Origin of the sequence: Micromonospora sp. NBC_01638 (assembly GCF_045209745.1) — a bacterium.
Classification (GTDB): Bacteria; Actinomycetota; Actinomycetes; order Mycobacteriales; family Micromonosporaceae; genus Micromonospora.
The window spans coordinates 859,774-1,772,682 of the sequence record NZ_CP109273.1 but is presented as its reverse complement, the minus strand read 5'-3'; the positions used below and the strand labels follow the sequence as shown (position 1 = coordinate 1,772,682).

At 70.7% G+C, this 912,909-nt stretch carries 873 protein-coding genes, 10 tRNA genes, 3 rRNA genes, 12 pseudogenes and 2 riboswitches (2 of these 900 cut by a window edge); of the genes and pseudogenes, 562 read left to right on the top strand and 336 right to left on the bottom strand.

All coding sequences use genetic code 11. From position 1 onward, the window contains the following. Positions 1-2,046: the 3' portion of an alpha/beta fold hydrolase gene (locus OG811_RS08385; RefSeq protein ID WP_406073132.1), read on the top strand. Its footprint begins 819 nt before the window's first position; only the last 2,046 of its 2,865 coding nucleotides appear in the window; its start codon lies beyond the left edge, outside the window; it ends in the stop codon at positions 2,044-2,046. Then, complete coding sequence (locus tag OG811_RS08380; protein WP_406073130.1) at positions 2,046-2,942, top strand: ABC transporter permease; 897 nt, start codon at positions 2,046-2,048, stop codon at positions 2,940-2,942. The genes OG811_RS08385 and OG811_RS08380 overlap by 1 nt, the downstream gene beginning before the upstream one ends. Here the strand turns inward: OG811_RS08380 and OG811_RS08375 are convergent. From OG811_RS08375 to OG811_RS08355, 5 genes and pseudogenes are all read right to left on the bottom strand, one after another. Further along, positions 2,937-3,608: a DUF4232 domain-containing protein gene (locus OG811_RS08375; RefSeq protein WP_406073128.1), complete on the bottom strand. Its 672-nt coding sequence runs from the start codon at positions 3,606-3,608 to the stop codon at positions 2,937-2,939. The genes OG811_RS08380 and OG811_RS08375 overlap by 6 nt on opposite strands. 14 nt (positions 3,609-3,622) lie before the next feature. After that, a complete protein-coding gene (locus OG811_RS08370; protein WP_406073126.1) occupies positions 3,623-3,970 on the bottom strand; it encodes a hypothetical protein in 348 nt (115 codons plus the stop codon). Then, entirely contained in the window at positions 3,967-5,517 is a 1,551-nt protein-coding gene (locus OG811_RS08365; protein ID WP_406073124.1) for a plasmid pRiA4b ORF-3 family protein, read from the bottom strand. Before OG811_RS08365 ends, OG811_RS08370 begins: the two co-directional genes overlap by 4 nt. Then, positions 5,492-5,801 (bottom strand): annotated as a pseudogene (locus OG811_RS08360) (hypothetical protein). Before OG811_RS08360 ends, OG811_RS08365 begins: the two are co-directional and overlap by 26 nt. A 340-nt stretch (positions 5,802-6,141) precedes the next feature. Beyond that, positions 6,142-6,339 carry a hypothetical protein gene (locus OG811_RS08355; RefSeq protein WP_406073122.1) on the bottom strand — a complete coding sequence of 66 codons (198 nt, stop codon included), beginning with the start codon at positions 6,337-6,339 and terminating at the stop codon, positions 6,142-6,144. Positions 6,340-6,609: 270 nt separating this feature from the next. On the opposite strand from OG811_RS08355, the gene OG811_RS08350 reads away from it, so the two are divergent. The 6 genes from OG811_RS08350 to paaN all read left to right on the top strand — a co-directional run bounded on the left by OG811_RS08350 (position 6,610) and on the right by paaN (position 12,576). Further along, complete coding sequence (locus tag OG811_RS08350; RefSeq protein WP_406073120.1) at positions 6,610-6,840, top strand: GntR family transcriptional regulator; 231 nt, start codon at positions 6,610-6,612, stop codon at positions 6,838-6,840. Then, the gene (locus OG811_RS08345) at positions 6,841-7,086 is read left to right on the top strand and encodes a type I restriction-modification enzyme R subunit C-terminal domain-containing protein (protein WP_406075598.1); all 246 of its coding nucleotides are present in this window, start codon (positions 6,841-6,843) and stop codon (positions 7,084-7,086) included. Positions 7,087-7,408: 322 nt separating this feature from the next. Next, positions 7,409-7,867: a DoxX family protein gene (locus tag OG811_RS08340; RefSeq protein ID WP_406073118.1), complete on the top strand. Its 459-nt coding sequence runs from the start codon at positions 7,409-7,411 to the stop codon at positions 7,865-7,867. Between the two features lie 281 nt (positions 7,868-8,148). Then, positions 8,149-8,284: riboswitch (SAM riboswitch) on the top strand. Between the two features lie 11 nt (positions 8,285-8,295). Further along, positions 8,296-9,582 carry a threonine synthase gene (gene thrC, locus OG811_RS08335; RefSeq protein WP_406073116.1) on the top strand — a complete coding sequence of 429 codons (1,287 nt, stop codon included), beginning with the start codon at positions 8,296-8,298 and terminating at the stop codon, positions 9,580-9,582. A gap of 250 nt (positions 9,583-9,832) precedes the next feature. Next, on the top strand, positions 9,833-10,852 hold the full coding sequence (locus tag OG811_RS08330; protein ID WP_406073114.1) for a GNAT family N-acetyltransferase: 1,020 nt from the start codon (positions 9,833-9,835) through the stop codon (positions 10,850-10,852). Positions 10,853-10,902: 50 nt separating this feature from the next. After that, the gene (gene paaN, locus OG811_RS08325) at positions 10,903-12,576 is read left to right on the top strand and encodes a phenylacetic acid degradation protein PaaN (protein WP_406073112.1); all 1,674 of its coding nucleotides are present in this window, start codon (positions 10,903-10,905) and stop codon (positions 12,574-12,576) included. A 170-nt stretch (positions 12,577-12,746) separates the two neighbouring features. Here the strand turns inward: paaN and OG811_RS08320 are convergent, their stop codons facing one another. Beyond that, positions 12,747-13,277, bottom strand: a complete 531-nt coding sequence (locus tag OG811_RS08320; protein ID WP_406073110.1) for a GNAT family N-acetyltransferase — start codon at positions 13,275-13,277, stop codon at positions 12,747-12,749. A 213-nt stretch (positions 13,278-13,490) separates the two neighbouring features. Here OG811_RS08320 and OG811_RS08315 point away from each other — a divergent pair, with 213 nt between their 5' ends. From OG811_RS08315 to groL (OG811_RS08305), 3 genes are all read left to right on the top strand, one after another. Beyond that, on the top strand, positions 13,491-13,694 hold the full coding sequence (locus tag OG811_RS08315) for a cold-shock protein (RefSeq protein WP_406073108.1): 204 nt from the start codon (positions 13,491-13,493) through the stop codon (positions 13,692-13,694). Between the two features lie 96 nt (positions 13,695-13,790). Further along, positions 13,791-14,948 (top strand): hypothetical protein, encoded by a 1,158-nt coding sequence (locus OG811_RS08310; RefSeq protein WP_406073106.1) that lies wholly within the window; start codon positions 13,791-13,793, stop codon positions 14,946-14,948. A 272-nt stretch (positions 14,949-15,220) separates the two neighbouring features. Further along, a complete protein-coding gene (gene groL / locus OG811_RS08305; RefSeq protein ID WP_088950420.1) occupies positions 15,221-16,843 on the top strand; it encodes a chaperonin GroEL in 1,623 nt (540 codons plus the stop codon). Positions 16,844-16,899: 56 nt separating this feature from the next. On the opposite strand, the gene OG811_RS08300 is transcribed toward groL (OG811_RS08305), so the two are convergent. From OG811_RS08300 to OG811_RS08290, 3 genes are all read right to left on the bottom strand, one after another. After that, positions 16,900-17,148 (bottom strand): hypothetical protein, encoded by a 249-nt coding sequence (locus tag OG811_RS08300; protein ID WP_406073103.1) that lies wholly within the window; start codon positions 17,146-17,148, stop codon positions 16,900-16,902. Positions 17,149-17,233: 85 nt separating this feature from the next. Beyond that, complete coding sequence (locus tag OG811_RS08295) at positions 17,234-18,169, bottom strand: GNAT family N-acetyltransferase (RefSeq protein ID WP_406073101.1); 936 nt, start codon at positions 18,167-18,169, stop codon at positions 17,234-17,236. A gap of 68 nt (positions 18,170-18,237) precedes the next feature. Continuing rightward, positions 18,238-20,748 (bottom strand): S8 family serine peptidase, encoded by a 2,511-nt coding sequence (locus OG811_RS08290; protein WP_406073099.1) that lies wholly within the window; start codon positions 20,746-20,748, stop codon positions 18,238-18,240. A gap of 126 nt (positions 20,749-20,874) precedes the next feature. Between OG811_RS08290 and OG811_RS08285 the strand changes: the two genes are divergently transcribed. After that, on the top strand, positions 20,875-22,692 hold the full coding sequence (locus OG811_RS08285) for a glycerol-3-phosphate dehydrogenase/oxidase (RefSeq protein ID WP_406075597.1): 1,818 nt from the start codon (positions 20,875-20,877) through the stop codon (positions 22,690-22,692). 88 nt (positions 22,693-22,780) lie between these two features. Further along, on the top strand, positions 22,781-23,311 hold the full coding sequence (locus OG811_RS08280; protein WP_406073097.1) for a hypothetical protein: 531 nt from the start codon (positions 22,781-22,783) through the stop codon (positions 23,309-23,311). 21 nt (positions 23,312-23,332) lie between these two features. Here the strand turns inward: OG811_RS08280 and OG811_RS08275 are convergent, their stop codons facing one another. After that, positions 23,333-24,733, bottom strand: coding sequence for an FAD-binding oxidoreductase (locus OG811_RS08275; protein WP_406073095.1), 1,401 nt, complete (start codon positions 24,731-24,733; stop codon positions 23,333-23,335). Positions 24,734-24,801: 68 nt separating this feature from the next. Here OG811_RS08275 and OG811_RS08270 point away from each other — a divergent pair, with 68 nt between their 5' ends. Further along, positions 24,802-25,107 carry a DUF4031 domain-containing protein gene (locus OG811_RS08270; RefSeq protein WP_406073093.1) on the top strand — a complete coding sequence of 102 codons (306 nt, stop codon included), beginning with the start codon at positions 24,802-24,804 and terminating at the stop codon, positions 25,105-25,107. Here the strand turns inward: OG811_RS08270 and OG811_RS08265 are convergent. Continuing rightward, positions 25,079-25,735: a metal-dependent phosphohydrolase gene (locus tag OG811_RS08265; RefSeq protein ID WP_406073091.1), complete on the bottom strand. Its 657-nt coding sequence runs from the start codon at positions 25,733-25,735 to the stop codon at positions 25,079-25,081. The two genes, OG811_RS08270 and OG811_RS08265, sit on opposite strands and share 29 nt — an antisense overlap. Positions 25,736-25,871: 136 nt before the next feature. Here OG811_RS08265 and OG811_RS08260 point away from each other — a divergent pair, with 136 nt between their 5' ends. Together OG811_RS08260 and OG811_RS08255 are read left to right on the top strand one after the other, a co-directional pair. Continuing rightward, positions 25,872-27,074 (top strand): FUSC family protein, encoded by a 1,203-nt coding sequence (locus OG811_RS08260; RefSeq protein WP_406075595.1) that lies wholly within the window; start codon positions 25,872-25,874, stop codon positions 27,072-27,074. Between the two features lie 55 nt (positions 27,075-27,129). Further along, positions 27,130-28,608, top strand: a complete 1,479-nt coding sequence (locus tag OG811_RS08255) for a PrsW family intramembrane metalloprotease (protein WP_406073089.1) — start codon at positions 27,130-27,132, stop codon at positions 28,606-28,608. 61 nt (positions 28,609-28,669) lie between these two features. On the opposite strand, the gene OG811_RS08250 is transcribed toward OG811_RS08255, so the two are convergent. Further along, complete coding sequence (locus OG811_RS08250; RefSeq protein WP_406073087.1) at positions 28,670-28,837, bottom strand: hypothetical protein; 168 nt, start codon at positions 28,835-28,837, stop codon at positions 28,670-28,672. 93 nt (positions 28,838-28,930) lie between these two features. Beyond that, complete coding sequence (locus OG811_RS08245; RefSeq protein WP_272613818.1) at positions 28,931-29,269, bottom strand: co-chaperone GroES; 339 nt, start codon at positions 29,267-29,269, stop codon at positions 28,931-28,933. Between the two features lie 159 nt (positions 29,270-29,428). Between OG811_RS08245 and OG811_RS08240 the strand changes: the two genes are divergently transcribed. Beyond that, positions 29,429-30,727, top strand: a complete 1,299-nt coding sequence (locus OG811_RS08240) for an AI-2E family transporter (RefSeq protein WP_406073085.1) — start codon at positions 29,429-29,431, stop codon at positions 30,725-30,727. 12 nt (positions 30,728-30,739) lie between these two features. On the opposite strand, the gene OG811_RS08235 is transcribed toward OG811_RS08240, so the two are convergent. Then, the gene (locus OG811_RS08235; RefSeq protein WP_406073083.1) at positions 30,740-32,944 is read right to left on the bottom strand and encodes an ATP-dependent DNA helicase; all 2,205 of its coding nucleotides are present in this window, start codon (positions 32,942-32,944) and stop codon (positions 30,740-30,742) included. Between the two features lie 102 nt (positions 32,945-33,046). On the opposite strand from OG811_RS08235, the gene OG811_RS08230 reads away from it, so the two are divergent. Then, a complete protein-coding gene (locus tag OG811_RS08230; protein ID WP_406073081.1) occupies positions 33,047-33,553 on the top strand; it encodes a DUF402 domain-containing protein in 507 nt (168 codons plus the stop codon). 15 nt (positions 33,554-33,568) lie between these two features. On the opposite strand, the gene sigJ (OG811_RS08225) is transcribed toward OG811_RS08230, so the two are convergent. After that, positions 33,569-34,519, bottom strand: a complete 951-nt coding sequence (gene sigJ / locus OG811_RS08225; protein WP_406073079.1) for an RNA polymerase sigma factor SigJ — start codon at positions 34,517-34,519, stop codon at positions 33,569-33,571. A 145-nt stretch (positions 34,520-34,664) separates the two neighbouring features. Between sigJ (OG811_RS08225) and OG811_RS08220 the strand changes: the two genes are divergently transcribed. The 3 genes from OG811_RS08220 to OG811_RS08210 all read left to right on the top strand — a co-directional run bounded on the left by OG811_RS08220 (position 34,665) and on the right by OG811_RS08210 (position 37,379). Beyond that, positions 34,665-35,606, top strand: coding sequence for a PPK2 family polyphosphate kinase (locus tag OG811_RS08220; RefSeq protein ID WP_406073077.1), 942 nt, complete (start codon positions 34,665-34,667; stop codon positions 35,604-35,606). 128 nt (positions 35,607-35,734) lie between these two features. Then, positions 35,735-36,361, top strand: a complete 627-nt coding sequence (locus OG811_RS08215; protein ID WP_406073075.1) for a DUF47 domain-containing protein — start codon at positions 35,735-35,737, stop codon at positions 36,359-36,361. Positions 36,362-36,365: 4 nt separating this feature from the next. After that, a complete protein-coding gene (locus OG811_RS08210) occupies positions 36,366-37,379 on the top strand; it encodes an anion permease (RefSeq protein WP_406073073.1) in 1,014 nt (337 codons plus the stop codon). A 60-nt stretch (positions 37,380-37,439) separates the two neighbouring features. Here OG811_RS08210 and OG811_RS08205 read toward each other — a convergent pair whose 3' ends face one another. Then, positions 37,440-38,408 (bottom strand): Gfo/Idh/MocA family protein, encoded by a 969-nt coding sequence (locus OG811_RS08205; protein WP_406073071.1) that lies wholly within the window; start codon positions 38,406-38,408, stop codon positions 37,440-37,442. A gap of 118 nt (positions 38,409-38,526) precedes the next feature. Between OG811_RS08205 and OG811_RS08200 the strand changes: the two genes are divergently transcribed. Beyond that, a complete protein-coding gene (locus OG811_RS08200) occupies positions 38,527-39,360 on the top strand; it encodes an NUDIX hydrolase (protein WP_406073069.1) in 834 nt (277 codons plus the stop codon). Positions 39,361-39,587: 227 nt separating this feature from the next. Here OG811_RS08200 and pstB read toward each other — a convergent pair whose 3' ends face one another. From pstB to OG811_RS08165, 7 genes are all read right to left on the bottom strand, one after another. Continuing rightward, entirely contained in the window at positions 39,588-40,364 is a 777-nt protein-coding gene (pstB, locus tag OG811_RS08195; RefSeq protein ID WP_406073067.1) for a phosphate ABC transporter ATP-binding protein PstB, read from the bottom strand. 17 nt (positions 40,365-40,381) lie between these two features. Then, positions 40,382-41,467 carry a phosphate ABC transporter permease PstA gene (gene pstA / locus OG811_RS08190; RefSeq protein WP_406073064.1) on the bottom strand — a complete coding sequence of 362 codons (1,086 nt, stop codon included), beginning with the start codon at positions 41,465-41,467 and terminating at the stop codon, positions 40,382-40,384. Continuing rightward, positions 41,464-42,555 (bottom strand): phosphate ABC transporter permease subunit PstC, encoded by a 1,092-nt coding sequence (gene pstC / locus OG811_RS08185; protein ID WP_406073062.1) that lies wholly within the window; start codon positions 42,553-42,555, stop codon positions 41,464-41,466. The genes pstA and pstC overlap by 4 nt, the downstream gene beginning before the upstream one ends. Before the next feature lie 39 nt (positions 42,556-42,594). Then, positions 42,595-43,701 carry a phosphate ABC transporter substrate-binding protein PstS gene (pstS, locus tag OG811_RS08180; protein WP_406073060.1) on the bottom strand — a complete coding sequence of 369 codons (1,107 nt, stop codon included), beginning with the start codon at positions 43,699-43,701 and terminating at the stop codon, positions 42,595-42,597. A gap of 291 nt (positions 43,702-43,992) precedes the next feature. Further along, positions 43,993-44,919, bottom strand: coding sequence for a mycothiol synthase (gene mshD / locus OG811_RS08175; RefSeq protein ID WP_406073058.1), 927 nt, complete (start codon positions 44,917-44,919; stop codon positions 43,993-43,995). Between the two features lie 61 nt (positions 44,920-44,980). Next, on the bottom strand, positions 44,981-45,817 hold the full coding sequence (locus tag OG811_RS08170; RefSeq protein ID WP_406073056.1) for a polysaccharide deacetylase family protein: 837 nt from the start codon (positions 45,815-45,817) through the stop codon (positions 44,981-44,983). A 184-nt stretch (positions 45,818-46,001) separates the two neighbouring features. Then, a complete protein-coding gene (locus OG811_RS08165; RefSeq protein ID WP_406075594.1) occupies positions 46,002-46,721 on the bottom strand; it encodes a winged-helix domain-containing protein in 720 nt (239 codons plus the stop codon). A gap of 242 nt (positions 46,722-46,963) precedes the next feature. Between OG811_RS08165 and OG811_RS08160 the strand changes: the two genes are divergently transcribed. From OG811_RS08160 to OG811_RS08135, 6 genes are all read left to right on the top strand, one after another. Continuing rightward, entirely contained in the window at positions 46,964-48,019 is a 1,056-nt protein-coding gene (locus OG811_RS08160) for a hypothetical protein (RefSeq protein WP_406073054.1), read from the top strand. 105 nt (positions 48,020-48,124) lie between these two features. Next, positions 48,125-48,913 (top strand): DUF2993 domain-containing protein, encoded by a 789-nt coding sequence (locus OG811_RS08155; RefSeq protein WP_406073052.1) that lies wholly within the window; start codon positions 48,125-48,127, stop codon positions 48,911-48,913. Between the two features lie 53 nt (positions 48,914-48,966). After that, positions 48,967-49,095: an Ms5788A family Cys-rich leader peptide gene (locus OG811_RS08150; RefSeq protein WP_406073050.1), complete on the top strand. Its 129-nt coding sequence runs from the start codon at positions 48,967-48,969 to the stop codon at positions 49,093-49,095. A 204-nt stretch (positions 49,096-49,299) separates the two neighbouring features. Beyond that, entirely contained in the window at positions 49,300-50,148 is an 849-nt protein-coding gene (locus tag OG811_RS08145) for a sulfurtransferase (RefSeq protein ID WP_406073048.1), read from the top strand. 2 nt (positions 50,149-50,150) lie between these two features. Then, positions 50,151-50,471 (top strand): DUF1416 domain-containing protein, encoded by a 321-nt coding sequence (locus OG811_RS08140; RefSeq protein ID WP_406073046.1) that lies wholly within the window; start codon positions 50,151-50,153, stop codon positions 50,469-50,471. 265 nt (positions 50,472-50,736) lie between these two features. Then, complete coding sequence (locus OG811_RS08135) at positions 50,737-51,597, top strand: hypothetical protein (protein ID WP_406073044.1); 861 nt, start codon at positions 50,737-50,739, stop codon at positions 51,595-51,597. A 19-nt stretch (positions 51,598-51,616) separates the two neighbouring features. On the opposite strand, the gene OG811_RS08130 is transcribed toward OG811_RS08135, so the two are convergent. The 3 genes from OG811_RS08130 to OG811_RS08120 form a co-directional block, all read right to left on the bottom strand. Continuing rightward, a complete protein-coding gene (locus OG811_RS08130; protein WP_406073042.1) occupies positions 51,617-53,671 on the bottom strand; it encodes a glycogen debranching N-terminal domain-containing protein in 2,055 nt (684 codons plus the stop codon). Next, entirely contained in the window at positions 53,668-54,048 is a 381-nt protein-coding gene (locus OG811_RS08125; RefSeq protein ID WP_406073041.1) for a hypothetical protein, read from the bottom strand. Before OG811_RS08125 ends, OG811_RS08130 begins: the two co-directional genes overlap by 4 nt. A 76-nt stretch (positions 54,049-54,124) precedes the next feature. Next, a complete protein-coding gene (locus OG811_RS08120; RefSeq protein ID WP_406073040.1) occupies positions 54,125-54,499 on the bottom strand; it encodes a DsrE family protein in 375 nt (124 codons plus the stop codon). A gap of 12 nt (positions 54,500-54,511) precedes the next feature. Between OG811_RS08120 and mtfM the strand changes: the two genes are divergently transcribed. Then, positions 54,512-54,616, top strand: a complete 105-nt coding sequence (gene mtfM / locus OG811_RS08115; protein ID WP_030327764.1) for a small membrane protein MtfM — start codon at positions 54,512-54,514, stop codon at positions 54,614-54,616. Continuing rightward, positions 54,610-55,200 carry an FABP family protein gene (locus OG811_RS08110; protein WP_406075593.1) on the top strand — a complete coding sequence of 197 codons (591 nt, stop codon included), beginning with the start codon at positions 54,610-54,612 and terminating at the stop codon, positions 55,198-55,200. The genes mtfM and OG811_RS08110 overlap by 7 nt, the downstream gene beginning before the upstream one ends. On the opposite strand, the gene OG811_RS08105 is transcribed toward OG811_RS08110, so the two are convergent. After that, positions 55,197-56,075: an aminotransferase class IV gene (locus OG811_RS08105; protein WP_406073039.1), complete on the bottom strand. Its 879-nt coding sequence runs from the start codon at positions 56,073-56,075 to the stop codon at positions 55,197-55,199. The genes OG811_RS08110 and OG811_RS08105 overlap by 4 nt on opposite strands. A gap of 65 nt (positions 56,076-56,140) precedes the next feature. Between OG811_RS08105 and OG811_RS08100 the strand changes: the two genes are divergently transcribed. From OG811_RS08100 to OG811_RS08085, 4 genes are all read left to right on the top strand, one after another. After that, the gene (locus tag OG811_RS08100; protein WP_406073038.1) at positions 56,141-56,572 is read left to right on the top strand and encodes a Fur family transcriptional regulator; all 432 of its coding nucleotides are present in this window, start codon (positions 56,141-56,143) and stop codon (positions 56,570-56,572) included. Continuing rightward, positions 56,569-57,681 (top strand): YgfZ/GcvT domain-containing protein, encoded by a 1,113-nt coding sequence (locus tag OG811_RS08095; RefSeq protein WP_406073037.1) that lies wholly within the window; start codon positions 56,569-56,571, stop codon positions 57,679-57,681. The genes OG811_RS08100 and OG811_RS08095 overlap by 4 nt, the downstream gene beginning before the upstream one ends. A gap of 23 nt (positions 57,682-57,704) precedes the next feature. Beyond that, positions 57,705-58,532 (top strand): 3-keto-5-aminohexanoate cleavage protein, encoded by an 828-nt coding sequence (locus tag OG811_RS08090; protein ID WP_406073036.1) that lies wholly within the window; start codon positions 57,705-57,707, stop codon positions 58,530-58,532. Between the two features lie 94 nt (positions 58,533-58,626). Further along, complete coding sequence (locus tag OG811_RS08085) at positions 58,627-59,586, top strand: asparaginase (protein WP_406073035.1); 960 nt, start codon at positions 58,627-58,629, stop codon at positions 59,584-59,586. Positions 59,587-59,626: 40 nt separating this feature from the next. Here OG811_RS08085 and OG811_RS08080 read toward each other — a convergent pair whose 3' ends face one another. Then, on the bottom strand, positions 59,627-60,424 hold the full coding sequence (locus tag OG811_RS08080; protein WP_406073034.1) for an alpha/beta fold hydrolase: 798 nt from the start codon (positions 60,422-60,424) through the stop codon (positions 59,627-59,629). A 112-nt stretch (positions 60,425-60,536) separates the two neighbouring features. Here OG811_RS08080 and OG811_RS08075 point away from each other — a divergent pair, with 112 nt between their 5' ends. The 6 genes and pseudogenes from OG811_RS08075 to OG811_RS08050 form a co-directional block, all read left to right on the top strand. Further along, positions 60,537-61,184, top strand: a complete 648-nt coding sequence (locus tag OG811_RS08075; protein WP_406073033.1) for a helix-turn-helix domain-containing protein — start codon at positions 60,537-60,539, stop codon at positions 61,182-61,184. Next, positions 61,181-61,915, top strand: coding sequence for a hypothetical protein (locus OG811_RS08070; protein ID WP_406073032.1), 735 nt, complete (start codon positions 61,181-61,183; stop codon positions 61,913-61,915). Before OG811_RS08075 ends, OG811_RS08070 begins: the two co-directional genes overlap by 4 nt. A gap of 71 nt (positions 61,916-61,986) precedes the next feature. Then, a complete protein-coding gene (locus tag OG811_RS08065) occupies positions 61,987-62,301 on the top strand; it encodes a DUF2516 family protein (protein WP_406073031.1) in 315 nt (104 codons plus the stop codon). After that, positions 62,298-63,185, top strand: a complete 888-nt coding sequence (locus tag OG811_RS08060) for an alpha/beta fold hydrolase (protein WP_406073030.1) — start codon at positions 62,298-62,300, stop codon at positions 63,183-63,185. Before OG811_RS08065 ends, OG811_RS08060 begins: the two co-directional genes overlap by 4 nt. A gap of 11 nt (positions 63,186-63,196) precedes the next feature. Beyond that, positions 63,197-63,934: an alanyl-tRNA editing protein gene (locus OG811_RS08055; protein ID WP_406073029.1), complete on the top strand. Its 738-nt coding sequence runs from the start codon at positions 63,197-63,199 to the stop codon at positions 63,932-63,934. 59 nt (positions 63,935-63,993) lie between these two features. Then, positions 63,994-64,206 (top strand): annotated as a pseudogene (locus OG811_RS08050) (short-chain dehydrogenase); the annotation flags it as partial. Here the strand turns inward: OG811_RS08050 and OG811_RS08045 are convergent. The 5 genes from OG811_RS08045 to OG811_RS08025 are packed head-to-tail and all read right to left on the bottom strand — an operon-like array spanning position 64,197 to position 68,765. Continuing rightward, positions 64,197-65,165, bottom strand: a complete 969-nt coding sequence (locus tag OG811_RS08045) for a helix-turn-helix transcriptional regulator (protein WP_406073028.1) — start codon at positions 65,163-65,165, stop codon at positions 64,197-64,199. The pseudogene OG811_RS08050 and the gene OG811_RS08045 sit on opposite strands and share 10 nt — an antisense overlap. A 24-nt stretch (positions 65,166-65,189) precedes the next feature. Beyond that, complete coding sequence (locus OG811_RS08040; RefSeq protein WP_406073027.1) at positions 65,190-65,831, bottom strand: response regulator; 642 nt, start codon at positions 65,829-65,831, stop codon at positions 65,190-65,192. Further along, positions 65,828-67,099 (bottom strand): sensor histidine kinase, encoded by a 1,272-nt coding sequence (locus OG811_RS08035; RefSeq protein ID WP_406073026.1) that lies wholly within the window; start codon positions 67,097-67,099, stop codon positions 65,828-65,830. The genes OG811_RS08040 and OG811_RS08035 overlap by 4 nt, the downstream gene beginning before the upstream one ends. 10 nt (positions 67,100-67,109) lie before the next feature. After that, complete coding sequence (locus tag OG811_RS08030) at positions 67,110-67,844, bottom strand: ABC transporter permease (RefSeq protein ID WP_406073025.1); 735 nt, start codon at positions 67,842-67,844, stop codon at positions 67,110-67,112. A gap of 12 nt (positions 67,845-67,856) precedes the next feature. Further along, entirely contained in the window at positions 67,857-68,765 is a 909-nt protein-coding gene (locus OG811_RS08025; protein ID WP_406073024.1) for an ABC transporter ATP-binding protein, read from the bottom strand. Between the two features lie 197 nt (positions 68,766-68,962). On the opposite strand from OG811_RS08025, the gene OG811_RS08020 reads away from it, so the two are divergent. Continuing rightward, positions 68,963-69,754, top strand: a complete 792-nt coding sequence (locus OG811_RS08020) for an EI24 domain-containing protein (RefSeq protein WP_406073023.1) — start codon at positions 68,963-68,965, stop codon at positions 69,752-69,754. 1 nt (position 69,755) lies between these two features. After that, positions 69,756-70,277 carry an O-acetyl-ADP-ribose deacetylase gene (locus OG811_RS08015; RefSeq protein ID WP_406073022.1) on the top strand — a complete coding sequence of 174 codons (522 nt, stop codon included), beginning with the start codon at positions 69,756-69,758 and terminating at the stop codon, positions 70,275-70,277. Positions 70,278-70,505: 228 nt separating this feature from the next. Here OG811_RS08015 and OG811_RS08010 read toward each other — a convergent pair whose 3' ends face one another. Continuing rightward, the gene (locus OG811_RS08010; RefSeq protein ID WP_406073021.1) at positions 70,506-71,060 is read right to left on the bottom strand and encodes an XRE family transcriptional regulator; all 555 of its coding nucleotides are present in this window, start codon (positions 71,058-71,060) and stop codon (positions 70,506-70,508) included. A 549-nt stretch (positions 71,061-71,609) separates the two neighbouring features. On the opposite strand from OG811_RS08010, the gene OG811_RS08005 reads away from it, so the two are divergent. Next, positions 71,610-71,882, top strand: a complete 273-nt coding sequence (locus OG811_RS08005) for a hypothetical protein (protein ID WP_406075592.1) — start codon at positions 71,610-71,612, stop codon at positions 71,880-71,882. Beyond that, positions 71,879-72,154, top strand: a complete 276-nt coding sequence (locus tag OG811_RS08000) for a hypothetical protein (RefSeq protein ID WP_406073020.1) — start codon at positions 71,879-71,881, stop codon at positions 72,152-72,154. Before OG811_RS08005 ends, OG811_RS08000 begins: the two co-directional genes overlap by 4 nt. A 49-nt stretch (positions 72,155-72,203) precedes the next feature. Here OG811_RS08000 and OG811_RS07995 read toward each other — a convergent pair whose 3' ends face one another. Next, positions 72,204-73,100, bottom strand: coding sequence for a GNAT family N-acetyltransferase (locus tag OG811_RS07995; RefSeq protein ID WP_406073019.1), 897 nt, complete (start codon positions 73,098-73,100; stop codon positions 72,204-72,206). Positions 73,101-73,380: 280 nt separating this feature from the next. On the opposite strand from OG811_RS07995, the gene OG811_RS07990 reads away from it, so the two are divergent. Further along, positions 73,381-74,070, top strand: coding sequence for an LPXTG cell wall anchor domain-containing protein (locus OG811_RS07990; RefSeq protein ID WP_406073018.1), 690 nt, complete (start codon positions 73,381-73,383; stop codon positions 74,068-74,070). 68 nt (positions 74,071-74,138) lie between these two features. On the opposite strand, the gene OG811_RS07985 is transcribed toward OG811_RS07990, so the two are convergent. The 6 genes from OG811_RS07985 to OG811_RS07960 all read right to left on the bottom strand — a co-directional run bounded on the left by OG811_RS07985 (position 74,139) and on the right by OG811_RS07960 (position 80,737). Next, positions 74,139-75,146 (bottom strand): LacI family DNA-binding transcriptional regulator, encoded by a 1,008-nt coding sequence (locus OG811_RS07985; RefSeq protein WP_406073017.1) that lies wholly within the window; start codon positions 75,144-75,146, stop codon positions 74,139-74,141. 20 nt (positions 75,147-75,166) lie between these two features. Continuing rightward, positions 75,167-76,546 carry a GH1 family beta-glucosidase gene (locus tag OG811_RS07980; protein WP_406073016.1) on the bottom strand — a complete coding sequence of 460 codons (1,380 nt, stop codon included), beginning with the start codon at positions 76,544-76,546 and terminating at the stop codon, positions 75,167-75,169. Further along, complete coding sequence (locus OG811_RS07975) at positions 76,543-77,376, bottom strand: carbohydrate ABC transporter permease (protein WP_406073015.1); 834 nt, start codon at positions 77,374-77,376, stop codon at positions 76,543-76,545. Before OG811_RS07975 ends, OG811_RS07980 begins: the two co-directional genes overlap by 4 nt. Next, a complete protein-coding gene (locus OG811_RS07970) occupies positions 77,373-78,362 on the bottom strand; it encodes a carbohydrate ABC transporter permease (protein ID WP_406073014.1) in 990 nt (329 codons plus the stop codon). The genes OG811_RS07975 and OG811_RS07970 overlap by 4 nt, the downstream gene beginning before the upstream one ends. Positions 78,363-78,487: 125 nt before the next feature. Beyond that, positions 78,488-79,795, bottom strand: a complete 1,308-nt coding sequence (locus OG811_RS07965) for an ABC transporter substrate-binding protein (RefSeq protein WP_406073013.1) — start codon at positions 79,793-79,795, stop codon at positions 78,488-78,490. Between the two features lie 183 nt (positions 79,796-79,978). Then, positions 79,979-80,737 carry a maleylpyruvate isomerase family mycothiol-dependent enzyme gene (locus OG811_RS07960; protein ID WP_406073012.1) on the bottom strand — a complete coding sequence of 253 codons (759 nt, stop codon included), beginning with the start codon at positions 80,735-80,737 and terminating at the stop codon, positions 79,979-79,981. 112 nt (positions 80,738-80,849) lie between these two features. Between OG811_RS07960 and OG811_RS07955 the strand changes: the two genes are divergently transcribed. Then, positions 80,850-81,887 carry a UDP-N-acetylmuramate dehydrogenase gene (locus OG811_RS07955; RefSeq protein ID WP_406075590.1) on the top strand — a complete coding sequence of 346 codons (1,038 nt, stop codon included), beginning with the start codon at positions 80,850-80,852 and terminating at the stop codon, positions 81,885-81,887. 118 nt (positions 81,888-82,005) lie between these two features. On the opposite strand, the gene OG811_RS07950 is transcribed toward OG811_RS07955, so the two are convergent. Together OG811_RS07950 and OG811_RS07945 are read right to left on the bottom strand one after the other, a co-directional pair. After that, positions 82,006-82,794, bottom strand: coding sequence for a class I SAM-dependent methyltransferase (locus tag OG811_RS07950; protein ID WP_406073011.1), 789 nt, complete (start codon positions 82,792-82,794; stop codon positions 82,006-82,008). Between the two features lie 116 nt (positions 82,795-82,910). Next, positions 82,911-83,678, bottom strand: a complete 768-nt coding sequence (locus OG811_RS07945) for an SDR family oxidoreductase (protein ID WP_406073010.1) — start codon at positions 83,676-83,678, stop codon at positions 82,911-82,913. A 205-nt stretch (positions 83,679-83,883) separates the two neighbouring features. On the opposite strand from OG811_RS07945, the gene mshA reads away from it, so the two are divergent. From mshA to OG811_RS07930, 3 genes are all read left to right on the top strand, one after another. Continuing rightward, positions 83,884-85,248, top strand: a complete 1,365-nt coding sequence (gene mshA, locus OG811_RS07940) for a D-inositol-3-phosphate glycosyltransferase (protein ID WP_406073009.1) — start codon at positions 83,884-83,886, stop codon at positions 85,246-85,248. A gap of 56 nt (positions 85,249-85,304) precedes the next feature. Next, positions 85,305-85,820, top strand: a complete 516-nt coding sequence (locus tag OG811_RS07935) for a YbjN domain-containing protein (RefSeq protein WP_406073008.1) — start codon at positions 85,305-85,307, stop codon at positions 85,818-85,820. Between the two features lie 332 nt (positions 85,821-86,152). Next, positions 86,153-86,974 carry a hypothetical protein gene (locus tag OG811_RS07930; protein ID WP_406075588.1) on the top strand — a complete coding sequence of 274 codons (822 nt, stop codon included), beginning with the start codon at positions 86,153-86,155 and terminating at the stop codon, positions 86,972-86,974. Between the two features lie 372 nt (positions 86,975-87,346). Here OG811_RS07930 and OG811_RS07925 read toward each other — a convergent pair whose 3' ends face one another. Both OG811_RS07925 and OG811_RS07920 read right to left on the bottom strand, forming a co-directional pair. Next, positions 87,347-88,642, bottom strand: a complete 1,296-nt coding sequence (locus OG811_RS07925) for an MFS transporter (RefSeq protein ID WP_406073007.1) — start codon at positions 88,640-88,642, stop codon at positions 87,347-87,349. 68 nt (positions 88,643-88,710) lie between these two features. Then, positions 88,711-89,994, bottom strand: a complete 1,284-nt coding sequence (locus tag OG811_RS07920; protein WP_406073006.1) for an MDR family MFS transporter — start codon at positions 89,992-89,994, stop codon at positions 88,711-88,713. 152 nt (positions 89,995-90,146) lie between these two features. On the opposite strand from OG811_RS07920, the gene OG811_RS07915 reads away from it, so the two are divergent. Next, positions 90,147-90,914, top strand: a complete 768-nt coding sequence (locus OG811_RS07915; protein WP_406073005.1) for a phosphoglyceromutase — start codon at positions 90,147-90,149, stop codon at positions 90,912-90,914. A 66-nt stretch (positions 90,915-90,980) separates the two neighbouring features. Here OG811_RS07915 and phoU read toward each other — a convergent pair whose 3' ends face one another. Then, positions 90,981-91,634, bottom strand: a complete 654-nt coding sequence (gene phoU / locus OG811_RS07910; RefSeq protein ID WP_406073004.1) for a phosphate signaling complex protein PhoU — start codon at positions 91,632-91,634, stop codon at positions 90,981-90,983. A gap of 204 nt (positions 91,635-91,838) precedes the next feature. On the opposite strand from phoU, the gene OG811_RS07905 reads away from it, so the two are divergent. Next, positions 91,839-93,122 carry a sensor histidine kinase gene (locus OG811_RS07905; protein ID WP_406073003.1) on the top strand — a complete coding sequence of 428 codons (1,284 nt, stop codon included), beginning with the start codon at positions 91,839-91,841 and terminating at the stop codon, positions 93,120-93,122. Positions 93,123-93,145: 23 nt separating this feature from the next. Further along, positions 93,146-93,829: a response regulator transcription factor gene (locus OG811_RS07900; RefSeq protein WP_151489907.1), complete on the top strand. Its 684-nt coding sequence runs from the start codon at positions 93,146-93,148 to the stop codon at positions 93,827-93,829. A gap of 183 nt (positions 93,830-94,012) precedes the next feature. On the opposite strand, the gene OG811_RS07895 is transcribed toward OG811_RS07900, so the two are convergent. Genes OG811_RS07895 through OG811_RS07885 form a run of 3 tightly spaced genes read right to left on the bottom strand, consistent with a single transcriptional unit; the run spans position 94,013 to position 95,429 of the window. Continuing rightward, complete coding sequence (locus OG811_RS07895) at positions 94,013-94,396, bottom strand: type II toxin-antitoxin system death-on-curing family toxin (RefSeq protein ID WP_406075587.1); 384 nt, start codon at positions 94,394-94,396, stop codon at positions 94,013-94,015. Beyond that, entirely contained in the window at positions 94,396-94,590 is a 195-nt protein-coding gene (locus OG811_RS07890) for a hypothetical protein (RefSeq protein WP_406073002.1), read from the bottom strand. Before OG811_RS07890 ends, OG811_RS07895 begins: the two co-directional genes overlap by 1 nt. A gap of 41 nt (positions 94,591-94,631) precedes the next feature. Further along, positions 94,632-95,429 carry a hypothetical protein gene (locus OG811_RS07885; protein WP_406075585.1) on the bottom strand — a complete coding sequence of 266 codons (798 nt, stop codon included), beginning with the start codon at positions 95,427-95,429 and terminating at the stop codon, positions 94,632-94,634. A gap of 80 nt (positions 95,430-95,509) precedes the next feature. Here OG811_RS07885 and OG811_RS07880 point away from each other — a divergent pair, with 80 nt between their 5' ends. Both OG811_RS07880 and OG811_RS07875 read left to right on the top strand, forming a co-directional pair. Beyond that, complete coding sequence (locus tag OG811_RS07880; protein ID WP_406073001.1) at positions 95,510-96,454, top strand: Ppx/GppA phosphatase family protein; 945 nt, start codon at positions 95,510-95,512, stop codon at positions 96,452-96,454. 75 nt (positions 96,455-96,529) lie between these two features. Further along, positions 96,530-97,336 carry a sugar phosphate isomerase/epimerase family protein gene (locus OG811_RS07875; protein ID WP_406073000.1) on the top strand — a complete coding sequence of 269 codons (807 nt, stop codon included), beginning with the start codon at positions 96,530-96,532 and terminating at the stop codon, positions 97,334-97,336. Between the two features lie 55 nt (positions 97,337-97,391). Here OG811_RS07875 and OG811_RS07870 read toward each other — a convergent pair whose 3' ends face one another. Genes OG811_RS07870 through OG811_RS07860 form a run of 3 tightly spaced genes read right to left on the bottom strand, consistent with a single transcriptional unit; the run spans position 97,392 to position 99,436 of the window. Then, the gene (locus tag OG811_RS07870) at positions 97,392-97,979 is read right to left on the bottom strand and encodes a CGNR zinc finger domain-containing protein (RefSeq protein ID WP_406072999.1); all 588 of its coding nucleotides are present in this window, start codon (positions 97,977-97,979) and stop codon (positions 97,392-97,394) included. Between the two features lie 19 nt (positions 97,980-97,998). Further along, the gene (locus tag OG811_RS07865; RefSeq protein ID WP_406072998.1) at positions 97,999-99,165 is read right to left on the bottom strand and encodes a glutathionylspermidine synthase family protein; all 1,167 of its coding nucleotides are present in this window, start codon (positions 99,163-99,165) and stop codon (positions 97,999-98,001) included. A gap of 1 nt (position 99,166) precedes the next feature. Beyond that, positions 99,167-99,436 (bottom strand): hypothetical protein, encoded by a 270-nt coding sequence (locus OG811_RS07860; protein ID WP_406072997.1) that lies wholly within the window; start codon positions 99,434-99,436, stop codon positions 99,167-99,169. Positions 99,437-99,542: 106 nt separating this feature from the next. On the opposite strand from OG811_RS07860, the gene OG811_RS07855 reads away from it, so the two are divergent. From OG811_RS07855 to OG811_RS07805, 11 genes and pseudogenes are all read left to right on the top strand, one after another. After that, positions 99,543-100,463 (top strand): proline dehydrogenase family protein, encoded by a 921-nt coding sequence (locus OG811_RS07855; RefSeq protein WP_406072996.1) that lies wholly within the window; start codon positions 99,543-99,545, stop codon positions 100,461-100,463. 100 nt (positions 100,464-100,563) lie between these two features. Then, positions 100,564-101,364 (top strand): alpha/beta fold hydrolase, encoded by an 801-nt coding sequence (locus OG811_RS07850; protein ID WP_406072995.1) that lies wholly within the window; start codon positions 100,564-100,566, stop codon positions 101,362-101,364. After that, positions 101,357-101,932: a TetR/AcrR family transcriptional regulator gene (locus OG811_RS07845; RefSeq protein WP_406072994.1), complete on the top strand. Its 576-nt coding sequence runs from the start codon at positions 101,357-101,359 to the stop codon at positions 101,930-101,932. The genes OG811_RS07850 and OG811_RS07845 overlap by 8 nt, the downstream gene beginning before the upstream one ends. Positions 101,933-102,002: 70 nt before the next feature. Continuing rightward, entirely contained in the window at positions 102,003-103,292 is a 1,290-nt protein-coding gene (locus tag OG811_RS07840; RefSeq protein ID WP_406072993.1) for a hypothetical protein, read from the top strand. A gap of 42 nt (positions 103,293-103,334) precedes the next feature. Then, complete coding sequence (locus OG811_RS07835; protein WP_406072992.1) at positions 103,335-104,717, top strand: efflux RND transporter periplasmic adaptor subunit; 1,383 nt, start codon at positions 103,335-103,337, stop codon at positions 104,715-104,717. Further along, positions 104,714-105,583: pseudogene (locus OG811_RS07830) on the top strand (ABC transporter ATP-binding protein); the annotation flags it as partial. The gene OG811_RS07835 and the pseudogene OG811_RS07830, both read left to right, overlap by 4 nt. Before the next feature lie 110 nt (positions 105,584-105,693). Beyond that, the gene (locus OG811_RS07825; RefSeq protein ID WP_406072991.1) at positions 105,694-106,878 is read left to right on the top strand and encodes an ABC transporter permease; all 1,185 of its coding nucleotides are present in this window, start codon (positions 105,694-105,696) and stop codon (positions 106,876-106,878) included. A 212-nt stretch (positions 106,879-107,090) separates the two neighbouring features. Next, positions 107,091-107,300, top strand: a complete 210-nt coding sequence (locus tag OG811_RS07820) for a helix-turn-helix domain-containing protein (protein WP_007465625.1) — start codon at positions 107,091-107,093, stop codon at positions 107,298-107,300. Between the two features lie 214 nt (positions 107,301-107,514). Further along, positions 107,515-107,616 carry a 30S ribosomal protein bS22 gene (locus tag OG811_RS07815; protein WP_007465623.1) on the top strand — a complete coding sequence of 34 codons (102 nt, stop codon included), beginning with the start codon at positions 107,515-107,517 and terminating at the stop codon, positions 107,614-107,616. Positions 107,617-107,738: 122 nt separating this feature from the next. Beyond that, on the top strand, positions 107,739-108,815 hold the full coding sequence (locus OG811_RS07810; protein WP_406072990.1) for an NAD-dependent epimerase/dehydratase family protein: 1,077 nt from the start codon (positions 107,739-107,741) through the stop codon (positions 108,813-108,815). A gap of 211 nt (positions 108,816-109,026) precedes the next feature. Next, complete coding sequence (locus OG811_RS07805) at positions 109,027-109,905, top strand: lysophospholipid acyltransferase family protein (protein WP_406075583.1); 879 nt, start codon at positions 109,027-109,029, stop codon at positions 109,903-109,905. Positions 109,906-109,914: 9 nt separating this feature from the next. On the opposite strand, the gene OG811_RS07800 is transcribed toward OG811_RS07805, so the two are convergent. From OG811_RS07800 to OG811_RS07790, 3 genes are all read right to left on the bottom strand, one after another. Next, a complete protein-coding gene (locus OG811_RS07800; protein ID WP_406075582.1) occupies positions 109,915-110,820 on the bottom strand; it encodes an HAD family hydrolase in 906 nt (301 codons plus the stop codon). A 96-nt stretch (positions 110,821-110,916) separates the two neighbouring features. Continuing rightward, positions 110,917-111,783: a DUF5667 domain-containing protein gene (locus OG811_RS07795; protein ID WP_406072989.1), complete on the bottom strand. Its 867-nt coding sequence runs from the start codon at positions 111,781-111,783 to the stop codon at positions 110,917-110,919. Between the two features lie 288 nt (positions 111,784-112,071). After that, positions 112,072-113,046 (bottom strand): ECF subfamily RNA polymerase sigma factor, BldN family, encoded by a 975-nt coding sequence (locus OG811_RS07790; protein ID WP_406072988.1) that lies wholly within the window; start codon positions 113,044-113,046, stop codon positions 112,072-112,074. 668 nt (positions 113,047-113,714) lie between these two features. Here OG811_RS07790 and OG811_RS07785 point away from each other — a divergent pair. Genes OG811_RS07785 through OG811_RS07775 form a run of 3 tightly spaced genes read left to right on the top strand, consistent with a single transcriptional unit; the run spans position 113,715 to position 114,850 of the window. Further along, positions 113,715-113,909, top strand: coding sequence for an AMP-binding enzyme (locus tag OG811_RS07785; RefSeq protein WP_406072987.1), 195 nt, complete (start codon positions 113,715-113,717; stop codon positions 113,907-113,909). A 3-nt stretch (positions 113,910-113,912) separates the two neighbouring features. Further along, positions 113,913-114,167 carry a glutaredoxin family protein gene (locus tag OG811_RS07780; RefSeq protein ID WP_406072986.1) on the top strand — a complete coding sequence of 85 codons (255 nt, stop codon included), beginning with the start codon at positions 113,913-113,915 and terminating at the stop codon, positions 114,165-114,167. 20 nt (positions 114,168-114,187) lie between these two features. Continuing rightward, on the top strand, positions 114,188-114,850 hold the full coding sequence (locus OG811_RS07775) for an HAD family hydrolase (protein ID WP_406072985.1): 663 nt from the start codon (positions 114,188-114,190) through the stop codon (positions 114,848-114,850). On the opposite strand, the gene OG811_RS07770 is transcribed toward OG811_RS07775, so the two are convergent. After that, positions 114,831-115,484 (bottom strand): response regulator transcription factor, encoded by a 654-nt coding sequence (locus tag OG811_RS07770; RefSeq protein ID WP_406072984.1) that lies wholly within the window; start codon positions 115,482-115,484, stop codon positions 114,831-114,833. The two genes, OG811_RS07775 and OG811_RS07770, sit on opposite strands and share 20 nt — an antisense overlap. A 58-nt stretch (positions 115,485-115,542) precedes the next feature. Next, a complete protein-coding gene (locus OG811_RS07765; RefSeq protein ID WP_406072983.1) occupies positions 115,543-116,847 on the bottom strand; it encodes a sensor histidine kinase in 1,305 nt (434 codons plus the stop codon). 370 nt (positions 116,848-117,217) lie between these two features. Between OG811_RS07765 and OG811_RS07760 the strand changes: the two genes are divergently transcribed. From OG811_RS07760 to OG811_RS07735, 6 genes are all read left to right on the top strand, one after another. Next, on the top strand, positions 117,218-117,988 hold the full coding sequence (locus OG811_RS07760) for a redox-sensing transcriptional repressor Rex (RefSeq protein WP_406072982.1): 771 nt from the start codon (positions 117,218-117,220) through the stop codon (positions 117,986-117,988). Then, positions 117,985-119,382, top strand: coding sequence for a glutamyl-tRNA reductase (locus OG811_RS07755; protein WP_406072981.1), 1,398 nt, complete (start codon positions 117,985-117,987; stop codon positions 119,380-119,382). Before OG811_RS07760 ends, OG811_RS07755 begins: the two co-directional genes overlap by 4 nt. Continuing rightward, entirely contained in the window at positions 119,379-120,347 is a 969-nt protein-coding gene (gene hemC / locus OG811_RS07750) for a hydroxymethylbilane synthase (RefSeq protein WP_406072980.1), read from the top strand. The genes OG811_RS07755 and hemC overlap by 4 nt, the downstream gene beginning before the upstream one ends. Then, entirely contained in the window at positions 120,344-121,924 is a 1,581-nt protein-coding gene (locus OG811_RS07745; RefSeq protein ID WP_406072979.1) for a uroporphyrinogen-III synthase, read from the top strand. The genes hemC and OG811_RS07745 overlap by 4 nt, the downstream gene beginning before the upstream one ends. 21 nt (positions 121,925-121,945) lie before the next feature. Continuing rightward, a complete protein-coding gene (hemB, locus tag OG811_RS07740) occupies positions 121,946-122,929 on the top strand; it encodes a porphobilinogen synthase (protein WP_406072978.1) in 984 nt (327 codons plus the stop codon). A gap of 280 nt (positions 122,930-123,209) precedes the next feature. Beyond that, on the top strand, positions 123,210-123,713 hold the full coding sequence (locus OG811_RS07735; RefSeq protein ID WP_406072977.1) for a multiprotein-bridging factor 1 family protein: 504 nt from the start codon (positions 123,210-123,212) through the stop codon (positions 123,711-123,713). 90 nt (positions 123,714-123,803) lie between these two features. Here OG811_RS07735 and OG811_RS07730 read toward each other — a convergent pair whose 3' ends face one another. The 3 genes from OG811_RS07730 to OG811_RS07720 form a co-directional block, all read right to left on the bottom strand. Then, positions 123,804-124,142, bottom strand: a complete 339-nt coding sequence (locus OG811_RS07730) for a hypothetical protein (RefSeq protein ID WP_406072976.1) — start codon at positions 124,140-124,142, stop codon at positions 123,804-123,806. A gap of 62 nt (positions 124,143-124,204) precedes the next feature. Beyond that, positions 124,205-125,224 (bottom strand): GNAT family N-acetyltransferase, encoded by a 1,020-nt coding sequence (locus OG811_RS07725; RefSeq protein ID WP_406075580.1) that lies wholly within the window; start codon positions 125,222-125,224, stop codon positions 124,205-124,207. Positions 125,225-125,296: 72 nt separating this feature from the next. After that, the gene (locus OG811_RS07720; protein ID WP_406075579.1) at positions 125,297-126,490 is read right to left on the bottom strand and encodes a lytic transglycosylase domain-containing protein; all 1,194 of its coding nucleotides are present in this window, start codon (positions 126,488-126,490) and stop codon (positions 125,297-125,299) included. 55 nt (positions 126,491-126,545) lie between these two features. On the opposite strand from OG811_RS07720, the gene OG811_RS07715 reads away from it, so the two are divergent. Together OG811_RS07715 and OG811_RS07710 are read left to right on the top strand one after the other, a co-directional pair. Continuing rightward, positions 126,546-126,761 (top strand): zinc ribbon domain-containing protein, encoded by a 216-nt coding sequence (locus OG811_RS07715; protein WP_272613711.1) that lies wholly within the window; start codon positions 126,546-126,548, stop codon positions 126,759-126,761. A 150-nt stretch (positions 126,762-126,911) separates the two neighbouring features. Further along, a complete protein-coding gene (locus OG811_RS07710) occupies positions 126,912-129,752 on the top strand; it encodes an ATP-binding protein (protein WP_406072975.1) in 2,841 nt (946 codons plus the stop codon). Positions 129,753-129,889: 137 nt separating this feature from the next. Here the strand turns inward: OG811_RS07710 and OG811_RS07705 are convergent, their stop codons facing one another. The 5 genes from OG811_RS07705 to OG811_RS07685 form a co-directional block, all read right to left on the bottom strand. Continuing rightward, positions 129,890-130,429 (bottom strand): phospholipase, encoded by a 540-nt coding sequence (locus OG811_RS07705; protein ID WP_406072974.1) that lies wholly within the window; start codon positions 130,427-130,429, stop codon positions 129,890-129,892. A 186-nt stretch (positions 130,430-130,615) separates the two neighbouring features. Next, the gene (locus OG811_RS07700; RefSeq protein WP_406072973.1) at positions 130,616-132,274 is read right to left on the bottom strand and encodes a glycoside hydrolase family 10 protein; all 1,659 of its coding nucleotides are present in this window, start codon (positions 132,272-132,274) and stop codon (positions 130,616-130,618) included. Positions 132,275-132,715: 441 nt separating this feature from the next. After that, the gene (locus tag OG811_RS07695; protein ID WP_406072972.1) at positions 132,716-133,441 is read right to left on the bottom strand and encodes a methyltransferase domain-containing protein; all 726 of its coding nucleotides are present in this window, start codon (positions 133,439-133,441) and stop codon (positions 132,716-132,718) included. A 263-nt stretch (positions 133,442-133,704) separates the two neighbouring features. Beyond that, entirely contained in the window at positions 133,705-134,013 is a 309-nt protein-coding gene (locus tag OG811_RS07690; protein ID WP_406072971.1) for a hypothetical protein, read from the bottom strand. Between the two features lie 38 nt (positions 134,014-134,051). Beyond that, the gene (locus tag OG811_RS07685; protein ID WP_406072970.1) at positions 134,052-135,689 is read right to left on the bottom strand and encodes an ABC-F family ATP-binding cassette domain-containing protein; all 1,638 of its coding nucleotides are present in this window, start codon (positions 135,687-135,689) and stop codon (positions 134,052-134,054) included. A gap of 62 nt (positions 135,690-135,751) precedes the next feature. Here OG811_RS07685 and OG811_RS07680 point away from each other — a divergent pair, with 62 nt between their 5' ends. The 3 genes from OG811_RS07680 to OG811_RS07670 all read left to right on the top strand — a co-directional run bounded on the left by OG811_RS07680 (position 135,752) and on the right by OG811_RS07670 (position 137,416). Continuing rightward, positions 135,752-136,522: an ROK family protein gene (locus OG811_RS07680; RefSeq protein ID WP_406072969.1), complete on the top strand. Its 771-nt coding sequence runs from the start codon at positions 135,752-135,754 to the stop codon at positions 136,520-136,522. Positions 136,523-136,672: 150 nt separating this feature from the next. Further along, positions 136,673-137,041: a M48 family metallopeptidase gene (locus OG811_RS07675; RefSeq protein ID WP_112584722.1), complete on the top strand. Its 369-nt coding sequence runs from the start codon at positions 136,673-136,675 to the stop codon at positions 137,039-137,041. A 120-nt stretch (positions 137,042-137,161) separates the two neighbouring features. Further along, positions 137,162-137,416 (top strand): Smr/MutS family protein, encoded by a 255-nt coding sequence (locus OG811_RS07670; RefSeq protein WP_007465523.1) that lies wholly within the window; start codon positions 137,162-137,164, stop codon positions 137,414-137,416. 188 nt (positions 137,417-137,604) lie between these two features. Here OG811_RS07670 and OG811_RS07665 read toward each other — a convergent pair whose 3' ends face one another. Both OG811_RS07665 and OG811_RS07660 read right to left on the bottom strand, forming a co-directional pair. After that, positions 137,605-138,018, bottom strand: coding sequence for a hypothetical protein (locus OG811_RS07665; RefSeq protein ID WP_406072968.1), 414 nt, complete (start codon positions 138,016-138,018; stop codon positions 137,605-137,607). A gap of 1,314 nt (positions 138,019-139,332) precedes the next feature. Next, positions 139,333-140,502 (bottom strand): helix-turn-helix domain-containing protein, encoded by a 1,170-nt coding sequence (locus OG811_RS07660; protein ID WP_406072967.1) that lies wholly within the window; start codon positions 140,500-140,502, stop codon positions 139,333-139,335. 177 nt (positions 140,503-140,679) lie between these two features. Between OG811_RS07660 and OG811_RS07655 the strand changes: the two genes are divergently transcribed. From OG811_RS07655 to OG811_RS07645, 3 genes are all read left to right on the top strand, one after another. After that, positions 140,680-140,979 (top strand): hypothetical protein, encoded by a 300-nt coding sequence (locus tag OG811_RS07655; protein WP_406072966.1) that lies wholly within the window; start codon positions 140,680-140,682, stop codon positions 140,977-140,979. Positions 140,980-141,157: 178 nt separating this feature from the next. Further along, on the top strand, positions 141,158-141,376 hold the full coding sequence (locus OG811_RS07650; protein WP_406072965.1) for a flavin reductase: 219 nt from the start codon (positions 141,158-141,160) through the stop codon (positions 141,374-141,376). Beyond that, a complete protein-coding gene (locus tag OG811_RS07645; protein WP_357196421.1) occupies positions 141,373-141,546 on the top strand; it encodes a hypothetical protein in 174 nt (57 codons plus the stop codon). The genes OG811_RS07650 and OG811_RS07645 overlap by 4 nt, the downstream gene beginning before the upstream one ends. A 118-nt stretch (positions 141,547-141,664) precedes the next feature. On the opposite strand, the gene OG811_RS07640 is transcribed toward OG811_RS07645, so the two are convergent. From OG811_RS07640 to OG811_RS07630, 3 genes are read right to left on the bottom strand one after another with little or no spacing between them, the layout of a single operon-like run. After that, positions 141,665-142,159: a GNAT family N-acetyltransferase gene (locus OG811_RS07640; RefSeq protein WP_406072964.1), complete on the bottom strand. Its 495-nt coding sequence runs from the start codon at positions 142,157-142,159 to the stop codon at positions 141,665-141,667. Then, positions 142,152-142,817, bottom strand: coding sequence for a class I SAM-dependent methyltransferase (locus OG811_RS07635; protein ID WP_406072963.1), 666 nt, complete (start codon positions 142,815-142,817; stop codon positions 142,152-142,154). Before OG811_RS07635 ends, OG811_RS07640 begins: the two co-directional genes overlap by 8 nt. Continuing rightward, entirely contained in the window at positions 142,814-143,416 is a 603-nt protein-coding gene (locus OG811_RS07630; RefSeq protein ID WP_406072962.1) for a DinB family protein, read from the bottom strand. The genes OG811_RS07635 and OG811_RS07630 overlap by 4 nt, the downstream gene beginning before the upstream one ends. Before the next feature lie 98 nt (positions 143,417-143,514). Between OG811_RS07630 and OG811_RS07625 the strand changes: the two genes are divergently transcribed. Continuing rightward, positions 143,515-144,012, top strand: coding sequence for an NUDIX hydrolase (locus OG811_RS07625; protein ID WP_406072961.1), 498 nt, complete (start codon positions 143,515-143,517; stop codon positions 144,010-144,012). 34 nt (positions 144,013-144,046) lie between these two features. Continuing rightward, positions 144,047-144,736 (top strand): fructosamine kinase family protein, encoded by a 690-nt coding sequence (locus OG811_RS07620; protein WP_406072960.1) that lies wholly within the window; start codon positions 144,047-144,049, stop codon positions 144,734-144,736. A gap of 18 nt (positions 144,737-144,754) precedes the next feature. Here OG811_RS07620 and OG811_RS07615 read toward each other — a convergent pair whose 3' ends face one another. Together OG811_RS07615 and OG811_RS07610 are read right to left on the bottom strand one after the other, a co-directional pair. Beyond that, positions 144,755-145,447 (bottom strand): hypothetical protein, encoded by a 693-nt coding sequence (locus OG811_RS07615; RefSeq protein ID WP_406072959.1) that lies wholly within the window; start codon positions 145,445-145,447, stop codon positions 144,755-144,757. A gap of 78 nt (positions 145,448-145,525) precedes the next feature. After that, positions 145,526-145,774, bottom strand: a complete 249-nt coding sequence (locus tag OG811_RS07610; protein ID WP_363884119.1) for a hypothetical protein — start codon at positions 145,772-145,774, stop codon at positions 145,526-145,528. A 192-nt stretch (positions 145,775-145,966) separates the two neighbouring features. On the opposite strand from OG811_RS07610, the gene OG811_RS07605 reads away from it, so the two are divergent. After that, a complete protein-coding gene (locus tag OG811_RS07605) occupies positions 145,967-146,767 on the top strand; it encodes a proline hydroxylase (protein ID WP_406072958.1) in 801 nt (266 codons plus the stop codon). Positions 146,768-146,783: 16 nt separating this feature from the next. Beyond that, positions 146,784-147,725: a threonine/serine dehydratase gene (locus OG811_RS07600; RefSeq protein WP_406072957.1), complete on the top strand. Its 942-nt coding sequence runs from the start codon at positions 146,784-146,786 to the stop codon at positions 147,723-147,725. 4 nt (positions 147,726-147,729) lie between these two features. Here OG811_RS07600 and OG811_RS07595 read toward each other — a convergent pair whose 3' ends face one another. Continuing rightward, positions 147,730-149,880, bottom strand: a complete 2,151-nt coding sequence (locus OG811_RS07595; protein WP_406072956.1) for a tetratricopeptide repeat protein — start codon at positions 149,878-149,880, stop codon at positions 147,730-147,732. Positions 149,881-150,162: 282 nt separating this feature from the next. Between OG811_RS07595 and OG811_RS07590 the strand changes: the two genes are divergently transcribed. Beyond that, entirely contained in the window at positions 150,163-150,645 is a 483-nt protein-coding gene (locus tag OG811_RS07590) for a hypothetical protein (protein WP_406072955.1), read from the top strand. 112 nt (positions 150,646-150,757) lie between these two features. On the opposite strand, the gene OG811_RS07585 is transcribed toward OG811_RS07590, so the two are convergent. Further along, entirely contained in the window at positions 150,758-153,181 is a 2,424-nt protein-coding gene (locus tag OG811_RS07585; RefSeq protein WP_406072954.1) for a M28 family peptidase, read from the bottom strand. Positions 153,182-153,424: 243 nt separating this feature from the next. Between OG811_RS07585 and OG811_RS07580 the strand changes: the two genes are divergently transcribed. The 7 genes from OG811_RS07580 (at position 153,425) to OG811_RS07550 (ending at position 162,135) form a co-directional block, all read left to right on the top strand. Continuing rightward, on the top strand, positions 153,425-154,669 hold the full coding sequence (locus tag OG811_RS07580) for a PP2C family protein-serine/threonine phosphatase (protein ID WP_406072953.1): 1,245 nt from the start codon (positions 153,425-153,427) through the stop codon (positions 154,667-154,669). Then, positions 154,666-156,399 carry an ATP-binding protein gene (locus OG811_RS07575; RefSeq protein WP_406072952.1) on the top strand — a complete coding sequence of 578 codons (1,734 nt, stop codon included), beginning with the start codon at positions 154,666-154,668 and terminating at the stop codon, positions 156,397-156,399. Before OG811_RS07580 ends, OG811_RS07575 begins: the two co-directional genes overlap by 4 nt. Then, on the top strand, positions 156,396-156,848 hold the full coding sequence (locus OG811_RS07570; protein ID WP_406072951.1) for a response regulator: 453 nt from the start codon (positions 156,396-156,398) through the stop codon (positions 156,846-156,848). Before OG811_RS07575 ends, OG811_RS07570 begins: the two co-directional genes overlap by 4 nt. Beyond that, positions 156,841-157,650 carry an inositol monophosphatase family protein gene (locus OG811_RS07565; protein WP_406072950.1) on the top strand — a complete coding sequence of 270 codons (810 nt, stop codon included), beginning with the start codon at positions 156,841-156,843 and terminating at the stop codon, positions 157,648-157,650. Before OG811_RS07570 ends, OG811_RS07565 begins: the two co-directional genes overlap by 8 nt. 193 nt (positions 157,651-157,843) lie before the next feature. Continuing rightward, entirely contained in the window at positions 157,844-158,860 is a 1,017-nt protein-coding gene (locus tag OG811_RS07560) for a coiled-coil domain-containing protein (RefSeq protein ID WP_406072949.1), read from the top strand. Positions 158,861-158,896: 36 nt separating this feature from the next. Continuing rightward, positions 158,897-160,456: a fused MFS/spermidine synthase gene (locus tag OG811_RS07555; protein ID WP_406072948.1), complete on the top strand. Its 1,560-nt coding sequence runs from the start codon at positions 158,897-158,899 to the stop codon at positions 160,454-160,456. A gap of 71 nt (positions 160,457-160,527) precedes the next feature. Then, positions 160,528-162,135, top strand: coding sequence for a serine/threonine-protein kinase (locus OG811_RS07550; RefSeq protein WP_406072947.1), 1,608 nt, complete (start codon positions 160,528-160,530; stop codon positions 162,133-162,135). A gap of 44 nt (positions 162,136-162,179) precedes the next feature. Here OG811_RS07550 and OG811_RS07545 read toward each other — a convergent pair whose 3' ends face one another. Both OG811_RS07545 and OG811_RS07540 read right to left on the bottom strand, forming a co-directional pair. Continuing rightward, positions 162,180-162,848 (bottom strand): potassium channel family protein, encoded by a 669-nt coding sequence (locus OG811_RS07545; RefSeq protein WP_406072946.1) that lies wholly within the window; start codon positions 162,846-162,848, stop codon positions 162,180-162,182. Positions 162,849-162,862: 14 nt separating this feature from the next. Beyond that, positions 162,863-164,197: a TrkH family potassium uptake protein gene (locus OG811_RS07540; protein WP_406072945.1), complete on the bottom strand. Its 1,335-nt coding sequence runs from the start codon at positions 164,195-164,197 to the stop codon at positions 162,863-162,865. Positions 164,198-164,337: 140 nt separating this feature from the next. On the opposite strand from OG811_RS07540, the gene OG811_RS07535 reads away from it, so the two are divergent. Beyond that, positions 164,338-165,459 (top strand): glycerophosphodiester phosphodiesterase, encoded by a 1,122-nt coding sequence (locus OG811_RS07535; protein ID WP_406072944.1) that lies wholly within the window; start codon positions 164,338-164,340, stop codon positions 165,457-165,459. Positions 165,460-165,873: 414 nt separating this feature from the next. Then, positions 165,874-166,629, top strand: a complete 756-nt coding sequence (locus OG811_RS07530; protein WP_406072943.1) for a DUF5131 family protein — start codon at positions 165,874-165,876, stop codon at positions 166,627-166,629. Positions 166,630-166,664: 35 nt separating this feature from the next. Here OG811_RS07530 and tcmP read toward each other — a convergent pair whose 3' ends face one another. Together tcmP and OG811_RS07520 are read right to left on the bottom strand one after the other, a co-directional pair. Further along, positions 166,665-167,825, bottom strand: coding sequence for a three-Cys-motif partner protein TcmP (gene tcmP, locus OG811_RS07525; protein WP_406072942.1), 1,161 nt, complete (start codon positions 167,823-167,825; stop codon positions 166,665-166,667). A 177-nt stretch (positions 167,826-168,002) separates the two neighbouring features. Further along, positions 168,003-168,269 (bottom strand): winged helix-turn-helix domain-containing protein, encoded by a 267-nt coding sequence (locus OG811_RS07520; RefSeq protein ID WP_236646840.1) that lies wholly within the window; start codon positions 168,267-168,269, stop codon positions 168,003-168,005. Between the two features lie 261 nt (positions 168,270-168,530). On the opposite strand from OG811_RS07520, the gene OG811_RS07515 reads away from it, so the two are divergent. The 8 genes from OG811_RS07515 to OG811_RS07480 all read left to right on the top strand — a co-directional run bounded on the left by OG811_RS07515 (position 168,531) and on the right by OG811_RS07480 (position 177,266). Beyond that, on the top strand, positions 168,531-168,770 hold the full coding sequence (locus OG811_RS07515; protein WP_406072941.1) for a hypothetical protein: 240 nt from the start codon (positions 168,531-168,533) through the stop codon (positions 168,768-168,770). A 226-nt stretch (positions 168,771-168,996) separates the two neighbouring features. Next, on the top strand, positions 168,997-170,196 hold the full coding sequence (locus OG811_RS07510) for a substrate-binding domain-containing protein (RefSeq protein ID WP_406072940.1): 1,200 nt from the start codon (positions 168,997-168,999) through the stop codon (positions 170,194-170,196). Between the two features lie 3 nt (positions 170,197-170,199). Further along, positions 170,200-170,943, top strand: a complete 744-nt coding sequence (locus tag OG811_RS07505; protein WP_406072939.1) for an ABC transporter ATP-binding protein — start codon at positions 170,200-170,202, stop codon at positions 170,941-170,943. Continuing rightward, positions 170,943-171,722: an ABC transporter ATP-binding protein gene (locus OG811_RS07500; protein WP_406072938.1), complete on the top strand. Its 780-nt coding sequence runs from the start codon at positions 170,943-170,945 to the stop codon at positions 171,720-171,722. Before OG811_RS07505 ends, OG811_RS07500 begins: the two co-directional genes overlap by 1 nt. Beyond that, the gene (locus OG811_RS07495; RefSeq protein WP_406072937.1) at positions 171,722-172,612 is read left to right on the top strand and encodes a branched-chain amino acid ABC transporter permease; all 891 of its coding nucleotides are present in this window, start codon (positions 171,722-171,724) and stop codon (positions 172,610-172,612) included. The genes OG811_RS07500 and OG811_RS07495 overlap by 1 nt, the downstream gene beginning before the upstream one ends. After that, positions 172,609-173,697 (top strand): branched-chain amino acid ABC transporter permease, encoded by a 1,089-nt coding sequence (locus OG811_RS07490; protein ID WP_406072936.1) that lies wholly within the window; start codon positions 172,609-172,611, stop codon positions 173,695-173,697. The genes OG811_RS07495 and OG811_RS07490 overlap by 4 nt, the downstream gene beginning before the upstream one ends. A gap of 138 nt (positions 173,698-173,835) precedes the next feature. Continuing rightward, positions 173,836-175,959, top strand: coding sequence for a RecQ family ATP-dependent DNA helicase (locus OG811_RS07485; protein ID WP_406072935.1), 2,124 nt, complete (start codon positions 173,836-173,838; stop codon positions 175,957-175,959). Between the two features lie 377 nt (positions 175,960-176,336). Then, entirely contained in the window at positions 176,337-177,266 is a 930-nt protein-coding gene (locus OG811_RS07480; RefSeq protein ID WP_406072934.1) for a hypothetical protein, read from the top strand. A 119-nt stretch (positions 177,267-177,385) separates the two neighbouring features. Here OG811_RS07480 and OG811_RS07475 read toward each other — a convergent pair whose 3' ends face one another. The 3 genes from OG811_RS07475 to OG811_RS07465 all read right to left on the bottom strand — a co-directional run bounded on the left by OG811_RS07475 (position 177,386) and on the right by OG811_RS07465 (position 181,007). Continuing rightward, complete coding sequence (locus OG811_RS07475; RefSeq protein WP_406072933.1) at positions 177,386-177,802, bottom strand: helix-turn-helix domain-containing protein; 417 nt, start codon at positions 177,800-177,802, stop codon at positions 177,386-177,388. 245 nt (positions 177,803-178,047) lie between these two features. Then, entirely contained in the window at positions 178,048-179,208 is a 1,161-nt protein-coding gene (locus OG811_RS07470) for a class I SAM-dependent methyltransferase (RefSeq protein ID WP_406072932.1), read from the bottom strand. Positions 179,209-179,294: 86 nt separating this feature from the next. Next, positions 179,295-181,007, bottom strand: a complete 1,713-nt coding sequence (locus OG811_RS07465; protein ID WP_406072931.1) for a DEAD/DEAH box helicase — start codon at positions 181,005-181,007, stop codon at positions 179,295-179,297. Between the two features lie 262 nt (positions 181,008-181,269). On the opposite strand from OG811_RS07465, the gene OG811_RS07460 reads away from it, so the two are divergent. Further along, complete coding sequence (locus OG811_RS07460) at positions 181,270-181,707, top strand: ferritin-like fold-containing protein (protein ID WP_406072930.1); 438 nt, start codon at positions 181,270-181,272, stop codon at positions 181,705-181,707. Between the two features lie 98 nt (positions 181,708-181,805). On the opposite strand, the gene OG811_RS07455 is transcribed toward OG811_RS07460, so the two are convergent. Together OG811_RS07455 and OG811_RS07450 are read right to left on the bottom strand one after the other, a co-directional pair. Continuing rightward, complete coding sequence (locus OG811_RS07455) at positions 181,806-182,033, bottom strand: DUF3107 domain-containing protein (protein ID WP_179781071.1); 228 nt, start codon at positions 182,031-182,033, stop codon at positions 181,806-181,808. A gap of 64 nt (positions 182,034-182,097) precedes the next feature. Further along, positions 182,098-182,736, bottom strand: coding sequence for a TetR/AcrR family transcriptional regulator (locus OG811_RS07450; protein ID WP_406072929.1), 639 nt, complete (start codon positions 182,734-182,736; stop codon positions 182,098-182,100). 1,735 nt (positions 182,737-184,471) lie between these two features. On the opposite strand from OG811_RS07450, the gene OG811_RS07445 reads away from it, so the two are divergent. The 6 genes from OG811_RS07445 to OG811_RS07420 all read left to right on the top strand — a co-directional run bounded on the left by OG811_RS07445 (position 184,472) and on the right by OG811_RS07420 (position 191,266). Next, a complete protein-coding gene (locus OG811_RS07445; protein WP_406075577.1) occupies positions 184,472-186,178 on the top strand; it encodes a hypothetical protein in 1,707 nt (568 codons plus the stop codon). A gap of 23 nt (positions 186,179-186,201) precedes the next feature. After that, positions 186,202-187,176 carry an alpha/beta fold hydrolase gene (locus OG811_RS07440; protein WP_406072928.1) on the top strand — a complete coding sequence of 325 codons (975 nt, stop codon included), beginning with the start codon at positions 186,202-186,204 and terminating at the stop codon, positions 187,174-187,176. Positions 187,177-187,181: 5 nt separating this feature from the next. Further along, positions 187,182-188,036: a DUF3152 domain-containing protein gene (locus OG811_RS07435; RefSeq protein WP_406072927.1), complete on the top strand. Its 855-nt coding sequence runs from the start codon at positions 187,182-187,184 to the stop codon at positions 188,034-188,036. A 188-nt stretch (positions 188,037-188,224) separates the two neighbouring features. After that, on the top strand, positions 188,225-188,980 hold the full coding sequence (locus OG811_RS07430; protein WP_406072926.1) for a DUF3152 domain-containing protein: 756 nt from the start codon (positions 188,225-188,227) through the stop codon (positions 188,978-188,980). Positions 188,981-189,065: 85 nt separating this feature from the next. Continuing rightward, positions 189,066-190,283, top strand: a complete 1,218-nt coding sequence (moeZ, locus tag OG811_RS07425) for an adenylyltransferase/sulfurtransferase MoeZ (protein ID WP_406072925.1) — start codon at positions 189,066-189,068, stop codon at positions 190,281-190,283. Positions 190,284-190,429: 146 nt separating this feature from the next. Next, positions 190,430-191,266: a prenyltransferase/squalene oxidase repeat-containing protein gene (locus OG811_RS07420; protein ID WP_406072924.1), complete on the top strand. Its 837-nt coding sequence runs from the start codon at positions 190,430-190,432 to the stop codon at positions 191,264-191,266. Positions 191,267-191,281: 15 nt separating this feature from the next. Here the strand turns inward: OG811_RS07420 and OG811_RS07415 are convergent, their stop codons facing one another. Then, positions 191,282-192,523, bottom strand: a complete 1,242-nt coding sequence (locus OG811_RS07415) for a glutamate-5-semialdehyde dehydrogenase (protein ID WP_406072923.1) — start codon at positions 192,521-192,523, stop codon at positions 191,282-191,284. A 77-nt stretch (positions 192,524-192,600) separates the two neighbouring features. Further along, the gene (gene proB, locus OG811_RS07410) at positions 192,601-193,758 is read right to left on the bottom strand and encodes a glutamate 5-kinase (protein WP_406072922.1); all 1,158 of its coding nucleotides are present in this window, start codon (positions 193,756-193,758) and stop codon (positions 192,601-192,603) included. Between the two features lie 13 nt (positions 193,759-193,771). On the opposite strand from proB, the gene OG811_RS07405 reads away from it, so the two are divergent. The 3 genes from OG811_RS07405 to OG811_RS07395 are packed head-to-tail and all read left to right on the top strand — an operon-like array spanning position 193,772 to position 197,085. After that, positions 193,772-194,086, top strand: a complete 315-nt coding sequence (locus OG811_RS07405; RefSeq protein ID WP_406072921.1) for an MGMT family protein — start codon at positions 193,772-193,774, stop codon at positions 194,084-194,086. A 32-nt stretch (positions 194,087-194,118) separates the two neighbouring features. After that, on the top strand, positions 194,119-195,537 hold the full coding sequence (locus OG811_RS07400; protein WP_406072920.1) for an MFS transporter: 1,419 nt from the start codon (positions 194,119-194,121) through the stop codon (positions 195,535-195,537). Between the two features lie 27 nt (positions 195,538-195,564). After that, the gene (locus OG811_RS07395; RefSeq protein ID WP_406072919.1) at positions 195,565-197,085 is read left to right on the top strand and encodes a pyridoxal phosphate-dependent decarboxylase family protein; all 1,521 of its coding nucleotides are present in this window, start codon (positions 195,565-195,567) and stop codon (positions 197,083-197,085) included. A 52-nt stretch (positions 197,086-197,137) separates the two neighbouring features. On the opposite strand, the gene OG811_RS07390 is transcribed toward OG811_RS07395, so the two are convergent. Continuing rightward, on the bottom strand, positions 197,138-198,343 hold the full coding sequence (locus OG811_RS07390) for a hypothetical protein (protein WP_406072918.1): 1,206 nt from the start codon (positions 198,341-198,343) through the stop codon (positions 197,138-197,140). Continuing rightward, entirely contained in the window at positions 198,336-198,902 is a 567-nt protein-coding gene (locus tag OG811_RS07385) for a SigE family RNA polymerase sigma factor (protein ID WP_406072917.1), read from the bottom strand. The genes OG811_RS07390 and OG811_RS07385 overlap by 8 nt, the downstream gene beginning before the upstream one ends. A 127-nt stretch (positions 198,903-199,029) precedes the next feature. Here OG811_RS07385 and OG811_RS07380 point away from each other — a divergent pair, with 127 nt between their 5' ends. Both OG811_RS07380 and OG811_RS07375 read left to right on the top strand, forming a co-directional pair. After that, the gene (locus OG811_RS07380; RefSeq protein ID WP_406072916.1) at positions 199,030-199,611 is read left to right on the top strand and encodes an NADH-quinone oxidoreductase subunit B; all 582 of its coding nucleotides are present in this window, start codon (positions 199,030-199,032) and stop codon (positions 199,609-199,611) included. 46 nt (positions 199,612-199,657) lie between these two features. Next, positions 199,658-200,974 carry a DUF2252 domain-containing protein gene (locus OG811_RS07375; protein WP_406072915.1) on the top strand — a complete coding sequence of 439 codons (1,317 nt, stop codon included), beginning with the start codon at positions 199,658-199,660 and terminating at the stop codon, positions 200,972-200,974. A gap of 16 nt (positions 200,975-200,990) precedes the next feature. On the opposite strand, the gene OG811_RS07370 is transcribed toward OG811_RS07375, so the two are convergent. Beyond that, positions 200,991-202,037 carry a glucose 1-dehydrogenase gene (locus OG811_RS07370; protein WP_406072914.1) on the bottom strand — a complete coding sequence of 349 codons (1,047 nt, stop codon included), beginning with the start codon at positions 202,035-202,037 and terminating at the stop codon, positions 200,991-200,993. Positions 202,038-202,155: 118 nt separating this feature from the next. Here OG811_RS07370 and OG811_RS07365 point away from each other — a divergent pair, with 118 nt between their 5' ends. Then, a complete protein-coding gene (locus OG811_RS07365; protein ID WP_406072913.1) occupies positions 202,156-202,959 on the top strand; it encodes an NADH-quinone oxidoreductase subunit C in 804 nt (267 codons plus the stop codon). Continuing rightward, positions 202,959-203,921 (top strand): NADH-quinone oxidoreductase subunit H, encoded by a 963-nt coding sequence (locus tag OG811_RS07360; RefSeq protein ID WP_406072912.1) that lies wholly within the window; start codon positions 202,959-202,961, stop codon positions 203,919-203,921. The genes OG811_RS07365 and OG811_RS07360 overlap by 1 nt, the downstream gene beginning before the upstream one ends. Positions 203,922-203,929: 8 nt before the next feature. On the opposite strand, the gene OG811_RS07355 is transcribed toward OG811_RS07360, so the two are convergent. Beyond that, complete coding sequence (locus OG811_RS07355; RefSeq protein ID WP_406072911.1) at positions 203,930-204,949, bottom strand: glutathione S-transferase family protein; 1,020 nt, start codon at positions 204,947-204,949, stop codon at positions 203,930-203,932. A gap of 89 nt (positions 204,950-205,038) precedes the next feature. Between OG811_RS07355 and OG811_RS07350 the strand changes: the two genes are divergently transcribed. After that, complete coding sequence (locus OG811_RS07350; RefSeq protein ID WP_406072910.1) at positions 205,039-205,467, top strand: ester cyclase; 429 nt, start codon at positions 205,039-205,041, stop codon at positions 205,465-205,467. Here the strand turns inward: OG811_RS07350 and OG811_RS07345 are convergent. After that, on the bottom strand, positions 205,448-206,023 hold the full coding sequence (locus OG811_RS07345) for a Uma2 family endonuclease (RefSeq protein ID WP_406072909.1): 576 nt from the start codon (positions 206,021-206,023) through the stop codon (positions 205,448-205,450). The genes OG811_RS07350 and OG811_RS07345 overlap by 20 nt on opposite strands. 95 nt (positions 206,024-206,118) lie before the next feature. Between OG811_RS07345 and OG811_RS07340 the strand changes: the two genes are divergently transcribed. The 8 genes from OG811_RS07340 (at position 206,119) to OG811_RS07305 (ending at position 215,193) form a co-directional block, all read left to right on the top strand. Next, positions 206,119-206,742 (top strand): NuoI/complex I 23 kDa subunit family protein, encoded by a 624-nt coding sequence (locus tag OG811_RS07340; RefSeq protein ID WP_406072908.1) that lies wholly within the window; start codon positions 206,119-206,121, stop codon positions 206,740-206,742. A 28-nt stretch (positions 206,743-206,770) separates the two neighbouring features. Next, entirely contained in the window at positions 206,771-207,328 is a 558-nt protein-coding gene (locus OG811_RS07335; RefSeq protein WP_406072907.1) for an NADH-quinone oxidoreductase subunit J, read from the top strand. Further along, positions 207,325-207,687 carry an NADH-quinone oxidoreductase subunit NuoK gene (gene nuoK / locus OG811_RS07330; protein WP_272613638.1) on the top strand — a complete coding sequence of 121 codons (363 nt, stop codon included), beginning with the start codon at positions 207,325-207,327 and terminating at the stop codon, positions 207,685-207,687. Before OG811_RS07335 ends, nuoK begins: the two co-directional genes overlap by 4 nt. Next, complete coding sequence (locus OG811_RS07325) at positions 207,684-209,621, top strand: NADH-quinone oxidoreductase subunit L (RefSeq protein WP_406072906.1); 1,938 nt, start codon at positions 207,684-207,686, stop codon at positions 209,619-209,621. Before nuoK ends, OG811_RS07325 begins: the two co-directional genes overlap by 4 nt. Positions 209,622-209,736: 115 nt before the next feature. Then, positions 209,737-211,245: a NuoM family protein gene (locus OG811_RS07320; RefSeq protein WP_406072905.1), complete on the top strand. Its 1,509-nt coding sequence runs from the start codon at positions 209,737-209,739 to the stop codon at positions 211,243-211,245. Positions 211,246-211,300: 55 nt separating this feature from the next. Further along, positions 211,301-212,791 (top strand): NADH-quinone oxidoreductase subunit N, encoded by a 1,491-nt coding sequence (locus tag OG811_RS07315; RefSeq protein WP_406072904.1) that lies wholly within the window; start codon positions 211,301-211,303, stop codon positions 212,789-212,791. Between the two features lie 121 nt (positions 212,792-212,912). Beyond that, positions 212,913-213,788: a zinc metalloprotease HtpX gene (gene htpX / locus OG811_RS07310; RefSeq protein WP_406072903.1), complete on the top strand. Its 876-nt coding sequence runs from the start codon at positions 212,913-212,915 to the stop codon at positions 213,786-213,788. 145 nt (positions 213,789-213,933) lie between these two features. Then, entirely contained in the window at positions 213,934-215,193 is a 1,260-nt protein-coding gene (locus OG811_RS07305; protein ID WP_406072902.1) for an MFS transporter, read from the top strand. Between the two features lie 312 nt (positions 215,194-215,505). On the opposite strand, the gene OG811_RS07300 is transcribed toward OG811_RS07305, so the two are convergent. Next, the gene (locus tag OG811_RS07300) at positions 215,506-216,396 is read right to left on the bottom strand and encodes a GNAT family N-acetyltransferase (protein ID WP_406072901.1); all 891 of its coding nucleotides are present in this window, start codon (positions 216,394-216,396) and stop codon (positions 215,506-215,508) included. Positions 216,397-216,602: 206 nt separating this feature from the next. Further along, a complete protein-coding gene (locus tag OG811_RS07295; protein ID WP_088950253.1) occupies positions 216,603-217,097 on the bottom strand; it encodes a YajQ family cyclic di-GMP-binding protein in 495 nt (164 codons plus the stop codon). Between the two features lie 147 nt (positions 217,098-217,244). Here OG811_RS07295 and OG811_RS07290 point away from each other — a divergent pair. The 3 genes from OG811_RS07290 (at position 217,245) to OG811_RS07280 (ending at position 220,321) form a co-directional block, all read left to right on the top strand. Beyond that, positions 217,245-217,328: transfer RNA gene (locus OG811_RS07290), tRNA-Tyr, on the top strand. A 1,009-nt stretch (positions 217,329-218,337) separates the two neighbouring features. Next, on the top strand, positions 218,338-218,907 hold the full coding sequence (locus tag OG811_RS07285; RefSeq protein ID WP_406072900.1) for a hypothetical protein: 570 nt from the start codon (positions 218,338-218,340) through the stop codon (positions 218,905-218,907). A 1-nt stretch (position 218,908) separates the two neighbouring features. Continuing rightward, on the top strand, positions 218,909-220,321 hold the full coding sequence (locus OG811_RS07280; RefSeq protein WP_406072899.1) for a hypothetical protein: 1,413 nt from the start codon (positions 218,909-218,911) through the stop codon (positions 220,319-220,321). Between the two features lie 85 nt (positions 220,322-220,406). Here the strand turns inward: OG811_RS07280 and OG811_RS07275 are convergent, their stop codons facing one another. The 3 genes from OG811_RS07275 to OG811_RS07265 form a co-directional block, all read right to left on the bottom strand. Further along, entirely contained in the window at positions 220,407-221,126 is a 720-nt protein-coding gene (locus tag OG811_RS07275; RefSeq protein WP_406072898.1) for a hypothetical protein, read from the bottom strand. Continuing rightward, positions 221,078-222,685, bottom strand: coding sequence for an RNA-directed DNA polymerase (locus tag OG811_RS07270; protein ID WP_406072897.1), 1,608 nt, complete (start codon positions 222,683-222,685; stop codon positions 221,078-221,080). Before OG811_RS07270 ends, OG811_RS07275 begins: the two co-directional genes overlap by 49 nt. A gap of 66 nt (positions 222,686-222,751) precedes the next feature. Beyond that, on the bottom strand, positions 222,752-223,177 hold the full coding sequence (locus OG811_RS07265; RefSeq protein WP_406072896.1) for a GntR family transcriptional regulator: 426 nt from the start codon (positions 223,175-223,177) through the stop codon (positions 222,752-222,754). A gap of 552 nt (positions 223,178-223,729) precedes the next feature. Here OG811_RS07265 and OG811_RS07260 point away from each other — a divergent pair. The 4 genes from OG811_RS07260 (at position 223,730) to OG811_RS07245 (ending at position 226,137) form a co-directional block, all read left to right on the top strand. Further along, on the top strand, positions 223,730-224,065 hold the full coding sequence (locus OG811_RS07260) for a hypothetical protein (RefSeq protein ID WP_406072895.1): 336 nt from the start codon (positions 223,730-223,732) through the stop codon (positions 224,063-224,065). Between the two features lie 91 nt (positions 224,066-224,156). Continuing rightward, the gene (locus OG811_RS07255; protein ID WP_204942131.1) at positions 224,157-224,402 is read left to right on the top strand and encodes a precorrin-4 C11-methyltransferase; all 246 of its coding nucleotides are present in this window, start codon (positions 224,157-224,159) and stop codon (positions 224,400-224,402) included. Positions 224,403-224,551: 149 nt separating this feature from the next. Then, entirely contained in the window at positions 224,552-225,373 is an 822-nt protein-coding gene (locus OG811_RS07250; protein WP_406072894.1) for a GntR family transcriptional regulator, read from the top strand. Beyond that, positions 225,361-226,137 (top strand): glycosyltransferase family 2 protein, encoded by a 777-nt coding sequence (locus OG811_RS07245; protein ID WP_406072893.1) that lies wholly within the window; start codon positions 225,361-225,363, stop codon positions 226,135-226,137. Before OG811_RS07250 ends, OG811_RS07245 begins: the two co-directional genes overlap by 13 nt. On the opposite strand, the gene OG811_RS07240 is transcribed toward OG811_RS07245, so the two are convergent. Together OG811_RS07240 and OG811_RS07235 are read right to left on the bottom strand one after the other, a co-directional pair. Beyond that, positions 226,127-226,570 (bottom strand): hypothetical protein, encoded by a 444-nt coding sequence (locus OG811_RS07240; protein ID WP_406072892.1) that lies wholly within the window; start codon positions 226,568-226,570, stop codon positions 226,127-226,129. The two genes, OG811_RS07245 and OG811_RS07240, sit on opposite strands and share 11 nt — an antisense overlap. Before the next feature lie 73 nt (positions 226,571-226,643). Further along, on the bottom strand, positions 226,644-227,822 hold the full coding sequence (locus OG811_RS07235) for a Fic family protein (RefSeq protein ID WP_406072891.1): 1,179 nt from the start codon (positions 227,820-227,822) through the stop codon (positions 226,644-226,646). A gap of 204 nt (positions 227,823-228,026) precedes the next feature. On the opposite strand from OG811_RS07235, the gene OG811_RS07230 reads away from it, so the two are divergent. From OG811_RS07230 to OG811_RS07210, 5 genes are all read left to right on the top strand, one after another. Continuing rightward, on the top strand, positions 228,027-228,422 hold the full coding sequence (locus OG811_RS07230; RefSeq protein WP_091402451.1) for a transcriptional regulator: 396 nt from the start codon (positions 228,027-228,029) through the stop codon (positions 228,420-228,422). A gap of 148 nt (positions 228,423-228,570) precedes the next feature. Continuing rightward, positions 228,571-230,193: an FtsK/SpoIIIE domain-containing protein gene (locus OG811_RS07225; RefSeq protein ID WP_406072890.1), complete on the top strand. Its 1,623-nt coding sequence runs from the start codon at positions 228,571-228,573 to the stop codon at positions 230,191-230,193. Next, positions 230,190-230,456 (top strand): hypothetical protein, encoded by a 267-nt coding sequence (locus tag OG811_RS07220; RefSeq protein ID WP_355598535.1) that lies wholly within the window; start codon positions 230,190-230,192, stop codon positions 230,454-230,456. The genes OG811_RS07225 and OG811_RS07220 overlap by 4 nt, the downstream gene beginning before the upstream one ends. A 3-nt stretch (positions 230,457-230,459) precedes the next feature. Beyond that, positions 230,460-230,651 (top strand): hypothetical protein, encoded by a 192-nt coding sequence (locus OG811_RS07215; RefSeq protein ID WP_406072889.1) that lies wholly within the window; start codon positions 230,460-230,462, stop codon positions 230,649-230,651. Further along, positions 230,648-231,190 carry a DUF2637 domain-containing protein gene (locus OG811_RS07210; RefSeq protein ID WP_406072888.1) on the top strand — a complete coding sequence of 181 codons (543 nt, stop codon included), beginning with the start codon at positions 230,648-230,650 and terminating at the stop codon, positions 231,188-231,190. Before OG811_RS07215 ends, OG811_RS07210 begins: the two co-directional genes overlap by 4 nt. A 26-nt stretch (positions 231,191-231,216) precedes the next feature. Here the strand turns inward: OG811_RS07210 and OG811_RS07205 are convergent, their stop codons facing one another. Continuing rightward, the gene (locus OG811_RS07205; RefSeq protein WP_406072887.1) at positions 231,217-231,570 is read right to left on the bottom strand and encodes a hypothetical protein; all 354 of its coding nucleotides are present in this window, start codon (positions 231,568-231,570) and stop codon (positions 231,217-231,219) included. Between the two features lie 95 nt (positions 231,571-231,665). Here OG811_RS07205 and OG811_RS07200 point away from each other — a divergent pair, with 95 nt between their 5' ends. From OG811_RS07200 to OG811_RS07190, 3 genes are read left to right on the top strand one after another with little or no spacing between them, the layout of a single operon-like run. Continuing rightward, entirely contained in the window at positions 231,666-233,420 is a 1,755-nt protein-coding gene (locus OG811_RS07200) for a replication initiator (RefSeq protein WP_406072886.1), read from the top strand. Continuing rightward, positions 233,417-233,602, top strand: coding sequence for an AlpA family transcriptional regulator (locus OG811_RS07195; protein WP_030329852.1), 186 nt, complete (start codon positions 233,417-233,419; stop codon positions 233,600-233,602). The genes OG811_RS07200 and OG811_RS07195 overlap by 4 nt, the downstream gene beginning before the upstream one ends. Next, complete coding sequence (locus tag OG811_RS07190) at positions 233,599-235,035, top strand: tyrosine-type recombinase/integrase (protein WP_406072885.1); 1,437 nt, start codon at positions 233,599-233,601, stop codon at positions 235,033-235,035. The genes OG811_RS07195 and OG811_RS07190 overlap by 4 nt, the downstream gene beginning before the upstream one ends. A 1,142-nt stretch (positions 235,036-236,177) precedes the next feature. Here the strand turns inward: OG811_RS07190 and OG811_RS07185 are convergent. Further along, positions 236,178-237,089, bottom strand: coding sequence for a hypothetical protein (locus tag OG811_RS07185; RefSeq protein ID WP_406072884.1), 912 nt, complete (start codon positions 237,087-237,089; stop codon positions 236,178-236,180). After that, positions 237,086-237,442 carry a PadR family transcriptional regulator gene (locus OG811_RS07180; RefSeq protein WP_406072883.1) on the bottom strand — a complete coding sequence of 119 codons (357 nt, stop codon included), beginning with the start codon at positions 237,440-237,442 and terminating at the stop codon, positions 237,086-237,088. The genes OG811_RS07185 and OG811_RS07180 overlap by 4 nt, the downstream gene beginning before the upstream one ends. 458 nt (positions 237,443-237,900) lie before the next feature. Between OG811_RS07180 and OG811_RS07175 the strand changes: the two genes are divergently transcribed. The 57 genes from OG811_RS07175 (at position 237,901) to truA (ending at position 282,307) form a co-directional block, all read left to right on the top strand. Next, positions 237,901-238,230: a hypothetical protein gene (locus tag OG811_RS07175; RefSeq protein WP_406072882.1), complete on the top strand. Its 330-nt coding sequence runs from the start codon at positions 237,901-237,903 to the stop codon at positions 238,228-238,230. Positions 238,231-238,956: 726 nt separating this feature from the next. Continuing rightward, on the top strand, positions 238,957-241,485 hold the full coding sequence (locus tag OG811_RS07170) for a putative bifunctional diguanylate cyclase/phosphodiesterase (protein WP_406072881.1): 2,529 nt from the start codon (positions 238,957-238,959) through the stop codon (positions 241,483-241,485). Between the two features lie 93 nt (positions 241,486-241,578). Beyond that, positions 241,579-241,651: transfer RNA gene (locus OG811_RS07165), tRNA-Thr, on the top strand. Positions 241,652-241,675: 24 nt separating this feature from the next. Next, positions 241,676-241,748, top strand: a tRNA-Met gene (locus OG811_RS07160). 134 nt (positions 241,749-241,882) lie between these two features. Beyond that, positions 241,883-242,050, top strand: coding sequence for a 50S ribosomal protein L33 (gene rpmG, locus OG811_RS07155; protein WP_007073056.1), 168 nt, complete (start codon positions 241,883-241,885; stop codon positions 242,048-242,050). Between the two features lie 124 nt (positions 242,051-242,174). Continuing rightward, a complete protein-coding gene (locus tag OG811_RS07150) occupies positions 242,175-242,621 on the top strand; it encodes a MaoC family dehydratase N-terminal domain-containing protein (protein ID WP_406072880.1) in 447 nt (148 codons plus the stop codon). 1 nt (position 242,622) lies between these two features. Continuing rightward, entirely contained in the window at positions 242,623-243,015 is a 393-nt protein-coding gene (locus OG811_RS07145) for a MaoC family dehydratase (RefSeq protein WP_406072879.1), read from the top strand. A 129-nt stretch (positions 243,016-243,144) separates the two neighbouring features. Further along, a tRNA-Trp gene (locus OG811_RS07140) sits at positions 243,145-243,217 on the top strand. 214 nt (positions 243,218-243,431) lie between these two features. Continuing rightward, entirely contained in the window at positions 243,432-243,824 is a 393-nt protein-coding gene (gene secE, locus OG811_RS07135) for a preprotein translocase subunit SecE (protein WP_406072878.1), read from the top strand. A gap of 39 nt (positions 243,825-243,863) precedes the next feature. Further along, entirely contained in the window at positions 243,864-244,586 is a 723-nt protein-coding gene (gene nusG / locus OG811_RS07130) for a transcription termination/antitermination protein NusG (protein WP_406072877.1), read from the top strand. Positions 244,587-244,774: 188 nt separating this feature from the next. Then, positions 244,775-245,206 carry a 50S ribosomal protein L11 gene (gene rplK, locus OG811_RS07125; protein WP_406072876.1) on the top strand — a complete coding sequence of 144 codons (432 nt, stop codon included), beginning with the start codon at positions 244,775-244,777 and terminating at the stop codon, positions 245,204-245,206. Between the two features lie 78 nt (positions 245,207-245,284). Then, complete coding sequence (gene rplA / locus OG811_RS07120; RefSeq protein ID WP_406072875.1) at positions 245,285-246,001, top strand: 50S ribosomal protein L1; 717 nt, start codon at positions 245,285-245,287, stop codon at positions 245,999-246,001. An 81-nt stretch (positions 246,002-246,082) separates the two neighbouring features. Then, positions 246,083-246,892, top strand: coding sequence for an ATP-binding cassette domain-containing protein (locus tag OG811_RS07115; RefSeq protein ID WP_406072874.1), 810 nt, complete (start codon positions 246,083-246,085; stop codon positions 246,890-246,892). After that, positions 246,889-247,578, top strand: a complete 690-nt coding sequence (locus tag OG811_RS07110) for a hypothetical protein (RefSeq protein ID WP_406072873.1) — start codon at positions 246,889-246,891, stop codon at positions 247,576-247,578. Before OG811_RS07115 ends, OG811_RS07110 begins: the two co-directional genes overlap by 4 nt. A 350-nt stretch (positions 247,579-247,928) precedes the next feature. Continuing rightward, positions 247,929-248,474: a 50S ribosomal protein L10 gene (gene rplJ / locus OG811_RS07105; RefSeq protein ID WP_406072872.1), complete on the top strand. Its 546-nt coding sequence runs from the start codon at positions 247,929-247,931 to the stop codon at positions 248,472-248,474. A gap of 54 nt (positions 248,475-248,528) precedes the next feature. After that, the gene (gene rplL, locus OG811_RS07100; protein ID WP_406072871.1) at positions 248,529-248,915 is read left to right on the top strand and encodes a 50S ribosomal protein L7/L12; all 387 of its coding nucleotides are present in this window, start codon (positions 248,529-248,531) and stop codon (positions 248,913-248,915) included. A 568-nt stretch (positions 248,916-249,483) separates the two neighbouring features. After that, positions 249,484-252,915: a DNA-directed RNA polymerase subunit beta gene (locus OG811_RS07095; protein ID WP_406072870.1), complete on the top strand. Its 3,432-nt coding sequence runs from the start codon at positions 249,484-249,486 to the stop codon at positions 252,913-252,915. An 80-nt stretch (positions 252,916-252,995) separates the two neighbouring features. After that, complete coding sequence (locus tag OG811_RS07090; RefSeq protein ID WP_406072869.1) at positions 252,996-256,886, top strand: DNA-directed RNA polymerase subunit beta'; 3,891 nt, start codon at positions 252,996-252,998, stop codon at positions 256,884-256,886. Between the two features lie 94 nt (positions 256,887-256,980). After that, positions 256,981-257,349, top strand: a complete 369-nt coding sequence (locus OG811_RS07085) for a hypothetical protein (protein WP_406072868.1) — start codon at positions 256,981-256,983, stop codon at positions 257,347-257,349. A 508-nt stretch (positions 257,350-257,857) separates the two neighbouring features. Further along, positions 257,858-258,238: a hypothetical protein gene (locus tag OG811_RS07080; RefSeq protein ID WP_406075575.1), complete on the top strand. Its 381-nt coding sequence runs from the start codon at positions 257,858-257,860 to the stop codon at positions 258,236-258,238. A 512-nt stretch (positions 258,239-258,750) separates the two neighbouring features. Continuing rightward, a complete protein-coding gene (gene rpsL, locus OG811_RS07075) occupies positions 258,751-259,125 on the top strand; it encodes a 30S ribosomal protein S12 (protein ID WP_393521886.1) in 375 nt (124 codons plus the stop codon). Position 259,126: 1 nt separating this feature from the next. After that, positions 259,127-259,597, top strand: a complete 471-nt coding sequence (rpsG, locus tag OG811_RS07070; protein ID WP_406072867.1) for a 30S ribosomal protein S7 — start codon at positions 259,127-259,129, stop codon at positions 259,595-259,597. A gap of 75 nt (positions 259,598-259,672) precedes the next feature. Beyond that, complete coding sequence (gene fusA, locus OG811_RS07065) at positions 259,673-261,769, top strand: elongation factor G (RefSeq protein ID WP_406072866.1); 2,097 nt, start codon at positions 259,673-259,675, stop codon at positions 261,767-261,769. 212 nt (positions 261,770-261,981) lie between these two features. Beyond that, positions 261,982-263,175, top strand: a complete 1,194-nt coding sequence (tuf, locus tag OG811_RS07060; RefSeq protein ID WP_406072865.1) for an elongation factor Tu — start codon at positions 261,982-261,984, stop codon at positions 263,173-263,175. Positions 263,176-263,525: 350 nt separating this feature from the next. Continuing rightward, positions 263,526-263,834: a 30S ribosomal protein S10 gene (gene rpsJ / locus OG811_RS07055; protein ID WP_007073037.1), complete on the top strand. Its 309-nt coding sequence runs from the start codon at positions 263,526-263,528 to the stop codon at positions 263,832-263,834. 11 nt (positions 263,835-263,845) lie between these two features. Then, positions 263,846-264,511 carry a 50S ribosomal protein L3 gene (gene rplC, locus OG811_RS07050; RefSeq protein WP_406072864.1) on the top strand — a complete coding sequence of 222 codons (666 nt, stop codon included), beginning with the start codon at positions 263,846-263,848 and terminating at the stop codon, positions 264,509-264,511. Then, complete coding sequence (gene rplD, locus OG811_RS07045; RefSeq protein ID WP_007465305.1) at positions 264,508-265,158, top strand: 50S ribosomal protein L4; 651 nt, start codon at positions 264,508-264,510, stop codon at positions 265,156-265,158. Before rplC ends, rplD begins: the two co-directional genes overlap by 4 nt. After that, entirely contained in the window at positions 265,155-265,457 is a 303-nt protein-coding gene (rplW, locus tag OG811_RS07040) for a 50S ribosomal protein L23 (RefSeq protein WP_007465304.1), read from the top strand. The genes rplD and rplW overlap by 4 nt, the downstream gene beginning before the upstream one ends. Positions 265,458-265,469: 12 nt before the next feature. Then, the gene (gene rplB / locus OG811_RS07035; protein WP_406072863.1) at positions 265,470-266,309 is read left to right on the top strand and encodes a 50S ribosomal protein L2; all 840 of its coding nucleotides are present in this window, start codon (positions 265,470-265,472) and stop codon (positions 266,307-266,309) included. Positions 266,310-266,321: 12 nt separating this feature from the next. Beyond that, the gene (rpsS, locus tag OG811_RS07030) at positions 266,322-266,603 is read left to right on the top strand and encodes a 30S ribosomal protein S19 (protein ID WP_007465299.1); all 282 of its coding nucleotides are present in this window, start codon (positions 266,322-266,324) and stop codon (positions 266,601-266,603) included. Between the two features lie 41 nt (positions 266,604-266,644). Then, on the top strand, positions 266,645-267,103 hold the full coding sequence (gene rplV, locus OG811_RS07025; RefSeq protein ID WP_007465297.1) for a 50S ribosomal protein L22: 459 nt from the start codon (positions 266,645-266,647) through the stop codon (positions 267,101-267,103). Beyond that, positions 267,103-267,975, top strand: a complete 873-nt coding sequence (rpsC, locus tag OG811_RS07020; protein ID WP_272613589.1) for a 30S ribosomal protein S3 — start codon at positions 267,103-267,105, stop codon at positions 267,973-267,975. The genes rplV and rpsC overlap by 1 nt, the downstream gene beginning before the upstream one ends. 3 nt (positions 267,976-267,978) lie before the next feature. Next, the gene (gene rplP, locus OG811_RS07015) at positions 267,979-268,404 is read left to right on the top strand and encodes a 50S ribosomal protein L16 (RefSeq protein ID WP_053653940.1); all 426 of its coding nucleotides are present in this window, start codon (positions 267,979-267,981) and stop codon (positions 268,402-268,404) included. Beyond that, complete coding sequence (gene rpmC / locus OG811_RS07010) at positions 268,404-268,640, top strand: 50S ribosomal protein L29 (RefSeq protein ID WP_007465283.1); 237 nt, start codon at positions 268,404-268,406, stop codon at positions 268,638-268,640. The genes rplP and rpmC overlap by 1 nt, the downstream gene beginning before the upstream one ends. Further along, positions 268,637-268,915: a 30S ribosomal protein S17 gene (gene rpsQ, locus OG811_RS07005; protein WP_030489590.1), complete on the top strand. Its 279-nt coding sequence runs from the start codon at positions 268,637-268,639 to the stop codon at positions 268,913-268,915. Before rpmC ends, rpsQ begins: the two co-directional genes overlap by 4 nt. A 93-nt stretch (positions 268,916-269,008) precedes the next feature. Beyond that, the gene (gene rplN / locus OG811_RS07000) at positions 269,009-269,377 is read left to right on the top strand and encodes a 50S ribosomal protein L14 (protein ID WP_023358185.1); all 369 of its coding nucleotides are present in this window, start codon (positions 269,009-269,011) and stop codon (positions 269,375-269,377) included. Next, positions 269,374-269,694 carry a 50S ribosomal protein L24 gene (gene rplX / locus OG811_RS06995; RefSeq protein WP_406072862.1) on the top strand — a complete coding sequence of 107 codons (321 nt, stop codon included), beginning with the start codon at positions 269,374-269,376 and terminating at the stop codon, positions 269,692-269,694. The genes rplN and rplX overlap by 4 nt, the downstream gene beginning before the upstream one ends. Beyond that, positions 269,694-270,260, top strand: a complete 567-nt coding sequence (rplE, locus tag OG811_RS06990; protein WP_406072861.1) for a 50S ribosomal protein L5 — start codon at positions 269,694-269,696, stop codon at positions 270,258-270,260. Before rplX ends, rplE begins: the two co-directional genes overlap by 1 nt. A gap of 1 nt (position 270,261) precedes the next feature. Beyond that, positions 270,262-270,447 carry a type Z 30S ribosomal protein S14 gene (locus OG811_RS06985; protein WP_007465272.1) on the top strand — a complete coding sequence of 62 codons (186 nt, stop codon included), beginning with the start codon at positions 270,262-270,264 and terminating at the stop codon, positions 270,445-270,447. Positions 270,448-270,563: 116 nt separating this feature from the next. After that, positions 270,564-270,971 (top strand): 30S ribosomal protein S8, encoded by a 408-nt coding sequence (rpsH, locus tag OG811_RS06980; protein WP_007465270.1) that lies wholly within the window; start codon positions 270,564-270,566, stop codon positions 270,969-270,971. A gap of 16 nt (positions 270,972-270,987) precedes the next feature. Then, the gene (gene rplF / locus OG811_RS06975) at positions 270,988-271,530 is read left to right on the top strand and encodes a 50S ribosomal protein L6 (protein WP_272613585.1); all 543 of its coding nucleotides are present in this window, start codon (positions 270,988-270,990) and stop codon (positions 271,528-271,530) included. Further along, positions 271,527-271,916, top strand: coding sequence for a 50S ribosomal protein L18 (gene rplR, locus OG811_RS06970; protein WP_272613584.1), 390 nt, complete (start codon positions 271,527-271,529; stop codon positions 271,914-271,916). The genes rplF and rplR overlap by 4 nt, the downstream gene beginning before the upstream one ends. A gap of 33 nt (positions 271,917-271,949) precedes the next feature. Beyond that, a complete protein-coding gene (rpsE, locus tag OG811_RS06965; RefSeq protein ID WP_007465263.1) occupies positions 271,950-272,564 on the top strand; it encodes a 30S ribosomal protein S5 in 615 nt (204 codons plus the stop codon). Beyond that, the gene (rpmD, locus tag OG811_RS06960; RefSeq protein WP_110563092.1) at positions 272,564-272,746 is read left to right on the top strand and encodes a 50S ribosomal protein L30; all 183 of its coding nucleotides are present in this window, start codon (positions 272,564-272,566) and stop codon (positions 272,744-272,746) included. The genes rpsE and rpmD overlap by 1 nt, the downstream gene beginning before the upstream one ends. Continuing rightward, positions 272,746-273,189, top strand: coding sequence for a 50S ribosomal protein L15 (rplO, locus tag OG811_RS06955; RefSeq protein WP_030329906.1), 444 nt, complete (start codon positions 272,746-272,748; stop codon positions 273,187-273,189). Before rpmD ends, rplO begins: the two co-directional genes overlap by 1 nt. A gap of 234 nt (positions 273,190-273,423) precedes the next feature. Further along, on the top strand, positions 273,424-274,752 hold the full coding sequence (gene secY / locus OG811_RS06950) for a preprotein translocase subunit SecY (protein WP_406072860.1): 1,329 nt from the start codon (positions 273,424-273,426) through the stop codon (positions 274,750-274,752). Continuing rightward, positions 274,753-275,406, top strand: coding sequence for an adenylate kinase (locus OG811_RS06945; protein ID WP_406072859.1), 654 nt, complete (start codon positions 274,753-274,755; stop codon positions 275,404-275,406). A gap of 88 nt (positions 275,407-275,494) precedes the next feature. Next, on the top strand, positions 275,495-276,346 hold the full coding sequence (map, locus tag OG811_RS06940) for a type I methionyl aminopeptidase (protein WP_406072858.1): 852 nt from the start codon (positions 275,495-275,497) through the stop codon (positions 276,344-276,346). Positions 276,347-276,548: 202 nt separating this feature from the next. Further along, positions 276,549-277,136 (top strand): DUF1707 domain-containing protein, encoded by a 588-nt coding sequence (locus OG811_RS06935; protein WP_406072857.1) that lies wholly within the window; start codon positions 276,549-276,551, stop codon positions 277,134-277,136. A gap of 323 nt (positions 277,137-277,459) precedes the next feature. Beyond that, positions 277,460-277,681: a translation initiation factor IF-1 gene (gene infA / locus OG811_RS06930; RefSeq protein WP_007073013.1), complete on the top strand. Its 222-nt coding sequence runs from the start codon at positions 277,460-277,462 to the stop codon at positions 277,679-277,681. A 90-nt stretch (positions 277,682-277,771) separates the two neighbouring features. Continuing rightward, on the top strand, positions 277,772-277,885 hold the full coding sequence (gene rpmJ / locus OG811_RS06925) for a 50S ribosomal protein L36 (protein WP_406072856.1): 114 nt from the start codon (positions 277,772-277,774) through the stop codon (positions 277,883-277,885). 265 nt (positions 277,886-278,150) lie between these two features. Next, entirely contained in the window at positions 278,151-278,531 is a 381-nt protein-coding gene (rpsM, locus tag OG811_RS06920; RefSeq protein ID WP_030329917.1) for a 30S ribosomal protein S13, read from the top strand. 117 nt (positions 278,532-278,648) lie between these two features. Continuing rightward, positions 278,649-279,056, top strand: coding sequence for a 30S ribosomal protein S11 (gene rpsK, locus OG811_RS06915; protein WP_030329919.1), 408 nt, complete (start codon positions 278,649-278,651; stop codon positions 279,054-279,056). A 13-nt stretch (positions 279,057-279,069) separates the two neighbouring features. Further along, positions 279,070-279,696 (top strand): 30S ribosomal protein S4, encoded by a 627-nt coding sequence (gene rpsD / locus OG811_RS06910; RefSeq protein WP_406072855.1) that lies wholly within the window; start codon positions 279,070-279,072, stop codon positions 279,694-279,696. Positions 279,697-279,794: 98 nt separating this feature from the next. Beyond that, positions 279,795-280,817 (top strand): DNA-directed RNA polymerase subunit alpha, encoded by a 1,023-nt coding sequence (locus tag OG811_RS06905; protein ID WP_007465227.1) that lies wholly within the window; start codon positions 279,795-279,797, stop codon positions 280,815-280,817. A gap of 34 nt (positions 280,818-280,851) precedes the next feature. Then, positions 280,852-281,409: a 50S ribosomal protein L17 gene (rplQ, locus tag OG811_RS06900; protein WP_406072854.1), complete on the top strand. Its 558-nt coding sequence runs from the start codon at positions 280,852-280,854 to the stop codon at positions 281,407-281,409. Between the two features lie 67 nt (positions 281,410-281,476). After that, positions 281,477-282,307: a tRNA pseudouridine(38-40) synthase TruA gene (gene truA, locus OG811_RS06895; RefSeq protein WP_406072853.1), complete on the top strand. Its 831-nt coding sequence runs from the start codon at positions 281,477-281,479 to the stop codon at positions 282,305-282,307. A 53-nt stretch (positions 282,308-282,360) separates the two neighbouring features. Here truA and OG811_RS06890 read toward each other — a convergent pair whose 3' ends face one another. Then, positions 282,361-283,458: a hypothetical protein gene (locus OG811_RS06890; protein ID WP_406072852.1), complete on the bottom strand. Its 1,098-nt coding sequence runs from the start codon at positions 283,456-283,458 to the stop codon at positions 282,361-282,363. Between the two features lie 103 nt (positions 283,459-283,561). Here OG811_RS06890 and OG811_RS06885 point away from each other — a divergent pair, with 103 nt between their 5' ends. The 3 genes from OG811_RS06885 to OG811_RS06875 are packed head-to-tail and all read left to right on the top strand — an operon-like array spanning position 283,562 to position 286,887. Beyond that, entirely contained in the window at positions 283,562-284,167 is a 606-nt protein-coding gene (locus OG811_RS06885) for a class I SAM-dependent methyltransferase (RefSeq protein WP_406075573.1), read from the top strand. A gap of 40 nt (positions 284,168-284,207) precedes the next feature. Further along, positions 284,208-285,887, top strand: a complete 1,680-nt coding sequence (locus OG811_RS06880) for an ABC-F family ATP-binding cassette domain-containing protein (protein ID WP_406072851.1) — start codon at positions 284,208-284,210, stop codon at positions 285,885-285,887. Positions 285,888-285,924: 37 nt separating this feature from the next. Beyond that, entirely contained in the window at positions 285,925-286,887 is a 963-nt protein-coding gene (locus tag OG811_RS06875) for an aldo/keto reductase (RefSeq protein ID WP_406072850.1), read from the top strand. A gap of 74 nt (positions 286,888-286,961) precedes the next feature. Here OG811_RS06875 and OG811_RS06870 read toward each other — a convergent pair whose 3' ends face one another. Further along, positions 286,962-287,492, bottom strand: coding sequence for a hypothetical protein (locus OG811_RS06870; RefSeq protein WP_406072849.1), 531 nt, complete (start codon positions 287,490-287,492; stop codon positions 286,962-286,964). A gap of 72 nt (positions 287,493-287,564) precedes the next feature. After that, positions 287,565-293,399 (bottom strand): ThuA domain-containing protein, encoded by a 5,835-nt coding sequence (locus tag OG811_RS06865; RefSeq protein ID WP_406072848.1) that lies wholly within the window; start codon positions 293,397-293,399, stop codon positions 287,565-287,567. Between the two features lie 321 nt (positions 293,400-293,720). Beyond that, positions 293,721-293,830: riboswitch (TPP riboswitch) on the top strand. Here OG811_RS06865 and thiE point away from each other — a divergent pair. From thiE to thiC, 7 genes are all read left to right on the top strand, one after another. Then, positions 293,825-294,451, top strand: a complete 627-nt coding sequence (thiE, locus tag OG811_RS06860; protein ID WP_406072847.1) for a thiamine phosphate synthase — start codon at positions 293,825-293,827, stop codon at positions 294,449-294,451. Its footprint overlaps the riboswitch before it by 6 nt. Continuing rightward, on the top strand, positions 294,445-295,656 hold the full coding sequence (gene thiO / locus OG811_RS06855; RefSeq protein ID WP_406072846.1) for a glycine oxidase ThiO: 1,212 nt from the start codon (positions 294,445-294,447) through the stop codon (positions 295,654-295,656). Before thiE ends, thiO begins: the two co-directional genes overlap by 7 nt. Beyond that, positions 295,647-295,847 carry a sulfur carrier protein ThiS gene (gene thiS, locus OG811_RS06850; protein ID WP_406072845.1) on the top strand — a complete coding sequence of 67 codons (201 nt, stop codon included), beginning with the start codon at positions 295,647-295,649 and terminating at the stop codon, positions 295,845-295,847. Before thiO ends, thiS begins: the two co-directional genes overlap by 10 nt. Next, entirely contained in the window at positions 295,844-296,623 is a 780-nt protein-coding gene (locus OG811_RS06845) for a thiazole synthase (RefSeq protein ID WP_406072844.1), read from the top strand. Before thiS ends, OG811_RS06845 begins: the two co-directional genes overlap by 4 nt. Continuing rightward, a complete protein-coding gene (locus OG811_RS06840) occupies positions 296,620-297,360 on the top strand; it encodes a thiamine phosphate synthase (protein ID WP_406072843.1) in 741 nt (246 codons plus the stop codon). Before OG811_RS06845 ends, OG811_RS06840 begins: the two co-directional genes overlap by 4 nt. Next, the gene (thiD, locus tag OG811_RS06835; RefSeq protein ID WP_406072842.1) at positions 297,357-298,142 is read left to right on the top strand and encodes a bifunctional hydroxymethylpyrimidine kinase/phosphomethylpyrimidine kinase; all 786 of its coding nucleotides are present in this window, start codon (positions 297,357-297,359) and stop codon (positions 298,140-298,142) included. The genes OG811_RS06840 and thiD overlap by 4 nt, the downstream gene beginning before the upstream one ends. 17 nt (positions 298,143-298,159) lie before the next feature. Then, positions 298,160-299,752: a phosphomethylpyrimidine synthase ThiC gene (gene thiC / locus OG811_RS06830; RefSeq protein WP_406072841.1), complete on the top strand. Its 1,593-nt coding sequence runs from the start codon at positions 298,160-298,162 to the stop codon at positions 299,750-299,752. A gap of 118 nt (positions 299,753-299,870) precedes the next feature. Here thiC and OG811_RS06825 read toward each other — a convergent pair whose 3' ends face one another. From OG811_RS06825 to OG811_RS06810, 4 genes are all read right to left on the bottom strand, one after another. Then, a complete protein-coding gene (locus OG811_RS06825; RefSeq protein ID WP_406072840.1) occupies positions 299,871-302,660 on the bottom strand; it encodes a hypothetical protein in 2,790 nt (929 codons plus the stop codon). Between the two features lie 77 nt (positions 302,661-302,737). Then, complete coding sequence (locus OG811_RS06820; protein WP_406072839.1) at positions 302,738-303,046, bottom strand: cupin; 309 nt, start codon at positions 303,044-303,046, stop codon at positions 302,738-302,740. Next, positions 303,043-303,993 carry an LLM class F420-dependent oxidoreductase gene (locus OG811_RS06815; RefSeq protein ID WP_406072838.1) on the bottom strand — a complete coding sequence of 317 codons (951 nt, stop codon included), beginning with the start codon at positions 303,991-303,993 and terminating at the stop codon, positions 303,043-303,045. The genes OG811_RS06820 and OG811_RS06815 overlap by 4 nt, the downstream gene beginning before the upstream one ends. A 2-nt stretch (positions 303,994-303,995) precedes the next feature. After that, positions 303,996-304,781 (bottom strand): ABC transporter ATP-binding protein, encoded by a 786-nt coding sequence (locus tag OG811_RS06810; protein ID WP_406072837.1) that lies wholly within the window; start codon positions 304,779-304,781, stop codon positions 303,996-303,998. A gap of 271 nt (positions 304,782-305,052) precedes the next feature. Between OG811_RS06810 and OG811_RS06805 the strand changes: the two genes are divergently transcribed. Both OG811_RS06805 and OG811_RS06800 read left to right on the top strand, forming a co-directional pair. Continuing rightward, positions 305,053-306,081: an ABC transporter substrate-binding protein gene (locus tag OG811_RS06805; RefSeq protein ID WP_406072836.1), complete on the top strand. Its 1,029-nt coding sequence runs from the start codon at positions 305,053-305,055 to the stop codon at positions 306,079-306,081. 101 nt (positions 306,082-306,182) lie between these two features. Beyond that, positions 306,183-307,043: an ABC transporter permease gene (locus tag OG811_RS06800; RefSeq protein WP_406072835.1), complete on the top strand. Its 861-nt coding sequence runs from the start codon at positions 306,183-306,185 to the stop codon at positions 307,041-307,043. Between the two features lie 72 nt (positions 307,044-307,115). Here OG811_RS06800 and OG811_RS06795 read toward each other — a convergent pair whose 3' ends face one another. Beyond that, positions 307,116-308,294 carry an ABC transporter substrate-binding protein gene (locus tag OG811_RS06795; RefSeq protein ID WP_406072834.1) on the bottom strand — a complete coding sequence of 393 codons (1,179 nt, stop codon included), beginning with the start codon at positions 308,292-308,294 and terminating at the stop codon, positions 307,116-307,118. Positions 308,295-308,738: 444 nt separating this feature from the next. Here OG811_RS06795 and OG811_RS06790 point away from each other — a divergent pair, with 444 nt between their 5' ends. The 4 genes from OG811_RS06790 to OG811_RS06775 all read left to right on the top strand — a co-directional run bounded on the left by OG811_RS06790 (position 308,739) and on the right by OG811_RS06775 (position 313,332). Continuing rightward, positions 308,739-311,870 (top strand): nitrate- and nitrite sensing domain-containing protein, encoded by a 3,132-nt coding sequence (locus OG811_RS06790; RefSeq protein WP_406072833.1) that lies wholly within the window; start codon positions 308,739-308,741, stop codon positions 311,868-311,870. Continuing rightward, complete coding sequence (locus tag OG811_RS06785; protein WP_007465177.1) at positions 311,867-312,274, top strand: roadblock/LC7 domain-containing protein; 408 nt, start codon at positions 311,867-311,869, stop codon at positions 312,272-312,274. The genes OG811_RS06790 and OG811_RS06785 overlap by 4 nt, the downstream gene beginning before the upstream one ends. 88 nt (positions 312,275-312,362) lie before the next feature. Next, complete coding sequence (locus OG811_RS06780) at positions 312,363-312,728, top strand: DUF742 domain-containing protein (protein ID WP_204942071.1); 366 nt, start codon at positions 312,363-312,365, stop codon at positions 312,726-312,728. Beyond that, positions 312,709-313,332, top strand: coding sequence for an ATP/GTP-binding protein (locus OG811_RS06775; protein WP_355165783.1), 624 nt, complete (start codon positions 312,709-312,711; stop codon positions 313,330-313,332). The genes OG811_RS06780 and OG811_RS06775 overlap by 20 nt, the downstream gene beginning before the upstream one ends. Positions 313,333-313,373: 41 nt before the next feature. On the opposite strand, the pseudogene OG811_RS06770 reads toward OG811_RS06775, so the two are convergent. Both OG811_RS06770 and OG811_RS06765 read right to left on the bottom strand, forming a co-directional pair. Beyond that, positions 313,374-314,461: pseudogene (locus tag OG811_RS06770) on the bottom strand (uroporphyrinogen-III synthase). Next, entirely contained in the window at positions 314,461-314,808 is a 348-nt protein-coding gene (locus tag OG811_RS06765) for a nitrite reductase (NAD(P)H) small subunit (protein WP_406072832.1), read from the bottom strand. Before OG811_RS06765 ends, OG811_RS06770 begins: the two are co-directional and overlap by 1 nt. A gap of 196 nt (positions 314,809-315,004) precedes the next feature. Between OG811_RS06765 and OG811_RS06760 the strand changes: the two genes are divergently transcribed. The 7 genes from OG811_RS06760 to glmM all read left to right on the top strand — a co-directional run bounded on the left by OG811_RS06760 (position 315,005) and on the right by glmM (position 319,231). Continuing rightward, positions 315,005-315,700 carry a class I SAM-dependent methyltransferase gene (locus tag OG811_RS06760; RefSeq protein WP_406072831.1) on the top strand — a complete coding sequence of 232 codons (696 nt, stop codon included), beginning with the start codon at positions 315,005-315,007 and terminating at the stop codon, positions 315,698-315,700. 90 nt (positions 315,701-315,790) lie between these two features. After that, positions 315,791-316,048, top strand: a complete 258-nt coding sequence (locus OG811_RS06755; protein WP_088950199.1) for a DUF6364 family protein — start codon at positions 315,791-315,793, stop codon at positions 316,046-316,048. Further along, positions 316,038-316,331 carry a hypothetical protein gene (locus OG811_RS06750; protein ID WP_110563057.1) on the top strand — a complete coding sequence of 98 codons (294 nt, stop codon included), beginning with the start codon at positions 316,038-316,040 and terminating at the stop codon, positions 316,329-316,331. The genes OG811_RS06755 and OG811_RS06750 overlap by 11 nt, the downstream gene beginning before the upstream one ends. A gap of 55 nt (positions 316,332-316,386) precedes the next feature. Beyond that, positions 316,387-316,659, top strand: a complete 273-nt coding sequence (locus OG811_RS06745) for a hypothetical protein (protein WP_406072830.1) — start codon at positions 316,387-316,389, stop codon at positions 316,657-316,659. Between the two features lie 159 nt (positions 316,660-316,818). After that, positions 316,819-317,262 (top strand): 50S ribosomal protein L13, encoded by a 444-nt coding sequence (rplM, locus tag OG811_RS06740; RefSeq protein WP_354995062.1) that lies wholly within the window; start codon positions 316,819-316,821, stop codon positions 317,260-317,262. Between the two features lie 20 nt (positions 317,263-317,282). Beyond that, positions 317,283-317,756 (top strand): 30S ribosomal protein S9, encoded by a 474-nt coding sequence (rpsI, locus tag OG811_RS06735; protein ID WP_272613550.1) that lies wholly within the window; start codon positions 317,283-317,285, stop codon positions 317,754-317,756. A gap of 116 nt (positions 317,757-317,872) precedes the next feature. After that, positions 317,873-319,231 carry a phosphoglucosamine mutase gene (gene glmM, locus OG811_RS06730; protein ID WP_406072829.1) on the top strand — a complete coding sequence of 453 codons (1,359 nt, stop codon included), beginning with the start codon at positions 317,873-317,875 and terminating at the stop codon, positions 319,229-319,231. 204 nt (positions 319,232-319,435) lie between these two features. Here glmM and OG811_RS06725 read toward each other — a convergent pair whose 3' ends face one another. Together OG811_RS06725 and OG811_RS06720 are read right to left on the bottom strand one after the other, a co-directional pair. After that, the gene (locus tag OG811_RS06725) at positions 319,436-320,629 is read right to left on the bottom strand and encodes a pyridoxal phosphate-dependent aminotransferase (protein WP_406072828.1); all 1,194 of its coding nucleotides are present in this window, start codon (positions 320,627-320,629) and stop codon (positions 319,436-319,438) included. 39 nt (positions 320,630-320,668) lie between these two features. After that, complete coding sequence (locus OG811_RS06720; protein WP_406072827.1) at positions 320,669-321,151, bottom strand: MmpS family transport accessory protein; 483 nt, start codon at positions 321,149-321,151, stop codon at positions 320,669-320,671. Positions 321,152-321,916: 765 nt separating this feature from the next. On the opposite strand from OG811_RS06720, the gene glmS reads away from it, so the two are divergent. Next, positions 321,917-323,830 carry a glutamine--fructose-6-phosphate transaminase (isomerizing) gene (gene glmS / locus OG811_RS06715; RefSeq protein ID WP_406072826.1) on the top strand — a complete coding sequence of 638 codons (1,914 nt, stop codon included), beginning with the start codon at positions 321,917-321,919 and terminating at the stop codon, positions 323,828-323,830. A 4-nt stretch (positions 323,831-323,834) separates the two neighbouring features. On the opposite strand, the gene OG811_RS06710 is transcribed toward glmS, so the two are convergent. Beyond that, a complete protein-coding gene (locus OG811_RS06710) occupies positions 323,835-325,427 on the bottom strand; it encodes an alpha/beta hydrolase (RefSeq protein ID WP_406072825.1) in 1,593 nt (530 codons plus the stop codon). Next, a complete protein-coding gene (locus OG811_RS06705; protein WP_406072824.1) occupies positions 325,424-325,720 on the bottom strand; it encodes a hypothetical protein in 297 nt (98 codons plus the stop codon). Before OG811_RS06705 ends, OG811_RS06710 begins: the two co-directional genes overlap by 4 nt. 367 nt (positions 325,721-326,087) lie before the next feature. Between OG811_RS06705 and OG811_RS06700 the strand changes: the two genes are divergently transcribed. The 5 genes from OG811_RS06700 to OG811_RS06680 all read left to right on the top strand — a co-directional run bounded on the left by OG811_RS06700 (position 326,088) and on the right by OG811_RS06680 (position 331,055). Continuing rightward, complete coding sequence (locus OG811_RS06700; protein ID WP_406072823.1) at positions 326,088-327,557, top strand: NAD(P)H-hydrate dehydratase; 1,470 nt, start codon at positions 326,088-326,090, stop codon at positions 327,555-327,557. Positions 327,558-327,647: 90 nt separating this feature from the next. Beyond that, a complete protein-coding gene (alr, locus tag OG811_RS06695) occupies positions 327,648-328,766 on the top strand; it encodes an alanine racemase (protein WP_406072822.1) in 1,119 nt (372 codons plus the stop codon). Next, positions 328,763-329,863 (top strand): alpha/beta fold hydrolase, encoded by a 1,101-nt coding sequence (locus tag OG811_RS06690; RefSeq protein ID WP_406072821.1) that lies wholly within the window; start codon positions 328,763-328,765, stop codon positions 329,861-329,863. The genes alr and OG811_RS06690 overlap by 4 nt, the downstream gene beginning before the upstream one ends. Further along, entirely contained in the window at positions 329,860-330,354 is a 495-nt protein-coding gene (gene tsaE, locus OG811_RS06685) for a tRNA (adenosine(37)-N6)-threonylcarbamoyltransferase complex ATPase subunit type 1 TsaE (protein ID WP_406072820.1), read from the top strand. Before OG811_RS06690 ends, tsaE begins: the two co-directional genes overlap by 4 nt. After that, positions 330,354-331,055, top strand: coding sequence for a uracil-DNA glycosylase (locus tag OG811_RS06680; protein WP_406072819.1), 702 nt, complete (start codon positions 330,354-330,356; stop codon positions 331,053-331,055). The genes tsaE and OG811_RS06680 overlap by 1 nt, the downstream gene beginning before the upstream one ends. Positions 331,056-331,097: 42 nt before the next feature. Here the strand turns inward: OG811_RS06680 and OG811_RS06675 are convergent, their stop codons facing one another. Next, positions 331,098-331,817 carry a helix-turn-helix domain-containing protein gene (locus OG811_RS06675; protein ID WP_406072818.1) on the bottom strand — a complete coding sequence of 240 codons (720 nt, stop codon included), beginning with the start codon at positions 331,815-331,817 and terminating at the stop codon, positions 331,098-331,100. 303 nt (positions 331,818-332,120) lie between these two features. Here OG811_RS06675 and tsaB point away from each other — a divergent pair, with 303 nt between their 5' ends. From tsaB to OG811_RS06655, 4 genes are read left to right on the top strand one after another with little or no spacing between them, the layout of a single operon-like run. Next, positions 332,121-332,798, top strand: coding sequence for a tRNA (adenosine(37)-N6)-threonylcarbamoyltransferase complex dimerization subunit type 1 TsaB (gene tsaB, locus OG811_RS06670; RefSeq protein ID WP_406072817.1), 678 nt, complete (start codon positions 332,121-332,123; stop codon positions 332,796-332,798). Continuing rightward, entirely contained in the window at positions 332,795-333,277 is a 483-nt protein-coding gene (rimI, locus tag OG811_RS06665) for a ribosomal protein S18-alanine N-acetyltransferase (RefSeq protein WP_406072816.1), read from the top strand. Before tsaB ends, rimI begins: the two co-directional genes overlap by 4 nt. Then, entirely contained in the window at positions 333,270-334,316 is a 1,047-nt protein-coding gene (tsaD, locus tag OG811_RS06660; RefSeq protein ID WP_406072815.1) for a tRNA (adenosine(37)-N6)-threonylcarbamoyltransferase complex transferase subunit TsaD, read from the top strand. Before rimI ends, tsaD begins: the two co-directional genes overlap by 8 nt. Before the next feature lie 14 nt (positions 334,317-334,330). After that, entirely contained in the window at positions 334,331-334,585 is a 255-nt protein-coding gene (locus OG811_RS06655; protein ID WP_088987640.1) for a hypothetical protein, read from the top strand. Between the two features lie 31 nt (positions 334,586-334,616). On the opposite strand, the gene OG811_RS06650 is transcribed toward OG811_RS06655, so the two are convergent. From OG811_RS06650 to OG811_RS06620, 7 genes are all read right to left on the bottom strand, one after another. Next, complete coding sequence (locus OG811_RS06650) at positions 334,617-335,360, bottom strand: DUF4142 domain-containing protein (protein WP_406072814.1); 744 nt, start codon at positions 335,358-335,360, stop codon at positions 334,617-334,619. A 124-nt stretch (positions 335,361-335,484) separates the two neighbouring features. Continuing rightward, positions 335,485-335,784: a DUF1707 domain-containing protein gene (locus tag OG811_RS06645; RefSeq protein ID WP_406072813.1), complete on the bottom strand. Its 300-nt coding sequence runs from the start codon at positions 335,782-335,784 to the stop codon at positions 335,485-335,487. A gap of 19 nt (positions 335,785-335,803) precedes the next feature. Continuing rightward, positions 335,804-336,985, bottom strand: coding sequence for an ROK family protein (locus OG811_RS06640; protein WP_406072812.1), 1,182 nt, complete (start codon positions 336,983-336,985; stop codon positions 335,804-335,806). A gap of 22 nt (positions 336,986-337,007) precedes the next feature. Continuing rightward, a complete protein-coding gene (locus tag OG811_RS06635) occupies positions 337,008-338,270 on the bottom strand; it encodes a sugar ABC transporter permease (protein ID WP_406072811.1) in 1,263 nt (420 codons plus the stop codon). Continuing rightward, positions 338,267-339,085 carry an ATP-binding cassette domain-containing protein gene (locus OG811_RS06630; RefSeq protein WP_396785032.1) on the bottom strand — a complete coding sequence of 273 codons (819 nt, stop codon included), beginning with the start codon at positions 339,083-339,085 and terminating at the stop codon, positions 338,267-338,269. The genes OG811_RS06635 and OG811_RS06630 overlap by 4 nt, the downstream gene beginning before the upstream one ends. A gap of 115 nt (positions 339,086-339,200) precedes the next feature. Continuing rightward, on the bottom strand, positions 339,201-340,295 hold the full coding sequence (locus tag OG811_RS06625) for a sugar ABC transporter substrate-binding protein (RefSeq protein ID WP_406072810.1): 1,095 nt from the start codon (positions 340,293-340,295) through the stop codon (positions 339,201-339,203). A gap of 213 nt (positions 340,296-340,508) precedes the next feature. Further along, a complete protein-coding gene (locus tag OG811_RS06620; protein WP_406072809.1) occupies positions 340,509-341,705 on the bottom strand; it encodes a THUMP-like domain-containing protein in 1,197 nt (398 codons plus the stop codon). A 258-nt stretch (positions 341,706-341,963) separates the two neighbouring features. Here OG811_RS06620 and groES point away from each other — a divergent pair, with 258 nt between their 5' ends. From groES to OG811_RS06605, 3 genes are all read left to right on the top strand, one after another. Continuing rightward, entirely contained in the window at positions 341,964-342,278 is a 315-nt protein-coding gene (gene groES / locus OG811_RS06615) for a co-chaperone GroES (protein WP_130404589.1), read from the top strand. A gap of 70 nt (positions 342,279-342,348) precedes the next feature. After that, positions 342,349-343,983: a chaperonin GroEL gene (gene groL / locus OG811_RS06610; protein ID WP_406072808.1), complete on the top strand. Its 1,635-nt coding sequence runs from the start codon at positions 342,349-342,351 to the stop codon at positions 343,981-343,983. A 125-nt stretch (positions 343,984-344,108) separates the two neighbouring features. Continuing rightward, complete coding sequence (locus tag OG811_RS06605; RefSeq protein ID WP_406072807.1) at positions 344,109-345,767, top strand: molybdopterin-dependent oxidoreductase; 1,659 nt, start codon at positions 344,109-344,111, stop codon at positions 345,765-345,767. A 245-nt stretch (positions 345,768-346,012) separates the two neighbouring features. On the opposite strand, the gene OG811_RS06600 is transcribed toward OG811_RS06605, so the two are convergent. Both OG811_RS06600 and OG811_RS06595 read right to left on the bottom strand, forming a co-directional pair. Next, positions 346,013-346,567, bottom strand: a complete 555-nt coding sequence (locus tag OG811_RS06600) for a hypothetical protein (RefSeq protein WP_406072806.1) — start codon at positions 346,565-346,567, stop codon at positions 346,013-346,015. Between the two features lie 663 nt (positions 346,568-347,230). Then, a complete protein-coding gene (locus OG811_RS06595; RefSeq protein WP_406072805.1) occupies positions 347,231-347,614 on the bottom strand; it encodes a WhiB family transcriptional regulator in 384 nt (127 codons plus the stop codon). A gap of 253 nt (positions 347,615-347,867) precedes the next feature. Here OG811_RS06595 and OG811_RS06590 point away from each other — a divergent pair, with 253 nt between their 5' ends. After that, positions 347,868-348,686 (top strand): response regulator transcription factor, encoded by an 819-nt coding sequence (locus tag OG811_RS06590; protein WP_406072804.1) that lies wholly within the window; start codon positions 347,868-347,870, stop codon positions 348,684-348,686. Between the two features lie 20 nt (positions 348,687-348,706). Here the strand turns inward: OG811_RS06590 and OG811_RS06585 are convergent, their stop codons facing one another. Next, entirely contained in the window at positions 348,707-349,126 is a 420-nt protein-coding gene (locus OG811_RS06585) for a DUF5319 domain-containing protein (protein WP_406072803.1), read from the bottom strand. A gap of 185 nt (positions 349,127-349,311) precedes the next feature. Here OG811_RS06585 and guaB point away from each other — a divergent pair, with 185 nt between their 5' ends. Further along, entirely contained in the window at positions 349,312-350,874 is a 1,563-nt protein-coding gene (gene guaB, locus OG811_RS06580; RefSeq protein WP_406072802.1) for an IMP dehydrogenase, read from the top strand. Positions 350,875-350,903: 29 nt separating this feature from the next. After that, entirely contained in the window at positions 350,904-352,022 is a 1,119-nt protein-coding gene (locus tag OG811_RS06575; RefSeq protein ID WP_272613520.1) for a GuaB3 family IMP dehydrogenase-related protein, read from the top strand. A 68-nt stretch (positions 352,023-352,090) separates the two neighbouring features. Here OG811_RS06575 and OG811_RS06570 read toward each other — a convergent pair whose 3' ends face one another. Further along, positions 352,091-355,408, bottom strand: coding sequence for a ThuA domain-containing protein (locus OG811_RS06570; protein ID WP_406072801.1), 3,318 nt, complete (start codon positions 355,406-355,408; stop codon positions 352,091-352,093). Between the two features lie 212 nt (positions 355,409-355,620). After that, the gene (locus tag OG811_RS06565) at positions 355,621-356,742 is read right to left on the bottom strand and encodes a sugar phosphate isomerase/epimerase family protein (RefSeq protein WP_406072800.1); all 1,122 of its coding nucleotides are present in this window, start codon (positions 356,740-356,742) and stop codon (positions 355,621-355,623) included. Positions 356,743-357,068: 326 nt separating this feature from the next. Here OG811_RS06565 and OG811_RS06560 point away from each other — a divergent pair, with 326 nt between their 5' ends. Beyond that, positions 357,069-358,493 (top strand): M1 family metallopeptidase, encoded by a 1,425-nt coding sequence (locus OG811_RS06560; protein ID WP_406072799.1) that lies wholly within the window; start codon positions 357,069-357,071, stop codon positions 358,491-358,493. 108 nt (positions 358,494-358,601) lie between these two features. Next, entirely contained in the window at positions 358,602-360,059 is a 1,458-nt protein-coding gene (locus OG811_RS06555; RefSeq protein WP_406072798.1) for a M1 family metallopeptidase, read from the top strand. A gap of 6 nt (positions 360,060-360,065) precedes the next feature. On the opposite strand, the gene OG811_RS06550 is transcribed toward OG811_RS06555, so the two are convergent. Then, positions 360,066-361,187 carry an LCP family protein gene (locus tag OG811_RS06550; RefSeq protein WP_406072797.1) on the bottom strand — a complete coding sequence of 374 codons (1,122 nt, stop codon included), beginning with the start codon at positions 361,185-361,187 and terminating at the stop codon, positions 360,066-360,068. Between the two features lie 142 nt (positions 361,188-361,329). Here OG811_RS06550 and OG811_RS06545 point away from each other — a divergent pair, with 142 nt between their 5' ends. Then, a complete protein-coding gene (locus OG811_RS06545) occupies positions 361,330-363,027 on the top strand; it encodes an FAD-dependent oxidoreductase (protein ID WP_406072796.1) in 1,698 nt (565 codons plus the stop codon). Between the two features lie 66 nt (positions 363,028-363,093). Beyond that, the gene (guaA, locus tag OG811_RS06540) at positions 363,094-364,650 is read left to right on the top strand and encodes a glutamine-hydrolyzing GMP synthase (protein ID WP_406072795.1); all 1,557 of its coding nucleotides are present in this window, start codon (positions 363,094-363,096) and stop codon (positions 364,648-364,650) included. A gap of 112 nt (positions 364,651-364,762) precedes the next feature. On the opposite strand, the pseudogene OG811_RS06535 reads toward guaA, so the two are convergent. Beyond that, positions 364,763-365,059 (bottom strand): annotated as a pseudogene (locus OG811_RS06535) (PspC domain-containing protein); the annotation flags it as partial. A 143-nt stretch (positions 365,060-365,202) separates the two neighbouring features. On the opposite strand from OG811_RS06535, the gene OG811_RS06530 reads away from it, so the two are divergent. The 3 genes from OG811_RS06530 to OG811_RS06520 all read left to right on the top strand — a co-directional run bounded on the left by OG811_RS06530 (position 365,203) and on the right by OG811_RS06520 (position 368,550). Then, a complete protein-coding gene (locus OG811_RS06530; protein WP_272613512.1) occupies positions 365,203-366,153 on the top strand; it encodes an NUDIX hydrolase in 951 nt (316 codons plus the stop codon). Positions 366,154-366,332: 179 nt separating this feature from the next. Beyond that, positions 366,333-367,298, top strand: coding sequence for an NUDIX hydrolase (locus OG811_RS06525; protein ID WP_406075571.1), 966 nt, complete (start codon positions 366,333-366,335; stop codon positions 367,296-367,298). A 313-nt stretch (positions 367,299-367,611) separates the two neighbouring features. After that, positions 367,612-368,550 (top strand): CDP-alcohol phosphatidyltransferase family protein, encoded by a 939-nt coding sequence (locus OG811_RS06520; RefSeq protein ID WP_406072794.1) that lies wholly within the window; start codon positions 367,612-367,614, stop codon positions 368,548-368,550. Positions 368,551-368,610: 60 nt separating this feature from the next. On the opposite strand, the gene OG811_RS06515 is transcribed toward OG811_RS06520, so the two are convergent. From OG811_RS06515 to OG811_RS06505, 3 genes and pseudogenes are all read right to left on the bottom strand, one after another. Continuing rightward, the gene (locus OG811_RS06515) at positions 368,611-369,864 is read right to left on the bottom strand and encodes a phosphatidylserine decarboxylase (RefSeq protein ID WP_406072793.1); all 1,254 of its coding nucleotides are present in this window, start codon (positions 369,862-369,864) and stop codon (positions 368,611-368,613) included. A 525-nt stretch (positions 369,865-370,389) separates the two neighbouring features. Next, positions 370,390-370,635 (bottom strand): annotated as a pseudogene (locus OG811_RS06510) (hypothetical protein); the annotation flags it as partial. Next, positions 370,632-372,458: a PspC domain-containing protein gene (locus OG811_RS06505; protein WP_406072792.1), complete on the bottom strand. Its 1,827-nt coding sequence runs from the start codon at positions 372,456-372,458 to the stop codon at positions 370,632-370,634. The pseudogene OG811_RS06510 and the gene OG811_RS06505, both read right to left, overlap by 4 nt. 155 nt (positions 372,459-372,613) lie before the next feature. On the opposite strand from OG811_RS06505, the gene OG811_RS06500 reads away from it, so the two are divergent. The 7 genes from OG811_RS06500 (at position 372,614) to OG811_RS06470 (ending at position 380,881) form a co-directional block, all read left to right on the top strand. After that, positions 372,614-373,879, top strand: a complete 1,266-nt coding sequence (locus tag OG811_RS06500; protein ID WP_406072791.1) for a PspC domain-containing protein — start codon at positions 372,614-372,616, stop codon at positions 373,877-373,879. Positions 373,880-373,881: 2 nt separating this feature from the next. Next, positions 373,882-374,568, top strand: a complete 687-nt coding sequence (locus tag OG811_RS06495) for a response regulator transcription factor (RefSeq protein ID WP_357817405.1) — start codon at positions 373,882-373,884, stop codon at positions 374,566-374,568. A 579-nt stretch (positions 374,569-375,147) separates the two neighbouring features. Next, complete coding sequence (locus tag OG811_RS06490) at positions 375,148-376,785, top strand: ABC transporter substrate-binding protein (RefSeq protein WP_406072790.1); 1,638 nt, start codon at positions 375,148-375,150, stop codon at positions 376,783-376,785. Positions 376,786-376,933: 148 nt separating this feature from the next. Beyond that, on the top strand, positions 376,934-377,860 hold the full coding sequence (locus tag OG811_RS06485) for an ABC transporter permease (RefSeq protein WP_406072789.1): 927 nt from the start codon (positions 376,934-376,936) through the stop codon (positions 377,858-377,860). After that, positions 377,853-378,821, top strand: a complete 969-nt coding sequence (locus OG811_RS06480) for an ABC transporter permease (protein WP_406072788.1) — start codon at positions 377,853-377,855, stop codon at positions 378,819-378,821. The genes OG811_RS06485 and OG811_RS06480 overlap by 8 nt, the downstream gene beginning before the upstream one ends. Positions 378,822-378,846: 25 nt before the next feature. Beyond that, positions 378,847-379,875 carry an ABC transporter ATP-binding protein gene (locus OG811_RS06475; protein ID WP_406075570.1) on the top strand — a complete coding sequence of 343 codons (1,029 nt, stop codon included), beginning with the start codon at positions 378,847-378,849 and terminating at the stop codon, positions 379,873-379,875. Next, the gene (locus tag OG811_RS06470; protein WP_406072787.1) at positions 379,868-380,881 is read left to right on the top strand and encodes an ABC transporter ATP-binding protein; all 1,014 of its coding nucleotides are present in this window, start codon (positions 379,868-379,870) and stop codon (positions 380,879-380,881) included. The genes OG811_RS06475 and OG811_RS06470 overlap by 8 nt, the downstream gene beginning before the upstream one ends. Positions 380,882-381,097: 216 nt before the next feature. Here the strand turns inward: OG811_RS06470 and OG811_RS06465 are convergent, their stop codons facing one another. Then, entirely contained in the window at positions 381,098-381,493 is a 396-nt protein-coding gene (locus tag OG811_RS06465; RefSeq protein WP_406072786.1) for a chorismate mutase, read from the bottom strand. Between the two features lie 326 nt (positions 381,494-381,819). Between OG811_RS06465 and pcrA the strand changes: the two genes are divergently transcribed. Beyond that, positions 381,820-384,225: a DNA helicase PcrA gene (gene pcrA, locus OG811_RS06460; protein ID WP_406072785.1), complete on the top strand. Its 2,406-nt coding sequence runs from the start codon at positions 381,820-381,822 to the stop codon at positions 384,223-384,225. A gap of 150 nt (positions 384,226-384,375) precedes the next feature. On the opposite strand, the gene OG811_RS06455 is transcribed toward pcrA, so the two are convergent. Further along, positions 384,376-385,143 (bottom strand): M23 family metallopeptidase, encoded by a 768-nt coding sequence (locus OG811_RS06455; protein WP_406072784.1) that lies wholly within the window; start codon positions 385,141-385,143, stop codon positions 384,376-384,378. Between the two features lie 273 nt (positions 385,144-385,416). Continuing rightward, positions 385,417-386,124, bottom strand: a complete 708-nt coding sequence (locus OG811_RS06450; RefSeq protein WP_406072783.1) for a M23 family metallopeptidase — start codon at positions 386,122-386,124, stop codon at positions 385,417-385,419. 457 nt (positions 386,125-386,581) lie between these two features. Between OG811_RS06450 and OG811_RS06445 the strand changes: the two genes are divergently transcribed. From OG811_RS06445 to sucD, 3 genes are all read left to right on the top strand, one after another. Beyond that, complete coding sequence (locus OG811_RS06445; protein ID WP_406072782.1) at positions 386,582-386,986, top strand: cobalamin B12-binding domain-containing protein; 405 nt, start codon at positions 386,582-386,584, stop codon at positions 386,984-386,986. 446 nt (positions 386,987-387,432) lie between these two features. Beyond that, positions 387,433-388,611: an ADP-forming succinate--CoA ligase subunit beta gene (gene sucC, locus OG811_RS06440; protein WP_406072781.1), complete on the top strand. Its 1,179-nt coding sequence runs from the start codon at positions 387,433-387,435 to the stop codon at positions 388,609-388,611. Positions 388,612-388,613: 2 nt separating this feature from the next. Continuing rightward, positions 388,614-389,501: a succinate--CoA ligase subunit alpha gene (gene sucD / locus OG811_RS06435; protein ID WP_406072780.1), complete on the top strand. Its 888-nt coding sequence runs from the start codon at positions 388,614-388,616 to the stop codon at positions 389,499-389,501. Positions 389,502-389,591: 90 nt separating this feature from the next. On the opposite strand, the gene OG811_RS06430 is transcribed toward sucD, so the two are convergent. Further along, a complete protein-coding gene (locus OG811_RS06430; RefSeq protein WP_406072779.1) occupies positions 389,592-389,858 on the bottom strand; it encodes a DUF4190 domain-containing protein in 267 nt (88 codons plus the stop codon). Between the two features lie 201 nt (positions 389,859-390,059). Between OG811_RS06430 and OG811_RS06425 the strand changes: the two genes are divergently transcribed. After that, positions 390,060-391,373, top strand: coding sequence for a DUF6350 family protein (locus tag OG811_RS06425; RefSeq protein ID WP_406072778.1), 1,314 nt, complete (start codon positions 390,060-390,062; stop codon positions 391,371-391,373). A gap of 54 nt (positions 391,374-391,427) precedes the next feature. Here OG811_RS06425 and OG811_RS06420 read toward each other — a convergent pair whose 3' ends face one another. Further along, positions 391,428-391,922 carry a DUF4190 domain-containing protein gene (locus tag OG811_RS06420; RefSeq protein WP_406072777.1) on the bottom strand — a complete coding sequence of 165 codons (495 nt, stop codon included), beginning with the start codon at positions 391,920-391,922 and terminating at the stop codon, positions 391,428-391,430. Positions 391,923-392,212: 290 nt separating this feature from the next. Between OG811_RS06420 and purN the strand changes: the two genes are divergently transcribed. Next, entirely contained in the window at positions 392,213-392,833 is a 621-nt protein-coding gene (gene purN / locus OG811_RS06415; protein ID WP_406072776.1) for a phosphoribosylglycinamide formyltransferase, read from the top strand. Beyond that, on the top strand, positions 392,830-394,404 hold the full coding sequence (gene purH, locus OG811_RS06410; protein ID WP_406072775.1) for a bifunctional phosphoribosylaminoimidazolecarboxamide formyltransferase/IMP cyclohydrolase: 1,575 nt from the start codon (positions 392,830-392,832) through the stop codon (positions 394,402-394,404). The genes purN and purH overlap by 4 nt, the downstream gene beginning before the upstream one ends. A gap of 153 nt (positions 394,405-394,557) precedes the next feature. Here purH and OG811_RS06405 read toward each other — a convergent pair whose 3' ends face one another. From OG811_RS06405 to OG811_RS06385, 5 genes are all read right to left on the bottom strand, one after another. Next, positions 394,558-395,595, bottom strand: coding sequence for an ABC transporter ATP-binding protein (locus OG811_RS06405; RefSeq protein WP_406072774.1), 1,038 nt, complete (start codon positions 395,593-395,595; stop codon positions 394,558-394,560). Further along, on the bottom strand, positions 395,576-396,616 hold the full coding sequence (locus OG811_RS06400) for an ABC transporter ATP-binding protein (RefSeq protein WP_406072773.1): 1,041 nt from the start codon (positions 396,614-396,616) through the stop codon (positions 395,576-395,578). Before OG811_RS06400 ends, OG811_RS06405 begins: the two co-directional genes overlap by 20 nt. 7 nt (positions 396,617-396,623) lie before the next feature. After that, positions 396,624-397,580 (bottom strand): ABC transporter permease, encoded by a 957-nt coding sequence (locus OG811_RS06395; protein ID WP_406072772.1) that lies wholly within the window; start codon positions 397,578-397,580, stop codon positions 396,624-396,626. Between the two features lie 72 nt (positions 397,581-397,652). Next, the gene (locus tag OG811_RS06390) at positions 397,653-398,591 is read right to left on the bottom strand and encodes an ABC transporter permease (protein ID WP_406072771.1); all 939 of its coding nucleotides are present in this window, start codon (positions 398,589-398,591) and stop codon (positions 397,653-397,655) included. Between the two features lie 199 nt (positions 398,592-398,790). Further along, positions 398,791-400,395 (bottom strand): ABC transporter substrate-binding protein, encoded by a 1,605-nt coding sequence (locus OG811_RS06385; RefSeq protein ID WP_406072770.1) that lies wholly within the window; start codon positions 400,393-400,395, stop codon positions 398,791-398,793. Between the two features lie 446 nt (positions 400,396-400,841). Here OG811_RS06385 and OG811_RS06380 point away from each other — a divergent pair, with 446 nt between their 5' ends. After that, entirely contained in the window at positions 400,842-401,702 is an 861-nt protein-coding gene (locus tag OG811_RS06380; RefSeq protein WP_406072769.1) for a bifunctional methylenetetrahydrofolate dehydrogenase/methenyltetrahydrofolate cyclohydrolase, read from the top strand. A 95-nt stretch (positions 401,703-401,797) separates the two neighbouring features. After that, positions 401,798-402,748 (top strand): malate dehydrogenase, encoded by a 951-nt coding sequence (locus OG811_RS06375; RefSeq protein WP_406072768.1) that lies wholly within the window; start codon positions 401,798-401,800, stop codon positions 402,746-402,748. A gap of 142 nt (positions 402,749-402,890) precedes the next feature. Here the strand turns inward: OG811_RS06375 and OG811_RS06370 are convergent, their stop codons facing one another. After that, positions 402,891-403,133: a hypothetical protein gene (locus OG811_RS06370; protein WP_406072767.1), complete on the bottom strand. Its 243-nt coding sequence runs from the start codon at positions 403,131-403,133 to the stop codon at positions 402,891-402,893. Between the two features lie 290 nt (positions 403,134-403,423). Between OG811_RS06370 and OG811_RS06365 the strand changes: the two genes are divergently transcribed. After that, complete coding sequence (locus tag OG811_RS06365; protein ID WP_124822264.1) at positions 403,424-404,641, top strand: NADP-dependent isocitrate dehydrogenase; 1,218 nt, start codon at positions 403,424-403,426, stop codon at positions 404,639-404,641. A 294-nt stretch (positions 404,642-404,935) separates the two neighbouring features. On the opposite strand, the gene galT is transcribed toward OG811_RS06365, so the two are convergent. From galT to OG811_RS06345, 4 genes are all read right to left on the bottom strand, one after another. Continuing rightward, positions 404,936-406,012, bottom strand: a complete 1,077-nt coding sequence (gene galT / locus OG811_RS06360; RefSeq protein ID WP_406072766.1) for a galactose-1-phosphate uridylyltransferase — start codon at positions 406,010-406,012, stop codon at positions 404,936-404,938. Beyond that, positions 406,009-406,836 (bottom strand): DeoR/GlpR family DNA-binding transcription regulator, encoded by an 828-nt coding sequence (locus tag OG811_RS06355; protein ID WP_406072765.1) that lies wholly within the window; start codon positions 406,834-406,836, stop codon positions 406,009-406,011. The genes galT and OG811_RS06355 overlap by 4 nt, the downstream gene beginning before the upstream one ends. A 109-nt stretch (positions 406,837-406,945) precedes the next feature. Beyond that, positions 406,946-408,475 (bottom strand): adenylyl-sulfate kinase, encoded by a 1,530-nt coding sequence (gene cysC / locus OG811_RS06350; protein WP_406072764.1) that lies wholly within the window; start codon positions 408,473-408,475, stop codon positions 406,946-406,948. Between the two features lie 88 nt (positions 408,476-408,563). After that, a complete protein-coding gene (locus tag OG811_RS06345) occupies positions 408,564-410,078 on the bottom strand; it encodes a glycosyltransferase family 2 protein (protein ID WP_406072763.1) in 1,515 nt (504 codons plus the stop codon). Positions 410,079-410,317: 239 nt separating this feature from the next. Between OG811_RS06345 and OG811_RS06340 the strand changes: the two genes are divergently transcribed. The 5 genes from OG811_RS06340 (at position 410,318) to OG811_RS06320 (ending at position 414,491) form a co-directional block, all read left to right on the top strand. After that, on the top strand, positions 410,318-411,232 hold the full coding sequence (locus OG811_RS06340; protein ID WP_406072762.1) for an ABC transporter ATP-binding protein: 915 nt from the start codon (positions 410,318-410,320) through the stop codon (positions 411,230-411,232). Further along, positions 411,225-412,130 (top strand): ABC transporter permease, encoded by a 906-nt coding sequence (locus tag OG811_RS06335; protein WP_406072761.1) that lies wholly within the window; start codon positions 411,225-411,227, stop codon positions 412,128-412,130. The genes OG811_RS06340 and OG811_RS06335 overlap by 8 nt, the downstream gene beginning before the upstream one ends. Beyond that, the gene (locus tag OG811_RS06330; RefSeq protein WP_406072760.1) at positions 412,130-413,041 is read left to right on the top strand and encodes an ABC transporter ATP-binding protein; all 912 of its coding nucleotides are present in this window, start codon (positions 412,130-412,132) and stop codon (positions 413,039-413,041) included. Before OG811_RS06335 ends, OG811_RS06330 begins: the two co-directional genes overlap by 1 nt. A gap of 1 nt (position 413,042) precedes the next feature. Then, complete coding sequence (locus OG811_RS06325; protein WP_406072759.1) at positions 413,043-413,753, top strand: ABC transporter permease subunit; 711 nt, start codon at positions 413,043-413,045, stop codon at positions 413,751-413,753. Positions 413,754-413,846: 93 nt separating this feature from the next. Then, entirely contained in the window at positions 413,847-414,491 is a 645-nt protein-coding gene (locus OG811_RS06320) for a hypothetical protein (RefSeq protein ID WP_406072758.1), read from the top strand. A gap of 78 nt (positions 414,492-414,569) precedes the next feature. Here the strand turns inward: OG811_RS06320 and valS are convergent, their stop codons facing one another. From valS to OG811_RS06280, 8 genes are all read right to left on the bottom strand, one after another. Then, a complete protein-coding gene (gene valS / locus OG811_RS06315) occupies positions 414,570-417,134 on the bottom strand; it encodes a valine--tRNA ligase (protein ID WP_406072757.1) in 2,565 nt (854 codons plus the stop codon). Positions 417,135-417,227: 93 nt separating this feature from the next. Further along, positions 417,228-419,108, bottom strand: a complete 1,881-nt coding sequence (locus OG811_RS06310; RefSeq protein WP_406072756.1) for an ABC transporter ATP-binding protein — start codon at positions 419,106-419,108, stop codon at positions 417,228-417,230. Then, the gene (locus tag OG811_RS06305; RefSeq protein WP_406072755.1) at positions 419,105-420,961 is read right to left on the bottom strand and encodes an ABC transporter ATP-binding protein; all 1,857 of its coding nucleotides are present in this window, start codon (positions 420,959-420,961) and stop codon (positions 419,105-419,107) included. The genes OG811_RS06310 and OG811_RS06305 overlap by 4 nt, the downstream gene beginning before the upstream one ends. Before the next feature lie 37 nt (positions 420,962-420,998). Continuing rightward, positions 420,999-421,508 (bottom strand): methylated-DNA--[protein]-cysteine S-methyltransferase, encoded by a 510-nt coding sequence (locus OG811_RS06300; protein ID WP_406072754.1) that lies wholly within the window; start codon positions 421,506-421,508, stop codon positions 420,999-421,001. Then, complete coding sequence (locus OG811_RS06295; RefSeq protein WP_406072753.1) at positions 421,505-423,019, bottom strand: DNA-3-methyladenine glycosylase 2 family protein; 1,515 nt, start codon at positions 423,017-423,019, stop codon at positions 421,505-421,507. Before OG811_RS06295 ends, OG811_RS06300 begins: the two co-directional genes overlap by 4 nt. A gap of 100 nt (positions 423,020-423,119) precedes the next feature. Continuing rightward, positions 423,120-424,562 carry an FAD-binding oxidoreductase gene (locus tag OG811_RS06290; RefSeq protein ID WP_406072752.1) on the bottom strand — a complete coding sequence of 481 codons (1,443 nt, stop codon included), beginning with the start codon at positions 424,560-424,562 and terminating at the stop codon, positions 423,120-423,122. Between the two features lie 241 nt (positions 424,563-424,803). Next, complete coding sequence (locus OG811_RS06285) at positions 424,804-425,292, bottom strand: hypothetical protein (RefSeq protein WP_406072751.1); 489 nt, start codon at positions 425,290-425,292, stop codon at positions 424,804-424,806. Continuing rightward, the gene (locus tag OG811_RS06280; protein ID WP_406075568.1) at positions 425,289-425,798 is read right to left on the bottom strand and encodes a SigE family RNA polymerase sigma factor; all 510 of its coding nucleotides are present in this window, start codon (positions 425,796-425,798) and stop codon (positions 425,289-425,291) included. The genes OG811_RS06285 and OG811_RS06280 overlap by 4 nt, the downstream gene beginning before the upstream one ends. Before the next feature lie 136 nt (positions 425,799-425,934). Between OG811_RS06280 and OG811_RS06275 the strand changes: the two genes are divergently transcribed. Beyond that, complete coding sequence (locus OG811_RS06275) at positions 425,935-426,438, top strand: hypothetical protein (protein WP_406072750.1); 504 nt, start codon at positions 425,935-425,937, stop codon at positions 426,436-426,438. Between the two features lie 146 nt (positions 426,439-426,584). Further along, positions 426,585-427,319, top strand: a complete 735-nt coding sequence (locus OG811_RS06270) for a Type 1 glutamine amidotransferase-like domain-containing protein (protein WP_406072749.1) — start codon at positions 426,585-426,587, stop codon at positions 427,317-427,319. Between the two features lie 3 nt (positions 427,320-427,322). Here OG811_RS06270 and OG811_RS06265 read toward each other — a convergent pair whose 3' ends face one another. Continuing rightward, positions 427,323-427,892: an exonuclease gene (locus tag OG811_RS06265; protein WP_406072748.1), complete on the bottom strand. Its 570-nt coding sequence runs from the start codon at positions 427,890-427,892 to the stop codon at positions 427,323-427,325. A gap of 142 nt (positions 427,893-428,034) precedes the next feature. Here OG811_RS06265 and ychF point away from each other — a divergent pair, with 142 nt between their 5' ends. Beyond that, positions 428,035-429,120, top strand: a complete 1,086-nt coding sequence (gene ychF, locus OG811_RS06260; protein ID WP_406072747.1) for a redox-regulated ATPase YchF — start codon at positions 428,035-428,037, stop codon at positions 429,118-429,120. A 281-nt stretch (positions 429,121-429,401) separates the two neighbouring features. Here ychF and OG811_RS06255 read toward each other — a convergent pair whose 3' ends face one another. Both OG811_RS06255 and OG811_RS06250 read right to left on the bottom strand, forming a co-directional pair. Continuing rightward, positions 429,402-429,803, bottom strand: coding sequence for a hypothetical protein (locus OG811_RS06255; protein ID WP_406072746.1), 402 nt, complete (start codon positions 429,801-429,803; stop codon positions 429,402-429,404). Positions 429,804-430,044: 241 nt separating this feature from the next. Then, positions 430,045-430,617, bottom strand: coding sequence for a DUF3592 domain-containing protein (locus tag OG811_RS06250; protein ID WP_406072745.1), 573 nt, complete (start codon positions 430,615-430,617; stop codon positions 430,045-430,047). 40 nt (positions 430,618-430,657) lie between these two features. On the opposite strand from OG811_RS06250, the gene OG811_RS06245 reads away from it, so the two are divergent. Further along, a complete protein-coding gene (locus tag OG811_RS06245; protein ID WP_406075567.1) occupies positions 430,658-431,428 on the top strand; it encodes a class I SAM-dependent methyltransferase in 771 nt (256 codons plus the stop codon). A gap of 161 nt (positions 431,429-431,589) precedes the next feature. On the opposite strand, the gene OG811_RS06240 is transcribed toward OG811_RS06245, so the two are convergent. Then, a complete protein-coding gene (locus OG811_RS06240; protein WP_406072744.1) occupies positions 431,590-432,348 on the bottom strand; it encodes a helix-turn-helix domain-containing protein in 759 nt (252 codons plus the stop codon). 491 nt (positions 432,349-432,839) lie between these two features. Here OG811_RS06240 and OG811_RS06235 point away from each other — a divergent pair, with 491 nt between their 5' ends. The 4 genes from OG811_RS06235 to OG811_RS06220 all read left to right on the top strand — a co-directional run bounded on the left by OG811_RS06235 (position 432,840) and on the right by OG811_RS06220 (position 436,055). Further along, the gene (locus tag OG811_RS06235) at positions 432,840-434,030 is read left to right on the top strand and encodes a helix-turn-helix domain-containing protein (protein ID WP_406072743.1); all 1,191 of its coding nucleotides are present in this window, start codon (positions 432,840-432,842) and stop codon (positions 434,028-434,030) included. A 773-nt stretch (positions 434,031-434,803) separates the two neighbouring features. Beyond that, complete coding sequence (locus OG811_RS06230; protein WP_406072742.1) at positions 434,804-435,262, top strand: SRPBCC domain-containing protein; 459 nt, start codon at positions 434,804-434,806, stop codon at positions 435,260-435,262. Beyond that, on the top strand, positions 435,259-435,609 hold the full coding sequence (locus OG811_RS06225) for an ArsR/SmtB family transcription factor (RefSeq protein WP_406072741.1): 351 nt from the start codon (positions 435,259-435,261) through the stop codon (positions 435,607-435,609). Before OG811_RS06230 ends, OG811_RS06225 begins: the two co-directional genes overlap by 4 nt. 2 nt (positions 435,610-435,611) lie before the next feature. Next, positions 435,612-436,055, top strand: a complete 444-nt coding sequence (locus OG811_RS06220; RefSeq protein WP_406072740.1) for an SRPBCC domain-containing protein — start codon at positions 435,612-435,614, stop codon at positions 436,053-436,055. 141 nt (positions 436,056-436,196) lie between these two features. Here OG811_RS06220 and OG811_RS06215 read toward each other — a convergent pair whose 3' ends face one another. The 4 genes from OG811_RS06215 to OG811_RS06200 form a co-directional block, all read right to left on the bottom strand. After that, a complete protein-coding gene (locus tag OG811_RS06215; RefSeq protein WP_406072739.1) occupies positions 436,197-436,571 on the bottom strand; it encodes a VOC family protein in 375 nt (124 codons plus the stop codon). Between the two features lie 133 nt (positions 436,572-436,704). Then, positions 436,705-437,436: a class I SAM-dependent methyltransferase gene (locus tag OG811_RS06210; protein WP_406072738.1), complete on the bottom strand. Its 732-nt coding sequence runs from the start codon at positions 437,434-437,436 to the stop codon at positions 436,705-436,707. A 227-nt stretch (positions 437,437-437,663) separates the two neighbouring features. Next, positions 437,664-438,026 (bottom strand): PH domain-containing protein, encoded by a 363-nt coding sequence (locus tag OG811_RS06205; protein WP_030337500.1) that lies wholly within the window; start codon positions 438,024-438,026, stop codon positions 437,664-437,666. A gap of 66 nt (positions 438,027-438,092) precedes the next feature. Beyond that, entirely contained in the window at positions 438,093-438,977 is an 885-nt protein-coding gene (locus tag OG811_RS06200; protein WP_406072737.1) for a LysR family transcriptional regulator, read from the bottom strand. Positions 438,978-439,093: 116 nt separating this feature from the next. On the opposite strand from OG811_RS06200, the gene OG811_RS06195 reads away from it, so the two are divergent. After that, positions 439,094-439,438 carry a DUF1801 domain-containing protein gene (locus OG811_RS06195; RefSeq protein WP_406072736.1) on the top strand — a complete coding sequence of 115 codons (345 nt, stop codon included), beginning with the start codon at positions 439,094-439,096 and terminating at the stop codon, positions 439,436-439,438. A 5-nt stretch (positions 439,439-439,443) separates the two neighbouring features. Further along, complete coding sequence (locus OG811_RS06190) at positions 439,444-439,857, top strand: VOC family protein (protein WP_406072735.1); 414 nt, start codon at positions 439,444-439,446, stop codon at positions 439,855-439,857. On the opposite strand, the gene OG811_RS06185 is transcribed toward OG811_RS06190, so the two are convergent. Further along, positions 439,844-440,152 carry a 4a-hydroxytetrahydrobiopterin dehydratase gene (locus OG811_RS06185; protein ID WP_406072734.1) on the bottom strand — a complete coding sequence of 103 codons (309 nt, stop codon included), beginning with the start codon at positions 440,150-440,152 and terminating at the stop codon, positions 439,844-439,846. The genes OG811_RS06190 and OG811_RS06185 overlap by 14 nt on opposite strands. A gap of 182 nt (positions 440,153-440,334) precedes the next feature. Here OG811_RS06185 and OG811_RS06180 point away from each other — a divergent pair, with 182 nt between their 5' ends. Beyond that, positions 440,335-440,772, top strand: a complete 438-nt coding sequence (locus OG811_RS06180; RefSeq protein ID WP_406072733.1) for a (deoxy)nucleoside triphosphate pyrophosphohydrolase — start codon at positions 440,335-440,337, stop codon at positions 440,770-440,772. A 181-nt stretch (positions 440,773-440,953) separates the two neighbouring features. Here the strand turns inward: OG811_RS06180 and OG811_RS06175 are convergent, their stop codons facing one another. The 6 genes from OG811_RS06175 to OG811_RS06150 form a co-directional block, all read right to left on the bottom strand. Continuing rightward, positions 440,954-442,018 (bottom strand): succinate dehydrogenase/fumarate reductase iron-sulfur subunit, encoded by a 1,065-nt coding sequence (locus tag OG811_RS06175; RefSeq protein WP_406072732.1) that lies wholly within the window; start codon positions 442,016-442,018, stop codon positions 440,954-440,956. Then, positions 442,015-443,943: a fumarate reductase/succinate dehydrogenase flavoprotein subunit gene (locus OG811_RS06170; RefSeq protein WP_406072731.1), complete on the bottom strand. Its 1,929-nt coding sequence runs from the start codon at positions 443,941-443,943 to the stop codon at positions 442,015-442,017. The genes OG811_RS06175 and OG811_RS06170 overlap by 4 nt, the downstream gene beginning before the upstream one ends. A 12-nt stretch (positions 443,944-443,955) precedes the next feature. Further along, positions 443,956-444,762, bottom strand: a complete 807-nt coding sequence (locus OG811_RS06165) for a hypothetical protein (protein ID WP_406072730.1) — start codon at positions 444,760-444,762, stop codon at positions 443,956-443,958. Between the two features lie 253 nt (positions 444,763-445,015). Then, entirely contained in the window at positions 445,016-446,413 is a 1,398-nt protein-coding gene (locus OG811_RS06160; protein ID WP_406072729.1) for a TldD/PmbA family protein, read from the bottom strand. Continuing rightward, on the bottom strand, positions 446,410-447,846 hold the full coding sequence (locus tag OG811_RS06155; protein WP_406072728.1) for a TldD/PmbA family protein: 1,437 nt from the start codon (positions 447,844-447,846) through the stop codon (positions 446,410-446,412). The genes OG811_RS06160 and OG811_RS06155 overlap by 4 nt, the downstream gene beginning before the upstream one ends. A 33-nt stretch (positions 447,847-447,879) precedes the next feature. Beyond that, a complete protein-coding gene (locus tag OG811_RS06150; protein WP_406072727.1) occupies positions 447,880-448,428 on the bottom strand; it encodes a Uma2 family endonuclease in 549 nt (182 codons plus the stop codon). A gap of 278 nt (positions 448,429-448,706) precedes the next feature. Between OG811_RS06150 and OG811_RS06145 the strand changes: the two genes are divergently transcribed. The 7 genes from OG811_RS06145 (at position 448,707) to OG811_RS06115 (ending at position 456,589) form a co-directional block, all read left to right on the top strand. Beyond that, entirely contained in the window at positions 448,707-449,771 is a 1,065-nt protein-coding gene (locus OG811_RS06145; protein WP_406075565.1) for an ABC transporter ATP-binding protein, read from the top strand. After that, on the top strand, positions 449,768-450,805 hold the full coding sequence (locus OG811_RS06140; protein WP_406072726.1) for an ABC transporter ATP-binding protein: 1,038 nt from the start codon (positions 449,768-449,770) through the stop codon (positions 450,803-450,805). Before OG811_RS06145 ends, OG811_RS06140 begins: the two co-directional genes overlap by 4 nt. Next, on the top strand, positions 450,802-451,809 hold the full coding sequence (locus OG811_RS06135; RefSeq protein WP_406072725.1) for an ABC transporter permease: 1,008 nt from the start codon (positions 450,802-450,804) through the stop codon (positions 451,807-451,809). The genes OG811_RS06140 and OG811_RS06135 overlap by 4 nt, the downstream gene beginning before the upstream one ends. Positions 451,810-451,818: 9 nt before the next feature. Beyond that, a complete protein-coding gene (locus tag OG811_RS06130) occupies positions 451,819-452,805 on the top strand; it encodes an ABC transporter permease (RefSeq protein WP_406072724.1) in 987 nt (328 codons plus the stop codon). Between the two features lie 155 nt (positions 452,806-452,960). Continuing rightward, positions 452,961-454,703, top strand: coding sequence for an ABC transporter substrate-binding protein (locus tag OG811_RS06125; RefSeq protein WP_406072723.1), 1,743 nt, complete (start codon positions 452,961-452,963; stop codon positions 454,701-454,703). A gap of 576 nt (positions 454,704-455,279) precedes the next feature. Continuing rightward, a complete protein-coding gene (locus OG811_RS06120) occupies positions 455,280-455,636 on the top strand; it encodes a PadR family transcriptional regulator (protein WP_406072722.1) in 357 nt (118 codons plus the stop codon). Continuing rightward, positions 455,633-456,589 carry a hypothetical protein gene (locus OG811_RS06115; RefSeq protein ID WP_406072721.1) on the top strand — a complete coding sequence of 319 codons (957 nt, stop codon included), beginning with the start codon at positions 455,633-455,635 and terminating at the stop codon, positions 456,587-456,589. The genes OG811_RS06120 and OG811_RS06115 overlap by 4 nt, the downstream gene beginning before the upstream one ends. Positions 456,590-456,814: 225 nt before the next feature. Here the strand turns inward: OG811_RS06115 and OG811_RS06110 are convergent, their stop codons facing one another. After that, entirely contained in the window at positions 456,815-457,198 is a 384-nt protein-coding gene (locus OG811_RS06110) for a PIN domain-containing protein (protein WP_406072720.1), read from the bottom strand. Further along, complete coding sequence (locus OG811_RS06105; protein WP_406072719.1) at positions 457,195-457,443, bottom strand: type II toxin-antitoxin system Phd/YefM family antitoxin; 249 nt, start codon at positions 457,441-457,443, stop codon at positions 457,195-457,197. Before OG811_RS06105 ends, OG811_RS06110 begins: the two co-directional genes overlap by 4 nt. 327 nt (positions 457,444-457,770) lie before the next feature. On the opposite strand from OG811_RS06105, the gene OG811_RS06100 reads away from it, so the two are divergent. Further along, entirely contained in the window at positions 457,771-458,310 is a 540-nt protein-coding gene (locus OG811_RS06100; RefSeq protein ID WP_406072718.1) for a GNAT family N-acetyltransferase, read from the top strand. Between the two features lie 107 nt (positions 458,311-458,417). On the opposite strand, the gene OG811_RS06095 is transcribed toward OG811_RS06100, so the two are convergent. Next, positions 458,418-459,083, bottom strand: coding sequence for a Type 1 glutamine amidotransferase-like domain-containing protein (locus OG811_RS06095; RefSeq protein WP_406072717.1), 666 nt, complete (start codon positions 459,081-459,083; stop codon positions 458,418-458,420). Positions 459,084-459,519: 436 nt separating this feature from the next. Between OG811_RS06095 and OG811_RS06090 the strand changes: the two genes are divergently transcribed. Next, positions 459,520-460,704 carry a helix-turn-helix domain-containing protein gene (locus OG811_RS06090; RefSeq protein ID WP_406075563.1) on the top strand — a complete coding sequence of 395 codons (1,185 nt, stop codon included), beginning with the start codon at positions 459,520-459,522 and terminating at the stop codon, positions 460,702-460,704. 273 nt (positions 460,705-460,977) lie between these two features. On the opposite strand, the gene OG811_RS06085 is transcribed toward OG811_RS06090, so the two are convergent. Beyond that, the gene (locus OG811_RS06085) at positions 460,978-461,208 is read right to left on the bottom strand and encodes a hypothetical protein (protein WP_406076024.1); all 231 of its coding nucleotides are present in this window, start codon (positions 461,206-461,208) and stop codon (positions 460,978-460,980) included. Between OG811_RS06085 and OG811_RS06080 the strand changes: the two genes are divergently transcribed. After that, on the top strand, positions 461,099-461,956 hold the full coding sequence (locus OG811_RS06080; protein WP_406075562.1) for a helix-turn-helix domain-containing protein: 858 nt from the start codon (positions 461,099-461,101) through the stop codon (positions 461,954-461,956). The genes OG811_RS06085 and OG811_RS06080 overlap by 110 nt on opposite strands. Before the next feature lie 13 nt (positions 461,957-461,969). On the opposite strand, the gene OG811_RS06075 is transcribed toward OG811_RS06080, so the two are convergent. Next, positions 461,970-464,114 carry a prolyl oligopeptidase family serine peptidase gene (locus OG811_RS06075; RefSeq protein ID WP_406072716.1) on the bottom strand — a complete coding sequence of 715 codons (2,145 nt, stop codon included), beginning with the start codon at positions 464,112-464,114 and terminating at the stop codon, positions 461,970-461,972. Between the two features lie 86 nt (positions 464,115-464,200). Between OG811_RS06075 and mshB the strand changes: the two genes are divergently transcribed. The 3 genes from mshB to OG811_RS06060 all read left to right on the top strand — a co-directional run bounded on the left by mshB (position 464,201) and on the right by OG811_RS06060 (position 466,126). Beyond that, positions 464,201-465,127 (top strand): N-acetyl-1-D-myo-inositol-2-amino-2-deoxy-alpha-D-glucopyranoside deacetylase, encoded by a 927-nt coding sequence (gene mshB, locus OG811_RS06070; RefSeq protein WP_406072715.1) that lies wholly within the window; start codon positions 464,201-464,203, stop codon positions 465,125-465,127. 17 nt (positions 465,128-465,144) lie between these two features. Next, positions 465,145-465,579 (top strand): hypothetical protein, encoded by a 435-nt coding sequence (locus OG811_RS06065; RefSeq protein WP_406072714.1) that lies wholly within the window; start codon positions 465,145-465,147, stop codon positions 465,577-465,579. 82 nt (positions 465,580-465,661) lie between these two features. Beyond that, the gene (locus OG811_RS06060; protein ID WP_406072713.1) at positions 465,662-466,126 is read left to right on the top strand and encodes a hypothetical protein; all 465 of its coding nucleotides are present in this window, start codon (positions 465,662-465,664) and stop codon (positions 466,124-466,126) included. A 141-nt stretch (positions 466,127-466,267) separates the two neighbouring features. Here OG811_RS06060 and OG811_RS06055 read toward each other — a convergent pair whose 3' ends face one another. Beyond that, positions 466,268-467,266 carry a GNAT family N-acetyltransferase gene (locus OG811_RS06055; protein ID WP_406072712.1) on the bottom strand — a complete coding sequence of 333 codons (999 nt, stop codon included), beginning with the start codon at positions 467,264-467,266 and terminating at the stop codon, positions 466,268-466,270. 79 nt (positions 467,267-467,345) lie between these two features. On the opposite strand from OG811_RS06055, the gene fdxA reads away from it, so the two are divergent. From fdxA to OG811_RS06030, 5 genes are read left to right on the top strand one after another with little or no spacing between them, the layout of a single operon-like run. After that, positions 467,346-467,672, top strand: a complete 327-nt coding sequence (gene fdxA / locus OG811_RS06050; RefSeq protein WP_091422126.1) for a ferredoxin — start codon at positions 467,346-467,348, stop codon at positions 467,670-467,672. Next, the gene (dapC, locus tag OG811_RS06045) at positions 467,669-468,775 is read left to right on the top strand and encodes a succinyldiaminopimelate transaminase (RefSeq protein WP_406075561.1); all 1,107 of its coding nucleotides are present in this window, start codon (positions 467,669-467,671) and stop codon (positions 468,773-468,775) included. Before fdxA ends, dapC begins: the two co-directional genes overlap by 4 nt. Before the next feature lie 17 nt (positions 468,776-468,792). Then, positions 468,793-469,821, top strand: a complete 1,029-nt coding sequence (locus OG811_RS06040; protein WP_406072711.1) for a prephenate dehydrogenase — start codon at positions 468,793-468,795, stop codon at positions 469,819-469,821. A gap of 10 nt (positions 469,822-469,831) precedes the next feature. Beyond that, entirely contained in the window at positions 469,832-470,482 is a 651-nt protein-coding gene (locus tag OG811_RS06035; RefSeq protein ID WP_406072710.1) for an SIMPL domain-containing protein, read from the top strand. Continuing rightward, positions 470,482-471,129 (top strand): nucleoside/nucleotide kinase family protein, encoded by a 648-nt coding sequence (locus tag OG811_RS06030; protein WP_406072709.1) that lies wholly within the window; start codon positions 470,482-470,484, stop codon positions 471,127-471,129. The genes OG811_RS06035 and OG811_RS06030 overlap by 1 nt, the downstream gene beginning before the upstream one ends. A 29-nt stretch (positions 471,130-471,158) precedes the next feature. On the opposite strand, the gene OG811_RS06025 is transcribed toward OG811_RS06030, so the two are convergent. Further along, positions 471,159-471,746 carry a sugar O-acetyltransferase gene (locus tag OG811_RS06025; protein ID WP_406072708.1) on the bottom strand — a complete coding sequence of 196 codons (588 nt, stop codon included), beginning with the start codon at positions 471,744-471,746 and terminating at the stop codon, positions 471,159-471,161. Positions 471,747-471,904: 158 nt separating this feature from the next. On the opposite strand from OG811_RS06025, the gene OG811_RS06020 reads away from it, so the two are divergent. Then, entirely contained in the window at positions 471,905-475,201 is a 3,297-nt protein-coding gene (locus OG811_RS06020; protein ID WP_406075560.1) for a S8 family serine peptidase, read from the top strand. 51 nt (positions 475,202-475,252) lie between these two features. Here the strand turns inward: OG811_RS06020 and dapD are convergent, their stop codons facing one another. Then, positions 475,253-476,212: a 2,3,4,5-tetrahydropyridine-2,6-dicarboxylate N-succinyltransferase gene (dapD, locus tag OG811_RS06015; RefSeq protein WP_406072707.1), complete on the bottom strand. Its 960-nt coding sequence runs from the start codon at positions 476,210-476,212 to the stop codon at positions 475,253-475,255. Positions 476,213-476,291: 79 nt separating this feature from the next. Between dapD and dapE the strand changes: the two genes are divergently transcribed. The 8 genes from dapE (at position 476,292) to OG811_RS05975 (ending at position 488,610) form a co-directional block, all read left to right on the top strand. After that, on the top strand, positions 476,292-477,365 hold the full coding sequence (gene dapE, locus OG811_RS06010; protein WP_406072706.1) for a succinyl-diaminopimelate desuccinylase: 1,074 nt from the start codon (positions 476,292-476,294) through the stop codon (positions 477,363-477,365). Positions 477,366-477,754: 389 nt separating this feature from the next. Then, positions 477,755-478,618 (top strand): TIGR00730 family Rossman fold protein, encoded by an 864-nt coding sequence (locus tag OG811_RS06005; protein WP_406072705.1) that lies wholly within the window; start codon positions 477,755-477,757, stop codon positions 478,616-478,618. Continuing rightward, the gene (locus OG811_RS06000; RefSeq protein ID WP_406072704.1) at positions 478,618-479,163 is read left to right on the top strand and encodes a TIGR00730 family Rossman fold protein; all 546 of its coding nucleotides are present in this window, start codon (positions 478,618-478,620) and stop codon (positions 479,161-479,163) included. The genes OG811_RS06005 and OG811_RS06000 overlap by 1 nt, the downstream gene beginning before the upstream one ends. A 159-nt stretch (positions 479,164-479,322) precedes the next feature. After that, positions 479,323-482,694 carry an ATP-dependent helicase gene (locus tag OG811_RS05995; RefSeq protein WP_406072703.1) on the top strand — a complete coding sequence of 1,124 codons (3,372 nt, stop codon included), beginning with the start codon at positions 479,323-479,325 and terminating at the stop codon, positions 482,692-482,694. Between the two features lie 27 nt (positions 482,695-482,721). After that, entirely contained in the window at positions 482,722-486,126 is a 3,405-nt protein-coding gene (locus OG811_RS05990) for an ATP-dependent helicase (RefSeq protein ID WP_406072702.1), read from the top strand. Between the two features lie 226 nt (positions 486,127-486,352). Then, positions 486,353-486,556: a cold-shock protein gene (locus OG811_RS05985; protein WP_101369720.1), complete on the top strand. Its 204-nt coding sequence runs from the start codon at positions 486,353-486,355 to the stop codon at positions 486,554-486,556. Positions 486,557-486,779: 223 nt separating this feature from the next. Next, positions 486,780-488,093 (top strand): DEAD/DEAH box helicase, encoded by a 1,314-nt coding sequence (locus tag OG811_RS05980; RefSeq protein ID WP_406072701.1) that lies wholly within the window; start codon positions 486,780-486,782, stop codon positions 488,091-488,093. Between the two features lie 316 nt (positions 488,094-488,409). After that, complete coding sequence (locus tag OG811_RS05975; protein ID WP_406072700.1) at positions 488,410-488,610, top strand: hypothetical protein; 201 nt, start codon at positions 488,410-488,412, stop codon at positions 488,608-488,610. Positions 488,611-488,895: 285 nt separating this feature from the next. On the opposite strand, the gene OG811_RS05970 is transcribed toward OG811_RS05975, so the two are convergent. From OG811_RS05970 to OG811_RS05960, 3 genes are read right to left on the bottom strand one after another with little or no spacing between them, the layout of a single operon-like run. Continuing rightward, positions 488,896-489,780, bottom strand: coding sequence for an ABC transporter permease (locus OG811_RS05970; RefSeq protein ID WP_406072699.1), 885 nt, complete (start codon positions 489,778-489,780; stop codon positions 488,896-488,898). Beyond that, complete coding sequence (locus tag OG811_RS05965) at positions 489,770-490,549, bottom strand: ABC transporter ATP-binding protein (RefSeq protein WP_406072698.1); 780 nt, start codon at positions 490,547-490,549, stop codon at positions 489,770-489,772. The genes OG811_RS05970 and OG811_RS05965 overlap by 11 nt, the downstream gene beginning before the upstream one ends. Continuing rightward, positions 490,546-491,610: an ABC transporter substrate-binding protein gene (locus OG811_RS05960; RefSeq protein WP_406072697.1), complete on the bottom strand. Its 1,065-nt coding sequence runs from the start codon at positions 491,608-491,610 to the stop codon at positions 490,546-490,548. The genes OG811_RS05965 and OG811_RS05960 overlap by 4 nt, the downstream gene beginning before the upstream one ends. Before the next feature lie 81 nt (positions 491,611-491,691). Between OG811_RS05960 and OG811_RS05955 the strand changes: the two genes are divergently transcribed. Genes OG811_RS05955 through nudC form a run of 4 tightly spaced genes read left to right on the top strand, consistent with a single transcriptional unit; the run spans position 491,692 to position 495,552 of the window. After that, positions 491,692-491,829 carry a hypothetical protein gene (locus OG811_RS05955; protein ID WP_406072696.1) on the top strand — a complete coding sequence of 46 codons (138 nt, stop codon included), beginning with the start codon at positions 491,692-491,694 and terminating at the stop codon, positions 491,827-491,829. Positions 491,830-491,839: 10 nt separating this feature from the next. Next, positions 491,840-493,150: a M16 family metallopeptidase gene (locus OG811_RS05950; protein WP_406072695.1), complete on the top strand. Its 1,311-nt coding sequence runs from the start codon at positions 491,840-491,842 to the stop codon at positions 493,148-493,150. A gap of 55 nt (positions 493,151-493,205) precedes the next feature. Beyond that, positions 493,206-494,546, top strand: a complete 1,341-nt coding sequence (locus OG811_RS05945) for a M16 family metallopeptidase (protein ID WP_406072694.1) — start codon at positions 493,206-493,208, stop codon at positions 494,544-494,546. Positions 494,547-494,604: 58 nt separating this feature from the next. Then, positions 494,605-495,552, top strand: coding sequence for an NAD(+) diphosphatase (gene nudC / locus OG811_RS05940; protein ID WP_406075558.1), 948 nt, complete (start codon positions 494,605-494,607; stop codon positions 495,550-495,552). 125 nt (positions 495,553-495,677) lie between these two features. Here nudC and OG811_RS05935 read toward each other — a convergent pair whose 3' ends face one another. The 3 genes from OG811_RS05935 to OG811_RS05925 form a co-directional block, all read right to left on the bottom strand. Next, positions 495,678-495,953 carry a hypothetical protein gene (locus OG811_RS05935; protein ID WP_406072693.1) on the bottom strand — a complete coding sequence of 92 codons (276 nt, stop codon included), beginning with the start codon at positions 495,951-495,953 and terminating at the stop codon, positions 495,678-495,680. A 212-nt stretch (positions 495,954-496,165) separates the two neighbouring features. Then, positions 496,166-496,405 (bottom strand): DUF397 domain-containing protein, encoded by a 240-nt coding sequence (locus OG811_RS05930; RefSeq protein WP_406072692.1) that lies wholly within the window; start codon positions 496,403-496,405, stop codon positions 496,166-496,168. Between the two features lie 74 nt (positions 496,406-496,479). Beyond that, the gene (locus tag OG811_RS05925) at positions 496,480-497,460 is read right to left on the bottom strand and encodes a helix-turn-helix domain-containing protein (RefSeq protein WP_406072691.1); all 981 of its coding nucleotides are present in this window, start codon (positions 497,458-497,460) and stop codon (positions 496,480-496,482) included. Between the two features lie 216 nt (positions 497,461-497,676). Between OG811_RS05925 and OG811_RS05920 the strand changes: the two genes are divergently transcribed. Then, entirely contained in the window at positions 497,677-498,972 is a 1,296-nt protein-coding gene (locus OG811_RS05920) for an MFS transporter (protein WP_406072690.1), read from the top strand. Positions 498,973-499,038: 66 nt separating this feature from the next. Here OG811_RS05920 and OG811_RS05915 read toward each other — a convergent pair whose 3' ends face one another. Continuing rightward, positions 499,039-499,281 carry a mycoredoxin gene (locus OG811_RS05915; RefSeq protein ID WP_406075556.1) on the bottom strand — a complete coding sequence of 81 codons (243 nt, stop codon included), beginning with the start codon at positions 499,279-499,281 and terminating at the stop codon, positions 499,039-499,041. Between the two features lie 92 nt (positions 499,282-499,373). Between OG811_RS05915 and OG811_RS05910 the strand changes: the two genes are divergently transcribed. From OG811_RS05910 to OG811_RS05900, 3 genes are all read left to right on the top strand, one after another. Further along, complete coding sequence (locus OG811_RS05910; RefSeq protein ID WP_406072689.1) at positions 499,374-501,542, top strand: ATP-dependent DNA helicase UvrD2; 2,169 nt, start codon at positions 499,374-499,376, stop codon at positions 501,540-501,542. Positions 501,543-501,696: 154 nt separating this feature from the next. Further along, positions 501,697-501,912: a hypothetical protein gene (locus OG811_RS05905; protein WP_406075554.1), complete on the top strand. Its 216-nt coding sequence runs from the start codon at positions 501,697-501,699 to the stop codon at positions 501,910-501,912. A 132-nt stretch (positions 501,913-502,044) separates the two neighbouring features. Beyond that, positions 502,045-502,410 carry a WhiB family transcriptional regulator gene (locus tag OG811_RS05900; protein WP_406072688.1) on the top strand — a complete coding sequence of 122 codons (366 nt, stop codon included), beginning with the start codon at positions 502,045-502,047 and terminating at the stop codon, positions 502,408-502,410. A gap of 293 nt (positions 502,411-502,703) precedes the next feature. Here the strand turns inward: OG811_RS05900 and OG811_RS05895 are convergent, their stop codons facing one another. The 3 genes from OG811_RS05895 to OG811_RS05885 form a co-directional block, all read right to left on the bottom strand. Beyond that, entirely contained in the window at positions 502,704-504,050 is a 1,347-nt protein-coding gene (locus tag OG811_RS05895; protein ID WP_406072687.1) for an ABC1 kinase family protein, read from the bottom strand. Continuing rightward, positions 504,047-505,159 (bottom strand): hypothetical protein, encoded by a 1,113-nt coding sequence (locus OG811_RS05890; RefSeq protein WP_406072686.1) that lies wholly within the window; start codon positions 505,157-505,159, stop codon positions 504,047-504,049. Before OG811_RS05890 ends, OG811_RS05895 begins: the two co-directional genes overlap by 4 nt. A 217-nt stretch (positions 505,160-505,376) precedes the next feature. After that, positions 505,377-505,547, bottom strand: a complete 171-nt coding sequence (locus tag OG811_RS05885; protein ID WP_167457767.1) for a DUF5679 domain-containing protein — start codon at positions 505,545-505,547, stop codon at positions 505,377-505,379. A 511-nt stretch (positions 505,548-506,058) separates the two neighbouring features. On the opposite strand from OG811_RS05885, the gene OG811_RS05880 reads away from it, so the two are divergent. Beyond that, entirely contained in the window at positions 506,059-506,589 is a 531-nt protein-coding gene (locus OG811_RS05880) for a M48 family metallopeptidase (protein WP_406072685.1), read from the top strand. A gap of 98 nt (positions 506,590-506,687) precedes the next feature. After that, on the top strand, positions 506,688-507,293 hold the full coding sequence (locus tag OG811_RS05875) for a hypothetical protein (protein ID WP_406072684.1): 606 nt from the start codon (positions 506,688-506,690) through the stop codon (positions 507,291-507,293). Between the two features lie 103 nt (positions 507,294-507,396). Here OG811_RS05875 and OG811_RS05870 read toward each other — a convergent pair whose 3' ends face one another. Then, positions 507,397-508,617 carry a zinc-dependent metalloprotease gene (locus OG811_RS05870; protein ID WP_406075553.1) on the bottom strand — a complete coding sequence of 407 codons (1,221 nt, stop codon included), beginning with the start codon at positions 508,615-508,617 and terminating at the stop codon, positions 507,397-507,399. A 184-nt stretch (positions 508,618-508,801) separates the two neighbouring features. Here OG811_RS05870 and OG811_RS05865 point away from each other — a divergent pair, with 184 nt between their 5' ends. The 5 genes from OG811_RS05865 (at position 508,802) to OG811_RS05845 (ending at position 513,962) form a co-directional block, all read left to right on the top strand. Then, the gene (locus OG811_RS05865; protein WP_406072683.1) at positions 508,802-509,815 is read left to right on the top strand and encodes a PDZ domain-containing protein; all 1,014 of its coding nucleotides are present in this window, start codon (positions 508,802-508,804) and stop codon (positions 509,813-509,815) included. Between the two features lie 97 nt (positions 509,816-509,912). Next, positions 509,913-512,906 carry a UPF0182 family protein gene (locus OG811_RS05860; protein ID WP_406075551.1) on the top strand — a complete coding sequence of 998 codons (2,994 nt, stop codon included), beginning with the start codon at positions 509,913-509,915 and terminating at the stop codon, positions 512,904-512,906. Positions 512,907-513,169: 263 nt separating this feature from the next. Continuing rightward, positions 513,170-513,243, top strand: a tRNA-Met gene (locus OG811_RS05855). Positions 513,244-513,483: 240 nt separating this feature from the next. Continuing rightward, a tRNA-Met gene (locus OG811_RS05850) sits at positions 513,484-513,557 on the top strand. Positions 513,558-513,713: 156 nt separating this feature from the next. Continuing rightward, the gene (locus OG811_RS05845; RefSeq protein ID WP_406072682.1) at positions 513,714-513,962 is read left to right on the top strand and encodes a hypothetical protein; all 249 of its coding nucleotides are present in this window, start codon (positions 513,714-513,716) and stop codon (positions 513,960-513,962) included. A gap of 63 nt (positions 513,963-514,025) precedes the next feature. Here the strand turns inward: OG811_RS05845 and OG811_RS05840 are convergent, their stop codons facing one another. Continuing rightward, on the bottom strand, positions 514,026-515,357 hold the full coding sequence (locus OG811_RS05840) for an ABC transporter substrate-binding protein (protein WP_406072681.1): 1,332 nt from the start codon (positions 515,355-515,357) through the stop codon (positions 514,026-514,028). A 138-nt stretch (positions 515,358-515,495) separates the two neighbouring features. Here OG811_RS05840 and OG811_RS05835 point away from each other — a divergent pair, with 138 nt between their 5' ends. Then, positions 515,496-516,329 carry a phosphoribosylaminoimidazolesuccinocarboxamide synthase gene (locus tag OG811_RS05835; protein WP_406072680.1) on the top strand — a complete coding sequence of 278 codons (834 nt, stop codon included), beginning with the start codon at positions 515,496-515,498 and terminating at the stop codon, positions 516,327-516,329. A 6-nt stretch (positions 516,330-516,335) separates the two neighbouring features. On the opposite strand, the gene glpK is transcribed toward OG811_RS05835, so the two are convergent. Next, positions 516,336-517,820, bottom strand: coding sequence for a glycerol kinase GlpK (glpK, locus tag OG811_RS05830; RefSeq protein WP_406072679.1), 1,485 nt, complete (start codon positions 517,818-517,820; stop codon positions 516,336-516,338). Positions 517,821-517,923: 103 nt separating this feature from the next. On the opposite strand from glpK, the gene OG811_RS05825 reads away from it, so the two are divergent. Beyond that, the gene (locus OG811_RS05825) at positions 517,924-518,862 is read left to right on the top strand and encodes a ribose-phosphate diphosphokinase (protein ID WP_406072678.1); all 939 of its coding nucleotides are present in this window, start codon (positions 517,924-517,926) and stop codon (positions 518,860-518,862) included. Between the two features lie 31 nt (positions 518,863-518,893). Here the strand turns inward: OG811_RS05825 and OG811_RS05820 are convergent, their stop codons facing one another. Beyond that, a complete protein-coding gene (locus OG811_RS05820) occupies positions 518,894-519,349 on the bottom strand; it encodes an ATP-binding protein (RefSeq protein ID WP_406072677.1) in 456 nt (151 codons plus the stop codon). 120 nt (positions 519,350-519,469) lie between these two features. Here OG811_RS05820 and macS point away from each other — a divergent pair, with 120 nt between their 5' ends. Together macS and OG811_RS05810 are read left to right on the top strand one after the other, a co-directional pair. After that, complete coding sequence (gene macS, locus OG811_RS05815) at positions 519,470-520,609, top strand: MacS family sensor histidine kinase (protein WP_406072676.1); 1,140 nt, start codon at positions 519,470-519,472, stop codon at positions 520,607-520,609. A 14-nt stretch (positions 520,610-520,623) separates the two neighbouring features. Continuing rightward, positions 520,624-521,277 carry a response regulator gene (locus OG811_RS05810; RefSeq protein ID WP_406075550.1) on the top strand — a complete coding sequence of 218 codons (654 nt, stop codon included), beginning with the start codon at positions 520,624-520,626 and terminating at the stop codon, positions 521,275-521,277. A gap of 5 nt (positions 521,278-521,282) precedes the next feature. Here OG811_RS05810 and OG811_RS05805 read toward each other — a convergent pair whose 3' ends face one another. From OG811_RS05805 to OG811_RS05795, 3 genes are all read right to left on the bottom strand, one after another. Next, a complete protein-coding gene (locus tag OG811_RS05805; RefSeq protein ID WP_406072675.1) occupies positions 521,283-521,855 on the bottom strand; it encodes a DUF5709 domain-containing protein in 573 nt (190 codons plus the stop codon). A gap of 89 nt (positions 521,856-521,944) precedes the next feature. Then, positions 521,945-522,676: an ATP-binding protein gene (locus OG811_RS05800; protein WP_406072674.1), complete on the bottom strand. Its 732-nt coding sequence runs from the start codon at positions 522,674-522,676 to the stop codon at positions 521,945-521,947. A 59-nt stretch (positions 522,677-522,735) separates the two neighbouring features. After that, a complete protein-coding gene (locus OG811_RS05795; protein ID WP_406072673.1) occupies positions 522,736-523,734 on the bottom strand; it encodes an SDR family oxidoreductase in 999 nt (332 codons plus the stop codon). A 225-nt stretch (positions 523,735-523,959) separates the two neighbouring features. Between OG811_RS05795 and OG811_RS05790 the strand changes: the two genes are divergently transcribed. After that, complete coding sequence (locus OG811_RS05790; RefSeq protein WP_406072672.1) at positions 523,960-525,159, top strand: glycosyltransferase; 1,200 nt, start codon at positions 523,960-523,962, stop codon at positions 525,157-525,159. A gap of 25 nt (positions 525,160-525,184) precedes the next feature. On the opposite strand, the gene OG811_RS05785 is transcribed toward OG811_RS05790, so the two are convergent. The 4 genes from OG811_RS05785 to aroA form a co-directional block, all read right to left on the bottom strand. After that, positions 525,185-526,039, bottom strand: coding sequence for a hypothetical protein (locus OG811_RS05785; protein ID WP_406075548.1), 855 nt, complete (start codon positions 526,037-526,039; stop codon positions 525,185-525,187). 59 nt (positions 526,040-526,098) lie between these two features. Beyond that, positions 526,099-526,917 (bottom strand): histidinol-phosphatase, encoded by an 819-nt coding sequence (gene hisN, locus OG811_RS05780; protein ID WP_406072671.1) that lies wholly within the window; start codon positions 526,915-526,917, stop codon positions 526,099-526,101. 28 nt (positions 526,918-526,945) lie between these two features. Beyond that, entirely contained in the window at positions 526,946-527,956 is a 1,011-nt protein-coding gene (gene rsgA, locus OG811_RS05775; RefSeq protein WP_406072670.1) for a ribosome small subunit-dependent GTPase A, read from the bottom strand. A gap of 121 nt (positions 527,957-528,077) precedes the next feature. Beyond that, a complete protein-coding gene (aroA, locus tag OG811_RS05770; protein ID WP_406072669.1) occupies positions 528,078-529,379 on the bottom strand; it encodes a 3-phosphoshikimate 1-carboxyvinyltransferase in 1,302 nt (433 codons plus the stop codon). A gap of 102 nt (positions 529,380-529,481) precedes the next feature. Between aroA and OG811_RS05765 the strand changes: the two genes are divergently transcribed. The 5 genes from OG811_RS05765 (at position 529,482) to rsrA (ending at position 532,851) form a co-directional block, all read left to right on the top strand. Further along, positions 529,482-530,192, top strand: coding sequence for an SOS response-associated peptidase (locus OG811_RS05765; RefSeq protein WP_406072668.1), 711 nt, complete (start codon positions 529,482-529,484; stop codon positions 530,190-530,192). Positions 530,193-530,388: 196 nt separating this feature from the next. Beyond that, entirely contained in the window at positions 530,389-530,781 is a 393-nt protein-coding gene (locus OG811_RS05760) for a WhiB family transcriptional regulator (RefSeq protein ID WP_272613383.1), read from the top strand. 51 nt (positions 530,782-530,832) lie between these two features. Then, on the top strand, positions 530,833-531,450 hold the full coding sequence (locus OG811_RS05755) for an alpha/beta family hydrolase (RefSeq protein WP_406072667.1): 618 nt from the start codon (positions 530,833-530,835) through the stop codon (positions 531,448-531,450). Positions 531,451-531,734: 284 nt separating this feature from the next. Continuing rightward, entirely contained in the window at positions 531,735-532,562 is an 828-nt protein-coding gene (locus OG811_RS05750; protein ID WP_406072666.1) for a sigma-70 family RNA polymerase sigma factor, read from the top strand. 1 nt (position 532,563) lies between these two features. Beyond that, entirely contained in the window at positions 532,564-532,851 is a 288-nt protein-coding gene (gene rsrA / locus OG811_RS05745) for a mycothiol system anti-sigma-R factor (protein ID WP_030336658.1), read from the top strand. Between the two features lie 123 nt (positions 532,852-532,974). On the opposite strand, the gene OG811_RS05740 is transcribed toward rsrA, so the two are convergent. Further along, positions 532,975-533,049, bottom strand: a complete 75-nt coding sequence (locus OG811_RS05740) for a 50S ribosomal protein bL37 (protein WP_369814844.1) — start codon at positions 533,047-533,049, stop codon at positions 532,975-532,977. Positions 533,050-533,276: 227 nt separating this feature from the next. Here OG811_RS05740 and OG811_RS05735 point away from each other — a divergent pair, with 227 nt between their 5' ends. Both OG811_RS05735 and OG811_RS05730 read left to right on the top strand, forming a co-directional pair. Next, positions 533,277-533,492 (top strand): biotin/lipoyl-binding carrier protein, encoded by a 216-nt coding sequence (locus OG811_RS05735; protein ID WP_406072665.1) that lies wholly within the window; start codon positions 533,277-533,279, stop codon positions 533,490-533,492. After that, complete coding sequence (locus OG811_RS05730) at positions 533,489-533,998, top strand: GNAT family N-acetyltransferase (protein WP_406072664.1); 510 nt, start codon at positions 533,489-533,491, stop codon at positions 533,996-533,998. The genes OG811_RS05735 and OG811_RS05730 overlap by 4 nt, the downstream gene beginning before the upstream one ends. Before the next feature lie 12 nt (positions 533,999-534,010). Here OG811_RS05730 and OG811_RS05725 read toward each other — a convergent pair whose 3' ends face one another. Then, on the bottom strand, positions 534,011-534,646 hold the full coding sequence (locus tag OG811_RS05725) for a TetR/AcrR family transcriptional regulator (RefSeq protein WP_406072663.1): 636 nt from the start codon (positions 534,644-534,646) through the stop codon (positions 534,011-534,013). Between the two features lie 109 nt (positions 534,647-534,755). Here OG811_RS05725 and OG811_RS05720 point away from each other — a divergent pair, with 109 nt between their 5' ends. Further along, positions 534,756-536,339, top strand: a complete 1,584-nt coding sequence (locus tag OG811_RS05720) for an MDR family MFS transporter (RefSeq protein ID WP_406072662.1) — start codon at positions 534,756-534,758, stop codon at positions 536,337-536,339. 106 nt (positions 536,340-536,445) lie between these two features. Here the strand turns inward: OG811_RS05720 and OG811_RS05715 are convergent, their stop codons facing one another. Next, complete coding sequence (locus OG811_RS05715) at positions 536,446-538,272, bottom strand: tetratricopeptide repeat protein (RefSeq protein WP_406072661.1); 1,827 nt, start codon at positions 538,270-538,272, stop codon at positions 536,446-536,448. 188 nt (positions 538,273-538,460) lie between these two features. Between OG811_RS05715 and OG811_RS05710 the strand changes: the two genes are divergently transcribed. Continuing rightward, positions 538,461-539,492 (top strand): SIS domain-containing protein, encoded by a 1,032-nt coding sequence (locus OG811_RS05710; RefSeq protein WP_406075546.1) that lies wholly within the window; start codon positions 538,461-538,463, stop codon positions 539,490-539,492. A 25-nt stretch (positions 539,493-539,517) separates the two neighbouring features. Further along, positions 539,518-541,113 (top strand): histidine kinase N-terminal domain-containing protein, encoded by a 1,596-nt coding sequence (locus OG811_RS05705; protein WP_406075545.1) that lies wholly within the window; start codon positions 539,518-539,520, stop codon positions 541,111-541,113. 33 nt (positions 541,114-541,146) lie between these two features. Here the strand turns inward: OG811_RS05705 and OG811_RS05700 are convergent, their stop codons facing one another. After that, positions 541,147-542,652, bottom strand: a complete 1,506-nt coding sequence (locus OG811_RS05700; RefSeq protein WP_406072660.1) for a glycosyltransferase family 39 protein — start codon at positions 542,650-542,652, stop codon at positions 541,147-541,149. 378 nt (positions 542,653-543,030) lie between these two features. Here OG811_RS05700 and OG811_RS05695 point away from each other — a divergent pair, with 378 nt between their 5' ends. The 4 genes from OG811_RS05695 to OG811_RS05680 are packed head-to-tail and all read left to right on the top strand — an operon-like array spanning position 543,031 to position 546,453. Next, the gene (locus OG811_RS05695; protein WP_406072659.1) at positions 543,031-544,743 is read left to right on the top strand and encodes a nitrite/sulfite reductase; all 1,713 of its coding nucleotides are present in this window, start codon (positions 543,031-543,033) and stop codon (positions 544,741-544,743) included. Then, positions 544,740-544,901, top strand: coding sequence for a hypothetical protein (locus OG811_RS05690; RefSeq protein ID WP_377532964.1), 162 nt, complete (start codon positions 544,740-544,742; stop codon positions 544,899-544,901). Before OG811_RS05695 ends, OG811_RS05690 begins: the two co-directional genes overlap by 4 nt. Beyond that, on the top strand, positions 544,898-545,659 hold the full coding sequence (locus tag OG811_RS05685; RefSeq protein ID WP_406072658.1) for a phosphoadenylyl-sulfate reductase: 762 nt from the start codon (positions 544,898-544,900) through the stop codon (positions 545,657-545,659). Before OG811_RS05690 ends, OG811_RS05685 begins: the two co-directional genes overlap by 4 nt. Further along, complete coding sequence (locus tag OG811_RS05680; RefSeq protein WP_406072657.1) at positions 545,641-546,453, top strand: sirohydrochlorin chelatase; 813 nt, start codon at positions 545,641-545,643, stop codon at positions 546,451-546,453. Before OG811_RS05685 ends, OG811_RS05680 begins: the two co-directional genes overlap by 19 nt. 73 nt (positions 546,454-546,526) lie before the next feature. Here the strand turns inward: OG811_RS05680 and OG811_RS05675 are convergent, their stop codons facing one another. Beyond that, a complete protein-coding gene (locus OG811_RS05675; protein WP_007072794.1) occupies positions 546,527-546,784 on the bottom strand; it encodes a WhiB family transcriptional regulator in 258 nt (85 codons plus the stop codon). Between the two features lie 448 nt (positions 546,785-547,232). After that, complete coding sequence (locus OG811_RS05670; RefSeq protein ID WP_406072656.1) at positions 547,233-548,183, bottom strand: diacylglycerol/lipid kinase family protein; 951 nt, start codon at positions 548,181-548,183, stop codon at positions 547,233-547,235. Between OG811_RS05670 and OG811_RS05665 the strand changes: the two genes are divergently transcribed. Continuing rightward, complete coding sequence (locus tag OG811_RS05665; protein WP_406072655.1) at positions 548,182-548,616, top strand: hypothetical protein; 435 nt, start codon at positions 548,182-548,184, stop codon at positions 548,614-548,616. The two genes, OG811_RS05670 and OG811_RS05665, sit on opposite strands and share 2 nt — an antisense overlap. Positions 548,617-548,640: 24 nt before the next feature. On the opposite strand, the gene OG811_RS05660 is transcribed toward OG811_RS05665, so the two are convergent. Genes OG811_RS05660 through sodN form a run of 3 tightly spaced genes read right to left on the bottom strand, consistent with a single transcriptional unit; the run spans position 548,641 to position 550,015 of the window. Beyond that, a complete protein-coding gene (locus tag OG811_RS05660; protein WP_406072654.1) occupies positions 548,641-549,048 on the bottom strand; it encodes an anti-sigma regulatory factor in 408 nt (135 codons plus the stop codon). Further along, complete coding sequence (locus OG811_RS05655) at positions 549,045-549,614, bottom strand: GNAT family N-acetyltransferase (RefSeq protein ID WP_406072653.1); 570 nt, start codon at positions 549,612-549,614, stop codon at positions 549,045-549,047. Before OG811_RS05655 ends, OG811_RS05660 begins: the two co-directional genes overlap by 4 nt. Then, positions 549,611-550,015, bottom strand: coding sequence for a superoxide dismutase, Ni (gene sodN, locus OG811_RS05650; protein ID WP_406072652.1), 405 nt, complete (start codon positions 550,013-550,015; stop codon positions 549,611-549,613). Before sodN ends, OG811_RS05655 begins: the two co-directional genes overlap by 4 nt. Before the next feature lie 84 nt (positions 550,016-550,099). Here sodN and OG811_RS05645 point away from each other — a divergent pair, with 84 nt between their 5' ends. From OG811_RS05645 to OG811_RS05635, 3 genes are all read left to right on the top strand, one after another. Next, positions 550,100-550,450 (top strand): S24/S26 family peptidase, encoded by a 351-nt coding sequence (locus OG811_RS05645; RefSeq protein ID WP_406072651.1) that lies wholly within the window; start codon positions 550,100-550,102, stop codon positions 550,448-550,450. Positions 550,451-550,592: 142 nt separating this feature from the next. Next, entirely contained in the window at positions 550,593-551,771 is a 1,179-nt protein-coding gene (locus OG811_RS05640; RefSeq protein WP_406072650.1) for an NADP-dependent malic enzyme, read from the top strand. A gap of 36 nt (positions 551,772-551,807) precedes the next feature. Continuing rightward, a complete protein-coding gene (locus OG811_RS05635) occupies positions 551,808-552,770 on the top strand; it encodes a zinc-binding dehydrogenase (protein WP_406072649.1) in 963 nt (320 codons plus the stop codon). Positions 552,771-552,914: 144 nt separating this feature from the next. Here the strand turns inward: OG811_RS05635 and OG811_RS05630 are convergent, their stop codons facing one another. Continuing rightward, a complete protein-coding gene (locus OG811_RS05630) occupies positions 552,915-553,880 on the bottom strand; it encodes an alpha/beta hydrolase family protein (protein WP_406072648.1) in 966 nt (321 codons plus the stop codon). A gap of 206 nt (positions 553,881-554,086) precedes the next feature. Between OG811_RS05630 and OG811_RS05625 the strand changes: the two genes are divergently transcribed. Next, on the top strand, positions 554,087-554,254 hold the full coding sequence (locus OG811_RS05625; protein WP_406072647.1) for a hypothetical protein: 168 nt from the start codon (positions 554,087-554,089) through the stop codon (positions 554,252-554,254). A 25-nt stretch (positions 554,255-554,279) separates the two neighbouring features. Here OG811_RS05625 and OG811_RS05620 read toward each other — a convergent pair whose 3' ends face one another. From OG811_RS05620 to OG811_RS05585, 8 genes are all read right to left on the bottom strand, one after another. Then, positions 554,280-555,395: an acetate/propionate family kinase gene (locus OG811_RS05620; RefSeq protein ID WP_406072646.1), complete on the bottom strand. Its 1,116-nt coding sequence runs from the start codon at positions 555,393-555,395 to the stop codon at positions 554,280-554,282. Continuing rightward, positions 555,392-557,461 carry a phosphate acetyltransferase gene (gene pta, locus OG811_RS05615; RefSeq protein ID WP_406072645.1) on the bottom strand — a complete coding sequence of 690 codons (2,070 nt, stop codon included), beginning with the start codon at positions 557,459-557,461 and terminating at the stop codon, positions 555,392-555,394. The genes OG811_RS05620 and pta overlap by 4 nt, the downstream gene beginning before the upstream one ends. 68 nt (positions 557,462-557,529) lie before the next feature. Beyond that, positions 557,530-558,240 (bottom strand): DUF998 domain-containing protein, encoded by a 711-nt coding sequence (locus OG811_RS05610; protein WP_406072644.1) that lies wholly within the window; start codon positions 558,238-558,240, stop codon positions 557,530-557,532. A 107-nt stretch (positions 558,241-558,347) separates the two neighbouring features. Continuing rightward, positions 558,348-558,527 carry a DUF6104 family protein gene (locus OG811_RS05605; RefSeq protein WP_406072643.1) on the bottom strand — a complete coding sequence of 60 codons (180 nt, stop codon included), beginning with the start codon at positions 558,525-558,527 and terminating at the stop codon, positions 558,348-558,350. 115 nt (positions 558,528-558,642) lie between these two features. Next, positions 558,643-562,404, bottom strand: a complete 3,762-nt coding sequence (locus OG811_RS05600; RefSeq protein WP_406072642.1) for a multifunctional oxoglutarate decarboxylase/oxoglutarate dehydrogenase thiamine pyrophosphate-binding subunit/dihydrolipoyllysine-residue succinyltransferase subunit — start codon at positions 562,402-562,404, stop codon at positions 558,643-558,645. A gap of 263 nt (positions 562,405-562,667) precedes the next feature. After that, positions 562,668-563,492 (bottom strand): ABC transporter permease, encoded by an 825-nt coding sequence (locus OG811_RS05595; RefSeq protein WP_406072641.1) that lies wholly within the window; start codon positions 563,490-563,492, stop codon positions 562,668-562,670. Continuing rightward, complete coding sequence (locus tag OG811_RS05590; RefSeq protein WP_406072640.1) at positions 563,489-564,424, bottom strand: ATP-binding cassette domain-containing protein; 936 nt, start codon at positions 564,422-564,424, stop codon at positions 563,489-563,491. Before OG811_RS05590 ends, OG811_RS05595 begins: the two co-directional genes overlap by 4 nt. 142 nt (positions 564,425-564,566) lie before the next feature. Further along, positions 564,567-565,214, bottom strand: coding sequence for a hypothetical protein (locus OG811_RS05585; protein WP_406072639.1), 648 nt, complete (start codon positions 565,212-565,214; stop codon positions 564,567-564,569). A gap of 150 nt (positions 565,215-565,364) precedes the next feature. On the opposite strand from OG811_RS05585, the gene OG811_RS05580 reads away from it, so the two are divergent. From OG811_RS05580 to OG811_RS05540, 9 genes are all read left to right on the top strand, one after another. After that, positions 565,365-566,162: a GNAT family N-acetyltransferase gene (locus OG811_RS05580; protein WP_406072638.1), complete on the top strand. Its 798-nt coding sequence runs from the start codon at positions 565,365-565,367 to the stop codon at positions 566,160-566,162. Continuing rightward, the gene (locus OG811_RS05575; RefSeq protein WP_406072637.1) at positions 566,159-567,097 is read left to right on the top strand and encodes a lysophospholipid acyltransferase family protein; all 939 of its coding nucleotides are present in this window, start codon (positions 566,159-566,161) and stop codon (positions 567,095-567,097) included. The genes OG811_RS05580 and OG811_RS05575 overlap by 4 nt, the downstream gene beginning before the upstream one ends. A 150-nt stretch (positions 567,098-567,247) precedes the next feature. Further along, positions 567,248-568,072 (top strand): DUF4097 family beta strand repeat-containing protein, encoded by an 825-nt coding sequence (locus tag OG811_RS05570; RefSeq protein WP_406072636.1) that lies wholly within the window; start codon positions 567,248-567,250, stop codon positions 568,070-568,072. After that, on the top strand, positions 568,069-568,680 hold the full coding sequence (locus tag OG811_RS05565) for a PadR family transcriptional regulator (RefSeq protein ID WP_406072635.1): 612 nt from the start codon (positions 568,069-568,071) through the stop codon (positions 568,678-568,680). Before OG811_RS05570 ends, OG811_RS05565 begins: the two co-directional genes overlap by 4 nt. A 97-nt stretch (positions 568,681-568,777) precedes the next feature. Next, the gene (locus OG811_RS05560; RefSeq protein WP_030336721.1) at positions 568,778-569,479 is read left to right on the top strand and encodes a response regulator transcription factor; all 702 of its coding nucleotides are present in this window, start codon (positions 568,778-568,780) and stop codon (positions 569,477-569,479) included. Continuing rightward, complete coding sequence (locus OG811_RS05555; protein WP_406072634.1) at positions 569,476-571,032, top strand: ATP-binding protein; 1,557 nt, start codon at positions 569,476-569,478, stop codon at positions 571,030-571,032. Before OG811_RS05560 ends, OG811_RS05555 begins: the two co-directional genes overlap by 4 nt. A 62-nt stretch (positions 571,033-571,094) precedes the next feature. Then, positions 571,095-572,672 (top strand): S1C family serine protease, encoded by a 1,578-nt coding sequence (locus OG811_RS05550; RefSeq protein ID WP_406072633.1) that lies wholly within the window; start codon positions 571,095-571,097, stop codon positions 572,670-572,672. Between the two features lie 173 nt (positions 572,673-572,845). Then, positions 572,846-573,508 carry a BON domain-containing protein gene (locus OG811_RS05545; protein ID WP_406072632.1) on the top strand — a complete coding sequence of 221 codons (663 nt, stop codon included), beginning with the start codon at positions 572,846-572,848 and terminating at the stop codon, positions 573,506-573,508. Between the two features lie 160 nt (positions 573,509-573,668). Next, positions 573,669-574,724 carry a glycosyltransferase family 4 protein gene (locus OG811_RS05540; RefSeq protein ID WP_406072631.1) on the top strand — a complete coding sequence of 352 codons (1,056 nt, stop codon included), beginning with the start codon at positions 573,669-573,671 and terminating at the stop codon, positions 574,722-574,724. A 28-nt stretch (positions 574,725-574,752) separates the two neighbouring features. On the opposite strand, the gene OG811_RS05535 is transcribed toward OG811_RS05540, so the two are convergent. Next, entirely contained in the window at positions 574,753-576,195 is a 1,443-nt protein-coding gene (locus OG811_RS05535) for a protein kinase domain-containing protein (RefSeq protein ID WP_406072630.1), read from the bottom strand. A 165-nt stretch (positions 576,196-576,360) separates the two neighbouring features. Between OG811_RS05535 and OG811_RS05530 the strand changes: the two genes are divergently transcribed. From OG811_RS05530 to OG811_RS05500, 7 genes are all read left to right on the top strand, one after another. Further along, on the top strand, positions 576,361-577,194 hold the full coding sequence (locus OG811_RS05530; protein ID WP_406072629.1) for a patatin-like phospholipase family protein: 834 nt from the start codon (positions 576,361-576,363) through the stop codon (positions 577,192-577,194). Continuing rightward, positions 577,194-578,210, top strand: a complete 1,017-nt coding sequence (locus OG811_RS05525; protein ID WP_406072627.1) for a 1-acyl-sn-glycerol-3-phosphate acyltransferase — start codon at positions 577,194-577,196, stop codon at positions 578,208-578,210. The genes OG811_RS05530 and OG811_RS05525 overlap by 1 nt, the downstream gene beginning before the upstream one ends. Before the next feature lie 9 nt (positions 578,211-578,219). Beyond that, positions 578,220-578,540: a divalent-cation tolerance protein CutA gene (gene cutA, locus OG811_RS05520; protein WP_406072625.1), complete on the top strand. Its 321-nt coding sequence runs from the start codon at positions 578,220-578,222 to the stop codon at positions 578,538-578,540. 47 nt (positions 578,541-578,587) lie between these two features. Further along, positions 578,588-582,205: an SCO7613 C-terminal domain-containing membrane protein gene (locus OG811_RS05515; RefSeq protein WP_406072623.1), complete on the top strand. Its 3,618-nt coding sequence runs from the start codon at positions 578,588-578,590 to the stop codon at positions 582,203-582,205. Between the two features lie 135 nt (positions 582,206-582,340). Then, positions 582,341-583,393: a fatty acid desaturase family protein gene (locus tag OG811_RS05510; RefSeq protein WP_406072621.1), complete on the top strand. Its 1,053-nt coding sequence runs from the start codon at positions 582,341-582,343 to the stop codon at positions 583,391-583,393. 137 nt (positions 583,394-583,530) lie between these two features. Continuing rightward, positions 583,531-583,824 carry a 4a-hydroxytetrahydrobiopterin dehydratase gene (locus tag OG811_RS05505; RefSeq protein ID WP_406072619.1) on the top strand — a complete coding sequence of 98 codons (294 nt, stop codon included), beginning with the start codon at positions 583,531-583,533 and terminating at the stop codon, positions 583,822-583,824. Then, on the top strand, positions 583,821-584,975 hold the full coding sequence (locus OG811_RS05500; RefSeq protein WP_406072617.1) for an FHA domain-containing protein: 1,155 nt from the start codon (positions 583,821-583,823) through the stop codon (positions 584,973-584,975). The genes OG811_RS05505 and OG811_RS05500 overlap by 4 nt, the downstream gene beginning before the upstream one ends. 195 nt (positions 584,976-585,170) lie before the next feature. Here OG811_RS05500 and rocD read toward each other — a convergent pair whose 3' ends face one another. The 3 genes from rocD to OG811_RS05485 form a co-directional block, all read right to left on the bottom strand. Next, positions 585,171-586,385, bottom strand: a complete 1,215-nt coding sequence (rocD, locus tag OG811_RS05495) for an ornithine--oxo-acid transaminase (protein WP_406075543.1) — start codon at positions 586,383-586,385, stop codon at positions 585,171-585,173. Next, positions 586,385-587,200: a dimethylargininase gene (gene ddaH, locus OG811_RS05490; RefSeq protein WP_406075542.1), complete on the bottom strand. Its 816-nt coding sequence runs from the start codon at positions 587,198-587,200 to the stop codon at positions 586,385-586,387. Before ddaH ends, rocD begins: the two co-directional genes overlap by 1 nt. A gap of 535 nt (positions 587,201-587,735) precedes the next feature. Continuing rightward, positions 587,736-588,512 carry a thrombospondin gene (locus OG811_RS05485; RefSeq protein WP_406072616.1) on the bottom strand — a complete coding sequence of 259 codons (777 nt, stop codon included), beginning with the start codon at positions 588,510-588,512 and terminating at the stop codon, positions 587,736-587,738. Positions 588,513-588,724: 212 nt separating this feature from the next. On the opposite strand from OG811_RS05485, the gene OG811_RS05480 reads away from it, so the two are divergent. Continuing rightward, positions 588,725-589,534 (top strand): Fpg/Nei family DNA glycosylase, encoded by an 810-nt coding sequence (locus tag OG811_RS05480; RefSeq protein WP_406072614.1) that lies wholly within the window; start codon positions 588,725-588,727, stop codon positions 589,532-589,534. Between the two features lie 9 nt (positions 589,535-589,543). Here the strand turns inward: OG811_RS05480 and OG811_RS05475 are convergent, their stop codons facing one another. Genes OG811_RS05475 through OG811_RS05450 form a run of 6 tightly spaced genes read right to left on the bottom strand, consistent with a single transcriptional unit; the run spans position 589,544 to position 592,839 of the window. Next, positions 589,544-589,696 carry a hypothetical protein gene (locus OG811_RS05475; protein WP_406072612.1) on the bottom strand — a complete coding sequence of 51 codons (153 nt, stop codon included), beginning with the start codon at positions 589,694-589,696 and terminating at the stop codon, positions 589,544-589,546. A gap of 36 nt (positions 589,697-589,732) precedes the next feature. Beyond that, positions 589,733-590,194 (bottom strand): SAM-dependent methyltransferase, encoded by a 462-nt coding sequence (locus tag OG811_RS05470; RefSeq protein ID WP_406072611.1) that lies wholly within the window; start codon positions 590,192-590,194, stop codon positions 589,733-589,735. A 57-nt stretch (positions 590,195-590,251) separates the two neighbouring features. Further along, positions 590,252-590,680, bottom strand: a complete 429-nt coding sequence (locus tag OG811_RS05465) for a hypothetical protein (protein WP_406072609.1) — start codon at positions 590,678-590,680, stop codon at positions 590,252-590,254. 50 nt (positions 590,681-590,730) lie between these two features. Continuing rightward, entirely contained in the window at positions 590,731-591,567 is an 837-nt protein-coding gene (locus OG811_RS05460) for an ABC transporter permease (protein WP_406072608.1), read from the bottom strand. After that, positions 591,564-592,559: an ATP-binding cassette domain-containing protein gene (locus OG811_RS05455; protein ID WP_406072606.1), complete on the bottom strand. Its 996-nt coding sequence runs from the start codon at positions 592,557-592,559 to the stop codon at positions 591,564-591,566. The genes OG811_RS05460 and OG811_RS05455 overlap by 4 nt, the downstream gene beginning before the upstream one ends. Then, a complete protein-coding gene (locus OG811_RS05450; protein WP_406072604.1) occupies positions 592,549-592,839 on the bottom strand; it encodes an antibiotic biosynthesis monooxygenase in 291 nt (96 codons plus the stop codon). Before OG811_RS05450 ends, OG811_RS05455 begins: the two co-directional genes overlap by 11 nt. Before the next feature lie 59 nt (positions 592,840-592,898). Between OG811_RS05450 and OG811_RS05445 the strand changes: the two genes are divergently transcribed. The 3 genes from OG811_RS05445 to OG811_RS05435 all read left to right on the top strand — a co-directional run bounded on the left by OG811_RS05445 (position 592,899) and on the right by OG811_RS05435 (position 596,080). Then, complete coding sequence (locus tag OG811_RS05445; protein ID WP_406072602.1) at positions 592,899-593,531, top strand: TetR/AcrR family transcriptional regulator; 633 nt, start codon at positions 592,899-592,901, stop codon at positions 593,529-593,531. A 333-nt stretch (positions 593,532-593,864) separates the two neighbouring features. After that, a complete protein-coding gene (locus OG811_RS05440) occupies positions 593,865-595,130 on the top strand; it encodes an AGE family epimerase/isomerase (RefSeq protein ID WP_406072600.1) in 1,266 nt (421 codons plus the stop codon). Then, positions 595,127-596,080: a carbohydrate kinase gene (locus OG811_RS05435; protein ID WP_406072598.1), complete on the top strand. Its 954-nt coding sequence runs from the start codon at positions 595,127-595,129 to the stop codon at positions 596,078-596,080. The genes OG811_RS05440 and OG811_RS05435 overlap by 4 nt, the downstream gene beginning before the upstream one ends. Positions 596,081-596,211: 131 nt before the next feature. Here the strand turns inward: OG811_RS05435 and OG811_RS05430 are convergent. The 3 genes and pseudogenes from OG811_RS05430 to OG811_RS05420 all read right to left on the bottom strand — a co-directional run. Then, positions 596,212-597,177 (bottom strand): annotated as a pseudogene (locus OG811_RS05430) (LacI family DNA-binding transcriptional regulator); the annotation flags it as partial. Positions 597,178-597,249: 72 nt separating this feature from the next. Beyond that, positions 597,250-598,620 carry an FAD-dependent oxidoreductase gene (locus OG811_RS05425; RefSeq protein ID WP_406072596.1) on the bottom strand — a complete coding sequence of 457 codons (1,371 nt, stop codon included), beginning with the start codon at positions 598,618-598,620 and terminating at the stop codon, positions 597,250-597,252. A gap of 21 nt (positions 598,621-598,641) precedes the next feature. Further along, positions 598,642-599,778, bottom strand: a complete 1,137-nt coding sequence (locus OG811_RS05420; RefSeq protein WP_406072594.1) for a glutamate--cysteine ligase — start codon at positions 599,776-599,778, stop codon at positions 598,642-598,644. Between the two features lie 257 nt (positions 599,779-600,035). Between OG811_RS05420 and OG811_RS05415 the strand changes: the two genes are divergently transcribed. Further along, a complete protein-coding gene (locus OG811_RS05415) occupies positions 600,036-601,457 on the top strand; it encodes a carbohydrate-binding protein (protein ID WP_406072593.1) in 1,422 nt (473 codons plus the stop codon). A gap of 176 nt (positions 601,458-601,633) precedes the next feature. Here OG811_RS05415 and OG811_RS05410 read toward each other — a convergent pair whose 3' ends face one another. Then, positions 601,634-602,305 (bottom strand): DedA family protein, encoded by a 672-nt coding sequence (locus OG811_RS05410; RefSeq protein ID WP_406072591.1) that lies wholly within the window; start codon positions 602,303-602,305, stop codon positions 601,634-601,636. A gap of 69 nt (positions 602,306-602,374) precedes the next feature. Then, positions 602,375-602,989 carry a DUF1349 domain-containing protein gene (locus OG811_RS05405; RefSeq protein ID WP_406072589.1) on the bottom strand — a complete coding sequence of 205 codons (615 nt, stop codon included), beginning with the start codon at positions 602,987-602,989 and terminating at the stop codon, positions 602,375-602,377. 80 nt (positions 602,990-603,069) lie between these two features. Here OG811_RS05405 and OG811_RS05400 point away from each other — a divergent pair, with 80 nt between their 5' ends. Further along, entirely contained in the window at positions 603,070-604,722 is a 1,653-nt protein-coding gene (locus tag OG811_RS05400; protein WP_406072588.1) for an alpha-amylase family protein, read from the top strand. 63 nt (positions 604,723-604,785) lie between these two features. Next, entirely contained in the window at positions 604,786-605,544 is a 759-nt protein-coding gene (gene fabG / locus OG811_RS05395; protein ID WP_406072586.1) for a 3-oxoacyl-ACP reductase FabG, read from the top strand. A gap of 55 nt (positions 605,545-605,599) precedes the next feature. Here fabG and OG811_RS05390 read toward each other — a convergent pair whose 3' ends face one another. Beyond that, positions 605,600-606,016: a hypothetical protein gene (locus OG811_RS05390; protein WP_406072584.1), complete on the bottom strand. Its 417-nt coding sequence runs from the start codon at positions 606,014-606,016 to the stop codon at positions 605,600-605,602. Continuing rightward, positions 606,009-606,404 carry a hypothetical protein gene (locus OG811_RS05385; protein ID WP_272613313.1) on the bottom strand — a complete coding sequence of 132 codons (396 nt, stop codon included), beginning with the start codon at positions 606,402-606,404 and terminating at the stop codon, positions 606,009-606,011. The genes OG811_RS05390 and OG811_RS05385 overlap by 8 nt, the downstream gene beginning before the upstream one ends. A gap of 293 nt (positions 606,405-606,697) precedes the next feature. Between OG811_RS05385 and OG811_RS05380 the strand changes: the two genes are divergently transcribed. Then, positions 606,698-607,597 (top strand): Gfo/Idh/MocA family protein, encoded by a 900-nt coding sequence (locus OG811_RS05380; RefSeq protein ID WP_406075541.1) that lies wholly within the window; start codon positions 606,698-606,700, stop codon positions 607,595-607,597. Between the two features lie 298 nt (positions 607,598-607,895). Here the strand turns inward: OG811_RS05380 and OG811_RS05375 are convergent, their stop codons facing one another. After that, the gene (locus OG811_RS05375; protein WP_406072583.1) at positions 607,896-608,087 is read right to left on the bottom strand and encodes a DUF2795 domain-containing protein; all 192 of its coding nucleotides are present in this window, start codon (positions 608,085-608,087) and stop codon (positions 607,896-607,898) included. A gap of 118 nt (positions 608,088-608,205) precedes the next feature. Between OG811_RS05375 and OG811_RS05370 the strand changes: the two genes are divergently transcribed. Next, on the top strand, positions 608,206-609,462 hold the full coding sequence (locus OG811_RS05370; RefSeq protein WP_406075539.1) for an erythromycin esterase family protein: 1,257 nt from the start codon (positions 608,206-608,208) through the stop codon (positions 609,460-609,462). Between the two features lie 63 nt (positions 609,463-609,525). Here OG811_RS05370 and OG811_RS05365 read toward each other — a convergent pair whose 3' ends face one another. From OG811_RS05365 to OG811_RS05355, 3 genes are all read right to left on the bottom strand, one after another. Further along, positions 609,526-611,733 carry an MMPL family transporter gene (locus tag OG811_RS05365; RefSeq protein WP_406072581.1) on the bottom strand — a complete coding sequence of 736 codons (2,208 nt, stop codon included), beginning with the start codon at positions 611,731-611,733 and terminating at the stop codon, positions 609,526-609,528. Then, positions 611,733-612,320, bottom strand: a complete 588-nt coding sequence (locus tag OG811_RS05360; RefSeq protein ID WP_406072580.1) for a TetR/AcrR family transcriptional regulator — start codon at positions 612,318-612,320, stop codon at positions 611,733-611,735. Before OG811_RS05360 ends, OG811_RS05365 begins: the two co-directional genes overlap by 1 nt. A 101-nt stretch (positions 612,321-612,421) precedes the next feature. Continuing rightward, entirely contained in the window at positions 612,422-612,856 is a 435-nt protein-coding gene (locus tag OG811_RS05355; RefSeq protein ID WP_406072578.1) for a winged helix-turn-helix transcriptional regulator, read from the bottom strand. A 188-nt stretch (positions 612,857-613,044) separates the two neighbouring features. Between OG811_RS05355 and OG811_RS05350 the strand changes: the two genes are divergently transcribed. Genes OG811_RS05350 through OG811_RS05335 form a run of 4 tightly spaced genes read left to right on the top strand, consistent with a single transcriptional unit; the run spans position 613,045 to position 617,305 of the window. Continuing rightward, the gene (locus tag OG811_RS05350) at positions 613,045-614,004 is read left to right on the top strand and encodes a DNA polymerase domain-containing protein (RefSeq protein WP_406072576.1); all 960 of its coding nucleotides are present in this window, start codon (positions 613,045-613,047) and stop codon (positions 614,002-614,004) included. A 26-nt stretch (positions 614,005-614,030) separates the two neighbouring features. After that, the gene (locus OG811_RS05345) at positions 614,031-614,480 is read left to right on the top strand and encodes a helix-turn-helix transcriptional regulator (protein WP_406072574.1); all 450 of its coding nucleotides are present in this window, start codon (positions 614,031-614,033) and stop codon (positions 614,478-614,480) included. A gap of 5 nt (positions 614,481-614,485) precedes the next feature. Then, positions 614,486-614,896: a VOC family protein gene (locus OG811_RS05340; protein WP_406072573.1), complete on the top strand. Its 411-nt coding sequence runs from the start codon at positions 614,486-614,488 to the stop codon at positions 614,894-614,896. A gap of 27 nt (positions 614,897-614,923) precedes the next feature. Then, positions 614,924-617,305, top strand: a complete 2,382-nt coding sequence (locus OG811_RS05335) for an ATP-binding cassette domain-containing protein (RefSeq protein ID WP_406072571.1) — start codon at positions 614,924-614,926, stop codon at positions 617,303-617,305. Between the two features lie 28 nt (positions 617,306-617,333). Here OG811_RS05335 and OG811_RS05330 read toward each other — a convergent pair whose 3' ends face one another. The 3 genes from OG811_RS05330 to OG811_RS05320 all read right to left on the bottom strand — a co-directional run bounded on the left by OG811_RS05330 (position 617,334) and on the right by OG811_RS05320 (position 620,569). Continuing rightward, positions 617,334-617,603 carry a hypothetical protein gene (locus OG811_RS05330; RefSeq protein ID WP_406072570.1) on the bottom strand — a complete coding sequence of 90 codons (270 nt, stop codon included), beginning with the start codon at positions 617,601-617,603 and terminating at the stop codon, positions 617,334-617,336. A 721-nt stretch (positions 617,604-618,324) separates the two neighbouring features. After that, entirely contained in the window at positions 618,325-619,824 is a 1,500-nt protein-coding gene (locus tag OG811_RS05325) for an FAD-dependent monooxygenase (RefSeq protein ID WP_406072568.1), read from the bottom strand. Between the two features lie 124 nt (positions 619,825-619,948). Next, positions 619,949-620,569, bottom strand: coding sequence for a TetR/AcrR family transcriptional regulator (locus tag OG811_RS05320; RefSeq protein WP_406072567.1), 621 nt, complete (start codon positions 620,567-620,569; stop codon positions 619,949-619,951). A 485-nt stretch (positions 620,570-621,054) separates the two neighbouring features. Here OG811_RS05320 and OG811_RS05315 point away from each other — a divergent pair, with 485 nt between their 5' ends. Next, entirely contained in the window at positions 621,055-621,486 is a 432-nt protein-coding gene (locus OG811_RS05315) for a dihydrofolate reductase family protein (RefSeq protein WP_406075537.1), read from the top strand. A 208-nt stretch (positions 621,487-621,694) separates the two neighbouring features. Here OG811_RS05315 and OG811_RS05310 read toward each other — a convergent pair whose 3' ends face one another. The 5 genes from OG811_RS05310 to OG811_RS05290 form a co-directional block, all read right to left on the bottom strand. Continuing rightward, positions 621,695-622,654 carry an RNA polymerase subunit sigma-70 gene (locus OG811_RS05310; protein ID WP_406072565.1) on the bottom strand — a complete coding sequence of 320 codons (960 nt, stop codon included), beginning with the start codon at positions 622,652-622,654 and terminating at the stop codon, positions 621,695-621,697. A 333-nt stretch (positions 622,655-622,987) separates the two neighbouring features. Then, positions 622,988-623,059, bottom strand: a tRNA-Arg gene (locus OG811_RS05305). A 92-nt stretch (positions 623,060-623,151) separates the two neighbouring features. Then, positions 623,152-623,844, bottom strand: a complete 693-nt coding sequence (locus OG811_RS05300; protein ID WP_406075535.1) for a winged helix-turn-helix domain-containing protein — start codon at positions 623,842-623,844, stop codon at positions 623,152-623,154. 296 nt (positions 623,845-624,140) lie between these two features. Further along, positions 624,141-624,809 (bottom strand): DUF305 domain-containing protein, encoded by a 669-nt coding sequence (locus tag OG811_RS05295; RefSeq protein ID WP_406072564.1) that lies wholly within the window; start codon positions 624,807-624,809, stop codon positions 624,141-624,143. 8 nt (positions 624,810-624,817) lie between these two features. After that, positions 624,818-625,615, bottom strand: coding sequence for a DUF3105 domain-containing protein (locus OG811_RS05290; RefSeq protein ID WP_406072563.1), 798 nt, complete (start codon positions 625,613-625,615; stop codon positions 624,818-624,820). Positions 625,616-625,712: 97 nt separating this feature from the next. On the opposite strand from OG811_RS05290, the gene argS reads away from it, so the two are divergent. The 9 genes from argS (at position 625,713) to rho (ending at position 640,415) form a co-directional block, all read left to right on the top strand. Continuing rightward, complete coding sequence (gene argS / locus OG811_RS05285) at positions 625,713-627,380, top strand: arginine--tRNA ligase (protein ID WP_406072561.1); 1,668 nt, start codon at positions 625,713-625,715, stop codon at positions 627,378-627,380. Between the two features lie 4 nt (positions 627,381-627,384). Next, positions 627,385-628,770 carry a diaminopimelate decarboxylase gene (gene lysA / locus OG811_RS05280; protein WP_406072560.1) on the top strand — a complete coding sequence of 462 codons (1,386 nt, stop codon included), beginning with the start codon at positions 627,385-627,387 and terminating at the stop codon, positions 628,768-628,770. A gap of 8 nt (positions 628,771-628,778) precedes the next feature. Further along, entirely contained in the window at positions 628,779-630,089 is a 1,311-nt protein-coding gene (locus OG811_RS05275; RefSeq protein WP_406075534.1) for a homoserine dehydrogenase, read from the top strand. Between the two features lie 135 nt (positions 630,090-630,224). Then, complete coding sequence (gene thrC, locus OG811_RS05270; protein ID WP_406072558.1) at positions 630,225-631,274, top strand: threonine synthase; 1,050 nt, start codon at positions 630,225-630,227, stop codon at positions 631,272-631,274. A 152-nt stretch (positions 631,275-631,426) separates the two neighbouring features. Beyond that, positions 631,427-634,705 carry an efflux RND transporter permease subunit gene (locus tag OG811_RS05265; protein ID WP_406072556.1) on the top strand — a complete coding sequence of 1,093 codons (3,279 nt, stop codon included), beginning with the start codon at positions 631,427-631,429 and terminating at the stop codon, positions 634,703-634,705. A 118-nt stretch (positions 634,706-634,823) separates the two neighbouring features. Further along, a complete protein-coding gene (locus tag OG811_RS05260; protein ID WP_406072555.1) occupies positions 634,824-635,651 on the top strand; it encodes a polysaccharide deacetylase family protein in 828 nt (275 codons plus the stop codon). A 31-nt stretch (positions 635,652-635,682) separates the two neighbouring features. After that, on the top strand, positions 635,683-636,939 hold the full coding sequence (locus OG811_RS05255; protein WP_406072553.1) for an MFS transporter: 1,257 nt from the start codon (positions 635,683-635,685) through the stop codon (positions 636,937-636,939). 64 nt (positions 636,940-637,003) lie between these two features. Beyond that, complete coding sequence (thrB, locus tag OG811_RS05250; protein ID WP_406072551.1) at positions 637,004-637,948, top strand: homoserine kinase; 945 nt, start codon at positions 637,004-637,006, stop codon at positions 637,946-637,948. 295 nt (positions 637,949-638,243) lie between these two features. Further along, the gene (gene rho / locus OG811_RS05245; RefSeq protein ID WP_406072550.1) at positions 638,244-640,415 is read left to right on the top strand and encodes a transcription termination factor Rho; all 2,172 of its coding nucleotides are present in this window, start codon (positions 638,244-638,246) and stop codon (positions 640,413-640,415) included. Between the two features lie 149 nt (positions 640,416-640,564). Here the strand turns inward: rho and OG811_RS05240 are convergent, their stop codons facing one another. Continuing rightward, on the bottom strand, positions 640,565-641,461 hold the full coding sequence (locus OG811_RS05240) for an AAA family ATPase (protein WP_406072549.1): 897 nt from the start codon (positions 641,459-641,461) through the stop codon (positions 640,565-640,567). A 274-nt stretch (positions 641,462-641,735) separates the two neighbouring features. Here OG811_RS05240 and rpmE point away from each other — a divergent pair, with 274 nt between their 5' ends. Both rpmE and prfA read left to right on the top strand, forming a co-directional pair. Next, positions 641,736-641,960 carry a 50S ribosomal protein L31 gene (gene rpmE / locus OG811_RS05235; protein WP_406072547.1) on the top strand — a complete coding sequence of 75 codons (225 nt, stop codon included), beginning with the start codon at positions 641,736-641,738 and terminating at the stop codon, positions 641,958-641,960. Between the two features lie 157 nt (positions 641,961-642,117). Beyond that, positions 642,118-643,206, top strand: coding sequence for a peptide chain release factor 1 (gene prfA / locus OG811_RS05230; protein ID WP_406072546.1), 1,089 nt, complete (start codon positions 642,118-642,120; stop codon positions 643,204-643,206). A 61-nt stretch (positions 643,207-643,267) separates the two neighbouring features. Here prfA and OG811_RS05225 read toward each other — a convergent pair whose 3' ends face one another. Continuing rightward, on the bottom strand, positions 643,268-644,815 hold the full coding sequence (locus OG811_RS05225) for a diguanylate cyclase domain-containing protein (RefSeq protein ID WP_406072544.1): 1,548 nt from the start codon (positions 644,813-644,815) through the stop codon (positions 643,268-643,270). A 73-nt stretch (positions 644,816-644,888) separates the two neighbouring features. Between OG811_RS05225 and prmC the strand changes: the two genes are divergently transcribed. From prmC to OG811_RS05205, 4 genes are all read left to right on the top strand, one after another. Beyond that, positions 644,889-645,836 carry a peptide chain release factor N(5)-glutamine methyltransferase gene (prmC, locus tag OG811_RS05220; RefSeq protein WP_406072543.1) on the top strand — a complete coding sequence of 316 codons (948 nt, stop codon included), beginning with the start codon at positions 644,889-644,891 and terminating at the stop codon, positions 645,834-645,836. Next, positions 645,836-646,483, top strand: a complete 648-nt coding sequence (locus OG811_RS05215; protein WP_272619657.1) for an L-threonylcarbamoyladenylate synthase — start codon at positions 645,836-645,838, stop codon at positions 646,481-646,483. The genes prmC and OG811_RS05215 overlap by 1 nt, the downstream gene beginning before the upstream one ends. After that, the gene (locus OG811_RS05210) at positions 646,484-647,095 is read left to right on the top strand and encodes a phosphotyrosine protein phosphatase (RefSeq protein ID WP_406072540.1); all 612 of its coding nucleotides are present in this window, start codon (positions 646,484-646,486) and stop codon (positions 647,093-647,095) included. A gap of 107 nt (positions 647,096-647,202) precedes the next feature. Further along, a complete protein-coding gene (locus OG811_RS05205) occupies positions 647,203-649,317 on the top strand; it encodes a transglycosylase domain-containing protein (RefSeq protein WP_406072539.1) in 2,115 nt (704 codons plus the stop codon). Positions 649,318-649,329: 12 nt separating this feature from the next. On the opposite strand, the gene OG811_RS05200 is transcribed toward OG811_RS05205, so the two are convergent. Beyond that, complete coding sequence (locus tag OG811_RS05200) at positions 649,330-650,793, bottom strand: SDR family oxidoreductase (protein ID WP_406072538.1); 1,464 nt, start codon at positions 650,791-650,793, stop codon at positions 649,330-649,332. 35 nt (positions 650,794-650,828) lie between these two features. Here OG811_RS05200 and glyA point away from each other — a divergent pair, with 35 nt between their 5' ends. The 13 genes from glyA (at position 650,829) to OG811_RS05135 (ending at position 661,819) form a co-directional block, all read left to right on the top strand. Next, the gene (gene glyA, locus OG811_RS05195) at positions 650,829-652,118 is read left to right on the top strand and encodes a serine hydroxymethyltransferase (RefSeq protein WP_406072537.1); all 1,290 of its coding nucleotides are present in this window, start codon (positions 650,829-650,831) and stop codon (positions 652,116-652,118) included. Between the two features lie 7 nt (positions 652,119-652,125). Continuing rightward, positions 652,126-652,536, top strand: coding sequence for a hypothetical protein (locus OG811_RS05190; protein WP_406075533.1), 411 nt, complete (start codon positions 652,126-652,128; stop codon positions 652,534-652,536). A gap of 189 nt (positions 652,537-652,725) precedes the next feature. Beyond that, positions 652,726-652,962, top strand: a complete 237-nt coding sequence (locus OG811_RS05185; protein WP_406072536.1) for a hypothetical protein — start codon at positions 652,726-652,728, stop codon at positions 652,960-652,962. 11 nt (positions 652,963-652,973) lie between these two features. After that, entirely contained in the window at positions 652,974-653,771 is a 798-nt protein-coding gene (gene atpB, locus OG811_RS05180) for a F0F1 ATP synthase subunit A (protein ID WP_406072535.1), read from the top strand. A 67-nt stretch (positions 653,772-653,838) separates the two neighbouring features. Continuing rightward, entirely contained in the window at positions 653,839-654,081 is a 243-nt protein-coding gene (locus OG811_RS05175; RefSeq protein ID WP_406072533.1) for a F0F1 ATP synthase subunit C, read from the top strand. Between the two features lie 28 nt (positions 654,082-654,109). Further along, a complete protein-coding gene (locus tag OG811_RS05170) occupies positions 654,110-654,649 on the top strand; it encodes a F0F1 ATP synthase subunit B (protein WP_406072532.1) in 540 nt (179 codons plus the stop codon). Next, positions 654,649-655,470 (top strand): F0F1 ATP synthase subunit delta, encoded by an 822-nt coding sequence (locus OG811_RS05165; RefSeq protein WP_406072531.1) that lies wholly within the window; start codon positions 654,649-654,651, stop codon positions 655,468-655,470. Before OG811_RS05170 ends, OG811_RS05165 begins: the two co-directional genes overlap by 1 nt. A gap of 116 nt (positions 655,471-655,586) precedes the next feature. Next, entirely contained in the window at positions 655,587-657,239 is a 1,653-nt protein-coding gene (atpA, locus tag OG811_RS05160; protein ID WP_406072529.1) for a F0F1 ATP synthase subunit alpha, read from the top strand. Positions 657,240-657,243: 4 nt separating this feature from the next. Further along, a complete protein-coding gene (locus OG811_RS05155; RefSeq protein ID WP_406072528.1) occupies positions 657,244-658,179 on the top strand; it encodes a F0F1 ATP synthase subunit gamma in 936 nt (311 codons plus the stop codon). After that, entirely contained in the window at positions 658,179-659,615 is a 1,437-nt protein-coding gene (atpD, locus tag OG811_RS05150) for a F0F1 ATP synthase subunit beta (protein ID WP_406072527.1), read from the top strand. Before OG811_RS05155 ends, atpD begins: the two co-directional genes overlap by 1 nt. Positions 659,616-659,838: 223 nt before the next feature. Beyond that, positions 659,839-660,981: an LCP family protein gene (locus OG811_RS05145; protein WP_406072525.1), complete on the top strand. Its 1,143-nt coding sequence runs from the start codon at positions 659,839-659,841 to the stop codon at positions 660,979-660,981. An 88-nt stretch (positions 660,982-661,069) separates the two neighbouring features. Beyond that, on the top strand, positions 661,070-661,351 hold the full coding sequence (locus OG811_RS05140; RefSeq protein WP_406072523.1) for a F0F1 ATP synthase subunit epsilon: 282 nt from the start codon (positions 661,070-661,072) through the stop codon (positions 661,349-661,351). 12 nt (positions 661,352-661,363) lie between these two features. Continuing rightward, complete coding sequence (locus OG811_RS05135) at positions 661,364-661,819, top strand: DUF2550 domain-containing protein (protein ID WP_406072522.1); 456 nt, start codon at positions 661,364-661,366, stop codon at positions 661,817-661,819. 366 nt (positions 661,820-662,185) lie between these two features. On the opposite strand, the gene OG811_RS05130 is transcribed toward OG811_RS05135, so the two are convergent. Next, positions 662,186-662,758, bottom strand: a complete 573-nt coding sequence (locus OG811_RS05130) for a cob(I)yrinic acid a,c-diamide adenosyltransferase (protein ID WP_406072520.1) — start codon at positions 662,756-662,758, stop codon at positions 662,186-662,188. Here OG811_RS05130 and murA point away from each other — a divergent pair. Then, positions 662,757-664,196, top strand: a complete 1,440-nt coding sequence (gene murA, locus OG811_RS05125) for a UDP-N-acetylglucosamine 1-carboxyvinyltransferase (RefSeq protein ID WP_406072518.1) — start codon at positions 662,757-662,759, stop codon at positions 664,194-664,196. The genes OG811_RS05130 and murA overlap by 2 nt on opposite strands. An 80-nt stretch (positions 664,197-664,276) precedes the next feature. Continuing rightward, complete coding sequence (locus tag OG811_RS05120) at positions 664,277-665,125, top strand: 3-hydroxyacyl-CoA dehydrogenase family protein (protein ID WP_406072517.1); 849 nt, start codon at positions 664,277-664,279, stop codon at positions 665,123-665,125. 255 nt (positions 665,126-665,380) lie between these two features. Here OG811_RS05120 and OG811_RS05115 read toward each other — a convergent pair whose 3' ends face one another. Together OG811_RS05115 and OG811_RS05110 are read right to left on the bottom strand one after the other, a co-directional pair. Continuing rightward, positions 665,381-666,226: an ABC transporter permease gene (locus OG811_RS05115; protein ID WP_406072515.1), complete on the bottom strand. Its 846-nt coding sequence runs from the start codon at positions 666,224-666,226 to the stop codon at positions 665,381-665,383. Next, the gene (locus tag OG811_RS05110; protein ID WP_406072513.1) at positions 666,223-667,074 is read right to left on the bottom strand and encodes an ABC transporter ATP-binding protein; all 852 of its coding nucleotides are present in this window, start codon (positions 667,072-667,074) and stop codon (positions 666,223-666,225) included. Before OG811_RS05110 ends, OG811_RS05115 begins: the two co-directional genes overlap by 4 nt. A 151-nt stretch (positions 667,075-667,225) precedes the next feature. Here OG811_RS05110 and OG811_RS05105 point away from each other — a divergent pair, with 151 nt between their 5' ends. Then, positions 667,226-669,232 (top strand): protein meaA, encoded by a 2,007-nt coding sequence (locus OG811_RS05105; RefSeq protein ID WP_406072512.1) that lies wholly within the window; start codon positions 667,226-667,228, stop codon positions 669,230-669,232. A gap of 18 nt (positions 669,233-669,250) precedes the next feature. Here OG811_RS05105 and OG811_RS05100 read toward each other — a convergent pair whose 3' ends face one another. Next, the gene (locus tag OG811_RS05100; protein WP_406072511.1) at positions 669,251-669,547 is read right to left on the bottom strand and encodes a DUF1540 domain-containing protein; all 297 of its coding nucleotides are present in this window, start codon (positions 669,545-669,547) and stop codon (positions 669,251-669,253) included. Between the two features lie 129 nt (positions 669,548-669,676). Further along, a complete protein-coding gene (locus tag OG811_RS05095) occupies positions 669,677-670,294 on the bottom strand; it encodes a DUF4126 domain-containing protein (RefSeq protein ID WP_406072510.1) in 618 nt (205 codons plus the stop codon). Positions 670,295-670,365: 71 nt separating this feature from the next. On the opposite strand from OG811_RS05095, the gene nucS reads away from it, so the two are divergent. After that, positions 670,366-671,025 (top strand): endonuclease NucS, encoded by a 660-nt coding sequence (gene nucS / locus OG811_RS05090; RefSeq protein WP_406072508.1) that lies wholly within the window; start codon positions 670,366-670,368, stop codon positions 671,023-671,025. Between the two features lie 5 nt (positions 671,026-671,030). On the opposite strand, the gene OG811_RS05085 is transcribed toward nucS, so the two are convergent. Next, positions 671,031-671,690 (bottom strand): class I SAM-dependent methyltransferase, encoded by a 660-nt coding sequence (locus OG811_RS05085; RefSeq protein WP_406072506.1) that lies wholly within the window; start codon positions 671,688-671,690, stop codon positions 671,031-671,033. An 80-nt stretch (positions 671,691-671,770) separates the two neighbouring features. Next, positions 671,771-673,267 carry an aldehyde dehydrogenase family protein gene (locus OG811_RS05080; RefSeq protein ID WP_406072504.1) on the bottom strand — a complete coding sequence of 499 codons (1,497 nt, stop codon included), beginning with the start codon at positions 673,265-673,267 and terminating at the stop codon, positions 671,771-671,773. A gap of 255 nt (positions 673,268-673,522) precedes the next feature. Between OG811_RS05080 and OG811_RS05075 the strand changes: the two genes are divergently transcribed. The 7 genes from OG811_RS05075 (at position 673,523) to OG811_RS05045 (ending at position 679,856) form a co-directional block, all read left to right on the top strand. Next, positions 673,523-673,939 carry an FHA domain-containing protein gene (locus OG811_RS05075; protein WP_406072502.1) on the top strand — a complete coding sequence of 139 codons (417 nt, stop codon included), beginning with the start codon at positions 673,523-673,525 and terminating at the stop codon, positions 673,937-673,939. Between the two features lie 102 nt (positions 673,940-674,041). Next, positions 674,042-675,112: an alpha/beta fold hydrolase gene (locus OG811_RS05070; protein ID WP_406072500.1), complete on the top strand. Its 1,071-nt coding sequence runs from the start codon at positions 674,042-674,044 to the stop codon at positions 675,110-675,112. 128 nt (positions 675,113-675,240) lie between these two features. Continuing rightward, positions 675,241-677,031, top strand: a complete 1,791-nt coding sequence (locus OG811_RS05065) for a 3-hydroxyacyl-CoA dehydrogenase family protein (protein ID WP_406072499.1) — start codon at positions 675,241-675,243, stop codon at positions 677,029-677,031. A 40-nt stretch (positions 677,032-677,071) separates the two neighbouring features. After that, positions 677,072-677,566 carry a SigE family RNA polymerase sigma factor gene (locus tag OG811_RS05060; protein ID WP_406072497.1) on the top strand — a complete coding sequence of 165 codons (495 nt, stop codon included), beginning with the start codon at positions 677,072-677,074 and terminating at the stop codon, positions 677,564-677,566. Next, positions 677,563-678,612: a hypothetical protein gene (locus tag OG811_RS05055; protein ID WP_406072495.1), complete on the top strand. Its 1,050-nt coding sequence runs from the start codon at positions 677,563-677,565 to the stop codon at positions 678,610-678,612. The genes OG811_RS05060 and OG811_RS05055 overlap by 4 nt, the downstream gene beginning before the upstream one ends. 38 nt (positions 678,613-678,650) lie before the next feature. Beyond that, positions 678,651-678,980, top strand: a complete 330-nt coding sequence (locus tag OG811_RS05050; protein ID WP_406072494.1) for a hypothetical protein — start codon at positions 678,651-678,653, stop codon at positions 678,978-678,980. Between the two features lie 66 nt (positions 678,981-679,046). After that, positions 679,047-679,856 (top strand): alpha/beta hydrolase, encoded by an 810-nt coding sequence (locus OG811_RS05045; RefSeq protein WP_406072492.1) that lies wholly within the window; start codon positions 679,047-679,049, stop codon positions 679,854-679,856. Between the two features lie 15 nt (positions 679,857-679,871). Here OG811_RS05045 and OG811_RS05040 read toward each other — a convergent pair whose 3' ends face one another. From OG811_RS05040 to mce, 6 genes are all read right to left on the bottom strand, one after another. Next, the gene (locus tag OG811_RS05040) at positions 679,872-681,122 is read right to left on the bottom strand and encodes an AI-2E family transporter (protein ID WP_406072491.1); all 1,251 of its coding nucleotides are present in this window, start codon (positions 681,120-681,122) and stop codon (positions 679,872-679,874) included. Between the two features lie 15 nt (positions 681,123-681,137). Next, complete coding sequence (locus OG811_RS05035) at positions 681,138-681,326, bottom strand: DUF397 domain-containing protein (protein WP_406072490.1); 189 nt, start codon at positions 681,324-681,326, stop codon at positions 681,138-681,140. 663 nt (positions 681,327-681,989) lie between these two features. Next, positions 681,990-684,047 (bottom strand): hypothetical protein, encoded by a 2,058-nt coding sequence (locus OG811_RS05030; RefSeq protein WP_406072488.1) that lies wholly within the window; start codon positions 684,045-684,047, stop codon positions 681,990-681,992. A 178-nt stretch (positions 684,048-684,225) separates the two neighbouring features. Continuing rightward, positions 684,226-685,488, bottom strand: coding sequence for a DivIVA domain-containing protein (locus tag OG811_RS05025; protein ID WP_406072487.1), 1,263 nt, complete (start codon positions 685,486-685,488; stop codon positions 684,226-684,228). Positions 685,489-685,775: 287 nt separating this feature from the next. Beyond that, a complete protein-coding gene (gene ccrA, locus OG811_RS05020; protein ID WP_406075531.1) occupies positions 685,776-687,131 on the bottom strand; it encodes a crotonyl-CoA carboxylase/reductase in 1,356 nt (451 codons plus the stop codon). A 378-nt stretch (positions 687,132-687,509) separates the two neighbouring features. Then, complete coding sequence (gene mce / locus OG811_RS05015) at positions 687,510-687,983, bottom strand: methylmalonyl-CoA epimerase (protein ID WP_406072485.1); 474 nt, start codon at positions 687,981-687,983, stop codon at positions 687,510-687,512. A gap of 62 nt (positions 687,984-688,045) precedes the next feature. Between mce and OG811_RS05010 the strand changes: the two genes are divergently transcribed. After that, complete coding sequence (locus tag OG811_RS05010) at positions 688,046-689,245, top strand: acetyl-CoA C-acetyltransferase (RefSeq protein WP_406072483.1); 1,200 nt, start codon at positions 688,046-688,048, stop codon at positions 689,243-689,245. A gap of 55 nt (positions 689,246-689,300) precedes the next feature. Further along, positions 689,301-690,305 carry a methylmalonyl Co-A mutase-associated GTPase MeaB gene (gene meaB / locus OG811_RS05005; protein ID WP_406072482.1) on the top strand — a complete coding sequence of 335 codons (1,005 nt, stop codon included), beginning with the start codon at positions 689,301-689,303 and terminating at the stop codon, positions 690,303-690,305. Between the two features lie 63 nt (positions 690,306-690,368). Here meaB and OG811_RS05000 read toward each other — a convergent pair whose 3' ends face one another. After that, positions 690,369-690,773, bottom strand: coding sequence for a hypothetical protein (locus OG811_RS05000; protein ID WP_406072480.1), 405 nt, complete (start codon positions 690,771-690,773; stop codon positions 690,369-690,371). 177 nt (positions 690,774-690,950) lie between these two features. Between OG811_RS05000 and OG811_RS04995 the strand changes: the two are divergent. The 3 genes and pseudogenes from OG811_RS04995 to OG811_RS04985 form a co-directional block, all read left to right on the top strand. Further along, positions 690,951-691,395 (top strand): annotated as a pseudogene (locus tag OG811_RS04995) (IS5/IS1182 family transposase); the annotation flags it as partial. 300 nt (positions 691,396-691,695) lie between these two features. Continuing rightward, positions 691,696-692,112 carry an Asp23/Gls24 family envelope stress response protein gene (locus OG811_RS04990; RefSeq protein WP_406072479.1) on the top strand — a complete coding sequence of 139 codons (417 nt, stop codon included), beginning with the start codon at positions 691,696-691,698 and terminating at the stop codon, positions 692,110-692,112. Positions 692,113-692,300: 188 nt separating this feature from the next. Continuing rightward, complete coding sequence (locus OG811_RS04985; protein WP_405429897.1) at positions 692,301-692,702, top strand: Asp23/Gls24 family envelope stress response protein; 402 nt, start codon at positions 692,301-692,303, stop codon at positions 692,700-692,702. Positions 692,703-692,749: 47 nt separating this feature from the next. Here the strand turns inward: OG811_RS04985 and OG811_RS04980 are convergent, their stop codons facing one another. Then, entirely contained in the window at positions 692,750-693,166 is a 417-nt protein-coding gene (locus OG811_RS04980) for a GntR family transcriptional regulator (protein WP_405429899.1), read from the bottom strand. A 252-nt stretch (positions 693,167-693,418) separates the two neighbouring features. Between OG811_RS04980 and OG811_RS04975 the strand changes: the two genes are divergently transcribed. The 5 genes from OG811_RS04975 to OG811_RS04955 all read left to right on the top strand — a co-directional run bounded on the left by OG811_RS04975 (position 693,419) and on the right by OG811_RS04955 (position 698,421). Then, positions 693,419-693,736, top strand: a complete 318-nt coding sequence (locus OG811_RS04975) for a DivIVA domain-containing protein (RefSeq protein WP_405429901.1) — start codon at positions 693,419-693,421, stop codon at positions 693,734-693,736. Continuing rightward, positions 693,736-693,993, top strand: a complete 258-nt coding sequence (locus OG811_RS04970) for a hypothetical protein (protein ID WP_406072476.1) — start codon at positions 693,736-693,738, stop codon at positions 693,991-693,993. Before OG811_RS04975 ends, OG811_RS04970 begins: the two co-directional genes overlap by 1 nt. Positions 693,994-694,207: 214 nt before the next feature. Next, on the top strand, positions 694,208-695,896 hold the full coding sequence (locus tag OG811_RS04965) for a methylmalonyl-CoA mutase (RefSeq protein ID WP_406072474.1): 1,689 nt from the start codon (positions 694,208-694,210) through the stop codon (positions 695,894-695,896). Positions 695,897-696,090: 194 nt separating this feature from the next. Next, a complete protein-coding gene (locus OG811_RS04960; protein ID WP_406072472.1) occupies positions 696,091-697,014 on the top strand; it encodes a tetratricopeptide repeat protein in 924 nt (307 codons plus the stop codon). A gap of 66 nt (positions 697,015-697,080) precedes the next feature. Beyond that, positions 697,081-698,421 (top strand): arginase family protein, encoded by a 1,341-nt coding sequence (locus OG811_RS04955; RefSeq protein WP_406072471.1) that lies wholly within the window; start codon positions 697,081-697,083, stop codon positions 698,419-698,421. A 179-nt stretch (positions 698,422-698,600) separates the two neighbouring features. Here OG811_RS04955 and OG811_RS04950 read toward each other — a convergent pair whose 3' ends face one another. Beyond that, positions 698,601-700,565 (bottom strand): penicillin-binding transpeptidase domain-containing protein, encoded by a 1,965-nt coding sequence (locus OG811_RS04950; RefSeq protein WP_406072469.1) that lies wholly within the window; start codon positions 700,563-700,565, stop codon positions 698,601-698,603. Between the two features lie 290 nt (positions 700,566-700,855). On the opposite strand from OG811_RS04950, the gene OG811_RS04945 reads away from it, so the two are divergent. Next, entirely contained in the window at positions 700,856-705,937 is a 5,082-nt protein-coding gene (locus OG811_RS04945; protein ID WP_406072468.1) for an NAD-glutamate dehydrogenase, read from the top strand. A 72-nt stretch (positions 705,938-706,009) separates the two neighbouring features. Here the strand turns inward: OG811_RS04945 and OG811_RS04940 are convergent, their stop codons facing one another. After that, positions 706,010-706,708 carry a class F sortase gene (locus OG811_RS04940; protein ID WP_406072466.1) on the bottom strand — a complete coding sequence of 233 codons (699 nt, stop codon included), beginning with the start codon at positions 706,706-706,708 and terminating at the stop codon, positions 706,010-706,012. Position 706,709: 1 nt separating this feature from the next. After that, positions 706,710-707,945 (bottom strand): hypothetical protein, encoded by a 1,236-nt coding sequence (locus OG811_RS04935; RefSeq protein ID WP_406072464.1) that lies wholly within the window; start codon positions 707,943-707,945, stop codon positions 706,710-706,712. 613 nt (positions 707,946-708,558) lie between these two features. Here OG811_RS04935 and OG811_RS04930 point away from each other — a divergent pair. Next, positions 708,559-710,352, top strand: coding sequence for a glycoside hydrolase family 6 protein (locus OG811_RS04930; RefSeq protein WP_406072462.1), 1,794 nt, complete (start codon positions 708,559-708,561; stop codon positions 710,350-710,352). 118 nt (positions 710,353-710,470) lie between these two features. Here OG811_RS04930 and OG811_RS04925 read toward each other — a convergent pair whose 3' ends face one another. The 3 genes from OG811_RS04925 to OG811_RS04915 form a co-directional block, all read right to left on the bottom strand. Next, positions 710,471-710,857, bottom strand: a complete 387-nt coding sequence (locus tag OG811_RS04925; protein WP_406072460.1) for a hypothetical protein — start codon at positions 710,855-710,857, stop codon at positions 710,471-710,473. Positions 710,858-711,141: 284 nt separating this feature from the next. Continuing rightward, positions 711,142-712,071, bottom strand: coding sequence for a hypothetical protein (locus OG811_RS04920; RefSeq protein WP_406072459.1), 930 nt, complete (start codon positions 712,069-712,071; stop codon positions 711,142-711,144). Between the two features lie 11 nt (positions 712,072-712,082). Beyond that, positions 712,083-712,676 carry a hypothetical protein gene (locus OG811_RS04915; protein WP_406072457.1) on the bottom strand — a complete coding sequence of 198 codons (594 nt, stop codon included), beginning with the start codon at positions 712,674-712,676 and terminating at the stop codon, positions 712,083-712,085. Positions 712,677-712,995: 319 nt separating this feature from the next. Between OG811_RS04915 and OG811_RS04910 the strand changes: the two genes are divergently transcribed. The 7 genes from OG811_RS04910 (at position 712,996) to OG811_RS04880 (ending at position 721,512) form a co-directional block, all read left to right on the top strand. Beyond that, positions 712,996-715,377, top strand: a complete 2,382-nt coding sequence (locus OG811_RS04910) for a nitrate- and nitrite sensing domain-containing protein (RefSeq protein ID WP_406072455.1) — start codon at positions 712,996-712,998, stop codon at positions 715,375-715,377. A 12-nt stretch (positions 715,378-715,389) separates the two neighbouring features. Then, positions 715,390-715,812 carry a roadblock/LC7 domain-containing protein gene (locus tag OG811_RS04905; protein WP_406072454.1) on the top strand — a complete coding sequence of 141 codons (423 nt, stop codon included), beginning with the start codon at positions 715,390-715,392 and terminating at the stop codon, positions 715,810-715,812. Then, positions 715,802-716,191: a DUF742 domain-containing protein gene (locus tag OG811_RS04900; RefSeq protein WP_406072452.1), complete on the top strand. Its 390-nt coding sequence runs from the start codon at positions 715,802-715,804 to the stop codon at positions 716,189-716,191. The genes OG811_RS04905 and OG811_RS04900 overlap by 11 nt, the downstream gene beginning before the upstream one ends. Continuing rightward, entirely contained in the window at positions 716,172-716,774 is a 603-nt protein-coding gene (locus OG811_RS04895) for a GTP-binding protein (RefSeq protein ID WP_406072451.1), read from the top strand. The genes OG811_RS04900 and OG811_RS04895 overlap by 20 nt, the downstream gene beginning before the upstream one ends. An 87-nt stretch (positions 716,775-716,861) precedes the next feature. Further along, a complete protein-coding gene (locus OG811_RS04890; protein WP_406072450.1) occupies positions 716,862-717,899 on the top strand; it encodes a lactonase family protein in 1,038 nt (345 codons plus the stop codon). A gap of 157 nt (positions 717,900-718,056) precedes the next feature. After that, positions 718,057-719,814 carry a substrate-binding domain-containing protein gene (locus OG811_RS04885; protein WP_406072448.1) on the top strand — a complete coding sequence of 586 codons (1,758 nt, stop codon included), beginning with the start codon at positions 718,057-718,059 and terminating at the stop codon, positions 719,812-719,814. A gap of 216 nt (positions 719,815-720,030) precedes the next feature. Further along, the gene (locus OG811_RS04880) at positions 720,031-721,512 is read left to right on the top strand and encodes a sugar transferase (RefSeq protein WP_406072446.1); all 1,482 of its coding nucleotides are present in this window, start codon (positions 720,031-720,033) and stop codon (positions 721,510-721,512) included. Between the two features lie 7 nt (positions 721,513-721,519). On the opposite strand, the gene OG811_RS04875 is transcribed toward OG811_RS04880, so the two are convergent. Further along, positions 721,520-722,650, bottom strand: a complete 1,131-nt coding sequence (locus OG811_RS04875; RefSeq protein WP_406072444.1) for a PP2C family protein-serine/threonine phosphatase — start codon at positions 722,648-722,650, stop codon at positions 721,520-721,522. Positions 722,651-722,717: 67 nt separating this feature from the next. On the opposite strand from OG811_RS04875, the gene OG811_RS04870 reads away from it, so the two are divergent. Continuing rightward, a complete protein-coding gene (locus OG811_RS04870; RefSeq protein WP_406072443.1) occupies positions 722,718-723,377 on the top strand; it encodes a MarR family winged helix-turn-helix transcriptional regulator in 660 nt (219 codons plus the stop codon). 32 nt (positions 723,378-723,409) lie between these two features. Here OG811_RS04870 and OG811_RS04865 read toward each other — a convergent pair whose 3' ends face one another. Beyond that, on the bottom strand, positions 723,410-724,648 hold the full coding sequence (locus OG811_RS04865; protein WP_406072442.1) for an ROK family protein: 1,239 nt from the start codon (positions 724,646-724,648) through the stop codon (positions 723,410-723,412). A 78-nt stretch (positions 724,649-724,726) separates the two neighbouring features. Between OG811_RS04865 and xylA the strand changes: the two genes are divergently transcribed. The 3 genes from xylA to OG811_RS04850 all read left to right on the top strand — a co-directional run bounded on the left by xylA (position 724,727) and on the right by OG811_RS04850 (position 728,900). Further along, entirely contained in the window at positions 724,727-725,914 is a 1,188-nt protein-coding gene (gene xylA / locus OG811_RS04860; RefSeq protein ID WP_406072440.1) for a xylose isomerase, read from the top strand. Between the two features lie 10 nt (positions 725,915-725,924). Continuing rightward, a complete protein-coding gene (gene xylB, locus OG811_RS04855; protein ID WP_406072438.1) occupies positions 725,925-727,352 on the top strand; it encodes a xylulokinase in 1,428 nt (475 codons plus the stop codon). Between the two features lie 93 nt (positions 727,353-727,445). Beyond that, complete coding sequence (locus OG811_RS04850; protein WP_406072437.1) at positions 727,446-728,900, top strand: MFS transporter; 1,455 nt, start codon at positions 727,446-727,448, stop codon at positions 728,898-728,900. Positions 728,901-729,005: 105 nt separating this feature from the next. Here OG811_RS04850 and OG811_RS04845 read toward each other — a convergent pair whose 3' ends face one another. The 5 genes from OG811_RS04845 to OG811_RS04825 all read right to left on the bottom strand — a co-directional run bounded on the left by OG811_RS04845 (position 729,006) and on the right by OG811_RS04825 (position 735,317). Further along, the gene (locus tag OG811_RS04845; protein ID WP_406075530.1) at positions 729,006-730,679 is read right to left on the bottom strand and encodes a glycoside hydrolase family 13 protein; all 1,674 of its coding nucleotides are present in this window, start codon (positions 730,677-730,679) and stop codon (positions 729,006-729,008) included. 89 nt (positions 730,680-730,768) lie between these two features. Next, positions 730,769-731,815 (bottom strand): LacI family DNA-binding transcriptional regulator, encoded by a 1,047-nt coding sequence (locus OG811_RS04840; RefSeq protein ID WP_406072435.1) that lies wholly within the window; start codon positions 731,813-731,815, stop codon positions 730,769-730,771. A 68-nt stretch (positions 731,816-731,883) separates the two neighbouring features. After that, complete coding sequence (locus tag OG811_RS04835; protein WP_406072433.1) at positions 731,884-732,852, bottom strand: carbohydrate ABC transporter permease; 969 nt, start codon at positions 732,850-732,852, stop codon at positions 731,884-731,886. A 1-nt stretch (position 732,853) separates the two neighbouring features. Beyond that, the gene (locus tag OG811_RS04830) at positions 732,854-733,900 is read right to left on the bottom strand and encodes a carbohydrate ABC transporter permease (protein ID WP_406072431.1); all 1,047 of its coding nucleotides are present in this window, start codon (positions 733,898-733,900) and stop codon (positions 732,854-732,856) included. Between the two features lie 70 nt (positions 733,901-733,970). Next, the gene (locus OG811_RS04825) at positions 733,971-735,317 is read right to left on the bottom strand and encodes an ABC transporter substrate-binding protein (protein WP_406072429.1); all 1,347 of its coding nucleotides are present in this window, start codon (positions 735,315-735,317) and stop codon (positions 733,971-733,973) included. 251 nt (positions 735,318-735,568) lie between these two features. Here OG811_RS04825 and OG811_RS04820 point away from each other — a divergent pair, with 251 nt between their 5' ends. After that, positions 735,569-736,342 carry a peptidoglycan DD-metalloendopeptidase family protein gene (locus OG811_RS04820; RefSeq protein WP_406072427.1) on the top strand — a complete coding sequence of 258 codons (774 nt, stop codon included), beginning with the start codon at positions 735,569-735,571 and terminating at the stop codon, positions 736,340-736,342. Between the two features lie 159 nt (positions 736,343-736,501). Here the strand turns inward: OG811_RS04820 and OG811_RS04815 are convergent, their stop codons facing one another. From OG811_RS04815 to OG811_RS04800, 4 genes are read right to left on the bottom strand one after another with little or no spacing between them, the layout of a single operon-like run. Further along, on the bottom strand, positions 736,502-736,645 hold the full coding sequence (locus OG811_RS04815) for a GPGG-motif small membrane protein (RefSeq protein ID WP_007464364.1): 144 nt from the start codon (positions 736,643-736,645) through the stop codon (positions 736,502-736,504). After that, the gene (locus OG811_RS04810; RefSeq protein WP_406072426.1) at positions 736,636-737,412 is read right to left on the bottom strand and encodes a metallophosphoesterase; all 777 of its coding nucleotides are present in this window, start codon (positions 737,410-737,412) and stop codon (positions 736,636-736,638) included. The genes OG811_RS04815 and OG811_RS04810 overlap by 10 nt, the downstream gene beginning before the upstream one ends. Before the next feature lie 10 nt (positions 737,413-737,422). Further along, a complete protein-coding gene (locus tag OG811_RS04805) occupies positions 737,423-737,698 on the bottom strand; it encodes a hypothetical protein (protein ID WP_406072425.1) in 276 nt (91 codons plus the stop codon). After that, a complete protein-coding gene (locus OG811_RS04800; protein WP_406072423.1) occupies positions 737,695-738,279 on the bottom strand; it encodes a nucleotidyltransferase family protein in 585 nt (194 codons plus the stop codon). The genes OG811_RS04805 and OG811_RS04800 overlap by 4 nt, the downstream gene beginning before the upstream one ends. 181 nt (positions 738,280-738,460) lie before the next feature. Here OG811_RS04800 and OG811_RS04795 point away from each other — a divergent pair, with 181 nt between their 5' ends. Beyond that, complete coding sequence (locus tag OG811_RS04795) at positions 738,461-739,132, top strand: dTMP kinase (RefSeq protein WP_406075529.1); 672 nt, start codon at positions 738,461-738,463, stop codon at positions 739,130-739,132. Here OG811_RS04795 and OG811_RS04790 read toward each other — a convergent pair. After that, positions 739,117-739,809 carry an SDR family NAD(P)-dependent oxidoreductase gene (locus tag OG811_RS04790; protein WP_406072421.1) on the bottom strand — a complete coding sequence of 231 codons (693 nt, stop codon included), beginning with the start codon at positions 739,807-739,809 and terminating at the stop codon, positions 739,117-739,119. The genes OG811_RS04795 and OG811_RS04790 overlap by 16 nt on opposite strands. A gap of 111 nt (positions 739,810-739,920) precedes the next feature. Between OG811_RS04790 and OG811_RS04785 the strand changes: the two genes are divergently transcribed. The 4 genes from OG811_RS04785 (at position 739,921) to OG811_RS04770 (ending at position 744,248) form a co-directional block, all read left to right on the top strand. Next, on the top strand, positions 739,921-740,937 hold the full coding sequence (locus OG811_RS04785) for an NAD-dependent epimerase/dehydratase family protein (RefSeq protein WP_406072420.1): 1,017 nt from the start codon (positions 739,921-739,923) through the stop codon (positions 740,935-740,937). Between the two features lie 76 nt (positions 740,938-741,013). Continuing rightward, the gene (locus OG811_RS04780) at positions 741,014-741,928 is read left to right on the top strand and encodes a MurR/RpiR family transcriptional regulator (protein ID WP_406072418.1); all 915 of its coding nucleotides are present in this window, start codon (positions 741,014-741,016) and stop codon (positions 741,926-741,928) included. Beyond that, the gene (gene murQ / locus OG811_RS04775) at positions 741,925-742,881 is read left to right on the top strand and encodes an N-acetylmuramic acid 6-phosphate etherase (protein ID WP_406072416.1); all 957 of its coding nucleotides are present in this window, start codon (positions 741,925-741,927) and stop codon (positions 742,879-742,881) included. The genes OG811_RS04780 and murQ overlap by 4 nt, the downstream gene beginning before the upstream one ends. 377 nt (positions 742,882-743,258) lie before the next feature. Then, on the top strand, positions 743,259-744,248 hold the full coding sequence (locus tag OG811_RS04770; RefSeq protein WP_406072414.1) for an RNA polymerase sigma factor RpoD/SigA: 990 nt from the start codon (positions 743,259-743,261) through the stop codon (positions 744,246-744,248). A gap of 72 nt (positions 744,249-744,320) precedes the next feature. Here the strand turns inward: OG811_RS04770 and OG811_RS04765 are convergent, their stop codons facing one another. Further along, the gene (locus OG811_RS04765) at positions 744,321-745,298 is read right to left on the bottom strand and encodes an NlpC/P60 family protein (protein ID WP_406072412.1); all 978 of its coding nucleotides are present in this window, start codon (positions 745,296-745,298) and stop codon (positions 744,321-744,323) included. Positions 745,299-745,820: 522 nt separating this feature from the next. Here OG811_RS04765 and OG811_RS04760 point away from each other — a divergent pair. Next, the gene (locus OG811_RS04760; protein WP_406072411.1) at positions 745,821-746,321 is read left to right on the top strand and encodes a DUF6232 family protein; all 501 of its coding nucleotides are present in this window, start codon (positions 745,821-745,823) and stop codon (positions 746,319-746,321) included. 47 nt (positions 746,322-746,368) lie between these two features. On the opposite strand, the gene OG811_RS04755 is transcribed toward OG811_RS04760, so the two are convergent. Further along, complete coding sequence (locus OG811_RS04755) at positions 746,369-746,698, bottom strand: DUF3817 domain-containing protein (protein WP_406072409.1); 330 nt, start codon at positions 746,696-746,698, stop codon at positions 746,369-746,371. A 26-nt stretch (positions 746,699-746,724) separates the two neighbouring features. After that, positions 746,725-747,159: a hypothetical protein gene (locus tag OG811_RS04750; RefSeq protein ID WP_406072408.1), complete on the bottom strand. Its 435-nt coding sequence runs from the start codon at positions 747,157-747,159 to the stop codon at positions 746,725-746,727. A 136-nt stretch (positions 747,160-747,295) separates the two neighbouring features. Here OG811_RS04750 and OG811_RS04745 point away from each other — a divergent pair, with 136 nt between their 5' ends. Genes OG811_RS04745 through OG811_RS04735 form a run of 3 tightly spaced genes read left to right on the top strand, consistent with a single transcriptional unit; the run spans position 747,296 to position 748,565 of the window. Beyond that, complete coding sequence (locus tag OG811_RS04745; protein ID WP_406072406.1) at positions 747,296-747,634, top strand: DUF6158 family protein; 339 nt, start codon at positions 747,296-747,298, stop codon at positions 747,632-747,634. Next, a complete protein-coding gene (locus tag OG811_RS04740) occupies positions 747,634-747,972 on the top strand; it encodes a hypothetical protein (RefSeq protein ID WP_406072404.1) in 339 nt (112 codons plus the stop codon). The genes OG811_RS04745 and OG811_RS04740 overlap by 1 nt, the downstream gene beginning before the upstream one ends. A gap of 53 nt (positions 747,973-748,025) precedes the next feature. Next, complete coding sequence (locus tag OG811_RS04735) at positions 748,026-748,565, top strand: DUF1360 domain-containing protein (RefSeq protein ID WP_406072403.1); 540 nt, start codon at positions 748,026-748,028, stop codon at positions 748,563-748,565. Positions 748,566-748,618: 53 nt separating this feature from the next. Here OG811_RS04735 and OG811_RS04730 read toward each other — a convergent pair whose 3' ends face one another. The 3 genes from OG811_RS04730 to OG811_RS04720 all read right to left on the bottom strand — a co-directional run bounded on the left by OG811_RS04730 (position 748,619) and on the right by OG811_RS04720 (position 750,449). Further along, positions 748,619-748,813 (bottom strand): hypothetical protein, encoded by a 195-nt coding sequence (locus OG811_RS04730; RefSeq protein WP_204941719.1) that lies wholly within the window; start codon positions 748,811-748,813, stop codon positions 748,619-748,621. A 23-nt stretch (positions 748,814-748,836) separates the two neighbouring features. Beyond that, complete coding sequence (locus OG811_RS04725; protein ID WP_406075527.1) at positions 748,837-749,070, bottom strand: hypothetical protein; 234 nt, start codon at positions 749,068-749,070, stop codon at positions 748,837-748,839. 284 nt (positions 749,071-749,354) lie between these two features. Further along, positions 749,355-750,449, bottom strand: coding sequence for a 3-deoxy-7-phosphoheptulonate synthase (locus tag OG811_RS04720; protein WP_406072400.1), 1,095 nt, complete (start codon positions 750,447-750,449; stop codon positions 749,355-749,357). Positions 750,450-750,722: 273 nt separating this feature from the next. Between OG811_RS04720 and OG811_RS04715 the strand changes: the two genes are divergently transcribed. From OG811_RS04715 to OG811_RS04655, 13 genes and pseudogenes are all read left to right on the top strand, one after another. Then, the gene (locus OG811_RS04715; RefSeq protein WP_406072398.1) at positions 750,723-750,938 is read left to right on the top strand and encodes a hypothetical protein; all 216 of its coding nucleotides are present in this window, start codon (positions 750,723-750,725) and stop codon (positions 750,936-750,938) included. 118 nt (positions 750,939-751,056) lie between these two features. Beyond that, a complete protein-coding gene (locus OG811_RS04710) occupies positions 751,057-752,346 on the top strand; it encodes a M16 family metallopeptidase (protein ID WP_406072397.1) in 1,290 nt (429 codons plus the stop codon). After that, a complete protein-coding gene (locus OG811_RS04705; RefSeq protein WP_406072395.1) occupies positions 752,343-753,686 on the top strand; it encodes a M16 family metallopeptidase in 1,344 nt (447 codons plus the stop codon). The genes OG811_RS04710 and OG811_RS04705 overlap by 4 nt, the downstream gene beginning before the upstream one ends. A gap of 207 nt (positions 753,687-753,893) precedes the next feature. Beyond that, the gene (locus OG811_RS04700) at positions 753,894-754,919 is read left to right on the top strand and encodes an aspartate-semialdehyde dehydrogenase (protein ID WP_406072393.1); all 1,026 of its coding nucleotides are present in this window, start codon (positions 753,894-753,896) and stop codon (positions 754,917-754,919) included. A 146-nt stretch (positions 754,920-755,065) separates the two neighbouring features. Beyond that, a complete protein-coding gene (locus OG811_RS04695; protein WP_406072391.1) occupies positions 755,066-755,506 on the top strand; it encodes a PPOX class F420-dependent oxidoreductase in 441 nt (146 codons plus the stop codon). Positions 755,507-755,541: 35 nt separating this feature from the next. After that, positions 755,542-755,820: pseudogene (locus OG811_RS04690) on the top strand (TMEM175 family protein); the annotation flags it as partial. Positions 755,821-755,908: 88 nt separating this feature from the next. Next, positions 755,909-756,289 carry a hypothetical protein gene (locus OG811_RS04685; protein ID WP_406076023.1) on the top strand — a complete coding sequence of 127 codons (381 nt, stop codon included), beginning with the start codon at positions 755,909-755,911 and terminating at the stop codon, positions 756,287-756,289. Between the two features lie 75 nt (positions 756,290-756,364). Then, a complete protein-coding gene (locus tag OG811_RS04680; protein WP_406072389.1) occupies positions 756,365-756,781 on the top strand; it encodes a CBS domain-containing protein in 417 nt (138 codons plus the stop codon). A 274-nt stretch (positions 756,782-757,055) separates the two neighbouring features. Next, positions 757,056-757,430, top strand: a complete 375-nt coding sequence (locus tag OG811_RS04675; protein WP_406072387.1) for an SCP2 sterol-binding domain-containing protein — start codon at positions 757,056-757,058, stop codon at positions 757,428-757,430. After that, positions 757,430-759,487, top strand: coding sequence for a glycogen debranching N-terminal domain-containing protein (locus OG811_RS04670; RefSeq protein ID WP_406072386.1), 2,058 nt, complete (start codon positions 757,430-757,432; stop codon positions 759,485-759,487). Before OG811_RS04675 ends, OG811_RS04670 begins: the two co-directional genes overlap by 1 nt. A 95-nt stretch (positions 759,488-759,582) precedes the next feature. Then, a complete protein-coding gene (locus OG811_RS04665) occupies positions 759,583-760,335 on the top strand; it encodes a lysophospholipid acyltransferase family protein (protein ID WP_406072384.1) in 753 nt (250 codons plus the stop codon). An 82-nt stretch (positions 760,336-760,417) separates the two neighbouring features. Beyond that, positions 760,418-761,026 (top strand): cysteine hydrolase family protein, encoded by a 609-nt coding sequence (locus OG811_RS04660; protein ID WP_406072382.1) that lies wholly within the window; start codon positions 760,418-760,420, stop codon positions 761,024-761,026. 4 nt (positions 761,027-761,030) lie between these two features. Further along, positions 761,031-762,011 carry a GlxA family transcriptional regulator gene (locus OG811_RS04655; protein ID WP_406072380.1) on the top strand — a complete coding sequence of 327 codons (981 nt, stop codon included), beginning with the start codon at positions 761,031-761,033 and terminating at the stop codon, positions 762,009-762,011. Here OG811_RS04655 and OG811_RS04650 read toward each other — a convergent pair. The 4 genes from OG811_RS04650 to OG811_RS04635 all read right to left on the bottom strand — a co-directional run bounded on the left by OG811_RS04650 (position 761,893) and on the right by OG811_RS04635 (position 765,746). Continuing rightward, positions 761,893-762,603, bottom strand: coding sequence for a hypothetical protein (locus tag OG811_RS04650; protein WP_406072378.1), 711 nt, complete (start codon positions 762,601-762,603; stop codon positions 761,893-761,895). The two genes, OG811_RS04655 and OG811_RS04650, sit on opposite strands and share 119 nt — an antisense overlap. Before the next feature lie 80 nt (positions 762,604-762,683). Continuing rightward, a complete protein-coding gene (locus OG811_RS04645; protein WP_406072376.1) occupies positions 762,684-763,397 on the bottom strand; it encodes a response regulator in 714 nt (237 codons plus the stop codon). Beyond that, the gene (locus OG811_RS04640) at positions 763,370-764,578 is read right to left on the bottom strand and encodes a hypothetical protein (RefSeq protein WP_406072375.1); all 1,209 of its coding nucleotides are present in this window, start codon (positions 764,576-764,578) and stop codon (positions 763,370-763,372) included. Before OG811_RS04640 ends, OG811_RS04645 begins: the two co-directional genes overlap by 28 nt. Beyond that, positions 764,568-765,746 carry a sensor histidine kinase gene (locus tag OG811_RS04635; protein WP_406075526.1) on the bottom strand — a complete coding sequence of 393 codons (1,179 nt, stop codon included), beginning with the start codon at positions 765,744-765,746 and terminating at the stop codon, positions 764,568-764,570. Before OG811_RS04635 ends, OG811_RS04640 begins: the two co-directional genes overlap by 11 nt. A 543-nt stretch (positions 765,747-766,289) precedes the next feature. On the opposite strand from OG811_RS04635, the gene OG811_RS04630 reads away from it, so the two are divergent. The 3 genes from OG811_RS04630 (at position 766,290) to OG811_RS04620 (ending at position 767,648) form a co-directional block, all read left to right on the top strand. Continuing rightward, on the top strand, positions 766,290-766,535 hold the full coding sequence (locus tag OG811_RS04630; protein WP_406072374.1) for a VOC family protein: 246 nt from the start codon (positions 766,290-766,292) through the stop codon (positions 766,533-766,535). Positions 766,536-766,839: 304 nt separating this feature from the next. Beyond that, positions 766,840-767,091: a hypothetical protein gene (locus OG811_RS04625; protein WP_406072373.1), complete on the top strand. Its 252-nt coding sequence runs from the start codon at positions 766,840-766,842 to the stop codon at positions 767,089-767,091. A gap of 428 nt (positions 767,092-767,519) precedes the next feature. Then, positions 767,520-767,648 (top strand): hypothetical protein, encoded by a 129-nt coding sequence (locus OG811_RS04620; protein WP_406072372.1) that lies wholly within the window; start codon positions 767,520-767,522, stop codon positions 767,646-767,648. A gap of 77 nt (positions 767,649-767,725) precedes the next feature. On the opposite strand, the gene OG811_RS04615 is transcribed toward OG811_RS04620, so the two are convergent. Then, entirely contained in the window at positions 767,726-768,256 is a 531-nt protein-coding gene (locus tag OG811_RS04615; RefSeq protein ID WP_406072370.1) for a hypothetical protein, read from the bottom strand. Positions 768,257-768,393: 137 nt separating this feature from the next. On the opposite strand from OG811_RS04615, the gene OG811_RS04610 reads away from it, so the two are divergent. Next, positions 768,394-768,687 carry a hypothetical protein gene (locus OG811_RS04610; protein WP_406072368.1) on the top strand — a complete coding sequence of 98 codons (294 nt, stop codon included), beginning with the start codon at positions 768,394-768,396 and terminating at the stop codon, positions 768,685-768,687. Positions 768,688-768,694: 7 nt separating this feature from the next. Here OG811_RS04610 and OG811_RS04605 read toward each other — a convergent pair. Then, positions 768,695-768,997, bottom strand: a pseudogene (locus OG811_RS04605) (transposase); the annotation flags it as partial. A 206-nt stretch (positions 768,998-769,203) separates the two neighbouring features. Next, on the bottom strand, positions 769,204-769,749 hold the full coding sequence (locus tag OG811_RS04600) for a GNAT family N-acetyltransferase (protein WP_406072367.1): 546 nt from the start codon (positions 769,747-769,749) through the stop codon (positions 769,204-769,206). A gap of 339 nt (positions 769,750-770,088) precedes the next feature. On the opposite strand from OG811_RS04600, the gene OG811_RS04595 reads away from it, so the two are divergent. Next, the gene (locus OG811_RS04595; RefSeq protein WP_406072365.1) at positions 770,089-770,334 is read left to right on the top strand and encodes a hypothetical protein; all 246 of its coding nucleotides are present in this window, start codon (positions 770,089-770,091) and stop codon (positions 770,332-770,334) included. 80 nt (positions 770,335-770,414) lie between these two features. Here OG811_RS04595 and OG811_RS04590 read toward each other — a convergent pair. Next, positions 770,415-770,490: transfer RNA gene (locus OG811_RS04590), tRNA-Arg, on the bottom strand. Positions 770,491-770,650: 160 nt separating this feature from the next. On the opposite strand from OG811_RS04590, the gene OG811_RS04585 reads away from it, so the two are divergent. Next, positions 770,651-771,358: a hypothetical protein gene (locus OG811_RS04585; RefSeq protein WP_406072364.1), complete on the top strand. Its 708-nt coding sequence runs from the start codon at positions 770,651-770,653 to the stop codon at positions 771,356-771,358. 236 nt (positions 771,359-771,594) lie between these two features. On the opposite strand, the pseudogene OG811_RS04580 reads toward OG811_RS04585, so the two are convergent. Together OG811_RS04580 and OG811_RS04575 are read right to left on the bottom strand one after the other, a co-directional pair. Then, positions 771,595-772,575, bottom strand: a pseudogene (locus tag OG811_RS04580) (alpha/beta hydrolase); the annotation flags it as partial. A gap of 265 nt (positions 772,576-772,840) precedes the next feature. Further along, positions 772,841-773,284, bottom strand: coding sequence for an HPF/RaiA family ribosome-associated protein (locus OG811_RS04575; RefSeq protein WP_406072362.1), 444 nt, complete (start codon positions 773,282-773,284; stop codon positions 772,841-772,843). A gap of 306 nt (positions 773,285-773,590) precedes the next feature. Here OG811_RS04575 and OG811_RS04570 point away from each other — a divergent pair, with 306 nt between their 5' ends. The 3 genes from OG811_RS04570 to OG811_RS04560 all read left to right on the top strand — a co-directional run bounded on the left by OG811_RS04570 (position 773,591) and on the right by OG811_RS04560 (position 777,177). Continuing rightward, a complete protein-coding gene (locus OG811_RS04570; protein ID WP_406072360.1) occupies positions 773,591-774,352 on the top strand; it encodes a single-stranded DNA-binding protein in 762 nt (253 codons plus the stop codon). Positions 774,353-774,646: 294 nt separating this feature from the next. Continuing rightward, positions 774,647-775,639, top strand: a complete 993-nt coding sequence (locus OG811_RS04565; RefSeq protein ID WP_406075525.1) for a cobalamin biosynthesis protein — start codon at positions 774,647-774,649, stop codon at positions 775,637-775,639. Continuing rightward, the gene (locus OG811_RS04560; RefSeq protein WP_406072358.1) at positions 775,636-777,177 is read left to right on the top strand and encodes a cobyric acid synthase; all 1,542 of its coding nucleotides are present in this window, start codon (positions 775,636-775,638) and stop codon (positions 777,175-777,177) included. Before OG811_RS04565 ends, OG811_RS04560 begins: the two co-directional genes overlap by 4 nt. A gap of 12 nt (positions 777,178-777,189) precedes the next feature. Here the strand turns inward: OG811_RS04560 and OG811_RS04555 are convergent, their stop codons facing one another. Next, the gene (locus OG811_RS04555; RefSeq protein WP_406075523.1) at positions 777,190-777,591 is read right to left on the bottom strand and encodes a rhodanese-like domain-containing protein; all 402 of its coding nucleotides are present in this window, start codon (positions 777,589-777,591) and stop codon (positions 777,190-777,192) included. A gap of 367 nt (positions 777,592-777,958) precedes the next feature. On the opposite strand from OG811_RS04555, the pseudogene OG811_RS04550 reads away from it, so the two are divergent. The 4 genes and pseudogenes from OG811_RS04550 to OG811_RS04535 all read left to right on the top strand — a co-directional run. Further along, positions 777,959-778,795: pseudogene (locus OG811_RS04550) on the top strand (uridine kinase); the annotation flags it as partial. Continuing rightward, positions 778,788-780,131 carry a dipeptidase gene (locus OG811_RS04545; protein ID WP_406075521.1) on the top strand — a complete coding sequence of 448 codons (1,344 nt, stop codon included), beginning with the start codon at positions 778,788-778,790 and terminating at the stop codon, positions 780,129-780,131. The pseudogene OG811_RS04550 and the gene OG811_RS04545, both read left to right, overlap by 8 nt. A 77-nt stretch (positions 780,132-780,208) precedes the next feature. After that, complete coding sequence (locus OG811_RS04540; protein WP_030333429.1) at positions 780,209-780,415, top strand: hypothetical protein; 207 nt, start codon at positions 780,209-780,211, stop codon at positions 780,413-780,415. Positions 780,416-780,501: 86 nt separating this feature from the next. Then, on the top strand, positions 780,502-782,094 hold the full coding sequence (locus tag OG811_RS04535) for an ATP-dependent DNA ligase (RefSeq protein WP_406075519.1): 1,593 nt from the start codon (positions 780,502-780,504) through the stop codon (positions 782,092-782,094). 39 nt (positions 782,095-782,133) lie between these two features. On the opposite strand, the gene OG811_RS04530 is transcribed toward OG811_RS04535, so the two are convergent. After that, on the bottom strand, positions 782,134-782,904 hold the full coding sequence (locus OG811_RS04530) for an SURF1 family protein (RefSeq protein ID WP_406075517.1): 771 nt from the start codon (positions 782,902-782,904) through the stop codon (positions 782,134-782,136). A gap of 233 nt (positions 782,905-783,137) precedes the next feature. On the opposite strand from OG811_RS04530, the gene OG811_RS04525 reads away from it, so the two are divergent. Together OG811_RS04525 and OG811_RS04520 are read left to right on the top strand one after the other, a co-directional pair. After that, positions 783,138-784,541 carry a cobyrinate a,c-diamide synthase gene (locus tag OG811_RS04525; RefSeq protein ID WP_406072356.1) on the top strand — a complete coding sequence of 468 codons (1,404 nt, stop codon included), beginning with the start codon at positions 783,138-783,140 and terminating at the stop codon, positions 784,539-784,541. Continuing rightward, entirely contained in the window at positions 784,538-785,107 is a 570-nt protein-coding gene (locus tag OG811_RS04520) for a GNAT family N-acetyltransferase (protein ID WP_406072354.1), read from the top strand. The genes OG811_RS04525 and OG811_RS04520 overlap by 4 nt, the downstream gene beginning before the upstream one ends. Positions 785,108-785,118: 11 nt before the next feature. On the opposite strand, the gene OG811_RS04515 is transcribed toward OG811_RS04520, so the two are convergent. Beyond that, entirely contained in the window at positions 785,119-787,248 is a 2,130-nt protein-coding gene (locus OG811_RS04515; RefSeq protein WP_406072353.1) for a transglycosylase domain-containing protein, read from the bottom strand. Between the two features lie 121 nt (positions 787,249-787,369). Between OG811_RS04515 and cobC the strand changes: the two genes are divergently transcribed. From cobC to OG811_RS04495, 4 genes are all read left to right on the top strand, one after another. Next, positions 787,370-788,473: an Rv2231c family pyridoxal phosphate-dependent protein CobC gene (gene cobC / locus OG811_RS04510; protein WP_406072352.1), complete on the top strand. Its 1,104-nt coding sequence runs from the start codon at positions 787,370-787,372 to the stop codon at positions 788,471-788,473. Further along, positions 788,473-789,546 (top strand): nicotinate-nucleotide--dimethylbenzimidazole phosphoribosyltransferase, encoded by a 1,074-nt coding sequence (gene cobT / locus OG811_RS04505; RefSeq protein WP_406075515.1) that lies wholly within the window; start codon positions 788,473-788,475, stop codon positions 789,544-789,546. Before cobC ends, cobT begins: the two co-directional genes overlap by 1 nt. After that, a complete protein-coding gene (cobA, locus tag OG811_RS04500) occupies positions 789,543-790,748 on the top strand; it encodes a uroporphyrinogen-III C-methyltransferase (protein ID WP_406072351.1) in 1,206 nt (401 codons plus the stop codon). Before cobT ends, cobA begins: the two co-directional genes overlap by 4 nt. Before the next feature lie 481 nt (positions 790,749-791,229). Further along, positions 791,230-791,436, top strand: coding sequence for a hypothetical protein (locus OG811_RS04495; RefSeq protein WP_406072350.1), 207 nt, complete (start codon positions 791,230-791,232; stop codon positions 791,434-791,436). 51 nt (positions 791,437-791,487) lie between these two features. On the opposite strand, the gene OG811_RS04490 is transcribed toward OG811_RS04495, so the two are convergent. Continuing rightward, positions 791,488-791,679, bottom strand: a complete 192-nt coding sequence (locus OG811_RS04490) for a hypothetical protein (RefSeq protein ID WP_406072348.1) — start codon at positions 791,677-791,679, stop codon at positions 791,488-791,490. A gap of 492 nt (positions 791,680-792,171) precedes the next feature. On the opposite strand from OG811_RS04490, the gene OG811_RS04485 reads away from it, so the two are divergent. Further along, the gene (locus OG811_RS04485) at positions 792,172-792,444 is read left to right on the top strand and encodes a hypothetical protein (protein WP_406075513.1); all 273 of its coding nucleotides are present in this window, start codon (positions 792,172-792,174) and stop codon (positions 792,442-792,444) included. A gap of 71 nt (positions 792,445-792,515) precedes the next feature. Here the strand turns inward: OG811_RS04485 and otsB are convergent, their stop codons facing one another. Then, positions 792,516-795,092: a trehalose-phosphatase gene (gene otsB, locus OG811_RS04480; protein ID WP_406072346.1), complete on the bottom strand. Its 2,577-nt coding sequence runs from the start codon at positions 795,090-795,092 to the stop codon at positions 792,516-792,518. Between the two features lie 26 nt (positions 795,093-795,118). Then, on the bottom strand, positions 795,119-796,519 hold the full coding sequence (locus OG811_RS04475) for a trehalose-6-phosphate synthase (RefSeq protein ID WP_406072344.1): 1,401 nt from the start codon (positions 796,517-796,519) through the stop codon (positions 795,119-795,121). 306 nt (positions 796,520-796,825) lie between these two features. Between OG811_RS04475 and ettA the strand changes: the two genes are divergently transcribed. The 4 genes from ettA (at position 796,826) to OG811_RS04455 (ending at position 800,391) form a co-directional block, all read left to right on the top strand. Beyond that, positions 796,826-798,502 (top strand): energy-dependent translational throttle protein EttA, encoded by a 1,677-nt coding sequence (gene ettA, locus OG811_RS04470; RefSeq protein WP_406072342.1) that lies wholly within the window; start codon positions 796,826-796,828, stop codon positions 798,500-798,502. Beyond that, on the top strand, positions 798,495-798,941 hold the full coding sequence (locus OG811_RS04465; RefSeq protein WP_406072340.1) for an acyl-CoA thioesterase: 447 nt from the start codon (positions 798,495-798,497) through the stop codon (positions 798,939-798,941). Before ettA ends, OG811_RS04465 begins: the two co-directional genes overlap by 8 nt. Further along, a complete protein-coding gene (locus OG811_RS04460) occupies positions 798,938-799,675 on the top strand; it encodes a hypothetical protein (protein ID WP_406072338.1) in 738 nt (245 codons plus the stop codon). Before OG811_RS04465 ends, OG811_RS04460 begins: the two co-directional genes overlap by 4 nt. A 131-nt stretch (positions 799,676-799,806) precedes the next feature. Beyond that, positions 799,807-800,391, top strand: coding sequence for a YbjN domain-containing protein (locus OG811_RS04455; RefSeq protein ID WP_406072337.1), 585 nt, complete (start codon positions 799,807-799,809; stop codon positions 800,389-800,391). Between the two features lie 22 nt (positions 800,392-800,413). Here the strand turns inward: OG811_RS04455 and OG811_RS04450 are convergent, their stop codons facing one another. From OG811_RS04450 to OG811_RS04435, 4 genes are all read right to left on the bottom strand, one after another. Then, the gene (locus tag OG811_RS04450; RefSeq protein ID WP_406072336.1) at positions 800,414-800,803 is read right to left on the bottom strand and encodes a globin; all 390 of its coding nucleotides are present in this window, start codon (positions 800,801-800,803) and stop codon (positions 800,414-800,416) included. Between the two features lie 163 nt (positions 800,804-800,966). After that, positions 800,967-802,325 (bottom strand): MFS transporter, encoded by a 1,359-nt coding sequence (locus OG811_RS04445; protein ID WP_406072334.1) that lies wholly within the window; start codon positions 802,323-802,325, stop codon positions 800,967-800,969. Between the two features lie 234 nt (positions 802,326-802,559). Further along, positions 802,560-803,618, bottom strand: coding sequence for a mechanosensitive ion channel family protein (locus OG811_RS04440; protein WP_406072332.1), 1,059 nt, complete (start codon positions 803,616-803,618; stop codon positions 802,560-802,562). A 106-nt stretch (positions 803,619-803,724) separates the two neighbouring features. Beyond that, positions 803,725-804,459, bottom strand: coding sequence for a hypothetical protein (locus tag OG811_RS04435; protein WP_406072330.1), 735 nt, complete (start codon positions 804,457-804,459; stop codon positions 803,725-803,727). A gap of 243 nt (positions 804,460-804,702) precedes the next feature. Between OG811_RS04435 and OG811_RS04430 the strand changes: the two genes are divergently transcribed. From OG811_RS04430 to OG811_RS04420, 3 genes are all read left to right on the top strand, one after another. Further along, positions 804,703-805,239 (top strand): HNH endonuclease, encoded by a 537-nt coding sequence (locus OG811_RS04430; RefSeq protein ID WP_406072328.1) that lies wholly within the window; start codon positions 804,703-804,705, stop codon positions 805,237-805,239. A gap of 130 nt (positions 805,240-805,369) precedes the next feature. Further along, complete coding sequence (locus OG811_RS04425; protein WP_406072327.1) at positions 805,370-805,648, top strand: type II toxin-antitoxin system Phd/YefM family antitoxin; 279 nt, start codon at positions 805,370-805,372, stop codon at positions 805,646-805,648. Then, a complete protein-coding gene (locus OG811_RS04420) occupies positions 805,645-806,055 on the top strand; it encodes a type II toxin-antitoxin system VapC family toxin (protein WP_406072326.1) in 411 nt (136 codons plus the stop codon). Before OG811_RS04425 ends, OG811_RS04420 begins: the two co-directional genes overlap by 4 nt. A gap of 24 nt (positions 806,056-806,079) precedes the next feature. On the opposite strand, the gene OG811_RS04415 is transcribed toward OG811_RS04420, so the two are convergent. From OG811_RS04415 to OG811_RS04405, 3 genes are all read right to left on the bottom strand, one after another. Continuing rightward, positions 806,080-806,856, bottom strand: a complete 777-nt coding sequence (locus OG811_RS04415; protein WP_406075512.1) for a class F sortase — start codon at positions 806,854-806,856, stop codon at positions 806,080-806,082. A 75-nt stretch (positions 806,857-806,931) separates the two neighbouring features. After that, the gene (locus OG811_RS04410) at positions 806,932-807,414 is read right to left on the bottom strand and encodes a hypothetical protein (protein ID WP_406075511.1); all 483 of its coding nucleotides are present in this window, start codon (positions 807,412-807,414) and stop codon (positions 806,932-806,934) included. 148 nt (positions 807,415-807,562) lie between these two features. Continuing rightward, the gene (locus tag OG811_RS04405; protein WP_406072325.1) at positions 807,563-808,027 is read right to left on the bottom strand and encodes an Lrp/AsnC family transcriptional regulator; all 465 of its coding nucleotides are present in this window, start codon (positions 808,025-808,027) and stop codon (positions 807,563-807,565) included. A 145-nt stretch (positions 808,028-808,172) separates the two neighbouring features. On the opposite strand from OG811_RS04405, the gene OG811_RS04400 reads away from it, so the two are divergent. The 14 genes from OG811_RS04400 to OG811_RS04335 all read left to right on the top strand — a co-directional run bounded on the left by OG811_RS04400 (position 808,173) and on the right by OG811_RS04335 (position 821,183). Next, positions 808,173-809,075 (top strand): tryptophan 2,3-dioxygenase, encoded by a 903-nt coding sequence (locus OG811_RS04400; protein ID WP_406075509.1) that lies wholly within the window; start codon positions 808,173-808,175, stop codon positions 809,073-809,075. After that, entirely contained in the window at positions 809,051-810,376 is a 1,326-nt protein-coding gene (kynU, locus tag OG811_RS04395; protein WP_406072324.1) for a kynureninase, read from the top strand. The genes OG811_RS04400 and kynU overlap by 25 nt, the downstream gene beginning before the upstream one ends. Then, positions 810,373-811,710: an FAD-dependent oxidoreductase gene (locus OG811_RS04390; protein ID WP_406072323.1), complete on the top strand. Its 1,338-nt coding sequence runs from the start codon at positions 810,373-810,375 to the stop codon at positions 811,708-811,710. The genes kynU and OG811_RS04390 overlap by 4 nt, the downstream gene beginning before the upstream one ends. Positions 811,711-811,733: 23 nt before the next feature. Beyond that, entirely contained in the window at positions 811,734-813,215 is a 1,482-nt protein-coding gene (locus OG811_RS04385; protein WP_406075508.1) for a 2-hydroxymuconic semialdehyde dehydrogenase, read from the top strand. Between the two features lie 23 nt (positions 813,216-813,238). Further along, a complete protein-coding gene (locus OG811_RS04380; protein WP_406072322.1) occupies positions 813,239-814,036 on the top strand; it encodes a 2-keto-4-pentenoate hydratase in 798 nt (265 codons plus the stop codon). Next, a complete protein-coding gene (locus tag OG811_RS04375; protein ID WP_406072321.1) occupies positions 814,033-814,965 on the top strand; it encodes an acetaldehyde dehydrogenase (acetylating) in 933 nt (310 codons plus the stop codon). Before OG811_RS04380 ends, OG811_RS04375 begins: the two co-directional genes overlap by 4 nt. Continuing rightward, entirely contained in the window at positions 814,962-816,023 is a 1,062-nt protein-coding gene (gene dmpG, locus OG811_RS04370) for a 4-hydroxy-2-oxovalerate aldolase (protein WP_406072319.1), read from the top strand. The genes OG811_RS04375 and dmpG overlap by 4 nt, the downstream gene beginning before the upstream one ends. Then, positions 816,020-816,793: a 2-keto-4-pentenoate hydratase gene (locus OG811_RS04365; RefSeq protein ID WP_406072318.1), complete on the top strand. Its 774-nt coding sequence runs from the start codon at positions 816,020-816,022 to the stop codon at positions 816,791-816,793. Before dmpG ends, OG811_RS04365 begins: the two co-directional genes overlap by 4 nt. Beyond that, on the top strand, positions 816,790-817,212 hold the full coding sequence (locus OG811_RS04360; protein WP_406072317.1) for a RidA family protein: 423 nt from the start codon (positions 816,790-816,792) through the stop codon (positions 817,210-817,212). The genes OG811_RS04365 and OG811_RS04360 overlap by 4 nt, the downstream gene beginning before the upstream one ends. Beyond that, positions 817,209-817,733, top strand: coding sequence for a 3-hydroxyanthranilate 3,4-dioxygenase (locus OG811_RS04355; protein WP_406072316.1), 525 nt, complete (start codon positions 817,209-817,211; stop codon positions 817,731-817,733). Before OG811_RS04360 ends, OG811_RS04355 begins: the two co-directional genes overlap by 4 nt. Further along, entirely contained in the window at positions 817,733-818,734 is a 1,002-nt protein-coding gene (locus OG811_RS04350) for an amidohydrolase family protein (protein ID WP_406072314.1), read from the top strand. The genes OG811_RS04355 and OG811_RS04350 overlap by 1 nt, the downstream gene beginning before the upstream one ends. 219 nt (positions 818,735-818,953) lie before the next feature. Further along, positions 818,954-820,417 carry an amidase gene (locus OG811_RS04345; protein WP_406072312.1) on the top strand — a complete coding sequence of 488 codons (1,464 nt, stop codon included), beginning with the start codon at positions 818,954-818,956 and terminating at the stop codon, positions 820,415-820,417. Between the two features lie 75 nt (positions 820,418-820,492). Next, positions 820,493-820,789: a hypothetical protein gene (locus OG811_RS04340; protein WP_406075506.1), complete on the top strand. Its 297-nt coding sequence runs from the start codon at positions 820,493-820,495 to the stop codon at positions 820,787-820,789. Further along, positions 820,776-821,183, top strand: coding sequence for a DUF5130 family protein (locus OG811_RS04335; protein ID WP_406072311.1), 408 nt, complete (start codon positions 820,776-820,778; stop codon positions 821,181-821,183). Before OG811_RS04340 ends, OG811_RS04335 begins: the two co-directional genes overlap by 14 nt. 69 nt (positions 821,184-821,252) lie before the next feature. Here the strand turns inward: OG811_RS04335 and OG811_RS04330 are convergent, their stop codons facing one another. Further along, a complete protein-coding gene (locus OG811_RS04330; protein ID WP_406072309.1) occupies positions 821,253-821,882 on the bottom strand; it encodes a Uma2 family endonuclease in 630 nt (209 codons plus the stop codon). Between the two features lie 19 nt (positions 821,883-821,901). Beyond that, positions 821,902-824,451: an aminopeptidase N gene (pepN, locus tag OG811_RS04325; protein ID WP_406072307.1), complete on the bottom strand. Its 2,550-nt coding sequence runs from the start codon at positions 824,449-824,451 to the stop codon at positions 821,902-821,904. Between the two features lie 221 nt (positions 824,452-824,672). On the opposite strand from pepN (OG811_RS04325), the gene OG811_RS04320 reads away from it, so the two are divergent. The 4 genes from OG811_RS04320 (at position 824,673) to OG811_RS04305 (ending at position 827,913) form a co-directional block, all read left to right on the top strand. Continuing rightward, on the top strand, positions 824,673-825,299 hold the full coding sequence (locus tag OG811_RS04320) for a disulfide bond formation protein DsbA (protein WP_406072305.1): 627 nt from the start codon (positions 824,673-824,675) through the stop codon (positions 825,297-825,299). A 194-nt stretch (positions 825,300-825,493) separates the two neighbouring features. Beyond that, on the top strand, positions 825,494-826,069 hold the full coding sequence (locus OG811_RS04315; RefSeq protein ID WP_406072303.1) for a hypothetical protein: 576 nt from the start codon (positions 825,494-825,496) through the stop codon (positions 826,067-826,069). An 88-nt stretch (positions 826,070-826,157) separates the two neighbouring features. Next, positions 826,158-827,357 (top strand): DUF1015 family protein, encoded by a 1,200-nt coding sequence (locus OG811_RS04310; RefSeq protein WP_406072302.1) that lies wholly within the window; start codon positions 826,158-826,160, stop codon positions 827,355-827,357. Positions 827,358-827,445: 88 nt separating this feature from the next. Continuing rightward, positions 827,446-827,913, top strand: coding sequence for a ribose-5-phosphate isomerase (locus OG811_RS04305; RefSeq protein ID WP_406072300.1), 468 nt, complete (start codon positions 827,446-827,448; stop codon positions 827,911-827,913). A gap of 12 nt (positions 827,914-827,925) precedes the next feature. Here OG811_RS04305 and OG811_RS04300 read toward each other — a convergent pair whose 3' ends face one another. After that, complete coding sequence (locus tag OG811_RS04300; protein WP_406072299.1) at positions 827,926-828,267, bottom strand: hypothetical protein; 342 nt, start codon at positions 828,265-828,267, stop codon at positions 827,926-827,928. Positions 828,268-828,406: 139 nt separating this feature from the next. Between OG811_RS04300 and OG811_RS04295 the strand changes: the two genes are divergently transcribed. From OG811_RS04295 to OG811_RS04280, 4 genes are all read left to right on the top strand, one after another. Continuing rightward, on the top strand, positions 828,407-828,952 hold the full coding sequence (locus tag OG811_RS04295; protein ID WP_406072297.1) for a hypothetical protein: 546 nt from the start codon (positions 828,407-828,409) through the stop codon (positions 828,950-828,952). Positions 828,953-829,223: 271 nt separating this feature from the next. Beyond that, the gene (locus OG811_RS04290) at positions 829,224-829,733 is read left to right on the top strand and encodes a SigE family RNA polymerase sigma factor (RefSeq protein ID WP_406072295.1); all 510 of its coding nucleotides are present in this window, start codon (positions 829,224-829,226) and stop codon (positions 829,731-829,733) included. After that, positions 829,730-830,569 carry a hypothetical protein gene (locus OG811_RS04285; protein ID WP_406072293.1) on the top strand — a complete coding sequence of 280 codons (840 nt, stop codon included), beginning with the start codon at positions 829,730-829,732 and terminating at the stop codon, positions 830,567-830,569. The genes OG811_RS04290 and OG811_RS04285 overlap by 4 nt, the downstream gene beginning before the upstream one ends. Positions 830,570-830,812: 243 nt before the next feature. Continuing rightward, complete coding sequence (locus tag OG811_RS04280) at positions 830,813-831,310, top strand: GNAT family N-acetyltransferase (RefSeq protein WP_406072291.1); 498 nt, start codon at positions 830,813-830,815, stop codon at positions 831,308-831,310. A gap of 85 nt (positions 831,311-831,395) precedes the next feature. Here the strand turns inward: OG811_RS04280 and OG811_RS04275 are convergent, their stop codons facing one another. Continuing rightward, positions 831,396-831,788: a hypothetical protein gene (locus OG811_RS04275; protein ID WP_406072289.1), complete on the bottom strand. Its 393-nt coding sequence runs from the start codon at positions 831,786-831,788 to the stop codon at positions 831,396-831,398. Positions 831,789-831,794: 6 nt separating this feature from the next. Next, entirely contained in the window at positions 831,795-832,310 is a 516-nt protein-coding gene (locus OG811_RS04270; RefSeq protein ID WP_406072287.1) for a putative immunity protein, read from the bottom strand. 441 nt (positions 832,311-832,751) lie between these two features. On the opposite strand from OG811_RS04270, the gene OG811_RS04265 reads away from it, so the two are divergent. Continuing rightward, positions 832,752-833,276, top strand: coding sequence for a hypothetical protein (locus OG811_RS04265; RefSeq protein ID WP_406072286.1), 525 nt, complete (start codon positions 832,752-832,754; stop codon positions 833,274-833,276). A gap of 114 nt (positions 833,277-833,390) precedes the next feature. Here the strand turns inward: OG811_RS04265 and OG811_RS04260 are convergent. Continuing rightward, positions 833,391-833,464, bottom strand: a tRNA-Gly gene (locus tag OG811_RS04260). Between the two features lie 221 nt (positions 833,465-833,685). On the opposite strand from OG811_RS04260, the gene OG811_RS04255 reads away from it, so the two are divergent. The 6 genes from OG811_RS04255 (at position 833,686) to OG811_RS04230 (ending at position 839,335) form a co-directional block, all read left to right on the top strand. Beyond that, a tRNA-Pro gene (locus OG811_RS04255) sits at positions 833,686-833,759 on the top strand. 138 nt (positions 833,760-833,897) lie between these two features. After that, positions 833,898-835,238: a trigger factor gene (tig, locus tag OG811_RS04250; protein ID WP_406072285.1), complete on the top strand. Its 1,341-nt coding sequence runs from the start codon at positions 833,898-833,900 to the stop codon at positions 835,236-835,238. A gap of 193 nt (positions 835,239-835,431) precedes the next feature. Continuing rightward, a complete protein-coding gene (locus OG811_RS04245; protein ID WP_406072284.1) occupies positions 835,432-836,073 on the top strand; it encodes an ATP-dependent Clp protease proteolytic subunit in 642 nt (213 codons plus the stop codon). Between the two features lie 10 nt (positions 836,074-836,083). Continuing rightward, the gene (locus OG811_RS04240; RefSeq protein WP_272613084.1) at positions 836,084-836,746 is read left to right on the top strand and encodes an ATP-dependent Clp protease proteolytic subunit; all 663 of its coding nucleotides are present in this window, start codon (positions 836,084-836,086) and stop codon (positions 836,744-836,746) included. A 209-nt stretch (positions 836,747-836,955) separates the two neighbouring features. Continuing rightward, positions 836,956-838,251, top strand: coding sequence for an ATP-dependent Clp protease ATP-binding subunit ClpX (clpX, locus tag OG811_RS04235; protein ID WP_406072282.1), 1,296 nt, complete (start codon positions 836,956-836,958; stop codon positions 838,249-838,251). Between the two features lie 286 nt (positions 838,252-838,537). Then, positions 838,538-839,335 (top strand): carbon-nitrogen hydrolase family protein, encoded by a 798-nt coding sequence (locus tag OG811_RS04230; RefSeq protein WP_406072280.1) that lies wholly within the window; start codon positions 838,538-838,540, stop codon positions 839,333-839,335. Between the two features lie 3 nt (positions 839,336-839,338). Here the strand turns inward: OG811_RS04230 and OG811_RS04225 are convergent, their stop codons facing one another. Continuing rightward, positions 839,339-839,563, bottom strand: a complete 225-nt coding sequence (locus tag OG811_RS04225) for a hypothetical protein (RefSeq protein WP_406072278.1) — start codon at positions 839,561-839,563, stop codon at positions 839,339-839,341. Positions 839,564-840,263: 700 nt separating this feature from the next. On the opposite strand from OG811_RS04225, the gene OG811_RS04220 reads away from it, so the two are divergent. From OG811_RS04220 to rrf, 3 genes are all read left to right on the top strand, one after another. Then, positions 840,264-841,778: ribosomal RNA gene (locus tag OG811_RS04220) — 16S ribosomal RNA — on the top strand. A 383-nt stretch (positions 841,779-842,161) separates the two neighbouring features. Further along, positions 842,162-845,273 (top strand): 23S ribosomal RNA (locus OG811_RS04215). Positions 845,274-845,358: 85 nt separating this feature from the next. After that, positions 845,359-845,475, top strand: a 5S ribosomal RNA gene (rrf, locus tag OG811_RS04210). Together the 16S, 23S and 5S rRNA genes form the textbook arrangement of a ribosomal RNA operon. 91 nt (positions 845,476-845,566) lie before the next feature. On the opposite strand, the gene OG811_RS04205 is transcribed toward rrf, so the two are convergent. Beyond that, on the bottom strand, positions 845,567-846,253 hold the full coding sequence (locus tag OG811_RS04205; protein WP_406072277.1) for a hypothetical protein: 687 nt from the start codon (positions 846,251-846,253) through the stop codon (positions 845,567-845,569). A 69-nt stretch (positions 846,254-846,322) separates the two neighbouring features. Between OG811_RS04205 and OG811_RS04200 the strand changes: the two genes are divergently transcribed. From OG811_RS04200 to OG811_RS04190, 3 genes are read left to right on the top strand one after another with little or no spacing between them, the layout of a single operon-like run. After that, the gene (locus OG811_RS04200; protein ID WP_406072276.1) at positions 846,323-848,941 is read left to right on the top strand and encodes a valine--tRNA ligase; all 2,619 of its coding nucleotides are present in this window, start codon (positions 846,323-846,325) and stop codon (positions 848,939-848,941) included. Continuing rightward, positions 848,938-850,272 (top strand): bifunctional folylpolyglutamate synthase/dihydrofolate synthase, encoded by a 1,335-nt coding sequence (locus tag OG811_RS04195; RefSeq protein WP_406072274.1) that lies wholly within the window; start codon positions 848,938-848,940, stop codon positions 850,270-850,272. Before OG811_RS04200 ends, OG811_RS04195 begins: the two co-directional genes overlap by 4 nt. Continuing rightward, positions 850,269-850,703 carry a DUF4233 domain-containing protein gene (locus tag OG811_RS04190; RefSeq protein WP_406072272.1) on the top strand — a complete coding sequence of 145 codons (435 nt, stop codon included), beginning with the start codon at positions 850,269-850,271 and terminating at the stop codon, positions 850,701-850,703. Before OG811_RS04195 ends, OG811_RS04190 begins: the two co-directional genes overlap by 4 nt. An 18-nt stretch (positions 850,704-850,721) precedes the next feature. Here OG811_RS04190 and OG811_RS04185 read toward each other — a convergent pair whose 3' ends face one another. After that, positions 850,722-852,173 (bottom strand): VOC family protein, encoded by a 1,452-nt coding sequence (locus OG811_RS04185; RefSeq protein ID WP_406072270.1) that lies wholly within the window; start codon positions 852,171-852,173, stop codon positions 850,722-850,724. 142 nt (positions 852,174-852,315) lie between these two features. Here OG811_RS04185 and ndk point away from each other — a divergent pair, with 142 nt between their 5' ends. Next, on the top strand, positions 852,316-852,741 hold the full coding sequence (ndk, locus tag OG811_RS04180) for a nucleoside-diphosphate kinase (RefSeq protein WP_088949743.1): 426 nt from the start codon (positions 852,316-852,318) through the stop codon (positions 852,739-852,741). A 16-nt stretch (positions 852,742-852,757) separates the two neighbouring features. Here the strand turns inward: ndk and sigJ (OG811_RS04175) are convergent, their stop codons facing one another. The 3 genes from sigJ (OG811_RS04175) to OG811_RS04165 form a co-directional block, all read right to left on the bottom strand. Continuing rightward, positions 852,758-853,633, bottom strand: coding sequence for an RNA polymerase sigma factor SigJ (gene sigJ, locus OG811_RS04175; RefSeq protein WP_406072268.1), 876 nt, complete (start codon positions 853,631-853,633; stop codon positions 852,758-852,760). Then, a complete protein-coding gene (locus tag OG811_RS04170; RefSeq protein WP_406075504.1) occupies positions 853,630-854,061 on the bottom strand; it encodes a carboxymuconolactone decarboxylase family protein in 432 nt (143 codons plus the stop codon). Before OG811_RS04170 ends, sigJ (OG811_RS04175) begins: the two co-directional genes overlap by 4 nt. A 120-nt stretch (positions 854,062-854,181) precedes the next feature. After that, on the bottom strand, positions 854,182-855,360 hold the full coding sequence (locus tag OG811_RS04165; protein ID WP_406072266.1) for an acyltransferase family protein: 1,179 nt from the start codon (positions 855,358-855,360) through the stop codon (positions 854,182-854,184). Between the two features lie 158 nt (positions 855,361-855,518). Between OG811_RS04165 and OG811_RS04160 the strand changes: the two genes are divergently transcribed. The 3 genes from OG811_RS04160 to OG811_RS04150 all read left to right on the top strand — a co-directional run bounded on the left by OG811_RS04160 (position 855,519) and on the right by OG811_RS04150 (position 861,405). Then, positions 855,519-857,069, top strand: coding sequence for an alkaline phosphatase D family protein (locus OG811_RS04160; protein WP_406072265.1), 1,551 nt, complete (start codon positions 855,519-855,521; stop codon positions 857,067-857,069). Between the two features lie 371 nt (positions 857,070-857,440). Then, the gene (gene ileS / locus OG811_RS04155; protein WP_406072263.1) at positions 857,441-860,611 is read left to right on the top strand and encodes an isoleucine--tRNA ligase; all 3,171 of its coding nucleotides are present in this window, start codon (positions 857,441-857,443) and stop codon (positions 860,609-860,611) included. A gap of 104 nt (positions 860,612-860,715) precedes the next feature. Next, the gene (locus tag OG811_RS04150; protein ID WP_406072261.1) at positions 860,716-861,405 is read left to right on the top strand and encodes a lysophospholipid acyltransferase family protein; all 690 of its coding nucleotides are present in this window, start codon (positions 860,716-860,718) and stop codon (positions 861,403-861,405) included. A gap of 37 nt (positions 861,406-861,442) precedes the next feature. Here OG811_RS04150 and OG811_RS04145 read toward each other — a convergent pair whose 3' ends face one another. Beyond that, on the bottom strand, positions 861,443-862,678 hold the full coding sequence (locus tag OG811_RS04145; RefSeq protein WP_406072259.1) for a hypothetical protein: 1,236 nt from the start codon (positions 862,676-862,678) through the stop codon (positions 861,443-861,445). A 107-nt stretch (positions 862,679-862,785) separates the two neighbouring features. Between OG811_RS04145 and OG811_RS04140 the strand changes: the two genes are divergently transcribed. The 11 genes from OG811_RS04140 (at position 862,786) to OG811_RS04090 (ending at position 876,123) form a co-directional block, all read left to right on the top strand. Next, the gene (locus tag OG811_RS04140) at positions 862,786-864,834 is read left to right on the top strand and encodes a TIGR03960 family B12-binding radical SAM protein (RefSeq protein ID WP_406072257.1); all 2,049 of its coding nucleotides are present in this window, start codon (positions 862,786-862,788) and stop codon (positions 864,832-864,834) included. 259 nt (positions 864,835-865,093) lie between these two features. Then, a complete protein-coding gene (locus OG811_RS04135; RefSeq protein WP_406072256.1) occupies positions 865,094-865,534 on the top strand; it encodes a hypothetical protein in 441 nt (146 codons plus the stop codon). Between the two features lie 10 nt (positions 865,535-865,544). Then, entirely contained in the window at positions 865,545-867,038 is a 1,494-nt protein-coding gene (locus OG811_RS04130; RefSeq protein WP_406072254.1) for a hypothetical protein, read from the top strand. Between the two features lie 10 nt (positions 867,039-867,048). Next, a complete protein-coding gene (gene mycP, locus OG811_RS04125) occupies positions 867,049-868,416 on the top strand; it encodes a type VII secretion-associated serine protease mycosin (RefSeq protein WP_406072252.1) in 1,368 nt (455 codons plus the stop codon). A gap of 159 nt (positions 868,417-868,575) precedes the next feature. Further along, complete coding sequence (locus OG811_RS04120; protein WP_406072251.1) at positions 868,576-869,388, top strand: TIGR03936 family radical SAM-associated protein; 813 nt, start codon at positions 868,576-868,578, stop codon at positions 869,386-869,388. A gap of 131 nt (positions 869,389-869,519) precedes the next feature. After that, positions 869,520-872,645, top strand: a complete 3,126-nt coding sequence (locus OG811_RS04115) for an Rne/Rng family ribonuclease (RefSeq protein WP_406072249.1) — start codon at positions 869,520-869,522, stop codon at positions 872,643-872,645. A gap of 117 nt (positions 872,646-872,762) precedes the next feature. After that, positions 872,763-873,278 carry a hypothetical protein gene (locus tag OG811_RS04110; RefSeq protein ID WP_406072248.1) on the top strand — a complete coding sequence of 172 codons (516 nt, stop codon included), beginning with the start codon at positions 872,763-872,765 and terminating at the stop codon, positions 873,276-873,278. 166 nt (positions 873,279-873,444) lie between these two features. Then, complete coding sequence (gene rplU, locus OG811_RS04105; protein ID WP_007464063.1) at positions 873,445-873,759, top strand: 50S ribosomal protein L21; 315 nt, start codon at positions 873,445-873,447, stop codon at positions 873,757-873,759. An 11-nt stretch (positions 873,760-873,770) separates the two neighbouring features. Continuing rightward, positions 873,771-874,025: a 50S ribosomal protein L27 gene (gene rpmA, locus OG811_RS04100; RefSeq protein WP_007464062.1), complete on the top strand. Its 255-nt coding sequence runs from the start codon at positions 873,771-873,773 to the stop codon at positions 874,023-874,025. Between the two features lie 93 nt (positions 874,026-874,118). Beyond that, positions 874,119-875,603, top strand: a complete 1,485-nt coding sequence (gene obgE / locus OG811_RS04095) for a GTPase ObgE (protein ID WP_406072246.1) — start codon at positions 874,119-874,121, stop codon at positions 875,601-875,603. A 70-nt stretch (positions 875,604-875,673) separates the two neighbouring features. After that, positions 875,674-876,123: a GNAT family N-acetyltransferase gene (locus tag OG811_RS04090; RefSeq protein ID WP_406072244.1), complete on the top strand. Its 450-nt coding sequence runs from the start codon at positions 875,674-875,676 to the stop codon at positions 876,121-876,123. A 30-nt stretch (positions 876,124-876,153) separates the two neighbouring features. Here the strand turns inward: OG811_RS04090 and OG811_RS04085 are convergent, their stop codons facing one another. Beyond that, positions 876,154-876,813, bottom strand: coding sequence for a DUF6766 family protein (locus OG811_RS04085; RefSeq protein ID WP_406072242.1), 660 nt, complete (start codon positions 876,811-876,813; stop codon positions 876,154-876,156). A gap of 69 nt (positions 876,814-876,882) precedes the next feature. Continuing rightward, positions 876,883-877,374, bottom strand: a complete 492-nt coding sequence (locus OG811_RS04080) for a DUF4383 domain-containing protein (RefSeq protein ID WP_406072240.1) — start codon at positions 877,372-877,374, stop codon at positions 876,883-876,885. A gap of 232 nt (positions 877,375-877,606) precedes the next feature. On the opposite strand from OG811_RS04080, the gene OG811_RS04075 reads away from it, so the two are divergent. The 4 genes from OG811_RS04075 (at position 877,607) to OG811_RS04060 (ending at position 880,090) form a co-directional block, all read left to right on the top strand. Then, entirely contained in the window at positions 877,607-878,401 is a 795-nt protein-coding gene (locus tag OG811_RS04075; RefSeq protein ID WP_406072238.1) for a hypothetical protein, read from the top strand. A 31-nt stretch (positions 878,402-878,432) separates the two neighbouring features. Continuing rightward, positions 878,433-878,900, top strand: a complete 468-nt coding sequence (locus OG811_RS04070) for a phage holin family protein (protein ID WP_406072236.1) — start codon at positions 878,433-878,435, stop codon at positions 878,898-878,900. Further along, entirely contained in the window at positions 878,897-879,514 is a 618-nt protein-coding gene (locus OG811_RS04065; protein ID WP_406072235.1) for a DUF3618 domain-containing protein, read from the top strand. Before OG811_RS04070 ends, OG811_RS04065 begins: the two co-directional genes overlap by 4 nt. Positions 879,515-879,688: 174 nt before the next feature. Next, complete coding sequence (locus tag OG811_RS04060; protein ID WP_406072233.1) at positions 879,689-880,090, top strand: hypothetical protein; 402 nt, start codon at positions 879,689-879,691, stop codon at positions 880,088-880,090. A gap of 109 nt (positions 880,091-880,199) precedes the next feature. On the opposite strand, the gene OG811_RS04055 is transcribed toward OG811_RS04060, so the two are convergent. Beyond that, positions 880,200-880,418, bottom strand: a complete 219-nt coding sequence (locus OG811_RS04055; RefSeq protein ID WP_406072232.1) for a DUF397 domain-containing protein — start codon at positions 880,416-880,418, stop codon at positions 880,200-880,202. Between the two features lie 69 nt (positions 880,419-880,487). On the opposite strand from OG811_RS04055, the gene pepN (OG811_RS04050) reads away from it, so the two are divergent. Next, a complete protein-coding gene (pepN, locus tag OG811_RS04050) occupies positions 880,488-883,004 on the top strand; it encodes an aminopeptidase N (RefSeq protein WP_406072230.1) in 2,517 nt (838 codons plus the stop codon). A 70-nt stretch (positions 883,005-883,074) separates the two neighbouring features. Here the strand turns inward: pepN (OG811_RS04050) and OG811_RS04045 are convergent, their stop codons facing one another. Next, positions 883,075-884,280: an FAD-dependent oxidoreductase gene (locus OG811_RS04045; protein ID WP_406072228.1), complete on the bottom strand. Its 1,206-nt coding sequence runs from the start codon at positions 884,278-884,280 to the stop codon at positions 883,075-883,077. 180 nt (positions 884,281-884,460) lie between these two features. Continuing rightward, entirely contained in the window at positions 884,461-885,150 is a 690-nt protein-coding gene (locus OG811_RS04040) for a PadR family transcriptional regulator (RefSeq protein ID WP_406072227.1), read from the bottom strand. Between the two features lie 171 nt (positions 885,151-885,321). Between OG811_RS04040 and nadD the strand changes: the two genes are divergently transcribed. The 8 genes from nadD to OG811_RS04000 all read left to right on the top strand — a co-directional run bounded on the left by nadD (position 885,322) and on the right by OG811_RS04000 (position 893,100). Beyond that, a complete protein-coding gene (gene nadD, locus OG811_RS04035) occupies positions 885,322-885,918 on the top strand; it encodes a nicotinate-nucleotide adenylyltransferase (RefSeq protein WP_124817466.1) in 597 nt (198 codons plus the stop codon). A gap of 110 nt (positions 885,919-886,028) precedes the next feature. Further along, positions 886,029-886,436, top strand: coding sequence for a ribosome silencing factor (gene rsfS / locus OG811_RS04030; RefSeq protein WP_406072225.1), 408 nt, complete (start codon positions 886,029-886,031; stop codon positions 886,434-886,436). Then, positions 886,433-887,092, top strand: coding sequence for a histidine phosphatase family protein (locus tag OG811_RS04025; protein ID WP_406072224.1), 660 nt, complete (start codon positions 886,433-886,435; stop codon positions 887,090-887,092). Before rsfS ends, OG811_RS04025 begins: the two co-directional genes overlap by 4 nt. A 48-nt stretch (positions 887,093-887,140) precedes the next feature. Beyond that, positions 887,141-887,995 (top strand): DegV family protein, encoded by an 855-nt coding sequence (locus OG811_RS04020; RefSeq protein WP_406072222.1) that lies wholly within the window; start codon positions 887,141-887,143, stop codon positions 887,993-887,995. 232 nt (positions 887,996-888,227) lie between these two features. After that, positions 888,228-889,052 carry a helix-hairpin-helix domain-containing protein gene (locus tag OG811_RS04015; RefSeq protein WP_406072220.1) on the top strand — a complete coding sequence of 275 codons (825 nt, stop codon included), beginning with the start codon at positions 888,228-888,230 and terminating at the stop codon, positions 889,050-889,052. After that, the gene (locus OG811_RS04010; protein ID WP_406072218.1) at positions 889,049-891,445 is read left to right on the top strand and encodes a ComEC/Rec2 family competence protein; all 2,397 of its coding nucleotides are present in this window, start codon (positions 889,049-889,051) and stop codon (positions 891,443-891,445) included. The genes OG811_RS04015 and OG811_RS04010 overlap by 4 nt, the downstream gene beginning before the upstream one ends. Positions 891,446-891,700: 255 nt before the next feature. Beyond that, the gene (holA, locus tag OG811_RS04005) at positions 891,701-892,681 is read left to right on the top strand and encodes a DNA polymerase III subunit delta (RefSeq protein ID WP_406075502.1); all 981 of its coding nucleotides are present in this window, start codon (positions 891,701-891,703) and stop codon (positions 892,679-892,681) included. Then, positions 892,678-893,100: a hypothetical protein gene (locus tag OG811_RS04000; protein WP_406072216.1), complete on the top strand. Its 423-nt coding sequence runs from the start codon at positions 892,678-892,680 to the stop codon at positions 893,098-893,100. The genes holA and OG811_RS04000 overlap by 4 nt, the downstream gene beginning before the upstream one ends. A 107-nt stretch (positions 893,101-893,207) precedes the next feature. Here the strand turns inward: OG811_RS04000 and rpsT are convergent, their stop codons facing one another. Together rpsT and OG811_RS03990 are read right to left on the bottom strand one after the other, a co-directional pair. Next, positions 893,208-893,474 carry a 30S ribosomal protein S20 gene (gene rpsT / locus OG811_RS03995; protein ID WP_109818418.1) on the bottom strand — a complete coding sequence of 89 codons (267 nt, stop codon included), beginning with the start codon at positions 893,472-893,474 and terminating at the stop codon, positions 893,208-893,210. Between the two features lie 173 nt (positions 893,475-893,647). Then, entirely contained in the window at positions 893,648-894,634 is a 987-nt protein-coding gene (locus tag OG811_RS03990) for a phosphotransferase family protein (RefSeq protein ID WP_406072215.1), read from the bottom strand. 62 nt (positions 894,635-894,696) lie between these two features. On the opposite strand from OG811_RS03990, the gene OG811_RS03985 reads away from it, so the two are divergent. The 7 genes from OG811_RS03985 to OG811_RS03955 all read left to right on the top strand — a co-directional run bounded on the left by OG811_RS03985 (position 894,697) and on the right by OG811_RS03955 (position 901,941). Next, positions 894,697-895,233 carry a DUF4240 domain-containing protein gene (locus OG811_RS03985; RefSeq protein ID WP_406072213.1) on the top strand — a complete coding sequence of 179 codons (537 nt, stop codon included), beginning with the start codon at positions 894,697-894,699 and terminating at the stop codon, positions 895,231-895,233. 116 nt (positions 895,234-895,349) lie between these two features. Then, a complete protein-coding gene (lepA, locus tag OG811_RS03980) occupies positions 895,350-897,230 on the top strand; it encodes a translation elongation factor 4 (RefSeq protein WP_406072211.1) in 1,881 nt (626 codons plus the stop codon). A gap of 494 nt (positions 897,231-897,724) precedes the next feature. Then, positions 897,725-898,009 (top strand): GlsB/YeaQ/YmgE family stress response membrane protein, encoded by a 285-nt coding sequence (locus tag OG811_RS03975; RefSeq protein ID WP_406075500.1) that lies wholly within the window; start codon positions 897,725-897,727, stop codon positions 898,007-898,009. A 318-nt stretch (positions 898,010-898,327) separates the two neighbouring features. Then, entirely contained in the window at positions 898,328-898,612 is a 285-nt protein-coding gene (locus OG811_RS03970) for a GlsB/YeaQ/YmgE family stress response membrane protein (RefSeq protein ID WP_406072209.1), read from the top strand. Between the two features lie 232 nt (positions 898,613-898,844). Then, a complete protein-coding gene (locus OG811_RS03965) occupies positions 898,845-900,131 on the top strand; it encodes a sugar ABC transporter substrate-binding protein (RefSeq protein ID WP_406072207.1) in 1,287 nt (428 codons plus the stop codon). After that, entirely contained in the window at positions 900,128-901,114 is a 987-nt protein-coding gene (locus OG811_RS03960) for a carbohydrate ABC transporter permease (RefSeq protein ID WP_406072206.1), read from the top strand. Before OG811_RS03965 ends, OG811_RS03960 begins: the two co-directional genes overlap by 4 nt. Further along, positions 901,111-901,941 (top strand): carbohydrate ABC transporter permease, encoded by an 831-nt coding sequence (locus tag OG811_RS03955; RefSeq protein ID WP_406072204.1) that lies wholly within the window; start codon positions 901,111-901,113, stop codon positions 901,939-901,941. The genes OG811_RS03960 and OG811_RS03955 overlap by 4 nt, the downstream gene beginning before the upstream one ends. Positions 901,942-902,030: 89 nt before the next feature. Here OG811_RS03955 and OG811_RS03950 read toward each other — a convergent pair whose 3' ends face one another. From OG811_RS03950 to OG811_RS03940, 3 genes are all read right to left on the bottom strand, one after another. Beyond that, entirely contained in the window at positions 902,031-902,933 is a 903-nt protein-coding gene (locus OG811_RS03950; protein WP_406072202.1) for a phytanoyl-CoA dioxygenase family protein, read from the bottom strand. Between the two features lie 222 nt (positions 902,934-903,155). After that, the gene (locus OG811_RS03945) at positions 903,156-904,016 is read right to left on the bottom strand and encodes a hypothetical protein (protein ID WP_406072200.1); all 861 of its coding nucleotides are present in this window, start codon (positions 904,014-904,016) and stop codon (positions 903,156-903,158) included. 272 nt (positions 904,017-904,288) lie between these two features. Then, positions 904,289-905,077 carry an enoyl-CoA hydratase-related protein gene (locus OG811_RS03940; protein WP_406072198.1) on the bottom strand — a complete coding sequence of 263 codons (789 nt, stop codon included), beginning with the start codon at positions 905,075-905,077 and terminating at the stop codon, positions 904,289-904,291. 19 nt (positions 905,078-905,096) lie between these two features. On the opposite strand from OG811_RS03940, the gene hemW reads away from it, so the two are divergent. Beyond that, entirely contained in the window at positions 905,097-906,320 is a 1,224-nt protein-coding gene (gene hemW, locus OG811_RS03935) for a radical SAM family heme chaperone HemW (RefSeq protein WP_406075499.1), read from the top strand. A 67-nt stretch (positions 906,321-906,387) separates the two neighbouring features. Here the strand turns inward: hemW and OG811_RS03930 are convergent, their stop codons facing one another. Next, positions 906,388-907,026 (bottom strand): DUF4870 domain-containing protein, encoded by a 639-nt coding sequence (locus OG811_RS03930; RefSeq protein ID WP_406072196.1) that lies wholly within the window; start codon positions 907,024-907,026, stop codon positions 906,388-906,390. A 225-nt stretch (positions 907,027-907,251) separates the two neighbouring features. Between OG811_RS03930 and hrcA the strand changes: the two genes are divergently transcribed. The 3 genes from hrcA (at position 907,252) to OG811_RS03915 (ending at position 910,229) form a co-directional block, all read left to right on the top strand. Beyond that, the gene (hrcA, locus tag OG811_RS03925) at positions 907,252-908,274 is read left to right on the top strand and encodes a heat-inducible transcriptional repressor HrcA (RefSeq protein ID WP_406072194.1); all 1,023 of its coding nucleotides are present in this window, start codon (positions 907,252-907,254) and stop codon (positions 908,272-908,274) included. A gap of 73 nt (positions 908,275-908,347) precedes the next feature. Next, positions 908,348-909,493, top strand: coding sequence for a molecular chaperone DnaJ (gene dnaJ, locus OG811_RS03920; protein ID WP_357859150.1), 1,146 nt, complete (start codon positions 908,348-908,350; stop codon positions 909,491-909,493). 1 nt (position 909,494) lies between these two features. Further along, entirely contained in the window at positions 909,495-910,229 is a 735-nt protein-coding gene (locus tag OG811_RS03915; RefSeq protein ID WP_406072193.1) for a 16S rRNA (uracil(1498)-N(3))-methyltransferase, read from the top strand. A 241-nt stretch (positions 910,230-910,470) separates the two neighbouring features. On the opposite strand, the gene OG811_RS03910 is transcribed toward OG811_RS03915, so the two are convergent. Next, positions 910,471-911,232 carry an SDR family NAD(P)-dependent oxidoreductase gene (locus tag OG811_RS03910; protein ID WP_406072191.1) on the bottom strand — a complete coding sequence of 254 codons (762 nt, stop codon included), beginning with the start codon at positions 911,230-911,232 and terminating at the stop codon, positions 910,471-910,473. A gap of 46 nt (positions 911,233-911,278) precedes the next feature. Here OG811_RS03910 and OG811_RS03905 point away from each other — a divergent pair, with 46 nt between their 5' ends. Both OG811_RS03905 and OG811_RS03900 read left to right on the top strand, forming a co-directional pair. Beyond that, the gene (locus tag OG811_RS03905) at positions 911,279-911,638 is read left to right on the top strand and encodes a histidine triad nucleotide-binding protein (RefSeq protein WP_406072189.1); all 360 of its coding nucleotides are present in this window, start codon (positions 911,279-911,281) and stop codon (positions 911,636-911,638) included. Next, on the top strand, positions 911,635-912,909 hold the 5' portion of the coding sequence (locus OG811_RS03900; protein ID WP_406072188.1) for a serine hydrolase domain-containing protein. Its footprint extends 111 nt past the window's final position; 1,275 of the gene's 1,386 nt are visible here — the first part of the coding sequence; the start codon lies at positions 911,635-911,637; its stop codon lies beyond the right edge, outside the window. Before OG811_RS03905 ends, OG811_RS03900 begins: the two co-directional genes overlap by 4 nt.

Genomic DNA, 912,909 nt, shown 5'->3' with positions numbered 1-912,909 from the left:
GCCGACCCGTCCTGCGGTCGGTTCGCCGCCGACGTGTGCGCCGCGTACCTGCGGATCGCCACCACCGGCCAGGCCGACCAGGCGGCCGTGGACCTGCTGCGCCGCTCCAGCCCGGCGGGTGTGCTGGACCGCATCAGGGCGCCCACCCTGCTGGTACAGGGCGAGGCGGACACGCTCTTCCCCCTCGGTGAGGCGGACGCGAACGCGCGCGGCATCGCCGCCGCCGGCACCCCCGTGAAGGTCGCCTGGTTCACCGGCGGGCACGACGGCGGTGCCGGCCCCCGCTCGGACTCGGACCGGGTGAAGTTCCTGACCGTCCAGTGGCTCGACCACTACGTCAAGGGCGGGGGCGACGCGCCCGGCGACGACTTCACCTGGTCGCGGATCGCCGGCTTCGACGCGCTCGGCCGGGGTCTCGTCGCCATCGGCTTCCGCCGCGCCGACTACCCGGGCCTGACCGGCACCGCCCGCCGGGACGTCCCGGTCGCCGGCCCCGCACAGCCGATCGCGAACCCGCCGAACGGCAACCCGGCCGCCATCTCCTCGATCCCGTTCGCCGGCGGGCTCGCCTCGCTGCTGGACGGCGTGGCTGGCGACGTGCCCGGCCAGCACGCCCGGTTCGAGTCGGCGCCGCTGACCGAGGCCGTGGACGTGGCCGGTGCACCCACCGTCACCCTGCGGGCCGCATCGCCGACCGGTGAGGCGGTGCTCTTCGTCAAGCTCTACGACGTCGACAAGGACGGCGCGGCCACCCTGCCGAACGGGCTGGTCGCCCCGATCCGGCTCACCGGCCTGCCGCAGCAGGTGCAGGACGCCCGCCCGGTCACCGTGACGCTGCCGGGGATCGTCCGGCGGGTGGAGGCCGGGCACCGGCTGCGCCTGGTGGTGGCAAGCTCCGACCAGGCGTACACCACGCCTGCCCAGCCGATTGTCTACACCGTGGCGGCGGACGGCGCCCTCACCCTGCCCACGGTCAGCGGTGAGCCGATCCCCACCGCGGCGACGCTCTGGCGCTGGGTGCTCGCCGGCCTGCTCGCCGCCATCGCGATCGGCCTCGTCGTGGTCGTCGCCGTGGTCCGCCGCCGGCACCGCCGCAAGGACCGCTCGGTGCATCCGGAGTACGCGGACACCCCGCTGGCCGTGCGCTCACTGCGCAAGGAGTACGCGGACGGCTTCGTCGCGGTGTCGAACGTGGACTTCGAGGTGCACCCGGGTCAGGTGGTGGGTCTGCTCGGGCCGAACGGTGCCGGTAAGACCACCACGCTGCGGGTGCTGATGGGGCTGACCCAGCCGACCGCCGGGGAGATCTACGTCTTCGGTCGCCGGCTGGTGCCCGGCTCGCCGGTGCTGTCCCGGATCGGCGCGCTGGTCGAGGGGCCTGGTTTCCTGCCGCACCTGTCGGGTCTGGACAATCTGAAGGCGTACTGGCAGGCCACCGGACGGCCAGCCGAGGACGCGCACTTCGACGCGGCCCTGGAGATCGCCGGGCTGGGCGACTCCGTACATCGGAGGATCAAGAACTACAGCCACGGGATGCGCCAGCGCCTCGCCATCGCCCAGGCCATGCTCGGCCTCCCCGAACTGCTGGTGTTGGACGAGCCGACCGACGGGCTCGACCCACCGCAGATCGCCGAGATGCGCCGGGTGCTCCAGCAGTACGCCACAGAGGGCCGGGCGGTGCTGGTCTCCAGCCACCTGTTGGCTGAGGTCGAGCAGACGTGCACGCACGCGGTGGTGGTGAACAAGGGCCGGATCGTGGCGTCCGGGCCGGTGGAGGAGATCGTGGGCGAGTCGCCGAGCGTGCTCTTCGACGTCAGCGACCCGGTTGCGGCGCGGGCGGTGCTGGCCCGGCTGCACGGAGTCCGCGTGTTGCCGGAGAGCGACGGCCAGTTGGTGGTCGACACCAACGGCACGGCCCGCAGCGAGGTGGTGGCTGAGCTGGTGCGTGCCGGCATCGGAGTGGACCGGGTGGTGCCCCGGCGACGCCTGGAGGACGCGTTCCTCGCCCTGGTGGGCGAGAACTCTCGGGGAAGCGGTGACCGATGATGGCTGGCTCTTCCGTCGACACGCCGGTGGGCGTGCCCGACCCGGCCGGTGCGGCCAGCGGCTACCGGCCGTCGGCAACCATGCCGTTCGGGGCGGAGTTCCGCCGACAGGCGTCCCGGCGGCGGACCCAACTGGCGCTCGGGTTCATGGTGCTGCTGCCACTGATCATCCTGGTCGCCTTCCAGTTCAACTCCGGCGGCAACAACGACAACGGCAACAACGAGTTCGCCAGCCTGGTCGACCTCGCCACCTCGGGTGGGCTCAACTTCACCCTGTTCTCGATCTTCGTGTCGGCGTCCTTCCTGCTGGTGGTGGTCGTCGCGCTGTTCTGCGGCGACACGGTTGCCAGTGAGGCGAGCTGGGGCAGCCTGCGCTACCTGCTGGCGATCCCGGTGCCCCGGGCCCGGTTGTTGACGGTGAAGCTCGTGGTCGCGCTCGCGTACTCGGGGCTGGCTCTGGTTCTGTTGGCCGGCACCGCACTGCTGGCCGGCACCCTGCGCTACGGCTGGTCGCCACTGCGCAGCACGGTCGCCGCCGAGTTGGAGCCGACCGAGGGGTTGCTCCGGTTGCTGGCCGTGCTCGGCTACCTGGCGGTCGTACTGCTGGTGGTGGCCGGGCTGGCGTTCCTGCTGTCGGTGACCACGGACGCCGCGTTGGGCGCGGTGGGTGGTGCGGTGTTGCTCTGGATCCTGTCCAGCATTCTGGACCAGATCACCGCCCTCGGCGCGGTGCGTGACTTCCTGCCCACCCACTTCAGCGCCGCCTGGCTGGGGTTGCTCTCGACCCCGGTGCAGACCGACGACGTGGTGCGCGGCTGCATCTCGGCGATCAGCTACGCGACGGTGTTCTGGGGGTTGGCGTTCTGGCGCTTCACCCGCAAGGACATCACCTCATAGTCGGCTGTCGGGCGGGCTCACCGACGACGGCACCGCGCTGGGTGCCGGCGGCGGTGCCGGCCGAGTCGGCAAAGATGTGGACGGGTCGGCCTTCTTCCAGGCGCTGACGCCGATCCGGCCGGTGTTGCCCAGGTCGATCGGCCCGTCCGGGTCGACCTCTTCGGCCGGCTGCCCGGCGGCGGGTGCCACCGTCAGAAACTCGCCGTTGGTGGCCACCACGGTCGAATCGGTGACCAGGTTGCGCCAGAGCACCACGGCGGTGGCCCGCTCGTCGGGGGCGAGCGTGACCTGCCGGGGTGGCTGGTCGAAACCCATGGTGATCTCTTTGGCGCCATTGACCACCTGCAGCATGATCGGCTCGCGCTGCTCGTCGTACACGTGCAGCACCGGGTATCCGTTGAGCTGGTAGGGCTGGTCGCCGCAGTTGGTGAGCTCCAGGCCGAGAGCGCGCAGGCCCATCGCGGCGTCGCCTCCGGTCGACCGGATCTGGACGCCGGACGCCGGGCACGGGTCGATGCTCGCTGACGGGCTGGGCGCGGTCGGCGGCTTGTTCGGGCCGTCCCCGGCCTGGCTCCGATCGTCCGTGGGAGTGCAGGCGCCGAGGACGAGAGCCGCCGCGACCGTCACGCTGATCCGTCGCCATGCTGCGATGTCACGGGAGATCATCCGTTGATCCTCGCCTACGTCGGCGTGCCGGCGTCGCCCGGCCGCGGCTGTCGCGCGCCCTGTCGAGCTGCCCCATAGCCAACGGCCAGGATCATGTTCAGGTTGTAGACCTTGACCTCACGCCGCACCTGCCGGCCGCCCTCGACGCGAACTACTAACTCAGAGTTAATAGTTGCCTCGGTCACCTCCTCGTCGACCAGCACTCGGCGCATGATCTGCACGATGTTGGGGACCGATGTGCCGTACAGCTCCGCCATCTGAGCCTGCGTCAACCAGACGGTCCCCTTGGCTGCTGGCAGCTGGACGACGGAGCCGCCGTCATCGGCGCGGTAGAGGATCAGCTCGCCGGCGGGGTCGATCACCCGTGGCCCCCTTCGGCCAGGGCTCGGGTGATCTCGGTGGCGTCGAACCGGGCGGGCTGGAAGTCGGCGGCCGAGGCCAGTCCGAGCCATTCCAGCCGGTCGCCGTGCTCGGGGTGACCGGGATCGTTCAACACCTCGACAAGTTCGGCGTAGCCCCAGACACCGCCGCAGTCTTCCGGCGGGGCCGCGCGCCGACCGCCCGTGCATCGCGGGTACGCGATGAGCTGGCGAGGCAGCACCTTCTCCACAACGATCTCGTGCACCCAGCTGTCGCCGAAGTCGTACGTGTACCGGAACCGGTCACCGACGCCGGGTGCGACCTGTTCCAGGGTCACCGGGGCTTCGGCGCGGTGACCCAACTCCCGGTCGGCGACCCCGAAGTCGCCGTACGCGGTCTCGAAGACGTGCAGGTGGGAGTCGTCCCAGCCGAAGGCCACCTGGATGATGTCGTGCAGGTCGGCCAGGCTGGTGTCGGCGGGCAGTTCCAGACGCCGCCAGATCGGCGGCTTTGCCTCGCGCAGACCCACCTTGAGCTGGTAGATGGGTGCGGCAGGGCCGGATTTCTTCCGTTTGGCCGGCAGCTTCCGCCCGGCGGTACGCCGTCGTGCCCGGGTTTGGATCTGCTGCGCCTGCTCGGCGATCTGGGTCATCATCTCCAGTAGATCGAGGGTCGGCTGACCGGCGTCGTGCTGGGCTGGTGGGCGCGTCGGCTCGGGCAGCGTACGGATCCGGGCTCGCAGCAGCACCGCCAGCAGGTGATAGCTTGGCCCGTCCTCGTCGTCGAATTCGTCGTCGAACTCCGAGGGGTCACGTTCCCGGTCGTGGTCCGCGCGGGCGTCGAGGGCACGTTCGACCTGCCACCGGAACTCGGCCGGGTCCAACAATTCCTCGGCGATTGCCAGGCCGGCATGACGGCCGTTCTGCTGGATGGTGGTGACAACCTCGTCCAGGGCGTGGGCGGGGAAGAGCACGATGTCGGCCGCGGCGTCACAGTCGAGGTGGTCGACGTGGACGACGAACCCGTACGATCGCCCGGCTCGCTCGAAGGCGCAGACGAGCATGGATGCGCTGCCCTCCGGGTCGGCAAACCGTCGACATGGGCCGACCCGCACGGGCTGGCGCAACTCGCTGGCCCAACTCGGCGCTGCCACGCCCTCGTCCAGCAGACGCTGGGCGGCGGCTGCGGCAACAGGGCCCTCCTGGACGGAGTCGATCGCGAGCAGCACCGCGAGCGCCTCCGACGTACCGATTTCGGCGACGGCCGGCAGCATGCCCTCGTTGAGCGCCTCGGTGAAGCCTTCGCCAGCAAGGTCACCGGCGGACAGGAACGTCGCGGCAAACAACTCGGCCTCGATGGGATCATCCGTCTTGATCAGGTCGGCAGCGCCGGCAACCAGGTCGTCGATGAAGTTCTGCGGGGCAAAGTCAGCATCTGAGCAGGCCGCGCAGTCGCACTGATCCACGCCGGCGGGACGGGCGCGACGCACGACCTGCTGGCCGGACCGACTGGGCTTGGCACGCTTACGGCGGCGGCTCTCGGGACTCATCCGAGCATGTTTTCACGGCTGCCGGACCGGCCCCACACAACCCGCCGGGGTGGTCGAGCGGCAGGGCCGCAGCGGGCGCCGCCGGGGAGGCGGTGGTCGCACCAGACCCGGGTACGCACGAACTGGCGGTCCTCCTCGCTCAGAGTAGTCTCGCCGAAGTCGATAGCGCTGACATGGCCGAGCGAGTCGCGCAGTGCCTCGGCCAGCGCCCGTGCGCCGTCCACGCTGGTCAGCGTCGTCGGCAGGTGCACGATCCAGCGGGGCGGCACCTCGTACTCCGTCATGGTTCTCCCTTCGCTGCGGCGGCGCCGAGGCGGGCGGGGGCGGCCGGCGGGGGTCCGGACCCACGCCGGTCGGAGCCCGGCACCCGCCCCGGGCCGGCTTCAGGTGGTCGCTCCGGACAACCCTTCGGTGTACGACGTGAGCGCCGCGACGGCCGCCGTGAGACGCTCCGACATCAGGTCGAGCTGTTCGGCGGCCCTGGACCACCTGCCCGCTCGCTGCCTCGGTGGCCGCGTCGGCCTGGCCGGCATCAACGAGTTGCTGGCCGGCGGCCTTGATCCGCGGCCGCCCCGTTCTCGCGATCTTGCACTTTCTGCCTCGACTTAGGGGGCATTCCAGGCATCACGGCGACCGGAACTGCAAGACGCGGCGGGGCGCTGCGGCGGGCGCGCGCTCTGGAGTAGCGAACAACGCCAGCGCGTCGTCCCCGCTGCGTCGGGCCTGCCGGATCGCCGGGTGGGCGCAGCCCGCGCTGGTCCGCTCCAGCAGAACGGTCGCGGCGGCCACGGCGAGGTACGTCTCGCGCAGCTCGCCGGCCACCTGCTCGACCCCCCCAGGCGGCGCTTGCTTCGGGCACCGTCACGTTGGCCCTCCTTTTGGATTGGTGGGTGCCGGGGCAGCGCGACAACCAGCCCAGATGGGGGACATCTGAACCGCCCTGCGCGCTGCCCCGGCAGGGGGAACCGCCCAGTGCCTAGCTGGAAGTTCCTCTGCACAGCTTTACTGGTAATGCCGGTGAAGTCAACGATGCGCTTGAGGTGACTCCTGTTGTCGTGATCAGATGGGCATGCCTAGCTGGGAGTACCTCGCATGCCCTCACCACGGAAGTTCGAGCCGCACTACCGGCGGATCATCGCTGACATCAGGAGGCGTATCGCCGACGGCGAGTGGCCACCCGGGCACAAGCTGCCCTCGACCAAGGAGCTGGCGGACCTCTACAACGTGGGCAGTCAGTCGACCGTCCGGCAGGCCATCACGATCCTGATCGAGACCGGCGAGTTGTACGGCCATCAGGGCCTCGGCGTCTTCGTTGCCGAGTAGATCCGCAGGCATCGGGACTGCGAGCTACGGACGCTCAATGGCGCCCAGCTCGACTTCATCAACCTGATCATCAACGACCTGGCGATGAACGGTGTGACGGAGCCGGGACGCCTCTACGAGTCCCCGTTCAACGGCGTCGCTCCGCGCGGACCTGAGGCCCTGTTCTCCAACGACGACGCCGACCGCATGGTCTCGATCCTGCGGACGATCAAGAACAACGCCATCTCGGCGAGCGAGGTGGCGTAGCGCGTCATCTCTCTCGTAGGGCCGGCCGTCTGCCCCGTGTCTGGGGCCGTTCGACTGCTGTACGGGGCGCTCGACAGGCAGTACCGTCAGTTCGGGAGCGCTCCCATGGCGGTCGGCCTGGCATGGCGCTCGGGTCGAGTTCTTGTGTGGGCGCAGCTGAGGGGCATCGGCACCCCCGCATTGCCACCGGGCTGCTCGTCGCCACGGGTGCAGCCCTGGCATGTTTCGGCCGGGGATTTTCCCACCAGCAAGGAATTTATGAACTTCAATGCGTTCATGCTTCACCATGGGTGAGTATCGATTCCTATCCATGGAGGTTTCCATGAACGTCTCTCGGCTCGGCGGGCCGACCCTGTCCCTGTTTCGCATCGTGACCGGCCTGCTGTTCACGTTGCACGGCCTGTCCTCGGTCTTCGGGTTGTTCGGCGGCAACCCGATGACCGGTAAGGCGATACCGTTCGGCACCTGGCCGGGCTGGTGGGCCGCGCTGATCCAACTGGTCTGCGGCGCGTTGGTGCTGATCGGGCTCTTCACCCGGCCCGCCGCGCTCCTCGCCTCCGGCTCGATGGCGTACGCCTATTTCGTGGTGCACCAGCCCGAGGGCCTGCTGCCGCTGCGCAACGGGGGTGAGCTGTCAGCTCTCTTCTGCTGGTCGTTCCTGCTGGTAGCGACCCTCGGCCCAGGTTCCTGGGCGCTCGACACACTGCTCGCCCGGCGTCGCGGCGGCGCTCCGTCTTCGCCGGCGGTGTCGGCGGCCGAGCCGAGTTCGGTGTCCGTCTGACCACACACGTACCGCGCGTCGCCGGAGCCTCGACGAGGCGGCTTCGGCGACGCGTCCGGTCAGGGGTCGCCCGCAACGTGGGATTGGCCCAGTTCCGGAGCCCGCCCTTCGCTGATGTCACAAACGATTCAGCTCCACAGCGTGCGCCGGTGGCAGGTCCACCTGCCCGAGGCGAGGACCGCGGCCGGCAAAGAGGGCGGTGAGCGTCCGCTGACCCACTCACTGGGATCTGCGGTGGAGGCCGCCGTCGACGTTGCCTAGAATCGACGGCACAACTGCATACCTCATCCAGAGGGGCTTAGGGATACGGCCCGACGACGCCCCGGCAACCACCCCGCGCGCTCACCGCTGAGCGACCCGCGGGGCAGGTGCCAATTCCGTCCCCGCCGCACCGTGCGATGCGGGGAAAGATGAGAGGACTCCTCGACATGACGTCGACGCTCCCCGCCTCCGGCATCGACACCTCCGCCAGCCCCGCTCGCGCCCTGGTCTGCCGCGCCTGTTCGGCCCGCTACCCGCTCGCCGCCCAGCACGCCTGTTACGAGTGTTTCGGCCCGCTGGAGGTCGACTACGACACGGCCGCACTGGCCACCGTCACCCGCCAGCAGATCGAGGCCGGCCCGAAGAACATCTGGCGGTACGCCGCGCTGCTCCCGGCCGGTCAGGACCCGGACAGCCGGGTCACCCTCGACCCGGGGCTGACCCCGCTGGTGGCGGCCCCGCACCTCGCCGCCGAGCTGGGCATCACCGCGCCGCTCTGGGTCAAGGACGACAGCGCCAACCCCACCCACTCGTTCAAGGACCGGGTCGTCTCGGTGGCGCTCACCGCCGCGAAGGCGCTCGGCTTCACCCGGTTCGCCTGCGCGTCGACCGGCAACCTGGCCAACTCGGTGGCCGCGCACGCCGCCCGCGCCGGGGTGCCCTCGGTGGTCTTCATCCCCAGCGACCTCGAACAGGGCAAGGTCATCAACACCGCCGTCTACGGCGGCGAGCTGGTCGCCATCGACGGCTCCTACGACGACGTCAACCGGCTCTGCGGCGAGCTGGTGGAGACCGACGAATTCGAGGACACCGCCTTCGTCAACGTCAACGTCCGGCCGTACTACGCGGAGGGCTCCAAGACGCTCGGCTACGAGGTGGCCGAGCAGCTCGGCTGGCGGATCCCCGCGCAGGTGGTCATCCCGATGGCCAGCGGCGAGTTGCTCACCAAGATTGACAAGGCGTTCTCCGAGCTGGTGGAGATCGGCCTGGTCGAGGCCCCGGCCGGTGGCTGGAAGGTCTTCGGTGCCCAGTCGGCAGGCTGCAACCCGATCGCCACCGCCCTGCACGCCGACACCGACACGATCACCCCGGTCAAACCCACCGGCATCGCCAAGTCGCTCAACATCGGCGACCCGGCCGCCGGCCTCTACGCCCTGGAGGCGGTCCGCCGCACCGGCGGTTGGATGGAGTACGCCGACGACGACGAGATCCGCGCCGGCATCCGCGATCTGGCCCGCACCACCGGCGTCTTCGCCGAGACCGCCGGCGGGGTGACCGTGGCGGTGCTGCGCAAGCTGGTCGAGTCCGGTCGGCTCGACCCGACGGCGGAGACTGTCGTGTTCAACACCGGCGAAGGGCTGAAGACCATCGACGCGGTGGCTGGCCAGATCGGCCCGACCCACCACATCAAGCCCTCGCTGCGTGCCGCGCGCGACGCCGGCCTCCTCGGCTGACTCCGGACGGGTCGATCCGCCGGGTAACTGGATTTTCGCTGTGAGTGTGGAAAACCCGCCGCTACGGACTTGACGGCAGGAACCGGACGGCGCAAGATGCTCCGTGCGGGAGGGCATTTCGCCGAAGACTTTTGAAGTTCTTGCGACCCAACGCCGGAGGCGTTGTGCGAGTGTCCCTCCCGACCACGTTCGATCGGGCCAGCGAATAATTCGCTGGCCCGATCGCTTTCCCGAGTGCACGCTCAGCGCCATGAGCATCACGATCGCGTCGTTCGACGGCGCCGACGGGGCGTCGGTCGACGAGGCGTACCGGATCGGGGCGTCGGCCAACGACGTCGATCTGCCGGACTTCCCGCCCTTCTGCCGGCGGCGCTTCGACGCGCTGTTCCACACGCCGATGCCCGGCACCAACTCGCTCTGGGCACTGGCCCGACTGGACGGCGTGCCGGCCGGCTACCTTCAGCTGGACCTGCCGCAGCTCGACAACACCGACAACGCCACCGCCGAGCTGGTGGTGCGTCCCGAGCTGCGTCGGCGCGGCGTCGGCCGGGCGCTGCACGAGTACGGGGTGCGCCTGCTGCGCGAGCACGGGCGCAAGCGGGTGGTCGCGATGACCGTCTCCGCGCTGCCCGACGGGCCGGCCCGATCGGTGGCGGGTGACGCGTTCGCCGCCTCGACCGGCGCCCAGTCCGCGCTGGCCGAGGTCCGTCGCCGGCTCGACGTCGGCGAGATCGACCGGGTCGCGCTGCGGGCGGCGCTGGCCGAGGCCCGACCGCGGGCCGAGGGCTACCAGCCGGTCTGCTGGCAGGGGGCGACCCCGCAGGAGTACGTCGCGGACATCGCCTACCTGGACGGCCGCCTGCTGACGGACGCACCCATGGGTGACGTGCAGTGGGAGCCGGAACAGGTGGACGCCGAGCGCATCCGTGGCACCGAGCGCGCCCTGGACGCCAAGGGCCGGCGGCGTTACCACCTCGGCATGCGCCACGAGGAGACCGGCCGGATCGTCGCCTGGACCCTGCTGGACGTGGGCGCCTCCGCCGACTGGCACGCGTTCCAGCAGATCACCATCGTCGACCCGGCCCACCGTGGGCACCGGCTCGGCCTCATCGCCAAGGCGGAGAACCTGCACCACCTGCTTACCCATGAGCCGGCGGTAGAAGTGATCGACACCTGGAACGCGGCGAGCAACAGCTACATGGTGGCGATCAACGAGCAGCTCGGCTTCCGCCCGGTGGACTCCTGGACCGACTGGCAGCTCACCCTCTGACCGGTATCGGCGTTACTGCTCGCGTCGGGTCCTCAGGCATGATGGCTGGCATGACGGAGACCCCGCAGCCCCTGTACGACAGGCACGCCGACATCCTCAACCGTGCGCTGACCGCGATCACGGAGCGGGGCTACTGGTCCGCCTACCCCGAATCCCCCAGCCCCCGGGTGTACGGCGAGACCGCCGCGGCCGACGGTAAGGCCGCCTTCGAGGCGTACCTCGGTGGCGACTTCCCGCTCGACCAGCCGGGCGCAGGCGTTCGGGTCGCCACCGAGGCGAGCCCGTTCGGGGTGGAGTTGGCGGTGCGGTACCCGCACCCCGGCACCGGCGAGCTGGTCAGCGCCGCCTCCGCCGCGCTGCCGGCGTGGCGCGACGCCGGCCCGCAGGCGCGGGTGGGGGTCTGCCTGGAAATCCTCGACCGGCTGCACAAGCACATCTTCGAGCTGGCCAACGCCGTGCAGTTCACCAGCGGGCAGGCGTTCGTGATGGCCTTCCAGGCCGGCGGCGCGCACGCGCTGGACCGGGCGCTGGAAGCGCTGGCGTACGCGTACGCCGAGATGACCCGGCACCCGGGGACGGCACGCTGGGAGAAGGCCGCCGGCAAGGGTGACCCGCTGCGGATGACCAAGACGTTCCACGTGGTGCCGCGTGGGGTGGCGCTGGTCATCGGCTGCAACACCTTCCCGACCTGGAACTCGTACCCTGGGCTGTTCGCCTCGCTGGTCACCGGCAACCCGGTGATCGTCAAGCCGCACCCGCGTGCGGTGCTGCCGCTGGCCATCACCGTGAAGTACGCCCGGGAGGTGCTCGCCGAGGCCGGCTTCGACCCAAACCTGATCATGCTGGCGGCCGAGGCGCCCGGTGAGAAGCTCGCCAGCGACCTGGCCCTGCACCGCTCCATCCGGATCGTCGACTTCACCGGTTCCACCGAGTACGGCGACTGGCTGGAGACGCACGCCCGGCAGGCGTCGGTCTACACCGAGAAGGCCGGTCTGAACACGGTCGTCATCGACTCCACCGACGACTTCGTCGGCATGTGCCGCAACCTCGGTTTCACGCTGACCCTCTACAGCGGTCAGATGTGCACCACCTCGCAGAACATTCTCATCCCCGCCGGTGGCATCGAGACCGACCAGGGGCACAAGAGCTTCGACGAGGTGGCCGGCGGGATCGCCGCGGTAATCGGCAAGCTCACCGCCGACCCGGCCCGAGGCGTGGAGCTGACCGGCGCCATCGTCAACGACGGGGTGCTGGAACGGCTGGCCGAGGTGACCAAGGTCGGCGAGCCGGTGCTGGAGTCGCGGGCCGTGGCCCACCCGGCGTACGCCGACGCGGTGGTGCGTACCCCGACGATCGTGAAGCTGACCGCGGACGACGCGGAGACGTACGGCCGGGAGTGGTTCGGGCCGATCTCGTTCGCCATCGCGACCGACTCCACCGCACACAGCCTGGAGCTGCTGCGCCGGACGGTCGGCGAGAAGGGTGCGCTCACCGCCGGGGTCTACTCCACCGACGAGGCGGTGCTGGACGCCACCGAGGCGGTGGCGGTCGAGGTCGGGGTGCACCTGTCCTGCAACCTCACCGGCGGGGTCTTCGTGAACCAGTCGGCGGCGTTCTCCGACTTCCACGGCAGTGGGGCCAACGCGGCGGCCAACTCGGCGTTGACGGACGGGGCTTATGTTTCGAACCGCTTCCGGATCGTGCAGTCTCGGCGTCATGTTTGATCTTTAGTTGCGGTTGGGGGTTTTCGGGGGGAGCCCACCCGCTCCAGGCGGTCAGGCTTGATCCTTCCGCGGGCGGGCTCCCCCCGGAAACCCTTCGTGGGGCACGCTGATCGGCACTCAGCCGGCTTTAAAACATCACAGTGGTTCTGCCCTGGGATGGTTCTTGGGTTTTAGGCTTTTCTGCGCATTTGTAGCTCGCTCAGGGCTGGGATTGTGGGGTGCGGGACGCGTACGCCGGTGTCGGTGAAGCCCAGCCGCTGGTAGGCCCGGTAGGCACGGTCGTTGCCGACCACGACCTCCAGCAGCAGCTCCGGCCGACCGCAGGCCCGCGACCAGGCGGCCACGCCGTCGATCAGCTCGCCGAGCAGCCCGTTGCCCCGCCAGGTCGGCGTGACGTACACGGCGTAGATCACGGTCAGCCCGGGTTCGTTCGGGGCGAGGGTGCCACCGGCGTGCCCGACCAGTCGGCCGCCCGGGTCGGCGATGAACTGCGCGTTGCTCGAACCGGCTGAGGTGTACGCGACCCGCGCGGCGAACTCGGTGTGCGGTCTGGCCGCCGCGTCCGCCAGGGTCTCCAGGAAAGCCAGCGGTGCGTCGGCGAGCATCTCCAGGCGCAGCGCCCGCATCCGGGCGGCGTCCTCCGGCCGGACTCGACGGATCTCCGCCTGGCGAACGGCGGTTGAGCCGGTCTCGGTGGTCATGTCTGCATGCCTACCACAGGGGGTGGACGCCGTTTTCCGAGCCCGAAATATGCCTGATTTGTGGTCGTGCGCGGCTGTCGCTGCTCGTGTAACGTGCGATTTCGGTCACCTTCTTCAATGGCCGTCATCGATCGCTGAGGCGGTGACCCGAGGGCACCCGGCCGCGCCGTGCGCCGGGTCAGGCAACGCCGTGCAGAGTGAGGGAAGTGCACCGTGGCACAGGGCACCGTGAAGTGGTTCAACGCCGAAAAAGGCTACGGCTTCATCGCCGTCGACGGCGGTCAGGACGTGTTCGTTCATTTTTCCGCGATCGAAATGGACGGCTACAAGGCGCTGGACGACGGTCAGCGGGTGGAGTGTGAGATCGCCCAGGGGCAGAAGGGCCCGCAGGCCGAACACGTACGCGTCATCGCCTGAGTTTTCTTCCCGGCTCGGCCCCGCGAGTCGGTGCAGCGGCACGGGCGCGCAACCGGGAAGATCGTGAACCGTTCCAGCCGATGCTGAGGAGCGTTCATGACCGACCAGCCACCCCCACCCACCCCTCCCACCGGGCCGGGGGAGCCGGGCCCGTCCGACCCGACCTCGCCCGCCGGCAGTTCCGGCGCGGCACCAGGCACGCCACCCGGGTGGGGGCCGGGCGTGCCGCCGGGCGGCCCGGCTGGCCCGCCGCCCGGCTGGGGTCCCGCGCAGGGTGCCTGGGGTCCGCCGCCCCCGCACTGGGTGTTCCCGCCCACCGGGGGCTACCCGCCCGGGGCGGTTCCCTACGGTGGGCAGCCGTGGTATCCGGGGCCGCAGGCAGGCTGGTATCCGCCGGGTTACGGGTTCGACCCGAACGACGCCCTGGTCACCCCGCCGGGTGCCGGTCTCGCCGGCTGGTTCAACCGGTGTGGGGGAGCGCTGCGCCGGGGTTGGCGGCAGTTGGTGCCCATCATGCTGCTCACCCAGGTGTTGCCGGCGGCGGTGCTCTCGGTGATCTCCCTCGGGGTTGATCCGTCGGCGAACTGGGACGCCCAGATCGAGGCGAATCCGACCGCCGTGTTGCCGGACAACTTCGCCGTCGAACTGGTGAGCCTTCTCGGGGTGCTGGTCGGCGGCAGCCTGTTGATCGGGTTGGTGCAGGCCGTCGGGTGGGCCGCCGGCAGTTGGGTGATCACTCAGCAGGCGGCCGGCCAGCCGGCCAGCCTGGAGTCGGCGCTGCGCTACGGCCTCCGTCGGGCACTCGGGCTGTGGGGCTGGACCCTGCTGATCAGCGTGCTCATCGGCATCGGCGTCTGTTTCTGCGTGCTGCCGGGCATCTACCTGGCGTTCGCGCTGAGCATGGCCGGCCCGGTCTATCTCTTCGAACGCCGCAACCCGATCGGCCGATCGTTCCGGATGTTCCACGACCGGCTCGGCCTGCTGCTCGGTCGGGTGGCACTGGTGGCCCTGGCGGTGATCGTCGGCAGTGTGATCCCTGGCGCCCTGGAAGGGGTGGGCACCTCCGCGTTCGGTACGGATCCCTTCGCGTCGCCGGGTGCCGCGGTCGGGGCGGTGGCGGTGATCGGGGTCACCGCGGTGCTGGCCCTGCCGGCGCATCTCGCCCAGATGGTTGGTCTGCTGGTCACGTACGCCGAGCAGAGGGCTCATGAGGCACCGGTGAACAGCGCCGGACTGGCGGCGGAACTCGGCTGAGCGGCCCCATCGTGCTTGCACTCGGCAGGGGAGAGTGCTAAACAAGTCATTGGCACTCGCATACCGTGAGTGCCAATGGTCGGGACGGTGGGGCCAGGTTGCACCGGCGTGGAGACGCCGGGGCGGCACATGGCCGGTCGTCGCGGGCTATCCGGCCCGGCCGAAGGACGTCGTCGTCGCCAGGTGGCGACGTCCCAAGGTGCGTACACCAGGCGGCCCATCCGGGGCACACATCTCGGATGGCCCGTGAGTGTCCAGGAGGACAACGCCGTATGGCCAAGATGATCGCGTTCGACGAAGAGGCGCGCCGCGGCCTCGAGCGGGGCATGAACCAGCTCGCCGACGCCGTAAAGGTGACCCTCGGCCCCAAGGGCCGCAACGTCGTGCTCGAAAAGAAGTGGGGTGCCCCCACCATCACCAACGATGGTGTGAGCATCGCCAAGGAGATCGAGCTCGAGGACCCGTACGAGAAGATCGGCGCTGAGCTGGTCAAGGAGGTCGCCAAGAAGACCGACGACGTTGCCGGTGACGGCACGACGACGGCGACCGTCCTGGCCCAGGCCCTGGTTCGCGAGGGCCTGCGCAACGTGGCCGCTGGCGCCAACCCGATGGCCCTGAAGCGGGGCATCGAGGCTGCGGTCGCGAGCGTCTCGGAGGAGCTGTCCAAGCTCGCCAAGGACGTCGAGACCAAGGAGCAGATCGCCTCCACCGCCTCCATCTCCGCTGGCGACAGCACCGTCGGCGAGATCATCGCCGAGGCGATGGACAAGGTCGGCAAGGAAGGCGTCATCACCGTCGAGGAGAGCAACACCTTCGGGCTGGAGCTGGAGCTCACCGAGGGTATGCGCTTCGACAAGGGCTACATCTCGGCCTACTTCATGACCGACCCGGAGCGTATGGAGGCCGTCTTCGACGACCCGTACATCCTGATCGCCAACAGCAAGATCTCGTCGGTGAAGGACCTGCTCCCGATCCTGGAGAAGGTCATGCAGTCGGGCAAGCCGCTGCTGATCATCGCCGAGGACCTGGAGGGCGAGGCTCTCGCCACCCTGGTGGTCAACAAGGTCCGTGGCACCTTCAAGTCGGTCGCCGTCAAGGCGCCGGGCTTCGGTGACCGCCGCAAGGCCATGCTGACCGACATCGCCATCCTCGCCGGTGGCCAGGTCATCAGCGAGGAGGTCGGCCTCAAGCTCGACGCCGCCAGCCTCGACATGCTGGGCCGCGCCCGCAAGGTCGTGGTGACCAAGGACGAGACCACCATCGTCGACGGTGCCGGTGACGCCGAGCAGATCCAGGGCCGGGTCAACCAGATCCGGGCCGAGATCGACAAGAGCGACTCCGACTACGACCGGGAGAAGCTGCAGGAGCGGCTGGCCAAGCTGGCCGGCGGCGTTGCGGTCATCAAGGTCGGCGCGGCCACCGAGGTCGAGCTCAAGGAGCGCAAGCACCGCATCGAGGACGCCGTTCGCAACGCGAAGGCAGCCGTCGAGGAGGGCATCGTCCCGGGTGGTGGCGTCGCGCTGGTTCAGGCCGGCAAGACCGCCTTCGACAAGCTCGACCTGGTCGGCGACGAGGCGACCGGTGCGAACATCGTCAAGGTCGCGCTGGACGCCCCGCTGCGGCAGATCGCCGTCAACGCCGGCCTCGAGGGCGGCGTTGTGGTGGAGAAGGTCCGTAACCTCGAAGCGGGTCACGGCCTCAACGCCGCCAACGGCGAGTACGTGGACCTGCTGGCCGCGGGCATCATCGACCCGGCCAAGGTGACGCGCTCGGCGCTGCAGAACGCCGCTTCGATCGCGGCGCTGTTCCTCACCACCGAGGCTGTGGTCGCGGACAAGCCGGAGAAGAACCCGGCTGCCCCGGCTGGCCCGGGTGGCGGGGACATGGACTTCTGAGTCCAGTTCCGACACCGAACGGGGCGGGCCGCTGACGCGGTCCGCCCCGTTCGTCGTCAGGTCGGTAGTGGGCGTTGGTTGCGCCGTTTCTGCGCCCGGTCGTACGGCGGAAGCAGCTGGATCGGCGCGTCCACCATCTCCTGCGGCTCCTCGACCACCGATGACTCGCCGTCGGTGGTCATCTCGGCCAGTTGCTCGGCGTCGCCGTAGTCGAGCCGGTCGAACGGCAGTTGGCCGGGGAGTTCGCCGATCGGTTTCCAGGTGATCGGCGGGCCGTCCTCGGTCTGGTCTTCATCCGTGGTCATGGCTGCCTCCTCTACCGAAACGGTAGGGGGCGTCGATGGCCGATGCGGCCGAATGGCGCTATCTGGGTCTATATCCTATTCGCCCTTATTCTGCGCCGATCGCCCGTCGATACAGGAAGAAGACCCGCTCGATCCGGGCGCCCGCACTGCCGGAATAGAACGCCACCGGCCCCACCCAGCCAATCTGCGCCCGGTCCAGCCCCGCCACCTGCTGGTCCCGGAGGCAGCGCCGCAGCAGCACCCCGCCAATGCCCGACCCCTCGGCAGCCGGCGCGGTGCCCATCGGCCCGAACCAGCTCGGCCGGGACGACCCGTACGCGGCGAAGCCGAGCACCTCGCCGCCCCGCTCCGCCAGGTGGCAACCGGCGCCGTCCCGACCAACTGACCCGGCCAACTCGCCGTCCCACGTGCCGCCGAAGGTGGACCGGGCGAACTCGACCAGCGCCGGCAGGTCCGCCGGCTCCGCCCGGCGTACGGTCACGCCCTGATCGGCCAGCCGCCGCTGGGCCGCCTCGGTGGACCGCAGTGCCGGCGACCCGTCGTACGACAGGTCCGCGGTCATGTTCCAGGCGGTCCGGTCCTGCTCGTAGCCGAGCGCGACGGCGGCGCAGACCGCCGGCGTGTAGCGGACGTCGACGCCCGGCCACGCGTAGTACGGCGGGTTTCCGGCCAGCAGCACCTCGGTCACCCCGCGCTCGGCGAGCACCCGCTCGGCCCTCTGGAGCAGCGCCCGGCCGACACCCTGGCGGCGCTGATCCGGGAGGACCGCGACCAGGTCCACGTGCCCGATGCCCGGTTCGGTCGACGACACCGAGCAGATCAACACCCCGACCAGATCCGCACCCCGGTACGCGCCCAGCCCGACCACCGCCCGGTTGGCGGCGGCCCGGGGCCAGAGCACGTCCACGATGGGGGCCGCCTCGGCGGCGTCCTCGGGTAGGTCGAGAGCCTGCTCGCAGAGCCGTACCACGGTGGGGGCCAGGTCGGGGGTCAACTCGGTGACGGTGATCGCGGCGTCCATGGTCGCCGACCCTAAATCACCGGGTGCCGGTCTGCGCTCCCGCCTCTTGTCTCAAGAAGGGAACCTTCCTATTTCTGGGCGGCACGAACGGCGGCGTAGGCATCGACCTGGCCGGCGCCGGTGACGTTCGACGGAGCACCGCAGGTGTCGGTCGGGCTGCCGGAGCGGTAGGTCGGTGTCGCCGCCGTGGCGGTGTCCCGCAGGATCTGCCGGGTCCGGCTCACATCGCCGACCAACGCTGGGTTCGCCGACCACATCAGCGCGACCACCCCGGCCACCTGCGGCGTCGCCATCGAGGTGCCGTCCAGCGCGGCATACGTGCCGCCCGGCATGGCCGACACCACGCCCACGCCCGGCGCCAGCACGTCCGGCTTACCCGTGCCGCCCGGCACCGGCCCGCGCGAGGAGAACTCGGCGACCCGACGCTGCGCGTCCACCGCACCCACGGTCAGCACGTCCGCGTACGGCGCTGGCGGGTCGTCGATCGACGCGCACCACGGGCCGGTGTTGCCAGCCGCGGCGACCACGAAGATCCCGGCGGCATCCAGCGCGGCGGTGGCCGGTCGCAGTACGCCCCGGTCGCACCCCTCGATGGGCGGGCAGCCCCACGAGTTGGTCAGCACCTGCGGGGCGCGCTCCGGACGGCCGTCGGTGAACGGGTCGCCGCCGGCCGGGAAGGGCGCCAGCATGAACTGGAGACAGTCCAGGTAGTGCCCCGGGCTGCCGAGGTTGCGGTCCAGGTTGACGCAACCCACCCACTGCGCGTCCGGTGCCACCCCGATGCCGTCCCGCCCGACCGCGCTGCCCACCGTGTGGGTGCCGTGCCCGCCCTGGTCGGTCGGGCTCCGGGTGCCGTTCCACGGGTCGTACCAGGAGTCGTTCCCGCCCCGGAACCCTGCTCGCAGCGCCGGATGGGTGCCGTCCACCCCCGAATCCGAGCTGCCGACCACGATGCCCGTGCCGGTCACCCCGAGCTGGGACCACACCCGGTCGGCGGCGATCTGGCGGATGTTCCACTCCGGGCCGGTGGGCGTGGGCGCGGTGCCCCGGCTCTGTCCGGCCGGAGCCGGCAGTGGCCGCAGGCGCTGGCTGACCAGCACCCGCGACACCTCCGGTCGGTGGGCGAGCCAGGCCCGCACCGCCGGGCCACCGTCCACCTCGACCGCGTTCACCAGGTAGTACGACACCGGGTCGAGTCGGAGCCGGGTCAGCCCTCGGAGCAGGTCGGCCTGGCTCTGCTCGGCGGTCGTCACCAGCCGCCGGTAGACCTCCGCCGCGCGGGCGTCCCGCCCCGCCCGACCCGACGCGCCGGCTGGTAGACCGGTCAGGTCGGCCTGCGCGCGCAGCACCACGAGCAGCCGCTCGCCGTACAGGCCCGGCTGGCCGGGGCCGAGGTCGACCACGCCGAACGTCACCAGCAGCACCACGGCTGCCACCGCTGCCACCCGACGGCTCGGGGTGCGTGCCGACGGCCGGGCGAGCAGCACCGCGTACCCGATGGCGACCAGGACGGCGACGGCGAGCCCGGCACCGGCGGCGACCGCGACCCAGAACGGGACGTCCCGGGTGCCGACCAGCAGCAGGGTGATCTCTTCCGGGTCGGTGAAGGCCAGCGGGCCGAGTGCGGCCAGGCCCACGAGCCAGCCGGTCGCCCGTGGACCAGCGCGGGTGGCGTCGGCCGGGTCGGCGGTGGGCCGCCAGGTCGCGGCCCACAGCGCGGCCAGCGCGAAGCCCGACGGCGGCAGGATCAGCAGCGCGGGCAACTGCGCGCCGGACTGGCCGGTGCCGGCCGCGAGCAGCAGCAGCGCCACCCCGGCGACCAGGCCCCCGACCAGCACCAGCCGAGCCGGCCGGGGCGGCCGACCGACCGCGAACCGGGACCAGAACGTCGCGTCGAGCAGCGTCGCGGCCAGCACCCCGAGCGCGGCGGCCGCGAATAGCGCGAGCACGGTCTCCAGGAGCCCACCGAGCGCGCCCAGCCAGGCCCAGGGCAGCAGCAGCGCCAACCCGGCGGCGACCGCGAGCAGCGGCACGGGGCCGGGCCGGCGCGATCCCCGCTGGCGCTCGACCGGTTGCGGGCTTCCGGCGGCCTCGGGCCGCCCGGCGTCGCCGTCCCCGGTGGGTGCCGCGCCGCCGACGGAGCCGGCTGGTCCGGGGTACGCCCACCGGCGTGCCGACCAGCGCACGGCGAGCGCGCTGAGCAACGCCGCGCCGGCCAGCCCGGCGAGGTACGCCTCGTGGTGCACCGGCGGCACGAGCCGCAGCAGTGTGAGCACCCCGAGTGCGAGTGCCCCGATCAGCCAGGCCCTCCCGGTGGCCCGGACCGCGGCCGACCGGGGCAGCACGGCCAGCAGCAGGCTGGGTGCACCCACCAGCACGACGGTGGCCAGGCCGAGCACCGGCCAGAGCCAGCCCACCCGGTTGTGCCCGAAGCCCAGCAGCACCTGATCGGTGACCCAGCCACCCGTCTGGGTGGCCACGGTGACCGCAACCGTCCAGCAGCCGACCAGCACGGCCGCGACCACCGGCCATGGGGAACTGCGGTTGCTGAATCCGGGGTGCGCAGGTTGACCGTGCATCCGAGAACCTTACGACCACGATGAACAGTTTCGACCCGATCAACGCGTCGTGAGTGAAGGCGGGGTGGGCGGCGAATGCCGGCACGCCGGTGCGGCGGTTACGGTGGACGGGTGCGCGACCCCAATATCTCCCGATCCGTCGCCGGTCAGCTCTCGCCGGTCCGCCGTGCGTCCGATCTGCGTCGACTGCGCCATGAGCGCTTCGACGTGCTGGTCATCGGTGGTGGGGTGACCGGTGCCGGTGCCGCCCTGGACGCGGCCTCCCGGGGCTTGAAGGTGGCCCTGGTGGAGGCGCGCGACCTCGCTGCGGGCACCTCCAGCCGGTCCAGCAAACTCATCCACGGTGGCCTGCGCTACCTGGAGCAGTTGGAGTTCCACCTGGTCCACGAGGCGCTCACCGAGCGTGGCCTGCTGGCCACTCGGCTCGCGCCACACCTGGTGCGCCCGGTGCCGTTCCTGGTGCCGCTGCCGGCCGGGCGGGGCCTGCGGGACCTGCCGGCCCGGATCTTCCGCCGCTCGTACTACGGCATGGGCGTGGCCGCCTACGACGCCTTCGCCGGTCTCTTCGGCGGTGGCCGGGGTATGCCGCTGCACCGGCACCTGACCCGGGAGGGCGCGCGGCGGATCTTCCCGAGCCTGCGGGCCGACGCGCTGGCCGGGGCGATCCGCTACTACGACGGGCAGGTCGACGACGCCCGTCTGGTGGTCACCCTGGCGCGTACCGCGGCCAGCCTCGGCGCCACGGTGGTGAGCAGTGCCCGCGCCGTCGGGCTGATCCGGCAGGCGCGCGAGGTGACCGGCGTTCGGGTCCGCGACCTGGAGGCGCCGGAGGGCTCACCGGACGCGGAGTTCGAGGTGCAGGCCCGTACCGTCATCGCCGCCACCGGGGTGTGGAGCGACGACATGTCCCGGATGCTCAACGACGTGGGCCTGCGGCCCGGCGTCCGGGTGCGCGCCTCCAAGGGGGTGCACCTGGTGGTGCCCCGCTCGGCGATCACCGGCGAGACGGGGCTCATCCTGCGTACGGAGAAGTCGGTGCTCTTCGTCATCCCCTGGGGCGGGCACTGGATCATCGGCACGACGGACACCGACTGGCGGCTGGACCGGTCCCGCCCGGCCGCGTCCGCCCGCGACATCGACTACCTGTTGCAGCAGGTCAACACCGTGCTGGACCGGCCGTTGACCACCGCCGACATCGAGGGGGTGTACGCCGGGCTGCGGCCGCTGCTGGCCGGCGAGGCCGACTCGACCTCGAAGCTCTCCCGGGAGCACGCGGTCTTCGAGCCGATGCTCGGGCTGCTGCTGGTCGCCGGCGGCAAGTACACGACGTACCGGGTGATGGCCTCCGACGTGGTCGACCGGGCGGTGCGTCGGTTGGGTGGCGCCCGCTCGTCGCGGACCGCCGACCTGCCGCTGCTCGGCGCCGACGGGTACCCGGCGATGTGGCGGGACCGGGCCGACCTGGCCCGCCGGCACGGCGTGCCGGTGGGCGTGGTGGAGCACCTGCTGGAGCGGTACGGGACCCTCACCCTGGACCTGCTGGCGCTGATCGACGCCGATCCACTGCTCGCTTCTCCGCTGGCCGGTGCTCCGGAGTATCTGGCGGCGGAGGTCGTCTACGCGGCGCGGGCCGAGGGCGCGCTGCATCTGGAGGACGTGCTGACCCGGCGGACCCGGATCTCGTTCGAGACCAGCCACCGAGGGCTGGAGTCGGCGGAGCACACCGCCGAGCTGATGGGCGCGGTGCTCGGTTGGGACGCGGCCATCCGGGCGCGCGAGGTCGAGCACTACCGCGCCCGGGTGGAGGCGGAGCGGCAGTCCCAGTTGATGCCGGACGACGTCGCGGCGGACGCGGCACGGCTCGGCGCTCCGGACGTCCGGGGTTACGCGGCCGACCGGGGTGGCGACGACGATCAGGCTGAGCTGCGTCCGTCCGCTCGGTGACGATTTGGAACGTTACCGAAGGGTAACTAACGTTACCGACCCGGATGGTGGTTTCGGATGCTACCTACGGTGGGGTAGGTTTCCGCGCGTGCTCTCCCGCCCTCGTCTACTCGTACCCCTCCTTGCCGCCGCGCTCGTCGGTGCCCTGACCGGGTGTTCGCTGTTCGACCGGGACGCGGGGGGCATATCGGTGGTGCAACCGACCGCTGGCGCGGCGGGTGGCGGAACGCAGCTGGAGATCCCCACCACCGTTGCCGCAGGCCAGGTCAGCCTGCTTCAGCGGCTCGGCGCCGACGGCCCGCTGCGCACCCTGAGTGTCGAGCGGAACGGCGCGTGGCAGTGCCTCGACTGCGCCGGCGACGGCGTCACCTCCCGGGGCACCCTCGCGCCGGAACTCACCGAACGGCTCCAGGTGCTGCTCGCGGACCCGGCGCTGGCCACCGAGACAGATCAGGCCCGGAGATACCGAACCACCTGCATCGACGCGCTGACGTCCAGCCTGCTCACCTCGACCGGGCTGGTCACCTCGCAGGACTGCCCAGGTGAGGAACGCACGCCGGTCGCCGGGGAGATCCTGCTGCTGCTCACCCAGGCGACCCCGGCCGAGATCATCGGCTGAGCCGCCGCACCGGCGCGCAGGTCAGAGCACCTTGCCGGGGTTGAGCAGGCCAGCCGGGTCCAGAGCCGACTTGATCGCCTGGTGCACCCGGACGCCGACCGGCCCGATCTCCCGGGCCAGCCAGTCCCGCTTGAGCAGCCCGACCCCGTGCTCTCCGGTGCACGTCCCGCCCAGGTCCAGGCCGAGTCGCATGATCTCGTCGAACGCCCGCCGGCCCCGCTCCACGCTCGCCGGGTCGGCCCGGTCGACGACGATGTTCGGGTGCATGTTGCCGTCCCCGGCGTGCCCCACCACGCCGATCGGCACCTCGCACTCCGCCGCGATCCGGGCCACCCCGTCCAGCAGGGCGGCGAGCGAGCCGCGCGGCACCGCCACATCGTCGATCACCAGACCGCCGTTGCCGCCCGGGTAGGCGTCGGCGGCGAACTTCTCCATCGCCGGGTGGGCCAGCCGGCGGGCCTGTAGGAGCGCCGACGCCTCCACCCCGTCGGTGGCCGCGTAGACCTCGTCGGCGCCGGCCGCCTCGCACACCTCGGCCAGGTCGGCCAGGTCGTCCGCCGCCCGGGTGCCGGTGTCCGCAGCGGCCAGCAGCAGGGCCTGGGCGTCGGTCCGCAGCCCCATCGGCTGGTACGCCTCGATCGCCCGCAGGTGGGTCTGGTCGAGCAGCTCCAGCAGGCTGGGAGTGAGCCCACGCGCCGCGATGTCGGCCACCGCCGCGCCGGCCGCCGCAGTGGACGGGAAGACCGCCACCAGGGTCAACGAGTCGGCCGGTGCGGGCCGCAGCGCCACGGTCACTTCGGTGATCACCCCGAGGGTGCCCTCCGAGCCGACGAAGAGCCGGGTCAGGTCGTAGCCAGCCACCCCCTTGGCCGTACGCCGGCCGGTGCGCAGCACCTCACCGGAGGCGAGCACCACCTCCAGGCCGAGCACGTACTCGGTGGTCACGCCGTACTTCACGCAGCACATGCCGCCCGCGTTGGTGGCCACGTTGCCGCCGATCGTGGAGGACTCCCAGGAGCCGGGGTCCGGCGGGTACCAGAGCCCCTGCTTGGCGACCGCACCGGCCAGAGCCGCGTTGACCACCCCCGGCTGAACCACCGCGATCCGGCTCACCGGGTCGATCTCCCGGATCTCGGCCATCGCGACGGTGCTGAGCACCACCGCGCCGTCCACCGCGTTCGCCGCGCCGGCCAGCCCGGTCCGCGCGCCCTGCGGCACCACCGGTACGCCGTGCCGCGCCGCCGCCCGGACCACGGCGACCACCTGCTCGGTGGTGCGTGGGCGGGTCACCACCAGCGGGGTGCCGGCGGCGCAGAGGTCGGCCTCGTCCCGCTGGTGCACGCGCAGCAGGTCCGGGTCGGTGAGCACGGCGTCGTCACCGAGCGCGGCGCGCAGGTCGTCGAGGAGAGTGGTGGGGGCCATGCAGCCGAGGCTAGGTCGCCGGCCGGCGATCATCAACATGATCGACTCCGCGGGATAGCTTGGGCACCATGCTCTACCTGGACCGGCCTGCCTGGCCGTGGCGCGGTCGGCTCTGGTCGCACCTGATCAGCGACGTCTCCCACGCAGAGCTGCACGCCTTCGCGGAGGCGCTGGGCGCTCCCCGGCGCGGCTTCGACCGGGACCACTACGACATTCCGGCCGACCGGTTCGCGGCGGCGGTGTGGCTCGGTGCCCAGGTGTTGCCGAGCCGGGAGCTGGTCCGGTTGCTCCGCGACGCCGGCTTGCGCCGCCCGAAGCACCTGGTCAGCCCGCCTCGGCACCTGGTCAGTCCGCGCCCGCCGACGACCCGGTGAGCGTGGCCAGCTCGCGGCGCACGTTGTCGCGGGCGGGCTCCTCCCAGCGGCTGGCCAGCTGCGGTAGCCGGAACAGCGCGGGCAGCTCCAGCAGCCCGGTGAGCACCGAGGCCCGTCCGGCCCGGAAGACCGGCTCCGGCACATGGGCGTACTCCCGCCGGATGGCCGCCGCATAACGCTCGTAGGTGGCCGGCGGCGTGGCCAGCACGGCGAGGTCCGCGTCGCAGAGCAGGGCGCCGCCCAGGTCGCCCGGCGCCACCGCGTGGCCGGCGGTGAGCAGCACCAACCGGCGCACCTCGGCCACCGCGGGCGCCGGCACCCCGAGCCCGGTGAGCACGCTCTCGGCCAGCGCGGCGCTGTCCCGTTCGTTGGTGTCGCCGGCGGCCCGCGGGTCGTAGACCGCGTCGTGCCACCAGGCCGCCAGCCGGACCTGGTTGGCCTGGTCGGTCAGCTCGGCGTGACGGTCCACCACGTCGAGCACCGCCGTCAGGTGGGCCACCGTGTGGTAGTGCCGGTGCGGCTCCCGCCACCGGGCGAGCAGCAGCTTCCCGGCCCTGGTCCACCTCGCGTCCGGCCTCGCACCGGCACCCCGGGCCGCCACCCGCCACTGGTCCAGCAAATCGGCCACCGCCCGAGTCTGCCGCATCCGGCCGCAGCGCGGGCGGGAGGATTCAGCGAGCCTGCCATGGGTAGTCGCGCCCATGGCCGTGGCCCGGGACAAACGATCTCCGCTGGTGCGGCGTACGGCGCTGCGTGAGGGGCTCGTGGACGTCGACGGCGCCCGGATCGCCGAGGCCACCGAGGAGCTGCGGCAGCGCGGCCGGGCGACCCTGCACGACCGGCTGCACCGGCTGCGGATGGCCGGAGGGCTGGCCGTGCAGGCCGGGCTGGCCGCCGCGTTGGCGTACCTGATCTCGCACAGGTACCTCGGCAACCCGCAGCCCGTCTTCGCGCCGATTTCCGCGGTCGGCACCCTGGCCGCGTCGGTCGGCCAGCGGTTCCGCCGGACCGTGGAACTGATCATCGGGGTGGGGATCGGGGTGGCCGTCGGCGATTTTCTGATCTACCTGCTCGGGACCGGGGCGTGGCAGCTCGGCCTGGTGGTCACCGTGGCGATTCTGTTCTCGATCTTCGCCGGGGCCAGCGTGGCCATCGTCATCCAGGCGGCGGCCACCGCGGTGCTGATCGTCACGCTGAGTCCCGTCACCAAGGATCTGGAGATCCCGCGCTTCATCGACGCGCTCCTCGGCGGTGGGATCGCGCTGCTGGTGACGGCGGTGCTGCTGCCCCTGAACCCGCTCCGGGTGATCAACCGAGCCGCCCGGCCGGCGCTGGACCTGCTCGCCGCCCAGCTCGACGCCACCGCCGACGGACTGCGCAAACGGGACCGCGCCGGCATCCAGTTGGCGCTGGACCGGCTGCGCAACAACAAGGGGGAGCTGGCCACGTTGACCGAGGCCGTCGAGGGCGCGAAGGAGACCGCCATCCTCTCCCCGGCCCGCTGGCACCGGCGCGACGAGCTGGTCCACTACGCGGAGGCGGCCGACCCGATCGACCGGGCGATGCGCAACACCGGCACGCTGATCCGCCGGTCCGTCACGTTGCTCGAGGACGAGGAGCCGGTGCCCGATCCGATGCCGGACGCCATCGGCCACCTCGCCGAGTCGGTCCGGCTGCTCAAGCACGAGTTCGCCGCCGGCGAGGAGCCGGAGAAGTCCCGGGAGCGGTCGCTGCGGGCGGTCAGCGAGGCCGGCCGGGCGTACGGCGCCGGGGTCGGCTTCTCCGGCAATGTGGTGATCGCCCAGATCCGGACCACCGCGAGCGACCTGCTGGTGGCCTCCGGGATCGAGCAGGAGGAGGCGAACCGGTGTATCCGCACCGCCTTCGGCGAGCAGGAACGGCCGGTCGGTGAGCCGGCCGAGCCCGGCGAGGCGTTGAAGCCACCCACCGCCCCGCCGGTCGGCTGAGCGGGGGCCACCAGCGGTCGGGCCCTCAGCACGTCGAGCGTGCGCAGGTCGACCGATGCGACCGGACCGGCCGGCAACGGATGGCTACGCTGACCGCATGGCCGACACCCCGCCCGGTTCACCGCTGCCGTCGTCGCCCCCACCCACGGCCCCGTCCGTCGGCGAGGCACCCCGGATGCCGCTGCGCCGACTGGGCTGGCGACGGTTCCTGGTGCTGGCCGGGGTGGTGCTGTTCATCGCCGCCTGCGCGGTGTTCATGGTCTTCACGCTCGGCCAGTCGCTCGGTGTGCGGGCCCTGCTGATCGGGGTGGTCGCCGCCATCCTGCCGGTGCCGGTGCTGGTCGCCTGCTTCCTCTGGCTGGACCGCTACGAACCGGAGCCGCTGAAGTATCTGATCTTCTGCTTTGCCTGGGGGGCGTTCGTCTCCACCGCCGCCTCGCTCACGGTCAACGACTTCGCGGCCAACCGCTTCGCCGACTGGAGCCTGCCGTCCGCGCTCACCGGGGTGCTGGTGGCGCCGTTCATCGAGGAGCTGACCAAGGCCCTGGGCCCGATCCTGCTGCTGGTGTTCCGCCGCCGTGAGTGGTCCGGGATCACCGACGGCCTGGTCTACTGCGGGCTCTCCGCGGTCGGCTTCGCCATGGTGGAGAACATCCTCTACCTGGGCGGATACGGCTATGCGACCGGCGCCGAACGGTACGGCCCGGCGACCGGCACGCAGCAGGTCATCGCGATCTTCATCGTCCGGATCCTGCTGTTCGGGTTCGCCCACCCGCTTTTCACCTCGATGACCGGTGTGGGACTGGGCATCGCGGCTCGGACGGCCGACCGGCGGGTCCGAGTGCTCGCCCCGATCGGCGGCCTGCTGCTGGCGATGATGCTGCACGGCACGTGGAACCTGCTGCCCACGCTGACCCAGGCCACCGGCGAAGCGGTGATCATGCTGTACGGCTTCCTGGGCCTGATGGTGCCGGTCTTCTTCGGCATGGTGGGGCTGGCGGTGTGGCTGCGCGCCTGGGAGGGGCGGCTCACCGAGCGGACGTTGCCGGCCTACGTACGCGCCGGCTGGCTGAGCCCGCCCGAGGTGGCCGCGCTGAGCAGCCTCGGCCGGCGGCACGCGGCCCGCAGTTGGGCCCGGCGGGTGGCCGGCGACGCCGGGGTACGGGCGATGCGCGGATACCAATTCGCCGCCACCCGGCTGGCCCTGCTGCGCGACGGGTCGCTGCGCGGCCTGGACCGCAAGCCGGCCGAGCAGGAGCGGACCGCCCGTGAGGAGCGGGAGCTGCTGGACGCGATCAGCGCGTACCGGTCGTTCTTCGTCGGTCGGGACCCGCAGGCCCCGGCGGGGGTCTGGGACGGTAGCCGCTACCACCTGCGCTTCCCCGACGGTACGCAGCGTCCGGTGGACGCGCCGGACGAGCCCGTGGTGCCGATCCCGGTGGTGCTGGCCCCTGCTCCGCCCCCGGTGGGGTACGCCCCGTCTGGCTGGCCCGTCCCGCGACCGGCAGCGCCCTGGCCGCCGGGTCGCCCCTGATGAGGTGCGGCCCCGGGCTGGCGGCTCAGGTGATCAGGGCGGTTCGGGTGATCAGGGCGGCTCAGGTCATCAGGGTGGTGAGGAAGTCACCGAGGCCCTGGAACATCGCCATCAGGCCTGTCCCGATCGTCTTGAACATCTGCGCGGCGCCGTTCGGCCGGAAGGCCACGAAGTAGATCAGGAACGCGACACTGCCCCAGGTCAACAACTTCTTAACGAATACCGGCATCGTCCCTCCCCAGGGCCACGGTCGCCGGATGGCTTCCCGTCGTGCGGCCAGGCAAACGGTGCGCGGCGGGGCCTGGTGGCCGGGGGAGGTGCGTCAGAGATAGAGGCCAGTGGGGTCGTTCTCGATCCGCTCGGCGGCCACGGCGTGCACGTCCCGCTCCCGCAGCAGCACGTACCCGCGGCCGTGCAGCTCGACCTCGGAGCGGTCGTCCGGGTCGAAGAGCACCCGGTCGCCGGAGACGATGGCGCGGACGCTCGGCCCCACCCCGACTGCGGTGGCCCAGGCGAGGCGCTTGCCGACCGCCGCGGTCGCCGGGATGACGATGCCGGCGGTGGAGCGTCGTTCGCCCTCGCTGCCCTCCATCCGCACCAGCACGCGGTCGTGCAGCAGTCGGATCGGCAGGCCGGCGTCGAGATCGTTGTCGGCGGTCACGCCGCAGACGCTACCGTGCCGCCGCTGGCGGGCCCGCTGGTGGTTACGCCGAAGTGGTCGGGGCATTGTGTAGCGGAACTGCCCTACGGTGTCGGGAACGAACGTATGCTGTCCGACCTGTCGTTGTGGGCGGACCGGTTTCTCTGCCAGGAGGTGCGCTTGAGCCGCTTCGAGTGGGTACGCGGGCGGCTCCGCCGCGCCTACCAGTTGCGACAGGAGTCGGCGAGCACCGACGGGGGCACGTCGAGTGACGTGTCGGAGGCGGCCCAGGTGGCGTCGCCGGCCGTGCCGGGGCCGGCCGCGCCGCCGAGCGCCTCGGTCGTCGGCTCGGAACCTCCGGTGGACCTGCACAACTCGACCTCCAGCCGGGACGACGCTGATGTCCCGCACGGGCTGCGGATCGCCGCCGCGTGGTGCTGGCGCCTGATCGTGATCGGCGTGGTGGCCTGGGCACTGCTCAGGATCGTCGGCACGATCAAGATCGTGATCATTCCGCTGGCCATCGCGTTGCTGCTCTCTGCGCTGCTCGCGCCGGCGGTGGGCTGGCTGCTGCGGGTCCGACTGCCCCGTTCGATGGCGACGGCGGTGGTGCTGGTCGGTGGCCTGGCCGCGGTGATCGGCACGCTGACGCTGGTGGTCAACGAGTTCATTCGCGGTGTGCCGGAGCTGAGCCAGAAGTCGTCGGAGGGTGTCCGGCAGATCCAGAACTGGCTGAAGACGGGCCCGCTGCACCTCTCGGACACCCAGCTCAACCGCTACATCGACGAGGCGCAGGCCTGGATCAACGACAACACCTCCAACTTCACCAGCGGCGCGCTGAGCACCGCCGCCACGCTGGCCGAGGTGCTGACGGGCACGCTGCTGGTGCTCTTCGCGACGTTCTTCTTCCTACGCGACGGCAATCGCATCTGGCGCTTCCTGGTCCGGCTGCTGCCGGTCGCCGCCCGGTGGAAGGTCGACGACGCCGGCCGCGCCTCCTGGCACACGCTCGGCGCGTACGTCCGCGCGACCGTGCTGGTCGCCTTCATCGACGCGGTCGGCATCGGCATCTTCCTGGTCATCTTCGATGTCCCGTTCGCCTTCCCACTGGCCGCGCTGGTCTTCCTCGGCGCGTTCATCCCGATCGTCGGTGCGGCGCTCTCCGGCGGTGTGGCGGTGCTGGTGGCGCTGGTCGACAGCGGCCCGGTCACCGCGTTGATCATCCTCGGAGCGGTGATCGGTGTGCAGCAGGTGGAGGGCCACATCCTTCAACCGCTGATCATGGGACGGGCGGTCGCTCTCCACCCGCTCGCGGTGATCATCGGCATCGCCGCCGGTGTCGTCCTCGCCGGCATCACCGGCGCGCTCGTCTCGGTGCCGCTCATCGCGGTGCTGAACACCGCGGTCCGCCGGCTTGCCGCCCGACGGGTCCCGGACACCCCGCCCGACGCCGTGGTCGTCGCCTCGCAGGCCCCCTGACCAACCCGCCGGTCAGGACTTGGCGAGGCGCTCCAAGGCACCCCGGGCCACCTCGGGGCGGGTGGTGTACCAGAACGGTGGCAGCGAGCGGCGCAGGAACGGCCCGTAGCCTCGGGCCGTCTCCAATCGTGAGTCGAGCACCGCGACCACGCCCCGGTCGCCGCTCGCCCGGATCAGCCGGCCCACGCCCTGAGCCAGCCGCACCGCCGCGATCGGCACGCTGACCGCAGCGAAGCCGGAGCCGCCGCCCGAGTCCACAGCCGCGGCGCGGGCAGCCGCCAGCGGCTCGTCCGGGCGCGGGAAGGGCAGCCGGTCGATGACCACGAGCTGGCAGGCGTCACCCGGCACATCCACCCCCTGCCAGAGCGACATCACCCCGAACAGGCAGCTGGCGCGCTCCGCACGGAACCGGCGGACCAGCAGCGGCAACGCCTCCTCGCCCTGCAGCAGCACCGGCAGGTCGGTCCGCGCGCGCAGCAGGTCCGCCGCCTGCTGCGCGGCCCGTCGGGAGGAGAAGAGCCCGAGAGTACGACCACCGAGCGCCTCGACCAGCCCGAGCAGCTCCTCCCCGGCAGCGTCGGGCAGCCCGGAGACGCTGGGTCGGGGCAGGTGCGCGGCGACGTACAGAATGCCCTGCCGGGCGTAGTCGAACGGCGAACCCACGTCGAGTGACCGCCAACCGGGGCCTTCGGTCGCCGGTACGACGGCACTCGGGGTGACGTCGCCGGCGAGCCGACGGCCCGGCGTCTCGGCGGCCGGGCGGCCAGGGCCGGTGCGGGCGGCCAGTGCGGCTGCGGCGGGGGTCGGCGGGGCGGGCGGCGGCGCGTCCAGCCCGAGGGCACGGGCCACCGTGTCGAACCGGCCGCCCAGCGCCAAGGTCGCCGAGGTGGCGACGACGGTGCGTTCGTCGTACAGGTGGGTGGCGAGGGTGCCGGCCACTGACAGCGGCGCGACCACCAGTGCCCGGCGGCTGCCGCTGTCGTTCTTCTCCACCCACGCCACGTCGTGGTCGGCCTCCTCCAACAGCCGCTGCGCGGTGGTGGAGAGCTCGTCCAACGCGGCCTTGGCCTGCTGCTTGCGGACCGGGTCGGGGTCGTCGGACTTGATGTCGCCGATCGAGTCCAGGGCGCTGCGGGTGGCGGCGTCGAGCAGCGTGCACGCCTCCCGCAACGGCGTCGGCAGCCCGGCGGTGATACGCCCGGCCGGTGCCTCGGCCAGCCCGACCGCGAGGGCGTCACCGGCGGCGGTGAGCGCCTCGGCGGTCTCCGGCCGCAGCAGGGGGCGGGCCCGCCGGGTGGACCGGTCGATCAGCTCCGGCACCAACTCCGCCTGAGCCGCCGAGGAGACCCGGTCGGCCAGCTCGTGCGCCTCGTCGACGATGAGCAGCTTGTGCGGCGGCACGATGTGCCGGTCGGCGAGCATGTCGACCGCGAGCAGGCTGTGGTTGGTCACCACGATGTCGGCCTCCCGGGCCCGCGCACGGGACGCCTCGGCGAAGCACTCCTGACCGAACGGGCAGCGGGTCGCCCCGACGCACTCCCGGGCCGGCATCGACACCAGCCGCCAGGCCTGATCGTCGACGCCTGGGTCCAGCTCGTCCCGGTCGCCGGTGGCCGTCCGCTCGGCCCAGTCGCGCAGCCGCTCGACCTGCTTACCCAACCGGCCCGCCTCACCGAGCCACTTCGTCCCGCCGCCGGGGCGGGTCGCCGGGGCGTCGAAGAGGGTGTCCTCCGGCTCTTCCTCGGTGGAGTTGTCCAGGCGGGCAAGGCAGAGATAGTGGTGGCGGCCCTTGAGCACCGCAAAGGTGGGCCGACGCCCGAGCATCGGCTCGACCGCGTCGGCCAGCCGGGGCAGATCGTGGTCGACCAGCTGGGACTGCAACGCCAGGGTGGCGGTGGAGACCACCACCGGGCCGTCCACGGTGAGCGCCGGCGCGAGGTAGGCCAGCGACTTGCCGGTGCCGGTGCCCGCCTGCACGAGCAGATGCTCGCCGCCGGCCACGCACTCCTCGATCGCTGTGGTCATCTGCTGCTGGCCGGGGCGTTCCGCACCACCGGGGACCGCGCCGACCGCCGCCGCCAGCAGCTCCGTGCCACTGGGCCGGGCACCCCGCCGCCGGCCCTTGGCACGGGCCGACGGGGTGGCGGAACCGGTGGCGGTGCGGGGCGGAGTCACCGTGCGACGGTACCCGGCGCCGCCGACACCGACCGCGCCCATCCGCCGCGTGGCGCGATGCCGGCGATGCCGGTCGGTGTGGTCGATGCCGTCCCGTTACGGCCGCACTACGACGCGTGGGCAGGATCGGTTAGGGTGCGAATCATGCCGAGCGACGTGGTCCGAGTGATCTACCGCAAGTACGACGGCAGCGCCCACCGCGACTACCCGGCCCGCCGCCTCACCGAGGACGACCTCGGCGTCTGGCTCGGCGTGCCCGAGGGCACCGAATCGGTCTACCACGGCCGGCCGTCGGTGGAGAAGATTCCGTTCGTGCTGCTGGTGCCACACCGTGCCTGGTGGACGGCCATGTTCAACCCGCCACCCCGCACCAGCGAGGTCTACTGCGACATCGCCACCCCGGCCCGCTGGGAATCCGAGGACACCGTCCACCTGATCGACCTGGACCTGGACGTTGTCCGGCGTCGGGTCACCGGCCTGGTGGAGCTGCTCGACGAGGACGAGTTCGCCGAGCACCGGGCCCGGTTCGGCTACCCGGACGACGTGGTGGTCGAGGCCGAAGCCGCGGCCCGCCGGCTGTTCGGGGTGCTCGGGGACGGCACCGAGCCGTTCGCCACCACGTACCGCAAGTGGTTGGCACTGGTGGTCTGACGCCGCGCGCCCGGCTCACCAGCGCGGTGGCCAGCCGGCGCCCGCACCGAGCGGCGGCACGTCGGCCAGCTTCTCCGGATTGAGCTGGTTGTAAATGGCGGTGACCCGGCCCTGGTCCACCGCGAAGGCGGTGACCAGGCGGATCGGCCGCCCGTCGCTGTGCACCGTCTCCATCTGAAGGCCGAGCACGCCGTCGACGAGCACGACCCGGGCCAGCACCCGGTCGGCGTACCGGCCCGCCCGGCCGAACAGGCCGAGCGTGAACCGACCCACGGCGTCCGCGCCGAGCACCGGCCGGCGGGCTGAGGGGAAATGCCCGCCCGAGTCGCCGACGAAGACCACGTCCGGCGCGAGCACCTGGAGCAGTTGGTCCAGCTCGCCGGACTCGGTGGCGGCGACGAACGCTTCGAGCACCCGGCGCTGCTCGGCCGGGTCGGCGGTGTGCCGGGGTACGTCCGGCGCGGTGACCGCCCGGCGTGCCCGGGAGGCGAGCTGCCGGGCGGCCACCGCAGTGGTGCCGAGCACGTCGGCGACGCGGGCGAACGGCACCGCGAACACGTCGTGCAGCACGAGGGCGACCCGCTGCTCCGGTGCGAGCCGCTCCAGCACCACCAGCAGCGCCGTACCGACCTCGTCGGTGCGAACCGCCCGCTCCGCCGGGTCGGGCGCGTAACCGTCGTCCAACGGAGTCACCACCGGTTCTGGCAGCCACTGCCCCGGGTACGCCTCCCGCCGCACCCGGGCCGAGCGCAGCACGTCCAGGCAGATCCGGGCGCAGGTGGTGGTCAGCCACGCGGACAGCTCGCGGACCTCGGCGCGGGCCGTCGGGTCGGCGAGCGCCCCGGCGTAGCGCAGCCAGGTCTCCTGCACCGCGTCCTCCGCCTCGCTGCGGCTGCCCAGCATCCGGTAGGCCCCCGCGAGCAGCCGCCCCCGCTCGGCCTCGAACTCCGTCGCCAGGTCCCGCACGACGCACCACCCTCCCCGGTCGACACCGTCCTGGCGTACATCCTTGCGCCGACTGGACGCGCTGGCAGCCCTGGGCCGGACGGCCTGTCGAGGCTCGGGCGACCCTCGACGGGCGGAAGGCCTGCGGGTGAGCGATGATCCGTGGATGAGCGCACCCCAGCAAGGGCAGATCGTGGCGCCGGACGGCGGCTCCGTGCGGGAGTTGCTGCGGATCACGGCACCGGTGGATCTCGGCGCGATCGACCCACGGTCCACGCCTGGCCTGCCGAGGACAGCCGGGCGCGGAGAGCACCGTAAGGCCTGGGCACGAGAGCAGGTGGAGCTGGTCGGCGGCGAGCTGGGCCGGCGGCAGGAGATGCTGTTCGCGATGGCCAAGACCGGGTCAAAGAGGCCGACGCGCCGGGTGCTGCTGGTGCTCCAGGCGATGGACTGCGGTGGCAAGGACGGCACGATCAAGCGGGTGGCCGGCGCGATGAATCCGCTGGGCCTGCACATCCGTTCGTTCGGGCCGCCGAGTCCCCAGGAGTTGCGGCACGACTTCCTCTGGCGGATCCGTCGGGAGCTGCCGCCGCCGGGGTACGTGGGAATGTTCAACCGCTCGCACTACGAGGACGTGTTGATCGCCCGGGTCGGCGCGCTGGTGCCGGAGGCGACCTGGCGGGCTCGCTATGACGAAATCAACTCGTTCGAGCGGGAGTTGACCGGGGACGCCGTGACCGTGATCAAGGTGATGCTGCACATCTCGTACGCCGAGCAGGGCAAGCGCCTGCTGGAACGGCTCACCGACCCGAACAAGCACTGGAAGTACAACCCCTCCGACGTGGACTCCCGGGCTCACTGGGACGACTACCAGGCCGCGTACGCCGAGGCCCTCAGCCGGTGCAGCACGGACGCCGCGCCCTGGTTCGTGGTGCCGGCGGACCGTAAGTGGTATCGGGACTGGGCGGTGGCCCAGCTGCTGCGTGAGACGTTCGACACCCTCGATCTGGGGTATCCGGCTGCCGATTTCGACGTGGCGCACGAGCGGGAGCGGTTGTGTGCTGAGGGAGCGGTTGCGGGTGGGACGCCCGAGATGAACAGCAGGTGAACGAGTGGTGAATGACGTCTGGCCAGGGGTGGGCCGGCGAATTCACGGTTCTGTCGTTTCCTAGCATTCACCGAGCGGGCGCCCGACGGGTGCCGCCACCCTCCCACCGACGCGACGAGGTCTGTGCTGTGAAGTTTTCCTTCCGCCCCACCGAGGGCGCCTTCTATGAGCTCTTCACCAGGGCCGCGCAGAACCTGGTCCGGGGCACCGCGCTACTCAACGAGCTGGCCCTGCCCGGCGTCGACGTGCAGTCCGTCAGCGAGCGGCTGACCGAGGTCGAGCACGACAGCGACCAGATCACCCACGACTTGTTCAAGAAGATCAACTCGACCTTCATCACCCCGTTCGACCGCGAGGACATCTACCGGCTCGGCTCGCTGCTGGACGACGTGATGGACCACCTGGAAGCGGTCGGCGACCTGCTCTACCTGTACGGGCTGACCGAGCTTCCGGCGCTGCCCCGCGAGCTGCACGAGATGGTGAACGTTCTCGACCAGCAGGCCAAGCTGACCGCCGACGCGATGCCCCGGCTGAAGTCGATGAAGGATCTCGAGGACTACTGGATCGAGTGCAACCGGCTGGAGAACGAGGGCGACCGGATCAACCGGCAGTTGCTCGTCCGCCTCTTCTCCGGCGAGTACGACGCGTTGACGGTGCTGAAGATGAAGGAGGTCGCCGACGAGCTGGAGGCCGCCTGCGACGCCTTCGAGCACGTGGCCAACACCGTCGAGACCATCGCCGTCAAGGAGTCCTGAGCCGGTGTCTCCGTCTCCCGAACTCATCGCCGTACTGGCGGTGATCGCGGTCGCCTTGGCGTTCGACTACACCAACGGCTTTCACGACGCTGCCAACGCGATCGCGACAAGTGTCTCCACCCGGGCGTTGACCCCCCGGATCGCCCTCGGGCTCGCCGCGGTCGGCAACTTCGTCGGCGCACACTTCGGCGCCGGGGTGGCCAAGACCGTCGGCGACAACCTGGTCACGCTCCCCACCGGGGTGAGCAGCCTCGGGGTGGTCTTCGCCGGGGTGCTCGGCGCGATCGCCTGGAACCTCATCACCTGGTATTTCGGTCTGCCGTCGTCGTCCTCACACGCGCTCTTCGGTGGCCTGGTCGGCGCGACCCTGCTGTCCGCCGGTGGCATCGTGCAGTGGGCCAACATCACCGAGAAGGTGCTGTTGCCGATGGTGCTGTCACCGCTCGTCGGCCTCATCCTCGGCTACCTGCTGATGCTGGCCATCCTCTGGCTGTTCCGGAAGGGGCAGCCGGGCAAGCTCAACCGGGGCTTCCGGTGGGCGCAGACCGCCTCGGCGGCGGCCATGTCGGTCGGCCACGGCATGCAGGACGCCGCCAAGACCATGGGCATCGTGGTGCTGGCGCTCTACACCGGTGGTTTCCAGACGAGCAAGACGCACATCCCGGGGTGGGTGTTCTGGACCTCGGCGACCATGCTGGCTCTCGGCACGTACGCCGGTGGCTGGCGGATCATCCGCACCCTCGGTCGGAAGATCATCGACCTGGGGCCGCCGGAGGGCTTCGCCGCCGAGACGGTCGCCAGCGCGGTGCTCTACTTCAACGCCCTGGTGCTGAAGGCGCCAATCTCCACCACCCACACGATCACCTCGGCGATCATGGGCGTGGGCGCGACCAAACGGCTCTCCGCGGTCCGCTGGAACGTCGCCGGCAACATCGTGCTCGCCTGGATCATCACATTCCCGGCCGCCGCGCTGATCGCCTGCGTCACCTACCTGCTGGTCCGGCCGCTCTTCGGCTGACCGCCGTTTTTGTGAAAGGCCCCTTGTCAAGGTCTCGCCTTGACAAGGGGCATTCTCTGTTCAGACGTACCGGACGCCGATCTGCTCGCGGACCGTGTCCAGCAGCGCCATCACCTCGAGGGTTGCCGCGTGCGGCACCATCGGGCTCTCCGTCAGCCCGGCGGCCAGGCAGCGCTGCACCTCGATCGCCTCGTACTGGTAGCCGTTGCCGACCCCGTCGGCGGCGATCGTCTCCGGCTCGGCGCCGGCCCGGTGCAGGGTCAGCGAACCGGGACGGAAGAACGGCTCCGGCAGGTCGATCCGGCCGGTGCTGCCGGTGATCGAGGCGGACAGCTCACTCGACCCGACCATGCCGCAGCTCAGCGTGGCCAGCGCTCCGGTGTCGTAGCCGAACAGGATGCCGGTGTTCTCGTCCGTCCCCTCCGGGCCGAGCTGCGCCCAGGACCGGATGTGCTGCGGCACTCCGAGCAACAGGTGAGCCAGGCCGATCGGGTAGATCCCCAGGTCGAGCAGGGCGCCCCCACCCAGCGCCGCGTTGCGCATCCGGTGCTCCGGCAGGAACGGCCCGGACACCCCGAAGTCTGCCCGGACGTTGCTCACCGTGCCGATCGCCCCATCCGCGATCAACTCTGCCGCCCGCAGGATCAGCGGATTCAATCGCATCCACATGGCCTCCATCAGGAAGACCCCGGCGGCGCGGGCGGTGTCCACCAGATCGGTGCTGGTGACCAGATCGAGGGTGAACGGCTTCTCCAGCAGCACCGCGCGTCCGGCGGTCAGGCAGGTCATCGCCGCCTCGTAGTGCGCGGAATGCGGGGTCGCCACGTAGATCGCGTCGACCTCCGGGTCGGCGGCCAACTCGACCCAGGAGCCGTACGCGCGCTTCGCGCCGTACGTATCGGCGAAGCGCTGCGCGCTCTGAGCGCTACGGGAGCCGACCGCGACCAGCTCGGCGCCCGGCACCAGCCGGAGGTCTTCAGCGAAACGGCTGGCGATGTGGCCGGTGGCCAGGATGCCCCAACGAGTCATGCCGAAACGCTAGCCGAGCCAGGTGAATCGCCGGCTAGCCGGCCGCTTGCCGGGATGGTGCCCCGATCACGGCTGGGCGCGCCCCGATCGCCGCGTCCTCGGCAACTAGGCTCGCGGAATGACGATCGACAGCGATGGCTTCACCGCCCCGGCCGCCCTGGTCGAGCACGCCCGTCGGTTCCGGGCCGAGGGCGGCACCCCGGCGGTGCCGCGGGTCGCGGCGACCGTGTTGCTGCTGCGCCCGACCGACACCGACTTCGAGGTGTACGTCATCCGCCGGGTCGCCGCCATGACCTTCGGCGGGATGTACGCCTTCCCCGGCGGCGGCGTGGACCGCTCCGACTCCGAGGCACACCTGGACTGGGCCGGCCCGGCGCCGAGCGAGTGGGCGGGCCGCCTCGGCGTGGCCTCGGACGCCGCCCAGGCGGTGGTCTGCGCCGCGGCCCGGGAGGTCTTCGAGGAGGCGGGTGTGCTGCTCGCCGGCCCGGACCAGGCGACCGTGGTGGGCGACGTCAGCGGCGACGACTGGGAGGCGGCCCGCCAAGACCTGGAGGGACGCCGGCTGGGCTTCGCGACGCTGCTCGCCGACCGCCAGCTCACGCTGCGGTCGGACCTGCTGCTGCCGTGGAGCCGGTGGATCACCCCGGAGTTCGAGCCGCGCCGCTTCGACACGTACTTCTTCGTGGCTCTGCTGCCGGCGGGGCAGCGGACCCGCGACGTCTCCGGCGAAGCCGACCACACGTTGTGGATCAGGCCGGCGGACGCGCTGGCCCGGGCCGAGGCGGGGGAGCTGACCATGCTGCCGCCGACCCTGGTCACGCTGGCCCAGGTGGCGGCGGCCGGCGACCTGGCCGGAGTCGCGCGGACGGCGGCCGACCGGGATGCCGCCACCCCGGTCGCCCCGCGCCTGGACTTCCCGGCCAACGGCGAGCCCCGCTTCGTGCTCGGCTAACCACCCCGCCCCCCGCGCCCGCCTCCCCCCGCGCCCGCCTCCCCCCGCCCCCCGCCCTCCCCGCCCCCACGCCCCGTCGATCTAGGGCTTGTTGCTGTCAGTCGATCTTTGAACACAGCGATCTTCCCTAGATCGACGGCGTGTGGGGTGGGGAGGGGGCGCGGCGGGGGGAGGGGGGAGAGGGGGGAGGGGGGAGAGGGGAGAGGGGAGAGGGGGGCGGGAGGGGCTTAGCCGAAGCGGCCGGTGATGTAGTCCTCGGTCTTCTTCACGCTCGGGTTGCTGAAGATCTTCTGGGTGTTGTCGTACTCGATCAGCCGGCCCGGGTCGCCGGTCTTCTCGATCGAGAAGAAGGCGGTCCGGTCCGACACCCGCGCGGCCTGCTGCATGTTGTGCGTCACGATGATGATCGTGAACTTGTCCTTGAGCTGGAACATCAGGTCCTCGATCGCCAGCGTGGAGATCGGGTCCAGGGCCGAGCACGGCTCGTCCATCAGCACGACCTGCGGCTCGACCGCGATGGTACGGGCGATGCAGAGCCGCTGCTGCTGACCGCCGGAGAGGCCCGCGCCGGGCTTACCCAGCCGGTCCTTGACCTCGTCCCACAGGTTCGCCGAGCGCAGCGCCTTCTCTGCCGCTTCCTCCAGGATCGACTTCTTGCGGACCCCGTTGAGCTTCAGCCCGGCCACCACGTTCTCGAAAATGCTCATGGTGGGGAACGGGTTCGGCCGCTGGAAGACCATGCCGATCATGCGCCGGACCGCGGTGACGTCCACGTCCCGGTCGTAGATGTCCTGCTCGTCGATGGTCAGGCTGCCCTCGACCCGGGCACCCGGCAGCACCTCGTGCATCCGGTTGATTGACCGCAGGAAGGTCGACTTGCCGCATCCGGACGGTCCGATGAGAGCCGTGACCGTCTTCGGTTCGACGGTCAGGTTGATGTTCTCGATCGCCTTGAACCCGCCGTAGTAGGCGGTGACGTTCGAGGCTGCGACGCGCTTGGCCATGGTGGTACCTCCGGGGTTCATCGGCTGAGCCGGTTGCGACGGGCCAGCAGCTTCGCCGCGATCGTCAGGATGAGCACGAGGGCGACCAGGGTGAGTGCCGCGGTCCACGCCCGTGCCGGCGCGTACTTCGACGCGTCACCGGCCTGCTGGTAGACGAAGAGGGACAGCGACGACTGGTTGTTCTCGAAGGGGTTCATGTTGATCGCGGCGCCGCCGCCGGCGACCAGCAGCACCGGCGCGGTCTCGCCGGCCGCGCGGGCGATGGCGAGCATGACGCCGGTGACGATGCCGGGCAGCGCCGTCGGCAGCACCACCCGCAGGATGGTCTTCCATTTGGGTACGCCGAGCGCGTAGGCGCCCTCGCGCAGCGGCGCCGGGACGAGGCGGAGCATCTCCTCGCTGGACCGGACGATGGTGGGGAGCATGAGCACGCTCAGCGCGAGCGCGGCGGCGAAGCCGGAGAAGCTCGGCCGACCGTCGTTGAACCACGGCGAAACGATCAGCACCCAGAACGCCAGCACGAAGAGGCCGGAGACGATCGACGGGATGCCGGTCATCACGTCCACGAAGAACCGGATCGTGAAGGCGAACTTGCCCCGGCCGTACTCGACGATGTAGATGGCGCAGAGGAGGCCGAGCGGCACGGTGATCAGGGTGGCGATGCCGACCTGCTCCAGCGTGCCGATGATCGCGTGGTAGGCGCCGCCGTTGGCGTCGCGGGCCCCGATGTTGTTCATCGAGGTCTGGAAGAAGTTGACGTCCAGCCGCTCGGCGCCCTTGCTGACCAGCGTCCAGACCACGGACACGAGCGGCAGCACCGCCAGCACGAACGCGGAGTGGATCAGCGCGCTCCAGGTGCGGTTGCGGGCCGACCGGCGCCCCTCGACCGCGTTGGCGGCGGCGAAGAGCCCGACCAGGTAGAGGATCGCGCCGAGGACGACCACGAGGACCAGGCCGCCGATGTCGGTGCCGTAGACGATGACGGCGGAGAGCGCCAGGGCCGCCACGGCGATGGCCGGTGCGGCGTACCAGGGCAGCCGGCGAGCCCGCAGCGAGGGCTGGGCCTGCGGCCGGGTGCGGTGGGAGGTGACGGTTGTGGTCATGCGGCCGACTCCGTGAACTCCCGGCGGCGGTAGATGATCGCCCGCGCCGTGATGTTGACGATCAGCGTGATGGTGAACAGCACCAGGCCGGAGGCGATCAGCGCGCCCCGGCCGGTCTCGTTCGCCTCGCCGAACGCGTTGGCGATGTTGGCGGCAATGGTGTTGCCGCCGTTCTGGATCAGGTTGAACGAGATGCCGAACGTGATGCCGAGGGTGAGCGCCAGGGCGATGGTCTCGCCAAGCGCCCGGCCGAGGCCGAGCATCATCGCGGCGATGATGCCGGGACGGCCGTACGGGAGCACCGCGGTGCGGAGCATCTCCCAGCGGGTCGCGCCCAGGGCGAGGGCGGCCTCCTCGTTCGCGGTCGGCGTCTGGAGGAACACCTCGCGGGAGAGCGAGGTGATGATCGGCAGCACCATGATCGCGAGCACCAGGGCGCCCAGCATGACGGACGCGCCGAACGGGCCGTCTCCGCCGAAGAGCGGGATCCAGCCGAAGTGCTGGTTCAGCCAGACTGAGAAGTCCCGGACCGGGCTGCTGAAGACGTCGCGCCCCCAGAGGCCGAAGACCACGCTCGGCACGGCGGCGAGCAGGTCGACCAGGAAGCCGAGCGCGGTGCCCAGCCGGCGCGGCGCGTAGTGCGAGAGGTAGAGCGCGATGCCGAGTGCCACCGGCACCGCGATCAGCAGCGCGAGCGCCGAGCTGAGCACGGTGCCGAAGGCGAGCGCACCGATGCCGAACTTCGGTTGCGTGTCGTTGGGGGACCAGCCCTCGTAGGACCAGAAGTTCTCGGTGTTGGCGCGCAGGGCCGGCACCGCCTTCGCGACCAGGAAGATCGCGATGGCGGCGATGATGACCAGGACGGCGGTGCCGGCGGCCAGGGTGAGACCGCGGAAGGCCCGCTCGGCGCCGAACTTGCGGCTGCGCGGCAGCGCGCCGCCGCCGCCCAGCCCGATGCCGCCCGGGGAACGGGTGCTGACTGGTGCCTCGGCCACACGCGCCGAGGCACCGGCGGGCCACTCGTGACTCTGGGTCACGCGCGTCCCGCCGGTGCCGGCGTCGGCCGAGCGGTGAGGGGTTTCACCCATCTGCTCGCTCGATTCGGTTGCTGAGGTGGTGGGGTGGGGTCAGGAGAGGTTCTTGACCGCGGTCTCGACCTTGGCGCGAACCGTCTCCGGCAGCGGGGCGTAGCCCAGGTCGGTCAGCGAGTTCTGGCCCTCGGCGCTGGCGGCGTGGCCCAGCAGGCCCTTGACCAGCTTCAGCTTGTCGGCCGGGAGGCCCTTGCTGCAGACGATCTCGTACGTCGCCAGGACGATCGGGTAGGCCCCGGCCTCCTTGGTGTTGTAGTCGATCTTCAGCTTGAGGTCGTCGCCCTGGCCCTCGACTGCGGCACCGGCGATGGTCTTGCCGGCCGTCTCGGCGGTCAGCGCGGCGAACTCGCCGTTGCCGTTACCGATCTTGGACATCTTCAGACCGGCGTTCTCGGCGAACGACCACTCCATGTAGCCGATGGAGCCGTCGGCGCCCTTGACCCGGCTGGCCACGCCGTCCGAGCCCTTGGCGCCGGTGCCGCCCGGGGCCTTCCAGGCCTTGGCGTTGCCCAGCGTCCAGTCCGCCTCGGCGGTCTTCGAGAGGTACTTGGTGAAGTTGTCGGTGGTGCCCGACTCGTCCGAGCGGTGGACGGTCTGGATGGTGGTCGCCGGGAGCTTGGCGTCCGGGTTGTCGGCCTTGATCGCCGCGTCGTCCCACTTGGTGACCTTGCCAGCGAAGATCTTCGCCAGGGTGGCCGGCTTGAGCTGGAGGTTGTCCACGCCACTGATGTTGTAGGCCACGGCCACCGGGCCGATCACCATCGGCAGGTGGATGGCCTTGCCACCGACGCACTTGGCGTCGGCCTGCGGCTGCTCCTCCGGCTTGAGCGCGGAGTCGGAGCCGGCGAAGTCGGCGGTCCCGGCGATGAACGCCTGGATGCCCGCGCCGGAGCCGCTGGCCTCGTAGTTGATCGTGGTGCCCTGGCACTTCTGCTGGTACGCCTTGATCCACTCGGCCATGGCGTTCTTCTGGGCCGACGAGCCCTGGGCGTTCAGCGTTCCGGTGGCGCAGTCGACCGCGGCGGCCGAGCCCGAAGCGCTGGCGCCGGTGGCGGGCTCGTTATTGTCCGAGCCGCATGCACTGAGACCGAGCGTCGCGGTAAGAGCGAGGCAGGCAATAGTGCCGTACCGCTGGAGCTTCACCTGAGGGGTTTCCCTTCGCGTCTGACTTGGCACCCCGATCCCGGGGCCCGAGGACCGGCACTGACCGGCTGACACGAAAGTTAGAAGTGCCAGGTAGCCGGTTCGCCGGTCGCAAGTGAACGCAAGGTGAACACGTACGGCCACCGAGATGACCGCTCGCTGAGGATGAGTTGTCCGTCAAATGAACTTGGGTGCACCTGTCGGAAGTATGGGGATATTTCCGGTTGCCCGTTATCCCGCCGAAGCCCGGCCGTTACCCACCGGTGACCCGGTCACGGCGACGCCCGATGATCAGCCGAGGTGGTAACTGATGTGCGCGGACCAGCGGGCGAAGCCAAGTCGCTCGTAGAGCGCGACCGCCCCGGTGTTCGACTCGTCGACGTAGAGCATCACCCGGTCCAGGCCGCGCCGGTCCCGCAGGTACGCCAGCCCAGCGGTGGTCAGCGCCCGGCCGAGTCCGCCGCCGTGCGCGGTCGGCTCCACGCCCAGCACGTACACCTCGCCGATCCGGGCCGACCCCGGCCGCTCGTGCACCTTGGTCCAGTGGAAGCCGAGCAGTCGACCGGTCGCGGTCTCCTCGGCGAGCAGGAAGCCGGCCGGGTCGAACCACGGCTCGGCGAGACGGGCCCGTAGGTCGTCCGAGGTCCAGCGCCCCTGCTCGGGATGTTCGGCGAAGGCGCGCGAGTTGAGGGTCAGCCAGGCCGAGTCGTCCGCCCCGGGTCGGTACGCCCGCAGCGTCACCCCGTCGGGCAGGCGCGGCTCGCCCAGCGGGGCAGCCAGTGGCCGACGCAGCTGCCAGAGCACCCGCGCCCGGGTGAACCCGAGGTCGACGCCGAGCGCCGCCGCCGAGGGGTGGTCGCCGTGCGCCCACGCCCGCAGCGGCCCGGTGGCCGAGGCGAGCACGCCCCGGGCCAGCGCACGACCGGTGCCCCGCCGTCGGTACGCGGGGTGCACCACCAGCTCGACCCCGATCCCGCCGACCGGGTCGGTGGTGTCCAGGTGCGCGTAGCCGGTGAGGGTGCCGTCGTCGGCCCGGGCGGTCAGGTGCAGGGCCGGGGCGTCCGGGTCACGCAGCCGGAGCAGGACGTGCTCGTCGAGCGGGTCCGCGCCGTCCGTGTCGCCGGCGGAGCTGGCTAGGGCCAGCACGTCGGCGATGTCCGCCGGTGCCAGTCGGTCAGTCCGGGTCACCTGGTCGCTGGTCGCCTCCGCGCTGCTCATTCCGTCACCGTATCCGCTGCGTGTCGTAACGCCCGGACCGTCGGCCGAGTAAAGCCGCGGCTCATATCGGGTCGGTGGGCAGTGCCTCCAACTGGAACCGCGCGATCAGGTCGGGCAAGATCCGGCGTAGTGCGTCCACCGTGCCCTGCCGGTTCCCGCCGGCGTCGTGCAGCAGCACCACCGAGCCCGGTTCGGCCTGGGTCAGCACCGTCGCGGTGATCTTGCCGGCGCCGGGCAGTTCCCAGTCCGACGGGTCCACCGACCAGTGCAGCGGGGTCATGCCGAGTTGCCGCGCCACCGACGCCACCGGGTTCGTCCAGGCGCCGCCCGGCTGCCGGTACCAGACGATCGGCGCGTCCGGCACCGCCGCCTGGATCGCCGCGTTGGTGCGTCTCAGGTCGGCACGGATCTGGTCCGGCGGCCGGTTGCCCAGCGAGACGTCGTGCTGCCAGGAGTGGTTGCAGAGGGTGTGCCCGTCGGCCACGATCGCCTGGATCAGGTCCGGGTGGTCCTGGGCATTCTCGCCCACCACGCAGAACGTGGCTTTGACGTCGTATTCGCGCAGTGTGGCGAGCACCTGCGGGGTGTACCGCGGGTCCGGCCCGTCGTCGAAGGTCAGCGCGAGCCGTGGAGAGCCGGTGGTGGTGTGCGCGCCGAACAGCTTGTCGTCTCCGGCGGCTCGTTCCGACCCGTTCTGACCGGCCTCGGCGGGGCCGGCGCTGGCACTGGCACTGGCACTCGGGACGCCGGTCGGCTCGCCGCCGCTGGGTTGGTCGGCGTAGTGCGGCCCGTCGGCGTTCGTGGTGACACTGCTGGAGTGCCGTTGGCTCTGGTCGGGGATGAGGCTGCGGCCCAGCATGTACGCCGAGCCCAGCAGCGCCGCCACCACCAGCGTCACGATTCCCGTCGCCCTCGCGGGCGAGTTGCCCCGTGTCACGGCTTCCGCCCGGCTGGCCGGTCCGTCGCCCCCGTGGTTGCTGCGCGCACCGTCGCCCCTTTCTCCGACAAACCCGACAGTCAGAATAGAGCTGCCAAGCTGCGCAAAAAGGGCATATGGAAATAGTTCAGGCGGGCTCGGAGATTCAGACCGGCAGGGGCGCGTGCTCCGCCTCGGGCAGCGACCGCGACGGCGGAACGACGAACTTGTAGCCGACCTGGCGAACGGTGCCGATCATCGACTCGTACTCCGAACCGAGCTTGGCGCGTAGTCGCCGGACGTGGACGTCCACCGTGCGGGTGCCGCCGAAATAGTCGTAGCCCCAGACCTCACGCAGGAGCTGGTCCCGGGTGAACACCCGACCCGGGTGCTGGGCCAGGAACTTCAGCAGCTCGAACTCCTTGTAGGTGAGGTCGAGCGGGCGTCCCTTGAGCTTGGCCGCGTACGTGTCCGGGTCGATGGTCAGCTCGCCGGCCCGGATCGAGCCGCCCGCACCGGCGGTCGCGTTGCTCAGCCGGCCCACTGCCAGCCGCAGTCGTGCCTCCACCTCGGCGGGACCGGCCGAGGCGAGGATGACGTCGTCGATGCCCCAGTCGGCGTTCAGTGCGATCAGACCGGCCTCGGTCACCACCGCGACCAGCGGCACGCCGAGCCCGGTGGCGTGCAACATTCGGCAGGTCGCTCGGGCCTCGCTCAACTCCGACCGGGCGTCCACCAGCACCGCGTCCGGGCTGGGCCCTGCGACAAGGGTGCGGACGTCGCGTGGCGCGGTGCGAACCGAGTGCGGCAGCAGGTCAAGTGCCGGCAGCACAGCCGACGGTTCCCCTGCGCGCGCGGTCACCAGCAGCAAGATCTCCACGATCACCTCCGTCCCGGCGGCGCACGGCCGCACGCGACCAGTCACACTCACGATGGAGTGTGCTGAGAAACTGCGTGGTCCCGGCGTCGCTGACGGGCGGGTAAACGGGTTGAGCGTAACCGATCGCCTCGGCCGTACCGTCAGGCCATTTCCCGTTTGTCCACCTTGCCCCTGATCGTGGCGCAGGTTTTAACGTTGCTGAAACCCGTGACCACCGCGTCGGGCGGTCGGTCTGGCACGATCAGGTCGTGTTTCCCTCCACCTCGCCCGAGGCCGGCCGCGAATCGTGGCCCGCCGGGCCCCACCCGGGCCCGGCCGGACCGGCCCGCGGCCAGCCGCCCGCGCCGCGTACCGGCCCGGCCACCACCGACGGCGATCGCCGCGAACGGGGTGGGCCGCGTCGTGCCCGGCCCGCTGGCGAGCCGGCCCGTCGATCCGAAGACGAGATCGACGAGCCGGAAGAGGAGGTCATGCCCCCGGTCGAGGTGCGCCGTCAGCTGGCGCTGACCATCGCCGGCTTCGCCGCTCTGCTCGGTGTCGGCCTGGTGCTCGGCGCCCAGACGTCAGGCCCCGGTCACCGGCTGCCGTTCGCGTTCATCATCTTCGGCGTCCAGTTGCTGTTCGTGCTCGCCTGGACGATGGCCATGCGCCCGCCCGCGCTCCTGGTGGTCGCCGGGATCAGCGCCGCGGTCGCGGCGCTCGTCGACATCGCCGCGGTGCAGAGCGACATCGCTGGCCTGGCGCCGCTGGGTTACCTTGCCGCCGGCGGGTTCCTCGCTGCGGTGCTCGGCCAGTTGGTCCGCCGGGTCGACCGGGTCCGGGTCACCGACTCACTCGGCGCCACGCTGCTCATCGTGGTCGGGGTGGTGGCCTTCGGCACCCTGATCGTGCTCAGTCGAATCCCGGCCGGCACCCAGGCGATCACCGTCTGCCTGACCGCGAGCGGCGTCGCGCTGACAGTCGCCCGGCTCACCGACGCCGTGTTGCCCTGGCCGCGGCTGGCCCCGCAGGTGCCCCGAGGTGCCGCTGGCGTGGTCGCCGGTGCGATGGTCGGCACGCTGACCAGCGCGCTCCTCGGCAGCTACCTGGTGGCTCCCTTCACGCCGACCCGGGCCGCCGTGATCGGTCTGGTCGCGGCGGTCACCGCCGTCCTCTCCGACCTCGCCGTGGGGTATGCGGAGGCGGGCCGGCTGATGGCCGGCGAACCGCCCACGATGTGGGTGGCCCGGCACATGCAGGGCCCCCTCGGAGGCTTCGCCCTGGCGGCGCCAGCCGCGTACGCCATGTGCATGCTCTTCCTCTGAGTCACGGTTGAGCCCGGAGCCGGTCGGGTACCTATGGGTGCGCCGCCCTGCGGCAACCGGTATCGACGGCCCGCTGCGGTGCGGCGGGCAAAGACAGGAGGCGGCGTGGCGCAGGACTATCCGGCGGAGGGGACGCGGCCCCGACGGCGCGGCCGCAAGCTGCTCATCGGCCTGTTCGTCCTGCTTCTACTGGTGGCCGGGTTGCTGGTGGTCGCCGACCGGGTGGCGGTCGGGGTGGCCGAGCGGGCCATCGCCGACCGGGTCCGTCAGGAGGTCGCCAAGCAGGGTGCGCAGTCCGCCAAGCCCGTGGTGAAAGTTGCCGGCACCCCGTTCCTCACCCAGGTGCTGGATGGCCGTTACCAGCGGATCTCCATCAAGCTGCGGGACGTGCAGGCCTCGGTCGAGGGCGACGCCGTACGGCTGCCGGTGCTCGACGTGGACGCCCGGAACGTGCGGGCCTCGCTGGACACCCTGCGCACCGGGCAGGGTGACGTCGTCGCGGACACGGTCAACGGCACGGGCACGATCAGCTACGACAGTCTGGCCGCGCTGCTGAAGCGGCCGGGGCTCACCCTCGGCGAGCAGAACGGCAAGCTCGCCGTCACCGCCCCCGTCGACATCCTCGGTCAGAAGCTCACCGTCAGCGGCACCGCCGACGTCACCGTCGCCGACAACGGTGCGGTCGCCCTCCGTTTCAACGATCTGGACGCGGCTGGCCTGCCCAACCTGCCGTTGGCGCGCGCCTTGCTGAACAACTACGCCAAGAGCATCTCCGTCGATGTGCCTCTGCCTGACCTGCCGTTTCAGCTCGCCGTCCGGGAGGTCCGACCGCTACCGGAGGGGCTGGCGGTCACCGCCGACGCGAAGAACGTGCCGATCAACTCCGCCGGCTGACCCGGGGCCGGCGGTGGGATGCCGAACCCGCCGGTGGCGTTGGCGATTCCCGGATGGTGGTCGGCTCAGTGGCAGCACGGTCACTGGCTGGTAAGCTCCTGGCCATGGGGACCCACCTCACCAAACGGCGCGCGGTCGACCTGTGTCGCGTGACCACCTGCCTGTGTCGCCCCGTCATCTGACGGCGGGGCTGTCTCCGGCCGCCTGACGGCGGCCACCGGCACAGGGTTCTCACACCCTCCGGATCCCACCGAACGCCCGGCAGCGGCGCCGTCGCACGAACCCGTGATCCCGTCCTTCCGCTGGGTCCCGCGCGTGGTGCGACAGCCACACCCATCGATACTCGCGCGTTGGCTCACCATCCATCCTCACCAGGGAGTGAATCGATGAGTCGCGACACCGCACTCGTTTCGGCCGAGTGGGCCGAGAAGAACCTCGACGCCCCGGGCGTCGTCTTCGTCGAGGTCGACGAGGACACCTCGGCCTACGACACCGGCCACATCGCCGGCGCCATCAAGATTGACTGGAAGACCGACCTGCAGGACCAGGTCCGCCGGGACTTCGTCAACAAGACCCAGTTCGAGGCGCTGCTCTCCGAGCGGGGCATCAGCAACGACGACACCGTCATCCTCTACGGCGGCAACAACAACTGGTTCGCCGCCTACGCCTACTGGTACTTCAAGCTCTATGGCCACGGCGACGTGAAGCTGCTCGACGGTGGTCGCAAGAAGTGGGAGCTGGATGCCCGACCGCTGGTCACCGACGCGGTGTCCCGCCCGACGACGCAGTACGTCGCGCAGGAACCGGACACCTCCATCCGGGCCTTCCGCGACGAGGTCATCGCCGCGATCGGCACCAAGAACCTGGTCGACGTGCGCAGCCCCGACGAATTCTCCGGCCGGTTGCTCGCCCCCGCCCACCTGCTGCAGGAGCAGGCGCAGCGGGGCGGGCACATCCCGACCGCGATCAGCGTGCCGTGGTCCAAGGCTGCCAACGAGGACGGCACCTTCCGGTCCGACGACGAGCTGCGCCGGATCTACGGCGACGCGGGGCTCGACGACGGCAAGGAGACCATCGCCTACTGCCGGATCGGTGAGCGCTCCTCGCACAGCTGGTTCGTGCTCCAGGAGCTGCTGGGCCACCCCAACGTCAAGAACTACGACGGTTCCTGGACCGAGTACGGTTCGCTGGTCGGCGTGCCGGTCGCGCTCGGTGACGAACCCGGAGAGGCCTGATCATGACCACTCCCACCGCCACAGGTTGCGCCGCGCCGGACCAGGCCGCGCCGCTGCCGGCCGGGCTGGACCTGGAGAAGGAAACCGTGATCACCGGCATCGTCAGCTCCGCTGAGGACGAGCCGGTGCCGGGCGCGTACGTCCGGCTGCTCGACTCGACCGGTGAGTTCACCGCCGAGGTGGTGACCTCGGCGGCCGGCCAGTTCCGGTTCTTCGCCGCGCCGGGTTCCTGGACGCTGCGGGCGCTGTCCCGGCATGGCAACGGCGACACCGCCGTCACGGCCGGCCGGGGCATCAACGAGGTTGCCGTCACCGTCGCCTGACCCACTGCTCTGATCGACCGGGGTCGGTCACCCACACGGGGTGGCCGACCCCGGTCGTGTTCAGGACGCGCTCCGTCGGCGGGGTGTGCCCAGTGCGTAGCTAGCTGGTGATGTCGTGTCACTCTGATCGAGGGCAGGCGTGCGCGGGGTCGGCTATCGGCTCGGCCCTCCGCCCCGGCCTGCCTGATCGCAGGCCGTCGCCAGTTCCTGGACCGCCGCCGCCTCCGCCGCCGGGCCGGCGGACCACCCGTGACACCATGGTCGGGTGAGCGGTGCTGTCCAAACGGGTTTGGCCTCTTCGACCGGTCCCGCCGCGCCGGCACCCGCCCGGTCGTGGCGGCGTTGGTTGCTGGCCGCGACCGCGGCCTGGGCCGTGGTGCTGGCCCTGCTCACCTGGACGTCGGTGCGTGACGATCCGCCGACCGTGCGCGAACAGCGTTCCCTCGACCAGGCCGGCCCGGTGGTCGACCGGGCGGTCGGCGAGCTGACCCGGGCGGCTGGTGCGGCCATGCTGGAGTTGGGTCCGCCGCGGATCGCGTCAGGCTGCCGAGTCACCCCGCTGGCCGACGGGGCGAGGCTGCGGCGCGAGGTCGTCGTGCTCGCGCCCACCGGCACTGAGCAGGCTGTGCTGGCCGGCATCGCCGAGCGGTTGCCGGCCAACTGGCGGGCCGGGGTCGGGCCCGGGCTGGACGGCTCCGAGCTGCACGCCGACGCCGGAGAGTTCGTGGCCGTCTCGGGGCGGCCGACCGTGGACGGGCGGGTCCGACTGATCGTCGACACCGGTTGCCGGCCGGTCGGCTCCGGCTACACGCCAGCCCCGGCCACCGCTGTCGGCCCGGAGGCCGTCGCCCTGACCGCCGCGCTGCGGGCGCTCGACCGGCCGAGCGACGCCGCGTCGGAGCTGATCACCGCGCCCTGCCCGGGCGGCGGGCTGGCCCGTACCGCGCGGTCGTCGGGAAATCCCGGCCCGGCGGCCTCGGTGGCCGCGCTCGCCCCGCTGGCTGGCGACGCCCCACTGCTGGACAAACCTCCGGTGTACGCGTACCGCACCGGTCCGGTCACGGTGCTGGCCGAGCTCGGCCCGGACGCCACCCGACTGGCCGCCACCGTCGGCTGCCCGGGTTGAGTCGAGCAGTCCTCGCGGGTCAGCCGCCGCTCGGCTGATCCTCCGGGCCACGGCTGCGGCCCAACGCGTCGACCGTGCCCCACCGGCCGGGGATGTCCAGCAGCTCGATCCGGCCCATGCCCGGTGGCACCGCCGGGTCGATGATCAGGTGCTCGTTGTGCGGCTCCAACCCCAGCATCACCCGCAGCAGCAGAAGCGGGGTGCCCGTCGACCAGGCCTGCGGGCTGCACGCGGTCGGGTACTCCACGGGGTAGCCGGTGAGGTCACGGGCGTAGCCGGCGAAGGCCTCCGGCAACTGCCCCTCGAAATACTGGGACGCCGCCAGCATCGAGTCGCAGATGAGCCCGGCCTCGTCCCGGAAGCCGTACCGCCACAACCCCCAGGCGATGATCGAGTTGTCGAACGGCCAGACGGTGCCCACGTGGTACCCGATCGGGTTGTACCGTCCCTCGTTCTCGGCGAGCGTACGCACTCCCCAACCGGAGAACAGGCGTGGCCCGAGCAGGTGCTCGACCACCTTGCCGGCGCGGGACTCGTCCACGATGCCGCTCCACAGCAGGTGCCCGATGTTCGAGGTCAGGGCGTCCACCTGCCGGCCGTCGACGTCCAATGCGAGTGCGTAGTACCCGCGGTCGGCGATCCAGAAGTCACGGTCGAACCGCCGCTTGAGATCGGCGGCCTCCCGCTCCAACCTGTCGGCGTACTCCGGGTCGTTCCAGAAGGTCCGGGCCAGCCGGGCAGCCCGGATCTTCGCGTCGTACGCGTAGCCCTGCAGCTCGCAGGTCGCCCGGGGGAAGCTGGGCAGCTGGCCGTCGGCGTAGGAGATGGCGTCCCAGGAGTCCTTCCAGCACTGGTTCTGCAGTCCGCTGTCCGGGTTGCGGGTCTGGTACCAGAGGTAGCCGGTGCCGAGCAGGTCACCGTAGGTGTCGATCCACTCCAGCGCCGCGCGGACCTGCGGCTCCAGTCGCTGGACCAACGCGGCGTCGCCGGTCCAGCGCTCGTACTCGTCGATCAGGATGATGAACAGTGGCGTCGAGTCGGCCGATCCGTAGTACGGCGAGTGCGGCTGCTCCTCGAAGCCGGCGGTCTCCCCGTACCGCAGCTCGTGCAGGATCTTGCCGGGCTCCTCGTCCCGGAAGTCGTCCACCCGCTGCCCCTGGAGTCCGGCCAGCATCAGGATGGTCGGCGGAACCAGCTCCGGCAGGAACGGCAGCACCTGCAATGAGGTGATGATGCTGTCCCGGCCAAAGAGAGTCATGAACCAGGGCAGTCCTGCCGCGATCAGCCGCACCCCCAGGGCGATCGACTCGTAGCGCAGTGCGGCCAGGTCGTTGAGGCTGCGCCGGTACGCCCCGGCCAGTGGCGCGCAGTCGCAGCCGAGCTTCGGCGCCCGGTCGATCAGTTCCTGCTGCTCGGCGCGGATGGCGGCCGCGCTGCGGCTGCCGCCGTACGGCAGGGTGGTCCGGATGTCCTCGCCACGCGCCCCGTAGATGACGCTGGACACGTGCAGCCGGGTGGTCCACCTGCTGTTGCGGGCTATCCGGATCCGGAAGGTCATCCCGTCGGCGTCGACCTGCGCCGGCGCGGTGGACTTGACCAGCGTCTCCCGGTGGAATGCTTCCCGTCGGTAGGTCAGCCGCAGCTCGTTCTCCGCGACCGAGGTCGTGGTCCGGCCCTGCTTCTGCCGGGAGTGTTTGATCTCGAACAGGTCGGCGAAGTCAGCTCCGATGTCGATTCGGACGGTGAATTCGGCCTCCGTACCAGTGTGATTCAGCACGGTCAGCTCCTCCTCGAAGCTGCCCACGATCGCCCGGCTGCGGATCACCGATGCCTTCGCGTCCAGATAGTGCGTGGGTTCACCGGGGGCAAGGAAGAACTTGTTGCCGTACGACTCGTTGTCGTCGACGGAGAGGGCGTGCAGCCGCTCGCCGTTCAGGGTGAGCACCCAGTTGGACAGGAATCGGGTGTCGAAGGAGAACAAGCCGGTGGGGAAGTCGTAGGACGGTTCGATGTCCCCCCGCCGGTCGCTGACCAGGAAGGTGTTGCCGTCCAGAATGCTGACGAGTTCCTTCACGCCGGCCGCCCGGCTGCTCTGCGGGCCACCTCGCGGGGGTCGCGGGTGCCGGGCGGGTTCGGAAAGAACCGGCGGAAGGCGAGGAAGAGCACCACGTTCCCGCTGAACGTGCTCTCGTTGCGCAGCACCGCGGCGAGGCCCTGGGCCTCGCCGCTGATCAGCCGGTCGAAGAGTGCCGCACTGCTGTACCAGAGGGCGTCGGCCGGCCCGCGCGCGCGGCTGACCTGCACCGACCCGGGCCGCGTCCGGACCAGCCAGTGCTCGGTCCGGTGGTCGCTGCCGAGGTCGATCTGGAGGGTCCCGTCGATCAGGCCGCCCAGGACGTCCGGGGCGCGCGACGGCAGTGATTCAAAGAACCTCTCCGTCGCCTCGGTCACATCCAGATCGTAGGCAACCGTCCGAGATGTCGGGCTGGTATCGGCACTCCACTCGATCGATCCGCCGCGCCGGTGGTCAGTAGACCAGTGCCTGCGCGCCCTCGGCCAACGCCTCCTCGACGAAAGCCGCAGCACCCGCGATCCGGACCCCGGGCAGTACGTCGTCCGGGCCGATCTCCCGTCGGGCCGCGCACTGGGTGCAGGCGGTCACCCGGCCACTGGTGAGGATGACGTGCAGCAACTCGGCCAGCGGTGCGGAGTGTGGCAGCTCGAACTGCTGGGCACGACCGGGCAGGGCGAACCAGGTCGACTCACCGGTCAGCCAGAGCGACACGTCCACCCCGGCCGCGACCGCCGTCGCGGCGACCGTGAATGCCTGCGCGCACCGCTCCGGGGCGTCCGCCCCCGCGGTGGCCTTGACGACGAGATTGCGGGCCATGAGGCCCAGCATAGGATGTTCCGGATGGTTACCGAGATCGGGTTTGTCAGCCTGCTGGTCGCCGGTTTGGGCGGGCTCGCCGGTGGCCTCGTCTACCTGGCCGTACGCATTTCGAGAGGACGCTGGTGAGCGAGAACCCGCTGCAGCCGCCGTGGCTGAACGCGCCGCCGGTCGAGGAGTACCCGTTCGAGGAGAGTCACGACCTGCGGGTCGGGCCGAAGCTGCACCCCGCGCTGGATGGCCTGCTGCCCTACATCGGCTTGTGGCGCGGCCGGGGCAAGGGCGGCTTCCCCACCATCGAGGACTTCGACTACGCGCAGGAGATCCGGATCAGCCACGACGGCCGGCCGTTCCTGCACTACGAGTCCCGTGCCTGGATCCTGGACGAGCAGAGCAAGCCGGTCCGTCCGGCCGGTCGTGAGGTCGGCTGGTGGCGGCCGGTGCTGGTGGATGGTCGGGCAACCGACGAGTTGGAGGCGCTGCTGACCACCCCGACGGGGGTGACGGAGCTGCACCTGGGCAAGCGCACCGGCACCCAGGTCGAGTTCGCCACCGACGCGGTGATCCGGACTCCGACCGCCAAGGAGGTCACCGGCGGGCACCGGCTCTTCGGCATCGTCGACGGCGCGCTGCTGTATGCGCAGGAGATGGCCGCCATGGGGCACGGGCTCAGCCCGCACCTCTCCGCCCGGCTCATCCGGGTCGGCGGCTAGGCGGGGAAACCCAGCAGGGCCTGCAGGGCGGGGGTGCGCGGGCAGTCGGCCCGACGCACCCCGTCCAGCGTGTGGACCTCGACGGCTCCGCGTACCGATGAGGTGAACCACACGCCGTCCGCGGCGTGCAGTTCGGCCGTGGTGACCATCCGCTCGGCGGCGCTCAGGCCCAGCGCGGCCGCCTGGGCGAGCAGCCAGGCCACGGTCGTGCCGGCAAGGATGCCGGTGGTGGCGGCCGGCACGGTGCAGAGCGTGTCGTCGGTGAGCCACACCACGTTGGCCGTGGGGCCCTCCAGCGCGTATCCGTCGGAGGAGATCCAGAGCACGTCGTCCACCCCGGCCCGGCCGGCCCAGCGGCGGGCGGCGCTGTTGACCGCGTATGACGTGGATTTGATCCCGGCCGGCAGCCAGCTCAGCCCGTTGCGAGCGTCGGCGGGCACCCCCAGCGGCAGGGTGGCCACACTGATCCCGTTCCGCCGGGCGACCCGGGACGACGCCGGCACCTCGGTCAGCGTGGCGTAGACCGTCGGGGGGCCGCCGATCTCCGGGCCCCGCGTGCAGACCAGTCGAAGTGCCCCTTCCACCTGCGCTGGCCAGCCTGCGCGCACGTCGTCGAGCAGATCGATCAGCGCGGCGGTGGGAGGCAGGGCCAGGTCGACGGCGGAGGCCGCCACGACCAGGCGGGCCAGGTGTTCGTCGCGCAGCCACGGTCGGCCCTGCCGCAGGTGCATGGTCTCGAAGAGGCCGTCGCCGCGGAGTACGCCGAGGTCGTCGCCGCGGAGCACGGGGTCGCCGACCGCCACCGGGCCGCGCCCGAGAACGACGATCCGCGCGGTCGGGTCGGCCGCGACCTTCCCGACGGACGACATCACCATGACCGTCGAGCCTAGCGTTGGTCGTCGCAGTGCGGGGACTGGCCTGGTGGCCGAACTATGATCGGATGGTGTCCGAATCCTCCCTCGCGGAAATGCTGCGGGCCCGTGGGCTGCGGCTGACGGCCCAGCGGCAGCTCGTCCTCCAGGCGGTGCTCAATCTGGGCCACGCCAGCCCGGAGCAGGTGCACACCGCCGTCCGGGAGGTCGCCGCCGGCGTCAACATCACCACCATCTATCGCACGCTTGAGCTGCTGGAACGGCTCGGCCTGGTCACCCACACACACCTGTCGCACGGCTCGCCGACCTATCACGCGGCCGGTGAGCACCAACACGTCCACCTGGTCTGCCGGGAGTGCGGCGCGATCGATGAGATCGATCCCGAGCTGCTCCGTCCGCTCGCCGACCAGTTGGCCGCGCAGCGGGGGTTCCTGGTGGATATCGGGCACGTGTCACTCTTCGGCGTCTGCGTACGCTGCGAGAACGGGGACGACAAATGATCGACATCGCGGGCGCGGTGGCCGTCGAGAGCATCGACGAGGCCAGCCGCGACCAGCCGGATCCGGCGCACGTCGCGGCCGGGGTACGAGGGGTGGCCGCGCACTACGGCGACCCGCTGCGCGAGCAGCGCACCCTCGACACCGAGGTCGGCCTGGTCGACCGGTCGCACCGAGGGGTCATCGCGGTGCCCGGGGAAGAGCGGGCCGGTTGGCTGCACACGGTCACCTCGCAGCACCTGACCACGCTGGCCGCCGGTGAGGGCACCGAACTGCTGGTGCTGTCCCCCCACGGCCACGTCGAGCAGCACGCTCTGGTCGCGGAGGACGGCGAGACCACCTGGTTGGACACCGAGCCGGGGGCCACCGAAGGTCTACTGGCCTACCTGGAGAAGATGCGGTTCTTCAGCAAGGTCGACCCGCGTGACGCTACCGCCGAGCGGGCGCTGCTGTCGCTGGTCGGGCCGGCGGCGACGGAGGCGCTGGGCACGCTCGGCGTGACCGGGCTGGCCGCGCCGGACCTGATCCCGGTGCCGGGTCCGAAGTTCGCCCACGGCGCCGTGCCACCCCGGGCGAGCGTTCGGTACGACGTCCGGCCGCTGCCGATCGGCGGCTGGGCCCGACGCGGCCCGCTCGGGGTGGACCTGCTGGTGCCCCGGTCAGCGATGGACCAGGTGGTGGCGGAGCTGCGTGGCGCCGGCGTGCCGCTCGCGGGGCTCTGGGCGTACGAGGCGATCCGGGTGGCCGCCCGGCAGCCCCGGGTCGGGGTGGACACCGACCACCGGACCATTCCGGCCGAGGTCGACCTGATCGCCCCGGCGGTGCATCTGGACAAGGGTTGCTACCGGGGCCAGGAGACGGTGGCCCGGGTGCACAACATGGGCCGGCCGCCGCGTCGCCTCGTCCTGCTGCACCTGGACGGGGTGACCACCGACCAGCCGCCGACCGCCGGTACGCCGGTGACCCTCGACGGCCGGGCGGTTGGCTTCGTCGGCACCGCCGTGCTGCACCACGAGCTGGGCCAGGTCGCCCTCGCGGTGCTGAAGCGGAACGTCGCGGACGATGCCGCGCTGATGATCGGCGAGACCGCGGCGGCGATCGACCCGTCCTGAGCGGGCCGTCTAGGATCGCCGGCATGATGACAGGAACGTTGATCACGGTGGCCCCGACCGGCGCGGAGTCGGCCAAGGCGGAGGTGCCGGCGTTGCCGGTGACCCTCGACGAGCTGCTGCTCACCGCCAAGGAGTGCGAGGCACTCGGCGCTGCCGTGATCCACGTCCACATCCGCGACGATGCGGCGCGGCCGACCCTCGACCCGGTGCGCCTGGCCGACACGGTGGCCGCGCTGCGGGCGAGCACCGACCTGATCGTGCAGCTCTCCTCCGGCGGAGCGGTGACCGACCCGGAGGCCGCCCGACTCGCCGTGCTCGACGCCCGGCCGGACATGGCCTCCTGCACCATGGGCACGGTCAACTTCGGCGACGATGTCTTCCTCAACCGCTGGGAGTTCATCGTCGACCTGCACACCCGGATGCAGGAGCGTGGGATCGTGCCGGAGTACGAGATCTTCGACCTCGGCCACCTGTCCGCGTTGCAGCGGTTGCTCGGCAAGTACGGGCTGCCGGCCGGCGGGCACGTGCATGTCGACTTCGTGATGGGTGTGCCGGGCGGGATGCCGGGCACCACCGAGACGCTTGTCGCGGCCCACCGGATGCTGCGGGACCTCCCCGAGGGCACCACCTTCTCGGCCACCGGCGTCGGCCGCAGCACGATCCCGGTGCTGCTGGCCTCGCTGTCGACGGGCGGCCACCTGCGGGTCGGCATGGAAGACACCGTGACGTATGCGAAGGGCCGCCCGGTGGAGTCCAACATGCAGCTGGTCGCCCGCGCGGTCGGCTTCGCGCAGCTCGCTCAGCGCCCGCCGCTCACCACCGCCGAGGCCCGCGAGCTACTCGGGTTGTAAGGCCGGGCCTGTCCGGCGCCCCTGTCACCCGAGCGGTGGACCACCTGGTCACCCCGCCGCCGGGCACCCCTGGACCGTCGGTACCGTCCAGCGCGTGACGAAGACGTACGAGGGCGGCGCGCCGCTTGCCGAGGTGGTCCGGTCCGGGTTCGTGGAGGGTGCGCACCGCGGCTCGGTGGTGGTGCTGGACGCCGCCGGTCTGCCGGTGGCGTCCGCCGGGGACGTGACGTCGCCGGTCTTCCCCCGTTCGGCCAGCAAGCCGATGCAGGCGATCGGGATGCTCCGCGCCGGCCTGACGTTGACCGACCCGGCCGACGTGGCGCTGGTGGCGGCGAGTCACGCGGGTGAGAACTTCCACCTGGCCCGGGTCGGTGCGCTGCTGGAGCGCGCCGGGCTGGACGCATCGGCGCTGCACTGCCCGCCCGACCTGCCGGTGGGCGCTGCGGCCCGGGAGGCGGTGCTGCGCGCCGGTGGCGGCCCCACCAGAGTGCAGATGAACTGCTCTGGCAAGCACAGCGGGATGCTGCTGACCTGCGAGGCCGCTGGCTGGCCGTTGGACGGCTACTGGCGGCCGGAGCACCCGCTGCAGCAGCGGTTACGGGCGGCCATCGAGGAGTTCACCGGCGAGCAGGCGGCGGCGGTGGGCGTGGACGGCTGCGGTGCCCCGGTGCTCGCGGTGTCGCTGACCGGTCTGGCCGGGGCGTACCTCCGGCTGGTTGACGCCGAACCCGGTTCGGTGCCGCGTACGGTGGCCGACGCCATGCGCGCCCACCCGGAGATCGTCGGTGGCACCCAGGCCGACGACACCCGGCTGATGCGTGGTGTCCCGGGCCTGCTGGCCAAGGTCGGTGCCGAGGGCGTGATCGCGGTGGCGCTGCCGGGCGTCGGCGCCGTCGCTCTGAAGATCGACGACGGCGCCGACCGCGCCCGGATGCCGGTGCTCGTCTCGGCGCTGCGCCGGCTCGGCGTGGACGCTCCGGTGCTGACCGAGTACGCCGAGGTGCCGCTCTTCGGCGGTGGTGTTCCCGTCGGGGCGGTCGGCCCGCTCTGGTGAGCGCCGCGCCGCCGGGCGCCGTGGAACCGGTGCCGCGCGTTCAGCTCAGGAAGTCGAGCAGGGCGGCATTGACGGGCTCCGGGCGCTCCAGTGGCAGCAGGTGCGCGGCATTCGGCACGTCGGGCAGTCGTACCGCGCCGGGGACCTCGGTGGCGATCCGGTCGGCGAGCCGGCTGATGTCCGGCACGTCCACGGCCCCGGCGGTGACCAGGACGGGCACCTTCAGCTCGCCGAGACGGTCGATCGCCGGCGGCGTCAGCTCTCCCACCTCGACCGCGCCGAGCGCCAGTTCGGCGGCGAGCGCACGCTGGTCCATCTCCTGCGCGAACGCGAGCAGCTCGGGGTCGACGTCTTCCGGTTGACGCCCCGGGCCGACCACCCAGAACCGCACCTCGCCGGCTGCGCCGGCGACGAAGTCGTCGGGGTCGACCTCTCCGACCAGCTGGTCCCAGAGGTCGTTCGCCTCGTCGGACCACTCGTTGCCGGAGACCGCCGTGTCGAACAGCGCGAGGGCGCTCACCCGGTCGGGGTGGGCCAGCGCGGTGTCGATGGCGACCGACCCACCGAAGGAGCAGCCGACCAGGGCGGCCCGGGGCAGGTCGAGCGCGTCCAGCAGTCCGGCCACGTCGTCATGGTGCGAGAACGGGGTCGGGGGCAGCTCCGAGTCGCCGTAGCCGCGCAGGTCCGGAACGATCACCCGGTGCCGGGCGGCGAGCGCGGACAGCTGCCCCCGCCACATCCGCCGGTCGGCGATGCCGGCGTGCAGAAGAACGACGGGCGAACCGGTGCCGGCCTCGTCGTACGCGATGCTTGCTCCATTGACTGTGATCTTGTGCACGGACGGACCGTACGGATCGGATGAGCGGTGCGCAAACGGCATGCTGAGACCTTGCTAACTATGGCAAGCGTTTTGCTTGCAGGAGCTAGCGCGGGGGATTAACGTCGCTGTCATGGCCACACCCAAGGACCTTCCCGACGTCGGCGGGTTCATCCGCGATCTGCGGCGCAACGCCAAGATCTCGCTGAGGCAGCTCGCCGAGCAGGCGGGGGTCAGCAACCCGTACCTCAGTCAGATCGAGCGCGGCCTGCGCAAGCCCAGCGCCGAGGTGCTCCAGCAACTGGCGAGCGCGCTGCGGGTCTCCACTCCGGCGATGTACCTGCGCGCCGGGCTGCTCGACGACAAGGAAGGCCACGGTGTGCTCGCCGCCATCGCCGTGGACGCCGACCTGACGATGGCCCAGAAGCAGTCGCTCAGCCAGATCTACGAGACGTTCCGCCGGGAGAACACCCGGCTCGCCGAGGCCCGGGCCGCTGCCGACGACAGCGGCGCGACCGAGGCCCAGGCCGCCGAGGGCAGCGGCACGGCCGGGGTCACCACCCCGACCGACGTCGCCGACCAGCCCGCCGACGTGGCCAACCTGGCCGCCACCGGCCCCACCACCGCAGGCGGCACCCCCACCGAAGCCGTGCTCGAGTCGGTCGCCGTCACCGAGGCGGGCACCGCCCCCGCCCCGAACAGCACCAACACCCCTGAGAAGAAGGCCGCCGGTCCGGCGGTCCGGAAGGCCGCCGAGGCGGCCGAAGAGGAGACGTCATGAGCGAGCCGAAGACCAACCGCATCCCCGCCCCGATCTACGCCGCCGCTGGCGCGGGTGAGTTGGCCCTCGAGCAGTTGCGCAAGCTGCCGGCCGTGGTCGGCGTCCTCGGCACCCGGGTCGTCGCCGACCTGGGTGGTCGGGCCGTGCTGACCGGCTTCGAGCTGCGCCAGAAGGCCACCGAGACGCTGCGTACCGTGAATGAGACCGCCGGCACCCTGCGCGACCGGGCCCAGGCCGAACTGGACCTGAACAAGCTGCGCGAATCGGCCGACCTGAACAAGCTGCGCGAATCGGCCGACCTGAACAAGCTGCGCGAGGTTGCCGACCCCGACAAGCTGCGCGCCGCCGCGACCCGCAACGCCGCCCTGGTGGTCGCGGGTGCCCAGGCCGCCCAGGAGCGGGCGTTCGCCGCCTACGGCGCGCTGGTCGCCCGCGGTGAGCGGGTCGTCGGCACCGGCGTGCTGGAGGCCGCCGAGACGGTCAACGCCGACATCGAGGCGACCCAGGTTGTGACGTCGGCCACCGCTCCGGCCGTCGCCACCACCCCGGCCGTGGCCGACGTGCCGACCCCGGCCGACATCCCGACCCCGGCCGACGTGGCCGAGATCGCCGAGGCCAAGCCGGCCGCCGTCAAGAAGGCCGCCCGTGCGCCGAAGGCTGCCAAGCCGGCCGCGAGCCCGTCGGCGAAGCTCCCCCGGGCCACCAAGCGGACCAGCCCGGCGGCCGAGTAGTTCGTCATGTCGACGACCCCGGCGGCGTCCTTGTCGGACGTAGTCGGGGTCCTCGACATAAGCTTGCCGGCATGGCCAACGCCGCGCCGATCTTCGTCTTTGCCGTCCGTGAAGTGATCCAGCTGATCCTGCTCGTCTTCGCGCTGATCGTCCAGGGCGTCGCCCTGGTGCACGCGATCACGCAGCGCTCCGATGCCTTTCCCGCCATCGGGACGCTGCCCAAGGGTGGCTGGATCGCCATCCTGGCGGTCTGCCTCCTACTGACTCTGCTCGGCTTCGGGCCGATCAGCCTCTTCGGACTGGTCGGCATCGCTGCCGGTCTGATCTACCTCCTCGACGTCCGAGTCGGCCTACGCGAACTCGGCGACGGCAAAGGGTTCTGGTGAGAGGTTTCCGCTGGCCACCTCCGCCGGACAGCGGGCCCCGCACCTGGGGGCCCGGCCCGGGTGGGCCGCGTACCGGCCGACCGGCGCTGCCGGAGCCGGAGACCGAGCTGGTCACCACCCCACACGACGTCCGGCTGGAACGGCTGGTCACCGGCACCGGTGATCCGGTGACCGTCTTCGCGCACGGGCTGGGCAACGGCATCGCCACCACCCGTCCGTTCGGCAGTGGGGTGACCGGCCGCAAGGTGTTCTTCCAGTTCCGCGGGCACGGCCGTTCCGAGGCACCGGACGGGTCGTGGACCTACCTGGACCTGGCCCGGGATCTGCGGGCGATCGCAGACCTCGGCCGGGCCAGTCGGGCGTTCGGCGCGAGCCTCGGCGCGGGTGCCCTCTGCCGGCTACTGGCCGAGAGCCCGGGGCGTTTCGAGAAGCTGGTCTTCTTCCTACCGGCGGTGCTCGACGAGCCGCGCGGGCCGGTCGCCTGGGAACGCGTCACGGACCTGCTGGAGGCGGTGCAGAGCGGGGACGCCTCGGCGGTCGCCGACGTCGTCTCACTGGAGCTGCCCGCGGCGATCCGCAACACTCCGGCCGGCTGGGCATACCTGCGGCAGCGACTCGACCAGCTGCTCCGCGACGGTTTGGCCGACGGCCTGGCCACGCTGGCGGGGCAGACGCCGCTGCGTGAGATCAGCGACCTGTCGGCGGTCACCGCGCCGGCGCTGGTGATCGGCTGCGCGGGCGACGACCTGCACCCGGTCGAGGTCGCCGAGCGGCTCGCCGCCGCGCTGCCCCAGGCCACCCTGCACGTGTACGACCGGCCCGGCGTCCTCTGGTCGGAACGCGCCGACCTGCGGGACCGCATCTCCGGCTTCCTCAACGAGTAACGTGCCCTGTCATGGGCGTCACACAGCACGGCCGTACGCAGCGTCTCGATCTTGCCGACCCGACCCTGCGCGAGTGGACCTGCACGGTCCTGCATGCCGATCCGGAGCAGGGCATCGTGCTGGACCGGTCAGCGTTCTACCCGGGTGGCGGGGGTCAACCGCCGGACCACGGCGTGCTCCTCTGGCAGGGCGTGCAGACCCGGATCGTCGGCACCCGCAAGGGCGACGACCCATACCTGATTCCCGCCGAGGGTGACCCGCTGCCGCCGGCCGGCACCGAGGTCGTCGGTGCGGTGGAGGACGAGCGCCGCACCCGGCTGATGCGTACCCATTCCGGGCTGCACGTGCTCTGCGGAGTGGTGTTCCGCGACTTTGGCGCGCTCGTGACCGGCAACTCGATGGAGCCGGGCGAGGCCCGGATGGACTTCAACCTCCCCGAGGTGCCGGCCGACTTCAAGAGTCGGATCGAGGAGCTGGTCAACGCCGAGGTCGCCGCCGACCGTTCGGTCGCCGTGCGGGTGTTGCCGCGCACCGAGGCCCTGGCCTTGCCGGACATCATCCGCACCCAGTCCAACCTCATCCCGCCGGACGAGCAGGAGGTCCGGATCGTCGACATCGTCGGGCTGGACGTGCAGGCCGATGGTGGCACCCACGTCGCCTCCACCGCCCAGATCGGCAAGGTGCAGGTGGTCAAGGTGGAGAGCAAGGGCCGGGCCAACCGCCGGGTCCGCGTCCGTCTCGTGGACTGAGTAAGCCCGGTGGCCTGGTGGTGGAGATGGGCGACGGCACCAAGGCGTACAACGACGACATCTCGGAGACCCCGGCCTTCGTCGGCCGCGCGGTGGCCGCGCTCGCCGCCGACACGGAAAAGGCCCGCTGGAGCGGCAGGTCCGTCGACGCCGGCACGCTGGCCAAGGTGTACGGGTTCACCGACGTCGACGGCAGCCAGCCCGAGGCCTTCCGGTACATCGTCGAGGTGGTCGACGCGGGCAAGCCGGCCGACGTCACCGGCTACCGGTAGAGCGCGCGGAGGCGGTCGGCCGCCTCGACGAACAACCGGCGCAGCTCGGGTGGATCGAGGACTTCCATCTCGGGGCCGAGCCCCAGCAGCTGGTGGTACGCCACCTGGACGGACTCGACGGGCAGCCCGGCCACCACCCAGCCCTGCCCGTCGGGTGCGCCGGCGGCGGCCACCACCTCGTCGTACACGAAGGGGGCGTCCACCAGGTGCCGGAGCTGGCGCAGGCCGGCCGGGCTGAGCCGGACGGTGACCTCGGCCCGCAGCATGGTCCGCAGGAACGCACCGGCCTGCTCGCGCCAGTGCCCGGCCAGGTCGAAACCCTCGTCGCGGTCGAAGTGTTCCTCGCCCACCTCGACGCCGGTGACCCGGTCCACCCGGTAGGTGCGGGCGTCGTCGCCGACCCGGCCAACGAGATACCAGACCCCACTCTTGAGGACCAGCCCGTACGGCTGGACCCGGCGGGTCACCTCCCGTTCGCCGCGTCGGTAGCGCAGCTCCACCACCCGGTCCGCCCAGACCGCCCGGGCCAGTTCGGCGAGTCGGGGTGGCGGCGCGGTCTCCCGGAACCAGCCCGGCACGTCCAGGTGGAACCGCTGCCCAGCGCGGGCCGGGGCGTCGCGCAGGGCTGGCGGCAGCGCGGCGAGCACCTTCAGCTCGGCGGCGGCGACCGCGTCGGTGAGCCCCATGTCGCCGGCCGGTCCGGGTAGCCCAGCGAGGAACAGCGCCTCCGCCTCGTCCCGGGTCAGCCCGGTCAGCCGGGTGCGGTAGCCGCCGAGCAGGCGGTACCCGCCCGCTCGACCCCGGTCGGCGTAGACCGGCACACCGGCGGCGGAGAGCGCCAACACGTCCCGGTAGACGGTCCGCTCGGAGACCTCCAACTCCCGCGCCAGCTCGCCCGCGGTCATCGACCCGCGCGTCTGCAACAGCAACAACAGCGAGATCAATCGGGACGCGCGCACCCGCCCATCCTGCCCCGGCCCCGCTCACCGCCCGCCGGGGGTCAGCAACCCTCGGTCGTACGCGGTGGCCACCGCGGCAGCCCGGTCGTTGACGCCGAGCTTGGCGTACACGTGCAGCAGATGCGTTTTGACGGTGGCTTCGCTGATGAACAGGCGGGCAGCCGCCTCCCGGTTGGAGGCACCGCGGGACACCAGGGTGAGTACCTCCAGCTCTCGCTGGCTGAGCGGCTCCTCGGCAGGGGCGCGCAGCCGGCCCATCAGCCGACCGGCGACGCTCGGCGCGAGCACCGACTCACCCCGGGCGGCGGCCAGGACCGCGCGGACCAGTTCCACCCGGGGCGTGTCCTTGAGCAGGTAGCCGGTCGCACCGGCCTCGATCGCCGGCAGCACGTCCGCGTCCGTGTCGTAGGTGGTGAGCACCAGCACCCGGGCGGCGCTGCCGGCGCGGGCCAGCCTGCGGATGGCGGTCACCCCGTCCATCCCGGGCATCCGCAGGTCCATCAGCACCACGTCCGGGCGCAGCGTCGCGACCAGAGCCAGTGCCTCGGCCCCGTCCGCGGCCTCGCCGACCACCTCGAAGCCGGGGTCGCCGGTGAACATGCCGCGCAGCCCGTCCCGCACCACCGGATGGTCGTCGACGATCAGCAGCCGTACCGGGGCGGTCAACCGGCACCGCCGGGGAGCGCGGGGACGGTTGCCGAGACGGCGGTGCCGCCACCCGGCTCGGACTCGACGGCGAGTTCGCCGCCGACCCGGGTCACCCGCTGCCGCATCGCGGTCAGACCGTACCCGCCGTCGGGTTCCCGGGATGTCGGCTGGTGGGTGACGTCGAATCCCGTTCCGTCGTCGCGGACGTCCAGGGTGACCACGTCCGCCATGTACGACAGGGTCAGCCCGACCCGGGACGCCTTGGCGTGCCGGGCCACGTTGGCCAGTGCCTCCTGTGCGGCCCGCAGCAGGGTCACCTCGATTTCCGGGTGGAGTCGGCGGGGCGTGCCGGTGGTGGCCACCTCGGCCCGTACCCCGTGCAGATCCGTCCACCGCCCGCCCAGTTCGGCGAGGGCGTCCGGCAGCCGGGCGGTCTCCAGCGGTTCCGGGCGGACCGCCCGCACCGAGCGGCGTGCCTCGGTGAGACTCTCCCGGGCCAGGGCCAGCGCGTTGTCGACGTGCCGACGCCAGTCCTCCGAGCGGTCCCTGGTCTGCTCGGCCGCCTCCAGTTGGGTGATGATGCCGGTCAGCCCCTGCGCCAGCGTGTCGTGGATCTCCCGCGCCATCCGCTGGCGCTCGTCCAGCACGCCCGCCTCGCGAGCCTGGGTGAGCAGTTGGGCGTGCAGCCCCGCGTTCTCCCTGGCAGTGTCGGCCAGCTTCTGGTTCGCCTCGGCCAGCTCCTCCACCAGCAGTTTGCGGTTGGCGTTCTGCCGCTCGCTGACCATGCTGAACCAGGCCAGTGCACCGGCTATCCCGGCGTTGAACAGCACCAGCACCGACCAGAGCAGCCAGTGCTCCACCGAGGTGGGCGGGCCCGCGCTCTGCGCCGTCGCGACCAGCACACCGGTGACGGCCACCCCGGCGAACCGCCACCGGCCGGGAAGCACGAGGAACGCGTGCAGGAAGCCGACCCAGGCGAAGAAGCCGTACCACGGGCTGGCGACCACCAACACGGCGCTGGAGGCGAGCAGCCCGACGTAGTAGGCCGCCATCAGGGCCCGCCGGGTGATCCACTGCGGGTGCAGGGTGATGAACCAGGCGACCCAGCAGCCGGCTGCCACGGCGACGGCCAGGGTCGGCGGGAACGGCAGGCTGCCAGGGGCCGGTGCGAAGCGTGCCAGCACGGTCCCGACGAGCAGCCCGACGAAGGGCACAACCCGGTAGACGTCCGCCTCGCGCGCCTCCCACACGGCAAGCCGGTCGACCTGTTCGGCGGTGCTGGTCATCAGTTGTTGCTCACTCCCAGCGGAAAAGTTTTGCGGCGGTCGCGCCAGCGGCCACCGCGACCACCGCCATTATCCCGAGGTGCAGCGGGTGTGGCGACGTCCCCGTCCAGGCATCGAGCAGCGCCTGCACCCCGGGTGGCGTGTAGTCGCCGATCCGGACCAGGAAATCCGGCAGGAGGAACCGGGGAAGGTAGACGCCGCCGAAGAACATGGTCAGCATGAACACCGGCACCGCCATGGCCTGCGCCGCCTTGACCGTGCGGGCCACCGCCGCCACCAGCAGGCCCAGCGCGAGCAGCGCAGCCGTGCCGAGGACGAGGGCCAGCGCGAAGCCGAGCGGACGTTGCGGAAGCGGCACGTCGAAGGCCAGCCGACCGACCACGATGAGCAGCACGGCGCTGACCAGGATGGTGGCGAGTGAGATGACCAGTTGGGCGGCCAACAGCGCGGCCGGGCTGGCCGGAGTGGTGGCCAGCCGGCGCAGCACCCCACGCTCCCGGTAGGTGGCCAGCACCGTGGGCAGGATGTTCACCGCTGACATGGCGAGCGTGATCACCAGCAGCGACGGGACGAAGTACTCGATGAAGGACAGGTTGCCGAACTGCGGATCCGGCTCGCGCAGCGCCGGGATCAACCCGAACACCAGCAGCAGCGCGAGCGGCAACGCGACGGTCAACAGCGGCGAGCCGAAGTCCCGCAGGAAGAGCCGTGTCTCGATCTTGAGGATCTGCCCGAAGGCGTGCATGTCGGTTCTCCCTCAGGCGGCGGGCCGGTGCCCGGTCAGCTCGACGAACGCGTCGTCGAGGGTGGACTGCTCCAGCCGCAGGTCCGCGGCGACGATCTGGTTGCGGGCGAGCACCGAGGTGACCGCGTGCAGCACGTCACCGGTGCCGCTGACCACCAGTTGGGCGCCGGTGCGGTGTACCGCGCTCACCTCGGGCAGGTCAGTGAAGAGCCGGTCGTCGACCGGGCTGGACGGGCGGAACCGGACGCGCTGCTCCGGGACCACCGCCGACACCAGACCCGCCGGGCTGTCCAGTGCGACGACCCGCCCCCGGTCGATCACGGCGATCCGGTCACAGAGCCGCTCGGCCTCCTCCATGAAGTGGGTGACCAGCACGATCGTCACGCCACTGTCCCGGATCTGCTCGATGAGGGCCCAGGTGTCCCGCCGGGACTGCGGGTCCAGTCCGGTGGTCAGCTCGTCCAGGATTGCGATCTGCGGATTGCCGACCAGCGCCAGCGCGATCGACAGCCGCTGCTTCTGACCACCGGAGAGCTTCTTGTACGCGGTGTTCCGCTTGTCGCCCAGACCCAGCCTGTCGATCAGGCCCGCCGGGTCGGCCGGGGTGCGGTAGAACGAGGCGTACAGCTCCAGCGCCTCGGCGACCCGCAACTGGTCCGGCAGTTGGCTCTCCTGGAGCTGCACGCCAACCCGCTGGCGGAGCTGGGCCGCGTCCCGGCGGGGGTCGAGCCCGAGGACCGACACCCCGCCCCCGTCCGGGACGCGAAGCCCGGCGACACACTCCACCGTGGTGGTCTTCCCTGCGCCGTTCGGACCGAGTACGCCGAAGATCTCCCCGGCCTCGACCGCGAACGACACGTCGGCAACGGCGACGACATCGCCGTACCGCTTGTGCAGGTTGGTCACCTCAATGACCGGCATCTCGCCGCCTTCCGCCGCTGGCTTCGTACCCCTCAATGGTTGCCGGGGTGACCCGGCGGTGAATCGACCGGTCGGTGATGATCATCGGCGTCCCCGGTGGATCACTTCCGCCCATCAACCGGTTGATGTGTTCGGCGAGAGTCGCTGCTAGCGCTCGGCCAGGCGGGTTCGAGCACCGCTCGCTAGGCTGCTCGATCGTGGACGTCAGCAGAATCGCCAGCCCGGTGACCGGGGTCGTCGGACGCTTCCTCGCCGGGGCGGGGCTGCTCCTGCGGGGGCTGGGTCTCTACGTCCGCAGCCCGGGGTTGATGCTGCTCGGCGTCGTGCCGGCGTTGATCTCCGGCGCGCTCTTCGTGGCCGCGCTCGCCACCCTCGTGTACTTCGTGGACGACCTCGCCGCGCTGGTCACCCCGTTCGCCGACGACTGGTCGAGCACCACCCGCAGCCTGGTCCGGGTGATCGCCGGGTTGGCCTTCCTGGGGGTTGGCGGCCTGCTCGGAGTGCTCACCTTCACCGCGGTCACCCTGGTCATCGGCGACCCGTTCTACGAGAAGATCTCCGAGCAGGTCGAGCAGCGGTACGGCGGCACGCCCGGCGCGGTGGACGTGGCCTTCTGGTCGTCGTTGCGCCGCAGCCTCGCCGACTCGGTACGGCTGGTGGCGCTCACGGCGCTGGTCGGCATCCCGCTCTTCCTCGCCGGCTTCATCCCGGTGGTCGGCCAGACGGTCGTCCCGGTGATAGGGGCGGCGGTGGGTGGCTGGTTCCTTGCCGTGGAGTTGGTCGGGGCCCCGTTCTACCGGCGCGGAATGCGGTTGCCGCAGCGCCGCACGATCCTGAAGGCCGACCGACCCACCGCGCTCGGCTTCGGGGTGGCGGTCTTCCTCTGCTTCCTCATTCCGTTCGGCGCGGTGCTGGTCATGCCGGCCGCGGTCGCGGGTGCCACCCTGCTGGCCCGACGTTCACTCGGCCAGCCGATCGAGAAGAGCTGACATGGAGATCACCCTGGTCGAGGGGGACATCACCGCCCAGCGCGTGGACGCCATCGTGAACGCCGCGAACTCGTCCCTACTCGGTGGCGGTGGCGTCGACGGCGCCATCCACCGGCGTGGCGGCCCGGCCATCCTGGCCGAGTGCCAAGCGCTGCGGGCGTCCCGCTACCCCGACGGGCTGCCGACTGGGCAGGCGGTGGCGACCACGGCTGGTGAGCTGCCGGCCCGCTGGTTGATCCACACCGTCGGGCCGGTCTGGTCGGCCACCGAGGACCGCTCGGCGCTGCTGCGCGACTGCTATGCCAACAGCCTTCAGGTGGCCGACGAGTTGGGCGCGACCACGGTGGCGCTTCCGCTGGTCTCTGCCGGCATCTACGGCTGGCCGGTCGAGGACGCGGTCCGCCAGGCACTGTCGGTGCTGCGCCCGGCCACACCGGCCACGGTCACCGAGGCGCGCCTGGTGCTCTTCGGCGCCGACACCCACGCCACCGCACGCCAGGTCTTCGACAACTCCGTCGCGTAGGGCAACAGCCCTTCCCTTGATCATTTGATGGTAAGTAGTTCTCAGGAGCGGGCCTCAACTACTCACCATCAAATGATCAGCGCAGACCAGGCGCGGCGAAGCCGGGACGGGCGCTACCGAATGGCCGGGGCCACTCTGCTGGCCGCCGTTCGCTCGGCCAGCCGATCGACGAGAGTTAGATGCAGATCACTCTGGTCGAGGGGGGACATCACCGCCCAGCGGGTGGGGCTACGCCGCCCGTGCGTCATCCCACAGGGACTCGAAGTGCTCCACGTAACGATCGAATGGACCGCCGGCCTCCCGGCGGCGGAGGTGCATCGTCACTGAGTCCTGCCCTAGCCCTGCGCCGATATGCGTAGCCACAATCGCATCGTCGTCGAAGATCCAAACGGACATGGCAACGTGCCGTTCTGACAGTCGGGCGGCAAGGGGTTCCGGAGACTTCGCGATCTCTGCCTGTGTCATGGCTATGCGGGTCGCGAGCGTGAGGGGCGTTGCCTCGATGCGCTCTCGCGCCGTGGTGACCGCGCTGCCGGGGTCACCGAGCAGGAAACGCACATCGGTGCCGCCCTGGGCCTTCGCGCCGAGCGTGGCGGCGGCGTTGGGTACCTCAAGCCATACGAAGTAACTCGTGTACCCGCCGAACCACAACCGTGTGTCCGCTTTATTGATCAACTCGCGGAATAACGAACGCGGAAGGTCGGATCGGCGTGCGTACACGCCAACTAGCTCACGATCTGAACCGACCTTGATAGCGCGGCGGACGACTTCGGGCCAGAGCACTTCTACATCCTGACCCAACACCCCGGCGGCCCGCATCCTGGAGCGAGGGTGAGGAACGCGACCCCTGCTGATCCACCGCTCAACCGTCTTTGGATCCACACCGCATTTCTCGGCGAGGTCAACAACAGTCAGCCCCGCCGATCTGAGGGCTTGTCCGAGGGCGTCGTTTCGCGTCATCGCAAGGGGACCTTTCCTAGACGTCCCCGATGGTCGCACACGGACGGTACAGGCGTCCGGCACCCGCTGAAACCGTACGGATAGGCGGTACCGCTGGTGGAAGCGACGCCCGGCGGCGGTGCTAGCCCGGGGCCGCCCGTGGGCGAGCACTCAGGGGCGGCCCTCCTAGACAATCGGAGGGGGAGACATGCCCGAGGAGCGACCTGCACCGCAACCGCAACCCGTGCCGAAGCCCGCGCCCGCACCCGTCGAACGCCCGCCGGTCCCGTGGCCACCCGGAACCATCGGTCCGGTCCCGCCGCGCCCGGGGTTGCGGGTCAATCGCGTTCTCGACCGCCGTTGGATGGCCCGGTGAGCGGGTCTGCGCGGAAGGTGAAGTCGGGCGATGTCTTGCACCTGACCCGCGCCGCGAGTGTGCAGTTCCTCCGACCGATCTTCGTCCGCGTAATCCGGCTTCCCGACTGGGTGACTTATGACGGCTGGCTTTGGATTGAGGGCTACGAGCTAGGCCCGAAGGGTGTGGCGATCGTTCGGCGGTCACTCTTCGTCCAGATGGCGGGGCTGATATGGCAGGACAGTCCGGCGCCAGCCGCCCGGTCGACGACTCGCCGGCCGGTACGCCGTGGACCGGTGAGGGTCGGATGACCGCCCGCCCCCGGCCGCACTTGCCGATGCGCCCCGCGTGGCTGTGTCGCAACTGCGCCGCGCCTTGGCCCTGCGGTCCGGCTCAACTCGACCTTATTGCCGAGTTTTACGGTCACTCGATTGCTCTGGCGTTCTACCTGGCCTCGTCGATGCAAGAGGCCGTCGACGACATGTACGGCCTGGGCGGTCGCCCGGATCTCGCCGTGATGCATACCCGCTTTCTCGGGTGGCTGTCCCTGGCCCGCCGCTCGCGCCGGGCCGATCGCTATTGAGGAACGGGTTCCTGGTGGAGGTCCACCTCGCCTCGAGGGTGACTGCTGATCAGGTCAGCTCGGCCAGGCAGGACCACTGGGATGCCACCGGCCGGTAGCCCAGCCGGGCGTTGATCGCGAGCATCGCTGCGTTCTCCTCGTCGTTCGAGGTGTACGCGACGCGCACGCCGTCGGCGGCAGCCCGGTGCAGCGCCACCGACTTGGCCAGCCGGGCCAGCCCTCGACCCCGGTGCGCCGGGACGGTGCCGGTGTAGTCCGACCACATCCGGTCCCCGTCCCGCTTCACCAGGCTGAACGCTGCCAGCGCACCATCGATCTCGGCGGCGGTGCTGGCCGCCTTGTCCAGGCCGAGGTTGTCCCACACGTCGTACTGCCAGGTCTCGTAGCTGACCGCGTCGACCGGCACGTCGCCAGGTTCGTCTGCGGCCGAGGCCACGTCCGCCACGTACAGCAGGTGCGGGTCCAGATCGGCGATCGGGCGCAGCCGTACGCCCGGCGGCGGCGCGGGCAGCACAGGTGCCGGACTCAGGTCGAGCGCCGAGTACCGCAGCTCCCGGCTGGGCTCGAAGCCGTGCCGACGGGCGAACGGCAGCGCTTCCGGCTGTGCGAAGGCGCGGAGCCGGCGGATCCCCAGCGGGGCGAGGTGACCTGTCGCGGTCATCAGCAGCGCGGTGCCGATCCCGCGCCGCCGATGCTCCGGGTGCACGTGCAGCAGGCCGATGTCACCAAAGTCAGCCGTCGAGGTCGAACCGTTGCGTTGCGCCGTCACCCAACCGACGACCTGGGCGTCGACCTCGGCCACGAACGCGATCCAGCCCTCCTCGGGCGGCGGTTCGGCGATCATCTTCCGGGTCGACTCGACCCCGCGCACCAGGTACGGGTAGACCGTCGTCCGCAGGGCCACCACGGCCGGGGCGTCATCAGGCTGGGCCACGCGGATCCGCATGTCAGGCCCCCGTTCGCACGGCGGCAACGGCCTTGACCTCGACGGTGGCCGCGTAGTACGCGGCGACGTCGGGCAGGGCGGGGACGTGCAGCAACGCGACAGGATCCGGCATGCCGGCGAGGCTAACGACGATCGGGTCCCCGGGCGACGGATTAACGCCGCACACGAGCCCCTGGCAGCTGCAAAAGCAAGGAACAAAGCCCCTACGCGGTGCAAAGCAGACTAGCATCCCATATCGGAAGAAAAAGGAACAAATCACCGCGAGGATCATGGGGGAAACGTGAGAGCAGTACTCGTCAAACTCGTCGCAACTGGTGCCATGGCCGGTGCGTTCCTGGTGGGGGCGGGAGGCGCGGCGCTCGCCCAGCCGACCGAACCGACCCAGCCGGCGCCTCGAGTCAGCAACATCGACATCAACCCGGGCAACGTCCCCACGACCGCGGCCGCGTTCACCCAGAACTGCGACCCGAACCTCGGCGGTGGGCCGTTCCCGGACCAGGACGTGTGGGTGTTCAACCTGCCAGGCAACCCGGGGACCTCCGGTCAGTTCGTCACGGTCACTGGCACCTGGAGCATCCCGAACGACGGCACGGTGACCCGGACGATCCCCACCGACGGTGGGGCGATCGTCAACGACATGGGCACCAGCAAGGCGTGGATCCGGCTGCCCGCCGGCTGGACGCTTACCGACGCCACCGCGGTGATCACCGGTACGGCGGAGTTCTTCGTGCTGACCCACACCTGTGCCGCCAGCGGTCAGCCGACCACGCCGCCGCCGACCACGCCGCCGCCCACCACCCAGCCGCCCACCAGTGCGCCACCCACGGCCACACCGACGAAGAGCCAGCTGCCGATCACCGGCACGTCGGCGGGCAGCGGCCTGATCCCGATGGCCATCCTCGGCATCGGTGCGGTGGCGCTCGGTGCCACGCTGATCGCCGTGCGTCGCCGCCGGGACGCGGAGAGCTGATCGGCCAGCAGAGCACCCGGAACTGCTAGCGGGTCCCGGGGGCTCTCCTCGTCGAGGAGGGCCCCCGGCTACGCCGAGTCGCGCAGGATCAGCTCGGTGGGGAGCATGATCGCCTGTTCGATGGCTTCGCCGGCGGCCAGCCGGAGCAGCTGCCGGGTCATCCGCCGGCCGAGTTCCACGATCGGCTGTCGGACGGTGGTCAGCGGCGGCTCGGTGTACGCGGCGGTCTCGATGTCGTCGAAGCCGACCACCGCGACATCCCCCGGCACCCGCCGGCCGGCCTCGCGCAGCGTACGCAGGGCGGCGTGCGCCATCAGGTCGGAGGCGGCGAAGACGCCGTCCAGGTCGGGGTGTTCGGTGAGCAGCCGGTGCATCGCGGCCGACCCGGATTCTCGGGTGAAGTCGCCGACGGCGATCAGCTCGGGCAGCCCCGCGTCGGCGACCGCGCTGCGGTAACCGCTGAGCCGTTCGATTCCGGCGACCATGTCCTGTGGTCCGGCGATGGTGGCGATCCGTCGGCGACCGCTGTCGACCAGGTGTCGTACGGCTGCGGTCACTCCGGCCACGTGGTCGACGTCGACGTACGGCACGGGAACGTCGCCGAGCGGCCGGCCGCTGACCACCACCGGGATGCCGAGCCGGGTCAGCGTGCCGGGCAGCGGGTCGGCGCCGTGCAGCGAAGCGAAGAGCACCCCGTCGACGTGCCGGCCGGTGGTGTACCGCTCGACCCGGGCATGCCCGGCCGGCGAACCCGCGAGCATCAGCACCAACTGCTTGTCGGCCGCCTCCAACTCCTGGCTGACGCCACGGATGATGCCGGGAAAGACCTGGTCGTCGGAGAAGACCCGGGTGGCCGCCTCCGGCATGACCAGGGCGATCGAGTCGGTGCGCTGGGTGACCAGGCTGCGGGCGGCGAGGTTGGGCACGTACCCCAGCTCGGCGACCGCCCGGGTGACTGCCTCCCGGATCGGCTCGGCGACGGTGGTGGAGCCGTTGACCACACGGGACACGGTGGCCCGGGACACCCCGGCCCGTGCCGCCACCGCTTCGAGCGTCGGCCGCTGCGCCGTCGTCATCGCGCCTCCCCCCCCGCTCGTCACAGCCCGTTCCGGGAGATCACCTCCTGGTACCACCGGGCGCTGGCCTTCGGTGTGCGCCGCTGGGTCAGGTAGTCGACGTGCACGATCCCGAACCGCTTGCGGTAACCCTCCGCCCACTCGAAGTTGTCCAGGAATGACCATACGAGATAGCCGCGCAGGTCCACGCCCCGGGAGATCGCCTCGTGTGCGGCGCGCAGGTGCCCGTCGAGGTAGGCGATCCGGTCGGTGTCGATCACCTCTCCCGGCCCGTTGACCGAGTCGGCGCCCGGCTTGTCGGGGAATGCCGCCCCGTTCTCGGTGATCAGCAGCGGCACCCCGGGGTAGTCGGTGGCGATCCGCTCCAGCAGCCGGGTCAGCCCGGCCGGCTCGATCATCCAGCCCATGTCGGTGAGTGGCCCGGTCGGCGGCAGGAAGTGCACGGCACCCTCGGTGCCCGGGTACGCGTCGTTGCCTTCGCCGTCGGGTCGGCCGGCGACGTAGGTGGGTGCGTAGTAGTTGATCCCGAGCAGGTCGATCGGGGCGGCGATCAGCTTCTCGTCGCCGTCCCGGATGAACGTCGGCTCGACGATGCGTGCCACCTGCTCGCGGACGTCGTCCGGGTAGCCACCGGCCAGCAGCGGGTCGAGGAAGATCCGGTTGTGCAGGCCGTCGACCAGGCGGACCGCAACGGCGTCGGCCGCGCTCTGCGGGTCGGCCGGGCGCACGTCGGCCGGGTTGATGGTGATGCCCACGCTGTGCGCGCCGGCCGCCCGCAACGCCCGCGCCGCCAGGCCGTGCCCCAGCAGCAGATGGTGTACGGCGGTGAAGGCCGCTGCCGGATCCTGCTCGCCCGGGGCGTGCAACCCGTTTCCGTAACCGAGGTAGGCCGAGCACCACGGCTCGTTGAGCGTGGTCCACACGTCCACCCGGTCGCCGAGGCGGGCGTACACCGCCGTGGCGTAGGTGGCGAAGTGTTCGGCGGTGTCGCGGTTGGTCCAGCCGCCACGGTCGCCCAGGGCCTGGGGCAGGTCCCAGTGGTAGAGGGTGACGATCGGGTCGATGCCCCGAGCCAGCAGTGTGTCGGTGAGCCGGTCGTAGAAGTCCAGCCCCCGTGGGTTGGCCGGGCCGGTGCCGTCCGGTTGGATCCGCGGCCAGGCGACCGAGAACCGGTACGCCCGCAGCCCCAACTCGGCCATCAGCTCCACGTCGTCCGCGTACCGGTGGTAGTGGTCGCAGGCGACGTCGCCGGTGTGGCCCTGGTACACCTTGCCCGGCGTACGGCTGAAGGTGTCCCAGATGGACGGACCGCGACCGTCGTCGCGGGCCGCACCCTCGATCTGGTACGCGGCGGTGGCCGCCCCCCAGAGGAAATGCTCGGGAAAACGGATCTCATTCACGCCTTGACCGCACCTTCCATGATCCCGCCGATGATCTGCCGGCCGAACAACACGAAGACCAGTAGCAGGGGCAGCGTCGCGATGGCTGTCCCGGTGAACACCTGCGACATGTCCTGGTAATACCCGTCCGATAGTGCCCGCAGGGAGAGCTGCACGGTTGGATTCGCCGGATCGTTCAGCACAGCGTACGGCCACAGGAAGTCGTTCCAGGTGGTCATGAACGTGAGCAGACCGAGCACTGCGGCGGCCGGGCGCAACGCGGGCACCACCACGTGCCACCAGATCCGGGCGGTGCCGCAGCCGTCCATCCGGGCGGCCTCGATCAGTTCGTCGCTGATGGCTTGTCCGGCGTACTGCCGCATCATGAACACCCCGAACCCGGTGACCAGCACCGGGACGATCACCGCGGGTAGCCGGTCGTTCCATTGCAGCCGGGTCATGAGCAGGTAGAGCGGGATCACGCCGAGCTGGGTCGGCACCATCATGGTCGCGATGATCACCAGCAGTAGCGCGTTGCGGCCGCGGAACCGCAGCTTCGCGAAGGCGAACCCGGCCAGGCTGGAGAAGAACACCACGGAGACGGTCACCGTGGTGGCCACGATCACCGAGTTGATCAGGCCGTTCAGGAAGTACGCGTCGGCGTTGTCGAACAGCCGGGAGATGTTCGCGCCCAGGTTGCCGCCGGGGGTGATCGGGGGCGGCAGTTGGCCCATCGCGTCGTTGGTGCGGCTGGCGACGACGACCATCCACCAGATCGGGAAGATCGACAGGCCGGCGGCGAACACCAGGGCCAGGTAGGTGAGCGGGCTGGCCCGCCAGAGCCGGCTCATCGGTTGACTCCCTTCCGGGTGCCCGGGCTCCGTCGGCCGCCCAGTCGGCGCAGGAGCAGCACGTTGACCGCTGCGACGACCGCGATGAGTGCGAAGAGCAGCCAGGCCACCGCCGAGCCGTACCCGAAGTTGTAATGCGGCGCGAAGGCGTTCTCGAACATGTACATGGTCAGGGTCTGCGACTCGCGCAGCGGCCCGCCCCGGATCGGGTTGGTGCCGGAGTGGAACATCCGAGGCTCGGTGAAGAGCTGCAACCCGCCGATGGTGGCGATGATGGTGCAGAAGATGATCGTCGGTTTGAGCAGCGGCACGGTGATCGACCAGAACTGCCGCGCCCGGTTGGCGCCGTCGATCGCCGCGGCCTCGTACAGGTCGCGGGGGATGGCCTGCATCGCGGCCAGGAGGATCAGCGCGTTGTAGCCGGTCCACCGCCAGTCGACCATGGCGGAGATGGCCCCCCAGGAGGCGACCCGGTTGGATTTCCACTCGATCGCGTCCATCCCGACCAGGTCGATCAGCCAGTTGATCATGCCGAACTCGCGGCCGAAGAGCACCCCGAAGACGATCGCCACGGCGGCGGTGGAGGTGACGTTCGGGACGAGCACGGCCATCCGCCAGCCGGTACGGCCCCGCAGCCCCCGGTTGAGCAGGTTGGCCAGCCACAGCGCGGCGAGCAGCTGCGGGACGGTCGAGATGACAAAGATCCCCAGTGTGTTGACCAGCGCGTGCCAGAAGTCGACGTCGGCCAGCAGTTGGGTGTAGTTCTCCGCCCCGACGAACGGGTGGTCGGTGCCGAGCAGGTCCCAGTCGTGCAGCGACACCCAGAAGGTGTACGCCAGCGGGTAGGCCCCGAAGACCGTGAAGAGCAGGAAGAACGGGGCGACGTAGAGGTACGGCGAGAGCCGGTTGTCAAGCCGGCTGAACCGACCCGCAAATCGGCGGTACCCACCGCCTACCGGCGGACGCGCGTCAAGCTGAACGGTCATGCCCAGAAACTCCTTTCCCCCTCCCCCTCCCCTCCCACCCCCGCGCCGATCTAGGGCATATCGCGGCCAGTCGATCTCTGATCACGACGATTCGCCCTAGATCGGCGCGGGGGGTGGGGAAGGGGCTACTTGGCGGCGGCCTTTTTCGCGTTGGTTACCGCGTCGGTCCAGCCCTGGGTGGGGTTGCGTTGGCCCAGTTCCACCGTTCTTACGGCGTTCTCCACCTCGGTGCGGACGGCCTGGTTCTTGGGGCCCATGTAGACCGGCTTGAGGCTCTTCGCGCCGGTGCCGAAGATCGTCCCGACCGGCGCCCCCGAGAAGTACGCGTTGGCCGCGCCGGTGATCGCCGGGTCGTCGAGCGCCTGCGGCGAAGAGGGCAGCGGACCCTTGGCCTTGAATGCGCCGATCTGGCCCTTGGCGCTGGTCAAAAACTTGGCCAGCTTGATCGCCTCGGCCTGGTGCTTGCTCTGCTTCGGCACGGCGAGGTGCGAGCCGCCCCAGTTGCCGCCGTTGCCGGGCACCTGGGCGATGTCCCACTTGCCCTGGGCGGCCGGGCCCGCGTTCGCCTCGATGACCCCGGTCATCCAGGCGGGGCAGGCGATGGTGGCGAACTTCGACTGCTTGAAGGCGGACACCCACTCCTCGGACCAGGAGCCGTACTTTCCGGAGAGGCCCGAGTCGACGATGTCCATGGTGGTGTCCCAGGCCTGCCGTACGGCCGGGTTGCTGTCGACGACGAGGTTGCCGTTGGTGTCGTAGTAGCTGTAGCCGGTGGTGTTGCCGGCGGTCTGCAGCAGGATCGTGTTGAACGTGTTGGTGGCCGCGTCGAGGAAGGACGCCCCGGTCTTGGCCGCGACGAACCGCTCCCCGGTGGCGATGTAGTCCTGCCAGGTCGGCCAGAGCTTCGAGACCGCGTCCCGCTCGGTGGGCAGGCCGGCCTTGGCGAAGAGGTCCTTGCGATAGCACATGGCGATGCCGCCGACGTCGGTGCCGAGGCCGATGAGCTGCTTGCCGTCGGCGGTCAGGCCGGCGTTCCACTTCCACTCGAGGAAGTTGCCCTTGAGGTCGGCGGCGCCGTGGTCCAGCAGGTTGACGAAGTTGCCGGGGTTGGCCTTGTACTCGACCAGGAGGCCCTCCTCGATGGCCACGACGTCACCGGCGCCCCGGCCGGCGGCGAGCCACTGGGTCAGCTTCGGCGAGTACTCGTCGAGGTTGGTGCCTGTGCCGCGCTCGACGATCTTCACGTTCGGATTCGCGGTCATGTACTCCTGGTAAACCTGCTCGTAGCCGAACTGGCCGAAGACGTCGACGGTCAGGGTGACCTTCCCGTCACCACCCTGCTCGTCGCCACCGCCGCAGCCAGCGGTGACGAGCAGGGCGGTGACGGCGGTGAGGGCCACCGCGGCGAGGCGGCGGCGCGGGAAGACAGCCATGGGAATCGACCTCTCTCAAGGCGGGCGGGTGGTGGCAGTAGCTCAGAGAGCGCTCTCACGACAGGGTGGTGGGTACTTCGAGCGGTGTCAAGAGAGCGCTCTCTCGAACCTGCCGACGCTGCCAGGACGCGAACGAGGGGCGCCACCCGGGTGGGATGGCGCCCCTCGTCGTGCAGAGCCCGGTCAGCGGGTGCGTAGACCATCCAACAGGGTGCGATCGCCCGCGACGTTCAGCGTCTCGAAGCTCACGCGACCCCAGAGCGCCAACAGCAGGTCGCTCGCGGTGCCGCTGACCTTCGCCCGAGCGTGGTGATCGTCGTGGTCGAAGATGGTCGCGGTGTCGAGCAGCGCCACCCCCTCGCCACGCAGCCGCAGATACCACTCCTGCGCCGCGTCGGTCGCGGAGAGCTGCACCACCCCGTGCCAGTCGCCCGGCACCCGCCGCCGGCCCGCGGGCAGCCAGGTGTCCAGCACCTCGCTCACCCCGTCGGCCGCGAGCTTCGCCTCCACCGGGTCACCGGCCGCAATGGCGAGCTGGGCGTCCCAGCGGTGCACAGCCGTCTCGTGCGCCATCCGACGCGGCCAGAAGCTCGCCTTCTTCGGCTGCGGAGCCCAGTTCCACGCCGGCGCCTCCGGGTCGAGCCCGTCGAAGAGGGTCATCAGCTGGTCGTACCCCTGCTGCCACAGCTGGAGCGGGCTCACGCCCCGGTCCGCCTCGACCCGGTCCGGGCGGGTCGGCTTGGTGGTGAGGCCGGAGCCGGCGAACGACGAAACCCAGTGGTAGACGCCAGCGAGGTGCAGTGTGAGGTCGTTGACCGTCCAGCCCGGACAGGACAGCACCGGTGTCTCCGGCGGCGCCTCAGCCACCGCCGCCGCGAAGGCCGGACCCTCCGCCCGGAGCGCCCCGATCCAAAAATCCTTGCTGCCCTGCAGTCTGCTCATCGCCATCCTCCCGGGTGCCGGGCGACCAGTGGGTGCCACGGCTGTTACTCAGCCTAAGGTGAAGGGCGTGCCAGACGCCTCCGCCCAGCCGACAACCGACGCCGATCGTGCCATCCCTGGTCCACTGGCCAGCTACACCACTCTGCGAATGGGCGGGCCGGCCGAGCGGATCGTGGCCGCCGGCAGCGCCGACGAGATCGTCCGAGCCGTCCGGTCCGCGGACGAGCCGGTCCTGATCCTGGCCGGTGGCAGCAACGTGGTGATCGGCGATTCCGGCTTCCCCGGCACCGTCGTGCTGGTGCGCTCCCGTGGCCTGCGGGTCGTCGCCGAGAACGGCGCGTCGGTCACCGTACGGGTCGACGCGGGCGAGCCGTGGGACGACCTGGTCGCCGCCACGGTCGCGAACGGCTGGGCCGGGCTGGAGTGCCTCTCCGGCATCCCCGGCTCGACCGGCGCCACCCCGATCCAGAACGTCGGCGCGTACGGCCAGGAGGTCGCCGAGACGATCACCGGCGTCGAGGTGTACGACCGGGTCGAGGACACCCGACAGGTGATCCCCGCCGCCGACTGCGGGTTCGCCTACCGGGGCAGCATCTTCAAGTACGCGGACCGCTGGGTGGTGCTCTCCGTCGACTTCCGGCTCACCCGGTCCCCGCTCTCCGGGCCGGTGCGCTACGCGGAGCTGGCCAGGGCGCTCGGTGTCGAGGTTGGCGACCAGGTGCCGCTGGCGGAAGCCCGAGCGGCGGTGTTGCGGCTACGTGCGGGCAAGGGCATGGTGCTCGACGCCACCGACCCGGACACTCGCTCGGTCGGCTCCTTCTTCACCAACCCGGTGCTCGACCGGGCGACGTACGAGCTGTTCCTGGAGCGCGCCGCCGAGCTGGGCGACCCGCCCGCCTGGCCCGGGGCCGACGGCATGGTCAAGGTGAGCGCGGCCTGGCTGATCGACAGGGCCGGCTTCACCAAGGGCCACCCCGGCGAGGGCGGAGTCACCATCTCCGGCAAGCACACCCTGGCCCTCACCAACCACAGCGGCACAGCCCACACCGCCGCCCTGCTGACCCTGGCCCGCGACATCCGTGACACGGTGCACGCCCGCTTCGGCGTGACCCTCCACCCCGAACCCGTCCTCATCAACTGCGCCCTCTAACCCACCGACGCCCGACCCCAATTTCGGCGATCTTGCACTTTCTGCCGGGACATACCCGCCCTGAAGCCGCAGATCGAGGACCGAAAGTGCAAGATCGGCGGGGTTGGGGTTGGGGGGGTCAGGGGAGGGGCCAGGGGAGGGTCAGCTCGCCTTGGCGCCAGCGGGGCGGGCCGTTGAGGATGGGCCAACCGGTCTCGCGCAGACGGGTCACCGCTCTCAGCCAGCGTTGGCGGGGGCCGAAGGTGGCGTAGGGAGCGGCGGCCTGCCAGGCGTCGTCCAGTGCACGGATCAGATCGTGCACCGGCTCGCCGGGGACGTTGCGGTGGATCAGGGCCTTGGGCAGTCGCTCCGCCAACTCGGCAGGGCTGCCCAGCGTGGTGAGCTTCGCGGCCAGGGTCAGCGTCCGGGGGCCGTCGGCGTCGATCAGCAGCCAGGTGGCGAGCCGCCCCAACTCATCGCACGTGCCCTCGACGAGCACCCCACCCGGGGCGAGCGCGGTGATCATCGTCCGCCAGGCGTCGGGCACCTCGCTCTCGTCGTACTGCCGCAGCACATTGAACGCGCGGACCAGCACCGGCCGGAGCCCGGCCAACTCGAACCCGCCACGGGCGAACGTCAGGCCAGGCGGGTCGGCGGCCGGTGCCGCGGCGGCCACACGGGCCGGGTCGATTTCCAACCCGACCAGCCGTACGTCGGGACGAACCCCCGCTGCCAGCCGAGCGCGCAGTTCCACCGCGGTCACCGGGGTGGCGCCGTAGCCGAGGTCGACCACCAACGGGTCGGCCGCCGCCAACAGCCGGTCGGCGCAGGTGGCGACGATCCAGTTGTCCACCCGACGGAGCCGGTTCGGGTTGGTCGTGCCCCGGGTGACCGCGCCGAGCGGCCGATGCCGCGCCGCACCGCTCATGCCGCCCTCCCGTCGACGACCTCAGTGCCGACCTCTGTTCGCGACTGCGGGGCTCGCAAACCCGGCTCACTCCTCGCGAGCCGGCCGGGTCGCAGCACCGTCCAGGCCAGGTCGCTTCACTGCCTGACCCGGTGCACCTTGTGCTGGGCTGCCTGCGCCCTCGGCCGAACCACCAGCCGGTCGACGTTGACGTGTTCGGGGCGGGTGGCGCACCAGGCGATGCAGTCGGCGACGTCCTCGGCGACCAACGGATCCGGCACCCCGGCGTAGACGGCGGCGGCCCGTTCCGCGTCACCCTCGAAGCGGACCAGCCCGAACTCGTCGGTCTTCACCATGCCCGGGTCGATCTCGATCACCCGCAGCGGTCGGCCGCACAGCTCCAAGCGGAGTGTGCCGGCGATGGCGGTCTGTGCGTGCTTCGCCGCGGTATAGCCGCCCCCGCCCTCGTACACGGCCAGGCCGGCGGTGGAGGAGACCACCACGATGGTGCCGGAGCCGGACGCCTCCAGCGCCGGCAGCAGCGCCTGGGTGACCCGCAGCGTGCCGAGCACGTTGACGTCGTACATCCACTGCCAGTCGGCGACCGAGCCGGACTCCACCGGGTCCAGCCCACGCGCTCCGCCAGCGTTGTTGACCAGCAGGGTGACCGGTCCGGGTGCCTGGGCGGCGGCCTCGGCCAGCCCGGCCACCGACTCGTCCGAGGTGATGTCGCAGGTCACCGCGGTGGCCTGCCCGCCAGCGGCGGTGATCTCGGCAACCAGGTCGGCGAGCCGTTCGGCGCGGCGGGCGGCGGCGAGCACGTGGAAGCCCTCGGCGGCGAGTCGGCGGGCGGTGGCCGCGCCGATCCCGCTGGACGCTCCGGTGACGATGGCGACAGAGGTCATCCCGACATTGTCACCCGGGCCGCACGACCCGTCCCGACCCGGGCGCGGGGGGCCATTGACGGGCATGCGGTGATGAGGTCCGTCACCCCGCGGGGCCGCGCCGGGGAATTTCCAGAGCCCGATGGGGAAGATGACATCCGGCGTACGGGTTGACCGAGAAGCGCCGGTCGTGCGAGACGGCATTAACCGTGACAAAGGAGCGGACGTGGCGGAAATGCACACCGGTGTCGGGCGTCAGCGAGGTGCCCAACCGTGGCCCCGGCCTCGCCGCATCGCCACCCTGTCGGTGCACACCTCCCCCCTGCACCAGCCCGGCACGGGCGACGCCGGCGGAATGAATGTCTACATCCTCGAGGTCGCCCGGCGACTCGCAGAGGCCAACGTCGAAGTGGAGATCTTCACCCGGGCCACCTCCGGTGATCTGCCCCCGGTGGTCGAGATGGCACCCGGCGTGCAGGTCCGGCACATCACCTCCGGCCCCTTGGAGGGCCTCACCAAGGAGGAGTTGCCTGGCCAGCTCTGCGCCTTCACCGCCGGGGTGCTGCGGGTCGAGGCGTCCCGCCCGCCCGGGCACTACGACCTGATCCACTCCCACTACTGGCTCTCCGGCCAGGTCGGCTGGCTGGCCAAGGAGCGTTGGGGGGTGCCGCTGGTGCACACCGCGCACACCCTGGCGAAGGTCAAGAACGCCCAGCTCGCGGCCGGCGATCGGCCAGAGCCCAAGGCCCGGGTGATCGGCGAGGAACAGGTGGTCGCCGAGGCGGACCGGCTGGTCGCCAACACCCGGGTCGAGGCCACCGACCTCCTTGATCGGTACGACGCCGACCCGACCCGGGTTTCCGTCGTGCAGCCTGGCGTCGACCTGGACCGGTTCCGGCCCGCGCCGGGCGACCGGTCCGCGGCTGCCCGCGAGGCTCGCCGCAGGCTGGGGCTGCCGACCGACGGGTACGTCGTCGCCTTCGTCGGTCGGATCCAGCCGCTCAAGGCCCCCGACGTGCTGATCCGTGCGGTCGCCGCCTTGCGGGAGCGTGACCCGGCGCTGGCCGATCAGGTGACCGTGGTGATCTGCGGCGGACCCAGTGGCAGTGGGCTGGACCGGCCGACCGCGCTGATCGAGCTGGCCGCCAAGCTCGGGGTCACCGACGGGGTGCGGTTCCTGCCGCCGCTCACCGGTGACGACCTGCCAGCCCTGTACCGGGCGGCCGATCTGGTCGCGGTGCCGTCGCACAACGAATCGTTCGGGTTGGTAGCCCTGGAGGCACAGGCCTGCGGTACGCCGGTGCTGGCCGCCGCCGTCGGAGGTCTGGTCACCGCCGTTCGGGATCAGGTGAGCGGCGTACTGATCGACGGGCACGACCCGGTCGACTGGGCCCGTGCGCTGGGCCGCCTGCTGCCGGACCAGGCCCTCCGGGCGGTGCTGGCCCGTGGCGCCGAGCAGCACGCACGGCACTTTTCCTGGGACCGTACGGTCGCCGGTCTGCTCGGCGTCTACGGCGAGGCGATCGCCGCGCACCGCGCCCGGCTCGCGGCGGACCTGGTGGCCAACCCGGCGCTCTCCTGCTCCTGGTGACCCGGGGCGCCGGTCGTCAACCGTGCGTTGGCCGGGTCGGTCGTAGAGTGGGTCCGGTGAGCCCGAAGAGCGATCTTGCGACCCTGATCGAGTCGGTCTGTGCCGAGCGTGACCTGGTCTGGGAGTCGACCGGCCCCGGCTCGTACGCGGTGACCCTGCCGGGCACCCACAAGCTCAAGACGGTCTGCAACCTGATCGTCGGCGAGCACGCGCTGCGGATCGAGGCGTTCGTGATGCGTCAGCCGGACGAGCGCCGTGAGGAGCTGTGGGCCTGGCTGTTGCAGCGCAACGCCCGGATGTACGGGGTCTCCTTCTCCACCGACGCCGTTGGCGACGTGTACCTGACCGGGCGGGTCAATCCGGCCGGCGTGGACGCCGACGAGTTGGACCGGCTGTTCGGTGCCGTGCTCACGTACGCCGACGAGTCGTTCGACACGATGCTGGAGATCGGCTTCGGCAGCTCGATCCGGCGCGAGTACGAGTGGCGGGTCAAGCGCGGCGAGTCGACCGCCAACCTGGCCGCGTTCGCCCATCTCTTCGAGCCCTCCGGCTCCGGCTCCGACCCGGCCTGACCACTCGCCTCGCGCCTCGCGCAAAATCGCGTTCAGACAGGAATTACCAGGAAGTAGTGGCCTCACCGACGCGCCAATGCCACTCGATCCTGGATCCAACACCCCGCTCATGGCGAACTGACGGTGGTTCGGAGTGCTCCTGGCGGGTATGCCGCACCCGCGCGGTGCGGCAAGGGACCCCCGCGCGCCGAGGACGGAGTGTCAAGGAGCGGAGCGTCCCAATGGCTCAGCGGAACAGCTCAGGTCGCGGCGCGACTGCGACCAAAACCAAGCGACAGTCCGGCAACCAGACGCCGGGCACCTCTGGAATCTCCGAGTCGGAGATCTCCCGGATGCGGGTGGACGACATCCGCGGGCAGCTACGCGAACGCGGGGTCTCCGGGATCTCCGCGCTGCGTAAACCCGACCTGGTGAAACAGTTGGTGCGTTCGATGCGGGCCGGCGCGGGTCGGAGCAGCACCGGCCCGGGGGGTCGTGCCGCTGCCACCAAGAAGTCGGCGGCCAAGGCGGCGCCGAGCCGCGCGAAGGCCGCGCCGGCGAACAAGAGCGCACCCGCGAAGCGGGCCGCCGCGAAGAAGACGACCGCCGTGCGTAAGACAACGGCGGCGAAGAAGACAACGGCGGCGAAGAAGACAACGGCGGCGAAGAAGACAACGGCGCGGCCGGCGGCGAAGCGCGCGATACCTGCCAAGCGCGCTGCGGCGAAGCGGGCGGCACCTGCCGAGCGCACCACGGCGAAGCGCACGGCGCCGCAGTCGGCCGGAGGGAGCACGGCGGCCGGTGGGATCCGGACCGGACCGGGTAGCGGTCGGTCGGTCAGGAGCTCCCAGGTGATCTCGTCGATCATGGACCGGCCGGAGCGACCGGGACGGAGCCTGATCACCACGAATCATGAGGTGATCCAGCGCTGGGCCCGGGAGCGCGGGGCGAAGCCGGCGACCATCGCTGGCACCGAGCGGGACGGCCGGGCGGGTGTGTTGACCTTCAACATCCCCGGATACCGGGAAAGTAGCCGGATCCGTGAGATCACCTGGGATGAGTGGTTCTACACCTTTGACCTGCGCCGGCTGAACCTGATTTATCAGGAGCAGATGCGCGACGGCCGGCAGAGCAACTTCTTCCGCACCGAGTCACCCGATCGAAATGACGGTTGAGAGGTGTTTGCGGGAATGGCTGACGGGTACGCCGTTGTTGTCAAAGATCAAGGCCCGAGCAGCGGATCCTCGCCAGTTGTGACCGGCGAGACAGCGTTCCAGGTTGAATCCAGAATCCGGGCGAACTAACTTTATTGCACCGCGCCACGCTTGGGAACGTTCGGGGGAGCGGCGGATCGATCAGATCCGCGCACCAGGCGAGACGCGAGGAAACGGGTGGATAACCGTTGGGGGACGGTGCCCACCTGTTTGGACCGGCGGCGTGAGCGGGCGATGCTTACGGGGGTGAGTGTTGCCCGCCGCCGCCGGCCCCACCGGCGGGCGCCCACCACGACCTCAGGGACGTGGTGGGCGCTTTGCGTCACCTGCCGTTTACGCGGTCGGCACGCGATCTGTGGCTGTCGTCGGCTCCCGGCTGGCGACCCGGCGCAGCGCGGCGACGTGCCGCTCGCGGGGTGGCCCGGCGAGCAGATGCCCGAGCGCGGCCAGCAGGCCAAGCCCAGCCACGATCAACCAGTGCCGGTCGCCGAGGTGCTGCAGGCTCACCCCGCCGAGGGTGGGAGCGACGAACGCGGCGGCCGGGAACGTCAGGTAGAAGACCGACTGGTACCGCGCCCGTAGTTGCGGCGGTGCCAGGTCGGCGTTGATCTGCGCGTTCGGCGGGGCGGCGAGCATCGAGCCGACCGTCCAGATCACCGCGGCACCCAGGTAGATGGCCAGCTCGTCGGCGACGGCGAGCACCCCGAAGCCGAGCGCCAGCAGCGCGGTGGAGGTGGCCAGCACGACGTCCTTGCGGTGCCGATCGATCAGCCGGGGCACGAACAGTTGCCCGACCACGATCAGCGCGCCGCCGAGCGCCACCACCACCCCGTACGCCGATGGACCCAGGCCGTCCGCGCGCATGGCCAGCGGCATGATCGTCGACGTCTGCATGGTGAGCACGGCCAGCAGGAAGGTGAGCCCGACGAAGACCAGGAAGGTACGGTCGGTGAGCGCGGTGTGCAGTCCTGGTCGGCGGGGCCGGACGGACCGCGGCGCCGGGCGGGTGGCCTGCGGAGGTTCGGCCGTTGTCGTGGCCAGCCGCAGGGTCTCCGGCACCTTCCAACCGATCACGGCGGCGGCGGTCAGGGTTGCCCCGGCGTCCACCAGGAAAAGCGCGGTGAAGCTCGCCTCGGCCAGCACCCCGGCGAGCAGTGAGGCGACCGCCATTCCCAGGTTGAACGCCCAGAACTGGAGGTTGAACGCGCGCGAGCGGCGTTGCGCGGGCACCACGTCGACGATTGCCGCGACGAACGCTGGACCCGGCATCGAGTGGACCACGCCGACCAGCGCGGAGAGCACCGCGATCAGGAGCAGTGGCCGGCTGAAGGCGAGTGCCACCATCAGGACGGCCGTGGCGAGGTGCGCGGCGAGCAGGGTTGCCCGGCGGCCCCACCGGTCGGCAAGCACCCCGCCGAGCAGCGTTCCGGCCGCCCCGCCGGCCCCGTACGCGCCGACGACCGTGCCGGCCAGCCCAACGCTTGCTTCCCGCTCGTCGGTGAGGTAGAGCGAGAGGAACAGCATGGCGAACGCGCCGGCCCGGTTGATCAGCAGGCCGGCCCAGAGGTACCAGAAGGTGGCGGGGAGCCCGCCCGCGGTGTCGTGCCACCAGCGCCGCAGGGCGTACACCCGACCTCCCGACAGTTCAGTTTATTAACTGTTGCACAGTAGAAACTCGGGCCGCGCCGCGCCAGTCGTCAGACGACTGCCTCGGCGGGCTGTGACCCTCGGTTGGCGGTGACCGGTGCAAGCGCTTCGCCGGAGCGGCGCAAGGCGGTGGCGCGGCGCTCCCGGGCCGGCCCGGACACCAGATGGGCCACCGCGGTCAGGGCGCCGAGTGCGGCGCACCCATACCAGAGCGTGTCGTTGCCGGCGTGCTCGCGCACCAGGCCGCCGAGGATCGGCGCGCTGGCCCCGGCGATCTGCCACGAGAGGGAGAACACGCCCTGGTAGCGACCGCGTAGCTCGGCTGGGGAGAGCTCCGCGATAAGCGTGGCGTTGGAGGGCGAGTTCAGCATCTCGCCGATCGTCCAGATCAGCACGGTCAGCCCGTAGAACCAGGCGGTGCCGGCGAACGCGGTCAGCCCGAACCCGACGCCCATCACCACGGACGCCAGCGCGAGCACGTGTGAGCGGCTCCGGCCCCGGATCAGTCGGGGCACGAAGAGTTGGCCGACCACGATGAGGACGCCGTTGAGCGCGATCACCGTGCCGTAGGTGGCCGGGCTCAGGCCGTCGTCGCCCATGGCGATCGGCAGCATCGAGATGTGCTGGAGGAAGACCAGCGCGGCGAACAGGTTGAGTGCCACGAAGCCGAGGTAGACGCGGTCGGTGAGGATCGTGCGCAGGGCGCCGCGCGGGGCCTTCGCCGCGGCAGCGGTGGCAGGGTCGGTCTGCCGGGTCTCCGGCACGCGGCTGAAGATGATCAGCGCGGTGATCAGCATGGTGGCGGCATCGACCACGAACAGCAGCAGGTAGTCGGCCTGCGCGGCGAGGCCGGCGAGGACGGCGGCGCAGGCGAAGCCCAGGTTGATCGCCCAGTAGTTGAGCGAGAAGGCACGCAGTCGGTCCTTCGCCGGCACCACGTCGATCATCATTGCCCCGAACGCGGGCCGGGCCGCCTCGGCGAACATGCCGAGCAGCAGGGCGCCCAGCGCCACCGCCCAGAGGTCCCGGGCCAGCCCGAGCGCGAGCATCATGGCGGCCGCGCCGATGTGCGCGGTGAGCAACGTCGGTCGTCGGCCCCACCGGTCCGCGAGGGTGCCGCCGGCGGTGGTGCCGAACGCGCCACCGACGCCCCAGAGGCCGATCACCAGGCCGGCCTGAGAGGCCGAGAAGCCACGTTCCTGGGTCAGGTAGATGGCGAGGAAGATGAGGACGAACGAGCCGAGCCGGTTGATCAGGGTGCCGCACCACAGATACCAGAAGGTGGTCGGAAGGCCGCCGGTGGTGTCCCGGAACCAATTCCGCATCGACCGCATATGGCGCCCCGCTTGTAAGTAATGACCGATGTGACTGTCGCGCCTTACGACCCTAGTGGCGGGCGGATCCGTCGGTCACCCGCATTTTCACGTGGTGGTCGTCACGACGGCTGCCCGCGTGTCCACCGGGCGATTGAGGCAGGATGATCCGCATGACTGCGAGCGAAGGGCCCACCGTCGGGACGCTGGTCCTGCTGCGGCACGGTGAGAGCGACTGGAATGCCAAGAACCTCTTCACCGGCTGGGTGGACGTCGACCTGACCGAGAAGGGCGAGGACGAGGCGCGGCGCGGCGGCGAGCTGCTGCGCGAGCACAGCCTGCTGCCGGACGTCGTGCACACCAGCGTGATGCGCCGTGCGATCCGCACCGCCGAGCTGGCGCTCAACGCCGCCGACCGGCACTGGATCGCGGTGCGCCGGTCGTGGCGGCTCAACGAGCGGCACTACGGCGCCCTGCAGGGCAAGGACAAGAAGCAGACCCTGGATGAGTACGGCGAGGAGCAGTTCATGCTCTGGCGCCGGTCGTACGACACGCCACCGCCGCCGATCGACGACAACGACGAGTGGTCGCAGGTCGGTGACCCGCGCTACGCGCTGCTGCCGGCCGAGCTGATGCCGCGTACCGAATGCCTCAAGGACGTCGTCGACCGGATGCTGCCCTACTGGTACGACTCGATCGTGCCGGACATCCTGGCCGGCCGGACGGTGCTGGTGGCCGCGCACGGCAACTCCCTGCGCGCCCTGGTCAAGCACCTCGACCAGATCTCCGACGAGGCGATCGCCAAGCTGAACATCCCGACGGGCATCCCGCTGCGCTACGATCTCGACCCGCAGTTGCGTCCGCTCACTCTGGGCGGCACCTACCTCGACCCGACCGCCGCGAAGGCAGCCGCCGCGGCGGTGGCCAACCAGGGTCGCTGATCAGCACGGAAGGGGCGCCTCGTCATCGCGGCAAAGCGATGACGAGGCGCCCCTTCTCAATCGGGGTCAGTTGCTGGTGGGCGTGCTGTGGCCGGTGATCAGGTAGACCACGTGCTCGCCGACGTTGACCGCGTGGTCGGCGAAGCGCTCGTAGAAGCGACCCAGCAGGGTGGCGTCGATCGCGGTCTCCACCCCGTACGGCCAGTCGTCGCCGAGCAGCACCGCGAACAGGTTCTTGTGCAGCTCGTCCATGGCATCGTCGTCGTGGTCCAGCTCGCTGGCGAGGTCGGCGTCGGGCTTCGCCAGCACCGAACCGATCTTCACGGCCATCCGGTCGGCGATCTCGGACATCTCGGTGAAGACCTTCCGCAGCTCGGCCGGAACGGCTGGGGAGGGGTGCCGGCGCAACGCGGTCTTCGCCACGTGCTCGGCGAGGTCGCCCATCCGCTCCAGATCAGCGGCCACGTGCAGCGCGGTGATCATCGCCCGGAGGTCGGAGGCAACCGGTGCCTGTCGGGCGAGCAGGTCACAGACCCGCTCCTCGACGTGCCGGTAGAGGTCGTCGATCTCGGCGTCCCGCTCGATGACCGTCTCGGCGGACTGCCGGTCGGCGGTGAGCAGGGCCCGGGTGGCCTGGCGCAAGGCGGCGCGGACGCCCTCCGCCATGTCCACCAGCAGTTGGCTGACGATCTGGAGGTCGGCCCGGAACTCGTCGCGCATCATCACGTCCTGTGGTCGGTCGCCGCCGACGGGTGCCGGCGCAGGGGGTTGAGCAGGTGCGACGCCAAGGGTAGGGGGCAATGACGGACCTCGGATGAACCACGGTGAACGACGCCAGACGCAGGGGTGAACAATTTCGGAAGTGAGGGGGTTTCGTCCCGGTCTGGATGGTAGCCAGGTTAACAATGACCCTACGATCGCCGGGTGGAGTGGGCAGTGGCGGCCGTCGTGGCCGTGGTGTTGGTGGCCGGGGTCGCCGCCGGTTTCCTGCTGCCCCGGTTCCTGCCGGCGCGGGAGGATCGCTCCACGTCGACGGGGAGCGCGAGCTCCCGCTGGAGCAGGGGGAGGCCCGCGATAGCCGACGAGCAGCAGGCCGGGCTCGGCCGCCGGACGATCGACTCGCTCCGGGCCGGTGTCGTGGTCCTGAACGACGACGACGTGCCCGTTCTGATCAATCCGGCCGCCCGCGCGATGGGGCTTCTGCGCACCGGCAGCACCCCCGGCTCGATCGCCGCGCACCCCTTGATCCGTACCCTTGCCGGCCAGGTGCGACGCACCGGGGTGCGGCGCGAAATCGAGCTGGACCTGCCCCGAGGCCGCGACAGCGCCGGGGAGAACCCGCTCGGCGTGCACCTGCGGGCGATGGGCCTCGGCAACGGTGTCGTCGCGGTCGAGGCGGTCGACGTGACCGAGGCGCACCGGCTGACCCGCGTGCGACGCGACTTCGTGGCCAACGTGAGCCACGAACTCAAAACGCCGATCGGGGCGCTGCAACTGCTCGCCGAGGCGTTGCTGGACGCGACCGAGCCGGCCGACGCCGCAGCGCCTGACCTCTCCGAGGACCTGGTGGCCGCCCGCCGGTTCGCCGAACGGATCCAGCACGAGTCGACCCGGCTGGGCCGGCTGGTGCAGGAGTTGCTGGAGCTGACCCGGTTGCAGGGTGCCGAACCGCAGCCGCCACCGGAGCCGGTCTCGCTGGACTGGGTGATCGCCGAGGTGGTCGACCGGACCCGCACCACGGCCTCCGCCCGGAGTGTCGAGGTGATCGTGGACGGGGAGCGTGGTCTCACCGCGTACGGCAGCGACTCGCAGCTCGCCACAGCGGTGGCGAACCTGGTGGAGAACGCCATCAACTACTCGGGCGAGGACACCGCGGTGCGGGTCACCCTCCGCGGCGACGACGAGCACGTCGAGATCGCCGTCGCGGACCAGGGCATCGGCATCGCCCCCACCGACGTGAACCGGATCTTCGAACGGTTCTACCGGGCCGACCAGGCCCGCTCGCGTGCCACCGGCGGCACCGGGCTCGGCCTGGCGATCGTGAAACACATCGCGAGCAACCATGGCGGACGGGTCGAGGTATCGAGCACTCTTGGTGGCGGATCGACGTTCACCCTCCGGCTGCCCGCCAGCCCACCGGAAGACCTGCTGGCGACACTACCGCCGGTTGGGATCGAGTCCGGTCCGACTGGGCTACGGCAGGTCTGACAGCAATGGAAAGGAAATCCCCGTTGAGCCGCGTTCTGGTGGTCGAGGACGAGGAGTCGTTCTCCGACGCCTTGTCGTACATGCTCCGCAAGGAGGGCTTCGAGGTTTCGGTCGCCGCGACCGGCACCGACGCCCTCACCGAGTTCGACCGAACCGGCGCCGACATCGTGCTGCTCGACCTGATGTTGCCCGAGATGTCGGGGACCGAGGTCTGCCGGCAGCTGCGGCAGCGCTCCGCCGTGCCGATCATCATGGTCACCGCCCGGGACAGCGAGATCGACAAGGTGGTCGGGCTGGAGATCGGCGCCGACGACTACGTCACCAAGCCGTACTCGCCTCGGGAGCTGGTCGCCCGGATCCGCGCGGTGCTGCGCCGGCAGAGCCCGGAGGTGGCTGACGCGGGCGCTCCGACGCTGGCCGCCGGGCCGGTGCGGATGGACATCGAGCGGCACGTGGTGACCGTCGACGGCGGGGCCGTGCAGCTGCCGCTGAAGGAATTCGAGCTGCTGGAACTGCTGCTGCGCAACGCGGGCCGGGTGCTCACCCGTGGCCAGCTCATCGACCGGGTCTGGGGCGCCGACTACGTCGGTGACACCAAGACGTTGGACGTGCACGTCAAGCGGCTGCGCTCCAAGATCGAACCAGAGCCGTCCGCGCCGCGCTTCATCGTCACCGTCCGGGGCCTGGGCTACAAGTTCGAGCCGTGATCGGCGTACCCGAAGGGGGCCCTGCGCTCGACGCAGGCCCCTTCGGGCCGTCCGCGCTCGCTCAGCGGACAACCTTGATGTTTGAAGTTGGCGGTGTCGAGCCGGCAGCTCGGGACGCCGGCAACGAGCCGCGCGACCAGTTGGTCGGGATGTTTGACGCGCTGGCCGGCTGTGGCGCTCAGCTCAGAACAGCTTGCGTAACGCTGCGGCGATTTCGGCAACTTCCGTTAGCCGGCTCTCTGCCACGCCGATGACCAGGTCGTACGCGTTGTCCTGATCGGTCTTGTCGAGCTGCGTGATGGTGATGGCGCGGTTCTGCAACAGGAAGGTGATGGCCACGATCCAGCCGATCCGCTTGTTGCCGTCCAGGAACGGGTGGTTGTTGACCAGTGAATGCAGCAGCGCGGCCGCCTTGGTCCACAGGTCAGGGTAGGCGTCCTCCCCGAACACGCTCGTCTGCGGCCGAGCCACGGCCGACTCCGCGAGGCCGGCGTCCCTGATTCCGACGCCGAGCTTGCGGGCGATGCCCGCGACGTCAGCGAGCGTGGGATAACGGATCTCCGTCATCACTCCGCCAGGCGAGCGAGCAGCGTGGCGTGGCGTTCGATGATCTCGTCCGCGAGGTCGCCGAACTCCTTCGCGTTTCGCCGTGCCAGGTAGTCGTCGATCGCGGTGACGACGACGGCGTGCATCGACCGCGCTTCCTCGTCCGCGACGAGACGGAGTTGCCGTTCCCGGTCATCGTCAAGTCGGAGCGTCATGGCCATACCGCAAATGGTAGCAAGCTTGCTACCAAGATCAGCTAAAGTTTGTCGGCGGGGTGGGGGGCGACCATGCCCTGCTTCGTCCTGGCCGCGCACAGCTCGGCCAGCCGTTCGTACGCGGCAGCGCCGATCAGCGCGGTCAGCTCCGGGGAGTACGACAGGTACATCGGCTCGGCGCCCACGTGCGCGTCCGTCGAGGAGGTGCACCACCAGTCCAGGTCGTGCCCGCCGGCTCCCCAACCCCGCCGGTCGAACTCGGACAGGGTGGAGACCAGCACCTTGGAGTTGTCCGGTCGATTGACCCAGTCCTGATCTCGGCGGATCGGCAGCTGCCAACAGACGTCCGGCTTGTATTCCAACGGGTGCACCCCGTCGCGCAACGCCTGGGCGTGCAGAGCGCAGCCGCCCCCGCCGACGAAGTCGGCGTCGTTGAGGAACACGCACGGACCCTCGCTGCCCTGGGTGGCGGTGCGGCGGGCCGGGTTCTTGCCGTCGATGGTGTCCTCGTCGGTCCAGTTCTTGAACCCGCGCCGGAAATGCTGCCAGGTCGACGGGGTGAGCCGCTTGACGGCCTTGCGGACCCGCTTCTCGTCGTCCGAGTCGGTGAAGAACGCCCCGTGCGAGCAGCAACCGTCGGCGGCCCGGCCGGCGATGATGCCGTGGCAGCCCTTGCCGAAGATGCAGGTCCAGCGGGAGAGCAGCCAGGTCAGGTCGGCCCGGATAAGGTGCGTCTCGTCGGCCGGGTCGGTGAACTCGATCCACTCCCGGGGGAAGTCCAGTGGCACCTCGCGGCTGCGCGGGTCGCCCGGGTCGTCCACCAGCACACGGAGCTCCATCGTCACTCGGCCCAGCGTACGCGCGGTGCCGTCCGTGGGCCGCCGAGCCGCGCAAACGTGTTGCACCTAAGGTCTTCACCATGCGAATGGGTGTCCTCGATGTTGGGTCCAACACGGTGCACCTCCTCGTGGTGGACGCGCACCACGGCGCGCACCCGTGGCCGGCGCACTCCGAGAAGGTGGTGCTCCGGCTGGCCGAGCAGATCGGCCCGGATGGCGCGTTGACCGAGGCGGGCGCGGACGGCCTGGTCAAGGCCGTGGGCATGGCCAAGGCGGCGGCCACCGGGCTGAAGGTCGACGACCTGATCGCGTTCGCCACCTCCGCGGTTCGCGAAGCCACCAACGCGGCCGAGGTGCTGGCCCGGGTCCGTGACGAGACCGGCGTACGCCTGGCGGTGCTCTCCGGGGCGGACGAGGCGCGGATGACGTTCCTGGCGGTACGGCGTTGGTCCGGTTGGTCGGCGGGGCGGCTGCTGGTGCTGGACATCGGCGGCGGCTCGCTGGAGATCGCCGCCGGCATCGACGAGGACCCGGACGTCGCGGTCTCACTGCCGCTCGGGGCCGGCCGGCTGACCCGGGAGTGGCTGCGGGTCGAGTCGGGCAGCGCGGTCCCGCCGTCGGCGGAGACCATCGACAAGCTCCGGGAGTATGTGGACGGCCGGCTGGACAAGGTCGTCGATCAGGTGACCGAGGTGGGTTGGGACCGGGCGGTGGCCACCTCGAAGACGTTCCGCACCCTGGCCCGACTGGCCGGGGCGGCACCGTCCGGTGCCGGGCTCTGGGTGCGGCGCAGGCTGACCCGCGCCGGGTTGCGGCAGGTCATCGGCTTCATCCGGCACATCCCACCGGCCCAGTTGATGGAGTTGGAGGGGGTCAACGCCGGTCGGGCCCACCAGTTGTTGGCCGGTGCCGTGGTCGCCGAGGCGGTGATGCGCCGCCTGGATCTGGACTCGCTGGACATCTGCCCGTGGGCGCTGCGGGAGGGGGTCATTCTCCGCCGGCTGGATCACCTCGAACCGATCTGACCGGGCGGCCGGTTTCGGCCGCTTTGCCGGCTCTCGTCACGGTGCCTCCGGCGCTGCCGGGCTACGCTGGCTGATGTGACTTCCCGCGTTCCCGTGCTTTTGTCCAGCTCGTCGGTCTTCCCCGAGCCGACCGCGGCGGCGTTCCAACTGGCCGCGGCACTCGGCTATGACGGCGTCGAGGTGATGGTCTGGACCGACGTGGTCAGCCAGGACGCGGGCGCGCTGCGCGGCCTCTCCACGCACTACGACGTGCCGGTGCTCTCGGTGCACGCGCCCTGCCTGCTGGTCACCCAGCGGGTGTGGAGCCCGGACCCGTGGGAGCGGCTGCGCAGGGCCGGCGAGCTGGCCGAGACGCTGGGGGCGCCGACCGTCGTGGTGCACCCACCGTTCACCTGGCAGCGCGACTACGCGCGCAACTTCGCCGAGGGGTTGGCTACGGTCGCGGACCAGTTCAACGGCCTGCGCTTCGCGGTGGAGAACATGTACCCGGTGCGGATGGCGGGTCGGCAGTTCGTTCCGTACGTGCCGGGTTGGGATCCCACCGACACCGGCTACCCGTCGTACACCCTGGATCTGTCGCACTGCGCGGCCTCGCACAGCGACCCCCTGGAGATGGCCGACCGGATGGGCGCCGGGCTGGCGCACGTGCACCTCGGTGACGGCACCGGCGAGGGCCGCGACGAGCACCTGGTGCCCGGGCGCGGCACCCAACCCTGCGGGGAGCTGCTGTCCTCGCTGGCCGGCCGGGGCTTCACCGGGTCGGTGGCGGTGGAGGTCGCCACCCGGGGCGCGAAGAGCCGCGCGGTGCGCGAGGCGGACCTGCGCGCCGCGCTGGAATTCGCCCGCCAGCACCTGACCGCGCCGTCCCCGATCGACGCCTGACCCGTCCGCCCCGCCCCGCCCCGGGACGGTGGCGGTGGCGGTGGCGGTGGCGGTGTCAGCTGACCGGCGTGAGCGAGTCGGCGCCCGCGGTCGGCTGCGCGGCGACCGTCACCTGCTCGCCGACCGCCGCCCGCTTGCGGGCCCGGTGCGCCGCCACGTGCGAGCGGGTGGCGCAGCGCTCCGAGCAGAACCGCCGGCAGCAGTTGGACGACGTGTCCAGGTAGACGTTGCCGCACCGCTCGTCGGCGCAGACCCCGAACCGGGCGCTGCCGTACTCGCAGAGCCAGACCGACAGCCCCCAGACCGCGCCGGCCAGGTATTCCGCGCTGACCGAGGCGCCCCGGCTGGTCACATGCATGTGCCAGTCGCTGGAGTCGTGCCCGGAGATCCGCGGCTGCACCGGGAACGCCTCGAGCAGCGTGTTCAGCTCGGTGACCGCCTGGGCGTCCCGCCCCGAGGTGCCGTACTCGAAGACGTTGCGCAACCGCTTCTGGGCCCGCCGGAAGATCGCGACGTCCCGGTCCGCGACCTCGTCGCGCATCCAGGCGTTGTCGTCGGGGAAGAGGGCCCGCAGGTCGTCGAGGTCGTCCAGGCGGGCGTTGACCAGGTCAACGCCGGTCCGGGCGTACGCGTCGAAGTTCACGCCCCCAACGGTAGACGACTCATGGGGTGCGCGGCGCGTCGATGTAGTGCGGCAGGAAACGGGCGTAACCGTCGGTGATCAGGCTGGCGCTCTCCCGCACTCCCACCCCGGCTGACTCGCCGTCGACGATCCAGCTGCCCAGCACCATCCGATGACCGTCGAACTGTGGCAACGCCCGGAATTCCTGGTAGCACCAGCCCTCGTCGCCGTAGATCCCCGGGTTGGTGATCTCCTCCTCGGCGGTGACGATGCGTACCGAGCCGCCCTCTCGGCCGAGCAGCGGCTTGGCCACGTACTCCGGCATGCCGCGCGGCGAGTCGAGGTAGGCCGGAAGGAGGAACTCGTGGTCGGGGTAGAGCTCCCAGAGGACCGCGAGCAGCGCCTTGTTGGACAGCAGCAGCTTCCACGCCGGCTCGATCCAGGTGGTCGGGGTGCCCGGCGCCAGCGCCACCGGCCCGTACGGCTCGGCCAGCATCCACTCCCACGGGTAGAGCTTGAAGCAGGTGGTCACCGGGCGGTCGGCGTCGTCGACGAAGCGCCGGCCGTCCCAGCCGATCTCCTGGATCGGGAGCAGTGCGACGTCCAGGCCGGCTTGTCGGGCGGTCTCGGCGAGGTAGCCGGCGGTCATGTGGTCCTCGCCCGACTCCTCCTCGTTCGACCAGAGCACGTGCACCCGAGGATCGTGCAGCCCGGCCCCGATCTTGGCCCAGGCGCCGACCAGCCGCTCGTGCAGGCTGTTCCACTGGTCCAGGTCCGGCCAGGTCTGCTCCAGCCAGTACCACTGGATGATGCTCGCCTCGACAAGCGCGGTCGGGGTGTCCGCGTTGTATTCCAGCATCTTTGGCGGCCAGGTGCCGTCGTAGGCGAGGTCGAAGCGCCCGTAGAGGGTGGGTGGGGCCTCGCGCAGCGACCGGGCCACGGCGTCGGCCGCCCACGCCGGGATGCCGAACTCGGCGTACCGGCGCTGGGCCACCACGTGCTCGGCGGCGGCCACCGACATCCGGTGCAGCTCCTCGGTGGCCTCTTCCAGCCGCAGCACCTCGTCCAGCTCGAAGGCGTACGCGGCGGTCTCGTCCCAGTACGACATGACCCCGCCGTCGGGCAGCTCGGTGTCGACGTAGACCAGCCCCTGGGCCCGGATGGTGGCGTCCCAGTCGGGTCGCGGCGTGACCGTCTCGCGGCGCACCTCAGCCGCCGCAGGAGGCGAGGTGGGTGCCGAACCCGCCGCGCTCGGGCATGGCCGCCGTGGTCGGCTCCGGTGCGGCGCGACCGGCGGCCGTGTCGGGGACCCGCATCGCCAGTGCGACCGTGTCGCCGCCACCGACCGGCCCGAGGGCGCAGTCGTCATCGTCGTCGTCCGAGGTCATGTTGCAGCCGGAGAGGGCGAGCGCGAGAGCGGTGAGCGCGCCGAGCTGCACGGAGGCCGACCGGAGCCGGCGGCGGGGGCGTTGGTCCACGGCATCGTTGTAGCCGATCGTCGCCACCGCCGCCGCCCCGCCCCTGAGCGGGGGCGGCCCGGCCGCCCCTCAGCGGGGCCCCTGGCAGGGGCGATACGCTCGGTTCATGCTCCGTTCCGTCATCCTCGCCGCCTCCCGGTCATCCCAGGTCGAGCGGCTCGTCGCGACCGCCCCGTACACCCGGGACGTCGTTCGCCGGTTCGTCGCCGGCGCTGCCACCGACGACGCGTTGCGCGCGACCCGCGGGCTCGTCGACGATGGTCTCGCGGTCACCCTCGACCACCTCGGTGAGGACACCGTCACCCCCGAGCAGGCCATCGCCACCCGCGATGAATACCTGAAACTGCTGAGGATGCTCGCCGCAGCGGGGCTCACCCCGGCCGCCGAGGTGAGCGTGAAGCTCTCCGCACTCGGCCAGATGTTCGACGAGAAGCTGGCGTACGACAACGCGCGGGCGATCTGCGCGGCGGCCGACGCGGCGGGCACCACGGTCACCCTGGACATGGAGGACCACACCACCACGGACTCGACGCTGGAGGTGCTGGCCAAGCTGCGCAAGGACTTCCCGTCGACCGGCGCTGTGCTCCAGGCGTACCTGCGCCGGACCGAGTCGGACTGCCGGGAGTTGTCCTCGGCCGGGTCGCGGGTGCGGCTGTGCAAGGGCGCGTACAAGGAGCCGGAGTCGGTGGCTTACCAGTCGGCCCGTGAGGTGGACAAGTCCTACGTCCGCTGCATGAACATCCTGATGTCCGGCGACGGCTTCCCGATGCTGGCCACCCACGACCCTCGGCTGATCGCGATCGGCGAGGACCGGGCCCGCTGGTTCGACCGGGGGCCGGAGCGCTTCGAGTTCCAGATGCTCTATGGCATCCGCCCCGAGGAGCAGGCCCGGCTGGTCGGCGAGGGCTACACCGTGCGCACCTACGTCCCGTACGGCGACGAGTGGTACGGCTACCTGATGCGTCGGCTCGCCGAGCGCCCGGCGAACCTGGTCTTCTTCGGCCGTGCCCTGATCTCCAAGAAGTAACCCGAACCCGGTCGGCGGGCCGGCGGTGACCCTGTGGTCCCGCCGGCCCGTTCGCGTATGCGCTTGACGAGCGCTGGCTAATCAGGTTAGCTTTATGGCTATGACAACTAGCCAGGTGCGGCGGAACGGCGGACACATCGCGTACGAGGTGCACGGGGAGGGCCCGCTGGTCGTCCTCTCGCACGGCATGGGTGAGAATCGGGCGAGCTACCGACACCTGGTGCCGTTGCTGGTCGCAGCCGGTCACCGGGTCGCCTCGGTCGACGTTCGGGGCCACGGTGAATCCAGCGTCGGCTGGTCCACGTACGCCCCGGCGGAGGTCGGCGCGGACCTGCTGGCCGTGGTCCGCGACCTCGACGCCGGGCCGGCCGTGCTGGTCGGCAGCTCATCCAGCGCGGCGGCGGTGGTCTTCGCCGCGACCGACGCGCCCGAGCTGGTCGCGGGCATCGTGCAGATCGGCGCGTTCGTCGGTGCGGCGAAGCTCAACCCGCTGATGCGGATGGCGCTGGCGGCCGTGCTCCGCAGCCCCCGCCTGTTCGGGATGTTCCACAAGACGCTGTTCCCGGTGCACCGGCCCGCCGACGACGCCGCGTACCGCCGGTCGATGGTGGCAAAGCTGCGCGAGCCCGGCCGGATGGCCGCGATGCGCGGTGTGGTCCTGCCGGTCGAACCGCACTGGACCGCCCGCGCCCCGCAGGTCCGGCAGCCGGTGCTGATCCTGATGGGCACCAAGGACCCGGACTTCCCCGACCCGGGCGCCGAGGCGCGGGCCGCCCGCCGGCTCTTCCGCACCGCCGAGGCCCGGATGATCGAGGAGTCCGGCCACTACCCCCACGCCGACCGGCCGCAGCGCACCGCCGACGAGCTGCTCGGCTTCCTGGCGGTGTGCACCGGTGCCTAGGGTCGGCCTCAACCAGCAGACCGTCGTGCGGGAGGCGGCCCGGCTGGCCGACGAGGTCGGCTACCGGCAGCTCACCCTCGCCGCGCTCGCCAGCCGGCTCGGCGTCGCGCTGCCCAGCCTCTACAAGCACGTGCGGGGGGCGGACGCGCTGGCGCAGAAGCTCTCCGCCCTGGCCACCGCCGAGCTGGCCACCGAGCTGACCACCGCCGCCGCAGGCCGGGCCGGCGGCGACGCGCTCCGGGCGATGGCCGGCGCCTACCGTGACTACGCCCACCGGCACCCCGGCCGCTACCCCGCGACTCAGCAGGTGCCCGACCCGGCCGACCCGGAGCACATCGAGGCGGGTGAGCGCGCGGTCGGCGCCATCTTCGCGGTGCTGCGCGGCTACGGGCTCACCGGCGACGACGCGGTGGACGCGACCCGGGTGCTGCGCAGTGCCCTGCACGGCTTCATCACCCTGGAGGCCGCAGGCGGCTTCGGCCTGCCCCGCGAGGTCGACCGCTCGTACCACCAACTGGTCGCCAGCATGGACATCTCGTTCCGCTCCTGGCCAAACTCCGACGCGTGAGCCGGCTGGCCGGGCCGATCGGCGCGGGGCGGCTTCGCCCCATCCACCGATTGGTCGTACCCTTCGGCGGGTGACTGACGGGGTGCAGCAGCCAGCACCACGGCGGCTCTGGCCGCTGTGGACGGTGCTCGTGGTGGTCGTCCTGCTGCTGGGCTGCGGCCTGCCGGCGGTGCTCGTCGCGGGAGTGATCCGGGAGAGCGGTGCCCGGTCCACGCTCAGCCGCGCTGGCACCTCGGCGGCCGACGACCCTGCGACGGCGGTGGCCAGAGAGCTGGCCGACCGGATCACTGCCCAGCTCCACCGGCAGTCCGCAGCACTCCTCAGCGGCGACCGCGCCGGTTTCCTCGCCATCGCCGATCCAGCCGCCCACACCGACCTGCGCCGACGCTACGCCGCACTACGCGAGCTCAAGGTGACCGGCTGGCGAGCCGAGCCGAGCGGCCTGCCCGTGCCGATCATCGGCAAGCCCGGCGAGTGGCGCCTCCTGGTGCGCTTCCAGTACTGCTTCGTCACACCGAACTGCCGGCCCAGCCCGGTGCTGATCGGCACCCGCTGGCGGGAGAACGGCGACCAGCCCCGGTTGGTCGCCATGGAGGAATCCAAGTCGGTGGAGACTGGCACCCGACCGTGGGAGATCAGCGACCTGGCCGTCGCGATCGGCGAGCGGACCATCGTCGCCACCACCCCGGCGTTGCGCGGCAAACTGCCCGGCCTGCTCGTCCAGGCCGAAGCGGCGGCCAGGGTCGCCGACGGGTACGCGGTAGCCGGATCGCGGCCGGACCGCTACCGGATCTTCTACGCCGGCCGCACCGAGTGGCAGCGCTGGTACGGCGGCGAGCGACCTGAATGGACCGGCGGTTACGCGGTGACCGTGGGCGGCGGGCACCACGAGGTGGTGCTCAACGCCGACGGGCTCTCCAGCAACGGCACCGACGACCTGCTCCGGCACGAGTTGACCCACGCGGCCTCCCTGCCGGAGCGCGGCTACCCGGGCAAGGACACCTGGTGGCTGGTGGAAGGGCTGGCCGAGTTCGCCGGCGCCGGCGACCAGGCGGTCGACCGGTACGAGGGGATCGCCGAGGTGCGGAAACTGGTCCGGGGCGGTTGGGACGGCAAGTTGGAGGGCATCAACCCCGCCGACGACGCCTCCGCCGAGCGGGTCGGCGGCAGCTACGGCATCGGCTACCTGGCCGTCCGGCACCTCGTCGACAGGTACGGGCCGCTGCGACTGCTCACCTTCTTCAAGACCGTGGTGCACGATCGCAGAACCCTCGACGTGGCTGCGGAGAAGGCGTTCGGCGAGCAGTGGTCGACGCTGCACGACGAGTGCGTCGCGTACGTCCGGGCCGCCGCCGGCTGACGGGCTCGTGGGCGGCACGACGGGGAGCCGTACCATCGGTGGGTGCGCCGCCCCCAGTCGTCGCGGCCCGCGAGCGCCACGCGGCCCCGCCTGCTCATCGCCCTGACCGCCGTCGCCGTCCTCACCGGCACCACCGCCGCGTCGTGCGGGGACGACCAGCCGCCTGTCGCGCTCGCCTCGGCCGCCCGCAACCCGGTCAGCGAGGTCATCGACGCACCCGCGACGGTGACCGCTCGGGCCGCCGCCACCCTGACGGCTCCGGCCGACGGCACCCTGGCCAGCCTGCGCGTCCAACCCGGACAGTTGGTGCAGCGGGGGCAGGTGCTCGCCGTGGTCGATTCGCCCTCCGCCCAGCAGCGCCTCCGTCAGGCCAAGGAGGCGTTGACCGCCGCGAAGCGCGCCGGACGGGGTGTCTCCACCGGCAGCCTGACCAGCAGCCGGCGCGGCACCGACAAGGCAGCCGACGAGGCGTTCGACGCCGCCCGGAAGGCGGCCGAAAAGATCGCCGACCCGCAGCTGCGGGACGCGCTGCTGACCCAGGTGACCTCCGCGCAGCGGCAGTACGCTGCCGCCGCGCGCAGCGCCGACCAGGCCGTCCGCGCCGTGCAGCGGGGGATCAACGGGCTGAGCTCCGCCGTCGGCGCGCTCTCCGCGGCACAACGGCTACAGGCCCAGCAGGCGTACGACCTGGCGAGGGCGACCGTTGACGCGCTGACCCTGCGCGCCCCGATCGGCGGGGTGGTGCAGCCGGGCGGCACCCGGGCCGGCGGCGGCTCGTCCGGTGGCCTCGCGGGGCTGCTGGAGCAGGCCGGTGGGGCCGGCCTCGACCCGTCCGTGCTGACCCCCGGCCAGAACGGACCGCCCGCCGGGGTGGATGACGCGGTCGCGGTCGGCGGTCAGGTCACGGCAGGCACGCCGGTGCTGACCGTGGTGGACACCGGGCAGTTGGGGCTGCTCGCCGAGGTGGACGAGACCGATGTGCTGCTGGTGAAGGCCGGCGTCACCGCCACGGTCGAGTTGGACGCTGTCACCGGTGCCAGCTACGACGCCACGGTCCGTTCGGTGGACGTGCTGCCCACCAGCTCTGCTCAGGGCGGGGTCACCTACCGGGTACGCCTCGCACTGGGCGCCGGGAAGCTGGCTGAGGACGAGCTGGCCCCGAGCCCCCGACCGGGCATGAACGCGATCGTGCACCTGCGGGTACGCGAGGCCGCCGACGCGGTGACCGTCCCCGCCTCGGCGGTGTTCTCCGCCGACGGCCGGGACGTGGTCTGGGTGGTCCGTGACGGCAAGGCCGGCCGGGCAGCCGTCACCGTGGGCGTTCAGGGGTCGGATCTGGTGCAGATCCTCAACGGTGTCCAACCCGGCGACCGGATCGTGGTGCGCGGCACCGACCAGGTGCGCGACGGCCAGGAAGTCCGGTGACCGGCGCCCCGCCGGCGATCGAGGCGGTGGATGTGTCCCGGACTTACCAACTGGACGGGGTGTCCGTCGAGGCGTTGCGCGGGGTGTCGCTGATCGTGCAGCCGGGGGACTACGTGGCGCTGGTCGGCCCGTCCGGCTCGGGCAAGTCCACCCTCATGCATCTCCTCGGCGGGCTGGACCGGCCCACCGGTGGCCGGTTGGTGATCGGCGGGCGGGACGTCAACGCCCTCGCCCCGCCGGAGATGGCGACCCTGCGCAACGAGACGATCGGCTTCGTCTTCCAGGCGTTCCACCTGCTGCCGCGTACCTCGGCGGTGGACAACGTGGCCCTGCCCCTGGTCTACCGGGGTGTGCCGGCCCGGCAGCGTCGGACGCGGGCGGCGGCGATGCTCGGTCGGGTCGGCCTCGGGCATCGCCTGGACCACCGGCCCAACCAGATGTCCGGCGGTGAGCAGCAGCGGGTGGCGATCGCCCGCGCGCTGGTCACCGAGCCGACGGTGCTGCTGGCCGACGAACCCACCGGCAACCTGGACAGCGTCACCGGCGCGGCGGTGCTGGAGCTGTTGGAGCAGTTGAACGCGGAGTCCGGGGTGGCACTGGTGATGGTCACCCACGACCAGGAGGTCGCGGCCCGGGCCCAGCGCCGAATCACTATGCGCGACGGCGTCGTCGTGGCGGACAGCGCCGACCAGTCCTCCTCTCATGATCGACCGCCGTCCGTTGATCACGGTCGACCTGCGACACTGGTCTCCGCTCCCAGCGCGGAGCCCCGGTCCGCGTCCGGAAGCGGCCCGGGGCACCCGTCCGGTGGCTCCGGCGGCGCCGCCGGAGCCACCGGACGCCTTCCGCAGGAGGCCGGGCGGCCCGATACCAACCCGCGCGACGTCGCCCCGGGCGAGGCCGCGCCGGCCAAGGCGGACCCGGGCGAGGCCGCCCCGGGCGAGGCCGCTGCGGCCGAACGGCCCGGAGGCGCGACGTGAGGGTCGCCGAGGCGTGGCGGGTGGCGCTGGACGCCCTACGGGCCAACCGGCTGCGCAGCGGGCTGACCATGCTCGGGGTGATCATCGGGGTGGCCTCGGTGGTCCTGCTGGTGGCCATCGGCACCGGCACCAAACAGAAGGTCGAGCAACAGGTCGAGGGCCTCGGCTCCAACCTGCTGCTGGTCGTGCCCGGCAGGATCGAGGTGGGCAACGCGCCGGTGCTCTCGCCGCTGACCCTGAAGGACGTGGACGCCGTCACCCGCGTGGTCGGCGACCCCGATCGGGTGGCGGTCACCGTCGCCTCCGGGGCGACCGCGCGAGCCGGTGCGCGCTCCGACTTCACCACCGTGCAGGGCGTGCTGGAGACCACCCCGGCGGTGTTCACCCGGTCGCTGGCCCGGGGCCGCTACCTCACCCGCACCGACGTGGACACCAGCCGACGGGTGGCGGTGCTCGGCGACTCGGTGGCCCGTGCGCTCTTCCCCGACCGGGACCCGCTCGGCCAGCAGGTGGCGCTGGCCGGGGTGCGGTTCCGGGTGATCGGTGTCTTCGCGCCGCTCGGGCAGAGCCTCGGCGTCGACCGGGACGACGAGGTGCACGTGCCGGTGACCGCCGCGCAGCGGCTCTGGGGCACCCAGCGGGTGGACGGCATCGCGGTGAAGGCTCCGGATCGGGAACGGATCGAGGAGTTGGGCGAGCGGATCGTGGCCGAGCTGAACCGCCGTCATCCGGACACCGAGTTCAGCGCGGTCACCCAGCAGCAGATCCTCGGCGTACTCGGCGACATCCTCGGCGTCCTGACCGGCGTACTGGCCGCCATCGCCGGCATTTCGTTGCTCGTCGGCGGCGTCGGTGTCTCCAACATCATGCTGGTCAGTGTCCGAGAGCGGACCCGGGAGATCGGGCTGCGCAAGGCCGTCGGCGCGCGTCCCCGCGACATCGGGGTGCAGTTCCTGCTCGAAGCGGTGCTGCTCACCACCATCGGTGGGCTGACCGGGATGGCGCTGGGGGTGGGGACCGCCCTGCTGGTCGACGCGCTGTCGCCGATCCCGGCCGCGATCACCTGGTGGTCGTTGGCGCTCGCCTTCGGCGTGTCGGCGGTGGTGGGCATCGTCTTCGGGGTCGTCCCCGCGCAGCGCGCCGGGCGGCTCGACCCGGTGGTCGCGCTGCGCGCCGAGTGAGCAGCGGCGGAGCAACCGGACGGCGGACGCAGGCGGGCGAAAATGGGGGAACGGATCGGGTGAACCGGCGAGGAGAAACATGATCAGTTGCACGAAGGGATCGCGCCGGTAACAGCCGCCCCGCTACCGTACTGGTAACACGCGCGTCGCTGGCCCGGCCCGGAGCATCCGCCGGGTTGGCACGCGCCGGGCATGGGATGGGTCGGTGAGCCATGGCCGGGTCGCAGTCCGACGGACGGCTGTCGGAGGTCAAGTTCTTGACCGTCGCGGAGGTGGCGACGGTCATGCGGGTGTCGAAGATGACGGTCTATCGCCTGGTGCACAGCGGTGAGCTCACTGCCGTGCGGGTTGGCCGGTCATTCCGGGTGCCCGAGCACGCGGTGCACGAATATCTCCGGGGTGCTTTTCAGGAGACCGCCTGAGCCACCGGACCGCCCTCCGAGTGCCACGTAACCGGCATCGACGGGGGCGCGTTGGTCCGGCTGACGCTCTCCGGCTACCCTGAACCCCGACCGAGACCCCACCGGTGCGTCCCGCCGCCCAGACTGGTCCGGTCCGTTGTCCGTAAGCGGTCGCCGTCGCCACCTGCGTGGTGTCATCCGGTCCGCCCCGCACGTTGTATCGAAAGGCTGTCGTATGGGCTCGGTGGTCAAGAAGCGCCGTAAGCGCATGGCTAAGAAGAAGCACCGCAAGCTGCTGCGCAAGACCCGCGTCCAGCGTCGCCGTCTCGGCAAGTGATCGCCGCCGGGCTCACGGCCCGGCGTTCGGCGTCACTTGCCAAACTGTCGACTCCCGGAGGCTCAGGTGATCAGGCCGTGGTCGTCCCGGCTCGATCCTTCCTGCCTGGGTAGGTGCGTCAGATGACCCCCGGTGGCACCTCAGGTGCTCCGGGGGTCGTCCTCGTCACCGGGGTGGGCCGTTATCTGGGTGCCCACGTGGCGGCCCGACTGGCCGCCGACCCGCGGATCGAACGGGTCATCGGGGTGGACGCGCCGGACTCCGGCACCGAGTTCACCAACCTGCTGGACCGGGTCGAACGGATCCGCGTCGACACCGGTGCGCTCGGTGGCCTCCTCGTCGACCTGGACGTCGACGCGGTGGTGCACCTCGCGCTGGTCAGCTCCCCCGATCCGCAGCACGGTGGCCGGTCGGCCATGAAGGAGCAGAACGTCATCGGCAGCATGCAGATGCTCGCCGCCTGTCAACGTGCGCCCCGGCTGCGCAAGCTCGTGGTCCGCTCGTCGACCGCCGCGTACGGGGTGTCGTTCCGGGACCCGGCGGTCTTCACCGAGGAGACCGAGCCCCGCGAGGTGCCGCGCGGCGGTTTCGGCCGCGACATCCTCGACCTTGAGGGGTACGTCCGCGGCTTCCGGCGCCGCCGGTCCGACGTCACCGCGACGGTGCTGCGCTTCGCCCCGTTCATCGGTTCGACCGCCGACACCACGTTGACCCGCTACTTCGCGCAGCCGTTCGTGCCAACCGTCTTCGGCCGCGACCCTCGTCTGCAGTTCCTGCACTTCGACGACGCGTTGGAGGTGCTGCACCGGTCGATCGTGGAGGACCACCCCGGCACGTACAACGTCGCCGGTCCGGGGGTGTTGTCGCTGTCTCAGGCGATCCGGCGGGCCGGTCGGGTGGCCGTGCCGGTGCTGGAGCCGGGTCTCTCCAATGCCGCCGCGCTGGCCCGCAGCATGGGCTTCGGCCGTTACGGCCTGGACCAGGTCGACCTTTTCGTGCACGGCCGGGTTGTCGACACCACCCGGCTTGAGCAGGAGTACGGCTTCACGCCCCGCTCCACCGCCGAAGCGTTCGAGGACTTCATCCGCGCCCATCACGGCGGGGTGGTGGTCACGCGGGGTCAGCTGGCCGCCGCCGAGCAGCTCGTCCTCGACGGCATCCGGCAGGTCCGCTCGGCAGTGCGGGAGCGGTCGTCGTGAGCGCGAGGAGTGAGCCGGTTTTGCGAGCGCCGCAGTCGCGAACTGAGGTGGCGTCGTGACCGGGCCGGGGGAGGGGCGCGACTCGCAGGGGGTCGGGCGTTTCGACGTACCGCAGAAGCTGCCCGCACCGGACGCGGCGCTGGCGCGGCGCAACGGACATCGACCGGACGCTCAGGCCGCGCCGACCCCGCCTCCGACGCCGACGCGGCCCCTGACGCCGGTCGAGCCGGCGGTGCCGGACCGGCCGGGGGACCCCTGGGACCATAAGGTCGCGAACGGCCTGGCGTTCCTGCGCCGACGGCTCTCCGGCGACTACGAGGTCGACGAGTTCGGCTTCGACCCGGATCTGACCGACGCCGTCTTCCACCCACTGCTGCGGCTGCTCTACCGGGACTGGTTCCGCACCGAGGTCAGTGGGGTGGAGCACGTGCCCGTCGATGGGCCCGCCCTGGTGGTCGGCAACCATTCCGGGACGGTGGCTCTGGACGCGTTGATCCTCTCGGCGGCGCTGCACGACAAGCACCCCGCTCACCGCTACCTACGGCTGCTCGGCGCTGACCTGGTCTTCCGGATGCCGGTGGTCTCCGAGCTCGCCCGCAAGACCGGCGGCACGGTGGCCTGCAACCCGGACGCCGAGCGGCTGCTCGGTGGCGGCGATCTGGTCGGTGTGTTCCCCGAGGGCTTCAAGGGCATCGGCAAGCTCTACGCCAACCGGTACAAGCTGCAACGATTCGGGCGGGGCGGCTTCGTCTCGGCGGCGCTGCGCACCGGCACCCCGATCGTGCCGGTCGCCATCGTCGGCGGCGAGGAGATCTACCCGATGCTCGCCGACATCAAGCCCTTGGCGCGGCTGCTCAAGCTGCCATACTTCCCGGTCACGCCGACCTTCCCGTGGCTCGGCCCGCTGGGCATGGTGCCGCTGCCCAGTAAGTGGCTGATCGAGTTCTGCCCGCCGATCCCCACCGCTCACCTGACCGACTCGGCGGACGACCCGTTGGTGGTCTTCAACCTCGCCGACCAGGTGCGGGAGACCATCCAGCAGACCCTGCACACGCTGTTGGAGCGACGGCCCGACCCCTTCGGCCCCTGAGCGCCTGAGTCAGCCGGCGCGGCGGCGGCGTTGCAGGGCCCGGCCGACGGTGACCGCGCCGGCGACCAGCCCGGCCGCCGCAGTCGACGGTACGGCGATCTTGACCGCCCGACGGCCGGTGCGGAAGTCGCGTACCTCCCAGCCGTGCTGGCGGGCCTGCCGCAGCAGGGAGCCGTCCGGGTTGACGGCCACCGCCCTGCCCACGGCCGAGAGCAGCGGCAGGTCGTTCGTCGAGTCGCTGTAGGCCGCGCAGCGGATCAGGTCGAGCCCTTCCACCGCGGCGAGCTGCGTGACCGCCTCGGCCTTCGCCGGCCCGTGCATCAGGTCACCCACCAACCGCCCGGTGTACGCCCCGTCCACCACCTCGGCCACCGTGCCAATGGCACCGGTCAGGCCGAGCCGGGCGGCGATCACCCGGCCGATCTCCACCGGGGCGGCGCTGACCAGCCAGACCCGCTGACCGGCGTCGAGGTGACGTTGAGCGAGCTGATGGGTGCCGGCCCAGATCCGCGGAGCCATCATCTCGTCGAAGATCTCCTCCGCGAGGCGCTCCACCTCGTCGACCCGCCAGCCCTCGACGAAGGCCAACGCGGCTTCCCTGGCCAGGGACATGTCACCGGCGTGCTCCCGGGCCAGCAGCCGGAACCGGAGCTGCTGCCAGGCGAATCGGGTCAGGTCGGCGGTGGTGAGGTAGTTCCGGGAGGCGAGCCCACGGGCGAACCAGTAGATCGAGGCGCCCTGCATCATCGTGTTGTCCACGTCGAAGAACGCCGCCGCGGTCGGGTCCGGTGCGGGGGCGGCCACCGGGGCCAGGTCGGTCTCCGCCCAGCCGGCGGTGTGCCCGGCGGCGTCAGTGCTGACCGTCACCTTACGGCTGCGCGCCACACGATTCCCTTCCTCACCGGTACGACGGATGCCTCCAGCGAGGGTAGCCGCCGCGTACGGTCGACCGGCCGGGCACAGAACGAACTGTGGCGCGGCCGGTCAAACGTGCGGTATAAGGGCGCGGGGTCAGCGAGCCCCCGGGCAGGTGCTCGGGTCGGGGCCGAGGGCGTCGCTGGTGGTCGGCACCGGCAGGCCGCAGGCGATCGCCGCGCGCAGTGTGTCCGAGCGCTCCCGGATGCTGTCCAGTAGCAGCAGCGACCGCTGGGTCCGCCCCCGGTCGACGTGGGTGCTCCCGTCGAGCAGGGCACTCACCGCCCGGCGTTGGCCGGAGACGAAGATGTTGAGCGTGTCCAGGCTGCCCGACTCGGCCCGCTGCACCGAGGCGGCGGTCAGCAGCCGAACACCCTGCCGGGTGTCGGCGTCCATGTCGTCGAGGACCGCGCTGTATCCGATGCGGTCGCCGCGCAGCTTGGCGGCTTCGCCGACTCGGGTCCGGGCGAAGTCCAGGAAGAGCTGGCCGCGGCTGATGTCCGAGCTGGCCAGAGCGAGTTGAGCCCGTTCGGTCGACCGCTTCATGCCGTACAGCGCGTCGCCGGGCACCGCGTTCTCGCTGGCGGCGGAGATGCCGGAGACGGCGATGGCGCCGGCGGCGATGCCGACCAGGATCGCGCCCCGGGCTCGGGCCCGCCGGGCGGTGGCCGCCGGCAGCAGTCGCCCACGGGCGGTCGTGGTGGCCGGTTCGCTTGCCGCCGGTGCGGTGCCCAGCCCTTCCCGTTCGGCGGTTGCGAGCAGCATCGCCCGCAGGCCGGTACGGAAGTCCGGGTTCACCTCGACAGCCGGTGGGTCGACGCTGAGTTGCTGGCCCACTGCGACGAGCGGCGCGAGTTGACCGTCCACTCGGGAACGCACGTGGTGTCGCCGAGCGCCGTTGGCCTCGTCGAGAAGCTGCGCGAAGCGCTCGGCACGCCGGCGGGAGAAGAGGATGTCGTCCACCGCAGGCACCTCCTCTCGCTGGTCACGGCCGGTCGGCCGCCGTCGTTGCCAGCGACCGGGCGGCAGTGTGACACCACGGAGGTGAGGTGCCGCCGGCGTGCCGGTCGGACCTCGGTGACCCGGGCCTGCCGGGACAACTACCGGTCGCACCCGGAGAAACGCGGCGGACCGGGCACGGGTTACGGGCCTGGCGGGGCGGAAATTACAGAAAGTGATGGTCGTCACCGGGCGGGACCGACTCTGAGCTGCACGAACGTTGATCGGCCCCATCGGTCCCGCCGTAACAAACTACGGCTGGAAGCCGTCGGGCAGGAGCCGGGCCAGGGCGCGAACGGCCCGGTACTGGAGGGCCTTGATGGCACCCTCGTTCTTGCCCATCGCCCGGGCCGTCTCGGCGACCGAGAAGCCCTGGAGGAAGCGGAGCACGATGCACTCCTGCTGCTCCGGGTTGAGCTGCTTGACGGCGGTGAGCAGCGCGACGTTGGTGATGTGCTCCACCACCGCCGCCTCCGGGCTGCCCTCCGGGCCCCGGTCCTCCCGGTCGGCGTCGAGCACGTCGCCGGTGGTGACCTCCAGCCGGTACCGGCCCGACTTGAAATGGTCCGCGACCAGGTTGCGGGCGATCGTCACCAGCCAGGCGCCGAGGTCGCGGCCCTGCCAGGTGAAGCTGCCGATCCGCTTGAGCGCGCGCAGGAAGGTGTCCGAGGTGAGGTCCTCGGCGAGTTGCCGGTTGCCGACCCGGAAGTAGACGAACCGGAACACGGTGTCCACGTATCGGTCGTAGATCAGACCGAACGCCTCGGACTCGCCGGCCTGAGCCCGCTCGATCAGCATCCAGACCTCGGTGGCCGGGTCGGACGGATCCGGGCGGCTCGGGAAGCCGGTCGGGGTGGTGGCGGTGGTGGCCGGCACTGCCGGAATGGCCGGCACTGCCGGAATGACCGCTGTTTCACCCGCAGCCGGGTCGGTGGTCACCGCTGGCGTGTCGCTGACCCGTCGACCCTGCGAAGGCATGATCGGTCGGGCCGGTACGGCGACCCGGCCGCCGGCCGGCTTCGCGTTCGCGCCGGGCACCGCGGGCCGCGGCGGCGGCTCGTTGTGGTGTGGGCGGCTGCGGATCCGATGCGCCGCGCCGTCGCCCCGCACGGCGGCGCCGTGCGAATCGTCCAGCGGGGCGCGGGCCGCTGGCCGCTCGTTGACGTGGGAGCGGGTGGGCTGACCGGTCAGGCCGGCTGGGCGTTCCGCGTAACCGAAGGTGGTCACCGAGTTGCCCCCGTCCCGTCGGTCGCCGGACGGGCCGGTCTGTGTTTCGTCGGGGCGGACCGACCGGGCAACCGGTCGGGCAGGACTGTCGCGGGAATTGCCGACGGGCGGCAATTCCCCTGGAGGTGCTGGTCCAATGCGCTCACAGGCACGGGGGCCTCCTCGGGCTGAGGGGTGTCGACTCACGGCAAATGGGGTGACCCGACCCGAGTGATGATAGGGCCAACGTCACCCGCGCGTGGCAAGTCCGTTACACAAGGCGGAAGTATTTCCCGCTCCGTCGCACCAGCGGCGGACCGGTTGTCCGTCGTGTGCGATTGACTTTCCGTCGGCCCGGTGTTCCAGGATGGATTCCCAGGTCGGAAGCGCATTGCCTGATCGGCTGGTCCGCTGCGCCGGGTGGCCGCGCGGGCGCGCCGAACCGACTGTGGACGGCGTCACCCGTCCCATCGACAGGACCTGATCGGATCGCCCGTGACACACCGGGCAGTCCCGTGAGTGGGACTGGCGCGACGCCGGCGTCCGGGCTCCGGCCCAACCGTCGGGCGTGGCCTGTCACGGCCCGCTGTGCCAGACTCGATCACCGTGCGGGACGCAGCGGCAGACCACCCCGCGTCGAACCTCGCCGACCGGGTCCGCCGGGCGGCGATCCGCACGAGGCCGAGCTGGTGCTCACCGGGGTGGCCGAGTCGGCGGTACCTGGTGTGCCGCACCCGCGGACCGGCGAGACTGTGCGGGCGTACGTGGTGCCGGCGCAGGGCCGACCGGTGACCAGCGAGGAGTTGCTCGCCCACTGCGCGCGCAACCTGGCCCGGTTCAAGTGCCCGACCCGCCGGCGATCGCCGACACCCGCACGGAGGTAACCGATGCCCAGTGACGCCCGACTTGCCCTGATCACCCGACCCGGCTGCCACCTGTGCGACGACGCCAAGGCGGCGCTCGACCGGGTGGTGGCGGTCACCGGCGACAAGTGGGTCGAGTGGGACGTCACCGGCGACGAGGGGCTGGAGCGGGAGTACGGGGACCGGCTGCCGGTGGTGATGCTCGACGGCAAGGAGCACGGCTACTGGCGGGTCGAGGAGGACCGGCTGCTGCGGGACCTGACCACGCCGCAGCTCTGAGCGCTGCCTATGGTGCTCTGATGACCCCTGCGCACCCGCACCTCGTGTGGGACTGGAACGGCACCCTGCTCAACGACCTCAGCCTGGTGGTTTCCGCCACCAACGTCGTCTTCGAGAGCCTGGGCGGGCCGACGGTGACCCCCGACGAGCACCGGGTGCGGTTCCGTAGGCCGATCGCCGAGTACTACGCCGAGGTGCTCGGGCAGGCCGTGGACGACGACGAGTTCGGCCGACTGGACCGGATCTTCCACGACGCGTACCGCAGCGGGTTGACCACCTGTGAGCTGGCTGCCGACGCGCGCACCGCGATGGCCGCCTGGCCGGGCAGTCAGAGTCTGCTCTCCATGTGGTTCCACGAGGAGCTGGTGCCGACCGTGCACACGTACGGTTTGACCAGCCACTTCACCCGGGTCGACGGCCTGCGGGCCACGGTCGGCGGCGGCCGTAAGGCCGAGTCACTTCAGCTGCACCTGGCCGAGCTGGGCGTGGACGGCACCTCGGTGGTGCTGATCGGCGACTCCATCGACGACGCGGATGCGGCGCTCGCGGTGGGCGGCGGTGCGGTGCTCTACACCGGCGGGTTCACCGATCCGGCCCGGCTGCGCGCCTCCGGTCACCCGGTGGCCGACACCCTCACCGAGGCGGTCGCCCTGGCCCGGGAGGTCAGTTCCGCAGATAGGTGAGGACGGCCAGCACCCGCCGGTGCTGCTCGGTGTCGGGCGGCAGGGTGAGCTTGGTGAAGATGTTGCGCACGTGCTTCTCCACCGCGCCGTCGCTGACCACGAGGGCGCGGGCGATGGCGGTGTTCGAGCGCCCCTCGGCCATCAGGGCGAGCACCTCACGCTCGCGGGGGGTCAGCTCGCTCAGCGGGTCGTCCCGGCGACGTCGGGCGAAGAGCTGGCCGACCACCTCCGGGTCGAGCACGGTGCCGCCGGCGGCCACCCTGCGCAGCGCGTCCAGGAACTCGTCGATCGCGGCCACCCGGTCCTTGAGCAGGTAGCCGATTCCGCCGCCGGCACCGCCGGTGGTGGCGAGCAGATCATCGGCGTACGAGACCTCGACGTACTGGGAGAGCACCAGGATCGGGGTACGCGGCACCAGCCGTCGTGCCTCCACCGCCGCCCGCAGCCCCTCGTCAGTGTGTGACGGCGGCATCCGGACGTCGACGATCGACACGTCCGGCCGGTGCTTCACCACCGCCTCGACCAGCGCGTCGCCGTCCCCGACGGCGGCCACCACCTGGTGCCCGCTTTCGGTCAGCAGCCGGACCAGCCCCTCCCGGAGCAGGACGGCGTCGTCGGCGATCACGATGCGCATGGTCGTGTTGTCTACCACGTTCGGCCCGTCGCGAGGGCGCGGCGCGGCGCCCGACTGCTCACAGCGGAAGCTCCGCGCGGATCTCGGTGGGGCCGCCGGCCGGGCTGACCACCAGCAGCTCACCGCCGGCGGCCCGGACCCGGTCGGCGATGCCGGCCAGCCCGTGCCCCTTGGCGAGGTGCGCGCCACCCTGCCCGTCGTCGCCCACCCGCACCTGGAGCTCGGCGCCCTGCCGGGCCACGGCCACCACGGCCTCGGTGGCCCTGCTGTGCTTGGCGACGTTGGTCAGCGCTTCGGACACCACGAAGTACGCGGTGTTCTCCACCGCCGGGTCGAGCCGCCCGGCCGGGGTGCCGAGCTGCGGGTCGACCTGAAGTTCGATCGGGATCAGCCCGCGGCCGGCGATCGCGGCCAGGGCGCTGGGCAGACCCCGGTCGACCAGGATCGGCGGGGCGATACCCCGGGACAGTGCCCGCAGCTCGGCGAGCGTGTCCCGGGTCTGGGTGACCGCCTCGTCGATGGTCCGGCCGGCTGCCTCCGGGTCGGAGGCGAGCTGCATCCGGGCCCGGCTGAGGTCCATCGCCAGACGGACCAGGCGCTGCTGGGGGCCGTCATGGATGTCGCGTTCCAGCCGGCGCAGCGCGGACGCCTCGGCGGACACGGCGGCCCGTTTCTGCTCCTCCAGCACGGTGATCCGGTCGCGCATCTCGGCGACCCCGGTCAGCATGGCCTTGGCGAAGCTGGCCTGGAGCAGCGCGCAGCCCCGAACCACGATCGGCAGAGTGATCAGGAAGAACACCCCGACCGCGGTGTACAAACCGATTCGGGCGGTGGTCGAGTCGCCCAGGCCGAGCAACTGCGCCAGGTCGCTGTCACCCTTGCCGTCGGCTCGGGGCAGGGCCCAGTCGTAGGCCCAGTAGAGCGAGCCGGTGATCGCGGCGGCCCACCAGACCACGGTCACCGCGAAGGTGCCCACCGCCGCGATCAGCCGCAGGATGCCGTGCGCCAGATCGAGCCAGGACTGGGCGTCCCGTATCGGCACGAAAATCCGCCGCCAGGCGTTCGCTCCCGCCTCGGGCAGCCGGTAGTGCGGCCGGATCCGGGGTTGCCGGAGCACCGCGGGCAGCCGCAGCCGCTCGATGTCGGCCAGCCCACGGGCCGCGTACAGGGTGCCGCTGAGGATTGGCAGACCGATCACCGTGACGACCAGGCCGATGCCGACCAGGAGGCCGACGACGAGGACGACGAAGCTGGCCACCGCCAGGGGCAGGCCGAGCAGCACGTACCCGGAGTCGACGAAGAGCTGGCGGGGGATGCTCGGTGCCAGGATCGGTTGGTCGCTGGTGGCGGCAACGGCGGTCATGTCTCAAAGGCTAGGCATCCGTGCTGCCCGTCCCCATCCCGAAGCCGTGCCTCTCCCCCGTAGTGCTGTCCCTACCCCTTCCGGGCCGGCCCTGTGAGGCTCGGCGCGGGATTGGTCAGAGAAGTCGGGATTGAGTAATAATCGCCCGGACGGTGGGGGTTGAGACCCGCTGGATCGATCTTGTGGAATGGAGGTGCTGGTGAGGTCGCGTGACGCAGCGGCAAGATCGCGATTTGTGCACGTCTTCACAAGCGCCTACGCTGTGACTCCGACGCGCCCTGCTAGCACAGCCGGCAACCTCGGTCGCCAGCGGGAGTCCATAAGCGGCCCACCAGCGGAGTTGGCCGAGGATCGCACCGCACGGAGTCTCATGAGTCAGCACCGTCACCCAGGCGCGCCCGGCAGCGCCGGTGCCGTACCGGCGCTCCCGGATCTGCCCGAGGCGACCGTCGCTCGGCTCCCGGAATACCTGCGCGCGCTGCACAACCTCGCCGACGCCGGGCACGAGACGGTGTCCAGCGAAGGTCTCTCCGCCTCTGCTGGCGTCAACTCCGCCAAGCTCCGCAAGGACCTCTCCCACCTCGGCTCGTACGGCACCCGGGGCGTCGGCTACGACGTCGCGCTGCTGATCGAGCAGATCGAGTTTGTGCTCGGGCTCACCCAACGCCGGGCGGTCGCCCTGGTCGGTGTGGGTAATCTCGGTCACGCTCTGGCCGGCTACGCCGGCTTCGCCGGCCGGGGCTTCCGGATCGCCGCACTGCTCGACGCCGATCCCTCCCGGGTCGGCGAGGAGATCAACGGCCTGGTAGTCCGGCATGTCAACGAGCTTCCAGCGGTCGCCGAGGCCGAATCCCTCGCGATCGGCGTGATCGCCACCCCGGCCGCCGCCGCCCAGCAGGTCGCCGACCAACTGGTCGCCGTCGGTGTGACGAGCATCCTCAACTTCGCGCCGTGCGTACTCTCGGTTCCAGAGGGGGTCGACGTGCGCAAGGTCGACCTCGCCATTGAGCTGCAGATTCTGTCCTTCCACGAGCACCGCAAGGCGTCGCTGACCGCGCTGCCCGCCACCGGCGGGTCCGCACTCACCGCTCTGCCGGGCGGGTTCGCGGCCACCGACACCCAGGAGGCGATCGGCACGTGAAACTGCTCGTTGTCGGCGCGTCCTACCGGACCGCCCCGGTCGCCATGCTGGAACAACTGGCCGTGCCGCCCGCCGACCTGACCCGCACCCTGGACCGCCTGGTCGCCCAGCCGTACGTGGCCGAGGCGGTGATCGTCTCCACCTGCAACCGGGTGGAGGTCTACGCCGCCGTGTCCGGTTTCCACGGCGGGCTCGGCGACGTCTGCGCCGTCCTGGCCGAGCAGGCCGGCAGCCCGCCGGCGGCGCTCGCCAGCCACCTGTACGTGCACTACGACACCGCCGCCGTGGACCACGTCTTCCGGGTCGCCACCGGTCTGGACTCGATGGTGGTCGGCGAGGCGCAGATCCTCGGCCAGTTGCGTGACGCGTACCACTGGGCCACCGGCACCGACTCAGCCGGCCGGCTGCTGCACGAGCTGATGCAGCAGGCGTTGCGGGTCGGCAAACGGGCCCACGCCGAGACCGGCATCGACCGGGCCGGCCAGAGCGTCGTCACCGCCGCACTGGAGCTGGCCGCCGGGCACCTCGACGGCGACCTCGCCGGCCGCCCGGCCCTGGTGGTCGGTGCCGGCGCGATGGGCTCGCTCGGGGTGGCCACGCTGTCCCGGCTGGGCGCCGGGCCGCTCACCGTCAGCAACCGGGGTGCCGAACGCGCCGTCCGGCTCGCCGAGTCGTACGGGGCGAGCGCCGCGCCGATGACCCAGCTGGCCGACACCCTCTCCACAGTGGACATCGTAGTGGCCGCCACCGCGTCCACTGAACCGGTCCTCACCCGCCCGGTGGTCAGCGCGGCGCTGACCGGACGGGACCCGGCCCGGGGCCCGCTGGTCCTGCTCGACCTGGCCGTCCCGCGCGACGTCGAGGAGGGCGTCGCAGAGCTGCCCGGCGTCGAGGTGATCGACATCGACCGGATGGCGGCGGTGCTCGCCGACGGTCCGGCGGCTGCGGACGCCGCCACCGTCGAACGGATCGTGCTGGGCGAGGTGGAGAGCTTCCTCACCTGGTTGCGGGGCGCCGACGTGGCACCCACCGTGGCCGCGCTGCGCGTCCGGGCCGACGACGTGGTCACCGCCGAGCTGCGCCGGCTGGCCCAGCGTCGCCCCGACCTCGGCGATGACCTGCGGGCCGAGGTGGCCCGCACGGTGCACCGGGTCGTGCAGCGGCTGCTGCACCAGCCCACCGTCAAGGTCCGCCAGTTGGCCGCGGAGCCCGGCGGCGACCAGTACGCAGCCCTGCTGCGCGAGCTGTTCGACCTCCAGGTGCCGCAGACCTCGCCGGTGGACACCGTCCCGGACGTGCTGACCCCCGACCTCGGCATGGCGTTTCCCGGCACCGACCCGGTGTCCGGAGCCGACGCCACCGACCCGACCCCGCCCACCGGAGGTGCGCGATGACCGCCCCCCTACGCCTCGGCACCCGGGGCAGCGCCCTGGCGATGGCCCAGTCCGGCCACGTCGCCGAGGCGCTGACCGCCGCCACCGGCCGCCCGGTCGAGCTGGTCGAGGTGATCACCGCAGGCGACCGCTCCAGCGCGCCGGTGCATCGGCTCGGCGTCGGGGTGTTCGTCTCCGCGCTGCGTGACGCGCTGACCGCCGGGGCGATCGACTTCGCGGTGCACTCCTACAAGGATCTGCCCACGGGTGCCGCCGGCGGGCTGCACATCGTGGCGGTACCGGCCCGGCAGGACCCGCGCGACGCGCTGGTCGCCCGCGGCGGCCGGACGCTCGCCGAGCTGCCGCCCGGGGCCACCATCGGCACCGGCGCGCTGCGCCGGATCGCCCAGCTGCACGCGCTCGGCCTGCAGCTGGAGGTCACCCCGATCCGCGGCAACGTGGACACCCGCCTGGCGCGGGTGCTCGGCCCCGAGGCCGACCTCGACGCCATCGTGCTCGCCCGGGCCGGGCTGGCCCGACTCGGCCGGGCCGACGTGATCACCGAGACGCTGGACCCGATGCTGATGCTGCCCGCCCCCGCCCAGGGTGCGCTGGCCGTGGAGTGCCGGGTCGACGACCAGGGCTTGGTCGAGCTGCTCGCGGTGCTCGACCACGCACCGTCGCGTTTTGCGGTCACCGCGGAACGCGCGTTTCTGGCAACCCTGGAGGCCGGGTGCAGCGCACCCGTCGCCGCCTACGCCGAACTCGCCGAAGGCGACGACGGCGATGAGATCTACCTGCGCGGGGCGGTGATCAGTCCGGACGGCACTCGTGATCTCCGGCTGTCCCGCACCGGAACGCCCGCCGATGCGGCGGAGATCGGTAAGGCACTCGCCGCCGAACTCCTCGACCTCGGCGCCGACTCGATCCTCGGCCACGAAGGACACACCGGCCCGGGGACCCAGCAATTTGGGAGCACAGAATGACCCGCACCCGTAAGCCCGTCGGCCGTATCGCGTTCGTCGGGGCCGGCCCCGGTGACCCAGGTCTGCTGACCCGTCGGGCGCATGACGCCCTGGTCGACGCCGACCAGGTGATCTACGACCGGGGAGTCCCCGAGTCGTTGCTCGCCGTCGTACGCGCCGACGCCAGGGACGATGCCGAGTTCACCCCGGCCGAAGGCGCGCCGGGGGACGTGGCGAAGGTGCTGATCTCCGCGGCCCGGTCCGGGTTGAACGCGGTGCACCTGGTCGCCGGCGACCCGTTCGGCCACGACTCGGTGGTCAAGGAGGTGCAGGCCGTGGCCCGCACCGCCGCCCACTTCGAGGTGGTGCCCGGCGTTGGCCAGGCCGAGGGCGTGGCCACCTACGCGGGCGTCCCGCTGCCGGGTGTGCGTACCGCCGCTGACGTCGAGGACGTCAGCGCGTTGGACTTCGAGGCGCTGGCCGCAGCCGTCGGGCGGGGTTCGCTCGCGCTCGCCGTGGACGCCGGTGACCTTGCCGCCGTCCGGGACGGGCTGCTCGCCGCCGGGGTCGACGGCACCACCGGCGTCGGTGTGACCGGCGACGGCACCGGCGAGACCCAGTACACGACCACGTCGACCGTGGACAGCTTCGTGGCCGCCGCGCTCGGCTTCACCGGCCGGGTGGTCCTCACCGTCGGTGTCGGGGTGGGGCAGCGCGACAAACTGAGCTGGTGGGAAAACCGCCCGCTGTACGGATGGAAGGTGCTCGTACCCCGCACGAAGGAGCAGGCCGGCGTGATGAGCGCTCGGCTGCGCGCGTACGGGGCGATCCCGTGCGAGGTGCCGACCATAGCGGTCGAGCCGCCGCGCACCCCGGCGCAGATGGAGCGGGCCGTCAAGGGCCTGGTCGACGGCCGGTACGCCTGGGTGATCTTCACGTCGGTGAATGCGGTCCGCGCGGTCTGGGAAAAGTTCGCCGAGCACGGCCTGGACGCCCGGCACTTCGGCGGCGTCAAGATCGCCTGCATCGGCGAGGCGACGGCGGACGCGGTCCGCGCGTTCGGCATCCAGCCGGAGCTGATCCCCGCCGGGGAGCAGTCCTCCGATGGGCTGCTGGCCGAGTTCTCCCCGCACGACGAGATCCTCGACCCGGTGGGCCGGGTGCTGCTTCCGCGCGCCGACATCGCCACCGAGACGCTCGCCGCCGGGCTCACCGAGCGCGGCTGGGAGGTCGACGACGTGACCGCCTACCGGACGGTGCGGGCCGCCCCGCCGCCCGCCGAGATCCGGGACGCGATCAAGTCCGGCGGGTTCGACGCGGTGCTCTTCACCTCGTCCTCCACCGTGCGCAACCTGGTCGGCATCGCCGGGAAGCCACACGCCCGGACCGTTGTTGCCGTCATCGGGCCCAAGACGGCGGAGACCGCGACGGAGTTCGGCCTGCGGGTCGACGTCCAGCCGCCGCACGCCGCGGTGCCCGACCTGGTGGAGGCGCTCGCCGCCTACGCCGTCGAGCTGCGCGAGAAGTTGGCCGCCATGCCGGCCAAGCAGCGCCGCGGCTCGAAGGTGCAGGGGCCGACCGCCCTGCGCTTCCGGTAGTCGTCTTCAGGAGGGCCTCCCATGTCGTACCCCGAGATCCGGCCCCGCCGGCTGCGCCGCACCCCGGCGATCCGCCGGCTGGTGTCCGAGACCCGGGTCGACCCGGCCGAGCTGGTCGTGCCGATGTTCGTCAAGGAGGGGCTGACCGAGCCCCGGGCCATCGCGTCGCTCCCGGGGGTGCTCCAGCACTCCCGGGACTCGCTCCGCAAGGCGGCGATCGAAGCGGTCCAGGCCGGTGTCGGCGGGATCATGCTCTTCGGCGTGCCGGAACGGCGGGACCCGACCGGCTCCGGCGGCATCGACCCGAACGGCATCCTGAACGTCGCCATCCGTGACGTGGTGGCCGAGGTGGGTGACGCCACGGTGGTGATGAGCGACCTGTGCCTGGACGAGTTCACCTCGCACGGGCACTGCGGGCTGCTCACCGGAGACGGCGAGGTCGACAACGACGCCACTCTGGCCGCGTACGCCGAGATGGCGGTGGCCCAGGCCGCCGCCGGGGTCGGCATGGTCGGGCCGTCCGGGATGATGGACGGCCAGGTCGGCGTGGTACGCCGGGCGCTCGACGCCGCCGGGCACCAGGACGTGGCCGTGCTGGCGTACGCCGCGAAGTACGCCTCCGCCTTCTACGGCCCGTTCCGCGACGCCGTGGAGTCGGCGCTGGAGGGCGACCGGCGCACCTACCAGCAGGACCCGGCCAACCTGCGCGAGTCGCTGCGCGAGGTGGCGCTCGACGTCGCCGAGGGCGCCGACCTGGTGATGGTCAAGCCGGCGCTGCCCTACCTCGACGTGGTGTCGGCGGTGCGGGCCGCGGTGGACGTTCCGGTCGCCGCCTACCAGGTCTCCGGCGAGTACGCGATGGTCGAGGCGGCCGCCGCGAACGGCTGGATCGACCGGGAGCGGGTCATGCTGGAGACGCTCACCTCGATCAAGCGGGCCGGCGCGCAGGTCATCCTCACCTACTGGGCGGTCGAGGCCGCCGGTCTGCTCCGCCAGCGCTACTGACGATCAGCGCCTGGCGGCCGCCAGGCGCTGCGGCTTCGCCCGTGCGCCTTGGGCTGCGCCCCTCCTTCCTTGGGCTGCGCCCCTGGGCTGTGCGCTGGTGTACCTCTTCTCGCCCTTTGCTCTGCTTCAACGGAGGCAACACTCAGAGCCCCGAACTGTTGCCTCCGTTGAAGCAGAGCAAAGGTGACGTGGGATGCCCTCGGTCCCCGGCTCCCACTAGTTGTCCACAGGTTTCTCCACAGGGATTGAGCCGAGCGTTCGGGTTGCGGATCGTGGTCGCATGGCTTCGGCACTCGATCCTCCTCCCTCCCTCGGCCCCACCGTCGGTCGCTTTCCCATCGCCGGCCTGGTGCGTCGGGCCCGCCGCATCAAAGGGCTGGGCCAGCGCCAGATGGCGCGATTCGCCAAGGTTTCACCCTCGACCGTGGGGAAGGTCGAGGCCGGCAACATGACACCGAGTTTGGCCGTGCTGGAGCGCCTGCTCGCTACGGCCGGGCTCTATCTGACCGTGGTGGACCAGGAGGGCCGGGTCATTCAACCAATGGCCGACCGCGATGACGTTCACGACGGCGCGGGTCGCCGTTATCCCTCGCACCTGGACACCATCCTCGACCCGGAGCAGGGGGAGTGGTGGGGGGACATTTATGGGCTGGCCCGGCCTCCGGAGACCTACCACCGCAGTTCGGCAGACCGCGAGGCGCGACGCCGACGCAGCCAGTGGGAGGTGCGGGTGGCGCAGCACCGCAACGTGCCACCCCCGCCGATCGTCCACGACTACTACTGAGCCCTCACGTTGACTGGGCCGGGCGAACGACGAGCGGCCCGCCGTCCGGGGACATCCGGACGACGGGCCGCTGACACGGCGCCTGGCGGATCAGTCGTCGTTGGTAAAGATGCCGACCGCCAGCGGATCGGCCAGCCGCAGACCGGGCACGCCGGCCACCAGCAGCGTCAGCTTCTCGTCCGACTCCCGCTTCCGGTCACCGCGCACCGTCACCGGGAAGGCCACCGACGTCTGCCCGGCGGCCAACACGCCTGGGCGAGGATCGACGTACTCCGAAATGAACAGGTCGGTGGGCGCGGCGCTGGCCGCGGTGGGTGCGACGCCGAGCGCCGTGACGGTGACGGCGGCGGCGGCGATCGCGAGCGCGGCGATTGAGCGGCGCGGGCGCAGAGGGCCTCCACGATGGGTGGATGGGTGGATGGGAGTCAACGCACGTTAAGGTGCGCGACTGTCCACCGTCCATCCCCTAATGGACAGTCTCGTGAATTTCCTCAGCGCGGCGGCGAATCGGGGCGGTGCACCAGCTCAGCGACGTCGACGCTGTATTCGCACCAGTCCCGGTCCGGCCGGTAGCCCAGCTCCGCATTGACCTTCAGCATCGCCTCGTTGGCCTGCGCGTTCCAGGTCTGCACCTCGATCAGCTCCGGCTCGGCGGAGCGCAGCTCCAACAGCATCCGGGCCTTGATCGCCCGGTCGATGCCGTAGCCCCGGTGGCCCTGCGCGACGATAGTGTCGTACTGGTCGGCGCGGGTCGGGTGCTGCGCCGGGACCACCACCTCGGTCAGACCGGCCACCTCACCGCTCTGCTCGTGCCGGGCGAGCACGATGTACGGTTTCATGCCCCGCCGGTGCAGGGTGTCGAGGCTGTCGCGCAGCCGCTCCGGGTCGTAGGAGCTGGGGCGCAGCTCACCGTCGTCGACGTCGCGCACCTCGGCCTTCGCCCGCGCGTACGCCTCGATCAGGTCGTCCGGTGGCCCACCGGGGAAGAACTCCAGGTGATAGCCCGCCCCGATGCCGGTGGCCATCTGGGCCAGCTCGGTCCAGTCGACCGCGGTCAGGTCGAGCACGCTGCGCGTCTCCACGTACTCCCGGGTGAAGCCGAGTGACTCGTAGAACCCGACGGCGGGCGTGTCGCCGACCACCTCGACCCCGATCGACTGGAAGCCCTCCTGGTAGACCCGGCGGGCGGCACGCAGGACCAGGTCACGACCGAGGCCGCTGCGCCGCGCGGACGGGTGCACCAGCACCTCGAGCACGCCGATGTCACCGAGGAGCAGCACGTGAACCTGGCCGAGCACCGCCCCCGGGTCGCCGGGGCCGGTTGGCTCGGCCTGGGCGATCCAGGAGATCCGCCGCTCGCCGGGCATCACCTCGGCGAGGTATTCGCGTAGCGAGGTCTCCCGCCAGGGCGGGTCCTGCGGCAGATCAGCCGCCAGGACCGCGTTCAGCGTGACCAACAGCGACGCGATCTCGGCGGACGACGCGGTCCTGGGGTCCCACTCGCGCACCATCACCCGTCTAGCTTGCCGCTAACAGCTGCCCGGGGGAAGTGTCCAGTTCTCCAACGTATCGAGACGATCACTTCACAGGCGACTGGCCCGTCCGTACCGGTTCGCGGTGTCGTAGACGTCCTGGGCGTACCGCCGCACATCGTTGTAGGACAGGATCGCGTTCCACCAGTCGCCCGCGATGCTCAGGTTGCGGCCGCCCTTGCAGAGGTAGTTTCCTGCTGCCAGGGCGGCGTCGTCCAGGTCGTGCGGGTCCTTGACCCCGTCGTTGTCCGCGTCCGCCCCGATTTCCTGCCAGGTGGTCGGGATGAACTGCATCGGCCCGATCGCGCGGTCGAGGGTCGTGTCCCCGTCGAGCAGCCCACGGTCGGTGTCGATGATCCGCATCCGGCCGTCCTTTCCGTCCAACGGCAACCCGATGATCTTCGGCAGCGCCTTGCCGTCCTGCCCCAGCCGCGCGCCGTTGGCCGAGCCGTGCCCCGACTCAACCTGGCCGATCGCGGCCAGCGTGGTCCAGCTCAGCGCGCAGCTGCGATTGGTCTGGGCGAGCACCAGCTCGGCATAGCCGTACGCCTGCATGGCGGCTGGGGGGACGCTGACCTTGGCGCCGACCTGCTGAGCCCAGCCGGCCAGGGCGTCCGACGGCCGGACCCCGGTCCCCGCCCCGATGGGAGGCCCGGTCGGCAGCCCGTTGGTGGGCAGCCCGCCGCCGGGCACCGGGCCGGTCGGAACTGGCCAGGTGGGCAACGGGCCGGTGGGTAGGCCGGACGGCACCGTTGGTGGTGCGGCTGCGGTCGGCGCGGCCGAGGAGTCGGCCGCGACCGGGCGTGGTGCGCGGATCGTGGCTGGCACGAGCAGCGCGCCCGCCGCGGCGGTCGCGGCCACCAGCGCCAGCAGGAAGACGCCGGGCAGGGTGAGCCGACCGCTCGGCCGACGAGCCCAGGCGCGGGTCGCGCGGGCGGCGGTCGCCGCTGCCTGACGCGGCGGCAGCCGTAGCGCGTGCGCGAACTGCACCCGCCGTCGCCGGGTGGGTTCGGACGCCGGCACGACCGGCATTTCGTCCACGGTGGTCTTCGCCGGATCCACGGCGCCGGACATGGTGACGGTCTTCGCCTCGTCGGCCGGCGCGTCGGCGCTCAACCAGGGGCGGCGGGGGCGGGGCACCGCGCGCACCGGATCGGGCGCGGACCCCGAGCCTTCGAGTGGCCCGTCCAGCGGCGCGGCCGGTCGTAACGGTTTCACACGCGTGTCGTCCTCGCCGTCCACCACCCGTCGAGTATCACCCATGCTCCGCCGAACGTCAGATCCACGTACCCTGGGTTCCATGCCCCGGTACGAGTTCCGCTGCCGCGCTTGCGGCGACACCTTTGAGGTCAACCGTTCGATGGCGGCGGCCGGCGAGCCCGCCACCTGCCCGCAGGGACACGCCGACACGGTCAAGCTGCTCTCCGCGGTTGCGGTGACCGGGCGTGGTGGTGCCGCCGGTGGTGCCCCGGCACCCGCCGGTGGTGGCTGTTGCGGCGGCGCCTGCGGCTGCTGATCGGGCCAAGTCACGGCCGCCTGGTGGGCTGTCCTTGCCGGGAGCGGGTCCGAGTGGCACCTTGAGGCGGCACCTGCCCGGCCGTTCTCACGATGCGTGATCGCTCGGACTCAGGCAGCATGAATCCGACGTCACGGGCGGAGGTCACGCATGTCGCCACGGATCCAGCTCCCGAGCGGTTGGGTGACCTTCGTGTTCACCGACATCGAGGGCTCGACCCGGCTGGCCCAGCTACTCGGCCCGGACTACCGGCCGGTGCTCGCCGAGCACCGGCGGTTGCTGCGCCGGACGCTGGCCAGCACGGGTGGCGCGGAGCTGCTGACCGAGGGCGACTCGTTCTTCCTGGCCTTCGAGGACGCGGCGGCGGCGCTGACCGCGTGCCTGACAGCCCAGCGGGCGCTGTCCAGCCACGAATGGCCCACCAGCGAAGCCGCACCCCGGGTGCGGATGGGCCTGCACACCGGCTACGCCGAGCCGCGCGACGGCGAGTACGTCAGCCCCGAGGTGCACCGGGCCGCCCGGGTGGCCGCCGCCGCGCACGGCGGGCAGGTGCTCTGTTCCGCGTCCACCGCACGTCGGGCCGAGCCGCTGCCTCCCGGTGCGGCACTGCTCGACCTGGGCCTGCACCGCCTGCGTGGCTTCGACGACCGGGAACGACTGTTCCAACTTGTCGCGCCGGGCCTGGAGCGGCAGTTCCCCCGGCCCCGCACCGCCGACGCGGTGGCGCACAACCTGCCGACCCAGGTGACCTCGTTCGTTGGTCGCCGGGCCGAGCGCGTCGAGTTGAGTCTGCTGGTGGAACAGCACCGCCTGGTCACAGTGCTGGGCGCGGGTGGCGCGGGCAAGACACGGCTCGCGGTGGAGTTGGCGAGCGGGGTGGTCGAGGCGTACCCGGATGGGGTCTGGTTCGTCGACATCGCTGCGGTGACCGACCCGGGGCTGGTGGCCTTCGCGATCGCCGCGGTGCTCGGCCTGCGACCCGAGCCGGGACGGCCGATGCTGGACACCCTTGTCGAGTACGCTGCCGGCCGCCGCATGCTGGTCGTGCTGGACACCTGCGACACCCAACCGGCCGCCTGTGCGGAGGTGATCGCGCGGTTGCTGTCCGGCGGGAGCGGCGTGCGGGTCATCGCGACCAGTCGTGAATCGTTCAGCCTGCCCGGTGAGGTGGTGTGGCGGATCCCGCCGCTCTCGGTCGACCCGCGGGCGGACGGCGCGGAGAGCGACGCCGTGGCGCTGCTGCTGGACCGAACGGCGGCGGCGCGCGGCGGCCGGAAACCGGACCCCGCCGAGTCGGCCGATCTGCGCCGAGTGGTGCAGAGGCTGGACGGGTTGCCGCTCGCCATCGAGTTGGCCGCCGCCCGGCTGCGGGTGCTCTCTGTCGGCCAGCTCGCCGAGCGACTGGACGACGTGCTCGGCACATTGGACGCCGGCCGGGAGGACCCGGAGCCGCCACCGGTGGAGCGGGGTTGGTCCGGCAACCAGCAGGACACCGTGGACCTGGTCGCCGCGGCGGCCGGGGCGACGCCGCCCACCCCGGCGAGCAGGGCGGTGCAGCGTTCGGCCACCGAGCGGCACCTGACCATGCAGGCCACCGTCACCTGGTCGTACCGGACGCTGGGGCCTCGGGCCGCCCGACTGCTGCGGTGGCTGGCGATCTTTGCCGGGCCGGTGGACCTGGAAACGGTGGAGTGGCTGCTGGGCGACGACCCACTAGATCCACTCTCGGTGCTGGTGGACAAGTCGATGGTGTTGGCGGAGCCGCGTGCTGCCGGCAGCACCTACCGGATGCTCGACCCCATCCGGGCGTACGCGGCGCGGCGGTTGGTCGAGGTGGGTGAGGAGCAGGCCGCCCGGGACCGGCACGTGGCCTGGTCGGCGCATGCACTGAACCGGGCACACCTGGGTCAGGACGGCCGGCCGGTGACGCTGTCGCTGTATGCCCTCGACCCACTGGCCGGGGAGCTGCGCGCGGCGCTGCGGTGGTGCGCCACCGGCGGCAGCGCCCGTGCCGGTCTCGGCCTGGCTGGTGGCCTGGACCAGTGGTGGCTTGAGCGGGGCCTGGCCCGGGAGGGGCGGCTGTGGCTGTTCCGGTTGTACGGGCGTCTCGCTGAAACGGGTGAGCGGATCCCGGAAGCGGAGCTGGCGGCGGTCTACCACATGCACTCGCTGCATGCCGGCGCGGACGGCGAGTTCGCCGAGGAGTTGCGCTACTCCCAGCGGGCGGAGGCGGCCGCCCGGCAGGCCGGTGATGCCGGGCTGCTGGCCCGGGTGCTCGCGGGCAGAGCCGCGCCGTTGGTCGACATGGGGCAGTTCGTCGAGGCCGAGCGGGTGTGCCGGGAGGTCATCGACTGGGCGCACGGGCAGGACGTGGTCGGTGAAGTGCTGTTCGCGGTGTTCAGCCTGGCCGAGCTGCTCTGGCGGCGGGGCGCCTCGGAGGAGGCGGCGGACCTGCTGGGGGCGGTCCGGCCGGTGGAGGCGGCCCGGCCGGTCGAGCGCGGCCGGCGCTCGGTGGACATGCTGCTCGGGATGGTCGCGTTGGCCCGGGGCGACGTGGTCGCCGCACATGAGCACCTGCTGGTGGCGCTGCGCTCCCGGATGGGCCACGGCTACCACGGCCGGGCGTGCGACACGTTGAACGCGATCGCGGTGCGCTGCGCGATCGGCGGGGATCGGTTGACCGCCGCCCGCCTGTTCGGGGCGGCGCAGGCCACCCGGGCGAGCATGCGGGCGACCCCGGGCATCTACGGCGGCTACTGGGCCGAGCAGCAGGCCGAGTTGCGTGCGGTGCTGGGTGACGCGGCCTTCGACGACGCGTACGGCGAGGGTGCCGAGTTGGGCTTGGACGAGGCCGCCGCGCTGGCGCTCGACGTGGAACATCCGGACCTGGCGGCTGATTCGACCCGCTTCAGCACGGGCCTGTCCCAGCCAACCCCCCGCCGTCCCGCCGATCCGGACCGCCACCCAGCCACCCGCACCGAACGCGCCTAACCCAACCCCAATCCCCACCCACCCCCCCTCGTTGTTGATCATGAAGTTATTGCCCGTCGGCGCGGCGTGTCGCAGCAATAACTTCATGATCAACGGGCGGGGTGGGGGCGGGGTGGGGGTGGGGGTGGGGGTGGGGTTTAGGCGCGGGTGGCGGCTGCGCGTTCGGCGTCGGCCTTCATTCGGGCGGCACGGTCGATGTCGGCCTGCTGTACGGCCGCCACTGAACCGAAGATGCTGACCGCCTGGTAGTAGGTCCAGGCCAGGCTGTAGCAGGCCGGTCGGACGACCGCGTTGTACGTGGTGCAGACGCGCTTCAGGTCCTCGTAGAAGGCGCTGTCCAGTCGGGACTTGTTGGCCGAGAACTGGCCGACGGCCTTGTAGTTGCGGTAGCCGAAGTCGTGTCGGTAACAGCCCAGGTTGAAGGTGAACCCGAGCGGGTTGTCCGGGCTCGACGAGCAGTAGTCGGTGGACCAGTCGAAGTTGTATTCGGCCCAGGGGGCCCGGTTGACCCGGGCGCTGTTCCAGGAGTTGTAGCTGGACGCGCTGGTCTGGGTCCAGCTGGACAGCACCGACAGCCGCTGGGCGGGGGTGACGGCGGCGGCGGGGGAGGCGATGGCGAGGGTGGCGAGCAGCGCGAGCGCGCCCGAGGCGAGCAGGGTGGCGAGACGTCGGGGCACGGGTGACCTCCGCGGGAGTGGGCGGGTGGGACGGAAGTTACCGGCGGGTTACCGGATGTCGATGAGTCTCGATCAACTGATCAACTGGACGGTATGCGTCGCGCCAACTATTGGTGACATACGTCGAAACAGACGAATGCCCCGGGTGCGCGGGGCACCCGGGGCATCCGGCGAGAAAGGGACGGGTCAGCGCAGGACGAAGGCCGGCGGGCTGGCCGGGCTCTCGTTGGCCGACCGGTCCAGGGCGGTCAGCTGGTAGGTGTAGCGCCGTCCGGGCTCGGCCGTGTTGTCCACCCAGGACTGCACTCCACCGGGCACGGCCCGGACGGTGTCGACCAGATGCGCGGCGTCCGCCGTACCACACCGACCAGGCAGCGTGGTGCCGTCGAACCGGTAGATCGCGTACGAGGTGGCGGTGCCGAGTGGCCCGACGCCGTCAGCCGGTTGGTGCCAGGTGAGCCGTACCCCGTCGGCCTGCCGTACCGCCTTGGTGACAACCGGGAAAAGCAGCGGCTTCGCCGGGAGGTGCGGCATGCTCGGCACGAGCGCTGGGCGGGAGTAGTGCTCGGCGGCGTAGATGTCGGTGGCGCCGAGCCGGTTGGCCCGCACCTGGACGGCGGAGAAGTGCACGTTGCCCTGCACCTCCGGGTACGCCCGGTTGAGCGTCAGGTGGTCGGACAGCTCACTCGGGTTCTGCCAGAACGGCCCGTACGTCGGATCGCCGCTCTTGTAGTCGGCCTGCCCGATGTAGAGCTGCACGCGGGTGCCGCGCACCGTCTCGGCCCACCACGGCACGAGCCGCGCGTAGTCGGCCGCCGGGTACTGGCCGATGTACCAGTAGAGCTGCGGCACCACGTAGTCGATCCACTCCTGCTTGACCCAGGTGCGGGTGTCCGCGGAGATGATGTCGTACGACTGGCTGCCGGTGGTGTCCGAGCCGAGCGGGTCGGCGGTCTTGTTGCGCCAGATGCCGAACGGGCTGACCCCGAACTTCACCCACGGCTTCGCGGCCTTGATCTTGCCGTTCATCCCCTGGATCAGCAGGTTGATGTTGTCCCGCCGCCAGTCCGCCCGATCGGTGAAGCCCCGGTTGTAAGCCGCGAAGGTGGCGTCGTCCGGCACCTGGTAACTGCCGCTCGGGTAGGGGTAGAAGTAGTCGTCGAAGTGCACCCCGTCGATGTCGTACCGGCTGACCGCGTCCATCATTGCGGTCTGCACGAACTCGCGGACCTCGGGGATGCCGGGGTTGTAGTAGAGCCGGCTGCCGGCCACGCCGGCCGGCGGGTACGCGAAGGTCCAGTCGGGGTGCTGCTGGGCCGGGTGGCCGGGGGCAAGCTGGGTGAGGTCCGCGCCAGCACCGCCGGGTGCCGGCATGGAGACACGGTACGGGTTGAACCAGGCGTGGAATTCCAGGTTCCGCTTGTGCGACTCGTCGACCAGGAAGGCCAGCGGATCCCAGCCCGGGTCCTGTCCATGGACGCCGGTCAGGTACTCCGACCAGGGCTCGTACGGCGAGGGCCAGAGCGCGTCGGCGGTAGGTCGGACCTGCACTACGACGGCGTTGTGGTGCAGTCGCTCGGCGAGGTCGAGCAGCTCCCGATACTCGGCCTGCTGAGCGGCGACCTGGTTCGGGCTGGTCTGGGACGCCTTGCTGGGCCAGTCGATGTTGACCACCGACGAGATCCACATGGCCCGGAACTGCCGCTTGGGCGTGGCCGGGTCGGTGGTGCAGGTGGCGGTGGTGGTGCCGCCCGCGCTGGGGGCGGCGCTCGCGGGGGTGACGGTGACGAGCGTGCCGAGCAGGGCTGCGACCAGCCCGGCGGCTCCGAGGCGAGTTGCCTTCATGCGGTGTGTCCCTTCGGTGGGGCTCCCGGTTGATCGGCGCGGCACCCTCGGCAAGATTCGCCGGTGGCTATCTGCCGCAGGTAGAAAATTTTCACACTCGGATCGTTACCGCAAGGGGGCGCGTCCGATCAACCCGCGAGTCGACCGCCGGCAGTTGAGCCGCGCAAGGGCCGCACCGGCGTGATCGCGCTGGCCGTTCCGGAACTCGACATTCCGTACTTCGCCGAGCTGGCTCGCTACGTGGTCACCGCCGCCGCCGAGTGCGGCTGGACGGTGCTGATCGACTAGGCCGGCGGTCGGCGCGAGCAGGAACGGGTGATCGCCTCCGGCATCACCGACCATCTGCCGGCGTTGACCATGAAGTTATTGCCACCGAAGACGGCGTTTCGTGGCAATAGCTTCATGATCAACAGGGGCGACGTGGGTGGGGGTGGGTGGGGGTTAGTCGAAGAAGCGGGCTAGGTGGGACTGCGGAGCGGGGTCGGCGTTGGGTGGGAGTGGGGTCAGGTCGGCGAAGATCGAGGCACCGTCGCAGCCAGCGTGCAATGGGTACCACCGCGGGGTGCCCGCTGGCCGGCCCTGGCAGATCCCCTTGAACGTCTGCACGTCCAACAGTCGGACGTGGGTCGGGTCGGCAACAGCGTTCACGTGCCCCCACCAGGGGCTCATCACATGCAGTACGCCACCCGGACGAAGAACCCGGTGGCACTCGTCCACCAGCGGCAGGAAGTCGATCAGGTGCTCCAGGATGTGCACCGCGAAGAGGACGTCCACCGAGTTGTCGGCGAGCGGTAGCGAGCCCGACAGGTCAGCGACCGCGTTCACCCCCGGCGCCGGGTAGATGTCCAGCCCCAGGTTGCTCGACCACTGCTTGGTCGGCCCGCAACCGAGGTCCACGACCACCGGCGCCCGCCCACCGATGCCAACCCGGCACCAGACGCCGTAGACGCCGGCCAGCCGCCCCACCACATCACTGACCAGCCGCAACTCGGCGGGTTCGGCGACGTCCCCGCTCAGATGGGCCACCCCCCGGTCGAACCGCACCTCGACCGCCAGGCCCCGCAGCCGGTCATCGTGCCGGACCTGGTCCGCCCACGCGTGAGCGAGGAATTCGTCGATCGCCCGCAGCCGGTCGGCCGAGGGCTGAGTCTGCGCCAAAGCGACCATTCGGGCCACCTCCCGCCGCGCGTTACCCGCATTCGCGCCTGATATGCGGACCGGTCGGCCTCGTCGCCTGGGCGGGCGTGGCCGGTGGGTGGGCGTGTCGCAGGATCCGGGGCTTGGCCGCAATGAGCGTGATGCCGGTGAGGCATCAAAATGACTCACAGGCATCAGGCTCAACAGAAACACCGGGCCCGCGCAAGCGCCGCAAAGGGCCCGCGCCGGAGCGGCAAGGGCCGCGTCGGCAGAGGGCACCCGGAGCGGTCGAGTCAGCCCGAGAAGGTGCGGCGACCCCCGCGCACCCGCTGGCGGGGTGGCGGGTCAGAGGGTTTCGGCCGCTTCAGGTGGTAACGGTGCAACTCGTGATGGCCGGGCAGGGACGGGTCCTCGCTCATCGCGACCAACTCCCAGCCCTGGTCGCCGGCCCGGTTCAGGTGGGCCAGTGAGGTGTCGCCGTACGGCGTCACGTCGACCATCGAGCCGTCCGGGCCGTACCAGACGAAGACGACCTCCCAGCCGAGGTCGTTGGTCGCCGCCTGGCGGCGGCGGACCAGCAGGGCGTACTCCCACTTGAGCATGACGTCATTCTCACCCCGGGCTGGCCCGCCGGCACGGATCAATCCTCGGCGATCCGCCCGGCGTCGACCCGGAGCTGACGGTTCGTCTCGATGGCTGCCAGCATCCGTCGGTCGTGAGTGACCAGCAGCAGCGTTCCGGGGTAGCTGGCCAGTGCCGATTCGAGTTGCTCGATGGCGGGCAGGTCCAGGTGGTTGGTGGGCTCGTCGAGCACCAGCAGGTTGACCCCGCGGCCCTGGAGCAGGGCCAACGCCGCCCGGGTCCGCTCACCGGGGGAGAGGGTGGCCGCCGGCCGGGGCACGTGCGCCGCACGTAGCCCGAACTTGGCCAGCAGGGTCCGCGCGTCCGCCGGCGACATCTCCGGTACGGCCGCCTGGAACGCGTCGATCAGCGGCGCGTCGCCGAGGAACAGCCCTCGTGCCTGGTCCACCTCGCCGACCACCACCCCGGACCCCAGATGGGCGGTGCCGGCGTCCAACGGCAGCCGCCCGAGCAGCGCGGCCAGCAGGGTGGACTTGCCCGATCCGTTCGCGCCGGTCACCGCGACCCGGTCCGCCCAGTCGATCTGCAGGTCGACCGGGCCGAGAGTGAACCCGCCCCGGCGTACCACCGCACCTCGCAGCGTGGCCACGACGGCGCCGGCGCGGGGGGCGGCGGCGATCTCCATCCGCAGCTCCCACTCCTTGCGGGGCTCCTCGACCACGTCGAGCCGTTCGATCAGCCGCTCGGTCTGCTTGGCCTTGGCGGCCTGCTTCTCGGTTGCCTCGCTCCGGAACTTGCGACCGATCTTGTCGTTGTCGGTGGCTTTGCGCCGGGCGTTCTTCACGCCCTTCTCCATCCAGCCCCGCTGGGTGCGGGCCCGCGCCTCCAGGCCGGCCCGGGTGTCGGCGTACTCCTCGAAGTCCGCGCGGGCGTGCCGGCGGGCGACCTCGCGCTCCTCCAGGTAGGCCGCGTAGCCGCCGCCGTAGTGGTGCACCTGCTGCTGTGGCAGGTCCAGCTCCAGCACCCGGGTCACCGTGCGGGTGAGGAACTCCCGGTCGTGGCTGACCAGGACTGTGCCGGCCCGCAGCCCGGTGACGAACTCCTCCAGCCGCTCCAGCCCAGCCAGGTCCAGGTCGTTGGTCGGCTCGTCGAGCAGGAACACGTCGTACCGGCTGAGCAGCAGTGACGCCAGCCCGGCCCGGGCCCCCTGGCCGCCGGACAACCCGGTCGTCGGGTGGTCCAGGTCGACCGCGAGCCCCAGGTCGGCGCTCACCTGCTCGGCGCGTTCGTCCAGGTCCGCGCCGCCGAGGGTGAGCCAGCGCTCCAAAGCGTCGCCGTACGCGTCGTCGGCGCCGGCCGCCCCGGCGGTCAGCGCCTCGGTCGCCGCGTCCAACGCCGCCTGCGCGGCGGTCACCCCGGTCCGCCGGGCCAGAAAGTCGCGCACCGTCTCGCCAGGCCGCCGTTCCGGCTCCTGCGGCAGGTGTCCGACGCTCGCGGTGGGCGGGCTGAGCCGCACGGTGCCGGCCTCGACCGGCAACAACCCGGCGAGGGTACGCAGCAGCGTCGACTTGCCGGCTCCGTTCGGCCCGACCAGGCCGACCACGTCGCCGGGGGCGACCACCAGGTCCAACCCGGCGAAGAGTGGGCGGTCGCCGTGCCCGGCGGCCAGGTCCTTGACGATCATCGTGGCGCTCATCAGGACGGCAGCCTATCCGGCCGCCCGCATACGACCGGCCGGCAGCGGGCAGACTCAACGACGTGGTGACCACACTGGCGATCGACTGTGGCGGCGGAGGCATCAAGGCGTCCGTGCTCGACGAGGCGGGGACAATGCGGGCCCGGCCGTTGCGGGTGCCGACGCCGTACCCGTTGCCGCCCGCGCTGTTCGTCCGGACCCTGCTGGATCTTGGCAGGCGGCTGCCAACGGCGGACCGGTTGACCGTCGGCGTACCCGGGATGATCCGGCACGGAGTGGTCGTGACCACACCGCACTACGTGACCCGCAACGGCCCACGGACCCGCGTCGACCCGGACCTGCTCGCCGACTGGTCCGGCTGGGACGCGCGGGGCGCGCTGGTCGACGCGTTCGGGGTGCCGGCGCTGGTGCTCAACGACGCCGAGGTGCACGGCGCCGGGGTGGTCGCCGGCACCGGCTGCGAGCTGGTGCTGACCCTCGGGACGGGGCTGGGCAGCGCGCTCTTCGACGGCGGGGTGCTCGCACCGCACCTGGAGCTGTCGCACGCGCCGGTGCGCTGGGGCACCACCTACGACACGTACGTGGGGGAGCCGGAACGTCGGCGGCTCGGCGACGCCTTCTGGTCCCGCCGGATCCGGCAGGTGGTGGACGGGCTCCGCCCGGTGTTCCGCTGGGACCGGCTCTATCTGGGCGGGGGCAACTCCCGACTGATCCGGCCCGAGCAACTGACCCGGATGGGCGACGACGTGGTGGTGGTGCCCAACACCGCCGGCATCGTCGGCGGCGTCCGCGCCTGGGAGCTCTCCACCGGACGCCGGGACGCCCGCACCTGACCCTTCGGCGGCCGTCGGCGCCCGTGGGCGGCGTTCGGTGGGGTTCGGCGGCCGGAAGTGACCCGGATCTCGACCCCGGGAACAGTCGCCAAACGTCAGGTGTTGTGCCAGCGTCGGAACAGGTGACGGTGCGACCCGAGGAGGTGGCAGATGGATCTTCTGGCGGACTACCGGCGGGCGACCATGTTCTTCGAAACCGGTGACCCCAGCGGGGCAGCCCGACTGCTGGAGCCGATCATCGACGCCGAACCAGGCAACGCGGCGGTCCGGCAGCTGCTGGCCCGGGCGTACTTCCAGTCGGCCCAGCTCAACCGGGCCGAGGAGCATCTGCGCGAGCTGGTCGAGCGGGACCCGAGCGACCACTACGCGCACCACGTGCTCGGTCGGACGCTGGAGCGGCTGAACCGACACACCGACGCGCTGCGGCACCTGCGGATCGCCGCCGCTATGTACGCGGCCAACGACGACTACCGGACCGCGCTGGAACGGGTGGAGACCCGACTGGGCGGCAGGCGCTGAGCCTGACCCGGTGACGCTGCGGGGCGGCCCCTCGGGGCCGCCCCTTCGTCGCCTGGCGGGCGACCTGCCGGACGTGCCTAGGATGGCGGACATGGGACCTGACCGGCCGGGGGCTGCGGCATGAAGCTCAAGCTGGACCTGCACGAGATCTTCAACAAGGGCCAGGACATCGACAGGGCGTTGCGCGGGATCATGGACGAGGCGGTGGCGAAGAAGGCCACCCTCGTCGAGATCATCCCCGGCAAGGGGTCCGGCCAGCTCAAGAAGCGGGTGCTGCGGTTCCTCGACCAGAAGGACGTCAAGCAGCTCTACCACCGCGTGGAGAAGGACTCGAAGAACTTCGGCCGACTCTTCGTCCACTTCCGCTGGAAATGACTGGCCCGACTTGGAGGCCTCCCACGTCAGCCCTGGACGTGCCCAAACGCCGCCGGTCTCGGCACCTTTCGCCGCTATTCGCGCTCGGTACTGCTGGATCTCTACCACGCGATCATGGCAGCACTCTCATCACTCCGTTGCTCACACGAATGCAGGTGGCCCCGGGTCGACGAGACCCGGGGCCCTGCTCAGGCGCCCGGTCGATCAGATTCAGCTACCCGCTTATGCGCGTGGGTTGTGCGCACGAAGAGGATTCCCGCCGCCATCGTGATGGCGCCGGCGACGAGGCTGAGCACCGTGCTGTGGCTCATGGCCCAGACGATGAAGAGCATGATCATGGCCAGTGCCGTGATGACCGCGAAGTGCACCACGGAGGCGCTTCGGGCGTTCGTCTCGGACTCTTCCAGACCGAGCTCGAGGCCTAGCACCCTGTTGACCCAGAACTTGATGTTGACCGTGTTCCTTCGGATCGCGGGATCAGCCCGTTCTCCTGGGACGCCTTCTCCGGGTTCTGCCGTCAGGTCCATGTTCACCTGTTCCGGCTGCCGCGGCGGTTTCGCCATGTTCAACCCCTTCTTGAGGCCACTTCTCAGCTTGCCCACCGTGGCCGCCCCCGATGAGGGGCTGCCCTGCGTGCACCAACGAACCTGACCGAGAGTACACCGCTACGCGCATCAGAGAGCCACTCGGGTACGTGCCTCACGCGTACAAACGTACGGTGATCATGCAGCACTCATACGTCCAGGGGATGCAAGGCCGCTCGTTGCGCCTGTACGGTGGAGGCGGAAACGGGTCAGAATACCGCACCTTCGGATCCCGGGTGGCAGGTTCAGGCTAGGCAAGACATACTGCAAACATGCATACTACCGGCGCGTAAGTGCCGTACAAGCCGAACCCGGGAGGTGACTGTGTCGTTACTACGTGTAGGTGGCCTTGGTTTGCCCCCGTAGGAGCCGACTCTCCAACCGGAGAGGGTGAATCCACCTGTCCTAGCGACATTCCGAGCAAGGAAAGGGTATGAAAGGGGATGAACTTACAATGCCAGTAAGGACGAGCGTGCTCGACCGGCAAGGCACTGAAGAACACATCCGTACCCACCCCGACGAGGATGGCCCGCCAGTGTCCTCCCCCTCGGCGCCGCGGCGCGACACCCCTAAGGCCGACGACCTCCCTCCAGGGAGTGCGGGCACAGGAGGTCAGCTAGTGCGCCTTACAGTTAACTTGACGCCTCGTTCAAGCGAAGCCCTGGAAAAGGCGAGCAAGGAATCGGGGGACTCGAAAACCGATACGGTTAACCGTGCCCTGCAGGTCTACGCCGTGATCCAGGAAATGTGCAAGCGAGGCGGGGGAAGCATACGGGTCATTCACCCGGACGGGGAAGTTGAGAGGGTGCACATCATTTGAGCACCGCCTTGTGCTTCGACGTTACTTTGAAGCTGATTGCCAGATTTCAGCTGTTGCTAGCCGATGTCTTGCCGCGTTGGCTTCACATGCATTGGGAAAAGGGCAAGGGCGCCCGACCTTTGACGACTGTCCTCAGAGTCGAATAGCCAAATCACGCGGGGGTCCAGTACTCCCCTCCTGTTCTGGACTCCCGCCCTGGCACTCCGGCCGAGGCGTGCCCACCGCGTCACACGTCGGCGTCTGTCCCGCCATCACCAGCGAGCAACTGCGCGATTCCGACCGCTGGCGTCATCCCCGTCCTCGAACTACTCAACTGCGCAAGCGGAGCGCCATCGTAACGCCCGCGCTCCTCGGGGCAGTGGCGACCGACTTCGGCGCGGGTTCCTCGTAGGCCAGCGACGGCACAACCATAGCGACCTTTGGGTTTAGGTAGATCGCTCCAAAGCTAGATTGAATCTAGCTTTTCGAAGGGTCATGTTCACCGGCCGGCGCACCGAACTCAACCCGCTCAGCTAACGAACCGCGTTCAGCGCGTCACGGAAGTCGGCGGTGGCATGTTCGTGCGGGTAGCGACGGTGCAATTCGACGTCAACCTCGCCGGCGACCAGCAGCAACGACGGCAGGGACCGGCGAGTAGCAGCGAACGCCGCTACCCCCTGCTCAACAGCCCGATCCAGCTCGCCAGCGCGCAGGGCAGTGGCGGCGAGAGTGAGTCGGGCCTCGGCCATCCGCATAGGTGAGCGTTCGATGCCGTCAGTCCCAGCGCCGAGGCGCAGAACCTCGGTGGCGTAGTGGTCGGCGAGAGTGTCGTGTTCAGCGAGACGGCAGGTATCCATCGCGTAGAACAGCCATTTGCCCGGATCGACCTCGAAGTGGTTGTCGGGGCGGTCGGGCGCACCGAGTTCGTCGAGTAGCCGCCGACCTCGATCGAGTGCCATCCCCGCGCCTTGAAGGTCGCCGAGCCGTGCCAGCGATTTGGCTTCCTGTGCGATTAGTTGAACCCCCACCCGCTGCCGGCCGGCGACTTCCTGGCCGGTTTGGGCGGCGGTCAGCGCCGCCTGGTGTCGGGACTGGGTAAGTGCGAACCAGGCCGCCATCTCCCACGCCCAGCCGGTGATGTCAGCATGACCGGCTTCGTCGCCGAGCTGGCGGGCGGCGATACGGGTGGCTTCAGCGCTGGCACGCATGCCGAGGTCGTACTCGACACAGCCAATCAGTAGTGCCAGCCAGCCCGCGCACACCAACAGTTCGCGGTGTTGCCGTAGCCCGGTCGGTCGCTGTAGCAGCCGCGCTACCTCACGCAGCCAACCCTGACCTTCGGCGCGGAGTTCCCCAGCGTCGCGCCACCCGTATTGGCAGCACAGCTCGGTGATAGTCGCCTGCAACGTCTCGATGGTGGCGGGGGCGGTGTCGCTGGCGTGCATTCGATGTAGCAGTTCGACGGTTTCGGACGGCCGGGTGTCGGTGGCGGCGGCGACATCCAGGGCGGCGCAAGCGATCAGTTCCCCGCGAGTGGCGAGGACGTCGTCGATTCGACGGGCCAGATCCTCGCCGGGGCGGCGACGGCCGTTCTCAAGCCGGGAGAGATGCCCCTTATCGGCGGGCAGCAGCTCGGCGAGCGCGGCCAGGCTGAGGCGATGCGCTTCCCGCGCTTGTCGCATTCGTACGCCGAATGTTGGCATGTCTCGCGCCTCCCGCCGGAGTTGCAGGGTTGCCGGCGCAGGCTGGCAACCCGCAACCCGTCGACCGAGGTCAGCGTACCGCCGCAGGGTGTACCGGACGAGCACGCGCGGTGACTGGTGGGAGGCGTGGTGGCAGTTCACGCGGGGCGGAAATCTCGATGGCCGGCGGATGACTTGGTGACGGCCGACATGCCGCAGAAGGCACGAGCGAGCCAGGCAGAGCGGTCGGCGTCGGCACTGGATCGCCGGATGGACGGGGAGCATCTGCCGCGTCGGCCGCAGTGGCAGTGCCTGATGTGCGAGGCGGGTACGCCATGGCCGTGCCACCCGGCGCGGGTGCGCCTGGCCGAGGCGTACGGACCTGACCGCATTGGCCTCTCCACTTACGTTGGCGGCCTGCTTTTCATCGTCGCCCTGGAGTTGCCCGACGTGACGCCGGCCGAGATGTACGAGCGCTTCGTGGCATGGACGCGGTAATGGGCAGCCCCCAACCAGCCGACGAGGCCGGTAGCAAGGCGTGGCAGGCGGCGCTACGTGAGCAAATTGAGGAGCACCGACGCGGTGAAGACGGCAGACCGCGAGCGGGTAGCCGTGCTAGACGCCGCCACCGCATCCCCATTAACCGCGGACACTGGCCGAGTCAGGGCGGCGCCCGATGACGAGCCACCTCCCGATGACCCCGGGCTGGACCTGCGGCGGCTGCGGTGCCGATTGGCCCTGCCAGACTCGCCGCCAGGAGTTGCAAGCGGAGTACGACCGGGCCCCGGTGTCGCTCGCCCTCTACCTGGCCGCCCAATTGGTTGACGCCGCCCAGGACTTGGCCCACGTACCCGCTGGCCATCTGCACTATCGGTTCCTGGGTTGGACCCGGTGAGCATCCTTCGTGCGGGTGACGAGAAGTTCCACTACAGCGACGGCTCCCACAAGTGGATCCCGCCGGACCCCGACTACGACCAGGACGTCTGGGACGAGCAGATTCGCCAACACAAACACGGCCACCTGCGAAACGAGCGTCCGAAGGTCCGCATCCAGCGGCTGATCTGATGCGAGCGGCGTTCGGTCAGAGGCTGACGATGAGGAGTCCGCACACGGCCAGCGGAAGCACTGCGGACAGGCTGCCCAGCACGGCCGACGAGCGGATCAGTGTCCGCCTTTGCGCGCGTCAGGCACCGATCTCAGCGACCATCGTGTCCGCGTCCTCGAACGACTCAACCGTGCGGAATCCTTCAGCGGCGTACAGCCTTGCAGCGAAGTTCGCCCGCTCCACGCTCAGCGACACCGTGCGGATGCCACGTTCTCGTGCGGCGTCCAGAACAGCGCGCAAAAGCACCCGGCCCACACCCCGGCCCCGCCAGGTTTCCACCACCCCGATAGTCAGCTCCGGTACGTCGTCACTCACGTACCCATAGCCCGGATCAGCGGCGGTCAGGAATCGGAACCAGGCCGCGCCGACTGACCGATCAGCTCGGTCCACCGCAACCAGGCCAAAGTCGTCTGGCCGCATCCACCCGGTGACATAGTGAGCCAGCGCAGGATTCGACAGGATCTGTTCGCGCGACCAGTTGCGCTCAGGCAGCCAGTTCACGGCCTCCGCGAGCATGTCGACCAGGAACTCGTAATCAGCCGAGGTGGCTGCGCGGATGCCGAGATCAGTCACCGCCGAAGCCTCGCACATGGCGCGGGCCAGGTCGGCCCGGTGGGCGCTGTGCCCAGAAGAGGGCGTGGCCGCTGCTGCCCTCCGGAACGAAATCCTCGGCGGTGATCGTCAGCCCCGCCTGTTGCAGCCATGAGCGGTAGCTAGAGGCGTCGGCGTGGCTCCACCACATGCTGGCGGGACCATCGAGCCAGTTGTCCTCGGTGCCTGTCCAGGCGGTGTTGCCGACGGTGGTGAGCAGCCAGCCGCCGGGGCGTAACCAGGTGGCGATGCTCTTGATGAGCTGAGGCTGGTCGGCCAGGGGCATGTGGATGAAGGCGTACAGGCAGACCACGGCGTCGAACGAGGCCGGCGGCAGGTCGAGCTGGGTGGCGTCGGCGCGGAGAAACGTGCCGGTGGGTACGAGGCGGCGCGCTCGCTCAATCTGCACGTCGCTGATGTCGACACCGGTGACGTGGTGTCCGGCGTCGGTGAGGAAGCGGGCGACCGGCACCCCGCAGCCGCATCCGAGGTCGAGGACTGCCGCTGAGGCGGGTAGGCGCTGGTGTAGGTCGGCCAGCCAGGGAGCGTACTGGCCGTCGGCAGCGTCGTCCGGTCGGTAGTGGTAGGAGAGTAGGTCGTACCCGCGTCGGACCACGTCACGCTCGTCGTTCCTGCTCACTCCGGGAACGCTACGAGGCCCGGTGCCGCTTGCCGACCCATTGATCGCGGTGCGGCTTCGTCCTGCCAGCGGTGGAGGTCGCGCAGCAGGGAAATCTCGGCGCCGTGATGGATCAGCTCCCTGTTGACATGCAGGACGATGCCCTCCATGGGAGACCGCTCGGGGCCCACAGTGGGCGGATTTTCCAGGTCGGCGTCCGAGAGTTCGCGGACCCCCGCGTTCCATCGCCCATACATCTCGTCGAGCTGTTTCAGCGCCTCGTCAGCGGTCCCCGCGTAGGGGAATGTCTGGGAGTCGACGTCCTGGCCGCCGAAGTGCCATCCGACCCGATAGGCCAGGCAGGAGACGATGATGTGCGCCAGCCGCCAGGCGATCGTGGTCACCGGAGCCGGCACCGGGTCCGGGGACGCGGAGTCCATCGTCCATTCCCCCGTACCTACCGATATCGGTGCGACCGACGTGCCAACTGGGCGGATGCTCCAGCAGCCACGCACCGGCTCCCAGAAGTACTCCTCATCGGCAAGACCGTGCAGCCGCGGCCGCAGGTTCTTGTGCCAGTGCCGGTCCAGCTGGTCCGCGATCCGCTCGCTCCTTGTCATTTCCGCACGGTACCTACAGCGCAGACCTGGCGGCGCCCCTCGTGGACGCCGACGCCAGCTAGGCGTCGACGGTGATCGTTGAGCCGTAGGGTGTCCTGATGTCGACGGTGAACCTGCGGCGATCGGCGCGTGCGGTCGTCGTCGATGAGGACGACCGTGTCCTGCTGCTTCGACTCGCCATTCCCGATCCGGCTGGCACGATCGCCGTTTGGATCACTCCCGGAGGTGGCGTCGAAGACGGCGAGACGCCACTGGCCGCCCTGCGGCGAGAGCTGCGCGAAGAGGTCGGACTTGCTCTCAATGCCGACCCGCCTCAGGTCTGGCGCCAGGAGATAGTCGCCGCCGGGTTCGCACCCGGCCACGATGGCGTCGTGAACGACTACTTCCTCGTTCGGACCGCGTCGTTCACGCCGCGCGGTGCGATGAGCGATGAGGAACTCGCCGCCGAGCACGTCATCGGCTGGCGTTGGTGGTCGCTGTCGGAGATCAGGGCACACCGCGGTCCGGAACTGTTCTCGCCACGGGACCTCGCCACGCCGTTGGCCGAATTGATCACCGACGGCACGCCAACCCAACCCGTCGCGCTTGGGCTGTGAACGTCTGAGGGACGACCGCCCTAGGATCTTGCTGGTGCTGACGTCTCATCCGCTCGCGCGCGCGCCGATCGTTCGTGAGATCGAGCGGGCGGCGCTGTTGGAGGCGGTCCCCGAGATCCCCGCCCAGGCGCGCTCGGTGAACCAGTGGCGGTCTATCGGGCATGCCCTGGCCACCCTGCACCAGGTTCACGAGGAGCGGTTCGGCCTTGAGCAGTTCGACGGCTTCTTCGGTCCGTTGCGACAGGACAACCGCCCGGTGGCCTCGAACCGGTGGGTCGACTTCTACGCCGAACGCCGCCTGCTGCCACTACTGAGGTCGGCGGTCGACAGCTGTCACCTGTTCCCGGAACTGGCCGCAGGCGTCGAACGGCTCATCAACCGGCTGCCCGCCCTCTGTGGGCCGGAGACCCGGCCCACGCTGCTGCACGGCGACGCTCAGCAGAACAACTTCTTGACCACCGCCACCCAGGCGATCCTGCTCGACGCGGCTCCGTACTTCGGGCACCCCGAGATCGACCTTGCCCTGATCGACTACTTCGAGCCGGTCCCCAGCGCGGTCTTCGACGCCTACGCCGAGATCACGCCGATCGACCCGGGGTTCCGGCAACGGCGGGAGCTCTGGCGCCTCTTCGGCTACCTAGCGGTGATCACCGTCGACGGCACGTCGGCCTTCGGGCGTCCGTTCCTGAACCGCATCGCCCAGGCGGTCGCGACCTACGAATAGCCAGTCCCAGCTGGAGCGTCAGGCGGGTGGCGCCTGCTGGCGGCGCCGGCGCTCGATGTCCCGCTGGACCTCGGGATCCCACAGGGACGCGTTCCAGTCCTCCGGCTGCGTCTCGATGTCGAGCGCCAATCGGGCGGGCTGGTTCGCCACCTGTCCCGGCCGAGCTTCTTCCATGCGGAGTGGCGCGATGCCCGTACCGGTGGCGTCGTTCTGGTCTGCGGGGGTGGCCGGGTCAGCGAGCCGGCGCGCGGCTCTGCCGTGGGTGATCAGGGCACCGACGCCGAGCAGGATCGCGGCGGCCGCCCGGACGACGTGGAAGGCGGTCGGGGTCTTCACCGGCAGGAGGTACGACAGGAGGAAGAGCAGAGCACCCGCTCCGACCGCCCAGTGCCGGATCGACGCCGCAGCGATCGACTGCGCGTCGATGACGCGCTTGGTGACGTTCGACCAGGTGAGGAATGCGGCGAAGAGGGCCAGCGGCCCGGCGATCGACAGGGCGCTGATGACCTTCCCGCTCGGCGGCGTCAGCAGGTCGGCGGTGATCGCAGCTCGGACCAACGAGAGCCCTGCGAAGAACACCGCGAGCGTCACGAGCGCCCACTGGGCCGCGTGCCAGTACGCGGGTGGCCGGGGAGGCGGTGTGGCGTCGCCGAGGCAGGTGTGCCCCTGCCCAGGATGGTCGAGCTGGCTCCCGCAAGTCGAGCAATTCATGCTGCACCCCCGTGCCGGCTGTCGCGACGCGCCAGGGTAACAGCGCTGTCGGGGCGCTGGGGGCAGATGTGTGAAGGGTCAGCCCGCGAGGGCGTCGGCGCGGGTGCCGTGGCCGGTGGGGCGTCGGGACCAGCACTGTGGACGCTGCCGGACGGCGAGCTCCAGAGCCTGATGGTCGGACTCGATCATTTCCCGGGCTATTCGACGCGCCATTTCCAGGCGGTCGACGTGCATGTCAAGATCCGTCGGGCCGGCGCCTGCCATCTCGAACTCCTTGTCAGCGTTCGAACTAGTCGCATCATGCGTCACGCCGAGAATCGTCACCATTCCCCGATCGGTGGAAAGCTTCCGCCGTACGGTTCGGTGTCACTTACCCCGGTTGCGCCGATGGTAGCGGTGACCGCGCCACGCCGCGTGGAACTGCGGTTACCGCGTCTTGCCTGCGGTTTGTACATTGCATAACGCGCGGGTCGGGGGCGCGACAAATCCGGTGAGGATCTTCGTTACGGGAGGACCGCCGTGCAGCATTCGAGCACTACCGATCCCTTGTTCGTCGCCGTCGAATCAGAATCGATCACCCGAGCGGATGTCGCCGGGCTCATCGCGGGGCGGCTGGCCGCCGTTCGGGTGCCGGGGTTGCTCTCCGCGGCCCGCTGCCAGGCGATCACCGCCGCCCTCGCCAACGCGCCGATGGACCGCTACGACGAGAGCCGGGTCTTTCCCGTCGTCGCCAAGTTCGGTCCGGCCATCAACGACCACCGGTCCGCCGGGGCACTCCGCGAGGACTACTGGGACGCGGCCCGCGCGGCCGAGAAGAGCTGGTCCACGCTGGGTCTGCCGGACTCGCCCCGGGGCCTGTGCCTGGCCGCGTTCCGCGGTGCCTGGCCGGACGTGGCACCCGGGCGGCGGCAGGGGCGGGAGATGCACGTCGGCATCGTCCGCGAGATCAACGCGGGGCTCCACGTGCACTTCGACGACGCGGTACGGGAGTACGCGGGCCGGCTGCTCGACAGCGAGGTGGTGGCCCAGTTGGCGTTCAACATCTACATCCGGGTGCCACCGGCCGGTGGTGAGACGGTGCTGTGGCGGCGGCGCTGGCAGCCGGACGACGAGCCGTTGCGGATCCCCGGCGGGTATGGCTTCCAGGAGGCGGTGGCCGCCGACACGCAGTCGTTGACGTTGCGCCCCACGCTCGGGGAGGGCTTTCTGTTCGATCCGCGGCACTATCACACGGTGCGTCAGGCGTCGGATGGCCGACGGATCTCCATAGGATGTTTCGTCGGGCTCACCGACGACGGTCGACTGGCCCTCTGGTCGTAGTGAAGGGCGTTTCCCCATGGTGGACAGAAGCGACGTCGAGGCGGCCGCGGCCCTTGTCGAGGGGCGGGTCCGGAAAACCCCGGTCATCGCCGTCGACGGCGCCGATCTGGGTGTGCCCGGGCAGCTCAGCCTCAAGTTGGAGCTGCACCAGCACACCGGCTCGTTCAAGCCGCGTGGCGCGTTCAACCGGATGCTCCAGGGGTCGTTGCCCTCGGCCGGGGTGATCGCCGCGTCGGGTGGCAACCATGGCCTCGCCGTCGCGTACGCGGCCCGATCGCTTGGCGTGCCGGCGGAGGTCTTCGTGCCGGTCACCGCCTCGCCGGTGAAGGTGCAGCGGTTGGCCGGGTTGGGAGCGCAGGTGCGCCAGGTGGGCCAGCACTACGCCGAGGCGTTGGCGGCGAGCACCCAGCGGGCCGGGGAGACCGGCGCGCTGGTAGTGCACGCGTACGACCAGCCGGAGGTGGTGGCCGGTCAGGGCACCGTCGGCCGGGAGTTGGAGCGGCAGGTGGACGGGATCGACACCGTGCTGGTGGCGGTCGGCGGCGGCGGGTTGGTGTCCGGCATCGCCAGTTGGTTCGGCGGGTCGGTACGCGTCGTCGCCGTCGAGCCCGAGCAGATCCCGACCCTGAACTCGGCCCTCAGAGCGGGCCGGCCGGTCGACATCGAAGTGGGCGGCATCGCCACGGATTCGCTGGGTGCCCGTCGCATCGGCGAGATCGCCTTCGACACCGCCCGCCGGACCGGGGTGGTCTCCGTGCTGGTCCGTGACGAGGACCTGGTGCGGGCGCGTCGGCTGCTCTGGTCGGAGCTGCGGGTCGCCGCCGAGTTGGGCGGTGCTGCCGCGCTGGCCGCGCTGGCCGGCGGCGCGTACGTGCCGCAGCCCGAAGAGCGGGTGGCAGTGATCATCTGTGGTGGCAACACCGACCCGAGTGACCTGGGCCCGGCCGCGCCGCACTGACCGGTCAGCCGCCGTTGCGCAGGCGGCGCAGCGCGTGCTCCACCTGCAGGGTGTCCAGGTGGGCGTCCCCGAGCAGTCGCCGGCGGTCAGCCAGCAGCTGCTCGTACGCCTCGATCGCCGGGTCGAGCCGCCCGTCGAGCAGGAGCACCGCGGCCAGGGTGGCCCGAATGGCGAGCACTTCGCTGCGGTCGGCGTGCCGGGGCTCCACGGTGGCCAGGGTGGCCCGCAGCTCGGCCTCTGCCTCGGCGAGCCGGCCCTGCTCCTGCATGCAGCGGGCCAGCGTGTGACGGGCCTGCCAGGTCTCCGGTTGGTTGAGCGGCCAGGTCCGGTATCGGACCTCCAGGATGGCGTGCAGCATCACCTCGGCCTCGGGTGCCCGTTGTTGGGCGAGCACCGCCAGCGCCAGGCTGTGCCGCACGATCATGGTGTCCCAGTGCTCTGGGCCGCGGACCTGGTCCTCCGCGGCGACGATCTGCCGCAGCTCCAACTCGGCCTCCGGCCACTGGCGCTGCGCCATGATCGCCTTGGTGAGCTTGTGTCGGCTGGCCAGGGTGTCGGCGTCGTCACTGCCCAGCACCCTGGTGCGGTCCGCGATCACCTCACGGAGCACCCGGTCGGCCATTTCCGGCTGGTTGCGCTCCAGCCAGGTGCGGCCCAGTTCGTGGCGCAGCGCCAGCACCTGCGGCCGGTCCAGGTCGTGGTCGTACGCGGCGCAGCCGCGCACGATCGGGTCCAGGATGTCGAAGGCCGAGCCGGGTAGGCCGATCGCGATGAGGTAGCGGGCGGTGAGTCGGGCCAGCTCCAGCGCGCGGCGTACCGTTTCGGGGTCGTGCTTGTGTCTCTGCGGCACCAGGTATTCGCGTACCGCCTCGACCAGGTGCGGCACCAGCACGTCCCAGTTGGCCCAGGCCGCCGAGTCGTCCGGGCTCTGGCCCTCGGTGGCGGCGAGCAGCAGCTTCATGACCAGACCGTGGTATTCGGCGATCTGCTCACGGACCTCGTCCCGGTCGCGGAACATCGCGTGCACCAGTGGGTGCAGCGACAACACGTGCGCGAACGCCGGGTCGGTGACCTCCTCCTGGACGTCGAAGTCGACCAGGGCGAGGTCGCCGATGCCCTCCAGCACCCGCACCCGCTGCCGGGCGGTGAGCCCCGTGAAGAGTGGCGACCCGGCCAGGATGGCCGGCTTGAGCACCACTTCGTAGGGCACCGGGGAGACGCTCAGGCAGGCCAGCACGTTGAGTAGCGGCCGGCTCTGTTGGAGCTGTCGGCGGGCCAGCAGGTCCAGTGAGATGTCGTCGACCTCGCGGACGATCTCCAGGCCGAGTGACTCGTCGAGGTCGACGTCGGCGGCGTCGCGCGGTGAGCGGAAGCGACGCTGCACGGCGGCCCGGTAGTCGGCGAAGGTGGTGATGGTGGACGAGCCGCGCCAGACCGGGCTGGCGTTGACCGACCGCAGGTAGTTGCCGGCGGCGCGCAGGGCGAGTGGCAACCCGCCCAATTCCCGTGCGAGCTCCCGGGCGTCGGTCAGGTCACCGGCCTGCTCGCCAGCCCGGTCGATCAGCACCTGCGCGCCGGCGTCGGCGTCGAGCGGGCGCACCTGGTGCAGCGTCGACCAGGTGCCCCAGGTGGCCCGGTTGCCATCCCGGGTGGTCACGATGACCATGCCGTCGTCGGCCTCCGGTCGACGCAGCCAACCGGTGCCGTCGGCGAGCACCCCGTCGGTGGGGCCCAGCGTGGCAGGCTCGTCCGCACTGTCGAAGATCAGCAACCAGGGCTGCGCGGTCTGGTTGAGATAGCGCCACACCAGGTCGGTCGCGCTGATCATCCCGGCCCAGGCCTGGTCGACCTGGGTCTCCGAGGCACCGAGTTGGCTGACCACCTCACGCATTCCGGAGTTGAGCCGCCCCGCCTGCACCCACCAGACGGTCCGGCCGCCAGCCCGGGCGCGGCGGGCGATCTCCAGGGCGACGTGGCTCTTGCCGGACCCGCCCATGCCGCACAGGATGTGCACCGAGGGGCGATCCCCAGCGTCTTCCCCCGGCTGCACGATCTCGTCGATCAGGTCGTCGCGCCCGTGCAGCGGGCTGTCCAACCGCCCGAGCGGTGGGTCGACCGAGACGCGACTCGGCCGGTCGTACGCTGGCCGGGGCACGCGGGCATCCTCGGGTGGAACGTCCGCAGTCAATGCGGTCCCCCTTCGGTGGCGACGTTGCAGTGGGCTGGCGGCGGAAGGTCCTGTCCATCTGGTGGACAGTCGGCGGGGATTGTCACCGGCACCACGTCAACCGCAAGGGTATCCATCCCCGTACTGGGTTGCACACTCTCCGTTTAGGCCGCCCGGGTGACCGGAATCGGTGCCGGAATTCCCAATTCGCGGTCGAATCCGGCCGATCCGCCGTGCTTGACGCTCGACAAGAGCCTCCACGATGGACTTATGAACCTCTCGCCAATCCAGGACATGGTCGACTGGGGTTCCGTACCGGACTGGTTCGGCGCGGTCGGCTCCATCGCCAGCGTGCTCTTCGTCTACCTCGGGTTGCGGCGGGAGATCCGCGCCCGTCGCACCGATGACATGCGGGTCCGGGCCACCCAGGCTCGCCTGGTCTCGGCGGTGGCCGAGATTCGGGGCACCTCGGTGCTGCGGGTCACCGTGGCCAACGAGAGTGACGCGCCGGTGCTGGACGTGGCGGTGCTGGCTCGGCTCGTCCCGCCCGACGATCCGGACAGCCAACCGGTCGGGCTGGCCGCGGCGAAACAGGTCGGCCGGGTGCCGGGCCGCGACGCTCACGATCTCTTTGTCACCGTCGCGGCAGAGCACCGGTTACGCCCGATCGACACCATTCTGGTGGAGCTCACCTCACCGATCACGACGGAAATCGCTGGCGGCGTATCGGCGCCGGCCAACCCGAACCGGTGAGCTGACGAAATATGGCACCGGCCGGATCCGAATCGACGGAGGCATTTTCAGTCGCTACGAATAGCCGGTGGTCCGGCGGGCGAGTCGCTCCGCCGGACCAGCGTGCTTCCCGTCAGATGGGATAGGTGCGGGCGACCGCCAGCATTTCCGACGTGTGTGACCCGACGACGCCGACGGCCGGCGGCCGGGGACGGAACCCGGGCACCCCGTCCAGCCCGTCACTGGCGTCCATCACCCGCAGAGTGACCGGGCCGTCACCCAGCATCGGATACATGGTCAGGGCGATTTCGACCCCCTCCGCTGGTGGCGCGTGGAACACCACGCCGAAGCCCCAGGGGTTCTGAGTCGCCGTCCGGGCAACGTCGAACTGTCGTCCGTTCACCGTGGCCGACGTCACCGCCGTCGGTCCGTTCACATGCAGCGTGAGCAGGCGGACCGGACGCTGCGGCAGGACACGCACCCGCACCAGCCGTTCATCACCGGATCGGGTGTCGGAGAGCACCTCCACCTCAGGCGCGGGCAGGTCCGCCGCCGGGGCCGGACCGCCGTGCAGCTCGGCATCGCCCAGGCCGGGGAAGTCCTCGACAGTGGTCACCCCGTCCACGTAGCCATCCGTCCACGGCTGCGGGTCACTCTCGTGGCTGAGCCACCGGGCCTGGCCGGTGCCAGCGTCCAGGGCGTACATCAGGTGGGTGGGCGCGGGGTGGGCGGCGTCGAACCGGTCGACGGCCAGCCCGACCCCGGCGAGCACCACCGCCGCCACGGCGGCTGCTGCGGCCGGCAGCACGCCGAGCCGTCGGGCCCGCAGCGCCCGCAGGCCACGCTGGCCGCCGGCCTGCGGGTGCAGCAGGTCGACCACCGGCAGGGCGGTCAGGCCGAGCAGCACCGCGACCAGTGCGGCCACCCCGCCCATCGCCATCCCCAGCGCGGGGAAGAGCAGCACCACGGTGGGCAGCAGGATGACCACGCCGACGGCCGCGGCGGCGGTCACCGCGACCACCGGCCACGGCCCGGTCTGCCGGGTCCGCAGCGCGACCAGCCCGCCGAGCGCGCCGGCCAGCGCCGGCAGGGTGGTGAGGTACGCCCCGCCGGGCACCGCCACGGCCAGCAGCACCCCGAGCAGCGCCAGCCAGGCCAGCCCGCCGACAGCGAGTGCCGCCGGGCCGATCCGGCGGCGGGTCAGCGCGTACCAGCTGAACAGGATGGCGGCGGCGAGCGCCATCACGGCCAACCGGAACCAGATCGGACGGTACGGGTCGAGCAGTTCCGCGTACCCCGGCCGGATTGTGGTGATCGCCAGCCAGAGCAGTTGGGCGGCGACCGGCGCGGCCACGATCGGCACCAGGGCGAGCCCGAAGCCGGCGGCCAGCCGGCCGGTGCTGACCCGGCCCTGCCGACGGGTCAGCCAGCCCAGGGCGGCCACCGCGGCCACGGCGAGCAGGGCCAGCGGCAGGGTGAGCCAGCCCGGGTAGCGGACCAGCCCGCCGGGGACCGGGAAGTAGGTGGCATCGTGCCCGGAGCGGAGGTCGGTCAGGTCGGTACGGCCGAACTCCCGGGCCAGGCCCAGCGCGTTGTCCCCGTGCTGCTGGAGGCTGCCCTGGTCCATCGACGCCGGAGTGTCCAACGGTGTGTGATAGATCGCCCCGCCGTCGATGTACGCCGAGTTCAGCCCGACGAACTTCTGGTCCAGAAACGCGGTGAAGTCGGTGTCGTTGGGCAGCGCGCGGTAGATCTCCACCGCGAACGAGGTGCCGACCGGGTGCGGGGCGGCGCGGCCGAAGACGTCCACCAGCTTCGCGTTGTTCTTCGACGTCTCGAACATGATCACCGGCCCGGTGGAGCCCCGCGCCTCCAGGTTGAGCACCACGCCGCCGTCGGCTGCCAGGGGATGGCTGGCGGCGAACGCGGACGCGCCGCAGAGGCACGCCTCCTCGGCATCGGTCAGTACGAAGATGATGTCGTTGCGGGGCCGGGGGCCGGTGGTCAGCGCGCGGGCCACCTCCAGGATGGCCGACGTGCCCGCCGCGTCGTCGTTGCCGCCCGGCCCGGTCTGCACCGAGTCGTAGTGGGCGACCAGGAAGACCCGGCCCGTCGAATCGGTGCCGGGCAACCGGGCCACCACGTTGCGTACCCGGGCCAGGGTCGCCCCGCCCGCCGCCCCGCTGAGCTGGCCGGCCTCCCGTGCCACCGTGTCCTGCACCTCGGTCTCCAGGCCCAGCCCGCGCAACTGCTGCTCGATGTGCGCGCGGACCTGATCGTTGGCCGGACTGCCGGCGACGTGCGACCGCGCCGCGATCACCTGGACGTCCTCGTACGCCCGGCCGGCGCTGAACTCACCCGCCGCCGCGTCCGTCGGCTTCGGTGCCGGGACGCGCAGGTCGAGCAGACTGCCGGCGCCGACGGCGGCCAGCGCGACCAGGGCCGCGGCGGCGGCCACGAGTCGCCGGCGAGGCCGGGTCAGCGCGCGGTCGGCAGGTCGTACGCCTGGACTCGGACGGGCCGACGTGCCGGTGGCCCGGGTGGTGGGTGCGCCCACGGAAACTCCTCGGGGGGTGGTGGGGCCTGGGGTGGCACCATCCTGCCCGTCAACGGTCCCGGATGGGATGGCTGGTACGCCTGCATCGACCGCCGCCCGGTTCGTCATTCGCAGGGCAGTGCTGCCGCCCATCCCCGCCCGCGCCGAGAGCGTCGTGTTGTGTGCGACCGTTGTCTAATACAGGATCAGCAGGGCACTCGGAAGGAGCCCGACATCACCAGCGAACTCCCGCGTCTCGCGGCGGTGACCCGGCCGCACCGGGGGGCCGGCCTGGCCGGTTCCTCAGTTGTGCCGTACCCGCACGGCGGCCTGGCGCGGCACGCCAACCTGCCGCCAGGCGAGCGGTTGCGGGTGCTGCTGGTGGAGGACGACGAGGGCGACGCCTTCCTGGTCGGTGAGCTGCTCGCCGAGACGAACTCGATGATCGAGCTGTTGGTGGCCACCAGCCTCAGCGAGGCGCGGCAGCGGATCACCGGTGTCGACTGCGTCCTGCTCGACCTGGGCCTGCCCGACGCGCAGGGGCTGGACGGGCTGCGCCAGGTGCTGGAGATGTCCAGCGGCGCCGCGGTCTGTGTGTTGACCGGCCGCTCGGACGAGCACCTGGGCATCATGGCGGTCGCCGAGGGCGCACAGGACTACCTGGTCAAGGGCCAGGTAGACGGGGTGCTGCTGACCCGGGCGCTGCGCTACGCCGTGGAGCGCAAGCGCGCCGACGAGAACGCCCGCCGACTGCGCGAGGTCGAGCTGCGCCAGGCCGAATCGGCCCGACTCGAACGTGGCCTGCTGCCCCAGCCGCTGATGACGACCGACCAGGTGGCGGTGCACACCTTCTACCGACCCGGCCGGCACGCCGCGCTGATCGGCGGGGACTTCTACGACGTGGTGCAGACCCGGCCGGACCGTCTCGACCTGATCGTCGGCGACGTCTGCGGGCACGGGGTGGACGAGGCCGCGCTCGGTGTCGAGCTACGGGTGGCCTGGCGGGCCCTGGTGCTCGCCGGAGTGCCGGACGACGAGGTGCTGCCCGCGCTGGAGCAGGTGCTGATGAGTGAGCGCCGCCTTCAGGAGATCTTCGCGACGGTGGCCACCACCAGACTGGACCTGGACGCCAACCGGGCCACCGTCCGCCTGGCCGGGCACCCGCCGCCGCTCCTGCTCTCCGGCGGCCGGGTGGCCCCGGTGCCCGCGCCCGGCGGCCGGCTGCTGGGCGTACGACCTCGCCGGCCGATCGCCTACGACCTGGAGTTCGACACCGATGACTGGTCCCTGCTGATGTACACCGACGGCCTGATCGAGGGGCGGGTGGATGCCGGCGACGAACGGCTCGACGTGCCGGGCCTCAGTGGGCTACTGGACGAGCCGGCCAGCCGTGCGGTGTCGCTGCCCGAGTTGCCGGCCTGGCTGGTGGGCCAGGCCGAGCGGCTCAACGGCGGCCCACTCGCCGACGACGTGGCCATGCTGCTGGTCAGCCGGGGTGGTGGCCGGTGAAGCCGGTGATCGGCGGCTGGAGTCTGCGCCGTCGGGTCATCACCCTGCTCACCGTCGTGGGCCTGTTGTTGATCGCCCTGGCCAGCGCGGAAGCGGCGATGGCCGCCCGCAACCGCACCCAGATCGACGCGGTTTTGAACGAGACCGGCCCGCTGCGGGTCCAGTCGCAGGAGTTGCTCAACGCGCTGCTCGACCAGGAGACGGCAATCCGCGGGTTCGCGGTCAGCGGCAACCTGGCCGACCTGAGGCCCTATCAGGAGGGGCTCGACCAGGAAAAGAGCGTCATCGCCGCGATGCGGACGCTGCTCGACGACTACCCGCAGATCGGCCAGGAGCTGAGGGTTGTCGAGGAGACCACCGCGCAGTGGCGGCAGACGGTGGCGGAGCCGGTGATCGCCACCACCGAGCAGAGCGGCACCAGAGCGGGCCAGGCGCTGATCACCGAACAGGCCCGGCAGCAGTTCGACAACGTGCGCTCGGCGGTGAGCGACCTCCAGGAGGAGATCCTGGCCGCCCGGGAGCAGGCCGCCACCAACGTACGTACCAGCAGCAACGTGCTGGTCGTCCTGTTGATCGTCGCCGCGCTGGTGGTGGCCGCCACGGGTGCGCTGCTGCTGCTCTCCCTGGACCGGATGGTCATCCGGCCCCTGATCGGGCTGGCCGACCAGGTCCGCGAGGTCGCCGAGGGTGACTACCAGCACGGCATCGCCACCAGCGGCCCGCCGGAGTTCATCCGGCTCGGCGAGGACGTGGACGCGATGCGCCAGAAGATCGCCGCCGACCTGGCCGAGGTGCGGGCTGCACGCGAGCGCATCGAGTGGGTCAACAGCCAGCTCCAGAAGCAGGCTGAGGAGCTGACCCGGTCCAACCGCGACCTGGAGCAGTTCGCGTACGTGGCCTCGCACGATCTGCAGGAGCCGCTGCGCAAGGTGGCCAGCTTCTGCCAGCTGCTCCAGCGTCGCTACGCCGGGCAGCTCGACGAGCGGGCCGACCAGTACATCGCCTTCGCGGTGGACGGCGCGCAACGGATGCAGCGTCTGATCAACGACCTGCTCGCGTTCTCCCGGATCGGCCGGCTCACCACCGGCTTCGTCGAGGTCGACCTTAACAAGGTGATGAGCGACGTGGCCGGCCAGACCGAGGCCGCCCGGCAGTACGCGGATGCCGAGCTGACCTGGTCCGACCTGCCGGTGATCTCGGGTGAGGAACCGCTGCTCACCAACCTGCTGGCCAACCTGGTCAGCAACTCGGTCAAGTTCCGCCGCCCGGATGTGCCCTCGAAGGTGCACATTTCGGCCCGGTTGGTGGGTGCCGAGTGGGAGATCAGCTGCCAGGACAACGGCATCGGGATCGAGCCGGAGTTCGCTGACAAGATCTTTGTGATCTTCCAGCGATTGCACTCGAAGGACGCGTACCCGGGCACCGGCATCGGGTTGGCCATCGTCAAGAAGATCGTCGAATATCACGGCGGCCGGGTCTGGGTGGACACCGATGTGCCGGAGGGCACCGCGATCCGGTTCACCCTGCCGGCGCTGCCCCAGGACGTCGAGGCCGTTGCCGCTGCCGACTCGCCGGAGCCGCCGCCGGCTTTGGCCGCGGGCGACACGTCGCCCTCGAACGAGATGCCGGCAGCGCTGGCGGAGCAGTCCGGAGGGTCGGACCGGCCGGACCAGGCCGGCGAGTCGTTGGAAAGCGGTAGAACGGGTGAGATGAGGGAGACGGTGGGATGACCGCGCCGGCGGATGGCAAGTGCCCGATCGAGGTCCTGCTCGTGGAGGACGACCCGGGTGATGTCTTGATGACCCAGGAGGCGTTCGAGGAGCACAAGCTGCGCAACCGGCTGGCCGTTGTCTCCGATGGCGCAGAGGCGCTCGCCTACCTGCGGCGGGAGGGCCAGTACGCCGACGCGGTGACGCCCGACCTGATCCTGCTCGACCTCAACCTGCCCCGCCGCGACGGCCGGGAGGTGCTGGAAGAGATTAAAAAGGACGAGGAGCTGCGTCGGATCCCGGTTGTGGTGCTCACCACCTCGCAGGCCGACGAGGACATCCTGCGCAGCTACCAGTTGCACGCCAACGCCTACGTGACCAAGCCGGTGGACTTCGAGCGCTTCATTGCCGTGGTCCGTCAGATCGACGAGTTCTTCGTCAGCGTGGTCAAGCTGCCGCCGCGTGGCTGACACCCTGCTCGACGACGTTGGCGACCTGCTCCGGGAGGCCGCCGACCAGGTTGTGCTGCCCCTGTTCCGCAAGCTCGACGACGCCGACGTGTCGGAGAAGGCCCACGGCGAGGTGGTCACCGTCGCCGACCGCCGGGCCGAGGAGTTGCTCTCGGCGGGGCTGCGCCGACTGCGGCCGGGCTCGATGGTGGTCGGCGAGGAGGGCGTCGCCGACGATCCGAGCCTGCTTCGGCACCTGAACGACAGCGGGGACGTCTGGCTGGTCGACCCGGTCGACGGCACCGCCAACTTCGCCGCGGGTCGCCGACCGTTCGCTTTGATGGTGGCGCTGCTGACCGACGGGCGGCCGACCGCCGGCTGGATCCTCGACCCGCTGGCCGAGACCCTGGCCACCGGTCGGGCCGAGAACGGCACCCTGCTCAACGGCCGGCCGGTGGACAGCACCGCCCCGGTGCCGCCGCTCGGCGAGCTGCGCGGCGCGGCGATGACCCGGTTCCTGCCGCCCGAGACCGGGGACCGGGTCCGCGCCGGCGGCCGGCGGCTCGGTGAGCTGCTGCCCGGCCAGCACTGCGCCGGCCGGGAGTATCTGGACATCCTCACCGGCGAGCAGCAGTTCGCTCTCTTCTGGCGCACCCTGCCGTGGGACCACGCCCCGGGCACTCTGCTGGTCCGCGCGGCCGGCGGCGTCGCCCGTCGGTTCGACGGCGTCGACTACCACCCCGCCGACGACGGCAGTGGTCTGCTCGTCGCGGCCAACGAGCAGGTCTGGGCCGAGGTGCGCGACGCCCTCCTCACCCCCTGATCCGCGCACTGCGCGACGGTGTTGGGACGCTCCGTCGACATCGAGGCAGCCCGGGGGTCAGGGGACTGGTCACCGGCGCGCAGTCCGGTATCGTGACCGGCGGTCTCTGCCAGCAGGCCGCCGACCGGCGCCGGCGGGGACGCCGCCGTGCAGTGGTTCACCGGGGGCCGGCGGTCGACGGAAGGACGCTTTCGTGCCCAGGACCACGCGCAGCCCGCGGCTCGGTCACCGCTGCCTGCTCGCTCTGCTCGCCGCCGTCGCGCTGGTGCTCGGCGGCACCGCCGTGCCCGCCTACGCGGAGCCCGGCGAGGGTGGCAGCAAGAAGCTGCAGGACGCGTTGGAGTTGACCGCCAGGGGTCACATCGAGGCCAAGGCCAAACTGGACAACTCCAAGCGTCGGCAGACGGCACTGACCGGCGAGTTGACGGCCGTCGAGGGTCGGCTGGTCGGGCTCAGCGCCCAGGTCGGTGAGGTGGCCGCGCAGTCGTACCGCGTCGGCCGGCTCAGCCCGGCGTCGATGTTGCTCAACACCGCCACGCCGCAGGCGTTCCTGCAACGCGCCAGCGACCTCGACATGATGGCCCAGCGGGACAGCAAGCGGCTGCGTGATCTCGTCGAGGCCCAGCAGCAGGCGCAGCAGGCCAAGGTCGCCATTGACTCCGAGGTCCGCGAGCAGCAGAAGCAGCTCGCCGTGATGGCGAAGAAGAAGAAGGAGGCCGAGGCGGCTCTCGCCGAGGTCAGCTCGGGCAGCAGCAACGGTTTCAGCGGCGGCAACTCCACCTCGGCGAAGCCGGCGCCGCGCAACTCGGACGGGTCCTGGCCGTCGGAATCCTGCTCGGTGAAGGACCCGACCACCTCCGGCTGCATCACCCCGCGCACCCTCAACGCGCTGAAGCAGACCCAGGCGGCCGGCTACAAGCGGCACGTCTCCTGCAAGCGTGAGGGCGGGGGCGGCGAGCACCCGAAGGGTCGCGCCTGTGACTTCTCGGCCGCCACCAACGGCTTCGAGGACCGCAACGCGACCGGCGGCGACAAGGCGTACGGGGACAGTCTGGCCGCCTGGCACGTGCGCAACGCCGACCGCCTGGGCGTGCTCTACGTGATCTGGTACCGGCAGATCTGGCATCCCGGCACCGGATGGCGCTCGTACAGCGGCAGCGGCAGTCCCGCCGCCAGCCACACGAACCATGTTCATCTCTCGATGTACTGACCCGGAGCAGCAGTTTCGCTGCGTACCATCGCGACGATGAGCTCCCCACCGTCCGACGTAGCGGCCCGACAGGCCTCGGCCGCGCCCGTGCCGATCACCGGCCGGGCGCTGCCCAACGGCCTGGCCGCCTTCCTGGTCTTCTTCTCCAGCGGCGCCGTGCTGGTGCTGGAGACCGTCGCGCTGCGCCTGGTCGGCCCCTACGTCGGGGTGACCCTCCAGGTGACCAGCTCGGTGATCGGCATCGCGCTGGCCGCGATCGCGTACGGGGCGTGGTCCGGTGGCTGGCTGGCCGACCGGCGTAACCCGCGTGGCCTGCTGGCACCGGCGCTGGTGCTGGCCGGCATCGCCACCGCGGTCACCCTGCCCGTCGTCCGGTACGCCGGTGAGGTGCTGCGCGGCGGCGCGGCCAGCGCCATCCTGCTGCTCGTCGCGTTGGCCGTGTTCGTGCCGGCCGCGCTGCTCGCCGCGGTCACCCCGCTGGTCGTGAAGCTCCAACTCGCCGACCTGCGCCGCACCGGTCAGGTCGTCGGCCGGCTGTCCGGCATCGGCACCCTGGGCGGCATCACCGCCACCCTGCTCACCGGGTTCGTGCTGGTCGCCGCCCTGCGCAGCACGGTGATCCTGTTGGCACTGGCGGTGGCGCTCGGGCTGGTCGGCATCGGCCTCGGCTGGTATCTGCGCCGGCAGGCGCCCACCGAGCTGCCCGGTCCGGCCCGGACCCGGGCCGCGCTGGCCGTGCTCGGCCTGGTCGGGGCGGGGCTGACCACCGTGGCACCGAACCCGTGCGACATCGAGACGGCGTACCACTGCGCCCGGGTCACGTCGGACCCGGACCGGCCCACCGGACGGACGCTGCTGCTCAACTCGGCCCAGCACTCGTACGTGGATCTCGCCGACCCGAAGCACCTGGAATACGCGTACACGAAGTGGATCGGAGCGGTCGCCGACGTCGCCGCGCCGACCGGTGAGCGGCTGGACGCGCTGCACCTGGGTGGCGGCGGGTTCACCGTGCCGGGCTACCTGACCGCCACCCGGCCGGGCACCGACAACGTGGTGTTCGAGATCGACGGTGGGCTGGTCGAGCTGGGCGAGCGCGAGTTGGGCGTACGCCCAGGCCCGGAGCTGCGGCCGGTGGTGGGCGACGCCCGGATGCTGGTGGCCGGCGAGCCGACGGACAGCCGCGACCTGGTGGTCGGCGACGCGTTCGGTCACCTGGTCGTGCCCTGGCACCTGGCCACCCGGGAGATGGCCGCCGAGGTTCGACGGGTGACCCGCCCCGGCGGTGTGTACGTGCAGAACGTCATCGACTACCCGCCGCTGCGGTTCATCCGCGCCGAGCTGGCCACGGTGGCCGCCGAGTTCGGGCACGTCGCGTTGATCGCGCCGCCGGAGGCGCTCGCCGAGGAGCGGGGTTCCAACTTCCTCATCGTCGGTTCCGACGCGCCGCTGCCGCTGGACGCCGTCCGGGCCCGGTTGGGCGAGGTGGACCCGAAGGTCAGCCTGCTGTCCGGCGCGGCGCTGACGGACTTCGTCGGCGGGGCCATGGTGTTGACCGACGACTACGCCCCGGTGGACCAACTGCTCGCCACCGCCTGAACGGGTGACAGCCCTGACCGATTCCGACACTCCAGGTGTAGGTTGGCCGCCCGTGGGCAACAACGGTGACCATGGGTGGGGACCGAAATGACGCGCAGCTGCTCGACGAGCGGTACCGGCTGATCGAGCAGCTCGGCGCGGGCGGCATGTCGGTGGTCTGGCGCGGCTACGACGAGGTGCTCGGCCGCCAGGTCGCGGTCAAGGTGCTGGCCTCCCGGTTGGCCAGCGACCGGGCCTTCCGGCACCGGATCCGGATCGAGGCGCAGGCCGCCGCGCGGCTCTGCCACCCCAACATCACCAACGTGTACGACTATGGCGAGTCCGATCAGGTCGGTCTGACCGTGCCGTACGTGGTGATGGAGCTTGTCGACGGTGCTTCGCTGGCCAGCCGGCTCGGCCGGGAGAGTCAGCTGCCGTGGCGCGAGGCGGTGACCATCGGCGCGGAGGTCAGCTCGGCGCTGGCCACCGCGCACGCCCGCGGTGTGGTGCACCGCGACGTCACCCCGGGCAACGTGATGCTCACGTCGACCGGCGTCAAGGTGGTCGACTTCGGTATCTCCGCGCTGGTGGGGGAGAGCGAGAAGGGGCCGGACGGCGCGCTGCTCGGCACACCCGCGTACCTCGCCCCGGAGCGGTTGGACAACGGCCAGGTCTCACCGGCCACCGACGTGTACGCCGTCGGGCTGCTGCTCTACCGGATGCTCACCGGCCGGCTGCCGTGGCAGGCCAGCACGACCACCCAGATGCTGCGGGCGCACATGTACAACGACCCGGACCCGATGCCCACCGTCCCAGGGCTGCCCGACGAGGTGACCGACCTGGTGCGGCGCTGCCTGGCCAAGCAGCCCGTCGATCGGCCGGCGACGGCCGAGCTGGCCCGGACCCTCGCCGAGGCGGCCGGGACGCTGGTGCCGGTCTCGCCGGCCGCCGGGCCACTGGACCCGGCCGCGCTGGCCAGCGCGGGCACCACGATCCTGCCCTGGTCCGCGGCGACCGACGCGTTGCCACTGTCGCGTACCCGTAACCGCACCCACCGGGAGCAGCGACGTCGGCGGCGGGTGGAGGCCGGGGTGGCCGCCGTCGGCGTCATCGCGGTCACCGGAGCAATGTGGGGGTTCACCTCACGCAGCCCGGCCAGCGGCGGCGACCGGCCGACCACCGAGGCCCGGATGAGCCTGCCGAAGGCGGCGCCCTGCGAGGTGACGTACGCGCTGCGTACCGACTCCGGCAAGGACTTCGCCGCCGAGCTGACCCTGACCAACAGCGGCGACCAGGAACTGCGGGACTGGACGATGAGCTTCACCTTTCCCGGGCAGCAGGCGGTGACGAAGGCGGATCCGACGCCGGTGCAGCAGCAGGGGAGGACGGTGCTGATCCGACCGACGGCCCAGCGCACCACGCTTGCGCCCGGTGCGGCCGAGAAGGTCACCCTGGCCGGGAAGTACAGCGGGGCGAACCCGCTGCCGGTGGAGTTCCGGCTCGGCGACTCGATCTGTGGCGTGCGGGTTTCCGGGGTGGCCGGCACGGCTCCGTCCACCGCCCCGCCGAGCAAGGCGGCGCCGCCGAAGGCCCCGACCGCCGGCGGCTCCGGCCCTGGCAAGGGCGCGACGAAGGCCAAGCCCGAGAAGCCCGGCAAGGGCAAGGGGCCGGGTGGTGGTTCGGGAAAAGCGGGAAAGTAACCAGGGGTGAGGGGAAGGGGCACGGTGGTCGGAAGAAGTGACGGTCAACGCCGTCCCGCGAACCGCTGGATCTGGTCGATCCCACCCTCCACGACGAGCACCCCACCCTGGGCGAGTGCGGTGTCGTCCGAGGCGTACCGGAAGCGTTCGCCCGGCAGTTTGGCACCGACGACGCGTATCCCGTAGCGCTCCTGCGGTCGTAGGTCGAGCAGGGTACGCCCGACCAGGGACTCCGGCACCCGGACGGTGGCGATGGCGAAGTCGTCGTCGAACTCGATGAAGTTCAGCAGCTGGCTGACGATCAGGTGCGCAACCCGGTCCCCGGTCTCCGCCTCCGGGAAGATCACGTGATGCGCGCCCACCGACGACAGGATCTTGGCGTGTTTCTGCGAGGTCGCCCGGGCCCAGACCTGGGGCAGGCCCAGCTCGACCAGTGCCAGCACCGTGAGCACGCTTGCCTCCACCGAGGCCCCGATGGCCACCACCGCCCGTCCGAAGCTGGCGACGTCGAGCTGGCGCAGCGCCCCTTCCTCGGTCGCGTCGGCCTGGACCACCCGGTCGAGCTGCGCCGACCAGCGCTGCACCTGCTCCGGGTTGCGGTCGACGGCCAGCACCTCGTGGTGCATCCGGGTGAGTGACCCGGCCAGGTGGCAGCCGAACCGGCCCAACCCGATCACCACGACGCTGCCGCTGTCCGTTCGTCTAGCCGACACGGCACCCCTCCTCACTAACCGACAATGGGTTGTTCCTGGGGATAGCGGTAGAGCCGGCGTCGGGTGTTCAGGGCGATCGCCGACCCGAGGGTGAGCGTCCCGACCCGGCCGATGAACATCAGCACGGTCAGGGCCAGTTGGCCGCCAGCCGGCAGTTCGGCGGCCAGACCGACGGTCAGACCGGTGGTACTGAACGCGGAGGTGATCTCGAACAGCGCCCCGACGAAGCGAACGCCCTCGGTGAGCAGCAGCAGCGCCATCGTCCCGGCCGCTACCAGCGCGACACTGAGCAGCGCCACGGTGACCGCTTGGCGCTGGCTGGCGGTGGCCACTCGACGGTGCCCGATGGTCACGTCGGGCTCGCCGCGCAGTTCCGCCCGGATGGTGAACGCCAGCAGGAAGAACGTGGAGACCTTGATGCCGCCGGCCGTGCTGGCGCTGCCGCCACCGATGAACATCAGCACGATCAGCAGGGGATAGCTCTCCTCCTGGAGGGCCGCGATGTTCAGGACGCTGAAGCCGCCGGTGCGGCTCAACGCGATCTGGGTGAACGACGCGAGCATCTTGCCCGGTACGTCGTACTGGCCGATCGTTCTCACGTTGGTCCACTCGGCGGCGAGCAGACCGGCGAAGCCGATCAGGAGCAGCGCCGCGCTGCCCCAGATGGTCAGCTTGGTCGCCACCGCCCAGTGCGCCGGCTGGCGCCACTCGTGAACCGCCTCGAACAGCGCGGGAAACCCGAGCCCGCCGATGATCGCGCCGACCGCCAGGGGCAGCGACACCCACGGGTCGCGGCTGAAGGCCAGCAGGCCGTTCGAGTAGAGTGCGAATCCGCCGTTGTTGAACCCCTGCACGGCGTGGAAGACACCCGACCAGAGGGCCCGCCCGGGTGGGTAGTCGTAGGCCAACCAGAGCCGACCGGCGATCAGTGCGGTCATCACCGTCTCGCAGGCGAAGACGGTCAGCGCGATCCGGCGTAGCAGGCGGCGCACGTCGCCGATGCCGAACTCCGCCGTCTCAGCCTGCACGAGCAGCCGGTTGCGCAGCCCGAGGTGGCGCGAGACCACGAGGATGGCCAGCGCGGCGGCGGTGAGGATGCCGAGACCGCCGAACTGGGTGAGCAGGGTGATCACCAGCAGGCCCCAGCCGGACCAGTAGTGGGGGGTGTCGGTGATCGCCATTCCCGTCACCGACACCGCCGAGGTGGCGGTGAACAGCGCGGTGACCAGGGGCGGACGCTGGTGTTCGGCGGTCGCCCAGCGTGCCATGAGCAACCCGGTACCGAGCAGGATCGGCACCAGGAACGCGAACGGCACCAGCCGCACGGGGTTGCGGAAAAACCGGCGCACCAGACAATCTTCCTGCTCCGCGTGGGCGTCGGAGTGGGAACGCCCATTCCGGAGATTCACCTGCCGGCCAGTCGTCGACCAACTCCCGGCCAATCGCGGACGGTCTGCTGAAGGGCGATCCCCGACGACAGGAGATGGCGTTGCGACGTACCCTCTCGACTCTCGGCGTGGCCGGCGCACTGCTCGCCGCCGCCGTGGCCGTGCCCACCATGGCCGCCGCCGGCCCCTCGACCGGCGCGGACCGCACCCGGGCGAACGACCGCCCGATCGTGATCGGTCACCGAGGCGCCAGCGGCTACCGGCCGGAGCACACCCTTCAGGCGTACCGGCTGGCGATCCGGATGGGCGCCGACTACATCGAGCCAGACCTCGTGTCCACCTCCGACGGCGTCCTGGTCGCCCGGCACGAAAACGAGATCTCCGGCACCACCGACGTGTCGACGCACCCGGAGTTCGCGGCCCGTAAGGCGACGAAGACCATCGACGGTGTCGCCGTGACCGGCTGGTTCACCGAGGACTTCACCCTGGCCGAGCTGAAGACGCTGCGGGCCAAGGAGCGACTGCCGCAGGTCCGCGTGGCGAACACCGCCTTCGACGGTCGCTTCGAGGTGCCCACCCTTCAGGAGGTCATCGACCTGGTCCGGACCGAGGGGCGGACACGGGGCCGCACCATCGGCATCTACCCGGAGACCAAGCACCCGAGCTACTTCACCTCGATTGGCCTGCCGTTGGAGGAGCCGCTGCTCCGAGTGCTGCGCCAGAACAAGCTGGACCGCAAGAACTCGCCGGTCTTCATCCAGTCGTTCGAGACGGCCAACCTGCGTCGGCTGAGCCGGCTCACCGACGTGAAGCTGATCCAGTTGCTCGACGCCACCGGCCGCCCGTACGACTTCACCGTCGCCGGCGACAACCGCAGCTACCAGGACCTCGCCAAGCCGACCGGGCTGAAGTGGATCGCCGGGTACGCCGACGGCATCGGAGCGAACAAGAACCTGATCGTGCCCCGCGACGCCGCCGGCGCCCTGCTCGCCCCGACCAACGTGGTACGCGACGCGCACCGGGACGGGCTGCTCGTGCACTCCTGGACGTTCCGTGCGGAGAACCAGTTCCTCCCCGTGGACTTCCGGATCGGCACCGACCCCAACGCGCGTGGCGACATCACCGCCGAGTACGAACTCTTCCTCGGCCTGGGCCTGGACGGCGTCTTCAGCGACCACCCGGACACCGCCGTCGCCGCCCGCGCCGGCCTCGCCGGGAACTGACCCCTCCGCCCGTCGGCGGGAACCTGCCCGCCGAGCCGACCTCGGCCCGGAGCTGATCCGCTCCGAGCCGACCGCCGGGCCGATCACGCCCGGCCCATCCGCTGGCCCGTCGTCCACCACCCGGACGGCGGGCCAACGGCGTTTCGGTCCGCGTCGCGTCGACGCGCACGGCCGCAGCGAAGGCACGATCGCGCTCGATAGAGGAAGTGGTGGTGTCACAAGGCCGCCAAGGCCACTACATCAATGATCGGGCGCGATCTTGGGAGGGTGAGGTGGGGCCAGCAGCTGCGTGCTTCGCGACGCACGGTTGGCTGCCCCGAAAGGGCAGAACCTGACGGGCCGACACGCCGCGCAACCCTTCCCATGCGTACGGTTGTTCGACAGTATTGTCGCGTCGAGTGGAAGGAGCGGCGCATGGCGGACAAAAGCGCCATCGAGTGGACGGAAGCAACCTGGAATCCCACTACAGGTTGTGACCGCATCTCGTCGGGGTGCGACAACTGCTATGCGATGACTCTCGCGAAGCGCCTGAAGGCCATGGGCTCGGCCAAGTATCAGACCGATGGCGACCCCCGCACCTCTGGGCCGGGATTCGGGGTTGCGATCCACCCGGACGCCCTCGATATCCCGCGACGCTGGCGTGATCCTCGAACAGTCTTCGTCAACTCGATGTCTGACCTGTTCCACGCGAGGGTTCCTCTCACGTACGTGCAGCAGGTCTTCGACGTCATGCGTGAGACGCCGCGTCACACCTTCCAAGTGCTGACGAAGCGCGCATCTCGGCTCGCCAAGGTTGCTCATGATCTGGACTGGCCGGCAAATGTCTGGATGGGGGTGAGCGTCGAAGACGACAGCCAGAGATCTCGGATCGACTTCCTTCGGCAGGTGCCGGCGGCGGTTCGCTTCATCTCGGCCGAGCCGCTGCTCGGCCCGTTGCCGCAGCTCGACCTCGCTGGGATGGACTGGTTGATCGCGGGGGGTGAGTCGGGTCAGGGCTGTCGCCCGATGGATGGCTCCTGGGTCGCGGACCTGCGCGACCAATGCGATCGGGCGGGGACTGCCTTCTTCTTCAAACAGTGGGGTGGCCGCACACCCAAGGCCGGTGGGCGCCTACTCGATGGTCGCACCTGGGATGAGATGCCAACGCCTCGCCTGCCCGCTGCCGCCTAATTGCGGCCGGTCGGCCTCGTCGGGGTTTCACCTTCTCAGAGTTGCCGGATGGGATTCTTCCAGAAGTCCCCGACGCCGCTGTGGTCGATCAGACCTTGACTGTGCAACGACTTGACTGCGTACCGCGCATGACGCGTCCACGCCTGGCCAAGAACTCCCTGATAGACCTCGGGCACTCGCTCCGCGAGCTGGACCGGGTTCGATTCCGCAAGCAGCCGGACGATGTTCCGCTCAACAACTTGCGCCACCCGCGGTAGGGCGCTGTTCACATGTGCCGGCCGATCGAAGGGAAGTGACCCAAACAGGGTGTCCTGGCTCATCTGGCTTTTGTAACGGGCTTCCTCTAGGTCCACGCCAGCTTGCCCCACGGCGTCGGCGAAGTGCCAAGCGCCTTCCGTGTGTCTCGTGAACAGCATCAGGACATACTTCGGCGAGAGTTCCGGGCGCGGTCGGACCGGCATAGTGATCGCGCTATAGCTCGTTCCCGTGGTCAACCGTTTCTCGTACTCTGCGCCCACTTTGAGAGCTACCTCGGTCGCGGTCTCCTCATCGCCATCACCGTTGACCCGGGCAAAGTGGTCCTGCCACCAGTCATCGCCGAGGAATCTCGTGAGGTGGTCGGCCGTCTTCTGCTCAGCAGAAGGCAGCCGGTCGCCCCGGGAGCGCGCTACTTGAACCGCTCGTCCCATCCTCGCGATAGCAGAGATGCTGAAGTGAAGTAGAACCTCCGTCGGCGGCGAAGGGGGTCGACCGAGCAGCCCTGAGCGCACGAGACCGAAGTCAAGCGCAAGACCAAACGGATCGAGGAAGGCAAAGAGTGAAGCCTGACGAGCAACCGAGAGGACCTCTGGCAGATGATCTGCCACGTCGCCCTGCCGGAGAATGCGCCTCGTTGAGCCTCCGCGCTGCTCCAGAACCCGCTGCAGGTTCGCGAAGTGGGAAGGATTTTTCTCCACGAAGAAGAGCAAGACGCTCCGAAAGCTCCTGACCGTGTCGGCACACCGGGACAGAAGCAGCGGCGATCCTTCCTCCCCTTCCTCCTCGTACTCGCCTCGTCCGGCGTAGCCATCGAGGAAGACGACTGGTTTGCCCTGGCCGGTCTTGGAAGCGAAGACGACCGGGTAACGCTTCAGGATGCCGTGCTTGAGCACGGCGGCAGCCTTGCGGGATCGGAAGAAGTCGTCGTTCGCCGACACCGGATCTCCTTCGCATCACCAGTAGTGATGTGAAGGTAGCGAAGAGTGCGGTCGATTTTCGTCCTGGTGTTCGCGCAGAGCTGGGTCCGGGAGTTCGTCATGCCGTTCACCAGCCGTAATGGCCGACGAGTGGTGGTTCAGGGGCAGGCCGTGTCCTCGATCTGACAGTCGGACGAGTCAATCCCGTGGGTGCTCGGCTACGTAGGTGCCGCGGCCGGGCTGGCCGGTGATCAGCTCGCGGTCGTGAAGGAGCGAGAGCGCCCGTGAGGCTGTGTTCATGTGCACGGCATAGGTCTCGGCGAGTTCCCGGGTGGACGGCAGCTTGTCGCCCGGCTTCAGTTCACCGCTCTTGATCTTCGCGGCAATCTCGTTGGCGATGCGACGATATGGGGCTTCTGCTGTGGGCATGGTGAGGACTCCGGTCGGTTCGGCGTCTTCGATCATGCCGGCCTACACCAGTTACTGCAACAGGCTGTGGTGTCGCTGCTTCGCAGGGTCGACCTACACAAGTATTTGGGGTAGGTTACTGATGTCCGGCTCCGCTTGGTTCGGCAAACCCTCGGGGTTGCGGGCGTGAGGTGGGCTCCGCGTTCGTACCGCCGACGAGGGCTGCGGGCGTGGGGCCGGGCGGTCCGTGTGCGTCCCCTACCCGCACACCGGGCCTCCCTCCAGGCTGACATGTTGGGAAAGGCGGTGGTCGCGCGCATGGCGAGGGATCGGTTCGTGGTGCATCTGCCGGTGGTTGCGGCAGACCTGCCGGGCGCGCTGCGCTTCGCTCGGGCGATCACCCGGGCGCTGGGTTTCCTCGCCGACGTGGACCGGGCCGAGACGACGGTGTCCGAGGAGGATGCTCAGTGCGTACGTCATAGGGTCTTCTGCGACAGCCTGCTCGACGGTCGACGGCGCTGCCCGCGCGCGGCGGCCCATGACGGTCCCTGTGGTTGACCGATCGGGGCAGATGGGGCGAGGCGACACAGACCTCGGGTGGTCCGTGGAGGCTCAGGCCATCGGGAGCGCCGGCTCTCCGGTGACCGTGCGGCCCGTTGTAACCCCCGGCCACCCCAATCCTGTTACTTGTGTGTTTCTGCCACATAGCTCGTGGGTGACGTCACTTCTAGCGTGAGCCGACACGAAGAAGTTCTCTCCCTCCGAGTCCTCATGTGGAGTCGCAATGACGGTCCGGACGACGCGGCGGGTGTTCCTCTCCGCCGCCACGATGATGGCCGCGGCGCTGGCCGCCACGGCCTGTGGCAGCCCGCAGGACACCGCCACCGGCGGCGGCGACAGCGCCGCCCCGGTCAAGGTCGGCCTGGTGTACTCCCAGTCGGGAGCCCTGGCCAGTTATGGAAAGCAGTACATCGAGGGTTTCAAGGCGGGGCTCGACTTCGCCACCAAGGGCACCGGCAAGGTCGGTGACCGGAAGATCGAGCTGACCGAGGTCGACGACGCGGGCGACCCGGCCAAGGCGGTCTCCGCGGCGAAGGACCTGATCGGCAAGGGCACGAAGATCATCGCCGGCTCCACCGCATCCGGCGTGGCGCTCCAGGTCGCTCCGATCGCGGCGCAGAACAAGGTCCTGTTCATCTCCGGCCCGGCTGCCACCGACGCGGTGACCGGAGCGAACAAGTACACGTTCCGCTCGGGCCGGCAGTCCTACCAGGACGTGGTGACCGCCAAGTCGTTCATCGGTGACCCGGCCGGTAAGAAGGTCGTGGTCTTCGCTCAGGACGGCGCGTTCGGCGACGCCAACGAGGCGGCCGTCAAGGCCGTCATCGGTGGCGCGGGCGCCACCGTGAGCAGCGTCCGGGCCCCGGCCAGCGCCAGCGAGTTCACCCCGTTCGCCAGCCAGATCAAGGCGGCCAAGCCGGACCTGCTCTTCGTGGCCTGGGCCGGCACCACCGCCTCCGCCATGTGGCAGACCCTCGACCAGCAGGGCGTGCTCTCGTCCACCACGGTCGTCACCGGCCTGGACATTCGCGCCTCGTGGCCGACCTTCGGCGCTGCCGGCGCGAAGATCTCCTTCCTGTCGCACTACTTCGACGGTGCCAGTGACACCGAGGCCAGCAAGGCGCTGAAGGCCAAGGTCTCCACCATCGACCTGTTCCACCCGGACGGCTTCGCCGCCGCCCAGATGGTGGTCCGTGCGGCCCAGGAGGGCGGGGACGACGTCGACAAGATGGTCACCGCTCTGGAGGGCTGGAGCTTCGACGGGGTCAAGGGCAAGATGACCATCCGGGCTGCCGACCACGCGCTGCTCCAGCCGATGTTCCAGGCCAAGCTGACCGGCAGCGGCACCGCCTTCACAGCGACCGCGCAGAAGAGCCTCACCGGTGACGAGACCGCGCCACCGGCCGTGGCCATGAAGGGCTGACCCATGCTCGCCACCCGCGGTCTGACCTGGCGGATCGGTGAGGTCGCCATCGTCGACAGCGTCTACCTCGATCTCGCACCGGGGGAGTTCCTGGGCGTGATCGGGCCGAACGGCGCCGGCAAGACCTCATTGTTCAACCTGATCACTGGCCTGCGCCGGGCCACGGAGGGCCGGGTCACCCTGGATGGGCAGGACATCGGGGGGCTCCCGCCGCACCGGCGGGCGCGCCTCGGGTTGGGCCGTACCTTCCAGGCGTCCTCGGTCTTCGGCTCGCTCAGCGTGCGGGAGAACGTCCGGCTCGCCGTGCAGGCGCACCGCGGGGGCTCGATGGCACTGTGGCGGCGGGCGGCGGCCGACCGGGAGGTCGCCGTCGCCGCCGACACGGCGCTCGACCGGGTCGGTCTCGCCCACCGGGGTACGGCGTTGGCCGGCACCCTGGCCCACGGCGAGAAGCGCAAACTGGAGATCGCCCTGCTGCTCGCGGGTGAACCGCGGGTGATGCTGCTGGACGAGCCGATGGCCGGGGTCAGCGCCGAGGACGTGCCCGAACTGGTGGCCGTCATCAAGTCGTTGACCGGCGACAGCGGCCGGGCGGTGCTGATGGTCGAGCACCACATGGACGTCATCCTCGAACTGGCCGACCGGATCGCCGTCATGCACCACGGCGCGCTGCTGGCCTGCGACACCCCGGAGACGGTGATGGCCAACCCCACGGTGCAAGAGGCCTACCTGGGGGAGTCGCTCTGATGGAACCGATCCTCACCGTGGAGGAACTGTCGGTCCGGATCTCCGGGCTGCACATCCTCCAGGGGGTGTCCTTCACGGTCGCCCCGACCGGCGTGACCGTCCTGCTCGGCCGCAACGGCGTCGGCAAGACCACCACGTTGCGCGCGATCGTCGGCCTCACCCCGCCCGCCGGGGACGTCCGCGGCACCATCCGGATGGGCGCGGAGAGCCTGCTGGCCCGGCCCACGCACCGGCTGGTTCGCGGCGGGCTCGGCTACGTGCCCGAGGACCGGTGCGTGTTCGCCGGCCTCACCGTCGCCGAGAACCTGCGGCTCGCCGAGCGGCGCGGCACCAGCCCGGCGTACGACAAGGTTTTCGCGCTCTTCCCCGAGTTGGACCGGCGCGGACGGCAACGGGCCGGCTCGCTCTCCGGCGGGCAGCAGCAGATGCTCGCGATCGGCCGGGTGTTGCTCAACGACAACCGGCTGCTGCTGGTCGACGAGCCGACCAAGGGGTTGGCGCCGAAGGTGGTGACCGAGGTGGCCGAGGTGCTGGAACGGGTCGCGGAGTCGGTGCCGGTGCTGCTCGTCGAGCAGAACCTGGCAGTGGTGCGCCGGCTGGCCCGTGACGCGGTCGTGCTGGCCGCCGGCAAGGTGGCCTGGACCGGCGACGCCCGTGAGCTGCTGCTGGAGACCGCGCTGACCAGGTCGCTGCTCGGCGTCGGCTCGGCGGAGGCGCACGCGCCGAGCGCGAGGAGTGAGCCTGCGAGCCCCGCAGTCGCGAAGAAGGGCCAGCACTGATGGGCACCGTGATCCTGTTGACGTTGACCGGGCTGGGCCTGGCGGCGCTGTACTTCCTGGTCGCCTCCGGCCTGTCCCTGGTCTTCGGTCTGGCCGACGTGCTCAACTTCGCGCACGGGCTGTTCCTCGGCGTGGGCGCGTACGGCACCTGGTGGGCGGCGGGCAACCTGCCGGGCGCCGGTGGCGACGGGTTCGGTTTCGTGATCGCGGTCGCCTTCGGGGTGGCTGCCGGCACGCTGGTGGCGATCCTGGTCGAGCTGGTGCTGATCCGCCCGCTCTACTCCCGCACCATCGAACAGGTGCTGGTCACCGTCGGTCTGTCCCTGGCCGGGGTGGCGCTTCTGCAGGCCACCTGGGGTGCGGACGCCCGGCCGTTTCCGCGTCCGGACTGGACCCGGCAGGTGACCGGGATCCTCGGCGCGCAGGTGCCCAACGGGGGCCTGTTGCTGATCATCGCGGCGGTGCTGGTGCTCGGTGCGATCCTGGCGTTCCTGCGCTGGACCCGGTATGGCCTGGTGATCCGGGCCGGGGTGGAGAACCGGGAGATGGTGACGGCGCTCGGCATCGACGTGCGCAAGGCGTTCACGCTGGTCTTCGCGATCGGTGGGGCGGCTGCCGCGCTGGCCGGTGCGCTCGGTGGGGTCTACTTCGGCACCGTGTCGCCCGGGCAGGGCGGCTCGCTGCTGATCTTCGCGTTCATCGTGGTGGTGATCGGCGGGATGGGCTCGGTGGTCGGCTCCGCGTACGCGGCGGTCGTGGTCGGGCTGGTGCAACAGTTCGTCAACTACTACGGCACGTCCGGGCTCGGCGACATCTGCGTGGTCGGGCTGCTGGCCGTGGTGCTGCTGCTGCGCCCGCAGGGCATCGCCGGAAAGGTGGCAACGGCATGACGCTCCTCGATGTGACCCCGGCACCGGCACCCACCGCGCCGCAACCGAGCCGTGTGCACCGGCTCCGCCCGTTCCTGCCGCTGGTCGCGCTGGTGGTGCTGGCGATCCTGCCGTACTCGACGATCTCCCTGCCGGGGATCTTCGAGGGGCCGGTCAACTCACCCGGCACCCTGCAACTGCTCGCCATCTGCCTGATCTTCGGCGGGTTGGCCGCCGGGTACGACCTGCTCTTCGGTCGGACCGGGATGCTCTCCTTCGGGCACGCGCTCTATTTCGCCGCCGGCGTGTACGGCACCGACATCCTGGTCACCCGGGCCGGCCTGCCGCTCTGGCAGGCGGCGTTGCTGACCATCACCGGCGGCACGATCCTCGCCGCGCTGCTCGGCGCGGTGGCGCTGCGGACCGTGGGCATCGCGTTCGCCATGGTCACGTTGGCGTTCGCCCAGGTCGGGGCGATCCTGGTCGCACGCGATTTCGGTGGGTTCACCGGAGGCGAGGAGGGCCTGCCACTGGACGTGTCCGGCCTGCCCGCCGGGCTGGTGGGGGTGACGAACACGGTCAACCTGTACTGGCTGGCGCTGGCGTACCTGACGCTGGTGGTCTTCGTGGTGCACCGGGTGAGCGGTTCGCCGACCGGGCGGGTGCTCGCTGGGCTGCGCGACGACGAGCGGCGGATCGGCGTGCTCGGGTTGGATCCGTACCGCTACAAGCTGGTGGCGTTCACCCTGGCCGGCGGGCTGGCGTCGGCGGGCGGGGTGGTCTACGTCCTGATCGTCGGCGGCGCGTCGCCGCACATCACGTCCTCCGAGCTGACCCTGTCGCTGCTGGTCATGGTGGTGCTCGGCGGGCCGGGCACCCGGTGGGGGCCGGTGCTCGGCGGTGTCCTCTACATGTACCTGGACCACCGGCTCACCGCCTTCGGCGCCTCCGACGCGGTCGACAACCTGCCGGCCGTCCTCAGCCGCCCGCTGAGCCAGCCCCTGTTCGTCCTGGGCACGGTGTTCATCCTGGCCGTCTACTTCTTCCCAGGAGGTCTGACCAGCCTGGCCCCCCGCCTGTCCCACCTAACTCGATCCCTCCACTGACCCCGCCCCGCCCTCCCCCCTCGGTCACCCCGTCGATCATGAGGTTGTTGCCGCGACACGCCGTGCTGGATGTCGCTAATTTCATGATCGACGGGTTCTGCACCCGGGGATGACGTGCGGCGCTGGTAGAAATGCCGGATGGAGCGGGAACAGCGGGGGTCAGTACGGGAGCGGGCCGAGGCGGTGCTGCGCCGGCTGGCCGGTGACCACGCCCGGCTGCGCGAGGATCAGTGGCGGGCAATCGAGGCGCTCGTCGTCGACCGGCGGCGGGTGCTCTGCGTGCAGCGGACCGGTTGGGGCAAGTCGGCCGTGTACTTCGTCGCCACCGCCCTGCTGCGCGAGGGCGGCGAGCACGGCCCGACCGTCATCGTGTCGCCGCTGCTGGCGCTGATGCGCAACCAGGTCGAGGCGGCCGCCCGAGCCGGTATCCGAGCCCGCACGATCAACTCGGCGAACCTCGACGAGTGGGACGAGATCACCGCCGAGATCCAGACCGGAGCGGTGGACGTGCTCCTGATCAGCCCGGAGCGGCTGAACAACCCGGACTTCCGCGACGGTGTGCTGCCGAAACTGGCCGCGACCACCGGACTGCTGGTGGTCGACGAGGCGCACTGCGTCTCCGACTGGGGGCACGACTTCCGGCCGGACTACCGGCGGCTGCGGACGTTCCTCGCCGAGTTGCCCGAGCGCACCCCCGTGCTCGCCACCACCGCCACCGCCAACGCCCGGGTCACCCAGGACGTGGCGGAGCAGTTGGGCGACGCCCTCATCCTGCGCGGCACCCTGGACCGCGAGTCGCTGCGTCTCGGCGTACTCGACCTGCCCACCCCGGCGCACCGGCTGGCCTGGCTCGCCGACCACCTGGACCAACTGCCCGGCTCGGGCATCGTCTACACGCTGACCGTGGCGGCAGCAGGGGAGGCGGCCGAGTTCCTGCGCTCCCGGGGTTACCCGGTGGCCTCGTACACCGGGCAGTCCGACGACGCCGACCGGCGCGCGGCCGAGCAGGACCTGCTCGACAACAAGATCAAGGCGTTGGTCGCCACCAGCGCGCTCGGCATGGGCTTCGACAAGCCCGACCTGGGCTTCGTCGTCCACCTCGGCGCGCCGCCCTCGCCGATCGCGTACTACCAGCAGGTCGGCCGCGCCGGCCGTGCCGTCGAGCACGCGGAGGTGCTGCTGCTGCCCGGAGTCGAGGACGCCGCGATCTGGCGCTACTTCGCCTCACTGGCGTTCCCACCGGAGCAGCAGGTCCGGGCCGTGCTGGCCGCCCTGCACACCGACCGCCCGCTCTCCACCCAGGCCCTCGAACCACTTGTCGACCTGCGCCGGGCCCGGTTGGAGCTGATGCTCAAGGTGCTCGACGTGGACGGCGCGGTCCGCCGGGTGCGCGGTGGTTGGCTCGCCACCGGCGAGCCCTGGGTCTACGACGAGACCCGGTTGCGCCGCGTCGCCGAGGCACGCACCGTCGAGCAACAGGCCATGCGGGAGTACGCGACCACGTCCGACTGCCGGATGCGGTATCTACGGGAGTGTCTGGACGACACCGGGGCGGCCGACTGCGGCCGGTGCGACAGGTGCGCCGACCCGCTCTTCGCCGCCGACGTGTCGACGGCCGCGCTCACCGCCGCGCAGACCTTCCTGGGTCGACCCGGCGTGGAGATCGCGCCGAAGAAGCTCTGGCCGACCGGGCTCGACGCGGTGGGCGTACCTCTCAAGGGCCGGATCGCCCCCGCGGAGCAGGCGCTGCCAGGCCGTGCCGTCGGGCGCCTCTCCGACCTGGGTTGGGGTGGCCGACTGCGTGACCTCGTCGGCCCGGAAGCGCCGGACGCACCGGTGCCCGACGACGTCGCCGGCGCGGTGGTGGAGGTGCTGAAGGCGTGGGCGCACGGCGACGCCCCGTGGCCTCGTCGGCCGGTGGCGGTGGTCGCGGTCGGTTCCCGGCGGAGGCCCCGGCTGGTCGGCTCGCTCGCGGAGCGGATCGCCGCCGTGGGTCGACTGCCGCTGCTCGGCGAGGTCACCCCGACCGGTCCGGGCGGCCCAGCCGGGCCGCGTGGCAACAGCGCTCAGCGGGTACGCGCGCTGCACGACACCTTCACCGTGCCGGCCGACCTGGCCGACGCCCTGGCTGGCCTGGACGGCCCGGTGCTGCTCGTCGACGACCTGATCGACTCGGGCTGGACGATGACGCTGGTGGCCCGGGCACTGCGCCGGGCCGGCGCAGCCGACGTGCTCCCGCTCGCCCTCGCCGTGGCCGGCTGACCCACTCCCGTTCGCCGGTGGTCGGGTCCGTTGCCGTTCGCGGCGGTCGGGGCGGTTGGCCGGTTGGTCTGCTGTCGTTCGGGGCGTTCGGGGCGTTCGGGGCGGTTGGTCGCGCGGGGCGTTCGGGGCGTTCGGGGCGTTCGGGGGCGGTTGGTCGCGCGGGCTCGCCTTTGCGGTGCTGTCTGCGCCCGGTCGGGCGGAAAGTTCCCGGGCACCGCCGAATGCGACGGGCGCCACGCCGTCCGGGCGTCGGCCTGGAGTGGCACGACGCGCCGGTACCGTGGGTGCCATGACCGACCAGCAGCCCGTCACCCGCGCCTACGCCGTCACGGGCACGACCGCCGTCGACGAGGCCGGCTACGCGCTGGGCGCCGGCGGTGCCTGACCAGATCTCCGCCGCGCCGGACCGGAGCACGCTCCGGCTGGCGCTGGTGGTCGGCGGGCTGGTGCTGGCGGTGCTGCTGGGCTTCGGCCTCGGCCGGCTGAACGCCAACGGTGCCGCCACCACCGGCAGCCCGTCGTTGGCGGCCCAGCACACCGACCCACCGGGCATCGGGCCGCACAACCATGGCACCGCCATGGGCACCGATCAGGGCGCGGCCATCGAGTCGGGCGGCCTGGCGGTCAGCTCAGCCGGGTTCACCCTGGCCCCCCTGGCCACCGAGTTCACGGCCAATCACCCCGGTCAGCTCCGCTTCCAGGTGCGCGACGTGCAGCGCCGGCCGGTCACCCGCTTCGCCGTCGTGCACGACAAGCCGATGCACCTCATCGTCGTCCGCCGGGACCTAAGCGGCTACCAGCACCTGCATCCCACCATGGCGGCGGACGGCACCTGGTCGGTGCCGTTGACCCTCGCGCAGCCCGGCGTCTGGCGCGCGTACGCCGACTTCACCGTCGTCGCCGACAACGGCGCGCAGACCGCGGTGACCCTCGGCACGGACCTGGTCGCGCCGGGCGGCTACCAGCCCCGTTCGCTGCCGGGTCCGGCCACCTCGACGACCGTGGACGGGTTCACCGTCGGCTACCAGGGCACTCCGCAGGCCGGGGCGACCGTGCCGCTGACCTTCCGGGTCGACGGCGCGGGCGGTGCCGCCCCGCTGGAGCGTTACCTCGGGGCGTACGGGCACCTGGTGGCGTTGCGCGAGGGCGACCTCGGCTACCTGCACGTGCACCCGGAGCCGGAACTGGTGGACGGTCAGGTCAAGTTCTGGCTGACCACCCCCAGCCCAGGCCGCTACCGCCTCTACCTCGACTTCCAGGTAGGAGCCGACGTCCACACCGCCGAATTCACCCTCACCGTCCCCTGACCTCCACCCGTCCGCCTGTCCGCCCACCCTGCCCGACCCCGGTTGATCATGAAGTTATTGCCTCTTCCCGCGGCGTGTCATGGCAATAACTTCATGATCAACGCGCGAGGAGGGTGGGGTCAGCTGGCGCGGCGGATGGGGCGGCGGGCCAGGTAGCGGAGCAGGTCGCGGATGTGGTGCTTCTCCTCGGCGGGGACCGTGGGGTCGGCCAGCCGGTCCAGGATGACCCGGACGTCCGCCTCGACCGGGCCGTCGTCGTGGCGCCGACGAGGCGTGGGGCCGGCGTCGGGCAGCCCGAGCGCCCGGAACGCGGCCGCCACCGGCAGATCCAGGGCCGCACAGAAGCCCCGAACTTTGGCCAACTCGGGATAATCCTGCCAGTCTCCGGCCAGCCAGCGGAACACGGTGGAGCGACCCACGCCCGTGTGCGAGGCAAGATCGGTCACGGTCCAACCGCGTTCGTCGCGAGCGTCATCGATGGCACGCCGGACGAAGCGGGCGAAGGCCATCTGCGGTGATACGTCGGCGGATCCCATCCCTGTGTGTCTTTCCCTCCTGCCGGAGCACCGGGACGATGCGCCTTCCGAGGGTAGTACGCCCAGGGCCGGAAACAATTGACTGACCGCACAATCTGTCCCGTTGACGAGACTTTTCTCCGGCGGTGAGCCTCTTCTTCGCCGCCGTGTTCTGGATCTGGTTACTGGTGCTGGTGTTCCGCACGCCGCAGCCGGTAACGCGGAGAGCGCGGGCAAGGTCGTACCGTTCCCGGGGACCGCCGTCGCTAGGAGGCGGATTCCTCGGCGGCGGCCAGCAGGGTCTCCAGCCGGGGTTTGACCCGCCACTGGTCCACCAGCTCGCGGTACTCCGCGCGCTGCGGTTCGGTCGCCCCGGAGCCGGTACGGCGGGCACGGATCAGCAGGTTACGCGGCGTGTGCTGGGAGTCCACGAACTCGACCACCTCGGCGCGGTACCCGTGCACCCGCAGCAACCCGGCGCGCAGCGCGTCGGTGAGCACGTCGGCGAAGCGCTCGCGCAGGATGCCCTGCCGGGTCAGCAGCTCGTACGGGGCCGGGGCGGGGTGGGCGCGGAGCTGCTTCGCCAGATCGTGGTGGCAGCACGGGGCGGCCAGCACCCAGCGGGCCTCCCAGCGCACCGCGCGGGCCAGGGCCTCGTCGGTGGCCGTGTCGCAGGCGTGCAGCGCCAGCACCAGGTCGGGAGAGGGGTCGACGACAGCGTCGGCGATCGTGCCGGCCACGAAGCTGACCCGGTCGGCCCAGCCCAGTCGCTGCGCCAGCTCGGTGTTGCGCCGCCGTTGGTCCTCCCGGACATCCACCCCGACCAGGTGGACGTCGAGCCCCCGACTCGTCAGATAGCGGTACGCCGCGAACGTCAGGTAGGCGTTGCCGCAGCCCAGATCCACCACCCGCAGCGGACCGGTCAGCTCGTCGGGCAGGGTCGCGGCCAGGGCACGCAGGAACGCGTCGACCTGGCGGCGTTTGGCCGCCGAGCCGCCGATCTCCGCGAAGATCGGGTCGCCCGGGTCGAGCAGATACTCCTTGGCCCGGTCATTACCGCCGGGCGTCGCCGCCGGACGGGCCGTCGCGGCCCGGTGCACCTGCGCCTCGCCGGACTTGGTCACCCGCAGTTGCAGCGTCGCGTCGGCCGTCTCGACGTGCCAGTTGCCGAACGGCTCGGCCAGCAGTTCGTCGACCGCCTGGACCGTCTCGGGACCGGTGGCGACGTTGCGGGTGTACGGGCGAGTGCCATCGGACGTGGTGATCTGCAGTCGGGGCCCGGCCTTGAGCGTCACCGGCCGCAGTTCGGCCCGAATCACCATGGGATGGCGCCCACGACGGCGTCCGGCGGCGACCGCCCGGGTCAGTGAGGGGTCGAGCAGCAAGGCCCGGACCTCGGTCAGGGCGGCGTCCAGTGGTTCCGGCATCGTTCCATCTTCGGCAGGTGGGGTGGGAAGGGAACATCCCCCGTACCGCGCGAGGCGGTGCGAGGGATGTCAGGTGTGGCTGGTGATCAGTCCGCGGTCGCTTCGGCCGGCGTACCCGCGTCGGAACCGCCACCACGGCGGCGCCGACGGCGGCGCGGCTTCAACGGCTCGCCGTCGGACGCGGCGGCCGGCTCGGTGGGGCCGGTGTCGGCGGAGATCACCGCGGTCGGCTCGCCCGCGACCGCCTCGCCGGCCCGGCGGCGCCGACGGCGGCGTGGGGTACGGGTGCCTTCCTCGGCGGTGTCGGCGGCCTCGGCGATCGCGGGTGCCTCGGCGACGGCCGGCGTGCCGGCGTCGGAGCGGTCGCGGCGGCCGTCGCTCCGACCACGGCGCTCGCCTCGGCCTTCACCTCGGCCCTCACCACGGCTTTCACCGCGTCGCGGGCCCCGACCACCGCTGTCGCCCCGGCGGGAACGCGTCGTGCCGCCCAGGTCCTCTTCGACCTCGGCGGACAACCCGGCCCGGGTGCGATCGGCGGTGGGCAGCGTGCCGCTGATGTCGGTGGGGATGTGCAGGTCGGTGTAGAGGTGCGGCGACGTGTGGTATGTCTCCGGCGGCTCCGGCATCTCCAGACCGAGGGTCTTGTCGATGATCCGCCAGCGCGGCATGTCGTCCCAGTCGACGAAGGTCACCGCGACACCCGTCGCGCCGGCCCGGCCGGTACGACCGATCCGGTGGGTGTAGGTGTCCTGGTCTTCCGGGCAGTCGTAGTTGATCACGTGGGTGACGCCGGTGACGTCCAGCCCTCGCGCCGCCACGTCGGTGGCGACCAGAATGTCGATCTTGCCGGCCCGGAAGGCCCGCAGCGCCCGCTCGCGGGCACCCTGGCCGAGGTCACCGTGCACCGCGGCGACCGCGAACCCGCGGAAGTCGAGGTCCTCGGCGACCCGGTCGGCGGCCCGCTTGGTGCGGGTGAAGATCATGGTCAACCCACGCCCCTCCGCCTGGAGGATGCGCGCCACCACCTCGACCTTGTTCATCGAGTGGGTGCGGTAGACCAGCTGCTGGGTCTGCGGCGACGGGCCGGTCTCGGCGGTGTGCCCGGCGTGGATCGTCATCGGCTGGCGCAGGAAACGCCGGGAGAGGGTGACAATCGGGTCCGGCATGGTGGCCGAGAAGAGCATCGTCTGCCGGTCTTCCGGAAGCATCGCCAGGATCTTCTCGACGTCGTCGAGGAAGCCCAGGTCGAGCATCCGGTCGGCCTCGTCGAGGACGAGTGCGTGCACCCGGTCCAGTCGGAGGTGCTTCTGCTTCTGCAGGTCCATCAGCCGGCCCGGGGTGCCGACGAGGATCTCGACGCCCTTGCGCAGCGCGTCGATCTGCGGCTCGTACGCCACGCCGCCGTAGATCGGCAGCACTCGGACGCCCCGCGTCCGGCCAGCGGCGGCCAGGTCCTTGGCGACCTGGATGCCCAGCTCGCGGGTGGGAACGACGACCAGCGCCTGGGGGACGCCGTCGCTGCCCTCGCCCGGCGCGAAGACCCGATCCAACAGGGGTACGCCGAAGCCGAGGGTCTTGCCGGTGCCGGTGGGCGCCTGGCCGATCAGGTCGACGCCGCGCAGCGCGATCGGGATCGCATATTCCTGGATGGCGAAGGCGCGGGTGATGCCGGCTGCGGCCAGCGCCTCGACGGTCTCGGCACGGGCGCCGAGTGCGGCAAACGTGGGGGCCTCCGGTCGAACCGGGGCGGTGGGGGCCAGTTCCTGGCCGTCCATCAGATCTTGAGTCAGCTCGCTCATGTGGATGTGGGGGTGCCCTCTCGTGGGTGCGCCCGTCATGTCCTCAGGGCGCGTTCGGTATGACGCGGGCCACACGGTCGGCGGCAGACTGCCGAGCCGGACCGGGCCGCACGCGCGCCGCGGGCTGAGCTTCGATCAGATCGGCGCCCACGGCAACTGCTCCATGTTACCTGAACAGGCATGGCTCCGTCCCGATTCCCCGCCGGCCAGGCGCCACGCGGGGCCAATGGTTGTGATCTGCGCCATATGCCTACCGGGTGACGTGCCCCGCGCGGGCCACCCGTACACGGCTGCGCGCGAGTCCGCGCCGACCGCCCCCGGTTCCGCTGTCGCCGACCTGCTGGGTCTGGTCGCCTCGGCGAACTGCTCGCCTTGGAACGGATGGCCGGCGACGCCCGGCTCGCCCCCGGCCTGCGCCGCCGCGCTGGAGGAGCCGGACCGGGCGCTGGTGCTGGACGTCCTGCACGACTCCCGGTACGCGGACTTCGCCGCGGCGGAGATCCGGGTAGCCGTTGCCGACGCCCCCCGGGTGGCTGGCCGGCTCTCCAGGTGGGTGCGGCGGCTGATCGGCGAGGCGTTGTCCCAGGCCGGTCGCGTTGCCGCTGAGCGGGCCACACTCATTGCGCTGATCGGTGGGGCGACCGGGTCGACGTGCCGGTGCTGTTCGGGAGGCTCACTTCCGCGCGCACCGCGCGGATGACCTCGGCCGGGCTGAACAACTGACCGCCCGGCGAGTCGGCTCGGTGCCGGCCTGCGGCAGGTGGGCCGGACGCCGACCTGCCGCGACGGCCGGACCAGTCAGCGGACGGTGAAACCGACCGCGCGGGGCGAGGCCTCGGCGATCTCGACGTAGGCGACCTTCTCGACCGGAACGATGACCCGCCGGCCCTTCTCGTCGGTCAGGGAGAGCGTGCCGCCGTTACCGGCGAAGGCGTCGGTCACGATCTGCTCGATCTCGGCCGGCGACTGCGCGCTGTCCACTACCAGCTCGCGCGGCGCGTACTGCACGCCGATCTTGACCTCCACTGTGCCTCCTCAACTGGGGCGAAAGAACCGCCCTGCGAAGGCTATCCGATCACGGGGTCGGCGGTCAGGCTGACTCACCCTGCAGCGGGAAGCTCGCGATGCCCCGCCACGACAGTGCGGCCACCAACGCCTCGGCCTCGGCCTTCGGCACCTGCCGGCCACCGGCCAGCCAGAACTGCGCGGCCGTCTCCGCTGCGCCGACCAGCCCCGAGGCGAGCAACTCGGCGTGCGCCCGGCTCACCCCGGTGTCCGAGATGATGGTGTCGGTGATCGCCGCGATGCAGCCCTGCTCGACCCGCTCCACCCGCTGCCGCACCGCCGGGTCGTTACGGAGATCCGACTCGAAGACGAGGCGGAACGCCTCGCTCTCGTGGTCGACGAAGTCGAAGTACGCGCGCACCGACGCGCCGACCCGCTCCTTGTTGTCGCTGGTGCCGCGCATCGCGTCCTGCACCTGAGCGACGATGGCGTCACAGTGCTTGTCCAGCAGCGCCAGGTAGAGATCCATCTTTCCGGGAAAGTGTTGATAGAGCACGGGCTTCGAGACTCCGGCACGCTCGGCGATGTCGTCCATCGCGGCAGCGTGGTAGCCCTGCGCGACGAACACCTCCTGCGCCGCAGCGAGAAGCTGCTTACGACGCGCGGAGCGGGGCAGGCGGGTGGGCCGGCCAGCGGTCTGTGCACCGTTCCCCGCAGCGGTCATGGGATCCTCCGAGTTCTCCGTACGAGCCGGCATTTTCCCCCAGACCGGGCTGCGCCCGTGACCCCCGTCGTGGAAATGGCCCGCCGCTGTAACCTATCGCCACTCTCGGCACACGGTAGCCTCAGCGGGGGCGACCAAGGAGCGCGCGGTGACTGAAACAGGGCAACCCGGAGCCGCCACCCCGGGAGAGCACGGTGACGGAGCGGGTCAGCACGACGACCCGAGCCGTTCCGTCAGCGGGTGGGCGCCCCCGACGGGTGGGTGGCCCCGAGCCGCCGACAGCGAGGACGCCCGGGACCAGGCACCGCGCTGGCAGCCCGACCCCGCGTCCGGTTGGCGCACCTCTTCGACCCGTCATGGCGACCTGCCGTCCCCCCTGGTCGGGCTGCCCAGAGAGTTCGAGCCGCCGGCCCGCGCCAATGGCCACCACGCCAACGGCGTGCACCACCCGGACCCCGCCGACGACGCCCGTCATCCCGGTCTCGAACCGCCCGCAGGACGCCCGACGCCGGTGAGCGCACCGCCCGGGCTACCCGCCGAAGGCCGGCCCGAGGCGGCCAGCGACCGGCTGGCGGTGCCCGCCCAACGTCCCGCACCGCCGCCGATCGAGCAGGGGAGCGGCTCGCCCGACCTGGGCCCCGCCCAGCGCTCCACCGCCGATCCGGCCGCCGTGCACCGCGCCCGCTGGGCCGAACCTGGGATGCCCACCTCGGCGCCGCCGGCCGTCCAGGTGCCGCCCGTCGGCACCGCCGCGTCGGGCTTCGAGGTGCCCCCCGGCTTCCGCGCACCGGCCGGCGAGCGGATGGCCGCCGAGGGACCGCCAGCTGCGCCACGCGCCTGGCAGGACCCGCTCTCACCGGAGCACGCGGCAGCCCCGGGGCCGGCTGGGAACGCCGAAGCGACCGAGCCAGGTCGCGCCGCCGAGAGTTCCGGGCCGGGAGAAACACACCGTGCCGAGGACGCACACCGCGCCGGGGACGTGCACCGAGGCGAGGACGCACACCGCGCCGAGGATGTGCACCGTGCCGGGGAATCGCCGGCCATCGAGCCGGACTGGACGGGGCCGAGCTGGAACCGCCCGAGCTGGGGTGGCGGCGGGTGGGCCCCGCCCTGGTCCCGTCAGGACGACGAGCCGGCCAGCCCGGCCCGGGACGAGTCCGCGCCGGGCTGGGTCGCCGAGCCCCACCAGCCTTACGAGCCGGTGCGCGCCGAGTCGCCTCGCCCGTACGGGCCGGTCCGCGCCGATCCGTCTCGCGGGTACGACCCAGCCCGGGGCGGGTCCGAGGCTGCGCCGGGGCCTGCCGCCGCCCCGACAAACGCACTGCCGGCCGACCGCCCGTCCTGGGCCGCACCGCCCGCCGACCGCCCGCTCCCCGCAGGCGACGCGGACCCGTTTCCGACCAGTGGGCCGCCGGTGTCGTCGTCAGGCATGGCACCACCGGTCGTCGAGCGCCCCGCCTGGGCCGGCGGCCCGACCCCGACCCCGACCAGCGGCCCGCCGGCCGACCGGCCATCGTGGGCTGGGTCCGCAGCGACCAGTGCACCCCGGGCCGACCGCCCGTCCTGGGCTGGCGGGGCCGACCCCGAGCCCACCAGCGCACCGTCAGTGCGGCCGTCCTGGGCTGGGGGTTCCGATCCGGCACCGGCCACCTCCCCGCCGCTGCGCTCCTCCTGGCCTGCCGGCCCGGCATCGACCGACGCGCCATCTCCGGCACCGGCCGGGCCACCTCCCACGCTGGCCGGGCCACCTCCGGCACCGGCCGGGCCACCTCCCACGCTGGCCGACGCACCACCAGCTCCGGCGGGCCCGCCCCTCGTGGCAGAGCGCCCCTCCTGGGTCGGCGGATCGTCGACCACCCCGGCGAGCGCCTCCCGGGCCGAGCGGCCGGACTGGTCCGAGGGCCGCATCTCCGACGCACCTGTCGAACGCCCCTCCTGGGCGGCAAGCCAGTCAGCCAGCACGCCCCGCGGGGGCGACGCGGGCGAGAAGCCCGGCCTGCCACGGCCTGAGAGCCGGCCGACTGGACCGTTCCGGCTCCGGCCGGCGCCACCCGAGTCGTCCGGTCCTGCCGTCGAGCTGCCCAGTGCCACCGCGCCGACGAACGACCCGTCATCCGCCGACGCCACGCCTCCCTCCACCAACAGGTCCGGGGGCCGTGACCGGCCCGTAAACGCGTCCGTCTCCCCCTACGCGGCTCGCCGATCCGCCCCTGACCCGACGTCGCCGGCTGGCCCGGGCGACGACGGCCAGCAGTCGGACCAGAGAGCGGTGGTGCTGCCGCAGCGCGTCCCCGCGGAACCGGACGTGCCCGTCGTGCCGGAGCCGCCAGCCGTGGAGCCACCCGCCGAAACCCCGGAACTCGCCCGCATCGCCACCCACCTGCGCCGTGACGACGAGCCAGCCCCGCTGCGGGAGCGCCCCGAGGGGTTCGACGTCAACGCCATTCTGGACGCCGTTCGGGAGGTTGCGGGTGTCCGCGACGCGGCGCTGCGCCGTACCCCGGCGGGGGCGCACAGTCTGCGACTGGACCTGGCCGACGGCGCTGACCCGGCCGAGGTGAGCCGACAGGTGGCCCGGCTGCTCCAGGAGCGGATGGGGTTGGCAGCCGCCCCGCAGAACGTGCCCGGCCTTCCCACCACGCCACCCCCGCCGGTTCGCCGCCGCCTCGCCGAGCCCCGAGCCGCCGAGCGACGTACCTCGGAGCCTCCAAGTGCAGCTCCGCGCGATGCCGGTGTGGACCCGCGTACCGGTGAGATCCGGGCGGCCGAGTCGACGGCGGCTGGTCGTTCGCCGGGCGGTCGGGGCGAGGCCACGCCGGCAGCCACGGAGCAGCGGACCGGCGCGGACACCTCGCGCCGCCGTCGGTCGAACGCCCCGCACCGGGGTCGCGCCACTGTTGAGGAGCCGGGATCGGTCTCGGCCGCGCCGGCTGGTGCCGCAACCGGCAGTCCGGCGACGGTCGGCGCGTCGTACTCCGGTGGTCAGGTGACCACGACGGAGTCGGCGCCGTCCCGGCCGCTGGACACCGGCGGCACGCCAGGGCCCCGCGTGGTGATCGACCACGTGCAGGTGAGCACCTTCGGCCTGGACGCCAACGTGGAGATCCGGCTGCTGGCCGGGGGCGACAGCGCCTCCGGGTACGCCACCGGGCCGGCGGTGGACGGCTACGTGCTGCGGCTCTGCGCGGTGGCGGCGGCCGCCGCCGTGGACGAGTTGCTGCGCAGCGTGGAGAACGCTGAGCGGGGACGCTGCTTCGTCGAGCACGCGGCGGTGGTGCCGTTCGGCAACTGCGAGGTGGCCACCGTCGTGGTGTTGCTCGTCTGTGAGGGCTGGGTCGAGCAGCTCGCCGGCTCGGCTCTGGTCGCCGGTGATCCGCGGCAGGCGGTGGTCCGGGCCACGCTGGCGGCGGTCAACCGTCGGCTGGAGGCGCTGCTGTCCTGATTGGTTCGAGGCAGACTGGGGCGATGAAGAGCGCCACCCTCTGGCCGGACCATCTGCTCCCCGATGACCGTGTCCCGCCGCCGTGGCCGGGCCGGGAGGTCCGCCTCGACGGCTTGGTCACGTACGTGCGGGACACCCCGGCCACCGCCGCTGGCGCGGAGCCGGCGCTGTACGTGCACGGGCTGGGCGGGTCGTCGCAGAACTGGACCGACCTGGCCGGGCTGCTCGCCGACCGGCTGGACGGTCAGGCCATCGACCTGCCCGGCTTCGGCCGCAGCGAGCCGGGCCGTCGCTACACCATTCCGGCCTTCGCGGATCTTGTCGTTCGCTGGATCGAGCATTCCGGTCGGGGTCCCGTGCACCTGTTCGGCAACTCGCTGGGCGGTGCGGTCGCGGTCCAGGTCGCCGGGCTCCGGCCTGACCTGGTCCGTACCCTCACCCTGATCTCCCCGGCACTGCCGTTCCTGGACTTTCGTCGCTCGTTGCAGGGGCGGATGCTGCCAGTGCTCGCCATTCCGCGGGGTGAACGGCTGGTCGCCCGGCGGCTCACCCAGCTCGCACCTGAGGCGATGGCCCAGCAGGTGTTGGAGGCCTGCGTCGCCGACCTCAGCCGGATCTGCGACCAGCGCCGGGCGGAGGCGCTGGAGGAGATCCGGGTGCGCTACGAAGCGGAGCACTACGCAGCCGCGTACGTCCGGACGTTTCGCGGTCTGGTCTCCAGCTTCCTGCGGGCGTACCTGCCGGGGCCGGGTTCGCTGTGGCGCCTCGCCGAGGCGGTGCGCGCACCGACCCTGGTGGTGGGTGGCCGACAGGATCGTCTGATCGACGTCCGGGTCGCGCCGCAGACCGCCCAGGTGATCCCGGACAGCCGGCTGATGATGCTCGACGACGTCGGTCATGTGGCGCAGTTGGAAGTCCCCCGTCTGGTTGCCCGGGCGGTGGTCGGCCTCCTCGCCGAAACGGGGGACACCGTCGGGCGGTCTGATCTGGCAGGCTGAGCTGGATGCTCAGCTCCGCCCGCCTACCTGTGCGCCGTCGGCGCCGTTTCGCGCTGCTCGCCCAACTGGTGTCGGTGGTGCTGGCCGTCGGCGCGGCGGTGACCGTGATCGCCGAGGGGCCGGGTGGGCGCCCCGGCGCCGACCAGTTGGCCGCCGACGAGATCGACACCCCGCCGCCGCTGGTGGCTGCGCCGCTGCCGCCGTCAGCCGGCCCGTCGCCCTCCGACTTGGTCCCGTCCAGCCCGCCCCCGGTTCTGCGGGTGCCCGGCGCGGTCCCGAGCGCCGGTACGGGAAAGTTCGACCACGACGCCCGCTCCGGCCCGGTGCTGGGTCGCGCGGGTGAGCTGCGGCGTTACCGGGTCGCGGTGGAGTCGGGCAGCAACGAGGACGCCGCCGGGTTCGCGTTGGCGGTTCAGACGGCGCTCGCCGGGCCGGGAAGCTGGGTCGACAGCGGCAGACTACGACTGCAGCAGGTGCCGGGGGACGCGCCTCGCGACTTCACCGTCTATCTCGCCACCGCCCGTACGGCGGGTCGGATGTGCGCTCGGGGTGGGGTGGACATCCGGGTCGGGGGTCGGCCGTACACCTCCTGCCGCGCACCCGGCCAGGTGATCATCAACCTGGATCGGTGGCGGTTGTCCGTGCCGCATTACGTCTCGGCCGGCGTGCCGCTGGCGGTCTACCGGACGTACGTGGTCAACCACGAGGTGGGTCACCAGCTCGGGCACCGGCACGAGCGTTGCCCCGGTGCGGGTCGGCCCGCGCCGGTGATGATGCAGCAGACGCTCTTCCTCAACGGGTGCCGGGTCAACCCGTGGCCGTACGTCGACGGGCGCCGCTACGCGGGCCCTGCCCTCTGAACGATCGGCCGACACGCCGATCGTTCACCCCCCAACAGGCGTCTTGCGGCAATAGCAGTAAAAACGGAGAAATGCCCGAATAATCTGGCAGGCTCGACGTCATGACGCCGTCGTCCCCTTTCGGCCCGACCGGGCCGCCCGACCAGTCCGGCCGGTCCTACGGGGGTGGGCGTCGCACGCTCGTACGGATGCACCGGCGACGTCGCCGCAGCCTGCTGCTCGGCCTGCTCGGCCTGCTCGGCCTGCTCGGGCTCGCCGCCGCCATCGGCGTGACGGTGAGCCGGGGCGGCGAGCCATCAGCCGAGGCTCCGGCCACCACCCAGGGCGGGATGGGCCTCGGAGTTGGGGTGCCCGCCCACCCGACGCCCACCAGTTACCCGTCGATCGGAGCGGGACGGTTCACCGCGGCCGACGGCGACACACCCGTGCACGGTGCGAACGGGCCGCTGCGCCGTTACCGGATCGCGGTCGAACGTGGCACCGGCCAGGACGCCGACGCGTTCGCTGCCAGGGTGGACGAGGTGCTGGCCGACCCGCGTAGTTGGATCGCCTCCGACAAGCTGCGGGTGCAACGGGTGGCCGATGCCAGGGCCGCCGACTTCACCATCTACCTGGCCACCCCGGTCACGTCCGAGCGAATGTGCGCCGAGGGTGGGCTGACCACCGAGCGCTACACCTCCTGCCGCCTGCCGGGCCAGGTCATCATCAACCTGGCCCGCTGGATGGAGGCGGTCCCCGACTACGGCGCCTCGCTGGACACCTACCGCACCTATGTGATCAACCATGAGGTGGGCCACGAGTTCGGCGAGGAACATGAGGCATGCCCCGGCCCGGGGGAGCCCGCCCCGGTGATGCAGCAGCAGACGTACGGCCTGCACGACTGTGTCGCCAACGCCTGGCCCTACCTCGACGGCCGTCGCTACGCGGGTGACATCGTTCCCTGATCAGCAGGGTCGTCGGTTATTCCCGCTCCCGCATTGCGGACCACGTGTCGTCCCTCATGGCCGAGCGGGGCTCCCGCGAGCAACAATGGCTGTTCACACCGCCGATCCCGGGGAGTTCACCGTGTCGTTGCCCCCGCTCGTCGAACCCGCCGCCGAGCTGACCGTTGACGAGATCCGCCGCTACTCACGCCACCTGATCATCCCGGATGTCGGGGTGACCGGGCAGAAGCGGCTGAAGAACGCCCGGGTGCTCTGTGTCGGCGCCGGTGGCCTTGGGTCGCCCGCCCTGCTGTATCTCGCAGCAGCCGGGGTCGGCACACTCGGAATCATCGATTTCGACACGGTCGACGAGTCCAACCTCCAGCGCCAGGTCATCCACGGCGTGTCCGACATCGGCCGGTCCAAGGCTGAGTCCGCCGCCGCGTCGATCCGCGAGATCAACCCGCTGGTCAACGTGGAGATCCACAACACCGTGCTGGACCGGGAAAACGTCCGCGAGATCTTCGCCCAGTACGACCTGATCGTCGACGGCACCGACAACTTCGCCACCCGCTACATGGTCAACGACGCGGCGGTGCTGCTCGGCAAGCCGTACGTCTGGGGCTCGATCTACCGCTTCGACGGCCAGACATCGGTGTTCTGGGCCGAGCACGGCCCCTGCTACCGCTGCCTCTACCCGGAGCCGCCGCCGCCTGGCATGGTCCCCTCCTGCGCCGAGGGCGGCGTGCTCGGTGTGCTGTGCGCGTCGGTCGGCTCGATCCAGGTGAACGAGGCGATCAAGCTGCTCACCGGCATCGGTGAGCCGCTGGTCGGCCGCCTGATGGTCTACGACGCCCTGGAGATGGAATACCGCAAGATCAAGGTCCGTAAGGACCCGAACTGCGCGCTCTGTGGCGAGAACCCGACGCTCACCGACCTGCTCGAAGACTACGAGGACTTCTGCGGCGCGGTCTCCGAGGAGGCCCAGGAGGCGACGCTCGACTCGACCATCACCGCACTGGAACTCAAGGACTGGCAGGACGCCGGCAAGGACATCTTCCTGGTCGACGTGCGGGAGCCGGCCGAGTACGAGATCGTCCGCATCCCCGGCTCCGCCCTGATCCCCAAGGGCGACATCATCTCCGGTGAGGCCCTCGTGAAGCTGCCGCAGGACCGGCAGATCGTGCTGCACTGCAAGTCCGGCGTCCGCTCGGCGGAGGCACTCGCCGCGCTCAAGGCGGCCGGATTCAAGGACGCCGTGCACGTGCAGGGCGGCGTGCTCTCCTGGATCAAGCAGATCGACCCGTCGCTGCCGGCGTACTGACCGGCCGAGCCGGGGCGGCGCACACCGTCGCCCCGGCAGATCGACGCAGGCGACGCCGAGCAGCCCTCCCGCCGGAGCGACGCAGCCATCCCGGGCTGGCCGATTCCCCGAGGCGGCGTCGCGTCTGCGCAGGTAGCGTCTCTGCCGTGGTCGACTTGGAAGCCGCGATCGGGTTCGTCGTGGCGCATGGGGACGCGGTAGAACGCGCCCGACTCTCGTGGCTCCGCAACGGCACCACCGTGCCCGCCGAGTTGCTGGAGACGGCCGAGGTCGGCCAGTCACCCGACGGCGGTTGGCCGGCCACCTGGGGCGGCGACATCGCCTCGGTCGACGCCACCTGCTTCCGGCTCGCCGAGCTGGACGACCTGGGCGCGCTCGGCCGGCCCGCCGCTCGCCGCGCACTCGACTGGCTGGCGTCCCGGCAGCACGCCGACGGCGGATGGGACGAGGACGCGTCGCTGGCCGACTCGGCTCCGGAGTGGGCCCGGCCGGGCGACCCGGAGGCCGGGTTCCTCCTGTCGGCCAACGCCGGTTTCTGGCTCACCGTTGCCGGCCTCGACGCCCGCGCCTCAGGCCCGCTGGACCACCGGGTCGGCGGGGCGTACGCCGGGGTGGTGCAGGCGGCAGCCCACTCGCTCACCGCGCGGCTGCGTCCGGACGGCAGCTGGCCGTCGTTCCTCGCCGCCGGCTGGCTGAGCGCGGCGGTGCTGCACCGGCAGGAGATGTTCCAGGAGTCGGCGCGGATCCAGGTGGTGCTCGCCGAACGGATGCCGAAGATGTCCCCGGGGGACGTGGCGTGGTTGGCGGCCACGCTGCGCCGCGCCGGCATCGACCCGCAGGACTGGATCATGGTCCGGGCGTTGCGCCGGCTGACCGAGACCCAGCGCAGCGACGGCGGCTGGGAGAGCGACGACGGCCACCAGTTCGACGTGCACACCACCCTGTCCGCGATCCGGGCCTCCCGGCCCGCGCCGCCTGGCTGAATCGGCTGAACCGCCCTAGCGCAGGTGCCCGTCCCCGGTGACGACGTACTTGGTGCTGGTCAGCTCGGGCAGGCCCATCGGGCCGCGGGCGTGCAGTTTCTGCGTGGAGATGCCGATCTCCGCGCCGAACCCGAACTCGCCTCCGTCGGTGAACCGGGTCGAGGCGTTCACCATCACCGCCGCGGCGTCCACCCGGGCGACGAAGTCGCGGGCCGCGCTCGCCGAGTCGGTGAGGATCGCCTCGGTGTGCCCGGTGCCGAAGCGGCGGATGTGCGCGACCGCCGCGTCCAGCGAGTCGACCACCGCGACCGAGATGTCGGCCGACAGGTATTCGGCGGCGAAGTCCTCCTCGGTGGCCGGGATCACGGCGGCGGAGTATGCGGCCACCTCGGGGGAGCCGTGCACGGTCACCCCGGCCTCGGCGAAGGCAGCCAGCGCCGGCGGCAGGAACGCGTCGGCGATGCCCGCGTGCACCAGCAGCGACTCGGCGGTGTTGCAGGTGGACAGGCGTTGCGTCTTGGCGTTCAGCGTCACCGCGACGGCCTTCGCCACGTCGGCGGCGGCGTCGACGTACACGTGGCAGTTGCCCACCCCGGTCTCGATCACCGGCACGGTCGACTCCTCGACCACGGTGCGGATCAGCGACGCGCCACCGCGCGGAATGAGCACGTCGACGAGCCCTCGGGCACGCATCAGCTCCTTGACCGAGTCGCGGGAGCTGGCGTCGAGCAGCTGCACCGCGTCGGCCGGCAGCCCGGCGTCGGCGACCGCGTCGCGCAGCACCGCGACCAGCGCGGCGTTCGAGTGTGCGGCCGAGGACGACCCGCGCAGCAGCGCCGCGTTGCCGGACTTGAGGCAGATCCCGGCGGCGTCCACGGTCACATTCGGCCGCGCCTCGTAGATGATGCCGACCACCCCGAACGGCACCCGGATCTGGCGCAACTCCAGCCCGTTGGGCAGGGTGGAACCGCGGACCACCTCGCCGACCGGGTCGGGCAGCGCGGCCATCTGGCGCAGCGCGTCGGCGATGCCGGCCACCCGGCCCGCGTCGAGGGCGAGCCGGTCCAGCACGGCCGCGCTAAGCCCGGCCTCCCGGCCGGCTGCCAGGTCCGTCTCGTTCGCGGCCAGGATCTCCGGGGTACGCGCCACCAGCGCGTCGGCCATCGCCACCAGCGCGGCATCCTTGACCGTACGCGTGGCGACGGCCAACTCGGCGGCGGCGTCCCGTGCCCGTCGCGCCTGCTCGACGACGCTCACGCCCTGAGTCGATGATTCGCTCACTCGTTGGCGCTGGCTCATCCTGCTCTCCTCATGTGTTGACAAGCTGCCCTGGCTCACAGCAGTACGAGGTCGTCGCGGTGGACGACCTCCCGTTCGTACGCCGGGCCGAGCGCCGCGGCGAGTTCGGACGTGGAGCGGCCGAGCAGCCCGGGCAACTCCACCGCGTCGTAGTTGACCAGCCCTCGGGCGACCGACGCGCCGGCGGTGTCCACCAGGTCGACCGGGTCGCCCGCCGTGAACGAGCCGTCCACGGCGGTGATGCCCGCCGGCAGCAGCGACTTGCGCCGCCCGACGACGGCGGCCACCGCGCCCGGGTCGAGGTGCAGCCGCCCCCGAGGTGAGGTGGCGTGGGCCAGCCAGAACAGTCGGGCCGTCGGGCGTTGCCGCTGCGGGTGGAACAGCGTGCCGACCGGTTCGCCGGACAGCGCGGGCGCGGCCAGGTCGGCGGCGGTGAGCACCACCGGAATGCCGAAGCCGGTGGCGATCCGGGCAGCCTCGACCTTGGTCACCATGCCGCCGGTGCCGACACCGGACCGGCCGGTCCCGCCGATGGTGATCCCGGCGAGGTCCGCGTCGTCGCGGACCTCCGCGATCCGGGTCGAGTGCGGATTGGTGGGGTCGCCGGTCCAGAGTGCGTCCACGTCGGAGAGGAGCACCAGCAGGTCGGCGTGCACCAGCGCGGCCACCAGCGCGGCCAGCCGATCGTTGTCGCCGAACCGGATTTCCTGGGTGGCCACCGTGTCGTTCTCGTTGACGATCGGCACCGCCCGCAGGTCGAGCAGTTTGCGCAGCGTTCGGTACGCGTTGCGGTAGTGCGCCCGCCGGGTCACGTCATCGACGGTGAGCAGCACCTGCCCGACGGTGCGGCCGTGCCGGGCGAAGCTGGCCGCGTACCGGCCGATGAGCAGGCCCTGCCCGACGCTGGCGGCGGCCTGCTGGGTGGCCAGGTCGCGCGGGCGTCGGGGCAGCCCGAGCGGGGCGAGGCCGGCGGCGATCGCGCCGGAGGACACCAGCACCACCTCGCGCCCCTCCGCGGTGAGCCGTCCGAGGGCGTCGACCAGCGTGTCGACACGCTCGTCGGCCAGCCCGCCGGTGGCGGTGGTCAACGAGGAGGATCCGATCTTGACGACGACCCGCCGGGCCGTCGTGACTGCGTCGCGCACCCGACCATTCTGCGTGGTCACGGCCGCATCGACTGGACGCGTTCCCATATGGTGGCGGATTGTGACTCCTGACGAGTACGTCGAGGCCGTGCTCGACCTGGTCGAGCGAATCCCCGAGGGCCGGGTGATGTCCTATGGCGCGGTCGCCGACGCGCTCGCGGAGCGTTCGGGTCGTGCCTCGGCGCGACTGGTGGGCACCATCATGGCTCGGCACGGCGGCGCGGTGCCCTGGCACCGGGTGGTGACGGCGGGTGGCCGGCTACCTCCGGGACACGAGCGGGAGGCGTGGGCCCGGCTGCGGGCCGAGGGGGTGCCGCTGCGCGGCGAGGGCGTGGACATCGCGGCGGCGCGTTGGTCGCCTGATGAGGGGATGTGACCCTCGACATAACGTGAGTAATATTCGGCCGCATGAAAATGCCGCCGGGCGTCGGCTCGTCAGTCGCAAACCCGCTGCCCCGAACGGTGCACGCCGGCTACGCCCTCGGCTCACTGGCGACCGGAGCGTTCGGCACCGTGCCCGGTCTGCTGCTGCTGCCGTACCTGACCGACACGCTGGGCGTGGCCGCCGGGCTGGCCGCCCTGTTGGTCCTGCTGCCCAAGGCATGGGACGTGCTGGTCAACCCGGTCGCCGGACGGATCTCCGACCGCACCCGGTCGCGCTGGGGTGCCCGCCGGCCGTACCTGCTGATCGGGGGCCTCGCGCTCGCCGTCCTGTTCGCGTCCATCTTCGCCGCGCCGTTCGGTAACGGCCCGGCCGCCGCCGTGTATGTGGCGTTCGCCTTCCTCGCCACCGCCACCGCGTTCGCCTTCTTCCAGGTGCCGTACGTGGCGATGCCGGCGGAGCTGACCGACGACTACGCCGAGCGCACCCGGTTGATGACCTGGCGGATCGCGGTGCTGGCGCTGGCCATCCTGGTCTCCGGCGCGGTCGCCCCGCTGGTGGTGACCGCCGGTGGTGACGGCGTGGCCGGACACCGGTGGATGGGGCTGTTCGTGGCGGTGCTGATCGCCCTCGGTGCCCTCGGCGCGTTCCTCGGCACCCGGTCCGCGCCGACCGGCACGGTGGGCGCCAGCGAGCCGACCCTGCGTGCCCAGCTCGCCGTGGCCGGCGCCAACCGCCCGTTCCGGGCGCTGCTGATCTGCTTCGTGGTGCAGTCCGCCGGGGTGGCGACGATCCTGGCCGGGGTCAACTACTTCGCGGGGCAGATCCTGCGCGACGAGCAGAGCGGGCCGACCCTGCTGTTCGTCTGCTTCGTCGGGCCGGCGCTGCTGGTGATGCCGATCTGGACCCGGGTCGGTGCCCGGCTGGGCAAGCGGACCGCGCTGGTCGTCGCATCACTGATCCTCGCCGCCGGGGCGCTCGCCCTGGTCGCCGCGCCGGTGGTGCCACGTGTCGCGGTCTACCTCATGGTCGCCGTGATCGGAGTGGGGTACGCCGGGCAGCAGGTCTTCGCGCTGGCGATGCTGCCGGACTGCATCGCGTACGACACGGCGCGCACCGGTCGACGGCAGGCGGGTGTCTTCACCGGCCTGTGGACCGCCGGGGAGACCCTCGGGCTGGCGCTCGGCCCGGGCATCTACGGACTGGTGCTCGAGTTCTCCGGCTACGTGTCCTCCGACACCGGCTCGGCGGCTGCCCAGTCCGACACGGCCCGACTGGGCGTTCTCCTCGGCTTCACGATCATCCCGGCCCTGCTGGTAGCTCCCCCGATCCTCCTGCTACGCCGCTACACCCTGACCCCCGCCGTCCTAACCGCCGCCACCCGCAACGCCACCCGCGACGGACGGGTCGATCATGGAGTTGTGGTGGGGGATGAAAGTCATTGACCGTCATGAGAAGGGCACCATAACCCCATGATCGACGAGAGCAGGGTCGGGGCGGGGGCACTCGCTGCCGCCGGGGTCCCCGCGGAACGGGTCCTGGCCGAGGTTCGTCAGTTGCGCGTTGCCGACCGACCCACGCACGGGGGGCGGCTGTTCGCGTACGTCTACGACCCGGCGGTGCCGGGGCTGGACGAGCTGGCTGCCGCCGCCCACCAGGAGAGCGCGCACGTCAACGGGCTGGACCCGACCGCGTTCCCGTCCCTGCTGGCCATGGAGAACGCGCTCGTCGGTGCGGCCGGCCGGGTGCTCGGCGGCGGGCCGGGCACCACCGCCCCGGACGTCGTCGGCAGCGTCACCAGTGGCGGCACCGAGTCGCTGATCCTCGCCGTCAAGACGGCCCGGGACGCTCACCCGGAGATCGCCGCACCCCGGATCGTGGTGCCGTCGAGCGCCCACGCCGCGTTCGCCAAGGCGGCGCACTACCTGCGGGTGGCGCTGGACGTCGTACCGGTCCACCCGGACACGCTGCGCCCCGACCCGGCCGCGCTGGCCGCCGCGATCCGCCCGGAGACGGTGTTGGTCGCGTGCTCCGCGCCGTCGTACGCGCACGGGGTGGTGGACCCGGTCGCGGAGATCGCCGCAGCGGCGGCCGACGCCGGGGTGCGCTGCCACGTGGACGCCTGCTTCGGCGGCTGGACCCTGCCGTACCTGCGCCGTCTCGGGGAACCGGTGCCGGCGTTCGACTTCGCGGTACCCGGGGTCACCTCGATCTCGGTGGACCTGCACAAGTACGCGTACGCGCCGAAGGGGGTGTCGGTGCTGTTGCACCGCGACGCCGCGCTGCGTGCCCCGCAGTACTTCGCGTACGCCGACTGGCCCGGCTACACGATGATCAACCCGGTGATCGCGTCCACCCGCTCGGGTGGGCCGATCGCCGCCGCGTACGCGACCCTGCGGCACCTCGGCGACGACGGCTACCTGCGGCTGGCCGCCCTCACCCGGGACGCGGTCGCCGGCCTGGCCGACGCGGTCCGAGCCGTCGACGGGCTGCGGCTGATGGCCGAGCCGGAGTCCACCGTGGTCTGCTTCACCGCCACCGAGGGCGGCCCCGACCTGTTCGTCCTGGTCGACGAGCTGACCGCGCGGGGCTGGCACACCCAACCCCAGCTGTCGTACGACGGCCTGCCCGCCAGCGTGCACCTCACGGTGACCGCCGCGGTCGCGCCCCGGGTGGCCGAGTTCGGGCCGGACCTGACCGACGCGGTGGCCGCCGCCACAGCCACCGGCCCGGTGCGGCTGCCCGCCGAGTTGGCGTCCCTGGTCGGCACCCTGACCCCCGAGGCGCTGACCCCGGAACTGGTCGTCGGCCTGGCCGCCGGGCTGGGCCTGGGCGGCGAGCCGGGTGCGGGTGGCGGGTCGGACGCGGGGCCGCTGCCGGAGCGGATGGCGCTGGTGAACACCCTGCTCGACGTCGCGCCGCCGGCGCTACGCGAGCGGCTGCTGGTCGAATTCGTCAGCCTGCTCCAGCGCCCCACCTGGGCGTCCAGCTGACCGTGCGGCAGCAGGCCCGGCCGGGAGGGCCGGCCGGGCCCGATCGGCAGGGTCAGGAAACCACCCGCAGGTCCACGTGGTTGTTTCCGGAGGTCAGGTCCTGCCAGTGCCGGTCCTGGTCGTCGAAGTGCAGCACCCGGACGCTGGGCTGGCCCAGCGCCGCCGGATCGACCAGCAGGTGGAACGTGTACGTCCGGCGCTCCCCGGACCGCAGGCCGGCCGTGCGGCAGCTGGTCCCCGACTCGTCGCCTTTCTGCCACGGCACGCAGATCGACGAGTCGGCCTTGTCCGACGCGCCGATGAGGCTCAGATCGGCGAAGCCGATGTGCGCCACGTCCACCGGTCCCTTGTTCGTCACGGTCAGCGTCAGGCTGCCCGGACGCTTTCCGTCGGCGCCGGCCGGCCCGAGCACGAGGTCGCCGCCGGTCAGCACCAGATCGGTCAGCCGGGTGTCCTTGCCGAAGGACCTCGGCCCGTCGCTCTGGGTGAACCGGTCACCGGTCCAGCTGTACGTCCGCCACTGCTGTCGCGCCCAGTAACTCGGTGTGGAGCAGCAGGGCTGGATGTCCGCCACCTGTGCCCGCACCTTCCCGTCCTGGGTGACGGCGGTGCCCGTGATGTCATCGAGCCCTTCCTCGGTGCCGACGACCCGAGCCATGGTCACGATCCGACCGTGCTCGTCGCGGTCGAACGCGACGAGTTGCTTCGCCGAGGCCTCGCCGAACCGGCAGGTGACCAGGGCGACCGTCTCGGTCGCGCCATCGCCGTCCAGGTCGGTGTAGCCCAGGTCCAGGTCCGAAAGCGTCGGCACATTCTGGTTGCGCGCCGGAGGCCGCAGCCGCACGTCCGAGGTGGCGCAGTTCGGCGCGGACGAGGACCAGGCCGGCAGGACGACGCGGGCGGCCAGCAACTGCGCCCGACTGATCCGGCCGTCCGGCGCGGCCGGGCTCGTGGTCGTGGTGGTGCTGGGCGCGAGCGGGCCGGACGGCGTGGGTGCGGGATCGCTGGTCGGCGCGGTGGTCGGCTCGCCGGTCTCCGCCGGTGTCGGCACCGACCCGTCGTCACGCAGTGCGGCGTTGGCGACGATGGGTGCGACCGCCAGGGCGATCGCCGCCACCGTTACGGCCACGGCCGTCGTCCGGCGGCGCCGACGAAGGGTACGCCGGGCCTCGTCAGGTCCCGGACCGGTGATCCGGGGGACCGTCTCGGCGCGGTACGCGGCGAATTGGTCCCGTAGCCGCGGGTCGATGTCAGACATTGCCCACCCCCTCGATGCTCTCGTCGAGCAGCCCTGCCAGCGCCAGCCGGCCGCGGTGCAGCCAGGATTTGACCGTGCCCTCGGCCACCCCCTCCTGACTGGCGATCTCGTTGACCGACAGGTCGGCGAGGTAGTGCAGGATGACGGCCCGTCGGTGGTTGGCGGGCAGCCGGGCCAGTGCGGCGTCGATCGCCACCCGATCGGGCGTCGGACCGGCCATCGCAGCCTCCGTCCGCCGTTGCCGCAGCAGGTGGTTGCGCGCGGTCCGGAGCCGCCGCCAGCGGCTCCGGGCCAGGTTCCAGGCGACCTGACGGACCCAGGCGACCGGATCGTCGTACCGGGCCAGCCGGTCCCACCGGGCCAGAGCGCGGCAGAACGCCTCCTGCGCGAGGTCCTGGGCCTGCGAGAGGTCGCCCGTGTAGGCGCCGAGCTGGGTGGTCACGTTGCGGAAGTGCGCGTGGTAGAAGTCGTCGAAGCTCACCGTCGCCGCATGCTCCCTGGTCGCCGCGGCAGTCGCACCCGGCGGCTCGTTGGCGCGGGCTCCCGTCATCGCTGTCACTGCCCCTCCCCGTTGACCGGCCGGCCGTTGTCGGCGTGCCCTCCCCGGTAGAAGTCCCGAACGGGCCTCAGGGTTGCAGCGGGACGTTGTGGTTGACTGTCCGGTGGGGGACAGGAGGGGGGCGGTCGTGCAGTTGCCGGCAGTGCTCGGTGAGCCGATCCGGTTCGTGCTGAACTGGGGGCGCCGCTACTCGCTCTGGGTGTTCAACTTCGGTCTGGCCTGCTGCGCGATCGAGTTCATCGCCACCAGCATGGGTCGGCACGACTTCATCCGACTTGGCGTTATCCCGTTCGCTCACGGCCCCCGGCAGGCCGACCTGATGGTGGTCTCCGGGACGGTGACCGACAAGATGGCGCCGGCGATCAAGCGGCTCTACGACCAGATGCCGGAGCCGAAGTACGTCATTTCCTTCGGCGCCTGCTCCAACTGCGGCGGCCCCTACTGGGATTCGTATTCGGTGACGAAGGGCGTCGACCAGCTCATCCCGGTCGACGTGTACGTGCCCGGCTGCCCGCCCCGGCCGGAGGCGCTGCTGCACGGCATCCTGCGCCTGCAGGAGAAGATCGCCGCCGAGCAGTCCGGCATCGGCGGTGTGCCTCAACGGGATGTGCTGGCCGCGCCGCTGGACGCTCCGCCTCGTGAAGCCGCCGCCCCACGCTCCGTCGACTCGCTCACCGCCCCGCCGGTACGCCCACCCGCTGCCCCGTGAGGGCGGTGCCACCCCGTTGTGGACCCGCCGCACTAGCCTGCGCAACATGAGCAGCTCAGTGGACCAGCGGTCCGCCCACATCGTCGACGTGCTCACCGAGGAGTTCGGCGCGTCGATGGCGATCGACCCGGCCGCCTTCCGCCGCAAGTTCCGCAAGATGGCCGCGTCACCGTTCGCCTTCTACCGGGGCAGCGCCGCGCTGTTCTACGCCGACCAACTCGGCGACTTCGCCGACGACCGGTTCCTGGACGAGCGGACCAGTCGGGTGTGGATCCACGGTGACCTGCACGCGGAGAACTTTGGCACCTACATGAACGCCTCCGGGCAGCTGGTGTTCAACGTCAACGACTTCGACGAGGCGTACGTCGGGCCGTTCACCTGGGACCTGCGGCGGCTCGCGGCCAGTGTGGCGCTGCTCGGCTACGGCAAGGCGCTCTCCGACACGGCGATCGGGGATCTGGTGGCCGGCTTCGCCCGGTCGTACCTGACCGAGCTGCGGGCCATCGCCGCCGGCGGTGACGACGCGATCGGCTCGATCACCCTCGACAACGCCGACGGGGTGCTGCGCCGGGTGCTCCAGCAGGCCCGGCTCAACACCCGCGTCGACCTGCTCGCCGCGCAGACCACCATCGACAACTACGAGCGACGCTTCTCCATCGGTGACGGGGTCTTCGAGATCGACGACGCCACCCGGGACCTGGTTCGCGCCGCCTTCCAGGACTACCTGGGCACCCTGCCCACCGCCTCGACGCAGCTCCAGCCGGTGGCGGCGCGGATCAAGGACGTGGTGTTGCGCAAGGGGGTGGGCATCGGGTCGGCCGGGCTGCCGTCGTACAACCTGCTGTTGGAGGGGCACACCCAGGCCCTGGAGAACGACGTCGTCATCTACATGAAGCAGGCGCAGGTGCCGGCTGTGGCGCGGTACGTCACCGACGAGTCGGTCCGCGGCTACTTCCAGCACCAGGGGCACCGGACCGCCGAGTCGCAGCGGGCGTTGCAGGCGCACGCCGACCCGTGGCTGGGCTTCACCGAGCTGAACGGGGCCGGTCAGCTCGTCGCCGAGGTCTCCCCGTACGCCGCCGACCTGAACTGGTCCGACGTGAATGAGCCGGAGGACCTGACCGGGGTGCTCGTCGACCTCGGCCGGGCGGTGGCCCGGATGCACTCGGTCGCCGACGACGAGTCCAGTCACGACCTGGTGGACTATTCCACCGAGGAGGCGATCGTCGCGGCGGTGGACACCGACGAGGCGGGCTTCGTCGCCCACCTGGTCGACTTCGCGCACGCGTACGGGGTGCGCGCCCGGCAGGATCACCAGCTTTTCGTCGACCTGTTCCGCAACGGCCGGCTGCCGGGCATCTGATCGGGCGGGGCGTAGCTCAGGTCGCGAACTCCAGCACCACCTTGATGTCGTCCGGCCCGGAGGTGTACGCGTCGGCGTACGCCTCCACCGGCACCCGCCGGGTGATCAGCGAGCCGAGCCAGCCCTGGTCGGCGCGGGTGAGCGCATCCGCGGCGAGATCCCAGTGCCGGCGGTTGGCGTTCACCGAGCCGAACACCACGTTGTTCTCCAGGACCAGAGCCCGGTTGAGCGCACCGGCGTCGAAGTCGATGCTCCGGCCGCCGCTGGACACCCCGGCCAGGCAGACGATCCCGGTCGGGGCAGCCTTGCACATGACGTCGAGGACCACCGTGGGTGCGCCGGTGCACTCGACCACCACGTCCGGGTCGAAGGGCAGGTCGTTGACCGGCACCGAGTGGTACGTGGCACCGAGCGCGGCGACCAGCTCCGGCTTCGGGCCCTCGGTCGCCCGGTCCAGCACGTGGACGGCGAGCCCACGCTGGGTGGCGAGCAGCGCGGCCAGCAGACCGATCGGCCCGGCCCCGGTCACCAGGACCGTCTGGGGTTGCCACTCGGCCCGGTGCCCCATCCGCTCGATGTGGTCCCAGGCCTTGGCGACGACGCTGGTCGGTTCGAGCAGCACGCCGACCCGCGACAGCGCCGGGTCGAGCCCGACCGCGAAGCGGGGTTGGATCCGCCACCGGTCACGGGCGAAGCCGGGCAACCCCTTGATGCCGTGCTCGGTGAACTGCCCGTTGCGGCACATGTCCCACTCGCCGACCGCGCAGTTGGAGCAGGGCACCGGGTCCGGATGCCGGACCACCCCGGCCACCAGGTCACCGGGTTGCAGGGTGCCGGTCGGGTCCTCCACGACCCGGCCCAACGACTCGTGCCCGATGACCAGGCGGTCCGCACCCGGCGGTGCCTCGCCGTACTCCCCGTCGATGATCTCGTGGTCGGTGCCGCAGATCCCGACCGCCAGCGCCTCGACCAGGATCGAGCCCTCCTCGGTAGCCGGCTCCGGCTGATCTTCGACGAGGCGCAGCGAATTGGCGATCCCGGGTGTCACAGTCACAGCGCGCACGCCCTCATCTTTCCCTGCCGAGGGCTACGCCGCGCCCAAAGCCGGCAGATCGCTGGGCATCGGTGGCCGGAGGGCGCGGGTCGGGCCCGCACCGGCGGGACGTCCTAGGATCAGCGGCATGACTCCCGAAGAGGTCGGCGCTCGGCTGGTCGCGCTGCTCGCGCCGGTTGAGGCGACCCCGTCGGTCTCCGGCGGGCAACGGTTCGCCCGTGCCACCGTCGATGTGCCGCCGGAGAGTTGGGTGACCGCTGTTCGTGCCGCCCGCGACGACGCCGCCTTGGCCTGCGACTTCTTCGACTGGCTCTCCGCGGTCGACGAGCTGGCCGAGGGTTTCGACGTGGTGGCGCACCTCTGGTCGACGCGGCTGCGGCACGGTGTGCTGCTGCGTACCCGGTTGTCGCGCGGTGCGCCGACGGTCGCCTCGGTGGTCGACGTCTACCCGGGTGCCGCCTGGCACGAGCGGGAGACGCACGAGATGTTCGGCATCGACTTCGCCGGTCACGGGGAGCTGCTGCCGTTGTTGCTGCCGCCGGAGTTCGAGGGCCACCCGCTGCGTAAGGAGTTCGTGCTCGCCTCCCGGGTGGCCAAGCCCTGGCCGGGTGCGAAGGAGCCGGGCGAGTCGGAGGCCGGCGGAGGGCGCCGACCGATCCGCCCGCCGGGCGTTCCCGCTCCGGGCGAGTGGGGGACCACGCCCACCCCGGCCGGCGCGGGTGGCGTGGGCGAGGGCCCGCGCGGCGGCACCCCGGCCAGGCCGGCCGGTGAGCGTCCGGCGCGGCCCGCCCCGGGGGCCCGTCCGGCGCGTACTCCCCGGTCTGTCGCGGCCGACGACGGCCCGGCCGCGCCCGAGCAGCCCGCGCCCGGCCCGGTCGCGGACCCGCCGGCCCGCGGTGACCACACCGACGACGACGGGGGTACGACCTGATGCCGCTCTGGGTGGAGCTGGTGCTGCGGGTGGGCGGGGTGTTGGTCGCGTTCCTCACCCTGCCGTTGCTGGTGGGCCAGACCGAGCACAAGGTGATGGCGCACATGCAGGGCCGGCTCGGCCCGATGTACGCGGGCGGCTTCCACGGCTGGGCCCAGTTGGTCGCGGACGGGGTCAAGTTCGTGCAGAAGGAGGACATCACACCGCGCGAGGCGGACCGGACGGTGTTCCGGCTGGCCCCGGCGGTGGCCCTGGTGCCCTACCTGCTGGTGCTGCTGGTCATCCCGCTCGGCCCGAACGACCTGGTCGGGCAACCGTTGGACATCGGCTTGTTCTTCGTGCTGGCCGTGGTCGGTGTCGGGGTCGTGGCGGTGCTGATGTCGGCGTGGGCGTCGGCCAACAAATACAGCCTGCTCGGTGGGCTGCGTGGGGCCGCCCAGTTGCTCGGTTACGAGCTGCCGTTGGTGCTGGCCGCCGCCTCGGTGGCGATGGCGGCGGGCACGCTCAGCCTCTCCGGCATCGTCGAGGCGTGGCAGCCGTGGTGGCTGCTCTGGCAGGCACCCGCGATGATCATCTTCTTCGTCGCGGGGCTGGCCGAGATCCGCCGGCCGCCGTTCGACATGCCGGTGGCCGACTCGGAGCTGGTCTTCGGCTACATGACCGAATACACGGGTCTGCGTTTCGCGTTCTTCCTGCTCGCCGAATACGTCGGCATCGTGGTGATCGCCGCGCTGACCACGGTGTTGTTCCTCGGCGGGTGGCAGGGCCCGTTCGCCGACGAGCAGTTGGGCTGGCTCTGGACACTGCTCAAGATCTTCGCCGTGTCCTTCGTGATCATCTGGCTCCGGGTGTCCTACCCCCGGTTGCGCGAGGACCAGTTGCAACGGCTCTGCTGGCTGGTGCTGGTGCCCGCAGCACTCGGGCAACTGGTCCTCACGGCGGCGGTCCGCATCGCTCTGTAGACAGCCGCTCAGCGCAGCGGGGTGTGTGCGGGGTCGACGGGCTCGGCCGGCGGCGGGGGCGGGGTGCCGTCGCCGAAGGGGCGGCCACCCAGGGCTTCCCTACCGTGCGGGGTGATCCAGTCGGACAGGTCGGGGCCGAGCGGCACGATCCCGGTCGGGTTGATGTCGCGGTGCACCTCGTAGTAGTGCCGCTTGATGTGGTCGAAGTCGGTGGTGTCACCGAATCCGGGCGTCTGGAACAGGTCCCGGGCGTACGCCCACAGCACCGGCATCTCGCTCAGTTTCTGCCGGTTGCACTTGAAGTGGCCGTGGTAGACGGGGTCGAAGCGGGCCAGCGTGGTGAACAGCCGCACGTCGGCCTCGGTGATGGTGTCGCCGACCAGGTAGCGCTGGTCGGTCAGCCGCTCCGTCAACCAGTCCAGCCGGTCGAAGAGGCGGTGGTACGCCTTGTCGTACGCCTCCTGGCTGCCGGCGAAACCACAGCGGTAGACGCCGTTGTTGACGTCCCGGAAGACCACGGCGTTGACCTCGTCGATCTGCGCCCGCAGGTGCTCGGGGTAGAGCTGCGGGGCGCCGTCGCGGTGGTACGCGCCCCACTGCGTGGACAGGTCGAGGCTCATCTGCGCGTAGTCGTTGGTCACCACCTGCCCGGTCGGCACGTCCACGATCGCCGGCACGGTGATGCCGCGCTCGTAGCCCGGGAAGCGCTTGAAGTACGCCTCCTGGATGCGCTCGATGCCGAGCACCGGGTCCCGCCCGCCCGGGTCGAGGTCGAAGGTCCAGCTCCGGGCGTCGTGGGTCGGGCCGGCCACCGCCATCGAGATGGCGTCCTCCAGGCCGAGCAGCCGTCGCACGATGATCAGACGGTTGGCCCACGGGCAGGCCCGACTGACCACCAGCCGGTACCGGCCCGGCTCCACCGGGTACCCGTCGCGCCCGTCCTCGGTGATCCGAGTGGCGATGTACCGCTGGTCGCGGGTGAACTCGCTGCCCGGCTCGACGTACTTCCCGCCTGTTTCCTCGCCCACGTCACCCTCCCGGTGTGGTCAGTGTCTCTACCCCATCCTCACGGATCTACCGCGCACCGATGCGCGGTGGTCCCGACTACCCTGCCGTCATGACGGATGTGGAGGCCGCGGCCCGGCGGTTCATCGCTGATGTGTGGAACGCACGCCGGGAGGAGTCGGCGTACGAGTTGATCGCCGAGGAGTGCCCGGGGCTGGGCGGCACCGGGCCGGAGGCGACGCTGGCCTGGCACCGCGAGCGGCGGGCGGCCTTCCCGGACCTGCGCTACAAGATCGTGGACGTGGTGGCGGCCGGCGAGCGGGTGGCCGTGCACTGGCGCGCGGCCGGCACCCACGCCGGGCAGTTCGGGCCGGTGCCCCCGACCGGGCAGGTGGTCAGCTACTCCGGTGCGACGTTCCTACGCTTCGACGCGGCGGGCCGGATCGTCGAGGTGTGGAGCTGCAACGAGCTGTTCCAGTTGCTCCAGCAGCTCGGCGTCGAGATGCTGCCACCGACCGTCGTCAGTGGGCCCGGGGCGTGATCCGGCTGATCGGCAGATTGATCGGAAAGGGCTCGCCGGTGTCGACGAACTTCGTCCACCGCCCGGTCTCGGCGTAGACCTCGTTGACCGCGTCGATCCGGTAGGTCACGACCTCCAGCGCGCCACCCTCCGTCTCGATCCGCCAGTAGAAGGGGATGCCGGCCTGGGCGTACAGCGCCGGCTTCAACACCCGGTCGATCGAGCGGGTGCTCGGTGAGACGATCTCGATGGCAACGACCACCTCGTGCGGCTCGTACTTCGACGGCTCACGAGCTGCCGCGGCCGCCGTGGTGACCAGCACGTCCGGGATGAAGGAGCGGGTGCGGCTGATCCGCACCTCGACCGCCTGGGTGACGTCGTAGCCGTCGGGGCAGTCTTCGTCGAGCGCGGCACCAAGACGCATCGCGATGGTCTGGTGGGTACGGGTGGGGGAGGGGGAAATCAGCAGCACTCCATCGAGCAGTTCCCGGCGGCGGCCATCGTCGGGCAGCGCATCCAGATCGTCAGTCGTCCATCCGCTCTCGGGCGGATAGTCGCTCTGCAGCGCGGCGGTCATGGGCGGGTCCTTCCAGGTGCGTCGTTCTCCCCGCGACCACCGTACCGCCGCAGACCTGTGGGTGGTGGTCGCGCGCGCCGGGGCCACAGGGCAGGATGGTCGACATGACCGACCCCAGCGAGCACGGTGACCCGGCCGGCGCCACCAGTGCGCGTGGCCTGCCCGGCGCGGGCCTGGTGAAGGGGCTGGCGGTCACCCTCAAGACGATGACCAGCCGGTCGACCACCCAGCAGTACCCGGATGTGGCCCCCGACCTGCCGCCCCGTTCGCGTGGCGTGATCGCGCTGTCGGAGGAGAACTGCACGGTCTGCATGCTCTGCGCCCGCGAGTGTCCGGACTGGTGCATCTACATCGACTCGCACAAGGAGGAGGTGGTGGTGCCCGGCGCCACCCGCCCCCGCCAGCGCAACGTGCTCGACAAGTTCGACATCGACTTCTCACTCTGCATGTACTGCGGCATCTGCATCGAGGTCTGCCCGTTCGACGCGCTCTACTGGTCGCCGGAATTCGAGTACGCCGAGTACGACATCAAGGACCTGCTGCACGACAAGGACCACCTCGGTCAGTGGATGGCCACCGTCCCGCCGCCGCCCGCGCACGACCCCAACGGCGAGCCGGCCAAGGAGGAGACGGCCGCCGCGCGCAAGGCGGCTGCCGCCCGTCCGGCCCCTGCATCGGTACGCCCCGAGCCTGACACCGACCCAGGCCCGGCGTCGTGACCGCGCGACGTGAGTCGAGGGCGGCCCGGTGACCGGCGCGGACGTGCTGCTGCTCGCCCTCGGCGCGGTGGCGGTCGGTGCCGGCGTGCTGGTGGTGACCACGAAACACCTGGTCCGCGCGGGGCTCTACCTGGTGGTGTGCCTGGGTGCACTGGCCGGTGACTTCCTGGTGCTCAGCGCCGAGCTGGTGGCCTGGGTGCAGGTGTTGATCTATGTGGGCGCGGTGGTGGTCCTGCTGCTGTTCGCGGTGATGCTCACCCGGGCCCCGATCGGCGCCTCCGACGACCTGGACCGGCCTGGCTGGCCGGCTGCCCTGATCGGTGGCGGCGCCGGGCTGGGGCTGACCGTCCTGCTTGTCGACGCGTACCGCTGGAGCACCGTCGCGCTGCCCGGCCCGGGCACCGCCGAGCGGTTGGGGGAGCAGATCTTCCAATCCTGGGTGCTGCCGTTCGAGGTGCTCTCCGTGCTGCTGCTGTCCGCCCTGGTGGGCGCGGTGGTGCTGTCCCGGCCGGACATCGGCCGACCAGCCCCGCAACGCGGTGGCACGGCAGCACCTGGTGTTGTGGATTCCGGGGTGCGCCGGTGAGGCCGGTCATCCCGTACGTCACCGCGGCGCTGCTGTTCGGGCTCGGCGTCTACGGCGTGCTGCGCCGACGCAACGCGGTGCTGGTGCTGATGTCGGTCGAGTTGATGCTCAACGCGGTCAACCTGATCCTCGTCACCGCGGACACCACCGCCCGCGCCGTGCTACCGCACTCGGGGCAGGTCTTCGCGCTGTTCGTCATCGTCCTCGCCGCCGCCGAGATCGGGGTGGGGCTGGCGATCGTCCTGCAGCTCTACCGGCTGCGGGCCACCGTGGCGGTGGATGACGTGCCGCTGACCGAGCCGGCGCAACCCGTCGGCGGGCGAGAGCCGGCCGTCCTGGACACGGAGGCTGGCCGGTGACCGGGCTGCTCGGAGCGCTGCTGCCCGCCGTACCGTTGGTCGCCGGCCTCGCCGGTCTGCTGTTGCCGCCGGCCCCGCCTCAGCCGAACGCGGGTGCGCAGGGCGGTGACCGGGCCCGCCGGGCGGCCGTCGCGCTCGGGGTCACCGGCGCGGCCGGTGCGCTGGCGCTGGCCGTCGCGCTGCTGCTGACGGTCGACGAAGCGACGGAGACGTCGACCACCTGGGTCGACGTCGGCGGGCTGGCGGTGACGCTCGGCGTACGGCTGGACGGCGCCGCCGCGCTGGTCGCGGTGGCGGTCACCACGGTCGCCCTGGCCGTGCAGGTCTACTCGATCGGCTACCTGCGGCGCGGTCCGCACGACGACATCGACGTCGACCACCGCTACCCGCCGTACGCCGCTCAGATCAGCCTCTTCACCGGCGCCATGCTGCTGGTGGTGGTCGCCGGTGACCTGCTCATGTTGCTGGTCGGCTGGGAGGTGATGGGCCTCTGCTCGTACCTGCTCATCGCCCACGACCGCCGACTGCCCGGCGCACCGGCCGCCGCGATGAAGGCGTTCCTGGTGACCCGGGTCGGTGACGTCGGGTTCCTGCTCGGCATCGCGCTGCTGGGCGTGTCGACGGGCAGCTTCCGGATCGCCGACGTGCTCGCCCATGACCACTCCGGGGTGACGTTGACCGCCGCCGGCCTGCTGCTGCTCGCCGGCGTGGCCGGTAAGAGCGCGCAGTTCCCGCTGCACACGTGGCTGCCGGACGCGATGGCCGGCCCGACGCCGATCTCCGCGCTGATCCACGCCGCGACGATGGTCGCCGCCGGGGTGTACGCCGTGGCCCGGCTCTACCCGCTGTTCACGGCCGCACCGGTGACGCTGACCGTGCTGGGGGTGCTCGGCGCGATCACACTGCTGCTCGGCGCGCTCGCCGCCACCGCACAGGACGACATCAAGCGGGTGCTGGCCTGGTCGACCGTGTCCCAGTTGGGCTACATGACGGGCGCGCTGGCGGTCGGCTCACCGTCGGCGGCGCTGTTCCACCTGCTCACCCACGCCGCGTTCAAGGCGTTGCTGTTCCTCGCCGCCGGTGCGGTGATCCACGCGGTCGGCACCACCCTGATGTCGGAGATGGGCGGGCTGCGGCGAAGCATGCCGGTGACGTTCTGGTGCACGGTGGTGGGCCTGGGCGCGCTGGCCGGGGTGCCACCGTTGGCCGGCTTCTGGAGCAAGGACAGCGTACTGACGGTGGCCGAAGCCGCCGCCCTGGACGGCACCGGTCCGGTGCCGTCCTGGGTGGGCTGGCTGGTGTGGCTGGCCGGGTTGGCCGGTGTGGCGATCACCGCCTGGTATGCCGGTCGGCTGTTGCTGCGCACCTTCTTCGGCGCTCCCCGCCTGCCGCTGGTCCGGCCGCACGATCCGCCGGCGTTGCTGCGCTGGCCGGTGCTGCTGCTGGCCGTGCCGGCCGCGCTGCTCGGTCTGGCCGGGTTCGTCGGGGTGTTCGCCGACCGCCTGCGGTTCCCCACCGTGCCGGTGGCAGGCTCCGAGGACGGCCTGGTCCACGTGGGGCCGGAGGTGCTGCTGCCGCTCGCGTTGCTGCTGGTCGGCGCCGGGCTTGTCACGCTGGGCTGGCGTCGGGACCCGGCCGCCGACCCGGCGGTCGCGCTGGGTGCGCTGCGGCCGGTCTTCGCCCGCGCGTTCCGGCTCGACGACGTCCAGCACACCCTTGTCGTACGCCCCGTCCGCGCACTGGCCCGCGCCGCGCGCACCGGTGACGAGGTGGTGGTGGACGGCGCGGTCGAGGGCAGCGGGCGCGCCGCGTCCGGTCTGGGCGCCGGTCTGGCCGCGCTGCACCGAGCGGCGCTGCCCCGGGCCGCCGCCGGCGTGCTGGCCGGCGCGCTGCTGATCGGGCTGGCCGCCGCCGTGATTGGCGTGGCCCGGTGAGCGCGAGGAGTGAGCCGGTCTTGCGAGCCCCGCAGTCGCGAACGAAGGTGGGCTTCGTGAGCGCGAGGAGTGAGCCGGTCTTGCGAGCCCCGCAGTCGCGAACGAAGGCGGTCCAGTGACGTTTGGGCAGGTGTTGCTTGTCGCTGTGCTGGCGGTGCCGGCGCTCGGCGCGGTCGCGGTGGCGGTGACGCCCCGGGACCGGGCGGCCCGGCTGGTCGGCACGGTCGCGGCGGCGCTGACCCTGCTGGCCGCGGTGCCGCTGGTGTTCGGCGGTCGGGGCTGGTTCGCCTGGTCGGCCGACGCGCCGGCGGTGCGTCCGTGGCACCAACTGGATCTGCCCTGGGTGCCCGGTCTGGAGTTGCGCTTCCACCTCGGCGTCGACGGCATCTCCTGGCCGCTGGTGGTGTTGACCGCGCTGCTCACCCTGCTCTGCTGCGCGTACACGATGTGGCGGGTGCCGGACGGCGGCAGTGGCCGGGCGCTGGTCGCGCTGCTGTTGGTCGTCGAGGTGGGCATCCTGGGCACCTTCCTCGCCCTGGACCTGGTGCTGTTCTTCCTCTTCTTCGAGGTCGTCCTGCTGCCGATGTATGCGATCATCGCCGGCTGGGGTGGCGCGCAGCGGCGACGGGCGGCCCGCAAGTTCGCGCTCTACACCCTGTTCGGCTCGGTGTTGCTGCTGGTCGGCGTGTACGTCGTGGTCGCTGCCGCCGGCACCGCCGACGTGGTGGCGCTGACCGGTGGCGACGGGTTGTCCAGGGGCACCCAGTTGGCCGCGTTCACCCTGCTCGCGTTGGCGTTCGCGGTGAAGAGCCCGCTGTGGCCGCTGCACTCCTGGCTGCCCGACGCGCACACCCAGGCCCCCACGGTGGGCAGTGTCGTGCTGGCCGGGGTGCTGCTGAAGATGGGCACCTACGGACTGATCCGGGTGGCCGTGGGAGTGGCGCCGGAGGGTGCCCGTTGGGCGGCGCCGGTGCTCGGCGTGCTGGCCGTCGCCGCGATCCTGATCGGTTCGCTGGTCTGCCTGGCTCAGGCCGACGTGAAGCGGCTGATCGCGTACTCGAGCGTGGGGCACATGGGCTTCGTGCTGCTGGGCGTCGCCACGCTGACCGCCACCGGCATCCAGGCGGCGTTGATCGGCAACGTCGCGCACGGGGTGATCACCGGCCTGCTGTTCTTCCTGGCGGGTGCGGTGAAGGACCGGACCGGCACGGGCACTCTCGCCGAGCTGTCCGGGCTGCGGGAGACCGCGCCTCGGCTGGCTGGTCTGTTCGCGTTCGCGGCGATCGCGTCGCTCGGCCTGCCCGGGTTGGCCGGCTTCTGGGGCGAGGCGTTCGCGGTGATCGCGGCCATTCAGGTTGGCGGTCCGCTCTGGACCACCCTCGGGGTGCTGGCCGCGGTCGGCGGAGCGCTCACCGCCGCGTACTTCCTGCGGCTGTTGCGTCAGGTCACCCACAACCGGCCGAGCCCCGCCGTCGGGCGGGTCGGCTCTGGCCTGGCCGGTGCGGAGTTGACCGCCTGGGTGCCGCTGGTGCTGCTGGCGTTGGCCATCGGGCTGGCCCCGGCGCTGGTCCTCGGCGTCGCCGAGGCCCCCGTCGACGCCCTGATTGGGGTGGTCTCCCCGTGATCGCGAGAGGTGCGGCGAAGCGGAGCCCCGCAGTCGCGAACAGAGGCAGGCGCACATGAACGTCGTGCAGAGCGTGGACAGCGTCGCGCTGCTGCCGGCCTACCTGGCTGCCGGCACCGCCGTTCTCGTGCTCCTCACCGACCTGCTCCTGGCCCGGCCACGGGCCACGATCGTGGTGGCCGCGCTCGGCGCGCTCGGCACCGTCGCCGGCGCCGCTCTGGTCGGCGCGGCTGGGGAGCGGCGGACGTTCTGCGTCGGCCCCGACTGCTCCTGGATCTTCGGTGGCCGCGCCGCTCTTGTCGCCGCGGTGGTGGCGCTGCTCACCCTGGGCGTGCTCGGGCTGTCCGTGCCCGCGCTGCTGGCCGGGCGGTCGCCGGTGGGGGAATACTGCTTCCTGCTGGCCTGCTCGATGACCGGCGGCGTGGTGCTCGGCGCGGCCGGCGACCTGATCACCCTGATCGTCGCTCTGGAGACGCTGACCCTGCCGCTGTACGCGCTGGTCGGTCTGCGCCGGGGGAGCCTCGCCAGCGCAGAGGCGGCGGTGACCTTCTTCGTGGTCAGCGTGGTGGCGACCACCCTGACTCTGCTTGGCGCGGCGCTGCTGTACGCGGTGACCGGTGGGCTGCACCTGGACCGGCTCAGCGCGCTGCTCGCCGAGCGGCCGGAGCTGCGGGACCTGCCGCTGACCACCGCCGCGGTGGCGGTGCTGCTGGTCGGGCTGGCTTTCAAGGTGGCGGCGGTGCCGTTCCACGCCTGGGCGCCGGCCACCTACGACGGCGCGCCGCTGCCGGTGGCCGCGTACCTGTCCACGGCGTCGAAGCTGGGCGGCCTGGTCGCTCTGCTCGCCGTGGTGCAGCGGGCGCTGCCGGCGGATCAGACCGGCCCGGTGCTCGCCCTGCTCGCGGTGCTCACCATGACCGTCGGCAACCTGGTCGCCCTGCGCCAGCGGCGTACGGTCCGGCTGCTCGCGTGGTCGTCCGTCGCGCAGGCCGGTTACATCCTCGCCCCGCTGGGAGCGTTGGCGCTGGCCGCCGGCCGTACCGACGAGGCGCGATCCGCCGCATACGCCGCCGTAATGGCGTACGCCGTCTTCTTCGTGGTGTTGGAGCTGGCCGCGTTCGCCGGGGTGACGGCGCTGCGCCCGGCGGGTGCGGACGGTGGCATGCTCGACGACCTGCGCGGGATCGCCCGCCGGCACCCGTGGCGGGCTGCGGCGTTCGGTCTCGCGCTGGTGGGTCTTGCCGGCCTGCCGCCGGGGCTGGCCGGCCTGTTCGCGAAGGTGACCGTGGTGCGGGCGCTGCTGGACGGTGGGGCGGCCTGGCTGGCGCTGGTGGTGGCGCTGAACGCGGTGATCGGGCTGGCCTACTACCTGCGGGTGGCCGCCGCACTCTGGGCGCCTACGCCCCTCGCCGCCCCGGCGGATGTCGGCGGTGCGACGGCCGTACCGGTGGTGGGTGTGGTGGGCGTGGTGCTGGCGGTGGCGACGGTGGCCGCCGTGGTGCTCGGCGTCGCCCCGCAGTTGGTGCTCGACCTGGCCGGTCGCTGACCGCACAGAGGTCGACCCGGCAGTCTCAGTGAACTCTCAGCGTTGAGACGGATGGTTGACGGGTACCGGGTTGTTGGACCGGTCAGCGGATCCCGGCGATCCGTGCACCGAAGGAGAGATCGTGCACCACAACCGTTTGAAGACCGCAGCGCTGCTTGGCCTGCTCAGCGCCCTGATCCTCGCGGTGGGCTACTGGTTCGGCGGCAGCGGGGGTCTCGTCATCGCTGTCGTCGTGTCTCTGGTCATGAACGGCGTTTCCTACTTCTACTCCGACAAGATCGCACTACGCTCGATGGGGGCGCAACCGGTCAGCGAGGCACAGTTCCCCGAGCTGTACCGAATGGTGCGGGAGTTGGCTGCCGAGGCCCGGCAGCCGATGCCGCGGCTGTACGTCAGCCCGACCGCGCAGCCCAACGCGTTCGCCACGGGTCGTAACCCGCAGCACGCGGCGGTCTGCGTGACCCAGGGCATCACCGAGATCCTCGACTACCGCGAGCTGCGCGGTGTGATCGGGCACGAGCTGTCACACGTCTACAACCGGGACATCCTGATCTCCAGCGTGGCGGCTGGCCTGGCCAGCATCATCACCCTGCTGGCGAACCTTGCCTTCTTCATCCCACTGGGCGGTGGGGACGACGAGGACCGGCCCAACCCGGCTGTGCTGCTGCTCACCCTGATCCTGGGCCCGATCGCGGCCAGCATCATCCAGTTGGCGATCAGCCGGAGCCGTGAGTTCCAGGCCGACGCCTCGGGCGCTGAGTTGAGCCGTGACCCGTTGGCTCTGGCCAGCGCACTTCGCAAGATCGATGCGGTGGCTCGACGTCGGCCGTTGCCGGCCCAGGGCCAGCTCACCAGCACGGCGCACCTCATGATCGCCAACCCGTTCCGGGGCGGTGGCATGTCCGCGCTCTTCGCCACCCACCCGAAGATGGAGGACCGCGTCGCCCGGCTGGAGCAGATGGCCGCCAACGCGGGGCCGGTGCAGTTCCAGCGCTGACCCGCTGATTCACGCCTCCGCCCGTACCCCGGTCGTATCCGGGTACGGGCGGAGTGCTGTGTCGGTCGCGATATCCGGTTCTGCCCGCCAACCACGCGGCTTAGGGTCGTAACGGCTAACGCTCATTACATCCTTTGGAGGTTCGGTGGCCGCGCTGCGTCAGTACCTGGGTGTCTGGCGGGTCCCCGGCGCCCCGATGTTGCTGGTCACCGGCATCATCGGGCGGCTCGGGATCGGTATGACCCCGCTGGCGCTGCTCCTGGTGGTCGAACAGGTGACCGGGCGGTACGCGCTCGCCGCCGTCGCGGGCGGGATCTACGCCATCGCCGGTGCCGCGATCAGCCCGGTGGCCGGGCGGATCGCCGACCGGGTCGGCCCGAGCCCGGTCCTGCTGGTCACCGCCGTCGCGCATCCGCTGGCGCTCATCGGGCTGCTGCTGGCCAGCCGGTCGGGCAACGACGCCCTGGCCGCCATCTACCTGGCCGCCGGTGTCGCCGGTGCGACGTACCCGCCGCTCACCGCCGCCATCCGCGGGGCCTGGAACGAGCTGACCGGCCCCAACTCCGGCCGGTACGCCCTGCGCAACACCGCACTGGCCGCGGAGACCTCACTGTTCGAGATCGTCTTCGTGCTCGGCCCGCTGCTCGTGGCCGGTTTCGTCATCTTCGCGGACGCTGCCGCCGCGCTCATCGGGGCGGCCGTGGTCACCCTGGTCGGCACCACCGCCGTGGCCCTCGGCCGGGTGATGCGCGGCTGGCGCCCGCACCCGCGCGAGCACCACGCGCGAGGGCTCGGCCCGCTGCGGGTCCCCGGCTTCCCGGCCCTGCTCTTCTGCGTGGCCGGGCTCGGCATCGCCTTCGGCGCCGCCGGTGTCACCGTCCCGGCCTACGCCGGCAACTCCGCCACCGACGACCCGGAGAGCCTGGCCGGGATCCTGCTGGCGGTCTGGGGGATCGGCAGCGCCGCTGGCGGGTTCTGGTTCGGCGCCCGGAAGCCGGCACCGAACATGACCCGGCAATTCGCCCTGCTGCTCGGTGCGCTGGCCGGCACCTTCGTGGTGTTCGCGCTGATGCCCACCCCGCTGGCGTTGGGGGTCGCCTTGGTCGTCGGCGGGGCCACCATCGCGCCCGCACTGACCCTGGAGAACACCCTGGTCGGTCGGATCGCCCCGGCTGGCATGCTGAACGAGGCGTACACCTGGGTGGTCACCGTGGCGGTGGCGGCGAGCGCCGCCGGCGGCTCGGTGGCCGGCCTGATCGTGGATCACGCCGGTGGCGTCCCGTGGGCGTTCCTGTTCGCCGGGGCGGCGGTCGCCGTCGGGGCCGCGGTCGCGGCGCTGCCCGCCGGGCCCATCGCCCGCGCGGAAAGCACGGCGGTACGCACCGAACAGCCCGTCACCGTCTGACCCGTCAGCCCTGATCCACTCGGGCGTGATCCACTCGAATTCCTTGATGTCGGGGTATCCCCGTCTGGCGGACACCTCGACATCAAGGAACCCGAGCCTCGCTCGTACCCTCGGCTCATGGCCAAGGTCCTGTACTCGGCGACAGCGTCGCTGCTGGCCACCGAGGCCGCCAGACACTGCCAGTGACTTGACGACACCCTGATCGAGACCGACCCAGCCCGACGCCGGGGTCAATCTGTGGTGGTCAGCCACGAGCATGATCCTCCCCGACACGGCCAGCGCACCGCGCGGCCAGACACCTTCGCCCGGTGTTCACCGGGAACCGCGGCGCAGATCGGCCACCTCAGCTGATGGCGTGAAGCCGGCCGAGGCGTAGGTAGCGACGGCGCCGACGTTGGCACTCTCCACGCACACACTCGCGCTGGACGAACCCATGTCGCGAAGGACCGCAGCGGCGGCAAGCGTGATCGCCGTGCCGTAACCATGGCCTCGGTGACTGCGGTGGACGCCCATCGGTTCCAGCAGTCCTGGCCGCCCCGGGCCGGCTGACCACACAGCCGCCACTGCCACGGCGTCGTCGTTCTCGTCGAATGCGGCGAGGCAGCGTGCGTCACCGTAGAACGGGCCACCAACCATGGCGAGCCAACGTCCGACCGTGCGGCGTCGGTCGGCATCGGTGAAGGGCGACCCGCGGAACGCGGACCAGTGGACGGCGACCCACACCTCGGCGCGATCGGGCTCGATCGTCTCGACGCGCAGACCGCAGTCCTCCACCGGGCCCGAGAGACTGCGGTGGAACGTTGTCCACGGCTCATCCCGCTCCCAACCCCGCTTCAGCAGCAACTGGGTGAGGAACTCCGCACCTCGGGCTTCGACGGTCGCGCTGTCGGGAGCCAGGACACCACGCGCCGGATCGTCCAGATCAGCGGCGAGCCGGCGGGCCAGTGCCTCGTCATCACGCCAGTTGGGAGCGACGGCCATGCGCACCAGCTCGGGGCCGTCCAGCAGCCCGATCGCGAGAACCTCCCCGTCGCACGACCACATCCGGATGGCAGCGGCCGTAGCCTCGGCACCACGTAACGAGTGCCAGCCGAGATCGCCGGAATGCAGATGCAGCGGTCCCCCGTCGTACTGCCACCCCTTGAGCGCGTCCACCGCTTGGGACAGCTCAGCAACGCTCGGGGTGCTCAAAGTGATGCTCATGGCGCACCCAAACCCAAAGAGTGGCCTGGCACCATCGATTTTGTAGGGAGCCGGCGCTCTCGTCACGGTTCGCCGAATGCCTGTGTCCAGGCCGTCACCAGGCCGTCGAAAGCCGATCCGGAACGACGAAGGACGACCACTGGTGACGACGTCTGCCCAGGCGAAGCAGCGTGGCCGACGCGATGACCAGGTCGGCCGGGGCTGCGTTACCTGTAGTTGTTGAACTGGAGAGCGACGCCGAAGTCCTCGCCCTTGAGCAGCGAGATGACCGCCTGCAGGTCGTCCCTCTTCTTGCCGGTGACCCGCAACTGGTCGCCCTGGATCTGCGCCTGCACGCCCTTGGGGCCCTCGTCCCGGATCTTCTTGCTGATCGCCTTGGCCTTGTCCGTCTCGATGCCCTGGATCACCTTGCAGTCGATCTTGAAAATCTTGCCGGACGGGCGCGGCTCGCCAGCGTCCAGCGACTTCAGCGAGATGTTCCGCTTGACCAGCTTCTCCTTGAACACGTCCAGAGCGGCGAGGACCCGCTCCTCAGTCTCCGCCTGAAGGCCGATCGCCTCCTCGCCGGACCAGGAGATCTCCGCGCCGGTGCCGCGGAAGTCGAACCGCGTCGCGAGCTCCTTCTCCGCCTGCCGAAGGGCGTTGTCGACCTCCTGACGGTCAACCTTGCTCACAATGTCGAACGACGGGTTCGCTGCCATGTTTCTGCTCCTGCTGTCCGGCGGACTGGGCCTGCCGTCGGCCGCCGACCAGCGGCACGACCCCCTGACCGTACCCGGTTGCGCTGGTGCCGGGGCGAGCCGCTATCCTTGCTTCCGCTGCCGCGTTACGACGCGGTGGGGTGCCCTGGCGGGTTGCCCGAGCGGCCAATGGGAGCGGACTGTAAATCCGTCGCGAAAGCTTCAGAGGTTCGAATCCTCTACCCGCCACCAGGTGCAGACACGGCCCCTGACCAGCAGAGATGCTGATCGGGGGCCGGTGTCGTTTGTCTGGCCGGGTCCGGCTGGGTCCAGCCTGTGACGACTGGTTGTGGGCAGATGGTGGGCAGGTCGATCTTGCCTCTCAGTGCTCCGTTGGGGGCTGCGAATCGCCCGTGCTCCGGGAGTTGCCGGCCCGGCGTGATCGCACTTGGAGCACCGGCTGAGGCTGCCGCGGGCTTAGCTGGCTGCGTAGGTAGCTCGGGGGCAAGCCAGTCCCGGGGTTGGACTGGCGCGGCAGTCGGAAGCCCTCGCCCTCGATCAGGTCGACCTGCCGGCTTCCGTGCCGCCTGGCCGTGGTCGTGCTGCGTCTGGATCAGTGGAGTTCGGGGCGGCGGTCCGGCGGCAGTCGGTGGCTCTCCGCCCCGGCGCCGGAGGCGGCCGGGGCGGCTTGCCGCCGGCCGGCTCACCGCCCGCGCCGCGCGGAGCGCGGCGCCTTGATCCAGAACAGAGAAATTCGGCAGCGAGGCGAATCACCGGCCTGTCCTCCGTGGGCTGATGTGCGACACGCGTCCGCCAGGTGATCTGCGACGGTGGTCGGTTTCGGCTCTCTGGGCCCGACGTCTCCGCAGGGCGTCGGGACTCGGGGGAGGCCGGGATTGGCGCTGGTTGCCTTGTCGATTGTTGAGCAACGGTTGGACGCGGTCCGTGCGGTGTTGGCCGGGTCGGATGTGACAGAGGTAGCGGCCAACTGCGGGGGTGCATCGGTCGACGGTGCATCGGTGTGGCGACGGAGAGGCGGCGGATGGCGGCTTGTCCTGGCTCGACGGCTTCTATCTGTGCCGTGTCCGATATCGGCTATCCGATCGGTCCCTGCCCCGCCGCTGCAGCGCTCCTGGCTGCGGTCGACCCCATAGGTGGCCATGCGACAACGGAGACTTGTCGAGCCGGAGGGTCCCCCCGGCCCCCAAGATTCAGACCTACGGGGCTGTTGCGCGACGTAACTGGTCGATAACGTGACGGGATGCTAGGCGGCGAGGTTCAGCATGAAAAGGGACGTAAGGGTGTCTACTTTAGCAAGAAGTGGCTTGAGTACACGACCAGGTGCAACGTGCCGTGGGTGGTCTACGAAGCGCCAACCCGCGTCGGCCTACTGGATCTGGCCGGCAAGCATGACAGCTACGACCTAGCGGGCCACTTCATAGAGCCGCCCTGCAAGCCGTTCTTCGTTGAGGTTAAGACTGACAGCACTGTGGGTAAGCAACCCGCTAAGTATCTCGAGTACCTTGCGCACTCGTACTCGGCAACTAAGAGAGCAATAGATGAGAAATTAGATAGGGAAAACGAGTTCATGTGGGTGACGTGGCACCCGTTCTCACAGTCTGACTGGAGGGATCTGTGCGCGCCAGCGACAATTGTTCGCGCCCTGACCGAGTACCCCGCGAAGCTTGCGGGTCAGGAAATCGATCATGACGTCGTTAAGCTGGTCAGCAAGAGACTTTGGCTGATAGTGATCTCAGACCGCCACGAAGAGTTGCTAATGAGCCCGCAACACTACGCGGGCGTCCAGGCTATTATTGCGGAGAGTCGATGACATGTATAGTGCTCTGCAGGTAGCCATTAATAACGCAATGGACCAACCCTCGGGCGATGCCGCTATCAGAGACGTTAAGACCATCATCGCCCGCGAGATGACTGAAATAGACTCATCGCTTGATGTAAGAGCGACCGACCACTTCAATCACTCATTTTTTCCTGACTTTGTCGTCTCTTGGCGCGAGAACGGCACTGATCAGCGGCGGGACATCTTTCTTCGCAATGATTCGACGAGCGTTCTCTATCAAGACGTCGACCGAATGGAGAAGGGGAACGAGGTCTTCTTAGGGATCCGCTCCTCTAAGGCGGATCCCGACACTCGTGCCGAGTTGGCTACCGCGCTCGTGGGCGATAGTCAGTGCCTCGTTTCAGATGCCGCGTCACTTGATAGCTTCGCCACTCGAACTGCCCCGGCTGAGACTTCCTCCGTCCTCCCCGGCGTAGCTGCGAGGGTTTGGATTCGCGGGGCGCGGGGTCTGCTTGACCAGCCTGCAGTTGCGGAACTTCAGGATCAGGTAGCCGTGGGTGGATCGGCTATGATGCGTGGCTCGGTTGATGACGGCCGAGCAGTTGTGTGGGCAGTCCGACGAAACTTTAGATCTGAATACGCAAAGCGTATAGAGCGCGTCATGCAAATAATGTGGCTTAGCGCGGGTAATCCTCTAAGCTCTTTTCCTGGGCGTCACACCATGTCGACTCAGCTATCCGAGTCCGAAATTAGATGGCTATTGCCATTTCTGCTTAGGGCTGCCCATGTTGACGACGATTTTTGGAGACTCGTAGGAGAGGTAATTGACCTGCGGCTCCTTCAGTCGCTTGGTGATGTCGGAGAGTCGCCCAACCTCGATCGGCTAATAACAGTTAACCTTGATCGACTGTTGGTCACGCAGGCGATGCTCCGCCGCCGCAACGTCTCCCTACACCCGAGCCTCAACGAACCTCATTGGAGCATTCGGAGCGGATTGCTCACACTCGGGGCAGAGGGGTTTGACTGTCATGTGGTGGACGACAAGAGGAAACTAGCTAACTCGCGCCACGGGTCCTGGCCGACATACCTGGATGACATACAGGCGCGATTGGAGCGCTACCGCCTCCAAGAAATCGCGTTCTCGTCTCCTGCTGCGACCGTCGACGTCAAATCGGCAACATCTCAAGGCCTCGCCGGGCGGCAAGCAACGGATATTACCGGGTCGCTTGGCGCAATGGGAGGAATTGCTAAAGTCGCCGTTCGGCCCGCCGGGGGTGACTGCAATATCATGGTTAACTTCCTAAGAGGTACTGCAGAGACTGACGAGCGTAGTCAAATTCAGAACCTCGTGACGACTGCTATCGACCTGATCTACCAAGGCGACGCCGCACTTCTAGAAGAAATCAGAAGATTCTTCGAGATGGTAGGTGCGGCTGAGAGCTAGCCAGGTGCTTTCACGGCTCTCCTGTTAGGACTGGCGGACAGTATTGATTCATGCCTAGCCTCCCCATCGGAGGTAGTTCAAGACGTTAGGCCGAGACCTGAAGAGTCACCATCGAATTGATCAAATCTTGCATTAGCTCAACGCCAGCTCTGCCACTTGATCCTTGCGCCAACGCCTCCACTGGCATCGTTACATATCGAGCACGCCTTGGATTTAAGAGCGTGACGTCTTGCACCACTTCACCTTTTGCGTAGAGCATCGCCGTATAGGTAAGCAGTTGCCGCAAGTCGCTTCCCCGAAATGGGCGAGTGACCGTCTTGATCTCTATGAGCTGGCCTGGGCTCGCCATGTCTCCTACCGACTTCACGACTACGCCGCAACCGGGGATCTGAGGAGAGAAGGTTACCGAAGGCAGACCTTCGGTGAAGCGCAGGATCTTGTCGCACAACTTCTCAACCTCGAAGAACTCATCGTAATCGAGGTCCGCGCGCGCGAACTCGCCACGGGGGAGAAACTGCAAAGCCTCACGAGCTGCTTGTGCCGCACGTCGCCCCGTGATGCCTGTCGAGCCGTAAACAGATGCTGCGGTGAGAAACGCAGTCTCGGCCAACAGTGCGTTACGTTGGGGTGTTGAGCCGCTGATTACCACTCGACCCAAAGATATCTGCTGCGTGTTCAACCATCGGGCCACCCGGTCAAGCATCGGAGCGCACTGCCGCCATACCGATGTCTGATGAGTGAAGTCTTTAGCTGATATCAAATCGGCACTCTCCAAGTCGGAGAGGCGACCTTGCTTGCTGCCCAATCACGTACGATAATATCGAATTCCGGCATACCTGATTTGCTTGCATCTCTCCAATGCTTACCCTCGTCTTTGAGCACATAAGAAGCGACGATGAAAGCCCGCTTCACCCATGGGTGAATAGAGCTGACGTAATTTTTCTGGTCGCTAAGCCAGTAAGTAGCGTCCCAGCGTGCCAGGGCAAGCATGATGTCTCGCTGAATATTCGGAGAGATCCCAGATCCGAAACCATGTGATGAAGTGTAGAGCCTGATCAAGAGCTGTTCATTCTCAAGTGAATACTTGCCAACAAGCGCCCGGATCATGTACGCCAGGTTCAGGTCGATGCGTGAGAGGTAGTGGCCGGAAGTGATCAGGTTTCGGATCTGTTGCTGAATAGCGTCGACGACTATCGAATTCGTCGACTTTTCGACGAACGAGCGGACCGCGATCATTACCTGCGGGATCACCGGCGCCAGCGTCTCTATATTCTCCATAAGGCTCTGAACGGCTTGACCTCTCGGCTCGTCGTCCATCAGATCCAAGGCGCCAATCAAACGCCGGGCTAGAGCTACATGGATGCGGCCCTTTGTCAATTCATCGCGTAGTAGCCCGAGAATGTCGAACTCATTTAGCTGATCTCTCAGACGTTCGTAGTCGTCGTCCGCAGTCGGTGAGTAGGGATCGTAATGAATGTGGAGCCCTAGAAATTTTGACGCGCTACCAGCTGGAGGGCTGATCGGATCAAGCATCGCAAGATATTCGGCCGAAGTCATGATGCGCGTCTTATTTTTCTGAAGCGACATTCCTTCGTTCCTCAGGAGCTTTTCAGAAACGAAACCAATTGCCCTGTAGGCAGCTTGCATGTCGTTTACGAAAAACCGGTAGTCGTCCGCGTAGCGGCAGAACGTCAACGATGGCTCGGCGGCGATCAGGTGGTCTACCCTGTCCAACACAAGCTCCGCTAGCAGGCGGGCAGCCGGCCCTCCAACGGGCAGGCCATATGAGGTGTTGTTCGAGAGCTTTCCCAGAATTGACATGATCTGGTTCGTGCAGTTGCCGCCTGGGTCGGTCCGCTGTAACGCATTCTCAAGGCGGTGGTGATAAACCCTGGAATAGAAGTCCGCAATATCGATCGTGACAACATAGCTCGAGGTGGAGGCGAGTTCGCGCGTCCTATTCTGGAAATCGCGCCATCCGCTTGCACTAAAAATACCGTCCGTCGAGCTGTCAACGTAGCGATATGAGAAAACCTGCTGGGATTCGATCGGCAGGCGCCGCCGTTCAATCTCTGGCGCAAGCTCCAGTACGAGGCTAAGCAGGTAAGCATTCCAGAGTGGATCGATCTGTGTCGCCCACCTGAAACCTGTATACCCAACTGGCGCGAGAGTCGAGTAATTGTTTATGGCCGAGTTGCTATATTCCTTAAAGTTCTTCGATATCTTGTCGAGGAGCGACACAACGGCTGCTGATTGATCGTTGAGAACATGGTTCTCGAACGGATAGGGAAAGACGTCGGTATCGCCGCGCTCTGCCACATTCTTGACTGCGCGATCAAAGGTAGACTTCTGGATTAGTGCCATTTCCGCCAACCGAGGGGTAGTTGCTGATGCGGAGACATTGAGAGGTCGCAGCCTGGATCAATCGGGCTAGCCTCTTACGCTATAGACGCGAACCACGCTTGAGGTGCACTCGGGAGAACGCTCGATCACCTCCCGGACCCAAAGTGGGGTCCCTGATGGCACCCCGAATATTTTTGCCAGGTCTTCAGGTGCTGGGACTTGATAGTCCCGCACCCGACCCGATTCGTTGCTGGCGCCGCTTCGGAGTAAGTCAAGGGGACTGCTCGGGCCAACCACGTAAGTGCCCCGGCCCTGTTGGGTCGCAACAACACCCTCCTCTCTTAGGAGCGATAAGGCCTGCCGGATGGTTCCGCGGCTTGCCTTGAACTCGACAGCCAACGCGGCCTCTGTCGGTAGGGGCCTCCCTGACGGGAGTGAACCCTGCCTGATCTGGGTCCTCAGGTCGTCGGCAATCTTGCGGTATCGACGGTGGCCGTAGCGCGTGGTGGGCACTTGGTCACCGTACCTGGCACTTGTCTTACCAAGTGCCCACCAAGTGATCCATTCCCATGACTAGACAACTCGTCCACTTGTAGATACCTTTCGTTGGGCACGGCTGGGGTCACGGTCCGTGTCAGGAGTGGTCTGGTGCCGCCTCTGATAGCACCTGATGCGCGGCGTCCTGTCGGACCGGTTGCGGTAGCCGCGCGTACAAGTTGGCTCGGCGATACCCGACCCGTCCGGCGTCGGACGGTGCGCCGTGCCTTCATTCGGGCCTGTGGCTGGCCGCATCCCCCGTGGCTGGCCACCGGCCCCCCCGTCTACCTGTGGAGGTGCGATGTCCGGCTCCCATCGTCGACACCGTTGGTTCTCGTCCTGGTGTTCTCGGAGGCGCCCATCTGCCCGGTACGCCAGCGGCAACGTTCCGTGGAGTCCTCTCGCGGCGTGTACGACCTCCTCGCTGCGGTGGTCCGCGGCTGTCACCCGTGAGTTGCCTGCACTCCGATACGCACCATTGATGACGCGAGCCCAGCTCTTCCGAGGCAACGGCGGGCGGTGGCCGCGATGAGTCGTACGAACAAGCCGGCCGCCGTCACAAGCCACCCGGACTGGTGCGCCCCAGATCGCTGCGGCTACCTGGTGCCGCCGGTGATGACGCACATGGCCCGCCGTCATCGCGGCCCGATGGAGCGGGCCGGCGACAGTCGGGCGGGTGGCCTTGTCGTCACGTACCTCATCAGCAGTGAGGCTCTGGGTCGTCCCATGGTCGGTGTTCATGTGACGTGCCGGGCCGGGAACGCCTGGGCGGAACTGTCCTTGCCGCAGACAGCCCAACTCGTCGAGCAACTTCGCGGATCGCTGGCACAGGCCACCGGACAGCAGGGGGCCGGCGATGAGTGAGGGCGCTGCCATTCCAGAGGGTCGGTCGCCGTCGTCGGTCGCGCCGGTCGTGTGCCCGGTCTGGTGTCGAGGCTGTGGACCGAACGACCCGATGCACCGCGGGCTTCTCTCCACCATCGGACGGGAGCGGACCGGCTGGGTCACCGTCCAACTGATCGTCGACCGGTTCGCCCGTCGGGACCTGGCCGTGAAGCTCGATGCGACCCGATACGGCGCGACGCAGACCGTGCTTCTGTCGCCCGCGCAGGTGGACCGGCTCATCGACGAGCTGGTGTACGCCCAGCTGGAGATGCTGACACCGGCAGAAGGCGGCGAGCGGGCCGGAGAGACGCGGTGAACGCCAATACCCGTCGGGGCTCAGCCGTTCCTCGTACTCCTGGCCTGCGCCCTGCGCGGCCACCGCGAGCAGCGGTAGCTGTACCGCCGGTTTCTGAGCGGCCCGCCGGCGGCACCACCTGGCAGACGTTGGAACGTCTAGGGGGTACGGTGACCGGTGTGCATGGCCGGGACTGGCGCCCTCGCTACCTGCAACTCGCGGAGGAGTTGCGGGCGAAGATCGTGAGCGGCGAGCTGGCCCCCGGCACTCTGATGCCCAGCGAAACCGAGTTGGCCGATACCTCGGGCCTGTCGCGCACGAGCGTTCGCAATGCCATCCGGCAGCTCCGGGAATGGGGCCTGGTCCGTGCGGAGCAGGGGCGCGGCACCTACGTGAGGGCACCCCGTCAACGGGTACGCCGTCGTAACACCGAGCGCTACCAGTGGGAGAAGGATCGCGTCCTGCTGGACGAGGGCGAGCGGCTGAAGACTGGTGCCACCGAGCACGACACCGGCCTGACCGTCGACGACCTGAAGTTCCACGCCGAGTACTCCCAGGTGCAGGCTGATGCGGAGATGGCGGCGGCCTTGCAGGTCGAACCGGGTGCTTCGTTGCTGCGCCGGGTCTACTGGACGTCCTCGCGGCACGAGAACGCGCCGCTGACCGTGTCGTACTCCTATCTGCCGTACGACCTGGTGGCCGCGAACCCGGACCTGCTCGACGCGGGCAAGGAACCGTGGCCGGGCGGCACGCAGCACCAGCTCTACACGCTCGGCATCGAGCTGGACCGAATCGACGACGAGATCCGGGCGCGTCCGCCGTCGCCCGATGAGGCCGAACTGCTGGACATCGACCCTGGCGTCTCCGTGCTCACCGTGCGGAAAACCTCGACCGACACCACGGGCCGGATCGTTGAGGTCGCCGACGTTGTGATGCCGGGTGACCGCACCGAGCTTGTCTACTCCCACAAACTCCAGCGGTGGAAAACTTGACGCAGCTCGTCTCGGTCATCACTCCGGTCCACGCGCCCAGCATCGAGCACCTGGCTGGCGCCTACGAGTCGTTGGCCAAGCAGGAGATGCCGTCCGGGTGGGACTGGGAATGGCTCGTCCAGGAGGACGGGCAGACCGGCGCCCTGGTCGACGCGCTGCCTGACGATCCTCGGATCAGTCTGGGCACTGGGCGTCCCGGTGGGCCTGGTGTTGCCCGTACCCTCGCTCTTTCCCGGGTCTCCGGGAAACTCATCAAGGTCCTGGACGCCGACGACCAGCTCACTCCCGGCGCGCTCGCCCGGGACATCGCCGCGTTCGACGCGCACCCGCAGATCGGCTGGACCACCTCGCGGGTACTCGACCTGCTCCCCGACGGTTCGACCGCCGGATGGGACAAGGACCCGGCCGGCGGCGTTATCGACCGCGGTTCGGTCCTGACGTTCTGGAAGGTCAACGACTACCGAGCATCGGTGCACCCGGCGACCCTGTGCCTGCGGCGGGATCTCGTCTTCGCCCTGGGCGGCTGGATGGCCCTGCCCGCCTCCGAGGACACCGGCCTCCTGCTCGCCGCCAACGCGGTCACCGCGGGCTACTTCACCCGCGAATACGGCCTGCTCTACCGCAAGTGGCCCGGCCAGGTAACCAGCCAGGCTGCACACCGGGAACCGGCTGAGTACCAGGGACGGATGAGGATCATCGAGGCCAGAGCCAACGCCCTGGCCTCGATAATCCCGGATGGCTTCGACGGCAGCGCTACGGCGTAGCTTCGTGCCCCGGCATCCCGTGGGTACGCCGCCGCTCCTTCATCTCCGCCTCGAAGATGTGCCGCCGACCGCCGGCCAGCTTCTCCCGCGCGTCTCGCTCGATCTCCTGGAACGCGGCGTAGTAGCCGTCGTCAAACTCCTCCACGATTTGGAACGTCCACCGGCCGGGCAGCACGTTGCGCCCCAACAGGTCGCGCTCGACCCGGCCGGCCATCTCGTCGTGCCCGGCCTGGCGGAGTAGCTTCACGACCCGGTCAAGGGTGAGATCCGCGCCGCCGACGAGCTGGTGTGCCGAGTACAGGTGACCGCGTACGCGGTGGATCGTTTCCAATGCCTTGCTTAGCTCACCAAGGGCTTCAATGGTTGCATCGTCAGTCCCCGGCGGACGACGGTGCGCTTCGCTCGCCGAAACAGCAGAGCTATCTTCCCGCATGCGCTGCTTATACCCTTCAACGCTATCTCAGTTGCCGTCTGGTTGTGGAACCGGTTGGGGTAAGTTGTCGAGATTAGTTCTCTGCCCGCAGCGGCAGGAAGGCTCTGATTACATCGGTGTTTGCCAGGAGCCCGCCGCGAACTCGTCTTAACAGCTTCATCTTCACTAGCTCGTTAACATCCCTGCTGATCGTTTTCGAGCCTTTGCCCGCGTACATCACAGCAAGTCTGCCGGATACTTCCGGCAACTTACTTGCCGGAATCGGAGTTCCCTTTTCGCTAAGATCAAGGACTACGCACTTCTGGCGTCTCTTGGCCGGAGTGTCAGCGTCGCGAAACGACTCATGGACAAAGTTTTCCCAGGTAACCCGCATCTGCTCGCGGCGGATATCCTCAAGCTGCTCCCGCAGTTCGTCCACGAAACCCTGCACTGCGTAGTCGATGAATCTCTCGACAGGAAATGGTGGTCGACTAGTGCGTGCAAGTTCTCGATAGTAGGCGTCACGGGTTTTGTTATAAAAATCCGACAGCAGGTGGGCTGCGGGTACCGGCACGCCGGCTTGGATTAGAAGCTGAAACTCGATTAACCGAGCGGTTCTTCCATTGCCATCCCCGAACGGGTGAATCCATGCGATGTATAGGTGTGCCAGGATCGCCTTGAGTATGGCGAGCGGGAACGTCATCGCGTCATCGTCAATGCGCAACTGGTTCAACCATGTGCACATTCGATCAAGCAGGAATTCGCAATCTTCGGCAGGAGCTCCGCGATAATTAAGGACCCCAACCTGATGCTGTCGAATTTCGCCGGGAGCAACGCCATCTTCTAGGTCGAGACCGCTGAGGACTTGACCGTTGAAGGTAGAAATCCGCGCTGGGGTCAGTTCCATCGGGCGCCTGTTCGCTACATCGCTAAGGATGTTGTTGCAGGCGGCAAGAATGTTGTCGATTTCGCGGCCCAGATATTCCCTGGACGGTGGCAACTTAAGCTCGCCGGTGACGCGTTGTAGCACCTCGTCCTCGGAGAGCGTGTTTCCCTCGATGCTCGCGGTGCCGTGGATGCCCTTGCTCAGGTAGATCTCGTGGAGTCGTCGCGCGACGGCGGGTCGTAGGGGTACGCCGGCGACATGTTGGCACTTCGACTCTGCTTCGCCTAGCAGTAGCCAGGTCTTGTGAGAGAGCTTCGTGAGGTCAACTTGAAAGGTGATCCAGGGGTGAGTTTCTGCGTATCGCCGTGCTGGTACGGGTCCGGTCATGGCTAGTAGCTCCTGGGTCATCGGGGGGTAGCTGATTTATAGCATCTTTTCTGTCCTCTGACATGTCCTTCCCGCTGTCCCTTCGGATGTCCACTGAGCTGTCCTCAATGTGCGCCTGGCTCACAAACTTGTTGACTTGTCTGCCAAGTGCCGTCTACCTTGGACGCGACTTGGCAGACAAGTTAACAAGCTGGAGGTTGAGCGATGGCTCTGCGAGGCGGCACGAGGTTCGCGGTGCGGTGTGAGGACGTGTTCCCGGCGGGGTGCGCGTTGGTGCCCGAGTCTCTGGGCGAGGTCGAGGACTACGACGAGAAGACCGGCCGGCGTAGCCCGGCGAAGGACAAGCTGACCGGCCAGCGGGTGTGGCAGGTGCGGGTGATGGACCTGGATCCGGAGCTGGGGAAGCGGTCGCGGGAGACGACGGTGAAGATCTCGGCGGACTACCAGCCGGTGCCGCCGACGGGTGGCCTGTTCGAGGCGGTGGAGTTCGACGGCATGACCGTCACGCCGTACGTGGGCAACAACGGTCGGATGGCGTATTCGCTGCGGGCGACCGGGATGCGTGCCCCGGCGGGCGTGGCGACGAAGGCGGCGCAGTAGCCGCATCTGGTGGGGGCGGGGCTGTCAGGTCTTGGCGGACGGCAGCCCCGCCCTCTGTCTCTTTCCCCTGCTCTGTCGAGAGAGGTAGTGACATTTCCAAGCGTATGCCTGCCGTCCTGCGGCGGCTCGTCGTGGCGGGTGCCCCGTGATGCGCCGGCCGCGGGGCGAGGTGGTGATGACCACCGCCGGGGACTTGATGGTGATCCGGCCACGCCGGCTGGAACTGCCGGTCTGGCTGATCGCGCTCGGCCTGGTGCTGCGGTGGCTGTGCCGGGGCCTGTGGTGGTGTCTTCGCCACCCGGTCGCCGTCGGCCTGGTCGTCGCCGGGGTGAGCCTCTACCGGGAGTTCGGCCGGTCCGGCGTGATCGTGCCCGTGGTCCTGGCCGCTGCCGTGTCGGCGCTGTGGCGGTGGCGCCACGAGTCGTCCTGGTGGACCTGGTGCGCCGGCCCGATCCTCGGTCGCTTCCGTCAGCTCTTCGTCTACCGGCGGGCCTGGCGCGAGGCCATGACCCTCTGCGGCCTGGCCAAGGTGTACGACCACCGAACCGTCCTGCCGGAGCTGCTGCGGGTCCGCTCGGATCAGGCGCTCGACGTGCTGACCATCCGCATGGTCCGCGGCCAGACACCGGAGGAATTCCAGAAGGCAACGGCGAACCTGGCGTACGCCTTCGGCCGGCGGCACGCCCGGGTCTACTCCGAGCGTCCCGATGACCCGCCGATCCGGTCGGGCTACTGGGCGATGGTCCTGGGCGCGGTGGACCGGCTGCGGTTCCGGGACCGGCCGTCGGTGGTCTACCTGGTGGTGGTCCGCACGGACGCGCTCCGCACCCTGGTCGACCCGTTCGACGTCCCGTCGGTGCCCGACTTCACCGCTCTGCCACTGGCCCGGCGGGAAGACCTGCGGCACTGGTGCCTGCACCTCCTCGCCACACACGTCCTCATCGGCGGTGCCACCCGCTCCGGTAAAGGCTCGGTCCTGTGGTCCCTGGTCCGCGTGCTGGCCGGCGGGATCTCCTCCGGGCTGGTCCGGCTCTGGGTGATCGACCCCAAGGGCGGCATGGAGTTCGCCATGGGCCGGCCGCTGTTCGCCCGGTTCGCCTGCAAGTCGTTCGAGGCCATGGCCGACCTACTCGACGAAGCCGTGACGGTGATGCGGGAGCGGCAGACCCGCCTTGCCGGCGCGGTACGGGTCCACACTCCGACCCTGGATGACCCCCTGGTCGTGGTCGTCATCGACGAGATGGCGGCACTGACCGCGTACCTCCAGGACGTCGACCTGCGCAAGCGCATCGCCGGGTCGCTCGGGCTGCTGCTGTCGCAGGGTGCCGGCGTCGGTGTCCTGGTGGTGGCCGCGTTGCAGGACCCCCGCAAGGAGGTGCTGCCGTTCCGGGACCTGTTCCCGACCCGAATCGCGCTCGGCCTTACCGAGGCCGCTCAGGTCGACCTCGTGTTGGGCGACGGTGCCCGCAACCGCGGTGCCCTCGCCGACCAGATGCCCCGCTGGGCCAAGGGCGTCGGCTACGTGATCCTCGACGGCACCCCCGAGCCGGCCCGGGTCCGCTTCTCCTACATCTCCGACGACCACATCCGGGAACTGGCAGCCGAATACCCGGCCCCGGCCGACGCGGCGGACATCCTCGCCCAGGTCGGCCGGGAAACCGCCACCGAACCGACCCGGCCGCACCTGCCCCGGCAGCGTCGCGGACCACTGCTGCCCGACTCGCTGCTCAACATCCTCGACCGGGACACCGACGGGGGTGAGCCGCGGTGACCGCCCCGACCGACGGCCGAACCTTCTACCGGCTACGCGCGCCCGGCACCGACGGCGCCACCAGCACTGCCGTGTCCGTGCGCGTCGACCCCGCCCGTCCCGATCCGTACCCGGTCTATCTCGCCGTCGGCGGCGGCCGGCGCCGCATGTACCTGACCCCCGACGAGGCGTGGGCGCTGTGGCGCTGCCTCTCCGAAGCGGTGGCCTCCCTCGGCGAGCCACCCGAGCACATCCGTACCCGCGTCGCCCCGGCCCGGAGGTAACCGATGTCCCTCAAGAGCTTCTTCCTCGGCACCCACCGCCTCAAGCCGCTGCACATCGAACTCAACGGCTCCCCGGACCGGCTCGCCGCTGCCCTGCACGGCCTGGCGCACATGGTCCGCCGCCGCAGCGACCTCGACGGGCAGCGCATCCGCATCACCGTGACCATTCGCATCCCGGAAGGCGACTTCGAATGATCCGCCACCGAGCCGAGTCGGGCATTCGGGTGCTGATCCTGCTCGCGATCGGCACCATGGCCGGCGCCGCCGCCTTCACCCACGTCCACGACCTGACCGTCGCCCACGGCCAACCCGACTGGATCGGCTGGGCCAACGCCGTAGCCGTCGAGCTGATGGCCATCTACCTCGGCCTGGAGATCCGCGCCCGCCGCCGTGATGGTCGACCCGTCGGCCTGGTCGGCGTCCTGCTGATCGCATTCGCGCTGCTCTCCCTCGCCGCCCAGGTCGCCGAAGCCGAACCGTCCGTGTGGGGCTGGATCGTCGCGGCCGTGCCGTCGCTGGCCTTCCTCGCCTTGGTGAAGGTTGTCCTGTCCAGCGCACCCACCGTCCCGCCGGCTCCTGAGCCCGATCAGCCGCAGGCCGATTGGTACGACGAGCCGCAGCCGGTCGAACTAGCGCCGCCGGCTCCGGTGATGCCGCCGGCATCAGCCGCGGTGCTGCCTCCGATCGGCGTCGTCCACCACAACCGGCCCCAGGTCGTCGGGATCATCCGATGACGGCCACCCTCGCCGCCGGACGGCGTCTACCGGAACTCGTGCACGACCTCAATCAGTCCGACGATGTGAGCGTTGAACTCGTCCAGTTCCTCGGCCGGCACCCACAGCTCCAGAATGGTCTTACCCCCAGCCTGGCGGACCGGGTAGCGGCTCAGGAACTCCGAATCCACCCGGAAGCGGGTGACGTAGCCAACGCCGGACGCGGGCACGTTCCAGTCCCGGGCGATCATCACCGCGTAGTCCTCGTTCAGGACCGGGTAGAAGATCGGCTGATCCGGCAGGCGCGGCGGCCACGCCCGCCATCCGGACTCGCGGACGAGATCCAGCTCGTTCGGCCCGGTTGGGCGCCACAGCACCGTCGTACCGTCATCGCTGTTCATGTCGACCTCGCCGCTCGGATTCTTGGTGAGCCCGGACAGTACCGGCGGGCCGGTACCCGAGACCACCGCTTTCGACTCACGGTGGGGGTGGGCCGATGACGGCACCGACCCTGCCGGGCCTCGAACCCGCCCCGACCCCGGTTGCTCCTCGGCCGGGGTCGCGAGCGGCCCGCATGGCACTGCCCCGCTCGATCGATGTGCTCAAGGACATCGCCATCGAGTACGGCGTCTGCGTCCGCCCGCTCGCCATGCGCCGCACCGACCTCGACACCGGCCTGACCGAAGTCATCGACCTTCCCTGCGGCGCGACCCGCGAGGACAAGTGCCCGCCGTGCGCCAAGAAGAATCGCCGGCTACGGCAAGCCCAGATCCGCGAGGGCTGGCACCGCGACGACGAGCCACTACCCGGCCCGGAACCCGCCACCGAGGCGCAGAAGTCCCTGATCCTGTTCCGCGCACACCTGGAGTTCTCCCGCGACGAGGCGGTGAGGGCGGCCCAGTGGGATCAGGTGACCGACCTCGACGAGGCTATCCGCGAGGTAGAGGAGGCCATCGCCGCTGAGGGCCTACGCGGGCGCGTTGGACCACCGCACGCCACCGACAACGAGGACCAGGACGACGAGCCCGGCCCACGGCGCAAGCGCTCCACCAAGCGGCGCCAGGATGCCCCCGAACTGCCTCGGCGCAAGGTCGAGCGCCGCACCGTCGGCAAGACCTACACCGCCCCGGACGGCTCCACCTACCAACCGTCGATGTGGCTCACGCTCACCCTCGACTCGTACGGCCCGGTCCGCCCCGACGGCACCCCGGTCAACCCGGCCAGATACGACTACCGCCGCGCAGCCTGGGACGCCGTGCACTTCCCTCGGCTACTGGACCGGTTCTGGCAGAACCTCCGACGCTGCGAGGGCTGGAACGTCCAGTACGCCGGCTGCGTCGAGCCGCAACGCCGCCTCACCCCGCATGCCCACTTCGCCATCCGAGGCACCATCCCTCGCGACGTCCTCCGCACCGTGGCGGCAGCGACCTACCACCAGGTGTGGTGGCCCTCGGTCGACGTCCAGCGCTACACCCTCGACCGGCTCCCGATCTGGGACGAGCAGGCGACGGCATGGGTCGACCCGGACACCCGCGAGCCGCTGACCACCTGGACGGAAGCCCTCGACGCCATCGACGATGACCCGCACGCCGAGCCTGTGCACGTCGTGCGCTTCGGTGCCCAGGTCGACGCCCGCGGCGTCATGCCCGGCACCGAGGACGCCGAGCGCACCATCCGGTACGTCACGAAATACATCACCAAGCACACCGGCGACTGCCACAAGGCCACCACCGACCGCCAGCGCAAGCACCTCGACCGGCTCTGGCAGCAACTCCAGCTGACCCCGTGCACCGACCGCTGCGCCAACTGGCTGCTCTACGGCGTCCAGCCCAAGAAGGCACACGCCAAGCTCAAGCCCGGCCGCTGCAAGGGCAAGGTCCACCAGCGCGACACCCTCGGCATCGGCGGCCGACGCATCCTCATTTCCCGCGACTGGTCCGGCAAGACCCTCGCCGACCACAAGCACGACGCACGGGCTTGGGTGCGGGCACTGCTCGGCGTCACCACCGACGGCACGCAGCTCGTCGACGTCCAGGGCGACACCACCGAACGGGTCCGGCACGCCTGGGAACTCGCCCGCCCCGATGACCCGGACGTCGGCCCAATGACCCACCGGCTCATGCGGTCGATCAGCGAACACGCCCGCTGGCGCTCCGAACTGCTCGCCGCCAAGGACCGGGCCGCGCAGGGGTCCTCAGAACTTTCGGCAACTCAGCACAGCGCACAGCACGACGGGGAGGAAACGCAGTGAACGAGGAGTTGTTGACCGTGCCGGAAGTGCTAGCCGAGCTGCGCGTACCGCGCTCGACCTGGTTCTACTGGCGGCAGACCGGCAAGGGACCACGGGTGATCAAGCTCCCGAACGGACAGCTGCGGGTCCGCCGGTCGGCACTCGGTCGGTGGCTCGGCGACCTGGAGCAGGACGCGGCATGAAGAGCTACGAGGTCCAGATCTGGGAGATCGCTAAGCGCGCTGACCGGAAGGCTCGACCGTGGCGGGTTCGCTGGGCGGTGAGCGGCCAGCGCTTCGAGGACATGTTCCGTACCAAGGCGCTGGCGCACTCGTTCCGCGCAGAGCTGGTCCAGGCGGCCAACGCGGGGGAGCCCTTCGACCCGGCCACCGGGCGCCCGGTCTCCGAGGCCAGAACCAAGAACCCCACCACCTGGTACGCCCACAGCCGCGCGTACGTCGAGATGAAGTGGCCCCGGGCGGCGGCCAAGACCCGGCGCTCGATCGTCGAAGCGCTGACCTCCATCACGGTGACCCTGACCCGGCCGACAAAGCGCGGCCGACCGGATGCTGCCCTGCTCCGTGAGGCGCTGTACCTCTACGGCCTCAACCCGCGCCGCTGGTCCGACGAGATCCCGGCCGACCACGCGGCGGCGCTCGCGTGGCTCGAAACGGCGTCGCTCCCGGTCGTCGAGCTGGACTCGCCCGCGATGGTCCGCCGCGTCCTCGACAGCCTGTGCGTACGCCTCGACGGCAAGCCCGCGGCTGCCTCCACCGTCCAGCGGAAGCGGGCCACCTTCTACAACGTGCTCGGGTACGCCGTCGAGCTGGAGCTGATCGCCTCCAACCCGGTCGACCGAGTCCAGTGGACCGCCCCCGAGGTCGCGCAGTCCATCGACCGGCGGGTGGTAGCGAACCCGGCCCAGATCGCCACGCTGCTGGAAGCGGTGAAATCTCTCGGCAAACGGGCCGACAAGGTCACCGCGTTCTTCGGCTGCCTCTACTACGCGGGGATGCGTCCCTCGGAAGCCGCGGACCTACGGCGGGAGGACTGCGACCTTGCCGGCCGGTGCGCCGACTGCGGGGCCGACTTCGACGACCTGGCGGCGGTCAAGCCTTCCCGGTCCTGCAAACACGAGAAGATCGAACATCGCTGGGGCCGACTGGTGCTCGTCGGCACCTCGCCGCGCGCCGGGTCGCACTGGACCGATGACGGCGGCTCCCACGAGCGGCGCGGACTCAAGCACAGGGGGAGGGCGGAGACTCGGACGGTCCCGATCCCGCCTCGGCTGGTCGAGCTGCTGGCCGCGCACGTCGAGAATCACGGCGTTAGTCCAGACGGTCGGTTCTTCCGGGGCCTGCACGGTGGGCGGCTCTCCGAGTCGGTCTATGACCGATGGTGGAAGTTCGCCCGCGAGAGGGCGCTGACGGAGTCGCAGGTTGCCTCGCCGCTCGTCCGTCGGCCCTACGACCTACGTCACGCGGCGGCCTCGCTCTGGCTGAATGCTGGCGTCCCGCCGACCGAGGTCGCCCGGCGCCTGGGTCACGGGGTCGCCGTTCTGCTGCGTGTCTACGCCAACTGCATCGACGGGGGAGACGACACCATGAACGACAAGATCGGTGACGCGCTCGGATGACTCGGCACCTTGCGGGCGGTCACCACCATGAGTGGATGGCGTGGGAGTGGCTTGGACCGGTCACGACGGCGGTAGTCGGTGTTGCGGGCGTTGCTGGGACGGTATGGACCGCTCACGCGGGTCGGCGGCATCAGCTTGACGCGGCCAAGACGCAGGGGGCGATTAGTGTCGCTGTAGCCCTGGCAGCGGAGAAGCGACTGGTTTATGTCAGGTTCCTTCAACTCGCCCGTGCTGCATTTGGGGAGGCGAGGTCGCTGGTCTCCTCAGGTGCCGCGCTGCCCTTGGATGAAGCATCGCTGCCTCCTCTGCCGGCCGACTCGGAGATCAAATACACGGGTCGCTACGAGGTCGGAACGCCGTTCGCCCTGGCGATGAATGAACTCAGTAAGTGCTACGACGAGGTGGTCATTGTGGGTGGCCATGAGATCGGCAGCAAGGCAACGGTGGTCATCTCACTGATCAGCGGGCATGCATCAGGGGTAGAGGGAGTATGGGACGTACACCGGATCCTCGCGGACGTGTCCACCCTCATGCACCAGGACGCGACGGGGACGAGCATGCGTGACTCGGCGGAGGGTCGCGGGCGGTGGGCAAATGGTGGGCGGTCGAGCGGTGGTGGGCGGCTGGCCGAGGCGAAGTCGCAGCCCAGGCCACCTGGACCAAGTGGAAGCGCGGACGCCCTGTAAATCCGTCGCGAAAGCTTCAGAGGTTCGAATCCTCTACCCGCCACCAGGTGCACGAAGAGGCCCCTGACCAGCGTGAACGCCGGTCAGGGGCCTTCTTTCGTGAGTCTCACTCAGTCCCGCTCTAGCCCGCTCGATCCCGCTGGCTGTGTCACATACGTGTCACCGCTGGATCTTGGTTGCGTCCTGGCGGGAGCATGGTCGTCACGGCGTGGGAGTGGCTTGCTCCGGCCAGCTGGGGGCCGCCCGGGTTCAGAGCGCGTCTGAGACACATCGCCTGATGCACGCCGATAAACGGGCATTATTCGCGAAGATGCTCTACAGCCTGGAAACGCTCGCTGACACAGCCCACGACTCGCGGGCGGCTGAGCGTGCTGTTGAGGCATTCAAGGTAGGGCTTGGCGACGCTGCCTCGCCTACCAAGGAGGATGTGGTTAGGGGCACCGAGCTAATGCGTGTCTACATGCGGGCTTGGCGGCGGCCTGCGATTGTGCCGGCGGCAAGCGTGATCACCATGACCGCCGTGAGGATGAGGATCGTGGTGATGGAAATTTCCAGTTCCCACCCTGCTTGTTTGAAGTAGAGCTGGTAGGTGGCTTGTGCCAAGGCTGGCACCAGGAGAAGCACCGAGGCGACAATGGGCATCCGTGCATCGATGGGCGCGGTGATGACGGCCAGTGCGGCGAACGCGTACAGGGACATCAGCGGTGCGTCCGACCAGCCGTTGATCGGGCTCGGCGTCAAAGCGACGACTGCCAGTGCCCCGAGGACGGGCCAGGCCCACGGTTTGGTCACGGGCGTTCGGGGTGCGCGGAGCAGTCGCAGCAAGGCCAGCGAAGCCAGCAGCGCTGGCCAAAACCTGGGGCCAATCGCGCCCTGGAGGCCCTCAAGCGACCAGAGCGATGGGGTCCACCAATTTGCCGACAAATGTTGCGCGACCACGGTCAATATCGCCGCAGCGAATGCTAGCCGGTAGCTACCCCACGCCGCTGCGAAGAGCGCGATGGTCAGCAGCGCCGGAATGACGATGAACCACCATGCGCCGACGTTGTATGGGCCCTCCGACAGCATCGTCACCAAGTACGCGATCGGACCTCCGGCCCAGAGTGTCATGCCGTACATGAGCAGGGACAGCGCGGACAGCCGCAGCGCGGAGTATCCCAGCGCCGATCGCGAGCCAAGACGGTCAACACCGGTGCGGGCGCGTAGCCCTCCGACCACGAGCGCCGCCGCTTCTCGAAGCTTCGGCCGCCGCCGTTCGTCCTCAGTCGTGGCGAGCAGGGTTTCGAGCATCTCGTCGGCGCGATACTGCCGGTAGGCGCGGGGGTAGGCCCGCAGTAGCCACCGGTAACGGCGCTCCAGCTCAGTCATGCCGGCACCACGCAACCCGCCGCAGCCATCGAGCGGACGGAACGGTCACGAACGACGCTCGCGGCCGCAGCCATCCGCTCTGCTTCCGCACGCAGCGCGGACATACCTCGCTGGGTGAGCTCGTAGGTGCGGCGAGCACGGCCGTTGACCACCGCTTCGTCGGCCACCCGCACCATCTCTTCCCGGGTGAGTCGGTCCAAAGCGGCGTAGAGGGTGCCCGTCGTGAGGCGCACCCGCCCGTCGGACAACTCTTGCGCCCGCTTGACGATTGCGTAGCCGTGTAAGGGTTCGTCCTGCAACGCGGCCAAGATGAAGTAGGTGGGTTCGCGCATCGACGCGAAGGATCCAGTCATGTCGTCAACATAAGCAGATGATCAACGCATAGGTCAAGACTTTGATGAGCGCGACGGCGGCTACGCAGAGTGGTTGGCGTTTGTCGCTCAAAGCCGGACGCGGGCTCCTGTGGACGCTCCGGGGTGGCGGCTGCCTTCGGCAGTTCGTGTCGCGCCTCTACCCGCCACCAGGGAACGGCAAGGCCCTTGACCTGCGGAAACGCGAGGTCGAGGGCCTTCGCTGTCTGTGACTGGTGTGCCCTGCTGAACCCTCTGATCGGGCACGTCTTGGACAGGAGATGAGAGGCCAGAGGGAAGGCCCGCGATCCCGATGGCGTTTCAGCGCGACGTCCTGGTCGAGGCTGGTCATCGCTGCTCGATTTCAACCTGTCGCCAGGTTCCAACCGAGTTGGCTCACATCGACCCTGGAACCAGGTCCAAGAGCACGCGTTCGCGAACCTCATCGCCCTCTGCCCGACGTGCCACTTCCGCTACGACCAGGGCAGATCGACCGGGAGTCGATGTTGCAGTACAAGGCCAATCTGTCGGTGCTCAACCATCGCTACGGCGACCTCGAACGTAGGTTGCTGGAGATCTTCGCGGCAGAGCCGAAGACGGCTGTGATCCAACTGCCAGGTGGTTTCGGAATCATGCTCAGCTACCTGATCCAGGACGGTCTGTTGATGCCGGTGGACACGGGCGGGAACCAGGGCAACTTCATGGCGATGCCTGCGGTGGAGTGCTTCGGTCTCACCGAGAAGGGTCAGGAGTTCGTCATGCGCTGGGCGCAAGCTCGGCCGGTGGACTAGCCGGATCCCCTCGTCGGGCAGTCGTCAGACCGTCCAGGGAGGTTGGCGGCAGCAGGTACGCCGCTCGAGTTCGTTGGGGAATTCGCACGTGCTGGAGCGCAACCTATCTGCAATCGTCGATGCCGCAGGCGGGTTGAGCTGCGCCTATGTCGTTCATGGTCCGCAGCCGTGCTGACCGTCGTCCTTGTGAAGGAACCCGACGAGGTGCTGGCGGGATGGCGCGAAGCCGGTATGGTGGTCGATGGCTGGACCGGAGGCGCCCGCTGTTAAGAGTTACTGACGGTGACCGTCGGACGTGATGCGGCGAGTGTTCACAGCTGGACCCGAATTGTGTTGAAGGTCGCATTCAACGCTGCATGAAGCGGTGAACTGCGCCGCAAGCTCGTGATCTGGCCCGGTGCGATGAGGGCGGTGGGCCGAACGGCGGGAAGTAACAGACGGTGGGGCCAGTAGGGCGACCACCACTTCTCTGGCTGCCCGCACTGTGGCACGATCGTGGAACCTCCACTACCCCACGAGACCTTCCGACAGGAGCAATCTTATGTCTGGTCGTAGGTTGGGCCGACTGTATGGCTCGCTCCTCATCCTCGCCGCCGTCGCCACCATGGTCATCGGCAATCACGGTGTCCCCGCGGACCTGAACCTGGCGGACATCATCTGGGTCTGACGACCCCTGTCCGACGGGTCGCCGCTTATCAAGGACACGTCACACCGGCAGGGAGCGGGATGATCGGGCGGGACCAGTTGAGGCGTAGGTCATCGGAAGACGCCTGGATCATCACCGCTCCGCTGGTCCTTCTCGCGGTTACCTGCGTAACTCTCACCGGGCTGGTCGCCGACCGGCCGTTTGGTGACTGGCACTGGGCTGCGCTTCTTCTCGTGGCGATGATTGCCGCGGGTCTTCCGTTGCTGGTGCTGGTCGTCCGCCGGCAGTCGGTGGCCATGACGCTGACCGAGTTGCCGCTCGTTCTCGCGCTCTACTTCCTGCCGCCGTTGACGGTCGTGGTCATCTACACGCTCGCGTCCCTGGTCACGCAGCTACGGCACCGGGTAACGGCGCCGAAGGTCTGGTTCAACGTCGCTCGGGCCGCGGCCGGCACGTCGCTCGCCACACTGGTTCTCCAGGCGTTGCCGCCGGGACCCGGTGTTGGCCCGGCGACCTGGGTGAGTCTCAGTTGCGCGATCAGCGTGGTGATCCTGGTCAGCCTCACCGCCGTTGCTTCGGTGCATACCCTCCTGCAGGGTTGGCAGGCCGGCCGGGAAACGTTTCGCGCGGTGCCGTCCCTGCTCCTGACCGCAGGCATCAACGTGGCCGCGGGTCTGATCGTCCTGATCCTGATCCGGGAGTCCTGGTGGTCGCTGGTGCCTCTGGCCGCGCTGGCGGCTGGGCTCGCACTGGTCTACCGCTCGTACACCCAGTTCTTCCGCCAGCACCGCACGCTGACCGACATGTACGAGTTGAGTCGGGCGGTGGCGGCCAGCGGTCAGGACGGCACCCTTGTCGACGCCCTGCTCGGTCGGGTACGCGCGTTGATGCAGGCCGAGTACGCCACGCTCTGGCTGCCAGCACAGGGGCGACACCCCGAGATTCTGCTCACCGCGCGGGTCGAGGATTCGGGCCTGCTGGACCTGTCCCTGACCCCGTCGGCGTTGCGGGAGAAGGTGTTGGAGACGGCTCGCCCCGTGACGGTCGGCCGTGGAGTGACCAGTGATCCCGAGTTCAGGGCCAGCCTCGCGGAGAGGGGGGTCAAGGACACCGTCGTCGTTCCCCTCCAGTCGAGTGGGGTGGTGATCGGGACTCTTGAGGTCACCAACCGGCTCGCCGACACTCTGTACTTCACCCAGCGCGACATCTCGGTCTTCGAGACGGTGGCCGCACACGCGGCGGTGGCACTGGAAAACTCCCGGCTCGTCGACCGGCTTCGGCATGACGCGTACCACGACGCGTTGACCCGGCTGCCCAACCGGCGGCGGATCACCGCAGCGCTGGAAGAGTCGGTCAAGATCCGCCTGCCCGGTGAGGTGGTGGCGCTGCTGCTCTTCGATGTCGACGGGCTGCGCCAGGTCAACGAGTCCCTCGGTCACGCGGCCGGGGACAAGGTCCTCGCCGAGGTCGCCAGCCGGCTGCGGGCCAGCGCGCCGTCGTCGGCTCTGGTCGGCCGGGCCGGCGGGGACGAGTTCCTGGTGACGCTGCGGCTGGAAAGCGCCGACGCCGCGCTTGAGTTGGCTGCTCAACTGCGCGACCAGATCCGCGACGAGATGGTCTTCGACGCGCTCACCCTGGACATGAACACCGCGGTCGGGGTGGCCGTGCACCCCGATCACGGCAGCGATGCGGCGACCCTGCTGCTTCGGGTCGACCTGGCCGCCACGGCAGCCAAATCCGTGCCGGGCAGCGTGCAGCTGTTCAACCCCGCGCTGGAGTCCCGATCGTTGCGCCGGCTGGGTCTGGCCGGCGATCTGCGCCGCGCGTTGGACCAGGGCGAGTTGGAGGTCTACTTCCAACCGAAGGTGACCCTGCGGGACCGGCGCCTGGTTGGTGTCGAGTGCCTGGCCCGGTGGGAGGACCCGACGCACGGCACGGTCGCTCCCGAGGACTTCGTGGCGGTGGCCGAGCACACCGGCCAGTTGAGCAGGCTCACCGAGGTGGTGCTCCGCGAGGGGCTGCGTCGCAGCCGGGACTGGGCGCTGGCCGATCAGCCTCTGCCCATCGCGGTCAACATCTCGGCCCGTACGTTGACCGACCGACACTTCCCGGACCGCGTCCACGAGTTGTTGACCGAGTATGGGGTGCCGGCGCAGCGACTCACCCTGGAGATCACCGAGGCGGGGGTGCTGGACGGCACGGACCGGCCCATCCCGACCCTGCAGCGGCTGCGCGACCTTGGTGTCCGGCTGTCGGTGGACGACTTCGGCACCGGCGACTCGTCCCTGGCGCATCTGCGCCGGCTGCCGGTGCACGAGGTGAAGGTGGACCGTTCCTTCGTGCAGGGCATGGCGACCGACCCAGGGGACCTGGCTATCGTCAACGCCGTGGTGACCCTCTCTCAGCAGTTCGGCCTGGCCGTGGTCGCCGAGGGCGTGGAGAGTGAGCTGACCCTGGAGCTTCTGCAGGACATCGGCTGTGAGATCGGGCAGGGCTTCCTGTTCAGTCGGCCGCTGCCGTACGAACGGTTGGCCGCCTGGTTCGGTGCCCAGGTCGAGCCGGAAACGATCTCCAACGGGGAGCTTCCGCGCCTTCGTGTCGTGCCCTGAGCAGGGCGCGCACGATCACCGGGGATCCGATTTCACCTGTCGCGCCGGGCCGTGTACTCTTACTTCTGCGCGCCCCACGGGGAGATCGCGCAGGCCCCCTTAGCTCAGTCGGCAGAGCGTCTCCATGGTAAGGAGAAGGTCTACGGTTCGATTCCGTAAGGGGGCTCGAGGGTTCAGCTGGACCCATCGCAGCGGTGTAGCTCAGATGGTAGAGCAAGCGGCTCATAATCGCTGTGTCGCCGGTTCAAGTCCGGCCACCGCTACTCTCGTCTTCCGGGCTCGTTGCCGGTGGTCGTAGGAGATGGGCGCTTCCGGCGCCCACTTTGCATGTCCGCGCTGTCAGCGTCTAGGCTGGCGCGTCGTAGTTCGTTTCCGTTAGCGAGGAAGGCACTCCGCCGTGGCGAAGGCTACCGATGTCCGGCCGAAGATCACTTTGGCGTGTGTGGAGTGCAAGGAGCGCAACTACATCACGCGCAAGAACCGCCGTAACGACCCCGACCGCATCGAGCTGAAGAAGTTCTGCCCGCGCGACGGTCGGCACACGGTCCACCGCGAGACCCGCTGACCCGTGGCCGGCCTCATGCCGGCCGCTGTCGAAGCTTTTCAATCGCCGATCTGACGGTTTGGCGCGGCTCCGCCGCCGCCTGCCGATCAGATCGGCGATTGTGCTTTCCGTGTAGGTTCGCGGCATGCCTCTGGACCCTTCCTTCGTCGGCCGGACCTATCCGCCGACCGCCCCCTATCAGGTGGGCCGAGAAAAGATCCGTGAGTTCGCCAGCGCCATCGGCGCCACCGACCCGGTCCACCACGACCCGCAGGCCGCGCAGGCGCTGGGCCACCCCGACGTGGTGGCCCCGCCGACCTTCCCGGTGATCGTCACGATGGCCGCGAGCAGCCAGATCATCGAGGACCCGGCCCTGGGTGTGGACTACAGCCGTGTGGTGCACGGTGACCAGCGGTTCGCGTACACCCGGCCGGTGATCGCTGGCGACGAGCTGGTCTGCACCAACACCATCGAGGACGTCAGCAACCGGGGCGGGCACGGCTTCCTGACCACGCGCACCGACGTCAGCACCGTCGGCGGGGAACCCGTGGTCGCCGTCTGGTCCAAGATCGTCGTACGCGGGGAGGCCTGAGATGGAGTTGCCAGCAAAGACGTTCCGGGTGACCCGCGCGGACCTGGTCCGCTACGCCGGTGCCTCGGGCGACTTCAACCCGATCCACTGGAGCGACCGGGTCGCCACCAAGGTGGGTCTGCCCGGGGTGATCGCCCATGGCATGTTCACCATGGCGCTCGTCGGCCGGGCGGTCACCGAGTGGGCCGGGGCGCCCGACGCGGTGGTCGAGTACGGCGTCCGTTTCACCCGGCCGGTGGTGGTGCCGGACGACGACCAGGGGACCGAGATCGAGGTGACCGCGCGGGTCCGTGAGGTGACCGAGGACGGCCTCACCCGACTCGACGTGACCGCCACCTGCCTGGGCGAAAAGGTGCTCTCGCAGGCCCGGGCAACCATCCGGACGGCACGCTGAGCCGAGCCCGCCACGCGTGGCGGAGAGACCGGTTGGGAAAGTCGGGCCGCTACCCGTACACTGGTCCGCCGTGGGGCAAGTGACCCCTGCTCGGTCGTCTGTGACCGCGTGGGGCGAGTGTTGCCGCATAGGGGTGTAGCTCAATTGGCAGAGCAGCGGTCTCCAAAACCGCAGGCTGCAGGTTCAAGTCCTGTCACCCCTGCGCCTCAGGCCTGACCGTTCCCGTGGGTCGCGCCGCCAGCATGGCGGCGTCCGGCCCGTGGTGGTGGCATCGGCGGGGTGGTTCCGAGGCAATCGGGGCCCTCCGGATGATCCACCGGCCGCGGCCCGTCGCGGGACGGTTGGGTACGGCCAGCGTGACCAGCGCTGCGTACGCCGCTCGGCGTACGACCCGAGATTCCGCGACGGAGGGCGAAGTGGCCGACAATAAGCGGCACGGCGAGGACGCCGGCGACGATCGTCTGGACGACGAGGTCGTCGACGACGTCGCTGACGACGACGCCACCAGCGCGGACGAGCCGGTCTCCCGGGGAGGCACCGCCACGCGGTCGCGTGCCCGGGCGGAGTCGGCGGACAGCCGACCGACCACGCGTTCGGAAACCGGTCGGGTGGGCGTGTTCGGCCGCATCGCCCGGTTCTTCCGCGAGGTCGTAGCCGAACTGCGTAAGGTCATCTGGCCGACCCGCAAGGAGTTGCTGACCTACACCGCCGTGGTGGTGACGTTCGTCGCGGTGATGCTGACGATCGTGGGGGTGCTGGATTCCGGCTTCGCCAAGGTCGTGCTGTTTGTCTTCGGCAACTCGGACTGACCGGCTGCCTCCAGCCGATAGTGACGGAAGTGAGCGAGCGTGCCTGAGTACGACGAGACCGCCGGACCGGTGGACGAGCAGTCCACGGTCGCGACGGCGGATGGCGACGAGTCGGTTGAGGCCGCCAGCGAGCCGGAGTTCCCAACGACCGAGCCTGCGCCGGACGAGGAGTACGACCCGGTCGCCGAGCTGAGGCAGAAGCTGCGCTACGCGCCGGGTGACTGGTACGTGGTGCACTCGTACGCCGGTTACGAGAACAAGGTCAAGACCAACCTCGAGACCCGGATCACGAGCCTCGACATGGAAGACTTCATCTACCAGGTCGAGGTGCCGACCCGGGAAGAGGTCGAGGTCAAGAACGGTAAGCGTTCCCAGGTCCAGGCCAAGGTCTTTCCGGGCTACATCCTGGTCCGGATGGAGCTGACCGCCGAGTCATACTCGTGTGTCCGTAACACCCCGGGCGTGACCGGCTTCGTCGGCGCGACCGACCGGGCTGACCGGCCCGCCCCGCTCTCGCTCGACGAGGTGCTGAAGTGGCTGGCGCCGGCCGTCGAGACCGAGCAGAAGAAGGCGAAGCCGGAGATCAAGGTTCTCGACTTCGAGGTGGGTGACTCGGTCACCGTCACCGACGGTGCGTTCGCGTCGCTGCCGGCCACGATCAGCGAGATCAACGCCGACCAGCAGAAGCTCAAGGTGCTGGTGTCGATCTTCGGTCGTGAGACGCCGGTGGAGCTCAACTTCAACCAGGTCGCCAAGATCTGACTGGTCGTCGGCGGCGGGCACGGCCCGCCGCCGACGTCGGCGTAACGCCTTCCCGCTCGACCTCGGCGGACGAGTGGGCTGCGGCCTGCGCTACTCTTGAACGTCGCCGTTGTCGCACCGCGCTGACCGTGCGCGCTCCGAGGGCGGCGACAGCCGCATTTTCCCAGCTCCAAGCCCCAGGAAGTGACATGCCTCCGAAGAAGAAGCTCGTCAAGACGTTCACGCTTCAGCTGCCGGCGGGCCAGGCCACGCCGGCGCCGCCGGTCGGCCCTGCGCTCGGCCAGCACGGCGTGAACATCATGGAGTTCTGCAAGTCCTACAACTCGCAGACCGAGTCCCAGCGGGGCGACATCGTCCCCGCCGAGATCAGCGTGTACGAGGACCGGTCCTTCACGTTCGTGCTGAAGACCCCGCCCGCTGCCCGGCTGCTGATCAAGGCCGCCGGTGTGCAGAAGGGCTCGGGCGTTCCGCAGGCCGAGAAGATCGGCGCGATCAGCCGTGCCCAGCTGCGTGAGATCGCCGAGAAGAAGATGCCCGACCTCAACGCCAACGACGTGGAGCAGGCCGAGAAGATCATCGCCGGCACCGCCCGGTCGATGGGCATCACCGTCAACGACTGACGTCGGCCCAGGCCAACGATCCGACCGTGGGAGGGCCCGCGCCGAGCGGCCCGCCAGAGACCACAGGAGTAATCAGCAATGCAGCGCAGCAAGAGCTACCGCAAGGCCGCCGACGTCATCGACCGGGACAAGCTCTACACCCCCGCCGAGGCCGTGAAGCTGGCCAAGGAGACCACCAACGTCAAGTTCGACGCCACGGTTGAGGTCGCCATGCGCCTCGGCGTCGACCCCCGCAAGGCGGACCAGATGGTCCGCGGTGTGGTCAACCTGCCGCACGGCACCGGTAAGACCGCCCGCGTGATCGTGTTCGCCGGCGGTGCGAAGGCCGACGAGGCCGCCGCGGCGGGTGCGGACGAGGTGGGGACCGACGAGCTGGTCGCCCGCATCCAGGGTGGTTGGCTGGACTTCGACGCGGCGATCGCCACGCCGGACCAGATGGCCAAGATCGGCCGGATCGCGCGGATCCTGGGCCCGCGCGGTCTCATGCCGAACCCGAAGACCGGCACGGTGACCATGGATGTCACCAAGGCGGTGCAGGACATCAAGGGTGGCAAGATCACCTTCCGGGTGGACAAGCACTCCAACCTGCACCTGATCATCGGCAAGGCCTCCTTCACGGAGAGCCAGCTGGTGGACAACTACGCGGCGGTGATCGACGAGGTGCTGCGTGCCAAGCCGTCTGCGGCCAAGGGCAAGTACCTCCGCAAGGTCATCCTGACCACCACGATGGGCCCGGGTGTCCCGGTCGACCCGAACCTGGTGAAGAACCTCCGGGAGGACTTGGCCGAGGCCTGAGTCGACAAGATCGCTCCACCGGGGCGCCGCCACGACAGTGGCGGCGCCCCGGCGCGTCTGAGGTGTGGCAGGCTCGTCCGCATGCGGCTGGAGAACGTCTGGTTGCGGTACCACCGGCGAGGGTCGTGGGTGCTGCGGGGCATTGGCGTGCGGATCGGTCCGGGTGAGGTGGCGGTCGTTCAGGGCCGCAACGGGGTGGGCAAGTCGACCCTGCTTCAGGTGGCCGCGGGGGTGCTCCGGCCGGACAGGGGCCGGGTCACCGGACGGCCGGCGTGGGTGGGCTGGGTGCCGGAACGTTTCGCCGCTGACCAGCCGTTCACCGTGGCCCGCTATCTGACCGGGATGGCCCGGGTGGCGGGGTTGGGCAGGGCTGCGGCCGACGACGCGGTGACCTGCTGGACCGACCGGCTCGGGCTGTCCGCTTTCCGTTCGGTCCGGCTGCCGGAGTTGTCCAAGGGCACCGCGCAGAAGGTGGGCCTCGCCCAGGCGATGCTGCGTCCGCCGGGCCTGCTGGTGCTCGACGAGCCGTGGGAGGGGCTGGACGTCGCCACCCGTGAGCTGGTGCCCGAGTTGATCGCCGAGGTGCTCGCCGGCGACGGTGCCGTCCTGGTCAGCGACCACCGTGGGGAGACGGTCCGGCTGCCGGCCGCGCGCCGCTGGTTGGTGCGCGACGGTTCGCTGACCGAGGAGACGTCGTCGGCGGACGAGGCGATCGCGGTGGTCGAGGTTGCGGTGCCGGCCGCGCGAGTCGCCGGCACCGTTGCCCGGTTACGCGCCGAGGGCCACCAGGTTCTGCGGGTACGCTCCGGCGCGTCGTCGGCCACACCGGGGGATCCAGAGAACGCGGACGGCGCCGTGGCGGTCGAACACGCGGCGGGGGAGGCCCGGTGAACGCCCTCGTGCGGATGCGGCTGGTCGGTTTCCTGCGGACCGGGCGGGGGTTGGCGCCGTTGCTCGCCGGCCTGGTCACGCTCGGCACCCTCTATGGCGGCGGCCGGGCCCAGCCGGCGGAGGCGTATGGCGTCTCGGCCGTGGTGCTCTTCCCGGTCATCGCCTGGCAGACCAAGATCCTTCTCGACGTGGAGCCGGATGTGCAGCGCCGGCTGGCGCAGGTGGTGGTCGGTGTGGCCCGGGAGCGGTTGGCCGGGATTCTCGCCGCCGGTGTGGCGGCGCTGGTGACGGTGGCCGTCGCGCTGCTCTTCCCGTGGCTGGTCGGCGGGGTCTCCGGCCCGGTCGACCCGGGGGACCGGTCGATCCCGGTCGGGCTTGCGCTGGGGGTGTGGGCGCACCTGCTCGCTGTGCCAGCCGCGATTGCCCTCGGCGCGCTGGCCAGCCGGGCGTCGGTGGGCGGCGCCGCGTACGGCGTCGCGGTGTTGGCGCTCGGCGGTGTTGGCGCGGTGGTGCTCGGCCTGGCCGGCTCGGTGGCCCCCTGGCTGGCGCCGCCGATCATGGCCGCCGCCCGGACCACCGCGGGCGATGCCGCTGCGCTCACTCTGCTCGGGCTCAGCGCGTGGGCGTTGGCCTGGAGCGCGGTCGCGCTCGGCGGCTACCTGTGGCGGCGGCGGTCCCACGGCTGACCGGCTCGACGTTGCTCGCGGACGGTGGCCCGGCCCACACGGACCTGATTTGGCGCAGGTCGCGGGGTCGCGTACTCTTCAAACGTCATCCGTGTTGTCATGGATGAGGAACCACCCAGAGACCGCTGGTCACTGTGCTTCGGCACGGTCGAAGGCCCTGCGACAACGGGCGACCCGCGTAGGGCGGCAAGCGTAACTCGGCAGTGAGCATGGTCCGCCGACCGTGACGAGCTTCCGGCCCTCGCCCCGTGCGCCCTGCGCCGGGGCTTTTTCGTTGTCGTGCTGCTTCCGCCCCTGTTCCGGCTTCGGCTGTGACGGGGACCAGCCTCGAGTAACGAGAGAGGAGGGACATGGCGGACAAGCCGATCCGGGCCGACAAGGCCACGGCCGTCGCTGACCTGACCGAGAGCTTCCGCAGCTCGGGCGCCACCGTGCTGACCGAGTATCGCGGTCTGACGGTTTCCCAGCTCACCCAGCTGCGGCGCACGCTCGGCGCCGAGACCAGTTACACGGTCGCGAAGAACACGCTGGCGAAGCGTGCTGCGACGGACGCGGGCATCACCGGCCTCGACGAGCTGTTCACCGGTCCTACCGCGCTGACTTTCGTTTCGGGCGACGTCGTCGAGGCGGCGAAGGGGCTTCGCGATTTCGCGAAGGCCAACCCGAAGCTCGTCATCAAGGGCGGTGTCTTCGAGGGCAAGGCCATTTCCGCGGCCGAGGTCACGAAGCTCGCCGACCTTGAGTCCCGCGAGGTACTGCTGGCCAAGCTGGCCGGCGCGATGAAGGGCAACCTGAGCAAGGCCGCGGCCCTGTTCCAGGCCCCGCTGTCGAAGACCGCCCGTCTGGCGGCTGCCCTGCAGGACAAGCGCGAGAAGGAGGGCGCCGAGGCGGCCTGAGGCCCCCACGGCGCACCAGTTCTTACTTAACAGAATCAGGAAAGGACGCCAGATATGGCGAAGCTCAGCACCGACGAGCTGCTCGACGCGTTCAAGGAGATGACGCTGATCGAGCTCTCTGAGTTCGTGAAGCAGTTCGAGACGACCTTCGAGGTCACCGCTGCCGCTCCGGTCGCGGTCGCCCAGGGCGGTGGCGGCGGTGCCGCTGCTGCTCCGGCCGAGGAGGAGCAGGACGAGTTCGACGTCGTCCTTGAGGCTGACGGTGGCAAGAAGATCCAGGTCATCAAGGTCGTGCGTGAGCTGACCGGCCTGGGCCTCAAGGAGGCCAAGGACGCGGTTGAGTCCGCGCCGAAGGCCATCCTGGAGAAGGTCAACAAGGAGACCGCCGAGAAGGCGAAGGCCAAGCTCGAGGGCGAAGGCGCCAAGGTCACCCTCAAGTGATCTGACGTTCCACCTGCGCGTACCTGGTTCATGAGCCGGGACATCATCGCGTCGCGGCGGGCGGTGATCCAACGAGGATCGCCGCCCGCCGTATTGGTGGATCTGGCGCCGACCGGTCCTGAGCTGGGCTCCGACGACCGGCACCGTTGACCCGAACGAGCGTGGCGGGTCGCCCTCCGGTGGGAAACAAGGGACAACCCGGATACCGGCTCTTGACGCGGCCCCGGGCTGCCAGGCACGCTGACACCAGCAAGACACCGCGCTTGCGACGGCCACGACGTGGGTATGACAGTGGCGGCACCATCGCCGCAGTAACCCGAGCGGCCCAGTGGGGACGTTGCGTTCTGAGCGGCCCGGCAGACCCCGGTTGACGGGGGCCGAGGCACGTTCCGCAACGACCTGCGGGGTGGGCTGGACAGCGGTTAGCCTCTCGGCTACACTGCTAGTTTGCGCTGCCTTCTGACTTGACCCCTGCTCCGAAATGTCCGTTTACGGATATTTCTGGTGGGGTCATTGGAGTGCACGCGTACCAGCCGTTCTGCAGCACCGGTCCTCGGAAGGACGCATCTTGGCAGCTTCCCGCCCTGCGAAGACCAGTCGTACGTCGAGCGCATTCGCTCCCCGCCGAGTTTCATTCGGCAGGATCACCGAAAACCTCGAGGTCCCCAACCTCCTTGCCATCCAGAACGAGTCCTTCGACTGGCTCGTCGGCAACGAGGCTTGGCAGGGCCGGTCGGCGGACGACCCGCACGCACGCTCGGGTCTCGCGGAGATCCTTGAAGAGATCAGTCCCATTGAGGACTTCTCCGGCACCATGTCGCTCTCCTTCTCGGCGCCGCGCTTCGACGAGGTCAAGGCCTCGATCGAGGAGTGCAAGGAGAAGGACCTGACCTACTGCGCTCCGCTCTTCGTGACCGCGGAGTTCACCAACAACACCACTGGCGAGATCAAGAGCCAGACGGTGTTCATGGGTGACTTCCCGATGATGACGCCCAAGGGCACCTTCGTCATCAACGGCACCGAGCGCGTCGTGGTCAGCCAGCTCGTCCGGTCTCCGGGCGTGTACTTCGACAAGCAGCCGGACAAGACCTCCGACCGCGACCTCTCCAGCGTCAAGGTCATCCCGAGCCGGGGTGCCTGGCTGGAGTTTGACATCGACAAGCGCGACACGGTCGGCGTTCGTATCGACCGTAAGCGTCGGCAGGCCGTCACGGTCCTGCTCAAGGCCGTCGGATGGTCGGCTGAGCGGATCCGTGAGCGGTTCGGCTGGTCCGAGCTGATGATGACCACGCTCGAGAAGGACCACATCGCCGGCGCCGACGAGGCTCTGCTCGATATCTACCGCAAGCTGCGCCCTGGCGAGCCGCCGACGCGCGAGAACGCCCAGACCCTGCTCGACAACCTCTTCTTCAACCCGAAGAGGTACGACGTCGCCAAGGTCGGGCGTTACAAGTTCAACAAGAAGCTCGAAGTCAACGTTCCGATCACCACCGGCACGCTGACCGAGGACGACATCGTCGCCACCGTGGAATACCTGTGCCGGCTGCACGCCGGTGAGGACGGCTACGAGGCCGACGACATCGACCACTTCGGCAACCGGCGCCTGCGTACCGTGGGCGAGCTGATCCAGAACCAGGTCCGGGTCGGCCTGTCCCGGATGGAGCGGGTCGTCCGTGAGCGGATGACCACGCAGGACGTCGAGGCGATCACCCCGCAGACCCTGATCAACATCCGCCCGGTGGTGGCGGCGATCAAGGAGTTCTTCGGGACGTCGCAGCTGTCCCAGTTCATGGACCAGACCAACCCGCTGGCGGGTCTGACCCACCGGCGCCGGCTGAGCGCGCTCGGCCCGGGTGGTCTGTCCCGGGAGCGGGCCGGCTTCGAGGTCCGCGACGTGCACCCGTCCCACTACGGCCGGATGTGCCCGATCGAGACGCCGGAAGGCCCGAACATCGGCCTGATCGGCGCGCTGTCCACCTTCGCCCGGGTCAACCCGTTCGGCTTCATCGAGACGCCGTACCGGAAGGTCGTCGAGGGTCGGGTCACCGACCAGATCGACTACCTGACCGCGGACGAGGAGGACCGGTTCGTCAAGGCCCAGGCCAACGCGCCGCTGAAGGCTGACGGCACGTTCGCCGAGGACCGGGTGCTGTGCCGTCGTAAGGGCGGCGAGACCGAGGACATCGCCCCCGGTGCCGTCGACTACATGGACGTCTCGCCCCGGCAGATGACCTCGGTCGCGACGGCCATGATCCCGTTCCTCGAGCACGACGACGCCAACCGGGCACTGATGGGCGCGAACATGCAGCGCCAGGCGGTGCCGCTGGTCAAGGCCGAGGCGCCGCTCGTGGGTACGGGCATGGAGTACCGGGCCGCGGTCGACGCTGGCGACGTGGTGGTCGCCGAGGTCGGCGGTGTGATCGAAGATCTCTGCGCCGACTACGTCACCATCCACCAGGACGACGGCCACCGCCGGACGTACCTGCTGCACAAGTTCCGCCGCTCCAACGCCGGCTCCTGCGTCAACCAGAAGCCGGTGGTCTTCGAGGGCGACCGCGTCGAGGCCGGTCAGGTCATCGCCGATGGTCCGTGCACCGACGAGGGCGAGATGGCGCTCGGGCGCAACCTGCTGGTGGCGTTCATGTGCTGGGAGGGCCACAACTACGAGGACGCGATCATCCTGTCGCAGCGCCTCGTGCAGCAGGACGTCCTCACCTCGATCCACATCGAGGAGCACGAGGTCGACGCTCGGGACACCAAGCTCGGCCCGGAGGAGATCACCCGCGACATCCCGAACGTCAGCGAGGAAATGCTTGCTGACCTCGACGAGCGCGGCATCATCCGGATCGGCGCCGAGGTGGTCCCCGGTGACATCCTGGTCGGCAAGGTCACGCCCAAGGGTGAGACCGAGCTGACCCCGGAGGAGCGGCTGCTCCGCGCGATCTTCGGTGAGAAGGCGCGTGAGGTTCGGGACACCTCGCTGAAGGTGCCGCACGGCGAGACCGGCACGGTCATCGGTGTGCGTACGTTCTCCCGCGAGGACGGCGACGAGCTGCCGCCGGGCGTCAACGAGCTGGTCCGGGTCTACGTCGCCCAGAAGCGCAAGATCCAGGACGGTGACAAGCTCGCCGGCCGGCACGGCAACAAGGGCGTCATCTCGAAGATCCTGCCGGTCGAGGACATGCCGTTCCTGGAGGACGGCACCCCGGTCGACATCGTGCTCAACCCGCTGGGTGTGCCGAGCCGGATGAACATCGGCCAGGTCCTGGAGACCCACCTCGGGTGGGTTGCCAAGACCGGCTGGAAGGTCGAAGGCGACGACACCGACTGGAAGCGGCAGCTGCGCTCAATCGACGCGCACGAGTCCGAGGGGAACACGAACGTGGCCACCCCGGTCTTCGATGGTGCCCGCGAGGCCGAGATCTCCGGTCTGCTGTCGTCCACGCTGCCCAACCGTGACGGCAACCAGCTGATCGGTGCCAGTGGTAAGGCGCACCTGTTCGACGGTCGCTCCGGTGAGCCGCTGCCGGACCCGATCGCGGTCGGCTACATCTACATCCTGAAGCTCAACCACCTGGTCGACGACAAGATCCACGCTCGTTCGACCGGTCCGTACTCGATGATCACGCAGCAGCCGCTGGGTGGTAAGGCGCAGTTCGGTGGTCAGCGTTTCGGTGAGATGGAGTGCTGGGCGATGCAGGCGTACGGCGCTGCCTACGCCCTGCAGGAGCTGCTCACGATCAAGTCCGACGACGTGCTCGGCCGGGTGAAGGTCTACGAGGCCATCGTCAAGGGCGAGAACATCCCGGAGCCGGGCATCCCGGAGTCGTTCAAGGTGCTGCTCAAGGAGCTGCAGTCGCTGTGCCTCAACGTTGAGGTGCTTTCCAGCGACGGTGTGGCCCTGGAGATGCGCGAGACCGACGACGAGGTGTTCCGGGCCGCCGAGGAGCTGGGCATCGACCTGTCCCGGCGCGAGCCGAGCTCGGTCGAAGAGGTCTGAGGTGAGCGGTCGGGGGCCGGCGTGCCGGCCCCCGACCTCGCCCGAGAATTAGCAGTACAGACGACGACATAGGGGACAGAGTGCTCGACGTCAACTTCTTCGACGAGCTGCGCATTGGTCTCGCCACCGCCGACGATATCCGTCAGTGGTCGCACGGCGAGGTCAAGAAGCCTGAGACGATCAACTACCGCACCCTGAAGCCGGAGAAGGACGGGCTCTTCTGCGAGAAGATCTTCGGTCCGCAGCGGGACTGGGAATGCTACTGCGGTAAGTACAAGCGCGTCCGATTCAAGGGCATCATCTGCGAGCGCTGCGGCGTCGAGGTGACGCGCTCCAAGGTCCGTCGTGAGCGGATGGGGCACATCGAGCTCGCTGCTCCGGTGACCCACATCTGGTACTTCAAGGGCGTTCCGAGCCGGCTGGGTTACCTGCTGGACCTCGCTCCCAAGGACCTCGAGAAGATCATCTACTTCGCCTCGTACGTCGTGACGAGCGTGGACGCGGAGTCGCGTCACCGTGACCTCTCGACGATCGAGAACGAGATCCTGGCCGAGAAGCGGCAGTCCGAGAACAGCCGCGACTCGGAGATCGAGAAGCGGGCCGCCAAGCTCGAGGCCGACCTGGCCGAGCTGGAGGCCGAGGGTGCCAAGGCGGACGTCCGGCGCAAGGTCAAGGAGGGCGGAGAGCGCGAGATGCGCCAGATCCGCGACCGGGCCCAGCGCGAGATCGACCGCCTGGACGAGGTGCTGGACACCTTCCGCAAGCTGGAGCCGAAGCAGCTGGTCACCGACGAGCTGCTCTACCGCGAGCTGCGCGACCGGTTCGGTGAGTACTTCACCGGTTCCATGGGCGCCGAGGCGATCAAGGCGCTGGTCCAGAACATGGACCTCGACGCCGAGGCCGAGAGCCTGCGGGAGACCATCCGGTCCGGCAAGGGTCAGCGGAAGATCCGGGCGCTCAAGCGACTCAAGGTCGTGGCGGCGTTCCTGAACACCCGCAACTCGCCGCTCGGCATGGTGCTCGACTGCGTCCCGGTCATCCCGCCGGACCTGCGCCCGATGGTGCAGCTCGACGGTGGCCGGTTCGCGACCTCGGACCTGAACGACCTGTACCGCCGCGTGATCAACCGGAACAACCGCCTCAAGCGGCTGATCGACCTCGGCGCGCCCGAGATCATCGTCAACAACGAGAAGCGGATGCTCCAGGAGGCCGTCGACGCACTGTTCGACAACGGCCGTCGCGGCCGGCCGGTCACCGGCCCGGGTAACCGCCCGCTCAAGTCGCTGTCCGACATGCTCAAGGGCAAGCAGGGCCGGTTCCGCCAGAACCTGCTGGGCAAGCGCGTCGACTACTCCGGCCGTTCGGTCATCGTGGTCGGCCCGAAGCTCAAGCTGCACCAGTGCGGTCTGCCCAAGCAGATGGCGCTGGAGCTGTTCAAGCCGTTCGTCATGAAGCGGCTGGTGGACCTCAACCACGCGCAGAACATCAAGTCCGCCAAGCGGATGGTCGAGCGTCAGCGCCCGGTCGTGTGGGATGTGCTGGAAGAGGTCATCGGCGAGCACCCGGTGCTGCTCAACCGGGCCCCGACCCTGCACCGCCTGGGCATCCAGGCCTTCGAGCCGCAGCTGGTCGAGGGCAAGGCGATCCAGATCCACCCGCTGGTCTGCACCGCGTTCAACGCCGACTTCGATGGTGACCAGATGGCGGTGCACGTGCCGCTGTCCGCCGAGGCTCAGGCCGAGGCGCGGATCCTGATGCTGTCGTCGAACAACATCCTCAAGCCGGCCGACGGTAAGCCGGTCACCATGCCCACCCAGGACATGGTCATCGGTCTCTACCACCTCACCCACCTCACCGCCGGTGAGAAGGGCGAGGGCCGGGCGTTCAGCTCGGACGCCGAGGCGCGGATGGCCTTCGACAACGGTGAGCTGCACCTGCAGGCGCCCGTGAGGATCCGCCTGCGTGGTGTGGTCGAGGTCGACAACGGCGGCGGCTCCGAGGCGTGGTCCGCCCCGGAGGGCTTCGTCGAGGGCGACGCGGTGACCGTGGAGACCACCCTGGGCCGGGTGCTGTTCAACGAGACGCTGCCGCCGGGCTACCGCTTCGTGAACTACGAGATCCGCAAGGGTCAGCTCTCCGCGATCGTCAACGACCTCGCCGAGCGCTTCCCCAAGGTGGCGCTGGCCGCCACCCTGGACGGGCTCAAGGAGGCCGGTTTCCACTGGGCCACCTGGTCCGGCGTGACGATCGGCATGGAGGACGTCATCGCTCCGCCGCGCAAGGCGGAGATCCTGGCGAGGTACGAGAAGGAAGCCGACCGGATCGACAAGCAGTACCAGCGTGGTCTGATGACCGCCGAGGAGCGTCGCGGCGAGCTCATCGAGATCTGGACCAAGGCGACCAACGAGGTCGCCAAGGAGATGGACACCGCGCTGCCGCAGGAGAACCCTCTGTGGAAGATGATCCACTCGGGTGCCCGCGGTAACCTGCTCCAGCTCCGGCAGATCGCGGCGATCCGTGGTCTGGTGGCCAACCCGAAGGGTGAGATCATCCCGCGGCCGATCAAGGCCAGCTACCGGGAGGGTCTGTCCGTGCTGGAGTACTTCATCTCCACGCACGGTGCCCGTAAGGGTCTCGCCGACACCGCGCTGCGGACCGCCGACTCGGGTTACCTGACCCGTCGTCTGGTGGACGTCTCGCAGGACGTCATCATCCGCGAAGAGGACTGCGGCACCGACCGGGCGATCCCGATGCAGATCGGCGAGAAGCTCGAAGGCGGCAAGATCGTCGTCCACACCCACGCCGAGACCAGCGTGCACGCCCGGACCCTGGCCGACGACATCAAGGGGCCGGACGGCACCGTGGTCGCCGAGCGCGGTCAGGACATCAACTCCATCGGGGTCGACAAGATCGTCGCCGCTGGCGTGGAGACGGTCCGGGTGCGCAGCGTGCTCACCTGCGAGTCCAAGCTGGGCGTCTGCGCGGCCTGCTACGGCCGGTCGCTGCCGACCGGCAAGTCGGTCGACATCGGTGAGGCGGTCGGCATCATCGCCGCCCAGTCCATCGGTGAGCCCGGTACGCAGCTGACGATGCGTACCTTCCACACCGGTGGTGTCGCGGGTGAGGACATCACCCAGGGTCTGCCGCGTGTGCAGGAAATCTTCGAGGCTCGGGTCCCGAAGGGTAAGGCGCCCATCGCCGACACCCCTGGCCGGATCCGGATCGAGGACGGCGAGCGCTCGCGCAAGATCATCGTGGTGCCGGACGACGGCAGCGAAGAGATCGTCTACGACAAGATCTCGAAGCGGGTCAAGCTCCGTACCCACGACGGCGGTCACGTCGCGGTCGGCGAGAAGCTGACCGAGGGCACCATCGACCCGCACGAGCTTCTGCGGATCATGGGTCCGCGGGCGGTTCAGGTCCACCTGACCAGTGAGGTCCAGGAGGTCTACCGTTCGCAGGGTGTGCTCATCCACGACAAGCACATCGAGATCATCATCCGCCAGATGCTCAAGCGGGTGACGGTCATCGACTCCGGCTCGACCGAGTTCCTGCCGGGTGTGCTGGTCGACCGGGCGCTGTTCGAGTCGGAGAACCGCCGACTCGTCTCGGAGGGCGGCGAGCCCGCCGCCGGCCGTCCAGTGCTGATGGGTATCACCAAGGCCTCGCTGGCCACCGACTCCTGGCTCTCGGCGGCCTCCTTCCAGGAGACCACCCGGGTGCTGACCGACGCTGCGATCAACTCGCGCAGCGACTCGCTGGTCGGCCTCAAGGAGAACGTGATCATCGGTAAGCTCATCCCGGCCGGTACGGGCATCAGCAAGTACCGCAACGTCCGGGTCGAGCCGACCGAGGAGGCCAAGGCCAAGGTCTACTCGATGACCGGGTACCCGGAGACCGACTACGGGTTCGGGCCGGCCAGCGGGCAGGCTGTGCCGCTGGACGACTTCGACTTCGGGTCGTACCGCTAAGCACCAATCGCACGACGAGGCCCCCGGCGGATGCCGGGGGCCTCGTCGTGTCCGGACCCACCCACCCCCGGTCCGAGTTCGGCATGATGGGGGGATGACGACCGCACCCGGGCAGGTGTCCGTCGCGCAGCAGAGCCTGCGCCACCCGCTGGACCCGGATCCGGCCCGCGCCACGAAGGCGCGGGCGGTCTTCGCGCTGGGGCTGCTCGGCCTGCTGACCGGGCTGTTCATCGGTGGAGTGGTGCCGGCGACGGTGGCACTGCAACTGGCCCGGCAGGCGCGCCGCGAGGCGTACGCCTCAGGGGGTTTCCTGACGGGCGGCGCCTGGCTGCGACGGGGGGAGCGGATGGCCTGGACCGGCCTGGTGCTGGTCGCGGTCAGTGTGGTGGCCGTGCTGGTCATCGGGGTGGTTCGGTTGGCCGGGGCGCCGTTCGGCCACGACTACCCGGCGAACATGGACTGAGCCGCCCGTGGCCGCGCCCGGCGCTCTCGGCGGTAGCCTGGCCGGTGTCCGCCGCGCGGCGGTGGCGGCCTTTCGACAGGAGGACCTCGTGACGGATCCGGCGCGGCCCCCTGCGGACGAACCGGCCGGCCATCCGGAGGCGCAGGCTCCGTCCGAGTCACGTGGCTGGGCTCAACCGGGCCCGAGCGGCGAGCCGCACCCACCTGCGTCCTCTCCAGGTTGGGGTGCGCCGACCCCTGCCGCGCCACACCCCGGCTGGGGCACGACCACTCCGCCCGGCTCCGGTCAGCCGTACTCGGTCTCCGGGGTGCCGACCCCGACACCGCCGGCCTGGGGTCCGCCGTCGTCTGGGCCTGGCGTCCCGCCCGGGTGGGGTCCGCCGTCGTCCGGGCCTGGTGTGCCGCCCGGCTGGGGCCCGCCGCCCGGTCATGCACCCGGTTGGGGTGGCATGGCGGGGCATCCGGTGCCGCCGCCACCCACCGACGACCAGCGCCGGCCGCCGAAACGAGTGGAGTCGGTGCCTGGTACGCCGTTCGGTGTCGTGCACCTGGATGTGGCGCCGGTCACTTCGGGGCTCGCCATCGGGGCGCTGGTGGCCGGGATCGCGTCGGTCCTGGTCTCGCTGCTGGTGATCTGCTTCGGGGTGGCCTTCGTGAACGAGGGTGGGGCCTGGGCTTCCGGGGCGTTCGCTGCGCTCGGGTTGCTGGCCGGTGTGGCGGCGGTCGTCACCGGCCTGCTCGGCCAGCGGCAGATCCGCCGTCCGGCCGAGCCAGCCGCGGTCCGGTTCACCGGCCGAGGGCTGGCGGTGGCCGGGATCAGCTGTGGCGCGGCGGGGGCGCTACTCAGCCTCCTGGGCCTGGGCCTGGCGCTGTTGCTCGCCCTGATGTGAGGCGGGTCACTTCCCTGACCGTGACGCGTTTTCCAGTTCGCGCGGTGGCCTCCCGGTGCGCGCCCGGGGGCGACGGGTGCTCCCGCCGGGAAGCCGGTACACTTGTGCTCGCGAGTGCCCATCGTGGGCGACGGGGCAGGACGAGATTCGACCGGCGAGGTGAGACAGTCGCCGGGCCGTTCCGTTTTGACCTGGGCGGTTGTGGTAGGTACTCTTTCCCCTTGTGCCCGGGCATGCCCGGGCAACTCGCGCGTGCGCTGCTTCCGGAGTTCGGGCGGCGGCACGACAGGCTAAAGATCCGGAGTGGGGCGACCCGCGCGCCGGTGACAAAACCCGGTACGCACGCGAAAGCGTCGTGGCGGGACCGTGATGAGGGCGACACGCCCGACCGCGGGTGCCGGGGCCTCCGTGAGGTGGCCCTGGTTGGAATGTAGGAGAGCCGGTCATCAGGCCGGCTAACGAGCAGACGGCGCGGTCGCAAACAGTGCGGCCGAAGGGAGCGGAGAAACCCGGTGCCCACGATCCAGCAGCTGGTCCGAAAGGGCCGCCAAGCGAAGACGACCAAATCCAAGACCCCGGCGCTGAAGGGTTCCCCTCAGCGGCGCGGCGTGTGCACCCGTGTGTACACCACCACCCCGAAGAAGCCGAACTCGGCGCTGCGCAAGGTCGCTCGTGTGAAGCTCAGCAGCCAGATCGAGGTGACCGCCTACATCCCGGGCGTGGGTCACAACCTGCAGGAGCACTCGATCGTGCTCGTTCGCGGCGGCCGGGTGAAGGACCTCCCCGGCGTGCGCTACAAGATCGTTCGCGGTTCGCTGGACACCCAGGGTGTCCGCAACCGCAAGCAGGCGCGCAGCCGTTACGGCGCCAAGAAGGAGAAGAGCTGACATGCCGCGTAAGGGACCCGCTCCGCGGAAGCCGCTGGTCGCTGACCCGGTGTACAACTCGCCGCTGGTCACCCAGCTGGTGAACAAGATCCTGCTGCGTGGCAAGCGTCAGCTCGCCGAGTCCATCGTGTACGCGGCCCTCGAGGGCTGCCGCGAGAAGTCCGGCACCGACCCGGTCGTCACCCTCAAGCGGGCGATGGACAACGTCAAGCCGACCCTCGAGGTGCGCAGCCGTCGTGTCGGTGGCGCCACCTACCAGGTTCCGGTCGAGGTCCGCCCGACCCGGGCGACCACGCTGGGCCTGCGCTGGCTGGTCACCTACTCCCGCGCTCGTCGCGAGAAGACCATGGTCGAGCGGCTGATGAACGAACTGCTGGACGCGAGCAACGGCCTCGGTGCCGCCGTCAAGCGGCGCGAGGACACGCACAAGATGGCCGAGTCCAACAAGGCCTTCGCGCACTACCGCTGGTAACACCCTGGTTCCGGCGTCCCACGGGCGCCGGAACCGCCACCAGTTGAGTCGAGACGACGATAAGTAGGGATTGAAGTGGCCGCCGCAGACGCGCTCGCCAACGTACGCAATATCGGCATCATGGCGCACATCGATGCCGGTAAGACCACAACCACCGAGCGGATCCTGTTTTACACCGGCATCACGTACAAGATCGGCGAAACCCACGAGGGTGGCGCCGTCATGGACTGGATGGAGCAGGAGCAGGAGCGTGGTATCACCATCACCTCCGCCGCCACCAAGTGCGAGTGGAAGGGCCACACGATCCAGATCATCGACACGCCCGGCCACGTCGACTTCACGGTCGAGGTCGAGCGGTCGCTGCGGGTCCTGGACGGTGCGGTCGCGGTCTACGACGGTGTCGCCGGCGTGGAGCCGCAGACGGAGAACGTCTGGCGGCAGGCCGACAAGTACAACGTCCCGCGGATGTGCTTCGTCAACAAGCTCGACCGGACCGGGGCCGACTTCTTCCGCTGCGTGCAGATGATGATCGACCGGCTCAACGCCACCCCGCTGGTGCTCCAGATCCCGATCGGGCTCGAGGGCGACCACATCGGCGTCGTCGACCTGATCGGCATGCGCGCGCTCACCTGGCGTGGGGAGACCCAGAAGGGTGACGACTACGCGATCGAGGAGATCCCGGCCGACCTGGCCGACTCCGCGGCCGAGTGGCGCGAGAAGCTGATGGAGACCCTGGCCGACGTCGACGACTCGGTGATGGAGAAGTACCTGGAAGGCGAGGAGGTCTCCGTCGAGGAGATCAAGGCCGCCATCCGGCGTGCCACCATCGGCGGCAAGGCCAACCCGGTGCTGTGCGGCTCGGCGTTCAAGAACAAGGGCGTTCAGCCCATGCTCGACGCCGTGGTCGACTTCCTGCCGTCGCCGCTGGACGTTCCGGCCATCGAGGGTACGGCCACCGACGGCGAGACCCCGCTGATCCGGAAGCCGTCCAAGTCGGAGCCGTTCTCCGGGCTGGCCTTCAAGATCCAGACGGACAAGCACCTCGGCAAGCTCACCTACGTCCGGGTCTACTCCGGTCTGCTCGAATCTGGTTCCCAGGTGGTCAACTCCACCAAGGACCGCAAGGAGCGGATCGGCAAGATCTACCAGATGCACGCCAACAAGCGGGAAGAGCGTCCGTCGGCGCTGGCCGGCGACATCATCGCGGTGCAGGGTCTCAAGCAGACCACCACCGGCGACACGCTCTCCGACCCGGCGAACCCGGTGATCCTGGAGTCGATGACCTTCCCGGAGCCGGTCATCTCGGTGGCGATCGAGCCGAAGACCAAGTCTGACCAGGAGAAGCTCGGCACCGCGATCCAGCGGCTGGCCGAGGAGGACCCGACCTTCCGCGTCCGTCTGGACGAGGAGACCGGTCAGACGGTCATCTCCGGCATGGGTGAGCTGCACCTGGACATCCTGGTCGACCGGATGCGCCGCGAGTTCAACGTCGAGGCCAACGTCGGCAAGCCCCAGGTGGCATACCGCGAGACCATTCGCCGCAAGGTGGACAAGGTCGAGTACACCCACAAGAAGCAGACCGGTGGTTCCGGCCAGTACGCCCGCGTGATCGTGAGCGTCGAGCCGCTGCCGCTGGACAACGACTCGCCGACCTACGAGTTCGCCAACGCCGTCAGCGGCGGCCGGATCCCCCGGGAGTTCATCCCGTCGGTGGACGCCGGTGCGCAGGATGCGCTGCAGTACGGCATCCTCGCGGGCTTCCCGCTGGTCGGTGTGAAGCTGACCCTGCTGGACGGCCAGTACCACGAGGTCGACTCGTCGGAAATGGCATTCAAGATCGCCGGCTCGATGGTGATGAAGGACGCGGCCCGCAAGGCCGATCCCGCACTGCTCGAGCCGATGATGGCCGTTGAAGTCACCACTCCTGAGGAGAACATGGGTGACGTCATCGGTGACCTCAACTCCCGCCGCGGCATCATCCAGGCGATGGAGGAGCGCAGCGGCGCCCGCATCGTCCGGGCTCTGGTGCCGTTGTCGGAGATGTTCGGCTACGTCGGCGACCTGCGGTCGAAGACCCAGGGCCGGGCTAGCTACAGCATGCAGTTCGACTCCTACGCTGAGGTTCCGCAGAGCGTCGCGAAGGAGATCATCGCCAAGGCAACGGGCGAGTAAAGCCCTGAGCAGGTGATTCGTGGTTGGTCGCGGGATGGTTCACCCGCCCGCGACCACCACGATCGGATCGCGTGAGACCGGGCCTGTAGGCTTCATCGCCGCAGAACCCACAATGGCTCTCCGGCCGTCAGGCCGGAAAGGCTGTCGACAGAGTCCTAAGCGCCGACCGGCGCGCCGGGCGTACGAACCAAGAAGTCCACAGGAGGACACCAGTGGCGAAGGCTAAGTTCGAGCGGACTAAGCCGCACGTCAACATCGGCACCATTGGTCACATCGACCACGGTAAGACGACGCTGACGGCGGCCATCACCAAGGTCCTGCACGACCGGTACCCGGAACTGAACCCCTACACGCCGTTCGACGAGATCGACAAGGCGCCGGAGGAGAAGGCCCGCGGCATCACGATCTCGATCTCGCACGTCGAGTACCAGACCGAGGCGCGGCACTACGCGCACGTCGACTGCCCCGGGCACGCCGACTACATCAAGAACATGATCACCGGTGCCGCGCAGATGGACGGCGCGATCCTGGTGGTGGCGGCGACTGACGGCCCGATGCCGCAGACCCGCGAGCACGTGCTGCTGGCCCGTCAGGTCGGTGTGCCGTACATCGTCGTGGCGCTCAACAAGAGCGACATGGTCGATGACGAGGAGCTCCTGGAGCTCGTCGAGCTCGAGGTGCGCGAGTTGCTCTCCTCGCAGGAGTACCCGGGTGACGACCTGCCGGTCGTTCGGGTTTCGGCGCTGAAGGCCCTCGAGGGTGACCCCGATTGGACCGGCAAGCTGCTGGACCTGATGACCGCGGTTGACAACTCGATCCCGCAGCCGGAGCGCGAGGTCGACATGCCGTTCCTGATGCCGGTTGAGGACGTGTTCACGATCACCGGTCGTGGCACCGTCGTCACCGGTCGCGTGGAGCGCGGCGTTCTCCTGCCGAACGAGGATGTTGAGCTCGTCGGTATCAAGGAGAAGAGCTTCAAGACCAAGGTCACCGCGATCGAGATGTTCCGGAAGACCCTGGACGACGCCCGCGCAGGCGAGAACGTCGGCCTGCTGCTGCGTGGCACCAAGCGCGACGAGGTCGAGCGCGGCATGGTCGTCGTGAAGCCGGGCTCGAACACCCCGCACACGGAGTTCGAGGCGACGGTCTACATCCTCTCCAAGGAGGAGGGCGGCCGGCACACCCCGTTCTTCCAGAACTACCGTCCGCAGTTCTACTTCCGGACCACGGACGTCACCGGTGTCGTCACCCTCCCCGAGGGCACCGAGATGGTCATGCCGGGCGACAACACCACCATGTCGGTGAAGCTGATTCAGCCCATCGCCATGGAGGCGAACCTCAAGTTCGCGATTCGCGAGGGTGGCCGCACCGTCGGCGCCGGGTTCGTCACCAAGATCCAGAAGTGAACTAGGTAACCCCGATTAGACCCGCCGCCGGTCGTGCGGCATACTAGTCAGGTTGCGTAACGACAGTTCGTCGCCTGTGTTCGGCTTTCGCTGAACCTCCGGGTGGCGAGGCAGTCGAGCGTGGGGTGGTTGGCGGCCCAGTCGCCAACCACCCTCGCACGGCGTTCAGGTCGCGGTAATGCGATCGGCGCCTTGACCCACCGCGCGGTCAGCACCGCTCCGGAAGCACGGGGCGGAGCCCGATCCGAGGGCGCGACACGCCCGACCGCGGGGGTCGGCGAAGTGGGCCTGTGCCAGCCGGTACAGGCGCCCGCAACACAGCGGCATCGAGAGAAGGAACAGAAGCCACCATGGCGGGACAGAAGATCCGCATCCGGCTCAAGGCCTATGACCACGAGGTCGTCGACTCCTCGGCTCGGAAGATCGTCGAGACGGTGACGCGCACCGGGGCGCAGGTCGCGGGCCCGGTGCCGCTGCCCACGGAGATCAACCGTTTCTGCGTTATCCGCTCGCCGCACAAGTACAAGGACTCGCGCGAGCACTTCGAGATGCGCACGCACAAGCGGCTGATCGACATCATCGACCCGACCCCGAAGACGGTCGACTCGCTCATGCGCCTCGACCTGCCGGCTGGCGTCGACATCGAGATCAAGCTGTAGGGACCGGACAAATGGACAGGCAAGTCAAGGGGATCCTGGGCGCCAAGCTCGGCATGACCCAGGTCTGGGACAACAACCGTGTTGTTCCCGTGACCGTGGTCGAGGCCGGCCCGTGCGTCATCAGCCAGGTTCGTAGCGCCGAGAAGGACGGTTACTCCGCGGTCCAGCTGGCCTACGGCATCATCGACCCGCGCAAGGTCAAGAAGCCGATCAGCGGGCACTACGCCAAGGCGGACGTGGCGCCGCGCCGGCACATCGTCGAGCTGCGCACCACGGACGCTGGGGAATACTCGCTCGGCCAGGAAGTCACGGTCGAGGAGTTCCCGGCCGGCGTCACCATCGACGTCACCGGCAAGACCAAGGGCAAGGGTTACGCCGGCCCGATGAAGCGGCACGGCTTCCACGGCCTGCGCGCCAGCCACGGTGTCGAGCGTAAGCACCGCTCGCCCGGCTCCATCGGCGCCTGCGCCACTCCGGGTCGTGTCTTCAAGGGCACCCGGATGGCCGGCCGCATGGGTGGCGTGCGGTACACCGTGCAGAACCTCACCGTCCAGGCGGTCGACACCGAGAACAACCTCCTGCTCGTCCGGGGTGCCATTCCTGGCCCCAAGGGCGCGCTGGTTCTGGTCCGTACCGCGGCCAAGAACAAGGCGAAGAAGGGCGGTGCGGCCAAGTGACCACCGTTGACGTGCGCACCGTCGAAGGCACCACCAGCAGCTCGGTCGAGCTGCCGGCGGACATCTTCGACGTGCAGGCCAACGTCGCGCTGATGCACCAGGTCGTGGTGGCCCAGCTCGCGGCGGCCCGACAGGGCACGCACAAGGCCAAGACCCGCGGCGAGGTCGCCGGTGGCGGCAAGAAGCCGTACAAGCAGAAGGGCACCGGTCGCGCCCGGCAGGGCTCGATCCGCGCGCCGCAGTTCGCCGGCGGTGGCGTTGTGCACGGTCCCGTGCCGCGCGACTACAGCCAGCGGACCCCGAAGAAGATGAAGGCCGCCGCGCTGCGCGGTGCCCTCTCGGACCGGGCTCGCGCCGGGCAGGTGCACGTCGTCGAGGCGTTCGTCTCGGGCGAGAAGCCGTCGACCAAGGCGGCCCTGGCCACGCTGACCAAGCTCACCGAGGCCCGTCGGGTCCTGGTCGTGCTGAGCAGCACCGACGAGCTGAACTGGGTGTCGCTGCGCAACGAGCCGCGCGTGCACCTGATCGAGTCCGGCCAGCTGAACACGTACGACGTGCTGGTGGCCGACGACGTGGTCTTCACCAAGGACGCCCTGGACGAGTTCCTGGGCGTGCCCGCCGAGACCACCGAGGAGGGTGGCAAGTGAGCACCATCGCCGACCCGCGCGACATCATCGTGGCGCCGGTCGTCTCGGAGAAGAGCTACAGCGAGCTGAACCGGAACTGGTACACCTTCCTGGTGCACCCGGACGCGAACAAGACCGAGATCAAGATCGCTATCCAGCAGATCTTCAACGTCCGCGTCCTGACGGTCAACACGCTCAACCGCCAGGGTAAGCGCAAGCGCACCAAGACCGGTTTCGGTCAGCGCAAGGCGACCAAGCGGGCGATCGTGAAGCTGGCTGACGGTGACCGTATCGAGGCCTTCGGCGGCCCGGTCAGCTGAGGGGTGTAGACAATGGCTATCCGTAAATACAAGCCGACGACGCCGGGCCGACGTGGCTCCAGCGTCGCTGACTTCGCCGAGATCACCCGGTCCACGCCGGAAAAGTCGCTACTGGCTCCGCTGCCGAAGAAGGGCGGGCGTAACGCCCACGGCCGGATCACCACGCGACACCACGGTGGCGGTCACAAGCGTCAGTACCGTCTGATCGACTTCAAGCGGGTCGACAAGGACGGCGTGCCGGCAAAGGTCGCTCACATCGAGTACGACCCGAACCGCACGGCGCGCATCGCGCTGCTGCACTACGCCGACGGCGAGAAGCGGTACATCCTCGCGCCGAAGGACATCAAGCAGGGCGACCGCGTCGAGTCCGGTCCGGGCGCCGACATCAAGCCGGGTAACAACCTGCCGCTGCGCAACATCCCGGTCGGTACCTCGATCCACAACGTGGAGCTGCGTCCGGGCGGCGGGGCCAAGCTGGCCCGTTCCGCGGGCGTCGGCATCCAGCTGCTCGGCCGCGAGGGCGCGTACGCGACCCTGCGTATGCCGTCCGGCGAGATCCGGCGTGTGGACGTGCGCTGCCGCGCCAGCATCGGCGAGATCGGCAACGCCGACCAGTCGAACATCAACTGGGGCAAGGCCGGCCGGATGCGGTGGAAGGGCAAGCGCCCGACCGTCCGTGGTGTCGCCATGAACCCGGTCGACCACCCGCACGGTGGTGGTGAGGGTAAGACCTCCGGTGGTCGCCACCCGGTCAACCCGCAGGGTAAGCCCGAGGGCCGCACCCGCCGTAAGGGCCAGCCGAGTGACCGGCTGATCGTCCGCCGCCGCTACGCCACGCGTAAGCGCGGCTGAGGGAGATAAGACATGCCTCGCAGCCTGAAGAAGGGCCCGTTCGTAGACGACCACCTGCTCAAGAAGGTGGAAGTACAGAACGACAAGGGCTCCAAGAACGTGATCAAGACCTGGTCGCGGCGCTCGACGATCATCCCCGAGATGCTGGGGCACACGATCGCCGTGCACGACGGACGCAAGCACGTCCCGGTGTTCGTGACCGAGGCGATGGTCGGGCACAAGCTCGGCGAGTTCGCGCTGACCCGCACTTTCAAGGGTCACGAGAAGGACGACCGGAAGAGCCGTCGGCGCTGACGCCGCGGGCATACGGATAGAGGGAACAAGGGGTTACAGCGATGCCAGGAAAGGGCGACGCTCCGGTGCTTCCGGGCGCGCGGGCGGTTGCGCGGCACGTGCGCATCTCGCCGATGAAGGCGCGCCGGGTGGTCAACCTCGTCCGCGGCCTGCCCGCGAAGGAGGCGCTCACGGTGCTGCAGTTCGCGCCGCAGGCTGCGAGCGAGCAGGTGTACAAGGTGCTCGCTAGCGCGATCGCCAACGCGGAGAACAACGAGCGGCTGGACCCCGACGCGCTGCTCGTCAGCGAGGCCTTCGTTGACGAGGGCCCGACGATGAAGCGGTTCCAGCCGCGGGCGCAGGGTCGGGCGTACCGAATCCGCAAGCGCACCTGCCACATCACCGTGGCGGTCGAAGCGGTCGCGCCGGCAGCGCCGAGGAAGGCCGCGGCGAAGAAGGCCGCCCCGGCCACGGAGGCCGCACCGGCCGAAGCGCAGAGCAAGACGGAGGACGCCGAGTAATGGGTCAGAAGGTTCACCCCACTGGGTTCCGGCTCGGCATCTCGACCGACTGGAAGTCCCGCTGGTTCGCGGACAAGCTCTACAAGGACTACATCGGCGAGGATGTCAAGATCCGCCGCATGATGTCCAAGGGCCTCGAGCGTGCCGGGATTTCCAAGGTCGACATCGAGCGCACCCGCGACCGGGTCCGGGTCGACATCCACACCGCCCGGCCGGGCATTGTCATCGGCCGTAAGGGTGCGGAGGCCGACCGGATCCGCGGCGAGCTGGAGAAGCTCACCGGCAAGCAGGTTCAGCTGAACATCATCGAGGTGAAGAACCCCGAGTCGGACGCTCAGCTTGTTGCGCAGGGCGTGGCCGAGCAGCTGTCCAGCCGGGTCAGCTTCCGTCGGGCGATGCGTAAGGCCATGCAGTCGGCGATGAAGAACCCGGTCTGCAAGGGCATCCGGGTTCAGGTCTCGGGTCGCCTCGGCGGCGCCGAGATGAGCCGGACCGAGTTCTACCGTGAGGGCCGGGTTCCGCTGCACACGCTGCGGGCCAACATCGAGTACGGCTTCTTCGAGGCCCGTACCACGTTCGGCCGGATCGGTGTGAAGGTCTGGATCTACAAGGGCGACGCCGTCATGGGCCGGGAGACTCCGGCCGAGGCCGGTCCGTCCCGCCCGCGTCGTGGTGAGCGTGGCGACCGTCCCGAGCGTCCGCGTCGTGGCCGGTCGGGTTCGTCCGGCACCACGGCCGGTGGCACCGAGGCTGGCCGGGCTGCTGCGACCACCATCGCGCAGCAGGCCGAGACGCCGAGCGGCGAGCCGGTCGACAGCGCAGCTGTCGCCGCCACGGCTTCCGCTCCGGCAGAAACGCAGCAGGAGGGCTGACAGATGCTGATGCCGCGCAAGCCCCCGAAGGGCTTCCGCAAGCCGCACCACCCGGACCGCAGTGGCGCGTCCAAGGGTGGTAACCGGGTGGTGTTCGGCGAGTTCGGGATCCAGGCTCTCGAGCCGGCGTACGTGACCAACCGACAGATCGAGTCGGCGCGTATCGCGATGACTCGCCACATCAAGCGTGGTGGCAAGGTCTGGATCACGATCTTCCCGGACCAGGCCCTCACCAAGAAGCCTGCCGAGACCCGGATGGGTTCCGGCAAGGGCTCGCCCGAGTGGTGGGTCGCCAACGTCAAGCCGGGGCGGGTTCTCTTCGAGATGTCCTTCCCCAACGAGCAGACCGCGCGAGAGGCTATGCGTCGCGCGATCCACAAGCTCCCGATGAAGTGCCGCATTGTTACGCGCGAAGTGGGTGAATCCTGATGGCAGCGGGCGTTAAGGCGACCGAGCTGCGTGAGCTCTCCGAAGAGGAGCTGGTCACGAAGCTGCGGGAGGCCAAGGCGGAGCTGTTCAACCTCCGCGTGCAGGCCGCAACCGGGCAGCTGGACAACAACCGGCGGTTGCAGGTCATCCGTCGGGAGATCGCCCGGATCTACACGATCATGCGCGAGCGCGAGCTGGGGCTCTCGGCCGCGCCGACTGAGGTGACTGCATCATGACCGAAGAGACCGCCACCGCCGCCGCGCGGTCGCGCCGCAAGGTCCGCGAGGGCCTGGTGATCAGCGACAAGATGGACAAGACCGTCGTTGTCGAGGTCGAGGACCGGGTTCGGCACGCGCTGTACGGCAAGATCATGCGCCGTACGGCCAAGCTGAAGGTGCACGACGAGCAGAACGCCGCTGGCACCGGTGACCGGGTTCTCATCATGGAGACCCGGCCGCTGAGCGCCACCAAGCGTTGGCGGATCGTGGAGATCCTGGAAAAGGCTAAGTAGCGAAGGCTCGAGCCCGGCGTTGCGTCGGGCGTAGGTTCCGCCAGGCTCCGGCCGCTACGGCGGCCGGAGAACCGGCAGACATAGGAGATAGACGTGATTCAGCAGGAGTCGCGACTGCGCGTCGCTGACAACACGGGTGCTCGGGAGATCCTTTGCATCCGGGTTCTCGGTGGCTCGGGTCGGCGCTACGCGAGCATTGGCGACGTCATCGTGGCCACGGTCAAGGACGCGATCCCGGGTGCCGGTGTGAAGAAGGGCGACGTCGTCAAGGCGGTCATCGTTCGCACGGCCAAGGAGAGGCGCCGGCCGGACGGCTCGTACATCCGCTTCGACGAGAACGCCGCCGTCATCATCAAGGACGGCGGGGACCCGCGTGGTACCCGCATCTTCGGCCCGGTGGGCCGGGAGCTGCGGGACAAGCGGTTCATGAAGATTATTTCCCTCGCGCCGGAGGTGTTGTGACCGTGAAGGTCAAGAAGGGCGACACGGTCGTCATCATCGCCGGCAAGGACAAGGGTGCCAAGGGCAAGGTCATTGTGGCCTACCCGCGGCAGGACAAGATCCTGGTCGAGGGCGTGAACCGGGTCAAAAAGCACACTCGAATCAGCACCACCCAGCGTGGCGCCAAGACCGGCGGCATCGTCACTCAGGAGGCCCCGATCCACGTCTCGAACGTGCAGGTCCTGGACTCCGACGGCAAGCCGACCCGTGTCGGTTACCGGTTCGACGACAACGGCCAGAAGGTCCGCATCGCGCGTAGCACCGGTAAGGACCTGTGATGACCACGGCTACCGAAAAGACCATGCCGCGCCTCAAGGAGCGGTACCGCAACGAGATCGTGGCCCAGCTGCGTGAGCAGCACAGCTACGGCAACCCCATGCAGGTGCCGCGGCTGGTCAAGATCGTCGTCAACATGGGTGTCGGCGAGGCTGCTCGCGACGCCAAGCTGATCGACGGTGCGGTCCGCGACCTCGCCACGATCACCGGCCAGAAGCCGCAGGTGCGGCGGGCGACCAAGTCCATCGCGCAGTTCAAGCTCCGCGAGGGCATGCCGATCGGCGCGAAGGTCACCCTTCGTGGCGACCGGATGTGGGAGTTCATGGACCGGCTGCTCTCCATCGCGCTGCCGCGTATCCGCGACTTCCGCGGCTTGGACGGGCGCAAGCTGGACGGGCACGGCAACTACACGTTCGGTCTGACCGAGCAGTCTGCGTTCCACGAGATCGACCAGGACCGGATCGATCGCCAGCGGGGCATGGACATCACGGTGGTCACCACCGCCACGACCGACGACGAGGGCCGGGCGCTGCTCAAGCTCCTGGGCTTCCCGTTCAAGGAGAACTGAGATGGCCAAGAAGGCGCTGATCATCAAGGCGGCCGCGAAGCCGAAGTTCTCGGTTCGCGCGTACACCCGCTGCCAGCGGTGCGGGCGTCCGAAGGCGGTCTACCGCAAGTTCGGGCTCTGCCGGGTCTGCATCCGGGAGATGGCTCACCGCGGTGAGCTGCCGGGCGTGTCCAAGGCTTCCTGGTAAGGGCGACCGCGTCCCGGCCGTCGGCCGGGAACTCCTGCACCGATTAGGTATTGCTCTTCGCCGTAGGCCCGGGGCTGATGCTCCGGGAACCCCGGCGAGAAAGGCTGACGAAATCCATGACGATGACCGACCCGATCGCAGACATGCTCACGCGTCTGCGTAACGCCAACCAGGCGTACCACGATCAGGTGAAGATGCCCTACTCCAAGATCAAGGCGAACATCGCCGAGGTCCTGAAGGCCGAGGGTTACATCGCCACCTGGTCGGTCGAGGAGCCCGAGGAGGGCGCCGTCGGCAAGCGACTGGTCGTCGAGCTCAAGTACGGCCAGAACCGCGAGCGGAGCCTGGCCGGCATCAAGCGCGTGTCCAAGCCCGGTCTCCGGGTGTACGCCAAGTCGGACGGGCTCCCGCGGGTGCTCGGTGGGCTGGGCGTGGCGATCATTTCGACGTCCCAGGGGCTGCTGACCGACCGGCAGGCCCGCAAGCGGAGTGTTGGCGGGGAAGTCCTCGCCTTCGTCTGGTAACGGGAGACAGGTAGAAATGTCGCGAATTGGACGTAAGTCGATCCCGGTGCCAGCCGGCGTCGACATCACGATCGACGGGCAGACCGTCAAGGTCAAGGGCCCCAAGGGCCAGCTCCAGCACACCCTCGCCGAGCCGATCTCGATCGAGCGGGCCGAGGATGGGCAGCTGAGCGTCAACCGGCCGAACGACGAGCGCAAGGCCAAGGAACTCCACGGCCTGAGCCGTACGCTGGTTGCAAACATGATCGTCGGGGTCACCGAGGGCTACCGTAAGAGCCTGGAGATCGCCGGCACCGGTTACCGGGTCACCGCCAAGGGTTCGGACCTTGAGTTCGCCCTCGGGTTCTCGCACCCGGTGATCGTCCCCGCCCCGGCGGGCATCACCTTCACGGTGGAGCGGCCGACCCTGTTCCACGTGGCTGGCATCGACAAGCAGCAGGTCGGTGAGGTCGCCGCCAACATCCGGAAGATCCGCCCGCCGGAGCCCTACAAGGGCAAGGGCGTCAAGTACCAGGGCGAGGTCATCCGCCGCAAGGCTGGAAAGGCAGGTAAGAAGTGAGCGCCACGCTGCTCAAGCGCCGCCGCGGCGTCGCCGCCAAGCGCGCCGTTGGGCGTGCGCGTCGGCACTTCCGCGTCCGCAAGAACGTCAGCGGCACGGCCGAGCGTCCACGCCTGGTCGTCACCCGCTCGCTGCGGCACATGGTCGCCCAGGTCGTCGACGACACCAAGGGTCACACCCTGGCGTCGGCGTCGAGCCTGGACGCCTCGCTGCGCGGTGCCGAGGGCGACAAGAGCGCCCTTGCCGGCAAGGTGGGCGCGCTGCTCGCCGAGCGGGCCAAGGCCGCCGGCGTCTCCAAGGTCGTCTTCGACCGCGGTGGCAACCGGTACGCGGGGCGAGTCGCCGCGCTTGCCGACGCCGCCCGCGAAGCCGGGCTCGAGTTCTAACAACCCCGTCACGAGAGATAAGGAAGGCTGCTGATGCCAGGTCAACAGCGCCGTGGCGGCGGGTCCGGTGGCAACGAGGGTGGTCGCCGCGACAACCGCCGTGAGGGCGGCCGCGGAAACGCGCCCGTCGAGAAGACCCCGCACCTTGAGCGGGTCGTCGCGATCAACCGCGTCGCCAAGGTCGTGAAGGGTGGTCGTCGCTTCAGCTTCACCGCCCTCGTGATCGTGGGTGACGGCGACGGCACGGTGGGCGTGGGCTACGGAAAGGCCAAGGAGGTGCCCGCGGCTATCGCCAAGGGTGTCGAGGAGGCCAAGAAGCACTTCTTCAAGGTCCCCCGGATCGGTCAGTCGATCCCGCACCCGGTGACGGGCGAGGACGCCGCTGGTGTGGTGCTGCTCAAGCCGGCTTCGGCCGGTACGGGTGTCATCGCCGGCGGTCCGGTGCGCGCCGTGCTGGAGTGCGCCGGGATCCACGACGTGCTCTCGAAGAGCCTCGGCTCGTCGAACCCGATCAACATCGTGCACGCCACCGTGGCTGCCCTGAAGGGGCTTGAGTCCCCCGAGCAGGTCGCGGCGCGTCGTGGCCTGCCGGTGGAGGACGTCGCGCCGGCCGCCATGCTGGCGTCGCGTGCGGGGGTGGCGCGCTGATGGCACGTCTGAAGGTCACCCAGGTCCGGTCCGTTATCGGGACCAAGCAGAACCAGCGTGATTCGCTGCGTTCGCTCGGTCTCAAGCGGATCAATGACGTGGTGGTCAAGGAGGACCGGCCCGAGATCCGCGGCATGATCTTCACTGTGAACCACCTCGTGAAGGTCGAGGAGGTCGAGTAATGACGATCAAGGTGCACCACCTGCGCCCGGCACCCGGTTCCAAGACCGCGAAGACCCGTGTGGGTCGCGGTGAGGGTTCCAAGGGCAAGACCGCTGGCCGCGGTACCAAGGGCTCCAAGGCCCGCAAGAACATCTCGGCGGCGTTCGAGGGTGGGCAGATGCCCATCCACATGCGCCTGCCGAAGATGAAGGGCTTCAAGAACAAGTTCAAGGTGGTCTTCCAGGTGGTCAACCTGGACCGACTCGCTGAGCTGTTCCCGAACGGTGGCCAGGTCGGCCCGCTGGAGCTCGTCGAGTCCGGCGCGGTCCGCAAGGGTCACCCGGTCAAGGTCCTCGGCACCGGGGACCTCGGCGGTGTGGCGCTCCAGGTGTCTGCGCACGCGTTCAGTGCGTCGGCCAAGGAGAAGATCGCTGCCGCCGGTGGCTCCGTCACCGAGCTGTAAGGCGTACCACTCCATGGCGCCCGTCCAGTTGTGAGCAACTGACGGGCGCCATGGTCTGCCTGGGCATTGAGCACCCGGTAATATCGGAATTGATTTATGTAGCCGGGCGCATCTGCCCGGACCGGGGTGAGGCTGTTAGAGTCCCATCCCAGCCATGGATTGCGGGCACTCGCCCGTGATTCACCCCGACCCGCCAGGGATCACCGGCGGCCCGCCTCGCGCAGGAGGAAGAAGTTGCTGTCCGCCTTTCTCAGTGCGTTCCGTACGCCTGACCTGCGCAAGAAGCTGCTGTTCACAGTAGGCATCATTGCGGTCTACCGGCTGGGTGCAACGCTCCCCAGCCCGGGCGTCTCGTACGGCAACGTGCAGAAGTGCCTCGACTCCATCCAGGGTGGCACCACCGGGGTCGTGAACCTGCTCAACCTCTTCTCCGGCGGAGCGCTGCTACAGCTCTCGGTCTTCGCGCTGGGCATCATGCCCTACATCACCGCGTCGATCATCCTGCAGCTGTTGACCGTCGTGATCCCGCGCCTTGAGCAGCTCCGCAAGGAGGGCCAGGCCGGTCAGGCGAAGATTACCCAGTACACGCGCTATCTGACCCTGGGTCTCGGTGTGCTGCAGGCCTCGGCGTTCGTGGCCCTGGCCCGCTCGGGGCAGCTCTTCCAGGGCAAGTGCAACCAGTTCCCGATCATCCCCACCGGCACCGGCATCCCGAACTGGCTGACCCTGTCCATCCTGGTGATGACGATGACCGCCGGCACCGGCATGGTCATGTGGCTCGGTGAGCTGATCACCGACCGCGGCGTCGGCAACGGCATGTCCGTCCTGATCTTCACCTCGATCGCGGCGCGGCTGCCCAGCGAGGGTTGGCAGATCAAGACCAGCAAGGGCTGGGGCATGTTCGCGCTGGTCATCGCGCTGGTCCTGGTGGTCATCACCGCGGTCACCTTCATCGAGCAGTCGCAGCGCCGCATCCCGGTGCAGTACGCCAAGCGGATGATCGGCCGGCGGATGTACGGCGGCACCTCGACCTACATCCCGCTCAAGGTCAACCAGGCCGGTGTGATCCCGGTCATCTTCGGCTCGTCGCTGCTCTACCTGCCGCAGTTGGCTCTGCAGTTCTTCGACCAGACCGATCCGGGCAAGACCCACGTGTGGATCCAGAACCACCTGGTCAACCCGAGCAGCCCGATCTACATCGCGGTCTACTTCCTGCTGATCATCTTCTTTACGTACTTCTACGTCTCGATCACGTTCAACCCGACCGAGGTCGCGGACAACATGAAGAAGTACGGCGGGTTCGTGCCGGGCATCCGCCCGGGCAAGCCCACGGCCGACTACCTGGACTTCATCCTCAGCCGGATCACCCTGCCGGGCGCGCTCTACCTCGGCACCGTCTCGATCCTGCCGAACTTCTTCTTCATCTGGCTGGACAACCAGCAGTACCAGAACTTCCCGTTCGGCGGCACCGCTGTGCTCATCATGGTCGGCGTCGGTCTGGAGACCGTGAAGCAGATCGAGAGCCAACTCATGCAGCGGAACTACGAAGGGTTCCTGCGGTAGATGAGACTCGTTCTGGTTGGGCCGCCAGGTGCGGGCAAGGGCACGCAGGCCGAGTTCATCGCCGCACACCTGTCGGTGCCCAAGATTTCGACCGGAGACATCTTCCGGTCGAACGTCACCCAGGGCACGCCGCTCGGTGTCGAGGCAAAGCGGTACATGGATGCTGGCGAGCTGGTTCCGGACGAGGTCACCATCAACATGGTCCGGGACCGGCTGGCCGAGCCCGACGCCAGCGAGGGTTTTCTGCTCGACGGGTTCCCGCGGACCACTCCGCAGGCTGCCGCCCTGGACAAGCTCCTCGCCGATCTGGGCACCGCCCTGGATCTGGTCCTGGAGCTGGTGGTCGACGACGACGAAGTGATCCGGCGACTGTCCGGTCGGCGTACCTGCCGGGGCTGCGGCAAGATCTGGCACGTCGAGTTCGACGCCACCACCCGGTCCGGCATCTGTGACCGGTGCGGCGCCGAGCTGTTCCAGCGCGACGACGACAAGCCGGAGACGATCGCCACGCGGCTGCGCGAATACAGCGAGAAGACGGCTCCCCTGGTCGACTACTACGGCGCCCAGGGCAAGCTGGTCGGGATCGACGCCACCGGCCCGGTGGAGGACGTCACCACCCGGGCCATAGACGCGCTGCGGTCGTACGGCGGCTGAGGTCCTCCCCGGGCCACGGCGGATAGAGTGCGAACAGCGGGGTACGCGTGACGTGCCCCGCTGTTCGGCAACGAAAGGTAATCGCTCCATGCGTCGTCCCCAGCTGGACATCCAGCTGAAGACCCCTGACCAGATCGAGAAGATGCGGGCCGCCGGGCTGGTGGTGGCCCAGGCGCTCCGCCGGATGCGGGAGGCTGTCGCCCCCGGTGTGAGCACTGCCGATCTGGACGCCATCGCCGAGTCGACCATCCGCGAGGCGGGTGGCGTTCCGTCGTTCAAGGGCTATCACGGTTTTCCGGCGTCGATCTGCTCCTCGGTCAACGAGCAGATCGTGCACGCCATCCCGTCGCCGGAGCAGGTGCTCCAGGCCGGTGATCTGATCTCCATCGACTGCGGTGCGGTGCTGGACGGGTGGCACGGCGACTCCGCGATCACCGTCGGGGTCGGCGACGTCGACCCGGCGCTGCTGAAGATGGCCGAGGTCGCCGAAGACGCGATGTGGGCCGGCATCGCCGCGGCGGCGCGGGGCGCGGCCAGCGGCAAGGGCCGACTCACCGACATCTCGCACGCGGTGGAGACCGCCGTTCGTAAGGGCGGCCGGTACGGCATCGTCGACGGCTACGGCGGGCACGGCATCGGCACCGAGATGCACCAGGATCCGCACGTGCTCAACCACGGTCGGCCGGGCAAGGGGCCACGACTGGTTCCCGGCATGGCGTTGGCCATCGAGCCGATGATCACGATGGCGTCGCCGCGTACGGTCGAGTTGGCCGACGGGTGGACGGTGGTCACCCGGGACGGCTCGGTGGCGGCACACGTCGAGCACTCGATGGCTCTGCTGCCGGATGGGGTCTGGGTGCTCACCGCGTTCGACGGGGGCCGGACCCGCCTGGGTGACCTGGTCACCGCGCGTCAGCCCGCCGCCTCAACAACCCCCTAACCCTCCACCCCCACCCCCACCCGACCCCGACCCCGTTGATCATGAAGTTATTGCCTCCGACAGCGGCGCGTCATGGCAATAACTTCATGATCAACCGGTGTCAGGGGGGATCGCTGCTGGACCGAGGGCGGGGCTCGGGCTGGTGATCAAGGTGGGGTTACCGGGGGGACGCTACGGGCGTGTGGGTGGCATGCTTGCCGGCATGGACGGGCAGGGCGGAATGCGAGCTGCGGACGCGGACCGTGCGGCGGTGGCCGACCGGTTGCGGGTCGCCCTCAACGAGGGTCGATTGGACCTGCACGAGTACGACGAGCGGTTGCAGCGGGCCTACGCGGCGCGCACGTACGCCGACCTGGAGGCTCTGCTCACCGATCTGCCGCCGGTGACGCCGTCGCAGTCGTCGGTCCTGGCGCCGGCCTCGGGCACCGTGCCGACTGTCAGCCCTCTGGGCGGCCAGCCCGCTCAGGTGCCGGCCGGTGGCGTCACCGCCCGCTGGTTGGGTGAGGTGTGGTTCCCGTACCTGAGGGTGCTCGCCATCGTGGTGACCATCTGGGCGGTGACGTCGCTGCTCAGCCGGCAGGCGCTCTACTTCTGGCCGGCCTGGGTGGCGGGGCCCTGGGGCGCGGTGCTGGTGGTCCGTACGGTCACGGGGTTGGCCGGGGGAGAGCCCCGGCGTCAGGCGATCGAGCGGGAGCGTAGGCGGCAGCGCAAGCGGGCGAAGCGGGAACGTCGGCGGGAGTTGCGTGCCGGTGAATCGGACGAACGGGACGACCCGCAGCCGGCTGGCTGACCGCCGACGGCGGCGGAGTTGCTGCCACCGCCCGGTCGTCGACGACCTGGGCCGCCGGCCGACGGATGGTCTTGTGAAGATCATCAGGGCCCCCGGCGAGGGCTCCGCACCCGCCACGGCGGCGCGATGGGTGGCCGGTTTGGCGACCGGCCGGAGGCGGGCGTACACTTTCAGATCGGCGCACAGCGTCCACTCCGGCATGCCCACCCTGCGCTTCGGTGGGACCTGGAGCCGCGGCTGGCGCGGGCTTCTGATTTTGGGTCAGATCCCGTGTAAGACGTTGTGGGCCGCCCGGAGCAATCGACGTCAGGACAGCGGAGGACATGCCGAAAAAAGACGGAGCCATTGAGATCGAGGGTCGGGTCATCGAGCCCCTGCCGAACGCCATGTTCCGGGTGGAGCTCGCGAATGGCCACAAGGTGTTGGCTCACATCAGCGGAAAGATGCGGCAGCACTACATCCGCATCCTTCCGGAGGACCGGGTCGTCGTCGAACTTTCGCCGTACGACCTGACCCGCGGGCGCATCGTCTACCGCTACAAGTAGTCCTGACGACGGCCGGGAAGTCCGTGTCCGTCTTCGACGTCCGGTGTCGCGCATCGCGCGTCCCCGGGCCAGATGGGAAGTAAGGCAACCGTGAAGGTCAAGCCGAGCGTCAAGAGGATCTGCAACAAGTGCCAGGTGATCCGCCGGCACGGCCGGGTCATCGTCATCTGCACCGACCCGCGCCACAAACAGCGCCAGGGCTGATTCAGCCCAGCCGGCCGGAACGCGGCCGGGTGGTGTTGGCCCGGGGCAGATCCCCAGCGACACACAACACACATGCTCGTCCCAGCCACGAGCGGTACGCGAGACGTACTTCTGCGTGGTTGACCCCCGGTCGGAGGCCGGGGCCCGCTCGGGCAGCGACCGATCCCGGTCGCCGGCGCTCACCGCGTCGGAAAGACGGGACGGCCGGTAGCGGGGTGGGACGGGTCCACACCTCCGCCACACATCACGAGGAGTACGCCCGCACATGGCACGTCTAGTCGGCGTGGATCTCCCCCGCGAGAAGCGGTTGGAGATCGCGCTCACCTACATCTTCGGGGTCGGTCGCACCCGTGCCCTGGAGACACTCGCCGCCACCGGCATCTCGCCGGACAAGCGCGCTCGGGACCTCACGGACGAGGAGCTCGTGCAGCTCCGCGACCACATCGAGGGCAATTACAAGGTTGAAGGCGACCTGCGCCGCGAGGTCGCCGCTGACATCCGCCGCAAGGTTGAGATCGGCTGCTACGCCGGCATCCGGCACCGCCGGGGCCTGCCCGTGCGTGGCCAGCGGACCAAGACCAATGCACGGACCCGCAAGGGCCCGAAGCGGACCGTCGCCGGCAAGAAGAAGCCCGGCAAGAAGTAATTCTTTAACCGGAATTCTGGTCGTTCTCCGCCGAGGTAGGCCGGGCTCCAACCGGAACCGGTGTCTACGTCATCAAACGGGGCGACAAGCCAAACCCATTCAGGAGCGCACAGACTTATGCCACCGAAGGCTCGTGCCGGAGCCGCTGTCAAGAAGGTCCGGCGCAAGGAACGCAAAAACGTCGCCCACGGGCAGGCGCACATCAAGAGCACGTTCAACAACACCATCGTGTCCATCACGGACCCGACCGGTGCGGTCATTTCCTGGGCCTCCGCTGGCCAGGTGGGCTTCAAGGGCTCCCGCAAGTCGACTCCGTTCGCCGCGCAGCTGGCCGCCGAGGCCGCCGCGCGTCGCGCCATGGAGCACGGCATGCGCAAGGTCGACGTGTTCGTCAAGGGCCCCGGCTCCGGCCGGGAGACCGCCATCCGTTCGCTGCAGGCCGTGGGCCTCGAGGTCGGGCAGATCGCCGACGTCACCCCGCAGCCGCACAACGGATGCCGTCCGCCGAAGCGTCGCCGGGTCTGAGAGGTAGAGAGAGATGGCTCGTTACACCGGTGCTGACTGCCGCCGTTGCCGGCGGGAGAAGATGAAGCTGTTCCTCAAGGGCAGCAAGTGCGATGGTCCGAAGTGCCCGTTCGAGTCCCGGCCGTTCCCGCCCGGGCAGCACGGCCGCGGCCGCACCAAGGAGACGGAGTACCTGCTCCAGCTCCGTGAGAAGCAGAAGGCTCGCCGCGTCTATGGCGTGCTGGAGAAGCAGTTCCGCGGTTACTACGAGGAAGCCGTTGGCAAGCAGGCCAAGACCGGTGAGGTCCTCCTGCAGATCCTCGAGTCGCGGCTGGACAACGTCGTTTACCGGGCCGGCTACGCCCACTCGCGGGACATGGCCCGCCAGTTGGTCAAGCACGGTCACTTCACGGTGAACGGCAAGAAGGTCGACATCCCGTCGTACCGCGTGAAGGAGCACGACATCGTCGAGGTTCGGGGCAAGAGCAAGGAGCTCACCCCGTTCGTCGTCGCGCAGGCTCAGGCCGGCTCGAGGGCGGTTCCGGCGTGGCTTGAGGCCATCCCGAGCCAGATGAAGGTTCTCGTGCACTCCCTCCCGGCCCGGCAGGTCATCGACACGCAGGTCCAGGAACAGCTGATCGTCGAGCTCTACTCCAAGTAGTCCGAGCTCGTTCGGTGGCCCGCCCCTCGGGGCGGGCCACCGGAACAGTTTGTGTCGTGGGCGTCAAATAGCGGGCGCCCCGGAAGAGAAGAGAAAAGATGCTCATCAGCCAGCGACCCTCCCTCTCCGAGGAGTCGATCAACGAGACCCGGTCGCGGTTCGCCATCGAGCCGTTGGAGCCGGGCTTCGGCTACACCCTGGGTAACTCGCTGCGGCGTACGCTGCTGTCGTCGATCCCGGGCGCGGCCGTCACCTCGATCAAGATCGACGGCGTGCTGCACGAATTCACCACGATCCCCGGTGTCAAGGAGGACGTGGTCGAGCTCGTCATGAACATCAAGGAGCTGTGTGTCAGCTCCGAGCACGACGAGCCGGTCAGCATGTACCTGCGTAAGCAGGGCCCGGGGGACGTGACCGCGGGTGACATCCAGCCCCCGGCCGGCGTCTCGGTGCACAACCCGGATCTCAAGCTCGCCACCCTGAACGGCAAGGGCCGGCTCGACATGGAGCTGACCGTCGAGCGGGGCCGGGGCTACGTGACGGCTGCGCAGAACAAGCAGTCCGGCGCGGAGATCGGCCGGATCCCGGTCGACTCGATCTACTCGCCGGTGCTGAAGGTGACCTACCGCGTCGAGGCGACCCGCGTCGAGCAGCGCACCGACTTCGACCGGCTGATCATCGACGTCGAGACCAAGCCGTCGATGGGTCCGCGTACCGCGCTGGCCTCCGCGGGTTCGACGCTGGTGGAGCTGTTCGGGCTGGCCCGGGAGCTGGACGAGACCGCCGAGGGCATTGACATCGGGCCGTCCCCGCAGGACGCCCAGCTGGCAGCGGACCTCGCTCTGCCGATCGAGGAGCTGGACCTCACCGTCCGCTCCTACAACTGCCTCAAGCGCGAGGGCATCAACTCCGTTGGTGAGCTCATCGGGCGTACCGAGGCCGACCTCCTCGACATCCGCAACTTCGGTCAGAAGTCGATCGACGAGGTCAAGATGAAGCTCGCCGGGATGGGTCTCGGGCTGAAGGACTCGGCTCCGAACTTCGACCCGGCGCATGTCGTGGACACCTTCGGCGAGGCCGACTACGACACCGACGACTACCGCGAGACCGAGCAGCTCTAGTCCGCGCTGCCGCCACAACTGAGGAGCACCAAAAATGCCCACGCCCACCAAGGGCCCCCGCCTCGGCGGCAGCCCCTCGCACGAGCGGCTGATGCTGGCCAACCTGGCCACTGCGCTGTTCCAGCACGGCAAGATCAAGACCACCGAGACGAAGGCCCGGCGGCTGCGTCCGCTCGCCGAGCAGCTCATCACCAAGGCCAAGCGCGGTGACCTCGCCTCGCGTCGTCGGGTGCTGGGTGTCGTCAAGGACAAGGACGTGGTCTACGCCCTGTTCGACCAGATCGCGCCGCGGTACTCCAACCGCCCCGGCGGTTACACCCGGATCGTGAAGACCGGTCCGCGCAAGGGTGACAACGCGCCGATGGCCATCATCGAGCTGGTGGAGGAACTTCAGGTCGCCGAGCCGAAGGCGAACAAGAAGACCACCGCCCGCAAGGCCGCGCAGCAGGACAAGGTCGAGGCGCTCGCCCCGGCTGAGGAGACCCCGCAGTCGGCCCCGGCCGACCAGGACTCCGAGGCGCCGGTGTCGGTGTCCGGTGACACCGACGCCGCCCGTGAGGACAGCGACGAGGCCACCGAGAACAAGGCCTGATCAAGGGCAACGTCGGGCCCGGCACCCCATCGGGGTGTCGGGCCCGATCCGTAACAGGAGGTACGAGGTGGACGAGCGGATCCGGCTGCGGCTGGACGTCTCGTACGACGGCACGGATTTTTCGGGCTGGGCCGCCCAGCCGACCCGGCGCACCGTCGCGGGGGTGCTCGTCGAAACCCTGGGCCTGGTCCTCGGCGCCGGCACGGCCACCGGGCTGACGGTGGCCGGGCGAACCGACGCGGGGGTGCACGCCACGGGGCAGGTGTGCCACCTGGACCTGCCCGTCGACGTGTGGCGGCAGCACGAGGGGCGGCTGCTGCGTCGCCTGGCCCGTCTGCTCCCCACCGACCTGCGCGTACGGGCGATGACCGAGGTGCCGGCCGACTTCGACGCCCGGTTCTCGGCCACCTTCCGGCGTTACGAATACCGGGTCACCGATGCGATCTTCGGAGCCGAGCCGCTACGCCGGCGCGAGGTGCTGGCCTGGCCGAAGCCGCTGGACCTGACCGCGTTGAATGCCGCGGCGGCCGGCCTGGTCGGGGAGCACGACTTCGCCGCGTACTGCCGGCGCAAGGAGAACGCGACCACCCTGCGCGAGGTGACCCGGCTGGACTGGCGCCGTGACCCGGACGGCATCCTGGTCGCCACCGTGCAGGCCGACGCGTTCTGCCAGGCGATGGTGCGCAGCCTGGTGGGGGCGATGTTGGTGGCCGGGGACGGCCGCCGCCCGGTCGAGTGGCCGGGCAGCCTGCTCACCCGGCAGGATCGGTCCAGCGAGGTGACCGTGGCGCCCGCGCGCGGGCTGACCCTGGTCGCCGTCGGCTACCCGCCCGATCCGGCCGAGTACGCCCGCCGCGCCAACCTCACCCGCCGGCTGCGGGTCCCGGTCGAGGGCTGACCACCGCCCGGTTCGCGCGGCGGCTGGAACGGCTGACGACCGCGTGGCGAGGGTCATTCGCCTGGCAGCTCGCCGGGGCCGGTGCTGCCGCCCTGGGTCCCGCTGCCGTCGGTCGGCACCGGCGACGGTTGTGCGGCTGTGCCACCGTCGGCCCGCTGTTGCAGCACGCCGCGGCTGAGGTGCAGCTCGATCATGTCGAACAGGATCTCGCGGACCTTGGTGTCACCCGCCTTGACCGCCGCACCGTCCTCGCGGACCACCAGCGCGTACGCGAGGTAGTGGCCACGGACCTGCCAGCCGACCCGCGCCGGGGCGCTGGTCAGCACGTCGGTGGCGGCGCCGTCGGTGACGGGGAGGCCACGGAACCGGCCCTGCCGCTCGTCGAGCAGCTGTCGGATCCGGTCCCGAGCTCGTTCCGCGCTGACCTTGTCGGTGAGGTTGAACAGGCCGGCGGTGACCAGGTGGGCACCGCCGGGCGTACGCAGCGTGGCGCGGACGGCCTGGTTGCAGCCGAGCCGGACCAGCAGGTCGGCGACCTCGCCGGTGGCGGCGACCGCGCAACTGCCGCTGGACTGGGTCTTGAGCACCTGGTAGCTCGGCTGGCCGTCGGTGAGCTTCAGTTCCTTGCCGGGGAAGAGTTCCTTGGCGGTCAGTGGGGCCTGGTCGGTGTCCCGGGAGTCGAGGGCCAGCCGTTCCGCTGGAGCGGATGTCGTCGGGGCGGCGTTTGCCTGGTACGTCGGGGTGTTCTGCGGTTGCCGGTCGCGGTCGACGAGCAGCGCGGCGGCACCCAGGCCGCAGAGGGCGAGCAGGACCAGGACGGCTGCGCCGCCGATCAGCACCTGCCACAGCCGACCACCGCCGCGCCGTGTGGGCGGCTCCACCGGCGTCGCCGAGGTGTAGACCTGGCTGCGGGGTGCGGCGAGCGGGATGTCGGCGGGAGCCGGCGGCGGCGGCGGTGGCGGCGGCGGCGGTGGCGGTGGCGGCGACGACGGCAGCGAGAGCTGATTCGGCCGGGGCAGCGACGGCGTGGGGAAGCGTGACGGAGAGGGCCCGGCCGGTGGGGGCGGACCGGCACCGGGCACCGGCAGGTCGGACCCGGGATCCGGGTACTCCTCAAAAGCATCCTCATCGGACTCGTACCGATACACCATGTCGCCCAGAGTAAGAGCCATTGTCCCTTTAGGGGGTAAAATCCAGTAAATGGGTACGTGGGCCGTGTCCTGGCCCGCCCGGCCCGGTGCGAGAATTGCCGACGTGACCGGCGACCACTACTTCACCGCTCAGCCCGCCAGCGACGCCCCGGCGCGCGAGGTCGAGTTCTCCGTCGCCGACCGCGACTACCGGCTCGCCTCCGCCGGCGGGGTCTTCTCCGCCAGCCGGCTCGACCCAGGCACCGCGGTGCTCCTGCGCAAGGCCGAGCTGCCGGCCGTCGACACCAGGGGTGACCTGCTCGACCTCGGCTGCGGGTTCGGGCCGATCAGCTGCGTGCTGGCCGACTCCGCGCCGACCAGCACCGTCTGGGCCGTCGACGTCAACGCCCGCGCCCGCGAGCTGACCGCCGCCAACGCGGTCCGGATCGGCGCCGCCGATCGGATTCGGGTCAGCGCGCCGGACGACGTGCCGGCGGACATCCAGTTCGCCCAGCTCTGGTCCAACCCACCCATTCGGATCGGCAAGGACGGGCTACACGACCTGCTGCTGCGCTGGATGCCCCGGCTCGCACCGGACGGCGTCGGCTGGCTGGTCGTCGCCCGGCACCTCGGCGGCGACTCGCTGCAACGCTGGCTCACCGAGCAGAGCTGGCAGGTCGAGCGGCACGCCAGCCAGAAGGGCTTCCGGGTGCTGCGGGTCACCCGGTAATTGGATGTCCCCCCGACCCTGACTGGGGCAGGATCCCGGCGTGGGATACGTGGACGTGGCAGGGGTCGGGCACATTCTCCCCGACGGTCGGGAGCTCTTCGCCGACGTGTCGTTCCGGGTTGGGGAGGGCAGCAAGGTCGCCCTGGTCGGGCCGAACGGCGCGGGAAAGACGACGCTGCTGCGGATGGTCGCCGGCGACCTGCCAGTGCCAAGCGGCGTCGTCGCTCGGGCCGGTGGGCTGGGCGTGATGCGCCAGTTCATCGGCATGATCGGCGACGAGTCGACGCTCGCCGACCTGGCGTTGTCGCTGGCCCCGCCGTCACTGCGCGACGCGGGCCGCCGGCTCGGCGAAACCGAGGCGGCGATGCGGGCCGCCGAGGCCCACGGCAAGTTCAGCAACGCCGCGGGCAAGTCCCAACTGGCGTACGCCGACGCGCTGGGCGCCTGGGGCGAGGCCGGCGGGTACGACGCCGAGGTGCTCTTCGACACCGTCGCGACCATCGTGCTCGACAAGCCCTGGGACGCCGTGCGGGACCGGCCGGTTCGTACCCTGTCCGGCGGCCAGCAGAAGCGCTTCGCGTTGGAGCTGCTGCTGCGCGGCCCCGACGAGGTGCTGCTGCTCGACGAGCCGGACAACTTCCTCGACGTGCCCGGCAAGCGCTGGCTGGAGGCGCGACTGCGGGAGTCGACCAAGTCGGTGCTCTACGTCTCGCACGACCGCGAGCTGCTCGCCCAGTCCGCCGACCGGGTGGTCGCCGTGGAGGGCGGCAGCGCCTGGGTGCACCCGGGCGGTTTCGCGAGCTGGCACGAGGCGCGGGTGGCCCGGCACGCCCGCCTCGACGAGCTGCGCCGACGCTGGGACGAGGAGCACCAGAAGCTGCGCGAGCTGATGCTGATGTACAAGCAGAAGGCCGCGTACAACGACGGGTTGGCCTCGCGCTATCAGGCCGCGCAGACCCGGCTGCGCAAGTTCGAGGAGGCCGGGCCGCCGCCCGTACCCCCGAAGGACCAGGACATCCGGATGCGGCTGAGCGGCGGGCGGACCGGCAAGCGCGCGGTCATCTGCGAGCAGCTGGAGCTCGACGGCCTGACCTACCCCTTCGACCTGGAGATCTGGTACGGCGATCGGGTGGCGGTGCTCGGTGCCAACGGCACCGGCAAGTCGCACTTCCTGCGGCTGCTGGCCCGGGGCGGCACCGATCCCGACCCGGCGAACGGGCCGGTCGACGGGGCGGGCGCGCTCGCCCCGGTGACACACGACGGCACCGCCCGGCTGGGTGCCCGGGTCCGCCCTGGGCACTTCTCTCAGACCCACGACCGGCCGGAGCTGATGTCGAAGACGCTGGTCGAGATCCTCTGGCGGGGCGACGAGCACCGCACGGGGATGGACCGGCACGCGGCGATGGGGGTGCTCAGCCGCTACGAGTTGGCCGGGCAGGGCGACCAGCGCTTCGGCACCCTCTCCGGCGGGCAGCAGGCCCGGTTCCTGGTGCTGCTGCTGGAGCTGTCCGGGGCGACCCTGCTGCTGCTCGACGAGCCCACCGACAACCTCGACCTGGCCAGCGCGGAGGCGTTGGAGGCGGGCCTGACCGCGTTCGAGGGGACCGTGATCGCGGTCACCCACGACCGCTGGTTCACCCGATCCTTCGACCGGTTCGTGCTGTTCGGGGGCGACAGCGAGGTGGTGGAGACCCCGGAACCGGTCTGGGACGTGGGCTGATCGGTCCCCGGGCGACGGTGCGTCCGGCCGGCATAGGGTGGATCTCGTGACTGACATGACCTATCGCCGGCTGGGCGACTCCGGGCTCGTGGTGTCCGTGGTCGGCATCGGCTGCAACAACTTTGGCCGCAAGCTCGACCTCGATGGCACCCGTGCGGTGGTCGACGCCGCACTGGACGCCGGGATCACCCTCTTCGACACCGCCGACATCTACGGTGAGCCGCAGGGCGGCTCCGAGGAGTTGCTCGGGCAGGCGCTCAAGGGGCGCCGGGACGACGTCGTGGTGGCCACCAAGTTCGGCATGGACATGCACGGCCTCAACGGGCCGGACTACGGCGCGCGTGGTGCGCGGCGTTACATCGCCCGAGCCGTCGAGGCGTCGCTGCGCCGGCTCGGCACCGACCACATCGACCTCTACCAGATGCACGAGCCCGACCCGGGCACGCCGCTCGACGAGACCCTCGCCGCCCTGGACGACCTGGTCCACGACGGCAAGGTGCGCTACCTGGGCAACTCCAACTTCACCGGCTGGCAGATCGCCGACGCGGACTGGGTCGCCTCGTCCAACGGTCGGGCCCGCTTCATCAGCGCGCAGAACCACTACAGTCTGCTGGAGCGCTCGGTGGAGGCCGAGGTGATCCCGGCCTGCGAGCGGTTCGGCCTCGGCATGCTGCCGTTCTTCCCGCTCGCCAACGGCCTGCTCACCGGCAAGTACAAGCGCGCGAGTCAGCCGCCCGCCGGCAGCCGGCTCTCCGGCGGTGGCCGGTATGCCGAGCGGCTCGCCGCAGCCGACTGGGACACCATCGAGGCGATCGAGGCGTATGCGGGCGAGCGGGGGCTGACCATGCTCCAGGTGGCGATCGGCGGGCTGGCCGCCCAGCCCATGGTGACCTCGGTGATCGCCGGTGCCACCACGCCCGAGCAGGTGCGTGCCAACGCCGCCGCCGGCACCTGGGAGCCCGGCGACGAGGACCTGGCGGCCCTGCGCGCCATCCTCTGAGCCAAATGACAGCGGGCCGGGCCGCTCGTCGCGGCCCGGCCCGGTCGTTGAATGGGCGCCGGAGCGCCGGTCGGTCAGCCGGTGCGGCGGCGGCCGAACAGCATGGCCACCCCCATCGCCGCGGCGACGAGCACGAGGCCGGCCGCCGCGAACGGCCACCAGCCGGCGCCCGCCAGTCCGGCGGTTCCGTCTGCCGGCTTGGTCACCGCGACCGGCGCGGGCACTGGCGGCGACTGTGCCACCCGGGCCTGCACCGTTGCGGTGGCCTCGCTCTGGTGCGGAGCGGGCGCGCTCACCTTCACGCGCCAAGTGCCGGCGGTGAGAAGCGGGCCGCTGCTGTAGAAGCCCTGCCCCTCCGGTGCCGGTTCGAGTTGCACCGGCCCGACCCGCTGCCCGTCTGGACCGGTGGCGGTGAGGACCAACCGCACCAGCTGGTCCAGCCGACGGCCATCGGTGTAGGTGGCCTGGATGGTGACCCCCTCGGCCCCGTCGCCAGCCACGGTCAGCTTGAGTTTGTCGGCTTTGGCGGCCGCCGGGGCCGCGGCGAACAGGGTCAGGGCCAGTCCGGCGAAAACGGCGGCCAGCACCTTGCGGATACCCGTCACGGACATCTCCCCACTACGGATGAGGGAGGCCCCTCCCCGACACCGCGGTGTCGGGAAGGGGCCTCGGATGGATCAGAGCTGGCGGCCCGGTGCGAGTCGGGTGACGTCCTCACCCAGTCGTCCGGCGCCCTTGACGGGCTTGCCCTTGTTCGCCTTGACCCCGGCGTTGCTGGCCGGCGTCCCGCCGAGCCGCACCGTCATGGCGTCGGCGTCGCGGATCAGCACGTCCCGGATCTCCGCCTCGGTCACCAGCTTGGTGTCCGCGGCGAGCTTCCGGAAGGCGGCCAGTTCCTTGAGCGCCTTGTTGTCGTTGCCCGCCGCCTCGGCCTTACGGACGGCGTCGAGCGTCTTCGTCAGATCCTTGTGGGCCTTGGCCGAGAGCCGCCCCGTCGCCTTGAACCGGTCCAGCAGGTTCTGCATGTCCCGGAACGAGGTGGTGACGAAGAACCGGACCGTCGAGGTGGTCTTGTTGCCCGCCTTGTCGGTCGCGGTCACGGACAGCTCGTGCAGGCCGAGCGGCAGCTCGTACATGGCCTGCAGAGTGCCGCTGGCGTACGCCTTGCCGTCCAACTGACCGACCACGGTCGCGATGCCCGAGGTCGGGTCGACGGCCTGCCAGGACACCCGAACGTCCTGGCTGTCTCCGTAGAGCTGGCCGTCGGCGATCCCGGACACCAGCAGCGTCGGCTTGGTGCCGTCGATGCGCAGCACCGCCGACTTGAGCGTCTCGACGTTGCCCGCCTTGTCGGTCGAGCGGAACAGCAGTTCGTGCTGCCCGTCACCGGTCACCTCGACCGGCGTCGAGTACGGCGTCCACGCGCCACCGTCCAGCGACCACTCGACCGTCTTGACGCCGGAACCGGCGTCGGTCGAGGTCAGCACGACCGGGATCGTCCCGTTGTGCCAGCCGGCGTCGTTCGCCGGAGCGAACGCCGCCGAGGTCACCGGCGCCGTGGCGTCGATCTTGACCGAGACGGTCTTCGTCGACTCGACGTTGCCCGCCTTGTCGGTCGAGCGGAACCGCAGCTCGTGCTCGCCGTCCCCGCTGACCGCCACCGGTGCGGTGTAGTCCGTCCAGGTGGTGGACCCGTCCAGCTGGTACGCCGTACCGGCGAGCCCGCTACCGCCGGCCTCGTCGGCACCGGTGAGCGTGATCGTCACCGGCCCGGTGTACCACCCGTCGGTCGGGGTGCCGGAAACCGCCGCCGTGGTAACCGGCGCGGTTTCGTCCGCCACCTTCGTGCTGAGCCGGAAGTAGTCGAACGAGGCGGTCTTCGAGGCCGTCTGGGCGGCGCCGAGGGTGAACAGCCCGACCTTCGGGGTGGCCCCGACCGCGCTGTTGGTCAGCGTCGTCAACGCGGTCCAGGTCGTCCCGTCGGCCGAGTACGACGCGGTGAACGTGTTGCCGGTGCGGGCCAGCCGCAGATGCCACACGGCAGCGGTCAGGTTGCCTGCCTCCGGCTGCGGGTTCTGGACCACCCCGGCGATCTCGCTGCGGAACTCGATCCGCCGCGTCACCGCCTGGCCGGCCTGGTTGTCCGCGATGAAGTCGAACTTGATGTAGTTGTCGTCGTCCGCCTGCACGAGCAGACCGGCCTGCTGGTACTGCTCGTTCAGCAGGCTGCCGTCGACCTTCGTCTCCAGGGTCCAGTCGCCGGACGGCGCGGTCTGAAGGATGAAGTTCTTCGGCCCGGTGTTGTCGGTGCCGTAGATGTCACCGTTGGGCACGTCGATGCGCAGCGCGCCACCGGTGACCCGGTAACCGCTCGGGTCCTCCCGCAGGATCGCGTTCCACCGGCACTTGTCCAGCGTGGCACCGGTGAACTCGTCCGACGGGTCGACCGGGCCGGCCGGGGCGTCCGGCGTGACCACGAACGAGTCGAAGGCCGCGTTGACCACCGGCGCCTCGGTGCCGCCGTTGAGCGCGAAGACCCCGATCCGCGGGTTGGTGATGCCGGCGAGCGCGGCCGACCGGCCGACCGGGGTGAAGGTCTGACCGTCGCCCGAACTGGCCGCGGTCAGGTTCGTCCCGTCACTGGTGATCCGCAGGTACACGGTGTCACCCGCCGGTGCGGCGGCGCTGTCGGCAGCGTCGTTGCGCGGCGTGGCGGCCGTCTCCCGGATGAACTCCACGCGTCGGCTGCCGTTGTACAGCAGGTCCACCTTGGCGTAGTTGTCATCGTCGCCGTACACCATGATGCCGGCCTGCTGGTAGTTGGCCGTCACGGGCAGGGTGACCTTGGTGGTCATCTGCCAGGCACCGCTCGGAGCCGCCTGGAGCACCAGGTTGGTGGCGTCGTTGCGAGCGCCGTAAAGGTCACCCACCCCCGTGGGCAGCCGCAACGCGCCGCCACTGACCGAGTAGAGCTGGTTCTCCCGGACCACGCTGGTCCACCGGCTCCTGTCGAGGCTGGTGCCGTTGAAGTCGTCCGAACGCGCCCCGAAGCAGGACGTGTCCGGCGCGTTCACCCGTACCGGCACCGTGGCGTACGACTTGGCACCCTTGCTGTCGGTCACCGTGAGGGTGGCCGTGAAGGTACCCGGGCTGGTGTAGGTGTGGCTGGCGTCCAAGGTGGTCGCCGTGCCTCCGTCACCGAAGTCCCAGGCGTACGTCAGCGGGGTGTTCCCCTCGGCGTCGGTGGCCGTGCCGTCGAAGGCGACGGTGACCGGCGCGGTGCCGGTCGCCGGGGTGGCGGTGGCGCTGACCACCGGCGGCGCGTTCTCGGTGACGCCGCGGCCAATGAAGTCCATCCAGTTGACGTTGAACAGCGAGCCCGTCCCGCCGTTCGGGTCGCGGGCCAGGAAGTACAGCGAGCCGCTCGCGGCACCGGTGACCGGTGCGCTCACGTCCGTGTACGTCTGCCAGGCGCCGGTCGTCGGGACGGTGGCCGTGGCGACCACCGGTCCGTCAACCGCACCCGCACGGACCTCGATCCGACCGCCAGCAACGGCCGAGGCGGCCCGGAACCGGATCTCGGTGATGTTGGTCAGGTCCGCCGGGGCGACCGACCACCAGTCGCCGTCCTCAATGAACGCGATGTTCTGGCCGCCGCCGGCGCTGTCGGCGCCGGTCTCCCGCTGCACGCCGGCGTCTCCGCCGCCGGTGCTCACCGGCGCACGCCCGGTGGCGGTGAAGTACTCGGCCTGCTTCTGCTTGGGCTGCAGGACCTCGATCGCCCGGCCGGTGAGCGGGCCGGACCCGCCCGCGCCGCCCCCGTCGGTGTAGGTGGCCTCGAAGACCGCGAACACGTTCGCCTCGGCGCCGTGCCCGGAGGCGAGCGACGTCTGGACGGTGCCGGTGCAGCCGGTGTGCTGCTCCAGCGGGTGGGCGTGCTCATCGTGACCGAGCAGCACCTGCAACTGCACCCGGCCGCAGTCGATCTGCCCGTCCTCCGGGTCGGTCACCTTGACCGAGTAGCGGACCTGGTCACCCCAGTTGAAGAAGCCACCGTCCGGCGGGAACTCGATGGTCACCGTCGGTGCGGTGTTGCCCACGGTGACCGGCACGTTGGCCACCGCGGTACGGCCCTTCGGGTTGGTGACGGTGAGCTGGGCGGTGAAACTGCCCGCCGTCGCGTACGTGTGCGTCGGGTTGGCCTCGGTCGAGGTCTGCCCGTCGCCGAAGACCCAGGCATAGGTGAGCGCGCCACCGTCCGGGTCCCGGGAGCCGGCGCTGGAGAAGGTGACCGTCAACGGCGCCGGCCCCGAGGTCGGGTTGGCGGACGCTGCCGCGATCGGCGCGCGATCACCGGCCGTGTAGTCGATCCGGTAGACGCCGGAGTTGTCGTTGTTGCCGCCGAAGCCGCTGCCCCACTCGATCAGGTACATCGCGCCGTCCGGACCGAACTCGAAGTCCATCGGCCGGATCATGCTCATCCCGGTGAGCAGCTGGTTGATGTCCACCAACGACTTGCCGTCGGCGGTCACCTGCATGGTGTACATCTTGCTCTGGTTCCACTCGCCGAACAGAGCCTTGCCGTCGTAGTACGCCGGCCACTTGCGGTTGGAGTTGAGGTTGGCGTCGTACCGGTAGACCGGGCCGCCCATCGGGGCGCCACCGCCGCCGATCTCCGGGTAACGCGCGTCACCGGCGTACCCGTAGTCGACGGTCGCCGGAACGACCGGCGGGAGGTTGGTCAGGCCGGTGTTGTTGGGCGAGTTGTTCACCGGTGCCGCGCAGTCGAACTTCGCCCCACTCGGACCGGACGGGAACGTGTAGTCGTTGTACGCCTCGTTCGTCCCCGTGCAGTACGGCCAGCCGTAGTTGCCAGGAGTGACGATGTTCCACTCGACCAGGCCCCGGGGGCCCCGGGTCGGGTTGTCCGCGTTGGCGTCCGGCCCGTAGTCCGCGACGTACAGCGTGTTGGTCTTCGGGTCGGTGCCGATCCGGAACGGGTTGCGGAAGCCCATCGCGTAGATCTCGGGACGGGTCTTCTCGGTGCCCGCCGCGAAGAGGTTGCCCGCCGGAACGGTGTACGTCCCGTCGTCCTCCGGGTGGATCCGGATCACCTTGCCGCGCAGGTCGTTGGTGTTGCCGGAGGTGCGCTGCGCGTCGTAGTCCTGACGGCCCGGCCGCTCGTCGATCGGCGTGTACGCGCTCGACTCGAACGGGTTGGTGTTGTCACCGGTGGCCAGGTAGAGGTTGCCCTCGCTGTCGAAGGTCATGCTGCCGCCCGCGTGGCAGCAGGTGTTGCGTTGGGTGTCGACCCGCAGCACCTGCTTCTCGCTGGCCGGGTTGATGGTGTCGCCGGTCACCGTGAACCGGGACAGCAGGTTGCGGGTGACCCCGTCGTTCGGGGCGTAGTAGAGATACACCCACTTGTTGGTGGCGAAGTCCGGGTCGAGCCGGATGCCGATGAGACCGTCCTCGTTGCCGGTGAAGACGTCCAGGTCGACCGCGGTGACGGTGCTGCCGGTGTCCGGCTTGATGATCTGGACCCGGCCGTCGCGCTCGATGTAGAAGACCCGCCCGTCGGGGGCGATGTCCAGCTCCATCGGGTTGCTGGTGTTGCTGTCCAGCGTGACCTTCTCGAAGTTCGCGGTCTTCGAGGCGCCGCAGTCACCGGCCTCGACACCTGCTGCGGTCCGGATGCCGCCGAGCAGGTGGGAGAGGAACTCGGGCTCGGCGTACGACTCGCGGGTGTGCCCACCACCGGTGTACCAGGAACGACCGCCGTCGAAGTCCTGGCACCAGGCGGTCGGGTGGTCGGCGCCCATCGCGCCGGCGCCCGCGGTGTAGCTCTTCTCGTTCAGGCTGGCCAGCACGTGCACTTTCGGCCGCGGGTTGGTCTGGAAGTTGTACCACTCGTCGAACCGGGACCAGCGGTCCGGCAGCTCGCTCGTGGACGGGTGGGCGTGGTCCTCAACCTTGACGGTGGCCTGCTGGTTCTGCGGGTGGTTGGCGAAGTACGCGCCGACCAGGTCGCCGTACCAGGCCCAGTTGTACTCGGTGTCCGATGCGGCGTGGATGCCGACGTAACCGCCGCCGGCACGCACGTAGCGCTCGAACGCCGCCTGCTGGTCGGCGTTGAGGACGTCACCGGTGGTGGAGAGCCAGATCACCGCCTTGTACTTCGCCAGGTTGGCGTCGCTGAATGCGGCCCCGTCCTCGGAGTTGTCCACAGTGAACCCGTTGGCGACGCCGAGCTGCTGGATGGCGGCGACGCCGGTGGGGATGGAGTCGTGCCGGAAGCCGGCGGTCTTGGAGAAGACCAGGACGGAGAAGGGATCGTCCGCGGCCTTTGGTGCCTTCGGCGCCACCTGGGCGACCGGGGCCCCGGCTGGCGCTTCCCGAAGGGGGGCCTGCGCGGCTGCCTGTGCGGGCGCGCCGATCAGGGTCGTCGAGGCGAGGGCTAGGGAGATGAGTGTTGCGGTGATGGGTACGCGGGCCCGATGAGAACGGGACACGCCGCCTCCTATGTCGTAGTGACAGGGAATCGCGGGAGCCGGCTCGCCGAAGACCGTCCCAGATGGAGCCGGTGGTGACACCGTGCCAGGGTGCCCCCGCCAACATTTTGTCGAATCGCTGAACAAATTAGTTCGGCTGGCTCAATGTCCGGCAAGATGCCGGCGGGTAACGGTTCTGCAACGGCAGGCGACATTCCGAACAGGACCACATGAACCGCCCACGGGTCTCGCCCCTTTCGGCGCGGTTCGGCCCGCCGACCCCCGCCGACCCCCACCGACCCCCGCCTTGGCAGACCCGCGGATCTGTCGTACGGTGACACGCAAGTAACCCACGGGAGCCCGGTGTGCCGGGCTGAGAGGGGGGCTGACAGCCCCCGACCGTCGAACCTGATCCGGGTAATGCCGGCGCAGGGAGGAGCGTTGCCGTGCCGTCTCTGGGGCGACTGCATCTGATCACCGACACCCGACCCGGCCGGGACCCACTCACCGTGGTCCGGGCCGCCCTCACTGCGGCCCGCGCCGACCTGGTGGTGCAGGTCCGGGTCGAGGATTCCGCCACCGACCGCGAGGCGTACGACCTGGCCCAGCGGGTGCTGGCGCTCTGCGCGTCGTACGGGGCGGCCTGCCTGGTCAACGACCGCTTGCACGTGGCGCTGGCGGTGGGCGCCGCTGGCGGGCACGTCGGCGAGGACGACCTGCCGGTCGCCGCAGCCCGCCGGGTGCTCGGCCCCACCGGCGTGCTGGGAGCCACCGCCCGCGCGCCGGGAACGGCGACCGAGGCCGTCGCGGCAGGAGTCAGCTACCTGGGTGTCGGGCCGTGCCACACCACCAGCACCAAGTCCGGGCTGCCGAATCCGATCGGCCCTGCGGGAGTACGCGCCGTCACCGACGCCGTGAGCGTGCCGGTCATCGCGATCGGCGGGGTCACCGCCGCCCACGTGCCGGCCTTGCGCGCCGTCGGGGCGTACGGGGTGGCGGTCGTCGGTGCCCTCTCCGCTGCCGCCGACCCCGCTCGCACCGCCGCCGAACTGATCGAGGCCCTGACGTGCTGACCGGCCGGTCCCGGCCACCGCGATCGAGCGACCGGGTCCGGCCGGACGTCGCGGTGGTGGGGGCGGGGCCGATCGGGCTGGCGATCGCCTGGCGCTGCGCTGCCCGCGGGCTGCGCGTGGTGGTTCACGATCCGGCACCCGGCTCGGGGGCGTCGGCAGTGGCCGCGGGCATGCTGTCGCCGGTCGCCGAGGCGCATTTCGGTGAGCGGGAGCTGACCGCGCTGCTGCTGGAATCCGCCGCCCGCTGGCCGAAGTTCGCCGCCGAGCTGACCGCGGCTACCGGCGCCGACATCGGTTACCGGACCGAGGGCACCCTGATGGTCGGACTGACCGGCGACGACCTGGCCGAGGCACGCCGGTTCTGGGCGTACCAGCAGGGATTGGGCCTGCCCGTGACCCCGCTGCGCCCCAGCGAGCTGCGCGACCGCGAGCCGGCGCTCGCCCCGCGGGTGCGCGGCGGCGCGCTCGCGCCCACCGACCACCAGGTCGACCCCCGACTGCTGGTGCCGGCGCTGCGCACGGCCGCGCAGCGGGCCGGCGCGATGCTCGTGCCGCACGCGGTCCAGCGCCTGTCCGAAGTGGACGCACGGATCACCGTGGTCGCCGCTGGCGGCGGGGCCGCCGCACTCACCGGCCTGCCCGTGCGTCCGGTGAAGGGCCAGATCCTCCGGCTACGCGCGCCCGATGGCGTCGCGCCGGGCTTCCGGCACGTGATCCGCGGGTACGCCGACGGCGAGCCCGTCTACCTGGTGCCCCGCGCCGACGGCGAGGTCGTGCTCGGCGCGACGGTCGAGGAGCGGTCGGACACCACCGTCACCGTCGGCGCCGTGCAGCGCCTACTCCGCGCCGGCATCGACCTGCTGCCCGAGCTGGCCGAGTATGACCTGGTCGAGGCGGTCGCCGGGCTGCGCCCGGGCACCCCGGACAACGCGCCGATCCTCGGGCCGCTGCCCGGCCAGCCGGGCGTCCTGGCCGCCACCGGGCACCACCGCCACGGCATCGTGCTCACCCCGATCACCGCCGACCTGATCGCCGACCTGGTGCTCACCGGCGTACCCGACCCGCTGCTCGCGCCCGTGCGGGCCGACCGTTTCAGCAGTGCCGGCTCGGCCCGTCCCGGGGAAGCCGATGCCGGCTCCGTCGATTTCGGGGCGGTCGAGACGGGCGGACCTGAACGGACGACGGAGGGGGACCGGTGGAGTTGACGGTGAACGGGGCCGGACGCGGCGTCCCCGACGGTGTTTCGGTGGCGGACCTGGTCCGCGACATCGTGCCTCAGCAGCGTGGGGTGGCGGTCGCGGTCAACGGCGAGGTGGTGCCCCGAGCCGGCTGGCCGGCCCGGGTGCTGCGCGCCGGTGACCGGGTCGAGGTGCTCACCGCGGCGCAGGGCGGGTGAGCGGCGTGCCATTCGAGCTGGGTGGGGAGACGTTCACCGTACGGCTGATCCTCGGCACCGGCGGCGCCGCGAACCTGCACGTGCTGGAGCAGGCGATCCGGGCGTCCGGCACCGAGCTCGTCACCGTGGCGCTGCGCCGGGTGGGCACTGCGCCGGGCTCCACCGGAGGGCTGCTGGAACTGCTGGACCGATGCGGGGTGCGGCTGCTGCCGAACACCGCCGGCTGCCACACCGCGACCGAGGCGGTGAAGGTGGCCCGGCTGGCCCGGGACGCGTTCGACACCGACTGGGTCAAGCTGGAGGTGATCGGCGACGAGCGGACGCTGCTGCCCGACGGGGTGGAGCTGCTCCGCGCCGCCGAGGAACTGGTCGCCGAAGGTTTCACCGTGCTGCCGTACACCAGCGATGACCCGGTGCTCGCCCGCCGGCTCGCCGACGTGGGCTGTGCCGCGGTGATGCCGGCCGGCTCCCCGATCGGTTCGGGGCTCGGCATCGGCAACCCGCACCACATCCGACTGATCCGTCAGTGCGTGGACGTGCCGGTGATCCTCGACGCCGGCATCGGCACCGCATCCGACGCGGCCCTGGCCATGGAATTGGGCTGCGACGCGGTGCTGCTGGCGAGCGCGGTGACCCGGGCCGCGGACCCGGTGGCGATGGCCACCGCGATGCGCTACGCGGTCGAGGCGGGCCGACTGGCCGCAGGCGCCGGCCGGATCGCCCGTCGCTTCCACGCGCTTGCCTCCACACCTGACGAGGGAAGACCCGACCTGTGACCCCGCCGTCCGGTGTTGTCGTGTTGACCGACCGGCTGGTGGCGCGGGGCGGGCTCAAGCGGGTTGTGGCGGGGGCTGTGGCCGGGGGAGTGCGCTGGGTGGTGCTCCGGGAGAAGGACCTGCCCCACGCCGAGCGCGCGGCCCTCGCCGCCGACCTGCGCGCGATCCTCGTCGACGTCGGCGGAACCCTCATCGTGGCCGGTCCCGACCCGCTCGGCGGCGACGCCGTCCACCTGCCGGCCGCCGGCCCGTACCCGCCACCGACCCACCGACTCGTCGGCCGCTCCTGCCACAACCACACCGAGCTGGCCCGCCTGACCACCGAGCACTACACCACCGTGTCCCCGTTGTGGCCAACCAGGACGAAGCCGGGTTACGGCCCGCCCCTCGGCCCGCTCAGCCTGCAAAAGCTGATCGAGGTCAGTCCCGTGCCGGTCCTCGCGCTGGGCGGCATCGAAACACCCGAACAGGTAACCGCCTGCGTCCAAGCGGGAGCCGCCGGAGTAGCCGTGCTAGGCGCACTCATGCGAGCCGAGAACCCAACCGAGGCAGCCACCACGCTGACCAGGGCTTTCGAGAAGGCGGTGACCCCTGAGCCCTTCAAAGCCGGCACGGAGGCAGCCAGGTCCCCACGAACGGGGCTGCGGCCGACCGTGCCCACGCAGGGATCAAGCCTGACCGCCCGGAGTGGGCACGGTCGGCCGCAGCCCCAAACCGCAACCAGGGAAAAACAATGACCCCGAGCACAGTGCTCACCATCGCCGGCTCGGACTCCGGCGGCGGCGCGGGCATCCAGGCCGACCTCAAGGTCTTCGCCGCGCTGGGCGCGTACGGCACCAGCGTCCTCACGGCGGTCACCGCGCAGAACACTCGGGGTGTCGACGCGGTGCTGCCGCTGCCCCCGCGCACGGTCACCGAGCAGTTGGACAGCGTGCTCGCCGACTTCACCGTTTGCGCGGTCAAGACGGGGATGCTCGGCACCCCGGCGGTCGCCGACGTGGTGGCCGAGGCCGCACGGGACGGCCGGCTACCTCAGCTCGTCGTCGACCCGGTGCTGGTTGCCACCAGCGGCCACCGGCTCGGCGTGGTGGAGGCGGTCGAGCGGCTGCTGCCGTACGCCAAGGTGGCGACGCCGAACTGCGCGGAGGCCGCCGCCATCACCGGGCGGCCGGTGGACGACGTGGCCGGGATGGTCGTGGCGGCCGAGGCTCTCGCTGCCGGCGGCCCGGAGTACGTCGTGGTCACGGGCGGTGACCTGGACGGAGGCGAGGCGGTCGACGTGCTGCACGGCGGCGGCGTCACCACCCTGTTGCGCGCGCCCCGGGTGACCACCCGCCACACCCACGGCACGGGGTGCTCGTTCTCGGCGGCGATCGTGGTGCGGCTCGCGCTGGGCGATCCGGTGCCGGCGGCGGTAGGGGCCGCCAAGGAATACGTGCTCCGCGCGCTGACCAGCGCGCGGAGTTGGGAGCTGGGAGCTGGGCGCGGGCCGCTGAACCACTTCGGCTGGTCCGCTTGAATGCCGGGGAGGCAGTCATGCAGGCACGAGGCAAGGTGTACGTCGAGGGTTCACGGCCGGATGTCCGGGTGCCGTTCGCGGAGGTGGAGCTGACCGGCGACCATCCGCCGGTGCGGCTCTACGACACGTCCGGTCCCGGTTCCGACCCTGAGGTGGGGCTGCCGCCGCTGCGTGGGCCGTGGATCGCCGAGCGGGGTGATGTGGCGCCGGTGCGGGGGGCGGGCACGCCGCTCGCCGGGACGGACGGCCGCCGGCCCACCCAGCTGGCGTACGCGCGGGCCGGTGTGGTGACGCCGGAGATGGAGTTCGTGGCGATCCGGGAAAACGTCGACCCGGAGCTCGTACGGGCCGAGATCGCCGCCGGCCGGGCGGTGCTGCCGCTCAACGTGAACCATCCGGAGTGCGAGCCGGCGATCATCGGGAAGGCGTTCCTGGTCAAGGTGAACGCCAACATCGGCACCTCCGCGGTCAGCTCGTCGGTCGCCGAGGAGGTGGAGAAGCTGAGCTGGGCCACCCGCTGGGGTGCGGACACCGTGATGGACCTGTCCACCGGCAAGCGGATCCACGAGACCCGCGAGGCGATCGTGCGGAACTCGCCGGTGCCAATCGGAACGGTGCCGATCTACCAGGCGCTGGAGAAGGCCGGCGGTGACCCGGTGAAGTTGAGCTGGGAAGTGTTCCGGGACACCGTGATCGAGCAGGCCGAGCAGGGCGTGGACTACATGACGGTGCACGCCGGGGTGCTCCTGCCGTACGTGCCGCTGGCTGTGGACCGGGTGACCGGAATCGTCTCCCGAGGCGGCTCGATCATGGCGGCGTGGTGCCTGGCGCACCACGAGGAGAATTTCCTCTACACGAATTTCGCCGAGCTGTGCGCACTGTTGGCCCGCTACGACGTGGCGTTCTCCCTCGGCGACGGGCTGCGCCCCGGCTCGATCGCCGATGCCAACGACGCGGCGCAGTTCGCCGAGCTGCGCACCCTCGGAGAGCTGACGAAGGTCGCCTGGGCGCACGACGTCCAAGTGATGATCGAGGGTCCGGGGCACGTGCCGATGCACAAGATCAAGGAGAACGTGGACCTCCAGCAGGAGTGGTGCCACGAGGCGCCCTTCTACACGCTGGGCCCGCTGACCACCGACATCGCGCCGGCGTACGACCACATCACTTCGGCGATCGGCGCCGCGATGATCGGCATGTTCGGCACCGCGATGCTCTGCTACGTCACCCCGAAGGAGCACCTCGGCCTACCGGACCGCGACGACGTCAAGGCGGGCGTGATCGCGTACAAGATCGCGGCGCACGCGGCGGACCTGGCCAAGGGGCACCCCGGCGCCCAGGACTGGGACGACGCGCTGTCGAAGGCGCGGTTCGAGTTCCGCTGGGAGGACCAGTTCAACCTCTCGCTGGATCCGGAGACGGCACGCTCGTACCACGACGCGACGCTGCCCGCCGAGCCGGCGAAGACGGCACACTTCTGCTCGATGTGCGGCCCGAAGTTCTGCTCCATGAAGATCACCCAGGAGCTCAAGGAGTACGCGGCGCGCGGCATGAAGGACAAGTCGGAGGAGTTCATCTCCGGCGGCGGCCGGGTCTATCTGCCGCTCGCCTGACCTGTCCCGCCCGGTCCGGCGCGCGGCCTGGCCGGTCCGGCGCGGCCCGTCCGCCCGGTTCCGAGTGGATCAAGCTAGTGGGTCGACCGATCGGCGTTCCGATGCGCCGTCGCTGAGGTCAGTCGCGGTGGTGCCGACCGGTGGAGCGCAGCGAGCGGCGGCCATCCTCCTGCTCCGGCTCATTGTCCGACACCGGCTTGCTCAGACCGGCGACCCAGTCGACGAACTCCTCGTCCTGTGTCGGCAGCGGTTCCGTCGCGGTCGACGTCTCCCGGCCCTCCTCGTCGGCCCGGGGCCGGTTGCGACGGAACAGGCCGCCGAGCCGTCCTCGTCGGGTGGGCTGCCCCGCCACCGTGGCGGGCGTCAGAGCGGCCGGTGTGGCGTCGATGTTCACCGGGCCGTCGGTGCCGGTGGCGGAGGGAGCGCCAGCTTCACCAGGAACGACCGAAGACTCCGTCGTGCTCGGGCGTTCCGCTGGGGTGGCCGTTTCGCTGGTCGCGGCCGGGCCGTCCGGCGCGGTCTGGGCCGTCGAGCTGTCCTGCGGCCCCGTCGGTCCGGCACGGCGGGCGGTGTTGAAGGCGTTCCAGGGGGTGGCCCGACTCAAGTCCGGCAGCGGCGCCCGGTGCCGGGGCCGCGGCGTCTTCTCGGTCGGCTCAACCGGCCCGGCAAGCGGCTCGGATGCGGTTGGCCCCCGGTCAGCGGCCTGCGGCGGCACTGTCCACGCGGCGGTGACCGGCCAGGCCGACGGAGCCGGCGCCCACCGGCCCGCGTCTGGGTCGCTGGTGGCAGTGACCCCGAACAACCCAGCGGTGGAACCGTCCTCGGTGGCGGCCCGCGCGCTGCCCGTTCCGCCAGCCTCGACAGCTGCGGAATCACTGGCCGGGTCGGCCGGCGGCACCGTGTGGCCGGTGGTGGTGGCAGCCGAGGTGCGCGGCGCTTCAGGGGCTTCCGCACCAGGGCCGCCTGCGGTGGTCGGTGCGGTCGGTGCTTGCGTCGGGCCGATTGCGGTGGTCGGGGCGGTTGCTGCCGCCGTTGCGCCGGAGGCAGCCGCCGGGATGGGCTCGGTCGTCAGACCGGGCCGGGTGCCCTGGCTCTCCTGGCTGGGCACAGGAGTGTCGGTGGCCGTGCCAGAGCTGGCGCTGTCAGCGGGTTTCTTGCCGGGCCGGGTGGCCTTTCGGGTGCGGCCGGTGGTCGTCTCGTCGGTCGTCGCCGGCTCCGATGGCGGCGAGCCGCCGGGCGAGTCAGCGGTGGCGGCGTCCGGGTTGGCCTTCGGCTTACGGGTCCGTCGCGGCTTGACCGTCAGCGGTGCATCGACCGTGCCGGGGTCGGTTGTGCCCGTGCTGGACAGGCCTGCGCCAGCGGTGACGGAGCTGGGTGCGCCCGAGATGGTCGGGGCCGCACTGGCCGGGTCGGTGGTGGGGGTGTTCTTCTTGCTGATGGTGCGGTCACCGGTCGGCCTGCCGCTCGTGCCCGTCGGCGCGCTGCCGGTCGGCTCGTCGGCCTGAGGGCCGCCTGCCGGAATCGCGGCATCGGCGCGTCCCGCCGGAGTGCTGGTCGGGGTGGCACCCGTCGAGCTGCTGACGTCGGCGGTGGCCGAGGGCGCGGCGGTGGCCGGGGGCTCGACGGTGGCCGGGGGCTCGACGGTGGCCGGGGAGGTGACATCGTCCCGGTTCGACGTGCGCGTCTGCGCTGCGGTGGTGAACTCACCGGTCGGATCGGTCAGCCAGGATGCGGGCTTCGCCGCAGCGGTGGGGGTCGGACCGTGTTGGCCGCTCGCGGTGGTCGCCGGCCTGTCCCGGCGGGCCGGGACGGTGCGTACGCCATCAGGGTCGCCGGCGGCCCGCGGACCTGGGGCGGCGGCCAGCTCTGCGCCCGCCGGCTCCGCGCCGGCCGGCTGTCCGATCGACGGCTCCTTGTTGGCCAACTCCGCTCCGGTGCGCTCGATGGTGTCCCGGTCGTTCGTCGAACCTTTCGACGCGGCGTTGGGCAGGGCAGGGCCGGCGGGCAGTGGGCGCAGGATGTCGCTGGGCTCGATCGCCTGTGCATCCGCGGCGCGGGCACCCGCCGGCCAGCGCAGCAGCGCGGCGGCGGCCGCGCCGAGCGCGCCGGCGAGGATCGCGATCAATGAGCCGTAGTAGGGGGTGGCCTGGTAGCGGTCCACGGCGTCGCCCGCACCGGCGATCAAATAGGCGAACGCCACCAGCACCGGACCGGCCACCCCGGTAGCCCCGCTGACCAGTGGAGCCTGGCCCCGCCAGCGGGCCAGCCCGGCGGTCACAGCGCCGGCCAGCAGCGCCACGGTGGGCAGCAGGAGCAGCGCCAGTCGTTGTGCGGCGGCGTCGTTCAGCCAGCTCGGCTCCAGCACGCCGAGCCGGATGGTCGGCAGCGGGCCGGCCGTGCCGAGCGACGGCAGGACGGAGATCAGCGCCAGCAGCCAGACCGCGCCGGCCACAGCCGCCATGTTCCAGCCCAGCTCGGGCCGGAGCAGGACGGCGATCGCCGCGCCCGACCCGATCACCGCACCGAGTACGGCGCAGATGCCCACCGCCCAGACCGGATCGATGGAGATCAACTCTGCGGCACGGGCGGGCTGCATGCAGAGCGGGGCGATGGCGGTGGCACCGAGCGCAGCCGCGCCACCGATTGCCAACTGCCGGCCGGTGCTGGCCGCCGGAGCATCGCGGCGCGCGAGGCGGCCGGTCAGGACGGCGCCAGCGACGGCGGCGTTCGCGGCGAACCAGCCCACCCAGACGAGCTGGGCCGGCCACTGGTTGACGGTCGTACCGGTGAAGGCGCCGGTCAGCCGGACGATGCCGAAACCGTACGCGACGCCGAGCTGGCCGGCCCCGGCCAGCACGCTCACCCCGAGCGCCGTGAGCAGCAGTCTGCCCCAGGTCCGAAAGGCCATGTCGGGCACGTTACGCACCCGGTACACCCGATCGCCACCGGCGCGCCGCGCGGCGCGCAGGCCCGCGCTCGGCGGGTCTACTTGAGTTCGACCAGCCGGGCCAGGTAAGTCGTGTCTCCGACATTGGTGAGCATGTGCACCGCTCCCGGGTCCCGGTAGACCACGCCGCCGGTGGGTTCGTCGGCGTCGATGCGGGTGCCGTCGATGGTCTGTACGACGTTCTTGGCGCCCTCGACCGCCACCACCAGGTAGGGGTGGTCGTGCCGGTGCAGCGGTTGCCGCTCGCCCGGTTCGAGGCGGATGTGCCAGACCCGGACCCGGTCATTTTCGAACACGATCTCCTGACCTACCGGCCCGAGTTCAGTTCCGTCGATCACGTCGGTCATCGTTGTCCGTCCAGTTGAGGGAGCACCTCGGCGGCGATCAGTTCCAGGTGGTCGAGGTCGTCGAAGTCGATCAGGCGCAGGTGAACCCGGGTGGCGCCGATCGCGGCGAATTCGCCGATCCGCTGCGCGAGCTGCGCGGGTGAGCCGACCACCGGGTCCTCCGGCGGAAGCGCGCTATTTTCGTGTAGCGGCGCGGCCCGCCGCTGGGCCTCCGCGTCGGTCCGGCCGATGGCCACGACGATCCCGGCGGACAGCACCAACGGCTCGCGCCCGGACTCCGTCCGCCCGGTGCGCTCGCACGCCTCGCGCACCCGGTCGTACGCCTCGGCGGTGTCCGCCACGGACTCGAACGGCATGTTGAACTCGTCGGCGTACCGGGCGGCCAGCTCGGGTGTGCGCTTGGGGCCGCGCCCGCCCACGATGATCGGTGGCCCAGGAACCTGCACCGGCTTGGGCAGGGCCGGGGCGTCCACCAGCCGGTAGTGGTCGCCGTTGAAGCTGTAGGTCTCGCCGGACGGGGTCTGCCACAGCCCGGTGATCACTTCGAGCTGCTCGGCCAGCCGGTCGAAGCGCTCGCCGACCGCGGGGAACGGGATGCCGTACGAGGTGTGCTCGCGCTCGTACCAGCCGGCGCCGATGCCCAGGTCGACCCGGCCGCCGCTCATCTGGTCGACCTGCGCGACCAGCACCGCGAGGGGGCCGGGAAGGCGGAAGGTGGCCGACGTCACCAGGGTGCCGAGCCGGATCCGCTTGGTCTCCCGGGCCAGCGCGGCGAGGGTCAGCCAGGCGTCCGTCGGGCCGGGCAGGCCCGGGTTGGCGCCCATCGACTGGTAGTGGTCGGCGCGGAGGAAGCCTTCGTATCCGCAGGCCTCGACCAACTGGGCGAACCGGAGCTGGGTGTCGTAGCTGGCGCCCCGGTGCGGCTCGGTGAAGACCGAGACCCGCATGTTCAACGCCCTTCCGCGCCGGCCGTGGCCGGCTGGTCGCGTTCCATCAACAGCTCGTGAAGGTCGGCGCTGACCTGGGCGACATCGGCCAGGTGGGCGTTGCGGCCCAGGGTGCGGGGCCGAGGGATGTCGACGTCGACCACTTTGCGGATCCGGCCGGGGCGGGGGCTCAGCACGACCACCCGGTCGGCGAGCAGCACCGCCTCGTCGATCGAGTGGGTGACGAAGACGATGGTCGGCTTGTTCTCCATGTGCACCCGCTGGAGTTCGCCGGAGAGTTCTTCACGGGTGAGCGCGTCCAGCGCGGAGAACGGCTCGTCCATCAGCATGACCCGGGGCTCACCGATCAACGACCGGCAGAGCGACACCCGCTGCTGCATGCCGCCGGAGAGTTCGTGCGGCAGCCGCTTCTCGAAGCCGGCCAGCCCGGCCACGTCGAGCAGTTGTCGGGCCCGCTCGCGGTGCTTGGCGCGGCCCCAGCCGAAGACCTCCACCGGCAGCAGGACGTTGTCCAGCACGGTGCGCCAGGGCAGCAGCGCCGGCTTCTGGAAGAGCATGGCGATGTCCTGGCGAGGACGGGTGATCGGCGTACCGGACACGGTGATCTCGCCGGCGGTCAGCGGGAGCAGCCCGGCGATCAGCCGCAGCAGGGTGGACTTGCCGCAGCCGGAGCGGCCGAGAATGGCGACGAACTCGCCTTCGGCGACGTCGAGGTCGATGCCCCGCAACGCCTCCACCCGGCCAGATCGGCCCTCGAAGGTACGGGACACCCCGGACAGTCGGATCATCTCCGGCGGACCTCCGCTGAGTGGACGGTCAGGAACCCGACAAAGGCTAGCCGGCCTGTCTACGTATCGCACCGTCCGGGGTGCTCGTCAGGTTGTTCCCGTTCCGCAACCCGATACGCCTGGCGTCGCAAAGGTGGGTTTCTCGTACGCTGTGCCCGCGAAGAGTCCCCTCACGACGGTGGCGTCCGGCTTCCACCCCTCCTGCCGGCCCGTCACGACAACCCCCTCCGGTGGCCTGCCGGCCCCGGTCGGAAAGGACATGGTGCTACTGATGAGAAGGCTGACCCGTACGGTCGCTACGGCCGCGCTGGCCACCGCCCTCGCCCTTGTCTCCGCCTGCAGCAGCGGGTCGGATGCCGACGACGCCAAGGGCGGCGACAGCAAGACGCTGGAGAAGGTGACCTACCTCACCTCCTTCGGCCAGTTCGGCCGGGACTCCTACGCCTGGGTGGCGAAGGAGAAGGGCTTCTTCAAGGACGCCGGCTTCGACGTCGAGATCAAGGCCGGTCAGGGCACCGGTGGTGTGATCCAGACCGTCGTCGGTGGCCAGGCCGACTTCGGCCCGATCGACCTCACCGGCGGTCTGCTCCAGGTCGGCAACGGCCAGGCGAAGGACTTCACCGTGGTGGCCGCGATCCAGCAGCGCACCATGGCGGGCATCGCCTCGGTCGAGGGCAAGAACATCGCCTCCCCGAAGGACCTGGAGGGCAAGAAGCTCGCCGACACCCCCGGGTCCGTGGTCCGCAACCTCTTCCCGACGTACGCCCGGCTCGCCGGGGTGGACGCGAGCAAGGTGACCTGGGTCAACGGTGAGGCGCAGAACCTGATCGGCACGCTGGCCGGCGGCCAGGTGGACGGCATCGGCCAGTTCGTCGTCGGCCAGCCGACGATCGAGGCGGTGGCCAAGAAGAAGGCCGTCATGCTGCCGTACAGCAACGTGATGCAGGACCTCTACGGCAACGTGCTGATCACGTCCTCGAAGATCGCCAAGGAGAAGCCCGAGATGGTGAAGCGGTTCACCGCGGCGCTGCTCAAGGGGCTCGAGTACAGCCTGGCGAACTCCAAGGAGGCCGCCGACATCCTGAAGAAGAACGTCGACGCCACCGTGGTGGCCTCGGCCGCCGCCGAGCTGGAGCTGATGGCCGCGTACGTCCGTTCCGGCAACACCGGCACCGCGATCGGCACCCTGGACAGCGGTCGGGTCGCCAAGAGCATCGCCATCCTGCAGGGCGCCGGCGCGCTCAAGCAGAACATCACCCCCGAGCAGATCATCGACTTCAGCCTCGCGCCGAAGGCCTGATCGTCCGGTCGTCATCAGGGGGTACGCCCCACCGATTCCGGTGGGGTGTACCCCCGTCGCTCGTCGGCCCATGGGGGCCGTGGGATTTCGAGGAGGACAAGATGACCGACGTCCGGTCAGCGGACCTGGCGGTTGCGGCACCCCCACCGCCGGGTGCCGACCCCGAGGCGGGGCGTGCGGGTCGAGGTGCCGGCCTCCGGGTCTGGGCCGGGACGGCGCTGCTGCCCGCGGCCGGCCTCCTGATCGCCCTGGCGGCATGGTGGCTGGCCGCCCGGCTGGAGCTCGTCCACCCGTTTGCCCTGCCGCCGCCCGGCGACGTCTTCATCGCGTTCGTCGACAAGCCCGCCCAGATGCTGGAGCACACCTGGGCCACGCTGAAGGAGATCGTGTTCGGCTTTGCCCTGTCGGTGGCCGCCGGCATCCTGATCGGACTCTCCCTGGCGACTTCCCGCGCGGTGGAGCGAATGTTCACCCCACTGCTGGTCGCGGTGAACGCAGTGCCGAAGATCACGCTGGGCCCGCTGTTGGTGGTGGCGTTCGGCTGGGGTCAGAAGCCGATCCTGACCATGGTTTTCCTGCTCTGTTTCTTCCCGATCGTGCTCTCCACCGCGACCGGGCTGACCACCACGCCGGCCGACCTGGCCGAGCTGGTGCGCTCCTGGAACGCCTCCCGCTGGCAGGCGTTTCGCAAGGTGCGCTTCCCGGCCGCGCTGCCGCAGATCTTCGTCGGCCTCAAGGTGGCCATGCCCCTGGCCGCGATCGGCGCGGTGATCGGTGAGTTCCAGGCCGGCGAGAGCGGCCTCGGGTACATCATCCTGCAGTACGCCGGAATCGGCGACGCCGCCACCGCGTGGGCCGCGATCATGCTGGTGGCGCTGGTGAGCATCCTGCTCTACTCGGCGCTCCTGCTGATCGAGCGGATCGCGCTGCCCTGGGTGCGGGAAACCACCAGCAGCCGCTGACCAACGCGCAGGGCCGGCCTCCCGGTAGGAGGCCGGCCCGTTTCATCGACGCCGCTGGCGCAAAGGGCGGTGTTACCCCGCCAACCGCCACCGGCCGTTGCGGGCGACCAGCGTGGTGAGCGCCTGTGGCATCAACCCGCTGTGGTTGTCCGGCGTCATCCGGATCGGGCCCGACAGACCGTCCATCTGGGACGTCTCGAGCACGTCCCGAATGCCGTTGCGGTTCACCTTCCCGACCTCGCCGCCGGCGCGCAGTTCCGCGTCGGCGATCAGCTGGACGGCGTCCGCGGCGAAGGACGAGGACCCGTTGTAGCCACCGAAGCGTGCGGTGTAGTCCTGGAACCACTGCCGTCGCGCCGCCTTGGCCGGCGTGGTCGCGATCACGTCGTCGATCACCAACGTCTGGGTGAAGATGAGCGTGGCCCGCTCGGTCGCCTTGGCCGCCGCGCCGAGGAAGAGGTCCCCGGCCGCGCCGGCGTCGAAGAAGAGCGACCCACGGAAGGTGGTCCGCTGGGCGCTGGTGGCGGCCAGTGTCGCCTGCTCGGGCGGGGTCCAGAAGACCAGCGCGTCGGGCTTGTTCGACGTGAGCTGTTGGACCTGCTGGCTGACGTCGGTGTCGGTGCTCTTGACCTTTTGCTCACGGAGCGTGATCCTGGCCTTGTCCAGCTCGCTCTTGAGCGCGGTCGCGCCCTCCCGGCCGTAGTCGTCGTCGCTGACGAGCAACCCCACCTTGCTGATGTTGTCGCGACGCAGCTCGGTGGTTAGCGCGGCGGCGCTGTCCGGGGCGTTGGGGCCCAGCTTGAACACGTAGCGCCGTTCGGCGACCGGGCTGGTGATCGCACCGGAAGCGGCGAGCGCAATGGTGGGAATCCGCTTCTCGTTGATGGTCTCGACCGCACCGACCGCGCATTCGCCGCAACCACCCATGATGATGGCGCTGACTTGGGAATCGCTGCTGAAGTCGGCGATGTTGCGAAGTGACTCAGCGGAGTCGGAACGGTTGTCCTTCACCCTCAGATCGATCTTCCGGTCCTTCAGTGCTCCGGAGGAGTTCAACTGCTCGACCTTGAGTTTGAGGGCCTGCTGGTATGTCCGGCCAACCGAGGCCGCGGCGCCGGAGAGCTCCAGGTCGGCAGCGATCACGATCGGACTCGTGTCCTGCTCTGCTCCGCCAAACTGGCAGCCGGTGAGCGTAGTGGCCACTATGGCCGATGCGAGCGCCGCGATGGTCGCGGAGCGGATGGGGCTCAACTCAGTCCTCCAGGTGCGGGCGCGGGCGCTGCCCGGTCACCGCCGCTAATCCGTCCTCAGTGGAGGACGGGATCTCCTCTGCCGTACGGTGTGCGCGAAGCCTGCAAAACCTTGCCAATGGCCGGCGCTGTGGTCAAGCGCGGACCCCGGCAGCATTTTCGGGACGGCCATCCCACATGCTGGGGTAACGCAATGTTTGTAAAAGCTCACTTTGCATGCATGCGTGGCCACTCTGGAGTTACATGCCCTGTTCAGGGGCTTGCGGAAATGAAGGTATCAGTTGCCCGGATCACGGGATGCGCTCCGTCCGACCGTTTCCTACCCCACTGCGGCTTCCCAAACAGGATCTTCTCTGATGAAATCGCGGCCGAGCCGCGCGTGGTCCCCTCCGCTTACGGCATGGCTCGGCGGTTCAGGCGGGGAAGAAACGACGGAGGCGATGTCGTGAGCACCGGACCGACGACCCTGCCCGCGCTCGGCGACAATGGTCGACCTGCGCGCCGACGGTTGCCGAGACTGCGGGACGCTCGGATCCGATCGAAACTGGCGCTGATCCTGGTTGTCCCGGTGGCGGCAGTGATCGCGCTGGCCACGGTCCGCCTCATCTCCGTTGGCGAGGGTGCCTTCGACGCCACCCGGGCCCGGTCGCTGACGGCTCTCTCCATCGACGTTAGTGCCCTCACGCAGGACCTCCAAGCCGAGCGGATGGCCGCGGCGGCCTACCTGGCCACTCCCCAGCAGCCGGCCGACGCGTACAACCTGCGGGTCCGCAAGACGCAGCAGCAGGTGGACGAGTACCGCGCCGAGCGAGGCCGCATCGGCGAGGTGCCGGCGGCCCTGCGGGGCCGGCTGGCCGCCATCGACGACCACCTGGCCACGCTGGACGGCACCCGTCAGGAGGTGCTGGACCGCCGGCAGATGGCGGTCGCCGAGGCGGTGCTCCGCTACGGAGTCATCCTCACCGACCTGGTCTCCTACGGTGACGGCCTGGCCCAGTTACCCGGCGACGAGAGTCTGTCGGACAGCCGCCGTGCGGTGTCCGCCTTCGCCCGCGCCAAGGCATCTGTCGCCGAGGAGGAAGCGGTCGCCTTCACCGCGCTGACGGCGGGCCAGCTCGACCCGGAGCAGTTCTCCTCCTTCGTGGCCACGCTGACCAGCCAGCAGGAGGCCCTGGTCGCCTTCTCCCTGGCCGCCGACCCGGTGCAGCGCGCCCTGGTCAACAGCACCGTCTCCGGTGACGCGGTCGGCCTGGCCGACCGGGTGGCCACCGACATCACCCGCTCGGTCGGGCAGCGCTCGCTGGTTACCGCGCAGGACGCCACCGCCGCCATCGGCGCCGTGAACGACCTGATGCGCTGGGCCGAGATTCAACTGCAGAACCGGCTGCTCCAGCAGGCCGACGAGGCGCGCGCGCACGTCATTCGGCAGGCCGTGATCGAGTCGGTCCTGGTGCTACTCACCCTGATCATCGCCGTGTCCCTGGCCGTGGTGCTGGCCCGGTCGCTCAACCACTCGCTTCGCCGGCTGCGCGAGGGCGCGCTCTCGGTGGCCAACCACGACCTGCCCGACGCCGTGCAGCGGCTGCAGAACATGGGCAGCGTCGGCGACGGCGGGGTGGACGAAATCGTCCGGCAGGTCCGGGACCCGATCCAGCTCAACTCCCGTGACGAGGTCGGCCAGGTGGCGCTGGCCTTCAACGTCGTCCACCGCGAGGCGGTACGGGTCGCAGCTGAGCAGGCCGCGCTTCGTACCAGCGTCTCCGCGATGTTCCTCAACCTGGCACGTCGTAGTCAGACCCTGGTCGACCGGATGATCGGCGAGCTGGACGCGATCGAGCGCGGCGAAGAGGACCCGAAGCGGTTGGCGCAGCTCTTCGAGCTGGACCACCTGGCCACTCGAATGCGCCGCAACGACGAGAACCTGCTGGTCCTGGCCGGCGCCGACTCCGCCGCACCGCGTCACGAAAACGCGCTGGTGGTGGACGTACTGCGCGCCGCCCAGTCCGAGGTCGAGCTGTACAACCGCATCGAGTTCGGGACGGTGGACACCGACATCTCGGTGGCCGCGCACGCGGTCAACGACGTGGTACGACTCGTCGCCGAGCTGCTTGACAACGCCACCCGGTTCTCGCCGCCGAACACCACCGTGGTCGCCGACGGTCGCCGGATCCGTGACTACGTCCTGATCCAGATCGAGGACCGCGGGCTCGGCCTCACCGACGAGCAGCTCGACTCGCTCAACCGCCGGCTGGCCGCCCCGCCGAGTGTCGACGTCGCCGCGTTCCGGCTGATGGGTCTGGCCGTGGTGAGTCGGCTCGCCTCCCGCTACGGCGTCCGGGTGGAGTTGCGCCGCAACGTCGAGGGCGGCACCGTCGCCCAGGTGACGTTGCCCGCCACCACCGTGGTGCTGCCCAGCAACCGGGGCCGCGAGCAGGTGCTCACCCGGCCGCGTCAGCCGATGGCCGTGGAGCAGGCGCCGCTCGCCCCGGCCGGTCACGCCGAGCAGTTCGCCGGTGCCGCGACCTCGGCGGCGACGCTGCCCGACCAGTGGCGGACCAACGCGCCCGCACCGGCCCAGTGGCAGTCCCCGCTCGACGCACGGGACACCACGTCGGCCGTGCAGGCGGGTGGCTACACCGCAACGCGCTCGACGGTGCCGCCCGTAGCGGCGCCCGCCGCCCCGCTTCCGCCGGCGCGGACCTCGTACAGCAACGGCGCGGGCGCCTCGATGGGCAGCCCGACCGCGGCCCACCCGACCATCGACCCGCTGCCCCGGCGTGGCTCGACCGCGGATGGCGCGGACGCGCGCAGCGCCCCGGTCCTGCCGGTCGGGCCGGTCGCCGGCCCCGGCGCAGTCGCACCGCCTGCCGCGCCGTCGGTGCCCGCTGCACCCGTCAGCACCCGGCCCGACTTCCCCGCCGAGGCGCCGATCTTCCGGGAGATGGAGGCGGTCTGGTTCCGGTCGCACGGCGACGACGCCACCGCGATCTTCACCCGGCCCAACTTCGACGAGCCGCCGGCGCCCGCCACCGACGCTCCGGCCGACGCCGGCCTGCGCGCGGGCAACGGCGGTCAGCCGAGTGCCGCCGGTGTGCCAACCCCTGCGCCGGCACGACCGCCACTGCCGACCCGCACCCCGGGCAGTTCCACCACCAACGGCACCACCACACCGGGCACCGGGGGCGGCCGCAGCAGCGCAACCGCCAGCGGGTTCAACGCTCCGCCAGCGGTACCCCAGGCGTACGCTTCGCCCCCGGCTCCCCGGACGGCGTCGGCCGCGCCCAGTGCGCCCTCCCGAGACCCGGAGGCCTGGCGGACCGCCGCGGACGAGGGCTGGTCCCGAGCCAGCCGGGCCGCCGAGCCGGCCCCCGCCGGGACCACCCGATCCGGGTTGCCCAAGCGGACGCCGCAGGCACAGCTCGTGCCGGGTGGCATCGAACCGAAGAGTGGCCGGGACCGCAGCCGGCGGACCCCGGACGAAGTACGTGGTCTGCTGTCGGCCTACCACCGCGGTGTGCAGCGCGGTCGGACGGCCGGAACGGACCTGAACAGCACCTCGACCAAGGAGAGCCGATGAACAGGCCAGCTGCCATGCAGGACATGGGTTGGCTGCTCACCAACTTCGCCGACAGCGTGGCGGGCATCGCCCACGTGGTGGCGGTGTCCGCCGACGGGCTGCTGCTCGCGTCCTCCCGGGATCTGCCGGGGGACCGGGCGGACCAGCTCGCTGCGATCACGTCCGGCGTGGTGAGCCTGACCGAGGGTGCGGCCCGGATGTTCAGCGCGGGCGGGGTGTTGCAGACAGTCATCGAGATGGACAGCGGGTATCTCTTCCTGATGTCGATCAGCGACGGTTCGTCGATGGCCGTACTTGCCGCGCGCAGCTGCGACGTGGGCCAGGTGGGCTACGAGATGGCGCTGCTGGTCGAGCGGGTGGGCGCCGCGCTGGTGCCGCTGCCGCGGGACGCGGTGCGCTCCTAGCACCGGCAGGCGGCGCTTGGACCGCGGTCGAAGCAGGGACAGGAGGCGGCACCGGCCGGCTCCACAGGGGACGAGGAGGTGATCGGGAATGGACCAACGACGCGCTGACCCACGCGGCGCGCTGGTGCGTCCGTACGCGGTCACCCGTGGTCGAACGGAGCCCCGGCAGGACATCGCCCTCGAGGCCGTCCTCACCGCGTCTCCCACCCAGGTCGCCGAGTCCCGCTTCGCCGGGCACGACAAGCACCGCATCGCCACGGTCTGTGAGGGCCGAGCGCAGTCGCTGGCGGAGATCGCCGCGTACACCCGGATGCCGCTGGGCGTCGCCCGGGTGTTGGTCGCCGACATGGTGGCCGAGAGCCTGCTGATGTTACACACTGCTGCTCCCGCCGAGGGGTTCGAGGAGCGGATGGAACTGCTTGGAAGGGTGCTAAGTGGACTTCGCAGGCTATGACCCCGCTGGGGGGCGGCCGGGCCGGGGAATCGTCTCCGCGAAGATCGTCGTCGCGGGCGGCTTCGGCGTCGGTAAGACAACACTGGTCGGGGCGATCTCCGAGATCACACCGCTGACCACCGAGGCATTGATGACCGCGGCCGGTGTCGGCATCGACGACCCGTCCAAGGTGCCGGGCAAGGAGACCACCACGGTCGCCATGGACTTCGGCCGGATCACCATGGCCCAGGACCTGATCCTGTACCTCTTCGGTACACCCGGTCAGACTCGGTTCTGGTTCATGTGGGACGAGATCATCCGTGGTGCGGTGGGTGCCGCCGTGCTGGTGGACACCCGCCGGATCACCGACGCCTTCGCCCCGCTGGACTACTTCGAGAACCGCAACCTGCCGTACGTGGTGGCGCTGAACCGTTTCGACGGCGCTCCCCAGTACGAGCTGGATGAGGTCCGCGAGGCGCTGGCGATCTCGCCGCAGGTGCCGTTGGTGATGACCGACGCCCGGCACCGGGACTCGGTCAAGCAGGTGCTGGTGACGGTGGTCGAGCACGCCATGCTCCGGCTCCAGTCCGAGCACGGGCGCGGGTTCCCCACGCCGGTCGGCTGAACCGTCGTGTCACGGCCGGCACACCAGTCGGCCGTGACACGTCAGTCGACCCGGAGCCGGTAGCCGCGCTTCACCACGGTCTGCACCACGCGAGGTGCGCGCAGGCCGGCGCGTAGGCGGGCGACGGCCATCTCCACCGCGTGCTCGTCCGCGCCCCAGGGCAGCGTCCGCAGCAGCGCCGTACGCGACAGCACCCGGCCGGGGGACTGGGCCAGTGCCCGCAACACCGCCATCGGGGCGGGAGCGAGCGGCCGCAGCTCGCCGTCGATCACCGCGGCGTGCCCGCGCAGCGTGAGCAGGTGCCCGCCGGCCTTGAACGTCACAGTCCTGCGGGGCAGTTCGTCGACGATGGTCCGTACCAGCGCGCCCAACCGGGCCCGACCCGGCGCGCTCACCGGCACCCCGTGCCGCAGCAGCGGTTCGGCCGTCACCGCGCCGACGCAGCTGGCCAGCACGTCGCTGCGGAACGCGGACAGCACCGAGTCGGTACGGTCCCCCGGCTGCCCGCAGCAGAGCCTCGGCCGCCGGCGCCGAGGTGAAGGTCACCGCGTCCACCAGCCGGCCGGCGATCAGGTCGATCAGCCGGTGCAGCGGTGCCGGGTCGGTCGGCGGAGCCCAGCGGTAGACCGGCACCTCGATCACCGTGGCTCCGGCCGCCTCCAGCGCGAGCGTGCACTCGGGCTGCCGCTCACCATGCAGCTGCATGGCGATCACCTGCCCGGCCACGCCACGTCGGCGCAGGTGGTCGACCACCTCGTCGCAACTCTCCGAGGCCGGCGACCACTGGTCGTGCAACCCGACCGCGGATCGCGCCGCGCGCCTTCGGGCCACGGGCCACCACGTACGAGCTGGCCAGCACCGAGCGCAGCGACTCGGCCAGCCCCCAGCCCTCGGCCGCCTCCAGCCACCCGCGCATCCCGATGCCGGTGTTGGCCATCAAGATGTCCGGCGGCTGGTCGAGGCAGGCGGGGGTCGCCTCGCGCAGCTCGGTGTCGTCGGACAGCGGCACGATCCGCAGCGCCGGAGCGAGCACCACCCGGGCGCCCCGCCGTTCGAGCAGCGCGGCCAACTCGTCGCGCCGCCGGTCGGCGGTCACCCCGATGGTGAAGCCGGCCAGTTCTTCCCGCATCAGCCCTCCTGTCGCAGCCGCACCCCGGCCAGCCCGTCGCGGCAACGCGCGTCGTGCCGTGCCACGGCCACCCCGGGCAGGTCGAGGCAGTGCCCGCTGCGTAGGTCGTACACCTGCTTGTGCGGGGGCGACGCGACCGTCGGCACTCCGCCACGGCTGCCGGCGATGCCCCGGGACAGCTGGCAGAGCCCACCCCAATTGGTGGGGAACTGGCGGGCGTGGACCGACACCCCGGTGTCGTCCTCGCGCAGCACCATGCCGCACTGGAGCGCGCAGTACGGGCAGTGCGTCGCCACCTCCCGGGGCGTCCGCCCCGGTCGAGTTGCCGGCCGTGCACCGTCTGTCATGTCGGGAAAGCGTGCCGCCGGGCCGTTTCCAGCCCGGGTCTCTGCTGTTTCGGTCCTGTCAAGTGGGGCTCACACCGCACCGGGGCAGCGGGCGTGGCGGGTGGCTTCGCGTCTCACCGGGTGGTCAGCGATACGACGTCCATCCCGTCGGTGGCTTATTATCTGGGAAAATCGTCTCAACAACTGGGAGGCCACGATGAGTGTGGCGGACGCCTTCAACGCGGTGGCCGGGAGTTACGACGAGGCCCGCCGGCGGCTGGTGCCCTGCTTCGACGCCTTCTACGGCGCGGCGGTCGAGGTGGCCGCGCCACCGCTGCGCGCCGCGCTGTCCGCCGGGCGTACGCCGGAGGTGTTGGACCTGGGCGCGGGCACCGGTCTGCTCTCGCTGCTGCTCTCCGCCGCGGTGCCCGGAATCCGGCTGACCCTGGTGGACGGGGCGCCGGCGATGCTCGCCCGCGCCACCGACCAGTTGCACGCCCGGTCCGTGCCGCACCGGACCGTCCGGGCCGACCTGGCCGACGAACTGCCGCCCGGCCGGTACGACGCGGTGGTCAGCGCCCTGGCGATCCACCACCTGGACGACGCCGGCAAACGGGAGCTCTACCGGAGGGCCGCCGCCGCGCTGGCGCCCGGCGGGGTGTTCGTCAACGCCGAACAGGTTGCCGGCCCGACCCCGGCGTTGGACCGGCGCTACGACGAGGTGTGGCTGGAGCGGATCACCGAGCTGGGCGCGTCCCCCGACGAGATCGCGGCTTCCCGGGAGCGGATGCGGCACGACCGGCCGGCGACCGTCGCCGACCAGTGCCGGTGGCTCGCCGAGGCGGGCCTGGCCGACGTCGACTGCTACTTCAAGGAGTGGCGCTTCGCGGTGTTCGGCGGCCGGGCCCGGTGAAAGCCGGCGGAATGCGCGTTTCGACGCCGGTGGGCGAGCCGGTGGGCGCGTGGATGACTGGCGGTCATACCGCTGGGTAGTCTCAGCGGCATGACTGCCAAGGTGACTCTGTCGTTCACCGACGAGACGATCGAGGAGGCCCGGCGGTTCGCCAAGCGTGAGGGGCTGTCGCTCTCCGCCTGGATGGACCAGGCCGCCCGGGAGAAGGCGCTGCGCGAGGTCTTCACCGCGCACGCCGCCGCCGTGGGCCGTGCCGGTCTGGACCTGGAGTCCGCCGCCCTCGCCGACGCCCGCGAGGTGGGCATGGTCAACGACCTGCTCTCCGGCGGACGGCCGCGTGCTGCGTAGGGGAGAGGTCTGGCGCATCGAGGGCGCCCGGGAACGCCTCGGACTCGTGATCAGCTCAGACGTCTACAACTCCACCGACGTGCCCATCGTGATCGTGGTCGAGGTGGTCGAGGAGTCGCTGCTGCGCGACTCGCCGCTCGCCGTGACGATGGGCCGGTACGTGGTGATGCCCGACCGCATCTCCTCGCCGATGAAGAAGTGGTTCACCGACTGCGTCGACGTCGCCGACACCGACACCATGCTCCGGGTCGGCCGCGCGCTGCGCATCCTCCAGCAGCTCTGACCGTGGACCGGGTGGCACGCTCACTGCCGCCGCCGGCCCGCCTCTTTCGGTCACCGTGCTCTTCCTCGGCCCCGCGTACGGCATCGATCCGGCCGGGAAGTTCCTGCTCACCGCCGTGCCGGCCGCACCTGGGGTGCTGGTCAACATCGCGTTCCGCCAGTCGTTCCTCGGCTCCGGCAACGCCGCCTACCTGGCCTTCATTGGCTGGTACGCGTTGTGTTTCGCGATCACGCGGGTCGTCTCCGTCGTCCGGGTGCCGATCGGCTCGCCAGCGTGTGAGGTGGGCCACGTCGGCGTGTCGCCGCGCGTGACCGCACCCCCGTTTTGACCTGCGGACGGGGCGCCGGGTATCGTTGCCTGCTGTTGTACGACATCCAGAGGCGTGCCCTATCAGGTACGCTTGGTCGTTCGTGCGCGCTGGTCCGGCCTGCAAGATCTGGCCACCTCGGCGCGCGACCCCAGACCGACGACGAGACAAGGTAGACCTGTGCGTACGTACAGCCCGAAGCCGGGTGAGATCGAGCGTCAGTGGCACGTCATCGACGCCTCTGATGTCGTGCTGGGCCGCCTGGCCACCCACGCCGCCACGTTGCTGCGTGGTAAGCACAAGCCGACTTTCGCGCCGCACGTCGACACGGGCGACTTTGTCGTCATCGTGAACGCGGGCAAGGTTGCGTTGACCGGCAACAAGCGCCAGACCAAGATCGCCTACCGCCACTCCGGTTACCCGGGTGGTCTGAAGCAGATCGGCTACGACGAGCTGCTGACCAAGCGCCCCGAGCGGGCCATCGAGATGGCCGTGAAGGGGATGCTCCCGCACAACAAGCTCGGCCGTCAGCTGATCAAGAAGCTGAAGGTCTACGCCGGTGCCGAGCACCCGCACCTCGCGCAGCAGCCGGTGCCGTTCGAGATCAAGCAGATCGCGCAGTGAGCGCGGGCGAAGGAAGCAGCATGACCGACATCACCGAGACCGAGGTTGCCCCGGAAGTTCCCGAGGCCACCGAGGCGCCGGCGCCCGTCGCCCGCGCGCCTCGTGGTGACCGGCCGATCCAGACCGTGGGCCGCCGCAAGGAGGCCATCGTCCGGGTCCGTATCGTCCCGGGCACCGGCAAGATCACCTGCAACGGCCAGGACCTCGAGGCCTACTTCCCGAGCAAGGTGCACCAGCAGCTCATCAAGGACCCGCTGGTCACCGCCGAGAAGCCCGAGCAGTTCGACGTCATCGCCAACCTGCGTGGCGGCGGCACCACCGGCCAGGCCGGTGCGCTCCGGCTGGGCATCGCCCGCGCGCTGATCATCAACGATCCGGACGACCGCCCGGCCCTGAAGAAGGCCGGCTTCCTCACCCGGGACGCCCGGGTCAAGGAGAGCAAGAAGTACGGCCTCAAGAAGGCCCGTAAGGCTCCCCAGTACTCGAAGCGCTGATCTTCACCAGCGCGTTGTACTTCTGACGGACGGCCGGTCCGCCTCCCCGCTACGGGGAGGTGGGTCGGCCGTTTCGTTTTCTCCACATCGGCAGTGCGCAACGGAGGTTGGCGGGTATGGGTCGGTTGTTCGGCACGGACGGCGTACGCGGGCGGGCAAACGCGGATCTCACCCCCGAATTGGCGCTTGCGCTGGCCGTGGCCGCCGCGCACACACTCGCCGAGACGGACCGCAGCCATCCGCCGCTCGCGGTGGTCGGTCGGGACACCCGCGCCAGCGGCGAGATGTTGGAGGCCGCAGTGGTTGCCGGGTTGACCAGCGCCGGCGCCAACGTGGTCCGAGTCGGCGTGCTGCCCACCCCCGCGGTGGCGTTCCTCACCGCCGAGGCCAAAGCCGACCTCGGGGTGATGCTCTCCGCGTCACACAACCCGATGCCGGACAACGGCATCAAGCTCTTCGCCGCCGGCGGCCACAAGTTGCCCGACGAGATCGAACTGCAGATCGAGGCCGCCGTCGAGACGAACGCCACCACCGCCTGGGATCGGCCGGTCGGCGCCGGCGTCGGCCGCGTGCACGACCTGCTCGATGGCGCGGACCACTACGTCCAGCACCTGGTCGGCACGGTGCCGCACCGGCTCGACGGGATCAAGGTCGTGGTCGACTGCGCCAACGGTGCCGCCGCCGAGGTCGCCCCGGTCGCCTACCGGGAAGCCGGCGCGGAGGTCATCGCGATCAACGCCGAGCCCAACGGGCTGAACATCAACGACGACTGCGGCTCCAACCACATCGAGGCGCTACGGGCCGCCGTGGTCGAGCACGGCGCCCACCTGGGCATCGCCCACGACGGCGACGCCGACCGCTGCCTGGCGGTCACCGCCGACGGCGACGAGGTCGACGGCGACCGGGTGATGGCGATCCTCGCGCTGGCCATGCGGGATGCCGGCACGCTCACCCAGGACACCCTGGTGGCCACCGTGATGAGCAACCTCGGGCTGCGGTTGGCCATGTCCGCGCAGGGCATCCGGCTGATCGAGACCAAGGTCGGCGACCGGTACGTGCTGGAGGAGCTGCGCGCCTCCGGGCTGGCGCTCGGCGGTGAGCAGAGCGGCCACATCGTCATGCCCGCACACGCCACCACCGGCGACGGCGTGCTCACCGGGCTGCACCTGATGGCCCGGATAGCGGCCACCGGCCGATCTCTCGCCGAGCTGGCGTCCGTGGTCACCACGCTGCCCCAGGTGCTGATCAACGTGCCGGTCGGCGACCGGACCATCGGCGCCAACGCGCCGGCCGTGCGCGCCGAGGTCGAGCGAGCCGAGGCGGAGCTGGGCGAGACCGGTCGGGTGCTGCTGCGCCCGTCGGGCACCGAGCCGCTGGTCCGCGTGATGGTCGAGGCGGCCACCGAGGCGACCGCCCGCGAGGTCGCCGAGCGGATCGCCGAGCAGGTCCACACCGCCAGCCCCCCAAAGCCGTAACCCCCACCCCACCCCCACCCCACCCCCGCCCCCCACCCCCGCCCCCCACCCCCCACCCCCCCGTGCCCCCGCTCGCCCCGTTGATCTAGGGCAAATCGCTGTGATCGGAGATCAACTCGCGACGATATGCCCTAGATCAGCGGGGCGGGGGCGTGGGGGCGGGGCGGGGGCGTGGGCGGGCGGGGGGTGGGCGGGGGTGGGGTGTTAGGTGGTTGGTAGTTGGCGTAGGCGGGTGACCGCCTCGGTCAGCACCTCGGGGCGCTTGCAGAAGGCGAAGCGGATCAGCCGTCGGCCCGCGTCGGTGTCGTCGTAGAAGACCTGGGTGGGCACCGCCACCACGCCGCAGCGCTCCGGCAGTGAGCGGCAGAACTCCACCCCGTCCCGGCCGCCGAGGGCGGTGACGTCGGCGGTCACAAAGTATGTCCCCTCCGGGCTGAGCACCTCGAACCCGGCGTCGCTGAGGCCGCCGACGAGCTGGTCGCGCCGCTGCTGGTGCCCGTCGCGGAAGCCGGTGTAGTAGCTGTCCGGCAGGGCCAGCGCCACCGCGACCGCCGGTTGCAGCGGCGCCGCGTTGACGAAGGTGAGGAACTGCTTCACCCGCAGCACGGCCGAGACCAGCGCCGCCGGGCCGCTCGCCCAGCCGACCTTCCAACCCGTGCAGGAGAAGGTCTTGCCGGCCGACGAGATGCGCAGCGTCCGCTCCCGCATGCCGGGCAGGGTGGCCAGCGGCACGTGCGGGTTCGCCGCGTCGGTGAAGACCAGGTGCTCGTACACCTCGTCGGTGACCGCGTACGCGCCGTGCTCCTGGCACAGTTCGGCGACGAGGGTCAGCTCGGCCGGAGTGAAGACCTTGCCGGTCGGATTGTGCGGTGAGTTGAGCAGCACCAGTCGGGTGCGCGGACCGAACGCCGCGCGTAGCGCCGCCGGGTCGAAGGCGTACCGGCCGTCGGCCGTGGGGCGCAGGGTCACCGGCCGCCGGACCGCACCGGCCAGCGCGATCGAGGCGGCGTACGAGTCGTAGTACGGCTCGAAGCAGACCACCTCGTCGCCCGGTTCGCAGAGGGCGAGGATGCTCGCCGCGACCGCCTCCGTCGCGCCCGCGGTGATCACGATCTCGCCGTCCGGGTCGTACGCCAGGTCGTGGAACCGTTGCTGATGGGCGGCGACCGCCGCGCGCAGGGCGGGGATCCCCGGTCCGGGCGGGTACTGGTTCTGCCCGCCGCGCAGCGCCTCGGCGGCGGCGGCCAGCATCTCCGGTGGGCCGTCGGTGTCGGGGAAGCCCTGGCCGAGGTTGACCGCGCCGGTGCGCACGGCGAGGGCGGACATCTCGGCGAAGATCGTCGTGCCGAACGGCCGCATCCGGGCCACCAGCGGGTCGACATCGGTGCTCGTCGTCACCTGCGCCAGCCTACGGGTGCTCCCGGCCGAACCCCAGCCTCACTCGGGCGCGCAACTGGTAGCCCAGGATCCCCGAGCTTTGTTGACGACCGGCTTGCCGGCGCCGGTGACCGTGACGGTGCAGTCGAGTGGTCTCTCACCCTCATCGTCGGCCCATCTGGCCTCCACCAGGACCCGGCTCTTGCCGTTGGTCCGGATGGTGGTGCGCCAGGGCAGCTTCGCGCCGTCGACGTGGATGAGGTCGCTCTCGGCGTCGAAGTACGCGATGTCGACCGCGCCCGCTCCGGTGACCTCATAGACCACCGTCACCGGGGCCGGCCCCGAGGTTGGCCGGGTGATCGGCTGCTTGGTGGGGGTGGGCGCCACGGTGGGTCGCTCGGGAATGCCCCACGGCTCTTCGGCGACCGGGTCCGGGTCGGTCTCTTCGATCAGCAGACCACCCGCGCAGAGGCAGCCGCACACGGTCAGGACAAGCACCACGAGGACCGCGACGACGATCCCGACGACCCGTCCGCCGCCCATGGCCGGTTTGCCGCTGACCTGCGGATACCCGGGGTAGGCGTACGGCGGCGGATAACCGGGCGGCGGCCATCCGGTGGCGGGCGGCGGCCAGCCTGCGGGCGGTGGCTGCCCGTCGGGCGTGGGCCACCCTGCTGGTGGTGTCGGCCCGTCGGGCGTGGGCCACCCCGCTGGCGACGGCGATCCGGCCGGCATCGGGCTCGAGGCGTCGGGCGACGGCGACCACGGGGCCGTGGTCGGTTCCGGCGTCCACGGCGTCGCGGGCGGTTGGGGCATCCACTGGGTCGCTGGCGGAGACGGCGCCCACGGCGCGGCCGGCGGAGACGGCGCCCACGGCGCGGCCGGCGGAGACGGTGCCGGCGGGGACGGCGCCCACGGGGCCGGCGGTGCCCACGGCTGGACCGGGGCCAGCGGGTCGGAGGCCGGGATCGGAGCCGAGGAGTGCGGGGCCGTCGGATCCGGTGCTGGTGGGGAGGGTGACGGGTCCGGTGCGGACGAGGGGGACGGATCGGGCGGCGGCGCGTCGGACATGGCTGCTCCGGGCTGGAGTGGGTATGGAACGAACGGGCCGTGGACGGGAGCGCTGAACCCGCCGAGAGACTGTCGTACCCGAAGACCCGCCGCAACCCCGTCAGCCAGGGCCGGGCACGAGAGAGCCTGGAAGCTCGTCCGGTTGCGACCCGCCAGCTCCCAATCGCTCAGATTCCGTGATTGATAACCCGACTTTCGAGCACCCATCGTGAGTGAAACTGGGTTAGGCTGGGGGCCATGTGTGGAATCGTGGGATACGCGGGCGCGCGCCCTGCACTCGGCATCGTGCTCGACGGGCTTCGGCGGCTGGAATACCGCGGCTACGACTCGGCGGGCGTCGCCATCGTCTGCGACGACCAGCTCCTGACCGAGAAGAAGGCCGGCAAGCTGGCCAACCTGGAAAAGGTGCTGTCCGAGCGGGCCGCCGACGACCCGACCTCCTGCGCGGCCAGCCCGATCGGCATCGGTGACGGCACCACCGGCATCGGGCACACCCGGTGGGCCACCCACGGCGGCCCGACCGACCGCAACGCTCACCCGCACCTTGCCCCCGACGGGCGGGTCGCGGTCATCCACAACGGCATCATCGAAAACTTCGCCAAGCTCCGTAACGAGCTGGAGGCCGAGGGCGTCCAGTTCACCAGCGACACCGACACCGAGTGCGCCGCGCACCTGCTCTCCGCCGCGCTGACCGAGCTGCGCGCCGCCGGTCAGCCAGACAACCCGCAGCTGCTCGCCGCCGGCATGCGGGTGGTCTGCCAGCGACTGGAGGGTGCCTTCACCCTGCTCGCCGTCGACGCCTCGGTGCCCGGCGCGGTCGTCGGCGCCCGGCGCAACTCGCCGCTGGTGGTCGGCCGGGGCGACGGGGAAAACTACCTGGCCAGTGACGTGGCCGCCTTCATCGAGCACACCCGGGAAGCGGTCGAGCTGGGCCAGGACCAGATCGTCCTGATCACCGGTGACAGCATTGAGATCACCGACTTCGAGGGCCAGCCCGCCGCCGGCAAGGACTTCCACATCGACTGGGACTCCTCGGCTGCCGAGAAGGGCGGCTACGACTGGTTCATGCTCAAGGAGATCGAGGAGCAGCCGCAGGCCATCGCCGACACGCTGCTCGGCCGGCTCACCGAGACCGGTGAGATCGCCCTCGACGAGGTCCGCCTCAGCGACCAGGATCTGCGCGACGTCGACAAGATCTTCATCGTGGCCTGCGGCACGGCATACCACGCCGGCATGGTCGCCAAGTACGCCATCGAGCACTGGACGCGGATCCCCTGCGAGGTGGAACTGGCCAGCGAGTTCCGTTACCGCGACCCGGTGCTCGACCGGTCCACGCTGATCGTGGTGATCTCGCAGTCCGGCGAAACGATGGACACCCTGATGGCGCTGCGCCACGCCAAGGAGCAGAAGGCCCGGGTGCTGGCGATCTGCAACACCAACGGCTCGACAATTCCCCGTGAGTCGGACGCCGTGCTCTACACCCATGGCGGGCCGGAGATCGCCGTCGCGTCCACCAAGGCGTTCCTCACCCAGGTCGTCGCCTGCTATCTGATCGGCCTGCACCTCGCCCAGGTGCGCGGGATCAAGTTCGCCGACGAGGTGGGCGCGGTGGTCGCGCAGTTGCAGGAGATCCCGGGCAAGTTGCGCGAGCTGCTCGACCGGATCGAGCCCGTGCGCGAGCTGGCCCGGGAGTTGAAGTCCGAGCCGACCGTGCTGTTCATCGGCCGGCACGTCGGCTACCCGGTGGCCCTGGAGGGCGCGCTGAAGCTCAAGGAGTTGGCGTACATGCACGCCGAGGGCTTCGCGGCCGGCGAGCTGAAGCACGGCCCGATCGCCCTGATCGACAAGGGCACCCCGGTGATCTGCGTGGTGCCCTCGCCGGTCGGCCGGGGCATGCTGCACGACAAGGTCGTCTCCAACATCCAGGAGGTCCGGGCGCGCGGCGCGCGGACCATCGTGATCGCGGAGGAGGGCGACGAGGCCGTCGTCCGGTATGCCGACCATCTGATCTACGTGCCGCGTACGCCGACCCTGCTGGCCCCGCTCGTCACCACGGTGCCGTTGCAGGTGCTCGCCGCCGAGATCGCCGCTGCCCGTGGGCACGACGTGGACCAGCCTCGCAACCTGGCCAAGTCGGTCACCGTCGAGTAAGCCTTCAGCCGCCCAGCACGACCCGGGCCATCCCGTCCAGCGCGGGGTTGCCCGGGTCCCAGTAACCGGTGTGCCCGCCTCGCCCACTGCCGAAGACCCGACCGCCGAAGCCGGGATCGGACGGGTCGTGACCGAACCACAGCTCATGTCCGGTCTGGTCGGGCCAGCCCAGCACGGCGGCCAGCGGAGCCGCACCCAGTAAGGCCCGTCGGCCCAGCTCGTTCACTGGAAGGGCTGCCCGGATGACGTCGTCGGGGGCGCTGCTTGCCCAGATCTCGTCGGGTGGCACGCCCAACTCGGCGGCGTGCGACGCGCCGACCCCGGGCGAGCCGACGAAGACCAGCGCGTCGGCGGCCAGCCCGTGCTCCCGGGCGGCCACACCCACCACCAGCGACCCGTAGCTGTGCCCGAGCACGGTCTGTCGGGCTGGTGGCCCGTCGTGGCTGACCCGCAGCCCCTCCTGGAAGCGGTGCAGCGCCGGGCCGGCGTCCCGCGCCTGGCCGGCCGAAGCGGCCTCGGTCAGGAAATCCGGAGCGTCGTAGTCCAACCAGAGCACCGCCGCGCTGCGCTCACCCGGGGCGAGCGCGGCGCACCGGTCCAGCACTCGCGCCGCCCTGCCCAGCTCGCCAGGGGCGTCATCCAGGCCGGCGGTCATCCCCGGCACGTAGGTCAGCACCCGGTCGGCATGGTCCGGGTCGCCGAGCGCCATCACCACCCGGCCCTCACCGGCCGGATCCAGCCCGAGCAGGTACGCCCGCGGCGCCCCCGCGGTCGCCAGTCGCCCGGTCAGCGCGTCCAGGCCGGCCAGTCGTCCGGCCACCCCGCGGAGCCGGACCGACGCGAGCGGCCCTGGCGGCACCCGGGCCAGCAACCGTCGCCGCTCAGCCAGCAACTCGTCGCGCCAGACCCCGAGCCGTAGCCGGTTGGCCTGGTCCCGGGCGGCCACCGGCACCCCGTCCAACCGGCCGACCAGGGCGGGCTCGCGCCCGATCAGCCACCGTCGCTGCGCCGGTGTCAACCCGGACCACCAGGCGCGGACCAGCGTCGGCGCGGCACCCGGGGCGGGCCGGCCGGGCGGTGGCGGGGACGCCCAGCCGGAGCCGGCGGCCCGGGCCAGCTCATCCAATCGGTCGGCGGCGACCCGATCCGCTGCCCCTGCCCCGTCGAGCGCGTCCCGCAGGGTCGCCGCCACCCGGGCCGCCGCCACGTCGGCCCGCTCGGTGGGCTGGAACCGGGCGGGATCGACGTGCACCCCGCCCGAGCGGTCCACCACCAGGCCGGCCGCGTCCGCCTGGGCGACCGCTGCGGCGAGCCGCGCCTTCGCCACCGTCAGCCGGTCGGCCAACTCGGCCAGCACCTGATCGATCTCGATCAGCGCGGGCGCGACCGAGGTCAACTCGTCACGCAGATCGGCGAGCCGGGCGTCCGCCGCCGTGGCTGCCGCACCGGACCAACCGCCCCGCAACCGCCCGGCGGCCGTACGCAGCTCGCCGGCGCGTCGGTCGGTCGGCCCGGTCAACCCGGCCCAGGCTGCCCCGGTGGCCCGCCACCCGCCCGGATCCGCTGCCCACAGCCGCCGGTAGCCGACGGTGCTCACCTGGGCAGGGCGGCGAACCGGTCGGCGGCCCGATCGTCCACCGTCTCGTACGCCTCGGCCGCCGCCCGGACCCCACCGGAGGTCGCCGCGACTTGGCCACCCAGCCGGCAGAACCAGGTGTGCGCGGCTGCCTCCAGCCCCGCCAGGGCCGCACCAGCTCGCCATTCGGGCGCCGCCACCAGCAGCCCGGGCACCCCCGCGAGGCCCAGCGCCAGCCGGTGCGCCTCGTCGTCGAGCAGCACAGCGACGGCCCGCAACTCCTCCGGCCGGACGGCGAACAGCTCATCGGTCATGACCACACCCCCGTGGACGATCGGCATCGACGCGCTGACGCTAGGCGCGCACCGCAGGCGCCGGAGTGCCCTGTGGACAGCCGCCGTGGGCCGTGCCGCGGCCTGTCCACAGGCGTTGCCCACCGCCGGCCCGACGGCTAATCTGCGGCCTCGACCGCCGGTAGGGTGGTGTGGTGGTCCTCGCCGGAGTCGCTCGCCGCCCGCGTCTCCGGCACCGTCGCGGCGGCGGCCGACGCGCGTGGGGTCAATCACCGGCATCTTCGTTGTCGCACGACGGGGGGATCGCGTCGGCGATGGTGGTCGCGCAACGATGACGTCGGCCGGGCGGGAGATTCGGGCCCACCCGCGAACGGAGGGGCACGGTGGCATGAGATCGGTGTGGCGGGTGGCCGACGTACGGGCGGCCGAGGCAGGGCTGATGGGCACACTGCCGGAGGGGACGCTCATGCAGCGGGCCGCCGCCGGGCTGGCTCGGCGGGCCGCGCTGCTGCTCGCCGAGCGGGGCGGGGTCTACGGCGGCCGGGTGCTGCTGCTGGTCGGCTCCGGCGACAACGGCGGCGACGCGTTGTACGCGGGGGAGCGGCTGGCTCGCCGGGGTGTCCAGGTGTCCGCTCTGCTCCTCACCCCCGGGCGGGCGCACGCTGCGGGGCTGACCGCGCTGCGAGCTGTTGGCGGCCAGCTGGTGCCGCGACCGACCGGCCCGGTCGACCTGGTCCTCGACGGCATCATCGGCATCGGCGGCACCGGCGGGCTGCGGGCGAGCGCGGACGAGGTGGTCCAGGGCCTCGGCACGCTGCGTGGGCGTGACGGCGAGCGTGCCACCGTGCTGGCGGTGGATGTGCCGAGCGGGGTCGCGGTGGACACCGGCCACGTGCCGCTGGCCTCGTCCGGGCGGCCGACCGCGGTTCGCGCCGACGTGACGGTGGCGTTCGGCGCGCTGAAGCCGGCACTGGTGGTCGGGCCGGCCGCCGCCCTGGCCGGGCAGGTGGAGCTGGTCGACATCGGGCTGCGGCCGTGGCTGCGGGGCACCCCGGCGCTACAGGTCACCGAGTGGTCCGACCTGAACGACTGGTGGCCGAAGTTGGGCCCGGCATCGGAGAAGTACAGCCGGGGCGTGGTGGGCGTGGCGACCGGCTCGGCGACTTACCCGGGTGCCGCGGTGCTCTCGGTGGGCGGCGCTCTGGCCGGACCGACCGGCCTGGTCCGCTACGCCGGCAGCGCCCGAGCCGAGGTGCTGCACCAGCACCCCTCGGTGATCACCAGTGAGCGGGTCGCCGACGCGGGCCGGGTGCAGGCCTGGGTCTGCGGCTCCGGGCTGGGCACCGGCGGGGACGCGGCGGCTGAGCTGCGCGCCGTGCTGGCCGCCCCGGTGCCGGTGGTGCTCGACGCTGACGCGCTGACCCTGCTGGTGGACGGCTCGCTCGCCGACCGGCTGCGCGGTCGGGACGCGCCGATCGTGGTCACCCCGCACGACCGGGAGTTCACGCGACTCTGCGGGGAGGAGCCCGGCGCCGACCGGGTCGGCGCCGCGCTGCGGCTGGCCGCCTGGATGAACGCGGTGGTGCTGCTCAAGGGGGACCGCACGGTGATCGGCACGCCGGACGGTCGGGCGTACGTCAACCCGACCGGCACTCCGGTGCTGGCCACCGGCGGCACCGGCGATGTGCTGGCCGGGCTGCTCGGCTCGCTGCTGGCGGCCGGGGTGCCCGCCGATCGGGCTGCGGCCTCGGCTGCGTACCTGCATGGGCTCGCCGGCCGGGAGGCGGCCCGGGGTGGGCCGGTGACCGCGCCCGACGTGGCGACCGCCCTGCGTCCGGTCATCGCCCGACTGGGTTGATCAGGCTGGTTCGAGCGGGACGTCCGGATCGGTGGTCGGGGACGTGGCGTCGCCGCCCGCGCTGATCACAGCGGAAAGTAGGCTGGGTGCATGTGGCAGGCCGAGGTACGCGTCGATCTTGACGCAATCCGCGAGAACGTGAGCCGACTCCGCTCCGGCACCACCGCCGAGCTGATGGCGGTGGTGAAGGCCGACGGGTACGGCCATGGCATGGTCCCGGCCGCCCGCGCGGCGCTCGACGCCGGGGCGGACTGGCTCGGCGTCTGCACCCTCGACGAGGCGCTCACCCTGCGTCGGGCCGGGGTGACCGTGCCGGTGCTGGCCTGGCTGCTCGCGCCCGGGCTGCCGCTGCACGAGGGGGTCAGCGCCGGGGTGGACCTGGGCGCGGCCAGCCTGCCGCAGCTGGACGAGATGGTCGAGGCAAGCCGGCTCGCCGGGCGCCCCGCCCGCCTGCACCTGAAGATCGACACCGGGCTGTCCCGGGGCGGGGCGACCGTCGCCGACTGGCCGGCGCTGCTGGACGCCGCCGCCAAGGCGCAGGCCGACGGCCTGGTCGAGGTGGTCGGCGTGTGGAGCCACTTCGTGTACGCGGACATCCCCGGTCACCCCACGACCGACCGTCAGCTGGCCGTCTTCCACGAAGGGCTGTCCATGGTCGAGCGGGCCGGGCTGCGGCCGCGCTGGCGGCACCTCGCCAACTCGGCGGCCACCCTGACCCGCCCGGACACCCATTTCGACCTGGTCCGCCCCGGCCTGGCCATCTACGGTCTCTCCCCGGTGGCCGGTGAGACGTACGGGCTGCGGCCGGCGATGACCGCGCGCGCCCGGGTGATGCTCACCAAGCGGGTGCCCGCCGGCACCGGCGTCTCCTACGGGCACATCTACACGACGGAAGCCGACGCGAACCTGGCGTTGGTGCCGCTCGGGTACGCCGACGGGGTTTCCCGGCACGCCTCCAACACCGGCCCGGTGCAGCTCGGTGGCGTACGGCGGACGATCTCGGGGCGGGTCTGCATGGATCAGTTCGTGATCGACTGCGGCGACGACCCGGTGGCGGACGGCGATGTGGCGACGCTCTTCGGTAGCGGCGTCGACGGCGAGCCGACGGCCGATGACTGGGCCGAGGCGGTCGGCACGATCAACTACGAGATCGTCACCCGGTTCGGCAGCACGCGCGTGCCCAGGGTGTATGACGGCGAGCGGCCGTGAGCTATCGCATTCCGCGTCCGCGGACCGCGGTGGGCCGGGTCGCGGGGATCGTCGCCGCGGTCGGGGTGGCCGCGGCCGGCCTGGCGGCCGGCGTCGCGACCGAGCGCACCCTGGTCCGCCGCCTCAAGGCCGACCCGGCCGATCGCTACGCGCACGAGGAGTTCGGCGAGCAGCGGTACGACGAGGCGTTCCGTCTTGAGCTGCCGGACGGCACGGACATCCACGTCGAGGTGGTCGAGCCGACCAGTCCGGTGCCGGGGCACCCGACGGTCGTGCTGGTGCACGGCTTCTGCCTGGACATGGGGACGTTCCACTTCCAGCGCCAGATGCTCGCCGCGCGCGGTGACTACCGGGTCGTGGCGTACGACCAGCCCGGTCACGGCCGGTCCGGTCGGCTGGAGACCGGAGAGTACGACCTGGCGGTGCTCGGCCGGACGCTGCGCCAGGTGATCGACCGAACCGCCCCGGAGGGGCCGCTGGTGCTGGTCGGCCATTCGATGGGCGGTATGACCATCATGGCGTTCGCCGAGCTGTTCCCGGAGTTGTTCGGTGACCGGGTGGTGGGCACGGTGCTGATGGCCACGTCGGGCGGGCTCGTCGCGGAGACCAAGCTGGTCGCGCCCGCGCTGCTTGGTCGGGTCGGTGGCCCGGTGCTGTACATGGTCAGCAACGCCACCCGGTACGGCGGGCCGGTGATCGACAGGGCCCGCAAGTCGACGTCGAACGTGGCCTGGCTGCTGACCCGCAGGTATGGGTTCGGCACCCGCAAGCCCAGCCCGAGGCTCGTGTCCTTTGTGGAGACGATGAACTCCCGGACGTCGGCCGACACGGTGACCCGCTATCTGCGGACCCTGGCCACCCATTCGCGCTTCCCGGCTCTCGCGGCGTTGGCCGCGACGCCGGTGCTGGTGGTGGTCGGCGACAAAGACATGATCACCCCGGTGACCCACTCCGAGGAGATCGTCCGGCGGCTGCCGCACGCGGAGTTCGTCAAGATCAAGGACAGCGGCCACGTGGTGATGCTGGAGCACGCTGACGAGGTCAATGCCGCGCTCGCGCGGTTCCTCGAGTCACTCGGGAAGCCGGAGGAACGGTGAGTCACGTCGTCAAGCTGCCGACCATCGAGGACACTCGGGAGTTCGGCCGCCGCCTGGCCGGGCTGCTGCGAGCCGGCGACCTGGTGCTGCTTACCGGCCCGCTGGGCGCCGGTAAGACCGCGCTCACCCAGGGCGTCGGCGCCGGGCTCGGTGTCCTCGGGGACATCACCTCGCCGACGTTCGTGATCGCCCGGGTGCACCGCCCCGATCCGGCCCGGGGCGGTCGGGTGGCCCTGGTGCACGCCGACGCGTACCGGTTGGGCGACGCCGTCGATCCCCGTGCCGAGATCGACGACCTGGACCTCGACGCATCCGTGGACGAGTCGGTGACCGTGGTGGAGTGGGGTGCGGGCCTGGTGGAGCAGTTGGTGGACGCGCACCTGCGGGTCCGCATCGACCGCCTCGACGACGACACCCGTATTGTCGAGCTGGACCCGATCGGTGGCGACTGGGCCCGGCGGCTCGCCAACCTGGCTGTGAAAGGTTCCTGATGCCCGACGACGCTCCCGCCCTGGATCTGTTGGCCCTGCTGCCGGAGCAGTGGCGTGTCGTGCTCACCCCGCACCTGGATGCGGCGCGCACCGGCGCGCTGGCCGAATTCGTCGCTCGGGAATACGCGACGCAGACCGTCTTCCCGCCCCTGGAGGACCTGTTCTCGGCGTACCGGCTCTGCTCACCGCAGGGCACTCGGGTGCTGATCCTCGGGCAGGACCCTTACCATCGGGCCGGGCAGGCGCACGGGCTGAGCTTCAGCGTCCGCGACGGTGTGACGGTGCCGCCGTCGTTGCGCAACGTCTTCAAGGAGTTGGGCGAGGACGTGGGCGTCCCCAAGCCGCGCAGCGGCAACCTCGACGGTTGGGCCGCCCAGGGTGTGCTGCTGCTCAACGCGGTGCTGACCGTCCGTCAGGCGACCCCGGGCTCGCACGCCAACGCCGGCTGGGAAGAGTTCACCGACGCGACCATCCGGGCATTGGACGCGTCTCCGGACCGGGTGGTCTTTCTGCTCTGGGGTGGTTACGCCCGCAAGAAGGCCGCCCTGGTCACCAACCCGCAGCACGTGGTGCTGGAGGCCGGCCACCCCAGCCCGATGAACCCGCGTGGCTTCCTCGGCAGCCGCCCGTTCAGCGCGGCCAACAAGGCGCTCGCCGACGCCGGCCTGCCGACCATCGACTGGGAGTGCACCGCCGGCTGAGCTTGCCGTCGACGACCTGCTGCTGGCTCAGCCACTGCTGGCTCAGCCACTGCTGGCTCGGCCTCCGCTGGTTAGCTGCCGTTTCCGGTAGCGGCGTAAAAGCTCGCCGGCGCGCGGCTCGGTCAGCTCCAGCTCGACCAGCGGCACCACCCGGTAACCCCGCCCACCGTGACGTACCTCGATCGTCTCCGGCAGTGCGTCGCACATCGTGGCCCTGATCTCGCCGTACCGGGTCGACCAACGGTGCTCGCCCGGCTCCTCGGGCTCCAACCACAGCCCGCCGAACTCACCCCAGCGGGCGTTCCACCGCTGGCCGCAGGCCGCCTCCAGCCAGCGGGTGAACCGCTTCGAGTCCTGCCAACGTACGGCGATCTCGAGTGCCTCGACGGGCACCGGCGCGCCCTGCAACAACGCCGCCGTGCTCCCGGTGATCACCTGCGGGAAGTCGGCGAGCTGGTCCAGCACCCGATCCAGGCCCAGCGCGTCGATCCGCTCGTCGATCGGCCGGGCGGCCAGGTCGTCGATCCGCGCGTCGAGGTGCGCGTCGAGGGGTTCAACCCCGACGGTCAGCTGGAGGTCCATGGCGACGAACAGCCGCTCCAGCACCGGGATGCTCGGTGCACGTTCGCCGCGTTCGATGCGGGCCACCGCTGCCTGGCTGACGTCAGCCAGCGTGGCCAACTGACGTTGGCTCAGCTCGCGCAGGTGTCGTTGTTGACGCACGGCGGTGCCCAGAAGGGTGACAAGGCGAGTCGACGACATCCCGGCATGGTGGACCAGGCCGCGAGGCCCGCGATACCTCTGCGGCATATTGACGACTCGCCGCCGTTTGAACCGAGGATCGCCCCGGTGGGCGAACGGCCGACGAGCGGCAGGACTTGTCCCAATGAGCGTGATGCCTGTCAGTCATCTTTATGACTCACCGGCATCACGCTCATTGAGGAATGCGCTGCCCGCTGCCCGCCGGCTCGTCGAGCGGGCCGGCGGGCGTTGGGTGGGGGTGTGACTGAGCGGCGGGGCGGGGCGTGACCGCAGGCGTTTGTGGGGCGGCTAGGCTGGCTTACCGTGCTCGTACTCGTGGTGGACAGCTCGACCCCCGCGGTGACCGCGGCGCTGGTGGAGGTCTCGGCGGACGGTGTGGTGTCCCGGGCGCACCGGTGCACGGTCGACGCCCGGGCGCACGGCGAACTACTCGCGCCCCAGGTGGATGCGGTCCTCGCCGACGCCGACGCGCGCCCGCGTGACCTGGCCGCCATCGTCGCCGGGCTCGGCCCCGGGCCGTTCACCGGGCTGCGGGTCGGCCTGGTCACCGCCGCGACGATGGGCCAGGTGCTCGGCATCCCCACGTACGGAGTCTGCTCGCTGGATGCCATCGGTTACCCGGCGGCGTCCGGCGATCCGGTGCTGGCCGCCAGCGACGCCCGGCGCAAGGAGCTCTACTGGGCCGTCTATGACGGCGCCGGCCAGCGGATCGTCGGGCCGGAGGTGTCCACGCCGGTGGTGGCCGCGGCGCGTGCCCGGGAGTTGGGCGTGACGATAGCGGTCGGCGACGGGGCGCACCGGTACGCCGAGACCCTGGATCTGCCCGTGCGGGTAGAGCCGCGATACCCGGACGCCACCGTGCTGGCGCTGCTCGCCGCCGAGCGGATCCGGGCGGGCGCGTCCAGTGAGCGGCTCACCCCGCTCTACCTGCGCCGCCCGGACGCGGTGGCGGCGATCAGCCGCAAACCGGTCCTGCCATGACGGCGGTACGGCTCGCCCCGTTCCGCTGGTGGCACATCGACGACGTGCTGCTGATCGAGGCGGACCTCTTCGGCGCCGAGCAGTGGTCGCCGGGCATGTTCTGGAACGAGTTGGCCAACGGGCACCACTACCGGGTCGCCGTGGACGCGGACGGTTCGGTGCTCGGATACGCCGGGCTCGCCGGTGCTCCGCCGGACGAGGTGTGGGTGCAGAACATCGCCGTCCGCCGGGACGCCCAGCGGCGCGGCGTAGGCCGTGCCCTGCTGGAGAATCTGCTCGCCGAGGCGGCCCGGCGCGACGCCCGCAGCACCCTGCTGGAGGTCGCCATGGACAACGCCGCCGCTCAGCGGCTCTACGCGACGTACGGTTTCGAGCCGATCGGGGTGCGGCGCGGCTACTACCAACCGAGCAACACTGACGCGCTGGTGATGCGGCGCGACGCCGAGCCGACCGGGGACGGACCACACGACCATGGCTGACGAACCGCTGATCCTGGGTATCGAGACCTCCTGCGACGAGACTGGCGTCGGCATCGTGCGGGGGCACACCCTGCTGGCCGACGCGCTCGCCTCCAGCGTCGAGGAGCACGCCCGGTTCGGGGGTGTGGTGCCCGAGGTGGCCAGCCGGGCACACCTGGAGGCCATCGTGCCGACCATGGACCGGGCGCTCACCGAGGCCGGCGTCACGCTGGCCGACATCGACGCGATCGCGGTCACCGCCGGGCCTGGTCTGGCCGGCGCGTTGCTGGTCGGCGTCGCCGCCGCCAAGGGGTACGCGCTCGCCGCCGAGAAGCCGGTGTACGGCGTCAACCACCTCGCCGCCCACGTTGCGGTGGACACGCTTGAGCATGGGCCTCTGCCCGAACCCGCCATCGCGCTCCTGGTGTCCGGCGGCCACTCCTCGCTGCTGCTCGTCGATGACCTCGCCCGGGGTGTCACCCCGCTGGGCGCCACCATCGACGACGCGGCCGGCGAGGCGTTCGACAAGGTCGCCCGACTGCTCGGGCTGCCGTTTCCGGGCGGTCCGCCCATCGACCGGGAGGCCCGGGCCGGCGACGTCGCGGCGATTGCCTTTCCACGCGGTCTGACCGCCGCGAAGGATCTCGCCGCCCACCGGTACGACTTTTCGTTCTCCGGGCTGAAGACGGCGGTGGCCCGGTGGGTCGAGGCGCGTCAGCGTGCCGGCGAGCCGGTGCCGGTGGCCGACGTGGCCGCGTCCTTCCAGGAGGCGGTCTGTGACGTCCTGACCAGCAAGGCGCTCGCCGCCTGCCGCGCGAACGGGATCGAAACCCTGGTGATCGGCGGGGGAGTGGCGGCGAACTCACGGCTGCGGGTGCTGGCCGAGCAGCGGGCCCAGAAGTACGGCATCCAGGTCCGGGTGCCCCGGCCGAAGCTGTGTACCGACAACGGCGCCATGGTGGCCGCGCTCGGGTCGCACCTGGTCGCCGCAGGGGTCGCGCCGAGCCGACTGGACCTGCCGGCCGATTCGGCATTGCCGTTGACCACGGTCAGCGTGTGACGGGAGCGGCGGACATGATCGTGCGGATGTGGGAGGCGCGCGCCGAGGCGTACGGTGTGGCGGATCTGATCACCTGGGTGTGCGACACCGCCCTGCCCGAGTTGGAACATGACCCGCTGTACGTCTCCAGCGAGGTCTTCTCCTCCACCGACCACCGCGTGGTGGTCATCTCCAAGTGGCGTAGCAACCCGCGTCCGCTGCCTGATCCGCCTGCCCTGCTGGTGGCCCGCGCGCCGCACTCCTGGGACTTCACCCAGGTCGACCGCTGACGCGAGCCACCAACGAGGCCACCGCCGATGATCAGTTCCGGCGCAGCATCCGGTAGGTGGCGATTCCGCCGGTGCCCAGCGCGGCGAGGAAGACCAGCCAGACGACGGTGCTGCTGACCCCGACCTGCGGGCCGGTGTTGGCAGCGGCGGCGGCCAGCAGCCCGTCGTCACCGGGGGCGGGCAGCGCGGCCGGCGGCAGCTCCGGCCAGCGGACCAACCCGGTGCTCTCCAGCATCTGCATGTGGTGCAGGACAAAGCCGTTGGCGTCGTCGCAGAGCTTACGGACGGTGGCGTCCCGGGTGCTGGCCCGCACCGCGCCGATCACCGGGAAGATCTTGCCGTGGGCCACCCGGAGCCGGGTGACGAAGATCTGGTCGAACCGGGCGCCGGAGGCCTTCTGCATCTCCGCCAGCCAGCCCTTCTGCTCGGCGGTCGGCTCGCTCGGGATGCTCGCGCCCAGCTTGTTGGCCGCGTCCACGACGAGCTGGTCGAGCTTCTGGTGCTCGCTGGCGATGCCGGCGCCGATCTCCCGGACCTTGGCCGACTGCCCCTTCTCGGCGGCCATCTGGCCGGCTGGCATCTCCCACAGCCCGGCCAGGCGCACCCCGTTGAGCAGCGTCATGTCGGCGGCGTTGAGCTGCTGGCCACCGCCAGCGGGCGCGGCGACGGCCACACCGGGCAGGACACCGACCGCCGCGACGATCGCGATGAGCAGCATCGTCGCCCGGTGGGTCCGGTTGCCCAGCCAGCGACGGGCGGATCTGAGCGGTGCCATGTCTGTGGTGCCTCCTCGGTCCGGACCGAAACGCGTCTGGACCGGGCAGCCATACTCTGCTGGCTGCCCGTCCGCCCACTGGTACGGACCGATCGCGCGATCAGTTCATCAAGGGCGACCTGGATCAGTTTCGGGTGACGGCGAGAAAGGCGCCGAGCAGCAGCAGGGTGAACGCGGCGGCGGCGAAAAGCATCAGCAACTCTCGACGCCCGTGCCCGACGGGGTCGCTGCCGACGGCCGGATCGGGCAGGGTCGGCAGGTCGCGGGTCAGCGCAGCCAGGTCACCGAGGGTGCGCGCTGTCCACACTGCACCCGCCCGGTCGGAGAACTCGTCCAGGGTCAGCCGGCCCGCCGCGGTGTGCCGGTGCAGCTCGGCGACCACCCGGTTGCGGTCGTCGTCGGAGGCGCGCAGCTCGACATCCACGCCGGACAGCGTACGCGGATCAGCCCACGTCGAGGGGGTCGGCGAGGAGTCGTTCGAAGGCCAACTCGGCAGCCCCGACCAGAGGGGCGTCCTCGCCCAGTTTCGGCGTACGCAGTCGGACGTGTTCCAGGCAGGCGCCGAGCGCGTTGGAGTTGAGCCGGCTGCGGACCTGGGCCGCCGAAGCGAGATAGAGGTCGCGCATGGTGCCGCCGAAGATGACCATCTCGGGGTTGAAGACGTTCACCAGGTTGGCCACCCCGAAGCCGAGCCAGTCGCCGGCCTGGCGGACCGCCGTCTGGGCCCGCGCGTCACCCCGGTCGGCGGCATCGAAGACGGCCAGCAGCGCGTCTCGGCCCCGGGCGTCGGAGCGTCCGGCAGCCCGGAGCAGACCGTGCTCGCCGATCTCGGTCTCCCAGCAGCCCCGGGAGCCGCACTCACAGGGCTTGCCGTCGCGGACCACCTTCATGTGGCCGACCTCGCCGCCGTACCCACCGTGCCCGGTCAGCCGGCGTCCACCGGCGATGATGCCGGCACCCACTCCGACGTCGCCGTACAGGTAGAGGACGTTGTCGCAGCCCGCGGCCACACCCCGTGCGTGCTCGGCGAACGCGGCCACGTCGGCCACGTTGCCCACGGTGATCGGCACGCCGATGCCCAACTCGTCGGCGAGGGTCGCGCCGATCGGCTCATCCACCCAGCCGGTGGTCGGGCCGAGCCGGACCAGGCCGTCGTCGCGGCGGACCATGCCGCAGACCGCGACGCCGGCACCGACGCAGATCGCGTCGGGCGGCACCATCTGCTGCATCTCCTTGACCGCGCCGGCCAACAGTGGCGCGGCCTCCGCGGCCAACAGTCCGCGCGGTCGGTCCAGATCCCGGCGGTCCAGGACCGCCCCGCCCAACCCGATCCGGGCGGCGCGCAGCCGGTCCACCTCTACCGAGTACGCGTACGCGTAGACCCGGGCCGACTCGGGCCGGACGACAAGTGATGGTCGCCCGGCCCGGCCGGTTTCCTTCGGCGCTCCCTCGCTGACCAGTCCCACTGCGGACAGGTCGGCGGTGAGCGCACCGATGGTGCTGCGGTTGAGGCCCAGCGTGGTGGTCAGTTCGGCGCGCGTGGTCGCCCCGTGGACGTGCACGTGCCTCAGCAGGGCCCCGAGGTTCTGCCGTCGGACGTCATCCTGGCTCGGTCCTGGGCGCATGGTGGTGCTACCTCCCGCGCGGTCAGCGGGTGCCGGTTGCTGCCGCGCGGCGGCGGGAGAGCGCGTCGACGCTGGCGGCGAGCAGCAGCACGACGCCGGTGACCACGTACTTGACTCCCGCGCTGTACCCCATCAGGCCCATTCCATTTTCGATGACCGCGACCACCGCGCCGCCGAGCACGGCGTCGAGGACGCGGCCCTTGCCGCCGAAGAGGCTGGTGCCGCCGATCACGGCTGCACCGACTGCGTAGAGCAGTACGTTACTGCCCCCGGTGTTCGGGTCGACCGAGTTGGCTCGGCTGGCCGCCACGATGCCACCGATGGCCGCCATGGACGAGCAGATCATGAAGACCGAGATTCGGATCCGGTCGACCTCGATGCCGGCCCGGCGGGCCGCTTCCCGGTTGCCGCCCACCGCGTAGATGTGCCGGCCGTAGCTGGTGCGTTGGAGCACGAAGGTCCAGACGATGAGCAGTACCGCGATGACCGGCACCACGATCGGCACACCCTTGAGCGAGACGATCAGTACGTTGCGGCTGCGCTCCAGGTTGAGGACGTACACGGCGGTGCCGAGGATGACGGCGAGTCCGGCGATCCGCAGCGCCACCACCGCGATCGGGTCGGTGAGCAGGCCGCGGGCCACCCGGTTGCGGTGGCGCAGCAGTTGCACCGCCGCGTAGCCGACCACCGCGAGGGCGGTCAGCGCCCAGCCCAGGGTCGGGGTGAGGTTGCGGTTGGCGATGGCGACCAGCACCTCGTCGCGGACGGAGATGTTGGTGCCCTCCTTAACCAGCAACAGCACGATGCCCTGGAAGGCGAGGAAGCCGGCGAGGGTGACCACGAAGGACGGAATGCCGATCTTGGCGACGAGCATGCCGAGGGTGGTGCCGATGACCAGGCCGGTGGCGACCGCGGCGAGCACGGCGACCCACCAGGGGTAGCCGAGCACGGTGACCACATTGGCCAGCACCGCCGCGCAGACGCCGCTGGCGAAGCCGGCGGAGAGGTCGATCTCGCCGAGCAGCAGCACGAAGACGAGACCCATCGCGATCAGCGTGACCGCTGCGCCCTGCGTGAAGAGGTTGGCGAAGTTGCCGGCCGACAGGAACGACGATGGCCGCATGACCGCGAAGACGGTGCAGAGCACGACCAAACCGAGTACGGCCGGCAGCGCCCCGACGTCGCCACCGCGTACCCGACTCAGGTAGTTGCGGGCGTGGCTCCCGACGGTCGGCGGCGGTGTGACGGCTGCGGGGCCGTCCTTCCGCACGGCGGTGGTGGTCATCGGACGCCTCCTGAAATCGAGTCGGCCGGCTGCGGGCCGTCGCCGTTGCTGCCCGGGTCGGTGGCGAGGCCGAGCCCGCCCGAGCGCCCGGCGGTGATCAGTTCGACCACCTGGGCGTGGGTGATGTCGGTGGTCTTCACCTGGGCGACCATCTGGCCGAGGTACAGCGCGGCGATCCGGTCGGAGACGGCGAAGACGTCGTTCATGTTGTGCGAGATGAGCACCACGGCCAGGCCGTTGTCGGCGAGCCGGCGAACCAGTTCGAGCACCTGGGCGGTCTGTGCCACGCCGAGCGCCGCGGTCGGCTCGTCCAGGATGACCAGCTTGCTGTTCCACAGCACCGCCTTGGCGATGGCCACGGTCTGGCGCTGACCGCCGGAGAGGCTGGACACGTGCTGGCGGAGTGAGGTGACGGTGCGGATGGAGAGCCCCGCCAGTGTCTCGGCGGCGAGCTGTTCCATGGTCGGCTCGTCCAGGACGATGCCGCTGCGCTTCTCCCTGCCGAGGAACATGTTCTGCACGATGTCCAGGTTGTCGCAGAGCGCAAGGTCCTGGTAGACGACCTCGATGCCGAGCGCGGCGGCGTCGCGGGGGCTGCCGATGTGTACCGGTTCACCGTTGAACAGGAACTCTCCGGCGTCGGTGGGGTGGATGCCGCTGATGCACTTCACCAGGGTCGACTTGCCGGCGCCGTTGTCGCCGACAAGTGCGGTCACTTCTCCCGGGTGGACGGTCAGGGCGACGTCGCGGAGCACCTGGACGGGACCGAAGCTCTTGTCGATCCCGCGTAGTTCCAGCAGGGGGGTCGCGGACACGGGGGTCTCCTTCTCAAGGGAGGGTCGGGGCCCGTCCGGCGGGCGCCGCCCGGCACGGGAGGGGTGCTCCCGTGCCGGGCGGCGATGGTCGTCGCGGCGGGTACTACGGCGTCGGTCAGCTGATGCCGGCTTCGCCGCAGAGCTTGGCGTACGCCCCGGCGCAGACCTCTTCCTTGGTCACGTAGCCGTCGGCGATGACGTCCTTGATGGTGTCCTTGTAGATGGCCTTCGGGGTGAGCAGCACCGAGGGCACGTCGCGGCCACCCTCGGGGTCCTTCACCGTCTGGCCGGTGTCCTTCTTCTCGCCCTTGGCGAGTGCGATGGCCAGGTCGGAGGCCGCCTTGGCCTCTTCCCGGACCGCCTTGTAGACGGTCATGCACTGGTCACCGGCGAGGATGTTCTGCAGGCCCTCGGTGCTGGCGTCCTGCCCGGTCACCGGCACCTTGCCGTTGAGCTTGTTCTTCTTCAGGATCGAGATGGCCGCGTTGCCGAGACCGTCGTTGGCGGCCAGCACGCCGTCGATCTTGCCGTTGGCCTTGGTGAGCTGCTGCTCGAAGATCGTCGCGGCCTGCGTGTTGTCCCAGGCCGGCACGGCGTCCTCGGGGCCCTTGACGTACTCCTTGGCGTCGAACTTCGGCTTGAGCACGGAGTCGTAGCCGGCCTTGAACAGGGTGGCGTTGTTGTCGGTGGGGGAGCCGTTCAGGTACGCCACGACGGGGTTCTTGGCGCCCTTCTCGGTCAGGCACTTCGACAGGCCCTCGCCCTGGAGCTTGCCGACGGTCTCGTTGTCGAAGCTCACGTAGTACTGGGCGGAGCCGCCGAGGGTGAGCCGGTCGTAGTCGATGGTGGCGACGCCCTGCGACTTGGCCTTGTCGAGCACGGCCTTTCCGGTGCCGGAGTCCAGGTTGACGATCATCAGGGCGGTGACGCCACCGGTGATCATCTGGTCGGCGATGGTCTGGAAGGCGGACTTGTCGTTCTGGGCGTTCTGGATGTCGTACTTGACGCCGGCGGCCTTGAACGCCTCCTCCAGGAAGCGACGGTCCGCGGTCTCCCAACGGGCGGAGGACTTGCTGTCCGGAAGGATCACGCCGATCTTGGGGGTCTTGGCGGAGTCGGCCGAGCCGGAGCCGGAGTCGTCGCTACAGGCGGTCAAGCCACCGGTCGCGAGCAGGCCCACGGCGGCGATGGTGAGGATCCCCTTACGCATGTGCAGGGTCCTTTCGGGGTGGGGGAGGTGTTGTTTTGTTGTGTCCGGCAACGTATTGCGCCTCGCGCCGAGTCCACAAGACTGTGCAGGTGCCAAGTTTGTTGGGAGCGATAACAATTCAGCAACGCGACTGTTACTCCCCGGCCACGCAGGAGGAATCGGCCGTAATGAAAGCCGTCAGCGGGTCTGCAGCGACTTGAACACGCGCTCCGGCTAGTCGACCGGTCGGCCGACGAGCACCGTCGGCGCTCCGCCAACCCGGGTGAGCACCAGGCTCGCCGCCGCGTCGCCGGCCAGCCGCAGGTCCCGGCGGAGCTGCTCCGGGGTGAGCGCGGAACCACGCTTGAGGATCTCCACCCGGCCCACCCGACGGTCCCGCAGCAGCGTCCGCAGGCGCTTGAGCGAGAACGGCAGCACGTCGGTGATCTCCAGGCAGCGCGCGTACGGGGTGCGGGTCGGGTGATCGGCGTACAGGTACGCGATGCTCGGGTCGCCGAGGGTCGCGTCCAGGTCGGTGGCCAGTTCGGCGACGAGGTGCGCGCGGACGACCGCCGGGTCCGGGTCGTACAGGTATCGGCGGGGTGGCCCGACCGGTGCCTCGTGGGCACCCGAGCCGGTGAGCTGGTGGCGGTGCACCTCGGCACCCACCTGGCGGTAGAGCGTGGCGCGGCGGGGCGCCCCCGCCAGCTCGCCGCACCAGAGCGCGGCCTCGACCAGGTCGCCGTCCACGCCGACCCACTCCGCCTCCGCGCCGGCCGGAATGAGCGCGTGGTCCAGGCCCGGCGCCACCTTCACCACGGTGCGCGGCACCCGCTCGGCCAGGCCGGTGACGAAATCCCACGGTGGCGAGTAGGCGCGCGGGTCGAAGATCCGGCGCCCCGTGCCGGTCGTGCGGCGGGCCGGGTCGCAGAAGACCCCGTCGACCCGGGAGACGTCGAACGCGGTGGCGTCGCCGCACTCGACCGTGAACAGCTCGGCCAGCCCGGCCGCCGCGGCGTTGGCGGCGGCCATCGCGGCGGTCACCGGGTCGGCCTCCACCCCGTACACCCGGATGCCGGCGCGGGCGGCGGCCAGCGCGTCGGCCCCGAGGCCGCACCCGAGGTCGGCCAGGGTGCGCACGCCGGCCGCGTGCAGCCGCGCGGCCCGACGGTCGGCGACCACCCGGCGGGTGGCCTGCTCCAGGCCAGGGCGAGTGAGGAACATCCCAGCGGCGGCCGGGCCGAACTTGCCGACCGCCCGGTGGCGCAGCTCGGCCTGGGTGAGTGCCGCCGCGGCCAGCGTCGGCGGCACCCCGCCCGCGCGCAGCGCCGACGCCGCTGCCAGCGGATCGCCGCCGGCCAGCCCGGCCGCCGCCGTGAGCGCGGCCGACCCCTCGGGGGTACGCAGCGCCGCCAGCTGATCGAGATCCACCCGGTCATTGTCCGGGTCGACCCGAAAATCAAGGCTGGCGGGGCGCGACGCGCTGGCACTCTCCTTGACGGAGTGCTAGCCACGGAATAACCTGCGATTAGCACTCTCACCCTGAGGGTGCCAGCTTCCGGGTCTCGCGACCCGGGTGCGCACGCCAGGCGGACCGGCACCCGCGACGACGGCCCCGCCCGGTGGCATGAGGCAATTGACGCTGGTCGGCCCCGCCGGCCAGCAACGAAACCAGTACCCCAGGAGGGTATGCCCGTGACTACCGCGACCAAGGTTGCGATCAAGCCGCTCGAGGACCGCATCGTGGTCCAGGCGAACGAGGCTGAGACCACCACGGCGTCGGGCATCGTGATCCCCGACACCGCCAAGGAGAAGCCGCAGGAGGGCACTGTCCTCGCTGTGGGCCCGGGCCGCGTCGACGACAACGGCAACCGCGTTCCGGTTGACGTCAAGGTCGGCGACACCGTCCTTTACTCGAAGTACGGCGGCACCGAGGTCAAGTACGCCGGCGAGGAGTACCTGGTGCTCTCCGCCCGCGACGTCCTCGCGGTCATCGAGAAGTAAGCAACCGATCAGTGACATTGCCCCGGTCCGGCTCGCCGGGCCGGGGCAATGGCGCTTCGAAGGGACATATATGGCGAAGATTCTGAGCTTCTCGGACGACGCCCGACACCTGCTGGAGCACGGTGTCAACGCCCTCGCGGACACGGTCAAGGTCACCCTCGGCCCGCGCGGGCGCAACGTCGTCCTGGACAAGAAATTCGGTGCGCCGACGATCACCAACGATGGTGTGACCATCGCCAAGGAGATCGAGCTCACCAACCCGTACGAGAACCTTGGCGCGCAGCTGGTCAAGGAGGTGGCGACCAAGACCAACGACGTCGCCGGCGACGGGACCACCACCGCGACCGTGCTGGCCCAGGCGATGGTTCGCGAGGGTCTGCGCAACGTGACCGCCGGGACCAACCCGGCCGGCCTCAAGCGGGGCATCGACGCGGCGGCCATGAAGGTCTCCGAGGCGCTGCTCGGCCGTGCCGCAGAGGTCACCAGCAAGGAGTCGATCGCGAACGTGGCGACGATCTCCGCGCAGGACGCCACGATCGGCGATCTGATCGCCGAGGCGATGGAGCGGGTCGGCCGCGACGGTGTCATCACCGTCGAGGAAGGCTCGACGCTCACCACCGAGCTGGAAGTGACCGAGGGTCTCCAGTTCGACAAGGGCTTCATCTCGCCGAACTTCGTCACCGACCTGGAGGGTCAGGAGTCCGTCCTTGAGGACGCGTACATCCTGGTCACCACCCAGAAGATCTCGGCGATCGAGGAGCTGCTGCCGCTGCTGGAGAAGGTCCTGCAGAACAGCAAGCCCCTGCTGATCATCGCCGAGGACGTGGACGGCCAGGCGCTCTCCACCCTGGTGGTCAACTCGCTGCGCAAGACCCTCAAGGTCTGCGCGGTCAAGGCCCCGGGCTTCGGTGACCGGCGCAAGGCGATGCTCCAGGACATCGCGATCTCCACGGGCGCCGAGCTGGTCGCCCCGGAGCTGGGCTACAAGATCGACCAGGTCGGCCTGGAGGTGCTCGGCACCGCTCGGCGCGTCGTGGTCGACAAGGAGAACACCACGATCGTCGACGGCGGCGGCCAGAAGGCCGACGTCGACGACCGGGTGTCCCAGATCCGCAAGGAGATCGAGGCCTCCGACTCCGACTGGGACCGGGAGAAGCTGGCCGAGCGGCTGGCGAAGCTCTCCGGTGGCATCGCCGTCATCAAGGCTGGTGCGGCCACCGAGGTCGAGATGAAGGAACGCAAGCACCGCATCGAGGACGCCATCGCGGCGACCAAGGCTGCGGTCGAGGAGGGCACCGTGCCCGGCGGCGGCGCCGCCCTGGTGCAGATCCGCTCGGTCCTCGACGACGACCTGGGCTTCACCGGTGACGAGAAGGTCGGCGTCTCGGTCGTGCGCAAGGCGCTCGTCGAGCCGCTGCGCTGGATCGCGCAGAACGCCGGTCACGACGGCTACGTCGTAACCCAGAAGGTCGCCGACCTGGAGTGGGGCAACGGCCTCGACGCTGCCAAGGGCGAGTACGTCGACCTGGTCAAGGCCGGCATCATCGACCCGGTGAAGGTGACCCGCAACGCGGTCACCAACGCCGCCTCGATCGCGGGTCTCCTGCTCACCACGGAAAGCCTCGTGGTGGAGAAGCCGGAGCAGGCCGAACCGGCCGCCGCCGGCGGCCACGGCCACGGCCACCAGCACGGCCCGGGCTTCTGATCCGGTAGCGACACCCGTTCCGGGGCACACCGTCGTACGGCGGGGTGCCCCGGCTCGTTTGGCCGATCATTACCGGACGCTGACGTTGTTGGCGACCGAGCGAGATGATCGCGCACACTGGGCCGATGAGCACCACGTCGCGGCGCTACGCCGCGCTGGCCGGAGTGACCGCCGCCGCCGTCGCGATCGGGATCGCCGAACCGGTGGCAGTGCTGACCGGCCCCCGGTCGGCGCCCCTGGTCGCGGTCGGCGGGGTGGTCGTCGACGCCGTCCCCGAGTCGTTGAAGCAGTTCGCCATCGACGTCTTCGGCACCGCCGACAAGATCGCTCTGCTGGTTGGCACGGCCCTGCTGCTCGGAGCGTTCGCCGCGCTGTTCGGCGTGCTGGCGGTCCGCCGGCTGGCACTCGGCCTGGCCGGCATCGCCGCGTTCGGCGCGATCGGCGTGGCCGCCGCACTGACCCGTCCCGGCGCGGACGCCGCCGACGCACTGCCGTCGCTGGTCGGCGGCGGTCTCGGTGCCCTGGTGCTCTGGCTGTTCATCGCCGGACCGTTCGAGCTGGACCCCTGGCCCTGGTCACCACCCCTGCCGGCCGCGCCCACCGCCGCGTCGGTGTCGCCCGCCGGCCCGATGCCAGAGTCGCCGGCCGAGCCGCTCACCCCGGCTGAGCCGCCGGGGGCGGGCACGATCGAGCCGGCCGGGTCTGCGGCAGTCGACCCGGAGTCGCGGCGGAGGTTCCTCACCGGCAGCGGGGTGCTGCTGGGCACTGCCGTGGTGGCCGGTCTCGGTGGGCGATGGCTCGCCGGGCGGCGCGGGGTCTCCGCCGCCCGGGACGCGATCCGGCTGCCCGCGCCGGTCGCCCCCGCGCCGGCCGTGCCGGCGGGCGCGGACCTCTCGCTGACACAGCTCGCGCCCTACGTCAGCTCGAACTTCGGGTTCTACCGGATCGACACCGCGCTGGTGGTGCCCCAGGTGGACCCGGACACCTGGCGGCTGCGGATCCACGGGCGGGTCGGCACCGAGCGCACCTACAGCTACGCGGACCTGCTGGCTCGGCCGCTGGTCGAGCGTTACGTCACGCTGGCCTGCGTCTCCAACGAGGTGGGTGGGGACCTGATCGGCAACGCCCGCTGGCTCGGCGTACCCCTGCGGGAACTGCTGGACGAGGTCGAGCCGGACGAGGACGCCGACCAGGTCGTCGGCCGGTCGGTCGACGGCTGGACCTGCGGCACTCCCACCGCCGCGCTGCGCGACGGGCGGGACGCGCTGCTGGCGGTCGGCATGAACGGCGAGCCGTTGCCGGTCGAGCACGGCTTCCCGGTCCGGATGGTGGTGCCCGGCCTCTACGGCTACGTGTCGGCCTGCAAGTGGGTGACCGAGCTGGAGCTGACCCGGTTCGCCGACTTCGACGCGTACTGGGTGCCGCGCGGCTGGTCCGCCCAGGGGCCGATCAAGACGCAGTCGCGGATCGACACACCCCGGGGGCGCAACCGGCTGACCACCGGGCCGGTGACCGTCGCTGGCGTGGCCTGGGCGCAGCACCGGGGCATCCGCCGGGTCGAGGTACGCGTCGACGGCGGCGAGTGGCAGCAGGCAGAGCTGGCCCCGACCGTGTCGGTGGACACCTGGGTGCAGTGGTCCTGGCGCTGGGACGCCACGCCGGGCGAGCACCAGCTCCAGGTTCGGGCGACAGACGCGACCGGCGAAACCCAGACCGAGCGTACGCAGGGCGTCGTCCCGGACGGCGCCACCGGCTGGCACACGGTCACCGTCACCGTTCGCTGACCCACCGAGCCGGACGGCCTCTGCTGCCGGGGATCCCCCGCCCACTGCGTGGGGCAGCGCCGGTCGTCCGGCTGAGCGGCGGTACGCCGGCTGTGGAGATCTTGGACAGTTTCCGTGCGCGGGTGACGGAAACTGTCCAAGATCTCCACGGGTCTGCGGCCTATGGACGAAACGTCGCTGGCCGGCACCCCCGGGGTGGGGGGTGCCGGCCAGCGGTCGGTGTCGTGCGGTGGTGTTGCGGTGGGTCAGCTGTTCCAGTGCTGGGCGACGAGGTCGGCGGCCTGCTGCTCCCACTGGGCGTAGGCGTCGGGGTAGGCGGAGACCTGGACGGTCTGTGCGGCCTTGGTCAGGGGCATGTCCTGCCACCCGTCGACCTGCTTCAGGCCCTTGAGGAACGCGGTGGTGGAGTACTCGGGGTTGGTGATCTGCTCCGGGGTACCCCAACCACTGGACGGGCGCTGCTGGAACAGGCCCAGCGAGTCGTGGTCGTTGCGGTCGCCGAGGTGGCCCAGGTTCTCCAGCTTCGACTCCTGGAAACTCGTGGCGATGGAGATGACCGCGGCCCGTTCGGGCAGGCCGGCCTTCTTCGTGGCGGCGATGATCGCCTTGACGTTCGCGATCTGCTCGTCGTTGAGCGGGATGCGGGACTGCTCGCCCTGCGGCTTGGCCGTCTGCACGGCGACGGCGGCGGGCTTGGCGTCGACCGGGTTGGCGTGGGCGGCGATCGGGCCGGCGAAGACACCACCGGCGAACGCGAGACCAGCAACGGACAGCATGCTCTTACGGATGATCGTGTTCATGAGGATTTAGCTCCTTCGGGGGTAAGGACACCCGTTTACCGATGGGGGTCGGTGGTGTGCGGGTGTGAGCACCTCGTCCGGCGCCGCATGTACAAGGGGGGGGAAAGGGTCTGCGGGGTGGGCGCCTACGGTGGCTCGGCGTCCGGGGGTCGGCGACCTACGAGCGGAGAGCTCGTGGCGCCGGGGTCAGGTGTAACGACCGGGGGGCCGGGGTCATTCCGGGGGCGGCCCATCCAACGGCACCCTCGTGGAGGCGGTGGCCGGGTGGTCGTTCGCGGGGACTGCAACGACCGGGCGGGGCCCAGCATTCCAACTCGGGCGGGGCCGTCCAACCCCGGGGGCGGGGTGGTGGGCCGGTGGTGCTGCGATCGTCAGGGTATGTAACGACCCTGCGCCCGCCATGATTCCGGCCCACGGGTGCGACCGGTCACAACCCCGAGACACCCATTACCGGATAAACTGCCCACGCAACCGCACGTCGGCGGCTCCGAATCACCCGATCCCGGGCACGATTCGCTCGTCTTCACGGATGTCGGGGCATCCGCGACGCCCCGACACCCCGACGGCGCCGATCTGGTGTGATCGTCGATCTTGCTCGGGACATGCTGAACCGCGCCTCCGGTCGGGGAGCACGGTTCAGCGGATGTCAGCGGATTTGTCGGGTCAGGCGACGTTGCGTTGGGCCGGGACGGTCGACTTGTGCGGGCGGCCCAGTCGGGCCTCCAGCCGCGTGACGTCGACCCGGGCATGCCGGCGGTCCGCCAGGTCCTCCCAGCCGACGGCGAGCAGCCGCAGCCGCTCCGACTCGCTGAAGCCGCCCCACACGCCGTATGGCTCGCGGACCGACAGCGCGTGCGCGGCGCATTCGGCCCGGACCGGACAGGCGCGACAAACCGACTTGGCGGCGGATTCGCGACGCAGTCGGGAGGAGCCCCGCTCGCCGTCGGGGTGGAAGAACTGGGCGCTGTCCCGCCCTCGGCAGGCACCGAGCCGCTGCCAGTCCCAGAGATCGACGATGGGTCCGGGCAGTCTGCGTACGTTCGACATCAGCACCCCTCCTCCCGCGCGGCTCCGCGAGAATCCTTGTGGCCGGCATCCGGGCGGCGGGCCGCGCAGGCGCACCGTTCCCGGCCTGGAGGTCCCGGTACCCGGCTTGTCGCCGATTCACACGTCTGTGATCGAAAAGGCCCGAGAGATCGCGGCTTTTGTCCGACCTGTCGGAAAAGTTCGAAGGATTGCCGGGAACCCCCTCCCCAGCCGACCCCGTCATGGTCTGCTCGTTGGCGGAGAGGAGACCACAGTGCGTACCGTTCTTGTGTGCGTTCGGACACCACTCGCGGCCCAGCACCTTACTTCTGCTGCCGCGCGGCTGGGGTTGTCCGCAATCGTTCGTACCGCCGTCTCCGATCCTGAGGTGATGCTGCGGTTGGCCGAGCGACCGGCCGACGTCGTGCTGGCCGACACGGCCCTGACCCGGCCGGACAGCGCCGGCTTCGTCCGTCGGGTGTTGGCCCGTGCACCGCAGGCCGCGGTGCTGCTGCTCGGCACCGAGGAGTCCGAGGCCGCGGCGGCCACCATCAGCGCCGGTGCCCGTGGTCTCATCCAGAATGTCGACCACGACCTGACCAGCGCGGTGGCCAAGGCTCTGCTGCTGCTCACCGCACCCGGCCGGGCCTCCCGACAGCGGATCACCGATCCGGCCCGGGACGCTGCGGCGGTGGGCGGTTCCGGTCGTTCCGGGCCGTCGCCGCGTGGCTCCGGCGACCCCGGCTGGGCGGCCAAGCCCGGCGAGGGGCCGGCGGGTGTGCCGTCGGTGCCGGTGCAGCGGGGTGACGACGAGGCTGAGTCAGCGACCGGCGAGTCGGCAACCGACCAGACCGACCCGACCCGGCCCGCCCCGAACACCCGGCCCACCCGGGCGTCGGTCGGGCTCACCGAGCGTGAGCTTCAGGTGCTGCTCGGGATGGCCGAGGGAAAGAGCAACGCGGAGATCGGCCGGGAGTTGTTCGTCTCGGAGGACACCGTCAAGACGCACGCCCGCCGGTTGTTCCGCAAGCTTGGCGCCCGGGACCGGGCGCACGCGGTGGCAGCTGGTTTCCGCGCCGGCCTGGTCGCCTGAGCACCCGCCGCCCACGATCGTCACGAGGTGGCGGTCGGGGCGTCCGGCTCGTCGTCGGTGCCCTCGGTCAGGGTGTCGTGCACCCCGTCCGCGTAACCACGGGCGTAGTCCCAGGTCACGTAGTGGTCCGGGTCGGGGTCGTACGCGGGCTCGTGCACCCGGGGGCGACCCGAGTTGAGCAGGTGCCGAAGGTTGCCCCGGAGCAGGTCCCAGTCGAAGTAGTGCGGCTCCCGGCAGTCCTCGCATTCGATCACCAGCCCACGGACCCCGATCGGGGCCAGCAGCGCCTGGTAGATCTCCAGGTCGGCCAGGTCTTCCAACACATCCTGCCGCTCGACGTCGGTCAGCGGATCCGGCGTCGCGTCATCGCCCGGGTCATCCAGACCCGCAGTCGGATCGGCCGGGTCGCCGTTGAACGGGTCGATGGGCTCGTCGTGCACCCCCTCACCGTAGACCCAACGCGGCGTGGACGTCCGCCCCCGGGCCTCGCGCCGGGCCGGCCCGCCACGGACGGGTAGCCCAGCTAACTAGGTACGATGAAGCGACGTGCCGGCACCGTGGCGCGCTCCGGTGCCCGCCCGCGCCACCTCGCTGAAGCCCATCCGAGCAGCTCAGGGGAGCAATCGTGGAAAATTCGCCCAGCACCGATCTTCCGGGCGGCGTCGAGCGCGCCGACCTGGGCGGCCACCTGCCCGAGCTGCCGGCTGGCTCTGCCCGGGTGGTTCCGCTGGGGCTCACCTTCGACGACGTGCTGCTGCAGCCGGGCGAGTCGGACGTGGTGCCCAGCCGGGTCAACACCCGGACGAAGCTCACCCGCAACGTCGAGTTGTCCATTCCGCTGCTGTCCAGCGCGATGGACACGGTGACCGAGGCCCGGATGGCGATCGCCATGGCCCGCCAGGGCGGCATCGGCGTGTTGCACCGCAACCTCTCCATGGAGGACCAGGCGCTCCAGGTCGACCTGGTCAAGCGCTCCGAGTCCGGCATGATCACCAACCCGGTGACCGCCAACCCGGACGACACGCTGCGCGAGGTCGACGAGCTGTGCGGGCGTTACCGCATCTCCGGCGTGCCGGTGGTGGACGGCGACGGCCAGCTGGTCGGGATCGTCACCAACCGGGACATGCGCTTTGTCTCCGAGCCGGACACCCCGGTCCGCGAGATCATGACCCACACCCCGCTGATCACCGCCCGGGTCGGGGTGAGCAAGGACGACGCACTGGCCCTGCTGCGCCAGCACAAGGTCGAGAAGCTGCCGATCGTCGACGACTCGGGCCGGCTGCGCGGCCTGATCACCGTCAAGGACTTCACCAAGAGCGAGCAGTACCCGGACGCCAGCAAGGACGACGCCGGCCGACTCCGGGTCGCCGCCGCCATCGGTGTCGGCGAGGACGCCTACAAGCGGGCCCGCGCCCTGGTCGACGCGGGCGTCGACGTGCTGATCGTGGACACTGCGCACGGCCACCAGCGGGCCGTTCTGGACATGGTCCGCCGGCTCAAGTCCGACGTCACGATCGACATCATGGGTGGCAACGTGGCCACGTACGCCGGCGCGAAGGCGCTGGTCGACGCCGGCGCCGACGGCGTCAAGGTGGGCGTGGGGCCGGGGGCGATCTGCACCACCCGCATCGTCGCCGGGGTCGGCGTGCCGCAGGTGACCGCGATCATGGAGGCGGCCCGGGCCGCCCGCCCGGCCGGCGTGCCGGTCATCGGCGACGGCGGAATCCAGTATTCGGGCGACATCGCCAAGGCCCTGGTGGCCGGCGCCGACACGGTGATGCTCGGCAGCCTGCTGGCCGGCTGCGAGGAGAGCCCCGGCGAGCTGATCTTCGTCAACGGCAAGCAGTACAAGGCGTACCGCGGGATGGGGTCGCTCGGCGCGATGCAGTCCCGGGGCCAGGCCAAGTCGTACAGCAAGGACCGCTACTTCCAGCAGGACGTGCTCAGCGACGACAAGCTGGTGCCGGAGGGTGTGGAAGGTCAGGTGCCCTACCGGGGGCCGCTGTCCCGGGTGGCCCACCAGCTGGTCGGCGGGCTGCGACTGGCCATGGGGTACGCCGGTGCGGAGAACATCCCGGATCTGCACCACCGGGGCCAGCTCATCCGGATCACGGCGGCCGGGCTGAAGGAGAGCCACCCGCACGACATCCAGATGACCGTCGAGGCGCCCAACTACCACACCCGCTGACCCACCACCCCCAACCACCTGGAGTCCCCATGCGTGACGTGGTCGAGATCGGGCTGGGCAAGACCGCGCAGCGCGGCTACCACCTGGACGACATCGCCATCGTGCCGAGCCGCCGCACCAGGGACGTCGATGACGTCTCCACCTCGTGGCAGCTCGACGCGTACCCGTTCGGCATTCCGTGCGTCGGCCACCCCTCCGACGCCACCATGAGTCCGTCGTCGGCGGTGCGGCTCGGTCAGCTCGGCGGTCTCGGCGTGCTCAACGTCGAAGGGCTCTGGACCCGCTACGAGAACCCGACCAAGGTGCTCGACGAGCTGGCCAGCCTCGACGAGGAGGCCCGCGCCACCAAGCGCCTCCAAGAGGTGTACGCCGAGCCGATCCGCCCGGACCTGATCGCTGAGCGGGTACGCGAGCTGCGCGCCGGTGGCGGCACGGTGGCGGTGCGGGTCTCCCCACAGCACACCCTGGCGCTGGCCCCGGTGATCCTGGACGCCGGGGTGGACATCCTGGTCATCCAGGGCACCATCGTCTCGGCCGAGCACGTGTCGACCACTGACGAGCCGCTGAACCTCAAGGAGTTCATCGCCGACCTCGACCTGCCGGTGATCGTCGGCGGCTGCACGGACTACAAGACCGCTCTGCACCTGATGCGCACCGGCGCGGCCGGTGTGATCGTGGGCATCGGTGGCGACGAGTGGTCGACGACCGAGTCGGTGCTGGGCATCCGGGTGCCGATGGCCACCGCGATCGCCGACGCCGCGGCGGCCCGTCGTGACTACCTCGATGAGACGGGTGGCCGGTACGTGCACCTGATTGCCGACGGTGACATCCAGACCTCGGGCGACATCGCCAAGGCGCTCGGCTGCGGCGCGGACGCGGTGATGCTCGGTGAGCCGCTGTCGCTCTGCGACGAGGCACCCGCCGGTGGTGCCTGGTGGCACTCGGCGGCGAGCCACCCGTCGCTGCCCCGAGGTGCCTTCGAGGTTGCCGGTGAGCCGCTCGGGTCGATGGAGCAGCTGCTCTTCGGCCCGGCCGACGAGGCCGACGGTCAGCTCAACCTGTTCGGTGGGCTGCGGCGGGCGATGGCCAAGTGCGGTTACCGCGACCTGAAGGAGTTCCAGAAGGTCGGCCTGGTCCTCGACCGCTGACCTGTCCGTCAGACGCCGGAAGGCCGGCCCCGCATGGTGCGGGGCCGGCCTTCGTCGTACCGGGAGTGTCAGCCCTCGGTGAACTCCACCCAGTTCAGGTTGCCCAAACCGCTGGTCGGGCCGCCGGGTACGGTGCGGTAGACCAGGTAGAGCCGGTGCGCTCCGGCCGGGTGGTCCACCGGCACCGCGGTGCTGGTGAAGGCCGCGTTGCCGGCCGTCGCGTTCAGGGTCGCCGTGGCGACGACCGGGCCGGTCGGCGAGTCGAGTCGCAGCTCCACCGCCGCCCGTGGGGTGCCGGCGGTGGTGGCCGACCCGCCGGAGTGCCGCAACGTCACCGTGGACACCCCACCCAGGTTGATCGGGTCGAACGCGATGTGGTCGCCCGGGTCGATCGCGTTGACGTGCTGCCCGCCGCCGGTGTCGCCGGTGGTGGCCACCTCGACGCCCTGCTTCACCTGGGCGTTCTCGGCCTGCTGTCGGGGCGTCTGGATGATCGCCTGGCCGACCGTGGTGATCGGAGCCTGGCCGCCGCCGCCCAGGTCGGTGTACGAGGCGCTGATCCCGCCGTACAGGTATCCGCCGGCGTGATCACCGCCGTCGGCCGGGGTGGCGAGGGTGCCGGTGCAGCCGGTGGTGGAGCTGTCCGGGTGGCCGTGGCTGTCGTGGCCGAGGACGAACGTCACGGTCACCCGTGCGCAGTCCACCGGCCCGTCCTCAGGGTCGGTCACCGTGACGGTGAACGGCACGCTCTCACCCCAGGTGAAGAAGCTGCCGCTCACCGGGGAGGTGACGGTCACCGTGGGTGCGGTGTTACCGACCACGATCTCCTTGGTGAGCACCGCCGTCTTCCCGCTGGAGTCCGTCACCGTCAGCTTGGCGGTGTACGTCCCGTTCGCCGTGTAGGTGAACGACGGGTTGGGGTCGGCCGAGTCGACCGTGCCGTCGCTGGTGAAGTCCCAGGCGTACGAGATGGACTCGCCCGGGTCCGGGTCGTAACTGCCGGCCGAGGAGAACCGCACGGTCAGCGGTGCCGTGCCCGAGGTCGGGGTGGCGTCGAGCTTCGCCACCGGCGACCGCGTGCCCTTGACGTACCGGATCACCGACAGTTGCGCGTCCGGGTTGGCCCGGAAGAAGCCGTCGCCGTATTCCAGCAGGTAGAGCGAGCCGTCCGGGCCGAACTCCATGTCCATCGGGTTGTCGAAGACGACGCCTGGCAGGAACTGCTCGACCCCGGTCAGGTTGCCCCGGCCGTCGGTCCGCATCATGAAGATCTTGTCCCGGGTGAACTCACCGAACACCACCGCGTTCTGGTAGTACTCGGGGAACTTCACCTCGGAGGTCGACGCCCGGTCGTACGAGTAGATCGGGCCGCCCATCGGGCCGACGCCGCCGGTGCCGATCACCGGCCACTTGAAGTCGCAGCCAACCGGCGGGGTCTCCAGGTAGGACCCGGCACACGGGGTGCGCGCGTCGAAGGTGTACCAGAACTGCGGCTGCTCGACCTTCGGCAGCACCCGCAGGCCGGTGTTGCGCGGCGAGTTGTTGACCGGTGCGCCGCAGTTGAACGGTGCGCCGGAGGTCCGGGTGACGAAGTCGAAGTCGATGTACGGCAGGCTCGGCGAGTAGCAGTACGGCCAGCCGTAGTTGCCGGCCTTGTTGGTGGCGAACCAGCGACCGGCGCCGTCCGGCCCGCGGGTGGCGCTGGGGACGCGGGAGTCCGGCGAGTAGTCGCCAACGTAGACCATGCCCCCGGCGTCCACGTCGTACCGGAACGGGTTGCGCAGCCCCATCAGGAAGATCTCCGGCCGGGTCTTCCCGGCGGTGTCCCGCTCCTCGGGGAAGAGGTTGCCCTTCGGGACGGTGTACGTGCCGTTGGCCCGCACCTTGATTCGTAGCAGCTTGCCGCGCAGGTCGTTGGTGTTGGCGGCGGAGCGCTGCGCGTCGTAGCCGGGGCCCTGGGTCGGCGACTCGTTGATCGGGGTGTAGCCGTCGGAGCCGCCGGCGTTGGTGTCGTCCCCGGTGATCAGGTAGAGCAGGCCCTTACCGTCGAACTTGATCTCGCCGGCCACGTGGCAGCAGATGCCGCGGTCCACGTCGACTCGGAGGATCTGCTGTTCGGTGCTCATGTCCAGGTGCGGGGTGGGGGAGTCCACCAGCTTGACCCGGGAGAGCTGGTTGTAGCCCTTGAACTTGTCCCACACGGTCGGGTCGGTGGAGGTGGCCGGTGCGTCGCCCTCGTTGACGCCCGGGGTGGCCGGGTCGTCGATCGGGGTGTTCAGCTTCGGCGCGTAGTAGATGTAGACCCACTTGTTGGTCGCGAAGTCCGGGTCGATCGCCACCGACTGGAGGCCGTCCTCGTCGTGCTGGTAGACGTCGACGGTGGTGATCACCGGGCTGGCGCCGCTGGCCGGGTCGTAGAGCCGCACCTCGCCGCCGCGGGTGTTGTGCAGCACCCGCCCGTCCGGGAGGACGGCCAGCGACATCGGCTCGCCCGGGTCGTCATTGAGGGTGACCTTCTCGTAGTTGCCGAGCACCGTGGCACCGCAGTCGCCCTCGACCACGCCGGCGGACCACTGGATGCCGCCGAGCAGGTGCTCACGGAACCTCGCCAAGCGGTACGTCTCGATGCTGTGCCCGAGGCCGGTGTAGAAGGAGCGCCCGCCCTGGTGGTCCTTGCACCAGGTGATCGGGTGGTCGTATCCCATCGCGCCGCCGGTGTAGGTCTGCTCGTCCACCGTGGCCAGCACGTGCGAGGTACCCCGGACGTTGCGGTTGAAGCTGTACCACTCCTCGGTGAGGGTGAGCGTGCGCGGCAGCGTCTCGGTGGCCGGGTGGGCCCGGTCGGCGACGTCCACCACGCCACGGACGACCGGTGAGGCGCCGGCCACCTTCGCACCGACCAGGTCCTGGTAGAAGGTCCAGTCCGGCTCGGTCTCCGCCGCCGCGTGCACACCCACGTAACCGCCGCCAGCCTTGACGTACGCCTCGAAGGCCGCCTCCTGGCTGGCGTTGAGCACGTCGCCGGTGGTGTTGAGGAAGACCACCGCACGGTACTTCGCCAGCTCGGCGGCGGTGAACACGGCGGCGTCGCGGCTCACCGTGACGGTGAAGTGGTTTGCCTTGGCCAGCTTCTGGATGGTGTCGACACCGTCGGTAATGGACGCCCGGCGCTCACCGGCGGTCTTCGTGAACACCAGCACCCGGTAGGTCTGCGGGGCGCGGGCGGTGGAGCGGAGTGCGGCCGGGCCGTTCTCCACGACGGTGGGCGCGGTCCGGGCCACGTCGTCGGTCGGTGCGGCGTTGGCGGGGACGGCGGAGGTGAGGGGGATGGTGAGGATGAGTCCAGCGGCGAGGGCGAGCCATCGTCGTCCGGTCGGTCGGGTCATCGTTGCTCCGGTGCTCGGCAGGCGCACGGCATCCCCGGCCTGTTCGGGCCGGCAGCGCGACTGCGTGGGGGATGGACCGGGGTGCGTCCCGTCGCCGTACGGGAGGCGCGGGGTGATCGGGCCGGTGGTCGGTCAGGCCCGTCACCGGCCGGCGGCGTCGCCGGCGGGGTGGGGCGCGGCCGGCGTCGGACGGACGCCGGCCGCGCCGGAGGTCACTTCTTGAGGTAGATGGTCAGGTCCGACATGTTGCGGTAGCTGGTCGCCGCGAAGTCGAGCGACTGGCCCCGGTTGGCGGTGCCGCCGGGGGCGGTGTCCATCTCCCAGTTGGCGTGGTGGAAGTCCGGCTCGCCGATGGTCTGGAAGAACTGCTGGAAGTTGAGGTCGCCCTCGCCCAGCGGGGTCATCTGGTGGCCGTTGGGCACGTTGGTGTCCCGGTCGCCGTCCTTGGCGTGGAAGAGCGGGAACCGGGTGGTCCGGTCGGCCACGTTGAGGATCGGGTCGAACAGGTCGGTCTGCTCGCGGCCGGCCGGGTCGACGTACTTCTGGTGCTTGTAGCGGGCCACGTAGCCCCAGTAGATGTCGAACTCGAAGAAGACGTACCGGGGGTCGGTCTTGCCGAAGAAGTACTCCAGCCGCCGGATGCCGGAGGATCGGGTGGGGCGGCCCTGCGCGTCGAGCGGTCCGGAGTCGAGCAGGAAGCTGTACGCGACGTCGTGGTTGTGCGTGTAGAGCCGCATCCCCCGGGCTCGGGCCTGCCGGCCCAGCTCGTTCCAGGTGTCGGCGGCGGCGTCCCAGTCGGCCCGGTACGCGCTGTTGGTCGGGTCGCTGCCGGTGCCGATGTTCTTCATGCCGAGTTCCTCGGCGATGTCCAGCTGCTGCTGGAAGGTGTCCGCCCGGATCGTGGCGTGGGTGCCGTTGGCGACCAGACCGTTGTCGTCGAGGATCTTGCGGATCTCGCGCGGGGTGATCTGCCGGCCGAGGATCTCGTTGCTCTGGGTGTAGCCGGCGAACTCGATCTCCTTGTAGCCGATCTCGGCGAGTCGGGCGAGGACGCGCTCGAAGCCGTACGGCACGCCGCTGTCGTCGGGCGCGGCGGAGATCCGGTCCCGGACGCTGTAGAGGATGATGCCGCGGTTGTTGGTTGGGATCAGCGGTTCGACCCGCAGCTTGCTCTTCCCCTTGTCCTTGGGGTCAGCGAGCGCGGGGGTGCCGGTGGCGAGGATCGGCAGGCCGGCTGCGCCGAGCGCGGCGGCGGCGCCGGCGGAGGCGGCGAGAAGGGACCGGCGGCTGAGCCGGCCGGTGGGGGAGGCGTCGGGTGCGGTGTGGTTTGACATGGTTCCACCTTTCGCGACGGCGCTAGCCGTCGATGACGATCAGCAGAGGTGCGACGAGGGTCCGGTCGCGGGGGGCGCCGCCGAACGCCCGTTGCGCGTATTGGGCCAGGGCGCAGGTGTGCCGTCCCGGCCGTGATCGGCTTGAATGTTCCGAGCACGTTACATCTTGGAGACAGACACTAACGTCGGCTTAAGGCAAAAGAAAGTGTCAATCAACGGCTACTTTTGTTTGTTTCAACGAAAGTTACTGATGATCGTCGATTCGGGGCGCGCGGTGAGCGGCGCTGACTACGCTCGTCCTGACCGGGACCGCAGGAGGAGTGTGCATGGCCCTGACCGGACGGACACCGGTCAGCCGTCGACTGGCCGCCACGGCCACCGCGCTGACCTGCGTCATCGGCCTGTTCGTGGTCGGTTGCACGGGCGACGACAGCGACGGGTTCCGGCCCGGAGCGGCCGACGCTGGGGACCCGTACGTGCCGGGGCACGGCAACGGCGGCTACGACGTCAGCCACTATGGCCTGGACGTCCGCTACGACCCGTCGACCGACCGGCTGACCGGTCGAGCCGTCATCACGGCCACGACCACCCAGGACCTGTCCCGGTTCAATCTCGACCTGGCCGGCCTGGATGTCAGCGCCGTCACCGTCGGTGACGCACGGGCCGACCACCGTCGCCACGACGGCGAGTTGGTGGTGACCCCGCGCGACAAGCTCCCGCGCGGCCGGCAGTTCACCGTGACGGTCGACTACGCGGGCGTACCCGCCCCCGTCGTCGACGAGTCGTTGGGCAGCGGCGGCTTCCTGCACACCACCGACGGCGCGGTCGCGCTCGGCCAACCCGACTCGGCCGCCACCTGGTTCCCGGTCAACGACCATCCGTCGGACAAGGCGAGCTACGACCTGGCGGTGACCGTCCCGGACGGCCTGGCCGCACTGAGCAACGGGGTGCCCGGGCCGAAGAGCAGCGCCGACGGCTGGACCACCTGGCGCTGGTCGGAGCGCGCCCCGATGGCCAGCTACCTGAGCATGCTGGTGATCGGTGACTACCGGGTGGAAACTGGCACTCATGCTGGCCGGCCGATGGTCACGGCGGTGGCGGCGAGCCTGCCGCCGGCCGGCGGCGCGGCCAGCTCACTGGCCCGCACCGGTGCTATCGCGGACTTCCTGGCCAGCCGCTTCGGCCCGTATCCGTTCGACTCCTACGGCGGGATCGTCATCGCCGACGACCGGATCGGGTACGCGCTGGAAACCCAGTCCCGCCCGGTCTACGGGCCCGCCTTCTTCGCGGACGACCGGCCCAACCCGGGCGTCGTCGCGCACGAGCTGGCCCACCAGTGGTTCGGCGACAGCGTGTCACTGAGCAGGTGGAGCGACATCTGGCTCAACGAGGGCTTCGCCAGCTACGCCGAGTGGCTGTGGGAGGAGCACGACGGCGGCCGGACCGCCCAGCGCAACTTCGAGATCCAGTACGCCGCGACGGACTGGTCGCAGCCATCGGTCGAGCCGGGCCGAAAGCAGATGTTCGGCACGGCCGTCTACAAGCGCGGGGCGCTCGCCGTGCACGCGTTGCGCCGGACCGTCGGCGACGACAAGTTCTTCCGCATCCTGCGCACCTGGACCACCGAGCGGGCGGCGGGTAACGCGACCACCTCGGACCTCGTCGCGCTGGCCGAGCGGGTGGCGGACCGGCAGTTGCGCCCACTCTTCGACGCCTGGTTGGTGGGTGGGTCAGCTCCCACACTGCCGTGACGAGTCGTGCTGGCCGGTCGATATGCTCCCGCCTGCGAACGGCGGGGAGCAGCCCGTTCGCGCGGAGCGGCGTACGCCGCCACCGCCACCGTACGGGGAGGGTGTGGGATGCGGGTGACGCGGCACGGACTGCGGATGGGCGCCGGTCTGCTGGTGACCGGGGCACTCGCACTGTCCGGATGCGACTCGACGGCCCCGGAGGCGGGGCCGCCACCGAGCGCGTCCGCCACACCGCAGCGGACGTTCACCGCGGGCGCGGCGGGGGTCGGCGACGCCTACTTCCCGACCTACGGCAACGGCGGCTACGACGTCGGGCGATACACGGTCAAGGTGCGCTACGACCCGGCAAAGGACCACTTGACCGGTACGACCACCGTGCAGGCCACCGCGACGGCGGACCTGTCGACGTTCAACCTCGACCTGGCCGGCCTGACCGTCACCGCGGTCACTGTGGACGGCGGACCGGCAATCCACACTCGGGAGCGCAACGAGCTGGTTATCAAGCCGGCCTCCGGCCTGATCAACGGCAACGGGTTCGTCGCCGAGATCACCTACAAGGGGGTGCCGAAGCCGCTCAAGAACGAGACGCTCGGTGACGGCGGCTTCCTGCACACCTCCGACGGTGCCATCGCGCTGGGTCAGCCCGAGTCGGCCAGCACCTGGTTCCCGGTCAACGACCACCCGTCCGACAAGGCGGCCTACGAGTTCGAGATCACCGTTCCGGACGGCCTCACCGCGGTCAGCAACGGCGTTCCCGGCGGTAAGACCAGCACGGATGGCTGGACCACCTGGAAATGGTCGGAGAAGTCGCCGATGGCCAGCTACCTGAGCACGCTGGTGATCGGCAAGTTCCGGATCACCACTGGCCAGCACAAGGGCCGCCCGGTGTACAACGCGGTCACCACCACCGTGGCCAAGGGCGCCGCCGACGCGTCGATCGCGCAGACCGTCAAGGTGGCCGACTACCTGGAGAGCGTGTTCGGGCCGTACCCGTTCGCCGCGTACGGCGGTGTGGTGATCTCGGACAGCCGGATCGCCTACGCGTTGGAGACGCAGAGCCGCCCGGTCTACTCCGCGAGCTTCTTCCGGCAGGGCGAGAACACCGAGGTGGTCGCCCACGAGCTGGCGCACCAGTGGTTCGGTGACAGCGTCGCGCTGGCCAAGTGGGAGGACATCTGGCTCAACGAGGGCTTCGCGACGTACGCCGAGTGGCTCTGGGCCGAGCACACCAAGGAGTACACCGCCAAGGAGGCGTTCGACACCCGGTACGCCAGGGTGCCCGCGCAGGTGTGGAAGACGCCTCCGGGCAAGCCGGGGGTCGAGGAGTTGTTCAGCGAGTCGGTCTACCAGCGTGGTGCCATGACCCTGCACGCCCTACGGGTGGCCGTCGGCGACAAGGCGTTCTTCGAGATCGTCAAGACCTGGGCGGCGGAGAAGAGCAACGGCACCGCCACCACGGCCGAGTTCGTGGCCTTCGCGGAGCGCATCTCCGGCAAGCAACTCGACGCGGTCTTCGACGCCTGGCTCTACGGCACGAAAAAGCCCGCACTCCCCAAGCCGCTCTGACCGGGGTCAGTTCTTGACGACCAGGGTGGGATGGGCTGCCAGGTAGGCATCGGCGCGGCCGGCGCGGAGTTCGGTGATGAACTGCTTCCCGACAGTGGTGAGCTGTTCGCCCCGGTAGGCGCTGCCCTTGCCGACGCCGGCACCGGGCAGACTGACCAGCACGAACTTGTTCTCCGGCAAGCCGCTCAGGGCGTACGCGATATCGACGATCCGGCGCCCGCCCACGTAGACCAGCGTGTCGCCCAGCGCGGCGACCACCTGGTCGACCCGATCCGGTTGCCGGGCCAGGCCCTCATCCAGGATCTTGCGGGTCATTGCCCGGATCAGCTGCTGCTGGTGACGCTGCCGAGCGTAGTCACCGCCGGTGATGTAACGCTGCCGCGCGTAGTCCAGCGCCTGCCAGCCGTTGAGGTGCTGGGTGCCCTTCTCATAGACCTGCTGCGGCCCGGTGTACCCGCCCGGCGCGCTCTCCCGGTATTTGCCGTCCGGTCGGCGGTGCATTGAGGCGACCCGCTGATCGACGTAGATGTCCACTCCGCCCAGGGCGTTGACCAGCCGGTCGAACCCGTTGAACGTGAGCACCGCACCGGCGTCGATGCGCAGCCCGGTGTACCCGCTGACCGTGCTGCGCAGCAGTTCGTACCCCTGGGCTGTGCTCGGCTGTTTGGGTTTGCCCGGCACCCGGCTGCCGAAGCTCATCGCGTGGGTGAGCTTGGTCTTGCCGCCCTTGTAGTCAGCCTTGGGGAACGCCGGGATGTCCACCAGCAGGTCGCGCGGGAGCGAGAAGAGATACGCCCGGCCCAACCCCTTGGGCACGTGCAGCACCAGCACGGCGTCCGAGTGCGGCTCCCACCCGGGCACACTGACCCGGGTGTCCACACCGACCAGCAGCAGGTTGAGCGGGCCGGTGATGTCCGCGCCCGGCGGTGGGCCGCTGGGGCTCGGGGTGGGTGTGCCGACCGGCGACGGGGTTGGCGAGCCGGCCACCGGAGCGCTGCGGTCCGGCTTGCTGTCGCCGGTCAGCCGGGTGATCACCACCGCGCTCGCCGCGATCAACGCGACGGTGGCGAGGGCCGTCAGCCCCAGCAGCAGCCACCGTTGGCGCGGCGCCATCGACCCGAGGGTCATCTTGGATTCCTTCCACCCGTTTCCGGAACAACGCTCCGACGAGTGCTCCGGGTTGTGACCGGGGGCCCGGGTCGGTCGGCCGGTGCATGATCGCGCGAAACTGTCGCTGGCGCGAGCGCTACTGGCGGGTAATGATGCGTCCATGCGGTATGACGTGGTCGTCATCGGGTCCGGCTTCGGCGGCAGCGTCACCGCGCTCCGGCTGGCCGAAAAGGGTTACTCGGTCGCAGTGCTGGAAGCTGGCCGGCGCTTCGCCGACGACGAGTTCCCACAGACGTCCTGGCGGGCCCGCCGATTCCTCTGGGCACCGAAGCTGGGCTGCTACGGCATTCAGCGACTCACCCTGCTCCGCCCGGCCGACCGACGTTCCGGCAATGGGGTGCTGGTGCTCTCCGGCGCCGGGGTGGGCGGCGGTTCACTGGTCTACGCGAACACCCTCTACGAGCCGCTGCCGGCCTTCTACACCGACCCGCAGTGGCGGGACATCACCGACTGGCGTGACGAGTTGGCCCGCCACTACGACCAGGCGAAGCGGATGCTCGGCGTCACCACGTACCCCGTGGAGACCGGCGCGGACCGCGCCATGCGGGCGGTGGCCGAGCGGATGGGGGTGGGGCACACCTTCCACGCCACCCCGGTGGGCGTGCACATCGGCCGCCCCGGCCAGCGGGTCGCCGACCCGTACTTCGGTGGCGCCGGCCCGGAGCGCACCGGCTGCCTGCACTGCGGCTCGTGCATGACCGGCTGCCGGCACGGGGCGAAGAACACGCTGGTCAAGAACTACCTCTGGCTCGCGGAGCGGCTCGGGGTCACGGTGCACCCGCTGACCACGGTGTGCGCCGTCCGGCCGGCCGCCAACGGCGGGTACGAGGTGCACACCGAGCGCACCGGCACCTGGCTGCGCAAGGGGCGGCAGGTGATCCGCGCCGACCAGGTGGTCTTCGCTGCCGGGGCGCTCGGCACCCAACGGCTGCTGCACGCCATGCGGGCCGAGGGTGCGCTACCCGGGCTCTCGCCCCGCCTCGGCGAGCTGACCCGCACCAACTCGGAGGCGATCCTGGGCGCCTCGGTGCCACGTCAGCGGGCGCGGGCCGAGCAGCTCGACTTTTCCGTGGGAGTGGCGATCACCAGCTCGTTCCACCCCGACCCGCAGACCCACGTCGAGCCGGTCCGCTACGGGCGCGGCTCCAACGCCATGGGGCTGCTCCAGTCGCTGCTGGTCGACGGCGGCCCACACCGGGTGCGGCGCTGGCTCGGCAGCATCGTGCGGCAGCCAGGGCTGGCCGCCCGGATGCTGTCGGTGCGCGGCTGGTCGGAGCGGACGGTGATCGCCCTGGTGATGCAGTCGGTGGACAACTCGCTGACCACCCGCTGGCGGCGCGGCGCGCTCGGCCGCAGGCTGGTCACCAGCCCGGGCCACGGCACGCCGAGCCCGACCTGGATCCCGGCCGGCAACACCGCGGCCCGACTGCTCGCCGACGAGATCGGCGGCACCGCCGGCGGCTCGCTCACCGAGCCGTTCGACATCCCGATGACCGCGCACATCCTGGGCGGAGCGGTGATCGGGGCGACCCCGGCCGACGGGGTGATCGACCCCTGGCACCGGGTGTACGGCCATCCCGGGCTGCACGTTGTCGACGGTGCCGCAGTCTCGGCCAACCTCGGCGTGAACCCCTCGTTGACGATCACCGCGCAGGCGGAACGAGCGATGTCCTTCTGGCCCAACAAGGGGGAGGAGGACCCCCGGCCGGCGCTGGATACGCCGTACCGTCGGCTGACCCCCGTACCCCCGCACCACCCGGCGGTGTCGACGAACGCCCCGGGCGCGCTGCGCGGCTGAGCCCGGCTGGGTCCGGGGGCGAGCCGGTGCCGGCAGGGGCCGTGACTGTCGGTAGGCTTTGTGCACATGAGCCTGCCTCGCCCCGTCCTTGTGGTGGACTTCGGAGCCCAGTACGCCCAGCTCATCGCCCGCCGGGTCCGTGAGGCGAAGGTCTACTCCGAGATCGTGCCGCACTCGATGCCGATCGCCGAGATGCTGGCGAAGAACCCGGCCGCGATCATCCTCTCCGGTGGCCCGGCCAGCGTCTACGCGCCGGACGCACCGCAGATCGACGCGGGCCTGTTCACCGCCGACGTGCCGGTCTTCGGCATCTGCTACGGCTTCCAGGCGATGGCCCAGGCGCTCGGCGGCACGGTCACGAAGACCGGCAGCCGTGAGTACGGTGGCACGCCGCTGCGCCCCCGCCTCCTCGATCCCGGTGTGCTGCTCCGCGACCTGCCCGCGGACCTGCCGGTGTGGATGAGCCACGGCGACTGCGTCACCGAGGCGCCCGAAGGCTTCACGGTGACCGCCGAGTCGGCGGGCGCGCCGGTCGCCGCATTCGAGGACCTGACCGGGCGCCGGGCCGGCGTGCAGTTCCACCCGGAGGTCGGGCACACCGCGCACGGCCAGGAGATGCTGACCCGTTTCCTCTACGACATCGCCGGCATCGCGCCGACCTGGACGCCCGAGAACATCATCGACGAGCAGGTTGCCCGGATCCGCGCCCAGATCGGCGACAAGGAGGTCATCTGCGGTCTGTCCGGCGGGGTGGACTCGGCGGTCGCCGCCGCGCTGGTGCACAAGGCGGTCGGTGACCAGCTCACCTGCGTCTTCGTCGACCACGGCCTGCTGCGTGCCGGCGAGGCCGAGCAGGTGGAGAAGGACTACGTGGCCGCCACCGGCATCAAGCTGAAGGTGGTCGACGCGGCCGACCGGTTCCTCGGCGCGCTGGCCGAGGTGACCGACCCCGAGCAGAAGCGCAAGATCATTGGCCGGGAGTTCATCCGGGTCTTCGAGGCCGCGGCCCGCGAGATCGCCGCACACGGTGACGTGGAATTCCTGGTCCAGGGCACCCTCTACCCAGACGTGGTCGAGTCCGGCGGCGGCACCGGCACCGCCAACATCAAGAGCCACCACAACGTCGGCGGCCTGCCGGAGGACCTGAAGTTCGCGCTGGTCGAGCCGCTGCGCACGCTGTTCAAGGACGAGGTCCGCGCGCTCGGCCTGCAACTGGGCCTGCCCGAGGCGATGGTCTGGCGGCACCCGTTCCCGGGCCCCGGCCTGGCCATCCGGATCATCGGCGCGGTCAACCAGGAGCGCCTCGACCTGCTCCGCGAGGCCGACCTGATCGCCCGCGAGGAGCTGACCGCCGCCGGCCTGGACCGGGGCGTGTGGCAGTTCCCGGTGGTGCTGCTGGCCGACGTGCGCAGCGTCGGTGTGCAGGGAGACGGGCGCAGTTACGGGCATCCCGTGGTGCTGCGCCCCGTCTCCAGCGAGGACGCGATGACGGCGGACTGGTCGCGACTGCCCTACGAGGTGGTTGCCCGGATCTCCACCCGGATCACCAACGAGGTGGCTGAGGTGAACCGGGTGGTGCTGGACGTGACGAGCAAGCCACCGGGCACCATCGAGTGGGAGTGAGCGCGGCTCACGAGGCGGACGGCGGGCTCGGCGGCGTGTTGAACGGAGTCGTCGGCGGGTAGGGCTGGCTCGTCGGCGGGTAGGGCTGCGTCGGGGCGTACCCCGGCTCCAGCCCGCCTGGCGCGGGCCCGGCGGTGGGCTGCGGGCCCGTCTGCGGCGCGACGCCCGCCCCGTGCGGCCAGGCCGGCGCGCCGGTGGGCTCCTCCGGCATCAGGAACCACATGATCGGGTACGCGAACAGCGCGAGCCCGCCGGTGAGCAGGCCGCTGACCGCGAAGATCACCCGGACCAGGGTTGGGTCGACGGCGAAGTAGCGGCCAATGCCGCTGGCGACCCCCGCGACCATGCGGTCGGTGGTGGGTCGACGGAGCTGCTTGTACGGGGCGTGGGGAGTGGTGTGGGATGTCATACCCCCACAGTCCGCGCCAGTGCCCGGCCTGCCCTCGGTGACCGCCCGGATCCTTACCCTGACCAATCCCTGATCAGGGTCAGACAGTCAGGAATCCGACTCTTTTCGGTTCCGGTCACCCGGCCCGGGGAGAATTTGCTCCCGTGACCACCTTGCTGGAGCCGCTTCGTAGGATCGCGGCATACGCAGTTTGTGCTGATTCAAGAGGTCGAGTGTTGCTGGTCCGCGCATCGGAGCGCTCCGGCACCCCCGGCACGTGGTCGCTGCCCGGCGGGGCGGTCGACCACGGCGAGGACCCAAACCACACGGTGGTCCGCGAAACTGCCGCCGAGACCGGTCTCTCAGTCGCCGTCTCGGGCCTGGCCGACGTGCTCGCCGACATGCGGGCGCTACCGGAGCGCGGCATCACCATCCACACCGACCGGTTGATCTACCGGGTGGCGGTGCGCGGCGGCACGCTGGCCGATCGGGTCGGCGAGCGCCCCACCGACCTGGCCCGCTGGTACACCCTCGACGAGGCGCGCGAGCTGCCGCTGCGCTCGTTCACCGCACGTGCCCTCGGGCTGCCCGCCTCCTCGGCCGACGTGGTGCCCGACGAGGCGCCCGAGTTCCCCTCCTTCTACGCGGTGCCCGGCCCGGACGGGCTGCACCGGGCGCAGCGCTTCGCCGCGTACGCGGTGTGCACCGACCCGGCCGGTCGGGTGCTGCTCACCCGGGTCTCCGACGGCTACCCCGGCGCCGGCTGCTGGCACCTCCCTGGCGGCGGCACCGACTACGGCGAGCAGCCCGGTGCGGCGCTGATCCGGGAACTTGTCGAAGAGACCGGGCAGACCGGCCGCCTGGTCGAGCTGCTCGGGGTGGCCAGCCACCGGGACGCCGCCTCGCTCGGCCCCGAGGGCTACCCGATCGACTGGCACGGGGTGCGCGCCTTCTACCGCGTGGTGGTCGACCAGCCCAACCCGCTGACCATCGCCGACGTGGGCGGCTCCACCTGCGAGGCCCGCTGGTTCGCGCGCGAGGAGCTGGGCGCCCTCCCCACCGACCACCTCACCGAGGTAACCGCCGAAGCAGTCCAAGCCGCCCAACTCACCTGACCTCCGGCCGTTCCCGCCTCGCCGCCGCCCTCCCCAGCCCCGCCCCCAGCCCCCAGCCCCCGCCCCCTCCGCCGCCCCCCTTCCGCGTTGATCATGAAGTTATTGTCAGGACACGCCGAGATGGGCGGCGATAACTTCATGATCGACGGGCGTTGCGGCGGGGAGCGGAGTGGGTGGGGATGGAACTTCTGCGGCGGGTCGGGGTTTATGGGATTTTGTGGGACTCGGGCCGGGTGCTGGTGGTTCGGGACGGGGTCGAGGGTGAGTTTCCGGGGATCTGGGGGCTGCCAGGCGGTGCTGTCGCGCACGCCGAACACCCGGAACGCGCCGTGGTCCGCGAGGTCGCCGAGCAGACCGGGCTGACGGTGACGGTGAGTCGGCTGCGCGCGGTGGTCGCCGACGTGACCCCCTATGCGGAGCACGACGCCGCACTGCACACCGACCGGCTGTTGTTCGAGCTCACCGTGCACGACGATGGTGCGTTGGGCGGCGGTGCGTTGGGCAGCGGTGCGCTGGGTGACGCTGGAGGCGGCCCGATCGACCAGGTGCGCTGGCTCACCCTGGCCGAGGTGGCGCAGTTGCCGCTGGCACCGTTCACCGCCGAGGTGCTCGGCCTGCAGGTCACCCCGCTGCCGCCCGGAACACACCGTTCGCGCGAACCGTTTCCGCCGCCGCACCCCGACCGCCGGCTGCGCTTCGGGGCGTACGGGCTGGTCACCGACCCGACCGGGCGGATCCTGCTCACGCAGATCGCGGACGGCTATCCGGGGGCCGGCCAGTGGCACCTGCCCGGCGGTGGCACCGATCACGGTGAGCAGCCGACTACCGGGCTGCTCCGGGAGTTGGTCGAGGAGGGTGGCCAGTTGGGTCGGGTGGTGGAACTCCTCGGCATGGACAATCTGCACAATCCTGCCGCACTTGGCCCGGAGGGTCGGCCGTTGGACTGGCATGGCGTACGGGTGATCTATCGGGTGCTGGTGGACGTACCTACTGATGCGGTGGTCACCGAATCAGCCGGAGGCTCGACGGCGCGGGCTGGTTGGTTCACCCGGGCCCAGGCCGTTGACCTGCCGTTGAGCGATATCGCTGCCTCGGCAATCGGAGGGAGTGGCGGTAGCACACGGCTCGGTGAGCCGAGATGGTGACCCTCCGGTACAGTCAAAGATCGGAATGATGAAGGAAACGGGCGATGAAGCCCGGGATGGGAATAAGCGAGCGGTTCGAGCGGTTTAGGCCAGATATAAGTACCGCCGGCAGCTATCGCCAAGCCATGTTTCCTATGCGATGGTGTACTCCGCAAAGCTGCCGGGCCATGCAAGGTCCGGCACGAGATGGCCGGACACCCGCCCCACGGCGGCAAGCCGATCCGGTGATGGAGGAAACGTGCCGAGAGCCCCATGGCGCCGGCGTCGTACTACTGACAGTCCGCGCCCCGCAGGGCGTCGCTGGGCGGGCCGGTTGCGCCGCAGCAGCACGTTCGCCCGCCAGGTGCTGTTGGTCCGGGTCGGTCGCCGTGACGGTGACCTGCACGGAGCCGACGTGGCCCAGCCCGAGCACCGGTACGCCGACCGGCAGCGCCGTCGCTACGGTCTGGACCGGCTCAGCCGACCGGCGCGGAGCGTCGGTCGAGCGGAGATCGAGGCGGTCATGCCGGTCAGCCCGGCGATGCCGCCGATGGCGCACGCCGACGAAGACTCGTCCCGGTCGATCCCACTGCTGCCCGGCGAGCGCACCATGGCCCGCCGGATGAAGTTCGGCCTGGTCAACGCCTGCACGCTGGCCAGCCTGATGCTCGGCATGCTGGCCATCTTCCTGGCCATGCAGGGCGAGGTGCGCATCGCCGCGCTCTGCCTCATCGCCTGCGTCGGCTTCGACGGTCTGGACGGCGCACTGGCCCGCCGGCTCGGCGTGGCCAGCCCGTTCGGCGCGCAGATGGACTCACTGGCCGACATGTGCTCGTTCGGTCTCGCCGCGCCGGTGGTGGTCTACGCCTCGCTCGCCGGCTCCGTCTCCACGGCTGCGGTGGCGGTGGCGTGCGCCCTGGTCGCGGCGTGTGCCGCGATTCGACTGGCCCGCTTCAACGTCTCGCCGAAGGACGGCCGCTTCTTCTGCGGGGTGCCCACCACCATGGCCGCGGCGGTGCTCGCCGTGACCGTGGCGATCGGCCTGCCGGTGCCCGGCGTCGTGCTGGTCGCCGGGGTGGCGCTGCTCGCCTTCGCGATGGTTTCGAGCTTCCCGTACGCCAAGCTCGCCCGCCTGGTGAAGCTGCCGCCGTGGCTCTGGCTGGCCCCGGTGATCGGCGCGCTGGTCGACATCCGGCTCACGTTCGCCCTGATCGTGGTGGGCTACCTGGTCAGCGGGCCGGTGCTCTGGCTGCGGCAGCGTCGTACCGCCTGATCCGAGCAGACCGAACGGGGCGCCGCGAACAGCGGCGCCCCGTTTCTCGTTGGCGGCGGGTCAGCGCCAACGGGCGATGACCGTGGACCCGCCGACCACCTTGTCGCCCGGCCCGACCAGCGGGTCCGTGGCCTCGGCCGGGAGGTAGACGTCGGTCCGTGAGCCGAACCGGATCAGCCCGAAGCGCTCGCCCTTGGCCAGCAGCGCGCCGATCGGCGCGCGCTGCACGATCCGGCGGGCGATCAGCCCGGTGCGCTGCGCGACCACCACCGTGCCGCGAGCGGTGTCCAGCACGGTGTACGCCGCCACGTTGTGCTCGGCGTCCGGCTTCATCGCGTTGACGAAGCCGCCGTCGGCGACGAAGTAGTCCACCACCTTGCCGGCGACCGGGGCACGGTTGACGTGCACGTCCAGCACCGACAGGAAGACCGCGACCCGCAGCCACTCGCCGTCGCCGAAACGCTCGTCGTGCAGCCGCTGCACCGACAGGACCCGCCCGTCCGCGCTGGCGACCACGGCGGTCGGGTCTTCCGGCACGTCCCGCTCCGGATCGCGGAAGAACGCGGCGACCGGCCCGGCGGCCAGCGCCGGCACCAGCCAGAGCTTGGACGACGGACGTGCCACCCGGGCCAGCGCCGCGAGGCCCAGCGCGATGCCCGCGGCGGCCACGCCGTTGGAGTCGATGTGCATACCGCGGGTCAGCGGCACACTCGACGGCCGGTGCGCGGGGGCCAGCCGGTCGGCCGCGGCCGGGCTGGCCGGGGTGAACCGCAGCCGGTAGACCCGTACCGGCGGCGAGTTGCGCAGCACCAGATCGGCGCCGACACCGTAGAGGGCGTCCTGTCGAGCCAGTTCGGCGGCGGCGCCGGTGGTCCGGCCGGGCGTGGCGATGGTCGCCACGCTCAGTACCGCGCCGTCGGAGAGGTACTTGACCAGCCCCTCGATGCCGCTGCGGGTCTCCTCGGCGGTGCCGGTGAACACCTCACCGGCGATGACGACCCCGGCAGCCTCAGCCTCGGCCAGCGAGTCGACGACGCCCACCCGGTCGGCGACCCAGCTGCCCTGGGCGTTGACGTGCTCGCGGAGCGCGGCAGCGCCAGACGGCTCGGCGGGCACCACGGTGAGACGGTCACCGGGCAGCAGTGCCTCGATCGCCGCGGCCAGCACCGCGGACTCCGGGCTCGCCCCGACCAGCAGGGCGACCTTGGGATCGTTGATCCGGACCAGCTCGGTGACGAGCGTTCGGGCGGCTCGCTCGCCGATGCGGACCGGACCGGACCGGCCGGTGGTACGCACGGCGGGGGACTGGGTCATGTCGGGCGGGCTCCTGACGGGGGTAGAGACGGGAATCGCGGCGGGACCGCCATGGCGGGACGGGCCGGCCGGCGGAGGCGAAATCTCCACCGGCCAGCATATGCGTCCGTTCGAGCCAGCCGCACCGCTGTGGCGGTGGAGTAGGCCGACGTCGGCAGCCGCCCGAGGTCAGGCCTCCCTGCGTCGGCCCTCCCGCTCGTCGTCCGGTTGGTCGCCGACGGCCTCGACCGGGTGGCCGGGCCGGGTCGGCTCGTCCCCCTCGACCGGTGCCGGTCGGGAGAGGATCCCGGTGCTCAGCTCCTCGTTCCCGTCGTCGGGCTGGCCGCTGACCGGAGCGGTCTGGGGAGCCGACGGAGGATGAGCCAGCCAGGCCGGATGGATCACCTCGGTGGTCGGCGTCTGGGGTGTCGGCCCCGGCAAGGGAGCGTCCCGGGTGAACCGCTCAGCCTCCCAGACCGGCAGGGTCGCGCCAGAGGTCGGCGCGGCGGCACCGGAATCCGGCGCGGACGCGCCGGAGACAGACGCGCCGGAGACGGGTGCGGCTGCCTCGGTGGCACCGGCCCCGGCGGCTGGCTCCGGCTGGCCCGGCCGACCCGAACGCAGCGCGCCGACCAGCCCGAAGACTCCGATCAGGATGAGTGCGCTGGCCAGGAACCAGCCGACCGGTGGCAACGCGAGCCCGAGTAGCTGGGCGAGCAGCCACCAGGCGGACAGCGCCAGGAACACGAGCCCGAAGGCGAACGACACCAGATCAGTGCGGTGAGCCTTCACCGGGTCACCTCCAGGTTGCCGGCATTGACATGGATGTAGAGGCGCAGGGTTCCGCCGCCGGGCCCGTCCACGCCGAGGTCGGTGGTCTCCCGCAGGCGGCCGTCCAGCCCGCCGGATCGTTTGCCGAAGATGGTGGCGTCACCCGCGTTGACGTCGGCCACCGTGGTGACGTCCACGTTCGGGGGTACGACCACGGTCCCCTTGCCGAAGTTGATGGCGACGGTCACCTGGCTGTCCCGCTTTGCGAAGTCGATCCCACGCAGGTCGAGGACGGCGTCACCGAAGCTGTTCTCGTACCGGTCGGCGAGGTCGCGATGGTCGGTGGGCGCCCAGGTCACCGCACCGTCGACCCCGCGGATCCGGTCGTAGGACTCGGCGACAGTCGCCGTGCCCAGCGCCGCCGCGGTCACCAGGCCAAGCGCGATGAGCCAGCGGGCCCGCCCGAACCAGGTGCCGACCAGCAGCCCCAACGCGATCGTGGCCAACGCGGCCGCGAAGTACGCCGAGGCGCTGACGACGAACACGTCCAGCAGGTCGAGCAGGGCGACCACCCCGATGACCAGGAAGATCAGCGAGAAGGTCACCGCGCCGAGCGGCGAACGCTCCCGGGGGCGCTTCGGTGGCTTCGGTGGTTTGGGCGGGGGGTACGCGGCGGGCGCCGGCGAGGCGTACGGGCCGTGTGGCGCGAACGGGGGGCGGTATCCGGATGGTGGCGCGGCGGTCGGATAGCCGGACGGGGCAGCGGGTGCGCCGGTCACCGGCGTCGACGGCCAGCCGGCGCTGGGCGTGCCGGTGCTCGGCCAGCCCGTGGCTGGTGCCGGCCAGCCGGCCTGGACAGTCGTCGTGCGGGCCGGCTGCCCGGACAACGGGCCCGCCCCGGACACCGGCTGCGCCGTGGCGGACGGCTGCGGACCGCTGGTCGGCTGCACGTCGTACGCCGGGGCGGTGACGGTGGGCGTTCCTCCCGTCGGCGCCGCGTATGCCGGATCGCCGCCGACCATCGGTGCCGTCGTCAGCGGGCCGGTCGGCGGCGCCGCACCGTACGACGGCGCAGGCCAGGCCACCGGTGGGACCGGACCGGGCGGGGCGCCGGAAGGCCCGGACGGTGCCGGACCGCCAGGGGTGCCGGGCTGTGGGTTGCGGCTGTCCCGGTTGAGCAGCAGCGCGCCGGCGACCAGGATGGCCGCGCCGAGCAGCACCGCACGGAAGGCGTCGGTGACGATGTAGCCGAAGCTGGCCGCGACCAGGATGCCCAGGATGATCACCGTCACCGGCGACATGCTGGAGCGCCCGCGGCCGAGCATGGACTCGATCGGGGACGCCGTGTCGCCCTCGTTCGGGATGATCAGCCAGGCGGCGACGTACACCAGGATGCCGATGCCCCCGAAGAACCCGAGCACCGCGAGCAGCACCCGCCAGAGCACCGGATCGGTGTTGGTGGCTCGTCCGATCGCCGCGCAGACGCCAGCCAGATACCGACCCTCGCGCGGTCGGACCAGCCCGTACCGCGAGGTGAAACCAGTGCCGCCCAGTGGCGGTGGCGTCGCGGACGGACCGGGACCCCCCTGCCCGGGTGGCGTGCCTCCGGCCCCGTAGCCGGTGCCGGACGCGAACCCTGGGCCCGGGCCGTAGCCCGGGGCGGGCGGCCCGTAGCCGCCGGCCGGATCGGCTGGTGCGGGTCCGGCGGCGGGGCCGGAGCCGGTGTACGGACCGAACGTGCTGGGCTCGGTCCATTCGGCGGGCGTGGCGGCTGGCGGGGGCGGTGATGAACCGCCCGGCTGTGCCGACCCCGGTCGGGGCGGCGGGGCAGCGTCCTCGGTCATGCTTCGATACTGCTGCCATGGGAGCCCGAGCGACCTCAGGACCCGACCCTGACCCCACCCTGAGATCCGGCGGCCGGAATGTCGGGGGCGTCCCCGTGGCCGTGGACGCCTCAGCGTGTGACGATCGGGTCACCGGCCTCGACCAGCCGGCCACCATGACCAGGGAGCCTCCGATCAGCATTGTGAGTCCGCCCCCGCGCCTCTATCGGGCCCCCGAGCACCGGATGGCCGCCGGCGTCGCCGCCGGTATCGCCGACCATCTGGGCATCTCGGTGCTGCGGGTACGCGTCGCGTTCATGGTTCTGCTCGGGCTGAGCGGGCTCGGCCTGCTGCTCTACGCGGCCTTCTGGGCGGTGGTGCCGCTGCGGCCCGGTGACACGGCGGTGCCGCCCCGACGCGACGTGGCCCAACTCCTGCCGTTCGTGGGGATCGGGCTCGGCGTCCTGCTGATCCAGGTGATGGTCTTCGACTCGGTCGGCGCGGCGGGCACCGCCGGCTGGCTGGTGGCCATCATCGCGGTCGGCGCCGGGGTCATCTGGCACCAGTCCGCGCCTGAGCGGCGGCGGCAGTGGGGCGACGCGATGCCGGTGCCCTGGCTCGGCGCGGTCGTCGAGGAGAGCGATCGGCGTGCCTTCGTGCTCCGGTTCATCGGCGGGGGAGTGCTGGTCGCGGTCGGCATCATCGGCGTCGCGGCCGTCTACTCGCCGGCGCAGAACTTCGACGCGGTCATCAACGGCGTGATCTTCGCACTGGTTGGGCTGGCGGGCGTCGGCGTGGTCGCCGCGCCGGTGCTCTGGCGGACGTACAGCCAGCTCCGCTCCGAGCGCGAGGGGCGCATCCGCGAGCAGGAGCGGGCCGAGTTGGCCGCCATGGTGCACGACCAGGTGCTGCACACGTTGGCGCTGATCCAGCGCAACGCCAGCGACGTCAAGACGGTGCAGCGGCTGGCCCGAGGGCAGGAGCGTTCCCTGCGTAACTGGCTCTACAAGCCGACGGCGTCGCCGAGTGAGCGTTTCGCCGCCGCGCTGGAGCAGGCCGCAGCCGAGGTTGAGGACACCTTTGCGATCACCGTGGAGACGGTGGTGGTCGGGGACCGGGAAACCGACGAGAAGGTCGGCGCGCTGGTCGCGGCCGCGCGAGAGGCGCTGGTCAACGCGGCCCGCCACGCTGGCGTGCAGACCGTGTCGCTCTACGCCGAGGTGGAGCCCGATCAGGTCAGCGTCTTCGTCCGGGACCGGGGGAAGGGCTTCGATCCGGATACCGTGGAGGACCACCGGCACGGCGTACGCGGCTCGATCATCGGGCGGATGAAGCGGCACGGCGGACGGGCCGAAATCCGGTCCGGTCCGGGGGAGGGGACCGAGGTCCGGTTGATCCTGCCGATCTCCCGGGACTCGTCCGCAGCGGAAAGGAACAGATGACCATGGCCGAGCAGTCGACCGAGCACCTCGACCCGGCGGATGCCCGCCCTGAGCGGCTGCGGGTGTTCCTGGTGGACGATCACGCCATGTTCCGGGCCGGAGTGCGCGCGGAGTTGGGCGCCCACGTCGAGGTGGTGGGCGAGGCGAGCACGGTGGCCGAGGCGGTGACCCGGATCGCCGCCGTCGGACCGGACGTGGTGCTGCTCGACGTGCACATGCCCGACGGCGGCGGACGCGCGGTGCTGGAGGCGATGCGGCGCAGTCACCCGCAGGTCAAGTTCCTGGCATTGAGCGTCTCCGACGCGGCGGAGGACGTGATCGGGCTGATCCGTGCCGGCGCCCGGGGGTACGTCACCAAGACCATCTCCCCGGACGAACTGGCCGCGGCGATCCGCCGTGTGGCCGATGGCGACGCCGTGTTCAGCCCGCGGCTGGCCGGGTTCGTGCTGGATGCTTTCGCGGCGCGACCGGACGCCCCGGTGGCCGACCCCGAGCTGGACCAGCTCACCAACCGTGAGCGTGAGGTGCTGCGGCTGCTGGCCCGGGGGTACGCGTACAAGGAGATCGCCAAGGAGCTGTTCATCTCCATCAAGACGGTGGAAACGCACGTGTCGAACGTGCTGCGCAAGCTTCAGATGTCCAACCGTTACGAGCTTTCCCGCTGGGCGGCGGACCGCCGGCTCGTGTGACCGTGCGTCGGTAGGGCTGAGGATCAGAGGATTGATCTCGGCGCCCTCGTCCACCTGGTCCGGTGATCGTGCCCGTGCAGCCGTAGTCGACCTGTCCGGACGGGTGGAAACCTGAGTGGTGACGCACGTCCCACCGCGCCCGGGTGGACCCGCGGAAGCCAGCAGGGCCGTAGCCCGATTCTTGGGTGGCGCAACGTATTTCCTGCTCAGCGCTGCCCGCGCCAACCGTTTTATGATCATTTTTCAAGTATCGGCGGGGTGGCGGGCAACTAACGGCTTGATAACGGCACCTTCACGGAAGCGGCCGGTGGGTGTCACAGTGGCAGCACCTCACCATCGGTGTGTGGCACTCCGTACGGCCCATGACCATGTCCTCGCCGCTCGCGGCGGTTCGTGGCTGTGCCTCCTGCGTCGTGTCGCGCCTCGTTGGCGGGGAGCCCGGCGGATCGGAACATCAGGGTGTCCCCAACTTCCCTGTGGTCCCGGCGACCCGCGCCCCTGGGTGGTCGGGCGGTGTCACCCCCCAAACGTGCGTGAAACCCACGACGGAACCTGGTTAGAAAGAGGAGGCCCCTCGGAATGAGAGTCTCGAAGCGGGCGACGAGCGCGATCGCGCTCAGCGCGGCTGCCGCGCTTGTCGCGAGCGGTTGCTCGAGTGGTGGCGATGGCGATGCTGCCGACAGCAAGGACGGCGCGATCGTTGTGCACGGTGTCCAGCCGGAGAACCCGCTGGTCCCGGCGAACACCACGGAGACCGGCGGTGGCAAGGTCATCGACTGGCTGTGGACCGGCCTGGTCGAGTACCCGAACGACGGTGGGGCCCCGCGTAACGCGCTGGCGGAGTCCATCGACACCAAGGACTCCAAGGTCTTCACGATCAAGATCAAGAAGGGTACCAAGTTCCACGACGGTACCGAGGTGAAGGCGAAGAACTTCGTCGACGCCTGGAACTGGGCCGCCTACTCGCCGAACGGCGCGCAGAACGGCACCTTCTTCGCCGACATCCAGGGCTTCGACCAGACCTACACCGAGGACCCGGACGGCCCGGACGGCCCGAAGAAGGCCCCGGAGCCGGCGGCCAAGGAGATGTCCGGCCTGAAGGTCATCGACGAGCAGACCTTCGAGGTCACCCTGGCAGCGCCGACCGCGGTCTTCCCGACCAAGCTCGGCTACAGCACCTTCATGCCGCTGCCGGACGCCTTCTTCACCATGAAGCCCGAAGAGTTCGGCAAGAAGCCGATCGGTAACGGCCCGGTGAAGTTCGTGTCGTGGGAGGACAACGTCCTCATCAAGCTGACGCGCTTCGACGACTACAACCTGCGCGACAAGATGAAGATCAAGGACGTCGACGTCAAGCTCTACCAGGACGAGACGGCCGCCTACGCCGACCTGCTGGCGAACAACCTCGACTTCATGGAGGTTGTCCCCACCTCGGCGCTCGCCGGTGACAAGTGGAAGACCGACCTCGGCGACCGGGGCCTGAACACGGTCACGCCGTCGACCGCGTTCATCGCGTTCCCGATCTACGACAAGCGCTTCGCGGACCCGAAGCTGCGTCGTGCCGTTTCGCTGTCGGTCAACCGGCAGGAGATCTCGGACAAGATCTTCTTCGGCACCCGCAAGCCGGCCGACAGCTGGGCGAACCCGCTGACCCCGGGCGCCAAGCCGGGCAACTGCACCGCCTGCAAGTTCGACCCCACCACGGCCAAGCAGCTGCTGGCCGAGGCCGGTGGCTTCACCGGTGAGATGGTCTTCTACTACAACGCCGACTCCAGCCACAAGGACTGGATGGACGCCGTTGCGCAGCAGATCAAGACGAACCTCAACATCGAGGCTCGGGCCGAGGGCGTGCCGACCTTCGCGGTCTTCCGCCAGAACATCAACGCGCACAAGATGAGCGGCCCGTACCGTGCCGCCTGGCAGCAGGACTACCCGGACGTCGAGAACTGGGTCAACCCGCTCTTCGTCACCGGTGGGTCCTCGAACGACGGCCTCTACAGCAACAAGGACGTCGACGCCCTGGCCAAGCAGGCCGGCGCTGCGCCGAGCCTGGAGGCTTCGCACGAGGCCTTCGCCAAGGCCGTCGAGCTGGTCGACCAGGACGTCCCGAGCATCCCGGTCTACTTCTACGGTCAGCAGTCGGGCCACTCGGAGAAGATCAAGAAGCTCGAGCTGAACAACGTCGGCGAGATCGACATCACCTCGGTCGAGCTCTGATCCGAACGGTCTGACCCCGGGTCGGGCTCGCCACATCCGGTGAGCCCGACCCGGGGCCGTTCCGCGAGCGGTTGTCACCACACTCCACTCGCACGTTGTCACCACCGTGTCGGCCGTCCGACGCGCCCCCTGTCTGGAGGACCGCCCCATGGGCCGTTATCTGTTGAGACGGCTGCTCCAACTCGTGCCGGTCTTCATCGGTACGACGTTCCTGATCTACTGGCTCGTCTGGGCCGTCCCGGGCGATCCGTTCGCCGGCAAGTGCGGCGAGCGTCGCTGCCCGGACCAGTACATCGCCTTCATGACTGAGAAGTACCACCTCGACCAGAACGTCTTCGTGCAGTACGCCAACTACATGAAGAACCTGCTCCAGGGTGACTTCGGTCAGACGTTCTCGCAACGCGATATCGGCGACATCATCGTGACGGCCTACCCGAACACGCTGAAGCTGGCCCTGGTGGCACTCGCCATCGAGGCCGTTATCGGCCTGGGCGCCGGCGTGCTGACCGGTCTGCGCCGCAACGGCTTCCTGGACAACCTGGTCCTGGTCTCCACGCTCTTCCTGATCGCGCTGCCGGTCTTCGTCGTCGGCTTCGTGCTCCAGTGGCTGCTGGGCGTGCAGTGGGGCATCGTCAAGCCGACCGTCTCCTCCGAGATGCGGTGGTCCGAGCTGATCGTGCCGGGCTTCGTGCTCGGTAGTGCGTCAGTGGCGTACATCGCCCGGGTGGCACGTACGAGCATCGCGGAGAACCGCCGCGCCGACTACGTGCGCACCGCGATCGCCAAAGGTCTGCCGATGCGTCGGGTGGTGGGTGTGCACCTGCTGCGCAACTCGCTCATCCCGGTGGTCACCCTGCTCGGCACCGACCTCGGTGCCCTGATGGGCGGCGCGATCGTCACCGAGGGGATCTTCGGCATCAACGGGATCGGCCGTGCGGTGTACCGCGCGATCGTGACCAAGGAGAGCGCCACCGTGGTGGGCATCGTGGTCGTCCTAGTGCTGGTCTATCTCGTGATGAACCTGCTGGTTGACCTGCTCTACGCCGCCCTGGACCCGAGGATCCGTTATGAGTGACCCGAGTACCGCATCGATCGTCAGCACCCCTGGCGCGCACCCGACCGACTCTGCCGCCCCTGCCACCGTGGGCCAGCCGCAGAGCAACGAAAAGCCTCGTGGCCTGCTCGGCGATGCCTGGCGGGACCTTCGGCGCAAGCCGTTGTTCTGGATCTCGGCCACGCTGATCATGATCTTCCTGCTGATGGCGGCCTTCCCGGCGCTGTTCGCCCCGGGCGACGCGGTCAACGGATCGCTGTCCCGCAGCCTCGACAAGGCGTCCGCTGATGCCTGGTTCGGCTACGACCTGCAGGGCCGCGACGTCTACGCCCGGGTCATCTATGGCGCGGGTGCCTCCATCCAGGTAGCCGTGCTCTCGGTGCTCGGCACCCTGCTGGTCGGTGGCGCCGCTGGCATCATCTCCGGCTATCGCGGTGGCTGGGTGGACGGGCTGCTGAGCCGGATCGCCGACGTCTTCTTCGGCCTGCCGTTCGTGCTCGGCGCGATCGTCATCCTGACCACGTTCAACGGTTCGGGCACTGGCAACAGCAAGACCCGGATCATGGGCCTGGTGACCATCTCCCTGATCGTGCTGAGCTGGCCGGTCGTGATGCGCCTGATGCGTTCCTCGGTGCTCGCCACCAAGGAGGCCGACTACATCGTCGCGGCCCGCGCCCTGGGTGCCGGCACCGGCCGGATCATCCTCAAGCACCTGCTGCCGAACTGCCTGGCCCCGCTGCTGGTCTACGGCACGATCATGGTCGGCTCGTTCATCGGCGCCGAGGCCACTCTGTCGTTCCTGGGCGTCGGTCTGAAGTCGCCGGTGGTCTCCTGGGGCATCATGATCAGCGACGGTAAGGACTTCCTCCGGGTCGCGCCAGGGCTGGTCTTCTTCCCCGCCGCGTTCCTCGTCACCGCAGTGCTGAGCTTCGTGATGCTCGGTGAGGCGGTCCGCGAGGCCCTCGATCCGAAACTCCGCTAGGGGAGATCCAGTGTCCGACATTCTCGTGTCCGAGCAGTCCGCGCCGGGACCCGGCGGGTCCGGACGTCCCTCCGGTCGGCTGCTCGAGGTCGACGACCTGCGGGTGGAGTTCCGTACCCGGGACGGCGTCGCAAAGGTCATCAACGGGGTCACGTACCACGTCGACGCGGGGGAGACCCTCGCCGTGTTGGGCGAGTCCGGCTCCGGTAAGAGCGTCACGGCGCAGACCATCATGGGCATCCTCGACACGCCGCCCGGCTTCGTCACCGGTGGGCAGGTCCGCTTCCACGGCAAGGACATGCTCGGCATGTCCGCCGAGGCGCGCCGCCGCATCCGCGGTGAGGGCATCGCGATGATCTTCCAGGACGCGCTCTCCGCGCTGAACCCCGTCTTCACCGTCGGGTTCCAGATCGCCGAGCAGTTCCGGGTCCGGCGGGGCATGGGTCGCGCGGAGGCCAAGAAGCGCGCGATCGACATGCTCGACCAGGTCAAGATCCCGAACGCCAAGGGCCGGTTCAACAACTACCCACACCAGTTCTCCGGTGGTATGCGGCAGCGCGCGATGATCGCGATGTCGCTGGCGCTCGACCCGGAGGTGCTGATCGCGGACGAGCCGACCACCGCGCTCGACGTGACCGTGCAGGCCCAGATCATGGACCTGCTCGCCGAGCTTCAGCGTGAGCGGCAGATGGGCATGATCCTGATCACGCACGACCTCGGCGTGGTCGCCGACGTCGCGGACCGGATCGCGGTCATGTACGCGGGCCGGATCGTTGAGGAAGCCGACGTGTACGACCTGTACGCCAAGCCGGCGCACCCGTACACGATCGGCCTGATCGAATCGATCCCGCGTTTGGACGAGAAGGGGCAGCAGCTCCGGACGATCAAGGGCCTCCCGCCGAACCTGATGAACATTCCACCGGGCTGCCCGTTCAACCCGCGTTGCCCCATGGCTCAGCCGGTGTGCCGGGAGAAGGTCCCGCCGCTGCTGCAGGTGGGCAACGCGCGGGCCAGCGCCTGCCACTTCGCCGAGGAGCTGGTGAACCGTGTCTGAGAACATCCTCGAGGTCCGTGACCTGGTCAAGCACTACCCCGTCACCCAGGGTGTGGTGTTCAAGAAGACCGTTGGTCAGGTCAAGGCGGTCGACGGAGTTTCGTTCGGCCTGCGTGCCGGTGAGACCCTCGGCGTGGTCGGCGAGTCTGGCTGCGGCAAGTCGACCCTCGCCCGGGTTCTGATGAACCTGGAGAAGCCGACCGCTGGCAGCGTGGTCTACAAGGGCCAGGACACCTCCAAGCTGTCCGGTGGGGCGCTGCGGCGCCTCCGCCGGCAGATCCAGCTGGTCATGCAGGACCCGTACACCTCGCTGAACCCGCGGATGACCGTCGGTGACCTGCTTGGTGAGCCGTTCGAGATCCACCCGGAGGTGGCGCCGAAGGGCAGCCGTCGGGCCAAGGTCAGGGAGCTGCTCGACCTGGTCGGGCTCAACCCGGAGCACATCAACCGGTACCCGCACCAGTTCTCCGGCGGTCAGCGTCAGCGCATCGGCATCGCCCGTGCGCTCGCGCTGCGGCCCGAGATCATCGTCTGCGACGAGCCGGTGTCGGCGCTGGACGTCTCCATCCAGGCCCAGGTGATGAACCTCCTGGAGCAGCTGCAGGGCGAGTTCGGGCTTTCGTACGTCTTCATCGCCCACGACCTGTCGGTGGTCCGCCACCTCTCGGACCGGGTCGCGGTGATGTATCTCGGCAAAATCGTCGAGATCGGCACCGAGGACGAGATCTACGAGCGGCCGACCCACCCGTACACCCAGGCTCTGCTCTCGGCGGTGCCGGTTCCGGACCCGACGCAGCGGAACAACAAGACGATCATCCGGCTCACGGGTGACGTGCCGTCGCCGATCAGCCCGCCCTCGGGCTGCCGGTTCCGGACCCGCTGCTGGAAGGCGCAGGACGTCTGCGCCGAGCAGGTCCCGCTGCTGGAGATCCGGCGGGACTCGGACCACCCGAGCGCCTGCCACTTCGCGGAGCGGCGCGAGATCGTCGCCACTCACGAGGCGTGAGTCATCGGAACCGCCTGCCGACGTCACCACGACGACGGCAGGCGGTTTCGTCTTTCCAGGACCAGGAACGGGCCGCTCCCGCGCCGAACGGTCGGTCGGTAGTTGGGGGTCGCCCCGGCAGCCGGTGGCGCGCCGGCAGAGCTCACAGCGGCCCGCGTGGCCAACTGGGGCCGATGTGGCTCCCCGCGGGCGCGGCGTCACCGCGGGTCGCGCGGCTCACAGCGGGCCGCGGCCCGCACGGAGCAGCAGCAGGGCCAACTGGGTGCCGTCGGCGCCGAGCGCGATCCGGAACCGCTCCAGGATCTCCCGTTCCCGAGAGAGCACCAGGCGGGTCCCCCCGGACGCCATCCGGGTCGTGCCGACCTCCTGGGACAACGCGGCCCGCTCCTGCCAGAGCGTGATCAGCGCGTTGTCGATCTCGTCGATCCGTTCCCTGATCTGCACGATCCGGGCCACGGCGGACGGCTCTTCGGTGCCGGTCCGTGCCTCGGCCTGCCCAGCGTTTCCGGTCACCGGCGGCACCGGGACCGCTGGCTCGCTCCCGTTCACCGTGGGCTGCTCAACCTTCGGTCGGATCGGGCTGCCGCTCTGCTCCATCACGTTTGTCATCATCGGGTACCTCTCGCACTGTGGTGCCCGGTGCCCGGAACCTGGGACGGAAAAGCCCCGGACTCCAGGAGCCCGGGGCTTTTCGCAGGTCTGAATCGATCAGGCGCGACCTACGGCAGCCGGACTCCCGGTGCCGTAGTAAAAGTAGTAGCGCTGAGCGAACACGCGTCGAGTATGCCCACGTCGGCACCGGGTGCGCAAGCATTCGGCGCTGACGTGGGGTCCTTTCCTGCCGCTGGGCGTGGAGGGTGGTGGTAGCGCGCGGTCGGGCACGAGCTGCTGAGCGCCGAAGGCGCAGTGTCCGGGTGGCGGCATAGACTTGTCGGGCGATGCATCCTCTCTTCGACATCCCCGCGTCCCCGCCTGCGCCGGAGTCCGCGCCGGCCCGCCCGCACCGACCAGGGTCGGCCGCTGCGCGCCTCGGTCCGCAGCAGCTGCTCGACGGGCTGAACGGGCCCCAACGCGACGCGGTCAGCCACGCCGGCTCGCCGTTGCTGATCGTGGCCGGCGCCGGGTCCGGCAAGACCCGGGTGCTCGCGCACCGGATCGCCTACCTGCTCGCCGCGCGGGACGTGCATCCCGGGGAGATCATCGCGATCACCTTCACCAACAAGGCGGCCGGCGAGATGAAGGAGCGCGTCGCCGCGTTGGTGGGCCCGCGGGCCCGCCTGATGTGGGTGTCGACGTTCCACTCCGCCTGCGTCCGAATTCTGCGGGCCGAGCACGAGCACGCCGGCCTCAAGTCGACGTTCTCGATCTACGACGCGGACGACTCCCGCCGGCTGATGCAGTTGGTCACCCGGGAGCTCGATCTCGACCCGAAGCGCTACCCGGCGCGTGGGCTGGCCGCGCAGGTCTCCAATCTCAAGAACGAGCTGATCGATCCGGAGCAGTTCGCGGCGCGGGCCACCGGGCCCAACGAGCGGGCGCTGGCTGAGGCGTACACGCTCTACCAGCGCCGGCTGCGTGAGGCGCACGCACTGGACTTCGACGACCTGATCATGACCACGGTGCACCTGCTCCAGTCCCACCCGCACGTCGCGGAGAGCTACCGTCGGCGGTTCCGGCACGTGCTGGTGGACGAATACCAGGACACCAACCACGCCCAGTACGTCCTGATCAAGGAGTTGGTCTCCGGCACCGACGGGCTGGAGCCCGCCGAGCTGTGCGTGGTCGGCGACGCCGACCAGTCGATCTACGCGTTCCGGGGTGCGACGATCCGCAACATCCTGGAGTTCGAACGGGACTTCACCGACGCGCGGACGATCCTGCTGGAGCAGAACTACCGCTCCACGCAGACCATCCTCAACGCGGCCAACGCGGTGATCGACCGGAACACCTCCCGCAAGCCCAAGCGGCTGTGGAGCGAGGCCGGTGCCGGCGAGCAGATCGTCGGGTACGTGGCCGACACCGAGCACGCCGAGGCCGACTGGGTGGCCCGGGAGATCGACCGGCTGGTCGACGCCGACGAGACCCGCCCCGGCGACGTCGCGGTCTTCTACCGCACCAATGCCCAGTCCCGGGTCTTCGAAGAGGTGTTCATCCGCGTCGGCCTGCCCTACAAGGTGGTCGGCGGGGTGCGCTTCTACGAGCGCAAGGAGGTCCGCGACGCACTGGCGTACCTGCGTTCGGTGGTCAACGACGACGACACGGTGAGCCTGCGGCGGGTGCTGAACACCCCTCGCCGGGGGATCGGCGACCGCGCGGAGGCGTGTGTCGAGGCGCTCTCCAGCCGCGACCGGATCTCGTTCGGCGCGGCGCTGCGCCGGGCCAGGGAGGCGCCGGGCATCTCCAGCCGGGCGGCCAACGGCATCGCCGACTTCGTGGCGCTGCTCGACGGTGCCGGGGAGCTGGCCGAGACCGGCACGCCAGAAGAGGTGCTGGAGGCGCTGCTGACCCGCTCGGGCTACCTCACCGAGCTGGAGGAGAGCCTGGACCCGCAGGACGCCGGCCGGGTGGACAACCTCCAGGAGTTGGTCAGCGTCGCCCGGGAGTACACCGAGCGGATCGAGGCGCTGGGCGAGGAGGGGGAGCGGGCCACCCTGGCCGGCTTCCTGGAGCAGGTGGCGCTGGTCGCCGACGCCGACCAGATCCCCTCTGACGACCCCGACCACCAGGGCGTGGTCACGCTGATGACGTTGCACACCGCCAAGGGGCTGGAGTTCCCGGTGGTCTTCCTGACCGGGTTGGAGGACGGCGTCTTCCCGCACCTGCGCTCGCTGGGCGACACCCGCGAGTTGGAGGAGGAGCGCCGGCTGGCGTACGTCGGCATCACCCGCGCCCGGCAGCGGCTCTACCTCTCCCGGGCGGTGACACGCTCGGCCTGGGGGCAGCCGTCCTACAACCCGCCGTCGCGGTTCCTGGAGGAACTGCCGACGGAGTTGGTGCACTGGGAGCGCACCGAAGGGTCGTACACCTCGTGGGCTGGTGGAGGCGGCGGCGTCGGCGGCCGTGCCGACCGTGCGCCCGGCGGTCGGGGCACCTTCACCGGAGGCACGCCGAAGGCGGCTCAGCTGGCCCAGCGGCTCGGTGTGGACGCCAGCCGGCTGACCACGGCCAGCGAGCTGCCGCAGGGGCCGAAGGTGTCTGCCGGCGACCGGGTCAATCACCAGCGGTACGGGCTGGGGCGGGTGCTCGCCGTCGAGGGGCACGGCCCGGGTGCCCGGGCGCAGATCGACTTCGGCGATCAGACCATGTGGCTGGTGCTGCGGCACGCCCCGGTCGACAAGCTCTGACCCAAACGACCCAAGGCAGCGCCCGTCCGCCGCCCGCCCGACCAAGATCGCGCTACTTCGTTGAAAGAGTGGCCTCCGGCAGCGCGGAGGCCACTCTTTCCATGATGTTGTGCGGAACAGGCGGATCTTCAGACGCGCAGGCGGATTGGCTCAGCAGCCCAGGTCCACGCCGTGTGCCCGCATGAACGGGGCCGGGTCGATCTGGTTCCACATGCCCTGGTGCACCTCGAAGTGCAGGTGCGGGCCGGTGGAGTCGCCGGTCGCGCCCTCATAGCCGATGACCTGGCCAGCCTTGACCTTCTGGCCGACCGCGACCGCGACGCGGCTCTGGTGGGCGTAGTTGGTCAGGTATCCGTTCCCGTGGTCGATGAAGACGGAGTTGCCGTACCCGTCGGAGGCGTCTCCGGCCTGGGTCACGGTGCCGGCCGCTGCGGCGCGGATCGGCGTACCGGAGGGCAGCGCCAGGTCGATACCGGCGTGCAGGGTGCCCCAGCGCTGCCCGTAGCAGGAGGTGACTGCGGCGCCCGGCATCGGGTCGACCCAGGCGGGCGTGGGCTTGGTGGCCTTCGGCTTCGGCTTGGCCTTCGCGGTGGCCGTCTTCGTGGGTGTCGGGCTGGCGCTGGCCGCTGAGGGGCTCGGCGTCGGGCTGGCGGCGGGGGCGACCGGCGTGCTCGACTCGCGGGCGGAGCGGTCCGCCCGGCTGGCAGCTTCGGCCCGGGACTGTGCGTCGAGGCTGACGGCGGCGGGTGCCGGGTGGTCGTTGCCGGTGGTGGCGACGGCGACACCACCGAGGCCGAGGGCTACCAGAGCGGCAGCGCTGAGCACGATGAGGCGGTTCCGCCGGCCGCCGCGCTGCGGCTGCTCGGTCTGGGCGGTGTCGGGGGTGTTCTCGTTCTGCACGGGGCTGTCTTCCTGCACGGCGGACCTTCAGAGTCGAGGGGCACTTGACCTCGAAATACTGGTGTCGGGCCGAGTTGGGGCTGGTACGGGGACCGGGTGACCGGGTGGTGGACGGTGGACCGCCTGCCCGGGTATGACCCGCTGTGCGGCGTTACATCTAGAAAAGTGATCATGCCGCTGGGTGTCGCCGGTCACACTCCGGGCTGTGACCCGGCAGACATCCGCCGAACCCGGGCAACGAAAAACCGCCCGGATCGACAGATCCGGGCGGTCAACGGTCGGTACGCAGCGTCAGGACGCGGCTACCTCGCTGTAGATTGCCTCGACTTGCAGCTTGATGTCCACTCCGCGCTCCTGGAGGAAGGGCACCGGGTCGATCGGCTGGCCCTTGACATGGATCTCCAGATGCAGGTGGGTGCCGTAGGCGTGACCGGTCTGGCCCACCAGGCCGAGCTGGTCACCCGCCTTGATCTGCTGGCCTTCCTTCACGCTCACCGCGGAGGAGTGGCCGTAGATGGCCTCGCTGCCGTCGGCGTGTTGAACGATCACGGCGTTGCCGTACCCGCCGAACCAACCGGCCTTGGTGACCAGTCCGTCGTGGACCGCCACATACGGAGTGCCCTCAGCAGCGACCAGGTCCACGCCGGTGTGCAGCTTGCCCCAGCGCATCCCGTAGGGGGAGTTGAAGTCGTAGCCCTGCAACGGCAGCAGCCAGACCTCGGGCTCGGCGCTGTCCTTGCTCCGGCTGTCCCGGGAGGCGCGGTCGGCGCTGTCCGCACGGGCCGCGGCGTCCTGGCTGGTGACCGACGCCTGCTTGAGCTCGTCGAGCACCGTCGGGCTGACGTCCTTGGCGTCCGGCAGGGCGCTCGCGCCGAGTGCGACGAGGCCGGCCCCGACGAACGCGGTGGTGACGACAGCGGCGTAACGGCTCCGCGGTGGGGTGGGTACGCGGCGGCGACCGCGATATCGATCGGGCTCAGACGACAGGCGCTGGCGCACGCACACCCTCCGTTGTCGGGGTTCCGAAGCGGCCGGTGGACGTTCGTGAAGCTCCAGTGAACGTCCGCTGACCGCGTCGTCACCCGTCCATGGACCTGATGACAACCGTGGACACGTTAGCCAACCACCAGGCGAGTCACAAGCTAGACCGAGAAATTGGCGTGTCGTTCTGTCCGTTTGCGTCCATGATTGTCACGCATCGCGACGCCGAACGGCGCCCCTGTTGCTGCCCGTTCGTCGCCGAGCGTGACCGGTCCGGCGGAGTCGTCCGGCTTGACTGCGGGCAGTGCCGGATGGCGCCGCGGCAGTGTCGGATCGCGACCAGCGGGCCTCCCCAGGTTGCCCGCTGGTCGCAAAGAGCGATAACCGGTGACAGAGCCCGGATTTCCCGGGCTGGGTCCGCCGGGTTACCGTTCGTTCAGGTGAAGGCCGTGGAGCCGGTGAAAGGTGTGCGCTGATGAGCTCTCGTATTCGGGTCGTCGTCGCCAAACCCGGCCTGGACGGCCATGACCGCGGCGCGAAGGTCGTCGCGCGCGCCCTGCGTGATGCCGGGATGGAGGTCGTCTACACCGGCCTGCACCAGACCCCTGAGCAGATCGTGGAGACCGCTATCCAGGAGGACGCCGACGCGGTCGGCCTGTCCGTCCTGTCCGGCGCGCACATGACGCTCTTCCGGCGAGTGCTGGAACTGCTCACTGAGCGGGACGCCCGTGACATCGTCGTGTTCGGCGGCGGCATCATTCCGAACGGCGACATTCCCGAGTTGGAGAAGCTGGGCGTCGCAAAGATCTTCACGCCGGGCGCCACCACTCAGGCGATTGTCGAGTGGGTCCGACAGAACGTCGCGCAGCCGGTTTCCTGAGGCACCCGCGAAGGGCTGGCGGTAATAGGTCGGAGACCGGTTTCCGGGCACGGGGGAGGGGCCGGACGCACCCCTCACACGTCCGGCCCCTCTATGCACGATGCCCCGCCGCCACCCCTCGACCGACAGGGCATCGGCCGTCTCCCGTCATCGCGCTGTGCAGCGCTCCGACACCTCACTCAACGACGCCCCCACGGCCGGGTTACGGACCCCCGGCAACATCGCCCGGACGGTGGATGCCGCCCGAGTCATGGCCGGAAACCGGCCGCGCCCGCTGCCCGGTTGTGCATTACCGCACACCGTGCACCCGCTCGGTTGCCGGTGGTGCCGACATCGTTAGGCTGCGGCCAATGGCCTGTTTCAACTGATGACAGGCGTCAAACTGTTTCTTGAACGCTGGTGGCGGCGCGACGGCGCGCCGCGGAGACGGGACGGGACGCGCAATCGTGGACCTGTACGAGTACCAGGGGCGGGACCTGTTCGAGCGGCACGGCTTGCCCGTGCTGGCCGGCGGCGTCGCCACTACCCCGGAAGAGGCCCGTGCGATCGCCGAACGCCTCGGCGGTCGCGTGGTCGTCAAGGCGCAGGTGAAGGTCGGCGGCCGAGGTAAGGCCGGCGGCGTCAAGCTGGCTGAGGGCCCGGATGAGGCGGTGGCCAGGGCCACCGACATCCTCGGCATGGACATCAAGGGTCACACCGTCCACAAGGTCATGATCACGGTGACCGCGGACGTGGTCGAGGAGTACTACTTCTCGTACCTGCTCGACCGGGCTAACCGCACCTTCCTCTGCATCGCCAGCGTCGCCGGCGGGATGGACATCGAGCAGGTCGCTGCCGAGACCCCCGACCAGGTCGTGAAGGCCCCGATCGACGCCGTGAAGGGCGTGGACGAGGCCAAGGCTCGCGAGATCGTGACCGCCGCCCGCTTCCCGGCCGAGGTCGCCGACCAGGTGGTCGAGGTGGCCGTCGGCCTGTGGCAGGCGTTCGTCGCCGAGGACGCCACGCTGGTCGAGGTCAACCCCCTCGCCAAGAACGGCGACGGTCGGCTGCTGCTGCTCGACGCCAAGATCAGCCTGGACGAGAACGCGGCGTTCCGGCACCCGGACCACGAGGCGCTGGTCGACCAGGCCGCGGTGGACCCGCTGGAGCAGGCCGCCAAGGCCAAGGACCTCAACTACGTCAAGCTCGACGGCGAGGTCGGCATCATCGGCAACGGTGCGGGTCTGGTCATGTCGACCCTCGACGTGGTCGCGTACGCCGGTGAGCGGCACGGCAACGTCAAGCCGGCCAACTTCCTCGACATCGGCGGCGGCGCGAGCGCCGCGGTGATGGCGAACGGGCTGGAGATCGTGCTCTCCGACCCGGCAGTGAAGAGCATCTTCGTCAACGTCTTCGGCGGCATCACCGCCTGCGACGAGGTCGCCAACGGCATCATCCAGGCGCTGGCCCTGCTGGAGCAGCGCGGCGAGCAGGTCACCAAGCCGCTCGTCGTCCGTCTCGACGGCAACAACGCCGAGGCCGGTCGGGCGATCCTGGACAGCGCGAACAACCCACTCGTGCAGCGGGTGGACACCATGGACGGTGCGGCCGAGCGGGCCGCCGAGCTGGCAGCTGCGGGGGTCTGATCATGGCTATCTGGCTGACCAAGGACTCGAAGGTCATCGTCCAGGGGATGACCGGTTCCGAGGGTTCCAAGCACACCCGGCGGATGCTCGCCGCCGGCACCAACGTGGTGGGCGGCGTCAACCCGCGCAAGGCGGGCCAGAAGGTCGACTTCGACGGCACCGAGCTGCCGGTCTTCGCGTCCGTCGCGGACGCGATTGCCGAGACCGGGGCCGACGTCACCGTCATCTTCGTGCCGCCGCAGTTCACCAAGGCCGCCGTGGTCGAGGCGATCGACGCCGCGATCGGCCTGGCCGTGGTGATCACCGAGGGCGTTCCGGTGCACGACACCGCATCGTTCTGGGCGTACAACGTGGCGCAGGGCGAGCGGACCCGGATCATCGGGCCGAACTGCCCGGGCATCGCCTCGCCCGGCGCGTCCAACGCCGGCATCATCCCGGCCGACATCACCGGCTCCGGCCGGATCGGCCTGGTCAGCAAGAGCGGCACGCTGACCTACCAGATGATGTACGAGCTGCGCGACATCGGCTTCTCCACCTGCGTCGGCATCGGCGGTGACCCGATCATCGGGACCACCCACATCGACGCCCTGGCGGCGTTCGAGGCCGACCCGGAGACCGACGCCATCGTCATGATCGGTGAGATCGGTGGCGACGCCGAGGAGCGGGCCGCCGAGTTCATCAAGGCCAACGTCACCAAGCCGGTGGTCGGCTACATCGCCGGCTTCACCGCTCCCCCCGGCAAGACCATGGGTCACGCCGGGGCGATCATCTCCGGTTCGGCCGGCACCGCCGAGGCGAAGCAGGCGGCGCTGGAGGCGGTCGGTGTCAAGGTCGGCAAGACGCCGACCGAGACCGCGAAGCTGATGCGGGAGATCATGTCCGGCAACTGAGCCGGCCAGGCTACGCCGACGGGGGTCGACCGCAACCGGTCGGCCCCCTTCGGCATACGTGCGCGGGCTCGTTGTTGACGACCAGCCTGCTCAGTCGTTGTTCCAGAACGGGTAGTTGCCGGTCGCCCGCAGGATCGCGCCACCGATGATGTTGATCACGCCGAACACGATGGCGAGGTAGCCGAGCACCGGCGACTGACCGTAGCGCCGGGCGTCGCGGATCGACAGGTAGCCGAAGATGATGCCGAGGATGCCGCAACAGATCAGGCCGAGCACGATGCCCAGTACGCCCCAGAGCGTGGTGCGGTCCCGTCCCCTGGCCGGCGGCGGCGGGGGCTGCGGGTATGCGGTCGTCACGGCGTCCTCCGGGCGGTCGTGGGCGGCGGGCCGACCCGGACCCCGACCGGCGGACCCGACCCGGGTGGCGGCGACTCGCGCCCCCCTCTCGGCCGAGGCTAGACCGGACCGGGTGGGCTGGACCCCGGTTCGGTCAACTCGCCGCCCTTCGAGGGGTTAACGGACTGCCACCGCCCCGTGCGACGTGCCAGAGTAGAGCGGATGTCCCCCGTCACCCCTGACCGTCCCAGCCGTCCCGGCGGTGTGAGCGCCGACGGCCGGCCGGTCAACCGTGCCGTGCCGGCCCGACGGGTGCCCGCGCCCCGTGCGGGTGGGTCGCCACGGGGGCGCGCACCGTTGCCGGTCGCCGCCGCGGTGGCTGCCGGTTGGGCCGCCCTGACGTCCTATCTGCCGGTTGCCATCGTGCTCGGCCTGGTCCATCTCGGCGCGGATTCCACCACCCTGACCAGCACCCTGCGCACCGCGCTGGCCGGTTGGCTGCTCGGGCACGGCGTGCCGATACACACGGAGTCCGGTCCGCTCGGGCTCGCCCCGCTGGCGCTGACCGTGCTTGCGCTCTGGCGGCTGACCCGGGCCGGTGTGCACGTCAGCCGCGCGATCGGCGCCCGTGACAGCCGCTCACCGCGCCGGGCGCTGCTCGCCGCGGGCGCGGTTGGCATCGCGTACGCGCTGCTCGGCGCGCTCGCGGCGGTGCTGGTCGGCACCGGTGGGCCGAATGTGTCCCCGGTCCGTGCGGGAGCCACCTTCGCGGTGGTCGGCACACTCGCCGCGCTGGTCGGCGCCACCCGCATCACTGCCGTGACCCGGCTACTGCACGCCCGGATGCCGGGTCCGGTGCGCGACGGCATTCGTGCCGGTCTGGTGGCCGGGCTGCTGCTGCTCGGCGCGGGCGCCGGCGCGGCCGGCCTGGCGGTGGCCACCGGCGGCGGCGACGCGGCGGACATGATCGGGGCGTACCGGACCGGGGTTGCCGGGCAGGCCGGGGTCACCCTGGTCAGTGTCGCGTACGCGCCGAACGCGGCGATCTGGTCAGCCAGCTACCTGCTCGGCCCGGGCTTTGCGGTCGGCACCGACACCGCGGTGCGCACCAGTGAGGTGTCGGTCGGCGCGCTGCCGGCCGTACCGCTGCTCGCCGGCCTGCCGCGTGGGCCGGTGGACGGCTTCGGCGCCCTGCTGCTCGCGGTGCCGGTGCTGGCCGGGATGGTCGCCGGCTGGCTGCTCGCCCGCCGGGTGGCCCGACTCGCCGGGCCGGAGCGGGCCCCGCAGCGCTGGGCCGAGTTGCTGGCGCCGGCAGCGCTGGCCGGGCCGGTGGCCGGCGTGCTGCTGGGCGTAGCCGCCGCGGTCTCCGGCGGGTCGCTCGGAGCCGGTCGGCTGGCGCAGGTTGGGCCGGTGGGCTGGCAGGTCGGAGCGGTGGCGGCCGGTGTCATCGCGGTCGGCGCACTGCTCGGCGCCGCTGCCACCCGAATGCTCACCCGCGCCCCCGCGCCGGAGGGCCGGCGCGCCCCGGCGCAGTAGACGAGCGCGGGGCGCCCCGGACGAATCCGGAGCGCCCCGTCGATTCCGAGCCCGTCAGGGCGCGGTGGGCAGTTTGACCTGCGCCACGATGCTCACGATGAGCAGCAGAATGCCCAGCACGACGCCGACCGCGCCGCAGATCAGGCCGGCCTTGGCCTGTCCGGCGTTGCTGGCCTGGCCCTGGGCGACCTTCTGCCGGGCGAGGTAACCGGTCACCACGCCCGCGATGCCGACCGGGATGCCCAGGTACAGGCAGCAGAGCAGCGGGATCGACGCGATACCGAGGATCATCGACACCAGGCCGAGGGTGTTGTTCTGCCCCTGCCCCGGTGCCGGCGGGTAACCGGCGTTCGGGTACGTCGGACCGCCGCCGGCCTGCTGCTGAGCGTACGGGTCCTGGTGCGGCGGCTGCTGGCCGTACGGCGCCTGCGGTGCCGCGTACGGATCCTGCGGCTGCTGGCCGTACGGGGCGGCTGGCGGCTGGGGGGCGGTCGGGTCCTGATTGGGCTGCTGGCCGTACGGGTCCTGACCGGGGTTACCGGGTTGCATTCGAGAAGCTCCTTGGACTGGTTCCGTCAGTTACTGCTTTTGTTTCCACCCATGATCGCGGCCAGTCCTCCCAATGCACCAGTGCAGAACAGGACGACATGCCTCCCAAAACACTCGAAAATGTACGTGTTGACCACTTCGTGTGCCGGATCACGGGCGGAGCACGGGTCGGCGCGGCCGTCCGGCCCGAGCGAGCGGCAGCGTACCGGGTCGATGCCCGTCGGCACTGCCAGAGATCGACGCGCCGCCCAGCGGAGGGGCATCCTGACCCTGCCCGATAGGGTGACCCGGTGACCGAGCCCGCGGCTGTCGCCCGCATCGTCGTCCTCGTTTCCGGCTCCGGGAGCAACCTTCAGTCGCTGCTGGATGCCGCCGTCGACCCCGCGTACGGCGCGCAGGTCGTCGCGGTCGGCGCGGACCGCGACGGCATCGTGGGCCTGGACCGGGCCGACGCGGCGGGGGTGCCGACCTTCGTCGAGCGGGTCCGCGATCACGACACCCGGGAGGACTGGGACCGCGCCCTCACCGCGCACGTCGCGAAGCACCAACCCGACCTGGTCATCTCCGCCGGGTTCCTCAAGCTGGTCGGCCCGCACTTCCTCGCGGCCTTCGGGGATCGCTACCTGAACACCCACAACACCCTGCTGCCGGCGTTCCCCGGCATCCACGGCCCGCGTGACGCCCTCGCCTACGGCGTGAAGCTCACCGGGGCCACTCTCTTCTTCGTCGACGCCGGCCTGGACACTGGGCCGATCGTCGCGCAGGTCGCGGTGCCGGTGCTCGACGACGACGACGTGGACACGCTCACCGAGCGCATCAAGGAAGCCGAGCGGCGCCAGCTCGTCGAGCAGGTCGGCCGTCTGGTCCGCGAAGGCTGGACCATCACCGGAAGGAAGGTCACGATTCCGTGAGTCGTCCCACTCAGGACGGGCGCCGCCCGATCAGGCGGGCGCTGGTCAGCGTCTACGACAAGACCGGGCTGGTGGAGCTGGCCCAGGCCCTGCACGCGGCCGGTGTGGAGATCGTGTCCACCGGCAGCACGGCGGGCGCCATCGCCGCCGCCGGCGTGCCGGTGACGCCGGTGGAGACGGTGACCGGGTTCCCCGAGGTGCTCGACGGCCGGGTGAAGACCCTGCACCCGAAGGTGCACGCGGGTCTCCTCGCCGACCTGCGCAAGGACACGCACGTCGCGCAGCTCGACGAACTGGGGGTGGCGGCGTTCGACCTGCTGGTCTCCAACCTCTACCCGTTCCAGGCGACCGTCGCCTCCGGCGCCGGCGTCGAGGAGTGCGTGGAGCAGATCGACATCGGCGGCCCGGCCATGGTGCGAGCCGCCGCCAAGAACCACGCCTCGGTCGCCGTGCTCACCGACCCGACCGCGTACCCGGCGCTGCTCGGTGCGCTCGGCGAGGGTGGCTTCACCATGGCCCAGCGCCGCGCACTGGCCGCCCGGGCGTTCGCCGACATCGCCGAGTACGACGTAGCGGTGGCCCAGTGGTGCGCCCAGGAACTGGCCCCGGCCGACGACTCCTGGCCGACGTTCGCCGGTTCGGCGCTGCGCAAGTCGACGGTGCTGCGCTACGGGGAGAACCCGCACCAGCCCGCCGCGCTCTACACCGACCCGGACGCCCCGGCGGGGCTGGCACAGGCCGAGCAGTTGCACGGCAAGGAGATGTCCTACAACAACTACGTCGACGCGGACGCCGCCTGGCGAGCAGCGAACGACTTCGTCGACCAGCCAGCGGTGGCGATCATCAAGCACGCCAACCCCTGCGGCATCGCGGTGGGCGCGGACGTGGCCGAGGCACACCGCAGGGCGCATGACTGCGACCCGGTGTCAGCGTTCGGCGGCGTCATCGCGGTCAACCGGCCGGTCTCGGTCGAGCTGGCCCGGCAGGTCGCCGACATCTTCACCGAGGTGGTGGTCGCCCCCGGCTTCGACGAGGGCGCGGTCGAGGTGCTGCAGGGCAAGAAGAACATCCGGCTGCTGCGCGCGCCGGCCTGGACCCCGGCAAAGATTGAGTGGCGGCCGGTGACCGGCGGCGTGCTGACCCAGGTCGCCGACCGGGTGGACGCCCCCGGTGACGACCCGGCGGGCTGGCAGTTGGCAACCGGCGAGGCTGCCGACGAGGAGTTGCTGCGGGATCTCGCGTTCGCCTGGCGGGCGGTCCGCGCGGTGAAGAGCAACGCAATCCTGCTCGCCAAGGACGGCGCCACCGTCGGCGTCGGTATGGGGCAGGTCAACCGGGTCGACTCGGCGCAGCTTGCGGTCAACCGCGCCGGCGCTGACCGGGCTCGCGGGTCGGTCGCCGCCTCGGATGCGTTCTTCCCGTTCGCCGACGGCCCGCAGATCCTCATCGACGCCGGCGTCCGCGCCATCGTGCAGCCCGGCGGCTCGATCAGAGACGAAGAAGTAATCGCCGCAGCCCAAAAAGCCAACGTAACGATGTACCTAACCAAAACCCGCCACTTCTTCCACTAACCCGCCCCCCCCGGGGCCCCCTGGCGGGTCGCACGCCCCGCCCAGGCGCGTTGATCTAGGGCATATCGTCGCGATCGGAGATCAACTCGCGACGATATGCCCTAGATCAACGGGGGAGAGGGGGCGCGGGGGAGGGGGGCGGGGGGAGGGGGGTTACGGGGTGAGCGGGGGGCGGAGTTCGGCGAAGTGGCAGGCGGACGGGTGGGGGTCTGCGGCGCGGGGCACCGTTTGGGGGTCCTGGGTCGCGCAGATGTCCTGGGCTTTCCAGCAGCGGGTCCGGAAGTGGCACCCGCTGGGCGGGTCGGCCGGGCTCGGCACGTCGCCAACCAGCCGGATCATGTTGCGCTGCTCGCGGGCCTCCGGGTCCGGCACCGGCACCGCGGAGAGCAGCGCCTGGGTGTACGGGTGGGTGGCGCGCTCGTAGATCTCGTCCTCGGTGCCGATCTCGACGATCCGGCCGAGGTACATCACCGCGACCCGGTCGGCGATGTGCCGCACCACGGACAGGTCGTGGGCGATGAAGATGTACGAGAGCCCGAGCTCGTCCTGCAGCTGCTTCAACAGGTTGATCACCTGGGCCTGGATGGAGACGTCCAGCGCCGACACCGGCTCGTCGCAGACGATGATCTCGGGCCGCAGCGCGAGCGCACGGGCGATGCCGATGCGCTGACGTTGACCGCCGGAGAACTGGTGCGGGTACCGGTTGATGTGCTCCGGGTTGAGCCCGACCACGTCCAACAGCTCCTGGACCCGCCCCTGCTTGCTGCCCTTCGGCGCGGCGTCCGGGTGGATCTCGAACGGCTCGCCGATGATGTCGCCGACGGTCATCCGCGGGTTCAGCGAGGTGTACGGGTCCTGCATCACCATCTGCATGTTGCGGCGTAGCCGGCGCAGCTCGCGCCCGGAGGCATTGAACAGGTCCCTGCCCTCCAGGGTGGCCCGGCCCGAGGTGGGCGTCTCCAGCCGCATCAGCAGCCGGGCGAGGGTCGACTTGCCGCAGCCGGACTCGCCGACCACGCCCAGCGTCTCGCCCCGACGCAGCTCGAAGCTCACCCCGTCGACAGCCTTCACCGCGCCGATCTGCCGCTGGAACAGCACGCCCTGGGTGATCGGGAAGTGCTTCACCAGGTTGTCGACGGAGAGGATGGTCTCGCCGCGGACCTTGGTGGAGTTAGCGGGTGACGCTGTCATCACGGACCTCCTGCGCGAAGTGGCAAGCGCTGGTCCGGCCGTCGCCGAGGACCAGGTCGTGCGGCACTACGTCCACGCAGACCTGCTGGACGTACGGGCACCGGGGGTGGAATGGGCAGCCGGACGGGATGCGCATCAGGTTCGGCGGCAACCCCTTGATCGTCGACAGTTCCTGGCCGCGGACGTCCAGGCGCGGGATCGACTCCAACAACCCCTTGGTGTACGGGTGGGCGGGCGCCTTGTAGAGCGTGCGGACGTCGGCGTGCTCGACGATCCGGCCGGCGTACATGACCGCGATCCGGTCCGCGACACCGGCGACCACGCCCAGGTCGTGGGTGATCAGGATCATCGCCATGTTGAGGTCCCGGCGCAGGTCGGCCAGCAGGTCCATGATCTGGGCCTGCACGGTCACGTCGAGTGCCGTGGTGGGCTCGTCGGCGATCAGCACCTTCGGGTCCAGCGCCAGCGCCATGGCGATCATGACGCGCTGCCGCATGCCGCCGGAGAACTGGTGCGGGTGGTCGCCGATCCGCTTCGCGGCGCCCGGAATCTTGACCAGATCCATCAGCTCGATGGCACGGCGCCGGGCATCGGCGCGGGACAGGCCGGCACGCTGGCGCAGTGTCTCGCCGATCTGCCAGCCGACCGGGAAGACCGGGTTCAGGGCGGAGAGCGCGTCCTGGAAGATCATTGCGATCTCCTTGCCGCGTACCTGCCGGCGCTGCTCCTCGGAGCAGGTGAGCAGGTCCTGACCCTGGTAGAGGATCTGGCCGGAGCGGACGAACGCGGGCGGGGTGTCCAGGATGCCCATGATCGCCTGGGCGGTGACCGACTTCCCCGAGCCGGATTCGCCGAGCACGGCCAGCGTCTCGCCGGCGTCCAGGTGGTACGACACGCCGTTGATCACCCGGGCCACGCCCTCGTTGGTGCGGAACTCGACGTGCAGGTCCCGCAACTCCAGCAGGTGGCCGCCCTCGGGCGTGGCGGAGGCGGGCGTGGGTTCGACAATGGAGTGGGTCATGAGAGAGTCACCGCAGCTTCGGGTCGAAGGCGTCACGGATCGCGTCGCCGAGCATGATGAACGCCAGCACGGTCAGCGCGAGGAAGGCCGACGGGACGATCAGCGGGGTCGCCGCCTCCCGCATGTGGATCCGGCCGGTGTCGATGTCCTGGCCCCACGAGATGGTCGGCGCCTTCAGGCCGATGCCCAGGAAGGAGAGCGTGGCCTCGGCCGCGATGAACGAGCCGAGCGCGATGGTCAGCACCACGATGGCCGGGGCCAGCGAGTTCGGCAGGATGTGCCGCCACATGATCCGACCGTTGCCGGCGCCGAGCATCCGGGCCGCCGCCACGTAGTCCTGCTCCTTGGCGGTGATCACCGAGGAGCGGACGACGCGGGCCGCCGTGGTCCAGCCGAGGATGGCCAGCACGAAGATCACCGCGGCGATCCGGGCGGTATCGCTGTGGCTGGACACTCGCTTGAGCAGCACGATCGCGGCCAGCAGCAGCGGGATGCCGAGCACCATGTCGATCACGCGGGAGAGCACCGCGTCGACCCAACGGCCGAAGTACCCGGCCAGCATGCCGACCGCAAGCGCGATCAACCCGGTGCCGAGCGCGGCGAGCGCGCCGACCAGCAGTGAGGCGCGGGTGCCGTAGACCGCCCGGGAGTACGTGTCGCAGCCCTGGAAGTCGTACCCGAAGATGGCTCCGCCGGACGGCCCGGCGTGCTGCCGGGAGAGCAGGCAGTCCCTCGGGTTGTTGGTGGTGAACACGCCGGGGGCCAGAGCCATCAGCGTGAGGATCACGACCAGTGTCAGCGAGATCCAGAAGATCGGGTTGCGGCGCAGGTCGCGCCAGGCGTCCCCGGCCAGGCTGCGCGGCTTCTGCGGTGCGCCGATCTGGTTCGGTGCGCCGGGCTCGCCCGAGGGCCCACGGCGAGCGGCCTGGTTCTCGGTGGCCGCCACGGTTTCAAAGTCACTCATGCCGGCACCTCGCTGCATTCGATGCGGGCAGGAGAGCTCAGGCACGCTGCGCTGATGATTCGTTCGCTGCGCTCACGCATAGCGGATCCTCGGGTCGAGTACGGCGTACAGGACGTCCACCACCAGGTTCGAGACCAGGTAGACCACGACGAGCACGCTGACGATGCCCACCACCAGGGGGCCGTCCTCGGTGCGGATGCCGCGGAAGAGGTTGAAGCCAATGCCGGGGATGTTGAAGACGCCTTCGGTGATGATCGCGCCGCTCATCAGGTTGCCCAGCTCCACACCGAGGAAGGTGACCACCGGGATGAGCGAGTTGCGCAGCACGTGGACGGTGACGATGCGGCGTTTGACCAGGCCCTTGGATCGGGCGGTGCGGACGTAGTCGGCGCGGAGGTTCTCCGCCACCGAGGTACGGGTCAGCCGCAGCGCGGTGGCCAGCGACAGCGAGCCGAGCACGATGCCCGGCAGCAGCAGCGCGTAGAACGTCGGCTGGGAGCCGGCGGTGGGCGGGAAGAGTTGCCACTTGACGCCCAGGAAATACTGCGCGAGCGGCGCCAGCACGATGGTCGGGATGCCCAGCACCAGCAGGGTCAGCACCAGCGTCGAGTTGTCGAAGATGCTGCCCCGGCGGATGCCGGCCACCACACCGGCGGTGACCCCGACGATGATCGCCACGGCGAGCGCGATGAGCGCGAGTTTCACGGTGACCGGCCAGGCGGCCTGCAGGATGTCGCCGATCTGGCGGCCGGTCAGTGACTGGCCGAGGTCGCCCCGGAGCAGGTTCTTGACGTAGTCGAAGTAGCGGTAGAAGAAGCCGCCGACGCCGGTGGCGTCCAGGTGGTACTTCTCCGTCAGGTAGGCCCGCTGGGCTGCGGTCACCGGTCGTTCACCCGCGAGGGCCTGGATGGGGTCGCCCTGGCCGGCGAACATCAGCGCGTAGACGATCAGGGTGGTCCCGAAGAACGCCAGGACCATCTGCAGTAGGCGCCGCAAGATGTAGCGGAACATGCTTAGCAGTCTCTCCGGAAATATGCGAAAGGGTCGCAGGACGGCATCTCTGGTCGTACCCGATATGTCCGAGACGTGCCGTCCGGCCCGGGGCAGGCCGGCGCCACTGATGCCGGGCCCGCGTGAGCGGCCCGGCCCGGGACAGTGCGGTCCGGGCCACCCGAGCATCGTCGCCCGGGTGGCCCGCACCATGGTCAGCTCAGCTGGCCGCTTCGATCTTGATGAGGTTGACCCGCTGGAACAGGTCCATCTCGACGTTCTTGACCTTGGACGAGTGGCCGAACACGTTCTCGCCGAAGCGGAGCGGGATCACCGGCATGTCCTTGGCCAGGATGTCCTCCGCCTGCTGGTACTTGACGATCGCCTCGTCCTGCGTCTTGGCCGCGGAACCCTCCTTGACGAGCTTGTCGAACTCCGGGTTGCTGTAGCCGTAGTAGTTCGACGAACCGTTGGTGGTGTACAGCGGGCCGAGGTAGTCCTCCATGGTCGGGTAGTCCATGACCCAGCCCAACCGGAAGACACCCACCGACTGCTTCTTCTCGACCTTGGTCAGCAGGTCGGCGAACTTCGGCTCGGCCGAGCCAACGACCTCGACGCCCAGGTTGGCCTTCAGCTGGTTGGCCGTGGCGTCGACCCAGTCCTTGTGACCGCCGTCGCCGTTGTAGGAAATGACGATCTTCGACGGACCACCGGCGGCCTGGTAGAGCTTCTTGGCCTCGGTCGGGTTGAACTCGCCGGCCGCGCCCGTGGTGTTCTCGCGGTAGCCCGGCAGGACCGGCGAGACGAAGGAGCGCGCCGACTGCTGCGAGCCCTTGAAGACCGACGTGGTGATCTCGTCCCGGTCGATCGCCATCGAGATGGCCTTACGCACGTCCGGGTTGCTGTACGCCTTGTCGAACGTCGGGAACGCGAGGAACTGGAACGACGACATCGGGCTGGTCTGGAACCGGTCGCCCAGGTCGGTCGGGGCGTTGCTCAGGCTCTCGGTCGGGATCGTGGGCAGCACGTCCAGGTTGTCGCCCAGGACGTCCGCGTAGGCCGCGGAAAGCTGCTGGTAGATCCGGAACTCGACGCCGTTCACCTTGGGCTTCTCACCCGGGTACGCGTCGTACCGCTCGAGGTCGATCTTGGAGTCGTGCTGCCAGGTGCCCTTCATCTTGAACGGGCCCTGACCGATCGGCGCCTGCTCGTACGAGTCCTTGAGCACGCCCGGGGCCGAGAACGCGGCATCCGGCAGCGGGAAGTACGCGGTGTAGCCGAGCATCGTCTTGAAGTCGATGTACGGCTCGGACAGCGTCACGGTGAAGGTGAGGTCGTCGACCTTCTTCAGCCCGGACATCGTCTGGGCCTTCGGCTTCTCGCCCTGGACGTCCTGGTAGCCGGCGATCTTCTCGAAGAAGAAGGCGCCGCCCTGACCGTTGGGCGCGTACGCGCCGTAGTTCCAGGCGTTGACGTAGTCCTCGGACGTGACCTTCTCACCGTTGTGGAAGGTGAAGCCGTCCTTGAGCTTGATCGTCCAGACCTTGTTGTCCGGCGACGTCACCGACTCGGCCGCGACCTCGTACGGCTTGTTCTGCGCGTCGTAGTCCACGAGCGGGCTGAACAGGCCGGCGAGCACCTGCGCGCCCGACGTTTCGGTGGCGTTCGTCGGAACCAGGTGCTGCGGCTCGCCGATCTGGATGCTGACGGCCGCGTTGGGGTCACTGCTGCCGGATCCGCCGTTTCCGCCGCTGCCGCAGGCCGCAAGGCCCATCGTCACCGCGAGCGGGAGGGCGGTCCAGGCAGCGAGTCTACGAACTCGCATTGAGCCTCCTCATCTCCTCACGCTGCGCAGTCAAGCCCGACGCTGGGTTTACTCTGCGCAACAAGTGGAAACGGTAGGTCGGTGACCGGCCTTCGGCAACGATGCAGTTGCGAGTGGGTAACGATCCAGGGCCACCCCTCTTGCCGAAGCCCGGCCGGTCTGGTAGTGAAAAGCGGCTAAACCTCGTTGGCCTGCCCGTATTTAGACGCTCAGGAGGGCTGGCCGTCCCCGCCTGGGCCAAGCTGGAACTCTCTGGGCCGGAGGTCCGGTTTACGCTGCACCCCACCTTCGTGTCTGGCTCGACGGTGACCGAATCCACAGATTGTTACTTAGAGTGACTATCGACACGTCACCCACGGTCACGCCCGGCGGCGCTGAGCGAGATGGCGGGGGCGGCCCGAGCTGGTCCTCTGAACCGCAGGCGGTGGCCGTGAGACGATCTGGTCGTGACGGCGACGGTTCTGGACGGCAAGGCGACCGCAGCGGAGATCAAGGACGAGCTGCGGATCCGGGTGAAGGCACTCGCGGAACGCGGCATCATCCCCGGGCTGGGCACGGTCCTGGTCGGGGCGGACCCGGGCAGTCAGGCGTACGTCAACGGCAAGCACCGCGACTGCGCCGAGGTGGGCATCGCCTCGATCCGCCGGGAGCTGCCGGCCGACGCCACCCAGCAGCAGGTCGACGACGTGCTGGCCGAGCTGAACGCCGACCCGGCGTGCCACGGCTACATCGTCCAGCTGCCGTTGCCGGCCCACCTCGACACCCAGCGGGTGCTGGAGTTGATCGACCCGGAGAAGGACGCCGACGGCCTGCACCCGGTCAACCTGGGCCGGCTCGTCCTCGGCTACGACGGCCCGCTGCCCTGCACCCCGCGCGGCATCGTCGAACTGCTCCGCCGGCACGACGTGGCGCTGCGCGGCGCCACCGTCGCGGTGGTCGGTCGGGGCAACACCGTCGGTCGACCGCTCGGCCTGCTGCTCACCCGGCGCAGCGAGAACGCCACGGTCACCCTGTGCCACACCGGCACCCTCGACCTCGCCTCGCACACCCGGGCCGCCGACATCGTCATCGTCGCGGCCGGCGTACCGGGCCTGCTCACCGTCGACATGATCAATCCCGGTGCGGTCGTGGTGGACGTCGGCATCACGCGCGTGATCGGCGCGGACGGCAAGGGCCGCTACACCGGCGACGTGGACCCGGAGGTGGCCGACACGGCCGGCGCGCTGGTCCCCATGCCCGGCGGCGTTGGTCCGATGACCCGGGCCATGCTGCTCACCAACGTCGTGGAGCGTGCCGAGCGCGGCTGAGATGTAGGGCCGTAACCGTCCGCCCCTGGCCCGATCGGTGCCAGGATGACTGATACGGTCCGGAAAACCGACTGGTAGCAGGGAGTGGGACGACCATGGGTAAGAAGGTCACTGTCGTCGGGGCTGGCTTCTACGGCTCCACCACCGCACAGCGCCTGGCCGAGTACGACGTCTTCGACACCGTAGTGATCACCGACATCGTGGAGGGCAAGCCCGCGGGTCTCGCGCTCGACCTCAACCAGTCCCGGGCCATTGAGGGCTTCGAGACCAAGGTGGTCGGCGTGACCACCGGCCCCAACGGTGAGGGCTACGAGAACATCGAGGGCTCCGACGTCGTCGTGATCACCGCCGGTCTGGCGCGGAAGCCCGGCATGAGCCGGATGGACCTGCTGGCGACCAACGCCAAGATCGTGCGTCAGGTCGCCGAGAACGTCGCCAAGTACGCCCCGAACGCCGTCGTCATCGTCGTCTCCAACCCGCTGGACGAGATGACCGCACTGGCCCAGCTCGCCACCCAGTTCCCGAAGAACCGGGTGCTCGGCCAGGCCGGCATGCTGGACACCGCCCGGTTCAGCAACTTCGTCGCCGAGGCGCTGAACGTACCGGTGGCGTCGGTGCGCACGCTGACCCTCGGCTCGCACGGCGACACGATGGTCCCGGTGCCGTCGAAGAGCACCGTCAACGGCAAGCCGCTGCGCGACGTGATGCCGGCCGAGCAGATCGAGGAGCTGGTCGTCAAGACCCGCAACGGTGGCGCCGAGGTGGTCGCGCTGCTCAAGACCGGCTCGGCGTACTACGCCCCGTCCGCCGCCGCGGCCCGGATGGCGAAGGCCGTCGCGGAGGACTCCGGCGACGTCATGCCGGTCTGCGCCTGGGTCGACGGCGAGTACGGCATCTCCGGTGTCTACCTGGGTGTCGAGGCCGCGATCGGCGCCGAGGGCGTCAAGCGGGTCGTCGAGACCGACCTGGATGCCGACGAGCGCGCCAGCCTCCTCGAGGCCGCCGAAGCCGTCCGCGCCAAGCAGGGCGACATCTCCAGCATGTAACCCCGAAACCAGACCCACGGAAGGGCCCGCCGGCTGAGCCAGCGGGCCCTTCCCCGTCCCCCCACCCCACCCCCACCCCACCCAGCGTTGATCATGAAGTTGTTGCCCGCCTCGTCGGCGTGTCGCCGCAATAACTTCATGATCAACGGGGCGGGCTGGGGGTGGACAGCGGGCGTACCGCTGGGGTGAGGGTGGTCTCGCCGTCGACCAGCACGACCGTGTCGACGTCGGCCGGGTCGATGCTCGCGGCGGCCAACTCGGCCGGCATGCGGCCGGGCACCGGCGCCCAGCTCGCGGCGGGCGCGTCGGCCGGGCCGATCCCGGCGTCGACCAGGTGGCCGGCCCGTCGCCGGTGCGGATCGCGAAGCTGCGGAACGGCAGTCACCACTGCCCGTCGGCGTCACCGAGCGGGGGTCGCGCTGGGCCAGCGGGTAGACGTGGCGTCTGGAAACGCCTGCGTGCGGGGCTGGAAGAAAGCGCCCTCCCCGTCGGTGAGCGTCGTGACCGTGATGGACCCGAGAGTGCGGCTCAGTGGCATCGGGCGATGGTGTCAGGGAATTCTGTGCCGTGCAGCCCGGTTCCCGCCGGCCGGTCGAGGCCGACTGGGGGCTGCCGGCCCAATTGCAGTACGCTCGTACTGCTTGAGCACGTGTCCCCCGAGAGGAGCGCCGGCCGATGGCGAAGATCAAGGTAAACAACCCGGTCGTAGAACTCGACGGCGACGAGATGACCCGGATCATCTGGAAGCAGATCCGGGAGCAGCTGATCCTGCCCTACCTCGACGTCGACCTGCACTACTACGACCTGTCGATCCAGCACCGCGACGAGACCGACGACCAGGTCACCATTGACGCCGCCAACGCCATCAAGGAGCACGGCGTAGGCGTCAAGTGCGCGACCATCACCCCGGACGAGGCCCGGGTGGAGGAGTTCGGCCTGAAGAAGATGTGGCGGTCGCCCAACGGCACCATCCGCAACATTCTCGGCGGCGTCGTCTTCCGTGAGCCGATCATCATGTCCAACGTGCCGCGGCTGGTCCCCGGCTGGACCAAGCCGATCATCATCGGCCGGCACGCCCACGGTGACCAGTACAAGGCCACCGACTTCGTTGTCCCCGGCCCGGGCACGGTGACCATCACCTACACCCCGGCCGACGGCGGCGCGCCGATGGAGATGGAGGTCGCCAACTTCCCGGGCGGCGGCATCGCCATGGGCATGTACAACTACGACGAGTCGATCCGGGACTTCGCCCGGGCGTCGTTCCGGTACGGGCTGGACCGCAACTACCCGGTCTACCTGTCCACCAAGAACACCATCCTCAAGGCGTACGACGGCCGGTTCAAGGACATCTTCGCCGAGGTGTTCGAGGCCGAGTTCAAGGCCGAGTTCGCCGCTGCCGGCATCACCTACGAGCACCGGTTGATCGACGACATGGTCGCCGCCGCGCTCAAGTGGGAGGGCGGCTACGTCTGGGCCTGCAAGAACTACGACGGTGATGTGCAGTCCGACACCGTCGCGCAGGGCTTCGGCTCGCTGGGTCTGATGACCTCGGTCCTGCTCTCCCCAGACGGCCGGACCGTCGAGGCCGAGGCCGCGCACGGCACGGTCACCCGGCACTACCGGCAGTACCAGAAGGGCGAGAAGACCTCGACCAACCCGATTGCGTCGATCTACGCCTGGACCCGGGGCCTGGCCCACCGGGGCAAGCTGGACGGCACCCCGGCGGTCACCGAGTTCGCCAACACCCTGGAGCAGGTCATCGTCGACACTGTCGAGGGCGGCCAGATGACCAAGGACCTCTCGCTGCTCATCTCGCGTGACGCCCCGTGGCTGACCACCGACGAGTTCATGAACGCGCTCGACGAGAACCTGGCCCGCAAGATCGCCGCCTGATCCAGGCGTACCGCATCGCCAAAGCCCGCCGGCACCCGCCGGCGGGCTTCGGCGTGTCCGGCGCTGACGCGCCGTTTGGGCGTCACTCCGGCCGCCACGCCTCGTTGTTCCGGATGGACGAGATGCCAGTCGAGTCCAGGAGGTTGACCTCGGTCGACCCGCGGCACCCGTGCGCCGACCAGCCAGCCTTCCCGGCTGTGCCGTGCACAGCCAGCCGTCCCTTCCCTGCGGGGGGCCCTGTCCCGGGCCCCCCGCGCCCTGTTCTCACCCAGGTCAGGCGGTGCCGCCGCCGTCTCAGGCGGCGCGCAGCAGGTTGGCGGCGTGCTCGGGGGCGATGTCGTTGATGAAGACACCCATTCCGGACTCGGAGCCCGCCAGGAACTTCAGCTTGTCCTTGGCTCGCCGGGTGCTGAACAGCTGCAGGTGCAGGTGGGCGAGCTCGCGGTCGATCCGTACCGGCGCCTGGTGCCAGGCCGAGATGTACGGCATCGGCATGTCGAACAGGCCGTCGAAGCGGCGCAGCAGATCCAGGTAGAGCGGCCCGAAGGCGTCCCGCTCGCTGTCGCTGAGCGCCGGGATGTCCGGCACCACACGGCGCGGTGCGACGTGCACCTCGAACGGCCAGCGGGCAGCCGCCGGGACGAACGCCGTCCAGTGTTCGTTCTCGACGACCACCCGGTCACCGGTGGCGCGCTCGGCGGCCAGGACGTCCGCGTACAGGTTGCCCCCGCCGGTTCGCTCGGCGTGCCGGCGTGCCGCGGCCAGCAGCGCGCGGGTGCGCGGCGGCACGAAGGGGTACGCGTAGATCTGCCCGTGCGGGTGGTGCAGCGTCACGCCGATCTCGACGCCCCGGTTCTCGAAGCAGAAGATCTGCTCCACGCCGGGCAGTTCGCCGAGCACCTCGGTGCGGTCGGCGAGCGCGTCCAGCACGGTGCGGACCCGGCGCGGAGGAAGGCTGGCGAAGGAGGCGTTGTGGTCCGAGGTGAAGCAGACGACCTCGCACCGGCCGAGGCCCGGCCGAACCGGTGTGAACGGGGTGATCTCCCCGGGCTCGTCGGCCACCTGGCCACTCAGCGACGGGAACCGGTTCTCGAAGACCACCACGTCGTAGTCGGGCGCGGGGATCTCGGTCAGCCGGTCGCCCACCGACGGGTCGAGGGGGCACTCGTTCGCCGGCGGGAGGAAGATGCGGGTCTGCCGGTGCACGGCGACCGCCACCCACTCGTCGGTCAGCGGGTCGTAGCGCAGCTGGGATGCGGGGGGCGGCGGCGGCAGGTCTCGGCGGTCCGGCTGGTCGCGGACCGCGTCGTCGCGCTCGTCGAAGTAGATCAGCTCCCGGCCGTCGGCCAGGTCGGTCGCGGTGCGCTTCACTGCGCCGTCCCCTCACTCGTCGGCGTGCGCGTCGCGCGGTCCGCCCCTGTCGTCGCCTTCACCATGATCAGTTCGCCCACCTGCTCGCCGAGCACCAGTCGTGCGGGCGGAGGCAACCGGTCGTCGCTGACCAGCACGTGTGCCGCGGCCAGCTCGACGATCGAGGAGATGCCCACTGTGCCCCACTTGGTGTGATCGGCGAGCACCACCAGCCGGTCCGCCGCGGCCACGAGCGCCCGGTCGGTCTCCGCCTCCATGAGGTTCGGGGTGGTGAAGCCGGCCCGCTCGGTGATGCCGTGGACGCCCAGGAAGAGCAGATCCAGGTGCAGTGACCGGACGGCCCCGACCGCAATTGGACCGACCAGCGCGTCCGACGGGGTGCGGACGCCGCCGGTGAGCACCACCGTCTGGTCCGGTCGACCACCGGCGTGCAGGATCTCGGCCACCGGCAGCGAGTTGGTCACCACGGTCAGGCCGGGCACGTCCACCAGCCTCCGGGCCAGCTCGGCCGTGGTGGTGCCGGCGGAGAGCGCGACCGCCGCGCCAGGCCGGACCAGTTGGGCCGCCCGGTCCGCGATGGCGGCCTTCTCCGGCAACTGACGGACCGACTTGGCGTGGAAGCCCGGCTCGTCGGTCGAGCCCGGCCCGGCTGTCGTGGCGCCGCCGTGCACCTTGGCCAGCAGGCCGCGCTCGTGCAGTGCCTCCAGATCGCGCCGGATGGTCATGTCGGAGACACCGAACTCGCCTGCCAACTCGCTCACCCGGAGACCGCCGGTCGAACGGACCCGCTCCAGGATGGCCGCCTGCCGCTGCTGAGCGAGCATTTGCCGTGCCTCCCGGGGGTCCACGTACTCTCACGCGGTCAAACGTGTTCCAACAAAGATGAACACTAGCGCGTGGCCGACAGGCGTGGAAGGAACGGGGTACGGCGCCTCAGGCAGATGCGATCTTCAGCTCCACCCAGCCGGTCTCGGTCAGATGGTGCAGCACAGCCTGCACCGCGTCCGGCACGCTCAGGTCGGTGGTGTCGAGCACCAGGTCGGCGTCGGTCGGCTCCTCGTACGGGTCGTCGATGCCGGTCATCCCGGTGAGCAGTCCAGCCCGCGCTCGCGCGTACAGGCCCTTGCGGTCCCGACGCTCGCACACCTCCAGCGGAGTGGCCACGTGCACCAGCACGAAACCCGCCCCGGCGGCCAGGGCCATCTCGTGGGCCGTGGCGCGGGCCGCCGCGTACGGGGCGATCGGGCAGCAGATGCTCACCCCACGGTGCCGGGCGATCTCGGCGGCCACCCACCCGATCCGCCGGACGTTCAGATCCCGGTCGGCCTTGCTGAAGCCCAGCCCGGCGGAGAGTTCCCGGCGCACCACGTCCCCGTCGAGCAGGGTCACCGTGCGGTCGCCGCTCTCCCGCAACGCGTCCGCCAGCCCTCGGGCGATGGTCGACTTGCCGGAGCCGGAGAGGCCGGTCAGGAAGACCACCAACCCCCGGTGCCGGCGCGGCGGCCGAGCCCGGACCAACTCCCTCGCCACAGCCGGCGGGGTGTGCCACTCCGGCAACGGGAAGCCCCGGTCGAGCAGGTCGTCGATCTCCTGCTGGGTCAGCGCCAGTCGACGGTTGCGGGGTGGGATGTCCTCCCGCCACCGCCACTGCCCGTCCCGGTTGTCGTACGCGAGCTCGCGCGGGACCAGCACCCGCAGCCCGGCACCGGAGAGCATCTCCCCGGTGGAGAGCAGGTGGGTGACCCCGTACGCGGCGGAGACCCGGGCGCGCAGCAGCGCGTCGCTGATCTCCTCGCGTCGGTGCGACAGCGGCACCGCGACCAGGGTGGCGGGCGGCATCCGGTCCCGGGCGGCGAAGATGGTGCGTACCAGCGCCTCCGGCGGGAGACCACCGACGCCACCCTCGCCGACCGGGATCATCACGAGCAGGTGCGCGGCCAGGGTGCGGGCCGCATGAGCGATCTGGGCGAGCTGTGGACGATGCAGTGGCCGGTCGGCGATCACCCCGAGCACCCGGCCCGGGGGCAGCAGCGCGCGGACCTCCTCCGGGCTGCGGCGCAGTCGCTGGAACGGGCCGTGGCCACCGTCGCCCAGTCGCCGGACCTGGCCACCCACCCCTGACACGCCCTCGCGTACCTGCCAGACGTCCGCCACGTCCAGCGCAGCCGTCGGCGCGCCCTCGCCGTCGGTCAGCACCAGCGCCCGGCGGGCCGGGTCGCGCGGATCGAGGCTCTGGGCCAGCGTGGGCGGCACCTGGAGGGTCACCGCGACCTGCCACGGTGCGCCGTCGGCCAGTCGGCCGCGTCGGCTGACCGAGACCAGGTCGGCGCGGGTCATGAAACCGGTCAGAGGCGTGTACGCGCCGGTGAGCAACAGCTCCAGATCCGCGAGCTCACCGGGACGTGGCGTGTACGCCGGTGCGTCCCGCAGCACCTCGTCGGGCAGCACCCAGCCGTTACTCATCCACGCCCCCCACTCGCTGACCGGCACACAGTTTCGCAGCCGACCGCCGATCGGTCGAGGGCGCCACTCCACGACCCAGGCGGGCGGATCAGCGCCGGATCCGCCGGCCCACCGCCGACCGCACCCGGTTCCACACCTTCCGTTCGTCGCGGATCCGGGGCCGCGAGCCGTCGGCCCGGCAGATGAACACCAGCGGCAGCCGCGCGTCCTCGGTCCAGCCCACGTTGGTGATTCGGGCTTTGAGCAGCCAGCTACCCCTGGTCCGGCCGCCGTTGAGGGCGCCGAAGTCGATCGTGGTGGTGGCCCGGTGGACCAGGTGGACGGTGTCCGCTCCGGTCGTCCCGGTGATCCGCTCGGTCTCAAAGGTCACCGGGAGGAAAATTTCGTCACCGGTCTCCCGCCGGCGGGCGACCAGATCCAGGCGGGCCTTGCGGACCTGCGCTGTGGCGTCGAGCACCTCGGGGGCGATCTCTTCCATCGGGAGCACCAACACGTCGCGGCCGTCTTCGGCGCGGAAGCCGACCGGCTGGCCCGCGGAGCGCAGCTCGGCGGAGATGGTCACCGTGACGGCGCGGTCGTCGCGCTGAAGTTCGTCGATCGTGCCGCACGCGGCGATGCCCGCCTCCCAGCGGGCGAGCCGGCGCAGGTCCGCGACACGGCCTCGCTCGGCCAGGTACGCCACGGCCCGGAGCAGGGGTGGCAGCCCAGCGGCGACGCCAGGGGCGAACCTGTCCTGAATGACCTTCTGGGTCTCCAGCGCGAGCTGCTCCAGCCAGTCTTCCGGGGCGTTCAGCAGCCGCTTCCCGCGCAGTCGGCTGAGCATCTCGTTGCGCAGCCACCGCCGGTGCAGCCGGTCTCGCAGCGGACCCGGCTCGGTGTTGGCATCCACGATGTCCAGCGCGTCCCGCACGCTCACGAAGTAGCTCGACGGGTCCAACTGGGTCGCGGTGACGTTGCGCGCGTCGCTCCGCTGGACGTGGTGATAGCAGGTGTAGTCGGACAGCACGGAGGTGCGCCGGGACAGGAAGTAGGCCCGCACGACCACCACGTGGTCCTCCAGCCGACGCTTGCCGCCCTCCGGGAATCGCAGACCGTGCTCGTTGAGGAACGACCGCCGGAACAGCTTGTGGCAGGTCAGGCTGTCGATCAGCGGGGAGTTCCCCAGGGTGGCCTCGAAGCGGTTCTTCCGGAACAGCTCCCGGGGCACGGAGCGGCCGTATCCGGCCATCTTCCCGACGACGATGTCCGCGTCGTTCGTCTTCGCGCAGGCGTACAGCCGCTCAAGCGCCTCGTCGGCGAACCAGTCGTCGTCGTCGGCGAAGAAGACGTACTCGCCGCGGGCGTTCTCGACACCCAGGTTGCGGGGGCGCGACGGCCAGCCGGAGTTCTCGATGTGCAGCACCCTGATGTGTGCGTGCTCGGCGGCCAGCCGGTCCAATCGTTCGGCGGTGTCGTCGGTCGAGCCGTCGTCGACGAAGACCGCTTCGAACTCGTCGGCGGGCAGTGACTGACGCAGCAGCGAGGCGACAAGCTTCTCGATGTGCGGGCCGCAGTTGTAAGCCGGCACGACGACGCTCACCTTGGGGACGCCAACTTCGGCCATCAGGATCCCTCCCGCGTCAGTCGATCACCCGGCGGGCTTGCTGCCTGATGAACGGGAGGTGAATGGTGCCACCCGGGATCTGTCTTTCCCCAGGCGGGGTCGGGCCGAGCGCGGGACCGGCCGAAACGTCGCAACCGCCCCGGGCGGAGGACCTTAGGGGTCCGCCGCGGCAAGGATCAGGGGAGCGCCGGGGGCGAGCCGGTGTCCGTCGTGGGCATCGACTCCCTACGCTGGGCAGCGTGACACTGATCGCGACCCAGTCGCTCACCAAGACGTACGGAGGTCGGGTCACCGCACTCGCCGACCTCACCGTCGCCGTCGAGCCCGGGATCATCGGCCTGGTGGGCGCGAACGGCGCCGGCAAATCCACGTTGATCAAGATTCTGCTCGGCCTGATCGCCCCGACCAGCGGTCAGGTCTCGGTGCTCGGCATCGACCCGACCGCCGACCCGGCGGCGGTCCGCGCCCGGGTCGGCTACATGCCCGAGCACGACTGCCTCCCGCCGGACCTGTCCGCCGCCGAGCTGGTCACCCACCTCGGCCGGATGAGCGGCCTGCCACGCACCGCCGCCCGCGAGCGGGCGTCGGAGGCGCTGCGGCACGTGGGGCTCTACGAGGAGCGCTATCGCCCGGTCGGTGGCTACTCGACCGGCATGAAGCAACGCGTCAAGCTGGCCCAGGCGCTGGTGCACGACCCCGATCTGCTGTTGCTCGACGAGCCGACCAACGGCCTGGACCCGGCCGGCCGCGACGCCATGCTGGCCCTGGTGCACCGGATCGGCACCGAGTTCGGCATCTCCGTGCTGGTCTGCTCGCACCTGCTCGGCGAGGTGGAGCGGATCTGCGACACGCTGATCGCCATCGACGGCGGCCGGTTGCTGCGCGCCGACAACATCTCCGCGATGACCTCGGCCACCGACGTGCTCGCCGTGGAGGTCAGTGAGGGCACCGAGGAACTGGCCGCCCGGCTCGCCGAGCTCAAGCTGCCGGTGACGCGGGACGGGCGACTGCTCCTCGTGCCGCTCGCCGATGACGGCACCTACGACCTGATCCTCGGCGCGGTCGCCGAACTGGACCTGCCACTGCACCGACTGGACCAGCGCCGGCACCGGGTGGCCGAACTCTTCGCCACGAGGGAGCTCACTCATGCCTGAGCCGTCTTCCGCCGCCGTGCGGTCCACGCCCACCGGCGTCATCCACGACATCGGCTACCAGCGTTACGAGGGTCCGAGGCTGGGCCGGCGGCACGTCTTCGGCGCGCTCTACGTGCACGGGCTGCGCACCACGTTCGGTTTCGGACGCAGCGCCAAGGCCAAGATCTTCCCGTGGCTGGTGGTCGGCATCGTCACCCTGGTCGCGGTGGCCCTGACCGCGATACGCAGCCAGATCGGCGAGCCGGTCGCCACGTACGCCCAGTTCGCCGACTCGATGAGCTGGCTGGTCCTCTTCTTCGTCGCGGTGGCCGCGCCGGAGCTGGTCTCCCGGGACCTGCGCAGCGGTGTCCTGCCGCTGTACTTCTCCCGGCCCCTGCCGCGCGGCGACTACGCGCTGGCCAAGCTGTTGGCGCTGGTCACGGCGCTCTGGCTGCTGCTCGGCGGGCCGCAGGTGGTGATGTTCCTGGGTGCTGCGTTCACCACCAAGGAGGGCATGCGTGGGGTCTGGAACGAGCTGCTCGACCTGCTGCCCGGGCTGCTCTACGCCGGGCTGTGGGCGGTGGTCTTCGCGTCGGTCGGGCTGCTGATCGCATCGCTGACCGGCAAGCGCGCCTTCGCCGCCGGTGGTGTTGTCGCGGTCTTCCTGATGACCACCCCGATCGTGGGCACCCTGAGCATCCTGCCGTCGCGTACGGCGAATGAGCTGGCCGGGCTGGCCTCGCCGTCCACCCTCGTGCAGGGGGTGGGCATCTGGTCGCTGGGCGACCTGCTGGTGGAAGACGGCCAGGGTGGGGCGTCGATCGGCCGGTTCGGCCCGGTCTACGCCCTGGCCGCGGTGCTGCTGGTCGCCGGTGCCACCGCCCTCCTGCTGGCCCGCTACCGGAAGGTCGCCTCCTGATGAGCACGCTGAGCCTGACCGGGGTGTCCCGGTGGTACGGCAACGTGGTCGCGGTCAACGACATCAGCATGGCCCTGGGGCCGGGCGTGACCGGGCTGCTCGGCCCGAACGGCGCCGGCAAGACCACGCTGCTGCACATGATGGCCGGATTCCTCTCCCCGTCGCGGGGCACGGTCACCCTCGACGACCAGCCGACCTGGCGTAACCCCGACGTCTACCGGCGGCTCGGGCTGGTCAGCGAACGGGAGGCGGTGCAGGGCTTCCTCACCGCGTACGAGTTCGTGCTGGCCAGTGCAAAGCTGCACCGGCTGGCCGACCCGGCGGCGGCGGCTCGGCGGGCGATCGACCTGGTGGAATTGGAGTCGGCGCAGGACCGCCGGATCGGCACGTACTCCAAGGGCATGCGGCAGCGCGCCCGGGTGGCCGCGGCATTGGTGCACGACCCGCAGGTGCTACTGCTCGACGAGCCGTTCAACGGGATGGACCCGCGCCAGCGGCTGCACATGATGGACCTGCTGCACACCCTGGGCGACGCCGGCCGGACGATCCTGTTCAGCTCGCACATCCTGGAGGAGGTCGAGCAGGTTTCCGGGACCGTGCAGGTGATGGTGGCCGGCCGGTTGGCGGCCTCCGGCGACTTCCGGACCATCCGCCGGTTGATGACCAACCGCCCGCACGTCTTCGCGGTGCGCTCCACCGACGACCGGGCGCTGGCCGTCGCGCTGATCGCCGAGCCGTCGGTGAGCGGGGTCGAGTTGGACCCCACGGGCCTGACCGTGCGAGCCGGTGACTACGGCGCCTTCACCCGGGCGCTACCCCGGATCGCGCTCAACCAAGGCATCCGGGTGCGCCAGCTGGTGCCGTCCGACGAGTCTCTGGAGAGCGTCTTCTCCTACCTGGTGGAGGCCTGACATGTCGACAATTACCTGGATCACCGCGCGCGGGCTGTTCGGCCGCCGTCGGTTCCTGTTGCTGCTCCCGCTGCCGTTGGTGCTGCTCGGGCTGGCCGTGCTCTGTCGGTCGCTGGGGGTGGACCCGCGCGAGTGGGGGCCGCCGGTGCTGGTCGGCCTCGGGTTGGCCGTGGTGCTGCCGGTGGTTGCGCTGATCATCGGCACCGGCGTGCTGGGCGCCGAGATCGACGACGGCACGGTGGTGCACATCCTGACCAAGCCGCTGCCGCGCTGGCAGATCGTGCTGCCGAAGCTCGCGGTGGCCGCCGGGGTCACCGCGGCCACCGTCGCGGTGCCGCTCTACGTCGCGGGCGTGCTGGCCGCTTCGGTACGCCTCGGCCTCGCGCTGGCGGTCGCGGCGGCGCTCGGCGCGCTGGCATACTCGGCGTTCTTTCTCGCGCTCAGCCTGGTCACCAGGCGGCCGGTGCTGCTCGGCCTGGTCTACGTGCTGATCTGGGAGGGTCTGCTGGGAAACTTCGTCAGCGGCACCAAGGTGCTCTCCATCCAGCAGTACGTGATCGCCCTCGCCGACCGGATCGCCCCCACCGGGCTGCTGGAGACGACCGTGTCGGTGCCGGTGGCGTCGGTGATGACCGCGCTGGTCAGCGTCGGCTTCACCGTGCTGGCCATCGACCGTCTGCGTTCGTTCAGCGTGGCCGGCGAGACGAGCTGACGCCCGTGCGAGGCGCTGTTCCGGCCAGCCCCCGCCCGGCGGTATGGCTGGCCGGATGGACCGGTCGGGCCACATCGGGCCAGGCTGTTGGGCGTGAGCGTCGAAGCGGAGCAGACGTCGTTGGCTGAGCCGTACTCCCGGAGCAGCCGGCCGTGGCTGACCAGCCTGGCGGGCGCCGGGCTGGCGTGCGCCACGGTCGCCACGGCCGCTCAGGGCAGCGGCCAGTTTCACTGGTGGGCGGTGTTCATCCTGATTCCGGCCGCGTTGATCGCGGCCAGCGGCGGGCCGTTGCTGGTCCGGGGCGGTGGCCGGGCCTTCGCCGGGTACATGCTCGCCTGCGTCGGCACCCTGGTGTTCGCGGTGGGCGCGCTGCTGATGTTCGGCGTGATGAGGCGGGGTTGGCCGCTGCTGGTGGTGCTGCCCTGCCTGGCGGTCGCCGGCACCTACGGCTGGCGGGCGGCCCACCCGCTGGCCCGCGGCCTGCACCGGGCGGTGGCCCTGCTCGCGCTGACCGGCGCGCTGCTCGGCCTGACCCTGCAACTGATCCGGGTGGATCTGATCCACCTGGACACCGGTTGGTGGGGTGCGTTCCTGATGCTGGCCGGGGCCATCGTGCTGGGCAACGCGGTTGAGCTGACCCGGCACCGGATGCCCTACCGCCTCCAGGCGATCACCCTGCTGGTGGGGCCGGCCGTGGTCGCGTTCCTGCTCGGGCTGCGCTTCCTGCGCGGCTGGTGACGGCCCGTCCGCCGCCGCCCCGGCGGGGTGGGCGGCGGCGGACGCAGCCGCTCCGGCGGAACAGGCGGCGGACGCAGCTCAGAAGGCGCAGGCGATGACGAGCTCCGGGGTGCGGTCGGGGAGGAGGTCGAGTTTGTCGATCCGGCCGGCCGCCCGCAGGTCGTCGGCGACCAGGGTGAGCTGTTCCAGAAGCGCTGCCGGGCCGAGCGCTTCGGCCAGCGGCACCTCCGCCTTCATCGACAGCTTCCGCTCCGATTTGGCCCGCCGCACCTGGCTCAACGCGTCGCCGGCAAGCCGCAGCAGCGCCGGCTCACCCGTCCCCGCGATGGTCCGGGCCACCTCGTGGGTGGTGGGCCACGGCGCTCGGTGCACCGAGCCGTACCGCCACCACGACCAGACCTCCTCGGTCACGTAGGGCAGCACCGGGGCGAACAGCCGCAGCTGCACCGACAGCGCCGACGCCAGCGCCGCGCGCGCCGAGTCGGCCGCCGCACCGGTGCCGTACGCGCGTTCCTTGACCAGCTCGATGTAGTCGTCGCAGAACCGCCAGAAAAACGCCTCGGTCGTCTGCAACGCGGCCGTGTGGTCGTACGCGTCGAAGGCGGTGCTCGCGGCGGTGACCACGGTGGCCAGCTCGGCGAGCATGGCCCGGTCCAGTGGAGCGGTCGCCGGGGCGTGCAGCGTGTCCGCCGCGCCCAACCCGAGCGCGAACTTGGACGCGTTGAGCAGTTTGGTGGCCAGCCGTCGGCCGACCTTGATCTGCGCCGGGTCGAAGGCCAGGTCCATGCCGGGCTTGCCGCTGGCTGCCCAATAGCGCACCGCGTCCGAACCGTGCTGCTCCAACAGCGCCAGCGGGGTGACCACGTTGCCCTTGGACTTGGCCATCTTCTTGCGGTCCGGGTCGAGGATCCAGCCCGAGAGCACGGTGTCCCGCCAGGGCAGCACCCCGTGCTCGAAGTGTGCACGGACCACGCTGTCGAAGAGCCAGGTCCGAACGATCTCCTGCCCCTGCGGGCGGAGGTCCATCGGGAAGATCCGGGCGAACAGGTCCGGGTCGATCTCCCAGCCGCCGACGATCTGCGGGGTCAGCGACGAGGTCGCCCAGGTGTCCAGCACGTCCGGGTCGCCGATGAAGCCGCCCGGTTGGCCGCGCTGCGACTCGTCGTAACCGGGTGCCGGGTCGGTCGATGGGTCGACCGGCAGCGCGGACTCGTCCGGCGTGAGAGGGTGGGTCCAGTCCGGCTCGCCAGTGTTGTCGAGCCGGTACCACACCGGCACCGGCACCCCGAAGAAGCGTTGGCGACTGACCAACCAGTCCCCGGTCAGGCCGCCCACCCAGTGGTCGTAGCGGTGCTTCATGTGCGTCGGCACCCAGTGCAGCTCTTCGCCCCGGGCCAGCAGTGTCGCTCGCAGCGTGTCGTCCCGGCCGCCGTTGCGCAGATACCACTGCCGGGTCGAGACGATCTCCAGTGGCCGGTCGCCGCGTTCGTAGAACTTGACCGGGTGGGTGATCGTGCGCGGCTCACCGATCAGGTCACCCGCGTCGGCCAGCATTCCGACGATCTTTCGGCGGGCGCCGTTGACGGTCTGCCCGGCCAGCGCCTCGTACGGCTGCGCCGGCACCCCGGCCGGCGGCTCGGGGAGCAGCCGGCCGTCCCGGCCGATCACCACCCGCGTGGCCAGCCCCAGCTCACGCCACCAGGTCACGTCGGTCAGGTCACCGAAGGTGCAGACCATCGCGACGCCGGTGCCCTTGCCCGGGTCGGCGAGCGGGTGGGCGTGCACCGGCACCTCGACGTCGAACAACGGGCTGCGCACGGTGCCGCCCACCAGGTCGGCGTACCGCTCGTCGTCGGGGTGGCAGACCAGCGCCACACAGGCCGGCAACAGCTCGGGTCGGGTGGTGTCGATGAGCACGTCGCGCCCGTCGGACGCGATGAACCGCAGCCGGTGGTAGGCGCCGGGGCGCTCCCGGTCCTCCAACTCGGCCTGGGCGACCGCGGTGGCGAAGCCGACGTCCCAGAGCGTCGGCGCCTCCGACTGGTACGCCTCGCCGCGGAGCAGGTTGCGCACGAACGCCCGCTGGCTGGTGGCCCGCGCGATCCGGCCGATCGTCGTGTACGTCAGGGACCAGTCCACCGAGAGCCCGAGCCGCCGCCACAGCGCCTCGAAGACCTGCTCGTCGGCGACCGTGAGCCGTTCGCACAGCTCGATGAAGTTGCGGCGGGAGATCGGGGTGGGGTCGCGGCGGGTCGCGTCGTCGACCGGCGCCGACGCTGGCCGCCACACCGGGTCGTACGGCAGTGCCGGATCGCAGCGCACCCCGTACACGTTCTGCACGCGACGCTCGGTGGGCAGGCCGTTGTCGTCCCAACCCATCGGGTAGAAGACGGCCTTGCCGCGCATCCGCTGGTACCGCGCGACGGTGTCGGTATGCGTGTACGAGAACACGTGCCCCATGTGCAACTCGCCCGACACGGTCGGCGGCGGCGTGTCGATCGAGAACACGTCGACCCGCTCTTTGCTCCGGTCGAACGCGTACGTGCCCTCTTCCTGCCAGCGGCGTGCCCAGCTTTCCTCGAGCCCGTCCAGGGTCGGACGCTCGGGAACGCCGGCGCGGGCCGTCCTCGCCGTGTCGGTCATCCTGCGATCGTAGACACCTGCAGAGTGCGGAGCGACGTGGTTGTAGCCGAACACACGGCCGACAGGGAACGGCCACCGGCCGGGGCCGCCTCGTTAGATCAGCGAGTCGCGCCACTGCCGGTGCAGGGCCGCGTACCGGCCGTCGGTCTCGGCCAGCGCGGCGGGTGGGCCGTCCTCGACGACCTTCCCGTCGTCGAGGACGAGCACCCGGTCGGCGGTCTCCACGGTGGAGAGTCGGTGCGCGATCACCAGGGCGGTGCGGTCGCGCAGGATGGTGCCGAGCGCCCGCTGCACCAGCCGTTCGGTCGGTACGTCCAGCGACGACGTCGCCTCGTCCAGGATCAGCACGGCCGGGTCGGCCAGGAACGCCCGGGCGAACGCGACAAGTTGCCGCTGCCCGGCGGAGAGCCGACCGCCGCGTCGGTGCACCTGAGTGGCGTACCCCTCGGGCAGGTCGGCGATGAAGTCGTGCGCGCCGATCGCCCGCGCGGCGGCCTGGACCGCGGCGTCGTCCGCGCCCGGGCGGCCGAACCGGATGTTCTCCGCGACGGTCCCACTGAACAGGTGGTTTTCCTGCGTCACCAGGACCACCGCCCGGCGCAGCTCGGCGTCGCTCACGTCGCGCAGGTCGACCCCGTCCAGCCGGACCACGCCGGTGTCCGGGTCGTGGAATCGAGCGACCAGCTTGGCGATGGTCGACTTGCCCGCGCCGGTCGGCCCGATCAGCGCCACGGTCTGCCCGGCCGGCACGGTCAGCTCCAGCCCGGCGAGGATCGGGGTGTCCGCGCGGTAGCCGAAGGAGACCGCCCGGAAGGTCAACTCGCCGCGAGCGGGCCCGGTCGGCAGCGGTGTGGGCCGGACCGGTTCGGCGACGGCGGGCGGTTCGTCGAGCACCCCGGCCAGCTTCTCCAATGCCGCGGTGGCCGACTGCAGCGAGTTGTAGAACTGGCTCAACTCCTGCATCGGCTCGAAGAAGCGGCGCACGTAGAGCAGGAACGCGGCCAGCACACCGATCTCGGTCTGACCGCCGAGCACCTGCCAACCGCCGTAGCAGAGCACCACCGCCACGGTGACGTTGCCGATCAGCTTGATCGCGGGCGAGTACGTGGCGATCAGCCGGAACGTGTGCAGGCTGGTGCGTCGGTAGTCGTCGCCGAGCGCCGCGAAGATCCGTTGGTTGCGCGGCTCCCGGCGGAACGCCTGCACGGCCCGGATGCCTCGCATCGACTCGACGAAGTGCACGATGACCAGCGCGACCGCGTCCCGGGTCCGCCGGTACGCGCTGGCCGACGACCGGGCGAACCAGCGGGAAAGCCAGAAGAGGAACGGAAAGGCGAGCAGCGTCACGGTGGCCAGCGGCAGGTCCAGCCAGAGCAGGATGGCGGCCACCGACAGGATCGCCAGCCCGGCCAGCACCAGACTGTCGATGCCACCGTCGACCAGCTCGGCGATCGAGTCCAGGTCACTGGTGAGCCGGGAGACCATCCGGCCGGAGGTGTACCGCTCGTGGAAGCCCACGGACAGCCGCAGGAAGTGCCCGAACACCCGCTGCCGCAGGTCGAGCAGGACGGCCTGGCCGATCCGGGCGGAGAGGGCGAGGAACCCGCGGCGGGCCGCGTACTCGGTCACCGAGGCGACCGCGAACGCCCCGGCGACGGCGGCCAGCGGGCCGGGGTCGCCCGCCCGTAACGGCCCGATGGCCCCGTCGATGCCGATCATGACCAGGTACGGGCCGGCCATCGCGGCGGCGTTCTGGGCCAGCAGCAGACCGACCGCGGTGGCGAGTCGCCGCCGGTGCGGGCGGAGCAGGTCGGCCAGCAGGGCCCGGCTGAGCCGGCGCAGCCGGGCCACCGCCTCGGGTGCCTCGTCCTCGGCTCGACTCCGGTCGGCCTCCGGGTCGGTGGCGGTTCCGCGCCAGCGGGTGAGCTCCGGCTCCTCCTCCGGCGGTGGGGCGGCCTGCTCCGGCACGGTCACGAGTGGACCAGCCCCCACCCGTCCGAAGGGGACGGGCTCGGCCCGGCAGCTCCGGCTGACGGCGGCTGCCCGGCGGCCGGCTCGGCGGCGAGCAGCGCCCGGTACGCCGGCACGGTGGCCAGCAGCTCGGAGTGCCGGCCGATCGCGGTGATCCGCCCGTCTTCGAGCAGGGCGACCCGGTCGGCCAGCGCGATCGTCGATGGGCGGTGCACCACCAGCAGCGCGGTGCTGTTGCGCAGGACCCGCCGCAGCGCCGCCTCGACCAGCGCCTCGGTGTGCACGTCGAGAGCGGACAGCGGGTCGTCCAGCACCAGCACCGCCGGTCGGCCGAGCACGGCCCGCGCCAACGCGAGCCGCTGCCGTTGCCCGCCGGAGAGGGACAACCCCTGCTCACCCACCCGGGTGGCCAACCCCCACGGCAGGTCGTACGCGAAGTCGGCCTGGGCCAGCGCGAGGGCCGCCCGGACGTCGTCATCGGCGGCGTCCGGGCGACCCAGGGTGAGGTTTTCCCGCACCGACATGGAGAAGAGCGTGGGCTCCTCGAACGCCATCCCGACGAGTCGGCGCAGTGAGGCCAGCCGCAGCTCGCGCAGGTCGTGCCCGTCCAGGGTGATCCCGCCGGCGGTCACCTCGTGCAGCCGGGGCACCAGGGAGAGCAGCGTGCTCTTACCGGAGCCGGTGGCGCCGACCAGGGCCAGCGTCTCGCCTGGCTCGATGGTCAGGTCGATCTCGCGCAGCACCGGTGCGGTGGCACCCGGGTAGCTGAACGCGACCCGCTCGAAGCGGAGCCGGCCGTGGACCGCGTCGCGGGGCAGCGCGAGCGCGCCGGGGGAGTCGACGATCTGGGGTGGGGTGTCCAGCACCTCCTGGATCCGGTCGGCGGCGGTGGCGGCCTCCTGACCGTTGGCGATGATCCAACCCAGCGACTGCACCGGCCAGATGAGCATCAGTTGGAGGCTGACGAACGCGACCAGCTCACCGATGGTGAGCACGCCCTCCGCGGCGGCGGCGGCCCCGGCCACCAGCACCACGCCCAGGGTCACGTTGGGCACCAGGTCGAGCAGCGCCGAGGTGTTGGCCAGCAGCCGCCCCTTGCTGACACCCGTGTCGTGCAGCCGCCGGGCCCCACCGGCGAAACGGGCGGCCAGTTCGGGCCCCCGGCCGTACGCCTTCATGGTGCGTAGGCCCTGCGCGGTCTCCTCGACCAGGGTCGCCACGTCGCCCTGCTGGTCCTGCATCCGGCGGGAGGCGGCGTGGTAGTGCCGCCCGAACCGGCGGCTGATCAGCAGCAGCGGCACCGCGCTGGCCGCGACCAGCACCCCCAGCGCCGGGTGCAGGTTGATCAGCAGCAGGACCACGACCACGTAGGTCGTCAGGTTGAGCACCAGGAAGAACACGCCGAAGGAGAGGAACCGGCGGATCACCGACAGGTCGCTGGTGATCCGGGAGAGCAACTGGCCGGACTGCCAGCGGTCGTGGAAGCTCGTCGGCAACCGTTGCAGGTGGGCGTAGACGTCGGCGCGCAGCGCCGCCTCCATGCCCACGGCGGAGGAGGACTGCACCCACCGGCGGATGAAGATGAGCACCGCCTCGACCACGCCGAGCAGCAGCGCCAGGCCGCCGAGTTGGAGCAGCCCAGCGGGTTCGTGTCGGGCCACCGGCCCGTCCACCACCCGTTGCACGACCAGCGGTACGGCGATCCCGGCGGCGGTGCCGGCGAGCCCTGCGACGAGCAGCCAGGCGAACTCGGCGGCGTACGGGCGCAGGTAGGGGCGCAGCCGCCAGAGGTTGTGCACGGGGTGGGTGCCCGCGGCGGCCCGGGCGGCCGCGTCGCCGTCGCTCTCCACAGGCACTACCCGACGGTAGCGTCAATAGGTGTCGATGCTTCTGTCAGCTTGTTGTCAAGCGGCGCTCATGACCGAGAAGCCACCTCTTCACGTCCAGCCCCCAGCGGTAGCCGCCGAGCGTGCCGTCGGTACGCAGCACTCGGTGGCAGGGCACGAACAGCGCCGCCGCGTTCCGGGCGCAGGCAGCCGCGGCGGCCCGCACCGCGGGTGGCCGGCCGGCCAGCGCCGCATACCCCGTGTAGGTGACCGGGGTGCCGGGCGGCACCTCGCGCAGCACCTGCCAGGCGTGCGCCATGAACTCTCCGCCGGTCAGCTGACGGACCGGCACCGCGTCGATGGCGGCGAGGTCACCGTCCAGATAGGACCGGACCGCCGCGCTGACCGGGCCGAGGTCGGTCCGCGGTCGCAGCGGCGCCCGCAGGGTCGGGTGGACCAGGGGCAGCAGCGCCGCCGGGTCCGGGGTGAAGCCGGCTGCCCGTACGTCGCCGTCCGGGCCGGCGAGGATGCTCAGCGGGCCGGTCGGCGTGCTCAGTACGGTGCTGTCGATGCTCATGCCGCTCTCCAGAGTCTGATCGTGGCGTAGGACCGCCAGGGACGCCAACGGTCGGCGTACCTGTCGAGGGTTGTCGGGGTGTCGGGCAGGCCGAGCGCGGCGGCGCCGCGCCGGATCGCGAGGTCGGTGCTGAGCAGGACGTCAGGGTCGCCGAAGGCGCGCATGGCCAGGTAGTTGGCGGTCCACGGGCCGATGCCGGGCAGCGCGAGCAGCCGCCGCACGGTCTCCTCCCGATCCACACCCGCCGCAAGGTCGAGGGACCCGTCAACTACCGCGCAAGCCAGCCCTCGCAGGGCCTCCCGCCGCCCAGAGGGCATCCCGAAAGCCGAGTCCGGCAAGGACAAAACCTCCTCCGGCCCCAAAAACCCCCGCAGTCCCCCCGACCCGCCTTCGTTCCGTTGATCATGAGGTTGACCTGGGGTTCGATCTCCAACCGACCCGTCAACCTCATGATCGACGTGGCCGGGCGTGGCGGTGGTGGGGGTGGTTAGGAGGCGGGTCAGGGTTGTTTTGGCGGAGAGGACCGAGACCTGCTGGCCGACGATGGCGCGGACGGCCATCTCGAAACCGTCGACCGCGCGGGGGACCCGGATGCCGGGTTCGGCAGCGACCGCCGGGGCGAGCGCCGGATCGGCGGCGAGCGTGGCGTCGATGGCCACCGGATCCGCGTCCAGGTCGAGCAGGCGGCGGCAGCGGGCCACCGCCGGCGCCAGGTCCCGCACGTCGGCCAGCCGCAGCGTCGCCGCCACGTGCCCGTCCGCCGGGGTCAGCGCCACCTGGCCGGTGCCGTGCGGCAACCGCAAACCCCGGTGGTACGTCCCGTCGCGGACCTCCTCCACGCCGGGCAGCGCCCGCACCGCGAGGAAGTCCAGCAGCGCCCGGGAGTGCAACGGCGGGCGGTACGCCAGCCGGAGCGCGATGGTCCCCGCCCCGGCCGGTGCCTGCTGGTGGCCACGGGCCGTCCGCAGGTCGGACGGGGCGCTCGCGTACACCTCGCGGAGCGTGTCGTTGAACTGCCGCACGCTGCCAAAGCCCGCCGCGAAAGCGATCTCGGCCATCGGAAGGTCGGTGGTCTCGATCAGGATCCGGGCGGTCTGTGCCCGCTGGGCCCGGGCCAGCGCGAGCGGCCCGGCACCCATCTCGGTGCTCAGCATCCGGTGCAGGTGCCGCTCGGTGTAGCCCAGACGGGAGGCCAGCCCTGGTACGCCGTCCCGGTCGACCACGCCGTCGGCGATCAGCCGCATCGCCCGACCGACCACGTCGGCGCGGACGTCCCACAGGGGCGAGCCGGGCGTGGCGTCCGGTCGGCAGCGGCGGCAGGCGCGCAGCCCGGCACCCTGCGCGGCGGCGGCGGACGGGAAGAACCGGACGTTCTGCCGCTTGGGCGTGATCGCCGGGCAGGACGGCCGGCAGTAGATGCCGGTGGACGTCACGCCGGTGAAGAACCAGCCGTCGAACCGCTGGTCACGGCTGTCCACAGCTCGGTAACACCGCTCGAAGTCCATCTCCATGGCACCGATGATGCCCCGCTCGGCGGGCCATCGGCTGGCGGGAATCGGACCTCGGCGTGCGCGCCTTCGGGTCGGGATGGGTCGACGGCCCGGCCGACGGTCAGCGGCGGCGTCGGTGGGACTGGCCGGACCGGGCGGACTGGCCGGACCGGGCGGACTGGCCGGACCGGGCGGACTGGCCGGACCGGGCGGGTTGACCGGACCGGACGGACTGACCGGATCGGTTGGGCTGGCCGGTCAGCAGGGCCGGCCGGAACACACCGTCCGGGTCGTACCGCTTCCACAGCCGCCGCACCCGGATCCCGGTCTCGCCCGGGTAGATCCGGGCGAACGCGGCCGGGTCCGGCCGGCTCTCGAAGTTGACGTACGCGCCGTCGGCGCGGGCGCCCACGGCCCGCCAGGCGGCGCCCAACGCCGCACCGCCCTGCGGCGGGAACACCGAGGCGATGACCAGCGTGTTCTGATGCCGGTGCGGATACGCGGTCGCGTCGGGGGCGACGTCGTTGACCGCCCCGCCCACCGAGCGGAGCTGGATCACCGCCCGCCCCGGTCCGGTGACCGCCCGCATCACCGCCCGCGCACCGGCGTCGCCCAGCTCGGTGAACAGACCGTTGGTGGTCGTGCCCCGCTGTTGCCCGACGTTCGGGTGCAGGTGCGCGGTCGGCACCAGGGTCGGGTAGGGCAGCAGGTCGGTCCGGTGTTCGAGCACCTTGCCGATTGCGAGCAGCGGCTCCACCGCGGGCCGGGCCCGGCGCAGGCTCTCGGCGGCCACCACGACGGTGATGGACATGAGGGCCGAGCGGCCCTCCGCATACACCACGGCGGCTGCGGACAACTCCCGTGGGGCCTGCGCGAGGTAGCTCGTCCACTCCCGAACGGTTTGACCGTCCGGGTGCGCCTCAATGACGAGCTGCGCCACCCCGACGTTGCGCTGCTCGGTGGCCTCGATCTCGAACGCCACCACGATCCCCGCACCCGCACCGGCACCCCGGACCAGCCAGAACAGCTCCGGCTCGTGCTCCGCGTCCGCGCGTACCAGCGTCCCGTCCGCGAGCACCACCTCGACCGCGCGGACACGGTCGATGGTCAGGCCGTGGGCACGGACCAGCCAGCCGATACCGCCGCCGGTGGCCAGGCCGCCGACCCCGACACCGCCGTGGTCGCCTGAGCTGATCACCAGGCCGTACGGGGCCAGCGCCTTCGCGACATTCGCCCAGCGGGCGCCGGCCTCGACCCGGACCAGCCCGGCCCGCTCGTTGAGCACCTGCACCCGGTTGAGCATGGACAGGTCGATGACCACGCCACCGTTGTTGGAGGACGCCCCGGAGAAGCCGTGCCCGCCGCTGCGAACGGCGATGGGCAGCCGTTGCTCCCGCGCGTACCGGATGGCGTCGATCACCTGCGCGGTGGTCTTCGGCAGCAGGACGGCGGCCGGCGACGCCGACGTGGTGTACGTCGAGCGCAGCTGCGCGTACCGGCGATCGCCGGGTGTGACGATCTGCCCGGTGAGTGAGTCGGGCACCCGGGCCATGGCGGTGCTCATCGTTGCCCCCGCAGCTCGCACCTCGGGTGTCCGCGATCGGTCATGGCCCAAGAATGAGCGGGCCTGCCGCCCTCGACAAACTCGGTGGACCGGCGCAACCTGTTCGCCGCGACACCCGGCGCTCGCTGGTACGGGGAGTGCCGGCGCGAAGGTGACCGGGATCTCCGGAGGAGGCCACCATCGCGCCGTGGGCTGGCCGGTCAGGCCGGGGCGTGGAAACCGCCGGCCTGACCGGTCCTGCTCAACGCGACGGGCTTGGCGAAGCCGTCGGTCGGCCGGGCACGCCGGGCGGGCCCAGCGGGGTTGGGCTGATCGTCGGCCAGCCGGGCACGCCGGGCGGGCCCAGCGGGGTCGGGCTGATCGTCGGCCGGCCGGGCACGCCGGGCGGGCCCAGCGGACTCGACGGCGACAGCGATGGGGTCGGCCCGTCGGGGCTTGGTGTGGCCGACGGCGGCACGGACGGGCTGGGCACGGCCGGGCTGGGCACGGCCGCCGGGCCCGCCGGGCTGGGCACGGCCGGTGGAAGCTCGTCCGAGCCGGTCGCGGCAAGGGCGAGCGGGGTGGCGATCAGGATCGCCGCGAGGGCGCCTACCGCCCCCATCGTCACCGTGGCTCGGCGCCGGTTGCGCACCCGCCGTTCCGCTCGGCTCAATTGGTCATGCACGATCGGTGCCTCCTCGGCGAGGTCGGTGAGGGTGGAGCGGATGAGGTGCTCGAAGGGATCGTTCATTGCCGTACCTCCAGCAACTCGACCTCCGGCAGCAGGTCGCGCAGTCGCTTGACCGCCCGGTGGGTGCGGCTGCGTACGGTGCCCACCGAGCAGCCCAGCAACTCGGCCACCCGGGCTTCGGGTAGGTCCTCGTAGTAGCGCAGGACCACCACCGCCCGCTGTGCCGGTGGCAGGTGACGCAGCGCGGCACGCATCGCCAACCGCACGTCCGACCCGCCGCTCGGGTCGGCGCCGACCGGCTCGTCCGCCGGGTTGAGCGGCGTCTCCCGCCATCGGCGCACTCGCCGCCACCAACTGACCTGCTCGCGGTACATCACCACGCGCAGATACCCCTCCGGGTCGGCGTGCCGGATGCTTCCCCACTTGGGGATGGTCCGCGCCAACGCCGACTGGAACAGGTCCTCGGCAGCGCTGCGGTTCCCGGCCAGCAGGTACGCGACCCGCATCAGCGCCGGAGTCCGGCTGGCGACGAACTCGGCCAACCGGGCTCGCTCGTCCTCGTCCACCCACCACCCCATTTCGTTGTCACCCATACAGACGCCCCAGGTCATCGTCGCTATCCATGATCCGAGGGGTTTTCGGCCCGGAAGTGTCGGTCGTGCCGGGTACCGTCCGGCCACCAACTCAAGAAGGGGTGCGGGGATGACGAGCGTGGCGGGTTGGGCGGCGGCGTCGACACAGGGCGCGTTCCCGCCGTTGCCCCGCGCGGTGGCGCAGTCCTTCTACCGCCGAATGCGGGCCGTCGCGCCGGCTGCGGTGGGCGCCATCGAACGGGACCGGGCGGGCGACCCCGAGCAGGTTTTCCCCGACACCGCCTGCGGCCGGTTGGCCGGCTCACTCGACGACGCGGGCCTGCGGGCGCTCGGGATGTGGACGCACCACTGGTGCATGCGCTTCTACGACGACGACACCAGCGTCGGTCGGCGGCTGGTTCGGGAGATCGCCGCTCGGCCAGGGTTGGGCTGGACGGCCGACGAGGTGCGGTGGATGCTGCGCGAGTCGGTCTCGGCCGGTCCGGCCGCCGCCGACCGGTTCACCCTGCCGCGTGCTGCCGCCGCGCAACTGCCCCCGGCCGACCGCCCGGCCCTGGGTCATTGGCCGGAGGTCGAGGTGCCCCGCCAACGGCGGCCCGACCAATCTCGTTGATCATGGGGTTGGCGGGGTGTTCGACCTCCACACTCCCCGCCAACCCCATGATCGCCTAAAGTGGAGGTCGGGCCCCGCGCTGAGCGGGCGGGACGCCGGCTGCGGCAGGATGGACGCCGCCCCGCCCCCGACGGAAGGACGCTCCGATGCCCGCCAGTGAACCGACCATCCTCGCCACCAGCATGGGCTTCTTCCGGGGTGACCGAGGTCCCGCCGACCTGCGCCCCAGCCCGGTCTTCGAGTTGGCGGCCGAGCTGGCCGAGGCCGGTCCGCAGCCGCGGGTCTGCTACCTCGGGCAGGCCGTCGGCGATCAGCCCACCTCGTTCGCCGCCGTCTACGGCGCGTTCGCCGACACCCGGTTCCGGCTGTCGCACCTCGCCCTGTTCCCGATGCCGAACGTCGACGACGTCCGCGCCCACCTGCTCGCCCAGGACGTGATCTGGGTCGGCGGCGGCAGCGTGGCCAACCTGGTCGCCGTCTGGCGGGTGCACGGGCTCGACGAGATCCTGCACGAGTGCTGGCAGGCCGGCGTGGTGCTGGCCGGCGTCTCCGCCGGCTCGATCTGCTGGCATGTCGGCGGTGCCACCGACAGCTTCGGCCCCCGGCTGCGCGGCTTCACCGAGGGCTTGGCCTGGCTGCCGTACGGCAACGGGGTGCACTACGACAGCGAGGGCCAGCGCCGCCCGCTCATGCACGAGCTGGTCGGCGACGGGACGCTGCCGACCAGCCACTGCACCGACGACGGGGTCGGCCTGCTCTACCGGGGCACCCGGCTGGTCGAGGCAATCGCGGACCGCGAGGGCGTCTCGGCGTACGAGGTCAGCCGCGGCGCGGACGGCAGCGTCCAAGAGGCGGTCATCGCCCCACGCCTGCTCGGCTGAGCGTCATTCTTGCTCGCCCGGCTGCCGGCGGCGGAGCACCGCGTCGAAGACCTGCGCCAGCTCGGCGGCGTCCTCCCCGGCGTGGTGCGTGTGTGGCACGTCGTGCAGGCCCAGCTCGTGCTTGATCTTGCCCTTGCGGGTCTGGACCCACTCGCTGCCGGTCAGGCCCATCCAGTAGCTGCGGAGATCGACTCCGGAGCCGGTGGCTCCGAACGGGCTGTGGCCGACGAAGCGGACGAAGTACCAGTGCACGAACATGCCGTCCCAGACGGCGGGTGCGGCGAGGAAGACCGGGCGCCCGATCCGGCGCAGCCCGTTGACCCAGGCCACCGCGGCGGACATCGCCTCCTGCGCGGTGGGCGCCTCCCGCAGCAGACGGTCCCGGTCCAGGCCGGAGACGGCCAGCGCCGCCGGAACGAACTCGTCGGAGATGGGGCGCAGCTCGGTGTAGAAGGTCAGATCCGGGTGGCCTACCACGGCCATGCCCAGCGAGATCATGCTGTACGGCCCGGGGATCGGCCCGTCCGCCTCCACATCGACGGCGACGTACAGCTCGGGCAAGGTCGAGGCCATCCCACCTCCAACAGCGAACCATCGAACCGGGAGAGTAGCAACGCTTGCCGGGGCCTCGCGGAAGCGACGATCGACCGCCCGGCGCGGCCGGAGCGGAGCCGCCTGGACCGGCCCGGCAGGCACCCGCGTAAGCTGGCTGGTCGTGAGTCTCTCCATCGGCATCGTCGGCCTGCCCAACGTCGGCAAGAGCACGCTTTTCAACGCGTTGACCAAGAACGACGTGCTGGCGGCGAACTACCCGTTCGCCACCATCGAGCCCAACGTCGGCGTGGTCGGGCTCCCCGACGAGCGGCTGGGCAAGCTGGCCGAGATCTTCTCCTCGCAGAAGGTGCTGCCCGCCCCGGTGTCGTTCGTCGACATCGCCGGCCTGGTGCGTGGCGCGTCGAAGGGGCAGGGTCGGGGCAACGCCTTCCTGGCCAACATCCGGGACGCCTCGGCGATCTGCCAGGTCGTCCGGGCCTTCTCCGACCCGAACGTGGTGCACGTCGACGGCAAGATCTCCCCGGCCGACGACATCGAGACGATCAACACCGAGCTGATCCTCGCCGACCTGCAGACCCTGGACAAGGCACTGCCCCGGTTGGAGAAGGAGGCCAAGCTCCGCAAGGACCGGGCCGCCGCGGTCGCCGCCGCGAAGGCCGCCATCGAGGTGCTCGACGGCGGCACCACCCTTTACTCCGGGGCCGCCGCCGCGAAGATCGAGCTGGAGCACCTGCGCGAGCTGCACCTGCTCACCACCAAGCCCTTCCTGTACGTCTTCAACGTCGACGAGGCCGAGTTGGCCAACGAGGCGTTCCTCGACGAGCTGCGCGCCCTGGTCGCCCCCGCCGAGGCCGTCTTCATGGACGCCAAGATCGAGTCTGAGCTGGTGGACCTGCCCGAGGAGGAGGCCCGCGAACTGCTGGAGTCGATCGGGCAGAACGAGCCCGGCCTCAACCAGCTCGTCCGGGTCGGCTTCCGCACCCTCGGCCTCCAGACGTACCTCACGGCTGGCCCCAAGGAAGCACGCGCCTGGACCGTCCCGGTCGGCGCCACCGCGCCGGAGGCCGCGGGTGTCATCCACAGCGACTTCCAGCGCGGCTTCATCAAGGCCGAGGTGGTCTCGTACCACGACCTGGTCGAGTTCGGCTCGATGTCGGCGGCCAAGGCGGCGGGCAAGGTCCGCATCGAGGGCAAGGAGTACGTCATGCAGGACGGCGACGTCGTGGAGTTCCGCTTCAACGTCTGAAACTGGTCTGGCGACCGCCTTGGGCGAGGATGACGCGGCGGGCGACAAGGCTAAATGTCCGGCAGGACGCCGTACCTTGTCGCCCTGACCACTTCACCGACGAGGCATGAGGCTAGTCGCCAGATGGTTGCTTTTGCTATTACCTGATCATCAGGCCGGTCACTGCGCCGACTTTGAGTGCTCCGCGCCCGGGTAGATGATATTCGAGGTGACGCACTCCTCGCCATTGTTGAGGAGCGACGCACGCCATGCGCTGAGCCAACTGCCCATTGTCGGCCTGGTCAGTTGTAGTGGGCGAACTCGGTATAGTCGTTCCAGATCCAGCCCTTGACGCCAGTGCAGCAGTCCGAGTGCCACCACAGGTTTCCGGCGTCGTTTACGCAGCGCTTGTCGATACGGAAAAGCGTCTTGGACTTCCAGTGGGCTATGACCGTGGACGACCCCGAATAGCTGGTGTGCACCGCGGCGCTGCCGACGATGACCCGCCTCATGTGCGGCGTCCAGTTCGAGCAGGAGGCCATCGTTCCGACCTCCGTCGGTACGGCGCCCACTTCGTTCGCCGTTGCGCTCGGAACGGGCTCGACCGCCGCAGCTGCCGGTGCCGCGATCGGAAGAATGCCGGCAAACGCGAGCGTGAGGGCGCCGCCAGCCGCTGCGAGTCTCCTCGGCGTTGCTTTCCTCATCAACTTCTCCTTATCTGTAGGTGTCTAAGTTGGACCGTATAGCTACCGCAGTCTCTGCGAAGCCCGCACTTGGTAACGGATAGATAAACGTGGCTTGAGCAGGGGTTTGCTTCGTAGGCCAAGGTGAATGGGTCAGTGGTTATCGCTTTTGTGCGAGAACCAGTCTCTGCGAGGACAGCGGCGTCGCCAGGCTCGGTCTGTGTTCGCTGCCCTGCCGGCCTGCCCGAGCACTCGCGGCGCTTTACTGCTGGCCATAGTGGCGCCTGCTCGGCTTGCGCTTCGTTCCGACCCTGGCGTTGACGAACTGTCGTTGGCGCTGGTCTCGTTGTTGCTGCTGCCAGTCGCGTCGTCGGCGGTCACGTCGTTGCTGGTACAGGCGGGCGATCACGGCCAGTGCCATCGACCCGGACAGAACCAGACCTGCCGCCCCGACCACCCCTTGCAGCCGGCCTCGATGCCCACTGAGCACGCCGAAATCGGTAACGAAATCATCTGGGTCGTCGGGGTTGACCCAGATCCGCACCGCACTGCCCGCCCGTAGGCAGACCTCCCAGCAGCCAACCTCGGCCTGACGCTGGGCGCCGGCGAATTCGTAGCGCAGGTGCATCGTGTTGCTGTTCCGCCGCTTGTGCACCAGTTCATCGACGACTGCCGGGGCTGGCACACCATCGACCCGCAGTCGACTCTCCCAGGCGTCGTTGTCCTGAAAGGTCTTGACGGGCAGCCACATCATGACCATTCCGACCGCGAGGCCGAGTACGTAGGCGGGGTAGCGGACGCGCCACCAGCTCCACAAGATCTGCACGGTGGCCATGGTCGCAGTCGATGTCCACAACTGGCGGTAGGTTGACCGCATCGCTGAACAACTGCTCCGATCGTCGTTCGGCGCGGCCGCTGCCGCGTACGCCGAGCACCGCCCGGACTACGCGCAGGCCGCGGTGCGGTGGGCGCTGGAGCCTGCGCCCGGTCTACGTGTGCTCGACCTGGGCGCCGGCACCGGCAAGCTGTCCGCGACGTTGATCGCGGTGGGCGCGGATGTCGTGGCGGTCGAACCCGACTCGGCGATGCGCGCCGAGCTACGCCGTGCGCTGCCAGCGGTCCGTGCCCTGCCGGGCAGCGCCGAGGCCATCCCGTTGCCGGACGCGTCCGTCGACGCCGTGCTGGCCGGCAACGCCCTGCACTGGTTCGACATGGCCGTTGCTGGGGCGGAGATCGCCCGGGTCCTCGCCCCCGGCGGCATCCTTGCCGGTCTGTGGAACGTCATGGACGACCGGATCGACTGGGTTGCCGGGCTCGAACGGGTCAGCGGAAGTGCGGCCATCGGCCCGCGTGACACGTTGAGCAGTTGGCGTACGGCGACGGCGGACATGCTCGTTCCGAGCACCGGCCTGGTCGCGTGGTTCGGGTCGGCGGAGCAGGTCGAGTTCCCGCACGGGCAGCGGCGTACCGCCGACTCTCTCGTCGCGACGCTCGCGACGCGGGCCGGGATGCTGGTCATGCCCGAACAGGAACGGGCGGCCACGCTCGGCCGGATCCGCGCCTTCCTCGGGAGTAGACCCGAAACCGCGCAGGGCGAGTTCACCCTGCCGATGCTGACCGGCGCGCTGCGCGCCCGGCGGCGGTGACGGTCCGCGCTCCGGTGCCGTCTCTTCCGGCGGCGCGGACTAGGTGGGCACAGCGGGCCGGCGCCTCGTGGCGTCAGGGACGGACGGCCTCTTCGCCGTGGACGACCGCGTACTCCGCGGCGAGCCAGGGCCGATGCTGTCTGCAAGGCTGATGGTGGGAGCTACACGATGGGGACGTTGTACCGATCGAGGGTCGCCTTGGAGGTCGAGGCGTCCTGGAAGACCAGCTCCCACGGCCCGGTGTTGACATCCATGTCCTTGCCGAACCCGACCCACTTGCCGGCCATCCGCCTGCCGGTGGGCTCTGCCAGCAACTGGATCGCGCCGTGATACCTGGCGCCCCGGTAGTAGCCGCCCGGGTCAGTCTGCTCCACCCACGTGCCCGTGACGACGCTGCCGTCCACGGTGAGGTCGAGCGACAGCGACGACGCGGCCGAGCCCGGGAGGCTGCGCACGCTTAGTCGGTCCCCGTGCTGCATCACGACCACGTAGTGCTGCCCGGCAAACGACTCTTCTCGCCCGCTGGAGTGGTACTGGTAGCGGCTGAGCCACACGCCCTCGTATGACCCGTGGGCGGCGGCGGACCGGCGTGCGGAAGTCGGCGTGGCCAGGTCGGACATCGGCGACGTCAGGTCGTGGCCACCACGCTGGTCCTCGGCGGCTTGGCCGTTGGGCACCTCGGCAAACCCGAGAAGCGAGATGGGCAAGCCGGTGACGACCTCCAAGGCGCGGGCGTAGACGGGCCGCGGCGCGGCGATCGCACCGGACTCCCACCGCTGGACGAGCCGCTTGTTGGCGTCATTGGGTTCGCCTGCGCGGTGGCCTGCGGCTTGAAGTGCGCGGGCGAAGTCGTCCTGACTCATCCGCATCCCTGCGCGGACTGCCCGAAGGGCGGCATTGGGGGTTGTCATGCACCTCACATTAGGCGACTGTCGTCTAAATGTCGCCCCTACTGTGCCCGCTATGCCATGTTCTGTGTCGTCGCATTCGGCGACAGAAAGACGGCATCGTGAGGTGCAGACGCGGACGGTCGGACGCACCGCGTCCGCGCGGAGGGAGGCAAACCATGGCGACATCGATCCCCGGGAGCTCGTGCGGAAGCGGGCCGGACTACCGCCCCGCCAGGCGTTGGGCAGCGCATCCGGAGCCGGGAGCAAGTCGCAGCCGGGAACTGGTCGCTGGCGCAGGCACGCCTCCGAGCAACGGGGCATCGTTCCCGAGTCCATCGCAGTGTCCCTCAGCGGGCAGTCACAGGTGAGCGGTACGCAGCACGATCCAGGGTCAAGCCGGAGTGAGCAGGCGGAAGCGGCAGAGCGCAAGGCGGCGAAACAGCGAATCCTCGCCCAGGCCGAGGCGGAGCGAATACCGGTCGAGGAGACGACTCGGGCTGTTCCGGAGCGGCGGTGGCGTCGTGAGCAGTGATCACCTGCCGATCGGGCGGAGGGTCGCGTATTTGCGTGCCCGCCGGAAGCTGTCGCAACAATCCTTCGCTGATCGCCTTGGCAAGTCGAAGAGTTGGGTGGACAAGGTCGAGCGCGGAGTCCGATCGCTGGAGCGGGTGTCGACCATCCGAGACGTCGCGGCTGTCCTGCGGGTCGACACCGCAGCGCTGCTCGGGCGCGATGCGCGGCCCGTCGACGTGACCGAGCAGATCGAGGGCGTCGCGCGAATTCGGGCAGCGCTGTCCACGTACGAGATGGCGCTTGGCCGGCCGGCAGCGCGCCGACCGACGGTGCCGGCTGACCGTCTCGCCCGGGAGGTCGGGCACGCGTGGACCACGTACCAGCACGCACGGTATCCGCAGTTGATGGAGCTGTTGCCAAAGCTGTTGACCGAGGTTCAGCGCACTCACGCATCGGATCCGGAGGGTTGCCGTGTCGCACTGGTCGAGTCCTACCGGGTGACGACGTCGATGCTGGTGAAGCTGGACGAGGTCAGCCTCGCCTGGCTGGCGGACGACCGGGCGATGTCCGCCGCGACCGGAGATCGGTTGCTGGTGGCTGCCGCAGCGGTGCAGCTTGGCCAAGTGCTCCGAGCGTCGGCGCGAGCGAGGTCGGTGATGCTGGCGGCTGCGTACCTGATCGCCCCACGCGACCTTGATGAGGGCACACCGCAAGAGCTGTCGCTGTGCGGGTCGCTCCTGGTCCAAGCTGCGCTGATGGCGGCACGAGCCGGTGATGACCGCGCCACTGTCGATCTGTTCGACGAAGCTACCGAGCTGGCCGCTCGGGTGGGCGACGGACACGACCATTACCGGACCGCCTTCGGACCGACCGCCGTCGAACTGGCACAGGTCGCCGCTGCCGTCGATCTCGGCGACGGACAGGACGCGGTCGCCTGGCACGAGAAGGCGACCCGCCGAGAAGGGTGGCGATGGTTGCCCGTCGAGCACCGAGCGGCACACCTGGTCGACGCGGCTCGCGCCTACCTCCAGATCGACGACCCCGGCAACGCGGCTCGGGTCCTGGTGCAGGCCGACGGCATCGCGCCTGCGGAGGTACGGCACCGGCCGGCGGCCCGCGAGGTCGTCGCGCAGGTGGCCCGTGACCCTGACGCCCCGGCGATGATCACCCAACTCGCCTTCAGCCTCGGAGTGGTCTGAGCATGACCCCACTTCCTGTTCGCACCCGGCCCGAATGCGGGGCTTCGGCCTCGTGGCCCGCCAAGGTCACGCTCGATCCTGGATGTCAACGCCGTTGCGTGAGGGCGGGGTCGGCGAGGCAAGGGCTTGGTCACTGGGCGTCCCTCCGGTGGCGAGGGTGTTCGGGTCCTCCTTTGCTCTGCTTCAGCGGAGGCAACACCCGGTGTCCGGATATCGGACGCGCGGTGTTGCCTGGGTTGAAGCAGCGCAAAGAGGGCGATGGTTAGGTGCCGACCCCCTCGTCCGACGTTCGGGTCAGTCATTCGGCGTCAGGAGCGGTCTTCGGAGGGGTTGCCACCACGACCGCCGCCCTAACGTCTGGAGATCACACCCCCGGCTGCTGACGGCGTCGAACGCGCGGACGACGACCCGAGCGAGAGTGTCGACGGACTGGCTGCTTGACCAGATGAGCCTGCTGGCGCCGACACCGTGGTCGGGTACGCGGTCCGAGGGCACCTCCAGGAGGCGGGTCTCAACCTCCGAGCCGCGCCGCTGCAATGTCCATCGGTAGGCGGTCGGCTCAGCCTCGAAGTCGGCACGTGCGGTCGGCGCGCCGCCGACGACGTTGGTGACTGCGGTGAGGAGTTGTTCAGGACCGTTAGCGCCAGGAGGTTTCCCGCTGTTCCCGCAGCGGGGTGGCATCGCCTGCACCGCCAGTAGCAACAAAAGGTTGCGCAAGGCGCGCAGGATGCCGTAGGTTAAGTGCAACCAAAGGTTGCGAAAGGTTGAGACGCATGGAGCAGGGAACCATCGAGCGCGACATTCAGGTCGACGCGTCACCCGAGGCGGTCTTCGAGGTCGTCAGCCAGCCCGAGCACATGCGGGAGTGGTGGCCTGACGACGCGCGATTCGAGCCGGTCGCGGGCGCACCCGGTGAGCTGGTGTGGCGTAACGGTGACACGGGCGAGACGCAGACCGTCGCACTCGCCGTCGTCGAGGTCGACCCTCCGAAGCGATTCTCCTTCCGGTGGTGCTTCACGGACGCAGATCGGAGCGGGCAGTCGCTGCTCGTCACCTTCGACCTGGTCCCCAGCGGTGCGGGGACCCTGGTCCGCATGACCGAGACCGGGTTCCGCGAGATGGGCTGGGAGATCGCCGTCCTCGAGGAGCAGTACCGCGACCACGAGAACGGGTGGGACCACTACCTCGGCAGGCTGGGCACGTACGTCGCGCGGCTGGTCGCGACCCCATGAGTACGGCGGTCGACGATGAGCTGTGGTCGGCGATCGGCGACCCCACCCGGCGTACGATGATCGATCTTCTTCTCTCCGATGGGCCGGGCACTGCCACGTCGTTGAGCAGGCGGCTGCCCATCACTCGCCAGGCCGTTTCGAAGCATCTGGCGGTCCTGGACCGGGTCGGGCTGATTCACGCCGAGCCGGCCGGTCGCGAGCGTCACTACCAGGTCGACGAGGCGCAGCTCGCCCGAGCCGTCGCGCAGTTGTCGGCGGTCGGCTCCAGCTGGGACGCCCGACTCCGCCGGATCAAGCGGATCGCCGAGGCGATCGAACGCAACCGCCACAACAACCAAGGAGCATGAGAATGGTCGACATTCTGCACCGGGTCGGCGTCGTCGCCCCGCTCGACGACGTCTACCGAGCGGTGGCAACTCCAGAAGGGCTCGCCGGCTGGTGGACGACAGACACGGTGGGCAAGAGCGAGGTCGGTGGGCAGTTGGCCTTCCGGTTCGGCGACGCCGGTGGATTCGACATGGAGGTCCTTGACCTGGACCCCGCAGGCCGGGTGCGGTGGCGGGTCGTCGACGGCCCCGAGGAATGGGTCGGCACCGAGGTCAGTTGGCGTCTCGACCAGCGCGGCGAGTACACGATCGTCCAGTTCACGCACGAGGGCTGGCGCGAGCCGGTCGAATTCATGCACCACTGCAGCACCAAGTGGGCGATCTTCCTGATGAGTCTCAAGGAGCTGGTGGAGACCGGGCGCGGCAGGCCGGCGCCGGACGACGTCAGCATCAGCGACTGGCACTGATCTCGGGACGGCTGCACCGCCGGGAGATCGACTCCGGTTCCTTGAGGATGGGGTGTCGTCGTCTCGTCGACACCCCGAGTTCCGGGAAGCGGAGTCGATCAACCGCTGGCGCGGTGACAGGTCAGGGGTGCAGCTCGCGCGCTAGTGCTCGGCCCAGACGCCCAGCTCGTTGCCGCTGGGGTCGGTGAAGTGGAATCGACGACCACCGGGGAACTCGTACGGCCCGTTCACCACCTCGCCACCCGCGTCCCGCACAGCCTGCACGGACTTGTCGAGGTCGGCCGAGAAGAGCAGCACGAGCGGCCCGCCCGCCCGCACGTCCTGGTCCACACGGAGACCGCCCACCTCGGGTGCGGTGTCACCGTGCGGGCTGCGGATGCCGGCGTACCCCGGCCCGTAGTCGTTGAACTGCCACCCGAACGCCTCCGCGTAGAAGCGCTTTGCCCGATCAAGGTCGGTGACCGTGAACTCCAGGTAGTCGATGGCGTGGTGCCGCTGCGGCGAAGACTCAGACATGCGTCGAATTGTGCAGCCCAGGTACGACGTTCCACGGCCATCAGATCGGAGATCGACTCCGGTTCCTTGACGTCGGGGGGTCAAGGAGACCTCGACACCCCGGGTTCCCGGAACCGGAGTCGACCAACCGCCGCTACTCCGCACGGTAGACGGAGATGTGGGCCGTGCTGTCCGCGTCGAACGGTCGTCGCTGCCAGTCCGCGTACCGCTCGGTGAGCCGGAGCCCCGCCTGCTGCGCCATCGCGTCGATCTGGTGCGGCCAGGCGTACCGCATGGCGAAGGGCTTCAGGTGTACGCCGTCCCCGTCGAAGGTGATGGTCTGCCGGATGAACCGCTGCGCCGGCCGGTCGTACCGGTGCAGCCGGATCGTCGCGGAGTCCTCGGTCACGGTGCGCACCTGCACCTGCTCGTCGGAGTCGAAGTCGCGCGGGTCGGGCACGAACGCCTCGATGACGAACGCGCCACCGGGCGACAGCACCCGGGCGACGTTGCGGAAGCAGTCCGCCTGCCGCTCGGCGTCCACCAGGTTGAACAGCGTGTTGAAGACCAGGTACGCGAGCCGGAACTCACCCGGCACCGGCACGTCCGCCATGTCGGCGACGACCACGGGGATCTGGTCGCCGCCGGGCTTGGCCCGCAACTGCGCCAGCATCTCCTCGGACGCCTCGACGCCGTGCACGGTGAGACCGCGTCTGACCAGCGGCAGTGCGACCCGGCCGGTGCCGATCGCCAACTCGAGGACCGGACCACCCTCGGCCAGATCAGCCAGGAAGTCGACGGCTGGCGCCGGGTCGGGGTTGGCTCCGTCGTCGTACCCGGCGGCCCACAGCCGGCCGAAGAGGCCGGGATCGTCGAAGACCGACATCAGCGGCCTCCGGGTTTGGTGTCAGTGGCGCGTAGCCGCGTCGTCGGCAGGGGAGCAGATTCCACGAAGCCTCGATTCATCAGGCCGGATGACGGTCGATTCGGGAGATTTCGTCGGGACTGGCATGGTGGTTGCTCCCTTCGCGCGGCTGTCGACTGAGGACATCAGAGGGCGTCACAGCCCGGCAAGGCAATTACGCCAGCCGGGCCGACGGCGGGGTTGGGCGGTCAGGAGATGTGGTGCAGGATCACGTTGTGCACGTGGTGGCTCTTCTGTGCGCCACGGAACTCCACCTCGTAGGTGTGCGTGCCGACGTGGATGGCGATCGCACCGGTGGAGAAAAACGAGCCACCCCAGGACTTGTTGCTGACCACGCTCACGCTGGTGATCTTCGAGTACGGGATGCTGGTGATCGCGAACCGCTTTCCGACGAAGGAGCGGTCCTGGATGATCACCCGTCGGTCGGTCAGCCCGATGAACCCGGTGCCGGTGCCGACCGCGTCGTAGACGGCGATGATCTGTTCACCCTCGAGGAGGCCACTCTCGATCTGCTGGACCTGCTCTTTGCGGTCGTACGCGATGTTCGCCATGTGTCCCAGGCTAGAAAACCGGCGCCAGCCGCCCGGTGTGGGCGATGACCAGGAACTCGCCGTGCCTCACCGGGCGTTCGCGTCGGTCGCGGCGCGGACGAACTCGCGTACCCGGGTGGTGGTGTTGCTGGGTAGCCAGACCGGCCCTCGCTCGATCGGTGGCGCGTCGTGGATGGGCACGTACGCCACGTCGGGGCGCGGGTAGTAGCGCCGCGTGTGCTCGCCCACCGGCAGCACACCCCGGCCCAGCGCGACCAGGGACAGCATCTCGGAGAAGGTGTTGCCGGCGGGGCCCTTAGGAATCGGCTGGCCGGACGGGGTGCGCTCCGGGGTGCGGTCCCGCTTGAACTCCACCGAGGTCACGGTCGGGTACTGCACCACCGGGTGGTCGGCGAGCACCTCCAGCGAGACGGACCGTTCCCGGGTGAGCGGATGCCCGGCGGCCACTGCCAGCGCCCGATCCTCGGAGAGCAGCGCCGGGCCGGTGGCCATCCCGTCGAAGGGGTACGAGGCGATCAGCACGTCGGTGGAGCCGTCCAGCAGGCCGGACCGGGTGTTGGACAGCTGCGCCTCGCGCACTTCGACCCGGCAGTCGGGGTGCCGTTCGGTGAACAGGGCCACCGCCCGAAGCAGGACCGGCGCGGTCCACTCGCCGAGGAACGCCACCCGCAGCGTCCCGGTGACGCCCCGGCCGGCGTCGACCGCGCGGCGGACCGCCTCGTCCATCCCGGCGACCAGTGGGGACAGGTCGTCGGCGAGTTGCCGGCCGATCGGAGTGAGTCGGACGACCCGACTGGTCCGGGCGAACAGTGGTGCGCCGATCTGGCGCTCCAGTTTTTTGACGACGTGGCTGACCCGGCCGGTGCTGACCCGCAGCCGTTCGGCGGTCCGACCGAAGTGCAGCTCCTCGGCCAGGGTCAGGAACGTCTCGACTTCGTACCGCTCCAGCACGCCGCTCCCACCGTTGACTTGTGGTCAACGATCGTAGCGGCAGTCGGTCTTGGTCGGCGGCTCCGAGCAGCGGATCGTGAACGCGGCAGGGAACGACCCGACCGAGAGGCTGCGAGATGAGCATCAACGACTACCTGGCCGGCCCACTGCGCGAGATCGGGGAGAAGCTGACGCCGATCATCGCGACGGCCCTGCCCGGCGCGACCGGCGCGATGTGGCACGGCCACCCGGTCTGGGGCCTGGGCGACCGGCCCGGCCAGCGGCCAATCTGCCTGGTCAAGGCGTACGGGTCGTACGTCACCTTCGGGCTGTGGCGTGGGCAGGAGATCGTCGACCCGTCCGGGCGGCTGATACCCGGTGCGCGGGCGATGGCAGCGGTGAAGCTGAGCGGCGTCGCGGACATCAACCCGGCGCTGTTCACCGACTGGCTGCGCTCGGCGGCCGACCTGGAGGAGGAGTGAGCGCGGTGCGGGTGACTGGTTTCGACCACCTGGTGTTGACCGTCGCCGACGTGGAACGGTCCTTGGACTTCTACTGCGGCCAGCTCGGGCTGGCACCGGTACGGGTCGACGAGTGGCGGGCGGGCAGCGTCCCGTTCCCGTCGGTGCGGATCAGCCCGGGCAGCATCATCGACCTCGTCCGAGGCGAGCCGCAGGGCGCGAACGTCGACCACTTCTGCCTGGTGGTGGCACCACTGGACTGGGCGCAGGTGATCGAATCGGGGGTCTTCACGGTGCTGACCGGGCCGGTCAGCCGGTTCGGCGCCCGCGGCTCGGCGACCTCGATCTACGTCAGCGACCCGGACGGCAACTCGGTGGAGCTGCGCTGGTACCCGCAGGACGCGGGGTCGGGTTCGGAAACGGTCGTCAGCCCTCGGTGACCGCTCGATACGCGTCCTCGATGCGGGCGGCCAGCAGGACCTCGCCCTCGGTCAGGGGCTCGTCGTTGCCGTGCCCGACCCGGATCTGGGTGCTGTCGGACCCGCGGCTGATCTCGGGTCGCAGGTGTAGCGCATCCGCGACCACCTTGACCCGTTCAGTTAGTGCCGCGTGTTGGGTATCGTCGATCGCGAGCGTCCGTCGGATCTGTTCGCCTTCGCGTGTCCAACCAGACAGCAAGGTCAACGCGTCGGCAAGGTAGTCGTGCTTGGCCCTGCTGTTGAACAGCACGCGCATCACCGCACCCCCCAAGCGCCGTTGCCGGCTTGTGGCCAAATCGTCGCCATCCCGTGTCTTGTCGGTGCCCCTAGTCTGTCGCTGCTCGGAAGGGGTGTCCACGCCCACACTTCCGTGTCTTACTGGCCTAGCGGACGGTTACGGTACCCAAACCGCCGATTGATCTGGCACCCTGGACGCCCGTGCGGACCGAACGGGCGAATGATGGCGGGCAGGCCGAACGACGGGACCTGAAGGTGATCGTCGGTGCGGCGATCATCCGGGACGGGCGGGTGCTCGCCTGTGCGCGCGCCGCCCCGCCCGAGGTGGCGGGAATGTGGGAGTTTCCGGGCGGGAAGGTCGAGCCGGGGGAGGTTGAGACCGACGCGCTGATCCGGGAGTGCGCCGAGGAGTTGGCCGTACGCGTCGAGATCGGCGACCGGGTCGGCCGCGACGTGCGGATGGCACACGGCCGTTCGGTGCTCAAGGTCTACGCCGCCCGCCTGATCGGCGGTGACCAGCCGCAGGCCCTGGAACACGAGGCGCTCCGCTGGCTCGCGGCCAACGAACTGGACTCGGTCACCTGGCTCCCCGCCGATGCCCCCATAGTGGCGGCCCTCCGCCCCCTCCTGACCCCCTAACCGCCCCACGAGTGCCCCGGTCTCTCTTCCAGCACTCGTTGATCATGAAGTTATTGCTGCGACACGCCGGAGAGCATGGCAATAACTTCATGATCAACCACGAGGGGTGGGGTGGGGGTGGGGTGGGGGTATGGGACGAGGGCTACCGGCAGTGCCGGTAGCCCTCGTTTTGGTGGTCTTGTCAGTGCTTCTTGTCCTGGTCCGGGTGCGCGAAGTTGAGGTGCTCCGGAGGCAGCGGGAAGGCCACGTCGTCACCGAACGGCGACGGCGCGGCGGCCCGGTCGAAGGTGAGCTCGGTCAGCGGCAACCGGCCCCGGTCGTCGACCGCCGGAGCGGTCGGGTGGGGCACCTCCCGGTCCCAGTTGACGCCGCTCTGCGCCTGCGCCTCGGCCCGCGGGTCGTGCGAACGGCCCGCGTGCGAGTGCACCCCGCCCCTGGCCGCAGCCGGCGACGTCGAGCCCTGACGGGCGGTGGTCACGCTGGTCTGGGGCGTCTCGCCCCGACGGAAGATCTTGCTACCAAGCCACACAAGGGGATCGTACCTGCGGTCGACGACCCGTTCCTTCATGGGGATGATCCCGTTGTCGGTGATCTTGATGTGCTCGGGGCAGACCTCGGTGCAGCACTTGGTGATGTTGCAGAAACCGAGGCCCTGTTCGGCCTGCGCGTACTCCTTGCGGTCGGTCCGGGCATCCAACGGGTGCATGTCCAGCTCGGCTGCCCGGATGAAGTACCGCGGGCCGGAGAACGCCTGCTTGTTCTCGTCGTGATCGCGGATCACGTGGCAGACCGTCTGGCACAGGAAGCACTCGATGCACTTGCGGAACTCCTGCGAGCGCTCGACGTCGACCTGCTGCATCCGGTAGTCACCCGGTGCGACATCCGCCGGCGGGGCGAACGCCGGGGTCTCCCGTGCCTTCTCGTAGTTGAACGAGACGTCGGTGACCAGGTCCCGGATGACCGGGAAGGTGCGCAGCGGCGTGACCGTGACGGTTTCGTCCTCGCCGAAGGTCGACATCCGGGTCATGCAGCCCAGCCGCGGCTTGCCGTTGATCTCCATGGAGCAGGAACCGCACTTGCCGGCCTTGCAGTTCCACCGGCAGGCCAGGTCGGGCGCGTCGGTGGCCTGCAGACGGTGGATGACGTCGAGGACGACCTCGCCCTCGTTCACCTCCACCATGTAGTCCTGCAGGTCCCCGCCGGTCTCGTCGCCCCGCCAGATCCGGAACTGACGCTTCCCGCTCATCGGTTGTCCGCCTCTCCAGCGTCGACGACGAGAGCGTCGAAGTCGGCCAGCTCCTCGTCGGTGAGGTATTTGCCCAGCTCGACCCGGTCGAAGAGGCCGATCAGCTCGGGCCGCATCTTCGGCAGCGGCTTCCGGGTCAGCTGCACGGTGTCACCGTCCAGCGTGCAGACCAGGTTCACCTGCCGCCACTTCGGCTCCATCGCCGGATAGTCCTCCCGGGTGTGCCCGCCGCGCGACTCCTGGCGCTCCAGCGCCGCCTTCGCGGTGCATTCCGAGACCACCAGCATGTTGCGCAGGTCCAGAGCCAGGTGCCAGCCCGGGTTGTAGCGCCGGCCGCCGGCCGCGCTCACCTTGGCCACCCGCTCCCGCAGCTCGGCCAGCCGGCCCAATGCGTCCTCAAGCTCGCCGTGCCGGCGGATGATTCCTACTAAATCTCCCATGACCGCCTGGAGGTCCTGCTGCAGGGTGTACGGGCTCTCGCCGGTGTCCCGCTGCAGCGGCGCGAGGGCGGTCTCCACGGCAGCCTCGACCGCGTCCACGGCCACCTTCGGCCGGGCGGCCAGCCCGTCGGCGTAGCTGGCCGCGTGCCCGCCCGCCCGCTTGCCGAAGACCAGCAGGTCGGACAGGGAGTTGCCGCCCAGTCGGTTGGAGCCGTGCATGCCACCGGAGACCTCACCGGCGGCGAACAGCCCGCGTACGTGGCCGAAGGCCGCACCCGAGTCCGGGTCGACCTCCACGCCGCCCATCACGTAGTGGCAGGTCGGCCCGACCTCCATCGGCTCGGCGGTGATGTCGACGTCGGCCAGCTCCTTGAACTGGTGGTACATCGACGGCAGCCGTCGGCGGATCTCGTCGGCCGAGCGCCGGCTCGCGATGTCCAGGAAGACGCCACCGGCGGGGGAGCCCCGGCCGGCCTTGACCTCGCTGTTGATCGCGCGGGCCACCTCGTCGCGGGGCAGCAGCTCCGGCGGACGCCGGTTGTTGTCCGGGTCGGTGTACCAGCGGTCCGCCTCTTCCTCGGTCTCCGCGTACTGCTTGCGGAAGACGTCGGGGACGTAGTCGAACATGAACCGTTTGCCGTCGGAGTTCTTCAGTACGCCACCGTCGCCGCGTACCGATTCGGTGACCAGGATGCCCTTCACCGAGGGCGGCCACACCATGCCGGTCGGGTGGAACTGGAGGAACTCCATGTTGATCAGCGTCGCCCCGGCGCGCAGCGCCAACGCGTGCCCGTCTCCGGTGTATTCCCAGGAGTTCGAGGTGACCTTGTAGGAGCGTCCGACGCCACCAGTGGCCAGCACGACGGCCGGCGCCTCGAAGAGAACGAACTCCCCGGACTCGCGGTAGTAGCCGAACGCGCCAGCGACCCGGTCACCGTCGAGCAGCAGCTCGGTGATGGTGGTCTCGGAGAACACCTTGATCCGGGCGTCGTACGAGCCGAACTCCCGGTGATCCTCCTGCTGGAGCGAGACGATCTTCTGCTGAAGGGTGCGGATCAGCTCCAGGCCGGTCCGGTCGCCAACGTGCGCCAGGCGCGGGTACTCGTGGCCGCCGAAGTTGCGCTGGGAGATCTTGCCGTCCTTGGTGCGGTCGAAGATCGCACCGTACGTCTCCAGCTCCCAGATCCGCTGCGGCGACTCCTTCGCGTGCAGCTCGGCCATCCGGAAGTTGTTGAGGAACTTGCCGCCGCGCATGGTGTCGCGGAAGTGCACCTGCCAGTTGTCCCGGCTGTTCACGTTGCCCATCGCGGCGGCCGCGCCGCCCTCGGCCATCACCGTGTGCGCCTTGCCGAAGAGCGACTTGGAGATGATCGCGGTCTTCTTGCCGGCGAGCCGGGCCTCGATGGCCGCGCGCAGACCGGCGCCGCCGGCCCCGATGACGACGACGTCGTAGTGGTGTCGTTCGATGCGAGTGGTTGTGGTCATGTCAGGGGCCCTTTAGTTGATGAACCGCAGGTCGGAGAACCAGCCGGCAGCGAGCGCCATGATGTAGAAGTCGGCCAGCGCCAGGGTGCCGAGGGTGATCCAGGCGAGCTGCATGTGCCGGACGTTCAACGCCGAGACGAAGGTCCAGGCCTTGTATCGCACCGGGTGCTTGGAGAAGTGCTTGAGCCGGCCGCCGATGATGTGCCGGCAGGAGTGGCAGGAGATCGTGTACCCCCAGAGCATCACCACGTTGAACAGCAGGATGATGTTGCCCAGCCCGAAGCCGAAGCCCTTCGGCGAGTGGAAGGCGAGGACAGCGTCCCAGGAGTTGATCAGCGAGATGATCACGGCGGCGTAGAAGAAGTAGCGGTGCAGGTTCTGACCGAGCAGCGGGAAGCGGGTCTCACCGCCGTACTCCTTGTGGCCGTCCGGCACGGCGCAGGCCGGCGGGGACAGCCAGAACGACCGGTAGTACGCCTTGCGGTAGTAGTAGCAGGTGAGCCGGAACAGCAGCAGGAACGGCAGGGTCAGCGCGGCGTCCGGGATGATCCACCAGCCCGGCAGGAACCGGCCGAAGTGCGAGGCGCCCTCGATGCACCGCTCCGTGACGCAGGGCGAGTAGAAGGGGGTCAGGTAGTGGTGCTCCGCGACCCAGTAGAAGTCGTGCATGAAAACCCGGACCGTCGCGTACGCGACCCAGGCGCTGAGCCCGATCACGGTGATCAGCGGGGCGAACCACCAGCGGTCGGTACGCAACGTCTTTGCCGCGATGGCAGCGCGCGCCCGCGCTCCTCGCGGCTTCGTTGCCGTTGAAGTCATTCGAGTCGTCTCCTCGACGGGCCCGTACGGGCGGGCTGATCTTTCTCCGGTCGGCACGCGGTCCGGCGAACCCGCACCCGCTGCCACGTCATGCGCACACCAACGACCGCGCCGGCTCGACCGACGCAGCTAAGTGACACACGTTACGCCGATCTCTGCGAGCCGTCCGCGCAAGGGACCGTCCCGTGTGTCTGACCTGCGGAAAAGCCCTGGAACACCGATCGGTGAGGCGTTGGTGCGGATGCCACCGCGCTCAGCCGGAGGCACCTCCGGTGAAGTGCCAGGATGCCAGTCGCAGCGAGGGCGCGGCCCACCACGCACCGTCCACCCGATCCGGTTGGCGCACCGCCCGCGTGCCCAGCCCCAACACGGCCCCCGGACCGAGCGCCCGCGGGTACGACTCGGTGAACCGCAGGTCACGGACCGCGCGCACGACAGTGCCGTCCTCGATCAGCCAGACGCCGTTGCGGGTCAACCCGGTGACGACGAGGCTCTTCGGGTCGAGCACCCGGGTGTACCAGAGATCGGTGACCAGCAACCCTCGGCGTACGCCGGCGACCAGCGCTGCGGTGTCCGCGTCGACCACCGCGCCGCCGGCCCCGCCGGTGGTGCTGCGGCCCACCGCGCTGGCCGGGCCGGCCAGCGCGCCGGACAGGCGCAGGTTGCGGGCCATCGGGCCCCAGGTGGCACCGCCCGCGACCGCGTGCCCGGTGGACTGGGCACCCGCCTCGGCAGCGGTCCGTCGGTCGTGTGCCAGCGCCCGGGTGGTGCCCCCGTCGACCAGGGTCAGTGCCCGTCGACCGGTGCCCTCCGCGTCGAACGGCAGCCCCGACGCGCCCAGCGGATCGTCCACCAGGGTCACCGTCGAGTCGAACTGGGCCGCCCCCAGCTCGGCGAACGACTGGCGCTCGGCGTACCGCTTGCCGTTGAAGCCGTGCCAGGAGAGGTTCTGCAGCAGGTCCGCCACGGCGGCCGGCTCGAACACCACCTCGTAGCGCCCCGGCGGCAGCTCCGTAGGGTCGGCCGCCGCCTGCGCCTTCGCCGCGGCCTGCGCGCCCAACTCGGCGCCGTCGAGGTCGGACAGCCGGTCGGCGCAGCGCCGGGCCACCCCGTCCGCGCCGTCACGGCGGGCGATGCCGTCCATCGCGGCCTCCACCGAGCGGCCGTACGCCGTGTGCCCGGCCGAGTTGGCGTACGCCGACGAGCGGTGCGCGGTGCGGCAGTAGCCGGCCGTGCTGAGGCCCCCGGCGGCGGCCACGAACGCGCCGACCCGGTAGGCACGCTGATCCGGCTCGGCGTGCGCGGTGGCCTCGTCGACGGGCGGCGCGTCCGGTGTGGGAGTGGGCGGCGTCAGCCCTGGCCAGCCCGGGTCGGGCGGGCAGAGCCGTGCCGCGGCCAGGGTGCGCTCGACCAGGGCGTGCAGCCCGTCGGCCGTGACCACGCTGCCGCTGCCGGCGGCGGTCCGACCGTCGACGTGCAGCCGCAGCCGGACCCCGACGGTCGACTCCGCGACGTTCTGGTGGATGGCCGAGTTGGCGAACCGGGTCAGCGCCAGGTCCGCCCGCGTCACCACCGCATCGGCCTGTGCGCCCGGACCGCCGAGGCGCCGGACCAGCTCGACGACCTGCCCGGCCAGCTCCAGCTCGCTCACGCCGACACCCCCACCCGGACGTTGCGGAAGCGGGCCGGCGCGGCCGGGTGACCGGTGTGCCCGACCTGGCCGGGCTGGCCCTTGCCGCAGTTGGGCGTCCCCCAGGAGACCGTCTCGCTGGAGAGCATGTCCATCGACCGCCAGAAGAGCGGGCCGATCCCCGTGTAGGTGGGGTTGCGCAGCATCCGCCCCCGCCGACCCTTTTTGATCTCCCAGCCGACCTCGCAGCCGAACTGGAAGTTGAGCCGCTTGTCGTCGATCGACCAGGACCGGTTGAGGTCCATCAACACGCCGTCGTCGGTGGACGCGATGATCTCCTCCAGAGTGTGCGGGCCGGGTTCCAGGCCGACGTTGGTCATCCGCACCATGGGCAGCCGGGCCCACCCGTCGGCCCGTACGCTGCCGCCATAGTCGAGGCTGGCCAGGGCGGCGGAGTCCCGGCCGGCGAGCACACCCACCCAGCGACCGTCGCGGACCGCGTCCCGCTTGACCGCCGGGGAGCCCTCGTCGTCGAAGCCGAAGCTGCCCAGTGCGCCCGGGATCGTCGGGTCGATGGTGATGTTCATCAGCTCCGAGCCGTAGCGCAGTGCGCCGAGCTGGGCCAGGTCCAGCCAGGACGTGCCGGCGAACGCCGCCTCCCAGCCCAGGATCCGGTCCAGCTCGATGGCGTGCCCGACCGATTCGTGGATCTGCAGGGCGAGCTGCTCACCGCCGAGGATCAGATCCGTCTCGCCGGCCGGGCAGGGCGGCGCGGTGAGCAGCGCCCGGGATTCCTCGGCGATCTGCGCGGCGTGCGCGGCCAGGTCGAGCGACTCGACCAGCTCCCAGCCCGTGGTGCCGTACTGCCCCCGATAACTCGGCCAGGACCGGCGCTGTGTCTCGCCGTCGCCGATCGAGGTGGCCGAAATGCCGCCGCCGCACTCGCGGATCCGCTGGTCGATCCGGTGGCCCTCGCTGGAGACGAACCACTTCGCGGTGTCCCAGATCTGGTACAGGCCCTCGGCCAGGTCCGCGCCGTGCTCGGCCATCGTCCGGGTCGCGCCGACCAGGAGGTCGCCCTTGTCTGACAGGGGCACCCCGAGCGGGTCGATCTGGCAACCGGAGGCCCAGCTCGCCGTGACCGCCTCGACGGCGACCAGGTCGACCGGCGGGCCGGGCACCCGGGCGCTCGCCTTGGCGGTCCGCGTCGCACGACGGCCGGCGTCGCGGGCTGCGGCGTCCGAGAGATCGGGTACGGCGTGGAAGCCCCAACTCGCCCCGACCAGCGCCCGGACACCGAGCCCGATGCTCTCGTCCTGGGTCAGCTCCTCCACGTCGCCGTTGCGCGCGGTCATCGACTCGTAGCGGCGGTGCATCACCCGGGCGTCGGCGTACCGGGCGCCCGCGTCGAGGGCGGCCTGCACGGCGGCGGTGGCAGCGTCGAACTCGGTCATGCGACCGACCCTAGGCCAGCCGCCCGACACCCGTCAGGGAAGCAGTTCCTCCGGCCGGATGGTGGCCTTCACCGGCTCGGTGAGCACGAGCAGGTCACCTGGCCTGGTCACGGACTGCTCGGTGTAGTGGCTGCCCTGCCGTCGGTAGAGGTGCAGCGTGCCATTCGCCTGCTCCACCAGCAGGTACCACTCGATCCCGGCCGATGCGTAGTAGTGCATCTTGAGCACTTTGTCGGTGGACGCGTTGCTCGGCGAGATGATCTCGCAAACCAGCCGCACATCACCCGCCTCGACGTTGAGTTCGTCGAAGTCGATCGGGCCGGTGATCACGAGGTCGGGGATCGGGATTCGGCCGGGCCTGAGTCGGACGTTCACCGCTTCCAGCACGTGCAGACCGGCCTCACGAGCCGGAGCCCGTAGGGCCGCGCGCAGTTCGCCGGAGATGTTCTGGTGTCGGGGGGTGGGGGCTGGGGTCACGTGGAGGCTCCCGTCGAAGAGTTCGACGCGTTGCTGCGTCTCGCCGAGGGCGAGGTACTCCTCTTCGGTCCACGGGCCTTCGTGGTTGAACACCGCCGCGGTCATCGTCACCTCCACCTCGTGCCACGGGCATCCTCTGCTGGCTACTCGCCCAATGATCGCACTTGACGTGCGATCAGAGCCATGAATGGGCGTGGATGGCGAGGTGACTGGGGTGTTCAGGCCGATGCCGACTCGTTACGCTCTGGCCCGCTGACAGGTGCCGACTTTGTAGCTTATTTTCACCCTCAGGATTTTCCTGTAAGTTCTCTTCGTCACTGAGGGAGGCGGCCGTGGACAACTCGGATCCGGCGCCGTCCGGGGAACCGGACGACCGTCCCGCCGTGCCGGCGCAGCGTGGCAACGAGGACGCCTACCTGCGGGTGCGTGACCTGCGGGTCCGGTTCGACACCGAAGATGGCGTGGTGCGCGCCGTCGACGGGGTGTCGTTCGCCGTCGAGCGGGGCCGCACCCTCGGCATCGTCGGCGAGTCCGGCTCCGGCAAGAGCGTCACCTCGCTGGCGATCCTCGGCCTGCACGACCCCAAGCGGACCACCATCACCGGGGAGATCTCCGTCGGCGGCCGGCAGGTGGTCGGCCTCGGAGACGAGGAGGTACGCCGGCTGCGCGGCCGGGACATGGCGATGATCTTCCAGGACCCACTGTCGGCGCTGCACCCCTACTACACGGTGGGCCGGCAGATCGCTGAGGCGTACCGGGTGCACCACCCGAAGGCCAACCGGCGCGAGGCCCGCCAGCGAGCGGTCGACATGTTGGACCGGGTCGGCATCCCGCAACCGGCGCGTCGCTTCGACCAGTACCCGCACGAGTTCTCCGGCGGCATGCGCCAACGCGCGATGATCGCGATGTCCCTGGTCAACGACCCGGCGCTGCTGATCGCCGACGAGCCGACCACCGCGCTGGACGTCACCGTGCAGGCGCAGATCCTGGACCTGCTCGCCGACCTGCAGGCTGAGTTCCACTCCGCGATCATCCTGATCACCCACGACCTCGGGGTCGTCGGCCAGGTCGCCGACGAGGTGCTGGTCATGTACGGAGGCCGGGCCGTCGAGCGGGGCAGCGTCGAGCAGGTGCTCCGCTCGCCGCAGCACCCGTACACCTGGGGGTTGCTCTCCAGCGTGCCGTCGCTGCACGGCGATGCGGACGCGGACCTGTTGCCGATCCCGGGCAACCCGCCCAGCCTGATCAACCTGCCGCCCGGCTGCGCGTTCCACCCGCGCTGCCGGTACGCGGAGCGCACCGGCGGCCGGTCCCGCACTGAGGTGCCCGAGCTGCGCCCGGCGGGCTTGGCCGGCGAGGCCGACCACCTGGTCGCCTGCCACCTCAGCGCCGAGGAGCGGGCCGCGCTCTACGCCGAGGACATCGCATCTGTGGGGGTGGCCCGATGACCGATGAACCCCTGCTGCGGGTACGCGGCCTGACCAAGCATTTCCCGGTACGCCAGGGGCTGCGCTCCACCGGCCTGGTGCAGGCGGTGGACGGGCTCGACTTCGACGTGCGCCCGGGCGAGACGCTCGGCCTGGTGGGGGAGTCGGGCTGCGGCAAGACCACCACCGGCCGGATGCTGGTGCGGCTGCTGGAGCCGACCAGCGGCAGCATCGAGTTCGACGGGCGGGACATCACGCACGCCGGCCGCCGGGAGTTGCGCCCGTTGCGCCAGGAACTTCAGATCATCTTTCAGGACCCGTACGCGTCCCTGAATCCCCGGCACACCGTCGGCCGGATCGTGGCGATGCCGTTGCAGGTCAACGGGATCAAGCCGCCGGGTGGGATCAAGGCCCGCGTGCAGGAGCTGCTGGAACTGGTCGGGTTGAATCCGGAGCACTACAACCGGTATCCGCACGAGTTCTCCGGTGGGCAGCGCCAGCGCATCGGCATCGCCCGCGCGCTCGCCCTGCGGCCCAAGCTCATCGTCGCGGACGAGCCGGTCAGCGCGCTGGACGTCTCGATCCAGGCGCAGGTCGTCAACCTGCTGCGCGACCTGCAACGGGATCTTGGCCTGGCGTTCGTGTTCATCGCGCACGACCTGGCCGTGGTCCGGCACTTCTGCCAGCGGGTCGCGGTGATGTATTTGGGCCGGATCGTGGAGATCGGCGACCGGGCGGACATCTACGAGCGCCCACAGCACCCGTACACCCGGGCTCTGCTCTCGGCGATCCCGGACGTCACCCAGCTCGGCCCGGCGGGCCGGATCCGGTTGACCGGCGACGTGCCCACCCCGCTCGACCCGCCGTCGGGCTGCCGGTTCCGCACCCGGTGCTGGAAGGCGCAGGACATCTGCGCCACCGAAGAGCCGGCGCTGGTCCCGCGCGACGGGGGCCGGCAGGCCACCGCGTGTCACTTCCCAGAAGGGGATGCAGCCAGCGCCGGCCCGGAACCCGCGGGGTCGACTGCCCAGGTCATCGAGGAGGTGTCGCCGTGAGCCTGTCCCCGGTGGAGGGTGTGGCGTTGGCGGAGATCGAGTCCGACACCGGCACGGGCACGCCCGCGGTGAAGGGTGTCGTCGGCCGCTCGCCAGGTCAGCTCGCCTGGCTGCGGCTGCGCCGCGACCGGACGGCCGTGGTCAGTGGTGCGCTGCTCGTTTTCTTCATGCTGGTGGGGCTGGCCGCCCCGCTGATCGAGATGGTCTACGGGATCGGGCCGCGTGAGCAGTTCCAGAACCTGCTGGACGGCTTCGGGATGCCACTGGGCTACGCCGGTGGGGTCACCGGGAAGCACTGGTTCGGTCTGGAGCCGGGGCTGGGCCGGGACATCTTCATCCGGCTGATCTACGGGCTGCGGACCTCGCTGTTCATCGCCCTCGCCGCGGCCCTGATCACCGCGACGATCGGGGTCGTGCTCGGTGCGCTCGCCGGCTATCTCGGTGGCTGGCTCGACGCGGTGATCAACTGGATCACCGACCTGACCCTGGCCATGCCCTTCCTGATCATCGCGCTGGCGCTCACCCCCACCATCACGCTGCGCTTCTACGGCGAGCGGGGGCAGGTGTCGTCCGCCTTCGGGGTGGGCGTGCTGATCGCCGTCTTCGCCATCTTCGGCTGGACCAGCACCGCCCGACTGGTACGCGGACAGGTCATCGCGCTGCGCGAGCGGGAATTCGTGGAGGCGGCCAAGGCCAGCGGCGCCGGGCTCGGGCACATGCTCTTCCGGCAGCTCCTGCCGAACATCTGGGCGCCGATCCTGGTCTCGTTCTCCCTGGCGGTGCCGCAGTTCATCACCAGCGAGGCCGCGCTCTCGTTCATCGGTGTCGGCCTCAGCGACGAGACGCCGAGCTTCGGCCGAATGATCTACCGCAGTCTGGACTTCCTCCAGACCGACCCGGCGTACGTGTTCTTCCCGGGCATCATGATCTTCGCGCTGGTGTTCGCCTTCAACCTCTTCGGCGACGCGTTGCGTGACGCGCTCGACCCGAAGTCGTCCCGGTAGGGGTTTCTCATGGCGCGATTTCTGATCAAGCGGCTCTTCTCCGCCACGCTGACCCTCTTCGCGGTGAGCGTGCTGACCTTCCTGATGTTCTTCGCCCTGCCGCGCGACCCGGTGACCGGCATGTGCCCGAAGAACTGCAACCCGGAGCGGCTGGAACGGGTCCGCACCGAGCTGGGCCTGAACGACCCTCTGATCAGCCAGTACGCCGGCTACATGAAGGGCATCGTCACCGGACGGGACCTGGGCAGCGCCCAGGGTGGCCAGTGCGACGCGCCCTGCCTGGGCTGGTCGTACGTCACCAACGAGGCCGTCTCGGACACCATCGCCCGGGTCCTGCCGGTGACACTGAGCATCGTGCTCCCGGCGGCGATCCTCTGGCTGCTGCTCGGGGTGGGGCTCGGCATGGTCTCCGCGTTGCGGCGGGGCACCTGGCTGGACCGGGTGGCCATCGGGTTCTCCCTGACCGGCGCCTCGTTGCAGCTCTACTTCGTGGGCGCGGTGCTGCTGCTGGTCTTCGTCTACAACCTGCGGGTGCTGCCGGTGCCCAGCTACACCTCGATCTTCGACAATCCGGCGAAGTGGGCCAGTGGGCTGGTGCTCGCCTGGGTGGCGTTGGCCTTCCTGTTCTCGGCCATCTATGCCCGACTGTCCCGGGCGCAGATGCTGGAGACGCTGTCGGAGGACTTCGTCCGGACCGCGCGGGCCAAGGGCCTGGCCAAACCCAAGGTGTACGGGCGGCACGCGCTGCGCGCGGCGATCACCCCGGTGGTGACCATCGCCGGCCTGGACGTCGGTGGCGCGCTGGGCGGCACGGTGATCACCGAGACGACGTTCGGCATCCAGGGGCTGGGGCGTACCGCGGTGGACGCGGTGCGCTCGGGCGACCTGCCCACCATCATGGCCACCGTGCTGATCTCGGCCGTCTTCGTGGTGCTGGCGAACGTGCTGGTGGACCTGCTCTACGCGGCCATCGACCCCCGGGTCCGGCTGCGCTGAGCCGGGCGGCTGGCCAGGGTGTCCACCACCCGGTCGGCGGCGAAATTTATCAACAACTGTTACACAATCCGTAGGTTTTCTTCTTTACGATCCTCGGGACGTCGGCGGTTCTCGCCGCGGCGGACCGCACGGCACATGGGTGAAGGAGGTACGTCATGAGACCACGCGTAGCGGCTGCCGCAGGCGGCGCGATCGCTCTGGTTGTGGCATTGGGTGCGTGCTCGGAGAACACGGGCGAGGGCACCACGGTGGACACCGAGCGGCAGCAGACCGGGGTCATCGCGACCGATCCCAAGGACTCGCAGGGCCCGGCGGCTGAGGTGAGTGGCGCCCAGAAGGGCGGCACCTTCACCATCATCCGGGAGACGGCGATCTCCCATCTGGACCCGCAGCGGACGTACTCGTTCGCCGGTCTGATGGCCAACCCGCTCTTCGCTCGCTATCTGACCACCTGGAAGGACGACGGCAAGGGCGGCCTGGTGCTCGTCGGCGACCTGGCCGAGACGCCGGGCACCAACGTCAACTCTGACTGCAAGGTCTGGGAATTCAAGGTCAAGGACGGGGTGAAGTTCGAGGACGGACGCCCGATCACCTCCAAGGAGATCGCGTACGGCATCGCCCGCTCCTTCGACCCGGACCTCTCCGGCGGCCCCACCTACATCCAGGAGTGGCTGGCCGACACCGCGCAGTTCGACACGAAGTGGGATTTCAAGAAGAACAAGACGTCGCTGCCGCCGGGCCTGAGCACGCCGGACGCCAAGACGCTGCGCTTCGAGTTCGCCAAGCCCCGCTGTGACCTGCCGTTCGCGGTCTCGCTGCCGACCACCGCGCCGCTGCCCGCTGACAAGGACACCGGCGTCAACCTGGACCAGCAGCCGTTCTCGTCCGGCCCGTACAAGATCGCGAAGAACCAGACCGGCGTACAGCTCACCCTGGACCGCAACCCCAACTGGGACCCGGCCACCGACGCCGTGCGCCACCAGTACCCGGACCAGTTCGTGTGGAGCTTTGGCCCGACGGCGGACGCCGCCAACAACCGGGTGATCGCCGACAACGGCGCCGACCAGACCGCGCTGGCCTGGAACGCCGTGCCCGCCTCGCTGGTCGCCAAGGTCGCCGGGGACGCCGCTCTGAAGTCCCGGACCATCCTCTCGCCGACGCCGAGCGCCAACCAGCTGGTCATCAACAACCAGCGGGTCACCGACCTGAAGATCCGTCAGGCGCTCAACTACGCCATCGACCGCGAGGGTCTGATCAAGGCACTCGGCGGTCAGACCGTCGCCGCGCCCCTGACCACGCTGATGCCGTCGGCCACCATCGGCTACAAGGCGTACGAGGCGTATCCGGCAGGCCCCAACGGCAACGTCGACAAGGCCAAGGAGCTGCTCGGCGGCAAGACGCCGGAGCTGGTTCTCGGCGTCGCCGACAGCTCGACCGAGCAGCAGCAGGGCGCCCAGCTCAAGGCGAACCTGGAGCGGGCCGGCTTCAAGATCACGCTGCGGAACATCTCCGACGACGCGAAGCTCGACGAGGTCAAGAAGAAGGACAACCCCTGGGACCTCTACATCGGTAACTGGGCGGCTGACTGGCCGAGCGGCGCTTCGATCCTGCCGGTGCTCTACGACGGCCGCACCATCAAGGCCGAGGGCAACAGCAACAGCGCGTACTTCAACGACCCGACGATCAACGCCGAGATGGACCGCATCCTGGCGCTGGCCCCGGCCGACCAGGGCCCGGAGTGGGCCAAGCTCGACGAGCGGATCATGAAGGAGCACGCCCCGGTGGTGCCGCTCTACGTCGACGTGGCCTACAACGTGCACGGGTCCAAGGCCGGCGGGGTCTTCATCTCCAGCGTCTTCGGCTACCCGTCGTTCGTCAACGCGCACGTCAAGCCGTAAGTCACACCGCAGGCAGGAAGGGTCCCCTCCCGACAACGCCGTCGGGAGGGGACCCTTCCGTTCCCGCCGAACAGGTCGCTGCGTGATCCCGGCAGCGCCCAATCGCATAATCTCGACATCTCCCCTTCGAGGTGAAGGTCTGGCTCGCTGAGCTGGGCCTTCGCCTCGTTCCTGGCACCGTTAGCGCGGCATGTGCAAGGTTTGTCCGATCGGCTCCGCGCGAACCGCCAGCCGATGATGACCTTGGTGACATCAGCAGCAAGCGGGTCAGCTTGGCAGGGCGCTGTGTAGCGCGCATTGTTCGTCAGCCCGTACTGCCTCGACGGGTCCGGGCTGCCCCTTTCTCGCGATCTTGCACTTTCTGCCTCGACTTAGGGGACATTCCACGCATCTCGGCGACCGAAACTGCAAGATCGGCGCGGCGGGTCGCTGCGGCGGGGCGCTCTGGAGTGGCGTCTGGCCTTCGGCGCGGGCTGCGGCGGACGAGCATGACCACCCCCGACGGTCAGTGACGCCCCGCCTGCCGAGTGGCGGATGCCTTGACTGATACGTCGATCATCTGCTTATGATGATGGCATGACTAAACCCTCCGCACCGATGCGCGAACCCACATACTTCATCCTCGGCGCGTTGCAGGACGAACCGTTGCACGGCTACGCCATCGTCAAGCGTGCGCAGGAGCTGTCCGACGGGCGAGTGCGGTTGACGACCGGCACGCTGTACGCCGCGTTGGACCGGCTTACCCGCGAGGAGATGGTGCAAGTGGCCGAGGAGACGGTGGTCAACGGCCGCGCCCGTCGCACATACGAGCTGACCGAGCGTGGGTTGTCCGCACTGCATGAGGAGGCGGCGCGGATGATCGCCGCAGCTCGGATCGTTCGAGACCGTTCCGTGCGGTCGACGGCTGCGACGGTTCGGACGGTGCCGGCATGACCGGCCAGGAGCGCCGCTACCGGTGGCTGCTGCGCGCATACCCTCGGGCCTATCGACAGTACCGCGCCGACGAGATGCTGGAAACGCTGCTGGTCGTGGGCGAGGCGGACCGAAGGCACCTGAGCCTTCGGGAGTCCCTGGCACTCGTGGTGGGAGGTCTCCGGGTCCGCTCCGGTGTGGACCGGCTCGGTGCCCGGGACACCTTGCGATACTCCGCGCTGCGGTTGACCGTGCTGTCCCTGCTCGTGTGTGGCGTTACCCTTACGGCCCTGCCCCTCATGTGGCGCTTATGGCTGCTGTTTCCGGGTAATTCCGCCAGCTTTCTGCATGGGGGGAGCCTGGTCACGCCCGCATTGTTGCTTCTCGCGTTGGCCGCCGCGGCATGGGCTCGCTACCGCCTCGCACTCGCCATAACCATTGGCGCCTTTGGTGCGGAGATCTGGTACTCCGCGGCGAACGACCTGTGGTACGCGGTAGGGCCATGGACGGGGATCGACGCGGTGTTGGGGCTCCGGGCGGGTCTATACCTGGCCATGCAGCTTTCTACGTGGGCGTGCTTGTTGGCCGTCCTGACGATGGTGCCGCTGCTTCGAGCGCGTCAATCACGGGTGGCGCGACCATGGACCTGGCTTGTCGGCGCGGCAATGACCATGGCTGTCATGACGCCTAATCCGCTCAATGGCTGGGTCGACCGGTTTACCCTGCCGGTCATCGTGGCCGCCGGGCTGGTGGCGGCTTTCGTGGGCGCGGCGCTCGATGTTCGGATATCGATCGCGGCCAGCGCAGTCCTTCTGGCGCTAATCCTGCCTATGCTGGCCTATGAGCCAACCAATTGGACGCTCTATGGTTGGGACGTGGGACCGCGAAATTTGCTCCTCGGAGCCGTAATCGGAATTTTTGCAATCAACGTCACGGTCAGCAGAATGGCCGCCCGCCGGCAAGTCACCCTCTGAGCAGCGTGGTCGCTCTGCATAGATCCCTGACAAAGGATCGCAGGGCGGCCAACTCGTGTCGAAAACACCATGGCCAGTCGCGCAGGGTGTCGTCGAGGTCTGGCCACTACAGACCGATGGAACGGTCGAGGAAATCGCGGATCATCGGCGCAGCGACGTCAAGCTTGACCTCCAGCAGGAAGTAGCCGGTGTCGAGCAGCCGGAGAACCCCGTCTCACGGTGACGTCAGATCGTGTGAATCGTGATGAGATCTTCGAGACCGGCGAGGTCGTCGGCGTTGCGGGTGTAGATGGCGGCGTCATGGGCATGTGCGGTCGCAGCGATGAGTAGGTCCATCACCCTGGCCCGCGGTTGGCGGCCGGTCTCGACGACGCGGGCGGCCAGTCGCGCGTAGCTGTCGGCGATGGCTTCGTCGATGGGTAGCGGATCAAATCGGCGTTGGATGGTGCTCAGCCGCGCCAACCGGAGCGCCCTCGCTTCGGCGGTTTTCGCGATCAGGACACCGAACTGGAGTTCGGCGAGACTGGCGACGCTGATGGCCAGTTCGCCGGGAATCGGGGTTATGTCGGTGGCGATGAGGACGCTGGTGTCGAGGATGCCGCGGCTCACCGCTCAACCCACGGATCGGTGACGGTGTCGTCGAGGAGGTCCCGATCGCCCGCCCACCCTGGGTCGGTTGGTTGGTCGAACACGCCGGCGAGGTCGTCCCATTCGCGCCAGGTTCGAGGACTGACCGGGCCGAGCACGGCTGCCGGTCGGCCGGCGACGGTGATCGTCACGCGTTCACCCGCTTGCGCCCGACGCACCAGGTCGCTGGCGTTCTGCCGCATTTCCCGCAGTCCAACTTCATGCATACGCCCTACCGTAGCACTTGTGCTATCGCCGTCAAAGGTCGTCGTCCCGCGCTGCCGCCGACCGCTCGGCCGCTGAGGGTGCTCGCAGTTCAAGCAAGATCGGATGCACTACTTTTCGGCACGATCGCACCTCGCCACCTGTCGCGGCGGCTGTGCTCCAGGACGCGCGATCTGCGGCAGATCCGGACATCATCGGTGCCCCTGCCATGGTGGCCGGTTGGCGGCGCGGTCCGTCATCATCACGGCGGAGTCTGGCACGCCGCGCGGTCCGCGTGCCCCGGTTTAACCCGGTCGTGGATCTCCATGCCGGCTGTTAGCGTCGCCGGCATGTTCGCCACCGACCGGGTCCGACTGCGCCCGCCCACGCCCGACGACGCGCCGAACATGTTCCGCCTGCACGGTGATCCCGAGTTGCACCTGATCACAGACGGCGAGCCATTCCTGCCGTGCCACGTCGGCCAAATCCGGGCCCGGCTGGAGAAACAGGTCACCGAGCCGCCCGACGGCGCGACCACCGTGTCGCTGCTCGCCGAAACCGTCGCCGACGGCACTTTCCTCGGTGGCAGCGTGCTGTGGGGGATCAACGCATTCAACCAGTACGCCCACCTCGGCATCTCACTGCTACCCGAGGCGCGTGGCCAGGGGTACGGGACCGAGGTGATCCGGCTGCTCTGCCGGTACGGCTTCCGCAACCGCAACCTACGCCGTCTGGAATTGGAGACGCTGGCCAGCAACGCGGCCATGCGGCGGACCGCGGAGACGTGCGGCTTTACGCACGAAGGCACCCAGCGGGAGCGCGAGTACGACGGCGACGGCTTCGTAGACATGGTGATCTACGGTCTACTCCGGTGCGACTGGACGCCGTAGCCGGCCGGCGCGGCGACATCAACCCGATCGGCGGCCACGGATACTGACAGACCGATCAGCAGGCCGCGCCCGGTCGGCGGCAGATCCGGATAGTCGCCCGGCGACAATCACCCGAACTTCGTCCATTGCCCTTCGGAGACCACCTCGACTGAGCCGTCGACGACCTTGATGGCCGTCTGTTCGTCGATGGCGTAGGCCGGGACGCCGATGTCGGCGGCCCATCGCTCCGCGTCAGCCATGGTGTTTGTCGGGAAGAGGTCCAGGTGCGGGAAGATCGAGAAGTCGACGACTCCGAGGGTGCGGTCGTCTGGTGCGGACGGCCACTCGACGAAGTAGTCCCCGATCCGGGGCGTCATCACCATGCTTCCGGCGCTTACTCCCACCCAGACCTTGTCGGGCAGCGAAGGCAGCAGATCGGCTAGCCCGGACTCGCGCATCCAGTGGCACAGGTATGTCGCGTCGCCTCCGTCGACCAGGAGCACGTCGGCCTTCCGGACCCAGGGGACCCATCGCTCCGCGCCGAGGGTGGGCAATGCGGTGAGCTCGAGGACACCGAGCGACGCCCAGCCCAGGCCGGACATGTACTGCCAGTCAGGCTTGGGCTCGGCGGCGACGAAGTCCCGTACCGATGTCGGACCGCACATCGGGTGACCCCACTGTGCTGTCGGGACGCAGAGGGCGTGGCACTCATCGATCGGCTTGCCGAGCAGCTGCACGAGCACCGAGTGGATGCTCGGGTTCGTGACGCCGCCGGACGTAAGCAAGAGCTTCACGATGCCTCCGAATTCACGGGCGAAGGAGAATGTGCCTGATGACCAAGGGCCGCGCCGGCACTCATCGTAGTTTCGGGCGTCCACTTTCGGAGGTCCCTCAGTTGGCGGGGCGACTACCCTCCACCCGGTCCTACTTCGCCCAACACGTGCACCCGACCGAGGCGCGCGGGACGCGTATGTCACGGCGACCGCTCATCGGCTAGATGAGGATATTCCCGGCTGTCGGACTGGGAGTAGCCAGGCGCGGTGGAAGGCGATGAAGGAGCACGGTTGAGCTTTCCGCTGCGCCACCCAAGCGGAGGTGATGATGCGGAGTCAACGGCTGTCCTTGGGTGCAGCGGCAACGGCATCGTGCGGTCGGCGCGAGACCGTGTTTGCTCGATGTACTGTCCGTAGCAGTGGTCCGCCGATCTGGTCTGAGCTGTCCTGCTTGTCAATTGGGGGCGTCGTCGTGTCGCATGTCGATCCGCGCTTCGGTGCCCAACTGCGTGTGCTTCGGGCCGACCGTGGGCTGTCGTTGCGGGCACTAGGTCAGCTCGCTCATCGGGGCAAGAGCCACCTGCACGATCTGGAGACCGGGGCGAAGGCCCCCACCCCTGAAACGGCTAGGCACCTCGACGAAGTGCTGCGAGCCGACGGGACACTCATCCGTCTGGTGGACGAGCCCGTCGACCACGACACCGAGGCCGGGGAGTTGCTGGCTCGGGTGCGGGTCAGCGATGTCAGCGCCGAGACGCTCGCTCGGATCGAGGCGGGTGTGGACGACCTGGCAAGCGCATACGCGCTCGTGCGGCCGGTTGATCTGCTGCCGCTGGTGCGGCGCCAGTTGGCCTACGTGGGGAGGCTGCTCGACGGTCGTGGGACGTTGACGCAGCGTCGGCGGCTCGTCGTTGCCGGTGGGTGGCTGACGGTGCTGCGGGCGACGGTGCACATTGATCTGCTGCAACAGCCCGCAGCAGGCGCTCATCTGCGCACGGCCATGGCTCTTGCCGAGCATGCTGAGCATCCGGAGATCCAGGCGTGGTGTCTGGAGACGCAGGCGTGGGACTGGCTCACTCAGGGCGATTGCCGGCGGGCGATGGACCTTTCGCGGCAGGCGCAGCGGGTGGCGCCGCGGGGTAGTTCGGCGTACATCCAGGCGACCGCCCAGGAGGCGCGGGTGTGGGCGCGGTTGGCTGACGTGCGACGGACGCGTGATGCGCTGGATCGTCTGGAGCGGTTGACAGCGAACTTGCCGGTGCCGGAGCAGGCCGAGCACCACTATCGGTACGACCCGACGAAGGCGTTGGCGTACACGGCGACCACGCTGTCGTGGGCGGGTGACCCGGCCGCAGAGCAGATCGCCCGGACTGCCTTGGCGGAATTGGACCCGCGCGGCGATGGTGGGAAGCGGCCACGGCGCTCTGCTTCCGCCCGTCTGGATCTCGCCATGGCACTGTTGGCCGCCGACCAGCCGGACGAGGCCAGCGTCGTCGCCGCCGAAGCGGTCCGGTCGGGACGAGTGGTGTCCTCGAACTGGTGGCGGGCGCGGGAAGTGCTCCGGCAGGTCGAGCTGACCGGGGCGGCGGATGCGGCGGCGTTCCGCGAGGTGTACGAGGCGTACCGTCCCACGATTCGTTAGCGGACAGCACGCGCGACCAGCGGACAGCCGGTGGCTTTCTGTTACCGCCTGTTCACCAGATGCTGGGAGTGGGGCGGGAACAGCACAAACAGGTCGGCGATCGGGACAACAGACCCGCCCGTAGTCGGGTGCGGCGGACGTGGTCCTTGACCTGAGCAGGCCGCCGCACCCCTGCCAGCGGAGGTGGGAATGAGCGGCCAGGACAACGCCGATACGCCCAGCAGGGGCGAGCAGATAGATGCCGCCGAGCGGGAAGCAGCCATACGCCGGTTGCTAGCGCAGGCCGAGGGTGAGCGGATACCGGTGCAGGAGACGACTCGGGCGGTGCCGGATCGGCGGTGGCGCGGTGGGCGGTGATCCGGTGCCGATCGGTCGTCGGGTGGCGTATCTGCGGGTGCGGCGGAGGTTGTCGCAGCAGTCGTTCGCGGATCGGTTGGGGAAGTCGAAGAGCTGGGTGGACAAGGTCGAGCGCGGGGTCCGTTCCTTGGAGCGGGTGTCGACCATCCGGGATATCGCGGCGGTGTTGAGGGTTGATGCCGCGGCGCTGCTTGGTCGTGATGTCGAGCCCGTTGGGGTGGCCGAGTGTCGCGAAGGCGTCGTGCGGATTCGGGCGGCGTTGTCGACGTACGAGATGGCTTTTGGTCGCCCGACGGGCCGGGAGGTGATGTCGGCCGATCGGTTGGCTCGGGAGGTGCGGCATGTGTGGATGACCTTCCAGCACGCCCGGTATCCGCGTCTGGTCGAGTTGTTGCCCACGTTGGTGACCGAGGTTCACCGTGCCCACGCGCAGGACCCGGAGGTCGGGCGGGCGGCGGTGGTGGAGGCGTATCGGGTGACGGCGGCGTTGTTGGTCAAGCTGGACGAGGGGAGCCTTGCGTGGTTGGCCGCTGACCGGGCGATGTCCGCCGCCGCCGGTGATCGGGTGTTGCTGGCGTGCGCGGCGGTGCAGTTGGGCCAGGTGCTGCGGGCATCGGCGCGGGCAAGGCCGGTGATGCTGGCAGCCGCCTACCAGATCGCCCTGTCCGATCTTGACGCTGGCACGCCGCAGGAGTTGTCGCTGTGTGGTTCGCTGCTCGTGCAGGCTGGCCTGGACTCCGCCAACGCGGCCCGGGTCCTGTTGCGGGCCGACAGCATCGCGCCCGCCGAGATCCGCCACCGGCCAGCCGCACGGGACGTGGTCGCCCAGGTCGCCCGCGACCCGGACGCCCCACCGACGATCACCCAACTCGCCATCGCCCTGGGGGTTCTGTGAAATGGCAGGCAGGTCACAGCAGATGGGTACGGAGGAAGTCCAGCTCCAATGGGAGCAGGCGCTCGGCGGTGCCGTTCGCGGCCATGTGCGTGGCCCCGGTCAGCGGCAGCACGGCGTGCGGCCGGCCGGAGTTCAGCAGGGCCGCGGAGAGCCGGAGCGTGTGCGCGGCCACCACGTTGTCGTCGGCCAGACCGTGCACCAGCAGCAACGGGCGGGCCTGGTCCGGGCCGGTGACCGGCTCGGCCGCCAACTCGACCAGCGAGTGGTGCGCGTAGACGTCCGTGCCGTCCTCCGGCAACCCCAGATAACGCTCGGTGTACGCGGTGTCGTACAGCGCCCAGTCGGTCACCGGGGCGCCCGCGATCCCGCAGCGGAACAGCTCCGGGTGGCGCAGCACCGCCAACCCGGCCAGCCACCCCCCGAACGACCAGCCGCGTACCCCCACCCGGCCCAGGTCCAGGTCGGGGTGCTTGCCGGCGAGTGCGGTCAGCGCGTCGATCTGGTCGGTCAGGATCACGTCGGCCAGCCGTCGGTGGATCGCCTTCTCGAACGACGGGGCCACCCCCGGCGTACCCCGGTTGTCGATGGTGACCACCGCGAACCCGGCGTCGGCCCACCACTGCCGTTCCAACCACGCGGCCCGCGCCGCCACGACCTCCTGGTGCCCCGGGCCGCCGTAGATGTCCAGCAGCACCGGCAGCCGCCGGCCCGTCACGTGGTTGTCCGGGTAGAGCACCGCCGCCGGCAGCCGCCGGTCGGTCACCCGTTCCAGCAGCGGCAGCGGAGAATACGGCGGGGTGGCGGCGAACGACCGCAACTCGGCGAGCTCCTGGTCGCCGCGGCGCACCGTCCAGCGCACCCCGGCATGGTCCAGCGACGCCATACCGACCACCAGCACGTCCCCGCCCACCGCGGCGGTGTACCAGCCGGAGTCGGTGGTCAGCCGCCGCGCGTCCACCCCGCCGCCGATGGTGGTGCGGACCCGGAACAGGTGCCGCTCGCTCGGCTCGCCGTCGCTCGCCTCCACCAGCAGGTCGGCCGGTCCGGTGGCGGCCGGCAACCGACCCACCACCCGCCGCACGTACAGCGACGGCGGGGTGAGCAGGGTGCCGTCGGCGAACAGGCACCGCGCGTCGTACCCGTCGTGGGCCAGCTCCCCACCGACCAGCACCCGCCCGTCCGGCAGGTGCGCCGGTGTGCCGGCGATCGGCTCGACCCAACGCGGATCGGCCAGCTCGGCGTGCACCTGCGTCTCACCCGTTCGAGGGTCCACCGCCAGCACCAGACCGTGCTGCTGCGAGCGGCGCAGCACGGTGATCAGCGGGCTGCCCTCCACCCAGCTGACCGCGGTCAGGTACGGGTAGGTCTCCCGGTCCCAGTGCACGTCGACCCAGCCGTCGTCCAGGTCCAGCAGGTGCAGGCTGACCTCCGCGTTCGGCCCACCAGCCCGGGGGTACGCGACGGCGGTCGGCGGGCTGGCCGGCTCGGCGGGGTCGTGCAGGTACCAGCGGTCCAGGCGGGACTCGTCGACCCGGGCGGCGAGCACCGAGCGGCCATCCGGCGCCCACCAGTAGCCCCGATGCCGACCGAACTCCTCAGCCGCGATGTGCTCGGCCAACCCCCAGCTCACCCCGGCGTCCTCGCCGGCCAGCAGGCTGTCGGTGCCGTCGGCCTCAATCAACCGCAGCTCGCCCCGGCGCACACCCTCGGCCGCGTCGGTCACGTACGCCAGCCGCTGCCCGCTCGGGTCCGGACGCGGGTCCAGCACCGGGCCGACGGCGGTCACCTCCACCACGTCGCCGTGCACCAGGTCGGCCCGGAACAACCGCCCGGCCAGCGCGAACACCGCAACCCGACCGGCGGCGTCCAGCGCGTACGAGCCGATGCCGGCGGCGCTGAGCCGCAGCCGCTCGCGCAGCGCGCGTTCACCGGGGGAGAGAGACCTGACATCCCCACCCTCGCCCAGCAGGGTTGCCGGATCGGCGACCAGGCGCTCCTCGGTGGTGGCCACGTCCAGCAGCCAGAGCGCGTCCGCCGGATCCTCCGGGCCGGCAGAGCGCAGGAAGATCACCCGGGAGCCGTCCTCAGCCACGGAGACAGCGCGTGGAGCGCCATGGCTGAACCGGCGGGTGCGGGCGGCCAGCTCCGGAAAGTCCACACGCCAAATCGTAGAGCGGTATCGGGGGTGATGTGGCCGACCTGGGCGGACGCGTCAGCGTCGGGCGGGCGGAACAGCCAGTTAGAGTGACCGTCGTGACGATGCTGCCCGACCGCCGCCTGCTGCTGGTCCATGCGCACCCCGACGACGAGTCGATCGGCACCGGCTCGACGATGGCCCACTACGCCGCGGACGGCGCGCACGTCACGCTGGTGACCTGCACCCTCGGCGAGGAGGGCGAGATCCACGTGCCCGCGCTGGCCCAACTCGCCGCCGCCGAGGCCGACCAGCTCGGCGGGTACCGGATCACCGAGCTGGCCGCCGCGTGCGCCGCGCTCGGCGTCAGCGACCACCGCTTCCTCGGCGGCGCCGGCCGCTACCGCGACTCGGGAATGATGGGGCTCGCGACCAACGAGCACCCCCGCGCCTTCTGGCAGGCCGACCTCGACGAGGCCGCCGGGCACCTGGTCGAGATCATGCGGGAGGTACGCCCGCAGGTGCTGATCACGTACGACCCGAACGGCTTCTACGGCCACCCCGACCACATCCAGGCGCACCGGGTGGCGATGCGCGCGGTCGAGTTGGCCGCCGCCGAGGGCTGCGCCCCGCTCAAGGTCTACTGGACGGCCATGCCGCTCAGCGTGCTGGAGGCCGGCATGACGCACTTCGCCGAGTCCTCCGACAACCCGTTCGGCGGCATCAAGGACATTACCGACCTGCCCTTCGGCACCCCGGACGCCCAGATCGCCGCCCGGATCGACGGCACCGACCAGCACACGGCCAAGGAGGCCGCGATGCGGGCGCACGGCACCCAGATCCCGGCCACCTCCTGGCTCTACTCGATCGCCGGCAACTTCGGAGGTGAGTTCATGGGCGTCGAGTTCTTCACCCTCGCGGTCGGCGAGAAGGGCCCGGGCGCCGGACCGTACGGCTGGGAGGACGACCTCTTCGCCGGGCTGCCCGAGAAGACCGGCCCGGGCCGGTCCCCGGTCGCGGCGGCCGGTCTCCGGTGACCCTGCCCGCCGTACCGATGACGGTCGTCGACACCCCGGACACCCCGCCTCCGGCGGGGCCGCCGCCGCGGCTGCTGGACCTGGGCCTGCGGCTGGCCGGTGCGATCGTCGTGGTGGTCGCCGGAGTGCTGACCGGGGTGTTGGAGCTGCTGCTCGCCACGGTCCGCGTCGGCGGACAACTGATCGGCGTGTCGGCACTCCTCGCCATCGGCGCCAACATCGTGCTGAGCTGGTTCGCGCACGAGGCGGTCGGCCGCAGATGGGCGGTGGCGCTGCCGGCGGTGCCATGGTTCGCGCTGATGGCGGTGGCCGCCATCCGGACCAACGAGGGCGACCTGCTGCTGGCCGGCGACAACTGGGTCGGCCTGGCCATGATCGTGGCCGGCGCGATGACGTTCGCGGTGATGGGCTTCCGGCAGATCCTCGCCCCGCCGCCCACTCTGCATGGCTGATGACGGCACACAGGTAGGGGTGGTAGATATTCCTGCCAGGGATACGGGCCCCGCGACGGGGCGTACGGCAGGAGGTCCTGTGGTGGACAGACGGTGGCGTGACGTCGGGGTGCTCGTGGCAGCACTGTTCGCGGTCAACGTGGTCGCCCGGCTGATCATCCGGTTCGGCTACGACGGTGACGACACCGCCGCCGACCGGATGTCGTTGGCGATGTTCGTGGTGATCGGGCTGATCCTGGCCGTGGTCGCCTTCCGCTGGGGTGGTCACCGACCGCTGGCGGGTTGGGCGGCCGACATGGCCCTCGTGGTGCCGGTGGCGATGGTGCTGACCGTACTTGTCGGGCCTCTGCTGGTCGGTCACAACCCGTTCGCTGGCGGTGCGGCGACGTTCATGGCCCAGATCTGGCTCTACCTGCTCGCCGCTGGCGCCGGCCTGCTGATCGGCTACCTGGTGCTCACCGCGCTCGGGCGTGACTATCGCTCCCGGCAACTCAAGCGGTACGCCGAGGCCAATGCCGCCAAACCGCGCCGAGTCGTCCGCCGCTGACCCACCGCCGGGCTGGACGCCGGGTGTGCGCCGGCTGGGCGTGCGCCGCCGGGCTCGTGCGGCTTGATCAACAACTCGGGTTCGTTGATGTCCGGGTGTCCCGGGCCTCCGGATACCGCGACATCGTGGAAGTCGAGTCGATCAGCCCACCGGAGCGACCCGGGTCAGGTAGGTGTGGTGGGTGGTGAAGCCGAGCCGCTGGTAGAGCGCGACGGCCGCCGTGTTGCGCTGCTCGACCTGAAGGAACGCGTGCGTCGCGCCGCTGGACACGCCCCAGACGGCCAGCTCGTGGATCACCCGGCGGGCCAGCCCCTGCCGGCGGGCCACCGGCAGCACCTCGATCAGGCTGAGGCCCAACCAGCGCCCTTGGCCGGTCACCGTGCCTCGGCCGACTGCCACCAGCGTGCCGTCGGCGTACACGTGGGCGAAGCGGACCTGGTCCACGGCGGTGAGCACGTGCCGGGCGGCCTCCGGTAGGCCGCCCTTGCGACCGGCGGCGATGGCCAGCCACTCCTCGCTCGGCGCGGTGGCCAGCTCAACGACCGCACTGCCCCACCCGCCGGCCTGCCCGCCGGCCGTGCCGGCGTGCTCGCCCGCCGCGTCGGCCGGTTCGGCCACGGGGAGCGGCGTGGTCTGCACCAGGGTCGGCGGGCGGACGCCCCAGCCGCGGGCGTCCAACTCGGCGCCGACCGGCGCGGCGAGTGGCAGCGGCATGTTGATCATCGGCGGCTGGCCCTGCTCGGCGTACCAGCGCTCGACCGCGTCCACCGCGGCGGGCAGCGGTCGGTCCGGGTCGCCGATCGGCAGCGCCGAGTTGGCCCGCCCGGTCCAGCCGTCAGCCGACCGGAGCAGCCAGTCACCGAGCCGGCCCCGCGTCGGTGCCGGCCAGGCCTCGTCGGCGGCCCGTTCCAGCGCCACCACTGCCGCAGCGGTCGGCCGACGGGTCGGCGGCACCCGCTTGGCACGGTGGACCTGCGCCACCGGGACCCGCAGCTGGCCCTGCGCGGTGGCCAGCGTGAGATGAGTCTCGCTCAGCTCGACCAACTCGCCGAGGGCGTCGGAGAAGAGTGGTCGGCCTTCGCGAATCCCCACAATCCGGCGGACCACGATCCGGTGTCCCACATCCTGCTGTCGGAGCACGATCGACCCCCTCCCCGGCGAGATACTAGGCTCTTACTGTCGCGGGAGATCGCGGCGTGTCTTGCGGAGGAGAAGACCGGTGACCTACATCATCGCCGAGCCGTGCGTGGATGTGCTCGACAAGGCATGTATCGAGGAGTGCCCGGTCGACTGCATTTACGAGGGCAATCGGATGCTCTACATCCACCCCGACGAGTGCGTCGACTGTGGTGCCTGTGAGCCCGTCTGCCCAGTGGAGGCGATCTTCTACGAAGATGACGTCCCGGAGCAGTGGAAGGACTACACGGGCGCCAACTACGAGTTCTTCGAGGAACTGGGCTCGCCCGGTGGTGCCTCGAAGATCGGCAAGGTGGAGAAGGACGCCACCTTCGTCGCCGCGCAGCCGCCGCGCGGCGAGGGCCACTGAACCGGCCCGCGCCGGTCTCGTCGCGACTGCCCGAGTTCACCTGGGACACCCTGGACGCCGCGGCCACCCTGGCCGCGGCGCATCCGGAGGGCCTGATCAACCTCTCCATGGGCACGCCGGTCGATCCGGTGCCCGAGGTGATCCGGCGGGCGTTGGCTGACGCGTCCGATGCTCCCGGTTACCCGCTGACCGCCGGCACCCCGGCGTTACGGGCCGCGATCGCGGCGTGGGTGTCCCGGGCCTGTGGCGCCGGGGTCGACGGTCTCGGCGTGCTGCCGACCATCGGCTCGAAGGAGCTGGTCGCCTGGCTGCCCACCCTGCTCGGCATTGGCCCGGGTGACCTGGTGGTGGTGCCGTCGATCGCCTACCCAACCTACGAGGACGGTGCCCGGCTGGCCGGTGCCACCGTCGTCCGTACCGACTCGCTCACCTCGGTCGGGCCGACCTCGCGGGTCCGGTTGGTCTGGGTCAACTCGCCCGGCAACCCGACCGGCCGGGTGCTGCCCGCGGCGCACCTGAAAAAGGTGGTCGACTGGGCCCGGGAGCGCGGCGCGGTGGTCGCCAGCGACGAGTGCTACCTGCCGCTCGGCTGGTCGGCCGAGCCGGTCTCGGTGCTGTCCCCGCAGGTGAGCGGCGGCAGCTATGCCGGAATACTCGCCGTGCACTCGCTGTCCAAGCGTTCCAACCTCGCCGGCTACCGGGCCGGCTTCGTCGCCGGTGACCCGGCGCTCGTCGCGGAACTGCTCAAGGTCCGCAAGCACGCGGGCATGATCGTGCCCGCGCCGGTGCAGGCGGCCATGGTGGCCGCACTGGAGGACGAGCGACACGCCGAGGAGCAGCGGGAGCGCTACCGGGCCCGGCGGGAGGTGCTGACCGCCGCGTTCACCGGTGCCGGGTTCACGGTCGAGCACTCCGAGGCGGGCCTCTACCTCTGGCTCACCAGAGGTGAGGACTGCTGGCAGACGGTCGACTGGCTGGCCCGGCGCGGCATCCTGGTGGCCGCCGGCGTCTTCTACGGCCCCACCGCCGGGCAGCATGTCCGGGTTGCGCTGACCGAGTCCGACGAGCGCGTCGCGGCGGTCGCCGGCCGGCTGCGGGCCTGACCCCGGGCGGCCCGGCGATGACCGACGGCACGACCGGGCGGTACGCGCGGGTGCGGGCGGCCGTGATCGGCACCGGGCTGATCGGCGGCTCGGTGCTGCTGCGCCTGGCCGATGCCGGCCTGGACGTTGCCGGCTGGGATCCGGACCCGGCGACCCGTGAGCGGGCCCAGCGTCGGGGGGTGGTCGCCCCAGCCACGATCGAGCAGGCCGTGGCCGACCGGGATGTGATTTTCCTCTGCGGCCCGCTGCCCACGCTCCCGCACACCCTGGCCCGGGTGGCCGAGCTGACCGCGCCCGGCTGCGTGCTCACCGATGTCGGCAGCACCAAGGCCGAGGTGACCGAGGCGGCTTATCGACTCGGGCTCGCCGACCGGTTCGTTCCCGGGCACCCGATGGCCGGCGCGGAGTCCGCCGGCCTGACCGCCGCCTCGCCGACCCTGCTGGCTGGTTCCGCCTGGGTGCTCTGCCCGGCGACGGGCGCCGCGACGGACGCCTTCCGCTGGCTGACCGGGCTGCTGGTGGAGCTGTTCGGCGCCCGGGTCGTGCCAATGTCGGCGCCGGCACACGACTCGGCGGCCGCGCTCGCCTCGCACGTGCCGCACCTGCTGGCCGGTGCGTTGGCCGGGGCGACGCAGCGGGCGCCGCTGCGTGACGCGGTGCTGGCGCTTGCCGCCGGCAGCTTCTCCGACGGCACGCGGGTCGCCGGCACCCCGGCGGAGCGCACCGCGAACATGCTGCTCGGCAACCGCGACCGGGTGCTGCACGAGCTGTCCGAGGTACGCGCGTTCCTGGACGGGCTGGCCGCCGCGCTGCGGGCCGACGACGCGCCAGCGCTCATCGCCCGGTACGCGGAGGCCAGGGCGGCCCGGTCGGCGCTGTTGGACCGGCGGTTCGCCGGTCAGGCCCGGAAGTTCCCGGCCAGCGGCGACCATGACGCCGAGGTGACCTGGCTGCACGGGCTGGGCCACACCGGAGGCCACCTGACCGGGTGTCAGGTCGGCCCGGACGCGGTTTCCTACACCGCGTGGCTACCGGTGGCTGACTAGGCTGAGGGGCATGGCGGTCAGCAGCCCGGTGGTGCAGGTGCGCGGCGAGGCGTACCGGGAGGTGCCGCCCGAGTTGGCCCGGTTCGCGGTCACGGCGACAGCTCGGGATCGGGACCGGGAGGCGACGCTGACCCGGCTGGCCGAGCGCGCCGCCGCCGTTCGGGTGCTGCTGGACAGCTCTGGGCCGGCGGTGGCGCGGCGGGAGGCCGGCGACCTGCGGGTGCGACCGGAGACCCGGCGCTCGGGCGAGCGGGTGATCGCCTGGCACGGCAGTGTGACCACCACCGTCACCGTCACCGACTTCACCGCTCTCGGCGAGCTGATGCTCCGGCTGGCCGACCAGGACCAGGTCGAGGTGGCCGGGCCCTGGTGGGAGCTTCGCCCGGACAGCCCCGCGCACCGCGAGGCCCGACACGCCGCGATCAACGACGCGCTGCTGCGGGCCCGGGAATACGCGGAGGCGCTCGGCGCCCAGGTCACCGCGCTGATCGAGTTGGCCGACGCCGGCCCGGCCGACCGGCCGATGTTCGCCCGTGCGGCGTTCGACGTCGGAGGCGGCGCGGGTGGCGGCGCACCGGAGTTGGAGTTGGACCCGCAGCCGCAGACCGTGCAGGCGGCGGTGCAGGCGCGGTTCACCATCAGCGACCCGGTCCTGGGCTGATGCCGCCGGCCCGGGTGCTGTCCGTCGAGGAGTTGGTGGCGAGGGCGTGCGCGCTGGCCGAGGCTGGTCCGCGACAACTGCTCGGCATCGCCGGCACGCCGGGCGCCGGGAAATCCACGCTGGCGGAGCGGATCGTGGCCGAGGTCGGATCGGTCGCCCGGCTGGTGCCGATGGACGGCTTCCACCTGGCGCAGTCGCAGCTGGTCCGACTGGGCCGCGCCGACCGTAAGGGTGCGGTGGACACCTTCGACGCCAATGGTTACGTCTCGCTGCTGCGCCGGTTACACAGGCTGGAGCCGACCTCGGTCTACGCACCGGAGTTCCGGCGGGAGTTGGAGGAGCCGGTGGCCGGGGCGATCGAGGTCCCGCCGTCAACCCGGCTGGTGGTGACCGAGGGCAACTATCTGCTCCTGCCGGACTTCCCATGGCAGGAGATCCGCCCGTTGCTGCACGAGGCGTGGTTTCTCGACCTGGACGCCGAGGTGCGGCAGCGTCGGCTGACCGCCCGGCACGAGGCGTTTGGCCGGTCGCCGGAGCAGGCACGGGCGTGGGCGTTGGGCAGCGACGAGTCGAATGCCGCCCTCATCACCCCCACCGCCGACCGTGCCGATCTGGTGGTCCGCCTGACCGAGCCCCCGGCGGCCTGACCGAGACCGCCGGGGCGCACCGGGCTGCGTTACTCCGCGACGCCGCGGTCCTCGCTCCGCTGGTCGAGCTCGCGGACCGGCCGGGCGGGGTTTCCGACCGCGACCACGTTGGCGGGCAGGTCCCGGGTGACCACCGCGCCCGCGCCGACGACGGTGTTCGCGCCGATCGTCACGCCCGCCAGCACGATGGCACCGGCGCCGAGCCAGACGTTGTCGCCGATGACGATCGGCTTGGCGGCCTCCCACTTGTCGCGGCGCGGACCGGGCTCCACCGGATGGGTTGGTGTGAGCAGCTGCACGTTCGGTCCGATCTGGACGTCGGCGCCGATGGTGATCGGTGCGACGTCGAGGAAGACCGTCTGGTAGTTGACGAAGCTGCGGGGCCCGATGCGAATCTGCCAGCCGTAGTCGCAGTAGAACGGTGGGCGGATCCAGGTGCCCTCGCCCACTTCGCCGAGAAGGTCACGCAGTGCCGTGAGGCGGGCCTGCGGGTCGGCTGCGGCACTGGTGTTGAAGCGTTCCATCAGCCGGGCAGCCCGGTCCAGGTCGGCGATGATCTCGGGATCGTCCGCCAGGTACGGCTCGCCGGCGAGCATCCGGTCCTTCATGGAGGTCACCCGGTTGATGGTGCCTGCCGATCCCGTCGTGGGTTGGCAGGTCCGTCATATTCTCGACCCCTATTTTGCATACCGGGTATGCAATACTGGCCGCGGTCTATGCCTCTCATGGAAATCAACGCTCCACCGAGGAGGATCCGTTGCATCGACGCAGCAGAATGGTCACCGCCGTCACCGCCGTAGCAGCCCTCGTACTGGGCACTCCGGTGACCGCCGTGGCCAACCCACCCACCACCGCCCCTGGCGCCGCCCCGCGTTCCGCGACCGGCGCCGCCACCACGAAGACGGTCACCCTGCTCACCGGCGATCGGGTCACCGTCACCGCGTCCGGCTCCGCCTCGGTCCGACCCGCGCCCGGTCGTACTCATCTGCGCTTCCTCACCACCCGCGACCGTGGCCAGCTCACCGTGCTGCCGCAGGACGCCCTACCGCTGGTCCGGTCCGGCCGGGTCGACCGGCGACTGTTCAACGTGACCGGGCTGATCGCCGCCGGTTACGACGACGCCCGCCGGGACCACCTGCCGGTACTGGTCACCAGTGGCGCGGGTGCTCGGCAGCGCGTCGCCGCGCCCACCGGGCTGACCGTCACCGCGCAGTTGCCCGCGATCGGCGGGGTGGCCGCGACGGCGGACAAGCACCGCGCTACGGCGGTCTGGGCGGCGCTCACCGGGACCGGCGCACGGGTCGGCACGGCGGGGGGTGCCGACCGGATCTGGCTGGACGGCCAACGACACATCACCCTGGATCACAGCGTGCCGCAGATCGGCGCACCGGCCGCGCACCAGGCGGGGTTCACCGGCCAGGGCGTCCGCGTCGCGGTGCTGGACACCGGCATCGATGCCGGCCACCCCGACCTGACGGGCAGGGTCGCCGAGTCGCACAACTTCACCGAGGCCACCGATGCCGGTGACACCGTCGGCCACGGCACCCACGTCGCCTCGATCATCGCCGGCAGCGGCGCTGCCTCCGGTGGCAAGTATCGAGGTGTCGCCCCGGACGCCACGCTGCTCAACGGCAAGGTCTGTGAGGACCAGGGCTGCGCGGAGTCCGCGATTCTGGCCGGCATGCAGTGGGCTGCCGTCGACCAGCACGCCGATGTGATCAACCTGAGCCTGGGCGGTCCCGACACGCCCGACGTCGACCCGTTGGAGGCGGCCGTCGAGTCGCTGACCGCCCAGACCGGCGCGCTCTTCGTGATCTCGGCGGGCAACGACGGCGCGGACGGCTCGGTCGGCTCACCGAGCACCGCGGATGCCGCGCTGTCGGTGGGCGCGGTGGACCGCGACGACGCGCTGGCCGACTTCTCCAGCCGCGGCCCTCGGGTGGGCGACGGCGGGCTGAAGCCGGACCTGACCGCACCCGGGGTGGAGATCGTCGCCGCCCGGGGCGACGGCACGCTGCTCGGCGACCCGGTGGGGGAGAAGTACGTCGCGCTCTCCGGCACCTCGATGGCCGCGCCGCACGTCACCGGAGCGGTGGCGCTGCTCGCCCAGCAGCACAGCGGTTGGGCGGCAGCCCAGCTCAAGGCGACCCTGATGGCGTCGGCGAAGCCGCACCCGGAGCTGACCTCCTTCCAGCAGGGTGCCGGCCGGGTCGACGTGGCCCGTGCGATCACCCAGCGGGTGGTCAGCGACCCGGTCAGCCTCGGCTTCGGGCAGCCGGCCTGGCCGCACGACGACGACACCCCGACCACCCGGGAGGTCGGCTGGCGCAACGACGGCCCGGACCCGATCACCCTGGATCTGACCATCGAGGTGACCGGCCCGGACGGGCAACCAGCCCCGGCCGGCATGTTCGCCCTCGGTGCGAGCCAGGTCACCGTGCCCGCTGGCGGCACCGCCGGCACCACCGTCACCGCGGACACCCGGCTCGGCACGGACGGCTACTGGACCGGGCGGATCGTGGCCCGCTCCGGGTCGACAGTCGCGGTCACCCCGGTGGCGGTCAACCGGGAGGTGGAGAGCTACCAGGTCACGGTGCGCCACCTGGACGCGACGGGAGCGGCCGCCGCGGAACACGTCACCATGCTGATCAACCTGGAGACCTCCGTCGCCTACGACCTGTACGACCCGGACGGCACCGACGACATCCGGGTGCCGAAGGGCCGCTACGGGCTCGTCAGCATTCTCTTCGCCGAAAACGGGCTCGCCCAGCTGGCCCAACCGGAGCTGGTCGTCGACGGCAACACGGCAGTCACCATCGACGCCCGGAAAGCCCGGCCCGTGCGGATGGCCGTTCCGGAGCGATCGGCCGCGCCGGCACTGGTGGACATCGCGGCGCTCTTCTTCGGCGACGACGGCCGCTACTACGGGTTCGGCATCCTCTCGTCCGACTTCACCGGGTTGACCACCGGGCACCTCGGCCGAACGGTGTCCGGTGAACGGTTCGTCGCGACGGTGAGCAGCCAGTGGGCGCAACCGGAGGTGGCCAACAGCCCCTACCTGTACGCGGTCGCCGAGACCTTCCCCGGCCGGATGCCGACCGGCGTCGACAAGACGTACCGGAGTAAGGATCTGGCCAGCGTCACGCACCAGTTCCGGGGCGGCTATCCGGGCCTGATCGCGGACCGGGTGGTCTTCGCGCAGCTCGACCCCGACGTGGGCAGTTGGGCGGTCAATCTGCCCACCGCGGTGCCCGGGCAGCGGGTCGAGCACTACAACACCCGTGGGGTGCGGTGGTCCTCGGAGCTGATGTTCGGTGTGCCCACCGAGGAAGGGTGGCTCGATGGAAAGGCGGTGCTGATCGCCGAACCCAGGGCGTACCGGGCCGGCCGGCACACCCGGGAGAGCTGGAACAGCGCACCGTACGGGCCGTCGTTCCCGACGCCGCGCTGGCCGGGCCAGGGCGTCACCCGAATCGGTGACGAGATTCAGGTGGACATTCCCCTGCACAGCGACGCCGAGGGGCACGCCGGTGGGTCGGTCCCCGACGCCGCCCGGACCGCCCTCTACCGCAACGGCAAGCTGGTCGGCGAGTCGCCGGAGCCGGGTTACGGGCAGTTCACGGTGCCGCCCGGCAACGCCAGCTACCGACTGGAGGTGTCGTCGACGCGGAGATTCACCGACCTCAGCACCGAGGTCAGCACGGCGTGGACGTTCCGTTCCCGACACGTCACCGGCGACGACTATCGCGGGCTGCCGGTGTCGGCCATCCGGTTCGCACCGCCGCTCAACGCGGACAACAGCGCTGCCGCCGGCCGGAGTCTGGCCATCCCGGTGCAGGTGCAGCGGCAACCCGGTGCCGCCGGGTCGAGGGTGACCAAGCTGACCGTGGACGTCTCCTACGACGGCGGCCGAAGCTGGCAGCCCGCTCAGGTCCGGCACGGCGGGCACGGCTGGACGGCCACCGTCCGGCATCCCGCCGGGCCCGGTTACGCGTCCCTGCGGGCCACCGCCCGGGACGCCGCTGGCAACACGGTGACCGAACGCATCATTCAGGCGTACCGGTTGCGCTGAGGCGTACCCCGTCCGGGTCCGCGGCCGAGCGCCGCGGACCCGGCGGGTCCGTCAGTCGTTGGCGTGCAGGGCGGCGTTCAGCTCGATGCCGTGGCCGGTTCTCGGCCGGGCCTCCAGCGCGCCGGTCACCGAGTTGCGCCAGAACTGTAGGCCGTCGACGCCGGACAGCTCCCGGGCCTTGACGACCCGACCGTCCGGCAGGGTGATCTTGGAGGCGGCGGTGATGTAGCAGCCCGCTTCGACCACGCAGTCGTCGCCGAGGGAGATGCCGACGCCAGCGTTCGCGCCGATCAGGCTCCGCTCGCCGATGCTCACCTTGTCGGTGCCGCCACCGGAGAGCGTGCCCATGATCGAGGCGCCACCACCGACGTCGGAGCCGTCGCCGACCACCACGCCCTGCACGATCCGTCCCTCGACCATCGAGGTGCCGAGCGTGCCGGCGTTGAAGTTGCAGAAACCCTCGTGCATCACGGTGGTGCCGGCGGCCAGGTGCGCGCCGAGGCGGACCCGGTCGGCGTCGGCGATCCGCACGCCGGAGGGGATCACGTAGTCGGTCATCCGGGGGAACTTGTCCACCCCGTACACCGCCAGGTGGCGGCCCGCGGCCCGCTCGATCACCCGCAGCTCGTCCACCCGCTCCGGCGGGCACGGCCCGGCGGACGTCCAGGCCACGTTGGCCAGCTTGCCGAAGATGCCGTCGAGGTTGAGCTGGTTGGGTCGGACCAGCCGGTGCGAGAGCAGGTGCAACCGGAGGTACGCGTCCGAGGCGTCCTTGATCGGGTCGTCCAACGAGCCGATCACGGTGACCACCTGGACGGTACGCAGACCGGGCAGTGACCGGTCACCGAGCGCGGCCGGCGGCAGGTCGAGCACGTCCGCCTTGTCCTCGCCGGCGACCAGCGGCAGCTCGCCCAGGCCCAGCTTGCCGGTCGGGTACCAGGTGTCGAGCACCTGCTCGTCTGCGGTGACCGTGGCCAGGCCGATGCCCCAGGCGGAATCTGCGGACGTCACTGTTACACCTCTCGGTCGCGGCCGGGATGGCCGCAAGCTCGCTCCTCACGCTGACAGACCTGAAGGTACCGTGCGAACCATGGAGAACCCGCTGACCCCCGAGGTCCTCGCCGATCCGGTACAGCTGACCCGCGCTCTGGTCGACATAGAGTCCGTATCCCTCAACGAGAAGGCGATCGCCGACTGTGTCGAAGAGGTGCTGCGGGGCGTGTCGCACCTGACCACTCACCGGCACGGCAACACGGTGATGGCGCGCACCGACCTCGGTCGGTCGCAGCGCGTCGTGCTGGCCGGGCACCTCGACACGGTGCCGCTGAACAACAACTTTCCGTCGACCCTGCGCGGCGACCTGATGTACGGCTGCGGCACCTCCGACATGAAGTCCGGTGTCGCGTACGCGCTGCACCTGGCGGTGACGCTGCCCGACCCGCGCTACGACGTGACGTACTTCTTCTACGAGGCCGAGGAGATCGAGTCGCAGTACAACGGGCTCAACCTGGTCCACCAGGCGTGCCCGGAGTGGCTGGAGGCGGACTTCGCGGTGCTGCTGGAGCCCACGTACGGCATCGTCGAGGCGGGCTGTCAGGGCACCATGCGGGCCATCGTGACGACGACGGGTGAGCGGGCGCACGCGGCGCGCTCCTGGCATGGTGTGAACGCCATCCACGCGGCCGGTGAGGTGCTGCGGCGCCTCCAGGCGTACGAGGCACGCCGGGTCACCATCGAGGGGTGCGACTTCCGCGAGGGCATGAACGCGGTGCGGATCAACGGTGGCGTCGCCGGCAACGTGGTCCCCGATCGCTGCGAGATCGAGGTCAACTACCGGTACGCGCCGGACCGCGACCCGGCGGCCGCGGAGGAGCACCTGCGGGAGGTCTTCGCCGGCTTCGAGGTGGCGGTGACCGATGCGGCGGCCGGTGCAGCCCCTGGGCTGGAGGCGGCTCCGGCGAAGGAGTTCCTGGCGGCGGTGGGCGCGGCGCCGATCGGCAAGCTGGGCTGGACGGACGTGGCCCGGTTCGCGGCCATGGGGATCCCCGCGCTGAACTTCGGTCCGGGCGACCCCAACCTCGCCCACCACAAGGACGAGCACGTCGAGATCAGCAAGATCCGCGATGGCGCGGCAACCCTGCACCGTTGGCTGGCCCCAGCCTGACCCGGCCGCGCCTGTCGCGCGTTCGCGCCGGGTGATCAAGAGGTTTGCGTCAGCCGGGCCCGTTGTCGGCGACGCAAACCTCTTGATCGGCTGCGGATGGGGCGGGGGCTGTGGGGGAGATGAGGGATAGGGGGACTGGGTCCTGTTGGCGGGTGCGGCGGCGTTCCGCCACCACGTCTCGGATCCGTCGCTGCATCTGGCGACGGATCCGGATCATCTCGCTGTTGCTGATCACGCTGTCTCCTCCCCCAAGGCGCGCGCCGGGGCATACCCGGTATGTGAATAGTAAGACGTACGGGGCAGCCGAATAGTTGCCCATGATCCTGAACTTTTTCTCGGCGTCCGCGCCCCGCCCCTGCAACTGCTGGGTGGACCACTACGGTTGCCCCATGAGCCAGAGCAACAGGTGGGAGGCCGGTCACGGTCCGGGACGAGAGCGGCACCGGGGTGCGGTCACGCTGCGCAGAGGCGCGATCCCGAGCAGCACCGCCGATCAGCGGTTGCTGGATTCCCGCAGCCGGGGCGACTGGAAGACCAAGGACGCATGGCGCGCGCTGCGCATCCTCTCCGAGTTCGTCGAAGGTTTCGACACCCTCGCCGACCTGCCGTCGGCGGTCAGCGTCTTCGGCTCCGCGCGCAGCGGGCCGGACAGCGCCGAGTGCCAGCTGGCCGAGCAGGTGGGCGCCGCGCTGGCCCGGGCCGGCTACGCCGTGATCACCGGGGGTGGGCCGGGGGTGATGGAGGCCGCCAACCGCGGCGCCAGCGAGGCCGGCGGGCTTTCCGTCGGGCTCGGCATCGAGCTTCCGTTCGAGCAGGGCATCAACGAATGGGTCGACCTCGCCATCGACTTTCGCTACTTCTTCGCCCGCAAAACGATGTTCGTCAAGTACGCCCAGGCGTTCGTCGTACTGCCCGGCGGGTTCGGCACGATGGACGAGCTGTTCGAGGCGCTCACCCTGGTGCAGACCGGCAAGGTCACCCGGTTCCCGGTGGTGCTCATGGGGGTCGCCTACTGGCAGGGTCTGCTCGACTGGTTGCGCGACACGATGGCCACCGAGGGCAAGATCGGGCCGGTCGATCTGGAGCTGATCTGCCTCACCGACGACGTCAACGCCGCGGTCCGGCACATTGTCGAAGCGGAGGCCGCACTCTCCGTCGAGCAGGAGGCGGTCCGCGACGAGGCCGTCGCCCGTACCGGCGCTGACCAGCAGGCCGCCGCCGAACAGGCCGCCGAACGGCCGCGGGACGACTGATGGCGGCGATCTGCGTCTTCTGCGCCTCCTCCCGCACCCTCGATCAGCGTTGGTTGGACCTGGCCGCCGAGACCGGTGCGGAGTTGGCCCGGCGCGGGCACACGCTGGTCAGTGGTGGCGGCTGCGTCGGCATGATGGGCGCGCTGGCCGACGGCGCGCGATCCGCCGGTGGGCGCACCGTGGGGGTGATCCCACAGTCGCTGGTCGATCTGGAGGTCGCCGATCTGGCCTCGGACGAGCTGCTGGTGACCGACTCGATGGCCAGCCGCAAGACCCTGATGATCGAGAAGTCGGACGCGTTCCTCACCCTGCCCGGCGGGCTGGGCACCCTGGACGAGCTGTTCGAGGTCTGGACCACCGCCACTCTCGCCCTGCACTCCAAGCCGATGGTGCTGATCGACACCAACGGGTTCTACCGTCCGCTGCTGGACTGGCTCGAAGCGCTGGCCGACCAGAACTTCCTCAAGACCGCCGGCCGCAACCTCCTGACGGTGACCACAACTGTCCCCGCCGCCCTCAACGCCCTGGAGTCCCACCTAACCTGACCCCACCCGCCCCGCCCCGCCCCACCCCGCCCCACCCCGTCGATCATGAAGTTAGCGGCGCCGCTGTCGGCGTGTCGCGCCGCTAACTTCATGATCGACAGGGTGGGGGTCGGGGTGGGGGTGGGGGTTTGTGTCGGGGGGGCGTGATGGGATGGGCTGATGCAGGCGTACCGGTTGGTTCGGCGGGTTTCGGGGCCGGCGCCGGGGGGCGGGCCGGTTGATGGCACCGCGGGCGTTGTCCTGCCCGCCGAGGGGACGGGCCTGTGGGTCGATCCGGTGCAGGCGGAGGTGGTCGGGCACACCGACGGGCCGATGCTCGTGCTCGGTGGCCCGGGCACCGGCAAGACCAGCACGCTTGTCGAGGCGGTCGCCGCCCGGGTGGCCGAGGGGGTCGATCCCGAACGGATCCTGGTGCTGACCTTCGGTCGTCGAGGCGCCACCGCGCTGCGTCAGCGCATTGAGGCCCGAGTCGCGCAGGACGGCCACCGGGTGCTGCGCGAGCCGCTGGTCCGCACCTTCCCGGCGTACGCTTTCGGGCTGCTCCGCCGAGCCGCCGCCGAACGGGGCGAGCCGTCCCCCCGGCTGCTCACCGGCCCCGAACAGGATCTGATCATCCGCGAGCTGCTCGACGTGGTGGGCGAGGAGCCCGAGGACGACCCGGTCGGCTGGCCGACCGACCTGCGCCCCGCCCTGCGGACCCGGGCCTTCGCCGGTCAGCTGCGCGACCTGCTCATGCGCGCCGCCGAGCGCGGCGTGGGCCCGGTCGACCTGGCCCGGCTCGGCGAGAAGCTCGGCCGCGCCGACTGGCCGGCCGCCGCCCGCTTCCTGCGGGAGTACGTCGCCGTGCTCGCGCTGCGTGACGTCAGCAACCGGGGCTCCATCGCGTACGACCCGGCCGAGCTGGTCCGGGCGGCCACCGGGCTGCTGCGCGACGACGAGGAGTTGCTGGCCGCCGAGCGCCGACGGCTCGCCCACGTGTACCTCGACGAGTTGGCCGACACCGACCCCGCCCAACTGGAGCTGCTCTCGGTGATCGCCGGAGGCGGCAAGTCGCTGGTCGCGTTCGCCGATCCGGATTCCTCCACGTACGCCTTCCGGGGCGCCGACCCGGCCGGGGTGACCACGTTCCCGCACCGCTTCCGGACCGCGTCCGGAGCGCCGGCCGCCCAGGTGCTGCTCACCACGTCGTACCGGGCCGGGCCGGGTCTGCTCGCCGCGATCGCCCGACTGGGCCGCCGGCTGCGCGGCCCTTCGGCGCACCGCCGGCTGCACCCGCTGCCGGATGCGCCCCCCGGGACGGTCGAGGTGCACACGTTCCGCTCGGCGACCAGCGAGGCCGCCTGGCTGGCCCACGCGCTGCGCTCGGCCCACCTGCTCGACGGCGTGCCCTGGTCGCGGATGGCAGTGCTGGTGCGGTCCACCGCGTTGCAGCTGCCCACCCTGCGACGGGCACTGCACGCTGCCGGCGTACCCACCGTGGTGCACGGCGAGGATCTGCCCCTGCACCTGCAACCGGCGGTCGCGCCGCTGCTGCTCCTGCTGCGCTGCGCGCTCGAGCCGGACCGACTGGACGAGGAGACGGCGGTCGCGCTGCTGCACTCCTCGTTGGGTGGAGCCGACCCGCTGGCCGAGCGGCGGCTGCGGCAGGGCCTGCGTGCGCTCGCGCTGGCTGGCGGTGACCGACGCCCTTCCGGGGAGCTGATCGTCGAGGCGTTGCGCGATCCGGCGGAGCTGGCCGGCATCGACCGGCGCTGGGCGGAGCCGGCGCAGACGGTGGCCGCGCTGCTGGCCACCGCACGGGACGCCGCCGCCCGGCCGGGTTCGACCGCCGAGGACCTGCTCTGGGCCGTCTGGCACGCCAGTGGTCTGGCCGAGCGTTGGGCGGGCGCGATCAACCAGGGGCGGCCGGAGGCCGGCGAGGGGGACCTGTCCCGGCGGCGGCGGGCCGAAGCGGCCGACCGCGACCTGGACGCTGTGCTGGTGCTCTTCGACGCGGCGGCCCGGTTCACCGACCGGCTGCCCGGCGCCCGTACTGAGGTCTTCCTCGACCACGTGCTCGCCCAGGACCTGCCGGCCGACACCATCTCCCCGACCGCCGACCGGGGCGCGGCGGTACGCCTGCTCACCGCGCACGCCGCCAAGGGCCTGGAATGGGACCTGGTCGCGGTGGCCGGTGTGCAGGAGGGCATCTGGCCGGACCTGCGACTGCGCGGCAGTCTGCTCGGCTCCGAGCGCCTGGTCGACGTGCTGGCCGGCCGGTCCGTCGGCGGCGCCACCGCGGCGAACGTGGTGGGTCAGACCTCGGCGTTGCTGGACGAGGAACGCCGGCTCTTCCACGTCGCCATCAGCCGCGCCCGGCAGCGGCTGCTGGTCAGCGCCGTGGCATCGGCCGCCGTCGGCGGTGACGACCACGAGGAGCAGCCGAGCCGGTTCCTGCACGAGCTGGCCCCCGCCGCGCCGCCCAGACCGCCGAGCGGTGCCGGGCCGGCCGAGCCGGACCCTCCCGGGGCGCTGCCGGTGACCCGTCCACCCCGGGCGCTCACCCTGCCGGCGCTGGTCGCCGAGCTGCGTACCGCCATCACCGACCCGGCAGCCCCGGCGGTCCGGCGGCGCGCTGCGGCGGCCGAGCTGGCCCGGCTCGCCGCCGCCGGGGTTCCCGGTGCGCACCCGGACGACTGGTGGGGACTGCGCGCGCTCTCCGACGACCGGCCACTCGTCGACGACGGGGATCCGGTGCGGGTCACCCCGTCGGCAATGGAGAGTGCACTGCGGTGCAGCCTGCGGTGGCTGCTGGAACGGCACGGCGGCAGCGGCCCGACCAGCACCGCGCAGGGGGTGGGCAACCTGGTGCACGCCGCCGCGATGCTCGCCGAGGACGCCAGCGCCGACCGGGGCGCTCTGCTCGACTACGTGGCCGCCCGGTTCGACGCGATCGAGCTGGCCGCCCGGTGGATGGCCGGGCCGGAGCGGGAGCGCGCCGAGGCGATGGTCGACAAGCTGCTGCGCTGGCTGGCCACCAACCCGCGTCGGCTGCTCGCCATCGAGCACGAGTTCGCGGTCCGCCTGGACGACCCGGGCCGGCCGGTCGACCTGACCGGTCGGGTCGACCGGCTGGAGGTCGACGAGGCCGGGCGGCTCGTGGTGATCGACCTGAAGACCGGCAAGTCCACTGCTGTCACCGGCACCGAGTTGGCCGAGCATCCGCAGCTCGGCGCCTACCAGGCGGCGGTGGAGGCGGGGGCGTTCGCCGAGTTCGGTGAAGAGTCGGGTGGCGCCGCGCTGGTGCAGCTCGGCACCTCCGCCAAGGACGCCAGGGAGCAGAATCAGCCGGCGGCCAGTGAGGGGCCGGCGGCCGGTTGGGCGACCGCGCTGGTCCGGCGGACCGCCGATACGATGGCAGCCGCCACGTTCGCCGCGGTGGCCAACTCGAAGTGCCGGGTCTGCCCGGTGCGCACCAGCTGCCCGGTCTCCGGGCAGGGGCGTCAGGTGGTCGAGCCGCCAACCGTCCGAAACCGTGAGGGCGAGGAGTGAGCCGGTGTTGCGACCCGAGACCGCACCGTGAGCCAGCCCACCCTGTTCGGCGCGGGTCCCGCGCCTGCGCCCCGGCGGGCGGACTCCGGCCCCCGGTACACGCCCATGGAGCTGGCCAAGCTGCTGCGGCTGCCGGCGCCGACCCGGGAGCAGGCCGCGATCATCGCCGCCCCGGTGGAGCCGCTGCTGGTGGTCGCGGGGGCCGGATCGGGCAAGACCGAGACGATGGCCGCGCGGGTGGTCTGGCTGGTGGCCAACTCGTACGTGCGCCCGGAGCAGATCCTCGGGCTGACCTTCACCCGTAAGGCAGCCGGCGAGCTGGCTCACCGCGTACGGACCCGGCTCGATCAACTGATCCGCCGCCTCGGCCGGCAGGGACGGGACCCGCTGGACGACCCGCTCGCCGGTGAGCCCACCGTCTCCACGTACCACTCGTACGCGGGACGGATCGTCACCGAGCACGGGCTGCGCGCTGGCTACGAGCCGTCCACCCGGCTGCTCACCGAGGCGTCCCGCTGGCAGTTGGTCGACCTGCTGGTGCGCAACTACGACGGCGACATGTCCGAGGTGGACCGGATGCCGAGCACCATCACCGACGCGGTGCTGGCGCTCGCGGGGGAGCTGGACGAGCACCTGGTCGCGCCGGACGAGCTGGCGGCCTGGACCGGTCGGTTCTTCGCCGAGGTGCAGTCCCGGCCGGGCCGGGTGTACGCCGACGTGCGCAAGGCGCTCACCCTGCAGCAGACCCGGCTGCGCCTGCTGCCGTTGGTGCGGGCGTACGCCCGGCGCAAGGAGGACTTCGAGGCGATGGACTTCGCCGACCAGCTCGCGCGGGCGGCCCGGGTGGCCCGGGATCACCCGGGGGTCGGCGAGATCGAGCGGGACCGCTTCCGGGCGGTGCTGCTCGACGAATACCAGGACACCAGTCACGCCCAGGTGGTGCTGCTCAACGCGCTGTTCGGTGGCGGGCACGCGGTGACCGCGGTGGGCGACCCGTGTCAGTCGATCTACGGCTGGCGGGGGGCCAGCGCCGGCACACTGGATCGGTTCCCCACCGAGTTCGCCCGCACCGACGGTCAGCCGGCCCAGGCGCTGGGGCTCACCACGAGCTGGCGCAACCGCCCGGAGATCCTCCGGGTGGCGAACGCCCTGTCGACACCGCTGCGGGCGGCGGGTGCGCAGGTGCCGGAGCTGCGCTCCGCGCTGACCGTCCAGGACCCGATCCCGCACCGCAGCCCGGGTGGTGCGGCCGGCGGCACGGTGCACTGCGCGATGCTGCCCACGTACGCCGACGAGGCCGGCTGGATCGCTGACAGTGTGCTCGCCGCCTGGCGTGGGGCGGCCCGGCTGCCGGGCGCGGCCCCCGAGCACATCCCGGTGGCGCAGCGCCCGACGACCGCCGTGCTGGTCCGGGTCCGCAGCCAGATTCCGGCGATCGAGTCGGCGTTGCGCGAGCGCGGCCTCCCGGTGGAGGTGGTGGGGCTGGGCGGCCTGTTGGACACCCCCGAGGTACGCGACGTGGTCTGCACGTTGCGGGTGCTGGCCGACCCGACCGACGGTGCCGCGCTGCTGCGGTTGCTCACCGGCGCCCGTTGGCGGATCGGGCCGCGTGATCTGGTGGCGTTGCACCGCCGGGCTCGGGCCATCGCCAACGCGCGACGACAGGTGGCCGCCGACGACACCTCGGAGATCAGCCCCGACCTGCTGGACGAGGCGACTCTGGTGGAGGCCCTGGCCGATCTTGGGCCGGCGCAGGCGTACTCGGCGGAGGGCTTCGCGCGGCTGCGCGCGTACGGCCGGGAGTTGGCGCTGCTGCGCTACCGGTTGGACCAGGCCCTGCCGGACCTGATCGCGGACATCGAGCGGACCATCGGCCTGGACGTGGAGGTCGCGGTGCGGGCCGGCCGGGACGGCGCCGGCGACGCCGGCCTGGCCCGGGGTCACCTGGACGCCCTGGGTGACGTGGCGGCCCGCTTCAGTGGGGAGACCCCCGGCGCGACGCTCTCCGGGTTTCTGTCCTACCTGGCCGCCGCCGAGGACGAGGAGCGTGGTCTGGCGCCGGGCGAGGTCGAGGTGGTGGAGGGAGCGGTGCAGGTGGTCACCGCGCACGCCGCCAAGGGCCTGGAATGGGACGTGGTGGCGGTGGCCGGGCTGAGCCGTGGGCTGTGGCCGGGGCCGGTCCGCAACTCCGACCATTGGTTGGGCGGGTTGGGCGTGCTGCCGTTCCCCCTGCGCGGCGACGCCGACGGGTTGCCCGAGTTGGGGCTCGACGAGGCGGCGGACCAGCGGGCGGTGGCTCGGGCGGTGACCGACTTCACCGACGCGTGGCGGGCCCACGACGAGCGGGAGGAACGCCGCCTGACGTACGTGGCGGTCACCCGGCCGCGCCGCCTGCTGCTCTGCTCCGGCTACTGGTGGGGCGAGGGCACGAAGCGGCCGCGAGGTCCGTCGGTCTTCCTGCGCGAGGTGTACGACGCCTGCCTCGACGGCGGGCCGGGGCACCTGATCGACGCGTGGGCGCCGGAGCCGACCCCGGATGCGACGAACCCCACGGCCGAGGTGGTGCTCCGCGCGGAGTGGCCGGCCGACCCGCTGGGCGGGCGCCGGCCGGCGCTGGCCGAGGCCGCCGGGCTGGTGCGCCGCCTGATGACCGACGGCCCGGCTGCGGTGGTCGCCGGGCCGGTGGTGTCGGTCGACCCCCAGGTCGATCCGGCGGTGGCCCCTGAGGCCGACCCGGAGGTGGCGCGCTGGCAGCGCGAGGCGGATCTGCTGCTGGCTGAGCGGGCCGAGCTGACCCGACTCTCCGGTGCGATCGAGGTGGCCCTGCCCGGGCAGCTGAGCGTCACCCAGCTTGTCGCGTTGCGGCGTGACCCGGCGGCGCTGGCCCGTACGCTGCGCCGCCCGGTGCCGGCCGAGCCCAACCCGTACGCCCGCCGAGGCACCGCCTTCCACGCCTGGTTGGAGCAGCGCTTCGGTGCTGATCGCCTCCTGGACCTGGACGAGCTGCCTGGTGCGGCCGACGCGGATGCCGCGCCCGACGAGGCGCTGGTCGAGCTCCAGGAGCGGTTCCTGGCCAGCGAGTGGGCCGACCGGTCACCGGTGGAGGTGGAGGTCCCGTTCGCCACGGTGATCGCCGGAGTCGCGGTGCGGGGGCGGATGGACGCGGTCTTCGCTCGGCCGGGTGGACGGTTCGATGTGGTCGACTGGAAGACCGGCGCGCAGCCCGCCGGGCCGGCTGCGGAGGTGGCCGCCGTGCAGTTGGCCGTGTACCGGTTGGCCTGGGCGGAGTTGGCGGGCGTGCCGGTCGACCGGGTGGGCGCGGCGTTCCACTATGTCCGGCACGGGGTGACGGTCCGGCCCGCCGACCTGCTGGACGTGACGGGGCTCACGGCCATGATCGCCCAGTTGCCCGAAGATTCCGCCCAACATTGACTGCGGCGGGAAAATCCGTGGTATGTTGACCGGGTTGCAGTTTTGGTTACCAGAGACTCTGTGTGCGCCTGGCGGGATTGTGGCCCCAGGCGCTCTTTGTTGTGTCCGGAGTTCTCCGGGCGGGGCGACCAGAAGCGACAGGCGATTCGCGCATCCCCGCGCGGAGCGCTCCTCTTCGGGCACGCAACAAGTGCGGGTCCGACGTTCCGTCAAGGAGACGAAACACATGGCTATTGGCACCGTGAAGTGGTTCAACGCTGACAAGGGCTTCGGCTTCATCACCCCGGACGGCGGCGGCGCTGACGTCTTCGCCCACTTCTCGGCGATCCAGTCCTCCGGCTACCGGAGCCTGGACGAGAACCAGCGGGTCGAGTTCGAGGTGACCCAGGGCCAGAAGGGCCCGCAGGCGGAGAACATCCGCCCGATCTGATCTTCGGATCGGTCAGCATTACCTGTCGCGCCCTCCGGGTGTGACGGTGACGGGACCGGCCCGCCTCGCCGCCGCCTGCTGTACGCAGGCGGCGGCCCGGCGGCGGGCCGGCCCGTACTCCAATCGGTTCGTGCTTGTGAGTCCTGGCTGCCTTGCGCCGCCGGTGACAGCGCCGACTTCGGCGCCCTCCCTCGACACGTGCCGCGTCGAGGAAGGCTTCCGCATGACCACAGTTATTCCTTCTTTTGCTCCTACCGGTCTGGCACCGGCGCTGCTCACCGCGCTGACCGCGCAGGGCATCACCGAGCCGTTCCCGATCCAGTCGGCGACGCTGCCCGACTCGCTCGCCGGCCGGGACGTGCTGGGCCGGGGTCGTACCGGCTCCGGCAAGACCCTCGCCTTCGGGCTTCCGCTGCTGTCCCGCACCGCCGGCCGTAAGGCCCGGCCGGGTCGCCCGCTGGCCCTGGTGCTGGTGCCGACCCGCGAGCTGGCCCAGCAGGTCACCACCGCGCTGGCCCCGTACGCCCGCGCCGTCGGGCTGCGCTGCACCACCGTCGTCGGCGGCCTGTCGTTGCAGCGGCAGGCGGACGCTCTGCGCGCTGGCGCCGAGGTGGTTGTCGCCACCCCCGGCCGGCTGCACGACCTGATCAACCGCGGTGACGCCCGGCTCGACCAGGTCGAGATCACCGTGCTGGACGAGGCCGACCAGATGGCCGACATGGGCTTCCTGCCGCAGGTCACCAAGCTGCTGGAGCAGGTCGCGCCGCAGGGGCAGCGGATGCTGTTCTCCGCCACTCTGGACGGCGGTGTGGACCGGCTGGTCCGCCGCTTCCTGAGCAACCCGGTGACCCACTCGGTCGACCCGGGCACGGCCACCGTCACCGCGATGACCCACCACGTGCTGCACGTCGACGCGCTGGACAAGCCCGACGCGCTCACCCGGATCGCCGCCCGTGAGGGCCGCACCATCCTGTTCATGGGCACCAAGCACCGCGCCGACCGGCTGGCCCGCCAGTTGCTCTCCAAGGGCGTACGCGCGGCCGCGCTGCACGGCGGCAAGTCCCAGCCGCAGCGCACCCGGATCCTGGAGCAGTTCCGCAACGGCCAGGTGACCGCCCTGGTCGCCACCGACGTGGCGGCCCGGGGCATCCACGTGGATGGCCTGGACATGGTGGTCAACGTGGACCCGCCGACCGAGGCGAAGGACTACCTGCACCGGGGCGGCCGGACCGCCCGGGCCGGTGAGTCCGGCTCGGTGGTCACCCTGGTCCTGCCCGAGCAGCGCCGGGACGTGTCCCGGCTGATGGCCACCGCCGGCATCCGGCCGCAGTCGGTCCAGGTGCGCTCCGATGGCGAGGCGCTGGCCCGGGTGACCGGTGCTCGCGAGCCGTCCGGAGTGCCGGTGACCATCGTCGCCCCGTCGGCGCCTGCTGGTCGGGTACGTACGGCCGGCGGCTCGGTCGCCGACGGTGGCGCCCGGCCGGCGCACCGCGCGTCGGGTCGGTCCCGCCGCCCGCGCCGCCCCCGCACCGTCTGATCTCCGACACTCCGCGACCGACCCGTCCCGCTTCGGCGGGGTGGGTCGGTTTCGTCTGCGGCAACAGCGGCGGCAGGCACTCGGCTGGCCGCGCCGGGGGTGGACAACCTCCCCTTGTGACTGCCTTTGGTGAAAGAGCAGGTGCCCGCGACGGCGCCGGCCGTGGAGTTGGCGCGGCTGGCGCGGTCCGGGTGCTTTTCTGAGTCGGGAATCAGCCTCCACTGGGTCGGTTGGCTGACTGCGCACCGGCTGGCCGTGGTCGAAGCTGACCGGCGGGGGGAAACCGGGCGGGGGGCCCGGCACGGGAGGGGTGACCATGGCGGGCGGACCCGGCTCGGGTGCACTGCGCGAACTGATCCTGGTGGTCGCGGTCGCGCTCGCCGGGTTGTTGCTCGCCATGGTTGCGGCCTTCGCACCCTGGCACGCCACCCCGGCGGGTAATGCTCCCGCCGGTCTGGTGGAGCTGCACAGCCCTGGCGACCCGGGCTCCGGCCCGGCGGTCGCACACGTGGGCTGAGCAGTGACCGGCCGACCGGTGCCGGCGGAGGGGCAGGCCCGGTCAGGATCGGTACGAGATGTGGTCGGGTCGGCGGGGCACCGACCCGACCACATCGCCTCCGCGCCGTCCTCGGCCGAGGTGTCGCGCTCAAGATCGTGCTCGATCCAGGAAACAGGGCCTTCCCACGCGGGCGAGGGCACTACATCAATGATCGAGCACGATCATGCTGCGCCGATCGTCGTCGGGACCCGCTCACGCGGTGGTGGGGGCGTGGCCGGTCGAGTTGTGGGTGAGCAACGCCGGTCAGTTGCTCGCCTGGTCGAGCACGCCCCAGCGACGCCGGATCGCCTTGTCCGCCGCGCCGAACGCGGCGTCCACGACCAGGCCGAGCACCAGGATGACGATCATGGTGGAGAGCAGCCAGGGTGCGTCGGACAACTCGCGGGAGTAGGTGAGCTGAGCGCCGAGCGAGGTCTGTGAGATGCCGACCACGAGCAGCTCACCGGCCATCAGGCTGCGCCAGGAGAACGCCCACCCCTGCTTGAGCCCGGCGACGATCGCCGGTAATGCGGCCGGTGCGATGACGTACCGGTAGAGGTTGAGCCCTCGGGCGCCCAGGTTGCGGCCGGCGCGTAGCAGCAGCGGCGGCACGTAGTCCACACCGGAGATCACCCCGTTGGCGATGGACGGCGCCGCGCCGAGCACCACCACGAAGAAGATCGCCTTCTCGCTCAGCTCGAAGAGCAGGATGGCCAGCGGAAACCAGGCGATCGACGGCATGGTCTGCAACGCGGTGATCATTGAGCCGATGGCTGCGCGCAGCACCGTGGACCGGGCCACCGCCAGGCCCAGCAGCAGGCCGACGGCGACCGAGAAGACGTACCCGACGGCCGCGCGGCGCAGCGTGGTGAGCAGGCCGTCCCAGAGTTGTGGGCCCTGGGCCTGGCTCACCAGCTCGCGACCGACCTCCAGGGGCCCCGGCAGCGAGTACGGCGGTTTCCAGCCGGACCAGACCACGAACTGCCAGGCCGCGATGGCGATGGCCAGTGCGGCCAGCTTGGGCCAGGTGGCCGCCCAGATCCGGGCGCCCCGGGAGACCTCCTTGTCCCGGCCGGCGATCTCCAGCGCGTCGAGGCCGGTGATCTCCGCGTCGGTACGCGCCGAACTGGTGAGGGTGTCACTGGCCATGGCGGCCCACCTCCGTACGGAGCCGCTCGGTGACGTCGGCGGCGATGGCGGCGACCTCGGGGGAGTCGATCCGACGAGGGCGCCCGATGTTCACCTCGGTGGAGTGGATGATCCGACCGGGCCGACTGGAGAGCAGGATGATCCGGTCGGCCAGCCGAGCGGCCTCGCGGACGTTGTGCGTCACGAAGAGCACCGAGAGCTTGCGCTCGGACCAGATCCGTTCCAGCTCGTCGTGCAGGATGTCCCGGGTCATCGCGTCCAGTGCGCCAAACGGCTCGTCCATGAGCAGCACCGGGGTGTCCAGGGCCAGGGTGCGGGCCAGCGCGACCCGCTGCCGCATCCCGCCGGAGAGCTCGTGCGGGCGCTTGCGGCCGAAGTCGGCCAGGTGCACCGTACGCAGCAGCTCGGCGACCCGCTCACGGCGCTCGGCTCGGGGCAGCCGGCGCAGCTTGAGTGGCACCTCCACATTGGCGTCGACGGTCAGCCACGGGAAGAGCGCCGGCTCCTGGAACATCAGGCCCGGGTTGGCGTCGCCGGCCAGGGTGATCTGCCCACCGCTGACCCGGTCCAGCCCGGCCACCAGGTTGAGCAGAGTGCTCTTGCCGCAGCCGGACGCGCCGACCAGGCAGACGAACTCGCCGGGCGCGACGTCCAGCGACACACCGTCCAGGGCCAGGACGGCGTTCGCCCCGCGCCCGTACACCTTGGTCACGCCGGAGAGCGCGACCGCGGTGGTCGCGCTCCCCGGTGCCGTCGTGGTCGACGTCATGGCTGGACGACCTCGGGCTTCCCTTGCGCCTTGAGCGCGTTGTTGAGGTACGTCAGGTCGTACAGGCCCTTGAGGTCCACCGGATTGGTCAGCCCCACGTCGACGGCGTGGTCGAGCCCGGCCTTCAGGGAGGACGAGATCGGGTCGTTGGTGAATTCCAATGTCGGCCACGCCTGCTTGATCAGCTTTAGGTCCAGCGGCTTGCCGGTGATCTTGCCGATCGCGTCGGAGATGGCCTGCTGCGCCTCGTCGGGCTTGCTGTTGACGAACTCGTTGGCGGCCACCTGGCCGTCGACCAGCTTCTGCACCACGTCCGGGTGTGCCTTGAGGAACTTCGTGCTGACCAGCAGGTTGGTGATGACGAACTTCTTGTCCGGCCACAGGTCGCGCTCGTCGACCAACACCTTGCCGCCGGCGTTGACCAGGCGGGAGACGAACGGCTCGGGCACCCAGGCGCCGTCGATCGCGCCGCTGTTGAACGTCTCGACCGTCTGGGCGTTCTCCTGCGGCACGATCTTGACGTCGCCACCACCCTCCTTGGTGGTGGTCAGGCCCTGCTGCTTGAGCCAGTAACGGATCGCCACGTCCTGGGTGTTGCCCAGCTGCGGGGTGGCGATCTTCTTGCCCTTCAGGTCCTGCGGGCCCGTGATGCCGGGCTTGACCACCAGCGCGACGCCGCCGGAGGCCGCACCGGAGATGACCCGGACGGCCTCACCCTTGGACTTGGAGAAGGCGTTCACGGTCGGGTTCGGACCGATGTAGGTGGCGTCCAGCGCGCCGGAGAAAACGGCCTCGATGGCGGCCGGGCCGGCGTTGAAGGTCTTCGGGTCCAGCTTGACGTTGGCACCGAGCTTCTCAGCGAAGATGCCCTTTTCCACGCCGACGACCGCCGGCGCGTGGGTGATGTTGGGGAAGTAGCCGAGGCGCAGCGTCACCGGGCCGGAGCTGCCGCTCGCGCCCTCGCTGTCGTCGCCGCACGCGGCGGTGCTGCCCAGGGTCGCCGCGCCGAGGGCGGCGAGGGTGGCCAGGGTGACCAACCGGCGTAGGGGGAGCCGTCTCATCGTCCCATCCAATCCGCAGTATTCCTACTTAGTTGGTAGGAAGAGTGGGTCAGGCTGCGGCCAGCGTCAAGGTTCATCCACATGGCGGGATGGTGCGTCTCCGGCTGGCCGCACCGGGAGGTAACCGAGCGGGTCGGCATTGAGGTGCTGCCCCTCGGCATCGCCCCGGTCGCGGCGGCTCCGGGGAGGTCGCGGGTGGCGGGCGTGCCGACGCGCTAGGGTCGGTCCCGTGGCGGCGCGGAGATCCAGAATTCCAGCGACGAAGTATCCGGTCGAGCGGTTCACCCTCGACAACGGCCTGCGGGTGGTGCTCACCCCCGATCGCAGTGCCCCGGTGATCGGGGTGGCGGTGGTCTACGACGTCGGCATCCGCTCCGAGCCGGAGGGGCGCAGCGGCTTCGCCCATCTCTTCGAGCACCTGATGTTCCAGGGCTCGGAAAACCTGGAGAAGCTGGCCCACTTCCGGCACGTGCAGGGCGCCGGTGGCACCTTCAACGGCTCCACCCACCTGGACTACACCGACTACTTCGAGACGCTGCCGAGCAACGCGCTGGAACGCGCGCTGTTTTTGGAGGCGGACCGGATGCGCGGCCCCCGGCTGACCGAGGAGAACCTGCGCAACCAGGTCGACGTGGTCAAGGAGGAGATCCGGGTCAACGTCCTCAACCGGCCGTACGGCGGATTTCCCTGGCTGACCTTGCCGCCGGTCATGTTCGACACGTTCCCGAACGCCCACGACGGCTACGGGTCCTTCGACGATCTGGAGTCGGCGACCGTCGCCGACGCCGCGGACTTCTTCCGGCGCTACTACGCCAGCGGCAACGCGGTCCTCGCCGTCAGCGGCGACATCGACGTGGCCGAGGCGACCGAGCTGGTCACCCGGCACTTCGGGGACGTACCGGCCCGGCCGGCTCCGAAGCGGCCCGACTTCACCGAGCCCGACCTGACCGCCGAGCGTCGTACCTCGTACACCGATGCTCTGGCACCGCTGCCGGCGGTGGCCGGCGCCTGGCGTGTGCCCGACCCGGTCACCGACTTCGCCGGTTACCTGCCGTACGTGGTGTTGGCCGAGGTGCTCACCGACGGTGACGCGTCGCGGCTGGTCGAGCGCCTGGTGCAGCGGGACCGCGCGGTGACCAGCCTCGGCGGATACCTCGGCTTCATGGGCGACCCGTTCGACGTACGCGACCCCACCGCGCTGCTGTTGCAGGCGCACCTGCCGCCCGGTGGCGACGTGGACAAGGTGCTGCGCACCATCGACGAGGAACTGGACCGGCTGGCCACCGACGGGCTGACCGACGGTGAGCTGGCCCGCACCCAGGCCCGGATGGCGACCCACCTGCTGCGGGACACCGACGCGGTGCTCGGCCGGGCGTTGCGAATGGCCGTGCTGGAGCAGCAACGCGGCGAACCGGGCCTGCTCAACGAGTTGCCCCGGCTGGTTGGCGAGGTCACCGAGGAGCAGGTCCGGGCCGCCGCTGCCACCCTGCGCCCGGAGCGCCGGGCCGCGATCGAGGTCATTGCCGGAGGTGCCCGGTGAGCGCGAGGAGTGAGCCGGTTCTGCGAGCCCCGCAGTCGCGAACGAAGGTGATTCAGTGACGACCACCGCTCCCGCAGGGCCGCGTACGCTGCCCCCGCTCGGCCCGACCCGCAAGCTCAAGGTGCCCAGGCAGGCCGAACGCACGCTGCGCAACGGCCTCACCGTGATCGCCGTACGCCGGCCCGCCGTACCGCTGGTCGAGATGCGGCTCTGGGTCCCGTTCGGTCGGGTCCACCTGGCCCGCGGTGCGATGCTCTCGCAGACCATGCTCTCCGGCACCGAGTCGATGACCAGCGTGCAGATCGCGGCCGAGTTGCAGAAGGTAGGCGGTGGGCTCTCCGCGGGCGTCGACCCGGACCGGCTGATGCTCTCCGGCGCGGGCCTGGTCACCGGCCTGGACCGGATGCTGGAGCTGTTGGCCGAGGTGTTGACCGGCGCCAGCTACCCCAGCGACGACGTGGCCACCGAACGGGACCGACTTGTCGACCGGATCCAGGTGGCGCAGAGTCAGCCGGCGCACCTGGCCCGGGAGGCGCTGCTGAAGCGGATCTACGGCCGGCACCCGTACGCGACGCAGACCCCGGAGCCCGGCCAGATCCGCGCCGTCCGACCGGCGGCGCTGCGCACCGTGCACTCGGAACGGGTCCACCCGGCCAACGCGCAGTTGGTGCTGGTCGGTGATGTGCAGCCGGAGAAGGCCCTGGACGCGGCCGAGCGGGCGCTCGGCAGTTGGGCCGGCGCCGGGCGCACCGCCGAGCTGCCGGCGACTCCGCCGCTGGAGCCTGGGCCGCTGCTGCTGGTCGACCGGCCCGGCTCGGTGCAGTCGTCGCTGCGAATCGCGCTTCCGGCGGTGTCCCGCACCGACCCCGACCACGCCCCGCTGCAACTGGCCAACCTGATCTTCGGTGGCTACTTCTCCTCCCGTTGGGTGGAGAACATCCGGGAGGACAAGGGCTACACCTACGGCCCGCACTCGGGGATCGAGCACTCCGTCGCCGGATCGGTGCTGGTCGCCGCCGCCGAGGTGGCCACCGAGGTCACCGGTCCGGCGTTGCTGGAGACGACGTACGAGCTGGGTCGGCTGGCGTCGCTGCCACCGAAGCCCGAGGAATTGGAGCAGGCCCGCCAGTACGCCCTGGGCACCCTTCAGCTCGGCATGTCCACCCAGGCCGGGTTGGCGGCGTTGACCAGCGCGTACGCGGGCAACGGGCTGCGTCTGGACTTCCTCGCCGAGTACGCGGCGAGGTTGGCGAAGGCGAGCATCGACGACGTCGCGCAGGCGGCGGCCCGGTATCTGGCGCCAGCCCGGGCGGCGATCGTGGTGCTCGGCGACGCAGAACGGGTCACCCCGGGGCTGGCCGCGCTGACCACGGTCCGCACCGAGCCTGTGTCGTGAGCGAGCGCAGCGAGCGAGCCATGAGGCTCAGCAGCGGAGAGCTGGCGTGAGCGGGGAGATGACTCCGCCGTTGGCCCGGTCCACGCTGGACCGGGCGGCTCACCGGCGGGGTGACGCGCAGTGGTTGACCGAGGCGTGGTTGCGTGCCCGGGTGCTGCTGCTCGACTCGACCGACGAGGGTCGGACGCTGGCCCGCACCGACACGTCGCCTCCGGCGTTGGTGCTGTTCGGTGCGGCCGACGTGCCTGCCGGGTCCGAGTCGACGGCGATGTTCCTCGGTGTCGAGCCGGACGGGGTGCCGGTCTTCGCGGTCGACGCGCCGCTGCCGGCGTTACCAGGGACCCGGGCGGTCAACCTGCGCGAGGTGGGCCACCTGCTCGCCGATCGGGAGGCCGGCATCTTCACCACCGCCCTGGCGTTGGTCAACTGGCACACCCGGCACGGCTACTCGACGAGCACCGGGGCGCCGACCGCGATGGACGAGGCCGGTTGGTCCCGGGTGGACCGCAACGGTGGGCGGATCTGGCCGCGGACCGACCCGGCGATGATCGTGCTGGTGCACGACGGCGTGGACGGCGTGGACGGCTGCTGCCTGCTCGGCAACAACGCCAGTTGGCCGGGCACTCCGGGCGGTCGGCGCTACTCCTGCCTGGCCGGCTACGTCGAGCCGGGCGAGTCGGCGGAGGCCGCCGTGCTGCGCGAGGTCCGCGAGGAGGTGGGCATCGAGGTCGAGCGCATCGGGTACGTGGGCAGCCAGGCGTGGCCGTTCCCCGGTTCGCTGATGTTGGGCTTCCTGGCCACCGCGAACCCGACCGATCCGGTGCACGTCGACCCGTCCGAGATCGCGTACGCTCGGTGGTTTTCACGCCGGGAGATCGGGGCGGCGCTGGCCGGGCAGACGGTGGACGTGGGCGATGGAGCTCGGCTGATCCTGCCGCCACCGTCGTCGATCGCGCTGTTCCTCATCCACCGTTGGTTGGACGGCTGGGTGGACGGCGACCGCTGAGCACGGTCCCGGCCCGTGGCCGCCGTTGCCGCGGCGGTCACGAGCCGGGAACACGGGCCGTCGTGGTCGGCGGGTGCGAAAAGCGGCGGGGGAGCCGGTCCGACCACAACGGACGTCCTGTGGAATCAGGTGCCGATGCTGCCCGGTCTGTATCGGAAGGCGGGTCGAGGCTCGCTCAGCGGCAGGACCTTGACCCGTTGCTTGCCGGCGCGGACCGCGCCGACCGTGGCCAGGGCGCGGGCCAGCAGCAGCGCCGCGTCCCGGTCCTCGGCGTGCACGATCTGCCGTCGCGACTCAGGCGTGGTCGTCTCGTCACGAAGTCGGTGGCCGTCCGACCAGGCGGCGGCGATGTCCCCGTCGGCGACGGCGCGGATGTCGGTGCGAACGATCAGGAACCGCATGAGGGTCTCCGGATGAACCGCGACGGATGAACCAGTGTGGAAGTTCCACGTTCTCGAGGCCATGCTACGCCCCGTGTTCGTCCCAGCAACTGAAACGCGCCTATCGGTTTCGAGCCTCGTCCGATCGGGGGATGGCTGTTCAGCAGGGTCGGCGGTGCCCAACGCGACGGGGCCGCCGGCAGCGCGCCGACGGCCCCGTACGAGTCACCAGGTCAGTTCAGATCGAACTGGCCCTTCTTTGCTCCGGTGATGAAACCGAGCCACCCGGCGCGGTTGAACTGCAGCACCGGGCCGCCTCGGTCCTTGCTGTCGCGCAGGGCGACCGCCGATGGGCCGGTGCCGAGTGGGGCGACCTCGACGCAGTTCGAGGTCTGGCTGCGCGTGCTGGTACGCCACGGGGCATCCGCCAACGAGTGGGCGGAGACGGACGGCGTGTTGCGGATGTCGTTCATGGTTCTGCTCCTGATGTGAACTGATCCGATGGGACGAGTGGTGCCGCACGTCCCGACGGATGGTCCCCCGTGGATCACCGTTCCGTCAGCCGCCCCGAGGCCCGGCGGCGTTGGGTCGGCGCCGTTGCCGGCCCGAACGCCGCTGTGGAAGGGGGCGTCGCCTCGGTCAGCCGTCCCGTCGCCTCGATCAGCCAGGAGAGGGTGTCCGAAACGCTAAGTGCCGCCGTGCATAGCCACTCGAACACTACTTTATAGCGATTTAGCGCGATTGCCTCGGTCGACATGACGTCGGTGAAGCCACCTTCGATGGCCAATGTCTCCGGATCGAGGGGATCGGCGAACCGGTAGACCGAGAACGCGGTCGGCGGAAGGTACCAATTGCCTACCTGGGTGTCCCGGAGCAGCACGTGCAGGCTCACGTTGGGCAGCAGGGCCAGCTCGCAGAGCTGGAGCAACTGCTCGTGCAGCACCTCGGGTGGCCCGGCCCGGCGGCCGAGGGCCGCCTCCTCCAGCACGGCGGTGTAGCGGGGCGCGTGCGGCTCCCGGGTCAACAGCGACTGGCGGGCCAGCCGCGCCTGCACCTCGGTCTCCGGCTCGTCGTCGGGCTCCGGCTCGCCCGCGCCCTCGCCCACCTGCCGGGCCGAGACGATCCGGACCTGGGCGTACCCGGGGGTCTGCAACAGGCCGGGAACCAGCACCGGGTTGTACTCGGAGATCTCCGCGCAGCCCGCCTCCAACTCGGCCCAGCTGCGCTGCTGCTGCGTCATCACCGGGAAGTTCTTCAACCAGCCGCGCATGTCGCCGGCCTCGCGGGTGATGCCGAGCAGTTCGTCCTGCACGGCCTTGTCGGCGCCGTAGAGATCGAGCAGATCGCCGACGTCCTGCGGGTCCGGTCGGCTGCGGCCATTCTCCAAACGGGACAGCTTGGACGCGGAGGCCCATCCGATACGCTCGATGACCTGGTCGCCCGTGAGGCCCGCGGCCTCGCGCAGGCGGCGCAGCTCGACGCCCAACCGGCGACGACGCAGGATCGGGCTGGGTGCGGCAGGAGGCACAGTGTCCTCTTTCCCGTCGACCGACGCAGACGCGACGGTAACTGTATGAAATTCGCCCCCCACGGTCAGTATGGACGGCGCGACCGGTGTCGGAGGTTCCGGCGGGGGCGTGTCTTGCGAAAAATGGACCACGGGTACGCCGGACGATGACGGACCCACGGTCGCGGCCTCGTCGACCCCGCCCACCTGGGCACGCCATCCCGCCGGAGGGACCCCATGCGCACCGTCCTGCGCCGACCCGACTTCCGCCTGCTCTTCGGCGGCCTGTTGGCCAGCATGACCGCCGAGTCGATCCTGCTGCTCGCGCTCGCCATCTGGGTCAAGGATCTGACCGGCTCGAACGGGTTGGCCGGTGCCACGATCTTCGCCGTCATCGCGCCGATGACCCTGGCACCGCTGGTCGGCTGGTTCGTCGACCGGTATCCGCGCCGGCCGTTCTTCGTGGCCGCGAACGTGGTCACCGCGGCCCTGCTCACCCCGCTGTTCACCGTCCGGGACGCGGGCGACGTCTGGATCGTCTACCTGGTGGCCGCACTGTACGGATTGTCGTCCATCACGCTCGGCGCGGCGCTCAGTGGGCTCATTCGGGAGTTGGTGCCGGTCGAGCTGCTGGCCGAGGCGAACGGCCTGCTGCAGACCGTACGCCAGGGGATGCGGCTGATCGGCCCGCTGGCCGGCGCGGCGCTCTACGCGGCGCTCGGCGGGTGGGCGCTGGCCGGGATCGGCATGGTCGGATTTCTGACCGCGGCGGCGGTGGTGGCCGTGCTGCCCACCCCGCAACCGGTGCCGCCGGCCGTGCGGCTGCGCTGGCCAGCCGAGCTGGGCGCCGGTCTGCGGCACCTGGCCGGCGAGCCCGCGCTGCGTCGGGCCCTGCTCGGCTACGGGCTCGGGTCGCTGGTGATGGGCTTCAGCGAGTCGCTCATCTTCGCCTACGTCGACCAGGGGCTGAGCCGGGATGCCGCGTTCGTGGGGGTGCTGGTCACCGTGCAGGGAGTCGGCGGGCTGCTTGGCGGGCTCTGCTCACCGACGCTGGTCCGCCGGCTCGGGGAGGTCGGCACCATGGCCGCCGGGGTCGCCTTCTTCTCCCCGGCCGCGCTCGCGCTCGCGTACCCCGATCTCCGGCTCGGGTTCGCGGCGGTGCTGCTGGCCGGAGTCTCGCTCCCGCTGACGACGGTGGGCCTGCACACGCTGATCCAGCGTCGGACCCCGTCCGCGCTGGTCGGCCGGGTCGCCGCGGCCACCCAGGCGGTGGTCAGCGGGCCGCAGGCGTTCTCCATCGGGGCAGGCGCCCTGCTGGTCGGCTTCCTGGACTATCGGGTGCTGTTCGCGCTGGTCGGGGTGGCCACCCTGGCTGCTGGCAGCTATCTCTGGCGGGGCCGGCACCTGAGCGCGCCGTCCGTCGCCCGCCCGCCCACGCCGCCGACCCGCCCGAGGATCCCGGCACCCCGGCGACCGGCCGAGGAGGCTGACCGGCCTGTGGCGACCGGCACCCACCGGCCGCCGCCACGGTGACCGATTCCGGACACGACGAGCGGCCGCCCCGGGTGGGGCGGCCGCTCGTCGACAGTGCTCCGGCGATCAGGCGCTGAGGGTCTCCAGGTGCTGCTTGACCTGGGTGATCGAGGGATTCGTCAGGGCGCTGCCGTCGGCGAAGCGCAGCGTCGGCACCGTCTGGTTGCCGCCGTTGACGGTCATCACGAACTCCGCGGCCTTCGGGTCCTGCTCGATGTCGACCACCTCGTACCCGATGCCCTCCCGGTCGAGCTGCGACTTCAGCCGGTGGCAGTAGCCGCACCAGGGGGTGGAATACATCGTCAGCATGGTCGGATCCTCCAACTCCTCCGGCCGCGGCTTGCGGATCAAGCCGAGGCTGTTCGCTGCAACGCTCGGGGGAGCTGAGATGATTCCTGGTTGTGGTGGTTCACTCAGGGTCGGAAAAGGTGCTCGCCGGGCTGGACCCGGAGCAACGCTCCGCGGTGACCGCACCCGCCGGCCCGGTGTGCATCCTGGCCGGCGCCGGCACCGGCAAGACCCGGGCGATCACTTCCCGGATCGCCCACCGGGCGCTCTCCGGTGAGATCTCCCCCCGGCACGTGCTCGCGGTCACCTTCACCGCCCGGGCGGCTGCCGAGATGCGGAGCCGGCTCACCGTGCTCGGGGTTGGCGGTGTGCAGGCGCGCACGTTCCACGCGGCGGCGCTGCGCCAGGTGCGGTACTTCGCGCCCCGGCTGCTGGCCGGCCGGGCCATGCCCGAACTGCTGGACAGCAAGGTGCGGCTGGTCACGCTCGCCGCCGCCCGGGTCGGCCTGCGCACCGACCGGGCCGCCGCGCGGGACCTGGCCGGTGAGATCGAATGGGCCAAGTCGTCGCTGGTCGAGCCATCGGAGTACGTGGTGTCGGCGGCCCGGGCGTTGCGCGACACACCGCACGAGCCGGCGAAGGTGGCCGAGGTGTTCACCGCGTACGAGCAGGTCAAGCGCTCGAACGGCGTGATCGACTTCGAGGACATGCTGCGCGCCGCGGTGTGGGGCATCGAGGAGCACTCGGACGTCGGCGAGCAGGTCCGTGGCCAGTACCGGCATTTCGTGGTCGACGAGTACCAGGACGTCAACCCCCTCCAGCAGCGGTTGCTGGACGCCTGGCTGGGCGGCCGCAACGACCTGACTGTGGTCGGCGACGCCAGCCAGACGATCTACTCGTTCACCGGGGCGACCTCGGCGTACCTGGTCGACTTTCCCCGCCGGCACCGGAACGCGACAGTGGTCCGGCTGGTCCGCGACTACCGCTCCACCCCGCAGGTGGTCGGGCTGGCCAACGCGGTGATCTCTCAGGCCCGGGGCACCGAGGCGCGCCTGCGGCTGGAGTTGAGCGGGCAGCGCCCACCCGGCCCCGAGCCGGACCTGCGGATCTTCACCGACGAGCCGGCCGAGGCGAACGCGGTGGCCGCGCGCTGCCGATCGCTGATCGACGCGGGCACGCCGGCGAAGGAGATCGCCGTGCTGTTCCGGATCAACGCGCAGTCCGAGGCGTACGAGAAGGCGCTCACCGAGGCCGCGGTGCCGTACGTCGTGCAGGGCGCGGAGCGGTTCTTCGAGCGGACCGAGGTGCGCCAGGCGATGGTCGCGTTACGCGCCGCCACCCGATCGATCCCCGGGGAGACGCCACTGCCGGTCGCCGTCGTCGAGGCGCTCACCGCGGTCGGCTGGGCCCCGGACGCGCCCCCGGCCGGTGGCGCCGCCCGCGAGCGGTGGGAGGCGCTGTCCGCGCTGGTCCAGCTCTCCGAGGAGTACGCGGCCACCCCGGAAATGGTGCCGATCGGCGAGGCCGCGTCCGTGGAACGCCCCGTCACCCTCTCCGACTTCACCGAGGAACTTGCCCGTCGGGCCGCCCAGCAGCACGTACCGACGGTGGACGGGGTGACCCTCGCCTCGCTGCACTCGGCCAAGGGGCTGGAGTGGGACGCCGTCTTCCTGGTCGGACTCGCCGAGGGCACCCTGCCCACCACGTACGCCAAGACCGTCGAGCAGGTCGAGGAGGAGCGCCGCCTGCTCTACGTCGGGATCACCCGTGCGCGGCAGTGGCTCTGGCTGTCGTACGCCGCAGCACGCTCGCCGGGCGGACGGGCCCGGCGGCCGTCGCGGTTCCTGCCCCAACTGGACCGTTCCGGCGGCGCCGAACGGGCGACCGGCGGCGCCGGTCCGGCGGCCAAACGCCCCGAGCGACGTCGAACCCAGATCGTCTCCTGCCGGATCTGCGGCGCCACCCTGCTCGCTGGCCCGGACCGCAAGCTCGGCCGCTGCCCCACCTGCCCATCCGACATCGACGAGGAGCTGCACGAACGGCTGAGCGAGTGGCGGCGGCGGGTGGCCGGGGCGCAAAAGGTCCCGGCGTACGTCGTCTTCACCGATGCGACGCTGATCGCGCTGGCCGAGCGGCGCCCCGGCCGGCCCGAGGAGTTGATCGCCATCGCCGGTATCGGCCCCCGCAAACTGGGCCTCTACGGGGAATCCGTGCTGGCGCTGGTGGGGGGCGCGGGGGTGGACGATGTCTGCCCGGAGAAAACTTTCGAAATCTCGTCGTAAATTCGTTTGCCCTCGCCCCGGCGTGAGGAATAGCCTCAGGACACACCACGCGAGCGGCGCCATTCCGGCTGCTCACATGGTTGGTCCAGTCGATTCGAGGAACGTGAGGGAGGTGGCACCCGTGGAGATCTTCACCTGTGAGCGTCTGGCGGCGATGCCGTCTGTCCACGCTCCGCTGTCGACTGTCCGGGTGGCCCTTGCGGCTGCACGACCGTCGGTTCCGCAGGTGCACCAGGTTCAGGCCGAGCTGAACCCGACTGTCGCACCCACCGGAGTCGAGGGGACCAGTGGCTTCACGGGCATGGCCATCCAGGGCGCCAAGAAGCGCACGGATGTCCGCGGCGTTCCACCTCGAGGTAGACCGGTCTGACCAACAGACACCGGCTCACCTTGAGGCCGCGGAACCCGCTTACCGGGATCCGCGGCCTTAGTTTTTTTGCCCCGCCGTAAGTACGTCGGAATGCGATCCACGAGATCGAAGTGAGAGAGAGGTGACCGGGAGATGAGTCTGGCGTTGGCCCCCCTCGACGTGAGCGTCGAGATGGAGGCGAACCTGCCCTGCCGGAAGTTCGACCCCGACCTGTGGTTCTCCGACTCGCCTGCCGAGCTCGAGCTGGCCAAGTCGCTCTGCGGGGACTGCCCGCTGCGCGTCGAGTGCCTGGCCGGGGCGGTGGAGCGAGCGGAGCCGTGGGGCGTCTGGGGCGGCGAGATCTTCGAGCGTGGCGCGGTTGTTCCGCGTAAGCGGCCCCGTGGCCGTCCGCGTAAGGAAGACGTCGCTCGTGACGTCGAGCTTCGGGTCGAGGCCGAGGCGCGTCTGGCGGCCAGTGGGCTGTCCGAGGTGCGTGGCGCGGTCCGGCTGGCAGCCTGACATGTTCCCGACCCGTACCAACTACGCCGGTGACACACCGGCAGTGAGTGAGAAAACGATGTTGAACGTCCCGTCTGGAGCCTTCGAGATGCAACTACTCCACCAAGCGTTGTCCCGGGCTCGAATGCGCCGGCCTCAGGCCGGTCGCACCACCACGAGCACTGAGGCAACCCGTTCCGCCCGTACCGTCGCCATGAACAGCCGCAACCAGGCGGCTCGCGAACTGGGCGTTCTCTAGTACCACCCCATGCAGAAGGGCGGGTGCCGACCGGCACCCGCCCTTCTTGGCGTCGTCAGGCGACCGGGGCGAAGCCGGGCAGCCAGCGCTCCAGGATGCTGCGATACGGCGCCTTCGCCTCCAACTGGCAGAGCACCCCGATCGACCCGAGCGTCACCCGGTGGATCAGCAGGTACGACGGCGGCAGGTTGAGCTGCCTGCTCAGCTGGTACGTGGGGGAGCGGGGGCTCGCCAGCCGGCCCGCCTCCGCCCTCAGCCAGGCCCGGGTGAACCGGAAGCCGTCTGCCGCGATGGGCTCCAGCATCGGACGGATGAAGTCGAGCACCCCCTCGGCGTCGATCTCCTCGGCGGAGCCGATGAACCCCTCTGACCGCAGCCCCGCCACCACCTCGTCGGCGTCGCCGCGCAGGGCCATCGCGGCGATGCGACCGATCGGCGCCGGCGTGCCCTCCGGCATCCGGGCCACCGCACCGAAATCGATCACCCCGAGTCGGCCGTCGGGCAGCAGCCGGAAGTTTCCCGGGTGCGGGTCGGCGTGCAGCAGCCCGGCCCGCTGTGGCGCGGAGAGGTGGAGGGTGGCCATCAACCGGCCCGCCTCGTCCCGATCCTCCTCGGTGCCCTCGCGGATGATGTCGGCCAGCGGGGTGCCTGTCACCCATTCGGTGACCAGCACCCGGGGCGCCGCGTTGACCACCTCCGGGATGTAGATCTCCGGATCGCCGGCGTACGCGGCCGCGAAGGCACGCTGCGACTCGGCCTCCAGCTCGTAGTCCAGTTCCTCGGTGATCCGCTCGCGCAACTCGACCAGGAGCGGCTTGACGTCCAGACCGGGCTGGATGGCCCGGAACATCCCGCCGAGGCGGGAGAGCTGCTTGAGATCGCTGAGCAGCGCGTCGCCGGCGCCCGGATACTGGATCTTGACGGCCACGTCGCGGCTGTTCGGCGCGCCCGATTCGTTGAACCCCGGCTCCCGCCACCGTGCCCGGTGCACCTGGCCGATGCTGGCGGCGGCGGCCGGGGTGTCGTTGAACTCGACGAACCGGTCCCGCCAGTCAGGGCCGAGCTGCTCGGCCAGCACCTTGTGCACGCTGGCGGCCGGCAGCGGTGGCGCCGCCTCCTGGAGCTTCGTGAGCGCCTGCCGGTACGGTGCGGCGATCTCCTCCGGCAACGCCGCCTCGAAGACCGACAGCGCCTGGCCGAACTTCATCGCCCCGCCCTTGAGCTGGCCCAGCACGCTGAACAGCTGCTCGGCGGTGCGCTGCTGGATCTCTGCGGAGATCACGTCGGAGGCGAGCCCGGTGACGCGCTTTCCCATGCCGAGAACGGTCCGGCCGGCGAAGCCGAGCGGTAGGGCGGCGAGCTTGGCGGTGCGGGACACGGCGCGGCGCGGGATGTCGGTCACCCGGTCATTGTTACCGACCGAAGGGCTCCGCTGCTGCTCTGCGGCCGGGCTGGTGCGGACGCTCGGCCCTGCGAACACCCACACGCCGGGTGTGGCGGCCAGCCCCGACGACGAAAACGGCCCGCACAGGTGATCTCCATGGCTCCGCCCAGCGTCTCCGGCTGACCGCCGTCGAGCTGCGTCAGTGCCTCGGCCAGCGCGTACCCGGTGGCTGCGAGCAGTGTGCCGGTCGCACCGGCGGCCACCGGGTCGGCGGCGGCGAGTTGGGCGGCGAGCCGCGGCCAGTCCGGGTCGCGGTCGGCCCGGTGCAGCTCGACGCAGTGCAGGCAGGGTCCGGCGGGCGGGCGGACCAGCGGCCCGATGACCGGTACGCCCTCGCGCAGGGTGATCAGCAGATGCGGCTGCCGGCGCTGGGCGAGACCGGCGGCGAGCAGCGCGGGCGGTCGGTCGGTGCCGAGCTGGATCACCAGGTCCACCCGGCCGGCCCGGCCCGGGTGGGTGCCGGTGCCCGGCGCGACGCGCTTGACGGCGGCCCGCACCGCCGGTGCGAGCGGGTGGCCCAGCTCGGTGGCGGGGATGCCCGTGCCAACCAGGTCGACGGCACGCACCGGGCCGGTGAGCTGGGGGATGACCTGCCCGACGCCGGACTGGGCCAACGCCACCGCCAGCGGCCCGCCGAGCGGCCCGCCGCCGGTGAGCAGGACTCGGGCGGCCCGCCGCCGCCGCAGAACCTGCGCGGGGGTGCCGGGCAGTCGAGCACCGGCCAGGGCCAGCGCGCCGGCCTCCGCCGCGAGCCGGGCACGGACCGGGCCAGCCAGGTCGCGGGGGAGCAGGCTGTGCGCGGGCACCAGCAGGCCGGCCGTACGCAGGGCGTCGAGCAGAGTACGTGCATCGTCGGCAGCGACCCGGGCGGTGGCCGCCTGGGCCAGCACGGCCCGCTCGCTGCGGGTGCCGTCGAGCAGGTCGAGCAGATGGGCGGCGCGCGGGTTGGCCAACTCCAGCAGCACGGCGGGCCCGGGACCGACGCCGAGTTGGAGGGTGTGCCGATCTCGCCAGAGCCGGTTGAGGCCGGGTAGCAGCGTGGGGCGGGGCAGTACGGTGCGGCTCATGGTTACGAATCGTGACCACAACTTCGCGTTCGGTCGATCGTTGTCCACAGGCGGCCGGGGCCCTGTCCAGGGTTGTCCACAGGATTCGGCGGGTTTTCCACAGCCTGCCGGTGCGGGTGTCGGTCACCCGACAAACCGTCGACCGCCCGCCCCGATGTCCCTGAACGGCAACGGGGCGGGATGGCCACGGCCACCCCGCCCCCGCCACCCGTACGGGTCAGACCTTGGCCTTGCCCAGGATGCGGTTCACTGTTGTTCCGCATACCGGACACTTGCCCTTGGCCATGTTCATTCCGGTCTTCGAAACCTCGACGTGCCCCTCGAAGTCCCGCTTCTCCTTGCACTTCACGCAGTAACCGTTGTAGGTCGTCTGGGCCTGGTCGGCCACGGTGCCCTCCTCGTCTCGTCCGCCGGTCGATGCCGTCCCGGCGGGGGCCCGGCGGCGGGCCACACGGGGCACCGGCGCTGGGTCTCACTCCACGGCCACCTGCGTGACCGCTGGTTCGCGGACCCTACCCAGGTCTGGGTAGTTCCATGTCAGCTGTGCATCGACACTGTGAGCAAGTCGACGTCGAGAGTGTGCACGGCGAAATAGGTCGGATAAGTCAGTTTGGCGGGGACACGCCGACCAAAGCCCCACAGCCACCCGTGCGGGTGCCCCCGCGGCAGCACCGGGACGGTGATCACCTACGGTGGAGAGGTGCCGCGTACGCGCGCCATCGGTGTTCACGAAGGGTGACGAGATGGCGTGATGGCGTTGCGGTCAAGAAATTTTCGGGACGCCTGGCGACCAATCACCATTTTCTGGGCGCGTGTCGTGCGGTTGACTCTTGCGGACCCCTGCTCAGTGGGCATTAGCTTTCCTTCGTGACACGTAGCCGAGGCTGCGCGGGCCAGTGATGGCGGGGACGCGCAAGCCGGTCGTCGAGGTACGGCGCAGCCAGCGCCGACGACGCACGGTGTCTGCCTACCGTGACGGTGAGCGAGTTGTCGTCCTCATCCCCGACCAGTTCTCCCGTGCCGAGGAGAGCGAGTGGGTCGACCGGATGCTCGCCCGACTCGCCGCCCGGGAGGGGCGACTCGCCCGCTCCGACGCCGAGCTGCTGGCCCGAGCCACCCGGCTCATCGACCTCTACCTCCCCGGGTACGCCACGAAGGCGGTGCCGGCCAGCGTCCGATGGGTCACCAACCAGAACGGCCGGTGGGGCTCCTGCACGCCCGCCGACCGCAGCATCCGGATCTCGCACCGTGTTCAGGAGATGCCCGACTGGGTGATCGACTACGTGCTGCTGCACGAGTTGGCGCACCTCATCGTGCCCAGCCACAACGCCCAGTTCTGGGCGTTGGTCGGCCGCTACCCCAAGGCGGAACGCGCCCGCGGCTACCTCGAAGGCGTTGCGGCCGCCTCCGGTGCCCCACTCCCCAGCTGACCCCGGCCGATGCCCGCCCGGCCCGGGTGGTCCGCGCCGATCACGGCGCGGGCTCGGCGGGGTCGGGTCGAGGTCGGGGTGCGCGCTAGGGTCGGGGTGTGGCACGACGGATGGTGGTGGCGTTGCTCGGGCCGGTCCACTGGTCGCCGCCCGGCGTCAACCGGGCGGAGTGGCGGGCGGCTCTCGCAGAAGACGTCATCGACCTGCTCGCCACACTCAACGAGGTGGAGGTCGCGGTCGCGGTGACCCCGGCCGATCGTGCTCTGGCCGACGCCCTGGTATGGCCCGGAACGGCCGTGTACGAGGTGGCCGAGCCGACGCCGAACGCCGTGTTCGCCGCGTTGGAGGGCTACGACCAGGCTGCGGTGCTGGTCGGCGACGTGCCTGACCTGCCCGCACTGACCGTCGGCAAGCTGCTGCGCCCGCTCACCACCCGACCGGTCGCGGTGGCTCCGGTAGATGGCGGCCCGGGCCTGCTCGGGGTGGCTGTGCGACTGCCCGTGCCGGGCTGGTTACCTCCGCTGGACCTGGACACGGCGACGCCGGCTGACGCGCGTTCCGGCGCCCCTCGACCAGGGGACGTGGCGGTGACCACCGGCTGGCGAAGGCTGCGCGGCCCGGCTGACCTGGCGACGCTGGACCCGGCCTTCGAGGGGTGGGAAGCGACCCGCGCCCTTCTTTCGGGCTCGGGCCGACCCGCCTGAGCGGCGAGCCCGCCTGACCAGCCAGCCCTGTCTGACGAGGGCCACCTGCGCTCCGGGTGCCCGCCGTCGTTCAGTGCGGGCACCCCCGGGCGCTGCGTTGGTGTCAGGGCTTGGCGCCGCCCTCGCCGTCGGTCTCGTCGGGCTGGCCCGGGGCCTTCTCCTGGGCACCGCCGGGAGCGCTGAAGTCGAAGCTGTCCAGCTCGCTCAGGTCCATGTCGTTCATTGCGAAGGCGACCGGGTCGGCGAAGTCGTCGTCCGACGGGAGCAGGTCCGGATGGCCCCAGACGGCGTCGCGGCCTTCGATGCCGCGGTGCTCGGTGAGCGCGGCCCAGAGCGCTGCGGCCTCGCGCAGTCGGCGCGGGCGCAGCTCCAGGCCGACCAGCGCGGCGAAGGTCTGCTCGGCGGGACCGCCGGCCGCCCGGCGGCGGCGGAACGCCTCGCCCAACCGGACGACGTTGGGCAGCCGGTCGCTGGCGGCGTTGTCCACGACGTGGCACACCCAGCCCTCGACCAGGGCGAGTGCGGTCTCCAGTCGGGCCAGCGAGGCCTTCTGCGCCGGGCTGTCCTCCGGGGTGAAGATGCCCTCCAGGGCGATCGCCTGCATCGACTCCGGGTCGCTCGGGTCGACTCGGCCCATCGCCTCCTCGATCGCATCCCGGTTGACCCGGATGCCCGACGCGTACATCTCGACCGCGGTGAGCACATGCCCACGCAGCCACGGGACGTGCTGGAACAGCCGCTGGTGGGCGGCCTCGCGCAGCGCCACGTAGAGGCGGACCTCATCCTCGGGAAGCTCGAGGCCCTCGCCGTACGCCCGGATGTTGGCCGGGATCAGCGCGGCCGTGCCGGCCGGGCCGAGCGGCAGCCCGATGTCGCCGGCGGAGAGCACCTCCGCGGCGAGCGACCCGAGGGCCTGGCCCAGCTGACCGCCGAAGAGCGCGCCACCGAGGGTGGCCACCATCGACTGCATCGGGCCGAGTTGGGCGCGCGCCTCCGGCGGCACCAGGTCGCCCATCGCGCCGACCATCCGGCTGGCGATCGGGTCGCAGAGCTTGCGCCACACGTCCAGCGTCTTGAAGATCCACTCATTGCGGTTCCAGGCGACCGGGGACTGGATGCCCGACGGCCACGCCGAGGCCGGCTCCAGCCACAGGTCGGCCAGGCGCAGCGCCTCCTCGACCGCGTTGCGCTCATACGGTGACACCGCCGGGTCGCCGGCGGCCGCGAGCTGGCTGGCTGCCACCTGCCGGGCCAGGTCCCAGTTGACCGGCCCGCTGCCCGGTGCGGAGAGCAGATGCTGCAACTGCGACATGAACTGCTGCATCTGCGCGGGATCGTTGGGGTCTGGTGGCTGCCCACCCGGAAGCGCGAAACCGAACGGAATATCAGGCACGACGTCTACGGTACGCGGGACGCGCCCCAGGTCGCCGCCGCTGGCGTTGCGCTGAGGGCGAAGTCGCGCGGCGCATCCGGCAGGAGACACCCAGCCGGTCGGTACGCTCTGCGGCATGAGACGTCGTGGCCTGACGGTCCTGCTCGGTGCCCTGTTCACCGCCCTGCTGAGCATCGGGGTGCTCCGGGTGCCGATCCCGTACGTGGTGCTCGGTCCGGGTCCGACGGTCAACACCCTCGGTACGGCCGACGGGAAGGAGGTCATCCAGGTCTCCGGACGGGAGACCTCGACCTCCGCCGGCCAGTTGCGGCTGACCACGGTAGGGGTGCAGCCCACGGTGCGGCTGCGTGGGGCGATCGCGGGCTGGTTCTCCGACGATGAGGCGGTGGTGCCGCGTGAGCTGGTCTACCCGCCCGGAGAGTCGACGCAGCAGGTCGAGCAGCGCAACGCGGAGGACTTCAAGGCGTCGCAGACCAGCGCGGAGACCGCCGCGCTGCGGGAGCTGGGCTTTCCGGTGCAGGTGGTGATCAAGACGGTGGCCGGGGATGGTCCGGCCGCCGGGGCGCTGAAGGCTGGCGACGTGATCACCTCGGTCGACGGTCAGCCGGTGCCGGCGGCCGCGAAGGTCACCGAGCTCATCCGGGCCAAGCCGGTCGGCACGGCGTTGGCCATCGGCTACACCCGAGACGGCGTGCCGGCCACCGCGACGGTGACAAGCCGGGAGCAGGACGGCCGACCGCGGATCGGCGTCGAGATCGATCAGCAGCAGCCGCACCCGTTCACGCTCGGCATCGACCTGGAGGACATCGGTGGGCCGAGCGCCGGCCTGATGTTCGCCCTGGGGATCGTGGACAAACTGACCCCGGCCGACCTCACCGGCGGCCTCGTCATCGCCGGCACCGGCACCATCGACGACGAGGGCACCGTCGGCCCGATCGGCGGGATCGCCCAGAAGCTGGTCGGCGCGAAGCGCGCCGGCGCCAAGGTCTTCCTGGTGCCGGCGGACAACTGCGCCGAGGCGGTCCGCAACCCGCAGCCCGACCTGCCGCTGTTGCGGGTGGGTTCGTTGGACGAGGCGATGACTGCTCTGGAGAGGGTGCGCGAGGGCGGCCAGCCGGTTCGCTGCTGACTGGTGTGACCGTGCCCCGACACATTTAGAAACACCCCGTACTCTTGGGTGCCTGGTCGGAGCCGATCATATCGAGCGTGCGGAGCCAACAGTGGTAATGCGTAGCAACAGCCCCCTTCCGAGGATGAGCCGGCGCGGGCGCGTCACCATCGCTGTCCTGGTCGGGGTGTTCGTGCTCTTCACCCTGCTCGGCTGGGGTGTCCAGGCGTGGACCGACTGGCTGTGGTTCGACGAGGTTCGCTACACCGAGGTCTTCACCGGTGTCCTGCTCACCCGGCTGGTGCTCTTCCTCGCCGTCGGTCTCGGCATGGCGGTGATCGTCGGTGGCAACCTGTGGCTGGCTTACCGGTTGCGCCCGCGGCTGCGTCCGCACTCGGTGGAGCAGGCGACCCTGGAGCGCTACCGGATGGCGCTCGGCCCGCGACTCGGCACCTGGATCTTGCTGACCGCCGCGGTGGTCGGGCTCTTCGCCGGCCTCTCCGCGCAGAACCGGTGGAACCAGTGGCTGCTCTTCCGCAACGGCGGTGACTTCGGGATCAAGGACCCGGAGTTCGGGGTGGACATCGGCTTCTACGTCTTCCAACTGCCGTTCTGGCGTTACCTGCTCGGGGTCGCCTTCACCGCGGTGGTGCTGGCGGTGATCGGTGCGCTCGCGGTGCACTACCTCTTCGGCGGGGTTCGCCTGCAGGGCATCGGGGACCGGATGAGCAACGCGGCCCGAGCGCACCTGAGCAGCCTGGTCGCGGTCTTCGTGCTGTTGAAGGCCATGGCGTACGTGCTGGACCGGCGCGCGATGTTGCTGGAGTACAACGAGGGCGCCAAGTTGTACGGCGCCGGCTACGCCGACGTCAACGCGCTGCTGCCGGCGAAGGAGATCCTGGCCTACATCTCGATCGTGGTGGCGATCGCGATCATCGTGTTCTCCAACGCCTGGATGCGGAACCTGGTCTGGCCGGGGATCTCGCTGGCACTGCTCGGCGTGTCCGCGGTGGCCATCGGCGGCATCTACCCCTGGGCGGTGCAGACCTTCGAGGTCAAGCCGAGCGCCAAGGACAAGGAAGCGCCGTACATCCAACGCAGCATCGACGCGACGCGTGCGGCGTTCGGGTTGGCGGCCACCGAGACGACCCCGTACGCGGCGAACAACCTCACCCCACCAGCGAACCTGGCCACCGACACCTCGGTGGTGTCGAACGTACGGCTGCTCGACCCGCAGCTGGTCAGCGAGACGTACACCCAGCTCCAGCAGGTGCGTGGCTTCTACGACTTCGGCCCCAAGCTCGACATCGACCGGTACGGGGTGAACGGGAACGTCTCCGACTACGTGGTCGGCGTCCGGGAGATCAACTATGGCGAGCTGACCGACCAGCAGAACACCTGGATCAACCGGCACACCGTCTACACCCACGGGTTCGGGCTGGTGGCCGCCCCGGCCAACCAGGTGGTCTGCGGCGGGCAGCCGTTCTTCGTCTCCGGCTTCCTCGGCGAGAAGACCCAGGAGGCGTGCTCCTCGCAGACCGAGCAGATCCCGGCCAAGCAGCCGCGCATCTACTACGGCGAGCGGATGGCAGCGGACGACTACGCGATCGTCGGTCAGGCCGACCCGAACAAGAAGGCCGAGTTCGACCGGCCGGTCGGTGAGGGTGGCGGCGAGTCCTACACCTACACCGGTGAGGGGGGCGTCGAGATCGGCTCCTTCGCCCGGCGGCTGCTGTACGCCATCAAGGAGCAGGAGTCGAACTTCCTGCTCTCCGAGGCGGTCAACAAGGACTCCAAGCTGCTGTACGTGCGCAACCCACGGGACCGGGTGGAGAAGGTCGCGCCGTTCCTCACCCTGGACGGCGACCCGTACCCGGCGGTCGTCGACGGTCGGGTGCAGTGGATCGTCGACGGCTACACCACGGCGGCCACCTACCCGTACGCCGAGCGGGTCAACCTGCAGACCGAGACCACCGACGAGCTGACCAACCGGGGCACCTTCCAGTTGGCCCGGGAGAACGTCAACTACATGCGCAACTCGGTGAAGGCCACCGTCGACGCGTACGACGGCACCGTGAAGCTCTACGAGTACGACGACACCGACCCGGTGCTCAAGGCGTGGAACAAGGCATTCGGCGGCACCCTGATCCTGCCGAAGGCGGATATTCCGGGCGAGCTGACCGAGCACCTGCGCTACCCGGCGGACATGTTCAAGGTGCAGCGCAACCTGCTGACCAAGTTCCACGTGACCGACCCGGGTGACTTCTACTCCGCACAGGACTTCTGGCAGGTGCCCAACGTGCCGGACGCTCCGGACAGCGGCCAGAAGCAGCCTCCGTACTACCTGTTCACCCAGTTCCCGGGGCAGGAGAGCCCTCGGTTCCAGCTCACCTCCGCGGTCACCCCCAACGGTCGGCAGAACCTCGCCGCGTTGATCTCCGGGTCCTACATCGACGGGAAGCCCCGGCTGGAGGTGCTGGATTTGCCGGATCAGACCCGGATCTCCGGCCCCGTGCAGGTGCACCAGCAGATGACCAACAACGCCAACATCCGCCAGCAGCTCAACCTGCTCTCCAGCAACCAGGCGCAGGTGCAGTACGGCAACCTGCTGTCGTTGCCCTTCGCCGACGGGATGCTCTACGTCGAGCCGGTCTACGTGAAGAGCAACCAGCAGGACGCGTACCCGCTGTTGCAGAAGGTGCTGCTCTCCTACGGCGACGGTGGCTCCTTCGTGGCGCTCGCCGACAACATCAACGACGGCATCAAGCAGTTGGTCGAGCAGGGTAAGCGGGCCGGGCAGGGCACGTCGCCGCCTCCGACCACCGGGGGCAACCCGACGACCCCGACGACCCCGCCGACGCCGACGCCGAGCGCCGGCACCGGCAACCCGCCGCCGACCGGTGAACTGGCCATCGCCGCGGACCGGGTGCAGACCGCGATCGTCGAGGTCCGGGCCGCGCAGACGTCCGGCGACTTCGAGCGGTACGGTCGCGCGCTCAAGGCGCTGGATGAGGCCCTCACCGCGTTCCAGCAGGCGCAGCAGGCCGGCAACCCAGCCGGTACGCCCAGCGGTGGCCCGTCGCCGAGTGTCAGCCCGAGCGCTGGAGGCTGACCCGCCACCGCCGGGAGTTCAGCTCGGAGCCCCCGTCGTTGGACCAACCGGTCCTGATGGCGGGGGCTCCGCTGTGTCCGGGGTGTGTGCTGGCCTCGGGGGAGTACGGGGACGAGTCGGTGCTGTTCGAGATGCGGGCCCCGTACCCGGACGGGATGGGCACTGGCTCAACTGACAGCGGTCCAGGTCAGGGGTGTCGGCGGCAGCGGTACTGGAGTCGCTTTGCGGCGCCCCACGTCGGTGCGCTAGGGTTAACCAGTCGACGCGGGGTGGAGCAGCTCGGTAGCTCGCTGGGCTCATAACCCAGAGGTCGCAGGTTCAAATCCTGTCCCCGCTACGAGAGAAACATCAGTTCGAAAAGCCCGCCTCCGGTTTTCCGGAGGCGGGCTTTTCGACGTTGTCGGGTACGGGCGTTGGCGAGGTTTGGTGCAACGCCGTTGCCACGGTGGATCGGCAGCGCGCACGCACGGACGCACCTGGTGTTGCCACGCCGATCCCCGCCCTAACGCAACGGTGTTGAGGTTTGGTGACCCCACTGATCATGCCCGAACGGGATGGGTTAGTCTTAACCAGTCGACGCGGGGTGGAGCAGCTCGGTAGCTCGCTGGGCTCATAACCCAGAGGTCGCAGGTTCAAATCCTGTCCCCGCTACAACTGGAAGTGGTAAAGCCCGGCCCCCCACAATGTGGGGGGCCGGGCCTTTTTGCTGCCCAGCCGGACGAGGGACCACGGAGGGGCCGGCGCCTCGGCGGTCACCCGGATGTGGACCACCATGCCGAGGTTGCGCCCTTCGGCGAGGATGGGCACATGTCTTCATTCGGTAAGTGGTGGGGCCGCCTCAGCGCGGTCCTCGGTGCGGTCGTACTGGCGGTCTTCGTGCCTGTCGCAGCATGGGCGTCCACGGGTACCGGCGAACTCGTGGTGGAGGCGGCCCGGCGGCGAGGCCGCAGCGGCTTCGGTGTCCTCCCGCTGCTCTGCTGCCTGGTGGTGGTCGCGATCATCGTGTTCCTGGTGCTGCGCCTGATGCGCAACCGCCGGGGCGGCCCGCCGCGCTGACCCGACAAGCCCCGTCCCACGCGGCCGGTCACCGGCGGCCGGCCGACGGCCGGCAGCCGGTGATCACTCCGCCAGGGCGGCGTTGGCCTGGGCGACGAAACGCGTGCTGGCCGCCCGGGTGCCGGCCCGCTTGACGCGGATGCTCTCCGCGGTGGTGACCAGCAGGGTGCGTACCTTGGCGTGCCCCTTCGGCGGTGGCGCCGGGGCCGGCCCGAGCTGGTCGGCGATGCTGGCGCTGAACGCGGCGGCGCGCTGCTGGGCCGGGTCGGTGATGCTGCCCTCGGTGTAGCGGCGGACCGGGACGCTGACGTTCAGACCGCGCTCGTGGCCGAGGGCGGTGCCGGCCTCGCCGTTCGTGGTCAGAAAATTGATCACGTCGGTGACGGTGTCCGGGTGGCGAGTGCCACGGAAGGCGGCCCAGTACATCGACGCCCGCGCCCACTGCGCGCCGGCCGGCCCTGGGAAGCCGGTCACACCCAGCTCGTCCTCGGTGAGCCGCTGCAGCTCCGGTAGCTGATGGGACCAGGCGAAGGACGTGGCGGTCAACCCGGTCACCACCGGTTGCCGGGCCAGTTCCCCGCTGTCGGCCTGCTCGACCAGCGCCGCGCCCGGTGTGGCCCGCCCCCTGCGGGCACGCTGCCACAACTCGAACCACGCGACCAGTTCCTCCGCACCGAAACCGAGCTGGCTGCCCCGGTAGAACTCGCCGCCCTGCGACCGCAGCCAGAGCCAGAGCGCCCGGTAGTCGCTGGACGCGTCCATGGTGCCGGCCACCTGACCGTCGCTGGCCTCGGTGACCTGTTCCGCCCAGGAGACGTACTCGGGCCAGGTCATTCCTCCGCGGGGCTCCGGCACGCGCAGCTCCTGCAGCAGGCTCCGGTTGAAGACCACGCTCGCGTGGGTCTGCCCGGCGGCCACCGCCATCATTCGCCCCTCCACCGTGCCGTAGCGGATCAGACCCTCCGGCAGGCCCCGCAGATCCAGGCGGTGGTCGGCGACCCGGTCGGTGAGGTCGAGGATGATCTGGCGCTGGGCGTACTCGGTCAGCTTGGCGTCGTCGATCTGGACCAGGTCAGGCACGTTCCCGCCGGCCGCCTGGGTGGCCAGCCGGTCGTAGTAGCCGTCAGCACCCTGCCAGGTGACCCGGAAGGTGACCCGGGGATTGCGATCCGAGTAGAGCCGCAGCGCCTTCTCGGTGAGCTCGGCCCGCTTGGTGCCGCCCCACCAGAAGACCGACAGCTCGACCGGCCCGTCCTGGGTTGATGTGGCGGAATTGTCGCTGCATCCCGCCAGCCCACCGGACGCGAGCAGGGGTGCACCGAGCAGCACACCGAGCAGTCGGCGCCGGCCCGGGTCGGCGCCGAGGCGGTCGATCGGGGGTCGAACAACGGACACGGGGGTCTCCTGGACCTGCGGGGGCGACGGTCGGACCATTCACGCAGGCAGCGCACGAAGGTGTCAACGTCCGTCCGGTCACCTCCGGCGTGGGTGGCCGCATCGGGCCTTCCGATGTCGCGTGGTGTACTAGGGCGCGTGGAACTTCTGCACTCGGGCAAGGTTCGGGACGTCTACGCCGACGGCGACGATCTGATCCTGGTGGCCTCGGACCGCATCTCGATCTATGACGTGGCGCTGCCGACGCCGATCCCGGACAAGGGTCGACTGCTCACCGCGCTCTCCCTCTGGTGGTTCGAGCAGCTCGCCGACCTGGTGCCGAACCACGTCATCTCGGCCACCGACGTGCCGGCCGAGTTCGTCGGCCGGGCGATCCGCTGCCAGCGGCTGGACATGGTCCCGATCGAGTGCGTTGCCCGGGGTTACCTCACCGGCGGCGGCCTGCGGGAGTACGAGCAGACCGGTGCGGTCTCCGGCGTGCCACTGCCCCGGGGGCTCGGCGAGGCGTCGATCCTGCCTGAGCCGATCTTCACGCCGTCGAGCAAGGCGCCGGCGGGCGAGCGCGACGAGCCGATCACGTACGCCGACGTGGTGGACAAGGTGGGCCAGGCCACCGCCGAGCGGCTGCGGCAGATCACCATCGACGTCTACCGGCGCGGCGCGGAGCTGGCCGCCGACCGGGGCATCCTGGTCGCCGATACCAAGATCGAGCTGGGTTGGGGGCCGGACGGCACGCTGGTGCTCGCCGACGAGCTGCTCACCTCCGACTCGTCGCGGTACTGGCCGGCCGAGTCGTACCAGCCGGGCCGGGTGCAGTTCTCCTACGACAAGCAGTACGTGCGGGACTGGGCCACCGGCAGCGGCTGGGACAAGCAGGGCCCGGCGCCGGACCTGCCGGCCGAGGTGATCGAAGCGACCCGGGCTCGCTACATCGACGTGTACGAGAAGCTCACCGGCAACCGCTGGAGCTGAGCCGGGTCACCCCACCCAGTCGAGGGTGCGCTGAACTGCCTTGCGCCAGTTGTGCAGCTCCCGGTCGCGCAACTCCGGGGCCATGGCCGGCTCCCACTGCGCGTCGGAGCGCCACTGCGCGCGCAGCGTGGCGAGGTCCGGCCAGAAGTCGACCGCCAGACCGGCCGCGTACGCGGCGCCCAGGCAGGTGGTCTCGGTGATCCGGGACCGGACCACCGGCACGTCGAGCACGTCGGCGAGGAACTGCATGAGCAGGCCGTTGGAGGTCATCCCGCCGTCCACCCGGAGCCGGTGCAGCGCCACGTCGGAGTCGGCGTTCATCGCGTCGACCACCTCGCGGGTCTGCCACGCCGACGCCTCCAGCGCCGCCCGCGCCAGGTGCCCCTTGGTGATGTAGCCGGTCAGGCCGGCGATCACGCCACGCGCGTCGCTGCGCCAGTGCGGGGCGAACAGCCCGGAGAACGCCGGCACCACGTAGCAGCCGCCGTTGTCGTCCACGGTGCGGGCCAGTTCCTCCACCTCTGCGGCGGTGGAGATCAACCCGAGGTTGTCCCGCAGCCACTGCACCAGCGAGCCGGTGACGGCGATCGCGCCCTCCAGGGCGTACGCCGGCGGTTGGTCCTTGATCCGGTAGGCGACCGTGGTGAGCAGGCCGTGCGCCGACGGGACCGGGCTGGCGCCGGTGTTGAGCAGCAGGAAGCTGCCGGTGCCGTAGGTGCACTTCGCCTCGCCCGGCTGGAAGCAGGTCTGCCCGAACAGGGCGGCCTGCTGGTCGCCGAGGGCGCTGGCTACCGGCACCCCGGCGAGCACGCCGGTGGCGTGGCCGTACACCTCGGCGGAGCAGCGGATCTCCGGCAGCATCGCGGCCGGCACGCCCATCGCGTCCAGCAGCTCCGGGTCCCAGTCGAGCGTCGTGAGGTCCATCAGCATGGTCCGGCTGGCGTTGGTCACGTCGGTGACGTGCTCGCCGGTCAGCTTCCAGATCAGCCAGCTGTCCATGGTGCCGAAGAGCACCTCGCCGCGCTCGGCGCGCTCGCGCAGCCCGTCGACCTCGTCCAGCAGCCAGCGCAGCTTCGGCCCGGCGAAGTAGGTGGCCAGCGGCAGGCCGGTGCGGGACCGGAACCGCTCCTCGCCGTACGCCGATGCCAGCTCGCGCAGTAGCGGGCCGGTCCGGGTGTCCTGCCAGACGATGGCGTTGGCCACCGGGCGGCCGGTGGCCCGGTCCCAGACGACGGTCGTCTCCCGCTGGTTGGTGATGCCGACGGCGGCCAGCCCGGCCGCGTCGGTGCCGGCGGCCCGCAGCGCCTCGGAGACCACCTGTTGGACGTTGTTCCAGATCTCTTCGGCGTCGTGTTCCACCCAGCCGGGTCGGGGGAAGATCTGCCGGTGTTCGCGCTGGGCCGCGGCGACGATCTCCCCGGCCCGATCGAAGACGATGCACCGGGAGGAGGTGGTGCCCTGGTCGATGGCAGCGACGTACTGGGGGGTCACCCGCAGCACCGTACCCGGGTCGGCGGCGCGCTGCGACCTGCGTCACGGCCGGATGCGGGCCGCTGTCGTCCGCCGTCGGCCGCTTCGCCTACGATGTGCGAACGTGCGTGACATCGCCGTTTTCAGCGGAACTGCCCATCCCGAACTGGCTGCCGAGATCTGTGCTCACCTGGGGGTGCCGTTGCATCCGGTGCGGGTGTCCCGGTTCGCCAATGACTGCTTGGAAGTGCAGTTGCAGGCCAACTGCCGGGAGCGGGACGTCTTCCTGATCCAGCCGTTGGTGCCGCCGGTGCAGGAGCACCTGGTCGAGCTGCTGCTGATGATCGACGCCGCCCGAGGTGCGTCCGCCGGCCGGATCACGGTGGTGTTGCCGCACTACGCGTACGCCCGTTCGGACAAGAAGGACGCGCCGCGGATCTCGATTGGCGCCCGGCTCGTCGCCGATCTGCTCACGTCGGCCGGGGCGGACCGGGTGCTCGCGATGACCCTGCACTCGCCGCAGGTGCACGGCTTCTTCAGCGTCCCCGTGGATCACCTGCACGCGCTGCGTGAGCTGGCCACCCACTTCCGCCGCTACGACCTCAGCAACACCGTGGTGGTCTCACCCGACCTGGGCAATGCCAAGGAGGCGGCGGCCTTCGCCCGGCTGCTCGGCACGCCGGTCGCGGCCGGGGCGAAGCAGCGGTTCAGCGACGACCTCGTCAAGATCAGCGCGGTGATCGGCGAGGTGACCGACAGGGACGTCATCGTGCTGGACGACGAGATCGCCAAGGGCAGCACGGTGGTCGAGTTGATGGAGCATCTGCGTGGTCTGAAGGTCCGGTCGATCCGGATCGCCTGCACGCACGGCCTCTTCTCCGGCGATGCGTTGCAGCGGCTCAGTGACCAGGACGGCGTCCTGGAGATCGTCTGCACCAACACGGTGCCCATCCCGGCCGCCAAGCGGGCCCCCAGGTTGCAGGTCCTGTCGGTGGCCCCCGCCCTGGCCGAAGCCATGCGCCGGATCCACAACGGGGAATCCGTCTCCGCGCTGTTCGCCTGAGCCGCGCAGCCGTACGACGCGGACACGGGGATCAGTGCGGGGTGCGGTTGTGGCTGGAGAGGCCGGTGGTGACGCGGACGGTGGTGCCAGCGGTGCCGGTGCTGACCTCCATGTTGTCGGTCAGCTCGCGGGCCAGCCAGAGGCCCCAGCCGCCCGCGGTGTCCGGAGCCGGCCGACTGCGGTCGCCCAGCCGCTGCTGGCTGATCCCGTGCCCGTGGTCGGCGACCTCGCAGACCAGCAGGCCCGACTCCTGCCAGAGCCGCAGCCACCCGCGCCCACCGCCGTGCCGCACGGCGTTGGTGATCAACTCGTTGATCGCGAGCACGAAGTCGTCCAGCCGTTGACCGTGGAGACCGGAGGCATGCGCGCAGGAGGTGACCGAGTGTCGAATCTCGGTCACCTGAGCCTGGTCGAAGGCGTCGGCGATCAGGAGGGCAGGTTCGATGGGCACAACCGTACGCGGTGCGTGCGGATCTGCGTTCGTCATGGGCCCGTCCCGGCGGCAAATCTCGGAGTATTTCGCGGCTTTTCCACCGTACGTCAGGGTTTCCCGAACCGCACTCGCTGCTCGCCGCGCGGCTGGCCCGGCTGTGGCATCCTGACCGCCATGCCGTCGCCGTCAGGTGGACTCGAAGTGCCGCTGTGGCGTGCGCTCACGGTGTTCAGGTTGGCATCCCTGGCATACGTCTGCGCCCTCGCGGTGCGTGACGCCGACCGGTACGCCCACCCGTACGCCGTCGGTGTCCTGATCCTGGTGATGATCGTCTGGACCGGGACGACCGTGATCGGGTACGCCCGGCCGGCCCGGCGGCGCTGGCCACTGCTGCTGGCCGACCTCGGGGTGGTGCTGGCCGTCGTACTGGCCACCCCGTGGGTGGTCGGTCGGGCCGCGCTGGCCACCGGCGTACCCACCATGGGGGTGGCCTGGATGGCCGGCCCGGTGCTGGCCTGGGCAGTCTCCGGCGGCCGTCGGCGGGGCACTGTCGCCGCGCTGCTGGTCGCCGGCGCGGACCTGGCCACCCGGCAGCGGATCGGCGAGTCCTCGTTCACCGGGGTGATCCTGATGCTGCTCGCCGGAGTGGTGGTCGGGCACGTGGCCCGGCTCGCGGCAACCGCCGAGGAACGGCTGCAACGCGCGGTGGAGTTGGAGGCTGCCACCCGGGAGCGGGAGCGGCTGGCCCGGGGCATTCACGACTCGGTGCTCCAGGTGCTGGCGCTGGTGCAGCGGCGTGGCGTGGACCTGCCCGGCGAGGCCGGCGAGCTGGCCCGGCTGGCCGGCGAGCAGGAGGCCGCCTTACGGGCGCTGATCGCCGACGCCGGCCCGGCTGCTGCCGTGATCCCGGACAGCCCCGAGGCCGCCGCGGTGGACCTGCGGACCCTGCTCGGCCGGTACGCCTCGTCGGCGGTGGCGCTCTCCGCCCCGGCCACCCCCGTGCCGCTGCCCCGGCGGGTGGCCGGAGAGTTGGCCGCCGCGACCGGCGCGGCCCTGGACAACGTGGGGCGGCATGCCGGCGGGCGGGCCTGGGTGCTGATCGAGGATGAGGGGGCGACGGTGACCGTGTCGATCCGCGACGAGGGGCCGGGCATTCCCGACGGCCGGCTCGCCGAGGCGGCCGCCCAGGGCCGGCTCGGCGTGACCCAGTCGATCCGGGGGCGAGTGGTCGACCTGGGCGGGACGGTGCGGATCGTGTCGGCGCCCGAAGCCGGCACCGAGATCGAGCTGACCGTGCCGAGGGCGCAGCGGTGAACCTGACCCGGGTGATGGTGGTCGACGACCATCCGATGTGGCGCGAGGGTGTGGCCCGCGACCTGACCGAGGCCGGATTCCTGGTCGTGGCGACAAGTGGCGAGGGGCGACAGGCCATCCGGGTGGCCGCCGCCGCCCGGCCCGACGTGGTCGTCCTCGACCTGCAACTACCGGACATCTCCGGCGTGGAGGTGATCCTTGGGCTGCGCGCGGCACTGCCCGACGTGCGGGTGCTGATGCTCAGCGCCAGCGGCGAACAGCAGAGCGTGCTGGACGCGGTCAAGGCGGGGGCCACCGGTTACCTGGTGAAGTCGACCGCGCCCGCCGAGTTTCTCGAGGCGGTTCGCCGTACCGCGGCCGGCGACGCGATCTTCACCCCCGGCCTGGCCGGGCTCGTTCTCGGTGAGTACCGCCGGCTGGCCGCCGGGCCGGGGCCGGGGGCCGACCCGGCCGGCAGCGCGGAGCCCGCGACGCCCCAGCTCACCGACCGGGAGACGGAGGTGCTGCGGCTGGTCGCGAAGGGGATGTCGTACAAGCAGATCGCGCAGCGGCTCGGGCTGTCGCACCGCACCGTGCAGAATCATGTGCAGAACACCCTGGGCAAGCTGCAACTGCACAACCGGGTCGAGCTGACCCGGTACGCCATCGAACGCGGCCTCGACGACTGACAGCCTCAGACCGAGCGCGGCGGCTCCGTCTCGTGGATGGCCAACTCTTCGGCGGTCGCCCCGCCGCCGGCCGCTCCGGCGTCGTAGGCCACCGAGTTGGTCTCCTGGTCGGTGTGTGCCCCCTCGTCCGGCTCCACCAGCCGGCCCACCGTGGCGTCGGCCACCGTGCCGAGCTGACCGTGGTCATAGAGGGAGACCGGCGAGTTCGGGTCCGAGGTGGGCCCCGGGTCCATCACGTCGGCGTCCAGCTGGGCCTCCGCCGCGGCTTCCAGGTTGTCCGCCTCGAAGGCGATCTGCGGGTCGATCGTTCCAGCCAGCGGGTCGTCCGCCGGGCGCTCGTAGACCTCTCGGTCGAGCTTGTAGTCCAACGACTCGCCGTCGAGTTGCTCCTCGGCGGTCGTCCCGAACCGGTCCACCGCGACCGGCGTCCGGTCGCCGGGCAGTTGGCCCGGGTCCGGGCCGTCCGCCTCGCGCCCGGTGCGCACGTCGTCGTTGGCGGTCGAGTCGTCATCGGCGGTGTCGGGCAGCCCTTGCGCCTCGGTGTCGGACACGGGGGTCGGGAACTCGTTGTCGCGCATGTCTGATCACTACCCGCTGCCCTCCCGCCATAACCGGACCACCGTCGTCCGTGCCACGGCGAAACCGGCACCGGAGGCGAAATGCCCCGTCAGCCGAGGGCAGCGGCCTCGTCGTCCGGGTGCAGCACGCACCAGACGACCTTGCCGTCCGGTACGACGCTGCTGCCCCAGCGACGGGCCATCGTGTCGATCAGCAGCAGACCCCGGCCACCGGCCCGGGTCGGCGGAGCCAACCCGGCGAACGTCGGCCGGAGCGGGGAGTGGTCGCGGACCGCCAGGTGCAGGGTGCTGTCCTGGGGTGCCAGCCGCACCGTCATCGGGGTCCGGGCGTGCGCGACCACGTTGTTGACCATCTCGGTGATCGCTATGCAGGCCGGGTCGGTGAGCGTCGGCATGCCCCAGTGTTGGCAACCGGTGGTGACCAGCTCCCGGGCCTGCCGGGCAGCGCCCACGGTCGGGGCCAGTTCCGCGGTGAGCACCGCCGCCAGCGGTGCCGCCGCGATCGCGGCCAGCGCGCCGTCCACGGTCGGCCAGGCCAGCACTCCAGCGTCCGCGTGGTCGGGCCCGTCGACCGTCGGGTCACACAGCAGCAGGTCCGCGGCGGGCCAGTCGGCGACCTCCCGGCGAACCTCGGCGAAGACGTCCCGCCCAGCCGCGTCAGCGACCCGCAGCCCGGTCACGTCGGCGACCACCGGACCGGGTCGGTCGCAGAGTCGGGCGAGCAGCGCGCCGCGGACCGCCTCGGCTCCGGCGGCATCGAGCACACCGGTCAGCCGGATCACCGCTGACGACCCGTCGATTTCCACGAGACAGCTCGACATGATCGCCCCATTGTGCGCGCCAGTGACGGTTCGCGCATTCGGGCGTTCGATGCTGGGCATCAGCGGTCCGACCGGGACCGACGGTTGATGGCCGCCATCGTGCCGACCGCGGTGCCGACGGCGGCGAGACCGAACGCGGCGGTCATCCGCACCAACTGGCGGCGCCGTCCGTTCCAGCCACCGTCCCGGCTGGCCTGGGCGTCGGCGTGGAAGACGTTGCCGCTGCTGTCCACCCGAGCGCCCGGCCCGAACTGGGCGCGCTGGGCGTACCAGCCGAGAGTGCGCTCCATCAGCGCGGGCGCCAGCCGCCACTGCAGGCCGAGCAGCCGGGCTGCACCGCCGGCGTACGCCTCACGGCGGGGCCGGCGCAGCACCCGGACGATGGTCTCGGCGACCACCTCCGGCGGGTAGATCGGCGGCGGTGGCACCAGCTCGCGGCCGCTGTAGTTGGCCGCGTGCCGGAAGAACGGGGTGTCGATGGTGGCCGGCAGCACGGTGCAGACGGAGATCTGACCGCGGCCGGTGACCCGCAGCTCCTGCCGGACCGTGTCGGCCAGCCCTCGGATGCCGTGCTTGGTGGCGTTGTACGCCGACTGGTACGGCATGGCCACCTCGGCCAGCATCGAGGCGTTGTTGACCAGCACACCGCCACCGGCCGCGCCCAGGTACGGCAGAGCCGCCTTGATGCCGTGCACCGCCCCGAGCAGGTTGACCTCCAGCACCCGGCGGAACTCGGCGACCGGAATCTCGTCGAACAGGCCCACCGCGTTCACCGCGGCGTTGTTCACCCAGGCGTCGATCCGGCCGAACTCGACCGCAGCCCGTTCCGCCAGCCGCTGCATCGACTCCAGATCGGTCACATCGGTCGGAACGACCAGCGCCTCGCCACCCAACTCGCGGCAGCGCTGCGCGACCTGTCGTAGGGCCGGCTCGCTCCGAGCCGCCAGCACGACGGCGACACCTCGACGGGCCAACGCGTACGCGGTCGCCGTGCCGATCCCGCTGGACGCGCCGGTGATCACCACGGTCGAATCGTCGAGGCTGCGGGTTAGCGGCATCCCTGAGCGGTACCCCCGCCCGGGCCTGGTCATACCAGGGACCGCTTGTCGATCATCGGGGGATCCGTCGGTGCCCCGCAACCTTGTGGTTGCCGTGGCGCAAGTTTCGGCGAGACTCGCACGACTGTTCCCGATCTGCCAGGTTTCGACTCCGGGTCCTGAGGTTAATGGGACGCTCTGAACCGGGAGGACCACTGCCGAGGAAAGATCGCACGGAGGTGACCCATGCGCGTCGGCCTCGTCTGCGCGCACGCCAGTTCGTACCGCCATGCCGACGGCCCACCGGTCGGCACCCGACAGCACATCGCACGGGTCGCCGCCGAGCTGGCCGAACGAGGCCACGACGTCCGGCTCTACGACCGCCGGGACGACCCGGGGCTGCCGGTGACGGTCGACATCGACGGCTACCAGGTGCACCAGGTGACCGCTGGCCCGCCCACCCCACTGGCCACCGCCGAGCTGGTCCCGTACGTGACGGAGTTCGGCCGCTGGTTGACCGACGAGTGGGCCGGCGCCTGGCGGCCCGAGGTGGTGCACGGGCACTACTGGATCGGTGGCCTGGCCGCCGCGCACGCCGTTCGGGAGACCGACATCCCGGTGGTGCAGACGTTCCACTCGCTCGGCGTCGAGCAGTTGCGTCACCTGGGCGGCCACTACGACGGGCCGGGGGAGCGGATCACGCTGGAACGCGCGCTGACCCGGGCGGTGGACATCGCCGTGGCTCAGTCGAACGACGAAGTCGACGAGCTGACCCGGATGGGCCTGCAACGCAGCTCGGTCGCGTTGGTGCCGGCCGGCGTGGACATCGAGCAGTTCCACCCCGACGGCGAGGCGGCACCACGCGAACAGCGCGCCCGCATCCTCTCGGTGGGCTCGCTCTCCGCCGGGCACGGTCAGGAGGATCTGATCCGGGCGATGCGTCTGGTCGGCGACGCCGAGCTGGTGATCGCCGGTGGACCGCCGGCCGACCAGCTGGTCAACCACGCGGAGGCGCGACGGCTGCGGAAGCTGGCCGAGCAGATTGGCGTCCTCGACCAGGTGCGGCTCGTCGGGGGTATACCGCACGACCAGATGGCCACCTGGTACCGGTCGGCGGACGTGGTCGCCTGCACGCCGCACTACTCCTCGGCCGGGCGGGTCTCGCTGGAGGCGATGGCCTGCGGCGTGCCGGTGATCGGCTACGCGATGGGTGGCCTGGCGGACGCCGTCGTCGACGAGGTCACCGGCCGGTTGGTTCCCCCCGGCGACGTGCGGGCACTCGGAGTCTCGCTGCGCCGGATGCTCTCCGACAACGCCGGCCGGTTCGCGTACGGGCACGCCGCGGTGGACCGGGTGCGCAGCAGCTACACGTGGGAGCGGACCGCCGGTGCGTTGGAGCGGCTCTACGAGCGGGTGGTGAGCCGCCGCAAGCCGGTGGAGGCCTGAGCGGGCTGTCGGCCGGCCCGGTTCGTCAGCCGGGCTGGCCGGCGCCGACCATGGCCCGGTCGCGGCGGCGCTCCACCGAGCGTTGCTGCTGCGGTTCGGCGTACCGGGTCAGCCCGATCACCGCGGCCAGGGTGACCAGGAAGCCGACCGCTGCCAGCCATTCCCGACCCGGCCAGATCTTGTCGTTGAGCAGCAGCAGGCCGACGATCGCGGCCGGCACCGCGCCGGCGGCGTCCATCGCGGCGACCGCGGCGGTCGTCGAGCCGCGCTGCATGGCCAGGCCGAGCAGCAGTTGACCGACGATCGAGTGGGCGATCAGCAGGTAGAACAGCGGGTCGGCGAAGAACACCTCGGCGGACGGCGCGGATGCCAGTGGCCGAGCGGCGACCGCGGCTGAGCTGAACGCCAACCCGGCCAGCGATCCGAGAGCCACCGAACCAGGTGCCCCGCACAACCGGACGGCGAAGAAGCCGAGCACCGCGATGACGCCGAGCGCCACCAGCAGGGCGATCGAGCCGGCGGTGCCGAGCTGCCGCGACGGCGCCGGCCGGGCGGACAGCACCAGCGCGGTGATCCCGGCGAACAGCAGGGCCAGCAGCACCACCTCCGCCGCCGGTAGTCGCCACTTCAGCACCAGCACGCCGAGAATGGCGGTCACGCCCAACCCGGCCGCCACGCTGGCCTGCACGAGGAACAGCGGCAGGTCCCGCCGGGCCATGAACGCCAGCACGAAGCCGCAGATCTGGCAGCCCAGGCCGACCAGGTACGTCCGGTGCCCGGCGAGGCGCAGCAGCAGACCCGGATCGAAGGTGTTGTGGACTGTGGTGCGGGCCGCAGCCACCGACTGGAGGAGGTTGGCGAAGCCGTACGCGACGATCATCGCCGCGAGGAAGCACCAGCCGGAGGAGACCACCTGGCGAGGATAGAGGTTGCCGGGTGTCAGCGCTCGGCTGGTCGACCGAGCCGGGCGAGGATGTCGGCGTGCAGCACACCGTTGGTGGCCACCACGCTGCTGTCGGTGCCCGGGGCGCCGGCCGGGGCCGGTCGACCGAACAGATCCGTGACCGTGCCACCCGCCTCGGTGATGATCGGCACCAGTGCCGCCACGTCCCACAGGGACAACTCCGGCTCGACCATCACGTCCAGTGCCCCCTCGGCCAACAGCACGTAGCCGTAGAAGTCGCCGTACGCCCGGCTGCGCCAACTGGCCCGCATCACGTCGAGCATCGCGTCGAGCCGCCCGGCGCGCTCCCACCCGTTGAGGGACGAGTAGCAGAAGCTGGCGTCCGCGATCCGGCGCACCGCGGACACCCCGATCCGCTCGCCGGCGGCGGGGCCCGGCCCGGCGTACGCGCCCGCGCCCGCGCTCGCCCACCAGCGCCGGCCCAGCGCCGGGGCGGACACCACGCCGACCGCCGGCCGGTCGCCGTCGTAGAGCGCGATCAGGGTGGCCCAGACCGGCACACCGCGGACGAAGTTCTTGGTGCCGTCGATCGGGTCGATGATCCACCGGCGGCCGTCCGGGTCGGTGGACGGCTCGGCGCCGTACTCCTCACCGAGCAGCCCGTCGGCCGGCCGGTGCTCGGCAAGCAGGGCGCGGATCTCCCGCTCCACGGCGGTGTCCGCGTCCGAGACCGGCGTCAGGTCGGGCTTCGACTCGACGTGCAGGTCGAGCGCGCGGAACCGGGCCGTGGCGATGGCGTCCGCCCGGTCGGCGAGCAGGTGGGCGAGGGCGAGGTCGTCGGCGTACCCGGTCATGCCGGCAACCTAGCCCACGCCCGTCGGCTCACTCGTCGGGCCCGCGTCGGTCACCTTCGCCGGGACCGCGCTGGTCGCTCTCACCACGCGAGTCACTCTCGCCGGCGCGGGAGGCGAGCAACCGGCGGTACGAGGCCAGCCGGCGCGGGTCGGCCTTGCCGGCAGCCACCCAGGCGTCCAGCCCGCAGTCGGCCTCGTCGGCCGTGTGCTGGCAGTTGGGCGGGCAGTCGACGGTGCCCTCGACCAGGTCCGGAAAGCCGTGCAGCAGGCTGTCGGCCGAGACGTGCGCCAGCCCGAAGCTGCGGATCCCGGGGGTGTCGATGATCCAACCCGGGTCGGTGTCGACGCCGGGCACCGGTGGCAGCCGCAGCGCCACCGCGCTGGTGGAGGTGTGCCGGCCACGGCCGATGGCGCTGACCACGCCGACCGCGCGCAGCGCGTCCGGAACGAGGCGGTTGACCAGCGTCGACTTGCCCACCCCGGAATGCCCGACCAGCACCGAGACCCGGCCTCCGAGCAGCGCGCGCAGCGCGCTCAGGTCGGAGTCGGGGCGGTTCAGCACGTACGGCAGCTCCAGCTCGGTGTAGTAGCCCAGCACCTCCTCCGGTCCGGCCAGGTCGGCCTTGGTGAGGCAGAGCAGCGGTTCGACGTCCGCGTCGTACGCGGCCACCAGGCAGCGGTCGATGAACCCGGTGCGCGGCGGCGGGTCGGCCAGCGCGCTGACGATCACCAACTGGTCGGCGTTGGCCACCACCACCCGTTCCAGCCGGCCCTCGGCGGTGGTCTCGTCGTCGTCGGCGGTGCGGCGCAGCACCGAGCGGCGCTCGGCGATCCGGACGATACGGGCGAGGGCGCCCTCCGCCCCGGAGGTGTCCCCGACGAGGCTGACCCGGTCGCCCACCACCACCGACTTGCGGCCCAGCTCGCGGGCCCGCATCGCGGTGATCGTGGGCAGTTCGGCCCCGGCCACGCCGTGCTCGGCCCCGGCCAGCACGCAGGTGTAGCGCCCCCGGTCGACGGCGATGACGAAGCCGTCCACGGCGTCGGCGTGCTGGGGGCGGGTGCGCGTACGCGGGCGTGATGACTTGCCGGGTCGGACCCGTACGTCGTCCTCGTCGTACTCCCGCCGTTTGGTCGCCAGGACCTGTCCTCTTCTCGCGTCAGCTCTTGCCGGTCACCATCGCTGACCATAGTGCCGGGAACTCGGGCATGGTCTTGGAGGTACACCCGACGTCGTCCACTTCGATGCCGGGGACGGCGAGCCCGGCCACCGCGGCGGCATGCGCCATCCGATGATCGTGGTAGGTGCGGAACATGCCGCCGCGCAGCGGTCGGGGCCGGATCTCAAGCCCGTCCGGCGCCTCGCTGATGTCCGCTCCGAGCCCGGTGAACTCGCGCGCGAGCGCGGTCAGCCGGTCGGTCTCGTGGCCACGGATGTGCCCGACGCCGGTGAAGACCGACGGTGAGTCGGCCAGCATGGCCATTGCGGTCAGCGCCGGGGTCAGCTCGCTGACGTCGGAGAGGTCGGCGGTCAGGCCGTGCACCACGCCGGTGCCCCGGACGGTCAGCCCGCTGGTGGAGAGGGTGACCTCGCCACCCATCCGTTGCAGCAGTGAGCGGAGTTGCTCGACCGGCTGCGCGCTGCTGTGCGGCCAGCCTTGCAGGGTCACCTCGCCGCCGGTGACCAGGGCGGCGGCGAAGAACGGCACCGCGCCGGAGAGGTCCGGTTCGATCTCCCAGCCGCGCCCGGTGAGCGGGCCGGGCTCGACGGTCCACACGTCGGGGGTGGTGTCGTCGACGGCCGCGCCGGCGGCACGCAGCATCTGCACCGTCATCCGAAGATGCGGCGCGGAGGGCACCGGCGGGCCGACGTGCCGCACCACGACGCCCCGGTCGAAGCGCGGGGCGGCCAGCAGCAACCCGGAGACGAGCTGGCTGGACGCGGACGCGTCGATCACCACCTCGCCGCCGGTCACCCGGCCGGTGCCGAACACGGTCAGCGGCAGGCTGCCCACGCCGGTGACGTCGATCCGGACGCCCAGCGAGCGCAGCGCACCGATCAGCGGGCCGAGCGGCCGGGTGCGGGCGTGCGGGTCGCCGTCGAAGGTGACCTGCCCGTCGGCCAACCCGGCCACCGGCGGCACGAACCGCATCACCGTGCCGGCCAGGCCCACGTCGACGTGCGCGGGGCCGACCAGCGGGTGCGGCCGGACCAGCCAGCGCTCGTCGTCGCTGATCGACACGTGTGCGCCCATCGCCCGCAGGCCGGCGGCCATCAGCTCGGTGTCGCGGGCGCGTAGCGGCCCGGCGAGCGTCGACGGGCCGGCGGCCAGCGCGCTGAGCACCAGGGCGCGGGCGGTCATCGATTTGGAACCGGGCAGGCGCAGCGTCGCCGCCACCGGGTCGGATGCGGTCGGTGCGGTCCACGGCTGCGGCGGCCGGGTCGCGGTCAGGTTCCCCACGGTTACATTCTGCCGTGTCAGCCGGTGGGCGGAGGCGACCGGCGGTCGTACTCCCGGTTGGCGGGACAGCCGGCGGGGTCTGCGACGCGTTACCGTGTGCCCATGTGCGGCAGGTACGCGACGACCCGGAGCTCCGGCGAGCTGAGCGCGCTGTTCGAGTCGTCCGACGACACCGATGGCCTGGTCCGACCGGATCACAACGTCGCGCCGACCGACCCGGTGCCGCTGGTCCGGGTCAGCCCGGAGGGGCACCGCAGCCTCTGTGTCGGTCGCTGGGGTCTGCTGCCGCACTGGTCCCGGTCCGCCGCCGGGGCCGCCCGCATGATCAATGCGCGGGCGGAGACGGTGGCCACCAGCCGGGCGTACGCCGGGTCGTTCTCCCGTCGCCGCTGCCTCGTCCCGGCCGACGGCTGGTATGAGTGGGTCCGTCAGCCCGACGGTGGGCGACAGGCATATTTCATGACCCCCAGCGACGGCTCGGTGCTCGCTCTGGCCGGCATCTGGTCGGTCTGGGAGTCCGGCACGGACACCCGGCTCACCTTCAGCGTGCTGACCACTGCGGCGCTCGGCGACCTGGCCGAGGTGCACGATCGGATGCCGGTGCTGCTGCCGCCCGAGCGTTGGTCGTCGTGGCTGGCGCCGACTGACGAGCCGGAGCGGTTGCTCACCCCGGCTTCGGCGGAGTGGCTGGGTGGGTTGGAGATCCGCCCGGTGGGGGCGGCGGTGGGCGATGTTCGCAACGACGGGCCGGAACTGACCGCCCGGGTGCCGGTGGCGCCGGCGGTGACACCGCAGGAGTCGACCCTGTTCTGAGACTGACGTCCATCGTTGAGTGCCGATTTGCCTGGGTTGCGCTCGATTCGTCTCCTGGATATTCAGTCATGTTCCCGGCAGACCCTTGTCTCGGTGTCGCGAAGTGCGATAGAACACAGCGCCGGTAGTGGCTGCCGATTCGCACGGGGCGGACGGCGTCCACCGATCTTGCCGGTCCCACGGGGGAGGTGGGTGGATGACACGGGCGCGTATGCCCCGCCCGCACGAGGTGGCAGCGGCGCGGCGAGATCCGCGACTGCTGCGGGCCGTGCGCGAGCGGCGAGAGGACGACGCGTGGCGCACCAGAGGCACCTGTCAGAGCGTCGATCCGGAGACATTCTTTCCGGCACCGAACGAGCCGGCAGACGCCGCGGTCGCGCTGTGCCGCGGTTGTGACGTGCAGGGGTCCTGCCTGGCCTGGGCCCTCGACGTCGGTGACTGCCATGGCGTCTGGGGTGCCACCACGCCCCGGGAGCGGCGGGCGATGCTGGTCGCCTGGCGTGGCGAGGTCGAACCGGACCCGGACGCCGTCGACGATGCCGGCCCGCCGGTGCGGGATCGCCTGCTCACGCTGGTCCCGCTGAGCTGATCAGCGGCCCGGTCCGCACCCGTCGCCGGTCAGGCGGCGCAGAATGGGTCGGTGCTGCCCAGCGACGACATCGACACCCCGCGCGGTTTGGCGCGGATCGACACCGACCTGCCGGCCCGCCCGGCCACCGCTCTGCTCGTGCTCGGGCACGGAGCGGGCGGCAGCGTGGACGCCCCGGACCTGCTCGCGGTACGGGACGCGTCGATCGCGGCCGGCTTGGCGGTGGTCCGGGTGACCCAGCCCTACCGGGTCGCCGGTCGACGTGCGCCGGCACCGGCAGGTCACCTCGACGAGGCCTGGACGGCGGTGCTCGCCGTGCTGTGTGACCGGCACTCCGACGTGCCAACGGTGCTGGTCGGTGGTCGTTCCAGCGGCGCGCGGGTGGCCTGCCGGACCGCCCGTGCGGTGGGCGCGGCCGGCGTCGTCGCGTTGGCCTTTCCGCTGCATCCGCCCGGGCGGCCGGAGCGCTCGCGGGCCGCCGAACTGGACACCGGCCTACCGACGCTGGTCGTCAACGGCGACCGGGACCCGTTCGGTACGCCGGAGCCGAGGCCGCCCGTGCAGGTGGTGACCCGTCCGGGGGAGACGCACGACCTGCGGCGGGATCCGGCCGGCACCGCGGCCGTCGTGCGGGACTGGCTGCACGCCCAGGGCTGGGCGGCCGACTGATCCGTCGTGGCCGCTCGCCCGGCGCACTCGGCCCAGCGCCGCTCGGCGCCGTGGGCTGACCGGCTCGCCCGGGCGACCGTTTCCGGTGCCGGGCGCGGGTCGTTGCATCCGATGGTGCCGCCGGCCCGATCCGGGCCGGCGGCACCGGTCCTCCCAGGCCCTTCCTGGTCCCAGCGCCGGCCGCCGTCGGGGCCGGGACCAGGAACGGGAGGGCCGGCCGGAATGCCTCAGTGGTCATCTCGCGTTACAACCCGCGGAAGACTTTTCTGCGAGGGGGGTGACCGGTGCCGACCGGGACACGAAGCCTGGAACGGGACGAGCGGGACGCCCGGCAGCTGAAGCAGCTGCTGGATGGCCCGGAGTGGTCCGCGACGGCAGGATCGGGCGGATTGGGTGCGGTGAGCACGGGCACACCAGCCGGAAGTGAATCTGCGGGCAGGTCCGTGCGCGTATCCTCGGCGGGAAAGCATCCGACGCGAGGGGATGTGCGGTTGACCACCGAGAAGACGGACGAGCGCAGGGCCCGTTTCGAGCGGGACGCGATGCCATTCGTCGATCAGCTCTACGCTGCTGGGCTGCGAATGACGCGCAACCCGGCGGATGCCGAGGACCTGGTCCAGGAGACGTACCTGAAGGCGTACGCGGCCTTCCACCAGTTTGAGCAGGGCACGAACCTGAAGGCCTGGCTCTACCGGATCCTGACCAACACCTACATCAACTCCTACCGCAAGCGGCAGCGCCAGCCGATCCAGGCGCCCACCGAGGAGATCACCGACTGGCAGCTCGCCGAGGCCGAGTCGCACACCTCCAGTGGGCTGCGCTCCGCCGAGACCGAGGCGCTGGACCGGCTGCCGGACAGCGACGTCAAGGAGGCCCTCCAGCAGTTGCCGGAGGAGTTCCGCCTGGCCGTCTACCTCACCGATGTCGAGGGCTTCTCGTACAAGGAGGTCGCCGACATCATGGGCACGCCGATCGGCACCGTGATGTCGCGTCTGCACCGGGGCCGTCGTAATCTGCGCAAGTTGCTCGAGCGCTACGCCGGGGAGCGGGGCTTCAGTGCGGCCCGCTCATCGAAGGGCTCGACTGCCGCCGCTGCCGGCCGGGAGGTCTGACGTGAGCTGTGGGGAGCCGCACGAGACGGATTGCCGCGAAGTGCTCGCGGAGGTCTACCTCTACCTGGATCTGGAGTGCGCCGACGAGCGGCGCTCGCTGATCCGGCACCACCTGGACGAGTGCGGGCCCTGCCTGCGCGAGTACGGGCTCGAGCAGGAGGTGCGGGCGTTGGTGGCACGTTGCTGCGGCAACGAGACCGCGCCGGACGAGCTGCGCGAGCGGCTGCGGGTCAAGCTCACCGAGCTGGTGGTCTTCGAGACCAGTGATTCCCGCGAGCTGGCCGACTGAGCGTCGGCCCATCTGACGGACCAGAGACCGGTGGCCCGGGTCGATGTCGACCCGGGCCACCGGTGTACCCGGCGTCGGCCGGGTCGGGCTGATCGGTGACGGGCCGCCGGCCCGCCGACCCGTTCAGGAGTTGGGACGCTTGCCGTGGTTCGCGGCGCTCTTCTTGCGGGCCTTCTTCTTCCGGGACTTCTTCGCCATGCTGACCTCCTCGTGATGGGTCGGATCCGTTCTGCCCACGACCTCGGCGCCGGTGGACCCACCGGCGGCCCGGCATCGGGTCCGACCCGCTGATGGTAGTGCGGTCGACACCCGTCGCCGTCCCCAGGGCGGGCGCGCCATCCCTGCCAGGCCGCTGCGCGCCCAGGGCCGGCCGCCGCATGATTGGATACGTCGGCAGGCACATCGCGAAAAGGGAGGGCCCGGACATGGCCGAGGAGATCCGCGCCGAGATGGTGGCGAACGTCTGGAAGGTTGTCGCCACGGCCGGTGACACCGTGGCCGAGGGCGACACCCTGGTGATCCTCGAGTCGATGAAGATGGAGATCCCGGTCATCGCCGAGTCCGATGGTGTGATCGAGCGGCTCGCCGTCAACGAGGGTGACGTCGTGCAGGACGGTGACCTGATCGCGGTGATCGGTTGACCGGGTTGCGGGTCCGTCGTGCTGAGCCAGCCGACTTCCCGGCGGTGGCCCGGCTGACCGTGGCCGCGTACGAGGCGGACGGCCAGCTCAAGGGCGAACACGGGTATGGCGACGTGCTGGCCGACGTGTCGACCCGGGCCGCCAGCGGCGAGGTGCTTGTCGCGGTCGACGAGGTGACCGACGCGGTGCTCGGCTCGGTGACCTTCGTGCTGCCGGGCACCCCGTTCGCCGAGCTGGCCGGGCCGGGCGAGGCAGAGTTCCGGATGCTCGCGGTCGACCCGGGTGCCCAGGGGCGGGGTGTCGGTGCCGCGCTGGCCGGGGCGTGCGTCGACCGCGCCGCCGCGCTGGGTTGCACGGCGGTGGTGATCTGCGTCCGGGCCGGGATGGCCGATTCGGCGCACCGGCTCTACGCGCGGCTCGGGTTCGTCCGCTCGCCGGAGAAGGACTGGTCGCCGCTGGCGGGCGTGGACCTGCTCGGCCTGCGACTGGATCTGACGCGCGGCTGAGCCGCCGGCCGATCAACCCAGCTCGGCCCCGGCCACGTTCTTGTCAGGTGCGGCGCCCTGGTCCGGCGCGGTGCTCTTGTCAGGTTGCGTGCCGATGGCGGACAGCAGCTCGTCGGCCACATCCAAGGCGATCTTGCGGCGCTCGTCGTCGGTGATGCCCGGCGCGCGGACCGCGAACCAGCTGCTGTGCACCGCGAACAGGGACAGCGCGGCGCGGAGTTGGGCAGAGGGAGAGTCGTCGCCCCGGCAGAGCGCGTTGGCCAGCTCCATCATCCGACCGCGCATCTGTTGGCCGGCCGCGAGGCTCTTGAGCGCGGTCTGGTTCTGCTCGAAGAAGCGCATCACCGACGGTTGCGTACCGTCGAACATCGTGTCGGCGTACCGGGAAATCAGCTCGCGCCGGGTGGCCAGGGTGGCCGGCTGCGTCGCGGCCCAGGCGTTCAGCGTGTCCATCCGCTCCAGTCGCTCCTCGACGAAGCTGGCGACGATGTCGTCCTTGCTCTTGAAGTGGTAGTAGAGCGCAGCCTTGGTGACGTTGAGGCGCTCGGCGATCTCCCGGAGTGATGTCTTCTCGTACCCCTGCTCGGTGAAGAGCTCGAGCGCGACGGCCTTGATCCGGTCCCGCGTCCCGCCTGTGCTCTCCCTCACCCATGCCTCCAAATCGGTTGACCGTCAGTTGGCACCCAACTTACCGTGCGGCTAGTAAGGTGACTAGCCGGCCGGCAAGTAAGCGCAGCAATCTCGGGGAGCTCTACCCATGACTCAGGCAACAAGCCAGACCGGCGTGCGACCCAACAACATACGGGTCGTGCTGTTCGGGCTGATGATCGCGATGATGCTCGCGATGCTCGACAACATGATCGTCAGCACCGCGCTACCGCGGATCGTGGGCGAGTTCGGCGGCCTCAACCACTTCACCTGGGTGGTCACCGCGTACGTCCTGGGCACCACCGTCTCCACCCCGATCTGGGGCAAGCTCGGTGACCTCTACGGCCGCAAGTCGATCTTCCTGACCTCGGTCGTCGTCTTCCTCGTCGGCTCCGCGCTCTGTGGCATGGCCGGCTCCGGGATACTCGGCGGCCCCCAGGACGGCATGGTCCAGCTCATCGCCTTCCGTGCCGTGCAGGGCCTCGGTGCCGGCGGCCTCATGGTCGGCGTGATGGCGATCATCGGTGACCTGGTCCCGCCCCGCGAGCGCGGGCGCTACCAGGGCATGATCGCCGGCATCATGGCCATCGCCATGGTTGCCGGCCCGCTGGCCGGTGGCTTCATCACGGACCACCTCTCCTGGCGGTGGGCGTTCTACGTGAACCTGCCGCTGGGTGGGGTCGCGCTGCTCGTGCTGATCACCACGATGCACCTGCCGAAGTACCGCACCGAGCACCGGATCGACTGGCTCGGCGCCGGGCTGCTCTCGGTCGGCATCACCGCGATCGTGCTCATCACCACCTGGGGTGGCAACGAGTACGACTGGACGTCGCCGCAGATCCTCGGTCTGACCGTGCTGGCCGTCCTCGCGTTGGTGGTGTTCGGCCTGGTCGAGCGCCGGGTAACGGAGCCGATCCTGTCGCTGAAGCTTTTCGCCAACCGCAACTTCGCGCTGATCTCGCTGATCGGCTTCCTGCTCGGCTTCGCGATGTTCGGCGCGATGAACTTCCTGCCGCTCTACCAGCAGACCGTGCAGGGGGCGTCGGCGACAAACAGTGGCCTGCTGCTGCTGCCTCTGATGTTCGGCATGCTGGTCGTCTCGCTGGTCGTCGGCCGGGCGATCACGAAGACCGGCCGGTACCGGGCGTACCCGATCGTCGGTGGCGTGGTGATGACCACTGGTATGGCGTTGCTGTCCATGCTCGACAGCGACACCAGCAAGCTGACGTCCTCGCTGTACATGGTCGTGCTCGGCGCCGGCATGGGCTTCCTCATGCAGACCTCGATGCTGATCGCGCAGAACAGCGTGGAGCAGAAGGACCTCGGTGCGGCCAGCGGCGCGGCCACGTTCTTCCGGTCGATCGGCGGCTCGTTCGGCATCTCGCTGTTCGGAGCGATCTTCGCCAACCGGCTCGCCGACTCCACCGCCGGCGCGGCCTTCGATGGCGGGGGTGGCGGGATGGATCTGGAGAAGCTCAAGGAACTGCCGGCCCAGGCGCGCGAGTTGGTGCTCGGTGGTCTCGCCGACTCGATCTCGCATGTTTTCCTCTGGGCGGTGCTGTTCACCATCGCGATCCCGGTGCTCGCCTGGTTCATCAAGGAGATCCCGCTGCGCACCGTGAACGAGGCGCCGCCGCAGGCCGCCCCGGAGGAGCAGGCCGAGGTGGCTCTCGGCAAGGCCCCCGTAACCTGACCGCGCCCCTTCCCCGCGATCTTGCACTTTGTGCCCCGGCATAAGCCCTGTTACCGGGCTTATCGACGACAGCAAGTGCAAGATCGGCGGGGTGGGGCGGGGTTTCCTACCGGCCTTTGAAGCGGTGCCAGAGGCGGCGTAGGGGGTTGCGGGGGCGGGGGAGTTGGGGGGATCGCGTGCCGAGCAGTTCGGTGGCCAGGGCTGCGGTTGCCGGGTCCAGCTCCGGGGCCGCGAAGGCCAGGTGGGCCAGCGAGGCGGCGATCGGGACCGGCCGGTCCCGAGCCACCGCGGCTGCGTCGGCGAGCCGTTCCGCCACCACCCGCGCCACGTCCGGCCGCACCGGAGGATCCACCCAGGCGGCGGTGACCAGGGCGAACAGCGCTGCCTCGGTGACCCAGTCCTCGACGCCCCAGATCAGGTCGAGCAGCACGCGCCGCCGGGTCGAGCTCTCCCACGGCTCGTCGGTGCGGTGGTGCAGCAGCCCCAGGCAGGCCCACACCTGCACACCACGGACCCAGACCGACGGGTCGTGGGCGGCCAGCAGCCGACCCACCGCGTTGGCCGGCGCGGCCGGCGGGTGCACCAGTAGGCCGAGCAGATCCGCCACGTCGAGGCCCGCCAGGCCCACCGCCGCGTCGTACGCCGCCGGTGGGTGCGGCCACGCTGGGTGTGCGACCTGCCCGATCCGTTCGACCGCCGTCGCCGAGGGCGCCGGCAGCGCGGGTGTGGGGACGTCGTCCGCGTAGTGCCACAACCGCTGGGCGGATGCCCGTCGGGGCTCGCGCGGGTCCGGCTCCAGCGCGCCGACGACTTCGATCCGCAGCCCGGGGGCGGTGGACGTCGCCGTCCGAACGGCGCTCGGCGGTGCGGCGGCGAGCAGACGTACGGCGCTGCCGAGACCGTTGTCGTCGTCGGCCACCGCCTGGCGCATCGCGTCGACAAGGGGACCGCTGGCCGGGGTCAGCTGGCCGAGCCAGGGCCGGCCTCGGCAGCACTGGGCGAGGTCGCCGTGCTCGTGACTGTCGTCGGGGTGGTCACGGACGAAGTCGGCGAGCGCGACCAGGTGGGTCAGCTCGCCGTCGCGCAGGTGCCGCAGGCGGTGGGCGGTGTGCACCGCGCAGTCGAACGACGGGTCGCGGGCCAACGCCCGCTCGGTCCACTCCAGCGCCTCGTCCAGCCGGCCGATCTCGGCCAGGGTGCCGGCGATGTCCGCGTAGATCGCCAGGTCGTCCGGGTCCAGCTTGACGGCCCGACCGAGGGCCGCGAGGCCGTCGCGGGTCCGGCCCGCGCTGCGGTACGCGTACCCGAGCCACACCTCGCCCATTTTCGAGGGTTGTGCGCGTACCCCTCGGGTGGCCCAGCGGACCGCCAGCGCGACCTCGCCGAGACGCCGGGCCAGCGCGGACGCCGCGCCCAGCAGCAGACCGTGCTCGGTGTGAACGGTGACCGCGTTGCGGGCCAGCGTGAGGTACGGCGTCAGGGCGCCCCGGCCGAGCCGCGGCACCGGGTCGGGCAGCGCGGCGCAGACCTGCATGAGGACGCGGGCGATGTGCTCCGGGTCCAGCCGTTCGGCCAACTCGGGCGCGGTGACCCACGGAACGCCGGCCCACTGGGTGCCGGGCGCGTACGCGGTCGCCGCGGCCAGCAGCTCCAGCCCCTCGGCGGGCCGGCCGGCGGTGGCGAGCAGGTGGGCGCGGGCGACGACCGCCCCCACGAAGGTGTGGTGGTTGATCGGGAAGAGATCGAGGCCACCGCCGCTCGTTGCGGCGAGCCGGGCCAACGTCTCGTGCACCTCTGGGAGGGTGGGCGCCCCCGCCAGCGCGCTGGCGAGGTGGCTGGCGGCGTGGTGCAGGTCGCCCTCGTCCAGTGCCAGCCGGGCCAGCGCCAGCTCCTCCGTCGCGGAGAGCGCGGGGTCGTCCGTTCCCTCGGGCACGTCGTCCTCTCGTCGCAGGCTAGACCGTGTGCAGCGGGGCAAGCGTAGTTGATATTGAGATCATCCGGTGATCATCTGCTCACTCCTGCTCGTTCAATTGCCCAGATGTGCTGAAACGTGCAAGGCTGAGCAGCAAACACGCGGTAACCGCGCAAGGGGGAGTGTCCGTGACACGTGCAGGGGCTGGGATGGCCGCCGACATCGACGAGCAGCCGGCTGGCTACGCGCGCCTGCTCTCGGCGGCAAACGCCGCCGGGATCGCCCGAGTGGCCGCGGCCATCGCCGAACGCCGCCCGCGGCATGTGGTCTTCACCGCCCGAGGCACCTCCGACCACGCGGCCCTCTACGGGGCGTACCTGACCGAGATCCGGCTCGGCCTGCCCGCCGGCCTCGCGTCGCCGAGCGTGGTCACCCTGTTCGGTGGGCGCCCCGACCTGTCCGACGCGCTGGTTGTCGGCGTCAGTCAGAGTGGCGGCTCACCCGACCTGGCCGAGGTTCTGCGCGCCGCGCGTGCCTCCGGCGCGCTCACCCTCGCGGTGACCAACGCCCCCGACTCGCCGTTGGCCGAGGTCGCCGAGCTGAGCATCGACATCGACGCCGGGCACGAGCGGGCGGTGGCCGCCACCAAGACGTACACCGCTGAACTGCTCGCCCTGCTGATGCTGGTGGAGGGGATCCGGGCCGGCGACGGCGTGCTCCCGGCGGCCGAACGGGAGGCGCTCGACGCGCTGCCCGAGCTGGCCGCACGCACCCTGGCCGACGACACCCCGGCCCAGCTCGCACCGCGCTACCGGTTCGCCCGCCAGCTGGTCGCCGCCGGCCGGGGATACGCCTACCCGACCGCCCGGGAGGCCGCGCTGAAGCTGATGGAGACCTCGTACCTGCCGGCGCTCGCCTTCTCCGGCGCCGACCTGCTGCACGGCCCGCTCGCGATGACCGACCGGGAGGTCCCGGTGCTCGCCGTGGTCGGCTCGGGTCCAGGTGGACGGTCCATGGGCGAGGTGCTGCCCCGCCTCGACGAACGCCGCGCCGACGTGGTGGTGGTCGGCTCCGCCGCCGTGCCGGGCGCCACCCGGCTCGCCGTCCCCGAGGTCGACGAGCGGTACGCCCCGCTGCTGGACATCCTGCCGTTGCAGCGGTTGGCGCTCGCCCTGGCGCTCACCCGAGGTGAGGACCCGGACGCGCCGCGCGGGTTGAAGAAGGTCACCGCGACGATGTGAGGTGCGGCGTGGCACCCTGGTCAGCGTGTCCACGCTGCGCGACCTCGCCGAGGAGCACACCCATCTCCGTCCGGCCGACATCGACCACCTGCACCGGATCGCCGGCGACTGGCAACTGCTCTCCGATCTGTCCTTCGCTGACCTGCTGCTCTGGGTGCCGGTCGACGCCGACGGCACGTTCCTCTGCGTCGCCCAGGTCCGCCCGACCACCGCGCCCACCGCGTACCAGGACGACCAGGTGGGGCGGATCGTCGGCGGGCCGGAGGTGGCTCACCTGGGGGTGGCGTACTCCCAGGGCCGGATCTGGCGGGAGGGCGACCCGGTCTGGTACGGCGACGTACCCGCCCGGCACGAGGCGATTCCGGTTCGTCTGCGGACCGCCGAGGGAGAGGCCGGCGAGGTGATCGCCGTGGTGGGCCGGGACACCAACCTCTCCACCGCGCGTACCCCCAGCCAGTTGGAGCTCAACTACCTGACCACGGCGGACGACCTGGCGCAGATGATCGCGGATGGCACCTTCCCGCCACCGCGGCACCCGGGCGAGACCACCTCCGCGCCCCGGGTCGGCGACGGCCTGGTCCGGCTCGACGCCGGCGGCAAGGTCACCTACGCCAGCCCGAACGCGCAGTCCGCGTACCGCCGACTGGGCTACGCCTCCCACCTGGTGGGCGAGGACCTGGCCGCGCTGCACCGCCGGCTCGCCGGTGACCCGCTGGACGGTACCGAGGCGGCGAACGGCATCCTGGCCGCGCTGCGCGGTGAGGCGCCACCCCGACGGGAAATCGACGCGCGCGGTGCCACGATGCTCACCCGGGCGCTGCCCCTGATGCCCGCCGGGGTGCCGATCGGCGCGCTGGTGCTGGTCCGGGACATCACCGAGGTCCGCCGCCGCGACCGGGCACTGATCACCAAGGACGCCACCATCCGGGAGATCCACCACCGGGTGAAGAACAACCTCCAGACCGTTGCCGCGCTGCTGCGGTTGCAGGCCCGCCGGGTCTCCATGCCGGAGGCGCGGGTCGCGCTGGAGGAATCGGTCCGCCGGGTCGCCTCGATCGCCCTGGTGCACGAGACGCTCTCCATGTCCAGCGACGAGGCGGTCGAGTTCGACGGCATCGTCGACCGGGTGGCCAGCGCGGCGACCGAGGTCGCGGCGACCGAGGTGAGCGTCGGCATGCGCCGGCGGGGCAGCTTCGGCGTGCTGCCGGCGGAGATCGCCACCTCGCTGGTGATGGTCCTCAACGAGTTGCTGCTCAACGCCGTCGAGCACGGCTTCCCGCCGGCCGACGAGGCGGACGAGGCCGGCGTGCCCGCCGCCACCCCGGGCCTGGTGCCGGTCGTCGTACCCGAGGTCGATCCGTCGGTGCGTCCGGAGGTGGTGGTCTCGGCGCACCGGTTCCGCAAGATGCTGCACGTCTCGGTCACGGACAACGGGCGTGGGCTGCCGCCCGACTTCGACGCCGAACGTGGCAGCCGGCTCGGCCTCCAGATCGTCCGGGCCCTGGTCACCGGGGAGCTGCGCGGCACCATCGAGCTGCGCGCCGGTGCCAACGGCGGCACCGAGGCGGTGCTGGTCGTCCCACTGGCCCGCAGCGCCCCGGACGGCCGTTCACAAGCCTGAGGGACGCGTTCCGGCCTGTCCCGTCCGGTCAGGTCAGCGGCCGGGGCGGCTGGTCAGTAGGGCGACGGTCAGGCCGGGCCGCTGCCAGACCTGGGTGACGGTGAAGTCTGCGCGTAGCGCGTCGCCCTTGGCGCCCCGCACGGCGCCCAGCGGCTCGGCATGCCGGCCGGCGACGACCAGCCACACTCGTGGCGTGCCGGCCAGGCACTGCGCCGGTTGGGGGCACTCGGCGGCCCACAGGTCGCCCCGGCGGACCTCGTCCTCGGTGACCAGCACGTCCCTGGGCGGGTTGGCGAGGTGGTACTCGATGCCGAGGTCGAGGAAGAGCCAGCTGTGCCGGGGCGAATAGACCACCGCATCGCCCGGTCGCTGACCGTCGGCGATCACCCGCGCCACGCCCGTGTAGTCCACCGGCGCGCTGCGTGGCCACTCGTGGGTCCGCCGCAGCGCCGCCTGGTCGGGCAGGCCGAGCAGCCCGGCCAGGACCACCACGACGAGCGCGGCCGGCGCGGCCACCGCGGCCAGCGCAGCGCCCGCGAGCAGGCACGCGAAGGGCACCACGAAGACCAGGTACCGGGGCACCCACAGTGGCACGACCGCGCCGGCGGCGAAGAGCAGCAGCACGGGCAGCAGCACCGCGCTCACCGGCAGCAGGGCGCGCCGCCCGAGCCGGGCCACGCCCAGCGCGGCGACCCCGATCAGCACGCCGCCCACCACGCTGCTCTGGGCCACGCCGCCGGGCAGCGCGGTCAGGTCGTCCAGCCGCGCCAGGCCGACCCAGTTCAGCTGCCGGGACTGCTGTGTCCGGGCCTTGAGCAACAGCGGACCGGCCAGCAGCGCGACCGGCACCACGGCGACCACCCACCGCCACACCCGCCGGTCCCGCTCCACGGCGGGATGGGCCGGGCTGGCGATGCCGGCCGCGGTCGGGCCGCGCCACCAGGCGAGCAGGACGACCAGCCCGTGCGCGGCGAGCAGGGTGAGCGCGATCAGGTGGACGAGTCCGAGAGCGGCGACGGCGGCGGCGTAACCAGCCCAACGGGCCCAGCCCGGTCGGCGCAGCGCGGTCACCAGCAGCAGGGTGGCGAGCACCGCGAGCATGGTGGCCAGGGCGTACGGGCGGGCTTCCTGCCCATAGCGGGAGGTGCCGGGGAGCACCGCGAACAGCAGCCCGGCGAAGAGGCCGCCGCGCCGGTCGACGAGCCGCGCGCCGAGCACGGCGAGCAACCCGGCGGCCACGGTCATCGCCAGCACAGCCGGCACGCGGAGGGCGATCGTGGAGTCGCCGGCGACGGCGGTCCAGACGTGCATCAGCAGGTAGTACGGCCCGGTGGCGGCGTCGATGGTGCCGGCCAGGCGGGCCAGGTCGCCGGGCGAGCGGGTGGCCGCGCTCCAGGTCGCCAGCTCGTCGCGCCAGAGCTGGGCGGAGCCCAGCCCGGTCAGGGTCACCGCCAGGGTCAGCAGCGCCGGCGGGAGCCAGACCGGCACGCGGCGCAGGCGGTCCCACGCCGCCCCGGTCGACTCGGACAATCTGCCCACGGTCCGAGCCTGCCACGGCCATGCGGTCCGTGGTGTCAGCCGGCGGCAGGCGTCTGAACCGTCCTCGGTGACCAGCTGGTCGGGTGGCCCTCGGCCCGTGATGTGGGATCCCGCACGTGGACATTGGCCGGCCCCCACGCCGTGTGGCAGCATAGGCCCATGACCGCCGCTGTCATCCGCCGCTTCGTGGCTCGTCGCCACGTTGATTACGGCCGCGTCCGCAGCGCGATCTGTCCGGCCGACTGACGACGCCCGACCAATCCGTCTCGGGCGCGCTCCGCGCCGGCTGTCTCAGACACCGTTGTCCCGCCCGATCTCGGGCTGGCCGCCGCGCCCCGCGCGTGCCCCGAGGCACAGCAGACAACGGAGGACGCCGCGATGGCGGTCAGCAGCATCCCGGCCCGTTCCGAGGACCCGACGGCCCGCCCGGCCCGGGCGCCGCGCCGGCCACGGGGTGAGGGTCAGTGGGCGCTCGGCCACCGCGAGCCCCTCAACGTCAACGAGCGCATCAAGAAGGACGACGACCCGCTCAACGTCCGGGCCCGCATCGAGACCATCTACGCGCACGGCGGCTTCGCCTCCATCGACCCGCAGGATCTGCGCGGCCGGTTCCGCTGGTGGGGCCTCTACACCCAGCGCAAGGCGGGCATCGACGGCGGGCGCACCGCCGTGCTGGAGCCGCACGAGCTGGAGGACGAGTTCTTCATGCTCCGGGTCCGCATCGACGGCGGTCAGCTCAGCCTGGCCCAGCTGCGGGTGATCGCGGACATCTCCCGGGAGTTCGCCCGGGACACCGCCGACATCACCGACCGGCAGAACATCCAATACCACTGGATCCGGGTCGAGGACATGCCGGAGATCTGGCGACGGCTGGAGTCGGTCGGCCTCCAGACCACCGAGGCGTGCGGCGACTGCCCCCGGATCGTGCTGGGCAGCCCGGTCGCCGGGGTGGCCCGTGACGAGGTGCTCGACCCGACCCCGGCGCTGGACGAGATCGTTACCCGGTATATCGGCGACAAGCAGTTCTCCAACCTGCCCCGCAAGTTCAAGACGTCGATCTCCTGGTTGGTGGACACGCCGTACGAGTCGAACGACATCGCCTTCCTCGGTGTCGACCACCCCGAGCACGGCCCCGGCTTCGACGTCTGGGTCGGCGGCGGTCTCGCCACCAACCCGATGCTGGCCCAGCGGCTCGGCGTCTGGGTGCCGCTGGCGGAAGTGCCGGACGTGTGGGCCGGGGTGGTCGGGATCTTCCGCGACTACGGCTACCGCCGGCTGCGCAACCGCGCCCGCCTGAAGTTCCTGGTGGCCGACTGGGGCGTGGAGCGCTTCCGCGAGGTCCTGGAGAAGGACTACCTCGGCCGGACGCTGCTCGACGGCCCGGCGCCGGTGCTGCCGTCGAAGCCGATCGACCACGTGGGCGTGCACGAGCAGGCCGACGGGCGGCACTACGTGGGCGCCGCCCCGGTGGTCGGGCGGGTCTCCGGCGTGCAGCTCACCCAACTGGCCGATGTGGTCGAGGCGCACGGCAGTGACCGGGTACGGCTCACCCCGTACCAGAAGCTGCTGGTGCTCGACGTGCCGTCGGAGCGCACGGAGTCGCTTGTCGACGCGCTGCGCGGGATCGGCCTGGAGGCGCGGCCGTCGGCCTGGCGGCGCGGCACGATGGCGTGCACCGGCATCGAGTACTGCAAGTTGGCCATCGTCGAGACGAAGGCCCGCGGTGAGGAGTTGGTGGCCCGGCTGGAGCAGCGGCTGCGCGACTTCGACGCGGACATCTCGATCCACATCAACGGCTGCCCGAACGCGTGCGCGCGCACCCAGGTGGCCGACATCGGGCTCAAGGGCCAGTTGGTGGTCGGCCCGGACGGCCGACAGGTGGAGGGCTTTCAGGTGCACCTCGGCGGCGGGTTGGGCATGGCGCGGGGGCAGACCGCCGGTTTCGGCCGCAAGCTGCGCGGCCTCAAGACCACCGCCGAGGAGCTTCCGGAGTACGTGGAACGACTGGCCCGCCGTTACCTGGCCGGTCGGAGCGAGGGCGAGACGTTCGCCAACTGGGTGATCAGAGTCGACGAGGAGGAACTGCGGTGAGCAGCGAGAACCGAGCGGCACCTCTGTACTGCCCGTACTGCGGCGAGGAGGACCTGCGGCCGCACGAGGCGGGGCACGGCGCCTGGGAGTGCCACGCCTGCACCCGGGTCTTCTCGGTGAAGTTCACCGGGCTGCTCCCGCGGGCGGTGACCCGATGAGCCTCGTCTCCGCCGCAGGCCTGGGCCTGGTCGGCCCGGCTGGTCCGACGCCGGCCGACCCGGCCCGACGCAGCCCGGACGAGCTGCGGGCTCTGGCCGAGCAGGCGGCTCAGGAGTTGGAGGGCGCCCCGGCACTGGAGATCGCCCGCTGGGCGGCGCAGACCTTCGGTGACCGGTTCTGCGTCACCAGCTCGATGGCCGACGCCGTGCTGGCCCACCTGGTGTCCCGGGTGGCCCCGGGGGTGGACGTGGTCTTCCTCGACACCGGCCTGCACTTCCCCGAGACGCTCCGGGTGCGCGACGAGGTTGCCCGGACGCTGCCGGTGAACGTCCGCTCGATCCGGCCCCGGCTCACCGTCGGCCAGCAGGACGGCCAGTACGGCCCCCGGCTGTTCAACAAGTCGCCGGACGACTGCTGTCAGCTGCGCAAGGTGGAGCCGCTGGAGCGGGCGCTGACCGGGTATGACGCCTGGGCCGCGGGCCTGCGTCGGGACGAGTCGCCGACCCGGGCCAACACGCCGGTGGTGACCTTCGACGCGCGGCGCGGCAGGGTGAAGGTCAACCCGATCGCGGCGTGGTCGCAGGGGGATGTGGATGCCTACATCGCCCGCTTCAATGTGCCGGTCAACGAGCTGTTCAAGCAGGGTTACGGCTCGATCGGCTGCTGGCCGTGCACCCGCCGCACCAAGGCCGGTGAGGACGCGCGGGCCGGCCGGTGGGCCATGTTCGAGAAGACCGAGTGCGGGCTGCACGTCTGACCTCCCCGGCGACGACCCCGACCGGCCCCGGTGCGGCCGGCGGGGCGGATCCGGTGGTGCTGGTCGCGCACGGCAGCCGTGATCCACGAGCGGCCGATGCCACCCGGGCACTGGCCCGGGCCGTGTCGGTGGCCCGGCCCGGCACACCGGTGTGGGCGAGCTGGCTGGACCACACCGAGCCAGGGCCGACCGAGGTGCTGCGCGACCTGGCCGTGGCCGGCCACCGTCGGGCGGTGCTGGTGCCGCTGCTGCTGACCGCCGCGTACCACCATCGGGTGGACATTCCGGCGGCGATCGTCGCGGCGGCGCAGGCGGGGCCACCGATGGCGGTACGGGTGACCGATGTGCTCGGCCCGGCGGACGGAACCGTCGACCCTGGGCTGTTGGCCGGGCTGCGCCGTCGGCTCGGTGAGGCGCATCCGGGCCGTTTCGACGCGCTGGTGCTGGCCGCGGCCGGGACCCGGGATGCACGGGCCCGCCGCTCGGTGGGCCGGGTTGCGGACGCGCTCGGCGTGGAGTTCGGGGTGCCCTGCCGGGTGGCGTACGCCTCAGCGGCTCCACCGGCGGCTGGCGTGGCGGTGTCCCGGCTGCGGGCGACCGGCGCACGCCGGGTCGCGGTGTCCGCGTACTTCCTGGCGCCGGGCCTGTTCCACGACGCGGTGGCCGAGGCGGCTCGGGTGGCCGGTGCGGTGACGGTCGCCGCGCCGTTGACCGACGCGCCGGAGCTGGTCGAGCTGGTGCTGCGCCGGGTGGACGACCCGCCCGGCCGGCACGTGGTGACACCGGTGGGTTGACCTGTTCCGGTGCTGGACAGCGGAACGCCCCGGTGGGCGAACCCACCGGGGCGTACAGCTGTGTCGTTGGGAATCAGGCGGAGTGAGCGCGCAGCACCCGGAGGCCGCCGCGCCGCTTGACAGCGCGCCGCTCCTCCTCGCTCATTCCGCCCCAGACGCCGGCGTCCTGACCAGACTCGAGTGCCCACTGCAGGCACTGGTCGGTCACGGAGCAGCGCCTGCAGACGGCCTTGGCCTGCTCGACCTGCAGGAGAGCCGGTCCGGACGTCCCGATTGGGAAGAACAGCTCCGGGTCCTCGTCGCGGCAGACAGCATGGTGACGCCAGTCCATGGCGGCAACACTCCTCATTCTGGATGGGTGGCAAACAATTGCTTGTCGTGCTTTTCCTATATGCATCCGCAGTGCCGATGGTGACAGTTGGCGTCTGTCCATTCGGCAGTGCGTGAGCAGGCGGTTCACACCGGGGACCTGCTGGAACAGCTCAACTTGACGAGCATATCCAGGCAATGTCCCGGTAACTCAAGTTCGCTTGTGAATACTTTCACGAACACTCGTGATGTCAAGGGTGACGCTCGGAAAAACTCCGAGCGGTGAGCAAGCCCACAACCCATTTGTCCGGGTTTCAGCGCTTACCCGGTTACCCGCCGTGCCACAGCCGAGGATCAATATAGTACAGTGCGCGCGACATTGCTGACATTTCCGGCACCTGCCCCTCGGTGTGGCGACCGTGTCGATGCGGTTGTGGCCACCGTGTCGACCTGAGGCAGTACCCCGAGACCTAGCAGATTACTCTCAGTGCGGCCGGAACGGAGGTGAATCTGACTTTCTCCCGCTCGCCGAGATAGTCGCCGTCCAGCTGGAACGCCTGCGGACGGCTGGAGACCAGCGTGAACTCCGGCGTGTCATGGAGTCGTAACACTTGCCGACCGTGTGGATTCGGCTGCCGAGACAGGAACTGCGTCACTGTTCGTGTTGTGCTAGCCACCCGGAGCTGACGCAACGCCAGCACATCCAGCCCGAGGTCGAACGACGCGGCCGGGTTCGGGTTGACCTCCCGGTCGCCCAGGTACGTCCAGGGCGCCGTGTTCTGGATGATGACGGTGGCCAACTCGGCCTCTTCCGGCTCGTCCGGACGCTCCAGGACGATCGCCGGATGGCGCCGGTCCGAGGCGAGGAAGTACTGGTTCATGATCGAGCGCAGATAGAGCGTCGGCGTGGACACCCGGCCCTTGCGCCGGGCCTGCTCCACCCGGTGGATCACCGCGGCGTCCAGCCCGAACCCGGCGCAGAAGGTGAAGTAGCGGTCGTCCGCGAGGCCGAGCCCAACCGTCCGGCTCCGGCCCAGCCGCAACCCTTCGAGGATCATGCTGGTCGCCTCCGGCCACTCCCGGGGCAGGCCCAACGCGCGGGCGAACACGTTGGTCGAGCCACCCGGGACGGTTGCCAGCGCGGGCAGTCGCTCGGCCATCGGGGCGTCGTCGGCGCGCATCGGCGGGTCGGCCGTCATCAGGCCGTTCACCACCTCGTTCACGGTGCCGTCGCCACCGAGGGTGACGACCAGGTCGACCCCCTCCGCGGCGGCCTCCCGGGCCAGCGCCACGGCGTGCCCGCGCCGGCGGGTGTAGCGCACGCTGAGGTCGACTTCGCTGCGCAGCGCCCGGACCAGCACGTCCCGGCTGCGTTCGCTGGTGGTGGTGGCCTTTGGATTGACCACCAGGACGGCGCGCATGGGCGGCACTGTACCTCTCAGAAGCCCGGGTATCGTGGCCCGCGTGACCATCGACTCGGCCCCGTTTCCCGTCACGCTCCGCTGGGCGGTCCGGCTGCTGTGGGCGGAGGCGGCTGTCGTCGGGCTGATCGCCGCCTGGCTGGTCTGGGCCAACCTCACGGCCACCACCACCGATCTTCCGTCGGCGTTGCTGGTGACCGCGTTCGCCATCGGTGCGGCGGTCGCGCTCTGGGCGCTGGGCCGTGCGCTGCTGCGTTGTCAGGCGGGCGCACGCGCCCCCGCGATCGTGCTTCAGCTGATGCTGCTGCCGATCGGGTGGTTCATGATCCAGGCTGGGCTGGGCTGGCTGGGCGTGCCGTTGATGGCGCTCGGCCTGGGTGTGGGCTGGCTGCTGGTCAGCCCTCCGACGACCCGGGCCCTCGGCTTCGAGTGACCGGGCCGGCGGGCGCTGGGCCGGTCAGTAACCGCCGGAGCGGCGGGTGAGCAGCGCGATCGTGGCCCGACCGTCGGTGGCCGTGGCGGACGCCGAGGTGGTCAGCGCGGTGAGCACCTTCCAGGCAAAGGACGCCTCGGCGGGGAGCGTGGCACCGCGCACGGTCGGCACGGTCACCTCGACGCTCAACGCGTCCTCGGTGACGGCGAAGCGGCACTCCAGCTCGGCGTCGCGGGTGGCGATGGCGAGCAGCATGGCGCACGCCTCGTCCACCGCGATCCGCAGATCCTCGATCTCGTCGAGCGCGAACTGCAACCGGGCCGCCAGACCGGCGGTGGCGGTGCGGAGCACGCCGAGGTAACCGCCGTCGGCCGGCACCGTGAGGTGCACCACGTCGTCGTCGGTCGCCGGCTGGCCAGTCAGTTGAGTCACGCCTCATCCCCCCGGTCGGGGACTCTACCCGGTCGGTCGCCCGTACGCGTGTCGACGGCGGTGGCATGGTCGGCCAGATCGCGCAGCGCGTCGCCGCTGAGCCGGTAGGGGACCCACTCGCTCATCTGCTCCGCGCCGATCGAGGCGTAGAACCCGGCGGCCGGGTTCCAGTCGATCATCCACCACTCCAGCCGACGGTAGCCGCGTCGTACGCAGATGTCGGCCAGGGTGGCGAGCAGCAGCCGACCCGCCCCGGTGCCCCGGGCGGCCGGCCGGACGTAGAGGTCTTCCAGGTAGATGCCGTGCACGCCGGCCCAGGTGGAGAAGTTGAGGAACCACAGCGCGAAGCCGACCGGCTCGTCGTGCTGGTCCACGGCGACGTGCCCAAAGAGCGCCGGGACGGGATCTGGAGCGGTCGCGAACAGGGCCGAGGTCAACTGCTCGGCGGTCAGGTGGCACTGGTCGGGGGCACGTTCGTACTCCGCCAGCTCGTGCACCATGGCGACCACGGCCGGCACGTCCTCGGGACGTGCCGGCCGGATCGTTGGTGTGACCGGTGAGGTCACGCCTTCTTGGTCTCCCAGAAGATCTTCGAGATCTCGTCGATCTTCGCGAGCAGCTTTTCGGCGGTGGCCGGGTCGAGGCTGCCCTTGACGCCACCGGCGCCGGCGAGCTTGGTGGCCTCGTTGAACAGGCTGTGCAGGTTCGGGTACTTCTCGAAGTGCGGCGGCTTGAAGTAGTCGGTCCAGAGCACCCAGAGGTGGTGCTTGACCAACTCGGCGCGCTGCTCCTTGATGATGACGGCGCGGGTGCGGAACTCCGGGTCGGTGTTCGCCTGGTACTTCTCGCAGATCATTTTGACCGACTCGGCCTCGATCCGAGCCTGAGCTGGATCGTAGACACCGCACGGCAGGTCGCAGTGAGCGCTCGCGGTGACGCGGGGCGCAAGGATGCGCGGAAGTCGCATCGGGATCCTCCATGGGAAGTTTGCGATGATCAAAGGCGACATTACTCCTGGGAGTGCTCCCCGAACCGGGTGGAGGTGAAACCGATGAGTCCTGATCACCCGGCCGAGGCCGTCCGGTTGCGGAAACCGCTCACCGCTGTTCTGGTGACCGGACCGTCCATGGCGCCGGCGCTGCGGCACGGCGACGCGGTGCTGGTTCGCCCCGGTGGTCGCCCGATCCGACCCGGAGACGTGGTGGTCGCGGTCTTCCGGACCCGCCCCGAGTTGCTGGTGGTGAAGCGCGCGGTCCGGCCGCAGGACGGCGGCTGGTGGCTGCACGGGGACAACAACCTGATCACCGATGACTCCCGGGCGTACGGGGTGGCCGACGTGCGGGGGAGGGTGGTGGCCCGCTACTGGCCGCGCCCCGGACGGGTTCCTCGTCACCAGTTATGACCCTGCTCACATCCGAGCAGCAGTGCCGACACTATGCTCGGAAGTGCCCGGGTGACCCCCCGCACCGCGTGCCACCGCTCGCCGCCCACCTCGCGGCCGGGCCGGCCGCCCCGTCTGCTCGACAGATCCTGGAGTCACCGCCATGTCTTCGTCCACCGTGGACCCCGCTGATCCCGTCTTCCTGCTGCACCGGGGCGGCAAGATGGCCGTCACCTCGACCGTGCCGCTCACCAGCCGGGAAGATCTCTCCCTGGCGTACACCCCGGGGGTGGCCCGGGTGTGTGAGGCGATCGCCGCCGATCCCACCCTGGTGGACGACTACACCTGGGTGTCGCACGCGGTCGCGGTGGTCACTGACGGCTCGGCGGTGCTCGGGCTCGGCAACATCGGCCCCCGCGCCGCGCTGCCGGTGATGGAGGGCAAGGCGGTGCTGTTCAAGCAGTTCGCCGGGGTGGACGCGGTGCCGATCTGTCTGGACACCCAGGACGTGGACGAGATCGTGGCCGTGGTGCGGGCGCTGGCCCCCTCGTTCGGCGGGATCAACCTGGAGGACATCAGCGCGCCGCGCTGCTTCGAGGTGGAGAGGCGACTCGACGAGGCGCTGGACATCCCGGTCTTCCACGACGACCAGCACGGCACCGCGATCGTGGTGCTCGCCGCGCTGCGTAACGCCGCCACCCTGCTCAACCGCAAGCTCGGTGACCTGCGGGTCGCGGTGAGCGGCGCGGGCGCGGCCGGGGTGGCCGTCACGAAGATGCTGGTCGCCGGGGGCGTCAACCCCGACCAGGTGGTGGTCTGCGACTCCAAGGGGATCATCGGGCCGCACCGCACCGAGCTGACCGGCACCAAGGCCGAGTTGGCGGCGAGCACCAACGCGGAGGGCCGCCGCGGCGACATCACCGAGGCGCTGCGCGACGCGGACGTGCTGATCGGGGTCTCCGGTGGGCAGATCCCCGAGGCCGCGGTGGCCGGGATGGCGCCCGGCGGGATCGTCTTCGCGTTGGCGAACCCGACCCCGGAGGTGCACCCCGAGGTGGCTGCCCGGCACGTCGCGGTGGTCGCCACGGGGCGCAGTGACTACCCCAATCAGATCAACAACGTGCTGGCGTTCCCGGGGGTGTTCCGCGGCGCGCTGGACGCCGGCGCCACCCGGATCACCGAGGCGATGAAGGTCGCCGCCGCGGACGCCATCGCCGGCGTGGTGGCCGAGTCGCTGACCGTGGACGCGATCGTCCCGTCTCCGCTCGACCTGCGGGTCGCGCCGGCCGTCGCCGCGGCGGTCGCCGAAGCCGCCCGCCGCGACGGCGTCGCCCGTCGGTAGGGCCGGCACTTCTTAACGGGCGCTCAGCTTGTTACCGTGCCGATCATGCGTGCTGCCTTCGCCTCCCGCTTCGACGACGCCGATCCGCTCGCCGCGCTCACCGTCGGTGAGCAGCCCGAGCCGACCCATCCGGCCGACGGCTGGGTGACCGTGCAGTTGCGGGCCACCTCGCTCAACCACCACGACCTCTGGTCACTGCGCGGGGTGGGGCTCACCGAGGCCCAGCTGCCGATGATCCTCGGCTGCGACGCGGTCGGGCTGGACCCGGAGGGGCACCCGGTGGTCGTGTACCCGGTGGTAGTCACTCCGGGTGACCCGCGCGGCGTCTCCATCCTCTCCGAGCACTTCTCCGGGACGCTCGCCGAACGGGTCGCCGTACCCCGGTCGAACCTGATCCCGCTGCCCGACGGCATGGCGGCGACCGACGCGGCGTGCCTGCCCACGGCCTGGCTGACCGCGTGGCGGATGCTGACCACCAAGGGCCGCGTCGCGGACGCGGACAGCGTGCTGGTGCAGGGCGCGGGCGGCGGCGTCGCCACCGCGGCCGTCGCGCTCGCCGTCGCGATGGGCAAGCGGGTGTACGCGACCAGCCGTGACGCCGCCAAGCGGGAACGGATCGCCGCCCTCGGCGCCACCGCCGTGGAACCCGGTGCCCGGCTGCCGGAACGGGTCGACGTGGTGATCGAGACGGTCGGCGCGGCCACCTTCGACCACTCGCTGAAGTCGGCCGCGCCGATGGCCCGGATCGTGGTCTCCGGCGCGACCGCCGGGCACGAACCGGTAGTCAACCTGCGCCGGGTCTTCGCGATGCAGTTGGAGATCCTGGGCACCTCGATGGGTACGCCCGGCGAGCTGTACGAGCTGCTGACGTTCTGTTCCGACAACGAGGTGCGCCCGGTGGTGGACAGCGTCATCCCGTTCAGCCGGGTCGAGGACGCCTTCGCGCGCATGCACTCCGGCGACGCCTTTGGCAAGATCGTCATCGACCACACGGCCTGACGCCCCGCGCGGCCAGACGCCTCCGCCCCGCCGCCCGCAAGATCGCGCAACATCATGAAAGTAGTGGCCTCGGCGTCGTGAGAGGCCACTATTTCCTGGTTGTTGCGCGATCTTGATCGGCCAGAAGCCGTAGGCGCGTGCGGCTCAGAGGTGGTCGTCGAAGGTGGCGATGCCGCCGCGGGTGGCGTCGGTGGGGATGCGCTTCTTGGCCTCCGCGTCGCCGTACAGCGACCAGCGGAGGAACTCCACGGACGTGTCCGAGACCACCCGCAGCGTCGCGCCGTCACTGAGCAGCGCCCGCCCGTGGTCGCCCTTCGGCAGGCTCAGCATCGCCTTCGGCCAGGGCACCTTGTCGTACGCGGCCTTACCCGCCGCGTACTCGACCACCTCGTCCAGCTCCCCGTGCACGAACAGCTGCGGCGCGGACGCACCGGCGAACGCGGTGCCCACGCCGAGCGCCGTGCCGGCGAACACCACGCCCGCGTCCAGCCGTTCGTCCCGGCTGGCGGTGAAGAGCCCGATCGTGGTCACCCCGCCCGCCGAGTGCCCGGCCGCGGCCACCCGGTCACCGTCCAGTCGGCCACGCAACGGGTCGCCGGCCTTGCCGTCCAGCGCCAGCACCTGGTCCAACGCATACGACACGTCGGCCGGTTGGTTGAGCACGTCGAGGACGTTGCCGTCGCCGCCCTTGGAGGTGTGCGGGAAGGTCGGCGCGGCCACCACGAAACCCGCCGCCGCCCACCGGGTCAGCAGCGTGGCGTAATCGTCCGGCCGCCCGCCCAGGCCGTGGCTGAACATCACCACCGGAAACCGGCCGCTCGCGGCTGCCGCCGACCGCTTGACCGCACCGCCTGCCTCCCCGGCCGCCGGGTACCAGAGGGTCACCGGCAGCGCACGGCCGTCCCGGTCCAGCTTGAGCTGGCGTACGCCGACCGCGAAGGCACGCTCCGGGGCGGTCCCGGCAGGGACCTGCGGCGCCGGCGTGGCGGCCGGCGGTGGCTCGGCGGGCGCCTGCCAGCCCTCGTTCGTGCGGGCATCCGTGGAGCAGCCGACCAGACCGGCCATGAGCAGGGCGCTGGCCATCAGTGCGGGGGTGAAGCGACGGGACATGAACTCAATTGTGCCCTGTCCCGCAGAGTCGTTTGATGCATCCCGGAGGTGGTGAAGTCGGGTGTGCGGGAACGCGGGAGCGGCCCACGAAACCGGCCGCCGCCCAGCGGGTGGTCAGGCCGGTTCACCTCCACCGGCCGGGTCCCACCCGGAACGACGTGGGCCGGGGGCGGTGCCGCGGAACCGGTTTCGCTAGGGTCACCGGCATGCCTGAGAACTACACCGACCCCAGTGGCAACACCGAGGCGTTCCGCGCCTTCAGTCAGACGCCGGAAGCCGCGGCGCCGACGGAGGCTTCGTCCCGCACCCCTTTGATCGTCGGTGCGGTGGCGGCCGTCGTGCTGGTGGTGGCTCTCGTCGCCTGGCTCGCCTAGGTTTTCGGGCCCCCGCGCCCGATCGTCAGCGGCCTCCGACCACGTCCCGGGCCTCCCGCGCGATCTCCCGTTCCTCGTCGGTGTGGATGACGCAGACGCTCACCTCGGCGCCCTCGGGTGAGATCAACCGGTCGCCGTCGCCGTCGTTGCGGGCCTCGTTCACGGCGATGCCGAGCCGCTCCAGGCCGGCCAGCGCGGCGGCCCGGACGGGCGCCGCGTGCTCACCGACCCCGGCGGTGAAGGCGATCGCGTCGACCCGGCCGAGCAGCGCGTAGTACGCACCCACGTACCCGGTGATGCGCCGGCAGTACACGTCGAAGGCCAGCTCCGCTGCCGGGTCCCCGGCCGCCCGGCGCTGGAGCACCTCGCGCATGTCGTTGACGCCGGTCAGCCCCAGCAGGCCGCTGCGGTGGTTGAGCAGGTCGTCGATGTCGTCCACCGACAGCCCACCCTCCCGGCGCAGGTGGAAGATCACGGCCGGGTCCAGGTCGCCGCTGCGAGTGCCCATCACCAGCCCCTCCAACGGGGACATGCCCATCGAGGTGGCGACGCTGCGACCGTTCGCGACCGCGCAGGCGCTGGCCCCGTTGCCCAGGTGCAGCGTGATCGTGTTGAGCTGCTCGTACGGGCGGCCCAGCAGCTCGGCGGTGCGGCGGGACACGTACGCGTGCGAGGTGCCGTGGAAGCCGTACCGGCGGATGCCGTACCGCTGCGCGGTGTCCAGGTCGATCGCGTACGTCGCGGCGGCCTCCGGCAGGGTGTGGTGGAACGCGGTGTCGAAGACGGCGACCTGCGCGACGTCCGGCAGCGCCGCGCGGGCCACCTCGATGCCGGCCAGGTTGGCCGGGTTGTGCAGCGGGGCGAGCGGCACCAGGTTCTTGATCGCGGCCAGCACCGCGTCGTCGACCAGCACCGGGGCGGTGAATCTCCGGCCACCGTGGACCACCCGGTGCCCCACCGCCGCCAGCCCGGTCAGGTCCAGCCCGTCCAGGATCTGCCGGACCGCACTGGTGTGGTCCGCCGGGCCGCCGCCAGGCTCACCGATCCGTTCGACGGTGCCCTGGTCGAGCACCCGGTCGCCGTCGTAGTGGCGCCACTTCACCGACGACGACCCGCAGTTGAGCACCAGCACCCGACTCATGAGGCCTCCTCGGTGGCCGCCTGGATGGCGGTGATCGCCACGGTGTTGACGATGTCCGGCACTCCTGCGCCACGGGACAGGTCGTTCACCGGCCGGCGCAGGCCCTGCATGACCGGGCCGACGGCGACCGCCCCGGCGGAGCGCTGCACCGCCTTGTACGTGTTGTTGCCGGTGTTCAGGTCCGGAAAGATGAAGACCGTGGCCCGACCGGCGACCGGGCTGCCCGGCAGCTTCGTCGCCGCCACCGCCGGGTCGATCGCCGCGTCGTACTGGATCGGCCCCTCGACCAGCAGGTCGGGCCGGCGCTCCCGGACCAGCGTGGTGGCGGTGGCGACCTTCTCCACGTCCGCGCCGGCGCCAGAGCTGCCGGTGGAGTACGACAGCATGGCCACCCGAGGTTCGATGCCGAACCGGGCGGCGGTGTCGGCCGACGAGATCGCGATGTCGGCGAGCTGGGCGGCGTCCGGGTCGCGGTTGACCGCGCAGTCGCCGTAGACCAGCACCCGGTCCGCGAGCAGCATGAAGAAGACGCTGGAGGCCACGGAGACCTCCGGGACGGTACGGATGATCTCGAACGCCGGTCGGATGGTCGCGGCGGTGGTGTGCGTGGCGCCGGAGACCATGCCGTCGGCCCGTCCGGTCGCCACCATCAGGGTGGCGAAGTAGTTGGGTTGGGCCACGATGTCGTGCGCCAACTCGGCGGTGACGCCCCGGTGGGCGCGCAGCCGGGCGTACTCGGCCGCGAAGTCGTCGCGCCACCCGCTGGTGACCGGGTCGACCACGTTCGCGTCGCCGAGGTCGATGCCCAGTTCACGGGTCCGCCGGGCGATGTCGTCCGGCCGGCCGAGCAGCGTCAGCTGGGCCACCCCACGACGGAGCAGGATCTCCGCCGCGCGCAGGATCCGCTCCTCGGTGCCCTCCGGCAGCACCAGGTGCCGGCGCTGCGAGCGGGCCCGGTCGAGCAGCTCGTTCTCGAACATCAGCGGGGTGACCCGGGTCGACCGGCTGACCCGCAGCCGGCGGGCCAGGTCGTCGGTGTCCACGCAACGCTCGAACGCGCCGAGCGCGGCCTCCACCTTGCGAGGGTTGGCCGCGCTGGGCCGACCTTCGATGCGACTGGACGCGGCCACCGTGTCGTAGCTGTCGCTGCGCACGGACAGGACCGCCAGCCCGGTGTTCAGCCCCTCCACCAGCCGCATGACCCTGGGGTCGGGCTGCTCGCCGAGGGTGAGCACCAGCCCGGCCACCGACACCTGACCGGCCACGTGCGCGGCGCTCGCGGCGACGAGCAGGTCGGCCCGATCCCCGGGGGTGATCACCAGGGCGCCCTCGGTGAGGTGGCCCAGCAGGGTTGGCACATGCGCCGCGCCGACCACGAAGTCCAGCACGTCCCGGCCGAGCGCCGCGTCGTCACCGGCCAGCAGGGTGGCGCCGAGCGCCGCGGCCACCTCGGCGACCGTCGGCGCCGACACGCTCGGCACCTCCGGGATGGCGTACGCGGGGACCGGCAGCTCGGGCAACGTCATCGGCTCGACCACCCGGTTGGCGATCATCGCGAGCACGGTCGCGCCCAGGTCGGCCAGATCGTAGTACGCCCCCCGCATCGCGGCTGCGACAGCCGCCGGCTCCTGCCCGAAGCCGTCCACCACCGGCACCACCACGCTGCCGAACTCGGTGGCCAGCCGGGCGTTGAAGGCCAGCTCCCGGGGATGGGCCGGGTCGCCCGGGTCGTCGAAGTCGCTGCCCACCACGACCACCGCCGGGCACTGCCGCTCCACCGCCCGGTAGCGCTCGACGATGCCGAAGATCAGCTCTTCGCGCCGGCCGTCGGCGACCAGCGCTGCGGCCTCGGCGTAGCTCGCCCCGGCCAGCTCAGCCAGCGGCACCTCCACCCGGTAGCGCTCGCTGAGCAGGGCGAGGATCGGGTCCGGGCCGGTGTCGGCGACCAGCGGCCGGAACACGCCGATCCGACCGACCTGGCGGGACAGCAACTCGGCCAGCCCGAGGGCAATTGTCGACTTGCCCCCGCCCGACCCCACGCTGGTCAGATACACACTGCGCGCCACGGCCTCACGCTACAAGATCGCGCTAAGTAGCGCCGGGGTCCGGTGGCCCGGGCCGTCCGGGCCGGTCGTCAGGGCAACGCCGTCGTGGCGGTCTGCCCGACCTCCTCGTCGGAGGGTGGCACGTCGGGCAGCACGGCCATCCGGAAGATCGCATCGCTCTTGGCAAGCCAGGCGGTGCCGAAGGCGGACACGGCGACAATTTCGCACCACAGCAGCGGCTGGAGCCGCTGGTGGACATCCGTGGGTAGCGCCCTGCTTGCCAGCGCAACCACGATCGCCGCCAGGATGAGCAGGCCGCAGGTGCGGTAGAAGCGGTTGGCGACGCGTCCGGGAGGCACGCCGGCGCGGTCGGACCGGGTGAACAGAAACAGGCAGAAGACGGCGAGGAGCAGGAACAGGGCCGAGGCCGCGACCTGGTGCACCACCCCGACCGCCCGGCCGTCGCCGCTGGTGCCGTCGGTCGATGCGTCGACCGTGATGGGAAAGAGTGCCACGACGATCGCGAGCGTCCCGGCGATCGTGCCCAACAGGTCGTCCGGCCGGCGGTAGCGATAGGCGATCAGGAACACCCCGATCGCGCACAGGGCGCCGACGAACACGTCGCGCATCTCAGTGTGGTAATACGCGCTGAGCGAGTCGAGGATGACGACGCGACGGGTGGCGACCATGTGGCCGACCACCAGCACGATCGGCAGGGCGATGCCGACCGATCCAACGCCGAGGCGCAGGTGGCGTACGGTCGCCGCGTCCTGCGGGGGCTTGTCGAGCTTCGGGTTCATGGTTCGCCTCCTGGCGTCCGGCGGCGTGGGATCCGGCGGGCCTGGTGGAACCGGAGACGCTGCCCTCCAGTGGACGTCACGGAGAGAGGCGAGTCAACCGCTGAACGTTACTCATCATCGGGGTCGTCGAGCCGCGCCAGCCAGGTTGCGAAGCGCTCGACCGGGGTCTCGAACTCCGGGTTCAGGTCGACGAAGTCGCGCAAGCGCTCACCCAGCCACTCCAGGGTGACCTGCTCGTCACCTCGGCGTTCGACCAGCTCTTCGATGCCACGGTCGGTGAAATACATCGGTACGTCCTTGTGCTTGGCCCGGCTCCGGCCGGGCAGGTGGGCGGGTGGGCCGACGGAGCCGGGGCAGGGCCGCGGTGAACGGCCCTGCCCCGGCTCTCGTGCTGCGGTCAGGTCACGGGCGGGGAAGTGCCGCCTCGATCAGCGCGTTCTGCTCCACCTCGTGCGTCTTGGCGGAACCGACCGCCGGGGCGGCCGCGGCCGGGCGGGAGATCCGGCGCAGCCGCACGTCGGTGAGGTGCTCCAACAGGTTGAGCGCCACGAACGACCAGCCGCCCTGGTTGGCGGGCTCCTCCTGGACCCAGGCGAAGTCCTCCGCGTTCGGGTACTGCGCGAGGGCGGCCCGGATCTCCTCCACCGGCAGCGGGTACAGCTGCTCGATCCGGATGATCGCGGTGTCGGTGATGCCGCGATCCTGGCGGGCCTGGAACAGGTCGTAGTAGACCTTGCCGGAGCAGAGCAGCACCCGCTTCACCGTCTCCGGTGCCGGGGCGGCCGTGTCGCGCAGCACCGGCTGGAAGGTGCCGGTGGTGAAGTCCTCCACCGACGAGATGCAGAGCTTGTGTCGCAGCAGCGACTTCGGCGTGAACACCACCAGCGGCTTGCGCTTGGGCGACAGGGCCTGGCGGCGCAGCAGGTGGAAGTAGTTCGCCGGGGTGGTCGGGATGGACACCCGCATGTTGTCCTCGGCGCACATCTGCAGGAACCGCTCCGGCCGGCCGGACGTGTGGTCCGGGCCCTGGCCCTCGTGGCCGTGCGGCAGCAGCAGGGTGACGGCGGAGCGCTGGCCCCACTTCACCTCGCCGGACGAGATGAACTCGTCGATCACCGACTGGGCGCCGTTGACGAAGTCGCCGAACTGGGCCTCCCAGGCGACGAGCGCGTTGATGTTCTCCACCGAGTAGCCGTACTCGAAGCCCATCGCCGCGTACTCGCTGAGCAGCGAGTCGTGCACGAAGAACCGGGAGCGCTCGCCGTCGCCGGTGAGCGACATCAGCGGCAGGTAGTCGTCACCGGTGCGGGAGTCGACCACCGAGGCGTGCCGCTGGACGAACGTGCCGCGCCGCGAATCCTGCCCGGCCAGCCGGACGGTGACCCCGTCGTGCAGCAGCGACCCGAGCGCGATGATCTCGCCGAAGCCCCAGTCGATGTTGCCCTCGACGGACATCTTGGCCCGCCGGTCCAGCAGTTGCTGGATCCGCTTGTGCGGGGTGAAGCCCTCCGGCAGGTTGATGTGCGCCTCGCCGATCGCCTTCACCACGGACGCGTCGGTGGCGGTGTCGACCTGCGGCTCCGGCTCCTCCTCGCGGTGCGGCCGGTTGAGCTGGCGCGGTGCCGAGGCGGCGTCCCGGGTGGCCTTGAAGACCTTCTCCAGCTGCGCCTGGTAGTCGCGCAGCAGCTCTTCCGCGTCCTCCACGGTGATGTCGCCGCGACCGATCAGCTCCTCGGTGTAGAGCTTGCGGACCGAGCGCTTCGAGTCAATGATCTTGTACATCTGGGGGTTGGACATCGACGGGTCGTCGCCCTCGTTGTGTCCGCGCCGGCGGTAGCAGACCATGTCGATCACGACGTCCTTGTTGAACGTCTGCCGGTATTCGAAAGCCAGCCGGGCCACCCGGACCACGGCCTCCGGGTCGTCGCCGTTGACGTGGAAGATCGGCGCCTGGATCATCCGGGCCACGTCGGTGCTGTAGAGGCTGGACCGGCTGTATTCCGGGGCGGTGGTGAAGCCGACCTGGTTGTTGACCACCACGTGCACGGTGCCGCCGGTGCGGTAGCCGCGCAGCTGCGACAGGTTGAGCGTCTCGGCGACGACCCCCTGCCCGGCGAACGCGGCGTCACCGTGCACCAACAGCGGCAGCACGGTGTAGCCCTCCAGCTTGAGGTCTATCCGGTCCTGCTTGGCCCGGACGATGCCCTCCAGCACCGGGTCGACAGCCTCCAGGTGCGACGGGTTGGCCACCACCGACACCTTGACCGCGTGCTCGCCGTCGGGGGTGGTGAACTTGCCGTTCTGGCCCAGGTGGTATTTCACGTCGCCGGAGCCCTGCGTCGAACGCGGGTCCAGGTGACCCTCGAACTCGGAGAAAATCTTCTCGTACGGCTTGCCGACGATGTTGGCCAGCACGTTGAGCCGACCCCGGTGCGCCATGCCGATGACGACCTCGTCCAGACCGTTCTCGGCGGAGCACTCCAGCACCTCGCCGAGCAGCGGGATCAGCGACTCGCCGCCCTCCAGCGAGAAACGCTTCTGGCCGACGTACTTGGTCTGCAGGAAGGTCTCGAACGCCTCGGCGGCGTTGAGCCGGTTGAGCACGTGCTTCTGCTCGTCGGCGGCCGGCTTCTCGTACTTGCGCTCGATCCGTTCCTGGATCCAGCGCCGCTCCTCCGGGTCCTGGATGTGCATGTACTCGATGCCGACCCGGCGGCAGTACGAGTCGCGCAGCACGCCGAGGATCGAGCGCAGCTTCATCCGCTGCCGGCCGGCGAAGCCGTTGACCGGGAACTCGCGGTCCAGGTCCCACAGGGTGAGCCCGTGCTGGAGGACGTCCAGGTCGGGGTGCTTGCGGATCTTGAATTCCAGCGGGTCGGTGTCGGCCATCAGGTGACCCCGCACCCGGTACGCGTGGATCAGCTCGTGCACCCGGGCGGTCTTGTTGATCTGGCCCTCGGAGTTGACCGCCACGTCGCGCATCCACCGCACCGGCTCGTACGGGATGCGCAGCGAGGTGAAGATCTGGTCGTAGAAGCCGTGCTCGCCAAGGATCAGCTCGTGCATCACCTTGAGGAACTCGCCGGACTGCGCGCCCTGGATGATCCGGTGGTCGTACGTGCTGGTCAGCGTGATGATCTTGCTGACGGCCAGCTCGGCGAGGGTGGCCTCGGACATGCCCTGGTAGGGGGCCGGGTATTCCATCGCGCCGACACCGATGATCGCGCTCTGCCCCTGCATCAGCCGCGGCATCGAGTGCACGGTGCCGATGCCGCCCGGGTTGGTCAGCGAGATCGTGGTGCCGGAGTGGTCGTCCATGGTCAGCTCATTGCGCCGCGCCCGCCGGACCACGTCCTCGTACGCCTGCCAGAACTGCCGGAAGTCCATCTGCTCGCAGCCCTTGATGGAGGGGACCACCAGGTTGCGGCTGCCATCCGGCTTGACCAGGTCGATCGCGATGCCGAGGTTGACGTGCGGCGGGCGGACCACCGCCGGCTTGCCGTTGGTCTCGGCGAAGGAGTTGTTCATCTCGGGGTGCTGGACCAGCGCCCGGACCAGTGCGTAGCCGACCAGGTGGGTGAAGCTGACCTTGCCGCCGCGCCCCCGGGCGAGGTGGTTGTTGATCACGATGCGGTTGTCCACCAGCAGCTTGGCCGGGATCGCGCGCACGCTGGTCGCGGTCGGCACGCTCAGCGAGGCGTCCATGTTCTGGACGATCTTCGCGGCGACACCGCGTAGCGGAGTGGTCTGCGGGCCGTCGGCGCTCGGCGCGGCGGGCTTCGCAGCCGGCTTGGCCGGGGCGGCCTTCTCCGGTGCGGCCTTGGTCGGAGCCGGCGCGGCGGCGGCGGGCTTGGCTGGTGCCGACCGGGCAACGGCCGGCTTGCTCGCGGTCACCGGCTGCGCCGTGGCGCTCGGCTGGCTGACCGTGGCGGCTGCCTCCGGCTGGCCGTCCGGCTGCGGCGCGGCGGCCGGCTTGTCCGACGACTCGGCCTCACTCGGCGTGCCTGCGCCCGGCGCCGGGCGGTAGTCGGCGAAGAAGTCATGCCAGGCCGAATCGACGCTCGTTGGGTCGGCGAGGTAGCGCCGGTACATCTCCTCGACGATCCACTCATTCGGGCCGAAACCCGCTAGCGGGTTCTCCTGCGAAGTCTGCTGGGTCGACACGGCCGGTAATCGCCTCTTTCACGCGGGTTTTGTGTGGCACGCGGTGTGTCCCTTGCGCCCGATTAGGGCACGGACTGGACGGGTCCCAGGCTACGCCGTAAAGATCCGGTCGGCATTTCCGCCTCGGTCCCGTGGCCGGTTTCACAGAAGATGCCAGAAGTTCAGCATCTCCTGCGGGTCCCGTCGATCACTGCTAGGGCGCAGCGCGAGCTGGCCTGGCCCCCGGGTCGCGGCAGGCAACGCCACCACCCGGGGGCCGTCCATCAGGAGATGTCGCGCCGACGCATCAGCAGGGTGCCGACCACGCCGGTCACCACCGCGTATCCGATCAGCACGGCGGCGCCGGCCCAGCGCGGCGGGTTGCCCGGGATGTCCGCCCCGGTGACCATCAGCGACGAGGCCAGCGACGGCACCAGCAACTGCAGGTTGTTGATCCAGTCACCCCAGCGATCGGCCAGGATGGCGATCACGAAGATGGCGCCGATCGAGCCGCCCAGGTAGAGCAGGATGCCGGTCACGGTGGCGCCGATCTGGCTGCGGATCAGCACACCGATGCCGACGCCGAACACCGCCCACAGCAGGTAGGCGAGCAGGTTCAACCCGATCGCCCGCCAGGCGGCGTCGTTGCCCAGTTGCGATTCGATCCCGACCGCGTTCAGCACCGCCGAGCCGGCGATCAGGTTGAACACGGTGGTGACCAGCCAGAACAGCAGCGCCAGTATGCCCGCCGCCGCCAGCTTGGCACCCATCACCGCCGTGCGATGCGGTTGGGTCAGGAACGTGGTGGTCACCGTCTGGTGGAAGAACTCGCTGGTCACCACGATGATGCCGAGCAGCATCACGATCAGCAGGCCGAAGAACTGCCCGGTGGTGAACAGGTTCGACGAGAGCGCGTCGGGGCTGGCAACGGCCACCAGGGTGTCGGTCTGGTCGGCCGGCACCTCGCTGAGGTCCCCGTTGGTCAGGGTTTCGGCCTGCAGCCAGTTGATGAGCAGAGTGAGTGCCCAGAGCGGCAGCGAGATGAGCGCGAAGATCCACCAGGTGCTGGTGGTGCGGATCTTGAGCAGCTCGGATCGGACCAGGTTCATCGGATGTCCGCCTTTCCGGCCGTCAGCTCCAGGAAGACCCGTTCCAGGTCGGGCCGTTCCGGGGTCAGTTCGTGCAGCTCCACGCCAGCGGCCAGGGCGGCCCGGCCGACTGTCGGGGCGTCCACTCCGCCGACCAGCAGGACGCCCTGCTCGTCGGTGTCGACGGTGGCCGACTGCGCCTTCAGCGCGGTGATCAGCGCCTCGGCCTGCGGCGTACGGACCCGGATCCGGGCGCCCTGCGCCATCGACCCGAGGACCTGATCGACCGGCCCCTGGCGGACGAGCTGCCCGGCCGCGATGATCACCACGTCGTCGGCGAGCAGCTGCATCTCCGACAACAGGTGACTGGAGACCAGCACCGTACGGCCCTCGTGGGCGAGGTTCTTGAGGAACCCGCGCATCCAACGGATGCCCTCCGGGTCCAGCCCGTTGGCCGGCTCGTCGAGGATCAGCACCCGAGGGTCACCGAGCATCGCGGCGGCGATACCGAGCCGCTGCTTCATGCCCAGCGAGTAACCCTTGAACTTGCGCTTCGCCGCCGGGGTCAACCCGACCAGGGCCAACACCTCGTCGGCCCGCTGCTTCGGCAGCCCGGCCGCCGCGCAGATCACCCGCAGGTGGTTGATGCCGGTACGGCCCTTGTGCGCGCTGGACGCCTCCAGCACCGCGCCGACGTGCCGTAGCGGGTCAGCGAGGTCGGCGTACCGGCTGCCGCTGATGGTGGCCGTGCCGGCGGTGGGCGTGACCAGGTTCAGCAGCATGCGTAGGGTCGTGGTCTTGCCAGCGCCGTTCGGGCCGAGGAAGCCGGTCACCCGCCCCGGCGCCACGGTGAAGGACAGGTTGTTCACCGCCCGAACGCTCTTGTACTGCTTCGTCAGACCGGACACCACGATCTGACCGTCGCTGGTGGGGCTTCGCTGCCCGTCAGTCATTGTTCTCCTCCCGTGCGTGGCGTCGAGGTACGCCGTGGCACAGCGTGACGGCCAGTGGCAACAAGGTCAATTAGACGCGGTCCGTACTGTGCGGTCCGTCGCAGGGTGGAGGCGGCTCCTCCCCAGGGACGACAGCCGGAGTTTAGCGCCCGATCCAGGTGGCCCGTGCCGCGCCGAGCAGGGCGCCGTTCGGGCCGTACAGGCTGGTGTGCACGAGCGCCTTGCGCCCATCGACGCCGAGCAGAGCCCCGGTCACCACGCATTCGTCGCCCGGCCCTGGCAGCGCCGAGACCACGGCGGCGATCCGGCCCAGCAGGTACGGGCGGCCCGGCGCGAGCACCGTCCAACCGCCGGGGCAGTCCAGCGCGGCCCAGACCGTGGCCTCGCTGACCTGCTCGGGTGCCCGGAACGGCGCGGCGGTCCGCCCGTCCGGCAGCCGGCCGGGAAAGATCCGCAGCCCGTCCGCCCGCTGTGGCCCACAGACGTAACAGCCGGGGAACGGATGCTCGACCAGGCCGGGGTAGTGGGCCGCCGCAGCCGCCGCGGTGTCCAGGTCGGCAGGGGGTACGACGGCATCGACCAACCCGGTCGGGCGCACCTCCGCCACCAGCTCGCCGGCCGGGTCGCGGACCTCGCCGCCGACAAGACTCAGCTCGGTCTCCAGGGGTGGTGGCCGGCGCAGCGTCACCTCGACCGGTCCGGTGCCGCCCGCCTCGGCGGCGAACACCCCCGCGCTCCAGCCGCCGTTGCCGGAACCGGGTGGCCCGTTGTAGCGGGACTCGATGCGCATCGTCGACCTCCGGTGGGGCGTGCCGGCGCCGTCGCCGGTCCGTATCGGCAGCCTCGCACGGAGGTGGTCGGACCCATCCGCCGACCGGCGTTCATCCGATCGACACCGGTGGTCCCCGTGGATGGCAACCCGGGCACCTACACAGATCCCATGGCCGTTCTGCATGCCGCTGGCGCACCCCTGACGACCAGCGGATACACCCTGCTGATCGCCGACGACCCCATCCAGGTCGCGGCCGCGCAACGCCTGCGTCACGAGGTGTTCGCCACTGAACTCGGCGCCACCCTCCTTCCCGGCGAGCCCGGATTGGACGTGGACCCCTTCGACGCGTACTGCGACCACCTCATCGTCCGCGAGGACAGCACGGGCGAGGTGGTCGGCACCTACCGGCTGCTGCCGCCCGGCCGCACCAACCGGCGGTACGCCGAGGACGAGTTCGACCTGACCGCGCTCGACCCCCTCCGCGACGACCTGGTCGAGGCGGGCCGGTCCTGCGTACACCCGGATCACCGCTCGGGCGCGGTGATCAACCTGATGTGGGCCGGCATCATCCGGTACCTGCACCTGCGGGGCTCCCGCTGGCTCGGTGGCTGCGCCTCGGTGCCGGTGGCCGACGGTGGGCGGATGGTCGCCGAGGTGTGGACCCAGGCCCAGACCCGGCACCTGTCGCCGCCGCCGCTGCGGGTCCGCCCGCTGCGGCCCTGGTTCGCCGACCAGGCCGCCGCTCACCACCGGGTCGCCACTGCCCCGGTCGCCGCTGCCGATCCGGCCGGGCGCGTTGCGGTGCCGCCACTGCTGCGGGGGTACCTCCGGCTCGGCGCATGGATCTGCGGCGAGCCGTCGTACGACCCCGACTTCGGGTGCGCGGACTTCTACGTGCTCTTCTCCCTGGACCGGATGAACCCGCGCTACCTGCGGCACTTCCTGGGCGAGGAGGCGCAGCGGTGACCGCCGTGCCGCACGAGCTGTGGCGGCCCTCGTCGGGCTGCGACGACGACTGCCTGCCGAGGGCCGGCGAGGTGCCCACGGTGCCGGTGGCCCGACGGGTGCTCCGGTTGGTCGCCGCGACCGGCATGTTGCTGGCCGGGGTCGGACTGGTGGTGCTGCTGCCCGTGCTCCCGACCCGGGAACGGCAGGCGGCGGTACGCGGCTGGGCTCGGGCCAGCGCCCGCGCCTTCGGCGTCCGACTCGTGATCCGGGGTCGGCTGCCCCGGCGGCGGGCGCTGCTGGTCGCCAACCACGTGTCGTGGCTGGACATCCTCGCGATGCTGGCCGTCGCGCCGGCCCGGATGGTCGCGAAGCGGGAGATCCGCTCCTGGCCGGTGGTCGGGCTGCTGGCCGCGGCGGCGGGCACGGTCTTCGTGGACCGTTCCCGGCCGCGGGCGCTGCCGAGCACCGTCGGCCGGGTCGCCGACACGCTGCGCGCCGGCCGGTCGGTGGCGGTCTTTCCGGAGGGTACGACCTGGTGCGCTGGTGATGGCGCTGCCGACTGCCGCCCCGGTGGCGGTTTCCGGCCCGCGGCGTTTCAGGCGGCCATCGACACGGGCAGCCCGGTGGTGCCGCTGCGGCTCGCCTATCGCTGCGAGGCCACCGGGACGACCACCACGGCCGCCGCCTTCCTCGGTGCGGACACCCTGCTGCGGTCGGTGACCCGGGTGGTCGCGGCGCGGGAACTGGTGGTGTCGGTGACCATCGCCGCCGCGCTGCACCCGGCCCGGGACGCCGACCGGCGGTTGCTGGCCCGGGCCGCCGAGTCGGCCGTACACCTGCTGCCCAAGGCGGGTGCCGTGGCGCGGGCCCGGCTGCGTGCGGTGCCCACGGTGACCCCGGCCGTTCCCGTGCCGACGCCGGTCAACGGCCGGGAGCTGGACCTGGCGGCCTGAGGGGAGCGGCAGGCGGCGCGCTCGTGCGGGTGCCCGAGTTGGCCGGCCGGACGACGACCAACTCGCGACCTGTCTTGTGCTGTCGCGATGTATCGCGTTACTGTGCTCCCTGTCAGGCGCGTGTCCGCGCGCCGTCGAGAGGGGGACGCCATGGCCGAATGGACGGTCGAGAGCCCACAGCGGCTCACCATGGACGGCCCGGTCACCCGGCTGAACGTCCGCCTGGTGAGCGGACGGCTCAACGTGGTCGCCACCGACGGCCCGACCCGGATCGACGTCACCCAGGTCGGTCGCCGACCGGTCCTGATCGAGCACGCCGACGGTCGGCTCAACATCCGGCAGGAGCGCGGCCGGGGCTGGTCGGACGTCCTGCGGTGGTTCCGGATGATCCACCGCTATCCGCGGGTGGACGTCTCCGTCGCCGTGCCCGCCGATGTCCTCGCCGATCTGGGCCTGGTCGCGGGATCGCTGGTCGCCTCCGGCCTGCGCCGGCAGACCACGGTCCACGTCGTCGCCGGCCAGATCACCCTGATGGGCCTGCGCGGCAACACCTCCGCGCAGATCACCTCCGGCCCGGTGGAGGCGCTCGGCGTACGCGGCGACCTCACTCTGGACACGGTCTCCGGCGAGGTGATCATTGCCGACAGCGCCGCCGACCGGGTGCGGGCGCAGACCGTCTCCGGTGCCATCACGTGCGACCTGGACAATCCTCGGCGCAGCGAGATCCGGCTGACCACCATCTCGGGCAGCATCACCGTCCGGGTCCGCGAGGACAGCGACCTCGCCGTCCAACTACAGACCGCCTCGGGCCGGATCACCAGTGGCTTCCCGCAGGTGCGCACCTCGACGTTTCCACTGTTCAACAGCGAGGGAGTGCTCGGCGCCGGCGAAGGTAAGCTCTGGGCTTCCGCGACCTCGGGAAGCATCGCCCTGCTCGCCCGAGCTGTCGACGACGATGGGGAGGAGTTGCCGTGACCGCCGTGTTCAGCCACGGACGGCTCCGGCTCTATCTGCTCAAGCTCCTCGACGACGGCCCCAAGCACGGGTACGAGCTGATCCGCCTGCTGGAGGACCGGTTCCTCGGGCTCTACGCGCCCAGCGCCGGCACCATCTACCCCCGCCTGCAACGGCTGGAGGTTGAGGGTCTGGTGAGCCACACCGCCGCCGGTGGCCGCAAGACGTACGAGATCACCGACACTGGCCGTGCCGAGCTGCGCCAGCGGGCCGGCGAGCTGACCGCGCTGGAGGCGGACATCGCGGCCTCGGTGGCGGACCTCTCCACCCTGGCCGGCGAGATCCGCAGCGAGGTACGCGGCTCGGCACGCGACCTCAAGCGGGAGCTGAGCGAGGCCACCCGGCAGACCCGGCGTACCCGCTGGGAGGCACCGGCACCGTCTCCCCGGCCGACGTCGGCCGCCGGGCCGCACGCCGCGCTGCTCGACGAGTTCGACCAGCGGCTGACCGCGTTCAGTGCCGAGGTGGGCCGGCTGGTGCGCGCCCGGCAGTTCAGCGACGGCCAGCTGCGCACCGCGATCCGGCTGCTCGACGGCGCCCTGGACGGGCTGCGCCGCCTGCTGCGCTGACCAGCGGTGCCGAGCGGCCGGAGAAACGGCCGGGACTCACAGGCTTTTTGCAGGAATCGTCCAGCGTAGGCGCAGTGACGTCACCGATGATGGGCACATGCCCGCTACCCAGACCGAGGCGCGTCTGCTCGTCGTCGAGGACGACCCCAACATCCTCGAACTGCTCTCCGCGAGCCTGCGGTTCGCGGGCTTCGACGTAGCCACCGCGACAAGTGGGAGCGCCGCGCTCAACGCCGCCAAGGACCACCGGCCCGACCTGGTGGTGCTCGACGTGATGCTGCCGGACCTGGACGGCTTCGAGGTCATCCGGATGCTCCGCGAGGGCGGCACGCGTACCCCGGTGGTCTTCCTGACCGCTCGGGACGCCACCGACGACAAGATCCGTGGGCTGACCCTGGGCGGCGACGACTACGTCACGAAGCCGTTCAGCCTGGAGGAGTTGACCGCCCGGATCCGCGCCGTGCTACGTCGCACCACGACCGGCGAGCAGGCCCCGTCCCGGCTCACCTTCGCCGACCTCGAGTTGGACGAGGAGACCCACGAGGTGCACCGGGCCGGCCAGCGCGTGCAGCTTTCGCCGACCGAGTTCAAGCTGCTGCGCTACCTGATGCTCAACGCCAACCGGGTGCTGTCCAAGGCACAGATCCTCGACCACGTCTGGAACTACGACTTCCGTGGCGACGACAACATCGTCGAGTCCTACATCTCCTACCTGCGGCGCAAGGTCGACACGACCCAGCCCCGACTGATCCACACCCTGCGTGGCGTCGGGTACGTGCTGCGCAAGCCGGCGGCGTGAACGCGGTCCAGCAGGCGAAGGGACGGGTACGCAGCGTTCCGCTGCGGGTCAAGCTGGTCACCTCGGTGCTGGCACTGGTCGCCGTCGCGCTGCTGGTGATCAGCTCGCTGACCGCCTACTTCCTGCGCAACTACCTGGAGGGCCAGGTGGACGGCCAGATCAGGTCGACTGCCCAGGGTCTCGGCCAGCTGCTCCCGAAGCTGCGCAGCGGGGAAATCAACGCGATGCTGCCCAGTGACTACGTCGTGATCGTGGCCGACGAGCAGCGGGTGTACGCACCCACGTACGACGACCGCAGTCTCGACCTCGACCAGCTGCCCGCGTTCCCCACCAGCCGTGCGGGCTTCGAGGCGGAGGAGGGCGAGCCGAAGACCGTCGTGTCCCATGACGGCTACACCCGGTGGCGGGTGTACTACGCCCCCCAGCGTGACGGCTCCGTGCTCGCCGTGGGGCAGCCGCTGACCGACGTGGATCGGGCGGTGAAGCAGCTCGTCTGGATCGACCTCCTGGTCGGCGGCGCCGTGCTGGTCATGTTGGCCTCGGTCGGCGCGGCGATCGTCCGGACCAGCCTCAAGCCCCTCGTCGAGATCGAACAGACCGCTGCCGCCATTGCGGGCGGTGACCTGACCCGCCGGGTGCCCGACCCGGAGCAGGGGCAGGAATATCCGACCTCTGAGCTGGGCCGACTCTCGCGTGCGTTGAACGCGATGCTCACCCAGATCGAGGCGGCGTTCACCGCCCGAGCCGCCTCGGAGAGCGCGGCGCGCTGGGCGGAGAGCGCTGCCCGGGACGCTGCTGTCGCCGCTCAGGTGTCCGAGACGCGGGCCATCCGCTCGGAGGAGCGGATGCGGCAGTTCGTCGCCGACGCCTCGCACGAGCTGCGGACCCCGCTGACCACCATCCGCGGCTTCGCCGAGCTGTACCGGCAGGGCGCGGCCCGTGCGCCGGAGCAGACCGCCGGCCTCCTGCGCCGGATCGAGGACGAGGCGGCCCGGATGGGGCTGCTGGTGGAGGACCTGCTGCTGCTCGCCCGCCTGGACCGGGAACGGCCGCTCTCGCTGACTCCGGTGGAGTTGCCGGTGCTCGCCTCCGACGCCGTGCACGCCGCCCGGGCGATGGCTCCGGATCGGCGGATCGAGCTGGACATCGAGCCTGAATCGGGCCCGCTCGTCGTCTCGGCCGACGACGCGCGGCTGCGTCAGGTGATCGGCAATCTGGTCACCAACGCGCTGACCCACACCCCGCCGGACGCCGAGATCCGGGTCCGGCTGCGTGCCGAACCGGGGGACCTCGCCGTCGTGGAGGTGGCCGACACCGGCCCAGGCCTCTCGGCCGAGCAGGCGGAACGGGTTTTCGAGCGGTTCTACCGGGCCGACGCGGCGCGCACGCGGCGGGCCGACGGCAACACCGGCACCGGCCTCGGCCTGGCCATCGTGGCGGCGCTGGTCGCCGCTCACCACGGCTCGGTCGAGGTGGCCGACACGCCCGGCGGTGGGGCCACCTTCCGGGTCCGGCTGCCGCTGCTGCCACAGGTCGACGGAGTGGGCGAGTGACTTTCAGGGAACTTCCAGGACGGTTCCAGCGTGATCGCAGTGCCGAGGGAGAAGGTAGTGCCATGACCGAGTTCGAGTCCGACCCGCAGCGCCGGCCGGCCCCCACCGACGCCGAGCCGTCGCACCTCACCGCCGAGCTGCCGCGTGACGAGCGCGCGCAGTCCGACTCCCCGACCACTCCCGTCCCGGCCGTGTCGACCACCGGTGACGCGGAGACCACCGCCTTCACTCCGCCCACGCCGGACGCACCGACCGCCCCCGCCGCGTACGCCGGGCCGCCGGCCAGCGCGCCGCCGGCCGCCGCCCAGCCGACCGGGTACGAGCCCCCGGCCGCCACCCCTTCCGCACCGCCGTACCCGGTCTCCGGCTACCCGGCGGCCGGCCAGCCCGGCTACCCGCAGCCGACCGCCGGCCAGTACCCCGGTCCCCCCTGGCACGCGGGCCAGCAGTCTGGCTGGGCTGGCGGGGGGCAGCCGGGTATGGCGTACCCGCCGCACCAGCAGCACGCCCAGCACGCCCAGCACCCGGGGCAGCCGGTCCCGCCGTGGGGCCCACAGGTCGCGCCGCCCGGCAGCGGCCCCCGGCCCGGTCGGATCGCCAAGTTCGCCGGCGCCGGCGTCGCGGTGTTCGCCCTGATGCTCGGATCCGGCGTGGCCGGCGGAGCGTTCGCGCTCGCCCTCGACGGCGACGGCGGCGGTATCACCCGCACCTACTCCGCGGCCCCGGTGATCAACGGCGCCGACCTGCCGAGGATCGCCGCGTCCGTGCAGGACAGCGTCGTCTCGATCACCACCGACAGCGGTGAGGGTTCCGGGGTGGTGCTCAGCGCCGACGGGTACGTGCTGACCAACAACCACGTCGTCGCCTCCGCCGCTGGCGGCATCGTGCGGGTGGTCTTCGCTGACGGCAAGACCGCCGACGCGAAGATCATCGGTACGGACCCGAAGACCGACCTGGCGGTGGTCAAGGCCAACGGGGTGAGCGACCTCAAGCCAGCCAAACTCGGTGACAGCGACGCCATGCAGGTCGGCGACCAGGTGCTCGCCCTGGGCAGCCCGCTCGGCCTGCAGGGGTCGGTGACCTCGGGCATCCTCAGCGCCCGGGACCGCACCATCCGGGCCGGCGAGGGCCAGCAGCAGGACCCGACCCAGCAGGGCCAGCCCGTCAGCTCGATCTCCGGTCTGCTCCAGACCGACGCACCGATCAACCCCGGCAACTCCGGCGGCGCGCTGGTCAACACCCGGGGCGAGGTGATCGGCATCAACACCGCCATCGCGACCTCCGGGCAGAGCACCGGCAACATCGGCGTCGGGTTCGCCATCCCCAGCAACAAGGCCAAGGACGTCGCGGGCAAGCTCCAGCGCGGCGAGAAGGTCAGCCACCCGTCGCTCGGAGTGGGCGTCAACCGGGCCGAGGGCGGTGGCGCGCTCGTCGCGTCGGTCACCGCGGGCAGCGCGGCCGAGAAGGCCGGCCTCCAGCGTGGCGACGTCGTCACCCGGTTCGGTGACAAGCCGATCAACGATTCTGACGACCTGGTCGGCGCGGTGCAGGCCGGCAAGGTCGGCGACCGGGTCGAGGTGCAGTTCAAGCGGAACGGCGTCGAGAAGTCGGCAACCGTGACGCTTGCCGAGACGTCCTGACGGATATCTGAACCTGCCTCCTCCCGCTGGCGGCGGGTGGCGGGGCCGAGGGGGTCGGCTCCGTCACCCGCCGCTTTTTCCGCCCGGACGGCGGTTCACCCGGATCGGGTGAACCGCCGTCACCCCTCTGTCCGACAGGTTCGGTGGGCGCGTAACCGAAACCGGGGGGTGTCATGACCGACGATGTCCGCGACGACGGGCGGATTCAACGCGACGTCCTGGCGGAGCTGGCCTGGGACGCCCGGCTGCAACCGAACGAGATCGGCGTGACCGTGAACGAGGGCGTGGTCACGCTGACCGGGTTCGTGGACGGCGCCGCCCGCAGTTGGGCCGCGACCCGGTGCGCTCAGCGGGTTCGCGGCGTACGGGCGGTAGCCGACGAGATCGAGGTGCGGCTGCCCGGCACGCCGGGGCGTACCGACGCCGAGGTCGCCCTCGCCGCCTCTCGCGCGCTGGAGTGGGACAGCTTCGTGCCCGCCGAGCGGCTGGACCTGACCGTGGCGAACGGCTGGCTGATGATCCGTGGTGAGGTCGAGTTCGGGTGGCAGCGCCGCGCTGCCGAGGGGGAGTTGCGCCGGCTCGACGGCGTACGGGGGATCACCAACCTGATCGAGGTACGACCCCCGGCTCCACCCGCTGAACGGCTGCGTCGGGACGTCCAGCGGGCGCTGCTGCGCACGATCGGCGCCGAGCGGGTGACCGTCGAGGTGGATGGCGACACCCTGGTGCTCGCCGGGGTGGTTCGTTCCTGGTGGGAACGCGACCAGGTCGAGCGGGTGGCCTGGTCTGCGCCGGGAGTGCGGGTGGTTCACGACCAACTTCTGGTCGGCGGGTGAGCGTCGTCCACCTTGTCCGGTTTACCCGGGACGCCACAGGGAACCCGCCGCCGACCACGCCGACCGGCGGCGACACCGCGCCGGGGACCAACGGGGAGGACTCGTGGCCGTGAACCACCCGCCTGCGGGCCGCCCGAAAAGGCGGTTGTTGCGTATCGCGATGGTGGTTCCGCCATGGTTGTCCGTGCCGCCGCCCGGCTACGGCGGCCTTGAGCAGGTCGTCGCCGCCCTGGTGGACGAGCTGACCAGCCAGGGGCACGCGGTGACCCTGTTCGGCGCCGGCAGCCAACACGGCACCGCCGCCGACGGCTTCGTCTCCACCGTTCCCGAGGTCCAGTACGAGCGGCTCGGCGAGTCACTGCCGGAGCTGGCCCACCTGGCCCGGGTGAAACGGCTGATCACGGCGGCCGACTTCGACGTGATCCACGACCACACCACGATCGGCCCGCTGGTCGCCGGCCGCCGGGCCGTGCCGACGGTCGCAACCGTGCACGGCAACCCGGTGGGGGAGTACGGCGACGTGCTCGGCGACATCGACCCGGGTGTCGCTCTGGTGGCGATCTCGCACGCCCAACGCCGGCTGAACCCTGGCCTGCCCTGGGCCGGCACGGTGCACAACGCGCTGGATATCGGTGGCTTGCCGCGTAAGACCGAGCCCGGCCCGGGGCCGGTGCTGTGGCTGGCCCGGTTCAGCCCCGACAAGGGTCCGGACCTCGCCATCGGGGCGTGCCGGGCAGCCGGGTTGCCGTTGGTGCTGGCCGGCAAGTGCAACGAGCCGGCCGAGCGCCGTTACTACGAGCAGGTCGTCGCGCCGCTGGTCGACGATGACGTGACCGTCGTGCTCAACGCCGACCGCCCGGAGATCCTCCGGATGCTGGTCGACGCCCGTTGCCTGATCATGCCGATCCAGTGGGATGAGCCGTTCGGCATGGTGATGCTGGAGGCGATGGCGACCGGCACACCGGTGGTCGCGCTCAACCGGGGTGCGGTGCCGGAGCTGGTCCGGCCCGGGCTGACCGGGCTGGTCTGTGAGCAGCCGGAGGAGCTACCCGCGGCGTTGCTCGCTGTCGAGCAGCTCGCCCCGGAAGACTGCGTGGCACACGTCGCGGAAAACTTCTCGGCCGAGCGGATGGCGTACGGCTACGCGGAGGTCTACCGGCGCTTCGCTGCCGGGCGACACGACATCCGCGAACCGGCCCGGGTGTCGGCCCGCTGACGCTCCCGACCTCGGCGTCGCCGTCCGGTCAGACCCGGGCCGCACCGAGCTCGGCGATGGCGGCGTCGAGCTGCTCCGCGTACGCCGGACTGATGCCCCCCTCACCGAGGCGAACCGCGACCTTCTCGCGCAGCCGGGCCACCAGCGGCGCCAGCTCGTTGCGGCCGGAGCTGACCGCGGCGGTCAGGTTGCGCAGCTCGTTGCGCAGGTCGAGGCCAACGTCGACACGGATCTCACCGGCACTCAGCCCGGCGCCGATCAGCCCGTCGACCCGGTTGGCGGCCTCGACCAGGGTGCCCGGATCCGAGGCGGGTGACCTGGTGCTCGGCTTCGTTGGCGATGCGGCGGTCGGCTCGGGCGACGCGGAGAGCGGCGGGTCGGTCGACGACGTCGGCACCGGGCCGACCGTGGGCTGCGTCCGGTGTGTCGGCTGCTCATCGGGCAGCAGGGCCACCCCGGCCAGCGCCACCCCGATCGCCAGGACCAGCAGCAGCGCCAGTCGCCGTCGGGACCAGCCCGACCCGGCCGCCGTCTCGTCCGACCCGGCCGCCGTCTCTTTGGCCACCGCCGGGACGGCGGCCGGCCGTGGCGGCAGGGGCCGGGTGGGCACCCGGATGGTCGCGGCCGGAGGATCGGCCGGCAGCAGTTGGTCGCGTAGTGCGGTGGCCACCTGCCGGGCGGTCGGCCGATCGGCCGGATTCCGGGCGAGGCTGCGCAGGCAGATCCGGGCCACCGGCGGGGGCAGCTCCGGCAGCTCGGCCAGCGTCGGCGGCGGGCCGCTGGCCAGCGCGGCGCTGAGCTGCTCCCAGGTGTCCGCCGGGTACGGGACCCGGCCGGTGAGCGCCTCGTGCAGCAGTACGCCGAGCGAGTAGACGTCGGTGGACGGCTGGGCCGGTGCGCCGTCGAGCCGTTCCGGGGCGACGTACGCCGGGGTGCCGAAGGTCTCGCCGTCCTCGTCCTCGTCAGGCGCGCCGATCCGGGTGGCGATGCCGAAGTCGAGCACCTTGACACCCGTCCCGGTCATCATCACGTTGGCCGGGGTGATGTCCCGGTGCACGATGCCGAGCCGGTGCGCGGCGGCCAGCGCGTCCGCGACCTGCGCGCCCACCTGGACCGCTTCGGCCCACGGCAACGGCCCCTCGGTGAGTCGCAGCTTCAACTCCTCCCCGCTGAGCAGCTCCATCACCACGAACGAGGTGATCGAGCCGTCCGGGGCGACCGTCTCGCCGTAGTCGTGCACCGAGGTCACGTGCGGGTGCACCAACTGGGCGGCGGCCCGGGCCTCATCGCGCACCATGCCCCGAAATCGCACGTCGGCGGCCAGCGACGGGGCGAGCACCTTGAGCGCGACGACCCGGTCCAGCACCTCGTCCCGGGAACGCCAGATCACTGACATGCCGCCGGCGCCGATCTGGTCGAGAAGTCGGTATCTGCGGGCCAGCAAACGGCCCGGATGCAGTGCTGCCTTCACCGATCGCACCTGCCTCAGGGGTGGGAGCGGTATCAGGTTGCGCGAATGAGTCCGGCCTGTCAACGCCGTTGCCGCACCCGTTCGACGGGCGGCGCCTGGCGTGCGCCTACCGCCCGGCGACGGCGGCCGACCGGCGGGCTGCGGTCCCGTGCCAGGATGAGGGGCATGGCGGGGGGACCGGTGGCGTTCGTGCTCGGCGGAGGGGGAGTGCTCGGCGCGGTCGAGGTGGGCATGTTGCGAGCGCTGTTCCGCGCCGGCATCCAACCCGACCTGGTGCTCGGCACCTCGATCGGCGCGGTCAACGGCGCCCTGGTCGCCGCCGACCCGTCGGAGGCGGTGACCGACCGTCTGGTCCGGCTCTGGGCCTCGCCGGAGGCGAGCGAGGTGTACGGCGACTCGGTCGCCCGGCAGCTGCGCCGTTTCGCCGCCCGCACCCACCTGCACTCACCCCGGCCGCTGCGCCGCCTGCTGGAGACCGAGCTGGGGGTGGACACCACCTTCGCCGATCTGCGGGTGCCGTTCCGCTGCTGCGCCGCACACATCGAGCGGGCCGCCGAGCACTGGTTCGACAGTGGCCCGGTGGTGCCGGCGGTGCTGGCGTCGGCCTCGGTGCCGGGCCTGCTTCCACCCATGGAGATCAACGGCGCGCACTACGTGGACGGCGGCATCGTCAACTCCATTCCGATCGGCGAGGCGGTGGCCGTCGGCGCCCGCCAGATCTTCGTCCTCCAGGTGGGTCGGATCGAACGGGACCTGACGCCGCCCCGACGGCCGTGGGAGATCGCGCAGGTCGCGTTCGAGATCTCCCGCCGGCACCGCTTCTTCCGGGAGATGGCGGCGCTGCCCGAGGGGGTGGAGGTGCACGTCCTGCCGACCGGAGGGCTGAACCCCCGCGACGACACCCCATGGGCGTACCGGGACATGGCGGCGGTGGGGCGGCGGATCAGCCGGGCGTACACCGCCTCCCGGCGCTACCTCGCCACCCATGTGGAGCGGTGATGCCGTTGCCCCCCAGGTGGCTGCGTCGGCTGTTGATCGCCCCCGCCGTGGTGGTGCTCGCGTTCGTCGTGGTCACCACATTGCCGGTCTGGGCGCTGCTCGCCGCCGCCGCGTCGCCGCTGGTCCCGGGCCGGTTGCGCCCGCTGCGGCTGCTCTGGATCAGCTGCGTCTACCTGGTCTGGGATGCCGCCGCGCTGCTCGCGCTCTTCGTGCTCTGGGTCGCCTCCGGCTTCGGCTGGCGGGCCCGGTCCCCGGCCTTCCAGCGCGCACACTACGTGCTGGCCGGCTGGTTCCTGCGGGTGCTGTTCTGGCAGGCCCGCTGGACACTGCGGTTACGCATCGACGTGGTCGGCACCGACCCGGACACCGCGCTGCCCGGCCGGCCCGAGTTGGTGCTCTGCCGGCACGCCGGGCCGGGCGACTCGTTCATCCTGATCCACGGGCTGGTCAACTGGTTCAACCGGGAGCCACGGATCGTCCTCAAGGACAGCCTCCAGTGGGACCCGGCGATCGACGTGCTGCTCAACCGGCTGCCCAACCGGTTCATCGCGCCGACGCCGGAGCGCGGCGAGGAGACGGTACGCCAGGTCGGGCACCTGGCCGCCGGCCTGGACGACAACGACGCGTTCGTGATCTTCCCGGAGGGCGGCAACTTCACCCCCAGGCGACGACTGCGTGCCATCGCCCGGCTGCGTTCCCTCGGCCTGGAACGGATGGCCCTGCGCGCCGAGCGGATGCGCCACGTGCTCGCCCCGCAGCCCGGCGGGATGCTCGCCGCGCTGGACGCCGCCCCGGACGCCGGGGTCATCTTCGTCGCCCACACCGGGCTGGACCGGATGCTCACCGTCGCCGACGTGTGGCGGGAACTGCCGATGGACAAGCGGATCGTGATGCGGTTCTGGTCGGTGCCGCCGGAGGACGTACCGACCGGACGGCAGCAACGCATCGACTGGCTCTTCGACTGGTGGGCGCAGATCGACGCGTGGATCGCGGTCAATCGGGACAATGCCGCGTAGGGTGCGGTCGTGCAGCAGATCTGCGTGGTAACGACGGTGGTGGATGCGCGTTCGGTTGCCGACGTGCTGGCGGCCGCAGCCGTCGCCGGTCGGCTCGCCGCCTGCGCCCAGGTGGGTGGTCAGGTGGACAGCACCTATTGGTGGCGGTCCGGAGTGGAGACCAGCACCGAATGGTCGGTGCAGTTCAAGACCTCGCCCGATCGGCTCTCCGCGCTGGTGGACCAGATCCGGGTCAGCCACCCGTACGAGGTGCCGGAGATCCTGGTGTCCAGGGTGGCGAGCGGCAATCCCGACTACGCCACCTGGGTGTTCGAGCACACCCGCCCCTGAGTACGCGCACTCTGGCCGCGCCCCGGTCGGCTGCCGATGATGACCGGGTGGATGAGACCCGCTATCCCTGCCCCGCCTGCGGTGCCCCGGCCGATCTGAGGACCGGTTGCGCCGGCTGTCGGCGCGCGCCCGACCCGATCGCCGCCGAGGTGGTCCGGCTGAGTCGGGAGGTCGCCCAGCTCGAGCCGGAGGTGGACCGGGCCCGTCGCGTGTACGTCGAGCTGGCCGGACGACTGTCGGCCACGTCGCGGCGGCGGGCTGAGCTGGCAGCGGTCGTCCGCGCCGGGTTGGCCGCTCCCGTCGTGGCGCGGCCCGTGACTCTCGTCGGGTCGGCGTCGCCGCCCATCGGCCCGGTCACCACGGCGGAATCGGCGCCGGGTGCGGCGGAAACCTCGACCCGGACCGTCCAGGGGCTGCTCTTCGTCCTCGGTGGACTCCTGCTCGGCACCGCCGCGGTGGTGTTCACCGCGGTGGCCTGGGCGGCGGTGGGGGTCGGCGGGCGGGCGTTGTTCCTGGCCGCGTTCACCGCGCTCGCCCTGGCCGTACCGCTGCTGGCGGTCCGCCGAGGGCTGCGCGGCACGGCGGAGACGTTCGCCGCGGTCGGGTTGCTGCTGGTGGTGCTGGACGGTTACGCGGCCTGGTCGGTGGACCTGGCCGGTGTGGCCGGCTGGCCGGGCAGCCGGTACGCCGCGCTGGTCGGGGGGGCCAGCGCGGCGGTCGCCGTGTCGTACGGCCGGTGGAGCAGGTTGACCGGGCCCTGGTTCGCCGCCCTGCTGACCGCCCAGCCGGTGTTGCCGCTGCTCGCCGTCGAGGCCGAACCGGGTGCGGCCGGTTGGGCGCTGGTCCTGCTTGGGGTGGCGCTGCTGAACCTGGCCGTGCTGGTCGCGCTGCACGGCCGGGACGGGGTGGGGCAGCTCGTCGGCCGGGTGTTGGCCGGGATCGGCCACGTCGCCGCGCTCGTCGGTGCCGCCACCTGCGCCCTCGTGCCGCTGATCCTCGGTCGGGCGGCGGGTTCGCCACTGCTGGCCGGGCTGCCGCTGTTGCTGGTCGCGCTCACCGGGCTCGGTGCGGCCTGGCTGGTCGGTGGGTGGGCGCTGCGGTCGGTGGCCGCCGGGCTGCTGGTGCCGGTGCTCGCCGTCGCCCTGCTGCGTCCGGTGGCCGAGCTGCGGCCGGCACTGCTGCTGATCGCGGCGGCGACGGTGGCCGTCGGTCTGGCGGCGGCCGTGCGGCTGCTGCCGGACCTGGCCGGGCCGGCGCGGCAGCGGCCGACCTGGGCTGGATCGGGGGTGCCCGATGTCGGCGGTTGGCGGACCGGCCCGGGTGCCGGTGCGCTGCTGGTCGCGGCGGTAACGGCGCAGCTGGCCGTGCTGGTCACCGCCGTGCTCGCGGTCGCCGCCGTCGGCCGGTCGCTGCCGCCGTGGCGCGGGGCCGGGACGGGACCGGACCTGGACTGGGGCTGGCAGTTGGCACCCGCCGTGGCGTTGGCGATCGGCGCGACGGTGCTGCTGATGCCCCGGGGTGCGCGGGCGGTGCTCGCCACGGCCGGCGCGGTGGCAGTGCTGCTCGCCGTGCCCGCCGGCTGGACGGCTTCCTGGCCGCAGGTGGTGGCCGTCGACCTGGTCGGCGGGGTCGTGCTGCTGCTCGCCGTGCTGGCCCGCCCGGCGACCTACCCGGCCTCCCTGCGCACCCGCGCGCTCGGCGGTGCCGTCCTGCTCGGGCACGGGCTGCTGGTCGCCCTGGCCGCCCCGTCCGGCGTCCTGGTGGCGCTCGGCGTCATCGCCGTGGTCGGGCTGGCACTGGCCGTACGACGGGGCACCGGGCCGTACCGGCAGGTGGCCGGCGTAGGTCTGCTGGTCGCGCAGCTCGCGCTGCCCTGGGCCGCGGTGGTGGCGCTGTTCGCCGCGGGCGCGCCGCCGTGGTGGCAGGCCCGGCTCGCGCTGGCCGCCGCCGGGCTGGCGCTGGTCGCGGTGCTCGCGGCGCGTCGCCACCGGGTGGAGCTGACCGGGTACGCGGTGACCGGCGCCGTGGTCGCGGTGACCGTGCCGGGACTCGCGCCGCTGGTCGTGGCGGGGAACGAGCCGCTGGCGCTGTACGCCGCGTTGGCGGCGCTGGGCGTCGCGCTCGTCGCCCGCTGGGACCGGCCGCCGGCCGCCGATCACAAGTCGGTCCGGTCGGGTGAGCCGCAGGAAGTTGGATCGCCGATCGGGGCGGCGCCGGCTGGGGGGCTGGCGGTCGGGGGGCCGTCGGTGACCGGCCGGTCGGGTGTGGTGGTGGCGGGTGGCGCGCTGGCGGCGGTCGCTGTCCTGGCGGCCCTGCCGGCGGTGCTGGCCGCGCTCGTGTCGCCATACAGCCGGGGGCGGGTGTGGTCGGGGGTGCCCACGCTCCTGGCCGACCCGACGGTGCTTCCCGCCGGGTTGGCGCTGGTCGTGCTGGCGGTGGCCGCCGTGCTGGTCGGTCGACGGGTCCGCCCGGCGGTGCTGCCCGCGCTGCCGTTCGTCGCGGCGGCGCTTCCGGTGCTGCTCATCGCGGTCGGCGCGCCGTGGCCGGTGCTGCCGGCGGCTGTCCTGCTCGCCGGGTTGGCCGCGCTGCTGCTCGCCGCTCTGGTCGCGCCTCGCCCGGCGCTCGCACCGATCGCCGTACCGGTGGGGGCGGTGCTGGTCGCCTCCGGTGTGGTGGGGCTGCTGGCCACCCGGGCCGGGACGCTCGCCGCCGAGGGGGTGCTGCTGGTGGCGGCGGTTGTCGTCGCCGTCGGGGCGCGCATGGTCGAGGTGCGTATCGCCGGTTGCCTCGCCGCGGTGGGTGCGGCATCCGCGCTGGCGTTGACCGCCCCGCTCGCCGCAGGGCTGCCGTTGCGGGCGGCCGCGTACCCACTGCTGGCGGTGGCCGCACTGGTGCTGGCCGTCGCCGCCGCGACCACCCCGCCGCGGGCGGCCGCAACCACCCCGTCGCCCGCCGACGCGGCGACCCTGCCGCAGCCGGTCGCGGCCATGCCGGCCCCGGCACGGGTCGGGCGGGTGCTGGACGCTGCCGCGCAGGCGGTGGCGCTGGTGGCGGCGGTGCTCGCCGTCGAAGTGGCGCGGCACCTCGCCACCGTCTGCGTGCTCTGGGGTGTCGCCGTCGCGCTGCGGCTGCTGCGCCGGGGTGAGCCGGCCGGCCGGCGGTGGGCCTTCGCCGGCATCGCAGCCGGCAGCGAGTTGCTCGGGGCGTGGGTGTTGCTGGCCGCCGGCGGGGTGACCGCGCTGGAGGCGTACACCCTGCCGGCTGCGGCGCTCGCACTCGGCGCGGGTCTGCTGGCGCTGCGCACCCGACCCGGGCTGACCAGCTGGCCGGCCCTCGGCCCGGGGCTTGTCGCGGCGCTGCTGCCGAGCCTCGTGTCGGTACTGGCCGGTCCGGACCCGCAGTCGGGGCGGCGACTGCTCCTCGGCGCGGCGGCGCTGGGCGCGGTGCTGGCCGGCGCAACCCGCCGATGGCAGGCACCGGTGCTGCTCGGCGGCGGGGTGCTGGCGCTGTTGGCGCTGCACGAGTTGGCCCGAGGATGGGACCTGCTGCCCCGGTGGATCTACCTGGGTGCCGGCGGGTTGGCGCTGGTCGGACTCGCCGCCAGCTACGAGCGGCGGCGGCGTGACCTGGCTCGGTTGCGCGCCGCCGTGGGCCGGCTGGGCTGAGCCGGACCACAGGGGTAGGGCTCGCCCTACCTCCCATTCGGGGGTTGTCTGGGTTACTCAGCGCGACCGTGAGCCGGAGACTTGACAATAAGCCCGAACCACTCCGGTACGGGCGCAAGCGGAACGGGAGCAGCGATGGCGCTGGGAGCGGTGGCGGAACCGCCGGTACAACGGCGAGGCAGTGACTACGCACAGTTGTCCCGACGGATCAGCCAGGCGGGCCTGCTGGAGCGGCGCCCCGGCTGGTATGTCACCCGCATCGCGTTCACCCTCGGCGCCTTCGTGGCCGGCTGGGTGGCGGTGTTCCTGCTCGGCGACTCCTGGTGGCAGCTGCCGCTCGCGGCCCTGATGGCGGTGGCCACCACCCAGGTCGCGTTCCTCGGCCACGACGCCGGGCACCGCCAGATGTTCCGTCGGCGCGGTCCCAGCGAGCTGGTGGGTCTGCTCGCCGGCAACGTGGCGGTGGGGATCAGCTATGGCTGGTGGGTCGACAAGCACAACCGGCACCACGCCAACCCCAACCACGAGGACGAGGACCCGGACGTCGGCGCCGGTGCCCTGGTGTGGACGCCCGAGCAGGCGCAGGAGACCCGAGGGATCAATCGCTGGCTGGCCAAGCGGCAGGCGTACCTCTTCTTCCCGATGCTCCTGCTGGAGGGCCTGAGCCTGCACGTGGCGAGCATCCGGGCGATCGTCGGGCGGGAGCCGGACGGCCGGTACACCACCCCGATGCGACACCGGGCGGTCGAGGCGGTGCTGCTCGTCGCGCACACCGCCGGCTACGTGGCACTGCTGTTGGCGGTCATGTCGCCGGTCAAGGCGCTCCTCTTCGCCGCCGTGCACCAGGCGCTGTGGGGTTTCTACATGGGCTGCGCGTTCGCGCCGAACCACAAGGGCATGCCGATGCCGACCGCCGAGGACGAGCTGGACTTCCTGCGTAAGCAGGTGCTGACCTCCCGCAACGTGCGGGGCAGCCGGCTGGTCGACACCACGCTGGGTGGGCTCAACTACCAGATCGAGCACCACCTGTTCCCGAACATGCCGCGCGCCAACCTGCGCCGGGCCCAGCCGATCGTGCGCGCCTACTGCAGCGAGCAGGGCATCCCGTACGCCGAGACCGGGCTGGTCGAGTCGTACCGGCAGGCACTTGGTCACCTGCACGCGGTCGGTCAACCGCTGCGCGGCTGAACAGGTACGGCCGACACGAGGGTTGATTGGCGGGGCGGCATCTGACGATGCCGCCCCGCCGGCGCATTTTCGGACCGCAGATCCGGCGCACGACGGCGCGTCCGGCCCGTCGGACGCGCCACCGGTAGGGTCTGGTCATGGCAGACCTGCTCACCGCGGACGCGGTGCGAGAAGAGCTGGGCGGGTTGACCGACTGGTCGGGCGACCCGACCGGCATCGGTCGTACCGTCCAGCTCGGCAGTTTCCCGGACGCCATCGCAGTGGTGGACCGGGTGGCGACGGTGGCCGAGGAGCTCGACCACCATCCCGACATCGACATCCGATGGCGGACCCTGACCTTCCGCTGTGTCACGCACTCGGCCGGTGGGGTCACCCACCGGGACATCGAGCTGGCCCGGCGGATCGACGACATCGTCCGGAGCGCGGCATGAGATTCGAGATCAGCAAGGTTTTGGACGCCATCGAGGGACGGGTGTGCACCGACCCATCGCTGGCCCGGGCCGTGGTCGACCTGGCTGAGGTGATCCGCTACCAGGACATCGACGGCGGCCGGCCGGCCAGCCTGCTGCGCCTGGGCATGGTCATCGACGCGCTCTCCCGCGAGTTGGAGGAGGACAGCGTCCAGGTCTACGCGGTGGTCCACCGGGCGCTGCTCTCCGACGCCGACCTCACCTCCAACGAGCGGATGGTCGTCCGCCGCTGGGCCGACGACGGGCTCGTCGAGGTGCTCGACAACCCGGGCGACCGGATGTTGGAGGTCGCCGACCTGCTCGGGCTGCCGGTGCTCAGCAGGGTTCGCTTCGATGGGCTGCGGGGTCGGTTCCCGTGGCTGGTCGAGCAGCCCGGTCGGGTGCTCGCCCCGGTGCCGGGCGCCGGCGGGCCGGTGTTCATCGCGCACGTCGGCGGCGGGCACACGCCGGTCGCCGGCAAGCGCTCGCAGACCGGGACCAAGTTGCTGGCCCGCCAGTGGCGCTGCCCGGAGTCGGGCTGTGCGTTGTTCGGCAGCGGTGGCGGGGGCGGCGCGTTCGCCGACCTGGCCCGGGTGGTCGAACGCAGCCCCGCCGGGCAGCCACCGCCCGCGCTGCGCAACGGCGTACCGACCTGCCCCCGGCACGGCGTACGGCTCGGTGACGGTGGCCCTCGTCCGCGTACGGAGGTGCTCGCGGTGCGCGTCGGCGGTCTGGTCCGGCGGCGGTTCGTGCTGAGCGAGGAGCAGCCGGTGGTGGCTGGCCGAGCCCCGGAGGAGGACGGCGGCATCATGCTCGGGCAGTGGCTCAACGACGAGGCCCGGCGGTGGATCAGCCGTGGCCACGTCCACTTCGAGCTGCGGGTGGGCGAGGTCATCGTCACCGACGTCAGCACCAACGGCTCCGGCATCCGCCCGGCCGGCTCGATGGCCGAGTCGGACCGGATCCCCCTGGCACCACAGCAGTCCCGGGTGTTGGGCGAGAACGACATGGTGGAGCTCTACCCCGGGGTGCAGATCGGCCGCGCCGAGGAGTTGCCGACCGGCGCCCCGTTCACCCCCACCTCGGTAATGGCCGAAGCCCCAACAATGGCCATGCGCCTACCCCGCCCCTAACCCGCCCCCCACCCCGCCGCCCGCCGCCCCCCCGCCCCCCCGCCCCGCCGCCCCGCCCCCCCACCGCCCCGTCGATCTAGGGCATATCGTCGTGATTCGAGATCATTAAGCGACGATCTGCCCTAGATCGACGGGGCGAGGGTGGCGGGGGGCGGAGAGGGGGCGGGGTGGGGCGGGGTGGGGTGGGGAAAGGGTTTAGCTGGTCAGTACATCGGCTAGCTGGGTTACCGCTAGGTCGATCTCGTCCTCGGTGATCACCAGCGGCGGGGCGAGCCGGATGGTGGAGCCGTGGGTGTCCTTGGCGAGGACGCCGCGCTCCATCAGGCGCTCACACGCCTCGCGCCCGCTCATCAGCGCCGGGTCGATGTCCAGACCGGCCCACAGACCGCGGACGCGTACCCCGACCAGACCCTTGCCGAGCAGCCCTTCCAGGCCGGCCCGGAGGCGCTCGCCCAGCTCGGCCGAGCGGCGCTGGAACTCGCCGGTCGCCAGCAGTCGGACCACCTCGATGGCCACCGCGCAGGCGAGGGGGTTGCCGCCGAAGGTGGAGCCGTGCTGGCCGGGCTTGAGCACACCGAGCACGTCGGCGTTCGCGGCCACCGCGGAGACCGGCACGATGCCGCCGCCGAGCGCCTTGCCGAGCAGGTACATGTCCGGCACGACGCCCTCGTGGTCACAGGCGAAGGTCTCGCCGGTACGCCCCAGGCCGGACTGGATCTCGTCGGCGATGAACAACACGTTGCGCTCGGTGCAGACCTGGCGTACGCCCGGCAGGTAGCCCTCCGGTGGCACCACCACGCCCTGCTCGCCCTGGATCGGCTCGAGCAGCACGGCCACGGTGTTCTCGTCGATCGCGGCGGCCAGTGCGTCCAGGTCGCCGTACGGCACGACCGTGAACCCCGGGGTGTACGGCCCGAAGTCGGCGCGGGCGTCCTCGTCGGTGGAGAAGCTCACGATGGTGGTGGTCCGCCCGTGGAAGTTGCCCTCGGCGACCACGATGTTGGCCTGCCCGGCGGGCACGCCCTTGACCTGGTAGCCCCATTTGCGGGCCACCTTGATCCCGGTTTCCACCGCCTCGGCGCCGGTGTTCATCGGCAGTACCAGGTCCTTGCCGCACAGCTCGGCCAGCTCCCGGCAGAAGTCGGCGAACTGGTCGTGGATGAACGCCCGGCTGGTCAGCGTCAGCCGGTCCAGCTGTGCGTGCGCGGCAGCGATCAGCTGCGGGTGCCGGTGGCCGAAGTTCAGTGCGGAGTAGCCGGCCAGGCAGTCCAGGTAGCGGCGGCCGTCCACGTCGGTGAGCCAGGCACCCTCCGCGGACGAGATCACCACCGGCAGCGGGTGGTAGTTGTGCGCCGTCCAGCGCTCGGCGTCCCGGACCGCTCCCGGCGTCCGCAGGATGTCATCCACGATCACTTGCTTGCCTTTCCCTGACGGAGTCGCAACGTGCAGCACTTCGGTCCGCCGCCGGCCTTACGCAGCTCGGACAGGTCGACACCGATGGTTTCGTAGCCCCGGTCGCGCAGCTTGGCGGCCAGGTCGGTGGCCTGCGCGGGCAGCACGACGTGCCGCCCGTCGCTGACCGCGTTCAGCCCCAGCACCTCGGCGTCGGCCAGGGTGGCGTGCACGGCGTCGGGGAAGAGCCGGCGCAGCACGGCCTGGCTGCCGGGGGCGAACGCCTCGGGCAGGTACGCCACGGTCCGCTCGTCGAGCACGGTCAGCGCGGTGTCCAGGTGGTAGAAGCGCGGGTCGACGAGTTGCATGGTGATCACCGGGTAGCCGAAGACCTCCTGCAACTGGGCGTGCGAGGCGTGCGCCGTGCGGAAGCCGGTGCCGGCCAGCAGGTAATCGCCGGCCAGCAGGACGTCGCCCTCGCCCTCGTTGACGTGCTTCGGGTCGTACATCTCGAAGCCGGCGGCCTCGAACCAGGCCCGGTATGCCGGTGCCTCGTCGGCGCGCTGCGGGTCGCGGAACTGCACGGCCATGGCCTTGCCGTCGATCACGGTGCCACCGTTGGCGGCGAAGACCATGTCGGGCAGGCCGGGCACCGGAGTGATCTCCTCGACGGTGTGGCCCAGGTCAAGGTACGTCTGGCGCAGCTGCTCCCACTGCCGGACGGCCAGCGCGGTGTCGACCGGCGCGCTCGGGTCCATCCAGGGGTTGATCGCGTAGTCGACGGCGAAGTACGTCGGCCGGCACATCAACAGGCGCTGGCTGGTGTCGTCCATCGTCATTGTCCTGCTCCAAGGGGTCGGGCGCGCCCGGCCACCGTGGCCGACGGGCTGGCGCCGTTGCTCAACGTTATGCGGCGCCAGCGGCAGGATCCACCACTGAGAGTTGCACGGACCGAACATTCGTTGCGTCTGAGCGGTCTGTGGTAGCGATTCGTTGCGCCCAGGGTTGAGCGGGCCGGAATCGTGTTCCGGGCCACCTGCCGCTGGGGCCTTCGCGCAGCCTTTGCCTGCTTCAACGGGCGCAGCACCCAACGTCCGGATACCGGACGTGCGGAGTTGCGTGGGGTGAAGCAGAGCAAAGGAGGAAAGCAAGGGTGGCCGGCGCCGCTGGTCCGGAGGGCTCACGCGTCGGGGCCTAAGAGAGAGCCGACCCCCAGGGAAACCTGCCGGGCCCGGACGCACTTCAGGGGCGGCGAACCGCCGCCCCTGAAAGGCTGTCGCCCGGCCTCTGAACCACCGGGAGTTCGGGCTGCCGACGAAACCGCCGGGTCGCTCGCCGGCGCATCACCGGCGAGCGGAACAGTGCCCGCTAGAAGCGATCGACAAACTGTGAGTCGAGCCACTCACGGAAGCGCTGGACCCAGTCGCCGTCGGTGGTCGGCCAGTCGAACTGGCCGGTCATCGCCAGCACCCCGATCACCACTGCGGCCAGCCCGATCAGCACGCCGAACAACGCGTCGGTCTTGCCGGCGACGTGCCGGCGGCGGGTGGCCATCAGGCCGAGCACCGAGAGCACCGCGCCGACCGCGCCGAGCCCGATGCCGTACCCGGCCAGGGTCCCGGTCAGGACGAAGAGCGCAGCGGCCACGGAAACGATCAGGCCGAGGGTGGCGAGCAGGCTGGCCCGCGGCTTCGGGCCACGCGTCACCGGCGTCTCGGGCGCCGTCGGCGCCGGGGTCGGGTCGACCTCGCGGCCGGTCGAGGCCCGGTCGGTCGTGTCGGGTCGCCGGGTCGTGCTGTCGAGGTCGACGTCCCGGTCGGCGGTGTGCCCCGGGGTCGGAACGGTGGCGGGCCGGGGCTCGCTCTGCACCGACCGCGCGGTGGCGGCCCGGGCCACCGAGGCCCGATCGGCGGCCCGCTGCTCGGCCTCGCCAGCCTGCTCGGTGGGCGTGGCGGCGCTGCGGTACGTCGTCTGGTCGGTGGCCACCGGGCGGCCGGCGACGTCGTTCGACCGGCCGGTGTCGGTGACCGCCGAGCCTTCCCGGTCGGTGACCGGGGTGTCGCGACCGTCAATGCGGCCATCGAGGTTCTCGTCCCGAGTCGTTCCCGGCTCGGACCTGCGGGACAGCGAAGGAATCCTGACCACTACACACCTCCTGATGAATGCGTGGTGGCCGACGAAAAGGGGTGGCACCCACGCGGTACCGCCCTGAACTACCCACCTCGGCGTTTCCTGACACCAATAACGGGTACGGCGGCCGTACCACCCTTGATCGCTCAGGTGGACCCCCGGTTTCCTTGATGCCGAGTCGATCAGCGCCTCGGCCCGGCGCGCGCGGCTGGCTATCCTTGGCACCCGTGCCAGAGGGACACACGATCCATCGCCTGGCGGCCCGGCACGCCGAGCTGTTCGCCGGGGACAAGCTGCACGCCGCGAGCCCGCAGGGCCGCTTCGCCGAAGGCGCCGCCCGGCTCTCCGGGACCGTGCTGGAGGGCACCGAGGCGTACGGCAAGCACCTGCTGCACCACTATGCCGGTGAGCTGACGCTGCACGTGCACCTCGGGCTGTACGGGAAGGTCACCGACGGGTCGGGTGAGCCGCCGGAGCCGGTCGGTCAGGTGCGGCTGCGACTGGCCAGCGACCGGCACTGGCTCGACCTGCGCGGGCCCACCGCCTGCGAACTGTTCACCCCACCCGAGGTGGCCGCACTGCGCGACCGCCTCGGGCCGGATCCGCTGCGCGCCGATGCCGACCCGGAGCGGGCGTACCGCAGAATTTCGCGCAGCCCGACGCCCCTGGCCGCGCTGCTGCTGGACCAGTCGGTGGTGGCCGGCACCGGGCTGATCTTCGTGACCGAGGCGCTGTTCCGGGCCGGGCTGCCGCCGACGATGCCTGGCCGAGGGTTGACCCGTGCCAGCTGGGACGCGCTCTGGGTCGACCTGGTCGGGCTGATGCGGCTCGCGGTCGAGCACGGCCGGATCGACACGGTGCGCGACACGCACCTGCCGGAGGCGATGGGCCGGCCGGCACGGGTGGACCGGCACGGTGGCGAGGTGTACGTCTACCGCCGCCCCGGCGCGCCCTGCCACGTCTGCGGCACCGAGGTCAGCCGTGGCGAGCTGGCCGGGCGCAACCTCTACTGGTGCCGTACCTGCCAGGTCGGCTGAGCCGGGGCGTCAGCCCATGTCGAGCAGCCAGCGGACCACCTCGATCTGGTGCGGAAAGACGACCTCGTCGGCGACGAGCGGCGTGCAGGGTGAGCGCCGCGTCGAGCAGTCGCCTCTCGTACGGCCGGCCCGCCCGTTCGCGGTCGCACAGTCCGCCGGCATTGAAATCAGCGAGGTCGTTGTCCGCCTCACCGTGGGTCATGGCAGGAAGTAGTTGGCCATGAGGCGTGTGACCCATGCCGGTTGCCGGATGTCGGTGGGTTGGAATTCGATCGTCGTGGGTTTCAGGTCGATGATGGGGGTGCCGGTTGCGGCGTCGAGGCCGAGCACTTCGAGTGTCCGGCCGTTCAGCGACTTGATGGGGCAGGTGGTCATGCCGATGCGATTGGGGCGGTGGGGTCCGCGGTCGGCGAAGACGCCGACCGGCGGGAGGTCTGTCCGGCCACGTGGCGGGCGGGGTCGGTAGTGCGCCCGTTCCGTCGCCCGGTCGAAGACGAAGAAGACATCGACGTGGGAGAACTCGTCCAGGCCGAGTAGGCAGTCCTCGTCGAACCGCTGGTCCAGTGAGATGGTGCTGGTCACGGCCCCCCAATGGTCGGTGATGGCGATGTCCGAGCGGCTGTTGTGCACGGTGCCGATCGGCTGCATGAGGAATTGCATGGCGTGCCCTTCGAAGGGCCGGCCGCGCGGTGCGGCCGGCCGATGGTTGAGAAGCGGTCAGTGGCGTCCGGTGAGCCGGAGGCCATCGCGGATGTTGCCGGCCATCAGGGCCAGGGCCGTCGTGGCGGCGAGCACCTCGACGGTCTGCACCAGCAGGTACACGGCACCGAACTCGCCGCCCAGGGCGAGCCGGTCCAGGGCGAACGCGGCGGGAGTCAGCAGGAACAGTCCGATGCCGGCGATGAACGGCATACGGCCTCGCTTGGCCATGACCTTCGGGTCGATCGAGGCGCCAGCCAGACGGAAACCGGTCGCTGCGGTAAGCAGCACGGCCGGGACGAGGACGAGCAGTGCCCACAGCACGGCCCGCCGGACGTCGACGGCATGGTGCGCGTCGAGCAGCGCGGTGCTGAGCGCGGCGAGGACGAGCAACATTGTCGTGGTGACCGCTGTCGCGGCAGCGAGCAGGTGGAGGCGGGTCAGCATTGGTCTACTCCTCATGGGCATGGGTCGCGGCGAGTGAGCGGTGTCGGTGGTCACGTGCGGGTGCGATACAGGCGCATCGTCAACGGACCGAAGATCGCCACGAGCAGGACCGCGGTGAGGAGCACGACGCCGATCCGGTCGGGCTCGGCGGTGCCGTGCATGAGCCCTCTGACGGCGTCGACGAGCAGGCTGACCGGGTTGACCTCGACGAACGTCCGCAGCCATCCGGGCATGGTCTTCGGGTCGACGAAGACGTTGCTGGCGAAGGTGAGCGGGAACTGCACGAGGAAGCTCACCGCCGAGATGGCGCTCGGTGTGCGAAGGACGAGCCCGAGCGTCGCCCAGACCCAGGACAGGCCGAACGCGAATACGAGGATGAGCGCGACCGCCGACAGGACGCCGACGGCACCGCCCTCGGGGCGGAAGCCCATGACGAGTCCGAGGGCGAGGACGATCCCTGCGGCGAGGAGGTTGCGGCCGGCGTCGCTGATCAGGCCGCCGACGATGAGGGCCGGGCGCCAGATCGGCATGGACCGGAAGCGGTCGGCCACGCCGGTGGTGATGTCGGTCCTGAGGTTGACGCCCGCGTACACGGTGATGAGCAGCACCGCGAAGACTGTGGTGCCCGGGAGGAGGTACTGGAGGTACTCATGCGTCGAGCCGACCATGGCGCCGCCGAACAGGTACGTGAACATGACGGTGAACAGCACCGGAATCATGATCGCGTCGGCGAGCTGCTCCGGAACGTGCTTGATCTTCAGTAGGGCGCGCCGAGCGAACGTGAGGGACGCCGACACCGGGCTGGCACGCGGCGGTCGCGGACGCGTCGACACGGCGTCGGGGAGGGTCTGGTCGATCGTGTCCGGCGTCGTCGATGTCATGGTCATGCCGCCTTCTCCGCTGCGTCGGTGCCGACCTGGGTGCTGCTGCTGCGTCCGGTGAGGGCCAGGAACGCCTCGTCGAGGCTGGGTAGGCCGAGCGCGAACGTCGTGAGGTGAATCCCAGCCCGGGTCAGCTCAGCGAACGCGACCGAGGCGCGGGCGGGGTCGTCCACCCGGGCCGAGAGCAGACCGTCGTCGGTGCCGGTCTGGACTGCGACGCCAAGGGAGCCGGCCAGGAGTCGCGCGGCCTCGGCCCGGTGGTCCGGCTCAAGCACCTGGACCTGGAGGGTTCCGGCACCCACCGATGCCTTGAGCTGTGCGGGTGTGCCCGCCGCGATGATCCGGCCCCGGTCAACGACGGCGAGCCGGTCGGCGAGCCGGTCGGCCTCGTCGAGGTACTGCGTGGTGAGTAGCACGGTGGTGCCCTCGCGGACGAGGGCGCGCACGATGCTCCACACCTGGTTGCGGCTGCGTGGATCCAGGCCCGTGGTCGGCTCGTCCAGGAACAGCAGGTCCGGGGTGACGATGATGCTGGCGGCGAGGTCCAGCCGGCGCCGCATGCCGCCCGAATGCGTCTTGACGGTCGCGCCGGCGACATCGGTGAGCCCGAATCCGTCGAGCAGTTCCTCGGCGCGGCTCCTGGCTCCGGCCCTGCCGTAGCCGAGGAGCCGGGCCAGGATCGTGAGGTTCTCGAATGCCGTCAGCTCCGCGTCGATCGTGGCGAACTGGCCGGTCAGGCTGATCCGGTCGCGGACACGATCAGCTTCGCGTACGACGTCGTGGCCGAGCACCCGCGCGGTGCCGCCGTCCGGTCGCAGCAGGGTGGCGAGGATGCGGAGGGTGGTGGTCTTACCGGCCCCGTTTGGACCGAGGAAACCGAAGACACCGCCGGCGGGCACGGCCAGATCCACCCCGTCGACGGCGCGGTGGCCGTCGAAAGCTTTGACCAGGCCGGTGGCTTCGATCGCCAGCTCGCCGTGCACCGGGTCAGTGCTCATCGACGACAGCCACATCGGCGGCGGTGACCGCGCGGGCCAGCGAGAAGGTGGCCGTGGTCTCCGGAAGATCGGGGGCGATCCGGCGGGCCGCCTGGAGGTGCTCGGCGGAGTCCCACCGCCAGATGCCGATCCAGGTCTGCTCGTCGACCTGCCCGAGTCGCGTCTCGACAAGGCCGGGCGTCGCCGACCTGATCGCGGCGACAAGGTCGGCGTGCCGGGTGCGCAGCGCGGTCCCGGTGTCAGGCTCGATCGTGAATCGAGTAACGGTGATGACAGACATGCCAGAACCAATCTCTAGAAGTTATCTCTAATGAACGGTTCTAGAGATAGACTACTGCGGTGGCTGAAGTCAAGAGCATTAAGACGAGGACCCAGCGGGCGGCGGAGACGCGGGGGCGCATCCTCGACGCCGCGCGTGAGCTGTTCATCACCAACGGGTACGGCGCGACGAACCTGCAGGAGGTCGCCGACCGGGCGACGGTCGCGATCCAGACGATCTACTTCGTCTTCGGAAACAAGCGCAAGCTGCTCAAGGAGCTCGTAGACGTCACGATCGCAGGCGACGACGAGTCGATCACCACGATGGACCGGCCGTGGTTCCGTGAGGCTCTGGCATCGGAGACCGCCGAAGCCCTGCTCCGCGCGTATGTCCGGGGCGTCGGCGAGGTGCTGCACCGCGTGGCGGCCATCACCGACATGGTGGCCACCGCGGTGGCCTCCGACGCGGAGATCGCACAGCTCTGGCCGGACGGGGAGCGGCCCCGGCTTCAGGTGCAAACGATTGTCGCTGAGGCCATCGTCACCAAGCCGGGTGCACGAGCCGACGTCACCGCCGAGGCGGCGGCCGACATCCTGTTCGCGCTGCTGAGTCCAGCCCTGTACCTGCTGTTCGTGCGCGAACGCGGCTGGTCGACCGAACGATGGCAGCAATGGACGTTCGACACGCTACGAGCACAGCTCTGTGCCCCCTGACCCAAGCGCGGGCACTGGCCGTAGGTGGCGGTGGCGCTGCTGGCCGCCGCGACCACAACCACCCGCCCGACCAGGCCCGGGCAGCTGTGGCTGCCGCACTGCGGTGTGAGGCAACTGGAATTGACAGTCGACGGGATGCCGGAGCAGGGTTGACAGTTGACAACGATGTCAACGGGCAAAAAGGGGGGAATTCCACGCATGATTCTCTTCGCGGCGCATCCGGTGCGGCCAGCCGGTTCGCGACGTCCCGTTGGCGGTTTCCCGGTGCGGACCCCGGTCCGCCCGCCGATCCTGGCCGTATGTCCCTTCCCTACCCGGCGGTGACCAGCTGAGATGACCGACGTGCCCCGATCCGACGCCGCAACGACCCCAGCTCCTTCGGGGTCACCCGACCTGCCCGACCTGGACGCGTTCCTCGCCGACCAGACCCACACGCTGCTCGACACGGCCCGCCGCGCGGTCCGGCCCGAGGGCGGCTTCTGGTGGCTGACCGACGACCGCACCCCGAACCGCGGCGAACCGATACACACCTGGATCACCTGCCGGATGACCCACGTGGCCGCCCTCGCCCACCGCAACGGCGACCCGGACGCTGCCGCCCTGGTCGATCACGGGGTAGCCGCGCTCAGCACACTGCTGCGCGACGACCGGTACGGCGGCTGGTTCAGCGCCGTGGACCAGCAGGGTGCGCCCCTCGACGATCGCAAGGCCGGCTACGACCACGCGTTCGTGCTGCTCGCCGCGTCCAGCGCCGCGCGCGCCGGACGGCCCGGCGCGGACCAGTTGCTCGCCGATGTGCAGACCGTGGTGCGGGACCGGTTCTGGGACGCCGACGCCGGTGCGGTCCGCGAATCGTGGAACCGGGACTGGACGGTCACCGAGGATTACCGCGGTGCCAACAGCAGCATGCACATGGTCGAGGCGTACCTCGCCGCGACCGCCGCCACCGGCGACGCGAGCTGGGCCGACCGGGCCCTGCAGATCGCCACCCACCTGGTGCACACCGAGGCCGCCCGGCACGACTGGCGGCTGCCCGAGCACTTCACCACCGACTGGGCGCCGCTGCCCGACTACAACCGGAACCAGCCCGCCGACCCGTTCCGGCCGTACGGCTCCACCATCGGCCACTGGCTGGAGTGGGCCCGGCTGCTGCTGGAACTGGAGGCGGTCCTGCCGCAGCCACCCCGCTGGTTGCTCGACGACGCCCGTGCCCTGTTCGCCGCCGCCGTGCGTCGCGGCTGGGCGGTCGACGGCGCCGACGGTTTCGTCTACACCATCGACTGGGACGACCGGCCGGTGGTGCGCTCCCGGATGCACTGGGTGCTCGCCGAGGCCATCGGTGCGGCGGTCACCCTGCACCGTCGCACCGGGGACGCGGTCTACCTCGACTGGTACCGGGTCTTCTGGGCGTACGCCCGCCGCCATCTGATCGACGGTACCGGCTGGCGGCATGAGCTGGACGCGCAGAACCTACCCGCCGACACGGTTTGGCACGGCCGGCCGGACGTCTACCACGCGTACCAGGTGGTGCTGCTGTCCCGCTCGGCCGGCGGGCTCGGCGGCCCCGGTCCGCTCGCACCAGGCGAGGTGACCGCGTGATCGTGGTCGCGGGCGAGGCGTTGATCGACCTGGTGGTCACCGCGGAAGGGCAGCGGGCCGTGCCGGGCGGCTCCCCGGCGAACGTGGCGGTCACCCTGGCCCGGCTCGACCAGCCGGTACGGCTGCTGGCCCGGTTCGGCACCGACGAGTACGGTCGGCAACTCGCCGAGCACCTGAGCGCCAACCGGGTGGACCTGGGCTGGGCGGTCCGCGGCGAGGAGCCCAGCTCGGTGGCGGTGGCCACGTTGAGCGCCACCGGGCAGGCCAGTTACGAGTTCCGGCTGGCCGGCGCGGCGGACTGGCAGTGGACGCCGCAGGAGCTGCCCGAGCTGGCCGGGTCACCGGCGACCGCGTTGCACACCGGGTCCCTCGCGCTCGCGCTGGCACCCGGCGCGCAGGTGCTGGCGGACCTGCTCGCCCGCGAACGCCGCCGGGACGGGCTCACCGTCTCGATCGACCTCAACCTGCGGCCGAGCATCGTCCCGGACCGGGCGGCGGAGCAGGAGCGGGTACGCCGGCAGGTGCCCCTCGCGAACCTGCTCAAGGCCAGCGACGAGGACCTGGACTGGCTCTACCCGGACCGGTCGGCGGCCGACGTGATGGCCGAATGGCATGCGGCCGGGGTGTCGTGCGCGGTGGTGACCCGGGGCGGTGAGGGCGCGTGGCTGCTCGCCCCGGACGGCTCGCTGCACGAGGAACCGGCGGTACGCACCACCGTGGTCGACACCGTCGGTGCCGGCGACTCGTTCACCGGCGGTCTGCTGGCCGCGCTGGCCGACCTCGACGCGCTCGGTGACCGGCCGGCCGACCGGCTCGCCGCGGTGACCGCGTCGCAGTGGGGTGCGGTGCTCCGGCAGGCCGCCACGGTGGCCGCGTTGACCAGTAGCCGCCGGGGCGCAGACCCGCCGACCCTAGCCGAGGTGGCGGCCCTGCTGGCGATTCCCAGCTAAACCCCGCCTCGCGCTGGCCCGGACCGACCCACCGCATCCCGCGATCTTGCACTTTCTGCCTCGACAAAAGTTGCCATCTTGGGCAAATCGGCGACAGCAAGTGCAAGATCGCGTGGGGGTTGGGGTGGGGTCAGGCCTCGGGGTAGGAGTCTGGTGGGGAGCACCGTCGTTGACGGTGGGGAGTCGTCGTCGCCGGCGATTCGCTGGAACAAGCGCTCGGTGGCCACCCTCGCCAGCTCCCGGGTGTCGTAGGCGACGACGGTCAGCGGCCGGGGCATCAGGTGGGCCAGTTCGAAATCGTCGAAGCCGACCAGCGCCGCGTCACTGCCCCGCCGGTGCAGCTCCTGAAGGGCGCCGACGGTGAGCCGGTTGTTGGCGCAGAAGAAGGCGGTGGGCGGGTCCGCCAGGTCGAGCAGCGCGGCGACCGCCAGCCCCGCCTCCTCGGGGGCGATGAGCCTCTCACGGACCAGCGACTCGTCCGGCTCGATCCCGGCCGCGTCCAGCGCCGCCCGCGCCCCGGCCAGCCGCTCCCGCATCGTGGGCACGCTCGGCGCTCCGAGCAGGAGGCCCACCCGTCGGTGTCCCTCGTCGAGCAGCGCGCCGACGCCGGCGTGGCTGCCGCCCCGGTTGTCCAACAGCACGGCGTCGGCCAGCAGCCCCTGCGGCGGCCGGTCCAGGAAGACCACCGGCATCCCCAGCTCGACCTCACGACGCAGGAACGAGTGGTCGAGGCCCGCCGGCACCACCAGCAGCCCGTCGACCCGGCGCTGGGTGAAATCCTGGAGCAGGGCGCGTTCCCGCTCCGGGTCCTCCTCCGACGACGCGGTGATCAGCATGGTGCCGTGGGCGGCGGCGATCTCGGCGGCGACGCTCGCGATGGTCGCGTAGAACGGGTTGGCGATCTCCTCGATGAGCAGCCCGACCGTGGCGTTGAGCTGCCGGGAGCGCAGGTTGCGGGCGATGTCGTTGCGCCGGAAGCCCAGCTCGGCGATGGCGGCCAGCACCCGGCCGACCAGTTCCTGCCCCACCGGCTCGTCGTTGACCACCCGGGAGACCGTCTTCAGGCTGACGTCGGCGCGCCGGGCCACGTCGACCATCGTCGGGCGCCGACGCACAGTCGGCCGGGTCGGGGTCTGGGTCACGGGGTGGTCCTCCACGACGGGCGCGGGTCAGCGGTCGAGCGCGTCGACCGCTTTTCGGGCGGCGATGAGCACCGGATCCCACACCGGCGCGTACGGCGGAGCGTAGCCCAGGTCGAGCGACGTCATATCGTCCACCGTCATGCCGTTCCAGAGAGCTACGGCCAGCGTGTCGATCCGTTTGGCCGCCTCGGACCAGCCGACGATCTGCGCGCCGAGCAACCGGCCGCTGGGCCGTTCGGCGATCAGCTTGACGGTCATCGGCCGGGCACCGGGGTAGTAGCCGGCCCGGTTCGTCGACTCGACGACCACCGAGACGAACTCGAAGCCGGCCTCGGCGGCTTCCTGCTCACGCAGGCCGGTCCGACCGACCTCCAGGTCGCAGACCTTGGTCACCGCCGTGCCGATCACGCCGGTGAAGGTGGCGTACCCGCCGCCGATGTTGATCCCGGCGGTGCGGCCCTGCTTGTTGGCGTGCGTGCCCAGCGGCACGTGCACCGGCATCCCGCTGACCCGGTGCAGCGTCTCCACACAGTCGCCGGCCGCCCAGATCCCGGGCCGCCCTGGCACGCGCATCCGGCGGTCCACCCGGATCCCACCGGTCGGCCCGATCGGGAACCCGGCAGCCTCGGCCAGCGCGGCGTTCGGGCGTACACCCAGGCCCAGGACCACGACGTCGGCCGGCATCGGCCCCTCGGCCGTGACCACCGCGGACACCCGGCCGTTCTGTTGCTCCAGGCCGGTCACCCGCAGGCCGGTGCGGATCGTGATGCCGAGGCCGCGCATCGCGTCGGCGACCAGCTCGGCCATGTCGCCGTCCACCTTTGCCATGGGCTGCTCTGTCGCCTCCACGAGGGTCACCGAGAGCCCTCGTTCGAACAGCGCCTCGGCGATCTCCACGCCGATGTATCCGCCACCGACCACCACGGCCCGGCGCGGCTTCGGGTCGCCGTCCAGCCACTCGCGCAGCGCCGCCCCGTCGTCGAGGGTCTGCATGCCGAACACGCCGCCCGCGTCGGTGTCCGCCCACGGCGGCTTCACCGGCACCGCGCCCGTCGCGTACATCAGGTCGTCGAAGCGCTCGCGGACCTCGCCGCCGCCGTCCAGGTCCCGGGCGACGACCTCGCGGCGTTCCAGGTCGATGGCCGTGACCTCGTGGCGCATCCGAACGTCCATGGCGAACGTCGTGCGGAACGTCTCCGGATCCCGGGCGATCAACGCCTCCGGATTGGGCACCAGCCCGCTGATCCAGTACGGGATGCCGCACGCCGAGTAGGAGGTGAAGTGGCCTCGTTCGAAGACCACGATCTCCAGGTTGGCACGGTCGCGGCGGCGTCGGGCCTGGGACGCCGCCGACATTCCGGCGGCGTCCCCGCCGATGACAATCAGCCGTTGCGCCACGGGTTCATCCTGTCACGGTGATCAGCCGCGGGTCTGCCGTGCGACGTCCTGCACCACGTCGGTGAGTTGTCCGGTGCGCGCGTACACCGTGCGTTGCCGTGCCGCACCGCTGCCGTGCCGGCGCAGCCCGCCCAGCAGGTCGGTCACCTCGGCCCAGTCGCCGTGCTGCTCCAGCGCCGGCCGCAGCCGCTCCACGAACTGGTCCAGCAGCTCCCAGGTCGGGCGCAGCTCACCAGTGGTCACGTCGACGGCGTCGCCTTCCAGGCCGTCATGGGCGGCTCGCCAGTGCGCGCCGACCAGCAGGTGGTGGTCGGTCCGCAACGCCGGCCGGTCGGCTTCGACATCCGCCATGACGGTGGCCACCAGGGCCCGGACCAGCGCGGCGACCAGCACCGCGTCGTCCACCGACGGGCAGACGTCGCCGATCCGCAGCTCCACCGTCGGGTATTTCGCCGAGAGGCGGGCGTACCAGTAGAGCATCCCCTCGTCGAGCATCACCCCGCTGGAGATCAGCTGACGGATCAGCCGCTGGTAGTGCTCGTGCGACTCCAGCCACGGCGTCGGGGCCACCGACGGCCAGCGCTCCCACTCCACCGAGCGCCAACTGGCGTAGCCGGTCTCCTCGCCACGGGCGAACGGGGAGTTGGTGGTCACCGCGTGCAGCAACGGCAGCCACGGCCGTACGTGGTTGAGCACCTGCACGCCGGTGTCCGGGTCGGGCACGCCCACGTGCACGTGCATGCCGTTGTTGCCGGGACCGGGAACGAGCAGCCGGAACCGCTCGATCATCCGGTCGAAGCGGGGCTTGTCCACCACCGGGGGCACCGGGCCGTTCACCGGGCCGGTGCCGATGGCGAGCAGGCGTACGCCGGCCCGCTCGGCAGCGTCGGCGAGCGACCGACGCAGCACGCCGAGGGAGTGCCGGATCGACGAGAGTTCGAGGCCGGGCGGACTGCCGATCTCGATCTGACTGGTCTGGAACTCCCGCTCCACCTGCCCGCGCAGCTCCGCCGGCACCTGCTCCAGGACCAGGTCGACGGCCGGGACCGCGGCCCCGGTGTGCGGGTCGACGAGCAGAAACTCCTCCTCGACTCCCACGGTGAGCAACCCGGTCGCCGCAGCGATCTCGCTGGGGGCCTCCGCCACCTGGCCGGTCATCGACACCACCGTCCGTTCCTACCGTTCGTGGTCCATCCGCGTCGGTCCCCCGTTTGGTTACCCAACGTGTCGATGCCGGGAAACGTGGCGGCGGTACGTCGTCCTCGACGGACCGATCAGGTAGGGCCGCGATTCGGCCAGACGGCGTGACGCTCGCCGCGGTGGTCGGTAAAGATCGACGTTGACAACTCTCTCCGCGAGACGTACAACTCTGAGAGAGCGCTCTCTCGACCCGTCCCCCGCAGAGAGGCACGTCCATGCCACCTCCTCCGGCGGCCACCGCCGCCCCGCCCGTCCGACGACGCCTGCTGGCGTCCGTCCTGCTCGTCGCCACCACTACCGCCCTGGCCGGCATCACCGTGACCGCGCAGGCCGCCGTTCCGCCCCCCGCCGCCGGCTGGAGCACGGTCTGGAGCGACGACTTCACCGGTGCGGCCGGCACCCTGCCGTCGGCCGCCAACTGGATCATCGACACCGGGCACAACTACCCCGGCGGCCCGGCCAACTGGGGCACCGGCGAGATCCAGAACTACACCGCCAGCACCGCCAACGTGAGCCACGACGGCGGCGGAAACCTGCGGATCACGCCGCTGCGCGACGGTGGGGGCGGCTGGACCTCCGCTCGGATCGAGACCGTGCGCAGCGACTTCAAGGCCCCGGCCGGTGGCGTGCTGGCCATCGAGGGTCGGATCCAGATGCCGAACGTCACCGGTGCCGCCGCGGCCGGCTACTGGCCCGCGTTCTGGGCGCTCGGCGCCCCCTACCGGGGCAACTACCAGAACTGGCCGGGCATCGGCGAGTTCGACGTGATGGAGAACGTCAATGGCATCAACTCCGTCTGGGGAGTGCTGCACTGCGGCGTCGCCCCGGGCGGGCCGTGCGACGAGTTCAACGGCATCGGCGCGTCCCGGGCCTGCCCGGGTGCCAGCTGCCAGTCCGCTTTCCACACCTACCGGTTCGAGTGGGACGCCTCGATCAGCCCCCAGCAACTGCGCTGGTACGTCGACGGGCAGCTCTACCACACCGTCACCCAGAGCCGGGTCGGCGAACCGGCCTGGTCGCAGATGACCTCGCACGCGGGCTATTTCCTGCTGCTCAACGTGGCGATGGGCGGGGCGTTCCCGAACGGGGTGGCCGGCAGTGGCACGCCCACTGCGGCGACCGTCCCGGGTCGGCCGATGCTGGTCGACTACGTGGCGGTGTACCGCCGCGGTGGCGGAACCACTCCGCCGCCCACCACTCCGCCGCCCACCACGCCGCCGCCCGGCGGCACGAGGGATGCGTACGGGCAGATCGAGGCCGAGGCGTTCAGCGCGCAGAACGGCGTGATCGTCGAGGCGTGCGCCGAGGGCGGGCAGAACATCGGCGCGCTGCGTAACGGGGACTGGGTGCGCTACGACAACGTCGAGTTCGGCTCCACGCCGCCACGGGACTTCGTGGCACGGGTGGCCTCCGGCGCGGCGAGCGGGGTGAGCGGCCTGGTCGAGGTGCGGCTGGACAGCCCGACGGCGGCGCCCATCGGCAGCTTCGCGATCGGCAACACCGGCGGCTGGCAGAGCTGGCGCTCGGTGCCCGGCAATGTCGGCGCGGTGACCGGCCGGCACGCCGTCTACCTCACCTTCACCAGCGGCCAACCGAACGACTTCGTCAACGTCAACTGGTTCACCTTCCGCCGCTGAGGCGGGCACCTTCCGGGCCTCCCGTCGCGTAGCCGCGCGGCGGGAGGCCCGATCATCGCGTCGACCTCTTGGTGTCGATGGATGCCCGTCCCGGGCGTGGAGGGTCGCATGAAACCTGCCACTGAAAGCCCTCGCTGGCGTCCATCGAGGGTGCCAGCGGTAACCGGTGACACGGATCAGCGATTGGCGGTCACCGACCGCCGGTCGTTGCGCTCCCGACGTCGGCGGACCTTGCGGATCACCCAACTGGCCGCCATGACGACGAAGACCGCGACGATCGCGTAGTTGAACCAGTCGCTGTAGCGTTCGACGTCCTGCCACTGGCTGCCGAGCGCGTAGCCGGCCCCGACGATGAGACCGTTCCACACCCCGCTGCCGATGGTGGTGAGCAGGATGAACTCGCCCAGCGGCATCCGGTTGGCCCCGGCCGGCACGGAGACCAGGCTGCGGACCACCGGCACCACCCGGCCGATCAGCACCGCCCACCGGCCGTGCCGCTCGAACCAGCGGTCGGCCTTCTCCAGGTCGTCGCGGTCCACCAACGGGATGCGGTCCAGCCAGCGCTTGAGCCGTTCCTCGCCCAGCGCCGCGCCGAGCCAGTAGAGCACCAACGCGCCGACCAGCGAGCCGGCCGTCGCGGCCAGCGTCACGACCACGACGTTGAACTGGCCCTCGTGGGCCAGAAAGCCGGCCATCGCCAGCACGACCTCGCTGGGGATCGGGGGGACGATGCTCTCCAGCGCCACCAGCAGCGCCACGCCGACCGGGCCCATCGCCTCGATCACGGTGGCCACCCAACCGGTCAACCCGGTGAACTCGGACGGGTCGCCAGTCTGGGCGTACGCCATGGTCGTCCTTCCGGGTCGGCTGTGGGATCGGACTGTCATACCCGCAGCCGGCCCGTGCACACCTGCCGGTCAGTGCTCCGGGTGCAGCGCGGTGTCCGCCGGACCCTGCCGCCAGCCGGTGAACACCACGGTCAGACCGGCCCGGGACGGCGCGCAGCAGAACGGGCCGGCCATGGCCTCGGCCGCCGGGTCCAGCGGAACGAGCCGAACCAGTCGCCACGGCTCGTCGTCGGCTCTGGCGCGGACGGTCAGCGCGTCGCCGGCCCGGCTGACCCGGACGGTCACCTCCCGGCCCGCCCATTCCGGCACCGGCGCCACCGACCAGTCGGAGAACTCCCGGGTCACCACCGCGCCGAGCTGCGACTCGCCGTCGCTCATCTCGACGCCGGCCTTGGTCCAGGTCCGTTCGTCGACGCGGACGAGCGCACCGGCCTGGTCGAACTGCGCCGAGAAGTCCAGCCGGAAGCTCACCTCCATGGCGGAGCCGACCGGCAGTGGTGCCAGCAGGGCCGGCCCGTTGTCATGGACGAAGCCGTAGCTGGTCCGCCGCCAGAAGTCGCTCTCCGCCGCCGGTTCGACGACCAGCTCACCGGACGGGCCCTCCTCGACGCGTACCGGCGGGTGCAGCCAACTGCCCCGGGACCAGTCCAACGGCTCACTCGGCGGTACGAGGTCGATCTGCATGCTCGGCACGGTAACCCACCGCGGCCCGTGGCCCGCGGAGCTGGTTTGCCGCAATGATCAACCGGAGATGTTTCTCCAGCATGGGTGACCGTTGGTATTCCGAAGCCGTCGTCTACTGCCTCGACATCGACACGTACGCCGACTCCGACGGCGACGGGGTCGGTGACATCCGTGGGCTGATCGGGAGGCTGGACTACCTGGCCCGGCTGGGGGTGACCTGCCTGTGGCTGCACCCGATCCACCCGTCGCCCAACCGCGACGACGGCTACGACGTCACCGACTTCTACAACGTGGACCCGCGCTTCGGCACCCTGGGCGACTTCGCCGAGCTGCTGCACCAGGCACAGAACCGGGGCATCCGCGTGATCATCGACCTGGTGGTCAACCACACCTCCGACGAGCACCCGTGGTTCCAGTCCGCCCGCTCCTCGCCGGACTCGCCGTACCGTGACTGGTTCGTCTGGTCCGACACCGAGCCGGCCGACCGGCACCAGGGCATGGTCTTCCCCGGCGAGCAGAACGAGACCTGGAGCTACGACCGGACCGCCAAGGCGTGGTTCTACCACCGGTTCTACAAGTTCCAGCCGGATCTCAACTTCACCAACCCGCAGGTGCGGGCGGAGATCAAGAAGATCATGTCGTTCTGGCTCCAGCTCGGCGTCTCCGGCTTCCGGATGGACGCGGTGCCGTTCATCATCGAGCTGACCGAACCGGGCAACCCCAACTCCCCGAAGGACTTCGAGTTCCTCACCGAGATGCGCCAGCACGTGCAGTGGCGGCGCGGCGACGCCGTCCTGCTGGCCGAGGCGAACGTCGAGCCGGACCAGCTGCCGACCTTTTTCGGTGACGCCAGCGGCTCCGGCAACCGCATCCACATGCTCTTCGACTTCATGCTCAACGGGCGGCTCATGCTGGCCCTGGCCCGGCAGGACCCGGAGTCGTTGATCGAGGCGCTGCGCGACACCCCGAAGCTTCCCGTCGGCGGCCAGTGGGCCACCTTCCTGCGCAACCACGACGAGATCGACCTGTCCAGGCTGACCACCGAACAGCGCAACCAGGTGTACGCGCAGTTCGGCCCGAACGAGAACATGCGCATCTACGACCGGGGCATCCGTCGTCGGCTCGCCTCGATGCTCGGCAACGACCGGCGGCGCATCGAGCTGGCGTACGCCCTGCAGTTCTCGATGCGCGGCACGCCGGTGCTGCGCTACGGCGAGGAGATCGGGATGGGCGAGGACCTGTCGCTGCCCGGTCGGGAGGCGATCCGTACCCCGATGCAGTGGTCTTTTGCGGCGAACGCCGGCTTCTCCACGGCGGATCCGGAGAAGCTGGTCCGCCCGCTGATCGACAAGGGTGAGTTCGGCTATCAGACGGTAAACGTCACCGCCCAGCGTAACGACTCGAAGTCGCTGCTCGGCTGGTTCGAGCGCATGATTCGCACGCTGCGCGAGGCCCCCGAGATCGGCTCCGGCTCCACCACCCACATCGACGTGGCGATGCCGGCCGGAGTGCTCGCGCACCGGGCGGACGGGCCGAGCGGGACGATGGTGTTCGTGCACAACCTGGGCGCCGACGACGTCGAGGTGGACCTGAGCACCCTTGAGCCGGAGGCCGACCTGCCGGTCGACGTGCTCGCCGATCGTGGCTACGGCGAGCTGGGCAAGCTCGGCGCGGTGAAGGTTTCCGGCCACGGCTACCGGTGGATCCGGCTCTGTCGGGGCCCCGCCTGCTGACCTCAGCCGGAAGAGCACGGGGTTAAGCTCCTTCGATCGACCCCAAGTTACCCGGAGGTAATCATGTCGGAGGAGCCCCGCGTCGCCATCGTCACCGGAGCCGCACGCGGTATCGGTGCGGCCACCGCCCGGCGGCTGGCCGCCGACGGAATGGCCGTCGCCGTGGTCGACATCGAGGAGGCGGCCACCAAGGAGACGGTGGATGCCATCGCCAGCGCCGGTGGTCGGGCGCTCGGTGTGGGCGCCGACGTCTCCGACCGCGACCAGGTCGAGGCGGCGGTGGGCCGTGTCGCCGCCGAACTGGGCGCGCCCACCGTCCTGGTCAACAACGCCGGTGTGCTCCGTGACAACCTGCTGTTCAAGATGACCAACGCCGATTGGGACACCGTGATGGGGGTGCACCTGCGCGGCGCGTTCCTGTTCAGCCAGGCTGCCCAGAAGCACATGGTGGACCGCAAGTGGGGGCGGATCGTCAACCTCTCCAGCACCTCCGCCCTGGGCAACCGGGGCCAGGCGAACTACGCCGCCGCCAAGGCCGGCCTGCAGGGTTTCACCAAGACGCTCGCCATCGAGCTGGGGCCGTTCGGGGTGACTGTCAACGCCGTCGCGCCCGGCTTCATCGTCACCGACATGACCGCGGCCACCGCCGCCCGGATGAAGGTCGACTTCGCCGACTTCCAGAAGCACGCCGCGGCCGAGATCCCGGTCCGTCGCCCGGGACGGCCGGACGACGTCGCGCACACCATCTCGTTCCTGACGAGCGAGGGCGCCGGATTCGTCTCCGGCCAGGTCATCTACGTCGCCGGCGGCCCACGGGACTGACCCGTACTCCCGACGAGGGCGCTTCCTTCGCGGAGGAGACGCCCTCGTCGCCGGGTCAGGCGGGGGTGCGGCGGGTGCGCCAGAGCCAGATCAGGCCGAGCACCGGCAGCACCAGCGGGATGTAGCCGTACCCGCTGCCGAACTGCGACCAGACCGTCTCGTCCGGGAAGAGCTCCTTGTCGACCAAACTCAGGATGCCGACCGCGACCACCCCGACCAACTCCACGGAGCAGCACACCAACGCGACCCGTCGGCCGGTGTGCCCGGCGCGGGCCAACCCCACCGCCGCCACGATGTAGATGAGCGCGGCCACACCGGACAGCAGGTACGCCACCGGCGCCTCGTCGAACTTGGTGGCGATCTGCAGGCCGGCGCGGCTTGTCGCCGCGATGGCGAAGAGCAGGTAGACCGCGATCAGCAGTCGGCCCGGGCCGGCGTTCGTGGCGCGTCCGCCCGGTCGTGTCTCAACCACCGAGCACCTCCCAGGTCTGCTGCAACCGGACCACCACCACCGGAGCCACCAGGCAGACCGCGCAGACGATCGCCGAGCCCCAACGGGTCGGCTCCATCCGGGCCAGCACCCAGGCCAACGGCGGCAGGCACACCAGCGTGACCAGGTAGCCGAAGAAGGCGCCGGGCTCACCGGGTCGGTCCCCACCGCCGACCGCGACCAGCGCCAGCACGCTCAACACGAGCAGCGCCAGTTCGAGGATGGCCAGGCCGATGAACTGCACCCGGTCCGGCGGTCGGTGGCGCACCGTCGCCACCAGCGCCCACGCCGCGACGAGCAGCGACAGCACGATCGATGTCGTCGCCAGGATCCCGTCCACCGGTGAGTTGGCCGCCGCCGCGCTGGTCATCGGCCGCACCTGGTCGTTGCCTCGGTCACCGGCACAGCCTACTAACCGTCGTAGTAAGCGACTGACCCCGTCTCGCCGCCGCCCGGCCCGCCCGTCCATCCAGGCCGCGCGCGGGTCCGATGATCCGCGCACTTTCGGGGAATCTGCTGCCTCCGGACGCTTCTGCGAGGTGTTGCGGAGCGAACTGGACGGCTCGGTTGGTCGACCCTCCGCCGGGGCGGCAGGCGGGACGACTAGCGTGGATCAGGCCCGGGGCGATGCCACGGCGAAGGAAATAGGCGGAGGTACACGTGCTGAGGTTCGGCTTGTTCGGCACCGGTAACTGGGCGATCGAGACGCACGGGAAGGCGCTGCACGCACACCCGGACGCAGAGCTGGTCGGGGTGTGGGGCCGTAACCCGGAGCGGGCCTCGGCGCTGGCCGAACTGTACGGGGTGCCGGCCTTCGCCGACGTCGACGCACTGATCGAGCGGTGCGAGGCGGTCGCCGTCGCCCTGCCGCCGGACATCCAGGCCGACATCGCGGTTCGGGCGGCCGCCGCCGGCCGGCACCTGCTGCTGGACAAGCCGTTGGCGCTCACCGTGGCCGATGCCGACCGGGTGGTGGCCTCCGCCGAGGAGTCCGGGGTCGCCTCGGTCGTGTTCTTCACCCAGCGTTTCCAGCCGAACGTGACCGCTTTCCTCGCCGCTACCGCCGCCGCCGGGGGGTGGCAGCATGGTCGGACCACCGCCTTCGCCTCGATCTTTCAGGACGGTAGCCCGTACGGCGGCTCGTTGTGGCGCCGGGAGCACGGCGCACTCTGGGACATCGCCCCGCACGCGCTCTCCATCCTTCTGCCGGTGCTGGGCCGGGTGACCCAGGTGGCGGCGATGGACGGGCCGAGCGGGATGGTGCACCTGCTGCTCACCCACGAGGGCGGTGCCACGAGCAGCGCCTCGCTCTCCCTGGACGCCCCGACCGAGTCGATGGCCCGGGAGTTCGTCTTCTACGGCGAGAACGGCATCGAGACCGTCCCGTTCGGCGAAAACGACGCCGCCACGGCGTTCGGTGTCGCGATCGACCAGCTCGTCGAGCAGGTGCAGGCCGGTACGCGGGATCACCGCTGCGACGTCCGCTTCGGGCGTGAGGTCGTTGGCATCCTCGCCGCCGCCGAAACCGCCCGCACCGAATCCCGCACCATCCGCCTCCCCTGACCCGGAAGTAGACCTACTTCCTCCCGATTAGGGCCGCTTCGCGGAGCGAAGCAGCAAGGACTAATCCGGAAGTAGACCTACTTCCTCCCGATTAGGGCCGCTCCGCTTCGCGAAGCGGAGCGGCAGGGACTAACCCACAACATCCCCCCTGCCCCGCGCGCCCCTGCCCCGCGCGCCCCTGCCCCGCGCGCCCCCGTCCTCGTCGATCTAGGGCATATCGTCGTTGGACGATCTCCGATCACAGCGATATGCCCTAGATCGACGAGGACGGGGGCGAGGACGGGGGCGTGGTGCGTGGTTAGGAGAGGGTGGTTAGGGCGGCGTTCAGTTCGTCTGGTGAGTCGAACTGCTCTGCTGGCAACGCCTGCAACATCTGCAACATCGCCGTGCTGGCCCCGTTCTCCTGCCCCCAGCGGATCAGGTCCTCCCGCGACACCGGGTAGTCGAGCCCGGCCAGGTACTCCTGCAACTGAACCCCGATGACGGTCATGCCGGCCGGCTACCCACTCGCCGCACCCGTACACCGGTCGGCCCGGCGGCCGGCGGCCGGCGTGTCGGCCCACGACGCGCCCACGGTTTGCCGTAGCGGCGGCCGGGTAGCCGCTGGCATGCTGGTTCAGCGGCTCGGCGCGCCGAGCGATTTCGACCCGTTGCTGGAGCGCGTTCGGGGCGCCCGGGTGGTGATGATCGGGGAGTCCACCCACGGCAGTTACGACTACTACCGGTTGCGTGAGCAGCTCACCCGCCGGTTGATCGCGGAGTGCGGCTTCTCCTTCGTGGCGGTGGAGGGCGACTGGCCGGACTGTGACCGGGTGCACCGTTCGGTGACCGCCGCGCCGGGCGGCGCACTCGAACCGCAGCTCGCGCTCGACCAGTTTGAGCGCTGGCCGACCTGGATGTGGGCCAACGCCGAGGTGGCCCGGTTCGCCAGCTGGCTGCGGGCCTGGAATGTGGAGCGGCCGGAGGATCAACGCGCCGGGTTCCACGGGCTCGACGTGTACAGCCTCTGGGAGTCGATGCAGGCGATCTTCGACTACCTGGGGGAGGAGGACCCGACTTCGCTGGAGGCGGCGCAGGACGCGTACCGCTGCTTCGAGCCGTACGGCAAGAGGATCGAGGAGTACGGCGCGGCCAGCCGGTTCGTCTCCGCCCGGTGCGAGGAGGAAGTGGTCCGGCTGCTCGCCCGGACCCGCGAACACGCCCTCTCCGACGGTCCGGACCGATTCTCGGCCTGGCAGAACGCGGAGGTGGTGGCCGGCGCGGAGCGTTACTACCGGGCGATGGTGGCCGGCGGTCCGGACTCGTGGAACATCCGCGACACCCACATGCAGGACACCCTGGACCGGCTGTTGGACCGGTACGGCCCGGACGCGCGGGGAATCGTCTGGGCGCACAACACGCATGTCGGAGACGCCCGGGCCACCGACATGGCTGCGGGCGGGATGATCAACATTGGTCAGTTGGCCCGGGAACGGCACGGCGACGACGCGGTGGCCCTGATTGGCTTCGGTAGCTACCGGGGCACGGTGATCGCCGCACCCCGCTGGGGTTCGCCTCCTGAGGCGATGGTGGTGCCTCCCGCTCGGAAGGGGTCGATCGAGCGGCGGTTGCACGAGTTGATGCCGGAGCGAGCGGTGCTGATCTTCGGCGGCGACGACCAGCCGGGTTGGGTCACCGACACCGCGGACCACCGGGCGATCGGGGTCGTCTACGACCCGTCCTTCGAGTCCTGGGGCAACTATGTGCCGACGCGGCTCGGCGACCGGTACGACGCCTTCATCTGGTGCGATGAGACCACCGCCCTGCACCCGCTGCCGGTCACGGCCCTCCCCGGCGAGATGGATACGTACCCAGCCGGCGTGTGACCGGTCCGAACACGCAACGGAGGTGGGTTGCCCGACAGGCACCCCACCTCCGTTGCGGACGGGTCAGACGTGCGTCGGGGTGCGGTCCTCGATCTGGGCGCGCAGGCCTTCGCCTTCGATGTCCACGTTCGGCAGGGCGCGGTTGAGCCAGCGGGGGAGCCACCAGGCGCGGTCGCCGAGGAGCGACATCACCGCCGGAACGATGGTCATCCGGACCACGAACGCGTCGATGGCGACGCCAATGGCGAGCGCGAAGCCCATCGACTTGATCACCGGGTCTTCCAGGAAGACGAAGCCCCCGAAGACCGACATCATGATCAGCGCGGCGGCCGTGACCACCCGGGCGCCGTGCCCCATCCCACTGATGGTCGCCTTCCGGGCGGACTTGCCGTGGACGAAGTCCTCCCGCATCCGGGACACCAGGAACACCTCGTAGTCCATGGCGAGCCCGAACAGGATGCCGATGAGCAGGATCGGCAGGAAGCTGATCAGCGGGCCCGGCGTGTCCAGGCCGACCAGGTCGGCGAGGTGCCCCTGCTGGAAGACCGCCACCGTGATGCCGAACGTGGCGGCGACGGTGAGCAGGAAGCCCAGCGCGGCCTTGATCGGCACCAGCAGCGAGCGGAACACCAGCATCAGCAGCAGCACCGAGAGCCCGACCACCAGCAGCAGGTAGACCGGTAGCGCGTCGGAGAGCTTCTCGGAGACGTCGATGCCGATCGCGGTGACACCGGTGAGCAGCACGTCCGCATCGCGGATCCCACCCACCGACTCGCGGATGTTGTGGACCAGGGTCTCGGTGGCCTCGTCGGTCGGGCCGGTCTTCGGCACCACGCCGAGCAGCGCGGTCCGGCCGTCCGGGCTGAGCTGGGCCGGCGCCACCGCGAGGACGTTCTCGGTGCGCTGGAGCAGGGCGGTCACCTGCGGCACGGCGGCCGAGGTGGCCTGTGGGGTGTCGCCGGCGACCACCACCGCGAGCCGGCCGGTGAAGCCGGCTCCGAAGCCCTCGATGGTCAGGTCGTTCGCCACGCGGGCGGGTGAGCCGACGGCGGCCGTCGCGGCGCCCGGCAGGGCCAGCCGCATGTCCGGAGTGGGCAGCGCGAGCAGGCCCAGGCCGAGCAGGCCGACCAGGATGACCGGTACGCGGAACCGGGTGACCAGCCGCGCCCAGCGGAAGCCGAACCGGGACTCGTCCTCGGTCGTGGTGGTTTCGGCGGCCGGTGCGGTGCTGTCGGCAGCCGTTCCGTCGGTGGCGACCGCGCGTAGCCGGCGGGGGAGCACCCGGCGACCGGCGAAGCCGAGCAGTGCCGGCTGAAGGGTGATCGCGACGAGCACCGCGACGGTGACCGTGCCGGCGGCGGCGAGGCCCATCACGGTGAGGAACGGGATGTTCACCACGGCAAGCCCGGCCAGCGCGATGACCACGGTGGCGCCCGCGAAGACCACTGCGGAGCCGGCGGTGCCCACGGCACGGCCGACCGCCTCCTCCGGGGACAGGCCGTCAAGCAGGTTCTGCCGGTGCCGGGAGGTGATGAACAGTGAGTAGTCGATGCCGACCGCGAGGCCGAGCATCAGCGCCAGGATCGGGGCGGTGCTGGTGAGCTGGACGGCGCCGCTCAGCGCGAACAGCCCGGCCATTCCGGCGCCGACGCCGATGAGCGCGTTGAGCATGGTCATTCCGGCGGCCACCAGGGAGCCGAACGTGATGATCAGGACGATCGCGGCAACCAGTACGCCGAGCGCCTCGGTGGAGCCGATCTCCGGCTCGCCGCCGAGCACCTCGCCACCCGGGGCGACCTGCCAACCCTGTGCCTTCGCCGCTGCGCCAACCTGCTCGTACGCGGTGCGCTGTTCGTCGGTCACCTCGTCCCCGCCGGTCGCGAACTGGACCTGGACCAGCGCGTACCGGCCGTTGGGCGTGACCGCGCCGACCTGGAGCGGGTTGACCGCGCCGACCACGCCGGGCAGTGTCGAGGCCTGCTGGACGAGCTCCTGCACCACGGCCTGGCCCTGCGGGGTGCCCAGTTGACCGTCAGCCGGGGCCTTGACCGCGATGGTGCCGGTGGCACCGCTGGCTGCGGGGAACTGCTCGGCCAGCAGGTCCAGCGCGCGCTGGCTCTCGGTGCCGGGCATGGTGAAGTTGCTCGCCGTCGGGCCGCGCAGGGTCGCCGCGGCCAGGCCGGCGACGACGAGTACGACGAGCCAGAGCGCGACGACGAGCCGTCGCCGGCGCAACGCGCCCCGGCCGAGCCGGTAGAGCAGGGTGGCCATCAGGAGTCCTTGTCCTCGATCGTGGGTGGTTGGGGCAGGGGTGCGTCGACGGGTTCGACGGCCCGCCGGACGAGGCTGAGCAGGGCGGGGCGCAGTTCGTCGTCGGGGATGTCGACGAACTCGGCGCACGCCTCGGAGATGCCGGCGAGCAGCACGAGCGCGGCGATCCGGGCGCCCGGCCGGTCGGAATGCCCGGCCAACGCGTCCCGCAGCCGATCGGAGATCTGCTGGATGTGCGCGAAGGCCGGCTGGCACAGCAGCTCCGGGAATTCGCCGCGCAGTACCGCGATCTCCCGTCGGAACCGGACCGCGAGGTCGACGAAGCCTTGTGCGGCGACCTGCTGGGCGGCCGCTCCGGTCAGGCCGGTGAGCTGGTCGTCGAGGTCGCGCAGCACCCCGATCGCGGGAGCCATCAGCTCGGCGAGCAGGGCTTCCTTGTTGGCGAAGTGGTAGAGCACGGTGGCCTTGGAGCAGCCGACCTCGCGGGCGATGTCCTGTAGGGAGGTGCCCCGGTAGCCGGTTGTCCCGAACCGTCGCGCCGCTGCGGCGAGGATCTCGCCGTGCGTTTCGGACACCGCTCTGACCATGGCCGGTCCACCTCCCGCGGACCAGCATGCCTGACCGATCGGTCAGGACCTGACCGATCGGTCAGAGAACCTTGGTGGCGTTCACCACACCCGGGGTGGGTTTATCCGGCGTGCTCGGCGTCGTACCTGGTCCGCGCCTCGGCGATGGCCGGGCGGTGTCGCTCGGCCCAACTGGTCAACGCGACAAGCGATTCGTAGAGCTCCAGCGCCATCGGGGTGGCGGTGTATTCGACCTTGGGCGGGACGGTCGGATAGACCCGGCGGTGCAGCAGGCCGTCGCGCTCCAGGTTGCGCAGCGTCAACGTGAGCATCCGGCGGCTGATGCCCTCGATGTGCCGCTCCAGCTCGGTGAAGCGCACCGGCCCGTTCGACGCGGCGACCAGGATGCCGATGCTCCACTTGCCGCCGACCCGGTCGAGCACCTCGCGGACGGTGCACGCCCGAGCCTGCCCCGGGGTGAACGGCACGTTTTCGGGCGCGCAGGTCAGCTCGGCCTCCACCAGCGCGGACACATCGCTGTTCCTCTGGGACATCACAGTGCCTCCTTCCGCTCCGGCTCATGGTCACAGACGATGACCTCGGTAACAAACCATGCACCAAGGAGGAGTTTCGTGGAGCGTGTCGTCCCATCCCGCAGGCCCCGTCGGCGCAGGTGCCGGAATCGATCCGTACCGAAGCGCCGCGTCCGGTTGACCGACGGCGGCGAGGCCGGGAGGGTGGTCGGGTGAGTGAGGCTGATGAGACCCGGGACGGCGTGGCCCTGACCAACCTGGACCAGCCGCTGTCCGACCGCGACGACGCGACGAAGCGTGACCTGGTCGACTACCTCGACGCGGTCCGGGACCAGATCCTCCGGCAGTTGCGGGGCCGGCCGCTGTCGGTGATCCGGGTCCGCCCCGGCCAGCCACCGTTCATGCAGAAGAACCTGCCCCGCTACACCCCGGACTGGGTCCGCCGGGTGCCGGTCTGGGCAGAGGCGTCGCACCGGGAGATCTCGTACGCCCTCTGTGACGACCGTCGCACCCTGCTCTGGTTCGCCAACCAGCGGGCGGTGGAGTACCACCCGACGCTGGCCACCGCGGCGGATCTGCACCGCCCAACCCACCTGGTGCTCGACCTGGACCCGCCAGAGGGCGACGGGTTCCGCGCGGCGGTCGCCGCAGCCCTGCTGGTCCGCCAGGCGCTTGCCGACGCCGGCCTGGCCGGTGCGGTCAAGACCAGTGGCGCCAAGGGCGTGCACGTCTTCGTTCCGGTGGCCGACGAGCCCACGGCGGAGGAGTTGGCCGCCGCCACCCGGGCCCTCGCCGTCCGCGCCGAGCGGCTCGATCCGGCGCTGGCCACCACGGCGTACATCAAGGAAGACCGGGGTGGCCGGGTCTTCGTGGACGCCACCCGGGCTGGCGGGGCGACCGTGGCGGCCGCGTACAGCCCTCGGCTGCGCCCCGGGATGCCGGTCTCCTTCCCGGTCGACTGGGCCGACCTGACCGAGGTGACCCCCGCCGACTTCACCATCCGGACCGCGCCGTCGCTGGTCGCCGACGGTGACCCGTGGGCCGCGCTGATGCCGGCCCCGCAACCGCTCCCCGCCGACCTGGTCGCGGAGGGCCGGACCATCCCGGTGGCCCGGGTGCAGGCCATGCACGAGGGCAAGCGTCGCGCCCGCGCCCGGCGGCAGGCCGAATGACGGTGGGTTGTGGCACGATTTCCCAGGTGACCAGCAAACCCGACGCGAGCCAGCGACTGAGCGACCTAGCGCGGCTGCGCCGGGTCCGCGACCGGATCGACCGGGAGTACGCGCGGCCGCTGGACGTCGACGCGCTCGCCCGTGGCGCGCACATGTCGGCCGGGCACCTCAGCCGCGAGTTCCGGCTCGCCTATGGCGAGTCGCCGTACAGCTACCTCATGACGCGCCGTATCGAGCGCGCGATGGCGCTGCTGCGTCGTGGCGACCTGAGCGTCACCGACGTCTGTTTCGCGGTCGGCTGCTCGTCGCTGGGCACCTTCAGCACTCGCTTCACCGAGTTGGTCGGCGTGCCGCCCAGCGTCTACCGGCGTCAGGCGGCGCAGGCGACGGCGGGGATGCCGTCGTGCGTGGCGAAGCAGGTGACCAGACCGATCAGGAATCGAGAAGCGCAGGTCACGGAGCCGCAACTAGCGTGACGGTCATGGACATCACCATTCACTCGAGCTTCCTTCCACACACCGACCCGGACGCCTCCCTGGCCTTCTACCGCGACACTCTCGGTTTCGAGGTCCGTAACGACGTCGGGTACGGGGGGATGCGCTGGATCACGGTCGGGCCGGTCGGTCAGCCCGGGACGTCCATCGTCCTGCACCCGCCGGCCGCCAACCCTGGCATCACCGACAGCGAGCGGCAGACCATCCTCGAGCTGATGGCCAAGGGCAGCTACTTTGGCGTCAACCTGGCCACCTCCGACCTCGATGCCACCTTTGCCCAGTTGGAAGCAAGCGACGCCGAGGTCGTCCAGGAGCCGACCGAGCAGCCGTACGGCGTACGCGACTGCGCCTTCCGGGACCCCGCGGGCAATATGATCCGCATCCAGGAAGTGCGCTGACCGTCCGGCCCCACAGATGGAGAGACGATGAGCACGGCCACCCAGCCGTCCGCACCGCACCTTGCTGACAGCCACGATCTGATCCGCGTGCAGGGCGCGCGCGTGAACAACCTCAAGGACGTCAGCGTCGAGATCCCCAAGCGCCGGCTGACGGTTTTCACGGGCGTCTCCGGCTCCGGCAAGAGTTCGCTGGTGTTCGGCACCATCGCCGCCGAGTCGCAACGGATGATCAATGAGACCTACAGCGCCTTCGTGCAGGGCTTCATGCCGACGCTGGCGCGGCCCGAGGTCGACCTGCTGGATGGCCTGACGACGGCGATCATCGTGGACCAGGAGCGGATGGGGGCCAACTCCCGATCCACCGTCGGCACCGCCACCGACGCCAACGCGATGCTGCGCATCCTCTTCAGCCGGCTCGGGCAACCGCACATCGGCTCGCCCAACGCGTACTCGTTCAATGTTCCCTCGGTGAAGGCCACCGGTGCGATCACCGTCGAGCGTGGCGCTGGCAGGACGAAGACCGAGAAGGCGACCTTCACCCGTCTCGGCGGCATGTGCCCGCGCTGCGAGGGCATGGGCGCGGTCACCGACATCGACCTGTCGGCGCTCTACGACGACAGCAAGTCGCTCAACGAGGGCGCGATCACGATCCCGGGTTACAGCATGGAGGGCTGGTACGGCCGGATCTTCCGCGGCTGCGGCTACTTCGACCCGGACAAGCCGATCAGTAAGTACACCAAGCGGGAGCTGCAGGACCTGCTCCACAGGGAGCCCACCAAGATCAAGGTCGAGGGCATCAACCTGACGTACGCCGGGCTGATCCCGTCGATCCAGAAGTCCTTCCTCTCCAAGGACGTCGACGCGCTCCAGCCGCACATCCGCGCCTTCGTGGAGCGGGCGGTGACGTTTGCGACCTGCCCCGAGTGCGACGGCACCCGGCTCAGCGCGGAGGCTCGGTCCTCGAAGATCAACGGCAGGAACATCGCCGACGTCTGCGCGATGCAGATCAGCGACCTGGCCGCCTGGATGCGGGGGATCGAGGAGCCGTCGGTGACCCCGCTGCTGGCGGGGCTGCAACACCTCCTCGACTCGTTCGAGGAGATCGGGTTGGGCTACCTGTCGCTCGACCGGCCGTCGGGCACCCTCTCGGGCGGCGAGGCACAGCGCACCAAGATGATCCGCCACCTCGGGTCGTCGCTCACCGACGTCACCTATGTCTTCGATGAGCCGACGATCGGGCTGCACCCGCACGACATCGCGCGGATGAACGAGCTGCTGCTGCAGCTGCGCGACAAGGGCAACACCGTGCTGGTCGTGGAGCACAAGCCGGAGGCCATCGCCATTGCCGACCACGTCGTCGATCTCGGTCCCGGCGCCGGTACGGACGGCGGCGCCGTCTGCTACGAGGGCACCGTGGAGGGCCTACGGGCCAGCGGCACCATCACCGGCCGCCACCTCGACGACCGAGCGGCCCTCAAGGAGACGGTGCGTACGCCCACCGGCAAACTGGAGATCCGTGGCGCGACGGCCAACAACCTGCACGACGTCGACGTCGACGTGCCGCTCGGAGTGCTCGTCGTCGTGACCGGTGTCGCCGGCTCCGGCAAGAGTTCCCTGGTGCACGGGTCGATCCCCGGTGGCGCGGGTGTGGTGTCGATCGACCAGGGCGGCATCCGCGGCTCGCGACGGAGCAACCCGGCGACGTACACCGGGCTGCTCGACCCGATCCGCAAGGCGTTCGCGAAGGCCAACGGTGTGAAGCCGGCGCTGTTCAGCGCCAACTCCGAGGGCGCCTGCCCGAGCTGCAACGGCGCTGGCGTCATCTACACCGACCTGGCGATGATGGCCGGTGTCGCCGCCGGATGCGAGGACTGCGAGGGCAAACGGTTCCAGGCATCGGTGCTGGAATACCGTCTCGGCGGTCGCGACATCAGCGAGGTGCTCGCGATGTCGGTGACCGAGGCCGAGAAGTTCTTCGGCGCCGGCGAGGCGCGTACGCCGGCCGCGCACGCCATCCTCGACCGGCTCGCCGACGTGGGGCTCGGCTACCTCAGCCTGGGTCAGCCGCTCACGACCCTGTCCGGCGGCGAGCGGCAGCGACTCAAGCTGGCCACCCACATGGCCGAGAAGGGCGGCGTCTACGTCCTGGACGAGCCGACCACCGGCCTGCACCTGGCCGACGTCGAGCAACTGCTCGGCCTGCTCGACCGCCTCGTCGACGCCGGCAAGTCGGTGATCGTCATCGAGCACCACCAGGCGGTCATGGCGCACGCCGACTGGATCATCGACCTCGGTCCCGGCGCCGGCCGCGACGGTGGCCGGATCGTCTTCGAGGGCACACCCGCCGACCTCGTCACCACCCGATCCACCCTCACCGGCGAACACCTGGCGGCGTACGTCGGCACCTGACCGAAGGTCGTGGCCGCCGGTCGAACGTCTACCCGACCGGCGGCCGGGCGCGCTGTGCCGTCGTGGTGGCGAGGATTCCGCACGTAGCGGTGATCAGCCCGAGGACGGCCGTGGTCGGGTTGACGTACCCGGGCACGGATGAGGTGACGAACGTGCCGCCGCTGCTCAGGCGGCACTCGAAGCGGATCGGCAGGTAGCTGACGTCGTACCCGTCGACCTGGCTTGCCCGCTGCGGCCCGGCCTCGCGGCAGGGTTCGATCGGGGAGGAGCCGGTTCCGCCGTCCTCCGCCTGCAGCACCGCGTAGCCGAGGTGGAGCAGACCCTACGCGTACATGGCGACGGCGCCCGCACCGGCGAGGAGCAACACGAGAAACAGCATGGCGACATTCTTGATCTCGTGCGATCGCCGGCCTTCGTGGGGTGGTCAGGAGGGGGTTGTACCCGACAGCGACGTCGAGCACCCAGGTGATGCCGAACGGGTCGGTGAGCATGCCGTAGAGGGGTGCCCAGCCGGCGGGTGCGAGGTCGACCACGACGATCGAGCCCTCGCTGAGCTTCTTCCAGTAGCTGGTGATCTCGTCGCCCGCCAACAGCCGCTGACAACCGGACACAGGATGAAGGCCGCTGACCGGGTTTTCCCTTGGTCGGCGGCCTTCTCGTGCTGGTCAGCTCTGATGCCCCCGGCTAGAGACAAACCTGCACGGCTTGACCATGCCGTTGCCTGCGTTGAGCTGGGCCGATGCGCGGTGACCTCGTGTCCGAGCTGCCAAGGCGGTTGCAGATTGGTGGTTCCGAGCGGGCCTCGTGGTGACGGCCGGCCCGTTGCCGGTGCTCGCATCGCACCCTCACCGTGTCGACCACGACGCACTCATCTAGCGGATGAGCGGATGCCACGCGCGCCCAATCATGGTTGACCTCGGCGGCATGGATTTTCACGGCGCCGGGCGCTCGACCAGGACCTGTGAGGGGCACAGAGGTGAGCGCCCTACGCGTTTATGCTGGTGGACGGTGTTTGCTGGTCATTGTGGAAGGCCGAAGTGGTGGGTGAGCGATGCGCGCAGCGTGCCGGCGTCCCCGGCGGACCAGGCGATGAAGCAGTCGGGGCGCACGAGCAACGCGGTCGCGGTCGTGCCCTGCAGTGGGCCGATTACCACGTCGACCCGGTCTCGCCATGGCGCGGTGACCCCGGCGTAGGCGCCCGTGGAGTCCAGCAGCAGCGGCCGGGCGGCGCGGGTCAGCTCGGCGAGGCGTATCGGGCCGTGGTCACCGTGCACGACCACGTCGGGGGCGCAGCGGCCGGCCAACGGGTCGGCGGGGTCGGCGGGGTAGTGGATGTCCGCGCCGGACATCAGCGCTGCGATATGCCCGGCCACCTCCGGCTTGCGCAGCAGTTCGGCGAAGAGTTCCCGCAGGCCAGTGATCTCGTCGCCGGGGCCGATGAGCGCCGACTGTGCCTGGGTGGACATGACGACCCGTTCGGCGACGGGGCGACGCTCGGTTTCGTACGTGTCGAGCAGGCCCTGCGGTGCCCAGCCGTGCACCGTGGCGGCGAGCTTCCAACCGAGGTTGACGGCGTCCTGCAGGCCCAGGTTGAGGCCGGGGCCGCCGATCGCGGGGTGCACGTGCGCGGCGTCGCCGACCAGCAGCACCCGGCCGGCGCGATAGCTGGTGGCGATGCGGGTGTTGCCGCCGGTCAGCCGCCGCAGCAGGCCAGGGCCGTCGGGCGCGCCGATGGGGATGTCGGCGCCGAGCACCCGGGCGACGCTGGCGCGTAGCTCCGCCAGGTTCATCGGGGTCTCGTCGCTCGTTGGCGCGTCGGGCCACTCCGTCGTGCTCAGGATTGCCGGGCGGCCGGGGAACGGGGCCCAGACGATGAGGCCGCGCGCGGTGCGGGTGTGCTGGAACGGCGGGACGATGCCGTAGCCAGCGGCACGCAGGCCGCCGGTCTCGGGGTCGAGGGAGGACGCGGGGACGGTCACGGTGGCGGTGCGGGAGATCGACCGGTCGTTGGTGACGCCGGGGAAGTCGATGCCGGCGAGGCGCCGCACCGCGCTGCGGCCGCCGTCGGCGCCGACGAGGAAACGGGAGGCGAGCTGCGTACCGTCGGCAAGGCAGACCTCGACCGCGTCGGGGTGTTGGCGGAGGTCGAGGACCTCGTGGCCGCGACGCAGGTCGACTCCAAGCTCGGCGGCTCGGGCGGCGAGGGCGGCCTCGAGCTGGGCTTGCGGCACGCCGAGCACGTAGTGCGGGTTCTCCGCGAGCATCGTGAGATCCAGCGGGAACGCGCCGAAGGTGAAGGCTGGTTGGGGGCACGGCGGAGTGCTCTCGCCGCTGAGCCGCGCGTAGAGGCCGCGCCGGTCGAGCAGGCGGACGACCTGGCCGACGAGGCCGTTGGCGCGGGGCTCGCCAGCGGGCGCGGCGTGGCGTTCGAGGACGACGGGGTGGACGCCGGCGAGGGCCAGTTCGCAGGCGAGCATGAGGCCGTTGGGGCCGGCTCCGACGATGAGGACATCGATCATGATCGTGATCCCTTCGGGATGTGCGTCATCGCCACAGCAGGCGCGGCACGCGGCCGGCCTGCCGCGGGGTGTGACGCGGCTGGAGACGTGGGTGAGGCAATGCCTTGAGCGAGGGTCGGGGGCGTTAGCGGGGCGGTGCCGGGAGGCCGGCGGCGACCTGGGTGAAGGCGTCGGTGATGAGACGCTCGATCGGGGTGGGCGGGTCGGCACTGTCGAGATAGTGCTGCACGGCGACGGCGACGGCGGCGCTGGCGGCGGCCGCGACGAGCCTCGGATACATGTTGGTGGCGAGGTCGGTGCCGGTGCGCTCGGCGACCGCAGCGGCCAACTCGGCCTCGGCGATCGCGACGGCGCGCAGCCGCTCGCCCTGTAGCGCGGGCTCGGCGAGCATGGTGCGTACGCCGGTCACCCACTGGGCGTGTGCGGGGGAGGGCATCGCCTCGACCTCGGGGCCGCGCGTGAACTGCTCCAGCGCGGCCCCGATGAGCGCCGCCCAGAGCGGCTCGTCGGCGGGGCGTTCGCGCAGCGCGGCGGCGGTGCGCAGGCTGCGGTCGAGGTGGCGGGAGGCGATCGCCTCGGCCTTGCTGGAGAAGTAGTTGTTGAAGGTGCGCGGGGAGACACCAGCCGCCTCGGCAATGTCCTCGACGCGGACGTTGTCGTAGCCGCGCTCCACGGTGAGATGGATCGCGGCCCAGCCGAGCGCCGCCCGCGTCTCGGCCTTCTTGCGCTCCCGCAGCCCCGTCATGCCATCACGCTAGCACTAGTTGCGCATCCCGCAAAGATGCGTGACACGCAAAGATGCGTGACACGCAAAGATGTCGCTGCCGGGTGGCGCGGGGGTGTTCGGCGGGACCGAAGACGACGATCAAGGCAAGCTCCTCCGTGGTCTACGTGAAGTGGGCCGCACGGGATGTCCATCAGATGGCGACGGCATCATTCTCCGTGAGGTGCAATAGGTAGCCGCGATCCGGGCGGGTCCGATGTCGATCATCAGGTTGAACGCGAGGATGCCCCGGGCGGTTCGCCCGGGGCATCCTCGATCGCTCGAAGCGTGAAGCTGGCGTCCACGATCAGTGATCGGCCGGTCGCGCTGCGCTTTTGCAGTTCTGTGACGTGCCCCCGGCTAGAGACAAACCTGCACGGCTTGACCGTGACGTTGCCTGGGTTGAGCTGCGCCGATGCGCGGGCTGACCTCGTGTTCGAGCTGCCAAGGCGGTTGCGGCGACGGGCCTGGCGCTGTATGGGCGCAAGCTGTGGGAGGCGATGAGTTCCCACTGGCCGACCGCCGACCAGCAGCCCGGCGCCACACAGGCGGAAATCGAGTACGCCCGCCGCTGGCGGGACATGCCGAAGGTGGTGTTCTCCTCGACGACCAGCACGGTCGACTGGAACACCCGCCTGGTCACCGGCGACGCGGTCACCGAGATCACCCGGCTCAAGACAGAGGACGCCGGCCCGATGGACATCGGCGGCGCGACGCTCGCCGGGGCGGCCATGCGGGCCGGGCTGATCGACGAGTACATGCTGGTCACCGTGCCGGTCCTGGTGGGCGGCGGCACGCCGTTCTTCACCGCGCTAGACAGCTGGGTGAACCTGAACCTCGTGGAGACGCGGACATTTCCCGGCGGCGTCGTGCTGACCCGATACGAGACGAGGCGATGAGCACGGGCCAGTTGCTCGGTTCGTGAGGCCGGGTCGAAATCCTTCCTGACGTTCTTCGGGCACCAAGATGCCCCGCCGGCAACGCCGGCGGGGCGGTGGTGTTCGCGTTGTCGCGTTGGTGTTCAGCTGGTCGGGGTGCTCATTCCGCGGTGACTTCGGTGACGCCGGCCCGTGGCGCTGGACTCGTCGACGACGGGGACTTGTCTGATCACAGTGTTGGGGGCAGGTCCAGCCATGGTTTGTCGGTGGCGTCGAATCCGGTGAGCTCGGCGATCTTCCCGTCGACGATGTGCAGGACCGCGATGTTGAACAACCGGTACTCCGGGTCGTCAGGGGTGCGGAGGTACAGCGCGGCGGCGGGCATGCGGTTGACCGTCGTGGCGATACAGCGCCAGTCGTCGTAGCCGGGCTGGAAGAGCCCACCGGAGACCCAGCCGTCCACCGCGTCCTTGGCCGTGATGACCGAGGTGCCCGCCTCGGGCAGCATCACGAAGCGCAGGTCGTCGCGCAGCAGGGACATCAGCCCGTCGAGGTCGTTGCGCTCATGGGCGTCGATGTACGACTTCACCACGCCGCGCTCGTCATTCGACAGCTCGTGGGCGGCGGGGCTCCGCCAGTCGAGGCGGCGGTCGGGCAGCTGCTCGCGCATCGTCACGCGCGCCCGCTGCAGCGCGCTGGTCACCGATGCGATGGTCAGATCGAGGGCGTCGGCGGCCTTCGACGCCGGCCAGCCGACGACGTCGCGCAGGATGAACACCGCCCGCTGCCGCGGCGGCAGGTGCTGGACGGCGACGATGAACGCCAGCTCGATCGTCTCCCGCGCCACCACCGATTCTTGCGGGTCCTCGGGGAGCATCCGGTCGGGGTACGGCTGCAGGTACAGCACCTCGGAGCCGGGGTCCGACAGCCCGGACGGTACGGGTGTGCGGTCATTGCGCTTCTCCAGGAAGTCAAGGCAGACGTTCGTCGCGATCCGGTACAGCCAGGTCCGCAGCGCAGCGTGGCCCTTGAACGACTCCCGCTTGTTCCACGCTCGCAGGAACGTCTCCTGCGTCATGTCCTGGGCGTCCTCGTAGTTCGCAAGCATCCGGTAGCAGTGCATCTGCAGCTCACGCCGGTGGCGCTCCGTGATGAGCGCAAACCGCGCCGTATCGCCTGAGCGAACCACCGGGGCCACTTCAGAATGCCGAACCGGGGCCACTTCAACTTGCCGAAATCAGGCAGGACGCATGCCGGATGAGAGCCACACCAAATTACGGTGGGCAGCCGCGATAGGAGCGATCCCGCCGGTCACCTCGACCAAGCCTGGCCGGGCTGCGGTCGTACCGCCAGTCAACATGTAGCAGCGATCCCGGCGCGTTCCGCGCCCGTACACCGAGCCAACGCGAGGATGCCCCCAGCCGCTCGGCCGGGGGCATCCTTAAACGTCTACTCGAACGCGAAACTGGCCTCTACGATCAGTGATCGGCCGGTCGCGTTGCGCGTCTGCAGTTCTGTGACGTGCCCCCGGCAGGATTCGAACCTGCGCCCCCGCCTCCGGAGGGCGGTGCTCTATCCCCTGAGCTACGGGGGCTCAGCGACTGGAGAAGACTAGCAAACCTCCTCCGTGTACGCCGAATCGGTATCGGGTGAGCCGATCGTGTCGGCGACCGGCCCACCCGGTGCTCAGGCCGCGATCGCCCGCCCGCAACTGGGCAGCGGGTGCAGGACGATTCGCCGGGGGAGCCGGCGCGGCCACTCGTTGCGCGGCCAGGAGCCGTCCACGATCAGGTGCACGGTGCGCTGCTCCGCACCGCTGAGCCGCAACACGAAGTCGCGGGGGAGCGGCGGGTCGACGGTCGGCGTGGTGATCATGAAGCGGACCCGGCCGCGGGAAGAGACCGCGGAGATCACGTCGGCTGCCGGCATGGTGCCGCGCAGCCGGATCCGGCCGATCCAGTAGACCTCCGCGAGGTGCTCCTGGGCGGCTCGGGTGATCGCTGGGTACTCGCTGCGGACCCAGCGCTCGACCGCGCTGACGCAGAGCCCGCAGGCCCGCTCGCGCGGCTCCCGCGGACCCAACCCCCAGGCCCGCAGGTACGCCCCGACCGCGCCAGCGTCCAGCGGCAACTCGAATCGCCGTTGGATGAGCGTCGTGAGGCTCTGCCGAGTCCACAACTCCTCGTCCAGGCCGAACTCGTCGGGGTGGACGCCCCGCAGTGTGTCGATCAGTTCGAGTTCCTGTTCGCGGCTGAGCATTCCCGGCTCGCTCTGCCGCTGTCCGCGACGGACGGCTGCCACCGCCCCGTCACCACCGATGGTGTGGCGTCGGCACCAACTGGTGACCGAACGCCGTGCGTCTCTGAGTGCAACCCCCACGTCTTGGGCAACGAGCACGAATCGCAACTGGTCACGATATGTGGGGAGAAAACTCTCTAAGCAACGTAATCGCCTGTGCCGCGCAAAACGCCCATAGGGGGCAGGAGGCAGTCACGATCGACTCGGAGTCCTGGAAATCGGGGTGTCCTGGCCGCCTCGACAGCCCGATTTCTTGCTGCCGAGTCGATCACGGCCGGCGCCTCGGGCTTGCGTCTCGCCGTGCGCCGACAATGACGCGGGCCCGCGCCCCGCCGGTGTGCGGCGGTGACGCGGGCCCGGTACGCCCGTCCGGTCGATCAGCCCTTGGCCTGCGCCTGGAGCTGCCGGAGGTTGTTCAGCTCGGTCTGCTGGGTGGACTTCATCGTCTGCGCCACCCGCGCCACCTCGGCGTTGTCGGTCTCGTCAAGCACGGCGTCGACCATGTGGATGCCGCCCAGGTGGTGGTTGTACATCAAGGCCAGGAACTGGCGGTCGACCTCGATGCCCTGGGCGTCGCGCAGGGCGGCCATCTGCTGCGGTGTGGCCATGCCCGGCATCAGCCCGTCCTTGACGGTGGTCCCGTCGGACATCCACGACATCGGTGGCTGCGACCCGGTCGGGCTCAGCTCCCATTCGCGCAGCCAGGTCTGCATGGCCCCGATCTCACCCTGTTGCGCGGTGGCGATGTCGACGGCGATCTGCCGCACCTCGGGCAGCGTCGCCGACCGGTACGCGATCAGGCTCATCTCCACCGCCTGCGCGTGGTGTGTCGTCATGTCCCGCGCGAAGCCCGCCTCGACCGAGGCGTCACCGGGTCGGGTGAGCCGCGGAGTGAGCAGACCGCCCGCGTACCCGAGAAGTAGCCCCACCACCAGCAGGGCGGCCAGCGCGAGCACTCCGTAGCGCCGCGCCGGGTCCCGGCCACCCTCGTCCAGGGCGGTCGGGAACTCGTCGTGTTCGCTGTCGGTGGTGGCGGGGGCAGTCATCGCAGTCCTTACTGGGTCGGCTGCTGCTGAAGTTCACGCGGCGTGGTGCCGGTGGCGGTGATACCCGTGTTGCACAGCGCCGTCGGGCCCTCGACGGAGGCGTTCACCCGCAGGTCCTTGATGAACTCGTCGATCCGCGAGTCGTCGGCGTTGTCGAGCTTGAGCTGGTAGCCCCAGGCCTGCAGCGAGATCGGCTTGTCCAGGCCCTCGTACGGGCTCATCAGCGTCTTCTCGACGCCGCGCACCTTGCCGGCGAGCTTGTCGACCTGGTCCTGGGGCAGGTCCGGGCGGTAGGTGATCCACACCGCGCCGTGCTCCAGGCTGTGCACCGCGTGCTCGCTGGCGATCGGGGCGTCGTACACGTCACCCATGCAGTTCTGCCAGGCGGCGTTGTGCACGCCACCCACCGGCGGCGAGTAGTTCCAGGTCAGCGGGCCCGACTTGTGCGACTCGTAGTCGAGGCTCGCCTTGTCGGTCTTGCGGATGTTGACGATGCCCTCGATGGCGTTGGCCCGCTTGTCCCAGGGCTTGGCCCCCTGGAACGACGCCCAGGCGCCGTAGCCGATGATGCCGGCCGCGAGCACGCCCACCGCGACGAAGAGCGCGATCGGGCCCCAGGCCCGACCCTGGCTCACCTTGACCGGGCTGATCGGCTTGCGGGGGCCCTTGCCACCGGCCCGCGGGGAGCCCGCCGGCTTGGCGGGGCCGGCCTTGGCGCCGGACGCCGGGCGGCCCGCTGCCGGCTTCTTGCCGGTGCTGACCACGGTCGGGCGGCGCTCAGGGCCACCGGAGGTGCTGATGCTCATCGTGCCTCGTCAGGTCGGTCGGTCAGGGGAGTGGCGGGCCGGATGACGCGCAGGGTAGCCACCGAGTGCCCGAGTCTACCCCCGATAACATGGTTGGGTGACTCCTGCAGAACTCGCCTCGGTCGTCCTTGCCGCCGCCCACGCCGTCTTCAACCAACGCGGGCTCGACAGCGCAGCTCTGCCAGAGCGCACGGTGGTGGAGCGACCGCGCAACCCCGAGCATGGCGACTACGCCTCGACGCTCGCTCTGCAACTGAGCAAGAAGGTGAGCGTCCCGCCCCGGGAGTTGGCCGCCGCCCTGGCCGACGAGCTGGGCCGGACGCCGGGTGTCAAATCGGTTGAAATCGCCGGGCCGGGCTTCCTGAACATCCGGCTCGACGCAGCCGCGGCCGGTCAGCTCGCCCGGGTGATCGTCGAGGCCGGCGCGGAGTACGGCCGCAGCGACCGGCTCGCCGGCGAAAAGATCAATCTGGAGTTCGTCTCGGCCAACCCGACCGGGCCGGTGCACATCGGTGGGGTTCGGTGGGCGGCTGTCGGCGACGCGTTGAGCCGCCTGCTGCGGGCCACCGGTGCCGACGTCGGCACGGAATACTACTTCAACGACGCCGGTTCGCAGATCGACCGGTTCGCCCGGTCGCTGCTCGCCGCCGCCAAGGGTGAGTCGGCGCCGGAGGACGGCTACGGCGGGGCGTACATCGCCGAGATCGCCACCGAGGTGCAGGCCCGCCGGCCGGAGGTGCTGACCCTCGACGACGACGCCGCCCAGGAGGTCTTCCGGATCGAGGGCGTCGCGCTGATGTTCGACGAGATCCGCTCCTCGCTGCGCGACTTCGGGGTGGAGTTCGACACCTACTTCAACGAGAAGGACCTGCACGACCGGGGCGAGCTGGACCTCGCGTTGACCCGGCTGCGCGAGCAGGGGCACCTCTACGAGTCCGAGGGCGCCACCTGGTTGCGCACCACCGACTTCGGCGACGACAAGGACCGGGTGCTGCGCAAGTCCAACGGCGAGTGGACCTACTTCGCCGCGGACTGCGCCTACTACCTGGACAAGCGGGAGCGCGGCTTCGAGCGGGTCGTGATCATGCTGGGTGCCGACCACCACGGCTACCTCGGCCGGATGAAGGCGATGGCGGCCTGCTTCGGCGACGACCCGGAGCGCAACCTGGAGATCCTCATCGGCCAGCTGGTCAACCTGCTGCGCGACGGCGCCCCGGTGCGGATGAGCAAGCGGGCCGGCACCGTGGTGACCCTGGAGGACCTGGTGGACGCGATCGGCGTCGACGCCTCCCGGTACGCGCTGGCCCGCTACTCCAGCGACTCCCCGATCGACATCGACGTGGAGCTGTGGACCCGGGCCACCCGCGACAACCCGGTCTACTACGTCCAGTACGTGGCTGCCCGGACGGCGGGTGTGGCCCGCAACGCCGCCGAGGTGGGGCTCGTCCAGGGCGACGCCGACGCCTTCCGCCCCGAGCTGCTCGGGCACGAGAAGGAGAACGAGCTGCTCAAGGCGCTCGCCGAGTTCCCGGCGGTGGTGGCCACCGCCGCCGAGCTGCGGGAGCCGCACCGGGTGGCCCGCTACCTGGAGGAGAGCGTCGCGGCCTCCTTCCACCGGTTCTACGACAACTGCCGGGTCCTGCCGTTGGGCGACGAGGAGGTCACCGACCTGCACCGGGCAAGGCTCTGGCTCAACGACGCCACCCGCACGGTGATCGCCAACGGCCTGCACCTGCTCGGCGTCTCCGCCCCCGAGAGGATGTGACGACATGCGCGCTCACGAGGCTGGTGCGCTGCACGCGGACATCAGCAACCGGGGGCCGGCCTGGCTGCGTGCCCCGGAGGACGTCAACGCCCTGCTGCCGACGCTGTGGCCGCGGTCGGTGACGCGCGGCGCCGACGGCGCGGTCGCCGTCGCGGGCCTGAGCGTCCGCGACATCGCGGCCGAGTTCGGCACCCCGGTGTACGTCCTCGACGAGGCCGACCTTCGGTCGCGCTGCCGCGACTTCCGGGCGGCCTTCCCGACCGAGGACGTCTTCTACGCGGGCAAGGCGTTCCTCTGCCGGGCGGTGGTCCGGATCATCGCCGAGGAGGGGCTGCACCTCGACGTCTGCACCGGAGGTGAGCTGGCCACCGCGCTCTCCGCCGGAATGCCGCCGGAACGGATCGGCTTCCACGGCAACAACAAGTCCGTCGCCGAGCTGACCCGGGCGCTGGATGCCGGGGTGGGACGGATCATCGTCGACTCGTTCACCGAGATCGACCGGCTCACCGCGTTGGCCCGCGAGCGGGGGGTCCGACCCCGGGTGCTGGTCCGGGTCACCGTCGGCGTCGAGGCGCACACCCACGAGTTCATCGCCACCGCCCACGAGGACCAGAAGTTCGGCTTCTCGCTGGCCGGCGGGACGGCCGCCGCTGCCGCGTTCAAGATCCTCGACGAGGGTGTGCTGGAGCTGCGCGGTCTGCACTCGCACATCGGGTCGCAGATCTTCGACGCCAGCGGCTTCGAGGTCTCGGCCCGTCGGGTGCTCACCCTGCAGTCGCAGATCCGCGACGCGCGCGGGGTGGAGCTGCCCGAGCTGGACCTGGGCGGCGGCTTCGGCATCGCGTACACCACCCAGGACGACCCGGCCACTCCACCGGACCTGGCCAAGCGACTGCGCAAGATCGTCGACTCGGAGTGCGCGGCGGCGAACCTGGCCGTGCCGCACCTGTCGATCGAACCGGGGCGGGCCATCGTCGGGCCGGCCGTGTTCACCCTCTACGAGGTCGGCACGGTCAAGGACCTCGACGGCATCCGGACGTATGTCAGCGTCGACGGCGGGATGAGCGACAACATCCGCACCGCCCTGTACGACGCGTCCTACTCGGCGACGCTGGCCTCCCGCGCCTCGGGCGCCCAGCCGTTGCTCGCCCGCGTGGTGGGAAAGCACTGTGAGTCCGGGGACATCGTGGTGAAGGATGAATTCCTGCCCGCCGACGTGCAGCCCGGAGATCTTGTCGCGGTGCCCGGCACCGGTGCGTACTGCCGGAGCATGGCCAGCAACTACAACCATGTGCCCCGGCCACCGGTTGTCGCGGTGCGCGACGGCAAGGCACGCCTGATCGTCCGGCGGGAGACCGAAGAGGACCTGCTCGCTTTGGATGTGGGATGACGTCACCTGTGCGCTTGGCACTGCTCGGTTGTGGCACGGTCGGCCAGGAGGTGGTCCGACTGCTGCACGAGCAGTCGGCCGACCTGACCGCGCGGATCGGCGCTCCGCTGGAGATCGCCGGCATCGCCGTCCGTCGGCTCGGCCGCGACCGGGGCGACCTGCCGGTCGATGAGGACCTGTTCACCACCGACGCGCTCGGCCTGATCAAGCGCGACGACGTGGACGTGGTGATCGAGGTGGTCGGCGGCATCGAGCCCGCCCGAGGTTGGCTGGTCGAGGCGCTGCGCACCGGCAAGAGCGTGGTCACCGCCAACAAGGCGCTGCTCGCCGAGGACGGCGTGGCCCTGCACGAGGCGGCGGCCGAGGGCGGTGGCGACCTCTACTACGAGGCGTCCGTGGCCGGGGCCATCCCGCTGCTGCGCCCGCTGCGGGAGTCGCTGCACGGTGACCGGATCAACCGGGTCACCGGCATCGTCAACGGCACCACCAACTTCATCCTCTCCGCGATGGACGCCACCGGCGCCGGCTTCGCCGAGGCGCTGGAGGAGGCCACCGAACTGGGGTATGCGGAAGCCGACCCGACCGCCGACGTGGAGGGCTTCGACGCGGCGGCGAAGGCGGCGATCCTCGCCTCGCTGGCGTTCCACACCCGGGTCGGCGCCGCCGACGTGCACCGCGAGGGCATCACCGAGGTGACCGCCTCGGACATGGCCAGCGCCCAGGCGATGGGCTGCACGATCAAGCTGCTCTGCATCGCGGCCCGGGGCGTCGACCCCACCGGCCGGGAGACGGTCAGCGTCCGGGTGCACCCGGCGATGATCCCGCGCAGCCACCCGCTGGCCAGCGTCGGCGACGCGTTCAACGCGGTCTTCGTGGAGGCGGACGCGGCCGGGCAGCTGATGTTCTACGGTCGGGGCGCCGGGGGCGCGCCGACCGCCAGCGCCGTGCTCGGTGACGTGGTCGCGGTGTCCCGCAACCGGCTCGCCGGGGTGCGCGCGGCCAGTGAGAGCGCGTACGCGGATCTGTCGGTCCGGCCGATGGGCGAGGCATTGACCCGCTACCACGTCAGCCTCGACGTGGCCGACCGCCCAGGTGTGCTGGCCTCGGTGGCGAGCGTGTTCGCCCGGCACGACGTGTCGATCGCGACCGTTCGGCAGGGCTCGGCGAGTGGGCCGCCCGGCCGCGACGGCGACGCCGAGCTGGTCATCGTCACCCATGTGGCACCGGACGCCGCGCTCGCCGCGACCGTTGGCGAGCTGCGCGGTCTGGACATTGTCCGGTCGGTGACCAGTGTGCTGCGGGTCGAGGGCGGGGTCTGAGTCGTTGTACGGGTGGGACGGCTCGCTCGTCCCGCCAGATGGGTATCCCGGGGCCTGCCACGGGGCACTCCGGCAGGCTGGTCCAGGGTGTCCTGGTGCTCGGGTCGGCGCGGCGGTAGAGGCGAGGAGAACGACATGTGGCGTGGTCTGATCGAGGCGTACCGGGATCGGCTGCCGGTCACCGCGGCCACGCCGGTCGTCACGCTGCACGAGGGGAACACTCCGCTGTTGCCCGCGCCCGTGCTGTCCGCCCGGATCGGGTGCGACGTGCACCTCAAGGTGGAGGGCGCCAACCCGACCGGCTCGTTCAAGGACCGGGGGATGACCCTCGCGGTGTCCAAGGCGGTCGAGGCCGGCAACAAGGCCATCATCTGCGCCTCCACCGGCAACACCAGCGCCTCCGCCGCGGCGTACGCGGCTCGGGCCGGGCTGACCTGCGCGGTGCTGGTGCCGCAGGGCAAGATCGCGTTGGGCAAGCTGGCCCAGGCGCTGGTGCACGGCGCGAAGCTGCTCCAGGTGAGTGGCAACTTCGACGACTGCCTGGCGCTCGCCGCGAAGCTGGCTCAGGATCACCCGGTCGCGTTGGTCAACTCGGTCAACATCGACCGGCTGCACGGCCAGAAGACCGCCGCCTTCGAGATCGTCGAGGCGCTCGGTGACGCCCCCGACATCCACTGCCTGCCGGTCGGCAACGCCGGCAACATCTCCGCCTACTGGATGGGATATTCGGAGGAGCAGGCCGCCGGCGCCACCACCCGGACGCCGAAGATGTATGGCTTCCAGGCCGCCGGGGCGGCCCCGATCGTGACCGGTCAGGTCGTGCCGGAGCCGTCGACCATCGCCACCGCGATCCGGATCGGCAACCCGGCGAGCTGGACCAAGGCGTTGGATGCCCGGGACGCCTCCGGTGGTCTGATCGCTGCGGTGACCGACCGGGAGATCCTTTCCGCGTACCGGCTGCTCGCCCGCGAGGTGGGGGTCTTCGTCGAGTTGGGCAGCGCGGCCAGCGTGGCCGGCCTGCTTCAGCAGGCCGCGGCGGGCGCGGTGCCCCCCGGTTCGACGGTGGTCTGCACGGTGACCGGCCACGGGCTGAAGGACCCGGAATGGGCGATCTCCACCGCGCCGGCGCCGTTGACCATCGCGAACGACCCGATGGCCGCGGCCCGCGCCCTCGACCTGGCCTGAGTGCGGCCAGCGCCCGTCTGTGCGGGCCGGTGGTGACGGCGGGCGGCAGTCGGCGGCGGAACGGCGTGGGGGCGGCGGGGGTCGGGGTGATCGAGTCCGGCACACTTTCGGGTATCCCCGCCCGCATTCTCGTTCAGGAGTGAGCCAGGCCGATGTCGCTGCTCGCCAGATTCAGCCTCGCCAACCGAGGGCTGGTCGCCCTCATCGCGGTGGTGATCACGGCCTTCGGAGCGTTCGCCGTGCCATCGCTGAAGCAGCAACTGCTGCCGTCGCTCGAATTCCCGGCCGCGTTCATCGTGGCCCCCTACCCCGGTGCCGGGCCCGAGATCGTCGAGTCGCAGGTGACCGAGCCCATCGAGAACGCCCTTCAGGGCATCCCGGGGCTGGACAAGGTCACCTCCACGTCCCGTGAGGGATCAGCCACCGTCCAGGTGACGTACGAGTTCGGCACCGACCTGGACGACGTGGTCAACAAGATGCAGACCGCGCTGAGCCGGATCGACTCCCAGCTGCCGGAGAGCGTCGACCCGCAGGTCATCGCGGGTAGCACCGACGACCTGCCGGCGGTGGTGTTGGCCGCGGCTGGTGCAACGGACGAGCGGGCGCTCGCCGAGAAGCTGCGCGCGACAGTGGTGCCGGAGTTAAAGGGCATTGAGGGGGTACGCGCGGTCGAGGTGACCGGCACCCGCGATGACGTCGTGGTGGTCACCCCGGACCCGGCGAAGCTGGCCGCAGCGCAGATCCAGCCGACGGCGATCGGCGCGGCACTGAAGACGAACGGCGTGGCGGTTCCGGCCGGCACGGTGACCGACGGTGCACTGGCCCTTCCGGTGCAGGTCGGCACGCCGATCGCCACCCTGGAGGACCTGCGCGGCATCGTGGTCGCCCCGGGCGCGGCACCCGTCCGCCTCGGGGACGTGGCGACGGTCGTGCAGCAGCTCGCTCCGGCCACCGCGATCACCCGGACCAACGGCAAGGACAGCCTCGGCATCGCGGTCACCGCGGCACCGGACGGCAACGCCGTGCAGATCTCGCACGAGATCCGTGATCGGCTCGCTGACCTGAAGGACGCCTCCGGCGCGGAGCTGACCGTGGTCTTCGACCAGGCGCCGTTCGTCGAGAAGTCGATCGAGTCCTTGACCACCGAGGGTCTGCTGGGCCTGGTGATGGCGGTCATCGTCATCCTGGTCTTCCTGCTGTCGGTGCGCTCGACGGTGGTCACCGCGGTCTCCATCCCGCTCTCCGTCCTGGTGGCGCTGATCGCCCTGTGGATCGGCGACTACTCGCTCAACCTGCTCACCCTCGGGGCGCTGACCATCGCGGTCGGCCGGGTGGTGGACGACTCGATCGTGGTGTTGGAGAACATCAAACGACACCTGGAGTACGGCGAGGAGAAGCGGCACGCCATCATCACCGGCGTCCGCGAGGTGGCCGGCGCCGTGACGGCGTCCACCCTCACGACGGTGGCGGTGTTCGCGCCGATCGCGTTGGTCGGCGGGTTCGTGGGCCAACTCTTCGCGCCGTTCGCGATCACCGTGACGGTGGCACTGCTCGCCTCGCTGCTGGTGTCGCTGACCGTGATCCCGGTGCTCGCGTACTGGTTCCTCAAGCCGCGCGGCGGCACCGCGGACGACGAGGCGGTGCGGCGCGGTGCGGAGGAGAAGGAGCTGCGCAGCCCGTTGCAGCGGGCGTACCTGCCGGTGATCGGGTTCGCCACCCGCCAGTGGTCGACCCGCTGGATCACCGTCGGGCTCGGCCTGCTGGTGCTCTTCGGCACCTTCGGCCTCGCGCAGAAGGTGGAGACCAACTTCCTGGACGACTCCGGCCAGGACACCCTCAACATGAGCCAGGAGTTGCCGGCCGGCAGTGGCCTGGCGGCCACCGCCGCGGCGGCCAAGCAGGTCGAGTCGGTGCTGTCGGGCACCAAGGGCGTCGAGACGTACCAGGTGACCGTGGGCGGTGGGGACAACCCGTGGGCGGGCGGCGGCGGCAGCAACGTCGCCAGTTGGTCGCTGGCGTTCGACGGTGACACCGACGCGAAGCAGATGCGGGAGGTGCTGCGCAAGGAGTTCGACAAGCTCGGCACCGGCGTGGGTGAGATCAGCTTTGGTGGCGGGCAGGAGGCGTCGACCAGTCAGCTTGAGGTGATCGTCCAGGCGAGCGACCCGGAGGTGCTGACCCGGGCCGCCGAGGAGGCGCGGGCGGCGATGGCTGGTGTCCCGGACGTCGAGGACGTCTCCACCAGCTTGGCCGAGCGGGTGCCGCGGGTCGACGTGACGGTCGACCGGGTCGCCGCTGGCAAGGCCGGGCTCACCGAGGCCGCGGTGGGGCAACTCGTGTCGCAGGCGTTCCGGGGAGCGCCACTGGGTCAGGTCGCGCTCGACGGCCAGCAGCAGAACGTGGTGCTGCGGCTCGGCACGCAGCCACCGGTGACCGTGGAGGAGCTGCGGGCACTGCCGGTGGGTCCGGTCAAGCTTGATGACATCGCGGACGTCACGCAGGGCGAGGGGCCGCAGCAGGTCACCCGGATCGACGGTGAGCGCAGCGTGTCGGTGACCGGCGCGGCAACGGGCTCGAATCTGGGCGCGACCAGCAAGGAGTTGCAGAAGCGGCTGGACGGCATCAATGTGCCGGGCGCGAGCTTCACCATCGGTGGCGTCAGCGCGGATCAGGCGGATGCCTTCGGTGACCTGGGCCTGGCGGTGCTGGCCGCGATCGCGATCGTCTTCCTGATCATGGTGGCCACGTTCCGCAGCCTCACCCAGGCGCTGATCCTGCTGATCTCCATCCCGTTCGCGGCGACCGGTGCGATCGGCCTGCTGCTGATCACCGGGACGCCGCTCGGCGTGCCGGCGTTGATCGGTGTGCTGATGCTGGTCGGCATCGTGGTGACCAACGCGATCGTGTTGCTCGACCTGATCAACCAGTACCGGGCGCAGGGCATGGGGGTCCGGGAGGCGGTTGTCGAGGGCGGTCGACGCCGGCTGCGCCCCATCCTGATGACCGCGGTGGCGACCATCTTCGCGCTGCTGCCGATGGCGCTCGGCCTGACGGGTGAGGGTGGCTTCATCTCTCAGCCACTGGCGGTCGTGGTGATCGGTGGTCTGCTCAGCTCGACGCTGCTCACGCTGATCCTGGTGCCGACGCTGTACACGATGGTGGAGCACACCAAGGGATCGCTGCGGGATCGGCGCAGTCGGCGGCGCTCCGGAGAGCCGGCGGTGACCGCGGCGGAGACCGACGAGGTGGCGGGCCCGAACCAGGTCGCGGTGCCGAGCGATGCCCCTGCACCGGTGGCGGTCGGGGGTTCGCAGTCGGCCGGGCGACCGGCTCCGTCCGGCGCGTTGGTGGATGGCACGGACCAGTTCGAGGTGCTGCGGCTTCCCCGTAGCCGCACCTCGCCACTGCCTCCGTCGGAGCCGACCGAGTAGGTCGGAAGGCATCTCGGAACGCCCCCGGCAGGGTTCTGCCGGGGGCGTTCCAGGTTCACCGGCCGAGACACTCCGAACCGCCGGCCACGCTTTGCAACGCTTCTTGCATACTCCTGGGGTGGGGGTGCGGGTGCAGCAGGAGGAACGGATGACCGGGGGCGGGCGCGGGTGGGGGCGGCGCGACCTACTGCGCCGCGGCCTGCTGGTCGCCGGTGGGGTGGCCATCGGCGCGGGCGCGTCCGAGGCATGGTGGAGGACCAACCGTCGGATTCCGCTCGCCGGCGGCCCGGCCAGTGCCACCCTCGGCAGCGGACACCAGAGCGTCGGCTCCGGCGCAGTGGAGGTCGTCTGGTCGGGGCCGACCGGGCAGCGACTGGTGGCCCTCACCTTCGACGACGGCCCAGCACCACAGTGGACTCCGATGGTGCTCGACACCCTGGCCCAGCACCGGGTTCCGGCCACCTTCTTCCTGGTCGGGTCGCAGGTCCGGCGGCACGCCGACGTCATCCGCGATCGGCTCGCCGGGCACGAGGTGGGCAACCACAGCTGGGAACACCGGGACCTGGCCGAACTGGACGCCACCGAGGCGTACGACGACCTGCGCCGCAGCCACGACGCGATCGCCGACGTGACCGGGGTGTCACCCCGACTGCTCCGGCCGCCGTACGGCCACCTGGGTGGGGCGGTGCTGCACGCGGCGGCCCGGCTGGACTATCGGTTGGTGCTCTGGTCGTTGCAGATGGTGGAGCGCGAGTTCCCCGACGATCCGGCCGGCCAAGCCCAACAGATCGTGGCCGGTGTCCGACCGGGAACGATCGTGCTCGGGCACGATGTGGGAGCGCGCCGGCGGCTGGTCGCACTGCGCGGCCTGCCCGACATGATCAACGGACTTCGGTCGCGTGGTTACACCTTCGTCACCGTCTCTGCGCTGCTGGGGAAGGCCTAGCCCGCACCTGGAACGGGTAGGGTCCCGCTCCGTGGCAAGCACCCTCTCGGTCCTCACCGGCAATCGGAGCTTTCGCAATCTGTTCCTCGCCGAGTTGGTGGTCTTCGGCGCCGACTGGTTCGTCATGGTGCCGCTGCTGGTGCTGCTGCCGCACCTGACCGGCAGCGGGGTCTGGGGCGCGCTGGTGTTGGCGGTGGACACCGGCATCGTGGCGCTGCTGCTGCCGTACACCGGCACGATCGCCGACCGCTTCGACCGCCGAAAGATCATGATTGCGGCGAACGTGGCCGCGCTGGCGGGCGTCCTGCTGCTGCTCGGCGTGCGCGGCGCCGGATCGGCGTGGCTGGCGCTGGTCGCGATCGGCGTGGTGGCGGTCGCCAAGGCCTTCTACTCGCCGGCTGCCCAGGCGGCGCTGCCCAACGTGCTTGAGCCACACGAGTTGGCCGCCGGCAACGCCGTGGCCGGCTCGGCCTGGGGCACCATGACCGTGGTCGGCGCCTCGCTCGGTGGCGTGCTCAGCACCGCTGCCGGCCCGTACGTCTGCTTCTGGGTGGCGGCGGTCAGCCTGGCGCTGGCCGCCGGCCTCGCCACGCGGATCCGCCGGCCGTTGCAGGCACCGCGGGACACCGACCAACCGGCCCAGCGGACCTGGACGGCCGTCCGCGAGGCGCTCAGCTACATCGGTCACCGTCCCCGGGTGCTCGCGCTGGTCACGGTGAAGTCGGCGGTGGGTCTGGGCAACGGCGTGCTGACCGTGTTCCCGTTGCTGGCTGGCGTGTACGGCGTCGGCCCGCTCGGAGCTGGCCTGCTCTTCGCGGTGCGCGGGGCCGGGGCGTTGGTGGGGCCCATCCTGATGCGTCGGGTGCTGACGAACCGGGCCTGGCTGCTGCCCGGGCTCGCGCTGTCGATGTCGCTCTACGGCCTGTCCTACCTGGGCGCATCGGTGGCCCGTTGGTTCCCGCTGGTCCTGCTGCTGGTCTTCGTGGGGCACTTCGCGGGCGGCAGCAACTGGGTGATGTCGAACTTCGCCCTGCAGGGCGAAGTCCCGGACCGGTTGCGCGGGCGGGTCTTCGCCACCGACATGATGTTCGCGACCCTGGCGATCTCGGTGAGCCAGCTGGCGGTGGCCCTGGTGGTGGACGTGGTGGACGAACGGGTGGTGCTCGCCGGCTGCGGGCTGGTCACCCTCGTGTACGCGGTCGGCTGGCGGATCGCCACCCGCGGGCTCGCGCTCACCGACCCGCTCACCGACCCGGTCGCCGAGCCGGTTCCGGACCCGGCCGGCTGACGCGGGCGGTCCCAGGCTGCGGGCTCGAAACCGAACCGTCGGTGCCGAGCCCTAGCATGAACGCGTGCCGACGAACTTCACTGCCGGGCCGGTCCGTGTCCGGGTCCCCGCGACCAGCGCCAACCTGGGCCCGGGCTTCGACGCGCTGGGTCTCGCCCTCGGGCTCTACGACGACGTGGCCGCCGAGGTCGCGTCGGGCGGGGTCCGGGTGACGGTGACCGGGCAGGGTGCCGGCGAGCTGCCCGACGACGACCAGCACCTGGTGGTGCGGGCCATGCGGGCCGCCTTCGACGTGCTCGGCGCGCACCCCGAGGGGCTGAGTGTGGAGTGCGTCAACCGGATCCCCCACGCGCGTGGGCTGGGCTCCTCGTCCGCCGCGATCGTCGCCGGGGTGCTGCTGGCCCGTGCCCTGGTGACCGACGGCGAGCACCGGCTGGACGACGCGGGCGCGCTACGGCTGGCCGCCGAGATCGAGGGCCATCCCGACAACGTCGCGCCGTGCCTGCTCGGCGGCTTCACGTTGGCCTGGTCGGAGTCGACCGGTGCCCGGGCAGTGTCCCTGCCGGTCGCCGACGGGGTCCGGCCCACTGTTTTCGTCCCGGCCGAGCGTGGATTGACCGCGACCGCGCGGGCCGTGTTGCCGGCCACCGTGCCCCATGGTGACGCCGCGTTGACCGCTGGGCGGGCGGCACTGCTGGTGCACGCGCTCACCGCCGACCCGGCCCTACTGCTGCCGGCCACCGTCGACCGGCTCCACCAGGATTACCGCGCAGCCGGCATGCCAGGCACATCTGCCCTGGTCAACGCGTTGCGAGCGGCCGGTGTGGCGGCTGTGGTCAGTGGGGCGGGTCCGACTGTGCTGGCGCTCAGCGAGCCTCCGGCGAGCTTCCCAGTGGGAACAGCCTGGCAGATCTGGCAGTTACCGATAGACGTCAGCGGCGCCCGGCTTGCACGGGGTAGACTTGGACACGCCGAGCGGGACCCTGTTGCCGCAGGTCGGAAGAGTTGATTACGCTCTAGGCCTAGCACAGCCGCGAAGCACGCGATCTCCTGCGGGTCGGCGCACCCCGAAGCTCTCGGCGGTCAGCCCGTCACCCCTGCCAAAGGCCCACGCCGCACCGCAGTTTCCACCGGTCGCGCAGACGGCGAGACCTGCTCACCGACGTTGGTGAGTCGGGATACCGACCGGCTGCTGTGCCACAGACTCCCGCGACGCGTCCTTGCGAGGCGGGTGCACCGAGGCCGCCCGGCCACCTGAGCTCCGACTCCGGGCAGTCCCGGCCTTTATCGAGGGAAGGAATCCATTGAGCGACACCACCGACGTGACGTCGGATGTTTCCAACGTCGCTGGCGATGCCACCGCCGCCGCTCCCGCCCGTCGTCGGCGTAGCGGCACCGGTCTGTCGGCGATGCTGCTGCCAGAGCTGCAGAGCCTGGCTGCGTCGCTCGGCATCTCCGGCACGGCTCGCATGCGCAAGGGCGAGCTGATCGCCGCGATTTCCGAGCGGCAGGGCGGCAACGCCGCCGGGACCCCTCGACCGCGGGCCGAGGTCGCGGCCGCGGCCGCTCCGACCCGTGAGGGGGTGCGCGCCGAGGTGCGGGAGACCTCCGACCGGCCGGCAGCCGAAGGGCGCAGTGCCGAGCAGGCGCCGTCCGAGCCGGCCGCCGAGACCGAGGGCCGTGGTCGCACCCGGAGGAGTCGGACCGCGGCGGCGGAGACCCGTCCCACTGAGGCCCGTCCCACTGAGGCCCGTCCCACTGAGGCGCGTCCCACTGAGGCAAGTCCCAGCGAGGCGCGTACCGACGAGGCGGAAGCCGGCGAGCGGGCCGACCGTGGCGAGAACCGCCGCGACCGGGCCGAGCGTCCGGAGCGGGCCGAGCGTCCGGAGCGGGCCGAGCGTGCCGAGCGTCCGGACCGGGCCGAGCGTCCGGAGCGCGCCGAGCGGACCGAGCGTCCGGAGCGGGCCGAGCGTCCGGAGCGGGCCGAGCGTCCGGAGCGGGCCGAGCGTCCGGAGCGGACCGAGCGGGCGGACCGTGGCGAGCGCAACGACCGGGGCGAGCGTGCCGAGCGTGTCGAGCGTAACGACCGGGGCGAGCGTTCTGACCGGGGCGAGCGTGTCGAGCGCAACGACCGTCCCGAGCGCAACGACCGGGGCGACCGCAACGACCGTGGTCCGCGTGTCGAGCGTGTCGAGCGGGACAGCGACGACGACGACGAGAGCGGCGGCCGGCGCGGCCGGCGCAGCCGTTTCCGGGACCGTCGCCGCGGGCGCGGCGAGCGCACCGAGACCGGTGCCGACACCGGTGGGCGTGAGCCGCAGGTCAGCGAGGACGACGTTCTCGTCCCGGTGGCCGGCATCATCGACGTGCTCGACAACTACGCCTTCGTGCGGACGACCGGTTACCTGGCCGGCCCGAACGACGTGTACGTCTCGATGTCCCAGATCAAGAAGTACGGCCTGCGCCGCGGTGACGCGATCACCGGTGCGGTGCGGGCGGCCCGCGAGGCTGGCAACAGCGGCGACCAGCGGCGGGACAAGTACAACCCGCTGATGCGGCTGGACACGATCAACGGGATGGAGCCGGAGGAGGCGCGGCGCCGGCCGGAGTTCTACAAGCTCACTCCGCTCTACCCGCAGGAGCGCCTGCGCCTGGAGACCGAGCCGCACATCCTGACCACCCGGGTCATCGACCTGGTCATGCCGATCGGCAAGGGCCAGCGGGCACTCATCCAGTCACCGCCGAAGGCGGGTAAGACGATGGTGCTGCAGGCGATCGCGAACGCGATCACCCGCAACAACCCGGAGTGCCACCTGATGGTGGTGCTGGTGGACGAGCGGCCCGAAGAGGTCACCGACATGCAGCGGTCGATCAAGGGCGAGGTCATCGCGGCCACGTTCGACCGTCCGCCGCAGGACCACACCACGGTGGCCGAGCTGGCCATCGAGCGGGCCAAGCGCCTCGTCGAGCTTGGACACGACGTTGTCGTGCTGCTCGACTCGGTGACCCGGCTCGGTCGGTCGTACAACCTGGCGGCGCCGGCCAGCGGCCGGATCATGTCGGGTGGTATCGACTCCACCGCGCTCTACCCGCCGAAGCGCTTCCTCGGCGCGGCCCGCAACATCGAGAACGGCGGGTCGCTGACCATCATCGCCACGGCGCTGGTGGAGACCGGGTCCATGGCGGACACGGTCATCTTCGAGGAGTTCAAGGGCACCGGCAACGCGGAGCTGAAGCTGGACCGGAAGATCGCCGACAAGCGCACCTTCCCGGCCATCGACATCAACCCGTCCGGTACCCGTAAGGAAGAGGTCCTGCTCGCACCGGAAGAGCTGGCCATCATCCACAAGCTCCGCAAGGTGCTGCACTCGCTGGACTCGCAGGCAGCGATGGATCTGCTGCTGGACCGGCTCAAGCAGTCCCGCACCAACATCGAGTTCCTGATGCAGATCGCGAAGTCGACGCCGGGGGAGTAACCATCCCCGGGTGACCACGAGAAGGGGTGCGGCCGTCAGGGCCGTGCCCCTTCTCGTGTCCAGCCCGCTCCGACCCCGGTTGACTGACCCAACCCGATCCACCGCGTGCCCCGCGCGCCGGAGACCACGGTCCGGCACCGACGCCCCTCTCAGAAGTCGCCGTCGGCCACCTGGAAGACGGTGAGGCCGAGGGCTCGCCACATCTGGACCACCTGGACGCGGTCGTCGAAGACACCGGCCACCCGGTAACGGTCCCGGATTTCCCGGTCGTAGATCTCCCGCTTGACGATCGAGTCCTTGCGTGAGTCGCCGATGGCGCGCAGGTGCAGGCCGAGGTAGGGAACGCGTACGTGCCGGGCCAGCCACGCCTCGGTGGCCGCGCGGGCGGAGGCGTCCCGCCCGGAGCAGAAGACCACCCCGTATCCGGCGGCGTGCATCGCCCGGACCGCCGCGATCACCGCCGAGTTCGGCTGGTCCTCGCCCACCCGGGTCATGTCGTACGGGCTGCGGGAGACGGCCAGCGCCACGGTGCCGTCGATGTCCACCAGGACGATCTCCGGTGGCTCGGCCGACGGTGGGTGCACGACGGCGGGGGGCCCGGTGCGGGCCTGCGGCACCGGCAACGGCAGTGCCCGCCCTTCCAGGTACCGCTCGTGCAGCCGGCGGATCGCGTCCGCGCCGACCTGGTCGGCAGCCGGGCGAGCGGCGTCGCGGCGCAGGCACTCGGCCAGCGGTACGTCGGTGAAGTCGTGCACCTCGAACTCCGCGCCGTAGCGGGCCGCCAGGTCGGCCCAACCCCGCAGCGTCCGTGCGCGCAGGTTGGTGTCGTCCACGCAGACGTCCGCTCGGGCCTGCAGCAGCGCCTCGACCTGGGCCCGCTGTACGGCGGTCACCTGCGCCTCGGCCCACTGGGTGAAGAGCCGCTCGCCGTGCAGCATTCGGCGCAGGTCGTCCCGGTTGACCCGCAGAACGGACGGCTGGAGCGTGCGGGCGAACGTTGTCTTACCCGAGGCGGGCAGTCCCCGGGTGGCGATCAGGCGGGTCATCGGCACACCTCCGGCTCGACGGGCGTACCCCTGGCGGGGTACCGGGCGGCGGTCCGCCAGGTGGGCGAATGCCCGGCCGGGGGGCGGGAATGCGGACGGTGAGGCATGTGTTGACGATGCCGGACGAGGTGTGCGGCCCGATTGCCGGGTTGGCTCAGGCCCATGGCAGACTGGTCAATCGGCCACCGGTTCCGGTTCACGCCCGAGCCCGTCGCGTACGGCGCGACGAGCGATGACGGCGACCCGGCGACCACCAACGAGAGGACCGAGCGAGATGAAGCCAAACATCCACCCGGAGTACGTGACCACCGAGGTCAGCTGCTCCTGTGGCAACACGTTCACGACCCGCAGCACCGCCAAGGGCGGGGCGATCCACGCCGAGACCTGCAGCGCCTGCCACCCGTTCTACACCGGTAAGCAGCGCGTTCTCGACACCGCCGGCCGGGTTGCGAAGTTCCAGCAGAAGTACGCCAAGGTCCAGGCCAAGAAGGCCAAGTAACTCCTCGTTCGGCGCCCGCGTCCGGTTTCCCGCCGGACGTGGGCGCCGTCCGCGTTTGGCGCAGTTTTCGCTTGGCCGCCGGCCTTCCGGCGCGGCTGGCACGCACCGTCTGGCACCGCACCGTCTGGCACCGCACCGTCGAAGGAGCATCCGCAGCATGAGCAGCGAGCGTCTGGCCGGCCTCCTCGACGAGTACGCGGAGCTGGAGAAGCGGTTGGCCGATCCGGCCATCCACGCCGACCAGGCCACTGCGCGCAGGGTCGGCCGCCGGTACGCCGCGCTGGTACCGCTGCACAAGGCCGCCGATGAGCTGGAGCAGGCCCGTGCCGACCTGGCTGCGGCTCGCGAGTTGGCCGCCGAGGACCCGTCCTTCGCGGGTGAGGCGGAGGCCATCGCCGTGTCCCTGCCGGTGCTGGAGGAACGCCTCGCCGAGCTGCTCATTCCGCGCGACCCGCACGACGCCAAGGACGTGATCGTCGAGATCAAGGCCGGTGAGGGTGGCGAGGAGTCGGCGCTTTTCGCCGGTGACCTGCTGCGGATGTACACCCGGTACGCCGAGCGGCACGGCTGGATCACCGAGGTGATCGACGTACAGGATTCCGACCTCGGCGGCGTCAAGGACGTCTCCCTGTCGATCAAGACCAAGGGTGTGCCGGAGGGTGGCAACGGCGTCTGGTCGCGACTCAAGTGGGAGGGCGGCGTGCACCGGGTGCAGCGCGTCCCGGTCACCGAGTCGCAGGGCCGGATCCACACCAGCGCCGCCGGTGTGCTGGTGCTGCCGGAGGCCGAGGACGTCGACGTCACCATCGACCAGAACGACCTGCGTATCGACGTGTTCCGCTCGTCCGGCCCGGGCGGCCAGTCGGTGAACACCACCGACTCGGCGGTGCGGATCACCCACCTGCCGACCGGCATCGTCGTCTCCTGCCAGAACGAGAAGTCCCAGTTGCAGAACCGGGAGCAGGCGATGCGGATCATGCGGGCGCGACTGCTCGCCGCCGCCCAGGAGCAGGCCGACGCCGCCGCCTCGGATGCCCGCAAGGCGCAGGTGCGCACGATGGACCGCTCGGAGCGGATCCGCACCTACAACTTCCCGCAGAACCGGATCACCGACCACCGGATCGGCTACACCGCGTACAACCTGGACCTGGCACTCGCCGGCGAGCTGGACGGGGTGCTGGACGCTCTCACCGAGGCCGACCGCGCGGCCCGCCTTGCCGGCGACACGGAGCTCACCCGCCGCTGACGGCGAGCGCGGCCGACCAGCGCGGCCGACCGGCCAGGCGCGACGTCGAAGGCGCGGGCGATCAGCTCGCGCGGGGTCGGGACTTGGCGCGGAGCATTTCCCGGTCGGCCTGCTCGAAGGCGACGCTGAGCGCGTGGCGTAGCCCGCTGCCGCCGGAGACCTCCGCGAAGCCGATGCTCACCCCGACCGGGGTCCCCGGCACCAGCGACTCCCAGTCCTCAAGTCCGACGGCGGCCTCGATCCGGCGGGCCACCTCGGCGGCCTCGGCCATGCCGGTGTCCGGAAGGACCACCACGAACTCGTCACCGCCGTAGCGGGCCACGAAGTCGCCCCGGCGCATCACCCGGTTGATCACCCCGGCGATGCGTTGCAGCACCAGGTCGCCGGAGTGGTGCCCGTGGCGGGTGTTGACCGCCTTGAAGCCGTCCAGGTCGCAGACGCCGATCACCACCCGCTCGCCGCGGGTGACCACGGCGGTGATGTACCGCTCCAGCCGGCGCCGGTTGGGCAGCCCGGTGAGCGGATCGGTCAACGCCTCGCCCTCGAACCGTGCCGCCTCGCGGCGCATCTCCTCGTGGTCGATGCGGGCGGCGATGCCGTCGATGTAGACGTCCCGCAGCCGGTCGTTGCGCCCGGCGGCGAGCCGGAACGCCAGCCGGTCGGCCCGGTGCGCCGCCAGGTGGTCCCCGGCACGGGCCAGCGCGATGCTGCGCAGCCGCGCCGGCTCGGCCGCCCCGAGCGTCTCGGTGGACACCTGGATCGTGTCCAATCGGGTGACCGCCTCGATCGGCCGCCCGTCGGCGACGGCGAGGCACACCTGCCCGAGCTGACGCATGTCGCGGGCGCGGGAGCTGTCCCCACCGTGGCTGATCAGCCGGGCTGGCTCGACGTCCCCGTCGGTTTCCACCTGGTCGCCGAGCGCGGCCTGTCGGGCCGCCGCGTAGCCGTACGCGGCGAGGCTGCTCGGGCGCAGCCGGCCGGCCCGCCCGGTGCGGACGAAGCGGGCCAGGTCGGCGGCCACGTCCCGGAGCACCCGCAGACAGCCGTCGCTGTCGCCGTTGTGGTCCAGTGCCACGGCGTTACGCAGCCGGATGCCCGGTGCGGCGAACGTCTCCTCCGGGATCCCGGCGGTCAGCCCGAGCTGCCGGGCCCGCTCGATGGCGCCCAGGGCGTACCCGTGGAAGCTGAGGTAGCTGTAGGCCATGGCCAGGTCGTGCCAGCCCCAGGCGGTGTCCCGGTCCGGGTCTTGCACGGCGCCGAGCGCCCGGGCGGCTCTGACGAGGTGCGTGACGCAGCGGTCCAGTGCGCCCTGGTGGTGCGCGGCGAGCGCGGCCAGCGCGTTGAGGTGCCCGTGCAGGTATGGCTCGGCGAGGTCACGGACCGCCGCCGACGCCTCCTCGATGGCCCGGGTGAACTCCGCGGTCCGACCGAGATTGATCAGTGCGGAGAGGCGCTGCACCAACGCGTCCGCTCGCGCCGCCGGGTCGTTGGTGGTGCGGATCACACCCTCAAGCAGGACGTACGACTCTGCGGAACGACTGGCCTCCTGCAACGCCCGGGCGTGCGTGAGGGCGTCAACCTGGTCCTCGACCCGGTCGAGCCAGCCCACCCGCCAACCTCCTGTCGTGCGCGCCTGGGCGCACCTGTTCGTCACGTCGCCCGCGACGCTTCATGATTATGTCGTGAGCACTCTGCCGCAACACCCCCCCGAAGGGACAGGTCCCATCCGCCCGTCCGCCGCGGTGGCCCGAGCGGCCCGCGCGCTCGCCGCCGCCGGGGTCGGCTCGGCCCGGGCGGAAGCCGAAATGCTGGCCGCGTACGTGCTGGGGGTGCCCCGGGGTCGGCTGGCGCTCGCCGACGACCTCAACGCCGACCAGGTGGCGCGGCTCGACGGCCTGACCCGCCGTCGTGCCGGGCACGAGCCGTTGCAGCATCTGACCGGCCGGGCCGGGTTCCGGCACCTCGAACTGGCGGTCGGCCCGGGTGTCTTCGTGCCGCGGCCGGAGACCGAGCTGCTGGCCGGCTGGGGCGTCGAGCAGGCCCAGGGCCGGCCCGACCCGGTGGTGGTCGACCTGTGCAGCGGCTCAGGCGCGATCGCGCTGGCGGTGGCTCAGGAGCTGCCGGGGGCACGGGTGATCGCGGTGGAGCGGTCCCCGGCGGCGTTGGCCTGGTTGCGGCGCAACGCGGCGGAGCGGGCCGCGGCGGGGGACCGGCCGATCGAGGTGGTCGAGGCCGACGTGACCGCGCCGGACCTGCTGGCGGACCTGGTGGGCCGGGTGGACGTGCTGCTCTGCAACCCGCCGTACGTGCCGGACGCTGTAACGGTCCCGCCGGAGGTCGCCGAGCACGATCCGGCGGAGGCGGTCTTCGGCGGAGCGGACGGGCTGGCGGTGATCCGGCCGGTCGTCACCCGGGCGGCGGTGCTGCTGCGTCCGGGCGGCGTGTTCGGGGTCGAGCACGACGACACACACGGCGCGGCGGTGCCCGGGTTGCTCGCCGAGGACGGTGGGTTCACCGCCGTCACGGAGCATCTGGACCTCACCGGACGCCCCCGCTACGCCACCGCGTCCCGACGGGCGGACGGCCAGCACGCCCCGATCGGGGCGGCGTGGCAGACTGACTCCTTGTGATGCTCTACGACTGCCGGTCGCCCGCCGATCGGGACCGCGGCATCGCTGCGGCGATCGAGGCGGTCAAGAACGGCGAGCTGGTCGTCCTCCCGACGGACACCGTGTATGGGATCGGCGCGGACGCGTTCACCCCGTACGCGGTCAAGGCGCTGCTGGACGCCAAGGGCCGGGGGCGGCAGATGCCACCACCGGTGCTGATCGGCTCGCGGCACACCCTGGACGGGTTGGTCTTCTCGCTGCCCACGGCCGCACGGGACCTCGTGGAGGCGTTCTGGCCTGGCGCGTTGACCATCGTGGTCGAGCACTCGCCGAGCCTGCAGTGGGACCTCGGCGACAAGACGGGCACGGTGGCGGTGCGGATGCCGCTGCACCCGGTGGCGTTGGAGGTGCTGCGCGAGACCGGCCCGATGGCGGTCTCGTCGGCCAACAAGACCGGCCAGCCCGCCGCGGTGACCGCCGAGGAGGCGCGTGACCAGCTCAGCTACTCGGTGCGGGCATACCTGGAGGCCGGGCCGTGCCCGGACCCGGTGCCCAGCACGATCGTGGATCTGACCGGTGAGGTGCCGCAGCTGTTGCGGGCCGGGGCGATCCCGCTGGAGAAGCTGCGCGACGTGGTGCCGGATCTCATCGACGGCCGGGGGGTCTGAGTGCCCCCGTTCACGGTCCTGCACGTCTGCATGGGCAACATCTGCCGTTCGCCGATGGCGGAGCGGCTGCTCGCCCTCGCGGTGCGGGAACGGTTGACGCGGCGTGCGCAGGACCCGGCCGGGGCCGAGGAGCTGGTGCACAGTCACAGCGCCGGCACGGGTGGTTGGCACGCGGGCGAGGAGATGAACCCGCCGGCTGCGCGGCAGGTCACCGGCCGTGGTGGGGACGTCGAGGGGTTCGCCGCGCGCAAGCTGCGCTCGGACCACATCGACGCCGCCGACCTGGTCCTGACCGCCACCGCCGACCAGCAGGAGTACGTGGTGGCGCTGCGCCCGGACGCGGCGGCCCGCACGTTCGTGCTGGGTGAGTTCGGCCGGCTGCTGGCTGCGGTGGACGCCGCCGGGTTGCCGTCGGACGAGGCGACCCCGGAGGCCGTGTACGCCAGGGGTGTGGCCCTGGTGGCGGCGGCTCACGATGCCCGGTTGGGCGCGTCGGCGCTGCCCACCGATGATCTGGACGACCCGTGGGGTCGCGGCGACCAGTGCTTCAACCGGGTCGCTGACGAGATCGAGGAGACGGTCCACCCGCTGGCCGGCGCACTGCTGCCCTGAGCGCGGTGCGAGTTTCCTCCGGGTTTGGGGAAAACCCAGGGCTGAAGGGGCGTTCCGGGTCATTCTGAACGGGTCCTAGCGTGACCGGCTCCTGCGGGGGAGAGCTGATGACCCGGGCCCGACTCGACAAACTGCTGACCGTGGCGATCGCCGGTGTGCTGGCCGGGTTGGTGCTGGCCGCAGCCGCCCTGCCGGCGGCCCTGGTCCTCGGGATCGGCTTCAGCGCCCTGTCCACGCCATACTCGGAGCTGCCGAACACGCTCCGTACGCCGCCCACCGCCCAGCGCTCCAACCTCTACGCCAACGACGGCACCACCCTGATCACCTCCTTCTACCAGGAGGACCGGGTGGACGTGCCGCTGCGCGAGGTGGCCCCGGTCATGCGCCAGGCGATCGTGGCCGCCGAGGACGTCCGGTTCTACCAGCACAGCGGGGTGGACCTGCGAGGCGTGGTGCGGGCGTTCACGGTCAACAAGCGCGACGGCCAGACCCGGCAGGGTGCCTCCACGCTGACCATGCAGTACGTCCGCAACGTGCTCGGCAACGACCCCCGACTGACCGAGGCGCAGCGCAAGGCTGCCACCGAGATCAGCACCGTCCGCAAAATCCAGGAGATGCGGTATGCGCTCGCGTTGGAGCGGGAGCTCGACAAGGAGGAGATCCTCGCCCGCTACCTCAACATCGCCTACTTCGGCGCCGGGGCGTACGGCATCGCGGCGGCCAGCAGGCGCTACTTCTCCCGGTCACCGGCCGAGCTGACCCTGGCCCAGGCGGCGCTGCTGGCCGGCCTCGTCCGGTCGCCGGACAGCGACGACCCGATCAACGGCGACGCCGACAGCGCGCTGGTGCGGCGGTCGTACGTGTTGGAGCGGCTGGTGGAGTCGGGGCAGGTGCCGGCGGACGCGGCGGCGGCGGCGCAGAACGAGCCATTGCAGCTACGGCCCAGCGAGACCCCGAACGACTGCACGGGGGTGTCCGCAGCGCACAACGACTGGGGCTTCTTCTGCGACTGGTTCACCCGCTGGTGGAGCAGCCAGTCCGCGTTCGGGGCGACGGTCGAGGAGCGGCAGCGCACCCTGCGCCGGGGCGGGTTCTCCATCGTCTCGTCGCTGGATCCGGGGGTGCAGCGGGTCACCACCGAGCAGGTGCTGAAGATCTATCGGCCGACGAGTGCCGCGGCGTTGCCGACCGCGGTGGTGCAACCGGGCACCGGGCGGGTGCTGGCGATGTCGGTGAACCGCGCCTACGGCGTGGCGGACAACCCGGTCGGGCAGAAGAACCGCCCGAACACGGTCAATCAGTTGATTGCCGGCGGCGGTGCGATCGAGGGGTACCAGGGCGGCTCGACGTTCAAGCTCTTCGCGATGCTGGCCGCGCTGGAGTCCGGCCTGCCGCTGTCGACCGATTTCGTGGCTCCGACCCAACTGGTCACCCGCTTCCCGGTGACCGGAGAGGCGAGCTGCGACGGCCGCTGGTGCCCGGCGAACGCCAACCCGTCGTCGATGGATGGTCCCCGGACCATGTGGAGCGCGTTCGGCCGCTCGGTGAACACGTACTTCGCCTGGCTCACCGAGAAGGTCGGCGCCGACCGGGTGGTGGAGATGGCCGAGCGGCTCGGCATCGTGCTGCGGGCCGACTCCGACGCGAAGCTGGCCCGCTACGGCGCGAAGGAATGGGGTCCGTTCACCCTGGGCGTGGCCGCGACCACGCCGTTGGACCTGGCCGCCGCGTACGCCACGGTGGCGGCCGAAGGGACCTGGTGCGCGCCGCTGCCGGTGGTCTCGATCACCGACGTGGGCGGGCGGGCGGTCGACGCCGCCAAGCCGAACTGCCGGCGGGTGCTCGACGTCGATGTGGCCCGGGCGGCCACCGACGCGGCCCGCTGCCCGGTCGGCGACCAGTCGATGTACGGGCGTTGCGACGGTGCCACCGCACCCGACCTGCGCGCGAAGCTCGGTCGGCCGGTGGCGGGTAAGACCGGCAGTTCGGACCGCTACGAGACGGAGACGATGGTGGCATTTACGCCGCAGCTCGTGGTCGCCTCGATGGCGGCGAACCCGGACGATCCCCGGGACGCGGTCGGTCAGGCGGTGCAGGCCCAGATGGTGAACGCGGTGGGCGAGGTGCTCGCCGCCGCCCTGCGCAACCAACCGGTACGCGACTTCGTCCCGCCGAGCGAACGAACCGCCTTCCAGGTCACCGAAGCCCGCGCCGGCAACTGACCCGGCGCCGGGTCAGGGGGTTTGTTCGGCGTTGCGGGCGATGTTGCGGGCCATTCCGCCGAAGACCACCGCGTGGAAGGGTGCCACCGATCCCCAGTACGCGTGCCCGCTCAGCCCGCGCGGCAGGAAGACCGCGCGTTGCTGGTAGCGGCTGCGGCCGCCGTCGGCCGGTAGCACCCGCATCTCCAGCCAGGCCCGGCCGGGCAGCCGCATCTCGGCGCGCAGCCGCAGCAACTCGCCCGGAATGATCTCCTCGACCCGCCAGAAGTCCAGCGCCTCGCCGACCTGTAGGCGATGCGGGTCGCGTCGGCCCCGATGCAGCCCGACACCGCCGATCAGCCGGTCCAGCCAGCCCCGGATCGACCAGGCGAGCGGGAACGAGTACCAGCCATGTTCGCCGCCGACGCCCTCGATGACCCGCCAGAGCGCCGCGGGTGACGCGTCCACCGCCCTCTCCCGGACATCGGTGTAGGCGGTGCCGCCGGACCAGTCCGGGTCGGTGGGCAGCGGCTCGGCGGGCGCGTCCGGGCCGCTCGCGGTCGACCAGCGGGTCTCCACCTGGGCATCGCGCACCTTGGCGAGCGCCAGTGCCACCGCCTCGTCGAAACCGGTCAGCCCTTCGGGTGGGTCGGGCACGTACCGGGCGATGTCGTGTTCGTGTGCGACAGCCTCGTGGATCAGGCTCTCCACCAGGGGACGGGCGATCGCGTTCGGCACGGGGGTGATCAGGCCGACCCAGTGCGAGGAGAGCGACGGGGTGAGCGGGCGGACCGGCACGATGATGCGCCGCCGCAGCCCGGCCACCCGCGCGTAGCGCTGCATCATGTCGCGGAAGGTCAGCACGTCCGGACCGCCGATGTCGAAGCCCCGGTTGACCTCCGGTGGCAGCGCGGTACAGCCGGCCAGGTAGCGCAGCACGTCGCGGACCGCGATCGGCTGGATCCGGTTGCCGACCCAGCGTGGGGTGACCATGGCGGGTAGCCGGTCGGTCAGGTAGCGCAGCATCTCGAACGACGCCGAGCCGGAGCCGATGATCACCGCGGCGCGGAGCACCGCCGTGGGCACCCCGCTGCCCAACAGGATCCGGCCCACCTCGGCCCGGGACCGCAGGTGCGGGGAGGGGACTTCCTCGTCGGACGCCGGCTCCGGGCCGCCCAGGTAGACGATCCGGCGTACGCCGGCCGCGCGGGCCGCCGTTGCGAAGTTGGTTGCCGCCGTGCGGTCGGCCGCCTCGAAGTCGGGTCGGCCCAGCGAGTGCACCAGGAAGTAGGCGACGTCCACGTCGGCGAACGCGGCGGGCAGCGTCTCCGGCCGGCTCAGGTCCCCCTCGACGATCTCGGCCGCCGACGCCCAGGGCACGTCGCGCAGTCGTACGGCCTTGCGGGCGAGGCAGCGCACGGTGTGCCCGTCGGCGAGCAGCAGCGGCGTCAGGCGTCCGCCGATGTATCCGGTTGCTCCGGTGACGAGGCATCTCACGGGTCCCAGTGTGCCGCCCCCTAGACTCGTTCGCTGTGGAGACCGAGACGAGCACCTTCTGGGGGCCGGATTTCGCGCAGCTCAGGGCCACCGATCCGGAGATCGCCGGGGTGGTCCTCGGCGAGCTGGACCGGTTGCGCGGCGGCCTGCAGCTCATCGCCAGCGAGAATCTGACCTCGCCGGCGGTGCTGGCCGCGCTCGGTTCGACGCTGACCAACAAGTACGCCGAGGGCTACCCGGGCCGGCGCTACTACGGCGGCTGCGCCGAGGTGGACCGGGCCGAGGAGATCGGCATCGCCCGGGCCAAGGAGCTCTTCGGGGCCGAGCACGCCAACCTCCAGCCGCACTCCGGGGCGAGCGCCAACCTGGCCGCGTACGCCGCGCTGGTGCAGCCGGGGGACACGGTGCTGGCGATGGACCTGCCGCATGGTGGCCACCTCACCCACGGCAGCCGGGTGAACTTCTCCGGCAAGTGGTTTCACCCGGTCGGCTACCCGGTCCGACCGGACACCGAGCAGCTCGACTACGACGAGGTACGGGACCTGGCGCGGGCGCACCGGCCCAAGCTGATCATCTGTGGTGCCACCGCGTACCCCCGCCTGATCGACTTCGCCCGGTTCCGGGAGATCGCCGACGAGGTCGGCGCGTACCTGATGGTGGACGCCGCGCACTTCATCGGCCTGGTGGCCGGCCGGGCGATCCCGTCCCCGGTGCCGTTCGCCGACGTCGTCTGCGCCACCACCCACAAGGTGCTGCGTGGCCCGCGCGGCGGCATGATCCTCTGCCGCGAGTCGCTGGCCCAGCGGATCGACAAGGCGGTCTTCCCGTTCACGCAGGGCGGCCCGCTGATGCACGCGGTCGCCGCCAAGGCGGTCGCGCTGCGCGAGGCCGCCCAACCGGAGTTCCAGACGTACGCCAGGCAGGTGGTCAGCAACGCCCAGGCGCTCGCGGCCGGGCTGGCCGACGAGGGGATGCGCCCGGTGTCCGGTGGCACCGACACCCACCTCGCCCTGATCGACCTGCGGGAGCTGGGGGTGACCGGCGCCGACGCCGAGCGACGCTGCGACGCCGCGTCGATCACCCTGAACAAGAACGCCATCCCGTACGACCCGCAGCCGCCGATGGTGGCCTCCGGCATCCGGGTGGGCACGCCGAGCGTCACCACGCAGGGAATGCGGGAGGGAGAGCTGCGGCAGGTCGCGACCCTGATCGCCCGTGCCGTGCGCACCGATCCCGGGGCACCGGGTGGCGCCGACGAGCTGACCCGGGTCGGTGCCGAGGTGGCCGAGCTGGTCGCGGCGTTTCCGGCGTACCCCCGTGGCTGAGCCCGGGATGGTCGAGCCCGACACCGACCGGCGTTGGCGGCTGCGACACCTGCCGGTGCTGCTGGCCGCGTCGGCGGTGCTCGCCGCGGTCGCCGCCGTGGTGGGTGGGGCGACCGGCGGCGCGACGGCCGCGCTCGGCGCTGCGGCTGGCGTGGGCGTCACGGTGTTCAGCTACACCCTCACCACGGTGGTGCTGGCCCGGGCCGACCAGATCAACCCGCAGTTGCTGCTGCCGCTCGGGCTGGGCCTGTACGTGCTGAAGTTCACCCTTCTGGGTGTCGTGCTGGTGGCGGTGGCATCCACCGGTTGGTCCGGGTTGATCCCGCTCTGCCTCGGCATCGTCGCCGGGGTGGCAGTGTGGACGGCGGTGCACCTCTGGTGGCTGACCACGGTCCACGCCCGTCGGCCGCGGGGCTGACCTGGCCGTCGGCCGGTCGTCCCAATCAGCGGACGCGCCGCAATGTGTCGGCCTCCGGTCATTTTGCGACGGGCAGAAGGGGAGTAGCGTGCCCACAGACGACGCGAGCCCCGAGATGCCCACACAACTGCGGTTGTGCGGGGGGTGAGGCACAGCCTCGTCTTCCCGGCTGATATCGTTCGCCGCGTCATGGCTGGTGACCAAACCCCCCGTCCCGCCGGTGAATCGGACGACTATCCGTCCGGCGCCGGTCAGGGTTGGACCGCGCTCAGCTACCTCATCGGAGGCATGCTCGTGTGGGGTTTCATCGGCTGGCTGATCGACCAGTGGCTCGACACCGGTGGCGTCGCTACCGGGATCGGCGTCGTGCTCGGCGTGACCGGGGGGATCATCCTCGTCGTCCGCCGGCTCGGCACGCCTACTTAGGAAGGGACACGGTGTTCGGACAGGCGAACGTTCTGGCAGCAGGCCAGGCGGCATTCCCACCCAGTGTGGACGATTTCTACCTGCCCGCCATCCTGCCCTGGGGTGTGGAAAACGCTCCTTGGTTCACCAAGTTCACGGCGATGATCTGGATCGCGGTCGGCGTCCTGATCATCTTCTTCCTGGCGACCTACCGGAAGCCGCAGCTGGTGCCGACCAAGAAGCAGTGGTTCGCCGAGTCGATCTACGGCTTCGTCCGGAACAACATCTCGGTCGAGATGATCGGTCACCAGGGCGTGCGGTTCGCTCCATACTTCACGACGCTGTTCTGCTTCGTGCTGCTGACGAACTCGTTCGCGATCATCCCGTTGTTCCAGATCTCGCCGAACTCGCACATCGCCTTCCCGGCGATCCTCGCGGTGCTCAGCTACCTGCTGTTCAACTACATCGGCATCCGGCACCACGGCTTCGTCAAATACTTCAAGCACGCCCTGATCCCGCCGGCACCGTGGTACATCCTGCCGCTGCTGATTCCGATCGAGGCGTTCTCGACCTTCATCATCCGGCCGTTCTCGCTGGCCGTTCGTCTCTTCGCGAACATGTTCGCCGGCCACATGCTTCTGCTGGTCTTCACGCTCGGCGGCTTCGCGATGCTCAACTCCAGCGCCTGGCTGGCGCCGGTCTCGGTGGTCTCCTGGGTGATGACCGTGGCGCTGACGCTTCTCGAGGCGCTGGTCATCGTCCTGCAGGCCTACGTCTTCACGGTGCTGAGCGCCAGCTACATCCAGGGCGCGCTCGCCGAAGAGCACTGATCCACGCAAACAAACCGTTGTCGTCCCGCGTGAGAGTCACGCGTGATAACCAGGAGGAACCACACCAATGGACGCTAGCGTTCTCGCCGAGGTCTCCGGTAGCACCGCTGCCATCGGCTACGGCCTCGCCGCCATCGGCCCGGGCATCGGCGTCGGCCTGGTCTTCGCCGCCTACATCCAGTCGACCGCGCGGCAGCCGGAGTCGTCCCGCATGACCCTGCCGTACGTCTGGATCGGCTTCGCCGTCATCGAGGCGCTGGCGCTGTTCGGCATCGCCTTCGGCTTCATCTGGGCCGGCTCCGCCGCCTGATCCAGGCCCTCTGACCGGGAGGTCTTCCATGTATTTCCTCGCCGCTGAGGGTGGTGAGTCGACCCACAACCCGATCATCCCGATCTGGCAGGAGATCGTGGTTGGTACGGTCGCCTTCGCCGTGCTCTGCTTCGTACTGATGAAGTTCGTCTTCCCGCGCATGGAGCAGACGTTCCAGGCTCGGGTCGACGCGATCGAGGGCGGCATCAAGCGCGCCGAGGCCGCCCAGGCCGAGGCGGGCCAGCTCCTCGAGCAGTACCGCGCCCAGCTCGCTGAGGCCCGGACCGACGCCGCCAAGATCCGTGACGACGCCCGGGCCGACGCCGAGGGCATCCGCCAGGACATCCTCGCCAAGGCGCGGGAAGAGTCCGACCGGGTCATCCAGGCTGGCAAGGACGCGCTCGTCGCCGAGCGGGCCACCATCGTGCGCGAGCTGCGCACCGAGGTCGGCACGATCGCGGTGGACCTGGCCAGCAAGATCGTCGGTGAGTCGCTGGCCGACGAGGCGCGGCGCAAGGGCACCGTCGACCGGTTCCTGAGCGGCCTCGAGAGCACGGGGGCCCGCTGATGCAGGCCGCCAGCCGGGAGTCGTACAAGGTCGCGGCCGAGCGCCTCGACGCGTACGTCCGCGGCGCGCAGCCGCCGGCGGTGGCCGCCACCGCCGACGCCGTCCTCTCCGTGGCGGCCCTGCTGCGGCGTGAGCCGCGGCTGCGCCGGGCGCTGTCCGAGCCGGCTCGTTCCGGCGAGGACCGCGGCGCTCTGCTCGGCGACATGCTGGGTGGGCGGATCGGCGCCGACGCGCTCGATCTGCTCGTGTCGCTGGTTGCCGGCCGTTGGTCGGCACCGTCGGAGTTGCTCGACGGCACCGAGCGGCTGGGCGTGGAGGCGCTGCTCGCCAGCGCTGACAAGGCCGGCGAGCTGGGCGAGGTCGAGGACGAGCTGTTCCGCTTCGGCCAGGTCGTTTCGGGTCAGTCGGCACTGAACAACACGCTGGCCGACCCGGTCGCCCCGGTCGAGCAGCGGGCCACCCTGGCCCGCGAGCTGCTCGCCGACAAGGCCCGCCCGGTCACCGTCCGCCTCGTCGAGGTGGCCCTCGGCGGGTTCGGGGGGCGTTCCTTCAGCGGCTCGCTCACCCGACTGGTCGAGCTCGCCGCCGAGCGACGCGACCGGCAGGTGGCGTACGTGACCGTCGCGGCCCCGTTGAGTGACGAGGACGAGCGGCGGCTGGGTGCGAGCCTCACCGCGATATACGGTCGAGAGGTCTCCGTCAAGCAGACGGTCGACCCCGCGGTTCTGGGTGGGGTGAGCGTGCGGGTCGACTCCGACCTGTACGACGGCACCATCCTGCGCCGCCTCAACGAGACCCGCAACGCGCTCGCGAAGCGCTGATCGGCTCTGCCGCCCAGCGATGGGGCGGCCCGCCGCACAACGCCCGGATTGACAGACGCCATTCGGACCGGTTGGTACTAGGTATCCCGGGCCCCTGAATTTTAAGGAAGCAGAGGATGGCCGAGCTGACCATCTCGACGGAGGAGATCCGCGGCGCCCTGGAGCGCTACGTTTCCTCCTACTCGTCCGACGTCTCCCGCGAGGAGGTCGGCACCGTCGCCGACACCGGCGACGGTATCGCCCACGTCGAGGGCCTGCCCTCGACCATGACCAACGAGCTCCTGGAGTTCGAGGACGGCACGCTCGGCGTGGCGTTGAACCTCGACGTCCGGGAGATCGGTGTCGTCGTCCTCGGTGACTCCGCCAAGCTGGAGGAGGGGCAGCGCGTCAAGCGCACCGAGCGGGTTCTCTCCGTTCCGGTCGGCGATGCCTTCCTCGGCCGCGTGGTCAACGCGCTCGGCGATCCGATCGACGCGCTTGGCGACATCGCCAACGAGGGCTTCCGCGAGCTGGAGCTGCAGGCTCCGAACGTGATGTCCCGGCAGTCCGTCTCCGAGCCGCTGCAGACCGGCATCAAGGCCATCGACGCGATGACCCCGATCGGTCGGGGTCAGCGGCAGCTGATCATCGGTGACCGGAAGACCGGTAAGACCACGGTCGCCCTGGACGCCATCCTCAACCAGCGGGACAACTGGCGCACCGGCGACCCGAAGAAGCAGGTTCGCTGCATCTACGTCGCCATCGGCCAGAAGGCCTCCACGATCGCCTCCATCAAGGGGCAGCTCGAGGAGGCGGGCGCGATGGAATACACCACCATCGTCGCCTCCCCGGCCTCCGACCCGGCCGGCTTCAAGTACCTCGCCCCGTACACCGGCTCGTCCATCGGGCAGCACTGGATGTACGGCGGCAAGCACGTCCTGATCGTCTTCGACGACCTGAGCAAGCAGGCCGAGGCGTACCGGGCCGTGTCGCTGCTGCTGCGTCGTCCGCCGGGCCGTGAGGCGTACCCGGGTGACGTCTTCTACCTGCACTCCCGCCTGCTGGAGCGCTGCGCGAAGCTCTCCGACGAGCTGGGTGGCGGCTCGATGACCGGTCTGCCGATCATCGAGACGAAGGCCAACGACATCTCGGCCTTCATCCCGACCAACGTCATCTCGATCACCGACGGCCAGATCTTCCTGGAGACCGACCTGTTCAACCAGGGCGTCCGGCCGGCCATCAACGTCGGCACGTCGGTCTCCCGGGTCGGTGGCGCCGCGCAGGTGAAGCCGATGCGGAAGGTCGCCGGTTCGCTGCGGCTCAACCTGGCCCAGTACCGCGAGCTGGAGGCGTTCGCCGCCTTCGCCTCCGACCTGGACCGGGCCTCCCGGGCCCAGCTCGACCGCGGCGTTCGGCTGGTGGAGCTGCTCAAGCAGCCGAACTACTCGCCATACCCGGTCAACGAGGAGGTTGTCTCGGTCTGGGCCGGTGTCGAGGGCAAGCTGGACGACATCCCGGTCGGTGAGATCCGGCGCTTCGAGTCGGAGTTCCTCCAGTACCTGCGGCACAAGCACCAGGGTGTGCTGGCCGGGATCGCCGACAACCAGTGGAACGACGACATCATCGGCTCCCTGGACAGCGCGATCGCCGAGTTCAAGCAGGTGTTCCTCGGCAAGGAGGACGAGCGTCGGGTCAACGACGAGCCGGCCAAGCCGCTGAAGGGCGACGAGAACCGCGAGACGGTCACCCGCTTCCGCGACGGCACGACCGACCGCCCGGCCGAGAGCTGATCCCATGGCGGCTCAGGTACGCGTTCTTCGTCAACGAATCCGCTCGGCGAAGTCGATGAAGAAGATCACCAAGGCGATGGAGCTCGTGGCGACGAGCCGGATCGCCAAGGCTCAGGCCCGGGTGCAGGCGTCCCTGCCGTACGCCCAGGCCATCACCGGTGTGCTCACGGCGCTGGCGTCCAACGCGCGGATCGACCACCCGCTGCTCACCCCGCGCGAGCGGGTGCGGCGGGCGGGCGTCCTGTTGGTCACCAGCGACCGTGGTCTGGCTGGCGGCTACAGCTCCAACGCGATCCGGATGGCCGAGTCGCTGATCGCGCGGCTCAAGGCGGACGGCAAGGAGCCGGTGCTCTACGTCATCGGGCGTAAGGGCGTCGGGTTCTACCGGTTCCGCGATCGGCCGATCGAGGCGAACTGGACCGGGTTCAGCGAGCAGCCGTCGTTCGAGGACGCCCGGATGGTCGGTGAGACGCTGATCAAGGCGTTCACCGCCGGTGCGGACGACGTCGACGGCAGCGCCGGGGCGGACGGGGTGCTCGGCGTCGACGAGTTGCACATCGTCTACACCGAGTTCCACTCGCTGATGACGCAGACCCCGGTCACCAGGGTCATCGGTCCGATGCAGGTGGAGGACCGGCCGCGCTCCGAGGGGCTGGGGCTGCTGCCGGCGTACGAGTTCGAGCCGGAGGCGGAGACGCTGCTCGACGCGCTCCTTCCGAGGTACATCAACACGCGGATCTACGCGGCGTTGATCGAGTCGGCGGCGAGTGAGTCGGCGGCACGGCGGCGGGCGATGAAGAGCGCCACCGACAACGCCGAAGACATGATCGACAAGTACACGCGTGAGATGAACTCGGCCCGGCAGGCCGGGATCACCCAGGAGATCAGCGAGATCGTCGGCGGCGCGAACGCGCTGGCCGCGTCGGGAAGTGAAGTGTGATGACTGCACCAGTAGAGACCAAGACGGCCACGGGTCGCGTGGTCCGGGTCATCGGCCCGGTCGTCGACGCCGAGTTCCCGCGCGACGCCATGCCGGCCCTGTTCAACGCCCTGAACGTGGACGTGAACCTGTCGGGCGGTGAGAAGACGCTGACCCTGGAGGTCGCCCAGCACCTGGGTGACAACCTGGTCCGTGCCATCTCGATGCAGCCGACGGACGGCCTGGTCCGCGGCGCGGAGGTGCGTGACCGCGGCGAGCCGATCACCGTGCCGGTGGGCGACGCGGTCAAGGGCCACGTGTTCAACGCGATCGGCGAGTGCCTCAACCTCACCGAGGGTGAGACCATCCAGGCCGACGACCGGTGGGGCATCCACCGCAAGGCCCCGGCCTTCGCCGACCTGGAGCCGAAGACCGAGATGCTGGAGACCGGCATCAAGGTCATCGACCTGCTCGCCCCGTACGTCAAGGGCGGCAAGATCGGTCTGTTCGGCGGCGCGGGTGTGGGCAAGACGGTGCTCATCCAGGAGATGATCACCCGTGTGGCCCGCAACTTCGGTGGTACCTCGGTCTTCGCCGGCGTGGGTGAGCGCACCCGTGAGGGCAACGACCTCATCGCCGAGATGACCGAGTCCGGCGTCATCGACAAGACCGCGCTGGTCTTCGGCCAGATGGACGAGCCGCCGGGCACCCGGCTGCGGGTGGCGCTCTCCGCGCTGACCATGGCGGAGTACTTCCGCGACGTGAAGAAGCAGGAGGTGCTGCTCTTCATCGACAACATCTTCCGCTTCACCCAGGCCGGTTCGGAGGTCTCCACCCTGCTCGGCCGTATGCCGAGCGCGGTGGGTTACCAGCCGACCCTGGCCGACGAGATGGGCGAGCTCCAGGAGCGGATCACCTCCGTCCGGGGCCAGGCCATCACCTCCATGCAGGCGATCTACGTGCCGGCGGACGACTACACCGACCCCGCCCCGGCCACCACGTTCGCCCACCTGGACGCGACCACCAACCTGGAGCGGTCGATCTCCGACAAGGGCATCTACCCGGCCGTGGACCCGCTGGCGTCCTCGTCCCGGATCCTCGCCCCGGAGTTCGTCGGCGCCGAGCACTTCCAGGTCGCCACCGAGGTGAAGCGGATCCTGCAGCGCTACCGCGACCTGCAGGACATCATCGCCATCCTCGGCATCGAGGAGCTCTCCGAGGAAGACAAGATCACCGTGCAGCGCGCGCGGCGGATCGAGCGCTTTCTGTCGCAGAACACCTACGCGGCGGAGCAGTTCACCGGCGTGGCGGGCTCGACGGTCCCGATCAAGGAGACCATCGAGGCGTTTCGCAAGATCAGCGAGGGGGAGTACGACCACTTCCCTGAGCAGGCGTTCTTCATGTGCGGCGGTCTCGATGACCTTGAGGCCAAGGCTGCGGAGCTGATGAAGGACTGACAGCTCGATCGGATCAGCAACAAAAAGACTGCCCCGGCAATGCCGGGGCAGTCTTTTGTTCATGTTCGGGTCCTATCATCGTCGCAATTCCGTTACTCGTGGTCGTCGGTTCCGACCCACCCGAGATACGGTCGTTCCGCGCGTTCACCTGAACGAGCGTTGATCTTTGCAACCTTTCGGCGACGTGCGCCCGTCTTCCTTTTCGTGGGCGTAACGAACGGAGATGCTCGTGGGTAAGGCCGGCAAGAGTGGCCGCAGGAAGTCCGTCTGGCGGGGTGTGCCGCGCTGGGCCAGGATCTGCACGGTGTTCGGCACTGTGCTGACCGTGCTCAGCGGGGTGGTGCTGGTCGGCACTGAGGTGCTCATGGCGCGCTACGAGGGGGCGGTCGGCAAGGCCGACCTGTTCGGCGACCAGGCGGCGGGTGCCCAGGCGAAGAAGAGCGAGATCAAGGGCCCGCTCAACATCCTGCTCGTCGGCATCGACCCGCGTACGCCGACGGCGGCGCCCCTTGCCGACTCGATCATGGTGTTGCACGTGCCGGCGTCGATGGATCGTGCCTATCTGTTCTCGCTGCCGCGAGACCTCTACGTGCCCATCCCGGCGTTCAAGAAGGCCGGGTTCACCGGCAAGACCACGAAGATCAACGCCGCCATGTCGTTCGGCAGCCGGGTGCCGGGAGGGAACCCCGACGCCGCGCGGGGCTTCGAGCTGGTGGCCACCACGGTGCAGAACGTGACCGGCATAAAGCGGTTCGACGCGGGCGCGATCATCAACTTCACCGGCTTTCAGAAGATCGTCGACGCGATGGGCGGCGTCGACATGTACATCGAGCGGGACGTGACGTCCGAGCACAAGCAGCCGGACGGTAAGCCGCGGCCGGGCAACACGCGTGGCGAGGGCTACCTCGGCCCGCAGGCGATCTACAAGAAGGGCAACCAGCACCTCAGCGGGTGGCAGGCGCTGGACTACGTCCGGCAGCGCTATGCGGAGAACGGTGTTCCGGACGCGGACTACGGCCGGCAGCGTCACCAGCAGCAGTTCGTCAAGGCCATGGTCGGCCAGGCGTTCAGCTCCGACGTGGTGGCCAACCCGATCAAGCTGGACAAGGTGCTCCGTGCGGCGGGCCAGTCGCTGATCTTCAACGGGCGGGGCAACAGCGTGGTCGACTTCGGGCTCGCCCTGAAGGACATCCGCCCGAACACCATCCAGATGATCAAGCTCGCCGGTGGTGGCGTCTTCGACGGCAAGAAATACCTGGGCGAGCAGTTCCAGGCAGGCGTTCCGGACTTCTTCACAGCCCTGCACAACGAGCAACTCGACCCGTTCCTGCTGGAGCACCCGGAATTCCTGAACAAGAGCAAGTAGACGTGGCGCGGTTCTCCCCACCCGTGTTGGGAGCGCGTGGGCGTCAGGCTAGACTTTCGGCAATCCGTAGCCGCAGCAAGGAGACAGCGTGGCACAGCAGCTTCACGTCGAGCTCGTCGCCGTCGAGGAGAAGGTCTGGTCGGGTGACGCCGAGATGGTCGTCGCTCGAACGACCGAAGGCGAGCTCGGTGTCCTGCCGGGGCACGCGCCGCTTCTCGGTCAGCTCGCCGAGCCTGGCCAGGTACGCATCAAGCTTGCCGGCGGTGAGCAGGTCTCCTACGAGGTGGCCGGCGGCTTCCTCTCGGTGAGCGCCGACGGCGTCACCGTGCTGGCCGAGAGCGCAACCCCGGTTTCCGCGCAGAGCCGCTGAGTCATACCGGGGATGGAGATCGTCGGAGGATTCGGAATCGGCGTTGTCGTCATCCTCGGCGCGCTGCTCATCCTCTTCGTCCGGCGAGCTCTGGTCACCCGCAGCGGTGGCATCATCCGGCTCAGCGTCCGGGTCACGACCATGCTCGACGGCCGTGGCTGGTCGCCCGGCTTCGGCCGGTTCGCCGGTGACGAGCTGCGCTGGTACCGGATGTTCAGCTTCGCGATCCGGCCCAAGCGGGTGCTGTCGCGCAAAGGGTTGGCGGTGGAGCGCCGCCGGTTGCCCGAGGGTCAGGAACGGCTTTCCATGCCGGCCGACTGGGTGATCCTTCGCTGCACCAGCCACCACGCACCGGTGGAGATCGCCATGGCGCGGTCGACCGTGACCGGTTTCCTCTCCTGGATCGAGGCCGCCCCTCCGGGGGCGGTCTCGCCGCGTGTGGCCTCCCAGGACTGGCCGGCTGCCTGACGCTCGCCCCTTGGTCACCCTTGGGGTTTCCGGGGCAGCCCGCCCGGCTCCGGGCGGTCAGGCTTGATCCCTGCGCCGGGCGGGCTGCCCCGGAAACCCTTCGTTGGGCACTGTCCGCCGATCTGGCGCGGGTTTTCTCAAGTGCCGTTACCGACGCGGCTGTGTCTCGCCTAGCGTGCCGGCCGGTCGGGTTGATCGACTCGGTTTTCTTGATGTCGGGGTGTCCTGGTGCCTGGATGCCCCGACATCAAGAAACCGGAGTTGATCAAGGTGCTGGTGGGCCGGGCCCGAGGAGTCGGCTATGACGACGCGTGGCGGCGGCCAGATCGGGAACACACACCTCGACGTGGTGCAGAGCGCCGACGTTCAGCGCTTGCCGCCCGGCACCCATAGCACATCTCCCGCCGGATTTGCCGTTCTTGACAGGATAAAGAGCAGATCGGAGAGCCGGTTGAGATACTTTGCCGGGAGCGTGCTGGTCCGTTCCGGATCGTGGCTGACCAGTGCCCACGCCGCCCGTTCCGCACGCCGGGCGACGGTCCGCGCCACGTGCAGCAGCGCCGCACCCGCGGTGCCGCCGGGGAGGATGAAGGAGTCGAGCTTGCTCAGGCGTGCGTTGTACGCGTCGCACCAGCCCTCCAGGCGCTCGACGTACTCCTCGGTCACCCGCAGCGGCGGGTACTTCGGCTCCGGCTCGACCGGGGTGGACAGGTCGGCGCCGACGTCGAACAGGTCGTTCTGCACCGACCCCAGCACACCGCGCAGCTCGTCGTCGAGCTCGCCCAGGGCGAGCGCGACACCGATCGCCGCGTTGCACTCGTCGACATCCGCGTACGCGGCGATCCGTGGATCGGTCTTCGGCACCTGTTCGTTGTTACTCAACCTGGTCATGCCGGCATCGCCGGCCTTGGTGTAGATGCGCGTGAGGTGGACGGCCATGACGCACAGCCTACGGATTCCCGACCTGACGATCCCGGCGCGGCCGGACAGCACCGCCGGTTGGCCGGTGGTGGGCCCTGGCGACGCTGGCGATCCGGCGGTCACCGATGTCGACGTCATCCGGGTCCACGGTGACGCCCGACTGGCCGGCACGGTGCACGTGGTTGGTGCCAAGAACTCGGCGTTGAAGCTGATGGCCGCCGCGCTGCTCGCACCGGGCCGCAGCGTGATCACGAACGTCCCGCGGATCACCGACATCGCGATCATGGGGGAGGTGCTGCGCAGGCTGGGCTGCGACGTCCAGTTTGAGACGGACGACCCGGTCGACCCGATGGTCGCCCGCGGTGGCGTGGCCCGGTCCCGTTCGGTGACCATCGACGTGCCCGAGCAGCCGGGCGCGGAAGCCGACTACGACCTGGTCCGACGGTTACGGGCGTCGATCTGTGTGCTCGGCCCGCTGCTGGCCCGCCGGGGGTACGTGCGGGTGGCCCATCCCGGCGGCGATGCCATCGGGTCACGTGGGCTGGACATGCACATCTCCGGGCTGACCCGGATGGGCGCGGAGATCTCCGGTGAACACGGGTTCGTCATCGCCTCCGCCCCGCACGGGCTGCGCGGCGCGGACATCGTGTTGGACTTCCCCAGTGTCGGTGCGACCGAGAACCTGGTGATGGCGGCGGTGGTGGCCCAGGGCACCACGATGATCGACAACGCGGCCCGGGAGCCGGAGATCGTGGACATCTGCACGATGCTCAACGAGATGGGCGCGCGGATCTCCGGTGCGGGCACGTCCACGCTGCGGATCACCGGGGTGCCCGGTCTGCGCCCGGTGCGGCACGCCACGGTGGGGGACCGGATCGTCGCCGGCACCTGGGCGTTCGGCGCGGCGATGACCCGGGGCGACGTGACGGTGACCGGGCTGGACCCGGCGTACCTGGAGGTCGCGCTGGACAAGGTGATGGCGGCCGGCGGCCTGGTGGAGACCCGGGGGGACGGCTTCCGCGTACGAATGGACGACCGGCCCCGGGCGGTGGACGTGGTGACGCTGCCGTATCCCGGCTTCGCCACCGACCTGCTGCCGATGGCGATCGGGCTGGCCGCGGTCAGCGACGGAGCCTCCCTGATCACCGAGAACATCTTCGACGGCCGGTTCATGTTCGCCAACGAGATGATGCGGCTCGGCGCGGACATCAAGACCGATGGGCACCACGCGGTGGTCCGCGGGCGGGATCGGCTTTCCGGTGCCCCGGTGCGGGCCACCGACATTCGCGCCGGCGCGGGTCTGATCATCGCGGGGCTCTGCGCCGAGGGGGTCACCGAGGTCTCCCACGTGCACCACGTCGACCGGGGCTATCCGGACTTCGTGGCCGACCTGCGGGCACTCGGAGTGGCGGTCGAGCGGGGCACCACGCCGGAGGAGCCTTCGCTGGAGATCTGACGTCGACATCCACTTAGCCATCGTTCAGGCTCGCCGACTAGGGTGCAGGCAGGCACTCAATCGCAGCGAGGGAGAAGTAGATGGCGGGTCGACTCGCGGTCGTCGGGGCTGGGTTGATGGGTTCCGGCATCGCCCAGGTGGCGGCGCAGGCGGGCTGGCAGGTGACGCTGCGCGACCTGGACGGCGCGGCCACCACCCGGGGGCTCGGCGGCATCCGGAAGTCACTGGAGAAGTTCGCCGAGAAGGGCCGGATCGAGGCGTCCGAGGTCGAGGCGACGCTCGCCCGGATCACCCCGACCACCGATCTGGAGGCGGCGGCGGACGCGGACATCGTGGTCGAGGCGGTCTTCGAGCGGCTGGAGATCAAGCACGAGGTGTTCCGCGCCCTCGACAAGATCTGCAAGTCGGACGCGGTGCTCGCCACCAACACCTCGGCCATTCCGGTCACCCAGATCGCCGCCGTGACCGAGCGGCCCGAGGCGGTCGTCGGCACCCACTTCTTCTCCCCGGTGCCGATGATGCAGCTCTGCGAGCTGGTGCGCGGCTACAAGACCAGCGACGCCACGCTGGACACCGCACGGGCCTTCGCCGAGGAGATCGGCAAGACGGTGGTGGTGGTCAACCGGGACATCGCCGGCTTCGTCACGACCCGGCTGATCTCCGCCCTGGTGGTGGAGGCGGTCAAGCTGGTCGAGTCCGGCGTGGTGTCCGCAGAAGACCTGGACACGGCCTGCCGGCTGGGCTTCGGCCACGCGATGGGCCCACTGGCCACCACCGACCTGACCGGCGTGGACGTGCTCCTGCACGCCTCGAAGAACATCTACACCGACACCGCCGACGCGAAGTTCTTTCCGCCAGAGTTGCTCCAGCGGATGGTCACCGCCGGCGACCTGGGCCGCAAGACCGGCAAGGGTTTCTACACGTACTAACTCGGAAGTAGACCTACTTCCTCCCGATTAGGGCCGCTTCGCGGAGCGAAGCAGCAAGGACTAACCCCCACCCCGTCCCACCCCCGCCCCGCCCCCACCACCCCGCCCCCCGCCCCGCCCGCCCCCCGCCCCCGCCGATCTAGGGCTAATCGCTGTCGTTTGAGATCAACAAGCGACAACGAGCCCTAGATCGGCGGGGTAGGGGGCGGCGGGCGGCGGGGTGGGGGTGCCGGGCGGGTGGCTGGTCTGGGGAGGTCAGCCGTCGCGCTTGGTGGTCCAGCGGAAGGTTGTCAGGCAGAGCACCACGCCGATCACGCACCACAGGGCCAGCACCAGCGCGACCCGGCCCAGCTCGAACGAGCCGCCCGGCTCCTGGGCGCCGAAGCTCTCGGGCAGGAAGACCGACCGCAGCCCCTGGCACATCCACTTGAGCGGGAACAGCGCGGCCACCTGCTGCATCCAGGTGGGCAGGTCGGTGAAGACGAAGAACACCCCGGAGATGAACTGGAGCACCAGGGCGACGGGGGTGACCACCGCCGAGCCGCTGCGGGCGGTGCGGGCCAGCGATGAGATCGCGATGCCGCACAGGGTGCACGCGGTCACTCCGAGCACGGCGACCCAGCCGAAGGTGAGCCACTTCCCGGCGGTGCCCGGCAGGTCGAGGTCGAACAGCGCCACCGCGACGGCCAGCAGCAGCGCGGTCTCGGCGATGCCGATCGCCACCACCATGATCACCTTGCCGGCGAACCAGACCCACTTCGGCATCGGCGTGCCCCGGTAGCGCTTGAGCACGCCCCGGTCCCGCTCGATCGGGATCCAGATGCCGAGGTTCTGGAAGCTCACCGTCATCAGGCCGGTCGCGATCATGCCGGTGATGAAGTATTGGGTGAACTTGACCCCGCCGCCGATCGTTCCGCCGAAGATCGACGCGAAGATCAGGATCATGATGATGGGGAAGCCCATCGTGAAGACCACGGACTCCCGGCTGCGCAGGAACTGGGTGATCTCCAGCCGGCCCTGGCGCAGGGCGAGCCCGCCGGCACCCGGCCGTCGGCTGCGGGGCGCGGCGACCGGGGCCGCCGCCTTCGTCGTGGTGGTCATCGCGCGTGTCCGATCATGGTGAGGTAGACGTCCTCCAGGGTCGGCCTGGTCACGGTGAGTCCCGGGACCTCGCCGCCGTGACGCGCGGCCAGGTCGGCCACGAGGGCCGTCGGCGTGGCGCTCTGCGCACTCTCCAACGTCCCTTCCGGGGTACGCCAGGAAACCGTCGCGAGGGCCTCCTGCCGGTTGCCCAGCTGATTCGGAGCGGCCACCTCGACGAGTCGGCCGCCGGCGATCACACCGACCCGGTCGGCGAGCGACTCCGCCTCGTCCAGGTAGTGGGTGGTGAGCACGATGGTGGTGCCGGCCGCGGCGAGGTCGCGGATCAGCTCCCAGAACTCGCGGCGGGCCTCCGGGTCGAAGCCGGTGGTCGGCTCGTCGAGGAAGAGCAACTCGGGGCGCCCGATGATGCCCAGCGCCACGTCCAGGCGGCGCTTCTGCCCGCCGGAGAGGGTGTGCGTACGGGCCGTCGCCTTGTCGGCCAGCCCGACCCGCTCGATCACCTTGTCCGGGTCGTCCGCGTCGGGATAGAAGCCGGAGAAGTGCCGGATCACCTCGGCCACGGTCAGTTCGTCGAACTCGCCGGTGCCCTGGAGCACGATGCCGACGCGGGAGCGCCAGTCGGCGTCCGGATGGGCCGGGTCCGCGCCGAGCACGGTGACCTCGCCGGAATCCCGGCGCCGGTAACCCTCAAGAATCTCCACCGTGGTGGTCTTGCCTGCGCCGTTCGGCCCGAGCAGGGCGAACACCTCACCGCGGTGGACGTCGAGATCCACGCCCGCTACGGCCACGTTGTCGCCGTACGCCTTGCGCAGCCCTCGGACGGAGATGGCCAGCTCGTCATCCATGCCGTCCAGTGTGCGTCCTGACCCGGCCAGCGTGGTGCCCGGGGTGTGGCGGGGCCAGCCACTGCGGGCGCTTCGCACCCAGACGTCCCCGACATGGACCTGTGTGGTTTTCCACAGCCCGTTTTACTGAACGGTAACTTAAACTCCGGCCATGGATGAGACGGCATCTTCGGGGCGACTGCCCGAGCGGGACCGCCCGTGGGTGATGCGCACCTACGCCGGCCACTCGTCGGCGACCGCGACCAACGCCCTCTTCCGCCGCAACCTGGCGAAGGGGCAGACCGGTCTCTCGGTCGCCTTCGACCTGCCCACCCAGACCGGGTACGACCCGGACCACGAGCTGGCCGCCGGTGAGGTTGGCCGGGTCGGCGTGCCGGTGGCCCACCTCGGCGACATGCGGGCGCTCTTCGACGGCCTTCCGCTCGCCGAGATGAACACCTCGATGACCATCAACGCCCCGGCGATGTGGCTGCTCGCCCTCTACGGCACCGTGGGGCTGGAGCAGGGCGCCGAGCTGGCCCGCTGCGCCGGCACCACGCAGAACGACATCATCAAGGAGTACCTGTCCCGAGGGACGTACATCTTTCCGCCTGCGGCGTCGTTGCGGCTCACCGCCGACGTCGTGGCGTACACACTGCGCGAGATGCCACGGTGGAACCCGGTCAACATCTGCTCGTACCACCTCCAGGAGGCCGGTGCCACGCCCGTGCAGGAGGTCGGCTTCGCGCTGGCCACCGCGGTCGCCGTGCTCGACGAGGTCCGCGACTCCGGCCAGGTGCCCGCCGAGCGGATGGGTGACGTGGTGCAGCGGATCTCGTTCTTCGTCAACGCCGGGGTGCGCTTCGTCGAGGAGATCGCCAAGATGCGCGCGTTCGGCGTGCTCTGGGACGAGATCACCCGGGACCGGTACGGGGTCACCGAAGCCACGCAACGCCGGTTCCGTTACGGCGTGCAGGTCAACTCGCTCGGCCTGACCGAGGCGCAGCCGGAGAACAACATCCAGCGCATCGTGCTGGAGATGCTCGGCGTGACGATGTCCCGCGATGCTCGGGCCCGCGCCGTGCAGCTGCCGGCCTGGAACGAGGCGCTCGGCCTGCCCCGCCCCTGGGACCAGCAGTGGTCGCTGCGGATGCAGCAGGTCCTGGCGTACGAGTCGGACCTGCTCGAATACCCTGACCTCTTCGCCGGCTCGCACGTGATGACCGCGCTGGTCGACGAGATCGTCACCGGGGCACGGGCCGAACTGGACAAGGTGCTGGAGCTGGGCGGTGTGGTCGCTGCCGTGGAGACCGGCTACCTCAAGAGCGCACTGGTCGCCGCACTGGCCGAGCGCCGCCGCCGGATGGAGTCCGGGGCCGACGTGGTGGTCGGGGTCAACCGGTACGCCGAGACCGAACCCTCCCCGCTGACCGCCGCCGGGGCGCAAGCCGTCGAGCAGGTCGACCCTTCGGTCGAGGCAGCCGCCATTGAGGGCGTACGCCGGTGGCGGGCCGACCGGGACGCGGCCGCCGTCGACGCGGCCCTTGCCCGGCTCCGCGCGGACGCCGCGACCACCACCAACCTGATGTCGGCCACCCTGGAGTGTGTGCGAGTTGGCGTGACCACCGGCGAGTGGGCCGGTGCGCTGCGCCAGGTCTTCGGCGAGTACCGGGCGCCGACCGGCCTGGCCGGAGGCGCCGGCAGCGGCGGGGAACCGGGCCTCGCGGCCGTCCGCGAGCGGCTCACCGCCACCGCCCGGGAGCTGGGCAGCGGCCGGCTGCGGCTGCTGGTCGGCAAACCCGGCCTGGACGGGCACTCCAACGGCGCGGAGCAGATCGCGGTACGCGCCCGCGACGCCGGCTTCGAGGTCATCTATCAGGGCATCCGGCTGACCGCAGGGCAGATCGTCGCCGCCGCCGTCGAGGAGGACGTCGACCTGGTCGGGCTGTCCGTGCTCTCCGGGTCGCACCTGGCCGCCGTGCCGGCCGTGCTCGACGGGCTGCGTGCCGCCGGCCGGGCGGACCTGCCGGTGGTCGTGGGCGGCATCATCCCCGCCGGTGACGCGGACACGCTCCGGGCCGCCGGGGTGGCCCGGGTCTTCACCCCGAGGGACTTCGCCCTCACCGGCATCATCGACGACCTGGTGACGGTGATCCGCCGGGCCAACGACCTGCCCTGAACGGCCTGGGGTGGAGGGTCAGCGGCCGACGTACGTCATGCAGTCGGCCATGTCGTTGTCCGGGCCGACCCGGATGGATGCCGCGTGACACTCCAACTGCTCGTTGTGTCGGCAGTCGGAGCGCTGGCAGGCGCCCACCTGGGCGATCAGGCTTTCCACACCGCCCCGGATGGGCGACTCGATGAAGGTGTGGCAGTGCGCGTGATCCATGCTGCCGATCGTGATCGCGAAGGCGTGGCAGTCACCTGACTGGTTGTACGCGCACGCGGAGACCACACATTCCTGGACTCGGGGCATCTCCAACGCTGCAGTCATACCAACCTCCTCTAGGTCTTTTGACCCGATTCTAGGCTTTTGTCGGCCTCCAAAACGTTGGTATGGCGTGCCTGCGCTCGGATCCGCCCGCTGATCGACTCGGCTTGCCGGCCAGCGGCAGGTCCAGCCTCAGACACGGAAGCCAGCGGCGCGGGCTGCCTCGCGTTCCCGGCGGCGTTCGGAGCGCCGGCGTACGAACCAGTAGATGAAGACCACCAGGCCGAGCAGGAAGACGAGCACCAACACCGGCAGGATGACCGCCACCAGGGCGACCACCACGCTGGTGGCGTCCTCGGCGGTGCTGGCGACCGGGGCGCCGAACCCGGCGGTGGTCGCGTTGATGACGGGTCGTGCCGCGGACTTGAGCAGGTGTACGCCCAACGCCAGCAGCACGCCGGTGACGACCGGCACCCACTGGTGGGATGAGAAGAAGCTCCCCGGGTCGCTGACCGTCACCGTCTCCGACGAGGATCCGGCGCCGAAGGCCAGGCCGCCGGCGGTGGGCCGGACCACGGTCTGCACCACGTCGTTGATGTGGTCGACCACGGGCACCTTGTCCGCCACCGTCTCGACGGCGAGCAGCACGGCCAGGATGACGATGACCCAGCCGTTGCCGAGCCAGGTCCAGCCGCTGGGAAGGTCGATCAGGTCGGTGTAGCGGCCGAGGAGGCCGAGGATGAGCAGGGGTATGTAGGCGTTCAGGCCCGCCGATGCGGCGAGGCCGGTGCCGGTGAGGACTTCGAACACGAACCCAGCATCGCATCGACGCGCCAGAGCCGCTCGCTGGCGGCCGGTGGGTGCTCGGTTACCCTCGTCGGGTGCGGTTGGTCATTGCGAAGTGCTCGGTGGACTACGTCGGACGGCTCTCGGCTCACCTGCCGCTGGCCACCCGGTTGCTGATGGTGAAGGCGGACGGGTCGGTGTCGATCCACGCCGACGACCGGGCGTACAAGCCGTTGAACTGGATGAGCCCGCCGTGCCGGCTGGAGGAGGCCCCCGGTGTGTGGCGGGTGGTCAACAAGGCTGGCGAGGAGCTGCGGATCACCCTGGAGGAGATCTTCCAGGACACCTCGTACGAGCTGGGTGTTGATCCGGGCCTGCGCAAGGACGGGGTGGAGGCGCACCTGCAGGAGTTGTTGGCCGCCAACCCTGGCACCCTGGGTGAGGGGTTCACGTTGGTCCGCCGCGAGTACATGACGGCGATCGGCCCGGTCGACCTGCTCTGCCGGGACGCGAACTCCGGTGCGGTCGCCGTCGAGGTCAAGCGGCGTGGCGACATCGACGGGGTGGAGCAGTTGACCCGCTATCTCGAGCTGATGAATCGTGACCCGCTGCTCAGCCCGGTTGCCGGCGTCTTCGCCGCTCAGGAGATCAAGCCGCAGGCCCGGGTGCTCGCCACCGACCGGGGCATCCGGTGTGTGGTCGTGAACTACGACAAGCTGCGGGGCATCGAGAAGGACGAGCTGACCCTCTTCTGACCGGCTCAACCCCCGGTGCGCACCGCGATCAGAGACTTGGGTAGGCCGAACACCCGCTCGACCAGCACGCTCGAGTCGGGGAAGTAGTGGCGCATCTGCGAGCCGTCCAGCAGCTCGGTCCAGAGCACCTGGTGGATGGCGGCGTCATGGCTGCGGGTCGGCTTGTGCCCCAACGGCCAGTGTTGGGCGAGCGCGGTGCGTAGGCGTACCGGCAGGAACTGCATCCCGGGCGCGATCCAGTGTGGCTCGATGGGGAAGTAGCGGTAGGGCGTCTGCACCCAGTGCCGGTCGGCCAGTGCGCGGGTGGTGGCGGCGAAGCGCAGCCGGCGTTCGTGCCCGCCCAGATGCTCCAGCACCGAGTTCGAGAAGACCATGTCGTAGTCGCCCTTGGCGAGGTGCGACGGCAGGTCGCAGGCGTCGGCCTGTTCGACGTGGGCCCAGTCCGGCACGACGGCGGGCGGCTGCTCCAGGTTGACGACGGTCACCCGGGCTGGCCGGACGGTGGCGCGGTGCCAGGTGCCGAGTCGACCGCCGAGATCGACCACGTGCATGTCGCCGATGTCGGGGAAGGTGCGTGCCAGCCAGTCCGCGCGGTGCCGACGCCGCCGGGCGCTCCACGACTGGTCACTGTCGACAAGGCGGTAGCGCAATCGATTGTGGCCCATTTAACGCAATGTACCGCCGTGAACACGGGGCCCAGGCATGTGGATACGCCGATCCTTGTTGAAGATCGGCTATCCGACAATCACCTTCCGTACATCACCTTGATGGCCTTGATGAGTCGGGCCACGTCGGTCGGGTTTCGTTCGAAGGTCATCGACGGCAACAGCGACCGGGCCCGACGTCGGGTGATCGCCTTGGCGCGGCCGAATTCGCGCAGCCCGTCCTCCCCGTGGATCCGCCCGAAACCGGAGTCGCCGACCCCGCCGAACGGCAGGGTGGACATGCCGGCGAAGGTCAGGGTGGAGTTGATCGAGGCCATTCCGGAGCGCAGCCGCCGGGCGATGGCCACCGCGCGCCGTCGGCCGAAGACCGAACCGCCCAGGCCGTACGACAGGGCGTTGGCGCGGGTGACGGCCTCGTCGGCGTCGCGGACCCGGCTGATGGTCAGCGTGGGGCCGAAGGTCTCCTCGCGGACGGCTGCCGAATCCTCCGGGACGTCCACGAGCACGGTCGGGTGGACGTACGGTGGCTGCACCGCGCTCGGGCCGCCGAGCACGGCGCGCCCGCCGGAGGTGATCGCCGCGTCGATGTGCCGGCGGATCACGTCGAGCTGTTTGGGCATGGTGATCGGGCCGATGTCGGTGCCCTCCGCCCCGACGGTCAGCTGACCGGCACGGGCCACCACCTTGTCGACGAAGGCGTCGAAGACCGAGTCGACGGCATACACCCGCTCGATGCCGATGCAGGTCTGACCGGCGTTGGTCATGCCGCCCCAGACGCACGCCTCGGCGGCGGCGTCCAGATCGGCGTCGCTGTCGACGATCATGGCGTCCTTGCCGCCGCCCTCGATCAGCACCGGGGTCAGCGTCTCGGCGCAGGCGGCCATCACCTTCCGGGCGGTGGCGGTTGAGCCGGTGAAGGCCAGCTTGTTGACGCCGGACCGGCACAGCGCCGCGCCCACGTCGCCCAACCCGTGCACGGCGGTGAACACCGGCTGCTCGGGCACCACCTCGGCGAAGCTGTCCACCAGCCACTGGCCGACGGCTGGCGTGTACTCGCTCGGCTTGAGCACCACGGCGTTGCCGGCCGCCAGCGCGTACGCGGCGGAGCCGATCGGCGTGAAGACCGGATAGTTCCACGGCCCGACCACGCCGACCACGCCGTGCGGCTGGTATTCGAGGTGCCCGGAGAACTCGGCGAGGATGAGTCGGGACCGCACCCGGCGCGGGCCGAGCACGCGGCCGGCGTTGCGGGCGGCCCAGTCGATGTGCTCGATCGCGGTGACGATCTCGACGATGGCGTCGGCGATCGGCTTGCCGCCCTCGACGTGCACCAGCTCGGCCAACTCTTCGATCCGCTTGGCGAGCAGGGCGCGCCACTGCAGCAGCCGTTCGCGGCGGCCGGTGAAGCCCAGCCCGGCCCACCATTCGCCGGCCGCGCGGGCGCGGTCGACGGCTCGACGCACGTCGTCGTCGGTGGCGACCGGGAAGCGACCGGCCTCAGCGCCGGTGGCCGGGCTGGTCGAAACCAGCCGGCCCGCCTCGATGGCCGGGACACCCGGGACATGCACAGCCGTCATGGCGGAAGTCTAGACCCGAGAATTACTCGCCGGTAGGTCTCTGATCCGGGGCGGCGGGACCGGCGTCGCACCGCCCCGACCGATCGTTGATCAGTGCAGTCAGGGCAGTGCTGACGGCGACGGCCCGCCCGAATCGTCGAACGGCAGATGGCCGGGAGGTGACGAGGAGCTGACCGGCCGGTCGGTACTGATGACTACCGTCTGATGGCAAGCTGACGCGCGGAGTGACGGTGCGGGGTGGAGGGCTGACTGTCCATGGAGGAACGTCCGGAACTGATGCCGCTGTTGACGGTCGCGGGTGGGCCGATGCGTGGGGCGAGTTTTCGACTGCGGGTCGAAGCACAGGTGATCGGCCGGGCACCGACCGGCCACGTGGTCATCAACGACCCGCACCTGAGTCGTTGCCACGCCGAGGTGTGGTTGGCCCCGGAAGGCCCGTCACTGCGGGACCTGGGCTCCACCAACGGCACCTGGCTCAACGACCGCCGGATCACCGAGGTGGAACGACTCTCCGACGGCGACGTGATCCGGCTCGGCCGTACCGAGCTGCGCCTGTTCGATCCCGGGGTGGCGCACACCGATCCGGTGGGGCTCAGCTTCGGCCCGTCCCGGCGGGACGTCCGACCGACACTGCCGCTGCCGTTGGCCATGCCGCCCGGCGTGCGGCGCTGACCGCGCGCCGGCACCCGCCGGGTCTCCTGGCGGTCGGCCACGCCAGGTAGCGCCGCCGGATGGCTCTCCGGCACCTGGACCGGCGAGGGCCGGCGTGGCAGCATGCCGCGGATGGAGACCGAGCAGCGGACCGTGACGGCGAACGGCATCACCCAGGCGGTACGGGTGGCCGGCCCGCCGGACGGCGCCCCGGTGCTGCTGATCCACGGCAACTGCTCGTCCGCGCTGTTCTGGGAGCCGCTGGTCCGGCGTCTGCCGCCGACGCTGCGGGTGGTCGCCCCCGACCTGCGGGGGTACGGCGACTCCGAGACGGCCCCGGTGGACGCCACCCGGGGCCTGCGGGACTTCGCCGACGACGTGGCCGCCCTGCTGGACGATCCGACGCTCTTCGGCGCCGACGCTCGCCCCGTGGTGGTCGGGCACTCCCTCGGTGGCGGAGTGGCGATGCGACTGCTGGTCGACCATCCGCACCGGGTGGGCGCGCTGCTGCTCGCGGCGCCGGTCTCCCCGTACGGCTTCGGGGGCACCCGCGACCTGGCCGGTACGCCGACCACCCCCGACTTCGCCGGCACTGGCGCCGGCACGGCGAACCCGGACTTCGTCGCCCGGCTCGCGGCCGGCGACCGCGGCGGGGACGAGCCCGCCAGCCCGCGCGCCGTGCTGCGAGCGGCCTATGTGGCCGATCCGGCCTCGCTGGGCGCGGACGAGGATCTGCTGCTGGACACTGTGCTCTCCACCGCCACCGGGGACGACAACTACCCCGGAACGGCGGTGCCCTCGCAGAACTGGCCGGGCACCGCGCCGGGGGAGCGCGGCGTGCTCAACGCGCTCGCGCCGACCTGGTTCCGGCTCGCCGACGAGTTGGTGGCCGTCGCCGAGAAGCCCTCGATCACCTGGGTACGCGGCGACGCCGACGTCATCGTCTCGGACACGTCGCTGTTCGACCTGGCGTACCTGGGCTCGCTGGGTCTCGTGCCCGGCTGGCCCGGCGAGGAGGCCTGCCCGCCGCAGCCGATGGTCGGCCAGACCCGGGCGGTGCTGGAGCGGTACGCGGCGGCCGGCGGCGCGTACCACGAGGTGGTGCTGCCCGGCTGCGGTCACAGCCCGCACCTGGAGCGCCCAGCGGAGTTCGTCGCGGAGCTGCTGGCCCTCACCACCGTGCCCGCCGCCTAGCGGGGGTCCGGGCACCCGTGGGTGAAATATGCCACGGCGCCTCGACAACCCAGCGTCACGTGGCAGACTCGCGCGCATAACCTTAGCGGCCGTTCAGTGGCCGTGCGGAGTCTCTGGGGAGGCTGGTCATGGCGCGCGAGTTCAGCACCGTGGGCGTGGTGGGGCTGGGCACCATGGGTGCGGGCATCGTCGAGGTCTTCGCCCGCAACGGCATCGACGTGCTGGCGGTCGAGATCTCCGAGCCGGCACTGGAACGTGGTCGGGCCACCCTCACCGGCTCCACCGACCGGGCGGTCGCCAAGGGCAAGCTCGCCGCGGCGGACCGCGACGCCCTGCACGAGCGGGTGCACTTCGCGGTCGGGCTGGACGCGCTGCACTCCGTCGACCTGGTCATCGAGGCCGTGCCCGAGCACCTGGACCTCAAGCAGCGGATCTTCGCGGAGTTGGACCGGGTCTGCCGGCCGGAGACCATCCTCGCCACCAACACCTCGTCGCTGAGCGTCACCGAGATTTCGGTGGCCACCACCCGGCCCAACCAGGTGATCGGCATCCACTTCTTCAACCCGGCGCCGGTGATGAAGCTGGTCGAGGTGGTCCGCACGGTCGTCACCTCGCCCGAGGTGGTCGCCGACGTGGAGGCGCTCTGCGCCCGGCTCGGCAAGGTCGACGTCACCATCAACGACCGGGCCGGCTTCATCGCCAACGCGCTGCTCTTCGGCTACCTCAATCACGCCGTCGGCATGTTCGAGGCGCACTACGCGACCCGGGAGGACATCGACGCCGCGATGAAGCTCGGCTGCGGCCTGCCGATGGGCCCGCTGGCGCTGATGGACCTGATCGGCCTGGACACCGCGTACGAGATCCTGGACACCATGTATCGGCGCGGCGGGCGGGACCGCCGGCACGCCCCGGTGCCGCTGCTCAAGCAGATGGTGACGGCGGGGCTGCTCGGCCGAAAGTCCGGCCGGGGTTTCTACACCTACGAGCGGCCCGGCTCGCCGGTGGTCGTACCGGATGAGGCGACGCCGGTGGCCACGCAGGCGGCGCTCGCCGACGGCGCGCGAGCCATCACCAAGGTCGGCGTGGTGGGCTCCGGGACGATGGCCACCGGGATCATCGAGGTCTTCGCGAAGGCCGGCTACGAGGTCGTCTCGGTGACCCGTGGCATGGAGAAGTCCGCGAAGGTCTGCGAGGCGGTCAAGACCTCGCTGAACAAGGGCGTGGTGCGCGGCAAGCTCGCCGAGGCCGACCGGGACGCCGCGCTCGGCCGGATCAGCTGGTCGGCCACGCTCGACCACCTCGCCGACGTCGACCTGGTGGTCGAGGCGGTGGTCGAGGAGTTGAGCGTGAAGAAGGCGCTCTTCGCGAGCCTCGACGAGATCTGCAAGCCGGGGGTGGTGCTCGCCACCACGACCTCCTCGCTGCCGGTGATCGACGTGGCGATGGCCACCCACCGGCCTGCCGACGTGGTGGGGCTGCACTTCTTCAACCCGGCGCCGATCATGCCGCTGGTCGAGGTGGTCCGCACCATCCGCACCTCGCCGGAGGCCACCGCCACCGCCCGGGCGGTCTGCGCCACGCTCGGCAAGACCGGCGTGGTCTGCGGCGACCGGTCCGGGTTCATCGTCAACGCGCTGCTCTTCCCATACCTGAACGACGCGGTGAAGATGTTGGAGGCCAGCTACTCGACGGCCGACGACATCGACCACGCGATGAAGTTGGGCTGCGGCTACCCGATGGGCCCGTTCGAGTTGCTCGACGTGGTCGGGCTGGACGTCTCGCTGGCGATTCAGCGCGAGCTGTACCTGGAGCTGCGCGAGCCGGGCTTCGCGCCCGCGCCGCTGTTGGAGCACCTGGTCACCGCCGGTTACCTGGGTCGCAAGACCCGCCGCGGCTTCCGCGACCACTCGCACCGCTGACCGGGTCAACGCCGGACGGCCCTCGCGGCGTCTGCAGGGTGTGACCTTCGAGGAGTACGTCGGCAGCCGCGGCCCGGCCCTCGTCCGGCTGGCCCGGCTGCTGACCGGTGACGAGCATCGGGCCGAGGACCTCACCCAGGAGGTGCTGTCCCGGGCGTACGTGCACTGGCGTCGGATCTCCCGCGCCGACCGGCCCGACGTGTACGTGCGCCGGATGCTGGTCAACGCCAACAACTCCTGGTGGCGCCGCCGGTCCAACCGCGAATTGGCCGTCGACACCTTCGTCGACCGGCCGCATCGTGGCGACGTCGGCGGGGAGGCGGCCGACCGCGACGCCATGTGGCGGCTGATCCTCGGCCTGCCCGACCGTCAGCGGGCGGTGCTGGTGCTGCGCTACTACGAGGACCTCGACGACGCGACCATCGCCCAGATCCTGGAGTGTTCGCCGGTCACCGTCCGCACCCACGCGATGCGGGCGCTCGCCAACCTCCGGGAGCGCTGCGGTGCCCCGGCCACGAATGGGAGCCGACCGTGACGGACCTCGACCAGCGGATCACCTCGACGTTGCGGGAGCGCGCCGAGGGCCAGGTGGACATCGACCGGCTGACCAGCAGGGCGGTCGCGCAGGGCCGGGCCCGGCGGGTGCGGCGTCGGGCCACCCTCGGCGGGACAGCGTTCGGTGTTGCGGCGGTGCTCGGCCTCGGGGTGGCGGGCGGCGGAGCGTTGCCCGTGGAGGTGCCCTGGACGGCGGCGAAACCGGCAGCCCCGGTGGCCGCGCCAGCCCCCGCGGCCGGGGTGCCGAACGCACTCGCCCGACCTGATCTCGTCGGCACCGACCCGAGCCTGCTGCACTTCGGCGTCGACCCGGCCCGAGCTCGCTACCTGAGCTGGCAATCGGCGCTCGACCTGGAGAGCGCCCAGCTGGATCTGGGTGGCGCCGCGCCGGTCAGGTTCAACCTCGCCCGCAGCGCCGAGGTGGCCGAGGAGCTTGACGCGGAGGGGGCCGCGCACATCCCGGAACCGGCGACCCCACCCTTCGACGGCCAGGTGGTTCGGGTGCCGAGGGGCGGTGCGGATTCGGACTGGATTCTGCGCTGGCAACCCGCGCCTGGCCTGTTCGCCCGTCTGCACACGGTGGCGCCCAACGGCGGGGCGCTGCAGGCAGCCAGAAACGCCCTCCGGTTCGACGCGGCATACCGCTGTGGGGGTCCGCTGCGGCTCAGCGCGCTGCCGGAGGGTGCCCGAATCACCAACTGCGGGGTGTGGGTGGAACGGTTCCCGGCCGGGTTCAACGTGTCGCTGGTGGTCATCGGCAGCGGCGACAAGCTGCTGAAGGTGGACCTGCAGTACGCCAAGAGCATCGTGGGCGCTCGTACCGACGGGAACCGGATGATCGGAGATCGTCCCGCCTTTGTTGCCGAGGGGGGCCTGAACGAGATGGAACTGCTCGGATTCCCCAAGGCCCACCTGACCGCCATCTTCGGGTGGCCGACCGTCGGCGGGTCCACGGAGGCTGACGCGGCCACCGTGCTGGGCGGGGCGCAGGTCGCCGAGCACCTGGACCAGCCCGAGACCTGGTGACCGCCACGGGTCGTCCCGCCCGAAGGACCGTACGCTTGGTGACTGTGAGCCCCCGTCGCAATCGCCCTCGCCGGGACGAGAACGCCAACCTGGACGCCGACCGGGTCCGGCAGGGCGTCGCCTCGGTGCAGCAGTGGACCGACGGCGCCTGGCAGGTACGCGGGATCGGCGCGGGCGCGTCGGTCAAGACGTACCGCTGCCCCGGCTGTAACCAGGAGATCCCACCCGGGGTGGCGCACCTGGTGGCCTGGCCGGCGGACGGCCTGGGTGACCTGACCGACCGGCGGCACTGGCACAGCGGCTGCTGGCGTGCCAGGGAGCGGCGCGGCCCGGCGGTGCAGCGCGGCCGGGGCGTCCCACGCTACTGAGCGACCTGGATCACCCTGTTCGTGCCCGGGCGGGCGGTGGCGGTGAGTTCGCGACAGACTTGGGTGGTGAGCACAGCGATCCGCGCGTCGTCGATCCTGCCCGGCCGCCGGGAGGACATCGAGCTGCACACCGCCGACGGTCTGCGGCTGGTCGGTGAGCTGGCCCTGCCGGCCGACCGGCCGCCGGTGGCCACCCTGGTCTGCCTGCATCCGCTGCCCACCCACGGCGGAATGATGGACAGTCACGTGTTCCGCAAGGCGGCCTGGCGGCTGCCCGCGCTGGCCGACCTGGCCGTGCTGCGGTTCAACACCCGGGGCACGAGCAGCCTGCGCGGCACCAGCGAGGGAGCGTTCGACGGCGCGGTGGGGGAGCGGTACGACGTGGCCGCCGCCATCGAGTACGCGGAGTTCGCCGAGCTGCCGAACATCTGGCTCGTCGGGTGGTCGTTCGGCACCGACCTGGCTCTGAAGTACGGCTGCGATCCGGCGATCGCGGGGGCGATTCTGCTCTCCCCGCCGCTGCGCTTCTCGGCCCCGGAGGACCTGGCCACCTGGGCCGCCTCCGGTCGGCCGCTGGTGGCGCTGGTGCCCGAGTTCGATGACTACCTGCGTCCGGCCGAGGCGCGGGAGCGGTTCGCCGCGGTGCCGCAGGCCGAGGTCGTCGGGGTGCCGGGCGCCAAGCACCTCTGGGTGGGCGACGCGGAGACGGTGCTCGACGAGATCGTCCGGAGGGTCAACCCCGCCGTCGAGGTGCCGCTGCCGACCACCTGGGACGGCCCGATGGAGGCCGGCGACGTCAGCGCGTACGCCGATCGGACGGTGGCCTCGTTCGCCGACACGCCCGTCCCCGGCCCGTCCGCCACAAAGGCCGACTGACCCGCCGGGCGCCGGTCAGCGGATCTCCTGCCGGGGCAGCACCACCTCGCGCAGGATCAGTTGCAGCGCGGCCACCGTCGGGATGGCGATCAGCGCGCCCACCACGCCCAGCAGCGCCACGCCGAGCAGCGCGGCCAGCAGGGCGGCGACCTCGTTGACCTCCACCGAGCGCCGCATCACCTTCGGGTAGATCAGGTAGTTCTCCACCTGCTGGTAGATGAGGAAGAAGACCGCGCAGGCGATGCCGATGGGCAGGTCGGAGGCGAAGCCGACCAGGCTCACGATCACCGCACCCAGGGTGGCGCCGATCTGCGGGATCAGGTCGGTCACCGCGACCACCACCGCCAGCGCGAACGGGTACGGCAGCCCGACGATCATCGCGAAGACGAAGGTGGTCGCGCCGGCCAGCACGGCGATGCTCAGCGCACCGACCATGTAGGCGCCCACCTTGGTCAGGATCTCGTCGCCGATCAGCTGCACCCGCTCCCGCCGCGACCGGGGCACCAACGAGTAGCCCAGGGAGCGCAGCCGGTTGAAGTAGGCCAGGAAGTAGATGGTCAGCACCAGCACCGTCAGCGTCCGGAACGCCGTGCCGAAGATCAGTTGGGCACCGCCGAGCACCCCGCCCAGTGCCCGGCCCACCGTCTGGGCGTTGGCCGCGCTCTGCACCCGCTCCACCACGTCGTACCGTTCCACCAGGTCGTTGACCGTCGGGTTGCGGCGCAGCTCGTCGAGCAGGCTCGGGATCTGGTTGATGAACTGCCCCGACTGGGTCACGATCGGCGGGACCAGCGCCACCACACCGCCGCAGAGCAGCAGCACCACGGTCAACGCCACCACGGCCACCGCCAGGCCGTGTGGCACGCCCCAGCGGTGTAGCCGGACCACCGCCGGGTTGAGGCCGACCGCGAGGAAGAGCGCGATCACCACCAGCACCAGGATGCCGCCGGCATTGCGAATCCCCAGGAAAAGGGTGTACGCCAGCAGCACGCCCAGCGCACCCGTGAAGCCGACCAGGAAACTGCTGCGGCGCAGCGGACGCCCCGGAGTTCCGAACTTCCCGGACGGGACCGCCGGCGGCTCATCCGGGTCGATCCCCGGCGCGGGAACCGGCACCGGAGGCGGCGCCTCGGCCGGTGGCGTCTCGGCCGGTGGTGTTTCCATCGGGTGGGCCTCGGCCGAGGACGAGCCAGTCGGCGGAGGAGCGGCCGGCGGGGTGCCCGGGGTTGCGTCCGGGTCGTCGGCCGACGGGCCGTGCTGTGGCACCCAGAACCTCCCGGCTCAGGCCGTCGGACGACGGGCGACGGCGACGAACGCCCGCCAGGCGGCCGGCGCGAACACCAGCACCGCGCCGGACGGTTCCTTGCTGTCCCGTACGCCGAGGGCCCCGGGCAGGTTGTCCGCCACCTCGACGCGCTCGTTGTTGCTGCTGCGAGTGGAGGTGCGCCAGACTGCGCCGCTCAGGTGCATGAGTCCACTGCTTCCTTCATGAGGTCAATCGAGTGCCGGCTGGAGAACGCTTCGTCCGAACCGTCTCCCATCGTGAAGGCAGCGTAGCTGCGTCACCATCTCCGTCAACCGCCCCGCTCGGCGAGCTTGAGCGGATAGACGAGCAGGCCGCCGGTGGCCAGTACCTCGTCGGCGCGGACCCGGCCAGCTATCTCGCAGGGCTCTACCACGAGGCGGCGCACGACCTGTGCCAGCTCAACCCCTACGACGGGCCGGCGTCCAGGGAACTGTTCGAGCGCTTCGCGGCGTGCGGCCCGTTCCGTCGCCCGATTATCGACCCACCCTCGGACGCCGGTCATGGTGTGGTGCGCGTCGGTGGTTCCGGGTGTGATGCCGGTGGGTCATCAATATGACTCACCGGTATCACTCGCCGGGACAAGGCCGAGTCCGGAGTTCCAGCCCACGCTTGCGCCGCACGGGTTCACCGGTCAGGCACCCGAATCGGACCAGACGCCCGGCCGGCGAGAGGGGTTGGCCGCAGACCGGGCGTCCGGCGTGCGTGCTCCACTCGACATCGCTGATATCGGGGTGTCCGGGCAGCGGGATACACCGACATTGGCGATGTCGTGTCGATCATGAGCCTGGGGCCGCGACCGGGGCTCACGCCGCCGCGTCGGACAGCGGTCAATCCTTCTCGATGGTGACCTTGCTGGGCTTGGCGCTGCGCTCGTCGGTGGTCGGCTTGGTGGGCCGCTTGCCGTTCTCGCCGGTGCTGGTGATCTTGGTGGGCTTGGCGTCCCGGCCACCCATGCCCGGAACAGCGGCGACTGTCGGCTCGCCGTCCACCCCGGCGCTCGCCGTGCCGCCGTCCACGGTGGTCACCGTCTCGGCGACCGGCCGGGTCGTGGACTGCCCGGCGTCGCCCGAACCGGCATTCACCGGTTGCCTGGCGTCGGTGGGCTCGGCCTTGAGTCCGGTGCCCGCACCCGATCCGGACGCCGTGCCGGCATCGGCGGTCGCCGAATCGGCGTCGGCGGTCACCGTCGCGCCGTCGTCCCCGCCGCCGGGCACGCTCCTGCCCACGCCGTCGCCGGCGGCCGGCGCGCTCGCGGTCGGGCCGTCGATCGGGCCGGCGACGCTCTGCAACCGCTGCTCGGCCATCTGCCGCTGGAGCTCGTCGGACTCCTGCCGGGCCTTCCAGGTCTCCTGCCGCAGGTCCGCGAGCTGCTGCTGGGCCTGGGCGATCTCCAACATCACCTGGGCAAGTTGCTGCCGGGCCGCTGCCGACTCCTGCTGGGTGGCCGCCAAATGCTGCTGGGTGGTGGCCAGGTGCTGCTGGGTGGTGGCCGCGTACTCCTCGAACTGCCGACGGGAGGCCGCGACATGCTCGTCGGCCTCGCGGCGCTTGTCGCCGGCCTCGGCCTCGGCCCGGCGCAGCAACTCGGTGGCCTCCGTCTCCGACCGCTGACGCAGCGCCGCCGCGTCCTGCTCGGCCGCCTGACGGACCCCGGCCGCGCCCTGCTCGATCTCGTTCTTACGAGCGGTGTACGTGGTCTCCAGCTCGTCCTTGCGCGTCGAGTATTCGGTCTCCAGCTCCTGCTGGCGGGACTTGTGCTGCTTGTCCAGCTCATCGCGGCGCGTGGTGAACTCCTGCTCGGCCGTGGACCGCCGCTGCGCCAACTCCCGGTCGGCCGCCTCCCGACGGGAGTTGACCTCCTGCTCCACCCCGGCCCGCCACGCGCCCAACTCCTCCTGGGTCTGCGCCCGGGAGTGCTGCACGTACGCCTCGGTCTCGGCGCGCATCCGCTGCACGTACGCCTCGGTCTCGGCACGGCTGCGCTTGGCCGACTCGGAAGCCTGCGTGGTCAGCCGCTCCGCCTCCTGCTGCGCCTTGGCACGCGTGGCCCGCCCGGCCATCGACGCGTCGTCGATGATCTGCTTGGCCTCCTGCTGCGCCTTGGCATGGGTGGCCCGACCGGCCTCGGTCGCCGTGTCGGTAAGCCGCTTGGCCTCCTGCAGGGCCTTGGCGTGCACCTCCTTGGCGGTCTCCCGCAGGTCACTGGCCTCCTGCCGGGCGTTGTCCAACGTCTCGCGGGCCGTCTCGCGCAGCTTGGTCGACTCCTGCTGGGCCCGGGTGTGGATTTCCTTGGCGGTGTCCCGCAGCTGGGTGGCCTCCTGCTGGGCCTTCGCCAACGCGTCCTGCGCCGTCTTGCGCAGCTGCGCCGACTCGTCCTTGGCTGACCGCAGGGTTGCTTCCGCCTCGGCCCGGCGGGCGGCGCCGTGCCGTTCCTCCTCGGTACGCCGTGCGGCGAGGGCGATCTCGAAGTCCTTCAGTGCCCGCGCGGCCTGCTCGCGGGCCTCCTCGATGATGTGCTCGGCCGCGGCACGGCGGGCCTCGATCTCCACGTTCGCGTCGGACAGGATCTGCTCGGCCAGCTCTTCGGACTGAGTGACGATCGACCCGACCAAGGGACCGAGGTGCTTGAACGAGGCCCGGTCGACCACGTTCGTCTGCTTGCGCACCTGGGTCAGGTCGCGCTGGAGCACCTCGACCTGGCCGGCGAGCTTGTGGATCTGTGTGTACGCCTGTTCCCGTTCGGAGGCGAGGGTCGCGATCTCGTGCTCGGCACGCGCGACATACCGGTCGACCTGTTTCTTCTCGTACCCCCGCAGAGCGGACTCGAAGCTGGGCTCCGTCGTCACGTCCCCGCCGAGAGCGAACAGTTCCTCGCCGTGCGACATGCCCCCATCCTCACACGCAACGGGCCCTGCTGGGGCGATACGGACGCGCCTTGTGGGAGCTACTTCACTCCATTGCGTGCCAGCGGATACCACAGACTGGGAAACGCATACGGCGCGAGGTGGCACCGGTTACCCAGTGTCACCTCGCGCCGTCGATGCCCCAACCTGACGTCTCGGGTCAGCCGGCGGACTCCGCCGGCACCCGCTCCGAACCGCCCTCGGTCTTCTTTGCCTCCGGCTTGGCCGCCGGTGCGGCCGCCGCCGGCATGCCCGGAACGATGCCGGCGAGCCCGGAAAGCATCTGGCCCAGCTGCGAGGTGACCGCGTCCTTCTGACGGGTGAGGTCGTCGACCTCGCGGCGGGCGGCCTGCGTGGTCAACTCGGCCTCGGTGCGGGCCTCGGTGAGCAGGCGCTGCGACTCGGCCTTCGCCTCGTTGAGCGTCTTCTCGGAGTGTGCCTTGGCCTTGTCGACCGTCTCGGCGGCGTTGCGCTCCGACTCGACCCGCCGAGCCTCGGCGCGCTGCTCGATCTCCTTGGCCCGCTCCTGCGCGGCCCGCGCACGCTGCTCGGCCTCGCTCACCATCTTCTGGGTCTGCGAGACCTGGGCGGCGTGCCGCTCGGATTCCTCACGCTCGGACTTCTCGCGGCGCTCGGCCAGCTGGAGCTCCAGAGCCTGGAGGTCCTTGTCGCGCTTGTCCCGTGCGTCGGTCAGCAGCTTGGTCGCCTCGGCGCGCTTCTCCTCGGCCTCGCGGGCGGCCTTTGCCCGCTGCTGGGTGATCTCCCGCTCGGCGGTGGCCCGGAGGGTGGCGACCTCCCGCTCGACGGTCGACTTCAGCTCGGCCACCTCGTGCGCGGTGACGGTACGCAGCTGCTTGGTCTCGCGGTCGGCGTCCGCGCGCAGCGTGTCCGCCTCACGGCGGGCCTGCACCCGGACCTCGGCGGCCTCGCGCTCGGCAACCGTGCGCAGATTGCCCGCCTCGCGCTCGGCGCTGGCCTTCATGGCCGCGGCCTCGGCACGTGCCTTGTCGGTGATCTCGCGAGCCTCGAGGCGGGCGGCGGAGAGGATGCCCTCCGACTCGCGCTTCGCCTCGTTGCGGTGGTCGTTGGCCTGCTCCTCGGCGAGCCGGAGGATCTGCTCGACGCGGGTGCCGAGCCCGGAGAGGGTGGGCCGGCTGTTCTCTTCGAGCTGCTTGTTCGTGTCGGTGAGCTTCTGCTCCAGCGCACTCATGCGCTGTTCGGCTTGGCGGAGCCGACGCTGGGCGTCGTTCATCCGCTGCTCGGCCTCGGCACGGGCCTGCTCGGACTGGGTCAGCGCGGCGGTCATCCGGCCGAGGAAGTCGTCGACCTGGTGAGTGTTGTATCCGCGCAGGCCGACGGTGAAATCTGGCTGCGAGTTCGCGTTATCGAAGAACGCGAGAGGGGAGGACGGCTGCTGGGGCATTGGGACATACTGGCAGACGCCCCAGGGTGCTTCGCAAGAGCGGTGCGAAGCTTTCGTGTGGTCTTTACATGGTCAGCTGCCGTCATCGGCGGCGCGGGACCAATCGGCGATCTTGGCAGGTCCCGGGCAGGTCGGACGCCACGGAGAGTGACGCGGAAAAGGGCCCCGGGAGGTTACCCCGAGGCCCTTTGTTCGATCCGTGCGGGTTTCCGCTAATGGGGCGGAAGAACAATGGCCGAGCACCGCATTGGCCACCCAGCGTTCAACCGTCCGTCCGGCGGTGCCGGTCAGTGCCCCCGGAACCGGTTGATCGCGTCCTCGTGCCGGGCCCGCAACTCCCCGTCGCGTACGCCCAGCCCGTCGATGGGTGCGAGGCAGCGCACCCCGACCTTGCCCTGGTGGGCGTTGCGGTGCACCTCGTACGCCGCCTGGCCGGTCTGCTCCAGCGGGTACGTGCGGGACACCGTCGGGTGCACCTTGCCGAGCGCGACCAGGCGGTTGGCCTGCCACGCCTCGTGGTAGTTGGCGAAGTGGCTGCCGACGATCCGCTTGAGGTGCATCCACAGGTAGCGGTTGTCGTACTGGTGCAGAAAGCCGCTCGTGGATGCGCAGGTGACGATGGTCCCACCGCGCCGGGCCACGTAGACGCTGGCGCCGAACGTCTCCCGACCGGGGTGCTCGAAGACGATGTCCGGGTCCTCGCCACCGGTCAGCTCGCGGATCCGCTCACCCAGGCGCTTCCACTCCTCCGGGTCCTGGGTCTCCTCGTCCTTCCAGAAGCGGAAGCGCTCGGCCGCCCGGTCGATGACCAGCTCGGCGCCCATCTTGCGGCACAACTCGGCCTTCTCCGGCGACGAGACGACGCAGACCGGGATCGCGCCGCCGTTGAGCGCCATCTGGGTGGCGTACCCGCCGAGGCCACCGGAGGCACCCCAGATCAACACCACGTCGCCCTGCTTCATGTTGGCCCCGTGGTGCGAGACGAGCTGCCGGTACGCGGTGGAGTTGACCAGCCCAGGGCTGGCCGCCTCCTCCCAGCTCAGGTGCCGCGGCTTGGGCATCAGCTGGTTGGCCTTGACCACAGCCATCTCGGCGAGCCCGCCGAAGTTGGTCTCGAAGCCCCAGATCCGCTGCTGCGGGTCGAGCATGGTGTCGTCGTGCCCGGCCGCGTCCTCCAACTCGACGGAGAGGCAGTGCGCGACCACCTCGTCGCCGGGTGCCCACCGGGTCACCCCGGGGCCGGTGCGCAGCACCACGCCCGCCGCGTCCGAGCCGACCACGTGGTACGGCAGGTCGTGTCGGCGGGTCAGCTCGGAGACCCGGCCGTAGCGCTCGAGGAACCTGAAGGTGGGCAGCGGCTCGAAGATGCTGGTCCACACCGTGTTGTAGTTGATCGCGCTCGCCATCACCGCGACCAACGCCTCGCCCGGCGCCAGTTCCGGCGTCGGCACCTCCTGCACGTGCAGCGCCTTGCGGGGGTCCTTGTCCCGGGTGGCCATGCCGTCGAACATCCGGGCCTCTTCGGCGCGGACCACCACACCCCGGTAGCTCTTCGGTACGGGCAGCCCGGCGACGCCGGCGAGCTCGCGGTCCGGATCGTTCGATTCCTCCGCCGCCATGATCGCTTCGAGGATGTCCTGCACGGTGACCTCCGGTTCGTCCGCACCCGCACGGGCCCGGGTGCTGCCATCGTCGGCGCCGGTTGGGCACGACCGCCATGTCGGCATTCGACATACCTGGCACCGTCGCGCTCCGGTGGAGCCGGACGTTACTGAACGGTAGCTAGGCCGGGAAGTCCTCTGTGAAAAACTGCATCGACCGATGCGTGAAGGTGTCCGACCACCCCGCCAACCGCGCACTGGCGTGCGCGCGAACGGACTTCAGGGGGCGGTGCCAACAACTTCAGGGATGTAGGTGCCTGCGCCGCGCCTGAGGCCACTACATCCCTGAAGTTGTGCGGATCTGACGTCGGGGCCCGGCGCGTTCTTCGCCCGGGGTCGGGGCGAGCGCGCGCGGGCCGATCAGTGGGTGGCGGCGGGCTCGACGAGTTCGACGAGGACTCCGCCGGCGTCCTTCGGGTGCACGAAGTTGATTCGCGAGTCCGCGGTGCCGCGTCGCGGTGCGTCGAAGAGCAGCCGCATCCCCCGCGCGCGCAGCGCCGCACAGGCCGCGTCGATGTCCACCACGGTGTACGCGACCTGCTGCACGCCCGGCCCGTTACGGTCCAGGAATTTGGCGATCGTCGACTCCGGGGTGAGCGGGGCGAGCAGCTGCACACAGCCGCCCTCGGTGGTCGGCCCGACAGAGAGCATCGCTTCCCGGACGCCCTGCTCGGCGTTGGTCTCGATGTGTACGCAGCGCATCCCGAACGTTCGCTGGTAGAAGTCGATCGCGGCGTCCAGGTCGGCCACGGCGATCCCGACGTGGTCAATCTTGCGGAGCCCGATGTCTGTGACGTAGTCCGCACCGGGCTCGGCGGGGGAGTTCTCAGCCATGGCGCTAGTCTGACCGAACAATCGTTAAGGCGATACAGCTCGGCACCCTCTCGGAGGCAGGCATGGCTTCGGTGATCGTCAGCGGCGCGCGGACCCCGATGGGCCGGCTGCTGGGCAACCTCAAGGAACTTCCGGCCACGAAGCTCGGCGGGATCGCCATCAAGGCGGCGCTGGAGCGTGCCGGCGTCAGCCCGGACCAGGTCCAGTACGTGATCATGGGGCAGGTGCTGCAGGCCGGCACCGGTCAGATCCCGGCGCGGCAGGCGGCGGTCGAGGCCGGCGTGCCGATGTCCGTGCCGGCGCTGACCATCAACAAGGTCTGCCTCTCCGGCCTGGACGCCATCGCCCTGGCCGACCAGCTGATCCGTGCCGGCGAGTTCGACATCGTGGTGGCCGGCGGCATGGAGTCGATGACCAACGCCCCGCACCTGCTGATGGGCCAGCGCACCGGCTACAAGTACGGCGACGTGGTGGTCAAGGACCACATGGCGCACGACGGGCTCAGCGACGCCTGGGACTGCTGCTCGATGGGCGAGTCGACCGAGCGGCTCGGCACCAAGCACGGCATCTCCCGCACGGAGCAGGACGCGTTCGCCGCGGCCAGCCACCAGCGGGCCGCCGCCGCGCAGAAGAACGGTCACTTCGCCGACGAGATCGCCCCGGTGGTGATCCCGCAGCGCAAGGGTGACCCGCTGGTGATCAGCGAGGACGAGGGCATTCGCCCGGACACCACCGTCGAGTCGCTGGCCAAGCTGCGCCCCGCCTTCGCCAAGGACGGCACCATCACCGCCGGCAGCTCGTCGCCGATCTCCGACGGCGCCGCCGCGGTGCTCGTCATGAGCAAGGCCAAGGCCAAGGAGCTGGGTCTGACCTGGCTGGCGGAGATCGGTGCGCACGGCAACGTGGCGGGCCCGGACAACTCCCTGCACTCGCAGCCGTCCAACGCGATCAACCACGCCCTGAAGAAGGGCGGCCTGAGCGTCGCGGACCTGGACCTCATCGAGATCAACGAGGCGTTCGCCCAGGTCGGTGTGCAGTCCACCCGTGACCTCGGCATCAGCCCGGACAAGGTCAACGTCAACGGCGGCGCGATCGCGCTGGGCCACCCGATCGGCATGTCCGGCGCGCGTCTCGTCCTCACCCTCGCCCTGGAGCTGAAGCGGCGCGGCGGCGGCACCGGCGCGGCGGCGCTCTGCGGTGGCGGTGGCCAGGGCGACGCGCTGATCATCCACGTTCCGGGGAATGCAGCGGTCAATCAGTGAGCGCGAGGAGCGAGCCGATCTTGCGAGCCCCACAGTCGCGAACAGACACGGCGCAGTGAGCGAAGCGGCTGAGCACGTTCCGGCAGCAGGCACCACGTCGGTGCGCCGCAGCCGGGACGTACCGTTGTTGGTCGAGCGGGCCCGCACGGGTGACCCCCGCGCGGTGGCCCGGCTGATCACGTTGGTGGAGAACGGCGACGCGTTGCTGCCGGCGATCGCCGCCGCGCTGGCGCCCTACGCCGGGCAGGCCCAGGTCGTCGGGCTGACCGGTTCGCCCGGGGTGGGCAAGTCGACCACCACGAACGAGCTGGTCCGCGCACTGCGGGCGCGTGGGCACCGGGTCGGCGTGCTGGCGGTCGACCCGTCCAGCCCGTTCACCGGCGGCGCCATCCTCGGCGACCGGGTGCGGATGCAGGACCACGCCACCGATCCGGGCGTCTACATCCGGTCCATGTCCAGCCGGGGGCACCTCGGCGGGCTGGCGGCGGCGACGCCGCAGGCGGTCCGGGTGCTGGAGGGCGCCGGCTGCGACGTGGTGCTGGTGGAGACGGTCGGCGTCGGGCAGGCCGAGGTGGAGGTCGCCTCGCTGGCCGACACCACGCTGGTGCTGCTCGCCCCCGGCATGGGCGACGCGATCCAGGCGGTCAAGGCCGGCATCCTGGAGATCGCCGACGTGTTCGTGGTCAACAAGGCCGACCGGGACGGCGTCGACGCCACGGTCCGCGACATCCAGGGCATGATCGCCCTCGGTGAGCGTGGCCCGGGGCAGTGGCGGCCCCAGGTGGTCCGCTCGGTCGCCTCGCGGGGCGAGGGCATCGACGACATCGCCGCGGCGATCGACAAGCACCGGGGCTGGCTGGTCGAGCACGGCGAGCTACGCCGCCGCCAGGAGGCGCGGGCCGCCGCCGAGATCGAGGCCATCGCGCTCGGCGTGCTCCGCGCCCGGATCGGTTCACTGCGCGACGGTACGCAGTTGTCCACACTCGCCGCCCAGGTGGCCGAGGGCGCGAACGACCCGTACACGGCGGCGGACGAGTTGCTCTCCCAGCTCGCCCGGTGACCCGGGCGGCGCCGGCCGGCGGGGCCGGCGCCGACGATCGGCGACAGCCCCGCGTCCGCGGGTCTAGCCGCAGTGTCCCCAGGGGCTGGTCCAGTAGGTGCCGCGGCTGAGGCCGCCGAACCGGACGCACTGTCCGCCGCTGTCGGCTCGGATCGGCCCCGCGTAGTACCTGTAGCGGTCCTCGTCGATGCCGCCGCGGCCGTCCTCGATGTAAAGGTACGCACCGATTTTGGTCAGCGTGCCCCGGTCTGCGGTCTTGATGGTGACCACACAGTTCCAGCCACCACCGCTGGAATTGTAGAGCAGGTACGCGGTCGCGCCGGGTAGCCCGTGACTGTTGATGACGTAGTACCCGGAGCCGCACAGGGCGCTGGGCGACTCGGCTGCCTGAGCCGGCGTTGCCGCCCCGAGTAGAGCGCCGACCGACAGGGTGACCGCCGTGGCGAAACTCAACAACTTTCTGCGCATCAAGCAGACCTCACTCGTGTCGCGAAAAAATGTCCATCCTGGACTTTCCAAGATCGACAGCCTAAGAGCGACCGGCGATAGGTCAAGATCTGGACAGGTAGGCATCCCGGGGTAGCAAGCAGGCACGGGTCCATCGATCATCGGAGTTCTCTACGCTCAGTGATCGACGGGAGTCCCGTGCCTGCCCTGCCATCATCGTTGCTCGAACCTGTCTGGGTCCAGTTCGACGCGTTGTGCGGTGAGCAACCTGAGTTCGACCCGACGCACCCGCTGGGCTGCCACCGGCGCCGGATTCGGCCGGGTCGTGTTCGAGCACGTCATCGCCGCGCTGGTGCACGGCTCCGGCTACGAACGTGTCGCGTCGGACCGGTGCTCGGATCGCACCATCCGCCGGCGTCTGCAGCTGTGGGCCGAAGCCGGCCTGGGTGAGCGGCTGCATGAGCTGACTCTGGACGCCTACGACCGCATGATCGGCCTGGAGTTGGACGATGTCAGCGTCGACGGAGCGATCACGAAAGCACCGTGTGGCGGCGAGCGGGCCGGTCGTTCCCCGGTCGACCGTGGCAAGGGCGGCATGAAACGCTCGACCGGCGTGGAAAGCAACGGGATCCCGCTCGGGTTGACCGGCACGACGAATCCGTCAACTCATCCGCCGTGCCCGCACGCTCTACCGCTGGGATACCCGGCCCACCACCCGCCGGCTCAAGTGACACCTATTGCCGGTCGCTCTAAATGGCCCGAAGACCGCGTGCGCACGGGACTCCCCGGGTACGGCGCGACAACCGCCGCGCTTCGGTCGCCTGGAAGCGAAGGTCGCTCCGGTTTTAGTACGCTCGCAGCGCATGGCCGGAAGCGAGGCTTCCGCAAAGCGGGCTGACGCGCCGGTCGGTCCACATGCGTCGGGACCAGGGGAGATGTGATCATGACGGACGCGTTGGAGAACGCCGGTGGAGTGCAACCCGCGACGAGCGCTGCCCGGGGCGGCACGTCGGTTTCCGACGAGGTGGTGGAGAAGATCGCCGGTGCCGCCGCTCGTTCGGTGCCCGGCGTCGCCGATCTCGGCGGTGATGTGGCCCGGTTCTTCAACAACTTCCTGGACAAGGTCGGCCTGGACGAGGTGGGCGATGCCCGCCGAGGCGTCTCGGCCGACGTGAGCGGCACCTCGGCGGTCATCAACGTGGTCCTGGTGATCGACTCCGGTCAGGTCGTAGCCGACGTGACCGAGGCGGTGCGGACCGCGGTGATCGAGGCGGTGGAGAAGTACGGCCTGACGGTCACCCAGGTCAACATCACGGTGGACGACATCGAGCTGAACCAGCCGGGAGTAGCCGGAGCCTGAGGCGTAGGCGTCCGACGGCGCAACAGTTGTCGGACCGTCCGGCTATCGGCCGGTTCCCGACGACGCCCGCGTCGACCGTTCACCAGGGACGTCCCCGGCGACAGTCGTCCTTGTAGGCTCGCACCGTCACGGCGGTGGAAGTCGGGCGGGTGTCCCGGCGCGGTGGCGCGAGAAGCAGGGGAGCGGCTGTGGACCACGAGGCGACGCAGGAGCTGACCATGGCGTCGGCAGCGGTCGGCGGGACGACGCAGGTCTCCGACGAGGTGGTCGAGAAGATCGCAGTCTCGGCGGCCCGCGCGGTGCCGGGCGTGGTGGAGTTGGGCGGGGACGTGGCCCGGTTCGTCAACGCGGTCCTCGACCGGGTCGGGTTGGACCAGGTCGGCGACGACCGGCGGGGTTGCTCGGCCCACGTGACCGGCGACGCGGCCGTGGTCAACCTGGTGTTGGTGATTCAGGGCGGTCGGCCGGTGCCGGAGATCACCCGTGAGGTGCGAGCCCGGGTAACCGAGGCGGTCGAGGCGCACGGGCTGCGGGTCGACGAGGTCAACATCCGGGTCGACGACGTGGCGATGGGCGGGCCGACGGCATAGACACGCTGGGCGGTGTGGGGCCTGATCCGGCCAGGCTCTCGTGAGGGCTATTGGGGCTCTGGCCGGGTCAGCTCGACCTCGTCGCCCGCCAGAATCTCTACCTCTCCGCTTCGGTCGTGGACTTCGAGGACCGGTACGCCCTCGTCAAGCTGCATGTTTCGGCGCTCGGTGCTGGTCGGCATTCGGGCGATGACCCGTGCGCCGGTCGCCAGCTCGACCGTCGTTCGTTGTGGCACGTCCCGGACTCGGGTTCCTGCGGGGCGGGTGGTGGTGACCAGCCCTTCGGACCGCAGGAGCGAGATCGCCATGCGGACAGCGTCGCGGCCGATTTGGTGCTCCTGGCTCAAGCGCGTCTCGCTGCCGACGCTCGACCCCGCAGGCAGGTCCCCCGACTCGATCTGCTGACGAAGCAGGTCGGCGAGCTGGATGTAGACCGGCGTGTGTGAGCGGGGATCGATGGTCATGCCACAAGCCTTGTGCCTTCATGGTAGAGATCCATCAAGGCTTTATTGCAATGATGGATTGTTGCTACGTTGCCTCTTTGCTATGGTCGCCCATAGCGGTGCGTGCTTGTGGGGTCACGGAGACATCTGCCCCTGGTGTGCGCCTGCTGGTTGAGCTGCCCCGCTGTCGTACTGCTGATCTGAGCTGCGGTCGTGGGGCGGGGTGGGCCCACCCCTTCCATTTCCCCTGCGACAGAGAGGCAGGTCTTCGTCGTGCGTCTGAGTTTCCGGCGAAGCGGTCGACCCGAGCGGACCACGCACCCCAGCCAACCGAGCTACTACCGCTCGGCGACCTACCTCCCGCTGTTCCCGTGGCAGGTGCGCGAGCGGCGGTTCCGGCCCATCCCATTCGCCCGCCGCGGCCTGGACCCGGATGAGGTGTACGCGTTCCTGGACCGGGTCGCCGGTGACCTGTCCGCACTGCATGCCGCGCTCGGCGACAGCCGCCAGGAGACCGCTCGGATCAAGGACGCGCTACGCCAGTGGCAGTCCGACCAGGTGCGGCCGGTCAACGCGGGCCGGTACCGCTGATGGCCGGCCGGGAACGCTTCGTCATTCACCTGCCGGTGGTCGCCGCCGATCTGGTCGTCGCCGTGCGCCTGGCCCGGGTGGTGGCCCGGTGGGCCAGTGTGCTCGCCCAGGCCGATCCCGGCGAGACCACCGTCTCGGTCGAGGACAACCAGTGCGTACGCCATCGGGTCTTCTGCGACCGGCGGCTGGCTGGCGGTCGGCGCTGCCTGCTCCGGGCCGACCACGACGGCCACTGCACCCGGCGGCTGATCCGGTGACCATCGAGCCCTCGCCGGCGCTGGCCGATCCCGTGCCGCTGATCGTGCGTCTCGCCCGGCACTTCCCGGGGGAGCAGGTGGGGCGGGTCCACGCCCTCGGCCTGCAGCCGGCCTGAATCCGCCGTTACCCGTCGGTACGACAGGACTTAGCGATCGTTCAGGTGAGGGCCTTACACTCGACGTGCAGTCGAGGACCCGAGGAGGAGCCCTGCTCATGGACGCCGACGAGATCGACGCCGGACGGGCACGCTGGCAGGCCCGGTACGACGCCGCGCGCAAGCGGGACGCGGACTTCACCACGCTCTCCGGGATGCCGGTCGAGCCGGTCTACGGGCCGCCGGAGGGTGCCACCTATCCGGGCTTCGAACGGATCGGCTGGCCGGGCGAATACCCGTACACCCGGGGTCTGCATCCGACCGGCTACCGCGGGCGGACCTGGACCATCCGGCAGTTCGCCGGCTTCGGTAACGCCCAGCAGACCAACGAGCGCTACAAGATGATCCTCGGCGCCGGCGGCGGTGGCCTCTCGGTCGCGTTCGACATGCCGACGCTGATGGGCCGCGACTCGGACGACCCGCAGGCGCTCGGCGAGGTCGGTCACTGCGGCGTCGCCATCGACACCGCCACCGACATGCAGGCGCTCTTCGACGGCATCGACCTGGCCGGCGTCACCACCTCGATGACCATCTCCGGCCCCGCCGTGCCGGTGTTCTGCATGTACCTGGTCGCCGCCGAGCGGCAGGGCGCCGACCTGTCCAAGCTGGACGGCACCCTGCAGACCGACATCTTCAAGGAGTACATCGCGCAGAAGGAGTGGCTCTTCGACCCGGAGCCGCACCTGCGTCTGATCGGCGACCTGATGGAATACTGCGCCGCCGAGATCCCGCGCTACAAGCCGCTGTCGGTTTCCGGCTACCACATCCGCGAGGCCGGCTCGACTGCCGCGCAGGAGTTGGCGTACACCCTGGCCGACGGTTTCGGCTATGTGGAGCTGGGCCTGTCGCGTGGCCTGGACGTCAACGTCTTCGCGCCGGGGCTGAGCTTCTTCTTCGACTCGCACCTCGACTTCTTCGAGGAGATCGCCAAGTTCCGCGCCGCCCGTCGGATCTGGGCCCGCTGGTTGCGCGACGTCTACGGCGCGACCAGCGAGAAGGCCCTGTGGCTGCGGTTCCACACGCAGACCGCCGGAGTGTCGCTGACCGCGCAGCAGCCGGTCAACAACGTCGTACGGACCGCCGTCGAGGCCCTGGCAGCGGTGCTCGGTGGGACCAACTCGTTGCACACCAACGCGCTGGACGAGACCCTGGCACTGCCCACCGACGAGTCCGCCGAGATCGCCCTGCGTACCCAGCAGGTGCTGATGGAGGAGACCGGGGTGATCAACGTGGCCGACCCACTCGGCGGCTCCTGGTATGTCGAGGCGTTGACCGACAAGATCGAGGCCGAGGCGGAGGAGATCTTCGCCCGGATCCGGCAGCTCGGCGGGGACGGGCCGCACCAGATCGGCCCGATGACCTCGGGCATTCTGCGTGGCATCGAGGACGGTTGGTTCACCGGGCACATCGCCGAGTCGGCCTTCGTCTACCAGCAGGCCCTCGAAAAGGGTGACAAAAAGATCGTCGGGGTCAACTGCCACGCCGGCACGGTCACCAAGGAGCTGGAGATTCTGCGCATCTCGCACGAGGTGGAGCTGGAGCAGCGCCGGGTGCTCGCCGAGCGCAAGGGTGCCCGGGACGAGTCAGCGGTCCGCGCGGCGGTGACCCGGATGGTCGACGCCAGCCGTACCGACGAGAACATGATCCCCGCCATGCTGGACGCGGTCCGCGCCGAAGCGACCCTGGGCGAGATCTGCGACGCGCTCCGCGCCGAATGGGGCACCTACCGCGAACCCGCCCGCTTCTGACCCCACCCCACCCCGCGATCTTGCACTTGCTGTCCCGACAGGCGGGGCGAATGCCGCGTTTCGGCGGCAGGAAGTGCAAGATCGCGCGGGTCTGGGGCGGGTCTGGGGTTGGGGTGGGATTGCGGCGTGAGAGTTGCAACGTCGGGGTTGCGGGTGAGCAGAGATCGGGGGCTCACGTGCGAGACTAGGTAACCATGAGCGACCCACGGATCACCTCGTCGATCTTTACCCGCGGCGCGGTCGACCTCAGCACGCTGCGTGGCCCCGCACCAGCAAGTACCCGCCCCGGCACGCCCCCGCAGGGCGGCCCGTCCAACGGCGTTCCCGGCGCGCCCACCACCGGCGGTGACACCGCCATCGTGGACGTCACCGAGGCGACCATCCAGTCCGACGTGCTCGAACGCTCGATGGCCACGCCGGTCGTCGTGTTCTTCGGCGCGGCCGGCTTCCCGGAAAGCGACGAGTTCGCCCCGGTGCTGGAGCGGCTGAACGCCGAGGGCGGCGGCGCCTGGGTGCTGGCCCGGGTCGACGTGCAGGAAAATCCCCGAATCGCCCAGATGTTCCGGGTCCAGGGCATCCCGATGGTCTACGCGGTCGTCGGCGGTCAGCCGGTCGACGCCTTCTCCGGGGTGGTGCCCGAGGCGCAGCTGCGGCAGTGGATCCAGGCCGTGCTCAAGGCCGGCGGCGTGTCCGTCGCCGAGCCGGAGGACCCCCGCCTCGACGAGGCCGACGACGCGCTGATGAGCGGCGACCTGGACGCCGCCGAGCAGGCGTACCGGAAGATCCTGGCCGACGCACCAGCGGACGCCGCGGCCACGGCGGGGCTGGCCCAGGTGGGGGTGGCCCGCCGGGTGGCCGGCGCCGACCCTGCCGCCGCGCTGGCCGCTGCCGAGAGCACCCCCGACGACGTGGCCGCCCAGTTGTTGGCCGCCGACATCGAGGTGCTCAGCGGCCTGGCCGAGCAGGCGTACGCCCGGCTCGTCGGTCTGGTCCGGCGCACCGCCGGAGAGGACCGCGAGACGGTCCGTCAGCACCTGGTCTCGCTCTTCTCCATCGCCGGCCCGGACGATCCGGCGGTCGCCTCGGCGCGCCGGGCACTGGCCAGCGCCCTGTTCTGAGTTCGTAGCACGCCAGCGCGGGCCGGCGTTCCGGCCGGCCCGCCCGACCACCGAGGACGGGAGCTCATGATGCGCCGGATCGCCGTCCTCGACGCGCCGACAAATCTCGGTCTGCGGCCGCCGACGTCCACGTCGGTCCCCGGTTGCGCCAAGGCACCCGGCGCGCTGCGCGACCACGACCTGCTGGCCCGGCTGCGCGCCCGCGACGCGGGCTGCGTCACCCCGGCCCGGTATGACCCGGGCGACTGGCGCCCCGGCGACGGGGTGTGCCACGCCCGGGAGATCGCCGACTACTCGCTGGCCCTCGCCGAACGGATCGGCTCCATCATCGACCGGGGCGAGTTTCCGGTGGTGCTGGGCGGGGACTGCTCCGTGCTGCTCGGCTCGGCGTTGGCCATGCACCGCCTCGGTGAGGCCGTCGGCGGGCGGATCGGGCTGGTCTTCGTCGACGGGCACTCCGACTTCCGGCACCCCGGCAACGCCTCCTACGTCGGCGCGGCCGCCGGTGAGGACCTGGCCCTCGTCACCGGGCGCGGGCAGGCCGACCTGGCCGCGTTGGAGGGGCGCCGGCCCTACTTCCGCGACATCGACGTGGTGGTGCTCGGCATCCGTGCACAGGACGAGTACCGGCTCGACCTCCAGGCCGCCGGGATCACCACCCGACCGGTGCCGGCGCTGCGTGCCGAAGGCGCCGCCCGGACGGCCCAGTGGGCGCACGAGCAGCTCGCCGACTGCGCGGGCTACTGGGTGCACATCGACGTGGACGTGCTCGACCCCGCGGTGATGCCCGCCGTGGACGCCCCCGACCCGGGCGGGATCGCCTTCGCCGAGCTGGAGATCCTGCTCGCCGGGCTGGTCGACACCCCGCACTGCCTCGGCGTGGAGTTGACCGTCTTCGACCCCGACTACGACCCGGACGGCTCGTACGCGGCCGAGATCGTCAACACCGTGGTCGCCGGCCTCGCCCCGGTCACCGCCCCGGAAGCGGTGCCGTCCCGGCTGCTGTCGGCCCGGCCGACCCCCGGCCCGCGGCGCGGTAACGGCCGGACCACGGCCGCCAGCGAGCGACTCAACGGCCCGCGCACCGCGCCCAGCGGCAAGTCTGAGTACGCTCCGCCCGACTTCTCCGTCGATGCCGGTTCGGCGGCCGACGACGAGCCGCCCGGCGTGCGTGCCGGAGAGCTGACCAGTGTGCGTGCGGGAGAGCCGTCTGGCTTGCGCGCCGTCGGGCCGTCGGGCGTGCGCCCGGAAGAGCCGTCGGGCGTGGGTGCGGAGGCACTGTCGGGCGTGGGTGCGGCCGAGCGGGAGCCGGTGGGACCACCCGCGTCGGCGGGCCCAGGCCTGCTGCGGCGACCGTCGCCGCCGGTGCCAGACGCCGCCGACCACCCCAACGCCGACACAGCCTGATCCACCGTCCCACCCACCCAGCCACAGGCCGTCCCACCCGTGCGCGGGCATGATCGACACGGCATTGGCGATATCGGGGCATCCGGTTGACGGGATACCCCGATATCAATGAGCTGGAGTGGATCAACGTGGGAGCGATGGGCGGGGAGTCATGTCCGGCGCCTGAGCGGCGCTGGTGGTCAGGGGGCCGGGAGGGCGCGGAGGAAGCGCTCGGCGATCGGGACGGCTGAGGCCGTGCTGGCGCCGCCCTTCTCCACGAAGACGGCGAACGCCACGTCGCCCCGCCAACCGACGAACCAGGCGTGGGTGTTCGCCGGGTTGTTGTCGTACTCGGCGGTGCCGGTCTTGCCGTAGACCTCGCCGGGCACATCCTTGAGCGCGCTGCCGGTGCCGGCGGTGACCACCTCGCGCATCATCGTGCGCAGCGCCGCGACGGATTCCGGCTTCAGCTGCTCACCCGCCGGGGTTGGCTTGGCCGGCGCCGGGTCGATCAGCAGCTTCGGCTGCTCGAAGTGGCCTCGGGCGACGGCGGCGGTGGCACCGGCCATGGCCAGCGGGCTGACCAGCGTCATGCCCTGGCCGAACGACGCCGCGGCCTGCTCGGCCAGGCTGCCGCCCGTCGACACCTTGCCGGTGAAGACGTCGGTGCCGAGGTCCCATTGACCCTCCAGGCCCAGCGAGCGGCCGGCGGCGGCCAGCCCGTCGTCGCCGAGCTTCGGGGCCAGCGCGGCGAACGCCGTGTTGCAGGACTTGGCGAAGTTGGTGCGGAACGGCACCGACCCCAGCTCGAAGTTGTCCGAGTTCTTGAAGGACCGGCCGTCCACGGTGAAGGTCTTCTTGCAGTCCACCGGCCCGTCCAGAGTGACCGCGCCCCGGTCCAGCAGGCCCAGCGTGCTGACCATCTTGAAGGTGGAGCCCGGAGGCACCTGGGCGTCGAAGGCCAGATTTTCCCCGGCCGGCCCGGGGCCGTTCGCCGCGGCGAGCACGGCGCCGTCGCTGATCCGGAGCGCCACCAAAGCCGATCGGCGCGGCTCGGCGCGCAGCGCCCCGTCGGCCGCGTTCTGGACGGCGACGTCCAGCGTGGTCTTCAGCGCCTGCCCGGGCTGCGGCTCCCGGCGGAACAACTCGGTGCCGGTGGATTCCAGCTTGCCGCCCTCGGCGGGACGCTCGACCACCACGGTCAGCCCGGGGCCGCCGCGCAGCCGCTCGTCGTAGCGGCCCTGCAGCCCGCCGTGCCCGACCAGGTCGCCGACGACGTACCGGTCGGGGTGCGCGGTAAGGTCGTCGGCCTGTGCCGGGTCGACTGTGCCGAGCACCGCCCGGGCGAACTCCCGGGTCGGTGCCAGGTCGACCTTGTCGGAGATGAACTTGGTGCCGGGCAGTTCGTAGATCCGGGGCTTGATCTGCAGGTACGCCTCCTCGCGGAGCGACACCACCTCGACGAAGGCGCCCGGGTCGGCCTTGGCCACCCGCTCGGGCAGGTCGGCCAGGTCGACGGCGGGGACCAGCGCCGGACGGATCGCCTTGAACGCCGCGTCGAGGTCCTTGACCAGCTTCTTGAGATCGGCGACACCGTTGGGCTGCACGCCCACCCGGACCACCGGGCGGGGAGTCACGATCGGTTTCCCAGCGGCGTCCAGCACACCGGCCCGGGTGCTGGCGTCGCGGCGCAGCCCCAACCGGTCGCCCTTGGTGAGCTGCTCGTGCAGCACCCTCGGCTCCCAGATCACCTGCCACTGGTCGCCGTCGCCCTGAGCGAGACGTACCTGCCGGTCGTACGCCCAACGGGTCTGACCGGGCAGGTTCCACTCCACCTGGACGGTCGCGGTCGCGATGTCCGCCTCGACCTTCGGCTCGCCGCGACGCGTCAGCGTGGGCGGGGTGGCCGCCAGCTCACCGGAGAGTTCCTTGATCTCGCGAGTCACCTCGGTCGACGGCAGCTTGGTGCCGGTCGGGTCGATCAGGCCGACCGCCTGGAGGTCGCCGCTACGCCAACCGGTGAGGAAGGCGTCGACGGTGCGCTGCGGCCCGTCGTCTCCCGAACAGCCGACCAGAACGCCGGCCGTCAGCAGCGCCGTGCTGAGGGCCGCAACCAGCCGGCGGGCGGGAATCGGCCGGTGCGGCCGGGGGTACGACAGGGGCATGGAGCTGGTCCTTCCGATTTCAGGCTGCCCCCGCACGGTAGTACGCCAACGGTGTCCGCAGCGTCCCGCAGCGAGTCGGGTGCGCCCAAAGACAGGCCCGCGCCGGTGTGATGAACATCGCGTGGCGGGGTATCCCGCAGTCGGTCAACCTCGGACCCGCAACGGGTGAACGGACAGAGTCCCGATCCGGATGTCTGGTCAGTGGTCCGCCGACAAAGGCGCAGAACGGCAGGGCCTAGGCTGGACGACAGAGTGACCCACAACGCGGTGGGTCGAGGGGAGTGGCACCGATGGACCGGCGTCCGGCGATCAAACCGGAACCCGACCTCCGGCAGGATGACGCCGGCCGGGATGATGACAGCTTCGATTCGGCGACCGACGGGGACGGCTATGGCCGGCTCGACACGGGAGCCACCGGGGTGACCGGGTCGAGCATCGACACCCTCTACGATATGGGCCTGCCCAATGAGGCATTGGCCGACGACGTGGAGGACGCCGAGCTCGACGAACCCGTTCCCAACGCGGAGCGCCTGGTGGCCCAGGCTGTCGCGCTCGCCGGGGACGACCACGACGCGGCGACACTTGTCGGCCGTTTCTGGCGGTTCGCCCCGGATGAGGAACTGGTCGGCTTCACGGCGGAAGAAATGCTCGATGCGGCCCGGGCACACCGGGACCTTGCCCAGCAGCGGGTGCCTGGCGAGTTGAAGCTGCGGATCCATGAACCGCACGCCGACCAGCACCACACCGTCGTCGAGATCGTCACGGACGACATGCCGTTCCTGGTCGATTCAATGACCGCGCTGCTCAACTCGTACCACCTGGATGTGCACCTGCTGGTGCACCCGCTCGTGGTGGTCCGGCGCGAGCCGTTGGGCCGGCTCACCGAGGTCTCCGCGGACGTGGAGCCGGATGACGCGATCGCCGGCGACATCATCGAGAGCTGGATGCGGATCGAGATCGACCCGGTCCGGGACGCGGCCGAGCGGGAGCGGCTGCGCCGCGAGTTGCAGCGGGTGCTCACCGATGTGCGGGAGGCGGTGGAGGACTGGCCGAAGATGCGTCAGCGTGCCCTCGCACTCGCCGACGAGCTGGCCTCGGCCCGCACCTCCGACAACCGCCCACCGGTGCCGGAGAAGGACATCACGGACTCGGTGGAGCTGTTGCGCTGGCTCGCGCAGGACCACTTCACCTTCCTCGGCTACCGCGAGTACCGGCTGGTGGGCGCCCCCGGCGGCGACGCCGCCGACCAGGTCGACGGCAAGGCGTTGGAGGCGGTACTCGGCACCGGTCTGGGCATACTGCGCTCCGATTCGCCGGAGGCCCGGTCGCTGGCGTCGATGACGCCCGAGGCGCACGAGAAGGTGCTGGAGAAGCGCCTGCTCATCATCACCAAGGCCAACTCGCGGGCCACCGTGCACCGCTCGGCGTACCTGGACTACATCGGCTTCAAGATCTTCAACTCCGACGGCGAGGTGATCGGCGAGCGGCGCTTCCTGGGCCTGTTCTCCACGGCCGCCTACCGGACCAGCGTCCGCGAGCTTCCAGTGGTACGCCGCAAGGTGGCCGAGGTGCTGGACCGCTCCGGTTTGAGCCGGCGCAGCCACTCCGGCAAGGATCTGATCCAGATCCTGGAGACCTACCCGCGCGACGAGCTGTTCCAGATCAAGACCGACGACCTTTACCACGCGGTGATCGGTGTGCTGCGGATGGCCGGCCGCCGGCAGCTGCGGGTGTTCCTGCGTCGGGACGCGTACGGGCGGTTCATCTCCTGCCTGATCTACCTGCCCCGGGACCGGTTCACCACGCAGAACCGGCTACGGATGCAGGACATCCTGCTGCGTGAGCTGAACGGTGTCGGGGTGGATTACACCACCCGGGTCACCGAGTCGATGCTGGCTCGGGTGCACTTCATCGTCCGTACCGACCCGACCCGGCCGCCCGGCGACATCGACGCCGACCTGTTGGCCGAGGAGTTGGCCGACGCGACCCGGCTCTGGGACGACGACTACCGGCTGGTGCTGGAGCGCAAGCTCGGCGACGAGCAGGCCAAGCACCTGTTCACCCGGTACGCCGACGCGTTCCCGGAGGGCTACAAGGACGGGCACACGCCGTACGAGGCGATGAAGGACCTGGCGAAGCTGGAGCTGCTGGAGGAGCCCGGCCAGCTGGAAATGCACCTGTTCCGCAAGCAGCTCGCACCCCGGTCCGGCACCCGGGGGCCCGGTGCGGACCTGGCCGAGGCCCTGGACGTCCGGTTCAAGATCTACCGGTACGGCGAACCGATGATGCTCTCCGCCGTGCTGCCGGTGCTGCACTCACTCGGCGTACGGGTGGTCGACGAGCACCCGTACGAGGTGGACCGGATCGACGGTCGGGTCTACCTGTACGACTTCGGCCTGATGCTGCCCGAGGGACATCAGGAGCTGTCCGAGGTGCGCCCGCACGTGGAGAACGCCTTCGCGGCGTCCTGGCGCGGCGAGGCCGAGGTGGACCGGTTCAACGAGCTGGTGCTGCGGGGCGGGCTGACCTGGCGGCAGGTGGTGGTGCTGCGGGCGTACGCGAAGTATCTGCGGCAGGCTGGCACGGTCTTCTCGCAGGACTACATGGAGCAGACCTTCATCGCGTACCCGAAGGTCGCCGCGTTGCTGGTGGAGCTGTTCGAGGCCCGGTTCGCGCCGGGCGAGCTCAGCCCCGAGCAGCGTCAGCAGCGCAGCGGTGAGCTGGTGGAGTCGATCCGGGGTGCGCTGGACGACGTGGCCAGCCTCGATCAGGATCGGATCCTGCGCTCGTACCTGACGGTGATCGAGGCGACCCTGCGGACGAGCTTCTACCAGAAGCGCGCCGACGGGCGACCGAAGGCGTACGTGGCGTTCAAGCTCGACCCACAGACCATCCCGGACCTGCCGGCGCCGCGGCCGAAGTTCGAGATCTTCGTCTACTCGCCCCGGTTCGAGGGTGTGCACCTGCGGTTCGGGCCGGTGGCCCGGGGTGGGTTGCGCTGGTCCGACCGTCGGGAGGACTTCCGTACCGAGGTGCTCGGCCTGGTCAAGGCGCAGATGGTGAAGAACACCGTGATCGTGCCGGTGGGCGCCAAGGGCGGCTTCGTGCTCAAGCAGAAGCCGGGCGACCGGGACGAGGCGGTCGCCTGCTACCAGGAGTTCGTCGGCGCGATGCTGGACGTCACCGACAACATCGTCGGCGGGCAGATCGTGCCGCCCGAGGACGTGGTCCGGCACGACGGCGACGACCCGTACCTGGTGGTGGCGGCGGACAAGGGCACCGCCTCGTTCTCCGACATCGCCAACGAGATTTCCGCGACCCACAACTTCTGGATGGGCGACGCGTTCGCCTCCGGCGGTTCGGCCGGCTATGACCACAAGAAGATGGGCATCACCGCGCGGGGCGCCTGGGAGTCGGTCAAGCGGCACTTCCGGGAGTTGGGCCTGGACACCCAGACCCAGGACTTCACCGTGGTCGGTGTCGGCGACATGTCCGGCGACGTGTTCGGCAACGGCATGCTGCTCTCCGAGCACATCCGGCTGGTGGCCGCCTTCGACCACCGGCACATCTTCCTGGATCCGGAGCCGGACGCGGCCACCTCGCACGCCGAGCGCAAGCGGCTGTTCAACGTGCCCAGATCGTCCTGGGAGGACTACAACCCGGAGCTGATCTCGGCCGGCGGCGGCGTCTTCTCGCGTACCGCCAAGTCCATCCCGATCACCCCGCAGGTGCGGGCGGCGATCGGTCTGGACGACGACGTGACGCAGATGTCGCCACAGGAGCTGATGAAGGCGATCCTCACCGCGCCGGTCGACCTGTTCTGGAACGGCGGCATCGGCACCTACATCAAGGCGTCCACGCAGACCAACGCCGAGGTGGGCGACAAGTCCAACGACGCGATCCGGGTGGACGGGCGCAACCTGCGCTGCCGGGTGGCGGGCGAGGGCGGCAACCTGGGCTGGACCCAGCTCGGCCGGATCGAGTACGCGTTGACCGGCGGCCGGATCTTCTCCGACTTCATCGACAACGCGGCCGGGGTGGACACCTCCGACCACGAGGTGAACATCAAGATCCTGCTGAACACTGCGGTGGCCGACGGGGAGTTGACCACGGCCGACCGGGACGAGCTGCTGGCCGGGATGACCGATGAGGTCGCCGAGCTGGTGTTGCGGGACAACTACGACCAGGCTCGGGCGATCAACAACGCCCAGGCCCAGGCCGCCTCGCTGCTCCCGGTGCACCGGCGGATGATCAGCGAGCTGGAGCGCTCGGGCGCGTTGGACCGGTCGCTGGAGGCGCTGCCGCCGGACGAGGAGCTGGCGGTCCGCAACGAATCCGGGCTGACCGCGCCGGAGTTCGCGGTGCTGCTCGCGTACGTGAAGATCGTCCTGGAGCGGGAGATCCTCACCGAGGGTCTGGCCGATGAGGAGTGGACGACCGAGGTCCTGGTCAACTACTTCCCGACGCCGATGCGCGAACGGTTCGCCGACCGGATGGGCCGGCACCGGCTGCGCCGGGACATCGTCACCACCGTGCTCGTCAACGAGGCGATCAACCGAGGCGGCATCTCGTTCATCTTCCGGGTGGTCGAAGAGACCGCGGCCAGCGCGGCGGACGTGATCCGGGCCTACGTGGTGGTCAGCGAGGTGTTCGGCCTACGCGACCTGTGGGACGCGGTCGAGGCGCTGGACAACAAGGTTGCGCCGGAGCTGCAGACCACCGTCTACCTGGACACCCGCCGGCTGCTCGACCGGGCGGTGCGGTGGCTGGTCTCCAACCGGCGCTCGCCAATCGACGTGCCGGCCGAGATTGCCCGGCTGCGCGACGGGGTCGCTCGGCTGCTGCCAAGGCTCGAGGAGCTGTCCTACGGCAACGAGCGGCAGGGCATCGTCGCGCACATGGACTCGATGACCGAGCGTGGGCTGCCCCGCGAGCTGGCGGAGCGGGCGACCCGGTTGATGTACAGCTTCGGTCTGATGGACGTGGTGGAGACGGCGAACAGCAGCGGACGGGACGTCGGCGAGGTGGCCTCGGTCTACTTCGTGCTGTCCGACCTGTTCCGGGTGGACTCGCTGCTGTCGAAGATCTCCCTGCTGCCGAGGGAGGACCGCTGGCAGACGCTGGCCCGGATGGCGCTGCGGTACGACCTGTACGCCGCGCTGGCCGCGCTCACCGCGGAGGTGCTCGACTCCACTCCGGGCGACCTGCCGCCGCACGAGCGGGTGCAGCAGTGGGAGCAGTCGAACGCCACGTCGATCCACCGCGCCCGGCAGGCGATGGGGGAGTTCGACGAGTCACGGGCGGATCTCGCCGCCCTGTCGGTGCTGCTGCGCCAGATCCGCACCCTGGTGCGGACGTCCGCAGCCGTCTGAGTCAGGTACGCCGGACGCGGTCCGGCCGATCGGGTCACCCCGACCGGCCGGGCCGCGTTCGTACGCCGCGGGTCACGCCACCAGGGTGGCGAAGACGATCACGTTGTCCAGGTAGCTCTTGGCGGCCTTGTCGAACTCGCCGCCGCAGGTGACCACCCGCAGGCTGGGCCGGTCGCTGGGCCCGTACACCAGCTCGTTGGGGAAGGCGGTCTTTGGGTACGACTTCACCGAGTCGACCTTGAAGGTGGCCGCCAGTCCGTCGGTCCGCCGCACGGTGACGGTGTCGCCGGGGGTGAGGGCTCCGAGGTCGAAGAAGACGGCCGGGCCGAGTACCGCCGAGTCCACGTGCCCGACGATCACCGCGTTGCCGGTCTCGCCGGGGCTCGCGCCTGACTCGTACCAACCGGCCTGGTCGGCCTGTTTGAGCGGGGGAACCTGGACGGTGCCGTCCGGGTTGGTGCCCAACGACATGATCGTCGCGTCGACACCGATCCGGGGGATCTCGATGCTGGTCGGTGCCGAACGGGCCATCCCAGCTGGCGCCCCCTGGCCGACCGGCTGCCCGTCGATCGTCAGAGCGTCGTTTGCGGTGGACCCCCCGGTGACCTCGGGACCGGCCTGGGCCAGCGGCTGCGGCGGTCGGGGAGCGGGCGTGGTCTCCAGGGCAACGCCGATCATGCCGGCGCCGATCGTAGCCATGGTGACGACGACGGCCGCGCCGGCGGCACGCCACGGTCTCCCGTGACGGCCGCCGGCCCGTGTCGTCGTCACGTCAGACGAGCGAACCATCGGTCCGCCGACGACGCATCAGCACGATCCCGCCCAGCGCGGCAGCGCCGAGCAGGCTCGCCCCGCCGGTGGCCAGGCCACGGTTGGTGCCGGTGCTGGCGCCACCGTCACCACCGTCGACGCCGCCGTGCGGCAGCACGACGAGCTCGCCCTCGCCGCACGAGCCCTTGAGCTCGTAGCGGCCCGGCTTCGCGTCCTTGTCGACCTTGGCCTCGCCGTAGTAGACGAACTCGCGCTCCTTCTCCCAGCCCTTGTCCGAGCCGCGCTCGTCAAAGTCTTCGTCCTTGGACTCCCGGCCCTTGTCGGAGCCGTACTCGTCGGAGTCGTGGCCCTTGTTCTCCCGGCCCTTGTCGGAGCCGTGCTCGTCCGAGCCGTGGCCCTTGGACTCCCAGTCCTTCTTGCCTTCGTCCTTGGACTCCCAGTCCTTCTTGCCTTCGTCCTTGGACTCCCAGTCCTTCTTGCCTTCGTCCTTGGACTCCCAGTCCTTCTTGCCTTCGTCCTTGGACTCCCAGTCCTTCTTGTCGCGGCTGTCTTCCGCGTCCTGGCCGTGCTCCTCGCCCTTCCAGTCCTTGCTGTCCTCGTCGCCATGGGCGTCGGCGGCAGCGCCGCCACCCTGGCCACCGGGCTGGGCGGCGGGCGGCTGCTCGTCCTTGCCGTTTTCGTCCTTGCCGTGCTCGTCCTTGCCGTTTTCGTCCTTGCCCTCGTGGTCCTTGCCCTTGTCGTCCTTGCCCTTGTCGTCCTTGCCGTGCTCGTCCTTGCCGTTTTCGTCCTTGCCCTCGTGGTCCTTGCCCTTGTCGTCCTTGCCGCGCTCGTCCTTGCCGTTTTCGTCCTTGCCGTTTTCGTCCTTGCCCTCGTGGTCCTTGCCCTCGTGGTCCTTGCCCTTGTCGTCCTTGCCGTGCTCGTCCTTGCCCTTGTCGTGGTCGTAGGAGTCCTCCTCCTCGCGCCACTCGCGGTCCTCGCCCCGGCCTTCGTCGGCCGGCTTGAGCTTGACCTTGCCGGTGACCTTGGACCACACGAACGCGTGCTCCTGCCGATCCGGGCAGATCTCGAGGAGCTTGACCTCGTCGCCGGCCTTGACGACGTGCGGCTTGGCGTAGACCTTGCCGTCGCTGCTGTCGTCGTGGCCGTTGGCGAACGCGATCCCCGGCGCGAACACCAGGAGCGATGCGCCGCCGAGCGCCGCACCCGCAACGACTTTCCCGAGCATCTTCTTAGCCATGACCTGCGTCACTCCATCCCTGTTGTCCTGAGCCCGGTGACAACCGAGCTAAGACCGACGTTAGACGGTTTCATGACCTTTGAAGCGAAAGATTCGCGTTTTAACCTTTGGTGCGAGTAGGAGGAGAAGGCGTGCTACGCCGCTTTCGCCGTGCCGCGCGTCGTCTCGGGCGGTGAACGTCTTTCCGCGCGGCCCGCGGTGTTCCGTGCTCGCCGTTCCCCGCCTGCCCCGGTCGTCCGGTAGCGGCGGTGCCGGTCTCGCACGTGCCGGTCGGGCGCACTCGGAGGTATCGTCCGAAACGGGTTCCAGGTTGGCCTTGCGCCCGCCCATGTATCGAGCCATTGCCATGGAAGCGCTCCCATGCAAGAATCGGCGCACGCGGTTCGGGAAGCCAAACCGCGCAGGCAGGGGAGTCGAGGGCACCGGTTCACCGGGCGACGTCCCGCCACAGATCGACCGGTCGTTGCGCCGGTCGTGCGCCACCACCAATGCCCGTCCGGGTCGGGCACCCCGAAAAATCCTGTTGGTGCCGGCGGCCGTCCGTACAGGACGCCCACCGGGCCGTCTCGCCGGGCCGTATGCGAGCCCGGTCTCGCCCAAGGAGATCAGTGGCATGAATGTGTGGAGAAGGCTGTCCGGCCAACGCCGGACCCTAGCGCTCGCCGGTGCGGGCGTCCTGGTCGCCGGCGGGTTGGTGACAATCCCGGTTACCGCGGCACAGGCCGCGACGCAGTGTGACGTCGCCTACTCGACCAACGACTGGCCCGGCGGCTTCACCGCGAACATCACCATCAAGAACCTCGGTGACCCGATCAACGGCTGGACGTTGGGCTGGACCTTCCCCAACTCCAGCCAGCGGGTGCAGCAGGGCTGGTCGGCCGACTTCAGTCAGTCCGGCAGCCAGGTGACCGCGCGCAGCCTGTCCTACAACGGCAGCCTCGCCACCGGCGCGTCGACGAGCCTCGGCTTCAACGGCACGTGGAGCGGCAGCAACCCGAAGCCGACCTCGTTCACTCTCAACGGCGTGGTCTGCAACGGTGGTACCACTCCGCCGCCCACCACGCCCCCGCCGACCACCCCGCCGCCCACCACGCCCCCGCCCACCACCCCGCCGCCCACCACGCCCCCGCCCACCACCCCGCCGCCGGGGACGAAGGTGGACAACCCGTACGCCGGGGCACGCGGCTACGTGAACCCGGAGTGGAAGGCCAAGGCGGACGCCGAGGCCGGCGGAAGCCGGGTCTCCAACAACCCGACCGCCGTGTGGCTGGACCGGATCGCCGCGATCAACGGCACTCCGAACAGCAGCTCCAACGGCGCCTTCGGCGTGCGTCAGCACCTGGACGAGGCGCTGCGCCAGGGCGCAGGGTACATCCAGTTCGTGATCTACAACCTGCCCGGCCGGGACTGCTCCGCACTCGCCTCCAACGGTGAGCTGGGCCCGAACGACCTGCCCCGGTACAAGGCCGAGTACATCGACCCGATCGCCGCGATCCAGAGCGACGCCAAGTACCGCAACCTGCGGATCATCAACATCATCGAGATCGACTCGCTGCCCAACCTGATCACCAACACCTCCGGTCAGGCCGGCGGCACGGTCATGTGCGACACGGTCAAGGCCAACGGCGCGTACGTCAACGGTGTCGGCTACGCCCTCGCCAAGCTCGGTTCGATCGGCAACGTCTACAACTACATCGACGCCGGTCACCACGGTTGGCTCGGTTGGGACACCAACTTCGGCCCGACCGCCGACATTCTGAAGACCGCCGCGGTCGCCTCCGGCAGCACGGTCAACAACGTGCACGGGTTCATCGTCAACACGGCGAACTACTCGGCGCTGCGCGAGCCGTACTTCAAGGTCACCGACAACGTGAACGGCCAGACGGTGCGGCAGTCCAAGTGGGTCGACTGGAACTACTACGTCGACGAGCTGTCGTTCGCCCAGGCGTTCCGCGACAAGCTCGTCTCGATCGGCTTCAACTCCGGCATCGGCATGCTGATCGACACCTCCCGCAACGGCTGGGGTGGCTCCGCGCGGCCCACCGGACCGGGCGCGACGACCAGCGTCGACACGTATGTCAACGGGGGCCGCATCGACCGACGGGCCCACCTCGGCAACTGGTGCAACCAGGCCGGTGCCGGCCTCGGCGAGCGTCCCCGGGCCAACCCGGAGGCCGGCATCGACGCCTACGTCTGGGTGAAGCCTCCGGGTGAGTCGGACGGCTCCAGCAAGGAGATCCCGAACAACGAGGGCAAGGGCTTCGACCGGATGTGCGACCCGACGTACGGCGGCAACGCCCGCAACGGCAACAGCCCGTCCGGAGCGCTGGCGAACGCGCCGATCTCCGGCGCGTGGTTCTCCGCCCAGTTCCAGGAGCTCATGCGCAACGCGTACCCGGCGCTCTGACCGGATCGCTTCCGCAACCACCCGCCGCCGGCGGTAGGTGAGGCACCGCCGGCGGCAGGTTCCCCCGGGTCCCCGGCCCGACCATCACGGTCGGGTCGGGGACCCCCCTCGTGCCCGGTCAGGGCACGGTGCGCTCGATCGCCGCCCGACCCTGCTCGGCCAGGTCGCGGCGGGCCTTGTCCAGGTTCTCCGGAGTGAGGTCCTGCCCGCGGGCCATCACCAGATCCTCCGGCTCCCAGGGCTGCTCCGCGCCGGTGCGGATGTTGTCCCCGCCAGCGCCGGTGCCCGTACCTGTCGCCCCGGTGCCGGCAGCGTAGGGGTCACCGATCAGCTCGTCGGCGCCCGGCGCGAGGTCGTCCGGCCGGCTGCAGGGCTCGGAGAAGGTCGGGGTGTCCCGGTCGGGGCCACCGCCGGTCCGCAGCTGCGCAACGCTGGTGTCATCATCCACGGCCGAGGCCACCTCCGGGCTGTCCTCCAACGGCGGTTGGCGATCGCGATCGGTCATGGTGCTGCCTCCTGGGTCCGACACGGTGCCTGATTTTCCTCGCGTACCCCCTGGTGCCGCGCTCATGCCGCACCGACCGGCCGTCAGATGCCGGGCTGCGCCGGGCCGCGGCGGGGCGCCGCTGCTCCGCCTGCGCCTCGTCGAGCAGCGGATCCGGTGCCGGCTGGCTGTGGTTGTCCATCTGCCGACCCCTTTCCTCTCGGTTGTCGAATCGGTCAGACACCACCGATCACCGACACCAGGACGCCCCGGCCGACTGGCCGGGGCGTCTTCGGGTGCGTCGCTCAGCGACCCAGTACGCGGTCCAGGAAGTCCCGGTAGCGGCGTACCGCCATCCGCAGTTGCTCGGTGTCCGCCGAGCCGGTGTCCTGCCATCCGCCCAGCGTGTTCTTCTGCGCGGCCAAGGCCGAGGCGAGCGCCTGGATCGCCTCTTCCACCAGCGACTGCGCCTCGCCGGCCGCGGCGTGCGGATCGTCCACGAAGCGCAGCTGCACGTCCCGCCAACGGTCCCGGAACCCCTGCGCGGTGTCCGCGTCGAGGAGGGTGGCCGGCTCCGCCGCGACGGTCGACCCGGCGGGTCGGGACGTCCCGGCTGACTCCAGCGAGGTTGCCGTGCCGTCGGTGGTGACCGGCTCGCCGTCCGCGTCCGGATCGACCATGTCCGGTGTCGCGCTGCCGTAGCCAACGGTATCGACCTGGTCGTCGGCATCGACGCGGCCGTCATCGTCGACGTCCGTGTCGCGGCGGTGCAACTCGGCCGTGGGGTCGGCCCGCAGACCCACCCGCTCGCCGTTGTCGACACCGTCTTCCGGCTGGGCCGTCCGCTCGGCCCGGGGGTCCGACTGATCCTGCGGGTTGGGGCTGGCCAGCGCGGAGGCGGCCACCGCGTCGGCCACCGTGGTGGCGCCGAACACCGTCGGCAGTGGCCCCGGCTCGTTGAAACCGCCCTCGTCGGTGGACCGGTCGTCCCGCCGGTGGCGCGGATCGGAGTCGTCGGCCCGCTCGTCGTCGGCCGTGTCGTACACGGCATCCCGTTCGGTGCCGTTCGTCCGCTCGCGGCCGGCGGTCTGGTCGTCGAAGGTGCCCCGCTCGTCGAGGGCGTCCTCAGGTATGTCCGAGCGGCCGGCCCGGTCGCCGGACGGTGGTACCGGGGCGGGCGCGGATCGGGCGGCCTCCGGGTGGTCGTTGCTCACCTGCTGCTCTTCCTGGCGCATCGGTGGCCTCCTCAGCGGCTCGTGGCGTCGTGGTCCGGGTGGTGGCGCTGTTCGGGCGTACGGTGACCGACCGGCTCCTCGCCGAGCAGGTCGGCGAAGAGTGCCCGGTAGTGCACGACCGCCTGCCGTAGCTCCTCGGTGCTGGCCTCGCCCCGGGAGTTGCGCAGGTGGATCTCGTGCGCGTCCCGGTAGTTGGTCAGCGTGCGGGCGTGCTCGACGGAGAGGTGGGCGATCTGATCGGAGAAGTCCCCGGTCGGGTAGCCCTGCTCCTCGATGAGCCGGGTGACCAGTTCGTCCGCGTCGCCCACGGTGTCGCCGGGCGAGTCGATGAAGCGGACCTGGAGTTCCTCCCAGGCGGCGCTGTAGCGGGCCCGGGACTCCGGGCTGAGTGGGGTGAGCGTGAGCTCGGCATGCCGGCGTTCCCGGTCGCGCAGTTCGCGCTCCGCGGCGGACCGGCTGTCCTGTTCCGCCACCATTCGGTCGTACTCCGGCCCGAACCGGTTGCGCAGTGCGCGACGGCGGCTGAGCGCCCGGGCGGCCACGGCCAGCACCGCGACGATCACCAGCACGACGAGCACGATGACGATTACCTGCGTGGGCGACATGGGCTCCTCCTTCGTCACCTGGTATTCCCTCCGCGCACTGATCGCCAATCCCGATCCGGGGAACTTTCCTCGTCCGATTCGCGTTCGGGGTCGGGAAAACTTGACTCATTCCAGAAAGCGCGCTTGGGTGGGGTGCTGCGGGGCATCCCGGAGCGTCTATGTCGGCGCGACGGGCGGTAGTGCAACGGGCCTCGATTACGTATCCTGCCCAAGGCGCCCGCGCCGGTGCCCGGCGTCCCGGCCGGGCACACAGCCGGGCCGGGCGCGTTGCCCGGCGGTGCCGGCACCCCTCCTGCCACCCCTGTACGGGCGAGGTCTGATGAAAACCCGCGACTGGCCGATCCGCTCGAAGCTGACCGCGTTGGTCGTCGCGCCGGTGACCGCGCTCCTGGCACTGTGGATCTTCGCGACCACGCTGACGTTCGGTCCCGCCCTGAATCTGCTCTCCGCCCGCACCCTGCTGTACGACCTGGGTCGCCCCGGCGAGACCGTGGTCACCGAGTTGCAACGGGAACGCCGGCTCTCGATGGTGCAGCTCGCCGGCACCACCGAGTTGCCCGCCCTGGCCGAGCAGCGCGAGCGCACCGACCGGGCGGTCGCCGAGCTACGCCGCCGGGTCGACGGGGAGGCTCTGCGCGACGCGGCGGACGACCTGCTGGAGGCCCGGGTCGATCAGCTGGTCACCGCCCTGGCGGCGCTGCCGGCCGGCCGGGACTTCATCGACGACCGCAAGATGGACCGGGCCGGCGCGCTCGGCCTGTACAGCGGGATGGTCTCCTCGGCCTTCCAGGCGTTCGCCGGCATGGCGACCCTGACCGACCAGGACCTCAACCGGCAGGCACTGGCCCTCACCGCGTTGGGCCGTTCCCGGGAGCTGCTCGGCCAGAGCGACGCGCTGCTGGCTGGAGCACTGGCCGCCGGACGGTTCGCCGAGGGGGAGCACATCCAGCTCGTGCAGGCCATCGGCAACCAACGGTGGCTCACCGACAGCGCCGTGGCCGACCTGCCCGAGACCAGCCGGGCCGCATACCAACGGTTGACCGAGGGCGAGGCGTTCAACCGCCTGCGCACGATGCAGGATGCGCTGGTCGTGCCCAACCGGTCCGGTCGACCTTCGGTCGACGCGACGGCCTGGCAGGCCAGCCATGACGCGGTGCAACAGCAGTTGCGCGACTTCGAGCTGGCCGAGGCCGACAGTCTCACCGACCGCTCGGTGCCGATGGCGGTCCGCATCCTGGTGCGGCTCGCCGCAGCCGGTGTGCTCGGGCTCGTCGCCGTGGTGGTCTCGGTGCTGGTGGCGCTGCGGGTCGGTCGGACCCTGGTGCAGCGGCTCAGCGGCGTCCGCACCGCCGCGCTCGAGCTGGCCGAGCACCGCCTGCCGGACGTGGTGACGCGGCTGCGTCGTGGCGAGCAGGTCGACGTCGCCCGGGAGGCACCGCCGCTGGAATACGGCAACGACGAGATCGGTGAGGTCGGGCGGGCCTTCACCGAGGTGCAGCGCACCGCCGTCCAGGCCGCGGTGGACGAGGTCACCCTGCGTCGCGGGCTCAACGAGGTCTTCCTCAACATCGCCCGACGGAGCCAGAGCCTGGTGCATCGTCAGCTGCACCTGCTGGACCGGATGGAGCGGCGCGCCGAGGACCCGGACGAGTTGGCCGAGCTGTTCCAGGTCGACCACCTGGCAACCCGGCTCCGCCGGCACGCCGAGGACCTGGTCATCCTCGCCGGCTCCGCGCCCGGCCGCGGTTGGCGAAACCCGGTCGCGATGGTCGACCTGGTCCGCGGCGCGATCTCCGAGGTCGAGGCGTACGACCGGGTGGACATCCCCGCCGTGCAGCCGGCCGGTGTGCTGGGCCGGGCAGTCGGCGACATCATCCACCTGCTCGCCGAGCTGGTCGAGAACGCCACCGCCTTCTCCCCGCCGGACACCCGGGTCACCGTCACCGGGGAACAGGTGGCCAACGGGTACGCCCTGGAAATCACCGACCGGGGGCTGGGCATGTCCGCCGCGGCGCTGGAGACCGCCAACACCCGGCTGGCCAGCTCGCCCGAGTTCGACCCGGCGCAGAGTGCCCGACTCGGGCTGTTCGTGGTGGCCCGGCTCGCGGCCCGGCACGGCGTACGGGTGCGGTTGCGCTCCTCCGGGGAGGGTGGGGTGACCGCCGTGGTGCTGGTCCCTACCGACCTGGTTACCACCGAGCCGCCGGCCGGCCCCGACCCTGCCACGCTGGGTGCCGCGTCGGCCGACCCGGGCCGGCGGCTGGCTCGGACGGCTCGCCGGGGCACCGTGCCCCGCACCCGCCGGCCCACGGCCCCGTCCGCCCCGTCCACCGCAGCACCGACCTCGGACACGTCGCCGGTCATCGAGCCCGGCGATGCGGCGTCCTCCGACGAGACGGCCGACGAGTTGGACGACCTGCCCCGCCGGGTGCGACGTCACACCCCCGCAGCCCAGCCCCGGTCGACCGTCACCGACACCCCGACACCCCGATCTCCCGAGGAGGTGCGTCGGGTGATGGCCGCCCTGCAGGCCGGCACGGCTCGCGGACGCGCCACCGTCAGCATGCCGGCGACTCCGGCGACTCCGGCGACCCCGGCGACCCCGGCGACTCCGGCGACTCCGGCGGCGCCAACCGGTCCGGCGGTCCCGGCGGCCCCTACCAAGCCGGCGACGACCCCCGAAATCCCCGACCGCAACTGAGAGGGACGCCTAGTGCGGCATTCGACGAAGCAGAGCGCCGGCCTCGACTGGTTGCTCGACGAGCTGGTGCAACGGGTCCCGGCCGCCCGGGAGGCGGTGGTGCTCTCCGCTGATGGGCTGCTGCTCGGCTGCTCGGCCGAGTTGGAGCGCTCCGACGCGGAGCACCTCTGTGCGCTCGCTGCCGGCTTCTCCAGCCTGGCCCGGGGCGCCAGCCGGCACGTGGACGGCGGACCGGTCCGGCAGACGGTGGTGGAGATGGAGTCGGCGTACCTCTTCGTCACCACCGCCGGGCAGGGTGCCTGCCTGGCGGTGGTGAGCGATGCCGACGCGGACATCGGCCTGGTCGCGTACGAGATGGCGATGCTGGTCATCCGGGTGGGGGAGAGCCTCGCGGCGCCGGCCCGATCGTCGGCGGGAGCCGGTGATGAGGGCTGAGCCGCCCGGGCCGCAGCACGAGTGGCTGGACGGCGACGCCGGCCCGGTAGTGCGCCCGTACACCCTCACCGGAGGCCGGGTACGCTCCGCCGTCGATGCTTTCAACCTGGTCGCGTTCGTGCTGGCCGGGTCGGACGTCGACGCGAAGAGCCATCCGCACCTGCTCCCGGAGCATCGGCGGCTGGTCGCGTTGGCCCGCCGGCCGGTGTCGGTGGCCGAGTTGGCAGCCGAGCTGGACCTCGCCGTCGGGGTCGTGCGGGTACTGCTCGGTGATCTCCTGGCTGAGGGCCTGGTCGCGGTGCACGAGCCGCCGGCCGCCGGCATCCTTCCCGACGACGACATCCTCAAGGCGGTGGTCAGTGGACTCCGTGCGCTATGACCAGGCGGGCACCAGCACCACCATCCCGCTGGCACTGAAGATCCTCATCGCGGGAGGGTTCGGGGCCGGCAAGACGACGTTGGTGAGCGCCCTGAGCGAGGTCCGTCCGCTGCAGACCGAGGAGGTGTTGACCGGCGCCGGGATCGGCACCGACGACATCTCCGGAGTGGAGGGGAAGTCGACCACCACGGTGGCGATGGACTTCGGCCGGATCACCATCAACGACGACCTGCAGGTCTACCTGTTTGGCACCCCGGGTCAGGACCGGTTCTGGTTCCTCTGGGACGAGTTGGCCTTCGGAGCACTCGGCGCGGTGGTGCTCGCCGACACCCGTCGGCTGGCCGACTGCTTCCCCTCCATCGACTACTTCGAGCAGCGCGGCATTCCGTTCGTGGTGGGCGTGAACTGCTTTGACGACTCCCGCCGGTTCAACCTGGAGACCGTACGCCGGGCGCTCGACCTGGACCCGGACGTGCCGATGGTGCTCTGCGACGCCCGGGACCGGCAGTCCGGAAAGATGGTGTTGATCTCTCTGGTCGAGCACGTCGCCCGTCAGCGCGGCGAGCCGGTGCCGACGGCCTGAGATCCGGGCCGGAAAGCCGGTTAACGGGCGGGCAACGCGGGCAGCCTCTGGTTGGATCACTGAAGGATGCCGGCGGAGGAGTTGGGCGTGAACGGTCAGGGTGAGGTCGTCCACATCGGGGGTTACACCGCGCAGAGTGGCGGGCGGGGCAGCGGCATCGTCGCGGCACATCGCGACCCGAGCACCGGGGCGCTGACCCCACTCGGCACCGTGGCCCTCACTCCGTCCCCCTCCTTCCTGGCGCGGCACCCCACCCACCCGGTGCTCTACGCGGTCAACGAACTGACGGACGGGGAGATCAGCGCCTGGCGGGTCGGGCCGGACGGCGGGCTGGATCCGCTCGGCAGCCGGTCGACCGGCGGTGCCGAGCCCTGCCACCTGGCGGTGCTACCCGGCGGCGGCCACCTGGCGGTGGCCAACTACGGCAGCGGCAGCGTCGCGGTCTTCCCGCTCGACCCGCAGGGTGTGCCGGGCGAGCGCACCGACCTGGTCGTGCACGAGGGGCACGGCCCCGACCCGGAGCGCCAGGACCACGCGCATGCCCACATGGTCTCCCCGGGCGCGGGCCGGGGGCCGCTCCTCACGGTGGACCTCGGCACCGACTCGGTCTATCGGTACGACCTGGACGACGCGACCGGCCGACTGGTGCCCCGTGCGCCGCGGATCCGCACGGCGCCCGGCACCGGGCCCCGGCACCTGGCCCGGCACCCCGACGGACGGCGCTGTTACCTCGTCGGTGAGCTGGACGCCTCGGTCACCGCGTACGAACTGACCGACGACGGCGCGTTGCACCAGCGCGGTCGGGTCGAGGCGAGCGAACGGTCCGGGCATGTTCAGCCGTCGGAGGTCGCGGTCGGCCCGGACGGTCGGTTTCTCTATGTCGCCAACCGGGGGGTGGGGACCCTGGCGGTCTTCACCCTGGCCGGGGAGCTGCCGGAACTGGTGGCTGAGGTGGACACCGGCGGCGGGTGGCCCCGGCACTTCGCACTGATCGGTGCGCACCTCTACGTTGCCGATGAACGGGCGGACATGGTGCGGGTCTTTCGGCGTGACGCCGTCACCGGCGTCCCCGAGGCAGTCGGTGAGCCGGTGGCGGTGCCGAGCCCGACGTGCGTACTGCCATGAACCCCCGCGTCGAAAAGTGAGGGTGGCACCGATTTGGCAACGCCCTGGGGCCGGTACGTCACTCTGCGTCGTTAGTTGGCGGTCAACTGTTTCTCCTCCGTAACTTTCGTCCGAACGGATGTGGCAGAGACGGCACCTTGTACGCAAGATGGTCACCGTGTCAGCAGGCCGCCATCGCATGCGTTCGAAACTCCATCTAGCAGCCGCCGCCGCGACGGCGGCGGTGCTCGTCGTCACGACCGGCGCGTGGTTCGGCTACCGGGAGTTGATCCAGCCCAGCTGCTCGGGTGAGATCCGGCTCGCCGTGGCGGTCGCCTCCGAGCTCGCGCCAGCGGTGGACGCCGCCGCGTCCCAATGGGTCAAGGACGGCGCTGCGGTAGGCCCCACCTGCATCCGGGTGGACGTCTCCGCGTCCGACCCGGTCGACGTGGCTGCCGTGGTGGCGGCCAAGCACGGCGCTGTCCTGGCCGGCGTGGGGCAGGCCAGCGGCACGGCCATCAGCCCGGACGTCTGGGTGCCCGACTCCTCGACCTGGCTGCTGCGGTTGAAGAAGGACGCGACCGCGTTCGCTCCGACCAACGGCGCGTCCATCGCGCGTAGCCCCATCGTCGTCGCGATGCCCGAGCCGATCGCCACCCGGCTGGGTTGGCCGGACAAGAAGTTCAACTGGACCGACCTCCTCAAGCAGGTCAACAACAGCAGCGCGCCCCTGCGCACCGGGATCGTCGAGCCGACCCGCGACGCGGCGGGCCTGTCCGGCCTGCTCTCGCTGACCGCGGCCGCCAACGGCGCCGGCGGCGACGCCCAGCGCAACACCGTCGGCGCGCTCCGGGCACTGGCCACCGGGCGTTCCTCGCTCCGCAGCGATCTGCTGGCCCGCTTCCCGACCGCGAACGACGCGACATCCATCGCCAGTGGTCTCGGCGCGGCGGCCCTGTCCGAAGAAGACGTGATCGCCTACAACAGCAAGAAGCCGCCGGTGCCGCTCGCCGCGCTCTACATGGAGCCGGCGCCGATGCCGCTGGACTACCCGTACGCGGTGCTGCCCGGCATCGAGCCGAGCAAGGCGTCGGCGGCCCGGGTGCTGTTCGAGCTGCTCACCAGCCCCACCTTCCGCGACCGGCTCGCGGCGCAGTCGTTGCGCGGGCCGGACGGCAACTGGGGTGCTGGCTTCAAGGCGCCGCAGGGTGCCCCGAGCCCGTCCGGTGGCGCGCCGACCGCACCGGCGAACGGCGGCAGCGCGGCGGGCGGCCTGGACCCGGCCGCGATCCAGCGGGTCGTCTCCAGCTGGTCGATCGCCACCCAGTCCGGTCGGATGCTGGCCGTCATCGACGTCTCCGGCTCGATGAAGGACCCGGTGCCCTCCGCCAACAACCGCAGCCGGGAGGAGGTCACTGTGGACGCGGCCCGTCGCGGCCTCGGCCTCTTCGACGACTCCTGGTCGATTGGCCTGTGGACCTTCTCCACCAAGCTGGTCGGCAACCGGGACTACCGACAGCTGATCCCCATCGGGCCGCTCTCCAGCCAGCGGGCCCAGCTGGAGGCGGCACTCGCCACCGTCAAGCCCTCCAGCGGCGACACCGGCCTCTACGACACCATGCTGGCCGCGTACCAGGCGGTGCAGGAGGACTGGCAACCCGGCCGGGTCAACTCCATCGTGCTGTTCACCGACGGCAAGAACGAGGACGACAACGGCCTCACCCAGCAGCAACTGCTCGCCAAGCTCAAGCAGGCCGCCGACCCGGAGCGGCCGGTCCAGGTCATCATGATCGGTATCGGCGAGGGCGTCAGCAAGGCCGAGCTGGAGTCGATCACGAAGGTGACCGGTGGCGACGTCTTCGTCACCAAGGACCCGAGCGAGATCGGCAGCATCTTCCTCAGCGCCATCGCACGGCGTCCGCCCGCGCCGCGCTGATCCGAAGCTCAGACGCGAAGGGGGCTGCCGTACCGTCGATCCGGTATGGCAGGCCCCTTCGCGGCCACCAGGTTGTTGAAGAAAAGTGACGGCAATACGTCCGAAACGATCGGCCGGCACAGTTGTCGAGGCAGGATGTCGACTGTTCCGGCAGAGTCGGTCCGCCTCCGGTCCGACCCCTCGACCGGGGCCATCCTGAGCAGAGTGGGAGGGCCGGTGAGCGCGGCGACACTGTTGACCCCCGCCACGTCGGCGGCGCCGAACGACCGTCGTGCCGGGCTGGTGGCGCGTGCCGACGAACGGTCCTACGTCCGGGTTCTGGTGGTGCTGGACACCACCGTCCTCATCGTCGCGCTGCTCATCGGGTACGTCACCCGCTTCGGTGACGACGAGCCGACCGGCTCGGAGATCCCGTACGTGCTGGTTGCCCCCGGTTTGGTGCTGGCCTGGCTGATCTCGCTCAAGGCGCTCGGCTGCTACGACGACCGGGTGATCGGCTACGGGGCGGACGAATACCGGCGGGTCAGCTCCGCCAGCCTGCGACTGGCCGGTGCGATTGCCATCTTCGGTTACATCGCCGACATCGGCGTTTCCCGGGGCTTCCTGGGCATCTCCTTCGCGGTGGGCACCGTCGGGCTGGAGGTGGCGCGGTTCGCCGCCCGTAAGCGCCTGCACCGGGCCCGCTCGCTGGGCGTCGGCTGGTCCCGCAAGGTGCTGGTGGTCGGCGACACCGCCCACGTGTTGGAGTTGGTGCACACGCTGCGCCGCGAGCCGTACGCCGGCTACCAGGTGGTTGGCGCCTGCATCCCGGACGCGCTGCTCGCGCCGGTGGCGCAGCGGCTGGGCGACGTGCCGGTGGTGGGGTCGTTCCGGGGTATCCCGGAGGCCGCCACCGCGATCGGCGCGGACACTGTCGCGGTGACCGCCTCCGGCGAGCTGACCGCGGCCCGGCTGCGCCGCCTCGGTTGGCAGTTGGAGGGCACCGGCGTCGACCTGGTCGTGGCACCCGCGCTGACCGACGTCGCCGGCCCGCGGATCCACACCCGCCCGGTTGCCGGCCTGCCGCTGATCCACGTCGAGGCGCCCGAGTTCCGCGGTGCGCGCAAGCTGGTGAAGGGCCTCGTCGACCGGTCCGTCTCGTCGTTGGCGTTGGCGGTGCTGCTGCCGCTGATCGCGTTCATCGCCCTGGCCATCAAACTGGACAGCCGGGGTCCGGTCCTGTTCCGTCAGGTCCGTGTCGGCCGGGGCGGGCAGGAGTTCGGCGTGTTCAAGTTCCGCACCATGGTGGTGAACGCCGACGCCATGCTCGCCGAGCTGACCGCCCGCAACGAGACCGACGGCCTCATGTTCAAGATGCGCCAGGACCCCCGGGTCACCCGCGTCGGCCGGCTGCTGCGCAAGTGGTCGCTGGACGAGCTGCCGCAACTGGTCAACGTGCTGTTGGGTCAGATGAGCCTGGTCGGGCCCCGCCCGCCGCTGCCCTCGGAGGTGGCCCGCTACGACGGCGACGTCGCCCGGCGGCTGCTGGTCAAGCCCGGAATGACCGGCCTGTGGCAGGTCAGCGGGCGCTCCGACCTGAGCTGGGAGGACGGCATCCGGCTCGATCTCTACTACGTGGAGAACTGGTCCCTCGCCGCCGACCTCACCATCCTCTGGAAGACCTTCGGCGCGGTCCTGAACGGCCGCGGAGCCTACTGACCCCCGGTCACGGTTGCGGGCCGGTCCAGTCCAGGCAGACGACCACCGCGTCGTCGACCAGGTCACCGGCCACGAACGCGCGCAGATCACCGATCAACGACCGGACGGCGTCCAGTGGCGCCATCGGCCCGGTCCGTCGCAGGAACCGGTCCAGTGCCGTCTCGCCATAGCGCACGTGCTGCCCGGTGGCCTCCACCACCCCGTCGCTGACGACGAAGACCCGGTCGCCGCGCTGCATCGGGAACTTCTGCTCGTGGTAGTCGGTCGCCTCGAACATGCCGAGCGGGAACTGCGCCTCCAGGGGCTGCTCGGTGACCTCCCCGTGGCGCAGCAGGACCAGCCGTGGTGAGCCCGCGTCGACCACGGTCAACATCCCGGAACGCAGGTCCAGCTCCATCAGCAACGCGGAGAGGTGCTGCTTGCCCCGGTGCAGGTCGTAGAGGGCCTGGTCGGCAAGGGCGGCCTGGTCGGCCAGGCTCAGTCTGGCCCGGCGCGCGTTGCGCAGCGCGTGGGTGGCCAACGAGGTGAGCAGGGAGGCGGCGACTCCCTCACCGGTGCCGTTGATGGTGGACAACCAGAGCCGCTGCCCGTCGTCGGACCAGTCGAAGCTGTCGCCGCGCACCGCGTAGGCCGGCTCCAACTGCCCGGCCAGGCTGAACGAGGGTCGGATCCGACTGCGGCCGGGGAGCAGGTCCCACTGCATCTCGGCGGCCAGGGTGAGGCGCTGGGAGCGCCGCGCCGCCCGGTAGACGTCGGTGCCGGCGGAGACCGCCGCCAGCTCGTGGGCGAGTGCGGTGGCGATCTCGGCCAGCGCGGCGAGGACTTCCTGGTCGTCCGGAACGGGCGACAGCCGCAGCACGCCCCGGCGCTCACCACGCATCGTGACCGGGAACCAGGCGGTGCCGTCGGTGTGGATCGGCGACTGGTGGTCGAAGGCGCGCCAGGCGGGATGCCCGGGGCTCGTGATCGGGTCACCCTCGGCGAGCGGCAGGAGTTCTGAGAGCCGGTAGTCGACCTGATACAGCTCGACGTCGGTGATTCCGTACGACCGGACGAGCACGTCCCCGACGCCGCCGACGAGCCGGTCGGCTGGTGTCTCGTTCAGGGCGCGTCGTGCCTGATTGACCGGTTCGCTCATCATCACTCCCTTGCTGAAAGCTCGACCACCTGTGGGTTCGGAGTAGTCTCGGGCCACCATGGCCGAAGTGAACGGTCCGCCGGACCCTGAGACGAGTATGGCTGCCGCGCTGGACGCGGCGGCCGCTGCCCTGTTGGGCATCTGGGAATCCGCCCGGGAGGGGACCGCCAACCGCGTGTCGGGTGCCCAGCTACGGGCGGTGATGGTGGTGGAGCAGCACGACGGGATCAACCTGCGTCGGCTCGCCACCCAGCTCGACATGCTGCTCAGCTCCGCGAGTCGCCTCTGCGACCGGTTGGTCGCCGCCGGCATGCTGGAGCGCGAGCCGGGCCGCTTCGACCGGCGGGAGATCTCCCTGCACCTCACCCCGGAGGCCCGCCGGCTCCTCGCTGAGCTGCGGGCCGACCGTCAGGCGCAGCTTGCCACCGTGCTGGTCGGAATGAGCTCGGAGGGCCGCGACGCGCTGCTGCGCGGGATGCGGGAATTCGACGAGAGCGCTCGCCAACAGCAGGCGCGGAGCACATCGGCACCGGGCGCGTCGACGGGGCAGGGGGACTTGCCGGACGACCCGGACCGGCCCGGTGTGCCCTCGGGAGGGGACTGGCCGGTCGATCCGGACCGGCAGACCCGTGCGGTGTGGGCGGGTCCGTCGGGCGGCGCGGAACGGTCGCTCGGCACCACTCGGGACTGGCCGGCCGGCGACCCGCCGGTGGCGCGGACCGCCTGATCAAGCCGCCGATCAACCGGAGTGGGTGCCGATCAGCCGGAGCGGGCCAACCAGCCGGCGGGCTGGGCGACGATCCGGCGGGCCACCGAGCCGGCGGCACCCACCGCGGCGGCCTCCGCGCCGAGCCTCGACGGCCGGACCGTGACCGGCGACCAGGCGGCGGTCAGCACCCGGCCGGCGATCTCGGCGAGCACCGGAGGGCACAGCCAGGGTGCCAGCGCCGCGTAACCGCCCCCGAGCACCACGGTGTCCAGGTCGAGCAGGTTGACGACGCCGGCCACCGCGACACCGAGCGCCGTCCCGGCGTCGTGCAGCGCCCGCAGCGCGTCAGCGTCGCCGGCCTCGGCCAATTCGGCCAGCCGCGCCGTCGCGATGTCCGCGGGCAGCTCCGCCCGGGCCAGCCCGGCGGCGGTCACGATCGCCTCCTGACCGGCGTACTGCTCCAGGCAGCCCTGCCCGCCGCAGCGGCACGGGCGGCCCTCGGGGTGGACCGGGAGGTGCCCGATTTCGCCGCTCCAGCCGCGGACGCCGCGGAACAGCGCCCCGTCCAGCACGATGCCGGCGCCGATGCCCACCTCACCGGATATGTGCAGGAAGCTGGACGGCCCGGGTGGCTGGGAGTGCAGCTCGCCGAGCGCCGCGAGGTTGGCCTCGTTGTCCACCACCAGCGCGGGGACGCCGGGCACCTGCTCGACCAGCGGAGGATGCTCGGCGAGCAGCGCGGGGACCGGCACGTCGCGCCAGCCGAGGTTCGGCGCGAGCCGGACCAGCCCGGCGTCGTCCACCAGGCCGGGCACCGCGAGCGCGGCCCCGACCAGCGTGAGGTCCTGCTCGGCAGCATCGTCGCGGGCGGCCTCGGCCATCTCGACGAGCCGGGCCAGGGCGTCGGCGGGGGCCACCGGGCGCAGATCGGCCCGGTGCACGGTGCGGTGCCGGACCTGGCCGGCGAGGTCCACGACGCAGACCGCCAGGTAGTCGACGTTGACTTCCAGGCCGAGCCCGGCCGGCCCCTGGTCGGCCAGGACCAGCCCGCGTGCCGGGCGGCCGGCGCCGGAGCGGGGCGCCGGGTCGGATTCGCAAACCAGCCGGCCGGCGAGCAGGTCCTCGACCACCGCCGACACGGTGGCTCTGGTCAGGCCGGTCGCGGTCGCCAGGTCGGCCCGGGACGGAGGTCGGTGGGCTGTGGCGATCCGGCCGAGCACCAGGGCGAGGTTGAGCTCGCGCAGGCTGCCCTGACGGACTGCGCCGGCAGGGGCGTGGGTGAGGCTCACCCCTTGACAGTGCCATACGTCGAGCAAATAATTCAATCGCTGAACAAATAGCGGACAACACCACACCGGAGGTCGCTCATGGCACCCCGTCCCACTCCCGCCGACAAGTTTTCCTTCGGGCTCTGGACCGTCGGATGGCAGGCCCGCGACCCGTTCGGTGACGCGACCCGCCCCGAGCTCGACCCGGTCGAGGCGGTGCACCGGCTCGCCGAACTGGGCGCGTACGGCATCACCTTCCACGACGACGATCTGATCCCGTTCGGCGTCGACGCCGCCACTCGTGACCAGCACATCGCCCGGTTCCGCAAGGCCCTCGACGAGACCGGCCTCGTGGTGCCGATGGTCACCACCAACCTCTTCACCCACCCAATCTTCAAGGACGGCGGCTTCACCAGCAACGACCGCGACGTCCGCCGGTACGCGTTGCGCAAGGTGCTGCGCAACGTCGACCTGGCCGCCGAGCTGGGCGCGAGCACCTTCGTGATGTGGGGCGGCCGCGAGGGCTCCGAGTACGACGTCGCCAAGGACGTCCGCGCCGCGCTGGACCGCTACCGCGAGGCGGTGGACCTGCTCACCCAGTACGTCATCGACCGCGGCTACAACCTGCGGTTCGCGCTGGAGCCCAAGCCCAATGAGCCGCGCGGCGACATCCTGCTGCCCACCGTCGGGCACGCGCTCGCCTTCATCTCCCAGCTCGAACACCCGGAGATGGTCGGTCTCAACCCGGAGGTCGGCCACGAGCAGATGGCCGGGCTCAACTACGCCCACGGCATTGCCCAGGCGCTCTGGCAGGGCAAGCTGTTCCACCTGGACCTCAACGGCCAGCGCGGCATCAAGTACGACCAGGATCTGGTCTTCGGCCACGGTGACCTGATGAACGCGTTCGCCCTGGTGGACCTCCTGGAGAACGGCGGCCCGAACGGCGGTCCGACCTACGACGGCCCTCGGCACTTCGACTACAAGCCCTCCCGGACCGAGGACATGGAGGGCGTGTGGGCGTCGGCGGCGGCCAACATGGCCACCTACCTGCTGCTCAAGGAACGGGCGGCGGCGTTCCGCGCTGACCCCGAGGTGGTCGAGGCGCTCGCGGCCAGCAAGGTCGGCGAGCTGAGCACCCCCACGCTGAACCCGGGCGAGGGCTACGACGAGCTCCTGGCCGACCGGTCCGCGTTCGAGGATGTCGACGTCGACGCGGTGGCCGCCCGGGGCTTCGGCTTCGTCCGGCTCAACCAACTCGCCGTCGAGCACCTGCTCGGCGCCCGCTGAGGCCCGCGCCATGCCGTTGGTCGCAGGCGTCGACTCGTCCACCCAGTCCTGCAAGGTGGTGATCCGGGACGCGGAGACCGGTGCCCTGCTCCGGCAGGGCCGGGCACCGCACCCGGGCGGCACCGAGGTCGACCCGGAAGCCTGGTGGCAGGCGCTGCGCAGCGCCGCCGACCAGGCCGGCGGGTTGGCCGACGTGGCCGCGATCTCCGTCGCCGGCCAGCAGCACGGCATGGTGTGCCTCGACGAGGACGGCCGGGTGGTCCGCCCGGCGCTGCTGTGGAACGACACCCGATCCGCCGACGCCGCTGCCGATCTCATTGAGGAGGCCGGCGGCGGCGCGGCCGGGCGTCGGTTCTGGGCCGAGGCCACCGGCAGCGTTCCGGTGGCCAGCTTCACCCTGACCAAGCTGCGGTGGCTGGCTACGCACGAGCCGGAGTTGGCGGCGCGGGTGGCCGCCGTCTGCCTCCCGCACGACTGGCTGACCTGGCGGCTGGCCGGCGCACCGGGGTTGGGCGCGCTGCGTACCGACCGGGGCGACGCCAGCGGCACCAGCTACTGGTCGCCGGCCACCGGCGACTACCGGATGGACCTGCTGGAGCGGGGCTTCGGCCGGCAGTTGGTGGTGCCCGAGGTGCTCGGTCCGGCGGAGTCGGCCGGAAAGCTGGCCGACGACCTGGGTGGGTCGGGTGGCGCGCTGCTCGGCGCGGGCACCGGGGACAACGCCGCCGCCGCGCTCGGTGTCGGCGCCGGGCCGGGTGACGTGGTCGTCTCGATCGGCACCTCCGGCACCGTGTTCAGCGTCGCGGACGTGCCCGCGGCCGACGAGAGCGGTGCCGTGGCGGGCTTCGCCGACGCGTCCGGCCGTTTTCTGCCGCTGGTTGCCACGCTCAACGCCGCCCGGGTGCTGGACGCCGCCGCCGCGATGCTCGGCGTCAGCCTGGACGAGCTGGCCGACCTGGCGCTCTCCGCGCCAGCCGGCGCGGACGGGCTGGTCATGGTGCCCTACCTGGAGGGTGAGCGGACGCCGAACCGGCCGCTCGCCACCGGTGCGGTGCACGGGCTGACCCTGCGCACGTCGACCCCCGCGCACCTGGCGCGGGCCGCCGTGGAGGGCATGCTCTGCGCGCTCGCCGACGGACTGGATGCACTGACCGCGCAGGGTGCCACCGTTCGCCGGGTCATCCTGGTCGGCGGCGGAGCCCGGTCGGCCGCGGTGCGTCGGATCGCGCCGCAGGTCTTCGGCTGCCCGGTCGTCGTCCCGCCAGCCGGCGAGTACGTCGCCGACGGCGCCGCACGGCAGGCCGCCTGGGTCGCCCTGGGCGGTCCCACGCCGCCGGTCTGGGCGGTCGAGGGCACCGAGGAGTACGCGGGCGAGCCCGTCCCCGCCGTCCGTGACCAGTACGCCGCGGCTCGTGGGTTGGTCCTCGACCGGCGCTGACCGTCGGGATCGACGCGGGTGGGCGCCGGTGGAAGCTGACCGGCACCCACCCGCGTGACGACCTCGTCAGCGGAGTCTGGTTGGCTGCCCGACATGACGGTGACCAGTGGCGGGCCCGGCCGGGGCCGGGCGCAGCCCGGGCAGCGCCTGCACGGTCGGGGCGGTGGCCCGGCGCACCGGTTGTACAGCGTCGTGGTGTTCGTGCTGCTCGCCTCGCTGGACAACGTGGCGATCGGGCTGGTTCCGCCCCTGTACGGTCCGATCTCTGACGCGTTCGACGTGTCGGGGCGGCTGCTCGGTCTGGTCACCGCGGGCAGCTTCCTGGTCAGCGCGGTGGCAGCGGTCGGCTGGGCATACGTCGGCGACCGGACCAACCGCAAGCCGCTGCTCATGGTGGGCACGCTGCTCTGGGCGGCGGGCACCGGCGGCAGCGCACTCGCGGGCGGGTACCTGACGTTCCTCGCCGCACAGTTGGTCGCGGCGGTCGGTCTCGGCGCGGTCGGCTCGGTGGGCTTCTCCGTGGTCACCGACCTGATCTCACCGACCCGGCGGGGGCTGGTGATGAGCTTCTGGGGGCTCTCCCAGGGGGTCGGCACCCTGGCGGGCACGCTCTTCGGTGGGCTGCTCGGGGCGAGCGACTGGCGGCGGCCGTTCCTGCTCCTGGCCGGCGTGGGCCTGGTCGCCACGCTGGCCTACCTGTTCACGTACGACATCCAGCGTGGCCAGAGCGAGCCGGAGCTGGCCGACAGGCTGGACGCCGGCGCCGAGTACGACTATCGGATCAGCCGCGCCGACCTGCCGCGCATCCTGGCCCGCCGGACCAACCGGTGGCTGATCCTGCAGGGTCTGACCGCGCAGGCGGCGTTCGGTTCGCTGGTCTGGCTGCCGGTGCTCTTCGCCGAACGGGCCGAGGCCCAGGGTTATTCGGCGTCGACCGCGGTGGTGGTGGGCAGCGTGTTCGCCACGCTGTTCCAGCTCGGCGGGGTGCTCTCCATCGTGGGCGGGCTCATCGGCGACGCGGTGCAACGGCGTACGCCGAGGGGGCGGGCTCTGGTCGCCGCGGTCGGCATCCTCGCCGCGTTGCCCTTCTACCTGGTGCTGTTCTTCGTCCCGGTGACCATCGACGTGCCGGACGGCGCGAGCGGCGGTGCGGTGGTCGGCGCGGTCCTGGCCAGTGTGTTCACCGAGCCGTCGGTGGGGCTGAGCCTGCTCACCGCGATCGTGGCGCTCGCGCTGACCTCGGCCAACTCGCCGAACTGGTTCGCGTTGATCGCCGACGTCAACCCGCCGGAGCACCGGGGCACGGTCTACAGCCTGGGCAACCTGGTCAACGGAGTCGGTCGCGCGGCCGGCAACGGGTTGGTCGGGGTGGCGTTCCAGGGGCTGCGAGCGGCCTTCCCGCCGCCGCTGAACTTCGCCGTGGGGCTGGCCGCGTTCCAGCTCTTCTTCATACCCACCGGCGTCATGTACTGGCTCGCCTCGCGAACCTCACCGACGGACATCGACAACGTGCATGACCTGCTGCACGCCCGCGCCGACCGTCTCTGACCGCCCACCGGTGCCGCTCGTCGGTCCCGGGCTTCGCAGTTGCAAGGTTGTAGTGGCCTCCCACCAGGCTGAGGCCACTACATCCTTGAAGTTGCGCGATCTTGATCAGGCGCGCAGCCAGACCGTCACGTCGGTCGGGACCGCGCCGTCGTCGTCCAGGGGTGCGCTGCTGGCCAGCACCTCGACGCCGGCCGGCACCGGCACCGGGGCGTCACCGAAGTTGGTCAGCACCGTCAGCTCCGCGTTGCGGAAGGTCAGCACCTCGTCCCCGGAGGACAACCACTCCAGGGTGCCGTGACCCAACCCGTGGGCGCGGCGCAGCCGCAGCGCCGTGCGGTACAGCTCGTACGTCGAGCCGGGCACGTCGCGCTGGCGGTCCAGCGCGTACTCCGCCCAGAGTGACGGCTGCGGCAGCCAGCTCGCGTCGGTGGGCCCGAAGCCGTACGACGGGGCATCGGCCTCCCACGGGATCGGCACCCGGCAGCCGTCCCGGCCGCGCTGGGTGTGTCCGCTGCGCGCCCAGGTCGGGTCCTGCCGGGCCTCGTCGGGCATCGTGGTGTGCTCGGGCAGCCCCAGCTCCTCGCCCTGGTACAGGTACGCCGAGCCGGGCAGGGCGAGCATCAGCAGGGTGGCCGCCCGGGCCCGGCGCAGGCCGAGCGCGGCGTCCGGCTGCGGGTCGCCGATGCCGATGCCGTTGGGTCGTACGGTGCCGATCGGCAGGCCGAGCCGGGAGGCGTGCCGCACCACGTCGTGGTTGGACAGCACCCAGGTGGTCGGCGCGCCGACCGAATCGGTCGCCTCCAGCGAGCGGGTGATCACCGCGTACTGGGCCGGTGCGGTCCAGGCGGCGAGCAGGTACTCGAAGTTGAACGCCTGGTGCATCTCGTCCGGGCGGACGTAGCGGGCCAGCCGCTCGGCCGGCTCCACCCATGCCTCGGCGACCAGCACCCGCTCACCGGGGTAGCTGTCCAGAACCTGCCGCCACTGCCGGTAGATCTCGTGCACGCCCTCCTGATCCCACATCGGCGGGCGCGGCTTGTCGACCTCGTTGCCGGAGAGGATCTCCTGCGGCTCCTGCCAGTCGGCCAGGTCGGCCTGCTTGATCAGGCCGTGCGCCACGTCGACCCGGAAGCCGTCCACCCCACGGTCCAGCCAGAACCGCAGCACGTCCAGGAACTCCGCGTGCACCTCCGGGTTGTCCCAGTTGAGGTCCGGCTGGCCGGTGTCGAACAGGTGCAGGTACCACTGGCCGGGTTGCCCGTCCGGGTCCACGGTCCGGGTCCAGGCGGGGCCGCCGAAGACGCTCTGCCAGTCGTTCGGCGGCTGGTCGCCGGCCGGGCCGAGGCCGTCCCGGAAGATGTACCGGGAGCGTTCCGGGCTGCCGGGCGCGGCGGGCAGCGCGGCCTGGAACCAGCGATGCGCCGAGGAGGTGTGGTTCGGCACCAGGTCGACGATCACCCGCAGGCTGCGGGACCGGGCCTCGGCGATCAGCTTGTCCGCGTCAGCGAGGGTGCCGAACAGCGGGTCGATGTCGCGGTAGTCGGCCACGTCGTAGCCGGCGTCGGCCTGCGGCGACGGGTAGAAGGGGGAGAGCCACACGGCGTCCACGCCCAACTCGACCAGGTGGTCGAGTCGGGCGGTGATGCCGGGCAGGTCACCGATCCCGTCTCCGTCCGAGTCGGCGAACGAGCGGGGGTAGATCTGGTAGATGGTCGCCTCGGTCCACCAGCCGGTGATCGGGTGATCGGAGGGGCTCTGCTGCGTCGGATCGGTGTTCAGGGTGGTCTCCCGTGTCGGAGCTGTGGATGGACTGCCGGCGGTGCTGCTGCCGGCCGCGTCGCCGTCGGCTGTCGGCGGATGGCTGAAGTTCAGTGTGCCCGGGGCGGTGCGGTCGAGTCTCGGACCACCAACCGAGTGGGCAGGATCACCGGCGTGTCGCAACCGGCGCTCTGTTGACCCGCGACTGGGCCCAGCGGGCGCGCCCCGAGCGGGTCGAGGAGCATCCGGGCGGCCAGCCGGCCCTGCTCGGCGGCGGGCTGCGCGATGGTGCTGAGCCCGAGCACGCCGGCCAGGTCGTGGTCGTCGATGCCGATCACGCTGACGTCCTGCGGCACCCGCAGCCCGGCGTCGCGCAGCGCGGTCATCGCGCCCATCGCCATCTCGTCGCAGGCGGCGACGATCGCGGTCGGCGGCTCGCCGCGGGCCAGCAACTCCGCGGTGGCCTGGTTGCCGCCGTCGATGGTGAAGCTGGACTCGACGTCCAGGCTCGGGTCGGGTCGCAGGCCGGCCGCCCGCAGCTCCGCCTGGTAGCCCCGGCGCCGGTCCAGGTGGGTGGTGAAGGCCAGCTCGTCGTCCGGGTCGCCGGAGATGTGCGCGATCCGGGAATGGCCGAGGTCGATCAGGTGCCGGGTGGCGGCCCGGGCGGCCGCCACGTCGTCGATCCGTACGCACGGCCAGTTGGGCACCCTGCTCCCCGAGCTGATGGTCACGCCGGGCAGTTCCAGCGTGGCCAGTGCGGTCAGGTCGGCCGGCCGCAGTGGCGTGGCGACCAGCATCATCGCGTCCACCCGCTTGTGCAGGTTGGCCGTACGCAGGACCCGCTGGCGGATCTGCTCCCGGCCGCCCAGGTTGTAGAGCAGCAGGTCGTAGCCGGACTGGTGGAGGTACTCCTCGACGGCCTCGACGACGGTGCTGAAGAACCAGCGGGTGATCCTGGGGACCACCACCGCGACCGTGCCGGTCCGGCCACCGGCGAGCCGGGACGCGCTCGGTGAGACCTCGTAGTCGAGCTGCTCGGCGGCGGCGAGCACCCGGCGGCGGGTGGCGGCCGAAACCGTCGGCAACCCGCGCAGGGCCCGCGAGACGGTGGCCGTGGACACACCGGCCAGCCGGGCCACATCATCAATCCTCGTCACGGTTCCCCCGCTCGGTGCCCGGAGCGCCCGCCGCCGCCCGAGGGGCCAGGCGGCGGCGGGCGAGCGGGTCAGCCCTTGACGCTGCCGGCGAGCAGACCTCGCACGAAGAAACGCTGCAGGGACAGGAAGACGATGAGCGGTACGACGATGGAGACGAACGCGCCAGCGGTCAGCCGCTGCCACTCGTTGCCCCGGGTGCCAGCCATCTCGGCGAGCCGGACGGTGAGCGGGGCGGTCTCGTTGCCGCCGCCCGCGAAGATCAGTGCGACCAGCAGGTCGTTCCAGACCCAGAGGAACTGGAAGATGCCGAACGCCGCCAGCGCCGGAGTGATCAGCGGCAGCACGATGGTGCGGAAGATCTTCGGATGGGTGGCCCCGTCGACCCGGGCCGCCTCCATCAGGTCGGCCGGCAGTTGAGCGATGAAGTTGTGCAGCAGGAAGACGGCGAACGGGAGCGCGAAGCAGGTGTGGGCGAACCACACCTGGGCGAACTTCTGTTCGTCGACCAGGTCCCAGGCCGGCATCAAAGTGACGCCGCCGAGGCTGACGCCGGTGGAGAAGAACCTCAGCAGCGGCACGAGGGCCATCTGCAACGGCACGATCTGCAGCGCGAAGATCGCGATGTAGAGCCAGTCCCGGCCGCGGAAGTTGATCCACGCCAGCGCGTACGCGGCCAGGCACGCGAAGGCGAGCGGGAAGAGCACCGACGGGATGGTGATCGCCAGGGAGTTGATGAAGGACCCGGCGAGCTGCCCGGAGGACGACGACCGCCCGAACAGGACCTGCTGGTAGTTCTCCAGCGTGAACTGCGGGTTGGTGAAGGCCGTCCACCAGCCGGTGGTCTTGATCTCGTCCTCTGGCCGGAATGAGGAGATGAGCAGGCCGAAGGTCGGGATGGTCCAGACCACCGCGATGACCACCGAGACGAGTGTCGCGGTGCGGCTGTTCAGCCGCTTGCGGACCCGTCCGGCGGTGGTGGACGGTGTGCTGTCGGTCTTCTGGGTGCCGGCGGCGACGGTGGGCGTTGCGGTCGTCATCTCAGCCCTCCCGCTGCTGACGGAGGTTACGGATCTGGTAGATGACGACTGGGATGACCAGGACGAAGAGGAAGACCGCGAGTGCGGAGCCCTGCCCGTTCTGGCCGTACCGGAACGCCTGGTTGTACATCTCGCTGGCGATCACGCTGGTGTCGTAGTTGCCGTTGGTCGAGGTCCGAACGATGTCGAAGACCTTGAGCGTGGCGATCGTGAGGGTCACCACCACGACGATCAGCGCCGGTCGGATGCTCGGCATGGTGATCCGCCAGAACATCTGCCAGGGGCTGACCCCGTCGAGCCGGGCGGCTTCCACGATGTCGCCGGGGATCGCCTTGATCGCGGCGGAGAGCACCACCATGGCGAAACCGGCCTGGATCCAGACCATGATGACGATCAGCAGCAGCGTGTTCAGCGGTGATTCCAGCAGCCACTGCTTGGGCTCACCGCCGAGGCTGACCATGATCTGGTTGAGCAGACCGATCTGGTCGCCTTCGCCCCGGTAGGCGTAGACGAACTTCCAGATGATGCTGGCGCCGACGAAGGAGATCGCCATCGGCAGGAAGATCAGTGACTTGGCCACCGCCTCGAACCGGGCCTTGTCCACCAGCACGGCGTAGATCAGGCCGAACCCGGTCGCCACCAGCGGGACCAGGAGCACCCAGACCAGGGTGTTGATCAGGACCCGGAAGATCGAGTCGTCGGAGAACATCCAGCTGTAGTTGCGCAGACCCACCCAGTTGGTGCTGCTCCCATCCATCAGGGAGAGCAGCGTGGTGCGGATGGCCGGCACGACGAGACCGACGAGGAGCAGCAGCAACGTCGGCAGCAGGAAGAAGAGCGCGAAGAGCCCTTCGCGCTGCTTGGGTCGGCGGGGCAGCGGGGCACCACTCGCGGAGGCGGCGACCAGCTGGACCTCCCGCCGCCGGGCGAACCAGGCCGGCACGACGTCGAGCAGCAGGAGCAGACCGCCTACCACCACCACGAAGGCGACCAGTCCGTACATCAGCATGAGGAGCTTCGGCTGCTGATCGGCGAAGTCGAACTCCATCAACCCTCCCTTCCGGGTCCACTTCGGCCGGTGGCCCGGCCCGCGAGCGCGGGCCGGGCCACCGCCGGGATCACTTAGGCCAACTGCTCTCGATGCCCTGGAGCACCGGGGCGGTCGACTTGCCGTTCAGCCACTCGACCATGCCCTTCCAGAACGTCCCCGCACCGACGGCTGCCGGCATCAGGTCGGATCCGTCGAAGCGGAAGACGCCGCTCTTGTCCTGGAGGATCTGGACGGAGAGCTTGTCGATCGGGCTGGCGACGTTGGCGATGTCGAGCTTGTTGTTCGCCGTGACCCAGTTGCCGAGCTTCGCGCGGCTGTTCACGTACTCGGCCGAGGCGAGGTAGGTCTGCACCGCCTGCACCTCCGGGCGGTCGGCGTACGCGACGACGAACTCGCCAGCGCCAAGCACCGGCTTGCCCTTGGCCGCGTCGATGGCCGGGAAGTAGAACGCGAACGCGTCACCGTCCGCGGCCACCTTGGTGCCCTCCGGGAACTGGTTGGCGTAGAACGACGCCTGCCGGTGCATCGCGCACTTGCCGTTGGTGATCGGCACGCCCGCCTCCTGGAAGGAGGTGGTGGTGATGCTCTTGACGCCGCCGAAACCGCCGTTGACGTACTTCTCGTTCTTGAGGATGGTGCCGGCACGGTCAACCGCCTCGACGACCCGCGGGTCGTTGAACGGGATGGCGTGCGTGGTCCACTGGTCGTAGACCTCGGGGGTCTGCGTACGCAGCATCAGGTCTTCGATCCAGTCGGTGGCCGGCCAGCCGGTGGCGTCACCGGACTCGACGCCCACGCACCACGGCTTCATGCCGCTGGCGGCGACCTTGTCGCTCAGGGCGATGAGCTGGTCCCAGCTGGTCGGGACCTCCCAGCCCTTCTCCTTGAACGTCTTCGGCGAGTACCAGACGAAGGACTTCACGTTGGCGCCGAGCGGCACGCCGTAGAGCGTCCCGTTCACGGTGCCGTACTTCAGCCAGTCGGCCGGCATGTTCTGCTCGGCCAGGGCCTTGGTGTCGGCACCCAGGGACTTCAGCTTGCCGGCGTCCGCGAAACGCTTGACGAGGCCGGGCTGCGGCACGAAGGCGATGTCGGGGGCGTTGCCACCGTCGACCCGGACGGGGAGCTGCGCCTCGAACTCGCCGCTGCCCTCATAGTCGATCTTGATGCCGGTGCACTCGGTGAACTGCGACCACGAACGCTCCAGCAGGTCGGCCTCGGCGTCCCGGATGGACGCGTAGATGGAGACCTTCTTGCCGTCGTGGCCCTTGTACTTGTCGTATGCGGCACACTCTGCGGAGCCCGCGTTGTCGCTCTTCTTGTCATCGCCGGTACCGCAGGCGGTGGCGCTGAGCGCCAGCCCGAGTACGCCGGCGATCGCGAAGGCCTGGCGTGGTCTGGTGAAGACCGCCATGCCGTCCTCCTTTCTAGCCGGCGCGGTCGTGCTCAAAGGCCCGGCGCCGGTCCCGATGGGCGTGCCACACATGTAAGCGCTTGCATCCGGTCCGGTCCAGCCCTTGTCAGACACGAGCGAGTAACAATCCGGAAACGTCCCGGGCGTCCCGTGGGCGCGCTCCCGGGCAGGTTTCCGACTCTTTCGAAGGATGACGATATCTGTCAGGCTCAAGCCATCGCATCGAAGGTTTTCGACATAGGAGGAACTGTATGCGTAAGCGATGGATCAGCCTGCTGGTGACGGGTCTGCTCGTCGGGGGAGTCCTGGCTCCGGCCAGCCCGGCGCTGGCCGCGCCGACCTTCAAGGTGCCGTTCCCGTGCGGCCAGTCCTGGTCCGGGCAGACCCGGTCGAACCACAGCCCGGCGAACGCCGTCGACTTCAACCGCACCGACGACCTCGGCGACCCGGTGGTGGCCAGCGCCCCCGGCACCGTCGACCGGGTGACCGACCTCGGCGGCACCAGCTACGGCAAGTACGTCCGGATCGACCACGGGGGCGGTTACAGCACGTACTACGCCCACCTCAACGGCTTCAACGTGTCGGTCGGCCAGACGGTCGGCTACGGCAAGGTGCTCGGCTGGGTCGGCAGCACCGGCGGCTCCACCGGCCCGCACCTGCACTACGAGCAGCGCCTCAACGGCGGCGACATCCAGGTCCGTTTCAACGGCGCCCTCGGCCTGTACTGGGGCACCAAGACCTACACCAGCGACAACGGGTGCGGCTCGGGCGCCGGCAGCGGCACGGTCAACACCAGCGGCACCCCGCTGACCGTCCGTTCCGGCCCCGGCACCGGGTACGCCTCGGTCGGCACCGTCGCCGACGGCACCCGGGTGAGCATCGCCTGCCAGACCAGCGGCACCACGGTCACCGGCACCTACGGCACCAGCTCGATCTGGGACCGGATCGGCAGCGGCCGCTTCATCGCCGACGCGTACGTGTACACCGGTCACGACGGCTACATCCCCGGCGTGCCCCGCTGCTGAGCGGTTTGACGACCACGGTTCCCGGTGGGCGGCGCTGCCGGGAACCGTCAGACCCGCGGACCCAACAGCGCCGGGATCGCCACGCGCGGTGCTCCTGTCGGGAGGACGAAGCTCCGGTCGCGGCGACCCCGGCGGGTCCCGGTGTTGAGGGTGCGAACGTTAATTGAAGATGCTGACACCACCCGGGCCGACCAACAGCCCGACAACGATGAGGACGATGCCCCACAGGATCTGCCGGCGGAACAGCGCGAGGATGCCGGCGACCACGAGTACGACTGCGAGAATCCAGAGAATCAGCTCCATGACCTCTGAATACCCGACTGGCCGATCGGGGAAACCTGATCGGTGTCGAGTTGATCACCAACGTGGAAGACGCTGTACGCCTGCTTGATCACCGGGTGCGCGACGTTGCGGACGCGTACTCCGCCGGGGGTCGTGCCGCGCTCGGTGCCGGCATGCGCGTGCCCGTGCAGGGCCAGCGCCGTGGGCGCCGAGTCGATCGCCTGCCCCAACTGGTACGAGCCGAGGAACGGGTAGATCTCCAACGGTTCGCCGGCCAGCGTGTCCGGCACCGGTGCGTAGTGGGTGAGCGCGACAAGCATGTCGCAGTCCAGGGAGCGCAGCGCCGCACCGAGGCGGTCCGCGCTGTCGGTGGTGGTCCGCACGAACGCCTTCATCTCCGGCTCGCCGAAGTCACTCGCGCACCGCCCGGCGAACCCGCCGCCGAAGCCCTTGACGCCGGCGATACCGAGCCGGCCGCCCGCGCAGTCCAGCACCACCCCGTTGCCCTCCAGCACGATGATGCCCGCGTCCTCAAGCACCTTGACCACCTGCGGCACCTGGTCACACTGGTGGTCGTGGTTGCCCAGCACGGTCACCACCGGGACGGCCAACCCACCGAACTCCTCTGCCACGCAGCGCGCCTCGGCCTCGGTGCCGTGCCGGGTCAGGTCTCCGGCCAGCAGCAGCACATCGGCGCACTCCGGCAGATCCTCCAACGCCGGTCGGAATCGCCCGACCACGTCCTGGTCCAGATGCACGTCGCCCACGGCGGCGATCCGGATCACCATGAAACCTCCCTCAGGGCAGTTGCTCGATCTCCGTGGGGGCCTGGGCGCGGATCACCCCGATGTCGCTGGTGATCGGCACGTCCGGGAAGCGCTCGGACACCCGGCGCAGGATCTCCTCCCGCCGGTGCGGGCTTTCCACCTCGCCGTGGAGCACGAGGGCGCGTTCCCGTCGGATCACGGTGATCCCCTGTTCGGCGACGGCCGGGTCCTCGGCGAGCAGCCGTTGGATCTCCGCTTCGACGTACTCGTCCGGTGGCCCGGCGCCGATGTAGCGATGGTGGCTCACGGTGTCCCCTCTCCTGGCTGGGTGCCGGTGGCCGGCACCACCTCCAGCCGGTCCAGCAGCACCAGGAACGCCTCGGCGTACGGCGAGTGCTGCGTCTCTTTGCGTACCCGTTCCCAGTCGATCTGCTCCCTCAGCGACCGGGCCAGTGGCAGGCCGCGGGCGAAGTCGCAGTAGTGCTGGGAGAAGCTGAGCAGCTTGTGCACCATCAGCTGACTGGCGGACAGGACCGGCATCTGGATCGCGTCCACCGGCCGGATGACCGTGTCGGTAAACGTCTCCTCGGTCACCGGCGTCTCGATCGGCCGGTGGATCAGATCCACCATGCGCCCGTCGTCGAAGACCTTCACCAGCCAGTCCTCCGGTGGACGCTCGGCGACGAACCCGGCGGCCACCAGGGCCTCAAGCGACCGTTCCACGTCGGCCTCCCGGATCAGGAAGTCGACGTCGTGTTCGCTGGAGTGGCCGCCGTGGGCGTAGACGGCGAAGCTGCCGCCCAGGGCGAACGGGATCTCGGACTGCTTGAGCACGGCGGCGACCTTCTTGAGGGTGTGCACCAGACTCTCGTCCCCGTGCTCAGCCATCTGGTTCTCCCGTCGTCATGTTGGTGGACCGGCGGTTCATTTCGAACTCCGGTACCCGGCATTCCGGTCGGCCACACCTGCTCACGTCGCGGTCGGGTCCGAAGCGGGACGAAACACCACAAACCTCGCGGAGTCGGTGCGCGGGTCGGATAATCTGTCGGGGGTGGCCAGATCATCGGGGATGCGACGCGGCGGGGCCCGGTTGCGCACCGTTGCCCTGATCGGCATCGACGGTTCGGGCAAGACCACTCAGGCGCACCGGCTGGCCGACGCACTGAACGCCGCCGGCCGCCCCGCGAAATACCGACGCAACGCCAGCGGGCGGCGGTGGCTCGGACGGCTCGCCCACCGGCTCGGGCGGCCGGACGCTCAGCGGCTCGTCGGGCGCGACGGCGTGCTGGCCGTGGAGTCCGTCCTGCGCTGGCTCGCCATCGCCGTAGCCCTGCTCAGTTGCCTGCTCACCGGCCGGACGGCCGTGATGGATCGCTACTCGGCCTGCCAGTACGCGAGCATCCGGGCGCACGGTGGGCACCGCTGGGAACGGTTGGCCCGGGCCGGCTACCGCCTGTTCCCGACGCCGCAGGTGACCTTCCTGCTCACCGTCGACCCGGCGGAGGCGTACCGGCGCATCGAGGAGCGCGGCACCGACCACGAGACGATGGGTTGGCTGACCGCGGCGGACACCGCCTACCGGGCCCTGCCCGAGTACCCGAGCTTCGTGCTGGTCGACGCGGGTCGCCCGGCCGAGGAGGTGACCGAGCAGATCCAGGCGCACCTGGAGACCTGGCTGCCCCCGTCGTCTGATCCGGTGCCGGGTGACGGTGGCCCGTTGGTGGCTCAGGCCCGCCCGTAGACCGGGACGGTGGCGCCGCTGGTGGGCGCGGACTCCGCCGACGCGAGGAACCGGATCACCGGCGCGATCTCGTCCGGGGCCACCCAGCGGGAGTGGTCGGCGTCGGGCTGGGCGAGCCGGTTCGCCGGGGTGTCGATGACGCTGGGCAGCACGGTGTTGCAGCGCACGTTGCGCGACCGGTACTCCACCGCGACCGCGTTGGCGAAGGCCAGCACCGCCGCCTTGGCCGTCACGTAGCCGGCCGCGCCGGGGAACGGGGCGACCGCCGCGCGGGCCGAGACGCAGACCACCGCGCCGCCGCCGGCCGCCACCAGGTGCGGCAGCGCGGCCTGGGTGACCAGGTAGGTCGGTCGCAGGTTGACGGTGAGCATCCGCTCGAAATCCTCGACCGGCGTCTCGTGCACCAAACCACCGCTTGCGTACCCGCCGACCAGGTTGACCACCGCCCGCAGCGGCGCCGCCGGCTCACCGGCGGCGGCCTCGACCGCCCGCGCGGCGCCTGCCGGGTCGCTCAGGTCCGCGACCAGCCGGACCACCCCGTCCGCCGCCGGCTCCGAGCCGGGCCGGGCTTCCCGCCCCGGTACGACCACCCGCCAGCCCGCCTCGACGAACGCGGCGACGACCGCCCCGCCGAGCCCGCCGGCACCTCCGGTCACCAACACGCTGCGCTCCGCCATGCGCTCACGCTAGTGCCCCGTCGACGGGCACCGCCCGGTGGCCCGCTGCCGGCGCTCTGCTGAGAGCAGAGTGGCTGGCCGAATCGCCCCCCGACCGCGCAGGATCAGCGGATGCGAATCCTCATTCTCGGTGGCACCCGATTCCTCGGCCGGGCGGTGGCGCAGCTTGCCATCGAGCAGGGCCACAACGTGACCTGCGCGGCCCGGGGAGTCTCCGGCGTCGCTCCGGCGAAGGCCCGCTTCGTGCCGGTCGACCGAGACGATCCCGAGGCGCTGGTGCCGCTCGCCGATGAGGGTTTCGACGCCGTGGTCGATGTGACCCGCCAGATCAGCCACGCCCGGTACGCGCTCGCCACCCTGGCTGACCACGTCGGCCACTGGTCGTTCGTGTCGACGATCTCGGTGTACGCGGACAACACCACCCCGGGTCAGACCGCGGCGGACGCGCCGGTGCTGGCGCCGGCCCCGCCGGACGTGGATGGTCCGGTCGGCCCGAACAACCGCTGGTACGGCGAGTGCAAGGTGAGCATCGAGCAGGCGGTGCGGGAGCGGGTGGGCGTGGAACGGTCGTTCATCTGCCGGGCGGGGCTGCTCGTCGGTGCGCAGGACCCGAGCGACCGCTTTCCCTACTGGGTACGGCGGCTGTCGGCCGGTGGCGAGGTTCTCGCGCCCGGACGGCCGACCGACCGTGTGCAGTTCGTGGACGTCGCCGATCTGGCGGGTTGGTTGGTGCGCGCCGCCGGCACCCGCCTCAGCGGCACGTACGACGGCACCGGGCCGGCGATGTCCCGGGCTGACCTGCTGGCCGGGGTTGCCGCCGGGTTGGGCGTCGCCGAGCCGGACCTCACCTGGGTCGATCAGGAGTTCCTGCTGTCCCAGGACGTACGCGAGTGGTCGGGGGAGCGGGCGCTGCCGCTCTGGGTGCGCCTGCCGGAGTCCGGCGGCCTGATGGACCGGGACGCCCGACCGGCTCTGGACGCCGGGCTGGCGGTCCGTCCGTTGGCCGACACCGTTCGGGCGACCGCGTCCTGGATGACAGCACACCCGGCCGCCGTACGGCAGGGTGGACTCGACCCGGCGGGTGAGGCGGCGGTACTGCGGGAGTGGCAGGCTGTGCGCAACCGGTGATCCCGGCCGGCGGAAGTTTTTCCCACTCCGGACCGTCATAGTTGACGCTCACGCCTGGTGAAAGTAAGTTTCATCCGTGGCGAAGAGTCCGAAGATTTCTGCGAGTCAGGAGCCCGGTGGGCTGATCGTCCACATCAGTGGGCTGCTGCCGTCGCTGTCGCCCGCCGAGCAGCGGGTTGCCCGGCTGGTCGTGTCCGATCCGGCCGCCGCCGCCCGGCGGACCATCACCGACCTCGCCACCGCAGCGGAGACATCGGAAGCGACCGTCATCCGGTTCTGCCGTTCCGTGGGCATGGACGGCTACCCCCAACTGCGCATCCGGCTCGCCGCCGAGGCCGCCCGCCGGATCGAGCCGCCGGACGCCCGGGTGGTCGGCGGTGACATCCCGCCCGGTGCCGACCTCGCCCAGATCATCGCCACCATCGCGTTCAACGACGCCCGTGCGGTCGAGGAGACTGCCGAGCAGCTCGACCCCGCCGTCTGCGAGCAGGTCGTCGAGGCGATCAATGGCGCCGGTCGGATCGACATCTACGGCGCCGGCGCCAGTGGGTTCGTCGCTTCGGACTTCCAGCAGAAGCTGCACCGCATCGGCCGGATCGCCTTCTACTTCCCGGACGTGCACACCGCGCTGACCTCGGCCGCCCTGCTCAGTCGCGGAGACGTGGCGATCGGCATCTCGCACACCGGCACCACCTCCGACGTGATCGAGGTGCTGGAGCAGGCCCGTACGCGAGGCGCTGCCACCGTGGCGCTGACCAACTTCCCGCGCTCGCCGATCACCGAGGTGGCGGACTTCGTGCTGACCACGGCGGCCCGGGAGACCACCTACCGCTCCGGTGCGACGGCCAGCCGGCTGGCCCAGCTCACCGTGGTCGACTGCCTCTTCGTCGGGGTGGCCGCCCGGAACCGGACCCGAGCCCGCAAGGCCCTCGAGGCGACCGCCGAGGCGGTCCAGTCGCACCGGGTGGGTGCCAACCGGAGGCGGGCATGACGCCCGGGGCGGTGGAGCCGGACAAGGACGTTCCAGCACCGCCCGCCCGCCCGGCGGTCCGGGTGGGCGCCCCCACCGAACGGCGCAACCCGCTCAGCGTCGATCTCGACCTGATGTCGACCCGGGACGTCCTCACCGTGATCAACGAGGCGGACCGGCGGGTGCCGGCGGCGGTCGCCGCGGTGCTCGACGAGATCGCCGCCACCGTCGACCTGGCGGTCGCGGCACTGCGCGGCGGTCACCGGGTGCACTACTTCGGGTCCGGCACCTCCGGCCGGCTGGGTGTCCTCGACGCGGCCGAGCTCGCCCCCACGTTCAATTCGCCCCGGCACTGGTTCTGCGCCCACCTCGCCGGTGGCCCGGAAGCCATTTGGCGGGCCGTGGAGGACGCCGAGGACGACGATCGGAGCGGCGCGGTCGAGGCGGCCAGTTGTGTGCGCGCCGGTGACCTGGTGGTCGGTCTGGCGGCCAGCGGACGCACCCCGTACGTCCTCGGGGCGCTCGCCGCGGCCCGCGCCAAGGGCGCCTCGACGGTGCTGCTCTGCGCCAATCCGGAGGCGGAGGCCGCCCGGTCGGTCGACGTGTTCATCGGGGTGGACACCGGACCCGAGGTGGTCACCGGGTCGACCCGGATGAAGGCGGGCACGGCGCAGAAGTTGGTGCTCAACACGTTCTCGACCGCCGTCATGGTGCGCCTGGGGCGGGTCTACTCGAACCTCATGATCGATATGGTGGCGACCAACGCGAAGCTCCGCGGACGAATGATCTCGATTCTGATGGAGGCCACCGGCTGCTCGGAGGAGGTCTCCCAGCGGGCCCTCACCGAGGCCGACGGTGACCTGAAGGCCGCGCTCGTTTCCCTGGTCTCCGGCGCCGAGGTGGACGCCGCCCGGGCCGCGCTGGCCAGATCCGCCGATCAGGTCCGGGGTGCCCTCGCCCTGCTCGCCTCCTAGCCTCACGCGCCTCGGGAAGCGAACGGGGCTCCGGATTGTTCATCTGGCCGGGGGGTAATAACACCTCCATGGATGAACCAACCGGGCCACCGGTGCGTATCTGGCAGTGACCAGGATCGCAGCATGGTGGTGACCCGGGTCGCTGTGCCCCCGCGGTGGGCGGTGTTGCCATGGTTGGGACCCGTACGTGGTGTGCCCAGCGGCGAGCCACCCGACGGGGTGCTGACAGCAAATATGGACCGTGCTCTCAGCTACTACTCAGGCATTCGTGACACTTTCGACTCACGCGATGGAATCCCCGACACGTCTCATCTGTTGTGTAGGTGTCAGCACCGATGGGCACAGCAGAAGTTACCAGGGGCTGACGGACGTAGGGAATGGCAAGGAACCGGGCAACCGGCGCGAGCGAGGGGACCGTGGGCAACGTGGACAAGAACATCGGCATGCGAACCGACGAGGTTGCCGAGGAGCGCGACCTGGTCGGCGTCTACCTGCACGAGATCTCTCGGACGCCACTGCTGGACGCCGCAATGGAGGTCGATCTCTCCAGGGCAATCGAGGCTGGCCTCTACGCCGAGCACCTGCTCGGTGCGGACGCCGTTCCCGCCGGTGTCGACCGGGCCGACGTGGAGTGGCTGGTCGTCGAGGGGGAGCGTGCGAAGGACCTCTTCATCCGTGCCAACCTCCGACTGGTCGTGTCGATCGCCCGTCGCTACGTGCGCTCGGGCATGCCCATGCTGGACCTGATCCAGGAGGGCAACACCGGCCTGGTCCGGGCGGTCGAGAAGTTCGACTACGAACGTGGCTTCAAGTTCTCCACCTACGCCACCTGGTGGATCCGCCAGGCGATCAGCCGGGCGATCGCTCAGCAGGAGCGCACCGTCCGTCTGCCGGTGCACCTCGTGGAGGACGTCAACCGGATGCGCAACGTCACCCGGCAGCTGACCCGCGAGCTGGGCGCCGACCCGGAGCCGGAGCAGATCGCGGCATCCCTCGGCGTCACCGTCGAGCGGGTGAACGAGCTGCGCCGCTGGTCGCAGGACACCGTCTCGCTGGACACCCCGGTGGGCGAGGACGGCGACACGAACCTCGGCGACCTGGTCGCCGACAGTGACGCGCCGTCGCCGGAGGACATCGTCCTCAGCGGCCTGGAGCGGCAGCGCATCGAGGGTCTGCTCAACCACCTCGACGACCGTTCCGCGGGCATCATGCGGGCCCGCTACGGGCTGGAGGACGGCCGGGAGCACTCGCTCACCGAGGTCGCGTCCCGGTTCTCGCTGTCCCGCGAGCGGATCCGGCAGCTGGAGATCCAGGCCCTCGGTCGGCTGCGTGAGCTGGCTCGGGCAGAGGGGCTGCAAGCAGCCTGACCTGGTATCAATTACGGTGAACGGCCGGCGTCCGATAGGGGGACGCCGGCCGTTCGCCGTAGCCGGTCGTAGCTAGCGAACCCGGCCGTAACCCTGGATGGGCATCATGTTCATGCCCCGCTTGAGCACGTTGCGTCCCGCGCTCGGCGCGTCGATCACCTGGCCGCCGCCGACGTAGAGGGCGACGTGCCCGAGCCCGCTGTAGAAGACCAGGTCTCCCGGGCTCAGGTCGCTCCGGCTGATGTGGGCGACCGCGCCCCACTGGAGCCGGGCGTTGTGCGGCAGGGATTTCCCAGCCGCCCGCCAGGCCGCCAGGGTCAGCCCGGAACAGTCGTAGCCGTTCGGCCCGTCGGCTGCCCAGACGTACGGCTTGCCCAGCGCACCGAACGCGTAGCGCACCGCGGTGCCGGCAGCACCGGCCACCGTGGGCACGTTCCTGGCCTCGGCCGCCGCGGTCTTGGGTTCGGGTCGCTCGGTGGCCGCCCCGTACGCCTGCCGGCGTAGCTCGTACAGCTCGGCCAGGTCCTGCTCGATCTGCTTCTTACCCGCCGCGAGCTGACGGGCCTGTGCGGCCTGCCGGGTCAGCGTGCTGTTCAGGCGGGACTTCTCGTCGAGCAGCCGCTGCTGGTCGGCGGTGAAGCCGGAGATGCGCTCCTGCCGCTGGCGGGTCAACTGGTCGAGTGTGCCGAGCCGGTCCAGCAGCACGGCCGAGCCGCCGGGACGCAGCAGGGCGTCCGCGGTGCGCAGGGTGCCGCTCTTGTACGCGGTGGTGGCCAACTCGGCCACATCGGCCCGGCTCTGCTCGGCCTGCTGCTCGAGTGGGCCGATGCGGGCCGATAATCGGGCCACCGCGGCCTCGTTGGTCTTCATCTCCTCGCGCAACTTGTTGTACGACTCGACGACCCGCTCCAACTCGGCCGAGGACGTCTCGATCCGGCGGGTCAGGTCGGCGGGGGACGGCTCGGCGCGGGCCACCGCCGTCGGGGCGATCAGCGCGGCCGACATGCCGGCCAGCGCAATGGTGCGCAGCAGGTTTCTCAGGGATGACAAGAGCGGAAGGCCCCTCTCCCACGGCCGCCGGGGCTGCTGATGCCCTCGGCGACACCGGCCGGGGCCACCCGGGGCGGACGGCACTGGGCCGGACCGGCCTGCCCAACCTAACCCGGGACGGATGTCGCTCGCAGTTGAAGCAGGGGCGAAAGTTGGAAGAGTGGCCGGTCGTGCCCCTGCGTTGGGTGGCGTCACCGTGGCTCATGACACCTCCGGCGGAAGGATGCGCCGTCCTTTCTGTGAGTGATTGACGGATATGCAGCTTTCGTCGTTCCGGACGCATGCCGCCGTATTGCTGCTGTCCATAACCGATAAAATCTGAAATGGATGCTGTTTCTCGGCGATGTCCCCGGTTGGGGGAGCTGTCGAAAGCCCGCCAATGTCCAGGCCGGCTGGCGGTGCCCCAACACAATGAGGACCGGAGCCGGGAATCCCGTCGGCAGGTACTGCTGCCTCTCACCAGCGGGTCAACTCGGCCAACCGTCCCAATCGGGAGGAACCGTGAATCGTGAAGGCGCAAAAATGCGACCGCCGCGAACGGTGCCGGGCGCCCGGTCGACCCTTCTCTACGCGCGGCCCGGCATCATCGTGACCGTCGACCGGTTCACCGTCGGCCGAACCAGCTATTGGGTCGCCGACCTGACCCATCTGCGTACCGCCCGGGGCCCGCACGATCGGATCGCCGTCCGGGCCGTCGCCATCACCGCCACCATGCTCGGCGGTGTCGGACTGCTGCTCGGCTTCACCGGAGGTCTGCAACACCTGACCGCCGGGGCGTACCTCATCCTCGGTGCGGTGTTCCTGATTCCGGCTGCGCTCGCCCTGGTCGGCGATCGCTGGCGGCCACCGCCGTACGAGCTGTGGGGGTGGTACCAGGGAGCGGAGGCGCTGCTGTTCAGCGCCGACGACGAGCGGCAGTTCGGCCAGGTCACCCGGGCGCTGCTGCGGGCCCGGGAGGTCAACCGGTACGGCGGCTGGGTCGACCCGCTCGCCTCAGCCGACCCGTGGCGGCCCAGCCGCTGACCGGAGATGGTGGGCCGGCGCCGAGCTGGCGTCGGCCCACCGGCCGTTCAGTGGGCGACCGGCTCCGGGGTCCGTTCCTCCTGCGGCGCGGCCACCCAGGCGCTGACCCGGCGCTCGGCGTAGAACGAGACGAACGGCACGGTGCCGGCCAACATCACCAGCAGCATCCGTTTCAGCGGCCAGTCGGCTCGGCGGCTCAGGTCGAACGCGGCCACCAGGTAGATCATGTAGAGGAAGCCGTGCGCCGGCCCCACCGTCTCCACCACGACCGGGTTGTCGAACACGTACTTCAGCGGCATGCCGATCACGACCAGCAGGATCAGCACCACGCCCACGATCCAGGCGATCATGCGGTACCGGGTAAGGGCAGCGCCCACCTTCGTCCGTCCTTCCGAGCCCGGCTTCAGCCGGGGTAGTCACCGGGCCGGGCGCCCGGATTGGCGTTCAACCATGACAGGTAGTGGTTGTAGGCGGCCAGTTCCGTGTCCTCGACGGCGTCGACGGTGGCTGGCACCCGGGACACCCGCACCGGTCGGCGTACCGCCGGTTGGGACCCGATGGTGACAGCCGGCGCCGGCTCGTGGGCGGGGACATCGGCCGGGTCCGCCGGCGGCGTGTCGGCCTCCGTCGCCCTGTGGCGGGCCAGCTTCACCTCGCGCCACCAGACGTAGACCACGAAGCCGGCGAAGATCGGCCACTCGACCGCGTATCCCCAGCTCAGGCTGTTGCCGGCGGTGGCCCGGCTGATCTGCCACCAGCCCAGCCCGAGGAAGCTCACGGCCAGCACGACCATGGCCACGTGACGCGCGATCCACGCCGGGGTCCAGAGCCGCCTCATGGCCTCGAGGGTACCGGGGGCGCTGCCGGTCTCCGACACCGTGTCGTAGTTGCCGCGTCGGCGGGGGATGGTTTGGCGTCACCACGCCTGGGCATTGGTCTAGACGCCAGCCCAAAAGAGATCAAGGGGGGCGGGGATGACCGGATCGATACGTGAGGACGGCTATGCGTCCAGCGGCAGCGCGGATATGAGCCCCGAGCAGCGGGTGCCCGAGTGGGGCGGCGATCACCTCGCCGACCCGGCGGGCGCCACGGATCTCGACGGCGACCTGGTCGGCATCGACCCGACGGAGTTGACCGACGAGGATCTCATCCGCGAGATGCACAGCCTGCACCGCACCCGCCTGGACACTCTGCGGCACGCGGCGGACTCTGCCCTCGCCAACCACCTGCGGCGCACGGCGGAGCTGGAGACCGAGTACCTGGCCCGTCACCCGGGCCGGGAGGTCGACCCCAGCCGCCTGCGGGACGCGTGATGCCGGCGCATGCCGTGCGCGGCATGTCCGCGCCACCCGAGGTGGTCTTCAACACGGCGACCGACCCTAACCGCGCCTCGGCCTGGCTACCGGAGCCGCTGCGCGGCGACGGTAGCCCCGCCGCGGAGATCAACGGTGAGGAGTTGTGGGCCCGATGGGGTGCCGGCGGCGCCGATGCCTGGTCCGCTGAGATCCGGGTGGGGCCGGCGGATTCCGGCGGCGCCCGGATCGAGCTCGACCTGGCCGACGGGTCGGGCGGGCCGGGCCCGGACCAGTTGGCCGACGAGGCGCTCACCAACCTGGCACGCGAGGTCGCCGACAACCTCCAGGCTGGCTGAGCCGGCCGCGCGGGACGTCGCTTCCGCACCACCACAAGATGTGAGGAGATCGGGTGAGCGACACTGGCCTGCGACAGAAGGCGGCGCGGCTGAGACGGGCGTACGCGCCGCACGAACACCGGCCGCTCGGCGGCTACCTGATGGCGATGGGCACCTACGCCGGGGTGACCGCGGCGCTCGCCGGTCTGGTCAAGGTCACCGGTCGGCCGGTGCCGGAGCGGCCCGCCCCGTCTGACGTGGTGCTGCTCTCCATCGCCACGCACAAGCTGAGTCGGCTGCTGTCCAAGGACGCCGTGACCAGCCCTCTGCGGGCACCGTTCACCCGTTACGACCGGCCGATCGGCAGCGGTGAGGTGATGGAGCAGGTCCGTGACACGGGCAGCCCTACCCGGCACGCCATCGGCGAGTTGCTGAGCTGCCCGTTCTGCCTGGCGGTCTGGGTGGCCACCGGGTTGACCGGTGGCCTGGTGCTCGCGCCCCGGCTGACCCGGCTGGTGGCCACCGCGCTGACGGCGGTCGCCGCGTCCGACTTCCTGCAAATGGCGTACGCCTCAGCGCAGCAGGCCGCCGAGGGCGGGCACGACGACGACTGACGGGCTGAACGCAGCGGGGGTCGGCTTACGCCGGCCCCCGCTGCACGTACGCCTCAGCGCTGCATGCCGGACCAGCCGTGCGGCGACTCCGGCTCCCGTTCGTCCTCGTCCGCCCCGGTGATGATGTCCCGGTCCACGGCGGTGCGGTCGTGTTCGTTGGCGAAGTCCGGCTCGGGCGTGGTGTCCCTGCCCTTCGGCGGTTGACCCAGCGCTGACACCTTCTCGTCGTGGTCCTCGTGGTGCGTCATGTCGATGTCCCTTCTGGGGTCGCTCATGCGACCGAACCGCCAAGCAGGTCGCTGGCTTCGTCCATCGCGTATTCGCCCTGGGGCAGCGCGCCGATCCGAGTGAGCAGGTCCGGCGGGAGTTCGGCGGCGACCGCCCGGCGGTAGATATCCGCCTGGGTGACCCGCTCCTGACCCCGGTAGATGTCGTCGAGCAGGTCGTCGAGGGCTCGGGTGTCCGGCTCGCCGGCCACGGATGCGTCGTCGGTCACGCCGATCAGCTACCCGGGCCGGAATCGGTCAAACGTCACGCCAGGGGGGCCGTCCACGTTTCCGGCCGATGACCCTGCGAGCGGCCTTTGCTCTGCTTCAACCCACGCGACAGTTCCGGCCGTGCTTTTTGCGCGGGTTGAAGCAGAGCAAAGGGTGCCAGTGCCACCGATACCCGCCTGGCCGCCTCGCCCGGCCGGGTCGAGCGTCGGGCTGGGTCTGGGCGTACCGACAGCGCCGCCCCCGGCCCGGTGGGCCGGGGGCGTCCGTGTTCCGCGCCCTCCGGTGTCGGCCGTCAGACCGTCATCGGCAGGGTGGCCCGGCGGGCCCGCACGGCGGAGGCCAGGTGGTCGAGCACCTCGGCCGTGTCGTCCCAGCCGAGGCAGGCGTCGGTGACCGATCGGCCGTACTCCAGCTCCCGGGTGGGGTCGAGTTCCTGCCGGCCGGGCAGCAGGAACGACTCCAGCATCACGCCGGTGATGCCGCGTTGGCCGGCCGCCAGCTGGGCGGCCACGTCCGCGGCGACCTTCGGCTGGTTGCGGTGGTCCTTGCCGCTGTTGGCGTGACTGGCGTCGATCACCAGCCGCTCCGGCAAGCCGGCCGCGCGGAGCAGGTCGAGCGCGCCAGCGACCGACTCCGCGTCGTAGTTGGGCCGGCCGCCGCCGCCGCGCAGCACCAGGTGGCCGTCCGTGTTCCCCCGGGTGTGCATGATCGCCGGGGTGCCGGAGAAGTCGATGCCGGGGAAGACGTGCGGCACCCCGGCGGCGCGGATCGCGTCCACGGCGGTGCCGATGCTGCCGTCCGGGCGGTTCTTCATGCCGATCGGCATGGACAGGCCGGAGGCGAGCTGGCGGTGCACCTGGCTCTCCACGGTGCGGGCGCCGATGGCGCCCCAGGCCACCGTGTCCGCGATGTATTGCGGTGTGATCGGGTCGAGGAACTCGCAGCCCACCGGCAGGCCGAGGCGCAGCACGTCGAGCAGCAGCGCCCGAGCCAGCCGCAGGCCGGTGTTGACGTCCCCGCTGCCGTCCAGGCCCGGGTCGTTGATCAGGCCCTTCCAGCCAACCGTGGAGCGTGGCTTCTCGAAGTAGACCCGCATGACGATCAGCAGGTCGTCGGCCAGCTGGTCGGCTGCCGTGCGCAGGCGCTGGGCGTAGTCGAGCGCGGCGGCCGGATCGTGCACCGAGCAGGGGCCGACCACCACCAGCAGGCGGTCGTCCTCGCGGTCCAGCACGCGACCCGCCGCGCGACGGCCGGTCAACACGGCCGAGGCGAGCGAGGCGTCCAGGGGCAGCTCGTGGTGCAGCAGGGCGGGTGTGGTCAGCGGCACGACACGGTCGATCCGCTGATCACTGACCCGATCGGTCTCCGGGGTCGTCACGGTGGGCATCCTTCCGCCGACCGTGCCCGGGGCCGGTGCCCGGGACGAGCCGGCTGCTCGTACGCAAAAGGGCAGGAACGACAGCTCCTGCCCAGCCGGCTCGGTCCGTGGTGACGTCAGTTCATGGTGAAGTCACCGGCGTGCCAGCCGGCTGCCTAAACCATCGATACGAACGCGTCACGCGGCCAGCCTACCCGACCGGACGGGCTGCGCTGCGATCGTCCCAAAATGCGCACGATGAACACCGCGTGCCGGGGGCGAGGTCGGGGTAACAGGGGTGCCATGACAGACGAGCAGAGCGATCAGGACCGGGTGGAGTCCCGCGCGCACCTCCTGCCCGAGGAGGCGGCGGTGGGCAGCGACGACCCGGAGGCGCAGGCGGAGGCCATCCTCGCCGAGTCGGACATCCGTGCGACGGACCAGAACGCGGCCCCGGACACGGTGCTGGAACGTCGTACCTCGGATCAGACGGTGGTCGCCGTCGAACCGCCGGACTGAGCGCTCGCCCCGCGGGCCGGGGTCGGCCAGCGCGGCGAGCCAGAGCCGGGGGACGCGGGCGGCTCGCCGACCGACCGCACGTCACCTTTACGCCCCCGAGATCAGATAGCGTCGGGGCATGCCCGACAGCGGTTACCCCTGGCCCATCGAGACGTCCCGACTGGACAACGGCCTGCGTGTGGTGGTGAGTGAGGACCGCACCGCCCCCGCCGTGGCCGTCAACCTCTGGTACGACGTCGGCTCCCGGCACGAGCCGGCCGGGCAGACCGGCTTCGCCCACCTCTTCGAGCACCTGATGTTCGAGGGCTCCGTGAACGTCGCGAAGACCGAGCACATGAAGCTGATCCAGGGCTCCGGCGGCTCACTGAACGCCACCACCAACCCGGACCGCACCAACTACTTCGAGACGGTCCCGGCCGAACACCTGGAGTTGGCGCTCTGGTTGGAGGCCGACCGGATGGGCGGCCTGGTCCCCGCGCTCACCCAGGAAACGCTGGACAACCAGCGGGACGTGGTCAAGAACGAGCGCCGGCAGCGCTACGAGAACGTCCCGTACGGGGACGCCTGGCTGCGGTTGCTGCCGCTGCTGTACCCGCCGGGGCACCCGTATCATCACGCGACGATCGGCTCGATGGCCGACCTGAACGCCGCCGACCTCGCCACCTTCCAAGCGTTCCACCAGACGTACTACGCGCCCAACAACGCGGTGCTCACCGTGGTCGGCGACGCCACCGCCTCCGATGTGTTCGCGCTCGCCGACAAGTACTTCGGCGCGCTGCCCGCGCGCGATGACATCCCGCCAGCCCCGGACGGCCGTAGCGTCCCGGCGACCGGGCAGTCGGCCGCCGAGTCGGTGAGCGCCGACGTGCCGGCGCCGCGGGTGTACCTCGCCCACCGCACCTACCCGTTCGGCAGCCCGGCGTACAACGTGATCACCGTCCTCGCCACCGTCCTCGGCAGTGGCCGGGGCAGCCGGCTCTACCAGCGGCTGGCCGACGGTGAGCGGATCGCCCAGCCGGACCTGGTCGGGGCGTACGGGGTGGACCTCGCGCACGCCCCGGCACCGCTGATCGCCACCGCCACCGCCCGCCCCGGAGTGAGCGCCGAGCGGCTGGCCGAAGGGCTGGCCGCGGTCGTCGACGAGCTGGCCACCGTGCCGGTCACCGCCTCGGAGCTGGATCGGGCCAAGGCGTTGCTGAGCACCGGCTGGTGGCGTCAGCTGTCCACGGTGGATGGCCGCGCGGACCTGCTCGGCCGGTACGCCACGCAGTTCGGTGACCCGGCCCGCCTCGCGGACCAGTTGCCGGGCCTGCTCGCGGTCACCGCCGAGCAGATCGCCGAGGCCGCCGCCGAGGTGCTCGCCACCGACCGGGTGACCCTCACCTACCTGCCCGAGGAGACCTCATGACGCTGATCGCCGACCGTCCGGGCCCGGGCGCGGCCCGCCCGTACCGGTTCCCGCCGGTGGTCCGCCGTGCCGTGGCCGGTGGTCAGGTTGTCGCCGCGCACCTGCCCGGGCAGAACCTCGCCGTGGCGCTGCTGCTGCTCGACGTGGGCGCCGGCCAGGAGCCGGTCGGCAAGGAGGGCCTGTCCGGGGTGCTGGCCAAGGCGTTGGAGGAGGGCACCGCACAGCGGGACGCCGCCGCGTACGCGCTGGCCGTCGAGGGGCTCGGCACCGCGCTGATGACCGGGCTGGACTGGGATTCGTTCCAGGCCAGTGTGGTGATTCCGGTGGACCGGCTCAGTGTGGCCGTGGAGCTGCTCGCCGAGGCGGTCCGGACGCCCAAGCTGGATCCCGCCGACGTGCGCCGCGTTCGTGACGACGAGGCGACCGCACTCCGGATGGACTGGGCCAACCCCGGCCCGCGCGCCGACGCCGCGCTCCGCGCCGACCTGTTCGGCGCGGAAAACCGCTGGGGACGGCCGATGCACGGCGACCCGGAGTCGGTCGCCGGGTTGGACGTGGAGGACGTGACGGTCTTCCATTCCGAGTGGTTCCTGCGCCCCGGCACTCTCATCGTCGCCGGCGACCTGGAGCGGATCGACCTGGACGCGCTGGCCGCCGCGGCGTTCGCCGGCACCGGTGGCGGCCCGGCCCAGCGGGGCGGCCCCATCGAGGTGCCGCTGCACACCGGCCGGCGGATCATCCTGGTGGACCGGCCCGGCTCGGTGCAGTCCACGCTGCGGCTGGGCCACCCGTCGCCGCACCGGGCGCACCCCGACCACGTGCCGATGACGCTCGCCGGCACGGTCCTCGGCGGGGCGTTCACGTCCCGGCTCAACCACCTGCTCCGCGAGGTGCACGGCTACACGTACGGGATCCGGGGTGACTTCGCCTCGTCCCGCCGGTTCGGGCGGTTCGCGGTCAGCTCCAACGTGCAGACGGCGGTCACCGCGCAGGCCCTGGTCGAGGCGGTGGGTGAGATCACCCGTACCCAGGCCTCCGGAGTGACCGAGGATGAGCTGGAGGTTGCCCGGTCCTGGCGGGCCGGGCAGCTCTCGGTCGAGTTGCAGAGCCCTCGGGCGATCGCCTCCGCGCTGACCACGCTGGTCGTGCACGACCTGCCGGACGACTACCACGCTCGGTTGCGGGAGTCGCTGCTCGCCGCCGACGTGGACCAGGTCTCGGCGGCGGCGGCCACCCACCTGCACCCGGACGCGCTGACCCTGGTCATCGAGGGCGACGCCGCCATCATCCGCGACAACCTCACAGCCGCCGCCCTAGGCGACCTGATCGACCACCCCTAACCCACCCACCCCCACCCCCACCCCCCACCTCGTTGATCATGAAGTTGTTGTCACCCGGCGCGGCGTGTCGGGACAACAACTTCATGATCAACGGAGGGAGAGGCGGGGGTGTTGGAGGGGGTGGGGAGGGGTGGGGGGTGTGATGCGGGACCCGGGGGGTGGGAAAGGGGTCCCGGTTGTGGGGGTGGGCTGGGTAGCCTCGCGGGCATGAGGATCGGCATTGTGGGGGCCACCGGCCAGGTCGGTGGCGTCATTCGGCAGGTGTTGGCGGAGCGGGAGTTCCCGGCAGAGCAGGTGCGGTTGTTCGCCTCGGCGCGGTCCGCCGGGCGTACGCTGCCGTGGCGCGATGGCGAGGTGACCGTCGAGGACGCCGCGACCGCGGACTATTCCGAGCTGGACATCGTGCTCTTCTCGGCGGGTAAGAGCACCGCCCTCGAGCTGGCCCCCCGGGTCGCCGAAGCCGGTGCCGTGGTGATCGACAACTCCTCGGCTTTCCGGATGGACCCGCAGGTGCCGCTGGTGGTCGCCGAGGTCAACCCGCACGCGGCCCTCGACCGCCCGAAGGGCATCATCGCCAACCCCAACTGCACCACGATGGCCGCGATGCCGGTGCTGCGCCCGCTGCACGCCGAGGCGGGCCTTGTCGGCCTGGTCATTTCCACCTACCAGGCGGTCTCCGGTGCCGGGCTGGCCGGCGTCGCCGAGTTGGACGAGCAGGTCCGCAAGGTCGCCGAGCACGCCGCCGGGCTGGCCTTCGACGGGTCGGCCGTGGAGTTTCCCGCGCCGCGCTCGTTCGCCGAGCCGATCGCCTTCAACGTCCTCCCGCTGGCCGGTTCGATCGTCGACGACGGCTCGTTCGAGACCGACGAGGAGCAGAAGCTGCGCAACGAGAGCCGCAAGATCCTGGAGATCCCCGACCTGTTGGTCTCCGGCACCTGCGTCCGGGTGCCGGTCTTCACCGGCCACTCGTTGCAGATCAACGCCCGGTTCGCCCGGCCGCTCACCCCACAGCGCGCCCACCAGCTGCTGGCCGAGGCGCCCGGGGTGGCGCTGACCGACGTGCCGACGCCGTTGCAGGCCGCCGGCCAGGACCCCACCTACGTGGGACGGATCCGCGCCGACGAGACCGTCGAGTACGGGCTGGCTCTTTTCTGCTCCAACGACAACCTGCGCAAGGGCGCCGCGCTGAACGCGGTGCAACTCGCCGAGCTGGTCGCCGCCGAACGTCGCTGACCGTCGCCGTCGCTGTCACCATCACCGAGCCCTCGCCGTACGTCGGCGGGGGCTCGGGTTCGTTCCGGGTTGCCGCCGATGGTCGGGCGCGGCCATCGGTCGTGCTTGGATGGGGTTGAAGCCGACCGTCCCACCTGGAGGAAACCGTGCCGGATGACCGCACCCAGCAGGCGTTGACCGATCTGGTCGCCGGTCGCTCGATGGGCGTCCTCGCGACGATCAAGCGGGACGGGCGGCCACAGTTGTCCACCGTGCTCTACTCCTTCGACCGGGACGCGGGCCTGATCCGGGTCTCGGTCACCGACGGCCGGGCCAAGACCGCCAACCTGCGCCGGGACCCGAGGGCCAGCTTCCACGTCGGCAGCGAGGACGGCTGGGCGTACGCGGTGGTCGAGGGTCGCGCCGAGCTGACCACACCGGCCACCGAGCCCGGCGACGAGACTGTTGAGGAGCTCGTGGCGCTCTACCGGGGGTTGCGCGGCGAACACGCCGACTGGGACGAGTACCGGCAGGCCATGGTCGACGAGGGGCGGCTGGTGTTGCGCCTGCACGTGGAGCGGATCTATGGGATGCCGCCCAGGGGCTGACGCAACCGTCCCTGCCGAGGGTATACCGCCCTCCCGTGCCGGGTTCGCCGTCGCGGGACAAGGGGGAGGGGTGTGAACTGGACGCCGACCAGGGCAGCGACGACGCCGACGCGACCAGCGACGAGGCCCGCCCCGGTGGCCCGCCCCTGCGGCGGGAAACCTCCCGTCTGCTGTCGTTCAGCGACGGTGTCTTCGCCATCATCATCACGCTGCTGGTGCTCGACCTGGAGCCGCCCCAGGTCGGACGAGGTCAACTGCTGCACGCGCTGGTCGAGCACTGGCCGGCGTACCTCGCCTATGTCACGTCGTACATGTACGTGGCGGTGGGTTGGCTGAACCACCGAGCCGCCTTCAACCGGGTGAAGAACAGCGGAAAGGCCCCTGCAGTGGTACAACCTCGGAGTGCTGTTCAGCACCGCGCTGCTGCCGTTCGCCACCTCGGTCGTCTCGCAGGCCATGCGGCAGGGCGACCAGGCGGACCAGCGGGCCGGCGTGGTCCTCTACGGTCTGGTCGGCGTGCTGGTCGCGGGGAGCTGGCTCGGTCTGTACCACTACCTCGCCCGGCATCACGACCTGCTGGATCAGGCGGTGCCGCGTCGGTTCTTCCCGGGGGAACGGACGCGGGCTGCGGTCGGCCTCCTGGCGTACGGGCTGGCGATTCTCGTCGGATTCCTGGCCAGCCCGCTGTTCTCCCTGACGATCTTTCTGCTGCTGCCGATCTTCTACTCCCTGACCAGCAGTGGCCTCTACGAACTGCGGCGCCTGCGGCACCGCCACGGATAGCCCGGCGAGCCGATGGTGTTACCCGGTCCCGAACGGCGGGTAGACGGGGCGTGCCGACACCGAGAGGGGAGCACCATGACAACGGTCGGAGAGTTCATGACGACCCGGTTGGTGACGATGGACGGCAACGACACGCTCATCGCAGCCGCGCAGGAAATGCGTGACAGCGCCATTGGTGACGTGGTGGTGACCGACGGCGACAGCGTGGTCGGCATCGTCACGGACCGGGACATCACGATCCGAGGTGTCGCGGAGAACATGGATCCGGGCTCGACCCGGCTGAACCAGATCACCACCCGCGATGTGATCACAGTGAGTCAGTACGACGACGTCGTGGCCGCTGCGGACCTGATGCGTACGTACGCCGTACGTCGGCTCCCGGTGATTGACGACGGGCGCCTTATCGGCCTGGTCTCGATGGGTGACCTCGCGGTCGAGCGCGAACCGCAGTCGGTGCTCGCGGACATCAGTGCCGACGACCCGAACAACTGACCGTCCGCCGCAGGCACGCCGGCCCTCCCCGTGTGGGAGGGCCGGCGCGGTCTACCTCGGGCGTCTGCACCGGTATGCCCCCGTCCTGGGCGTCCCCCCTTCGCCCAGGACGCTGCCCGGCTGGTCCGCCAACACCCGGCCCTCACCCGATCCGGACGAGGTTGACCGGGGAACCGGCGGGGATCCGTGCGGGGACGTGTATAACGCCGGCCGTCCGCGCGACGCGAGCGCGGTGGGTGGATCCCGGGCCCGGCAACTGGGAGGAGTGGACCCGATGGTGGACGCGACCACGAGATTCTTCGAGGATCTGCACCGGCGGGGGTACGAACCCCTGCTGGCGAAGGCCTCCGGGACAATGCGTATCGACCTGCAAGAGGGGGCGCAGACCCGGCATTGGCTGCTGAGGATCGACCACGGCCGGGTGGACGTGAGTCAGGAGAACCGGGAGGCCGACACGGTGGTCGGGACGAGCCCGGTCCTCTTCGAGGACATCGCCTCGGGGCGTGAGCACGGCCTGGCCGCGCTGTTGCGGGGGGACGTGACGGTGTTGGGTGACGCTCGCCTGGTGGTGCAGGTGGAGCGGGTCCTCCCGGGTTCCCCGGACGCCCGTGGGCCCCGTCGGCGTTTCGCGGGGGAGGTGCAGCACTGATGGGGCAGAGCAACACGGTCCGGATCCTGGACGGCAACACGTTCGTCGTCTGCGAGGACACCGGTGACATCGAGGCGACGCCGAGCGAGCCGACCGGGCTCTTTTCCCTCGACACCCGATTCCTGTCGACCTGGGTGCTGACCGTCAACGGTGAGCGGCTCAACTCGCTCTCGTACGACGACCTCCAGTACTTCGAGTCCCGATTCTTCCTGGTTCCAGGGATGGCCACGCACTACGTGGACGCGAAGTTGTCGATCATCCGAGAACGCGCGGTGGGCAGCAGCTTCCGGGAGCAGCTCACCATCCTCAACCACGACGAGAAGCCGGTCGACCTGGAAGTTCGGATGGATGCGGCGGCGGACTTCGCTGACCTGTTCCAGGTCAAGGACGAGATTCTGAACAAGAAGGGCGAGATCTACACCGAGGTGGAGTCGGACAGGCTGCGGTTGGGATACCGCCGGGGCAACTTCCGACGGGAGACGATCATCACGTCGTCGGAGTCGGCCCGGTACGACAGCAAGGGGTTCGCGTACACCGTCCACCTGGAGCCCAACGAGCAGTGGGACGCCTCGATCGACGTCCAGACGCACGCCCTCGGGCCTCGCGGCCGGGACCTGCGGATGGGGGTACGGGTGCACGGCACCGAGCGACTCGCCCTCGAGCACGACCTGGAGCGGTGGATCGCCGACGCGCCCAAGGTCAACAGTGATGGCCGGGTGGCCAGCACGTACCGGCGCAGTCTGATCGACCTGGCGGCGCTGCGTTTCTCGCCGCTGTCGCTGGGCGGCGCAACCCTGCCAGCGGCCGGCCTGCCCTGGTTCATGACCATGTTCGGCCGGGACAGCATCTTCACCTGCCTGCAGACGTTGCCGTTCACCCCGCAGTTGTCGAAGACGACGCTGCGCATCCTGGCCTCCCTGCAGGGCAGCCGGTTCGACGACTTCCGGGACGAGGACCCGGGGCGCATCCTGCACGAGATGCGCTACGGCGAGACCGCGGCCTTCGAGGAGCAGCCGCACTCGCCGTACTACGGCTCGGTGGACGCGACGCCGCTCTTCATCGTGCTGCTCGACGAGTACGAGCGGTGGACCGGGGACGTCGCGCTGGTCAAGGAGCTGGAGCAGGAGTCCCGGGCGGCGCTGAGGTGGATCGACAACTACGCCGACATGGTCGGTAACGGCTATATCTGGTACGAGCGGCGCAACACCGACACCGGCCTGGAGAACCAGTGCTGGAAGGACTCCTGGGACTCGATCTCCTACTCCGACGGCACGCTGCCACCGTTTCCGCGGGCCACCTGCGAGGTGCAGGGGTACGCGTACGACGCGAAGATCCGCGCGGCCCGGATGGCCCGCGAGTTCTGGGATGACCCGGAGTTCGCCGACCAGTTGGAGCGGGAGGCGATGCAGCTGAAGGAGCGGTTCAACCGGGACTGGTGGGTGGCCGACGGTGAGTACTACGCACTGGCGCTGGACCCGGACGGTCGTCAGTGCGACGTCCTCAGCTCCAACATCGGCCACCTGCTGTGGAGCGGGATCGTCGAACCCGAGCGGGCGGAGAAGCTCGCGCGACACCTGGTGGGGCCGAGGCTCTTCACCGGCTGGGGGGTGCGGACGTTGGCCGAGGGAGAGGCCCGGTACAACCCGATCGGCTACCACAACGGCACAATCTGGCCGTTCGACAACTCGTTCATCGCCTGGGGCCTGCGCCGGTACGGCTTCGCCGACGAGGCCGCCACCATCGCCAGCGGCATCCTGGACGCGGCCACGTACTTCAATGGTCGGTTGCCGGAGGCGTTCGGCGGCTACCCGCGGGAGCTGACCAAGTTTCCGGTGGAGTATCCGACGGCGTGTAGCCCGCAGGCCTGGTCGACCGGCGCGCCACTGCTGCTGCTGCGCACCATGCTTGGTCTGGAGCCGCACGAGGGTCACCTGGCGGTCGAGCCGCTGCTGCCAATGGGGATGGGCCGGATCGAGGTGCTGGACATCCCGGGTCGCTGGGGTCGGATGGACGCGTTCGCCCGAGGCCGGCTGGACCGGCACAACCTCGCCGAATGACCGACTCGACCGCAGAACCGGCGGTGGCGCGCAACCCGGGTCGCCGCCGGTTCGCCACCCAGCCGATCTTCAGTCGGGCAGGGTAGATTCTGCGGATGCCGGAGCTCGTGTACCCGCCCGTTATCGCCACCGCCAAGACGCTGTTCCGGGTCCTCGACCTGAAGATCACCATCGAGGGCGGTCACCACGTACCCCGCACGGGCGGGGCGGTGCTGGCCAGCAACCACGTCAGCTACCTCGACTTCATCTTCGCCGGTCTGGGCGCGAACGCATCGGGTCGGCTGGTTCGATTCATGGCCAAGCACTCGGTTTTCGCGCACCGGATCGGCGGCCCGCTGATGCGCGGGATGAAGCACATCCCGGTGGATCGGCAGGCCGGTGCGGCCTCGTTCCGCGCCGCCGTCGCCGCTCTCAAGAGCGGCGAGGTCGTCGGCGTGTTTCCTGAGGCGACGATCAGCCGGTCGTTCACCGTCAAGGAGCTCAAGAGCGGCACGGTCCGGATGGCCCGCTCGGCGAAGGTGCCGGTGTTGCCGGTCGCGGTGTGGGGGACCCAGCGCCTCTGGACCAAGGGCCGCCCGCGCACGCTCACGCGCCGGCACACGCCGATCACTATCCTGATCGGCGAGCCGATCGACCCGGCGGATTTCCCGGACCCGAACGTGCTCGCCGCCGAGTTGACCACCCGGCTCAGCGCGCTCGTCGACCGGGCCCAGCGGGACTACCCGGACGCACCGGCCGGCCCGGACGACACCTGGTGGCAGCCCGCGCACCTGGGCGGCAGCGCGCCCACGCCGGAGGAGGCCATGGCTCTGGACGCCGCCGCCGAGCACCGCACCCCCAGCGCCTGACGCCGGTCTGGCCGGATCGTTCCGCACCCGGGCATGATGGTGTATGCCGGCGCGGGCCCCCGTCCGGCCAGGATCTTCAGTCATGAACAGAGCAGCACTCGTCGTGATCGACGTGCAGGAGTCCTTCCGTCAACGCCCGATCTGGGCGTACGGCTCCAACCCCGACCTGATCCGACAGGTCGAACGGCTGGTCGCCGCAGCCCGGGAGCGCGGCGACCTGGTGGTCTGGGTCCTGCACTCCGAGCCCGGCTCGGGCGGGTTGTTCGATCCCGCCGTCGGGCACGTGCGGCTGATCGACGGGCTGGTTCCGGCCGAGGGCGAACCGACGCTGATCAAGACCGCGCACAACGCGTTCACCGCCACGAACCTTCAGCAGCTGCTCACCCAGACCGGCATTCACGACATCATCGTCTGCGGCATCCGTACCGAGCAGTGCGTGGAGACCACCACCCGGGTCGGCGCGGACCTCGGCTACCGGATGACCTTTGTCACCGACGCCACGCTGACCTTCCCCATCCCACACCGGGACCTGCCGGAGACCGCCACGGTCGCGGAGATCCTCGCCGACCCGCGGACTTTGACCAACGAGCAGATCGTCACCCGCACCGAGTACGCGCTGGCCGGCCGCTTCGCGACCATCCGCACCGTGGACGAGGTGACCGGCGCGACCCTCGCCGGCGCTCGGAGCTGACGCGATGACCCGGGTCGTCTTCCTGCTGGTCCCGCAGCTGCACCTGCTGGACCTCGCCGGGCCGGCCCAGGTCTTCTCCACCGCCGCCGACCTCGGGTACGACTATCAGCTGCACTACGTCGCCGAGCGGGAGCAGGTGCCGACCGTTCAGGGCGTACCACTCGTCGCCGACCTCGGGTGGCCCGAGCTGACCCCGGACGACCTGGTGATCGTGCCCGGTTGGCGGCCGGCGGCGCACGGGCCGGAGGGGCCGGTGTCGCCCGGCGACCTGCGGCGGCTGGCCGAGCACCACGCGGCCGGCGGCACAGTGGCCAGCATCTGCGCCGGGGCGTACGCCCTCGGGCGGGCCGGGCTACTCGACGGCCGACGCTGCACCACGCACCACGAGGTGCAGGACGACCTGGCCCGGCGGCACCCGGCCGCCCGGGTCATCCGCGACGTGCTGTACGTCGTCGACGATCGGGTGGTCACCTCGGCGGGCATCGCCAGTGGCATCGACGTGGCGCTGCACCTGGTGGCTACTCGGCACGGCCCGGCGACCGCCGCGAAGATTGCTCGCACGCTGGTCGTCTACGCCCGCCGTAATGGGCACGAGCCGCAGGCCAGCGCGTTGATGCGGCACCGCTCCCACCTGTCCGACTCGGTGCACCGGGTGCAGGATCTGATCGACAGTCGGTACGCCGAGCCACTGCCACTGGCCGATCTGGCCGCCGCCGGCGGCGTGGCCCAACGGACGCTGACCCGGCTGTTCCGAGCGACGACCGGGCTCACTCCGCTCGGCTACCAGCAACTGCTGCGGGTCGAACGCGCCGAACACCTGATCGGGCACGGCACGACCGTGGAAGCGGCCGCGCGGACCGTCGGCTTCACCGATGCCCGGATGCTGCGCCGCCTGCGAGCCCGTTCCACGAGAACGGCTCCGGACCCGAGCGGTAGTAGTCGTCCCGGGAGTGGAACTCCACCGGCAGCGAGCCGGGCAGCGTGACCCGGGTGTCCCCGGCGAGCAGACCGGGGCCGGCCCGCAGCAGCAGCACGTCGCGTTCCTGAGCGGAGAGATCGACCAGTTGCGGGCGGCTGAGCCGGAACATGGCCACCGCCCGGCGGACCTGCCGGGCCAGTGCCGCGACCTCACCGGCCGGCCCGCCAAGGGCCAACGCCGGCTGCTGAATGGTGCGCAACGCGTCGCAGACGATCAGCAACTGCTGCTCGGCTGCCGGCAGCTCCAGCCGGGACGGCCACTGCCAGCGGATCTGCCCGCTCATCAGACCGTTCAGCCGGGCGGGCGGCCGGGACCGGGGTGTGTCGTCGACGACCAGAGACAACTGTGAGCCGCTGCCCACCCAGCAGATCCGCTGGTCGGTGACGGTCACCGCGACGGGCCCGGGCAGACGCCAACCGCGCCGCGCCTCCGTCGGCCCGAGCAGGTAACCCGCGACCTGCAACCGGTGCCGCCCGAGCACCCGCTCGCCGGGCACCGGACGCAGGTTGTAGCGGCGATCCAGAATCGGCCCCACATCTTCGTCCGGAGCATCGAACCGGTGGGGACCGATGAAGAAGGGGGACGCGTCGGAATGCATCGTCACGACCTCCCGGTCAGCTGGCTGTGCGGCTGTGCGGCCAAGCCTGACCGACCGGGGGGCCGCTGTCATGACGCCTGTTAGGGGGTCGGCCGGTCGTGCGCCGCAGTTGACCGGTAGATGCCAATCTCCTCCGGGCGGACGAGGCCGTCCTCGATTGCCCGGGCGAGTAATGCCGCCTTTGTGGCGGCTGGTCGCCCCGCCCGGGTGTATTTGATCCGCGCCCGATCGACGTACTGCTTCACCGTGTGCTCGCTGATCTGCATCCGGCGGGCCACCGACGCCTTCGACATCGACTGGAACCAGAGCAGCAGCGCCTCACGCTCCTTGTCGGACAGCATCGGCCGGTCCGGCCGGGGGTCGCCGACCATCGCGCCGGCCAGCGCGGGCGGCACGTACGGGCGGTCGCTCGCGGCGGCCAGCACGGTCGCCACGCAGTGCTCCCGGCCCTCGTGCTTGGCCAGGAACGCCACCGCCCCGGCGTCCAGTGCGGCGAGCATCGTCTGCGGATCGGTGTGTTCCGAATAGACCACCACCCGCCGCCCGGCGGCGCTCAGCTCGGCCAACTTGTCCAACGCCATCCGCCCGTGCAGGCGCAGGTCGAGCAGCACGACGTCGGCATCCGGCGCGGCCCCCAGCACCTCGTCCGGGTCGTCCCCGGTGGCCAGCACCGTCAGCCGCGGCTCGGTGGCGAGCCAGGCGCGAACCCCCTCGACCACCACCGGGTGGTCGTCGACGATCGCCACCCCGACCGGCCGTTCACCGGTCACCGGAGCCATCGGGTCTGCGCCCATCTGATGTTCCCGTCCCGTTCGTAGAGTTGCTGCACCGGCCCATCGTCATGCTCCCCGAGCGGCGGGCCGGTCGCCTCCGGCCCCTCCCGGTCCGGTGTGACCAGGCTGACCACCACCTCGCTCGGGCCGGAAACCACGGTCAGTCGGGCCCAGCCCCGGGCGTCGGCGAGGATGCCGGTGAGCGGGTCGGCCAGCCGGCGTCGGATCTCCACCGGCAGCGGTGGCGGGGTGCCGATGGTGACCAGGTCGATCGGCAGACCGTTGCGTTCCGCCAGGTCGGCGGCGGCCCGCAACTCGTGCAGCAGCGGGTCGGGCACGTCGTCGGACTCGGCGATCAGTCGGCGCAGCCGGGCGGCGGCCAGCATGCACCGGCGCTGCACCTCCGGGTCGTCCGGGTTGGCCTGACCGGCGGCCAACTCCCCGAGCACCCGCCCCGCTGCGGAACTGACCAGCGCGAGCCGGTCCCGGCGTTCCCGACGGCCACGCTCGGCGGCATCCCGCTCCGCGGCCATCGCGTGGCCGGCGGCTGAGACGGCGGCCCGCTTCCGAGCCAGGCCCACGATCGCCGCGCTGCCCACGAACACCGCCACCGGCAGCGAGAACGTGCCGTATACGTACATCACGTAACGGGCCACGTCGGCCGGGTCGGGGCCGTGCCCGAGCACAGCGACCAGCGCGATCAACGCGTGCGTGCTCAGCAGCGCGACAAGCCCCGCGACCCGCCGACCCCACAGCGCCAGCACGAAGAACCAGCCGAGCGTGCCCCACACCCAGTTGGCGGCGGCGAACAACTGCCGCTCGCCGACCGCGACGAAGACGGCCGCGTCGACGGCCAGGAGCAGCCCGGCCAGCGGCCACGGTGGCAGCGGCGAGCCGCGCAGCAGTCGCACCCCGGCCACCGCGCCGGCCACCGCGACCAACGCCCAGGCGCCGAGCACCACCGCCGGGGCGGCGAACTCCGCGCGGGCGCCCAGCACCGCCGGCAGCCCGATCGCGGTGTGCCAGGCCAGCGCGATGGCGACGGCGACGATCCGGGCTCCCCGGTCGGACGCGTGCGCCACGGCAGCCGGTGCGGCGAGCCCCGCTGTGGACACCGCCTCCCGGGGTGCCGGCACGCTGGTCAGGTCCGGCGCCTCCGGTACGCCGGTCGGGCGCACCGGGGCGCCGAGGTCAGCCGACACCGGGCCACTCCAGCCGGATCCGGGTGCCCGCGCCGGCTGCCGAGTGCACGTCGGCCCGCCCACCGACCGCCACCATCCGGCCGCGGATCGACTCGCGCAATCCGTACCGGTGGGGCGGGACGGTGGCCGGGTCGAAGCCGGGGCCGTCGTCGGCGACCTCGACCACGACGCCGATCGCGTCCCGGCTCAGCCGCAGCGTGGCCCGCGCGCCCGGTGCGTGGCGGACCACGTTGGACAACGCCGCGTAGGCGCTCTCGCTGATGGCGTCGGCCACGCCGGCGGGGACCGTGCACGAGGCCAGGTCCAGACTCACCGGAAGCTCGGGCAGACGGCCCGCCACCAGCCGTAACCGCCCGTCCAGCGGCACCGGGCCGTCGCCGGCCACCGGGCCGACGTCGGTGAGCGCGACGAGGGTACGCAGGTCGGCCGCGCACCGGTCCCGAAAGGCTGCCGAGGGCCCGGCCACCGCGCCGAGCCCCACCATGGTCAGCGTGCCGAGCACGGTGTCGTGCAGGTCGCGATTGTGCTGGTGTTCGGCGTCACGGGCTGCTCGGGCGACCAACGCCTTTCGGGTCAGCCGCTGATGCTCGACGAACGCGCGGTCCGCACGGCCGATCCGTCGGCGCATCACCCCCGTCATCATCGCCGTGCAGGCGGTCTGCACCAGCAGAGTGGTCGCGTGCGCCCGAGCTTCGGTGGGGTTGCCGGCCGCCTGCGCGCCCGTCGCGTACGTGGCGAGGATGAGCAGCCCCGCCGGGATCGACAAGCGCGCCGGGGCGGTGGCCTGTGTGTTGATCACCGTGGTGCTGGCCAGCACCGCGATCCAACTGCCCTCGCCGGGCAGCACTCGGGGTGCCACCAGCACGGGGATGAGGAGGCAGGCCGCCGCGGTGACGGCAACGTCACCGGCGACCAGGGCCGGGGTGATCCCGTGGCGCAACGCGCGGTGCGCGTACCAGAGCGACCAGCCGGTCAGCGCGGCCACACCGGGCAACAGCAGGGCTGGTTCGACCGGCGAACCCGGCACCGACAAAGCCACCACGGCGCCGACCAACCCGCAGGTCAGCCGCAGCAACGCCGGCAACGTGGTGAAGATGAGGCCGAACGCGCCACCAGCCGGATTGTCCAGCGTGGTTGGCGGCACGGTTCGGGTGGCAAGGGCCGGCATCGGGAAGTGTCCTTCCGACAACGACCCGGTCCGGGCCCGCGCGGCGGAGATCGACATCGGACAATAGCATGTTCGGTAACGAGCGACGACCCATTGTGTGCGGAGTGTCGCTAATGCGTCACCCTGCGCTGCGAAGCTGGAGCCGGACGAGCCCGGCCCGGCCCAGATCGTCGAGACGCCCCCACGGGCCGGCGAGGCTTCCTCCGTGCCGGACACGGCGACGCCGGCACCAGCCGACTGCGCGACCCCGGCGTCCCGTTTCGCGGTGCTACGCCCGCTTGCTGGGACCCATCTGAGCTGGCCGTAGCGCTGAACCCGGCCTGTTGTCGGAGGTGCCCGCTACGGTCCCGTTCATGGCAGCCAGGATCACCCTGACACTCGACTCCGCCGACGCGCAGGTGCTCGCCGCGTTCTGGAAGACGGCCTTGGGCTACATCGACGAGCCACCGCCACCGCCCTTCGCGACGCGCGAGGAGTGGTTCGCCCAGTTCGACCTGCCAGAAGACGACCTTCCCGAGCACGGCGCGTGGCTGTGCGACCCGGATGGCGTCGGCCCCTACCTCTCCATCCTCAACGTCCCCCGAGCCCAAGACGGCGAAGAACCGGCTCCACATCGACATCCGGGTGCCGGGCAACGGCAGTCCCGACGAGCGGTGGGCGCGGATCAGGGCGGAGGCCGAGCGGCTGGTGAAGGCCGGCGGGAGTGTCCTGGAGGAGGTCGACCGGCACCACGTGGTGATGGCCGACCCCGAAGGCAACGAGTTCTGCGTCGCCGCCACCGCAGCCTGACGGGCGAGTCCGGGCGGGCGGCTGGCCGTAGGCCAGTCGCGGTCTATCGCTGTTCTGTGTGGCGGCCGGGTCAACCCAGACGGCCGTCTTCGGCCCGGGAGCCTTTCGGCAGCCGGTCCCGCCGGCGCAGGGGATCCGGGGAGGCTGGACGGTCTACGACTGCCGACGAGGAGATCCACTCCAGTTGGTCCGGTGCAGGGCCACTCCATGCCGGGTGGTCGGCGGCGGCCCGGATGGCCGCAGGCTCGGCACAGGTACGATGACGACGCCACCCCGTGACCAGCCGATCGGAAAGCACGGCCAAATGACAGGAATACCCGCTGCCGCGCTGGTGTCGATCCTCGTTCTGCTCGTAGTGCTGGCTAGCGATGTATGGATTTACGCGGACGCCAAGGAGCGACTGAGGCGCGGGAACCCGGTCGCTGTCTCGCTTGGGTCTTTCCGCCTGGAGACCCCGGAGGCGTGGTTCTTGGGCTGTCTGATCATCTGGGTTGTGTTCTTCCCGCTCTACCTGACGGCCTCGGGGCGGAATCCCTTCGCTCACAGCAGGGGCTGACGCGCCGGCTGTTGAACACCGGGGCCGTGATGATTACCGAGTCGGGGGCGTCGTGGACGGTTCTGCTACGGGTGACACGGGTGGTACCCGGTTGTACCTGCGGCCACAACGCGTCCACTCTGGCGATTCGGTTGCTCGGCACGCACGGCCAGGCGTAGCCGCGTTGGCGCAACACCCCGAGGCTCTGGGACTGCCCTCGGCAAGCTGGCCAGCCCGCGCAGGCGGCCCGTCCATGAGGACTTCACCGACGGCACGCACAACGTCGCAATTACCGGCAACTGGTCGGGTTGGATCCTGGAGGGCAACACCGGTTGGGGTAACGCTGCGGTGAACGCGGGCGGTAACAGTGATGCGGTTGTGCAGGTCCCGGCCTGGGCCGGCGGAGGGGGTCAACCAGCACCAGCGCTCGCGCGGTTGGGCGTTCCTCTGTGGAAATCTTCGTCGAGGGATTGCCGAAGGACACCTACACCTTCACCGCGAAGTACCGCGTGCAGCCGCCCTCCGGCTCACCGTCCGCCTTCTTCGCCAACCGCGTGATCAAGGTTCATCCGTACTGACCGCGAACCGCAGGCATCGAGGCCGCTTACCTAGCCGGTAGGCGGCCTCGCGTGCTGTGCAGATTCGGGTTTAGCGGCTACCGCCAGCGCCCGCCGTTGTGGGTTGCCTTGGCCACGTCGAGCAGGTGGGCCAGGCGGTACCGCAGCACTCGCGCCTGCCCCACGGAGAGCAGCAGGCTGGCTGCGGCGCTGCCCTCGACACTGGTCAGCGCGACCATCGGCTCAGCGGCCGGGTGCAGGGCTTGCACCAGGGCCACGTCGACGATGAACGCCTCCGGCCGGTTGGTGTCGAGGTGGCGGGCGCGTGAGCGATGCTGGCCCCGGCGCTGGCAGTCGCCCCGGTCGCACCAGCGCGGGTGGCCCTGGTCGGTTGGCTCGTCGGCAAGGGTGCCCGTCGGGAAGACGTGCACGTAGCCGCAGGGCCGGTCAACGTCCGGTGCCATGCCGACCGGGTGGGCGTCCATCCCGGCTTTGGCGACCACGGCGGTGACGTGGATCGTGTGCGCGGGGCAGGTGTACGCGCAGGCGTCGAGAGAGTCGTCTGTGTACAGCTCGATTCGGACCGTCGCTGGTTCTCCACAGGCGGGCGGAGTGGGTAGGGTGCGCATGGGTCGCCTCCTAGCTAGGCGATCAAGGCCCCGGTCAAGCGCTCGCAACGCTGGCCGGGGCCGTCTGATTGCGGGCCAAATTAGCAAACCGCATTTGGCCTACGTGCGCAAGGGGTAACGCTCTGTTGCTAGGCCAAATGACGATCGCGAATCAGACGCCCTGGTTGGCTAGTGAGATCATCTGCCATGTGGCCAACCGACTAGCGGACGCTGTGCGCGCGTTTCACATGGCGCAGGCGACCGCTGCTTCTTCCGCCCAGCGCGCAGCCGAGGATCGGGAGAAGGTCACCGAGGCCCGCGACCGGCTGGCCGACGCCATTGTGGAAGCCGCCCGAGCCGGCATGCGCCAGATCGACATCGTGCGGGTAACCGGCTACACCCGGGAGCGCGTGCGCCAGATCCTCCGCGCCCACGGCATCACCCCGGATTAGCCCCGCTGTCCAGCTCCGCCGCGAAGAAACTCGCCGCGGGCTTCAGGATCTGGTTGGCCCGCCGCAGCTCACGCACTTCCCGTTCCAGGGCGGCGAGGCGTTCCGCGTCGCTGCTGATGGTGCCGAGACGCTCCCCGGCGTCGGTCTCGGCCTTCTTCACCCACGTGCGCAACGCCTCTGGGTGAACCCCGAGCTGACCAGCGATCCGACGGATCGCTCCCACCGCCGACGCCGGATCCCGGCGGGCCTCGACCGCCAATCGGGTCGCACGCTCACGCAGCTCATCGTTGTACTTCTTCGGTGCGGGCATAGCTGGTGTTCCTCCCAGGTTTCGATGTCTCCATCAAACCCGGTGCGGAATAACCGACCACCACCGTCGGTGCCCAAAGAACCTGCCCGGGTGGTGCTGGTTCAACCTGCCGGAATCAGGGCCGGCTTGGCTGTACGGATGGCTGTACAGCCAAGCCAGAGGGCGTTGGCAAGCTGATGGCGCATGGCTGCTGCCGGAAACCTCACCTACGTCTGGGAGACCACATCCGCACGCTCGCGGTACAGCACGCAACGACGCAAGGGACCCTCGTCCACGTCGGGGTCGTCAAAGTCCTCACCCGGGTCCGTGGTCATGCCAATCCGGCGCATCACCGCCTGCGAACGCAGGTTCGTCTTTGTGGTTACCGCCAAAATTTCGGTCAACCCGACCTTGTCAAAGCCGTATCGCAACACCGCCAGCGCCGCCTCCGTGGCGTACCCGTGCCCCCAAGCCGACCGGGACAGTCGCCAGCCAGCCTCCACGCCGGTAAACGGCATGCCCTCGTCCACCACGTCCAGGCCGGCGAACCCGATGAATTGCCCTGTGTCGCGGACCTCCACAGCCCAGAAGCCGAACCCATTCCGGTCTAGATCTTCCTGGAAGCCGCGCATCGAGGCCGCGGCCTGCTCCGGAGTAAGTAGCGGCCCGAGATGTTCTCGGACCTCCGGGTCGGCGTTCATGGCCATCCACGGCGACAGGTCGGAGTCCCGCCAGTCGCGCAGGATAAGCCGCTCAGTCTCGATCTCCACCATCCGGCGAACCTATGACATCCCGCCGGAACTCGGCAAAGCGTTATCCGAGCCCGGCCGCCACGCTGCCCCGATCCCCGGATAGGTGCCAAGGACTGCGACGCCCGGTCGGAGTCAAGGGTGGCCGTAGGCCATCGGCGTACCGACGCGCAGCGCCCTTGACGCCGGGCGGGTGGCGTAGAGGATCGGGCACCCGGGAATGGGTCACGCCCTGGTCCTCGTCGTCATCGAACCGTGGGCAGTGCCCACGAGACTCGAAGGCAAGCAGCTCCGCTGCGCGACAGCGATCGCCCCAACCGCGATGGCGAGCAACCCCGATCGCGATCGGCCCACCTAAGCCCAATGCTCTCGGCGTTTCGTCAGCGTGGCCAGCCGGCCCGGCCGATGCCCGGCGCGGCCCGCTTGCGGGCCGCCTTGACTGGCTTCGTCTGCATGACCTGCGGCACGTTCCTGCTCGTCCCCGGTGCCTCGCCTCGGACGGTGCTCGGTCACAGCCAGATCGGGCTGACCATGAACACCTACGTCCATGTACTGCCGGACATCGAGCGTGCCGCCGTGGACGAGGCCGCGAAGCACCTCTTCGGCTGACTTGGCTGTATGAATGGCTGTACGGGGGCCGTTGTGAGCGACCCGACCGGGAACGACAGGTCGCTGACCTGGGATGACGGTGGTGCGCCCGGCAGGATTCGAACCTGCGGCCTTGGGATTAGAAGTCCCCTGCTCTATCCGCTGAGCTACGGGCGCGTGTGGCGTGGATGTCGCGCCCAGAGGGTACCGCCGCCCCGCTGCCCGGCGGCGAAAAGGGTGCCCGCGTCCACGTCGTCGAGCAGGGTCTCACGTCGGCCGCGCGGCGGGCATCCGGGTTCCCACGGGCCGGCCTGGCCTCGGACCGTACCTTTGGCTGGTGCTGCTGGATCCTGACGCCGAGAACGACGTCGCCTACGAGCTGTGCCAGATCGTCGGTCGCGCCATCCTTCCGTACCGGTCGTCGGACGACGATGACCAGGCTTACGGCACGGCGTTCTTCTTCCAGGGCGGCGACGACCCGGTGGGGGAGTCGCTGCTGACGGCGGCCGACCTGGTCGGCACGTCCGGTGGTGAGCTGGGCCTGCGCTCGAGCGTCACCGAGCCGGCCGGGGTCGCCCCGGCCGCCGTCTCCGAGGTTGAGATCGTGCCCGGTTGGGCCCGCTTCCCGGGTGACGGGGTCGCGGTGCTGCCGACCGCCGGCCTGCACCGCTACGCCGGCGATGGCGGCTGGCGGTGGCGGGTCCAGCCGGTGCCCGCGGGGATCGCCGCCGGGCCCGAGGTGGTCGCCCGCCTCGGCGCCGACGCCAATTCCGCTTTCGTGCTGGCCCATGGGGTACGCGAAGACGGGTCGCGCCCGCTGGAGGTCGCGATCGAGCGGGTGGTCCGCGACGGGGACGCCGTGCGGATCACCACGGAACTGCCGCCGGGCTACCTCGGCGCGCCGGTCTTCGTCGTCCAGCATGACGCCACCGGGGAGGTCTCGCTGTACTGCCTCGGCCTGGTGCTACCCGGCATAGGCGGTCACCCGGTGACGACCTTCGACCGGATCCGCGCCGTCCTCCCGGTGCCGCCCGGCGACGTCTGACCCGGTGCCGCCCGGCGACGTCTGAGCCGGCGACGCCCGGCGACGTCTGGCCCGGTGCCGCGCGGCGACGTCTGAGCCGCGTTCGCCTTCCGACCTGGTCAGCCGCTGGGCGTCGCCGCACCTGCCGTGTCGGCCGTGGAACGTCGGCTCTCCGGTGGTCGGGCCTCGCCAGCGGTCGAGTCGGTGCCGGCCGGCGCTTCGACGGCCGATGCCGTGTCAGTCAGCGCAAGGTCGGCCGGTGCCGTGTCTGCTGTGGCCGTGTCGGCTGGCATGGGGTCGGCTGTTGCCGTCTCGGCCGGTGCGGTGGGGCCGGCGGCGAGGAACGCCTCGGCCCAGCGGCCGACCTCGTCGAAGACCTTTCGGCGTACGGCGGGGCCGGACAGCGTGAGGTCGTGCAGCCCACCGTCGAAGCGGGCCAGGGTGACGTGGCGGCCGAGGCGGGGCGCGTAGCGGACCATGTGCTCGACGTCCAGCACAGCGTCGGCCAGGGTCGCGTTGTTGTGCCACCTGGTGCCCCGGAAGGAGCGGGTCGAGCAGGCCAGCAACACCGGCACCTGAATGTTCAGACCGGTGCGTAGCCGGCGTTGCCCGGTGCGGATCGCGTTCAGCCAGCCGGCCCGGACCGGGAACCCGGCCAGCGGCTTCCACGCCAGGTCGTAGGTCCACTCGCCGCGGTGGTCGGAGTGGATGCTCTCGCCGTACACCGTGCCCAGCCCGAACGGCAGGATGCGGTGCGGCGCCCTGCGGCCCAGCCGGGAGACGGCGGCCGCGAGGGGGCGACGCACCGCCCAGGGGGCGTTCAGGTCGAAGAACGGGCTGTTGAGCACCAGGCCATCGACGGTGCCGGTGTCGCGGCGGGCGTCCGCCCAGAGCGAGATGATCAGGCCGCCGGTGGAGTGGCCCATCGCCAGCAGGGTGTCGTGCCCGTCGTCCTTGCGGATGATCTCGGCGGCGGCGTCCAACTCAGGGAAGTAGTCGCTGATGTCGCGGCATTTGCGCAGGTCGAGCGCGTAGAAGTCCCAACCCCGCTCGGCGAAGAAATCGGCCAGGTGGGTCTGGAAGAAGTAGTCGACGAAGCCGTGCACATAGAGCACGGCCCGTCCGGTGGGGCGCTCGGCCCGCCGCCGGACCAGGGTCGCGACGACAGGTCCTTCGTCGTCGATGCCCAGGTCGATCGTCTGCCGCTCGTACGGCGGCCCCAACACGTCCGGTTCCACGACCGCGACGCTACGCCGCCAACCTACCCAGCGGTAGCCCACGCTCCGCCCCCACCCCGCGCCCCAGCGCCCCGCCCCGCCCCACACCCCCGCCCGCCACCGCGATCTTGCACTTGCTGCCGTGGCATAGCGGGGCAATAGCCGCGTTTCAGGGTCAGGAAGTGCAAGATCGCGGGGGACGGAGGGCGGGCGCGGGCGCGGAGGGCGGGCGCGGGGGCGCGGGGGCGCGGGCGGGCGGGGCGGGGCGGGCGGGACGGGGTCAGGGTCAGGCTGTTTCGGCGTCGGCTGGGGTGGGGTCGGCGGTGGGGACGGCGTTCTGGTTGTCGTCGGCGGGGGTTGGGTCGCCCTGGGGCTGCGGGATGTCGCGCAGGTGCTTGTTGTGCCGTGGCTCCTGGCGGGTCTTGGCGTCGTTGAGCCGGCGGCGCAGGTCGTCGCGGACGTCGTTGAGCGCGGCGTGCAGGTCCTCCTCCGCGCTGGTGGTGACGATCTTCTGTCGGCCGGCGATCCAGCACTCCAGGGTGACCTTCTGGCCGCGGGCCTCCCGGTCCTTCACCGACACTTCCAGCTCGGTGGCGTCAGCGTGGAAGCTGGCCAGCCGGGCGTCGAGAGTGGCGAACTGCTCGGCGATCCAGTTGCGGTCACCCTGCGAGAAGCCAGCGCCCACCCGCAGGCACTCAGCAACGGTGGCCGGGTGCGCCACGGCGCTCATCGCCGCGCCTCGGAAGCGATCGCGGAGCCGATTTTAGTGATCATCATGGCGCTGACCTCTCGTCGACGTGGAGCTGTCGGTGGTGCGTTGATCATGTGCATACCCACTCTGGTCGGCCTCGGAAACCGCCGACGCCCAGCCGGGCGCGTCGGCCGTACCACATCGGGGCGTGATCAGGGCGTTGTCCACAGGTCGCTTCGTCGTCCACAGGGCGGGGGAGGGCGCTGGTGGTGGTCGCCCTCAGCGCACAGGCTCGGTGCCGAGTCGACTCGCGCTGGCAGCAAGCCCCGATCCCCTGGAGGGACGATGTTCGACACTTACGTAACAATCGTCGGCAATGTGCTGACTGCGCCCGAGTGGCGGCGTACGACCCAGAGCAACACCCTGGTGGCCAACTTCAAGGTCGCCTCGACCGCTCGCCGGCTGGACCGGGACAGCGGCCGGTGGGTCGACGGCAATTCGCTCCGCGTCCGCGTCAACTGCTGGCGCAAGCTCGCCGAAGGGGTGGCCGGCTCCGTGATGGTCGGCGATCCGGTCGTGGTCTGCGGCCGGCTCTACACCCGCGACTGGACCGACGACGCCGGCAACCACCGCACCCTCTACGAGTTGGAGGCGGTCGCCGTCGGCCACGACCTGTCCCGGGGCCGGGCCCGGTTCCTGCGTAACCGGCCGAGCATGACGACCAGCACCCTGGAGGACCCGGAGGCCGAGAGTCGGGTGCGCGGCGAGCCCACCGAGCCGGTGCCGGCCGAGCAGGCGCCCGTGCTGCCCGGCGACCGCCCGCTAGACGACGACTTCGAGCTGCCCGACTACGCCGCGCTGCGAACCAGCCCCTTCGTCGACGGCCCGATGGACGACGATCTCTCCCCGAACGGCGGGCAGATCGGGCAGGCCGCCGTCCCGTCGGGCCTCGACGACGAGCTGGCCCCTCCACCCGAGGAGAACGACGACAACGCCGACGACGACCTGGACGACGAGTTGGGGCCGGCGCCGGATGAGGGTCAGCCGGAGCCCACGCAGTCCGGTCGGGGGCGGCGTGGTCGGGGCCGGGTCCCACAGCCGGCGTGACCGATCGGTTCGGCCATCGCGGTTCGGGCGGCAACCGAGCTGTCTGAGGTCCCGTGCCGGTCGCGGGTGCCCCGGCGGCGCGGCAGCACCGGGCACAGCACGACGGGGGCGGGGTGGCGGCGCGACCAGCGTCGTCACCCCGCGTGACGGCAGGGTCGGGGCCGCTGGAGGGCGGCGGCCGGGGTTGCTCACGAGGCGCTCGCCATTGGTGGAGCGCCGTGGGTCGGGCTGGTTCACGAGCCGCTCGTCTAGGCTGGCCGGCCGGAGGTGGTGCGGGTGCGACGGACAGCGTCGATGGCGAACGCGGTGGGGCTGCTGGCCGGGTACGCGCTGGACAGGCTGCTCGGCGACCCACGCCGGTGGCACCCGGTGGCCGGCTTCGGGCAGGCCGCGGGAGCGTTGGAGCGCCACCTCTACCGACCGGACCGAACGGCGGGTGCGGCATTCACCGCGCTGGCCGTGGGTGGGCCGGTGCTGCTCGGGGCGGTCGCCGCAGCGGCCACCCGGCACCGGCCGGTGACCCGGGCGGTGCTTGTGGCCGCCGGCACCTGGACCGTGCTGGGTGGCCGCACGCTTCGGCACGAAGCGACCGTCATGGGTCGGACGTTGCGTGACGGTGACCTGCCCGCTGCCCGGCGACGCCTTGGTCACCTCTGTGGGCGGGACCCGTCGACGCTGGGCGAGTCGGAGCTGGCCCGCGCCACCGTCGAGTCGGTCGCGGAGAACACCTCCGACGCGGTCGTCGCTCCGCTGGTCTGGGGCGCGGTCGCCGGCCTACCCGGGCTGCTGGGCTACCGCGCGGCGAACACCCTCGACGCGATGGTCGGGCACCGGTCGGCGCGCTACACGCGTTTCGGCACCCCGGCAGCGCGGCTGGACGACGTGCTCAATCTGGTGCCGTCCCGGCTGACCGGGCTGCTGACCATCGCCGTCGCGCCGGTCGCGAACGGGGATCGGCAGCGTGCCTGGCGGGTGTGGCGGCGTGACCGCAACGACCACCCGAGCCCCAACGCCGGCCAGTGCGAGGCGGCGATGGCCGGTGCGCTCGGCGTCCGCCTCGGTGGCCGCAACGTCTACTTCGGGCGCTCCGAGGTGCGGCCGTTCCTCGGCGACGGCCCCTGTCCGGAGGGGCGGCACCTGAAGCGGGCCGCCCGGATTTCCAGCGCGGTCGGGCTCGCCGCGCTCGGGCTGGCCGCCGCGTACCCGGTGACCGTCGGTCGTCTCGTGGGCGCCGTCGGCCGCCGCTGCCTTGGTGCCATCAGGGCGGGACGGGGGAGTGGGCGGTGAGCGGCGGGCTGCTGGTCGCCGGCACGACCTCCGACGCCGGCAAGAGCGTGCTCACCGCCGGCATCTGCCGCTGGCTGCACCGGCAGGGCGTGAAGGTGGCGCCGTACAAGGCGCAGAACATGTCGAACAACTCGGCGGTGGTGGTCGGGCCGGACGGGCGCGGCGGCGAGATCGGACGAGCCCAGGCCATGCAGGCAGCCGCCTGTGGGCTCGCACCCGATCTGCGATTCAACCCCGTGTTGCTCAAGCCGGGCAGCGACCTGGCCAGTCAGGTGGTGCTGCTCGGCGAGGCGGTCGACACGATCACCGCAGGCACCTTCCGGCAGCTGCGTCCACGGCTCGCCGAGACCGCGTACGCGGCACTGGCCGAGCTGCGGGACACGTACGACGTGGTGATCTGCGAGGGTGCTGGCAGCCCTGCGGAAATCAACCTGCGGGCCGGTGACTACGTCAACATGGGGCTGGCCCGGCACGCCAACCTGCCCACGATCGTGGTCGGCGACATCGACCGGGGCGGCGTCTTCGCCTCGATGTTCGGCACCGTCGCCCTGCTGGACCCGGCTGACCAGGCGCTGATCGCCGGTTTCGTGATCAACAAGTTCCGGGGTGACCTCGGGCTGCTCCAGCCGGGGCTGGACATGTTGCGTCACGTCACCGGCCGCCCCACCTACGGAGTGCTGCCCTGGGCACTGGACCTGTGGCTCGACGCGGAGGATTCGCTCGCCTACGGTCGGGTGCTGGGCCGTCCAGCCGCCCCGCACGGCACCGAGTGGCTGGACGTGGCCGTCGTCCGCCTGCCCCGGATCAGCAACGCCACCGACGTGGAGGCGCTCGCCACCGAGCCGGGTGTCCGCGTACGCCTCACCATCGAACCGGCCGAGTTGGCCGCCGCCGACCTGGTCGTCCTGCCCGGCTCGAAGTCCACCGTCGCCGATCTCGCCTGGCTGCGCGAAACCGGCCTCGCCGATGCGGTGGCGGCACACGTGGCGGCCGGCAAACCGCTGCTCGGCCTCTGCGGCGGTTTCCAGATGCTCGGTCGCGCCATCCACGACCCCGTGGAGAGCCGACGGGGCAGCGTGCCAGGGCTCGGCCTGCTGCCCATCGAGATCACCTTCGGTCCACGTAAGACCGTCCGGCAGTCGGTGGGCACCGCGTACGGCGACATCCCGGTGCGCGGTTACGAGATCCACCATGGGTACGTCTCGCAGACCGACCCCACCCTGGCCCCGCTGCTGACCGGCGACGACGGTGTCGGCGAGGGAGCTGTGCTCGGCGCGGTGCGCGGCACGCACTGGCATGGAACGTTCGAGTCCGACGGGTTCCGCCGGTGGTTCCTCACCGAGGCGGCTCGTCTGGCCGGCCGCACCGGGTTCCGGGTCGCACCGGCCACCAGCTTCGCCGCCGCCCGGGAACGCTCGCTCGACCTGCTCGGTGACCTGGTCGAGGAGCACCTGGACACCGATGCCCTCTGGCGTCTCATCGAGACCGGCCCACCCGGGGACCTCCCCTTCATCCCACCCGGCCCCCCGCCGTCCTGACCGGTCAGGAGGTCAGGGGCGGATGTCGGCGGGGCGGTCGGTCGTCGGGAGGCCGGCGGCGAGCCAGGCATCGACGCCACCGATCATGTCGGTGGCCCGGCGCAGCCCGAGGGTCTGCAGGCTGGCGGCGGCCAGGCTGGAGCTGTAGCCCTGCCGGCACACCAGCACGATCTCCCGGTCATAGCCGGTGGCTTCCGGGATCCGCCAGGCGCTGGCCGGATCGAGTCGCCATTCCAGCACGGTCCGGTCGACGACGACCGCGCCCGGCAGGTCGCCCTGTTCGCGGCGCTGCAGTTCGGTACGGGTGTCGACCAGCAGCGCACCGTTGCGGACCGCCTCGACGGTCTGCTGCGGAGTCAGTCGGTGCAACCCGGCGCGGGCCTGTTCGAGCAGGGCGTCAATACCGGGGCTCATCACGTCTCGGAGCACCACCCGATCATGCCGATTCGGTGGCACCCCGGGCGGCGAACGGGCCGCCCGTCACCCGTCGCCGCCCCAATTCCCCCGGACGTGAGGGTGCCCCGCGAGGGCGGTCAGCCGGACGTGTCAGCCCGGCCCACCCTGGTCGCTGATGCGGCGTGATCCACTCGGCTTCGGCGATAACGGGGTGTCCCGTAACAGGGATACCGCGCTATCAATGATCTGGAGTCGATCACCCTGACTGCGGGTGGCGGCGGCATACTTCGGTCATGCACCACGCGAGGCCGCGCTGACCCCCGAGACCGGCCGGCCGGCACCAGGCCCCGAGGCCGTTGACGTCGGCGGGCCGCCCGATGGGGCCATGGACGTCGGCGGGCCGCCCGGTGGGGCCGGGGCCGTTGAGGTGCCGCCCGGCTGGGCCGGGGCCGTCGAGGAGCCGCCCGGTGGGGCCGGGACCGACGAACTGCCCGGCGGGCTGCCCGTGGCGGTCGTCGAGGCGTACGCCGAACTGGCCCGTCGGGTGCTCGCGGGCCCGGCGCGGTTGGGGCGAACCCGGCTGGTCGCGGTCGACGGGCCGAGCGGCGCGGGCAAGAGCCGGTTCGCCGCGAATCTCGCGGATGCCCTGGCGGTGCTGCCCGGCGGCCGACCGCCGGTGGTGCACACCGACGACCTGCTCGATGGTTGGGACGACCAGGTCACCTTCTGGCCTCGGCTCGACGAGGGGGTGCTCGCCCCGCTGCGTAAGGCGGAGCCTGGTGCCTACCGGCGTTACAGCTGGGTCCGGCAGCGCTTTCTGCCCCGGCCGGTGCCGGTGCCGGTGGCGCCGGTGCTGGTGCTGGAGGGGGTCAGCGCCGCCCGTGCCGTCGTCCGGCCGGAGCTGACCCTGGCCGTGTTCGTCACCGCGCCCGCGTCGTTGCGGCTGACCCGCGCGGTCGTCCGCGACGGGCCGGAGATCCTGCCTGAGCTGCGCCGCTGGCACGCCGGGGAGCAGGCGCACTTCGCCGTCGACGACACGGCGACCCGGGCGGACCTGCTGGTGGATGGCGCGCCGACGCTGCCGCACGACGCGGACCGGTACTACGTGCGTATCCGCTGAGCGGCGCATGGACGGCCGGTTCGGTGACGGTACGGGCTCCGCCGGCACGCCCCGGTAAGGCCGGCATACGATGCCGGTCATGACCTCTCCGATCATGTCCGAGCCCGAGGTGCGGGCTGCCATCGAGCGGGAGATGCCCGGCGTACGAGCCGACCTGGAGCGCCTCGTCCGCATCCCCGGCATCGCCTTCGAGGGCTTCGACCACTCGCACGTGGAACGCTCCGCCGAGGCGGTCGCCGAGCTGCTGCGCGGCTGTGGCCTGGACGTCGACATCGTGCGTTCCGGCGGCCAGCCCGCGGTGATCGGCCGTCGGGCCGCCCCGCCCGGTGCGCCGACCGTGCTGCTCTACGCCCACCACGACGTCCAGCCGGTCGGCGACCGGTCGCTGTGGGAGTCCGACCCGTTCGAGCCGGTGGAACGCGACGGCCGGCTCTACGCGCGGGGCGCGGCCGACGACAAGGCCGGCATCATGGCGCACGTCGCGGCGCTGCGCGCGTACGGTGACGCGCTGCCGGTCGGCGTGGTCCTCTTCATCGAGGGCGAGGAGGAGTACGGCTCGGACTCGCTGGAGCAGCTGCTGGCCGAGCACCGTGACGAGCTCGCCTCGGACGTCATCGTGATCGCCGACTCCGGCAACTGGGACATCGGTGTGCCGGCACTGACCACCTCGCTGCGCGGCATCGTCAACTGCTTCGTCGAGGTGCGCACGCTGGACCACGCGGTGCACAGCGGCATGTTCGGCGGTGCTGTGCCGGACGCGCTCACCGCGCTGGTCCGGCTGCTGGCGACGCTGCACGACGATGCCGGTGACGTGGCCGTGGACGGGCTGGTCGGCCGGGAGGGCGCCACCGTCGACTACCCGGAGGACCGGATTCGGGCCGAGGCTGGGCTGGCCGAGGGCGTGCAGTTCATCGGCACCGGCCGGATCACCGACCGGCTCTGGACCAAGCCCGCGCTGTCGGTCCTCGGCATCGACGCGCCGTCCACCGGTGCGGCGCCGAACGCCCTGGTCCCGGCCGCGAAGGCGAAGCTCAGCGTCCGCCTCGCCCCGGGCGACGACCCCAAGCGGGCGTACGCGGCGCTGCGCGCGCACCTGGAGAAGCACGCGCCGTGGGGCGCCCAGGTGACGGTTAGCTTCGAGCACGACGGCGACCCGTGCGTGATCGACGCGTCCGGGCCGATGTTCGACGCCGCCCGTTCGGCCTTCCGGGCCGCCTGGGACGGCACCGACCCGGTGGACATGGGCGTCGGCGGCTCGATCCCGTTCATCGCCACCTTCCAGGAGATGTTCCCGAAGGCGGCGATCCTGGTGACCGGCGTGGAGGACCCGCACGCCCGCGCACACGGCCCGAACGAGAGTCTGCACCTGGGGGAGTTCGCCCGGGTCTGCCTCGCCGAGGCGCTGCTGCTGGGCAAGGTGGCGGCGGTGGGCAGTTAGGTGTCGGAACGGCAACTTTGGGCCTGATCTGGGAGTTTACGGCGTGTCGAACGGCCGGCTGTTATAGCCTTTCGAACATGAGTACGAACGAGGTGATGGCCCGGTTGGGGGCCGCTGTCAGCGCGCTGGGAGATGTCGACGTCTCCGCGTGGTCCGAGGACACGCTCAACGAACAGCTCGGTGAGCTCTCCGCCGCCCTGGTCGCCCTCGACTCGGTGCTCTCCCGGGTCGCCGGGGAGGTTCGTGCCCGGGGGTTGCGCATCGAGGAGCCCGTCTCCGCCTGATCCGTCGTCCGCGCAGGGCGGGCGGCACCCTGCCGACACCGCCCGGGCACGGCAATGCCCGGGCGGTGTCGGAGGTGACTGGCAGGATGGGCTGCGTGCGGTTCCTCGACCTGGCAGCCACCTCCGCCGCCGTCGGCGCCACCAGCGGCCGGCGGGCCAAGGTGGAGCTGCTCGCTGATGCGCTGCGCCGGCTCGACCCGGCCGAGGTCGAGCCCGGCGCCGGCTATCTCGCCGGTGAGCTGCGCCAACGGCAGACCGGGGTCGGCTACGCGAGCCTGCGTGACCTGCCACCACCGGCCGCCGAGCCGACGTTGACCGTGGCCGCCGTCGACACGGCCATCGCGCAGATCGCCGCGGTGCATGGTTCGGGCTCGCAGGCCCGGCGTCGGGTGCTGCTCGGCGCTCTCTACGCGGCGGCGACGGCCGACGAGCAGCGCCTGCTCACCGGCCTGTTCAGCGGTGAGCTGCGCCAGGGTGCCCAGGCCGGGCTCCTCGCCGACGCGGTGGCCAGGGCCGCCGAGGTGCCGGTGGCGGCGGTCCGACGGGCCCTGCTCCTCGCCGGTGACCTGCGGGCCGTGGCGGTGGCCGCCCTGGCCGGAGGGGCCGCCGAGTTGGCCGGGTTCGGCCTGCAGGTCGGCCGGCCGCTGGCGCCGATGCTCGCGCAGAGCGCACCCTCGGTCGACGAGGCAGTCGCCGCTACCGGCACGCCAGCGGTGGTCGACGTGAAACTCGACGGCATCCGCATCCAGGTGCACCGCTCCGGTGCCGACATCGCCGTCTTCACCCGCAGCCTCGACGAGATCACCGCCCGGGTGCCCGAGGTGGTCGCCACGGTCCGTGCCCTGCCGGGCCGGGAGTTGGTGCTCGACGGCGAGGCGATCGGCCTGGACGAGACGGGCCGCCCGCTGCCGTTCCAGCAAACGTCGAGCCGGGCAGCCCGACGCACCACCCCCAGCACCACCGGGCGCACGCCGGTCGCCCCGGCGGTGCTCGCGGCGGCCGCCAGCACCGGCGCGACCGTGCTCACTCCGTACTTCTTCGACCTGCTGCACCTCGACGGCCGGGATCTGATCGACCTGCCCGGCCGGGAGCGGTGGGCTGCCCTCGCGGGTGCGGTGGACGCCTCGCTGCTGGTGGGGCGCGTGGAGGTTGACAGCCCCGAGCAGGCCGCTGCCGCGTTCGCCGCCGCGCTCGACGCCGGGCAGGAGGGCGTGGTGGTCAAGGCACCGGACGCCCCCTACGACGCCGGCCGGCGGGGTGCCGCCTGGGTCAAGGTCAAGCCCCGGCACACCCTCGACCTGGTGGTGCTCGCCGTCGAGTGGGGCAGTGGCCGACGGCAGGGCTGGCTGTCCAACCTGCACCTGGGCGCGCGTGACCCGCACACCGGCGACTTCGTGATGCTCGGCAAGACGTTCAAGGGGCTCACCGACGAGTTGCTGCGCTGGCAGACCGAGCGCTTCCTCGACCTCGCCGTGGAGCGCGGCGACTGGGTGGTCCGGGTCCGCCCCGAGCAGGTGGTGGAGATCGCCTTCGACGGGGTGCAGACAAGCTCGCGTTATCCCGGGGGGATGACGCTGCGGTTCGCCCGGGTGGTGCGGTATCGCGACGACAAGTCCGCCGCCGAGGCCGACACCATCGACGCGGTCCGTGCCATCCACACCGGCCGCCCCACCGACTGACCGCCAGAGCGGCCCTCGTGCCGACCGGAGCGGGCCGGGTCAGGCGGACGCGCTCGGCGTCGGCTCGGCCGCCCGGTCCAACGGAACCGGGGTGGTGCCGATGCCGGCGGCGCGGTGGGCCTCCCGGCGAGCCACCCAGCCGTAGCCGAACAGGGCCATCACCGCGAAGAGCCACCACTGCACGACATAGCCGAAGTTCTGCCAGTTGTTGGCGTGCCCGACCGGCACCGCCTTGAACACCGGGTCGGCCGCCGGGGTCTGCTCGTCGAGCAGCAGGTAGGCACCGTAGACCGGGTAGGGCAGCTCGCCGGCCAGCCGCGACACCCCGATCCGGCGGATCTCCAGCCGCCCGTCGCGCCGCGCCACCGCGCCAGCGCCGCTCTCGGTCTCGTGCACCCGACCGACCACCGTCACGTCGCCGGTCGGCGCGGCGGGCACCGGTGGCTGGGCGGTCGCCCCACCCGGCGCCGGCGGGATCCAGCCCCGGTCCACCAGCAGCGCCGAGCCGTCGGCGAGCACCAGCGGGGTGAGCACCTCGAAGCCGACCCGGCTGTCCACCGTCCGGCCACGGACCAGCACGGTGTTCGTCGGGTCGTACCGGCCGGTGACGGTGACCCGGGTCCAGACCTTGTCCTTGGCGGGGGCCGGGCCCACCGTCCCCGCGCCGCCGGTGGGGACGCGCAGCGCGTCGGCCAGCGGTGCCGGGGTCATCCGCTGGCCCGCGTCGATCTGCTCGTTGACCTCGGTGCGCCCCTGGTAGCGGTCCAGCTGCCAGTTGCCGAGCAGCACCATGACGGCGGCGGCGACCATGGTCAGCGCGAGAGCGCCCAGCCAGCGTGGGCTCAGCAGGAACCGGTACACGGCATCGAGGCTACTCGTATGACCGACGCCACTGACCTGGACCGGGCCGGATCCGTGCCGGGAGCGGGCCGCCGGCCCCGGTTGGCGGTGCTCGTGTCTTCGGCCGGACGGGTATCGTCACGCCGACGGATCGGCCCCGGTCGTCCCGTCGCGTACCCGCTGCCGTTCGCGAGGAGTCGATGATGACCGTCGTGCCGCGCCTGGTGCTCAGCGCGCCGTCCTCCGGGCACGGTAAGAACGCGCTGGCGATCGGGCTGCTCGCCGCCCTGGCCGAGCGGGGTGTCGACGTCGCCGGGTTCAAGCTCGGGCCGGACCACGTCGACGCCGCCTACCTCGGCCTTGCCTCCGGTCGGCCAGGTCGGGTGATCGATCCCCGGCTTGTCGGCGTCGACCGGCTCGCTCCGCTGGTGGCCCACGGCGCCGCCGGTGCCGGGCTCGCCGTGGTGCAGGGCAGCATGGGGCTGTACGACTCCGTCGGCGGCCGTCCGGAGCAGGAGTCCACGGCTGCCGCAGCCGCCGCGCTGCGCAGCCCGGTGGTGCTCGTCGTGGATGTTGCCGCGATGGGTCAGTCGGTGGCGGCCCTCGTGCACGGTTTCCGCTCGTACGACGAGCAGTTGTGGCTCGGCGGGGTGATCCTCAACCGGGTGGCGTCCTCGCGGCACGAGGGCATGCTGCGTGAGGCGTTGGACGACGTCGGCGTGCCGGTCTACGGCGCGCTGCGTCGTCACGACCTGCCGGCGGTGCTGCCGTCACGGCGGCACGGTGTGGCGCCGGTGGTCGACGGGTCCGCCGATGCCGTCCGCGCGGTCCGCCGGTTGGGCGAGGCCGTCGCCGCCACGGTCGACCTGGAACGGCTGCTCGGGCTGGCCGGCTCCGCCCCGCCGCTGCCGGCACCGGCCTGGTCTCCCGAGGAGGCCCTGGGTGCGTTCACCGCCCCGGCGGACCGCCCGCTGGTGGCACTGGCCGGTGGGCCGGGCGGCAGCTTCAGCCACCCGGAGACCGCGGAGTTGCTGCGGGCCGCCGGCGCCGAGGTCGTCACCGTCGATCCGCTGCGCGACGAGGCACTGCCGGTCGGCACCCGTGCGCTGGTCGTCGGGGGTGCGCTGCCCGAGACGTACGCCGAGCAGTTGTCGGCCAACCGGCGGCTCTGCATCGCGGTGGCCGAGTTGGCGCGTACCGGGCGTCCCGTGGTCGCCGAGGGCACCGGGTTGCTCTGGTTGGCCCGGGAGCTGGACGGGCTGCCGATGTGCGGTGTCCTGGACGCGGTCGGCGTCAGCCGGGACGGCCTGGTGGCCGGCTACCGGGAGGCGACCGCCCAGACCGACAGTGTTGTCGCCGCCCATGGCACGGTGCTGGTCGGGCACAAGGCGCACCGTGCGGTGCTCACCCCGCGCGCTGGTCAGCGCCCGGCGTGGAGCTGGGATGGTGGCGCGCCGGAGGGCTTCGTCTGGCGCAACGTGCACGCCTCGCAGCTCACCCTGCACTGGGCCGGTCATCCGGCGACGGCCGCCCGGTTGGTCGCCGCGGCGGCGGCCGACCCGACGAACGAGGTGGTGCCCGCGCAGCCCGGCGGGGTGTCGGTGTGATCGGTCAGGTGGCGGTGCGCCGCTTTCCGGTGTTGACCGTCTCCACTCCGCGCACCGAGGTGCGTCGGCTCACGGCGGCGGACGCGACGGCGGCCGGGGAGATCTTCGCCGACAAGTTGACCCGGCGTTGGCTGCCGCTGCCCGACGAATCCGGCCCGATCGACGGGCACGCCTGGTGCACGGAGCTGGCCCGGCAGCGGCGGGACAGCGGTGAGGGTGACCATTACGCCGTCCTCCGGCGGGAGGACGACCAGATGGTGGGGTCGCTGTGGACGCGGCGCACCGACTGGGGCGCCCGCCTCACCGAGATCTCCTACGCGATGGCGCCACACGCGCGGGGCTTCGGTCTCGCCGCCGAAGCCGTCGACGCGGTGGCCATCGCGTTGATCCTGGAGCACGGCTTTCAACGGGTCGAGCTGCGGGTGGCGCCCGGCAACCTGGCCTCGCGCCGGGTCGCCGAGAAGGCCGGGTTCAGCTACGAGGGTCTGCTGCGTAACGCCGGGTTCGTCAGCGCCGGACGGGTGGATCTTGAGGTCTGGTCGTTCGTCGCCGCCGACCTGCGCTGACCCTCGCCGGGTCAGCCGACGATCGCGTCCGATGGTGGGGTGAACTGGCGGGTCGGTGTGCCCTTCAGTCCGTCGCGCAGGGTTTCGGCGACCGCGGCGATCGGGATCTGGGACTGCCCGTCACCGACGGCGTTGAACGGGTTGTCCGGGTCGGAGATGAAGCTCGCCGCGGCCAACTCCGGGGTGTAGCCGACGAACCAGGCGGACCGGGTGCTGTCGGTGGTACCGGTCTTGCCGGCCACCGGGCGCCCGACCGTGCCCCGCACGCTGTCGGCGGTGGACCAGCCGCCGCAGCTGCCGCGCGCCGGGGTGTCCCCGGTCGGGCAGCGGGCCGCGTCGGTGGCCGCCCGAGCGGCGTCCGCGCTGACCACCTGACGGCAGCGTGGCTTTGCCACCTCGCGATGGATGCCGCCAGGGGTGATGTACGTGGTCGGCGTGCCGTCCCGGTTCATGATCGCCGACACCGGGATCGCCTCGCAGTAACGGCCGTCGGCCGCGACGGCAGCGTAGGCGTTCGCCATCTCCAGCGGGGTGGCATCGGAGACGCCCAGGGTGAACGCGCCCCACTTCGACGCTCTCGTGGGCGAGGCGTGGTCCCGGTCCACGTCGGTGCGCCAGCGTAGCCCGAGCTGTTCCGCCAGCCGTACCGCCCGTTCCGCGCCGACCTTCTCCTCCAGCCACACGAAGTAGGTGTTGACCGACTTGCCGAAGCCGGACCACATGGTCTGTTGGCCGGTCATCGCGCCGCTGGCATTGGTGGGCGCCCAACCGTCGTAGACGGCCGACTGGTAGCGGTACGGGGCGTTGAACGATGTCGAGAGTTTCATCCCCGAGTCGAGCGCGGCCAGCATCGGGAACATCTTGAACGTCGACCCGGCCTGGTAGCCCGCCAGGTCACCGCCGCCGAGCAGGGGCGCCACCGTGTTCGGGTAGTTGGCCTTCATCTTCGGCCCGGCCTCGGGGTTGGAGTTCGGTGGGTTCTCGCTCAGGTCCAGCGAGTACGTCCGGTTCACCGCCATCGCCTTGACCCGTCCGGTGCCCGGCTCGGAGACCACGATTCCGTTGGCGAACGGGCTGCCGGTGGCCTCCTTGGTACCGACGTTCTTCTCCGCCGCCTCCTGGATCTTCGGGTCGAGGCTGAGCACGATCCGGTAGCCGCCTCGGCGCAGCTTGTCCATCCGCTCCAGCCGGTTCGCCCCGAAGGCGGGCTGCGTACTCCACCAGTTCTTCAGGTAGTCGCAGGCGAAGCCCCAGCTGTTGTACTTCTCCGACAACGCGGCGCAGTCGTGCGGCGGGGTCGTCAGCTTCAGCCGGATCGGCTCGGACTTGGCGGCGGCGACCGAGTCGGGGGAGAGGTACCCGAGCTGGCTCATCCGGTCCAGCACGTAGTTGCGCCGGCCGGTGGCCTCCTTCTGGTCGGAGTCGGCCGGGTCGTATTCCGACGGGGACTTGACCAGCCCGGCGAGGGTGGCGGCCTCGACCGGGGTGAGGTTCTTCGGGGTCTTGGAGAAGAAGATCTCGCTGGCCGCGTAGATGCCGTAGGCCCGGTGCCCGAAGTACGCCGAGTTCAGGTAGCGCTCCATGATCTGTTCCTTGCTCATCTCCTTCTCCAGGTCCAGCGCCATCCGCATTTCCTTGACCTTGCGCAGGCTGGTCTGCTGGGTGGCTTCCTGGACTTCCTTGGGCGTGGTCGCGCTGTCCCGCAGGGCCATCCGGACGTACTGCATGGTCAGCGTCGAGGCGCCCTGGGAGCCGCCGGAGCGGGCGTTGGAGACGAAGGCCCGGGCGACGCCCTTCGGGTCGACGCCGTGGTGCTGGTAGAAGCGGGAGTCTTCGGCGGCGACGATCGCCTGCTGGATGTTCGGCGACATGTCCGACAGCTTGGTGTACTGCCGGTACTCCTCGTAGAACATGGTCAGCACGGTCCTGCCGTCCGGGGCGTAGACATACGAGGTCTCGGCGGGCATGGCGGTGGCCAGCACTCTGGTTTTCTGGTCTGCGGCGTGCGCGGTGGCCTTCGCGCCGAGCCCGGTGAGGGCCACGAGCGGGTACGCGGCTGCGGCGATCACGATTGCGGCGATCAGTCCGGCGCGGAGTAGAGGGACGAGTCGACCAGCGGCAGCAAGGGGTCGGTTGCTCACATGGACAAGTTATGACATTTCCGATTCACACCTGAGAAGAACTCTTAAACCGGTGGGTGGTGACGTGGCTTACGCCGACATCGACTGTCCCACCGGCCACCTTCCCGGCAGGATCGCGGACATGTCTGATCAGCTGAGCGGAGCGGTGCCGGTCGCCGAGGTCGAGCCGACGGCCGCCCCCGAGCCAGATCTGGCGCACCACGGCGACGCGGAGGTCGGCGACGGCCTGATCGACCTCGCCGTCAACGTCCGTCAGGCGCGGCCTCCCGCCTGGTTGGCCGATCCGATCGCCGCGACCCTGACCGACCTGGCCCATTATCCGGACCCGGCGCCGGCCCGGGCGGCGGTCGCTGCCCGACACCGCCGTCACCCGAACGAGGTGCTGCTCACCGCCGGCGCCGCCGAGGGCTTCGTGTTGATCGCCCAGGCGCTGCGCGGCGTTCGTCGGCCGGTGGTGGTGCACCCCCAGTTCACCGAGCCGGAAGCGGCACTGCGGGCCGCCGGACACCCGGTCGAGCGGGTGCTGCTGGACCCCGCCGACGACTTCCGGCTCGACCCGTCCCGGGTGCCCGACGACGCCGACCTGGTGATGATCGGTAACCCGACCAACCCGACCTCGGTGCTGCACCCGGCGCAGACGGTGGCCGCGCTGGCCCGCCCCGGCCGGGTGCTGGTGGTCGACGAGGCGTTCGCCGACACCACCATCGCCCCCGGGCACCCCGGCGAGCCGGAGTCGCTGGCCGAGCGGCGTGACCTACCCGGGCTGCTCGTGCTGCGCAGCCTCACCAAGACGTGGGGCCTGGCCGGCCTACGGATCGGTTACCTGCTCGGCGCTCCGGAGCTGCTGTCCCGGCTGGCCGCCGTCCAGCCGCTCTGGGCCGTGTCCACACCCGCGCTGGCAGCCGCGTCGGCCTGCGCCAGCGCCGTCGCGGTCCAGGCCGAACGCGCGATCGCCGCCGACCTCGCCGCCGACCGCGACCACCTGGTCGCCCGCCTTGCCGACCTGCCCGGTGTACGCGTCGTCGGCCGCCCTGCCAGCGCGTTCGTCCTGCTGCACCTGCCGGGCGCGACCCCGATCCGGGCCGCCCTGCGGGAGCGGGGCTGGGCGGTGCGCCGAGGCGACACGTTCCCCGGCCTGGGCCCGGACTGGCTGCGGGTGGCGGTGCGCGACCGAAACACCACCGACGCGTTCGTCGAGGTGCTGCGCGAGACCATGGAGGCATGATGCTGGAGACCACGATCGCGGCGATCCGCCCGGCGGACGAAACGGCCATGGCCGCCGCCCGCGAGCTGCACGGCCGGCTGACCAAGCCGGCGGGCTCGCTGGGCGCGCTGGAGGAGCTTTCGGTACGCCTCGCCGGCCTGGCCGGGGCCTGCCCGCCACCGCTGCCCGAGCCGGCCGCAGTGGCGATCTTCGCCGGTGACCACGGGGTGCACGCCCAAGGGGTGAGCCCATGGCCGCAGGAGGTCACCGGGCAGATGATCGGCAACTTCCTGGCCGGCGGGGCGGTGGTCAACGCGTTCGCCCGGCAGGCCGGCGCCTCGGTCACCGTGGTCGACGTCGGTGTGGCCAACCCCCTGCCCGCTCAGCCCGCCGTCCTCGACCCGTCCGCGCCCCGACTTGTCGTCGCGTCCGTCCGCCGGGGCACCCGCGACCTCGCGGTGACCGCCGCACTCACCCGGGACGAGGCGCTGGCGGCGGTGCGGACCGGAATCCGGACCGCCGACGAGCTGATCGACGCCGGGGCCGGCATCCTGCTCACCGGCGACATGGGCATCGGCAACACCACCCCGGCCGCGGCACTGATCGCCGCGTTCACCGGTGCCGACCCGCTCGACACCACCGGCCGGGGCACCGGGGTCGATGACCCGACGTACGCCCGCAAGGTGGGGGTGGTGCGGGCCGCGCTGGCCCGACACGCGCCCGACCCGGCCGACCCACTGGGTGTCCTGGCCGCCGTCGGTGGCCTGGAGCATGCCGCCCTGGCCGGGCTGATCCTGGGTGCCGCGGCCCGCCGCACGCCGGTGCTGCTGGACGGCGTGATCGCGGTCTCGGCCGCGCTCGCCGCCGCCGCGTTCGCCCCGGACGCGGTCTGCGCCATGGTCGCCGGCCACCGCTCGCCCGAGCCGGGCGCGACGGTGGCACTGTGCCACCTCGGCCTCGACCCGCTGATCGACCTGGGGCTGCGCCTCGGCGAGGGCACCGGTGCGCTGCTGGCGTTGCCCGTGGTCACCGGCGCGGTTCGGGTGCTGCACGAGGTTGCCACCTTCGATTCCGCCGGTGTGGCCGAAAAGTGACCACCAATCCGTACCCCCTCGGTTTGCGGCTCGACGGGCGGCGGGTGGTCGTGGTGGGCGGTGGCGCGGTCGCCACCCGGCGCGTGCCCGCGTTGCTGGACGCCGGCGCGGACGTCCTGCTGGTGGCACCGGAGCTGACCCCGGCGCTGCGCGCCCGGGCCGACGCGGGTCGGCTGCGCTGGGTGCCGCGCCGGTTCGCGCCCGAGGACCTGGATGGGGCGTGGCTGGTCCAGGTCGCGATCGACGACCCGGCCGCGGCGGAGTCGGTCAGCGTCGCCGCCGCCGAACGGCGGATCTTCTGCGTCCGGGCCGACGACCGGACGGCCGCCACGGCCTGGACCCCGGCCGTCACCCGGCACGGCCCGGTCACCGTGGCGGTGCTCGGCGGCGGCGACCCCCGCCGTGCGATGACCGTCCGGGACGCGATCCGCGACCTCCTCGCCGTCCCTGCGAAGCCGGGCGGCGGCACCCCGACGCAGGGCCGAGTGGCGCTGGTCGGGGCGGGGCCAGGTGATCCGGAGCTGATCACCGTGAAGGGCTGGCGGCTGCTCACCGAGGCCGACGTGGTGGTCGCTGACCGGCTGGTGCCCGGGCTGCTCCTGGACGAGTTGCGCCCCGACGTCGAGCTGGTGGACGCCTCGAAGATCCCCTACGGCCCGTCCCGGGCGCAGGAAGAGATCAACCAGATCCTGGTCGACCGCGCTCTGGCTGGTGCGTTCGTGGTCCGGCTCAAGGGCGGCGACCCGTACGTCTTCGGGCGGGGCGGTGAGGAGTTGCTGGCCTGCGCGGCTGCCGGCGTACCGGTGACCGTCGTGCCGGGGGTGACCAGCTCGATCGCAGCCCCGGCGGCGGCCGGCATTCCGGTCACCCACCGGGGGGTGGCGCATGAGTTCACCGTGGTCTCCGGGCACCTGGCACCCGACTCGCCGGCCTCGCTGGTGCAGTGGGAGGCCCTCGCCGGTCTGCGCGGCACCCTGGTGATCCTGATGGGGTTGAAGAACCTCGCCGCCATCACGGCGACCCTGATCGCGCACGGTCGGTCGCCGCAGACGCCGGCCGCCGTCGTCCAGGAGGCGACCACCGGCGCGCAACGGGCGCTGCGGTCCACCCTGGGCGCGGTGGCCGCCGACGTGCTCACCGCCGGCCTGCGCCCGCCCGCCGTCGTGGTGGTGGGTGACGTGGTGGGTGCACTCGACGGGTGAGGGAGCGGGCGTGCGGGCTCCGGCGCCCTGGGTGGCGCCGCCGGCACGGGGATCGGACGACCCCTGGGCACGCTTTGCTCTGCTTCACCCGAGGCAACACGGCGAAGATGTTTGTGTTGCGTGGAGTGAAGCAGAGCAAAGCATGGGCGTAGGCCGTGTACGCTCCCCACCGGGACCATCCGAGCCGCAATGGCGGGATGCCCCCTCGGGTCAGCCTGCCTATATAAAGCAGATATAGAGCAGACGGCGCAAAGGTTGGCCACGAGAATATATTGGTGGCGCTCTGTGCTCCGGCGGCAGGGCTGCCCAGTTATACCCGTACCGAGTTGGCAGGTAGCACCATCAGCAAGACCTGAGACGGGAGTGCCGTTTCGGGGACTGAGATCCACGATCGCCGGAACGCGGACTCAGCCAGACCAGTGTTGACGCACTGGCCGGGCTGGGTTGACGCACCCTCGCCCGACAAGGGAGGGGGTATGAAGTGGGGCTCGCGAATCTTGAGCTGGTTCTGGCTGCTGGACCTTGGGCGCTGATTGTGCTCGCCGTGGTCTACACCGTGCCGAGACTGATTGTCGCTGTGATGGCGATCTACAAGATCCCGCCGGATCGCCTGCCCGCCGTGCTCAAGGAACTCGGGGACTTGTTCCGGTCAGGGGTTGTGGCTTCGCCACAGGCCTTGATCAGCTAGCGGACGTTTTGCGGTAGCCAGTGCAGTGACCTGCATTTTTTTGGCGCCTGGTCAGTCCTCGTCAGCTGGGCTGGGCCGGTTCTTGGCGATCCAAGCCCGCACGGCTTTGCCGTCCCAGACGCGGCCCATCTTCAAGGTGGCGAGGGGGTCGGGGAATCCCTTGCGGCCCACGATGATCGTGGCGCGCTGCTTGCTGATCCCGCCAAGCAGATCGCGGATCTCATCCAGCCCAAGCAGCTCCACAACCTGACGCTATGGCCCAGGGGGAGTGCCCCAGACGATACTGGGTCGTACAACTCCTCAGGGGGTTGTACGAGGGCACCTGCTTGTGATGCGATGGACGAATGACACGACGGGTCTCCTATGCGGAGTATCTGGCCGCCGTAGCGCTAACCCTCGCTCGCCGACATCGGCCGGTGTGGTCGTGGATCCGGTGGCGCAACGTCTGTAGGTGCGGGAATGAGTTGCCGTGCCGGGCCAGACACAGGATCCCGATCAATCGAGGTCACTGGCCGGGTGAGAGCTAATGACGAGGCATGGACCCGTCCTGCCGCTCTGGTTGTGCGAGACCTGCGACCGGCCTTGGCCCTGTGGCATCCGCCGGGCCGAGCTGCTGAGCGGGTGCGACCGGGTTGCGCTGGCCTACTACATGAGCCTTTGCCTGATCTCCGCCGGGCAGGACATGAGCTGGGCTCCGGCCGACGTTCTCCGGCGCAGGTTCATCGGGTGGCTGCCATGAAGCCGGGAGACGTCGTGTTCGTCGGCCCTGCCTGCTCGGTGCAGTTCACCGGGGACCGGACGCTGCTGGTGCGGTTGGTGTCTCTGGGCGAGGTCGACCCCTATAACGGGTGGCTGTGGGTTACGGGCTACGTGCTCGACGCGCGGGGGATGGCCAAGGACAAGCGCGAGCTGTACGTCAGGAAAGCCGGGCTGCGCGTCGCCCCGGCACCCGTGGTGGTCGGGAAGCCGATGCGCCAGAGGCGCGTAAGTCCGCGCGTACGGACATGACAAAGCCGCCCCGACGCGCTGACGGGGCCGGAGCGCTTGCGCTCCGGCCCCGTTGTCGTACGTGCGATCGACTACTGCTTGAGCATGTTGTCCAGCAGCAGGGCGCAGCGGATCAGACCGAGGTGGCTGTAGGCCTGCGGGTGGTTACCCAGGCCGCGCTCGGCGAGCGGGTCGTACTGCTCGGGGAGCAGCCCGGTCGGGCCGGCGGTGAGCACCATCTGTGCGAACAGTTCCTCGGCGTCGGTGCGGCGGCCGGTGCGCAGGTACGCCTCGATCAGCCACGCCGTGCAGATGTGGAAACCGCCCTCACGGCCGGGCAGGCCGTCGTCCCAGTGGTAGCGGTAGACGACCGGGCCGCTGCGCAGGTCCGCCTCGATCCGGAGGACGGTGGACAGGAAGCGCGGGTCGTCACCCGAGAGCAGGCCGGAGAGCCCGATCCAGAGCGACGAGGCATCCATGTCCTCGTCCCCGTACGCGACGCTGTAAGCCTCGACGTCGGAGTGCCAGCCGTGCTCCAGCACGTTGGCGCCGATGCGGTCGCGCAGATCCTTCCACTCGGGCCGGTCCTCGCCGCCGTGCTCGCGCATCACGTGCAGCGCCCGGTCGACGGTCATCCAGCACATCACCTTGGAGAAGACGTGGTGCCGAGGTGGCAGCCGGGCCTCCCAGATGCCGTGGTCGGGCTCGTGCCAGCGCCGACGGACCGCCTCGACCATGTTCTCCAGGACTCGCCACTCGTCGTCGCGGACCGAGCCGCGAGCGTCGGCTACAGCCGCGATCAGGTCGGCGATCGGGCCGAAGACGTCCAGCTGCAACTGGTGGTTGGCGAGGTTGCCGACCCGGACCGGCCGGGAGCCGGCATACCCGGGCAGCGTGTCGATGACCGCCTCGGCACCCAGCTCGTAGCCGTCGATCGTGTAGAGCGGATGCAGTCGCTCCGGGTGACCGCCGGTGCGCTCGATGCAGCCGTCCACCCAGCGCAGCAGCGCCTCGGCCTCCTCGACGGAGCCCAGATCGACCAGCGCGCGGGCGGTCAGCGCGGCGTCGCGCAGCCAGCAGTAGCGGTAGTCCCAGTTGCGGACGCCGCCCAGCTCCTCTGGGAGCGAGGTGGTCGCTGCGGCCAGGATCGAGCCGGTGGCCTCGTGGCAGAGCCCGCGCAGGGTGAGCGCGCTGCGGGCGACCAGGTCACGGGCGGTGGACGGCAGCCGTAGCGACGCCACCCAGTCCTTCCACGGCTGCTCGGCAGCGGCCTGCCGCTCGTGGATCGGCACCCGGTGGTGTTCCAGGCTGTGCGTGCCGAAGCGCAGCTCCAGCACGACCTGCCCGCCGGCGGCGGAGAGGTCAACGACCGACTTGGCGGTCTCGTACCCCCCGTCGTTGCCGACCTCCCACTGCAGGCCGGGGGAGTAGAGCGCGACCGGTTCGTTGGAGCCGAGCACCAGCAGGCCGTCGCCGAGCGGCTGCAACTGCACGGCGACCTGACCGAACTCGGGCCTCGGCGCGAACTCCACCCGGGCCTTGCCACTGCCGGTGAGCACCCGGACCAGGGTCGAGTCACCGGTGACGACCGCCGGGCCGTCCGGGGTGGTCTCCCGGGCCGGCTTGTCCAGCCAGTCGGTGACGGTGAGCCCGGACCACCGGGTTTCCACGGTCATCGTGCCGGAGCGGTAGCGCTGGCCCAGCGGGATGCCGCCACGTTCCGGGGCGACGCTGAAGTGACCGGCCGGGCTGCCACCGACCAGGTCGGCGAAGATCGCCGCCGAGTCCGGTTTGGGGTGGCAGAGCCAGCTCACCTTGGCTTCGGGGGTGAGCAGTGCGACGGTACGACCGTTGGCCAGCATGGAATGCCGCTCGATCGGCACCGCCCGCTCGCCGAACAGCCAGTGCCGCCGGGTTTCCAGCAGCAGCGCCAGCGTGCGCGCAGCCTCCAGCGGGTCGGCCACCCGGTAGCCGGCCTGGGTGTCCCCGGGGCCGATCTTGATGCCAAGGTCGGGACCTTGCAGGTGGCCGAACGCGTTCTCGTCGGTGATGTCGTCGCCGATGAACAGCACCGCGCTGGAGGCGAGCTGGGTCCGCAGTTGGTCGACCGCGGTGCCCTTGTGGGTGGCCACGACGGAGAGCTCGATGACCTCCTTGCCCTGGGTCACCGTGACGCCGTCGAAGGTGGCCGGGCCATTGCGGACCGCCTCGATGGCTGCGGCTGCCACCTGCGGATCGACCCCGCGCGTGTGCATCGCGACGCTGGCCGGCTTGCGTTCCAGCCGGACGCCAGGGTGCTCGGAGGCGATCTCGCGCAGCGCGTTCCGGACCTGGGTGCGCACCGCGACCAGCTCGGGGGAGAGCCGCTCGACGAAGCCGATGTCGAACTCGGAGCCGTGGCTGCCGACGAGGTGCACCTCGCTGGGCAGCCGGGAGAGTGCGGCCAGGTCGCGCAGTGCCCGGCCGGAGACGACCGCCACGGTGGTCTGCGGCAGCGCGGCGAGCGCGCGAACCGCGGCCACCGACTCGGGTAGCGGGACGGCCGTGCTCGGGTCCTCGACGATCGGCGCCAGCGTGCCGTCATAGTCACAGGCGATCAGGAGCTGGGGAACCCGGGCTATCCGGCCGATGGCGGAGCGCAGCTCGGGGTCCATCACCCCGGTGTCCATTGCCGCTCCATCGTTGACGGTCGTGTTCACTGGGCCTCCGCCTCGGAAACTCCAAGTTCGGAGAGGAAAGAGGTGGCCCAGTGGCCCACGTCGTGGGTACGCAGGTGACGTTGCATTGTCCGCATCCGGCGGCGTGCCTCGGTTTTCTCCACGTGCACTGCCCGGAGCAGGGCGTCCTTGACCGCGTCCGGATCGTGCGGGTTACACAAAAAGGCCTGGCGCAGCTCCGTTGCGGCGCCAGCGAACTCACTGAGCACGAGCGCGCCACCCTGGTCGGCGCGCGACGCGACATACTCCTTGGCGACCAGATTCATACCGTCTCGCAGCGGGGTCACCATCATCACATCGGCAGCGACATACATCGCGGCCAGCTCACTGCGACTGTACGACTGATGCAGGTAATGCACCGCAGGCACGCCGACCCTGCCGAATTCGCCATTGATCCGACCAACCTCGCGTTCTACCTTGACCCGAAGTGCCTGGTAGTGCTCGACGCGCTCTCGGCTGGGTGTGGCCACCTGCACCATAACCGCGTCCGGGACTGTCAACTTTCCGTCAGCCAACAGTTCGCGGAAGGCCTTGAGGCGCAACTCGATGCCCTTGGTGTAATCCAGCCGGTCCACGCCCAGGATGATCGTCTTCGGGTCGCCCAACTCGGCGCGAATCTGCTTGGCCCGGGCCTGGATCGCCGGGTCGGCGGCCATCCGCTCCATCTCCTGGGTGTCGATCGAGATGGGGAAGGCGCCCGCCTTCACCTGCCGACCGTCGACCTGGATCATCTGCCCCTCGTAGCGCAGCCCGAGCAGGTGCCGGGCCAGCCGGACGAAGTTCTGCGCGGCCAGCCGCTGCTGGAAACCGACCAGGTCGGCGCCGAGCAGGCCGCGCAGGATCTCGGTGCGGAACGGCATCTGCATGAACAGCTCGATCGGCGGAAACGGGATGTGCAGGAAGAACCCGATCCGCAGGTCCGGGCGCAGCTCACGGAGCATCGCCGGGACCAACTGGAGCTGGTAGTCCTGCACCCAGACCGTCGCGCCCTCGGCCGCCACGTCCGCCGCGGCCTCCGCGAACCGCGCGTTGACCAGGCGGTACGCCTCCCGCCACCGGCGCTTGTAGGCCGGCGTCTCCACCGCGTCGTGGTAGAGCGGCCAGATCGTCGCGTTGGACTGGCCCTCGTAGTAGCGCTCCAACTCCTCGGCGCTGAGGGGGACCGGGTGCAGTCGGATCCCCTCCAGGTCGAACGGCTCCGGGGCTGCGCCGGTGCCACCGGCCCAGCCGACCCAGGTGCCCTGGTGTTCGGCGAGAACGGGATGCAGCGCGGTGACCAGCCCGCCGGGGCTGCGCCGCCACTGCCGTCCCTCGGGTGTGCTCACCTCGTCGACCGGCAGACGATTCGCCACTACGACAAAGGAACTACGGACGGTCACGATCGGCCACCTCCGGGTGCTGACGGGTCCACCGCGATGAGCGTACTGAGCGTAGCTGCGGCGTCTGGTGCCCCGTGCCGGAGTCTCCTACCCGCCTCGTCTGCGCCGAATCCTAAAGGTGATCTTGTCGACAGCGGCTCGCCCGCGTACTCCTGGGGCGGGGTGATGTGGGCGAAGCGCGCCGTACCTGTCAGGATTGATGATGGCGTGCGCGCGGCCGGCTCCCGGCCGGCGGCGGCGGGCGGTCCTCGCAGCCCGCGCCGCGCCGCCGATCAGCGACAGCAACCGACGGAGGTAGCCCGCACCGTGGCCCAGTACATCTACGTCCTGGAAAAGGCGCGCAAGGCGCACGGCGACAAGGTCGTGCTCGACAACGTGACGTTGAGCTTCCTGCCGGGGGCCAAGATCGGTGTGCTCGGTCCGAATGGCGCCGGTAAGTCCAGCCTCCTCAAGATCATGGCGGGGCTCGACAAGCCGAGCAACGGCGAGGCCCGGCTCATGCCCGGCTACACCGTCGGCATGCTCGCCCAGGAGCCCCCGCTCAACGAGACCAAGACCGTGCTCGGCAACGTCGAGGAGGCGGTCGCCGGGACCAAGGCCAAGCTGGAGCGGTTCAACAAGATCGCCGAGCAGATGGCGACGGACTACTCCGACGAGCTGATGGAGGAGATGGGCAGGCTCCAGGAGGAGCTGGACCACGCCGACGCCTGGGACGTCGACTCCAAGCTCGAACTGGCCATGGACGCGCTGCGCTGCCCGCCGCCGGACGCCGACGTGACCCAGCTCTCCGGTGGTGAGCGCCGCCGGGTCGCGCTCTGCAAGCTGCTGCTGGAGGCACCCGACCTGCTGCTGCTCGACGAGCCCACCAACCACCTGGACGCGGAGAGCGTCTCCTGGCTGGAGCAGCACCTGGCCAAGTACGCCGGCACCGTCATGGCGATCACCCACGACCGGTACTTCCTGGACAAGGTGGCCGGCTGGATCCTGGAGCTGGACCGCGGCCGGGCCATCGGCTACGAGGGCAACTACTCCACCTACCTGGAGAAGAAGGCCGCCCGGCTCGCCGTCGAGGGTCGCCGCGACGCCAAGATGAAGAAGCGCCTCACCGAGGAGCTGGAGTGGGTCCGCTCCAACGCCAAGGCCCGGCAGACCAAGTCCAAGGCCCGCCTGGACCGGTACGACGAGATGGCCAACGAGGCGGAGAAGACCCGCAAACTGGACTTCGAAGAGATCCAGATCCCGCCGGGCCCGCGACTGGGCAGCACGGTCATCGAGGCGGCCCACCTCACCAAGGGCTTCGGCGACCGGGTGCTCATCGACGACCTGTCGTTCTCGCTGCCGCGTAACGGCATCGTCGGCATCATCGGCCCCAACGGCGTCGGCAAGACCACGCTGTTCAAGACCATCGTCGGGCTGGAGCAGCCGACCGACGGCAAGGTGCGGGTCGGCGAGACGGTCTCCCTGTCGTACGTCGACCAGAACCGGGAGGGCCTCAACGGCGACAAGACCGTCTGGGAGGTCGTCTCCGACGGGCTGGACTACCTGATGGTGGGCAAGGTCGAAATGCCGTCGCGGGCGTACATCGCCGCGTTCGGCTTCAAGGGGCCGGACCAGCAGAAGCCGACCAAGGTGCTCTCCGGAGGCGAACGCAACCGGCTCAACCTGGCGCTGACCCTGAAGATCGGCGGCAACGTCATCCTGCTCGACGAGCCGACCAACGACCTGGACGTGGAGACGCTGTCCAGCCTCGAGAACGCGCTGCTGGAGTTTCCCGGCTGCGCCGTGGTCATCTCCCACGACCGGATGTTCCTGGACCGGGTCGCCACGCACATCCTGGCCTGGGAGGGCGACGACCAGGACCCGGCCAAGTGGTTCTGGTTCGAGGGCAACTTCGAGGCGTACGAGAAGAACAAGATTGACCGCCTCGGCGCGGAGGCCGCCCGGCCGCACCGGGTGACCTACCGCAAGCTCACCCGTGACTGACCGCTTCGTCTACCACTGCACCTTGCGCTGGTCCGACCTGGACGCGTACGGCCACGTCAACAACTCGCGCTTCCTCACCCTGTACGAGGAGGCGCGGGTGGCGTTGATGTTCGCCGGCGGCCGGGCCTGGGGAGTCGGCTCGTTCGCCGACGGGGTGGTGATCCGCCGCCACGAGGTCGACTACCTGCGCCCGGTCGACTACGCGCTGGGCCGGGCCACCGCGGAGGCGGCACCCACGGTTCGGATCGAGCTGTGGGTGGAGGAGATCCGGGCCTCCCGGTTCACCGTCGCCTACGAGCTGTACGACGGCGAGGTGCTGGCCAGCCGCGCCCGTTCGGTGCTGGTGCCGTTCGACCTGACCCGCCAGGTGCCCCGGCGGATCACCCCTGAGGAGCGGGAGTTCCTGCTGACGTACGCACCGCAGGGCGGCGTGGCATGACTCGGCCGGGTATGGCTGAGCCTGGCCGTGCGTCGGTGCCGACGCACGGTGTCGCCGGGGTGGCGGACGCGGGTGCCTTCCTGGCCCGGCTGGTCCGGTTGGATCCGACCGCACCGGTCCGGCTGCGGCCGGCCGGTGGGCCCGGCCGGGTCGCCCTCTGGGCCCGGCTGCCGTGGCAGGTCCTGGTGGTCCGCACGGTGGCCGGTGGGCCGGCCGACGGCCCCGCCGAGGACGTCACGGTGGCCGCCGCAGAGCTGCTGGCCGAGCTGGAGCATGGTGGCGCGGCCCTGCCGACCCGCCGGGACGCGCAGTGGCGGTGGCCGCTGCCGTCGGTGCACAGCCGGCAGGTGGAGGCGCTGCCCGTTGCCGAGCTGCGACGGATCGCGGACGCGGCGGCGGGCACCCTCCGCACGGCGAGCGAGCAGGGTGTGGCCGGCCGCGCGGTGGGTCAGCGGGCGCTGCGCGACGCGTTGCTCGACCACGTGGCGGTGCGGGTCACTCCGGACGGGGCGCCCGCGTCGCCGGTGGAGGTGCCGCAGCGGCTGGTGCAGGGGGTGGTCCGGATGGGCTTCCTCGGCGCCGCCGACGGCCCGGTCGCCGGTCACGATGAGCCCGCCGTTCAGGTGCGGGTGGCCGGCCGTTGGGTCGGCCTGGTGGGACCATACGGAGCGGCATGGTTGCAGAAGGCCACGGATCTTGCCGTGACACCCCTGGCTACTCATCCGAAAGGATGACCCGGGCTCATTCTTCTGGTCTGGGGCGGTCGTTGGGGGGGTGCTTCAACTCGGCTGTCCGGGTACCGTCCATCCTCGGATCCAACGCACCGTAGGCGGCTGGATCCGCTGGGGAGTGAGGTGCGCGAGCGATGCCGTGGTGGTCATGGCGCCCCGGTCCCGCCGACGGCGGCGATCCGGAAACCCGAAGCGGGATCACAATGGAGAGTGCGGTCCGAGTCGGGCCACCGAGCCCTCGCCAGCCGGGGGACGACTGCCCGGCCAACGAGCGGCCCGCCCTGACCGAGGTGCCTGCGACCGTCGAGCCGGTGAGTCTGCGCCGGGTCTGCGACGCACTCGACCTGCTCGACGTGCGCTACCTGGCCGATGGCGACGGCAACCTGCTGGCCATGTGGGAGCGGCACGCCGTGCTGGTCACCCTCGAAGGTCCGGAGGACGAGATCCTGGTCATGCGGGCACGTCCGCATGCCACCGTTCCACCCGACTGGGCTGACCGGGCATACCGGGTGGTCAACGAGTGGAACCACACCCGCCGGTTCTGCAAGGCGTACATCGGCGACCCGACCGAGCGCGGGCAGCTACCGATCTACGCCGAGCTCCAGGTGCCACTCGGTGCCGGCACCCACGACGCGCTGCTGGTCGAGATGCTCGACTGCGGCGCGGCGGTCGCCACCAGCTTCGTGGACTGGCTGCACGACGAGGGCGCGCTGCTCTGACGCTGCCCGTGGGTCGGGCGGGTCAGACGCCGGTGGCCGGGTCGTCCTCGACGTTGACCATGAAGTACGCGGCCCGCTCCAGGTAGTCCCAGAGCGTGCCGGCGATCTCCGGCTCCAGGTCGAGCCGGTCCACGGCGCGGCGCATGTTCCGCAGCCAGGCGTCCCGCTCGGCCGCGCCGATCCGGAAGGGCGCGTGCCGCATCCGCAGCCGCGGGTGACCACGCTGGGCGGAGTACGTGTTCGGCCCGCCCCAGTACTGCATGAGGAACAGGGTCATCCGGTCCGCAGCCGGCCCCAGGTCCTCCTCCGGGTACATCGGCCGCAGCAGGGGGTCGCTGGCGACGCCGACGTAGAACTCGTCGACCAGCTTGCGGAAGGTGGGTTCGCCGCCGACCGCTTCGAAGAGGGTCATCGACGCACCGGGACGGTCGGATTCACCTGCGGGGTTCACCGTTCCATCCTGCCAGGTGCGCTCCGTGCCGGCCCGACCCGCACACCGTGCGTCGGATCACGCCGGGCCGACGCGCCTGCAGGCCGTGCGCCCGGCCCGCTCGCGTCGATGTCGGCTCTCCGGGTCAGGTGACGGCGTGCCGGCGGTGCCCGTCGTCAGCGCGCGGCTCGGGAGTGCCTGCGGCCGGGCCGGGAGGCGGCTCGGCGTTGGCCGCGGAGGCTGCGGCGATCGCGTCATCCACTGTCTGCCGGTCCGGCCAGCGCAGCGTGGCCGCCGCCATCAGCACCACCCCGGCTGCGCTCCACACCCCGACCACCACCGGAATGGGGAAACGCTCGGCGAGCAACCCGGTGACCAGCACCGCGAAACCCTGGATGACCTGCACGCCGGTAGCCATCACGCCGAAGGCGCGGGCCCGGAAGCCGTTGGGCAGTGCCTGAACGAACAGCCCGTTGGCCATCGGCAGCATGCCGGCGACCGCGAAACCGCAGAGGCCGGCCAGCAAGGCCACCACCAGCGGTGGCGGGTTGAGCAACGCGGGCACCAGCACCAGGGGGGCGATCACCGCGAGCGGCCGCATCAGCCTCAGTCGGCGGGTCGGCCCGCACAGGCGACTCACCAACAACCCGCCGAGGATGAAACCAACCGGGTTGGCCACCATGATCACTGCTTGGGCCGTGCCCGCGCTCATGTCGCCGCGGACCCCCTCGTTGGCCCAGGCAGCGGCCAGCCCCTCGGGAACGACCGAGAAGAGCATCGCGCTGAACACCAGCACCGCGATCGCCCGCAACACCGGAGTATGGAACACGATGGCGAACCCCTGGTGCGTCTCCCGCAGCAGGTGGCTGCGGTGCGCCGGATTCAGCACCGCCGGGCGGTCCCGCACACCGAGGCGGACCAGCAGCGCCGAGAGGCCGAAGCTGGCCGCGTTGAACAGCAACGCCATCTCCGGGCTGATCGCGGCGACAGCGGCGCCGAACACGTACCCGACGACCTGGGCGGCCTGCCCGACGCTGCTGTTCAGCGACAGCCCCAGCACCAGCCGGTCCCCGGTGAGCAGCTGCGGTATCAGCGCGGACTTCGCCGCCTGGCTCGGCGGGTTGGCCAGGGTGGCGGCGAAGATGAGCACCAACACCGCCTGGTACGGCAGGTTCGGGATGGCGATGAGCATCATCAGCACCATGCGGATGACGTCACACGCCACCATCACCCGGCGGAACGGGTACCGCTCCGCGAGCGCGGCGAGCACGGGACCACCGAGCAGCCAGGGCAGGAAACTGACCGCGAAGGCGGCCGCGGAGAGCGCGACGGATTTGGTCTGTTGGTAGACGAGCAGGGTGACGGCGGCCTTCGCGACGTAGTCGCCGACCCAGGAGAGGGTGCCGGCCACCAACACGGCCCGGAACTCGTGCTGGGCGAACACCTCGCGAAAAGTGGCGGGGCCTTCCGTGGAAGGTCGCTCGTCGGGCACCGTCGCCTCCATGGGCCCCCGGCTCGGCCGCTCGTGGCAGCCCGGCCGGAAGCACTCGTCAGATCTGCGGATCAGCGAGGATGTGATCACGCTCCGGCGGGAACGCGTGTTCCGGATTCTGCCCGATCGTCTGACAACTGGCTAGGCCGAACGGATCGTTCGTCGCTTCCCCGACTAAACGAACGGACGATACCTGAGGGGCCGGGAGGCTCGCGACCCCTGAATTGGAGGACATTGCCGGCTGGGTCAGGTGGCGCCGCCCTGACCAGTCTCACCGTCGGGCAACGGTTGGGCCGGCAGCCCTGGATAAATGCGGGCGGCCGCGATCTGCGCGGTGATCCCCGAATTCTCCAGCGCCTCCGCGAGCCGTCGACGCAACTCCCGGCCCACCGCGAACTGCCCGTCCGCGGTCGTCTTCACCACCGTCCGGATAACCGCGCCGTCCACCGTCACCTGCTCGACACCCAACACCTCCGGCGCCGCCACGATCTCCGGCGACAGTTCCGGGTCCATGACGATCGAGGCAGCCGCGGTACGCAGAACGGCGGTGGCCTCCTCGGTGCTGCTGAAACCGATCGGCAGGTCCACCACCACGAGGGCCCAGCCCTGGCTCTTGTTGCCCACCCGGATGATCTCGCCGTTGCGGATGTACCAGAGCACACCGCGACCGTCGCGCACGGTGGTGACCCGTAGCCCGACCGACTCGACAACGCCCATCGCCTCGCCCAGGTCGACGTTGTCGCCCACGCCGTACTGATCCTCGATCAACATGAAGAGACCGGCGATCAGGTCCTTGACCAGGCTCTGCGCGCCGAAGCCCAGCGCGACGCCGGCGATCCCCGCGCTGGCCAGCAGCGGAGCCAGGTCGAAGCTGAACTCGCGCAGGGTCATCAGCAGCGCGATGCCGAAGACGAACGCGGTGGTCAGGCTGCGCAGCACGGAACCGATCGCCTCGGCCCGCTGCCGTCGCCGCTCGGGCACGAACTCGGCCGGATCGACCGCGGCGCTGGGCACCCGTTCGCGCAGCGGCCGCAGCATCGTCGGCACCGCACCATCGGTGGTCGTCCGGACCAACCGGTCGATGGTCCGGTGCAGCGCCCAGCGGGCCACCATCGCCAGCGCCACGATCAGCAGCACCCGTAGAGGCTTGAGCAGGATCCAGTAACTGCCCTCGGCGAACCAGGCGGACCCGGTGATCCGGTAAATCCACTCGCAGGAGGTGCTGCCCTGACAGTTCACCGATACGGTGTCGGACAGGGCTAGGGGCGTCACGCTGGCGGCACTCACCCTGTCTTCGTACCGCAAGGGGCCCGAGCGCCCGCCGCCGACCCACCCGCCGGGTGACCTGCCGCCCAGGGCAGGGTGCCGATCCTGGTCGACGGGAGTGCCTGTTGCTGTTGCTCGCGCCCTTTCAACCGTTCCGCTCGGGCAGCTCGGCGAGAAGCCGTTCGTACTCGGCCTGGCTGCCGATCGCAGCCCGGTGTTCGGGGTGACTGACGTAGTGCCGGATCACCGCAGCGAGAAATCCTGCGTCGACGTTGTCCGTACGCAGAGCCTTCCGGCTCCACGGGATGCCACGCCGCCGAACCAACTGGGGTTCCGCGAACGCCATCCGGAGCCAATAGGGGCGGTCGGCACTCGGGGGGATCCGCGGGGCCGGTAGGGCCTCCCACGGCACGGTGAGCGAGCCGAGAGGGGAACTCTGCCGTAGCCCGTGCGGATAAAGCTGCACCCCGTGACCCCGCCACGCCTCAATCACCAGCAGCGCGGCCAGCACGAGCCAGGGGACACCGAGAACCACGTCGAACGTCGACTCAGTGCCCTGCCTGGTCCAGCGCACCATTGCGCCGATGTGGGCCGACGCGGACCCGAGGTAGCCGAGGGCAAACAACACCTTCCACGCCGGCGCGGGTGTGGCGAAGGCCGGAGTCTGCGGCCGCACCACGAAGTAGGCCGGACGAATCCCCATGGCGATGATCGCCAGGAGCAGGAGCGTCATGGCGAGGAAGAGCAGGGGGACGAACAGGCGCTTTCCCAAAGTGGGCGCGAACCCGACGGCCGCAGCGTTCACTGCCGCCACCAGCAGCCCAACTACCAGGACAACGTGCCGGTGGCGCAACATCGCGGCGAAGATCTTGTCGATCATGCTGGTGACCATACGAGCCGGCGGTTGCTGGACTGTCTAGCCGGCGGCCGGATCGGCGCTTCGTCCCGATCCGGGTGATCCGCTTACCAGAAGCAAGATTAGTACGTGCAATCCGGGGTCCGATCAGGGACTATTGGCCCAACGGACGTCGGTGATCGGCCCGGCGCCGACCGTGTGGGCCGTTGTGCCGGGCCCCGGTCGGTGGCGATCCGCAGCAGCCGCTGAACCGGGAGGGTGAGCGCGATGCCTGACATACGACCCATGGTGGGCTCCGGCGCGTTGGTCCTCAACGCCACCTACGAGCCGCTGTGTGTCGTGTCGGTGCGCCGTGCCGCGATCCTCGTCCTCACCGCCAAGGCGATCTGTGTCGCTGATGGTGACGGCATCCTGCACAGCGCCCGCGACGCGCTTCCGGTGCCATCCGTGGTCCGGTTGACCCGCTTCGTCCGTGTGCCGTACCGAACGCATGTCGGGCTGTCCCGGCGGGCGATCTTCGCCCGGGACGGCTGGCGGTGCGCCTACTGCCGAGGCCCGGCCGAGACCATCGACCATGTGTTCCCGCGCAGCCGGGGTGGCCGGCACGCCTGGGAGAACGTGGTCGCCGCGTGCGCCCGCTGCAACCACACCAAGGGCGACAAGACTCCGGCCGAGATGGGCTGGCGATTACCCGCGTCGCCCGCCGCGCCGAAGGGCACCGCCTGGCGGGTCCTGGGACACCGCGCCCCCGACCCCCGCTGGGCCGACTGGCTGGACCTGAGGGAACCGGAAGTAGCCGCCTGACTCCGATGACCGAAGGTGCCCGGTGGCTCAGGCGTCGCGCACTCCCATGGGCCGCGGCCATGGCCGCTGTCCCTTATCGGTAATTGGCGCGAAGCTGGCAGTGTAGAACATCTAGTTCTACACTTTGTCTGTGGAACGCATCGGGGTCCGAGAGTTGAACCAGAACACGAGTCAGGTACTGGCTCGGGTGAGTGGCGGCGAAACCGTCGAGATCACCGATCGCGGGCATCCGATCGCCCGACTGGTTCCGGTAAGTGACGACAGGTCAATGCTGGCCAAACTCGTAGCCGCGGGGCGGGCCGTCGCTCCGAACAGCGGCGGCCCTGTCCCGCTTCCGCCGAAGCTCGGTGACGAGGATGTGGACGTGGCCGCCACGCTCGCTGAGATGCGGGACGAGGAGCGCTGGTGATCTACCTCGACTCCGCAGCCGTCGTCAAGTTGGTTCGGCAGGAGGCGTGCAGCGCTGACCTTATCTCCTGGCTCAACAACCATGGAGACGTCCCGCTGGTTTCCTCCGCCCTCGTCGAGGTTGAAGTGCCCAGAGCGTTACGTCGATCAGCCCCGCAAGCATTGATCGGAGTGCCGGCGGCCGTCGGACGGCTCTTCCGGCTGGAAATCGACGGCACGATCCGCGCGACCGCAGCCGCGTTCGCCGAGCCGACGCTACGCAGCCTCGACGCCATCCACCTTGCTACCGCCCAGGTTTTGACCAACGAGTCCGGAACGGCACTTGTCGCCTTTGTCAGCTACGACCGGCGACTGCTCGATTGTGCCAAGGTCGCAGGGTTACCCATAGCAAGCCCCGGCCAGAACTGACCCCCAGTCCCGGTCTCGCCTGGCTCAACCACCTCCACGCGCCTTGACCAGCGACGCGAAGACCACGACGTTGTCCGCGTAGCCGGTTTCGCCGCCGACCCATGGGCCGCCGCAGGTGATCAGCCGAAGGCTCGGGCGGCTGAAGTCGCCGTACACCTCGTCGACCGGCAGTCGCCCCTTGTCGAACCGTTCCACCGAATTCACCTCGAAGATCGCCACGCTCCGGTCGGTGCGGGTGACCTCGACCTGGTCGCCGTTGCGCAGCTCGCGGAGTTTGTGGAAGACCGCCGGCCCGGTGGTGGTGTCGACGTGCCCGACGATCACCGCCGGACCGTACTGGCCGGGGGTTGGCCCCTGGTCGTACCAGCCGGCCTCCTGGGCGCGGCCCACGTCCGGGACGGCGATCGTGCCGTCCGGGGCGATGCCCACGTCGTGCACGGGCGCCTCCAGGCCGATCTTTTGGATGGCGAGGCTGGTCGGATGGCTGGCCGACAGCACCGGAAACTTCTTCGGTGGCGGTCGCAGGCCGGCGCTGAGCTGGTCCGGCAACACGCTTATTCCGGTCACCTGTTCGACGCCGAGCATCGTCACGATCAGCACCATCAGCGCGGCGATGGCCAGCACCGGCAACCCCGGTCCCGTACCGAAACGGTGGCGGGCCAGCGGTGACCCGGCCGGGCGACGCGGTGGCAGCGGGCGGGTGGCCGGATCGGTGGTGGCGACGCTGGCCGACACGGCCTGCCCGGCGGCCCGGCGTAGCCGGCTGGAGGCGCGGGCCAGCAGCCGGCCGGAAGCGCGCAGCGCCGGCCCGGCCCGGAAGCGGGCGCGGCGGTCCCGCCGCGCACGCGCGGATCTGCGGGTCATGGGTCATCCGGCTCAGGAGCCGGCTCCCGTCCGGCGCCGGCCGCCCGCCATTCCGAGCGCGATCGTGGTGGCCACCAGCGCCACGCCGCCGAGCACCAGCAGTGAGCCGGTACCGCGACCGCCGGCCGTCCCGCCGCCCCCGGTCGCCGGTCCCTTGCTGGGCGAGGCCATGTTCAGCACAGTCAGCGTGGTCGAGGCGGTCTGGCCGTTCTCGCAGCGCAGGTCGACCGGGTAGTCACCGGGCTGCTTGTCACGCGCAATGGTGGCCTGCCCGGTCAGGAAGCCCCTGTCCGGTCTGAGCGTCACGCGCCCGAACGCGTCGGACTGCACGCTGGACTGCTGCTGCTGGTTATTGTTGTTGTTGTCGCAGCTCGCCTTGATGGTGACCCGGCTACCGGCCTGGGCGCTGTTCGGCGTCACCTCGACGAAGGTGTTCTCGCCAGCGTGCGCCGGCGCGACCGACATCAGGACGAACGCCCCGACCAGCCCCACCAGTGTCAGTGCGGACGAGAGCGCGCGGTTGATCGTGCGGATACCCTGCATGATTTCCCCCCAACCGGCGACGACCGCCGGAACCCTCCCCTGGGCACGCATGCTGCTTTCCCCCTGACGCGGGGGCAAACCCGCGGGCGGGCGGGACGGGTCAGCGCTGACGCGGGGTGGCCCCGGTGGAGGGGAGCGGCGTGATCGGGCGCCAGTCCAGCGGGGAGGAGAGGACCATCGTGCTCGACGGCTGCCCGTATGGGGCGAGCCGGTCGATGACCCCCTCGAACGCTCCGATCGAACCGGCGGCCACCTTCAGCATGCTGCACGCGTCCCCGGTGATCCGGTGGATTTCCAGGATCTCCGGCCAGCTGGTCACCGCCGGATCGTGCAGGATGCATCGCGCCCCGTAGCAGGACATTCTGATCAGCGCGACCACGGTCCGGCCGGCTCGACTCAGGTCGACATGAGCGTGGTAGCCGGTGATGACTCCGGTCTCCTCCAGCCGACGGACCCGCTCCGCGACCGCCGGTGGCGACAGGTGCACCCGCCGGGACAACTCGCTGAAGGAGAGCCGTGCGTCGGCCTGCAACTCGCGCAGCAGCGCCCAGTCCATGTCGTCCACGCTCAGACCTTACTTTCGTGAACCAACTTCGCCTAGTTGCCTTTGGTTCGCCAGGAGAATGTGACAAGAGCCGTTGATCCGGCATTCCGCAAGCCGATCCGACCGCGAGATCATGACGTCGCTAGTCCGGGGAGGGAGACAGATGGTGGATCAGACGGAGCGGCAGGCGCCGAACCGCCCTGCCTTGGTGCGACCGGTGACCCCGCGGCAGCGGGCCGCCCGCGCCGCACGCAACGGTGGCGAGCCGACACTGGAGTTCGCCGAGCGGGTGCCGTACGACGCGTACGTGCAGGCCAGCACCCTGCACCAGCTACAGCAGCCACTCAGCAGCGACCCCGGCGAGATGTCCTTCCTGATGGTCAGCCAGATCATGGAGCTGTACTTCGGGCTGACCTGCCACGAGCTGCGGGAAACGCAGCGGCTGATCCGCGCCGACCAGGTGTGGGAGGCGCTGGCCCCACTGCGCCGCGCCGCCCTGCACCTGGAAGGGCTCAACGCCGCCTGGCAGGGTCTGCGCTGGATGACCCCGGCCGACTTCAACCGGTTCCGCAACCTGCTCGGCGAGGGCTCCGGCTTCCAGTCGGCCATGTACCGGCATCTGGAGTTCCTGCTCGGGCTGCGCGACCCGACGCTGATCCGCCCGTTCCGCCGGCAGACCGAGGTGCACGCCGCGCTGAGCGCCGCGCTGGCCACCCCGAGCCTCTGGGACGACGTGCTCGCGTTGCTCGCCCGGCGTGGCTTCGACCTCCCCGCCGACCTGCTCGACCGGGACGTGACCGTCGAGCACGACCCGCAGCCGTCGGTCGAGGCGGCCTGGGTCCGGATCTACACCGACACCGGCCCGGACAATCACCTGCGACTGCTCGGCGAGGCGCTGAGCGGTGTCGCCGAGGAGTTCGGCGACTGGCGCTGGAACCACGTCAAGGCGGTGCAGCGGACAATGGGCGCCAAGGTCGGCAGCGGCGGCTCCGCCGGCCTGGCGTGGTTGCAGCGCAGCATGGCCCGGGTGGTTTTCCCGGAGCTGTGGTCGGCCCGCACCGCGATGTGACCGGAGAGCGAGAAACCCCTGTGCACACCCCAGAACGTGAGGCGCACCGCCTCGACGAAACCGACCCGGGCCACCGGCACCTGTTCCACGTGCCACCGGCCGACGGCGGTGACCATCCCGAATCGGCGTACCTCGCCGGCAACTCGCTCGGCCTGCAACCCCGGGCCACCCGCGACGAACTCCTCGCCGACCTGGACGCCTGGGGGCGGCTCGGCGTCGAGGGGCACCTCGATGCGGAGCGCGCCTGGTTGCCGTACCACGAGTTGTTGACCGCGCCGGCCGCGCGACTTGTCGGCGGCCGGCCCGCGGAGACCGTGGTGATGAACTCGCTCACGGTCAACCTGCACCTGCTGATGGTGAGTTTCTACCGCCCGGCCGGCGCCCGCACCCGCATCGTCATCGAGGACTCCGCGTTCCCCTCGGACAGTTACGCCGTGCGCAGTCAGGCCCGGTTCCACGGTCTGGACCCGGACGACACCGTGGTCCGGCTGCGCCCGCGCGTCGGCGAGGACTCCCTGCGCACCGAGGACGTGACCGACTACCTGGCGGCCGAGGGCGACCGGGTGGCGCTGGTGCTGCTCGGTGGGGTCAACTACCTCACCGGTGAGCTGCTGGACATCCCGGCGATCACGGCAGCCGGCCGGTCGGCCGGCGCGGTGGTCGGTTGGGACCTGGCTCACGCGGCCGGCAACGTGCCGCTGGCCCTGCACGACTGGGACGTCGACTTCGCCGCGTGGTGCTCCTACAAGTACCTGAACTCAGGCCCGGGTGCCCTGGCGGGCGTCTTCGTGCATGAGCGGCACCTCGGCGATGAGGACCTGCCCCGCTTCGAGGGTTGGTGGAGCACCGCGGCGGCCACCCGGTTCGAGATGACCCCGGTGTCCCGGCCACCGGCCACCGTGGAGGCCTGGCAGATCTCCAACCCGCCGATCTTCGCGATGGGCCCGGTGCGCACCTCGCTGGAGCTGTTCGACGCGGTCGGCATGCCGGCGCTGCGCGCACGCAGCCTGCGACTCACCGGCTGGCTGGAGTCGCTGCTGGACGAGGTCGTCGCCGACCGGCCGCTGCGCGTGGTCACCCCGCGCGACCCCGCCCGGCGCGGCTGCCAGCTCTCGGTGCGCATCGGCGCCGGCAACGCCGCCGAGCTGACCAAACGCCTGCGGTACGAGCATGGCGTCATCGCCGACGCCCGCGAGCCGGACATCATCCGGTTCGCACCGGTGCCGCTCTACTCCACGTATCACGACTGTTGGCGGGCCGCCGCAGCACTCGCGGCGACGGTTGGGCAGGTGGCCCCATGACCGCGCGGCGCGACGAGATCGCGATCATCGGTGCTGGGCTGGCCGGCTGTCTGGCCGCCTGCTTCCTGGCCCGACGTGGCTACCCGGTGGCCCTCTACGAGCGCCGGTCCGACCCGCGTCTGGGCACGGCGGAGCGGGGTCGCTCGATCAACCTGGCGCTCTCCGAGCGTGGGCTGGACGCGTTGCACCGGATCGGGCTGGCCGAGCAGGTGATGACCGATGCGCTGCCGATGCGCGGCCGGATGATCCACCCCGTCGAGGGGGAGCAGCAGTTCCAGTCGTACAGCGCGGCCGGTGACCGGGCGATCAACTCGATCAGCCGGGGTGCGCTGAACAACGCGCTGCTGGACGAGGCCGCCGCGCTGCCCGGGGTGCGGGTCGTCTTCGACCACCGGTTGGTCGGGCTCGATCCGACCGACGGCACCCTGAGGTTCGAGACCCCGCAGGGCCCGGCCGCCGCCAAGGCGTCGGTCGTGCTGGGTGCCGACGGCGCCGGCTCCGCGGTGCGCGGGCAGCTGCTCGCGTACGGGTTGCTGAACGAGAGCGTGAACTTCCTCGACTACGGCTACAAGGAGCTCACGATCCCACCGCTGGGCGGGGACTTCGCCCTGGAGGAGGACGCGCTGCACATCTGGCCGCGCGGCACCTCGATGATGATCGCGTTGCCGAACCCGGACCGCTCCTTCACCTGCACGCTGTTCTGGCCCAACGACGGTGCTGGCAGCTTCGCCTCGCTCAGCAGCCCGGCGGAGATCGAACGGTACTTCGCGGAGCACTACCCGGACGTCGTTCCGCTGGCCCCGAACCTGGTCGACGACTACCAGCAGAACCCGGTGGGCGTGCTCGGCACGGTCCGCTGCACCCCCTGGCAGGTCTACGGCACGGTCGGCCTGCTCGGCGACGCGGCGCACGCGATCGTGCCCTTCTATGGCCAGGGCGCCAACTGCGCCTTCGAGGACGTGGTCGAGCTGGACCGTTGCCTGGACGAGTGCGCCGACGACTGGTTGGCGGCGCTGCCGCTGTTCCAGCGACGCCGGCAGCAGAACGCCGAGGCCATCGCGACGATGGCACTGACCAATTTTGTGGAGATGCGGGACAAGGTCGCCTCCCCGGTCTTCCAGCTCAGGCGGCGGGTGGAGCACGCACTGGAGCGGGCCCTGCCCGGCCGGTACGTTTCCGAGTACGAGCTGGTGTCCTTCTCCACCACCCCGTACGCGGAGGTTCGCCGCCGGGTGCGCCGACAGCACCGGGTGCTGGGCGCGGTCGTCGGCGGGGCCGCGCTGATGCTGGTCGGCGCGGTCGGCGCGGCACTGAGCCGAGGGAGGCGCGCATGACCGGCACCTGGGATCCGCGGTTGCTGGCCGGCCACGCACCGAGTGGTCCGCAGCGGTTGCGCAACTTCGTCGCCGGCGAGTTCGTCGACGGCGGGCCGACGTTCACCAAGGCCAGCCCGGTGACCGGGGAACCGGTCTTCGAGGTGGTCGAGGCATCGAAGTCCACCGTGGACGACGCGGTGGCCGCCGCCCGGGCGGCGATGCGCGGCCCATGGGGCCGGATGGGCGAGCGGGAACGCGCCGAGGTGCTGCGCCGGGTCGCCGACGAGTTGGAGCGCCGCTTCGACGATCTGGTCACCGCCGAGGTCGCCGACACCGGCAAATCCATCGCCCAGGCCCGCACGCTGGACATCCCGCGCGGTGCGGCGAACTTCCGGGCGTTCGCGGAGATCGTGGCGACCGCGCCCACCGAGTCGTTCACGACGGTCACCCCGACCGGCGGCCGGGCGCTGAACTACGCGCTCCGCAAGCCGGTCGGCGTGGTCGCGGTCATCGTGCCGTGGAACCTGCCGTTGCTGCTGCTCACCTGGAAGGTGGCCCCGGCGCTGGCCTGCGGCAACGCCGTCGTGGTCAAGCCCAGCGAGGAGACGCCCGCCTCGGCGACGCTGCTCGCCGAGGTGATGGCCGCAGCTGGCGTACCGGCCGGCGTGTTCAACGTGGTGCACGGGTTCGGGCCGGACTCGGCCGGCGAGTTCCTCACCCGCCACCCGGGGGTCGACGCGATCACCTTCACCGGCGAGTCGGCCACCGGCGGTGCGATCATGCGGGCCGCCGCCGACGGGGTGAAGGCGGTGAGCTTCGAGCTGGGCGGCAAGAACGCCGGCCTGGTCTTCGCCGACGCCGACCTGGATGCCGCGGTGGCCGGTTCGATGCGTTCCAGCTTCACCAATGGCGGCCAGGTGTGTCTCTGCACCGAACGTCTCTATGTGCAGCGCCCGGTCTTCGAGGAGTTCACCGCCCGGCTCGCGAAGCGGGCAGGCGAACTGGCGTACGGCTGGCCGACCGACGAGGCCACCGCCACCATGCCGCTGATCTCCCAGCAGCATCGGGCGAAGGTGCTCGGCGCGTACGAGCTGGCCCGCACCGAGGGTGCCGAGGTGCTCACCGGCGGTGGCACGCCCACTTTCGGTGACGCCCGCGACGGCGGGTCGTACGTGCAGCCGACGGTGCTCACCGGGCTCGGCCCGGACGCCCGCACCAACCGGGAGGAGATCTTCGGCCCGGTGGTGCACGTGGCGCCGTTCGACACCGAGGACGAGGCGTACGCCCTCGCGAACGGCACCGAATACGGCCTGGCGGCGGCCGTGTGGACCCGGGACGTGGGCGTCGCGCACCGCGCCGGGGCGCAGCTCGACGCTGGCATCGTCTGGGTCAACACGTGGTTCCTGCGTGACCTGCGCACCCCGTTCGGCGGGGTGAAGGCGTCCGGCATCGGCCGCGAAGGCGGCGTGCACTCGCTGAACTTCTACTCCGAACTCACCAACGTCTGCGTGGACCTGTCGTGAGCGCACCGCAGCGAGGAGCGGACATGAAACCTGACATCGAGGCCGCCAACCGGGAGTTGGCCGACGCCCGCCACACCGGCAAGCCGTGCCCACCGCTACGCGGCCGGCTGCTGGCGGAGGGAGACGTCGAGTCCGCGTACCGTGTGCAGCAGCTCCAGGCGCGGGCCTGGCAGGGCCGCGGCGAACGTCGGGTCGGCGCGAAGATCGGGCTGACCTCCCGGGCGGTGCAGGAGACCTTCGGGGTGTTCCAACCTGACTTCGGCATGCTGACCGACGCCATGGCGGTCGGCGACGGCGTCGAGGTGGCCATCGACCGGCTGCTCCAACCGCGGGTCGAGGCGGAGATCGCGTTCGTGCTCGCCAAGGATCTCCCGAACCCGCAGGTCACGACGGTCGACCTGATCCGCGCGGTCGACCACGTGCTGCCGGCGATCGAGATCGTCGACTCGCGGATCGCCGGCTGGGACATCTCCATCGTGGACACCGTCGCCGACAACGCCTCCAGCGGGCTCTTCGTGCTCGGCACCACGCCGCGCCGGCTCGCCGACATCGACCTGCGGCTGTGCGGGATGGTGCTGGAGCACGCCGGTGAGCCGGTCTCGGTGGGCGCAGGCGCCGCCTGCCTGGGCAACCCGCTGCACGCCCTGCAGTGGCTGGCCGACACCCTCGCCCGCGCCGGTGACCCGCTGCGCGCCGGGGACGTGGTGCTCTCCGGTGCGCTCGGCCCGATGGTGCCGGTCACCCCCGGGGCCGCGTACGAGGCGCGAATCTCCGGGCTCGGCTCGGTGCGAACCTGTTTCAGTAAGGGGGGCGACAAGTGACCGGAGTGGCGGTGCTCGGTTCCGGCAACATCGGCACCGACCTGATGATCAAGGTGTTGCGGCTGAGTGACAGCCTGCGGATGGTGGCGATGGCCGGTATCGACCCGGCCTCCGACGGCCTGGCCCGGGCCCGCCGGCTCGGCGTGGCCACCACCGCCGACGGCGTGGACGGACTTGTCGCGATGCCCGAGTTCGCCGACGTCGAGCTGGTCTTCGACGCCACCTCGGCCGGCGCGCACCGGCGCCACGACGAGGTGCTGCGCGCACACGGCCGCACGCTCGTCGACCTGACCCCGGCCGCGGTCGGCCCCTACGTGGTGCCGCCGGTCAACCTCGACGAGCACCTGCACGAGCCGAACGTCAACATGGTGACCTGCGGCGGGCAGGCGACGGTGCCGATCGTCGCCGCCGTCCGGCGGATCACCCCGGTGGCGTACGGGGAGATCGTCGCCTCGATCGCGTCGAGGTCGGCAGGGCCGGGCACCCGGGCCAACATCGACGAGTTCACCGAGACCACGGCCCGCGCCATCGAGGTGGTCGGCGGCGCCGAGCGGGGCAAGGCGATCATCGTGCTGAACCCGGCGGACCCGCCGCTGCTCATGCGGGACACCGTCTACTGCCTCTGCCCGGACGCCGACGCCGACACCGAGGCCATCGCCGCCTCGGTGGCGGACATGGTGGCGACGGTCCAGGAGTACGTCCCCGGCTACCGGCTCAAGCAGGACGTGCAGTTCGAGCGGGTGCAGGCGTACCTGCCGACGCTCGGGCGGCAGCTCACCGCGTTGCAGGTCTCGGTCTTCCTGGAGGTCTCCGGGGCTGGGCACTACCTGCCGGCGTACGCCGGCAACCTGGACATCATGACCTCCGCCGCGCTGCGCACCGCCGAGCGGCTGGTGGCCCTGCGCTCCTCGGAGGTGGCCGCGCGATGACCGACCTGTACATCCAGGACGTGACGCTGCGCGACGGCATGCACGCCATCGCCCACCAGTACACCGTCGAGCAGGTACGCACCATCGCCGCCGCGCTGGACACCGCCGGTGTGGCCGCGATCGAGGTGGCGCACGGTGACGGGCTCGCCGGTTCCAGCGTCAACTACGGCCACGGTGCCGCCAGCGACGCCGAGTGGATCGCGGCGGCTGCCGAGGTGCTGACCATGGCGAAGCTGACCACCCTGCTGCTGCCGGGCATCGGCACGATCGCCGACCTGAAGGCCGCGAAGGCGCTCGGCGTGACCAGCGTCCGGATCGCCACCCACTGCACCGAGGCGGACATCTCCGCCCAGCACATCTCCTGGGCCAGGGAGAACGGCATGGACGTGGCCGGGTTCCTGATGATGTCGCATATGAATGACGCGGCCGGGCTCGCCGGGCAGGCCAAGCTCATGGAGTCGTACGGGGCGCACTGCGTCTACGTCACCGACTCCGGCGGTCGGCTGCTGATGTCCGACGTGGCGCAGCGGGTCGACGCGTACCGGCAGGTCCTCGCCCCGGAGACGCAGATCGGCATCCACGCCCACCACAACCTGTCGCTCGGGGTGGCCAACAGCGTGCTCGCCGTCGAGCACGGCCGGGTCACCGGGTCCGGCCCGGCCGGCTCCGACGCACCCCACGGCCGGACCGTCCGCGTCGACGCCTCCCTCGCCGGCATGGGCGCGGGTGCCGGCAACGCGCCGCTGGAGGTCTTCGTCGCCGTCGCCGAGCTGCACGGCTGGCGGCACGGTTGCGACGTGTTCGCGCTGATGGACGCCGCCGACGACATCGTCCGCCCCCTGCAGGACCGGCCGGTCCAGGTGGACCGGGAGACCCTCTCCCTGGGGTACGCGGGGGTCTACTCCAGCTTCCTGCGGCACGCCGAGCGGGCCTCGGAGCGCTACGGCGTGGACGTCCGGTCGATCCTGGTCGAGTTGGGTCGCCGCCGGATGGTCGGCGGCCAGGAGGACATGATCGTGGACGTGGCACTGGACCTGGCCGGTAAGGAGCAATCATGATCGGCGTGGACACCCTGGGCGTCGCGGCGAAACTCGGCGAGGCCGCCGACACCGCCACAGCGATCCCGCAACTCGCCGCCGAGGTGGGGCTCGACGTGCCGACCGCGTACGGCGTGCAGGCCGCGCTCGTGCAGCGCCGGCTGGAACGCGGTGAGCGGCTGGTCGGGCTGAAGATGGGGCTGACCAGCAGGGCGAAGATGGTCCAGGTCGGCGTGGACGAGGTGATCTGGGGGCGGCTCACCGACGCGATGCGGGTGCCCGACGGCGGCGTGGTGGACCCGGCCGCGTACATCCATCCCCGGGTCGAACCGGAGGTGGCGTTCCTGCTGGACCGCCTGCCCGAGCCGGGTGAACCGGTCGGTGACTTCGCCAGCGCGGTCCGCGCGGTCGCCCCGGCCATCGAGCTGATCGACTCCCGGTACGCCGACTTCCGTTTCTCGCTGCCGGACGTGATCGCCGACAACACCTCGGCCGCCGCGTTCGTGATCGGGCCGTGGTCGGCGGTGCCGGCGGGTCTGGACAACCTGGGCGTGCTGCTGGAGGTCGACGGGCGGGTCGCGCAGGTCGGCTCGACGGCGGCGATCCTCGGCGATCCGCGTCGGGCCCTCGACGAGGGCATCCGGCTGGCCGGCCGGCACGGGGTGCGGTTGCAGGCCGGCTGGGTCTTCCTGGCCGGCGCCGCCACCGCGGCTGTCCCGCTTCGTCCTGGCGTCCATGTCCGTGCGGTCGTGGAGAAGCTCGGCACGGCCTCGCTGCGGGCCTCGTCATGACCGCGCGGGTGGTGCCCGGGAAGGCCGTTCCGCGGGGGGCGTTCCCGCACGTCAAGGTCGCAGGTGGGTTCGTCTTCGTCTCCGGTACGTCGTCGCGGCGGCCGGACAACAGCTTCGCGGGTGTGTCGGTCGACGAGTTCGGTACGACGAACCTCGACATCCGGGTACAGACGCGGGCGGTCATCGAGAACGTGCGGGACCTGCTGCGTTCGGTCGGCGCGGACCTCGCCGACCTGGTGCAGGTGACGTCGTACCTGGTCAACATGAATGACTTCGGTGGCTACAACGAGGTGTGGGCGGAGTTCTTCGACGCGTCGGGGCCGACCCGCACGACGGTGGCCGTGCACCAGTTGCCGCACCCGCACCTGCTCATCGAGATCCAGGCCGTGGCCCTTCTTCCCTCGGGAGGTCAGTCGTGAGTGAGATCGCCGAACCGTTCAGCTTTCCGGGCTGGATCGCGGACAACCAGCACCTGTTGAAGCCGCCGGTGGGCAACAAGGAGATGTTCCCGGGCGGGGACGACTTCATCGTGATGGTCGTGGGCGGGCCCAACCAGCGCACCGACTTCCACGTGGACCCGTACGAGGAGTTCTTCTACCAGGTCAAGGGCAACATGCACATCAACCTGATGACCCCGGAGGGGCCGCGTACGGTGCACGTGCGCGAGGGGCAGATGTGGATGCTGCCGCGCAACACCCCGCACTCGCCGCAGCGGCCGGAGGCCGGCTCGATCGGTGTGGTCGTCGAGCGGGTCCGCGAGGAGGGCACGCTGGAGACGTTCCAGTGGTACTGCCCCGAGTGCGGCAGCAAGGTCCACGAGGTCGAGTTGCAGGTCCGCGACATCGCCGCCGATCTGCCGCCGGTGTTCCAGGCGTTCTACGCCGACGAGCAGGCCCGCACCTGCGCCAACTGCGGCACCCTGCACCCGGGCAGGGGCTGATGCCGGCAGGTGTGGTCGACGTGCACACGCACGTCGTACCGAAGGGGTGGCCGGATCTCGGCGCGGCGTGCGGTGGGTCCGGCTGGCCGTGGCTGCGGGTCGACTCCGAGCGCGCCGCCATGATCATGGTGGCGGAGACGGAGTTTCGACCGATCGGCGCCGAGTGCTGGGACGCGTCACGACGACTGGCCGACATGGACGCCGACGGCGTGGCCGTGCAGGTGGTCTCGCCCACGCCGGTCTTCTTCAGCTACGAACGCCCGGCCGACCAGGCGGTGAAGGTCGCCCGGATCTTCAACGACCTGGCCCTGGAGGTCACCGCGGCCGGTGGTGACCGACTGGTGCCGTTCTGCCAGGTGCCCCTGCAGGACCCGGACGCAGCCTGCGCCGAACTGGACCGCAGCCTGGCCGCCGGGCACGTCGGCGTGGAGATCGGCAACCACGTCGGCGACCGGGACCTGGACGACGCCAGCGTGGTCACCTTCCTCCAGCACTGCGCCGAGGTGGGTGCGCCGGTCTTCGTCCATCCATGGGACATGCCGGGCGGTCCGCGGCTGGACCGGTGGATGGCCCGCTGGCTCACCGGGATGCCCGCCGAGACGCACCTGTCGGTGCTGGCGATGATCCTGGGCGGCGTCTTCGACCGGGTGCCGGAAACGCTGCGGATCTGCTTCGCGCATGGCGGCGGCAGCTTCCCGTTCTGGCTCGGCCGCGCCGACAACGCCTGGCACCGCCGCGGCGACCTGGTCCGTGGGGCGTCCGCCGGCCCGCCCAGCAGCTACCTCGACCGGTTCAGCGTCGACTCGGTGGTCTTCGCGCCGCCCGCGCTGCGGCTGCTGGTCGACACCATGGGGGAGGACCGGGTGCTGGTCGGCAGCGACTACCCGTACCCGCTGGGCGAACGCCCGGCCGGCGCGGTCGTTCACGACGCCGACTTCCTCACCGACGACCAGCGCGCCAAGCTCCTGTCCGCCAACGCCCTGCGCTTCCTGCACGGCTAATCGCGCCCGCCCTGTCGCGGGCGTCGCGCCGCCGGGCATGAGCAGATCTTGGACAGTTTCCGTTCGCGTCGAACGGAAACTGTCCAAGATCTGTGGGTAGGTAGGCCGAGCGCGCGGGTCGTGCTCCGGGCAGGCTTTCTCGGACGTCCGGTTGGTCCGTTTCCGGTCGTCGGCGCGTGTCGAGTGCGCCGAGGGCTGGGCGGCCGGCAGGATGACGGGATGGCCGAGCCGCACGACCTGACCGCGTTGGAGCAGGCCGCCGCGATCGCACGCGGCGAGCTGTCCAGCGTCGACCTGGTCGAGCACCACCTGCGCCGGGTGGCAGCCATCGGTGACACCGTGGGGGCATTCGTCACGGTCACGCCGGACCTGGCCCGAGAAGCCGCACGCGCAGCCGACGCCGTGCCCGTCGGGGAGCGCGGTCCACTGCACGGCGTACCGACCGCGATCAAGGACCTGACGCTCACCGCCGGGGTCCGCACCACCTTCGGTTCGGCCGCCTTCATCGACTTCGTCCCGCCGGTCGACGCCGACGTGGTCCGGTTCATCAAGGCCGCCGGCCTGGTCAGCCTGGGCAAGACGACCACCTCCGAGTTGGGCTGCTCGCTCTACTCGGAGGGCCGGGTCGCGCCCCCGGCCCGCAATCCGTGGCAGCTGGCGTACACCGCGGGCGGGTCCAGCGGCGGCGCGGCGGCGGCGGTCGCGGCCGGGCTGGTCCCGGTCGCCCAGGGGTCCGATGGCGGCGGCTCACTGCGCATCCCGGCGTCGCTCTGCGGCCTCGTCGGCTACAAGCCCAGCCGCGGCCTGGTCTCCGGCGGCCCGCTCGGCTCCGGCGCGTTCGGTCTGCCCACCAGCGGCCCGCTCGGGCGGACCGTCACCGACGTCGCCGCGCTGCTCGACGTCATGGCCGTCCCGGTCCCCGGCGAGCCCTACCTGCCACCGCTCGCGCCGCCCGGCGGCTACCTTGCCGCCGCGCGCCGGGCCGAGCCCGGCCCGCTGCGGGTCGGCCGGTTCACCACGCCGATGCTCGTCGACGAGCCGGTGCACCCCGACTGCGTGGCCGCCGTGGACCGGGCCGCCGCGCTGCTCACCGCAGCCGGCCACGAGGTGGTCGAGGTGCCACCGCCGCTCGGGCCGGCGGCCTGGCCGCTGTTCGAAATCCTCTGGTACGTGCTGGCGCTCGCCCCGGTGCCGCCACAGCGGGAGGCGGAGCTGCTGCCGCTGACCCGGCTGCTGCGGGCCCGGGGCGCCGAGATCTCCGCCGGCACCCTGGCCGCCACTCTCGGGGAGTTGCAGGCGCAGGTCCGCCTCGGCGCCCACCGCACCGCCGGGGTCGATCTGCTGCTCTGTCCCACCCTGGCCGCCCCGCAGGCGCCCGTCGGCTGGTTCACCGCCGACGGTGACCCGGCGGCCGACTTCGACCGGCAACGCCGGTTCTCGCCCTACTGCGCCATCTTCAACGTCACCGGCGATCCCTCCGTTTCCCTGCCGCTGGGCACCACGACCGACGGGCTACCCGTCGGGGTGCTGCTCACCGGCCGGTACGGCGCCGACGCGCGGCTCATCGCGACTGCTGCGCAACTGGAAAACTCCAGTGACGGATGGGATCGGCACCCCGCAATCTGGCGGGCCGCTGACTCCGCTAACGTGAATGGCGACGGAGTCGGGCGCTCGGCATCATGATCGTCCACCCGACCCGGTTGTTCAAGGTCGTCCTTCTTCCGCCTGGGGGCGTTGGGATTGTCTGTTACCGAGACGTTGCTGGTCTTCGTCGGCATCCCGTTGGCCGCGGTGCTGGTCATCGCCGGCCTGTCGTACACCGGTAGCCGTGGTGGCGCCACCGGCGGTGGCGGTGGTGCCAAGCGCTACCGGCCGGGCCGGCCCTTCGACTTCACTCCGGTCTGGTTCCTGGGCCGCCCGGAGCAGCTGGCCGACTCGGCCGGCACCGCGCTGACGGCGGGGGCGCAGGCGCCCGCGCTGACCAGCCACAAGCTTGAGCAGGCCAGCGTCGAGACGCCGGCCGGTGGAACCGGAGGCGCAAGTGACCGTTGGTGAGAAGCAGGCCGGGCCGGCGAAACCGCCCGAGGTGCTGGACGGGCCGTTCTCAACCCGCCAGCTGCTGCGCATCGACGAGGCGTTGCGCCTGGCCGACCAGGGCACCGGCCTGGTCTTCTCGGTCTTCGTCGGCGGTCTGGACGAGCACATCCGTGAGCACGCCCAGCGGCTGCACCGCCAGCTCGCCGACCCCGACAAGTCGGTGCTGATCGCCGTGTCACCCAACCAGCGTCAGCTGGAGATCGTCACCGGGCGGTACGCCCGCAAGCGCATCCCCGACACGTACGCCAGGCTGGCCGCGCTCTCCATGGCCGGCGCATTCAGCGGCGGCGATCTGGCCGGCGGCATCATCAACGGCCTCGACCAGCTCGCCAGCCACGCCGGCAAGGGCTGAGCCCTTCCTCATATCGACGAAGCCCGGCTCGCTGGAAAGCGGGCCGGGCTTCGGTGTGTTGGGGCTGCCTCAGCGCGGCCAGGCGCTCGGGTCCAACCTCATCGGCCACGGCTCGTCCACCCTCACCGCGTCGTCCGGACCGATGGTGCCGACCAGGTCGTAGTGCACGTCCTTGATGAGGCGGTAGCGGTAGACAACCGGGCCGAAGTCGCCTCGCTCCACGCGCCAGTAGTGCGGAATGCCTGCTTCGGCGTAGAGACCGGGTTTGGTGAAGCGGTCATGTCGGCGGCTCGTCGGCGACTCCACCTCGACAACGAGACTAACGCCCTCCGGTTGATGCCAACGCACACCACGTGGGGTGTTTGGCTTCAGCACCGTCACGTCTGGGATCAGATTGCCCGACGGCAGCCGTAGCCCGATCTCACGAATAATCCGCCACCCATCTGGTGCCGCAGCCCCCATGGCCGTCCGGATGCTGTCGGCCAGTTCGTGGTGATCGTCGTCGGCCGGTGGGGTCACGTGCAAGCTCCCGTCGATGATCTCGTAGCGGTTCCCATCCTCTGGCAGGTCGGACAGGTCCTGCTCGCGCCAGCCCCGCTCCGGGGGCTGCCACTGGTAGGTCGGCTGTGCCATCACGTCCACCTCCTTCCGCAACCATAATGGCCCGGGGCCGGCGAGGACCCGCGCCCACGCCGGCACCGGGCCGCGTACTCCCTGCTCAGCTCTGCTGGGCGTCCTTCGCGCGGGCCCTGAGCGCCCGCACCACGCCGTCGCGGCCCTCGGCGACAAGCCGGCGCAGTGGGGTGGGGTGCCCGTCACCGGCCAGCCACGCGTCGGTGGCCGCCACCGTGTCGTCCTCCACCAGATAGATCGGGTATGCCAGCTGGGCGAACTCCTGCGCCGGCTCGCTGTCCCGGGTGGCCCACACCTGGCCCACCGCCGTGAAATACCGCTCCCGGTACGGGGCGACCAGCTCCACCTGCGCCGGGTGGGCGAAGCCCTGCAACAGCGCCCGGTGGCGCCAGTTGGGCAGCGTTTCCGCGCCGGTGAGCAGCGCCCACACGGCTGCCTTGTTCTCGGCCGTCGGCACCAGTGCGTGCGCGTACGCGGCCTCCCGTTCGCCGCTGGCGGTGCGGTCGCCGGCCAGCTCGGCCTCGATCTCGGCGGCACCGGCCGCGCCGTTGGCCACCAGCGCCCCGAGGACCGACCAGCGCAGCTCGGTGTCCACGGTCAACCCGGCCGGTATGCCGGTGCCGTCCAGCCAGCCGCGCAGCGTGGCCAGGTCCTCCTCGGAGCGGGCCGCCGAGGTGTACGCGCGGGCCCAGGCCAGCTGGAACCCGCTGCCCGGCTCGGCGGCGGCGAGCGCGTCACGGGCGGTACGGGCCAGGTCGGCCCAGCCGGTCGGCGCCCACGCCGGGTCGGCGTAGAGGGTGATCGCGGTGGTCGCCTGCCGCAGGGTCGCGGTGACCAGGTTGATGTCGGTCTCCGCGGGCAGCCCGGCCAGCACCAACGCAACGTAGTCACGGGCCGACAGCTCGGCGTCGCGGATCATGTCCCATGCCGCGGTCCAGCACAGTGCCCGCGCCAGCGACGACTCGAAGCCGCCGATGTGCTGCACCACGGTCACCATCGAGCGGTCGTCGAGGCGCAGCTTGGTGTAGCTCAGGTCGTCGTCGTTGAGCAGCAGCACGTCGGCCGCCCGGACGCCGCGCAGCTCGGCGAGGTCCGTCCGCTCGCCGGTCACGTCCACCTCGTGCCGCTCACGACGGACCAGCCGCCCGTCGGTGCGGTCGTACAGGCCCACGCCGATCCGGTGCGTCCGCAGCGTCGGGTACGCCGCTGGCGCCTCCTGCCGCACCACCACCTGCTCGTACGTCCCGTCCGCGCCGATCGTCACCTCCGGCCGCAGCGTGTTGACCTGCGCGGTCTCCAGCCACTGCGCGGCGAACTTGCGCAGCTCCCGGCCGGACGCGGCCTCCAGCTCGGTGAGCAGGTCGTCGAAGGTGGCGTTGCCCCAGGCGTGCTTGCCGAAGTATGCCCGCAGCCCAGCCACGAACGGCTCCTCGCCCACGTACGCGACGAGCTGCTTGAGCACACTCGCACCCTTGGCGTAGGTGATGCCGTCGAAGTTGACCTCGACGGCCTCCATGTCCGGCATCTCGGTGTAGACCGGGTGGGTGGAGGAGAGCTGGTCCTGCCGGTAGCCCCAATTCTTCCGAATGGACAGGAACGTCGTCCACGCCTCGTTGAACCGGGTCGCGTGGGTGTTGCACCAGTGGCTTGCCCACTCGGCGAACGACTCGTTCAGCCAGAGGTCGTTCCACCAGCGCATGGTGACCAGGTCGCCGAACCACATGTGGGCCATCTCGTGCAGGATCGTGTTGGCCCGCTGCTCGTACTCGAAGTCGGTGACCTGCGAGCGGAACAGGTAGTGCGACTCGGCGTGCGTCACACAGCCGAAGTTCTCCATCGCGCCGGCGTTGAAGTCGGGCACCCAGAGCTGATCGTACTTTGGCAGCGGGTAGCGCACGCCGAACTTTTCGTGGAAGAAGTCGAAGCCCTGCTTGGTGATCAGGAACAGGTCGTCGGAGTCCAGATACCGCGCCATCGACGCCCGGCAGAACACCCCCAGCTCGATGCCGTCGTGACTGTCGCGCACCTCGTGGTACGGCCCGGCGCACATCGCCGTGATGTAGGTGCTCATCCGGGGCGACTCGGTGAAGTGCAGCGTCTTGAGCCCCTCACCCGCCGGCTCCTCCCGCTGCACGGGCATGTTGGACACCGCCCGCCAGTGCGCCGGCACGGTGGCGTGCCAGGTGTAGACGCTCTTCAGGTCGGGCTGGTCAAAGCAGGCGAACACCCGCTGTGCGTCGGCCGTCTCGAACTGGCTGTAGAGGTACGTCTCGCCGTCCACCGGGTCGACCGTGCGGTGCAGTCCCTGACCGCTGTTGGAGTAACCGAAGTCGGCGTCGACCACCAGGGTGTTGTCGCTGTCCAGGTCGGACAGGATCAGGCCCTTCTCGGCCGACCAGTCGGAGAGGTCGACCGGTGTGCCGTTCAGCGTCGCGGAGCGCACCGACTCGGCGGCCAGCTCGATGAACGTGCTCGCGCCCGGCTCGGCGCAGCGGAAGCGGACCTCGGTCGTCGACCGGAACGTGCGGCCGTCACCCGCCAGCACGGCGGTCGACAGGTCCAGACTGATGTCGTACCCCGTCACGTTGAGCAGGCGGGCCCGCTCGGTCGCCTCGACCTGCGTCAGGTTGCGCACTCCCGGCACTTTTAGTCTCCATCCCACATTTCGCCGTACGCCCGGCGGCGCCCGTTCGCCAACCGCTCGTGACGGCCAGCCCGATTCGAGTCTTCCACGTACGGGCAGCCTGCGGTGGCCGAGGTCACGCTCTCATTCGGGTGCCGGTCGATGTGCTGCGGGGTAAAGATTCTCCTGTGACGCCGGACTGCCGGCGCCACCCGTCGCGAAGGGACCTCACCGTGACTGATCGTGTCACCGCCGACATGTGGTTCGACCCGGCGTGCCCGTGGGCGTGGATCACGTCCCGCTGGCTGTTGGAGGTCGAGCAGGTCCGTGACGTGGACATCCGCTTCCACGTGATGAGCCTGGCCGTGCTCAACGAGGGCCGGGACGACCTGCCCGAGGAATACCGGACGTTCCTGCGTACCGCCTGGGGCCCGGTGCGGATCTGCATCGCCGCCGAGCAGCGGTACGGCGGCGACGTCCTGCGCCCGCTCTACACCGCGCTCGGCACCCGGATCCACCTCGGCAAGGAGGAGCGGGGTCAAGAGCTCTACGTCGCCGCGCTGACCGACGCAGGCCTAGACCCGGCGCTGGCCGCGGCCGCGGACAGCACCGACTACGACGAGGCGCTGCGCGCCAGCCACGAGGCTGGCATGCGCCCGGTCGGGCAGGACGTCGGCACCCCGGTCGTCCACGCGCCCGGCCCGGACGGCAGCCCGGTCGCGTTCTTCGGCCCGGTGATCACCCCGGCTCCGAAGGGGGAGGCCGCCGGTCGACTCTGGGACGGCGTACTGCTGGTCGCCGGAACCCCGGGCTTCTACGAGCTCAAGCGCACCCGTGAGCAGGGCCCGATCTTCGACTGATCCACGACCACCACGCGCCCCCGTCCGGACTGCATCGGCTGCCCCGCGCGGGGGCGCGTCAGGTCGGACGCCGAGTGCGGCTGCGGGTCGGAGGGCGGTCGTGGCGTCACCGGTGGGCGGGCGGCGTCGTTTCCCTCGGTGTCCGCCGCAGCGACCCGCAGGGCCGCACCCCGCAGTTCGTGGAGGCAATCCCGATGGCCAAGCACCGTGCGTCCGGTGACGATCAGCTGACCCGGCAGGGGGTGATCGAGACTCCCGGCGCGGCCTACTGGTCCGTCGACGACTTCCGCTGGCCGACGGTCCGCCCGGATCTACCCGCCCACCTGGTGGACCTGCTCGCCCCGCCCATCGTGGTGGGCGTGGCCCGGGTGCCGGTGACCTCCCGGCTCACCCCGCCCGTGTCGGCCGACCCACTGCCGTCGGCCGTCGACACCGTGCCGGTCGATCTCCCGACCCCCGCTCCGGATCTGCCCGCGCCGGCGGCATCGGCGGAACCCGCGCCGGCACCTGTCGAACTCGCGCCCTCGGCGGCGGCACCGGCCGAACCCGCGCCGCCTCCGCCGGCACCCGCCGCCCCGCGTCCGGTGCCGACACCGCCGTTGAACCCGCGGCCCGTGCCGTCGCCGCCCCCCGAACGTCCCGTGCCGGGGCCGCCCGCGTCACCTCGCCGCACGGCGCCCACCGGCCCGGCCGCGACTGGCCGACGGGGCAACGGCGGGCCGGCATCCGCAGGCCGGCACCGTCGGGGCACATCCGGCCGCGCCGGCTGAGCACTCCGCCCGGTTCAGCGCTTTCATCTGGTGGACGCCCCGCGGGTCCCCGTCGGCGGCGGCACCGTCGCCGGTAGCGTCAGTGGGCATGACGGTCGTGCATCCGATCTCCCGGGCCTGGGTCACCACTGGTGGCACCGGCGCGCAAAACTACGACGAGTTCGCCGACGACGCGGAGATCACTGCGATCATCGAGTCGAATCCGCACAGTGCCCTCGGCATCGAGATGCCGCATCGCGCCCCGCAGAGCCTGGGCAAATCGTTCCTCGACGCGCTGCCGGACGCGGTGGCCCGGTTGGCCGAAGCCAAGGCCGACGGCAGCTACACCCCCGCCGAGCAGGTGGTGGTGCTCTACCGGATCAGCGCGCCCGGTGAGGAGCCGGCGTACGGGCTGTTCGCGATGGTGGACACCGACCAGATCTCCACCCGGGCCGACGAGCCGGGCTTGGTCATCCGCAACGAGGACGTCTTCATCGCCAAGGTGCGCGAGCGGGTTGCGCTGGCCGAGGCGTTGGGCCACCTGCTCTCACCCGTACTCCTGCTGCAGACCGGGCGTGGCGACGAGCTGCACGCCGCGCTCGCGGCGGCGACCGACACGGCCGGCGCGCCCGCCGCAACGGACACCGACCAGGCGGGGCGCACACACGCCATCTGGCTGGTCGGCCCAGGCCCGGAGCAGGCCGCGCTGACCGCCCTCGCCGGTGGCGGGGATCTGGTCGTCGCTGACGGCAACCACCGCAGCCTGGCCGCACAGACCGGCGGGCTGTCGCGCTTCCTGGCCGTGGTCACCACGCCCGCGTCGGTGGCCATCCAGCCGTACAACCGGCTGGTCAGCGAGCTGACCACCACACCGGCCGAGCTGCTCGACCGGCTGCGGGCAGCGGGCGCCGAGGTCGAGCCGATCGACGGGCCGGTCGAGGTCCCGGCGGCCGGCGGCTCCGTGCACCTCCGCCTCGACGGCCAGGGGTACGCGGTGCGCCTGCCCGCCACGGACTCCGGCCGCCTGGAAAACCTGGACCACGCCCTGGTCGAGCGGCTGCTGCTGCGCGACGCGCTCGGGCTGGACCCGGGCGACAAGCGGATCACGTACGTCGGCGGTGACTACCCGGCGAGCTGGCTCACCGGTGAGGTCGACGCCGGTCGGGCCGAGCTGGCGATTCTGATCGCGCCGGTGACCGTGTCGGACTTCGTCGCGGTGAACCTGGCCCGGGAGAAGATGCCCCGCAAGAGCACCTGGTTCACCCCGAAGGCGCGTGGCGGTCTGGTCGTCGCTGAGCTGCCGCGCTGAGCGGCCGCACCCACGACCGTGTGACGAACCCGGCTCGGGGACGCCGCCCCTGCGACGTCCTCGAGCGCGGCCTGACAGACTGCCCGGTATGCGCGTCTACCTGGGATCCGATCACGCCGGTTTCGAGTTGAAGGTGCACCTGGCCAACCACCTGGCCATGCAGGGGTACGAGGTGGTCGACGTCGGGCCGCGAAGCTACGACCCGGACGACGACTACCCGACGTTCTGCCTGCACACCGGCGACCTGGTGGTGGCCGACGGGACGGGCCTCGGGGTGGTCATCGGTGGGTCCGGCAACGGTGAGCAGATCGCCGCGAACAAGGTCGCCGGGGTTCGCGCCGCGCTGGCCTGGAACGTGGAGACCGCTCAGCTGGCCCGCCAGCACAACGACGCGAACGTGGTCGCGGTCGGCGCCCGCCAGCACACGCTGGACGAGGCCACCGCCATCGTCGAGGCGTTCCTGAACACGCCGTTCTCCGGCAACGAGCGGCATGCCCGTCGGATCACCCAGGTGGCCGAGTACGAGCGGACCCGGCAGCTGCCCGACCTGCCCTGACCCAGCTTTCGATCAGCGCGGCGAGCGGGGCAGCTCCTCGCGGGGCACCCAGTTACGTCGGACGACCACCACCCGGGCCTCCGCCTCGGCCAGGTCGTCCTCGCTGGGTCGGGCCGCGTCCCGGGCCCGCAGCGCGGCGCTCAGCCCCACCTGGGACGAGCCGGAACCGATCAACCCGCGCAGCCCCCGCTCGCTGTCACGCTCGTCGCCGCCGGGGCTCCTGCGGCGCGGCGGCGGGTCGTCACCGTCATGCACGCCTGCGGTGCTGGCCACCGGGCCGTCGGCGCCCCGCCCGGCCGGCTCGGGGTCGGGGTGGTGGCGCAGCCGTCGCCGTCGTCGGTCGGGATCACCCATCAACCGACCGTACCCTGCCCGGCGTGGGAATCGGCACCGTCGCGCAGGCCCGCGTCTCGGGCGGTTCGGCGACCGATTTGCCGGCTGGCTACCCTCGAATCCAGGCGACGGTGATGTCGTCGGTCAGGGGGAGGACGAGATGGCAGACCAGACGCAGCCGTGGGCGGAGCGGACCGTGGAGGTGCCACCGCAGGCCGGCGTCGGGGTGCCGCCGCAGCGCGATGGTTTCCGCCGGGGTGTGGCTCCGGTGGGCCAGCGCCGCAACCCGCGGACCGAGCCGTTCCCGGTGGTCGAGCAGGAGCCAACCGGCACCGGCTGGCCGGGCGGGCCGACCCCGCGCCGGTCGTTGAGCTGGCGGATGGCGCAGCTGCGTCGCGGCAGTGAGTGGAGCGCTGCGGCCGGGCTCTTCGCGTTCGTCTGCTGGGGGATCTGGGCGCTCTCCGGCCAGGGTGACCTGAGCGGCCCGCTGCTCGTGCTGGTGCTCAGCCTGCTGGTGGCGGTCGGCCTGTTCGCCCTGTCCCGGCTGATCGGCCGGGTGGTGTGGGAGCGGCAGCTGGGACGGGTCCGCCGCAGCGCCCGAGGTGCCCACCTGGCGACTGCGGTATTCCTCGCCGGCCTCGGTGTGAACTGGCTCCAGCAGACCGAGTGGGTCGTCTCGGCCTGGAACTGGATCTCGTCGAACTGACGACCGGGGAAACGCCGGGCGGGTCGGCATCCGCCGCCCGCCCGCGCGCCCCGTCGCGGCACACCGCGACACCGGTCGTCTCCCCACCAGGCCAGGCCGCTGCTTACCCGGCCGGCCACGGTTCATCCGTGGCCGGCCGTTCCGTCTCGCCCGGTAGTCGGTCGGATCGCCGTCGAGCGCTCGTCTCGTGGCGAAAGATCTCAGTCCGGGGGAGCAACCCTCCGAGCCAGACCCGGCGTGACTATCTCGGAAACGGGGATCGGAGGCCTGAATGAGCGATCGCGACGAGGCGTTTGCCGAGTACTTCGCCGCGAGGTCCGGTGTCATGCGCGGCACCGCGTACCTGTTGTGTGGCGACTGGCACCGGGCCGAGGACCTGGTCCAGACCGCGTTCGTCAAGCTCTACCGGGTCTGGAACCGGATCTCGGGACATGAGGTGCTCGACAGCTATGTGCGCCAGATCCTGATCCGGACATTCCTTGATGAGCGGCGTCGCGGCTGGTGGCGGCGCGAGCGGGTAGGGGGCGAGAACACCGAACAGGTGGCCCCGCCCGATTCGCCGGAGAGTCGGTTGGTGCTGCTCCAGGCACTGGCCGCCGTTGCACCACGCCAGCGGGCCGTTTTGGTTCTCCGGTACTGGGAGGACCTGTCGATCGAGGACGTCGCAACGCTGCTGGAGTGCTCTCCAGGGACAGTGAAGAGCCAGGCGGCGCGCGGGCTCGACACGTTGCGCGGCCTCCTGGCACCCACCTACAGCGGGACCGAGATGGGGGAGCGATGAACGAGGAAGAGTTGCGCGAGGGGCTGCGCAGCGAGATGGCGAGCACCATCCCACCACCACCATTGAGTACGCAGGCCACGCTGGGCGCGGCGCGGCGGGCGCACTTCCGCCGCCGTACCTTGGGGGCGGTCCTCGGTTCGGCGGCCGTCGTCCTGGCGGTCACCGGCTTCGCGGCCGTCGCCACCCCGGGCGGCCTCGTCTACCAGGCGGGTTCCGGGCCACTGGCCACCCCGGATTCGTCGGGGGACAGCAAGCAGCCGTGGCCGACCGGGCCGGACGGTCGCCCGCAGGAGGACCGGACCGCGCGGGCCGGGTCCAAGTACGACCAGGGACTCCGCCTGCTCAACGAGGTCGTCTCGGTCGTACCCGCCGGCTACACCATGCCGGAGGACCCGCCGAACCAGCCCGCCGAGCAGAGGACGCTGCGGACCCACCAGGCGCAATTCGAGGACCGGGTGAACGGCGTCGACATGTGGAGTTACCTGTCCTCGGTCGCCGTGGCCCAGGGGGAGAGCGCCGGGCGAGTGATCGTCGAGGTGCACGACGCCGGCAACCAACTGCCGACCGACCCGTGTGCGCTGGCCCGAAGTTTCTGGGGCATGGAGGGCGACTGTAAGGTCGAGACCGTCGGCGCGGCGCAGGTCGGTGTGGTGGCCCGACCGGGCAACGACGATCGGCTCGACCAGTGGTCGGCGTACCGGCACCCGGATGGCGTGGTGGTCTTCGTGGCGCAGGGCGCGAAGCTCGACGTGAACCGTCCGGCGTTGAAGCAGTTGCCGTTCTCCGTGCAGCAGTTGGCGGCCCTCGCGGTCGACAAACGGTTCCACCTGAAGTGACACGCGAGGCTCGTTGAGCCGCTGTTCGCACGGCGGCTCGACGGGCTCGCGCGTCGGGGCGACCCGACAACCGGCACCGTGGGCGGCAGCTGCCCCTGCCGGAGGCCGTGACCACCCAGCTCCACGGCCTGGTGCCGGTCTTCCGGGCGGTGGCGACGCTGGCGTTGCCAGCCGAGCGGGCCGCCGCGCGGTTGGCGCCTGCGCCTGATCATCCCGTACCCCTCGGTTGTAGCCTCGGCCGTTATGAGTTGGCTGCCTGATGACTTCGTCCACCCGGTCTACGTGCCCGTGCCCGGCACCGCGCTGCACCTGCGGCCGATCCGGGAGGCGGACACCGCGCTCGACTACCCCGCTGTGATGGGCTCCCGGGAGCGCTTGTGGGAGGTCTTCGGCCCGGCCTGGGCTTGGCCTCCGGAGACGATGACCTATGAAGAGGACCGCCTCGACCTGCTGCGGCACGAGAAGGAGATAGCCGCGCACCAGTCGTTCAACTACGCGCTGCTGGACGAGGATGAGACGGCGATCCTCGGCTGCGTCTACATCGACCCGCCCGAGCGCACCGGCTCCGACGGCGAGGTCGCCTGGTGGGTGGTGGACGACCTGGTCGGCAGTGAGGTGGAGCGCGCGCTGGATGCGCTGGTGCCGCAGTGGATCGCCGCCGACTGGCCCTTCCAGCAGCCCCGCTGTCTGGGCCGCGACATCACCTGGCGGGACTGGCTCGCGCTGCCGCGCGCCTCGTGACACGTCCGGGGTGGTCCGTGCGGCGGCAGTGGTCACTCATCACTGCCGCCGATGTCGAGGCGCGACCGGCGTTCGGTCGACGACCTCAACGGCGTGCCGTGAGGGGTACGAGGACGAGGACGGCAACGCCAAGTGCGGTGGCGCCGACAGCCCACCACCAGAAGAATCCCGAAAAGACCGAGGCGATCAGGAGCCCGATGCCGAGGCCGGCCAGCAGGCCGAGTGCGAACAGGGCCCGTGGGGGCAGGGCGAGGTGCGGCAGGCGCCGGACCACGAGCACTTCCAGCCAGGTGCCACCCAACGCCAGCAGTGCTGCGCCGACCGCGTCCACGGCGGATAGTCCGTGGCCCTCGCTGAGTGGCACGAGGACCCTGCCCTCGTCACTGGCGGGGACGAAGAGGACGAGCACGCCAGCGGCGATGAGTAGAGCGGTGATTGTTACCTGCCTGCGCGGCGCGCCCCCGACGTCTTGCGACACGCCCGTTCAGCAGTCGAACACTGACCAGCAGATGTCGTTCCGCAACCGTTGGTCATCGAGTACCAACTCGCGAATCTCCTCCGGGAGCTGGTCGCGCTGCCACCGGCACTCGAATCGCCCTGCGGCATCGCTCTCGCCTTCCGGCGCGGCAGCACGTGCGGCCTTGATCGCATAGGCGGCCGCACCGAGTTCGTGTGCGGCGACGTGTGCGACGGCCCCCGCCTGGCCAGCGGCGTACGCGGCGTGCCGTGCTGCCCCACGCAGGTCTCTGGCCGCGCCCATCGCATGGCCGCCCGCCGCGCGAGCCTGCATCATCGTGACCTCACCGCGCACCCAGGCGCGGGCGTGCTCGATCGCTTTACGTGGTCGTCGGTCCGCAGGCTGAACCGACTCGAACAGGTGAAGGACGTGCTCCGCGCACGACGCCGCCCACAGTGCGAGGAGACGATGATGCGAATCAGTGAGGGTTCCACCGCGGCGGAGCGTGGTGAAGCGAGGGTCCCGCACCTTCGGCAGGATCATGGTTGGGCGCTCCCTCTCAAGGGGCCAGAGCAGCTCGTGACCCACGCGGATCGCAGCAGACAAGGCCATGTTCGGCGGCAAGGCGTGCGGCACCGGCTAACACTTCCGCCCATGCGCCGGAGTGTGCCAGCCAGCAACGACATGTCGCGCAACGTCCACGGCCGCTACCTCTCGGGTCCCGCGCCCAGGGCAGGCAACGGGCACGACGATCGAAACGCCAGCAGAACCCCGGTTGGGGCGGGCACCGCCGGGCGAATGTGCGCTATAGCGTGCGCTGCCATGACGTTGCCGCTCCGGCCCGCCGTGCCGGCCGTCGCGGATCCTCCAGCCGCCAGGGTGGGCATTCCCACACGAGGACCGCGCCGCCGACTTGCCGTGCCCGATGCTCGTCCCTCGCAGACGCCGTCTGTCGCGCGTCGTTTGCGGCTCCGGGTCGCCGCGATGCTGGCTATCGCACTGCGCGCTGCGTACCTGTCGGCCACGATCGGCCATCGCCTCGATCACGGCAGCGCGTGGTGGCACGGGGCTGACGCCGAGTCCCGCACGGAAGGGTCAAGGACGGACGTGCGATTCGCCATCGATCCGGGAAGGCAGGTCACGTTCGGCGCGTCCATCCGCAATCCCGGTCCATGGCCGGTGACGATCACGGGCATCAATGATGATCCCGTCGATCAGCAGGTGTTCAAGATCGCCCGGCTGGCGGTAAACCATCCTGAGAAGGCCAGTGCCGTCGTGTTTGACCCTGCTGCGGCGGTCCCGTTCAGCTCGATCAGGGTAGCTGCGGGCATGGAGCTGCCGGTCTTCGTCACGATCACGATCCCGGACGTGGCGATGGCTTCCGGATCAGGGGTCACCTTCGATGATCTCGCGGTCGACTACGAAGTGCTCGGCCTGCCTCGTCACCAGCGGGTGCCGATGGGCTTCCGCCTGTTGGTCCACTCTGCAGACGAGTACGTCCCACGCTGACCGCATACGGCCGGCTGCGGGGATTGGAAGAGAATCGTGGACGGCGCCAACACTCGGGGAGAAGTGGAGAGGCCCAGGTGCCGCGATTGTGCGGTCTACCTGGGCCTTCATGCGTGGAGCGGGCGACGAGAATCGAACTCGCGTAGTCAGTTTGGAAGACTGAAGCTCTACCATTGAGCTACGCCCGCGTGCACCCCGCTCACACGGGGCGCGCAGACAGCGTACCCAATGCTCGTGCCCGACGTGTAACCGCGCCACCGCCCCGCGGTGCCGCGTCGTCCCCGGCGCCGCGTCGCAACGCTGGCCCTTGCGCGGTGGGGCGGTACGGGGGGTTTTGAGGGCTTTGTCCGGGTGGGGGATGCCCCGGCACCGCCTGAGGCGCGGCGACGGCATAGACTGCTCGTCGCCACGGGGTGTGGCGCAGCTTGGTAGCGCACTCGCTTTGGGAGCGAGGGGCCGTGGGTTCAAATCCCGCCACCCCGACTGTCGTCCGCGGCCGCGTCGCCCCGGGTGCCGCCCAGTGCGGTCCCCGGGCGTTGCCGGTGCGTCAGGCCGGCTCACCTACACTCGATGGGCTGAATCACGCCCAGACTCAACTGAGATCCGTCAAGGAGTACGCCTGTGAAGAGCACCGTCGAGACTCTGAGCCCGACGCGCGTGCGGCTCGCCATCGAGGTGCCGTTCGTCGAGCTCGAGCCGAGCCTCAAGAAGGCGTACCGGGAGATCGGTTCGCAGGTCCAGGTTCCGGGCTTCCGCCGGGGCAAGGTGCCGACCGCGGTGATCGACCAGCGGGTGGGCCGGGGCACCGTCCTCAATGAGGCGGTCCAGGAGGCCATCCCGGAGAACATCCTCGCCGCGGTACGCGAGCACGACCTGAAGACGCTGGGGCGCCCTGAGGTCGAGATCACCGAGTTCAACGACGGTGACTCGCTGAACTTCACCGCTGAGGTCGACGTTCGTCCGGAGATCACCATCCCGGACGCGACCACCATCGAGGTGACCGTCGACGAGCTGCAGATCGACGAGAGTGAGATCGACGAGCAGGTGAAGAACCTGCGGGAGCGTTTCGCGACCCTCAAGACCGTCGAGCGGGCCGCCGCCGAGGGCGACTACGTCCAGATCGACCTGAACGCCACCGTCGACGGCGAGGACGTGCCGGGCGGCCAGGCGAGCAACATCTCCCACGAGGTGGGCAGCAAGCAGCTCCTCCCTGGCCTCGACGAGGCCGTGGTCGGCCTCGCCGCTGGCGAGGACACCACCTTCACCACCCAGCTGGTCGGCGGCGACTTCGCCGGTCGGGACGCCGAGGTGGCGGTGACCGTGCGCACGGTCAAGGAGAAGGAGCTGCCCGAGCTGGACGACGAGTTCGCCCAGATGGCGAGCGAGTTCGACACGATCGAGGAGCTGCGCGGCGATCTGCGGGCGCGGGTCACCCAGGGCAAGCAGGTCGAGCAGATCTACGCCGCTCGCGACAAGGCGCTCGCGCAGCTGGTCGAGGCCGCCGAGATTCCGGCCCCCGAGGGTGTCGTCCGCGAGGAGGTCGAGAGCCGCAAGCAGGCGATGGTCGACCAGCTGGAGCGGATCGGCGCCTCGATGGAGGAATACCTCGCCGCCGAGGACAAGACCGAGGAGCAGATCGACGCCGAGCTGGCCGAGGCGGCGACCGAGGGCGTGAAGGTCCAGCTTCTGCTGGACACGCTGGCCGACGCGGAGGACGTGCAGGTCTCCGACGACGAGTTCGGGCACGAGATCGTGCACCGGGCGCAGCGCGCAGGGATGGCCCCTCAGCAGTACTACGACCAGCTGGTGCGCTCCGGCGCAGCCGCCGCGGTCTTCGGCGATGTGCGGCGGGGCAAGGCGCTCGCGGCCGTCATGGAGCGGATCAAGATCAAAGACTCGGCCGGCAACGAGGTCACCCTCGACGCGCTGCGTGCTGCCAACGAGGCCGAGCACAACCACTGACCGTCGGGTGCGGCCGCCGTCCGCCGCTCTGCGGTGGACGGCGGCCGAATCCTTTCCGGGGTACGCCCGGAGCCCGCGCCGCGGGTACGCCCGACACAGCTGCGCTGAGAGCGAACAGTGCCCCGACCGGGACTCTGCCGCCCGGTACAGCGGTTAGTGTCGGGAAAGACGGTACGGAGAGCGAAGGGCTGCCATGACCGACATGCACATCCCAGCGAAGCCGCTCCGGGCGATTGATGCCCGAGGTGGCGACACCATTGGCAACCTCGACGACTCGGTCTACAACCGGTTGCTCAAGGAACGCATCATCTTCCTGGGCAGCGAGGTGACCGACCAGGTCGCCAACCGCATCTGCGCGCAGCTGCTGCTGCTCGCCGCGGAGGACCCGGACCGCGACATCAATCTGTGGATCAACTCGCCGGGTGGCTCGGTCTACTCCGGCATGGCGATCTACGACACGATGCAGTTCATCGACAACGACGTGTCGACCGTGGCGATGGGCATGGCGGCCTCGATGGGCCAGCTGCTGCTCTGCGCGGGTACCAAGGGCAAGCGGTACGCCCTGCCCCACGCCCGGATCATGATGCACCAGCCGTCCGGTGGTCTGGGTGGCACGGCATCCGACATCGCCATCCAGGCGGAGCAGATGCTCTACACGAAGCGGATGTTCCAGGAGCGGGTCGCGCACCACACCGGCCAAGCCCAGTCGCAGATCGAGGCGGACTCGGACCGGGACCGTTGGTTCACCGCCCAGGAGGCCATGGACTACGGCTTCATCGACAAGGTGATCATCGGAGCCGCTCAGGTTCCGGATGGCGCCGGGACCCTGAGCTGAGGAGCTGACGATGACCGATCTGAGCTTGCCGCCCCAGTTCGCGGCCGTGCACAACCGTTACGTGCTGCCGTCGTTCGTCGAGCGCACGTCGTACGGGGTCAAGGAGTCGAACCCGTACAACAAGCTCTTCGAGGACCGGATCATCTTCCTCGGCGTCCAGGTGGACGACGCGTCGGCCAACGACGTGATGGCCCAGCTGCTGACGCTCGAGGGCACCGATCCGGACCGCGACATCATCATGTACATCAACTCGCCGGGTGGCTCGTTCACCGCGATGACGGCGATCTACGACACCATGCAGTACGTCCGCCCGGACATCCAGACGGTCTGCCTCGGGCAGGCCGCCAGCGCGGCAGCGGTGCTGCTGTCGGCGGGCACCGCGGGTAAGCGGATGGCTCTTCCGAACTCGCGGATCATCATCCACCAGCCGGCCACCGAGGGCGGCTACGGGCAGGGCTCGGACATCGAGATCCAGGCCCGGGAGATCCTGCGGATGCGTACGCAGCTGGAGGACATGCTGTCCCGCCACTGCAACCGCCCCATCGAGCAGGTTCGCAAGGACATCGACCGTGACAAGATCATGACGGCCGAGGAGTCCAAGGAGTACGGGCTGGTCGACACGATCCTGACCAGCCGCAAGAAGGGTCTGCTGGCGACCCACGCCGCCAGCTGAGCAATACCGGGTCAGAGGTTGGCCGGGGCACGCGTTCCCGGCCGACCTCTGACACACCCGTTTTGGGGGTCGGAGAATGCCCCGCCAGCGGGTAACGTCGGGTCCGTACCGCTTCGCCGGTTGGCCGGCGGGGTGAACTAAGCCGGGCGGCGCGCAGCGCCCGCAGGTCAGGGCCGGGTCTCCGGCCGATGAGTGCAGGGAGAACGTAGGTGGCACGGATCGGTGACGGCGGCGACCTACTGAAATGCTCCTTCTGCGGCAAGTCGCAGAAGCAGGTCAAGAAACTCATCGCGGGCCCTGGGGTCTACATCTGCGACGAGTGCATCGATCTCTGCAACGAGATCATCGAAGAGGAGTTGGCCGAGTCCGGCGAGGTGAAGTGGGAAGAGCTTCCCAAGCCGATGGAGATCTGCCAGTTCCTCGACAACTACGTGGTGGGACAGGACCAGGCCAAGAAGGCGCTCGCCGTCGCGGTCTACAACCACTACAAGCGGATCCAGGCAGAGGCGGCCAATGCGCCGGGCTCCGGCAGTGACGCCGTCGAGCTGGCCAAGTCCAACATCCTGCTGCTCGGCCCGACGGGGTGCGGCAAGACCCACCTCGCGCAGACCCTCGCGCGGATGTTGAACGTGCCGTTCGCCATCGCTGATGCCACCGCGCTGACCGAGGCGGGCTACGTCGGCGAGGACGTGGAAAACATCCTCCTCAAGCTGATCCAGGCCGCCGACTACGACATCAAGCGCGCCGAGACCGGCATCATCTACATCGACGAGGTCGACAAGATCGCCCGTAAGTCGGAGAACCCGTCGATCACGCGGGACGTCTCCGGTGAGGGCGTGCAGCAGGCCCTGCTCAAGATGCTCGAAGGCACGGTGGCCAACGTGCCACCGCAGGGCGGGCGCAAGCACCCGCACCAGGAGTTCATCCAGATCGACACCACCAACGTGCTGTTCATCTGTGGTGGCGCCTTCGCCGGCCTCGATCAGATCATCGAGTCCCGCACCGGTCAGGGCGGCACCGGTTTCGGTGCCCGGCTCCGGTCGGTCTCCGAACGGTCGACCGATGACATCTTCAGCCGGGTCATGCCGGAAGACATGCTCAAGTTCGGGCTGATCCCCGAGTTCGTCGGCCGACTGCCGGTGATCACCAACGTGCGCAGTCTGGACCGGAACGCCCTCGTGCGCATCCTCACCGAGCCGCGCAATGCCCTGGTCCGGCAATACCAGCGGCTCTTCGAGCTGGACGGCGTGGAGCTGGAGTTCGACGAGCCGGCTCTGGAGGCGATCGCCGACCAGGCGATGCTGCGGGGCACCGGTGCCCGTGGCCTGCGGGCCATCATCGAGGAGGTTCTGCTCTCCGCGATGTATGAGGTGCCGAGCAACCCCGACGCCGCCCGGGTGTTGATCACCCGCGAGGTGGTCCTGGAGAACGTCAACCCGACGATCGTTCCGCGCGAGTTCACCGGGCGTCGGGCCCGGCGGGACCGCGAGGAGAAGTCGGCCTGATCCTGCCCGTGTCACGCCGGTCGCTCAGTCCTGACGCGGCCGGCGTGAACGCGTTCGGCGGTCCCATTCGCCCGACGGTGTGCTGGCCAGGCCGACGAGTGCGCCGGCAGGTGGCCGGTGACGGCGGTCCGAGCCAGCTCGATCGCGTTCGGCCTCGCGCTGGCCGTCGGCACCGGGCTGCGGTTGCGGCTCGGCGACGGGTGCTGGGCTGGGTGGCGGTCGCCGGTCTGCTCGACGGCGCCCGCCAATGCGCTCTTTCCGGCCCTTCCGGCCGTACCCTGTGCTCATGCGCGTCGCCGTCTGCCAGCTGAACGCCCGGGACGACCGCAAGGCCAACCTGGCCGCCGCGGAGGTCCTGCTGGAACGCGCCGCCGCTGGCGGCGCGGACCTCGCCGTCCTGCCGGAGTACGTCGACTACCTCGGTCCCGCCGCCGGGCTACCCGAGCCGGAGCCCGTGGACGGTGAGGTTGGCAGCTTCTTCGCCGGGATCGCCCGGCGGCTCGGGATCTGGCTGGTGGCCGGCTCGTTCCACGAGGCCGGCCCGGACCCGGAGCACACCTGGAACACGTCGCTGGTCTTCGACCGCTCCGGCAATCTGGCCGCCAGCTACCGCAAGATCCATCTGTACGACGTGGAGATCCCCGGTCGGGTCTCCTACCGGGAGTCGGCGAGTGTCGCGCCCGGGGTTCAACCGGTAGTGGTGGATGTCGAGGGTCTGCGGGTCGGCCTGTCGATCTGCTACGACCTGCGCTTCCCGGAGCTGTACCGGCTGCTGGCCACCGATGGCGGTGCACAGCTGCTGGTGGTTCCGGCGGCATTCATGATGCACACCGGGCGGGATCACTGGGAGGTCCTGCTGCGGGCCCGGGCGATCGAGAACCAGTGCTTTGTGGCGGCGGCTGGCCAGAGCGGCGATCACGAGCCAGGTCGCACCTGCTTCGGGCGCAGCATGGTGGTCGACCCGTGGGGGACGGTCCTCACCCAGTTGCCGGACGGCCCAGGAGTTTCCGTCGTCGATCTGGACCTCGATCGGCTCGCCGTGGTCCGGGCCGAGCTGCCGAGCCTGGCCAACCGCCGGCTCTGAGCCTCAACCCTGCAGCAGCACACCGAGCACCGCGAACCCGGCGATGGCCACGGCGGTGACCAGCAGCGCGGTGGTCATCCGGGATTTACCCCGTCGGGCCAGTCGTCCCACCGAGAGCACCAGGACGACCAGCACCACCGCACCGATCACCACCTGCCAGAACGGCAGGAGAACGCCGAGCAGCGCCTCCTCGGCGAACACCCTGGCGCGGAGCCCGTACTCATCCATGCCTGACACTCTGGCACGTCCGAAGGGCCCGCGTCGCCGGCTGCGCCGAGGACCATCCGGTGCCGGTCGACCAAACCAGTGATGAACCCTGATTTGCCTTCTCCGGGCCGTCCGCGTAACTTTCTCTCTGCACGGGGGAGGCCGGACAAACCGGCCGAGAACGGGCGCCAGGATCGTGGCGGAAACGCCGAGCGAGACTGAGGATCGGGCGGTGCGGAACACTCCGGATACGGAGTTGCGAACGCGAAGCTGACCGGGTAGAGTGCTGAAGCCGGCAGGAGCCGGGCGGAGAGCCGCGAAGCGGTGATCGGCCGGTCTGCGGTTTCCCACGAAAGAAACGACCGCCGGTAACGGCGTGCGTCATCGTGGAACCGGATGAGTAATGATATCCGCATTATCGGGTGAAGCATGACGAACCGCGAAACATCGGTTTGACACGGCGGAAACGAGCGGGTAACGTAGTAAAAGTGCCTGGCGCTGGAAAGCGTTGGGGACGCAGCGCGGAAGGCCCCGGGATGGGGTTCCACTGTGGTGGGGCTTTTGATCGGTGTGTGGTTGTTCTTTGAGAACTCAACAGGGTGCTTTAAAAGCCAGTGCCAATTATGATTTATACCCCGGACTGGTTGGGCCTTCGGGTCTGGCTGGTTGGGATTCCTTTGGCAACATTTGTTTGTTGTCAGGATGCTGTTCAACTAATTTTTTGTTGGAGAGTTTGATCCTGGCTCAGGACGAACGCTGGCGGCGTGCTTAACACATGCAAGTCGAGCGGAAAGGCCCTTCGGGGTACTCGAGCGGCGAACGGGTGAGTAACACGTGAGCAACCTGCCCTAGGCTTTGGGATAACCCTCGGAAACGGGGGCTAATACCGAATATTACTTGGTCTCGCATGAGGTTGGGTGGAAAGTTTTTCGGCCTAGGATGGGCTCGCGGCCTATCAGCTTGTTGGTGGGGTAATGGCCTACCAAGGCGACGACGGGTAGCCGGCCTGAGAGGGCGACCGGCCACACTGGGACTGAGACACGGCCCAGACTCCTACGGGAGGCAGCAGTGGGGAATATTGCACAATGGGCGGAAGCCTGATGCAGCGACGCCGCGTGAGGGATGACGGCCTTCGGGTTGTAAACCTCTTTCAGCAGGGACGAAGCGAGAGTGACGGTACCTGCAGAAGAAGCACCGGCCAACTACGTGCCAGCAGCCGCGGTAAGACGTAGGGTGCGAGCGTTGTCCGGATTTATTGGGCGTAAAGAGCTCGTAGGCGGCTTGTCGCGTCGACCGTGAAAACTTGGGGCTCAACTCCAAGCCTGCGGGCGATACGGGCAGGCTAGAGTTCGGTAGGGGAGACTGGAATTCCTGGTGTAGCGGTGAAATGCGCAGATATCAGGAGGAACACCGGTGGCGAAGGCGGGTCTCTGGGCCGAAACTGACGCTGAGGAGCGAAAGCGTGGGGAGCGAACAGGATTAGATACCCTGGTAGTCCACGCTGTAAACGTTGGGCGCTAGGTGTGGGGGGCCTCTCCGGTTTCCTGTGCCGCAGCTAACGCATTAAGCGCCCCGCCTGGGGAGTACGGCCGCAAGGCTAAAACTCAAAGGAATTGACGGGGGCCCGCACAAGCGGCGGAGCATGCGGATTAATTCGATGCAACGCGAAGAACCTTACCTGGGTTTGACATGGCCGCAAAACTCGCAGAGATGTGAGGTCCTTCGGGGGCGGTCACAGGTGGTGCATGGCTGTCGTCAGCTCGTGTCGTGAGATGTTGGGTTAAGTCCCGCAACGAGCGCAACCCTCGTTCGATGTTGCCAGCGCGTTATGGCGGGGACTCATCGAAGACTGCCGGGGTCAACTCGGAGGAAGGTGGGGATGACGTCAAGTCATCATGCCCCTTATGTCCAGGGCTTCACGCATGCTACAATGGCCGGTACAATGGGCTGCGATACCGTGAGGTGGAGCGAATCCCAAAAAGCCGGTCTCAGTTCGGATCGGGGTCTGCAACTCGACCCCGTGAAGTCGGAGTCGCTAGTAATCGCAGATCAGCAACGCTGCGGTGAATACGTTCCCGGGCCTTGTACACACCGCCCGTCACGTCACGAAAGTCGGCAACACCCGAAGCCGGTGGCCCAACCCTTGTGGAGGGAGCCGTCGAAGGTGGGGCTGGCGATTGGGACGAAGTCGTAACAAGGTAGCCGTACCGGAAGGTGCGGCTGGATCACCTCCTTTCTAAGGAGCACCATCCGGTGAAAGCCGGTATGGAGCCCGCGGCCCACATAGTGTTGGGTTGGGGTGCTCAGATGGCGGAGACACTGGCAAGTTTTTCCTCGGCAACGGCTGAGACTTCTTAGTACAGCCACTCTTTGGGGTGGTGGGAACGGGTTGGTCTTGGTGCGGCTGGGTGGAGGCGCTAAGCACCCTGTTGGGTCCTGAAGGAACAACCGTTGTGTTGTTGTTTCAGAGCCTTGAGTGAAGCGTAATAGCTTTGCGAGGTTGCCAGGCATGGCCTGGCCTCATATACCGCCGGCGGTTGGTCGGGTTTGGTGTGGGGCGGATCGGGTTGTGGGTTGGTCGTTTGTTGAGAATTGCACAGTGGACGCGAGCATCTTTGTGGTCAAGTTGTCAAGGGCGAACGGTGAATGCCTTGGCACCAGGAGCCGATGAAGGACGTGGGAGGCCGCGATAGGCCTGGGGGAGCTGTCAACCAAGCTGTGATCCCAGGGTGTCCGAATGGGGAAACCTGGCACCAGTCATGTGGTGTCACCCACACCTGAACACATAGGGTGTGTGGAGGGAACGCGGGGAAGTGAAACATCTCAGTACCCGCAGGAAGAGAAAACAATTTAGTGATTCCGTGAGTAGTGGCGAGCGAAAGCGGATCGAGGCTAAACCGGCTGCGTGTGATACCTGTCAGGGGTTGCGTGGTCGGGGTTGTGGGACCCTGCTGAACAAGCTGACACTTGTTCGAGAAGTTACAAAGTTAGTGGCTAGTCGAACAGTCTGGAATGGCTGACCGTAGACGGTGAAAGTCCGGTAGGTGAAAGTTGCTGACCTTCTGTGGGTGTTCCCGAGTAGCGGCGGACCCCTGAAATCTGCCGTGAATCTGCCAGGACCACCTGGTAAGCCTAAATACTTCCTGGTGACCGATAGCGGACAAGTACCGTGAGGGAATGGTGAAAAGTACCCCGGGAGGGGAGTGAAATAGTACCTGAAACCGTTCGCCTACAATCCGTCGGAGCCTTACGGGGTGACGGCGTGCCTTTTGAAGAATGAGCCTGCGAGTTAGTGGCATGTGGCGAGGTTAACCCGTGTGGGGGAGCCGTAGCGAAAGCGAGTCTGAATAGGGCGATTCAGTCGCGTGTCCTAGACCCGAAGCGGAGTGATCTAGCCATGGGCAGGCTGAAGCGCGGGTAAGACCGCGTGGAGGGCCGAACCCACCAACGTTGAAAAGTTGGGGGATGACCTGTGGTTAGGGGTGAAAGGCCAATCAAACTCCGTGATAGCTGGTTCTCCCCGAAATGCATTTAGGTGCAGCGTCGCGTGTTTCTTGCCGGAGGTAGAGCACTGGATGGTCTAGGGGGCCCACAAGCTTACCGAAATCAGCCAAACTCCGAATGCCGGTAAGTGAGAGCGCGGCAGTGAGACTGCGGGGGATAAGCTTCGTAGTCGAGAGGGAAACAGCCCAGATCACCAGCTAAGGCCCCTAAGCGTGTGCTAAGTGGAAAAGGATGTGGGGTCGCACAGACAACCAGGAGGTTGGCTTAGAAGCAGCCATCCTTTAAAGAGTGCGTAATAGCTCACTGGTCAAGTGGTTCCGCGCCGACAATGTAGCGGGGCTCAAGCACACCGCCGAAGCTGTGGCATTCACATTTTAACCTTGCTTGGACTTGATTCCTTGTGCAGGTGTGTGGATGGGTAGGGGAGCGTCGTGCCGCGAGTGAAGCAGCGGGGTGACCCAGTTGTGGACGCGGCACGAGTGAGAATGCAGGCATGAGTAGCGAAAGAAGGGTGAGAAACCCTTCCGCCGGATGACCAAGGGTTCCAGGGCCAGGCTAATCCGCCCTGGGTGAGTCGGGACCTAAGGCGAGGCCGAGAGGCGTAGTCGATGGACAACGGGTTGATATTCCCGTACCCGCGAAAGAGCGTCCCTGATGAACCTCGTTGTGCTAACCACCCGAGCTGCTTGATGTCTTCGGACTGATGGTGGGGAGCGTGGGAACCTGATGGGTAGTAGTCAAGCGATGGGGTGACGCAGGAAGGTAGCTGAGCCCGGCCGGTGGTTGTGCCGGGGTAAGCGTGTAGGCCGTGTTGTAGGCAAATCCGCAACACATGTTGGCTGAGACGTGATGCCGAGCCGATTCAGGTGAAGTCAGTGATCCTATGCTGCCGAGAAAAGCCTCTAGCGAGTTCTTAGCGGCCCGTACCCCAAACCGACACAGGTGGTCAGGTAGAGAATACCGAGGCGATCGGGCGAACTGTGGTTAAGGAACTCGGCAAATTGCCCCCGTAACTTAGGGAGAAGGGGGGCCGGAGACGTGAAGCCCCGCGCGGGTGGAGCGTTGTATGGCCGCAGAGAGCAGGGGGAAGCGACTGTTTACTAAAAACACAGGTCCATGCGAAGAAGTAATTCGATGTATATGGACTGACGCCTGCCCGGTGCTGGAACGTTAAGGGGACCTGTTAGCTCTTTCGGGGGCGAAGCGGAGAACTTAAGCGCCAGTAAACGGCGGTGGTAACTATAACCATCCTAAGGTAGCGAAATTCCTTGTCGGGTAAGTTCCGACCTGCACGAATGGCGTAACGACTTCCCCACTGTCTCAACCACAGGCCCGGCGAAATTGCAGTACGAGTAAAGATGCTCGTTACGCGCGGCAGGACGGAAAGACCCCGGGACCTTTACTATAGCTTGACATTGGTACTCGAATTAGCTTGTGTAGGATAGGTGGGAGCCGGTGAAGTCCATACGCCAGTATGGGTGGAGGCAATCTTGAAATACCACTCTGGTTGATTTGGGTATCTAACTTCGGACCGTTATCCGGTTCAGGGACAGTGTCTGGTGGGTAGTTTAACTGGGGCGGTTGCCTCCTAAAAGGTAACGGAGGCGCCCAAAGGTTCCCTCAGCCTGGTTGGCAATCAGGTGTTGAGTGCAAGTACACAAGGGAGCTTGACTGTGAGACTGACAGGTCGAGCAGGGACGAAAGTCGGGACTAGTGATCCGGCACTTGCGAGTGGAAGCGGTGTCGCTCAACGGATAAAAGGTACCCCGGGGATAACAGGCTGATCTTCCCCAAGAGTCCATATCGACGGGATGGTTTGGCACCTCGATGTCGGCTCGTCGCATCCTGGGGCTGTAGCAGGTCCCAAGGGTTGGGCTGTTCGCCCATTAAAGCGGCACGCGAGCTGGGTTTAGAACGTCGTGAGACAGTTCGGTCCCTATCCGCCGCGCGCGTAGGATACTTGAGAAGGGCTGTCCCTAGTACGAGAGGACCGGGACGGACGAACCTCTGGTGTGCCAGTTGTCCTGCCAAGGGCACGGCTGGTTAGCTACGTTCGGAAGGGATAACCGCTGAAAGCATCTAAGCGGGAAGCCTGCTTCAAGATGAGGTATCCCACCCACCTTGGTGGGGTAAGGCCCCCAGCTAGACGACTGGGTTGATAGGCCGGAAATGTAAGCCCGGTAACGGGTTCAGTTGACCGGTACTAATAGGCCGAGGACTTGACTACTAAGCTGCTACGCGTCCACTGTGCAACTCTCGATAAACGAACAACAGACCATTGTGTGTGGTGTTGTTTGATATGTCGATAGAGTTACGGCGGTCATGGCGGAGGGGAAACGCCCGGTCACATTCCGAACCCGGAAGCTAAGCCCTCCAGCGCCGATGGTACTGCACTCGTGAGGGTGTGGGAGAGTAGGACGCCGCCGGACAATCTTTCCAGAAAGGGTCACCCGTGAGGGTGGCCCTTTCTGCGTATCCACGTATCCAGACCCGCTCGAAGAGCCTGGTCAGGCTCGCGGGTCAGTTTCGGGTCTGAATGTCGGCGCGGAGGTTGCGCAGCAGGCCGCCGGCGTCGCTGACCGGCCGCCCCGGGAACATCGCCATCACCACGCTGCCGTGGTCGGCCCAGCCGCACACCGCGAAGTCGCCGCCCTCGCCGCTGGTGCTGCCGCACTTCATCACGCCGCCCAGCTCGCCGGCGGGAACCTCGCGCAGGCCTCTCACCGCACCGGTCTCGTCCGACATGAGGCGGAAGAGGCTGTCCAGGTCGCGCTCCGGCTGCCAGAGCAGGGTGATGCCCCCGAAGATGAGCACCGAGCGCTTGTCGTCGGCCGGGTCGCGGTAGACCGTGCCGAAGCTGCGGTCCAACTCAATGTCCGCGGCGAGGCCGCTGCGCAAGTAGTCGGCAGTGCTCTTCGCCCGTTCGCTGTCGTCCCTGATCAGGCCCGCCACGTGCTCGGGCGAGGTCAGTTGGGTGTCCTTCTGCTGCGCCACCCGCCACCCAGCGACACCGAGCACGCCGGCGCCCGCGAGACCGACGACCAGCGCGACGGTCCAACCGATCTTGCGCCGCCGGGACCAGCCGCCCGGCCGCTCATCGGAATCGCCCCCGGAGTCCCGGGTGCTGAGCTGGATCGGCTCTTCGGTCAGCTCCACCGGCTCGCGACCGCTGTCGAGCGACCGCTCAGTGAGATGTGCGTCGGACATAGCCGACACCGTACGCGAACCACAGGTGGCGCACGTCAGGTCCGCCGAAGCCCTCCGTAGACTTGTCAGGTGACCGAGAGACTGGATGCCCGACGCCCCGACGCCCCGACCCTTGCCGGCCAGTACCAGCCCGGCGAGGTAGAGCAGCGACGGTACGAGCAGTGGGTAGCCGCCGGGCACTTCCGGGCCTCCGCCGACAGCGACAAGCCGCCATTCGCCATCGTCATCCCGCCGCCGAACGTCACCGGCTCGCTGCACATGGGCCACGCGTTCGAGCACACGCTGATGGACGCGTTGACCCGGCGTAAGCGGATGCAGGGCTTCGAGGCGCTGTGGCTGCCCGGCATGGACCACGCTGGCATCGCCACCCAGAACCTGGTGGAGCGTCAGCTCGCCGCCGAGGGTCTCTCCCGGCACGATCTCGGCCGGGAAAAGTTCGTCGAGCGGGTCTGGCAGTGGAAGGTCGAGTCCGGTGGGGCGATCCTGGGGCAGATGCGGCGCCTCGGTGACTCCGTCGACTGGGACCGGGAGCGCTTCACCATGGACGAGGGGCTGACCCGCGCCGTCCAGACGATCTTCAAGAAGCTCTTCGACGAGGGCCTCATCTACCGGGCCAACCGGATCATCAACTGGTGCCCGCGCTGCCTCACCGCGCTCTCGGACATCGAGGTCGAACACACCGACGACGACGGTGAGCTGGTCTCCATCCGCTACAGCGACGAGGTCGTGGTGGCTACCACCCGGGCCGAGACGATGCTGGGCGACACCGCCGTGGCGGTGCACCCCGACGACGAGCGGTACCAGCACCTGATCGGCACCGAGGTCGAGCTGCCGCTCACCGGCCGGCGCATCCCGATCATCGCCGACGCGCATGTCGACCCGTCGTTCGGCACCGGCATGGTCAAGGTGACCCCGGCGCACGACCCCAACGACTTCGAGATCGGCCAGCGCCACGACCTGCCCGCGCTGACCGTGATGGACGAGCGGGGCGTGATCACCGTGCCCGGCCCGTTCGAGGGACTGGACCGGTTCGAGGCGCGGCCCGCGATCGTGGCGGCGCTGCGCGAGCAGGGCCGGATCGTGGCGGAGAAGCGCCCGTACGTGCACGCGGTCGGGCACTGCTCGCGCTGCAAGACGACTGTGGAGCCGCGGCTGTCGCTGCAGTGGTTCGTCAACACCGCCCCGCTGGCCCAGGCCGCCGGTGACGCGGTGCGTGACGGTCGGGTCAGCATCGAGCCGGCCGAGCTGTCCAAGCGCTACTTCGCCTGGGTCGACAACATGCACGACTGGTGTATCTCCCGCCAGCTCTGGTGGGGGCACCGGATCCCGGTCTGGTACGGCCCGGCGGGCGAGATCGTCTGCGTCGGCCCGGACGAGCAGCCGCCGACCGGCGACGGTTGGCGGCAGGACGAGGACGTGCTGGACACCTGGTTCTCCAGCGCGCTCTGGCCGTTCTCCACGCTCGGCTGGCCGGAGCAGACCCCGGACCTGGCCAAGTTCTACCCGACCAGCGTCCTGGTCACCGGCTACGACATCCTCTTCTTCTGGGTCGCCCGGATGATGATGTTCGGCCTGTATGCGATGGACGGCAAGCAGCCGTTCGACGTGGTGGCCCTGCACGGCATGGTCCGCGACGAGCACGGCAAGAAGATGTCGAAGTCGTTCGGGAACGTGGTCGACCCGCTGGACTGGATCGACCGGTTCGGCGCCGACGCAACCCGGTTCACCCTGGCGCGAGGCGCGAACCCCGGCCAGGACGTTCCGGTCAGCGAGGAGTGGTGCCAGGGCTCGCGCAACTTCTGCAACAAGCTCTGGAACGCCACCCGGTTCGCCCTGATGAACGGTGCGCACACCACCGGCGACCTGCCCCCTGCCGAGCAGCTCTCCACCGTCGACCGGTGGATCCTGTCCCGGCTGGCGCACGTCACCGCCGAGGTCGACGAGCAGTTCGAGGCGTACGAGTTCGCCAAGGTGTGCGACCTGCTCTACCACTTCGCCTGGGACGACGTCTGCGACTGGTACGTCGAGCTGAGCAAGCCGGTGCTCGCCGAGGGCGGCGTGCGGGCGGAGACCAGCCGCCGGGTGCTCGGGCACGTGCTGGACCAGCTGCTGCGGCTGCTGCACCCGGTCATCCCGTTCGTCACCGAGGAGTTGTGGCTCGCGCTGACCAGCGGCGAGACGGTGCAGACCGCTGCCTGGCCGGTGGCCGACCGTTCGCTGGTCGACGACGCCGCCGAGGCGGAGCTGGCCAGCGTGCAGCGGGTGGTCACCGAGATCCGCCGGTTCCGCTCCGACCAGGGGCTGCGCCCGACGCAGCGGGTGGCCGCCCGGCTGGACGGGCTGACCGGGGCCGGCATCGCCCCCCACGAGCCGCTGATCCGCTCGCTGGTCCGGCTGGACCCGGCCGGTGACGACTTCCAGGCCAGCGCCACGCTGGCCATGCCCGGCGCGGTCGGTGTCGCGTTGGACACCCGGGGGTCGATCGACGTGGCCGCCGAGCGGGCCCGGCTGACGAAGGACCGCGCGGCGGCCGAGAAGGAGGTCGCGCAGGCTCGGGCGAAGCTCGACAACCCAGCCTTCATCGGCAAGGCCCCCGAGCCGGTGGTCGCGAAGATCCGCGACCGGCTCGCCGCCGCCGAGGCCGACCTGGTCCGGATCGACGCTGCTCTGGAGACGCTTTCCTCGTGACCGACCGTACCGATTTCGCCGCCGTCGAAGCTGAGCTGTCTGCTCGGGGTTTCACCCGCATGGTCTTCGAGCTGGACCGGATCGAGTCGCTGCTCGACCTGCTCGGCAGCCCACAGCGGGCGTACCCGTCGATCCACCTGACCGGCACCAACGGCAAGACGTCCACCGCGCGGATGATCGATTCGCTGCTGCGGGCGTTCGGGCTGCACACCGGCCGGTACACCAGCCCGCACCTGGAAACTGTCCGGGAGCGGATCAGCCTGGACGGGGAGCCGGTCAGCGAGGAGCGGTTCGCGGCCGTGTACCGGGAGATCAAACCGCTGGCCGAGCTGGTCGACGCGCGGTCGGACGAGCCGCTGACGTACTTCGACATGACCACGGCGCTGGCGTTCGCCACCTTCGCCGATGCGCCGGTCGACATCGCGGTGGTCGAGGTGGGCCTCGGCGGCGCCGAGGACGCCACCAACGTCATCCAGGCCGGGGTCTGTGTGATCACCCCGATCGGGCTGGACCACACCGAGTGGCTCGGCGACACACTTCAGGACATCGCGCTGGCCAAGGCCGGCATCATCCACCCGGGCGCCACGGTGATCGCGGCGGCACAGGAGGAGGAGGCGGCCGGTCCCGTCCTGGATCGCTGCGCCGAGGTGGGCGCGACGGTCGCCCGCGAGGGCACCGAGTTCGGTGTGCTGAGCCGGTCCATCGCGGTCGGCGGCCAGGTGCTCAGCCTGCAGGGGCTCGGCGGCGTCTACGACGAGGTGTTCATCCCGCTGCACGGCGCGCACCAGGCGCAGAACGCGGCGGTGGCGCTCGCCGCCGTGGAGGCGTTCCTGGGTGCCGGTGCCCGACGGCAGCTCGACGTGGAGGCGGTCCGGGAGGGCTTCGCGTCGACCAGCTCCCCGGGTCGGCTGGAGCGGGTACGCAACGCCCCGACCATCCTGCTGGACGGCGCGCACAACCCGCACGGCATGGCCGCAACCGTCAAAGCGCTCCAGGAGGAGTTCGCGTTCAGCAAGCTGGTGGCGGTGCTGGGGGTGCTCGCCGACAAGGACGCGACAAGCCTGCTGGAGCTGCTGGAGCCGGTCGTCGACCAGCTGGTGCTGACCACCAACTCCTCGCCCCGGGCGTTGCCGGCGACGGAACTCGAGGCGCTGGCCGTTGAGGTCTTCGGCGAGGACCGGGTGGAGGTGGCCGAGGACATGCCGGACGCCATCGAGCTGGCGGTGGCGCTGGCCGAGGAGGACGTCCCTGGTGAGCTCAGCGGGGTCGGGGTGCTGGTCACGGGTTCGGTGGTGACGGTTGCCGATGCCCGTCGGCTGCTGAAGCGATGACCGGCCCGGAGCGGGACCCCCGCACCACCGAGGGCCCGGCCGGCCCGCCGGCCGATCAGCCCGCCGGGGAAGAGCTCGCGACCGACCAGCCGCGACGCTCCGGGTTGCGCAACCCGGAGCGGGCGGTACGCGGCCTGGGTGCTGGCACGCTCAGCTTGGAGGCGCTGGTGCTGCTGCTGGCGATCCAGCCGATCCGGGTGGTCGGCGGTGATCTGAGCGGCGCCGCGATCGGTGCCGTGGTGGCACTGGCGGTGGCCGCCGTCGTGCTCGCCGGCATGATGCGCCGGCCCTGGGCATGGCACGCCGGCACCGTGCTCCAAGGGCTGCTCATGCTGGGCGGCCTGCTGCACTGGTCGTTGCTCGGGCTGGGCATCATCTTCGCCCTGGTCTGGGCGTACGCGCTGCACGTTCGCCGGGTCATCCTCGGCTGACGCCCGACCCGGGCGGGGTCAGGCGTCGGCGCGTTCGCGCCACTGGGTGAGTGCGATGCCGTGGCCGTCCGGGTCTCGGAAAGCCGCCGCCCACACCTCCAGCTTGCTGCCCCGGTTGACCACCCTGGGGGCGTACGTGAAGCGGACGCCCGACTCACGCAACCGCTCGTACGCCGCTTCGATGTCGTTCACCTCAAGGTTGACGTGCACCAGCCGGCGGCTGATCGGCGCCGCCCCGGTCACCTCGCGCAGGACGAGCCGGGTCGTGCCGGAGGCGAGGATGGCATTCCCGGCACCCTGGTCGACCTCGCTGAAGCCGAGCACGTCCCGGTAGAAGCCGAGCGACCGGGACAGGTCGGTCACCAGCAGGGTGAGGCCCACCCCGCTGATCGGTGCGGCCGGTTCCGCGGCCGTGCCCGCGTCGAAGCCGAAGATCGCCTTGTCCAGTTCCTCGTCGGTGATGGTCTCGCGCGCCGCCCCGACGGGGGAGGGACCGTCCAGCGGAAGGTCGAGTGGGTCCAGCGGGTCGGTCGGGCCCGGACCGGACCGCTGCGCGGGCGGCGGGTCGAAACGCTGCGCCGCGGGCTCGTCGACGCGCTCTGCGGCGGGCGCGGGGGCCACCTGGTTGTCTTCCGGCGGGTCGAGCCGGTCGGCGGCGGGCTCGTCGAAGCGCTCCTCGGCGGGTGGGCGCGGTGCCGGGGTGGCCCGCCGGGGCAGCCCACCACTGGCCTGCTCGACGAGGACGCCCTCCAAGACCACCGGGCCGCCCGGGCTCTGGTGCATCACCACCGGCTCGCGCTCCTCGGGCACGACGCCCGGGTCGTCGCGCAGGGGGTCGTCGCGCAGGGGGTCGGTGCGGGCGGGGTCCGGGCCGGGCGGGTCACGGAACGGGTCACCGAGCGGGTCCCGGAAGTCGTCCCGGAAGTCGTCGTCCGGCCCACGGTCGGCCCACGGCGGGGCATCCTGCTGGATCAGCACCTCGTCCATCGCGTCGGCGTCGGCGAACTCCGGGGGGAGGTCGGCGACGGCGGCGGCGGTTTCGGCGTGGGTCGGCACCTCATCCCAGAGGACCTTGACGTGTCGCTGGTCATCCAACGCGACCCGGATCGGCAGGGTCTGGCCCAGCGTCGGCCACTTGGAAACCGGCACCCGCGGCTCGATGATTTTCTTGGATCGCGGCGGCAGACCGGGCGCGTCGATCACCAGTTGCAGCTCGCAGCGGCCGAACGCGTACTGGGTGGGTGGTTCGGACGCGCTGTGCACGTGCCCGACGCCGATCACCCAGGTGCGCCCGCCGCCCCGTACGGTCGCCAGCGCGATCGCCAGCACCAGCAGGGCGACCCCGAGGGCCACGATGGCCCAACTGGTCATGCCCAGCCCGAAGAGGACGACGAACGTGGCCACGGTGCCCAGCACCGTGCCGATCAGCTTGCGTACCGGCGCGATGGGTCGGTTCCCGCCATTCGCCACAGTGGACCTCCCGGGGGTCAGGGCCAGGCTAGGCCGGATCGGCCACCGGAGGAAAGACCGGCCGCCGCGCCGGCGCCGGGACCGGGTCGCTAGGCTGACCGTACCGACCCCAAGCGTTCAGCGCGTACAGGAGGAACCCAGCGTGTCCAGCAACAGCCCGGATGAGCGCAGCCTCGTTCTGATCAAGCCCGACGCGGTTCGCCGCGGCCTGGTCGGCGAGGTCCTCTCCCGCTTCGAGCGCAAGGGGCTGCGGATCGACGCGATGGCGCACCGGACGATGGACGCCGCGCTCGCCGACGAGCACTACGCCGAGCACGTCGACAAGGCGTTCTACCCGCCGCTGAAGGACTTCATGACCGGCGGCCCGCTGGTCGCCCTGGTGCTCTCCGGCGACCAGGTCATCGACGTGGTCCGCGGGCTGGTCGGCGCCACCGACGGGCGCAAGGCCGCCGCTGGCACCATTCGGGGCGACCTGTCCTTGTCCAACCGGGAGAACCTGGTGCACGCCTCCGACTCGACGGACAGCGCCAAGCGCGAGATCGCGCTCTGGTTCCCCGAGCTGGGCTGACGCGCACCGCACCGGGTCAGTCGACCTGCGAGAGCTTCTCCGGGTTGCCGACCACGTAGACGCCGGTGATCCGGCCTTCGGCCGCGCTGACGGCCAGGGCGTACCGGTTGCCGTCCCCATCGGTCATCACGGCGGCCGCTTCCCCGTTCAGCTCCACCCGGCGCATCGTCCACTGGCGGTTCGGGCCGTAGATCCCAGCGAAGAACCGGGCAACCCGGTCCGCGCCGAAGACGGGGTTACGTGCGGCCCGTACCCGACCGCCACCGTCGTTCCACGCGGTGGCGTCGGCAGCGACCAGGCCGGTGAGCGTCGCCAGGTCGCCCTCGCGGGCGGCGGCGAGGAACGCGTCGAGCAGCCGTTCCCGTTCGGCACGGCTGGCGGTGAAGCGGCGCTGCTCCTGGCGTACCCGGGCGGTCGCGCGGTGGTGAAGCTGGCGGCAGTCCTCCGGGGTCCGGTCCAGGATCTCGGCGATCTCGGCGTACGGCAGGTCGAAGGCGGTGTGCAGGACGTACACCGCCCGCTCCGGCGGGGTGAGCCGCTCCAGCACGTGCAACAAGGCGGTGGAGAGCGAGTCGCGCAGCTCCGCGCGGTCCAGGGGCCCGAACGGCGAGGGTGCGGTCGGCACCGGCTCGGGCAGCCACGTGCCGACGTACGTCTCCCGTGTCGCCTGCCGGGACCGCAACCGGTCCAGGGCAAGCCGGGTGACCACGCGCGACAGGTACCGGCGCGGCTCGTCCACCGTCGACCGGTCGACGCCGAGCCACCGCAGGTACGCCTCCTGGAGTACGTCCTCCGCGTCGTGCCGGCTGCCGAGCAGGCGGTAGGCGAGTCCAAGCAGCATGGGCCGGTGCGCCTGGAGCGCACCGGCCGCCTCTGCTGCCTCGGTGGTCACACCTGAGCCGGAGGCTCCGACCGCATCGTGACCGCGATCCGATTCCACACGTTGATTGTGGCAATCGCGATGACGAGGTCGGCCAGTTCCTTCTCCGACCAGACCTTCGCGGCGGTGTCCCACACCTCGTCCGGCACACCGTGCTCGCCGAGCCGCGTGACGGCGTCGGTGAGGTCCAGTGCGGCCCGCTCCCGCTCGTCGAAGAACGTCGACTCCCGCCAGGTGGCCACCGCGAACAACCGCCGGCTCGACCCACCGTTGGCGAGCGCGTCCCGGCTGTGCATGTCCACGCAGAACGCGCACCCGTTGATCATCGATGCCCGTAGCTTGACCAGCTCCAGAACGGTGCGGTCGACGTTCGACTGGACGTACTTCTCCAACCCCATGACAGCCTTGTACGCCTGGGGTACCAGCTCGGCCGGGTTCATCCGTGGCACGACTACCTCCCTGATCGGTTCGACACCGACACGACGGGTGGGCCGGGGTGTGCCGTGACAGTGGGCCGTTGTGACCCTGGTCATGCCGCCCGGATCAGGTCGGGGAAGAGGTCAGGCACGGCCCGCCGGGACGGTGTCCGCCAGCACCTCGCGCGGGCGGGGGATCAACTCGGCCTCACCGACCTTGGTGGCGTCACCTGTCGTACCGCCCGCACCGGCGTTGTCGCCGCCGTCGTGCGGGCCGCGGCGGGTCACCCGTGCGGCCAGCCGGCGACCCACCTCGATCAGGGGCACTTCGATCCACCGGTACATCAGGTCGGCGAAGAGCAGCGCCACCACCGTCGTCGCCATGAAGAAGGCGGTGCTGCGGTGCGCGATCGCGGGCATCATCCCGGCCGCCGCCCGCGCCGCGATCGCCTGGATCAGATACAACGAGTACGAGCGTTCGCCGACGAAGACCAGTGGCCGCAACCCCAGCCCGCGGGCGAGCACGCTGCGGGAGAGCAGGGCCGGCAGCAGCACCGCTGTCGCGGCGGCGTAGCTGCCGATCAACGCCTCCTGGCCGAGGCGGGTGGGCCAGAACTGCACGCACACCTGCACCACGACGAACGCCAGGATGACGACGGTGGCGGTCACCGGGTGGGTCAGCGGCCGGACCAGGGCGAAGGCTCGGGGGTTGTGCATGATGATCGCGGTCAGGCAGCCGAGCAGGATCGCCACGTAGTGGATCGGCCAGCTCAGCCAGGCGATGTCCGGCGGGATCAGCGCGATGAAGAGCACGAGCAGGCAGAGCGTCACCACCAGGCGGCGGCGGAAGACGGCGGCGACCGCCACGAAGGCGATGGCCGGCCAGAACAAATAGAACTTCTGCTCGATGCCGATCGTCCAGGAGTGCAGGAACGGTGCGTTCGGCGACAGGAGCTCATTGAGGAAGAGCAGGTAATACTTCATCCCCCGCTCGACCGACTCGGCGGTGCCGTTGATCCGGGCCAGCCCCCAGTACAGGAACAGCACCACCAGGTAGACCGGCATGATCCGGAAGAACCGCCGCAGATAGAACGCGCGCAGCGAGACCTTGCCGTAGCGGTGCTCCTCGCGCAGCAGCAGCGTCGTGATCAGGAAGCCGGAGAGCACGAAGAACAGGTGTACGCCGATCCAGCCGGTCAGCCACTTCCAGGACGGCCCGCCGTAGTGGAAGGCGATGACCATGACAGCAGCCAGAGCCCGCAGCCCATCCAGCGCGGGGAATCGGCGCATGGCCTGGAATTCGTCGAATCGAAGCGAACGCACCGGCGAAGTTTGCGCGAGTGCGCCACCGGGGTCAAGCCGCGCCGGCCGCACCCGTCCCGTCCGGACAACCGGCGTTCCGACCCGCGTCACCCGGATCGCCGATCGCGGCAATCTCCGGCCGGCAGACCGACGGGGTCAGCCAATGATCCGGAGGAAACATGAGCGAGCTTGATCGACGTACCCTGCTGCGGGCCGGCCTGGGGGTCGGTGCCGGAGTCGCCGGCGGCACCCTGCTGGGCGGTGCCGGCGCGAATGCCGCCCCGGCCTGGTGCCCGGCCGCGCGCCCGGTGCTCACCCACGGTGTGCAGAGCGGAGACGTGACCGCGGACTCGGCGCTGGTCTGGACCCGGGCTGACCGGCCGGGCCGGATGCTGGTCGAGGTGAGCCGGCGGCCGGACTTCCGTGGCGCGCGGAGGCTGCGCGGCCCGGTGCTCACCCCGAACGGTGACTTCACCGGCAAGGTCCGGCTGCGTGGGTTGCCGGACGCCGAGCGGCTGCACTACCGGGTCCGGGTGGAGAGCCTGGAGCGGCACGGGGTGGTCAGCGAGCCCCTGACCGGTACGTTGACCACCGCGCCGGGCCGGCACCGGCGCAGCGACGTGAAGTTTGTCTGGACCGGCGACATCGTCGGGCAGGGCTGGGGAATCGACCCGAACTTCGGTGGGATGTCGATCTTCGGTGCGATGCGGGAGACCCGGCCCGACTTCTACCTGTGCAGCGGCGACACGGTGTACGCCGACGGACCGCTGGTCGAGTCGGTGACCCTGCCCGACGGGCGGATCTGGCGCAACGTGGTGACGCCGGAGAAGAGCAAGGTCGCCGAGACGCTGACCGAGTACCGGGGGCAGTACGCGTACAACCTGATCGACCAGCACCTGCGGGCGTTCAACGCGGCGGTCCCGCAGATCAACCAGTGGGACGACCACGAGGTCCTCAACAACTGGTACCCAGGGGAGATCCTGGACGACCCGCGCTACACCGAGCAGCGGGTGGACGTGCTCGCCGCCCGGGCCCGTCAGGCGTTCGGCGAGTGGCTGCCGGTGCCGGACAACGGGCCGCTGTACCGCCGGATCTCGCACGGGCCGCTGCTGGACGTGTTCGTGCTCGACATGCGGACCCACAAGGACCCGAACGACGGCAACACGTACGCCGACCCGAAGCGCGGCCTGCTCGGCCGCGACCAGCGGGAGTGGTTGATCCGGGAGCTGAAGCGGTCCACGGCGACCTGGAAGGTGATCGCCAACGACCTGCCGATCGGGGTGGTGGTGCCGGACGGTCCGGGCGCGCAGGAGGGTGTCGCGCAGGGCGACCCGGGCGCACCGGCCGGGCGTGAGCTGGAGTTCGCCGAGGTGCTGCGGGCCACCCACCGCGCCGGGGTGACCGGCATGGTCTTCCTCACCGCCGACGTGCACTACAGCGCCGCACACCACTACGACCCGTCCCGCGCGGCGGTCGGCGACTTCACTCCGTTCTGGGAGTTCGTCTCCGGCCCGGCGCACGCCGGTGCGTTCGGCCCGAACACGCTGGACGGCACGTTCGGTCCGCAGGCGGCCTTCGTGCACGCCCCGCCGCACGCCAACACCTCGCCGGCGGAGGGCTTCCAGCACTTCGGCGAGGTCTCCATCGACGGCAGGTCGGAGGCCCTCACGGTGCACCTCCGCGACCGTGACGGCGCCTCCCTCTGGTCCACCACCCTCCCGGCCCCCTGACCCCGGTTCCTGCGTTGATCATGAAGTTGTTGTCACGACACGCCGCTGCGGCGGGCAATAACTTCATGATCAACCGGGTCGAGCTGGGGGGGATTACTCGGGGGCGGGGTGGGGGAGTGGTCTTGTATCGTTGAGCACCGTACGGCGATGACCCGGCCATCACCGGTGAGCCTCCGGAAGAACAGCCGGGTAACCGGCCCAGTAGAACCGGACGGGTGCGGCCCGTCACAGCCGGCAATGAGCGGGCGGTCGATCCTGACCGCCAAGCGGGGTGGTACCGCGGACCCCGGGAGCGCCGTCTCAGGCGTACCCCCGGAAGGTTCGTCCTCGCAGACCCACTGCCGAGTGAGCTGCGAGGAGAGCGACCCCCGATGGCCTATCCGTTGCACGACCCGACCGCCGCCGGTGTCCCGGCGAGCCCGGACCTGCCCGCAGTCGAGCGCCGCGTGCTGGAGCACTGGACGGCCGACAAGACCTTCGAGGCCTCGATCGAGGCTCGTCCCGCCGGCGACGACGGCAAGAACGAGTACGTCTTCTACGACGGCCCGCCGTTCGCCAACGGCCTGCCGCACTACGGCCACCTCTTCACCGGCTACGTCAAGGACGTGGTGCCGCGCTACCAGACCATGCGCGGCCGGCACGTCGAGCGGCGCTTCGGCTGGGACTGCCACGGCCTGCCCGCCGAGGTGGTGGCCGAGAAGCAACTCGGCATCACCAGCAAGGCGGAGATCATCGACCTGGGCGTGGCCCGGTTCAACGAGGCCTGCCGCGCGTCGGTGCTGGAGTTCACCCACGACTGGGAGCGCTACATCAACCGGCAGGCCCGCTGGGTCGACTTCGCCAACGACTACAAGACCCTCGACCTGGACTACATGGAAAGCGTCATGTGGGCCTTCAAGACCCTGCACGACAAGGGTCTGATCTACGAGGGTTTCCGGGTGCTCGCGTACTGCTGGCGGTGCGAGACGCCGCTGTCGAACACCGAGACCCGGATGGACGACGTCTACCGGGACCGGCACGACCCGACGCTGTCGGTGTGGTTCGGGCTGACCGCCGACGAGTCCGCCCCGGAGTTGGTGCGCGGGCCGGTCAAGCTGGGCGTCTGGACCACCACGCCGTGGACCCTGCCGTCGAACCTGGCGCTCGCCGTCGGCCCGGACATCGAGTACGCGGTGCTGGAGCACCGGGGTTCCCCCGACAGCGAGGGCAGTGGGGAACGGTACGTCGTCGGTGCGGCGCGGCTGGCCGCGTACGCCAAGGAACTGGACGGGTTCGAGCTCCTCGGCACGGTGTACGGCCGTGACCTGGTCGGGCGCCGCTACACCCCGCTGTACGACTTCCTCGTCGAGCAGGCCGGGGAGAACGCCTACCAGGTGCTCGGCGCGGACTTCGTCACCACCGAGGACGGCACCGGGATCGTGCACCTGGCCCCGGCGTTCGGTGAGGACGACCAGAACGTCTGCAACGCCGCCGGCATCCCGACCATCGTCACGGTCGACGACCACACCCGGTTCACCGCGCTGGTCCCGCCGTACCAGGGTGAGCAGGTCTTCGACGTCAACAAGCCGGTGATCCGGGAGCTGAAGGAGCGGGGGGTGGTGCTCAAGCAGGACACCTACACCCACTCGTACCCGCACTGCTGGCGCTGCGAGACCCCGCTGGTCTACAAGGCGGTGTCGTCGTGGTTCGTCGCGGTGACGCAGTTCCGGGACCGGATGGTCGAGCTGAACCAGGAGATCAACTGGACTCCGGCGCACATCAAGGACGGCTCGTTCGGCAAGTGGCTGGCCAACGCGCGGGACTGGTCGATCAGCCGGAACCGGTTCTGGGGCTCGCCGATCCCGGTCTGGAAGTCCGACGACCCGACCTACCCGAGGTTGGACGTCTACGGCTCCCTGGCCGAGATCGAGCGGGACTTCGGCGTACGCCTGACCGACCTGCACCGGCCTGCGGTGGACGACCTGGTCCGCCCCAACCCGGACGACCCGACCGGCAGGTCGATGATGCGCCGGGTGCCGGAGGTGCTGGACTGCTGGTTCGAGTCCGGTTCGATGCCGTTCGCCCAGGTGCACTACCCGTTCGAGAACACGGACTGGTTCGAGCACCACTACCCGGGTGACTTCATCGTCGAGTACATCGGGCAGACCCGCGGCTGGTTCTACACCATGCACGTGCTGGCCACCGCGCTGTTCGACCGGCCGGCGTTCCGCAACTGCCTCAGCCACGGCATCCTGCTCGGCTCGGACGGGCGCAAGATGTCCAAGAGCCTGCGCAACTACCCGGACGTTTACCACGTCTTCGACGCGTACGGCTCGGACGCGATGCGCTGGATGCTGATGTCCTCGCCGGTGCTGCGCGGTGGCGACATGGCGGTGACCGAGGCGGGCATCCGCGACACCGTCCGGCAGGTGCTGCTGCCGCTGTGGAACGTCTGGTACTTCTTCACGCTCTACGCCAACGCGGACGGGCACCAGGCGCGGCGACGCACCGACTCCACCCATCTGCTCGACCGGTACGTGCTGGCGAAGACGAACGAGCTGGTGTCGACGGTCGGCGCGCAGATGGACGCGTACGACATCTCCGGCGCCTGCACCACCGTCCGGTCCTACCTGGACGCGCTGACCAACTGGTATGTGCGTCGGTCCCGGGACCGGTTCTGGTCCGGTGACGCGAACGCGTTCGACACGCTCTGGACGGTGCTGGAGACGCTCTGCCGGGTGGTGGCGCCGCTCGCGCCGCTGACCGCGGAGGAGATCTGGCGCGGGCTGACCGGGGAGCGTTCGGTGCACCTGACCGACTGGCCGGAGGCGAGCGAGTTCCCGGCCGACCACGACCTGGTCGCCGCGATGGATGCCACCCGGGCGGTCGCCTCGGCGGCCCTGTCGCTGCGCAAGGCCAAGGGACTGCGGGTACGGCTGCCGCTGTCCAAGCTGACTGTGGCCGCACCGGCGGCGGAGCGGCTGCGGCCGTTCGCCGACCTGGTCACCGACGAGGTCAATGTGAAGGCGGTGGAGTTCAGCGCCGACCTGTCCGCGTACTGCGAGCAGGTCCTGACCGTGGTGCCCCGGGCGCTTGGCCCGCGGGTCGGCAAGCAGGTCCAGCAGGTGATCAAGGCGGTCAAGGCGGGCGAGTGGGAGCTGGTCGACGGCGCCCCGGTGGCCGCTGGCGTCACCCTGGCCGAGGGCGAGTACGAGCTGCGCCTGGTCGCCGCCGACGCCGAGCACTCCGCGCCACTGCCCGGCGGTGAGGGCGTGGTGGTGCTGGACACCGACGTCACCCCGGAGTTGGCCGCCGAAGGGCTGGCCCGCGATGTGGTGCGGGTGGTGCAGCAGGCCCGCCGGGACGCCGGTCTGGACATCTCGGACCGGATCGTGGTGTCGGTGTCGGCCTCCGACGAGGTGCGTGCCGCAGTGGCCGGGTACGTCGACTTCGTCTCAGGGGAGGTGCTGGCCGACTCGGTGGACTTCGCCGAGGGCCTCGACGGCTTCGCCGGCGAGGTCGGCGAGGGCGACCGGGTAACGGTGGTCGTCCGCCGCGTGTAGGGATCAACGTCAGGGTGCGGACGCCTCGCCACCTCCGTCGGAGGGGTGTGGAGGCGTCCGCTACCGTGACACCGCCTGTTCGCATCTGATCTGCCGGAGGACCAGTGCCCCTGCTCTACACCATCGGCAAGCTCACCGTGGCGCCCACGCTGCGGTTGGCGTTCCGCCCGACCGTGGAGGGGCTGGAACACGTGCCGGAGATCGGCGGCGCGGTCTTCGCCGGCAACCACCTCTCGGTGGCCGACGAGCTGTTCCTCGGCACGGTCGTGCCCCGGCATCTGGCGTTCTGGGCGAAGTCGGAGTATTTCAAGGGCGCCGGTGTGAAGGGCGCGATCTCCAAGTTCGTCCTCACCGGTCTCGGCGCCATCCCGGTCGAGCGGGCCGGCGGCCGGGCCGCGCTGTCCGCGTTCGACGCGGCGATCCCGGCGTTGAAGGGCGGCGACCTGGTGGTGGTCTACCCGGAGGGCACGCGCTCGCCGGACGGCAAGCTCTACCGGGGGCGGACCGGGGCGGCCCGGTTGGCGATCTCCGCCGGTGTGCCGATCATCCCGGTCGGCATGATCGGCACGGACAAGGCGCAGCCGATCGGTGCCCGGGTGCCCCGCCCCGGCACTGCCAAGATCACCGTTCGGTTCGGCAAGCCGCTGAACTTCACCGGCCGGCCGGACGACCGCACCTCGCTGCGGCAGATGACCGACGAGCTGATGAGCGAGATCCAGAAGCTCACCGGCCAGGAGTACGTACCCCGCTACGCCCCGCCGCGCGCCCACCCAGACCCAACCCGCGAAACCTGACCCACCCTGACCCACCCCGCCAGAGGCGGGGGTGGGGTCAGTCCTTGGGATGGACGATCTCGCTGCGCAGGGTGTTCAGCAGGGTGGCGCTGTCGGCGACGGAGAGCCGGGTGAACACGCCGGTCGCGATGCTGCCGTGGTCGACCGAGGTGCAGACCACCACGTCGCTGCCGTCGACTCGACCCACCGCGCACCGCTCGTGTCTGCCCCGCACACCGGTGTCCACACTCTCGGGGGCTCCCAGCGCGTAGCGCTCGGTGAGCCGGGTGATCTCGGCCTCCGCGTCCGACTCCGGGCTCAGCCGGAATCCGGTGCCACCGAAGACTGTCACCTGCTTGCCCACGGGGGTGGAGTAGACGCCGGCGAAGGTGTCCTCGGCCAGCCAGTGCTCCTGGCGTACCTCGCCCTCCAACTGCCGGGCGATGTCCTCGCTGCGTTTGTCCTGACGCAGGCTCAGGTCTTTCACCTGGGCGGGCAGTGCCACCTGGACCGGGTACTGGGCCGAGATCGGGAACCCGTAGTAGGCGGGGCAGCCGCAGCAGCACGCCAGGGTGAGCAGCAGCAGCCACGGCCAGCGGCGCCGTCGGTGGACCGGCACCGGCACGTACCCCCTGGGGGCCTGCCAGCCCGGCGGCGGCGTCGATGGTGGCGCTGGTGGTGGCGGGGCGGATCGCCGGCCCCGGCGCTGCTTCGGCACCTTTGTCGGCGGTGCTGTCGGCGGCGGCGCGGGCGGCGACATCGACCGGGCTGGCATTGCGGGCCCGGCGGCCTGTGGTGGTCTCGGGGCAGCCGGCGCAGAGACCGGGTGCGGCCCGACCGGGGGAGCGGGCGGGGCAGACCACTGCCGGGTCGCCGGCGGTGCCGGGTAGTGCATTGCCGAGGGCAGCGGGGGCAGCTCGGCGGATGGCAGGTCCCAGCCGCCGGTGTCCACGCCGGCCCACGGGTCGACCGGGGTCTGGTGCTCCGGCGGGCCGACGGGCACGGGCGGTGGCGGGGTCGGCTCGGCCGACTCGCCCCAGGCGGGTCGGCGCGGCAGCGGAGGCGGCACCGGGGCCGAGCCGCTCCACCTGGGCGCGGGGGCCTGCGCGGTGGCGGGCGCCGGCTGGTCCGGAGCCGTGGACTGCGCCGTGGGTTCCGGCTGCGCCGTGGGTTCCGGCTGGTCCGGCGGTACGGGTGGGGAGGTCGGCTCGTCGGCGGCCACCGGATCCCGGTCCGGCTCCGCGCCCGGGGTGCTCCCGTCGGCCGGCCGTGCTCCCGGCTGAGGCTCGGGCATCGCGGCAATCTCCTCTCGCGCCGGTCCGAGGCTAATACCGCGCCGCCACCGCCGCCGATTGGGCGTGCGCGCGGTCACCGCCGGGTGGGCGCGTACCCTTGGGCATCATGAGTGCCACGTCCACGACGCCGCGCGCGGCCGCGACCAACTCTGGCGACGACTCCGACTCGGCGCGTCTGACGCCGCGCCGCGACCTGGAGCCGTCAGTCTGGTCCCAGCTTGAGCCGCTGCTGCCCCAGGTCTCCAAGCCCATCCAGTACGTCGGTGGCGAGCTGGGCGCGGTGACCAAGGATTGGGACGCGGCGACCGTGCGCTGGGCGCTGATGTATCCCGACGCGTACGAGGTGGGCCTGCCCAACCAGGGCGTGCAGATCCTCTACGAGGTGCTCAACGAGCTGCCCGACACCCTCGCCGAACGGACGTACGCGGTCTGGCCGGACCTGGAGAGCCTGATGCGCACGCACGGTGTGCCTCAGTTCACCGTCGACGCGCACCGGGCGGTGCGTAACTTCGACGTGTTCGGCATCTCCTTCTCCACCGAGCTGGGCTACACCAACATGCTCACCGCGATCGATCTGGCCGGCATCCCGATGCTGGCCGCCGACCGCACCGACGCCGACCCGGTGATCGTGGCCGGCGGGCACGCCGCGTTCAACCCGGAGCCGATCGCCGACTTCATCGACGCCGCGGTGCTCGGCGACGGCGAGGAAGCGGTCCTGGAGATCACCGCGATCGTCCGGGAGTGGAAGGCCGAGGGCTCCCCGGGCGGCCGCGACGAGCTGCTGCTGCGGCTGGCCCGCACCGAGAGCGTCTACGTGCCGCGGTTCTACGACGTCGACTACCTGCCGGACGGGCGGATCCAACGGGTCGTGCCGAACCGGGCGGACGTGCCGTTCCGGGTGCACAAGCGCACGACCATGGACCTGGACGCCTGGCCGTACCCGAAGAAGCCTCTCGTCCCGCTCGCCGAGACGGTCCACGAGCGGTACGCGGTGGAGATTTTCCGGGGCTGCACCCGGGGTTGTCGGTTCTGCCAGGCCGGCATGATCACCCGTCCGGTGCGGGAGCGGTCGATCACCACGGTCGGGCAGATGGTCCGCGAGGGCCTGGAGTTCTCCGGCTTCTCCGAGGTGGGCCTGCTGTCACTCTCCTCGGCGGACCACTCCGAGATCGGTGACATGTGCTCGGGCCTCGCCCAGCAGTACGAGGGCACCAACGTTTCGCTGTCGCTGCCGTCGACCCGGGTGGACGCCTTCAACATCGACCTCGCGCAGGAGCTGTCCCGTAACGGGCGGCGCACCGGCCTGACCTTCGCCCCGGAGGGCGGGTCGGAACGGATCCGCAAGGTCATCAACAAGATGGTGTCGAAGGAAGACCTGATCCGCACCGTCGTCACCGCGTACAGCAACGGCTGGCGGCAGGTGAAGCTCTACTTCATGTGCGGCCTGCCCACCGAGACCGACGAGGACGTCCTCGAGATCGCCGACATGGCGCACGAGGTGATCAAGGCCGGTCGGGCCGCCACCGGCTCCAAGGACATCCGCTGCACGGTCTCCATCGGCGGGTTCGTGCCGAAGCCGCACACCCCGTTCCAGTGGGCCGCCATGGAGCGTCCGGAGGTCATCGACCACCGACTCAGGATCCTCAAGCAGGCGATCAACTCGGACCGTTCGCTGGGCCGGGCCATTGGCTACCGCTACCACGATGGCGAGCCGTCGCTGATCGAAGGGCTGCTCTCCCGGGGTGACCGCCGGGTCGGTTCGGTGATCCGGAAGGTATGGGAGAACGGCGGCCGGTTCGACGGGTGGAGCGAGCACTTCTCGTACCAGCGCTGGGTGGATGCGGCGGCCGAGACGCTGCCCGCGTTCGGGGTGGACCTCGACTGGTACACCACCCGTCAGCGCGACGAGCTGGAAGTCCTGCCGTGGGACCACCTCGACTCGGGCCTGGACAAGGACTGGCTCTGGCAGGACTGGCAGGACTCGGTCACCGAGTTCGAGCAGGACGACTGCCGGTGGACGCCCTGCTTCGACTGCGGCGTCTGCCCATCGATGGACACCGAGATCCAGATCGGCCCCACCGGCAAGAAGCTGCTGCCGCTCACCCCGCTGGGCGGCAACGGCATGAAGGTTCCGGCGGCGAAACCCTCCGCCTGACCGCTCGCCTTCGGGCAGCGCCGGGTGGTGCACCACCACCCTCCACATCCGACATGTCGCCCAACGGGTCCGCGTCTCGCGGACCCGTTGGCGCTGTTCGGGCTTCGCCGCGCGCTACCGCCGTCGCAGCGACCTTCCCCGAGATCGACAGCTATCTGTACCGCCTGGTGGTGGCTGGGGCTGCCCCGACTAGGTCAGACTCGATACGCTGCGTCTGACATGGACCGACCCGGCGGGTCGGGAACGGGGGAGGAAGCGCATGGGTGACATCCCGCCGCCGAACATCGGCGATCTGCACGTCAGCGTCGAGGACCTGGACGCCGCCGCGGCGTACGTCGAGCGGCTGAAGCAGTACGTCGAGGACACCCTCAGCTATGAGATGGAGCGCATCAAGGAGCGGATGAAGGGCGACAGCAACAACGCCCAGGCCGTCCCGACCGGCACCCCCTTCGGTGCGTACGAGGACGCCCGCATGCAGTGGCGGGCCCTGGAAGGGTCCACGGTCAACATGGAGGCGCACCTCACGACGCTCTCGCAGAAGCTCGCCGCTCTGAAGGAGGGCACCGAGGAGATCGCCAAGGCGTTCCGCGACGCCGAGGCGCGTAACGCCGCCAACGGCAAGGAGATCGAGCGACTGCTGGAGTCGGCGGCTCCGCCGCCCACTGCCGGCGGCGCGCCCACCTACCCGTACACGGCCTGAGGGGGACGTCATGGCTGAAGGAACCTGGGAGCGGTGCGTCCGCGAGGTGACGCTCTCCGCAGACCCGGAGACGGTCGGATCGGTCGGGATGGGGTGGGGCAATCTCTCCTCCGGCCTGCAGCAGTTGCGCGACGCGCTCGTCGGCCGATCGTTCGTCGGTCCAATCGCGACGGGTCAGGACCGCCCGCACGTCGGCGGTCTGCCCGGGATGCTCGCCGGTTGGAAGGGCAGCGGTGGTGACGCGTACCGCGAGCACCTGGGCAAGATCGGCAAGCAGATCGAGGATCTGATCACCGACGCGAGCAACGTCAGCGGGGCGTTGACGCGGATCGAGGGCGACATCCGCAAGTCGGTCTCCACGATCCCGATCCCGCTGATGGACGACTTCGGCTTCAACGAGTGGAGCCTGCCCAACGGCACCGAGCTCGACGATGCCCGTGACGGCGAGAGCTCGTCGGGGTTCCTCGCCGCGCTGCGCCAGGACTACCAGAGCAACCCCGCTTCGTACGCCGACGGCGCGTTCCGTGACAAGGCCGACGACCTGGAAGCGACCATGAAGGTCGACGGCCAGGCCAGCGACCACAAGCGGGGCGGCTGGTGGGACACCAAGGCCCACCTGGACAACTGGTACCGGGACAACCAGCAGGCCGCGAACACGGCGATGGCGCCGCTGCCCCAGGCGGTGTATAGCGAGCGCCCCAAGCTGACCGTGGTCGCGCCGGATGGAAGTAGCGACACGGACAACATTCGTCGCGACCCCCGGATTCCGCCTTCGGGGCGGCCCGACATTGGTGGTGGCGGGGGATTCGACGGGAAGCCCGACATCGGTGGTGGCCCCACGATCGGCAGCAGGCCACCGAGCATCGGCGACACGGGCGGTCCCACGTCATCCACCGTCGGCCCGTTCTCCCCGCCCTCCTCCAGCCAGTTTGGCGATGGGTCACCGCCCGGCGGCTCCGGCCAGCTCACGACCCCACCGACCGGTTCGGGGTACCCCGGCTACCCGGATGGCGACGACGGCTACACCAGCGGGCTGGCTGGCGCCAGCCCGAGCGGCGTCGGTGGCTTGGGCGGTGGCATCGGCGGCGGCGGAGTCGGTAGCGCCGGTCTCGGTGGCGCCGGCGGTGGTTTCGGGGGCGGCCCCGGTGTTGGCGCGGCCGGGGGAATCGGCGCCGGCGGTGGCCTGGGCGCAGGCGCAGGCGCAGGCGCCGGGATCGGCGTGGGTGGCATCCCCGGCATGGTGGGCGGCGGCAACGGAAAAATGCCGCCGATGACGAGCGCGGCGAACGCGTTGCGCACCGCCGCGGGCGGTGGTGCCGGATTGGCGGGCGGCGCGCGTGGCGGTGCCGGTGTCGGCGGCGCTGGGATGATGGGCGGCGGCATGGGCGGCGCGGGCGGTGCCGGGCAGGGCGGCAGCACCGGCTCCGAGCACTCGTCGTGGTTGACTGAGGACGACGATCCGTGGGGCCCCGGTGACGGGGCGTCCCCGGGCATCCTTCGATGAGGACGGACGGATGAGGGTGAACGTCGGAACGCTCCGGCCGTTAGTTGCCTGCCTGCTGGCGGGGTTCCTGGTGGTGGGGACCGCCCAACCGGCGGCCGCCGCGCCCCGGCGGGCCGAGCAGTGGTATCTCGACGAACTCCGGATCGACCAGGCCCACAAGATCTCGACTGGGCAGGGCGTTGTCGTGGGCGTGCTCGACAGTGGCGTCGAGGCCACCCATCCGGACCTGCGGGGTCAGGTGCTGCCCGGTGGCCGCAGCTACGGCGCCTCCGGAGACGGCCGGGCCGACGAGGACGGGCACGGCACGCACATGGCCGGCATCATCGCGGCGACGAACGCCAGCCGCGACGGTGTGGACGGCGTTGCTCCCGGCGCGAAGATCCTGCCCATCAAGTTGCGCAAGGGCACCGGGACCAACAGTGACGCGGCGGTGGCCCTCGGCATCCGGATGGCCGTCGACGGCGGCGCCAAGGTGATCAACATGTCCTTTGGTGGCCCGGGTCTGGTCAATCCTGGGGAGGAGAGCGCGATCAAGTACGCGTTGGACCATGACGTCGTGGTGGTCGCCGCGGCCGGCAACACCGCCAAGGGCAGCAAGGTTGTGGACAACCCTGCCAACACCCCGGGTGTGATCGCGGTGACCGGGACGACCCGAGGCGGCACGTTCTGGTCCGGCTCCGTCCAGGGGCCGGAGGCGGTGGTCGCCGCTCCGGGCGACGGCATCTACAACGTCGCCAACGAGCGGGGTTACGGCTGGGGCGACGGAACCTCCGACTCCACCGCGATCGTCTCCGGTCTCGCCGCGTTGATCCGGGCAAAATACCCGGACCTCGACGCGCCCAACGTGATCAACCGGATCATCCGGACCTCCCGGGATGCTGGGCCATCCGGGCGAGACCCGCAGTACGGCTTCGGTGTGATCGACCCGGTGGCCGCGCTGACCGCGGACGTACCGCCGGTCACCGCCAACCCGCTGCTCGATCCGGTCGCGGCGACCGACCCGGGCCCCGCTCGCACCGGGGGTGTGGACGAGGAGTTCGACGTCACCCAGCACGGCGACCGCGGTGGCCCCAGCGACCAGCAGGTCATGGTGGTGGTCATCGGTGTCGCCGTGGTGCTGGTGCTGCTGCTGGGGCTGGCGGTGTTCCTCGTCTGGAACCGACGTCGGTACCGGCGTGAGGCGGCCCTGGCGGCTGACGCACCGGACGAACTGCTCGACCAGATGTCCCCCGGCGCGTACCCGTCGCCGGGCGCGGGTTACGCCCCGCCGCCCGGCTACCCGCCACCGCCCGGTTACGACCCGCCCTCCGGGTACGCCCCGCCGCAGGGGTACGGCCCGCCTGGCGGGGTGCCGCCCGCCTCGCCTAGGGAGCGGTAACCGGTCCTGATCGTGGTGGCCGGCCGGTGACCTCCGCGTCACCGGCCGGCCATCGGCCCTTTCCGGCGGGTGGTCACGACCCTGCCGACCGATTTGAACCGGTCTGCCGGGGCGATTCGACCGCCCCCGGTCGCGTACCGTCACGAGCCCTGCGTCAGGATGGGCGGACACGCAGGTCCACCCGAGGAGCCCACGATCGCCAAAAAGCCTCAACCCGAGGGCGGCCAGGCACCGGTCGTCCAGCGCGTCCGCATCCGGTACGCCAAGCGCGGGCCGCTGCGGTTCACCTCGCACCGGGACTTCGCCCGGGCGTTCGAGCGCGCGCTACGCCGGGCCGCTGTGCCGATCGCCTTCTCCCAGGGCTTCCACCCGCACCCGAAGATCTCCTACGCCAGCGCCGCGCCCACCGGAGTGGCAAGTGAGGCGGAGTACCTGGAGATCGGCCTCCAGGCGGCGGTCGACCCGGAGGCGCTGCGCGCCGCCTTGGACGCCGCGCTCTCGCCGGGACTGGACGTCTTGGACGCCGTGATCGCCGAGGGGGGCAACCTCCCGGACCGGATCGAGGCGTCGCTCTGGCACATCGAGTTGCCCGAGGTCGACACGGCGGTGCTGCGCGCCGCGGTGGACGCGTTCGTCGCTGCCGAGGAGGTGCTGGTCGAGCGGATGACCAAGCAGGGCCGACGCACGTTCGACGCCCGCGCGGCGGTGGTGTCCATCGATGTCCTCGCGCCAACGCCGACGCCTTCCGGGGCACCGGCCGTACCGTGTGCGATACTCAAACTGGTCGTGCGGCAGGTCACCCCGTCCGTACGGCCCGATGACGTCCTTTCCGGCCTCCGCGTGGTGGCCGGCCTGGAGCCGCCGGTTTCGCCGAGGGTGACCCGGCTGGCTCAGGGCACGTTGACCGCGCAGGGTGCGATCGTGGATCCGTTGGATGCGGACCGCGACGGGGCAGCCATCGTTGGGCACTGACCGACGGTCGGTGTTCTGGCAGGCAGACTTCGGCGGTCGCGCACCACGCGCGCCCGGCGGAAACACTTTTGCGGCGACCCTGCGTGGCAGCGCTCACCCGCGCCCGGGCTAGCCAGAACTGGAGAACGCCCATGCTCGAGAACGAGCCCGAGGGCGGCGAGCGGACCGGTTCACAGCCGGCCAGCGAGACCGCCGACCAGAGCGCCACGGCCGACGGCGCAGCCGTCGCCCCCCCCACCACGGCCGTTGGTTCGGCCTCGGTGGAACCAGCCGGCGCGGAAAGCGCTGCCGGCACGGAGGGCGCCGAGCCCGCCGCCCCCGTGCGGCGCACCCGGGCGACCCGGCGTCGAGCCGCCCCGCTCAACAAGCCCGAGCAGACCGACGCGCCGATCGAGGCGCCCACCGGCGCGGCCGGCAGTGCCGAGTCGCCGCAGGCGGAGGTCTTCGCCCCGGTCTCCGGCGACCTGGACGTCGCCCCGAAGACCCCACGGCGCCGTCGCAAGGCCACCGCCGTCGAGACGGCCGCCGAGGAACCGCTTGTCGCGGACGCCGCGGAGGCGGCCTCGGCCGAGGTGGTTCCGCCGGTCAAGGTGACCCGTACCCGGCGCAAGAAGGCCACCCCCGCTGCCGTCGAGGAGCCGCCCGCCACCGAGGAGCCGCCCGCCACCGAAGAGGCGTCCGCGGTCGAGGAGCCGGTGGAGCCGGTCGTCGACGACGAGCCGGCGGAGTCCGACCTGCGCGAGGCCGAGGCCGAGTTGAACGACACGGCGGCCAACCCGAGCGCGACCGCTGCCGAGCCGGCCTGGACCAGTGGCCCGCGCGGTGAGGTGTCACCGGGTGTGGCCATTTCCGGTGTGACCGATGAGCCGAACGAGCCGGCCGAGGTCGAGCCGGAGCAGCCGCGTACCCGTCGACGGCGTGCCGCGCTCTCCGCGCCCACCGTGCTGTTCATGGCGCCCCAGCCGGACGCCGTTCCGGTGACCCGACCGGTGACCCGACCGGTGGAGCCCGCGCCGGTGGCCGAGGAGCCGGTCGTCGAGGAAGCCGCCGAGCCGTCCCGCCGCCGGCGGCGTGGTCGCCGCGAGGTCGAGCCGGTGGAGCCGATCGAGGCGATCGAGGCTGAAGAAGAGCCGACCGAGGAGGCCGACGAGGTCACCGAGGCGGATGAGGACGACGAGGACAGCGCCGCCGCGCGTCGCCGCCGCCGGCGTGGTCGCCGGGGCCGGGGCCGGGGCAAGGGCGGGGCCGACGACGCCGAGGACGAGGAGTCCGACGAGGCGGCGCAGGCCGATGAGGAAGAGATCGTCGAGGTCGAGGCCGAGGGTGACGAGGACGAGGAGGTCGAGGGCGGAGACGGCCTGACCCGTCGTCGCCGTCGTCGTCGTCGCCGAGGCGTCGGCGACACGGAGAGTGCCGTCGACGACGGCATACCGACCGTGGTGAAGATCCGCGAGCCGCGTCGGACCGTCGACGAGGTGCAGGGCGTGTCCGGCTCGACCCGGCTGGAGGCCAAGCGCCAGCGTCGCCGGGACGGCCGGGAGCAGCGGCGTACCCGGCCGCCGATCCTCAGCGAGTCGGAGTTCCTGGCACGCCGGGAGGCGGTCGACCGCGTGATGGCGGTCCGCCAGCGCGGTGACCGCACCCAGATCGCCGTCCTGGAGGACGGCGTGCTGGTCGAGCACTACGTCACCCGCAACTCCTCCGGCACGATGGCCGGCAACGTGTACCTGGGCAAGGTGCAGAACGTGCTGCCGAGCATGGAGGCGGCGTTCGTCGACGTCGGCCGGGGCCGCAACGCGGTGCTGTACGCCGGTGAGGTCAACTGGGACACCTCCGGCCTGGAAGGGCGGGCCCGCTCGATCGAGCAGGCGCTGCGCTCCGGCGACTCGGTGCTGGTCCAGGTCACCAAGGACCCGATCGGGCACAAGGGCGCTCGGCTGACCAGCCACATCGCGCTCTCCGGCCGGCACCTGGTCTACGTGCCCAACGGCAACGCCTCCGGGATCAGCCGGAAGCTGCCGGACAACGAGCGCAAGCGGCTGCGGGACGTGCTCAAGAAGCTGGTCCCGGATGGCGCGGGCGTGATCGTCCGTACGGCTGCCGAGGGTGCCACCGAGGACGAGTTGGCCCGCGACGTCAAGCGTCTCCAGGCGCAGTGGGAGGACATCCAGGCCAAGGCCGCCGAGGGCGGCTCTCCGGTGCTGCTCTACGGGGAGCCCGACCTGGTCATCCGGGTGGTCCGGGACCTGTTCAACGAGGACTTCCGCGAGCTGGTGATCGAGGGCGAGCAGTCGTACGACATAGTCGAGTCGTACCTGTCGCACGTCTCCCCGGATCTGGTCGACCGGGTGCGCCGGCACGTCGGCACGAGCGACGTCTTCGCGGAATACCGGATCGACGAGCAGATCATCAAGGGCCTGGACCGCAAGGTCTTCCTGCCCTCGGGTGGCTCGTTGGTGATCGACCGTACCGAGGCGATGACGGTCGTCGACGTCAACACCGGCAAGTACACCGGCTCCGGGGGCAACCTTGAGGAGACCGTCACCCGCAACAACCTGGAGGCGGCGGAGGAGATCGTCCGTCAGCTCCGGCTACGCGACATCGGCGGCATCGTGGTGATCGACTTCATCGACATGGTGCTGGAGTCGAACCGTGACCTGGTGCTGCGCCGCCTCACCGAGTGCCTGGGCCGGGACCGCACCAAGCACCAGGTCACCGAGATCACCTCGCTCGGGCTGGTGCAGATGACCCGTAAGCGGATCGGTGCGGGCCTGCTGGAGGCGTTCAGCGAGACCTGCGAGTGCTGCAAGGGCCGGGGCGTCATCATGCACACCGAGCCGGTGTCGGAGAAGCCGCGCCCTGCCGGTGTGGGGGAGAAGGTCAAGGCGGTCGCCTCGTCGGTGGCCGCCGCTCCGGCCGCCGAGCAGCAGGGCACCGCGTCGTCGCGCCGCCGGGCGCGCAAGAACGCCCCGGCCGAGCGGACCGTGGTCGAGGTTGTCGACACCGACACCGACACCAGCGTCGAACCGGACGCCGACTACCAGGACACCATGGGTTACGACCTGTCCCGCTACGAGTCGGACACCGCCGCCGCGCCGGCGATCTCCGACAGTCAGCAGGGAGAGTCGGCTCGGCTGGCCGCGGCGGACGATCCGGACGCGCTCGCCGACGGTGACGGCGACGAAGAGGCCACCGAGGGTGGCGCCGGCCGTCGCCGTTCCCGCCGGGGCGGCACCCGTAGGCGGACGCGCCCCTGACCGCCTGACCGGCCAAGTGTTTGACGAGGTCCCTTCCCCGGCAAAAGTGACGGGGGAGGGACCTCGTCGTTCCGGCCACCCGGTCCAGGATCGGCCGTCCCGGATCAGGAGAAGAAGATGCGTCGTCTGCTCGCCGTCACCGCGCTGGTCACCGTGCTCGCCGGCCTGGCCGGCTGCTCCACCGACCGGCCCGAGGGTGTTGGTCCGGGTCCGACCGGCGTGACCACCGGGGGCTCCGGCCCGGCGGCCGGTGACATGTCCTCCGGGCCGAGCGGTATGCCGGCCAGTGGTGGTGTGGCGGGCGGCGACGCCACGCAGGTGTGCACCGACGCCCAGCAGGCCAGCACCACTGCCGTCCGGACGTATGTGGCGGAGCTGGGCCAGATGATCGCAGCGGTGGGCGCCGGGGACAGCAGCGCGGCCGAGGCTGCCCGTGGGCGGGCCGAGGCGGCGCTGGCCGGCTGGCGGACCAGGCTGCGGGAGCAGTCGGAGCGGGCCACCGATCCGCAGCTCAAGACCCTGCTCACCGACCTCGGCACCGAGGTGTCCGCGCTCGGTGCCGACGTCGAGTCGATCGACGAGACCGAGCTCGACCGGCTCCAGCAGCGCCTCGACCAGCTCTGCGGGCGCTGATCAGGGCGGGCCGGTTTGAGGTCCGGGCCAGCAATGGCGTACTCTTGCCTGCGGCGCACTTTTGGTGTGCCGAGTTCCCGTGTGCCCGCGCCGCCGTGCACTGCTACCCGGCGAGCCGCTGCGGGGACGACCGCCAGCAGCCTCAACGACAGGGAGTCCGCCTCCGATGTACGCGATCGTCAAGACCGGCGGCAAGCAGTACAAGGTCGCCGAGGGCGACGTGATCGAGGTCGAGAAGCTCACCGGTGCCCCCGGTGACGCGGTGAAGCTCACCGCGGTGCTCCTCGTCGACGGTGACGACCTGGTGACCGACGCGGCAAAGCTTGCCGAGGTCGCGGTGTCCGGCGAAATCGCCGCGCACACCAAGGGCCCGAAGATCCGGATCCACAAGTTCAAGAACAAGACTGGCTACCACAAGCGCCAGGGTCACCGCCAGCCGTTGACCCAGGTCAAGGTGACCGGCATCTCGAGCGGGAAGTAGGTCGTCCTCCAATGGCTCACAAAAAGGGTGCGTCCAGCTCGCGTAACGGTCGTGACTCCGCGGCCCAGCGACTCGGCGTGAAGCGCTTCGGTGGTCAGGTTGTCAGCGCCGGTGAGATCATCATCCGGCAGCGTGGCACCAAGTTCCACCCCGGTGACCTGGTCGGCCGTGGCGGCGACGACACGCTGTTCGCGCTGTCCGCCGGTGCGGTCCTGTTCGGCACCAAGCGCGGTCGCAAGACCGTCAGCATCGTTCCGCAGCAGTAGCTCTCGGGCTAAGCGGGCCGCGGACCTCCGGGTCCCGGCCCGCTTAGTTTTTTTCGAAGTGCGGGGTCGGACCTCGCTGGAAGGATTGACGCCGTGGCAACGTTCGTTGACCGGGTCGTTCTGCATCTGCAGTCCGGCGATGGCGGGCACGGTTGTGTCTCGATCCACCGCGAGAAGTTCAAGCCCTTCGGTGGACCGGACGGCGGCAACGGTGGGCACGGCGGCAGCGTGACCCTGGTGGTCGACCCGCAGGTGACCACGCTGCTCGACTTCCACTTCCGCCCGCACATCAAGGCCGACAACGGCAAGGGTGGCGCGGGGTCGAACCGGGACGGGGCCAAAGGTCACGACCTGGTGCTCAAGGTGCCCAACGGCACCGTGGTGCAGACCGTCGACGGCACGGTGCTGGCCGACCTGGTCGGCGACGGCACCACCTTCGAGGTGGCCCGCGGCGGGCGCGGCGGGCGGGGCAACGCCTCGCTGGCCAACGCCAAGCGCAAGGCGCCCGGCTTCGCCGAGTTGGGTGAGCCCGGCGACCAACTGGATGTGGTGCTGGAGCTGAAGAGCGTCGCCGACGTGGGCCTGGTGGGTTTCCCCTCGGCCGGCAAGTCGTCGCTGATCTCGGTGATCTCCGCCGCGAAGCCGAAGATCGCGGACTACCCGTTCACCACCCTGGTGCCCAACCTCGGCGTGGTGCGGATGGACAACCACACCTTCACCGTCGCCGACGTGCCGGGCCTGATCCCCGGGGCGGCCACCGGCAAGGGGCTGGGCCTGGAGTTCCTGCGGCACATCGAGCGCTGCGCCGTGCTGGTGCACGTCATCGACTCCGCGACCCTGGAGCCCGGCCGTGACCCGGTCGCCGACATCGAGACGATCGAGGCCGAGCTCGCCGAGTACGGCGCCGGGCTCTCCGAGCGGCCCCGGCTGGTGGCCGTGAACAAGGTCGACGTGCCGGACGGCCGGGACCTCGCCGAGATCGTGCGCCCCGACCTGGAGGAGCGCGGCTACCGGGTGTTCGAGGTCTCCGCGGCCACCCGGGAAGGGCTCAAGGAGCTGACCTACGCGATGGCCGAGTTGGTCGAGGCCGAGCGCAAGGCCGCGCCGCCCGCCGAGCCGGCCCGGATCGTGATCCGTCCGGTGGCCGTGGACGACGCCGGCTTCACCATCACGGCCGAGGCGGACGGCTCGTTCACCGTTCGCGGTGTCCGGCCGGAGCGCTGGGTCAAGCAGACCAACTTCGACAACGACGAGGCGGTCGGCTACCTGGCCGACCGGCTGGCCCGGCTCGGGGTGGAGGACAAGCTGGCCAAGGCCGGCGCGCAGCCCGGTGACCTGGTCCGGATCGGTGTACGCGAGTTCGACTGGCAGCCGACGCTCTACGCCGGCGCGGACTTCGTACCCGGCAACCGGGGCACCGACGTCCGCTTGGAGGAGAAGTCGAACCGGGCCTCTGCGGCGGACCGGCTCGCTGCCCGGAAGGCCCGCCGGGTGCGTTCGGCGGACGAGGTGGGTGCGGACGCGTCCGACGACCCCGACGAGTTCGACGAGTTCGACGACGAGGACGACGCCGAGTAGTCCGTTGCGCTCCGTGATCGGGTTGATTTCCGGAAACCTCCGCGAAATCCACCCGTCCTAGCGTGGGGTGATGCTGATCGAGTCGCGGCCTGCCATCGATCCAGAGATCGCCGCCCTTCTCATCGCGCAGCAGCGTGAGCTGCGCGAGGCCGATGGCGGGTTGGATGGGCAGGTCTTCGTCCCCCATGACGACGTCCGCTACCTGGCGGTGGTGGTGAACGGTCGGGCGGTCGCCTGCGGTGGGCTCCAGTCGATCGATGCCGAGACCGGCGAGGTCAAGCGGATGTACGTCCGGCCGGCGTACCGGGGGCGGGGGATCGCCCGTCAGCTGCTGGCCGCGCTGGAGGAGTGTGCGTTCGGGCAGGGACACTCGATGGTCTGCCTGGAGACCGGCACCTACCTGCCGGCCGCGATCGCGCTGTACACGTCGTGTGGCTACGGCCGGATTCCGGTCTACGGCGAGTACGTGGGCAACCCGTACAGCGTGTGTTTCGCCAAGCGGCTGCCGGTCGCGGCCTGACGGCCGCGCCGCACCCGGCGCTGCCGACGCTCAAACGCCGGTGCTGGCGTGCGAGACGGTGACCGGCTTCGACTCCGGTGAGGCGTGCTGGCGCAGGACGATGCTCAGCAGGACCAGCGCGCCGACCGCCAGGAACTCGCTCTGCCAGTTCTGCATGGACTGGAACCAGAAGTCGCTGGTACCGAGGAAGTCCCACACCCCGATCGGCGGTGCCCCGCTCTGCAATGCCTGCTCGTGGTTGTACGCGGCGGTGCCGCCGAGCAGGTGGCCGACGAACGAGCCGGCGAAGATCAGCAGCAGCGCGATGGAGAGGCTGTTGCGGAAGATGGCCAGCGGCAGGCCACCGGCGCGCACCGGCCAGGGCGACTGCGGGGTGGCCCGGCGCTCGTCGTCCTCCGGCCGGTCGGTCTCGTCCAACGGCTTCGACTCGGCCGAACCCCGCTGCACCAGGTACGCGGTGAGCAGCACGTACCCGCCCATCTGGAGGAATTCCGACTCCCAGTTCTCGAAGACCGCCTCGGCGAAGTGCCCGGTGGTCAGGTACGCCGGCCAGCTCAGCGGCGCGGCACCGAACTCGGTCAGTTCCTCGTTGTGTGTCTGCCAGCCGAAGACGCTCTGCAGCACCAGGAAGACCAGGAACGTGCTGAACATGGCGACGGCCAGCGCGTTGTGGCGTAGCCAACGAGGCATCTCGTCCTCCTTCGTGGATCACACCTCATACCCAACTCGGCGTGGCCGCCAAACCGACGAACCGCCAGGTCAGCGCCGGTCGGCGGGATTGTCCAGGCGCCCGCCGGTGCCCACCTGGTTCGACAGCAGCAGCCCGAGCGCGATCATCCCGAAGCCGAGCGCCAGGTGCAGCCAGTTGTCGGCGTCGTTGACCGGCAGGATGTTCGCCCGGCCCTCCGGGTCGATGGCCTCGATCGCCAGGCCGTACAGCCAGAGGGCGAGGTAGATCGCGCCGCCGCCGGCCAGGAAGAGCCGGGCGCCGGCGACGCTGCGGGACAGCACCAGGCCAGCCAGCCCGAACAGCAGGTGCACCGCGTTGTGCAGGATCGACACCTGGAACAGCCCGAGCAGCCGGGCGCCCGAGTGATGCCCGGCGAACCTCAGCTCGCCGTAGTCGGTGGTGATGCCGGGAATGAAGCCGAGGACACCGATCAGCAGGAAGGCCCCGGCCACGACCAACGCGACCAACTGGACCCGGGGTCGCGGGCCGGACGGTCGGCCACCTCGCGCGCCTCGTGCCATCGCTGCCCCCTCCGTGGATCTGCCAGCCCTCGCGAACCTCACTGTCCGCAGCGGCGACGTGACGCAGCCCGACGATCCTCCATTTTGAAGTTCATCCGGCCGGCCGCGCAGAGAAATGCACGAAGAGGTATGGAAGCCAAAACGCAGGGTAGGTGAATGGTCAGCGGCTGCGGCAGCGCAACCGCATCCCCCCAGCACAACCGCGACGACTTTCTGAGCGGAAGGGAACCCCATGTCTTACGATCTTTCATCTACGTCTTCCACGTACGGGCAGGAGTCGACCAACGGCGGTGGCGTTCGCGACCAGGCCCGTCAGGTCGGATCCGAGGCCGCACAGGCTGGCGGTGCGGTCGCCCAGACCGCCAAGGAGCAGGGCACCGAGGTCGGCCGTGAGGCAGCCCGGCAGGCCCGCAACCTGTACGGCGAGGCCCGCACCCAGCTCGCCAGCCAGACCGGTGAGCAGCAGCGCCGGGCCGCCGGTGGGCTGCGTTCGCTGGCCGACGAGATGCGCTCGATGGCCGAGCAGGGTGGCCAGGCCGGTCCGGTGAGCGAGCTGGCCCGCCAAGCCGCCGACCGGGTGCACGGCGTCGCTGGCTGGCTTGAGGAGCGCGAGCCCGGCGACCTGCTCACCGAGGTACGCGACTACGCGCGGCGCAACCCGGGCACCTTCCTGGTCGGCGCGGCGGTTCTCGGCGTGCTGGCTGGCCGGCTGACCCGGAGCATCTCCGCCGCTGGCGACGACTCCGGCAACGGATCCTCGGCCTACCGGGGCGCTGGCGCGTACGACCCGGAGCGGACGGCCGTGATCCCGACGCCGCCGGTGCCCCGCACGGTGCCGGACGCCGTCGGACCGGGCGGCTACCTGGACCCGACCCCCGGCACGCACACCGAGCCGGCGCCCGGTGGCTACGCCGACCCCATCCGGGGCGACTACCCGGAGCACTCCGGCACCGGGCAGCCGCTCCCGCCGGTGAACCAGACCGACCCGTTGCCGGGCGTGCCGTCCAGTGGCAGCACCCGCCCGTGAGCCATCGAGTCATCCGAAGGGAGGCGACGGCATGAGCATGCCGACGCAGGGGTCCGGCCTGGACTCCGATCACCACCCCACCGCGGGTGCACCGCACACCGCGGCGGAGGTCAAGGGCAGCTCCATCGGTGCGCTGATGGGCCAGGTGACCAGTGACCTGTCGACGCTGATGCGTCAGGAGGTCGAGCTGGCCAAGGCCGAGATCCGCCAGGAGGGCAAGAAGGCCGGTAAGGCCGCCGGGCTCTTCGGCGGCGCCGGCTTCGGCGGCTACATGGTGGCGCTGTTCGTGTCCATCGCCGTGTGGCAGTTCCTGGACAACGTCATGGACTCCGGCCTGGCCGCGCTGATCGTGGCCGTGATCTGGGCCGTGGTCGCCGAGGTCCTCTACTCCATGGCCAAGAAGAACGCCCAGCACGTACGCGGGCTCAGGCAGACCAACGAGAGCGTGCAGCGGATCCCCGACGCGCTCAAGCCGCACCCGGAGGGAGTCACCCGATGAGGACCGATCCCGATCAGATCCGCCGGGAGATCGAAGCCACCCGTAACAGCCTCAGCTCTGATGTGGACGCGTTGGCGTACAAGGTCAGCCCCAGCCGCGTCGTCGACGACCGTAAGCAGCGGGCCCGTTCCGCTCTGCAGAATGTGAGGGACAAGGTCATGGGAACCGCGTCCGACCTCGGCCACGGCACCGGCCAGGCCGCCCACTCGGTGGGCGACCGCGCCTCGTCGGCGGCCTCCAGCGTCAGCGACGCCGCCCACAGCGCGCCGCGGGTGATCCGGCAGAAGTCCCAGGGCAATCCTCTCGCCGCCGGTCTGATCGCGTTCGGCGTGGGCTGGCTGGCCTCGTCGCTGATCCCGGCCTCCCGCCGTGAGCAGCAGGCCGCGACCGAGCTCAAGGAGCGGGTCAGCGAGCACAGCGGTGCGGTGAAGGAGAAGCTGGGCGAGGTGGCCAGCGAGCTCAAGGACGAGCTGCGCGAGCCGGTTCAGCACGCCACCGAGTCGGTGAAGTCCACCGCTCAGGACGCCGTGCACGCCGTCAGGGACGACACGAAGTCGGCGGCGCAGGACGTCAAGGGCCAGGCCCAGCAGGCCCGGCACCAGGTCAACCCCTGACCCCACCCCATGGCGCTGCAATCGCGACAGCTCGCGGCCCGCGCAGGTGCGGGCGGTCACCGCCGGCCGCTGCGGATACCCCCGGCACCGCCGCTGAATCCTCGCGCCGGCTGGCCCCTCCCAGGGGCGGCGGAACCTGGTTTGCTGCTGGTGGGGCAACCACGGGGAGGGCGGATGCGCGACAACAGATCACCGTTCTGGCGGCAACGGCGAGCCGTCGGCGCGCTGGGAGGAGACCGCGACGCGCGGTCACTGATCGGGCCGCCAGGGCGGCCCACCCGGCCGCACCGGTTCTTCACCGTGCACCTGGGCTTCACCGCGCCCGACGCGGCCGACGCCCGCGAGCTGGCAGTGGGGTACGCGGAGGCGCTGAACCTGCTCCGCCCGGAGGTGGCGCTCGGCGCGGCGGCCCTGTCGCCGGCCGACGCCTGGCACCGGGCCGAGCGGCTGTTCTGCGGGGCGGTCGGCCCGGACGGCGAGCGCTGCGTCGATGTGGCCGACCACCCCGGCTTCCACCACGCCCCGGGTCCCGGTGGCCTCGGCTGGGGCGACGGCGACGGCCCCGGTCATGGTTGACCGCCAGCCGGCCGGGCGCAGCTCTGGCGGTTGCGCCCGCGTTGCCGTGCTGGTGTCCCGACAACGGGCACCGGCACGGCAACGGACACCGGCGAGCCGGAGGGCACGATCAGTCCAGGTCAAACTCGCCGTCCTGCGCGCCGGCCACGAACGCGTCCCACTCGGCCTGGGTGAAGACCAGCACCGGTCCCTCCGGCTCGGCCGAGTTGCGCATCCCGATCAGATCGTCGACGAAGGCGACCTCAACGGCACTGTCGGAGGTGTCCCCCTCGGCCCGCTGCCAGACCGCCCGAGAGAGGTCGAAGTCGCCCTTGGGGTGCTGCGTCATGGTTCTTTCCTCCAGTGCCGAGGGTCGTGTGGTGACCGGGTGCCGATCCCCATCGGGCAGGATAAGCGGATGCCGAGCCTGACCCGTGTAGAGGCGACCGCGCGTGGCGCGGCGATTACTGTCGAGTCCTATCAGGTGGACCTTGACCTGACCGGCAGCGCGGAGCTGTTCCGCTCCCGCGTCGAGATCCGGTTCCGGGCGACCCCCGGCGCCGCGACCTTCGCCGAGGTCAAGCCCGCCAAACTGCTGGGTGTACGCCTCAACGACCGCGACCTCGACCCCGACCTGCTGGCCGACAACCGGCTGCCGCTGACTGATCTGGCCGTGGAGAACACGCTGGTCGTCGAGGCGGAGATGGCGTACTCCAACGCGGGGGAGGGGATGCACCGCTTCGTCGACCCGGCCGACGGCGAGACCTATCTCTACGCGGTGAGCTTCCTCGACAACGTGCAGCGCATCTTCGCCGCGTTCGACCAGCCCGACCTCAAGGCCCCGTTCATCCTCTCGGTCACCGCGCCTGAGGAGTGGACGGTCTCCGGCAACGCCGAGGTGACCGCCAATCCGGCCCCCGGTCGTTGGGAGTTCGCCCCGAGCGCGCCGCTCGCCACGTACTTCTTCTCGCTGATCGCCGGGCCGTACCACGTCCGGCGGGCCGAGCACGACGGCGTGCCGCTGGGCATCTACTGCCGTCGGTCGCTCGCCGAGCACCTGGACGCCGACGCCGAGGAGATCTTCACCATCACGGGGCAGTGCCTGGACCGGTTCCACCAGCTCTTCACCGAGCGCTACCCGTTCGGCAAGTACGACCAGGCGTTCGTGCCCGAGTTCAACGCCGGCGCGATGGAAAACCCGGGCATCGTCACCTTCCGCGACGACTACGTGTTCCGCTCGGCGGTCACCGACACCCAACGCGAGCAGCGGGCCGGCACCATCGCGCACGAGATGGCACACATGTGGTTCGGCGACCTGGTCACCATGCGTTGGTGGGACGACCTGTGGTTGAACGAGTCCTTCGCGGAATACCTGGGCACCCGGGTCACCGCCGAGGCGACCCGCTTCGAGCAGGCGTGGACCACCTTCGCCATGCGCCGCAAGGCCTGGGGGTACGCCGCCGACCAGCGCCCCTCCACGCACCCGATCGCCCCCGAGGAGGTGGCCGACACCGACGAGGGCCTGCTCAACTTCGACGGCATCTCGTACGCCAAGGGGGCCAGCGTGCTGCGGCAGCTGGTCGCCTGGCTCGGTGACGAGGCGTTCCTCGCCGGCCTGAACGCGCACTTCGCCGCGCACCGCTTCGGCAACGCCACCCTCGCCGACCTGCTGACCAGCCTTTCTGCCACCAGCGGGCGGGACCTGTCCGGGTGGGCGGAGCTGTGGTTGCGCCGACCGCAGGTCAACACGTTGCGCGCCGAGGTCGCCGTCGACGCCGACGGCCGCTACACCGAGGTGGCCGTGGTGCAGACCGCGCCCGAGTCGCACCCGGTGCTGCGCCCACACCGGATCGGCGTGGGCCGCTACTCGGTGGACGGCACCGTGCAGCGCGACGAGGTGGATATCGACCCGACAGCCGATGGTGGCCGGACGGTGCTCACTGAGCTGACCGGCGCGCCGGCGCCCCGGCTGCTGCTGCTCAACGACGGTGACCTCACCTTCGCCAAGGTGCGCCTCGACCCGGCGTCGGCGGAGGCCGTCCCGCTGGTGCTGCCCGGGTTGGCCGACCCCCTCACACGGGCGGTGCTCTGGGGCGAGGCGCTGGACGCGGCGACCGACGGGGAGCGGCCGGCCACCGGCCTGATCGACCTGATGGTGGCCGCGCTGCCCGCCGAGACCGAGGTGATCATCGCGGAGGACGTGCTGACGCTCAGCCGGTCGCTGGTCGACCGCTACCTCGACCCGCTCACCCGGTCCGCAGCGCTGGCCCGGGTCGCCGGGACGTGCCAGCAGTTGCTCGATGGCGCGCCGGCGGGGGAGTCGTTGCAGCTCGCCGCCGCGCGGGGCTGGATCGCCGCGACCACCGACGCGGATCTGCTGGTCGGCTGGCTCGCGGGGCGGGACGTGCCGGCCGGTCTGAAGGTCGACGCCGAGCTGCGCTGGGCGGTGTTGCGCCGACTGGTGGTGCTGGGCGTCGCAGGGGAGGCGGAGATCGCCATCGAGGTGGCGGCCGACAACAGCTCCACGGGCGCGGAACGGGCCGCCCGCTGCCGGGCCGCCCTGCCCGACCCGGTCGCGAAGCAGGCGGCCTGGGAGATCATCGCCCGGGACACCGAGCTGTCCAACCGGCTGTTGGAGGCGACCGCCGAGGGCTTCTGGCAACCCGAACAGGCCGAGCTGACTGCCGCGTACGTCGAGCGGTACTTCGCGGACATGCCGGCCGCCGCGCGTCGGCGTACCCCGTGGACGGCCGACCGGGTGGCGGCCCTGGCGTTCCCCCGCTACGCCGTGACGCAACCGACCCGGGAGGCGGCCGCGGCGCTGCTGGCCCGCGACGACCTGACCCCCGGCCTGCGCCGGGTGGTCACCGACGCCGACGACGATTTGCGCCGCGCGCTGGTCGCCCGGACGGCGGTGGCCGCCGCCTCGTCCTGAACGCTGACCGCCGTGGGCTGACCTCCGTGGGCTGACCTCCGTGGGCTGACCTCCGTGGGGTGGCCAGCGCTCAGCGCAGGGCGGGCTCCGCCGTGACCGGTGCGTCCCAGTCGATGACGTAGCGCTGCTCGTCGGCGACGGTCTTCTCCGGGTTCAGCACCGTGCGCACCATCAGCGGCATCAGCAACGGCATCAGCGTCCGCACGACCGCACCGGGAGCCTTCGCATGGTTGATCCGGGCAGCCCGGGCCGCGACCTTCTCCACCCGGGTACGACGCAGCCGCACGTACGCGGCGAACGCCGCCTGGACGTCCGGCAGGTCGCGCAGGCAGCGGGCGAGCTGCACCCCGCTCTCGATGGCCAACGACGCGCCCTGCCCCGAGCTGTTCGATGGCGCGTGCGCCGCGTCGCCGACCAGCACCATCCGGCCCCGGTGCCAGTGCGGCACCGGCGGCATGATCTGCAACGACCCGACCACCTGAAGGTCGTCGGCGTTGCTGGTCGCGACCAGCTCCCGACCCGGGTCGTCGTCGCCGTAGGTGGCGCGCAGCGTGTCCAGCCACTGCTCCGCCGGCACCGCCCGGGCCTCGACGAGGCTCATCGGCCGCTGCTGCGGCAGGTTGGCCCCCCACCGGGTGCCGCCGCCGGGCTCCGGCCAGTACAGGTAGTAGCCGCGTCGCCCGAACGCGAAGGTCATCGTGCCCGGGGCGGCGTCCACCTCGTGTCGGGCGACCGCCTCGATGCCGAGCAGCCCGGTGAACCGGGGGCCGGGCGCGGCCGGGTCGATGAGACCCCGGACCGTGGAGCGGATCCCGTCCGCGCCGACGAGGATGTCGGCGGTGGCGGTGCTGCCGTCCTCGAAGCGGGCGATCACGCCGTCGTCGGTCTGCTCGGCGCCGACCAGCCGCTTGCCGTACGCGAACGGCACGCCCTCAGCGAATGCCTGGTCGTGCAGCACCTGGTACAGCTCGGCCCGGTGCACCACGTGCAGCGGCGGCACCCCGGTCAGCGTGGGCATGTCGATGCGGCGCCGGCCGACGGCCAGAGCGCTGCGATCGATCGGTGTGGCGATCGCCGTCACCGCCTCGTGCGCGCCGACAGTGCGCAGAGCCGCCACGCCGTTGGGCGCGAGGGCGAGGGTGCCGCCGATGCCGCTGGCCGTGGTCGGGTACGCCTCGTAGACGGTTGCGGTGATGCCGGCGCGGCGCAGCGCGAGCGCTGTCACCGGCCCGGCGATGCCAGCGCCGATGACGATCGCGGTTCGTACCGTGGTCATGCTCTCTCCCTGAGTGTGGTCGTTGATGCGCGGCGCGCGGACCTGGTGTGGTCGGCGCGCGGACCTGGGAGGGAGCCCGGTTATCCTCGTGGTTGCCGCTTCGGGCCGGGTGCCTTCCCAGGCGTCGGTTCGGGGTCAGGGCCCCGGTGAGGTGTTGGCGCACCTCGCCGGGGCCGTTCTTCAGCCGATGGTGTCGGCTCTCCGGCTTCTGCTGTCGGGGTTGGCCTCCGGGCTGCTGCTTCTGGCGGCCAACTCGGTCAGCTCGGCCGGCATCTCGCCGGTCTCGTGGAAGGTCCGCCAGGTGTCCAACCCGGGGTAGCTGCCCGAGGTCAGCTCGGCGAGCAGTGCCCGCAGCCAGGCCGCCTCCGCGTCCCGCATGGCGAGGTCGTACTCCGACTCCACCAGGAACAGCCGCGGTATCTCCCGCAGGTGCGCGTCGAGCACCTCGCGGTCCTGGCGGATCGCGGCCTCCAGCAGATCGAGCCGCTGCCGCAGCAGGTCGGTGGCCTCGTCGGGATGCAGCGCGGCAAGCACTGACAAGCCGGCCCGGAAGCGGGGCTGCTCCGCCATCGGGGTGGAGACCAGCTCGCGGGCCCAGTCGACCAGCTCCGCCCGCCCCGCGTCGGTGATCCGGTAGACGGTGCGTTCCGGGCGTCGGCCCTCCCGCACACTCTCCACCGCCTCGATCAGGTGGTGTTTGTCCAGGTTGCCGATCACCGTGTAGAAGGACCCCCACTTGAACTCCATGTCCTGGTCCTTGCCCCAGGCACGTAGTGCGGTGGCGATCTCGTACGGGTGCATCGGTCGCTGGACCAGGGCGGACAGCACGGCCAGCGCCAGCAGGTTGCCGACCTTGCGCCGCTTCGGCACGACGACCCCCTTCGCTCGTCGACGTTTACTCGTTGACGAATATACGCCGACGGGCGGGGTGCCGCGACCCCTGCCGTCCGCCGGGTCCGCTGACGACGCATCCGGAGGGGGTGACGAACGGCGGTGCCGGGCCGGGACGGTCGGCCGCGACGCCCGGCCTACGATCACTGGGTGGAGGAAGATATCCGGCGGATCGGGATCATGGGTGGCACCTTCGACCCGATCCACCACGGGCACCTCGTCGCGGCCAGCGAAGTGGCCGACCGGTTCGGCCTGGACGAGGTGGTGTTCGTCCCCACCGGGCAGCCGTGGCAGAAGGCCGACGAGCCGGTCAGCCCGGCCGAGGACCGCTACCTGATGACGGTGATCGCCACGGCCTCCAACCCCCGCTTCCAGGTCAGCCGGGTCGACATCGACCGCAGTGGGCCGACCTACACCGTCGACACCCTGCGCGACCTCCAGGCTGAGTACGGCCCCAAGGTGCAGCTGTTCTTCATCACCGGCGCGGACGCCCTGCAACGCATCCTGTCGTGGAAGGATCTGGACGAGATCTTCGAGCTGGCCCACTTCGTCGGCGTGACCCGGCCCGGCTTCCCGCTGACCGACAAGCACCTTCCGGCGGACACCGTCAGCCTGATCCAGGTGCCCGCGATGTCCATCTCGTCGACCGACTGCCGTGCGCGGGTCGCCCGGGGCGAGCCAGTCTGGTATTTGGTGCCCGACGGTGTGGTGCAGTACATCGCCAAGCGGAGCCTCTATCAACGCTGACCGCGCCCGATATGGGGCGATTTGTGCGTTCAACCGACCGGAACTGCACGGCCGGGGTGTCGCCGGGTATGAGACGCTTGGAGGACCGCACGCTTGATCGAAGGAGAACGGTGACAGTTTCCGAACGCGCTCACGAGCTGGCTATCGCGGCCGCCCAGGCCGCCGCCGACAAGAAGGCGCAGGACATCGCGATCATCGACGTCGGCGACCAGCTCGCCATCACCGACGCGTTCGTGCTTGCCGCTGCCCCCAACGAGCGTCAGGTGCTGGCCATCGTCGACGCCATCGAGGAGAGCCTGCTGGAGCTCCCGGAGAAGGCCAAGCCGGTCCGGCGCGAGGGTGAGCGTGGTGGTCGCTGGGTGCTGCTCGACTACGTCGACATCGTGGTGCACGTCCAGCACACCGAGGAGCGCGAGTTCTACGGGCTCGACCGCCTCTGGAAGGACTGCCCCACCATCCCGTTCCTCGACCGCGACCTGGTCGAGGCCGACGCCAGCGGGTCCGCCGCCGCCGAATGACCCGACTGATCGTCTGGCGGCATGGCAACACCGACTGGAACGCCGCCAACCGCGTCCAGGGGCAGACCGACGTACCCCTCAACGAGCTGGGGCGCGACCAGGCCCGCGCCGCCGCACCGCTGCTCGCGGCGCTGCGGCCCGACGCCATTGTGGCCAGCGACCTGAGCCGCGCCGCGGAGACCGCCGCCGCGCTCGCCGCGCTGACGGGGCTTCCGGTACGCACCGACGCCCGGCTGCGCGAGCGGCACTTCGGCCAGTGGCAGGGTCTGCACCTCACGGAGGTCGCCGAGCGCTTCCCCGAGGAGTACGCCCGTTGGCGGGCCGGCGACCCCGATCCGGGCGCGGATCTGGAGCCCCTGCACGACCTCGGCGAGCGGGTCGGCGCCGCGCTGCGGGACGCAGCCGACGCGGCACCGGGCGGCACCGTGGTGATCGCCACCCACGGCGGCGGTTCCCGCCAGGGCATCGGTCACCTGCTCGGCTGGGACGCCGGCGTGCTGCGCACCATCGGTTCCCTGGCCAACTGCCACTGGAGCGAGCTACGGCACGACGACCGGGCGCCGGCTGTCGGGCGTCCGCAGGACGTCCGTGGCTGGCAGTTGCGGGCGCACAACGTCGGCCTGATCACCGCCCCGGTGGTCGTCGACGCGATCTGAGCGCTTCCGCCTCGGCGGTGGGGGCCTCGATCGGCTAGCGTGCCGGGCATGCCCGTCGCGGTTGTCATCGACTCCACCGCCTACCTCCCGCCCGAGCTGGTGCAGGCGCACCGGCTGACCGTCGTCCCGTTGACCGTCGTGCTCAACGGGGCGGAAGGGCTGGAGGGGGTGGAGACCCAGCCGGCGGACGCCACCCTGGCGCTGAGTGCCCGCCGGGTCACGGCGACCACCTCCCGCCCAGCACCCGAACAGTTCGCCCGGGCGTACCGCCAACTGCTCGACGCCGGCGCCGAGGGGATCGTCTCGGTGCACCTCTCCGCCGCTCTGTCCGGCACGGTCGAGGCCGCCCGCCTGGCCGCCGCCGACCTGAACGGCCGGGTGGAGGTCGTGGACAGCCGCTCGACCGGCATGGGGCTGGGCTTTCCCGCCATCGCCGCCGCCACCGCCGCCGAGGCCGGCACCGACCTTGCCGGTGTACGCGACGCGGCGCTCGCCGCCGTCGCCCGCACCACCGTCTGGTTCTACGTCGACACGCTGGAGTTCCTCCGCCGGGGCGGCCGGATCAACGCGGCCGAGGCGCTGTTCGGCACCGCCCTGTCCGTCAAGCCGATCATGCACATGCCGGACGGGGCGATCGTGCTGCGCGAAAAGGTCCGCACCGCCAGCCGGGGAGTGTCCCGGCTGGTCGACCTGGCCGTCGAGGCTGCCGGGGACGACGATGTGGATCTCGGGGTGCACCACCTGGCCGCGCCGCAGCGGGCCGAGGCGCTGCTCGCCGCAATCACCCAGCGGCTCGGTGACCGGCTGCACGACACGTACGTCTCCGAGGCGGGCGCGGTCGTCGCCGCGCACGCCGGCCCGGGTCTGGCCTGCGTGGTCGTCCACCGCCGACTCAAGGGCTGAACAGTGCCCACGTCCTGCGTGGTGACCGGGGCGGTCGCGGTGTCGGCCGGGCCGCGGCTGGTCGCGACCGGTGCCACCGTCGTCGTGTTGGAGCGCGACGCGGACGCGGCCGACGGGCCGTTTTTCTTAGCAGATCACGGCATGATCAGGGCGTTGTCCACAGTGGCGAGGGTTGTCCACAGGGCGGTGCCGCCACACCCCACCGTCCCGACCGTCGCCATAGCGTCGGGCTGTGTCGCACGACGAGGAGACAGAGGTACGCCAGCGCCTGCGCCGGCTGACGGAGCCGGCGGTGGGTGTGCCGCCACCTACGGCAGGGGCGCTGCTCGTGGGCGTGCCTCCGGTTGGCGCGCTGCCGCCCCGGGAAGGGGTGCCGCTCACCGAGCCGGGCGCGGGCCTACCCGTTGCAGCGGAAGGCAGCGCGGCCTCGCGGCTGCCCGGGCCTGGGGCGTTTGACCCCGGGCGGCGCGGCGTACGGGCGCTGGCGGTCGTCGCCGTGGTGGTCGTGGTGGTCGCCGCGGGTTGGGCCTGGCGGTCCCGGCCGCACGCGGAGCCGGTCGCCCCGCTGGCCAGCGCGGCAACGCCGGCCGCCTCGGCGGGTGAGTCCAGCTCGCCTGGCGGGGGAGAGCTGGTGGTGGCGGTCGCGGGCAAGGTGCGCCGGCCCGGGCTGGTGCGATTGCCGGCCGGGGCCCGGCTCGCCGACGCGGTGCAGGCGGCCGGCGGCGCGCTGCCCGGGGTCGACGTGGCACTGCTCAACCCTGCCCGCAAGGTCACCGACGGTGAGCTGATCGTGGTTGGGGTGACGCCGCCGCCGGTGCCGGGCGGTGCGGTCGGACCGGCGGCGGGTGGGGTGGCACCCGCCGCCGGTCCGCTGAATCTCAATACCGCCACGCTGGCGCAGCTCGACGCGCTGCCCGGGGTCGGGCCGGTGCTCGCCCAACGGATCCTCACCCACCGGGATCAGCACGGCGGGTTCAAGTCCGTTGGCGACCTGCGCCAGGTCGACGGGATCGGCGACGCGCGCTACGAGCAGCTCAAGGACCTGGTGACGGTGTGAGCAGGTCCGCTGTTTCGCCGCCGGACGCCCGAGCGGAGCCCGCACCGCCGGATCTGCGGCTCGCCGGGCTGGCCGTGGCCGCCTGGCTCACGGCGCTCGCCGGCCTGCATCTCGGCAGCCGCCCGCTCCTGTTGGTGGCCGGAGCGGCGGCCATCCTGACGGCATGCAACGCCCTGCACCTGCTGGGCCACCTCGGTCGTCCTCGGGCCGCTGCCCGCCGTTACGGCTGGATCGCCGTCGCGGTCGGCCTCGGCGTGGTCTGCGGCGGCGCGGCCACCGCCGCTCGGCTCGCCGTCCGGGACGCACCGCCGATCCGTGCCCTGGCCGAGCAGCGCGCACCGGTCACCGCCGACCTGATCGTTCGGGACGATCCGCGCCCGATCCGTTCCGCCGGGCGGCCGGGCATGCTGCTGGTGTCGACCGAGCTGGTCCGGCTCAGCGGCCCGGACGGCCGGCGGGTCCGGGCACCGGTGCGGCTGCTGACCCTGGCCACCGATCCGGCCTGGCGCGGACTGTTGCCGGGACAGCGCGTCACCGCCGACGGCCGACTCGGCGTACCGCGCGGAGGTGACCTCACCGCAGCGGTGCTCAGCACCACCGGCCCACCCGTGCGGCACGGCGTGCCCTCCTGGGCGCAGCGCGCCGCCGGGACGCTGCGTACCGGGCTGCAACGGGCCTGCGGGCCACTTCCCGACGAGCCGGGTGGCCTGCTCCCCGGGCTGGTGGTGGGCGACACCAGTCGGCTGCCACCCGAAGTCGAGGAAGACTTCCGGGCCACCGGAATGACACACCTCAATGCTGTTTCCGGATCGAATGTCGCAATTGTGGTAGGTGCGGTGCTGCTGCTGGCCCGGTGGGCGCGCGCCGGCCCGTGGCTCGCCGCCGGACTCTGCGGGTTGGCGCTGATCGGGTTCGTCATCCTGGTCCGCCCGTCCCCGAGCGTCGTACGGGCCGCCACGATGGGAGCGATCGGGCTCGCCGCGCTGGCTGCCGGCCGCCCCCGGGCCGCGCTGCCCGCGTTGGCTGCCGCCATCACCGTGCTGGTGCTGGCCGATCCGGAGCTGGCCGGCGATCCCGGCTTCGCGCTGTCCGTCATGGCCACCGGCGGTCTGTTACTGCTCGCACCCCGTTGGCGGGACGGGCTGCGGCGGCGGGGCGTACCGGCCGGGCTGGCCGAGGCGTTGGCCGTGCCGGCGGCTGCGCAACTGGCCTGCGGGCCGGTCGTCGCGGGCATCTCCGGCACGGTCAGCCTGGTGGCTGTGCCGGCCAACCTGCTGGCGGTGCCGGCCATCGCACCGGCGACCGTGCTGGGCGTGGCTGCGGCCGTGGTGTCCCCGATCTGGCCGGCCGGTGCCGAGTTCGCCGCGTGGCTGGCGAGCTGGCCGGCCTGGTGGCTGGTGGTCATCGCCCAGCAGGGCGCTCGACTGCCGGCTGGCAATCTGCCCTGGCCGGGCGGGGTGTTGGGGGCCCTGCTGCTTGCCGGGCTGACCGTGGCGCTGCTGATCGCGGTGCGACGACCACTCGTACGTCGGCTGGTGGCGGTGGTTGGTGTCGGCGCGCTGCTGGGCTCCCTCCCGGTCCGGCTGATTGCTTCCGGCTGGCCACCCTCCGGCTGGGTGGTGGTGGCCTGCGCGGTGGGCCAGGGCGACGCCCTGGTGCTGCCGGTCGCCCCGGGCCGGGCGGTGGTCGTGGACGCCGGGCCGGAGCCGACGGCGGTGGACGGGTGCCTACGTCGGCTCGGCGTCCGGGAGGTGCCGCTGCTGGTGATCAGCCATTTTCACGCGGACCACGTGGGCGGGGTCGCCGGGGTGTTCCGGGGGCGGCGGGTGGGCGCAGTGCTGACGCCGCCATCGACGGACCCGGAGAGCGGCCGGGATCTGGTCCGGGCAGCGGCGACCGGCGGGCGGGCCGCGCTGCTGACCACCGTGGCCGGTGCTCGCCATCCAGTGGGCGGGATCGACCTGCTGGTGCTCGGCCCGCCGTACCCGCTGGCCGGGACCAGGTCCGACCCGAACAACAACTCGCTGGTGCTGCTCGCCACGGTGGCCGGGGTGCGGATCCTGCTGTCGGGGGACGCGGAGACCGAGGAGCAGCACGCGATGTTGGCGCGGGCGGCACCGGGGCAGCTACGAGCGGATGTGTTGAAGGTCGCCCACCACGGTTCGGCGTATCAGGACCCGGGCTTCCTCGACGTGGTGAGGCCGGCCGTCGCGCTGGTGCCGGTGGGCACCGGTAACAGCTACGGGCACCCAAATCCGGGGCTGCTCGCCCGGCTGACCAGGGGAGGAGCGCGGGTGCTGCGCACCGACACCGATGGCGACGTGGCGGCGATCCGGGCCGGCGGCGGCCTGGCCGTGGTCCGTCGAGGGGTCCCACCGGGCCGATCACCCTGAACGACTCGGGATCGTTGACCTCGGGGTGTCAGCGGCGGTCATACCCCGAATTCGCTTATCGCGGGTGGATCAAGCGAGGGGTCTTCGTGAACCGGTCGGCCGGACGCCGAGCCAGGCTCACGTCGGGCCCTATTAGTTGGGCGACTCGCGGATTAAATGGCGAACTGGGACTAATGTCTGGATTTGCACTGAGTGCGGGCTGCGCCGACCAAGCAGCGAATGAGCAGGCACGATCCCGCCGTGGGCCGTGCGAATATGGGCGGCGTGACCCCCGCCAGCCTCGCCCCCATTCTGCTCGTCCTCGGTGACGAGGAGCTGCTCGCCACGCGCGCGGTCACCGAAGCTGTCGCGAAGGTCCGCAGCGTCGACCCCGAGGTGGACGTCCGCGAATACCAGGCGAGTGCGCTCACCGTCGGCGAGATCGCCGAGATGCTCAGCCCCTCGCTGTTCGGCGGGCGTCGCCTGTTGATCCTGCGCTCCGGTCAGGACGCCCGCAAAGATCTGGTCGCCGCGCTGGTGGCGTACGCGAAGAACCCCGACCCTGAGGTCCAGTTGCTGGTGCTGCACCTGGGTGGGGCCAAGGGCAAGGCGTTCGCGGACGGGCTGCGGACGGCCGGCGCGACGGTGGTCCCGGCGGCCAAGCTCAAGGGGCACCGCGACCGGGTGGCCTTCGTTCGTGACGAGATCCGCCGAGCCGGCGGCAAGTGCACCGACGACGCCGCCGAGGCGCTGATCGCCGCGGTCGGTAACGACCTGCGCGAGCTGGCCGCCGCCTGTTCCCAACTGATCGCCGACACCGACGGGCGGATCAGCGCCGACACGGTGAGCCGTTACTACCGGGGTCGGGTCGAGGTGTCCGGCTTCACGGTGGCGGACGCCACCATGGTCGGCGACGTGCCGGCGGCGCTGGAGGCGCTGCGCTGGGCCCTGCACGTCGGGGTCGACCCGGTGCCCATCGCCGACGCCCTGGCCGACGGGGTGCGCACGGTGGCCCGGGTGGCGTCGGCCGGGCGGGGTAACCCCTACCAGCTCGCCAGCAGCCTCGGCATGCCCGCCTGGAAGATCGAACGGGCGCAGCGACAGGGGCGCGGCTGGACGCCGGAGGGCCTGGTTCGAGCCATGCAGGTCGCCGCCGAGTGCAACGCGGCCGTCAAGGGTGGCTCCGACGACCGGGCGTACGCCCTGGAGCGCGCGGTCTTCTCGGTCGCGGCGGCCCGGCAGGGCAGCACCAGGTGACGGGAGCGAACCGCCCAGCGTGGGCCACCATCCCCGTCGCCGAGGAGCGTTTCCGACCGCTCTACGCCCGGCTCCTCGGCCTGCGGTTCGTCAACCCCGGCGGCGTGCTGTGCTTCCTCTTCTTCGAGGGCACCATCGCCCTGGCGGTGCTGCTCGCCCTCGCCGAGCTGGTCACCTGGTGGGCGGTGCTGGTGCTGCCCGCCGTGGTCGCGGCGATGGTCAAGCTCAACGACATGGTGGCCGCGATCGTGGTCCGTTCCGCCGCGCTCGTACCCGAGCAGGAACGGGACCGTTTTCGCCGGCAGATGGAACCGGCGGTCGGCCGAGCCCAGGTGGAGTGGATCTCGCACAGCGTCACCGGCGTGGTGATCACCGCCGATCCGGTGCCACCCGCCCGCCGCGCCGACCCATCGGACTGAGCGCCGAGGCTGGCGGACATCGCTGCGCAGCTGCCGTCAGCCTGCGGGCACACGGAAGCCCCGGACCGAGGTCCGGGGCTTTCCGAATCAGTCTGACGATGTAGTCGTCAGGCGGAGAGCGCCACCACGCGCTTCGCGATCGCGGACTTGCGGTTCGCGGCCTGGTTGGAGTGGATCACGCCCTTGCTGACGGCCTTGTCCAGCTTGCGCGAGGCGTCCTGCATGAGCGCGGTGGCCTTCTCGACGTCACCGGCCTCAGCAGCCTCGTTGAACTTCCGGACGGCGGTCTTCAGCGACGACTTGACCGACTTGTTGCGCAGCCGGGCCTTCTCGTTCTGCCGGTTGCGCTTGATCTGGGACTTGATGTTCGCCACGCGACAGCCTCGTCTTGATAGCTCGGGTTGGTCAGCTTATGCGCGGCATGACGAACATGCGTCATCGCTGCGCGAAGAGCCAGGTTACCAGGTCGCCCGGGACGAGCCAAAACGGCTCGGCCTTCGCGCGGACGGACCCGGCCCGTCGGGACCCAGATTACGCCCTCGGCCGGTCACCGCCAGCCCTGGCGGCGGGCCAGCCAGTCGAGCGCCTGCTCGCCGCTCCATCGCTGGTGGGCGGGCAGGTGCGGCGAGGCTGTCGCCGGTGCTGCGGCAGCGCCGGTGAGGTAGTAGCCAGCCAACGCCGCCAGGGTCGCGTCCAGCGCGTCCGGGGGTGCGCCCGTGGTCGCCGGGTGCGCGGTGAAGAGCCGGTCCGCGTCCAGCCCGCTGGCGTACGCGGTGAGCAGCAGGCCCGCCAGGTCGAACCAGGCCGGCCCGGAGCAGACCCAGGTCCAGTCGCAGAACCAGGCTCGGCCGTCCGCATCGATCAGCACGTTGTCGACCCGCAGGTCACCGTGGATCAGGCTGGTCGCCCCGGCGGCGTACCGGGGGAGGCGGGACTCCAGCGCCACCAACTCGGGGAGCCGGCCCCGTGCCGGCGCGGGCAGCGGTGGGGTCGGCTCGCGACCGGCGGCGACCTCCTCCCACCAGAGGATGTCCGACCGGGCCAGGTCGGCCAGGTGCGGCAGGCCGAGGGCGGTCAACTCGGCGGGCGGCTCGGCCAGGGCGGCGGCGACCTCCGCGTACCCGGCGAGGGTGGCGTTCAACTCGACGGGCACCCAGGGCAGGCGTGGGGTGTGGCCGTCGACGGCGTCGGTGCAGAGCACGAACCAGCCAGCCTCGTACAGGGTCCACCGGGGGCGGGGCGCCGGCAGGTTGGCCGGCAGCCGATCGAGGATCGCGGCCTCTCGGGCGTACCAGTCGACCAGGTGCGGTTGCTCGGCGGCGGGTGCCGCCTTGACGAAGGCCCGACCACCGTCGGCGGTGCCGAGCACGGCGGCGAACCCCCGGGTGAAGCCCGCGCCCGCGACCCGGGCGGTGACCACCGGCGCGCCGAGCCGTTCGGCGACCGCGGCCCGCAGCGCCGCCGGTAACGCCGACCACGACGGGCGTAGCGCGCTCGCGTGGTAGGGCACCGGCGGCAGCGTGGGAGGAGACACCCCACCATGCTGCCCCGGGGGTACGTGCGCGACGCACGGCGACACTGCCAGACTGCCAGGCCATGAGGACCGACGACTTCTGGCAGCTGATCGACGAGGCTCGGGCCGGCGGCGGGGGAGAGCCCGGCCCGGTCGCCGCGCGGGCCGTCGCGCTGCTCGCCGAGCGCGACCCGGAGGACATCGTCGGGTACGCCCGGCACCAGACGCGAGTGCTGGCCGCCTCGCACAAGGCGGATCTGTGGGGTGCGGCGTACCTGATCAACGGTGGCGCCTCGGCGGACGGCTTCGAACACTTCCGGGGCTGGTTGATGACCCAGGGCCGGGCGGTCTTCGCCCGAGCGGTCACCGAACCGGACTCGCTGGCCGATTTGCCCCAGGTGCGGGCGGCCTCGCTCAGCGGCGAGGAGTTCTCCGCCGAGCAGATGCTGTCGGTGCCCTGGGACGCGTACCGCAAGGCCACCGCGACCGAACTGCCGGCGGACCGCGACCCGGTTCGTACGCCGGACCTCAACGACTTCTGGGACTTCGACGACGAGGAGGAGGCGCGTCGTCGGCTGCCCCGGCTGGCCGCGCTCTTCGTCGAGCCGCCGGTAGAGTGAGAGGTCCTCGGGCCGATCCGTCGCCCGCGCAGCGGACGCACCCCGGCGGCGTGGGAACATAGAGGGGGTCGGCGGCGCGCCGGCCTGTTCACGTCAGCCGACCAGAACGGACCGCTGTGCCACCGAAGCTCGATCCCGGCGCGAATGCTCCTGGTGCCACCGACCCTGGTCGCCTCCGGAACTTCGGCATCATCGCTCACATCGACCACGGGAAGTCGACCCTGGCCGACCGGATGCTGCAGCTCACCGGTGTGGTCGACCCCCGGCAGATGCGCGCCCAGTATCTGGACCGGATGGACATCGAGCGCGAGCGCGGCATCACCATCAAGAGCCAGGCCGTCCGCATGCCGTGGACCATCCGCGAGGGTGAGCGGACCGGCGAGCAAGCGGTGCTCAACATGATCGACACTCCGGGGCACGTCGACTTCACCTACGAGGTGTCCCGGTCGCTGGCCGCCTGCGAGGGCGCCGTGCTGCTGGTCGACGCCGCGCAGGGCATCGAGGCGCAGACCCTGGCCAACCTCTACCTGGCGCTCGAGAACGACCTGCGCATCATCCCGGTGCTCAACAAGATCGACCTGCCGGCCGCCCAGCCGGAGAAGTACGCCGAGGAGTTGGCCCACCTGATCGGCGGCGACCCCGCCGACTGCATCCGGGTCTCCGGCAAGACCGGCGAAGGCGTCCCGTACCTGCTCGACGAGATCGTCCGACAGTTCATCCCGCCGGTCGGCGACGCCGAGTCGCCCGCCCGGGCGATGATCTTCGATTCGGTGTACGACGTCTACCGGGGCGTCGTCACGTACGTCCGGGTCATCGACGGCCGGATCAGCGCCCGGGACCGGATCAAGATGATGTCCACCGGGGCCGTGCACGAGCTGCTGGAGATCGGCGTCATCTCGCCCGAGATGGTGAAGGCCGAGGCGCTCGGCGTCGGCGAGGTCGGCTACCTGATCACCGGTGTGAAGGACGTCCGGCAGTCCCGGGTCGGTGACACGGTCACCATCAACAGCCGGCCGGCGGCCGAGGCGTTGGGTGGCTACAAGGACCCGCAGCCGATGGTCTACTCCGGCCTCTACCCGATCGACGGGTCCGACTACCCCAACCTGCGTGAGGCTCTGGACAAGCTCAAGCTCAACGACGCCGCTCTGGACTACGAGCCGGAGACCTCCGGTGCGCTCGGCTTCGGCTTCCGTTGCGGCTTCCTCGGCCTGCTCCACCTGGAGATCATCCGGGAGAGGCTGGAGCGGGAGTACAACCTCGACCTGATCTCCACCGCGCCGAACGTCGTCTACCGGGCGATCACGGACGACGGCGAGGAGATCGTCGTGACGAACCCGAGCGAGTACCCCACCGGCAAGATCGCCGAGGTGTACGAGCCGGTGGTCCGGGCCACCGTGTTGACGCCCAACGACTACGTGGGCGCGGTGATGGAGCTCTGCCAGGGCCGGCGCGGCAGCCTGCTGGGCATGGAATACCTCTCCGCCGACCGGGTCGAGCTGCGCTACAGCCTGCCCCTCGCAGAGATCATCTACGACTTCTTCGACCAGTTGAAGAGCCGTACCAAGGGCTACGCCTCGCTCGACTACGAGACCTCCGGCGAGCAGGCGTCCGACCTGGTGAAGGTGGACATCCTGCTGCACGGCGAGGCGGTGGACGCGTTCAGCGCCATCGTGCACAAGGACAAGGCGTACAACTATGGCGTCACCATCGCCGCCAAGCTGCGCGCCCTGATCCCGCGCCAGCAGTTCGAGGTGCCGATCCAGGCGGCCATCGGCAGCCGCGTCATCGCCCGGGAGACCATTCGGGCGATCCGCAAGGACGTGCTCGCCAAGTGCTACGGCGGCGACATCAGCCGTAAGCGCAAGCTGCTGGAGAAGCAGAAGGAAGGCAAGAAGCGGATGAAGATGGTGGGCCGGGTCGAGGTGCCGCAGGAGGCCTTCATCGCCGCCCTCTCCTCCGACTCCTCCACGGACGGCAAGGCCGCCGGAAAGAAGTAGCCCCGCTGGCGTCCGGCCCCGCCGGGGCCCGGCCAGGATCCGCGCAGTTTCGGGGAAAGTGCTGCCTGGAGTCGTGTTGAGGCAGCAGTTCCCCTGAAGTTGCGCGGATCTTGCGCGTGTCAGCGGGGCGGGTTTCGGCCTGCCTTGTCTTGGCCTGCTGACCCCGGCCTGCTGACCCCGGCCTGCGTGTCGCGGCGTGCCCCGTCCGGTCCACGAACCCCTCGTGGTTGCCGGCTGGGTGCTGGCCTGCGGTGGCGCAACCGTGTGGGGCGGGAGAATTTTTCTGGCGCTGTCGTGGGGCGGACGGGTCGACGAGATGGGCTCCCACCTGCGTGGATGTGCTCCCGCGCCAACCGACGCACCCGTTAGCCATTGACGCTAGGCGTTGTCCTTTGAGGTGAGTCGGTTTGGTTTTTCTGCCGGCCGGGCACTTAGCGGTCACGACAGGAAAGCACACACATCGTGTGTCAGACATTCTTTGAAGGAGGGTGGCCGTGGAGCTCACCGTGTGGGGCATCATCACTGCGATCGTTGTTGGTCTGATCGTCGGCGCGCTCGGCCGCCTGGTTGTTCCGGGCCGGCAGAACATGCCGATCTGGCTGCACATGCTGATCGGTATCGGCGCGGCCCTGCTGGGCACCGTGCTGGCGCGGGCCATCGGCATCGCGACCGAGACGAGTGGCGTCGACTGGGGCGAGTTGCTGGTTCAGGTTGTGCTGGCGGCGATCGCGGTCGCGCTGGTGGCCGGCGTGGGTGGCCGCCGCCGCGTCACCCGGTAACACCGAGCACCAACCCCCGTACCACCGCGACACCTCGATGGGGCGCCCGGCCGACAGGTCGGGCGCCCCATCGGCGTTCCTCTTTGGATTGCGGGCCGGCCGCCGGCCCGGTTCGTCGGCCCGACGTCGGAAACCGCCCTGATCAACTCGGCTCGGCGGCTCGGCGGCTCGGCGGCCGGTGGTACATGTGCTTGTTGACTAAGTCGTGACCGTTTGGTGGGCGGAGTCGGTTTGGATTCCCGTTGGGTCGGGCACATAGCGGTCACGACAGGAAAGCACACACATCGTGTGTCAGACATTCTTTGAAGGAGGGTGGCCGTGGAGCTCACCGTGTGGGGCATCATCACTGCGATCGTTGTTGGTCTGATCGTCGGCGCGCTCGGCCGCCTGGTTGTTCCGGGCCGGCAGAACATGCCGATCTGGCTGCACATGCTGATCGGTATCGGCGCGGCCCTGCTGGGCACCGTGCTGGCGCGGGCCATCGGCATCGCGACCGAGACGAGCGGCGTCGACTGGGGCGAGTTGCTGGTTCAGGTTGTGCTGGCGGCGATCGCGGTCGCGCTGGTGGCCGGCGTGGGTGGCCGCCGCGGCGTCACCCGATAACGACCCGGCAGCACCTGGCAAGACAGCACTATTGAAAGAGCGCCCGGCCCTCGGCCGGGCGCTCTTTCGGGTCGAAGTGCCCAACTTCGGCCCGACGCCACGACGCCGTCCGTCGGGGCTCTGCGGTACGGTCGCCACGCTTCGGCCAGTTCCGCCCACTGTCGTAAAGGAATTCTCCGTACTAGGGTGCGGCGGAGAAGGTTAGTTCCAGGCGGCGCGAGGGAGAAGTGGCGTGAACAGGTGGAAGCGGTTGGCCCCGGTCACCGCCATGGTGGCCTCGGCCGCGATGGTGCTGACCGGCTGTGGGGGCTCCGGCGACGATGCGGCGGACGACAGCAAGCTCACGGTCTGGATGATGGGTGAGGGCGGCGAGGCGCAGAACACCTTCCTCGACGGGGTCGAGACCGAGTTCCGCCAGAAGCACCCCGACACCGACGTGGTTGTGCAGTACATTCCCTGGCTCGAGGCGCCCAAGAAGTTCCAGGCCGCGCTCGCCGGTGGTGAGGGACCGGACATCACCGAGCTGGGCAACACCGAGACTCAGGGCTGGGCGGCCCAGGAGGCGCTCGCCGACGTGAGCACTCGGATGGGCGGCTGGACCGACGGCAAGGCCCTGCTGCCCGACCTGGTGCGCAACGCGCAGCTCGACGGCAAGCAGTACGGCGTGCCCTGGTATGCCGGTGTGCGCGCGGTCTACTACCGCACCGACTGGTTCGCCGAGGCCGGGGTGCAGCCGCCGAAGACCTGGGACGACCTGGTCACCGTGGCCAAGACCGTGCAGGCGAAGAAGAAGGGCACCTACGGCATCGCCCTGCCGGGCAACTCCGAGCTGCCCTTCTACTCCTTCCTCTGGGGTGCCGGCGGCGAGATCGCCAGCAACCAGGGCGGCACCTGGAAGTCCGGCTACACCACGCCTGAGGCGCAGCGGGCCGTCAAGTTCTGGACCGACCTGGTGACCGTGCACAAGGTGGCCCCGCCGGCGGCGGCGGGCTGGAACGAGGTCGACGCCCGCACCCAGTTCGCCACCGGCAAGGCCGCGATGGCCTTCGCCGGCAGCTGGCAGCAGGGTGCCATGAAGAAGGACAACCCCGAGATCGAGAAGGTCTGGGGTACGTTCCCGATCCCCGGCCCGGACGGCAAGGCGGCACCGGGTTTCGCGGGCGGCTCGGACGTGGCGATCTGGAAGGACAGTAAGCGCCAGGACCTGGCCTGGGACTACCTGACCGTGCTGCTGAACAAGAAGAACGCGCAGAGCTTCGCGAGCAGCCTCGGTTTCTTTCCGGTCTACCAGGATCTGGTCGCCGGCGACACGTACGCCAACGACAAGGTGATGGCGGCGTTTGCCACCACCATGCAGAACACCAAGCTCACGCCGCTAACCCCGAAGTGGGTGGAGGTCAGCCGGACCAAGACGGTGACCCAGGCGATGAACAGCTCGGTCATGAAGGGTCAGAAGACGGTCGAGAAGGCCACCGCCGATGCGGCCGGTGAGATGGAAGGCATTTTGAACAGCAAGTGACCTTACTGACAGAAGCCTCAGAGACGGCCGCCGCGCGGGAGACCCCCGTGCGGCGGCGTCGCCGGGTGGACCGCTTGCCCTACCTGCTGCTCCTGCCCGCACTGCTGATCATTGGGGTGCTGCTGCTCTGGCCGCTCGGCCAGGTGGTGGTGATGTCCTTCTACCGGCTCAACAACGTTCGGCAACTGCGCGGCGACCGGGAGTGGCCGTGGGTGGGGCTGAGCAACTACGCCGACATCCTCTCCGATCCGTTCTTCCTGACCGTGTTGCGCAACACGGTTCTGTTCGCCGCAGCCAACGTGCTGCTCACGATGGTCCTCGGCACCCTGGTTGGGCTGCTGCTCAACCGGCTCGGCAGCAGGATGGCGACCTTCGTGGCCAGTTGCGTGATGCTCGCCTGGGCTACGCCGGCGCTGACCGGCACCATCGTCTGGAAGTGGATCTTCGACGATACGAGCGGCCTCGTCACGTGGCTGTTCAACGCGCTGCCGGACGGGCTCTCCGACAGTCTGTTCGGCCGTAGCGACTGGACCGGCTACGGCTGGTTCAACTCGCCACTGCTCTTCTTCGCCATCCTCACCCTGGTGGTGGTCTGGCACTCGTTCCCGTTCATCGCGGTGAGCGTGCTCGCCGGTCTCAAGAGCGTGCCGAGCGAGCTGCACGAGGCGGCCCGGGTGGACGGCGCCAGCCCCTGGCGGGTCTTCTGGAAGATCACTTTCCCGTTGCTGCGCCCGGTCTTCGGGATCCTGATCGTGCTCTCCACCATCTGGGACTTCAAGGTCTTCACCCAGCAGTTCGTGTTGGCCGGCGGCACGCAGGACCGGCCGACGTTCATGCTCGCCATCTACTCGTACGCCGAAGCTTTCTCTCCACCGCCGAAGTACGGACTCGGCGCGGCCATCGCCGTGATCCTCACGCTGATCCTGCTCGTGGTCACCGGCTTCTACGTACGGATGGTGCTCAGGCAGGAGGACGAGTCGTGAAGAAGGTCGCCCTCAATGTCGCCGGGCTGCTGGTCGCGCTGTTCGCGGCGTTCCCGGTCTACTGGATGATCTCCACCTCGCTGAAGCCGAGCAACGAGATCTTCTCGGCCACCCCGCAGCCGGTGCCGACCCATCCGACGCTGGCGCACTACCGGGAGATCCTGACCGGCAACCTGATCCCCGGCGTGAGCTTCTTCGACTTCTTCCTCAACAGCGCGCTGGTTGCGGTCTCCACGGTGGTGCTCAGCGGCCTGGTCGCTCTGCTCGCCGCGACCGCGGTGGCCCGGTTCCGGTTCCGGCTGCGGGCCAGCTTCCTGATCATGCTGCTCGTGGTGCAGATGATTCCGTTGGAGGCGTTGGTCATCCCGCTGTTCCTGATGATCCAGCGGCTGGGGCTCTACAACACCCTGCCCAGCCTGATCCTCACGTACCTGGGCTTCTCGCTGCCGTTCGCGATCTGGATGCTGCGCGGCTTCGTCGCCGCGGTGCCCAAGGAGTTGGAGGAGGCGGCGGCCATCGACGGGGCCAGCCGGGCCCAGACCTTCCGCCGGGTCCTCTTTCCGCTGGTCGCACCCGGCCTGGTGGCTACCAGCATCTTCTCCTTCATCACGGCGTGGAACGAACTGATCTTCGCGTTGACGTTCATCAACGACCAGGGGAGTTACACGCTGCCGGTGGCGATGACCTTCTTCTTCGGTCGGGACGACACCAACTGGGGGCCGGTGATGGCCGCGTCCACTCTGTTCACTCTGCCGGTCATCATCTTCTTCCTGCTGGTGCAGCGCCGGATGGTCTCCGGCCTGGTGGCCGGCGCCGTCAAGGGCTGAACCGCAGGTGGTGGACCGGCCCCGGGAATACGGGGAGGGGCCCCCTGCCATGGCCGAAAGGCGATGACAAGGGGCCCCTCCTCATGTCGTCAGCGGAGCCAGGGGACGCTGCGGTCGAGCAGGCCGCGCTCCTTGAGCTCCTTGCGCAGCGGGATCTCGTCGTCGACGTACCCGTCCCAGTTGATGCCCCAGTAGTTGGCGGTGTGGGTGCCCTCACCGATCAGCTGGCGCTGCACCGGGGTGCGGTTGCGGTACCACTCGCCGTTCACGTCGGGGTGCAGCTCGTCCAGCGGACGGATCCACCGGTAGGTGTAGCCGACGAAGAGCATCTTGCGGGTGATGGCCGACAGGTTCGTCGACCGCGAGTGCCACTGCCGGCGGTCGAAGATGAAGGCGTCGCCCGGCTTGGCGGTGATCTCCACCGTGCCCTCCGGGTCCGGGTTGTGCACGCTGAGGTCCTTCGGCCGGGGCAGCGAGTTCCACAGGTGGCTGCCCGGGATGACCTTGGTGGCGCCGCGGCCGGTCTCGGAGAGATCCGACAGGACGTACGCGACCTTCAGCGAGAACATCGGCCGGGGCAGGTTCGGGTCCATCGTCTCCGGGTCGGAGTTCTGCCGGTACCCGTCCTGGTGCCAACCCCAGTACGGCTTCTCCGGCTCAAGTGCCGGAGGGGTGACGTCCAGGTGGTTGTGGTGGGTGTAGATGTTCCAACCGGCCAGCCCCCACATGTACGGGAAGGCGATCGGGTGGGTCAGCAGCTCGCCGAAGAGCTCGTCGCGCTCCAGGAAGCCCAGCAGGTGCAGGGTGCCGTCCTTCTTGGTGGTGCCCTTTGCCTGCTCCTCCGCGTAGACGCGGTCGACCGCCGCCTCCAGCGCCGCCCGGTGGTCCTCCGTCAGGACGTTGCGCAGCAGGAGGAAGCCCTGCTCGTGGAACTCCTTGCGGTCAGTGTCGCTGATCGGTTCGTAACCGGTCCGGTCGCCGTAATCGAACACCGCGTCGTACCCCTCCCCATGAGGTGAAACCTTTTTCTGGCACAGGCCGCCGATCGTAACGCGGTAGCCGTGGCATCGGGGAAGGCGTGTTGCGCGAGCTGGTCTCAGTGGGACCCGGTGCAGCGAGGACGATGCGTAGAGTGATGCCCCCGTGATCAATAGGGGTCGTTGCGGTATTTTGTCCGATTGTGCGTTTACTGCCGGTTAAGAGATCCGGGTCGGTCAGCCCTCGTTGAACACCTCGGCCACCACCTGGCCGGCGGGGCTCTGCTGGCCGGCGACCCGCTCCCAGGTGCCGCCCCGGGCGGTCCACTCCAGGTCGCCGAAGCTGACGCGCTTCACCCCGTGGTCCTGGGCGTGTGAAACCAGCCAGTGCGCGTACCGCCAGCCGTCGCGCTGGTCGCCGGGAGTCACCGCCAGCCCGGTGGGGTCCGTCGGGTCGGTGCCCTTCAACCCCCAGTCCAACACCAGGTTGCGGGTCAGCTGCGCGGCCGCCGCCGCACCGTGCATCACCGGGGTACGCCCCACCGTGCAGGCGACCGCGCCGGTGGCGTCGCCGAGCAGGGCCCGGCTGAGGACCTCGGAGTCGTCGGCCCACTTCTGGTAGGCCTCGGGGAAGGCCGAGCGCTGCACCCGCTGGGCGGCGTCGGTGACGCGCATCTCCTCCCAGCCGCGCACCTTCTTGAGCGCCGCGTAGAACCGGTTGGAGGCGTAGCGCGGGTCACGGATCTGCGCCGGGGTGCCCCAGCCCTGGCTCGGTCGCTGCTGGAACAGGCCGACCGAGTCGCGGTCGCCGTCGGCGAGGTTGCGCAGCCCGGACTCCTGGTACGCGGTGGCCAGTGCGACCACCACGGCCCGCTCGGGCATTCCGCGCTTCGCGCCGATCGCCGCGATCGTTGCCGCGTTGGCCATCTGATCGGCGTCCAGCGCGACCCGGCCGTCGGCCTGCACGGTGCACTTCCGGGCTGTCAACGGCAGCTGGAGGCGGTCACCGACCTGCCGTACGACGAGCCAGATCGCGATCACGGCGACGAGGATGAGCACGACTCCACCCGCCACAGCTGCCCGAGTTCGCACCCACACCCCCAGATCGACAGTCCGACAAGCGTACGTCCCCGCCTGCGCTCTCCGGGTCGTCCGAGCGATTCGGGTCCGGGTTGGCCGGTTCGGGGGCGGCTGCGTTGTCGCGTACCGGTTGGCGACGTTCCCGCTCCGGTCGTGATCTCACCTGCCGGGTCGCCGTCGCCCTGTCGCCCGCCCTGGTTGAGACCCCGCACGTCCGCTATCCGGACAGCGAGTGTTGCGCCGGTTGAAGCAGAGCAGAGGGCCACGAACAGCAACGCCTACCCGGAGGCTCAGACGTCGAGAGCGGCCACCCATCGCGCCGGCCGCTTCTCCCGGAACGCCGTGACCCCCTCGCGCCCCTCGTCGGACAGGAAGTAGCCGGTCGAGAGGGCGGACAGCCGGGCCAGGTCGCCACGCAGCTCGGCAGTGCCCGGCCGGCGCAGCAACTCCTTCGCGCCGGCCAACGCGCCGGGCGCGCCCCGTACCAGTGAGCCGCAGTACCGCTGCACCGCCGCGTCCAGCTCGTCCGCCGGCACGGAGGCGGTGACCAGGCCGATCTCAGCGGCCCGCCGCCCATCGAAAATGTCCCCGGTGAGGTACAGCTCGGCGGCGGCGCGCGGGTGCAGGCGGGGCAGCACGGTCGCCGAGATCACCGCCGGGATCACCCCGATCCGCACCTCGGTGAACGCGAACGTCGCCTGATCGGCGCAGATCGCAAGGTCGGCGGCGGCGATCAGACCCAGCCCACCGGCCCGCGCCGGCCCGGCCACCCGGGCCAGCACCGGCTTCGGGCACTCCCAGAGCGCGGCGAGCACGTCGCCCAGCATCCCGGCCGGCACCGTCCCGCTGGCGTACGCGGCTGCGGTCTCCTTCAGGTCCGCACCCGAGCAGAAGACCGGGCCCCGGTGGTCGAGCACGATCACCCGGACCGCGTCGTCGGCGACCGCGTCGGCCAGCCCGGCCAGCAGCTGGGTCATCAGGCCGGTGGAGAGCGCGTTGCGGTTGTGTGGGCTGTCCAGGGTGAGCGTGGTCACCCCACGGGCCGTGGCGACCCGCACGAGGACGTCGGGAGAGGTCATGCCGGGCACACTAGTGGCCATGCCCGGCGTCCTTCCAGATGGTGAGACCGTCCCCGTCGACGGATCCCTGCCCGCCACCGCCACCGCGGCGGTCGGCGCGCGCGGCTTCGGCGTGTACGTGCACGTGCCGTTCTGCGCCAGCCGCTGCGGCTACTGCGACTTCAACACCTACACGGCCGCCGAGTTGGGCGGCGGTGCCAGCCGCGAGGGGTACGCCGACACCGTCCTCGCCGAGCTGGCACTTGCCGCCCGGGTGCTCGGCGACAGGCCGCCGCCCCGGGTCGACACCGTGTTCGTCGGCGGCGGCACGCCCACCCTGCTCCCCGCCGACGACCTGGCCCGCATCCTCGACGGCATCGACCGCACCTGGGGGCTGGCCGCCGACGCCGAGGTGACCACCGAGGCCAACCCGGAATCGGTCACCCCGGAATCGTTGAAGCGGCTGCGGGCCGCCGGCTACACCCGGATCTCGCTGGGCATGCAGTCCGCCTCCCCGGGGGTGTTGGCGATCCTGGACCGCAAGCACAGCGCCGGCCGGGCCACCACCGCCGCACTGGAGGCGCGAGACGCCGGGTTCGAGCACGTCAACCTGGACCTGATCTACGGGACACCGGGGGAGCGGGCCGAGGACTTCGCCGCTTCGCTGGAGCAGGTCGTGGCCGCCGGGGTGGACCACGTCAGCGCGTACGCCCTGATCGTCGAGGACGGCACCCGGCTGGCCGCCCGGATGCGGCGCGGCGAGCTGGCGTACCCCAGTGATGACGTGGCCGCGGACCGCTACCTGGCCGCCGAGGCCGCCCTCGACGCGGCCGGCCTGTCCTGGTACGAGGTCTCCAACTGGGCTCGCGCCGACGAGGCCCGGTGCCGGCACAACCTGCTCTACTGGACCGGCGCGGACTGGTGGGGGCTGGGGCCGGGGGCGCACAGCCACGTCGGCGGGGTCCGCTGGTGGAACGTCAAACACCCTTCGGCGTACGCCCAGCGGTTGGCTGCGGGCGCGTCTCCCGGCCTGGCCCGGGAGGTGCTCACGGTCGACGAGGCGCACATGGAGGACGTGATGCTGCGGCTGCGGCTCGCCAGCGGCCTGCCGCTGGCGGTGCTCGACGCCAGCGGCCGAGCCGGCGCCGAGCGGGCGCTGGCCGACGGCCTGCTGGACACCGAGGCGTACGCGGCCGGCCGGGCGGTACTCACCCTGCGCGGGCGGCTGCTCGCCGACGCGGTCGTCCGCGACCTGCTGCCCTGAGCGGGCCCGCTGCCCCGGAACGGGGCAGCGGGTGCTACGGGCCGGCCGGGGGAGCGGCCGGCCCGGCTCACTTGATGAAGCTGGCCGACATGGGGTAGCGGTAGGGGGCGCCCTCGTTGGCCTTCATGCCCGCGATGATCCCGAACAGGATCTGGATCACCACAACGGCGATGCTGGGCAGGAAGAGCAGGCACCAGCTCACGAAGAGCAGCACGAACGCGATGATCGACCAGAGGATCTGGAAGTTCAGGGCGGCCAGGGCGTGCGCCCGGACGGCCGGCGACTGGTTGCCGCGGGCCAGGTAGGCGATGAGCGGGGCGACGAAGCCCAGAGGACCAAAGCTGATCAGCGCACCGAGGGCGCCGCCGAAGTGGGCGACCAGCGCCCAGGTCTTGTCCTCGTTGTTGGCGTAGCCGCCGCCGGGACCGCCGTAGGCGCCCCCGTAGCCGCCAGCCGGGGGGTAGCCCCCGGGCGGTGGATAGCCGCCAGCCGGTGGATAGCCGCCAGCCGGAGGGTAGCCACCTGACGGCGGTTGGTCACCGGTGGGCGGCGGATAGCCACCGGGCGGGGGATAGCCGCCCGGGCCAGGTGCCCCGGACAGTGGTGCGGTGGGTGGCTCGGCCGAAGGGAACGGGCCCGGAGAGGTCGGCTCCGGCGGGTAGTTGCCGGGGTCACCCGCTCCGGGAGGGCGAGGAGGTTCAGTCATGGGTGTCACGGTAGGGGCCAGTGGCAACGCCGCACCAGAGCGACACCGGCCGGCAGTGTGGGCCGATCGGCCCAGTCGGGTGGCGGGGGCCGCACCGACGAGCCACCGTTGATCATCGCGCTGGCGGGTACGCCGTCGTAGACTGGCACTCGTTACAGTCGAGTGCCAGGACGGCCCGGCCGGCCCATGGCGCCGGCGGCCGACGTGCGACAGGAGGTGCGGAGGATGGGTCTCGACGACCGGAAGCTCGCCGTGCTCCGCGCGATCGTCGAGGACTACGTCTCCACCCAGGAGCCGGTCGGCAGCAAGGCGCTGGTCGAGCGGCACCAGCTCGGGGTCTCCCCGGCCACGGTCCGCAACGACATGGCCGTGCTGGAGGAGGAGGGCTACATCCGGCAGCCGCACACCAGTGCCGGCCGGGTGCCCACCGACCGTGGCTACCGGCTCTTCGTCGACCGATTGTCCCGGGTCAAGCCGCTCAGCCCGGCCGAGCGCCGGGCCATCGAGCGTTTCCTGGTCGGCGCGGTCGACCTCGACGACGTGGTGCACCGCACGGTACGGCTGCTCGCTCAGCTGACCCGGCAGGTGGCCGTCGTGCAATATCCGAGCCTGGCCCGCTCCTCGGTGCGGCACCTGGAGCTGGTGCCGATCTCGACCACCCGGCTGATGCTCGTCATGATCGCTGACACCGGGCGCGTGGAGCAGCGGCTGGTGGAGCTGCCCGGGCCGGTGCCCCCCGACGACGTCACCGACCTGCGCCGGCTGGTCAACGAAAAGCTCGCCGGCGCCCGGCTGTCCGATACGCCACCGTTGGTGCAGGCGCTGGTCGAGGAGGCGCCCACCGAGCTGCGTCCGGCGATGACGACGCTCGCCACGGTGCTCCTGGAGACGCTCGTCGAGCGGCACGAGGAGCGCATCGCGCTGGCCGGCACCGCCAACCTCACCCGAGGTGGCCTGCTCGACTTCCAAGGCTCCCTCCGGCCGATCCTCGAGGCGCTGGAGGAGGAGGTCGTGCTCCTCAAACTCATCGGCGAGACCGAGCCGAGCACGACCCGGGTGCTGATCGGCGACGAGAACGAGTTCGACAACCTGCGGGCCGCCTCCGTGGTCAGCACCGGGTACGGCCCGGGCGCCACCATCGTCGGCGGCCTGGGGGTGCTGGGGCCCACCCGGATGGACTACCCCGGCACCATCGCCACGGTGCGCGCCGTGGCACGCTACGTGGGCGAGTTGCTGGCCCAGAACTGATCAGTCAGGGCCGACGGCCGGCTGCTGCCGCCGGATCGGCCAACGCGAGACGAACATGAGGACACGGAACGCAGTGGCCAGGGACTACTACGGCATTCTCGGTGTGAGCCGAGAAGCCTCCGACGACGAGATCAAGCGCGCCTACCGCAAGCTGGCGCGCCAGTTCCATCCGGACGTCAATCCGGACCCGGAGGCTCAGGAGAAGTTCAAGGACATCAACGCCGCGTACGAGGTCCTCTCGGACGACCGGAAGCGGCAGATCGTCGACCTGGGTGGCGACCCGCTCGCACCGGGTGGCGGCGGTGCCGGCGGCCCGGGCGGCCCCGGCGGAGCCGGTCCGTTCGTCGGTTTCCAGGACATCATGGACGCGTTCTTCGGTGGCGCGGCGGGCGGTGCCCGTGGCCCCCGTCCGCGTACCCGGCCCGGCGCGGACGCGATCCTGCGGCTCGAGCTTGATCTGCACGAGACGGCGTTCGGCGTCGAGGCGCCGATCACCGTCGACACCGCGGTGCTCTGCACCACCTGTTCCGGCGCCGGCACGGCCGCCGGCACCCACCTGGCGACCTGCGAGGCGTGCGCCGGTCGGGGCGAGGTGCAGTCGGTGCAGCGCACCTTCCTCGGTCAGGTGGTCTCCGCCCGGCCGTGCACCGTGTGCCAGGGTTACGGCACCACCATCCCGCACCCCTGCCCCACCTGTGCTGGCGACGGCCGGGTGCGCACCCGCCGCTCGCTGACCGTCAAGATCCCGGCCGGCGTCGAGGACGGCATGCGGATCCGGTTGGCCCAGCAGGGCGAGGTGGGCCCGGGTGGCGGCACCGCCGGTGACCTCTACGTGGAGATCCACGAGCGGCCGCACGACGTGTACTCCCGCAAGGGCGACGACCTGCACTGCCGCGTCACCGTGCCGATGACCGCGGCGGCGCTCGGCACCCGGCTGACCATCAAGACCCTGGACAGCGAGGAGACGCTCGACGTCAAGGCCGGCACCCAGCCGGCCAGCACACTGCGACTGCGCGCTCGGGGCGTGCCGCACCTGCGCGGCACCGGCCGGGGTGACCTCTACGTGCACCTGGACGTGCGGACGCCGACCAAGCTCGACCCGGACCAGGAGAAGATGCTGCGGGACTTCGCCAAGACCCGCGGTGAAGAGGTCGCCGAGCTGTCCAAGCAGGGCGGCTTCTTCTCCCGGATGCGCGACGCGTTCAACGGGCACGCCTGAGGTGTCGGCGCCGCTGTTCCTGGTCGAGGCGCTGCCCACCGGCGACGCGCTGACCCTGGACGGCCCGGAGGGGCACCACGCGGCGACCGTGCAGCGGCTGCGCGTCGGCGAGGAGTTGCTGCTCGCCGACGGCCGGGGCGGCACGGCCGCCGCCGTGGTCACCGCCGTCGGCCGGGGCAGCCTGGAGGTCACCATCACCTCCCGGGGGTACGCGGACGCACCCGTACCCCGGCTGGTGACCGTGCAGGGCATCGCCAAGGGCGACCGGGGCGAGCTGGCCGTGCAGGCGATGACCGAGGTCGGGGTCGACGAGATCGTGCCCTGGGCGGCCGCCCGCTCGGTGACCCAGTGGCGGGGCGACCGGGGCGTACGCGCCCGGGAGAAGTGGGTGGCCACCGCCCGGGAGGCCGCCAAGCAGGCCCGCCGTCCCTGGCTGCCGGTGGTGGCCGGTGCGCCGGACGAGTCCACCGCCACGGTGGCCCGCCGGATCGCTGGTGCCGCCGCCGGGTTCGTGCTGCACGAGGAGGCTGACGAACGGCTGACCACCGCCGAGCTGCCGTCCGCCGGGGAGATCGTCCTGGTGGTCGGCCCGGAGGGTGGCATCGACTCGGCCGAGCTGACCGCGTTCCGCGCGGCCGGCGGCCGGCCGGTCCGGCTCGGCCCGGCCGTGCTGCGCACCTCCACCGCTGGCGTGGCCGCGCTCAGCGTGCTCGCCACCCGCCTCGACCGCTGGTAGCCCCCGCCCCGCCGCCCCCGCCCCGCCGCCCCCGCCCCCCCGTCGATCTAGGGCAGATTGTCGTCAGGGGGAGATCCATTAGCAGCGGTATGCCCTAGATCGACGCGGCGGGGGGCGGGCGCGTGCCGGACCTCGAAGACGATCACCGGTCGCTCGTCGGACTTTTTGATCCAGTCCTGGAGCTTGAGGAGCTCGTCGCCAGCCACCTTCCTGGCCGGGTGAATCAGCGGCCGTGCCGACGTCAGCTGCGCAGGTAGGAGGCGCCGTTGAGGTCGACGATCGCGCCGGAGGCCCACTCGGCCTGTGGAGAGGCCAGCCAGTGCACGGCCGCGGCGATCTCCTCCGGCTGGGCCACCCGGTCGAACGGGCTCTGCGCCCGAATCGCCGCGCCCTGCTCGCCGCGCAGGTGCTCAGTGGCCATGTCGGTTGCCACGAAGCCCGGAGCGACGGTGGCGATCGATATTCCGTACGGGGCGAGCGCCACGGCGAGGGACTGGCCCAGTGCGTTCAGCCCTGCCTTGCTGGCCCCGTACGCCGGCTGGTCCGGCTCGCCCCGGAACGCGCCCCGGGACGAGACGTTGACGATCCGCCCGCCGCGTTCCCGCATGTGCTGGGCAGCGCACCAGGTGACGTTGCCGGCGCCGGTCAGGTTGGTCTCCAGCACCTGCCGCCAGCGCTTCTGCCACTGCTCGTAGGTGGCGCCGAAGATCGGGTGCGGGTCGTCCCGGTCGCCGTACACCCCGGCGTTGTTGACCAGCACATCGAGCCCGCCGAGCAGCTCGGCGGCCCGGTCCACCATGGCCCGGACCGCGTCCGGATCGGTGAGGTCGGCGCGGACCACCACGTGCCCGGTGCCGGGCAGCTGCGCGCGCAGCTCTTCGGCCGCGTCCGCGGAGTCGCGATGGTGGATTGCCACCCGGTCACCGCTGGCCGCGAACGCCCTCGCCACCGCGCGGCCGATCCCGCGCGAGGCCCCGGTCACGAGTACCGCCCGATCCGTCATGCCGGCCATCCTGCCCCAGCCCGCGGCACTTCCCTACACTGCCCCGATGGGATCCGACTGTCTGTTCTGCCGCATCGTCGCCGGGGAGATCCCGGCCACCGTGGTCCGGGAGACCGCCACCACGCTCGCCTTCCGGGACATCGGCCCGAAGGCGCCGGTGCACGTCCTGGTCATTCCGAAGGAGCACTACGCCGACGTCGCCACCCTCGCCGAGGGTGATCCGGCGCTGGCCGGCGAGGTGCTGGCCACGGCCGCCGCGGTGGCCGAGGACGAGGGGCTGCTCGGCGACGGTTTCCGGCTGATGTTCAACACTGGCGCGTACGGGGGACAGGAGGTGTTCCACGCGCACGCGCACCTGCTCGGTGGCGCGCCGCTCGGCCCGATGCTCGCCCGGGACCTGGCGTGACGGCCGCCCCCGACGTGTACGACCGGTTGGGTCGGCTGGTCCGGCGGGTGCAGGCCGACGGCCGGGTGCCGGCGGTGTCGGCGGCGCTGCACCGGGCCGACCGGCCGCTGTGGAGCTGCACGGTCGGCGGCACCGGCACCGACAGCGCGCTGGGGCCGGGCACCCAGTTCCGGATCGGCTCGGTCACCAAGACCTTCACCGCAGTGCTGGTTCTGCAGTGCCGTGACGACGGGCTGCTGGATCTGGACGACCCGGTGGGCCGGCACCTGGACCTGACGGCGCACGGCGAGCTGACCATCCGCCGCTTGCTGTCGCATACGGGTGGCCTGCAACGCGAGCCGTTCGGCGACGTCTGGGACAGTCTGCGCGCCCCGGACGCCGACCAGTTGCTCGCGGAACTGGACCGGGCTGAGCGGGTGCTGCCGACCGGCCGCCGGTTCCACTACTCGAACCTGGGACTGGCCGTGCTCGGCCAACTGGTCGCCCGGCTACGCGGCGAGAGTTGGGCGCAGGCGCTCACCGAGCGGATCCTGATGCCGCTGGGGCTGACCGACACCACCGTGACCCCTCGGCCGACGGCGGCCACCGGGTTCCTGGTCGACGCGTACTCCGACGAGGCGCACCCGGAGCCGCCGACCGACTTCGGTGCGGTCGGCCCGGCCGCCCAGCTCTGGAGCACCGCGACCGACATGGCCCGCTGGGCCGCGTTCCTGGCCGACCCGGGGGCGCTGGACCCGGCCGGCGCGGTGCTTGTCGCCGCCACCCTGGACGAGATGCGCTGGCCGGTGACCACCACCGACGAGACGCTCTGGGGCGCGGGCTTCGGGCTCGGGCTCATCCTGGTCCCGCAGGGGGAGCGGGTGATGCACGTGGGGCACGACGGGGCGATGCCTGGTTTCCTCGCCGCGGTGTACGGCCGGCGGGGCGGCGACGGAACGGCCGGCGCGATGGGCGCCGCGGTGCTCGGCTCGTCCGGCACGGCGGCCGAACTGTTCGACCTGCCGCACCGGCTGCTCGCCGCGGCGGTCGAGCACGACCCGGCCGAGGTCGAGCCATGGCGGCCCGGCGCACCCGCACCGGCGGGCCTGCGGGGCGTGCTCGGTCGCTGGTGGGGCGAGGGTTTCGAGTACGTGTTCTCCTGGCACGACGGCACCCTGCGGGCGCGCGGGGCCGGCGACCCGGCAGGACGCCCCCCGGCGATCTTCACCCCACTGCCGGACCAACCGGACGTGTTCCGCACGGTCTCCGGTCGGGAGGCCGGTGAGCTGCTG

Bases quoted from the DNA above. Each gene is read 5' to 3' on its own strand.
- OG811_RS08380 (WP_406073130.1), top strand. From the start codon at position 2,046: ATGGCTGGCTCTTCCGTCGACACGCCGGTGGGCGTGCCCGACCCGGCC.
- OG811_RS08375 (WP_406073128.1), bottom strand. From the start codon at position 3,608: ATGATCTCCCGTGACATCGCAGCATGGCGACGGATCAGCGTGACGGTC.
- OG811_RS08365 (WP_406073124.1), bottom strand. From the start codon at position 5,517: ATGAGTCCCGAGAGCCGCCGCCGTAAGCGTGCCAAGCCCAGTCGGTCC.
- OG811_RS08350 (WP_406073120.1), top strand. From the start codon at position 6,610: ATGCCCTCACCACGGAAGTTCGAGCCGCACTACCGGCGGATCATCGCT.
- OG811_RS08340 (WP_406073118.1), top strand. From the start codon at position 7,409: ATGAACGTCTCTCGGCTCGGCGGGCCGACCCTGTCCCTGTTTCGCATC.
- thrC (WP_406073116.1), top strand. From the start codon at position 8,296: ATGACGTCGACGCTCCCCGCCTCCGGCATCGACACCTCCGCCAGCCCC.
- OG811_RS08330 (WP_406073114.1), top strand. From the start codon at position 9,833: ATGAGCATCACGATCGCGTCGTTCGACGGCGCCGACGGGGCGTCGGTC.
- paaN (WP_406073112.1), top strand. From the start codon at position 10,903: ATGACGGAGACCCCGCAGCCCCTGTACGACAGGCACGCCGACATCCTC.
- OG811_RS08320 (WP_406073110.1), bottom strand. From the start codon at position 13,277: ATGACCACCGAGACCGGCTCAACCGCCGTTCGCCAGGCGGAGATCCGT.
- OG811_RS08310 (WP_406073106.1), top strand. From the start codon at position 13,791: ATGACCGACCAGCCACCCCCACCCACCCCTCCCACCGGGCCGGGGGAG.
- groL (WP_088950420.1), top strand. From the start codon at position 15,221: ATGGCCAAGATGATCGCGTTCGACGAAGAGGCGCGCCGCGGCCTCGAG.
- OG811_RS08300 (WP_406073103.1), bottom strand. From the start codon at position 17,148: ATGACCACGGATGAAGACCAGACCGAGGACGGCCCGCCGATCACCTGG.
- OG811_RS08295 (WP_406073101.1), bottom strand. From the start codon at position 18,169: ATGGACGCCGCGATCACCGTCACCGAGTTGACCCCCGACCTGGCCCCC.
- OG811_RS08290 (WP_406073099.1), bottom strand. From the start codon at position 20,748: ATGCACGGTCAACCTGCGCACCCCGGATTCAGCAACCGCAGTTCCCCA.
- OG811_RS08275 (WP_406073095.1), bottom strand. From the start codon at position 24,733: ATGGCCCCCACCACTCTCCTCGACGACCTGCGCGCCGCGCTCGGTGAC.
- OG811_RS08270 (WP_406073093.1), top strand. From the start codon at position 24,802: ATGCTCTACCTGGACCGGCCTGCCTGGCCGTGGCGCGGTCGGCTCTGG.
- OG811_RS08255 (WP_406073089.1), top strand. From the start codon at position 27,130: ATGCGACCGGACCGGCCGGCAACGGATGGCTACGCTGACCGCATGGCC.
- OG811_RS08250 (WP_406073087.1), bottom strand. From the start codon at position 28,837: ATGCCGGTATTCGTTAAGAAGTTGTTGACCTGGGGCAGTGTCGCGTTC.
- OG811_RS08235 (WP_406073083.1), bottom strand. From the start codon at position 32,944: ATGGGCGCGGTCGGTGTCGGCGGCGCCGGGTACCGTCGCACGGTGACT.
- OG811_RS08230 (WP_406073081.1), top strand. From the start codon at position 33,047: ATGCCGAGCGACGTGGTCCGAGTGATCTACCGCAAGTACGACGGCAGC.
- OG811_RS08220 (WP_406073077.1), top strand. From the start codon at position 34,665: ATGAGCGCACCCCAGCAAGGGCAGATCGTGGCGCCGGACGGCGGCTCC.
- OG811_RS08205 (WP_406073071.1), bottom strand. From the start codon at position 38,408: ATGACTCGTTGGGGCATCCTGGCCACCGGCCACATCGCCAGCCGTTTC.
- OG811_RS08200 (WP_406073069.1), top strand. From the start codon at position 38,527: ATGACGATCGACAGCGATGGCTTCACCGCCCCGGCCGCCCTGGTCGAG.
- pstB (WP_406073067.1), bottom strand. From the start codon at position 40,364: ATGGCCAAGCGCGTCGCAGCCTCGAACGTCACCGCCTACTACGGCGGG.
- pstA (WP_406073064.1), bottom strand. From the start codon at position 41,467: ATGACCACAACCGTCACCTCCCACCGCACCCGGCCGCAGGCCCAGCCC.
- pstC (WP_406073062.1), bottom strand. From the start codon at position 42,555: ATGGGTGAAACCCCTCACCGCTCGGCCGACGCCGGCACCGGCGGGACG.
- mshD (WP_406073058.1), bottom strand. From the start codon at position 44,919: ATGAGCAGCGCGGAGGCGACCAGCGACCAGGTGACCCGGACTGACCGA.
- OG811_RS08150 (WP_406073050.1), top strand. From the start codon at position 48,967: ATGGTGGTCGGCTCAGTGGCAGCACGGTCACTGGCTGGTAAGCTCCTG.
- OG811_RS08145 (WP_406073048.1), top strand. From the start codon at position 49,300: ATGAGTCGCGACACCGCACTCGTTTCGGCCGAGTGGGCCGAGAAGAAC.
- OG811_RS08140 (WP_406073046.1), top strand. From the start codon at position 50,151: ATGACCACTCCCACCGCCACAGGTTGCGCCGCGCCGGACCAGGCCGCG.
- OG811_RS08120 (WP_406073040.1), bottom strand. From the start codon at position 54,499: ATGCTGGGCCTCATGGCCCGCAATCTCGTCGTCAAGGCCACCGCGGGG.
- mtfM (WP_030327764.1), top strand. From the start codon at position 54,512: ATGGTTACCGAGATCGGGTTTGTCAGCCTGCTGGTCGCCGGTTTGGGC.
- OG811_RS08105 (WP_406073039.1), bottom strand. From the start codon at position 56,075: ATGGTGATGTCGTCCGTCGGGAAGGTCGCGGCCGACCCGACCGCGCGG.
- OG811_RS08100 (WP_406073038.1), top strand. From the start codon at position 56,141: ATGGTGTCCGAATCCTCCCTCGCGGAAATGCTGCGGGCCCGTGGGCTG.
- OG811_RS08095 (WP_406073037.1), top strand. From the start codon at position 56,569: ATGATCGACATCGCGGGCGCGGTGGCCGTCGAGAGCATCGACGAGGCC.
- OG811_RS08090 (WP_406073036.1), top strand. From the start codon at position 57,705: ATGATGACAGGAACGTTGATCACGGTGGCCCCGACCGGCGCGGAGTCG.
- OG811_RS08075 (WP_406073033.1), top strand. From the start codon at position 60,537: ATGGCCACACCCAAGGACCTTCCCGACGTCGGCGGGTTCATCCGCGAT.
- OG811_RS08070 (WP_406073032.1), top strand. From the start codon at position 61,181: ATGAGCGAGCCGAAGACCAACCGCATCCCCGCCCCGATCTACGCCGCC.
- OG811_RS08065 (WP_406073031.1), top strand. From the start codon at position 61,987: ATGGCCAACGCCGCGCCGATCTTCGTCTTTGCCGTCCGTGAAGTGATC.
- OG811_RS08055 (WP_406073029.1), top strand. From the start codon at position 63,197: ATGGGCGTCACACAGCACGGCCGTACGCAGCGTCTCGATCTTGCCGAC.
- OG811_RS08035 (WP_406073026.1), bottom strand. From the start codon at position 67,099: ATGACCAGCACCGCCGAACAGGTCGACCGGCTTGCCGTGTGGGAGGCG.
- OG811_RS08030 (WP_406073025.1), bottom strand. From the start codon at position 67,844: ATGCACGCCTTCGGGCAGATCCTCAAGATCGAGACACGGCTCTTCCTG.
- OG811_RS08025 (WP_406073024.1), bottom strand. From the start codon at position 68,765: ATGCCGGTCATTGAGGTGACCAACCTGCACAAGCGGTACGGCGATGTC.
- OG811_RS08015 (WP_406073022.1), top strand. From the start codon at position 69,756: ATGGAGATCACCCTGGTCGAGGGGGACATCACCGCCCAGCGCGTGGAC.
- OG811_RS08000 (WP_406073020.1), top strand. From the start codon at position 71,879: ATGACCGCCCGCCCCCGGCCGCACTTGCCGATGCGCCCCGCGTGGCTG.
- OG811_RS07995 (WP_406073019.1), bottom strand. From the start codon at position 73,100: ATGCGGATCCGCGTGGCCCAGCCTGATGACGCCCCGGCCGTGGTGGCC.
- OG811_RS07985 (WP_406073017.1), bottom strand. From the start codon at position 75,146: ATGACGACGGCGCAGCGGCCGACGCTCGAAGCGGTGGCGGCACGGGCC.
- OG811_RS07975 (WP_406073015.1), bottom strand. From the start codon at position 77,376: ATGAGCCGGCTCTGGCGGGCCAGCCCGCTCACCTACCTGGCCCTGGTG.
- OG811_RS07970 (WP_406073014.1), bottom strand. From the start codon at position 78,362: ATGACCGTTCAGCTTGACGCGCGTCCGCCGGTAGGCGGTGGGTACCGC.
- OG811_RS07965 (WP_406073013.1), bottom strand. From the start codon at position 79,795: ATGGCTGTCTTCCCGCGCCGCCGCCTCGCCGCGGTGGCCCTCACCGCC.
- OG811_RS07960 (WP_406073012.1), bottom strand. From the start codon at position 80,737: ATGAGCAGACTGCAGGGCAGCAAGGATTTTTGGATCGGGGCGCTCCGG.
- OG811_RS07950 (WP_406073011.1), bottom strand. From the start codon at position 82,794: ATGAGCGGTGCGGCGCGGCATCGGCCGCTCGGCGCGGTCACCCGGGGC.
- OG811_RS07945 (WP_406073010.1), bottom strand. From the start codon at position 83,678: ATGACCTCTGTCGCCATCGTCACCGGAGCGTCCAGCGGGATCGGCGCG.
- OG811_RS07930 (WP_406075588.1), top strand. From the start codon at position 86,153: ATGCGGGTGGACGACATCCGCGGGCAGCTACGCGAACGCGGGGTCTCC.
- OG811_RS07920 (WP_406073006.1), bottom strand. From the start codon at position 89,994: ATGCGGTCGATGCGGAATTGGTTCCGGGACACCACCGGCGGCCTTCCG.
- OG811_RS07915 (WP_406073005.1), top strand. From the start codon at position 90,147: ATGACTGCGAGCGAAGGGCCCACCGTCGGGACGCTGGTCCTGCTGCGG.
- phoU (WP_406073004.1), bottom strand. From the start codon at position 91,634: ATGCGCGACGAGTTCCGGGCCGACCTCCAGATCGTCAGCCAACTGCTG.
- OG811_RS07895 (WP_406075587.1), bottom strand. From the start codon at position 94,396: ATGACGGAGATCCGTTATCCCACGCTCGCTGACGTCGCGGGCATCGCC.
- OG811_RS07890 (WP_406073002.1), bottom strand. From the start codon at position 94,590: ATGACGCTCCGACTTGACGATGACCGGGAACGGCAACTCCGTCTCGTC.
- OG811_RS07885 (WP_406075585.1), bottom strand. From the start codon at position 95,429: ATGGAGCTCCGTGTGCTGGTGGACGACCCGGGCGACCCGCGCAGCCGC.
- OG811_RS07880 (WP_406073001.1), top strand. From the start codon at position 95,510: ATGCGAATGGGTGTCCTCGATGTTGGGTCCAACACGGTGCACCTCCTC.
- OG811_RS07855 (WP_406072996.1), top strand. From the start codon at position 99,543: ATGCTCCGTTCCGTCATCCTCGCCGCCTCCCGGTCATCCCAGGTCGAG.
- OG811_RS07850 (WP_406072995.1), top strand. From the start codon at position 100,564: ATGACAACTAGCCAGGTGCGGCGGAACGGCGGACACATCGCGTACGAG.
- OG811_RS07820 (WP_007465625.1), top strand. From the start codon at position 107,091: ATGGCCGGGTCGCAGTCCGACGGACGGCTGTCGGAGGTCAAGTTCTTG.
- OG811_RS07815 (WP_007465623.1), top strand. From the start codon at position 107,515: ATGGGCTCGGTGGTCAAGAAGCGCCGTAAGCGCATGGCTAAGAAGAAG.
- OG811_RS07810 (WP_406072990.1), top strand. From the start codon at position 107,739: ATGACCCCCGGTGGCACCTCAGGTGCTCCGGGGGTCGTCCTCGTCACC.
- OG811_RS07780 (WP_406072986.1), top strand. From the start codon at position 113,913: ATGCCCAGTGACGCCCGACTTGCCCTGATCACCCGACCCGGCTGCCAC.
- OG811_RS07775 (WP_406072985.1), top strand. From the start codon at position 114,188: ATGACCCCTGCGCACCCGCACCTCGTGTGGGACTGGAACGGCACCCTG.
- OG811_RS07770 (WP_406072984.1), bottom strand. From the start codon at position 115,484: ATGCGCATCGTGATCGCCGACGACGCCGTCCTGCTCCGGGAGGGGCTG.
- OG811_RS07765 (WP_406072983.1), bottom strand. From the start codon at position 116,847: ATGACCGCCGTTGCCGCCACCAGCGACCAACCGATCCTGGCACCGAGC.
- OG811_RS07760 (WP_406072982.1), top strand. From the start codon at position 117,218: ATGAGTCAGCACCGTCACCCAGGCGCGCCCGGCAGCGCCGGTGCCGTA.
- hemC (WP_406072980.1), top strand. From the start codon at position 119,379: ATGACCGCCCCCCTACGCCTCGGCACCCGGGGCAGCGCCCTGGCGATG.
- OG811_RS07745 (WP_406072979.1), top strand. From the start codon at position 120,344: ATGACCCGCACCCGTAAGCCCGTCGGCCGTATCGCGTTCGTCGGGGCC.
- hemB (WP_406072978.1), top strand. From the start codon at position 121,946: ATGTCGTACCCCGAGATCCGGCCCCGCCGGCTGCGCCGCACCCCGGCG.
- OG811_RS07735 (WP_406072977.1), top strand. From the start codon at position 123,210: ATGGCTTCGGCACTCGATCCTCCTCCCTCCCTCGGCCCCACCGTCGGT.
- OG811_RS07725 (WP_406075580.1), bottom strand. From the start codon at position 125,224: ATGGTGCGCGAGTGGGACCCCAGGACCGCGTCGTCCGCCGAGATCGCG.
- OG811_RS07715 (WP_272613711.1), top strand. From the start codon at position 126,546: ATGCCCCGGTACGAGTTCCGCTGCCGCGCTTGCGGCGACACCTTTGAG.
- OG811_RS07710 (WP_406072975.1), top strand. From the start codon at position 126,912: ATGTCGCCACGGATCCAGCTCCCGAGCGGTTGGGTGACCTTCGTGTTC.
- OG811_RS07700 (WP_406072973.1), bottom strand. From the start codon at position 132,274: ATGAAGGCAACTCGCCTCGGAGCCGCCGGGCTGGTCGCAGCCCTGCTC.
- OG811_RS07695 (WP_406072972.1), bottom strand. From the start codon at position 133,441: ATGGTCGCTTTGGCGCAGACTCAGCCCTCGGCCGACCGGCTGCGGGCG.
- OG811_RS07690 (WP_406072971.1), bottom strand. From the start codon at position 134,013: ATGCTCAAGTGGGAGTACGCCCTGCTGGTCCGCCGCCGCCAGGCGGCG.
- OG811_RS07685 (WP_406072970.1), bottom strand. From the start codon at position 135,689: ATGAGCGCCACGATGATCGTCAAGGACCTGGCCGCCGGGCACGGCGAC.
- OG811_RS07675 (WP_112584722.1), top strand. From the start codon at position 136,673: ATGGATCTTCTGGCGGACTACCGGCGGGCGACCATGTTCTTCGAAACC.
- OG811_RS07670 (WP_007465523.1), top strand. From the start codon at position 137,162: ATGAAGCTCAAGCTGGACCTGCACGAGATCTTCAACAAGGGCCAGGAC.
- OG811_RS07660 (WP_406072967.1), bottom strand. From the start codon at position 140,502: ATGCCAACATTCGGCGTACGAATGCGACAAGCGCGGGAAGCGCATCGC.
- OG811_RS07650 (WP_406072965.1), top strand. From the start codon at position 141,158: ATGACGAGCCACCTCCCGATGACCCCGGGCTGGACCTGCGGCGGCTGC.
- OG811_RS07630 (WP_406072962.1), bottom strand. From the start codon at position 143,416: ATGACAAGGAGCGAGCGGATCGCGGACCAGCTGGACCGGCACTGGCAC.
- OG811_RS07625 (WP_406072961.1), top strand. From the start codon at position 143,515: ATGTCGACGGTGAACCTGCGGCGATCGGCGCGTGCGGTCGTCGTCGAT.
- OG811_RS07615 (WP_406072959.1), bottom strand. From the start codon at position 145,447: ATGAATTGCTCGACTTGCGGGAGCCAGCTCGACCATCCTGGGCAGGGG.
- OG811_RS07610 (WP_363884119.1), bottom strand. From the start codon at position 145,774: ATGGTGACGATTCTCGGCGTGACGCATGATGCGACTAGTTCGAACGCT.
- OG811_RS07600 (WP_406072957.1), top strand. From the start codon at position 146,784: ATGGTGGACAGAAGCGACGTCGAGGCGGCCGCGGCCCTTGTCGAGGGG.
- OG811_RS07590 (WP_406072955.1), top strand. From the start codon at position 150,163: ATGAACCTCTCGCCAATCCAGGACATGGTCGACTGGGGTTCCGTACCG.
- OG811_RS07570 (WP_406072951.1), top strand. From the start codon at position 156,396: ATGACCGCGCCGGCGGATGGCAAGTGCCCGATCGAGGTCCTGCTCGTG.
- OG811_RS07555 (WP_406072948.1), top strand. From the start codon at position 158,897: ATGAGCTCCCCACCGTCCGACGTAGCGGCCCGACAGGCCTCGGCCGCG.
- OG811_RS07550 (WP_406072947.1), top strand. From the start codon at position 160,528: ATGGGTGGGGACCGAAATGACGCGCAGCTGCTCGACGAGCGGTACCGG.
- OG811_RS07530 (WP_406072943.1), top strand. From the start codon at position 165,874: ATGGCGGACAAAAGCGCCATCGAGTGGACGGAAGCAACCTGGAATCCC.
- OG811_RS07520 (WP_236646840.1), bottom strand. From the start codon at position 168,269: ATGATCGAAGACGCCGAACCGACCGGAGTCCTCACCATGCCCACAGCA.
- OG811_RS07515 (WP_406072941.1), top strand. From the start codon at position 168,531: ATGGCGAGGGATCGGTTCGTGGTGCATCTGCCGGTGGTTGCGGCAGAC.
- OG811_RS07510 (WP_406072940.1), top strand. From the start codon at position 168,997: ATGACGGTCCGGACGACGCGGCGGGTGTTCCTCTCCGCCGCCACGATG.
- OG811_RS07505 (WP_406072939.1), top strand. From the start codon at position 170,200: ATGCTCGCCACCCGCGGTCTGACCTGGCGGATCGGTGAGGTCGCCATC.
- OG811_RS07500 (WP_406072938.1), top strand. From the start codon at position 170,943: ATGGAACCGATCCTCACCGTGGAGGAACTGTCGGTCCGGATCTCCGGG.
- OG811_RS07495 (WP_406072937.1), top strand. From the start codon at position 171,722: ATGGGCACCGTGATCCTGTTGACGTTGACCGGGCTGGGCCTGGCGGCG.
- OG811_RS07490 (WP_406072936.1), top strand. From the start codon at position 172,609: ATGACGCTCCTCGATGTGACCCCGGCACCGGCACCCACCGCGCCGCAA.
- OG811_RS07485 (WP_406072935.1), top strand. From the start codon at position 173,836: ATGGAGCGGGAACAGCGGGGGTCAGTACGGGAGCGGGCCGAGGCGGTG.
- OG811_RS07475 (WP_406072933.1), bottom strand. From the start codon at position 177,802: ATGGGATCCGCCGACGTATCACCGCAGATGGCCTTCGCCCGCTTCGTC.
- OG811_RS07470 (WP_406072932.1), bottom strand. From the start codon at position 179,208: ATGCCGGAACCACTGGACGCCGCCCTGACCGAGGTCCGGGCCTTGCTG.
- OG811_RS07465 (WP_406072931.1), bottom strand. From the start codon at position 181,007: ATGAGCGAGCTGACTCAAGATCTGATGGACGGCCAGGAACTGGCCCCC.
- OG811_RS07450 (WP_406072929.1), bottom strand. From the start codon at position 182,736: ATGACCGCTGCGGGGAACGGTGCACAGACCGCTGGCCGGCCCACCCGC.
- OG811_RS07440 (WP_406072928.1), top strand. From the start codon at position 186,202: ATGAAGAGCGCCACCCTCTGGCCGGACCATCTGCTCCCCGATGACCGT.
- OG811_RS07435 (WP_406072927.1), top strand. From the start codon at position 187,182: ATGCTCAGCTCCGCCCGCCTACCTGTGCGCCGTCGGCGCCGTTTCGCG.
- OG811_RS07430 (WP_406072926.1), top strand. From the start codon at position 188,225: ATGCACCGGCGACGTCGCCGCAGCCTGCTGCTCGGCCTGCTCGGCCTG.
- moeZ (WP_406072925.1), top strand. From the start codon at position 189,066: ATGGCTGTTCACACCGCCGATCCCGGGGAGTTCACCGTGTCGTTGCCC.
- proB (WP_406072922.1), bottom strand. From the start codon at position 193,758: ATGGGAACGCGTCCAGTCGATGCGGCCGTGACCACGCAGAATGGTCGG.
- OG811_RS07400 (WP_406072920.1), top strand. From the start codon at position 194,119: ATGAAAATGCCGCCGGGCGTCGGCTCGTCAGTCGCAAACCCGCTGCCC.
- OG811_RS07395 (WP_406072919.1), top strand. From the start codon at position 195,565: ATGATCGACGAGAGCAGGGTCGGGGCGGGGGCACTCGCTGCCGCCGGG.
- OG811_RS07390 (WP_406072918.1), bottom strand. From the start codon at position 198,343: ATGTCTGACATCGACCCGCGGCTACGGGACCAATTCGCCGCGTACCGC.
- OG811_RS07375 (WP_406072915.1), top strand. From the start codon at position 199,658: ATGAGCAGCTCAGTGGACCAGCGGTCCGCCCACATCGTCGACGTGCTC.
- OG811_RS07365 (WP_406072913.1), top strand. From the start codon at position 202,156: ATGACTCCCGAAGAGGTCGGCGCTCGGCTGGTCGCGCTGCTCGCGCCG.
- OG811_RS07360 (WP_406072912.1), top strand. From the start codon at position 202,959: ATGCCGCTCTGGGTGGAGCTGGTGCTGCGGGTGGGCGGGGTGTTGGTC.
- OG811_RS07350 (WP_406072910.1), top strand. From the start codon at position 205,039: ATGACGGATGTGGAGGCCGCGGCCCGGCGGTTCATCGCTGATGTGTGG.
- OG811_RS07345 (WP_406072909.1), bottom strand. From the start codon at position 206,023: ATGACCGCCGCGCTGCAGAGCGACTATCCGCCCGAGAGCGGATGGACG.
- OG811_RS07340 (WP_406072908.1), top strand. From the start codon at position 206,119: ATGGTCGACATGACCGACCCCAGCGAGCACGGTGACCCGGCCGGCGCC.
- OG811_RS07315 (WP_406072904.1), top strand. From the start codon at position 211,301: ATGAACGTCGTGCAGAGCGTGGACAGCGTCGCGCTGCTGCCGGCCTAC.
- OG811_RS07300 (WP_406072901.1), bottom strand. From the start codon at position 216,396: ATGAGCATCACTTTGAGCACCCCGAGCGTTGCTGAGCTGTCCCAAGCG.
- OG811_RS07295 (WP_088950253.1), bottom strand. From the start codon at position 217,097: ATGGCAGCGAACCCGTCGTTCGACATTGTGAGCAAGGTTGACCGTCAG.
- OG811_RS07285 (WP_406072900.1), top strand. From the start codon at position 218,338: ATGCTAGGCGGCGAGGTTCAGCATGAAAAGGGACGTAAGGGTGTCTAC.
- OG811_RS07280 (WP_406072899.1), top strand. From the start codon at position 218,909: ATGTATAGTGCTCTGCAGGTAGCCATTAATAACGCAATGGACCAACCC.
- OG811_RS07270 (WP_406072897.1), bottom strand. From the start codon at position 222,685: ATGGCACTAATCCAGAAGTCTACCTTTGATCGCGCAGTCAAGAATGTG.
- OG811_RS07260 (WP_406072895.1), top strand. From the start codon at position 223,730: ATGAGTCGTACGAACAAGCCGGCCGCCGTCACAAGCCACCCGGACTGG.
- OG811_RS07255 (WP_204942131.1), top strand. From the start codon at position 224,157: ATGCACCGCGGGCTTCTCTCCACCATCGGACGGGAGCGGACCGGCTGG.
- OG811_RS07240 (WP_406072892.1), bottom strand. From the start codon at position 226,570: ATGCGGGAAGATAGCTCTGCTGTTTCGGCGAGCGAAGCGCACCGTCGT.
- OG811_RS07235 (WP_406072891.1), bottom strand. From the start codon at position 227,822: ATGACCGGACCCGTACCAGCACGGCGATACGCAGAAACTCACCCCTGG.
- OG811_RS07230 (WP_091402451.1), top strand. From the start codon at position 228,027: ATGGCTCTGCGAGGCGGCACGAGGTTCGCGGTGCGGTGTGAGGACGTG.
- OG811_RS07225 (WP_406072890.1), top strand. From the start codon at position 228,571: ATGCGCCGGCCGCGGGGCGAGGTGGTGATGACCACCGCCGGGGACTTG.
- OG811_RS07215 (WP_406072889.1), top strand. From the start codon at position 230,460: ATGTCCCTCAAGAGCTTCTTCCTCGGCACCCACCGCCTCAAGCCGCTG.
- OG811_RS07210 (WP_406072888.1), top strand. From the start codon at position 230,648: ATGATCCGCCACCGAGCCGAGTCGGGCATTCGGGTGCTGATCCTGCTC.
- OG811_RS07205 (WP_406072887.1), bottom strand. From the start codon at position 231,570: ATGAACAGCGATGACGGTACGACGGTGCTGTGGCGCCCAACCGGGCCG.
- OG811_RS07200 (WP_406072886.1), top strand. From the start codon at position 231,666: ATGACGGCACCGACCCTGCCGGGCCTCGAACCCGCCCCGACCCCGGTT.
- OG811_RS07190 (WP_406072885.1), top strand. From the start codon at position 233,599: ATGAAGAGCTACGAGGTCCAGATCTGGGAGATCGCTAAGCGCGCTGAC.
- OG811_RS07185 (WP_406072884.1), bottom strand. From the start codon at position 237,089: ATGACTGAGCTGGAGCGCCGTTACCGGTGGCTACTGCGGGCCTACCCC.
- OG811_RS07180 (WP_406072883.1), bottom strand. From the start codon at position 237,442: ATGACTGGATCCTTCGCGTCGATGCGCGAACCCACCTACTTCATCTTG.
- OG811_RS07170 (WP_406072881.1), top strand. From the start codon at position 238,957: ATGATCGGGCGGGACCAGTTGAGGCGTAGGTCATCGGAAGACGCCTGG.
- OG811_RS07150 (WP_406072880.1), top strand. From the start codon at position 242,175: ATGCCTCTGGACCCTTCCTTCGTCGGCCGGACCTATCCGCCGACCGCC.
- OG811_RS07145 (WP_406072879.1), top strand. From the start codon at position 242,623: ATGGAGTTGCCAGCAAAGACGTTCCGGGTGACCCGCGCGGACCTGGTC.
- rplK (WP_406072876.1), top strand. From the start codon at position 244,775: ATGCCTCCGAAGAAGAAGCTCGTCAAGACGTTCACGCTTCAGCTGCCG.
- rplA (WP_406072875.1), top strand. From the start codon at position 245,285: ATGCAGCGCAGCAAGAGCTACCGCAAGGCCGCCGACGTCATCGACCGG.
- OG811_RS07115 (WP_406072874.1), top strand. From the start codon at position 246,083: ATGCGGCTGGAGAACGTCTGGTTGCGGTACCACCGGCGAGGGTCGTGG.
- rplJ (WP_406072872.1), top strand. From the start codon at position 247,929: ATGGCGGACAAGCCGATCCGGGCCGACAAGGCCACGGCCGTCGCTGAC.
- rplL (WP_406072871.1), top strand. From the start codon at position 248,529: ATGGCGAAGCTCAGCACCGACGAGCTGCTCGACGCGTTCAAGGAGATG.
- OG811_RS07085 (WP_406072868.1), top strand. From the start codon at position 256,981: ATGACGACCGCACCCGGGCAGGTGTCCGTCGCGCAGCAGAGCCTGCGC.
- rpsG (WP_406072867.1), top strand. From the start codon at position 259,127: ATGCCGCGTAAGGGACCCGCTCCGCGGAAGCCGCTGGTCGCTGACCCG.
- rpsJ (WP_007073037.1), top strand. From the start codon at position 263,526: ATGGCGGGACAGAAGATCCGCATCCGGCTCAAGGCCTATGACCACGAG.
- rplC (WP_406072864.1), top strand. From the start codon at position 263,846: ATGGACAGGCAAGTCAAGGGGATCCTGGGCGCCAAGCTCGGCATGACC.
- rplB (WP_406072863.1), top strand. From the start codon at position 265,470: ATGGCTATCCGTAAATACAAGCCGACGACGCCGGGCCGACGTGGCTCC.
- rpsS (WP_007465299.1), top strand. From the start codon at position 266,322: ATGCCTCGCAGCCTGAAGAAGGGCCCGTTCGTAGACGACCACCTGCTC.
- rplV (WP_007465297.1), top strand. From the start codon at position 266,645: ATGCCAGGAAAGGGCGACGCTCCGGTGCTTCCGGGCGCGCGGGCGGTT.
- rpsC (WP_272613589.1), top strand. From the start codon at position 267,103: ATGGGTCAGAAGGTTCACCCCACTGGGTTCCGGCTCGGCATCTCGACC.
- rplP (WP_053653940.1), top strand. From the start codon at position 267,979: ATGCTGATGCCGCGCAAGCCCCCGAAGGGCTTCCGCAAGCCGCACCAC.
- rpmC (WP_007465283.1), top strand. From the start codon at position 268,404: ATGGCAGCGGGCGTTAAGGCGACCGAGCTGCGTGAGCTCTCCGAAGAG.
- rpsQ (WP_030489590.1), top strand. From the start codon at position 268,637: ATGACCGAAGAGACCGCCACCGCCGCCGCGCGGTCGCGCCGCAAGGTC.
- rplE (WP_406072861.1), top strand. From the start codon at position 269,694: ATGACCACGGCTACCGAAAAGACCATGCCGCGCCTCAAGGAGCGGTAC.
- OG811_RS06985 (WP_007465272.1), top strand. From the start codon at position 270,262: ATGGCCAAGAAGGCGCTGATCATCAAGGCGGCCGCGAAGCCGAAGTTC.
- rpsH (WP_007465270.1), top strand. From the start codon at position 270,564: ATGACGATGACCGACCCGATCGCAGACATGCTCACGCGTCTGCGTAAC.
- rplF (WP_272613585.1), top strand. From the start codon at position 270,988: ATGTCGCGAATTGGACGTAAGTCGATCCCGGTGCCAGCCGGCGTCGAC.
- rpsE (WP_007465263.1), top strand. From the start codon at position 271,950: ATGCCAGGTCAACAGCGCCGTGGCGGCGGGTCCGGTGGCAACGAGGGT.
- rpmD (WP_110563092.1), top strand. From the start codon at position 272,564: ATGGCACGTCTGAAGGTCACCCAGGTCCGGTCCGTTATCGGGACCAAG.
- rplO (WP_030329906.1), top strand. From the start codon at position 272,746: ATGACGATCAAGGTGCACCACCTGCGCCCGGCACCCGGTTCCAAGACC.
- OG811_RS06945 (WP_406072859.1), top strand. From the start codon at position 274,753: ATGAGACTCGTTCTGGTTGGGCCGCCAGGTGCGGGCAAGGGCACGCAG.
- map (WP_406072858.1), top strand. From the start codon at position 275,495: ATGCGTCGTCCCCAGCTGGACATCCAGCTGAAGACCCCTGACCAGATC.
- OG811_RS06935 (WP_406072857.1), top strand. From the start codon at position 276,549: ATGGACGGGCAGGGCGGAATGCGAGCTGCGGACGCGGACCGTGCGGCG.
- infA (WP_007073013.1), top strand. From the start codon at position 277,460: ATGCCGAAAAAAGACGGAGCCATTGAGATCGAGGGTCGGGTCATCGAG.
- rpsM (WP_030329917.1), top strand. From the start codon at position 278,151: ATGGCACGTCTAGTCGGCGTGGATCTCCCCCGCGAGAAGCGGTTGGAG.
- rpsK (WP_030329919.1), top strand. From the start codon at position 278,649: ATGCCACCGAAGGCTCGTGCCGGAGCCGCTGTCAAGAAGGTCCGGCGC.
- rpsD (WP_406072855.1), top strand. From the start codon at position 279,070: ATGGCTCGTTACACCGGTGCTGACTGCCGCCGTTGCCGGCGGGAGAAG.
- OG811_RS06905 (WP_007465227.1), top strand. From the start codon at position 279,795: ATGCTCATCAGCCAGCGACCCTCCCTCTCCGAGGAGTCGATCAACGAG.
- rplQ (WP_406072854.1), top strand. From the start codon at position 280,852: ATGCCCACGCCCACCAAGGGCCCCCGCCTCGGCGGCAGCCCCTCGCAC.
- OG811_RS06890 (WP_406072852.1), bottom strand. From the start codon at position 283,458: ATGGTGTATCGGTACGAGTCCGATGAGGATGCTTTTGAGGAGTACCCG.
- thiD (WP_406072842.1), top strand. From the start codon at position 297,357: ATGACCCCGAGCACAGTGCTCACCATCGCCGGCTCGGACTCCGGCGGC.
- thiC (WP_406072841.1), top strand. From the start codon at position 298,160: ATGCAGGCACGAGGCAAGGTGTACGTCGAGGGTTCACGGCCGGATGTC.
- OG811_RS06825 (WP_406072840.1), bottom strand. From the start codon at position 302,660: ATGGCCTTTCGGACCTGGGGCAGACTGCTGCTCACGGCGCTCGGGGTG.
- OG811_RS06820 (WP_406072839.1), bottom strand. From the start codon at position 303,046: ATGACCGACGTGATCGACGGAACTGAACTCGGGCCGGTAGGTCAGGAG.
- OG811_RS06815 (WP_406072838.1), bottom strand. From the start codon at position 303,993: ATGCGGGTCTCGGTCTTCACCGAGCCGCACCGGGGCGCCAGCTACGAC.
- OG811_RS06810 (WP_406072837.1), bottom strand. From the start codon at position 304,781: ATGATCCGACTGTCCGGGGTGTCCCGTACCTTCGAGGGCCGATCTGGC.
- OG811_RS06805 (WP_406072836.1), top strand. From the start codon at position 305,053: ATGAGAAGGCTGACCCGTACGGTCGCTACGGCCGCGCTGGCCACCGCC.
- OG811_RS06800 (WP_406072835.1), top strand. From the start codon at position 306,183: ATGACCGACGTCCGGTCAGCGGACCTGGCGGTTGCGGCACCCCCACCG.
- OG811_RS06785 (WP_007465177.1), top strand. From the start codon at position 311,867: ATGAACAGGCCAGCTGCCATGCAGGACATGGGTTGGCTGCTCACCAAC.
- OG811_RS06780 (WP_204942071.1), top strand. From the start codon at position 312,363: ATGGACCAACGACGCGCTGACCCACGCGGCGCGCTGGTGCGTCCGTAC.
- OG811_RS06765 (WP_406072832.1), bottom strand. From the start codon at position 314,808: ATGACAGACGGTGCACGGCCGGCAACTCGACCGGGGCGGACGCCCCGG.
- OG811_RS06760 (WP_406072831.1), top strand. From the start codon at position 315,005: ATGAGTGTGGCGGACGCCTTCAACGCGGTGGCCGGGAGTTACGACGAG.
- OG811_RS06755 (WP_088950199.1), top strand. From the start codon at position 315,791: ATGACTGCCAAGGTGACTCTGTCGTTCACCGACGAGACGATCGAGGAG.
- rpsI (WP_272613550.1), top strand. From the start codon at position 317,283: ATGACCGACATCACCGAGACCGAGGTTGCCCCGGAAGTTCCCGAGGCC.
- glmM (WP_406072829.1), top strand. From the start codon at position 317,873: ATGGGTCGGTTGTTCGGCACGGACGGCGTACGCGGGCGGGCAAACGCG.
- OG811_RS06720 (WP_406072827.1), bottom strand. From the start codon at position 321,151: ATGGGCGGCGGACGGGTCGTCGGGATCGTCGTCGCGGTCCTCGTGGTG.
- glmS (WP_406072826.1), top strand. From the start codon at position 321,917: ATGTGTGGAATCGTGGGATACGCGGGCGCGCGCCCTGCACTCGGCATC.
- OG811_RS06705 (WP_406072824.1), bottom strand. From the start codon at position 325,720: ATGACCGATGAGCTGTTCGCCGTCCGGCCGGAGGAGTTGCGGGCCGTC.
- OG811_RS06700 (WP_406072823.1), top strand. From the start codon at position 326,088: ATGAGATCGGTGTGGCGGGTGGCCGACGTACGGGCGGCCGAGGCAGGG.
- alr (WP_406072822.1), top strand. From the start codon at position 327,648: ATGTGGCAGGCCGAGGTACGCGTCGATCTTGACGCAATCCGCGAGAAC.
- OG811_RS06680 (WP_406072819.1), top strand. From the start codon at position 330,354: ATGCCCGACGACGCTCCCGCCCTGGATCTGTTGGCCCTGCTGCCGGAG.
- OG811_RS06675 (WP_406072818.1), bottom strand. From the start codon at position 331,817: ATGTCGTCGACTCGCCTTGTCACCCTTCTGGGCACCGCCGTGCGTCAA.
- rimI (WP_406072816.1), top strand. From the start codon at position 332,795: ATGACGGCGGTACGGCTCGCCCCGTTCCGCTGGTGGCACATCGACGAC.
- tsaD (WP_406072815.1), top strand. From the start codon at position 333,270: ATGGCTGACGAACCGCTGATCCTGGGTATCGAGACCTCCTGCGACGAG.
- OG811_RS06655 (WP_088987640.1), top strand. From the start codon at position 334,331: ATGATCGTGCGGATGTGGGAGGCGCGCGCCGAGGCGTACGGTGTGGCG.
- OG811_RS06650 (WP_406072814.1), bottom strand. From the start codon at position 335,360: ATGGCACCGCTCAGATCCGCCCGTCGCTGGCTGGGCAACCGGACCCAC.
- OG811_RS06640 (WP_406072812.1), bottom strand. From the start codon at position 336,985: ATGCGCCCAGGACCGAGCCAGGATGACGTCCGACGGCAGAACCTCGGG.
- OG811_RS06635 (WP_406072811.1), bottom strand. From the start codon at position 338,270: ATGACCACCACCGCCGTGCGGAAGGACGGCCCCGCAGCCGTCACACCG.
- OG811_RS06625 (WP_406072810.1), bottom strand. From the start codon at position 340,295: ATGCGTAAGGGGATCCTCACCATCGCCGCCGTGGGCCTGCTCGCGACC.
- groES (WP_130404589.1), top strand. From the start codon at position 341,964: ATGCCCGTGACTACCGCGACCAAGGTTGCGATCAAGCCGCTCGAGGAC.
- groL (WP_406072808.1), top strand. From the start codon at position 342,349: ATGGCGAAGATTCTGAGCTTCTCGGACGACGCCCGACACCTGCTGGAG.
- OG811_RS06605 (WP_406072807.1), top strand. From the start codon at position 344,109: ATGAGCACCACGTCGCGGCGCTACGCCGCGCTGGCCGGAGTGACCGCC.
- OG811_RS06600 (WP_406072806.1), bottom strand. From the start codon at position 346,567: ATGAACACGATCATCCGTAAGAGCATGCTGTCCGTTGCTGGTCTCGCG.
- OG811_RS06595 (WP_406072805.1), bottom strand. From the start codon at position 347,614: ATGTCGAACGTACGCAGACTGCCCGGACCCATCGTCGATCTCTGGGAC.
- OG811_RS06575 (WP_272613520.1), top strand. From the start codon at position 350,904: ATGCGTGACGTGGTCGAGATCGGGCTGGGCAAGACCGCGCAGCGCGGC.
- OG811_RS06570 (WP_406072801.1), bottom strand. From the start codon at position 355,408: ATGACCCGACCGACCGGACGACGATGGCTCGCCCTCGCCGCTGGACTC.
- OG811_RS06565 (WP_406072800.1), bottom strand. From the start codon at position 356,742: ATGTCAAACCACACCGCACCCGACGCCTCCCCCACCGGCCGGCTCAGC.
- OG811_RS06560 (WP_406072799.1), top strand. From the start codon at position 357,069: ATGGCCCTGACCGGACGGACACCGGTCAGCCGTCGACTGGCCGCCACG.
- OG811_RS06555 (WP_406072798.1), top strand. From the start codon at position 358,602: ATGCGGGTGACGCGGCACGGACTGCGGATGGGCGCCGGTCTGCTGGTG.
- OG811_RS06550 (WP_406072797.1), bottom strand. From the start codon at position 361,187: ATGACCCTCGGGTCGATGGCGCCGCGCCAACGGTGGCTGCTGCTGGGG.
- OG811_RS06545 (WP_406072796.1), top strand. From the start codon at position 361,330: ATGCGGTATGACGTGGTCGTCATCGGGTCCGGCTTCGGCGGCAGCGTC.
- guaA (WP_406072795.1), top strand. From the start codon at position 363,094: ATGAGCCTGCCTCGCCCCGTCCTTGTGGTGGACTTCGGAGCCCAGTAC.
- OG811_RS06525 (WP_406075571.1), top strand. From the start codon at position 366,333: ATGGAACTTCTGCGGCGGGTCGGGGTTTATGGGATTTTGTGGGACTCG.
- OG811_RS06515 (WP_406072793.1), bottom strand. From the start codon at position 369,864: ATGACCCAGTCCCCCGCCGTGCGTACCACCGGCCGGTCCGGTCCGGTC.
- OG811_RS06505 (WP_406072792.1), bottom strand. From the start codon at position 372,458: ATGACCGAGGACGCTGCCCCGCCGCCCCGACCGGGGTCGGCACAGCCG.
- OG811_RS06500 (WP_406072791.1), top strand. From the start codon at position 372,614: ATGACCAGGGAGCCTCCGATCAGCATTGTGAGTCCGCCCCCGCGCCTC.
- OG811_RS06495 (WP_357817405.1), top strand. From the start codon at position 373,882: ATGGCCGAGCAGTCGACCGAGCACCTCGACCCGGCGGATGCCCGCCCT.
- OG811_RS06490 (WP_406072790.1), top strand. From the start codon at position 375,148: ATGAGAGTCTCGAAGCGGGCGACGAGCGCGATCGCGCTCAGCGCGGCT.
- OG811_RS06485 (WP_406072789.1), top strand. From the start codon at position 376,934: ATGGGCCGTTATCTGTTGAGACGGCTGCTCCAACTCGTGCCGGTCTTC.
- OG811_RS06480 (WP_406072788.1), top strand. From the start codon at position 377,853: ATGAGTGACCCGAGTACCGCATCGATCGTCAGCACCCCTGGCGCGCAC.
- OG811_RS06465 (WP_406072786.1), bottom strand. From the start codon at position 381,493: ATGATGACAAACGTGATGGAGCAGAGCGGCAGCCCGATCCGACCGAAG.
- pcrA (WP_406072785.1), top strand. From the start codon at position 381,820: ATGCATCCTCTCTTCGACATCCCCGCGTCCCCGCCTGCGCCGGAGTCC.
- OG811_RS06445 (WP_406072782.1), top strand. From the start codon at position 386,582: ATGAGCTCTCGTATTCGGGTCGTCGTCGCCAAACCCGGCCTGGACGGC.
- sucD (WP_406072780.1), top strand. From the start codon at position 388,614: ATGGCTATCTGGCTGACCAAGGACTCGAAGGTCATCGTCCAGGGGATG.
- OG811_RS06425 (WP_406072778.1), top strand. From the start codon at position 390,060: ATGTCCCCCGTCACCCCTGACCGTCCCAGCCGTCCCGGCGGTGTGAGC.
- OG811_RS06420 (WP_406072777.1), bottom strand. From the start codon at position 391,922: ATGCAACCCGGTAACCCCGGTCAGGACCCGTACGGCCAGCAGCCCAAT.
- OG811_RS06405 (WP_406072774.1), bottom strand. From the start codon at position 395,595: ATGACAGCGTCACCCGCTAACTCCACCAAGGTCCGCGGCGAGACCATC.
- OG811_RS06400 (WP_406072773.1), bottom strand. From the start codon at position 396,616: ATGACCCACTCCATTGTCGAACCCACGCCCGCCTCCGCCACGCCCGAG.
- OG811_RS06395 (WP_406072772.1), bottom strand. From the start codon at position 397,580: ATGAGTGACTTTGAAACCGTGGCGGCCACCGAGAACCAGGCCGCTCGC.
- OG811_RS06390 (WP_406072771.1), bottom strand. From the start codon at position 398,591: ATGTTCCGCTACATCTTGCGGCGCCTACTGCAGATGGTCCTGGCGTTC.
- OG811_RS06385 (WP_406072770.1), bottom strand. From the start codon at position 400,395: ATGCGAGTTCGTAGACTCGCTGCCTGGACCGCCCTCCCGCTCGCGGTG.
- OG811_RS06375 (WP_406072768.1), top strand. From the start codon at position 401,798: ATGGGTAAGAAGGTCACTGTCGTCGGGGCTGGCTTCTACGGCTCCACC.
- OG811_RS06365 (WP_124822264.1), top strand. From the start codon at position 403,424: ATGGCGAAGATCAAGGTAAACAACCCGGTCGTAGAACTCGACGGCGAC.
- OG811_RS06355 (WP_406072765.1), bottom strand. From the start codon at position 406,836: ATGCTCGCTCAGCAGCGGCAGGCGGCCATCCTGGAGCGGGTCCGTTCG.
- cysC (WP_406072764.1), bottom strand. From the start codon at position 408,475: ATGAGTAACGGCTGGGTGCTGCCCGACGAGGTGCTGCGGGACGCACCG.
- OG811_RS06345 (WP_406072763.1), bottom strand. From the start codon at position 410,078: ATGGCCGAAGTTGGCGTCCCCAAGGTGAGCGTCGTCGTGCCGGCTTAC.
- OG811_RS06335 (WP_406072761.1), top strand. From the start codon at position 411,225: ATGCCTGAGCCGTCTTCCGCCGCCGTGCGGTCCACGCCCACCGGCGTC.
- OG811_RS06330 (WP_406072760.1), top strand. From the start codon at position 412,130: ATGAGCACGCTGAGCCTGACCGGGGTGTCCCGGTGGTACGGCAACGTG.
- OG811_RS06325 (WP_406072759.1), top strand. From the start codon at position 413,043: ATGTCGACAATTACCTGGATCACCGCGCGCGGGCTGTTCGGCCGCCGT.
- valS (WP_406072757.1), bottom strand. From the start codon at position 417,134: ATGACCGACACGGCGAGGACGGCCCGCGCCGGCGTTCCCGAGCGTCCG.
- OG811_RS06300 (WP_406072754.1), bottom strand. From the start codon at position 421,508: ATGAGCATCGACAGCACCGTACTGAGCACGCCGACCGGCCCGCTGAGC.
- OG811_RS06295 (WP_406072753.1), bottom strand. From the start codon at position 423,019: ATGGAGATGGACTTCGAGCGGTGTTACCGAGCTGTGGACAGCCGTGAC.
- OG811_RS06290 (WP_406072752.1), bottom strand. From the start codon at position 424,562: ATGAGCACCGCCATGGCCCGGGTGCCCGACTCACTCACCGGGCAGATC.
- OG811_RS06285 (WP_406072751.1), bottom strand. From the start codon at position 425,292: ATGAACGATCCCTTCGAGCACCTCATCCGCTCCACCCTCACCGACCTC.
- OG811_RS06275 (WP_406072750.1), top strand. From the start codon at position 425,935: ATGACGAGCGTGGCGGGTTGGGCGGCGGCGTCGACACAGGGCGCGTTC.
- OG811_RS06270 (WP_406072749.1), top strand. From the start codon at position 426,585: ATGCCCGCCAGTGAACCGACCATCCTCGCCACCAGCATGGGCTTCTTC.
- OG811_RS06265 (WP_406072748.1), bottom strand. From the start codon at position 427,892: ATGGCCTCGACCTTGCCCGAGCTGTACGTCGCCGTCGATGTGGAGGCG.
- OG811_RS06255 (WP_406072746.1), bottom strand. From the start codon at position 429,803: ATGAGGAAAGCAACGCCGAGGAGACTCGCAGCGGCTGGCGGCGCCCTC.
- OG811_RS06250 (WP_406072745.1), bottom strand. From the start codon at position 430,617: ATGGCCACCGTGCAGATCTTGTGGAGCTGGTGGCGCGTCCGCTACCCC.
- OG811_RS06230 (WP_406072742.1), top strand. From the start codon at position 434,804: ATGGAGCAGGGAACCATCGAGCGCGACATTCAGGTCGACGCGTCACCC.
- OG811_RS06225 (WP_406072741.1), top strand. From the start codon at position 435,259: ATGAGTACGGCGGTCGACGATGAGCTGTGGTCGGCGATCGGCGACCCC.
- OG811_RS06220 (WP_406072740.1), top strand. From the start codon at position 435,612: ATGGTCGACATTCTGCACCGGGTCGGCGTCGTCGCCCCGCTCGACGAC.
- OG811_RS06215 (WP_406072739.1), bottom strand. From the start codon at position 436,571: ATGTCTGAGTCTTCGCCGCAGCGGCACCACGCCATCGACTACCTGGAG.
- OG811_RS06210 (WP_406072738.1), bottom strand. From the start codon at position 437,436: ATGTCGGTCTTCGACGATCCCGGCCTCTTCGGCCGGCTGTGGGCCGCC.
- OG811_RS06205 (WP_030337500.1), bottom strand. From the start codon at position 438,026: ATGGCGAACATCGCGTACGACCGCAAAGAGCAGGTCCAGCAGATCGAG.
- OG811_RS06195 (WP_406072736.1), top strand. From the start codon at position 439,094: ATGAGCATCAACGACTACCTGGCCGGCCCACTGCGCGAGATCGGGGAG.
- OG811_RS06185 (WP_406072734.1), bottom strand. From the start codon at position 440,152: ATGCGCGTGCTGTTCAACAGCAGGGCCAAGCACGACTACCTTGCCGAC.
- OG811_RS06175 (WP_406072732.1), bottom strand. From the start codon at position 442,018: ATGAGCGGGAAGCGTCAGTTCCGGATCTGGCGGGGCGACGAGACCGGC.
- OG811_RS06170 (WP_406072731.1), bottom strand. From the start codon at position 443,943: ATGACCACAACCACTCGCATCGAACGACACCACTACGACGTCGTCGTC.
- OG811_RS06165 (WP_406072730.1), bottom strand. From the start codon at position 444,762: ATGACTTCAACGGCAACGAAGCCGCGAGGAGCGCGGGCGCGCGCTGCC.
- OG811_RS06155 (WP_406072728.1), bottom strand. From the start codon at position 447,846: ATGACCGAGTTCGACGCTGCCACCGCCGCCGTGCAGGCCGCCCTCGAC.
- OG811_RS06150 (WP_406072727.1), bottom strand. From the start codon at position 448,428: ATGACCGCGGCGGTGTTCAACCACGAAGGCCCGTGGACCGAAGAGGAG.
- OG811_RS06140 (WP_406072726.1), top strand. From the start codon at position 449,768: ATGACCGATGAACCCCTGCTGCGGGTACGCGGCCTGACCAAGCATTTC.
- OG811_RS06130 (WP_406072724.1), top strand. From the start codon at position 451,819: ATGGCGCGATTTCTGATCAAGCGGCTCTTCTCCGCCACGCTGACCCTC.
- OG811_RS06125 (WP_406072723.1), top strand. From the start codon at position 452,961: ATGAGACCACGCGTAGCGGCTGCCGCAGGCGGCGCGATCGCTCTGGTT.
- OG811_RS06120 (WP_406072722.1), top strand. From the start codon at position 455,280: ATGACTAAACCCTCCGCACCGATGCGCGAACCCACATACTTCATCCTC.
- OG811_RS06115 (WP_406072721.1), top strand. From the start codon at position 455,633: ATGACCGGCCAGGAGCGCCGCTACCGGTGGCTGCTGCGCGCATACCCT.
- OG811_RS06105 (WP_406072719.1), bottom strand. From the start codon at position 457,443: ATGCATGAAGTTGGACTGCGGGAAATGCGGCAGAACGCCAGCGACCTG.
- OG811_RS06100 (WP_406072718.1), top strand. From the start codon at position 457,771: ATGTTCGCCACCGACCGGGTCCGACTGCGCCCGCCCACGCCCGACGAC.
- OG811_RS06085 (WP_406076024.1), bottom strand. From the start codon at position 461,208: ATGGTCGACACCCGCTCCAAGGAACGGACCCCGCGCTCGACCTTGTCC.
- OG811_RS06065 (WP_406072714.1), top strand. From the start codon at position 465,145: ATGACGGTCGTCGACACCCCGGACACCCCGCCTCCGGCGGGGCCGCCG.
- OG811_RS06040 (WP_406072711.1), top strand. From the start codon at position 468,793: ATGACCGACGGCACGACCGGGCGGTACGCGCGGGTGCGGGCGGCCGTG.
- OG811_RS06035 (WP_406072710.1), top strand. From the start codon at position 469,832: ATGGCGGTCAGCAGCCCGGTGGTGCAGGTGCGCGGCGAGGCGTACCGG.
- OG811_RS06030 (WP_406072709.1), top strand. From the start codon at position 470,482: ATGCCGCCGGCCCGGGTGCTGTCCGTCGAGGAGTTGGTGGCGAGGGCG.
- OG811_RS06020 (WP_406075560.1), top strand. From the start codon at position 471,905: ATGGTCACCGCCGTCACCGCCGTAGCAGCCCTCGTACTGGGCACTCCG.
- dapE (WP_406072706.1), top strand. From the start codon at position 476,292: ATGGAGAACCCGCTGACCCCCGAGGTCCTCGCCGATCCGGTACAGCTG.
- OG811_RS06005 (WP_406072705.1), top strand. From the start codon at position 477,755: ATGAGCCAGAGCAACAGGTGGGAGGCCGGTCACGGTCCGGGACGAGAG.
- OG811_RS06000 (WP_406072704.1), top strand. From the start codon at position 478,618: ATGGCGGCGATCTGCGTCTTCTGCGCCTCCTCCCGCACCCTCGATCAG.
- OG811_RS05995 (WP_406072703.1), top strand. From the start codon at position 479,323: ATGCAGGCGTACCGGTTGGTTCGGCGGGTTTCGGGGCCGGCGCCGGGG.
- OG811_RS05985 (WP_101369720.1), top strand. From the start codon at position 486,353: ATGGCTATTGGCACCGTGAAGTGGTTCAACGCTGACAAGGGCTTCGGC.
- OG811_RS05980 (WP_406072701.1), top strand. From the start codon at position 486,780: ATGACCACAGTTATTCCTTCTTTTGCTCCTACCGGTCTGGCACCGGCG.
- OG811_RS05975 (WP_406072700.1), top strand. From the start codon at position 488,410: ATGGCGGGCGGACCCGGCTCGGGTGCACTGCGCGAACTGATCCTGGTG.
- OG811_RS05970 (WP_406072699.1), bottom strand. From the start codon at position 489,780: ATGGCCAGTGACACCCTCACCAGTTCGGCGCGTACCGACGCGGAGATC.
- OG811_RS05965 (WP_406072698.1), bottom strand. From the start codon at position 490,549: ATGACGTCGACCACGACGGCACCGGGGAGCGCGACCACCGCGGTCGCG.
- OG811_RS05960 (WP_406072697.1), bottom strand. From the start codon at position 491,610: ATGAGACGGCTCCCCCTACGCCGGTTGGTCACCCTGGCCACCCTCGCC.
- OG811_RS05955 (WP_406072696.1), top strand. From the start codon at position 491,692: ATGGCGGGATGGTGCGTCTCCGGCTGGCCGCACCGGGAGGTAACCGAG.
- nudC (WP_406075558.1), top strand. From the start codon at position 494,605: ATGACTCCGCCGTTGGCCCGGTCCACGCTGGACCGGGCGGCTCACCGG.
- OG811_RS05935 (WP_406072693.1), bottom strand. From the start codon at position 495,953: ATGCGGTTCCTGATCGTTCGCACCGACATCCGCGCCGTCGCCGACGGG.
- OG811_RS05930 (WP_406072692.1), bottom strand. From the start codon at position 496,405: ATGAACGACATCCGCAACACGCCGTCCGTCTCCGCCCACTCGTTGGCG.
- OG811_RS05920 (WP_406072690.1), top strand. From the start codon at position 497,677: ATGCGCACCGTCCTGCGCCGACCCGACTTCCGCCTGCTCTTCGGCGGC.
- OG811_RS05915 (WP_406075556.1), bottom strand. From the start codon at position 499,281: ATGCTGACGATGTATTCCACCCCCTGGTGCGGCTACTGCCACCGGCTG.
- OG811_RS05905 (WP_406075554.1), top strand. From the start codon at position 501,697: ATGCCGTCTGTCCACGCTCCGCTGTCGACTGTCCGGGTGGCCCTTGCG.
- OG811_RS05900 (WP_406072688.1), top strand. From the start codon at position 502,045: ATGAGTCTGGCGTTGGCCCCCCTCGACGTGAGCGTCGAGATGGAGGCG.
- OG811_RS05890 (WP_406072686.1), bottom strand. From the start codon at position 505,159: ATGAGCCGCACCGTACTGCCCCGCCCCACGCTGCTACCCGGCCTCAAC.
- OG811_RS05880 (WP_406072685.1), top strand. From the start codon at position 506,059: ATGGCGGGGACGCGCAAGCCGGTCGTCGAGGTACGGCGCAGCCAGCGC.
- OG811_RS05870 (WP_406075553.1), bottom strand. From the start codon at position 508,617: ATGCAGCAGTTCATGTCGCAGTTGCAGCATCTGCTCTCCGCACCGGGC.
- OG811_RS05865 (WP_406072683.1), top strand. From the start codon at position 508,802: ATGAGACGTCGTGGCCTGACGGTCCTGCTCGGTGCCCTGTTCACCGCC.
- OG811_RS05860 (WP_406075551.1), top strand. From the start codon at position 509,913: ATGCGTAGCAACAGCCCCCTTCCGAGGATGAGCCGGCGCGGGCGCGTC.
- OG811_RS05845 (WP_406072682.1), top strand. From the start codon at position 513,714: ATGTCTTCATTCGGTAAGTGGTGGGGCCGCCTCAGCGCGGTCCTCGGT.
- OG811_RS05820 (WP_406072677.1), bottom strand. From the start codon at position 519,349: ATGACGAACGCAGATCCGCACGCACCGCGTACGGTTGTGCCCATCGAA.
- macS (WP_406072676.1), top strand. From the start codon at position 519,470: ATGCCGTCGCCGTCAGGTGGACTCGAAGTGCCGCTGTGGCGTGCGCTC.
- OG811_RS05810 (WP_406075550.1), top strand. From the start codon at position 520,624: ATGGTGGTCGACGACCATCCGATGTGGCGCGAGGGTGTGGCCCGCGAC.
- OG811_RS05805 (WP_406072675.1), bottom strand. From the start codon at position 521,855: ATGCGCGACAACGAGTTCCCGACCCCCGTGTCCGACACCGAGGCGCAA.
- OG811_RS05800 (WP_406072674.1), bottom strand. From the start codon at position 522,676: ATGTCGAGCTGTCTCGTGGAAATCGACGGGTCGTCAGCGGTGATCCGG.
- OG811_RS05795 (WP_406072673.1), bottom strand. From the start codon at position 523,734: ATGCCGCTAACCCGCAGCCTCGACGATTCGACCGTGGTGATCACCGGC.
- OG811_RS05790 (WP_406072672.1), top strand. From the start codon at position 523,960: ATGCGCGTCGGCCTCGTCTGCGCGCACGCCAGTTCGTACCGCCATGCC.
- OG811_RS05785 (WP_406075548.1), bottom strand. From the start codon at position 526,039: ATGATCGTCGCGTACGGCTTCGCCAACCTCCTCCAGTCGGTGGCTGCG.
- hisN (WP_406072671.1), bottom strand. From the start codon at position 526,917: ATGACCGGGTACGCCGACGACCTCGCCCTCGCCCACCTGCTCGCCGAC.
- OG811_RS05765 (WP_406072668.1), top strand. From the start codon at position 529,482: ATGTGCGGCAGGTACGCGACGACCCGGAGCTCCGGCGAGCTGAGCGCG.
- OG811_RS05760 (WP_272613383.1), top strand. From the start codon at position 530,389: ATGACACGGGCGCGTATGCCCCGCCCGCACGAGGTGGCAGCGGCGCGG.
- OG811_RS05735 (WP_406072665.1), top strand. From the start codon at position 533,277: ATGGCCGAGGAGATCCGCGCCGAGATGGTGGCGAACGTCTGGAAGGTT.
- OG811_RS05720 (WP_406072662.1), top strand. From the start codon at position 534,756: ATGACTCAGGCAACAAGCCAGACCGGCGTGCGACCCAACAACATACGG.
- OG811_RS05710 (WP_406075546.1), top strand. From the start codon at position 538,461: ATGGCCGCCGACATCGACGAGCAGCCGGCTGGCTACGCGCGCCTGCTC.
- OG811_RS05695 (WP_406072659.1), top strand. From the start codon at position 543,031: ATGGCGGTCAGCAGCATCCCGGCCCGTTCCGAGGACCCGACGGCCCGC.
- OG811_RS05685 (WP_406072658.1), top strand. From the start codon at position 544,898: ATGAGCCTCGTCTCCGCCGCAGGCCTGGGCCTGGTCGGCCCGGCTGGT.
- OG811_RS05675 (WP_007072794.1), bottom strand. From the start codon at position 546,784: ATGGACTGGCGTCACCATGCTGTCTGCCGCGACGAGGACCCGGAGCTG.
- OG811_RS05665 (WP_406072655.1), top strand. From the start codon at position 548,182: ATGGGCGGCACTGTACCTCTCAGAAGCCCGGGTATCGTGGCCCGCGTG.
- OG811_RS05670 (WP_406072656.1), bottom strand. From the start codon at position 548,183: ATGCGCGCCGTCCTGGTGGTCAATCCAAAGGCCACCACCACCAGCGAA.
- sodN (WP_406072652.1), bottom strand. From the start codon at position 550,015: ATGCGACTTCCGCGCATCCTTGCGCCCCGCGTCACCGCGAGCGCTCAC.
- OG811_RS05645 (WP_406072651.1), top strand. From the start codon at position 550,100: ATGAGTCCTGATCACCCGGCCGAGGCCGTCCGGTTGCGGAAACCGCTC.
- OG811_RS05640 (WP_406072650.1), top strand. From the start codon at position 550,593: ATGTCTTCGTCCACCGTGGACCCCGCTGATCCCGTCTTCCTGCTGCAC.
- OG811_RS05630 (WP_406072648.1), bottom strand. From the start codon at position 553,880: ATGTCCCGTCGCTTCACCCCCGCACTGATGGCCAGCGCCCTGCTCATG.
- OG811_RS05625 (WP_406072647.1), top strand. From the start codon at position 554,087: ATGCCTGAGAACTACACCGACCCCAGTGGCAACACCGAGGCGTTCCGC.
- OG811_RS05620 (WP_406072646.1), bottom strand. From the start codon at position 555,395: ATGAGTCGGGTGCTGGTGCTCAACTGCGGGTCGTCGTCGGTGAAGTGG.
- OG811_RS05610 (WP_406072644.1), bottom strand. From the start codon at position 558,240: ATGAACCCGAAGCTCGACAAGCCCCCGCAGGACGCGGCGACCGTACGC.
- OG811_RS05605 (WP_406072643.1), bottom strand. From the start codon at position 558,527: ATGTATTTCACCGACCGTGGCATCGAAGAGCTGGTCGAACGCCGAGGT.
- OG811_RS05595 (WP_406072641.1), bottom strand. From the start codon at position 563,492: ATGAACCTGGTCCGATCCGAGCTGCTCAAGATCCGCACCACCAGCACC.
- OG811_RS05590 (WP_406072640.1), bottom strand. From the start codon at position 564,424: ATGACTGACGGGCAGCGAAGCCCCACCAGCGACGGTCAGATCGTGGTG.
- OG811_RS05585 (WP_406072639.1), bottom strand. From the start codon at position 565,214: ATGCGCATCGAGTCCCGCTACAACGGGCCACCCGGTTCCGGCAACGGC.
- OG811_RS05580 (WP_406072638.1), top strand. From the start codon at position 565,365: ATGGCCGTTCTGCATGCCGCTGGCGCACCCCTGACGACCAGCGGATAC.
- OG811_RS05570 (WP_406072636.1), top strand. From the start codon at position 567,248: ATGGCCGAATGGACGGTCGAGAGCCCACAGCGGCTCACCATGGACGGC.
- OG811_RS05560 (WP_030336721.1), top strand. From the start codon at position 568,778: ATGCCCGCTACCCAGACCGAGGCGCGTCTGCTCGTCGTCGAGGACGAC.
- OG811_RS05550 (WP_406072633.1), top strand. From the start codon at position 571,095: ATGACCGAGTTCGAGTCCGACCCGCAGCGCCGGCCGGCCCCCACCGAC.
- OG811_RS05545 (WP_406072632.1), top strand. From the start codon at position 572,846: ATGACCGACGATGTCCGCGACGACGGGCGGATTCAACGCGACGTCCTG.
- OG811_RS05540 (WP_406072631.1), top strand. From the start codon at position 573,669: ATGGTGGTTCCGCCATGGTTGTCCGTGCCGCCGCCCGGCTACGGCGGC.
- OG811_RS05530 (WP_406072629.1), top strand. From the start codon at position 576,361: ATGGCGGGGGGACCGGTGGCGTTCGTGCTCGGCGGAGGGGGAGTGCTC.
- OG811_RS05525 (WP_406072627.1), top strand. From the start codon at position 577,194: ATGCCGTTGCCCCCCAGGTGGCTGCGTCGGCTGTTGATCGCCCCCGCC.
- OG811_RS05510 (WP_406072621.1), top strand. From the start codon at position 582,341: ATGGCGCTGGGAGCGGTGGCGGAACCGCCGGTACAACGGCGAGGCAGT.
- OG811_RS05505 (WP_406072619.1), top strand. From the start codon at position 583,531: ATGGCAGACCTGCTCACCGCGGACGCGGTGCGAGAAGAGCTGGGCGGG.
- OG811_RS05500 (WP_406072617.1), top strand. From the start codon at position 583,821: ATGAGATTCGAGATCAGCAAGGTTTTGGACGCCATCGAGGGACGGGTG.
- ddaH (WP_406075542.1), bottom strand. From the start codon at position 587,200: ATGGACGACACCAGCCAGCGCCTGTTGATGTGCCGGCCGACGTACTTC.
- OG811_RS05475 (WP_406072612.1), bottom strand. From the start codon at position 589,696: ATGCCGGCGGACTGTGCGACCGCGAACGGGCGGGCCGGCCGTACGAGA.
- OG811_RS05470 (WP_406072611.1), bottom strand. From the start codon at position 590,194: ATGCAATTCCTCATGCAGCCGATCGGCACCGTGCACAACAGCCGCTCG.
- OG811_RS05465 (WP_406072609.1), bottom strand. From the start codon at position 590,680: ATGCTGACCCGCCTCCACCTGCTCGCTGCCGCGACAGCGGTCACCACG.
- OG811_RS05460 (WP_406072608.1), bottom strand. From the start codon at position 591,567: ATGACCATGACATCGACGACGCCGGACACGATCGACCAGACCCTCCCC.
- OG811_RS05455 (WP_406072606.1), bottom strand. From the start codon at position 592,559: ATGAGCACTGACCCGGTGCACGGCGAGCTGGCGATCGAAGCCACCGGC.
- OG811_RS05450 (WP_406072604.1), bottom strand. From the start codon at position 592,839: ATGTCTGTCATCACCGTTACTCGATTCACGATCGAGCCTGACACCGGG.
- OG811_RS05440 (WP_406072600.1), top strand. From the start codon at position 593,865: ATGACCGACGTGCCCCGATCCGACGCCGCAACGACCCCAGCTCCTTCG.
- OG811_RS05420 (WP_406072594.1), bottom strand. From the start codon at position 599,778: ATGACCGGCCAGGTGGCGGAGGCCCCCAGCGAGATCGCTGCGGCGACC.
- OG811_RS05415 (WP_406072593.1), top strand. From the start codon at position 600,036: ATGCCACCTCCTCCGGCGGCCACCGCCGCCCCGCCCGTCCGACGACGC.
- OG811_RS05410 (WP_406072591.1), bottom strand. From the start codon at position 602,305: ATGGCGTACGCCCAGACTGGCGACCCGTCCGAGTTCACCGGGTTGACC.
- OG811_RS05405 (WP_406072589.1), bottom strand. From the start codon at position 602,989: ATGCAGATCGACCTCGTACCGCCGAGTGAGCCGTTGGACTGGTCCCGG.
- OG811_RS05400 (WP_406072588.1), top strand. From the start codon at position 603,070: ATGGGTGACCGTTGGTATTCCGAAGCCGTCGTCTACTGCCTCGACATC.
- fabG (WP_406072586.1), top strand. From the start codon at position 604,786: ATGTCGGAGGAGCCCCGCGTCGCCATCGTCACCGGAGCCGCACGCGGT.
- OG811_RS05385 (WP_272613313.1), bottom strand. From the start codon at position 606,404: ATGACCAGCGCGGCGGCGGCCAACTCACCGGTGGACGGGATCCTGGCG.
- OG811_RS05375 (WP_406072583.1), bottom strand. From the start codon at position 608,087: ATGACCGTCATCGGGGTTCAGTTGCAGGAGTACCTGGCCGGGCTCGAC.
- OG811_RS05370 (WP_406075539.1), top strand. From the start codon at position 608,206: ATGCTGGTTCAGCGGCTCGGCGCGCCGAGCGATTTCGACCCGTTGCTG.
- OG811_RS05365 (WP_406072581.1), bottom strand. From the start codon at position 611,733: ATGGCCACCCTGCTCTACCGGCTCGGCCGGGGCGCGTTGCGCCGGCGA.
- OG811_RS05360 (WP_406072580.1), bottom strand. From the start codon at position 612,320: ATGGTCAGAGCGGTGTCCGAAACGCACGGCGAGATCCTCGCCGCAGCG.
- OG811_RS05340 (WP_406072573.1), top strand. From the start codon at position 614,486: ATGGACATCACCATTCACTCGAGCTTCCTTCCACACACCGACCCGGAC.
- OG811_RS05335 (WP_406072571.1), top strand. From the start codon at position 614,924: ATGAGCACGGCCACCCAGCCGTCCGCACCGCACCTTGCTGACAGCCAC.
- OG811_RS05325 (WP_406072568.1), bottom strand. From the start codon at position 619,824: ATGATCGATGTCCTCATCGTCGGAGCCGGCCCCAACGGCCTCATGCTC.
- OG811_RS05320 (WP_406072567.1), bottom strand. From the start codon at position 620,569: ATGACGGGGCTGCGGGAGCGCAAGAAGGCCGAGACGCGGGCGGCGCTC.
- OG811_RS05295 (WP_406072564.1), bottom strand. From the start codon at position 624,809: ATGACTGCCCCCGCCACCACCGACAGCGAACACGACGAGTTCCCGACC.
- OG811_RS05290 (WP_406072563.1), bottom strand. From the start codon at position 625,615: ATGAGCATCAGCACCTCCGGTGGCCCTGAGCGCCGCCCGACCGTGGTC.
- lysA (WP_406072560.1), top strand. From the start codon at position 627,385: ATGCGCGCTCACGAGGCTGGTGCGCTGCACGCGGACATCAGCAACCGG.
- thrC (WP_406072558.1), top strand. From the start codon at position 630,225: ATGTGGCGTGGTCTGATCGAGGCGTACCGGGATCGGCTGCCGGTCACC.
- OG811_RS05265 (WP_406072556.1), top strand. From the start codon at position 631,427: ATGTCGCTGCTCGCCAGATTCAGCCTCGCCAACCGAGGGCTGGTCGCC.
- OG811_RS05240 (WP_406072549.1), bottom strand. From the start codon at position 641,461: ATGACCCGCCTGATCGCCACCCGGGGACTGCCCGCCTCGGGTAAGACA.
- rpmE (WP_406072547.1), top strand. From the start codon at position 641,736: ATGAAGCCAAACATCCACCCGGAGTACGTGACCACCGAGGTCAGCTGC.
- prfA (WP_406072546.1), top strand. From the start codon at position 642,118: ATGAGCAGCGAGCGTCTGGCCGGCCTCCTCGACGAGTACGCGGAGCTG.
- OG811_RS05215 (WP_272619657.1), top strand. From the start codon at position 645,836: ATGCTCTACGACTGCCGGTCGCCCGCCGATCGGGACCGCGGCATCGCT.
- OG811_RS05205 (WP_406072539.1), top strand. From the start codon at position 647,203: ATGACCCGGGCCCGACTCGACAAACTGCTGACCGTGGCGATCGCCGGT.
- OG811_RS05190 (WP_406075533.1), top strand. From the start codon at position 652,126: ATGGTCGAGCCCGACACCGACCGGCGTTGGCGGCTGCGACACCTGCCG.
- OG811_RS05185 (WP_406072536.1), top strand. From the start codon at position 652,726: ATGGCTGGTGACCAAACCCCCCGTCCCGCCGGTGAATCGGACGACTAT.
- OG811_RS05175 (WP_406072533.1), top strand. From the start codon at position 653,839: ATGGACGCTAGCGTTCTCGCCGAGGTCTCCGGTAGCACCGCTGCCATC.
- OG811_RS05170 (WP_406072532.1), top strand. From the start codon at position 654,110: ATGTATTTCCTCGCCGCTGAGGGTGGTGAGTCGACCCACAACCCGATC.
- OG811_RS05165 (WP_406072531.1), top strand. From the start codon at position 654,649: ATGCAGGCCGCCAGCCGGGAGTCGTACAAGGTCGCGGCCGAGCGCCTC.
- atpA (WP_406072529.1), top strand. From the start codon at position 655,587: ATGGCCGAGCTGACCATCTCGACGGAGGAGATCCGCGGCGCCCTGGAG.
- OG811_RS05155 (WP_406072528.1), top strand. From the start codon at position 657,244: ATGGCGGCTCAGGTACGCGTTCTTCGTCAACGAATCCGCTCGGCGAAG.
- atpD (WP_406072527.1), top strand. From the start codon at position 658,179: ATGACTGCACCAGTAGAGACCAAGACGGCCACGGGTCGCGTGGTCCGG.
- OG811_RS05145 (WP_406072525.1), top strand. From the start codon at position 659,839: ATGCTCGTGGGTAAGGCCGGCAAGAGTGGCCGCAGGAAGTCCGTCTGG.
- OG811_RS05135 (WP_406072522.1), top strand. From the start codon at position 661,364: ATGGAGATCGTCGGAGGATTCGGAATCGGCGTTGTCGTCATCCTCGGC.
- murA (WP_406072518.1), top strand. From the start codon at position 662,757: ATGACGCACAGCCTACGGATTCCCGACCTGACGATCCCGGCGCGGCCG.
- OG811_RS05130 (WP_406072520.1), bottom strand. From the start codon at position 662,758: ATGGCCGTCCACCTCACGCGCATCTACACCAAGGCCGGCGATGCCGGC.
- OG811_RS05120 (WP_406072517.1), top strand. From the start codon at position 664,277: ATGGCGGGTCGACTCGCGGTCGTCGGGGCTGGGTTGATGGGTTCCGGC.
- OG811_RS05115 (WP_406072515.1), bottom strand. From the start codon at position 666,226: ATGACCACCACGACGAAGGCGGCGGCCCCGGTCGCCGCGCCCCGCAGC.
- OG811_RS05110 (WP_406072513.1), bottom strand. From the start codon at position 667,074: ATGGATGACGAGCTGGCCATCTCCGTCCGAGGGCTGCGCAAGGCGTAC.
- OG811_RS05105 (WP_406072512.1), top strand. From the start codon at position 667,226: ATGGATGAGACGGCATCTTCGGGGCGACTGCCCGAGCGGGACCGCCCG.
- OG811_RS05100 (WP_406072511.1), bottom strand. From the start codon at position 669,547: ATGACTGCAGCGTTGGAGATGCCCCGAGTCCAGGAATGTGTGGTCTCC.
- OG811_RS05085 (WP_406072506.1), bottom strand. From the start codon at position 671,690: ATGGGCCACAATCGATTGCGCTACCGCCTTGTCGACAGTGACCAGTCG.
- OG811_RS05080 (WP_406072504.1), bottom strand. From the start codon at position 673,267: ATGACGGCTGTGCATGTCCCGGGTGTCCCGGCCATCGAGGCGGGCCGG.
- OG811_RS05075 (WP_406072502.1), top strand. From the start codon at position 673,523: ATGGAGGAACGTCCGGAACTGATGCCGCTGTTGACGGTCGCGGGTGGG.
- OG811_RS05070 (WP_406072500.1), top strand. From the start codon at position 674,042: ATGCCGCGGATGGAGACCGAGCAGCGGACCGTGACGGCGAACGGCATC.
- OG811_RS05065 (WP_406072499.1), top strand. From the start codon at position 675,241: ATGGCGCGCGAGTTCAGCACCGTGGGCGTGGTGGGGCTGGGCACCATG.
- OG811_RS05035 (WP_406072490.1), bottom strand. From the start codon at position 681,326: ATGCACCTGAGCGGCGCAGTCTGGCGCACCTCCACTCGCAGCAGCAAC.
- OG811_RS05030 (WP_406072488.1), bottom strand. From the start codon at position 684,047: ATGTCGCACGGCGAGGAACTGTTCGCTCTCGGCGGGGACGTGACGACG.
- OG811_RS05025 (WP_406072487.1), bottom strand. From the start codon at position 685,488: ATGCCCCAGCAGCCGTCCTCCCCTCTCGCGTTCTTCGATAACGCGAAC.
- mce (WP_406072485.1), bottom strand. From the start codon at position 687,983: ATGGCTGAGAACTCCCCCGCCGAGCCCGGTGCGGACTACGTCACAGAC.
- OG811_RS05010 (WP_406072483.1), top strand. From the start codon at position 688,046: ATGGCTTCGGTGATCGTCAGCGGCGCGCGGACCCCGATGGGCCGGCTG.
- OG811_RS05000 (WP_406072480.1), bottom strand. From the start codon at position 690,773: ATGCGCAGAAAGTTGTTGAGTTTCGCCACGGCGGTCACCCTGTCGGTC.
- OG811_RS04990 (WP_406072479.1), top strand. From the start codon at position 691,696: ATGACGGACGCGTTGGAGAACGCCGGTGGAGTGCAACCCGCGACGAGC.
- OG811_RS04980 (WP_405429899.1), bottom strand. From the start codon at position 693,166: ATGACCATCGATCCCCGCTCACACACGCCGGTCTACATCCAGCTCGCC.
- OG811_RS04970 (WP_406072476.1), top strand. From the start codon at position 693,736: ATGGCCGGCCGGGAACGCTTCGTCATTCACCTGCCGGTGGTCGCCGCC.
- OG811_RS04965 (WP_406072474.1), top strand. From the start codon at position 694,208: ATGGACGCCGACGAGATCGACGCCGGACGGGCACGCTGGCAGGCCCGG.
- OG811_RS04960 (WP_406072472.1), top strand. From the start codon at position 696,091: ATGAGCGACCCACGGATCACCTCGTCGATCTTTACCCGCGGCGCGGTC.
- OG811_RS04955 (WP_406072471.1), top strand. From the start codon at position 697,081: ATGATGCGCCGGATCGCCGTCCTCGACGCGCCGACAAATCTCGGTCTG.
- OG811_RS04950 (WP_406072469.1), bottom strand. From the start codon at position 700,565: ATGCCCCTGTCGTACCCCCGGCCGCACCGGCCGATTCCCGCCCGCCGG.
- OG811_RS04945 (WP_406072468.1), top strand. From the start codon at position 700,856: ATGGACCGGCGTCCGGCGATCAAACCGGAACCCGACCTCCGGCAGGAT.
- OG811_RS04935 (WP_406072464.1), bottom strand. From the start codon at position 707,945: ATGGCTAAGAAGATGCTCGGGAAAGTCGTTGCGGGTGCGGCGCTCGGC.
- OG811_RS04930 (WP_406072462.1), top strand. From the start codon at position 708,559: ATGAATGTGTGGAGAAGGCTGTCCGGCCAACGCCGGACCCTAGCGCTC.
- OG811_RS04925 (WP_406072460.1), bottom strand. From the start codon at position 710,857: ATGACCGATCGCGATCGCCAACCGCCGTTGGAGGACAGCCCGGAGGTG.
- OG811_RS04920 (WP_406072459.1), bottom strand. From the start codon at position 712,071: ATGCGCCAGGAAGAGCAGCAGGTGAGCAACGACCACCCGGAGGCCGCC.
- OG811_RS04915 (WP_406072457.1), bottom strand. From the start codon at position 712,676: ATGTCGCCCACGCAGGTAATCGTCATCGTGCTCGTCGTGCTGGTGATC.
- OG811_RS04910 (WP_406072455.1), top strand. From the start codon at position 712,996: ATGAAAACCCGCGACTGGCCGATCCGCTCGAAGCTGACCGCGTTGGTC.
- OG811_RS04900 (WP_406072452.1), top strand. From the start codon at position 715,802: ATGAGGGCTGAGCCGCCCGGGCCGCAGCACGAGTGGCTGGACGGCGAC.
- OG811_RS04875 (WP_406072444.1), bottom strand. From the start codon at position 722,650: ATGAGCGAACCGGTCAATCAGGCACGACGCGCCCTGAACGAGACACCA.
- xylA (WP_406072440.1), top strand. From the start codon at position 724,727: ATGGCACCCCGTCCCACTCCCGCCGACAAGTTTTCCTTCGGGCTCTGG.
- xylB (WP_406072438.1), top strand. From the start codon at position 725,925: ATGCCGTTGGTCGCAGGCGTCGACTCGTCCACCCAGTCCTGCAAGGTG.
- OG811_RS04850 (WP_406072437.1), top strand. From the start codon at position 727,446: ATGACGGTGACCAGTGGCGGGCCCGGCCGGGGCCGGGCGCAGCCCGGG.
- OG811_RS04835 (WP_406072433.1), bottom strand. From the start codon at position 732,852: ATGACGACCGCAACGCCCACCGTCGCCGCCGGCACCCAGAAGACCGAC.
- OG811_RS04830 (WP_406072431.1), bottom strand. From the start codon at position 733,900: ATGGAGTTCGACTTCGCCGATCAGCAGCCGAAGCTCCTCATGCTGATG.
- OG811_RS04825 (WP_406072429.1), bottom strand. From the start codon at position 735,317: ATGGCGGTCTTCACCAGACCACGCCAGGCCTTCGCGATCGCCGGCGTA.
- OG811_RS04820 (WP_406072427.1), top strand. From the start codon at position 735,569: ATGCGTAAGCGATGGATCAGCCTGCTGGTGACGGGTCTGCTCGTCGGG.
- OG811_RS04815 (WP_007464364.1), bottom strand. From the start codon at position 736,645: ATGGAGCTGATTCTCTGGATTCTCGCAGTCGTACTCGTGGTCGCCGGC.
- OG811_RS04810 (WP_406072426.1), bottom strand. From the start codon at position 737,412: ATGGTGATCCGGATCGCCGCCGTGGGCGACGTGCATCTGGACCAGGAC.
- OG811_RS04800 (WP_406072423.1), bottom strand. From the start codon at position 738,279: ATGGCTGAGCACGGGGACGAGAGTCTGGTGCACACCCTCAAGAAGGTC.
- OG811_RS04795 (WP_406075529.1), top strand. From the start codon at position 738,461: ATGCGACGCGGCGGGGCCCGGTTGCGCACCGTTGCCCTGATCGGCATC.
- OG811_RS04790 (WP_406072421.1), bottom strand. From the start codon at position 739,809: ATGGCGGAGCGCAGCGTGTTGGTGACCGGAGGTGCCGGCGGGCTCGGC.
- OG811_RS04785 (WP_406072420.1), top strand. From the start codon at position 739,921: ATGCGAATCCTCATTCTCGGTGGCACCCGATTCCTCGGCCGGGCGGTG.
- murQ (WP_406072416.1), top strand. From the start codon at position 741,925: ATGACGCCCGGGGCGGTGGAGCCGGACAAGGACGTTCCAGCACCGCCC.
- OG811_RS04770 (WP_406072414.1), top strand. From the start codon at position 743,259: ATGGCAAGGAACCGGGCAACCGGCGCGAGCGAGGGGACCGTGGGCAAC.
- OG811_RS04760 (WP_406072411.1), top strand. From the start codon at position 745,821: ATGCGACCGCCGCGAACGGTGCCGGGCGCCCGGTCGACCCTTCTCTAC.
- OG811_RS04750 (WP_406072408.1), bottom strand. From the start codon at position 747,159: ATGAGGCGGCTCTGGACCCCGGCGTGGATCGCGCGTCACGTGGCCATG.
- OG811_RS04745 (WP_406072406.1), top strand. From the start codon at position 747,296: ATGACCGGATCGATACGTGAGGACGGCTATGCGTCCAGCGGCAGCGCG.
- OG811_RS04740 (WP_406072404.1), top strand. From the start codon at position 747,634: ATGCCGGCGCATGCCGTGCGCGGCATGTCCGCGCCACCCGAGGTGGTC.
- OG811_RS04730 (WP_204941719.1), bottom strand. From the start codon at position 748,813: ATGACGCACCACGAGGACCACGACGAGAAGGTGTCAGCGCTGGGTCAA.
- OG811_RS04720 (WP_406072400.1), bottom strand. From the start codon at position 750,449: ATGCCCACCGTGACGACCCCGGAGACCGATCGGGTCAGTGATCAGCGG.
- OG811_RS04715 (WP_406072398.1), top strand. From the start codon at position 750,723: ATGACAGACGAGCAGAGCGATCAGGACCGGGTGGAGTCCCGCGCGCAC.
- OG811_RS04710 (WP_406072397.1), top strand. From the start codon at position 751,057: ATGCCCGACAGCGGTTACCCCTGGCCCATCGAGACGTCCCGACTGGAC.
- OG811_RS04705 (WP_406072395.1), top strand. From the start codon at position 752,343: ATGACGCTGATCGCCGACCGTCCGGGCCCGGGCGCGGCCCGCCCGTAC.
- OG811_RS04700 (WP_406072393.1), top strand. From the start codon at position 753,894: ATGAGGATCGGCATTGTGGGGGCCACCGGCCAGGTCGGTGGCGTCATT.
- OG811_RS04680 (WP_406072389.1), top strand. From the start codon at position 756,365: ATGACAACGGTCGGAGAGTTCATGACGACCCGGTTGGTGACGATGGAC.
- OG811_RS04675 (WP_406072387.1), top strand. From the start codon at position 757,056: ATGGTGGACGCGACCACGAGATTCTTCGAGGATCTGCACCGGCGGGGG.
- OG811_RS04670 (WP_406072386.1), top strand. From the start codon at position 757,430: ATGGGGCAGAGCAACACGGTCCGGATCCTGGACGGCAACACGTTCGTC.
- OG811_RS04665 (WP_406072384.1), top strand. From the start codon at position 759,583: ATGCCGGAGCTCGTGTACCCGCCCGTTATCGCCACCGCCAAGACGCTG.
- OG811_RS04660 (WP_406072382.1), top strand. From the start codon at position 760,418: ATGAACAGAGCAGCACTCGTCGTGATCGACGTGCAGGAGTCCTTCCGT.
- OG811_RS04655 (WP_406072380.1), top strand. From the start codon at position 761,031: ATGACCCGGGTCGTCTTCCTGCTGGTCCCGCAGCTGCACCTGCTGGAC.
- OG811_RS04650 (WP_406072378.1), bottom strand. From the start codon at position 762,603: ATGCATTCCGACGCGTCCCCCTTCTTCATCGGTCCCCACCGGTTCGAT.
- OG811_RS04645 (WP_406072376.1), bottom strand. From the start codon at position 763,397: ATGGGCGCAGACCCGATGGCTCCGGTGACCGGTGAACGGCCGGTCGGG.
- OG811_RS04635 (WP_406075526.1), bottom strand. From the start codon at position 765,746: ATGCCGGCCCTTGCCACCCGAACCGTGCCGCCAACCACGCTGGACAAT.
- OG811_RS04630 (WP_406072374.1), top strand. From the start codon at position 766,290: ATGGCGTCGGCCCCTACCTCTCCATCCTCAACGTCCCCCGAGCCCAAG.
- OG811_RS04625 (WP_406072373.1), top strand. From the start codon at position 766,840: ATGACAGGAATACCCGCTGCCGCGCTGGTGTCGATCCTCGTTCTGCTC.
- OG811_RS04615 (WP_406072370.1), bottom strand. From the start codon at position 768,256: ATGCGCACCCTACCCACTCCGCCCGCCTGTGGAGAACCAGCGACGGTC.
- OG811_RS04610 (WP_406072368.1), top strand. From the start codon at position 768,394: ATGACGATCGCGAATCAGACGCCCTGGTTGGCTAGTGAGATCATCTGC.
- OG811_RS04600 (WP_406072367.1), bottom strand. From the start codon at position 769,749: ATGGTGGAGATCGAGACTGAGCGGCTTATCCTGCGCGACTGGCGGGAC.
- OG811_RS04595 (WP_406072365.1), top strand. From the start codon at position 770,089: ATGCTCTCGGCGTTTCGTCAGCGTGGCCAGCCGGCCCGGCCGATGCCC.
- OG811_RS04575 (WP_406072362.1), bottom strand. From the start codon at position 773,284: ATGAGCGCCGTGGCGCACCCGGCCACCGTTGCTGAGTGCCTGCGGGTG.
- OG811_RS04570 (WP_406072360.1), top strand. From the start codon at position 773,591: ATGTTCGACACTTACGTAACAATCGTCGGCAATGTGCTGACTGCGCCC.
- OG811_RS04565 (WP_406075525.1), top strand. From the start codon at position 774,647: ATGGCGAACGCGGTGGGGCTGCTGGCCGGGTACGCGCTGGACAGGCTG.
- OG811_RS04555 (WP_406075523.1), bottom strand. From the start codon at position 777,591: ATGAGCCCCGGTATTGACGCCCTGCTCGAACAGGCCCGCGCCGGGTTG.
- OG811_RS04545 (WP_406075521.1), top strand. From the start codon at position 778,788: ATGTCCGAGCCCGAGGTGCGGGCTGCCATCGAGCGGGAGATGCCCGGC.
- OG811_RS04540 (WP_030333429.1), top strand. From the start codon at position 780,209: ATGAGTACGAACGAGGTGATGGCCCGGTTGGGGGCCGCTGTCAGCGCG.
- OG811_RS04535 (WP_406075519.1), top strand. From the start codon at position 780,502: ATGGGCTGCGTGCGGTTCCTCGACCTGGCAGCCACCTCCGCCGCCGTC.
- OG811_RS04530 (WP_406075517.1), bottom strand. From the start codon at position 782,904: ATGGTCGCCGCCGCCGTCATGGTGCTGCTCGGCAACTGGCAGCTGGAC.
- OG811_RS04525 (WP_406072356.1), top strand. From the start codon at position 783,138: ATGACCGTCGTGCCGCGCCTGGTGCTCAGCGCGCCGTCCTCCGGGCAC.
- cobC (WP_406072352.1), top strand. From the start codon at position 787,370: ATGTCTGATCAGCTGAGCGGAGCGGTGCCGGTCGCCGAGGTCGAGCCG.
- cobT (WP_406075515.1), top strand. From the start codon at position 788,473: ATGCTGGAGACCACGATCGCGGCGATCCGCCCGGCGGACGAAACGGCC.
- OG811_RS04485 (WP_406075513.1), top strand. From the start codon at position 792,172: ATGAAGCCGGGAGACGTCGTGTTCGTCGGCCCTGCCTGCTCGGTGCAG.
- otsB (WP_406072346.1), bottom strand. From the start codon at position 795,092: ATGGACACCGGGGTGATGGACCCCGAGCTGCGCTCCGCCATCGGCCGG.
- OG811_RS04460 (WP_406072338.1), top strand. From the start codon at position 798,938: ATGACTCGGCCGGGTATGGCTGAGCCTGGCCGTGCGTCGGTGCCGACG.
- OG811_RS04455 (WP_406072337.1), top strand. From the start codon at position 799,807: ATGCCGTGGTGGTCATGGCGCCCCGGTCCCGCCGACGGCGGCGATCCG.
- OG811_RS04450 (WP_406072336.1), bottom strand. From the start codon at position 800,803: ATGACCCTCTTCGAAGCGGTCGGCGGCGAACCCACCTTCCGCAAGCTG.
- OG811_RS04445 (WP_406072334.1), bottom strand. From the start codon at position 802,325: ATGGAGGCGACGGTGCCCGACGAGCGACCTTCCACGGAAGGCCCCGCC.
- OG811_RS04435 (WP_406072330.1), bottom strand. From the start codon at position 804,459: ATGATCGACAAGATCTTCGCCGCGATGTTGCGCCACCGGCACGTTGTC.
- OG811_RS04430 (WP_406072328.1), top strand. From the start codon at position 804,703: ATGCCTGACATACGACCCATGGTGGGCTCCGGCGCGTTGGTCCTCAAC.
- OG811_RS04390 (WP_406072323.1), top strand. From the start codon at position 810,373: ATGACCGCGCGGCGCGACGAGATCGCGATCATCGGTGCTGGGCTGGCC.
- OG811_RS04380 (WP_406072322.1), top strand. From the start codon at position 813,239: ATGAAACCTGACATCGAGGCCGCCAACCGGGAGTTGGCCGACGCCCGC.
- dmpG (WP_406072319.1), top strand. From the start codon at position 814,962: ATGACCGACCTGTACATCCAGGACGTGACGCTGCGCGACGGCATGCAC.
- OG811_RS04365 (WP_406072318.1), top strand. From the start codon at position 816,020: ATGATCGGCGTGGACACCCTGGGCGTCGCGGCGAAACTCGGCGAGGCC.
- OG811_RS04360 (WP_406072317.1), top strand. From the start codon at position 816,790: ATGACCGCGCGGGTGGTGCCCGGGAAGGCCGTTCCGCGGGGGGCGTTC.
- OG811_RS04350 (WP_406072314.1), top strand. From the start codon at position 817,733: ATGCCGGCAGGTGTGGTCGACGTGCACACGCACGTCGTACCGAAGGGG.
- OG811_RS04345 (WP_406072312.1), top strand. From the start codon at position 818,954: ATGGCCGAGCCGCACGACCTGACCGCGTTGGAGCAGGCCGCCGCGATC.
- OG811_RS04315 (WP_406072303.1), top strand. From the start codon at position 825,494: ATGGCCAAGCACCGTGCGTCCGGTGACGATCAGCTGACCCGGCAGGGG.
- OG811_RS04310 (WP_406072302.1), top strand. From the start codon at position 826,158: ATGACGGTCGTGCATCCGATCTCCCGGGCCTGGGTCACCACTGGTGGC.
- OG811_RS04305 (WP_406072300.1), top strand. From the start codon at position 827,446: ATGCGCGTCTACCTGGGATCCGATCACGCCGGTTTCGAGTTGAAGGTG.
- OG811_RS04300 (WP_406072299.1), bottom strand. From the start codon at position 828,267: ATGGGTGATCCCGACCGACGACGGCGACGGCTGCGCCACCACCCCGAC.
- OG811_RS04295 (WP_406072297.1), top strand. From the start codon at position 828,407: ATGGCAGACCAGACGCAGCCGTGGGCGGAGCGGACCGTGGAGGTGCCA.
- OG811_RS04290 (WP_406072295.1), top strand. From the start codon at position 829,224: ATGAGCGATCGCGACGAGGCGTTTGCCGAGTACTTCGCCGCGAGGTCC.
- OG811_RS04285 (WP_406072293.1), top strand. From the start codon at position 829,730: ATGAACGAGGAAGAGTTGCGCGAGGGGCTGCGCAGCGAGATGGCGAGC.
- OG811_RS04280 (WP_406072291.1), top strand. From the start codon at position 830,813: ATGAGTTGGCTGCCTGATGACTTCGTCCACCCGGTCTACGTGCCCGTG.
- OG811_RS04270 (WP_406072287.1), bottom strand. From the start codon at position 832,310: ATGATCCTGCCGAAGGTGCGGGACCCTCGCTTCACCACGCTCCGCCGC.
- OG811_RS04265 (WP_406072286.1), top strand. From the start codon at position 832,752: ATGCTGGCTATCGCACTGCGCGCTGCGTACCTGTCGGCCACGATCGGC.
- OG811_RS04245 (WP_406072284.1), top strand. From the start codon at position 835,432: ATGACCGACATGCACATCCCAGCGAAGCCGCTCCGGGCGATTGATGCC.
- OG811_RS04240 (WP_272613084.1), top strand. From the start codon at position 836,084: ATGACCGATCTGAGCTTGCCGCCCCAGTTCGCGGCCGTGCACAACCGT.
- OG811_RS04230 (WP_406072280.1), top strand. From the start codon at position 838,538: ATGCGCGTCGCCGTCTGCCAGCTGAACGCCCGGGACGACCGCAAGGCC.
- OG811_RS04225 (WP_406072278.1), bottom strand. From the start codon at position 839,563: ATGGATGAGTACGGGCTCCGCGCCAGGGTGTTCGCCGAGGAGGCGCTG.
- OG811_RS04205 (WP_406072277.1), bottom strand. From the start codon at position 846,253: ATGTCCGACGCACATCTCACTGAGCGGTCGCTCGACAGCGGTCGCGAG.
- OG811_RS04190 (WP_406072272.1), top strand. From the start codon at position 850,269: ATGACCGGCCCGGAGCGGGACCCCCGCACCACCGAGGGCCCGGCCGGC.
- OG811_RS04170 (WP_406075504.1), bottom strand. From the start codon at position 854,061: ATGAACCCGGCCGAGCTGGTACCCCAGGCGTACAAGGCTGTCATGGGG.
- OG811_RS04160 (WP_406072265.1), top strand. From the start codon at position 855,519: ATGAGCGAGCTTGATCGACGTACCCTGCTGCGGGCCGGCCTGGGGGTC.
- ileS (WP_406072263.1), top strand. From the start codon at position 857,441: ATGGCCTATCCGTTGCACGACCCGACCGCCGCCGGTGTCCCGGCGAGC.
- OG811_RS04145 (WP_406072259.1), bottom strand. From the start codon at position 862,678: ATGCCCGAGCCTCAGCCGGGAGCACGGCCGGCCGACGGGAGCACCCCG.
- OG811_RS04140 (WP_406072257.1), top strand. From the start codon at position 862,786: ATGAGTGCCACGTCCACGACGCCGCGCGCGGCCGCGACCAACTCTGGC.
- OG811_RS04135 (WP_406072256.1), top strand. From the start codon at position 865,094: ATGGGTGACATCCCGCCGCCGAACATCGGCGATCTGCACGTCAGCGTC.
- OG811_RS04130 (WP_406072254.1), top strand. From the start codon at position 865,545: ATGGCTGAAGGAACCTGGGAGCGGTGCGTCCGCGAGGTGACGCTCTCC.
- mycP (WP_406072252.1), top strand. From the start codon at position 867,049: ATGAGGGTGAACGTCGGAACGCTCCGGCCGTTAGTTGCCTGCCTGCTG.
- OG811_RS04120 (WP_406072251.1), top strand. From the start codon at position 868,576: ATGGGCGGACACGCAGGTCCACCCGAGGAGCCCACGATCGCCAAAAAG.
- OG811_RS04115 (WP_406072249.1), top strand. From the start codon at position 869,520: ATGCTCGAGAACGAGCCCGAGGGCGGCGAGCGGACCGGTTCACAGCCG.
- OG811_RS04110 (WP_406072248.1), top strand. From the start codon at position 872,763: ATGCGTCGTCTGCTCGCCGTCACCGCGCTGGTCACCGTGCTCGCCGGC.
- rplU (WP_007464063.1), top strand. From the start codon at position 873,445: ATGTACGCGATCGTCAAGACCGGCGGCAAGCAGTACAAGGTCGCCGAG.
- rpmA (WP_007464062.1), top strand. From the start codon at position 873,771: ATGGCTCACAAAAAGGGTGCGTCCAGCTCGCGTAACGGTCGTGACTCC.
- OG811_RS04090 (WP_406072244.1), top strand. From the start codon at position 875,674: ATGCTGATCGAGTCGCGGCCTGCCATCGATCCAGAGATCGCCGCCCTT.
- OG811_RS04085 (WP_406072242.1), bottom strand. From the start codon at position 876,813: ATGCCTCGTTGGCTACGCCACAACGCGCTGGCCGTCGCCATGTTCAGC.
- OG811_RS04080 (WP_406072240.1), bottom strand. From the start codon at position 877,374: ATGGCACGAGGCGCGCGAGGTGGCCGACCGTCCGGCCCGCGACCCCGG.
- OG811_RS04075 (WP_406072238.1), top strand. From the start codon at position 877,607: ATGTCTTACGATCTTTCATCTACGTCTTCCACGTACGGGCAGGAGTCG.
- OG811_RS04070 (WP_406072236.1), top strand. From the start codon at position 878,433: ATGAGCATGCCGACGCAGGGGTCCGGCCTGGACTCCGATCACCACCCC.
- OG811_RS04065 (WP_406072235.1), top strand. From the start codon at position 878,897: ATGAGGACCGATCCCGATCAGATCCGCCGGGAGATCGAAGCCACCCGT.
- OG811_RS04060 (WP_406072233.1), top strand. From the start codon at position 879,689: ATGCGCGACAACAGATCACCGTTCTGGCGGCAACGGCGAGCCGTCGGC.
- OG811_RS04055 (WP_406072232.1), bottom strand. From the start codon at position 880,418: ATGACGCAGCACCCCAAGGGCGACTTCGACCTCTCTCGGGCGGTCTGG.
- pepN (WP_406072230.1), top strand. From the start codon at position 880,488: ATGCCGAGCCTGACCCGTGTAGAGGCGACCGCGCGTGGCGCGGCGATT.
- OG811_RS04045 (WP_406072228.1), bottom strand. From the start codon at position 884,280: ATGACCACGGTACGAACCGCGATCGTCATCGGCGCTGGCATCGCCGGG.
- OG811_RS04025 (WP_406072224.1), top strand. From the start codon at position 886,433: ATGACCCGACTGATCGTCTGGCGGCATGGCAACACCGACTGGAACGCC.
- OG811_RS04020 (WP_406072222.1), top strand. From the start codon at position 887,141: ATGCCCGTCGCGGTTGTCATCGACTCCACCGCCTACCTCCCGCCCGAG.
- holA (WP_406075502.1), top strand. From the start codon at position 891,701: ATGGGCGGCGTGACCCCCGCCAGCCTCGCCCCCATTCTGCTCGTCCTC.
- OG811_RS03985 (WP_406072213.1), top strand. From the start codon at position 894,697: ATGAGGACCGACGACTTCTGGCAGCTGATCGACGAGGCTCGGGCCGGC.
- OG811_RS03940 (WP_406072198.1), bottom strand. From the start codon at position 905,077: ATGACCTCTCCCGACGTCCTCGTGCGGGTCGCCACGGCCCGTGGGGTG.
- hemW (WP_406075499.1), top strand. From the start codon at position 905,097: ATGCCCGGCGTCCTTCCAGATGGTGAGACCGTCCCCGTCGACGGATCC.
- OG811_RS03930 (WP_406072196.1), bottom strand. From the start codon at position 907,026: ATGACTGAACCTCCTCGCCCTCCCGGAGCGGGTGACCCCGGCAACTAC.
- hrcA (WP_406072194.1), top strand. From the start codon at position 907,252: ATGGGTCTCGACGACCGGAAGCTCGCCGTGCTCCGCGCGATCGTCGAG.
- OG811_RS03910 (WP_406072191.1), bottom strand. From the start codon at position 911,232: ATGACGGATCGGGCGGTACTCGTGACCGGGGCCTCGCGCGGGATCGGC.
- OG811_RS03905 (WP_406072189.1), top strand. From the start codon at position 911,279: ATGGGATCCGACTGTCTGTTCTGCCGCATCGTCGCCGGGGAGATCCCG.